This is a genomic window from Streptomyces sp. NBC_01267 (genome assembly GCF_036241575.1).
Lineage (GTDB): Bacteria > Actinomycetota > Actinomycetes > Streptomycetales > Streptomycetaceae > Streptomyces.
The window spans coordinates 1,843,224-2,765,969 of the sequence record NZ_CP108455.1 but is presented as its reverse complement, the minus strand read 5'-3'; the positions used below and the strand labels follow the sequence as shown (position 1 = coordinate 2,765,969).

791 protein-coding genes, 13 tRNA genes, 1 other RNA gene, 15 pseudogenes, 2 CRISPR repeat arrays and 3 riboswitches (2 of these 825 running past the window's edge) are annotated in these 922,746 nt (G+C 70.5%); of the genes and pseudogenes, 460 read left to right on the top strand and 360 right to left on the bottom strand.

Translation table 11 applies throughout. The annotated features are described in order from the left end of the window. Positions 1-637, bottom strand: partial view of a glycine betaine/L-proline transporter ProP gene (gene proP, locus OG709_RS12585; protein WP_266642950.1) — the start only. The gene continues 860 nt to the left of window position 1, outside the view; 637 of the gene's 1,497 nt are visible here — the first part of the coding sequence; the start codon lies at positions 635-637; the stop codon falls past the left edge of the window. 168 nt (positions 638-805) lie between these two features. Next, the gene (bcp, locus tag OG709_RS12580; protein WP_250298689.1) at positions 806-1,273 is read right to left on the bottom strand and encodes a thioredoxin-dependent thiol peroxidase; all 468 of its coding nucleotides are present in this window, start codon (positions 1,271-1,273) and stop codon (positions 806-808) included. 139 nt (positions 1,274-1,412) lie between these two features. On the opposite strand from bcp, the gene OG709_RS12575 reads away from it, so the two are divergent. The 3 genes from OG709_RS12575 (at position 1,413) to OG709_RS12565 (ending at position 2,698) form a co-directional block, all read left to right on the top strand. Beyond that, entirely contained in the window at positions 1,413-1,739 is a 327-nt protein-coding gene (locus tag OG709_RS12575; RefSeq protein WP_250298688.1) for a DUF3618 domain-containing protein, read from the top strand. A 125-nt stretch (positions 1,740-1,864) separates the two neighbouring features. Further along, a complete protein-coding gene (locus tag OG709_RS12570) occupies positions 1,865-2,200 on the top strand; it encodes a GroES family chaperonin (RefSeq protein WP_250298687.1) in 336 nt (111 codons plus the stop codon). A gap of 81 nt (positions 2,201-2,281) precedes the next feature. Continuing rightward, a riboswitch (guanidine-III (ykkC-III) riboswitch) is annotated at positions 2,282-2,344 on the top strand. A 33-nt stretch (positions 2,345-2,377) separates the two neighbouring features. After that, positions 2,378-2,698, top strand: coding sequence for a DMT family transporter (locus tag OG709_RS12565; RefSeq protein ID WP_250298686.1), 321 nt, complete (start codon positions 2,378-2,380; stop codon positions 2,696-2,698). A 32-nt stretch (positions 2,699-2,730) separates the two neighbouring features. Here OG709_RS12565 and OG709_RS12560 read toward each other — a convergent pair whose 3' ends face one another. From OG709_RS12560 to OG709_RS12550, 3 genes are all read right to left on the bottom strand, one after another. Continuing rightward, positions 2,731-3,084: a hypothetical protein gene (locus tag OG709_RS12560; protein WP_326694808.1), complete on the bottom strand. Its 354-nt coding sequence runs from the start codon at positions 3,082-3,084 to the stop codon at positions 2,731-2,733. A gap of 8 nt (positions 3,085-3,092) precedes the next feature. Beyond that, the gene (locus OG709_RS12555; RefSeq protein ID WP_266642955.1) at positions 3,093-3,602 is read right to left on the bottom strand and encodes a SigE family RNA polymerase sigma factor; all 510 of its coding nucleotides are present in this window, start codon (positions 3,600-3,602) and stop codon (positions 3,093-3,095) included. A 498-nt stretch (positions 3,603-4,100) separates the two neighbouring features. Continuing rightward, positions 4,101-6,419: a transglycosylase domain-containing protein gene (locus OG709_RS12550; RefSeq protein ID WP_250298684.1), complete on the bottom strand. Its 2,319-nt coding sequence runs from the start codon at positions 6,417-6,419 to the stop codon at positions 4,101-4,103. A gap of 207 nt (positions 6,420-6,626) precedes the next feature. On the opposite strand from OG709_RS12550, the gene OG709_RS12545 reads away from it, so the two are divergent. Both OG709_RS12545 and OG709_RS12540 read left to right on the top strand, forming a co-directional pair. Continuing rightward, positions 6,627-7,427 carry an ABC transporter permease gene (locus tag OG709_RS12545; protein WP_250298682.1) on the top strand — a complete coding sequence of 267 codons (801 nt, stop codon included), beginning with the start codon at positions 6,627-6,629 and terminating at the stop codon, positions 7,425-7,427. Further along, complete coding sequence (locus OG709_RS12540; RefSeq protein ID WP_266645030.1) at positions 7,396-8,223, top strand: ABC transporter permease; 828 nt, start codon at positions 7,396-7,398, stop codon at positions 8,221-8,223. Before OG709_RS12545 ends, OG709_RS12540 begins: the two co-directional genes overlap by 32 nt. 162 nt (positions 8,224-8,385) lie before the next feature. Here the strand turns inward: OG709_RS12540 and OG709_RS12535 are convergent, their stop codons facing one another. The 4 genes from OG709_RS12535 to OG709_RS12520 form a co-directional block, all read right to left on the bottom strand. Beyond that, a complete protein-coding gene (locus tag OG709_RS12535) occupies positions 8,386-9,084 on the bottom strand; it encodes a tectonin domain-containing protein (RefSeq protein WP_329166096.1) in 699 nt (232 codons plus the stop codon). Between the two features lie 231 nt (positions 9,085-9,315). Next, positions 9,316-9,819 carry a GNAT family N-acetyltransferase gene (locus tag OG709_RS12530; RefSeq protein WP_329166094.1) on the bottom strand — a complete coding sequence of 168 codons (504 nt, stop codon included), beginning with the start codon at positions 9,817-9,819 and terminating at the stop codon, positions 9,316-9,318. Between the two features lie 132 nt (positions 9,820-9,951). Continuing rightward, positions 9,952-10,146 (bottom strand): DUF1918 domain-containing protein, encoded by a 195-nt coding sequence (locus OG709_RS12525; RefSeq protein WP_250298679.1) that lies wholly within the window; start codon positions 10,144-10,146, stop codon positions 9,952-9,954. Positions 10,147-10,319: 173 nt separating this feature from the next. Next, a complete protein-coding gene (locus OG709_RS12520) occupies positions 10,320-10,649 on the bottom strand; it encodes a hypothetical protein (protein ID WP_329166093.1) in 330 nt (109 codons plus the stop codon). 113 nt (positions 10,650-10,762) lie between these two features. On the opposite strand from OG709_RS12520, the gene OG709_RS12515 reads away from it, so the two are divergent. The 4 genes from OG709_RS12515 to OG709_RS12500 all read left to right on the top strand — a co-directional run bounded on the left by OG709_RS12515 (position 10,763) and on the right by OG709_RS12500 (position 14,083). Then, on the top strand, positions 10,763-11,560 hold the full coding sequence (locus OG709_RS12515) for a hypothetical protein (protein ID WP_329166091.1): 798 nt from the start codon (positions 10,763-10,765) through the stop codon (positions 11,558-11,560). A gap of 63 nt (positions 11,561-11,623) precedes the next feature. After that, positions 11,624-12,346 carry a formylglycine-generating enzyme family protein gene (locus OG709_RS12510; RefSeq protein ID WP_326694813.1) on the top strand — a complete coding sequence of 241 codons (723 nt, stop codon included), beginning with the start codon at positions 11,624-11,626 and terminating at the stop codon, positions 12,344-12,346. A gap of 64 nt (positions 12,347-12,410) precedes the next feature. Beyond that, entirely contained in the window at positions 12,411-13,400 is a 990-nt protein-coding gene (locus tag OG709_RS12505) for an ABC transporter ATP-binding protein (RefSeq protein ID WP_266642971.1), read from the top strand. A 23-nt stretch (positions 13,401-13,423) separates the two neighbouring features. Then, a complete protein-coding gene (locus OG709_RS12500; protein ID WP_250298675.1) occupies positions 13,424-14,083 on the top strand; it encodes a DUF1707 SHOCT-like domain-containing protein in 660 nt (219 codons plus the stop codon). 119 nt (positions 14,084-14,202) lie between these two features. Here OG709_RS12500 and OG709_RS12495 read toward each other — a convergent pair whose 3' ends face one another. Further along, positions 14,203-14,700: a hypothetical protein gene (locus OG709_RS12495; protein ID WP_326694814.1), complete on the bottom strand. Its 498-nt coding sequence runs from the start codon at positions 14,698-14,700 to the stop codon at positions 14,203-14,205. 196 nt (positions 14,701-14,896) lie between these two features. Here OG709_RS12495 and OG709_RS12490 point away from each other — a divergent pair, with 196 nt between their 5' ends. Further along, positions 14,897-17,224, top strand: a complete 2,328-nt coding sequence (locus OG709_RS12490) for an LPXTG cell wall anchor domain-containing protein (protein ID WP_329166087.1) — start codon at positions 14,897-14,899, stop codon at positions 17,222-17,224. 216 nt (positions 17,225-17,440) lie between these two features. Here the strand turns inward: OG709_RS12490 and OG709_RS12485 are convergent, their stop codons facing one another. Next, positions 17,441-18,658: an SGNH/GDSL hydrolase family protein gene (locus tag OG709_RS12485; RefSeq protein WP_250298672.1), complete on the bottom strand. Its 1,218-nt coding sequence runs from the start codon at positions 18,656-18,658 to the stop codon at positions 17,441-17,443. A gap of 119 nt (positions 18,659-18,777) precedes the next feature. On the opposite strand from OG709_RS12485, the gene OG709_RS12480 reads away from it, so the two are divergent. Continuing rightward, positions 18,778-20,148, top strand: coding sequence for a DUF445 domain-containing protein (locus OG709_RS12480; protein ID WP_250298671.1), 1,371 nt, complete (start codon positions 18,778-18,780; stop codon positions 20,146-20,148). A 78-nt stretch (positions 20,149-20,226) separates the two neighbouring features. Here OG709_RS12480 and OG709_RS12475 read toward each other — a convergent pair whose 3' ends face one another. Next, positions 20,227-20,526, bottom strand: coding sequence for a hypothetical protein (locus OG709_RS12475; RefSeq protein ID WP_250298670.1), 300 nt, complete (start codon positions 20,524-20,526; stop codon positions 20,227-20,229). A gap of 229 nt (positions 20,527-20,755) precedes the next feature. Here OG709_RS12475 and OG709_RS12470 point away from each other — a divergent pair, with 229 nt between their 5' ends. The 3 genes from OG709_RS12470 to OG709_RS12460 all read left to right on the top strand — a co-directional run bounded on the left by OG709_RS12470 (position 20,756) and on the right by OG709_RS12460 (position 25,914). Continuing rightward, positions 20,756-21,037 carry a hypothetical protein gene (locus tag OG709_RS12470; protein WP_329166085.1) on the top strand — a complete coding sequence of 94 codons (282 nt, stop codon included), beginning with the start codon at positions 20,756-20,758 and terminating at the stop codon, positions 21,035-21,037. Between the two features lie 9 nt (positions 21,038-21,046). After that, entirely contained in the window at positions 21,047-24,157 is a 3,111-nt protein-coding gene (locus tag OG709_RS12465) for a beta-galactosidase (protein ID WP_329166083.1), read from the top strand. A 122-nt stretch (positions 24,158-24,279) separates the two neighbouring features. Further along, the gene (locus OG709_RS12460; RefSeq protein WP_329166081.1) at positions 24,280-25,914 is read left to right on the top strand and encodes a beta-N-acetylhexosaminidase; all 1,635 of its coding nucleotides are present in this window, start codon (positions 24,280-24,282) and stop codon (positions 25,912-25,914) included. Positions 25,915-26,054: 140 nt separating this feature from the next. Here OG709_RS12460 and OG709_RS12455 read toward each other — a convergent pair whose 3' ends face one another. Further along, entirely contained in the window at positions 26,055-26,678 is a 624-nt protein-coding gene (locus tag OG709_RS12455) for an NAD(P)-dependent oxidoreductase (RefSeq protein ID WP_329166080.1), read from the bottom strand. Positions 26,679-26,993: 315 nt separating this feature from the next. Here OG709_RS12455 and OG709_RS12450 point away from each other — a divergent pair, with 315 nt between their 5' ends. Both OG709_RS12450 and OG709_RS12445 read left to right on the top strand, forming a co-directional pair. Next, positions 26,994-27,380 carry a winged helix-turn-helix transcriptional regulator gene (locus OG709_RS12450; protein WP_250298655.1) on the top strand — a complete coding sequence of 129 codons (387 nt, stop codon included), beginning with the start codon at positions 26,994-26,996 and terminating at the stop codon, positions 27,378-27,380. Continuing rightward, positions 27,364-28,266, top strand: a complete 903-nt coding sequence (locus OG709_RS12445) for a phosphotransferase (protein ID WP_329166077.1) — start codon at positions 27,364-27,366, stop codon at positions 28,264-28,266. The genes OG709_RS12450 and OG709_RS12445 overlap by 17 nt, the downstream gene beginning before the upstream one ends. 39 nt (positions 28,267-28,305) lie before the next feature. Here OG709_RS12445 and OG709_RS12440 read toward each other — a convergent pair whose 3' ends face one another. Then, entirely contained in the window at positions 28,306-28,563 is a 258-nt protein-coding gene (locus tag OG709_RS12440; protein ID WP_250298653.1) for a hypothetical protein, read from the bottom strand. 245 nt (positions 28,564-28,808) lie between these two features. Between OG709_RS12440 and OG709_RS12435 the strand changes: the two genes are divergently transcribed. The 3 genes from OG709_RS12435 to OG709_RS12425 all read left to right on the top strand — a co-directional run bounded on the left by OG709_RS12435 (position 28,809) and on the right by OG709_RS12425 (position 33,196). After that, the gene (locus OG709_RS12435; protein WP_250298652.1) at positions 28,809-29,330 is read left to right on the top strand and encodes a DUF4232 domain-containing protein; all 522 of its coding nucleotides are present in this window, start codon (positions 28,809-28,811) and stop codon (positions 29,328-29,330) included. Positions 29,331-29,510: 180 nt separating this feature from the next. Next, a complete protein-coding gene (locus OG709_RS12430) occupies positions 29,511-31,928 on the top strand; it encodes a tetratricopeptide repeat protein (protein WP_329166074.1) in 2,418 nt (805 codons plus the stop codon). A 269-nt stretch (positions 31,929-32,197) separates the two neighbouring features. Continuing rightward, a complete protein-coding gene (locus OG709_RS12425) occupies positions 32,198-33,196 on the top strand; it encodes a helix-turn-helix domain-containing protein (RefSeq protein ID WP_266642989.1) in 999 nt (332 codons plus the stop codon). A 30-nt stretch (positions 33,197-33,226) separates the two neighbouring features. Here OG709_RS12425 and OG709_RS12420 read toward each other — a convergent pair whose 3' ends face one another. The 3 genes from OG709_RS12420 to OG709_RS12410 all read right to left on the bottom strand — a co-directional run bounded on the left by OG709_RS12420 (position 33,227) and on the right by OG709_RS12410 (position 34,813). Further along, positions 33,227-33,628, bottom strand: coding sequence for a hypothetical protein (locus OG709_RS12420; RefSeq protein ID WP_329166072.1), 402 nt, complete (start codon positions 33,626-33,628; stop codon positions 33,227-33,229). Next, positions 33,600-33,809 (bottom strand): helix-turn-helix transcriptional regulator, encoded by a 210-nt coding sequence (locus OG709_RS12415; protein WP_329166070.1) that lies wholly within the window; start codon positions 33,807-33,809, stop codon positions 33,600-33,602. Before OG709_RS12415 ends, OG709_RS12420 begins: the two co-directional genes overlap by 29 nt. Positions 33,810-33,934: 125 nt before the next feature. Continuing rightward, positions 33,935-34,813, bottom strand: a complete 879-nt coding sequence (locus OG709_RS12410; RefSeq protein WP_250298649.1) for a hypothetical protein — start codon at positions 34,811-34,813, stop codon at positions 33,935-33,937. A gap of 214 nt (positions 34,814-35,027) precedes the next feature. Between OG709_RS12410 and OG709_RS12405 the strand changes: the two genes are divergently transcribed. Beyond that, positions 35,028-36,416, top strand: coding sequence for a lanthionine synthetase LanC family protein (locus OG709_RS12405; RefSeq protein WP_329166068.1), 1,389 nt, complete (start codon positions 35,028-35,030; stop codon positions 36,414-36,416). Between the two features lie 22 nt (positions 36,417-36,438). After that, entirely contained in the window at positions 36,439-37,428 is a 990-nt protein-coding gene (locus OG709_RS12400; RefSeq protein WP_329166066.1) for a GNAT family N-acetyltransferase, read from the top strand. A gap of 110 nt (positions 37,429-37,538) precedes the next feature. Here OG709_RS12400 and OG709_RS12395 read toward each other — a convergent pair whose 3' ends face one another. Together OG709_RS12395 and OG709_RS12390 are read right to left on the bottom strand one after the other, a co-directional pair. Next, positions 37,539-37,871 (bottom strand): putative quinol monooxygenase, encoded by a 333-nt coding sequence (locus OG709_RS12395; protein ID WP_250298646.1) that lies wholly within the window; start codon positions 37,869-37,871, stop codon positions 37,539-37,541. A 200-nt stretch (positions 37,872-38,071) separates the two neighbouring features. Then, positions 38,072-38,584: a GNAT family N-acetyltransferase gene (locus tag OG709_RS12390; protein ID WP_329166062.1), complete on the bottom strand. Its 513-nt coding sequence runs from the start codon at positions 38,582-38,584 to the stop codon at positions 38,072-38,074. Between the two features lie 262 nt (positions 38,585-38,846). Here OG709_RS12390 and OG709_RS12385 point away from each other — a divergent pair, with 262 nt between their 5' ends. Beyond that, complete coding sequence (locus OG709_RS12385) at positions 38,847-39,113, top strand: hypothetical protein (protein WP_329166060.1); 267 nt, start codon at positions 38,847-38,849, stop codon at positions 39,111-39,113. Here OG709_RS12385 and OG709_RS12380 read toward each other — a convergent pair. Continuing rightward, positions 39,110-39,346 (bottom strand): DUF397 domain-containing protein, encoded by a 237-nt coding sequence (locus OG709_RS12380; RefSeq protein WP_329166059.1) that lies wholly within the window; start codon positions 39,344-39,346, stop codon positions 39,110-39,112. The genes OG709_RS12385 and OG709_RS12380 overlap by 4 nt on opposite strands. After that, entirely contained in the window at positions 39,343-40,191 is an 849-nt protein-coding gene (locus OG709_RS12375; RefSeq protein WP_329166058.1) for a helix-turn-helix domain-containing protein, read from the bottom strand. Before OG709_RS12375 ends, OG709_RS12380 begins: the two co-directional genes overlap by 4 nt. Before the next feature lie 217 nt (positions 40,192-40,408). Between OG709_RS12375 and OG709_RS12370 the strand changes: the two genes are divergently transcribed. After that, positions 40,409-41,044, top strand: coding sequence for an ATP-binding protein (locus OG709_RS12370; RefSeq protein WP_401272954.1), 636 nt, complete (start codon positions 40,409-40,411; stop codon positions 41,042-41,044). An 8-nt stretch (positions 41,045-41,052) separates the two neighbouring features. Here the strand turns inward: OG709_RS12370 and OG709_RS12365 are convergent, their stop codons facing one another. The 4 genes from OG709_RS12365 to OG709_RS12350 are packed head-to-tail and all read right to left on the bottom strand — an operon-like array spanning position 41,053 to position 52,836. Then, on the bottom strand, positions 41,053-42,903 hold the full coding sequence (locus OG709_RS12365) for a DUF1998 domain-containing protein (protein WP_329166054.1): 1,851 nt from the start codon (positions 42,901-42,903) through the stop codon (positions 41,053-41,055). Then, a complete protein-coding gene (locus tag OG709_RS12360; protein WP_329166052.1) occupies positions 42,900-46,148 on the bottom strand; it encodes a helicase-related protein in 3,249 nt (1,082 codons plus the stop codon). The genes OG709_RS12365 and OG709_RS12360 overlap by 4 nt, the downstream gene beginning before the upstream one ends. Further along, entirely contained in the window at positions 46,145-48,055 is a 1,911-nt protein-coding gene (locus OG709_RS12355) for a UvrD-helicase domain-containing protein (protein WP_329166050.1), read from the bottom strand. The genes OG709_RS12360 and OG709_RS12355 overlap by 4 nt, the downstream gene beginning before the upstream one ends. Continuing rightward, positions 48,052-52,836 (bottom strand): DEAD/DEAH box helicase, encoded by a 4,785-nt coding sequence (locus tag OG709_RS12350; RefSeq protein ID WP_329166049.1) that lies wholly within the window; start codon positions 52,834-52,836, stop codon positions 48,052-48,054. The genes OG709_RS12355 and OG709_RS12350 overlap by 4 nt, the downstream gene beginning before the upstream one ends. Positions 52,837-53,617: 781 nt before the next feature. Here OG709_RS12350 and OG709_RS12345 point away from each other — a divergent pair. From OG709_RS12345 to OG709_RS12335, 3 genes are read left to right on the top strand one after another with little or no spacing between them, the layout of a single operon-like run. Continuing rightward, on the top strand, positions 53,618-55,744 hold the full coding sequence (locus tag OG709_RS12345; RefSeq protein ID WP_329166047.1) for a helix-turn-helix transcriptional regulator: 2,127 nt from the start codon (positions 53,618-53,620) through the stop codon (positions 55,742-55,744). Further along, a complete protein-coding gene (locus OG709_RS12340; protein WP_329166045.1) occupies positions 55,741-56,739 on the top strand; it encodes a hypothetical protein in 999 nt (332 codons plus the stop codon). Before OG709_RS12345 ends, OG709_RS12340 begins: the two co-directional genes overlap by 4 nt. Then, positions 56,736-57,632 (top strand): DUF6339 family protein, encoded by an 897-nt coding sequence (locus OG709_RS12335; RefSeq protein WP_329166043.1) that lies wholly within the window; start codon positions 56,736-56,738, stop codon positions 57,630-57,632. Before OG709_RS12340 ends, OG709_RS12335 begins: the two co-directional genes overlap by 4 nt. 43 nt (positions 57,633-57,675) lie before the next feature. Here OG709_RS12335 and OG709_RS12330 read toward each other — a convergent pair whose 3' ends face one another. The 9 genes from OG709_RS12330 to OG709_RS12290 form a co-directional block, all read right to left on the bottom strand. Next, positions 57,676-58,833, bottom strand: a complete 1,158-nt coding sequence (locus OG709_RS12330; RefSeq protein ID WP_329166041.1) for a DNA cytosine methyltransferase — start codon at positions 58,831-58,833, stop codon at positions 57,676-57,678. Between the two features lie 130 nt (positions 58,834-58,963). Beyond that, positions 58,964-59,938, bottom strand: coding sequence for a DNA cytosine methyltransferase (locus OG709_RS12325; protein ID WP_329166039.1), 975 nt, complete (start codon positions 59,936-59,938; stop codon positions 58,964-58,966). Between the two features lie 21 nt (positions 59,939-59,959). Continuing rightward, on the bottom strand, positions 59,960-60,391 hold the full coding sequence (locus OG709_RS12320) for a very short patch repair endonuclease (RefSeq protein ID WP_329166037.1): 432 nt from the start codon (positions 60,389-60,391) through the stop codon (positions 59,960-59,962). A gap of 171 nt (positions 60,392-60,562) precedes the next feature. Next, the gene (locus OG709_RS12315; protein WP_329166034.1) at positions 60,563-61,216 is read right to left on the bottom strand and encodes an ABC transporter permease; all 654 of its coding nucleotides are present in this window, start codon (positions 61,214-61,216) and stop codon (positions 60,563-60,565) included. Next, positions 61,217-61,927: an ABC transporter permease gene (locus OG709_RS12310; protein ID WP_250298630.1), complete on the bottom strand. Its 711-nt coding sequence runs from the start codon at positions 61,925-61,927 to the stop codon at positions 61,217-61,219. Next, on the bottom strand, positions 61,924-62,970 hold the full coding sequence (locus OG709_RS12305; RefSeq protein WP_250298629.1) for an ABC transporter ATP-binding protein: 1,047 nt from the start codon (positions 62,968-62,970) through the stop codon (positions 61,924-61,926). Before OG709_RS12305 ends, OG709_RS12310 begins: the two co-directional genes overlap by 4 nt. 72 nt (positions 62,971-63,042) lie before the next feature. Next, positions 63,043-63,969: an ABC transporter substrate-binding protein gene (locus OG709_RS12300; protein ID WP_250298628.1), complete on the bottom strand. Its 927-nt coding sequence runs from the start codon at positions 63,967-63,969 to the stop codon at positions 63,043-63,045. Continuing rightward, the gene (locus OG709_RS12295) at positions 63,966-66,056 is read right to left on the bottom strand and encodes a CocE/NonD family hydrolase (protein WP_329166032.1); all 2,091 of its coding nucleotides are present in this window, start codon (positions 66,054-66,056) and stop codon (positions 63,966-63,968) included. Before OG709_RS12295 ends, OG709_RS12300 begins: the two co-directional genes overlap by 4 nt. A gap of 228 nt (positions 66,057-66,284) precedes the next feature. Then, entirely contained in the window at positions 66,285-67,283 is a 999-nt protein-coding gene (locus tag OG709_RS12290) for an SEC-C metal-binding domain-containing protein (RefSeq protein WP_250298626.1), read from the bottom strand. Between the two features lie 77 nt (positions 67,284-67,360). Here OG709_RS12290 and OG709_RS12285 point away from each other — a divergent pair, with 77 nt between their 5' ends. The 6 genes from OG709_RS12285 (at position 67,361) to OG709_RS12260 (ending at position 72,113) form a co-directional block, all read left to right on the top strand. Then, complete coding sequence (locus OG709_RS12285; RefSeq protein WP_326695628.1) at positions 67,361-68,152, top strand: class E sortase; 792 nt, start codon at positions 67,361-67,363, stop codon at positions 68,150-68,152. Positions 68,153-68,193: 41 nt separating this feature from the next. Next, positions 68,194-68,394, top strand: coding sequence for a DUF3311 domain-containing protein (locus tag OG709_RS12280; protein ID WP_250298625.1), 201 nt, complete (start codon positions 68,194-68,196; stop codon positions 68,392-68,394). Continuing rightward, on the top strand, positions 68,391-69,890 hold the full coding sequence (locus tag OG709_RS12275; RefSeq protein ID WP_329166029.1) for a sodium:solute symporter family protein: 1,500 nt from the start codon (positions 68,391-68,393) through the stop codon (positions 69,888-69,890). Before OG709_RS12280 ends, OG709_RS12275 begins: the two co-directional genes overlap by 4 nt. Positions 69,891-69,954: 64 nt before the next feature. Further along, positions 69,955-70,272, top strand: a complete 318-nt coding sequence (locus OG709_RS12270; RefSeq protein WP_250298623.1) for a DUF6412 domain-containing protein — start codon at positions 69,955-69,957, stop codon at positions 70,270-70,272. 95 nt (positions 70,273-70,367) lie between these two features. Continuing rightward, positions 70,368-71,129 carry a YidC/Oxa1 family membrane protein insertase gene (locus OG709_RS12265; RefSeq protein WP_250298622.1) on the top strand — a complete coding sequence of 254 codons (762 nt, stop codon included), beginning with the start codon at positions 70,368-70,370 and terminating at the stop codon, positions 71,127-71,129. Between the two features lie 123 nt (positions 71,130-71,252). Continuing rightward, on the top strand, positions 71,253-72,113 hold the full coding sequence (locus OG709_RS12260) for a fumarylacetoacetate hydrolase family protein (RefSeq protein ID WP_329166026.1): 861 nt from the start codon (positions 71,253-71,255) through the stop codon (positions 72,111-72,113). A 66-nt stretch (positions 72,114-72,179) separates the two neighbouring features. Here OG709_RS12260 and OG709_RS12255 read toward each other — a convergent pair whose 3' ends face one another. Beyond that, positions 72,180-73,253: a Gfo/Idh/MocA family oxidoreductase gene (locus OG709_RS12255; RefSeq protein ID WP_329166024.1), complete on the bottom strand. Its 1,074-nt coding sequence runs from the start codon at positions 73,251-73,253 to the stop codon at positions 72,180-72,182. A 212-nt stretch (positions 73,254-73,465) separates the two neighbouring features. Between OG709_RS12255 and OG709_RS12250 the strand changes: the two genes are divergently transcribed. From OG709_RS12250 to OG709_RS12195, 12 genes are all read left to right on the top strand, one after another. After that, positions 73,466-74,533, top strand: coding sequence for a hypothetical protein (locus OG709_RS12250; protein WP_326694833.1), 1,068 nt, complete (start codon positions 73,466-73,468; stop codon positions 74,531-74,533). Positions 74,534-74,614: 81 nt separating this feature from the next. Beyond that, positions 74,615-75,376: a GntR family transcriptional regulator gene (locus OG709_RS12245; RefSeq protein WP_250298618.1), complete on the top strand. Its 762-nt coding sequence runs from the start codon at positions 74,615-74,617 to the stop codon at positions 75,374-75,376. Positions 75,377-75,504: 128 nt separating this feature from the next. Continuing rightward, positions 75,505-76,626 (top strand): TIGR03364 family FAD-dependent oxidoreductase, encoded by a 1,122-nt coding sequence (locus tag OG709_RS12240; RefSeq protein ID WP_250298617.1) that lies wholly within the window; start codon positions 75,505-75,507, stop codon positions 76,624-76,626. Next, on the top strand, positions 76,623-77,315 hold the full coding sequence (locus OG709_RS12235) for a phosphonatase-like hydrolase (protein ID WP_266643030.1): 693 nt from the start codon (positions 76,623-76,625) through the stop codon (positions 77,313-77,315). The genes OG709_RS12240 and OG709_RS12235 overlap by 4 nt, the downstream gene beginning before the upstream one ends. After that, the gene (locus tag OG709_RS12230; protein WP_329166020.1) at positions 77,312-78,442 is read left to right on the top strand and encodes an ABC transporter ATP-binding protein; all 1,131 of its coding nucleotides are present in this window, start codon (positions 77,312-77,314) and stop codon (positions 78,440-78,442) included. The genes OG709_RS12235 and OG709_RS12230 overlap by 4 nt, the downstream gene beginning before the upstream one ends. Beyond that, on the top strand, positions 78,435-79,340 hold the full coding sequence (locus OG709_RS12225) for a 2-aminoethylphosphonate ABC transporter permease subunit (RefSeq protein ID WP_329166019.1): 906 nt from the start codon (positions 78,435-78,437) through the stop codon (positions 79,338-79,340). Before OG709_RS12230 ends, OG709_RS12225 begins: the two co-directional genes overlap by 8 nt. Beyond that, positions 79,327-80,124, top strand: coding sequence for an ABC transporter permease (locus OG709_RS12220; protein ID WP_250298614.1), 798 nt, complete (start codon positions 79,327-79,329; stop codon positions 80,122-80,124). Before OG709_RS12225 ends, OG709_RS12220 begins: the two co-directional genes overlap by 14 nt. A 42-nt stretch (positions 80,125-80,166) precedes the next feature. Next, positions 80,167-81,225 (top strand): 2-aminoethylphosphonate ABC transporter substrate-binding protein, encoded by a 1,059-nt coding sequence (locus tag OG709_RS12215; protein WP_329166017.1) that lies wholly within the window; start codon positions 80,167-80,169, stop codon positions 81,223-81,225. A 231-nt stretch (positions 81,226-81,456) separates the two neighbouring features. Next, entirely contained in the window at positions 81,457-82,947 is a 1,491-nt protein-coding gene (locus OG709_RS12210; RefSeq protein ID WP_329166015.1) for an alkaline phosphatase family protein, read from the top strand. A 240-nt stretch (positions 82,948-83,187) separates the two neighbouring features. Then, entirely contained in the window at positions 83,188-83,967 is a 780-nt protein-coding gene (locus tag OG709_RS12205; RefSeq protein ID WP_250298611.1) for an HAD-IIA family hydrolase, read from the top strand. 138 nt (positions 83,968-84,105) lie between these two features. Further along, complete coding sequence (locus OG709_RS12200) at positions 84,106-84,651, top strand: hypothetical protein (RefSeq protein WP_266643039.1); 546 nt, start codon at positions 84,106-84,108, stop codon at positions 84,649-84,651. A 2-nt stretch (positions 84,652-84,653) separates the two neighbouring features. After that, positions 84,654-85,322: a class F sortase gene (locus OG709_RS12195; protein WP_250298609.1), complete on the top strand. Its 669-nt coding sequence runs from the start codon at positions 84,654-84,656 to the stop codon at positions 85,320-85,322. 345 nt (positions 85,323-85,667) lie between these two features. On the opposite strand, the gene OG709_RS12190 is transcribed toward OG709_RS12195, so the two are convergent. Next, positions 85,668-85,741 (bottom strand) — tRNA-Lys (locus tag OG709_RS12190). 174 nt (positions 85,742-85,915) lie between these two features. Here OG709_RS12190 and OG709_RS12185 point away from each other — a divergent pair. The 4 genes and pseudogenes from OG709_RS12185 to OG709_RS12170 all read left to right on the top strand — a co-directional run bounded on the left by OG709_RS12185 (position 85,916) and on the right by OG709_RS12170 (position 91,053). After that, on the top strand, positions 85,916-87,211 hold the full coding sequence (locus tag OG709_RS12185; protein WP_329169104.1) for a peptidoglycan-binding protein: 1,296 nt from the start codon (positions 85,916-85,918) through the stop codon (positions 87,209-87,211). 119 nt (positions 87,212-87,330) lie between these two features. Continuing rightward, a pseudogene (locus OG709_RS12180) lies at positions 87,331-88,509 on the top strand (SPFH domain-containing protein); the annotation flags it as partial. Positions 88,510-88,725: 216 nt separating this feature from the next. Beyond that, positions 88,726-89,325 (top strand): lytic polysaccharide monooxygenase auxiliary activity family 9 protein, encoded by a 600-nt coding sequence (locus tag OG709_RS12175; protein ID WP_250298608.1) that lies wholly within the window; start codon positions 88,726-88,728, stop codon positions 89,323-89,325. 69 nt (positions 89,326-89,394) lie between these two features. Continuing rightward, positions 89,395-91,053 (top strand): AMP-binding protein, encoded by a 1,659-nt coding sequence (locus OG709_RS12170; RefSeq protein WP_329166008.1) that lies wholly within the window; start codon positions 89,395-89,397, stop codon positions 91,051-91,053. Between the two features lie 55 nt (positions 91,054-91,108). On the opposite strand, the gene OG709_RS12165 is transcribed toward OG709_RS12170, so the two are convergent. The 6 genes from OG709_RS12165 to ehuB form a co-directional block, all read right to left on the bottom strand. Then, positions 91,109-91,182: transfer RNA gene (locus OG709_RS12165), tRNA-Lys, on the bottom strand. A gap of 128 nt (positions 91,183-91,310) precedes the next feature. Next, complete coding sequence (locus OG709_RS12160) at positions 91,311-92,069, bottom strand: IclR family transcriptional regulator (protein WP_250298606.1); 759 nt, start codon at positions 92,067-92,069, stop codon at positions 91,311-91,313. A gap of 164 nt (positions 92,070-92,233) precedes the next feature. Beyond that, complete coding sequence (gene ehuA, locus OG709_RS12155; RefSeq protein ID WP_250298661.1) at positions 92,234-93,022, bottom strand: ectoine/hydroxyectoine ABC transporter ATP-binding protein EhuA; 789 nt, start codon at positions 93,020-93,022, stop codon at positions 92,234-92,236. Between the two features lie 40 nt (positions 93,023-93,062). Next, positions 93,063-93,716: an ectoine/hydroxyectoine ABC transporter permease subunit EhuD gene (gene ehuD / locus OG709_RS12150; RefSeq protein ID WP_250298605.1), complete on the bottom strand. Its 654-nt coding sequence runs from the start codon at positions 93,714-93,716 to the stop codon at positions 93,063-93,065. Next, complete coding sequence (gene ehuC, locus OG709_RS12145) at positions 93,713-94,384, bottom strand: ectoine/hydroxyectoine ABC transporter permease subunit EhuC (protein ID WP_250298604.1); 672 nt, start codon at positions 94,382-94,384, stop codon at positions 93,713-93,715. The genes ehuD and ehuC overlap by 4 nt, the downstream gene beginning before the upstream one ends. After that, positions 94,381-95,319, bottom strand: coding sequence for an ectoine/hydroxyectoine ABC transporter substrate-binding protein EhuB (ehuB, locus tag OG709_RS12140; RefSeq protein WP_266643044.1), 939 nt, complete (start codon positions 95,317-95,319; stop codon positions 94,381-94,383). The genes ehuC and ehuB overlap by 4 nt, the downstream gene beginning before the upstream one ends. Positions 95,320-95,453: 134 nt before the next feature. Between ehuB and OG709_RS12135 the strand changes: the two genes are divergently transcribed. Beyond that, positions 95,454-95,957, top strand: coding sequence for a DUF3830 family protein (locus OG709_RS12135; protein ID WP_250298602.1), 504 nt, complete (start codon positions 95,454-95,456; stop codon positions 95,955-95,957). Positions 95,958-96,029: 72 nt separating this feature from the next. Here OG709_RS12135 and OG709_RS12130 read toward each other — a convergent pair whose 3' ends face one another. Both OG709_RS12130 and OG709_RS12125 read right to left on the bottom strand, forming a co-directional pair. Beyond that, on the bottom strand, positions 96,030-97,457 hold the full coding sequence (locus OG709_RS12130; RefSeq protein WP_266643045.1) for an amidase: 1,428 nt from the start codon (positions 97,455-97,457) through the stop codon (positions 96,030-96,032). Next, positions 97,450-98,409, bottom strand: coding sequence for a D-2-hydroxyacid dehydrogenase (locus OG709_RS12125; RefSeq protein WP_250298600.1), 960 nt, complete (start codon positions 98,407-98,409; stop codon positions 97,450-97,452). Before OG709_RS12125 ends, OG709_RS12130 begins: the two co-directional genes overlap by 8 nt. A 152-nt stretch (positions 98,410-98,561) precedes the next feature. Between OG709_RS12125 and OG709_RS12120 the strand changes: the two genes are divergently transcribed. From OG709_RS12120 to OG709_RS12110, 3 genes are all read left to right on the top strand, one after another. After that, positions 98,562-99,380: a maleate cis-trans isomerase family protein gene (locus OG709_RS12120; protein ID WP_266643049.1), complete on the top strand. Its 819-nt coding sequence runs from the start codon at positions 98,562-98,564 to the stop codon at positions 99,378-99,380. After that, complete coding sequence (locus OG709_RS12115; protein ID WP_250298598.1) at positions 99,377-100,096, top strand: maleate cis-trans isomerase family protein; 720 nt, start codon at positions 99,377-99,379, stop codon at positions 100,094-100,096. Before OG709_RS12120 ends, OG709_RS12115 begins: the two co-directional genes overlap by 4 nt. Before the next feature lie 121 nt (positions 100,097-100,217). Then, a complete protein-coding gene (locus OG709_RS12110) occupies positions 100,218-101,276 on the top strand; it encodes an LLM class flavin-dependent oxidoreductase (RefSeq protein WP_250298597.1) in 1,059 nt (352 codons plus the stop codon). A gap of 119 nt (positions 101,277-101,395) precedes the next feature. On the opposite strand, the gene OG709_RS12105 is transcribed toward OG709_RS12110, so the two are convergent. After that, positions 101,396-103,204 carry a putative bifunctional diguanylate cyclase/phosphodiesterase gene (locus OG709_RS12105; protein WP_401272386.1) on the bottom strand — a complete coding sequence of 603 codons (1,809 nt, stop codon included), beginning with the start codon at positions 103,202-103,204 and terminating at the stop codon, positions 101,396-101,398. 373 nt (positions 103,205-103,577) lie between these two features. Here OG709_RS12105 and OG709_RS12100 point away from each other — a divergent pair, with 373 nt between their 5' ends. Continuing rightward, positions 103,578-104,801: a M6 family metalloprotease domain-containing protein gene (locus OG709_RS12100; RefSeq protein WP_250298660.1), complete on the top strand. Its 1,224-nt coding sequence runs from the start codon at positions 103,578-103,580 to the stop codon at positions 104,799-104,801. A gap of 49 nt (positions 104,802-104,850) precedes the next feature. Here OG709_RS12100 and OG709_RS12095 read toward each other — a convergent pair. The 4 genes from OG709_RS12095 to OG709_RS12080 all read right to left on the bottom strand — a co-directional run bounded on the left by OG709_RS12095 (position 104,851) and on the right by OG709_RS12080 (position 107,349). Next, positions 104,851-104,924, bottom strand: a tRNA-Lys gene (locus tag OG709_RS12095). Beyond that, complete coding sequence (locus OG709_RS12090) at positions 104,915-105,616, bottom strand: bifunctional DNA primase/polymerase (RefSeq protein ID WP_329166001.1); 702 nt, start codon at positions 105,614-105,616, stop codon at positions 104,915-104,917. The genes OG709_RS12095 and OG709_RS12090 overlap by 10 nt, the downstream gene beginning before the upstream one ends. A gap of 251 nt (positions 105,617-105,867) precedes the next feature. Next, a complete protein-coding gene (locus OG709_RS12085; RefSeq protein WP_250298594.1) occupies positions 105,868-106,209 on the bottom strand; it encodes a hypothetical protein in 342 nt (113 codons plus the stop codon). 222 nt (positions 106,210-106,431) lie between these two features. Next, positions 106,432-107,349, bottom strand: coding sequence for a sigma-70 family RNA polymerase sigma factor (locus OG709_RS12080; RefSeq protein ID WP_250298593.1), 918 nt, complete (start codon positions 107,347-107,349; stop codon positions 106,432-106,434). A 112-nt stretch (positions 107,350-107,461) separates the two neighbouring features. Here OG709_RS12080 and OG709_RS12075 point away from each other — a divergent pair, with 112 nt between their 5' ends. Next, positions 107,462-108,184 carry an FMN-dependent NADH-azoreductase gene (locus OG709_RS12075; RefSeq protein WP_329165999.1) on the top strand — a complete coding sequence of 241 codons (723 nt, stop codon included), beginning with the start codon at positions 107,462-107,464 and terminating at the stop codon, positions 108,182-108,184. A gap of 57 nt (positions 108,185-108,241) precedes the next feature. Here OG709_RS12075 and OG709_RS12070 read toward each other — a convergent pair whose 3' ends face one another. The 4 genes and pseudogenes from OG709_RS12070 to OG709_RS12055 all read right to left on the bottom strand — a co-directional run. Then, positions 108,242-109,603, bottom strand: a complete 1,362-nt coding sequence (locus tag OG709_RS12070; RefSeq protein WP_250298659.1) for an AAA domain-containing protein — start codon at positions 109,601-109,603, stop codon at positions 108,242-108,244. A 65-nt stretch (positions 109,604-109,668) separates the two neighbouring features. Then, positions 109,669-111,279, bottom strand: coding sequence for a hypothetical protein (locus tag OG709_RS12065; protein ID WP_250298591.1), 1,611 nt, complete (start codon positions 111,277-111,279; stop codon positions 109,669-109,671). Positions 111,280-111,493: 214 nt separating this feature from the next. Continuing rightward, a complete protein-coding gene (locus OG709_RS12060; RefSeq protein WP_250298590.1) occupies positions 111,494-112,684 on the bottom strand; it encodes a hypothetical protein in 1,191 nt (396 codons plus the stop codon). A gap of 130 nt (positions 112,685-112,814) precedes the next feature. Further along, a pseudogene (locus OG709_RS12055) lies at positions 112,815-113,501 on the bottom strand (phosphatase PAP2 family protein); the annotation flags it as partial. Between the two features lie 198 nt (positions 113,502-113,699). Between OG709_RS12055 and OG709_RS12050 the strand changes: the two are divergent. Then, complete coding sequence (locus OG709_RS12050) at positions 113,700-114,296, top strand: histidine phosphatase family protein (protein ID WP_266643057.1); 597 nt, start codon at positions 113,700-113,702, stop codon at positions 114,294-114,296. 82 nt (positions 114,297-114,378) lie between these two features. Here the strand turns inward: OG709_RS12050 and OG709_RS12045 are convergent, their stop codons facing one another. Next, on the bottom strand, positions 114,379-115,734 hold the full coding sequence (locus tag OG709_RS12045) for a tetratricopeptide repeat protein (RefSeq protein ID WP_329165996.1): 1,356 nt from the start codon (positions 115,732-115,734) through the stop codon (positions 114,379-114,381). Between the two features lie 217 nt (positions 115,735-115,951). Here OG709_RS12045 and OG709_RS12040 point away from each other — a divergent pair, with 217 nt between their 5' ends. The 7 genes from OG709_RS12040 to OG709_RS12010 all read left to right on the top strand — a co-directional run bounded on the left by OG709_RS12040 (position 115,952) and on the right by OG709_RS12010 (position 124,373). Beyond that, entirely contained in the window at positions 115,952-116,389 is a 438-nt protein-coding gene (locus tag OG709_RS12040) for a hypothetical protein (protein ID WP_374211213.1), read from the top strand. A 57-nt stretch (positions 116,390-116,446) separates the two neighbouring features. Beyond that, entirely contained in the window at positions 116,447-117,310 is an 864-nt protein-coding gene (locus OG709_RS12035; protein ID WP_266643061.1) for a spermidine synthase, read from the top strand. A 556-nt stretch (positions 117,311-117,866) separates the two neighbouring features. Further along, positions 117,867-119,192, top strand: coding sequence for an ABC transporter substrate-binding protein (locus OG709_RS12030; protein WP_326694843.1), 1,326 nt, complete (start codon positions 117,867-117,869; stop codon positions 119,190-119,192). Between the two features lie 199 nt (positions 119,193-119,391). Then, positions 119,392-120,384 (top strand): carbohydrate ABC transporter permease, encoded by a 993-nt coding sequence (locus OG709_RS12025; RefSeq protein WP_250298584.1) that lies wholly within the window; start codon positions 119,392-119,394, stop codon positions 120,382-120,384. Positions 120,385-120,399: 15 nt separating this feature from the next. Beyond that, positions 120,400-121,317, top strand: coding sequence for a carbohydrate ABC transporter permease (locus tag OG709_RS12020; protein ID WP_329165993.1), 918 nt, complete (start codon positions 120,400-120,402; stop codon positions 121,315-121,317). A gap of 242 nt (positions 121,318-121,559) precedes the next feature. Next, entirely contained in the window at positions 121,560-123,035 is a 1,476-nt protein-coding gene (locus OG709_RS12015; protein ID WP_266643064.1) for a GH1 family beta-glucosidase, read from the top strand. Between the two features lie 291 nt (positions 123,036-123,326). After that, complete coding sequence (locus OG709_RS12010; RefSeq protein WP_250298581.1) at positions 123,327-124,373, top strand: LacI family DNA-binding transcriptional regulator; 1,047 nt, start codon at positions 123,327-123,329, stop codon at positions 124,371-124,373. A gap of 133 nt (positions 124,374-124,506) precedes the next feature. Here OG709_RS12010 and OG709_RS12005 read toward each other — a convergent pair. From OG709_RS12005 to OG709_RS11995, 3 genes are all read right to left on the bottom strand, one after another. After that, a tRNA-His gene (locus OG709_RS12005) sits at positions 124,507-124,579 on the bottom strand. Between the two features lie 93 nt (positions 124,580-124,672). Continuing rightward, complete coding sequence (gene orn / locus OG709_RS12000) at positions 124,673-125,275, bottom strand: oligoribonuclease (RefSeq protein ID WP_250298580.1); 603 nt, start codon at positions 125,273-125,275, stop codon at positions 124,673-124,675. 111 nt (positions 125,276-125,386) lie between these two features. Continuing rightward, entirely contained in the window at positions 125,387-126,586 is a 1,200-nt protein-coding gene (locus tag OG709_RS11995) for a helix-turn-helix domain-containing protein (RefSeq protein WP_250298579.1), read from the bottom strand. A gap of 935 nt (positions 126,587-127,521) precedes the next feature. Here OG709_RS11995 and OG709_RS11990 point away from each other — a divergent pair. Then, complete coding sequence (locus OG709_RS11990; protein ID WP_250298578.1) at positions 127,522-128,043, top strand: universal stress protein; 522 nt, start codon at positions 127,522-127,524, stop codon at positions 128,041-128,043. Between the two features lie 141 nt (positions 128,044-128,184). On the opposite strand, the gene glmS is transcribed toward OG709_RS11990, so the two are convergent. From glmS to OG709_RS11930, 12 genes are all read right to left on the bottom strand, one after another. Further along, on the bottom strand, positions 128,185-130,002 hold the full coding sequence (glmS, locus tag OG709_RS11985; protein ID WP_250298577.1) for a glutamine--fructose-6-phosphate transaminase (isomerizing): 1,818 nt from the start codon (positions 130,000-130,002) through the stop codon (positions 128,185-128,187). A gap of 15 nt (positions 130,003-130,017) precedes the next feature. Beyond that, entirely contained in the window at positions 130,018-130,293 is a 276-nt protein-coding gene (locus tag OG709_RS11980) for a hypothetical protein (protein WP_250298576.1), read from the bottom strand. Positions 130,294-130,429: 136 nt separating this feature from the next. Then, positions 130,430-132,181: an IucA/IucC family protein gene (locus OG709_RS11975; RefSeq protein WP_329165988.1), complete on the bottom strand. Its 1,752-nt coding sequence runs from the start codon at positions 132,179-132,181 to the stop codon at positions 130,430-130,432. Beyond that, positions 132,178-132,717 (bottom strand): GNAT family N-acetyltransferase, encoded by a 540-nt coding sequence (locus OG709_RS11970; protein ID WP_266643070.1) that lies wholly within the window; start codon positions 132,715-132,717, stop codon positions 132,178-132,180. Before OG709_RS11970 ends, OG709_RS11975 begins: the two co-directional genes overlap by 4 nt. Further along, entirely contained in the window at positions 132,714-134,024 is a 1,311-nt protein-coding gene (locus tag OG709_RS11965; protein ID WP_374211212.1) for a lysine N(6)-hydroxylase/L-ornithine N(5)-oxygenase family protein, read from the bottom strand. Before OG709_RS11965 ends, OG709_RS11970 begins: the two co-directional genes overlap by 4 nt. Then, entirely contained in the window at positions 134,008-135,447 is a 1,440-nt protein-coding gene (locus OG709_RS11960) for a pyridoxal phosphate-dependent decarboxylase family protein (RefSeq protein ID WP_329165986.1), read from the bottom strand. The genes OG709_RS11965 and OG709_RS11960 overlap by 17 nt, the downstream gene beginning before the upstream one ends. Before the next feature lie 174 nt (positions 135,448-135,621). Beyond that, positions 135,622-136,470: a siderophore-interacting protein gene (locus OG709_RS11955; RefSeq protein ID WP_250298572.1), complete on the bottom strand. Its 849-nt coding sequence runs from the start codon at positions 136,468-136,470 to the stop codon at positions 135,622-135,624. A 3-nt stretch (positions 136,471-136,473) separates the two neighbouring features. Beyond that, positions 136,474-137,502 carry an ABC transporter substrate-binding protein gene (locus OG709_RS11950; RefSeq protein ID WP_250298571.1) on the bottom strand — a complete coding sequence of 343 codons (1,029 nt, stop codon included), beginning with the start codon at positions 137,500-137,502 and terminating at the stop codon, positions 136,474-136,476. 171 nt (positions 137,503-137,673) lie between these two features. Next, positions 137,674-138,372 (bottom strand): response regulator, encoded by a 699-nt coding sequence (locus tag OG709_RS11945; protein WP_266643074.1) that lies wholly within the window; start codon positions 138,370-138,372, stop codon positions 137,674-137,676. Positions 138,373-138,572: 200 nt separating this feature from the next. Next, on the bottom strand, positions 138,573-139,718 hold the full coding sequence (locus OG709_RS11940; RefSeq protein ID WP_266643075.1) for a sensor histidine kinase: 1,146 nt from the start codon (positions 139,716-139,718) through the stop codon (positions 138,573-138,575). A 91-nt stretch (positions 139,719-139,809) separates the two neighbouring features. Beyond that, positions 139,810-140,361: a hypothetical protein gene (locus OG709_RS11935; protein WP_329165982.1), complete on the bottom strand. Its 552-nt coding sequence runs from the start codon at positions 140,359-140,361 to the stop codon at positions 139,810-139,812. A 331-nt stretch (positions 140,362-140,692) separates the two neighbouring features. Beyond that, positions 140,693-142,210, bottom strand: a complete 1,518-nt coding sequence (locus OG709_RS11930) for an LLM class flavin-dependent oxidoreductase (RefSeq protein WP_329165980.1) — start codon at positions 142,208-142,210, stop codon at positions 140,693-140,695. A gap of 375 nt (positions 142,211-142,585) precedes the next feature. Between OG709_RS11930 and OG709_RS11925 the strand changes: the two genes are divergently transcribed. Beyond that, on the top strand, positions 142,586-146,068 hold the full coding sequence (locus OG709_RS11925; protein ID WP_329165978.1) for a glycoside hydrolase family 3 C-terminal domain-containing protein: 3,483 nt from the start codon (positions 142,586-142,588) through the stop codon (positions 146,066-146,068). A 135-nt stretch (positions 146,069-146,203) separates the two neighbouring features. On the opposite strand, the gene OG709_RS11920 is transcribed toward OG709_RS11925, so the two are convergent. From OG709_RS11920 to OG709_RS11905, 4 genes are all read right to left on the bottom strand, one after another. Then, positions 146,204-147,361, bottom strand: coding sequence for an acyl-CoA dehydrogenase family protein (locus OG709_RS11920; RefSeq protein ID WP_250298565.1), 1,158 nt, complete (start codon positions 147,359-147,361; stop codon positions 146,204-146,206). Between the two features lie 3 nt (positions 147,362-147,364). Further along, positions 147,365-148,306: a hydroxymethylglutaryl-CoA lyase gene (locus tag OG709_RS11915; protein WP_250298564.1), complete on the bottom strand. Its 942-nt coding sequence runs from the start codon at positions 148,304-148,306 to the stop codon at positions 147,365-147,367. Beyond that, positions 148,303-150,339, bottom strand: a complete 2,037-nt coding sequence (locus OG709_RS11910; protein ID WP_329169098.1) for an ATP-binding protein — start codon at positions 150,337-150,339, stop codon at positions 148,303-148,305. Before OG709_RS11910 ends, OG709_RS11915 begins: the two co-directional genes overlap by 4 nt. 164 nt (positions 150,340-150,503) lie before the next feature. Beyond that, positions 150,504-152,126, bottom strand: a complete 1,623-nt coding sequence (locus tag OG709_RS11905; protein ID WP_329165975.1) for a carboxyl transferase domain-containing protein — start codon at positions 152,124-152,126, stop codon at positions 150,504-150,506. A gap of 131 nt (positions 152,127-152,257) precedes the next feature. Here OG709_RS11905 and OG709_RS11900 point away from each other — a divergent pair, with 131 nt between their 5' ends. Beyond that, positions 152,258-152,872: an SACE_7040 family transcriptional regulator gene (locus tag OG709_RS11900; protein ID WP_326694853.1), complete on the top strand. Its 615-nt coding sequence runs from the start codon at positions 152,258-152,260 to the stop codon at positions 152,870-152,872. Positions 152,873-152,996: 124 nt separating this feature from the next. Beyond that, entirely contained in the window at positions 152,997-153,776 is a 780-nt protein-coding gene (locus OG709_RS11895) for a phosphatase (RefSeq protein ID WP_266643082.1), read from the top strand. Positions 153,777-154,417: 641 nt separating this feature from the next. Here OG709_RS11895 and OG709_RS11890 read toward each other — a convergent pair. Beyond that, positions 154,418-154,837, bottom strand: a complete 420-nt coding sequence (locus OG709_RS11890) for a hypothetical protein (RefSeq protein WP_250298560.1) — start codon at positions 154,835-154,837, stop codon at positions 154,418-154,420. 39 nt (positions 154,838-154,876) lie between these two features. Beyond that, entirely contained in the window at positions 154,877-155,368 is a 492-nt protein-coding gene (locus OG709_RS11885; protein WP_326694854.1) for a hypothetical protein, read from the bottom strand. A 753-nt stretch (positions 155,369-156,121) separates the two neighbouring features. Here OG709_RS11885 and OG709_RS11880 point away from each other — a divergent pair. Continuing rightward, a complete protein-coding gene (locus OG709_RS11880) occupies positions 156,122-156,466 on the top strand; it encodes a hypothetical protein (RefSeq protein ID WP_326694855.1) in 345 nt (114 codons plus the stop codon). A 216-nt stretch (positions 156,467-156,682) separates the two neighbouring features. On the opposite strand, the gene OG709_RS11875 is transcribed toward OG709_RS11880, so the two are convergent. The 4 genes from OG709_RS11875 to OG709_RS11860 form a co-directional block, all read right to left on the bottom strand. Continuing rightward, the gene (locus OG709_RS11875) at positions 156,683-157,585 is read right to left on the bottom strand and encodes an acyl-CoA thioesterase (RefSeq protein WP_250298539.1); all 903 of its coding nucleotides are present in this window, start codon (positions 157,583-157,585) and stop codon (positions 156,683-156,685) included. An 18-nt stretch (positions 157,586-157,603) separates the two neighbouring features. Then, on the bottom strand, positions 157,604-158,761 hold the full coding sequence (locus OG709_RS11870) for an acyl-CoA dehydrogenase family protein (protein ID WP_250298538.1): 1,158 nt from the start codon (positions 158,759-158,761) through the stop codon (positions 157,604-157,606). Between the two features lie 135 nt (positions 158,762-158,896). Next, positions 158,897-159,118 carry a DUF397 domain-containing protein gene (locus OG709_RS11865; RefSeq protein ID WP_266643086.1) on the bottom strand — a complete coding sequence of 74 codons (222 nt, stop codon included), beginning with the start codon at positions 159,116-159,118 and terminating at the stop codon, positions 158,897-158,899. Next, entirely contained in the window at positions 159,111-159,905 is a 795-nt protein-coding gene (locus tag OG709_RS11860) for a helix-turn-helix domain-containing protein (protein WP_266643087.1), read from the bottom strand. The genes OG709_RS11865 and OG709_RS11860 overlap by 8 nt, the downstream gene beginning before the upstream one ends. 129 nt (positions 159,906-160,034) lie before the next feature. On the opposite strand from OG709_RS11860, the gene OG709_RS11855 reads away from it, so the two are divergent. Further along, complete coding sequence (locus tag OG709_RS11855) at positions 160,035-160,349, top strand: hypothetical protein (RefSeq protein WP_250298535.1); 315 nt, start codon at positions 160,035-160,037, stop codon at positions 160,347-160,349. Positions 160,350-160,417: 68 nt separating this feature from the next. On the opposite strand, the gene OG709_RS11850 is transcribed toward OG709_RS11855, so the two are convergent. Beyond that, positions 160,418-161,884 (bottom strand): PucR family transcriptional regulator, encoded by a 1,467-nt coding sequence (locus OG709_RS11850; protein WP_329165968.1) that lies wholly within the window; start codon positions 161,882-161,884, stop codon positions 160,418-160,420. Positions 161,885-162,040: 156 nt separating this feature from the next. On the opposite strand from OG709_RS11850, the gene OG709_RS11845 reads away from it, so the two are divergent. The 3 genes from OG709_RS11845 to OG709_RS11835 all read left to right on the top strand — a co-directional run bounded on the left by OG709_RS11845 (position 162,041) and on the right by OG709_RS11835 (position 166,373). Next, positions 162,041-163,648, top strand: a complete 1,608-nt coding sequence (locus OG709_RS11845; RefSeq protein WP_329165966.1) for a sodium:solute symporter — start codon at positions 162,041-162,043, stop codon at positions 163,646-163,648. 80 nt (positions 163,649-163,728) lie between these two features. Beyond that, a complete protein-coding gene (gene speB, locus OG709_RS11840) occupies positions 163,729-164,700 on the top strand; it encodes an agmatinase (RefSeq protein ID WP_250298533.1) in 972 nt (323 codons plus the stop codon). Next, complete coding sequence (locus OG709_RS11835) at positions 164,697-166,373, top strand: thiamine pyrophosphate-binding protein (protein ID WP_329165964.1); 1,677 nt, start codon at positions 164,697-164,699, stop codon at positions 166,371-166,373. Before speB ends, OG709_RS11835 begins: the two co-directional genes overlap by 4 nt. Positions 166,374-166,390: 17 nt before the next feature. Here the strand turns inward: OG709_RS11835 and OG709_RS11830 are convergent, their stop codons facing one another. Both OG709_RS11830 and OG709_RS11825 read right to left on the bottom strand, forming a co-directional pair. Next, a complete protein-coding gene (locus tag OG709_RS11830; RefSeq protein ID WP_266643092.1) occupies positions 166,391-166,732 on the bottom strand; it encodes a helix-turn-helix domain-containing protein in 342 nt (113 codons plus the stop codon). Further along, positions 166,732-167,115 carry a type II toxin-antitoxin system RelE/ParE family toxin gene (locus OG709_RS11825; protein ID WP_266643094.1) on the bottom strand — a complete coding sequence of 128 codons (384 nt, stop codon included), beginning with the start codon at positions 167,113-167,115 and terminating at the stop codon, positions 166,732-166,734. The genes OG709_RS11830 and OG709_RS11825 overlap by 1 nt, the downstream gene beginning before the upstream one ends. Before the next feature lie 169 nt (positions 167,116-167,284). On the opposite strand from OG709_RS11825, the gene OG709_RS11820 reads away from it, so the two are divergent. The 6 genes from OG709_RS11820 to OG709_RS11795 all read left to right on the top strand — a co-directional run bounded on the left by OG709_RS11820 (position 167,285) and on the right by OG709_RS11795 (position 178,662). Continuing rightward, on the top strand, positions 167,285-168,211 hold the full coding sequence (locus OG709_RS11820; RefSeq protein ID WP_250298529.1) for a serine hydrolase: 927 nt from the start codon (positions 167,285-167,287) through the stop codon (positions 168,209-168,211). A gap of 112 nt (positions 168,212-168,323) precedes the next feature. After that, entirely contained in the window at positions 168,324-172,100 is a 3,777-nt protein-coding gene (locus OG709_RS11815; protein ID WP_329165959.1) for an ABC transporter ATP-binding protein, read from the top strand. 204 nt (positions 172,101-172,304) lie between these two features. Continuing rightward, entirely contained in the window at positions 172,305-172,676 is a 372-nt protein-coding gene (locus OG709_RS11810; protein WP_250298527.1) for a hypothetical protein, read from the top strand. After that, positions 172,660-176,595, top strand: a complete 3,936-nt coding sequence (locus OG709_RS11805) for an nSTAND1 domain-containing NTPase (protein ID WP_250298526.1) — start codon at positions 172,660-172,662, stop codon at positions 176,593-176,595. The genes OG709_RS11810 and OG709_RS11805 overlap by 17 nt, the downstream gene beginning before the upstream one ends. A 118-nt stretch (positions 176,596-176,713) precedes the next feature. After that, a complete protein-coding gene (locus OG709_RS11800) occupies positions 176,714-177,118 on the top strand; it encodes a hypothetical protein (RefSeq protein WP_266645052.1) in 405 nt (134 codons plus the stop codon). 110 nt (positions 177,119-177,228) lie between these two features. Next, a complete protein-coding gene (locus tag OG709_RS11795; RefSeq protein ID WP_250298524.1) occupies positions 177,229-178,662 on the top strand; it encodes a S28 family serine protease in 1,434 nt (477 codons plus the stop codon). A 118-nt stretch (positions 178,663-178,780) separates the two neighbouring features. Here the strand turns inward: OG709_RS11795 and OG709_RS11790 are convergent, their stop codons facing one another. Then, on the bottom strand, positions 178,781-180,592 hold the full coding sequence (locus OG709_RS11790) for a glycoside hydrolase family 3 protein (protein WP_326694863.1): 1,812 nt from the start codon (positions 180,590-180,592) through the stop codon (positions 178,781-178,783). A gap of 242 nt (positions 180,593-180,834) precedes the next feature. Here OG709_RS11790 and OG709_RS11785 point away from each other — a divergent pair, with 242 nt between their 5' ends. Further along, positions 180,835-181,392, top strand: a complete 558-nt coding sequence (locus tag OG709_RS11785; protein ID WP_326694864.1) for a DinB family protein — start codon at positions 180,835-180,837, stop codon at positions 181,390-181,392. A gap of 99 nt (positions 181,393-181,491) precedes the next feature. On the opposite strand, the gene OG709_RS11780 is transcribed toward OG709_RS11785, so the two are convergent. Next, entirely contained in the window at positions 181,492-182,400 is a 909-nt protein-coding gene (locus OG709_RS11780; protein ID WP_326695630.1) for a LysR family transcriptional regulator, read from the bottom strand. Positions 182,401-182,512: 112 nt separating this feature from the next. On the opposite strand from OG709_RS11780, the gene OG709_RS11775 reads away from it, so the two are divergent. Continuing rightward, entirely contained in the window at positions 182,513-183,478 is a 966-nt protein-coding gene (locus tag OG709_RS11775) for an EamA family transporter (protein WP_266643102.1), read from the top strand. Here OG709_RS11775 and OG709_RS11770 read toward each other — a convergent pair. Both OG709_RS11770 and OG709_RS11765 read right to left on the bottom strand, forming a co-directional pair. Continuing rightward, positions 183,369-184,142 (bottom strand): annotated as a pseudogene (locus OG709_RS11770) (sugar phosphate isomerase/epimerase family protein); the annotation flags it as partial. The gene OG709_RS11775 and the pseudogene OG709_RS11770 sit on opposite strands and share 110 nt — an antisense overlap. A gap of 139 nt (positions 184,143-184,281) precedes the next feature. Then, on the bottom strand, positions 184,282-185,343 hold the full coding sequence (locus tag OG709_RS11765; protein WP_329165955.1) for a LacI family DNA-binding transcriptional regulator: 1,062 nt from the start codon (positions 185,341-185,343) through the stop codon (positions 184,282-184,284). Between the two features lie 122 nt (positions 185,344-185,465). On the opposite strand from OG709_RS11765, the gene OG709_RS11760 reads away from it, so the two are divergent. The 6 genes from OG709_RS11760 to OG709_RS11735 all read left to right on the top strand — a co-directional run bounded on the left by OG709_RS11760 (position 185,466) and on the right by OG709_RS11735 (position 192,748). Further along, a complete protein-coding gene (locus tag OG709_RS11760; RefSeq protein ID WP_250298519.1) occupies positions 185,466-186,626 on the top strand; it encodes a Gfo/Idh/MocA family protein in 1,161 nt (386 codons plus the stop codon). Beyond that, positions 186,623-187,783: a dihydrodipicolinate synthase family protein gene (locus OG709_RS11755; RefSeq protein ID WP_250298518.1), complete on the top strand. Its 1,161-nt coding sequence runs from the start codon at positions 186,623-186,625 to the stop codon at positions 187,781-187,783. Before OG709_RS11760 ends, OG709_RS11755 begins: the two co-directional genes overlap by 4 nt. Positions 187,784-187,815: 32 nt before the next feature. Further along, positions 187,816-188,616 (top strand): sugar phosphate isomerase/epimerase family protein, encoded by an 801-nt coding sequence (locus OG709_RS11750; protein ID WP_266645054.1) that lies wholly within the window; start codon positions 187,816-187,818, stop codon positions 188,614-188,616. Positions 188,617-188,993: 377 nt separating this feature from the next. Next, complete coding sequence (locus OG709_RS11745; protein WP_250298516.1) at positions 188,994-190,403, top strand: family 2B encapsulin nanocompartment shell protein; 1,410 nt, start codon at positions 188,994-188,996, stop codon at positions 190,401-190,403. Positions 190,404-190,593: 190 nt separating this feature from the next. After that, positions 190,594-191,853, top strand: coding sequence for a family 2 encapsulin nanocompartment cargo protein terpene cyclase (locus OG709_RS11740; RefSeq protein ID WP_250298515.1), 1,260 nt, complete (start codon positions 190,594-190,596; stop codon positions 191,851-191,853). Between the two features lie 16 nt (positions 191,854-191,869). After that, positions 191,870-192,748, top strand: coding sequence for a geranyl diphosphate 2-C-methyltransferase (locus OG709_RS11735; RefSeq protein ID WP_250298514.1), 879 nt, complete (start codon positions 191,870-191,872; stop codon positions 192,746-192,748). A gap of 345 nt (positions 192,749-193,093) precedes the next feature. On the opposite strand, the gene OG709_RS11730 is transcribed toward OG709_RS11735, so the two are convergent. Next, a complete protein-coding gene (locus OG709_RS11730; RefSeq protein ID WP_329165949.1) occupies positions 193,094-193,999 on the bottom strand; it encodes a ribokinase in 906 nt (301 codons plus the stop codon). Between the two features lie 15 nt (positions 194,000-194,014). Next, complete coding sequence (locus OG709_RS11725) at positions 194,015-195,040, bottom strand: LacI family DNA-binding transcriptional regulator (RefSeq protein ID WP_329165947.1); 1,026 nt, start codon at positions 195,038-195,040, stop codon at positions 194,015-194,017. 198 nt (positions 195,041-195,238) lie between these two features. On the opposite strand from OG709_RS11725, the gene recD2 reads away from it, so the two are divergent. Together recD2 and OG709_RS11715 are read left to right on the top strand one after the other, a co-directional pair. Continuing rightward, entirely contained in the window at positions 195,239-197,509 is a 2,271-nt protein-coding gene (recD2, locus tag OG709_RS11720) for an SF1B family DNA helicase RecD2 (RefSeq protein WP_250298511.1), read from the top strand. Between the two features lie 133 nt (positions 197,510-197,642). After that, on the top strand, positions 197,643-198,932 hold the full coding sequence (locus OG709_RS11715) for a citrate synthase (RefSeq protein ID WP_250298510.1): 1,290 nt from the start codon (positions 197,643-197,645) through the stop codon (positions 198,930-198,932). A 752-nt stretch (positions 198,933-199,684) separates the two neighbouring features. On the opposite strand, the gene OG709_RS11710 is transcribed toward OG709_RS11715, so the two are convergent. After that, on the bottom strand, positions 199,685-200,401 hold the full coding sequence (locus OG709_RS11710) for a TetR/AcrR family transcriptional regulator (protein ID WP_250298509.1): 717 nt from the start codon (positions 200,399-200,401) through the stop codon (positions 199,685-199,687). Between the two features lie 180 nt (positions 200,402-200,581). Between OG709_RS11710 and OG709_RS11705 the strand changes: the two genes are divergently transcribed. Continuing rightward, entirely contained in the window at positions 200,582-201,829 is a 1,248-nt protein-coding gene (locus OG709_RS11705) for an FAD-dependent monooxygenase (RefSeq protein ID WP_326694869.1), read from the top strand. Between the two features lie 148 nt (positions 201,830-201,977). Here the strand turns inward: OG709_RS11705 and OG709_RS11700 are convergent, their stop codons facing one another. The 3 genes from OG709_RS11700 to OG709_RS11690 form a co-directional block, all read right to left on the bottom strand. Further along, entirely contained in the window at positions 201,978-202,298 is a 321-nt protein-coding gene (locus OG709_RS11700) for a heavy-metal-associated domain-containing protein (RefSeq protein ID WP_250298507.1), read from the bottom strand. A 175-nt stretch (positions 202,299-202,473) separates the two neighbouring features. Next, entirely contained in the window at positions 202,474-202,668 is a 195-nt protein-coding gene (locus tag OG709_RS11695) for a helix-turn-helix transcriptional regulator (RefSeq protein ID WP_250298506.1), read from the bottom strand. Positions 202,669-202,959: 291 nt separating this feature from the next. Further along, the gene (locus OG709_RS11690) at positions 202,960-203,859 is read right to left on the bottom strand and encodes a sugar phosphate isomerase/epimerase family protein (RefSeq protein ID WP_250298505.1); all 900 of its coding nucleotides are present in this window, start codon (positions 203,857-203,859) and stop codon (positions 202,960-202,962) included. A 187-nt stretch (positions 203,860-204,046) separates the two neighbouring features. On the opposite strand from OG709_RS11690, the gene OG709_RS11685 reads away from it, so the two are divergent. From OG709_RS11685 to OG709_RS11645, 9 genes are all read left to right on the top strand, one after another. Continuing rightward, on the top strand, positions 204,047-205,063 hold the full coding sequence (locus OG709_RS11685; RefSeq protein ID WP_250298556.1) for a 5-dehydro-2-deoxygluconokinase: 1,017 nt from the start codon (positions 204,047-204,049) through the stop codon (positions 205,061-205,063). Continuing rightward, positions 205,060-205,962, top strand: coding sequence for a Cgl0159 family (beta/alpha)8-fold protein (locus OG709_RS11680; RefSeq protein ID WP_329165943.1), 903 nt, complete (start codon positions 205,060-205,062; stop codon positions 205,960-205,962). Before OG709_RS11685 ends, OG709_RS11680 begins: the two co-directional genes overlap by 4 nt. Next, complete coding sequence (gene iolB, locus OG709_RS11675; protein ID WP_329165942.1) at positions 205,962-206,882, top strand: 5-deoxy-glucuronate isomerase; 921 nt, start codon at positions 205,962-205,964, stop codon at positions 206,880-206,882. Before OG709_RS11680 ends, iolB begins: the two co-directional genes overlap by 1 nt. Next, complete coding sequence (gene iolD / locus OG709_RS11670) at positions 206,879-208,771, top strand: 3D-(3,5/4)-trihydroxycyclohexane-1,2-dione acylhydrolase (decyclizing) (protein WP_329165940.1); 1,893 nt, start codon at positions 206,879-206,881, stop codon at positions 208,769-208,771. Before iolB ends, iolD begins: the two co-directional genes overlap by 4 nt. Positions 208,772-208,782: 11 nt before the next feature. Then, positions 208,783-210,282 carry a CoA-acylating methylmalonate-semialdehyde dehydrogenase gene (locus OG709_RS11665; RefSeq protein WP_326694873.1) on the top strand — a complete coding sequence of 500 codons (1,500 nt, stop codon included), beginning with the start codon at positions 208,783-208,785 and terminating at the stop codon, positions 210,280-210,282. 196 nt (positions 210,283-210,478) lie between these two features. Further along, positions 210,479-211,780 (top strand): EfeM/EfeO family lipoprotein, encoded by a 1,302-nt coding sequence (locus OG709_RS11660; protein WP_329165939.1) that lies wholly within the window; start codon positions 210,479-210,481, stop codon positions 211,778-211,780. Beyond that, complete coding sequence (gene efeB, locus OG709_RS11655; RefSeq protein WP_329165938.1) at positions 211,777-213,087, top strand: iron uptake transporter deferrochelatase/peroxidase subunit; 1,311 nt, start codon at positions 211,777-211,779, stop codon at positions 213,085-213,087. The genes OG709_RS11660 and efeB (OG709_RS11655) overlap by 4 nt, the downstream gene beginning before the upstream one ends. A gap of 203 nt (positions 213,088-213,290) precedes the next feature. Then, positions 213,291-215,186: a phospholipase C gene (locus tag OG709_RS11650; RefSeq protein ID WP_266643122.1), complete on the top strand. Its 1,896-nt coding sequence runs from the start codon at positions 213,291-213,293 to the stop codon at positions 215,184-215,186. Between the two features lie 211 nt (positions 215,187-215,397). Further along, complete coding sequence (locus OG709_RS11645; RefSeq protein WP_250298497.1) at positions 215,398-215,583, top strand: hypothetical protein; 186 nt, start codon at positions 215,398-215,400, stop codon at positions 215,581-215,583. A gap of 90 nt (positions 215,584-215,673) precedes the next feature. Here the strand turns inward: OG709_RS11645 and OG709_RS11640 are convergent, their stop codons facing one another. Beyond that, positions 215,674-216,519: a hypothetical protein gene (locus OG709_RS11640; RefSeq protein WP_326694877.1), complete on the bottom strand. Its 846-nt coding sequence runs from the start codon at positions 216,517-216,519 to the stop codon at positions 215,674-215,676. Between the two features lie 163 nt (positions 216,520-216,682). On the opposite strand from OG709_RS11640, the gene OG709_RS11635 reads away from it, so the two are divergent. From OG709_RS11635 to OG709_RS11625, 3 genes are read left to right on the top strand one after another with little or no spacing between them, the layout of a single operon-like run. Further along, positions 216,683-216,841 carry a Scr1 family TA system antitoxin-like transcriptional regulator gene (locus tag OG709_RS11635; RefSeq protein ID WP_323136637.1) on the top strand — a complete coding sequence of 53 codons (159 nt, stop codon included), beginning with the start codon at positions 216,683-216,685 and terminating at the stop codon, positions 216,839-216,841. 20 nt (positions 216,842-216,861) lie between these two features. After that, entirely contained in the window at positions 216,862-217,041 is a 180-nt protein-coding gene (locus tag OG709_RS11630; protein WP_250298495.1) for a DUF397 domain-containing protein, read from the top strand. A 35-nt stretch (positions 217,042-217,076) separates the two neighbouring features. Next, the gene (locus tag OG709_RS11625) at positions 217,077-217,865 is read left to right on the top strand and encodes an aminoglycoside phosphotransferase family protein (RefSeq protein WP_329165937.1); all 789 of its coding nucleotides are present in this window, start codon (positions 217,077-217,079) and stop codon (positions 217,863-217,865) included. A 41-nt stretch (positions 217,866-217,906) separates the two neighbouring features. Here OG709_RS11625 and OG709_RS11620 read toward each other — a convergent pair whose 3' ends face one another. The 3 genes from OG709_RS11620 to OG709_RS11610 form a co-directional block, all read right to left on the bottom strand. Next, the gene (locus OG709_RS11620) at positions 217,907-218,827 is read right to left on the bottom strand and encodes an alpha/beta fold hydrolase (RefSeq protein WP_266643127.1); all 921 of its coding nucleotides are present in this window, start codon (positions 218,825-218,827) and stop codon (positions 217,907-217,909) included. 93 nt (positions 218,828-218,920) lie between these two features. Continuing rightward, complete coding sequence (locus OG709_RS11615; RefSeq protein WP_266645058.1) at positions 218,921-220,351, bottom strand: PE-PGRS family protein; 1,431 nt, start codon at positions 220,349-220,351, stop codon at positions 218,921-218,923. 115 nt (positions 220,352-220,466) lie between these two features. Further along, positions 220,467-221,150 carry a hypothetical protein gene (locus tag OG709_RS11610; RefSeq protein WP_266643128.1) on the bottom strand — a complete coding sequence of 228 codons (684 nt, stop codon included), beginning with the start codon at positions 221,148-221,150 and terminating at the stop codon, positions 220,467-220,469. 195 nt (positions 221,151-221,345) lie between these two features. Between OG709_RS11610 and OG709_RS11605 the strand changes: the two genes are divergently transcribed. The 3 genes from OG709_RS11605 to OG709_RS11595 all read left to right on the top strand — a co-directional run bounded on the left by OG709_RS11605 (position 221,346) and on the right by OG709_RS11595 (position 225,596). Continuing rightward, the gene (locus tag OG709_RS11605; protein WP_329165934.1) at positions 221,346-221,888 is read left to right on the top strand and encodes a nucleotidyltransferase domain-containing protein; all 543 of its coding nucleotides are present in this window, start codon (positions 221,346-221,348) and stop codon (positions 221,886-221,888) included. A 193-nt stretch (positions 221,889-222,081) separates the two neighbouring features. Then, entirely contained in the window at positions 222,082-224,700 is a 2,619-nt protein-coding gene (locus tag OG709_RS11600) for an alpha/beta fold hydrolase (RefSeq protein WP_326694880.1), read from the top strand. Then, positions 224,697-225,596, top strand: a complete 900-nt coding sequence (locus OG709_RS11595; protein WP_329165931.1) for an ABC transporter permease — start codon at positions 224,697-224,699, stop codon at positions 225,594-225,596. The genes OG709_RS11600 and OG709_RS11595 overlap by 4 nt, the downstream gene beginning before the upstream one ends. Before the next feature lie 280 nt (positions 225,597-225,876). Here OG709_RS11595 and OG709_RS11590 read toward each other — a convergent pair whose 3' ends face one another. Both OG709_RS11590 and OG709_RS11585 read right to left on the bottom strand, forming a co-directional pair. Beyond that, positions 225,877-226,332, bottom strand: a complete 456-nt coding sequence (locus tag OG709_RS11590) for a tellurite resistance TerB family protein (protein WP_250298490.1) — start codon at positions 226,330-226,332, stop codon at positions 225,877-225,879. A gap of 120 nt (positions 226,333-226,452) precedes the next feature. Beyond that, complete coding sequence (locus OG709_RS11585; protein WP_250298489.1) at positions 226,453-227,094, bottom strand: HAD family hydrolase; 642 nt, start codon at positions 227,092-227,094, stop codon at positions 226,453-226,455. Between the two features lie 277 nt (positions 227,095-227,371). On the opposite strand from OG709_RS11585, the gene OG709_RS11580 reads away from it, so the two are divergent. The 5 genes and pseudogenes from OG709_RS11580 (at position 227,372) to OG709_RS11560 (ending at position 232,989) form a co-directional block, all read left to right on the top strand. Beyond that, complete coding sequence (locus OG709_RS11580; RefSeq protein WP_266643135.1) at positions 227,372-228,271, top strand: Lrp/AsnC family transcriptional regulator; 900 nt, start codon at positions 227,372-227,374, stop codon at positions 228,269-228,271. Between the two features lie 359 nt (positions 228,272-228,630). Then, positions 228,631-229,623, top strand: a complete 993-nt coding sequence (locus OG709_RS11575) for an amidohydrolase (RefSeq protein ID WP_329165927.1) — start codon at positions 228,631-228,633, stop codon at positions 229,621-229,623. A gap of 21 nt (positions 229,624-229,644) precedes the next feature. Further along, positions 229,645-230,292, top strand: a pseudogene (locus OG709_RS11570) (amidohydrolase family protein); the annotation flags it as partial. A 227-nt stretch (positions 230,293-230,519) separates the two neighbouring features. Beyond that, a complete protein-coding gene (locus OG709_RS11565) occupies positions 230,520-231,980 on the top strand; it encodes a purine-cytosine permease family protein (protein ID WP_329165925.1) in 1,461 nt (486 codons plus the stop codon). Positions 231,981-232,188: 208 nt separating this feature from the next. Beyond that, complete coding sequence (locus OG709_RS11560) at positions 232,189-232,989, top strand: SAM-dependent methyltransferase (RefSeq protein ID WP_250298485.1); 801 nt, start codon at positions 232,189-232,191, stop codon at positions 232,987-232,989. A gap of 42 nt (positions 232,990-233,031) precedes the next feature. Here the strand turns inward: OG709_RS11560 and OG709_RS11555 are convergent. Next, positions 233,032-233,115: pseudogene (locus tag OG709_RS11555) on the bottom strand (IS5/IS1182 family transposase); the annotation flags it as partial. A 414-nt stretch (positions 233,116-233,529) separates the two neighbouring features. Between OG709_RS11555 and OG709_RS11550 the strand changes: the two are divergent. Then, complete coding sequence (locus OG709_RS11550; RefSeq protein ID WP_250298484.1) at positions 233,530-234,096, top strand: ricin-type beta-trefoil lectin domain protein; 567 nt, start codon at positions 233,530-233,532, stop codon at positions 234,094-234,096. 242 nt (positions 234,097-234,338) lie between these two features. Then, positions 234,339-234,558 (top strand): annotated as a pseudogene (locus tag OG709_RS11545) (transposase family protein); the annotation flags it as partial. 500 nt (positions 234,559-235,058) lie between these two features. On the opposite strand, the gene OG709_RS11540 reads toward OG709_RS11545, so the two are convergent. Next, a tRNA-Arg gene (locus tag OG709_RS11540) sits at positions 235,059-235,131 on the bottom strand. A gap of 336 nt (positions 235,132-235,467) precedes the next feature. On the opposite strand from OG709_RS11540, the gene OG709_RS11535 reads away from it, so the two are divergent. The 7 genes from OG709_RS11535 (at position 235,468) to OG709_RS11505 (ending at position 244,581) form a co-directional block, all read left to right on the top strand. Continuing rightward, positions 235,468-237,072 (top strand): dynamin family protein, encoded by a 1,605-nt coding sequence (locus tag OG709_RS11535; protein ID WP_250298554.1) that lies wholly within the window; start codon positions 235,468-235,470, stop codon positions 237,070-237,072. A 500-nt stretch (positions 237,073-237,572) separates the two neighbouring features. After that, positions 237,573-239,321: a GTPase gene (locus OG709_RS11530; protein ID WP_329165922.1), complete on the top strand. Its 1,749-nt coding sequence runs from the start codon at positions 237,573-237,575 to the stop codon at positions 239,319-239,321. Positions 239,322-239,501: 180 nt separating this feature from the next. Beyond that, positions 239,502-239,903, top strand: coding sequence for a single-stranded DNA-binding protein (locus OG709_RS11525; protein ID WP_250298482.1), 402 nt, complete (start codon positions 239,502-239,504; stop codon positions 239,901-239,903). Positions 239,904-240,144: 241 nt separating this feature from the next. After that, positions 240,145-241,551, top strand: coding sequence for an LAETG motif-containing sortase-dependent surface protein (locus OG709_RS11520; protein ID WP_266643140.1), 1,407 nt, complete (start codon positions 240,145-240,147; stop codon positions 241,549-241,551). A 188-nt stretch (positions 241,552-241,739) separates the two neighbouring features. Continuing rightward, on the top strand, positions 241,740-243,404 hold the full coding sequence (gene ettA, locus OG709_RS11515) for an energy-dependent translational throttle protein EttA (protein WP_250298480.1): 1,665 nt from the start codon (positions 241,740-241,742) through the stop codon (positions 243,402-243,404). Between the two features lie 2 nt (positions 243,405-243,406). Then, positions 243,407-243,829, top strand: a complete 423-nt coding sequence (locus tag OG709_RS11510; RefSeq protein WP_266643141.1) for an acyl-CoA thioesterase — start codon at positions 243,407-243,409, stop codon at positions 243,827-243,829. After that, positions 243,826-244,581 carry a hypothetical protein gene (locus OG709_RS11505; protein WP_250298479.1) on the top strand — a complete coding sequence of 252 codons (756 nt, stop codon included), beginning with the start codon at positions 243,826-243,828 and terminating at the stop codon, positions 244,579-244,581. The genes OG709_RS11510 and OG709_RS11505 overlap by 4 nt, the downstream gene beginning before the upstream one ends. A gap of 46 nt (positions 244,582-244,627) precedes the next feature. Here OG709_RS11505 and OG709_RS11500 read toward each other — a convergent pair whose 3' ends face one another. Next, complete coding sequence (locus tag OG709_RS11500) at positions 244,628-247,657, bottom strand: alpha-N-acetylglucosaminidase TIM-barrel domain-containing protein (protein WP_329165917.1); 3,030 nt, start codon at positions 247,655-247,657, stop codon at positions 244,628-244,630. A 270-nt stretch (positions 247,658-247,927) separates the two neighbouring features. On the opposite strand from OG709_RS11500, the gene OG709_RS11495 reads away from it, so the two are divergent. Next, positions 247,928-249,217: an ROK family transcriptional regulator gene (locus OG709_RS11495; RefSeq protein WP_250298477.1), complete on the top strand. Its 1,290-nt coding sequence runs from the start codon at positions 247,928-247,930 to the stop codon at positions 249,215-249,217. Between the two features lie 117 nt (positions 249,218-249,334). Here the strand turns inward: OG709_RS11495 and OG709_RS11490 are convergent, their stop codons facing one another. From OG709_RS11490 to OG709_RS11475, 4 genes are all read right to left on the bottom strand, one after another. Next, a complete protein-coding gene (locus OG709_RS11490) occupies positions 249,335-250,399 on the bottom strand; it encodes an ABC transporter ATP-binding protein (RefSeq protein WP_266643145.1) in 1,065 nt (354 codons plus the stop codon). Continuing rightward, positions 250,396-253,131 (bottom strand): ABC transporter permease, encoded by a 2,736-nt coding sequence (locus OG709_RS11485; protein ID WP_250298475.1) that lies wholly within the window; start codon positions 253,129-253,131, stop codon positions 250,396-250,398. Before OG709_RS11485 ends, OG709_RS11490 begins: the two co-directional genes overlap by 4 nt. A gap of 1 nt (position 253,132) precedes the next feature. Further along, complete coding sequence (locus OG709_RS11480; RefSeq protein WP_329165909.1) at positions 253,133-256,444, bottom strand: FtsX-like permease family protein; 3,312 nt, start codon at positions 256,442-256,444, stop codon at positions 253,133-253,135. 191 nt (positions 256,445-256,635) lie between these two features. Continuing rightward, a complete protein-coding gene (locus OG709_RS11475; RefSeq protein ID WP_250298473.1) occupies positions 256,636-257,040 on the bottom strand; it encodes a globin in 405 nt (134 codons plus the stop codon). Between the two features lie 115 nt (positions 257,041-257,155). Here OG709_RS11475 and OG709_RS11470 point away from each other — a divergent pair, with 115 nt between their 5' ends. Further along, positions 257,156-258,142 (top strand): methyltransferase domain-containing protein, encoded by a 987-nt coding sequence (locus OG709_RS11470; protein WP_266643149.1) that lies wholly within the window; start codon positions 257,156-257,158, stop codon positions 258,140-258,142. Here the strand turns inward: OG709_RS11470 and OG709_RS11465 are convergent. The 14 genes from OG709_RS11465 to OG709_RS11400 all read right to left on the bottom strand — a co-directional run bounded on the left by OG709_RS11465 (position 258,123) and on the right by OG709_RS11400 (position 277,474). Then, complete coding sequence (locus OG709_RS11465) at positions 258,123-259,376, bottom strand: FHA domain-containing protein (protein WP_329165906.1); 1,254 nt, start codon at positions 259,374-259,376, stop codon at positions 258,123-258,125. The genes OG709_RS11470 and OG709_RS11465 overlap by 20 nt on opposite strands. Before the next feature lie 119 nt (positions 259,377-259,495). Beyond that, positions 259,496-260,875 carry a vWA domain-containing protein gene (locus tag OG709_RS11460; RefSeq protein WP_266643151.1) on the bottom strand — a complete coding sequence of 460 codons (1,380 nt, stop codon included), beginning with the start codon at positions 260,873-260,875 and terminating at the stop codon, positions 259,496-259,498. A gap of 81 nt (positions 260,876-260,956) precedes the next feature. Next, positions 260,957-262,249, bottom strand: a complete 1,293-nt coding sequence (locus OG709_RS11455) for a PP2C family serine/threonine-protein phosphatase (RefSeq protein ID WP_250298469.1) — start codon at positions 262,247-262,249, stop codon at positions 260,957-260,959. A gap of 4 nt (positions 262,250-262,253) precedes the next feature. Continuing rightward, a complete protein-coding gene (locus OG709_RS11450; protein ID WP_329165903.1) occupies positions 262,254-264,971 on the bottom strand; it encodes a serine/threonine-protein kinase in 2,718 nt (905 codons plus the stop codon). A gap of 10 nt (positions 264,972-264,981) precedes the next feature. Further along, positions 264,982-266,334 carry a hypothetical protein gene (locus OG709_RS11445; protein WP_326694893.1) on the bottom strand — a complete coding sequence of 451 codons (1,353 nt, stop codon included), beginning with the start codon at positions 266,332-266,334 and terminating at the stop codon, positions 264,982-264,984. 210 nt (positions 266,335-266,544) lie between these two features. After that, on the bottom strand, positions 266,545-267,492 hold the full coding sequence (locus tag OG709_RS11440) for a glutamate ABC transporter substrate-binding protein (protein ID WP_266643155.1): 948 nt from the start codon (positions 267,490-267,492) through the stop codon (positions 266,545-266,547). A gap of 122 nt (positions 267,493-267,614) precedes the next feature. Further along, the gene (locus OG709_RS11435) at positions 267,615-269,045 is read right to left on the bottom strand and encodes a hypothetical protein (RefSeq protein WP_406115198.1); all 1,431 of its coding nucleotides are present in this window, start codon (positions 269,043-269,045) and stop codon (positions 267,615-267,617) included. Between the two features lie 332 nt (positions 269,046-269,377). Further along, entirely contained in the window at positions 269,378-270,394 is a 1,017-nt protein-coding gene (locus OG709_RS11430) for an N-acetylglucosamine kinase (protein WP_266643156.1), read from the bottom strand. Then, entirely contained in the window at positions 270,385-271,650 is a 1,266-nt protein-coding gene (locus OG709_RS11425) for a 6-phospho-beta-glucosidase (protein WP_250298465.1), read from the bottom strand. Before OG709_RS11425 ends, OG709_RS11430 begins: the two co-directional genes overlap by 10 nt. A 5-nt stretch (positions 271,651-271,655) precedes the next feature. Next, complete coding sequence (locus OG709_RS11420; protein WP_250298464.1) at positions 271,656-272,558, bottom strand: carbohydrate ABC transporter permease; 903 nt, start codon at positions 272,556-272,558, stop codon at positions 271,656-271,658. 5 nt (positions 272,559-272,563) lie between these two features. Then, on the bottom strand, positions 272,564-273,505 hold the full coding sequence (locus OG709_RS11415; RefSeq protein WP_266643158.1) for a carbohydrate ABC transporter permease: 942 nt from the start codon (positions 273,503-273,505) through the stop codon (positions 272,564-272,566). Positions 273,506-273,512: 7 nt separating this feature from the next. Beyond that, the gene (locus tag OG709_RS11410) at positions 273,513-274,847 is read right to left on the bottom strand and encodes an ABC transporter substrate-binding protein (RefSeq protein WP_266643160.1); all 1,335 of its coding nucleotides are present in this window, start codon (positions 274,845-274,847) and stop codon (positions 273,513-273,515) included. 138 nt (positions 274,848-274,985) lie between these two features. Then, a complete protein-coding gene (locus OG709_RS11405; protein WP_266643162.1) occupies positions 274,986-276,194 on the bottom strand; it encodes an ROK family transcriptional regulator in 1,209 nt (402 codons plus the stop codon). A gap of 212 nt (positions 276,195-276,406) precedes the next feature. Next, positions 276,407-277,474 (bottom strand): mechanosensitive ion channel family protein, encoded by a 1,068-nt coding sequence (locus OG709_RS11400; RefSeq protein ID WP_250298460.1) that lies wholly within the window; start codon positions 277,472-277,474, stop codon positions 276,407-276,409. A 241-nt stretch (positions 277,475-277,715) separates the two neighbouring features. Here OG709_RS11400 and OG709_RS11395 point away from each other — a divergent pair, with 241 nt between their 5' ends. The 6 genes from OG709_RS11395 to alc all read left to right on the top strand — a co-directional run bounded on the left by OG709_RS11395 (position 277,716) and on the right by alc (position 283,330). Further along, positions 277,716-278,252, top strand: a complete 537-nt coding sequence (locus OG709_RS11395; RefSeq protein ID WP_250298459.1) for an HNH endonuclease — start codon at positions 277,716-277,718, stop codon at positions 278,250-278,252. Positions 278,253-278,571: 319 nt separating this feature from the next. Further along, positions 278,572-278,811, top strand: coding sequence for a hypothetical protein (locus OG709_RS11390; protein WP_250298458.1), 240 nt, complete (start codon positions 278,572-278,574; stop codon positions 278,809-278,811). A 26-nt stretch (positions 278,812-278,837) separates the two neighbouring features. After that, entirely contained in the window at positions 278,838-280,940 is a 2,103-nt protein-coding gene (gene malQ / locus OG709_RS11385) for a 4-alpha-glucanotransferase (RefSeq protein WP_329165896.1), read from the top strand. Then, positions 280,904-281,134, top strand: a complete 231-nt coding sequence (locus tag OG709_RS11380; protein WP_250298456.1) for a hypothetical protein — start codon at positions 280,904-280,906, stop codon at positions 281,132-281,134. Before malQ ends, OG709_RS11380 begins: the two co-directional genes overlap by 37 nt. A 97-nt stretch (positions 281,135-281,231) precedes the next feature. Next, a complete protein-coding gene (locus tag OG709_RS11375) occupies positions 281,232-282,152 on the top strand; it encodes a LysR family transcriptional regulator (RefSeq protein ID WP_250298455.1) in 921 nt (306 codons plus the stop codon). 59 nt (positions 282,153-282,211) lie between these two features. Further along, the gene (gene alc, locus OG709_RS11370; RefSeq protein ID WP_250298454.1) at positions 282,212-283,330 is read left to right on the top strand and encodes an allantoicase; all 1,119 of its coding nucleotides are present in this window, start codon (positions 282,212-282,214) and stop codon (positions 283,328-283,330) included. A gap of 132 nt (positions 283,331-283,462) precedes the next feature. Here the strand turns inward: alc and pepN (OG709_RS11365) are convergent, their stop codons facing one another. The 3 genes from pepN (OG709_RS11365) to OG709_RS11355 form a co-directional block, all read right to left on the bottom strand. Continuing rightward, positions 283,463-286,039 (bottom strand): aminopeptidase N, encoded by a 2,577-nt coding sequence (gene pepN, locus OG709_RS11365; protein WP_329165890.1) that lies wholly within the window; start codon positions 286,037-286,039, stop codon positions 283,463-283,465. Between the two features lie 170 nt (positions 286,040-286,209). After that, positions 286,210-287,238, bottom strand: coding sequence for an aspartate-semialdehyde dehydrogenase (locus OG709_RS11360; RefSeq protein ID WP_250298550.1), 1,029 nt, complete (start codon positions 287,236-287,238; stop codon positions 286,210-286,212). 282 nt (positions 287,239-287,520) lie between these two features. Beyond that, on the bottom strand, positions 287,521-290,850 hold the full coding sequence (locus tag OG709_RS11355; protein ID WP_250298452.1) for a S8 family serine peptidase: 3,330 nt from the start codon (positions 290,848-290,850) through the stop codon (positions 287,521-287,523). A 194-nt stretch (positions 290,851-291,044) separates the two neighbouring features. Here OG709_RS11355 and OG709_RS11350 point away from each other — a divergent pair, with 194 nt between their 5' ends. After that, positions 291,045-291,503, top strand: coding sequence for an NUDIX hydrolase (locus tag OG709_RS11350; protein WP_326694895.1), 459 nt, complete (start codon positions 291,045-291,047; stop codon positions 291,501-291,503). Between the two features lie 158 nt (positions 291,504-291,661). Then, entirely contained in the window at positions 291,662-293,407 is a 1,746-nt protein-coding gene (locus OG709_RS11345) for a TIGR03767 family metallophosphoesterase (RefSeq protein WP_329165887.1), read from the top strand. Positions 293,408-293,478: 71 nt separating this feature from the next. Here OG709_RS11345 and OG709_RS11340 read toward each other — a convergent pair whose 3' ends face one another. After that, positions 293,479-294,576, bottom strand: a complete 1,098-nt coding sequence (locus OG709_RS11340) for a hypothetical protein (protein WP_329165885.1) — start codon at positions 294,574-294,576, stop codon at positions 293,479-293,481. Positions 294,577-294,736: 160 nt separating this feature from the next. Then, positions 294,737-297,325, bottom strand: a complete 2,589-nt coding sequence (gene pepN / locus OG709_RS11335) for an aminopeptidase N (RefSeq protein ID WP_329165883.1) — start codon at positions 297,323-297,325, stop codon at positions 294,737-294,739. Between the two features lie 128 nt (positions 297,326-297,453). Here pepN (OG709_RS11335) and OG709_RS11330 point away from each other — a divergent pair, with 128 nt between their 5' ends. Beyond that, entirely contained in the window at positions 297,454-298,092 is a 639-nt protein-coding gene (locus OG709_RS11330; protein WP_326694896.1) for a mycothiol-dependent nitroreductase Rv2466c family protein, read from the top strand. 141 nt (positions 298,093-298,233) lie between these two features. Here OG709_RS11330 and OG709_RS11325 read toward each other — a convergent pair whose 3' ends face one another. Continuing rightward, entirely contained in the window at positions 298,234-298,875 is a 642-nt protein-coding gene (locus OG709_RS11325; protein WP_329165879.1) for a superoxide dismutase, read from the bottom strand. A gap of 142 nt (positions 298,876-299,017) precedes the next feature. Beyond that, the gene (locus tag OG709_RS11320) at positions 299,018-300,382 is read right to left on the bottom strand and encodes an amino acid permease (RefSeq protein ID WP_329165877.1); all 1,365 of its coding nucleotides are present in this window, start codon (positions 300,380-300,382) and stop codon (positions 299,018-299,020) included. A gap of 260 nt (positions 300,383-300,642) precedes the next feature. Between OG709_RS11320 and OG709_RS11315 the strand changes: the two genes are divergently transcribed. Continuing rightward, positions 300,643-301,227 carry a biotin transporter BioY gene (locus tag OG709_RS11315; protein WP_329165876.1) on the top strand — a complete coding sequence of 195 codons (585 nt, stop codon included), beginning with the start codon at positions 300,643-300,645 and terminating at the stop codon, positions 301,225-301,227. A gap of 84 nt (positions 301,228-301,311) precedes the next feature. Here the strand turns inward: OG709_RS11315 and OG709_RS11310 are convergent, their stop codons facing one another. Then, positions 301,312-302,742: an amino acid permease gene (locus tag OG709_RS11310; protein WP_250298444.1), complete on the bottom strand. Its 1,431-nt coding sequence runs from the start codon at positions 302,740-302,742 to the stop codon at positions 301,312-301,314. An 87-nt stretch (positions 302,743-302,829) separates the two neighbouring features. Between OG709_RS11310 and OG709_RS11305 the strand changes: the two genes are divergently transcribed. Together OG709_RS11305 and OG709_RS11300 are read left to right on the top strand one after the other, a co-directional pair. Continuing rightward, complete coding sequence (locus OG709_RS11305; RefSeq protein ID WP_250298443.1) at positions 302,830-303,321, top strand: ribose-5-phosphate isomerase; 492 nt, start codon at positions 302,830-302,832, stop codon at positions 303,319-303,321. A gap of 6 nt (positions 303,322-303,327) precedes the next feature. After that, the gene (locus OG709_RS11300; RefSeq protein WP_250298442.1) at positions 303,328-304,137 is read left to right on the top strand and encodes an Fpg/Nei family DNA glycosylase; all 810 of its coding nucleotides are present in this window, start codon (positions 303,328-303,330) and stop codon (positions 304,135-304,137) included. Between the two features lie 13 nt (positions 304,138-304,150). On the opposite strand, the gene OG709_RS11295 is transcribed toward OG709_RS11300, so the two are convergent. After that, complete coding sequence (locus OG709_RS11295) at positions 304,151-305,380, bottom strand: GNAT family N-acetyltransferase (RefSeq protein WP_250298441.1); 1,230 nt, start codon at positions 305,378-305,380, stop codon at positions 304,151-304,153. A 104-nt stretch (positions 305,381-305,484) separates the two neighbouring features. Here OG709_RS11295 and OG709_RS11290 point away from each other — a divergent pair, with 104 nt between their 5' ends. The 3 genes from OG709_RS11290 to OG709_RS11280 all read left to right on the top strand — a co-directional run bounded on the left by OG709_RS11290 (position 305,485) and on the right by OG709_RS11280 (position 310,092). Beyond that, positions 305,485-306,648, top strand: a complete 1,164-nt coding sequence (locus OG709_RS11290) for a PP2C family protein-serine/threonine phosphatase (RefSeq protein WP_250298440.1) — start codon at positions 305,485-305,487, stop codon at positions 306,646-306,648. Between the two features lie 184 nt (positions 306,649-306,832). After that, positions 306,833-307,648, top strand: a complete 816-nt coding sequence (locus tag OG709_RS11285) for an ABC transporter ATP-binding protein (protein WP_250298439.1) — start codon at positions 306,833-306,835, stop codon at positions 307,646-307,648. Beyond that, on the top strand, positions 307,648-310,092 hold the full coding sequence (locus OG709_RS11280) for an ABC transporter permease (RefSeq protein ID WP_266643182.1): 2,445 nt from the start codon (positions 307,648-307,650) through the stop codon (positions 310,090-310,092). Before OG709_RS11285 ends, OG709_RS11280 begins: the two co-directional genes overlap by 1 nt. A 97-nt stretch (positions 310,093-310,189) precedes the next feature. Here the strand turns inward: OG709_RS11280 and OG709_RS11275 are convergent, their stop codons facing one another. Next, positions 310,190-311,365 (bottom strand): acyltransferase family protein, encoded by a 1,176-nt coding sequence (locus OG709_RS11275; protein ID WP_250298437.1) that lies wholly within the window; start codon positions 311,363-311,365, stop codon positions 310,190-310,192. Between the two features lie 485 nt (positions 311,366-311,850). On the opposite strand from OG709_RS11275, the gene OG709_RS11270 reads away from it, so the two are divergent. Continuing rightward, positions 311,851-312,045, top strand: a complete 195-nt coding sequence (locus tag OG709_RS11270; RefSeq protein WP_250298436.1) for a hypothetical protein — start codon at positions 311,851-311,853, stop codon at positions 312,043-312,045. Positions 312,046-312,113: 68 nt separating this feature from the next. Here the strand turns inward: OG709_RS11270 and OG709_RS11265 are convergent. Continuing rightward, positions 312,114-312,187, bottom strand: a tRNA-Gly gene (locus OG709_RS11265). Positions 312,188-312,349: 162 nt separating this feature from the next. Here OG709_RS11265 and OG709_RS11260 point away from each other — a divergent pair. The 5 genes from OG709_RS11260 to clpX all read left to right on the top strand — a co-directional run bounded on the left by OG709_RS11260 (position 312,350) and on the right by clpX (position 317,025). Beyond that, a tRNA-Pro gene (locus OG709_RS11260) sits at positions 312,350-312,426 on the top strand. Positions 312,427-312,540: 114 nt separating this feature from the next. Continuing rightward, complete coding sequence (gene tig / locus OG709_RS11255) at positions 312,541-313,944, top strand: trigger factor (RefSeq protein WP_329165870.1); 1,404 nt, start codon at positions 312,541-312,543, stop codon at positions 313,942-313,944. A gap of 291 nt (positions 313,945-314,235) precedes the next feature. Next, positions 314,236-314,841: an ATP-dependent Clp protease proteolytic subunit gene (locus OG709_RS11250; protein ID WP_329169094.1), complete on the top strand. Its 606-nt coding sequence runs from the start codon at positions 314,236-314,238 to the stop codon at positions 314,839-314,841. 50 nt (positions 314,842-314,891) lie between these two features. Continuing rightward, on the top strand, positions 314,892-315,575 hold the full coding sequence (locus tag OG709_RS11245) for an ATP-dependent Clp protease proteolytic subunit (RefSeq protein ID WP_284347844.1): 684 nt from the start codon (positions 314,892-314,894) through the stop codon (positions 315,573-315,575). Positions 315,576-315,732: 157 nt separating this feature from the next. Continuing rightward, the gene (clpX, locus tag OG709_RS11240) at positions 315,733-317,025 is read left to right on the top strand and encodes an ATP-dependent Clp protease ATP-binding subunit ClpX (RefSeq protein ID WP_250298433.1); all 1,293 of its coding nucleotides are present in this window, start codon (positions 315,733-315,735) and stop codon (positions 317,023-317,025) included. A gap of 67 nt (positions 317,026-317,092) precedes the next feature. Here the strand turns inward: clpX and OG709_RS11235 are convergent, their stop codons facing one another. Beyond that, entirely contained in the window at positions 317,093-318,112 is a 1,020-nt protein-coding gene (locus OG709_RS11235) for a hypothetical protein (protein WP_329165865.1), read from the bottom strand. 138 nt (positions 318,113-318,250) lie between these two features. On the opposite strand from OG709_RS11235, the gene OG709_RS11230 reads away from it, so the two are divergent. Beyond that, entirely contained in the window at positions 318,251-320,872 is a 2,622-nt protein-coding gene (locus OG709_RS11230) for a valine--tRNA ligase (RefSeq protein ID WP_266643185.1), read from the top strand. A 75-nt stretch (positions 320,873-320,947) separates the two neighbouring features. Here the strand turns inward: OG709_RS11230 and OG709_RS11225 are convergent, their stop codons facing one another. Further along, positions 320,948-321,961 (bottom strand): rod shape-determining protein, encoded by a 1,014-nt coding sequence (locus OG709_RS11225; protein WP_329165864.1) that lies wholly within the window; start codon positions 321,959-321,961, stop codon positions 320,948-320,950. Between the two features lie 120 nt (positions 321,962-322,081). On the opposite strand from OG709_RS11225, the gene folC reads away from it, so the two are divergent. The 22 genes and pseudogenes from folC to OG709_RS11115 all read left to right on the top strand — a co-directional run bounded on the left by folC (position 322,082) and on the right by OG709_RS11115 (position 350,866). After that, positions 322,082-323,578 (top strand): bifunctional tetrahydrofolate synthase/dihydrofolate synthase, encoded by a 1,497-nt coding sequence (gene folC / locus OG709_RS11220; protein WP_329165862.1) that lies wholly within the window; start codon positions 322,082-322,084, stop codon positions 323,576-323,578. 3 nt (positions 323,579-323,581) lie between these two features. After that, on the top strand, positions 323,582-323,929 hold the full coding sequence (locus tag OG709_RS11215) for a DUF4233 domain-containing protein (RefSeq protein WP_250298428.1): 348 nt from the start codon (positions 323,582-323,584) through the stop codon (positions 323,927-323,929). 112 nt (positions 323,930-324,041) lie between these two features. After that, entirely contained in the window at positions 324,042-324,455 is a 414-nt protein-coding gene (gene ndk, locus OG709_RS11210; protein ID WP_250298427.1) for a nucleoside-diphosphate kinase, read from the top strand. Positions 324,456-324,743: 288 nt separating this feature from the next. Further along, positions 324,744-325,763: a rod shape-determining protein gene (locus OG709_RS11205; protein ID WP_250298426.1), complete on the top strand. Its 1,020-nt coding sequence runs from the start codon at positions 324,744-324,746 to the stop codon at positions 325,761-325,763. Positions 325,764-325,903: 140 nt separating this feature from the next. After that, the gene (gene mreC, locus OG709_RS11200) at positions 325,904-326,860 is read left to right on the top strand and encodes a rod shape-determining protein MreC (RefSeq protein ID WP_250298425.1); all 957 of its coding nucleotides are present in this window, start codon (positions 325,904-325,906) and stop codon (positions 326,858-326,860) included. An 11-nt stretch (positions 326,861-326,871) separates the two neighbouring features. Then, the gene (gene mreD / locus OG709_RS11195) at positions 326,872-327,543 is read left to right on the top strand and encodes a rod shape-determining protein MreD (RefSeq protein WP_250298424.1); all 672 of its coding nucleotides are present in this window, start codon (positions 326,872-326,874) and stop codon (positions 327,541-327,543) included. A 191-nt stretch (positions 327,544-327,734) separates the two neighbouring features. Then, entirely contained in the window at positions 327,735-329,909 is a 2,175-nt protein-coding gene (gene mrdA / locus OG709_RS11190; RefSeq protein WP_266643187.1) for a penicillin-binding protein 2, read from the top strand. A gap of 4 nt (positions 329,910-329,913) precedes the next feature. Beyond that, positions 329,914-331,104, top strand: a complete 1,191-nt coding sequence (gene rodA / locus OG709_RS11185; RefSeq protein ID WP_250298422.1) for a rod shape-determining protein RodA — start codon at positions 329,914-329,916, stop codon at positions 331,102-331,104. 72 nt (positions 331,105-331,176) lie between these two features. Next, a pseudogene (locus OG709_RS11180) lies at positions 331,177-332,064 on the top strand (CHAD domain-containing protein); the annotation flags it as partial. A gap of 52 nt (positions 332,065-332,116) precedes the next feature. Then, on the top strand, positions 332,117-334,042 hold the full coding sequence (locus OG709_RS11175) for a TIGR03960 family B12-binding radical SAM protein (RefSeq protein WP_250298548.1): 1,926 nt from the start codon (positions 332,117-332,119) through the stop codon (positions 334,040-334,042). Between the two features lie 338 nt (positions 334,043-334,380). Continuing rightward, a complete protein-coding gene (locus tag OG709_RS11170; protein ID WP_250298421.1) occupies positions 334,381-335,214 on the top strand; it encodes a TIGR03936 family radical SAM-associated protein in 834 nt (277 codons plus the stop codon). A gap of 284 nt (positions 335,215-335,498) precedes the next feature. Further along, entirely contained in the window at positions 335,499-339,572 is a 4,074-nt protein-coding gene (locus OG709_RS11165) for an Rne/Rng family ribonuclease (protein ID WP_250298420.1), read from the top strand. A gap of 167 nt (positions 339,573-339,739) precedes the next feature. Further along, complete coding sequence (locus tag OG709_RS11160) at positions 339,740-340,225, top strand: hypothetical protein (protein ID WP_326694904.1); 486 nt, start codon at positions 339,740-339,742, stop codon at positions 340,223-340,225. 265 nt (positions 340,226-340,490) lie between these two features. Then, positions 340,491-340,811 carry a 50S ribosomal protein L21 gene (gene rplU / locus OG709_RS11155; RefSeq protein ID WP_164265538.1) on the top strand — a complete coding sequence of 107 codons (321 nt, stop codon included), beginning with the start codon at positions 340,491-340,493 and terminating at the stop codon, positions 340,809-340,811. Positions 340,812-340,825: 14 nt separating this feature from the next. After that, the gene (gene rpmA / locus OG709_RS11150; protein ID WP_250298418.1) at positions 340,826-341,080 is read left to right on the top strand and encodes a 50S ribosomal protein L27; all 255 of its coding nucleotides are present in this window, start codon (positions 340,826-340,828) and stop codon (positions 341,078-341,080) included. A 139-nt stretch (positions 341,081-341,219) separates the two neighbouring features. Further along, positions 341,220-342,659, top strand: coding sequence for a GTPase ObgE (obgE, locus tag OG709_RS11145; RefSeq protein WP_326694905.1), 1,440 nt, complete (start codon positions 341,220-341,222; stop codon positions 342,657-342,659). Positions 342,660-342,941: 282 nt separating this feature from the next. Next, positions 342,942-344,447, top strand: coding sequence for a bifunctional cytidylyltransferase/SDR family oxidoreductase (locus OG709_RS11140; RefSeq protein ID WP_250298415.1), 1,506 nt, complete (start codon positions 342,942-342,944; stop codon positions 344,445-344,447). Positions 344,448-344,671: 224 nt separating this feature from the next. Next, complete coding sequence (locus OG709_RS11135; RefSeq protein WP_266643194.1) at positions 344,672-346,768, top strand: hypothetical protein; 2,097 nt, start codon at positions 344,672-344,674, stop codon at positions 346,766-346,768. Positions 346,769-346,949: 181 nt separating this feature from the next. Continuing rightward, positions 346,950-348,017, top strand: coding sequence for a glucose-1-phosphate thymidylyltransferase (locus OG709_RS11130; protein WP_329165847.1), 1,068 nt, complete (start codon positions 346,950-346,952; stop codon positions 348,015-348,017). Then, on the top strand, positions 348,014-349,003 hold the full coding sequence (gene rfbB, locus OG709_RS11125; protein ID WP_250298413.1) for a dTDP-glucose 4,6-dehydratase: 990 nt from the start codon (positions 348,014-348,016) through the stop codon (positions 349,001-349,003). The genes OG709_RS11130 and rfbB overlap by 4 nt, the downstream gene beginning before the upstream one ends. A gap of 72 nt (positions 349,004-349,075) precedes the next feature. Further along, entirely contained in the window at positions 349,076-349,960 is an 885-nt protein-coding gene (rfbD, locus tag OG709_RS11120; RefSeq protein ID WP_326694906.1) for a dTDP-4-dehydrorhamnose reductase, read from the top strand. 111 nt (positions 349,961-350,071) lie between these two features. Next, entirely contained in the window at positions 350,072-350,866 is a 795-nt protein-coding gene (locus OG709_RS11115; RefSeq protein WP_250298411.1) for a class I SAM-dependent methyltransferase, read from the top strand. 41 nt (positions 350,867-350,907) lie between these two features. Here OG709_RS11115 and rfbC read toward each other — a convergent pair whose 3' ends face one another. Next, a complete protein-coding gene (rfbC, locus tag OG709_RS11110) occupies positions 350,908-351,501 on the bottom strand; it encodes a dTDP-4-dehydrorhamnose 3,5-epimerase (RefSeq protein WP_250298546.1) in 594 nt (197 codons plus the stop codon). A gap of 57 nt (positions 351,502-351,558) precedes the next feature. Beyond that, entirely contained in the window at positions 351,559-353,622 is a 2,064-nt protein-coding gene (locus OG709_RS11105; protein WP_250298410.1) for a glycosyltransferase family 2 protein, read from the bottom strand. 255 nt (positions 353,623-353,877) lie between these two features. On the opposite strand from OG709_RS11105, the gene OG709_RS11100 reads away from it, so the two are divergent. From OG709_RS11100 to OG709_RS11075, 6 genes are all read left to right on the top strand, one after another. Further along, positions 353,878-355,089, top strand: coding sequence for a glycosyltransferase family 2 protein (locus OG709_RS11100; protein ID WP_250298409.1), 1,212 nt, complete (start codon positions 353,878-353,880; stop codon positions 355,087-355,089). A gap of 15 nt (positions 355,090-355,104) precedes the next feature. Next, a complete protein-coding gene (gene proB, locus OG709_RS11095; protein WP_326694908.1) occupies positions 355,105-356,232 on the top strand; it encodes a glutamate 5-kinase in 1,128 nt (375 codons plus the stop codon). A gap of 142 nt (positions 356,233-356,374) precedes the next feature. Further along, on the top strand, positions 356,375-356,872 hold the full coding sequence (locus OG709_RS11090; RefSeq protein WP_250298407.1) for a hypothetical protein: 498 nt from the start codon (positions 356,375-356,377) through the stop codon (positions 356,870-356,872). Positions 356,873-356,936: 64 nt separating this feature from the next. Continuing rightward, a complete protein-coding gene (locus OG709_RS11085) occupies positions 356,937-358,250 on the top strand; it encodes a glutamate-5-semialdehyde dehydrogenase (RefSeq protein WP_250298406.1) in 1,314 nt (437 codons plus the stop codon). A gap of 65 nt (positions 358,251-358,315) precedes the next feature. Beyond that, positions 358,316-358,942: an SCO2584 family spore wall biosynthesis protein gene (locus OG709_RS11080; RefSeq protein ID WP_326694910.1), complete on the top strand. Its 627-nt coding sequence runs from the start codon at positions 358,316-358,318 to the stop codon at positions 358,940-358,942. A 119-nt stretch (positions 358,943-359,061) separates the two neighbouring features. Next, complete coding sequence (locus OG709_RS11075; RefSeq protein WP_329165840.1) at positions 359,062-360,123, top strand: SCO2583 family membrane protein; 1,062 nt, start codon at positions 359,062-359,064, stop codon at positions 360,121-360,123. A gap of 93 nt (positions 360,124-360,216) precedes the next feature. Here OG709_RS11075 and OG709_RS11070 read toward each other — a convergent pair whose 3' ends face one another. After that, entirely contained in the window at positions 360,217-361,353 is a 1,137-nt protein-coding gene (locus OG709_RS11070) for a M48 family metallopeptidase (protein WP_250298403.1), read from the bottom strand. A gap of 116 nt (positions 361,354-361,469) precedes the next feature. On the opposite strand from OG709_RS11070, the gene OG709_RS11065 reads away from it, so the two are divergent. From OG709_RS11065 to OG709_RS11035, 7 genes are all read left to right on the top strand, one after another. Beyond that, positions 361,470-361,613 (top strand): hypothetical protein, encoded by a 144-nt coding sequence (locus OG709_RS11065; protein ID WP_250298402.1) that lies wholly within the window; start codon positions 361,470-361,472, stop codon positions 361,611-361,613. Positions 361,614-361,694: 81 nt separating this feature from the next. Further along, positions 361,695-361,856 carry a hypothetical protein gene (locus tag OG709_RS11060; protein WP_250298401.1) on the top strand — a complete coding sequence of 54 codons (162 nt, stop codon included), beginning with the start codon at positions 361,695-361,697 and terminating at the stop codon, positions 361,854-361,856. Between the two features lie 47 nt (positions 361,857-361,903). Further along, the gene (gene nadD, locus OG709_RS11055; RefSeq protein WP_250298400.1) at positions 361,904-362,500 is read left to right on the top strand and encodes a nicotinate-nucleotide adenylyltransferase; all 597 of its coding nucleotides are present in this window, start codon (positions 361,904-361,906) and stop codon (positions 362,498-362,500) included. Between the two features lie 18 nt (positions 362,501-362,518). Next, positions 362,519-364,258, top strand: coding sequence for an LCP family protein (locus OG709_RS11050; protein WP_329165838.1), 1,740 nt, complete (start codon positions 362,519-362,521; stop codon positions 364,256-364,258). A gap of 69 nt (positions 364,259-364,327) precedes the next feature. Then, positions 364,328-364,804 carry a ribosome silencing factor gene (gene rsfS, locus OG709_RS11045; protein ID WP_250298397.1) on the top strand — a complete coding sequence of 159 codons (477 nt, stop codon included), beginning with the start codon at positions 364,328-364,330 and terminating at the stop codon, positions 364,802-364,804. Then, complete coding sequence (locus OG709_RS11040; RefSeq protein WP_250298544.1) at positions 364,801-365,454, top strand: histidine phosphatase family protein; 654 nt, start codon at positions 364,801-364,803, stop codon at positions 365,452-365,454. Before rsfS ends, OG709_RS11040 begins: the two co-directional genes overlap by 4 nt. A gap of 112 nt (positions 365,455-365,566) precedes the next feature. After that, a tRNA-Ala gene (locus tag OG709_RS11035) sits at positions 365,567-365,639 on the top strand. A 340-nt stretch (positions 365,640-365,979) separates the two neighbouring features. On the opposite strand, the gene OG709_RS11030 is transcribed toward OG709_RS11035, so the two are convergent. Further along, positions 365,980-366,228 carry a hypothetical protein gene (locus OG709_RS11030; RefSeq protein WP_250298559.1) on the bottom strand — a complete coding sequence of 83 codons (249 nt, stop codon included), beginning with the start codon at positions 366,226-366,228 and terminating at the stop codon, positions 365,980-365,982. On the opposite strand from OG709_RS11030, the gene OG709_RS11025 reads away from it, so the two are divergent. From OG709_RS11025 to OG709_RS10990, 8 genes are all read left to right on the top strand, one after another. Then, positions 366,167-366,400 carry a hypothetical protein gene (locus OG709_RS11025; RefSeq protein WP_250298396.1) on the top strand — a complete coding sequence of 78 codons (234 nt, stop codon included), beginning with the start codon at positions 366,167-366,169 and terminating at the stop codon, positions 366,398-366,400. The genes OG709_RS11030 and OG709_RS11025 overlap by 62 nt on opposite strands. Positions 366,401-366,484: 84 nt before the next feature. Next, positions 366,485-366,557 (top strand) — tRNA-Ala (locus OG709_RS11020). Between the two features lie 363 nt (positions 366,558-366,920). Beyond that, positions 366,921-369,836 (top strand): leucine--tRNA ligase, encoded by a 2,916-nt coding sequence (gene leuS / locus OG709_RS11015; RefSeq protein ID WP_250298395.1) that lies wholly within the window; start codon positions 366,921-366,923, stop codon positions 369,834-369,836. A 192-nt stretch (positions 369,837-370,028) separates the two neighbouring features. Beyond that, the gene (locus OG709_RS11010; RefSeq protein ID WP_250298394.1) at positions 370,029-370,793 is read left to right on the top strand and encodes a hypothetical protein; all 765 of its coding nucleotides are present in this window, start codon (positions 370,029-370,031) and stop codon (positions 370,791-370,793) included. 59 nt (positions 370,794-370,852) lie between these two features. Next, positions 370,853-371,698, top strand: a complete 846-nt coding sequence (locus tag OG709_RS11005; RefSeq protein ID WP_250298393.1) for a DegV family protein — start codon at positions 370,853-370,855, stop codon at positions 371,696-371,698. A 720-nt stretch (positions 371,699-372,418) separates the two neighbouring features. Then, positions 372,419-373,042 carry a helix-hairpin-helix domain-containing protein gene (locus OG709_RS36055; RefSeq protein WP_443068533.1) on the top strand — a complete coding sequence of 208 codons (624 nt, stop codon included), beginning with the start codon at positions 372,419-372,421 and terminating at the stop codon, positions 373,040-373,042. Beyond that, positions 373,039-375,525 carry a ComEC/Rec2 family competence protein gene (locus OG709_RS10995; RefSeq protein WP_329165836.1) on the top strand — a complete coding sequence of 829 codons (2,487 nt, stop codon included), beginning with the start codon at positions 373,039-373,041 and terminating at the stop codon, positions 375,523-375,525. Before OG709_RS36055 ends, OG709_RS10995 begins: the two co-directional genes overlap by 4 nt. Positions 375,526-375,945: 420 nt before the next feature. After that, positions 375,946-376,845 carry a YceI family protein gene (locus OG709_RS10990; RefSeq protein ID WP_250298390.1) on the top strand — a complete coding sequence of 300 codons (900 nt, stop codon included), beginning with the start codon at positions 375,946-375,948 and terminating at the stop codon, positions 376,843-376,845. Between the two features lie 59 nt (positions 376,846-376,904). On the opposite strand, the gene OG709_RS10985 is transcribed toward OG709_RS10990, so the two are convergent. Further along, entirely contained in the window at positions 376,905-377,150 is a 246-nt protein-coding gene (locus OG709_RS10985; protein WP_250298389.1) for a hypothetical protein, read from the bottom strand. Between the two features lie 57 nt (positions 377,151-377,207). On the opposite strand from OG709_RS10985, the gene holA reads away from it, so the two are divergent. Further along, positions 377,208-378,203 carry a DNA polymerase III subunit delta gene (gene holA, locus OG709_RS10980; protein ID WP_250298388.1) on the top strand — a complete coding sequence of 332 codons (996 nt, stop codon included), beginning with the start codon at positions 377,208-377,210 and terminating at the stop codon, positions 378,201-378,203. A 314-nt stretch (positions 378,204-378,517) separates the two neighbouring features. Here the strand turns inward: holA and rpsT are convergent, their stop codons facing one another. Then, a complete protein-coding gene (gene rpsT, locus OG709_RS10975) occupies positions 378,518-378,784 on the bottom strand; it encodes a 30S ribosomal protein S20 (RefSeq protein WP_250298387.1) in 267 nt (88 codons plus the stop codon). Positions 378,785-379,047: 263 nt separating this feature from the next. Between rpsT and lepA the strand changes: the two genes are divergently transcribed. From lepA to hemW, 4 genes are all read left to right on the top strand, one after another. Further along, positions 379,048-380,916 (top strand): translation elongation factor 4, encoded by a 1,869-nt coding sequence (gene lepA, locus OG709_RS10970; RefSeq protein ID WP_250298386.1) that lies wholly within the window; start codon positions 379,048-379,050, stop codon positions 380,914-380,916. Positions 380,917-381,168: 252 nt separating this feature from the next. Further along, entirely contained in the window at positions 381,169-383,049 is a 1,881-nt protein-coding gene (locus OG709_RS10965; protein ID WP_250298385.1) for an AMP-dependent synthetase/ligase, read from the top strand. Positions 383,050-383,294: 245 nt separating this feature from the next. Then, positions 383,295-385,211: a SpoIIE family protein phosphatase gene (locus OG709_RS10960; RefSeq protein ID WP_442815377.1), complete on the top strand. Its 1,917-nt coding sequence runs from the start codon at positions 383,295-383,297 to the stop codon at positions 385,209-385,211. Between the two features lie 100 nt (positions 385,212-385,311). Next, positions 385,312-386,544 (top strand): radical SAM family heme chaperone HemW, encoded by a 1,233-nt coding sequence (gene hemW, locus OG709_RS10955; protein WP_250298384.1) that lies wholly within the window; start codon positions 385,312-385,314, stop codon positions 386,542-386,544. A 91-nt stretch (positions 386,545-386,635) separates the two neighbouring features. On the opposite strand, the gene OG709_RS10950 is transcribed toward hemW, so the two are convergent. After that, positions 386,636-387,466 carry a DUF3097 domain-containing protein gene (locus tag OG709_RS10950; protein WP_266643212.1) on the bottom strand — a complete coding sequence of 277 codons (831 nt, stop codon included), beginning with the start codon at positions 387,464-387,466 and terminating at the stop codon, positions 386,636-386,638. 10 nt (positions 387,467-387,476) lie between these two features. Next, entirely contained in the window at positions 387,477-388,208 is a 732-nt protein-coding gene (locus tag OG709_RS10945) for an MBL fold metallo-hydrolase (RefSeq protein ID WP_250298382.1), read from the bottom strand. Positions 388,209-388,366: 158 nt separating this feature from the next. Between OG709_RS10945 and hrcA the strand changes: the two genes are divergently transcribed. From hrcA to OG709_RS10895, 10 genes are all read left to right on the top strand, one after another. Further along, positions 388,367-389,377: a heat-inducible transcriptional repressor HrcA gene (gene hrcA / locus OG709_RS10940; RefSeq protein ID WP_250298381.1), complete on the top strand. Its 1,011-nt coding sequence runs from the start codon at positions 388,367-388,369 to the stop codon at positions 389,375-389,377. Beyond that, the gene (dnaJ, locus tag OG709_RS10935; RefSeq protein WP_250298380.1) at positions 389,378-390,511 is read left to right on the top strand and encodes a molecular chaperone DnaJ; all 1,134 of its coding nucleotides are present in this window, start codon (positions 389,378-389,380) and stop codon (positions 390,509-390,511) included. Positions 390,512-390,614: 103 nt separating this feature from the next. Next, on the top strand, positions 390,615-391,688 hold the full coding sequence (locus tag OG709_RS10930) for a nitronate monooxygenase (RefSeq protein ID WP_266643217.1): 1,074 nt from the start codon (positions 390,615-390,617) through the stop codon (positions 391,686-391,688). After that, entirely contained in the window at positions 391,685-392,443 is a 759-nt protein-coding gene (locus OG709_RS10925) for a 16S rRNA (uracil(1498)-N(3))-methyltransferase (protein WP_266643219.1), read from the top strand. The genes OG709_RS10930 and OG709_RS10925 overlap by 4 nt, the downstream gene beginning before the upstream one ends. A gap of 115 nt (positions 392,444-392,558) precedes the next feature. Continuing rightward, positions 392,559-393,119 carry a hypothetical protein gene (locus tag OG709_RS10920; RefSeq protein WP_250298377.1) on the top strand — a complete coding sequence of 187 codons (561 nt, stop codon included), beginning with the start codon at positions 392,559-392,561 and terminating at the stop codon, positions 393,117-393,119. Between the two features lie 172 nt (positions 393,120-393,291). Then, positions 393,292-394,239, top strand: a complete 948-nt coding sequence (locus tag OG709_RS10915) for an ATP-binding protein (protein ID WP_250298376.1) — start codon at positions 393,292-393,294, stop codon at positions 394,237-394,239. Positions 394,240-394,244: 5 nt separating this feature from the next. Further along, the gene (locus OG709_RS10910) at positions 394,245-397,463 is read left to right on the top strand and encodes a S41 family peptidase (RefSeq protein WP_250298375.1); all 3,219 of its coding nucleotides are present in this window, start codon (positions 394,245-394,247) and stop codon (positions 397,461-397,463) included. 142 nt (positions 397,464-397,605) lie between these two features. After that, a complete protein-coding gene (locus OG709_RS10905) occupies positions 397,606-397,965 on the top strand; it encodes a histidine triad nucleotide-binding protein (protein WP_250298374.1) in 360 nt (119 codons plus the stop codon). A 5-nt stretch (positions 397,966-397,970) separates the two neighbouring features. Further along, on the top strand, positions 397,971-398,891 hold the full coding sequence (locus OG709_RS10900; protein ID WP_250298373.1) for a ribonuclease Z: 921 nt from the start codon (positions 397,971-397,973) through the stop codon (positions 398,889-398,891). Between the two features lie 61 nt (positions 398,892-398,952). Beyond that, positions 398,953-399,972, top strand: a complete 1,020-nt coding sequence (locus OG709_RS10895) for an adenosine deaminase (RefSeq protein WP_329165826.1) — start codon at positions 398,953-398,955, stop codon at positions 399,970-399,972. Here OG709_RS10895 and OG709_RS10890 read toward each other — a convergent pair. Further along, positions 399,918-401,270, bottom strand: coding sequence for an MFS transporter (locus OG709_RS10890; protein ID WP_329165823.1), 1,353 nt, complete (start codon positions 401,268-401,270; stop codon positions 399,918-399,920). The genes OG709_RS10895 and OG709_RS10890 overlap by 55 nt on opposite strands. A 336-nt stretch (positions 401,271-401,606) precedes the next feature. Between OG709_RS10890 and OG709_RS10885 the strand changes: the two genes are divergently transcribed. The 7 genes from OG709_RS10885 to OG709_RS10855 all read left to right on the top strand — a co-directional run bounded on the left by OG709_RS10885 (position 401,607) and on the right by OG709_RS10855 (position 409,477). Next, positions 401,607-402,560, top strand: coding sequence for a 5-dehydro-4-deoxyglucarate dehydratase (locus OG709_RS10885; RefSeq protein WP_250298370.1), 954 nt, complete (start codon positions 401,607-401,609; stop codon positions 402,558-402,560). Positions 402,561-402,601: 41 nt separating this feature from the next. Further along, positions 402,602-403,945 carry a glucarate dehydratase family protein gene (locus OG709_RS10880; RefSeq protein WP_329169091.1) on the top strand — a complete coding sequence of 448 codons (1,344 nt, stop codon included), beginning with the start codon at positions 402,602-402,604 and terminating at the stop codon, positions 403,943-403,945. A gap of 61 nt (positions 403,946-404,006) precedes the next feature. Beyond that, the gene (locus tag OG709_RS10875; protein WP_250298369.1) at positions 404,007-405,095 is read left to right on the top strand and encodes a carbohydrate kinase family protein; all 1,089 of its coding nucleotides are present in this window, start codon (positions 404,007-404,009) and stop codon (positions 405,093-405,095) included. A 139-nt stretch (positions 405,096-405,234) separates the two neighbouring features. Then, positions 405,235-407,331 (top strand): PhoH family protein, encoded by a 2,097-nt coding sequence (locus tag OG709_RS10870; RefSeq protein ID WP_329165821.1) that lies wholly within the window; start codon positions 405,235-405,237, stop codon positions 407,329-407,331. A 12-nt stretch (positions 407,332-407,343) separates the two neighbouring features. Further along, entirely contained in the window at positions 407,344-407,841 is a 498-nt protein-coding gene (ybeY, locus tag OG709_RS10865) for an rRNA maturation RNase YbeY (RefSeq protein ID WP_250298367.1), read from the top strand. Beyond that, positions 407,838-409,127, top strand: coding sequence for a hemolysin family protein (locus OG709_RS10860; protein ID WP_266643227.1), 1,290 nt, complete (start codon positions 407,838-407,840; stop codon positions 409,125-409,127). The genes ybeY and OG709_RS10860 overlap by 4 nt, the downstream gene beginning before the upstream one ends. Continuing rightward, positions 409,124-409,477 (top strand): MmcQ/YjbR family DNA-binding protein, encoded by a 354-nt coding sequence (locus OG709_RS10855; RefSeq protein WP_250298365.1) that lies wholly within the window; start codon positions 409,124-409,126, stop codon positions 409,475-409,477. The genes OG709_RS10860 and OG709_RS10855 overlap by 4 nt, the downstream gene beginning before the upstream one ends. Before the next feature lie 22 nt (positions 409,478-409,499). Here OG709_RS10855 and OG709_RS10850 read toward each other — a convergent pair whose 3' ends face one another. Then, positions 409,500-410,918: an MFS transporter gene (locus tag OG709_RS10850; RefSeq protein ID WP_329165815.1), complete on the bottom strand. Its 1,419-nt coding sequence runs from the start codon at positions 410,916-410,918 to the stop codon at positions 409,500-409,502. A gap of 91 nt (positions 410,919-411,009) precedes the next feature. Here OG709_RS10850 and OG709_RS10845 point away from each other — a divergent pair, with 91 nt between their 5' ends. From OG709_RS10845 to era, 5 genes are all read left to right on the top strand, one after another. Then, complete coding sequence (locus OG709_RS10845; protein ID WP_250298363.1) at positions 411,010-411,909, top strand: helix-turn-helix transcriptional regulator; 900 nt, start codon at positions 411,010-411,012, stop codon at positions 411,907-411,909. Between the two features lie 27 nt (positions 411,910-411,936). After that, on the top strand, positions 411,937-412,308 hold the full coding sequence (locus tag OG709_RS10840) for a cytidine deaminase (RefSeq protein ID WP_250298362.1): 372 nt from the start codon (positions 411,937-411,939) through the stop codon (positions 412,306-412,308). 210 nt (positions 412,309-412,518) lie between these two features. Then, positions 412,519-413,856, top strand: a complete 1,338-nt coding sequence (locus tag OG709_RS10835; protein ID WP_329165813.1) for a beta-xylosidase — start codon at positions 412,519-412,521, stop codon at positions 413,854-413,856. Between the two features lie 56 nt (positions 413,857-413,912). Then, positions 413,913-414,854 (top strand): WxL protein peptidoglycan domain-containing protein, encoded by a 942-nt coding sequence (locus OG709_RS10830; RefSeq protein ID WP_326694919.1) that lies wholly within the window; start codon positions 413,913-413,915, stop codon positions 414,852-414,854. A 141-nt stretch (positions 414,855-414,995) separates the two neighbouring features. Further along, on the top strand, positions 414,996-415,937 hold the full coding sequence (era, locus tag OG709_RS10825; RefSeq protein WP_250298359.1) for a GTPase Era: 942 nt from the start codon (positions 414,996-414,998) through the stop codon (positions 415,935-415,937). 104 nt (positions 415,938-416,041) lie between these two features. On the opposite strand, the gene OG709_RS10820 is transcribed toward era, so the two are convergent. The 5 genes from OG709_RS10820 to OG709_RS10800 all read right to left on the bottom strand — a co-directional run bounded on the left by OG709_RS10820 (position 416,042) and on the right by OG709_RS10800 (position 419,139). Beyond that, positions 416,042-416,440, bottom strand: coding sequence for a PIN domain-containing protein (locus tag OG709_RS10820; RefSeq protein ID WP_250298357.1), 399 nt, complete (start codon positions 416,438-416,440; stop codon positions 416,042-416,044). Beyond that, the gene (locus OG709_RS10815; RefSeq protein ID WP_250298355.1) at positions 416,437-416,679 is read right to left on the bottom strand and encodes a type II toxin-antitoxin system CcdA family antitoxin; all 243 of its coding nucleotides are present in this window, start codon (positions 416,677-416,679) and stop codon (positions 416,437-416,439) included. Before OG709_RS10815 ends, OG709_RS10820 begins: the two co-directional genes overlap by 4 nt. Positions 416,680-416,726: 47 nt before the next feature. Then, entirely contained in the window at positions 416,727-417,536 is an 810-nt protein-coding gene (locus OG709_RS10810; RefSeq protein ID WP_250298353.1) for a GNAT family N-acetyltransferase, read from the bottom strand. A gap of 27 nt (positions 417,537-417,563) precedes the next feature. Beyond that, on the bottom strand, positions 417,564-417,830 hold the full coding sequence (locus OG709_RS10805) for a protealysin inhibitor emfourin (protein WP_250298350.1): 267 nt from the start codon (positions 417,828-417,830) through the stop codon (positions 417,564-417,566). A 232-nt stretch (positions 417,831-418,062) separates the two neighbouring features. After that, entirely contained in the window at positions 418,063-419,139 is a 1,077-nt protein-coding gene (locus tag OG709_RS10800) for a M4 family metallopeptidase (RefSeq protein WP_326694920.1), read from the bottom strand. Between the two features lie 293 nt (positions 419,140-419,432). Between OG709_RS10800 and leuA the strand changes: the two genes are divergently transcribed. The 10 genes from leuA to OG709_RS10750 all read left to right on the top strand — a co-directional run bounded on the left by leuA (position 419,433) and on the right by OG709_RS10750 (position 428,632). After that, positions 419,433-421,190: a 2-isopropylmalate synthase gene (gene leuA / locus OG709_RS10795; RefSeq protein WP_250298346.1), complete on the top strand. Its 1,758-nt coding sequence runs from the start codon at positions 419,433-419,435 to the stop codon at positions 421,188-421,190. Between the two features lie 304 nt (positions 421,191-421,494). Beyond that, positions 421,495-422,190: a TerB family tellurite resistance protein gene (locus OG709_RS10790; protein ID WP_250298344.1), complete on the top strand. Its 696-nt coding sequence runs from the start codon at positions 421,495-421,497 to the stop codon at positions 422,188-422,190. A gap of 232 nt (positions 422,191-422,422) precedes the next feature. Then, positions 422,423-422,725, top strand: a complete 303-nt coding sequence (locus OG709_RS10785; RefSeq protein ID WP_250298342.1) for an urease subunit gamma — start codon at positions 422,423-422,425, stop codon at positions 422,723-422,725. Next, complete coding sequence (locus OG709_RS10780; protein ID WP_326694921.1) at positions 422,722-423,039, top strand: urease subunit beta; 318 nt, start codon at positions 422,722-422,724, stop codon at positions 423,037-423,039. Before OG709_RS10785 ends, OG709_RS10780 begins: the two co-directional genes overlap by 4 nt. A gap of 1 nt (position 423,040) precedes the next feature. Next, entirely contained in the window at positions 423,041-424,744 is a 1,704-nt protein-coding gene (locus OG709_RS10775; RefSeq protein ID WP_250298339.1) for an urease subunit alpha, read from the top strand. Next, positions 424,744-425,418 (top strand): urease accessory protein UreF, encoded by a 675-nt coding sequence (locus tag OG709_RS10770; protein ID WP_329165802.1) that lies wholly within the window; start codon positions 424,744-424,746, stop codon positions 425,416-425,418. The genes OG709_RS10775 and OG709_RS10770 overlap by 1 nt, the downstream gene beginning before the upstream one ends. After that, positions 425,411-426,157, top strand: coding sequence for an urease accessory protein UreG (gene ureG, locus OG709_RS10765; RefSeq protein ID WP_401272504.1), 747 nt, complete (start codon positions 425,411-425,413; stop codon positions 426,155-426,157). The genes OG709_RS10770 and ureG (OG709_RS10765) overlap by 8 nt, the downstream gene beginning before the upstream one ends. Positions 426,158-426,195: 38 nt before the next feature. Beyond that, positions 426,196-426,954 carry an urease accessory protein UreD gene (locus OG709_RS10760; protein WP_329169089.1) on the top strand — a complete coding sequence of 253 codons (759 nt, stop codon included), beginning with the start codon at positions 426,196-426,198 and terminating at the stop codon, positions 426,952-426,954. Between the two features lie 103 nt (positions 426,955-427,057). After that, positions 427,058-427,804, top strand: a complete 747-nt coding sequence (gene recO, locus OG709_RS10755; RefSeq protein ID WP_250298336.1) for a DNA repair protein RecO — start codon at positions 427,058-427,060, stop codon at positions 427,802-427,804. A gap of 18 nt (positions 427,805-427,822) precedes the next feature. Continuing rightward, positions 427,823-428,632, top strand: a complete 810-nt coding sequence (locus OG709_RS10750; RefSeq protein WP_250298334.1) for an isoprenyl transferase — start codon at positions 427,823-427,825, stop codon at positions 428,630-428,632. A gap of 199 nt (positions 428,633-428,831) precedes the next feature. On the opposite strand, the gene OG709_RS10745 is transcribed toward OG709_RS10750, so the two are convergent. From OG709_RS10745 to OG709_RS10730, 4 genes are all read right to left on the bottom strand, one after another. Further along, positions 428,832-429,251, bottom strand: coding sequence for a Fur family transcriptional regulator (locus tag OG709_RS10745; protein WP_250298333.1), 420 nt, complete (start codon positions 429,249-429,251; stop codon positions 428,832-428,834). 59 nt (positions 429,252-429,310) lie between these two features. Beyond that, positions 429,311-430,204, bottom strand: coding sequence for a metal ABC transporter permease (locus OG709_RS10740; RefSeq protein ID WP_250298331.1), 894 nt, complete (start codon positions 430,202-430,204; stop codon positions 429,311-429,313). Positions 430,205-430,206: 2 nt separating this feature from the next. Beyond that, the gene (locus OG709_RS10735; protein WP_329165795.1) at positions 430,207-431,022 is read right to left on the bottom strand and encodes a metal ABC transporter ATP-binding protein; all 816 of its coding nucleotides are present in this window, start codon (positions 431,020-431,022) and stop codon (positions 430,207-430,209) included. Between the two features lie 92 nt (positions 431,023-431,114). After that, the gene (locus OG709_RS10730) at positions 431,115-432,077 is read right to left on the bottom strand and encodes a metal ABC transporter substrate-binding protein (RefSeq protein WP_250298327.1); all 963 of its coding nucleotides are present in this window, start codon (positions 432,075-432,077) and stop codon (positions 431,115-431,117) included. A 211-nt stretch (positions 432,078-432,288) separates the two neighbouring features. Here OG709_RS10730 and OG709_RS10725 point away from each other — a divergent pair, with 211 nt between their 5' ends. The 3 genes from OG709_RS10725 (at position 432,289) to OG709_RS10715 (ending at position 434,621) form a co-directional block, all read left to right on the top strand. Next, entirely contained in the window at positions 432,289-433,671 is a 1,383-nt protein-coding gene (locus OG709_RS10725; RefSeq protein ID WP_250298325.1) for a glycine--tRNA ligase, read from the top strand. Positions 433,672-433,894: 223 nt separating this feature from the next. Continuing rightward, the gene (locus OG709_RS10720; RefSeq protein ID WP_329165792.1) at positions 433,895-434,281 is read left to right on the top strand and encodes a hypothetical protein; all 387 of its coding nucleotides are present in this window, start codon (positions 433,895-433,897) and stop codon (positions 434,279-434,281) included. Further along, on the top strand, positions 434,274-434,621 hold the full coding sequence (locus OG709_RS10715; RefSeq protein WP_250298322.1) for a hypothetical protein: 348 nt from the start codon (positions 434,274-434,276) through the stop codon (positions 434,619-434,621). Before OG709_RS10720 ends, OG709_RS10715 begins: the two co-directional genes overlap by 8 nt. A gap of 127 nt (positions 434,622-434,748) precedes the next feature. Here the strand turns inward: OG709_RS10715 and OG709_RS10710 are convergent, their stop codons facing one another. Then, entirely contained in the window at positions 434,749-435,222 is a 474-nt protein-coding gene (locus OG709_RS10710; RefSeq protein WP_250298320.1) for a carboxymuconolactone decarboxylase family protein, read from the bottom strand. Positions 435,223-435,399: 177 nt separating this feature from the next. On the opposite strand from OG709_RS10710, the gene OG709_RS10705 reads away from it, so the two are divergent. Both OG709_RS10705 and OG709_RS10700 read left to right on the top strand, forming a co-directional pair. Then, a complete protein-coding gene (locus tag OG709_RS10705; protein WP_250298317.1) occupies positions 435,400-436,287 on the top strand; it encodes a helix-turn-helix domain-containing protein in 888 nt (295 codons plus the stop codon). Positions 436,288-436,499: 212 nt separating this feature from the next. Further along, entirely contained in the window at positions 436,500-437,519 is a 1,020-nt protein-coding gene (locus OG709_RS10700; protein ID WP_250298315.1) for a hypothetical protein, read from the top strand. Between the two features lie 79 nt (positions 437,520-437,598). Here OG709_RS10700 and OG709_RS10695 read toward each other — a convergent pair whose 3' ends face one another. Beyond that, complete coding sequence (locus OG709_RS10695; protein WP_329165789.1) at positions 437,599-438,978, bottom strand: ParB/Srx family N-terminal domain-containing protein; 1,380 nt, start codon at positions 438,976-438,978, stop codon at positions 437,599-437,601. Positions 438,979-439,302: 324 nt separating this feature from the next. Between OG709_RS10695 and OG709_RS36050 the strand changes: the two are divergent. The 11 genes and pseudogenes from OG709_RS36050 (at position 439,303) to OG709_RS10635 (ending at position 452,153) form a co-directional block, all read left to right on the top strand. Continuing rightward, positions 439,303-439,714, top strand: a pseudogene (locus OG709_RS36050) (hypothetical protein). Positions 439,715-440,222: 508 nt separating this feature from the next. Next, on the top strand, positions 440,223-441,383 hold the full coding sequence (locus tag OG709_RS10680; protein ID WP_250298312.1) for a helix-turn-helix transcriptional regulator: 1,161 nt from the start codon (positions 440,223-440,225) through the stop codon (positions 441,381-441,383). Between the two features lie 635 nt (positions 441,384-442,018). After that, positions 442,019-442,210 carry a hypothetical protein gene (locus OG709_RS10675; protein WP_250298310.1) on the top strand — a complete coding sequence of 64 codons (192 nt, stop codon included), beginning with the start codon at positions 442,019-442,021 and terminating at the stop codon, positions 442,208-442,210. 757 nt (positions 442,211-442,967) lie between these two features. After that, positions 442,968-443,903: a Gfo/Idh/MocA family protein gene (locus OG709_RS10670; RefSeq protein WP_250298308.1), complete on the top strand. Its 936-nt coding sequence runs from the start codon at positions 442,968-442,970 to the stop codon at positions 443,901-443,903. A 290-nt stretch (positions 443,904-444,193) separates the two neighbouring features. After that, entirely contained in the window at positions 444,194-445,093 is a 900-nt protein-coding gene (locus OG709_RS10665; RefSeq protein WP_250298306.1) for a helix-turn-helix transcriptional regulator, read from the top strand. Between the two features lie 98 nt (positions 445,094-445,191). Beyond that, complete coding sequence (locus OG709_RS10660; protein WP_250298305.1) at positions 445,192-446,418, top strand: MFS transporter; 1,227 nt, start codon at positions 445,192-445,194, stop codon at positions 446,416-446,418. 447 nt (positions 446,419-446,865) lie between these two features. Further along, complete coding sequence (locus OG709_RS10655) at positions 446,866-447,102, top strand: acyl carrier protein (RefSeq protein WP_250298303.1); 237 nt, start codon at positions 446,866-446,868, stop codon at positions 447,100-447,102. A 52-nt stretch (positions 447,103-447,154) separates the two neighbouring features. Beyond that, a complete protein-coding gene (locus OG709_RS10650) occupies positions 447,155-448,525 on the top strand; it encodes a TrpB-like pyridoxal phosphate-dependent enzyme (RefSeq protein ID WP_250298301.1) in 1,371 nt (456 codons plus the stop codon). Next, a complete protein-coding gene (locus OG709_RS10645) occupies positions 448,515-449,639 on the top strand; it encodes an acyl-CoA dehydrogenase family protein (protein WP_266643246.1) in 1,125 nt (374 codons plus the stop codon). The genes OG709_RS10650 and OG709_RS10645 overlap by 11 nt, the downstream gene beginning before the upstream one ends. A gap of 8 nt (positions 449,640-449,647) precedes the next feature. After that, positions 449,648-451,297 (top strand): amino acid adenylation domain-containing protein, encoded by a 1,650-nt coding sequence (locus OG709_RS10640; protein WP_250298298.1) that lies wholly within the window; start codon positions 449,648-449,650, stop codon positions 451,295-451,297. A 13-nt stretch (positions 451,298-451,310) separates the two neighbouring features. Beyond that, positions 451,311-452,153, top strand: coding sequence for an alpha/beta hydrolase (locus OG709_RS10635; protein WP_250298297.1), 843 nt, complete (start codon positions 451,311-451,313; stop codon positions 452,151-452,153). 39 nt (positions 452,154-452,192) lie between these two features. Here the strand turns inward: OG709_RS10635 and OG709_RS10630 are convergent, their stop codons facing one another. Next, complete coding sequence (locus OG709_RS10630) at positions 452,193-453,704, bottom strand: amino acid adenylation domain-containing protein (protein WP_266643249.1); 1,512 nt, start codon at positions 453,702-453,704, stop codon at positions 452,193-452,195. Positions 453,705-454,026: 322 nt separating this feature from the next. Here OG709_RS10630 and OG709_RS10625 point away from each other — a divergent pair, with 322 nt between their 5' ends. The 9 genes from OG709_RS10625 to argB all read left to right on the top strand — a co-directional run bounded on the left by OG709_RS10625 (position 454,027) and on the right by argB (position 471,075). Beyond that, a complete protein-coding gene (locus OG709_RS10625; RefSeq protein WP_266643251.1) occupies positions 454,027-457,449 on the top strand; it encodes an amino acid adenylation domain-containing protein in 3,423 nt (1,140 codons plus the stop codon). Beyond that, entirely contained in the window at positions 457,439-457,639 is a 201-nt protein-coding gene (locus OG709_RS10620; protein ID WP_250298290.1) for an MbtH family NRPS accessory protein, read from the top strand. Before OG709_RS10625 ends, OG709_RS10620 begins: the two co-directional genes overlap by 11 nt. 74 nt (positions 457,640-457,713) lie before the next feature. Beyond that, positions 457,714-465,210, top strand: a complete 7,497-nt coding sequence (locus OG709_RS10615; RefSeq protein ID WP_329165778.1) for a non-ribosomal peptide synthetase — start codon at positions 457,714-457,716, stop codon at positions 465,208-465,210. Beyond that, positions 465,207-465,935 (top strand): thioesterase II family protein, encoded by a 729-nt coding sequence (locus tag OG709_RS10610; RefSeq protein ID WP_250298281.1) that lies wholly within the window; start codon positions 465,207-465,209, stop codon positions 465,933-465,935. Before OG709_RS10615 ends, OG709_RS10610 begins: the two co-directional genes overlap by 4 nt. Before the next feature lie 146 nt (positions 465,936-466,081). Beyond that, positions 466,082-466,948, top strand: a complete 867-nt coding sequence (locus OG709_RS10605) for a class I SAM-dependent methyltransferase (protein WP_250298279.1) — start codon at positions 466,082-466,084, stop codon at positions 466,946-466,948. A 114-nt stretch (positions 466,949-467,062) separates the two neighbouring features. Beyond that, complete coding sequence (locus OG709_RS10600) at positions 467,063-467,836, top strand: SDR family NAD(P)-dependent oxidoreductase (protein ID WP_250298277.1); 774 nt, start codon at positions 467,063-467,065, stop codon at positions 467,834-467,836. A gap of 11 nt (positions 467,837-467,847) precedes the next feature. Beyond that, positions 467,848-468,333, top strand: coding sequence for a GNAT family N-acetyltransferase (locus tag OG709_RS10595; protein WP_250298275.1), 486 nt, complete (start codon positions 467,848-467,850; stop codon positions 468,331-468,333). A gap of 43 nt (positions 468,334-468,376) precedes the next feature. Continuing rightward, on the top strand, positions 468,377-470,122 hold the full coding sequence (locus OG709_RS10590) for a carbamoyltransferase N-terminal domain-containing protein (RefSeq protein WP_250298274.1): 1,746 nt from the start codon (positions 468,377-468,379) through the stop codon (positions 470,120-470,122). Further along, complete coding sequence (gene argB / locus OG709_RS10585) at positions 470,122-471,075, top strand: acetylglutamate kinase (protein WP_326694925.1); 954 nt, start codon at positions 470,122-470,124, stop codon at positions 471,073-471,075. Before OG709_RS10590 ends, argB begins: the two co-directional genes overlap by 1 nt. 273 nt (positions 471,076-471,348) lie before the next feature. Here the strand turns inward: argB and OG709_RS10580 are convergent, their stop codons facing one another. The 8 genes and pseudogenes from OG709_RS10580 to OG709_RS10545 form a co-directional block, all read right to left on the bottom strand. Then, the gene (locus OG709_RS10580; protein WP_266643259.1) at positions 471,349-471,495 is read right to left on the bottom strand and encodes a DUF397 domain-containing protein; all 147 of its coding nucleotides are present in this window, start codon (positions 471,493-471,495) and stop codon (positions 471,349-471,351) included. A gap of 265 nt (positions 471,496-471,760) precedes the next feature. Next, on the bottom strand, positions 471,761-472,438 hold the full coding sequence (locus tag OG709_RS10575) for a glyoxalase (RefSeq protein ID WP_329165774.1): 678 nt from the start codon (positions 472,436-472,438) through the stop codon (positions 471,761-471,763). A 10-nt stretch (positions 472,439-472,448) separates the two neighbouring features. Further along, a complete protein-coding gene (locus OG709_RS10570; protein ID WP_250298268.1) occupies positions 472,449-472,997 on the bottom strand; it encodes a helix-turn-helix transcriptional regulator in 549 nt (182 codons plus the stop codon). A 45-nt stretch (positions 472,998-473,042) separates the two neighbouring features. Continuing rightward, positions 473,043-473,453 carry a VOC family protein gene (locus OG709_RS10565; RefSeq protein ID WP_250298266.1) on the bottom strand — a complete coding sequence of 137 codons (411 nt, stop codon included), beginning with the start codon at positions 473,451-473,453 and terminating at the stop codon, positions 473,043-473,045. A 91-nt stretch (positions 473,454-473,544) separates the two neighbouring features. Next, a pseudogene (locus OG709_RS10560) lies at positions 473,545-473,739 on the bottom strand (iron chelate uptake ABC transporter family permease subunit); the annotation flags it as partial. Between the two features lie 173 nt (positions 473,740-473,912). Further along, positions 473,913-475,268, bottom strand: coding sequence for an MFS transporter (locus tag OG709_RS10555; protein WP_329165770.1), 1,356 nt, complete (start codon positions 475,266-475,268; stop codon positions 473,913-473,915). Between the two features lie 99 nt (positions 475,269-475,367). Beyond that, a complete protein-coding gene (locus OG709_RS10550; RefSeq protein ID WP_250298262.1) occupies positions 475,368-475,946 on the bottom strand; it encodes an ArsR/SmtB family transcription factor in 579 nt (192 codons plus the stop codon). Positions 475,947-476,004: 58 nt separating this feature from the next. Further along, the gene (locus tag OG709_RS10545) at positions 476,005-476,406 is read right to left on the bottom strand and encodes a hypothetical protein (RefSeq protein WP_266643264.1); all 402 of its coding nucleotides are present in this window, start codon (positions 476,404-476,406) and stop codon (positions 476,005-476,007) included. A 172-nt stretch (positions 476,407-476,578) separates the two neighbouring features. Here OG709_RS10545 and OG709_RS10540 point away from each other — a divergent pair, with 172 nt between their 5' ends. From OG709_RS10540 to OG709_RS10530, 3 genes are read left to right on the top strand one after another with little or no spacing between them, the layout of a single operon-like run. Continuing rightward, positions 476,579-477,835, top strand: a complete 1,257-nt coding sequence (locus OG709_RS10540; RefSeq protein WP_250298256.1) for a sensor histidine kinase — start codon at positions 476,579-476,581, stop codon at positions 477,833-477,835. Continuing rightward, the gene (locus tag OG709_RS10535; protein WP_250298255.1) at positions 477,823-478,470 is read left to right on the top strand and encodes a response regulator; all 648 of its coding nucleotides are present in this window, start codon (positions 477,823-477,825) and stop codon (positions 478,468-478,470) included. Before OG709_RS10540 ends, OG709_RS10535 begins: the two co-directional genes overlap by 13 nt. Next, positions 478,467-479,315 (top strand): hypothetical protein, encoded by an 849-nt coding sequence (locus tag OG709_RS10530; protein WP_326694928.1) that lies wholly within the window; start codon positions 478,467-478,469, stop codon positions 479,313-479,315. The genes OG709_RS10535 and OG709_RS10530 overlap by 4 nt, the downstream gene beginning before the upstream one ends. Positions 479,316-479,405: 90 nt before the next feature. Here OG709_RS10530 and OG709_RS10525 read toward each other — a convergent pair whose 3' ends face one another. Further along, on the bottom strand, positions 479,406-479,999 hold the full coding sequence (locus OG709_RS10525; protein WP_329165764.1) for a TetR family transcriptional regulator: 594 nt from the start codon (positions 479,997-479,999) through the stop codon (positions 479,406-479,408). A gap of 69 nt (positions 480,000-480,068) precedes the next feature. Further along, on the bottom strand, positions 480,069-481,088 hold the full coding sequence (locus OG709_RS10520) for an aldo/keto reductase (protein WP_250298248.1): 1,020 nt from the start codon (positions 481,086-481,088) through the stop codon (positions 480,069-480,071). A 172-nt stretch (positions 481,089-481,260) separates the two neighbouring features. Between OG709_RS10520 and OG709_RS10515 the strand changes: the two genes are divergently transcribed. Next, positions 481,261-481,464, top strand: coding sequence for a DUF6243 family protein (locus OG709_RS10515; RefSeq protein ID WP_250298246.1), 204 nt, complete (start codon positions 481,261-481,263; stop codon positions 481,462-481,464). A 125-nt stretch (positions 481,465-481,589) separates the two neighbouring features. Here OG709_RS10515 and OG709_RS10510 read toward each other — a convergent pair whose 3' ends face one another. Beyond that, positions 481,590-483,023, bottom strand: coding sequence for an MFS transporter (locus OG709_RS10510; RefSeq protein WP_326695633.1), 1,434 nt, complete (start codon positions 483,021-483,023; stop codon positions 481,590-481,592). 150 nt (positions 483,024-483,173) lie between these two features. Between OG709_RS10510 and OG709_RS10505 the strand changes: the two genes are divergently transcribed. Then, positions 483,174-484,031 carry a helix-turn-helix transcriptional regulator gene (locus tag OG709_RS10505; RefSeq protein WP_329165760.1) on the top strand — a complete coding sequence of 286 codons (858 nt, stop codon included), beginning with the start codon at positions 483,174-483,176 and terminating at the stop codon, positions 484,029-484,031. On the opposite strand, the gene OG709_RS10500 is transcribed toward OG709_RS10505, so the two are convergent. Further along, positions 484,004-485,458, bottom strand: coding sequence for an MFS transporter (locus OG709_RS10500; RefSeq protein WP_329165759.1), 1,455 nt, complete (start codon positions 485,456-485,458; stop codon positions 484,004-484,006). The genes OG709_RS10505 and OG709_RS10500 overlap by 28 nt on opposite strands. Positions 485,459-485,523: 65 nt before the next feature. On the opposite strand from OG709_RS10500, the gene dusB reads away from it, so the two are divergent. The 3 genes from dusB (at position 485,524) to OG709_RS10485 (ending at position 490,627) form a co-directional block, all read left to right on the top strand. Continuing rightward, entirely contained in the window at positions 485,524-486,651 is a 1,128-nt protein-coding gene (dusB, locus tag OG709_RS10495) for a tRNA dihydrouridine synthase DusB (RefSeq protein ID WP_250298238.1), read from the top strand. Positions 486,652-487,134: 483 nt separating this feature from the next. Further along, a complete protein-coding gene (gene ppdK / locus OG709_RS10490) occupies positions 487,135-489,855 on the top strand; it encodes a pyruvate, phosphate dikinase (protein ID WP_250298237.1) in 2,721 nt (906 codons plus the stop codon). Between the two features lie 160 nt (positions 489,856-490,015). Continuing rightward, a complete protein-coding gene (locus OG709_RS10485; protein WP_326694930.1) occupies positions 490,016-490,627 on the top strand; it encodes a hypothetical protein in 612 nt (203 codons plus the stop codon). A gap of 14 nt (positions 490,628-490,641) precedes the next feature. Here OG709_RS10485 and OG709_RS10480 read toward each other — a convergent pair whose 3' ends face one another. From OG709_RS10480 to OG709_RS10465, 4 genes are all read right to left on the bottom strand, one after another. Next, positions 490,642-491,514, bottom strand: a complete 873-nt coding sequence (locus OG709_RS10480; RefSeq protein WP_266643276.1) for a carbohydrate ABC transporter permease — start codon at positions 491,512-491,514, stop codon at positions 490,642-490,644. 1 nt (position 491,515) lies between these two features. Further along, a complete protein-coding gene (locus OG709_RS10475; protein ID WP_250298242.1) occupies positions 491,516-492,409 on the bottom strand; it encodes a carbohydrate ABC transporter permease in 894 nt (297 codons plus the stop codon). 89 nt (positions 492,410-492,498) lie between these two features. After that, positions 492,499-493,782 carry an ABC transporter substrate-binding protein gene (locus tag OG709_RS10470; RefSeq protein WP_329165756.1) on the bottom strand — a complete coding sequence of 428 codons (1,284 nt, stop codon included), beginning with the start codon at positions 493,780-493,782 and terminating at the stop codon, positions 492,499-492,501. Between the two features lie 116 nt (positions 493,783-493,898). Beyond that, positions 493,899-494,828, bottom strand: coding sequence for an oxidoreductase (locus OG709_RS10465; RefSeq protein ID WP_250298232.1), 930 nt, complete (start codon positions 494,826-494,828; stop codon positions 493,899-493,901). 166 nt (positions 494,829-494,994) lie between these two features. Here OG709_RS10465 and OG709_RS10460 point away from each other — a divergent pair, with 166 nt between their 5' ends. From OG709_RS10460 to OG709_RS10445, 4 genes are all read left to right on the top strand, one after another. Next, complete coding sequence (locus OG709_RS10460; protein ID WP_250298231.1) at positions 494,995-495,654, top strand: hypothetical protein; 660 nt, start codon at positions 494,995-494,997, stop codon at positions 495,652-495,654. A gap of 35 nt (positions 495,655-495,689) precedes the next feature. Beyond that, a complete protein-coding gene (locus OG709_RS10455; RefSeq protein WP_329165753.1) occupies positions 495,690-496,979 on the top strand; it encodes a sensor histidine kinase in 1,290 nt (429 codons plus the stop codon). Then, complete coding sequence (locus OG709_RS10450; protein ID WP_329165750.1) at positions 496,964-497,620, top strand: response regulator transcription factor; 657 nt, start codon at positions 496,964-496,966, stop codon at positions 497,618-497,620. The genes OG709_RS10455 and OG709_RS10450 overlap by 16 nt, the downstream gene beginning before the upstream one ends. Before the next feature lie 151 nt (positions 497,621-497,771). After that, a complete protein-coding gene (locus OG709_RS10445; RefSeq protein ID WP_250298226.1) occupies positions 497,772-498,548 on the top strand; it encodes a sulfite exporter TauE/SafE family protein in 777 nt (258 codons plus the stop codon). A 34-nt stretch (positions 498,549-498,582) separates the two neighbouring features. On the opposite strand, the gene OG709_RS10440 is transcribed toward OG709_RS10445, so the two are convergent. Beyond that, positions 498,583-499,173 carry a TetR/AcrR family transcriptional regulator gene (locus tag OG709_RS10440; RefSeq protein WP_329165748.1) on the bottom strand — a complete coding sequence of 197 codons (591 nt, stop codon included), beginning with the start codon at positions 499,171-499,173 and terminating at the stop codon, positions 498,583-498,585. Positions 499,174-499,432: 259 nt separating this feature from the next. Between OG709_RS10440 and OG709_RS10435 the strand changes: the two genes are divergently transcribed. Together OG709_RS10435 and OG709_RS10430 are read left to right on the top strand one after the other, a co-directional pair. Beyond that, positions 499,433-500,452, top strand: coding sequence for an aldo/keto reductase (locus tag OG709_RS10435; RefSeq protein WP_329165746.1), 1,020 nt, complete (start codon positions 499,433-499,435; stop codon positions 500,450-500,452). 197 nt (positions 500,453-500,649) lie between these two features. After that, on the top strand, positions 500,650-501,525 hold the full coding sequence (locus tag OG709_RS10430; protein ID WP_250298221.1) for an LLM class flavin-dependent oxidoreductase: 876 nt from the start codon (positions 500,650-500,652) through the stop codon (positions 501,523-501,525). 32 nt (positions 501,526-501,557) lie between these two features. On the opposite strand, the gene OG709_RS10425 is transcribed toward OG709_RS10430, so the two are convergent. Beyond that, positions 501,558-502,316, bottom strand: a complete 759-nt coding sequence (locus OG709_RS10425; protein WP_250298219.1) for an aminotransferase class IV family protein — start codon at positions 502,314-502,316, stop codon at positions 501,558-501,560. Between the two features lie 166 nt (positions 502,317-502,482). Between OG709_RS10425 and OG709_RS10420 the strand changes: the two genes are divergently transcribed. Continuing rightward, positions 502,483-503,070: an NADPH-dependent FMN reductase gene (locus OG709_RS10420; RefSeq protein WP_250298217.1), complete on the top strand. Its 588-nt coding sequence runs from the start codon at positions 502,483-502,485 to the stop codon at positions 503,068-503,070. A gap of 140 nt (positions 503,071-503,210) precedes the next feature. Here OG709_RS10420 and OG709_RS10415 read toward each other — a convergent pair whose 3' ends face one another. The 8 genes from OG709_RS10415 to OG709_RS10380 all read right to left on the bottom strand — a co-directional run bounded on the left by OG709_RS10415 (position 503,211) and on the right by OG709_RS10380 (position 518,381). After that, entirely contained in the window at positions 503,211-503,933 is a 723-nt protein-coding gene (locus OG709_RS10415) for a SanA/YdcF family protein (protein WP_329165745.1), read from the bottom strand. Between the two features lie 225 nt (positions 503,934-504,158). Next, positions 504,159-504,746, bottom strand: a complete 588-nt coding sequence (locus tag OG709_RS10410; RefSeq protein ID WP_266643289.1) for a dihydrofolate reductase family protein — start codon at positions 504,744-504,746, stop codon at positions 504,159-504,161. Positions 504,747-504,930: 184 nt separating this feature from the next. Then, complete coding sequence (locus OG709_RS10405; protein WP_266643290.1) at positions 504,931-505,719, bottom strand: hypothetical protein; 789 nt, start codon at positions 505,717-505,719, stop codon at positions 504,931-504,933. Positions 505,720-505,909: 190 nt separating this feature from the next. Next, entirely contained in the window at positions 505,910-507,757 is a 1,848-nt protein-coding gene (locus OG709_RS10400; protein WP_329165742.1) for a hypothetical protein, read from the bottom strand. Then, entirely contained in the window at positions 507,754-511,458 is a 3,705-nt protein-coding gene (locus OG709_RS10395; protein ID WP_329165740.1) for a DUF5682 family protein, read from the bottom strand. Before OG709_RS10395 ends, OG709_RS10400 begins: the two co-directional genes overlap by 4 nt. Beyond that, entirely contained in the window at positions 511,445-512,602 is a 1,158-nt protein-coding gene (locus OG709_RS10390) for an ATP-binding protein (protein ID WP_250298206.1), read from the bottom strand. Before OG709_RS10390 ends, OG709_RS10395 begins: the two co-directional genes overlap by 14 nt. After that, on the bottom strand, positions 512,599-517,506 hold the full coding sequence (locus OG709_RS10385; RefSeq protein WP_329165738.1) for a hypothetical protein: 4,908 nt from the start codon (positions 517,504-517,506) through the stop codon (positions 512,599-512,601). Before OG709_RS10385 ends, OG709_RS10390 begins: the two co-directional genes overlap by 4 nt. Continuing rightward, positions 517,503-518,381: a DUF4132 domain-containing protein gene (locus OG709_RS10380; RefSeq protein ID WP_329165737.1), complete on the bottom strand. Its 879-nt coding sequence runs from the start codon at positions 518,379-518,381 to the stop codon at positions 517,503-517,505. Before OG709_RS10380 ends, OG709_RS10385 begins: the two co-directional genes overlap by 4 nt. Before the next feature lie 165 nt (positions 518,382-518,546). On the opposite strand from OG709_RS10380, the gene OG709_RS10375 reads away from it, so the two are divergent. The 4 genes from OG709_RS10375 (at position 518,547) to OG709_RS10360 (ending at position 524,680) form a co-directional block, all read left to right on the top strand. Beyond that, positions 518,547-519,827 carry a deoxyguanosinetriphosphate triphosphohydrolase gene (locus OG709_RS10375; protein WP_266643295.1) on the top strand — a complete coding sequence of 427 codons (1,281 nt, stop codon included), beginning with the start codon at positions 518,547-518,549 and terminating at the stop codon, positions 519,825-519,827. Between the two features lie 160 nt (positions 519,828-519,987). Beyond that, positions 519,988-521,265 carry an NAD(P)/FAD-dependent oxidoreductase gene (locus OG709_RS10370; RefSeq protein ID WP_329165735.1) on the top strand — a complete coding sequence of 426 codons (1,278 nt, stop codon included), beginning with the start codon at positions 519,988-519,990 and terminating at the stop codon, positions 521,263-521,265. A gap of 98 nt (positions 521,266-521,363) precedes the next feature. Continuing rightward, a complete protein-coding gene (dnaG, locus tag OG709_RS10365) occupies positions 521,364-523,265 on the top strand; it encodes a DNA primase (protein ID WP_326694941.1) in 1,902 nt (633 codons plus the stop codon). Positions 523,266-523,456: 191 nt separating this feature from the next. Continuing rightward, positions 523,457-524,680, top strand: coding sequence for a sigma-70 family RNA polymerase sigma factor (locus OG709_RS10360; RefSeq protein WP_250298197.1), 1,224 nt, complete (start codon positions 523,457-523,459; stop codon positions 524,678-524,680). Between the two features lie 175 nt (positions 524,681-524,855). On the opposite strand, the gene OG709_RS10355 is transcribed toward OG709_RS10360, so the two are convergent. The 4 genes from OG709_RS10355 to OG709_RS10340 form a co-directional block, all read right to left on the bottom strand. Continuing rightward, entirely contained in the window at positions 524,856-526,778 is a 1,923-nt protein-coding gene (locus OG709_RS10355; protein ID WP_250298195.1) for an ABC transporter ATP-binding protein, read from the bottom strand. Next, positions 526,778-528,511, bottom strand: coding sequence for an ABC transporter ATP-binding protein (locus tag OG709_RS10350; protein WP_250298194.1), 1,734 nt, complete (start codon positions 528,509-528,511; stop codon positions 526,778-526,780). The genes OG709_RS10355 and OG709_RS10350 overlap by 1 nt, the downstream gene beginning before the upstream one ends. Before the next feature lie 108 nt (positions 528,512-528,619). Continuing rightward, positions 528,620-530,065, bottom strand: a complete 1,446-nt coding sequence (locus OG709_RS10345) for an FGGY family carbohydrate kinase (RefSeq protein WP_329165730.1) — start codon at positions 530,063-530,065, stop codon at positions 528,620-528,622. Between the two features lie 30 nt (positions 530,066-530,095). After that, positions 530,096-530,395 (bottom strand): YtxH domain-containing protein, encoded by a 300-nt coding sequence (locus tag OG709_RS10340; protein WP_250298192.1) that lies wholly within the window; start codon positions 530,393-530,395, stop codon positions 530,096-530,098. Between the two features lie 167 nt (positions 530,396-530,562). Between OG709_RS10340 and OG709_RS10335 the strand changes: the two genes are divergently transcribed. The 8 genes and pseudogenes from OG709_RS10335 (at position 530,563) to OG709_RS10300 (ending at position 536,738) form a co-directional block, all read left to right on the top strand. After that, positions 530,563-530,635: transfer RNA gene (locus tag OG709_RS10335), tRNA-Asn, on the top strand. 5 nt (positions 530,636-530,640) lie between these two features. Continuing rightward, positions 530,641-530,713, top strand: a tRNA-Asn gene (locus OG709_RS10330). A 181-nt stretch (positions 530,714-530,894) separates the two neighbouring features. Continuing rightward, a tRNA-Ile gene (locus OG709_RS10325) sits at positions 530,895-530,968 on the top strand. A 449-nt stretch (positions 530,969-531,417) separates the two neighbouring features. Continuing rightward, a protein-coding gene (locus OG709_RS10320; RefSeq protein ID WP_326694943.1) for an IS3 family transposase occupies positions 531,418-532,580 on the top strand; the annotation gives its coding sequence in 2 pieces (ribosomal slippage) (positions 531,418-531,702 and positions 531,705-532,580; 1,161 coding nt in all). Between the two features lie 50 nt (positions 532,581-532,630). Then, complete coding sequence (locus OG709_RS10315; protein ID WP_329165727.1) at positions 532,631-533,317, top strand: hypothetical protein; 687 nt, start codon at positions 532,631-532,633, stop codon at positions 533,315-533,317. Positions 533,318-533,998: 681 nt separating this feature from the next. Continuing rightward, entirely contained in the window at positions 533,999-534,505 is a 507-nt protein-coding gene (locus tag OG709_RS10310) for a transposase domain-containing protein (RefSeq protein ID WP_250304058.1), read from the top strand. 54 nt (positions 534,506-534,559) lie between these two features. Beyond that, positions 534,560-535,267, top strand: coding sequence for a transposase (locus OG709_RS10305; RefSeq protein ID WP_329169087.1), 708 nt, complete (start codon positions 534,560-534,562; stop codon positions 535,265-535,267). A 606-nt stretch (positions 535,268-535,873) separates the two neighbouring features. Further along, a pseudogene (locus OG709_RS10300) lies at positions 535,874-536,738 on the top strand (IS5 family transposase). Positions 536,739-536,753: 15 nt separating this feature from the next. On the opposite strand, the gene OG709_RS10295 reads toward OG709_RS10300, so the two are convergent. After that, positions 536,754-537,200, bottom strand: a complete 447-nt coding sequence (locus tag OG709_RS10295; RefSeq protein ID WP_250304060.1) for an SRPBCC family protein — start codon at positions 537,198-537,200, stop codon at positions 536,754-536,756. Positions 537,201-538,189: 989 nt separating this feature from the next. Next, a CRISPR array of direct repeats spans positions 538,190-538,828; the repeat unit is 29 nt; unit sequence GTTGCCCCCGCGCCCGCGGGGATGGTCCG. A gap of 460 nt (positions 538,829-539,288) precedes the next feature. On the opposite strand from OG709_RS10295, the gene cas3 reads away from it, so the two are divergent. From cas3 to OG709_RS10245, 10 genes are all read left to right on the top strand, one after another. Beyond that, positions 539,289-542,177, top strand: coding sequence for a CRISPR-associated helicase Cas3' (cas3, locus tag OG709_RS10290; RefSeq protein WP_266643302.1), 2,889 nt, complete (start codon positions 539,289-539,291; stop codon positions 542,175-542,177). A 279-nt stretch (positions 542,178-542,456) separates the two neighbouring features. Further along, complete coding sequence (casA, locus tag OG709_RS10285) at positions 542,457-544,163, top strand: type I-E CRISPR-associated protein Cse1/CasA (protein WP_266643303.1); 1,707 nt, start codon at positions 542,457-542,459, stop codon at positions 544,161-544,163. Positions 544,164-544,291: 128 nt separating this feature from the next. Continuing rightward, complete coding sequence (gene casB / locus OG709_RS10280) at positions 544,292-544,897, top strand: type I-E CRISPR-associated protein Cse2/CasB (protein WP_266643305.1); 606 nt, start codon at positions 544,292-544,294, stop codon at positions 544,895-544,897. Between the two features lie 120 nt (positions 544,898-545,017). Beyond that, positions 545,018-546,172 carry a type I-E CRISPR-associated protein Cas7/Cse4/CasC gene (gene cas7e / locus OG709_RS10275; protein ID WP_266643306.1) on the top strand — a complete coding sequence of 385 codons (1,155 nt, stop codon included), beginning with the start codon at positions 545,018-545,020 and terminating at the stop codon, positions 546,170-546,172. After that, positions 546,169-546,969: a type I-E CRISPR-associated protein Cas5/CasD gene (gene cas5e, locus OG709_RS10270; protein WP_266643307.1), complete on the top strand. Its 801-nt coding sequence runs from the start codon at positions 546,169-546,171 to the stop codon at positions 546,967-546,969. Before cas7e ends, cas5e begins: the two co-directional genes overlap by 4 nt. A gap of 5 nt (positions 546,970-546,974) precedes the next feature. After that, positions 546,975-547,727, top strand: coding sequence for a type I-E CRISPR-associated protein Cas6/Cse3/CasE (gene cas6e, locus OG709_RS10265; protein ID WP_266645072.1), 753 nt, complete (start codon positions 546,975-546,977; stop codon positions 547,725-547,727). A gap of 5 nt (positions 547,728-547,732) precedes the next feature. Next, the gene (gene cas1e / locus OG709_RS10260) at positions 547,733-548,740 is read left to right on the top strand and encodes a type I-E CRISPR-associated endonuclease Cas1e (RefSeq protein ID WP_266645074.1); all 1,008 of its coding nucleotides are present in this window, start codon (positions 547,733-547,735) and stop codon (positions 548,738-548,740) included. Beyond that, complete coding sequence (gene cas2e / locus OG709_RS10255; RefSeq protein WP_131122859.1) at positions 548,737-549,045, top strand: type I-E CRISPR-associated endoribonuclease Cas2e; 309 nt, start codon at positions 548,737-548,739, stop codon at positions 549,043-549,045. Before cas1e ends, cas2e begins: the two co-directional genes overlap by 4 nt. 18 nt (positions 549,046-549,063) lie before the next feature. Further along, positions 549,064-549,704: direct repeats of the CRISPR family, unit length 29 nt; unit sequence GTTGCCCCCGCGCCCGCGGGGATGGTCCG. A gap of 128 nt (positions 549,705-549,832) precedes the next feature. Next, positions 549,833-550,558, top strand: a complete 726-nt coding sequence (locus OG709_RS10250; RefSeq protein ID WP_329165722.1) for a hypothetical protein — start codon at positions 549,833-549,835, stop codon at positions 550,556-550,558. 263 nt (positions 550,559-550,821) lie between these two features. After that, positions 550,822-552,032, top strand: a protein-coding gene (locus OG709_RS10245; protein WP_266624355.1) for an IS3 family transposase whose coding sequence is annotated in 2 segments (ribosomal slippage) — positions 550,822-551,113 and positions 551,113-552,032 — 1,212 coding nt in all. Because the reading frame shifts where the segments join, the coding sequence is not laid out codon by codon here. A 366-nt stretch (positions 552,033-552,398) separates the two neighbouring features. Here the strand turns inward: OG709_RS10245 and OG709_RS10240 are convergent. Further along, positions 552,399-553,259: a poly-gamma-glutamate hydrolase family protein gene (locus tag OG709_RS10240; RefSeq protein WP_329165718.1), complete on the bottom strand. Its 861-nt coding sequence runs from the start codon at positions 553,257-553,259 to the stop codon at positions 552,399-552,401. Positions 553,260-553,712: 453 nt separating this feature from the next. Here OG709_RS10240 and OG709_RS10235 point away from each other — a divergent pair. Both OG709_RS10235 and OG709_RS10230 read left to right on the top strand, forming a co-directional pair. Further along, positions 553,713-553,847: pseudogene (locus OG709_RS10235) on the top strand (plasmid stabilization protein); the annotation flags it as partial. Between the two features lie 180 nt (positions 553,848-554,027). Continuing rightward, on the top strand, positions 554,028-554,513 hold the full coding sequence (locus tag OG709_RS10230; protein ID WP_250304068.1) for a molybdopterin-dependent oxidoreductase: 486 nt from the start codon (positions 554,028-554,030) through the stop codon (positions 554,511-554,513). 33 nt (positions 554,514-554,546) lie between these two features. On the opposite strand, the pseudogene OG709_RS10225 reads toward OG709_RS10230, so the two are convergent. Further along, positions 554,547-554,750: pseudogene (locus OG709_RS10225) on the bottom strand (TOBE domain-containing protein); the annotation flags it as partial. Positions 554,751-554,931: 181 nt separating this feature from the next. Here OG709_RS10225 and OG709_RS10220 point away from each other — a divergent pair. From OG709_RS10220 to OG709_RS10205, 4 genes are all read left to right on the top strand, one after another. Further along, positions 554,932-555,327, top strand: coding sequence for a TOBE domain-containing protein (locus OG709_RS10220; protein ID WP_250304069.1), 396 nt, complete (start codon positions 554,932-554,934; stop codon positions 555,325-555,327). Between the two features lie 306 nt (positions 555,328-555,633). Next, on the top strand, positions 555,634-556,440 hold the full coding sequence (modA, locus tag OG709_RS10215; protein WP_250304071.1) for a molybdate ABC transporter substrate-binding protein: 807 nt from the start codon (positions 555,634-555,636) through the stop codon (positions 556,438-556,440). Between the two features lie 231 nt (positions 556,441-556,671). Further along, a complete protein-coding gene (locus OG709_RS10210; protein WP_266643314.1) occupies positions 556,672-558,630 on the top strand; it encodes an ABC transporter permease in 1,959 nt (652 codons plus the stop codon). Between the two features lie 130 nt (positions 558,631-558,760). Continuing rightward, positions 558,761-560,029, top strand: a complete 1,269-nt coding sequence (locus OG709_RS10205; protein ID WP_266643316.1) for an MFS transporter — start codon at positions 558,761-558,763, stop codon at positions 560,027-560,029. 17 nt (positions 560,030-560,046) lie between these two features. Here the strand turns inward: OG709_RS10205 and OG709_RS10200 are convergent, their stop codons facing one another. From OG709_RS10200 to OG709_RS10185, 4 genes are all read right to left on the bottom strand, one after another. After that, positions 560,047-561,468, bottom strand: coding sequence for a sensor histidine kinase (locus tag OG709_RS10200; RefSeq protein ID WP_329165713.1), 1,422 nt, complete (start codon positions 561,466-561,468; stop codon positions 560,047-560,049). A gap of 70 nt (positions 561,469-561,538) precedes the next feature. Beyond that, positions 561,539-562,576 (bottom strand): rod shape-determining protein, encoded by a 1,038-nt coding sequence (locus OG709_RS10195; RefSeq protein ID WP_250304079.1) that lies wholly within the window; start codon positions 562,574-562,576, stop codon positions 561,539-561,541. 200 nt (positions 562,577-562,776) lie between these two features. After that, positions 562,777-563,355 (bottom strand): hypothetical protein, encoded by a 579-nt coding sequence (locus OG709_RS10190; RefSeq protein ID WP_250304081.1) that lies wholly within the window; start codon positions 563,353-563,355, stop codon positions 562,777-562,779. A 166-nt stretch (positions 563,356-563,521) separates the two neighbouring features. Further along, positions 563,522-563,971 carry a MarR family winged helix-turn-helix transcriptional regulator gene (locus OG709_RS10185; protein ID WP_250304083.1) on the bottom strand — a complete coding sequence of 150 codons (450 nt, stop codon included), beginning with the start codon at positions 563,969-563,971 and terminating at the stop codon, positions 563,522-563,524. Between the two features lie 109 nt (positions 563,972-564,080). On the opposite strand from OG709_RS10185, the gene OG709_RS10180 reads away from it, so the two are divergent. The 4 genes from OG709_RS10180 (at position 564,081) to OG709_RS10165 (ending at position 567,682) form a co-directional block, all read left to right on the top strand. Next, positions 564,081-565,100 (top strand): NADP-dependent oxidoreductase, encoded by a 1,020-nt coding sequence (locus OG709_RS10180; protein WP_250304085.1) that lies wholly within the window; start codon positions 564,081-564,083, stop codon positions 565,098-565,100. A 63-nt stretch (positions 565,101-565,163) separates the two neighbouring features. After that, entirely contained in the window at positions 565,164-565,592 is a 429-nt protein-coding gene (locus OG709_RS10175) for an organic hydroperoxide resistance protein (protein WP_250304088.1), read from the top strand. Positions 565,593-565,845: 253 nt separating this feature from the next. Beyond that, on the top strand, positions 565,846-566,685 hold the full coding sequence (locus OG709_RS10170; protein WP_326695636.1) for an SMP-30/gluconolactonase/LRE family protein: 840 nt from the start codon (positions 565,846-565,848) through the stop codon (positions 566,683-566,685). A 160-nt stretch (positions 566,686-566,845) separates the two neighbouring features. Further along, positions 566,846-567,682: an EI24 domain-containing protein gene (locus tag OG709_RS10165; protein WP_250304090.1), complete on the top strand. Its 837-nt coding sequence runs from the start codon at positions 566,846-566,848 to the stop codon at positions 567,680-567,682. 249 nt (positions 567,683-567,931) lie between these two features. Here the strand turns inward: OG709_RS10165 and OG709_RS10155 are convergent, their stop codons facing one another. Together OG709_RS10155 and OG709_RS10150 are read right to left on the bottom strand one after the other, a co-directional pair. After that, a complete protein-coding gene (locus OG709_RS10155; protein WP_250304091.1) occupies positions 567,932-568,906 on the bottom strand; it encodes an aldose epimerase family protein in 975 nt (324 codons plus the stop codon). A gap of 10 nt (positions 568,907-568,916) precedes the next feature. Beyond that, the gene (locus tag OG709_RS10150) at positions 568,917-569,816 is read right to left on the bottom strand and encodes an SGNH/GDSL hydrolase family protein (RefSeq protein WP_250304093.1); all 900 of its coding nucleotides are present in this window, start codon (positions 569,814-569,816) and stop codon (positions 568,917-568,919) included. A 292-nt stretch (positions 569,817-570,108) separates the two neighbouring features. Here OG709_RS10150 and OG709_RS10145 point away from each other — a divergent pair, with 292 nt between their 5' ends. Both OG709_RS10145 and OG709_RS10140 read left to right on the top strand, forming a co-directional pair. Next, positions 570,109-570,603 (top strand): DUF3145 domain-containing protein, encoded by a 495-nt coding sequence (locus OG709_RS10145; protein WP_250304095.1) that lies wholly within the window; start codon positions 570,109-570,111, stop codon positions 570,601-570,603. A gap of 20 nt (positions 570,604-570,623) precedes the next feature. Beyond that, complete coding sequence (locus tag OG709_RS10140) at positions 570,624-571,499, top strand: NAD(P)-dependent oxidoreductase (RefSeq protein WP_250304097.1); 876 nt, start codon at positions 570,624-570,626, stop codon at positions 571,497-571,499. Positions 571,500-571,665: 166 nt separating this feature from the next. Here the strand turns inward: OG709_RS10140 and fabF are convergent, their stop codons facing one another. The 5 genes from fabF to OG709_RS10115 form a co-directional block, all read right to left on the bottom strand. Continuing rightward, positions 571,666-572,928 (bottom strand): beta-ketoacyl-ACP synthase II, encoded by a 1,263-nt coding sequence (gene fabF / locus OG709_RS10135; protein ID WP_250304100.1) that lies wholly within the window; start codon positions 572,926-572,928, stop codon positions 571,666-571,668. Between the two features lie 132 nt (positions 572,929-573,060). Beyond that, on the bottom strand, positions 573,061-573,309 hold the full coding sequence (locus tag OG709_RS10130) for an acyl carrier protein (protein WP_250304102.1): 249 nt from the start codon (positions 573,307-573,309) through the stop codon (positions 573,061-573,063). A 79-nt stretch (positions 573,310-573,388) separates the two neighbouring features. Then, positions 573,389-574,393: a ketoacyl-ACP synthase III gene (locus OG709_RS10125; RefSeq protein WP_250304103.1), complete on the bottom strand. Its 1,005-nt coding sequence runs from the start codon at positions 574,391-574,393 to the stop codon at positions 573,389-573,391. A 15-nt stretch (positions 574,394-574,408) separates the two neighbouring features. Beyond that, positions 574,409-575,347, bottom strand: coding sequence for an ACP S-malonyltransferase (locus OG709_RS10120; RefSeq protein WP_250304105.1), 939 nt, complete (start codon positions 575,345-575,347; stop codon positions 574,409-574,411). Between the two features lie 89 nt (positions 575,348-575,436). Beyond that, entirely contained in the window at positions 575,437-576,636 is a 1,200-nt protein-coding gene (locus OG709_RS10115; protein WP_250304106.1) for a PucR family transcriptional regulator, read from the bottom strand. Positions 576,637-576,695: 59 nt separating this feature from the next. Here OG709_RS10115 and OG709_RS10110 point away from each other — a divergent pair, with 59 nt between their 5' ends. Then, positions 576,696-577,352, top strand: a complete 657-nt coding sequence (locus OG709_RS10110; protein ID WP_329165706.1) for a pirin family protein — start codon at positions 576,696-576,698, stop codon at positions 577,350-577,352. A gap of 36 nt (positions 577,353-577,388) precedes the next feature. Here the strand turns inward: OG709_RS10110 and OG709_RS10105 are convergent, their stop codons facing one another. The 3 genes from OG709_RS10105 to OG709_RS10095 form a co-directional block, all read right to left on the bottom strand. After that, complete coding sequence (locus tag OG709_RS10105) at positions 577,389-578,402, bottom strand: questin oxidase family protein (RefSeq protein WP_329165704.1); 1,014 nt, start codon at positions 578,400-578,402, stop codon at positions 577,389-577,391. Positions 578,403-578,485: 83 nt separating this feature from the next. Then, positions 578,486-578,752, bottom strand: coding sequence for a DUF397 domain-containing protein (locus OG709_RS10100; RefSeq protein ID WP_329165702.1), 267 nt, complete (start codon positions 578,750-578,752; stop codon positions 578,486-578,488). Beyond that, positions 578,736-579,560: a helix-turn-helix domain-containing protein gene (locus OG709_RS10095; RefSeq protein WP_250304114.1), complete on the bottom strand. Its 825-nt coding sequence runs from the start codon at positions 579,558-579,560 to the stop codon at positions 578,736-578,738. Before OG709_RS10095 ends, OG709_RS10100 begins: the two co-directional genes overlap by 17 nt. Positions 579,561-579,644: 84 nt before the next feature. Here OG709_RS10095 and OG709_RS10090 point away from each other — a divergent pair, with 84 nt between their 5' ends. After that, positions 579,645-580,103, top strand: coding sequence for an ATP-binding protein (locus OG709_RS10090; protein WP_329165700.1), 459 nt, complete (start codon positions 579,645-579,647; stop codon positions 580,101-580,103). Positions 580,104-580,107: 4 nt separating this feature from the next. On the opposite strand, the gene OG709_RS10085 is transcribed toward OG709_RS10090, so the two are convergent. Beyond that, positions 580,108-580,929 carry a serine hydrolase domain-containing protein gene (locus tag OG709_RS10085; protein ID WP_250304117.1) on the bottom strand — a complete coding sequence of 274 codons (822 nt, stop codon included), beginning with the start codon at positions 580,927-580,929 and terminating at the stop codon, positions 580,108-580,110. A 34-nt stretch (positions 580,930-580,963) separates the two neighbouring features. Beyond that, positions 580,964-581,434, bottom strand: coding sequence for a GNAT family N-acetyltransferase (locus tag OG709_RS10080; RefSeq protein ID WP_250304118.1), 471 nt, complete (start codon positions 581,432-581,434; stop codon positions 580,964-580,966). 125 nt (positions 581,435-581,559) lie between these two features. Between OG709_RS10080 and OG709_RS10075 the strand changes: the two genes are divergently transcribed. Continuing rightward, complete coding sequence (locus tag OG709_RS10075; protein WP_250304119.1) at positions 581,560-582,033, top strand: MerR family transcriptional regulator; 474 nt, start codon at positions 581,560-581,562, stop codon at positions 582,031-582,033. Positions 582,034-582,038: 5 nt separating this feature from the next. Continuing rightward, positions 582,039-583,055, top strand: coding sequence for an aldo/keto reductase (locus tag OG709_RS10070; protein ID WP_250304120.1), 1,017 nt, complete (start codon positions 582,039-582,041; stop codon positions 583,053-583,055). A 112-nt stretch (positions 583,056-583,167) separates the two neighbouring features. On the opposite strand, the gene OG709_RS10065 is transcribed toward OG709_RS10070, so the two are convergent. Together OG709_RS10065 and OG709_RS10060 are read right to left on the bottom strand one after the other, a co-directional pair. After that, entirely contained in the window at positions 583,168-584,016 is an 849-nt protein-coding gene (locus OG709_RS10065; protein ID WP_250304123.1) for a DUF4429 domain-containing protein, read from the bottom strand. Between the two features lie 111 nt (positions 584,017-584,127). Beyond that, entirely contained in the window at positions 584,128-584,937 is an 810-nt protein-coding gene (locus OG709_RS10060) for a GntR family transcriptional regulator (RefSeq protein ID WP_250304124.1), read from the bottom strand. Positions 584,938-585,258: 321 nt separating this feature from the next. Between OG709_RS10060 and OG709_RS10055 the strand changes: the two genes are divergently transcribed. Beyond that, positions 585,259-586,488, top strand: coding sequence for an MFS transporter (locus OG709_RS10055; protein WP_329165698.1), 1,230 nt, complete (start codon positions 585,259-585,261; stop codon positions 586,486-586,488). A 53-nt stretch (positions 586,489-586,541) separates the two neighbouring features. Further along, entirely contained in the window at positions 586,542-587,495 is a 954-nt protein-coding gene (locus OG709_RS10050) for a nucleoside hydrolase (RefSeq protein WP_250304129.1), read from the top strand. A gap of 42 nt (positions 587,496-587,537) precedes the next feature. Here the strand turns inward: OG709_RS10050 and OG709_RS10045 are convergent, their stop codons facing one another. Both OG709_RS10045 and OG709_RS10040 read right to left on the bottom strand, forming a co-directional pair. Further along, complete coding sequence (locus tag OG709_RS10045; protein WP_329165695.1) at positions 587,538-588,722, bottom strand: alpha/beta hydrolase; 1,185 nt, start codon at positions 588,720-588,722, stop codon at positions 587,538-587,540. Between the two features lie 85 nt (positions 588,723-588,807). Next, positions 588,808-589,488 carry a TetR/AcrR family transcriptional regulator gene (locus OG709_RS10040; protein ID WP_374211343.1) on the bottom strand — a complete coding sequence of 227 codons (681 nt, stop codon included), beginning with the start codon at positions 589,486-589,488 and terminating at the stop codon, positions 588,808-588,810. Between the two features lie 122 nt (positions 589,489-589,610). Here OG709_RS10040 and OG709_RS10035 point away from each other — a divergent pair, with 122 nt between their 5' ends. Further along, positions 589,611-591,209: an MFS transporter gene (locus tag OG709_RS10035; protein WP_266643334.1), complete on the top strand. Its 1,599-nt coding sequence runs from the start codon at positions 589,611-589,613 to the stop codon at positions 591,207-591,209. Positions 591,210-591,356: 147 nt separating this feature from the next. Beyond that, positions 591,357-591,803 (top strand): peptidase inhibitor family I36 protein, encoded by a 447-nt coding sequence (locus tag OG709_RS10030; protein ID WP_250304134.1) that lies wholly within the window; start codon positions 591,357-591,359, stop codon positions 591,801-591,803. An 83-nt stretch (positions 591,804-591,886) separates the two neighbouring features. Here the strand turns inward: OG709_RS10030 and aceE (OG709_RS10025) are convergent, their stop codons facing one another. After that, positions 591,887-594,634, bottom strand: a complete 2,748-nt coding sequence (gene aceE / locus OG709_RS10025; protein WP_250304136.1) for a pyruvate dehydrogenase (acetyl-transferring), homodimeric type — start codon at positions 594,632-594,634, stop codon at positions 591,887-591,889. A gap of 464 nt (positions 594,635-595,098) precedes the next feature. Between aceE (OG709_RS10025) and OG709_RS10020 the strand changes: the two genes are divergently transcribed. From OG709_RS10020 to OG709_RS09995, 6 genes are all read left to right on the top strand, one after another. After that, positions 595,099-595,539, top strand: a complete 441-nt coding sequence (locus OG709_RS10020) for a DUF3052 domain-containing protein (RefSeq protein ID WP_250304138.1) — start codon at positions 595,099-595,101, stop codon at positions 595,537-595,539. 136 nt (positions 595,540-595,675) lie between these two features. Continuing rightward, entirely contained in the window at positions 595,676-596,134 is a 459-nt protein-coding gene (locus tag OG709_RS10015) for a peroxiredoxin (RefSeq protein WP_250304141.1), read from the top strand. 125 nt (positions 596,135-596,259) lie between these two features. Continuing rightward, positions 596,260-596,835 (top strand): TerD family protein, encoded by a 576-nt coding sequence (locus OG709_RS10010; protein ID WP_250304143.1) that lies wholly within the window; start codon positions 596,260-596,262, stop codon positions 596,833-596,835. A gap of 86 nt (positions 596,836-596,921) precedes the next feature. Beyond that, positions 596,922-597,497: a TerD family protein gene (locus tag OG709_RS10005; protein WP_250304145.1), complete on the top strand. Its 576-nt coding sequence runs from the start codon at positions 596,922-596,924 to the stop codon at positions 597,495-597,497. 138 nt (positions 597,498-597,635) lie between these two features. Next, entirely contained in the window at positions 597,636-598,778 is a 1,143-nt protein-coding gene (locus OG709_RS10000; RefSeq protein WP_329165689.1) for a DUF475 domain-containing protein, read from the top strand. Positions 598,779-598,895: 117 nt separating this feature from the next. After that, positions 598,896-599,633 (top strand): TerD family protein, encoded by a 738-nt coding sequence (locus tag OG709_RS09995; RefSeq protein WP_250304149.1) that lies wholly within the window; start codon positions 598,896-598,898, stop codon positions 599,631-599,633. Between the two features lie 46 nt (positions 599,634-599,679). On the opposite strand, the gene OG709_RS09990 is transcribed toward OG709_RS09995, so the two are convergent. Continuing rightward, positions 599,680-600,474, bottom strand: a complete 795-nt coding sequence (locus OG709_RS09990; RefSeq protein ID WP_406115469.1) for a TerD family protein — start codon at positions 600,472-600,474, stop codon at positions 599,680-599,682. 187 nt (positions 600,475-600,661) lie between these two features. Here OG709_RS09990 and OG709_RS09985 point away from each other — a divergent pair, with 187 nt between their 5' ends. From OG709_RS09985 to OG709_RS09975, 3 genes are read left to right on the top strand one after another with little or no spacing between them, the layout of a single operon-like run. Next, complete coding sequence (locus OG709_RS09985; RefSeq protein WP_250304153.1) at positions 600,662-601,825, top strand: HpcH/HpaI aldolase/citrate lyase family protein; 1,164 nt, start codon at positions 600,662-600,664, stop codon at positions 601,823-601,825. Positions 601,826-601,833: 8 nt separating this feature from the next. Beyond that, the gene (locus OG709_RS09980; RefSeq protein WP_329165685.1) at positions 601,834-604,569 is read left to right on the top strand and encodes a phosphoribosyltransferase; all 2,736 of its coding nucleotides are present in this window, start codon (positions 601,834-601,836) and stop codon (positions 604,567-604,569) included. Next, positions 604,566-605,393: an HAD family hydrolase gene (locus tag OG709_RS09975; RefSeq protein WP_250304157.1), complete on the top strand. Its 828-nt coding sequence runs from the start codon at positions 604,566-604,568 to the stop codon at positions 605,391-605,393. The genes OG709_RS09980 and OG709_RS09975 overlap by 4 nt, the downstream gene beginning before the upstream one ends. A 60-nt stretch (positions 605,394-605,453) precedes the next feature. Here OG709_RS09975 and OG709_RS09970 read toward each other — a convergent pair whose 3' ends face one another. From OG709_RS09970 to OG709_RS09955, 4 genes are all read right to left on the bottom strand, one after another. Continuing rightward, a complete protein-coding gene (locus OG709_RS09970) occupies positions 605,454-605,666 on the bottom strand; it encodes an FmdB family zinc ribbon protein (RefSeq protein ID WP_250304158.1) in 213 nt (70 codons plus the stop codon). A gap of 125 nt (positions 605,667-605,791) precedes the next feature. Next, positions 605,792-606,598, bottom strand: coding sequence for a VOC family protein (locus OG709_RS09965; RefSeq protein ID WP_329165682.1), 807 nt, complete (start codon positions 606,596-606,598; stop codon positions 605,792-605,794). 233 nt (positions 606,599-606,831) lie between these two features. Next, entirely contained in the window at positions 606,832-608,124 is a 1,293-nt protein-coding gene (locus OG709_RS09960) for a hypothetical protein (RefSeq protein ID WP_250304164.1), read from the bottom strand. 134 nt (positions 608,125-608,258) lie between these two features. Then, positions 608,259-609,023 (bottom strand): DUF4097 family beta strand repeat-containing protein, encoded by a 765-nt coding sequence (locus OG709_RS09955; RefSeq protein WP_308409504.1) that lies wholly within the window; start codon positions 609,021-609,023, stop codon positions 608,259-608,261. Between the two features lie 286 nt (positions 609,024-609,309). On the opposite strand from OG709_RS09955, the gene OG709_RS09950 reads away from it, so the two are divergent. Then, positions 609,310-609,384: transfer RNA gene (locus tag OG709_RS09950), tRNA-Val, on the top strand. Positions 609,385-609,439: 55 nt separating this feature from the next. Here OG709_RS09950 and OG709_RS09945 read toward each other — a convergent pair. The 13 genes from OG709_RS09945 to OG709_RS09885 form a co-directional block, all read right to left on the bottom strand. Then, on the bottom strand, positions 609,440-610,609 hold the full coding sequence (locus tag OG709_RS09945) for a tyrosine-type recombinase/integrase (RefSeq protein ID WP_329165679.1): 1,170 nt from the start codon (positions 610,607-610,609) through the stop codon (positions 609,440-609,442). Further along, positions 610,609-610,797 (bottom strand): helix-turn-helix domain-containing protein, encoded by a 189-nt coding sequence (locus OG709_RS09940; RefSeq protein WP_329165677.1) that lies wholly within the window; start codon positions 610,795-610,797, stop codon positions 610,609-610,611. The genes OG709_RS09945 and OG709_RS09940 overlap by 1 nt, the downstream gene beginning before the upstream one ends. After that, on the bottom strand, positions 610,794-612,206 hold the full coding sequence (repSA, locus tag OG709_RS09935) for a replication initiator protein RepSA (protein ID WP_329165675.1): 1,413 nt from the start codon (positions 612,204-612,206) through the stop codon (positions 610,794-610,796). Before repSA ends, OG709_RS09940 begins: the two co-directional genes overlap by 4 nt. Then, complete coding sequence (locus tag OG709_RS09930; protein ID WP_329165673.1) at positions 612,203-613,318, bottom strand: DNA cytosine methyltransferase; 1,116 nt, start codon at positions 613,316-613,318, stop codon at positions 612,203-612,205. Before OG709_RS09930 ends, repSA begins: the two co-directional genes overlap by 4 nt. Beyond that, positions 613,315-613,512, bottom strand: a complete 198-nt coding sequence (locus tag OG709_RS09925) for a hypothetical protein (protein ID WP_329165671.1) — start codon at positions 613,510-613,512, stop codon at positions 613,315-613,317. The genes OG709_RS09930 and OG709_RS09925 overlap by 4 nt, the downstream gene beginning before the upstream one ends. A gap of 5 nt (positions 613,513-613,517) precedes the next feature. Continuing rightward, complete coding sequence (locus OG709_RS09920; protein WP_329165670.1) at positions 613,518-613,700, bottom strand: hypothetical protein; 183 nt, start codon at positions 613,698-613,700, stop codon at positions 613,518-613,520. Between the two features lie 91 nt (positions 613,701-613,791). Continuing rightward, on the bottom strand, positions 613,792-614,124 hold the full coding sequence (locus OG709_RS09915) for a SpdD protein (protein ID WP_329165668.1): 333 nt from the start codon (positions 614,122-614,124) through the stop codon (positions 613,792-613,794). Between the two features lie 12 nt (positions 614,125-614,136). Next, entirely contained in the window at positions 614,137-614,325 is a 189-nt protein-coding gene (locus OG709_RS09910) for a mobile element transfer protein (protein ID WP_329165666.1), read from the bottom strand. Positions 614,326-614,327: 2 nt separating this feature from the next. Next, positions 614,328-614,513, bottom strand: a complete 186-nt coding sequence (locus OG709_RS09905) for a hypothetical protein (RefSeq protein ID WP_329165664.1) — start codon at positions 614,511-614,513, stop codon at positions 614,328-614,330. 19 nt (positions 614,514-614,532) lie between these two features. Beyond that, a complete protein-coding gene (locus OG709_RS09900; protein ID WP_329165662.1) occupies positions 614,533-615,225 on the bottom strand; it encodes a DUF2637 domain-containing protein in 693 nt (230 codons plus the stop codon). 81 nt (positions 615,226-615,306) lie between these two features. Further along, positions 615,307-615,492: a hypothetical protein gene (locus OG709_RS09895; protein WP_329165661.1), complete on the bottom strand. Its 186-nt coding sequence runs from the start codon at positions 615,490-615,492 to the stop codon at positions 615,307-615,309. Between the two features lie 84 nt (positions 615,493-615,576). Beyond that, positions 615,577-616,926 carry an FtsK/SpoIIIE domain-containing protein gene (locus OG709_RS09890; RefSeq protein WP_329165659.1) on the bottom strand — a complete coding sequence of 450 codons (1,350 nt, stop codon included), beginning with the start codon at positions 616,924-616,926 and terminating at the stop codon, positions 615,577-615,579. 2 nt (positions 616,927-616,928) lie between these two features. Then, on the bottom strand, positions 616,929-617,258 hold the full coding sequence (locus OG709_RS09885) for an SCO3933 family regulatory protein (RefSeq protein ID WP_328898328.1): 330 nt from the start codon (positions 617,256-617,258) through the stop codon (positions 616,929-616,931). Positions 617,259-617,398: 140 nt separating this feature from the next. Between OG709_RS09885 and OG709_RS09880 the strand changes: the two genes are divergently transcribed. The 3 genes from OG709_RS09880 to OG709_RS09870 all read left to right on the top strand — a co-directional run bounded on the left by OG709_RS09880 (position 617,399) and on the right by OG709_RS09870 (position 620,264). Beyond that, the gene (locus tag OG709_RS09880; protein WP_329165656.1) at positions 617,399-618,172 is read left to right on the top strand and encodes a GntR family transcriptional regulator; all 774 of its coding nucleotides are present in this window, start codon (positions 617,399-617,401) and stop codon (positions 618,170-618,172) included. Positions 618,173-618,193: 21 nt separating this feature from the next. Further along, positions 618,194-618,703 (top strand): GNAT family N-acetyltransferase, encoded by a 510-nt coding sequence (locus tag OG709_RS09875; RefSeq protein ID WP_329165655.1) that lies wholly within the window; start codon positions 618,194-618,196, stop codon positions 618,701-618,703. 499 nt (positions 618,704-619,202) lie between these two features. Next, positions 619,203-620,264 carry an HNH endonuclease gene (locus OG709_RS09870; RefSeq protein WP_329165654.1) on the top strand — a complete coding sequence of 354 codons (1,062 nt, stop codon included), beginning with the start codon at positions 619,203-619,205 and terminating at the stop codon, positions 620,262-620,264. 228 nt (positions 620,265-620,492) lie between these two features. Here the strand turns inward: OG709_RS09870 and OG709_RS09865 are convergent, their stop codons facing one another. Next, positions 620,493-621,650 carry a permease gene (locus tag OG709_RS09865; RefSeq protein WP_250304212.1) on the bottom strand — a complete coding sequence of 386 codons (1,158 nt, stop codon included), beginning with the start codon at positions 621,648-621,650 and terminating at the stop codon, positions 620,493-620,495. Positions 621,651-621,712: 62 nt separating this feature from the next. Further along, complete coding sequence (locus OG709_RS09860) at positions 621,713-621,859, bottom strand: hypothetical protein (RefSeq protein ID WP_250304214.1); 147 nt, start codon at positions 621,857-621,859, stop codon at positions 621,713-621,715. Between the two features lie 113 nt (positions 621,860-621,972). Between OG709_RS09860 and OG709_RS09855 the strand changes: the two genes are divergently transcribed. After that, positions 621,973-622,452, top strand: a complete 480-nt coding sequence (locus OG709_RS09855) for a cytidine deaminase family protein (RefSeq protein ID WP_250304215.1) — start codon at positions 621,973-621,975, stop codon at positions 622,450-622,452. Between the two features lie 3 nt (positions 622,453-622,455). Here OG709_RS09855 and OG709_RS09850 read toward each other — a convergent pair whose 3' ends face one another. Continuing rightward, positions 622,456-623,532 (bottom strand): HoxN/HupN/NixA family nickel/cobalt transporter, encoded by a 1,077-nt coding sequence (locus OG709_RS09850; protein WP_443068573.1) that lies wholly within the window; start codon positions 623,530-623,532, stop codon positions 622,456-622,458. 207 nt (positions 623,533-623,739) lie between these two features. Further along, a complete protein-coding gene (locus tag OG709_RS09845; protein ID WP_250304218.1) occupies positions 623,740-624,816 on the bottom strand; it encodes a PP2C family protein-serine/threonine phosphatase in 1,077 nt (358 codons plus the stop codon). A gap of 416 nt (positions 624,817-625,232) precedes the next feature. Between OG709_RS09845 and OG709_RS09840 the strand changes: the two genes are divergently transcribed. From OG709_RS09840 to OG709_RS09830, 3 genes are all read left to right on the top strand, one after another. Beyond that, entirely contained in the window at positions 625,233-627,152 is a 1,920-nt protein-coding gene (locus OG709_RS09840) for an NAD-binding protein (RefSeq protein ID WP_266645081.1), read from the top strand. A gap of 179 nt (positions 627,153-627,331) precedes the next feature. Continuing rightward, positions 627,332-628,684 carry a DUF1254 domain-containing protein gene (locus OG709_RS09835; protein ID WP_329165650.1) on the top strand — a complete coding sequence of 451 codons (1,353 nt, stop codon included), beginning with the start codon at positions 627,332-627,334 and terminating at the stop codon, positions 628,682-628,684. Positions 628,685-628,807: 123 nt separating this feature from the next. Further along, positions 628,808-629,029: a DUF2277 domain-containing protein gene (locus OG709_RS09830; RefSeq protein WP_250304222.1), complete on the top strand. Its 222-nt coding sequence runs from the start codon at positions 628,808-628,810 to the stop codon at positions 629,027-629,029. Positions 629,030-629,134: 105 nt separating this feature from the next. Here the strand turns inward: OG709_RS09830 and OG709_RS09825 are convergent, their stop codons facing one another. After that, positions 629,135-629,761, bottom strand: coding sequence for a DedA family protein (locus OG709_RS09825; RefSeq protein WP_250304224.1), 627 nt, complete (start codon positions 629,759-629,761; stop codon positions 629,135-629,137). A gap of 272 nt (positions 629,762-630,033) precedes the next feature. Here OG709_RS09825 and OG709_RS09820 point away from each other — a divergent pair, with 272 nt between their 5' ends. Then, the gene (locus tag OG709_RS09820) at positions 630,034-630,573 is read left to right on the top strand and encodes a superoxide dismutase family protein (RefSeq protein ID WP_266643372.1); all 540 of its coding nucleotides are present in this window, start codon (positions 630,034-630,036) and stop codon (positions 630,571-630,573) included. Positions 630,574-630,642: 69 nt separating this feature from the next. Here the strand turns inward: OG709_RS09820 and OG709_RS09815 are convergent, their stop codons facing one another. Beyond that, on the bottom strand, positions 630,643-631,284 hold the full coding sequence (locus tag OG709_RS09815) for an HNH endonuclease family protein (RefSeq protein ID WP_250304228.1): 642 nt from the start codon (positions 631,282-631,284) through the stop codon (positions 630,643-630,645). A gap of 176 nt (positions 631,285-631,460) precedes the next feature. Between OG709_RS09815 and OG709_RS09810 the strand changes: the two are divergent. From OG709_RS09810 to OG709_RS09800, 3 genes and pseudogenes are all read left to right on the top strand, one after another. Further along, positions 631,461-632,045: pseudogene (locus OG709_RS09810) on the top strand (ABC transporter permease); the annotation flags it as partial. Between the two features lie 161 nt (positions 632,046-632,206). Further along, positions 632,207-632,350 (top strand): annotated as a pseudogene (locus OG709_RS09805) (ABC transporter permease); the annotation flags it as partial. Positions 632,351-632,582: 232 nt separating this feature from the next. Further along, positions 632,583-633,164, top strand: coding sequence for a TMEM165/GDT1 family protein (locus OG709_RS09800; RefSeq protein ID WP_250304230.1), 582 nt, complete (start codon positions 632,583-632,585; stop codon positions 633,162-633,164). 43 nt (positions 633,165-633,207) lie between these two features. Here the strand turns inward: OG709_RS09800 and OG709_RS09795 are convergent, their stop codons facing one another. After that, entirely contained in the window at positions 633,208-633,861 is a 654-nt protein-coding gene (locus tag OG709_RS09795; protein ID WP_250304232.1) for an HAD-IA family hydrolase, read from the bottom strand. 213 nt (positions 633,862-634,074) lie between these two features. After that, positions 634,075-634,941: a peptidoglycan-binding protein gene (locus OG709_RS09790; protein WP_326694965.1), complete on the bottom strand. Its 867-nt coding sequence runs from the start codon at positions 634,939-634,941 to the stop codon at positions 634,075-634,077. On the opposite strand from OG709_RS09790, the gene OG709_RS09785 reads away from it, so the two are divergent. Continuing rightward, positions 634,940-637,015, top strand: coding sequence for an MDR family MFS transporter (locus OG709_RS09785; protein WP_329165644.1), 2,076 nt, complete (start codon positions 634,940-634,942; stop codon positions 637,013-637,015). The genes OG709_RS09790 and OG709_RS09785 overlap by 2 nt on opposite strands. An 86-nt stretch (positions 637,016-637,101) precedes the next feature. On the opposite strand, the gene OG709_RS09780 is transcribed toward OG709_RS09785, so the two are convergent. The 4 genes from OG709_RS09780 to OG709_RS09765 form a co-directional block, all read right to left on the bottom strand. Then, positions 637,102-637,581, bottom strand: a complete 480-nt coding sequence (locus tag OG709_RS09780) for a GNAT family N-acetyltransferase (RefSeq protein ID WP_250304237.1) — start codon at positions 637,579-637,581, stop codon at positions 637,102-637,104. Positions 637,582-637,634: 53 nt separating this feature from the next. Beyond that, the gene (locus OG709_RS09775; protein ID WP_250304238.1) at positions 637,635-637,961 is read right to left on the bottom strand and encodes an antibiotic biosynthesis monooxygenase family protein; all 327 of its coding nucleotides are present in this window, start codon (positions 637,959-637,961) and stop codon (positions 637,635-637,637) included. A gap of 74 nt (positions 637,962-638,035) precedes the next feature. Beyond that, positions 638,036-638,704, bottom strand: coding sequence for an O-methyltransferase (locus OG709_RS09770; RefSeq protein ID WP_266643376.1), 669 nt, complete (start codon positions 638,702-638,704; stop codon positions 638,036-638,038). Between the two features lie 147 nt (positions 638,705-638,851). Further along, entirely contained in the window at positions 638,852-640,021 is a 1,170-nt protein-coding gene (locus OG709_RS09765; protein ID WP_329165639.1) for a DUF2330 domain-containing protein, read from the bottom strand. A 400-nt stretch (positions 640,022-640,421) separates the two neighbouring features. Between OG709_RS09765 and OG709_RS09760 the strand changes: the two genes are divergently transcribed. Beyond that, positions 640,422-642,446 carry a bifunctional glycosyltransferase 87/phosphatase PAP2 family protein gene (locus OG709_RS09760; RefSeq protein ID WP_401272617.1) on the top strand — a complete coding sequence of 675 codons (2,025 nt, stop codon included), beginning with the start codon at positions 640,422-640,424 and terminating at the stop codon, positions 642,444-642,446. Positions 642,447-642,529: 83 nt separating this feature from the next. Here the strand turns inward: OG709_RS09760 and OG709_RS09755 are convergent, their stop codons facing one another. Continuing rightward, the gene (locus OG709_RS09755; RefSeq protein ID WP_250304254.1) at positions 642,530-643,774 is read right to left on the bottom strand and encodes a cytochrome P450; all 1,245 of its coding nucleotides are present in this window, start codon (positions 643,772-643,774) and stop codon (positions 642,530-642,532) included. 440 nt (positions 643,775-644,214) lie between these two features. Here OG709_RS09755 and OG709_RS09750 point away from each other — a divergent pair, with 440 nt between their 5' ends. Next, the gene (locus OG709_RS09750) at positions 644,215-645,384 is read left to right on the top strand and encodes a steroid 3-ketoacyl-CoA thiolase (RefSeq protein ID WP_250304257.1); all 1,170 of its coding nucleotides are present in this window, start codon (positions 644,215-644,217) and stop codon (positions 645,382-645,384) included. 41 nt (positions 645,385-645,425) lie between these two features. Here OG709_RS09750 and OG709_RS09745 read toward each other — a convergent pair whose 3' ends face one another. From OG709_RS09745 to OG709_RS09710, 8 genes are all read right to left on the bottom strand, one after another. After that, positions 645,426-646,421 carry an ECF transporter S component gene (locus OG709_RS09745; protein ID WP_443068572.1) on the bottom strand — a complete coding sequence of 332 codons (996 nt, stop codon included), beginning with the start codon at positions 646,419-646,421 and terminating at the stop codon, positions 645,426-645,428. Next, positions 646,385-647,986: an ABC transporter ATP-binding protein gene (locus OG709_RS09740; protein WP_326694966.1), complete on the bottom strand. Its 1,602-nt coding sequence runs from the start codon at positions 647,984-647,986 to the stop codon at positions 646,385-646,387. The genes OG709_RS09745 and OG709_RS09740 overlap by 37 nt, the downstream gene beginning before the upstream one ends. After that, positions 647,987-649,087 carry an energy-coupling factor transporter transmembrane component T gene (locus OG709_RS09735; protein ID WP_250304261.1) on the bottom strand — a complete coding sequence of 367 codons (1,101 nt, stop codon included), beginning with the start codon at positions 649,085-649,087 and terminating at the stop codon, positions 647,987-647,989. Next, positions 649,084-649,779 carry an SCO2322 family protein gene (locus OG709_RS09730; RefSeq protein ID WP_326694967.1) on the bottom strand — a complete coding sequence of 232 codons (696 nt, stop codon included), beginning with the start codon at positions 649,777-649,779 and terminating at the stop codon, positions 649,084-649,086. Before OG709_RS09730 ends, OG709_RS09735 begins: the two co-directional genes overlap by 4 nt. Beyond that, on the bottom strand, positions 649,779-650,987 hold the full coding sequence (locus OG709_RS09725) for a prenyltransferase/squalene oxidase repeat-containing protein (protein WP_266643380.1): 1,209 nt from the start codon (positions 650,985-650,987) through the stop codon (positions 649,779-649,781). Before OG709_RS09725 ends, OG709_RS09730 begins: the two co-directional genes overlap by 1 nt. 357 nt (positions 650,988-651,344) lie before the next feature. Then, positions 651,345-652,535 (bottom strand): SPFH domain-containing protein, encoded by a 1,191-nt coding sequence (locus OG709_RS09720; RefSeq protein ID WP_250304267.1) that lies wholly within the window; start codon positions 652,533-652,535, stop codon positions 651,345-651,347. Between the two features lie 11 nt (positions 652,536-652,546). After that, a complete protein-coding gene (locus OG709_RS09715; protein ID WP_250304268.1) occupies positions 652,547-652,807 on the bottom strand; it encodes a hypothetical protein in 261 nt (86 codons plus the stop codon). 171 nt (positions 652,808-652,978) lie between these two features. Continuing rightward, the gene (locus OG709_RS09710) at positions 652,979-654,016 is read right to left on the bottom strand and encodes an MBL fold metallo-hydrolase (RefSeq protein WP_250304270.1); all 1,038 of its coding nucleotides are present in this window, start codon (positions 654,014-654,016) and stop codon (positions 652,979-652,981) included. A gap of 223 nt (positions 654,017-654,239) precedes the next feature. Between OG709_RS09710 and OG709_RS09705 the strand changes: the two genes are divergently transcribed. Next, positions 654,240-655,715: an aldehyde dehydrogenase gene (locus tag OG709_RS09705; RefSeq protein ID WP_329165632.1), complete on the top strand. Its 1,476-nt coding sequence runs from the start codon at positions 654,240-654,242 to the stop codon at positions 655,713-655,715. Beyond that, entirely contained in the window at positions 655,715-655,948 is a 234-nt protein-coding gene (locus tag OG709_RS09700; protein ID WP_250304275.1) for a ferredoxin, read from the top strand. The genes OG709_RS09705 and OG709_RS09700 overlap by 1 nt, the downstream gene beginning before the upstream one ends. A 177-nt stretch (positions 655,949-656,125) precedes the next feature. Here OG709_RS09700 and OG709_RS09695 read toward each other — a convergent pair whose 3' ends face one another. Then, positions 656,126-656,740 carry a TetR family transcriptional regulator gene (locus tag OG709_RS09695; protein WP_250304277.1) on the bottom strand — a complete coding sequence of 205 codons (615 nt, stop codon included), beginning with the start codon at positions 656,738-656,740 and terminating at the stop codon, positions 656,126-656,128. 209 nt (positions 656,741-656,949) lie between these two features. On the opposite strand from OG709_RS09695, the gene OG709_RS09690 reads away from it, so the two are divergent. From OG709_RS09690 to OG709_RS09680, 3 genes are read left to right on the top strand one after another with little or no spacing between them, the layout of a single operon-like run. Continuing rightward, entirely contained in the window at positions 656,950-658,257 is a 1,308-nt protein-coding gene (locus tag OG709_RS09690) for a glycosyltransferase family 4 protein (protein WP_250304280.1), read from the top strand. A 47-nt stretch (positions 658,258-658,304) separates the two neighbouring features. Beyond that, positions 658,305-659,036 (top strand): class I SAM-dependent methyltransferase, encoded by a 732-nt coding sequence (locus tag OG709_RS09685; RefSeq protein WP_250304282.1) that lies wholly within the window; start codon positions 658,305-658,307, stop codon positions 659,034-659,036. Further along, positions 659,033-660,112, top strand: coding sequence for a prenyltransferase/squalene oxidase repeat-containing protein (locus tag OG709_RS09680; RefSeq protein ID WP_250304284.1), 1,080 nt, complete (start codon positions 659,033-659,035; stop codon positions 660,110-660,112). The genes OG709_RS09685 and OG709_RS09680 overlap by 4 nt, the downstream gene beginning before the upstream one ends. A 49-nt stretch (positions 660,113-660,161) precedes the next feature. On the opposite strand, the gene OG709_RS09675 is transcribed toward OG709_RS09680, so the two are convergent. Continuing rightward, positions 660,162-660,449, bottom strand: coding sequence for a hypothetical protein (locus OG709_RS09675; RefSeq protein WP_250304286.1), 288 nt, complete (start codon positions 660,447-660,449; stop codon positions 660,162-660,164). Between the two features lie 156 nt (positions 660,450-660,605). Here OG709_RS09675 and OG709_RS09670 point away from each other — a divergent pair, with 156 nt between their 5' ends. The 7 genes from OG709_RS09670 to OG709_RS09640 all read left to right on the top strand — a co-directional run bounded on the left by OG709_RS09670 (position 660,606) and on the right by OG709_RS09640 (position 666,630). After that, on the top strand, positions 660,606-661,160 hold the full coding sequence (locus OG709_RS09670) for a hypothetical protein (RefSeq protein ID WP_405684836.1): 555 nt from the start codon (positions 660,606-660,608) through the stop codon (positions 661,158-661,160). A gap of 123 nt (positions 661,161-661,283) precedes the next feature. Beyond that, a complete protein-coding gene (locus tag OG709_RS09665; RefSeq protein WP_266643385.1) occupies positions 661,284-661,952 on the top strand; it encodes a YdcF family protein in 669 nt (222 codons plus the stop codon). Continuing rightward, a complete protein-coding gene (locus OG709_RS09660) occupies positions 661,894-662,616 on the top strand; it encodes a WbqC family protein (protein ID WP_329165626.1) in 723 nt (240 codons plus the stop codon). The genes OG709_RS09665 and OG709_RS09660 overlap by 59 nt, the downstream gene beginning before the upstream one ends. A 523-nt stretch (positions 662,617-663,139) precedes the next feature. Next, positions 663,140-664,099: a helix-turn-helix domain-containing protein gene (locus tag OG709_RS09655; protein ID WP_329165624.1), complete on the top strand. Its 960-nt coding sequence runs from the start codon at positions 663,140-663,142 to the stop codon at positions 664,097-664,099. Between the two features lie 122 nt (positions 664,100-664,221). After that, on the top strand, positions 664,222-665,370 hold the full coding sequence (locus OG709_RS09650) for a winged helix DNA-binding domain-containing protein (protein ID WP_266643389.1): 1,149 nt from the start codon (positions 664,222-664,224) through the stop codon (positions 665,368-665,370). Positions 665,371-665,533: 163 nt separating this feature from the next. Then, positions 665,534-666,313, top strand: a complete 780-nt coding sequence (locus OG709_RS09645; protein ID WP_329165622.1) for a maleylpyruvate isomerase N-terminal domain-containing protein — start codon at positions 665,534-665,536, stop codon at positions 666,311-666,313. A gap of 155 nt (positions 666,314-666,468) precedes the next feature. Then, positions 666,469-666,630 (top strand): carbohydrate-binding protein, encoded by a 162-nt coding sequence (locus OG709_RS09640; RefSeq protein ID WP_266643391.1) that lies wholly within the window; start codon positions 666,469-666,471, stop codon positions 666,628-666,630. A gap of 69 nt (positions 666,631-666,699) precedes the next feature. Here the strand turns inward: OG709_RS09640 and OG709_RS09635 are convergent, their stop codons facing one another. The 5 genes from OG709_RS09635 to OG709_RS09615 all read right to left on the bottom strand — a co-directional run bounded on the left by OG709_RS09635 (position 666,700) and on the right by OG709_RS09615 (position 672,550). Next, positions 666,700-667,710 carry an LLM class F420-dependent oxidoreductase gene (locus OG709_RS09635; protein ID WP_250304309.1) on the bottom strand — a complete coding sequence of 337 codons (1,011 nt, stop codon included), beginning with the start codon at positions 667,708-667,710 and terminating at the stop codon, positions 666,700-666,702. A 121-nt stretch (positions 667,711-667,831) separates the two neighbouring features. Continuing rightward, entirely contained in the window at positions 667,832-668,728 is an 897-nt protein-coding gene (locus tag OG709_RS09630; protein ID WP_329165617.1) for a hypothetical protein, read from the bottom strand. 111 nt (positions 668,729-668,839) lie between these two features. After that, entirely contained in the window at positions 668,840-669,844 is a 1,005-nt protein-coding gene (locus OG709_RS09625) for an N-acetylmuramoyl-L-alanine amidase (RefSeq protein ID WP_329165614.1), read from the bottom strand. A 43-nt stretch (positions 669,845-669,887) separates the two neighbouring features. After that, positions 669,888-670,529 (bottom strand): class I SAM-dependent methyltransferase, encoded by a 642-nt coding sequence (locus tag OG709_RS09620; protein ID WP_266643396.1) that lies wholly within the window; start codon positions 670,527-670,529, stop codon positions 669,888-669,890. Between the two features lie 182 nt (positions 670,530-670,711). Next, a complete protein-coding gene (locus OG709_RS09615; RefSeq protein ID WP_266643397.1) occupies positions 670,712-672,550 on the bottom strand; it encodes an MFS transporter in 1,839 nt (612 codons plus the stop codon). Between the two features lie 174 nt (positions 672,551-672,724). Here OG709_RS09615 and OG709_RS09610 point away from each other — a divergent pair, with 174 nt between their 5' ends. Continuing rightward, positions 672,725-674,830 carry an acyl-CoA dehydrogenase gene (locus OG709_RS09610; protein WP_329165611.1) on the top strand — a complete coding sequence of 702 codons (2,106 nt, stop codon included), beginning with the start codon at positions 672,725-672,727 and terminating at the stop codon, positions 674,828-674,830. Between the two features lie 112 nt (positions 674,831-674,942). Here OG709_RS09610 and OG709_RS09605 read toward each other — a convergent pair whose 3' ends face one another. Continuing rightward, entirely contained in the window at positions 674,943-675,119 is a 177-nt protein-coding gene (locus tag OG709_RS09605; protein WP_326694976.1) for a hypothetical protein, read from the bottom strand. Here OG709_RS09605 and OG709_RS36045 point away from each other — a divergent pair. Continuing rightward, positions 675,061-675,548: pseudogene (locus OG709_RS36045) on the top strand (transposase); the annotation flags it as partial. The gene OG709_RS09605 and the pseudogene OG709_RS36045 overlap by 59 nt on opposite strands. Before the next feature lie 171 nt (positions 675,549-675,719). Here the strand turns inward: OG709_RS36045 and OG709_RS09595 are convergent. Next, positions 675,720-676,124 carry a hypothetical protein gene (locus tag OG709_RS09595; RefSeq protein WP_326694978.1) on the bottom strand — a complete coding sequence of 135 codons (405 nt, stop codon included), beginning with the start codon at positions 676,122-676,124 and terminating at the stop codon, positions 675,720-675,722. Further along, the gene (locus tag OG709_RS09590; protein WP_326694979.1) at positions 676,121-676,579 is read right to left on the bottom strand and encodes an OsmC family protein; all 459 of its coding nucleotides are present in this window, start codon (positions 676,577-676,579) and stop codon (positions 676,121-676,123) included. The genes OG709_RS09595 and OG709_RS09590 overlap by 4 nt, the downstream gene beginning before the upstream one ends. Positions 676,580-676,641: 62 nt before the next feature. On the opposite strand from OG709_RS09590, the gene OG709_RS09585 reads away from it, so the two are divergent. From OG709_RS09585 to OG709_RS09570, 4 genes are all read left to right on the top strand, one after another. Continuing rightward, positions 676,642-677,340 (top strand): ArsR/SmtB family transcription factor, encoded by a 699-nt coding sequence (locus OG709_RS09585; protein ID WP_326694980.1) that lies wholly within the window; start codon positions 676,642-676,644, stop codon positions 677,338-677,340. Between the two features lie 129 nt (positions 677,341-677,469). After that, entirely contained in the window at positions 677,470-678,225 is a 756-nt protein-coding gene (locus OG709_RS09580) for a transposase family protein (RefSeq protein ID WP_329165604.1), read from the top strand. A gap of 99 nt (positions 678,226-678,324) precedes the next feature. Next, positions 678,325-678,615 carry a hypothetical protein gene (locus tag OG709_RS09575; RefSeq protein WP_329165603.1) on the top strand — a complete coding sequence of 97 codons (291 nt, stop codon included), beginning with the start codon at positions 678,325-678,327 and terminating at the stop codon, positions 678,613-678,615. A 144-nt stretch (positions 678,616-678,759) separates the two neighbouring features. Next, the gene (locus tag OG709_RS09570) at positions 678,760-679,950 is read left to right on the top strand and encodes a lipid-transfer protein (RefSeq protein WP_250304323.1); all 1,191 of its coding nucleotides are present in this window, start codon (positions 678,760-678,762) and stop codon (positions 679,948-679,950) included. A gap of 44 nt (positions 679,951-679,994) precedes the next feature. On the opposite strand, the gene OG709_RS09565 is transcribed toward OG709_RS09570, so the two are convergent. Then, a complete protein-coding gene (locus OG709_RS09565; protein WP_329165599.1) occupies positions 679,995-681,032 on the bottom strand; it encodes an Lrp/AsnC family transcriptional regulator in 1,038 nt (345 codons plus the stop codon). A 136-nt stretch (positions 681,033-681,168) separates the two neighbouring features. Between OG709_RS09565 and OG709_RS09560 the strand changes: the two genes are divergently transcribed. The 3 genes from OG709_RS09560 (at position 681,169) to OG709_RS09550 (ending at position 685,052) form a co-directional block, all read left to right on the top strand. Further along, a complete protein-coding gene (locus OG709_RS09560) occupies positions 681,169-682,608 on the top strand; it encodes a UbiD family decarboxylase (protein WP_329165597.1) in 1,440 nt (479 codons plus the stop codon). A gap of 199 nt (positions 682,609-682,807) precedes the next feature. Further along, positions 682,808-683,398 carry a UbiX family flavin prenyltransferase gene (locus OG709_RS09555; protein ID WP_250304623.1) on the top strand — a complete coding sequence of 197 codons (591 nt, stop codon included), beginning with the start codon at positions 682,808-682,810 and terminating at the stop codon, positions 683,396-683,398. A 130-nt stretch (positions 683,399-683,528) separates the two neighbouring features. Beyond that, complete coding sequence (locus OG709_RS09550; protein WP_250304329.1) at positions 683,529-685,052, top strand: MFS transporter; 1,524 nt, start codon at positions 683,529-683,531, stop codon at positions 685,050-685,052. A gap of 83 nt (positions 685,053-685,135) precedes the next feature. Here the strand turns inward: OG709_RS09550 and OG709_RS09545 are convergent, their stop codons facing one another. The 4 genes from OG709_RS09545 to OG709_RS09530 are packed head-to-tail and all read right to left on the bottom strand — an operon-like array spanning position 685,136 to position 688,716. Then, positions 685,136-685,741, bottom strand: a complete 606-nt coding sequence (locus tag OG709_RS09545) for a response regulator transcription factor (RefSeq protein ID WP_250304330.1) — start codon at positions 685,739-685,741, stop codon at positions 685,136-685,138. 31 nt (positions 685,742-685,772) lie between these two features. Beyond that, entirely contained in the window at positions 685,773-686,990 is a 1,218-nt protein-coding gene (locus OG709_RS09540) for a sensor histidine kinase (RefSeq protein WP_250304331.1), read from the bottom strand. Between the two features lie 11 nt (positions 686,991-687,001). After that, entirely contained in the window at positions 687,002-687,727 is a 726-nt protein-coding gene (locus OG709_RS09535; protein WP_266643403.1) for an ABC transporter permease, read from the bottom strand. Further along, positions 687,727-688,716, bottom strand: coding sequence for an ABC transporter ATP-binding protein (locus tag OG709_RS09530; protein ID WP_266643404.1), 990 nt, complete (start codon positions 688,714-688,716; stop codon positions 687,727-687,729). Before OG709_RS09530 ends, OG709_RS09535 begins: the two co-directional genes overlap by 1 nt. Positions 688,717-688,989: 273 nt before the next feature. On the opposite strand from OG709_RS09530, the gene OG709_RS09525 reads away from it, so the two are divergent. The 3 genes from OG709_RS09525 to OG709_RS09515 all read left to right on the top strand — a co-directional run bounded on the left by OG709_RS09525 (position 688,990) and on the right by OG709_RS09515 (position 692,095). Continuing rightward, positions 688,990-689,844: a MaoC/PaaZ C-terminal domain-containing protein gene (locus OG709_RS09525; RefSeq protein WP_329165593.1), complete on the top strand. Its 855-nt coding sequence runs from the start codon at positions 688,990-688,992 to the stop codon at positions 689,842-689,844. A 61-nt stretch (positions 689,845-689,905) separates the two neighbouring features. Next, a complete protein-coding gene (locus OG709_RS09520; protein ID WP_250304339.1) occupies positions 689,906-690,982 on the top strand; it encodes a Zn-dependent alcohol dehydrogenase in 1,077 nt (358 codons plus the stop codon). A gap of 168 nt (positions 690,983-691,150) precedes the next feature. Beyond that, the gene (locus OG709_RS09515; protein ID WP_250304341.1) at positions 691,151-692,095 is read left to right on the top strand and encodes a 3-oxoacyl-ACP reductase; all 945 of its coding nucleotides are present in this window, start codon (positions 691,151-691,153) and stop codon (positions 692,093-692,095) included. An 81-nt stretch (positions 692,096-692,176) separates the two neighbouring features. Here the strand turns inward: OG709_RS09515 and OG709_RS09510 are convergent, their stop codons facing one another. Together OG709_RS09510 and OG709_RS09505 are read right to left on the bottom strand one after the other, a co-directional pair. Continuing rightward, positions 692,177-692,353 (bottom strand): hypothetical protein, encoded by a 177-nt coding sequence (locus tag OG709_RS09510; RefSeq protein WP_250304342.1) that lies wholly within the window; start codon positions 692,351-692,353, stop codon positions 692,177-692,179. A 77-nt stretch (positions 692,354-692,430) separates the two neighbouring features. Beyond that, complete coding sequence (locus tag OG709_RS09505; protein ID WP_250304344.1) at positions 692,431-693,654, bottom strand: hypothetical protein; 1,224 nt, start codon at positions 693,652-693,654, stop codon at positions 692,431-692,433. Positions 693,655-693,841: 187 nt separating this feature from the next. Here OG709_RS09505 and OG709_RS09500 point away from each other — a divergent pair, with 187 nt between their 5' ends. The 4 genes from OG709_RS09500 to OG709_RS09485 all read left to right on the top strand — a co-directional run bounded on the left by OG709_RS09500 (position 693,842) and on the right by OG709_RS09485 (position 697,751). Beyond that, positions 693,842-694,885 carry an ABC transporter substrate-binding protein gene (locus tag OG709_RS09500; protein ID WP_250304346.1) on the top strand — a complete coding sequence of 348 codons (1,044 nt, stop codon included), beginning with the start codon at positions 693,842-693,844 and terminating at the stop codon, positions 694,883-694,885. A 120-nt stretch (positions 694,886-695,005) separates the two neighbouring features. Then, positions 695,006-695,866: a Nif3-like dinuclear metal center hexameric protein gene (locus tag OG709_RS09495; protein WP_266643412.1), complete on the top strand. Its 861-nt coding sequence runs from the start codon at positions 695,006-695,008 to the stop codon at positions 695,864-695,866. Beyond that, positions 695,863-696,606, top strand: coding sequence for a zinc ribbon domain-containing protein (locus OG709_RS09490; RefSeq protein WP_250304625.1), 744 nt, complete (start codon positions 695,863-695,865; stop codon positions 696,604-696,606). Before OG709_RS09495 ends, OG709_RS09490 begins: the two co-directional genes overlap by 4 nt. Continuing rightward, the gene (locus tag OG709_RS09485) at positions 696,606-697,751 is read left to right on the top strand and encodes a bifunctional RNase H/acid phosphatase (RefSeq protein WP_442815378.1); all 1,146 of its coding nucleotides are present in this window, start codon (positions 696,606-696,608) and stop codon (positions 697,749-697,751) included. Before OG709_RS09490 ends, OG709_RS09485 begins: the two co-directional genes overlap by 1 nt. A 55-nt stretch (positions 697,752-697,806) precedes the next feature. Here OG709_RS09485 and eda read toward each other — a convergent pair whose 3' ends face one another. Together eda and yaaA are read right to left on the bottom strand one after the other, a co-directional pair. Further along, positions 697,807-698,427: a bifunctional 4-hydroxy-2-oxoglutarate aldolase/2-dehydro-3-deoxy-phosphogluconate aldolase gene (eda, locus tag OG709_RS09480; RefSeq protein ID WP_266643415.1), complete on the bottom strand. Its 621-nt coding sequence runs from the start codon at positions 698,425-698,427 to the stop codon at positions 697,807-697,809. Positions 698,428-698,500: 73 nt separating this feature from the next. Then, positions 698,501-699,283, bottom strand: a complete 783-nt coding sequence (yaaA, locus tag OG709_RS09475) for a peroxide stress protein YaaA (protein ID WP_326694998.1) — start codon at positions 699,281-699,283, stop codon at positions 698,501-698,503. Positions 699,284-699,425: 142 nt separating this feature from the next. Between yaaA and rnpB the strand changes: the two genes are divergently transcribed. The 4 genes from rnpB to OG709_RS09455 all read left to right on the top strand — a co-directional run bounded on the left by rnpB (position 699,426) and on the right by OG709_RS09455 (position 706,225). Beyond that, positions 699,426-699,829, top strand: an RNA gene (gene rnpB, locus OG709_RS09470) — RNase P RNA component class A. Positions 699,830-700,116: 287 nt separating this feature from the next. Continuing rightward, entirely contained in the window at positions 700,117-701,142 is a 1,026-nt protein-coding gene (locus OG709_RS09465) for a helix-turn-helix transcriptional regulator (protein ID WP_326694999.1), read from the top strand. A gap of 249 nt (positions 701,143-701,391) precedes the next feature. Next, positions 701,392-704,784 (top strand): S8 family peptidase, encoded by a 3,393-nt coding sequence (locus OG709_RS09460; protein WP_266643421.1) that lies wholly within the window; start codon positions 701,392-701,394, stop codon positions 704,782-704,784. 292 nt (positions 704,785-705,076) lie between these two features. Beyond that, entirely contained in the window at positions 705,077-706,225 is a 1,149-nt protein-coding gene (locus tag OG709_RS09455; RefSeq protein ID WP_250304358.1) for a PP2C family protein-serine/threonine phosphatase, read from the top strand. An 82-nt stretch (positions 706,226-706,307) separates the two neighbouring features. On the opposite strand, the gene OG709_RS09450 is transcribed toward OG709_RS09455, so the two are convergent. Next, positions 706,308-706,496 (bottom strand): hypothetical protein, encoded by a 189-nt coding sequence (locus tag OG709_RS09450; RefSeq protein ID WP_250304360.1) that lies wholly within the window; start codon positions 706,494-706,496, stop codon positions 706,308-706,310. Positions 706,497-706,686: 190 nt separating this feature from the next. Here OG709_RS09450 and OG709_RS09445 point away from each other — a divergent pair, with 190 nt between their 5' ends. Next, positions 706,687-707,838, top strand: coding sequence for a D-alanyl-D-alanine carboxypeptidase family protein (locus OG709_RS09445; RefSeq protein ID WP_326695001.1), 1,152 nt, complete (start codon positions 706,687-706,689; stop codon positions 707,836-707,838). Positions 707,839-707,925: 87 nt separating this feature from the next. Here OG709_RS09445 and OG709_RS09440 read toward each other — a convergent pair whose 3' ends face one another. Genes OG709_RS09440 through OG709_RS09425 form a run of 4 tightly spaced genes read right to left on the bottom strand, consistent with a single transcriptional unit; the run spans position 707,926 to position 711,029 of the window. Beyond that, a complete protein-coding gene (locus OG709_RS09440; RefSeq protein ID WP_329165584.1) occupies positions 707,926-708,801 on the bottom strand; it encodes a PhzF family phenazine biosynthesis protein in 876 nt (291 codons plus the stop codon). 27 nt (positions 708,802-708,828) lie between these two features. Next, complete coding sequence (locus tag OG709_RS09435; RefSeq protein ID WP_250304366.1) at positions 708,829-709,188, bottom strand: MazG-like family protein; 360 nt, start codon at positions 709,186-709,188, stop codon at positions 708,829-708,831. A 45-nt stretch (positions 709,189-709,233) separates the two neighbouring features. Further along, entirely contained in the window at positions 709,234-710,019 is a 786-nt protein-coding gene (locus OG709_RS09430) for an SDR family oxidoreductase (RefSeq protein ID WP_250304367.1), read from the bottom strand. A gap of 11 nt (positions 710,020-710,030) precedes the next feature. Further along, a complete protein-coding gene (locus tag OG709_RS09425; protein WP_250304368.1) occupies positions 710,031-711,029 on the bottom strand; it encodes a Gfo/Idh/MocA family protein in 999 nt (332 codons plus the stop codon). Positions 711,030-711,138: 109 nt separating this feature from the next. On the opposite strand from OG709_RS09425, the gene OG709_RS09420 reads away from it, so the two are divergent. The 7 genes from OG709_RS09420 to OG709_RS09390 all read left to right on the top strand — a co-directional run bounded on the left by OG709_RS09420 (position 711,139) and on the right by OG709_RS09390 (position 719,546). After that, the gene (locus OG709_RS09420; protein ID WP_250304370.1) at positions 711,139-712,416 is read left to right on the top strand and encodes a multidrug effflux MFS transporter; all 1,278 of its coding nucleotides are present in this window, start codon (positions 711,139-711,141) and stop codon (positions 712,414-712,416) included. Between the two features lie 143 nt (positions 712,417-712,559). Next, a complete protein-coding gene (locus OG709_RS09415; RefSeq protein WP_250304372.1) occupies positions 712,560-713,654 on the top strand; it encodes a beta-ketoacyl-ACP synthase 3 in 1,095 nt (364 codons plus the stop codon). Beyond that, entirely contained in the window at positions 713,651-714,874 is a 1,224-nt protein-coding gene (locus OG709_RS09410) for a beta-ketoacyl-[acyl-carrier-protein] synthase family protein (protein ID WP_329165582.1), read from the top strand. The genes OG709_RS09415 and OG709_RS09410 overlap by 4 nt, the downstream gene beginning before the upstream one ends. 3 nt (positions 714,875-714,877) lie before the next feature. Continuing rightward, the gene (locus tag OG709_RS09405; protein WP_308409505.1) at positions 714,878-716,743 is read left to right on the top strand and encodes an acyl-CoA dehydrogenase family protein; all 1,866 of its coding nucleotides are present in this window, start codon (positions 714,878-714,880) and stop codon (positions 716,741-716,743) included. Positions 716,744-716,973: 230 nt separating this feature from the next. Continuing rightward, the gene (locus OG709_RS09400; protein WP_250304376.1) at positions 716,974-717,219 is read left to right on the top strand and encodes an acyl carrier protein; all 246 of its coding nucleotides are present in this window, start codon (positions 716,974-716,976) and stop codon (positions 717,217-717,219) included. Further along, a complete protein-coding gene (locus OG709_RS09395; RefSeq protein WP_329165580.1) occupies positions 717,216-718,442 on the top strand; it encodes a beta-ketoacyl-[acyl-carrier-protein] synthase family protein in 1,227 nt (408 codons plus the stop codon). Before OG709_RS09400 ends, OG709_RS09395 begins: the two co-directional genes overlap by 4 nt. 96 nt (positions 718,443-718,538) lie before the next feature. Further along, positions 718,539-719,546: a small ribosomal subunit Rsm22 family protein gene (locus tag OG709_RS09390; RefSeq protein ID WP_250304380.1), complete on the top strand. Its 1,008-nt coding sequence runs from the start codon at positions 718,539-718,541 to the stop codon at positions 719,544-719,546. Between the two features lie 117 nt (positions 719,547-719,663). Here the strand turns inward: OG709_RS09390 and ddaH are convergent, their stop codons facing one another. Continuing rightward, positions 719,664-720,566 (bottom strand): dimethylargininase, encoded by a 903-nt coding sequence (ddaH, locus tag OG709_RS09385; protein WP_353961842.1) that lies wholly within the window; start codon positions 720,564-720,566, stop codon positions 719,664-719,666. A gap of 117 nt (positions 720,567-720,683) precedes the next feature. On the opposite strand from ddaH, the gene OG709_RS09380 reads away from it, so the two are divergent. Next, the gene (locus OG709_RS09380) at positions 720,684-721,403 is read left to right on the top strand and encodes a TetR/AcrR family transcriptional regulator (RefSeq protein ID WP_250304384.1); all 720 of its coding nucleotides are present in this window, start codon (positions 720,684-720,686) and stop codon (positions 721,401-721,403) included. A gap of 90 nt (positions 721,404-721,493) precedes the next feature. Then, positions 721,494-722,225 (top strand): bifunctional DNA primase/polymerase, encoded by a 732-nt coding sequence (locus OG709_RS09375; protein ID WP_250304385.1) that lies wholly within the window; start codon positions 721,494-721,496, stop codon positions 722,223-722,225. A gap of 81 nt (positions 722,226-722,306) precedes the next feature. Here the strand turns inward: OG709_RS09375 and OG709_RS09370 are convergent, their stop codons facing one another. The 7 genes from OG709_RS09370 to OG709_RS09340 form a co-directional block, all read right to left on the bottom strand. After that, positions 722,307-723,221, bottom strand: a complete 915-nt coding sequence (locus tag OG709_RS09370) for a hypothetical protein (RefSeq protein ID WP_250304629.1) — start codon at positions 723,219-723,221, stop codon at positions 722,307-722,309. Then, positions 723,148-724,107 carry an iron uptake transporter permease EfeU gene (efeU, locus tag OG709_RS09365; protein WP_250304387.1) on the bottom strand — a complete coding sequence of 320 codons (960 nt, stop codon included), beginning with the start codon at positions 724,105-724,107 and terminating at the stop codon, positions 723,148-723,150. Before efeU ends, OG709_RS09370 begins: the two co-directional genes overlap by 74 nt. 78 nt (positions 724,108-724,185) lie before the next feature. After that, positions 724,186-725,433, bottom strand: a complete 1,248-nt coding sequence (efeB, locus tag OG709_RS09360; protein ID WP_250304388.1) for an iron uptake transporter deferrochelatase/peroxidase subunit — start codon at positions 725,431-725,433, stop codon at positions 724,186-724,188. A 42-nt stretch (positions 725,434-725,475) separates the two neighbouring features. After that, positions 725,476-726,621 (bottom strand): iron uptake system protein EfeO, encoded by a 1,146-nt coding sequence (gene efeO, locus OG709_RS09355; RefSeq protein ID WP_250304390.1) that lies wholly within the window; start codon positions 726,619-726,621, stop codon positions 725,476-725,478. Positions 726,622-726,822: 201 nt separating this feature from the next. Beyond that, the gene (locus OG709_RS09350) at positions 726,823-727,668 is read right to left on the bottom strand and encodes a heme ABC transporter ATP-binding protein (protein ID WP_250304392.1); all 846 of its coding nucleotides are present in this window, start codon (positions 727,666-727,668) and stop codon (positions 726,823-726,825) included. A 289-nt stretch (positions 727,669-727,957) separates the two neighbouring features. Then, positions 727,958-729,163: a FecCD family ABC transporter permease gene (locus OG709_RS09345; protein ID WP_443068532.1), complete on the bottom strand. Its 1,206-nt coding sequence runs from the start codon at positions 729,161-729,163 to the stop codon at positions 727,958-727,960. 5 nt (positions 729,164-729,168) lie between these two features. Continuing rightward, positions 729,169-730,206 carry a heme/hemin ABC transporter substrate-binding protein gene (locus OG709_RS09340; RefSeq protein WP_329165570.1) on the bottom strand — a complete coding sequence of 346 codons (1,038 nt, stop codon included), beginning with the start codon at positions 730,204-730,206 and terminating at the stop codon, positions 729,169-729,171. 115 nt (positions 730,207-730,321) lie between these two features. On the opposite strand from OG709_RS09340, the gene OG709_RS09335 reads away from it, so the two are divergent. The 11 genes from OG709_RS09335 to OG709_RS09285 all read left to right on the top strand — a co-directional run bounded on the left by OG709_RS09335 (position 730,322) and on the right by OG709_RS09285 (position 740,777). Further along, positions 730,322-731,701, top strand: a complete 1,380-nt coding sequence (locus tag OG709_RS09335; protein WP_329165568.1) for an HtaA domain-containing protein — start codon at positions 730,322-730,324, stop codon at positions 731,699-731,701. Between the two features lie 62 nt (positions 731,702-731,763). Further along, positions 731,764-733,263, top strand: a complete 1,500-nt coding sequence (locus OG709_RS09330; RefSeq protein ID WP_250304400.1) for an HtaA domain-containing protein — start codon at positions 731,764-731,766, stop codon at positions 733,261-733,263. A 165-nt stretch (positions 733,264-733,428) separates the two neighbouring features. Continuing rightward, positions 733,429-733,914, top strand: coding sequence for a FluC/FEX family fluoride channel (locus OG709_RS09325; RefSeq protein WP_250304402.1), 486 nt, complete (start codon positions 733,429-733,431; stop codon positions 733,912-733,914). A 31-nt stretch (positions 733,915-733,945) separates the two neighbouring features. Then, entirely contained in the window at positions 733,946-734,290 is a 345-nt protein-coding gene (locus OG709_RS09320; RefSeq protein ID WP_250304404.1) for a DUF190 domain-containing protein, read from the top strand. Continuing rightward, positions 734,287-734,661 carry a fluoride efflux transporter CrcB gene (gene crcB, locus OG709_RS09315; RefSeq protein WP_250304406.1) on the top strand — a complete coding sequence of 125 codons (375 nt, stop codon included), beginning with the start codon at positions 734,287-734,289 and terminating at the stop codon, positions 734,659-734,661. Before OG709_RS09320 ends, crcB begins: the two co-directional genes overlap by 4 nt. A gap of 124 nt (positions 734,662-734,785) precedes the next feature. Then, positions 734,786-735,745 (top strand): urea transporter, encoded by a 960-nt coding sequence (locus OG709_RS09310; protein WP_374211348.1) that lies wholly within the window; start codon positions 734,786-734,788, stop codon positions 735,743-735,745. Between the two features lie 128 nt (positions 735,746-735,873). Further along, positions 735,874-736,737 carry a sirohydrochlorin chelatase gene (locus tag OG709_RS09305; RefSeq protein ID WP_329165566.1) on the top strand — a complete coding sequence of 288 codons (864 nt, stop codon included), beginning with the start codon at positions 735,874-735,876 and terminating at the stop codon, positions 736,735-736,737. 132 nt (positions 736,738-736,869) lie between these two features. Further along, positions 736,870-737,595, top strand: coding sequence for an urease accessory protein UreF (locus OG709_RS09300; protein WP_250304409.1), 726 nt, complete (start codon positions 736,870-736,872; stop codon positions 737,593-737,595). Positions 737,596-737,730: 135 nt separating this feature from the next. Then, positions 737,731-738,351 carry an urease accessory protein UreG gene (gene ureG, locus OG709_RS09295; RefSeq protein WP_250304411.1) on the top strand — a complete coding sequence of 207 codons (621 nt, stop codon included), beginning with the start codon at positions 737,731-737,733 and terminating at the stop codon, positions 738,349-738,351. Between the two features lies 1 nt (position 738,352). Further along, positions 738,353-739,348, top strand: coding sequence for an urease accessory protein UreD (locus OG709_RS09290; RefSeq protein ID WP_250304413.1), 996 nt, complete (start codon positions 738,353-738,355; stop codon positions 739,346-739,348). A gap of 49 nt (positions 739,349-739,397) precedes the next feature. Continuing rightward, positions 739,398-740,777 (top strand): ammonium transporter, encoded by a 1,380-nt coding sequence (locus OG709_RS09285; RefSeq protein ID WP_329165562.1) that lies wholly within the window; start codon positions 739,398-739,400, stop codon positions 740,775-740,777. Positions 740,778-740,815: 38 nt separating this feature from the next. Here the strand turns inward: OG709_RS09285 and OG709_RS09280 are convergent, their stop codons facing one another. Both OG709_RS09280 and map read right to left on the bottom strand, forming a co-directional pair. Continuing rightward, a complete protein-coding gene (locus OG709_RS09280) occupies positions 740,816-741,463 on the bottom strand; it encodes a biliverdin-producing heme oxygenase (protein WP_266643453.1) in 648 nt (215 codons plus the stop codon). 154 nt (positions 741,464-741,617) lie between these two features. Continuing rightward, positions 741,618-742,475: a type I methionyl aminopeptidase gene (gene map / locus OG709_RS09275; protein ID WP_250304418.1), complete on the bottom strand. Its 858-nt coding sequence runs from the start codon at positions 742,473-742,475 to the stop codon at positions 741,618-741,620. Between the two features lie 30 nt (positions 742,476-742,505). Here map and OG709_RS09270 point away from each other — a divergent pair, with 30 nt between their 5' ends. Then, the gene (locus OG709_RS09270) at positions 742,506-742,736 is read left to right on the top strand and encodes a hypothetical protein (protein WP_250304420.1); all 231 of its coding nucleotides are present in this window, start codon (positions 742,506-742,508) and stop codon (positions 742,734-742,736) included. Here OG709_RS09270 and OG709_RS09265 read toward each other — a convergent pair whose 3' ends face one another. Next, the gene (locus OG709_RS09265; RefSeq protein ID WP_329169081.1) at positions 742,737-744,020 is read right to left on the bottom strand and encodes an MFS transporter; all 1,284 of its coding nucleotides are present in this window, start codon (positions 744,018-744,020) and stop codon (positions 742,737-742,739) included. Positions 744,021-744,074: 54 nt separating this feature from the next. Continuing rightward, positions 744,075-744,677 (bottom strand): hypothetical protein, encoded by a 603-nt coding sequence (locus OG709_RS09260; RefSeq protein ID WP_250304423.1) that lies wholly within the window; start codon positions 744,675-744,677, stop codon positions 744,075-744,077. A 147-nt stretch (positions 744,678-744,824) separates the two neighbouring features. On the opposite strand from OG709_RS09260, the gene OG709_RS09255 reads away from it, so the two are divergent. From OG709_RS09255 to OG709_RS09240, 4 genes are all read left to right on the top strand, one after another. Further along, entirely contained in the window at positions 744,825-745,085 is a 261-nt protein-coding gene (locus OG709_RS09255; RefSeq protein ID WP_250304424.1) for a type II toxin-antitoxin system Phd/YefM family antitoxin, read from the top strand. Further along, entirely contained in the window at positions 745,082-745,351 is a 270-nt protein-coding gene (locus tag OG709_RS09250) for a type II toxin-antitoxin system RelE family toxin (protein ID WP_250304426.1), read from the top strand. Before OG709_RS09255 ends, OG709_RS09250 begins: the two co-directional genes overlap by 4 nt. A gap of 97 nt (positions 745,352-745,448) precedes the next feature. Then, positions 745,449-746,153 carry an NADPH-dependent F420 reductase gene (npdG, locus tag OG709_RS09245; protein WP_266643455.1) on the top strand — a complete coding sequence of 235 codons (705 nt, stop codon included), beginning with the start codon at positions 745,449-745,451 and terminating at the stop codon, positions 746,151-746,153. Positions 746,154-746,243: 90 nt separating this feature from the next. Further along, positions 746,244-746,435 (top strand): hypothetical protein, encoded by a 192-nt coding sequence (locus OG709_RS09240; protein WP_250304430.1) that lies wholly within the window; start codon positions 746,244-746,246, stop codon positions 746,433-746,435. Between the two features lie 120 nt (positions 746,436-746,555). Here OG709_RS09240 and OG709_RS09235 read toward each other — a convergent pair whose 3' ends face one another. Continuing rightward, the gene (locus tag OG709_RS09235) at positions 746,556-747,362 is read right to left on the bottom strand and encodes a site-2 protease family protein (RefSeq protein ID WP_250304432.1); all 807 of its coding nucleotides are present in this window, start codon (positions 747,360-747,362) and stop codon (positions 746,556-746,558) included. A gap of 249 nt (positions 747,363-747,611) precedes the next feature. Here OG709_RS09235 and OG709_RS09230 point away from each other — a divergent pair, with 249 nt between their 5' ends. Further along, on the top strand, positions 747,612-751,067 hold the full coding sequence (locus tag OG709_RS09230) for an AfsR/SARP family transcriptional regulator (protein ID WP_329165557.1): 3,456 nt from the start codon (positions 747,612-747,614) through the stop codon (positions 751,065-751,067). 21 nt (positions 751,068-751,088) lie between these two features. Here OG709_RS09230 and OG709_RS09225 read toward each other — a convergent pair whose 3' ends face one another. The 3 genes from OG709_RS09225 to panB form a co-directional block, all read right to left on the bottom strand. After that, on the bottom strand, positions 751,089-751,925 hold the full coding sequence (locus OG709_RS09225; RefSeq protein ID WP_250304436.1) for an ABC transporter permease: 837 nt from the start codon (positions 751,923-751,925) through the stop codon (positions 751,089-751,091). Then, a complete protein-coding gene (locus tag OG709_RS09220) occupies positions 751,922-752,953 on the bottom strand; it encodes an ATP-binding cassette domain-containing protein (RefSeq protein ID WP_250304635.1) in 1,032 nt (343 codons plus the stop codon). The genes OG709_RS09225 and OG709_RS09220 overlap by 4 nt, the downstream gene beginning before the upstream one ends. Before the next feature lie 120 nt (positions 752,954-753,073). Then, on the bottom strand, positions 753,074-753,970 hold the full coding sequence (gene panB / locus OG709_RS09215) for a 3-methyl-2-oxobutanoate hydroxymethyltransferase (RefSeq protein ID WP_250304437.1): 897 nt from the start codon (positions 753,968-753,970) through the stop codon (positions 753,074-753,076). 175 nt (positions 753,971-754,145) lie between these two features. On the opposite strand from panB, the gene OG709_RS09210 reads away from it, so the two are divergent. From OG709_RS09210 to OG709_RS09195, 4 genes are all read left to right on the top strand, one after another. Then, positions 754,146-755,753 (top strand): MFS transporter, encoded by a 1,608-nt coding sequence (locus tag OG709_RS09210; RefSeq protein ID WP_250304439.1) that lies wholly within the window; start codon positions 754,146-754,148, stop codon positions 755,751-755,753. 60 nt (positions 755,754-755,813) lie between these two features. Further along, positions 755,814-756,503, top strand: a complete 690-nt coding sequence (locus OG709_RS09205) for a TetR/AcrR family transcriptional regulator (protein ID WP_250304441.1) — start codon at positions 755,814-755,816, stop codon at positions 756,501-756,503. A gap of 152 nt (positions 756,504-756,655) precedes the next feature. Then, positions 756,656-757,681, top strand: coding sequence for an endonuclease/exonuclease/phosphatase family protein (locus tag OG709_RS09200; protein ID WP_250304443.1), 1,026 nt, complete (start codon positions 756,656-756,658; stop codon positions 757,679-757,681). Between the two features lie 152 nt (positions 757,682-757,833). Further along, the gene (locus OG709_RS09195) at positions 757,834-759,057 is read left to right on the top strand and encodes an MFS transporter (protein ID WP_250304446.1); all 1,224 of its coding nucleotides are present in this window, start codon (positions 757,834-757,836) and stop codon (positions 759,055-759,057) included. Here OG709_RS09195 and OG709_RS09190 read toward each other — a convergent pair. From OG709_RS09190 to OG709_RS09165, 6 genes are all read right to left on the bottom strand, one after another. Next, positions 759,029-760,780 (bottom strand): NAD+ synthase, encoded by a 1,752-nt coding sequence (locus OG709_RS09190; RefSeq protein WP_266643463.1) that lies wholly within the window; start codon positions 760,778-760,780, stop codon positions 759,029-759,031. The genes OG709_RS09195 and OG709_RS09190 overlap by 29 nt on opposite strands. 151 nt (positions 760,781-760,931) lie before the next feature. Continuing rightward, a complete protein-coding gene (locus OG709_RS09185) occupies positions 760,932-762,584 on the bottom strand; it encodes a multicopper oxidase family protein (protein ID WP_329165554.1) in 1,653 nt (550 codons plus the stop codon). A gap of 71 nt (positions 762,585-762,655) precedes the next feature. Beyond that, a complete protein-coding gene (locus tag OG709_RS09180) occupies positions 762,656-763,186 on the bottom strand; it encodes a hypothetical protein (protein ID WP_329165552.1) in 531 nt (176 codons plus the stop codon). A gap of 108 nt (positions 763,187-763,294) precedes the next feature. Then, the gene (locus tag OG709_RS09175) at positions 763,295-765,244 is read right to left on the bottom strand and encodes a S53 family peptidase (RefSeq protein ID WP_250304453.1); all 1,950 of its coding nucleotides are present in this window, start codon (positions 765,242-765,244) and stop codon (positions 763,295-763,297) included. Between the two features lie 109 nt (positions 765,245-765,353). Then, entirely contained in the window at positions 765,354-765,950 is a 597-nt protein-coding gene (locus OG709_RS09170) for a DUF305 domain-containing protein (protein WP_329169079.1), read from the bottom strand. Positions 765,951-766,018: 68 nt separating this feature from the next. Further along, a complete protein-coding gene (locus tag OG709_RS09165; protein WP_266643467.1) occupies positions 766,019-766,690 on the bottom strand; it encodes a DUF3105 domain-containing protein in 672 nt (223 codons plus the stop codon). A 375-nt stretch (positions 766,691-767,065) separates the two neighbouring features. On the opposite strand from OG709_RS09165, the gene OG709_RS09160 reads away from it, so the two are divergent. The 4 genes from OG709_RS09160 (at position 767,066) to OG709_RS09145 (ending at position 774,346) form a co-directional block, all read left to right on the top strand. Next, positions 767,066-768,427, top strand: coding sequence for a glutamine synthetase family protein (locus OG709_RS09160; RefSeq protein ID WP_250304457.1), 1,362 nt, complete (start codon positions 767,066-767,068; stop codon positions 768,425-768,427). 323 nt (positions 768,428-768,750) lie between these two features. Next, positions 768,751-770,148 carry an alpha-amylase gene (locus OG709_RS09155; protein ID WP_329165548.1) on the top strand — a complete coding sequence of 466 codons (1,398 nt, stop codon included), beginning with the start codon at positions 768,751-768,753 and terminating at the stop codon, positions 770,146-770,148. 228 nt (positions 770,149-770,376) lie between these two features. Continuing rightward, positions 770,377-771,132 (top strand): DUF3472 domain-containing protein, encoded by a 756-nt coding sequence (locus tag OG709_RS09150; protein WP_329165546.1) that lies wholly within the window; start codon positions 770,377-770,379, stop codon positions 771,130-771,132. 181 nt (positions 771,133-771,313) lie between these two features. Then, positions 771,314-774,346, top strand: a complete 3,033-nt coding sequence (locus OG709_RS09145; RefSeq protein WP_250304463.1) for a bifunctional [glutamine synthetase] adenylyltransferase/[glutamine synthetase]-adenylyl-L-tyrosine phosphorylase — start codon at positions 771,314-771,316, stop codon at positions 774,344-774,346. 69 nt (positions 774,347-774,415) lie between these two features. Here the strand turns inward: OG709_RS09145 and OG709_RS09140 are convergent, their stop codons facing one another. The 3 genes from OG709_RS09140 to OG709_RS09130 all read right to left on the bottom strand — a co-directional run bounded on the left by OG709_RS09140 (position 774,416) and on the right by OG709_RS09130 (position 778,188). Further along, positions 774,416-775,396 (bottom strand): phosphatase PAP2 family protein, encoded by a 981-nt coding sequence (locus OG709_RS09140; RefSeq protein ID WP_250304465.1) that lies wholly within the window; start codon positions 775,394-775,396, stop codon positions 774,416-774,418. A gap of 76 nt (positions 775,397-775,472) precedes the next feature. Further along, positions 775,473-776,537 (bottom strand): LacI family DNA-binding transcriptional regulator, encoded by a 1,065-nt coding sequence (locus OG709_RS09135; RefSeq protein ID WP_250304467.1) that lies wholly within the window; start codon positions 776,535-776,537, stop codon positions 775,473-775,475. A gap of 25 nt (positions 776,538-776,562) precedes the next feature. Continuing rightward, a complete protein-coding gene (locus OG709_RS09130; protein ID WP_266643473.1) occupies positions 776,563-778,188 on the bottom strand; it encodes a glycoside hydrolase family 13 protein in 1,626 nt (541 codons plus the stop codon). A 289-nt stretch (positions 778,189-778,477) separates the two neighbouring features. Between OG709_RS09130 and OG709_RS09125 the strand changes: the two genes are divergently transcribed. The 5 genes from OG709_RS09125 (at position 778,478) to OG709_RS09105 (ending at position 784,495) form a co-directional block, all read left to right on the top strand. Further along, the gene (locus OG709_RS09125; protein WP_250304471.1) at positions 778,478-779,749 is read left to right on the top strand and encodes an extracellular solute-binding protein; all 1,272 of its coding nucleotides are present in this window, start codon (positions 778,478-778,480) and stop codon (positions 779,747-779,749) included. 88 nt (positions 779,750-779,837) lie between these two features. Next, positions 779,838-780,818: a carbohydrate ABC transporter permease gene (locus OG709_RS09120; protein ID WP_266643476.1), complete on the top strand. Its 981-nt coding sequence runs from the start codon at positions 779,838-779,840 to the stop codon at positions 780,816-780,818. A 54-nt stretch (positions 780,819-780,872) separates the two neighbouring features. Then, positions 780,873-781,778 (top strand): sugar ABC transporter permease, encoded by a 906-nt coding sequence (locus OG709_RS09115; protein WP_250304474.1) that lies wholly within the window; start codon positions 780,873-780,875, stop codon positions 781,776-781,778. Between the two features lie 48 nt (positions 781,779-781,826). After that, positions 781,827-783,476 carry a glycoside hydrolase family 13 protein gene (locus OG709_RS09110; protein ID WP_326695022.1) on the top strand — a complete coding sequence of 550 codons (1,650 nt, stop codon included), beginning with the start codon at positions 781,827-781,829 and terminating at the stop codon, positions 783,474-783,476. Continuing rightward, entirely contained in the window at positions 783,464-784,495 is a 1,032-nt protein-coding gene (locus tag OG709_RS09105) for a LacI family DNA-binding transcriptional regulator (protein WP_250304477.1), read from the top strand. The genes OG709_RS09110 and OG709_RS09105 overlap by 13 nt, the downstream gene beginning before the upstream one ends. Positions 784,496-784,870: 375 nt before the next feature. Here OG709_RS09105 and OG709_RS09100 read toward each other — a convergent pair whose 3' ends face one another. Further along, positions 784,871-785,374: a GNAT family N-acetyltransferase gene (locus OG709_RS09100; RefSeq protein ID WP_250304479.1), complete on the bottom strand. Its 504-nt coding sequence runs from the start codon at positions 785,372-785,374 to the stop codon at positions 784,871-784,873. 75 nt (positions 785,375-785,449) lie between these two features. Here OG709_RS09100 and OG709_RS09095 point away from each other — a divergent pair, with 75 nt between their 5' ends. Then, the gene (locus OG709_RS09095) at positions 785,450-785,800 is read left to right on the top strand and encodes a 5-carboxymethyl-2-hydroxymuconate Delta-isomerase (RefSeq protein WP_250304481.1); all 351 of its coding nucleotides are present in this window, start codon (positions 785,450-785,452) and stop codon (positions 785,798-785,800) included. Here the strand turns inward: OG709_RS09095 and OG709_RS09090 are convergent. The 7 genes from OG709_RS09090 to OG709_RS09060 all read right to left on the bottom strand — a co-directional run bounded on the left by OG709_RS09090 (position 785,791) and on the right by OG709_RS09060 (position 798,559). Continuing rightward, positions 785,791-786,507, bottom strand: a complete 717-nt coding sequence (locus OG709_RS09090) for a TetR/AcrR family transcriptional regulator (RefSeq protein WP_250304483.1) — start codon at positions 786,505-786,507, stop codon at positions 785,791-785,793. The two genes, OG709_RS09095 and OG709_RS09090, sit on opposite strands and share 10 nt — an antisense overlap. 84 nt (positions 786,508-786,591) lie before the next feature. Continuing rightward, the gene (locus OG709_RS09085) at positions 786,592-787,431 is read right to left on the bottom strand and encodes a DUF3626 domain-containing protein (protein WP_266643481.1); all 840 of its coding nucleotides are present in this window, start codon (positions 787,429-787,431) and stop codon (positions 786,592-786,594) included. A 193-nt stretch (positions 787,432-787,624) separates the two neighbouring features. Further along, positions 787,625-790,987 carry a GH92 family glycosyl hydrolase gene (locus OG709_RS09080; RefSeq protein ID WP_326695023.1) on the bottom strand — a complete coding sequence of 1,121 codons (3,363 nt, stop codon included), beginning with the start codon at positions 790,985-790,987 and terminating at the stop codon, positions 787,625-787,627. A gap of 180 nt (positions 790,988-791,167) precedes the next feature. Beyond that, the gene (locus OG709_RS09075) at positions 791,168-792,295 is read right to left on the bottom strand and encodes a PDR/VanB family oxidoreductase (protein WP_329165538.1); all 1,128 of its coding nucleotides are present in this window, start codon (positions 792,293-792,295) and stop codon (positions 791,168-791,170) included. 1 nt (position 792,296) lies between these two features. Further along, positions 792,297-793,193 carry a metal-dependent hydrolase gene (locus OG709_RS09070; RefSeq protein WP_250304488.1) on the bottom strand — a complete coding sequence of 299 codons (897 nt, stop codon included), beginning with the start codon at positions 793,191-793,193 and terminating at the stop codon, positions 792,297-792,299. A 131-nt stretch (positions 793,194-793,324) separates the two neighbouring features. Further along, the gene (locus tag OG709_RS09065) at positions 793,325-795,250 is read right to left on the bottom strand and encodes a hypothetical protein (RefSeq protein ID WP_329165535.1); all 1,926 of its coding nucleotides are present in this window, start codon (positions 795,248-795,250) and stop codon (positions 793,325-793,327) included. 207 nt (positions 795,251-795,457) lie between these two features. Beyond that, the gene (locus OG709_RS09060) at positions 795,458-798,559 is read right to left on the bottom strand and encodes an alpha-N-acetylglucosaminidase (protein WP_250304493.1); all 3,102 of its coding nucleotides are present in this window, start codon (positions 798,557-798,559) and stop codon (positions 795,458-795,460) included. A gap of 243 nt (positions 798,560-798,802) precedes the next feature. Here OG709_RS09060 and OG709_RS36040 point away from each other — a divergent pair, with 243 nt between their 5' ends. Together OG709_RS36040 and OG709_RS09055 are read left to right on the top strand one after the other, a co-directional pair. Next, positions 798,803-799,009 carry a tryptorubin family RiPP precursor gene (locus OG709_RS36040; RefSeq protein WP_443068571.1) on the top strand — a complete coding sequence of 69 codons (207 nt, stop codon included), beginning with the start codon at positions 798,803-798,805 and terminating at the stop codon, positions 799,007-799,009. Between the two features lie 165 nt (positions 799,010-799,174). Next, on the top strand, positions 799,175-800,218 hold the full coding sequence (locus tag OG709_RS09055; protein WP_329165532.1) for a cytochrome P450: 1,044 nt from the start codon (positions 799,175-799,177) through the stop codon (positions 800,216-800,218). Positions 800,219-800,255: 37 nt separating this feature from the next. On the opposite strand, the gene OG709_RS09050 is transcribed toward OG709_RS09055, so the two are convergent. Then, positions 800,256-801,074, bottom strand: coding sequence for a TrmB family transcriptional regulator (locus tag OG709_RS09050; RefSeq protein ID WP_266643489.1), 819 nt, complete (start codon positions 801,072-801,074; stop codon positions 800,256-800,258). 348 nt (positions 801,075-801,422) lie between these two features. Between OG709_RS09050 and OG709_RS09045 the strand changes: the two genes are divergently transcribed. Next, positions 801,423-802,580 carry a S53 family peptidase gene (locus OG709_RS09045; protein WP_250304640.1) on the top strand — a complete coding sequence of 386 codons (1,158 nt, stop codon included), beginning with the start codon at positions 801,423-801,425 and terminating at the stop codon, positions 802,578-802,580. Positions 802,581-802,679: 99 nt separating this feature from the next. On the opposite strand, the gene OG709_RS09040 is transcribed toward OG709_RS09045, so the two are convergent. Further along, complete coding sequence (locus OG709_RS09040; RefSeq protein WP_250304499.1) at positions 802,680-803,327, bottom strand: LuxR C-terminal-related transcriptional regulator; 648 nt, start codon at positions 803,325-803,327, stop codon at positions 802,680-802,682. After that, positions 803,291-804,601 (bottom strand): sensor histidine kinase, encoded by a 1,311-nt coding sequence (locus OG709_RS09035; protein WP_250304501.1) that lies wholly within the window; start codon positions 804,599-804,601, stop codon positions 803,291-803,293. Before OG709_RS09035 ends, OG709_RS09040 begins: the two co-directional genes overlap by 37 nt. 230 nt (positions 804,602-804,831) lie before the next feature. Here OG709_RS09035 and OG709_RS09030 point away from each other — a divergent pair, with 230 nt between their 5' ends. Continuing rightward, complete coding sequence (locus tag OG709_RS09030) at positions 804,832-806,952, top strand: MMPL family transporter (RefSeq protein WP_329165529.1); 2,121 nt, start codon at positions 804,832-804,834, stop codon at positions 806,950-806,952. A gap of 103 nt (positions 806,953-807,055) precedes the next feature. Here OG709_RS09030 and OG709_RS09025 read toward each other — a convergent pair whose 3' ends face one another. Then, positions 807,056-807,583, bottom strand: a complete 528-nt coding sequence (locus OG709_RS09025; RefSeq protein WP_250304505.1) for a winged helix-turn-helix domain-containing protein — start codon at positions 807,581-807,583, stop codon at positions 807,056-807,058. Positions 807,584-807,913: 330 nt separating this feature from the next. Next, complete coding sequence (glnII, locus tag OG709_RS09020) at positions 807,914-808,933, bottom strand: glutamine synthetase (RefSeq protein WP_250304507.1); 1,020 nt, start codon at positions 808,931-808,933, stop codon at positions 807,914-807,916. Between the two features lie 178 nt (positions 808,934-809,111). Here glnII and OG709_RS09015 point away from each other — a divergent pair, with 178 nt between their 5' ends. Then, positions 809,112-810,014 carry a Gfo/Idh/MocA family protein gene (locus OG709_RS09015; protein WP_250304508.1) on the top strand — a complete coding sequence of 301 codons (903 nt, stop codon included), beginning with the start codon at positions 809,112-809,114 and terminating at the stop codon, positions 810,012-810,014. Positions 810,015-810,045: 31 nt separating this feature from the next. Here the strand turns inward: OG709_RS09015 and OG709_RS09010 are convergent, their stop codons facing one another. Next, complete coding sequence (locus OG709_RS09010; RefSeq protein WP_250304510.1) at positions 810,046-810,405, bottom strand: arsenate reductase family protein; 360 nt, start codon at positions 810,403-810,405, stop codon at positions 810,046-810,048. A 192-nt stretch (positions 810,406-810,597) separates the two neighbouring features. Here OG709_RS09010 and OG709_RS09005 point away from each other — a divergent pair, with 192 nt between their 5' ends. Beyond that, positions 810,598-810,855: a hypothetical protein gene (locus OG709_RS09005; RefSeq protein ID WP_250304511.1), complete on the top strand. Its 258-nt coding sequence runs from the start codon at positions 810,598-810,600 to the stop codon at positions 810,853-810,855. A 115-nt stretch (positions 810,856-810,970) separates the two neighbouring features. Here the strand turns inward: OG709_RS09005 and OG709_RS09000 are convergent, their stop codons facing one another. The 4 genes from OG709_RS09000 to OG709_RS08985 all read right to left on the bottom strand — a co-directional run bounded on the left by OG709_RS09000 (position 810,971) and on the right by OG709_RS08985 (position 814,279). Continuing rightward, the gene (locus tag OG709_RS09000) at positions 810,971-811,807 is read right to left on the bottom strand and encodes a putative protein N(5)-glutamine methyltransferase (RefSeq protein ID WP_250304513.1); all 837 of its coding nucleotides are present in this window, start codon (positions 811,805-811,807) and stop codon (positions 810,971-810,973) included. Positions 811,808-812,002: 195 nt separating this feature from the next. Further along, positions 812,003-812,779: a (2Fe-2S)-binding protein gene (locus OG709_RS08995; RefSeq protein ID WP_250304515.1), complete on the bottom strand. Its 777-nt coding sequence runs from the start codon at positions 812,777-812,779 to the stop codon at positions 812,003-812,005. A 125-nt stretch (positions 812,780-812,904) separates the two neighbouring features. Next, the gene (locus OG709_RS08990) at positions 812,905-813,786 is read right to left on the bottom strand and encodes an Fpg/Nei family DNA glycosylase (protein WP_250304517.1); all 882 of its coding nucleotides are present in this window, start codon (positions 813,784-813,786) and stop codon (positions 812,905-812,907) included. Positions 813,787-813,910: 124 nt separating this feature from the next. Beyond that, the gene (locus tag OG709_RS08985; RefSeq protein WP_250304518.1) at positions 813,911-814,279 is read right to left on the bottom strand and encodes a nuclear transport factor 2 family protein; all 369 of its coding nucleotides are present in this window, start codon (positions 814,277-814,279) and stop codon (positions 813,911-813,913) included. A 967-nt stretch (positions 814,280-815,246) separates the two neighbouring features. On the opposite strand from OG709_RS08985, the gene OG709_RS08980 reads away from it, so the two are divergent. Continuing rightward, positions 815,247-815,891, top strand: a complete 645-nt coding sequence (locus OG709_RS08980) for a hypothetical protein (RefSeq protein ID WP_326695032.1) — start codon at positions 815,247-815,249, stop codon at positions 815,889-815,891. 124 nt (positions 815,892-816,015) lie between these two features. Here OG709_RS08980 and glnA read toward each other — a convergent pair whose 3' ends face one another. Further along, positions 816,016-817,425 (bottom strand): type I glutamate--ammonia ligase, encoded by a 1,410-nt coding sequence (gene glnA / locus OG709_RS08975; protein WP_250304523.1) that lies wholly within the window; start codon positions 817,423-817,425, stop codon positions 816,016-816,018. A 211-nt stretch (positions 817,426-817,636) separates the two neighbouring features. Between glnA and OG709_RS08970 the strand changes: the two genes are divergently transcribed. Further along, positions 817,637-818,104 (top strand): RDD family protein, encoded by a 468-nt coding sequence (locus tag OG709_RS08970; protein ID WP_250304525.1) that lies wholly within the window; start codon positions 817,637-817,639, stop codon positions 818,102-818,104. A gap of 158 nt (positions 818,105-818,262) precedes the next feature. Here OG709_RS08970 and OG709_RS08965 read toward each other — a convergent pair whose 3' ends face one another. The 4 genes from OG709_RS08965 to lipB form a co-directional block, all read right to left on the bottom strand. After that, on the bottom strand, positions 818,263-818,958 hold the full coding sequence (locus OG709_RS08965; RefSeq protein WP_250304527.1) for a DUF4191 domain-containing protein: 696 nt from the start codon (positions 818,956-818,958) through the stop codon (positions 818,263-818,265). Positions 818,959-818,977: 19 nt separating this feature from the next. Beyond that, on the bottom strand, positions 818,978-819,184 hold the full coding sequence (locus OG709_RS08960) for an SCO2195 family GlnR-regulated protein (protein WP_250304529.1): 207 nt from the start codon (positions 819,182-819,184) through the stop codon (positions 818,978-818,980). Between the two features lie 366 nt (positions 819,185-819,550). Further along, complete coding sequence (lipA, locus tag OG709_RS08955) at positions 819,551-820,504, bottom strand: lipoyl synthase (protein ID WP_250304530.1); 954 nt, start codon at positions 820,502-820,504, stop codon at positions 819,551-819,553. 152 nt (positions 820,505-820,656) lie between these two features. Beyond that, positions 820,657-821,478, bottom strand: a complete 822-nt coding sequence (gene lipB, locus OG709_RS08950) for a lipoyl(octanoyl) transferase LipB (RefSeq protein ID WP_250304533.1) — start codon at positions 821,476-821,478, stop codon at positions 820,657-820,659. A 223-nt stretch (positions 821,479-821,701) separates the two neighbouring features. Here lipB and OG709_RS08945 point away from each other — a divergent pair, with 223 nt between their 5' ends. Continuing rightward, entirely contained in the window at positions 821,702-823,174 is a 1,473-nt protein-coding gene (locus tag OG709_RS08945; protein WP_250304534.1) for a regulator, read from the top strand. Positions 823,175-823,240: 66 nt separating this feature from the next. Here OG709_RS08945 and OG709_RS08940 read toward each other — a convergent pair whose 3' ends face one another. Together OG709_RS08940 and OG709_RS08935 are read right to left on the bottom strand one after the other, a co-directional pair. Further along, positions 823,241-824,545 carry an NAD(P)/FAD-dependent oxidoreductase gene (locus OG709_RS08940; RefSeq protein WP_250304536.1) on the bottom strand — a complete coding sequence of 435 codons (1,305 nt, stop codon included), beginning with the start codon at positions 824,543-824,545 and terminating at the stop codon, positions 823,241-823,243. A gap of 230 nt (positions 824,546-824,775) precedes the next feature. Next, complete coding sequence (locus OG709_RS08935) at positions 824,776-825,681, bottom strand: TIGR01777 family oxidoreductase (protein ID WP_250304537.1); 906 nt, start codon at positions 825,679-825,681, stop codon at positions 824,776-824,778. 114 nt (positions 825,682-825,795) lie between these two features. Between OG709_RS08935 and OG709_RS08930 the strand changes: the two genes are divergently transcribed. Further along, entirely contained in the window at positions 825,796-826,293 is a 498-nt protein-coding gene (locus OG709_RS08930) for a GNAT family N-acetyltransferase (protein ID WP_250304539.1), read from the top strand. A gap of 29 nt (positions 826,294-826,322) precedes the next feature. Here the strand turns inward: OG709_RS08930 and OG709_RS08925 are convergent, their stop codons facing one another. Continuing rightward, positions 826,323-826,841, bottom strand: a complete 519-nt coding sequence (locus tag OG709_RS08925; protein ID WP_250304542.1) for a DUF4240 domain-containing protein — start codon at positions 826,839-826,841, stop codon at positions 826,323-826,325. 164 nt (positions 826,842-827,005) lie between these two features. On the opposite strand from OG709_RS08925, the gene OG709_RS08920 reads away from it, so the two are divergent. After that, positions 827,006-827,938: an SDR family oxidoreductase gene (locus OG709_RS08920; RefSeq protein WP_326695035.1), complete on the top strand. Its 933-nt coding sequence runs from the start codon at positions 827,006-827,008 to the stop codon at positions 827,936-827,938. 316 nt (positions 827,939-828,254) lie between these two features. On the opposite strand, the gene OG709_RS08915 is transcribed toward OG709_RS08920, so the two are convergent. The 7 genes from OG709_RS08915 to OG709_RS08885 form a co-directional block, all read right to left on the bottom strand. Then, a complete protein-coding gene (locus OG709_RS08915; protein WP_326695036.1) occupies positions 828,255-829,316 on the bottom strand; it encodes a helix-turn-helix transcriptional regulator in 1,062 nt (353 codons plus the stop codon). Positions 829,317-829,359: 43 nt separating this feature from the next. Then, a complete protein-coding gene (gene aceE / locus OG709_RS08910; RefSeq protein ID WP_250304547.1) occupies positions 829,360-832,023 on the bottom strand; it encodes a pyruvate dehydrogenase (acetyl-transferring), homodimeric type in 2,664 nt (887 codons plus the stop codon). 206 nt (positions 832,024-832,229) lie between these two features. Continuing rightward, positions 832,230-832,853 carry a GntR family transcriptional regulator gene (locus tag OG709_RS08905; RefSeq protein WP_250304549.1) on the bottom strand — a complete coding sequence of 208 codons (624 nt, stop codon included), beginning with the start codon at positions 832,851-832,853 and terminating at the stop codon, positions 832,230-832,232. Positions 832,854-832,976: 123 nt separating this feature from the next. Beyond that, complete coding sequence (gene sucB / locus OG709_RS08900) at positions 832,977-834,731, bottom strand: 2-oxoglutarate dehydrogenase, E2 component, dihydrolipoamide succinyltransferase (protein WP_266643505.1); 1,755 nt, start codon at positions 834,729-834,731, stop codon at positions 832,977-832,979. Positions 834,732-834,802: 71 nt separating this feature from the next. Next, positions 834,803-836,191 (bottom strand): dihydrolipoyl dehydrogenase, encoded by a 1,389-nt coding sequence (gene lpdA, locus OG709_RS08895; protein WP_250304553.1) that lies wholly within the window; start codon positions 836,189-836,191, stop codon positions 834,803-834,805. Positions 836,192-836,496: 305 nt separating this feature from the next. Then, positions 836,497-838,008: a leucyl aminopeptidase gene (locus OG709_RS08890; RefSeq protein ID WP_250304555.1), complete on the bottom strand. Its 1,512-nt coding sequence runs from the start codon at positions 838,006-838,008 to the stop codon at positions 836,497-836,499. A gap of 141 nt (positions 838,009-838,149) precedes the next feature. Further along, positions 838,150-838,914: an adenosylcobinamide-GDP ribazoletransferase gene (locus OG709_RS08885; protein WP_329165515.1), complete on the bottom strand. Its 765-nt coding sequence runs from the start codon at positions 838,912-838,914 to the stop codon at positions 838,150-838,152. 114 nt (positions 838,915-839,028) lie between these two features. Between OG709_RS08885 and OG709_RS08880 the strand changes: the two genes are divergently transcribed. Beyond that, the gene (locus OG709_RS08880) at positions 839,029-839,802 is read left to right on the top strand and encodes a hypothetical protein (RefSeq protein ID WP_250304558.1); all 774 of its coding nucleotides are present in this window, start codon (positions 839,029-839,031) and stop codon (positions 839,800-839,802) included. On the opposite strand, the gene OG709_RS08875 is transcribed toward OG709_RS08880, so the two are convergent. The 4 genes from OG709_RS08875 to OG709_RS08860 all read right to left on the bottom strand — a co-directional run bounded on the left by OG709_RS08875 (position 839,697) and on the right by OG709_RS08860 (position 844,880). Further along, on the bottom strand, positions 839,697-840,491 hold the full coding sequence (locus OG709_RS08875) for a hypothetical protein (RefSeq protein ID WP_266643510.1): 795 nt from the start codon (positions 840,489-840,491) through the stop codon (positions 839,697-839,699). The two genes, OG709_RS08880 and OG709_RS08875, sit on opposite strands and share 106 nt — an antisense overlap. After that, the gene (locus OG709_RS08870; RefSeq protein WP_250304561.1) at positions 840,455-842,221 is read right to left on the bottom strand and encodes a phosphatidylglycerol lysyltransferase domain-containing protein; all 1,767 of its coding nucleotides are present in this window, start codon (positions 842,219-842,221) and stop codon (positions 840,455-840,457) included. The genes OG709_RS08875 and OG709_RS08870 overlap by 37 nt, the downstream gene beginning before the upstream one ends. A gap of 76 nt (positions 842,222-842,297) precedes the next feature. Further along, entirely contained in the window at positions 842,298-843,524 is a 1,227-nt protein-coding gene (gene cobT / locus OG709_RS08865) for a nicotinate-nucleotide--dimethylbenzimidazole phosphoribosyltransferase (protein ID WP_326695040.1), read from the bottom strand. A 153-nt stretch (positions 843,525-843,677) separates the two neighbouring features. Continuing rightward, positions 843,678-844,880, bottom strand: a complete 1,203-nt coding sequence (locus OG709_RS08860; protein ID WP_329165511.1) for a bifunctional adenosylcobinamide kinase/adenosylcobinamide-phosphate guanylyltransferase — start codon at positions 844,878-844,880, stop codon at positions 843,678-843,680. A gap of 130 nt (positions 844,881-845,010) precedes the next feature. Here OG709_RS08860 and OG709_RS08855 point away from each other — a divergent pair, with 130 nt between their 5' ends. Next, positions 845,011-845,250: a hypothetical protein gene (locus tag OG709_RS08855; protein WP_250304567.1), complete on the top strand. Its 240-nt coding sequence runs from the start codon at positions 845,011-845,013 to the stop codon at positions 845,248-845,250. Between the two features lie 70 nt (positions 845,251-845,320). Here OG709_RS08855 and OG709_RS08850 read toward each other — a convergent pair whose 3' ends face one another. The 3 genes from OG709_RS08850 to OG709_RS08840 form a co-directional block, all read right to left on the bottom strand. Beyond that, positions 845,321-846,415, bottom strand: coding sequence for a S1C family serine protease (locus OG709_RS08850; protein WP_326695041.1), 1,095 nt, complete (start codon positions 846,413-846,415; stop codon positions 845,321-845,323). Positions 846,416-846,491: 76 nt separating this feature from the next. Next, positions 846,492-847,199: a class I SAM-dependent methyltransferase gene (locus tag OG709_RS08845; protein ID WP_250304570.1), complete on the bottom strand. Its 708-nt coding sequence runs from the start codon at positions 847,197-847,199 to the stop codon at positions 846,492-846,494. An 86-nt stretch (positions 847,200-847,285) separates the two neighbouring features. Next, positions 847,286-847,882 carry a DUF3043 domain-containing protein gene (locus OG709_RS08840; protein ID WP_266643515.1) on the bottom strand — a complete coding sequence of 199 codons (597 nt, stop codon included), beginning with the start codon at positions 847,880-847,882 and terminating at the stop codon, positions 847,286-847,288. A 348-nt stretch (positions 847,883-848,230) separates the two neighbouring features. On the opposite strand from OG709_RS08840, the gene OG709_RS08835 reads away from it, so the two are divergent. The 5 genes from OG709_RS08835 to OG709_RS08815 all read left to right on the top strand — a co-directional run bounded on the left by OG709_RS08835 (position 848,231) and on the right by OG709_RS08815 (position 854,704). Then, the gene (locus OG709_RS08835) at positions 848,231-849,007 is read left to right on the top strand and encodes a PspA/IM30 family protein (RefSeq protein WP_250304574.1); all 777 of its coding nucleotides are present in this window, start codon (positions 848,231-848,233) and stop codon (positions 849,005-849,007) included. 9 nt (positions 849,008-849,016) lie between these two features. Beyond that, positions 849,017-849,295 carry a PspA-associated protein PspAA gene (gene pspAA, locus OG709_RS08830; protein WP_250304576.1) on the top strand — a complete coding sequence of 93 codons (279 nt, stop codon included), beginning with the start codon at positions 849,017-849,019 and terminating at the stop codon, positions 849,293-849,295. A 154-nt stretch (positions 849,296-849,449) separates the two neighbouring features. Beyond that, positions 849,450-850,712, top strand: a complete 1,263-nt coding sequence (locus OG709_RS08825; protein WP_250304578.1) for a sensor histidine kinase — start codon at positions 849,450-849,452, stop codon at positions 850,710-850,712. After that, entirely contained in the window at positions 850,709-851,392 is a 684-nt protein-coding gene (locus OG709_RS08820) for a response regulator transcription factor (RefSeq protein ID WP_250304579.1), read from the top strand. The genes OG709_RS08825 and OG709_RS08820 overlap by 4 nt, the downstream gene beginning before the upstream one ends. A 156-nt stretch (positions 851,393-851,548) precedes the next feature. Next, complete coding sequence (locus tag OG709_RS08815; protein WP_250304581.1) at positions 851,549-854,704, top strand: efflux RND transporter permease subunit; 3,156 nt, start codon at positions 851,549-851,551, stop codon at positions 854,702-854,704. Positions 854,705-854,786: 82 nt separating this feature from the next. Here the strand turns inward: OG709_RS08815 and nadA are convergent, their stop codons facing one another. Beyond that, on the bottom strand, positions 854,787-855,977 hold the full coding sequence (gene nadA / locus OG709_RS08810; RefSeq protein ID WP_329165506.1) for a quinolinate synthase NadA: 1,191 nt from the start codon (positions 855,975-855,977) through the stop codon (positions 854,787-854,789). Between the two features lie 311 nt (positions 855,978-856,288). Between nadA and OG709_RS08805 the strand changes: the two genes are divergently transcribed. Beyond that, positions 856,289-856,645, top strand: coding sequence for a HesB/IscA family protein (locus OG709_RS08805; protein WP_250304585.1), 357 nt, complete (start codon positions 856,289-856,291; stop codon positions 856,643-856,645). Positions 856,646-856,768: 123 nt separating this feature from the next. Here OG709_RS08805 and OG709_RS08800 read toward each other — a convergent pair whose 3' ends face one another. Next, on the bottom strand, positions 856,769-858,190 hold the full coding sequence (locus OG709_RS08800; protein ID WP_329165504.1) for a hypothetical protein: 1,422 nt from the start codon (positions 858,188-858,190) through the stop codon (positions 856,769-856,771). A 168-nt stretch (positions 858,191-858,358) separates the two neighbouring features. Beyond that, positions 858,359-858,556, bottom strand: a complete 198-nt coding sequence (locus OG709_RS08795; protein WP_250304589.1) for a hypothetical protein — start codon at positions 858,554-858,556, stop codon at positions 858,359-858,361. A gap of 130 nt (positions 858,557-858,686) precedes the next feature. On the opposite strand from OG709_RS08795, the gene OG709_RS08790 reads away from it, so the two are divergent. Beyond that, positions 858,687-859,661: a carbohydrate kinase family protein gene (locus OG709_RS08790; RefSeq protein WP_250304591.1), complete on the top strand. Its 975-nt coding sequence runs from the start codon at positions 858,687-858,689 to the stop codon at positions 859,659-859,661. 13 nt (positions 859,662-859,674) lie between these two features. On the opposite strand, the gene OG709_RS08785 is transcribed toward OG709_RS08790, so the two are convergent. Continuing rightward, positions 859,675-861,090 carry a cysteine desulfurase/sulfurtransferase TusA family protein gene (locus OG709_RS08785; protein WP_329165501.1) on the bottom strand — a complete coding sequence of 472 codons (1,416 nt, stop codon included), beginning with the start codon at positions 861,088-861,090 and terminating at the stop codon, positions 859,675-859,677. Positions 861,091-861,350: 260 nt separating this feature from the next. On the opposite strand from OG709_RS08785, the gene ctaC reads away from it, so the two are divergent. The 4 genes from ctaC (at position 861,351) to OG709_RS08765 (ending at position 865,804) form a co-directional block, all read left to right on the top strand. Further along, the gene (gene ctaC, locus OG709_RS08780; protein WP_250304596.1) at positions 861,351-862,316 is read left to right on the top strand and encodes an aa3-type cytochrome oxidase subunit II; all 966 of its coding nucleotides are present in this window, start codon (positions 861,351-861,353) and stop codon (positions 862,314-862,316) included. Then, the gene (gene ctaD, locus OG709_RS08775) at positions 862,313-864,046 is read left to right on the top strand and encodes an aa3-type cytochrome oxidase subunit I (protein ID WP_250304598.1); all 1,734 of its coding nucleotides are present in this window, start codon (positions 862,313-862,315) and stop codon (positions 864,044-864,046) included. The genes ctaC and ctaD overlap by 4 nt, the downstream gene beginning before the upstream one ends. Next, positions 864,043-864,441 carry a cytochrome c oxidase subunit 4 gene (locus OG709_RS08770; protein WP_250304599.1) on the top strand — a complete coding sequence of 133 codons (399 nt, stop codon included), beginning with the start codon at positions 864,043-864,045 and terminating at the stop codon, positions 864,439-864,441. Before ctaD ends, OG709_RS08770 begins: the two co-directional genes overlap by 4 nt. A 106-nt stretch (positions 864,442-864,547) precedes the next feature. Next, a complete protein-coding gene (locus tag OG709_RS08765) occupies positions 864,548-865,804 on the top strand; it encodes a L,D-transpeptidase (protein ID WP_250304601.1) in 1,257 nt (418 codons plus the stop codon). A 46-nt stretch (positions 865,805-865,850) separates the two neighbouring features. Here the strand turns inward: OG709_RS08765 and OG709_RS08760 are convergent, their stop codons facing one another. Then, entirely contained in the window at positions 865,851-866,267 is a 417-nt protein-coding gene (locus OG709_RS08760) for a hypothetical protein (RefSeq protein WP_250304602.1), read from the bottom strand. 184 nt (positions 866,268-866,451) lie between these two features. On the opposite strand from OG709_RS08760, the gene ctaE reads away from it, so the two are divergent. From ctaE to OG709_RS08730, 6 genes are all read left to right on the top strand, one after another. After that, complete coding sequence (gene ctaE / locus OG709_RS08755; protein ID WP_250304605.1) at positions 866,452-867,072, top strand: aa3-type cytochrome oxidase subunit III; 621 nt, start codon at positions 866,452-866,454, stop codon at positions 867,070-867,072. 65 nt (positions 867,073-867,137) lie between these two features. After that, positions 867,138-867,947, top strand: a complete 810-nt coding sequence (gene qcrC, locus OG709_RS08750; protein ID WP_250304606.1) for a cytochrome bc1 complex diheme cytochrome c subunit — start codon at positions 867,138-867,140, stop codon at positions 867,945-867,947. Then, positions 867,944-868,996, top strand: a complete 1,053-nt coding sequence (gene qcrA / locus OG709_RS08745; RefSeq protein WP_250304608.1) for a cytochrome bc1 complex Rieske iron-sulfur subunit — start codon at positions 867,944-867,946, stop codon at positions 868,994-868,996. The genes qcrC and qcrA overlap by 4 nt, the downstream gene beginning before the upstream one ends. Next, the gene (qcrB, locus tag OG709_RS08740; RefSeq protein WP_250304611.1) at positions 868,993-870,618 is read left to right on the top strand and encodes a cytochrome bc1 complex cytochrome b subunit; all 1,626 of its coding nucleotides are present in this window, start codon (positions 868,993-868,995) and stop codon (positions 870,616-870,618) included. Before qcrA ends, qcrB begins: the two co-directional genes overlap by 4 nt. A 129-nt stretch (positions 870,619-870,747) precedes the next feature. Further along, a complete protein-coding gene (gene trpD, locus OG709_RS08735) occupies positions 870,748-871,812 on the top strand; it encodes an anthranilate phosphoribosyltransferase (protein WP_250304613.1) in 1,065 nt (354 codons plus the stop codon). Positions 871,813-871,970: 158 nt separating this feature from the next. Beyond that, positions 871,971-872,088, top strand: a riboswitch (SAM riboswitch). Positions 872,089-872,235: 147 nt separating this feature from the next. Continuing rightward, a complete protein-coding gene (locus tag OG709_RS08730) occupies positions 872,236-873,612 on the top strand; it encodes an aminotransferase class V-fold PLP-dependent enzyme (protein WP_250304615.1) in 1,377 nt (458 codons plus the stop codon). Positions 873,613-873,723: 111 nt separating this feature from the next. On the opposite strand, the gene OG709_RS08725 is transcribed toward OG709_RS08730, so the two are convergent. Together OG709_RS08725 and OG709_RS08720 are read right to left on the bottom strand one after the other, a co-directional pair. Continuing rightward, positions 873,724-874,005, bottom strand: coding sequence for an Lrp/AsnC family transcriptional regulator (locus OG709_RS08725; RefSeq protein WP_250304618.1), 282 nt, complete (start codon positions 874,003-874,005; stop codon positions 873,724-873,726). Further along, positions 874,002-874,715, bottom strand: coding sequence for a rhomboid family intramembrane serine protease (locus OG709_RS08720; protein WP_250304619.1), 714 nt, complete (start codon positions 874,713-874,715; stop codon positions 874,002-874,004). The genes OG709_RS08725 and OG709_RS08720 overlap by 4 nt, the downstream gene beginning before the upstream one ends. 171 nt (positions 874,716-874,886) lie before the next feature. Between OG709_RS08720 and OG709_RS08715 the strand changes: the two genes are divergently transcribed. The 5 genes from OG709_RS08715 to OG709_RS08695 all read left to right on the top strand — a co-directional run bounded on the left by OG709_RS08715 (position 874,887) and on the right by OG709_RS08695 (position 880,353). Further along, the gene (locus tag OG709_RS08715; RefSeq protein ID WP_250304621.1) at positions 874,887-875,129 is read left to right on the top strand and encodes a hypothetical protein; all 243 of its coding nucleotides are present in this window, start codon (positions 874,887-874,889) and stop codon (positions 875,127-875,129) included. 35 nt (positions 875,130-875,164) lie between these two features. Continuing rightward, complete coding sequence (locus OG709_RS08710; RefSeq protein ID WP_374211349.1) at positions 875,165-876,529, top strand: NYN domain-containing protein; 1,365 nt, start codon at positions 875,165-875,167, stop codon at positions 876,527-876,529. A gap of 272 nt (positions 876,530-876,801) precedes the next feature. Further along, a complete protein-coding gene (locus tag OG709_RS08705) occupies positions 876,802-877,830 on the top strand; it encodes a C40 family peptidase (protein WP_266643527.1) in 1,029 nt (342 codons plus the stop codon). Between the two features lie 237 nt (positions 877,831-878,067). Further along, on the top strand, positions 878,068-879,096 hold the full coding sequence (locus OG709_RS08700) for a C40 family peptidase (RefSeq protein WP_250303652.1): 1,029 nt from the start codon (positions 878,068-878,070) through the stop codon (positions 879,094-879,096). A 33-nt stretch (positions 879,097-879,129) separates the two neighbouring features. Next, complete coding sequence (locus OG709_RS08695; protein ID WP_326695046.1) at positions 879,130-880,353, top strand: hypothetical protein; 1,224 nt, start codon at positions 879,130-879,132, stop codon at positions 880,351-880,353. Here the strand turns inward: OG709_RS08695 and OG709_RS08690 are convergent. After that, the gene (locus tag OG709_RS08690) at positions 880,334-881,593 is read right to left on the bottom strand and encodes a glycosyltransferase 87 family protein (RefSeq protein ID WP_266643531.1); all 1,260 of its coding nucleotides are present in this window, start codon (positions 881,591-881,593) and stop codon (positions 880,334-880,336) included. The two genes, OG709_RS08695 and OG709_RS08690, sit on opposite strands and share 20 nt — an antisense overlap. 116 nt (positions 881,594-881,709) lie before the next feature. Between OG709_RS08690 and OG709_RS08685 the strand changes: the two genes are divergently transcribed. Then, positions 881,710-882,852: a glycosyltransferase family 4 protein gene (locus tag OG709_RS08685; protein WP_266643533.1), complete on the top strand. Its 1,143-nt coding sequence runs from the start codon at positions 881,710-881,712 to the stop codon at positions 882,850-882,852. A gap of 42 nt (positions 882,853-882,894) precedes the next feature. Here the strand turns inward: OG709_RS08685 and OG709_RS08680 are convergent, their stop codons facing one another. Next, positions 882,895-884,691, bottom strand: a complete 1,797-nt coding sequence (locus tag OG709_RS08680; protein ID WP_250303656.1) for an AMP-dependent synthetase/ligase — start codon at positions 884,689-884,691, stop codon at positions 882,895-882,897. A 228-nt stretch (positions 884,692-884,919) separates the two neighbouring features. Between OG709_RS08680 and OG709_RS08675 the strand changes: the two genes are divergently transcribed. The 6 genes from OG709_RS08675 to OG709_RS08650 all read left to right on the top strand — a co-directional run bounded on the left by OG709_RS08675 (position 884,920) and on the right by OG709_RS08650 (position 890,045). Further along, positions 884,920-885,681: a metallophosphoesterase family protein gene (locus OG709_RS08675; protein ID WP_250303657.1), complete on the top strand. Its 762-nt coding sequence runs from the start codon at positions 884,920-884,922 to the stop codon at positions 885,679-885,681. A gap of 96 nt (positions 885,682-885,777) precedes the next feature. Beyond that, a complete protein-coding gene (locus OG709_RS08670) occupies positions 885,778-886,245 on the top strand; it encodes an SRPBCC family protein (RefSeq protein WP_250303658.1) in 468 nt (155 codons plus the stop codon). A 7-nt stretch (positions 886,246-886,252) separates the two neighbouring features. Next, a complete protein-coding gene (locus tag OG709_RS08665; RefSeq protein WP_266643536.1) occupies positions 886,253-887,392 on the top strand; it encodes an ArsA family ATPase in 1,140 nt (379 codons plus the stop codon). 72 nt (positions 887,393-887,464) lie between these two features. Beyond that, positions 887,465-887,944 carry a DUF5304 domain-containing protein gene (locus OG709_RS08660; protein WP_250303660.1) on the top strand — a complete coding sequence of 160 codons (480 nt, stop codon included), beginning with the start codon at positions 887,465-887,467 and terminating at the stop codon, positions 887,942-887,944. Positions 887,945-888,174: 230 nt separating this feature from the next. After that, on the top strand, positions 888,175-889,116 hold the full coding sequence (locus tag OG709_RS08655) for an ROK family glucokinase (RefSeq protein WP_250303661.1): 942 nt from the start codon (positions 888,175-888,177) through the stop codon (positions 889,114-889,116). A gap of 188 nt (positions 889,117-889,304) precedes the next feature. Further along, positions 889,305-890,045, top strand: a complete 741-nt coding sequence (locus OG709_RS08650) for an endonuclease/exonuclease/phosphatase family protein (protein WP_250303662.1) — start codon at positions 889,305-889,307, stop codon at positions 890,043-890,045. 85 nt (positions 890,046-890,130) lie between these two features. Here the strand turns inward: OG709_RS08650 and OG709_RS08645 are convergent, their stop codons facing one another. Then, on the bottom strand, positions 890,131-890,715 hold the full coding sequence (locus tag OG709_RS08645) for a hypothetical protein (RefSeq protein ID WP_329165488.1): 585 nt from the start codon (positions 890,713-890,715) through the stop codon (positions 890,131-890,133). Continuing rightward, on the bottom strand, positions 890,708-891,487 hold the full coding sequence (locus OG709_RS08640; RefSeq protein ID WP_250303664.1) for an alpha/beta hydrolase: 780 nt from the start codon (positions 891,485-891,487) through the stop codon (positions 890,708-890,710). Before OG709_RS08640 ends, OG709_RS08645 begins: the two co-directional genes overlap by 8 nt. A gap of 175 nt (positions 891,488-891,662) precedes the next feature. Here OG709_RS08640 and OG709_RS08635 point away from each other — a divergent pair, with 175 nt between their 5' ends. From OG709_RS08635 to OG709_RS08615, 5 genes are all read left to right on the top strand, one after another. Continuing rightward, positions 891,663-892,409 carry a lysophospholipid acyltransferase family protein gene (locus tag OG709_RS08635; RefSeq protein ID WP_250303665.1) on the top strand — a complete coding sequence of 249 codons (747 nt, stop codon included), beginning with the start codon at positions 891,663-891,665 and terminating at the stop codon, positions 892,407-892,409. A gap of 27 nt (positions 892,410-892,436) precedes the next feature. Then, positions 892,437-893,708 (top strand): MacS family sensor histidine kinase, encoded by a 1,272-nt coding sequence (gene macS, locus OG709_RS08630; protein ID WP_266643540.1) that lies wholly within the window; start codon positions 892,437-892,439, stop codon positions 893,706-893,708. Further along, positions 893,705-894,376 (top strand): response regulator transcription factor, encoded by a 672-nt coding sequence (locus tag OG709_RS08625; protein WP_329165485.1) that lies wholly within the window; start codon positions 893,705-893,707, stop codon positions 894,374-894,376. Before macS ends, OG709_RS08625 begins: the two co-directional genes overlap by 4 nt. Before the next feature lie 140 nt (positions 894,377-894,516). Next, on the top strand, positions 894,517-895,545 hold the full coding sequence (locus OG709_RS08620; protein WP_326695050.1) for a 6-phosphofructokinase: 1,029 nt from the start codon (positions 894,517-894,519) through the stop codon (positions 895,543-895,545). 120 nt (positions 895,546-895,665) lie between these two features. After that, positions 895,666-896,679, top strand: a complete 1,014-nt coding sequence (locus OG709_RS08615; RefSeq protein WP_250303669.1) for a 2-hydroxyacid dehydrogenase — start codon at positions 895,666-895,668, stop codon at positions 896,677-896,679. Between the two features lie 4 nt (positions 896,680-896,683). On the opposite strand, the gene OG709_RS08610 is transcribed toward OG709_RS08615, so the two are convergent. Together OG709_RS08610 and OG709_RS36035 are read right to left on the bottom strand one after the other, a co-directional pair. Continuing rightward, on the bottom strand, positions 896,684-898,552 hold the full coding sequence (locus OG709_RS08610) for an anthranilate synthase family protein (protein WP_329165481.1): 1,869 nt from the start codon (positions 898,550-898,552) through the stop codon (positions 896,684-896,686). A 121-nt stretch (positions 898,553-898,673) separates the two neighbouring features. Beyond that, positions 898,674-898,730 (bottom strand): trp operon leader peptide, encoded by a 57-nt coding sequence (locus OG709_RS36035; RefSeq protein WP_353961846.1) that lies wholly within the window; start codon positions 898,728-898,730, stop codon positions 898,674-898,676. Positions 898,731-898,820: 90 nt separating this feature from the next. Here OG709_RS36035 and OG709_RS08605 point away from each other — a divergent pair, with 90 nt between their 5' ends. Together OG709_RS08605 and OG709_RS08600 are read left to right on the top strand one after the other, a co-directional pair. Continuing rightward, on the top strand, positions 898,821-900,176 hold the full coding sequence (locus tag OG709_RS08605; protein WP_250303671.1) for a class II 3-deoxy-7-phosphoheptulonate synthase: 1,356 nt from the start codon (positions 898,821-898,823) through the stop codon (positions 900,174-900,176). Positions 900,177-900,383: 207 nt separating this feature from the next. Continuing rightward, entirely contained in the window at positions 900,384-900,647 is a 264-nt protein-coding gene (locus OG709_RS08600) for a (2Fe-2S)-binding protein (protein WP_250303672.1), read from the top strand. Positions 900,648-900,700: 53 nt separating this feature from the next. Here OG709_RS08600 and bfr read toward each other — a convergent pair whose 3' ends face one another. Further along, on the bottom strand, positions 900,701-901,180 hold the full coding sequence (gene bfr / locus OG709_RS08595; protein ID WP_250303673.1) for a bacterioferritin: 480 nt from the start codon (positions 901,178-901,180) through the stop codon (positions 900,701-900,703). 154 nt (positions 901,181-901,334) lie between these two features. On the opposite strand from bfr, the gene OG709_RS08590 reads away from it, so the two are divergent. Further along, positions 901,335-901,967: a sulfite oxidase-like oxidoreductase gene (locus tag OG709_RS08590; RefSeq protein ID WP_250303674.1), complete on the top strand. Its 633-nt coding sequence runs from the start codon at positions 901,335-901,337 to the stop codon at positions 901,965-901,967. A 40-nt stretch (positions 901,968-902,007) separates the two neighbouring features. Here the strand turns inward: OG709_RS08590 and OG709_RS08585 are convergent, their stop codons facing one another. From OG709_RS08585 to thiO, 6 genes are all read right to left on the bottom strand, one after another. Beyond that, a complete protein-coding gene (locus tag OG709_RS08585; protein WP_250303675.1) occupies positions 902,008-902,526 on the bottom strand; it encodes a DUF4396 domain-containing protein in 519 nt (172 codons plus the stop codon). 85 nt (positions 902,527-902,611) lie between these two features. Next, positions 902,612-903,463 (bottom strand): deoxyribonuclease IV, encoded by an 852-nt coding sequence (locus OG709_RS08580; RefSeq protein WP_266643546.1) that lies wholly within the window; start codon positions 903,461-903,463, stop codon positions 902,612-902,614. 7 nt (positions 903,464-903,470) lie between these two features. Further along, complete coding sequence (pknB, locus tag OG709_RS08575) at positions 903,471-905,405, bottom strand: Stk1 family PASTA domain-containing Ser/Thr kinase (RefSeq protein ID WP_329165477.1); 1,935 nt, start codon at positions 905,403-905,405, stop codon at positions 903,471-903,473. A gap of 311 nt (positions 905,406-905,716) precedes the next feature. Beyond that, positions 905,717-906,511, bottom strand: coding sequence for a thiazole synthase (locus tag OG709_RS08570; protein ID WP_250303678.1), 795 nt, complete (start codon positions 906,509-906,511; stop codon positions 905,717-905,719). A gap of 7 nt (positions 906,512-906,518) precedes the next feature. Further along, positions 906,519-906,719, bottom strand: coding sequence for a sulfur carrier protein ThiS (thiS, locus tag OG709_RS08565; protein WP_250303679.1), 201 nt, complete (start codon positions 906,717-906,719; stop codon positions 906,519-906,521). Then, a complete protein-coding gene (thiO, locus tag OG709_RS08560) occupies positions 906,716-907,894 on the bottom strand; it encodes a glycine oxidase ThiO (protein ID WP_250303680.1) in 1,179 nt (392 codons plus the stop codon). The genes thiS and thiO overlap by 4 nt, the downstream gene beginning before the upstream one ends. Further along, positions 907,892-908,004: riboswitch (TPP riboswitch) on the bottom strand. It overlaps the preceding gene by 3 nt. A 50-nt stretch (positions 908,005-908,054) precedes the next feature. On the opposite strand from thiO, the gene OG709_RS08555 reads away from it, so the two are divergent. The 7 genes from OG709_RS08555 to OG709_RS08525 all read left to right on the top strand — a co-directional run bounded on the left by OG709_RS08555 (position 908,055) and on the right by OG709_RS08525 (position 914,750). After that, positions 908,055-908,396: a hypothetical protein gene (locus OG709_RS08555; protein ID WP_250303681.1), complete on the top strand. Its 342-nt coding sequence runs from the start codon at positions 908,055-908,057 to the stop codon at positions 908,394-908,396. 28 nt (positions 908,397-908,424) lie between these two features. Continuing rightward, the gene (locus OG709_RS08550; protein WP_326695054.1) at positions 908,425-909,675 is read left to right on the top strand and encodes an NAD(P)/FAD-dependent oxidoreductase; all 1,251 of its coding nucleotides are present in this window, start codon (positions 908,425-908,427) and stop codon (positions 909,673-909,675) included. 137 nt (positions 909,676-909,812) lie between these two features. Further along, positions 909,813-911,558, top strand: coding sequence for a peptide-N4-asparagine amidase (locus OG709_RS08545; RefSeq protein ID WP_250303683.1), 1,746 nt, complete (start codon positions 909,813-909,815; stop codon positions 911,556-911,558). Between the two features lie 55 nt (positions 911,559-911,613). Next, positions 911,614-911,979, top strand: a complete 366-nt coding sequence (locus OG709_RS08540; protein WP_250303684.1) for an Rv2175c family DNA-binding protein — start codon at positions 911,614-911,616, stop codon at positions 911,977-911,979. A 96-nt stretch (positions 911,980-912,075) separates the two neighbouring features. Then, on the top strand, positions 912,076-912,726 hold the full coding sequence (thiE, locus tag OG709_RS08535; RefSeq protein WP_250303685.1) for a thiamine phosphate synthase: 651 nt from the start codon (positions 912,076-912,078) through the stop codon (positions 912,724-912,726). 101 nt (positions 912,727-912,827) lie between these two features. Beyond that, positions 912,828-913,745, top strand: a complete 918-nt coding sequence (gene metF, locus OG709_RS08530; protein ID WP_250303686.1) for a methylenetetrahydrofolate reductase [NAD(P)H] — start codon at positions 912,828-912,830, stop codon at positions 913,743-913,745. 51 nt (positions 913,746-913,796) lie between these two features. Next, entirely contained in the window at positions 913,797-914,750 is a 954-nt protein-coding gene (locus tag OG709_RS08525) for a hypothetical protein (protein ID WP_326695057.1), read from the top strand. A 93-nt stretch (positions 914,751-914,843) separates the two neighbouring features. On the opposite strand, the gene OG709_RS08520 is transcribed toward OG709_RS08525, so the two are convergent. Together OG709_RS08520 and OG709_RS08515 are read right to left on the bottom strand one after the other, a co-directional pair. Continuing rightward, the gene (locus OG709_RS08520) at positions 914,844-916,256 is read right to left on the bottom strand and encodes a phytoene desaturase family protein (RefSeq protein WP_329165469.1); all 1,413 of its coding nucleotides are present in this window, start codon (positions 916,254-916,256) and stop codon (positions 914,844-914,846) included. Between the two features lie 418 nt (positions 916,257-916,674). Beyond that, entirely contained in the window at positions 916,675-917,280 is a 606-nt protein-coding gene (locus tag OG709_RS08515; protein WP_329165467.1) for a TetR/AcrR family transcriptional regulator, read from the bottom strand. Positions 917,281-917,432: 152 nt separating this feature from the next. Here OG709_RS08515 and OG709_RS08510 point away from each other — a divergent pair, with 152 nt between their 5' ends. The 3 genes from OG709_RS08510 (at position 917,433) to OG709_RS08500 (ending at position 919,526) form a co-directional block, all read left to right on the top strand. Next, positions 917,433-918,032 carry an SAV_6107 family HEPN domain-containing protein gene (locus OG709_RS08510; RefSeq protein WP_250303690.1) on the top strand — a complete coding sequence of 200 codons (600 nt, stop codon included), beginning with the start codon at positions 917,433-917,435 and terminating at the stop codon, positions 918,030-918,032. A gap of 94 nt (positions 918,033-918,126) precedes the next feature. Further along, a complete protein-coding gene (locus tag OG709_RS08505) occupies positions 918,127-918,885 on the top strand; it encodes a methyltransferase (RefSeq protein ID WP_250303691.1) in 759 nt (252 codons plus the stop codon). 248 nt (positions 918,886-919,133) lie between these two features. Then, entirely contained in the window at positions 919,134-919,526 is a 393-nt protein-coding gene (locus OG709_RS08500) for a DUF3040 domain-containing protein (protein ID WP_250303692.1), read from the top strand. A 117-nt stretch (positions 919,527-919,643) separates the two neighbouring features. Here the strand turns inward: OG709_RS08500 and OG709_RS08495 are convergent, their stop codons facing one another. Continuing rightward, on the bottom strand, positions 919,644-922,064 hold the full coding sequence (locus OG709_RS08495; protein WP_326695059.1) for a transglutaminase TgpA family protein: 2,421 nt from the start codon (positions 922,062-922,064) through the stop codon (positions 919,644-919,646). Beyond that, positions 922,061-922,746: the 3' portion of a DUF58 domain-containing protein gene (locus OG709_RS08490; protein ID WP_329165462.1), read on the bottom strand. Its footprint extends 682 nt past the window's final position; 686 of the gene's 1,368 nt are visible here — the last part of the coding sequence; its start codon lies off the right edge, out of view — the gene reads right to left on this strand; its stop codon occupies positions 922,061-922,063. The genes OG709_RS08495 and OG709_RS08490 overlap by 4 nt, the downstream gene beginning before the upstream one ends.

Genomic DNA, 922,746 nt, shown 5'->3' with positions numbered 1-922,746 from the left:
GGAGCGCGGTCATCAGCGTGACCAGACCCGCCGCGCCGACGTACCCGGCCAGCGTGCCGAACTCCAGGAAGCTGCCGAAGTAGCCGCGGCGCTTGTCGGGTGCGTACTCCGCGATGAAGGTGGAGGCGCCGCCGTACTCGCCGCCGGTGGAGAACCCCTGCACCAGGCGGAAGAAGATCAGCAGGACCGGGGACCAGAATCCGATCGCCGCGTACGAGGGGAGGATCCCGATCGCGAAGGTGCCGATCGCCATCATGATCATGGTCATGGCGAGGACCTTCTTGCGGCCGATCTTGTCTCCCATCGGCCCGAAGACCATGCCGCCGACCGGGCGGATCAGGAAGGCGACCGCGAAGGTGGCGAACGACGAGAGCAACTGGACCGTGCTGCTTCCCGACGGGAAGAAGACATGGCCGATGGTGGCCGCCAGATAGCTGTAGATGCCGAAATCGAACCACTCCATGGCATTACCGAGAGAGGCCGCTTTGACCGCGCGCTTGATGGCGGCTTCGTCGGTCACCGTGATATCGGTGCGGCGCAGTCGCGGGTGCTTCCGGCGGTTGATGATGCGGTAGAGGTCGCGATGGCGCTTGACCGCCTCGGGGTCGGCCGCGGTCTCCCTGCCGTGGTCCGCCATGGTTTCCGTCCTCTCTCTGGGCATACAAAAACACGCAAGAGGAACTTCTGCACGGCGATGGTGGCCGCAAACCAAGGTCCCGGGTAATGGGACCTTGGTCACGCATTCTCGGTGGAGCCCGGCAGGACTCGGCGTTACCCGGCGGTACTCAGCGGATGTCGGCCCGGATCAGAGGCCGAGATCCTTGATGATCTTGGCTACGTGGCCGGTGGCCTTGACGTTGTAGAGGGCCCGCTCGACCTTGCCCTCCTCGTCGACGATCACGGTCGACCTGATGACTCCGGTCACCGTTTTGCCGTAGAGCTTCTTTTCCCCGAAAGCGCCGTACGCAGTGAGTGTCTCCTTGGACGGGTCACCGACGAGCGTGACCTTCAGGGACTCCTTCTCGCGGAATTTCGCGAGCTTCTCCGGCTTGTCCGGCGAGACGCCGATGACGTCGTACCCGGCGCCTGCCAGAAATTCGAGATTGTCGGTGAAGTCGCAGGCCTGCTTGGTGCATCCGGGGGTAAGCGCAGCCGGGTAGAAGTACACGATGACTTTGCGGCCCTTGTGGTCGGCGAGGGAAATCTCCTTGCCGTCCGCGTCGGGCAGAGTGAAGGCGGGAGCGGTGTCGCCGGGCTGGAGTCGCTCGCTCATCAAGGTCTCCTCGGGAGGGTGCGTGGGCCGTGAGGTACGGATGGGGCCGAGCGTAATAGGGGTGCCGCGGGGTGCGTTCCCGTTGAAGCTGACAGACTGTCGAGCAACGACTACCGGACACGACCACGGAGGCAGCGCAGTGTCGGATGCCACGGATGCCAGGACCCCGGCGCAGATCCAGGCCGACATCGAGACCCGGCGCGCGGATCTCGCGGACACGCTGGACGAGATCGGTGTGCGGCTGCACCCCAGCACGATCGTGGGGGACGCGAAGGCCAAGGTCGCCTCTGCCGTCGACCAGACCGCGGGGCGGGCCTTCGTCGCGCTGAACAGGGCCGCGAACGGGGTCCGGGCCCAGTTCGTCTCGGACACCGGCGCTCCTCGGCTGGAACGGGTGATTCCGGTGGCGCTGCTCAGCGTGGGTCTGATCGGGCTGTGCGTGTCGTCCAAGCGCTGCAAGAAGTGAGCCCGGAGGCGAGCCGGGACGTGGGGCGGGACGTGGGCCGAGAAGCAGTGCGCGCACTGCATCCGCTCGCACCGGGCTCCACCCTTCGGTGAACGGCAGGCCCGCGGCCAGGTAGGTTCGAGCCCGTGAGCGAGAACACCCACGACGACAAGCTGCCCATCCGGATGCTGCACGACCGCGTGCTGGTCAAGTCCGACAGCCCGGAGGGCGAGCGGCGCTCGGGCGGCGGCATCCTGATTCCGGCGACGGCCGCGGTCGGCAAGCGGCTGGCCTGGGCCGAGGTGGTGGCGGTCGGGCAGAACGTCCGCACGGTGGTCCCCGGCGACCGGGTGCTGTACGACCCGGAGGAACGCGCCGAGGTCGAGGTCCGGGGCGTGGCCTACGTCCTCATGCGGGAGCGCGATCTGCACGCCGTGGCGTCGGAGCGGGTCTCCGACGACTCCACCGGGCTGTATCTGTAGCGGTATCCGCAGCAGTGTCCGTAGCTGGTCAATGGCCCGTGAGTCGGCCCATGGTCTGTGAGCTGGTCAATGGCCCGTGGCGGTTTGCTACGGTGGAACGAACCCGACGAGACGCGCCGTACCGGGCAGCAAAGACGACGCACCCCCTGTTGATCCGTCTCACGGAGGTTCGTCGTCATGGCTTGGGTTCTGCTCATCGTTGCTGGTCTGCTCGAAGTGGCCTGGTCGATCGGGATGAAGTACACCGAAGGTTTTACGAGGCTGTGGCCCAGCCTCTTCACCGGCGCGGGCATCGTCGTGTCCATGCTGCTGCTCTCGCAGGCGGCCAAGACCCTGCCGATCGGTACCGCGTACGGCGTCTGGGTGGGGATCGGCGCGGCCGGTGCGGCGGTGTTCGGCATGGTCCTGCTCGGTGAGCCCGCCACCGCGGCCCGGATCTTCTTCGTCTGCCTGCTGCTGGTCGCCGTCGTCGGCCTGAAGGCGACCAGCGGTCACTGAGATCTTGTCCGTTCCCTCAGCCCGCCGTTCGGCTACCCGGCGGGCGAGGGAACACCCGCCGGGTTCGCGGGAGCGGTCACGGGTGTCGGCGTGCTCGGCGGGCTGGGGCTCGGCGAGGGGGGCGGCGTGGGTGCGGGGCTGTCCACCGTGCCGAGGGGCGGCGCCGGATGACGGTCGGCGTCCGTGCCGGGCAGATGGACGGCCGCGGTGACCGCCAGTGCCGCGACCACCAGCGCGGTGGCGGCCGAGATCGTCGTACGACGGCGCCGGATCCGGCGCCCGCCCCGGACCACCGCATCGGTGACGCTGGGCAGCTGCGGTTCCGCCGATGCGTCGAGGATCGCCTCGAAGGCGACGCGCATCGCACTGTTCCCCTGCTCGTTCATCCGCTCCTTCACCTCCCGCTCGTTTCGGTGGACAGGTCTTCGACGATCCGGCGCAGTCGGGCGAGCCCTCGGGCGCTCTGGCTCTTGACCGTGCCAGGTGTCACCCGCAGTGCCTCCGCGGTCTGTTCGACGCTCCAGTCCTCCCAGTACCGCAGCACCAGCACCGCCCGGTAGCGGGGCGGGAGTTCCATCAGCGCCGACCGCATCACCAGGCGCATCTCCGGTACGTCCGCCTCGGCGGACGGCAGATCGGGCACGTCCTCCACCGGCTCCTCACGCCAGAGCGCCTTGCGGTACTGGTCGATGAAGGTGCGGGTGAGGATGGTGCGTGCGTACGCCTCCACGTTGCCGTCCCGGCGGACCCGGCCCCAGGCCGCGTAGAGCTTCATCAGCGTGGTCTGGGTCAGGTCCTGCGCCTGGTGCCAGTCTCCGCAGAGCAGGTACGCGCTGCGCCTCAGCGATGCCTGCCGGGCCTCGGCGAACTCCCGGAACTCCCGCTCCCGGACTGCTTCTCTCACCTGCCACCTTCCGCTGGACCCGCCCCCGTCCCTACGTATGTACGTGGAGTTGTCCGGGCAGGTTGCATGCGCGGCGGGAATTGTTTTTCCGGGATTCCGTGCAACCTGCCGGGAGCCCGGTCCCGTACTCCTCTCATGCAAGGGCCTCAGCCCGGTCGAACAGCTGAGGATCCGGTCAACCCCCGTTGAGAGGGAACTGCTTTGACGATTCACAAGAGGACCCGTCCGGCCAGCCGTACCCGCCGTCTGTTCTTCGGCATCGTTGCCGGAGGCGCGGTGGTCATCGCGGGCGGCTCCGCCGCCGTCGCCGCCACGTCTGTCCCTGCCCCGGTGCACGCTCGCCAGCCGGTGCGTACTGCGGCTGCGGCCCCGGCTCCGGCCCATGTCTCGACCCCGGTGCCGCCTCGTGTTCCGAGCGCGGTTCCTGCGCCGGTCCCGCCTCGTGTCCCGAGCGCGGTTCCGGCCCCGGTCCCCGCACGCTGACCTGATCAGCCGGGATCAGCCGGTGCCGCCCCCGTCGCCGTTCCCCGGGGTGAGGCCTCCGCCGCCGTTGGTGCCGCCGCTCGTTTCGGTGCCGCCGCCGGTGAGTCCGCCGATGACGCCGGTGCTCTCGCTCGGTGTCTCGGACGGTACGGACGGGGGCGGCGACGACGGGTTGCCGGACCCGGTGGGCGACGGTCCCGTCGCGCTGGCGCTCGCCGAGGGCGACGCCGACCCCGACGGGGAGGCGGAGGACGACGCCGGGGTCGGCAGCGCGTCCTGGCTCGCGCCCGCCTGGAGATCGAGGGTGAAGGGCGTGGCCCGGGTGTTCTTGAGCGCGGCTGCCGTGTACTGGCCCCAGATCTGCGCGGGCGCGCCCCCGCCGTTGACGCGGGGCAGGCCGAGCGCCCCGTACAGCGGCTTCTGTACGCCGGTGTCGGGGTCCTGGCCCATCACCGAGATCACGGTCGACAGGTCGGGCGTGTAGCCCGCGAACCAGGCCGCCTTGTCGTCCTCCGCGGTACCCGTCTTGCCCGCGGCGGGGCGGCCCGCCGATTTGGCCGCGGTGCCCGTGCCGCTCTCGACGACGCTCTTCAGGATCGACGTGGTGGTGTCGGCGGACTGCCGGGTGACGGCCTGCACGGTGCTGTTCGCCGGCAGGGCGACCTTCGCGCCGTTCTTACTGATCGAGTCGACGATGGTGTACATCCCGTGCCTGCCGTGCCCGGCGAGGGTCGCGTACGCCTCGGTCATGTCCAGCACGCTGGCGGTGGACGGGCCGAGCGCGATGGACGGGTAGGGGTTGAGGTCGGGGGTGTTCTTGGGGATGCCGAGGTCGGTCGCGGTCTGTTCCACCTTGGCGGGGCCCACGTCCTCGGCCATCTGTGCGTACACGGCGTTGACGGACTTGTCGGTGGCCGTGCTGACGGTGATGTTGCCGTAGGAACGGCCGTCCTCGTTGCCGGGGGCGTAGCCGGTGGGCCCGTTGGGGCCCTGCACCATGCGGTGGTCGGTGCCGTCGTAGATGGTGTTCGGGGTGATCCGGCGCCCGTCCTGGGTGGTCGACCGGTTCTCGACGGCGGAGGCGAAGACGAACGGCTTGAAGGTCGAGCCGACCTGGTAGTCGCGGCGGGTGGCGTTGTTGACGTACTGCTTGGTGTAGTCGATCCCGCCGTACATCGCGACGACCCGGCCGGAGTCCGGCTCCACCGAGGCGCCGCCCACGCGGACATTGCGGTCGGCGGTGCGGCTCTTGCTGAGTTTGCTGTTCACCTGGTCGTCGACGGCGGTGACCAGTGCGTCCTGTTTCGGTTTCTGGATCGTGGTGGTGATGCGGTAGCCGCCGGTGGCCAGGGTGTCCTCGTCGAGGATCTTGTTGCTGGTGAGGTACTCCTTGACGGCCTGCACGAGGTACCCGCGCTGTCCGGAGAGCCCCGATGCGCCCTTGATCTTGCCGGGTACCGGGAACTTCTCGGCGGCGCGGTCGGATTGGCTGAGCCACTTCTTCTTGACCATGCCGTCGAGCACGTAGTTCCAGCGGGCCACCGCCCGGGTCTTGTTCTCCGGGTGCGCCACGACGTCGTACGCGCTGGGGGCGTTGAGCAGCGACGCGAGATAGGCGCCCTGTGCGACGTCGATGTCCTGGATGTTCTTGCCGTAGTACGCCTGGGCCGCGGCCTGGATGCCGTACGCGTTGCGCCCGAAGTAGCTGGTGTTCAGATAGCCCTCGAGGATCTGGTCCTTGGTCTCCTCCCGGTCGAGCTTGATCGCGATGAAGAACTCCTTGGCCTTGCGGCTGAGGGTCTGCTCCTGGCCGAGGTAGTAGTTCTTGACGTACTGCTGCGTGATCGTCGAGCCGCCCTGCGTGCCCTTGCCGGTCAGGGTGTTCCATGCCGCGCGGATCATGGCCTGGGGGTCGACGGCGCTCTCGGAGTAGAAATCACGGTCCTCCGCGGCGAGCGCGGCACGCTGGACGTCGAGGGGGATCTGCGCGAGCGGGACGTTCTCCCGGTTGACCTCGCCGTCGCGGGCCATCTCGGTGCCGTCGGCGTAGAGGTAGACGTTGCTCTGCGCGGTGGCCGCCTTGTTGGCGGGCGGGATGTCGACGAGGTTGTACCCGGCGATGAAGCCGCCGACGAGCAGCAGGACGATCACCACGACGCCGCCGAGGACCATGCGCCAGGTGGGGATCAGGCGGCGCCAGCCGTGCCGCTTGGGACGCTTGCGCTTCTTCCCCTTCTTCCCGGGTGCGGCACTGGTGCCGTCGGGTGGCGGGGCGCCGCCGTCGAGCGGTTCCCGCGGGGTCCAGCCGGGCTGCTGTGGCTGCTCGTCGCTCACTGTTTCTCCAGCGTCCGGCACAAGAGTGTCGTATCGGGGCAATCGTGTGGTACGCCAATAAAACACTGTTGCGGTGCCCGGTTCGAACTGGGTGGTCAATTCGGTCGCGGCGTGCGACCCCCTTGGACTAAGGTCATCCGCTTCGGTGCAGGGCCGTTGAGGGGAAGCGGCCGGGGTGGCGGGCGGGGCACGGGTGGGGGAAGTCACATGCGGGTGTACGCGGTCGTGGCCGCGGGGGGATTCAGACGCTTCGCGACCTACCGGGTGGCGACGGCGGCCGGGGTGTTCACCAACACCGTGTTCGGTTTCATCCTGGCGTACACCTACATCGCGCTCTGGGACGAGCGTCCGCACCTCGGAGGGTACGACCAGGCGCAGGCCCTCACCTACGTATGGCTCGGCCAGGCGCTGATGACGACGATGGCGCTGCTCGGCGGTGGCCTGGAGGACGAACTGGTCGAGCGGATCCGCACCGGTGACATCGCGATCGACCTCTACCGCCCCGTCGACCTGCAACTCTGGTGGCTGGCAGGTGACTTGGGGCGCGCCGCGTTCCAGTTCCTCGGCCGTGGCGTGGCGCCGATGGTGCTGGGGGCGCTCGCCTTCCACCTCGCGCTGCCGACCAACCCTTTCGTGTGGCTCGCGTTGCTGGTCTCACTCCTCTTCGGGGTGATCGTCAGCTTCGCGATCCGCTATCTCGTGGCACTGTCCGCGTTCTGGCTGATGGACGGCGTGGGCGTCGCGCAGATGGCGGGGATCGCCGGAATGTTCTTCTCCGGGATGGTGTTGCCGCTCAACCTCTTCCCCGGTCTCCTGGGCGAGATCGCACGGCTGCTGCCCTGGTCGGTGCTGCTCCAGGTGCCGGCCGACATCGCCCTGGGCAAGCGGACCGGCTGGGGGCTGGTGACGGCGTACGCCTTCCAGCTCGGCTGGGCGGTGGTGCTGCTCGGCGCCGGTCGGCTGCTCCAGTCCGCCGCTGCCAGGAGGGTGGTGGTGCAGGGTGGCTGACGGGCTGCGCGCGTACCGGCTGATCGCCGGGATGTGGATCCGCTCGACGATGACGTACCGGGCGTCGTTCGCGATGACGGCCTTCGGGAACTTCGCCGCGACGGGTCTGGACTTCGTCGCGATCCTGCTGATGTTCTCGCACGTGACGCGGCTCGGCGGCTATTCGCTGGGCGAGATCGCGTTCCTGTACGGCTCGGCCTCCACCGCCTTCGGCCTCTCCGACCTGGTGATGGGCTCGATGGACCGGCTGGGCCGCCGGATCCGCGACGGCACACTGGACACCCTGCTCGTACGCCCGGCCCCGGTGCTCGCCCAGGTCGCCGCGGACCGCTTCGCGCTGCGCCGGCTGGGCCGGATCTCCCAGGGCCTGCTGGTCCTCGGGTATGCGCTGCTGGCCCTCGACATCGACTGGACGCCGCTGAAGGTGGCGATGGTGCCGATGATGGTGCTCAGCGGCGGGGCGATCTTCGCGGCGGTGTTCGTGGCGGGCGGGGCGTTCCAGTTCTGGGCGCAGGACGCGTCGGAGGTGCAGAACTCCTTCACGTACGGCGGGGTGACGCTGCTCCAGTACCCGCCGACGGTGTTCGCGAAGGACCTGTTGCGCGGGGTGACGTTCGTGGTCCCGCTGTCCTTCGTCAACTGGCTGCCCGCGCTGTACGTGTTGGGCCGCCCGTATCCCCTGGACGTCCCGCACTGGTGGGCGTTCGCGCCTCCGGTGGTGGCTGCGGTGTGCTGTGCGCTGGCGGGGCTGGCCTGGCGGTACGGGCTGCGGTCGTACCGGAGCACCGGGAGCTGACGGCCGGGCCGCCGGCGGGGCTCCGGGCCGTGTGGGCGCGGACGGATCACGACCCCGGCGCCGTCCCGTGGGGGAGGGCGCCGGGGCCGTTCGCGGACGACCGGGAGGGGAAGGGATCGCGCCCCGAACCGGTTCCGCCGCAGCGGGAGTTGGGGACTCGGATCAGCTTGGCTGGTCCCCGGTGTACCGGTAGATCTCACCGTTCTTGTTGACGTGCCACACGGTGCCGTCGGCACCGGCGCCGATGTCGCTGGCGTTGCCGGGGATCTTGATCCAGGGGTTGGCGTCGTTGTTGGTGTACCGGTAGATGCTGCCGGCGGAGTCGACGCCCCATACGTTGGTCCTGGATCCTGCCGAGATGCGGACCAGGCTGCCGGAGATTCCCACCCAGTTGGTGGTGGACTGGTCTCCGGTGTACCGGTAGATCTGGTCGTTCTTGTTGACGCCCCATACGGTGCCGTCGGCGGCGGCGCCGATGTCGCTGAGGGACCCGGGGATGTTGATCCAGGGGTTGGCGTCGTTGTTCGTGTAGCGGTAGATGCCGCCGCCCGAATTCACCCCCCATACGTTGGTCCTGGATCCTGCCGAGATGCGGACCAGGCTGCCGGGGATGCCCACCCAGTTCGTCGTGGACTGGTCTCCGGTGTACCGGTAGATCTGGTCGTTCCTGTTGACGCCCCATACGGTGCCGTCGGCAGCGGAGCCGATGTCGCTGAGGGACCCGGGGATGTTGATCCAGGGGTTGGCGTCGTTGTTCGTGTAGTGGTAGATGGCGCCGGCGGAGTTCACACCCCATACGGTCGTTCTGGATCCTGCCGAGATGGCAGAGAGACTGCCTGCGACCTTCACCCAGTCAGCCATGTCGAACTCGCCTTCTGTCGGCACCGATGCTTGCGGGGACATCTTTGGCAGTCGGACGAGTACGCCAAACAGGTTGATAAGTGGATCAATTACAAACGCATCTGAAAATAGGCGGTTTGGGGCCGGGCGTCTCAAGAGGCTGAAGGCGGGGAGGGGCCCCGGGCGCGATCCGTTCGGCCGGAAGTCCTGTCCCGCCCACGAGGGATCGACATGAGGCCCCGGCATATGCGGTCACCTGCGGAGGCGGTCCGCGGTGACCCCGTCGCGTACGAAACGGAGCCCCGGCCGGCCGTTCAGCCAGATCCCGCCCGTGGGCAGGAACCCGGTACGGGCCAGCACGGCCCGCGAAGCGGCGTTGCCGAGCGTCGTCCTGGCCCGCAGGGTGGTGATGCCGTACTCGGCGGCAGCCAGGTCGCACACCGCGCGCACGGCGGATGTGGCCAGCCCCCGCCCGGCGGCCCGCTCGGCGATCCGGTACCCGAGTTCGGCCGAACCGTCCGCCGCGTCGACCAGGTTGACCCGCCCCAGCACCTCGCCCTCACTGCCCAGCAGTACGTGGAAGAAGCAGGTCCCGGTGGTCTGTTCGGCGAGCAGGGCGCGGTGGCGTGCCTCGAACTGGGCGAAGTACTCGTCGCCGCGGTCGGGGATCGACGCGGCGAAATAGGCCCGGTTGTCCTGCTCGAACTCAAGGAGTGCCGGGGCGTGGTCGAGGTGGAGCAGGTGGAGTCGGGGCATCCCGCAAGGCTAACGAGGCTGTGCGCGAATGAGGAATGGCCGGGGGTGCAGCCCCAGGGCCTGTCCGGCGGATCGGGGTCGGACAGGCCCCGTCGCGACCTCGTCAGCTGCGAAGGCCGCGTGAGGGCCTGCTCAGTCTTCTGACGAGCGGGATTCGATGACGCAGTCGGGTCCCGGGTAGACCAGGCCCTCGTGGCCGTCGGAGAAGCGGACCATGTACGGCGGTCCGCCGTCCTCGCCCCGGACCTCGATGATCTCCCCTTGGCGGTCGGTCAGTCCCACGGACCGACTGTGGACGTGGAGTCGATCGCCAACAGTTGCACGCATGGAGGGCCTCCTCGAAGCGGCGACAAGCAGGGCACTTCGCCCCGTGTTCGTCAGGCTACCCAAAGTGACGGAATGCTGTGCTCCGTATCGGCCCGGTCGGTCCTGGCCGAGCCGGGTGGACTCGGACCTGAAGTGCCGGGGGAACGTCCGAGAGGGTCAACTTGCCTTATTCGTCAGGAGTTTGGCGGCGGCTCCGGCGGCGTACCGGACCCGACGTGCCCGGGGCCGCCGGGACCGGCGGCCGGGGCGTCCTTTCCGGCGGGGTGCACGGTCCGGTGCCGGTGCCGGTGCCCGCGCGCCGCGGCCCACGCGACGGATATCGCCAGGACCACCACGCCCAGCGCTGTCAGTCCGGCCGGCACCTTGTCCAGAGTGCCGTCCGTCAGCTCGGCCCGGCTCAGTCGGCCGTCGTCCAGTACGCCTCTGCCGTCCGGGCCGCGCGGGCTGCCGTGCGAGGGCAGGGGCACGATGCGGCGCACCGAGTACGTCCGCCGACCACGCACGGGCCATGTCCGTTCTGAGGGGCGGACCCTGACAGGCGGTCAGGGGCAGCTCAGGGTGTGGCGAGGGACTTCCCCGTGGCTGCCCGGTGGGGTGCGGCGGCAGGCTGGGGATCATGCAGACCACCACTGAGAAGCGCTCCTCGACCGTCCGACGCGGGGCCGCCGGGCTCGCCTTCGCCGCCGCCGTCGCCGCCCTGGTCGCCGGTGCGGCGAGCGCCCCCGCCGTCGCCGCCGACGCGCCTCCCGCCCCCTCGTACGACTTCAGCGACTGCCCGGACATCCCGGCCGGTGTCGACGCGGCCAGCTGGAAGTGTGAAGTCCTCACCGCCACCGGCCCGTTGACCCTCGGCAGCCGCAGCATTCCCGAACTGGCGCCGATGACCATCACCCACGCCGAGGGCCCGATGCCCGACGGGAGCGCCGGGCAGGTGTGGGGCGCCATGCGCAGCGCCCCGGCCGCCGTCCCCGGGGGGCTCCTCGGCAACACCGCTGACCAGAACGCCACCGACCGCCAGGCCGCTGATCACAACCCCCTGTCCGCGCTGTCCCTCCAGCCGGAGTACGGCGGCCGATCCGATTTCTATCCCGCCGGGGACACCATGGGTCTGTTCACCATGCGTTTCCGGGTCGTCAGCCCCTTGCTGCCGCACGGGTGTGTCATCGGCGCCGACAAGCCCGTCGAACTGCACCTGAAGCGGGACGGTGACTCCGAGTGGGTCTCGAAGAACCCGCCGGTCATCAAGTTCGTCGCGTACGACGACGCGTTCACCGCCCCGGCCGCCGAGGGATGCGGCCCGCTGGGCAAGCTGGTCAACGACCGGTTCGGCCTTCCGGCGGCGGCCGGGAACGCGATCACCCTGAACGCGCAGTACACCTTCAAGACGTACGACCAGCTTCCGCCGCGCGCGTGACCCCGCAGGCCGGAATAAACCCGCTCGTCCCGCGAGGAAGGCCGTTGGTACGCTCGCCGACTCATGGAAGCGAACGCAGCGCACGAGATGATCGCCGTTCCGGCGGGGCGGGTGACGCTGTCGGACCGGCGCACCCAGCGCAGTTGGCCGGTCGAGCTGGCGGCCTACCGGCTCGCTGCCCACCCGGTCACCCAGGCGCGGTACGCGCAGGTCACCGGCGCCCGGCCGAGCACGGCAACGGGCGACCGGCTGCCCGTCGAGGGCGTTTCGTGGGGGGACGCGGTCCGGTACTGCAACGCCCTGTCCCGGCGGGAGGGTCTGACGCCCGCGTACCGCCTCGACGGTGACGGCGGTGACGGCGGTGGTGGCGGCGAAGGCGAGCGGGCTGATGCCGGTGCCGAGGGGGCCGAGTGGGATCCCTCCGCCGACGGGTACCGGCTGCCGACCGAGGCCGAGTGGGAACACGCCTGCCGGGCCGGTACGGAGGGGCCGCGGTACGGGCCGCTCGACGAGATCGCCTGGCAGCGCGGGAACGCGCAGGACCGGATCCACGAGGTGGGCGGCAAGCGGCCCAACGCGTGGGGCCTGTACGACATGCTGGGCAACGTCTGGGAGTGGTGCTGGGACCTCTACGACCCCGAGGTCTACGGCGCCTACCGGGTGCTCCGCGGTGCCGGGTGGTTCGACGAGGAGTGGAGCTGCCGGGCCTCGGTGCGGCGCCGCAGTCACCCGACGTTCCGGATCGACGACGTGGGGTTCCGCGTGGCGCGCTCCGTCCGGCGCTGACGCGTGCGCTTCGCCGGGACGGTCCGCAGGCAAGAGTCGTACGCATGAGGGGAGTTGACCTGCCGTGAACGATAACTCCAACGATGGCTCCAACGATGACTTCATCGAGCTCGAAGACCTGGAGAAGGTCTTCGACGTACGCCGGAAGTCCGGCCTGCTGCGCCGTGAGAAGCATCAGGTCCGGGCCGTCGACGGCATCAGCTTCCGCGTGGCCCGGGGCGAGATGGTCGGCTACATCGGCCCGAACGGCGCGGGCAAGTCCACCACCATCAAGATGCTCACGGGCATCCTCACCCCCAGCGGCGGCCGGCTGCGCGTCGCGGGGCTCGATCCCTCCCGCGAGCGGACGAAGCTGGCCCAGCGCATCGGTGTGGTCTTCGGGCAGCGCACCACCCTCTGGTGGGATCTGCCGCTGCGCGACTCGTACCGGCTGGCCCACCGCATGTACCGGGTCCCCGACGACCGCTTCCGCGAGAACATGGACCGGTGCATCGAACTGCTCGATCTGGGCGCCCTGTTGGACGTACCCGTGCGGCAGCTCTCCCTCGGGCAGCGGATGCGCGGCGACATCGCGGCGGCCCTGCTGCACGACCCGGAAGTCCTCTACCTCGACGAACCGACCATCGGCCTCGATGTCATATCCAAGGCCAAGGTCCGTGAGTTCCTGCACGACCTGAACGCCGAGCGCGGTACCACCGTCCTGCTCACCACCCACGACCTGACCGACATCGAACAGCTCTGCAAGCGGGTGATGGTGATCGACCACGGGCGGCTGATGTACGACGGCGCACTGGCCGGGCTGCACGAGGTGGGGGAGAGCGAGCGGCTGCTCGTGGTCGACCTGGAGCGTGAACTTCCGCCGATCAAAACGGAGTTGGCGCGCACGGTGAAGGTGGAAGGGCCCCGGCAGTGGCTGGCCTTCCCCGCTTCCGCGTCGGCGGCGCCGATCGTCGCGGCCGTCGCCGACGCGTACCCGCTCGTCGATCTCTCCGTACGGGAGCCCGACATCGAGGCGGTCATCGCGAAGATGTACGCCGACCGTGGCCTCCAGTAGGCGCCCTTCCATAAGCTGTCGGCATGACAAACGAACTCCCCGAGATGCGTGCCTCCGATGCCGAGCGCGAGCGTGTTGCCGAGACGCTGCGCGAGGCTGTTGCCGAGGGGCGGCTCGACATGGAGGAGTTCGAGCACCGCCTCGACGCCACCTACCAGGCCCGTACGCACGGCGAACTCGAACCGCTCGTACGCGACCTTCCGGCCCCGGGCAGTTTCAAGGCCGGCACCCCGGCGACGTCACTGGGCAAGAGGGACGAGTGGGCGGACCGGATCGGTGGCACCGCGACGTCCAGCAAGGCAGTCGCGGTCTTCGGCGGCTTCCACCGGAAGGGCCGCTGGACCGTCGGCCGGACGGTCACCACGTTCGCGATGTTCGGCGGCGGTGAGCTGGATCTGCGGGAGGCCCGCTTCGAGGCGCGGGACGTGACGATCCGCTGCTTCGCGCTCTTCGGCGGGATCGCCGTGATCGTCCCCCCGGACCTGCACTGCGACGTCAACGGCATTGGCCTCATGGGCGGCTTCGGCGACAGCGGATCGGGCGAGGGCACGCCGGGCTCGCCCCGGGTGAAGGTCACCGGGTTCGCCATGTTCGGCGGTGTCGGGGTGGAGCGGAAGGTGACCAGGGCCGAGAAGCAGCGGCTGAAGGAAGAGGCGCGGGCCAGGCGCAAGGAGCTGGGCTGAGGCTCCCGGCCCGGTCCGGCGGCCGGACGGTGTGAGCGGCCGGGCGGCGTGTCCGGACGGGACGGCGCGCCGAGATGCGTGCCTACCCGGATCCCGTTCGCACCCACCCCGCCGACGGGTCAGGACCCGCCCGCGTACTGATCCAGTACGTCCCGCAGGTGGTTGTCCGGACCCCGGAGGAACAGGGCGAGCAGCTCGTCGAGCGGGTTGCAGAGCGGCCAGTCGGATTCGTACAGCTCCTCCAGCTTCCGCAGCTCGGCCCGCTCGTCCTCGTCCAGCCGCTCCTTGGACAGGGTGACCAGCGGGCGGATCCTGGCGAAGCGGCCGGGACCGGGTGCAGGGGCGCACCGCCACTCGGCCCCGTGGCCGCGTACCTGCACCTCGCCCAGGTACCAGGCGGCCACCTGTAGCAGTGGCCCGTCGGAGGCCGCGTCCGCCTCCTCGTACGAGGAGAACGCGCCCCGGACCAGCTCCTCCAGCCGGTCGACGGAAGCAGGTGTGAAGTCCCAGGCGCCCGGGGCCTGTTCGCGCCAGGCCGGGAACGCCGACCGCTGCTCCGCCAGCCAGCCGTTCAGGCGCGGGTTGTCGGACCACTCGGGGCTGTCGATCGTGTCCATGCTCCGAGATCCTACGGCCGGGCCCACACGTGTAAGGATCCCGTGGAGAGCCGATGGCGGGACGCGCCACGCCGCAATTGCCTTGCGACACAGGCGAGTTCGGCACCTAGTCTGTGGATTGCTTGTGTGGCGCCGATCAGTGCGGGGGCCCTTGGCGCCACACCGGACCCAACGCCGACTGGGCCCCGGGAGAATGATGATCCACCCGATATCACCCCATCGGCGCTCCCTTGCGGGGAAGCGCCTCGCCGTCGCCCTCGCGTGCGCCGGTGCCCTGACGCTCACCGGACTGCCCGGCCTGCACCTCGCGGGAGCCGCGTCGGTGCCGAAGCCGGGCGTGCCGTGCGAGGAACTCTACGATCTGTCCGGCACCCCGGTGTCCAGCCCTTCCTGGGGGCAGAACGGCAGCCGTCCCAAGAGCGACTGGGACGAGTACGACTACACCAACCAGCGCAACGCCATGGACGGTGTCACGCTGCCCGACGACCAGGCCGAGCAGCAGAAGATCCTCCGGGAGGCCGGGACCGACCCCAAGAAGTGGAAGGAGGGCGACCCCCGCAAGGTGTTCGCCTCGTACAGCCGCTACCTCGAAGGCCAGAACGGGGCGAACGAGTACGGCTCGTTCAAGGGCTGGCTCGACGACTCGTACATCGACATGGCCGGCCGCAACCCGCGCGGCAAGGCCTTCGAGCGCAAGGCGGTCAAGGACCTCGGCCTGGTCGGCCCGGACTGGATCTGCCAGGAGCCGGTCGAGTACACCGACGCCAAGACAGGGGAGAAGCGCTACCGGATCTACGACGCGGTCAACCGCAGGACGAAGGAACTCGTCGAGATCAAGTCCGGCCCCAACTACGCCGGCGATCAGGGGCCGAAGGACCGTGCGGTCCTGAGCGACCCGAAGTACAAGGACTACCGGCTGCGCGGTGTCTTCGGCCAGTCGCAGACCGACGAGACGAAGACCTTCTACCGCAATCTCGCCGCCCAGTTCGGCAATGGTCCGGACGGCAAGCCCCGGGTGACGACGTACGAGCACAACTCGACGCCGCGCGCGACGTTCAAGCCGGGTAAGTACTCCGCCAGTTCCCCCTACCTCGCGCCCACGGGCTCCACGGCACGCGGTGGCGCGACCGACATCGTCAACGGTTCCGCGCCCACCCCAGAAACCATGCGGAAGCAGGTCGAGGCCGTCCGCCGCAACGACCCCAGCGGGATGCGCGTGCGCGGACCCGGTGGGGTGGACTTCTCCACCCTGCAGCTGAGCTACGTCGGCAAGCCCGTCAAGGGCAAGGGCGTCGACTACTCCTTCTCGGCGGACAAGGCACCGAACGAGGACGCGGGGTGGGGCGGCAAGGAGAAGGCCCAGCTCATCTCCGACGCCTACTTCACCTGGCTCGCCCTCACGCCGGACAAGTTCTGGGTCAACCTCAACCCGGATCAGCCCGACAAGATCATGGACAAGACGTTCGGGAAGACCGACGCCGGACGGGTGCTGCTCCAGGCCGACCTGGAGATGAAGCACGACTACGCCAGGGACATGGACCCCCGGAAGGGTCTGGGTAAGCAGTACTGGGACGCCATGAAGGCCGCCGGGCTCTCGTGCGGCACGGTGGTCCGCAACTGGATCGTGCCCGAGCCCGCGAAGGTCCGTGTCCACGACACCGGCATCTACATCCTCGACGCGCCGCTGAAGGTCAACTCCGTGGCCTCCGACGTGAAGACGCCGAGTCCGAACGGCCCGTGCGACCTGACCGCCGCCCAGCGCAAGACCTCCCAGCGGCTGGTCAACCAGATCATCATCCCCGACGTCGAGCACAAGGTGAACACCGCGCCGCAGTACGCGGACCTGCGCCGCGTCTACCGTTCCCGGGTGGCCGCCGAGTACGTGCGCCAGCAGGACGCCAAGGCGCCCAGCGACTACCACGCGATGATCAACAGCAACGATGTGCACCGGTGGCCGGTGCGCGGCAAGAACGCCTCCTGGACGCCCCGGAAGACCTGGGACGAGTACGTGAAGTCGTTCACCAAGGGCGACTACAGCTACCCGTGCGAGATGGCCGGACAGCAGAAGATCTGCGTCATGGGCGGCGTCGACTTCTCCAAGAGCCCCAAGCGCAACATCAGTGACGTGGAGTTCAAGGCCCAGCACCCGCACCTCCAGCGCTCCACGCAGACCTCCGTCCAGGCCATGACCGACGACGCCGACAACGATCACGAGCTGCTCCTCGGCGGCAACACGGACGGCAAGCTCCCGTCCGGCGGCGGTCAGAGCCCGACACCGACCCCCACCCCCACCGGCAAGCCCACCGGACAGCCGTCCGCCCCGGCGAGCCACACCCCGGGGCCGGGACACAGCACACCGCCCGGCGGCCAGGCGCCGTCCACCCCGCCGGGCAAGCAGGACGGCGGTGGCGGGCTGGCCGCCACTGGCACCCAGGTCCTCACCCTCACGGGTATCGCGGCGGCGCTCCTTGCCGCAGGGGCGGCCCTCGTCTGGTGGCGGCGCCGGAGGACCACCGGGAACTGACCCGGCGCCTGCGGCCCGTGGTCCACAGCCCGTGGTCCGTTGCCCGTGGTCCGCAGCCTGTGGTCCGCAGCAACAGCCCGTGGCCCACAGCCCATGGTCCGTTGCCCACGGTCCGTTGCCCGTTGCCCGTTGCCCGTTGAACGGATCGGCCCCGTACCCGCCCACCACGGGCAGGTACGGGGCCGGTCCCGTCCGGACGCGCCGCGCGTCGACCGGTCAGGCGCGCGCCGGGACGGACTCGCTCAGCGCGTCCAGGTCGAGCGTCATCGCCATCTTCCGGTAGCCCGCGTCGTTCGGGTGCAGATGGTCGCCGGAGTCGTACGCGGGCAGCAGCCGGGTCGGCGCGTACGGGTCGCGCAGCGCCCGGTCGAAGTCGACGACCGCGTCGTACACACCGCCCGACCGGATCGTCGCGTTGACCTGCTGGCGTACGGCCTCCAGCTGCGGGCTCGCTCCTCGGTGGCCGGTGAACGGCATCAGCGTCGAGCCGACCACGTGCAGTCCGCGCGCCCGCGCCTCCTGGGCCAGCCTGCGCAGTCCGTCGGTGATCTGCCGGGCGTCGAGCTGGTTCGGCCTGCGCAGGATGTCGTTCACCCCGAGGTCGATGACCACGGTCCGGGCGCCGGAGCGCGCGAGCGCGTCGCGGTCGAAGCGCCGCAGACCGCTCTGCCCCTGGCCGTCCAGCAGGACCCGGTTGCCGCTGATGCCTTCGTTGAGCACGCCGTAGTGGCTGCCCAGCCGTTGGGCGAGTACGTCGGTCCAGCGGTGGTCGGCACCGGTCGTGGACGTGATGCCGTCGGTGATCGAGTCGCCGAAGACGACGACCGAACCGCGCGCCTCATGGGTGAGGACGTCGACGGCGGTGAGGTAGCGCCAGTAGGGCGTCTCCACGGTGCGCCCGCCTCCGGAGAGGTACGAGATCTGCCGGGCGTGCGGGTGGTAGGTGACCGGGCCGCTCGGCGAGGGCGAGAAGACGGAGACCGTCACGTCGGCGTCGGCCGGGACCCGGATGCGGACCGCGTCGCTGACGATCTGGCCACCGGCCGGGATCGTGACGAACGTATGTCCGTCGAAGGTCACCGCCCGCACGATGTTGTCGGCCGCCACGGTCGACTCGGTGATCTTCAGCGGCCGGGTGCCGAAGAGGTTGGAGAGGGTGATGCGGGCCAGGGAGCCACCGATGCTGGTGTGCACGACGTTACGGACGGTGGTTCCGGGAAGACCGTTCGGCGTACCGGGCTCGGGGCCGACGGGTGACGCCGACCAGGTGCCCGTCCAGGTGCCGGACGCGGGCACCCCGGAGGACACGCGCGAGGGGGTCCCGGACGAGACGGTGGTGGCCGGTGGCCTCACCATGGCGTAGATGCCCACCGAGACGAACGTCACCACGGCCGCGAGTGCGGCAAGCAGGACGTAACCATGGCGCCTGGTCATGAGCGGTCGTTCTCCTCGGGAACTCGACGTGCGTCCCAGGAGTAGCTCAGGCAGGGACAATACGTACGGGGGTGTTGCAGGTGCGTGAACGGGCGGAACGGGCGGAGCAGGCGGAACTGATGGAACGTACCGACAGGAAAGCTGACGGAGAACCCGACAGTAAAGCTGGCAGCGGGGCCGGTGGCGCAGCCGGGGCGGGTGGCGTCCCGGGCACTGCTCCGCTGGGCTCCGTCGCCCCCAGCGCGGCCGACGAGGAGAAGCGCCGTGGTGTCCGCCGGATGAAGGCGACCGCCACCGGACTTCTCCTGCTGGTCGCCCTCATTTTCGTACTCGCCACCTGGGCCGAGCACACCGGGTCGGGGTCCTGGGCGGGCTATGTGGTGGCCGCCGCCGAGGCCGGCATGGTGGGCGCGCTGGCCGACTGGTTCGCCGTGACGGCACTGTTCCGCCGGCCACTTGGCCTCCCCATTCCTCATACCGCGATCATCCCCAACAAGAAAGACCAGTTGGGCGAGTCACTTGGTTCCTTCGTCGGCGAGAATTTTCTGTCGGAGGACGTCGTACGGGCCAGACTGCGCGCCGTGGGCATCGGCGGACGGCTCGGATCCTGGCTCGCGGAGCCCGAACACGCCGACCGGGTGACCGCGGAGCTGTCGACGGCGCTGCGCGGGGCCCTGACCGTGCTGCGTGACTCGGACGTCCAGGCGGTCGTCGGTGAGGCGATCACCCGCCGGGCGAACGCCGTGGAGGTCGCCCCCGGCATCGGCAAGATGCTGGAGCGGGTCGTCGCCGACGGCGGCCACCGGCGCGTGGTCGACCTGGTGTGCGCCCGCGCGCACGACTGGCTCGTCCTCCACTCGGACTCGGTGATGGACGCCGTCCAGGGCGGGGCGCCGGGGTGGACACCGAGGTTCGTCGACAAGCGGATCGGTGACCGCGTCTACAAGGAACTGCTCCGGTTCCTCACCGAGATGCGCGACATGCCCGCCCACCCGGCGCGCGGCGCCCTCGACCGCTTCCTGGCGGACTTCGCTTCCGACCTCCAGTCGGACACCGAGGTCCGGGCGAAGGTGGAACGGCTCAAGTCCGACCTGGTGGGCCGCTCCGAGGTGCAGGACGTGATCGCCTCGGCATGGGCGTCCGTACGCACCATGATCATCTCCGCGGCGGAGGACGAGCAGAGCGAACTCCGCCTCAGGGCCCGTGCCTCGCTGCTGTCCCTCGGCAATCGGCTGGCCACCGACACCAGGCTCCAGCGGAAGCTGGAGGGGTGGCTGGAGGACGCCGCGGTGTACGTCGTGACGACCTACCGCTCCGAGATCACCTCGCTGATCTCGGACACGGTGGCGGGCTGGGACGGCGAGCAGACCTCCCGCAAGATCGAGGCGCACATCGGCCGTGACCTGCAGTTCATCCGGATCAACGGCACGGTGGTCGGCGCGCTCGCGGGCCTGGTGATCTACTCGGTGTCCCGGGCGCTCGGAGCGTGATCCGGGCGTATCGAGGGGCGTGACCGGTGTCCCGGGGTGGCCCGGGTGCTGGGGTCCCAACGGTCACCCGGCGGCCGCTCAGGCCCGCCGGGCCACCACGGTGGAGGCGACGGCCACCACTCCGGCGACGGAGAACACGGCGGGCCAGGCGCCGATCTTCTTGGCGAGCGGGTGGGACCCGCCGAACGCGGCGAGATAGACACCGGTCAGCGCGGCGGCCTTGCCGGTACCGGCCTCCTGCTGCCACTGCCGGGCGGCGACCGCCCCGGCTGCGGCGAGCGCGACACCGCCGAGCGGGCGCTTCCTTGTCCACCGGGCGACGGCGAAACCGCCTACGAGACCGGAGGCTGCTACGGCTGCTGCGGGAATCTTTGGCATGCGTACGAGAGTAATCAGCCGGGTTCTCGTGCGCCCCACCCCCCTTCCTTTCGCGTTCTCTTCCGCGTTTCCTTCGTGTTCCGTTCGCGCGCGAGGGAGCGGATCGGCGACAAATCACACCACAATCCAACGAGTTCACCGTGCTTGCCGCACAGAATCCCCCACAACCTCTTGACCCCGGGTAGGTGGCGCGAGATGCTGCCAGGCACGCAATTGGTTTAGACCACTCGTGAGCCACTCAAAACCGCTCGGCCCGCACCCCGGCCGTGAGCGCGCCACGGACAGCGCCCGGCGAACACGAGCGCACCGCACACCTGCACCGCGCAAGCCGCACAGCACCGCGTACACCTGCACCGCGCAAGCCGCACAGCACAGCACCGCGTACATCTGCACCGCGCAAGCCGCACAGCACAGCACCGCGTACATCTGCACCGCGCAAGCCGCACAGCACACCGCGCACGGCACAGCACACCGCACCGCGTACACCTCGCACCTCCCACCGATCAGCTGAAAGGGCGTCATGAGCCATTTCCCAGATGGTCCTGGAAGAAGCCGAACCGGCGGCTCCCCGTCGCGGCGCACGGTCGTCGGCGGCCTGACCGGCCTCGCCGCGGCCCTCGCCACCCCCGTACTCGGCGCCTTGCCCGCCGCCGCAGCACCGTCCGGACACCGGTCCCCGGCCGCGACGGGTGCGACGGGAGCGACGACAGCGACCGCCGCGACGGACGCCGCCCGCCGGCTGTTCGCAGGTCGTGACGGCAAGCCCCACGCCGTCACCTGGGACGCCAAGTCGCTGAAGATCGACGGCAGTCGGCTGGCCGTGTGGTCCGGCGAGTTCCACTACTGGCGGCTGCCCAGCCCCGACCAGTGGCGCGACGTGCTGCAGAAGATGAGGGCGTCCGGCTTCAACGCCGTCTCGCTGTACTTCTTCTGGGGCTACCACTCCAGCAAGCCCGGCTCCTACGACTTCCACGGCGTCCGTGATGTCGACCGGCTCCTGACGACAGCCGAGGAGGAGGGGCTGTACGTCATCGCCCGCCCGGGTCCGTACATCAACGCCGAGGTCAGCATGGGCGGCCTGCCCCCGTACATGACGACCTACGCCGGGGAGCAGCGCACCTCCGACCCGCAGAACCTGGCGGCCGACCTGGAGTGGCTGAAGGCCGTCAACCGCATCATCGCCAAGCACCAGATCACCGACGGCGGCGGCAGCGTCCTCGCCTACCAGGTGGAGAACGAGCAGATCGACAACTCGTCCAAGCACACCGACTACATCGAGAAGCTGCAGACGGCGGTGAAGGCCGACGGCATCACGGTGCCGCTGTTCCACAACGACTGGGGCAACGGCCACGGCTGGAACACCCCGGGCAGCAAGGGCGGCTCACAGCTCGACCTCTACGCCTTCGACACCTACCCGCTGGGTTTCGACTGCGCGGGCGGCCGTGGCACCCTGCCGGACTTCGAGTCCCGTGTCCGGGGCTACTCGCCGAAGACCCCGGTGTTCATCGCCGAGGGGCAGGGCGGCGCGTTCACCGCCTGGGGCCGTGACTTCCAGACCCAGGACTGCGGGAATTTCGTGGACCCCGCCTTCACCCGGCAGTTCGCGGTGAACAACCTCACCAACGGCGTCACCATGTTCAGTTACTACATGGAGTACGGCGGCACCAACTGGGGCTGGACCGGCGACCCCGGGTCCGGCTTCACCTCCTACGACTACGGTGCGGCGATATCCGAGAACCGGCGGATCACGCCCAAGCTGGCGGTGCAGAAGGAGTTCGGCTACCTGCAGCGCGCCGTGACGCCCATCGCCTCCGCCCAGGCCGTGGCAGCACCCGCCGTCACGGTCACCGGGGGCGGGCCCGTCGAGGCCCGGCAGCGCCTGTCCACCGAGGACGCCGGGACCACCTCCGTCTCGGGCGGCGGCATGCGCCTGATCATGCTGCGCCACCCCGACTCCAACGACACCTCCACCAGCCAGGTGACCTTCGCGCTGGACACGGACCACCCGCGCGTCCCGCAGCAGCAGGACACCACGATCACCATCGCCGGGCGGGACGCCAAGACCCTCGTCGCCGACTACGCCTTCGGCCCGCACCGCCTGGTGTACTCCACCTCGCAGATACTCACCCACCTGTCCGCCGGGGGCGACCTGCTCGTCCTGGACGGGACGAAGGGCGAGGCGGGCGAGACCGTGCTGCGGTACGACACCAGGCCGAAGGTCACGACCCTGGACGGCTCCCCGGTGACCACCACCTGGGACGCGGACCGCAAGGAGCTGCGGCTCAACTACGCGCACTCCGGGACCCGTACGGTCCGGATCACCGGCGGCGGCAGCGGCGATCTCACCCTGCTCATCACCGACCGGGACGGCGTGGCCCGCATCTGGCAGCTCGACGCCGGGCAGAGCGATGTCCTGCTCACCGGCCCGGAACTGGCCCGTACCGCCCGTGTCACCGGAAGCCGGCTGGCGCTGACCGGCGACACCGGTGAATCCGGTCCGCTGCGGGTCTTCGTGCCCACCGGTGTGAAGGTGCTCACCTGGAACAACCGCCCGCTGGCCACGCGCCGCGACGCGGCGGGCGCGCTGGTCGCCACCCTGCCGGGCCCCGGAAAGCCGGTGGCACTCCCGCAGTTGGCCGCGTGGCGGGTCGCCGACTCCGACCCCGAACGCTCCCCGGACCACGACGACTCGGCCTGGACGAAGGCCGACCGGACCACCGCAGCCAACCCCGCGCACGGCCCCGGCGCGGCATCCGGGGTGGTGCTGGACACCGACGAGTACGGCTTCCACGAGGGCGACACCTGGTACCGCGGCCACTACACCCCGACCGCGGCAGGCAGCACCGTGAAGGTCACCGTGAAGACCGGCACCGCCGGGGATGCCCTCACCTGGCTGAACGGCCACTACCTCGGTGCGCAGGGCGACGGCTCGGCCACGTACACGGTCCCGGCGGGCCTGGCCGGGCCGGGCGAACCCGCTGTGCTGGCCGTCCTGGTACGGAACATGGGGCAGTACGAGGACTGGTCGTCCGACGGCAGGTCGAAGACGGGCCGGGGGCTGGCCGATGTCGCCATCGCCGGTTCGGGGAAGGTCGACTGGCGCATCCAGGGCGCGCTCGGCGGGCCGGACCCGGTGGACGTCGTGCGCGGCCTCTACAACAACGGCGGCCTCCACGGGGAGCGCGAGGGCTGGCATCTGCCGGGCGCCCCGGACTCCTCCTGGCCGACCACCCGGTCCCTCAAGAGCGACCGGCCGGGCGTGCGCTGGTACCGCACGGCGGTACGGCTGGACCTGGCCCGTGGCACCGACACGGCGGTGGGTCTGCGGATCAACGACGCGAGCGAGCGGGCGGACAAGTACCGGGTCCAGATCTTCGTCAACGGCTGGAACACCGGGCAGTACGTCAACAACGTCGGCCCGCAGACCGAGTTCGTCATCCCGTCGGGCTTCCTCACCGCGCAGGGCCAGAACACCGTGGCCCTCGCGGTCACCGCCGAACAGCCGGGCGTCGGCCCCGACTCGGTGCAGCTCGTGAACCAGGGCACGGTCCTCGGCGGCGTCGACGGCCGCCCGAACGCCTCGCCCGACTACAAGACGGTCTTCGGCACCGCTGCGAAGCGCCGGCACTGACCCCGCCGGGCCCGCCCCCCTCACACCCCGGGGCGGGCCCGGCACCCTGTACCCCTCCGTGGGCACGCGGATGCGTCCTCCTCGCACGCGTGCCCGGCGGTTTCCGAGCGAGGGAGAAGAACATGCTCAGCAGAAGGTCGGCCGTGACGGTCGGCATGTTCGCCGGATCGGCACTGCTCACGGGCGCCACGAACCCGGCGTGGGCCGCCGGCACGGCTGCCCACCGGTCACCCCGGTCGCCCCAGCCACTGCTGTCACCGCTGTCTCCGCAGTCACCACCGACGATCCCGGCCGTACAGCACTTCGCGCCGGGCGGCACGGCCTGGCGCCCGAGCCCCGCCACCCGCCTCGTCCTGTCGCCGGACGACGCGGGGGCCCTGCGGTCCGAGGCCCGGAGCCTCGCCGCGGAGCTGGTCCAGGAAGGCCACGTGAAGCATCCGCCGAGGATCACCGTGTCCTCCAGGCCCGGCCCTCACGACCTCGCGCTCCGGCTCGGCCCGGTGCCCGGCTCCGCCTCCCCCGAGGCGTACCGCATCGACAGCGGACGGGTGTTGGTGATCACCGGCCGCACCGCCGCCGGTGTCTTCCACGGCACCCGCACCCTCCTGCAGGTCCTCCGGCAGCGCCACGAGACGACCGGAAGCATCACCGACTGGCCGGAGTACGCCCAGCGCGGCCTCATGGTCGACGTCGCCCGCAAGCACTTCACCCCCGAGTGGCTCGAAGCGAAGATCCGCGAACTCGCCTGGCTCAAGCTCAACACGCTGCACCTCCACCTGAGCGACAGCCTCGGCCTGCGGATCGAGAGCGAGACCCACCCCGAGGTGGTGACGAGTCCCGCGCTGAGCAAGGACCAGGTGCGGCACCTGATCGCCGTGGCCGAACGCCACCACGTCACGATCGTCCCCGAGATCGACTCCCCGGGGCATCTGGCGGTGCTTCTCCAGGCGCACCCCGAGCTCCAGCTCGTACGCAAGGACGGCACCCGCGACGCCAGTAACCTCGACTACAGCAAGCCCGCGGCCCGCGAACTGGTGGCGGACCTGATCGGGGAGTACGCGGACCTCTTCCCGGGGCCCTGGTTCCACCTCGGGGGCGACGAGTACTTCGGATACCCCTGGGACACCAACCGGATCACGGGCGAGAACGCCCCGCAGCTCCTGGAGTACGCCCGCCACACCGCGGGCCCGAACGCCACGCTCCAGGACGGCTTCAACATCTACGTCAACGGCCTGATCGCCCTGCTCACCCGCAAGGGCAAGCGCGCCAAGATCTGGAACGACCACGTCGTCCCCGGCCAGGGTGTGGTCGACATCGACCACAGCGCGGAGGTCGAGGTCTGGATCCGCTGGAACGCCGACGAACCCTCGGTGGACGACTACGTCCGGGCCGGATACGACGTGCTCAACGGGCACGGCGACCACCTGTACTTCATCCTCGCCCCCGACCAGCAGCACGAGACCGGTAAGAAGTCCGCGCAGGACCTCTACGACGTCTGGACGCCGCGCACGTTCATGAGCAGCCCCGGGGCCGACGCCCAGCTGGCCGACGGCGCGCCGATGTCCGGGAGCCACCTGTCGATCTGGTGCGACAACCCGGACTTCCAGACGGAACAGCAGGTGTCGGAGAGCCTCGGCCCATGGCTGCGCTCCTTCGCCCAGCAGATCTGGGGTTCACCCAAACCGGCCGCCGTCTACACGGAGTTCACCCCCTTGATCGACTCGGTCGGGGACGCACCACGGGAAATCCCCGGGTAGCCGCGTTCCGGCGGACAGCACCGCGCACGCCGCTCGTCCCACCGCACCCGACGCTCGCGCCCGCCGTCCGTCCCACCGCGCCCGCCGTCCGTCCCACCGCGCACCGGGTCCGCCACCCCTGGCCACCCGTCCAGCGGCGGTCACGCCTCCCGTACGCTGACGGCGGCCCGGTGGTGGCGGGGCGTCTCGGCCTCGTCGATCAGCGCGATGGCCAGGTCCGCGTACGTGATCCGGCTGGCCGGGTCGCCGTGCTCAGCGATCCGGTAGCGGCCGGTGCGCGTGCCCTCATGGTCGAAGTCGCCCGCCGGGGCCACGTACGCCCAGTCCAGGTCACACTTCCGCAGCTCGTCGAGGCCCGCCGCGTGGCCGAGGCCGAACGACCGGTACTCGTTCGGGTAGCCGGGCTCGTCCATGAGGAGGGCGCCGGAAGCGCCGGGCGTGACCGATGAGAGCCCGACCACCACGAGACGGTGCACGCCCGCGCCGGCCAGGCCGGTGGCCAGGGCGCGGGACGACTCGGTGAAGAACTCGTGCGGCGCCACGGACAGGTCCGCAGCGGCGCTGACGGCGGCGTCATGCCCCGCGGCCACCTGCTCGACACTCGCCGCGTCCATGACGTCGCCCGCCACGACCCGCGCGCCGGTCAGATCGCTGTGGCGCGCAGGGTCGCGCACCACGGCGGTGACCTGGTGTCCGCGCCGATGCGCCTCCGCGACGGCCTGCCGCCCGGCCCTGCCCCCGGCACCGAAGACCACAATGTTCACGACGAACTCCCCATGTCCAGAGCCGGAGTTCGAGCACCCCGGCCAGTCCTCGGACGCTATCGAGGACCCCGGTTACCACAGGGATACCGGCCGGACAGCCCTTACGACCTCACCCGCGACAGCGAGCGGGCTCCCGACGCCCTGCGGCTCCGCCTCCGGCGTTGTCGTCAGTCACGAGGGCTCCTTCCCCGAGCTCTCGGCTCCGCTCGTGCAGAGGAGACCCCATCCGCTCCCTCCTCCGCCTTGGATGCGAAGCCGCATGACGCCGCTCGCTGATCCACTCTCCATCGCGGGTGAGGTCGTTAGGCTGAGTCCATGAGGGAACCGCTACCCGCCGACATGTTCGACGAACTGTGCCCGTCCTCGCTCAACCCGATCCGATTCGGCGACAAGTGGGCAGCGCTCGTCATCCGCTGCCTCGAACACGGCCCGCGCCGCTTCTCGGAACTGCGCGTGCCGCTGAGCCGCGTCACCCCCAAGGTCCTGACCCAGTCACTGCGCGCCCTCGAACGCGACGGCCTGGTCAAGCGCACCGTCTACGCCGAGGCCACCCCGCACGTCGAGTACGAACTGACGCCGATGGGCCGCAGCATGCTCCGAACGATCGCGGTCGCCTGCGCCTGGACGGCGGAACACTGGGACGAACTGCTCGACGCCCGAGAGTCGTACGACGAAGCGAACCGCCTTGACCGCGCCGGATAACGAAGCAACCGGTGGTCCTACCGAGGCTCGCAGCATCCTCACCCGGGCCAACCGCGAGCACAGAACCCGCTTCCGCCTCGACCGCCCGCTCACCGGCGGATTCCAGTCCCACACCTGGCTGTTGACCGGAGCCGACGAGACCGGTTCCGATGCGGGCCGGGCCGTCCTGAAGTGGTCGCCGAACCCCGGCCTGGTGCCCCGGACGCTGCGTGCGGCGCAGGCCGTGGCAGAGGTGCGTGCCGCGGGATACATGACTCCGGCCTGGGTGGCGACCGGCGTCACCGAGGCTGGATTCCCGTACCACATCCAGGAGTTCGCACCCGGGGGCAAGGCCGACAGGCTGACCGACGCCACGGCGCGCCTGCTCGTTCCGCTCCTGGAGAGCCAGCGCGGCCTGGACCCGGACCCGGAGCGCTGCTGGTCGCGGTACGTGTACGAGTGGCTGGCCGACGGGGGCGCCGAGCTACGCCGCCGGCTGGCCGCCACCGGACCCGACGGCCGTCGCTTCATCACGGCGGTCGGTGCGCTGCTCCAGGCGTACGGAGAGGTCGAACTCCCGACCGGCGATCTGGTCCACGGGGACTTCCGCCTCGCGAACGTTGTCGTCCCACCGGACGGCCGCCCCGTCGCCGTCGACATCGAGGCGCTGGGCAGCGGCACGCGCGCGTACGACTACGCGACGCTGCTCACGGAGGACGAGGTGGACGAGTCGGCCTGGAACCTGATCCGTGCGGCCGGTGAGCGGGTGGCGGGACCGGACGTACTCGCGTACTGCATCGCCCTGACGGCGATGGAGCTGGCGGACTTCGTACGGGAGAGGGTCCCCGGGCGCCTGCCGCTCCTCATCGGCCCGCTGACGGCACGCGCGGAGGCGCTGCGGCCGTAACAGACCTGGTCCGCCCCGCACCGCAGACCCCCACGCCCGTCAGTCCGCCCGCTCCGCCGTCGGGTAAGGCACGAACACGCTCAGGCGGTACGTCGTCGGCTGCTCCGTGCGTCCGCACAGCGTCTCCACCCGCAGCATCGACGCGTCGGTCAGCCCGCGCTCGGCGCGGATGCGCGGCACCGCGCTCTGCCACTCCGCCGCGTCCTGGGTCTCGAAGACCACTTCCCAACGGCCCGCACCGGCACCCCGCAGGGGCCCGCCCCGCTGCTGATTCCTGCGCTTACGCTGTCCTGGCACCGGCCCAGCATGTCGCCCGCCCGGCCCCCGGGCAAACGGAAGCGGGTCCGACTCGGTTCGGCCGGTCCAGCGGTCTGTGGGTCGGTCCGCAGGGCAAGCAGACACGTCCGACCGGTCGCCCCCTCCTCTGTAGCAGTCGCGTTGCCCCGCTGTGACAAACCCACGGGGATCGGCGAGGCAGGCTGTCCGCTGAAGGGGTTCGGACTCGACCAGCCGAACCCGGTACCAAGGAAAGTGAGTTGGCCATGGGTAAGTCTCGCAAGCTCGTCGTGACGATTGCCGCCACTGTTCTCGCAGGAGCGGCCGGGGTGGGAGTCGCGCAGGCATCCACGACGGGGCACGCGTCCGGAACAGCCGCCGCGAGTGCGCCGTCCTCCTGCCGTCCGGCGAACCACATCGCGAAGATCGCTCAGGACGCGAGCAGCGCGGGCCACAGCCACTACCGCGTCACCCTGACTGCCGCACCCGGATACTCGTCCTGCAAGCTGGCCGGTTCCCCCAGCGGCGTGCAGTTCTACAACAACGGTTCGCGGGACGGGGTCACCGCGAAGTCCTACGGAACGCAGACCACCGCAGTGACCTTCGGCCCCGGCCACCCGGTCCACTTCGACATCCAGGTCCCGAGCACCGGCAAGGGTGCCAAGGCCGACGAGGCCCGGTTCACGCTGATGGCTCCCGGTGGGGAGATCCCCGGCCAGTCCTTCGCCGAGGGCTCGTTCCGCGTCGACGCGGGCACCCAGATCGGCCCGGTGCAGGCCGGCGCCTGATCCGCTGCCGCATCCGTAGCGGTACGCCATCGTGATACCTGTGCCGTCGTCCCTTCCCGGGGGCGGCGGCACAGGGCTGTCCCCGGGGAGATTTCGGGGACTGACTTCTCGTGCGGTGGGGGCAGTCGTCATCATGAGGGAGACCGCGAGCTACGGGGGTGACGCGAGGTGTCGGGACAGGTGCCGTCACGGCAGGAGATCATCAGGCGCCGCAGGCGAACGGGGTTCGTCGGCCGGCGCGGTGAGATCGCCGCGTTCCAGGACAACTTCGCGCGGGACCCGCAGGACGACCAGTACCAGTTCCTCTTCCACATCCACGGCAACGCGGGCGTCGGCAAGACCACGCTGGTGCGGCAGTGGGAGGACGTGGCCCGCGAGAAGGGCGCGGCGATCGCTTCCGTCGGGGACGAAGTGCACAGCGCGCTCGAAGTGATGGAGTCGGTCAGTGCTCAACTCCGAGGTCAGGGACTGCCGTTCAAGGACTTCGACCGTCTCCTCGCGACGTACCGGCAGCGCCGTCAGGAAGCCGAGTCGTCCCCCGCGCTCCAGTCGGAGGCGAACCCCGGCGGTACGGACTCGGGCGGCGCGTCGCTGTCCAGCACCCTCGCCGTCCAGGCGGGCCTCACCGGTCTGGGCATGCTGCCCGGTGTCGGCGCGTTCACCGGCGCGGTCGACCCCCGGCAACTGGCCCAGCGCACCGACCGCCTGCGCGCCTCGCTGAGCGCGCGATTCCGCAGCCACGACGACGTGCAACTGGTCCTGGACCCCGTACGGATGCTGACCCCGCCCTTCCTGGAGGGGCTGGCCCAGGCGGGGGAGCGCAGGCCGTGGGTGGCGCTGTTCTTCGATACGTACGAACGGACCGCGCCCGTGCTCGACACCTGGCTGCGCGACATCCTGATGACGGACCGGTACGGTTCGCTGCCGCTCAACACGGTGGCCGTGGCCGCAGGTCAGGGCAGGCTCAACGCCCGGGTGTGGGGCGACTGGCTGGACCTGGTGGCCGAGATCCCGCTGGACGTGTTCACCGATGAGGAGGCCAGGAGGCTGCTGGCGACCCGTGGCGTCACCGAGGACGAGGTCATCGACGCGATCCTCGATCTGTCCGGCAGGCTCCCGGTCCTCGTCGACATGCTCGCGCAGAAGAACCCGCACGAGCCGACTGCGGTCGGCGACCCGTCCGACACCGCCGTGGAACGCTTCCTGAAATGGGAGAGCGACCCGCAGCGGCGGGCGGCGGCGCTGGCGTGTGCGCTGCCGCTGCGGCTGGACGAGGACGTGTACCGGGTGGCGGTGGGGGAGGGAGACAGCGGCGGCGGTACGGGCGAGGAGTACGCCTGGCTCCAGGGCCTGCCGTTCATCAGCGGTGAGGCGGGCAGGTGCCGGTACCACGATGTCGTACGTACGCAGATGCTGCGCCTGCAGCGGAAGCAGTCACCGATCCGCTGGCGGGAGCAACATCTGCGACTGGCCGACGTGTTCAGGAGCCGGAGACTGGCAGTCGAACGTGTCCTCCGTAGGGAAAGGGCATGCTTGTGGGACGCCGGTTGGTGGGAGCACCACCTCAACGAGATGTATCACCGCCTCTGCGCCGATCCTCGGGAGGCGCTGCCTGCTGCCTTGGGCCAGACGGTGTGGTCCTGCATTCCTGGCACGGCGGAGATGAACCGCTGGAGTCAGCTGCTTGTCCGGGTAGGAGGGGACGCCGGAGCCGATTCGCTCGCCATGCTGGGCCGCCAGTTGGAGAGCATCGCGGATGCCGAGGAGAGCACCGGTGTGCTCACTGCCGTCCTCACCTTGCTCCTGGCCCGTACGGAACTGGGCACGAAAGACAGAGCTCTCGCGCACACGGTCCGCGCCCGCGAGCACCGCAAGGCCAAGCAGTACGGCCGCGCGCTGGCGGACTGCGGCACTGCCCTGGAACTGGATCCGGGACTTGGGCGGGCCTGGGCCGGCAGCGGGGAGATCTACCGCCTGGTGGGGCGCTATGAAGAGGCGCTCACCAATTTCACTCGCGCGATCGAGATCGACCCCGATGACAGCTGGGCCTTCGCGATCCGTGGGCGGATCTATGGGGAACTTGAGCGGCGCGAAGAAGCCTTGGCTGATTTGACGTGCTCGCTCGCGATCTATCCAGGTTACTTGTGGGCCCTCGTCAATCGGGCGGATATCTATCGCTCTACTGGACGGTATGAAGAGGCGATCGCCGACTATTCCCGTGCGGCTCAACTCGACCCTTCCGACGGCTGGTACGCCCTGGAACTGGCCGTTGTGTGCCACATGGCAGGAAGGTCGGAGGAGCACGCCCATTGGCTGCGTGCCCAGGAATTATTCACCGAACAGACAGGGGGTTCCCCCATTTCCGCTGCGCGCGCCCGTGGCAATCTCCTGATTGCCGCATGCGCGCAGTCCCGTTGGGAATCGACGGAGGTGCGGCTGACGGAACTGCTGGCGAGTGACCCCGAGGAGGTGCGGATCCGTACCGTGCGCCAGGACTTGCGCGAAATACAGCAACTGCTGGCGTTGGACGAGGGGCAGGTCGGCCGCCTGTGTGAGGTGTTGGAGACCGCTGAGGTGGAGGCGAGTGCGAGGGCGTGACCGATGCGGAGTAGGTATGCCAGGTAGGGAAGTAGGTATGCCAGCTATGTCAGGTACGCCGCATCGGGCTGCCAGATAGCGCCACTTGACCAGCCAGGTGCAGCGCCAGATCGATCGCATCCCGTCAAAGGCGTGCAAGTGCCGTACTGGGCTTGACAGTTGAAAAGGACGCCCGGATACGCTCAGATCACGCAAACCACACGTAGTTGACCCCGGCGGTGCAGCAAACACCCCGGGGTCCGACACCGAAGAGCAAGCGAAGGACTTCGATGCGCATCCACAATAGCGCCCACGCGCGCCATTTCACCGTCCTGGCCAACTCCGTCCTACGGGACCGCAGACTCAGCTTCACGGCCCGGGGCATCCTCTGCCACCTCCTCTCGCTGCCCGACGGCGCCCGGGAGGACGTACGCACGCTGGCCGACCGCAACCCCCGACTGGGCCGCAGGGGTGTGGCCCAGGCCCTGGACGAGCTGATCCAGTACGGGTACTACGTACGCCGGACCCACCGGGACGAGACGACGGGCCGACTCCGTACCGAGACGTACGTGTACGAGAGCCCGCCAGGTGCGGATAGGGCGGACGGTGCGGAGGGCCCGCCGACCGGGACGCCGACCGGGAGCCCGACGTCCGTGCGGCCGGGAACCGGCCGGGCAGCAGGCGGGAAGGCGGGAGCGTCCCCCGAAGGGGAAAAGAACCAGGAGAAAGAACCCTCCCCCAAGGAGCCGGATCCGGCGCGCGAGCCGGGACCGGGACCGGTAGAAGCGGGGGCGGGGGCCGGTGCCCAGAAGCCCGAACTCCTCGCCCGCGCCGCCGCGTTACTCGCCCGCCTCGGCGTCCACGAACCCAAGCTCGCACTGAGCGCCGCCGACTCGCTCACCCTGGCCCCCATGGCGGCCCGGTGGCTGGACCGGGGCGTCACCGAACTGGAGACCCGTTCCCTGCTCGCCGACGGCCTGCCCCCGGTCGTCCACGCGCCGAAGTCCTTCCTGGCCGCGCGACTTGAGCGCAAGCTTCCGGCCCACCGGACCAGCCGCGACGCAGCGGCCCCGGCCGCGCCCCCGGCGGAGTGCGCGGACTGCCGCGACCCGCTGCCGTCCGGCCAGACCACGGGAATCTGCGGGGAGTGCGCCGGGGTCGTACGTACGGGGGATCGCAGCCTGGCCGACCCTGCTCCGGCGCCCCTGGCGGCCGACCTGGTGCCCGACCGTGTGGGCCACCTCCGCGCGCTCCTGCGCGGCGGCCGGCCGGCGCCCGAGCCCAGCTGACGGCCTACGCGTGGATCTGGTGGCCACGCATCACGTGTGTCGGCGAAGGAGTGCGACGAACGCGACGTAGGAGAGGGCGGCGGTCGCCAGCAGCCAGTAGTACGGGTTGCCGCTCCGGCCGGACGCCAGATCGCCGATGAAGGCGCAGAGGTTTCCCAGGGTCAGTACCACTCCGGTGCCTGCCCAGGCCCGCTGGCCGATCAGGGCGAAGCGTTCGTCGGGTGCCTCGGTGAGGCCCCGGTAGGTCTCGCTGCGCCGCGCCAGCAGGACCACGGCAAGACTGCAGGCCGCCATGATTCCGAGCATCACCAGACCGATGCCGAGGTGACCGCCGACAGCCGCGGTCACCAGGCAGACGAAGCCGATCCCGAGGAAGAAGGCGGGGATCGACCGCCGTGGGTTGCTAGCCACCTGCTGGGCCGTCTTCGACATGGAACATCTCCTCAATGCTGACCCCGAAGTACCTGGCCAGAGAGAAGGCGAGCGGCAGGGACGGCGTGTACCGCTCGGTCTCAATGGCATTGATCGTCTGCCGCGAAACCCCCAGGGCCGTGCCGAGTTGCCCCTGGGAGAGTCCGCGTGACGATCGCAGGTCTCTGACCGTGTTTCTCACGTGTAAAGCATGCTTGTCACCCTGGAAGGCTGTCAAGCGTGCTTTACACGGGAGGTCGGACCAGGAGAGGGCAGCTCCCTTCGCCCTGGGAAGCCGCCGGCCGGTGGAGCCGGATCAACCTGCCCTTACGCGTCCGCGGGGAAGACCTCGCCCATCGAGGCGAACGTGCCGCCGTCGGTGTGCAGCCCCTTCTTCTTGTTCATCGGGGAGAACGAGCTGGTCGCGCCGGTTTGCATGTACGACTTCAGGTAGGCGGACTGGCCCTTCGACTTGGCGTTCGCCAGGTTGATCAGGGGCTGGTAGTCGGCCTGGGTGACGGCGTTCATGACGGCGAAGCGGGTGGCCTGTCCGGCCGACGCGTGGAGTGCGTCCAGGGCGCCCTTCGCCTTCTCCTGTCCCGCCGCGTCGAGCGGGAAGCGGGCAGGCACGTTCAGCTTCACCACGGGGCCCCCGCCACCGGACTCGGAGATGTCCTTCCCGCCCCCGACGTTGAAATTGACAGCGATGACGGTGTAGCCCGCCCCTTCCGCATCGGAGAGGAAGCCGGGGGAGTGCTGGTGCGCATCGGTGATCGTGCCGGTGCCACCGCTGGTGGGGTTGCCCCAGGCGCTCGCCGGGTTGCCCGTGCCGACGCCGATGAAGAGCATCACCTCCTTGTCCGGGTCCTTGGCCCGCGCCTGATCCATGACCTGCTGGACCCGGTGGGCGGTCTCGCCGAGCAGCCGGAGGTCGTCGTTGTCGAGGGAGCCGCCGAAGCCCTCCGCCTGACCCTGGGGCGTGTTCCGCATTTCCGCCCTCTGCACCGGCACCGCGGACCCCGCGCGCTGCTGCCCACCTGCCCTCGCGGCGGCCACGGTACTGGCCACCGCCGCGTTCCCCGCGGAGTTGTGCAAGGTCTGCAGGGGGTTCCCGGACCCACCCGTCCGCGCCCGCGGGCGTGCGCCCGTCGCGCGGCCGAGCGCCTGGTCCGGGTGGTGTGCGGGGTGTGTGTCACGGGAGTGCACGGCGGTTCCTTCCACGGGGCGGGGAGTTGGCCCCCATTCTCCCTGGCTCAGGGCGCTTCGGAAGGGGCATCAGGTGTCCCTTAAGGGCAAGGTTCCCGTGCTCGACGTGTAGCGGCAGAAGGTCGAGGTCCGGCGGAGCCGGGTCCCGGATCGGGTGAACTCGTCTGCGTACGGCGCCTGTTCCGGCTGGGGAGGGCTGTGGCAGGCTCGGATCATGGTCGCAGAGGGCACAGAGCGCACAGAGGTCGCAGAGAGCACAGAGGGCACAGAAGGCACAGAGGAAGCACTACCGAAGGAAGCCGAGGCCCTGGGCAGGCAGGCTCTGGAGTGGCTCCTCCGGTCGGCGAAGGAAACCGGCACCGGAACCGGCAGTGGTATCGGCACCGGCCCCGGCGCTGGTACGCACACCGGCCCCGGCCCCGGAAGCCGCACCGGCCTGGTGTGGACCGACACACCGAGCGACAACGAGCTGGACTTCGACCTCTACAGCGGCACCGCCGGAATCATCCCGGCCCTGCTCGAAGGCCGACGCCACTTCGGCGACGACCGGTACGGCGACGCCGCCCTGCGCGCCGCGCGGACCATCGAGGCCGCGGTGGCGGAGTGGGAGGCCAGCTCGCTGTACGGGGGCCTGGCCGGGATGGCCGTCGCGCTCCACGCCGTCCACACCGAGTTGGGGGACAAGGCGGCCGGTGCCGCCGCCGACCGCGCGCTGGTGCGGGTGCGTGAACGGTTCGACGGGACCCGCTGGGGCGACCTGTTCGAACTCATCGGTGGCAACGCCGGTATCGCACTGGGCGCGCTGGCCGTCGGCGACACCGAGCTGGCCGTACTCGCCGTGACGCCCTACCTCCGTACCGCCGAACCCACGGCGGGTGGCGTGCACTGGGAGGTGCGGGCCGGGACACCGGCCCGCTTCCACCACATCTCGCACGGCACGCTGGGCATCGTGCACGCGCTGGCCGCGGTGGGCCGGGCCGCGAACCGGCCCGACCTGGTCGAACTGGCCGTGGACGGCGCCTCGGACGTGGTCGCCCGCAACGAAGCGGACGCCGAAGGATTCCTGGTCCCGCACTCCGACCCGCAGCACAAGCCGGACATCATCGAGCGCTACAGCTACGGCTGGTGCCACGGCCCGGCCGGCGACGCCCAGACGTTCCGGCTGCTCGGCTCCGTACTCCAGGACCCGTCCTGGTCGGCGCTCGCGGACCGCTGCTGGCACACCGTGACCCACTCCGGCCTGCCGGAACGGCTGCGCCCCGGCTTCTGGGACAACAGCGGCCGGTGCTGCGGTACGGCCGGGGTACTGGCGCTGGCCTGCGACCGGTCCGTCGAACAGCGGGACGGGCTGGACTTCGCACGCGTCCTCGTCGCGGACATCGCCTCCCGGGCGACGGTCGACGAGCACGGCGCCCGCTGGTCGAACATCGAGCACCGCGTCAACCCCAGCGTCCTCGAACCACGGAACGGCTGGGCCATGGGCAACGCCGGAATCCTCCGGGAGCTGCTGCGGTTCGCCCGGATCAGTACGGGACGGGACGCGGCGTACGCGGTCGACTGGCCCGATCAACCGGCCGCGGTCGCACGGAGCGGCGAAAACTGACGGCACCGGGCATGGTCTACCCATGACCGACACAGATCCTCCGGCCGAGGCCGCGGCTCCGGCCGCGGCCTCAGTTCCCGCTCCCGCCCCAGCCCCGGCTCCGCATCTGCCGACCGGTTACCGAAGCCGCCCGGCCACCGCCGCCGATGCCCGCGCCGTCCACCACCTGGTCGCCGCCTGCGAACGCGACCTGCTGGGCCGCGCCGAGACCGGGCCGGAGGCCGTCGCGGCGGAACTCGTACGGCCCGGCCCGGACCTGGCGGCCGACACCCTCCTCGTACACGGCCCGGCCGGAGAACTGGCCGCCCGAGCCCGGGTGACCGGCGGTCGCCGCAGCACGGTCGACGTCCACCCCGGCCACCGGGGCCGGGGCCTCGGCGCCGCACTCCTCGACTGGGCCGAGACCCGGGCCCGCCGGAGCGGCAGCGAACGCCTCTCCCAGACGGTCCCGGACAGCGACGGCGCGGCGGCCACGCTGCTGCGCTCCCGTGGGTACGTCCCGTTCGTCACCGAGTGGCAACTGGAGATCACCCTGCCCACGGAGCCACCGGTACCGGCCCCGCCGGAGGGCATCGAGGTACGACCGTTCCGCCCCGGCGACGAACGGGCGGCGTACGAGCTGACCGAGGACGCGTTCGCGGGCTGGCAGAAGCGCCGGAAGCCGTACGAGGAATGGGCCCAACTCGCGGTCGACCGGCCTACGTTCGTACCGTCGGCCTCGTGGGTGGCGTACGCCGGTGACCGCATGGCGGGCGCCGTACTGGCCCTGGACGCCCCGGCATCCGGCGAGGGCTACATCGACCGGGTCGCGGTACGGGCGGACCACCGCAACCGCGGAATCGCCCGCGTACTGCTCCAGGAGTCGTTCCGCGCGTTCTACCGCCGGGGACAGCGCACCTGCACGCTGTGGACCCACTCGGGGACGGGCGCGCTGTCGCTGTACGAACGGGTGGGAATGACGGTCCGGCACAGTTCCACGACGTACGGGAAGATCCTGACCGCCGCCGGATAGCGGGCCCGGCCGTACGCGAGGAGCCCGCCGGCCGTACGCGAGGAGCCCACGCCCGGCCGTACGCGAGGGGCCTGCGCCCACGCCCCCGCCGCTCTGCTGTGCGGTCTGCCTCAGTTCCGTTCCGGGACGGCCATCTCCCCCAGAAGGGACCAGTCCTCCTGCGGAATCGTCGCGTTGACCACCCGCGGGGTCTCCACCAGGTGGGGCGGCAGAGTGCTCTGGGCAGCGATGAAGTGGTCGGAGCCGACGTGAGCGGCACCGGCCTCGCCGTCGCGGAAGGCCTCGACCAGCACGTACTCGGTGGGGTCCTCGACACTGCGGGACCAGTCGAACCACAGGCACCCGGGCTCGGCGCGTGTGCCCTGGGTGAACTCGCGAGTGATGTCGGGCCACGCGTCCGCGTACTCGGGCAGGACACGGAACTTGGCGGTGATGAAGATCATGGATATTCCTGAGATGTAGATGAGGGGGTGGACGGTCGGCGGAGGCCGTGCTGCCGACGCACCTGCCCGGTCCGCGATCCCACGATAACGCCGGGGGGACTGCCCCGCCCTCTGCCGCAGTCCCACGGGCCACCTCGCAGGGACGGCCCGGCCTTCGGCCCGACTCCGAGCCCGGCACTCCTACTCCGAGCCCGGCACTCCTACTCCAAGAACAGCTCCCCGACGGTCTCATCCCCACTCGTCTCTCCCGTCAGCCGGAACCCGAGCCCCAGGTAGAAGCCCTCGGGCCCGTCCCCGCCCGGATGCCAGCTGGCGGTCAGACGGCTGCCCCCACGACGCCGGATCTCCGCCGCCACGGCCTCCACCGCGAAGCGCCCACAGCCGCGCCCCTGCTCCCCGGCCGCGATGTTGAGCCGCCACAGACCCGAGCGGATGTCGGTGCCCGTGCCGTCGCCCGCGAAGTCGATGTCGAGGAACGCCATGAGGAAACCGACGGGCCGGTCACCGTCGAGGATGAGCCGGGGCCAGGCGACACCCGGGTGTACGTACGCCTCGGCGAGCGACTTCACGACCGGCGCGACCAGGTGCTCCTGATCGGCACGGACCTTCAGACCGATCGCGTCATCGAAGTTGGCGGCAGTGATCTCAGCCAGCCGGAACGGCGTAGTTGGTGTGGTCGGTGCAGTCGCCGCAGTTGTCGTAGTAGTAGTCATACGGGAACGGTAATCAGGCGGATCAAGCGAATTTCCCGCCGCCGCCTCGCTGCCCCCGGCGACGCCGCCAGCGGCTGTCGGGCATGCGTCGGTGGGCCACCCTCAACCATGGACCAGGCACTCGTGAACCGTATGCGGGAGTACCTCGACGCCGGACTCGCCATGGACGTGGAGAAGCTGGACGCTCTCTACGACCCGCAGTTCGAAAACCCTGCGCCTCGACGAGTCGGGCCTGGTGGCCACCTTGACGAAGAGACACTTCATGGACCGTTTCCGGGCCCTCCGGGACCGAGGCCGGCTGGTCGGAGAGCCGACCGACGACGTCACGTTCGTGGCCACCAGCATCTACGGCGGCCACGCGTCGCTCATCATGCGCCGGGTCAAGGAGGGGGCGCCGGTGCTGTACAACTTCGTCTGGAAACTGGAGGCCGGTCGGCCGACGACGATGCTGCGCGAGTTCACCTTCGACAAGGACATCGCCAACTTGGTCCGGATGGTGCAGGCGGCGGAGGACGGGGCTGCTGCCTAATAGGAGTGACAGCGGCTGTGCATCACGAATCCACCGGAGCGCACTGCCCCTACGAATCCGGCCCACGCCATCGTGCTCACCGAGAGCTCAGCGGTATGTGGCCGCTTCGAGTCCCGTACCAGCATGCCGCCCTGTCTCGGTGCACACTCCACGCACTCCCCGCCTGCGCCGTTGCTGTAACTGGAGGTGAACCACGTGTGGTTGGAGGTCTCGGCGAGGAGTGAGGCGTTCATCTGGCGTATTCCTTCAAGGTGGATTTGATCAGGCTGATGGACCGTTGCGGGCTTGCGGCCGATGCCCGCAGCATGTCGAAGGATCTGGTGTATTCGCGTACGTCGTCGGGTGATTCCAGGTAGGTGGCATCGGTGATGCCGTCCCGGTACACGATGTCCGGATCCTCGGGATCAGGGAAGCCCAGCATGGTGAACGGGCCCGTTGCTGGGTAGGCCCCTGCGTCGAACGGCAGTACCTGCAAGGTGACGCGGGGCAGGTCTGCGACCTCCAGGACGTGTTCGAGTTGCTCACGCATCAGTCCCCGATCTCCGACGATGTTCCGCAACGTCGCCTCATGCACGATGAACCACACGTCCGGTCCGCCGGGCCGGGTCAGCATGGCCTGCCGTTCCATGCGCACGTTCACTGCTCGCTCGCGGTCCTCCGGGGACAGGTAGCTGGTGGCCAAGTGGATCTCAGTGGCGTAGGAAGCGGTCTGCACAAGGCCAGGCATGAACTCGCACTGGTACTGCCGAAACGTAGAGATGTCCTGCTCCATACCCACGTAGATGGAGAACCAGGAGGGGACGCCACTGCCGTGAGCCTGCCACCAGCCCCGCGTCTTGGCCTGTCGCGCCAGCGACATGAGGAAGTCCCGCATCTCCTCGTCCGTGCCGTAGAAACGACACAGGGCATCGATGTCGGAGGGCTGGATCCTCCCGTGGGTCGTCTCCATGCGGTTCACCTTGGAACCGCTCCAGTCCAGAGCTTCGCCGACCTGGGCGCAGGTCTTGCCGTTGGCTTCGCGAAGCTTCTTCAGCTCGATGGAAAGGCGTCGTCGGCGTGCCGTTGGTGAACCTGCCATCCCAACCTCCTCTTGGTCAGTGGGTGTTCAGTCTCCGCGTCGGAGGACATGCCTGCCAATCACTCGTTCGTGGGATTCGCGTCCTGCATATTGCATGAAGGGACGCGCACCGCCATTCTATCGAGAGTCGCCACGCATCGTGTGCCGGCGGTCACGCTCCGCTGCGTGGGTGGTGGAGGGGTAGAGAGAGGGGCTGGATGTGTACCGAGACGCGTGCATCTCGCGTAAGCCGTGGGAGCTTCCCTTCCTGGCAGAACCTGAGGAGGTGGCCGGGCTCCGCAACGTGATGCATGTGCATCTGACCCGGTGGGGCCTGCCGGAGCTGATCGACGCCGCCCAGCTCTGCGTGACCGAACTGGTGGTGAACGTCATCAAGCACGTGGGAGCCGGAACACCGACCACACTCGCCGTTTCCATGAACGGCACGTGTCTGCGTATCGAGATCCATGATCCGGACACACGAGCGTTGCCGACGCTCCTGGAAGCCGGCGTGGACGCCGAGACCGGCCGCGGCGTGGCGTTGGTGGATGCCGTCGCCGACCGTTGGGGCGTCCTGCTCCGCGCGGATCGCAAGGTCACCTGGTGCGAGTTGGCGACTGACCTGCTCTCACCGAACGGCCACAGTGGAAGCCCGCGAGTGACGCGTGCCGAAGCGATGCTCGCGTTGTTCGGCGCGACGAAACGGCCACGTGCGGTCGCGCCGACGGTGCTGAGCCGGACCGCAGCGGAGGAGGTGGCGATCGATGTGATCGCCGACCTCCTCCACTGGTTCCGTGCTCACGGGTGCGATCCGGACGATGCGTTGGACCGTGCGCAGATGCACTTCGATGCGGAGTTGGCCGAAGCCGGATGACCGGACGGTCACAGGGCCAGTGCGTTGTGGAAGAACCCGATGGCGGGGTCCTCCGGGGTCCCGATCAGAAGGGCTCTGTCCAGGAGACCGTTGTTGTGCTCGCAACTCGTCTCGGGGAGCATCATGCAGCCGTGACAGGCGGCGAGATTGGTGCTGCTGGTTCCGGTGGCCTCCGTCTCGATGCACAGCGGGTCGGCAGAGCACCATTCGGCTCGGCGCATCGCTGCCCGGAGAGCTTTCGACAGACGATCCGGTTCGCCCTGTGCCACGACACCACCGAGGCTTCCCGCTGAGTCGCTGGTCGCGGTGTAGATCAACAGACCGGCCATCGAGTCGTCCGCGTACAGGCGCTCGCGGAGTGAAGACGCAGGGTAGCCCGCGTCCAGACTCCATTCATTGATCAGTGCATGCGCCAGCGAATGCAGGAGCACCATGCGGGGAGACGCGGGGGAGTCGGGCACCTGCTGTGGATCGGACGCACGTTCGCGCAGGGCGCGCTGGTGGTTGGCGTGAATCCGGTCCGCGCGTGCGGCGACTGCCACCGAGGCGGCCCACTTGTCCAAGCGCTCCTCGTCGAGTCGGACGAATACTCCCTCGCCGTGGACCTCCATCGCGGGAAGCCAGTTCGTCGGCTTCAAGGACAACGCCGCCTCATGGACTTCGAGGTTGGCCTCGGGGACGGTTACCCGGGAGAAGGCCTTCAGGGCTCGCACCTCACGCAGTCGTTTGACCAGCATGGGGGTATCGAGGCCGAGAGGACGCAGGAACGAGGAGTCGGTTGCCGGTTCTTCACAGATGAACTGTTCTGCACGGTCCTGTGCCCGCTCGGAGTTCCCGTCACAGAGCCGCGCGTACTCCTGACGGCGGAGAGCGAGATAGGGGCCGTCCTGCCCGCGGCTTTCGTCAGGGGTGGCGGCTTCCTCGTGATTCTCCGCCGCGAGCAGTTCGAGTACAGCGTCCAGAGAAGGAACCTTCTTCCCGTTGAAGGCACCCTTGAGATAGCCCGCAATCTCGCCGGGATTCGAGAATCCGCGCAGGTTCTGCCAATGACCGTCGAGATCGGCTGCGAGTCCACCGCTGTAGGGGGGAATGGACAGCGCGGACTTGAGGATCGGCTGCCAGACGATGGACGAACCTCGCTGGAGCGTCCGTGGGGGCTCCGCGCAGTGTTCCGCAGGAGCTCCCTTCAACCAGGGGCGCTTGCCGGAGCAGCGGACCTTGAGGTCGGCGAGGGCGGACCGGCGGAACGCGCCCTCCATCGAGACTTCGGGCGCTCCGCATGTGCACGAGATCAGGATGGAGCGGAGAGAGGCGGTGCGGCCCGAGGTACGCAACCGCATCTCCCCGCCGCAGTGCCCGGATCCACCGTCCTCGCGGTTGTGCCGGTGGGCCCACTTCCAGTACGGGAAGTCGTCGATGTGCCCGTGCTCGCAAGCCATCACGAAACGGGACGGAACGAGGTCCTCCTCGCAGTCCGTGCAGATGTTCTTGCCAGGTGGTGGGTTGAAGTCACGAACGTGCTGAAGCGAGTCGCATTCCGGGCAGGAATGCCAGAGAGGGAAGCGACGGACCCGTATTCCGTCCTTGCTGGCATCGTCCGAGGCCGGCGGCAGCCGGAAGTGGTCGACCTTGAGGACCCGGGCGAGACGGTGTTCATGAATGACCGGGGCCTCGTCGCGATCCCAGGACCGGTCCGCGTCGTCGATGCCGGAGACGATGAACGACTCGTTGTCGACGGCGATCAGAGAACCGACGCCGTACGTGGTGATCATCTGCGAGCGGCGTACGGCGCCGCGTCGCGGGAGATTGTTGCGGGGCGCACCGGCGGCCCGGATGCGGCGGGCGGGGGGCGGGGTCATCGGGATGCCTCCATGAACAGGACGGACTCGGCGTCGACGTCGCGCAGACTCCACAGAGTCGGCCAGGCTTCGGCGTCCTCCGACTCGTCGTCGTAGGCCCGGAGCAGGGACGGAATCCTCTTCCCGCGCACAGGTTCGTAGAAGAGGCCGCCGTTGTATTCGGCCTCCGTGGACCACCAGTTGACGAATTCGTCGAAGGCCTGGGACGTCGCCTCGTACTCGGCGTCGTCGACGCCACGGACGCGACTCATCACCACGGGCTTGATCAGCTCGTCCAGCTGGTCCCGGTAGGTATCGATGCGACCGGCGCCATCGTTCGAGCGGGCGGCCGGGATCAGGATTCTGGTCAGGGCGACCACGACGGCGTGCAGACCCCGGTCACGGGCACGGGAGGAGAACGGTGTCACGGACGTGGACTCCACCTCCCGGTACAAAGCGGAGTGGAAGTGTTGGAAGTTCTCGTAGTGCGAACGGTCCCGGGCCCGGGACGAGTTGAGCATGACTGCCACCAGGCCGGGACGGCTACGGCCCACGCGGCTCGTCGCCTGGATGTACTCCGCCGTGGTCTGGGGCTGCCCCATGACGGCCATCAGGCCGAGGCGGTCCACATCGACACCGACCGAGATCATATTGGTGGCAAGCAGGACATCCACGGTGTCCGGGTCCGGGAGCCGTTTCTCGATCTGTTTCAGGCGGGCCGGGATCGCGCTGGCATCGATTCGGCTGGTCAACTCGGAGTAGCCGCTCGTACCGCGAACGGCCGTGCCGTCACGCTCCGCCAGGTACTCCAGGTAGGCCACCACGTCGTCATGTACCTGGAGTTCGGCGGCGGACAGGAGACGCAGACTGTTGAAGTAGCCGACGAGCGTCCAGTACGCGTCGCGCACGTCCTCGGTGGTATCGGTACGCATCGCCTGGTGCAGCAGAGTCGCGTACGTACGGATCAGCAGAGTCGACTGGCTGGTGCCAGGGGTGAGCAGGCCGACGTATCGGCGGCTCGCCTTCTCCTCGCGGGGTGTCTCGACCGCGAACCACGAATCCCGGGAATCGAGGCCGGCCGGCGGGAACTGGTGGACCTCGCGATCGAACAGTGCCCGACCCTGGTCCGAGGCGCGACGGATCGTCGCCGTGGAGGCGATGACCTTCGGTAGGTCGGCCAGTGCGTCGACAGCCGTCTCGTACAGACCGGTCAGGGTGCCGAGCGGGCCGGAGATCAGATGAAGCTCGTCCTGGACGATCAGCTCCGGGGGCGGGGTGCGGTCGCCGGGACGATCGCGGTTGAACAGTGCGGCGGTCTGCTCCCGCCAGGGCATCGACGCGAACTTGTCGACGGTCGCGATGACCAGCGTCGGACGGGCTTCGTACACCGTGTCGTCCACCAGGTGCACGGGCAGACCGCTGGAGAACTCGCACGACGTGCCGGGGCAGCGAACGTACATCCGTCGCGCTTCCACATCGGCCTCGTAGTGCCGGGCGTCGAGAGGGGTACCGCACCAGGGACACGCGTGGAGCTGCACCGGGTTCTCGGTCTGGAGGGTCTTCTGCGCTCTCAGGTCCTTGAGCTTCGCCTCGGCGACCTTCAACTTGTTGGGGGTGGCGGACCGCCCCACCCACATGCCGATCGAGATCTCCTCCTCGCCGAGGAGCGCAGGATCGGCCCGACGCATGCGCTCCATCGCGCAGATGAGGATCGTGGCACGTTCGAACTGCTGCAGTGTGAGAAGCCGAAGGGTGTACCGCATCAGTACGGTGACGCCCGCGCCACGTTCCTTCTTCCGCATGCGACGAAGGAAGGTGGTGAAGGCAATCAGGCCGAGGTAGGCCTCGGTCTTACCGCCACCGGTCGGGAACCACAACAGGTCCGAGATGCGACGGTCGTCATGGTCCGGATCCACGATGCCCGCCAGGCACAGCAGTACGAACGAGATCTGGAAGGGACGCCACTGTCCTGCCGTGACATCGGGGTCGCCCTGACGCCCACCCTTCACCCAGGCGCTACGGGCCCGCTGCTCGGCCATCGCCTCGTTGGCCAGCCGGAACGCCCGCATCACGTCGGGCTGTTCACGGAGCAGTTCGATCCCCTCGCGCATCCGCGCCAATGCCTGTCGGCAGGCAGCGATCTGTTCCACCGCGGCGCTCTCGTACGAGGTGGACGCCAACGCGGTGGCTTCCGCGTCCTTGCGTGCGATCCACTGCGCGTATCCGTGTGCCAGCTTCTCCAGTGCGGTCAGAACATCGGCGTCCGGTCGTGTCGCCAAGTCGTGCATGGCCAGGGACGAGGCGTCGATCTCCGGGTTGGAATCGGTCAGCAACACCTCGTAGGTGGGCAGGAACTCGGTGCGGACCTCGGCGATCGCGGCGCGCTCCACATCGGTGATTCCGACCGGTGGCGGCTTCCAGTCCCAGGCCGCCGCGCAGCCGTGTCCCACGGCGAAGGTGGGGGCATGTCGGTGCAGCAGGCGGCTCGTGGCCAGTTCGGCATCGACAGCGGAGAGAGCGGCCGGGCGTTCCACGAACGCCGAGGTTCCGTCGGCGGCGGCCACGGTCAGCCGGGGCTGGAACAGGGCGAAGGCATCCTGGAGCGCATGCTCGTCGATCACCTTGGTGTTGATCAGCGTCACCGTGACCGTCACGGTCCCGGTCGTCGGGCTCGGCCTACGGACCAGGACGTGCAGCTCCACTCCGGTGGCCAGTGGATCCACCCCGAACTTGCCGGGACGGGTGATGTCGATCCGGACCGCCGGCAGATCGAGCACCCGGCGCCGCCAGCGTTCGCGTTGGTCGGCCGTGGTGCGGACCTCTGCCCTCCGGGGGGAGACGGGGCGGCCCGAGGCATCGATCGGGTCGTACACGGCCGCCGACGAGGTCACCACGATCTCGGAGCAGACAGCCGGATCGATCGCGAACGTGAGCCCCATACTGGACGGCTTTCGATCACCTGCCGCCGGTAGTTCTGTGTTCGGAGTCGATTCCTCGATGTTGTCGCGGCTCAGTACGGGGGCCTCGTCGAGACCGTCCTCGCTTGCGTAGTCCTCGGTGAGCCGCTCACTCGCGGCCTTGTTCGCGGCCTGTGGGAACAGCACACCGATCGGGTACCTCGTGATCGGCGCGTCGTGGGTCAGGATCTCCTCACGATCGTCCCGGTCCGCGTCGTCGTCGGGACCGAGCAGATCCCGGCGGAGCCGGTCCACGAGATCCTCGCGGGCCCGGTAGTGCGCGGCGTGGCGCCCTCCCCCGTAGGTCATTCCTGGTTCTCCTTCTCGGCGCGGGCGTCGCGCCTGTATCGACCGATCCCCGACAACCGGGGAACAACCCAGAGCCCGTGCCCGCCCAGCCTGGCACCGGTACCCGCTGCGACACTGCCCGCCACCGACTCCAGTGCGCTCACCCGGAAGCCGTCGATCTCCAGGGGCCACGAGATCTCCCAGTTGCGGGAGACCTTCTCCACCTGGTGCAGGTCCCTGCAGAACTGTTCGGAGGCCACGCCGATCGGTTGATCGCCGTGGTAGAGCGTGTACGGCGGGCTCTGGTCCGGTCCCATCGGCATGTCGTGCAAGCGTCGCAGGACCACGGCGTCCCCGGCTCGGACGTTGCGCACCAGGTAGTCCTGTACCACCGGTGCAGAGGCATCGGGATCGTGCGCGCCCGGCGGTTCCTCGCGGCTGATGTCGAACTCCGAGGCCACGATCCCGAAGCGCTGATGGGGTTTCCACCCACCTATGTACAGACGTTCGGTGGGACGGTGTCGGCGAACCTGCGAGGAGTCCGGGCAGGCCACCCGGTAGAGGTCCTCGCGTGGACGGGTCATTGCGACGTACAGGGTTCTTGCCTCAGCTGCGGAGTCCACTTCCAAACCCTGCTTGCGCAGTTCGGAGAGGGAGGGAGGCGTCACGACGAGCACGCGATCGAACTCCAGGCCCTTGGCACGATGGACTGTCGACACGACCAACCGGGACGGCTCCGAGGCCGCGAGGTCGTCGGGGAACCGCCCTTCGGCCACCAGGCTGCGTACCTGCGGTACGTCGATGAACCCGCGCGGGCCGCGTGCAGCTCGACGTAGTGCATGCCACAGACGGTCCACTTCCGCGTCTTCGGGCAACGGAATATCGGCGAGGAGCTCCCGGAAGCGCTCCTCTGCGAGGGTGGATGCCTCGGTGCGGCGCAGCAGTTCCGCGACCCAGTACGGCACCGGACGGTCTCTGAGAGAACGCTTCAGGGTGTGCGGTACCCCGTGCGTGAACAGTGTCTCCGACACCACCAGCGCTTGACGGTTGTCGCGGGTGAGGATCGCGCAGGTACCGGGGAACGCCTTCAGCGAGTCCAGATTGAACGGGGTGGCGAGCTCGCCGAGGTCGGGCAGACCGTGCAGGAGATCGCGCAGCCTGCGGTGCAGCCGCTCGCCCGCTGCATCCGGCCCATCCGGGTCGGAACCGAGCTGTTGGAGCGCCGGGCCGAGCGGCAGCGCAGTCCTCGCTTCGTCGCTGTCGGCCCGGAAGTTCTCCGTCAGGTGCAGCTCGACGAGGTCGTCGAAGTACGAGGTGCGCAGCCAGGCGAAGAAGTAGTCGGTCTCGGCGGCCCGAGCGTCGAGGTCGGCGATCTGGAACCCGTAGATGGACTGTGCGGAGTCACCGACGACGGTGAACCCGCACGAGTTCTGAAACCGGTCCAGCAGCGTCTCCACCATGTTCCGACGGTCGCCGACGAGATCCTGTACCTCGTCGATCACCACGTGGGCAGGGGCACCGAGCTCGGTCGCCTCCACCGCACCCTTCGTGATCGCAGCGGTCGCCTGACGGATTCGCTCGTCGAACGAGTACTGGCCCCACTCCTCGTCCGGGAACGCCTGCGTCAACAGGCCGTACGCCCAGGAATCGAAGGTCTGCACCCGCACCCGTCGGGCCCGTTGTCCGTGCGTCGAGATCCGCTGCCGGAGTTCGCGTACAGCGGCCTGCGAGAAGCTGAGGACGAGGATCTCGCCCGCCCCCAACGCCTCTTCCTCGTGACCCACCAGGGCGTCGAGCCGCCGCACGAGCGTGTGGGTCTTGCCCGAACCCGCCCCGGCGGTCACCAGGACGCGTGCGTCCCAGGGCTGTTCCACGACGGCTCGCTGTTCATCGGTGAGCGGCGGGCTGTCGACGAAGGGGTCGGTCACTTGTCGCTCCACAGGTGCTCGAACTGGGTGAAGGCGAGAGCCTTGCCGTAATTGGTGATGTTGTCACGAACGTTCAGGATCAGGCAGGTTTCCTTGCCACCGTTGCGGGGCCCGCGCAGACCGCGGCCGATCATCTGTTGGTAGATATTCGGGCTGTAGGTCGGTCGGGCGACGACCACTGCCCGGGTAGCCGGTGCGTCGAACCCCTGGGACAGAACACCGTAGTTGGTGAGGACCCGCGTTCGGCCGGAACGGAACGCGGCGATCCGATTCCGCCGGTCGGTGGATGAGGTGGCCGAATCGACGGCGGCCGCCGAGATGTGCTGGTCGTTGAGCTTCGCGGCCAGGAACTTGGCGTGACTCACGGAGGTCGCGAAGACGAGGACCGGCCAATCGGCGGGCATACGCCGGATCTCGTCGATGATGCGTCGATTTCGGTCGTGGTCGTCCGCCAGACGTTGCTCGGCGGCCTTGGACAAGATGCTGAGCTGGTCGGTCCGTTCCTTCTCGTCCCGAGTCAACTCGATGGTGCCGCCGGCCAACTCGCGGTGCTCGACGCGTGCCAGCATGCCCAATTTCTGAAGCTCGTCGTAAGGGTCGCCCGAAAGGAAGATGCCCTCGTCCAAACGCCTTCCACCGAACCTCCGGATCAGGCGCTGGGTCTCGTCGACATTGGTGTTCCGGAAGGGCGTCGCGGTCAGGCCGAGCAGGTGACGGTCGGTGCGGTACTGATTCAGACCGAGGTGGTCCAGGATCTCCGTGTACTGCGGAGCGATCGCCATGTGTGCTTCGTCCACGATGACCAGTGCTGCGTCCCTGAGCCAGGCGTACGCCTCGGTGCCGAGGTTGATGCGGAGTTTGGCGTCCGTGGCCACGATCAGGTGCGGTCGCCCTTCGACCGGTCCGGCCTCGTTCGTCGACCAGAACCTGCTGATGGCCAGTTCCGTCTCAGCACCTACCTTCGACCACACGAACTGCCAGCTCTGTACGGCCTGTTCGCAGAGCTCTTCCGTCTGAGCGATCCACAGGATCGGCCCGTCGAGCTTTTCGTTCTGCTTGACCCAGCGGATGACGGCTTCGGCGGTGACCCGGGTCTTTCCTGCGCCCGTGGGCAGGGAGAGCATCCCGCGCTGAGGGCTGAGACGGTCCAGCATGGAGAAGACGTTGGTGGCGAGTCGCTCCTGGTAGTCGTGGAGACGAGGGAACTCGGAAGGACCCGGCACGTCGATTTTCGGGTTCAATGCGGGGGCACGGGAACCTGCGAAGGAATCGGGGAAGCCGAGGTCCGAGATGAACTTGATCGCAGAGCCCGCGCCGGTGAACGACGACGGGGCGATGCTGGGATACGCGGCAGCCAGGTCTTTCACGTGGATCTGGAGTACTCCGTCGCCGTGCGCGTTGAACGCCATCTGAGCGATGCGCTGTGGGGACGGGTCCGCTCCGTCGAGGTCTGCGCGCTCGCTCTCCAGGAGGCCGGCAGGAAGCCCACGACGCAGGGTGTCCGCACCGAGCAGAAGTCGGAGTTTGTCCACGACCGCAGGGGACTCCCGCACAGCTCGGAGGGCGGTCTGCACCTTCTGGTCCTGCTCCTGTCGTTCTTGCGCCGCCAACACCGCCTCGCATCCGGATCGGCCCAATCCCCAACGGAGTTCAAGGTCCGCGGCCATGAGCGCCGACAACCGGTCCTCGGGCGTGAGCACCAGCACGGTGGTGCCCAGCAGTGCGCTCCTGAGCGGTGTCGGCCGGATGCCGTTCGGGGTGCGGAGCACTTCCTCCAACTCGGAGCACTGCAGCAGGCTGTAATTGTTGATGCGGTTCCCCAGACGCAGACGAAGTGTGGGGAACTCGTCGCGCAGCGGCACGGGTTCGCCCGAGGCGACGTGCCGGGTCTCTTTGGTGACGACATCGGAGAAGGGCAACATGCCCCACTGCTTGACCATCAGAGCCGCATCCTCAGGACCGGCCGTGAGAAGCGCGGGGAGTTGCTCGGCGCGGAGAGCCCGGTACTCCTCGGGCCCAGCGGCCACAGCGATCTCACTGTCCTCGCGGGTGTCCCACTCCTTGCCGACGCGGCACCGGGTAAGGGAGTCCTCCGGGAAATTGACTTCCAGACGGGTCAGCATCACGTAGGTGTTGCCCACGAACGCGTCGTCCTCGCTGCGGAGCAGTTCCGTCAGGAGTTGGCTCCAGTGTTCGTCCGGTACGGAGTCCAGGGTGGTGGGAAGGCCCAGCTTCCGTGCCTTCTCGGCGCTGATCGCGGCAACCGGCAGTACATCGCGGTAGGCGTCGAGTTGTGGGCCGACGGCATTGCCGAGCCGCTTGAGGCCCTGCGATGTCGAGACCATTCCGTGTCGCCTGAGCATCCAACGAATCGGGGAAGCGGTCGCCTGGCGCGTGGCGACCTGGGCGCCGATCTGCCTGGTCCATTGGTCGACGACCGAGTCGTCGGACAACACCTTGACGAAGTCGGCCCGAGCCTGGTCCGACATCCGGGGCAGTAGGTGGAGCGGCCCGCCCACGGCTGCTCCTTCGAGCTTCATACGGGAGATCAGCGGCCTGCTCGCGCGGTCGTCGAGCTTCCGGCAGTAGCTTTGGTAGAGCGCCTCCTTGTACTCGTCGAACCACGTCTCGCCTTCCGGCCGGTAGCCACCGGAGGGGCGGTCGCGAAGGCCGACCTCACGGAAGAAGCTGAGGTCGTCGGAGTGGAAGCCCATGTCCACCGCGATGGACGGGTCACTGGTTCCGTTCAACACCGGGCCCGGCAGCATGCAGTCCCGCATCGGACGGTAACGGCCGTCAGCCGTCCGCACGTTCAGGGTGTCGAGCGGCGTCGGGAGCCGCGAATGGACCTCGCCCGAGATGTGGCTGCTGCCCGCGCTGTGGAACAGTTCCCAGAACCGGGTCCAGTCCTGGGGCGAGTAGCCCGCGAAGCCTTGGTCGAGGACACCGATGAAACGGCCGCGGGCATCTGCCTCACGGATGCCGACGGTAGCGAGGTCGGTGGACAAGGAGAGGTCGTCCGAAAGCCTCATGTCCACGTACACGAGGTCGTCCTTGAGGCCGTCCAAGGTGGCGTGTCGGAAGACTTTACCGGCGACCGGGGGGACCAGCCCGTGTTCCTCGGTGAGCACGATGCGGGCCTTGCGGGCCTCCTCGGCGAACGGGGAGGCCACGCGGATCATGTCGGCAAGAATGCGGATCGCGGCGGCGGAGGCTTCGGAGGTTCCGTTCGCCACCAGCGCTTCCAGCCATTCACGGACCGTGGCGCGCCGCCGGTTCGCCACCTTGAGGATGTGCTCGACCTTGCCGGCACGGAGGGTGTTGGCTTCGACGGACGGGTGGAGCCAGTTCGCCGGCCGGCCGGGACAGCCGTTCCACGTCTTCAGCCAACGAAGCGCAGACGCGTCTCCCTTACCCATGTCCGGATGGGTGTTCACATCACGCGGTACGCACAAGTCGCCGTTCTGATCCGGAAGCGAAGGGAGTTGGGCGGCCATGGACCAGATCTGACCGGTCAGGTAGCGGTCGGCCCAGCTGACGGTCTCCGACTCGCGGGGGCGCCCCGGAAGGAGCGGTAGATAGGCGGCCGGGTCTTCGGCAGGGACGAGATGGCGGAGCGAATCGACGACAAGTCGAGCGCCGACCTGGATCAACTCTTCGTTGAACGGGCTGGAGTCCAGCAGGTTCTGCCGGTCTTCGTTCGTCTTCCACGCGCCGTTGAGGGCGCCGCTCAACGTCATGTCGTACTTGGTGGGGAAGAACGACCAGAACTTGCCTCGCCCCTTCGGAGTCGTCAGGAGTCCGGACTTCTCGTCGTGACCGTACCCGGGCACGGCCCAGGACACGTCGAGTGCCACACGGGAATGCATCTCGCCTGCGCTTCGGCGCGCAGTCTCGGTGAGTTGGTGAGTGTGGGTGAACACCTTCCAGCGGGATGTCGACAGCTGCCGCTTCGAGCGTTCCTCGTGCACCGTGTGGACGTTCCCCTCCTGTTCCGTCGTGAGCACCCGACGGATGAGGGGGTGATGCCTGCGGTCCTCCAGGGTCACACTGCCCACGTGCGGCGAGAAGAGCTGAAAACCCGTCGGGAAGCCTTCGCGTGCGGAAGGCTTGTAGCTGTCCTCGCCACGCTGTTGAACCGGCAGGGCGTGCATGTCCTGGCCCAGTCGCTCGGCCGCCCCGTCGAGCAGGGGGAGACGGACCACGGTCGCCGTGTCGGGTGACCCCATGAGCTCGTCCAACACCTTGTCCTTGCGTCGCTCGGTGGCCTCGTCGAGATGCCGGGCCATGCGGAGGACAGGTGCCTCGAATTTCTCACCGAGTCGCTCGACTCCAGGAATGCCCTTGATCTGTTCGTAGGCCCAGTCCCGGTCGAATCCGAAGCACCCCGTTCTGCTGAAGAATTCCGGTGTGTCCGACACCACGAGGACAGATTTCACGCCTACGCCGAACCGTCCGATCTGACCGCCCCGCTTGTTGGACATGCTCATCCGAAGAATTGTCTCGGCACCTGCCGGGGTGACGGGAGTTCCCTCGTTCGCGCAGTAGAGGTGGGTCTCGGTGAGGACGACGTGAACCCTGCCGCCAGGCATGTTCGCGATCTCATCGGCTGCGTTCTGGACCAACTCGAAGAGTTGGCGGTCGCCGTATCCGCCCTGGGTGATCCGCCTCTCCCCATTTGCGTGTTCCGGAATGAGTCCCGGGTCCACCCGATAGGTCTCCAGGACGCGAGCGGACTGGTCGATGACAGTTCTGATCACAGGGGACAGCGCGTGGGACACCGGGAGTTCCGTTCCTGGAGCTGGGTCGGGTAAGAGGTCGCAGGCAGCCGAAGCCTGGAGCACAGGCAGCCTCGCAGGGTGGCCCGAGTACTTCAAAAGACACCACAGGAGAGACGAGGACGGGGTAGAGGGCCGGGCGATGTGTCAGCCCTGTCGCCGTCGGAGGTGCACGACGATGTCAGCAGGGACGCAAAGGCGGTCGGTCCGGTTCCGGTCGAAAGTACGGCGAATGCCGGTCCCGGAATGCCCCGGGCGTCATCGGAATCGGACCGGATCGAAATGGTCGTGACTCCGTCGTACGCGGCGACGGCCTTGCATAAGGAATGGAACGCAGACTCGATGATTTGAGACATGTGAACTGTGCCTTCGCGGAAGGGTGACGCTTGTGCAGGGCAGCAGAAGACACGCGAAGGTGGGGGGAGTGTTTCCTGAGGGGCGTCGATCACCCTCGTCATCACGGGTGAACGGATACGACGCACTGGGACCGGAAATGGCGAACCCATGTGGAGGGTGGGGTTGTTGATCCAGGAAACTAGCCAATGTGTTCGGGGGGCGCAAGAGGGAATGGCGGAATGCGGTCTCTCATTTTCCTCGCACTCGAAATGACCATAAAGGGCATAAGGGTTTTTTCTCGGGCAATCCTCATGGGTTTCCACTCGGGCAATCGGAGAGTCGGGAAGTGACTGTCAATCACCGTTAGACAGTTGGATGTCATGTCAATCGATGCGGTACCGTGGCCCGGTCCTCGAACAGCGTGGTGACGACCGGGAACGGGTGGAACGTGGAGGCCGGAGAAGACTTCGGGCCCTGGCTGGCTCGCCAGTTGAAGAACGCCAGGAAGACGCAGACCGAGTTGGCGGAATCGGTGGGAGTCACTCGCGCCGCCGTCTCGGCCTGGATCACCGGACGGGCCCGACCTCGGGACGAGACCGTGAGGAAGATCGCCTCGGCCCTCGGCACGGATCTGGGGACGATCCACACGCGGACCACGGACACCCTGGCCGGCGCGCCCGTCACCTGGTGCCACCGCCCCGGATACGCAGACGGAGGTCGTGACTACGGCAATGCGGCGACCTTCGCCTTCCAGGCCGATGTCGGGGTGTTGGCCCGTGAGGCCACCCAGAACAGTCTCGACGAACGTCTCGACCGTACGCAGCCGGTCCGTGTCCGCTACACGCTGCACGAACTCACAGGTGAATCGCTCGCCCGCTTCCGTGAGGCGATCTGCTGGGACGAACTCCTCCCGCACTACGAGGTCGCCGCTGCTCAGGAGCAGAAGGTCGGACAGGTCATCGCCGCAGGGTTGCGCGACATGTTCGAGCGCGACCGGTTGGTCCTGCTCCGGGTCGACGACTACAACGCTTCCGGGCTGACCGGTGACGACTACGAGACCGGTAGGTTCGCTGCTGTCGTCCGACGTCAGTTGGACAGCCACAAGTCCTTGAGCGGCGCCGGTGGTTCGTACGGTCTGGGCAAAGCCACGCTCTGGGCGACCAGCCGACTCGGTCTCGTGCTCATGAATTCCACCCTGTCCGAGCCGCATGAAGGGCGCACCGAACGACGGCTCATCGGGCGCCTCGATCTGCCGTGGCGTGAGGTGGACGGCGAACCCTGGGCCGGGCCCGCCTGGTTCGGGCGGCCGGACCCCGGCTCGGCGGACAGCGCGGACGTAGCCCGCTCGTGGTGGGCCGACGAGGAGACCGTCGAGAGGCTGCACCTCACGCGGGACAGCTCCGAACCGGGTACCTCCTTCCTGATCGTCGGGGCCCACGACGTGGCAAGCCTCGCCGAAGCCAAGCCGACGGATGAGGACGGGGGCGAGGACGACGACAGCGTGCAGCGCATGCACAAGCGTCTTGTCCAGGCACTCGGACGGAACTTCTGGGCTGCGATGACCACGGGCAGCAACGGGCGACCTCTGCTGGAGGCATCTGTCCGGACGCTGCGCAACGGAGTGGAGACCATCGCTGAGGAGCGGGTCGACCCCCGTGTCACACAACCCGCACGTACCCGTGCGCTCCAGGCCTTCCTCGACGGTGCGACCGTGGAGCGCCTGACCGAGGCGGGGCAAGTGGCCATGACGACAGTGCCGTTGAACGTGCCGGGTCTCGCGGGGCGAAGGACGGGCGGCGAGCACCGGGCAGTTCTGCTCGTGACCGACGCGGACGACCCCGACGGAAAGCCGAACACCGTGGCGGCGATGCGAGGCAACCGGATGACTGTCGGGACCAGCCGGGTCCCCGATCTGGCCCTGGGTACCAATCCGTTCCAGGCCGTTCTGCTCGCCGGACAGGCCGCGGGCGACGACGCGCCGTTCGCCGACGAGGCCGAGACGTTCCTCCGGGCCTCCGAGCCTCCTGAGCACAACAAGTGGGGACAGACGGACGAATTGCGGATGCGGTACTCACCTTCCGCGTACCGGCGGATCGCCACGCTGACTCGTGACACCAACAGAGCCGTACGTGAGCTCGTCACACTGCCCAAGGCGAAGCGGCGGGGCGGCGATACGACCGATCGGCTACGCAAGCGACTCGCCGTGGGTGGGAAGAAGGTGACTCGCCCCACCGGCCCTGCCGGCCTGCCGACACTGGACGAACTGGAAGCTCGAATCGACGCCGACGGCGCGTGGTGTGTGTCCGTAGAGGTGAAGATTCCTGCTGGAGGAGACTCCTGGCGCCTTGCACCGGTAGCCAAATTGGACGTGCGGTCGGGTCCCCGACCTGTGGTGGCCTGGTCCGAGCTTGCCGCTGTGCACAACTGCGAATTGATCGATGGCGTACTGCACTTCGCGCCGGGTGCGCGGCGCGCTTCCTTCCGAGGGGTGACCGACGTGTCGACCCACCGGGTGCGGACGACACTCACCGGCCTCGTCGTCGAGCTCCGTTCCGGTAAGGAGGACACGGCATGAGGGCCTACCCGTACAAGCGGCTTCCCGGCGCTGTGTCCCTGCGTGTGACATCGGTGGTCCTGAAGGGGCCTGGAGAGAGCCGGGAACCACTCGATACCAAGGCGTTTTCGGTCGTCGAGCAGGTGGTGGCGCTCGGACAGAGCGAGCGTGACGACTGGGAGAGTGCTCGCCTGAGTCTGTCGGCCACTGTTTCGGCCAAAGCCACCGAGCCCGACAGCTGCTGGTCCGACGTGTCGGTCGTCGCAGTACTGACCGAGAAGGCGACCAACACACGAGTCGCTGTCCGTCTGGCGCCCGAGGCCGAGGGCGGGCGGCAGTGGATCGGTCACCTGGATCTGTGGCGTGCGAGCCATCTGGACCGGGCGGCCCTCGCCGTCCATGTGGTGGCCACGGTCGACGGGGTGCGAGGGCGTGTGATCGCGTCGTCGGAGAGGGAAAAGGAGTGGATTGTCGACCTGACGGCCGAGTCCCCTCTGAGGCAGCGGGAACTCGATGTGGTCGAGGTCGGCTTCGGAAGCGGTCCGGAGTGGCTTCGCCCCTTCCGGGAGGTGCCCTGGGTCGTGGACACTTCCGGTCGGCTGCCTGCAGTGCACGTGAACACCGACTTCGAGGGCATCACCGACCTCGTCGGCGGTAACGGCTCCTCGGTGGAGGGCCTGGTCCGAGACCTGCTACTCGCCCAGATGTGCACGGACGTGTGGACCGCTGTGTTCCACACCGCCATCGGGGACCTGGAGATCGAGGACGACGGTACGCCGCTCTTCCCCCATGACTGGCGGGGCGAGGTCCTTCGGGAGATGCTTCCGGATGTCGTGCCGGGCCGACCTGTCGAGGAGGCACTGCGCGAGGTCCACCGGCGACGCACCGGCGCATCAGGATGGACGGATCTTCAGCCGCGTATCCACTTCGCCGCCGCCCGTCGGGCCGAGGTGCCCAAGGCCCTGTCCACCACCATCCGCGGCCTGGACCGACTCCACCAGGAGAACGACGCATGACCGACAAGCCGGCCCACCTGCCCGAACGCCTGGCACTGCTCTCCGACCTCAATGCTGCCCAGTACCTCACCGAAGGGCTGCTCACCGGCAAGGAGGACGTGCCTGCCATCGCGCTCAACAAGATTGCTGAGCCGGTGCCGGGAGGCGAAGCCCGTGCGGAGCTCGGCCCGGTACGCGACCTGATCGACGACGTGATGCACAAGTGCCGCGACGACAGGCCGACCAAGGCCGATGCCTGGCTCGCCCCTCGGCTCCACGCGGCACTGCGACTCGACCGACGAGAGGCGGCCGACAGCAGACTGTGGAACTACCTGGCGTTGGGTGTTGCCCCCGACTACGTGGTCTGGCGCCACATGTCGCAGGAGGGCAAGGACGGGAAGAAGCAGACGGTCGCCGCACGCAGATTTCGTGGCGCCCACTACACCCAGTCGTTTGCTCGGCTGTGGTGGGCGGCGGAACTCTTCCGTGACGGGCCCGACTACCGGCCTGTGGAGATCGCCTGCGAGGAGCAGGACATGTTCAACACCGTGTTGCGGCTCGATGCCATCGATCATCGCCCCACGGCTCAGGCGATGGTGCGCCTCATCGAGCGGGGCACCGTGAGTACCGGCCGCGATGTGAACCACTTGGCCAAGGTGGTCAACACGTCGGCGGCCACCCTCATGTACGACGTCCTCGCTCCCGACGTCATGTACGACGGGGGGCCGCTGCGGGAGTGGATCGAGGCTGCCGAGTCGGCCGGGCCGGTACGCCGCCACGAGCTTCCGGAGGGCCCGGACGAGGAGCAGGCTCCGGAAGACTCGGTGGCTCTACTCGCCGATCACTTTGCGGAGCTCTTTGCTGATGCCCGGTCTGCACGAGCGAGGGAGATGTCCGAGGAACCTGCCGGGTAGTGGCTGAACGGCGCTGGTGCCACGGCCTCAGGTGTTTCTCGGGTTAGTCCTGGATCGGAGGTGTCCTTTTCCACGAACTCAACTTCTCGAACAACTCCGGCTCAGGCCGTCCGAGTCCGAGTGCGCTGCTCAGGATATGGAGAGAGAGGCGCGGGGGAATGGCGTTGCCGATCTGCTGGGCCACATCGGTCGACCGCCAGGGATAGGCCTTCGGGAAGGACTGGAGAAGGCCGGCTTCCTCGAACGACAGCCGTTCCAACTCCTCGCCGATCTCCTTTGCGCCGGATTTGATTTCCTTCAGATGGAAGACGCGGTTGCGTCGAACCTTTCCGGTGACTGTCGCCGCCGGCTCCTCGGAGGTGCGGCGGCCACGCTTCTTGGGATCGCCGCCCGAGCCGTAGTTGGACACCACTTCGAAATCGCGTGGCCGCTCGCGCAGGACGTCCTGCATCGCTGTCCAGCGTTGGATCCGCGTGTCACTGTCGGGGTTGGTGAACAGAGGTGTCTGCTGGTCCGGTCCGTCCGACTCGGGGAGCCGAGCGACCCCCGTGCGGTATCGCTGGTGGGTCGGGCGGGGGAACGCGACCGCCATGTCCTCGTGCCCCGGGGCGTACTGCGCGATCAGCACCGCACGCCGACGGGTCTGCGGGACGCCGAACTCCTCGGCGTGCAGGACGTGTGCTTCAGCGGCGTACCCGGCCTTCTTGAGGATCTGCGCGTAATGCTTCCAGACCGGCAGGACGGTCGGTACCTGCTCCAGGACGACGACGTCGTACGGCATCCGGCGCTTGAGCTGGGCTTCCATGATCCATCGCAGTGGCTGCAGTACGAGGCCGGTGCGGGAGTCGGACATGGCGTCGGTCTCGGCCTTGACCTCTTTCCACGCGAGCTCGAAGGCGGCTGCGTCTTCGTGGCCCACCAGGCGTGTGGCCAGACGCTTCACGACCTCAAGCGCTTTGTGCCCCTCGCGGTTCCCCGCGACCGAAAATGTCTGGCACGGGGGACCACCGGTGAGGACATTCGCGTCCTCGACCTCGGGGTCACAGGGGCCCAGCTCGGAGACGTCCTTCTCCGTGGTGGTTCGGAGACCTGCCGCTGCCCTGGTTGCGCGAGTGGCGTCGTCCCACTCGACGCCGATGCTCTTGATACCCAGCACCTCGGCCCCGATATCCAGGCCACCGGGGCCTGCAAAAAGGTCCACGATGCGGAAATCCGCAGGTCGTGGTCGTGGCTGAGGTACGTGGTTCATGGGAGGGAAGTGTAGCTAGCGGGGACGGGTGCGACCGCACGTGCGATCGCACCGGCCAGAGCCCCCAAGGCGCAGTCCAAGATCAGGAACGCAGGGCCTGGGCCACTGCCAGACCCAGGGCTCGGCCTACCGGTGGAGGTGAGGCATGTCCGATCTGCCGGTATCGGGCAGTCTTCCTGCCGGCGAAGTGCCAGTCGGTGGGGAACGCCTGGAGGATGGCCGCCTGCCCGTCCGTGATCTTAATCATTCCTGAGGCACCGGGGTTCGGATCCCACTCGTCGGTCGGACCGGGCACCTCGTCGGCCACGGAGCCACCGTTGACCCTCATCCGGGCCCAGGCCTTCTTGGAACCGGTGGGCCCCAGGTCCGCCCCGCCGCGGTTCTCGGACCCACCGACGAGCGTCGGCGCCACCGAGAGGGCTTGAGCCGCCCAGTGATCGGCTCCTTGCCATCCTCGTGCGGCCATGGAGCGGCGCAGCGCCCGTCCCACCGACACGTGCTCGCGCACTGTGGGATCCGGTTTCCGGAACGCGTCGAAGTAGCGGTTCTTGAGCGCGACCATCACCCCCTGCTTCCGCTCCTGGGGCACCCCGAAATCAGCCGCGTTGAGTACGAACCAGCGGAATCGGTAACCGAGGTGGGTCAGTTCCGCGCGGATGAAGTCGCGGATATCTTCGTACGCGGGGGAGTCGGCCAGCCCCGGAACGTTCTCCAACAGAAGTGCACGTGGCTGTACGGCGTGCGCCAGATAGATCGTTGCTTCCAGGAGTCGCCGTTCCGCTTCGCTGTCACTCCGGCTGAAAGTGGCCGACGACTTCACGCGGGGCAGCCCTGCGGACAGCAGGTCGACGTCGTAGGCCTCCTTGTGGTCGGCCGGGTCGAAGTCGAGCAGGTCCTCGCTCACCACGTTCCATGCCGGCCGATTCATACGTAGCGTCTCGCAGGCGACCGGCTTGTTGTCCAGCAGCAGCGCAGGTGAGAACCCCGCTTGCTCCAGCCCCAGCGCGAGCCCACCGGCCCCGGCGCACACATCTACGAACCGCAGTGCACTCGTCATTCGGTTCCCCCTCGTATTGACTCAGGACTGTCGCCCGGATCGCTCCCGGTCGACGATGTCCGCTACCTGTTCGGCCACCCGGGCCGGAGATTCGTGCTCCCAGAAGCGCAGGACTGTCCAGCCGGACTCGGTCAGCCGCTCAGTGGTGTCTCTGTCCCGCGCCATGTTCTTGGCGAGCTTCTCCTTCCACCACTCTGCGTTGGACTTCGGCTGCGTGGCGTGTTCGGGGCAGCCGTGCCAGAAGCATCCGTCGAGAAACACCGCCACGTGGGCGCGTGTGAAGGCGATGTCGACCGATCGCCGGGGCATGTCCGGGATTTTCCATGCCACTCGATATCGATGGCCCGAGGCATGGAGAAGCTTCCGCACCGCCTTCTCCTGGCGGGTGTCCCGGCGCGGCTGACGTCTCATACGCTCGGAGACATCGGGCGACGACGGTTCGACGGTGCTCATGAGTCAATTCTGCTACGGACCACTGACAGTGCCGCTTCGGTGCGTGGCGATCCCCGTCCTTCGCCCGGGAACGGGCGAAGGACCCGACCTGGAGGACGGGTCCTTCGTTTCGCACCGACCGGGTGGTCAGAACGTAGGTTGCCGCTCGGTGGCCGCCCCGAGCTCCGCCGGCTACCCCCGCGAACCCCGAAGCCCCTTAGGTACCAACACCCGCTGAACCAGAGCAATAGCCCCGTCCGCCAGCAGCGCCAGCGCCGCCACCCACAGTGCCGCCGCGATCACGCCCTCCAGGCCGTAGTTGGCCTGGCCCAGGACGATGTCGCCGAGGCCGCCGCCGCCCGCGACCGTGGCCAGGGTGGCTGAGGAGATGACGTACACCACCGCGATCCGGATGCCCGAGAAGAGCAGCGGGAGGGCGAGGGGGAGTTCCACCTTGAGGAGGATCTGGAGGGAGGTGAGGCCCATGCCGCGGGCCGAGCGGACCATGTCCGGGTCGACCTGGTCGACCGCCAGATAGGCCTGGCTGAGGATCGGGGGGATGGCCGTGATCAGCAGGGCCACCGCGATGTTGACGAAGTTCAGGCCGAAGATGCCCAGGCCGATCGCGATGACCGCGAGGTTGGGCAGGGCCCGGCCGATGTTGGAGATGCTGGTGGTGAGGAATTCGCCGCGGTGCAGATGTCCCAGCCACAGTCCGGCCGGTACGGCGACCACCAGCGAGATGGCGATGACCACCGCGCACATCCAGATGTGCTGGCCGGTCTTCTCCAGCATCAGCGGCAGCCGGTCGTGCATGAAGGTGAACGAGCCCATGAAGGTGTCCATTTACGCGGCCTTCCTGCTCCGGGCCCACGGGGTGAGCAGCCGTCCGGCGAGTACCAGCAGCCCGTCCGCGGACAGGGCCAGGGCGACCGCGAGGGCGCCCGCGCCGATGAACTGGGTGTTGAACGGTGACTGGAGCGCCTTGAGGATCAGCGAGCCGAGGCCCGAGTCGATGACGTACGCGGCGATGGCGACCGTGCCGATCGTCATGACCGTCGTCACCCGCAGCCCGGAGATCAACGACGGCAGGGACATGGGCAGTTCGACCTTGAAGAGGATCTGCCGCCGGGTGAGGCCCATGCCGCGCGCCGCCCGTACCGCGTCCTCGGGTACTTCGCGCAGCCCCGTCAGGATCGTGGTGAAGAGCAGGTAGAGGCTGTACGCGACGAGGGCGATCTCCACCGTGAGTACGGAGAACCCGGTGACCGGCACCAGGAGTTGGAAGAGCGCCAGCGGCGGCACGGTGTAGAGGAACGACGACACCGCGGAGGCGGGCATCGCGAACCAGCCCTGGAAGTGGGCCAGTACGGCCATCAGGAAGGCGATCACGAAACCGATGGCGACGGCGGCCACGGTCAGCTCGATGTGCTGGACCAGCGCGGGCCAGAAGAGGGTGGACCAGTGGTCGGAGAACCAGTCCGCGCAGAACGTGGAGTTGTTCGCGACGCAGGTGGAGGGGTCCCCGTAGTCGGGGATGACCGGGCTGACGCTCATGCCGTGCCCGCCTTCCGTACGGCGTCCAGCGAGGCGGTGCCGAGGACCGCGCCGTCGTCCCCGGTGACCCGTACGGCGTCGGTGCCCTCGGCCACCATCAGGGAGAGCGCGGAACGGAGCGTGGCATCGCCGGGGAGGGCGGGCAGCTCGGGCGAGCCGGTGGGGTCCGGTGTCAGGTCCAGGTCGCGGAGGCGTATCAGGGACAGCCGCTTCAGGCCCCGGTCCGCGCCGACGAAGCGGGCGACGAAGTCGTCGGCCGGCTTCTGCAGCAGCGTCTGCGGGGTGTCGTACTGGGCGAGCTTGCCGCCCTCGCGGAGGATCGCGACGCGGTCGCCCATCTTCACGGCCTCGTCGATGTCGTGGCTCACGAAGATCACGGTCTTGCGGATGCGCGCGTGCAGCGCCAGGAACTCGTCCTGCACGTGCTCACGGGTGATGGGGTCGAGCGCGCCGAACGGCTCGTCCATCAGCATCACGGGGGGATCGGCCGCGAGCGCGCGGGCGATGCCGACGCGCTGGCGCTGGCCGCCGGAGAGCTGCGCCGGGTAGCGCGACCCGTACTCCGCCACCGGCAGGCCGACCAGGTCGAGGAGTTCCGCCACCCGGTCCTTGATGCGCTTCTTGTCCCAGCCGAGGACCTTCGGGACGGTCGCGATGTTGGCGGCGATCGAGAGGTGAGGGAAGAGGCCCGTCTGCTGGATGACGTAGCCGATGGAGCGGCGCAGCTGGATCGGGTCGAGATCGCGGATGGAGCGGTCGCCGATGCGGATGTCGCCGCCGGTCGGTTCGGCCAGCCGGTTCACCATCATCAGCGCGGTCGTCTTGCCGCTGCCGGACGGGCCGAGCAGGACGCAGATCTCGCCTGCGGGAACGGTCAGCGACAGGTCGTCGACCGCGGGGGAGGGGGAGTTGGGGTACGTCTTGACCACATGGTCGAAGACGATCTCCTGCGCGGTGGGGGCGGCGCCCGCGGTGGCGCCCGCAAGGGTGGTACGGACAGCCTCCGGTGCGGAGCGGGAGACGTGACGGCTTTCCTGGCTCATGGGGAGTTTCTCCTGGGCATGGGCATGGGTACGGGCGAGGGCGCCCGGCTCGCAGTGGCCGGGGCGGCCCCGTCAGCGGATGTCGTTGGCCTTCAGGAACTTCGCGGCGACCTCGGACGGGGCGAGCCGAACGGTGTCGACCCCCCGGTTCATCTCGCGGATCGCCTGGTCCGTGAGGAGCGCGTCCACCTGGTTCAGCACCTTGGCGAAGCCGGGGCCCTGCTCCTCCTGCACGCCCTTGCGCAGGACGGGGGCCACGTTCTGGAAGCCGTAATAGCCCTGGGTGTCCTCAAGGATGGTGTAACCACCGCGGGCCAGCTGCGGGTCGGTGGTGAACACGTCGGCCGCGTCGACCTGGCCGTGGTCGAGCGCGGGGTACTGAAGGCCGATGTTGAGGGTCTTCACCGAGGTGTTGGGGAGGCCGTACGACCGCACCATGTCCTTGTAGCCGAGCGCGCCCTCCATGTTGTCCGGGTACTCGGCGAAGACGACATGGTCCGCCTTCTTCAGGTCGCTGATGGTCTTCAGCCCGTACTTCTTCGCGAACGCGGGCTTCACGGCGACCGCGTTGCGGTTCTGGAAGGGCGTCGGCGGCAGCATCGTCAGACCGCGCGTCTCCTGGTACGCCTTGGCCTGGCGGAACGTCTCGGCGGCGGTGTGCGGTACGGACTTGCTCCTGGCCAGCACCTGGAGGATCACGCCCGTGTACTCGGGGTACAGGTCGATCTGCCCCGAGGTGAGGGCGCCGTCGATGATGGTGGTGGAGCCGATGTTCGACTTCAGCTCGACGTGGTAACCGGCGTCGGTCAGCGCCTGCTTGTACAGCTCGCCGATGATCCACTGCTCGGTGAACTGCTTGGCCCCGATGACCACGGTCGGTTTCCCGCCGCCGACGGACGCGGCGCTGCCGCAGCCCGACAGGACGGCGAACGACACGAAGGCCAGCAGCCCGGCGGCCAGCACCCGCACCGGGCGGCGGCCCGGCGTACGGCGCCTCACACCTGGTCCCGGGGGACGGTGAAGGACCAGGTCCGGGTGAAGATCTCCCGCTCGGCCTCGCCGGCGCCCTCGTACGCGGACAGCTCGTTGACCACGCAGAAGTCGGTGGCGTCGGCGGTCATCCGGGAGTGGGTGCGCACCCGCGTCGCCCACGCACCGCGGCAGATGGACTCCTCGCGGTCGCTCTCCACCGTCGCGGACAGCGGGTCCCCCTCGACGATCCGGAAACGGTTGAGGTCGCTGCCGGTGCGGGTGAGTCCGTCGGTGTGGTCGGTCATGGTGCCGTCGGCGGGCGTGGTCACGATGATCTGCTCGCCGGTCTCGACGTCGTGGCTGACCTTGCGGTCGCCGGGTATGCCCACCGACTCGATGCTGTGCGGCGGAACCCCGCGCGGCGGGCCGTACGGGCGCAGCGCCGCCTCCTCGGCGGGGCGCGGCGCACGGACCGGCAGGGTCAGCGTGCCGTACGAGGTGTCGAGGTCCAGGGCCACCACCTCGGGGGACGGCCAGACCCACGGCCACAGGGAGGCGGAGACGGAGATCCGGACGCGGTTGCCGGCCGCGAAGGCGTGGCCGATGCCGAAGAGCGGGACCGTCACCTCGTACGCGCGGCCCGGTTCCAGGGGCTGCGGGTCGGTGTGGCCGTCGCGGTGGGTGAGGTTGAGGAGGCCGGTGGTGACCAGCTTGGAGCTGCCGTCGGGGGCGACCTCGCAGAGCCGGACGGCGAGTTGGGCCTGCGGGCGGTCGCTGGTGACGCGGAGCGTGACCTCGGGGACGCCGAGGATCTCCAGCTGCTCGGTCAGCGGCGGCCCGGTGAAGGTGTGCGAGCGGCCGTCGTCGGGGGCCTGGTCCGCGTACTGGCCGGGCACGTCGCCGAACTTCAGGAAGTCACCGCCGGTCGAGCCGAGCGCGAGCGGCGAGCGGAGCACGGCGGTGCTGCCGCCATCGCTGCCACCCCCGTCGCCGTTGCCCGTGTTCGTGCTGTCGCCGCCGAGTTCGGTCAGCGGTATCGCGCGGGCCTCGATGCCGGGCGCGGGCCAGGACGGCTCGCCGACCCAGCGGCCGGGGCGTACGTCGAGGTCGGAGCCGACCGGGGTGGGGTCGGGCATCCAGGCGCGGACGGCCGGTTCGTCCATGATGCCGGTGGCGACGCCGCCCATCCAGTGGTCGAACCAGCGCACGCACTCGCCCTGGAAGTCCATCGCCGGGCCGGGTTCGGCCTGGTGGGGGTAGGTGTGCGCCCACGGGCCGAGCATCGCCTTGGCCGGGACGTCCAGGTTCTCCATGAGGCGGAAGACGGCGCCGCGGTACTGGTCGAGCCAGCCGCCGACCGCGTAGACCGGGACCTTGATGGCCGCGTAGTCCTCGCAGACGGAGCCGTGCTGCCAGTAGGCGTCCCGGCGCTGGTGGGTCACCCACTCCTCGGCGTACGGGACGGTCTGCTCCAGCCGGTCCAGCCACTCCTGGCGCCAGGACTCGCCGAGTACGGCCGGGTCGCCGGGGCGGGCGTTGTACGCGAGCATCGTCGCCGCCCAGGGCAGCATCTCGGAGGCGAGGAGCGAGCCGCCCGCGTAGTGCACGTCGTCGGCGTACCGGTCGTCGGTGGAGCAGACGGTGACGATGCAGCGCAGCTGCGGCGGTTCGAGCGCGGCGATCTGGAGGCCGTTGAAGCCGCCCCAGGACTTGCCGATGATGGCCACCTGGCCGTCGGACCAGTCCTGTTCCTCGATCCAGGCGAGGACTTCGAGGGCGTCGGACAGTTCGGTGGCGTGGTACTCGTCGAGCATGACGCCCCCTGAGTCACCGCTGCCCCGGCAGTCGACCCGCACCGCGGCGTAACCGGCCCGTGCGAACGGGGCGTGCAGGGTCACGTCACGGGCCGCGGTGCCGTCGTTCTTCCGGTACGGGATGTACTCCAGGACGGCGGGCACGGGCCCTTCGGCGTCGGCCGGGAGCCAGATGCGGGCGGCGAGGCGGGTGCCGTCCTTGAGCGGGATCCAGACGTGGCGCAGGACGCGTACGGGGTGCTGCACGCGGTCGGGTACGGGGTGCTGTGCGGTGGTTCGGGGGGTGATGGCAGTGCTCATGCTCCCGGACCCTAGAGGAGCACGACGTGCCGACTTGTCCCGAATGCCTGGGTAAATCGCTGTTGTTCAATGGTGAACAACAGCACAGGTGTAAGGGTCTGGATCACGGGTAGGCACAGAATGTTCATATGCCGTCCGCATATGCCAGCCCGGTCGGCCCGTTGACCGACCGGGACCTGAACAGGCCGCCACCGCACGGGAGTTGACCGCGGGTGGCGAGCCTGCTCGTCAGGCTGCCCCGTGGCAGTCCCGGTACGCGGTCCCCGACCCGCACCAGCAGGCCGCGTTGCGCGCGGGCGGCCAGGACGTGGCCCGGCCCCGCGCCGCGAGAATGGTCGCGTACTGCGGCAGCAGATCGGTGTCCGAGGGGGACGCGGACTCCGACGCCGCGAACGCCTCGTACGACGGGACGTTCCCCGTCACGATGCCCAGGTTCGTCGTGCCGCCCGCGGACAGCTCCCGCAGCGCCGACTCGATCCGGGTCAGATGCGTGGCGTGGGACGGGTACTCCGGCTCCAGCGCCGGGTACGCCGCCAGGAGTTCGGCGAACTCGGCCGCCGGCCAGTACAGCACCGCCACCGGGAACGGCCGGGACAGCGCGGCCCGGTACGAGCCCAACTCCGCCTGCAAGCGAGCGATTTCGGCGCGCAGCACCGCCGGGTCGTTCGAGCCGAGGGCCCACAGCCGCTTCGGGTCGTGCAGCTCGTCGAGGCCGATGTCACCGGTGTGCAGGCGGTCCGCGAGGGCGTCCCACTCGTCGTGCTGCTTGCCCAGCGCGCGGCTGACCCGGTGGCGGCCGGTGAGCAGGGCCCGGGCCGCGTAAGGGACTTCCTCCGACGGGTCGACCAGCAGGGTCAGCGCCTTGGTGAAGGTGGCGTGGGCCGCGTCGAGTTCGTCGTGCGCCTCCAGGGTCTCCGCGACGATGGCCCAGGGGGCCGGGTCCTGCGGGGTGGAGGCGCGGATGCCGTCGATCATGGCGCGGGCTTCGGCCTCGTGGCCGTACTCCCAGAGGTTGGCCGCGTGCAGGGCTTTGACCAGGGCGAGGTTCTCGGCCGGGGCCGCGAGCAACTGGCCGTAGAGCGTGGTGGCACGGGCGCGGTCACCGGCCAGTTCCAGGTGGGCCGCGGCCTGGAGCAGCAGCGGTTCCTGGTCCTCCGGGTACTGCGCCGCGGTGCGCAGCAGGCGCTCGGCTTCGGCGTGGTGGTCAGCAGGAGTGTCGGGACGCATGCTGCACACCGTACTGCCGTGCGGGACTCTGGAGAGTTGCGGATCCAGCGCTTATCGTGCGCCCCGTGCGAGAGCCGATGCGGGTAGTGGTGCAGCAGCGGGCGTCCCGGCGCCGCGTCGCGGTCGCGCGCGGGCTGTGGACCTCGGCCGAGGTGACCGTGAGCCTGGGACTGGTGGTGCTGCTGTTCGTCGTGCACCAGCTGTGGTGGACCAACCGGGAGGCCCGGCAGGACGCGGCCCACCAGGTGCAGGCCCTGGAACGGCAGTGGGACCACGGAGGCGGTGCGCCGCCGGCGCCCGCGCCCTCATCGGGTACCGCCACCGGTACGGGCGGTACCCGGGACGGCGCCGGTTCCTCCCGGCCCGGCACCGGCGGCTCCACCACCCGGCAGGCCGCCCGCACCTCCGCCCCCGCCTGGGACAAGGCGTACGCCGTCATCCGCATCCCGCGCATCGGCATCACCGCCCCGATCGCCCAGGGCGTCAGCAAGGCGAACGTCCTCAACAAGGGGTACGTCGGCCACTACGTCGACACCGCGGGACCGGGCCAGGCCGGGAACTTCGCGCTCGCCGGGCACCGCAACACCCACGGCGAGCCCTTCCGGTACATCAACCGGCTGCACCACGGGGACACCGTCACCGTCGAGACGAAGGACGCGCTCTACACGTACGTCGTCGACAAGGGGCTCCCGCAGACCTCCGCCCGCGACAGCGGGGTGATCGCCCCGGTGCCGCGCAGTACGGTCCGGCCGCAGTACGGGTACAGCAATCCGGGTCATTACCTGACGCTGACGACCTGCACCCCGGAGTACACCTCCCGCTACCGGCTCGCGATCTGGGCGACGCTGCGCTCGGTGCGGCCCCGATGACCGTCGGAACCAGTGCCGGTCGCGGCACTAAAGTTCCTGCCGTGCTCAGACGCCGTCCTCAATTGCTGTGGCTCCTCACGCCCTTCGTCCTGTTCCTCGGGGCGCTGCCGTTCGTCAACCGTGTGCATCCCGTCTTCCTCGGGCTGCCCTTCCTCGTCGTCTGGCTGGTCGGGGCGACCGTGGTGACCCCCTTCGCGGTCTGGCTCACCCACCGCGCCGACCGGCGGGGGGCCCGCCGGTGAACGCCACCGTCGCCACCTCGATCTTCGCCGTGTTCATGGTCGCCACCGTCGCCCTCGGGCTCGTCGCCGTCCGCGGCGGCCGGGGCGGCGGGCTCGCCGAGTGGTCCGTCGGCGGGCGGAGCCTGGGCTCCGTCTTCATCTGGGTGCTGATGGCGGGGGAGGGCTACACCAGCTTCAGCTACCTCGGCGCCGCGGGCTGGGGCTACAACTACGGCGCCCCGGTCCTCTACGTCGTCGCGTACATGTCCTGCGGCTACGCCCTCGGCTACGTCGTCGGGCCGATGCTCTGGGCGTACGCACGCAAGCACGGCCTCGTCGGGATCACCGACATGATCGCCCACCGGTACGGCAGACCCTGGCTCGGCGCCGTGGTGGCCGTCCTCGCCACCGTCTTCCTGCTGCCGTACATCCAGCTCCAGATCACCGGCATGGGCGTCGTCGTCTCGACGATCTCGTACGGAGCGATCAGCCTGAACTGGGCCTACTTCGTGGCCTTCGCCGTCACCACCGGCTTCGTCGTGGTCAGCGGGCTCAAGGGCAGCGCCTGGGTCTCCGTGCTCAAGGACGCCCTCGTCATCGGGACGCTCGCCTTCCTCGCCTGCTACGTCCCGCTGCACTACTTCGACGGGTACGGGCCCTTCCTCGACCGGCTGGTCACCGAGAAGAGCGACTGGCTGACCTTCCCCGGCCACGGCGACAGCGGCCTCGGCCAGGCCTGGTACGTGACCACCTCGCTGCTCAACTCGCTCACCGTCGTGATCTTCCCGACCACCGTCGCCGGGTACCTCGGGGCGCGCAACGCCGAGGTCCTGCGGAAGAACGCCGTCTGGCTGCCCGCCTACAACCTGCTGCTCTTCGTGCCGATGTTCCTCGGCCTGGCCGCGCTGTTCGTCGTGCCGCACCTGACCGGCGCCGAGTCCAACCTCGCGCTCTTCAAGCTGGTGACGGACTCGCTGCCCGCCTGGGCCGTGGGCATCATCGGGGTCGCCGCCGCGCTCTCCTCGATCGTCCCGATGGCCATCTTCATGCTGGTCATCGGGACCATGTGGGGGCGGAGCGTGCTGTCGCTCGTCCCGCGCTGGCGCGAGCGGCAGAAGGGCGCGTCCCAGGTGGTGGTGGTCGTCGCGGGCGCGCTGGCGCTGCTGCTGACGTACACCGCGCCCAACACCCTCGTACGGCTCTCGCTCATCTCGTACGAGGGGATGGCGCAGCTCCTGCCGATGCTGCTGCTCGGGCTGGTCTGGCGGCGGCTGACGCTGCTCGGCGCGGGCAGCGGGCTGGTGGTCGGGGTGGCCGTGGTCTGCGCGTTCGTCTTCAGCGACCACGACCCGGTGTGGGGCGTGAACGCGGGGATCGTCGCGCTGGCGGCGAATCTCGTGGTCGCGCTCGCCGTGACGTACGCGGGGCGGCCGGACCGGGACCCACGGGCGGACGCGGAGGTGCTCGCCCACGATCCGATCGACGACGAATGCCCCGGTGCGGAGGCGGTCGGGTAGAACCGGTCGTGTATAACGGCTGAAGGTACGAAATTCAGCAGACGAGCCCGGAGGAGGGGAAGCCATGCCCGGCCGACGCCTCGTCCGGCTGTCCCGCCCGGCCCTCGCGGTGCTGCTCTTCCTCCTCGCGGAAGTGCTTCTCGCCGAGGGCGGCACCCTCTCCTCCGCCGTCGCACTCGCCGCCACCGCCGCGGTCGGCTCCGCGCTGGCCGCCTGCGCGCTGGTCTCCTCGCGCAATGTGCCCGCGGTGCCGCGCACCCGGATCCGGACCGCGATCCGCGACCGCGAGCGGCGTACGGCCTTCCTGCCGCAACGCGATCCCGACGCCTCCGGGCGGCCCAGGCCCCGAGCGCCCGGCCGCCTCGTCGCGACGGCCGCGTAGGACTCGCTCCACTCGCACGACCCCCCTCCTCCGTGGTCCGTCACGCCGACATCACACCTGTCCGGCCTGCGACGAGACCCCTCGGAGGGTTCCCCTTGTCATCGATCTTCGCCGTGTTCGCCAGCCTGGTCACGCACCTCGCCGACCTGCTCCAGCCGCTCTTCCACGACTCCGCGACCGCCGCCGCGATCATCCTCTTCACCGCCTGCGTACGGCTCGCCATCCACCCGCTGTCCCGGGCGGCGGCCCGTGGCCAGAAGGCCCGCACCGTACTCGCCCCGCGCATCGCCGAGCTGCGGAAGAAGCACGCCAAGGACCCGCAGAAGATGCAGAAGGCGATCATGGAACTGCACGCGGAGGAGAACATCTCCCCGCTCGGCGGCTGCCTGCCCAGCCTGCTGCAGATGCCCGCGTTCTTCCTGATGTACCACCTGTTCTCCAACCCGCAGATCGGCGGCAAGGACAACGCGCTGCTCGGCCACACCCTGTTCGGCAGCCCGCTCGGCGGCCGGTTCAAGGACGCGTTCGGGCACGGCGGGATGCTGGGCGAGCAGGGGGTCGTGTATCTGGTGCTCTTCGTGATCGTCGCCGTCGTGGCCACGTTCAACTACGGACGGACGAAGCGGATGATGGCCGCCGCCCCCACCCCCGCCGTGGAGGGGCCCGGCGCGGGCGCGATGGGCACGATGACGAAGCTCATGCCGCTGATGTCCTTCATGACGCTCTTCACCGTGGGCGTCGTCCCGCTCGCCGCCGCGCTGTACGTCGTGACCAGCACCACCTGGACCGCCGTCGAGCGGGCCTTCCTCTACCGCGGCACGGTGCCCGGCGGCGCGGCGCTGGCCAGCCCGATGTAGCCGCGGAAGTCCAGGTTGTGAACGGGGTCTTGCGGAGTGGACCCCGAAATTGGAGGATCAGCCAGTCCCCCCGGTGGCCGCACCCCATCGGCCGGGCCAGTCGAAAACGTAGGGAGACCGACCATGAAGCTGCTGCGTGTCGGAACGGCCGGGGCCGAGCGCCCCGCACTGCTCGACCAGGACGGCACCCTCCGTGACCTCTCCGCGCTGGTCGACGACATCGACGGGAAGCTGCTCGCCGACGATGCCGCGCTCGTCCGGATACGGGCCGCCGCCGCGGCCGGCGTGCTGCCCGCGATGGAGGGGGCGGAGGGGCTGCGTACCGGTCCGCCGCTGGCCCGTATCGGCAAGATCGTCTGTATCGGGCTGAACTACCACGACCACGCCACGGAGACGGGCGCCGCCATCCCGGCCGAACCGATCGTGTTCATGAAGGCGCCGGACACGGTGGTGGGCCCCGACGACACCGTGCTCGTCCCGCGGGCGAGCGAGAAGACCGACTGGGAGGTCGAGCTGGCCGTCGTCATCGGGCGCACCGCGCGCTACCTCGGCTCGGCCGAGGAGGCGCTCGGCCATGTCGCCGGGTACGCGGTCGCGCACGACGTCTCCGAGCGGGCCTTCCAGATCGAGCGCGGCGGCCAGTGGGACAAGGGCAAGAACTGCGAGACGTTCAACCCCCTCGGCCCCTGGCTGGTGACCGCCGACGAGGTGCCCGACCCGCAGGCGCTCCCGCTGAAGCTGTGGGTGAACGGTGAGCTGAAGCAGGACGGCACCACGGCCGACCAGATCTTCCCGGTCGGCGAAGTGGTCCGCTACCTGAGCCAGTTCATGACGCTCTACCCGGGCGATGTCATCAACACCGGGACGCCCGCCGGGGTGGCGATGGGACAGCCCGACCCCAAGCCGTACCTGCGGGCCGGGGACGTCGTGGAGCTGGAGATCGAGGGGCTGGGGCGCCAGCGGCAGGTTCTCAAGGACGCGTAGGGCCGTCCCGTTCCGGACGCGCGTGCCGGGCGGCCCCGTGGGCTGCGGCACGCGCATCCGCGGCGCTCAGAGCTCCACCACGATCCCCTCGCGCGCGGAACGGCGCGCGGCTTCGAGCACGTCCAGCGCCGCCGCCGCCTCGCCCGCCGTGACCGGCGGCCTGCCGCCGTCCCGCAGGGCCGCGGCGACGGCGGCGTAGTACGCGGGGTAGTCGCCCGTCAGCGTCGGTACGGGGACACCGCCGCCGGTCAGCGGGGACTCACCCGAACCGAGGCGCCCCCACTGCGACTCGGGCTCCTCGCCCCAGCGCGCGGCGGTGCCGGGCCGCTTGCCCTCGCGGAGCGCCGCCTCCTGCGGATCGAGCCCGTACTTCACATATCCGGCCGAGGAGCCGAGCACCCGGAAACGCGGGCCGAGCTGGGCGGTGGTGGCCGAGACATGGAGATGGGAACGCACGCCGTTGGCATGGGTGAGCGCGACGAAGGTGTCGTCGTCGGCGCGGGCCCCGGGACGGCGTACGTCCGCCTCCGCGTACACCCGTACCGCCGGGCCGAAGAGCGTCAGCGCCTGGTCGACCACATGGCTGCCCAGGTCGTACAGCAGACCGCCGATCTCCGACGGGTCGCCCGACTCGCGCCAGCCGCCCTTGAGCTGCGGGCGCCAGCGCTCGTAGCGTGACTCGAAGCGCTGTACGGTGCCCAGTTCGCCGTCGTCGATCAGCTTGCGCAGAGTCAGGAAGTCGTTGTCCCAACGGCGGTTCTGGAAGACGGAGAGCAGCAGCCCGCGGGCGTCGGCGAGCGCGGCGAGCTCCCGGGCCTCGGCGGCCGTTCCGGCGATCGGCTTGTCCACGACGACCGGCAGACCGGCCTCCAGAGCGGCGGTCGCGATCGGGACGTGCGTCTTGTTCGGGGACGCGATCACGATCAGGTCCAGTTCGTCCGCGCGGGCCCACAGGTCCTCCGGAGCGTCCACGAAACGGACGTCGGGGAACTCGGCGCGCGCCTGTTCCCGCCGCTCCTCGTTCGACGTGACGACCGTGTCGAGGACTAGGCCTTCGGTGGCGGCGATCAGCGGGGCGTGGAAGACGGATCCGGCGAGGCCGTAGCCGACGAGCGCTACGCGGTGCGGTGCTGCAGTCATGGGGCCTACTTAAGCAATGCGGGTCCCGAATAGCGACCGGATGCCGTGGTGGGATGCGACCGGATGCCGTGATGGGATCGGATGAAAATGGGCTGATCGGGCGGGAAACGGCAGGGCATTCGGCGGTACGCGGTCGTGGCGGGCCGGGGCCGCCCGCCGCGGTGGGGTTCGGTGTGCGGTGCCCGGACCTACGTGATCAGCAAAGGCCTCCCATGCGACTGCGCAGCGCCCTCGCCACCGGAGCGGCCACGGCCGCCCTCACCCCCGCCCTGATCGCCGCCGCGCCACCGGCCGGGCAGGGTGCGTCGGCCGGACGGGACGTGAAAGCCGGACAGGATGCGTCGGCCGGGCAGGGCGCGAAGGCAGGACAGGACGCGAAGGCCGGGCAGGACGCGCGGGCCACCTGCGCCGAACCGGACAGCTCCGTCTTCCCGATCGACACCGGGATCCACGGCGGTCCGACCACGTACGTGCCGGGCGGTGCCCGCGAGACCTGGTCGATCGAGCTGACCAACAACTCCGACCGGACCTGCCGCAGCATCCACCCGGTCATCGACCTCGTCGACCACGGACGGATGCTGAAGGACAGTCAGATCAAGCTGGACTTCCACGACCCGGTGGCCCACCGCTGGCGCCCGGTGTCCTTCACCACGACCGATCAGGACGAACACATGGGCCCCTTCGACGACGGCTTCCCCGGCTTCACCATCCCCGCGGGCCGCACCTTCTCCGTGAAGGTGCGTCTCGGGTTCACCGGGAGCACCGCGCTGGACGACGTCACCGCCAACGCTGCCGTCATCCAGCGCCACGGCAACGACGGCGACTGGGTCGGCGAGTCCGGCGACTACCGGTTCGCCATCGCCGACATCCTGTCCCGAGTCACCGGCGACACCCCGCGGCGAGTCACCGGCGATACCCCGCCGCGAGTCACCGGCGATACCCCGCCGCGCGCGAGCACCCCGGACGCCGCCACCCCCGCCGCGCCCGACAGCCCCGCCGCCTCCGCCGCCACCCCGGACCGGGTGGACGTCCCCGGCGAGCGTGTCCCCGGCGGGGCCCACGTCGGGGACGCGCGGGGCCGCGTAAGTACCGACCCCGGTGAAGGTACCGGCGGCCGTACCGTCGTCCCCTGGCCCAGTGCTCCCGAGTCCCCCGGCCGGCTCGCTGCGACCGGCCGCCACCAGCTGCGCGGCATCGCCACCGCCGCCATCACCTGCGTGCTGGTGGGCGCGGCCCTGGTCGTGGGATCCCGCCGCCCGCGCATTCAGCGCAGGCGATAGACCCCAGGACCCGTACCCGGCGCGCACCCGCTCCGACGGTTCGCGCATCCGCTGTTCACCCTCGTCTGCGACCATCCCCCCGTGGACTACCCGCTCGGCCAGACACCTGGCGCACCGATCCGCTCCGGCATCCCGGAGCACGGCCGCATCCCCAAGTACTACGCGGTCAAGGCCCAAGTCGCGCTGCTCATAGACGAGTTGGGCGAAGGTGGGGCACTGCCCACCGAACGCGATCTCGCCGTACGGTACGAGGTCGCCCGCGAGACCGTACGGCAGGCGCTGCGCGAGCTGCTGCTGGAGGGGCGGCTGCGCAGGCAGGGGCGGGGGACCGTCGTCGCGGGCCCCAAGCTCGAACAGCCGCTGTCACTCGCGAGCTACACCGAGGGCGTACGCCGGCAGGGCCGCACCCCGGGACGTCATCTCATCTCCCTCGACCGCTTCCCCTGCCCCCCGGCGCTGGCCGCCGAGACCGGGATCGAACAGGGTGACCCGGTCTGGCACCTGGAGCGGGTGCTGCTCGCCGACGACGAGCGGATGGGCCTGGAGAGCACCTATGTCTCGGTGGCCCGAGTCCCGTCCCTGGACAGTGAGTTCGAGCCCGACTCCTCCTTCTACGGCTACCTCCGCGACCGGCTCGGCATCGCCTTCGGCAACGCCGACGAACGGATCGAGACGGTCCTCGCGACCCCGCGCGAGGCGCTGCTCATCGGGACACCGCCCGCGCTGCCGATGCTGCTGATCCACCGCGTGTCGCGGGACACCGAGGGGCGACCGCTGGAACGTGTACGGACGCTGTACCGCGGGGACCGGTTCAGCTTCACGGCGCGGCTCGAATCCCACTGACGGCGCCTCGCGCCGGATGGATCACGTAACGGCGAGATAACGGGTCTAGTCCAGTCTTGGAGGGCTGTTCACCGGCTGGTCGCCTTCAGGACGGCGGCGGGTCATTCCCCCCGAGCAACGTTGCCGTCGTGAGAGTCATAGTCGTAGGAGCCGGCGTGGTGGGAACCATGCACGCCTGGCACGCAGTGGAACGCGGCCACGAGGTCGTACAGATCGAGCGCGAGACCGAGGCCCGGGGCGCGTCGCTCCGTAACTTCGGGCAGGTGTGGGTCAGTGGCCGGGCCGGCGGTGAGGAGCTGGAGACCGCTCTGCGGGCCCGGGTGCTGTGGGAGGAGATCGGGGAGCGGGTGCCCGGTATCGGCTTCCGCGCCACCGGGTCCCTCACCCCCGTCCGCAACGCCCTCGAACAGGCCGTCGCCGAGGCCGCTCTGCGGCGTACGGACGCCGCGGCCCGTGGCTACCGGCTGCTCGACCGGGCCGAGGCCCAGGAGATCAACCCGGCGCTGCGCGGTGAGTTCGAAGCCGCGCTCTGGTGCGAGCGGGACGCGGCCGTGGAGCCGCGCGTCGCCCAGCTGGAGCTGAAGAAGGCCCTGCTGGCGTCCGGCAGGTACACCTTCCTCGGCGGGCGCGAGGTGCGCGAGGTCGTCGGCGGCAACGCCGTGCGCGACGACCACGGCGACCTGCACACCGGCGACGTCGTGGTGCTCTGCACGGGCGCCTGGCTCGGCGGGCTGGTGCGCGAACTCGCCCCCGACCTGCCGGTGCGCCGGGTGCGCCTGCAGATGATGCAGACCGAACCCCTCGGCGAGCGGCTCACCACCTCCGTCGCCGACGCGGACTCCTTCCGCTACTACCCGGCGTACGCCTCCGAGGCCCTCGACGCCCTCAACGCCTCGCAGGCCCAGGACCCGGTCGCCGCCGCGCACAAGATGCAGCTGCTCATGGTGCAGCGCAAGGACGGCGGGCTGACCATCGGCGACACCCACGAGTACGAGCACCCCTTCGCCTTCGACGTCCGCGAGGAGCCGTACGAGCACGTGGCCCGGGTCGCCGAGTCCTTCCTCGGGCGCCCGCTGCCGAAGATCCGTCACCGCTGGGCCGGGGTGTACGCGCAGTGCACCGACACCACCCGAGTCGTCCACCGCGAGCAGGTGCGCGACGGCGTCTGGCTGGTGACCGGGCCCGGCGGGCGTGGCATGACCTGTTCCCCGGCGATAGCCGAGAAGACCGCGAACGACCTGGGCTGGTGAGTGAGTTGACCGTGAACAACCCGATCAATCTGGTAGTGCTCGACATGGCGGGCACCACCGTCGCCGACGGCGGTCTCGTCGAGCGGGCGTTCGCCGCGGCGGCGCAGCGCATGGGCGCCGAGCCGGACTCGATGCTCGACTACGTGCGCGCCACCATGGGCGAGTCCAAGATCTCCGTCTTCCGGCACCTCTTCGGGGACGAGGCGAAGGCCCAGCAGGCCAACACCGCCTTCGAGGCGGCGTACGGGGAGCTGGTCACCGCCGGGCACATCGCCCCGGTCCCCGGCGCCCGCGAGGCCGTCGAGCGCCTCAGGTCCGAGGGCCGGACCGTGGTCCTGAGCACCGGGTTCGCCCGGGTCACCCAGGACGCGATCCTCGCCGCACTCGGCTGGCAGGACCTCGCCGACCTGACGCTCTGCCCGGCCGACGCGGGCGGGCGCGGGCGCCCGTACCCGGACATGGTGCTCGCCGCGTTCCTGCGGACCGGCGCCGTCGACGGGGTCGACCAGGTCGCGGTCGCGGGCGACACCTCGTACGACATGCTCAGCGGCGTACGGTCCGGGGCCCGCGTCGTCGCCGGTGTCCTGACCGGCGCCCACGACCGGGGGCAGCTGGAGAGCAACGGCGCCACGCACGTCCTCGGTTCGGTGGCCGAACTGCCGGACCTGCTGGCCCGGGTGGAGATATGACCAGCGGTATCCGCTTCGACGGGGTCTCGGTCGCGTACGGCGGGAACACCGTCCTCGACTCCCTGGACCTGACGGTCGAGCCGGGCGAGGTCATGGCCCTGCTCGGCCCGTCGGGCTCCGGCAAGACCACCGCTCTGCGCGCCGTCGCCGGATTCGTCCAGCCGGCCGCCGGGCGGGTGTTCATCGGGGGCCGCGACGTCACCGCGCTGCCCCCGCACCGGCGCGGCATCGGCATGGTCGTCCAGCAGTACGCGCTCTTCCCGCACATGCGGGTCGAGGACAACGTCGCCTTCGGGCTCAAGGCCCAGAAGGTCGCCAAGGGCGAGATCCCGGCCCGGGTCGGGGAAGCCCTCGCCATGACCGGCATGGCCGCGTACGCCAAGCGCTACCCGCGCGAACTCTCCGGCGGCCAGCAGCAGCGCGTCGCCATCGCACGGGCCCTGGCCATCCGGCCCGGCGTGCTGCTGCTCGACGAGCCGCTCTCCGCACTCGACGCCCAGCTCAGGTCCGGGATGCTCGCCGAACTGGCCCGGCTGCACCGGGAGTTGCCCGACGTCTCGATCCTGTACGTCACCCACGACCAGGTCGAGGCGCTCACCCTCGCGGACCGCATCGCCGTGATGGACCGGGCCCGCCTCCAGGACTGCGGCACCCCGCAGGAGCTCTACCGCCGCCCGCGCACCGAATTCACCGCCTCGTTCGTCGGCAACGCGAACCTGCTGCCGGTCACCGTCCGCGCCGGGGGAGTCTCCTTCGCCGGTACGGAACTCGCGGTGAGCGACACGGACGGCGCGGCCGACGGAGCCACCGCCACCCTGTGTGTCCGCCCCCACCTGGTCGGACTCGGCGAGGGCCCCAACGCCCTGCGCGGCAGGATCACCGAGGTCCAGTGGCGCGGCTCCACCCACCGGCTGCTGGTCGACGTGGGCGGCCACGACCTCAAGGCGGACGTACGCGAACTGCGGGAGACCCCGGCGCTGGGCGACGAGGTGACCCTGCACTTCGCCGCGGACGACGCGGTACTCCTGTCGGCCGACGTGACGGCAGGGGCACCGAGCCGCGCGACCGGGGCGGCGGAAGCACCGAGCAGTACGGCCGACGCGATGGCCGGGGTCTCGGATGGCTAGCGCGACCGCGGTCCCGGCCGCCGACACCGACACCGGCGACCCCACCGACCCCACCGACACCGCCCCGGGCAGGTCCCGTTCGGTCCCGCGCTGGATCTGGGCGCTGCCACCCGTCGCCGTCCTCGCGCTGGTCTTCCTCTACCCGCTCGCCCTCGTCGTCCAGCAGTCCGTCACCCCGGACACGGGCGGCACCTCCTTCACCCCGTACACCCAGGTCTTCGCCTCCGACGCGTTCCGCGAGGCACTGACCACCACCGTCTGGCTGGCCGTCGGGGCGACCGTCGGCTGTCTCGTCCTCGGCTTCGTGCTCGCCGTGGTGATCGCCTTCGTGCCCTTCCCCGGCGGGAAGGCCGTCGCCCGGTTCATCGACGTCTTCCTCTCCTTCCCGTCCTTCCTGATCACCCTCGCGCTGCTCTTCGTCTACGGCTCGGTCGGCATGGCCAACGGCGTCTGGACGGACATCACCGGCGGGGGCAGCGGCCCCTTCCAGTTCCTCACCACGCCCTGGGGTGTCCTCCTCGCGGAGATCACCTACTTCACCCCGTTCGTGATGCGCCCGCTGCTCGCCGCCTTCTCGCAGCTCGACACCGCGCAACTGGAGGTCGCCTCGTCGCTGGGCGCCGGACCGGGCCGGATCGTCCGGCGGGTCATCCTGCCCGAGGCGCTTCCCGCGCTCGCCGCCGGCGGCAGCCTCGTCCTGGTGATGTGCCTCAACGAATTCGGCATCGTGCTCTTCACGGGCGCCAAGGGCGTCACGACCCTGCCGATGCTCGTGTACGGCAAGGCGATCCTCGAATCCGACTACCCGGCCGCCTGTGTGGTCGCCGTCGTCAATGTGGCGATCTCCGTCGGCCTCTACTCCCTCTACCGGATGGTGGCCCGCCGTGCTGGTGCATAGCCGTACCGGGAAGTGGGCCACCTGGGTCCTCTTCGCCGCGCTCTTCCTGCCGCTGTTCGCGCTGCCGCTGCTGGTGATCCTGCTGGCCTCGTTCGCCACCAACTGGTCCGGCGCCTTCCCCTCGGGCCCGACCCTGCACCACTACGCGGCGGCCACCAGCGGCGACTCCCTCCAGGCGCTCACCACCAGCCTGATCACCGCGGTCAGCGCCAGCCTGCTCGCCCTGACCGTGGGGACCTGGGCGGCGCTCGCCGGGGCCGCACTGAAGAAGCGCGGACGGCGGTTCATGGACGCGCTGTTCATGCTGCCGGTCGCCGTGCCCTCGGTGGTCGTCGGCCTCGCCGTGCTCGTGGCGTTCAGCAAACCGCCGGTGCTGCTCAACGGCACGTCCACGATCGTGATCCTGGCGCACACCATTCTTGTCACGGCGTTCGCCCACCAGTCGGTTTCGGCTGCCATCCTGCGTCTCGACCCGGTGTACGAGCAGGCGGCGGCATCACTGGGCGCCCGTCCCGCGTACGTCCTGTGGCGGGTCAGGCTGCCCCTGCTGCTGCCGTCCCTGACAGCGGCGGCCGGGCTCTGCTTCGCCCTGTCCATGGGGGAGTTGAGCGCCACGATGATGCTCTACCCGCCCGACTGGACACCGCTCCCCGTGCAGATCTTCGCGGCCACCGACCGCGGCTCGCTCTTCACGGGCGCGGCGGTCGCCGTGGTCCTCATGGCGGCGACCCTGCTGGTCCTGTTCGCCGTCTCCCGCATCCGCACCCGGGCTTCCTACCGCTGACCCGGGCTGACCTCACCAGACTTTCAGGAGAAACGACACGTTATGCGCAGCCACATCAAGCCGATCGCCGCCGTCGCCGGAGCCCTGGTGCTCGCCGGCTCCCTGTCCGCCTGCGGTGGTTCCTCCGCCGCGTCCGACGCCAAGGTCGTCACCGTCTACAGCGCCGACGGCCTCAAGGGCGAGAACAACGACGGCTGGTACGACCAGGTCTTCAAGGACTTCGAGAAGCAGACCGGCATCAAGGTCAAGTACGTCGAGGGCGGCTCGGGCGAGGTCGTGCAGCGCGCGGCCCGCGAGAAGTCCAACACCCAGGCCGACGTGCTCGTCACGCTCCCGCCGTTCATCCAGCAGGCCGACTCCAAGGGGCTGCTGCAGAAGTACGCGCCCAAGGGCTCCGACCAGGTCTCCGGCGCCGACAAGGCCGCCGACGGCACCTGGACCTCGGTCGTCAACAACTTCTTCGGCTTCGTCTACAACAAGAAGGAGTTGAAGACGGCCCCCGCCACCTGGGACGAACTGCTCGACGGGAAGTACAAGAACAAGCTCCAGTACTCCACTCCGGGCGTCGCGGGCGACGGCACCGCCGTCGTCATCAAGGCCATGCACGACTTCGGCTCCAAGGAAGCGGCGATGGCCTACCTGGGCAAGCTCCAGGCCAACAACGTCGGCCCGTCCGCCTCCACCGGCAAGCTCGCGCCGAAGGTCGACAAGGGCGAGATCCTGGCCGCCAACGGCGATGTCCAGATGAACTACGCCCAGTCCAAGACCATGCCGAACCTCGGCATCTGGTTCCCCGCGAAGGCCGGCGGCAAGCCCACCACCTTCGCCCTGCCGTACGCGGCCGGTCTGGTCAGCAAGGCCCCGCACTCCGCCAACGGCAAGAAGCTGCTCGACTTCATGCTCGCCGAGCAGGCCCAGAAGCAGGTCAGCGAGATCGGCGGCGGCTTCTCCGCCCGTCAGGACGTCAAGGCGACCGACGCCAACGCGACCGCGCTCAGCGCTCTGATGAAGGGCGTCGAGGTCTTCGCGCCGGACTGGGACGACGTCTCCAAGAACCTGACGTCGTACGTCAGCGACTGGAAGTCGGCCACGCACAGCTGAACTCCGGGGGAGACCGACAGCTGAGCGCAGGGGAAGAGCGCCGACCGGGCGCCGGGGGAAGAGCCCCGACCGGGCGCCGGTGAGAACCGCAACTGGGCGTTCGGAAGAACTTCACCGCACAAGCCTGGCGATCAGCGATCTGTTGCGAAAAGATAACGGGTCTAGTCCCTCGCTCAACGCCCCTGCTGCGGCAGGGGCGTTGAGCTGCCCCGTCCCTCACCGGAGGTTTACGTGTCCTCGCAGCTGTCACGCCGCTCCCTCCTCGTCGGCGCCGCCGCCATCGCCGTCGCCGCGGGTCCCCTCGCCACGGTCGCGCAGGCGAGAGCCCGGACACCGAAGGTCCTGGTCATAGGCCTGGACGGCACCCTGCTCAGCAAGATCAAGGTCGCCGACGCACCGCACCTCGGCGCCCTGATGGCCGCCGGTCTCACCGCCGCCAGCCCGCTGTACGCCAACCCGTTCGCCCCCACGCTCTCCGGCCCCGGCTGGTCGACGATCATCACGGGTGTCTGGCCGGACAAGCACCACGTGATGGACAACAACTTCACCGGCCAGAACTTCGCCCAGTACCCGGACTTCATGACCCGGATCGAGACGGTGAAGCCCACGCTGAACACGTACGCCATCGCCTCCTGGAACCCGATCACCACCACCGTCTTCTCCTCGAAGGTGGACACCCGGGTCAACACCCCCAGCGCCGAGTACGACACCGGGACCACCTCCCGCCTCGTCACCCAGCTCGCCACCGGTGACTCCGACGCGCTCTTCGTCCAGCTCGACGGCGTGGACGAGGCGGGCCACGAGCACGGCGCCGCCAGCCAGCAGTACCTCGACGCGATCCACGCCGTGGACGACTCCGTCGGACAGTTCGTCGCAGCGGTCAAGTCCCGTAAGAGCTACGGCTCCGAGGACTGGCTGATCATGGTCACCGCCGACCACGGCCACACCGACCCCGGCGGCCACGGCGGCTCCAGCTGGCAGGAACGGCAGACCTTCCTGATCGCCGACGGGCCCGGGATCAGCGCCGGTTCGGTCCGCTACGACATCAGGATGCCGGACGTCGCGGCCTCCGCGCTCGCCCACCTCGGCATCGCCGTCGACCCGGCCTGGAACCTCGACGGCCGCCCCCTCCAGCAGCCCGGCGACGACGCCTTCGACGCGCTGCGCCCCCAACTCCAGGGCCCGGTCGACGAGACCGGCATCGGCGCCGGTGTCATCGGCTTCACCCACACCCCGCCGCCCGGCTGGTCCATCGACAACAGCGCGATGGGCACCGGCGGCGTCACCGAATGGCGCGGCTGGTCCTTCACCACCGACGAGTTCTGGACCGCCGCCGAGCGCGACCAGCAGCGCGAGTCCAACGTGCGGGCCCGGGGCGTCTTCGCGGTCGCCGACGGGGACGAGTGGTCCGACAAGACCTTCACGGGCACCTTCGACTCGACCCTGATCAGCCCGGCCTTCCGGGTCACGGGCGGGCGCACGGCGACCCTCACGTACACGACGTACTACCGCCAGGAGGCCCCGCAGCAGGGCGAGGTGCTGGTCAGCTACGGCGGCGGGACCCCGGTGAGCGTGAAGACGTACACCACCGACACCTCGTCCCGCACCGAGACCCTCACGCTCCAGGTGCCGCGCGGCGTCTCCACCGCGCAGGTGCGGTTCCGCTACACGGGCGGCAACAACTGGTTCTGGACCGTCGACGGGGTCAAGATCACCACCTAGTCCGAGACCGCACGGCGACCGCACGGCCCGGGATCGCCGATGGTCCGGTGGCTGCCCGCCGCGTGCCCCTCCGCGCAGGCGGGCAGCTGCCGCGCCGTATCAAGGAGCGGTCTCCTTCCCCACTCTGGCGACGGAGCCGGTGTGAAGGAATGAATAAGATGGTGATCCCGGAGCCTCCGCCCCGTCGGCGGCACCGGGTGATCGCCCCGCCGAGTCGCCAGTCGCCAGGAGTCCGAACTCATGACAGAGCGCAAGCCCATCGAATCGTGGCTCACCGACATGGACGGCGTGCTGATGCACGAGGGCGTCCCCGTTCCGGGAGCCGACGCCTTCATCGAGCGTCTTCGGGAGGCCGGCCGCCCCTTCCTGGTGCTGACCAACAACTCGATCTACACGGCCCGGGACCTGCACGTCCGGCTGAAGCGCATCGGTCTCGAAGTCCCCGTCGAGAACATCTGGACCTCCGCCCTGGCGACCGCCAAGTTCCTGGACAACCAGCACCCCGGCGGTACCGCCTACGTCATCGGTGAGGCCGGGCTGACCACGGCGCTGCACGAAGCCGGTTACGTCCTCACGGACTCCGACCCCGACTTCGTGATCCTGGGCGAGACCCGGACCTACTCGTTCGAGGCGTTGACGAAGGCGATCCGCCTGATCAACAACGGGGCGCGGTTCATCGCCACCAACCCCGACAACACCGGCCCGTCGCCCGAGGGCGCGCTGCCCGCCACCGGGTCCGTCGCCGCGCTCATCACCAAGGCCACCGGCAAGGACCCGTACTTCGTCGGCAAGCCGAACCCGCTGATGATGCGGACCGGACTCAACGCCATCGGCGCCCACTCCGAGACCTCCGCCATGATCGGTGACCGGATGGACACGGACGTACTCGCGGGACTGGAGGCCGGGATGGAGACCTTCCTGGTGCTCACCGGCCTGACCGCGAAGGGCGACATCGACCGCTACCCGTACCGGCCGACCACCGTCGTTAACTCGATTGCCGACCTGGTCGACCGGATCTGACCCGGTCACCGGCCCGTACGGAACGCCGCGCGCGCAGCCGTACGGGCCACCGGCCGAAGCCCCGGTCGCACGCCCGTACGGATCGCCCGGGATGCGGAGCGGGCCCGGAGACGTGAACCTTCGAACAGGAGGTTCACCATGCGTTTGATATCCATCACTCTCTGTGCCGCCACGGCGGCTGCGGCTGCCCTGCTGCCCGCGACCGCCATCGCCGCACCGGGCGAGGGGTCCTCAGGAACGGTCACGGTCAGCCCTTCCGTCATCGCTCCCGGCGAGGAGGTGGACCTCAGAGTGCGGTGCGGCAGCGGTAAGCCCTTCGGCACCTCGGACGCCTTCGACTCACGGGCCGAATTCGCACCCGCCGCCGACAAAGGCGCCATGTACGCCGAGGCGAGGATCCGCGCCGACGCCGAGTCCAGGGACTACACCGTCCAGGTCAAGTGCAGGGGCAGCGTCGTCACCGGCCGGATCACCGTCGTACGGCAGAACCAGGACGGCCACCGGCCCATGCCCATCACCACGCCCACCGCGCCCGTGCACGCGGGTGGCGGTGCGACCGCCACGGTCGCCGCCCAGGAGGACGCCCCCGGAACGCGGCACACCCTCGTCGGCCTGGTGCTCGCCGGGATCGCCGCCGTAGCGGTGGCCGGCCGTAGCGTCCGCCGTCGGCGCAACAACGCCTGATCATGGCGTCCGGGAGCTCTTCGCCGGGGGCGGGCCGGTTCCTGACCGGTGTGGCCTGGGCCGTGCTGCTGCTCGGGCTCTGGCTCTGGGGCCGTCAGATCACCAACGGACCGGAGCTCAGCTCGGGGCCGAAGACCGGTGACGTCGCCGCGGTCGGCCGCCCGCTGGGTGTCCGGCTGCCCCCCGCCCACGATCCCCTCAAGGGCGCGGAGCCGCGGCGGGTGGAGATTCCCTCGGTGGGCATCGCCGCCCCGATCGTCCCCCGGGGGCTCGACGGTCACGGGGCCGTCGATCCGCCGTCGTTCGCCACCCCGAACACCGTCGGCTGGTTCGACGGCGGTACCCGCCCGGGTGCCGTCGGTGCCGCACTGCTGGTCGGCCACGTCGACACCGACACCCGGAAGGCCGTCTTCTACAGCCTGAGCGCGGTCCGCCCGGGGGAGAAGGTCCGCGTGACGGCCACCGACGGCTCGATCACCGAGTACACCGTCGACGACGTCCAGGTCTTCCAGCGCAGCCACTTCGACGCGAAGAAGGCGTACGGGCCGCGCGAGCACGGCCGCGCCGAGCTGAGGCTGATCACCTGCGGCGGCTCGTTCGACCGTACGGCGCAGGCGTACACCGCGAATGTGGTCGTCTCCGCCTACCTCACGGGCGTGCCCAAGGGGTGAGCCGAGGGCTGGACATCGCACATGTGGAGAGGCGCCCGGCAGACTGCCGGGCGCCTCTCCACATGTGCGGGTGGCTGCCCCGGGGAGTGGTCACGCATGGTGTCCGTCCGTGTGCTCACCGGCGTGGTGCGTGCCGTCGGTGCCGAATGGCTGAACGACCGGACGCGAACCGTGAGGCGAACCGTGAGGGGGAGGAAGCCGTAGGCCCGGAAGATGCACGTGTGGCGTCAACTGCCGTACGTCCGGGCGGTGTTGCGGCAGGTCGCGTTCAGGGGAGCAGCCTCGGACCGGCCCCTCGTACGACCGAAGCCCCGCACCGTGAGGTGCGGGGCTTCGGATATCGCGTGCGCCGCCAGGGACTCGAACCCCGGACCCGCTGATTAAGAGTCAGCTGCTCTAACCAACTGAGCTAGCGGCGCCTGCTGACCTGGAGAACTTTACCGGACCCGGAGAGGTGCTCAGAACCTCACGACGGGTCATATGTTCGTTTTCTCCCCATTTCAACCGTCAAAATGCGATGTGCCCGGACAGTTGAGAAGGTGACGACTGTGCAGATGCGGCAGCAGATCTTCCTGAACGCGGAGGGGACACGTATGACGGTTCCGGTCTTCGAGGAGTACGAACCTGCGAGCGACTGCGGATGTACGGGATGCGCCGCCCGGCGCCGCCCGGCCCTCCGCACCCTGTCCCGCAGGGACGGCGGACACCCCGCGGCACACGGTGTGCGCCGGGCACTCGTCCTCGCCACCGCCGCCGGAGTGGTACTCGGCACAGGGGCGGCGACAGCGGCGGCCGAGGATCCGGGAGGCGGGCCCCAAGGGGTACCCACCGCACCGGCCAGGGCGCTGAAGCTGCCCGCCACCACCAGGGCGGCGATCATCGACCGCGCGGAGAAGTGGGTGTCGTCGGCAGTCCCGTACGACATGAACAAGAACTGGTCGGACGGGTACCGGCAGGACTGCTCGGGCTATGTATCGATGGCCTGGGGGCTGGACGGCAGCGAGTGGACGGGAAGCATCGCGGAGTACGGGGTGCGGATAGACCCCAGTGAGCTGCAGCCCGGTGACATCCTGCTCTTCCACAACCCGGCGAATCCCACCAAGGGCTCGCACGTCACCATCTTCGGCGGCTGGACGAACAGCGCGCACACCTCGTACCTGGCGTACGAGGAGACCCCGCCGCACGCACGCGCCCAGCCCACCCCGTACGCGTACTGGACCAACTCCAGCCACTTCGTCCCCTACCGCTACAAGGGGCTGACGGCCGGTGCCGGTGGCCCGGCCTCCGCTGCCACCGGCTATCCCGGTGCGAAGTCCTTCGGCGAGGGGGCGAAGAGCGCGCACGTCACCCGGCTCGGCCGGATGCTCGTCGCACACGGCGGGAGCCGGTTCTACCGGACGGGGCCCGACCCGAGCTGGGGCGAGGCCGACCGGCAGGCGACCCGGGCCTTCCAGCGTGCGCAGGGCTGGAGCGGCGCCGAGGCGGACGGGGTGCCGGGGCCCGCCACCTGGAACCTGCTGGTGAAGGGCGGCGGCAGGAACATCCCGGGCGCACCGACCGGCGGCAGCCCTTCGGCCGTTCCGGCCGTTCCGTCGGGCGCGACCACCACGTCGGGTGCGACCACCACGTCCGGCGCGACCGGCGCGACCGGCACCGGCTATCCGGGAGCGCGGTACTTCAGGCCGGGGCAGAGCAACGCGCAGGTGCAGCAGCTCGGAGAGCAGCTGGTGAAGAAGGGCTTCGGCACGTACTACACCTCGGGGCCCGGGCCGCAGTGGACCGAGGCCGACCGGCGCAACGTCGAAGCGTTCCAGCGGGCCCAGGGATGGACCGGCAGTACGGCCGACGGATACCCCGGCCCCGAGACATGGAGGCGACTGTTCGGATGACCGAGACCACAGCGGTGCCCGGGGCGGCGACCGGCTCCCCGGCGGACCCGGCGGAGGATCAAGTGCCGCTGAACCAGGCGCAGATGACTCAGGAGTCGGCGGCTGGGGCGGAGCAGCTGTCGATGCGCAGGACGGCCGTCATCATGAACGAGTCGACGATCGAGATCCCGGTCCATCTGCTGTTCCGCGACGACGACCTCCCCGAGAGGGGCGAGAGGTACGAGCAGGACGGGAGAGGTGCGGGAGACGAGGGAGGCGAGAGGGAACCGGGGGACGTGCCGGCGACCGGCGTGCCCAGGCGTGCGGCGCAGGGTGCGACGGCGAGCCGGGCGGCCGGGAAGCCGTGGGCGCCCCGTACGGAGGTACGCGGCGAGGCCCCGGCCAGGCCCGCGCCGCCCGTCGACCCTCATCTCTCGGAGCGGGACGGGCCCGCGCTGCCGGGCTCGGTCGCGCTGCTCGGCGGGGCCGTCGCGCTCGCCCTGATCGTGGTGCTGCTGTGGCGGTCCGGAGCGGTCCCCGAGCCGTTGACCGCCCTGCTGCCGGGGGACCCGGTTCCGTACGAGGGAATGGGCCCCGCCACGGGCGCGGTCCTGTTCCTGCTCGCGGCGCTGGTGCTGCTGGCCCTCGGCGGGCTCGGGCGCGGACGGGTCGGGCAGGCCCAGGTGCTCTCGCTCTTCGGTGCCTACCGGGGGAGCGTGCGGCGGACCGGGCTGATGTGGACCAGCCCGCTGCTGCTGCGGCGGCCGGTCGACGTACGGCTGCGGCACTGGCGCAGCGAGCCGATGCCGGTGGTGGACGCGGACGGCACCGCGCTGCGGGCCGTCGTGCTCGTGGTGTGGCAGGTCGAGGACACGGCGCGGGCCACGTACGCCGTCCAGGATCACGAGGCGTATCTGTGCGAGCTGGTGGAGGCGGCGACGGTACAGGTGCTCTCGCAGCTGCCCGCCGACGCGTTCCACCAGGACGCGCCGACGCTGCGTGATGCGGAGGCGGTCGGTGACGCGCTGACCGGGGTGCTGAGGGCGGAGACGGCGGCGGTCGGCATCGAGGTGTTCTCGGCCCGGCCGACCAGGATCGACTACGCGCCCGAGGTGGCCGGTGCGATGCGGCTGCGCCGGATCGAGGCGATCGACGCACGGCACCGCGACGGCGTACTGACCGCGGTGGTCGACGCCGTGGACGACACGGTGACGCGGCTGACCACCCGCGGGCTCGTCGATCTGGACGCGTACGAGCGCAACGCACTCGTCAAGGATCTGACGGTCGCCTTCTACGCGGGGCGCGGCGGCGCCTCCTGACGCGAAGGTGCTTCCTGGCGTGAAGGTGCCGTCCGACGTGAAGGTGCTGTCCGACGTGAAGGTGCTGTCCGACGTGAAGGGGGTCCGATGTGAGCACCCGAATTGGTGCAGACCTGTGATTGATATGGACACGGCGAACTGTCATCCATACTCTGGGCCTTGGTCTAGACCGCAGCTCGGCACATCGAACTCCCCCACGTCTTACAGGAGTGCAGCATGCGCAAGAAACTAGGTGCGGCCGTGGTCGGCCTTGCGGTCGCGGGTGTCTCCCTGCTCGCCACCGGCAGCGCCAGCAGCCACGGATACACCGACCAGCCCATCAGCCGGCAGAAGCTCTGCGCCAACGGCACGGTCACCAACTGCGGTGCCATCCAGTACGAACCGCAGAGCGTCGAGGGCCCCAAGGGCTTCCCCGGTGCCGGGCCCGCCGACGGCAAGATCTGTTCCGGCCAGCACGACACCTTCGGTGAGCTGGACGGCGCGAAGGCCCCGAACGGGAACGCGTGGCCCACCACGCAGCTGACGGGCGGTCAGGGGTACACCTTCCGCTGGCAGTTCACAGCCAGGCACGCCACGACCGACTTCGAGTACTTCATCACCAAGAACGGCTGGGACGACTCGAAGCCGCTGACCAGGGCGGACCTCGACCCGCAGCCCTTCATGACGGTCCCGTACGGCAACCGGCAGCCGCCCGGCACCGTCGAGCAGCAGGGCACGATCCCCACCCAGAAGACCGGGCACCACGTGATTCTGGCCGTGTGGAACATCGCGGACACGGGCAACGCGTTCTACGCGTGCTCGGACGTCAACTTCTGACCGGCCGCCGCTGACCGGGCCGTCCCGGGGCGTTCAGTTCTGACGGCTGGTCAGTTAATCTGCGGCGCCATGAGGAGCGCAGGTACCTTCGCGGAGCTCGTGCGGCAGCAATGGGGCGACCACCGGCCCGGGTTGAGAGCCCATGACCTCGTCCTGAGCCATCACCAGGTCGCCTCGGGAGCCGCCGCGCGGGCCGCGCTCCTCGTGGACCTGCTCCCCTCCGGAGCAGAGCCGCACGTGGGGGTGCTGCTCCACAACACCCCCGAGTTCCCCCTGTGGTTGAGCGCGGCGGCCCTCGCGGGGGCCGCCGTGGCCGGGATCAACCCGACCCGGCGCGGCGCCGAACTGGCCCGCGACATCGTGCACACCGACTGCCGGGTACTGGTCACCTCCCGGGAGCTGCTGCCGCTGCTCGACGGCCTGGCGCTGCCGGGCGTACGGATCCTGGTCACCGACACGGACGCCTACCGGGAGCTGCTCGCCCCGTACGCCGACGCCGTCCCCGGCGAGGCGACCGTGGCCCCCGTCTCACGGTCCAGCCGGATGCTCCTCTACTTCACGTCCGGTTCCACCGGCGCGCCCAAGGCCGCGATCTGCACCCAGGGCCGGCTCGCCGCCGCCGGTACCTCGCTGGTCTCCCATTTCGGGATCACCGAGGACGACGTGCACTACATCTGCATGCCGATGTTCCACGGCAACGCGGTGATCGCCAACTGGGCACCCGCGCTGGCGGGCCGTGCGTCCGTCGCCCTGCGCCCCCGGTTCTCCGCGTCCGGCTTCCTGGACGACGTACGGGCGTACGGCGCCACGTACTTCACCTATGTCGGCCGCGCCGTGCAGTACCTGCTGGCCACCCCCGAGCACCCCGACGACCGCGCGCACCGGCTGCGGACCGGTTTCGGCACGGAGGCGGGGGCGGTGGACGCCGCGCGCTTCGCCGAGCGGTTCGGCGTGCGGCTGGTGGAGGGGTACGGGTCGTCGGAGGGCGGCGCGGCCGTCCAGCGGACCGCCGACACCCCGCCGGGAGCGATCGGCAGGGCGGCGCCCGGCGACGATCTGGCGGTGGTCGACCCCGAGACGTACGAGGAGAAACCCCGGGCGGCCTTCGATCGGGGCGGCCGGCTCACCAACGGGACCGCCGCGATAGGAGAGCTGGTCAACCGCGGCCCGAACCCCTTCGAGGGCTACTGGCGCAACGAGACGGCGGAAGCGGACCGCAGGCGCGGCGGCTGGTACTGGACCGGTGACCTCTTCTTCCGCGACGCCGAGGGCTTCCTCTACTTCGCGGGCCGCACGGACGACCGGCTGCGCGTCGACAGCGAGAACCTGGCCGCCGCGATGATCGAGAACATCCTCGCGCGGTGGCAGGACGCGGCGGCCGTCGCCGTCTACGCGGTACCCGATCCGGTCGCGGGCGACCAGGTCATGGCGGCACTCGCCCTGCGTGCGGGCGTCACCTTCGACCCGGCGGCCTTCGCCCGTTTCCTCGGCGAACAGCCGGACCTGGGGACGAAGATGGCGCCGCGGTTCGTCCGGGTCGTACCGGCGATGCCGGTGACGGCGACGAACAAGGTGCACCGGGTGGGGCTGCGCAGGGAGGGTTTCCGCTGCGCGGATCCGGTGTGGCAGCGGGCGGACGGGGAGTACCGGGCGCTCACCGGGGACGACGTGGCGAAGCTGCTGGCGGAGTACGCAACGCGGGGAGTGGAGCCCGGCGGGCCGGCCTGAGTGTGCCGCGGACACGAAGAAGCCCCCCGCTTCCGCGAGGGGCTTCTTCCGTCTGTGCGCCGCCAGGGACTCGAACCCCGGACCCGCTGATTAAGAGTCAGCTGCTCTAACCAACTGAGCTAGCGGCGCTTGCCGACTCAGAAATAGTAGCTGGTCCGGAGGGGTGCTCCAAACCAGGCCGAGATCACCGGACGGAGACCGCCCGGCTACCGGCCGAGGTCACCGGGCGGAGACCGCCCGGCACAGGGCGCGCAGCATCAGATCGCCAGCGAGAGCACCACCGGCGCCGCCTGCCGGTTCAGTGAGTCCGCCGCGGCACGCAGCCGATGGGCATGTTCGATCGGGAGCGAGAGCGCCAGACAGCCGACCGCGGCGCCCGCCGTCAGCGGCACCGCCGCGCAGACCGTGCCCACCGCGTACTCCTGGATGTCGAGCACCGGGACCGTCGCCGGCTGGGAGTCCAGCTTGGAGAAGAGCACCCGCTCGTTCGTGATCGTCTTCGACGTGAGCCGGGCGATCTTGTGGCGGGAGATGTGGTCGCGTCTGCCGTTCTGGTCGAGCTGGGTCAGCAGACACTTGCCCGCCGCGCTCGCGTGGGCCGAGGAACGGAAGTCCACCCACTCCTGGACCGCCGGTGTCAGCGGGCCGTCGGCGATCTGGGTGATCTTCATCTCGCCGTCGATGTACCGGCTGATGTAGACCGCGGCGCCGACCGAGTCCCGCAGCCGGGCCAGGGTGTCCTGGAGCTTGGCCTCCAGGGCCGACTTGCGGGTGGCACCGGAGCCGAGCAGGACGAGCGAGTCGCCGATGACGTAGGCGCCGTCACTGATCTGCTCGACGTATCCCTCGCGGCGCAGCATCAGCAGCAGCGCGGACAGATGGAAGGTGGGGAGACCGGTTTCACGCGCGATCTCGGTGTCGGTCACGCCGCCTCCGTATCTGGAGACGGTCTCCAGCACGCGGAGTGCGTACTGCACCGAATGGAACGGCGCAGTCGGCTCGGGCTTCAGCGCCACGGTTCCCCCTACAGGTTGTGACCGTTTGCTCGCGTACCACGATAGCGGTCAAGAGACCGTTGTGGGGCGGCTGTTGATGACTTGGTGGCGCGCACCGGTGCTCTGTACTGGGGCGCGCCACCGTGGCATATGCCAGAGTCACAATTCGAACGTGGAGTATCAGGTCAGAGCACTGCGCTCAGGAACTCGCGCGTACGTTCGTGCTCGGGATCGCTGAAGATTTTTTCCGGAGAACCGGACTCGATCACCTTCCCGGAATCGAACATCAGGACATCGTCCGAGATGTCCCGGGCGAAGTTCATCTCGTGCGTGACGCACAGCATGGTGATGTCGGTCGTCCGCGCGATGTCCCGCAGCACGTCGAGCACACCGGCCACCAGCTCCGGGTCGAGCGCCGACGTCACCTCGTCGAGCAGCAGCACCTTCGGGCGCATCGCCAGGGCGCGGGCGATGGCCACGCGCTGCTGCTGGCCGCCGGAGAGCTGGTTCGGCCTGGCGTCGGCGCGGTCACCGAGTCCGACCAGGTCGAGCAGGCCCTTGGCGCGTTCGGCGGCCTCGTCCTTGGACATCCCGAGGACCCGGACCGGGGCCTCGGTGATGTTCCGCAGCACCGACATGTTGGGGAAGAGGTTGAACTGCTGGAACACCATGCCGATGTTCTTGCGCACCTCACGCAGCTGCTTCTCGCCCTCCGAGGGGAAGAGCCGGTCACCGCTGACGGTGATCTCCCCTTCGTCCGGCTTGAGCAGGGTCATCAGGAGTCTGAGGATCGTCGTCTTACCGGAACCGGAAGGTCCTATCAGCGTGACGTGCTTGCCCGGCCGGACCGAGAAGCAGAGATCGTCGAGCACGGTGTTCCCGCCGAACCGCTTGGTGACGTTCGTGAAGCGGATCAGCTCGGACGTGGCGCCTCCGGCCGCGGACTCGGCGCCGGGGGCCTCGGTTCGGGGGATCTCGGGGGTGGCGGGGATCTCGGGGGTCGCGGGGTTCGCGTCAGCGGACAAGACGGCGCTCCAGGGCTCGTACAAGAAGAGATGCCGGATAGGCGATGACGATGAAGGCGACGCCGACGACGGTCAGCGCCTCGTTGTACTGGAAGGTCATGCCGCCCTCCATACGGGCCTGGCCCAGCAGATCCAGCACGCTGATCGCGACCACGAGAGGGGTGTCCTTCAGCATCGCGATGACGTAGTTGCCGAGGGCGGGAAGCACCCGGCGGATCGCCTGCGGCAGGATCACCGCGGTCCAGGTACGGGTCAGCGGCAGGGACAGCGCGGTGGCCGCCTCCCACTGCCCGACCGGCACCGCGTCGATGCCGGCCCGGTAGACCTGGGCGGTGTACGTCGAGTAGTGCACCCCGATCGCGACCGTGCCGGTGGTCAGGGCGGAGAACTGGATGCCCCAGTCGGGCAGCACGAAGAACAGGAAGAAGAGCTGCACCAGCAGGGGGGTGTTGCGGATGAACTCGGTGACGAAGTTCACCGGCCACCGCACGAAGCGCGTCTTCACCCGGTAGCCCAGCGCCCACACCAGACCCAGCGCGAAGGAGAGCACCGAACCGAGGACGAGGATCTGGAGGGTGGTGAGCAGCCCGTCCCAGAAGCGCGGCATGAAGTGCCCGACGGCGGACCAGTCCCAGCTGTTCATCGGGCACCTCCGGTGGTCTGGAGGCCGAGATTGGCCCGGGTCTTGCGTTCGAGCGCCCGCATCCCACGGGTGAGCACGAAGGCGATGACGAAGTAGATGGCCAGGACGACCGAGTAGATCTGCGAGCTCTCCTGGGTGGCGAGCCGCACCAGATAGGCGGCGAACGACACGTCGCCGACGCCGAGCAGCGAGACCAGCGCGGTGCCCTTGAGCAGCTCGATCAGCAGATTCGAGAAGGGCGGCATCATCTCGGGTATCGCCTGCGGCAGCAGGATCAGCCGCATCCGCTGCCAGGGGGTGAAGTTGAGCGCGACGCCCGCCTCACGCTGCGCGGGTGCCACCGCGTTCAGCGCGCCGCGGACGATCTCGGCCCCGTACGCACCGTACGAGAGCCCGAGCGCCAGCACGGCCGCCCACATGGGTACCAGTGCCCAGCCGACCAGGTTCGGCAGGACGAAGAAGATCCAGAACATCAGGACCAGGGACGACGTTCCGCGGAAGATCTCGGTGTAGAAACCGGCCAGGAACCGCACCACGCGTGAGCGGTGGGCCCTGGCCATGCCTATCCCGAACGCGACGACCACGGCGAGGGCGGCGCTGTACACGGTGAGCTGGATGGTGATCCAGATGCCCGGGAGCACCCAGTGCTGCCAGAGTCCCGATGTCATGCGCACAGCTCCTTGGCCGTCAGCGTGGTCATCTCCGCCTGGGTGAACCCGAACGGCCGGAGCACCCGGAAGAGTTCACCGCTCTTCTTCATCTTGTGGATCTCGACGTTGAAGGCGTCACGGAGCGCGGTGTCCGTGGGGCGGAAGGTGAACCCGCCGCCGTCGATCTTCTTCTTGCCGTCGACGGTGGCCGCGAAGGCGGGGGTCGCCTCGGCCTTCCGGCTCTTCTTCACCACTTCACGGACGGTCAGGGAGGTCCCCGCGAAGACGTCCACCCGGCCGGACTCGACCGCGTTCAGCCCCGCGACCTGGTCCTGGAGGATCTGGATGTCCTTCTCCTTGTACCCGGCGGCGACGGCGTAGGCGATCTCGGCGTACGCGGTACCGGTGGCGAACTTCGCCTTGGCCCGCACGCAGTCCTCGTAGTTGTGCAGGTTCTTCGGGTTGCCCTTGCGGACGATGAAGGCGTCCAGCATCTGGTACTCGGGATCGGCGAAGATGACCTGCTGGCAGCGTTCCTTGTTGATGTACATCCCGGCCGAAACGCAGTCGAACTGCTGGGAGTTGAGGCCGGGGATCAACGAGGCGAAGTCGGTCGCCACGGGCTGCACGTGGCCGACACCGAGCCGTTTGAAGATGATCTTCGCGAGTTCCACCGCTTCGCCGGTGAAGTCGCCCTGCTCGTCGATGTAGCCGTACGGCACCTCACCCGCGATGCCGAGCCGGACGGTGCCCTGCGACTTGAGGCGGGCGAGCGTGTCGCCCGTAGGCACCCGGCTGCACCCGGCTGCTCCGAGCGCCCCCGCGGCGCTCAGGCCTGCCGCGCCGAGCAGCAGCGAACGGCGTCGTACGGGTGGTGTCGAAGGTGTGGAACGTATGGACCGTATGGAGTGTCTTGGTGTGCTTTCTGAGTCGTTCCCTGGTGGTGGAGCCATGGGCGCGCGGCTACCCGACTCCGCGCGAGGTATGCAGATCATTTTCAGCCCATCGTGCGGCGAGTCGGTCCGAGGCCCCTCCATTTGCCGGTCGGCCTCGACCGCGTGGGCCTCCGGGGGGAAACCATGGGGAGATGAGCGATCGATTCGTGGAACTGTCCCTCGACAAGCGCGGCGTGAGCTGCACCGCGCGGCTCCTCGACGACAAGGCCCCGGTGACCTGCGCGGCGGTGTGGGACGCGTTGCCGCTCGGCGGGGACGTCTACCACGCCAAGTACGCCCGGAACGAGATCTACGCCCTGCTGCCCGGCTTCGCGCCGCAGGAGCCGCCGCTGGAGAACCCGACGGTCACCCCCGTCCCGGGCGACCTCTGCTACTTCACCTTCTCCGAGACGGTGCTGGGCACGGATGCGTACGGATACGAGACGGCGGCCGACCACCGTGGACGGACGACGGTGGTCGACCTCGCGCTCTTCTACGAGCGGAACAACCTGCTGATCAACGGGGACACCGGCTGGGTCCCGGGGATCGTGTGGGGCACGGTGGTCGAGGGCCTCGACCGGATGGCGGCGGCCTGTCAGGACCTCTGGCGGTCGGGCGCCCTGGGCGAGACACTCAGCTTCCGCCGGACCGGCTGATCGGTTTCCGCCGGCCGGGCTGACCGGACGGGTTACGCAGCCGGGCCACGCGGGCCGGGCTGAGCGGCCGGGCTACGCGGGCGGGCCGAGCGGAGCCCGGCCGGTGACCGAGGGCACCTCCGCGGCCACCCCCGCCCCGTACATCGCATGCGCGGCCCGCAGCACCAGCGCGTCCGCGTGCCGCGCCCCCACCAGCTGCACCCCGACCGGCAGGCCCGCTCCGTCCACCCCGCACGGCAGCGTGGCCGCGGGTTGCTGCGTCAGGTTGAAGGGATACGTGAACGGCGTCCACCCCGTCCAGCGCCGGTGCCCCGAACCGTGTGGCGCCTCCACCCCCGCCTCGAACGCGGTGATCGGCAGGGTCGGGGTGACCAGCAGGTCGTACCGCTGGTGGAAGAGGCCCATGCGCCGGCCCAGCTCCATCCGTACGTCCACCGCGGCCAGATAGTCCAGCGCCGAGTACCGCTCGCCCTCCGCGACGATCTCCCGCAGCCCGGGATCGAGCAGCGCGCGCTGCTCCCGGCCCAGGTGCTGCGCCACCCGCGCGGCCCCGCTGAACCACAGCGTCTGGAAGGCCGCGACCGGATCCGTGAAGTCCGGATCCGTCTCCTCGATGTACGCGCCGAGTTCCGCGAGCCGCCCCACCGCCGCACGGACCGCCGCCGCGACCGCCGGCTCGACGGCGACCTGGCCGCCCAGGGTCGGCGAGTAGGCGATCCGCAGCCCCTTCACCCCGCCGTCCAGCCCGTCCCGCACACTGCCCGCGGGCGGGGCCAGCTGCGACCAGTCGCGCGGGTCGGGACCGCTGATCACGTCCAGCATCAGCGCCGCGTCGGCCGCGTCGCGCGCCAGCGGGCCGACATGGGCGAGCGTCCCGAAGGCGCTGGCCGGATAGAGCGGGACCCGCCCGTACGTCGGCTTCAGCCCGAAGACCCCGCAGAACGACGCCGGTACGCGGATGGACCCCCCGCCGTCCGTCCCCAGCGCCAGTGGCCCGGCGCCCAGCGCCACGGCCGCCGCGGCGCCGCCGCTGGAGCCGCCGGAGGTACGGGCGCTGTCGTACGGGTTACGGGTCACCCCGTGCAGCGGCGAGTCGGTGACGGCCTTCCAGCCGAACTCGGGCGTCGCGGTCTTGCCGACGAAGACCGCACCGTGTTCCCGCAGCCGCGCCACCGACGGCGCGTCCTCGGACCACCTGCCCTGCGGCCGTACGGTCCTCGATCCCCGCAGCGTCGGCTCCCCGTGCAGCAGCAGGATGTCCTTGACCGTGACCGGCACCCCGTCGAGCAGGCCCTGCGGCTCACCCGCGCTCCACCGGGCCGCCGACGCCCGCGCCTGCGCCAGGGCCGGGCCGGCGTCGACCCGGACGAAGGCGTTCACTCCTGGCTGCACCACCTCGATCCGGTCCAGGACGGCACGGGCCGCGTCGACCGGGGTGAAGGCGCCCTTCCGGTATCCGGCAACGAGTTGACGGGCAGACAGATCGCAGAGCTCAGTCATGTGTGTGGACGTACCCACGTTTCTTGTCCACCACGTTCGGCAGCGGCCTTCCGTTCGCCCACATGTCGTAGAGCTCCAGGAACTGCTCGCCGAGAGCGTCGCGCCAGCCGATGGTGTCGCCGCTCATGTGCGGAGAGATCAGCAGGTCGGGGACGTCCCAGAGGCGGTTCCCCGCGTTCAGCGGCTCCTCGGCGAACACATCGAGCGCGGCGCCCGCCAGCCAGCGCTTCCTGAGCGCCTCGACGAGATCGTCCTCGACCACGAGCGCCCCGCGCCCGACGTTGATGAAGTGCGCGGACGGCTGCATCGTGCCGAAGGCGTGGGCGTCGAACATGCCACGGGTGGTCCCGGTGAGCGGGGCCGCGCAGATCACCCAGTCGGCGCGCGGCAGCAGCCGGTCCAGCTCCTCGGGCCCGTGCACCGGGCGGCGCGCGGTGCGCCCGACCAGGGCCACCTTCACCCCGAGCGCCGACAGCGTGGCGGCGATGGCCCGGCCGATGGGGCCCGAGCCGACGACGACCGCCCGGCTGCCGGCCAGCCGCCTGGTCTCACGGTGCTGCCAGCGGCGCTGGCGCTGGAGCTCCAGGGTGCCGGGGAGGTCCTTGGCGAAGGCGAGGACGAGACCCGCGACGTACTCCGCGATCGGCTGGTCGAAGATGCCGCGGGCATTGGTCACCACGGTGTCCGACGCGACCAGCTCGGGGCAGAGCAGATGGTCCACACCGGCGCTGGCCGTGTGCACCCAGCCGGGCCGCGGGCCCTCGCCGGGCCAGGCCCGGCGCACCGCGTCGGAGTGGAAGTCCCAGACCAGCAGGACGTCCGCGTAAGGGAGTTGACCGCCCAGGGTCTCTGCGCCGGCGTGCACGACATGCGCCCGGCCGGTCAGCTTTCCGAGGCGCGGAGGCGGGTCGGCGTCCAGTACGAGAAGGGTGGGGACTGAGGCTTCGGACATGGGCGCGGTCCTTCGGCTGAGAGCGGCCGTGTTTCCTTCACGTAAGCACATCGCGACGTCAGGGATGCGTTGATTGACCGGGATCGCCCCATGAACCTACCGTCGACATCAGAAGCAACACGGCCTCGCCCACGCACCACCTGGGGTCAGCAATGGACATCTCCTTTATCGGCGGACCACAGCCGCAACGCGGTGTGGGTGTCGTCGCCCCCTTCGACTTCGCGCTCGACCGGGAACTGTGGCGGTGGGTGCCGGACGATGTCTCGCTCCACCTCACGCGTACCCCCTTCGTCCCCGTCGAAGTCTCGCTCGACCTCGCCCGGCTGGTCAGCGAGCACGAAACGCTGGGTGAGGCGGTCCGGGCGCTGAGCGCGGTGGCGCCGCAGGTCGTCGTGTACGCCTGCGCGAGCGGCAGTTTCGTCGGCGGACTGGCGGGTGAGCGGGCCATGTGCTCGGCCATGACCGTCGCCGGTGACATCCCGGCGATCACCACGTCCGGCGCGCTCCTGGAGGCCGTCCGGGAGATCGGCGTCCGGCGGATCGCCCTGGTCACGCCCTACACTGAATCTGTGACGTCCGCGCTGGAGGAATACCTCGGCGAAGCCGGGACAGAGGTCACCGGACGGGCTTTCCTGGGTCTCACGAGCCGTATCTGGAAAGTCCCGTACCGCGATGTGGTGGACATGGCCCGGCAGGCGGTGGTCGGCGCGGCCGATGCGCTTTTCATCAGCTGCACCAACCTCCCGACGTACGACGTGATCCCGCAGCTCGAAGCCGAGTTGCGGATGCCGGTGCTCTCGGCGAACCAGGTCACGATGTGGGCGGCGCTGCGGCACATAGGCGCCTTCGCGATCGGCCCGTACCAGCGGCTGCTGATCGACTCGACGCCCGCACCCGCACCCGCGCCGCTTCCCGAGCCCGCCACCGCACTGGCAGAAGATCCGCCCGAAGAACAGGGAGGCTGGACATGACAACGGTCGGGTTCCTTTACCCGGGGCATTCCGCGGAGGACGACTACGAGCGCTTCGAGCTGCTCGTGACCGAGGACGTCAGGCTGCACCTTGTCCACACGGACATCGGTGAGGACGCCCACCGGGTGGACGCGCTGATCGAGATGGGCTCCGCCGCGCGGCTCGCCGCGGGGGTGGAGGAGCTGCGGCTCTCCGGGGCCGAGTCGGTGGTCTGGGCCTGTACCAGCGGCAGCTTCGTCTACGGCTGGGAAGGCGCCCGGGAGCAGGTCAGGAACCTGGCCAAGGCCGCCGGGATGCCCGCGTCCAGTACATCGTTCGCCTTCACCAACGCGATCCAGTACCTGGGCGCCGAGAAGGTCGCGGTCGCCGCGACGTACCCGGAGGACGTGACCGGCTACTTCACCGCCTTCCTCAAGGCGGCGGGCGTGGAAGTGGTCGCGAGCCGGGGCCGCGGGATCGTCACGGCGGAGGAGGTCGGCGCCTGGGGCCGCGACGAGGTGCTGGAACTGGCGCTGGCGGGCGACCACCCGTCGGCGGACGTCGTCCTGCTGCCGGACACGGCGCTGCACACCGCGGCGTACCTGCGCGAACTGGAGCAGGTCCTCGGGAAGCCGGTGCTCACGGCGAACCAGGTATCGGTGTGGGAAGGACTGCGGCTGACCGAGCGCCGGGTCTGGAGCGATCAGCTGGGCAAGCTGTTCGCCCGGCGCGCCTAGTTCTCCAGAGGCTTTCCCGAGAGCCTTCCCGACGGTGGGTCCGGCCCCGGGGGAATAACCGGAGAGCGTCCCCGTGTTTCCGCCAGCTGTACAGGCCGACAACGAGAAAGGCTCCAGCGCGGTGGACCCGATTCAAGGCAAGGCGGCCGGAACCGCCCCCGTCCCTCTGTCCGTACTGGACCTGGTGACCGTGGGCGAGGGCCGCACCGCGACCCAGGCCATCCGCACCGGCGTGGACATCGCCCGGCTCGCCGAGCGCCGCGGCTTCCACCGCTACTGGGTGGCCGAGCACCACTCCATGCCGGGGGTCGCCTCCTCCTCACCGGCCGTGCTGCTCGCGCACCTCGCCGCGCACACCGACCGCATCCGGCTCGGCTCCGGCGGGGTCATGCTGCCGAACCACGCCCCGCTGGTGATCGCCGAGCAGTTCGGCACGCTCGAAGCGATGGCTCCGGGCCGGGTCGACCTCGGGCTCGGGCGGGCACCCGGCACCGACGGCGCCACCGCAGCCGCGCTCCGCCGGTCCGAACGCCTCCACGAGGGTGCCGACGAATTCCCGCAGCAGCTGGCCGAGTTGACCCGGTTCCTGGACGACGACTTCCCGGACGGCCACCCGTACGCGCGCATCCACGCCGTACCGGGCCCGGTCCAGGGGCCCGTCGGCCGCCCGCCGATCTGGCTGCTCGGCTCGTCCGGCTTCAGTGCCCGGCTGGCCGGGACGCTCGGGCTGCCGTTCGCCTTCGCGCACCACTTCTCGGCGCAGAACACCATCCCGGCCCTGGACCTCTACCGCGAGTCGTTCCGGCCCTCGGCGGTGCTCGACGCCCCGTACGCCCTGATCGGCGTCGCCGCACTGGCGGCCGACGACGAGAAGGAGGCCCACCGGCAGATCCTCTCCGGAGCCCTCTCGATGGTCCGGCTGCGCACCGGCCGCCCGGGGCTCGTGCCGACGCCGGACGAGGCGGCGGCGTACTCGTTCTCCCCCATGGAGCGCGAGTTCGTCGACGGCTGGCTGCACAACATCATCAGCGGCACGGCGGACGAGGTCCGCTCCGGTCTCGACGACCTCCAGAAGCGCACGGGCGCCGACGAGTTGATGATCACGGCCAACGCACACGGCGGCGACGCGCGGCTGCGTTCGTACGAGCTGATCGCCGACGCCTACGGGCTGCCCGGGTAAACCCCTGCTGTCTACGGGCTGCCCGGGTAAACCCTGACGCCTACGGGCTGCCGGGTAATCCGTACCCGCATCGCCCGCCGGCCGGCCGACCACGGACCGTCGCCCCGGCCGGCGGGCCGTCAGCCCCGCTGCGGTACGCCTTCGAGCATCGCCCCGATGTGCTCCGGCGCCACCGCCCGCGAGTACAGATAGCCCTGCCCGGTGTCGCACCCGATCCGGCGCAGCCGTGTCGCCTGGCCCACCGTCTCCACGCATTCCGCGGTGACCGTGAGCCCCAGCCGGTGCGCGAGCTGGACCAGGGCCTCGACGATCATCTCGTCGGCCGGGTTCGGGTGGGTGCCCTGGTCGTAGCGGAACCCGCGGACGAAGGACCCGTCCAGCTTCAGTGCCGACACCGGCAGCCGGCTCAGATACGCCAGGTTCGAGTAGCCGGTGCCGAAGTCGTCGATCGCGATCTGCACACCCATGTCGCTGAGGTCCTGGAGCGCCTGCAACGGGCGGCCCGCCGACCCCATCACCGCCGACTCGGTGAGCTCCAGCTGGAGCAGCTCCGGCGCGAGGCCCGTCTCGGCGAGCACCCCGGCGACATCGGCGACCAGGTCGGAGTCCCACACCTGCCGCACGGCGACATTGACGCTCACGAACAGCGGGGGCGCGCCCGGGTGGTCGAGCTGCCACTGTCTGGCCTGCCGGCAGGCCGTACGCAGCACCCACCCGCCGAGCTGGACGATCGAGCCGTCCTCCTCCGCCAGCCCGATGAACCGGTTGGGCGTCAGCCGCCCGAACTGCGGATGGTCCCAGCGGACCAGCGCCTCCACGCCCTTGAGCGCGCCGTCCGCCAGATCCACCAGCGGCTGGTACTCCAGCACGAACTCGCCGCCCTCGACAGCGGGCCGCAGTTTCGACGAGAGCGCCTGGCGGGTCATCCGGTGCGCGTTGCGCTCCGGGTCGAACAGCGTCCAGCGGGCCTTGCCGTCCGCCTTCGCCCAGTACAGCGTGGTGTCGGCGTCCTGCATCAGCCCGGTGGCGCTGGTGCCCGCCGCCGGCCGCTCCACCACTCCGATCGACGCGGACACCGAGAGCCGCTGACCGCCCAGGTCGAACGGCTCCTGGAGCGCGGCCAGCACCGACCCCGCGAGGTCGGCGAGGTGTTCCGTACCGGAGGAGTCCTCGACGAGCAGGGCGAACTCGTCACCGCCGAGCCGGGCCACCAGATGGCCGCCGCTGCGCCCGTAGCCGGGCTGGTCGGCGCAGTGCGTCAGCCGGGAGGCGACGACGGCGAGCAGCCGGTCGCCGAAGCGGTGGCCGAGGGTGTCGTTGACCGCCTTGAAACCGTCCAGGTCCAGATAGCAGAGCCCGATCCGGGCGGTGCTCCCGTGCCCGTACGCGGAGAGGTCGAGCGCCGCGGACAGCCGTTCGAAGAACAGCGCCCGGTTCGGCAGCCGGGTCACCGGGTCGTGCATCTGGAGGTGGCGCAGTTTCGCCTGGAGTTCGCGCCGGTCGCTGACGTCGGCGACCGAGAGCAGCACCTGGGAGCTGTCGGGGACCGGCGCGACGCTGACCTCGGCCCAGAGCGAGTGACCGTCGGCGTGCTTGAGCCTGCGGGTGCAGCGGAAGCTGGAGCGGCGGCCCCGGAGCACTTCGCGGTACGCGTGCCAGGTCCGGGCGTCCGTGGCCAGGTCCACCAGGTCGGCCGCGGTCTGCCGGTTCAGCCCTGCGGGCTCGGCGCCGAGCAGTCCGCCGAGGGCGTCGTTGGCGGTGACGACCAGGCCTTCGCTGTCGACGACGGCCATGCCGAGCCGGGCGGTGTTGAAGGCGGCGCGGTAGTCGCTCAGTTCGGCTGCGGTCCGGCCGACGGCCTGACGCTCTGTGACCGGCGGCCGGACGGGGGCGGGCACCGGACCCGGCCCTTCAGGGGTTCCGCTCACGGCTGGCTCCCGCAGTGCAGTCGTCTTGAACAGGTGAGGTCTGGGTCGTCGGCCGGACGGTGGAGAAACGCCGGAGGCGTGGTCCGCAGGGGAAAGTGTGCCGATCATAGAGGTTGAAGCAAGGACCGTTCCAGCCTTGTTGGGGCGCCGTGGTCACTCCGGTGCTCAAGGTGATCGTTTCTGCGCGGCTGTGGTCCGGGCCCTTTCCTCTATGACCAGTTGTGACTTTCCGTGAAGGCCCGGGGTGTCGGGTCGGTCACTCCAGTGGGGCATCTGGACAGGGCGTAACGGGGCGAACCGGCACAGAGTGGGTCAGGTGTCCCGCATCCCGAACCCGGAGGTCGACGTGCAGCGTCCGCAGACACCCGGGGGAGTGGACCGGGGACGTCTGAAACGTGCCGCCGCGGTGACCGTCTCGTTCCTGGCGCTCACCGCCACTTCGCTGGTCGCGGGGCCCGCCGTCGCGACCTCGGGGCCCGCGGGGCCGTGCGCCCTGCCGCGTACGGATGCCCACCACTCGCTCGGTCTGGACAGCTGGAACTCCGCCTACACGCGGCCGGTCGGCACGCTCGACGCGGTGATGATCTTCCTGTCCTTCCCGGGCTCCGTGCCGGACACCACGCCCCAGGAGCTGGCGGGTGACTACTTCCCGGCGACCACCACCTTCTTCCACCGGGCGTCGTACGGGAAGTTCACCCTGCGCCCGCACCCGCTGAAGAAGTGGATCATGATGCCGAAGCCCGCCTCGGCGTACGCGGTGAAACGGGACTGGGGCGAGGAGGGGCGCGACGCGTATCTGCGCGACGCGGTGGCGGCGGCGGACCCGACCGTGGACTTCAGGAAGTACGAAGTCGTCTACCTGGTCGCCGATCCGGACGCGCCGGGGGTCGACTCCGACGCCACGAAGGTCGTCAACCTCGAAACCCCGCTGCACGCCGACGGCACGGACATCAGCCGCCTCGTCACGGGCTTCGAGCAGCACCCGCCGGACCACAACGTCCTCGCCCACGAGACCGGGCACGTCTTCGACCTGCCGGATCTCTACCACCGCCCCTCGGACGACAAGGGCGACTGGGACACCTCGGTCGGGGACTGGGACGTCATGGGCAGCCAGTTCGGGCTCGCCCCCGATTTCCTCGGCTGGGACAAGTGGAAGCTGGGCTGGCTGGACCGGCGGCAGATCGGCTGTGTGCAGGGCACCGGCACCCGGATGTTCACGCTGGAACCGCTGGAGGACGTGCCGCAGCCCGGCACGGACACGGCGGGGACCCGGCTCGCGGTCGTACGGACCGGACTCGACAGCGCCATCGCCATGGAGGTGCGCACCGCGACCGGCAACGACACGGCTGCCTGCACGGAAGGGGTGCTGATCTACCGGGTGAAGGGGGAGACGGCCTCGGGGGACGGCCCGGTCAAGGTGTTCGACACCCATCCGCACGCGTCGGCGTGCTGGGGGGAGTCGGTCTATCCGCCGCTGGCCGACGCGCCGCTGGGGGTCGGTGAGACGTTCACGGTCCCGGGGAACGGGATGAAGGTCGAGGTGGCGGACCGTACGCCGTCGGGGGCGTGGACCATCAAGATCACACCCGCTGTGTGAGAGCGCAACGAAGAAGCCCCCCGCTTTCGCGAGGGGCTTCTCCCGTCTGTGCGCCGCCAGGGACTCGAACCCCGGACCCGCTGATTAAGAGTCAGCTGCTCTAACCAACTGAGCTAGCGGCGCTTGCTGACGTCGTAGACCTTAGCACCCGGATCGGTGCGGGGAAAAATCGATAAGCCCACCGAGGGGGAGGGCTTGTCGCGCGCCGCGCGGACACAGGCCCAGAGCACCACCTCGGGTCCCGGGAGCCAGGGCTGCCGGGTGTCGGGGGCCACCAGCCAGCGCGGCCCCGAGCGGCGAACGGACGAGGTCAGCGGCGGTACGGTCACCGCGTCGCCGGCGCCGTGACAGAGCAGTGGCGGGACCGCTTCGCCCCATTCCTCCCACTCCAGCAGGGACGGTAGCCGCTGGGCCGTGCCCGGTGCGGTGAAGAGCAGCATCCGGCCGCGATGGCTCGCGACGGGGCCGGACCCGGGGCCCTCCGACCACAGGGTGTCCAGCATCCGGCGGCCGAAGATCGCGGGAACGTTGACCACGTCGAAGACCGAGCCGCAGCCCAGCACGATGGGGGCGGTGGGCCGGGACTCCCAGAGCGAGAGCGCGGTGCGCGGGTACGCCGCCGCCGAGGCGAGCCAGCCCGCTCCGGCGGCGGTGACCGCGGTGGCGTGCTGTCCTGCCGCGTCGTGCGGGACGCGGCAGGACTCCGCGGGGGAACGGCCCCCGGACCCCCGGACCCCGCCCGTGCTCGCGCCTGTGTTCGCGCCCGTGTTCGAGAGGATTCCCACGCTGCTGTCGTTTCGCTGCCATGCGCTCATGCCGACAGATCTACCGGCACGGACGGTTCCGCTCCGGGGGGTTGGCGGAAATCGGGACAGGGGCGGCGGGAGGGCGTATCTTGCGCACCGTCATAGGGCATATGCCAAGCCAAGTCATGACACGGGACGGGCGCCGGAGCCTCGGAGTCCGCTTTGCGGCGGCGGCGCTTTCAGGACGGCGGGGCTTCAGTACAGCGGGGCTTCAGGACGGCGGCGCTTCAGGACAGCGGGGCTTCAGGACGGCGGCGCTTTCAGGACGGCGGGGCGCCGCGCAGCAGGTCCCGGCCGAACTCCACCATCTTCTTCGCGTAGTCCTCGGTCCAGTGCGCACGCTCGGCGATGTCTGCCGTGGTGAGCCGGTCGAAGCGCCGGGGATCGGCGAGCTGGGCAGCGGCCATCGCCTGGAACTCGACCGCCCGGTCGGTCGCGGCACGGAAGGCCAGCGTCAGCTCCGTCGCCCGGCCGAGGAGGGCCGCGGGGTCCTCGATGGACTCCAGGTCGAAGAAGTGCTCGGGGTCGGCGGCGGCCTCCGACGGCTCGAAGAGCAGAGGTGCGGGCCGGGGTTTGCGCTCGCGCTGTTCGGGCTCCGCCATGTGTGCCTCCTGCTGTGCGTGTCGCTCTGCTGTGCGTCGCTCTGTACTGCTTGTGCGGTGTTGCGGTGCCGGGCCACTGCTTGTGCGGTGTTGCGGTGCCGGGCCGGAGTGCGTGGTTCCGGGTTCCGGACCACCGTCCATTGTCCCGCGCCCCGCAAGGGGGCCTCCCCCGGCGCCGCCGTCGTACGGCTCCTACCCCGGCCCGCGGGGGAGGACAACGTCCTACGTCCCCGGTCGGTCGAGGACGGCGAGGTCCAGGCGCCGGAGCCGGGCGGGGTCGGCGATCACCTCGTACTCGGTGATCCTGTCACTCTCGATGGTGAAGGTCAGCGCGAACAGCAGGCGGCCCCGCGGGGCCACCACGGCTCCCACGGTGCCGTTGACCAGCGCCGGTTCGGCGAGCCGGGACCGGTGGGCGAGCGCCGCTGTCCCCTCCGCGACGGCCCGTGCGCCGCGCACCTCGGCCGCTCCGCCCGGTGGCAAGGCGCTGGGGTCGGCACGGCGCACCACATCGGGGGCCAGCACCGCAAGAATCGCGGTGAGGTCACCGGCCCGTGCGGCGGCGAGGAAGGCCGAGACGACCCGACGGTGCCGGGCGAGTTCGGCCGCCGGGACCACGGGACTGCCCTGCACCTTCAGCCGTGCACGGCTGGCGAGCTTCTTCGTGGCGCCCTGGGTGCGTCCCACGACGGGCGCGATCTCCTCGAACGGGACGGCGAACATGTCGTGCAGCACGAACGCGATCCGCTCGGCGGGGGCCAGTGTGTCCAGCACGACGAGCAGCGCCCGGCTCACCGAGTCGGCCAGCAGCGCCTCGTCCTCCGGAGTGCTTCCGTCACCGTGAGTGGTGTTCGCGTTCGAGAGGGGGGCGAGCGCATGGTCCAGTACTTGCTGCTCGGCCAGGTCTTCCCGTCGTGACCTGCGGGAACGCAGCATGTCGAGGCAGATGCGAGTCACCACTGTCCGCAGCCAGCCGGCCAGGTTGTCCAGTTCTCCGGCATCGACCCGGCCCAGGCGGAGCCATGCCTCCTGCACGGCGTCATCGGCCTCGTCCACCGAGCCGAGCATCCGGTGGGCAACCGCGCGCAGTTGACCACGCTGGGCCTCGAATCGTTCTGCCAGTCCCTCGCGCGCGTCCACCGGTCACCTTTCGCCGTCCTGCTCCGTCACCTCTCATGACGAACGCAACCTGATCGAAGTGACAGGAGAACCAGGAGTGACAGGAGAACCAGCAGTGACAGGAGAGCCAGTAGTGGCAGATGGCCCCGTGACGTCCTTGCTGCACCTGGATTCCAGTGCCGACCGTTCCGGCGGGTCGGTCAGCAGGCAGCTGACCGCACTGTTCGCGGAGACCTGGCAGGCAGCGCACGGCCCGGCCGGCTACCGGTACAGGGACCTGGCCGCCGACCCGGTACCGCCGCTGGACAGCGCCTACTGCGCCCTCGGCCGCAGAGTGGAAGAACACGGCCTCGTCCCGCCGGCCGGAGTGGACGCGCTGACCGAGAGCCCGGCCGAGAAGCGGGAGTGGGCGCTCACCCGCCCCCTGATCACCGAACTGCTGGCGGCCGACACCGTGCTGATCGGCGCCCCGATGTACAACTACGCGGTGTCCGCCTCGCTGAAGGCATGGATCGACCGGGTGAGCTTCCCCGGGGCGTTCACCGACCCGGACACGGGGGACAGCCTGCTGCGGCGTACCAGGGTGGTGGTGGTCAGCACGCGGGGCGGTGCCTACGGTCCGGGCACCCCGCAGGAGGCCTGGGACTTCCAAACGCCGTACCTGCGGGCCTACTTCGGCAAGCTGGGCATGGCGGAGGACGGTCTGCGTCTCGTCAGCGCCGAGATGACCCTGGCCGGGCTCGTGCCGCACCTGGCCCGGTTCCGGCCGCTGGCGGCGAGCTCGCTGGCGGCGGCCCGCGCCCGGGTGACCGCGCTGGCCGCCGAGGTCGCCCGGCCGGCGGTCCGGACACCGTAGGGCCGCCGCCGGTCCGGTCACCATGAGGCTGTCCGGCGCATCAGGGCCGGACAGCTCCTACGGCCGGTACCGCACCCGGTGCTCCGCCAGGTGTGCCAGCACCGCGTGATTCGCCTCCCAGCCGTCCGGGAACTTGACCGTGACCCCCAGCTGGACCGGCTCCGTCGAGGGGTGCTCGTCGAGCAGTTGAGCCACGCCCTCCCGGCACACCACGATGCACGCGTGCCGGTGCCGGGAGGTCAGGACGCACAGGCGGCCCGTCTCCAGGTGGAACGCCGTCGCGTCCGGGCGCCCCGACAGCGGGTGCAGAACCACCGTGACGTCGAACTCCCGGCCCTGGAGACGGTTCGCCGTGTCGACCGCGACCTCGGTGATGCCCAGTTCCGCGAGCGCCGCCCGGACTGCCGCCGCCTGGTCGCGGTGGGCGGTGCCGACCGCGATCCGGTCCGCGGTCAGCGGTACCGGATCCGGCGACTGCTCACTCACCGCGGCGCCGCCACGGTCCAGCAGCCTGCGGACCACCAGTGCCACCGCCCGTACCGCCTCCGGGTCCGTGCGCGGTGTGTGGCGGGCGGGCAGTTCGAGCAGGCCCCAGCCCGACTCGGCCGCCTCGTCGAGCACCCGGTCCGGGCCCGATCCGTCGGAGGCGACCCCGAACGTCAGCCGCCGGTCGCCGTGGTCCGTACCGCTACGGAAGGGCGTGTACGGATAGAACGCGTCCGAGACCAGCGGCGCCGCCGAGGCGGGCAGCCGCCAGGAGACCGGCAGCCGGTGCTGCGGCAGCTCCGGGTTGTGGGCCAGGAGCGTGGAGACCGCGCTGGACGACGGGTCGTACGTCAGTCCCGCCCACTGCTCGGCGCCGACCACGCTGAACGGGTCGAGCTGGCCGGGATCGCCCACGAACAGCGCCCGTTCGAAGAGCCCCGCCACGGCCAGCAGCGCGTCCGACCGCATCTGGTACGCCTCGTCGACGATCGCGTGCCGCCACGGCTCGACGCCTTTGACGTGCGCCCACTTCGCGGCCGTCGAGATCACCACGTCCAGTCCCGCGAGGTCGGCCGCCTTGGCCGAGGTGCGGACGTTCGCCAGGTCGTCGAGTGCTTTGTCGTACGGGTCGGGGTCGCTGCTGTGCAGTCGGCCGACCGGCAGGTCGGGGTCCTTCCCGGCGAGCCGGACCACCAGGTCGTCGACCTGGGCGTTGGTCTGGGCGACCACCATCAGGGGCCGCCCCGCCGCGGCCAGTTCGCGCGCCGCACGCACCACCAGCGTCGACTTGCCCGCGCCCGGCGGGGAGTCGACGACCACACCGCGGGCCGTGCCGTGCAGCGTGTCGTCCAGCACGGCCGCTGTCGCGCGGGCCGCCTCGGCGCCGGGATCGAACGCCGCCGTGGGACGGCCGGCACGCGACGGATCGGCCACCGCAGCACGGGCCACCGCAGGACCGGCCGGAGCAGGACCGGCCGCCGTGGTGGGGTCGAAGGTCGTCACAGCAGGTCCTCCGGGGTGACGGGGTCGGGGATCGTCGAGCCTTCGGACGCGCCGGTGGCGCCCGGTGGCCCGCCGTGGGTCCACGGGGTGTCCTCCTGGGCGGGCAGTTCGGGCCCGCCACGCGAACTGTGCTCGAACAGGGTCCAGCACAGCCGGTCGCCCTTCTCCGGCACCGTCCCCGGCGCCGGATCCTTGGCGCGGCCCATGCCGTTGACCAGCCGCAGCACCAGGGAGCCGTCCTCCTCGTACCGTACGAACTCGGCGCTCTGCGTCTTCGGCGGGTCGCCCGGCTGCGTGCGGTGGACCTTGGCCCGCCCGTCGAGATGGGGGGTGTCCTCCGTGCGGAACGTGATCAAGGGGCGCGGGCTCGGGCGCTTCGACTCGCTCCAGGCCATCACCACCTCCGTCACCTCACCGGCGAACGCCTCGCCCGCGAGCCGCCGCCCCGCCATCACCAGCGGATCGTCCAGCGCCTCCTGGGCGTCGAGCTGGGTCTGCGCGGCCTCCCGCGAGGCCAGCTTCTGCGCGGCGGTCACCGCGTCGTCGTGCCGCGGCTGTGGGGGTTCCCCGGCCCGCACCCGGTCGCGGTGGCCGGTGAACGACCAGCGGTCGCGGGTCCACCGCCCGTCCGCCCTGGTCCCTTCCGGCAGCTCCCGCAGCAGCCCGAGGCCGCGCCACACGGCGTCCCAGGTGGGGCGCAGCTGTCCGGCCAGCAGCCGGCGGATCTCCCGCTCGGCCGCCGTCAGTTCACCGAGCCGGTCGTCGGCGGCCGGTCCGTCCTCGGCCGCGGCCAGCGCCGCACGGGCCCGGTCGTACCGCTCGACGGCAGGAGCCAGCAGCCCGTTGTCGAACGCCGGGTCGGTGGCCGGTCCGGCGGGCGGGCAGACCAACTGGCCCTCCCGGTCCCGCTCCAGCTCCGCCCGGAGCGCGGCCTCCGCGCCCGACTCGCCCGCCCCCGGGTCGATCCAGGCGAGCAGCGCGCCCAGGTGCTGGTCCTCCAGACTGCTCTGCCCGGTGGCCCAGTGGCGGTTGAGCAGATCCGTCGTGGCGAGCAGCAGCGACGACCCGGGCACCCGGGCACGCTCACCGAAATGCGTCATCCAGCGGCCCAGCAGGGGGACGCGCGGGGGCGCCGGATAGGGCGCCTCCGGGTCCTCCTCGGCGGTGCGCCGGAAACGCATCGAGCGCCCGAGGAGCCGTACGAAGTCGATGCCCGCCCGGCCCGGCACGATCAGCTGCGGGGCATCGGCGCACAGCTCGACCTCGACCTTGACCTTCTTGCCGGTCTCCGGGTCCGCCTCGGAGCGCTCGGCGGCCTCCACGTCGTCGGCGTACGCCTCGATGTACGGCAGGACGGCCTCGGCCAGTTCCGCGAGGAAGGCGAACCGCAGGTCCCGGTCGCGCGGCTGGGCGACGATCAGCAGCCGGGGCTCCCCGGGATCGGTCCCGACGAGCGCGCCGAGCGGGGCGCCCGCTTCGCCCGCGGTGGTGAGCGGTACGAGGACGAGCGGGTGCTCGGCGAGATGGCGGTGGCGCACGGTGGCGGTGGGCCGGGCACGCCCGTCCCGGACGGCCTCCAGCCGGGCCAGCGTGGTGATCAGGGACATCGGGTCTCCTCGGCGGCGCGCGTTGCCTCGACAGCACGCGTTCCCTCGGTGGCGCGCGTTTCATCAGTGGCGCGGGGCGGCTCGGCGGCGCGGGTCCTCCCGGCGTCACCCGGCCGCCCGCCCGCACAGGACGGCGCCCCGGGAACAGCAGGACCGGACCCACGCGGCGTCAGCACGCAGCACCCACGCGGCGTCAGCACGCACCCACGCGGCGTCAGCACGCCGCACCCCCCAGCGCCTCGGCCCGCAGCGCCGCGGCCCTCCGCAGCGCCGCCACCGTCGGGTCCGCCGGGTCACCCGCTTCGCCCCGGGCCGCGGCCAGCACCGCGTCGACCGTCGTCAGGCCGCCGAGTTCACCGCGGACCCCGCGGCCCAGCGACTCCACGGCGCCCGCCGCGCGCGACCGTTCCCGGCAGTGGAAGGCCAGTTCGCACGCGGCCAGGCACTCCGGTGCGTACGCCGCGTCCACCGATTCGACCGCCGCCGTCAGCTCCCCGGGCGGCAGGCCGGGGTCGAAGGTGGTGCCCTCGGGCAGGGCCGCCGCGATGTCCTCGATCCGGGTCAGCCGGGCCAGCTGGCGACGGGTGACGGAGAGCTGCTTGCGTACGTCCACGGCCGACGCCGTCGGCAGGTTGGAGAAGTCCTTCGGGCAGACCAGCAGGACGCGGTCGTGCACCGAAGCGCCCTCGACCAGGGCCGCGATCCGCTCCAACGCCAGTACGTACACCGCGGACTGGCGCGCCGCCGCGCCCACCTTCGCCGCGTCCGCCGACGCGTCGATCATCGGGAAGGACTTGATCTCGATGACGGTCCAGCGGCCCGCCGGGTCCACGACCACCGCGTCGGGCTCCAGATAGGCGGGGGAGCCCGCCACCTCCAGCGCCAGCATGGGGTGGTCGAGCAGCGTCCAGCCCCCGTGCGGAGCCGCCGAGGTCGCTTCGCGCAGAGCCAGTGCGGTACGGGCGGCCCGGCCCTCGGGCCCCGCCGCTGAAAGGTCCGGGACCGTGACGTCCACCGGCTCGGCGGTGCCCATCCGCTCCGCGAGCAGCCGCATCAGCTCGGCCCCGCCGTCCGCCTTGACCTTGGCCTCGAAGGCATTGCCCCGCATGAACGCGAACTGGGACTGGCCGAAGGCCGAGGGCGCTCCGAGGGCCTTCGCGAGGACCGTCTTGTTCACCCCGGCGCCGTCGAGCAGCGCGCGCCGTTCGCAGCCGGGGTTGGCGGCGAGGGCCGCCAGTGCGCGGGCGTCCAGTGGCTGTGGCGGGACGGCCGGTCCGCGCAGCTCAGCGAGCCGCTGTCGGAGTGCCGTCGTCCGCGGTTTCGGCCGGGGAACCGGCTGAGGCCGCTCCGGAGGCCGCGGAGGCTGCTGAGGCGGAGGAGGTCCGCTGCCCGGGGAATCGCTCACCTGCGGAAGTCTTGCATCCGCCACTGACAACCGGGGCCGGTACGTCAGGAGTGTCAGAGGTGCCGGAGGAGAACCGCGCCCGTATTCGGTCGGTCAGCTGCACCGCGGGCCGGGTGAGCAGCAGTCCGACACCCATCACCGCGACGCCCGCCAGGGCGTCGAGCAGGTAGTGGTTCGCCGTCCCCATCACCACGAAGGTGATGGTCAGCGGATAGAGCACGGCCAGCGTCCGGGTCAGCGGCGTACGTCCGTAACGCCACAGCATCACCCCGCACCACAGCGCCCACCCCACATGCAGGCTGGGCATCGCCGCGAACTGGTTGGTCATCCCGCCGAGCCCGCGCGGCGCGCTCGCCTCGCTGCCCCACCAGCCGTACGAGCTGTACTGGGCCATCGTGTCGACGAAGCCCTCGGCCGGCGCGAGCAGCCGTGGCGGGCACGTCGGTACCAGCGTGAAGCCGATCAGGCCGAGCAGCGTGGAGATCATCAACCAGGTGCGTGCCACCCGGTACTGCACGGGACGGCGCCGGAAGAGCCAGATCAGGATGCCCGGGGTCACCACGTAGTGCAGCGAGGCATAGATGAAGTCGGCGGGTATCCCCAGCGCCGGGGTGTGCGTGAACAGCCTGTTCAGCGGGTGTTCGATGTTGATGTGCAGGAACTTCTCGGCCCGGAGCAGCGAGAGCCCGTGCTCGACCGCGTCCTCCGTGTTGCCCCGGGCGAGCAGCCTGCCCGAGGAGTACGCGGTGTAGACGACAGCGAGCACCAGGATCTCTGTCCACCAGCGGGGCCGGGTGCGGTTCGCGGTGTACGGCATCCGAATGCTCTCCATCGTCTCTTCAAACGGGGCCTGTCACCCGGCATCCCACCTTAGGGCTTGTGTGATGAGCAGTTCAGCCGCCCCCTGTCTCAAGAGGGGACGCCGGTTCCTTCCGCCGGGTTGCTCGCGGATCCGGTGCGCGATTCCCGTACGCGATGATGGGAGCAGCATCACCGCACCGTAGGAGAGAGCTTCATGGCACCCCGCATGCTGCTGGCCCGGCATGGACAGACCGCCTGGTCCCTGTCCGGGAAACACACCGGCAGGACGGACATCCCGCTGCTCGACGAGGGACGCCAGGGAGCGAAGCTCCTGGGCGAACGGCTGCACCGGCCGCCGTGGGACGCGGTGCCGGGCGCCGAAGTGCTCACCAGCCCGCTGGTGCGGGCGAGCGAGACCTGCGCGCTGGCCGGGTTCGCCGACCGGGCCGAGGAGTGGGACGCGCTCCTCGAATGGAACTACGGGGCGTACGAGGGGCTCACCCCCGCCGAGATCCAGACGATCCGTCCCGGCTGGTTCATCTGGCGCGACGGGGTGCCCGAGGGGGAGTCGGTCGCCGATGTCACCGCCCGCGCGGACGCGGTGATCGAGCGGATCCGTTCGGCGGACCGGGACGTCCTGGTCTTCGCGCACGGCCACATCCTGCGCGCGCTCGCCGCCCGCTGGCTGGGGTACGACCTGACCTTCGGCGCCCGGGTCCGGCTCGCCCCCACGTCCCTGTCGGTGCTGGGCTGGGCGTACGACGCGCCCGCGGTCGAGCGGTGGAACGACACCGGTCACCTGGAGCGGTAGCGCGGATTCCGGATGTAGCTCGAACTCCGGAGGCCGTACGAACTCCGGGTGCAGCGCGCATTCCTGACGAGACGGGCGGGCCTCAGGCCCGGCGCGGGGTGGACGCGTGCCGCTCCAGGAAGTCCGGTACGCCGGCCGCCCTGCGTGCGGGCAGCAGCCGGCGGGCCGTCCCGGCCAGCATCCCCCGGATCCGCGACGACTGGACCTGGTCGAGCAGGTCGAGCACCTGGTGCCCGGCCGCCGCCGCCCGGTCGGGGGCGCCCGCCCGGACCAGATCGTCGGCCAGCTGGGCCCGGTAGAGGGCCAGATTGCGGGCGAAGTGCGGATCCTGGAGATCCGCCGCGCGCTGGGCGTGCAGGGCCGCGCGCGGCCAGTCGCCCAGCGTCGACCAGCACTGCGCCTCCAGCATCTCCAGCTCGGCCTCGACGAAGAAGGTCATCCACTCGGGGTCGTCGTCGGACGGCCCCTGCGCGAAGAGGGACTTGGCCCGGCCGAGCGTGTCCGCGCAGCCCGTGCGGTCCCCGAGCCCCGCCCAGCCGCCCGCCTCCCGCAGCGTCAGCAGCGCGAGCAGCCGGGGCGACGACAGCTGCCTCGCCGCGCGTTCCCCGGCCTGCGCGGCCCGCACCGCCTCCCGCGGACGCCCCGCGTCGCGCGCCAGGAACGCCGTGTTGCAGAAGGCGTGCGCCTCCAGCGCGGGATCACCGGAGACCCGGGCGGTCGCCAGGGCCTCGGCGTAGTGCGAACGCGCGTCGTCGAAACGGCCCGAGTCGTGCGCCAGCCAGCCCACCGAGATGGCCAGTTCACCCGCGCCCGCGTGCAGCCGGTCGGCGGCGCCCCGGTGGGCCGTGCCCGCGTCGAGCAGCGCGTACGCGGCCTGCAGCGGCTGCGCGGCCCGCCGGTAGAGACCGTCGGCGCCGTGCCGGTCGTCGAGCAGCCGGATCTGCCGTACGGCCGCTTCGACGGCGCTGACCTCCGCCTCGCCGACCCGGCGTGGGGCCTCCACCTCGCCGACCCGGCGTGGTGACGGTACGGATCCGGGGCTCAGGCCCAGGGACACGGCGGTCATCGCAGCGGAGCCGCCGGCCATGAATGCGCGACGCAGCACGTCGCTCTCCTCGTTGTTCTGGCTGGTGTGGTGAGGTGACGGGGGCCCGGCCGAGATGGTGTGCGTACCACGGCCGCGTACCGTCTCCCGGTCGGAGAACCCGAGGTCCGTCAGGGTCGAACCGGGGAACATGTGCAGAAAGACCCGTTCGTACGCGTAGTTGGGACAGCGGATCTCGCCAGCCTCCACCCGCCCGATGTACCGTGCGTCGCACGCTACTTGCTCGCCGATCTCGCGGGCGGCCCGGCGGACCGCTGCCGCGAATTCGCCGGGCGAGCGCTGCCCGCGCAACTGCCGGAAAGCCGGGTTGGGTACTGCCCGTGACGTCGCCATGGCCGAGCCCTCTCTGGCGGATGGTGCTGCCGGCCCGGACCGCTCCGGCGCGCAAAACGTACCGTCTGCGCCGACCCGCACAGGGGCGGTTTCGCTACAAAAGGGATATCTCTCCCGCGATTTGCCATGAACTGCCATCCTTTACGGCGGCGCAGTGCCGTAGCCCTTGACGCCCGCAGACGTTGAACCATGCGGAGAACGAGGAGGGGTTGCCTTGTTGGAGACCGGCACCGAGACGGGCAGTTCGCGTACGAATGCCCAGCACCGGCCCAGTCAGGAGTTCAGCGCACCGCCCGACGGTGCGCCCGAACCCTGTGACCTGGTGACGGTCCCCGCACGCCAGGGGCTGGAGGCGGTCGACATCCTGCGCCGGGCCGCAGCCCCGGCCGATGTCGGCCCGGTGCTGCACGACGGCGCCTGCGACACCCTCGGATTCCTGGTGCCGCCCGGCACCGCCTACAGCTGGGACATGCCGGGCAGCGCCTGTACGCAGACCAACGGCCGGGGGCTGCGGGTCCCCCACGACCCGCCGGTCCGCGGCACCGGCTGGCTGCTGCCGCCCGGGAAGGACGCACCGGTCACCGACCCCTCGATCCTCAGGGCGGCGCTCGGCGAGGCGGCGCGGCTGATCGAGGCGGCCGACAACTGCCGCTGACGCCGTCGCGCCCCCGGCCCGGCGGTGGGCCCGGACGTACCCGGCGATACTGGGAGCGTGGCGAAGAACAAGCGGCAGGGCCGTTCCGCACCCGAGACCGTCGTCGAGCAGGTGGACGGCGGGGTCGCCGAGCTGCGCCCCGACCGTGACCGGCCGCGCGGCTGGACGCTGTTGATCGACGGCGCCCCGCAGTCCCAGGTGGACCTCGACGACCCGACGTATCTCGCCTTCGAGTACCAGCGCAGGATCGGCCATGTCATCGACCTGGCCGCACCGCCGAAGCAGCCGCTGCACGTCGTCCACCTCGGCGGCGGTGCCTTCACCCTCGCCCGGTACGTCGCGGCGACCCGGCCCCGCGCCACCCAGCAGATCATCGAGATCGACGGGCCGCTGGTCCAACTGGTGCGCCGGGAGCTTCCGTTGGACCCGCAGGCGCGCATCCGTGTCCGCTCCACCGACGCCCGTGCCGGTCTGGCGAAGATCCCTGACGGCTGGGCGGACCTGGTCGTGGCCGACGTCTTCAGCGGCACCCGCACCCCCGCACATCTCACCAGTACGGAATTCCTCGCGGAGGTCCGCAGAACGCTGAAGCCCGGGGGCTGGTACACGGCGAACCTGGCGGACGGGCCGCCGCTCGCGTACCTGCGCGGCCAGATCGCCACCGCGGCGGAGGTCTTCCCCGAACTGGCGCTGGCCGCGGAGCCGACCGTGCTCCGGGGCAAGCGGTTCGGGAACGCGGTGCTGGTGGCGGCCGGTACGCCCCTCCCGGTGGCCGAGTTGACCCGGCGGGTGGCGGGCGACGGATATGCGGGACGGGTGGAGTCGGGACGCGGGCTGCTGGACTTCGCGGGTGGCGCGCGGGCCGTGACGGACGCCGGGGCGCAGGCGTCACCGGCGCCGCCGCGGGCGGTGTTCGGGTAGGGCCTGTCCGGGGTCGCGCGGGCGGTGTTCGGGTAGGGCCTGTCCGGGGTCGCGCGGGCGATGTTCGGGTAAGCCTGTCCGGGGTCGCGCGGGCCGGAGGCGGGCACCCCTCGGGGCGGGACGGCAACGCCCCGGGTTCGGAGGAAGAACGCGCACGTGCGCCGGGCGGTCCACCCGCATCGCGGGACCGGGTGCCTGCACGATCCAGGGGCGTCCGGTGCGCCTGTCCCGGCGAGGGCCGCGTGCGCGAACCGTCATCACCCCTTTGGCCTGCGGGAATTCACCAGCTCCGGGCGGCGGCGCGAGTGCCCCTCCCGTCATGGCAAGGCCCGCGCCGGACACGTTCTCGTGACTTGCAGGACACGCTCGGGCAACGGAACCGTCTTCAACTCTTGACACCCACCCCTCCGAGGAAGCAACCTTCCGGCAACGACGCATGGGAGCGCTCCCATGCCGCACGGGCCCGTTTCCCGTGCGTACAGCACTGCCCGTACCTCCCCCCTCGCCTCGCACGGTCTACGAACGCCAGTCCCCCCCTGGAACAAGGAGTAGTGGAATGCGTATCACCCGCACCGTCGGCGGACGACGCCGCAGAGCCGCGGTCATAGCCACCACGGGCCTGACGGCCACGGCCCTGTTGCTGGCCGGCTGCAGCAGCGACTCGGACTCCGGCAAGAGTTCCGACGCGAACGGGAAGATCACGCTCACCGTCGCCGACTACGGTCAGTTCGGCTACAAGGAAGCCGGTCTCTTCGCCCAGTACCACAAGCTGCACCCGAACATCACGGTCAAGGAGAACACCACTGCTCAGGAGGAGGTCTACTACCCCAAGCTGCTCCAGGAGCTGAACGCGGGCAGTGGTCTCGGCGATGTGCAGGGTCTTGAGGTCGGCCGGATCAAGGAGGTCGTCGACACCAAGGCGGACCAGTTCGTCGACCTCAGCAAGGTGATCGACGTCAACGACTGGGTGTCCTGGAAGGAGAAGCAGGCCACCACCTCCAGCGGTGCCGTGATCGGCGCGGGTACCGACATCGGCCCGATGTCGCTCTGCTACAACAAGGACCTGTTCCAGCGGGCCGGTCTGCCGACCGACCGCGAAGACGTCGCCAAGAAGCTCGCCGGCGGCTGGAAGGCCTACCTCCAGCTCGGTGACGAGTACAAGAAGCACGCGCCTGCGGGCACGTACTTCATGGACTCCGCGAGCGCGATGTTCAACGCCGTGGTCAGTTCGAACGAGCAGCAGTACTACGACGCGAGCGGCAAGCCGATCTACGAGACCAGCGCCAGCGTGAAGGACGCCTGGGGGCTGGCCTCCCAGGCGGCTACCGGCAAGCTTTCCCAGGGGCTCGCCCAGTTCGATCCCGACACCTGGGTCCCCGCGCTGCGCAAGGGCACCGTCGCGACCGTGGCCTGCCCCGCGTGGATGGCCGGTCAGATCTCGACCGACGCGGGCCCGGCCAACAAGGGCAAGTGGGACATCACCACCGCGCCCGGCACGACCTCGGCCAACTGGGGCGGCTCGTTCCTGGCCATCCCCAAGAGCGGTAAGCACGTGGCCGAGGCCAGCGCGCTCGTCAAGTGGCTGACCGCGCCGGAGCAGCAGGCCGCGGTGTTCAAGGCGATCGGCGTCTTCCCGTCCAACAAGGGCGCGTGGGAGCTCCCCGACGTCAAGAACGCGAAGCTGCCGTACTTCAACGACGCGCCGATCGGGAAGATCTACGCGGACGAAGCCTCGACCATCCCGGCGGCCGTGCTCGGCCCGAAGGACGGCGTGATCAAGGACGACTTCTCCAAGCAGATCCTCAACATGGAGCAGCGGCACACCAGTTCCGCCGATGCCTGGAACGCCGCGATCAAGGTGATCGACAAGGCCGTCGGCTGAGCACCGCTGACGCGGGCGGACTCCGGGCCCCCGCGTCAGCGCCGGTTCCCGGGGGTGCCCGGCCGACCAGGCCGGACACCCCCGGGGCCGGGCACCGCACATGGACCAGCGTTCCGACACCGCCGCACCGCAACGCACCGGGCCGGACCGGTCCGCCCACCGCGCCGGACCGGCGCACCCCAGGGAAGGACTCCCGCCTGTGGCCACCTCGACACCCACCCGGGACACGCACGCCCCACCTCCCCGCAGCTCCGGACCGACGTCTGCCCAGCGGCAGAAGTGGCGGAGCCGGCTGTGGCGCTTCGACGACAAGGCATCGCCCTACGCCTACATCGCCCCCTTCTTCCTCGTCTTCGGGGCCTTCGGCCTCTACCCGCTCGTCTACACCGGCTGGATCGCCATGCACCGGGTGGAGATGACCGGCCTGGACCAGATGCAGTGGGTCGGCTGGGACAACTTCTCGAAGATCCTTCAGGACTCCGAATTCTGGACGGCGGTCAGCAACACCTTCCTGATCGGCGTCATGTCGACCGTCCCGCAGCTGCTGGTCGCGCTGGGCCTCGCCCATCTGCTGAACTACAAACTGCGGGCCAGTACCTTCTTCCGGACGCTCATCCTCACCCCGTACGCCACCTCGGTCGCCTCCGCCGCTCTCGTCTTCGCCCTGGTCTTCCGGGCCGACGGCGGCGTGCTGAACTGGCTGCTGCACTTCATCGGTCTCGGCCACACCAACTGGGCCAACGGGCACTGGACTTCGAAGATCGCCATCTCCGTCATCGTGATCTGGCGCTGGACGGGCTACAACACGCTGATCTATCTCGCCGCGATGCAGGCCGTACCGACCGATCTGTACGAGGCCGCGTCCATCGACGGCGCCTCACGCTGGCAGCAGTTCCGCAAGGTGACCATCCCCTCCCTGCGGCCGACGATCCTCTTCACGATCGTCATCTCGACCATCGGCTCCATGCAGCTGTTCGGCGAGCCGCTGCTGCTGCAGGGCGGCGCCATCGGAGCGACCGGCGGCACGGAGAACCAGTACGAGACGCTCAGTATCTACCTCTACAACTACGGCTGGAACCTGGGACATCTCGGTCCGGCCGCCGCAGTGGCCTGGGCGATGCTCGTGCTGCTGCTGCTCATCGCCGCGATCAACTGGCTCATCGGCCGCTTCGTCCGCAAGTCCGCGGCCTGACCGGGAGCGATATCCATGACCATGACCAGCCCCACCGACGCCCCGGACCTCCGCGTCCGGCAGGCCGCGACCGGTACGCCCCCCAAACCCGGCCGGTTCAAGGAGCGAGCCGGCCAGCAGATGAAGGGTGGCCCCTTCGCCTACATCGCACTGATCGTCGTCGGCATCGGTTCGATCCTGCCGCTGTACTGGACCCTGGTGGCCGCGTCCCACACCCAGGACGAAGTACTGAACACCACGCCACCGTTCCTGCCCGGCGGGCGGCTGCTGCACAACCTCGACGCGGCCTGGAACCAGGCCCACCTCGGCAAGGCGATCGTCAACAGCATCATCGTCTCCTCCTGCATCACCACGGCGACGCTCTTCTTCTGCACCCTCGCCGGATACGCCTTCGCCAAGATGCGCTTCCGGGGGCGCGGCTGGCTGATGACCGCGGTCATCGCCACGCTGACCGTTCCGCCGCAGCTCAGCGTCGTCCCGCTGTTCATGATGATGTCCGACCTCGGCTGGGGCGGAAATCTCCAGTCGGTGATCTTCCCGACCCTGGTGAGCGCCTTCGGGGTGTTCTTCATGCGGCAGTACCTGCTGGAGGCGCTGCCGTACGAACTCGTCGAGGCGGCCAAACTGGACGGGGCGAACAACTTCCGCATCGTGCTGAGCGTGGTGCTGCCGGTGGCGCGCCCCGCGATGATGGTGCTCGGGATGCTCACCTTCGTGCAGTCGTGGAACGACTTCTTCTGGCCCTACCTCGCGCTGAACCAGCAGAACCCGACCCTTCAGGTGGCCCTCGGCCAGCTGAACGCCTCCTTCACGCCCGACCAGAGCATCGTGATGGCGGGCGCGCTGATCAGCACGCTGCCGCTGCTCGTGGTGTTCGTGTTCTTCGGCAAGCGGATCGTGGGGGGCATCATGTCGGGCGCCGTGAAGGGGTGAGACCCCGTCACCCGTCCCGGCCCGCCCGCTTCCACCCGGCCGCCTCAGGCACGGGCCCCGGTACTGCCCGTACGGCCTGTGCCTGACCACAGGCCGTACGGGCGGGCGGGGGAGTCCGCCCCGTGCCCTGTCCCGTCCGCCCCACCCCCGTACAACCACGCCGTCCGGCCCACTCCGTACAACCACCTCGTACAGCCCCTGCTCAACAGCCCGTGTTCGCCGACCTCTGGGAGCGCTCCCGCATGACTGCCGTACGATCCGACACCACCCCGAAACAGGCTCCCGAGACGACGGCCCCCCCGACCGGATTCCCCACCGGGTTCGTCTGGGGCGCCGCCACCGCCGCCTACCAGGTCGAGGGCGCCGCCGCCGAGGACGGCCGCACGCCCTCCATCTGGGACACCTTCAGCCGTACCCCCGGCAAGGTCCGCAACGGCGACACCGGAGACATCGCCGCCGACCACTACCACCGCTACCGCGGCGACGTGGCCCTGATGAAGCAGCTGGGGCTGAAGGCCTACCGCTTCTCCGTCTCCTGGTCGCGGGTCCAGCCCACCGGCCGCGGCCCGGCCGTGGAGCGCGGTCTGGACTTCTACCGCAGGCTCGTCGACGAACTGCTCGAAGCGGGCATCGCCCCGGTCGCCACCCTCTACCACTGGGACCTGCCGCAGGAGTTGGAGGACGCGGGTGGCTGGCCCGCCCGCGCCACCGCGGACCGGTTCACCGACTACGCCGCCATCATGGCCGGAGCCCTCGGCGACCGGGTCGGCATGTGGACCACGCTCAACGAGCCGTGGTGCTCCGCCTTCCTCGGCTACGGCTCCGGAGTGCACGCCCCCGGACGCACCGAGCCGGGTGCCACGCTCCGGGCGGCCCACCATCTCAACCTCGCCCATGGCCGGGCGGTCGAGGTCCTGCGCGGTCAACTCCCCGCTGCCGCGCAGGTCTCGGTCACCCTCAATCTGCACCAGGTCCGTCCGCTGACCGGCAGCGAGGCCGACGCCGACGCCGCCCGCCGGATCGACGGGGTCGGCAACCGGATCTTCACCGGGCCGATCCTGAACGGCGCCTACCCGGAGGACCTGATCGCCGACACCTCGCGCCTGGTCGACTGGTCGGAGCTGGTGCACGACGGCGACCTGACCACCATCTCCCGCCCCGTCGACGTGCTGGGCGTCAACTACTACACCCCGACACTGGTTTCCGCGCCCGTCTCCGGTGCCGGTGACACCCGCGACGACGGCCACGGCAACAGCGACCACTCGCCGTGGACCGGCTCCGAGCACGTCGCCTTCCACCTCGCGGAGGGGAAGAAGCGCACCGCGATGAACTGGGCGATCGACCCCGACGGGCTGTACAGCCTGCTCATGGACGTGACCCGGGACCACCCCGGCCTGCCGCTGATGGTCACCGAGAACGGCGCTGCCTTCGACGACTACGTGTCCCCCGAGGGCCGGGTCGCGGACCCCGAGCGGATCGACTACCTGCACGGCCATCTCGCCGCCGTGCAGCGGGCCGTGGCCGACGGCGCCGATGTCCGGGGCTACTTCCTGTGGTCCCTGATGGACAACTTCGAGTGGGGGTACGGGTATTCGAAGCGCTTCGGCGCGGTCTACGTGGACTACGCGTCGCAGCGCCGGATCCCCAAGGCGAGCGCGCACTGGTACGCCGACGTGATCCGCCGCCACGCGCTGCCCCCGGCCACCGACGCGGGATAGCCCTGCCCCTGCCCCTGCCCCTGCCTGAACCGAACCGAACCGATCCGCTCCAGTCACGCTCATCCTCACGAGACCCGGCCTTCGCGCCGGGTCTCCGGCGTTCGGGAACGGGATGTCCGCGTTCGGGAACGGGACGTCCGGCGGGCCGCCCCGCCCCATGGATTGGGAGCGCTCCCATAGACTGGTGCGACCGAAGCGGTACGCGGCCCCGGTGCACGTCGGGGGAGCCGGGGACCGGACTTGGCTCGGTTTATCCGACTGTGAGAAATTGACCGCGAACGGGAGGCAGCCATGGCGGCAGCGCGAGTACGGAGCGGCGGGCGGCCCACGCTCGAAGAGGTCGCGGCACGGGCCGGCGTAGGGCGCGGCACGGCCTCACGTGTCATCAACGGCTCACCCCGGGTCAGCGCGCAGACCCGCGAGGCCGTCGAAGCGGCCGTGGCCGAGCTGGGCTACGTACCCAACCGCGCGGCCCGCGCACTCGCCGGGAACCGTACGGACGCCATCGCCCTGGTCGTCCCCGAGCCGGAGACCCGCTTCTTCGCCGAGCCGTACTTCTCGGACATCGTCCGGGGCGTGGGCGCGGCGCTCGCCGACACCGAGATGCAGCTGCTGCTCACCCTGGTCGGCAGCGACCGCGAGCGCGACCGGCTCGCCCAGTACCTCGCCGCGCACCGGGTGGACGGGGTGCTGCTGGTCTCCGTGCACGCCGACGATCCCCTGCCCGACCTGCTGGAACAGCTCGCCATCCCGGCCGTGGTCAGCGGTCGGCGCTCCGACCGGGAGACGCTCCCGTCCGTCGACTCGGACAACTACCAGGGCGCGCGCAGCGCCGTGGGGCACCTGGTCTCCCGTGGCAGGCGCGTCATCGCGACGATCACCGGGCCGCTCGATGTGTACGGCGCGCAGTGCCGCCTCGACGGCTACCGCAGGGCCGTCGCCGCCGCGGGCGTCGACAGCGACGAGGCGCTCGTCGCGCAGGCCGACTTCACCGAGGAGGGCGGCCGGCGCGGCATGGAGCTGCTGCTCGAACGCCGGCCGGACCTGGACGCCGTCTTCGCCGCGTCCGACGTGATGGCGGCGGGCGCCCGCCAGGTGCTGCGCGAGCGCGGTCTGCGGGTGCCCGAGGACGTCGCCCTGGTGGGGTTCGACGATTCGGTGATCGCCCGTCACATGGACCCGCCGCTGACGAGCGTGCGCCAGCCGATCGAGGACATGGGCCGGGCCATGGCCCGGCTGCTGCTCGCGGAGATCGCCGCCCGCCGCGCGGGGGCGGACGCCGTCGAGCGGACGCAGGTGGTGCTCCCGACGGATCTGGTGCCCCGGCTCAGTTCGTGAGGCGGGGCGGCCGGGGAGTCGGACGTCCGGCACTCCCCGGTCCCTGACCCAGGCGTCGAGCGGCGCGTGGGGAGTGCACGGGGGTACGACTGAGGCCCGGCTGCTCGCGCAAGCCGGGCCTCAGTTCCAACAGGGTGAGTAACGGGACTCGAACCCGCGACATCCTGGACCACAACCAGGTGCTCTACCGTCTGAGCTATACCCACCACGACCGTTGTCGTTTCCGACCGGCCGAGAAAAAGTGTACAGGGTCCGGGAGGGTGCTCGCTCCCGCCTTTTCCGGCGGGTCCCGGAAGGTCCTAATCCGCAGGCAGGACGTACTTCGCCGCGATCTTCTTCGCGGTGTCCGAGTCCGGCCCCGGCTGCGGTACGAAGACCGCCTCCCGGTAGTAGCGCAGCTCCGCGATGGATTCACGGATGTCCGCCAGCGCCCGGTGGTTGCCGTTCTTCTCCGGGCTGTTGAAGTACGCCCGCGGGTACCAGCGCCGGGACAGCTCCTTGATCGACGAGACATCGACGATCCGGTAGTGGAGGAAGCCCTCCAGCTGGGCCATGTCCCGCAGCAGGAAGCCCCGGTCGGTACCGACCGAGTTCCCGCACAGCGGGGCCTTGCCCGACTCCTTGACGTGCTCGCGTACGTACGCCAGCACCTGCGCCTCGGCGTCGGCCAGCGTCGTGCCCCCGGCGAGCTCGTCGAGGAGGCCCGACGAGGTGTGCATCTTCCGCACCACGTCGGGCATGGTTTCCAGGGCTTCGGCGGGCGGGCGGATCACGATGTCCACCCCTTCACCGAGCACGTTCAGCTCCGAGTCGGTGACCAGTGCGGCCACCTCAATGAGTGCGTCGTCCGTCAACGAGAGCCCGGTCATCTCGCAGTCGATCCACACCATGCGATCGTTCATGGGCCCCACCTTAGACCGGTCGGTACAAGAGGCGGCCGAGCGGTACGAACGGGCGGGCCCGACCGGTACGAGAGCGTGCCGCCCGGCCCGTCGGGGCCGGGCGGCACGCTCCTACGTCGCGCTCCGCTGTCCGGGCACCGTGGGGCGTCCGGGGGCGTACAGGTCCGAGCCCGGCTTTCCGGGGTCGGGGAGGGCCGGTGAGGCGGCCGGAGGGCCCGACACCTGGCTCGCGGCGGGGGTCCGGCGGGCCTGCGGTACCGCGTCGGCCACCACGGGGGGCTCGGGGCTCTGCGGCCTCCGGGCCCGGTACGCCGTCCGGTACGCGGCCGGGGACGAACCCAGCTGGCGCCGGAAGTGGCCGCGCAACGCGACCGGCGACCGGAAGCCGCAGCGGCCCGCGACCTCGTCCACCGAGTAGTCGGAGGTCTCCAGCAGCCGCTGCGCCTGGAGCACCCGCTGGGTGATCAGCCACTGGAGCGGCGCACTGCCGGTCAGTGAGCGGAAGCGGCGGTCGAACGTACGGCGGCTCATGTAGGCGCGCGCGGCCAGGGTCTCCACGTCGAACTGCTCGTGGAGATGCTCCAGGGCCCAGGCCACGACCTCCGCGAGGGGGTCGGAGCCGATCTCCTCGGGTAAAGACCGGTCGAGGTAGCGCTCCTGCCCGCCGGTCCTGCGCGGAGGCACCACCAGCCGTCTGGCCAGCGCCCCTGCCGCGTCGGTGCCGTGGTCCGTACGGACGATGTGCAGGCACAGGTCGATCCCGGCCGCGGTCCCGGCCGAGGTCAGCACGTCGCCGTCGTCGACGAAGAGCTCACGCGGATCGACGTGCACCGACGGATAGCGCTTCGCGAGCGTCGGCGCGTACATCCAGTGCGTCGTCGCGGGCCGGCCGTCGAGCAGTCCTGCCGCGGCCAGCACGAACGCGCCGGTGCACAGGCCGACGATGCGCGCGCCCTCCTCGTGGGCCCGGCGCAGGGCGTCAAGTGCCTCGGGCGGTGGCGGCGAGGTGATCGAACGCCATGCCGGTACGACGACGGTGCCCGCCCGGCTGATCGCCTCCAGCCCGTACGGCGCGGTGAGTTCGAGTCCACCCGTCGTGCGCAACGGGCCGTCCTCGCCCGCGCTCACGAGTAGTCGGTATCGGGGAACTCCGGCGTCCTGCCGGTCGATACCGAAGACCGAGAGCGGAATGGAACTCTCGAATATGGGGCCGCCGCTGAAGAGCAGCACCGAGACGATCTCCTTGCGGCGACGCCCGGAAAGCTTTCTTGCGGTCTCCGTCGTGGCGCTGGAGTCCTGGCCCTGGCTCATGGTGCTAAGCCCCCCTCGGTGCTCGCGGCTCCCTGTTCTTGTCGGGACTGTCGCTCCTGCACACTGCCTCTAATCGTCACGGCCCCTCGGTCCAGAACGAGATCCCCCGCCGTCCTACCCATGATCGAATCTACTGTGTTCCGTGGTGCCGGCGTGACAAGTTCGCCCGACGGCACTATGTCGACAAGGCAACTTGGCGCGAAGCATTCGATCACGAAGCGTTTCACTCAAGAAGCCCCCAGGGAAGTGGGCGTCACGCGCATGGCCCGTCCCCGTAGGGTGCGGGAGCCACCGTTGGTCCTTTCTTCCCTGGTGGCACCGGGGTTGGCGTACCGTTCCGCCAAGGTCGGGGTGGTGCACATAAGTTGGCTGAAAACCAACGGGCGTGTGCGTGCGAATCAGTCAGTCAACCGGCGCACTCCGCCCGGTGTGACAGCCGCCCTGGTGCGCTCCCGGCCCCGATCGCCCGCCCGGCGCCGCCGGGAACCGCTCTCCGAGGGGTCCGATCCGGCCGCGACGCGGCTCCGGCCGGCACGGTGGCAGGCACGGTGACAGCCGGTGCGCGGCGGAAGCGGCGCGCCGGGGGAGCGGCCCGGTGTGCGACCCCCGAACCGCCGCACTTCTTGAGCCGGGCGCGAGCCGCCCTCAAGCCGGACTCAAGCGCTCCGGAAGCCGGACGGGAGTCCGGGAGGCGGAGTCCTCCGGCGGAGTGGGAAACTGTAGATGCCAACGGGCATTGCCATTTCCCGGCCTGCTCGGGCATGCTCCCTGGAACGCCGGACTGGATCGGCGGGCAGTGGGCAGGAAAGGAGTGTCGCCGTACTCTGGAGGGTATGGGCTTGGGAAGATGATTCCCGGACACAGCTCCACCGGAGACACAGCTCCACCGCCAACTGCCGTTCCCTCCCAAGAGGATCTTCTTCGCCGAGATACCCATGGCCGGTTACGAATTCTCTGAACCCGCGGACCGCAAGCAGGTCGCCGATCCCTCGGCCGAACTCCATGCGGCGGAAGAACCACGTCACGCATGTGATCCCGCTTTCAGGCACGGGGTCGTCGTCGGTTTCGACGGATCGACCTCCAGTGAGCGGGCACTCGCGTATGCCATCGGCATGGCCGTACGCCTCGGCTCGGGGCTGATCATCGTCCATGTCGCCAACCGGCTGCCGACCACGGTCTGGGCGGGGTGCGAACCCCCGGTCTTCGTGGACGTGCCGGATCACCGGACCGAAGTGCTCGGCCTCGAACTGGCCTGTGCGGACTACCTGGCCGAGGTGCCCTGGATCCTCGTCGAGCGCGGCGGTGACATCTGCCACGAGCTGGAGGAGGTAGGCCGGGAGTACTCGGCCGACGCGATCGTGGTGGGCTCGACCCACGGGATCGTCGGGCGGATCTTCGGCTCGGTGGCCGGACGGCTCGCGCGGCGTGCCCAGCGCCCGGTGATCGTCATTCCCTGAAGCCGCACGCCCCGCATCCAGCGGTTGATGGGGCGTCAACTACCGCTGTCCGTACGGCGTCCCCGTACGTGTGGTCCCTCGTACGCAAGCTGCCCCGGTACGCGCGGTCGCGTACCGGGGCAGGCTTCGTTCCGTGGATTCCTACTCGACCGTCACCGACTTCGCCAGGTTCCGCGGCTTGTCGATGTCGCGGCCCAGCTTCAACGCCGTGTGGTAGGCGAGCAGTTGCAGTGGGATCCCCATCAGGATCGGGTCAAGCTCGTCCTCGTTCTTGGGCACCACGATCGTGTGGTCCGCCTTCGGCTGCTCCTGGTGCGCGACCGCGAGGATCCGTCCGTCCCGCGCCTTGATCTCCTCCAGCGCGGCCCGGTTCTTCTCCAGCAGGTCGTCGTCCGGGACGATCGCGACCGTCGGCATCGCCGGTTCGATCAGTGCGAGCGGGCCGTGCTTCAACTCCGAGGCGGGGTAGGCCTCGGCATGGATGTACGAGACCTCCTTGAGCTTCAGCGAGGCCTCCCTGGCGACCGGGTAGCCGCGCACCCGGCCGATGAACATCATCGACCTGGCGTCGGCGTAGTCCACCGCCAGCTTCTCGATCTCGCTCTCGCCGTCCAGGATCTCGGAGATCTGGCCGGGCAGCTTCCGCAGCCCCGCGATGATCCGCTTGCCGTCCGCCACCGACAGGTCGCGGATCCGGCCCAGGTGCAGGGCGAGCAGCGCGAAGGAGACCACCGTGTTGGTGAAGCACTTGGTGGAGACGACACAGACCTCCGGCCCGGCGTGCACGTACACCCCGCCGTCGGTCTCGCGCGCGATGGCCGAGCCGACCACGTTCACCACGCCGAGCACCCGGGCGCCCTTGCGCTTCAGCTCCTGCACCGCGGCCAGCACGTCGTACGTCTCGCCGGACTGGGACACCGCCACGTACAGCGTGTCGGGGTCCACCACCGGGTTGCGGTAGCGGAACTCCGAGGCCGGCTCGGCGTCCGCGGGGATGCGGGCCAGCTCCTCGATCAGCTGCGCACCGATCTGGCCCGCGTGGTACGAGGTGCCGCAGCCGAGGATCTTCACCCGGCGTACGCCCCGCGCGTCCCGGGCGTCCAGGTTCAGCCCGCCCAGGTGCACGGTGGAGAACCGGTCGTCGATCCGGCCGCGCAGCACCCGGTCCACGGCCTCGGGCTGCTCGGAGATCTCCTTGTGCATGTACGTGTCGTGGCCGCCCATGTCGTACGACTCGGCCTCCCACTCCACGGTGGTCGGCGTCGACGAGGTGGTGGACCCCTCGGTCGTGTACGTACGGAAGTCGTCGGCCTTGAGGGTGGCCATCTCGCCGTCGTCGAGGGTGACGACCTGGCGGGTGTGCGAGACGAGGGCCGCCACGTCGGAGGCGACGAACATCTCCTTCTCGCCGATGCCGAGGACGACGGGGGAGCCGTTGCGGGCGACGACGATGCGGTCCGGGAAGTCGGCGTGCATCACCGCGATGCCGTACGTGCCCTCGACGACCCGCAGCGCTTCGCGGACCTTCTCCTCCAGCGTCTCCGCGCGGGAGCGGGCGACGAGGTGGGTCAGTACCTCGGTGTCGGTCTCGGACAGGAACTCGACGCCTTCGGCGTTCAGGCGGGCGCGCAGCTCGGAGGCGTTGTCGACGATGCCGTTGTGGACGACGGCGACCTTGTTCTCCGTGTCCAGGTGCGGATGCGCGTTCGCATCGCTCGGGGCGCCGTGGGTGGCCCAGCGGGTGTGGGCGATGCCGGTCGTCCCCGCGAAGCGCTTGGGGACCCGGGCCTCCAGGTCGCGGACGCGGCCCTTGGCCTTGACCATCTTCAGCGCGGGGGCCTTGGGCGAGGAGATGACGACGCCCGCGGAGTCGTAACCCCGGTACTCCAGTCGCTGCAGGCCTTCCAGCAGCAGCGGTGCCACATCACGCTTGCCGATGTACCCGACGATTCCGCACATATCGCTCCTTGAGTCCTAGCCGTAGATCATGCGGCGCAGCTGCCGCAGGGAGAGCTCGGGCGGTGCCACCGCACGATGAGGCAACTCGACCGAGATCTGCTCGAAAATGTCCGGGTTCGTCAGTCCGCGGGACTTCAGCTCGCGATGGCGGCGGCGGACGAACTCCTCCGTCGTCTCGTCGAAGTAGGCCAGCACGTCGAGAACCACCCGGGCGGCCTCGCCGCGCTGCAGCGCGGTGCTGCGCACCAGGTGGTCGATGAGGTCGTCGTACGACGGACGGGATGCGAGCACCCGTCGATATTGGGTCGGGCGCTGACCTTTTGCAAGATTTCTGCCCGATATCGGGCAGGTCTGGGCCATGAGAGTGAGTGATGGGCGCCCGGAGAGACCGTTCTCCGGGCGCCGGTCCCTCGCGGGCCGGAGCCGGCTACGCGAGGGGGTTCTTCAGGGCCCCGACGAGCTGGAGAGCGCCCGAGGGGTCCTGGAGGTCCACCATCTGCTGGTTGTCCCGGAGCTGGAGCCGGTTGAGGCAGGACAGTGCGAACTCCGGCGCGAACATGTCGTACCGGCGGAACTTATCGGCCAGCTGGGGCTGTGACGCCTGGTACTCCCGTACACAGTCGCCGACCGTCGCCCAGAACGTGTCCTCGTCCAGGACGCCCTCGGCGGCCAGCGTCGCGTTGAGGAAGCGGAAGAAGCAGTCGAAGACGTCCGTGAAGATCGACAGGAGCTGCATGTCGTCCGGGACGTCCACCCGGATGCGCTCCACCTCCGGCGGCAGCGCCGTCTCCGGGTCCATGACCGCGATCTCCTCGGCGATGTCCTTGTAGACCGCCCGGCGCACCACGCCGTCCTCGATCACCAGGATCACGTTCTCGCCGTGCGGCATGTAGACCAGGCCGTAGGCGTAGAAGCTGTGCAGCAGCGGGGTGAGGTACGCGTCGAGGTAGCGGCGCAGCCAGACGGCGGGCGCCAGGCCCGACTCGGTGATCAGCGCCCCGGCGAAGGACGCCCCGGCCCGGTCGGTGTGCAGCAGCGAGGCCATGGTGGCGAGGCGCCGGCCCGGCTCCAGCGTGGGCACCGGGCTCTCGCGCCAGAGCGCGGCGAGCATCTTGCGGTACGGCGAACCCTTCCGGGTCGCCGCCTCGTACGGCCGGTGGTGGTAGCCGACGGCCGCCCGCTCGCGGATGACCGTCAGCCCGGTGGCCTTCAGCACCGGGTCGTTCCCGACGAGCTGGGCGAGCCAGTCGTTGATGGCGGGTGTGGCCTCCATGTACGCGGCGGAGAGCCCGCGCATGAAACCCATGTTGAGCACCGAGAGGGCCGTTTTGACGTAGTACTTCGCCGGGTCGCTCGTGTTGAAGAAGGTACGGATCGACTGCTGCGCGAGGTACGTGTCGTCGCCGGGCCCGAGCGGGACGAGGCGCTGCTGGGCCACCTCGGCGGCGAAGGTGACGGACAGTTTGTTCCACCACTGCCAGGGGTGGACCGGTATGAGGAGGTACGCGTCGAGGTCGAGCCCGAGACCGGCCATGGTCTCCGCGAACCTGCGCAGTGTCTCCTCGCCCAGCTCCGAGCGGATCAGCGACGCGTAGTCGAGTCCGGCGCCCGAGGTGAAGGTGGCGTGGTCGCGGCGGGCGGCCAGCCAGATCAGCCGGACCGGGTTCGCGGCCTCCGGCGCGTAGGCGAGGTACTCGTCCGAACCGAAGCCCAGCCGCCCGTTGTTGGCGACGAAGCAGGGGTGTCCCTCCGTCATCCCGGTCTCGATGGCCTGGAATTCGGACGTGGCCAGCTCGGCCGACGTGACCGGTTCCTTGGTGAGTTTGTACGCCGTACCGGAGAGGGTGGAGGAGATCTCCTCCAGGTAGACCGGCAGGACCGTCTCGCTCAGCCCCAGGGTGTCCCGCAGTTCGACGAAGAACTCCAGCGCGTCCAGCGGGAGTTCGGCGTCGCCGCGGTGCCGGGTGACGGACTCGGCGGGGATCTGCCAGTGGTCGAGGGCGCGGAGGCGGGCGGTGAAGCGGTACTCGGTCGCTCCGTCGTCACTGCGTACCGCGTAGGTGTTCTCGCCGAGCGGCTGTGGGGACAGCAGCCGCTCGTGCGAGAACTCCGCCAGCGCCTTGCGGACAAGGAGCCGTTCGGCCTGCGCCCAGAGTACGGGGGTGAGATGCGAGGTCATCGACGGCCTCCTTCGAACGCGGCGCGGGTGCATATGGAGAGACAGGCGGTCTTCTCGGGCTTCTGGATCTCGCGCACGGTCTCGAAGCCGACGGCGCGGTTGAGGGCGTGGACCGCTTCGTTGCGTACGTCGGGTTCCACCACCACCCTGCGCGTCGCCGGATCCGCGAACAGTTCCGTCATCACCGCCGTGATCACCGCGCGGGTGAAGCCGTGGACCGGGGTGTCGGCCGGCGCGACGAGGAAGTGCATGCCGACATCGCCGGGCTCCGCCTCGTACAGCCCCTTCAGCTCGACGTGCGCCGGGTCGTAACGCTCCATCAGGAACGCGGGGACGCCCCGGTGGAGCCCGATGAACGCGTCGTGGTGCTCGGCCGCCGCGATGGACCGGTACTCCCGCTCGACGTCCGCCGGACTCGCGTCCCCCATCAGCCAGAAGGCGGCCTTGGGGTGCGTGACCCAGCCGTGCACCAGCCCGGCGTCGGAGCCGGGATCCAGCGGACGGAAGGTGAACTGATCGGTGGCGAGCGCGGTCATGCTGCGAACTCCTGGAAAGCGATGGTCTTCTCGACCGGGTAGTACTCCTGGCCGTCGAGCAGCTCGCGGATGATGCACGCGTTGCGGTACGCGGCCATTCCCAGGTCGGGGGCGGTGAACCCGTGGGTGTGCAGCTCGGCGTTCTGGACGTAGAGCGTGCGGTCCGCGTCGATGCTGTAGTTGCGCCGGACGTCGAACCGCCCCTGCTCGTCCCACCGGATCCGGTCGCGCACCGGCGCCAGGAACTCCGGCACCTGGTACCGGTAGCCGGTGGCGAGGACCAGCCCCTGGGTGGCGAGGGTGAAGTCCTTCCCCTGCTCCTCCTGGCGCAGCCCCAGCGTGTAGGTGCCGTGGTCGTGACGGGCGCTCTCCAGCGAGGTGTTGGTCATCAGCCGGGTCGGCACCGGGCCGCGCCGGTTCTTCGCGTACAGCAGGTCGAAGATGGCGTCGATCAGCTCGGAGTTGATGCCCTTGTAGAGGTTCTTCTGCGACGCGTTGAGCCGGTCGCGGGTCCCCGCGGGCAGGGCGTGGAAGTAGTCCACGTACTCCGGCGAGGTCATCTCCAGCGTGAGCTTGGTGTACTCCAGCGGGAAGAAGCGGGGGGAGCGGGTGACCCAGTTCAGCGCGTAGCCGTGGGTGTCGATGTCCTGGAGCAGGTCGTGGTAGATCTCGGCCGCGCTCTGTCCGCTGCCCACCACGGTGATGGACTCCTTGGCCTGGAGGCTCTCTTTCGCCTCCAGGTAACGGGAGTTGTGGATCAGGTCGCCGCCGATGCCGCGGCAGGACTCCGGGATGTACGCGGGCGTCCCGGTGCCGAGGACGAGCCTGCGGCCCCGGTGGGTGGCGCCGGTCGCGGTCCGTACCGCGTACACCGCGTCCTGTTCCTCGTACGTCACTTCGGTGACCGATTCCCCGAAGCGGACCGTGGGGAGTTTCGCGGCGGCCCAGCGGCAGTAGTCGTTGAACTCCTCGCGCAGGGGATAGAAACTCTCGCGGATGTAGAAGGAGTACAACCGCCCCGATTCCTTGAGGTAGTTGAGGAAGGAGTACGGGGAGGTGGGGTCGGCCAGCGTCACCAGGTCGGAGAGGAACGGGGTCTGGAGGGTGGCGCCCTCCAGGAACATCCCGCTGTGCCAGTCGAAGTCCGGCTTGGACTCCAGGAAGAGCCCGTCCAGTCCGTCGACGGGCTCGGTCAGGCAGGCGAGCCCCAGGTTGAACGGTCCGAGACCGATCGCGATGAAGTCGTGGATCCGCTGGGGATCCGGGGCGAATTCGTGGACCCGCTGGGGATCAGGAGGCGTGGACAAGGGTCTCTCCCAGGTACTGGCCGGCGTGGTCGGCGAGGAGTTCGAGCACGGCGGCGATGTCGTCGACGGTGGTCTCGGGGTTGAGCAGGGTGAACTTGAGGTACGCGCGGCCGTTGACGGTCGTCCCCGCCACGACGGCCTCACCCGAGGCGAACAGCGCCTTACGGGCGTACTGGTTGGCGCGGTCGATGAGCGCCGGACCGGTGATGTCGGACGGGACGAAGCGGAAGACGAGCGTGGAGAGCTGCGGCTCCACGGCCACGTCGAAGCGCGGGTCGGCGACGAGCAGCTTCCAGCCCTCCTCCGCGAGATCCACCACCTCGTCGAAGAGCTGCCCGACCCCGTCGGCGCCCATCACCCGCAGCGTCATCCACAGTTTCAGCGCGTCGAAGCGGCGGGTCGTCTGGAGGGACTTGTCCACCTGGTTCGGGATCCGGGCCTCGGCGGCGGAGCGCGGGTTGAGGTAGTCGGCGTGGTACGTGGCGTGCCGCAGGGTGGCCCCGTCACGCACCACCAGGGCGCTCGAACTCACCGGCTGGAAGAAGGACTTGTGGTAGTCCACCGTCACCGAGTCGGCGTGCTCGATGCCGTCGAGGCGGGCGCGCCTGCGCGAGACGAGCAGCCCGCAGCCGTACGCCGCGTCGACGTGCAGCCAGGTGCCGTACTGCGCGCAGAGCGCGGCGATCTCGGGCAGCGGGTCGATGGAACCGAAGTCGGTGGTCCCCGCGGTGGCGACGACCGCCATGGGGACGGCGCCCTCGGCGCGGCAGCGCTCCAGCTCCCGGGCGAGTACGACGGTCCGCATGCGCTTCTCCCGGTCACAGGGGATCGGGACGACCGCCTCGGGCGGCAGGCCGAGCAGTTTCGCGGACTTCTGGACGCTGAAGTGGCTGCACTCGGACGTGAACACCCTGAGTACGGAGGGGTCTTGGGCTTTCGCCTCCTCGCGGGCCAGCAGCAGGGCCTGGAGGTTGGACTGCGAACCGCCGCTGGTGAACACGCCGTCGGCGGCGGGGCCGTAGCCGATGCGGCCCGCCGTCCAGTCGACGAGACGCTGCTCGATCAGGGTGCCGCCCGCGCTCTGGTCCCAGGTGTCCAGGGAGGAGTTGACGGCGGAGAGCACGGCCTCGGCGGTCACGGCCGGGATGACGACCGGGCAGTTGAGGTGGGCGAGGTAGCGGGGGTGGTGGAAGTAGACGGCGTCCCGCAGATAGAGGGTCTCCAGCTCGTCGAGGGCGGCGCCCGAACTGCCGAGAGGCCGGTCCAGGTCGACGGCGGCCAGGGCGGGGGAGAGCTCCTGGGGCGAGATGCCGGAGAACGGTCTTGTGGTGGAGGCGAGTTGGGCCGCCACCCGCTCGACTGCTGCGGTCGCAGTGCGGCGGTACTGCTCCGCGGTGGTGTCGTTGAGCAGGTGTGAGCGCATGGGCAGTCCTCCGGAAGGGGGAGAAACGACAGAGGGGGGAGAGCGGCACTGCGACGTCGTAGTTAGGTGAGCCTAACCTAACTAAACTCTGCGTCGCAATGAGCCCTCCCCCCGGCGGGGGTGTCTCTCCAGCCGGCGTGGTGCCTCTCTCGAACCGGCGGCCGTGTCTGTCTCTCAGGCCGCTTCCGCGGCAGCCGCCCTCACCTGCTCGTCACTGAGCCCACGCCGCCAGTAGCCGACGAACGTGACGTGCCTGCGGTCGAGTTGACGCTCGCGCACCAGATGGCGGCGCAGTTCCCGCACCGCACCGGACTCGCCCGCGATCCAGGCGTACGGGCGGGCGCCGGGCAACTCCGCCGCACGCACGGCATCGGCCGCCGAGGGGGCGCCCTCGTCCCGTACCAGCCAGGTGATCCGGGCGTCGGCGGCGGTGTCGAGCGCCAGCCGGTCACCGGCGTGCTGGACCTCCAGCCAGACCCGCGCCCTGGTGCCGGCGGGCAGCCACTCCAGGATGGCCGACGCGGCGGGCAGCGCGGTCTCGTCGGCCCAGATCAGCACCGAGTCGGTGCCGGGGGGCGGCTGGAAGCGGACGGCGGTGTTCTCGCTCGTCGCGGGCCCCAGTACGCGCACCCGCTGCCCCGGCGCGGCCTGTCGGGCCCAACGACAGGCAGGGCCGACATCCGCCGTGTCAGCAGCTGATGCCGGCCCGTGCAGAGCGAAGTCGATGTCGACCTCGTCGGGGTCGTGGCGTTGCTCGCGGACGGTGTACGAGCGCATCACGGCCCGTACGCCGTCGGGCAGCGCCCGCCATTCGGCGAACCAGTTGTCGCCGGCCGGCAGTACGGGTTCGTACTGCCCGGGACGCGGCAGGAAGAGCGAGAGGCTCTGGTCGCGCCCCCCGGCGGCGAAGCCCCTGAGGTCCTCGCCCCCGAAGGTGATCCGGGCCATCGACGGGCTGAGCCGCCGGGTCCGTACGACATGCAGGCCGAAGAAACGGAACGGGGCGGACACAGCCGTCGTCATGGGTCAGCTGACCTTCTTCGCGTTCTCGATCGCCGCGGCCAGGGCGTCCAGGGCCGGGGCGCACTTGTCGTAGGAGAAGATCGGGTCGGTCGTGGAGCGCGGGATGACCTGCCCGGCCTTGACCGCGGGCAGCTCGCCCCAGGTCGGCTTGGACTTCAGCGCGGAGGGCTGGACCGCCGAGGTGCGGTTGTCCATCATGATGATGTCGGCCGGGTACTTGTCGGCGTTCTCCCAGCTCAGGCTCTCGAACCAGCCGCTCTTGTCGACCTTGTCCGGGACGACGATGTTGACGCCCAGCTCCTTGAAGTACCGCAGGTCCGCGGACGGTTCGGGTGTCGAGATGTACAGCAGGTCGGCGCTGGCCGAGCCGATCAGGACCTTGATCTTCGGGTTCGCCTTGGCGGCGGCACGCAACCGGGCCGCGGCCTTCTCGAAGCGGGCCTTCGCGTCGGTGACCTTCTTGGCCTTGAGGTCGGCGCCGAGGGACGCGGCCAGCTCGGCGTGGCGCTGGAGCGCGGCGGGCATCGTGGTGCGCGCGACCATCAGGGCGACGCTGGGGGCGAGCTTGAGGATCTTGGACTTGGACTCGTCGGGGACGTACCAGAGCGCGCCCTTGTCGTACATGCCGGTGATCAGCAGTTCGGGGCCGAGCGCCGCGTACTTCTCGACGTTGAACTCGCCCCAGACGTTGCCGAGTATCTCGACCTTGTTCACGTCGAGATCACCGGCCTGCACGTCGGCCTTGCCGTCCTTGGTCTTCGTCGGCCCGAAGACGGCTGTGACCTCCACGCCGAAGTCGTGCAGGGCGGCGGCGGTGCCGGTGAAGGCGACGATCTTCCTGGGCGTGGACGCGGCCTTGACGGTGATGCCGCGGTCGTCCTTGAACGTCCAGGGCCCGGAGTCGGATTTCGCAGAGCCCGCGCTCTTCGAATCGCTGCTGCCGCAGGCGGTGAGGGCCGCACCGATACCGATGACGCCGGTCGCGGCGAGGAAGTTGCGGCGGGAGGGGTGGGAAGAGCGGGCGTGGGGCATGGCGGGGCTCTGCTTTCCGTTTTCCGTACGTGCCGGGGTGTGGCCGCTGGGCAGCTTCAGGTCAGGTTAGCCTAACCTGACCTAGTGTCCAGGGGGCGGTCGACGTACGGGGTGACGGCCCCGCTCCGGCGACGTCACCCGTGCCGGACCACGGCACGATCGGTCGGCGCCCTACCGGTCGCCGGTCCTGTCGGCCAGCCCGTACCGCCAGGCCCAGGCGATCAGCGCGCCGCGGTCCTCCAGGGCCAGTTTGGCGAGGACATGGTTGAGGTGCGTCTTGACCGTCGACTGGCTGACCACCATGTCCCTGGCCACCTGGCGGTTGTTGAGTCCCTGTGCCACCAGTCGGACGACATCGACCTCCCGCCGGGTGAGGCCCTCGGCCTCGGCCGGGATCCCGGCCTCGGGAGCGGGCCCGGCCGGGGGCAGCGGCACGGTGGATTCCGGCTCGCTGACGACCAGTTGGACCAGTCGGCGCTGGACCGCGGGGTCCAGGACGGTGTGTCCCGCCGCCACGTCGCGGACCGCGGCGAGCAGCGCCTCGCCGGTGGCGTCCTTGGTCAGGTACCCGGCCGCGCCCGCCCGCAGCGCCGGCATCACCGCGTCGTCGTCCGCGTACGTGGTCAGGATGAGCACCCGTACCCCGATGTCCGCCCGGACGACCCGGGCTGTCACCTCGGCTCCGGCCAGCCCCGGCATCCGCAGGTCGACGATGGCGACGTCGGGCCGCGACTCCGAGGCCAGCCGCACGGCCTCGTGCCCGTCACCCGCCTGGCCGACCACCTCCATGTCGTCGGCCTGCGACAGCAGCAGTACGACGCCGTCCCGCACCACTGCCTGGTCGTCCGCCACCAGCACCCGAATCGTCACCCGTCCGCCTTCCGCCCGTGTGCGGCGCCGGGACGCCGACCGATGTACTCACGTGTCTTCACGCCCTCATCTTCCTTGCCCCCCGGTGCCGTTCGCCGCCACCGTGCCGCCTGCACGCCCTTCTGCGTACCGGGCGGTCCGTACCGGGGGCCGTGACGGACAGGGGAAGCCGTACGGTCCGCACCGCCGCCGCCGATCCCTCAGACCGGTACGCGCATCTCGATCTGCCAGCCCGTCCCGCCGGGTGCGGGCCCCGCGGACAGCGACCCGCCGACCGCTTCGATCCGCTCGGCCATGCTCGCCAGACCGGTGCCGCTCCCCTTCACGCCCGAGAGGGCGCGGCCGGGCGGCAGCCCCTGGTCGCGGACAGCCACCCGCAACTCCCGCTCTGCCCACGCCACTTCCACCTCGATGGGGCTCCCGGTCGCATAGCGTGCCGCGTTCGTCATGGCCTCCTGCACTCCCCGGTACACCGCGTGGCCCGCCTCGGGGCGGAGCGGGCGGGCCCGACCGGTGGTCCACAGGTGCGCCTCGCCGGGAAACCCGCCGACCAGCCCCTTGAGGTCGTCCACCCCCCGAAGCGGCGCGACGCGCAGCGCACCGACAGCGGCGCGCGCCTCCTGGACGCCCTCGCGGGCGAGTTCCGCGGCCCGGTCGAGCGGGCCGGTCAGCACGGCGGGGGAGCCCTCCCGGTTCGCGATCGCCCGCACGGCCTGCAACTGCACGGACAGACCGGCGAGGCTGTGCGCGAGGACATCGTGCATCTCCCTGGCGATACGGCTGCGTTCCTCGACGGCCGCCGCCTCCTGCAGCGCCTGCCGGGACGCCTCCACCTCGGCCAGCAGCGCGACGGCCCGGTCCCGCTCGGCCTGGAGGGCGGCGTGCTCCACGGACCGGTCGGCCATGAACCAGGCCCCCACGCCCGCCAGTAGCCCGGCCGGACTGCCGGTGACCACCAGGATCGAGATCCCGAACGCGACCGAGACCACCCCGACCCCCGCGTGGCGCACCGGCCCCGCCGGAAGGCGCAGGGGCAGGACGGACGTGCCCGCCAGCACCGGGACCGATCCGAGCCCACTCGGCGCCAGGAGCGTGATCGCGAGCCCGGTGGCAATGGCGAGCGTCGCGCCGAGCGCGCCCAGGGGGGACGGCAGGACCCGCCGGCCCAGCACCATGCCCAGCTCGGCGAGGACCCCGAGTACGGCGACGACGATCTTGAGGGTCGTGCCGTGGGCCGCGACCACGGAGATCGCCATGCAGATCACCAGGGTCGTCGCGCCGATCAGGCTGTGCCGGTCGAGCATCGCCCGGTCCACCGGACCGGTCCACCGCTGTTTGCTCATCATCCCCGTACTCCGTTCGCCGCCGGCCGCTTCACAGCCTCCGGCACGGAACCTGTTCCTCGGGTCATCGATTCGTACGTGCCGTGCCGCCCGGTCAGATGTGGACGTCGGTACGGGGCGCCGTCAGGGCGGAGGCCTGCTCGTGCTGCTTGTTGCGCGCGACGAGGAGCCCGCCCCGGACGACGATCGTACCCATGCGGACGATGACCTCACCGAAGGCCATCAGGACGAGAGCCACCACCCACGCCTGGCCGCTGGTGATGTCGTGGGCGGCGGAGAAGTGCGCGACGTGTGCGGCGCCGGAGGGGTGGCTGGACCAGACGGCGAAAGCCAGCCGGAATCCCATACTGAGCACCCACAGCCCCGCCGCGCCGGCGGTGGCCTTGATCCGCGCATGTCCGTCCGCGTAACGGACCCGGGTCAGCAGGCCGGACACGAGGCCGAAGGCGATACCCACGGCGGCGAACACCACGGCCAGCGTCACGTCGTTGCCGGCGGTCGGGATGTCGTCGAGGTAGCTGATGGCCGTCCAGCCGATGATGGCCAGCGGCAGCAGCACCGTACGGGCCCTGAGCCGCTCCTCCCGCAGCTGGCGGAAGACGATGAGGAGGAGTGCGATGTCGATGATCCAGTCAGTGAGCGTCATGACTTCGACTATTCGCCTCGCGGCCCCGTAATCCTTCAGCCCGTGGGTGGAACGCGGGTGGAAACCCGTCTCCACCGGGGGTGGGAGGCGCCCCCGGCTGTACGCCCGCGCGTTGTTCTCCGAGATCGCAACTGGTGAGGAGGCGGAGCACCGTATCAGGGCACGACTGCGTCGGCAGCAGCGCTTCTTGGCCCCGGACGGCCCTCTCTACGTCGCGGTGGAGCGGTCCGCCCGGGCCTCCTCCGTGTCAGCCGTACAGCGCGACGCGTGGACGCCGTAACGCCCGGGTTCGTGGGGTGCGCGGCGCGTCGTCGAGCAACTGCCGGTCGGGTCAGACGTTGATGCCGAGCCGGTCCAGCGGCTCCACCAGTTCCTCCTCCTCGTAGCCGAGGTGGGAGAGGAGGATGCGCCCCAGCACATCGGTCAGGTCCTGGACCTCGCTGATGTGGCCCTCGTCCTGCACGAGGGTGACCAGGGCGGCGTCCAGCCGGGCCAGGGTCTCGGCGATGATCTCGTGCTCGTGCTCCAGCCGCTCCACCACGGGAGTCAGGGACGCCTGCTTCTCCCGCAGTTCGGGGAACATGTACTGGTCCTCGATGGTGTGGTGCGTGGTGAGGGTGCGGCTGTAGGCGGTGCAGAAGGAACCGAGGGTCCAGTAGTTCTGCCGCAGCGTGAGGCTGTTGATCATCGAGCGGGCGGCGGCGGCGTCCCGCTGTCCTGCGGCGACCTGGGAGACGGCGTCGGCGATCTGCCGCATCTCGGCACGCAGGTTGTCGTGGATGAGGGTGAGCCGGGCGCCGGTGTTCCCCAGGGCCGGACCCGGCTGGTGCTTGGGAGCCCGGGGGCGGGTCGCCTCGTCCAGGGGGTCGGACGACCAGAGGTCGACGTCCTCCGGCGCCCTCGTGGGAGCACCGGAAGCCGCCGCTGCGGGTGGTGTCTCCGTGGTGGGCCGCCGCGCGTCACGTGCGGCGGCGGTCGCCTCCCGTACCCGTGGCGCCACCTCTTCGGTGAAGGTGCGCAGTTCGCGCTCGGCGTCGGCTCCCGGGGCGAGGACGAAGCCGCTGATGCCGTGGGTGAGGGCGAGTTCGGTCAGCTCGCGGGCCCACTGTTCGGGAGGCCCGTCGAGGAACCGGTCCGAGGCGAGGCGGGAGAAGCGCCCGCCGACGGTGTAGATCCGCCGGATCCGGTCGGGGGAACGGCCTGCGGCGCGGGCGGCGTCGTCGAGGGTCCGGCTCATCTCCGCGAGATCACCCGGGGGTGCGTAGGCCGCGGAGGGGAGCCAGCCGTCACCGAGACGGCCGGTGAGTTCCAGCATGCGCCTCTTGTACGCGCCGATCCAGATGCCGAGAGGGTGGACGGGAAAGGGCCCCGGGCGGGCTCCGTCGAGCCGGTAGTGACGGCCCGGTACGTGTACGGCGGGTCCGGGGGCCCACAACGCACGGATCACCGCTACGGCTTCCTCCAGGGCGTCGACGGCATCGGCCGGCGTGCGGCGCGGTCCGCCGAGTGAGGCGATCGCGTCCTGGAAGGCACCGGCACCGATGCCGAGTTCGGCCCGGCCGCCGCTGAGGATGTCCAGGGTGGCGGCGGACCGGGCCAGGACGGCCGGCGGGCGCAGCGGCAGGTTGGCGACGTGCGGGAAGAGAGTGACACGTTCGGTGCGGGCCGCGAGGTGGGTCAGCAGGGTCCAGGTGTCGAGGAACGTCGGCTGGTAGGGGTGGTCCTGGACGCCGATGAGGTCCAGACCGATGTCGTCGGCGAGGCGTGCCAGACGTACCACCTCGCCGTGGCCTTTCGCGGTGGGGGTGAGGAAGGCGCCGAAGCGCAGGTCGTGTCCGTGGTCGGGCATGGGCGTCCTCTTCCGTACGCGGGCCCCAGGTCCCGGCGGGTTCGGTCGGAACGCATGATATCGGTGCATATAGGATGCCGGACCGAGGAGCTGGTGACGCGGCGAGCGGGACGACCTCGACGAGCGCAGCGGGCCCGGGTCGGCAGCCGGAACGCGGCAGCCGGGCCGAACCGCAGCAGCCGGGTCGGTCCGCGAGGCGGGAATCCGTACCCGCACATCGCTGGCGGCTGTGTCCTCCGGGGCATAGCTTCACCCTCGCAGAGCTCGTTGAACTCGTTGAACAGTTGAACTCGTTGAACTCGTGCGGACGGCCCCGATGCCGTACTTCACGCCCGCTCGCCCATGACGGCCTGCGGTGTCGACCAAGGAGTTGTGATGTTCCCAGCGAAACGCCTGGCCCTGTTACGTCGCTCCAGAACGGCGACGGTGCTGCTCGCCGCAGCCGCCGCCATCGCGGGACTCGCCGTGTCGCCTACGGGTGCGGCGCAGGCCGCACAGCGCTCGGCGGACGGCCCGAACGCCGACTGCCCCTGGGTGGGTTCGAACGCACCGGTGAACTCCCGGGTGGCTGACGTCGTCTCCCGGATGACCCTCGACGAGAAGATCGCGATGGTGAAGGGCGGGGTGGTCTCGGCGTACACCGGCTACGTCCCCGGCAACAGCAGGCTGTGCATCCCCGCGCTGAAGTTGCAGGACGGGCCGACCGGCGTCCGGATGGCCACCACGACCCAGCTGCCCGCGGCGGCCGGCATCGCCGCCTCCTTCGACCCCTCGGTCGCGAAGTCCTACGGGACGGTGATCGGCGCCGAGGACAAGACCAAGGGGGTCGACGTCGACCTGGGTCCGACGGTCAACATCGTGCGCGACCCGCGCTGGGGCAGGTCCTTCGAGTCGTACAGCGAAGACCCGTATCTCACCGGCCGGATGGGCGCCGCCGACATCGAGGGCATCCAGGGCCAGGGCGTGATGGCCCAGGTCAAGCACTGGGCGGTCTACAACCAGGAGACCAGCCGCAACACCCCGGCCGATAACGTTGTCATCGATGACCGTACGGTGCGGGAGATCTACGCCAGTGCCTTCGGCGCGATCGTCGACCAGGCACATCCGGCGTCGGCGATGTGCTCCTACTCGTCCGTCAACGGCACGTACGCCTGCGAGAACTCGTACCTGAACGGCATCCTCAAGAAGGACTTCGGATTCCAGGGGTTCATCACCTCGGACTGGGGCGGCACCCACAGCACGGTTGCCTCGGCCAACGCGGGGATGGACATGGAGATGCCCGACAACCAGTACTTCGGGGCCGCGCTCAAGACGGCGGTGGAGCAGGGCCAGGTGCCACAGAGCCGGGTCGACGACATGGTCACCCGCATCATGCGCGAACAGTTCCGCTTCGGTCTGTTCGACCATCCCTCCCCGGACACCCCCGGCGCCGAGGCGTCCACCCCGGCCCACGTCGATGTCGCGAAGAAGACGGCCGAGGCGGGCACCGTCCTGCTGAAGAACGCACAGAAGGTCCTGCCGCTGGACACGGGCAGGGTGAAGTCGATCGCGGTGATCGGCGACGGTGCGGGCACGGACACCATGACCGCGGGAGGCGGCAGCGCCGCTGTCGCAGGCACCGGTACGGTCACCCCCTACCAGGGCATCAAGGCGCGCGCCGGTTCGCAGGCCACCGTCACCTACGCACAGGGCGGCCTGGGGCCCTCGGGGGCGCTGCCGCCCATCGACACCTCCTTCCTCACCCCGCCGTCGGGGACGGGGCACGGTCTGCAGGGCGACTACTACCCGAACACCACGCTCACGGGCCCGCCGGCGGCCACCCGGACCGACCCCCAGGTCGACTTCAACTGGAGAGGGGCGGCGCCCGCGAAGGGCGTCCCCGCGACGAACTTCTCGGCCAGCTGGACCGGGACGATCACCCCGCCGGTGACCGGCACGTACACCTTCGGACTGACCAGCGACGACGGCAGCCGCCTCTTCATCGACGGCAAGCAGGTGATCGACAACTGGCGGGACCAGGGAGGGGGCGCCACGGAGACCGCGAAGGCCGACCTGACCGCGGGCAAGGCGATCCAGGTGGAGGTCGACTACTACCAGCGCGGCGGTGGGGACAGGGTCGATCTCGGCTGGACCCGGCCGGACGACGGCCCGCTGATCGACCAGGCGGTCGCGCTCGCGAAGAAGTCGGATGTCGCGGTCGTGTATGCCAACGACTTCGAGTCCGAGGGCAGCGACCTGGCGGACATCGATCTGCCCGGTGACCAGAACAAGCTCATCAGCGCGGTGGCCGCGGCGAACCCCGACACCGTGGTGGTGCTCAATACCGGTTCGGCCGTCACGATGCCCTGGCTGAACGAGGTCAGGGGAGTCCTGGAGGCCTGGTACCCGGGTCAGGAGGCGGGCCATGCCATCGCGGAACTCCTGTTCGGCGATGTGAATCCGTCCGGGAAGCTGCCGGTCACCTTCCCCACGTCCCTCGACCAGGTCCCGGCCTCGACCTCGGCGCAGTGGCCCGGCACCGGGGGCAAGGTCCAGTACTCCGAGGGCCTCGATGTCGGCTACCGCTGGTACGACGCCAAGAAGCTGACACCGCTGTTCCCGTTCGGGTACGGACTCTCGTACACCTCGTTCCGCTACTCCCACCTGCACGTCGGACAGAAGCTGACCGACGGCGGGACACTCCGGGCGAGTGTGGACGTCACCAACACCGGCAGCCGCCGAGGGGCCGACGTCGCCCAGCTCTACCTGAGCGCGCCGTCCTCCACCGGGGAACCGGCGCGTCAGCTCAAGGGATTCCAGAAGGTGGACCTCAGGGCGCACCGGACGAAGCGGGTCACCTTCGAGATCTCCGCACAGGACGCGTCGTACTGGAACACCGACGCCCAGGCCTGGACGCTCGGCACCGGCACGTACACCCTCCAGGCCGGCGACTCCTCGCGGAATCTTCCGCTGTCGGACACCTTCACCGTCACCAGGACCAGCGGACCGCGCTACACGAAGGTGACCGCCCCGGACGCGGTGACCGGCGGATCCACCCAGTCCGTGACCACCACATTCACCAACAGGTCGACGCAGGAGGTGAAGGAGGCCGCCACCGAACTGACCGTCCCCGCCGGCTGGACGAAGAAGGCCGTCACTTCCGCCACCTTCCACACGGTGCGGGCCGGGGAGTCCGTCTCGACGGAGTGGCAGGTGCGGGTGGACGCCACGGCGAAGGGCGGCGAGGTGAAGCTGACCGCCCGAACCGGCTACCGGGGCTCGGAGAACCTGCCCGCGGGCACCGGCAGCGCAGCCGTCCAGGTCGCCTACGCCGACCTGGCAGCCGCCCGCGACACGGTGGGCGTCACCGATGACGCGGACCAGACGCCGGGCAACCTGGACGGAGTGGGCTACAGCTTCTCCCAGCAGGCCCTGGCCTCGGTGGGTATCACGCCGGGCAGCCAGGTGACCGCCATGGGCGCCTCCCTCACCTGGCCCGATGTCCCCGCCGGCCGGGCAGACGCGGTCACCGCCCACCGGCAGGTCGTCGCGGACTCCGGCAGCGGCTCGCAGCTGTCGTTCCTGACCGTGGGCACCAACGGCAGCCAGACCGGCACGGTCGCCGTCACCTACACCGACGGCAGCACATCGACCTCGACGCTGGACGTCGCGGACTGGTACAGCAACGCGGCCACCGACGGCTGCACGCTGGTGGCCACCGCCGCGCACTGGAACCGTCCGCCGGGCAGTACCAAACCCGCGGACCACAAGGTCAGCCTGTACGCGGCGTCCGTACCGCTCACCGGCGGGAAGACCGTCAAGTACGTGACCCTGCCCAACAACCCGCAACTGCACATCTTCGCCGAAGCCATCAACTGACGTACCGGCGCGGGGGGAGGGGTACGGGGTGGGCCGCCGATCCGGCGCCGCCCACTCCGTACCCGCGTTCACGCCCGCACCCCGTGCCCCGTGCCCGCGTTCACACCCGCGCCGAGCCACCCTCAGCCTGGTCGCTCACCCCGCGGGCAGCCCCAACTCCCGTGCGATCAGCATCCGCTGCACCTCGCTCGTGCCCTCGCCGATCTCCAGGATCTTGGAGTCACGCCACATCCGCGCCACCGGGTACTCGTTCATGAAGCCGTACCCGCCGTGGATCTGCGTCGCGTCGCGGGCGTTGTCCACCGCCACCGTCGACGAGTACAGCTTCGCCAGCGCCGCTTCCTTCTTGAACGGGTCGCCGCTCACCAGCCGTGATGCCGCGTCCCGCCACGAGACGCGCGCCGTGTGGGCCTTCATCTCCATGTCCGCGATCTTGAACTGGATGGCCTGGTTGTCGCCGATCGGGCGGCCGAACGCGTGGCGCTGCTTCGCGTACGCCAGGGACTCGTCCACGCAGCCCTGCGCCAGGCCCGTGGCCAGGGCGGAGATCGCGACCCGGCCCTCGTCGAGGATGCGCAGGAACTGGGCGTAGCCGCGGCCCTCCTCGCCGAGCAGGTTCGCCGCGGGGACCCGGACGTCGGAGAACGACAGCTCGCGGGTGTCCGAGGAGTTCCAGCCGACCTTCGAGTACGGGGCCGCCACCGTGAAACCAGGAGTGCCCGACGGGACGATGATCGAGGAGATCTGCGGGCGGCCGTCCGGCTTGCGGCCGGTGACCGCGGTGACCGTGACCAGGCCGGTGATGTCCGTACCGGAGTTGGTGATGAAGCACTTGGAGCCGTTGATCACCCAGTCGTCACCGTCGCGCACGGCCGTCGTCCGGGTGCCGCCCGCGTCCGAGCCGCACTCCGGCTCGGTCAGGCCGAACGCGCCCAGGATCTCGCCCGCGCACATCCGCGGCAGCCACTCCTGCTTCTGCTCCTCCGTGCCGAAGCGGAACACCGGCATCGCGCCCAGCGAGACGCCCGCCTCCAGGGTGATCGCGACCGAGGAGTCGACGCGGGCCAGCTCCTCCAGGGCGATGCCCAGGGCGAGGTAGTCGCCGCCCATCCCGCCGTACTCCTCCGGGAACGGCAGCCCGAACAGGCCCATCCGGCCCATCTCGCGGACGATCTCGTACGGGAACTCGTGCCGCTCGTAGAGGTCGCCGATCTTCGGGGCGATCACGTCGTGCGCGAACGCCTCGACCGTGCGGCGGAGTTCTTCGTGCTCGGTACTCAGACGGTGGTCCATCGTTCACTGCTCCTGGTGGGAGAGGGCGCGTACGGTGCGGGACGGGCTGGGGCGGCCCAGCTGTTCGGCCATCCACACGCTGGTGGCGGTGAGCAGGCCGAGGTCGACCCCGGTCTCGATGCCGAGTCCTTGGAGCATCCAGACGAGGTCTTCGGTGGCGAGGTTCCCGGTGGCGGACTTCGCGTACGGGCAGCCGCCGAGGCCGCCCGCGGACGCGTCCACGGTGGTCACCCCGTACTGGAGGGCGGCCAGGGTGTTGGAGAGCGCCTGGCCGTACGTGTCGTGGAAGTGGACGCCGACGGATTCCGTGCCGACGCCCGCCTCGTCGAGGGCGGTGAGCAGCGCCTTCACGTGGCCGGGCGTGGCCACCCCGATGGTGTCGCCCAGGCTCAACTCGTGGCAGCCCAGGTCCATCAGGCGCTTCGCCACGCCGACGACCTGGCCGACCGGGACCGGGCCCTCCCACGGGTCGCCGAAGCACATCGAGAGGTAACCGCGGACATGCAGGCCCTCCGCGCGGGCCAGGGCGACGACCGGCTCGAACATGGCGAGCGACTCGTCCACGGTCCGGTTCAGATTGGCCTGGGCGAACGACTCGGTGGCGCTCCCGAAGACCGCGATCCGGCGGGCCCCCAGCTCCCGCGCGCGGTCCAGGCCGCGCGCGTTCGGCACCAGGACCGGCAGGGCGATGCCTTCGATGTCGGCGAGCTGGGGGAACAGCTGCTCGGCGTCGGCCAGTTGGGGCACCCACTTGGGGTGGACGAAGCTGGTCGCCTCTACGGTCGTCAGACCGGCCGCGGCGAGGCGGTGGACGAACTCCGCCTTCACCTCGGTCGGCACGACCGTCTTCTCGTTCTGCAGGCCGTCGCGCGCGCCGACCTCGTGGATACGGACCCGGCGCGGCAGATCCGGCGCCGGAACGGACATGGGAAGGCCGTCGGTCATGACTCCTCCTGCGGGGCATCGGCGTCCGGGGTATCGGCGGCGGGGGTATCGGCGGCAGGGGTATCGGCAGCCGGGGTATCGGCAGCCGGGGTGACCACGGCCAGTACCTGGTCCATCGCGACCGTGGTGCCGGGGGCGACGTCCAGCTCGGTGACGGTGCCCGCGTGCGGGGCGGTGATCACGTGCTCCATCTTCATCGCCTCCACCACCAACAGCCCCTGCCCGGCGACGACTTCGTCCCCGGCGGCCACCTTGACCACGGTGACCGTGCCGGGCATGGGCGCGGTGAGCGACCCTGCGCCGCCCCGGCCCGCCGCGGCGTCCAGCGTGGCCTGGACGGGGTCGTGGTCCTGGACGTGCCAGGCGTCGCCGTCCCGGCCCAGCCACTCGCCGGCGCGGCGGAAGGTGTGGACGGTCCCGTCGACGGTGACCGATACCGTGCGCGGGGTCACCCGGCCCTCGCCCCCGGCCCGTACGGGCTCGTGTCCGGGCACCCGCAGCCAGTGCGTCACCGGGACGTCGGCGCCGCCGAGCCGCCAGCCGCTGGGTACCGAGAACGGGTCGGTCCAGCCGCCCGTACCCGTGGCCGTCGAGGTCCCTGTCCTTGTACCGGGCGGGGCCAGCTCCGCCCGGCGTACCGCTGCCGCCGCCGCGTACACCTCGGCCGGGACCGCGTCCGGCACCAGGCCGTCCGCCTCGCGCTCCACGAGGCCGGTGTCCAGCTCGCCCGCGACCACCGCCGGGTGGGCGAGCAGCCGCCGCAGGAAGCCCGCGTTCGTCGGGACGCCTAGGGTGACGGTGGCCGCCAGCGCGGCCCGCAGTTTGCGCAGCGCCGTCGCGCGGTCGGGGCCGTACGCGATGACCTTCGACAGCATCGGGTCGTACAGGCTGCCCACCTCCGCGCCCTCGCTCAGGCCGGAGTCGGTGCGGACGCCGTGGCCCTGCGGCTCGTCGAGGGCGAGCACCGTGCCGCCGGACGGCAGGAACCCGCGGGACGGGTCCTCCGCGCAGACCCGCGCCTCCACGGCGTGCCCGGTGAGGGTGATGTCCTGCTGCCGGTACGGCAGTTGCTCACCGGCGGCGACCCGCAGCTGCCACTCCACCAGGTCCAGGCCGGTGACCAGTTCGGTCACCGGGTGCTCGACCTGGAGGCGGGTGTTCATCTCCATGAAGTAGTACGAGGACGGGTCGTTGCCGGGGACGATGAACTCCACCGTGCCCGCGCCCGTGTACCCGCAGCTCCGCGCCGCCTGCACCGCCGCCTCGCCCATCGCCGCGCGGGTCGCCTCGTCGAGCAGGACCGAGGGCGCCTCCTCGATGATCTTCTGGTGGCGGCGCTGGAGGGAGCACTCGCGCTCTCCCAGGTGGACGACGTTTCCGTGGGCGTCCGCCAGGACCTGGATCTCGATGTGGCGCGGGCGGTCGATCCACCGCTCCACGAGGAGCGTGTCGTCGCCGAACGAGGAGCGGGCCTCGCGCCGGGCCGAGGCGATCTCGTCGGCGAGGAGCGCTTCGTCACGGACCAGATGCATGCCCTTGCCGCCGCCGCCCGCCGACGGCTTGAGCAGCACCGGCATACCGATCTCCCGCGCGGCGGCGGCGAGTTCGGCATCGGTGAGCCCGCTGCCGGACGATCCGGGGACCACCGGAACGCCCGCCGCCTGCACGGTCGCCTTGGCGCGGATCTTGTCGCCCATCAGTGAGATCGCGGCGGCGGGCGGGCCGATGAAGACCAGACCCGCGTCGGCGCACGCCTGCGCGAAGGCCGCGTTCTCGGCGAGGAACCCGTAGCCCGGATGGACCGCCTGCGCGCCGGAGCGCGCCGCCGCGTCCAGCAGCCGCTCCACCGACAGATAGCTCTCGGAAGCGGGCGCGGGGCCGATACGGACCGCCGTGTCCGCCTCCCGTACGTGCCGGGCGTCCGCGTCCGCGTCGCTGAAGACGGCCACCGAGCGGATGCCCAGCTCCCGCAGCGTACGGATGACGCGTACGGCGATCTCGCCCCGGTTGGCGATCAGAACGCTGTCGAACATTTCCACCCTCATCGGATCCGCCACGCTCTTCACGTCCGCCACGTCCGCCACGCTCTTCACGTCCGCCACGTCCGCCACGCTCTTCACGTCCGCCACGTCCGCCACGTCTGCCGCGTCTGCCATGTTCGCCACGTCCGTCACCCTCACCACGTCCGTCACCGCCCTCACATCCGGAAGACGCCGTAGCCGGGCGCTGACGGGTCCTTCCCGGCCAGCGGGGCATTGGCGCAGGCGGTCAGCGCCAGGCCGAGGACCTGCCGGGTCTCCAGCGGGTCGATCACCCCGTCGTCCCACAGCCGCGCCGTCGCGTAGTAGGCGTTGCCCTGCTGCTCGTACTGGGCGCGGATCGGGTCCTTGAACGTCTCCTCGTCCTCGGCGCTCCAGCCGTCGCCCAACTGGTCGCGCTTGACCGTGGCCAGCACGGAAGCGGCCTGCTCGCCGCCCATCACCGAGATCTTGGCGTTCGGCCACATCCACAGGAAGCGCGGTGAATAGGCGCGCCCGCACATCGAGTAGTTGCCCGCTCCGTACGACCCGCCGACGACCACCGTCAGCTTCGGTACCCGGGTGCAGGCCACCGCCGTCACCATCTTCGCGCCGTGCTTGGCGATGCCGCCCGCCTCGTAACTGCGGCCGACCATGAAGCCGGAGATGTTCTGGAGGAAGAGCAGCGGGATGCCGCGCTGGTCGCACAGCTCGATGAAGTGCGCGCCCTTCTGGGCGGATTCGGAGAAGAGGATGCCGTTGTTGGCGACGATGCCGACGGGGTGGCCGTGGATCCGGGCGAAGCCGGTGATCAGCGTCGTCCCGAACTCCGCCTTGAACTCGGCGAACCGTGAACCGTCGGTGATGCGGGCGATCACCTCCCGAACGTCGTAGGGCGTACGGGAATCCACCGGCACCGCGCCGTACAGCCCCGCCGGATCCACCTTCGGCTCCTCGACCGGCTCGGTGGACCAGGGCAGCGGGCCGCGCTCCGGCAGCGTGGACACGATGGTCCGGACGATCCGCAGCGCGTGCGCGTCGTCCTCCGCGAGATGGTCGGTCACCCCGGAGACCCGGGAGTGCACCTCGCCGCCGCCCAGCTCCTCCGCCGTCACGACCTCACCCGTCGCGGCCTTCACCAGCGGCGGGCCGCCCAGGAAGATCGTGCCCTGGTTGCGGACGATCACGGCTTCGTCGCTCATCGCGGGCACATACGCCCCGCCCGCCGTGCAGGAGCCGAGGACCGCCGCGATCTGCGGGATGCCCGCGCCCGACATCCGGGCCTGGTTGTAGAAGATCCGGCCGAAGTGCTCCCGGTCGGGGAAGACCTCGTCCTGCATCGGCAGGAACGCGCCGCCCGAGTCCACCAGGTACAGGCAGGGCAGCCGGTTCTCCAGGGCCACCTCCTGCGCCCGCAGGTGCTTCTTGACGGTCATCGGGTAGTACGTGCCGCCCTTGACCGTGGCGTCATTGGCGACCACCACCACCTCACGGCCGCTCACCCGGCCGATCCCGGCGATCACTCCCGCCGCCGGGGCGGCCCCGCCGTACATCCCCTCGGCGGCCAGCGGTGCCAGCTCCAGGAACGGGGAGCCGGGGTCGAGGAGGGTGTCGACGCGGTCGCGCGGCAGCAGCTTTCCGCGCGCCACATGGCGGGCGCGGGATTTCTCGCCGCCGCCCAGGCGCGCTGCCGCCAGCCGGGTCCGCAGCTCGGCGGTGAGCGTCTCGTGCGCCGCCTCGTTGGCCCGCCAGGCCTCCGACGCGGGATCCGCCGCGCTCGCCAGCACCGGTGCCTGCTGCATCCGTAGGGCCCCTCTGCTCTGTACTGCTCGGTGTTCTGCCCGGTTCATGTGGTCATGGGCCGTGGTTAGTGAGCGTTAACACGTTTGAGGTCAGGTTAACGCTCGCTAACCCCGCTGTCTAGAATGGAGCCATGAGCACCAGGACGGACGCCCCGACGCGGCGCGAGCAGATCCTCAAGGAGGCCGCGCGTCTCTTCGCCGAGCGCGGCTTCCACGGCGTCGGCGTGGACGAGATAGGCGCAGCGGTCGGCATCAGCGGGCCGGGGCTGTACCGCCACTTCGCGGGCAAGGACGCGATGCTCGCCGAACTGCTCGTCGGCATCAGCGAACGGCTGCTCGACGGCGGCCGGATGCGCGCCGAGCAGGCCGGTGGCGGCCCCGAGACGGTGCTCGGCTCACTCATCGACGGGCACATCGACTTCGCGCTCGACGACCGCCCGCTGATCACCGTCCACGACCGCGAACTGGACCGGCTGCGCGACACCGACCGCAAGGCGGTCCGCAGGTTGCAGCGGCAGTACGTCGAACTGTGGGTCACGGTCGTACGGGAGCTGTACCCGCACACCCCCGAGCAGGAGGCCCGAGCGGCCGTGCACGCGGTCTTCGGGCTGCTGAACTCCACCCCGCACCTGGGCACCGGCGGCCTGCCGGGCCGGACCGCCACCGAGAGCCTGCTGCGCCGCCTCGCCCACGGGGCGTTCGCGGCGCTCGCGCAGGAGGCGGAGGGGTCGCCGGTACGGGACTGACGCGGCCGGTGGCCGACGGCTGTACCGACGGCCGTACCGACGGCCGTACCGACGGTGATCCAGCCCGCGATACCGGCGGCAATACCGGCCTGACGGGGCCGGGCGCTGACGGCACAATGGGGGCATGCCGATACCCAGCCGTGCCGAACTCGCCGACCATCTCGTCCGCACCCGGATAGCCGGAAACGTCGCCACGCCCCGCGAGAACAACCTCTCCCACTACCGCAAGCTCTCCAACGGCGACCGGCACTACTGGCTCGGCATCGAACTCGGCAACCGGTGGGCCGACGAGCAGGACGTGCTCGCCGTCATGGCGGAGCGCTGCGGTGTCATCGACGACCCCGAGCACCGGCACGGGCAGGACACCATCGACCCGGAACTGACCATCGACGCACTGGACCGGATGGCCGCCCGGCTGCGCAAGGCGGCGGACGCCAAGGAGAGCGTCCTCTTCGCCACCGGCCACCCCGGCGGTCTGCTCGACGTCCACCGGGCCACCGCCGACGCGCTGCGCAGGGCGGGCTGCGAGATCGTACGGATCCCGGGCGGGCTCACCGCCGACGAGGGCATGATCTTCCAGTTCGCGGACGTCGCGGTACTGGAGCGCGGGGCGACCCTGTGGCACACCCACTCACCGGAGCCGATGCGCGCCGTCCTCGACGGCCTGGAGCGGGTGGGCAGACCGCAGCCCGGCCTGGTGGTGGCCGACCACGGCTGGGCGGGCTGCGCCGGCCAGCGCGGACTCGACTCGATCGGCTACGCCGACTGCAACGACCCGGCCCTCTTCCTCGGCGAGGCCGAAGGCACGATGCAGATCACGGTCCCGCTCGACGACCACGTCACCGACCCGCGCTTCTACGACCCGATGACGGACTATCTGCTGGACGCGGCGGGGCTGGGCTGAGCCGACCGGGCTGCGCAGCCGGGAGCCGGATCGAGCCCGATCATTCGGCCTGAGGATCCGGCCACCGGGCGACGATCCGCCCGTCCTCGCCCGGTACCACCGCCACCGCGAGTGACCCCTCCTCATCCGGCCACTCGAAGAAGCCGAGCTCGCTGCCCGGAGGCAGTTCTGGTTCGCCGGGTATGGTGGTGAATTCCCCCGTACGCGACAACTTTGAGTCGCCATTCAGCGGCGCCACCAAGCGGGTGAGTTCAGTCCGGGCCACCCGTTGCATCTTCGCCCCGAAGAACGCTGTAGCCAGAGACTCGGCGTTCCAGGAAAACCACAGTAGTGGAATTCCGTCGGGCGCCTGCTGCGACCTCCGTCCAGGAAACATTGGTGCACTGATGGAAAACCAACCGCTGGCCCCTTGCCTGCGTACCTATCCCTGCGCCCATCCTGTAACCACGACGGCCCTCCGTGACCTCTTTGCCTGGAGTGCTTGGCTGTCACTCGGTCAGGTGTAGCCAAGCACCTGAGCCGAGTAGCCAATGCGGGGCCGTCCTATCGGTTAACTGAATACGGAATCCGACATCATCGGGGGCGAGTGAATTTGTTTGCGCAGGGCAGGCCCCCGATATGCCGGACTTACTTTCAATTCTTTAAGCGGAATCTACGGTTTCGATCTCGCTAAGACCGAACGGTTCCAGAATGGGAACTAGGGAACTCAGGTACCATCCGATGTCGCAAAATTTCGAAGATCCGGGAAGGGTCTTTCGGTTGATCGCGACAATGAAAGAGATTGTCGATCTTCCGGGATGGAAAATTAGATCTCCGCCACGATCGGAACCTGGAATGATCAGCGATATTCCTACGGTGTGTTGAGTCCAGTGATCCTTACCGATTTCGGTGATCACTCGCTCGATACTACTGCCGGTCTCTTGATGCCAGTTGAACGTTCCGTCCTCGTCGATGAGGTAGGAAATCTCTCCATTGCGAGAAAGTTCACCTCCACTCCTGAGTGCCGCACGCAATACTTCGGTGACGGAAATAGGAATATTGAAAGTGAAGTCTATGTCCACTGATCTACTCATATTCGCTTCCCCTTCTTGCCTCATCCGTTACGGTGTTATTTGCCATGGTATGCCCTTTCTGTCTAGCCAGTTTGTGAATTCCTTTGGTATTGGATTCTCTGAGATTACCCGATAATCCACCCCGTGATCCTTGGCGATTCCAAGTTTCTGTCCTTCCGTTGAGAAGAATTTACTCATCCCGTTCTTGCGTTTCATTGTGCTCTGCCAGTACTGGCCAGATTTTGCTTCATACCATGTTCCGCGACCCGTGGCAGAGTCAACGAAGGCTCCGTCGAACTCGCGGCCCTTCTCTGAGAAACTTCCGCCACCTCCTAGTTCATCGATCAGATGGTTTTCGTATGCCTTGCCAGCCCTTTCGGCAGCCCTTCCGCCTGACGATGATGCTTCGCCCTGGGCCTCGCTGAATGCTTTTCCGAGCCCCTTGTCGATGCGGCCAATGCCATCCTTTACGCCGAATATGCCGCCTGTGATCAGTGTAGATCCCGTGGCAATGGTGGATGCACTGCCGACGCATCCCACCAGGGTGAGACATTCGGCTCCGCCAACCAGGTCGAGGTCGAGGCCACCCTGTAATCTTGTGTTCGGTAACTTTGCTCGCCGCTTGAGGTGTTGAGGGCCGACGACAAGGCTGTGTGCAGATTAGTCCCCGCGCCGCTCGTTCGGCCCAGTGCCGACCCACACGCAGGGGAAGAGGTAGAATTCGAGCAAATATTACCTCGCGGTTGGGTTCCAACCCGAAAAGGGCGGCAGTGCCGCTACTTGTGGAACTGCCATCTTGAGTGAGGCTGAGAAAGATGCGGCCAGGTCTTCAAGCATTTGCGCTACGACGTCGCTGGCGTGATTCTCCACGGACGGTTTGGGTGTCCAGCTGGTTCGTGAGTCACATGAGATATTCACTAGAGGGCCAGAATATGTGAACCGCAGCTTTCTTTCTGTGCCTTGAGGGTACAGGTCGACATCGAAATCCTCTCTTGCTTTCGCAGCCTGAAGCATGCGGGGGAGCTGCTCCAGGAAAGAGGATGCGTCGTAACTGGTATCGAAATTCCAGTCGTTAGTTCCGAATCCTCCGATATGGAATTTGCAGTCTGTTTGCGCCAACAGCGTGCACGAGTGGATCACTAGATATTCGTAGTCTTCTTGGTCTTCGAGCGGCTCAAGGGCTGCTTCCAGGGGGAGGTCGCAGGTGGGAGGGGTGAGCCTGACGCTGAACATTGCTTTCCTCTCGGGGGTGCAGTGCATGCAGACTTGGCGAAAGGGAAGAAAATGAAAGAAATGTCCGAAGATGAATACTGTCTTCATGTTAATGCTCGTGAAGCGTCGTCATTGTGGATGATTCTGGCCGACCGCACGCAGAGTGAAAATGAAGAGGATTGGGTTAAATATATTCCCATCTTCTCCAGGATCATTGAATGCTGGTCGCGGCTGGGATTTGTGCGTCTGTTCCAAGGGGCCGAGCTTCCCGTCTATCTTTCCGGTGAGGAAGTTGACGTAGGGGGCGTTCCGGGCCTACTCGGAAAATCGGACAGTTGGGCGTACGGGGGAAATCCCAGGTGGGCGGTTTGTGTCGTCCTGGGGGATCGTGACCTCGTGGAGCTGGAAGACGGGATGTGTACCTGATGTCCATCGTCTGTGACCGGTCGTCAGCTCATTGGGCGTCGCTGTTGACTGTTTCCGACGGGTCGGCAGTGTTTGAAGGATGTCAGGGACGAATGGGTGCGCGAACTCGCTGACCGTCGTGGCCTGTTGTCCGAGTGGCCGGGCCGCCTCGAAGTGGTCGGCCATCGCCGCGTCGTCCCGCGACAGGAAACGGCTCAGCACCCGCCCCACGCCCCCTCAGCGGGGAACCCGGACGACACCCTCCTGGATCACCGTGACCGCCAACTGCCCGTCCTGCGTGTAGATCCGGGCCTGCCCGAGGCCCCGCCCGCCGGACGAGGACGGTGACTCCTGGTCGTACAGCAGCCACTCGTCGGCCCGGAACGGGCGGTGGAACCACATCGCGTGGTCCAGGCTCGCGCCCACGATGTCGCCGGTCGCCCAGCCGCCGCGCCCGTGTGCGAGCAGTACCGAGTCGAGCAGCGTCATGTCGGAGACGTACGTGGCGAGGCAGACGTGCAGCAGCGGGTCGTCCGCCAGCTTCCCCCTCGTACGGAACCAGACCTGCGAGCGCGGTTCGCCCGGGGTGCCGACGCTGGCGAACGGCGGGGCGTCGACATAGCGCAGGTCGACCGCGGCGCGCGCTTCGAGCAGCCGGTCCAGGGTGCCCGGGTCCAGGAAACGGTCCGCGTAGCGCGGCAGTTGCTCGGCGGCCGTCGGCAGCGTCTCCGGGTCGGGGGCCTGCGGCATGGGCGCTTGGTGTTCAAGCCCCTCCTCGTACGTCTGGAAGGACGCCGAGAGGTGGAAGATCGGCTGGCCGTGCTGGACTGCGACGACCCGGCGGGTGGTGAAGGAGCGGCCGTCGCGGATGCGGTCGACCGTGTAGACGATCGGCGCGCCCGGGTCGCCGGGGCGCAGGAAGTACGCGTGCAGCGAGTGGGCCAGCGGGGTGTTTCCCGGAGCCGGGGAGAGGTCCGTGTCCGTGGGCACCGTACGCCCCGCGGCGACCAGGGCCTGTGCGGCGACCTGGCCGCCGAAGACGCGCGGCACGACGGAGGAGTGGCTCTGGCCGCGGAAGATGTCCTGCTCGATCCGCTCCAGGTCGAGGAGACCGAGCAGGGACTCAAGTGCCGTGTTCATGGGGTATTTCTAACAGGCCTACAGGCCCATGTTCTTCGCGATGATCATCTTCATGACTTCGCTGGTGCCGCCGTAGATCCGGTTGACCCGGTTGTCCGCGTAGAGGCGGGCGATCGGGTACTCGTTCATGTAGCCGTAACCGCCGTGCAGCTGGAGGCACTTGTCGATCACGCGGTGCGCGACCTCGGTGGTGAAGAGCTTCGCGGACGCGGCCTCGGCCGCCGTCAGCTCGCCCAGGTCGTGGGCTTCGAGGGCGCGGTCGCAGACGGCCTCGGCCGCGTCGACCTCGGCCTGGCAGGCGGCCAGTTCGAACTTGGTGTTCTGGAACGACGCGACGGTCTTGCCGAACACGGTGCGCTCCTGCACGTACGCCTGGGCGAACCGGACGGCGGCGGCGGCCTGCGCGTACGCACCCACGGCGATGCCGAGGCGCTCCTGCGGGAGGTTCTGGCCGAGGTAGGAGAAGCCCTTGTTCTCCTCGCCGAGCAGGTCCTCGACCGGCACCTTGACGTCGCTGAAGGACAGTTCGGCGGTGTCGGAGGTCTTCAGGCCGAGCTTGTCGAGCTTGCGGCCGACCGCGTACCCCTCGGACTTGGTGTCCACGACGAGCAGCGAGATGCCGTGCCGGCGGTCCTCGGCGGTCGGGGCCGCGGTGCGGGCGCAGACGATGACGCGGTCGGCGTGCACCCCGCCGGTGATGAAGGTCTTGGCGCCGTTGAGCACGTAGTGCGTGCCGTCGGCGGAGAGCTTGGCGGTGGTCTTCATGCCCGCCAGGTCGGAACCGGTGCCCGGCTCGGTCATGGCGATGGCGAACATCGAGGCACCGGACGCGAAGTCGGGGAGCCAGCGCTTCTTCTGGTCCTCGGTGGCGTACGCCTTCAGGTACGGCAGGCAGAGCGCGACGTGCACGCCGGAACCGCCGAAGGAGACACCGGCGCGGGCGCACTCCTCGGAGATGATCGCCTGGAACTTGAAGGACTCCTCGCCCGCGCCGCCGAACTCCTCGGGCACCTCGATGCCGAAGATGCCCAGCTCGCCGAGCTTCTGGTAGAACTCGCGCGGCGCCTGGCCCGCCGCCAGCCACTCGTCGTACACCGGAACGACCTCGGCCTCGATGAACGACCGGATGGTGTCCCGGAATGCCTGGTGGTCCTCGTTGTAGACGGTACGGCGCACGGAAGGCTCCTCTGCGAGTTCTGGCGTGGCCCCGGGGTTCGGTCGGTCCGGTCGGCCGCTCCTGCTAAGCGCTTGCTCAGTCGAAGTTACCGGGAGGTCACCAGGGCTGTCCAGAGTGAGCCTGACCACCCGTGCTCACATCGGAACGCCGCCGCCCTTGAGCGCGGTGATGAACGATGCCCACCCGGCTGCGGGGAAGATCAGGGCCGGGCCGTGGGGCGCCTTGGAGTCGCGTACGGGAATGCCGGAGGGGTGGTTGTCCAGGACCTCTACGCAGCTGCCCGATTCGCTGCCGCTGTACGTCGACTTTCGCCAGCCGCTCAGCGATGTCGTGTCCGGGATGGTCTGCTCAGCCATGGTGTCCGTAGTCCTTTGCCGCTGCTCTCAGCACGGCCAGTGACTCATTCAGCGGCAGTGCGTCGCTCAGTGCGAGATCGTAGCGGCCCAGTAGTTCTTCGACTACGGACGGGGAGTCGTGCAACTTGCCCATGCGGACCCCCTCGCTGTAGGCAACTGGTGGCTGATCCTCGAACCACATCAGCGTCAACATGCTCTCCAGCAGGGGGTGAAAGCCCAGCGAGAACGGCAGTACGTGGGCGCGGATGCGTCCCGCCTCGACCAGGCGGACGACGTGTGTGATCTGCTCCGCCATGACGCTTCGGCCGCCGATGGGGCGGCGCAGGACCGACTCGTCCAACAGTGCCCACACTACGGGCGCTTTCGCATCGGTGAGGATCTGCGAGCGGTCGAGCCGGGCGACAACTGCTCTGTCACGTTCCTCGTCGCTCACGGGCGGGAAGGCCATGCCGAGAACGGCACGTGCGTACGCCTCGGTCTGGAGGATGCCAGGAATGAAGGAAAGCGCGAATTCGCGGATCGTGGTGGCTTGTTGTTCGAGGTGGCGAGCAGCCCCGAAGTAGTTCGCGAGAACCCCGTCGTCCTGCGGTCGGAAGCTGCTGAGCACGTTCCCGGTGTCCAACGCCTTGTCCAGGCGCTGCGCGTCCTCCTCGGAAGGGATCCGCCGTCCCCCCTCGATGTGCGAGATGTGCGAGCGGGTCATGATCGCCGCGTTGGCCAACTCCTGTTGTGTCAGCCCTGCTGCCTCGCGCTGTGCCTTCAGCCACTCGCCGTACCGATTGCTCATCCCCAACTCCCGTGCGCCAAAAGCTCCGTCACCAGCAAACCTCTGGCGAGCCTAGCCCTTCCCCTCTCACGCTGTGAGTGGATCACTACCCAGCGCAATGCGCAGCCGTCGACGTACAGGAGCCGCCACATGATCGACCAGACGTCCGGAGTGGGGAGGCTGCTCCCCTGGGCCAGTCCGGAAGGGAAGCCCTGTTACGTCTTCGGGGACGGGACCGGGCGCGTCTCCCGTTACGCGGACGGCGTCGAGAGCCGGCAGCTCGACATGGCCGACGAACTGCTCGATCACGTCGCCGACATGGCCGACGCCCCGGAGGTCACCTCGGTGCAGCTCCGCTACGTGGTGGCGCGCCTGGCCGAGTCGTTGCGAGATCTGCACCGGATCGCGCGGAGCCGGGGTGCGCGGCTGGCGGCTCCCGCCTACGACGATCCCGGGTGCGAGTGAGGCGCGCAGCAGGCGGGTCGCGGGGTGCCGCACCTCGCGGAGGCCGCTCGCCGGTGCTTGCCGCCCGCTCAGCCCTGGCGCAGCGCGAACCACAGTTCTGACCGCACGTCCATGTCGTCCAGATCCGTGCCGAGCAGCGCCCTGCACCGGCCGATCCGCTGGCGGACGGTGTTGCGGTGCACGCCCAGCGCCGCCGCCGTCCGGTCCCAACTGCCGTGCAGCGCAAGCCAGGTGCGCAGCGTCTCGGGCAGCGGGCCGTCCGTGCCCAGCGGTGCGAGCAGTGCCTGTGCGTGGGCGGTCGCCTCCGCCGGGTCCAGCAGTGCGGCCAGGCCCGTGCCGCCGTGCCGGACCAGCGGGGTGCCGGTCGTCTCCGCGCGGCGCAGGGCCCGTCCGGCCTGGGCGTCGGCCGCCGCGAGGTCCCGCAACGTTGCCGGGGCGCTCACCCCGAGGCTCCAGCCGGGGCGGCGGGTCACCTCCCGGCCGGCGGGGAGCAGGGCGCGTACGGTGTCGGCCGCCGCGTCCACCAGCGGGCTGCCCAGCGCCGGAGCCGCCCCCGCGCCGCGGCCGTGCACGACGGTCCACGGCCCCTCGCCGAGCAGCGGCGCCACCTCCTCGGGCGCGGCCCCCAGCAGCAGCCGCACCAGCGCGGCCGACCGCGCCGCCTCGTCGGCCCCCGGCCGCTCCGCGGTCAGCAGCGAGAGCAGGACGACGGCCACCCCGGCGACGGTGTGGTCGCCGGGTTCGCGCCGGGTGGTGGCGACCCCGAGCACCAGCCCCTCGCCCCCGGCCACCGCGTACGCGGCCAGCTGGGCGGAGCCCGCGGTGTCGGTGGCGGAGGCGGGTGCCGGTCGGGCTGCCGGGGGCCGGGAGTCCTGGGTGGTGGCTTGCGCCGTCGTGGGCCGGACGACCCGGGCGAGCGCCGTCACCCCGGCGCGTACCTCCGGCGCGGGCTCGCGGCCCGCCGTCCCGAGGGCGGTGCCGTCCGGGGCCAGCAGGACGGTCCAGCCGCCCAGCCGCCGCGCCAGCTGACGCAGTACGGCGGGCACCGGTTCCGGGCGGGACGCCGCCGCGGCCAGGCCCTGCTGGGCCTCCGACATCCGGCGCAGCTCACGGTGGCGGGCCTCCGCCATCAGCCCCCAGACCGCGCGGGCCACCGCGGTGAACGGCGTCCGGGTCGGCACCTCGACGAGCGGCAGACCGTGCCGGTCGCACGCCTCGGCCAGCGCGGGCGGCACCGTGTCGTACACCGGCGCGAGCCCGAAGCCGAGCGCGGCCCCGCCCGCCGCGACGATCCGGCTCACGTACCGGTCGGCGTCGCTGAGCTGCACGCCCGCGGTCAGCAGCAGTTCGCCGCCGAGCAGATACGGATACGGGTCGGCCATCTCGCTGGTGTGCACCCAGTGCACCGAGGCACCCCCGGCCTCCCCGGACCCCTCGGCCGCCGGGCCCGCGACCTGGCGCAGCCCGAGGTCCTGGCGGGCGAGGAGCGCGGCCAGTGGAACGGGGGGAGTGGGCGGAGCGGCGGGGTCCGGCATGGACGTTCCATCCATCGAGAAGGGGTTCAGATGGACGGAACGTACACTTCAACGTCCCTTTCCGGCCACCTAGTGTCAACCGACGAAAGCAGGCGGCAGCGGCAGCAGCAGCGGCGCTGACGACGGCGGCGGCAGGCGCGGAAAGAGGGAGGGCTCATGGCAGTCGACTACGCAGTGATCGTCGTCTACCTGGCGGGCATGCTCGCCATGGGCTGGTGGGGCATGCGCCGCGCCAGGTCCAAGTCCGAGTTCCTGGTGGCGGGCCGCAGGCTCGGACCGGCCATGTACTCGGGCACCATGGCCGCGATCGTCCTCGGCGGTGCCTCCACCATCGGCGGTGTCGGCCTCGGCTACCAGTACGGCCTTTCCGGCGCCTGGATGGTCGTCACGATCGGCCTCGGGCTGCTGGCCCTCAGCGTGTTCTTCTCCGCCCGCATCGCCCGGCTCAAGGTCTACACCGTCTCCGAGATGCTCGACCTGCGGTACGGCGGCCGGGCCGGGGTCATCTCCGGCGTCGTCATGTGGGCGTACACGCTGATGCTCGCCGTCACCTCGACCATCGCCTACGCCACGATCTTCGACGTCCTCTTCGACATGAACCGGACGGTCGCGATCGTCCTCGGCGGTGCGATCGTCGTCGCGTACTCCACGCTCGGCGGGATGTGGTCGATCACCCTCACCGACATGGTGCAGTTCGTCGTCAAGACGATCGGGGTGCTGCTCCTGCTGCTGCCGATCGCGGTCGTGAAGGCCGGTGGCTTCTCCGGGATGAAGGCGAAGCTGCCCACCTCGTACTTCGACCCGCTGGGCATCGGCGGCGAGACCATCTTCACGTACGTCCTGATCTACACCTTCGGGATGCTGATCGGGCAGGACATCTGGCAGCGGGTGTTCACCGCCCGCAGCGACAAGGTCGCCCGGCTCGGCGGCACCGTCGCCGGTACGTACTGCCTGGTGTACGCGGTCGCCGGAGCGGTCATCGGTACGGCCGCCAAGGTCATGTACCCGAAGCTGCCGAGCGCCGACGCCGCCTTCGCCACCATCGTCAAGGACGAACTGCCCGTCGGTGTACGGGGTTTGGTGCTCGCCGCCGCGCTGGCCGCCGTGATGTCCACCTCGTCCGGAGCGCTGATCGCCTGCGCCACCGTCGCCAACAACGACATCTGGTCGCGGCTGCGCGGGATGCGCGCCTCCCCGGGTGCGCAGGGCGACCGCAGTGACCGCAGTGACCGCAGTGACCGCAGTGACCACGGTGACGGCAGTGACCGCAGTGACCACGGTGACGGCAGTGACGACCGCGACGGCAGTGACGACCGCGACGAGGTGCGTGGCAACCGCGCCTTCATCCTCGCCATGGGCGTGCTGGTCATCTGTATCGCCATCGCCCTCAACAACGTCGTCGAAGCACTCACCGTCGCCTACAACCTGCTGGTCGGCGGGTTGCTGGTGCCGATCCTCGGCGGCCTGCTGTGGAAGCGCGGCACGGTGCAGGGGGCGCTGACGGCCGTGACCGCCGGCGGACTCGTCGTCCTGGGCCTGATGTGGAGGTACGGGGCGCTCGCCAACGAGCCCATCTACTACGGGCTGCTGGCCTCGCTGGTCTCGTACGTCGTCGTCTCGCTCGCCTCGAAGCCGACCGACGCGGCCGTACTCGCCCACTGGCGAGACCGGCTGGCCGGGCGCGAGGAGGGATCGGGAGAGGTGCCCGGGTCCGCGGGAGAGGCATCCGGGTCCGAACCGGAGACCGCTCCGGCACAGAGTTAGAGTTCCGAAGCGTCAAAAGCATCCAATACATCTCTGAAACGCTCTGAAACGCCAAAAAACCAGAGAAGAAGGGCACACCCATGAGCAGCACCGATCAGCCGCGCGGTCCCGTCGATTCGTCCCGTGTCCCGCGGTACGCCGGTCCGGCGACCTTCGCCAGGCTGCCCCGGCTCGACGAGGTCGGCGGCCGGGCCGATGTCGCCGTCGTCGGTGTGCCCTTCGACAGCGGTGTCTCGTACCGCCCCGGCGCCCGGTTCGGCGGCAACGCCATCCGTGAGGCGTCCCGGCTGCTGCGCCCGTACAACCCGGCGCAGGACGCCTCGCCGTTCGCGCTGGCGCAGGTCGCCGACGCCGGTGACATCGCCGCCAACCCGTTCCACATCAACGAGGCCGTCGACACGATCGAGGCCGCGGCCGACGACCTGCTGTCCACCGGCGCCCGGCTGATGACGCTCGGCGGCGACCACACCATCGCGCTGCCGCTGCTGCGCTCGGTGGCCAAGAAGCACGGGCCGGTGGCGCTGCTCCACTTCGACGCCCATCTCGACACCTGGGACACCTACTTCGGCGCCGAGTACACCCATGGCACCCCGTTCCGCCGGGCCGTCGAGGAGGGCATCCTCGACACGTCCGCGCTGTCCCACGTGGGCACCCGCGGCCCGCTCTACGGCAAGCAGGACCTGGACGACGACGCCAAGATGGGCTTCGGCATCGTCACGTCGGCCGACGTCATGCGCCGCGGCGTCGACGAGATCGCCGACCAGCTGCGCCAGCGCATCGGCGACCGCCCGCTGTACATCTCCATCGACATCGACGTACTGGACCCGGCGCACGCCCCCGGCACCGGTACCCCGGAGGCGGGCGGGCTGACCTCCCGCGAACTCCTGGAGATCGTCCGCGGACTCGCCTCCTGCCACCTGGTCTCCGCCGACCTCGTGGAGGTGGCCCCGGCCTACGACCACGCGGAGATCACCTCGGTCGCCGCGTCCCACACGGCGTACGAGCTCACCACGATCATGGCCCGACAGATCGCGGAGGGGCGTACGAAGTGACGCACGACCACCACCACGAGACCCCCCGGCTCACCGCCGAGCAGACCGCAGCCGCGCTGAATCCTCCGCCCGGCCGCAACGGCGGCGACCTGGTCGTCGAGACCCTCCAGGGGCTGGGCGCCACCACGGTCTTCGGCCTCCCCGGCCAGCACGCGCTCGGCATGTTCGACGCGCTGCGCCGCTCCTCGCTCGGGTACATCGGCCTGCGCGTCGAGAACAACGCGGGCTTCGCCGCCGACGCGTACGGCCGGATCACCGGCGAAGTGGCCCCGCTGCTGCTCTCCACCGGCCCCGGCGCCCTGACCTCGCTCGCCGCGCTCCAGGAGGCGGCAGCCGCCAGCGCGCCGGTACTCGCGATTTCCAGCCAGATCCCGACGGCCGGGCTCGGCGGCGGACGCCACGGCTATCTGCACGAACTCCGCGACCAGCAGGCGTCGTTCCGCGACATCGTGAAGTCCGTGCACACGGTCCGCACGCCGTCGCAGATCCCGTCGGCCATCGCGGCGGCCTGGGAGTCCGCGCTCACGGCGCCGCACGGCCCGGTCTGGGTGGAGATCCCGCAGGACGTCCTGCTGGCGGAGACCCTGCTGCCACCGGTCACGGCGATGGACGCGACCCCGCGCGAGCTCGAACCCCGCCCGGAACTGACCGCCGTGGCGGCCCACTGGCTCTCGCACGCCGAACGCCCGGTGATCATCGCGGGCGGCGGGGTCGTACGGTCCGACGCGTCCGGCAAGCTCCGCGCGCTCGCCGAGAAGCTGGACGCGCCGGTCGTCTGCACGGTCGGCGGCAAGGGGGCGTTCCCCTGGGAGCACCCGCTCTCGCTCCAGTCCTGGATGGAGGACCGGCACACCACGGACTTCCTCGAAGCGGCCGACGTCCTGCTGGTCGTCGGCTCGGGGCTCGGCGAACTCTCCTCCAACTACCACACGTTCAAGCCGCGCGGCCGGGTCGTCCAGATCGAGGCCGACCTCGGCAAGCTGGAGTCCAACCACCCGGCGCTCGGTATCCACGCGGACGCCAGGACCGCGCTCTCGGCCCTGCTGGACACGGTGACCGACCGGACGGATCCCGGCGCGCCGGACGCCGTACGGACGGTGCTCGCGAAGGTACGGGAGCGGATCGCGGGCCAGGACCTGGGCCTGGAACAGCAGATCCTGGCCTCGGTGCGGGCCGCGCTGCCCGCCGACGCGCCCAGCTTCTGGGACATGACGATCCTCGCCTACTGGGCCTGGTCCGCCTGGCCCGGCGCCCTGCACTCCGCCCAGGGCGCGGGCGGTCTCGGCTACGGCTTCCCGGCGGCGCTGGGCGCGGCGGTCGCCGACCCCACCAGGCCGGTCCTCGCCGTGTCGGGGGACGGCGGCGCGATGTACTCGATCGCCGAACTGGCCACGGCCAGGCAGTACAACCTGCCGGTCACCTGGCTGATCGTGGACGACGGCGGCTACGGGATCCTGCGCGAGTACATGGAGGACGCGTTCGGCGAGGCCACGGCCACGGAACTGGCCCGCCCGGACTTCGTCGCGCTCGCCGGGTCCTTCGGCGTCCCCGCGGTCCGCACCACCCCGGAGTCACTCACCGAGGACCTGGCCAAGTCCCTTGCGGAACCAGGGCCTTCGGTGGTCGTGCTGCCCGCGCTGCTCAAGATGTTCGCTCCGACGCATCTGGACTGAACGGTGGAGCCGCGGGGTCAGGCGGCGGCCGTACGTGCCGTGAACGCGACGTGGGACGTGTCGTCGACCAGCTCCAGCCGGAGTGACGCGTCCAACGCGCGTGCCAGCCGTGCCAGCAGCGGCAGGGTCGGCACGGTGCCGCCCAGTTCCAGCTTGGAAACCTGTGGCTGGGTCATGTCTGCCCGCTGGGCGAGCTCGGCCTGCGAGATACCGAGTTCCGTCCGGCGGTCGTACACGGCCTGGCCGAGGTCGAACGCGAGGCGGATCTCCTCCTGCATCCGTGCTACGCCAGGATCCTCGGCGATCCCCTGAGCGGTCTTCTTGTCCCGAGCGAGCTTCCAGCGTGCGTGACTGACCATCACAGCTCTCCCTTCTCCACGGCACGGGTGAATTCGTCGTGAGCAGGCTCGTGGCTTGCTTCACAGGTGCTCTTGGCGCGTTGCGCGCGAGCGACCTCGGCGTCTTCGCGCGATCTGGTCTTGCGGAAGATCGTCAGCAGCACGATCCGGCGGTCCGGTGCGAGCCAGTACGAGACCCGTATGGCATCTCGATTGTGCCCCAGAGCGAAGCGCAACTCTCTTGCACCGTCGCCCAGATGTCGCGAGTAGGGCTCCCCGAGGGTGGTCGGGCTGTCTGCCAGTCGCCCGGCGACGTGGTCCACCACTGCGTAGTCCCGGTCCGAGAGGTTCATCAACCACAGCCGGACCTCCGGTTCGATCTCGATCACATAGGGGGCATCCATATAGCCGAACGTATAGCTACTCCAGTGTATATCGGCACGTTCATCTGCGGAATCAGCCTCAGGAGTGAAAGACGCAGGGTCCTGCCGTGCAACTTTCCGGCCGCCCGCGAGTCATCTGAGGCGGGGCGCCAGGGCGCTCCCGAATGACCTCAGGGGACGGGAAACCTCCATGACACACCACCGAATACCCCGCCGGACAGCTGCCGCGACCGCCGCGGCGCTGGCCGCCGGAGTCCTCGCGCCGCTCGCCTTCACGGCGGCTCCGGCGGAGGCCGCGACGCCCGCCGTGGCGTGCACCTCCGCCAGGGCCGGGCTGGCCGCGAAGCTGAAGACGGACATCACCGCCGCGCTCAAGGGGCGGAAGTCGACCGTCGCGGTCGGTCTCTACGACCGGTCGACGAAGACCACCTGCACCCTGCGCGGGGACACGACGTACGACTCCGCGAGCGTCGTGAAGGCCACCGTGCTCGCGACGCTGCTCTGGGACAACAAGAAGCACAACCGCTATCTGACGGCCCGCGAGACCAGCCTCGCCACCGCCATGATCACCAAGTCGGACAACAACGCCACCTCCACCCTGTGGAAGCAGCTCGGCGCGACGAAGGTCAAGGGCTTCCTCAAGGCGGCGGGCATGACCCGGACGGTTCCCGGTTCCGGCACGTACTGGGGGCTCACGCAGATCACCGTCCGGGACGAGCAGAAGCTGCTGGCCCTGCTCACCGCCAAGAACTCCGTACTGAGCGACAGCTCACGGGCGTACGAGCTCGGGCTGATGCACAAGGTCATCTCGTCCCAGCGCTGGGGCACCCCCGCCGGGGCCCCGGCGGGAGCGACCGTACAGGTCAAGAACGGCTGGCTGCAGCGGTCCACGCACGGGTGGCGGGTGCACTCGATCGGGGCCTTCACCGGCAAGGGCCACGACTACACGATCACCGTGCTCACCCAGGACAACAGGACGATGACCGACGGCGTGAACACCATCCAGGCCGTCGCCCGCGCGATCCACAAGGACCTCAACGCCAAGGCCGCTCTGCGCGCGACCGTCGAGCCGCCGGCCACGCCCCACGAGGTGGCCCCCGCGGTCCCGAACGCGTAGGTCCGGCGACCGGTCCCCCCCGGCCTTCCGGCCCGTGATTGTTGCGGCGGGATGAAATCCCCTGGTCGCCGCGTTGGTTCCTTCCGGTGGTATCGGACAACGGGAGGCACCAGTGGCGGACGCCGCGACAACACGGGAACAGGGCTGGGGGAGACGGCTCACCGGGTACGCCTGGCGCTACCGGCGCAATGTGCTGCTGGCCCTCGGCTCCTCACTCGCCGGGATGGCCGTCATGGCCCTCGTCCCGCTGGTCACCAAGGTGATCATCGATGACGTCATCGGGAACCACACGCGGTCCCTCGGGGTGTGGACGGGGCTGCTGATCGGCGCGGCCGTCGTCGTCTACGTACTCACCTACATCCGGCGGTACTACGGCGGCCGTCTCGCCCTCGACGTCCAGCACGACCTCCGGACCGAGATGTACGGCACGATCCTGAAGCTGGACGGGCGGCGGCAGGACGAACTCTCCACCGGCCAGGTCATCGGCCGTGCCACCAGCGACCTCCAGCTGATCCAGGGCCTGCTCTTCATGCTGCCGATGACCCTCGGCAACGTCCTGCTCTTCGTGATCTCCCTGGGGATCATGGCCTGGCTCTCCCCGCTGCTGACCCTGATCGCCGTCGCCGTCGCCCCCGCGCTGTGGATCATCGCCAAGCGCAGCAGGACCCGGCTCTTCCCCGCCACCTGGTACGCCCAGGGGCAGGCGGCGGCCGTCGCGGGCGTCGTGGACGGGGCCGTCACCGGCGTCCGCGTGGTGAAGGGCTTCGGCCAGGAGGACCAGGAGACGGGCAAGCTCCGCGAGGTCAGCCGCAGGCTCTTCGCGGGCCGGCTGCGCACCATCAAGCTGAACTCCCGCTACACCCCGGCGCTCCAGGCCGTCCCCGCCCTCGGGCAGGTCGCGATGCTGGCGCTCGGCGGCTGGCTGGCCACCCGCGGCGAGATCACCCTCGGCACGTTCGTCGCGTTCTCCTCCTACCTCGCCCAGCTCGTCGGCCCGGTCCGGATGCTGGCGATGGTGCTCACCGTCGGCCAGCAGGCACGGGCGGGCGTCGAGCGCGTACTGGAGCTGATCGACACCGAACCGTCCATCCCCGACGGGACGAAGGAACTCCCCGCGGACGCCGGGGCGAGCGTCGAGTTCGACGACGTGTCGTTCGGCTACGCGCAGGAGCGGCCCGTGCTCGACGGCTTCTCGCTGTCCATCGCGCCCGGCGAGACCGTCGCCGTCGTCGGCTCGTCCGGCAGCGGGAAGTCGACCGTCTCGCTGCTGCTCCCGCGTTTCTACGACGTCTCGCACGGCGCCGTACTCATCGGCGGCCACGACGTACGCGAACTGACCCTGGAATCGCTGCGGGCCGCCATCGGCCTCGTGCCCGAGGACAGCTTCCTGTTCTCCGACACCGTCCGCGCCAACATCGCGTACGGCCACCCCGACGCCACCGACGAGCAGATCCGCACCGCGGTCCGCGCCGCCCAGGCCGACCGCTTCATCGACGAACTGCCCGCCGGGTACGACACCACCGTCGGCGAACACGGCCTCACCCTCTCCGGCGGCCAGCGCCAGCGCATCGCCCTGGCCCGCGCCATCCTCACCGACCCCCGGCTGCTCCTCCTCGACGACGCCACCTCCGCGGTGGACGCCCGCGTCGAGCACGAGATCCACGAGGCACTGCGCGGCGTGATGGCCGGCCGTACGACGCTGCTCATCGCCCACCGCCGCTCCACCCTCAACCTCGCCGACCGCATCGCGGTGCTCGACGGGGGCCGCCTCGCCGACATCGGTACGCACGAGGAGCTGGAGGAGCGCTGCGCGCTCTACCGGCGGTTGCTCACCGACCCCGAGGAACTGGGCGGGGTCTCACCCGGCCACGCCCTCCCGGCCGACGCCGACGCGCTGGAGGACACCTCCGTACGGGACGAGCTGGACGCCGAGTTCGACGTCGAGCGCGGCATCACCCCGCCCCTGTGGGTACGCACCGAGGCGCCCGCCGGGAGCGCTGAAGGCGCGCCCGCCGCACCCGGCGGGATGCCCGCCACCCCCGAACTCCTCGCCCAGGTCGAGGCGCTGCCGCCCGCCACGGACACCCCGGACGTCGACGAGGCGCACGCCGTCACGGCCGAGACGTCCTACGGACTGCGCAGACTGCTGCGCGGCTTCGGACCCGTCCTGCTGATCAGCCTGCTGCTGGTGGCGGTCGACGCGGGCATGGGGCTGCTCCTGCCGGCACTGATCCGGCACGGCATCGACCAGGGCGTCACCCGGCTCGCCACCGGCGCGGTGTGGACCGCGGCCGGGCTCGCGCTGGTGACCGTGGCCGTCCAGTGGCTGGCGCAGACCGGCGAGACCCGGATGACCGGACGGACCGGCGAGCGCGTTCTCTACACCCTCCGTCTGAAGATCTTCGCCCAGCTCCAGCGGCTCGGACTCGACTACTACGAGCGCGAGTTGACGGGCCGGATCATGACCCGGATGACCACCGACGTGGACGCGCTGTCCACCTTCCTGCAGACCGGTCTGGTCACCGCGTTCGTCTCGGTCGTCACGTTCTTCGGCATCCTCGTCGTGCTCGTCGTGATCGATGTGCAGCTGGCTCTGGTGGTCTTCGCCACGCTGCCGTTCCTGATCGTCGCCACGTACTTCTTCCGGAAGAAGAGCGTCAAGGCGTACGAGCTGGCGCGCGAGCGGGTCTCCGCCGTCAACGCCGACCTCCAGGAGACGGTGTCCGGGCTGCGGATCGTGCAGGCCTTCCAGGGCGAGGGCACCGGCTCGGCGCGCTTCGCGGGCCGCAGCGACCACTACCGGCAGGCGCGGGTGCGCGGGCAGTGGCTGATCTCGGTCTACTTCCCCTTCGTGCAGCTGCTGTCGTCGGTGGCCGCGGCGGCCGTACTGATCGTGGGCTCGGGCCGCATCGAAGGGGGCACGCTCACCACGGGCGCGCTGGTCGCGTACCTGCTCTACATCGACCTGTTCTTCGCCCCCGTGCAGCAGCTCTCGCAGGTCTTCGACGGGTACCAGCAGGCCACGGTCTCGCTCAAGCGCATCCAGGAACTGCTCCAGGAGCCCACGTCGACGAAGGGCGCCGCCGCGCCACTGGACGTGACCTCGCTGCGCGGGGAGATCGCCTTCGAGGGCGTCTCGTTCGCCTACGGTCCCGCCGACGGCGGCGCGGACGGTCCGGCCGACCAGCCCGAAGCGGCGCTCAGCGGCATCGACCTGCGGATCCCGGCCGGGCAGACGGTCGCCTTCGTGGGGGAGACGGGCGCGGGCAAGTCCACGCTGGTCAAGCTGGTCGCCCGGTTCTACGACCCGACGTCGGGCCGGGTCACCGCGGACGGTACGGATCTGCGGGACATGGACATGACGGCGTACCGCCACCGGCTCGGCGTCGTCCCGCAGGAGGCGTACCTCTTCGCGGGTACGGTCCGGGACGCCATCGCCTACGGCCGCGCGGACGCGACGGACGCCGAGGTCGAGGCGGCGGCGCGGGCGGTCGGCGCGCACGACATGATCGCCACGCTGGACGGCGGCTATCTGCACACCGTGGCCGAGCGGGGACGCAATCTCTCCGCAGGGCAGCGGCAGCTGATCGCGCTGGCCCGCGCGGAGCTGGTGGACCCGGACATCCTGCTGCTCGACGAGGCGACGGCCGCACTCGACCTGGCGTCGGAGGCCCAGGTCAACCAGGCCACGGACCGGATCGCGGGCCGTCGTACGACGCTGGTGGTGGCCCACCGCCTGACGACGGCGGCGCGGGCGGACCGGGTGGTGGTGATGGACCACGGACGGGTCGTCGAGGACGGCACGCACGAGGAACTGCTGGCGCTGGACGGCAGCTACGCGCGGCTGTGGCGGACGTTCGTGGGGGAGCCCGCCGAGGTGGTGGCGTAGGGAGTCCGGTCCTCCGGGGGGTCGGCGGGCCCCGGGGATCCGGCTGTTCCAGGAGCGCGGCAGCTGCCGGGAGTCCGGCTGCTCCGGGAGTTCGGTTGTTCCCGGGACCGGAGCCGTGGACGGCGTTACCATGACGATCTGTCAGGTAGGGGGGGCGGGATGGATCCACTGGTTTTGGCCGCCGGGACAACCTTGGTCAGTGCGATGGCCACGGACGGGTGGCAGCAGGCCCGTGAGTCGGTCCTGGGGCTGTGGCGCCGGGTGCACCCCGAGCGGGTGGACGCCGTCGGGGCGGAACTCGCCGAGGTCCGTGCCGAGTTGCTGGCAGCCCGCCGGGCCGGAGACGAGCAGACGGAAGCGGAACTGGCGGCCGACTGGCAGCGTCGGCTGCGCCGGCTGCTGGAGCGCGACCCGAGCCTCGGGGGCGAGCTCCGTCGCGTTCTGGACGAGGAGCTGGGTCCGCTGGTTCCGCCGCCGGGCCCGCACTCGGTGACGCAGCGGGCCACGGTCTCCGGGCGCGGCAACAGAACCTTCCAGGCAGGAGGCAGCATCACCCACCATGAGTCAGCCCCCTGAGTTACCCGCACCGGCGGATTCTGTTCAGCAGCACGCGACGGCCTCCGGTGACAGCCAGATCGTTCAGGCGGGTCGCGACGCGTACGTCGTCTTCACCAGCGGGTTTGTCGCGTCCGGGGAGCTGCCGGGGCAGGAAGCCCGCCAAGCCGTGCCCGCGGAAGGCGAGTTGTGCCCGTACCCCGGCCTGGCGTCCTTCGGAGTGGAACAGGCCAGATGGTTCTTCGGCCGTGAGGCGCTGATCGGGGAACTGCTCGGACAGCTCGTCGAGGGCAGCCCACTGGCCGTGGTCGGCCCGTCCGGAGCGGGCAAGTCCTCCCTGCTGATGGCGGGTCTGCGACCGGCACTGACCAGCGGCAGGCTTCCGGTCGACGGATCCCGTGAGTGGCCGCACGCGGTTCTCACACCCACCTCGCGCCCCATGACGGTGCTGGCCGAACAGCTCGCCCTCGCTGCCGGAGGCAGCGTGGAAGCCGTTCGGCAGGCTCTGGACGCCGACCCCGGGGCGTACGTCGCGGAGCTGCGCAGGACACTCGGCGCCGGAGCGGGGTCCCCGGCGAGCCGGCGACTCGTGCTGATCGTCGATCAGTTGGAAGAGCTCTTCACCCTCTGCGCGGACAAGGCCGAACGCGCGCGCTTCATCGACGTGATCAGCCGGCTCGCGACGCCCGGGGACGGATGCACACGCCCCGACGTCCTGCTGGTGCTCGGCCTCCGGGCGGACTTCTACGGTTACTGCATCGCCGAGCCGCTCCTGCGCGCGATGCTGCAGGACCGTCAGGTGCTGGTGGGACCGATGGCGGAGAGCGAGCTGCGGGACGCGATCACCGCACCCGCGGCGGCCACCGGGCTGACGATGGAGCCGGGCCTCGAAGAGCTGCTGCTCCGGGATCTGGGCGTCTTCCCCTCGGACCTGAGCAGGGACCGCCCCGATACCGGCACGTGGTTCTCCGCGGGCAGGCTGCCGCTGCTCGCGCACGCACTGCAGATGACATGGGTCCAGCGCAGGGACCGGGTCCTCACCGTCGCCGACTACCAGGCCACCGGGGGGATCCACCGGGCGATCTCCAGGACTGCCGAGCGGCGTTTCGAAAGCCTGGACGCGTCGGCCCGGCGGGGAGCGGAAGCGCTGTTCCTGCGCCTGGTCAGAATCGGTGACGGGGCGGAGGACACCCGCAAGCGGGTATCGCTCGGCATGTTGGAGGCAAGCGATACGGAGGCCTCGGCAACCGCCGCCGCGCTGACCGCGTTCACCCGGGAGCGGTTGCTCACCGTGGACGGGGATCTCGCGGCGGTGGCCGACATGACGGTCCAGATCACCCATGAGGCCCTGATCAAGGCGTGGCCGCGGCTGCGCCGGTGGATCGAACACGGCCGGTCCGACGTCCTGGTCCGCCAGGAACTCGAAGAGGCCGCCCGGGGGTGGGACACCCAGCGCTCGGACGGCTCCCTGCTGTACCGGGGCAGCCGACTGGAGAGCGCGGCCAGGGCTGCCGCAGCCGCGCCGGGGCACCTGAGCCGGACCGCTCTCGACTTCCTCGCCCTGTCCAGGCAGCAGGCGGCGAGGGCGGCCCGGGTCCGCCGAAGCGTCATCGCCGTGCTGACAGCGCTGGTACTCGCCGTCTCCGGAACGGCGATCTTCGCCTTCCAGCAGCGCGCGACGGCGCAGAGCCAGCGTGACTCCGCCCGGGAACAGCGGGACACCGCGGTGGCGGGCCAGATCGCCATCGAGGCCGACCGGATCCGCTCCACCGACCCCTCACTCGCGGCCCAGCTCGACCTCGCCTCGTACCGCATGCGCCCCAACGACAGCACGTACACGAATCTGCTGGCGTGGGAGAACAGCCCGCTGTCCACCGTGCTGCCGGGCGCGGTCGGCACACCGGTGTTCGACAGGGACGGGCACCGGCTGGTGACGCGGCAGGGCGACGGCTCGCTCCGTCTCTGGGACAGCCGTGATCCGGCCCGTCCGAGGCCGCTCAGCCCGCCGATCCATGCCCTGAAGGGGACGGGCGGTATCGCGCTGAGCGCGGACGGGCGCACCCTCGTGGCTCATGTCGCCGGACAGGGCACGGCACCGGGGCACGACGGCGGGCCGGCCCTCTGGGATCTCTCCGATCCGGCTCGGCCACGGCGGTCCGGTCCGCCCATCGGCAGCGCCGACGACTGGATCATCGGCCTCTCGCCGAACGGCCGCACGGTGGTGACCAGAGACCAGGACAAGATGACCACGACGCTCCGGGACGTCACCGACCCCACGAACCCGACCGTCCTCACGACGCTGCCCGGCACAGCCGTTGCCCTGAGCCCGGACGGCAGGACCCTCGCCGTCTGGCAGGACGTGGAAAACGCCCTCCAGTTCTTCGACATCTCCCGCGCCGCGGCCCCGGTGCCGCTGCTGCCGAACGGTTTGGACGTGGTGAGCACGCTGCGGCCGGGGGCCGTGTTCAGCGGGGACGGCCACCGGTTGGTCACGACCGGCGATCCGGGCGGCAACGGTGTGGTCAGTGCGGACGGTCAGGACACGATCCGGGTGTGGGACGTGACGGAACCGCGCCACCCGCGCCTGCGCAACGAAGGGGTGGTTGCCCGTGGTTCGGCGCTTGCCCTGGCGTTGCGGCCCGACGGCCAGGTGGTTGCCACCGCGGGCCAGGACCGCACGATTCAGCTCTGGAGAACCGACGACACCGAGGGCGGTGAACCGGCGCCTCCGTCCTCCTCGGACCCGGAGCGGGCCGGCGCACTCGTGGAGATGAACGCACCGCTCGGCGGACACACCGATGCCCTCGCCGATCTGGTGTTCAGTCCCGACGGCTCGGCCCTGGCCAGCAGCGACGGCAGTACGGTCCGGCTGTGGTCCCTCCCGCGCGCGGCCTCCACCCCCGGCGGAACAGCGGACCGGCTGGCGATCACGCAGAAGGGGAAGACCCTCGTCACCGGCACCGAGGACAGCACCGGTGTGCACCCACGGCTGGTGAGGCTGTGGGATCTCACGGCTCCCCGCGGGCCGAAGCCGCTCGGCGGATCCCTGGTCGGGAACATCGGGAAATTCACCGTGCCGGCGGCGGTCAGCCCGGACGGCAGGACCCTGGGCACGCTCGACAAGGACTCCGCGATCCGTCTGTGGAACATCGCGGACCCGGCTCACCCGGTGCCCTACGGTGTCCCGTTCGCCGGTACGGGCAGCGGGGACAGCCTGGACTTCGCACCGGACGGCCGCACGCTGTGGAGGGTGGATCCGGTCGGCAGGATCCATGTGTGGAATGTCGCCGATCCGGCGCATCCCCGAGCCGTCGACTTCTCCGGCCCGGAGGGCCTGACCAATGTCCGCGCGTTCAGCCCGGACAGCCGCATTCTCGTCAGCAGTGACACCAGCGACACCAGCACGGCGCGGTTGTGGGACATCAGTGATCCGGCGGAGCCGAAGGAACTGAGCCATGTCGGGGCCGACACGAGCCACGACAACCCCGCGGCGTTCTCCGCGGACGGGCGCATCCTCGCCACGCCGGGGAGCGACCGCACGGTGCGTCTCTGGGACGTCAGCGATCCACGGCATCCCGCCGCCGTCGGCGGTCCGCTGGCCGGGCACACCGACACCGTCACCGCCATTGGCTTCGTGCCGCACACCCGGCTGCTGGCCACCGCCGCCCGGGACAACACCGTCAGGCTCTGGGACCTCTCCGACCTCAGGCATCCCAAGGCGAAGGGACGCGCGGTCAGCGCGCCCGGGGCAGGTCCGCTCGGCTTCAGCCCCGACGGGCGGACCTTGGCCACCGGTGGGGTCTCCGGGACGGTGCAGGTCTGGGACCTGGATGTGGAACACGCCGCAGCGCGTATCTGCTCCGCCACCTCCCATGTCCTGAGCGCGGAAGTATGGGAGCGGCACTTCTTGGGAATTCAGTACCGCCCCGCCTGCCGCTGAGCGGTTGCACCGAACCTGTCACCATCTGTCCGTTTATGCGGTGCAACCGGTGGGCGGCCCTGTGCGTCCGTACGTACATACATACGACCGTGTGGCCGAGGGGGAAGAAGTGTTCGACATGTGGCGCGGACCGAGGCGCGTACGGCGTGGTGTGCGGCGCGGAGCGGGGGCGCTGACCGCAGCCGCCGCGCTGGCCCTCGCCTTCGTGGGGCCCGGCACGCAGCCCGCCGCCGCGGCGTCCGGCTGTCCCGGGCACCAGGTGAGGACGGTGCCCTTCGCCACCGGGCAGTTGCAGGTCTACCGGAGCGGCCAGTACGTCTGTGCCGTCACGCTCGCCAGGTCGCCGGGCCCCAGGAGGCAGATGTCCGTCTCGCTCCAGGCGCGTGGCGCCCGAGCGGTCGTGGACAGCGGCCGGTTCACCCGACTGGCGGGGCCGGTGAAGGTCCGTGCCACGCACCGCTGTGTGCGGGCCGTGGGCGTGGTCTCCGGCAAGAAGGGCGCCTCCGGCTGGATGCTCTGCTGAGTGCCCGACCTCCCTCCGATGGTCAACGGATGGTCAACTGGGTCTGGCGTGCCATGCGTTACCCCCGCTAGGTTCGCGGCTACTCGTAGTGATCTCCAGGGGAGGGCTGAATGCGCAAGGCGCTCAGATGGCTGCTCGCGTTCGTGGTGCTCATAGGCACCTTGAGCGTGGCAGGAGCTTCGGCCGGTGCGGCCACCGCGGCAGGACCGGACACGCCGGACATCAAGGACCGGATCCTCGCGATACCGGGAATGAAGCTCATCGAGGAGAAGCCCTACACGGGCTACCGTTTCTTCGTCCTCCAGTACACCCAGCCCATCGACCACCGTCACCCGTCGAAGGGCACCTTCGAGCAGCGCCTCACGCTGCTGCACAAAGACACCAGCCGGCCCACGGTCCTCTACACCGGCGGCTACAACGTCTCCACCAGTCCCAGCCGCTCCGAGCCGACCAGGATCGTCGACGGCAACCAGGTGTCGCTGGAGTACCGGTACTTCACCCCCTCCCGGCCGCAGCCCGCCGACTGGTCGAAGCTGGACATCTGGCAGGCCGCGAGCGACCAGCACCGGCTGTTCACGGCGCTGAAGAAGATCTACACCAGGAACTGGCTCACCACCGGCGGTTCCAAGGGCGGCATGACCGCCACCTATTACGAGCGTTACTACCCGCGCGACATGGACGGGGTCGTCGCCTACGTCGCCCCGAACGACGTCGTCAACGACGAGGACTCGGCGTACGACCGCTTCCTCGCAGGGGTCGGCACCAAGGAGTGCCGCGACAGGCTGGAGGGCGTGCAGCGCGAAGCGCTCGTCCGGCGGGAGCCGCTGGAGAAGAAGTACGCCCAGTACGCGGCGGACCACGGCTACACCTTCACCACCACCGGCTCCCTCGACCGTTCCTACGAGGCCGTGGTGATGGACTACATCTGGGGCTTCTGGCAGTACAGCCTGCTCTCCGACTGCGACACCGTCCCCGCCGACGCCCCGCACGCCACCGACCAGGCCATCTGGGACTCCGTCGACACGATCTCCGGCTTCTCCTTCTACACCGACCAGGGGCTGGAGCCGTACACGCCGTACTACTACCAGGCGGGCACCCAGCTCGGTTCGCCGGACATCCAGCAGCCCTGGCTCGGCAAGCTGAGCCGCTACGGCTACCAGGCGCCGCGTCACTTCGTGCCCCGCTCCATCCCGATGCGGTTCCAGCCGTCCGTGATGGCGGACGTGGACCGCTGGGTGAAGCACAACGCCCACCACATGCTCTACGTGTACGGGCAGAACGACCCGTGGGGCGCCGAGCGCTTCAGCGTCGGGAAGCACGCGGACGACAGTTACGTCTTCACCGCGCCCGGGATGAACCACGGCGCCAACGTCGACGGGCTCGCCCCCGCCGACAAGGCGAAGGCCACCGCCCGCATCCTGGCCTGGGCCGGCGTCGCCCCGGCCGCGGTCCAGGCCGACCCGGCGCAGGCCGCACCGCTCGCCGCGTACGACGCGCAGCTCGACAGGACCACCGTGGGACGCGAGCGGGTCCTGCGGCCCTGACGCACAACTCCACGCACAACTCCACGCGCAACTCCACACACTGTGCCCGCCGTCGACCGGAGTTCCGGACGCGGCGGGCACAGCCGTGCGGTGGTGCCTGGACCGGTGAATGCGGCGGTCAGTACGTCAGACCGTGGCCGACCGGGTACAGCACCTGCGTGGGATCGTCGGCGCGCTGGACGGGCACGGGCAGTTGGCCCCGCGGCTCCGCCCGTCCGGCGATCACCCGGGCCGCGGCCCGGAGTTCGACGTCGGTCCAGCTGTAGGTGGCGAGCGCGGCGCCGACACCGGGCAGGTTCGCGATGTCGTACGGGTTGCGGATCGCGATCTGCACCACCGTGGCACCGGCCGCCAGGAGCGCGGCCACCAGCTTGGACTGCGCGTCACCCGCCGCCACGTCGTACGTGCCGACGATCACCGCGTCCTTGCCCCGCGCGGCGGCGACGGCGCCCTCGATCTGCGCCGCGGTGGGAGCCGTGCCGGTGGACAGCACCGTGGTGGTGAACCCGAGCCCGGTCAGCTCCTTGCCCAGCACGCCCGTCGGCGGCCCCGTCGTCCCCGAGGGCGAGGCCGGGTCGGCGCCGACGACCAGCAGGCTGCGGGTGCGCCGCCGGGAGAGCGGGAGGAGCCGGTCCCGGTTCACCAGCAGGGTGGTGGTCCGCTCCGCGATCCGGTCGGCGGTGGCCAGATGGGACCGGGTGCCGACGACGTGGTCCACCTGGCGGTCGTCCACGTACGGAGCGCGGAACAGCCCGCGCCGCTCCTTGAGCCGGAGGATCCGCAGGATCGATTCGTCGAGCCGGTCCTCGGTGATCTCCCCGCTCTTCACGGCGCTCAGTACGCCGTTCCAGGCGGTGGCGAGGTCCGGCGGGTTCAGCAGCTGGTCCGCTCCCGCTCCGAGTGCCAGCACCGGGACCCGGTCGTCGCCGTACTTGTCCCGTACGCCCTGCATCCCCAGCGAATCGGTGATGACCACGCCGTCGTACCCGAGTTCCTCGCGCAGGATGCCGGTGAGGATCGGGCGGGACAGGGTGGCCGGGTCGTTGCTCGGGTCCAGTGCGGGGAACTGGATGTGCGCCGTCATGATCGAGTCGATCCCGGCGGCGACGGCCGCCTTGAACGGCGGTGCGTCGATGCGCTCCCACTCCTCGCGGGTGTGGGTGATGATCGGGATACCCGTGTGGCTGTCGACCGAGGTGTCGCCGTGGCCGGGGAAGTGCTTGGCGGTGGCGGCGACCTGCGAGCTCTGGTAGCCCTGCACCTCGGCGCCGACCATCCGGGCCACGGCCGCCGGTTCGGAGCCGAAGGACCGGACCCCGATGACCGGGTTGGCGGGGTTGACGTTGACGTCCGCGTCGGTCGAGTAGTCCTGCCGGATGCCGATCGCGTGCAGTTCGGCCCCGGAGATGCGGCCCACCGTACGGGCGTCCTCGCGCGAGCGGCCCGCACCCAGCGCCATCGCGCCGGGGAACAGCGTGGCCGGGTAGCCGACCCGGCAGACGATGCCGTGTTCCTGGTCGGTGGCGATCAGCAGGGGCACGGGGGTGGGCTGGGCGAGGCCCGCCCGCTGGATGCCGTTGGAGAGGGCGGCGATCTGGTGCGGGTCCCGGGTGTTGTGCGCCCAGGTGAAGTAGATGATGCCGCCGACGTGGTACTTCGCGATCAGTTCGGCGGCGGTGCGGACCCCGATCTCGCTGAGGTTGGCGTCGATGTCGGCCTGGTCGGGCGCTGTCGCGGAGTGCCCGTACACCCGCATCACGAAGAGCTGACCGACCTTCTCCTCGATGCTCATGCGGGCGATCAGCTTCTTGAGCTGCCGGTCCTGACCGTGGTCGCGGGGGTCGGCGTACGCCGTGGTCCCGGTGGCTGCCACCGCGGCCACCGCGGCGGTAGCGGTGAGCAGGGTGCGTCTGGAGGTGCGGTACTGCACTGGTGCCCCTTCCGGCCGTACTGCGCAAGGAAAATGAAGGAAACTTCCAAGGGGAACGGATATCCGGAAAGTAACTGCCAGGTCAAGGGTGCGGGCAGAATGAAGCCCATTGGCGCACACGGGGGAACGGCCGGCGTCGTGCTCGGACTGCGATCAGCCCGCGATAAAGGTCAGACGCTGACCTAGTCGGCCTCTAGCGTGCTTCTCGTCCGGCGGAACAGGAACGACAGAAGGCAGAGACCATGAACGCCAATGACCCGATCGCCCACGACGAGGCCGGAGTTCCGGCCGTCACCGGCGAGCGTGCCGACCTGCTGGAGGCGCTGGCCAAGCAACGGCACTTCCTGCGGTTCACCACCCGTGACCTCACCGACGAGCAGGCCGGGCTGCGGACCACCGCGGGTGAACTGTGCCTCGGCGGTCTCATCAAGCACGTCGCCGCGGTCGAGCGGACCTGGGCGGGCTTCATCGTGGACGGCCCGTCGGTGATGAGGGACTTCACCGCCATGACCGAGGCCGACTGGGTCCAGCGGGCCGACGAGTTCCGGCTGCTGCCCGGTGAGACGCTGGCAGGCGTGCTGGCCGACTACGCCGAGGTGGCCCACCGGACCGACGAACTGATCGCCACCCTGCCCGACCTGGGCGCCGCCCAGCCGCTGCCGAAAGCCCCTTGGTTCGAGCCCGGCGCGCGGTGGTCGGCCCGCCGGGTGCTGCTGCACCTCATCGCCGAGACCGCTCAGCACGCCGGTCACGCCGACATCCTCCGCGAGTCCCTGGACGGCGCCAAGTCCATGGGCTGACCGGCGGCGCGGCCGGGCCCGGCCGGATCCCCGTCGGATCCTCAGGCCCGGCCGGATCCCTGTCGGATCCTCAGGCCCGGCCGGATCCCTGTCGGATCCTCAGGCCCGGCCCCCGCGGGCCCAGTGCTCCTGGAGCATGCGTACGGTCTCGGTGATCGCGGGGCGCCGGGCGGCGCCCGTCCGCCACAGCGCGTACAGCCTGCGCACCGGCATCGGATCGAGCGGCACCGCCACCGCCCCGTCCGGCACCGGCCCCCGCCCCAGCCGGGGGATCACCGCGACCCCGAGCCCGGCGGCGACCAGGGCGAGCAGGGTGGGGTTCTCCTCCGCCTGGTGCACGATGTCCGGCTCCTGACCGGCCGCGCGCAGGGTGCGCACCAGCCAGTCGTGGCAGACCCGGCCGGGCGGCTGGCAGACCCACCGCTCCCCGGCCAGCTCCTCGCGCCGTACCGCGGTGCGCCCGGCCAGCGGATGCCCGCCGGGAACGAGCAGATCGCACACGTCGTCGCCGATCACCGCCTGTTCGACCCCTTCGGGGGCGGGCAGCGGGGCGATGTCCCAGTCGTGCGCCACCACCAGATCCGTCACGCCCTTCGCCACCAGATCGAGCGAGAGGTGCGGGTCGACCTCGGTGAGCCTGGTGTCCAACGACGGGTGGGCGACGGCCAGTTCGGCCAGCACCCCGGGGAGCAGCCCGCGCGCGGCGGACGCGAACGCGGCGATCGTCAGCCGTCCCGTCGGCCGGCCCTTCCGCTCCTCCAGCGTCGTCTCCGCGCGCTCGACGATCGCCAGCAACTCCTGGGCGGTGGCGGCGAGATGCAGCGCCTCCTCGGTCAGTGCGATGCCCCGGCCGCGGCGCTCCAGCAGGGTGGTCCTGGTCTCCCGTTCCAACTTGGTGATCTGCTGCGACACGGCGGACGGGGTGTACCCGAGCGCGCTCGCGGCGGCGACCACCGAACCGTGTACGGAGACCGCGTGCAGGGCGCGCAGCCGGGCGAGATCGAGCACGGGGCGCCCTTCCGTTCCGTCGGTCCGTTCCTTCATTCATAAGCGATGCTCAATTCAACCATGAAGAATTCCGCGCTGGTGCTACATGGTCCGCTCCGGTGATGCTCGGTCCATGCGTCCCCTCCACATCGCCCTCGCCGTGGTCGTCACCGCGGTCTGGGGGATCAACTTCACCGTCATCGAGGTCGGCCTCGGCCACTTCCCGCCGCTGCTCTTCTCCGCCCTGCGGTTCCTGGTGGCCGCGCTGCCCGCGGTGTTCTTCGTGGGCCGCCCGAAGGTGGCCTGGAAGTACATCGTCTCCGTCGGACTGGTGCTGGGGGTGGCCAAGTTCGGGCTGCTCTTCATCGGCATGGACCACGGGATGGACGCCGGGCTCTCCTCGCTGGTGCTCCAGGTCCAGGCGGTCTTCACCGCGCTGTTCGCCGCCGTGGCGCTGGGGGAGCGGCCGGGCCGGACACGGATCGCCGGGATGGCCGTGGCGCTCGCGGGCATCGCCGTCGCGGCCGTCGACGAGGGCGCGAGCGGCCCGGTGACCGCCTTCGTGCTGGTCGTCGCGGCGGCGGCCTGCTGGGGAGTGTCGAACGTCCTCACCCGCAGGGCCGCCCCGCCCGACGCGCTGAACTTCATGGTGTGGGTGTCCACCGTGCCGGTCCTGCCGCTGTTCGGACTCTCCCTGCTCTCCGAGGGCTGGAGCGCCGACGCGCACGCCCTGACCTCCCTCGACCCGAGCGGCGTGGGCATCGTCCTCTACGTCGCGTGGGTCACCACGGTCTTCGGCTTCGGCGCCTGGGGATTCCTGCTCAGCCGGCATCCCGCGTCGTCGGTGGCCCCCTTCACCCTGCTCGTCCCGGTCTTCGGGATGTCCTCGGCCGCGCTGGTGCTGCACGAGGGGATGACCCCGCTGCGCTGGTGCGCCGCGGTGCTGCTGGCCGGCGGGGTCGCCGTCACTTCACTGTCGCGCCCCGGCTCAGCTGCTCCAGGTACTCCCGCCCCGCCACCAGCAGACCGGGCAGCTCCGCCGCTTGCGGGTACCAGCGCTTCTCGTACTCCCAGCACAGCCATCCGTCGGGCGAGTTGAGCAGCTCCACGCACTCGCGGAGCGGCAGCACGCCCGCCCCCAGCGGCAGCGGGGTGGTGTCCTCGGCCGACGCGATGTCCTTGACCTGGGCGTAACCGAGGTGCGGGGCGAGTACGGCATGGCTGGCCGCCGGGGACTCGCCCCCCAGCCAGGTGTGCATCACGTCCCAGAGCGCTCCGGCGTTCCGGTGGCCGACCGGGCCCAGTACCCGGGCCGCGTCGGCGCCGGTGCGGTGCGAGTCGTGGGTCTCCAGGAGGATCCGTACGCCCTTGTCGGCGGCGATCTCGGCGGCTGCGCCGAGCCGTCGGGCGGCAGCCGCGTCCGCCTCCGCCGGTTCCTGGCCGCCCGCGCCGGGGAAGACCCGGACGAACGGGGCGCCGAGGTCGGCGGCGAGGAAGACCAGCTCGGCGAGGCCGGCCTCGATCTCCTTGTCGTCACCCTCGGCGGCCACCCGTACGTACCCGGCGACCCCGAGGATCTCGATGCCGCCGCGCGCGAACTCCTCGGCCGCGGCGGCCCGTTCCCGTGATCCGGTGCCGGGGTGCAGCGCCTCCTCGGGGTGCGCGCGCAGCTCGACCCCCTGATAGCCGGTGTCCGCGGCGAGTCGCACCACGTCCTGGACGGTGATTCCTGGCACCCCGAGGGTGGAGAACGCGTACTTCAACGCACTGTTCCTTCCTGAAGCCTGAGCATCTCGGACGTGAAGACCGATGCCTGCATGATTGCTGTCGGTGCCAGGACATCATTGGTCCACGACGCCCGTTCGCGGTAGCCCGGCTCGCGGGCGGGGCCGCCGCACCCCCTCACCGGCCCGGCGCCGCCGTGGACGCCCGAGCCATCAGCTCGCCCGGCAACACCGAGATGCCGCCCTCCGGAGCCGCCTCCCGGCCCATCGCCAGCCGACCCGCCCGCGCCCCCGCCGCGTGCAGCGGCAGCCGCACCGTCGTCAGCGCGGGCATCGCGTCCACCGAGAACGGCAGGTCGTCGAAGCCGGCCACCGAGATGTCCTCGGGAATCCGCAGCCCCTGGTCCCGCACGGCCGCGCACGCGCCCAGCGCCACCGTGTCGTTCGCCGCCACGACCGCCGTCAGCCCCGGCTCCCTGCGCAGGAGTTCCCGCGTCGCGTCGTAGCCGGAACGGCGGTCGTACGGGCCGTGGACCGTGAGCCCGTCCTGCCCGTCGCCGAGCCCCGCCCGCGCCATCGCCACCCGGTGGCCGTCCAGCCGGTCGCGGGTCGTGGTGCGTTCCGCCGGCCCCGCCACGTAGCCGATCCGCCGGTGCCCCAGCGACAGCAGATGCTCGGTGAGCTGCTGTCCGCCGCCCCGGTTGTCGAAGGCCAGCGTCGTCACCACGGACTCGCTGCCGGGAATGGGGGGCCGCCCGCAGAGCACCACCCGGGTCCCCGCCCCGGACAGCTTCGCCAGCTTGGCGGCGACCGCCGCGGTGTGCCCGGGGTCCTCGATCGCACCGCCGGTCAGCACCACGGCCGCCGCGCGCTGGCGCTGGAGCAGGGTGAGATAGGTGAGTTCGCGCTCCGGCGAGCCACCCGTGTTGCAGACCACCGCCAGCTTCTCGCCGCCCGCCCGCCCGGTGCCCTCCTGGCCGCCGATCTCGGACTGGGCCGCGCCCGCCATGATCCCGAAGAACGGGTCGGCGATGTCGTTGACGAGGATGCCGACCAGGTCGGAGGTGGCGGCGGCGAGGGAACTCGCGGGCCCGTTCAGCACGTAGTCCAGTTCGTCCACGGCCCGCAGCACCCGTTCCCGAGTGGCCACGGCCACCGGGTAGTTGCCGTTGAGCACGCGGGAGACCGTCGCCGGGGACACCCGGGCGCGGGCCGCCACGTCCGCGAGGGTCGCTGTCATCTCTGCCTCCGTACCGCTCGGACCACATGTCTTGCCCGTGCCTCTTGTCGGGGCCGGTGTCCGCAGGTTAGCTTCATACTGCGTAGAAAGCGCTTGCTATGGGTTTCGTGGAGGGAACTTTCGTGACACGTAAGACAGTGCGGATCGCCATGAACGGCGTGACCGGCCGGATGGGTTACCGCCAGCACCTGGTTCGTTCCCTCCTCGCGATCCGTGAGGAGGGCGGGCTCGACCTCGGTGACGGCACCGTGCTCTGGCCCGAGATCGTCCTGGTCGGCCGCCGTGAGCACGTGCTCAGGGCGATGGCCGAGAAGCACGGACTGGAGCACTGGTCCACCGACCTCGACGCCGTGCTCGCCGCCGAGGGTGACGAGAAGATCGACATCTACTTCGACGCGCAGGTCACCTCGGCCCGCGAAGAAGCGCTCAAGAAGGCCATCGCGGCCGGGAAGCACATCTACACCGAGAAGCCGACCGCCACCGGCCTCGACGGAGCCCTGGAGCTGGCCCGGCTGGCCGAGGCCGCCGGGATCAAGCACGGCGTCGTCCAGGACAAGCTGTTCCTGCCGGGGCTGCTGAAGCTCAAGCGGCTCATCGACGGCGGCTTCTTCGGGAAGATCCTCTCCGTCCGCGGCGAGTTCGGCTACTGGGTCTTCGAGGGCGACTGGCAGGAGGCCCAGCGCCCCTCGTGGAACTACCGCGCGGAGGACGGCGGCGGCATCGTCGTCGACATGTTCCCGCACTGGGAGTACGTCCTGCACGAGCTGTTCGGCCGGGTCACCTCCGTACAGGCGCTCACCGCCACCCACATCCCGCAGCGCTGGGACGAGAAGTCCGAGCCCTACGAGGCGACCGCCGACGACTCGGCGTACGGCATCTTCCAGCTGGAGGGCGGCGCGATCGCCCAGATCAACTCCTCCTGGTCGGTCCGGGTCAACCGCGACGAACTCGTCGAGTTCCAGGTCGACGGCACCGAGGGTTCCGCCGTCGCCGGGCTGCGCAACTGCCGTGTCCAGCACCGCAGTTCCACCCCCAAGCCGGTCTGGAACCCGGACCTGCCCGTCACCCACTCGTTCCGCGACCAGTGGCAGGAGGTCCCCGACAACGGTGACTTCGACAACGGCTTCAAGGTCCAGTGGGAGCTCTTCCTGCGCCACATCGCGCTCGACGAGCCGTACCACTGGGACCTGCTGGCCGGCGCGCGCGGCGTGCAGCTCGCCGAGCTGGGACTGAAGTCGTCCGCCGAGGGCCGCCGGCTCGACGTACCGGAGATCTCCCTGTGACGATCCTGCTTCCGCGCGCGGGCGGCGGTACGTACCGCTACACCCCCCGCACCGCACCGGCCGCGTTCACCACGGGCGGCGCGCCGCTCGCCTCCCGTACGGTCTTCTCCGCCGCGCACGTCGTCGCCGACCCGTACGCCGACGTCTCGCCGGACGGCCCGGCCGCCGTCGACTGGGACGCCACCCTGGCCTTCCGCCGTCACCTCTGGTCGCACGGGCTCGGCGTGGCCGAGGCCATGGACACCGCGCAGCGCGGCATGGGCCTGGACTGGGCGGGAGCGGCCGAGCTGATCCGCCGGTCGGCCGCCGAGGCCAGGTCGGTCGGCGGCGCCATCGCCTGCGGGGTCGGCACCGACCAGCTCCCGCCCGGCGACGTCACGCGGGAACAGGTCGTCGCGGCGTACGAGGAACAGCTCGCCCTGGTGGAGGAGTCCGGCGCCCAGGCCATCCTGATGGCCTCGCGCGCACTCGCGGCCACCGCGAAGGGCCCCGAGGACTACCTGGAGGTCTACGGCCACCTGCTGCGCCAGAGCGCGGAGCCGGTCGTGCTGCACTGGCTCGGCCCGATGTTCGACCCGGCGCTCGACGGGTACTGGGGCTCGACGGACCTGGACGCGGCCACCGAGACCTTCCTGGAGGTCATCGCCGCCCACCCGGACAAGGTCGACGGCATCAAGGTCTCCCTGCTCGACGCCCGGCGCGAGGTGGACCTCCGCCGCCGCCTGCCCGACGGGGTCCGCTGCTACACCGGCGACGACTTCAACTACCCCGAGCTGATCGCGGGCGACGAGCGCGGCTTCAGCCACGCCCTGCTCGGCATCTTCGACCCGCTCGGGCCGCTGGCCGCCGAGGCCGTACGCCTGCTGGACACCGGCGACGCGCGCGGTTTCCGTGAACTGCTCGACCCGACGGTCGAGTTGTCCCGGCACCTCTTCCAGAAGCCGACCCGTTTCTACAAGACCGGTGTCGTCCTCCTGGCCTGGCTGGCGGGCCACCAGTCCCACTTCACCATGGTGGGCGGCCTCCAGTCGGCCCGCTCGCTGCCGCACTTCGCGCGGGCCTACGAACTCGCCGACGGCCTCGGCCTCTTCCCGGACCCGGCGCTCGCGGAGGCCCGGATGACGTCCCTGCTCACCGTGTACGGAGTCCCGCAGTGACCGCTGACCTCGCGCGCTTCAGCATCAACCAGATGACGGTGAAGCAGCTCTCGCTGCCCGAACTCGTCACCGCCTGCACCGACCTGGGTGTGCCCGGTGTCGGGCTGTGGCGCGAGCCCGTGCAGCAGTACGGGGTCGCGGCGGCGGCCGGACTGGTACGGGACGCGGGCCTCACCGTCACCACGCTGTGCCGCGGCGGCTTCCTCACCGCGATCGACCCCGCCGAGCGGGCGGCGGCGCTGGCCGACAACCGCGCGGCGGTCGACGAGGCGGTGACGCTGGGCACGGACACGCTGGTGCTGGTCTCGGGCGGCCTCCCGGCCGGATCGAAGGACCTGCACGGGGCGCGGGAGCGGATCGCCGACGCGCTGGCGGAGCTGGCGCCGTACGCGGGGGAGCGGGGCGTACGTCTCGCGATCGAGCCGCTGCACCCGATGTTCGCCGCCGACCGCTGCGTGGTCTCGACCCTGACGCAGGCGCTGGACCTGGCGGAACGCTTCCCGGCCGAGCAGGTGGGCGTCGCCGTGGACACGTACCACATCTGGTGGGACGACCAGGCGCCCGCGCAGGTCGCCAGGGCGGGCGCGGGCGGCCGGATCCACACCTTCCAACTGGCCGACTGGACCACACCGCTGCCCGCCGGCGTGCTGAACGGGCGCGGCCAGATCGGCGACGGCTCGGTCGACATGCGCGAGTGGCGGGAGCGGGTGGACGCGGTGGGGTACGCGGGCCGCCCGATCGAAGTCGAGATCTTCAACGAGGAGTTGTGGGCGCGGGACGGCGTGGAGGTACTGCGCGAGACGGCTGAGCGGTTCGTGCGGTACGCGGTGTAGCCACCGGGGGCGCGACGAGCCCGAACATAACGAGCCAGCGCAGCGACCCGGAGCTCCTGCGAGCCCGGCGCGCAACCAGACAGAACACGGCAAGAAGGGCGACCGCCCGAGCGGTCGCCCTTCTTGCGTTCCACCGGCGCCGACCTTCACGGCTGAATACCGCCGTTTATCCGAATAAACCTGATGCGCGCAGAGATCGCTGAATCGAGGTAACTCGGTGGGCGATCCGCCGGAGTTGGCTGAACCCGCCATTAGCGTTCCCGTGGATCCGGACGGACCGCCAGTGATCCACCCGCACGTTCCCCCCTCCGCCTTTCCTCTTTCACCGGTCGGCGCGCCTGCGCCGATCACCGCCGCCGCAAAGGAGAACTCGTCAGATGACCGTTGAGACCGGCCCGGAAGTGCAGCCGGAGCCGTCCGCGCAGTCCAGTCTGAGCACGGCGGCTGCCCGCAACCTGGCGACCACGACCAAGTCCGCCCCGCAGATGCAGGAGATCACCTCCCGGTGGCTGCTGCGGATGCTCCCCTGGGTGGAGACCAAGGGCGGCACCTACCGGGTGAACCGCCGGCTGACCTACACCGTCGGCGACGGGAAGATCGAGTTCGTCCAGGACGGCAGCGGTGTCCGGGTGATCCCCCGCGAGCTGGGCGAACTGGCCCTGCTGCGCGACTTCGACGACGTCGAGGTGCTGACCGCGATCGCCGACCGGTGCGTGCAGCGGGACTTCCGCGCCGGAGAGGTGCTCGCCGAGCGGGGCAACGCCGCCGAGCAGATCCATCTGGTCGCCCACGGGCGGATCAAGCAGACCTCCGTCGGCAAGTACGGGGACGAGGTCGCCGTCGCCCTGCTCGCGGACGGCGACCGGTTCGGTGAGAACGCCCTGCTGGACGCGGACGCGAGGTGGGACTACACCGCCACGGCCGAGACCGCGGGCACGCTGCTCACCCTGTCCCGCGCCGACTTCGACGCCGTACAGGCCGCGGCGCCGGGACTCCGGGCCCACCTCCAGCAGTTCGGCTCGCTCGCCGACCGGCCGCAGACGCGGCACGGTGAGGCCGAGATCGCGATGTCGGCCGGTCACACCGGCGAAGCGGCGCTGCCGGGCTCCTTCGTCGACTACGAACTCCGGCCGCGCGAGTACGAACTCTCCGTCGCCCAAACGGTTCTGCGCGTCCACAGCAGGGTCGCCGACCTCTACAACGGGCCGATGAACCAGACGGAGGAGCAGCTCAGGCTCACCATCGAGGCGCTGCGCGAGCGCCAGGAGCACGAGCTCGTCAACAACCGCGAGTTCGGTCTGCTCCACAACGCCGCCTTCAAGCAGCGGATCCAGACCCACTCCGGCCCGCCCACCCCGGACGACCTCGACGAACTGCTCAGCCGCCGCCGCGGCACCAAGCTCTTCCTCGCCCATCCCCGGACGATCGCGGCGATCGGCCGTGGGTTCAACGCCTACGGCCTCTACCCGGACCACGTCGACCTCGGCGGCCAGCAGGTCCCGGCCTGGCGCGGGGTGCCGATCCTGCCCTGCAACAAGATTCCCATCAGCAAGGAGAACACCAGCTCGATCCTTGCGATGCGTACCGGTGAGGACAACCAGGGCGTCATCGGCCTGCGTCAGACGGGCCTGCCGGAGGAGTACGAGCCGGGCCTGTCGGTGCGCTTCATGGGCATGAACGAGCAGGCGATCATCTCGTACCTGGTCACCACGTACTACTCGGCCGCCGTCCTGCTGCCCGACGCGCTCGGCGTCCTGGAGAACGTCCAGATCGCCCACCGCCGCTAGGCAGCATCCGGCCCGGTTCCAGCCGGTTCCAGACGTTTCAAACTGGTTCCGGAACGTTCCCTACGGTTCCAGTCGATGTCAGCCGGGTCAGGCCGGGTTCCGGCACGTTCGGACCGGTCCTGCCGGTCCCGGGCCGGGGCGAGCACGCCCGGCCCGGGGGCAGCCCACCCACCTCACCAAGGAGCTACGGATGCCCGATCCCGGGTCTTCCCCTCTGCAGCCGAGTCTGCCTGTCACCGGGGCCCTCGCCGGGGTACGCACCCGGGCAGCCGGCTCCGTACCCGACAAGGGACCGAGTGGCGACCTGATCGCTCCACGTCTGGAGGAGGGCGCCTCGGTGCGGCAGCCGAGCGCCGCCCTGCAACGGATCCTGTGCGGCCCCAGCGGTCTGGGCACGGCGGGCCTGCACCTGGCCCGGCGCGCGGAACCGCCCGCTCCTGCCGAGCCCGCGGAACTCGCGGAACCGGCGGAGGGCACGCCGATCCCGGGCCTCTACCACCATCCGGTGGCGCCGCCCGACCCGGTGCGCGTGGAGGAGGTCAGCCACCGGATCAAGGCGTGGGCGGTGGACGAGGTCCAGGCGTTCCCCCCTGAGTGGGAGGACCAGTTCGACGGATTCTCCGTCGGCCGCTACATGGTCGCCTGCCACCCGGACGCCCCCACCGTGGACCATCTGATGGTCGCCACCCGCCTGATGGTCGCCGAGAACGCGGTCGACGACTGCTACTGCGAGGACCACGGCGGCTCGCCCGTCGGACTCGGCAGCCGACTGCTGCTGGCTCACACGGCGCTCGATCCCCTGCACACGACGCAGGAGTACGAGCCGCAGTGGGCGGAGTCGCTCCAGTCGGACGCGCCCCGGCGCGCCTACCGCTCCGCCATGGAGTACTTCAACCGGCAGGCCACCCCCTCGCAGACCGACCGGTACCGGCACGACATGGCCCGTCTGCACCTGGGGTACCTGGCCGAGGCCGCGTGGGCCGAGGCGGATCACGTCCCCGAGGTGTGGGAGTACCTGGCGATGCGCCAGTTCAACAACTTCCGCCCCTGCCCCACCATCACGGACACCGTCGGCGGCTACGAACTCCCCGCCGACCTGCACGCCCAGCCGGCCATGCAGCGGGTCATCGCGCTCGCCGGCAACGCCACCACGATCGTCAACGACCTGTACTCGTACACCAAGGAGCTCAACAGCCCCGGCAGACACCTGAACCTGCCCGTGGTGATCGCCGAACGCGAGAGCGTCTCCGACCGGGACGCCTATCTGAAGGCGGTCGAGGTCCACAACGACCTCATGCACGGCTTCGAGAGCGAAGCCGCCGCGCTGGCAGCCGACTGCCCCGTCCCGAGCGTGCTGCGTTTCCTCCGGGGAGTGGCCACCTGGGTCGACGGCAACCACTACTGGCACCAGACCAACACCTATCGATACAGCCTGCCCGATTTCTGGTAAGGAGCGGACTTCAACTATGACCAGCACCGAGCTCACCACCGACGCCCCCGTTTTCATCCCGGCCCCGGTGTCGCCCTACCAGGGTGACATCGCCCGCTACTGGGACCAGGAGGCCAGGCCCGTGAACTTGCGTCTCGGTGACGTCGACGGGCTCTACCACCACCACTACGGCATCGGCGATGTCGACCACGCCGCCCTCGGGGACACGCTCGACAGCGAGTACGAGAAGAAGCTGATCGCCGAGCTCCACCGCCTGGAGTCGGCGCAGGCCGAAGTCCTCCTGGACCACCTCGGATCCATCGGGCGTGACGACATGCTCGTGGACGCGGGCTGCGGCCGGGGCGGTTCGAGCGTCATGGCCCACCAGCGCTTCGGCTGCAAGGTCGAGGGCGTCACCCTGTCGGCCAAGCAGGCCGAATTCGGCAACCGCCGTGCGCACGAACTCGGCATCGAGGACCACGTCCACGCCCAGGTCTGCAACATGCTCGCCACGCCCTTCGAGACCGGGCAGGCCGCGGGCTCGTGGAACAACGAGTCGAGTATGTACGTCGACCTGGACGACCTCTTCGCCGAGCACTCCCGCATCCTCCGGGTCGGTGGCCGCTACGTGACCATCACCGGCTGCTGGAACCCGCGTTACGGCCAGCCGTCGAAGTGGGTCTCCCAGATCAACGCGCACTTCGAGTGCAACATCCACTCCCGCCGGGAGTACCTGAAGTCGATGGCCGACAACCGTCTCGTACCGCAGACGATCATCGACCTGACGGCTGCGACGCTGCCCTACTGGGAGCTGCGGGCCACGTCCTCGCTGGTCACCGGCATCGAGGAGGCGTTCATCAACTCGTACAAGGACGGCTCGTTCCAGTACCTCCTGATCGCGGCCGACCGGGTCTGATCCCGGCTGACGGCCGCGTCCGATCCTGGCCGACGACCTCGTCCGATCCGGGTCGGCAGCCGATCCGATCCCGGCCGGCGGCCGACCGGAAAAATAACTCCCCGCATCCGTACAACCCTTTCCCCGTAACGGCAGTCGTACGTGGCATCAGGGCTTCGGGGGGACGGATCTGGGGGGATACGGGAAGCTCTGGTATCAGGGGAGGGGAACGCGACGAGGGCCCGGTCCAGCGGACCGGGCCCTCTCGCACGGCTCATCTCCTGGACTGCACAAGCCACTTCACCCGGCGACGGGCCACTTCGGCTCAGGCGCAGGGGAGTTGACGGGCGAGGACGCCCGCCGCCCTCACCGTGCGGAGACCTCGTCGGCGGTCGGGTAGGACTCCTGCGCACCGGCCTTCGTGACGGCCGCCGCACCCACCCGCGCGGCGAACGCGGCGGCCTCCGCCAGCTCTTCGCCCAGCCCGAGCCGCCAGGCCAGCGCGGCGGTGAAGGCGTCACCGGCGCCCGTGGTGTCCACGGCCTCGACCCGGGGGCTCGGTACCCGCGCGACCGTACCCGTACGGCCGTCCGCGACCAGCGCGCCCGCCGCGCCCAGCGTGATCACCACGGAGCGCGGCCCGAGCGCGAGCAGCGCCCGCGCCCAGTCCTCGGGGGAGTCGCCCGCCGTGCCGCCCAGCACGACCGCCGCCTCGTGCTCGTTGACCACCAGCGGGTCGCAGGCCGCCAGCACGTCGTCGGGCAGCGGCGCGGGCGGGGACGGGTTCAGGACGAACCGGACCCCGGCCGGAAGGGTGCGCGCCACCTCGGTGACCGTCTCCAGCGGGATCTCCAGCTGCGCCGACACCACCCGCGCCGCGGCGAACAGGGCGCCCGCCGCGCGGATGTCGTCGGGGGTGAGCCGGGCGTTGGCGCCCGGTGAGACGACGATGCTGTTGTCGCCCGACGGGTCCACGGTGACCAGGGCGACCCCGGTGGGCGCTCCGCCGACGAGAACGCCGGTGGTGTCGACCCCGGCCGCGCGCTGGGAGTCCAGCAGCAGCCGCCCGTGGGCGTCGTCCCCGACCCGGGCCAGCAGGGCGCTGCGGGCGCCGAGCCGGGCGGCGGCCAGCGACTGGTTGGCGCCCTTGCCGCCCGGGTGGACCGACAGGTCGGAACCGAGCACGGTCTCGCCGGGGGCGGGGCGGCGTTCGACGCCGATCACCAGGTCGGCGTTGGCCGACCCCACGACCAGCAGGTCGTAGTCGTACATCTCTGTCCTGCTTTCCTATTTCCTGGAGTTGCCGGTCCGGTGCGGCGCGGGCGGCTCGCCGCAGGAGCGCCGGACCACCAGCCGGGCGGGCAGGATCGCGGACCGCGGGACCCTGCCCTCGATCCGGTCGATCAGGGCCCGTACGGCGGCCCGGCCGAGTTCACCGGTGGGCTGGGCGATGGCCGTGACCGGCGGGTCGGTGTGCACGAACCACGGGATGTCGTCGAAGGCCGCGAGCGCGATGTCGTGCGGGATGCGCAGCCCGCGGGCCCGGATCGCGTCCATCGCGCCGAGGGCCATGAGATTGTCCGCGGCGAAGACGGCCTCGGGCGGCTCGGCGAGCGCGAGGAAACGCTCGGTCTCGCGGCGCCCGCTCGCCGCCTGGAAGTCGCCGTGTCCGATCAGGGCGTCGGGCAGCGGCAGCCCGTGCTCCCGCAGGGCGTCGCGGAAGGCTTCGACGCGCTCGCTGCCGGTGGTGGTCGTGGCCGGGCCCGCGATGATGGCGAGCCTGCGGTGGCCGAGCGCGTAGAGATGGGCGACCAGGTCGCGGACGGCGGCGTCCCCGTCGGACCGTACGACGGGGACGTCCACCCCCGGGATCCAGCGGTCCACGAAGACCATCGGGGTACCGGCCCGTACGGTGTCCAGCATCAGCGGGGAGCCGCCGTCGGTGGGGCTGACGAGCAGGCCGTCGATGCGCCGGTCGACGAGGGTGCGGATGTGGTGGTCCTGGAGGGCGGGCTGTTCGTCGGCGTTCCCGATGACGACGCTGTAGCCGTGGGCGCGGGCCTCGTCCTCGACGGAGCGGGCCAGCTCGGTGAAGTACGGGTTCAGCACGTCGCTGATGACCAGGCCGAGGGTGCGGGTCTGCGCGGTGCGCAGGGAACGGGCCACCGCGTTCGGCCGGTAGCCGAGGGCCTCCACGGCGGCCGACACCCGGGCGCGGGTGTCGGGCCGGACCGACGGATGGCCGTTGAGCACCCGGGACACCGTGGCGACGGAAACGCCCGCACCGGCAGCGACGTCCTTGATGCTCGCCATCGCAGGGCCGCCTCCTCATACACCGCATGGAATCGATTACACAGGTGATTGAAATCGATTACACGGGTGCGGGTCAAGAAGCCTCCAGCACTCCGTGACCCGATCGTGACGGTGCCGTCCCGGTTTGTGCCCGGGTGCCCCGGGGCGCGCAGACGCTCCCCGGGACGGCCTGTCGGACCCGGGCGGTAGCGTCTTCCCATGTCCAACATGGCAGTGCTGGAAGGGGTCCTGGAGCGGATCACCTACGCCAACGAGGAGAACGGCTACACGGTCGCCCGCGTCGACACCGGCCGCGGCTCCGACCTGCTGACCGTCGTCGGCTCGCTGCTCGGCGCGCAGCCGGGGGAATCGCTGCGCATGGAGGGGCACTGGGGCTCGCACTCCCAGTACGGCAAGCAGTTCACCGTGGAGAACTACACGACGATCCTCCCCGCGACCATCCAGGGCATCCGGCGCTATCTGGGCTCCGGCCTCATCAAGGGCATCGGCCCGGTGATGGCCGACCGGATCACCACGCACTTCGGCCTGGACACCCTCGACATCATCGAGCAGGAGCCCAAGCGCCTCGTCGAGGTCCCCGGCCTCGGGCCCAAGCGCACGAAGATGATCGGCGCCGCCTGGGAGGAGCAGAAGGCGATCAAGGAAGTGATGATCTTCCTCCAGGGGGTCGGTGTCTCCACCTCCATCGCCGTGCGCATCTACAAGAAGTACGGCGACGCCTCGATCTCCGTCGTGCGGAACGAGCCGTACCGGCTGGCCGCCGACGTCTGGGGCATCGGCTTCCTCACCGCCGACCGCATCGCCCAGGCCGTCGGGATCCCGCACGACTCGCCGGAGCGGGTGAAAGCCGGCCTCCAGTACGCGCTGTCCCAGTCCACCGACCAGGGCCACTGCTTCCTCCCCGAGGAGCAGCTCATCTCCGACGCGGTCAAGCTCCTCCAGGTCGACACCGGCCTGGTCATCGACTGCCTCGCCGAACTGGCCGTGGAGGAGGGCGTCGTACGGGAGCGGGTGCCGGGCCCCGAAGGCGGTGAGGAATGGATCAGCGCGGTGTATCTGGTCCCCTTCCACCGCGCCGAGATCTCCCTCGCCTCCCAGGTCGTCCGGCTGCTGCGCACCGAGGAGGACCGGATGCCCGCCTTCCGGGACGTCGACTGGACGCAGGCCCTGACCTGGCTCGCGGGGCGTACGGGCGCGGAGCTGGCCCCCGAGCAGCAGGCGGCGGTCCGGCTCGCGCTCACCGAGAAGGTCGCCGTCCTCACCGGCGGCCCCGGCTGCGGCAAGTCCTTCACGGTCCGCTCGGTCGTCGAACTGGCCCGCGCCAAGAAGGCCAAGGTCCTGCTGGCCGCCCCCACCGGGCGCGCCGCCAAGCGGCTCTCCGAGCTGACCGGCGCCGAGGCGTCCACCGTGCACCGCCTCCTGGAGCTGAAACCGGGCGGCGACGCGGCGTACGACCGGGAGCGCCCGCTCGACGCGGACCTGGTCGTGGTGGACGAGGCGTCGATGCTGGACCTGCTCCTCGCCAACAAACTGGTCAAGGCCGTCGCCCCCGGCGCCCATCTGCTCCTGGTCGGCGATGTGGACCAGCTGCCCTCGGTCGGCGCGGGGGAGGTGCTGCGCGATCTGCTCTCCGCCACCAGCCCCGCGCCGAACGTCCGGCTGACCCGGATCTTCCGCCAGGCCCAGCAGTCCGGCGTCGTCACCAACGCCCACCGGATCAACTCCGGTACGCACCCGATCACCCAGGGCCTGCCGGACTTCTTCCTCTTCGTCGAGGACGAGACGGAGGAGGCGGGCAGACTCACCGTCGACGTGGCGGCCCGTCGCATCCCGCGGAAGTTCGGCCTCGACCCGCGCCGGGACGTCCAGGTGCTGGCCCCCATGCACCGCGGCCCGGCCGGCGCGGGCACCCTCAACGGACTGCTCCAGCAGGCGATCACCCCGGCCAGGCCCGGCCTGCCGGAGAAGCGGTCCGGCGGCCGGGTCTTCCGGGTCGGCGACAAGGTCACCCAGATCCGCAACAACTACGACAAGGGTGCCAACGGCGTCTTCAACGGCACGGTGGGCGTGGTCACTTCGCTCGACCCGGAGGACCAGAAGCTGACGGTGCGCACCGACGAGGACGAAGAGGTGCCGTACGACTTCGACGAGCTGGACGAGCTGGCGCACGCGTACGCCGTGACGATCCACCGTTCGCAGGGCAGCGAGTATCCGGCGGTGGTCATTCCGGTCACCACGGGCGCCTGGATGATGCTCCAGCGAAATCTGCTCTACACGGCAGTGACCCGGGCGAAGAAGCTGGTCGTCCTGGTCGGCTCCCGCAAGGCGATCGGCCAGGCGGTGCGCACGGTCTCCGCGGGCAGGCGGTTTACCGCGCTTGACCACAGACTGGCAGGGGGAAGGCCCGAGGCGCAGCCGTGGCAAACGTCACCCCGGGTTTCCGGTGTCGGAGGGCAGAGGGCAGGATAGATAAGTTGGCGGCACTCAGTGCCGCTAAATAGCCCAATGGGCGACCCCGAGTGCACTCTGCTGAGCCAAGTGGGGGATGGTAGAGACAGTCAGGGCACCTCGAAGAAGAGGCACTAGGTCGGTGAGGGATGACGTGAGCGACAACTCTGTAGTACTGCGGTACGGCGATGGCGAGTACACCTACCCGGTGATCGACAGCACCGTCGGCGACAAGGGCTTCGACATCGGGAAGCTCAGGGCCCAGACCGGTCTGGTGACACTGGACAGCGGATACGGCAACACCGCCGCGTACAAATCCGGGATCACCTACCTCGACGGCGAGCAGGGCATTCTGCGCTACCGCGGATACCCGATCGAGCAGCTCGCCGAGCAGTCGACCTTCCTTGAGACGGCGTATCTGCTGATCAACGGCGAGCTTCCCAAGGTCGACGAGCTGGCGACCTTCAAGAACGAGATCACGCAGCACACCCTGCTGCACGAGGACGTCAAGCGGTTCTTCGACGGCTTCCCGCGCGACGCGCACCCGATGGCGATGCTGTCCTCCGTGGTCAGCGCGCTGTCGACGTTCTACCAGGACAGCCACAACCCCTTCGACGAGGAGCAGCGTCACCTCTCGACGATCCGCCTGCTCGCGAAGCTGCCGACCATCGCGGCGTACGCGTACAAGAAGTCGATCGGCCACCCGTTCGTCTACCCGCGCAACGACCTCGGGTACGTGGAGAACTTCCTGCGGATGACCTTCTCGGTCCCCTCGCAGGAGTACGTGCCCGACCCGGTCGTGGTCGCGGCGCTGGACAAGCTGTTCATCCTGCACGCGGACCACGAGCAGAACTGCTCGACGTCCACCGTGCGTCTGGTCGGCTCCTCGCAGGCGAACATGTTCGCCTCGATCTCCGCCGGTATCAGCGCGCTGTGGGGCCCGCTGCACGGTGGCGCCAACCAGTCGGTGCTGGAGATGCTCGAAGGCATCAAGCAGTCCGGCGGCGACGTCGACAGCTTCATCCGCAAGGTGAAGAACAAGGAAGACGGCGTGAAGCTCATGGGCTTCGGGCACCGCGTCTACAAGAACTTCGACCCGCGGGCGAAGATCATCAAGGCGGCGGCGCACGACGTCCTCTCGGCTCTCGGCAAGGACGACGAGCTGCTGGACATCGCGCTGAAGCTCGAAGAGCACGCGCTGGCCGACGACTACTTCGTCGAGCGGAAGCTCTACCCGAACGTGGACTTCTACACGGGTCTGATCTACCGGGCCATGGGCTTCCCGACCGAGATGTTCACCGTGCTCTTCGCGATCGGCCGGCTGCCCGGCTGGATCGCCCAGTGGCACGAGATGATCAAGGAGCCGGGAAGCCGTATCGGCCGCCCGCGCCAGATCTACACCGGTGAGGTCCTGCGCGACTTCACGCCGGTCGAGGGCCGCTGACACAGTCAGCCCCGCCGACGCACCCGGCCGACGCCTCGCGCGGACGCCGGGTGCTTCTGCGGCCTCCCCCGTTGATGACGGTGGAGGCCGTAACCGAAAAGCGCCCCGCCGCCGATCCCCCCACGGGTCGACGTACGGGGCGCTTTCCGTTTCCCCGGGCGGATTCCCCCCACGGGATCCGGTCCGGGCGTCTGGTGAGCGCGTGACCGCTGGCGCGGTCTGCCGGGGTACGTACTCGACGGGAGGGCCGCTCAAGCTCCCCGTGGCACGTGCCCCGGCCAACGCTTGCCTGGAACGTCCCCCAAGACATTCCGTTGGACGTCCCCCAAGACATCCGTGGCATCGTTCACTTAGACACTCGACCCACCGGAATGGTTACCCCACAAAGCGTGTGATCTAAGTCTCGTTGTGAACGTCATGTGAAGGTACGCAATCCCGGGCTGTTTGTCACTACGAACAGCGAAGAGTTGGCCATGACAAAACCCACGTCCACGGGGCTGAACAGGCCCGCTGTCGCGTGCCGGGTGGTCGCCGTGTGACGGCCGGGTGTCCGGCGGGTTGCCCCTGAAGGGCGAGGCGGGGGGCGGTGGCCGCCAGGGGATCTCCACGTACGGGCACGGAGTGTGCCCGACTCCGGGCCGCCTGTTCCGCGCGGTCGGCCCGTTCCCTCCGGTCGGCCTGTTCTCTCCGGTCGGGCCGCTCCCTCCGGTCGGGCCGCTCCCTCCGGTCGGGCCGTTCCGCGGGCGGTGCGGTCAGTGCGGTCGCTGCTCGACGATCACGGCCAGGCCGTCCAGGATGCGCTGCAGGCCGAACTCCCACGCCTGGTCCTGCCCCCCGGACCGGGCCTCCGAGGCGAGCGCCGCGGTGAGTGCGGGGAAGCGCTCGCCGTGTGTCCGCATCAGCTCGCCGAGGACGGCGCCCAGCTGGGCCCCGGGGTTGTCCGCGGGGCCCGCCGCGACGGCCTGCTGGGTGATGCTGCGGACGTGCCCGGTGAGCAGGACGGCCGTGTCCATCCGCTCGGCGCCGCTCAGCCCCGTACCGTCCAGCGCGGAGATGGCGCGCTCCATCCAGGACAGCTCCCCGGGCCCCATGATCCGCGGCCCGCTGGTGACGTCCAGCGCCCACGGGTGCTGGTGGAAGACGGTGTACAGCCGACGGGCCCAGTCCTCCAGCTGTTCCCGCCAGCCCTCCTGCGGCCCCTCTGCTGCCGGGTAGGGGCCGATCGCCGCGTCCACCATCAGGGCGACCAGCTCGGCCTTGCCGGGCACGTACCGGTACAGCGCCATCTTGGTGACGGACAGCTGCGCGGCGACCCGCTGCATGGACACATCGGCCAGCCCCGCGGTGTCGGCGATCTCGACCGCGGCCCGCGCGATCCGGTCCAGATCGAGGGTCGGCCTCGGGCCCCGGGCCGGCTTGGGGTGCGGCCCCCACAGCAGCCGTGCCGTCTCTGCGTACGTGTCGGCCATGCCGGTCGCGCCCTCCTGGCTGGGTCTTGTCGCACGAGTGGCTGGCTCTTGTCGTGCGAGGCGAACTGTGTCTATGGTACACAGTAAATAACAGTATCCAATGGACGCAGTTTCGATGTCGTCCGGTGCTGCTCAGTGCTGCCCGGTCGCGCTCGGGCCGGGCCCCGCCATGGAGGAACCATGAACAACGCGAACACCACGAGAAACACGAACGCCGCCAGAAACACGAACAGGACGGTCCTCATCTCCGGCGCGAGCATCGCCGGTCCCGCGCTGGCCTACTGGCTGGGGCGTCACGGCTTCGAGCCCACCGTCGTCGAGCTGGCTCCGGCGCTGCGCGAGGGGGGCCAGGCCGTCGACTTCCGCGGTGAGACCCACCTGACCGTGCTGGAACGGATGGGCCTGCTTCCCGAACTGCGCCGGATCCAGACCGGCGGCAGTCCGATGCACTTCGTCGGCGAGGACGGCCGGACGCTGCTGCGGCTGCCCGCCGAGTTCGCCGGGGGCGCCGTGGAGGTGCTCCGCGGCGACCTGGCCCGGGTGCTGTACGAACGCAGCCTCCCGCACACCGAGTACGTCTTCGGCGACTCGATCACCCGCCTCACCGAGACCCCCACCGGTGTGCGGGCCGACTTCCGGCACGGGGCGTCACGCGAGTTCGGTCTGGTGATCGGCGCGGACGGGCTGCACTCCCACGTCCGCCAGCTGGCCTTCGGCCCCGAACGGGACTTCGTGAGTCATCTCGGCTACTACGCCGCCGCCTGGACGCTTCCCAACTACCTCGGTCCGGGAAAGGGGCCGGCCGGCTACAACGTGCCGGGACGGCTCGCCTCCGTGGGTGTCGATCACCGGAACCCGGAGCGGGCCAGGGCCTTCTTCGTCTTCGCCGCGGACGAGCTGGCGTACGACCGCCACGACCCCGAGCAGCAGAAGCAGCTGATCGCCCAGGCCTTCTCCGGCCTCGGCTGGGAGGTGCCCCGGCTGCTCGCCTCGCTGCGGGAGGCCCCTGACCTGTACTTCGACTCGATCAGCCGGGCGGACGTGGCGACCTGGTCCACCGGGCGGGTCGCTCTCGTCGGCGACGCCGCGTGCGGAGCCACCATCGGCGGCATGGGCACCGGTACGGGCGTGGTCGCCGCCTATGTGCTCGCCGGGGAACTCGCGCGCGCCGACGGTGACCACCGGGCGGCCTTCACCCGGTACGAGAACCGGCTCCGGCGGTACGCCGAGGGCTGCCAGAAGAGCGGCGACCGCACCGGGAAGTTCCTCGCGCCCGGCACCGCGCGCGGCATAAGGTTCCGCAACGGCCTGCTGTCCCGGCCCCTGTTCCTGAACCAGATGCTCAAAATGGGCGAGAAGATCAGCAGCATCGCGGACCTGCCCGACTACTCCGGCAGACCCGCCGAGTCCGGCCTGGCCGACCAGTGAGGGGTGTAACCCCGCGCGGTCCCGGCGGCCGGAAACGACGGCGAGCCCCTGAAGCCCTTCCGGGCTCCGGGGCTCCGCCGGCCGGTCTGCCGGGCCCGGCCCGACCGGACCCGACTCGCTCAGGCCCGCTCACTCAGACCTGGCTCACTCAGACCTGGCCCACGAACTCGTATCCGGCCTCGTCGATCGCGGTGCGTACGGCCTGTTCGTCCAGCGGGGCCCGGGAGCCCACGGTCACCCGGCCGGTGGCGGCGACGGCCGTCACCGAGGTGACACCGGGAAGCTCCGCGATCTCCAGCGAGATGGCGCCCTCGCAGTGGCCGCAGGTCATCCCGGCCACCTGGTAGACGGTGGTCACCGCGCCCACCTCCACCTCGGCCGCGCCGCCGCCGCAGCTTCCGCCGCCGCAGCAGCCGGAGGCGGTGTCGGTGTCGGTGGTCTGGGTTGCCTGGGGGGTCTCGGCGGTCATGCTGCTCTCCTCTGCGCGGATGTGCGTTCCATGGTGCGCCAGGGGGTCGCGGGAATGCCGGTGATCCCTGGCGTCTGCCACGTTATACCCCTAGGGGGTACTTTCGCGAGCGGGTGCTCCGACGGGTGCTCCGACGGGTGCTCCGACGGGCACTCCGGTGGACGCGGCCCCGCTCCTAGGATCTGCCCCTGTTGCTGGGCCGTCGTGACACCCAGAGCCGGATGGTGTCCGCGAACCAGTACGGCTTGCCGTTCTCCACGCGGTCCGGCGGCGGCAGCAGCCCGTTCTTGCGGTACGAGCGGACGGTGTCCGGCTGCACCCGGATGTGTGCGGCGATCTCCTTGTAGGACCAGAGCCTTCGGTCGGTCATCTTCGACGCCTCCCAGCGCCGTCCGCGACGCCGGCCTGGCGGCCGTCGGGGGAGTCGCGGAGTCGGCGCATTGGTGATCAATTCAGCCTCTCCCCGGACAACGGCGGCCGAAGAGGGTGGAGGAGAGGCTGTTGATCTCCCGTGACGGAAGGTCCGCGTAACGGCGACATGCGTGACGAGGGGGTAACTGTTGTGACGTAAGCGGCACATGGGGATGAAGAGCGCCGATGCGCGAACGGCGCCGGCAGCCGGCGGGCCCCGCCGGGACCGGCCGGCTGCCGTCAGGTCACCTCACGCCCCGCAGGACCGGAGGAAGGCGCGGGTGCGGCGGGCGATGGGCAGGGGGCGGTCGGGCGGGCACGGGTACATGTCCTGCTCCACGATCGCGAACAGACCGGCCGGGCCGGTGTCCAGGCGTCGCGCGGCGTCCAGCACCGGTCCCAGCGCGGGCACACCGTTCGGCGGTTCGCACATCACCCCACGGGCCACCGCGGGCCCGAACGGCAGTTGCTCCGCCCGCACTTCGGCCAGGACCGCCGGGTCGACCTGCTTGAGGTGCAGATAGCCGATCCGCTCCCCGTACGTCTCGATGAGCCGCACGCTGTCCCCGCCGCAGTACGCGTAGTGGCCGGTGTCCAGGCAGAGCGCGACCAGGTCCGGGTCGGTCGCGTCGAGGAAGCGGGCGACGTTCTCCTCGGTGTCGATGTGGGTGTCCGCGTGCGGATGGACGACGATCCGCAGCCCGAACCGCTCCCGCACCTCCCGGCCCAGCCGCTCGGTCTGGGTGGTGAGTTCCCGCCACTGCCCGGCGTCGAGGGTGTCGGCCTCCTTGACCTCGCCCGTCTTGTCGTCGCGCCAGAACGACGGGATGACGACGAGGTGCTGCGCCCCCGCCGCCTGCGCCAGGGCGGCGACCTCGGCGACATGGGCCCAGGTCGCGTCCCAGACGCCGGGGCCGTGGTGCAGCCCGGTGAAGACGGTCCCGGCCGACACGCGCAGCCCGCGCCGGGACAGCTCGTCGCCCAGGAGGGCCGGGTCCGTGGGCAGATAGCCGTACGGGCCCAGCTCGATCCACTCGTATCCGGACGCGGCGACCTCGTCGAGGAAGCGGGTCCAGGGGACCTGGAGCGGGTCCTCGGGGAACCAGACCCCCCAGGAGTCGGGCGCGGAACCGATCCGGATGTGCGTCATACGGGTAAGGCTTCCGCCGTCCCCGGAAAGCTGTCAAGCGTTCGTCCGAATGTAAGGACAATGCGTTGACAGGGGTCCGAGGGGAGAGTTAGACCTGTGGGCCTGTGGCCCGGGGTACCAGTGGGGCCATGGCCCAGGGGCCCGCTTGCCGACCGAGAGGACGTGCACGGTGTACGACCTGATCACGATGGGCCGGATCGGAGTGGATCTCTACCCGCTCCAGGCCGGAGTACCTCTGGCGCAGGTCGACACGTTCGGGAAGTTCCTCGGCGGCTCGGCGACGAACGTCGCGGTCGCGGCGGCCCGGCTGGGGCGGCGGACCGCCGTCGTCACCCGGACGGGCGCCGACCCGTTCGGTGAGTACCTGCACCAGGAACTGCGGGGGTTCGGGGTCGACGACCGGTGGGTGACGCCCGTCGCAGGCCTGCCGACGCCGGTCACCTTCTGCGAGGTGTTCCCGCCTGACCACTTCCCGCTGTACTTCTACCGGCAGCCGAAGGCACCCGATCTGGAGATGTACGAGGCGGAGCTGGACCTCGAAGCGATCCGGGCGGCGCGGGTGTTCTGGGTGACCGGGACCGGGCTGTGCGCGGAGCCGAGCCGGTCGGCGACGCTGGCCGCGCTGGCGGCGCGGTCCGTCGAGCGGCCCGTCGCACCGCGTTCCGCCCCGGGGTCCGCACCGGGCCCCGCACCGGGCTCCGCCGCTCACGTACCGGAGGGGCCCGACACGCCCCGTTTCACCGTCTTCGACCTCGACTGGCGTCCCATGTTCTGGGCAGCCCCGGAAGAGGCCCGCCCCCACTACGCGCAGGCCCTGCGCCACGCCACCGTCGCCGTCGGCAACCTCGACGAGGTGGAGATCGCCACCGGCGAGCGCGACCCGCACGCCGCCGCCGACGCCCTGCTCGGCCACGGCCTCGAACTCGCCGTCGTCAAACAGGGCCCCAAGGGAGTCGTCGCCGTCCACCGCGACGGCCGCACCGCCGAAGTGCCGCCCGTGCCCGTCGAGGTCGTCAACGGCCTCGGCGCGGGCGACGCGTTCGGCGGCGCCCTCTGCCACGGCCTCCTCGCGGGCTGGGAACTGGACCGCACCATGCGCTACGCCAACGCGGCGGGCGCCATCGTCGCCTCACGGCTCGCCTGCTCCTCCGCGATGCCGTACGCCTCCGAGGTCGACGAGGCCCTCCGGGCGGCCCGGCCGTGACCGGGCCGATCCCCCTCGGCGAACTGGTGGCCCTGCGGACCCGCCACCCCGAAGCCATCGCCGAGGCCGCCGCCCGCCGCGTCCGCCGTCCGCTCATCGGCGACAGCGGACGTCTGATGATCGTGGCCGCCGACCACCCGGCCCGCGGCGCGCTCGCCGTCGGCGACCGGTCCCTCGCCATGGCCAACCGGCTGGACCTGCTGGAACGCCTCTGCCTCGCCCTCTCCCGGCCGGGCGTCGACGGGGTGCTCGCCACCGCCGACATCCTGGAGGACCTGCTGCTCCTCGGTGCGCTGGAGGGCAAGGTCGTGATGGGCTCCATGAACCGCGGCGGGCTCGCGGGCGCGGCCTTCGAACTCGACGACCGCTTCACCGGCCACCGGGCCCAGGACCTGGCCCGCCTCGGCTTCGACGCGGGCAAGCTCCTGCTCCGTATCGACTACGAGGACCCCGGCTCGCCCGCCACCCTGCACTCCACCGCCCGCGCCATCGACGAGATGGCGGCCCTCCGACTGCCGGTCTTCGTCGAGCCGTTCATCTGCCACCGGGTGGACGGGCAGCTCCGCAACGACCTCACCGCCGACGCGGTCACCCGTTCCCTCGCCATCGCCTCCGGGCTGGCCGGCACCTCCGCGTACACCTGGCTGAAGGTGCCCGTCACCGCCGACCCCGACGACATGGCCCGGGTGATGGAGACCTCCACACTGCCCGCCGTCCTGCTCGGCGGCGCACCGGGCGCTGCCCAGGAGGACATGTACGAGCGGTGGCGCCTGGCCCTCCGACTGCCCACCGTCCAGGGCCTGGTGGCCGGGCGGACACTGCTCTACCCGCTGGACGGGGACGTGGCGGGCGCCGTGGACACCGCCGTGGGACTGCTCCGACCGCCCGGGAGGCACTGATGGTGATGACGGACGACGATCTGGTGGTACGGGCGGGGAGCGCGGCCCGTGGCCCGTACGCCCTGGACATCGGCCCCGAGCAGGCCGGATGGGACCGCTCCGCGCTGCGGATCCTGGAACTCGCGCCGGGAAGCACACATCTTCTCTCCACAGAAGAAAGCGAATGGATCCTGCTGCCCCTCGCCGGGGCATGTACGGTCCAGGTGGACGGCGAGATCATGGAACTGCGCGGCAGAGCAGGGGTGTTCAGCGGAGTCAGTGATTTCGCCTACGTACCGCGCGACGCCCACGCCCAGATCTCCTCCGGCGCGGGAGGCCGCTTCGCCCTGGCAGGAGCGAAGTGCGAGCGACGTCTCCCCGCCCGCTACGGCTCCGCGCCGGAGGTTCCCGTCGAGCTGCGCGGCAGCGGCAGCTGCTCGCGCCAGGTCAACAACTTCGCCGCCGCCGACACCTTCGCGTGCGACCGGCTGATCGCCGTCGAGGTGCTGACGCCCGGCGGCAACTGGTCCTCCTTCCCGCCCCACAAGCACGACGAGTACCGGCCGGGCGAGGAGTCCGTGCTGGAGGAGATCTACTACTTCGAGATCGCGGGCGACGGCCCCGGCTACCACCGGGTCTCCCCGTCCAGGCCCGGCGGCACCGACCTGCTGGCCGAAGTCCGCAGCGGGGACACGGTGTTGATCCCCGACGGCTGGCACGGCCCGTCGATGGCCACCCCCGGGCACGACATGTACTACCTCAATGTGATGGCGGGGCCGGGCGCGGAGCGTGAGTGGCTGATCAGCGACCACCCGGACCACGCCGGTATCCGTACGGCCTGGGAGTCGCAGCCCGTCGACCCCAGGCTTCCCCTGTACGGGCCGGGCGCGGACCCCGGCCCCCGGCTTCCCCTGTACGAACCGGAGGCGGACCCCCGATGAGCACCACCCTTCCCGCCACCCGGCGGCTCACCACCGCCCAGGCCCTGATCGCGTTCCTGGCCCGCCAGTACACCGAACGCGACGGACACCGCCACCGGCTGATCTCCGCCACCTGGGGCATCTTCGGCCACGGCAACGTCGCCGGAATCGGCCAGGCGCTCGTCGAGTCGGGCCCGGACACGATGCCGTACCACCAGGGCCGCAACGAACAGGCCATGGTGCACGCGGCCGTCGGATACGCCCGGCAGTCCGGACGGCTCTCCGCGCACGCCGTCACCACCTCCATCGGCCCCGGCGCCACCAACCTGGTCACCGGCGCCGCGCTCGCCACCGTCAACCACCTGCCGGTACTGCTGCTGCCCGGCGACACCTTCGCGACCCGCCCCGCCGACCCGGTGCTCCAGCAGCTCGAAGTCCCGTACGCGGGCGATGTGTCGGTCAACGACTGTCTGCGTCCCGTCTCGAAGTACTTCGACCGGATCACCCGCCCCGAGGCGCTGATCCCGGCCGTGCTCGCCGCGATGCGGGTCCTCGCCGACCCCGCGCAGACCGGTGCGGTGACGCTGGCGCTGCCCCAGGACGTCCAGGCCGAGGCGTACGACTGGCCCGAGGAGTTCTTCGCCGAGCGGGTCTGGCGGGTGCCGGTGCCCCGGCCCGACGAGCGGGAACTGGCCGACGCGGTCGCCGCGATCCGGGCCGCCCGCCGCCCGCTGATCGTCGCGGGCGGCGGCGTCCGCCACAGCCGCGCCGAGGACGCCCTGCGCGCGCTCGCCGACGCGACCGGCATCCCGGTGGCGTCCACCCAGGCGGGCAAGGGCTCGCTGCCGTACGACCACCCGGCGGACGTCGGCGGCATCGGCCACACCGGGACCGCCACCGCCGACGTGCTCGCCCGCGCCGCCGACCTGGTGATCGGCGTCGGCACCCGCTACTCCGACTTCACCACCGCGTCGTCCACCCTGTTCCAGGCCCCGGACGTGCGCTTCGTCAACGTCAACATCACCGGCTTCGACGCCCACAAGCTCGCCGGGCTCCCGCTGGTCGCGGACGCCCGCGCCACCCTTGAGCTGCTGACCGACGCACTGCGGGCCCACCGGGTACCCGCCGCGTACGAGGGCGCCTACCACGCGGCGAAGGCCGACTGGGAGGGTCGGGTCACCGCCGCGTACGCCGTCCGCCACGACGACCGGCCGCCCACCCAGGCGCAGTTGCTCGGGGTGCTCGACTCCCTGGTGACGGGCGAGGACATCGTCATCAACGCGGCCGGCTCGCTCCCCGGCGACCTGCACCAGCTGTGGCGCACCCGCTCCCGCGACCAGTACCACGTCGAGTACGGCTACTCCTGCATGGGTTACGAGATCCCGGCCGCGATCGGCGTCCAGCTGGCGGCCCCCGGGCGCCCCGTCTGGGCCCTGGTCGGCGACGGCACGTATCTGATGAACCCCACCGAAATCGTCACCGCCGTTCAGGAGGGCCTGCCCGTCAACATCGTGATCCTCCAGAACCACGGCTACGCCTCCATCGGCGGTCTCTCCGAGTCGGTGGGCGCCGAGCGTTTCGGTACGGCCTACCGCTTCCGGGCCCCGGACGGTACGTACACGGGCGCGCCGCTGCCCGTCGATCTCGCCGCCAACGCGGCCAGCCTCGGCCTGACCGTGCTGCGCGCGAAAACGGTGCGTGACCTGCGGGAAGCTCTGGCCGCGGCGCGTGCGTCGGACCGTCCCACATGTGTCTACGTGGAGACCGAAACCGCAGACACAGTGTCGGGGCCCCCTCCGGCACAGGCGTGGTGGGATGTTCCGGTAGCTGAGACCGCGACCCGCCCGTCGGCGGTCGAGGCCCGGGAGGAGTACGACCGGCAGGTCGCAGCCCGACGCCGCCATCTTTAAGGAGCATGTACATGAAGACCGTCAACCACTGGATCGGTGGCAAGGCCGTCGAGGGCACGTCGGGCAACTGGGGCCCGGTCACCGACCCGGCGACCGGCGCCGTCACCACCCAGGTCGCGCTGGCCTCCGTCGAGGAGGTGAACGCGGCGGTCGCCTCGGCGAAGGCCGCGTACGAGACGTGGGGCACCGCCTCCCTCTCGGCCCGCACCGCGATTCTCTTCCGCTACCGCGCGCTGCTCGACGCGCACCGCGACGAGATCGCCGCGCTGATCACCGCCGAGCACGGCAAGGTGCACTCCGACGCGCTCGGCGAGGTCGCCCGCGGTCTGGAGATCGTCGAGCTGGCCTGCGGTATCACCACCCAGCTCAAGGGCGAGCTGTCCACCCAGGTCTCCACCCGGGTCGACGTCTCGTCGATCCGCCAGTCGATCGGTGTCGTCGCGGGCATCACGCCCTTCAACTTCCCGGCCATGGTGCCGATGTGGATGTTCCCGCTGGCCATCGCCTGCGGCAACACCTTCGTACTGAAGCCCAGCGAGAAGGACCCGTCCGCCGCGAACCGGCTGGCCGAACTGGCCACCGAGGCCGGTCTGCCGGACGGTGTGCTCAACGTCCTGCACGGTGACAAGCTCGCCGTGGACACCCTGCTGAGCCACCCGGACGTCGACGTGGTGTCGTTCGTCGGCTCCACGCCGATCGCCCGCCACATCCACACCACGGCCACCGCCCACGGCAAGCGCGTCCAGGCGCTCGGCGGCGCGAAGAACCACATGCTGGTGCTGCCCGACGCCGACCTGGACGCCGCGGCCGACGCCGCCGTGTCCGCCGCGTACGGCTCGGCCGGTGAGCGCTGCATGGCGATCTCCGCCGTCGTCGCCGTCGCGTCCATCGCCGACGAACTGGTGGCGAAGATCCGGGAGCGCGCCGAGAAGATCAAGATCGGCCCCGGCAACGACCCCACGTCCGAGATGGGCCCGCTGATCACCAAGGTCCACCGGGACAAGGTCGCCTCGTACGTCACGGGCGCGGCGGCCCAGGGCGCCGACGTCGTGCTCGACGGCACCGGCTTCACGGTCGAGGGCCACGAGGACGGCCACTGGATCGGCCTCTCGCTCCTCGACAACGTCTCGACCGACTCCGACGCGTACAAGGACGAGATCTTCGGCCCGGTGCTGTGCGTGCTGCGCGTCGGGACGTACGAGGAGGGCGTCGCCCTCATGAACGCCTCGCCGTTCGGCAACGGCACCGCGATCTTCACCCGCGACGGCGGCGCGGCCCGCCGCTTCCAGCTGGAGATCGAGGCGGGCATGGTCGGCGTCAACGTCCCGATCCCGGTCCCCGTCGGCTACCACTCCTTCGGCGGCTGGAAGGACTCGCTCTTCGGCGACCACCACATCTACGGCAACGACGGCGTGCACTTCTACACCCGCGGCAAGGTCGTCACCACCCGCTGGCCGGACCCGGCCGACGCCCCGGCCGGTGTGGACCTGGGCTTCCCGAGCAACCACTGAGGATCGCGCGCTCCGGGTCGCCCGCCCCGGCCCGGAGCGCGTGGTGCGGGGCCCCCGGTCCCTGGGATGTCACCACGGTGAACTCTCGGGGAACTGCCACCGGGAGAGGCCCCGGACGGTAGTTGGGGCGGGGGACGGATGCCTAGCATGAACGGCGTCCGACCTCCCCCGACTGCCGTCCGAGCGGAGCCCCGTTGTGCCCAGCCGTCGTACCGGCTCCGACTCCCGTACCGACCCAGGTGTCGGCACCGGCCCGGTCCGTAGCACCGGCTCCGACTCCGTGGACACCCCTGCGGTCCACCGCCGAATATGGGCGGCGGTCGCCGTCCTGGCCACCGTCACCGCGGTCACCCTCGGTGCCTTCCTCGCCGCCGACACCCCGGCGGCAGGACGCGCGGCGAACTCATCGGGATCCGCGACCCCCGACGGTCTGCGGCACACCTCCGTCGAGGTCTCGCTCGGCGCGTGCGGCCACGGCTGGACCCGGCCCCGCCCCGGCACCCAGATCTTCGACCTGCGCAACACCTCCACCGGCCCGGCCGAGGTCGACCTCGTCGACCCCCGGACCGGAGCCGTCCACGCCGAGGTCGAGGGACTGGCCCCCGGCACGGCCCGCGAGATGCGGGTGACACTCGGCGGTGGCTCGTACGCGTTCCGGTGTCTGCCCGACGACGCGGACGCCGTCACCGGACCGACCGTACGCATCCCGGGCAACGCCCGCGGCGGCCCGCACGTGGTGCCGGTGACCGAACACGACCTGATCCCGCCGACGCTGACGTACCAGAAGTGGATCGGCGAGCGGACCATCGAACTCGCCCGGAAGACGGACGTGCTCAAGAAGGCCGTCGACAGCGGTGACCTGGCCGCGGCCCGGAAGGCCTGGCTGCCCGCGCATCTCGTGTACGAGCGGATGGGCGCGGCCTACGGCACCTTCGGTGACGCGGACGCCGCCGTCAACGGCACCGACGCGGGACTGCCCGAGGGCCCGCACGACCCGGACTTCCAGGGCTTCCACCGCGTCGAGTACGGCCTGTGGCACGGTGAGTCGGCCGCCTCGCTGCGCGGCCCTACCGACCGGCTCGCGCACGCCGTCCACGCCCTGCGCGACAGCTGGCCGCAACAGCGGATGGACCCGGCGGACCTGGGACTGCGCGCCCACGAGGTACTGGAGAACACGATCCGGTTCGAACTGACCGGGCGCACCGACTTCGGCAGCGGCAGCAACCTGGCGACCGTCCGCGCCAACCTGGACGGCACCCGCGAACTCCTCTCCGTACTGCGCCCGTTGCTCACCACCCGCGATCCGGATCTGGCCCGGACGGACGCCTGGCTGGACCGTACGGAGCGCACAGTGGAAGGCTTCGGGCACGACGGTCGCTGGACACCCTTGGACCGGCTGGCGACCGCGGACCGTGAACGGCTCAACGGCGATGTCAGCGAGGCGACGGAACTGCTGTCGTCGGTCGCGGCCATCTGTGACCTGCGGAGGACGGCATGACCGAGGGCAGCACGAGCGGGACGGGCACGACCGGGGACGGTACGAGCGTGACCGACGGCGGTACGCACAGCGAGGTGCGCCGGCGCGGCTTCCTGCGGAGCGCGGCGCTGGGCGTGGGTTCGGTGGTGGCCGGAGCCGGACTGGTCGGCGCGGACCGGCCCCGGGCCGACCCGCAGGTGTCCGCCGAACTGAACGCCGAACAGAGCCCCGCACGTACGGAGTTCCACGGCGCCCACCAGGCGGGCATCCTCCAGCCCCCGCAGCGCGCCACCGCGTTCGCCTCGTTCGACGTCACCGCCGACGGCCGCAGGGAACTCACCGAACTGTTCCGTACGCTCACCGACCGGGCCCGCTTCCTGACCACCGGCGGCACCCCGCCCCCGCTCGGCATCACCGCCCCGCCCGCCGACTCGGGGGTCCTCGGACCGCAGGTCCCGGCGGGCGGGCTGACCGTCACCGCGGGCGTCGGCGCGTCCCTCTTCGACGACCGCTTCGGGCTGAAGAGCCGCAAGCCGCTGCGGCTCACCACCATGCCCGCCTTCCCCGACGACGATCTCCAACAGGCCTCCTGCCACGGTGACGTGAGTGTCCAGCTGTGCGCCGAGAGCCCCGACGTGGTGCTGCACGCCCTGCGGGACATCGCCCGCCACACCCGTGGCGCCATGCAGGTGCGCTGGCGCATGGACGGCTTCACCAGCCCCTCCCGGCCCAGCGGCACCCCCCGTAACCACCTCGGTTTCAAGGACGGCACGGCGAACCCGGACGTCACCGACCAGGCCTCGATGGACCGTCTCGTCTGGGTGGACGGCGGCCCGGAGCCGGAGTGGGCCACCGGGGGCAGCTACCAGGTGGTGCGGCTGATCCGGATGCTCGTGGAGTTCTGGGACCGGGTCTCGCTCACCGAGCAGGAGCGGATGTTCGGCCGCAACCGCGACACCGGCGCACCCCTCGACGGGACGCACGAGTTCGACGCGCCGCGGTACGCCCAGGACCCCAAGGGCGATGTGATCCCACTGGACAGCCACATCCGGATGGCCAACCCCCGTACCCCGAAGTCCGAGCAGCAGCGGCTGCTGCGGCGCGCGTACAACTACGACCGGGGCATGGACTCCAACGGCAACCTCGACATGGGGCTGCTCTTCTGCTGCTACCAGCAGGACCTGGCCCGGCAGTTCGAGACCGTGCAGAAGCGGCTGGCGGGGGAGCCGCTGGTGGACTACATCTCGCCGTTCGGCGGCGGGTACTTCTTCGCGCTGCCGGGGGTCCGCGACCGGGCCGACTGGCTGGGCCGCGCGCTGCTCGCGTAGGCCCTCCCGGCACCTTCGACGAGCGGCGCCAACGGTCAAGAGGCGGTCAAGTTTTGGCCTGGACTTCCTGACTGCCTGTTCACCCCGGCGACACAGCCGCGCAGTCGCCAGGTCGTGGACCCGGCGGAACATCGCTCTCCGTAAGCCACACGGCAGCCACCCGGCAGCCACCGGCGACAGTCGACAGCGGAGGCACGGAGAGCATGGTCAGCACAGGGAGAACGGCGGGGCCCGGACGCCGGGCGATACGGTGGGGCGCCTTCGCCGGAGCTGCGGCGCTCACCGTCCTCGGGGGTTCGGCCCCCGCGTTCGCGCAGTCGCACGGCCACCACGGCGGCTCTTCGACGGCCACCCCGGTCAAGCACCTGGTGGTGATCTTCCAGGAGAACGTCTCCTTCGACCACTACTTCGGTACGTACCCGAAGGCGGCCAACACCGACGGCACGAAGTTCACGGCCGACAAGCACACGCCCAAGAACATCGACACCCTCAGCGCGGCCGGGCTGCTGAAGAAGAACCCGAACCAGTACGCCCCCCGGCGGCTCTCCCCGTCCCAGGCGCTGACCTGCGACCAGAACCACAACTACGCGGCCGAGCAGTACGCGGCCAACGGCGGCAAGGCCGACCAGTACGTCCAGAACACCGACTCCGGCAAGTGCTCGGGCAACCTCTTCGGCGAGCCCGGCCTGGTCATGGACTACTACGACGGCAACACGGTCACCGGGCTGTGGAACTACGCCCAGCACTACTCGCTCGGCGACAACTCGTACAGCACCACCTACGGCCCGTCCACGCCCGGCGCGCTCAACCTGATCTCCGGCCAGACGCACGGCGTGACCTCCGTCGACCCGGCCTCCGGCACGGAGCACCCGAAGCAGACCGCCACCCCCGACCCGTACACGGTCCTCTCGCCGGACGCCAAGGGCGTCGGCACGGTCGTCAACGACCCCGACCCGGCGTACGACGACTGCTCGGACGGCGACCACACCAGCAAGAACGCGCTCGCCACGATGCAGGGCAAGAACATCGGCGACCTGCTCAACAAGCAGGACGTCAGCTGGGGCTGGTTCCAGGGCGGCTTCCGTCCCAGCACCGCCTGGAGCGGCAAGCAGGGCGAGTACGCGAAGTGCGCGGGCAACACCCACACCAATGTGGGCGGCGCCGCGTCCGTCGACTACAGCCCGCACCACTCGCCGTTCCAGTACTACAAGTCGACGTCCAACCCCCACCACCTGGCCCCGAAGAACGTCAGCGAGATCGGCCACAACGGTCAGGCGAACCACAACTACGACCTGACGGACTTCGACTCCGCGCTGAAGGCGGACAAGCTGCCCGCGGTCAGCTTCCTGAAGGCCGCGGAGTTCCAGGACGGCCACGCCGCCTACTCCGACCCGATCGACGAGCAGCACTTCCTCGTCGGCCAGATCAACAAGCTCCAGCAGTCCCCGGCGTGGAAGGACACCGCGGTCGTCCTCGCCTACGACGACTCCGACGGCTGGTACGACCACGCGTACGCCAAGCCGCAGAACGGCTCGAAGGACACCGCGACCGGCTCCAACGGCAAGGCCACCGACAGCCCCGCCTGCCAGGCCGGACCGCGCTCGGCGGGCGGCTACGCCGACCGCTGCGGCCCCGGCACCCGGCAGCCGCTGATGGTCATCTCCCCGTACAGCAAGGTCAATTCGGTCGACCACACGCGCACCGAGCAGACCTCGATCACCCGGTTCATCGAGGACAACTGGCACACCGGGCGCATCGGTGACGCCTCCTTCGACGCCCGCGCGAACTCGCTGACCTCGGCCTTCGACTTCAAGCACCCGAACAATAAGCAGGTGTTGCTCAACACGGACGGCTCGGTGCGGTCGGTCGGATCCATCCCGACCCACCCGACCCACCCGGGTCACCCCTCGCACCCTGCGCACCCGCACGGCGCGGCGGCGCAGGCGGGCCTCACCGCCCGCTCCGACCTGGCTGCCGGTGACCTCGCGGACAGCAGCCCGTCCCCGGCGGTCCTGCCGGCCGGGATCGCCGCGGCGCTGGTCGCCGCGGGCGGCGTCGCCTTCGCGGTCCGCAGGCGCAGGGGCCGTACGGAGAGCTGACATCTCGGATCCGGGCACGCCCTGTCGCGCCCTGGCGCGCCCGGATACGGGTCGGCCTAGCGCGAACGCATGCCGGATCAAGGGGTGTTGACCGCAGTACGGATCAGACCGTCCCTCCCCGCAGCGTGGTTCCACCACCTGCTCACCGCACCGTTCATCGAGATCGACGGGCGGGAACGCCGGGGACGCTGGGGGGACGACCGAGATCACCGTGGCGCCGGGGCCGCACCGGATCGGCGTCTGCTTCCGCTACCGGGGACAGCGCCGCCGGGCGCGGCTCGCGGAGGCGAGCCGGGAGTTCACGGTGGACGAGTCGGCGCGCCGGGTCGAGATCGAGATCAGGCTCGGCGTGCGCAACGGCAGCGATTTCAGGATCGCCGAGCCGGTCACCCGCTGACCTGACGGAGGCCGCCGGTCACCCTTCCCGAGAAGGGCGACCGGCGGCCTCCTGACGATCCCGGGCCCGCAGAGCGGACCGGCCGGCGACTCAGCCGGCCGTCTGGCCGGACTGCTGTCCCTTGACCGCGTCGGTCAGATCCGCGGTGTCCGAGGCCGGCGGGGCCTTGACGTCCTTCGCGGGGCCGAACTCCTTGAAGTCCATCGCGACCTTCATCGCGCCGATGTTCTCCTTCATCCGGACCGGCATGTCGTGGCCGTCCACCCAGACGTCGTAGGAAATCGAGTCCACGGTCCCGGTGAACTCGCCGAGCAGCGACTTCTTGTCCTCCGGCGAGAGCGCGGCCCCGGCAGCTCCGAGGTCCTCCTTGGACACGGTGGCCCGGTAGTGGGTCGTCTCCTTGCCGAGGACGGTCTCCTTGCCCACCACCTTGGCGTCCTTGGCGTACTTCAGCGACTTGAGGCCCTGCGTCGGGTCGGCGTTGCTGGCCGCCAACGCGTCCGCGCCCTTCCCCAGAACGGCCGACATGTCGACCCGCATCCAGTGCTTGCCCTTGAGCGGGCCGCTCGCCTGCGGGGTGACGTGGTAGTAGTACGCGCCGTGCGTCATCCGCACGTTGATGGTGCTGCCGGAGGTCAGCGAGGCCATTCCGCTGGACTTCGCGTCCATCTGCACGTCGAGGGAGAGACCGTTCCCCCAGGAGTACGTCCCGACCATCTCCGTGGTGGGGGTGCCGGACCCCGAGGTTCTGACATCGACGTCGGCGGACCCGTACTTCTTCGTGCTCTCCGTCGCCCGCTGGAGCGCGGCCAGCGGTTGCGCCGCCACCTTCACGGCTCCGTCGGCCGCCTTCTTGGCGGTGTCGGCCGAACAACCGGTCATCCCCACGACCGCCGCGACCGCCGCCACGCCTATCGCGGCGCTGCTTACCTTCATGTCCCCACCCCTTGTGTTCGCTTGTGGCAAGGAAGTTTAGTTGCCGGGACCGACAGCGAGAGTGGCGAGGTGCAGCTCGAACCACACACCCTTGCCGTCCCGCCCTCCGAGACCGAGCGGCGCACCCGGCTCCGTGCTCTACGCGGGAGGTGCCGTACCCGAGTTGGACACGGTGCAACTGGACGCGGCGCACGGCAGTATCTTCGTCGATGCTGCGCCTCAGCTGCAGAAATACCGTGCTCTCTACGAGAAGATCGAAGGCGCGGCGCTCTCCGCCGCCGCGTCGCGTGACTTCATTCACCGCATCGCGCAGGACATGTGAAAGGCCCCGCAGTGCCTCAGATGACCAACTGGCAGAAGTCCTCGTTCTCCGGGACGGGGGACGACAACAACTGCGTAGAGTTGGCCGCGTCCCCCGAGGGGCTGCACCTCCGCGAGAGCGACGCCCCTCGCGCCGTACTCCGTACCGATCCCCACGGTCTGCGCGCTCTCCTGGCTGCCGTGAAGTCCGGCCACATGTGAACCGAGACCGACTTATCGCCCGGTTCGGTCCCCAAGTGGCTTCCTGGTACGACGCGTTGCCCGCCCTTGTCGCTGAGCTTGCCGTCCGGTGGGGGCTCGGCGTCGGCGAGGCCGGGGGAGGCGGTACGTCACGGGTGTACCGCTGCCTACGCGACGGTGAAACCGTATGGCTGAAGCTGACACCGGACCCCGTCATCGCCACCGACGAAGCCGAAGCGCTGCGGGCCTGGGCCGACACCCGTTCCGTCGTCGGGCTGCTCGACCAGGACCTCCGCGTCGGGGCCCTGCTCCTCGCCGGGGTCGAACCGGGAACACGGCTCATGGAGAGCGGCTGGCAACTCGCCCACGTGGCCCGGCTGCTGGTCGAGCTGCGTTCGGTCACGTGTGACCGCTCGCCCCAACTGGCGCCGCTCGCCGACCGGATCACCTTCCTGTACGACCTCGCCGACCGCCGTGGCACCGCCGACCCGGACCTGCTGAGCCGGGGACGCGCCGCCGCGCTGGAGATGGCGCGCACCGGGCCCGCCGACGGGCTGGTCCACGGCGATCTGCATCCGGGAAACGTACTGATCGGGGCAGGCGGGCGGCTCGTCGCCATCGATCCCCGGCCGGCCCTCGGCGACCCGGACTTCGACGCCGTCGACTGGGTGATCGAGGGGGTCGAGGACGAGCAGCAGCTGGAGCGGCGGATCGTCGAACTGGCCGCGCTCGTACCGGGGATGTCTGCGGCCCGCGTCCTCGGATGGTGCCGGGCGACCGCGCCGCTCATCGGGGGCGCGCCTGCGTTTCTCCTGCCGGGCAGCGGTCGCGCATCCTGCGCATGAGGGTGTTTTGGTGGGCCGGGAGGGTGGATCAGGGCCAGGGCTCATTGCGAGGTGTGTCCGTCTCGTGCCAGTTCAACCACCTTGAGAGCGGCCGTTGTAACAGCATCAGGCCGGGTGGTGTGGATGTAGTGGGCCGCATCTGGCACCACGATGTGTTCACCTCGATCGGCAGTGACTGCGATCCGGGCCTGCAATGAGGTCCATCGAGTACGCAGGCCCGTCGGCAACCCCCGGGTCGCGCTCAGGACGATCACCGGTATGTCAGGCAGGCGCGAGGCAGTACGCAGCCGTCGGACGGCAGGTATGTGCGCGCGGAGCAAGCCGTCCTCCGCTGCGCTGGTGCGCCTCTGGTGTTCGTGCGCATTGCAGGCCATCTCTGCCTCGACGAGGAGGTCCTGGACGCGTGGAACACCGATCCCGCTGTCGGCCGGCTGCGGATCCTGCTGCCGAGCAGAGCGATCGCCAAGCCTCAGAGACATCCTCAGGGCGGACAGCTGGTTGAGTACCGCTTCAGCAGTACGGATGGTCCAGGGCTGGAACTCCTCGTGCGCGGGGTCCACGAGAACCAGCCCAGCGACCAGCTCCGGGTGCTCCCAGGCCACGAGTTGGGCCAGCATGCCGCCCCAGCTGTGGCCGACCAGGACGCATGGGCCGTTCCCTGCACCGGACAAGAGGGCAGCCAGGTCTTCGACCTCGGAGTCAATGGCGACCGGCATCGCCGGGTCGCTCGCGCCGAGCCCGGCCCGGTCATAAGCGATGACCCGGGTGCGTTCGGCGAGCGCGGGCAGCACCGGCGTCCAGGACAGCGAGGGCGTGCCGCTGGCCGCGTCCAGAACGACCGTCGGTCCGCCCGTACCCGCCTCCATCCAGCGCAGCATGCGCCCTTCTTCGCGGGCTAGTTCACCACGCCTCGCTCCGCCAGGGATCAGAGCTGATACAGCCTGCGCGATGGCGTCGTTCATGAATCCCCCAACGGCGTCCAAGGATCGTGCGGCCAGTTTCGGACGCTACCGCGAAGACCTTTGACTGGCACATGCCGTCTTCTGGCGGATGCTTTAGAACCAGTGCGCAGGATTTACGTGTTTGGCCAGGCTCTTGGCGCCGTGGGCGATCCCGTCGCCGACCTTGGAAGCCTTGTCGCCGACCCAGTCGGCGGCCTTTCCGGCACCCTTTTTGATGTCGCCCCAGTGCTGGACGATCTTCGCACCGCCGTAGACGACCCCGAAGCCGACGGCGAGGCCGATGGTGACCGGGTTGGGAGCGATCATGGCAGCGGTCATCGAGGCGTTGAAGCCCACTTCGGCGACGTCGGCGACGTAACCGGCACCCTTCTCCTTGAAGGCTGTGACGGGATTGCCCTGGGCGATGACGTTTGCGGCGCTGAAGCCGGTGGCTGCGACGCTGCCTACGATGCCGACGCCTCGCAGGGCACCTGCGACCTTTCCCGCGCCTGCCAGCCCCTTGGTCAGGGAGGCGGTGCGGCTGAAGTTGAGGTCGCGAGCCTTCGAGAAGATGTTGCCCGAGACCTTCAACAGGTTGGCGTTGCCAGCGCGCGACACCGCCTGGCCGGAGTGAGTGAGGCCGCCGTACCGCGCGGCCAGGGAGTCCGAACCCACCACGAAGTTGATGGCCTTGTTGACTGTCACGCCCTTCCAGATGGGCGACTTCATGATGGAGAGGCCACGCACCGCGTTGTAGGCCTCTCCGGTCCAGTCCGCGACGAAGCCCTTCGTGCCAGGTATCTTCTGTGCCCACTGGCTGAGCTTGCTCGGGAACCAACTTCCCGGTGCGCCGAGGGAACGGACCTTCGGCGTGTATGCGACGATCTTGTTTCCGGACCACTTGAGCAGACTGTTGTTGCGGCCTGCGAGCACGGTGCCGATGCGGTTCTTCCAGGGCGCGAGTACGCCCTGCTTGAGGGAGTTGCCGACCAGGACCTTGGTCAGTGCCGTACCTTGCATGGTCACGGTCGCCGCGGTGCCGCCGACCGACTTCCAGTCGCCATACAGGTCCATGATGCTGACAATGGTTGCCGCATGCGGTGCAAGCCCGGGGATCTGCTCCAGCGCGTGGGCCTTCATGCGGCTGATCCAGTCGTTCAGCGACTCGTTGGACTTCCGCTTGAAGGCGGACGCCTCGGGATCCTCGCTGGCCGCTACGGAGTTGGCGAGCAGGATCTCGTCCGGCGTGAGCCCCTTGCCCTGATGGTCCTTGAGATACTTCTCCAATTCCTTCGGTGAGAATCCGGCCCATCGCATCCCGGCCTCCGGGTCACCGCTCTCCAGTCTGGCGATCGAAGCACGCCTGCGGAGATCCGGGCCGGTGTCCTGAGTCCAGGAGCGCAGCGGTTTGAGCGATACCAGATGGCTGGAGACGCCGAGCTGGGTTGCCCTGGTAAATGCTTCGTCCAGTTTGTCCTGTACGCCGCCCTTACCGTCGATGAGTGTGGCGAGCTGTTCCAGGTCGTCCGGATTTGCCATCCTCATGTGCGCTGTCTCCCCCTGGCCTTTCGGTTGACCGGCGTGGATCAGTCGCGCGCCGGCATGGCAACGCGCTTGGCTGAGGTCCCCGGCGTCCGGTGGAGGTGAGCCGCGCGAGCGATCAATTATCACCGACGAGCGCGAATGCGAAAGCCAGGCGGCGATCGATCCAGTCCGCGTGGATATTGATCTTCGCGCTGCCCTCGGACGTGATGACAACGTCCTCTCCGGAACGCCACTCAAGTGACCTGTATTTACTGGACTGATCACTTTCGCCTGGATTGAGAAGGTCGTCGAAGACGCCCGTGACGAACCGGCTTGCCGCCCGGCCGGCCACCTCCTTGGCGCTGCCGCTGGCCAGTTCGTTGCGTCCGACGATCTCCGGATGGCCCGGCTGATCGATCCGCCACGTGTGCTTGAAGGGGCGCTTGGGAGGCACCCGCCGCAGCGTTCCGATGACTTGGTCCTGCGCATCACGCACCACGTGGTGCTGTTCGCCCTCCACATCCTGTGGGGCGTCGAGGTAGCAGAGCAGCCGTTGCTGCTCGATGTCCTCATACAGAGTCAGACCGGGGTCGGACGGGAACGAGTGTTTCTCTGCGGTCGCCACGTAGGCGCAAGGGGCAAGCACCCGCATGTCCTTGTCGCCCTGCGGTACCCGCACGGCGCGAGGGCCGAACCCGGAACGTGTGCGCTTTGCTGTCTTGGGGCGTTCGACGGACCCGAGAACGAACTCGCATACGTCCGCCCAGGAGACCGGCTCAACCGAAGGCTCCTCGACCTTCTTGCTCCTGCCGAATGCCACCGTTAACCTCCTGGACCGAACTGACGGGTGAGACGGTTCGAGCCTAACCTTGATCTTCTGCGGCTCGTCAGTTTGCTCGTTCTTGTGGCTTCGGGTGGTGATACCCGTCGGGCGCGGAGTAGCGGGCCAGTTGGCGCCGACAGGGCTCATCGACAACGCAGTTCGCAGCGTGGCTGCCCCGTACCCTGCCCCGCTATGGACAAGCAGCGCGCTGATCAACAGCTACGGCAGATCGCCGGGACCGTGGATCTGGCCCGGACCCTCGGGGTCGATATCTGGCTTCGCGGGGGCTGGGCCATGGACTTCTTCCTGGGGGAGGTCACGCGGGACCACGGCGACATCGACTGGTTTCTCTGGGCCGACGATGCCCCGGCCCTGGCGGAGGCCCTGCAACGGCTCGGCTGGCAGCCGGTGCCGGGGCCGCCTCCCGGCCTGCAACTCGACTTCGCCAAGGACGGGCTGGAGAGCAGCTTCACGTTTCTGGACAGGGATGCGGACGGCCGTGTGGTGGTCGCGGGCGGCCTCTGGGCCGGGACGCCCTGGCCCGAGGGGATGCTCGATGCCGTGCCCGGTCGTATCGGGGAGTTGCGGTGCGCGATCGTCAGCGCGCGGGTTCAGATCGAGATCAAGCGGATGATGCCCGTCTGGGATCCCGCACGGCCGCGCCGGAGCAAGGACGCCGAGGACATCGTCCGGCTGGAGGCGGCACTCGACGCACCGGGCAAGGGATCCGGCTGAAGGCTCCTGGGCGTTGGCCGTGCGTGGTCGCCGGTGGCGCCGGGACCGTACTGACCAACCGGGGGCTCGGGTGGCGCCGGGACCGTACTCCCGCTGCGGTACGAACCCCCGCGCCGCTACTCCGCCGGTACGCCCGCCAGTTCCCCCCGGGGGGCCCGTCCCCTTGTCGGTGGTGGCGCTTAGGGTTTCAGGCATGAAGCTACGCAAACCCCGCGGCCGGGTCGTCGCCGGCGCGGCTGCCGCGCTCGCCGTCCTGGCCGGGGCCGGTACGTGGACGGCCGTCGCCACCGAAGGCCCCGCGCCCGTGCACCGCGAGGACCGGGTGATGGCGGTGGACGGGGTGCGCCTCGACACCTCGTACTTCACCGCGGGCGGCTCCGGACGGCGGCCCGCCGTGCTGCTGGGGCACGGCTTCGGGGGCAGCAAGGACGACGTGAAGGGGCAGGCGCAGCAACTGGCCCGCGACGGATACGCGGTGCTGACCTGGTCGGCGCGCGGCTTCGGGAAGTCGACCGGGCAGATCGGGCTCAACGACCCCGATCACGAGGTCAAGGACGTGTCGCGGCTGATCGACTGGCTGGCCGGGCGCCCCGAGGTCCAGCTGGACAAGGCCGGGGACCCGCGCGTCGGCGTCACCGGCGCTTCGTACGGGGGCGCCATCTCGCTGCTCGCCGCCGGGTACGACAAGCGCGTCGACGCCATCGCCCCGCAGATCACCTACTGGAACCTGGCCGACTCCCTCTTCCCCGACGGGGTGTTCAAGAAGCTCTGGGCCGGGATCTTCATCAACAGCGGCGGTGGCTGCGTCCGCTTCGAGGCGCAGCTCTGCACGATGTACGACCGGGTCGCCGAGAGCGGCAAGCCGGACGACGCGGCCCGCAAGGTGCTCGACGAGCGGAGCCCGTCGGCGGTGGGGGACCGGATCAAGGTGCCCTCGCTGCTCGTCCAGGGGCAGACCGACTCACTGTTCCCGCTGGGACAGGCCGATGCCGCCGCCCGGCGGATCGAGGCCAACGGCGCGCCCGTCGCGGTGGACTGGATCGAGGGCGGCCACGACGGCGGGAACGCCGAGACGAGCCGGATCGACGGCCGGATCACCTCCTGGTTCGACCGGTACCTCAAGGGCGACAAGGGCGCGGACACCGGGCCCGCCTTCCGGGTCACCCGGACCGGCGGGGTCGATTCGACCGACGGCGCGACCCAGTTGAAGGGCGCGAGCAGCGACACCTACCCCGGCCTGGAGCACGACGGGCACCCGCTCCCGCTGACCGGCCGCGAACAGACCGTCGAGAGCCCGGCGGGCGGCACCCCGCCCGCGATCTCCGCCGTGCCGGGCGTCGCCGCGCTCTCCCAGCTGTCCGGGCTCGGCATGGGGCTCTCCCTGGACTTCCCCGGGCAGAACGCGCACTTCGACACGGCGCCGCTGACCACCGCCCGGACGATCACCGGCTCCCCGACCGTGCGGGTCAGGGTGCGGTCGTCCACCGACGACGCGGTGCTCTTCGGGAAGGTGTACGACGTGGCGCCGGGCGGCAAGCAGCAGGTGCTGCCGCACCAGCTCGTCGCCCCGGTCCGGATCACCGGAGCGAAGGCGGGCCGCACGGTCGAGCTGACGCTGCCCGCCGTGGACCACCGGGTCGAGGCCGGACACCGGCTGCGGCTGGTGCTCGCGTCCACCGACCTCGGCTACGCCTCGCCGGCCGCCCCCGCCACGTACACCGTCTCGCTCGCCGGAACGCACAGCCTGACCGTGCCGACCGTGCCCGCCCTCAGGACAGGCACGGCCGGATTCGCCTGGTGGGTCTGGGGGCTGCCCGCAATCGGCGCGCTGATCGCGGTGGGGCTGCTCGTCTCCCGGCGCAGGACCGTTCCGGCGCCCGATCCCGAACTGGCGGACGTACCCCTGCGGATCACCGGCCTCAGCAAGAAGTACGCCAGGTCGGCCGACCGTTACGCGGTCCGCGACCTCTCCTTCGAGGTCCGGAAGGGACAGGTGCTCGGGCTGCTCGGCCCGAACGGGGCGGGCAAGACCACCACGCTGCGCATGCTCATGGGCCTCATCACGCCCGACGGCGGCGAGATCAGGGTGTTCGGCCACGCGATCCGGCCGGGCGCGCCCGTGCTGTCGCGGGTCGGCGCGTTCGTCGAGGGCGCGGGTTTCCTGCCGCACCTCTCCGGGCGGGCCAACCTCGACCTGTACTGGCAGGCCACCGGCCGCCCCGCCGAGGACTCGCACGTCGTCGAGGCCCTGGAGATCGCCGGACTCGGCGACGCCCTGGAGCGCGCGGTCCGTACGTACTCCCAGGGCATGCGGCAGCGGCTCGCCATCGCGCAGGCCATGCTGGGGATGCCCGACCTGCTGATCCTCGACGAGCCGACGAACGGCCTCGACCCGCCGCAGATCCGTGAGATGCGGGACGTGATGATCCGGTACGCGGCCGAGGGCCGGACCGTGATCGTCTCCAGCCACCTGCTGGCCGAGGTCGAGCAGTCCTGCACCCATCTCGTCGTCATGGACCGGGGGCGGCTGATACAGGCCGGGCCGGTCGCCGAGATCACCGGCAGTGGGGACACCCTGCTCGTCACCTCCGCCGAGGAGATCACCGAGGCGCTGGCCGGGAAGGTGGCCGCGCTGCCCGGTATCGGGTCCGCCGTACGGACGGACGACGGGCTGCTCGTACGGCTCGACGGGGCCACCCCGGCCGCGCTCATCGCCGAACTGGTCCGCCTGGACGTGCCGTTGACCGGTGTGGGAGCGCACCGCCGCCTGGAGGACGCGTTCCTCACCCTGATCGGAGGCACCTCCGCATGAGCACGACCGCGCTGTCGGACAACGCACCGGACAACAGTCCGGTGACCGCCGCCGGGACCGCCCCCGGCTACCGGGCCCGGCACACCCTGCCGCTGCGCATCGAAGCCCGACGGCAGTGGAAGCGCAGGCGCACGCTGGCCATGGGCGCGGTACTGACGGCTCTGCCGTTCATCCTGGTCGCCGCGTTCGCGGTCGGCGGCACCCCGAACGGCAGCGGCCGGAACGGCCCGACGCTGATGGACACCGCGACCGCCTCCGGCGCCAACTTCGCCGCGACCTGCCTCTTCGTCTCGGCGGGGTTCCTCCTGGTGGTGCCGGTCGCACTGTTCTGCGGCGACACGGTGGCCTCGGAGGCCAGCTGGTCCTCGCTGCGCTACCTGCTCGCCGCGCCCGTCCCGCGCGCCCGGCTGCTCTGGAGCAAGCTGGTGGTGGCACTGGGCTTCAGCCTGGCGGCGATGGTGGTGCTGCCGGTGGTGGCGCTCGCCGTGGGCACCGTCGCGTACGGCTGGGGGCCGTTGGAGCTGCCCACCGGGGGCGCACTCGCCGCCTCCCAGGCGGTACCGCGCCTCGCGCTGGTCGTCGCGTTCATCTTCGTCTCCCAACTGGTCACCGCCGCACTGGCGTTCTGGCTCTCCACCAGGACGGACGCGCCGCTGGGCGCGGTGGGCGGTGCGGTCGGGCTGACGATCGTGGGGAACGTACTGGACGCGGTGACGGCGCTCGGCTCGTGGCGTGACTTCCTGCCCGCGCACTGGCAGTTCGCCTGGGCTGACGCGCTGCAGCCGCAGCTCGAATGGGGCGGGATGATCAAGGGGGCGGCGGTGTCGGTGGCGTACGCACTGGTCCTGTTCGCCTTCGCGTTCCGGGGGTTCGCGCGGAAGGACATCGTGTCGTAGCGGGGAAGCGAGGGGGCCGCCGGGGCCTGCGGTGGCGCTGCCCGCAGGGTCGCTCGCCGCCGCGGCCGACCAGGCGGACGGCGTTGCCCGCGCGGCATTCGAGCTGCGCTGGAACCGCCTCCACCTGGTCAGGACGCTGCTGTCCACGGCCGCCTTCGCCCTGGCGGTCGGATCCGCCCCGGCGCGATGTCAGCCGGGGAAGACCTGGAAACCGGTAACGGGTCCTGGAGGGACGGCTGTTGCGACGACCGTGGGGTCAGCGGGACAAGGCCGGGGCGGACTACAGGTCGAACTCGGTCGGCGCGATCCCCAGCGCGAAGCACGCCTCGCGGACCACGGCCTGCTCCGACTTGTCGAAGTCGCCGTCGGCGCCGCCGATGACGATGCCGATCTGGATGACGGCACGCGCCTCCGTCGGCTTCTTGCTGACCTTGCCGATGGTCTGCAACACGCTGACCTTGCCGAAGTCGAAGTCCGCCGTGAGCTTCTGGCAGTAGTCGTTGAAGCGGGTCTGGAGGTCGTCCGCCGTGAAGTTCTTCAGCACCTCATTGGTGGCGATCAGCGAAGCGACCCGCTGCCGCTCCGAGGGGTCGATCGAACCGTCGGCCGCGGCGACGAGCGCGCACATGGCCATGCTGGCATCCCGGAACCCGCCGCTCTTGAGGTCGTTCTTCTTCGCTTCGAGCTGCGTCTGCATCGTCTTCGCAGAGTCCTTGAACCGGTCCCACAGGGCCATCAGCCGTCTCCTCGTTCACCAGGTAGATCACCACTTACAGAGGGACAACGGCCGGACGCGGCGGGAAGTGCCCACCGCGTCATCGGGTCTGCCGCCGGGCCGTGATCCAACCGAAGGGCCCTACTCCGCGAGGGCCGCCGCGAGCCGGGTGAGGCTGCTGATCCGCCAGTCCGCAGCGGCCACCACGTCGGGGTCGTCGGCCCACATGTGCCCCCACGGCCCACGCCGCAGATGCACGGTGCGCAACCCGGCGGCCTTGGCGGGGAAGAGGTCGTGCTGCGGATGGTCACCCACGTAGACGGTCTTCTCGGGGGCGGCGCCCGAGGCCGTGACGACCCGTTCGAAGAACCCCGGATCGGGTTTGCTCACGCCCCACTCCGCCGAGGTCACGACCAGATCGGCGGGCAGATCGAGACCGCGCAGCAGCTCACCGGCCTTCGCCGTCTCGTTCCCCGCGACGACGACCCGGTAGCCGAGCTTGCGCAGCGCCGACAGGGCGGGCCGTACGTCCGGGTAGAGGTCGCTCTCGTCGAGATGTTCGCCCCGGCCCGCGACCTCGCGGGCCCGGTAGGCCTCGTTGATGTCCATGCCGGGTTTGAGGAGCCGCAGCGCGTCGTTGTTGTCCCGCCCTTGGGCGGTGACCGCGCCGACGAGCGCGGACACGGTGTGGGTGGGGATTCCGAGCCAGTCCGCCCAGGAACGCCAGTGCCGGTCGTCCCGGGTGAGGGTCTCGCCGACGTCGAACACGATCGTCTCCATCATCGCCTGCACACTACGGGGGCGGATGAGCTGGAGACGGGCCCTCGGCGGGAACACGCGGGCGGGTTCCGGCGATGCGGGCCACGGCAGGGCCGGAGCCGGCCCGATCCGGACGGAAGCCCCGGCGCCCGGACGGAAGCCCCGGCGCGCCCAGCCGGTGAACCGAAGCCCGGCCGGTGGACCGAAGCCCGGCCGCCGGGACGCGAGCCCGGCGCCGGGACCCACGGTGGCCCCCGAGCCCGGCCTCGCGCCCGGCGGCCCGTGACAGACTTACCGTCCGATGAACCTCGACACCACCGACCTCGCGCTCGTCCACCGGCTCCAGGAGGACGGCCGCACGTCCTACGAGACGCTCGCCGCGCAGGTCGGCCTGTCGCGCGCGGCGGCCCGCGCCAGAGCGCTGCGGCTGATCGAGGACGGGGTGGTGCGGATCGTCGGGGTCATCCACCCCGCGGTTCAGGGCCGTACGGTCAGCGCGCACGTGGCGATCGCGGTCGACGGGCCCGCAGCGCCCGTGGCGCGGACGGTGGCCGAACTGTCCGAAGCGGTCTTCGTGACCCTGACCGCCGGACAGCGGCCGGTCATCGCGGAGCTGAGGACGACCGACTTCGACGCGCTGAGCGGCCTGGTGGCGGACATCGGGCGGCTGCCCGGAGTGCGGGGCGTCGACACCACCCCGTACACCCGGGTGCTCAAGGACCCGTATCTGCCGGTGACTTCTCCCGGCGCCGTGACTCTGGACGAGACGGACCACGCGATCCTGCGCGAGCTCCAGTCCGACGGGCGGATGTCGTACGCCGAACTGGCCGACCGGATCGCCATGTCGGCCGCCGCAGCCCGCTCCAGGTCACTGCGGCTGCTGGAGGCCGGGGTCTTCCGGGTAGCGGCGCTGGTCCGGCCCGGCACGCTGGGAATGGGCCACCTCGCGGGTTTCGCGATGCGGCGCTCCGGCGGTGAGCGCGGGGCGGCCGGGGTGCGCGGCCTGCTGGCCACGGACCAGGTGCAGTTCGCCGCCGAGTGCGTGGGACGGGCAGATGTGATCGGCACGGTGGGCGGCGAGACGCTGGCCGACGTGCTCGGGTCGCTGGAGAAGCTGCGCGCGCTGAAAGGCGTGCACGGGCTGGAGAGCTGGCTCCATCTGGAGTTGGTCAAGGAGCGGTACGACTCGCTGACGGGCTGAGCACACCACACCGCCGCGCCCGCGCTCGAACGCAATGCGCCGCCCCATCCGAGGGGACGCACCGCCGCATCCCGGCCCACGGCACCCCGCCCGAACGTTTCGTTTGCCGCCACCCCGCCCCGCGAGACGCTTCGCTCGCACCGACCGCGCCCCGCGAGCGAAAAGTTTCCAGCCTGGCCCTCTGGATAATCGTTCGCTCGCGTCGTACTGTCACATGCAGCGAATCGCTCGTACGCGCCCTTACCGGTCGTCGATTCGTTTCCCGGCCGCTGCTGCCACACCCGCACCGGCGCCCGAGCGGCCGACAGCGCCCGCCCTCCGGGACCGCACGCCCTTTCCTGCACTACGGGAGCACCCTCATGGCCACCACCACACCCGCAGCACCCTCGGACCGCACCCTCCTCGTCACCGGCGGCACCGTCCACACCCTCACGCCCTCGGGCCGGACCGAGGCGCTCGCCGTGCGCGGTGAGCGCATCGTGCACGCGGGTACGGCCGACGACTGCCGAGCGGCGCTGGACGGCCGGATCGACACGCGGCTGGACCTCGAAGGGCGCCACCTGCTGCCCGGCTTCGTCGACGCCCACTGCCACCCGGTCATGTACGGACAGAACCTCGCCTGGGCCGACGTGCGGCCGGAGACCGTCCCGGACATCGACGGCCTGGTCGCCGCGCTGCGCGCCCACGCCGGAGGACTCCGCCCCGACGCGGCCGTCCGGGGCTTCGGCTACGAGCACCGCAGGCTGGCCGAGGGCCGCCACCCCACCTGCCACGACCTCGACCGCGTCGCCACCGACCGCGAGGTCTACGTGATGAACGCCTCGGGCCACGGCGGCGTCGTGAACACCTACACGCTGCGCAAGTACGGCATCACGGCCGGCACCCCCGACCCGCTCGGTGGCCGCATCGGCCGCACCGCGTCCGGCGAGCCCAACGGCGAACTCTGGGACGGCGCGTGCGACCTGCTCACCGGCCCCGACGGCGTGAAGATCACCAACCACGGCCCGAACTTCCACCTGGACGACCCCGAGGACGTCATGCGCGGGCACCTGCTGCGCGCCCAGGAGACCTTCCTCGCCGCCGGTGTCACCACCATCGGCGACGCCCAGGCGTCCCGCCGCGAGCTGGGCACCTATCTGCGCGCCCGCGACAGCGGTGACCTGCGGATGCGTACCTCCGTCTATCTGACGTCCGCACTGCTGGACACCGCGCTCGACCTCGGTCTGAGCCACGCGCTCGGCGACGACTCGCTGCGCATCCAGGGCATCAAGCTGTACGCGGACGGCACGCTGGGCGGCTGGACCGCGTACTTCCCCGAGGGGTACGTCTCCGACTGCTGCAACCACGGGTAGCTCTACCACGACCCCGCCGAGTACGCGGAGCTGGTGCTGCGCGCGCACCGGGCCGGGTTCCAGACCGCGACCCACGCGCAGTCCCCGTACGCCATCGGCATGGTCCTGGACGCGGTCGGCGAGGCGCTCGCCGACACGCCCCGCCAGGATCCCCGGCACCGCATCGAGCACTGCGGGCTGCCCACCGACGACGAGATCGCCCGGATGCGGGAGCTGGGCGTCCACGCCGTGCTCCAGCCGCAGCACCATCTGCGTACCGGTGACGCCACGCTCACCGCGATCGGTGACCTCGGTCACCGTTACAACCCGGCGGGACTGCTCCGGTCCGCCGGTACCGAGTTCGCCTTCAGCTCGGACGCGCCCGTCGCGCCGCCCCGCCCGTTCGAGGCGATCGCCGCCGCCGCGAGCCGGGAGACCGTCCTGGGCACCCGGCTCGGCACTCCGGAGATGCGGCTGGCCGTCGCGGACGGCATCCGGGCGCACACGCTCGGAGGAGCGCGCGCGCTGCACCGCGAGAACGAGGCAGGCAGCCTGCGTGCCGGCGCCTTCGCCGACTTCGTCATCACCTCCGCCGACCCGTACGGGATCGAGGATCTCGGGACGCTCGCGACGACCGGCGTCGACGAGACCTGGATCGGCGCCCGCCGGGCCTGGGCCGCGACTGCCTGACCGGGGACCGGCCGGCGGACGGGCCACCCGACCTGCTCACAGGCCCGTCCGCCGGTTCGTCCGCCGGTTCGCCCGGCGCTCTGCCGACCCCGCGGTCCGCGAGTCCCCCCGGCCGGTGATTTGTCCGGCCGGCGCACCATTGATCCCAGGCTGTTCGCCGATCCCAGGCTGTTCACCGATATCGGCACACCGCGCCCGCGGCTCGCCACCGTGAAGGAGTACCAACGATGAGCACCACCGCACAGCCGGGCCCGCCGGGAGCCCGCGTCGCCGAGAACGCCGACGGCGGGCCGGGCCCCGCCGCGAGCGCGGTCGAACAGCACGGTTACGACTTCATCCCCGAGTCCGAGCGCTACCTGACCCCGCGCCAACTCGGCTTCTTCTGGGCGGGGATCAACTCGTACCAGTTCTTCTTCGTACTCGGCGCCGGAGCCATAGCCCTCGGCCTCTCGCTCCTCCAGGCCGTGGTCGCGGTCGTGCTGGGCAACGCGCTCTTCGGGCTCGTCGCGTACAGCTCGATCGCCGGGCCGCGGGCCGGACTGCCCGCGCTGACGCTGAGCCGGGCGCCGTTCGGAGTGTTCGGCAACCGCATCAACGCGCTGTTCACCTGGGCCATGTCCCTGGGCTTCAAGACGGTCAACGGGCTCCTCGGCGTCTTCGCCGTACTCGCCCTCTTCGACCGGCTCGGCTGGCACCACTCCGGCGCCCCCGGCAAGATCCTGGCGACCCTGCTCGTCCTGGGCGCGGCCATCGTCATCGCCGTCACCGGACACCGGCTGCTGGTCAAGGTCCAGCCGTACTTCGCCGTGGTGGTGGCCGTGATCTTCGCGCTGCTGCTCTGCTACACCGTCGGCGGCGTGGACTGGCACTGGCAGCCCCCGCACCACTCCGGGGGCGGTGGCAACTGGCTCGTCCTGATCCTCTCCGCCGCCGCGCTGATCGCCTCGGGCTCCCTGTCCTACCTGGTGGTCTCTCCCGACTACGCCCGCTACCTCCCGTCGGACACCCCGGTGCGCAAGGTCTTCCCGAGGGTGCTGGGCGGCGGCGCGGGCATGGCCGTCTACCTGGGCATCGTCGGCGTCCTCGTCGCGACCCGCACCGACCTCACCGACCCGGTCGCGGGCGTCCAGCCCCTCGTACCGGCCTGGCTGTACGTCCTCTACATCGCGGCCTGCTTCATGGGCTCGATCTCCAACAACGCCTCGGTCTTCTACTCGTCGGGCCTGGCCGTCCAGGCCGTCGGCATCCCGCTCAAGCGCTGGCTCGCCACCGCCCTGGACGCCACGCTCGCGCTGGCCGCGGTGCTGCTGATCCTCTTCGTGTACGACTTCGAGACCGCCCTCAACGACTTCCTGTCCCTGGTCAACGTCTGGGCGGGACCGTTCGCCGCGGTCTGGATCGTCGACGGCATCCTGCGCCGCTGGCACTACGACCAGCACGACATCCACACCAGCGACCGCAGCAGCCGCTACTGGGGCAAGGGCGGCGTCAACGTCCAGGGCCTGATCGCTCTCGTCTGCGGCATGGCGACCGGCCTGCTCAGCATCAACTCGCCGCTGCTGCACGGCTGGCTGAGCGGTCACCTCGGCGGCGCCGACGTCTCCTGGTTCCTGCCGATCCTGGTCTCGGGCGCGGTCTATCTCGCGCTGGCCGGACGGCGCGTACGAGGGGAGCGTGCGACGGCCTGAGCGGAGTGCGGGCGCCGTCTCCGGCAGGGGGGAGATCGCGCACGGAACGGGTGCCCCGGCGCCGCGTCCGGAGGTCGTGCGGGCAACACCGCCCACTCGCACAGGTGTTGGTGTGTGGCACGATCTTCGGAGCGGCGATCCGCGGAGGCAGGGATACCGGCCCGCGTCTCGCTCGCCGCGCTGCGTTCAGATCCTTGGAGGAAACCCCATGTCGACAGAGTCGTCCCGTCCGCAGCAGTCCCGGTCGACCGCGCCGATCGACACCAGCAAGCCGCACCCGGCACGTGTCTACGACTACCTCCTCGGTGGCAAGGACAACTACCCGGTGGACCAGGCGCTGGCCGAGAGGCTGACGGTCGAGGCGCAGGAGGGGGCCAGGGAGAACCGCGCCTTCATGCACCGTGCGGCCGACTGGGTGGCCCGCAGCGGCATCGATCAGTTCCTCGACATCGGCACCGGCATTCCGACCGAGCCGAACCTCCACCAGATCGTCCAGGGGATCAATCCGCTGGCCCGGGTCGTCTACACCGACAACGACCCGATCGTCCTGCGGCATGCCGAAGCGCTGCTGGTCAGCACGGTGCAAGGCGCCACCGACTACATCGAGGCCGACGTCCGCGAGCCCACCCGGATCCTCGAACACGCCCGCAAGCTCCTGGACTTCAACCGTCCGGTCTGCGTCTCGCTCATCGCCCTCATGCACTTCGTCCCCGACGAGGACGACCCGTACGGCATCACCCGTACGCTGGTCGACGCCCTGGCCCCCGGCAGCTGCCTCGTGCTCTCCCACCTGACGGCGGACTTCCTGCCCGAGGAGCGGAACAAGGTCGGCGAGTACCGGGCGAGCGGGATCAACCTGCGCCCCCGGAGCCGGGCCGAGGTCGAGCCGTTCTTCGAGGGCCTCGACCTCGTCGAGCCGGGCCTGGTCACCCGCTGGTACAAGGACACGCCGGCCCCGGTGAGCACCGGCATCGAGCTCGGCTACTCCGGAATCGCGTACGTCCGCTGAACCCGTGGCCGGCTCCGCCCGGCCACGGAAGCCCCCGGGTTCTGAGCTGGCCGGATGCAGAGCCAGGACGGCTTGCACGAGGGCTGTGATCCGGGTGGTGGAGCACCGGATTTTGCGGAGCAGCCGCTCTCTTGGTCGAAAATCCATCTACCAGGGGCTTCATCACGTTGTCAGCCCAACGGGCAAGCTGGCGAACCAAGTTGAAGAGATTTCCGTGAGCCGCAAGCCCAAGCTGATGTGTTCTCAGCCGACCCGAGCACGCGGGCGCTGCTTGCGGGTGGTTCGCTCTCAGCAGTGGCGTGCATGGATACATCGCCGAACCGTGTGTCTCTGCAGGTCAGTGGTACCTTTTTGCTGGCAGGGTGTCAGATCGCTTCGTCCCACTGAATACCGAGGGGCAACTCCGCACACTGTGCTTGCCCGAGGCGGGCGGACGGAGTGAACCAGACCGCTGGACCCCTCGTCTTGCAAGGCGACGCCCGACTGGCGTCTTCGCCGCGTCGAAGGCGGCACACACCTGTTCCGAAAGGCATGGCTCAGATGACCATTTCACGTGCACGATCAGGCAGCACATTCTCGTGGTTGCGAGGCAAGCGATCCAAGCTGGCGCTGGCGGCGGTATCGGCCGGCGCGCTCGCGCTCACCATGGGCAGCGCCGGATCCGCAAGCGCGGACCAGAACGCGCAGCTCCATTCCATCTTCGTGTATCCCACGGGCGGGGCTCCCATAGCATGCCTGGACATCCTGGGCGGCTCCGCCGCGAACGGCACCCCGGTCCAGGCCTACGACAAGTGTCACTTCGATGGGTCGGTGACCGCCTCCCAGACGTGGACCGAAATCACGGCCGGCAGCACCATCCGGTCCGCTGTCTCCGGCAAGTGCCTGGACATCGTTGGCGGCGGGAAAGCCGCCGGCACCAAGGTGGACATGTACACCTGCAACGGCACTGGCGCCCAGGTCTGGATACGCAATGCCAACGATTCCTTGTACAACCCCCAGTCCGGCAAGTGCCTCGACGTCCCGGGCGGCGCTACTGGGGTCCAGGTACAGATCTGGAACTGCACCAACTCCTCCGACCAGCTTTGGCTGCAGCGTTTTGGTAAATGACCTGGGCTGATATGCGCGACACGCCGTGCGCTGTATCCGCGAGTAGCGGCCTGACCGCCGAACGGCGGGCGTTCCGGGCCCTGTTGTGGCTGGAGGCAGTCGAGCGGTTCAGGCGCGATGAACCCAATACAGGCAAACACGGACGAACACCATGAGAGCCCTCCACTCTGACCGTGTGGGCAGGTAGTTGGGGGCGGTGGCTGGACGTGAAGAAGCTCCTGGTAGGCGGGTTCACAAGCAAGATCGCCTGTCCCGCCAGGAGCTTCCGCGTTCTTGTCCACCCGTCTGGCGTCGATGTCCACCTCGGTCCTGCGCTGCCTAGCCACTCGGCGGCGGACCAGCCGCCGTCGCGGGCCCCGGTGGCGCCGGCTGCCCGTCGACCGGCAAGCGCTCCTGTTCCTCGCCCACTTGCGCTCGGGACACACTTACCCCCACCTCGCCGCCGGTTTCGGGATCGGCTCACACGCAAACCCGCGCACCCGTCGAGCGGGCCATCGGATCGCGGGCATCCCGGGATGCCGCAGCCGGCCGAGCGGCGCCGCTTGATTCCCGCCCGGGCATCACCAGCGCTCTGCCCGTCCTTGCCGTCCGTCCCTTCTCCCCGTCGGATCCCGTCGGGCTCCGTCGGACCCATCCGGTCCTCGTCCCGGAACGGGCACCGGTGCCTCGGCGTGATCCGGCAGGTTGTCGACGGCGCCCGTCGGAATCCGGTGCGGTGGGCGTCCCGCCTTTCGCTTTGATCTGTGCGCGCAGCACCCGTACGTCGTCGGCGAGCGTCGATACGACGGTGCCGCTCCGGATCACAGTTGTGGAAAGTGCCGCCGCAGGTGCTGCGGCCCCTGTCGCCCGGCCAGGGCTTCTCCGTGCCCTGCCCTTACGCCGTCACTACATCGTTCTCGCTACGTTCCCCAGACCTGAAAAAGCCCTCCCGTGAGGGAGGGCCGGCCGCAGTGCGGCGAGAGTGCCCCCGGCAGGACTCGAACCTGCGGCCAAGCGCTTAGAAGGCGCCTGCTCTATCCACTGAGCTACGGGGGCCGATGGTGGCCTCGGCGGCCTGGAGCCCCGGTGATACGGGTGCGTGACCTTGCCGGGGACCAGGATAGGGCTCCGTTCGCCTGCTCCCCGTTGCTTCACCTCCGTGGCACGATGTGGAGGTTCGGTGAAGCGAACTGATAATCGCAGGCAGGTGCGATTTGCGCACGGCTTTTGACGTCTCATGTCGCGGGTGTTGTGTACTCGTTATGCCTGCGTCCCACTCGTCCCGAGTGTCCCGCGTGTCCTAACGGCCCTGATCGGCCCCGATTGGCGCGCAGAAGTGGCTATACGCTTCAAAAAGCCAATTAAATTGGGCATTCTTCGCATGTGGTGACCTTGGATGTACGGCCTCAGCTGATTGACGCACTCTCCGCCCTGCGTGACCGAGTCGCCGCCGTGCGCCTTCCGCTTCCCCTCCCGGGGGCACCGCGCGCACGACGGACGCGGACGGAACTGCTGGCGCAGCTCGACGACTATCTGGTGCCCCGGCTCAGAGCCCCGGAGGCGCCGCTGCTCGCCGTGATCGGCGGGTCGACCGGCGCCGGGAAGTCCACCCTCGTCAACTCCCTGGTGGGCCGGCGGGTCAGCGAGGCCGGGGTGCTCCGGCCCACCACCCGGACCCCGGTGCTGGTGTGCCATCCCGACGATCATCACTGGTTCTCCGGGCTGCGGGTCCTGCCCCAGCTCACCCGCGTATGGCTGCCGCAGCAGGACGACACCGGCGAGGACGACGGGCCTCCGGAGCCGCACGGCGCCACCAGCGGCGCACTGCGCGTCGAAGTGGTGGAGAACGTGCCGCGCGGGCTCGCCCTGCTCGACGCTCCCGACATCGACTCGCTCGTCGCGGGCAACCGCGCGCTCGCCGCGGAGCTGATCTGCGCCGCCGACATCTGGGTCCTGGTGACCACGGCCTCCCGGTACGCCGATGCCGTGCCCTGGCATCTGCTGCGTACCGCCAAGGAGTACGACGCGACGCTCGTCACCGTCCTCGACCGGGTACCCCACCAGGTCGTCGGAGAGGTGTCACGGCAGTACGGCGCCCTGCTCACCCGCGCCGGGCTCGGGGACGCGCCGCGCTTCACCATCCCCGAGCTGCCCGAGTCCGCCGGCGGCCGGAGCGGGCTGCTGCCCACCACCGCCGTCGCACCCCTGCGCGCCTGGCTCACCCACCGCGCTCAGGATCCGGCGGCCAGACAGCAGTCGCTGGACCGCACGGCGAGCGGCGTGATCGATTCGCTCGGCGCGCGGATGCCCGAGCTGGCCGCGGCGGTCGCGGTGCAGTACTCGGCGGCCGTACGGCTCACCGGCACGGTCGAGGAGGCGTACCGGAGCGAGGGCGAGCGGGTACGGGCGCGGCTCAAGTCCGGGGCGGTGCTGGCCGGGGACGCGCGGACCCGGTGGCGCGGCTACCCGCTCGACAGCTCGTCCGAGGAACTGCTCGACGCGCTGGTGGAGAGCCTGGCCGTGCTGCTCCAGTGCGCGGTGGCCGCCGCCGACGAAAGGGTCCGCGAGAGCTGGCGGCGCGAACCCGCCGCCGACGGGCTGGAGATGGAGGCGGTGGAGACCGGCGAGCGGGTCGGGCTCGCGGTACGGCGCTGGCGGCGGGTCCTGGAGGAGCTGGCCGACGAGGAGGTGCGGGAGCTGGACCACTCGCCCGCGCCCGACCCGGAGGCGGTCGCGGCCCTGCTGGCTGCCGCGCTGCTCGGCGGGAAGCGGGCACGCAAGGCGGGGGAGCGGTTGGCCGAGCGGATCGGCGCACAGGGAGCGCTGCGGCTCCGCGACAAGGGGGCGGAGCTGGTCAGCACATACATCGACCAGGTGCTCGGCGCCGAACGCGACCGTCGGCTGGCGCCGCTGGACGCCCTCGACGTGAGCCCCGAGCCGCAGGCCGAGCTGATCGCGGCGTTGTCCGTACTGCAGAAGGAGAGGTGCCCGCGATGAGCGAGGCGACTGGGGTGACCGAGGCGGCTGGGGTAACTGGGGTGGCTGGGGTGTCCGGGGCGGCTGGAGCGACCGGGATGGCTGAGGTGGCGGTGTCTGCTGGGTCTGCTGGGCCCGCTCTGTCAGCTGTGGTGACTGATGCGGTTGAGAAGGCTGAGACGGCCGAGGATCGCTGGGGCCCGGAGCCGGACGAGAAGGCAGGTGCGGACCGTACTGCCGATGCGCCCGGGGGCTACGACTTGTCAGGGACCACTGGGACCGCCGAGATGATCGAGGCCGCTGAGGTCACCGAAACCTTCGGGGCTTGCAGGGTTGCTGAGGCCTCCGGGATCGGAACCGCCGTGACTGCCGAGACCGCCGTGACTGCCGGGGCCACTGGGATTGCCGAGACTGCAGGTGGGATTGCCGAGACTGCAGGGACTGTTGGGACTGACGGGGCCACCGGGACCGCTGAGACGGCGGGGGCTGCAGGGACCGCCGGGACCGGCGGGAGCCCAGCGATGCCCGGACAGGTCGGCCACCGCTGGGACGACGGCTTCATCGCCCGGCGGGCGGCCGGGCGCGACAGCGCGCCGGGCAGCGCCCGCGACTTCGACATGCGCCCGCTCCCCGAGTCGTACGAGGACTTCCCGCGCTCCGTGTCGTACGGCGCCGACCTGCGCGCCCGGCTGGACGCCCTGCGGGAGCTGGTGGGCCTCTCCCGTACCCGGCTCGAAGGTACGACGCTGACCGAGGCGGGCAGGGTCCTCGACGAGGCGTCCGCCCGCCAGCGGCTCTCCTCGCAGCACACCGTCGTCGCCATCGCGGGTGCGACCGGCAGCGGAAAGTCGACGCTCTTCAACGCCCTCGCCGGGGTGGCGATCTCGGAAACCGGGCTGCGCAGGCCCACCACGTCCGCGCCCCTCGCCTGCAGCTGGACGGACGGTGCCGCCGGGCTGCTCGACCGGCTCGCCATCCCCGGGCGGCTGCGCCGCAGGCCCTGGATGAGCGCGGGCCCCGGCGACGAGCTGCACGGCCTCGTACTCATCGACCTGCCGGACCACGACTCGGCGGTGACCGCCCACCGTGACCAGGTGGACCGGGCGATGGAGCTGGTCGACGCGGTGATCTGGGTGGTCGACCCGGAGAAGTACGCGGACGCGGCCCTCCACGACCGCTACCTGAAGCCGCTCGCGGGCCACGCCGAGGTCACCTTCGTGGTGCTCAACCAGATCGACAGGCTGCCCGGTGACGCCGCCGACCAGGTGCTCGACGATCTGCGCAGGCTCCTCGACGAGGACGGGATGGCACTCGGTGAGCACGGCGAGCCCGGTGCCACCGTCCTCGCGCTGTCGGCGCTCACCGGGGACGGAGTGGGCGAACTGCGGGAACTGCTCGGCCGGTTCGTCCGCGAGCGGGGTGCGGCGGCACGCAGGCTGTCCGCGGACGTGGACGCCGCGGCGGACGAACTGCGCTCGGTGTACGTGGCCGAAGGGCACTCCGGGCTCGGCGAACTGGCCCGCGAGGAGTTCGGCGACCGGCTCGGCGACGCGGTGGGCGCGGCGGCGGCGGGCGAGGCCGCGGAGCGCGAGTGGAGCAGGAACGCGGTGAAGGCCTGCGGGACACCGTGGCTGAGGCTCTGGCGTTGGTACGAGTCCACGCGCGCGCCCGGCGGCCTCGAACAGACGGCGGCGGTCACCGAGCCGGAACCGGCCGGGACGGAGCCCACCGCCCGGCAGCGGGTGGAACAGGCCGTGCGTACGGTCGCCGACGAGGCGACGGACGGGTTGCCCGCACCCTGGGCGCAGGCGGTGCGCGAGGCGGCCGTACGCGGGGCCGACGGGCTGCCCGAGGCGCTGGACGAACTGGCGGAGGCGACCGTTGCGCAAGAACCGGGCGGCCGTACGTCCCGGCCCGCCTGGTGGCCCGCGGCGGTACTGGCCCAGGTGATGATGACGGTGCATCAGATCCTGGGCGTCCTATGGCTGTTGGGTGAGACGGTGGGCGCGCTCGACGCGGGCCCGCTGACGCCGCTGCTGGTGATGGTGGCAGGCACCGCGGGCGGGCCGGCCGTGGAGTGGGCCTGCGGAATGGCGGTACGGGGCCCGGCCTGCCGGTACGGGCAGGAGGCCGAGCGCAGGCTGCGGGAGGCCGCCGGGGCGTACGGCCGGGCAAAGGTGCTGGACCCGGTGGCCGCTGAGCTGCTGCGTTACCGGGAGGTGCGGGAGCAGTACGTGACGGTGAACGGGTTGTCCACAACCGGCAAGTAATCCACAGGCGCAAGCAGAGTCGGCCTCCCCGGGCCAGCATGGAAACCGCAACGGACAAGCAGGCGAGGCCAGGTCAGGTCGGGCCGATCAGGCCGGATCGGGCCGATCAGGCCAGGTCTGCCGGGTCGGGCCGGACCGGCGAAACGGCCGGCCGAGGACCAGCACGGGGAGGCAGGAATCATGAGCGACACCTTGGTGACGTTGGTGGGAAATGTGGCGACGCAGCCGGAATTCCGGGAGTCGGTGGCCGGTGGAATGTCGCGGTTCCGGTTCGCGGTGACCCCCCGTCGCTGGGACCGGCAGAAACAGAACTGGGCGGACGGACCCACCAGCTTCTACACGGTGTTGGCGTGGCGGACACTTGCCGCGAATGTGGCTGGTTCGGTCTCGGTCGGTGAACCACTCGTCGTGCACGGCAGGTTGCGGGTGCATGAAGAAGAGCGGGACGGGCAGCGCAGATTCTCCGCAGACGTCGAAGCGGTGGCGGTGGGACACGATCTGACCCGTGGGACCTCGGCGTTCAAGCGTGTGACCAGGGCTGATCCGTCCCTGACGGAGCGTCCGAAAGCCTTGGTGCCCTGACCGGTGGGGCTGCCGGACCGGTGGAGATTTGTCGATACACCAAGGTGACAGAGGTATGCGGGATAACGATTCCGATTCGGAATGGTTGTCCGGGGGCTTGTGTGGAGACTGTGTTGCCCGCGTGTCCTTAGGATTCCCGGATACTCACGGGCCATTTGAGTCTGCCGGCGAGGAACTTCCCCCACGCGTACCGCGAAGCGAAGCGCAGCGCGCGAAGTGTCCTCGCCCGAAGGGGAATTCTGTGTTTTCTGCGGTTTCTGCTGTTCCTGGTTCCTCCATACGGCGTCGGGGTACCTCCCGTCTCGCCGCTGCGGCCCTGGCCGCAGGACTGGTCGCGGGTGGCGCCATAGCCACTGCCGCGCCCGCGTTCGCCGATGACGCGCCGGCCAGCTCGTCCGGTGTCAACGCCACCCTGGACAACCCGGGCGTGGTGGTCGGCGGCACGGTCAAGATCAACGGCGCCAACGAGACGGCCGGGCTCTTCGAGCTCAAGGTCGACGGCGGCGGCACCATCAAGACGTACTGCATCGACCTGCACAACCACACCCAGGCGAACACCTCGTACCGCGAGGTCACCTGGGCCGAGTCCTCGCTTGCCGGCAACGGCGACGCGGGCAAGATCCGCTGGATCCTTGAGCACTCGTACCCGCAGGTGACGCCCGCGGACCTCGGGCAGACCCTGAACGTCACCCTGAACGACGCCACGGCCGCCGCCGCCACCCAGGCCGCGATCTGGCACTTCTCGGACCACGTCGACGCGGTGCCGAAGGACGAGGCGGGCCAGAAGCTCACCAAGTACCTGGAGGAGAAGGCCAGCAACGTCGCCGAGCCGGCCGCTTCGCTCTCGCTCGGCCCCGCCGAGGTGGCGGGTCACCCGGGTGCGAACCTCGGTCCGGTGACCGTGTCCACCAACGCGGCCAAGGCCGAGGTCGCGCTCGCCCCCGACGCGCCGCGGGGCGTCAGCGTGGTCGACAAGGACGGCAAGCCCGTCACCACCGCCGTCAACGGCACGCAGCTCTTCTTCAAGGTGCCGGCCGGCACCGAGCCGGGCTCGGCCAAGCTGACCGTCAGCGCGCAGACCGCGGTGCCGATCGGCCGCGCCTTCGTCAGTGACTCCAAGAGCCAGACCCAGATCCTCGCGGGCACCAGCACCGCTTCGGTCAGCGCGGTCGCCTCGGCGAACTGGGCCAGCCAGGGTGCCATCCCGGCTGTCTCCGCCAAGAAGGACTGCGCCAAGGGCGGGGTGGACATCACCGCCTCGAACAAGGGCGACGAGGCGTTCACCTTCGAGCTGGCCGGTCAGAAGCACACGGTCGAAGCCGGTAAGTCGCAGACGGTGACCGTCCCGGTCGCCGAGGACCAGGCGTACGACTTCACGATCAAGGGTCCGAACGGCTTCGAGAAGCGCTTCCAGGGCGTCCTCGACTGCAAGACCGCCGGTAGCACCCCGGTGAGCACCGGCACCCCGACGCCCGCGCCCAGCGCGGCCTCGGCCGGTGGCAGCACCTCGGGCTCGCAGGGCGGGGACCTCGCCGAGACCGGTGGCTCCAGCTCCACCCCGATCATCGCCGGTGTCGCGATCGTCCTCGTGGTGCTCGGTGGCGGCGCGGTCTTCATGCTCCGCAGGAAGAGCGCTTCGGGTCAGTGATCCGGAATCCGGCCTGCCGGTGATCCGGCCGGTCAGCGGTGAGTGATCGCCGCTCCGACACAGAGTGACTGAGTGGCCGAAACGGCCCCGGTACGCCCCTCGGCGTACCGGGGCCGTTTTCGTCGGGGGGCGGAGGTGCGGCAAGATGGGGTGTATCTGCCCACACATCGATTGCCGGACGGTTTCTCTTGGCTGAGTACATCTACACCATGCGCAAGACGCGTAAGGCGCACGGCGACAAGGTGATTCTCGATGACGTCACCCTGAACTTCCTGCCCGGTGCGAAGATCGGTGTCGTGGGCCCCAACGGTGCCGGTAAGTCCACGGTGCTGAAGATCATGGCGGGCCTTGAGCAGCCCTCCAACGGCGACGCGTTCCTCTCGCCCGGGTTCAGCGTCGGCATCCTCATGCAGGAGCCGCTGCTCGACGAGAGCAAGACCGTCCTGGAGAACGTCCAGGACGGCGCCGCCGAGATCATGGGCAAGCTCAAGCGCTTCAACGAGGTCGCCGAGCTGATGGCGACCGACTACTCCGACGCGCTCCTCGAAGAGATGGGCAAGCTCCAGGAGGACCTGGACCACTCCAACGCCTGGGACCTCGACGCCCAGCTCGAACAGGCCATGGACGCCCTGGGCTGCCCGCCCGGCGACTGGCCTGTCGTCAACCTCTCCGGTGGTGAGAAGCGCCGCGTCGCGCTCTGCAAGCTGCTGATCGAGGCGCCCGACCTGCTGCTGCTCGACGAGCCCACCAACCACCTGGACGCCGAGTCGGTGAACTGGCTGGAGCAGCACCTCTCGAAGTACCCGGGTGCGGTCGTCGCCGTCACCCACGACCGGTACTTCCTGAACAACGTCGCCGAGTGGATCCTTGAGCTCGACCGCGGCCGTGCGCTCCCCTACGAGGGCAACTACTCCACGTACCTCGACAAGAAGGCCACCCGCCTCAAGGTCGAGGGCCGCAAGGACGAGAAGCGCGCCAAGCGGCTCAAGGAAGAGCTGGAGTGGGTCCGCTCCAACGCCAAGGGCCGCCAGACCAAGTCCAAGGCCCGTCTCGCCCGTTACGAGGAGATGGCAGCCGAGGCGGACAAGATGCGGAAGCTGGACTTCGAGGAGATCCAGATCCCGCCGGGCCCGCGGCTCGGGTCCATCGTCGTCGAGGTCGAGAACCTCTCGAAGGCCTTCGGCGACAAGGTCCTCATCGACGACCTGTCCTTCACGCTGCCGCGCAACGGCATCGTCGGTGTCATCGGCCCGAACGGCGCGGGCAAGACCACGCTGTTCAAGATGATCCAGGGCCTGGAGACGCCGGACTCGGGCGCCATCAAGGTCGGCGACACGGTCAAGATCTCCTACGTCGACCAGAGCCGCGCCAACATCGACCCCAAGAAGACCCTCTGGGCGGTCGTGTCGGACGAACTGGACTACATCAACGTCGGCCAGGTCGAGATGCCTTCGCGGGCGTACGTCTCCGCGTTCGGCTTCAAGGGTCCGGACCAGCAGAAGCCGGCCGGTGTCCTCTCCGGTGGTGAGCGCAACCGCCTCAACCTGGCGCTGACCCTCAAGGAGGGCGGCAACCTGCTGCTCCTCGACGAGCCCACCAACGACCTCGACGTCGAGACCCTGTCCTCGCTGGAGAACGCGCTCCTGGAGTTCCCCGGTGCGGCCGTGGTCATCTCCCACGACCGCTGGTTCCTGGACCGCGTCGCCACGCACATCCTGGCGTACGAGGGCGACTCCAAGTGGTACTGGTTCGAGGGCAACTTCGAGTCGTACGAGAAGAACAAGATCGAGCGCCTGGGTGCGGACGCGGCCCGCCCGCACCGTGCCACGTACAAGAAGCTGACGCGAGGCTGACCGTGCGGCACATCTACTCCTGCCCCCTGCGCTGGTCGGACATGGACGCCTTCGGGCACGTCAACAACGTCGTCTTCCTGCGGTACCTGGAAGAGGCGCGGATCGACTTCATGTTCCGGCTGGCGCCGGGGGACGGCTCGCCGTCGTTCTCCGGCGGGTCCGTGGTGGCCCGGCACGAGATCGACTACGTGCGTCCGCTGGTCCACCGGCACGAGCCGGTGACCGTCGAGTCCTGGGTGACGAAGATCGGCGCTGCCTCGCTGACCATCGCCTACGAGGTGAAGGACCCGGACCAGGTGTACGTCAGGGCGTCGACGATCGTCGTCCCGTACAACCTGGAGGCGCAGCGTCCGCGGCGGATCACCGCCGAGGAGAAGTCCTACCTCCAGGGGTACCTGGACGAGCCGGGAACGCTCGCCGCATGACGGCGCGCCTGGCCTTCGCCGACGCGGGGGAGGCGGCGGATCTCGCCGCCTTCCTGGCCCGGCTGATCCACTACGACCGGGCCGCCGCGGTGCGCTTGCAGGCGCGGGCCGACGGCGGCACGGGCAGGAGTACGGCAGGCAGCGGTACGGCAGGCAGCGGTACGGAGCACGGGCTGGCGGTCTTCGGCCGCCCGCCCTCCTTCGAGGTGCTGGCCGTCCGTACGGCCCGGCTGGCGATCCCGGTCGAACTGGACGTCACCGTCTCCGCCGGTGAACTCCTGGAGTCCGTCGACGAGTCGGGCGGTACCGCCACGGTCCCGGGCGCGGTCACCGGGCCGCCGTGGGCCGGTGTGCTGCCGCCGCGCGGGGGCTGGCAGCAGCTCCCGGGGCTGCCGTCGCCCGACGCGCTGCGCGCCGCGGTCGCGGCCGTGGTGGCCGAATTCCGCACCCGTACCGAGGCGTTGACCGCCGAGCTGCGCACCCGCGCAGAACTCGACCGGATCGGGCGGGAGATCTGGTCCCGGCCGGTCGGCGACACCGGGCTGCCGGTCCGTGCGCTGCACGCCGCCCAGTCGCTCGGGTTCCTCCGCCCGGTACGGGTCGCCGTACCGGAGCGCCCCGTGGAGACCGGGCGGGACGAGCCGTTCGCGCTGTTCGGCGCGGGTTCCTGGCTGCGGCTGCGTACCCCGTACGGCTCGACCGCCGTCCGGAGCGCGTCGGCCCTGGGAGGGCTGAGCGTCACCCCGGCGTGAGCGGGCGGCCGTACGGTTCGCGGGTGCTACAGGTGGGGCCGGGGCGTCACGCGCAGACCACCTTCGCGTCGGCGAGGTCGGTGTGGTCGTACCAGTTGACGTCCTTCACCTTGTCGACCCGCAGGGTCAGCAGCTGGACGCCGGTGATGTCCACGGTGGGCTGCCAGAGCGGGGCCGTCCTGTTCAACTCCCCGCTGCGGCCCAGCGACGTGACGTCGCCGAGCACCGAGACGGTGACCCGCGGATCCTTGTCCGCGCCGCGCATGTCGTCGTCGATGCCCGCCGTCATGGAGAAGGACGAGCACTGACCGCCGAGGTAGAACGTCACCGTCGCGTCCGAGTTGGTGCCGAGGCCCTTGGCGTAGGTGGTCCCGAGCATGGTCAGGGTGTGGCCGTCGCCGGGGGCTTCCTCACCGTTGCTCGTGTCCCGTTCCCAGGGCCCGTATCCGCCCTGCGCGTCGATGAACGGCAGATCGCTCAGATAGTCGGTACCGGCCTTCGGCGCGGCGGCCACCGGGGTGTCGACGCCGGCGACCGCTGCCGTCGTGCTGCCCGCGTGGGTGACGGACACGGCGGCGCGCAGACGGACCGTCGGGGTGGTCGGCGCGCTGTCCGCGCGGACCGTCCAGCTGAGCGTGGCCGACTTGCCGGGGGCGATCCGGCCGGTGGTCACGGTGGCGGGGGTCGTCAGCCGTACGCCCGCGGGCGGTGTCAGCACCGCGCTGACCCGGTCGGTGGACGTCAGCCCGTTGCCGTTGCGGACCGTCGCCGTCACCGTGAGCGGCTTGGCCGGGTCCAGGTAGGGGCTGGCCGTCTTGAGTGTCACCCGGTCGGCCAGACCGTCCTTGCGGAGCTGGTCCCGCAGCGCGGTCGCCAGCCGGACCGGGTCTCCGGACGGGGTGGCGGGCAGCGGCGTCCTCTTCGCGATCCAGTCCTCCCCGACCGTGTACCAGTCGATGGCGGCCGGAGCGGTGCCCTGGGCCAGCGCGGTGTCCAGCGACCGGAAGTACTGCTGCCAGCGGCCGAGGTAGTAGTCCCCGACCAGCCCGGACCACTCGCGGTTCGCGTAGTCGCCCAGTCCGGCGTCCACGCCCGAACGGCCGCCCCAGTTGGTGATGAGCGACCGCATGTCCCGCTGGACGGCCGCCTTGTCAGCGGGAGTGGTGGCGGCGTCCGAGCCGTACTTCAGCCACCCGCCGAGCTGGAACTCCGGGCGTGAGCCGAGCAGGGCGTCCAGGGTGCTCATCGAGCCCAGCCACTGCTGGGAGAGCTTCTTCAGCAGCGGTCGGTCCTTGGCGTCGTACGCGGCCATGATCTGCGGAAGCCAGGACCGGCTGCGGTTGGAGAGGACCTGCCGGGCCACGTCGACGACGTCGTACTGGTAGAGCGCGTTCCCGCGCAGCGCGGGGGAGACCTGCAGCAGTTCGTCCAGGGCCCGTTCGAAGGCGACCGGGTCGTAGCGCATGGCGTCCGGCGACCAGGCCGCGGCGTTGGTCGTGGTCAGGCTCGGCGCGGCGCCGAAGAGTCCGTCCTGGGCCTCGCTCCAGCCGTCCGCGGGAAGGGAGTACGCGGTACCGGAGATGATCTTCCAGGCGGCCTCGGCGTGCGGATCGGCCCCGTAACGCGCGTCGGCGAACCGGCTGAACCACTGGGCCTGGTCGGGCGCGGCGGGCTGCCAGGCCAGCTCGGTCAGGAACTCGAACGCGGCGTCGTTGTTGTCATTGGCCTCAGGAAGTACGGCGATGCCGTCCAGCGCGGTACCGGGCCGGTCCAGCTGGGCGAAGAACCGCTTGTTCCAGACGCCGGTGTTCGCGCCGAGCGTCGTGTGGCCGCCGAAGTTCCAGATCGCTCCGAACGCGTACGGGGTGCCGCCGAAGAGCTTGTTCGGGTCGGCTGTCGCGTCGGAGTCGGCGTACCGGTCCGTCAGGCCGTCGACGATGAGCATCCGCGACCGGTCGACCCCGCTGAGCAGCGCCGCTCCCGGATTGCTCTGCCAGCCGAGTATCACCCAGGTGGCGTCCGGGTGGGCCAGGTCCAGTGCGCTCTGCACCGCCTTCGCGGCGTCGCCCACCGGGACCGTGCCCGCCTTCCCGCCCTCGTGCAGCAGGTCCATCTTGAAGGCGCCGGTGTCACCGAAGAGCTGCTTCTGGGAGCGGTAGAAGGCCGCCGCCACCTTGCCGAACACCGCCGTGCGCGGGTCGAGCCAGTCCGGCCGCCGGGTGCCGCTCCAGTCTCCCTGCGGGACGACCGCCGCTCCGGGGTTCTTCGCGACGAAGCCGGAGGGGACCGTACCGAAGTAGCCCGGGAAGACCGGCTCCATCCCCATCGTGCGCATCCGGTCGGCGATCTTCCGGCCGAGCGCGGCACGGGAGTCGATCAGCGCCTGGCTCTCCTGGTCCGAGGTGAAGTTGGACATGTTCTGGAGCAGCCACCACGGCTGGTGCGCGGGCATCGGGATCCAGGCCCGCATCTCGGCTTCCGAGTAACCGAACTGACGCATCGTCTGCTGGTACACCGCCTCCATGCCCACCGGCATGAAGAACTCGTTGATGCCGTGCAGCGCCGCCACGTCGATCTCACGCTGCCAACGGTCCCAGTCCCAGTAGGCGTTGGTGTAGCCGTCGGCGGTGTCGTTGGAGAGGACCCGGTGCGAGACATTGGCCGTACGGGTGACGGTCGACGCGGGAAGCGGGGGCCTCCCCTTCACGGCCAGGGGTTCGGCCGAGGCGTCCGACGACCAGGAGGTGTCGCGGTGCGCGGTGTACTTGAGGTACTGGCCCACGCCGTTGAGCAGCGCGCTCGGTGAGCTCCCGGATATCAGCACCTCGCCCTTGTCGCGGCCGATCCGGTACTGCTCCTTGCCCGACGGCGCGGGGGCGAGGGTGCCCAGTTCGATCTTCGACGACCAGCCGGGGATCATCCGGTCGACCACGCCCCGCGCGGCGGCGGTGGAGAACGCGGGGCGGTCGGGCCGGGCCGGTGCGGCGGCGGATGCCGTTGCCGGGCCGCTGCCGAACATGCCGACCACAAGGGCCAGCCCGAGCCCGCCGACGGCGGCGGTTCGGAAGGGACGCATGAGAACCCTCGATTCTGCGGGGTCCAGCGGGCCCTGGTGGTGCCGCTGGCAGGAAGAGAGATGGGGGAGGAGCAGATGGGGCAAGAGCCTTGTGACGGGGGAGAGTTACTAACGGACGGTTCGTTAAGATGGTTCACCGGGGTGTCCCTGTCAAGAGGTTGTGCCTGCCATGAGGTTGGTCGTTCCTGTCACGAGGTCGTTCCTGCGATGAGGTTGTGCCTGCGATGAGGTTGTTCCTGTTATGAGGTTGTTCCTGCCAAGGGGGCAGAGTTGACGTCCAGCGAAGCGGCCACCGGGCCGCACGTTCTCCGGCGGATCAATGAGCGGGTGGTGCTCGAACAGCTGCGGGTCGCCGCATCCCTGCGGCTGTCCGAACTGATGGAGAGCACCGGGCTGTCCCGCCCCGCCGTCGCCCGCGCGGTGGCCTCACTGACCGAGGCGGGCTGGCTCCAGGAGGTCGCCGAGTCCGACCAGCCCGAACGCCGGCTGGGACGTCCGGCCCAGCGGGTGCGTTTCTGCGCCGAGCGGGGCCATGTGCTGGGCATCGACGCGGGTCCGCACAACGTACGGGTGTGCGTGGCCGATCTCGCGGGCCGGGCCGTGGCCGATCACAAGGTCGAGAAGGGGTCGGGCTCCTGGGCCGCGGCCGATGTCCTCGCGGCGATCACCCGCTGCACCGACGAGGCGCTGGAGCGGGCCGGACTGCGGCGGTCCGACATCTGGTCGGTCGGGGTGGGCACGCCCGGCATCGTCGACGAGGCCGAGGGCACCGTGACCCTCGCGCCGAGCATCCACGGCTGGGCGGGCCTCTCGGTGGGCCAGGAGATCCGTGCGGGGTTCGACTGCCCGGTCTACCTGGACAACGAGGCCAACCTCAGTGCGCTGGCGGAGAGTTGGACCGGAGTGGCGGCCGGGACCCGGCACTCCGTCTTCGTCCAGTGGGGCGCGCGCATCGGTCTCGGCATCGTCATCGACGGGAAGCTCCACCGGGGCGGCGCCTCCGGCGCGGGCGAGCTGGGCTTCGTCGATCTGGCCATGCCGCCGGATGCGGACGAGCCGCCGGTGCCCCGGTCCGGCGCGGGCGGGAACGAGGGCGAGGGGGAGGGGGAGCGGATGGGCGCCTTCGAGCGGCTCGTCGGGGCCGCCGCCATCGTCGAGCTGGCGGTGTCCGAGGCGGAGCGCGCGGGCGACGAGGAGTTGCGCCGCGCGCTGACCACCCCCGACCAGACGGTCAACGCCGGTACGTTCTTCGCGGCGGCCTCCCGGGGCGACAACGCGGCGGTCACCCGGACCGTCGAACGCGTGGCGGGCCGGTTCGCGCGGGGGATCGCCGTCGCCGCGCTCGTACTCGACCCGGACCTGATCGTCATCGGCGGTGGCGTCTCGCAGTGCGGCGCGCCGCTGCTGGCTGCCATCGAACGGCGGCTGCGGCCCCGGCTGCTGACCGCTCCACGGCTGGAACTGTCCGCGCTCGGCGCGCGCTCCGTGGCCACCGGGGGCATCCGCCGCGCGCTCGACGAGGTCCAGGCGCGGTGGGACCGGGGCGCGTTCGAGAAGTAGACCTCATGCGAGGTGCGCGGCTCACGGGGCGCTCGGTCGATGGGGTGTCCGGCTCACGGGGCACCCGGCTCACAAGCTGTCCGGCTCACAAGCTGTCCGGCTCACAGGGTGTTCGGCTCACAGGGTGTCCGGCCACACCCCGATGTGGTCCTGCTCCAGCTCCAGCGCCACCCGGTCCCGCATCGCCAGCGTCTCGGTGTACTCGGCGGGGAGCTGGAGCCGCCCCGCGCGGTCCAGCATCGCGTACTCGCGGGCCACCACCGACTCCTCGCCGGTCGCCGCGTCCACCTGGGTGCGGCGCAGCACCTCCGTCGACGTGCGCCCGTCGCGGATCGCGACCGTCCGCCGTACCTCGCTCGCCACCGCCTGGTCATGGGTGACGATCACGATCGTCGTGCCCAGCTCCTCGTTGGCCTTGCGGAACGCGGCGAAGATCTGCTCGGCGGTGTGCGAGTCCAGCTCGCCCGTCGGCTCGTCCGCCAGCAGGACCGACGGCTCGTTGGCGAGAGCCACCGCGATGGCCACCCGCTGCTGCTCCCCGCCGGACATCTGCTGCGGGCGGCGGTCGCGGCAGTGCGCGACCTCCAGCATCGTCAGCAGCCGCTCCGCGCGTTCGGCCTTCTTCCTGGAACGGCCGCGCAGCTGCATCGGCAGCGCCACGTTCTGGACGGCGGTGAGATACGGCAGCAGATTGCGCGCCGTCTGCTGCCACACGAACCCCACCACGTCACGGCGGTAGCGCAGCCGCGCCCGCGCGTCCATGGTGAGCAGGTCGCAGCCCGCGACGGCCGCCGCACCCGCGGTCGGCACGTCGAGGCCCGCCAGGATGTTCATCAGCGTCGACTTGCCGCTGCCCGACGCGCCGACCAGGGCCATCAACTCGCCCTCGGTTACCAGCAGATCGAGGCCCTGGAGGGCCTGGACCTCCACCCCGTCCGTACTGAAGATCCGGACCAGCCGGTCGCAGGCGATCAGCGCGTCATGGCCGTAACCGGGCCGGTCCCGCCGGGCCGCGGCCCGCCGCTCCAGCTCGGCGAGCGTCGTCCCACCGGACGCGCCGGGGGAGGCCGCGGCGCCGGAACCGACGGCGGAACCGACGGCGGAACCGACGGCTCCCTTCGAAGCTCCGGTGGAAGGCCCACCGGACGGCCCGGTGGAAGATCCGGTGGATGTTCCCGTCATCGCGCGTCTCCTGCCCTGAGTTCGCTGATCGATCCCTTGCGCCCGGTCCACCAGGCCTGCGACGCCGCCACCCCGGCCGCGAGCAGCACCACCCCGGCCGCCGGAAGCACCAACGACCAGACGTCTGCCCGTAGTTGTACGCCGCCCGCCGCGGAAGCCCCGTCGGACGCCAGGGCGAGTCCGCTCAGATCGACGCCCGCCGCCAGCAGCCGCACCGACGCCCAGCCGGTGAGCGCCCCGCCCGCCGCCGCGAGCAGCGCGTGCGGCAGCGCCTCCAGGACCAGCAGCCTGCGGCCCTGCCCCCGGGTGAGCCCCATCGTGCGCAGCCTGGCCAGCAGCGCGGCCCGCTCGGGAGCCGTACGCAGCAGCGACAGCAGCAGCGCGAGCGCCGCGTACCCCGCCCCGGCGCCGACCGCCGCCCGGTAGATCCGCGAAGCGCCGGACTGCATCGGGGAGTCGGAGTACTTCGCCCGCACCTCGGTACGCACCTGTACGTACGCCTGCTCCTGCGCGGTACGCACCACGCTCCGCAGGGCCTTCGCGTCGAGGGACGGGCCGCTGACCATCAGTGTGGTCGGCACCCGCCTGCCGAGACCGGCCAGATCGAGCACCATGAAATCGCCGTCCGGCAGCACCGGGGTGCGCCGGTCGACCGCCGCCACCCGCACGGTGATGTGGTACCCGGCGACGACCAGTTCGCGCGGCCGGGTGCCGAGCCGTGCGGCCGTGCCCGGCGAGACGATCACCGGCAGCGGCGCGGAGCGGTCCGGGCGCTTCAACAGGTCGGCGCGGAAGGGCCCGATGCCGGTGGAGCGGGCGAGCGCCGCGTAGGCGTCCGGGGTCACACCCAGGACCGGTACGGGCTTCCCGTCGCCCGGCACGGCCACGTCGTACTCGATACGGACCGGCGCCACGGACCGTACGCCGGGCACGGCCGCGACCTTCGCGGCCAGCCCGCCGGGCAGCAGCCCCTCACCCGTCACCCGCGCGTCCGCGCCGGTCGACAGCAGGGCCGCCTGGTCGCGTGCGTGCGCGATCCCGGCCAGCACCGAGCCGCCGAAGGCCGCCGTCGTCAGCGCCGTCAGCAGGGCGAGCAGCGGCAGGGCGCCGCCCGCCGACGAACGTCCGGCGCGGGCCAGCGACAGGAAGCCGACCGGGCCGCGCAGCCGTCCCGCGGGACCGGCCAGCAGGCGCAGCGGCAGCGGATACAGCCGTACGAGCACCAGCGCCGCCACGACCCCGACCAGCACCGGGGCCGCGCTGACCAGCTCGTCGGCGCCTCCGGTGCCCCGCCGGCGCAGGGCGACGACCGCGCCGACGGCCAGGACGAGCAGGGTGAGTTCGGCGACCGTGCGCCGCCGGGACGGCCGCGCGCGTACGACGTCGTCCCGGCCCGCGTTCAGCTGGGGCCTGCGGTGCGCCACGACCGCGCGCAGCGGCAGCGTCAGGCAGGCGGCCACGGCGACCGCTCCGGCGCCGGTCAGCGCGGGCCACAGCCGGGCGTCCGGCAGGGCGAGGACGGCGACCCCGAGACCGAGCGCGGCGGCGGGCAACGCCACCACGGCCGTCTCCGCGCACAGCCGCCCCCCGATGCCGCGCAGCGAGGCGCCCCGGGAGCGCAGCAGCGACAGCTCCGCCCGGCGGCGCGAGGTGGCGAGCCCGCCCGCCATCAGCAGCACCACGGCGGCGACCGTCCCGGTCCCGAAGGCCGCGACGGCGATCACCGGGCCGATGGTGGAGCGCGTCAGCGTGTACGCGTGGAGGATGTCGTCCAGATCGGTGGACGCCTCCGTGGCATCGTCCACCGTGTCGCGCAGCTTCAGCAGGCCGGGGCCGCCCTCCACGTAGGCGACGGCCGAGGTCAGAGCGGCCAGCCGGCGGGCGGTGAGATGGGTGGAGACGGGTGCCAGGTTCCAGTACAACTCCGGGTTGCCCGGCGTCGACTGGAGGACGGGCGCGGCCCCCGGCGCGAGCAGCAGACCGCCCTGCCAGAACTTGGGCGGCACCGGGTCGTTGCCCGGCTTCAGGTCCAGCTCCGGGGTGCGCAGCACCGGATTCACCGACCAGTAGCTGCCGGACGGGCGCAGCGGGCGCACGAACCCGGTGATCCGGAAGGCCACCGTGCCGCTCGGTACGGCCTGCGAGTGCACCACCGAACCCACCTCGATGTGCAGGCTCTTCGCGGTCTCCGGCGTGACGGCGGCCTCCACCTCACGGGTGGCCGCGGACACCTGGCCGTTCGTCCTCGGCAGCCGCCCCGCGACGACCTTCGCGTGCCGGGCGAGGTCGGACTGGTCGGTGACGGTGACCTTCGCGGGGAGTCCGTAGGGGCGCGGCAGCCAGCTGTCCAGGGTCTCCAGCGGCTCGGTGGTGTGGAAGCCGTACGACGACTGGGCGCGGTCCACGGCCAGTTCGGCCGGGATGCGCGCACGGACGTCCCGGTCCAGGCCGGCCAGCGAGGCGGGGCGCAGGATGCGGTCCCGTTCGGCGGGGGCGGTCAGCACTCCCGGCGGCGGCGCGCTCACCCGCAGGGCGCTGCGGTCGGGCCCGGCCGAGGCCACCGCGGAGCGCAGCCCGTCGTCCTCGTACGTGTCCACGGCGCGCGGGAACGCGGCGGCCAGGCAGGCCGTCAGCAGCACCAGCACGGCGAGCGCGGCGGCTCCACCCGGTGCGGTGCGCAGCCGGGTCCTGACCCAGGGGGCGACGGCCCGCCCAACGCCTCGTGCGCGCATGTCAGTTGCCTCCCTGGTGGCGCATGTCCCTCGCCGGGTCGCCGCGGCGCAGCGCGATGGCGGCGACGACCAGCAGCGGGACGGCCACGATCCCCGCCAGCAGAAGAGCGATCCGCCCGGCCGGCAGTTCCACCAGGACGCGGGGCACCGGTTGGGCGGCCTGCCCGGTCAGCACGATCAGCGGGACCACCGCTCTGGTCAGTACCGTGCCCAGCACCAGCCCCACCAGCAGTGCGAGTGCGAGCAGCACGCCCTGCTCGACGGCGATCAGCCGCGCCAGCTGACGGCGCGGGGCACCCAGCGCGCGCAACAACGAGAATTCCTGGCCCCGTTCGCGCAGCGAGCCGACGGCGCCGACCGCGAAGCCGACCGCGGCGAGTGCTGCGGCGACCATCGCGGCAGCGGCCAGCGCCGACTGCGGCCCCGCCCCCAGCGGATCGCCCACCAGCTCGTCGGCGATGTCGTCGCGGGCCACGATCTGTTCCGGGTCGACGTCCGGCCGGTTCCGCAGCGCCGCGGCGACCCGCGCCTCCTTGCCCGGCTCGGTCGACAGCCACCACTCGGTGGGCGTCGCGATGCCGTCCGATCCCACGGCGAGCACGTCGTTGACGGCGCGCAGATCGACCAGCAGCGCCCCGCCGAGGGCTTCGCCCGATCCGTCCACGGCTCCCGCGCCGGTCGTCGGCAGGTCGCGGACCGACTTCACGATCCGCACCTTGAGCGTCTCGCCGCCCAGCGGTACGTCCACGCTGTCCCCGGTCCGGGCGGCTGCGGACTTCAGGAACCGGTCCGTCGCCACGGCCTTGAGCTGCCCGGGGTGCGGACGCACCACCGTGAGCCGCAGCGTGACCTCGGGGGTCTGCAGGAACTCGTCGTTCGGATCGTCCAGTGCGCCCGTCCAGTAGCTGACGGTCAGCGGGCCGTCCGCCGAAGCGGCGGGCCGCAGCTTCTCGTCCGGCTCCGGCATCGTCGCTCCGGCCACCGACAGCACCCCCTGCCAGTGCGCGGCGCCGGGGACGGCGACCGGTTGCGCCCCGCCACCGGCCCGCACCGCCCGCAGCCCGTCCACCGAGAGCCGGTGGGTCTCGCCGGTGACCGGCTGCGGGAGGTCGGTCTCCAGACCGGTCAGGGCGAACGGCCCTGCGGGCTTCCCCTCGGGCGCGTCGGCCGCCTTCAGCAGGTCCAGGGTGAGCGTGTGACGACGCCCGTCGGCCGGCAGATCACCGATCTGCAGCCGGTAGGGCAGCCCGAAGCGGTCCTCGACGATCGCGGTCACCGCGGTGCTCAGCCCTGCCGGGGACCTGCCGTGCGGGGCGCCGTCGGAGGTGAGGCGCAGCCCCAGCGCCAACTGCCCGGTGTCGGCGGGCAGCAGCACACCCGGCCTGGCCGTGGCGGGCGGGGTGATGTTCTTGAGCAGCCCGGACGCCGGCTCGTCGGCGAGGTCGCCCCTGAGCATCAGCCGGTCCGGGGCATGAGCGGCGTCCACGGCCAGTACCGTCGCCGTCCGGTTCCCGGAGAGCTCCATGGACGAACGGGAGACGGGCGCCACATCGCGTACGCCGGGCAGTGAGCTGTACGTACCGGCCTGGCCGAGCGGATCCGTACGGGAGCCGAGCACCCGGATCGGGGCGCCCGCCCGGAAATCCGCCTGGTCGGCCTGCGAACGCTGCCACGAGGCGCCCTGGCCCACGGCCAGGATGCCCATCGACACGGCGAGGACGAGCAGCAGCACCGGGCCCGCGTTCCGCGCCGGACGGCGGCTGAACTGCCAGCCCGCGAGGGCGGCGGGCAGCCCCCGGCCACCGGCCGCGCGGCGCTCGGCGAGCCGGGCAGCGGGCGGCAGCAGCCGGAGCGTCAGGACGGTGCCCGCGAGCAGCGCCAGCGCGGGGGCCGCCACCAGCAGCGGGTCGATACCGAGTTTTCCCTGCCGGTCACCGCCGAGCGCTCCGCTGCCCGAGGTCTGCCGGTCCAGCTGCCAGTACGCGACGCCCGCGACGACCAGCAGGGCGATATCGGCCCCGGCCCGTACCGGCGCGGGCAGCACGTTCGCCCGGCCGCGCCGTGACCGGCCCGCGGAGAGCGCGGGCGCGATGACGGCAGCCGCGCAGCCCAGCGCGACCGCCGCGGCCACCAGCCACACGGAGCCGGTGGCGCCGGAGTCGAGCCGCAGCCCGACCCGCGCCAGCGCGCCCTGCCCGGCGAGCAGCCGGGTCAGCGGACCGGCGAGCAGCGGGCCGCAGACCGCGGCGGGCACCGCGAGCAGCAGCGCCTCCAGCGCGGCGAGCGCGGCGATCCGCTGCCGGGAGCCGCCACGGGCCCGCAGCAGCTCGGTCTCGCCCGCCCGTTCGGTGCTGAGCAGCCGGGCCACCAGCAGGAGCGTGTACGCGGCGAGCAGCACCAGCTGCAACGCGACGATCAGCAGCGTGGAGCGGGCCACCAGCAGGGCCCGCCCTGCCTGGTCGAGCACCTCGGGAAGCGCGGTGGACGCGGTCGCCTGGCCGCCCAGGGCCGGGTCGGCGCCGACTGCCTCGGGGCCGCTCCGCGCGGCCTTGGTCAGGGCGCCGATCCGGCTGGTGGTGATCTTCCGGAAGTCGCCCGCGGCCAGCCAGGAGGTCTCACTGGAGGTGACCCGCCCGGCGGTGAAGACGGCGGGGTCGGTGAGCAGCGGGCCGTACGTGGTGAAGTCGACGGTCCGCATGCCGCGCCCGCCCAGCCCGTCCAGCTGCCAGTACGGATCGGTCCGGTCGGCCGGCCGGTACACGCCGGTCACACGGACGGCGACCTTCTTGGTGGTGTGCAGCCGGTCGTCGAGTGTGAGCCTCGCCCCGGTCCGCAGCCCGAGCTGTTTGGCGGCGACCTCGGGCAGCGCGACCTCGACGGGACCGCTGCCGGTGGCCCGCGGCCAGGCCCCCGAGGAGAGCCGCACCCGCGAGCGGTCGATCGCGGCGAAGAGCGTGAGGTCCGGGTCCCCGCTGCGGGCGGCGGGCTCCTGGACGCTGCGGGGGAGCGCGTACGGCCCCGACCCGTCGAGCGTGCGCACGGTGACGGGCAGCCCGTCGAAGGTCCGCTCGGCGTGCTTGCGCACCGCGGTGGCCGCCGACTGCTCCTGGCCGGGCGGCACTTGGGCCCGGACGACCAGGGTGGCGCGCGTGGCGTCGCGGGTGAGCAGCGAGTGGCGCAGCCCGGCGTCGCCGATGGAGCCGGAGAAAACGGTGAGGGTGGCCAGCACCGAAGTGGTCAGCAGGACGGCCAGCAACGCGGCTGCCAACAGCAGCCGGTGCGCCCGCACCCGCAGAAAGACGAACCCCGTCACCCTGCTCCCCCGATCCCGCCCCCGAACCTTTCCGGATGCTGTCAGAGGGCGGGCGGACGGGAAAACGCCTGAGGGGCCACCTTCATTGGATTGTGACCGGATTCCGGGTACAGGGCACCGGATTCCGTAATTCCGGTGACGCAGAGGTCAGTCGGCGGTCACTCTTCGCAGGCCCGGTGGGGTGGCCGCGGTCAGCCGTCGCTGTTGACCATCGAAGCCGCCGCGTACGTGAGGTACTTCCACAGCTGCTGCTCGTGCTCCTCGGCCAGGCCCAGCTCGTCGACCGCCGCCCGCATGTGCTTCAGCCAGGCGTCGTGGGCGGCCCGGTCGACCTTGAAGGGGGCGTGACGCATCCGCAGCCTGGGGTGGCCGCGGTTGTCGCTGTAGGTGCGGGGGCCGCCCCAGTACTGCATCAGGAACAGCACGAGCCGCTCCTCGGCCGGGCCGAGGTCCTCCTCCGGGTACATGGGGCGCAGCGTGGGATCGCCGGCGACGCCCTGATAGAAGTGGTGAACCAGTCGCCGGAAGGTCTCCTCGCCGCCGACCTGCTCGTAGAAGGTCTGCTCCTGAAGCGTGCCGCGCGGGATCTCTGTCACCCCTCCATGGTCTCAGACGGAGCGACGGAGGCCGGTGGTCCTAGGACCCGCCGCCGATCCTCGCCGGGCACCGTGACCGTTCGCCTCCCGGCCCCGCACGCAGCACAGTGGAGATATGGGCGCAGACCGGGAATTGCGGGCGGCGCTGGTGCGGGAGATCGCGGAGGGCGGTGCTCTGGCGGATCCGGCCTGGCGCAGGGCGTTCGAAGAGGTGCCGAGACACCTCTTCGTGCCGTACTACTTCGCGGACGGCTTGTGGCGCCGCGAGCGGCTCTGGAGCGAGGACCCGGACCCGGAGCGGCGCAGACGCTGGCTGGAGGGGGTCTACACCGACCAGCCGCTGGCCATCCGCGTCCGGGACGGCGAGCTGGTGTCGTCCAGCAGCCAGCCCTCGCTGATGGCGCGGATGCTCGACGAACTGGACGTGCGGGACGGGAACGCCGTCCTGGAGATCGGTGCGGGCAGCGGGTACAACGCCGCTCTGCTGGCCCATCGGCTGGGAGATTCTCTGGTCACGACCGTCGACCTCGATCCGGAGATCACCGAATCGGCCCGCGGTCACCTGGAGGCCGCCGGGTACGCACCGGCCGTCGTCACCGGCGACGGGGCCCGGGGCTGCCCGGCGCAGGCCCCCTTCGACCGGATCATCGCCACCTGCACGCTCCAGTCCGTGCCCGGCGCCTGGCTCGCGCAGTGCAGGCCGGGGGCGCGGATCCTCGCGCCGCTGTCGACCGGGCTGATCGTGCTGGAGGTGCAGGACACGGAGTACGCGCAGGGGCGGTTCCTGGACACGCCCGCCTACTTCGTGCCGCTGCGGGGCGGCGGGGGCGACGAGCCGCCGCTGCGTAGTGGAGGACTGCCGCCCAGCGTGCTGGAGAACGGACTCTTCCGCTTCCTGCTCACACTGACCGCGGGCAGCCTGGACCCGGTCGAGGCGTTCTCCCTCTGGGAACGGGAGGAGCGCCCCGCGCGGGAGCGGTACGGGGTGACGGTCAGCGGGGGGCACGAATGGGCCTGGCTGGACGACCCCGAAGGGCCGTACGCCTGGCCGCTCGTACCCCCCGCTTCCCGGTTGCCGGCCGTCAGGCCCGGTGGATCGTGATGGTGGTCCAGGCACCCACGTGCACCCGGTCGCCCTCTTCGAGCGGGATCGGTACGTAGGGCGGGATCGGGTCCTCGGCGCCGTTGACCGTGGTGCCGTTGGTGGAGTTCTGGTCGACCACGGCCCAGGAGCCGTCGGGCTGCTGGACCAGGACCGCGTGCTGGTGCGAGACCCCGGGATCCTCCGGGGGGACGGCCAGATCGATGTCGGGGGACTCGCCCGTGGAGTGCCTGCGGCGGCCGATGGTGATCTGGTTGCCGGTGAGCGGAAGCTGCTGCTCCGGGGAGTAGGCGGGCAGATTCAGGCCGGTGGCCTCGGGGCCGCTGCGCTGCATCATCGCCATGAAGTACTCACGGTCCGGACCGACGGTGGCGGACCAGCTCTGCGGCTGCGGCGGCTGTGGAGCCTGCGGCTGCTGCTGGGCCTGCGGCGGGTGCTGAGGACCGGGCTGACCGGGACCGTGCTGACCGGGACCGTGCTGACCGGGGCCTTGGGGGCCGGGACCGTGCTGACCGGGGCCTTGGGGGCCGGGACCGTGCTGACCGGGGCCTTGGGGACCGCCCCCCTGCGGTCCGGGACCCTGCGGTCCGGGACCCTGGGGCTGTGGCCGGGGCGGCCCCTGCGGCGGCTGTGCCTGGGACGGCGGGGGCAGCAGCCAGTCGTCCGCGCTCGGCTGCTGAGGTTGCTGGGGCTGCTGGGGAGCCTGTGGCGCGCGCGGCGGCTGGGCGAACGACGGCGGTGGCGGAGGGCCCGGCTGCTGCTGGTACGGAGTCGGCGGCGGAGGACCCTGCCGCCGGGACGGGTCGTTCGTCAGCGGCTCGGCGGGGCGGTTCACCTGCGAGGGCCGCGAGCTCTGGTAGTCGAACGCGTCCGGAGGCCGCGGCGGCTGCTGCTGGGACTGGAAGCCCGGCGGCAGATTCGGGGCGACCGGGGTGTACGACGTCGCGGTGCTGGTGAGGAAGTTCCACCGGCACTCCTCGCAGAACGGCGCACCGGCCTCGCGCGGCGTACGGCACTGCGGGCAGATCTCCGCCTGGGCCGTGGGGTCCGGCGGGTAGCCGTAAGCGGCGGCCGGATTCCCTCCCTGCGGCGGCGGGGGCGGCTGCTGGGGTCCGCCGGGTCCCGCGTACGGCGGGGGCGGAGGGGGAGGCGGCGGCACGGCGCCCATGCGGTGGCCGCAGACCTCGCACCAGTCGTCGGATCCCGACTGGTGTCCGTTCGGGCAGGTCGGCATGGAGTCGCTTCCCCCTCTCCTCATCCGGCCCGAAGGCCGCAAAATGTTACTTCTGCTGCTTCTGCTGCACCTGTTGCAGCAGCGGCTACTTCTCGCTGCTTCTCTTACTTCTTCTGCTTCTACTTCTTCACGCGAACTGTCTTCGTGGAGCGCGTTTCGAGGGTCATCTCGTCCGCCTCCGCGACCTTTGCCTTCAGTCGCACAGTACCGGTCGCTTCGTCGACGACGTCCACCACCTTCGCGAGCAGCTTCGCGGTGTCCTGGTTGCCCGAGACCGCCGCCAGCTGTACCGCGCGGCCGAGCTTGGCCGTGGCGCCGTCCAGATTGCCGGACTTGCGGGCATCAAGGCCCTGTTGAATGACTTGTGCCAGTTCGGCCTGGCCGGTGTAGTGAGCCACCTGCGGGTTGATGGAGGTGGACGCCACCATGTCGTCCGTCCACACCGCCCGCACCAGCCCCTGCGACAGGGTCTGCGGGGCGCCGCCGGACGGGTCGGGCAGCACGAGCGAGACGCGGGCGGCGAGCATCTCCTGGCCGATGCCCGCCTCGGGGACCTGCACACACACGTGGTAGTCGCGGGACTCGTCGCCCCACGAGCCGGTCGGATAGTCCCCGGCCCGCGGTCCCACCTCCGTGCGACGGTCCGTCAACTGCTCCACCCGGGGCGCCACTTGCTTGACGAACTTGATCTCCACGCCGACGGGTGTCCAGAGGCGCAGCGCCACGTCCGCGATCTCCTTGCCCATCGCGTTCTCCATCATCTGCGTGAAGTCCGCGGCCAGGCCCGCCGGATCGGCCACGATGTCGGCCGTCCCGAGCAGCGCCGAGGCGATGGCGGTGACCTCCTTGACCTCCCAGTCCGTGCCGACCCCGCGGGCGTCACAGGTGAACCGGCCCGCCCCGGCGTCGAGCGCCGCCCGCAGGTCCTCGGGCGACTCGTGTTCGTTGCGGCCGTCGGTCAGCAGGATGCCGTGCCGGATCGGCGGCACGCCCGCCGCGTCGTACGGGCCGTCCGCGGAGTTCAGCAGCCGGTCGGCGAGCCGCAGCCAGGTGCCGATCGCCGTACCGCCGCCCGCACTCAGCCTGCGCAGCGCTTCCTTGGCCTGGGCGCGGGTCTGCGGATCAGCGGTGGCCAGACGGCCGTTGCCCGGATAGATGTCCTTGGCCACATGGGTCCCCGCCACCACGGAGAACGCGGTGCCGTCACGCAGCGCGTCGATGGCCGAGGCCGTCGCGTCGCGGGCGTTGCGCATCTTCGTCGGCGGGTAGTCCATCGAACCCGAGCAGTCCACCATGATCACCACGGCGGAACCCGGCGCCTGCCCCGGCAGCCGGGGGGACGGAACGCCCGGCCCGGTGAGGGTGCCGCCGCTGGTGCCGCCCCCGGTCGAGGTGACCGTGACGATCGCGTTGACGTCGCGCCCGCCCTCCGGCAGGAACTCGTTCTGGTACACGTCGACCGAGAATTGCGGCACGTTGGACTTGGAGAAGTTGGCCATCTGATCGGCTCCTTGACGAACAACGCGGCAATCACAACAAATGAACGGCAATCACAACAAGTGCACGTATGTAAGCCCTCTTCACGCCGTGCAGGCGGATCCTGCCCCTTGTGCGGGCACGCGGAACGGCACAACGGCCACTGTTACGTTGTCGTGGCCCCCACCGTCGAGCGCGTGGCCGACGAGCACCTGTGCGCAGTGCAGCGGCCGGACGCTCGCGTCGGCCGGAACGACCTGTGTCATTTCCTCCGCCGACTCCGCGTAGTTCCACAGGCCGTCGGAGCACACCACCACCACTCCCGGCCGGTCCGGCTTGAAGGAAGCGGTGTGCGGCTCCAGTTCGTACGCGTCGGCGCCGAGCCAGCCCGTGATGGCGTGGGCGCGCTCGTCGGCGTACGCCTGCGCCTCGCTCATCAGCCCCGTCGCCACCATCTGCGCGGCCCAGGAGTCGTCCTCGGTGAGCCGGGACGGATGTGCCGTCCGGTCGTCGGGCACCCAGTAGACACGGCTGTCCCCGACCCAGCCGACGACGAGCAGCCCGCCCGCCACGATGGCGGCGACCAGGGTGCACGCCGGGGCGTTCTGATGGTGGTGCGGGCCGTGCTCCATGGCCCGGTCGGGCCCGGCAGCCAGTGAGTTGACCGCTTCTGACGAGGCGAGGATCGCCTCGTGCAGCGCCTGCTGCGGGTGCACGCCCGCGGGCAGGGAGGTCTGCAGCGCGTCCTTGGCCGCGGCGGCTGCGGCGGCCGACGCCTCGTCGGGGCGGGTCGCCGAGGACACCCCGTCACAGACGACTGCGACGACGGCCGGTGAACCGTCGGGCAGCGCCGCCGAGGACACCGCGAACGCGTCCTCGTTGCGGTGGTGGCGCAGTCCGCGGTCGCTCACCGCGGCGACCGCGTCCAGCTCCTCCTCCATGTGGTCCCGCTCACGGGGTTGCGCATGGCCGCAGTTCTCGCAGTAGCCGTCGTCGTCGATCCGGCCGGTGCGGCAGGCGACACAGACCTTGGTGCCCTCGGGCGGGGCGGACGCGGCGGCTGCCGCTGCGGGGTCCGGGGCGGGCAGCGCGTACTCCGCGGGCGAGGGAGGCCCGTCGAACCGTACGACCGGGGGCAGTTCGCTCCCGTCCGACGCCACACCGGGCACATCGCCCGCCGTCTGTACGGGGGCGGGTTCGCCCGTGCCGGTCCCCTCCGCGGCGTCCGGCCAGGCCACACCCGGCGCGGGGCCGGTACCGCCGACGGCCGACGCGGGCCGGTCGTCCGGCGGTTCGGGCACGGCCGACAGGTCGTATCCGCACGCGCCGCAGAACAAGTCGCCCGGCTCCAGCGGCTCCTCGCAGCTGGGGCAGGCGGCCAGGTTCGTCTGGGACATCAATTCACACCCACGTCCGGGGGCGGAAACGGTTGGCCCGCTCCACCAGGTCGATCCTTTCCTCGCCACGCTGGGCGAGCCGGGCGAGTACCCGGTACGAGCGTTCGAGACCGAAGCGCAGGCCCCGCTCGTCGAGTGGGCTGCCGAGCAGGGTGGTGGACTCCACCACCTGGCCGCCCCGGCCTCCGGAGAGTACCCAGTCCAGGGCCGTGCCCAGTACTTCGATGGCGAGCCGCTCGCGGCGTACCGCGTCGAGCCCGAACTGCTGGAGCGCCGCCACCTGGCCCGCGGCTGCCCGCAGGTCGTCCACCAGCGGGTCGGTCGCCGCCCGGCGCCGCAGCCGCGCCCGCACCGTGGCGACGCGGGCCGCCGTGTAGTGGATGGACGCCTCGGGCACCGACTCCAGGGTGCGTACGGCGCCGGTCCGGTCACCGGCCGCGAGCTGCACCCTGGCCAGCCCGAAGGCGGCGCTGACGTAGCTCGGATCGGTCGTCCACACGAGGCGGTAGTACTCCGCCGCGTTGTCCAGCTGGCCGAGCAGTTCGGCGCAGACACCGAGCGCCAGCTTGGGCGCGGGCTCACCGGGGAACGCGTCGTAGATCGCGTCGAAGGAGAGCGCGGCGGTCTCCCGGTCGCCGGTGACGAGCGAGGCCACCCCGCGGTACCAGACCACCCGCCAGTCGTCGGGGTGGTCCGTCTCCAGAGCCATGATCAACTCGACTGCGGTGTACGAGTCCTGGTTGTCCAGCCGGGCCCGCACCTGACGCAGGCTCCGCTCCAGGGACTCACCGGGCGCGGCCTCCAGGGCGGCGATCACCTCGCCGGGAGCGGAGGCCATCAGGCCCGCCAGGAAACCGGCGTTGGGGTCGTTCGGGTCCACGCGCGGAACCGGCAGCGCCAGCGCGGTGGCGCGCGCATCGATCCCGGCGAGGAACGCCTGGGCCGGGGCCCCGGTCGCCGGTGCGGCGGACTCCGGCGGTCGCTGCGCGGGGAGACCGGGCTGTGCGGGGACACCGGGCTGCGCAGGGAGACCGGGCTGTGCGGGACCGCCCGCCGTGGCGGACGCGTACCCGCCGGCCGGGCTGCCCGGTCCGGCCCCCGCGCCGTACGGGGCGCCGGTGACCGCGGCGGGTGCGCCGGTCCTGCCGCCGCGCCCGGTCCGACGCCGGCCGGGGGGCAGTTGGCGTGCCCCGAACAGCGACACGTCCTCCGTCAACTCGGCGAACAGCGTGGTGTCGGTGACCCGGACCTCGGGCCCGAACAGGGTCGACAGCGAGGGCCGCGGCCGGCCCGTCTGGACCGCGACGACCTCGCGCAGCACACCGGTGAGCTGCTCGGCCATCTCCGTGGCCGAAGCGAACCTGCGCGCCGGATCCGGGTCCGTGGCCCGGACGAGCAGCCGGTAGAAGGACTCGTACTTCCGGAAGACCTCGATGTTGTCCGGGTCGGGGAGGCTGTCCACGAACACATTCGTGTAGCCCTGGAAGTCGAAGGTCAGCACCGCGAGCGTGCGCGCCACCGTGTAGAGGTCGGAGGCGATCGAGGGCCCGGCCTCCGCCACCTCCGGTGCCTGGTAGCCGACCGTGCCGTAGATGGCCGACTCGTCGTCGTCCATCCTGCGTACCGCGCCCATGTCGATGAGCTTCAGCTGGTCCTGCTGCTGGATCGCGTTGTCGACCTTGAAGTCGCAGTACAGCAGATTGCGGCTGTGCAGATGCCCCAGCGCCTCCAGGGCCTCGATTCCGTACGCGCAGGCCTGCTCGACCGGCAGCGGATCGCGTCGCCCGGCTGCCCCGCGCCGTTCGTTGGCGATCTCCTTGAGCGACTTGCCGCCCACGTACTCCATGACTATGTAGCCGTCCATGGAGCCGGTGCGCTGATCCAGGTGCTCGACGAAGTTGTAGATCCGCACGATGTTGGAGTGCTCGATCTCGGCGAGGAAGCGCCGCTCCGAGATCGCCGCGGCCATGGCGTCCTGGTCACCGGTGTCCAGCAGGCCCTTGAGCACCACCCAGCGGTCGGAGACCGCCCTGTCGACGGCCAGATAGACCCAGCCCAGACCGCCGTGGGCCAGACAGCCCATGACCTCGTACTGGCCGTGCACGATGTCGCCGGTGTTCAGCTTCGGTACGAAGGAGTACGGGTGGCCGCACTTGGTACAGAACCCCTCGGTCCGGCCCGGCCGCGCACCGCGCGAACGTCCCACCGGGGCCCCGCAGTCGGAGCGCGAGCAGAACCGCTTCCGCTCGGGGACCTCCGCGTGCTGCATCACCGCGGACTGCGGGTCCGGGCGCGGCACGTCCGGGATCGAGACCAGTCCCGCTCCCAGCCGGTTGCGGCCCGACGCGCTCGCCGAGGCTCCGGAGCTGCGCACCGAGACCGAACGGCCCGAGGCCTGGCCCGACACCGCCCGGGACAGCCGCCCCGAAACCGACCTGCGTGACGTCGACGAGCGGGAGGAGGACCGCGAGGACGCCCGCGACGAGGCCCCCGAACCACTGCGCGCGGAAGCGCTGTTGCTGCCCCGGCCGCCACCGGCGATCCCGGTCGGCGGTGAGCTGACCATCCCGTCGCCGGGTCCCCGGCCGTGTTCGGACGGGGAGGACCCCGAGGCCGACACCACCGGGGCGAGGCCGCAGGTGTCGCAGTACAGCTCGCCGCCGCCCATGTCCTCGTAGCTGCCCTCGCACTGGGGCCGCTGGCACTTCTGCTGCTCGCTCATCCCGGACACCTCACGCGTTCCCCCTGTGGTCGGCGGGCCCGGACTGTCCCGGGACCAGGACCTCCGCCGTGGCCTGCTGGTAGCGCAGCACCGCCTGCTCGGCGACGCGCAGATCGCACGGCGCGCTCCACAGCATTCTGCGGGCCGCGTCGTACCGCTCGATCAGCAGCGGATCCTCCGCCATCCCGTGCCGGGAGACCTTCGCCCGGTACGCGTCCAGTCGGCCGCGCAGCTCCGCACGGACCGCGAGCGGCGCGGTGACCGCCGACAACGACTCACGGGCGCGCAGCAGTTCGTCCTCGGCCTCCCGCTCCAGGGACTCCAGGAGCGGCGAGAGCCGGTGCCACTGTGCGTGCCTGCGGTACTCGGCGGCGGCCCGCAACTGCTCCTGGAGCACCGTCGACGGTCCGCTCACCGCGGGCACCTCGGACGCGGCGATCTTCGCGAGCACCTCACCGCGGGCCACCCTGGCCTCGGCCAGCGTACGGTCGGCACGCGTCAGCAGGTCCCGCAGGTGCAGCAGCCGCTGCTCGGCATCCTGGCGCACCGTGAGCACCGCGTCGATCTCGCGGCGGATATCCTCCAGCGCGCGGGCGGCCCGGTCGTACCGCTCGGTGTCCGGGCGTCCGCCGCCCGGCGCCGAACTGCCCTGGGCGGCACGCCAGTAGGCCAGCGGATCGGAGATCACCTCGGCCCGGAGCGTGGCCAGTTCCTGGGTGATCGACTCCAGGTCGTCGCCCGCCGGGTGTTCCCCCGGGCGTACGCCCACGGAGTGCGCCAGCGAGCGGGTACGGGCCAGCTCCGCGGCGAGCAGGTCTATCCGGGCGGGCAGCGCCGACCACACGGCGTCCGACGCGACCACCATGTCCAGCGCCTGGGCGTACAGCTCGTTCATCCGGGTCACCAGCTCTTCGAGCGAGAAGCGCTCGGTGAGCCTGGCGGGTCCGGTGATCGACAGGGCGGGATACGTCGGGGCCGTGTGCGTGGCGGCGCTGGGGAGGGTGACGCTCCGGCCGCGCAGCACTTCGGTGAGCTCGGTCAGCTCCTCGCGGCCCGGCCAACGCCGCCGTGAACGCAGCGCCCTGGCGTCCTCCAGAGCTGCCGCGTACGCGTCGAAGTACGCCCAGAGCACCGTGATGGACTGCTCGGTGGCGGCCCAGCGGTCCTTGGTGAACCCGGTCAGCGCGGCGCCTTCGAGGAGCCTGCGCCCCGCGTGGTCCTGCAGGGCGAGCAGCGAGGTCTCGATCGCCTCGTGTTCGGCGGCGAGCCGTGTCAGCGCACGGTCCACCTCGTCCCGGTCCATCACCGGCCCGGAGGCGCTCCCCGGCCAGCCAGGACCGGGGACGGAACCCGCGACGCCCATCGATCACCTCTCCGCTCCGCTGTCCTCAGCCTCAGCTGCCTACGGTCTCAAGTCCTGCCGGTCCCACGCTCTGCCGGTACCACGATCTGCCGGTACCCGGTCCGGCCCGCGCAGGTTCTGCCGGTGTCCGGATCCGCCGGTGTCCAGTTCTACCGGTGTTCAGTTCTACCGGGTCCGGGCAGGGCCACCAACCGTCCTACCCCCGCTGCCCTATCGGTACTTGGGTGCCGGCGGACCCTTGATCCCCTTCATGTCGGCCGACAACCACTTGTCGTACGCCTTCATCCACTCGCTGTTGTCCCCACCCGCGCGGTAGTCCACCAGCACCTGGTTGATGCGGCGCACCAGGTCGTTATTGCCGATCTTCGTCGCCACGCCGTAGTACTCGGTGGTGAAGGGGGCGCCCCGCAGACCGACGGCCGGGTCCTGCGCCGCCTGGCCCGCCGCGAGGGCGTTGTCCGTCACCACCGCGTCGACCAGGCCCAGCTGGAGCTGGACCAGGCAGTCCAGTTGGTTGGGCACGGTGCGCTGCTCGGTCGGCGTGTCCTCGAATATCGCGCCGTACGACTTGTTCTTCAGCGCGTCGTACGCCGTCGAACCGGTGGCCGTACAGATCTTCTTGCCCTTGAGGGTGTCGTTGTACCCGGTGATCGTGGAGTTCTTGGGCGCCAGTACCTGCTGTCCGGCCTGGAAGTACGCGGTGGAGAAGGCCACTTGCTTGCTCCGCTCGCAGTTGATCGTCATCGTCCTCACCACGATGTCGACCTTGCCCTCCTGCAGCGCCTCGATCCGCTGGTTGGTCGGGATGGCGCGGTAGGTGACCTTGTCCTCGCTGCCCAGCAGGTTCTTCGCGATGGCCTTGACGAGGCTGATGTCGAAGCCCTCCAGGGTGCGGGTCGCGGGATTGCGGTAGCCCCAGCGGTAGCTGTTCTGATCGACACCGACGACCAGCCGGTCCGCCTTCTTGATCTTGTCGATCGTGGGGCCGTCCGCGCTGGACGGCGGGAGGCTGGCCTCCGGGTCGGTGCAGGTGTCGGCCTTGGCGGGCGAGGCCGACGCCACACCCTGGCCGCCCAGCGCGGTGCCACCGGAGTCGGTGCCCCCCAGCGTGAGCGGGATCAGCGCCGCGGCGGCGGTCAGCGCACAGGCCGCGGCCATCGCGGTGACACCGCCCCAGCCACGGAGCCTGACGGTCCGTGCGGCGTCCGGCGAGGGGCCCGGCAGGGCGGCCGGGGGACGCCCCCCGGAAGAATCCAGCGAACTCGGCACGCTGCGCCTCCTCACCTGTACTCCGAAAGCCTGCGGCTGATGCCGAGCCCCGCGGCGGCGGCACCCAGCACGGCCAGTACCGCCGCGCCCACCGGGAGCCCGGCCAGCGCGCCACGCCCGTTCGTGGCGGCCCGGGTGAATTCCTGCTGTTCATGGCCGAGCGCCTGCTCCAGGGCCCGGTCCACCTGGTCGAAGGACTGGCCGGTCGACCCGGTCCTGCCGATGACCTGCGGCAGCGCGGCCTCGTAGTTCCCGGCGTCGTCCGTGCTGCGCGCCGTGGCGTGGCGCGTCTTCCAGGTGGTGACGGCGGTCACCGCGCGCTGCACCGGGAGCTCGCCCGCGGTGTCGTCCTTCGCCAGGCTCTTCGCCTTGTCGAGCCCGCTGACCAGGGAGGCCATCTCCTTGGTGAAGTCGTACTCGTACTGGTCGTGCTTGCCGTCCTTGGTCAGTACGGAGCCGCGCGACACCAGGGTGAGGTTCTCGTTGGACCGCGCCTTGAGCGAGCTGATGCGCGCGTCGTTGAGCACCTTCAGCGACTCCTGGCCGTGCGCCCTGGAGGTCCGCAGATCGGCTCCGGCGACCACGTGGCCGACGACCATCCAGAGGAGGACGACGACGGACGCGGCCGAGGCGGCCACCAGGCCGTGGTTGAACACGCGGTTGGTACGCAGGAAGTTGCGCCGCTGCACGTAGAACAGGCCGGCCAGCGCCAGGATCCCCAGCGCGGTGGAGAAGTACGGCCAGGCCGAAGCGGAGTCGTAGTCCTCGTACAGCCGCCCGGTCTCCGCCTCGTAGAGCTTCTCGGCGGCGGGCAGCAGCAGCGTGTTCATCTGCTGGTTGGCGTACCGCAGGTAGGCGCCGCCGAGCGGCAGCCCCTGGCGGTTGCTCGCGCGGGCGCGCTCGATCAGGCCGGTGTAGCGCGGAAGCTGTTCGTTGATCTGCGCGATCTGGCGGCCGGACTCGGTCGAACTGTCCGTGTTTGCCGCGGCCTTCACCAGCAGCCGTGATGCCGTGGCGATGTCCTTGTCGTACCGCGCGTGCACGTCCGCGGGCTCCTGCATGCCCGCGAGGAAGCCACTCGCCGCTGCCGTGTCCGCGTCGGCCAGTGAGCGGTAGATGCTCGCCGCGTCCGCACTCAGTGGCTGGCTGTGGCTGACCACGTCGTCGGCGGCTGCCGCACGGTCGGAGATCTCGAACGCGGTCACCGCTCCGAACGCCACGACCAGCACGGCCACCAGCGTTCCCATGATCCACAGTCGGCCGGGCTCGGTCGTCGCCGCAGCACGCAGCCGGTCCCGGGCCCCGGACACCGCACTGCGGTGCGCCGCCGGGGGCGGCTGCACGGGTGGCGCGGGCGCGGGAATCCGCGCGGGCGCCACGGCGGGGGGCGGCTGCGCGGGCGGTGAACCCTGCGCCGTGCCCCCGTTCGGCGGGTGTACCACTTGACCTCCCCCTCGGTCACGGACGGTTGCCCGTCTTCCCCGGCGTCGGAAGACGAGTGCCCGGCCAGCAAGTATGGCCGCAGGGAGCGACATCCACACCGGGATTGACACGATCTTGTACGACCTGTCGCCCGCCCCCGCTGTATCCCCACCATGAATACGTCGCGGGGATCAATTCGGTTCCCGTTCGAGGCGCATGAATCGGTGGTTCACCTGCGCATCAGGGGCGCACGGAAAGGGGGTTGCGCTCCCTCACTACACGGAACGCAACTCCCTTCACTCCCTGATCAGGCGCACTGCGCCCGGAACCGCAGCCGCACGGGGCCCGAACCTCAGGCGTACTGCGCCCGAAGCCGCGCATGGGACTCGGCAGGCGCCCCGACCCGGTCCAGCCCCAGCAGGGCCGCGCCCAGCACCGGCGACGCCGTCACCACCCGCGGGACCGCCTTCGGCGCCCGCTCGGCCAGCAGGCGCCGGACGACGTCGTCCAACTGCGGGTGCCGCGCCGCCAGTACGCTCCCGCCGAGCAGCACGGGTACCTCCGCGTCGAGCAGGCCGAGCCGGTCGAGCGCCACCACGGCGAGCGCGACGACCTCCTCCGCCTGCCGCTCGACCACCGAGCGCGCGACCGCGTCACCGGCCGCCGCGGTCGCGAAGAGCACCGGGGTCAGCTCGTGCTTGCGCTCGCCCGGGATGCGGCCCAGATGCAGCGCCTCGATCACCGCGTACATCGTCGGCAGCCCGAAATGCGCGGGTACGGCCCTCTCCAGCTCGGTCGGCACGCCGCGCCCGTCCTCGGCCCGCGCCGCATGCCACAGCGCCTCCTCGGCCAGGCCCCCGCCGCCGCCCCAGTCGCCGGATATCCGGCCGATCGCGGGGAAACGCGCGGTCCGTCCGTCGGGCGTCATGCCGACGCAGTTGATGCCCGCGCCGCACACCACGGCCACCCCGAGCGGCTCGTCCACGCCCGCCCGCAGTATGGCGAAGGTGTCGTTGCGCACATCCACCACGGGACCCCAGCCCCGCGCCTCGATGGCCTCGGCCAACTCCCGCTCCTCGACCGGGAGATCCGCATTGGCCAGACAGGCGGAGACGAACGACGCGACCGGCGCCGCAGCGGAGCCCGCTGCGCCTCCGACCCCGCCGGGCGCCGCCCCGGCCCCGGCTTCCCTGACCGCCGCGTCGACCGCGGTCGCCAGGACGTCGATCGCCGCGTCGATCCCGACCACCGGCGGCTGGAAGCCACCGGCCCGCCCCCTGCCCAGGACGGTGCCGTCCGCCGCGATGACGGCCACGTCCGTCTTGCTGTTGCCGGCATCGATCGCCAGCACACTTGCTGTCACGCCCACGCGAGGTGCTCCCGGTTGTGCGCGACGAGCTGGTCCGTCAGCTCGTCGGCGTACGCGTACTGCCCGATCAGCGGGTGCGCGAGCAGGGCCCGGAAGACCCGGTCCCGGCCGCCGCGCAGCGCGGCTTCCAGGGCGAGGTCCTCGTACGCCGTGACGTTGGCGATCAGACCGGCGTACAGCGGGTCGAGCGCCGGCACGGCCAGCGGCGTGGCGCCGTTCCCGTCCACCGTCGCCTGGACCTCGATCACGGCGTCGTCGGGGAGGAACGGCAGCGTGCCGTTGTTGTACGTGTTGACCACCTGGTACCGGGAGCCCCCCGCGCCGAGCAGCGAGGACGCCAGGTCCACGGCCGCCTCGGAGTAGAACGCGCCGCCCCGCTTGGCGAGCAGCGCGGGCTTCTCGTCCAGCGCCGGGTCGCCGTACATGGTGAGCAGTTCCTTCTCCATCGCGGCCACCTCGGCGGCCCGCGACGGCTTGGTGCGCAGCTCCCGTACGACCTCGTCGTGCGCGTAGAAGTAGCGCAGGTAGTACGAGGGCACCACGCCGAGCCGGTCCACGACCGAGCGCGGCAGATGCAGGTCGTCGGCGATCGCGTCGCCGTGCTCGGCGAGCAGCTTCGGCAGCACGTCCGCGCCCTCGGGACCGCCGAGCCGGACGCCGAGTTCCCAGGTCAGGTGGTTGAGCCCGACATGGTTGAGGAACACGTCGGACGGCGCGACGTCGAGCTGGGCGGCGAACTTCCGCTGGAATCCGATGGCGACGTTGCAGAGCCCGACGGCCTTGTGCCCGGCCTGGAGCAGCGCCCGGGTGACGATGCCCACCGGGTTGGTGAAGTCGATGATCCAGGCGTTCGGGTTGGTGCGCCGTACGCGCTCGGCGATGTCGAGCACGACCGGCACCGTGCGCAGCGCCTTGGCGAGGCCGCCGGCCCCGGTCGTCTCCTGCCCGATGCAGCCGCACTCCAGCGGCCAGGTCTCGTCCCGCTGGCGGGCCGCCTGGCCGCCGACGCGCAGCTGGAGCAGGACCGCGTCGGCGTCCGCGACGCCCGCGTCCAGGTCCGAGGTCGTCGTGATGACGCCCGGGTGACCCTGCTTGGCGAAGATCCGCCGGGCGAGACCGCCCACCAGTTCCAGACGGTCGGCCGCGGGGTCCACGAGCACCAGCTCGCTGATCGGCAGCGTGTCCCTCAACCGCGCGAAGCCATCGATGAGTTCGGGGGTGTAGGTGGAACCGCCCCCCACTACTGCGAGCTTCATTTCAGCTAACCCTTCACTCCGGTCAGTGTGACGCCCTCGACAAAGGCCTTCTGTGCGAAGAAGAAGACGAGGATCACGGGGGCCATGACCAGTACGGTCGCGGCCATGGTCAGATTCCAGTCGGTCTGGTGTGCGCCCTTGAAGGAATCCAGGCCGTAGGACAGCGTCCAGGCGGCCGAGTTCTCCGAGGTGTAGATCTGCGGGCCGAAGTAGTCGTTCCAGGCGTAGAAGAACTGGAACAGCGCGACGGCGGCGATCCCCGGCTTGGCCATCGGGACGATGACCTTGAGCAGCGTGCGGAACTCACCGCAGCCGTCGACCTTGGCCGCGTCGATGTACTCGTTCGGGATCGTCAGCAGGAACTGCCGCAGCAGGAAGATGGAGAACGCGTCGCCGAACGCCATCGGGATGATCAGCGGCCAGAGCGTGCCGGACAGGTCCAGCTGCTTCGCCCAGAACAGATACATCGGGATGATGACGACCTGCGGCGGCAGCATCATCATCGAGATGACGAGCATCAGCGACAGATGCCGCCCGCGGAAGCGGAACTTGGCGAGCGCGTACGCCACGGGCAACGACGACACCACGGTCAGTACGGTGCCGAGTCCCGCGTACAGCAGGGTGTTCCGCCACCAGGTCAAGAAGCCCGGGGTGTCGAAGACCTTGCGGTAGTTGGACCACTCGAAGGTGTGCGGCCACAGGTCGCGGGTGAGTGTCTGCTGGTCGCTCATCAGCGAGGTCAGGATCACGAAGACGAACGGCAGCACGAAGAAGAGCGCTGCGGCCACGCCCAGGGCGTGCACGGCGATCCAGTGCAGCAGCGTCTTGCGGCGTGCGGTCCGCTCGGCCTCGTCGGCCTGGACACGGATCGACGGGTTGTCGGTGACGTGGGTGGTGAGCTGTGTCATGACGGTCAGTCACCTGCCTGTACGAGTCCGCTGCGGCGCCGCATCAGCAGTGCGGTGAAAGCCATGGCCAGGGCGAAGAGGACGAGCGCGACCACGCACGCGGAGCCGTAGTCGAAGCGCTGGAAGCCGAGCGTGTACACGAGCTGCGGCAGGGTCAGCGTGGAGTTGTCGGGGAAGCCCGGCTGGAACTGCTGCCCGCTGCCGCCGATGATTCCGGAGGCGACCTTCCCCGCCACCAGTGGCTGGGTGTAGTACTGCATCGCCTGGATGATCCCGGTGACCACCGCGAACATGATGATCGGCGAGATGTTCGGCAGCGTCACGAACCGGAAGCGCTGGGTCGCCGAGGCGCCGTCCAGCTCCGCCGCCTCGTACTGCTCCTTCGGTACGTCGAGGAGCGCGGCCATGAAGATCACCATCAGGTCGCCGATGCCCCACACCGCGAGCATGGTGAGCGCGGGCTTCGACCAGGTGGAGTCGGTGAACCAGCCGGGCGTCGGCAGCCCGATGTCGCCGAGGATCGAATTGACCGGCCCGGTACCCGGGTTGAGCAGGAAGACGAAGGCGAGGGTGGCGGCGACCGGTGGCGCCAGGTACGGCAGGTAGAAGAGCGTCCGGAAGACCCCCGCTCCCGTCTTGATCTTCGTGATCAGCATCCCGATGCCGAGACCGAAGACCACCCGGCAGGCGACCATCACGATCACCAGCCAGAGGGTGTTGCGCATCGCGGGCCAGAAGTCCGGATAGTTCGTGAAGACGTAGGTCCAGTTCTGCAGACCGTTGAAGGTGGGCGGTTTGAAGCCGTCGTAGTCCGTGAACGAGAAGTAGACGGTCGAGACCAGCGGGTACACGAAGAAGACGCAGAACCCGATGAGCCAGGGCGACATGAAGGCCGCCGTCCGGAGCGCCGCGCGGCGGCGCTTCGATCGCGGGGTGTACGTGGTCATGGCGAGGTTACTTCGCCTTCTCGATGTCCTTGTCGATCTGCGACGCGGTCTTCTCCAGACCGCCCTTCAGATCCTTCGACTTGCCGGACTCGAAGGCGTATCCGAAGCCCTGGAGCGTCACCTGGTAGGTACCGCCGTTGATCGAGGCGGGCGTGGTGTTCGAGTGCGGGTCCTGCGCGATGTCCAGGAAGGTCTTCAGGCGTGGGTCGAACTTCAGCTTCGGCGACTTGAGGGCGGCCAGTGTGGACGGGACGTTGTGGATGTCGTTGGCGAAGTCCACGACCGCGTCGGTGTCCGTGGTGATGTACTTCACGAACTCCCAGGAGGCGTTCTGCTTCTTGCTGGTCGAGGCGATCCCGACGACCGTGCCGGTGATGTAGCCCTTGCCGTAGCTGTCCTTCTGGTCCGCGGGGACGGGCAGCGGCGCGACGCCGATGTTCACCTTCGACTTGGCGTCCTGGGCCATGCCCAGCCGCCACTCCCCGTCGACCTGCATGGCGACCTGACCGGTCTGGAAGGGATGCTTGGCGCCCCACTCGTTACCGAACGTGGCCCGGAACTTCTCCAGCTTGTCGAACCCGCCGAGCTTCTTCACCAGGTCCTGCTGCCAGGCGAACATCTTCGCGAACGCGGGGTCCGCGGCGACGTTGGACTTGCCCGCCTTGTCGAAGTAGGTGGGGCTCCACTGCGCGACCAGGTGGCTGGGGGTCGACTCGTATCCGTGGAAGGTCGGCATGAAGCCGAGCTGCTGGTACGAGTCGCCCTTGGACTTCGTCAGCGTGACGGCGTCCTTGTCGAACTCGTCCCACGTCGTGGGCGGTTCGGTGATGCCGGCCTTCTCGAACGCGTCCTTGTTGTAGTACAGCGCGTACGCGTCGCTCAGCAGCGGCAGCGTGCAGCGCGTGCCGTCGAACTGCGTGTAGTCCAGGAGCGGCTTGGAGAAGGTGGCGCCGACGTCGATCTTCGACTTGTCGAGGAACGGCTTCAGATCCGCGAAGGCGCCCGACGAGCAGAACTTCCCGACGTTGTCGGTGGTGAAGGAGGAGACGACGTCCGGCGCGTTCGAACCGCCGCCGCGCAGCGCCTGGTTGATCTTGTCGTCGGTCATGTTGCCGACGACCTTGACCTTGATGTTCGGGTGCACCTTCTCGAAGCGGTCGACGTCCGCCTGCATCGCCTTCACTTCGCTGGCGGCGTTCCAGCCGTGCCAGAAGGTGATGGTGGTCTTGGCGTTCGCGTCGTCGGTGGCGCCTCCCGAACTCTGGCCCGTACAGGCCGAGGCGAGCAGGGACATGGACGCGGCAGCGACGGCAGCCGCGGCCAGTCGGCGGTTTCTGGGCATGACGGAATCTCCCTCTGGCGGATCTGGGGCTGAGCGGGGGTGCGGGACGGGCTGAGTGGTGCGGGCGGGTGGTGCGCGGTGGTGCGGTGTGCGGGTGGTGCGGCGCGGGTGTGTGATGCGGGTGGTGCGGTGCGGAGGTCAGTGGGACGAGGTGTCGAAGACGTCGTCGCGGGTGGTGGCGAGCGCACTCTCCAGCGCGCCGCGCAGGACGGGCTTCTCCCGTACGGAACCGAGGACGAGCCGGGGCCGTGAGGCGGCGAGTTCGGCGAGTTCGCTCTGGACGAGTGCGCGCAGCGGCTCCCCGCCGGCCACCATCAGGTCGCCGGAGAGAACCAGCAGTTCGGGGTCGAGCACGGCCACCAGCGAGGCGAGTCCGGTGGCGACCGCCGTGGCGAAGACTTCGAGGAGCCGCCGGTACGGCCCCTCCTCGGCCGCTGCGGCCTCGGTGATCAACCGGCCCGCCACCTCGGTGTGCGAGCCGGGCCCGATGTTCTCGATGCCGAGTTCACCGGCCAGCCGGGCCAGCGCCTGGGACCCCGCGAGCTCCTGGAACCCACCGGCGTTGACCTTGGTCACCTGGCGCACCAGCGGAGCGCCGGGCACCGGCATGAAACCGACCTCGCCCGCGCCGCCGGTGAATCCCCGGTGCAGCCGGCCGCCGAGGACGACGGCCGCGCCGACACCCTCCTCGTTCCACAGCAGGACGAAGTCGTCGTGCCCCCGTGCGGCGCCGAGGCGCTGCTCGGCGATGGCCGCCAGATTGACGTCGTTCTCGTACTCCACGGGCATCGGCAACGCGGCTGCCAGCTCGTCGAGCAGGGTGGGGGAGTGCCAGCCGGGCAGATGGGAGGCGTACCGCAGCTGCCCGGTGTTGGGGTCGAAGGCGCCCGGGGTGCCCACCACCACCCGCCGTACGTCGGCCCGCACCAGACCGGCCGCCTTCGCGGCGCCGTCCAGCGCGTCGGTCACCTGCCGGACGACTCCGGCGCCGCGCCGGCCCGGGGTCACCAGCCGGAACTCGCCCACGGTCCGGCCGGAGATGTCGGCGACGGCGGCCCGGATGCGCTGCGGATTGACGTCGATCCCGGCCGCGTGGGCGGACCGGGCGTTGACCGCGTAGAGCTGGGCGCTGGGACCCGGACGGCCCTCGCTGGTCCCGGTGGCCACGACGAGCCCGGCGGCTTCGAGGCGCGCGAGCAGCTGGGAGGCCGTCGGCTTGGAGAGCCCGGTCAGTTTGCCGATCCTGGTGCGGGACAGCGGCCCGTGCTCCAGCAGCAGGTCGAGGGCCGCGCGGTCGTTCATCGCCCGAAGAACCCGCGGAGTCCCCGGAGTCGTTCCACCGGCCATGCCGTACGCACCTGCCCCTCACGCCACTGTTAGGAAACTTTCCAATTCGGTGTGAGGAACGTAGGCCGCAGGTCAGCCGGTCGTCAATGGTCTGTCCCGGTCCGGCAACCAAAGCGTTACCTGGGCAACCGAAATGAGCGCCCCACGTGTCCCGTGGGGCGCTCCTGTGTACGGAGAGTGAACGGTGGACGCCGACAGGGCGTCCGACCGGGCTACTTCGACAGTTGTTGCGGCGGAATGGGCGACGCGGCGAGCGACTGCGGGGAGGTCGGACTGGCCAGTGCCGAAGGCGCCGACATGGCGGCGGACGGGTCGGCCGCTTCCTCCGGGTCGGCCGCGACCGGGCTGCCCACCACGTGGATGCCCGCAGCGTCCAGGGCGACCTTCAGCCGCCAGCGCAGTTCGCGCTCGACACCCACGGCCTTGCCCGGCATCGTCCGGGCCGAGACCCGGATGACCATCGAGTCGAGGAGCACGGAGTCCAGGCCCAGGATCTCGACCGGGCCCCAGAGCTGTTCGTTCCACGGCTCGGACTTGGCGAGTTCCTGCCCGACCTCGCCGAGCACCTCGCGCAGCCGCTCCAGATCCTCGGTCGGCTTGACGTGGACGTCCACGGCGGCGGTGGCCCAGCCCTGGCTGAGGTTGCCGATCCGCTTGATCTCACCGTTGCGCACGTACCAGATCGCGCCGTTCTCGCCGCGCAGCTTGGTCACCCGCAGGCCGACCTCGATGACCTCGCCGGAGGCCACTCCCGCGTCGATGGTGTCCCCGACGCCGTACTGGTCCTCCATGATCATGAAGACGCCGGAGAGGAAGTCGGTGACGAGATTGCGCGCGCCGAAGCCGATCGCGACACCCGCCACCCCGGCCGACGCCAGCAGTGGCGCCAGGTCGATCTTCAGCGTGGAGAGCACCATCAGGGCGGCGGTGCCCAGGATGACGAACGAGGCCACCGAGCGCAGCACCGAACCGATGGCCTCGGACCGCTGGCGGCGGCGCTCCGCGTTCACCAGGAGACCGCCGAGCGCGGTGCCCTCGACGGCCGTCGCGCTGCGGTTCATGTGCTCTATCAGCCGGGTGAGCATTCGCCGTATGACGACGCGCAGCACCACGGCGATGACGAGGATCAGCACGATGCGCAGACCCACCGAGAGCCAGGTGGCCCAGTTCTGCTGCACCCAGTCGGCGGCATTGGTGGCGGTCTTCTGGGCGTCGCCGAGGGTGTCGGCCGTATCGGGCCGAGAGCTGTCCCCCGCAGCTAGTGACCAGGTCACGGGCATCACGGGCAGGAACCTCCAGGGAAGCGGGCAGAACCTCCACACTAACGGCGCATCGCGGTGAGGCCGCCGCCCTGCGCGACGGAGAGAGGTATCCCACCCGGCGGAGCCCCGGTCCGTGGGCGAAAACACTCCGAGCCCGTTACCTGGCGTTGGTGGCGCTTCGACCAGGCAGGAGGAGAGACTGAGAGCAGATCGTCCCGGCGCGAGCCACGCGCCGCCGGCGTACAAGGAGGCATCCACCGTGCCGCATGTCCTGGTCCTCAACGCGTCGTACGAGCCCCTCGGCGTCGTACCGCTCCGTCGCGCGCTCGTCCTCGTCCTGGAGAACAAGGCAGTCTCCCTGGAGGAATCCGGCGCCTTCATGCACAGTGCCACCTGCATCGTTCCCGCGCCCAGCGTCGTACGGCTGAAGCGGTTCGTCCGGGTCCCGTACCGGGGTCCCGTCCCGCTCACCCGCCGTGCGCTCTTCGCCCGTGACGGCGGGCGCTGCATGTACTGCGGTGGCGTCGCAACCAGCGTCGACCATGTCATTCCGCGCAGTCGCGGCGGGCAGCACCGCTGGGACAATGTGGTGGCCGCGTGCCGCCGGTGCAACCACGTCAAGGCCGACCGTCACCTGCTGGAACTGGGCTGGCGGCTGCGTCACCAGCCCGCCCCGCCGAGCGGGCTCGCCTGGCGCATCATCGGGACCGGGCACCGGGACCCGCGCTGGCTGCCGTACCTGCAGCCCTTCGGCGCGGACGACGCGCTGGCCCGGATCGACGGCGTCTCGGCCTGAGAGGCCGACGGGGGGCCGGTGGGGGGTCGGCGGGGCTGCCGGGCCGGGCCTTCGCCGCGGCCGGGTGACAGCGCCTCCGTCACCCGGCGCTCGCGCATATCCGCATATCTGCATGTCCGAACACCCCGCACGGCCGAAGAAGTGTCCACGCGTGTGGCCGGTGTGCCGGAATTGCCCTGACCTCTGGCGGTGTGGACAATTCCGGTGCCGGGGAATGGAATGTGACCCAGCACACGTTGGTGAGACGTGTACGGATGGGGTCGCGCCTGCTGGGTAGGGGCCTGATTCCGACCCATCAGCCGACCTTACGGAGATTCTTGTGGTCGCTTCAGCGCAGCTTCTGCTCTCGGCCCTGTGCAAACCCGTCACGGAGACTGTTCCGGAGCTCCTGCCGGTCCAGATGTCCGACCCCGACGCGAGCACCAGCTCCATGGAACTGCCCCTGACGAGCGAACCACCCCTCTCCGACGTCGCCCCCCTCACCAGCGAGCCGCCGCTCGCCGACGCCACCCCGCTGACCAGTGAGCCCACCGCATACGGAACGGCTGCCGGAATCTGAAGCCGGAGCCTGAACGGGGAGTCCGCATGAGCCTTGCCAGGCTCGCCGCGTTGCACGGAGTCGCCACCTCCTGCTCACCTTCCGCGGACGTCACCGTCCCGGTCTCCGACACCACCGTCGTCGCGGTGCTCGCCGCGCTGGACGTCGACGCGTCGACGCCGGAGGCGATCGGCGAGGCTCTCGGCCGCCACGAGGCGGACCTGGCGAGCCGGCTGCTGCCGCCGACCGTGGTGGCCAGGCCCGGGGAGCGGCCCGCCGTGGTGAGCGACCTGCCGCCGGGCAGCACACTGCGGATCGAGACCGAGCAGGGCCGCACGCTCGACAAATGGCAGGAACTGCCCCTCGGCGTACATGAGTTGCACGCCGAGGCGGAGGACGGCCGCACCGCGCGGGCCACCCTCGTCGTCGCGCCCGAGCGGGTGCCGCAGCCACCCGGCCACCGTCACGGCTTCCTCGTGCAGCTCTACTCCCTGCTGTCCGACCGCTCCTGGGGCATGGGTGACCTCGGCGACCTGGCCGAGCTCGCGGCCTGGTCGGGGCGGGTGCACGGCGCCGGATTCGTCCAGGTCAACCCGCTGCACGCGGCGGTGCCCGGCACGCCCACCGACCCCTCGCCCTACCGGCCCTCGTCGCGCCGCTTCCCCGATCCCGTCCATCTGCGCATCGAGGCCGTCCCCGAGTACGCGTACGTGGCGGACCGCAGCCACCTGGAGCGGGGCGCCGCCCTGCGGGACGAGGTCCTCCGGAACGGCGCGCTGATCGACCGCGACGCCGTGTGGGCGCTGAAGAAGGAAGCCCTGGAACTGATCGCCCGGGTGCCGCTCGGACCCGGCCGCCGCGCCGCGTACGCGGACTTCCTCGCCGCCCAGGGCAGACCCCTGGAGGACCACGCCACCTGGTGCGCGCTGGCGGAGGCGCACGGCCCGGACCGGCACGCCTGGCCCGCGGGCCTCCGCGACCCCCGCTCGCGCGAGACGGCCCGCGCCCGCGCCGCGCTCCAGGACCGCGTCGACTTCCACATGTGGCTGGCCTGGCTGACCGACACCCAGCTCGCCGCCGCCCAGCACACCGCGCACGAGGCGGGCATGGACATCGGTCTGGTCCACGACCTGGCCGTCGGCGTGCACCCGGGCGGCTCCGATGCCTGGGCGCAGCAGGACGCCTTCGCCTCCGGCATGTCGGTCGGCGCCCCGCCGGACGCCTTCAACGCCCGGGGGCAGGACTGGGGCCTGCCACCCTGGCGCCCCGACGCCCTGGCCGCGTCCGGGTACGCACCCTTCCGCGGGCTGCTCCGCGGCATCCTGCGCAACGCGGGCGCCCTGCGCATCGACCATGTGATGGGGCTCTTCCGGCTCTGGTGGGTACCGGAGGGCGGCGATCCCACCACCGGAACATATGTCCGTTACGACGCCGACGCGATGCTCGCCGTCCTCGCCCTGGAGGCCCACCGCGCGGGCGCCGTGGTGATCGGCGAGGACCTCGGAACGGTCGAGCCCGGAGTGCGTGAGGCCCTGTCACGGCGGGGCGTGCTGGGCACCTCCGTGCTCTGGTTCGAGCGCGACTGGAGCGGTACGGGGCGCCCGCTGGCCCCGGCGGAATGGCGGGAGGAGTGCGTGGCCACGGCCACCACCCACGATCTGCCGTCCACCGCGGCCCGGTTGACCGGCGAGCACGTCGAACTGCGCCACCGGCTGGGGTTGCTGACCCACCCGCTCGGCCAGGAGCAGGCCGAGGACAAGGCGGAGACCGCCGAGTGGCTCGGATACCTCTCCCGACTGGGCCTGCTGCCCGAGGGCTCCGGCGACGAGGAGGGCGAGGTCCGCGCGGTCTACCGCTTCCTGCTGCGCACCCCGGCCCGGATGACCGGTATCTGGCTGCCGGACGCGGTGGGCGACCGGCGCCCGCAGAATCTGCCCGGCACCTGGGACGAATACCCCAACTGGCGCCTGCCGGTTGCCGACGCGCACGGACGGCCCGTCACCCTGGAGGACGTGGCGGCCTCCCCCCGGCTGCACCGCCTGATGGCTGAGTTCGCGGCGCGTACGGGACCCCCGGGCGCGCGGGCCACAAGGCCGTTCGCTACGTTTGCTCCGTGGACAAGAAGAACGCCCTGCGCGCCGGAGCCGTAGCAGCCGGTACGACGCTGATGATGCTGCTCATGTCGTCCCCCGCGCTCGCGCTCACGCGCGACGACGGCGACGACCCCGGTCCCGGCCTCAGTGTGATCGACACGGTCGGCCTCTTTGTGATCACGCCGCTCCTTCTGTTCGGGATCATCGCCGGACTGGTGATGGTGCTCGACAAGTCCCGCAAGAAGGCCTGACACCTCGCACGTCACTGATGCTGCGGAGCCGCCCGGGGCGACTCCGCAGCATCTCTGTGTCCGGGGCCCCCGCGAGCGGTGCGGGTAGGTTGCGGGCATGACCGAGTGGGACATCAGGAAGCTGCAGATCCTCCGCACCCTGAACGAGCGCGGGACCGTGACCGCCACGGCCGAGGCGCTCCGGATGACCCCGTCGGCCGTCTCCCAGCAGCTCTCCAACCTGGCCAGGCAGCTCGGCGTACCGCTGCTCGTGGCACACGGCAGGCGGGTCAGGCTGACCGACGCGGCCCAGCTCGTCCTCCGGCACGCCGAGGCGGTCTTCGCCCAGCTGGAGCGCGCGGACGCGGAGCTGGCCGGATACCTCCAGGGCGAGGCGGGCGAGGTCCGGGTGGGCGCCTTCTCCACGGCGGTCCCCGCCCTGGTCGTGCCCGCCGTCGCCGCGCTGCGGCTCAGCAGCCCGGAGCTGGACGTCCGGGTACGGGAGGCGGAGGCGGCCGAGGCGTACACCCTGCTGTCGGGCGGTGAGGTCGATCTGGCCCTCTCGCTGGCCGCGCACGCCCCGACGGCCCGGGACCCGCGCTTCACCCGGATACCGCTGCTGGCGGATCCGCTCGATGTCGCGCTGCCCGCCGGCCACCCGCTCGCCGCCGCCGAGGGGCTGCGGCTGGCGGATCTCTCCGGTGAGCCATGGATCTTCGGGGGCAGCGGTCCCTGGTCGGAGATCACCACGGCTGCCTGCGAGGCCGCCGGGTTCGTTCCCGAACAGGCCCACAGCGCCGCGGGCTGGACGGCGATCCTGGCCATGGTGGAAGCGGGCATGGGGGTCGCGCTGGTGCCGAGGATGGCCGCGGCGGAGCGCCGTACGGGGGTGGTCACCCGGGTGCTGAGCGCCGACCAGCCGCAGCGCCATGTGATCGCGGCGGTCCGGCGCGGGGCCGAGGAGGGCGCCGCGGTGGGCCGGGTGCTCGACGCGCTGCGCGAGGTGGCGGCCGTTCGTAGGAACGTTCAGAATTCCTGAAAGAATCCTGCGGAAACTTTCGATGGACGCGATCGGTGTGCAGGGGTGACAGTCGACTCATGACTTCCACCGACGCAGCGAACGCCCAGGACCCGCACGCGAACGACGCCGCCCCGTACGGCGGCGGCGACCCGTACGCCGACTACCGGGTCGGGGACTTCCCCTTCACCGAACTCGTGGACCTGGCGGACCGCCGCCTCGGTGCGGGTGTCGTCGCCGCCAACGACGAGTTCTTCGCCGAGCGCGAGAACCTGCTCGTCCGCGAGCGCGCCGTCTTCGACCCCGAGCGCTTCGGCCACAAGGGCAAGATCATGGACGGCTGGGAGACCCGCCGCCGGCGTGGCACCGCCGAGGCCCCGTTCCCCGCGCCCGGGGAGCACGACTGGGCGCTGGTACGGCTCGGCGCCCCCGGCGTCATCCGCGGGATCATCGTCGACACCGCCCACTTCCGCGGCAACTACCCGCAGCGCGTCTCGGTCCAGGCCGCGGCCGTCGAGGGCTCCCCGAGCCCGGAGGAACTGCTCGCCGACGACGTGAAGTGGGAGGAGATCGTCCCGGAGACCCCCGTACGCGGCCACGCCGCCAACGGCTTCGAGATCACCGACGACCGCCGCTGGACCCACGTCCGGCTCTGCCAGCACCCCGACGGCGGTGTCGCCCGGCTCCGGGTGCACGGCGAGGTCGTCCCCGACCCGGCGTGGCTGGAGCTGCTCTCCACCGTCGACCTGATCTCGGTGCTCAACGGCGGTACCTACGAGGACGCGTCGGACCGCTTCTACTCCTCGCCGACCCAGATCATCCTGCCCGGCACCTCCCGCAAGATGGACGACGGCTGGGAGAACCGCCGCCGCCGGGTCCGCCACACCAACGACTGGGTGCGGTTCCGGCTGGCCGCCCAGGGCGCCGTGCGCGCCGTCGAGATCGACACGGCCTATCTGAAGGGCAACGCGGCGGGCTGGATCGCGCTCAGCGGGCGCGACGGCGAGACGGGCGAGTGGTTCGAGATCCTGCCGCGCACCCGGCTCCAGCCCGACACCTCGCACCGCTTCCCGCTGGACACCGAGGCGGTCGTCACGCACGTACGCCTGGACGCCTTCCCGGACGGCGGTGTGGCGAGGATGCGGCTGCACGGGACGTTCACCGCGGCGGGTATCGCGGAGCTGCGCAGCCGCTACTGAGCTGCACTGCTGCTGACCAGGACAGCTGACCAGGACAGCTGACCAGGACAGCTTCAGGACAGCTGAACAGGACGGACAGGGGCGGGTGCGGAACGGTCCCGGGGGAACCGTTCCGCACCCGCCCCGGCGTCGTTACGCCGTCGCCGCACCCGCGTCGGCGGCCTGCGCCCGGAGCGCCCGCTCCACGCCGGACCGCGACTCGGAGATCAACCGCCGCAGCGCGGCGCTCGGTTCGGCCGAGGCCAGCCACGTGTCGGTGGCGTCCAGCGTCTCCTGCGACACCTGGAGCGACGGGTAGAGACCCACCGCGACCTGCTGGGCCATCTCGTGGCTGCGGGAGTCCCAGACCTTCTTGACCGCCGAGAAGTACTTCTCCGTGTACGGGGCGAGCAGCTCGCGCTGGTCGGTCTGCACGAAGCCCCCGATGACCGCTTCCTGCACGGCGTTGGGCAGCTGGTCCGACTCGACGACGGAGGCCCAGGCCTCCGCCTTCGCGGCCTCCGTCGGACGCGCGGCACGGGCGCTCGCCGCGTGCCGCTCACCCGCCGAGGTCCGGTCACGCACCAGCTCGCCGGCGATCTCCTCCTCGTCGAACCGCCCGACAGCGGCCAGCCGGTGGACGAACGCCCAGCGCAGCTCGGTGTCGACGGCCAGCCCCTCGACCGACTCGGTGCCTTCGAGCAGCCCGACCAGCAGATCGAGCTGGAGCGGCGTACGCGCCGTATCGGCGAAGGCACGCGCCCACGCCAGCTGGTGGTCGCTGCCCGCGTCGGAGGACCGCAGGTGCGCCAGCGTCGCGTCGGTCCACCGGGTCAGCCCCGCCTCGCGCCCGGCCGGGTCCGCGTACAGGTCCAGCGCCATCTTCACCTGACGGTGCAGCGACTGGACGACGCCGATGTCCGTCTCCTTGGAGATGCCGGAGAGGACGAGCGCCAGGTAGTCACGGGTGGCGAGCTCGCCGTCGCGGGTCATGTCCCAGGCGGAGGCCCAGGACAGCGCGCGCGGCAGCGACTCGGTGAAGTCCCCGAGGTGCGCGGTGACGACCCGCAGCGACTCCTCGTCCAGGCGCACCTTGGCGTACGACAGGTCGTCGTCGTTGAGCAGGATCACCGCGGGGCGCGGCGTGTTCGGCGGGAACGGCACCTCGGTGCGCTCGCCGTCCACGTCCAGCTCGATGCGGTTCGTACGGACGAGCTTGCCGCTCCCGTCCAGGTCGTAGCAGCCGATCGCGATGCGGTGCGGGCGCAGCGTCGGCTCGCCCTTGGCGCCGGCGGGCAGCGCGGGCGCCTCCTGCCGCACGGCGAACGAGGTGACATGACCGGCGCCGTCGACCTCGATCTCCGGGCGCAGGATGTTGATCCCCGCGGTCTCCAGCCACGCCTTCGACCAGGCCTTCAGGTCACGCCCGGAGGTCTTCTCCAGTGCGCCCAGCAGGTCGGAGAGCCGGGTGTTGCCGAAGGCATGCTGCTTGAAGTACGCCTGCACGCCCTGGAAGAACGCGTCCATCCCGACGTAGGCGACGAGCTGCTTGAGCACCGAGGCGCCCTTGGCGTACGTGATGCCGTCGAAGTTGACCAGGACGTCGTCCAGGTCGGTGATGTCGGCCATGATCGGGTGCGTGGAGGGCAGCTGGTCCTGGCGGTAGGCCCAGGTCTTCATCGAGTTGGCGAACGTCGTCCACGACTGCGGCCACTTCGAACCCGGCGCGTACGCCAGGCAGGCGATCGAGGTGTACGTGGCGAACGACTCGTTCAGCCACAGGTCGTTCCACCACTCCATGGTGACGAGGTCGCCGAACCACATGTGCGCGAGCTCGTGCAGGATCGTCTCGGCGCGCGTCTCGTAGGCCGCGTCGGTGACCTTGGAACGGAACACGTACTGGTCGCGGATGGTCACCGCGCCCGCGTTCTCCATGGCCCCGGCGTTGAACTCCGGCACGAAGAGCTGGTCGTACTTGGCGAACGGGTAGTCGTAGTCGAACTTCTCCTGGAACCAGTCGAAGCCCTGCCGCGTGACGTCGAAGATCGCGTCGGAGTCCAGGAACTCGGCCAGCGAGGGGCGGCAGTAGATGCCGAGGGGGACGGACTTCCCGTCCTTCTCGTAGCTGCTGTGCACCGAGTGGTACGGACCGACGATCAGCGCGGTGATGTACGTCGAGATGCGCGGCGTCGGCTCGAACCGCCAGACGTGGTCCTCGGGTTCCGGCGTCGGCGAGTTGGAGATCACGGTCCAGCCCTGCGGGGCCTTCACGGTGAACTGGAAGGTCGCCTTCAGGTCGGGCTGCTCGAAGCTGGCGAAGACCCGCCGCGCGTCCGGGACCTCGAACTGCGTGTAGAGGTACGCCTGGTCGTCGACCGGGTCGACGAAGCGGTGCAGCCCCTCACCGGTGTTGGTGTACGCGCAGTCGGCGACGACCCGCAGCTCGTTCTCCCCGGCGAGCAGCCCGGACAGCGCGATCCGCGAGTCCTGGAAGACCGCGGAGGCGTCCAGCGCCTCGCCGTTCAGTACCACTTCGTGCACCGCGGGCGCGACCAGGTCGATGAAGGTGGCGGCCCCGGCCTCGGCGGACTCGAAGCGCACGGTGGTCGCGGACCGGTAGGTGCCACCCTCCTGCGCCCCGCTCAGATCGAGGTCGATCGTGTACGCGTCCACGGTGAGCAGGCGCGCCCGCTCCTGCGCCTCTTCGCGGGTCAGATTCGTGCCAGGCACCTGGGATCTCCTCGGCCTCGGTATGGAACGTTTCCCGTCATCCTTCCACGCGGGGAGCCGCGGCCGGTGGGGACCTTCCCTCAGCACGGTGCCGCCGCAGCGCCTGCCCGAGCGGGACACGGCACTGCGGCGGCACCTGGGCCTGTGCGGCGGCGGGACTCAGGTGGGGCTCAGCCCTGGAGTTCCGCGGCCACCAGCTCCGCGATCTGGACGGCGTTCAGCGCCGCGCCCTTGCGGAGGTTGTCGTTGGAGACGAAGAGGGCGAGGCCGTTCTCCACGGTCTCGTCCCGGCGGATCCGGCCCACGTACGCGGGGTCGGAACCGGCCGCCTGGAGCGGGGTGGGGATCTCGGAGACCTCCACGCCCGGCGCCTCCGCCAGCAGCTCGTAGGCCCGCTCCACCGACAGCGGGCGCGCGAAGCGGGCGTTGATCTGGAGGGAGTGTCCGGAGAAGACCGGGACCCGGACGCAGGTGCCGGAGACCTTCAGCTCCGGGATCTCCAGGATCTTGCGGGACTCGTTGCGGAGCTTCTGCTCCTCGTCCGTCTCGAAGGAACCGTCGTCGACGATCCCGCCGGCCAGCGGCAGCACGTTGAAGGCGATCGGGCGCTTGTAGACGGCGGGTTCGGGGAAGTCCACCGCGCCGCCGTCGTGGGTCAGCCGGTCCGCGTCGGTGATCACCTTGGACGCCTGGCCGTGCAGTTCGGCGACACCGGACAGACCCGAGCCGGAGACGGCCTGGTAGGTGGCGACGACCAGCGCTTCGAGACCGGCCTCGGTGTGCAGCGGGCGCAGCACGGGCATGGCGGCCATGGTCGTGCAGTTCGGGTTGGCGATGATGCCCTTGGGGCGGTGCGCGATCGCGTGCGGGTTGACCTCGGAGACCACCAGCGGCACTTCCGGGTCGAGGCGCCAGGCGGACGAGTTGTCGATCACGACGGCGCCCTGGGCGGCGACCTTCTCGGCGAGCACCTTCGAGGTGGCGCCACCGGCGGAGAAGAGCACGATGTCCAGGCCCGAGTAGTCGGCCGTCGACGCGTCCTCGACGGTGATGCCCTTGCTCTGCCAGGCGAGCGTGGTGCCCGCGGAGCGCGCGGAGGCGAACAGCCGCAGCTCGGTGACCGGGAAGTTCCGCTCGGCGAGGATCTTCCGCATGACTGTGCCGACCTGACCGGTGGCTCCGACGATTCCGACCCTCACGGTGACTCCTCCGTACTCGCCGCGCACCTGCTGCGCGTCACTTTCGGCCATGGGTGGCCGCCCCATGATGCGTATGACCGACTGCACCTTGTCCAATCCATTGTCCGGGGAACGGACGGTACGGACCAGTACGGCCGGCGCGGGCCGGCCCGGAACGGCGCGGACCGGCCCGGAACGGCGCGGACCGGCCCGGACCGGCACGGACCGGCACGGAAACGGGGCAGGCACCGGATCTACGGCGCCTGCCCCGCTCCCCTCCCGCTCACACGTCAGTGCACGCGCTTACGGTGTGACCTTCGCGATCTGGACGCTGCCGGTCCCCGCGACCGTGCCGCGGGCGTTCAGCAACTGCACCTGGCCGAAGAACTCGCGCCCCTCGGGAGCCGCGCCCGCGGCGATGATCCGGGCGCCGACCCCGGTCGAGGCCCCGGCGGGCAGCTTCACGGCCTTGGTCTCGTCGACCTCGACCGTGCCGAGCGACGGCGCGAAGTACACATCGCGGTAGTCGTACGACGTGGACCCGGCGGGCACCGCGTACGCGTCCACCTCGATGGTGTACGTACCGGCGGCCGGCTTCAGCAGGCTGACCGACTCCTCGGAGCCGCCGGTCGCGGACGAGCCGACCTGCGTGGCGCCCTTGTAGACGTAGAGGTCCAGGTCCGCGCCGGTGTCCGAGGTGTGGCCGATGGCCACGTCGAGACGGTCGACGCCCGCACCGATGGTGACCGTGGTGGTGCGGGTCGCGCCCTGCTCGATCGTCGGGGTGTCGCTCTTCGACGACCCCAGCGGGCCGCCCTTCAGCGTGCCGTCGATGGCGGCGAAGCCGTTGCCGACCTTCCACTCGACCGGGGCCGGGGTGCCGACCTTCACCTCGGGGAGGGTCTGGACGGCCGGGTCGAAGGCGGCACCGAGCAGCGCCACGTCCAGCTTGTACGGATTGTCGAGGTAGGGCGAGGTACGACGGGCCTCGACCTCGATCTCCCAGACGCCCGGCGCCGGGTCCGCGTACGAGCGCAGGTCCGGACGGCAGGTGTTCGCCGGGTTGTCGTAGTTCGGGTAGCAGCTGGGCGTCCCGGTGTCGTCGACGGCCACACCGTAGGGGTGGATCGAGATGAACCGGGTCTGGCTGCCCGAGCGCAGGGCGCCCATGCCGACCTCGAGGGCCTTCGCGCCCTCCGGCACCGTCACGAAGTACGACGTGGTGCTGTTGCGCTGCACCGAGCCGGAGGCCGTGAAGGTGTACGAGGGCTTCGCCAGCGGCTTGGCGACGATCACGGTCGCCAGGATCTGCTGGTCCACGCCCAGGGTGTTCTTGTCGTCGAGCTGCAGGATGGCGCTGTGCACCCCGGCCGACGCGGGCTTCGCCTGGACCTTGACGGTCACCGGCTTCCCCAGCGGCAGGGCCACCTGGCCTGAGCCGGTCAGCTTGAAGGTGCCGTCGTTGTTCTTGAGCGAGACCTTGTGCGTGACGGCCTTGTCCGGCCCGGTGGTCCGGACGACGGTGACCGGGTACGTCTTCGTCTGCCCGGCCTTCAGCCCGCCCTCACGGTCGTAGATGCCGGTGCCGAAGCCGGGCGTCTTCAGCGCGTAGCTGAGCGCGGTGTCGACCGGCGCCTTGACGGTGTACTCGTGCGCGGCGGCCCGGTGGCCCTTCGCGCCCTTCGTGATCTGGTCCCAGGCGCCGACGATGTTGATCAGGCCCGCACCCTCGGCGTGCGCCGGGACGCCCTTGATGTGGGTGGCGGTGCTGGTCAGCGCGGTCCGCAGATCGGCCGGGGGCAGCTCGATGTGCTTCTGCTTCGCCGCCGACAGCAGCAGCGCGCTCGCGCCGGTGGCCTGCGGGGAGGCCATCGAGGTGCCCTGGAGCATCGAGTAACCGGCGGGCAGTGCGTAGCCCGCCTCCTTCACCGGGGAGCCGGGCAGCCAGGTCTGGGTGGAGTTGATGGCGGCGCCGGGCGCGGAGAGCGTCGGTGTGAAGCCGCCGTCCTCCCGCGGGCCGCGCGAGGAGAACGGCATCATGTCGTTCTTCTTCGTCACGCCGGACCCGTAGTTCGCGGCCCAGGTCTCCTTGGAGATGGTCGCGCCGACGGAGATCACGTGGTCGGCCAGGCCCGGGTCACCGATGGTGTTGAGGCCGGGCCCCTCGTTGCCCGCCGAGATGACCAGCTGGACGCCGTAGGTGTCGATGAGGCGCTTGTACAGCTCGTCGCGGGCGCTGCTGCCGTCGTTGAGCGCGGGCAGACCGCCGATCGACATGTTCACGATGTCCACGCCGCGGTTGACGACGAGGTCCATCATGCCCTCGGTGAGCGCGACGTTGGTGCAGCCGCCGCTCCAGGTGCAGGCGCGCGAGGAGACGATCTTCGCGCCGGGCGCGGCACCGTTCATCTTCCCGCCGAACAGGCCGTTGGCCGCGGTGATGCCCGCGACGTGGGTGCCGTGCTCGGACTGGATGACGCCGATGTTGACGTAGTCGGAGGTGTCCCCGGCCGCGTCGTGGACGACGTTCTTGCGGATCTCGACGACGAACGGGACGCGCTCGGCTACCTGCGTCGCCGGGTCGTCCTTGCCGAAGTAGCCGACCTGGAACGTGTCCTTGTACGGCTTCATCGCGACGTCGTCGGTGAAGTCGCCGTTGTCGTTCAGGTCCACGCGCACGGTCCCGGCCACCGGGTCGTACAGCACGCCCCAGGTGTCGGTGGTGTCGCCGTCCCGGTTCAGGTCGCCCGCCTCGTCACCGCCGACGGTGACCTTCTCGGCGAAGAGCTTGAACTGGTACGAACCGGCCGGGGCCTTCCAGGTGCGGCCCTCCGCGGTGAAGACCGAACCCTTCACCGGGCTGTTCATCCGCAGCCAGGTGCCGTCGCCGTCACCCACCGGGTCGGTGGACGTCACCCAGTCGACGACCTTGCGCTCGCCGGTGCTGGTCTTCTGCAGGGCCGGGTGGCCCAGGTCGACGCCCGAGTCGAGGATGCCGATGGTCACGCCGCGGCCGTCGGACTTCGGGTGCTGCTTCACGAAGTCCACCGCGCCCGTCTCGAAGGACGGGTTGTACGGGTTCCTGGCGGGCGTGTTCCTGCCCGGCGCCGCGTAGGTCCCGGTCGTCGCCTTGGACTTGGCGCCCTTCGCGGTGTCCCCGGCCGGTGTCGGGTCGTCCAGCTGGATCTCCTGCTTGAGGTCGATCCCGTGGACGGAGGAGAGCTTCTCGGCCGCCTTGATGGCGGAGCCCGCCCGGGGGGTGGGCAGTGTCGCCCGTACGTAGCCCAGCTTGTCGTCGGTCCTGCCGACGACCGCGCCGGGGACGCCGTCGAACTGCTTGCGCACCTGCGCGGTGGCTCCCGGCGCGGTGGCGACCATCACCGTGACGGACTTGGTGCCCTCCGCCTCGGCCTGGCCGAGCAGTTGCGCGTCGGCCGCGCCGAGCTTGCCGGAAGTGGCCCCTGCGGACTTGACGGACTTCACGGGGGACGGTGCGGGACCGTCCTGACCTGCGGCGAACGCGGGCCCGGCGGCTGAGGCGGCCAGGGCGAGCACCACGCCCGCAGCAGCGGCGACACGGGCCGTGCGTCTTGCCCGGGTTATGGAGCCGGGGAATTCGAGGGTCATCTGCATCCCTATTTGTGGAAGAAATGGTCCGTTATTCGGAACATGATGACCGGAGCTTTACCTAAGTGACAGCTTCTTGGGGAGAGTTGACCGTGGCGTGATCGCCGCTTGGCGGACTTCCGCCATACGCCACTGCGGACATACGGTGGCGAAACCTGGCAAGATCACCCCCTGTTCACCGGCCGGTCTAACCTCACGGAATGAACAAGGAGCTGAGGGTGGCGGCCTACGCCGTCTGCGTGCGCGACGAACAGATCCTGCTGGCCCGCTGGGTGGCACGGGACGGCGAGAAGCACTGGACGCTGCCCGGCGGCGGTATGGACCACGCCGAGGACCCCCTCGACACGGTCGTCCGCGAGGTCGACGAGGAGACCGGCTACGCCTGCGAGCCGGTCCGGCTCCTCGGCATCGACTCGATCACCCGGCACTACCCGCGCAGACTCGGCACCTTCGCGGACTTCCACGGGCTGCGCATCGTCTACGAGGGCCGGATCACCGGCGGCGAGCTGCGGCCCGAGACCGACGGCTCCACGGATCTCGCCGCCTGGCACCCGCTGGACGCGATCGACGACCTGGACCGGGTCGAACTGGTCGACGTGGGGCTGGCGTTGTGGCGCGAGCAGCCGCCGGTCGGACGGATCGGCCGCACCGCGGGGTGAGGACAGGACCGCGCGGCCGTGAGTGATCCCTGTGCGGTGATGGGCGCTGCCTGTTGCGGCCTCGTTCACGCGCAGGTCACGCCCGGTGCCAACCATCAAGGAGGAGCGGGGAATCCAGCCCCGCCGTCCGATGCGTTCGCACCCGGGGAGACCGCGCCATGTCACGCATACGCTCCGCAGCCGCCGCACTCGACCGCCGTACCTTCCTCGTCGCCACCGGAGCGGTCGGCGTCTCGGCCGGTGCCGCCGCGGCCCTGGGCACCGGCAGCGGCGCCTCGGCCGCCCCCGCTCCGGCCGAGGCGCCGGCGCCCGCCGTACCCGCCGCCGCCCGCCGGGCCCCCGCCCCGGCCGCGCCCTCGGGGGCCGGCACCACCCTGCTCACCGCGGCGACGCCCCGCACCGGCCACCCGGGCAGCGGTTACCGGCGGCTGGGAGACGGCCCCGGCTGGGCCCGCGTCGTACGCCCGCAGCTCGCCGCTCCCCGGGCGGGCCGCGCCACCCGGCGTACCGTACTCAGCGCCTTCGTGCAGCTGACCGATCTGCATCTCACCGACGTCCAGCACCCGGTACGCGGCGAGTTCCTGCGCCCCGCCGACCCCGCCGCCTGGCGCCCCCAGGAAGCCCTCACCGTGCCCGGCGCGGTCTCTCTGATCGAACGCGTCAACGCCCTGCGCGGCGGCCCCGCCACCGGCGAGCCGCTGGCCTTCGTGATGACCACCGGGGACAACACGGACAACAACTCGCGGGCCGAACTCGACTGGTTCCTCAATGTGATGAGCGGCGGGCGCATCACCCCCGACACCGGCGACCCGCACCGCTACGAAGGCGTACAGGCCTCGGGCCTCCGGCAGTTCTGGCACCCGGACGCCGCGCTGCGCGACATGGACAAGCAGCGCGGCTTCCCGCACATCGAGGGCTTCCTCGCGGCGGCCGTCCGGTCCGTCAACAGCCCCGGCCTGCGCATGCCCTGGTACTCGACCGTCGGCAACCACGACTCGCTCACCAGCGGCTCCATGGCACCCCGTGGCCGCTTCCTCGCCGACTTCGCGGTCGGCGGGCGGAAGCTGTACGAGATCCCGCAGGCGGAGGCGCGGGCGCAGCTCGCGGCCGACCAGAGGAACGGCGACTACGACGGCAGCCACTTCGCCGCCCTGATGCGCCGCCACGCCAAGAACCTGCGCCCCGTCACCCCGGACGAGACCCGCGCTCCCTTCACACCGCGCGAGTACCTGACCGCGCACCTCGACCCGGCGCACGCGGGGGCGGGCCCGGTGGGGCACGGCTACACGCGGGCCGACCTCGACAGCGGCACCCTCTACTACACGTTCCGCATCGCCGACGGCGTCCTGGGCGTCAGCCTGGACACCACCGGGCGCGGCGGCCACTTCACCGGCACCCTGGGCACCACCCAACTGCGCTGGCTGGAGCGGACGCTGAAGGACCACGCCGACGACCACGTCATCGTCTTCAGCCACCACAACAGCTGGACCATCACCAACACCCACCCCGACCCCGCCCACCCCGGCGACGGCCACCACTCCGGCGAGGAGGTCGTGGCGCTGCTGAAGCGCCACCGCAACGCGCTCGCCTGGATCAACGGCCACAGCCACCGCAACAAGATCCAGCCGCACGGCTCCTTCTGGGAGATCACCACCGCGTCGCACATCGACTTCCCCCAGCTCGCCCGGGTCTTCGAGCTGGTGGACAACAAGGACGGCACGCTCTCCCTCTTCACCACCCTCGTCGAGTCCGCGGCGCCGCACCGCACCGACTTCACCGATCTCTCGCAGACCGGGCTGGCCGCGCTCTACCGCGAACTGTCGTCCAACGCGCCGGGCGCCCGCACGGACCTCTCGGGCGGCGCGGGCGACCGCAACACCGAACTGGTCCTGAAGAAGCGCTGACCGCCCCCGCCGACGCGCCCCCGCGGACCGGCCCGACGGACCGGCCCGGCGGACCGGCCGGACGGACCGGCTCAGCGCGGCAGTACCGTCACATACGCCGCGGGCGCCCGGTCCGCCGCGGCCATCAGCGCGGTACGCACCACCGTGGCCTGCTGCGCGGGCGCCTCCCGCAGCTTCTTCGGCGTGAGGTGCACGACGGTGATGCCCAGCCGCTCCAGATGCTCCCGCTTACGGGCGTACGCGGACCGCAGCACCTCCTCCTCGCTCTGCGGCTCGCCGCCCGGCGGCCGGGTGTCCAGTTCCAGCGCCACCGCCTCCTCCGGCCAGTACACATCCACCCCGCCGAGCCTCGGCCCGCCGGGCAGCCGCAGCTCCACGTTCCACAGCGGGTCGGGCAGCCCGTGGTGGCGCACCATCGCGTACAGTCGGCCCTCGGCGATCGCCCGCCCCTCCGCCAGCAGCATGTCCACCGCCTGCGCCACCTGAGGCCGGGCGAGCAGCCGGGCCCGGATCAACTCGCCGACCACGACCGCAGGTTCGCAGTGCCCGCCGCGTACCGCCTCGGTCAGCAGCGCGCGCACCACTTCCGGGTCCGCGAGCACGGCGACCGCGTCGGCCAGCGCCCGCTCCACCGGGGCCACCGGCACGCCCTCGATCTGCTGCGCCACGGGCAGCGCCTGCGCGCGGACGATGCGGGCGCAGCCCGTCGAGCGCAGCCTGCGGGTGCGGGGCACCAGCACGTCGATCGGGTCGACGGCGATGAGCGCGGGAGCGGCCGAGAACCGGTACAGGGCGAGCGCCGCGAGGCCGGTGACCATGGTGCTGCCGTACTCGGACCGGTCCGCCGAACCGTCCTGCGCCGTGTCCTTGCGCGGCTGGCAGGGGATCTTCCCGGCCCGCTCCACGGGCGGCCGTCCGGCGTACAGCAGCGCCGCGTGCAGCCGCTCCTCACTCGTCGGGGGCCCCGGGTGCAGCACGAAGACCCCGGGCAGCAACTGCTGCCAGGGGCCTCCGGGCCGGCACTGCGCACTCGTACGGGCCGGGCTCACCCCGTGGTCGCGCAGCTGCGCCATCGAGAGCACCCGGCGGCGAACGCCGGAGAGGTGACCGAGGGAGGCGGGGGAGAGCGGCGGCGTCGTCTCTCCGCAGAGAGGGGAATGGTGAGTCATGATCCGGGGATTCCCGCGTTCCCCCCGCCCTCAACCGCTGTTACACAATCGTCGGCAAAACCGGACAACACCGGCCTAAAGTACGGGCGTTCGAGTGCCGAGCGAGCCGTCGCCCGAATGGTCCAGGCGACGGCTCACGGATGGAGCAGACGGCAGTTCTTCAGACAGTCGGAACCGCAGCCGATGCCGCGTCGCACGCCTGGCCGCGCAGCGAACGCGCCAGGTCGTCCCGCGCCTCCAGCACCAGGCGCCGCAGCGCGGGCGCCGCGTCCCGGTGCCCGTCCAGCCAGGCGTCCGTCGCGTCCAGCGTCGACGGGTCGTCCCGCAGCGCCGGGAAGAGGCCCCTGACCACCAGCATCCCGATCTGGATCGAACGCGTCGCCCACACACGTTCGATCGCCTCGAAGTACTTCGACGCGTACGGCGCGATCAGTTCACGCTGCGAGGCCTGCCGGAACCCCGAAATCGTCGCCTCGACCAGCGCGTTGGACAGCGTGTCGGACTCGACGAGCGCCGCCCAGGCCGCCGCCTTCACCTCCGCGGAGGGACGCGAGGCCAGCGCGCGCACCTCGTGCCGCTTGCCGGACGCCGTGTCGTCGCGGGCCAGTTCCGCCGCGACGACCCGCTCGTCGGCGATGCCGTGCGAGGCGAGCGGCGCCAGGAGTTCCCAGCGCAGCTCCTGGTCGACGTCGAGTCCGTCGACCCTCGCCGTGCCGTCGAGCAGACCCTGGAGCAGCTGGAAGTCGGAGTCCGTGGCCGCCACGGCCGCGAAGAACCGCGCCCAGGCCAGCTGGTGCTGGCTGCCCGGCTCGGCCAGCCGCAGCTCCCGCAGCGCGCCCTCGGCGAGCAGCGGCCCGCCCTGCGCACGCCACTCGGGCGCCACGTAGTTCTGCAGCGCGCTCTGCGTCCAGGAGTGCAGCATCTGCAGGACCCCGATGTCCGTCTCGCGCCCCGCGAAACGCAGCACCAGACCGATGAAGTCCCGGGCCGGCATCAGCGCGTCGCGGGTCAGGTTCCACAGCGCCGACCAGCAGAGGGCGCGGGCGAGCGGGTCGGTGATGTCACCGAGGTGGACGCGGAGCGTGTCCAGCGACCCCTCGTCGAACCGGATCTTGCAGTACGTGAGGTCGTCGTCGTTGACCAGCACCAGATCGGGCCGCTCCGCGCCGGTCAGCTCGGTCACGACCGTGCGCGGACCGTCGACGTCGGCCTCGGCGCGGGCGTAGCGCACCAGCTCGCCGCCGTCGAGCCGGTACAGGCCCACCGCGACCCGGTGCGGGCGCAGTTCGGGGTGCGACTCGGCCGCGTCCTGGACGACGGCCAGCTCCGTGATGCGGTCACCCGCGTCGTACGTCACCGCGGGCGTCAGGGAGTTGACCCCGGCCGTCTGGAGCCAGGACCGCGACCAGGACGCCATGTCCCGGCCGCTGGTCTCCTCCAGCACGGACAGCAGGTCGCCGAGCCGGGTGTTCCCGTACGCGTTCCGCTTGAAGTACCGGCGGGCACCCTCCAGGAAGGCGCCCTGCCCGACATGGGCGACCAGCTGCTTGAGCACCGAGGCGCCCTTGGCGTAGGTGATCCCGTCGAAGTTGAGCTTGGCGTCCTCCAGGTCACGGATGTCGGCCGTGATCGGGTGGGTGGAGGGCAGCTGGTCGGCGCGGTACGCCCACGACTTGCGGTTGTTGGCGAAGGTGATCCAGCCGTCGGTGAACCGGGTGGCGTTCACCATCGAGAACGCGCCCATGAAGTCGGCGAAGGACTCCTTCAGCCACAGGTCGTCCCACCAGGCCATGGTGACCAGGTCGCCGAACCACATGTGTGCCATCTCGTGCAGGATGACGTTGGCCCGGCCCTCGTACGCAGCGCGGGTCACCTTGCCGCGGAAGATGTACTCCTCACGGAAGGTCACCAGACCCGGGTTCTCCATCGCGCCGAGGTTGTACTCGGGGACGAAGGCCTGGTCGTACTTCCCGAAGGGGTACGGGTAGTCGAAGTGGTCGTGGAAGAAGTCGAGCCCCTGCTTGGTGATCAGGAAGATGTCGTCGGCGTCGAAGTGCCTGGCCAGGCCCTTGCGGCACATGGCGCCGAGCGGGATCTCCAGCTCGGTGCCGTCCGCGAAGGTCCGGCGGTAGGTGTCCGTGACGTAGTGGTACGGGCCGGCGACGACCGCGGTGATGTACGTCGAGATCGGCTGGGTCTGCGCGAAGCTCCACACCCCGTCGGTGAGCTCGCCGGCCCCGTTGCTCCACACCGTCCAGCCCTCGGGCGCGGACACCTCGAACTCGTAGGGCGCCTTCAGGTCCGGCTGTTCGAAGTTGGCGAAGACCCGGCGGGCGTCGGCGGGCTCGTACTGCGTGTACAGATAGACCTCGCCGTCCTCCGGGTCGACGAAGCGGTGCATGCCCTCGCCGGTCCGGCTGTACGCACACTGCGCGTCGACGACCAGCACGTTCTCCGCGGCGAGCCCGTCCAGCGCGATCCGGACCCCGTCGAAGACGACGGCCGGGTCCAGCGGCTTCCCGTTCAGCGTCACCGCGGTCACCGACGGTGCGATCAGATCGGCGAACGTGTCCGCGCCGACCTGCGAGGACCGGAACCGGATCGTGGTCACCGAGCGGAACGTACGGGGCTCGCCGTCCGGGCTGTCCCCGATCGCCGAGCGCAGGTCGAGGGCGACCGCGTACCCGTCGACGGAGATCAGTTCGGCCCGCTGGCGGGCTTCGTCGCGGGACAGGTTCTCACCGGGCACGGGCACTCCTTCGTGTATACGTTCCGTGATTCGAATCCTCCCACGGGGCGCTCGGCGGTGGCATCCGGGAATGGCCGCGCGACTCGGGACGTTCCGGGACCAGAGATCCGCGCCTTTCGAGGAGAGACATGTCCGAGAAGACCCCCGTCGACTTCTGGTTCGATCCGCTGTGCCCCTGGGCATGGATGACCTCCCGCTGGGTCCTCGAGGTCGAGAAGCTCCGGGACATCGAGGTCCGCTGGCACGTGATGAGTCTCGCGGTCCTCAACGAGGACCGGCTCGACGACCTGCCGGACGAATACCGCGAACTGCTCGCCGTCAAGGCCTGGGCCCCGGTGCGTGTGGTGATCGCCGCTCAGCAGCTGCACGGTGACGAGGTGGTCGGCAAGCTCTACACCGCGCTCGGCACCCGCTTCCACAACGAGGGCCAGGGGCCGACCCGCGAGGCCATCGCGGAGGCACTGGCCGAGGTGGGGCTGCCCGCGGACCTGCTCGACTACGCCGACCAGAGCCCGTTCGCCTACGAGGCCGAGCTGCGCGCCTCCCACAAGGAGGGCATCGACAAGGTCGGCCAGGACGTCGGCACCCCGGTCATCGCGGTCCCCGGCGCCGACGGCGAGCAGATCGCCTTCTTCGGACCGGTCGTCACCCCGGCGCCCAAGGGCGAGGAGGCGGCCAAGCTCTGGGACGGCACGCTGATGGTCGCCTCGATCCCCGGCTTCTACGAGATCAAGCGGACCCGCACCCAGGGCCCGGTCTTCGACTGACCCGGTTCCGCGCCGCACCCCTCACGCGAACAGCGGGCCCCCGCGAGTCACGTCCTCGCGGGGGCCTGCCGTTGTTACCGCCTGCGGGTGAAGGTGAGAAGACGATCACGAGCAGGACGTATCTCCGTGGTGGCTACGGCGTCACGGCGCCAGCAGCAGCACGTCGCCCCGGGCCTTGGCCGCGGCGTAACGCTTCGCCACGTCCTGCCAGTTGACGACCTTCCACATCGCCTCGATGAAGTCCACCTTCTGGTTCTTGTACTGGAGATAGAAGGCGTGCTCCCAGGCGTCGAAGACCAGGACCGGCACCGAGCCCTGGCCGACATTGCCCTGGTGGTCGTAGACCTGCTCGACGACGAGGCGGCCGCTGAGCGGCTCGTAGGCGAGCACGCCCCAGCCCGACCCCTGAGTGGTCGCCGCCGCCTTGGTGAGCTGGGCCTTGAACTTGGCGAAGGAACTGAAGGACTCGGTGATCGCGTCGGCGAGGTCACCGACCCCGTCCGCCGCGAGGGGCTCGCCGCCACCGTCGCCGGTCATGTTGTGCCAGTAGATCGAGTGCAGGATGTGCCCGGAGAGATGGAACGCGAGGTTCTTCTCCAGCCCGTTCACCGCTCCCCACTGATCCTTGTCCCGCGCTTCGGCGAGCTGGTCGAGGGTGTCGTTCGCGCCCTTCACGTACGCCGCGTGGTGCTTGTCGTGGTGCAACTCGATGATCTGCGGGTTGATGACCGGTTCGAGCGCCGCGTAGTCGTACGGAAGTTCAGGAAGTGTGTACATGGCCATGCCGTCCAAGCCCTCCGACTGCTTATTGCAACCTCTATGCAAGTGCAGGCTAGCAGCAGGAGTGTCGGAAGTCCGGGCGGGCATGCCGAAGGGGGCATGTCGTCGACATGCCCCCTTCGGTCGTCCCGGTCGTCCCGGACGGCTACCCGTGCCGCGCCCTCAACTCCCGTACGCCCGCGACCGCCAGCACCACCGCCGTCGCACCCAGCGACCACAACAGCTGCGGGCGGGCCGTGTCGTCGAACAGCATCAGGACGAACACGAGCCCGAGAACCCCCAGCGTGGCCCGGGTCAGCCAGGGGAACCCCCACATCCGCAGCTGCAGCAGCTCCGGGGTCTCCCGCTCGATCGTGCGGCGCAGCCGCAGCTGTGACGCCGCGATCAGCGCCCAGACGAACAGCAGCACCGCACCGACCGCGTTGAGCATGTAGAGGAAGACCGAGTCGGGCCACTCCAGATTGAGCAGGACCGACACGAACCCGAAGGCGACCGAGGCGAGCACCGCCCGGCGCGGCACCCCGCCGCTGACCTTGAGCAGCCCGCGCGGCGCCTCGCCCCGTTCGGCCAACGAGAAGATCATCCGGGACGAGCCGTACAGATTGGCGTTGAGCGCGGACAGCAGCGCCACGAACACCACGATGTTCATCAGGGTTCCCGCCGACGGCACGCCGATCGAGTCGAGCACGGTGACGTACGGCGAGAGCCCCGCCTGCTGCGCGGTCCAGGGCAGCACCGTCACGATGACCAGCATCGACCCGACGTAGAAGAAGAGGATCCGGAACACCGCACTGCGCACCGCACGTCCGACCGCGCGCGCCGGGTCGGAGGTCTCGGCCGCCGCGATCGTCACGACCTCCAGACCGCCGAACGCGAAGACGACGGTCAGCACACCGGAGACGACGCCGTGCCAGCCGTTGGGGAGGAAGCCGCCCTGCCCGGTCAGCCGGGTGAGCCCTACCGGGTCGGTGTCCGGGAGCACACCGAAGATCGCCAGCAGCCCGAGCGCGAGGAAGAGCACGATCGCGCCGACCTTCAGTGCCGCGAACCAGAACTCGAACTCGCCGAAGTTCCGTACCGCCGCGAGGTTGGCGACGGTGAAGACCACCATGAAGACCAGCACCCAGGCCCACTGCGGCACCCCGGGCACCCAGCCGTTGGCGATCTGCGCCGCCGCCGTGGCCTCCACCGCGAGGACGACCACCAGCAGGAACCAGTACAGCCACCCCGTGGTGAATCCGGCCCAGCGGCCCAGCGCCCGTTCCGCGTGCACCGAGAACGATCCGGACGCGGGCAGCGCGGACGACATCTCGCCGAGCATCCGCATCACCAGCAACGCCAGGACGCCCGCGATCAGATAGGAGAGGACGATGCCGGGGCCCGCGACCGCGATCCCGGCGCCGGAACCCACGAAGAGCCCGGCGCCGATCACCCCGCCCAGGCCCAGCATGGTCAGGTGGCGCTGCTTCAGCCCGGGGGAGAGGGGTTCCGCGGGGAGGGGGTCAGACATGGGGGTTCAACGCTCGCGATGCTCTGGACGATTTGGTGGGACCCAACAGTCTCCCCATCCGGCTGCCCGATGCGCAACGGAGGACTCTCCTGGTGGGCCTCCAGTGACAAGCATCACGCGGCAAGGCGGTTGAAGCGCCCTCCTTGTATGAAACCCACCAAACCCTCAACCTCCGCTTTGTCGGCCGCTGATGGTGATCGGCCGAAGGCCCCTGGGCTAACGTCACCCTGTCCCCACCTGCCCTCACCCGCGGAGTCCCGATGAGTACTGCTGCCGTCACCACCCGCCCCGGAGCGGTCCTCGCCGATCTGCTTCCGGCCACCCGTACCCGCGACATCGCGCTCGTGCTCGGCGGCGCCGCGCTCACCGGTATCGCCGCGCAGATCGCCGTGCCGATCCCCGGCTCCCCGGTCCCGGTCACCGGCCAGACCTTCGCCGCGCTGCTCGTGGGCGCCTCGCTCGGCGCGCGCCGCGGTTTCCTCTCCCTCGCGCTGTACGCCCTGGTGGGCATGGCCGGAATGCCGTGGTTCGCGAACGGCACCTCGGGCCCCGGCGGTGCCTCGTTCGGATACGTCCTGGGCATGCTGCTCGCCTCGTCCGTGGTCGGCGCGCTGGCCCGCCGCGGCGGCGACCGGTCCGTCCTGCGCACCGCGGGCACCATGGTGCTCGGCTCGGCGATCATCTACGCGGTCGGCGTCCCCTACCTGGCGCTGACCACCGGCCTGTCGGCCTCCGCGGCCGTCGCCGCCGGGCTGGTCCCGTTCCTCATCGGTGACGCGCTGAAGGCGGCCCTCGCGATGGGCGCGCTGCCGAGCGCCTGGAAGCTCGCGGGCCGCCGCGGCTGAACCGCCTCCGTAGGTACGGGGAAGGGCCCGCATCCGGTGATCCACCGGATGCGGGCCCTTCCCGTGTGCGCCGGGCGGCCGGACTCAGGGGCTGACGTCCGCCGCGCTCGGCGCCTCGGTCTTCCGCCGCCGGTCCCGCACCAGCGCGACCACCATGACCAGCGCGCCGACCAGCACCGAGAGCAGCATCTGCTTGCGCCCCTCGGTGTCGTACAGCATGTAGCCGACCACGAACAGGATCAGGCCGATCGTCGCCCAGGTCAGATACGGGTACAGCCACATCCGTACGGTCAGCAGCTCCGGGCTCTCCCGCTCGATCCTGCGGCGCATTTTCAACTGCGAGAAGCAGATGACCAGCCACACGAAGAGGGCCACCGCGCCCGAGGAGTTCAGCAGGAACTGGAAGACGGTGGCCTTGGCGATGTAGTTGAAGAACACCGCGACGAAGCCGAACGCGACGGACGCCCAGATGGCCACGGCGGGCACCCGGCCCTTGTTGACCGAGGCGAACGCCTTCGGCGCGTCACCGCGCTGGCCCAGCGAGAAGGCCATCCGGGAGGCCGTGTACAGACCGGAGTTGAGGCAGGAGAGCACCGCGGTCAGCACCACGACGTCCATGATCGTGCCCGCCCCGGGGATGTCCAGCGAGTCGAGCACCGCGACGTACGGGCTGGTCGAGACGGCCTTGGAGTCCCACGGCAGCAGCGTGACGATGACGAAGATCGAGCCGATGTAGAAGAGCGCGATCCGCCAGATCACGCTGTTGACCGCCTTGCGGACGGCCTGCACCGGGTTGGGCGACTCGGCGGCGGCCAGGGTCACGATCTCCGAGCCCATGAAGGAGAAGACGACCAGCAGCATCCCGGAGAGGATCGCGCCGGGCCCGTTCGGCAGGAATCCGCCGTGCCCGGTCAGATTGCTCATCCCGACCGCGTCACCGCCCGGCGGCAGACCGAAGACGGCGAGCAGGCCGATCACGATGAAGGCAATGATCGAGACGACCTTGATCCCGGCGAACCAGAATTCGAATTCACCGAAGGACCCGACCGAGACCAGGTTGGTGCCGGTCAGCACCAGCATCACCAGGAGCGCCCACGCCCACTGAGGTATCGCGGGGACCCACCCGGTCAGGATGGTCGCGGCGGCTGTCGCCTCGACCGCGAGGACCACCGCCCAGAAGAACCAGTAGAGCCAGCCGATGGTGAACCCCGCCCACCGGCCGAGCGCCCGGTCCGCGTACGTGGAGAACGACCCGGAGACCGGATCCGCCGCGGCCATCTCGCCCAGCATCCGCATCACCAGGACGACGAGCAGCCCGGTCAGCGCGTACGAGAGCAGAATGCCGGGGCCCGCGGCATTGATCCCGGCCCCCGAACCGACGAAGAGCCCCGCACCGATCACGCCGCCGATGGCGATCATCGAGAGATGGCGGTTCTTCAGGCCGGCCTGGAGTCCGTCCGGGGAGCCGCCGTCGGGCGATCTCTCAGCGACCCGCGAAGGAGGTGCAGCACTCATGCTCTCTGTCCTTAATTGTCGCGAACGGGTCACGCGATACGTGCCCCGACCAGGCGTCCCACCTACCCCACGTGCCACACTCGATGCATGCGCGTGCACCTCGGTTCCGATCATGCCGGTTACGAACTCAAGAACCACCTCGTCGAGTGGCTCACCGCCCAAGGCCATGAGGCCGTGGACTGCGGTCCCCACATCTACGACGCCGTGGACGACTACCCCCCGTTCTGCCTCCGGGCCGCCGAGCAGACGGCCGCGGACCCCGACAGCCTCGGCATCGTGATCGGCGGCTCCGGCAACGGGGAGCAGATCGCGGCCAACAAGGTCAAGGGCGTACGGGCGGTGCTGGCCTGGAGCGAGCAGACCGCCGCGCTCGGCCGTGAGCACAACGACGCCAACGTGATCTCCGTCGGCGGCCGGATGCACACGCAGGAGGAGGCGGTGAAGTTCATCGAGATCTTCCTCAACACCCCGTACTCCGGCGAGGAGCGCCACCAGCGCCGCATCGACATGCTCACCGCGTACGAGGCGACCGGCGAACTCCCGCCCGTTCCGGCCCACCACCCGAAGCCGCAGGACTGACCCTCCGTGCCCGAGGGCCACACGATCCACCGACTGGCCGCCGACCACTCCGAGAGGTTCGGCGGCCGGCCTGTGCGTGCGTCCAGCCCGCAGGGGAAGTTCTCCGGCAGCGCGGCGCTCGTCGACGGGCGGGTCATGGAGGCCACCGAGGCACACGGCAAGCACCTGTTCCTTGGCTTCGGCGCGAGCGGCTGGATCCATATCCACCTGGGCCTGATCGGCAAGCTGCGGTTCGGCGACACCCCGGCGCCGCCGCCCACCGAAACGGTCCGCCTCCGCCTCGTCAACGACGACGCGTACGCGGACCTGCGCGGCCCGGCCACCTGCGCCCTGATCACCGACGGCGAGAAGCAGGCGATTCACGACCGCCTGGGCCCCGACCCGCTCCGCCCCGAGGACTCCGCCGACCAGGCCTGGCCCCGGATCTCCCGCTCCCGTACGAGCGTGGCCGCCCTGCTCATGGACCAGAAGGTGATCGCGGGCGTCGGCAACGTCTACCGCGCCGAGGTCCTCTTCCGGCACGGCATCGACCCGTACCGGGCGGGCAAGGACCTGACCCGCGCCGAATGGGACGCGGTCTGGGCCGACCTCGTCGCCCTGATGCGCGAGGGCGTACGGAACAACCGCATCGACACCGTGCGCCCCGAGCACACCCCCGAGGAGATGGGCCGCGCGCCGCGGGTCGACGACCACGGCGGCGAGGTGTACGTCTACCGCCGGGCCGGCCTGCCCTGCCACCGGTGCGGCACCGAGATCCGCACCGCCCCGCTCGCCGCCCGCAACCTCTTCTGGTGCCCGGACTGCCAGCAGCGGTAGCCGGGCCCTCGCGTCAGAAGCCGTGCGGCAGCCACGGCGCGACGTCGGACCCGAAGGCGAGCGACGCCTCGGCCAGCGCACCGGGCCGCAGCTCCTGTACCAGCCCGGCACCCGCGAGCGCGGACAGCGCCGTCCCGCCGAGGTACGCGGCGCCCAACTCCTTGACGGACAGCGCGAGATCGGCCGCGTCGTCGGTCCGTACGCAGGACGCGCCCTTCGCGTCCCCGGTCAGCCGCCAATGCCCGCTGTTCCAGGGGCAGAAGACGTCCTCCACATCCAGCACCACGTCCACCGGCCGCTGATACGTACGGGCTTCGAGCGCGGCCCCGACGTCCACCAGCCGGACGTGCAGCGAGTCGCGCCGGGACAGCCCGCAACGCCTGACGTCGGAGACCAGCGACAGCCAGGGGTCGTCCACCGGCCGGTTCTGCACCCGCACGGTCGACGTCAGATCGACGTCGAAGAGGAAGCGCCACAGCGCCGCGTACGCCGCAGGATCCAGCGCCGCCATGTCCTTCAGCACGATCACGCCCTCGGGACCGGCCGCGTCCCACTCGGGCTTGTTGTGGAAGCGGACATAACCCACCACCTCGCCGTCCCGCTCGGCCACGACACACTGCAACCGCGAAGCACCCTCGCGCCCGGCGGGCGGGTCGAGGAGCGGCAACCGCTCCCAGCCCGGCAGCCGCGCGGGCATTCCGGGCCGCGAGCCGACCGACCGCAGATACACCGCCTCGCACTCCTCGGCGGCGTCCTCGGGCGGCGCGAACCGCAGCCGCACCGCGTCGGTGCCCCGCGGAACCGTCAGCTTCACCCGCGAGGTGTCGATCTCGGCCGTCAACTGCCAGGTGGCGGCGCCGTATCCGAACCGGCCGTAGATCTCGGGCTCCGAGGCGGTCAGCACGGCCAGCGGCTCACCCAGCGCCCGTACGTCGTCCAACTGCCGCCGCATCATGGAGGTCAGAATGCCGCGCCGCCGGTGCGTCGCCGCGACACTGACCATGGTCACGCCCGCCGCGGGTACGAACGCGCCCCCGGGAACCGAGAGCCGGAAGCTGAACGCCCCCGACGTCCCCACGCACCGGTCGCCGTCCCAGGCGCCGACGGACCGGTCGTACTCGGTGAGTTCCTCGAAGAGCCTGCGCTCCTCGGGAGATTCGTCGACCCCGCCGAAGGCGAGTTCCAACCCTGCATACCAGGTGCCCCAGTCTTCCCGGCGCAGTACCTTCAGCTCTGTACTCATGGGCCATGCCTACCAGCGCGGCCCACGTCGGGCGAGTCGATTTCGAACGCAATGTCATAGGGTCCCCCTGCACAGGACCCGCGTGGGTGGATAAGGTCCGGGCAATGGCCGGTGGCGTCGGAGAAGAATCAGTCACGGCCCGGATGCGGAAGTCCCTGCACCGGGCCCGCATCGGGCTGCGCAGATCAGGCGTCGACTACTTCAGGGGCGACGGCTCGGACTGGATCGCCCTGGCCGGGCTGATGCTGACCGTCCCGGCGCTCGCCTGCGGGACCGTCCTCACGCCCGTGTGGTGCTCCCCCTCGATCCTGGTCCTGCCCATCGTGGCCGGGGGACTGCTGCTGCGCCCCGCGAGCCTGCTCGCGCTGTACGCGGCGGCGGCTGCCGCCCTCATCGTCGAATCGGTCGCGCTCGGCCCGTACACCGACGGCACCGCCCAGGTCACCCCCGGCACGGTCCTCACGGTGGCCGCCTGCGGTCTCTTCGGCCTGCTCATCGCGCAGTTCCGCAGCCGGGTCGGGGTGCCGTGGCGGCGCGGCGGGACCATGCTCTTCGACCTGCGCGAACGCATCCGGGTGCAGAGCAAACTGCCCCGGCTGCCACAGGGCTGGCACCGCGAGATGGCGCTGCGCCCCGCAGGCGGCCAGTCCTTCTCGGGCGACTTCGTGGTGGCCGCACGCACCAGCGGCGGACGCACCCTGGAGGTCGTCCTCACGGACGTCTCGGGCAAGGGGATGGACGCGGGCTCCCGCGCCCTGCTGCTGTCGGGCGCGTTCGGCGGCCTGCTCGGCTCACTGCCGCCGCACGACTTCCTGCCGGCCGCCAACGGCTACCTCCTCCGCCAGGACTGGGACGAAGGATTCGCCACCTCGATCCACCTGGTCCTCGACCTGGACTCCGGCGACTACGAACTCCTCTCCGCGGGCCACCTCCCCGCGCTCCAGCTCCACGCGGGCAGTGGCCGCTGGGAGGAGAAGTCCGGCGAGGGCCCGCTGCTGGGTGTCTACGACGGCGCCGAGTTCGACCCGGCCAAGGGCTCGCTGGGCCCCGGTGACGTACTGATGCTCTTCACGGACGGCCTGGTCGAGGCCCCGGACCGGGACATCAGCGAGGGCATCGACCGGTTGTCGGGGGAGGCCGACCGGTATGTGCCGACCGGCTTCGAGGGCGCCGCGTGGCATCTGATCGAGGCGGTGGCGAAGGACGTGAACGACGACCGGGCGCTGCTGCTGATCTGCCGGGACGCGGATTCGGGGCCGATGCTCTGACGGTCGGGTCTTCTGAAGGCCTGGCCCGCTGCTCCGACGACCGGGTCTGCTGACGGCCGGATCTCCTGAGGGCCTGGTGGGGAGAACCCCACCCCGTATCCGCCAGCAGCCGCCATGGTTCCACCCACCCCGCTCTCCGTAGCGTCGAAGCCGTAGACATCGGGTGAAACGGAAGGCGGACAACATGGGGCTGCGACGCAGCAATCGGCAGGCCGGGCCGGACGACCCTCGTACAGCGGTCGTCCCGGGCACCGACTGGGCCGTGGAGCTGCGCGGCGTCCGCCGCAGGTACGGGCGCGGCAGCTCCGTCGTCCACGCCCTGCGCGGGATCGACCTCGCCCTCCCGCGTGCCGGTTTCACCGCGGTGATGGGCCCGTCAGGATCGGGCAAGTCGACGTTCCTCCAGTGCGCGGCGGGCCTCGACCGTCCCACCGAGGGCTCCGTACGGCTCGGCGGCACCGAGATCACCGGCATGAGCGAGAACAAGCTCACCGCCCTGCGCCGCTCCCGCATCGGCTTCGTCTTCCAGGCGTTCAACCTGCTGCCCTCGCTCACCGTCGAGCAGAACGTCCTGCTCCCGATGCGCCTCGCGGGTGTCCACCAGGACCGGGACCGGGCCGCCGGACTCCTCGCGAAGGTCGGCCTCGAAGGCAAGGGCAAGCGCCGCCCCGGCGAACTCTCCGGCGGTCAGCAGCAGCGCGTCGCCATCGCCCGCGCGCTCGTCACCGAGCCGGACGTCGTCTTCGCCGACGAGCCGACCGGCGCCCTGGACACCACCACGGCGGCCGAGGTGCTGAACCTGCTGCGCGGCGCGGTCGACACCCTCGGCGCGACGGTCGTGATGGTGACCCACGACCCGGCAGCCGCCGCCTACGCGGACAGCGTCCTCTTCCTGGCGGACGGCGAGATCGCCGACAGCCTGCCGCGCGCGTCCGCCACGCAGATCGCGGCGCGCATGAAGGCCCTGACCGCGCCGGTGTACGCGGGGGCCGCAGCGTGATGTCCCGCACCCCCAACGGTCTCGCCCGCGCGGCCATCCGCTTCCGCCCCTCCGGTTTCGCCGGCACCTTCATCGCGCTGATGGCAGCCGCGCTGATCGTCTCCGCCTGCGGAATCCTGCTGCAGACCGGAGTACTGGCCACCGTCCCGCCCGCACGGTACGCGGGCGCCCCCGTGGTCGCCGCCGCCGACCAGCAGTCGCACGTCAAGGCCACGCAGTCGCCGGTCCCGGACAGGGCACGACTCGACAACGCCCTGGTACGGAAGGCCGCTTCGGTCCCCGGCGCCGCGAAGGCGATCCCCGACCTCACCTTTCCGGTCCACCGGACCGCAGCCGCAGCGGACCGCACGGCCGGCCCGCTGACCGCCCACGGCTGGGGCTCCACCGCCTTCACCGGCACCCGGCTGTCGGCGGGCGCCGCACCCCGTACCGGCGAAGTGGTGATGGGGGCGGACGCCGCGGTCGGTGACCGGATCACGCTCGACACGGCAGCGGGGGAGCGGGAGTTCACCGTTTCCGGCCTCACCGACGCAGCCGGCACCGTCTGGTTCGGTGACGCGCAGGCGCAGTCGCTCTCCGGCCACCCCGGCCGGGTCGACGCCATCGTCGTCCTGCCCCGGCCCGGGACCACCACCGACGCCCTCGCCGACCAGGTCGGACACGCCCTGGGCACGCAGGCCCAGGTCCGTACCGGCACCGACCGGGGCGCCGTCGAGGACCCCACCCTGGCGTACGCCAAGGAGGCCCTCACCGGCATCGGCGGCTCCTTCGGCGGCATCGCCACCCTGGTGGCGATCTTCACCGCGGCCGGTACGGTCGCTCTCTCCGTAGGCCAGCGCCGTCGGGAGTTCGCCCTGCTGCGGGCGATCGGCGCGACCCCGCGCCAGCTCCGGCGCACCGTCGCCACCGAGGCCCTGCTGGTCGCGCCGGTCGCGGGTGCGCTGGGCTGCCTGCCCGGCATCGCCCTGGCGTCCTGGTGGTTCGGGCAGCTGAAGGAGAAGGGCGCAATTCCGCAGGCCGTCGAACTGACCGTGTCCTGGCTCCCGCTCACCGTCGCCACCGGCGCCGCCTGCGTCACCGCGCTGCTGGCGGGCTACTGCGCGGCGCGCCGTCCCTCGAAGATCAAGCCGGGGCTGGCGCTGGCCGAGTCCGCCGTGGAGCGGCTGCGCCCGGGACTGATCCGGACGCCGCTGGGCGTCGCGGCGCTCGTCGGAGGCTTCGTCCTCGCCGGGCTGGCCGCATCGGAGTCGGGGGAGAACGCGGCCAACACCGCACTCGGTGTGGTCATGCTCTTCATGCTGGCGGTGGCCCTGCTCGGCCCGCTGATCGCCCGGCTCTGCGCGGGGCTCATCGGCTTCCCGCTCCGCGCGGGCGGCGCCGCGGCCTCGCTGGCCGCGGCCAATTCCCGTACCCATGCCCGCAGGCTCTCCTCCGCCATCACCCCGATCGTCCTCGCGATGGCCTTCTCGTCGGTGCTGGTCTTCATGCACACCAGCGAGGACCGGGTGGCGGCCCACCAGCTGCGGGACGGCATCACCGCCGATCACGTCGTCTCGGCGCCCGCGGGCCTGCCGTCCGGCGCGGTGGACCGGGCGAAGTCGACCGCAGGCGTGTCCACGGCCGTCTCCGTGCTGCACACCTCCGTACTGGTACCGATCGGCTCGGGCGACGGCGCCTACCTGGAGAGCGCGTCGGCGCAGGGCGTCTCCGGCCGGGGCCACGACCTGGCCAGGGTCCAGGACCTCGGTGTGCGCGCCGGATCGCTGGACGCGCTGGGCCACGGCACGGTGGCGGTCGACGCCTCCCTCGCCGCCGCGGCCCACGTACGGACCGGCGACCGCCTGCACCTGCGCCTGCCGGACGGCACCCCGGCGGCCCCCCGGGTCGTCGCGGTGTACGGCCGGGGCATCGGCCTGCCCCAGCTGACGCTCCCGCAGGCGGAGTTGACCGCGCACGTCACCTCGCCGTTCGCGACGGAACTCCTCGTACGGTCGTCCACGCGGGCAGCGGCCGGGCTCGCGGGGCTGGGCCAGGTCACCACCAAGGACGGCTACGCCACGGCGCAGGGTCTCGACCGGCAGCTGAACGCCTGGGCCAACACCACCATGGCGGTGGTACTCGGCGGGTTCGCCGCGGTCGCCGCGGCCAACACCCTGGTGATGACGGTTCTCGACCGCCGCCGTGAACTCTCCGTGCTCCGGCTGATCGGCTCCACCCGCCGCCAGGTCATGGGCATGATCCGCTGGGAGGCCCTGCTGGTCGCGCTGGCCGGGATCGCGCTCGGCACCGCGATCGCGCTCGCGACGCTGATCCCGATGATGAAGGGCCTCACCGGAGAGGGCCCGTACATCCCACCGCTGGTGTACGGATCGTTCGCCGCGGGCGTGGTGGCCCTGGGCCTGACGTCGACACTGCTCCCGGCCAGGGCGGTCGTCCGCCGCTGAAGCGTGGTCCAGGAGGTCTGCCAACGGCACACGCCCCGCCCGACGGGTTTCCGTCGGACGGGGCGTGTGCCGTGCGCATGCTGGTTCGGCTCGCGGATCAGGCGGGGACCTTCTCGCGCTCACGGGCGGTCGCCACCGGGTCGGGCCGGAAGGCCCACTTCATCTCGGGCTCGGTCACGAAGCGCATCACCCGCCGTACCGGCGGAGTGCAGAAGAGCGTCACGGCCGCTGCCATGAACAGGGTCGAGAACACCTCGCCGAGCGGGCTCTTCAGCCAGCTGAAGTCGTCGATCCAGCCGGCGTACTCGATGGTCTTGATCAGCAGTCCGTGCAGCAGATAGCCGCAGAGCGTGCCCGCGCCCAACGCGGTGAACCAGGTCCTGCCCCGCGGCACCAAGGCCAGGAAGCAGGCGGTCAGCACCAGCGAGCAGGCGGTGAGACCGAGAGCCATGACGACCCCTTCCCACCACGAGACGCCCAGCTCCTGGGCGCTGGTGCCCCGGTAGAACCAGTTGAGCGTCATCCGGGGCGCCGCCCAGTACGCGAACACCAGCGTGGCGAGCATGACCGGCACGGCCACCAGCCGCGCACCGCGGCGCTGCACCAGCTGGAAGTGTTCGGGCTTCAGCTTCAGGCCCAGGACGAAGAACGGCAGGAACTGCAGGACCCGCTGGAGATCCAGGTCGTCGCCGATGTTCGGCGTGATCGCCGCGAGCACCGCGATCACGAGTGAAATGGTCATCGGATAGCGCAGATTGCGCCAGATCGGTGTGGTCAGCCGCCAGATGAAGAGGGCGATCAGGAACCAGGTCAGGTAGTACGGGTCGAGCAGGCTGATCTCGTGCGAGGGGTCGTTGTTGCCCCACTTCTCGTAGAGCGAGTACGTGGTCTCGAAGACCACGTACGGCACGACGACGCCCGTCACCAGCCGGCGCAGCCGGTCCGGCCGCATGTCGAAACTGCGGGAGAAATATCCCGAGATGACGATGAATGCGGGCATGTGGAAGGTGTAGACGAACATGTAGAGGGCCCTGGTGGTACGGCTGCCGTCCATCAGGGGTTCCCATGCGTGTGCCGTGGCCACGAGCACGATGGCCAGGAACTTCGCGTTGTCGAAGAGCGCGTCACGCTGCTTCTTGGCGCCCGGGGCGGCCGTCTGTGCGGGGGCTGTGCCGGGTCTCTGTGGCGACTGTGAAGAGGTGGGGGGTTCGAGTTCCGTCTCCCGCGCCAGGGGGAGTGGGGCCCGCTGATATCCGTGTGGAGCGTGAACCATTCGAGGAACCCTAGCGTCGCATGAGGGATTCCGTAAAACCCTCTCCGATGGGTGTGATATTCGCAGTACAGGTACCCCGGTAAATAATCTTTACGCGCCGATCTTATGTGCCCATATGGGTGTTCTGATCGCCTCAAACTGGTACATAGTGCCAGCTTTCTGTGCATGATTGCGGCCGGATTCCGCGTTATCAGAATCACCTGTGAATGAAATGTGTGGACAGTGGAACGATCTTTTCGAATTTGTTCGTGAGAGTGACGGGGCGCACAGTCCGGAAATTGCCCCCGGGGGCGCGGGCGGTGCCTGTGAGCCGGGCGCGGGCGCCGTCCGCGCGGGGTGCGCGGGATGGCGCGATCTGATCGGCGGCGTTTCGTCAGCAGGCAACAAGCACAGGCTGGTTGGTGGCACGATGGAGCTCGCGGAAGAGTGCTGGAGCGGCACCGTTCCCGGCCGGCAAGGCGGACCGACCAAAGGTGTGATCAGTTGTGGCCATTTCACTGTCAGTGGTGCTGCTGTTGGCGATCGTCCTTGTGGTGTTGATCCGCAGTGGATCCATCAAACCGGGACCAGCGGTCGTCGCCGCGCTCTTCGGCTTCTTCGTGGCATCGACGGGCATGGCCCCGTCGATCAACAGGTTCCTCAACTCGATAGCCGACACGATCAACCAGATCAAGTTCTAGGCAGGACGTTCCGGGACACGACAACGGCCCGGCCGGTGAACGGACTCACCGGCCGGGCCGTTGTTCTGTGGAGCGGGCGACGGGAATCGAACCCGCGTAGCTAGTTTGGAAGACTAGGGCTCTACCATTGAGCTACGCCCGCAGGCGCCGCAGGCCGGAACGACCGCGGCGACGAGAAGCATCGTAGCGGGTCGGACCCGGTCGGTGCACACCGGTACCGCGCCGCCGCTCGCCACCGCTCCCGTGGCGCGTGAAATGCGGCCACGGCGTCACGTGCGGCCATGTACCCTACGTCTCGCACCGACGGGGTGTGGCGCAGCTTGGTAGCGCGTCCGCTTTGGGAGCGGAAGGTCGTCGGTTCGAATCCGGCCACCCCGACCATCAGCAAGATCGCATTGTGGGTCTCCTCCTGCTTGCCGTTACTATGCAAGCTGTGTGCCCGCGTGTCTCTAACCGGGCAGAGATTCTGAAGTCAGCCCCCAAGGAGACCGAACCGTGAAGAGCGCCGTGGAGACCCTGAATCCGACTCGGGTTCGGCTCAGCATCGAGGTGCCCTTCGAGGAGCTCAAGGACAGCCTCGACGCGGCGTACAAGAAGATCAACGAGCAGGTCACGGTGAAGGGCTTCCGTAAGGGCAAGATCCCGAACCGTGTCATCGACCAGCGCTTCGGCCGCGGCGCCGTCCTGGAGGAGGCCGTCAACGACGCCCTCCCGAAGTACTACACCGAGGCCGTCAACGAGGGTGAGCTGAATGTCCTCGGCCAGCCCGAGGTCGACATCACCGAGCTCAAGGACGGCGAGCTGCTCGCCTTCACTGCCGAGGTCGACGTCCGGCCCGAGATCGAGATCCCGGACTACTCCGGCATCGAGGTCGAGGTCGACGCGGTCGAGGTCAGCGACGAGGACGTCGACAAGGCCGTCGAGGAGCTGCGTGGCCGCTTCGCGTCCACCAACCCCGTCGAGCGCGCCGCCGCCGACGGTGACGTCGTCACGATCGACCTGGAGGCCAAGGTCGACGGTGAGGTCCTGGAGGACGGCGTGGCCGAGGGTGTTTCGTACACCATCGGTTCCGGTGAGCTGCTCGACGGTATCGACGAGGCCGTGATCGGTCTGGAGGCGGGTGGCGAGGCCACCTTCACCTCCGAGCTCAAGGGCGGCTCCGCCGAGGGCAAGCCGGCCGAGGTCACCGTCAAGGTCACCGCGGTCGCCGCTCGTGAACTTCCCGGCCTGGACGACGACTTCGCGCAGCTGGCGAGCGAGTTCGACACGCTGGACGAGCTCAAGGCCGACAGCCGCAAGCGCCTCGAGAACACCAAGCAGTACGACCAGGCCACCCAGGCCCAGGAGCGCGTCCTCGACGAGCTGCTGAAGCTGGCGGAGGTCCCGATCCCCGAGAAGCTCCTCGAGGACGAGATCAACACCCGCAAGCACAACCTGGAGCACCACCAGCTCGGCCAGATGGGCCTCGACCTCGCCAAGTACCTGGAGATCCAGGGCAAGACCGAGGAAGAGTTCACCGCTGAGACCAAGGAGCAGGCGGAGAAGGGCATCAAGACCCAGTTCATCCTCGACGAGCTGGTCAACAAGGAGAAGCTGAACGTCAACCAGGAGGAGCTCACCGAGCACCTCATGCGGCGTGCCGCTTCCTCCGGCATGAGCCCCGACCAGTTCGCCCAGGCGGTCGTCGAGGGTGGCCAGGTCCCGATGCTGGTCGGCGAGGTCGCCCGCGGCAAGGCGCTCGCGGTGGTCGTCGAGGCCGCCAAGGTCAAGGACACCAACGGTGAGATCGTCGACCTGAGCGACGACGACGAAGAGGCCGAGGCCGCCGCCGAGACCGTCGAGGCCGTCACCGACGGCGCGTCGGACGAGGCTGCCGACGAGGCCAAGAGGGAGTCCTGAGCCGCTGTTCGATGCCGGCCGGGGGTTGATCTGACCCCGGCCGAATCCCATCTCGATCGAAGGGTCCGGGCGTACTGCACGTCCGGACCCTTCGTCGTACGCACGCACATGGCCCGTACCTTGCGCTCCGAGCGAACAGTTCGGGAAGCGGGATGGCGTTGTCCTACCTGCGCGTTAGGGTCCATGAAGAGGAGAGCACGGGAGTAGCCAACCCCCCGGACTCCTGCTGGTACAAGACGCTGAGACGGCCGGAGCCGTCAGAGACGAGCAGGTGGATACGTGACGAATCTGATGCCCTACGCCGCCGGCGAGCCCAACATCGGTGGCGGCCTCGGCGACCAGGTCTACAACCGACTGCTCGGAGAGCGGATCATCTTCCTCGGCCAGCAGGTCGACGACGAGATCGCGAACAAGATCACCGCGCAGCTGCTGCTCCTTGCCGCTGACCCGGAGAAGGACATCTTCCTCTACATCAACAGCCCCGGCGGCTCGGTGACGGCGGGCATGGCGGTCTACGACACCATGCAGTACATCCCGAACGACGTGGTCACCATCGGTATGGGCCTCGCTGCCTCGATGGGCCAGTTCCTGCTGACCGGCGGCACCGCGGGCAAGCGCTTCGCGCTCCCGAACACCGACATCCTGATGCACCAGGGGTCGGCCGGCCTCGGCGGCACCGCCTCGGACATCAAGATCCAGGCCGAGCAGCTGCTGCGCACGAAGAAGCGCATGGCGGAGATCACCGCCCTGCACTCCGGCCAGACCGTCGATGCGATCATCCGCGACGGTGACCGCGACCGCTGGTACACGGCGGAGGAGGCCAAGGACTACGGCCTCATCGACGAGATCATCTCCTCTGCCTCGGGCGTTCCGGGCGGCGGCGGCACCGGCGCCTGAAGCTCCGCGTCCCTGCCTCCGAACCCGGCCGACCACTGAACGCCACCAGGATGGTGAACACCGACATGAACGACCTCTCTGCTTCCGCCAGCGGCCTCTACACCGGCCCGCAGGTCGACAACCGCTACATCGTTCCGCGCTTCGTCGAGCGCACCTCGCAGGGCGTGCGTGAGTACGACCCGTACGCGAAGCTCTTCGAGGAGCGCGTGATCTTCCTCGGCGTGCAGATCGACGACGCGTCCGCCAACGACGTCATGGCACAGCTGCTGTGCCTGGAGTCGATGGACCCGGACCGGGACATCTCGATCTACATCAACAGCCCCGGTGGCTCGTTCACCGCGCTGACGGCGATCTACGACACGATGCAGTTCGTGAAGCCGGACATCCAGACGGTCTGCATGGGCCAGGCGGCCTCCGCCGCCGCGGTCCTGCTCGCTGCGGGCACCCCCGGCAAGCGCATGGCACTGCCCAACGCCCGTGTGCTGATCCACCAGCCGTCCTCGCAGACCGGCCGTGAGCAGCTCTCCGACCTGGAGATCGCGGCCCGCGAAATCCTGCGCATGCGCAGCCAGTTGGAGGAGATGCTGGCCAAGCACTCCACCACGCCGCTGGAGAAGATCCGCGACGACATCGAGCGCGACAAGATCCTCACGGCCGAGGACGCCCTCGCGTACGGGCTGGTCGACCAGATCGTTTCGACCCGTAAGAGCACCGCAGGGATGCTGGCCAACTGACGGGCGTTTGATTTAACTGCCTCCCCCTGGCACGGTGCACGTTCACAGTGAACCGTGCCAAGGGGGGCCCGTACGAGGGGCCCGGCAAGGTACCGTCGAATATGAGGCACCAGGAGACGCTGAACGTGGCGCCTCCCAGGCGAAGGGGAAGCACCTCGTGGCACGCATCGGTGATGGCGGCGACCTGCTCAAGTGCTCGTTCTGCGGGAAGAGCCAGAAGCAGGTGAAGAAGCTCATCGCAGGCCCCGGGGTGTACATCTGCGACGAGTGCATCGATCTCTGCAACGAGATCATCGAAGAGGAACTCGCGGAGACCTCCGAAGTGCGGTGGGAGGAACTGCCCAAGCCGCGCGAGATCTACGAGTTCCTCGAGGGGTACGTCGTCGGGCAGGAGCCCGCGAAGAAGGCTCTCTCGGTAGCGGTCTACAACCACTACAAGCGCGTCCAGGCCGGTGAGAACGGCGGCGGGACCAACCGCGAGGACGCGATCGAGCTCGCCAAGTCCAACATCCTGCTGCTGGGCCCCACGGGCTCCGGCAAGACACTGCTCGCCCAGACCCTGGCCCGGATGCTCAACGTCCCGTTCGCCATTGCGGACGCGACGGCGCTGACGGAGGCCGGGTACGTCGGCGAGGACGTCGAGAACATCCTGCTGAAGCTGATCCAGGCCGCTGACTACGACGTCAAGAAGGCCGAGACCGGCATCATCTACATCGACGAGATCGACAAGGTCGCCCGCAAGAGCGAGAACCCGTCGATCACCCGCGATGTCTCCGGCGAGGGCGTCCAGCAGGCCCTGTTGAAGATCCTGGAGGGCACGACCGCCTCGGTACCGCCGCAGGGCGGCCGTAAGCACCCGCACCAGGAGTTCATCCAGATCGACACGACGAACGTGCTGTTCATCGTGGGCGGCGCCTTCTCCGGTCTGGAGCGGATCATCGAGTCCCGGGCGGGCGCGAAGGGCATCGGCTTCGGCGCGACCATCCGTTCCAAGCGGGAGATCGAGGCGAGCGACCAGTTCCAGGAGGTCATGCCGGAGGACCTGGTGAAGTTCGGGATGATCCCCGAGTTCATCGGCCGTCTCCCCGTGCTGACCTCGGTCCACAACCTGGACCGCGAGGCGCTTCTCCAGATCCTGGTCGAGCCGCGCAACGCGCTGGTGAAGCAGTACCAGCGCCTCTTCGAACTCGACGGCGTGGAGCTGGACTTCGACCGCCCGTCCCTGGAGGCCATCGCCGACCAGGCGATCCTGCGCGGCACCGGGGCGCGTGGGCTGCGCGCCATCATGGAAGAGGTCCTCCAGTCGGTGATGTACGAGGTGCCGTCCCGCAAGGACGTCGCCCGGGTCGTCATCACGGCGGACGTCGTCCGGGACAACGTGAACCCGACGCTGGTCCCGCGCGAGCCGCGGATCGTGGGCAACGACGGCCGCCACGAGAAGTCCGCCTGACGCCCGGCAGACACGCGAAGGGGCGCTCGGTCAGTCAACTGACCGGGCGCCCCTTTCTGTTGGGCTGTTACTGCTTGACGCGGGCGGCGTTGTAGACCTTGGCCGCGATGGCCGCGGCGTCGTCCATCGGGAGTGTCTTCTTGGTCAGGATCAGCGACACATCGGTGTTCTGCACGATCCCGAGCGTGCTGTAGTCGGCCCAGACGCAGATGGGCAGCACGAAGGTCTTCGGCACCTGGGCCGCGGCGCCACTGGTGTCGTCGGTGGAGGTGTTCGTGACCTTGGCGTTCTGGCACTTCATGAGGGCGCCGGAGAAGCCGGGAGGCGTGACCTTCTGGGGGCTGTCCTCCAGCTCCACCTTCACACCGTCCGACGAGCTCTTGGAAATACCCGCCTGGGACATCGCGAACGCACCGTCGATGGCCTTCTCCGGGTCGTCGATCGTGCCCCAGAGACCGGAGAAGTTGAGGTCCTTCTCGGTCAGTCCCGTGCCGGTCGTGTACGAGGCGCCGACCTTCGAGGGGTCCTTGATGCCGATGCCCTCGGCCTTCTGCTTGCCGTCCGCGCCCCATGACGAGTCGTCGGAGCCCGACTTCTTCTGGTACTCGCCGATCGACGCCGGGGCGACGAGCTTGTACCCCTTGGTGCTGTCGGCGACGTCACTGCTGCCGCCGCCCTTCGAGGTCAGCAGGAAGACACCGCCGCCGATCACCGCGACGGCCACGACAACCGCGCCCACGATCAGACCCGTCTTCTTCTTCGGTCCCTGCGGCGGGGGCGGCATCTGGCCGTATCCGGGCTGCTGCCCGTACGGCGGCTGCTGCGGCGGCTGGCCGTACGGGTTCGGCTGGCCCGGCTGCTGCTGCGGGTAGCCGTACCCCGGCTGCGGCGGGACGCCCTGCGGGGGCTGCTGCGGGTAGCCGTAGCCGGGCTGCGGCTGGCCGGCGGGCTGGCCGTACGGGTTGGCAGGCTGCTGCTGGGGCTGCGCCGGCTGTCCGTACGGACCGGGCTGCTGCGGCTGCTGCTGCCCGTACGGCCCCGGCTGCTGCGGCTGTTGGCCGTACGGTCCCGGCTGGTTGTAGCTCATGGACTGGGTTCCCCCTCTGGATACTCACGTGACGCGAACATCCTGACCGACGTATTCGCCCACCGGGGAGACGGGGGCCACAGTCTCACCAAAGATTCCCGTTTCAGTACGTGACCGTGACGCCCTTAAACTAGGTCCGTGACCGAGAACTCATCGCAGACTCCAGCGCCCACCACCGAACTGCCGACCCAGTACGTTCCGGCCGAGGTAGAGGGGAAGCTGTACGAGCGCTGGGTGGAGCGCGGCTATTTCGAGGCCGACGCGAAGAGCGACAAGCCTCCGTTCACCATCGTCATCCCGCCGCCGAACGTCACGGGCTCCCTCCACCTGGGCCACGCCTTCCAGCACACGCTGATGGACTCCCTCACCCGCCGTAAGCGCATGCAGGGCTACGAAGCCCTGTGGCTGCCCGGTACGGACCACGCCGGTATCGCCACCCAGAACAAGGTCGAGCAGCAGCTCGCCGAGGAGGGCAAGTCCCGGCAGGACCTGGGGCGTGAGGAGTTCACCGAGCGGGTCTGGCAGTGGAAGGAGGAGTACGGCGGCAAGATCCTCGGGCAGATGCGCCGCCTCGGCGACGGGGTCGACTGGTCGCGTGAGCGGTTCACCATGGACGAGGGGCTGTCCCGGGCCGTCCAGACGATCTTCAAGCGGCTGTACGACGACGAGCTGATCTACCGCGCCGAGCGCATCATCAACTGGTGCCCGCGCTGTCTCACCGCGATCTCCGACATCGAGGTCGACTACCAGGACGACGACGGCGAGCTGGTCTCGCTCAAGTACGGCGAGGGTGACGAGACCCTGGTCGTCGCCACCACCCGGGTCGAGACGATGCTCGGTGACACCGCGATCGCCGTCCACCCGGACGACGAGCGGTACGCGCACCTCATCGGCAAGCGGATCAAGCTGCCGCTCACCGACCGGACCATCCCGGTCGTCGCGGACGCCCACGTCGACCCGGAGTTCGGCACCGGCGCCGTCAAGGTGACGCCCGCCCATGACCCGAACGACTTCGCCATCGGCCAGCGGCACGGCCTGGAGTCCATGACGATCATGGACGAGCGCGGTGTCATCACCGTGCCGGGCCCGTTCCACGGTCTGGACCGGTTCGAGGCGCGCTCCACGATCGTCGAGGCCATGCGCGAGCAGGGCCGGATCGTCGCCGAGAAGCGCCCGTACACGCACTCCGTCGGACACTGCTCGCGCTGCAAGACCACCGTCGAGCCGCGCCTCTCCCTCCAGTGGTGGGTCAAGGTCGAGACGCTCGCCAAGGACGCGGGCGACGCGGTCCGCGACGGGCGGGTCACGATCCACCCGAAGGAGCTGGAGAAGCGCTACTTCGACTGGGTCGACAACCTCAACGACTGGTGCATCTCACGGCAGTTGTGGTGGGGCCACCGGATCCCCGTCTGGTACGGCCCCGAGGGCCAGGTCGTCTGCGTCGGCCCCGGCGACGAGGCGCCCACCGGCGAGGGCTGGCACCAGGACGAGGACGTCCTCGACACCTGGTTCTCCTCCGGCCTGTGGCCGTTCTCCACGCTCGGCTGGCCGGAGCAGACCCCGGACCTGGAGAAGTTCTACTCGACCGATGTGCTCGTCACCGGCCACGACATCATCTTCTTCTGGGTCGCCCGGATGATGATGTTCGGCCTGTACGCGATGGACGGCGTCGCGCCGTTCAAGACGGTCGCGCTGACCGGTCTCGTCCGTGACGAGAACGGAAAGAAGATGTCCAAGTCCTTCGGGAACGTGATCGATCCGCTGGACTGGATGGACGAGTACGGCTCCGACGCCGTCCGCTTCACCCTCGCCAACGGCGCCAACCCCGGCGCGGACGTGCCGATCGGCGAGGACTGGGTCAAGGCGTCCCGCAACTTCGCCAACAAGATCTGGAACGCCACCCGCTTCGCGCTGATGAACGGCGCCAACGTCGAGGGTGAACTGCCGCCCGTCGAGAAGCAGTCGGCCAACGACCGGTGGATCCTGTCGCGGCTGAACGCGGTCGTCGCCGAAGTGGACGCGTACTACGACGACTTCCAGTTCGCGAAGCTCGCCGACGCCCTCTACCACTTCGCCTGGGACGAGGTCTTCGACTGGTACGTCGAGCTGTCCAAGACGACGTTCTTCGCGGGCGGCGAGGCGGCGCAGACCTCGGGGCGGGTCCTCGGCGAGGTCCTCGACGTGATGCTGCGGCTGCTGCACCCGGTCGTCCCGTTCGTCACCGAGACGCTCTGGACCACGCTCACCGGCAAGGAGTCGGTGGTCGTCGCCGACTGGCCGAAGGACTCCGGCTTCCGGGACAGCGCGGCCGAGCAGGAGATCGCGCTGGTCCAGCAGGTGATCACCGAGGTCCGCAGGTTCCGCTCCGACCAGGGACTCCAGCCGGGCCAGAAGGTCCCGGCCGAACTCGACCTGACCGGCACGGCGCTGGCACCGCACGAGGGGGCCATCCGCCAGGTGCTGCGGCTCCAGCCCGCGGGGGAGGGCTTCCACGCCACCGCGTCGCTGCCGGTCGCGGGTGCGAAGGTCGCACTCGACCTGTCGGGGACGATCGATGTCGCGGCCGAGCGCAAGCGGCTGACCAAGGACCTCGGCGCGGCCGAGAAGGAGAAGGCGCAGGCGCTCGGGAAGCTCGGCAACGAGGCGTTCCTGGCGAAGGCCCCGGACCAGGTGGTCGACAAGATCCGTACACGGCTGGCCAAGGCCGAGGCGGACATCGAGCGGATCAGCGCCCAGCTGGACGGGCTGCCGCAGGCGTAGCAGGGTGACCGCACGCGCGTGACGAAGGCCCCCGGTCCGCCGGGGGCCTTCGCCGTGTGCGCCCGGCACGGGCGGTCAGGCGGCGGGCGTCAGCACCTTCGCCGTCACCGTGTCGAACTCCTCGACGCACTGGCCGGTGCCCAGCGCCACACAGTCCAGCGGTGCGTCCGCCACCGTCACCGCGATGCCCGTCGCCGAGGCGAGCCGCAGATCCAGGGCGGGCAGCAGCGATCCGCCGCCGGTCAGGACGATCCCGTGCTTCATCACGTCCGCGGCCAGTTCGGGCGGGCACTCCTCCAGCATCGCCCGCACCGTGCTGACGATCGCCTCGACGGGGCTGTTCAGCGCCGCCCGCACCTCGGTCGCGCTCAGCGTCACGGCGGTCGGGAACCCGCTGATCTTCTGGCGGCCCCGCACGGTGCAGGTCCGGGTCTCCAGCCCCTGGTCGCCGGGGACCGGCCGGGCCGAACCGAGCGCCAGCTTGACCTCCTCGGAGGTCCGCTCACCGACCAGCAGGCCGTGTTCCTTGCGGATGTGGTTGCTGATCGCGGCGTTCATCCGGTCGCCCGCCGTGCGCAGCGAGCGGGCGGCGACGGTCCCTCCCATGGAGATCACCCCGACCTCGGTCGTACCGCCGCCGATGTCGACCACCATCGAACCGCGCGGTTCGTCGACCGGCAGCCCCGCGCCCATAGCCGCCGCCATCGGCTCGTCCAGCAGATGGACGGTCCGGGCCCCCGCCCGCCGCGCCGCGTGCACGATGGCCCGCCGCTCCACCGGAGTGACGCCGCTCGGCACGCACACGATCATGCGGGTGCGCGGCCGTCTGCCCTTGACGGCCTTGCGCACGAAGTACCTGATCATTTCCTCGGCGGCGTCGTATTCGCTGATCACGCCGTCCCGCAGCGGACGGATCGCGGTGACCGACTCAGGAGTGCGCCCCAGGCTCTCCTTCGCCTCGTCGCCGATCGCCGGAGCCCCGCGCCCGTCGTCGCGGACGGCGACCACGGACGGCTCGTTGAGCACAATGCCCTGGCCGCGGACGTAGAGAAGCGTGTTGACCGTGCCGAGATCGATGCCTATGTCCATGATTCTTGAGTGTGCCCCCGGCGGGTCCGGTCCGCGCGCCGGAGTACGCCGAACCGGGCCCCGGCGCCCGGACCGGACCGGGGCGCCCCGACTGTCGGTGGACCTCCGTAGACTGGACCCGTGAGCGAGCCCGACCCTTTCGACGAGATCGTCGACGCAGCAACGACCCGTGACCCCGACCTGGCGGTGATCGAGGCCGGCAGCCGTACCCTGCGCACCCAGGCCGGATCACCGCAGGGCGACGAGGTCCCCACCCGACCCACCGACCCGGAGGTGGACAAGGCGCTGCGCACGGTGGAGCAGGATCTCCTGGGCCGCTGGCCCGAGACCAAGCTCGACCCCTCCCTCGTACGGATGGAGGCGCTGCTCGACCTCCTGGGCGACCCGCAGCGCGCGTACCCCTCGATCCACATCACCGGCACCAACGGCAAGACATCGACGGCGCGCATGATCGAGGCGCTGCTCGGCGCGTTCGAGCTGCGCACCGGGCGGTACACCTCGCCGCACGTCCAGTCGATCACCGAGCGCATCAGCCTCAACGGCGCGCCGATCGAGGCCGAGCGCTTCATCGAGACGTACGAGGACATCAAGCCGTACGTCGGGATGACCGACGAGCAGCAGGAGCACCGGCTCTCGTTCTTCGAGGTGCTCACCGGTATGGCGTACGCCGCCTTCGCCGACGCGCCCGTGGACGTCGCGGTGGTCGAGGTAGGGATGGGGGGCAGCTGGGACGCCACGAATGTCATCGAGGCCCCCGTCGCCGTGGTCACCCCCATCTCGCTCGACCACACGGACCGGCTCGGGAACACGCCCGGCGAGATCGCCGTGGAGAAGTCCGGGATCATCAAGCAGGGTGCGACGGTCGTCCTGGCGCAGCAGCCGGTCGACGCCGCGCAGGTGATGCTGAAGAAGGCCGTCGAGGCGGACGCCACCGTGGCCCGCGCGGGCATGGAGTTCGGCGTCGTCAGCCGGGAGGTCGCCGTCGGCGGTCAGTTGCTGACGCTGCGCGGACTCGCCGGTGAGGCCAACGAGTACACCGAGATCTTCCTGCCGCTGTACGGCGCCCACCAGGCGCAGAACGCGGCGGTGGCGCTCGCCGCTGTCGAGGCGTTCTTCGGCGTCGGCGCGCAGCAGGCCGGCCTGCTCGACATCGACACGGTCCGCAAGGCGTTCGCCTCGGTGACCTCGCCCGGCCGGATGGAGGTCGTGCGCAGCTCGCCGACCGTCGTCCTGGACGCCGCGCACAACCCGGCGGGCGCGCAGGTGACGGCCGCGGCCGTCACCGAGGCGTTCAGCTTCTCGCGGCTGATCGGGGTGGTCGGCGCGAGCGGCGACAAGGACGTCCGGGGGCTGCTCGAAGCGTTCGAGCCGATCTTCGCGGAGGTCGTCGTCACGCAGAACTCCACGCACCGCGCGATGAGCGCGGACGACCTCGCCGCCATCGCCGTCGAGGTGTTCGGCGACGAGCGGGTGGTCGTCGAGCCGCGCCTCGACGACGCCCTGGAGGCGGCGATCACCCTCGCCGAGGAGGAGGACGAGTACGCCGGAGCGGGCGTCCTGGTCACCGGTTCCGTGATCACTGTCGGCGAGGCCCGGCTGCTCCTGGGGAGGCGCTGACCCATGCGTACGCTCTGCGCGTCCACCCTGATCGGTGAATTCTTCGTCATCGGATTCGCCGGTCTGGTCGCCATGAAGGGTGATCTGTCGGGGGCGACCGTCTGGACGGTGTGCGGCATCGGCATGCTGCTCTCGGTGCTGCTCTGCGGAATGCTCAGCCGTCCGGGCGCGGTGCAGATCGGCTGGGCCCTCCAGATCGCGCTGATCGCGAGCGGCTTCGTCGTGCCGATGATGTTCATCCTGGGGGTCGCGTTCGGTGGCCTGTGGTGGGCCTCGGTCCACTACGGACGGATCATCGACGCGGCCAAGGCCCGCTGGGCCGCCCAGGCGGAGGCGGCGGAAGCCCAGTAGCACGCGCCGGGCGGTCACCGGCACGTGAGTGCCCGGTCCGGGTGTTTCGCGCTCAGTGACTCCCTGTAGCCTCGTGCCCCCGTACATATTTGCCCACAAGGAGCCGCACGCGATGACTCAGCGCACCCTCGTCCTTCTCAAGCCGGACGCTGTCAGGCGCAGCTTGGTAGGCGAGATCGTCGGCCGCATCGAGCGCAAGGCCGGCTGGAGGATCACCGCGCTGGAGATGCGCAGCCTGGACCGTTCGCTCCTGGAGCAGCACTACGCCGAGCACGTGGGCCGGCCCTTCTACGAGCCGCTGGTCGAGTTCATGGCCTCGGGCCCGGTCGTCGCCCTGGTCGTCGAGGGCGAGCGGGTCATCGAGGGCGTGCGCGCCCTGGCGGGTCCCACTGACCCGATTGCCGCAGCGCCCGGCTCCATTCGTGGCGATTTCGGCAGCATCGTCCGGGAGAACCTCATCCACGCATCGGACTCGGAGGAGTCCGCAGAGCGAGAATTGAAGATCTTTTTTCCGGGCGTATCCTGACGTGGCGTCAGCCGAATAGCCGCTCACAGGCTGGGGCGACCGAATTAATTCGGTCGCCCTTCGGTATATGCCGGGCGATTTCGGGAACGCATCGCTCCGACATGACGTCACCATGACTGAGGCGGCTACAAGTTCCGCCCACATGGCGGAGGACCCTCGCGCGGTGTCCGTGCAGGCGGCACTACGATGGAAGTCTTCACACCCACAGCGCTCACTTCGCCTACCAAAAAGCCAATCGCTCCACTTGGGAAGGCCCGACGCATCCTCATGGGGAACAAGGGGAACTCAATGTCGTTCATCGGCCGTGACATGGCTATCGACCTCGGGACTGCCAACACGCTGGTGTACGTCAGGGGTCGAGGAATCGTCCTCAACGAACCCTCCGTCGTCGCCATCAACACCAACACCGGCGGGATTCTCGCCGTAGGCGCCGAGGCGAAGAAGATGATCGGCCGTACGCCGGGCAACATCGTTGCCGTACGGCCGCTGAAGGACGGCGTGATCGCCGACTTCGAGATCACCGAGCGGATGCTCCGTTACTTCATCCTGAAGATCCACAAGCGCCGCTACCTGGCCCGCCCGCGCGTCGTCGTCTGTGTGCCCTCGGGCATCACGGGGGTCGAGCGCCGCGCCGTCATCGAGGCGTCCACGCAGGCCGGTGCCCGTCAGGTGCACATCATCGAAGAGCCCATGGCCGCAGCCATCGGCTCGGGACTTCCGGTCCACGAGGCCACCGGCAACATGGTCGTCGACATCGGCGGCGGCACCACCGAGGTCGCCGTCATCTCGCTCGGCGGGATCGTCACGGCGCAGTCGATCAGGACCGCCGGGGACGAGCTGGACAACGCGATCATCCAGCACATCAAGAAGGAGTACTCGCTCCTCCTCGGTGAGCGCACCGCCGAACAGATCAAGATCACGATCGGCTCGGCGTTCGATCTGGAGAAGGACGAGCACACCGAGATCCGTGGCCGCGACCTCGTGTCCGGTCTGCCCAAGACCGTGGTCATCTCCGCCGCCGAGGTCCGCAAGGCCATCGAGGAGCCGGTCAACGCGATCGTCGACGCGGTCAAGACCACGCTCGACAAGTGCCCGCCCGAGCTCTCCGGTGACGTCATGGACCGCGGCATCGTCCTCACCGGTGGCGGCGCGCTGCTCCGCGGCCTGGACGAGCGGCTGCGCCACGAGACCGGAATGCCGATCCACATCGCCGAGGACCCGCTCGACTCCGTCGCGCTCGGATCCGGCAAGTGCGTCGAGGAGTTCGAGGCGCTCCAGCAGGTGCTGGACGCCCAGCCCCGCCGGTAGCCGCACACCGCTTACGGCCGTACGGGGCACGTCCGCCCCGTACGGCCGATCGTCGGCGGAGACAGCGCCGGGACAGGCGCAGAGTTACACCGACAGACAAACGCATAGACATTCCGACGAGGAAGGCACGGCCTCCGCACGTGAGGGACACACGAGAGAGCCGGCTGCTCCTGGTGCTGCTGATCGCCATCGCGTTCGCGCTGATCACTGTGGACATCCGCGGCGGTGAGGCGTCTCCGGTCGACGGTGCCCGGCATGCCGCCGCCACCGTCTTCGGACCGGTCGAGAACGGGGTCGCGGGCGCCGTGAACCCGGTCGGCAACGCGATCGGCGCAGTACGGGACTCCGGCGAGCGCCACAACCGCATCAGCGCACTGGAGCGTGAGAACGCCGCTCTGAAGCAGCAACTCGGCAGCAGCGACCGCAACCGCAGCCGCGTCCGCCAGCTCGACAGCATGCTCAAGACCGCGGGTGCGGGCCAGTACGGAATCAAGGGCGCCCAGGTCATCGCCATAGGAGCCGCACAGGGCTTCTCCTGGACCATCACCATCGACGCCGGGTCCTCCGACGGCATCAAGCGCGACATGACCGTGCTCAACGGCGACGGGCTCGTCGGCCGGGTCACCACGGTCGGCCCGAACACCGCGACCGTACTGCTCGCCAACGACCCCGACTTCACCGTCGGCACCCGGATGGAGCGGACCGACGAGGTCGGCTTCGCCACCGGCCGCGGCGACCGCCCGCTCGCCGTGCAGTTCCTCAACGGCAAGGCACAGGTCAAGAAGGGTGACCGGTTGGTGACCTTCGGTTCGAGCAACGACAAACCCTTCGTGCCGGGAGTCCCGGTCGGCCAGGTCGTCCGTGTCGACCCGACCGGCGGTGACCTGACGCGGACCGTCTACGTCCGTCCGTTCGTCGGGTTCACCAAGCTCGATCTGGTCGGCGTCGTCGTGGAGCCGCCGCGTGACAACCCGCGCGACACGGTGCTCCCCGCCAAGCCCGCGAAGCCGAAGCCGATCCCCACCGTCACGGTCACGGCCACTCCTCCGGGGAACGCCGACAACCAGCAGCAGGACAACAACACCCCCCAGCAGTAGGAGCTGACCGTATGCGTCTCAACCGGATGCTGCTCTCGGCCACTCTGGTGGTGGTCGCCCTGGTGATCCAGGTGAGCGTGCTCGCCCGACTTCAACTCCCTGGTGCCGTACCGGACCTGCTGCTGCTCACCGTGGTGGCTCTCGCGCTGGTCTACGGCCACGTGGGCGGCGCCCTCGTCGGCTTCGGCGCGGGTCTGCTCGCCGACCTCGCCCCGCCCGCCGACCACGCGGCCGGGCGGTACGCGCTCGTCCTGTGCGTCGTCGGCTACGCGGCAGGGCTCGCCAAGCCCGAGACCGGCCGCATCAGGTCCGTCATGGGCCCGATGCTCGTGGTGGTCGCCGCGGCGGTCGGCTCCACCCTGCTGTACGCGGGCGTCGGCTCCCTCGTCGGCGACACCGCCGCCCGTCATGTGGGCCTCATCGGCCTGCTGTTCAGCGCCGCGGTGTACGACCTGCTGCTCGCGCCGTTCACCGTCCCGTTCATCATGGCCCTGGCGAGACGAGCCGAGAACGACCCGCTCGCCGACAGCAAGAGCAGCGGCGTGGGCAGCGATGTCGCGACCGGCTGGCTGGCGGCCGGCACCGGACTGAAGATCGGCAGCCAGCGCGGCGGACTGCGGATGCGGGCGGCCAGGTCCCGCGCGGCGAAGGCCGGACGCATCAAGGGGGTCAAGCGGCTGTGACGTTGTCTGTCCCGGGGGACGACCCCCGAACCCCCAGCAGGACAACGAGGGGGGCATCGCTGTGAGGCTGTTTCTTCCGGGGGACGACCCCCGAACCCCCAGCAGGACAACCAGTGGGGCATCGCTGTGAGGCTGTTTCTTCCGGGGGACGACCCCCGAACCCCCAGCAGGACAACCAGTGGGGCATCGCTGTGAGCAATATTCCCGAGACCGGGCGGACCACGCGGCTCCAGATCCGGCTCGTCGTCATCCAGATCCTGGTCTTCTCCCTCCTCCTCACCCTCGGCGGCCGGCTCTGGTACCTCCAGATCCGCAACGGCCAGGAGTACACGGCCGAGGCCAAGAACAACCACGTCCAGCAGGTCGTCCAGCCCGCCGTGCGCGGCTCCATCCTCGATGCGCGCGGGGTGCCGCTCGCCGACAACGAGACCCGTCTCGTCGTCTCCGCGAGCCGCTCCAAGCTCACCAAGATGAAGGACGACGGCAAGGCCGTCCTCATCCGCCTCGCCGACGTCCTGGACATGAAGCCCCAGGACGTCCTGGACAAGGTCAGGCTCTGCGACGCGAAGACCAAGCAGCCCTGCTGGAACGGCTCTCCGTACCAGCCGATCCCGGTGACCGACGAGGCCACCACCCAGCAGGCGCTCCAGATCCGTGAGCGCTCCGAGGACTTCCCGGGCATCACCGCCGAGCCCACCGCCGTACGCCGCTACGCCGCGCCCGCCAACGCCAACACCGCGCAGGTGCTCGGCTACCTCTCGCCGGTCACCGACGAAGAGGTCAACAAGGCCAAGAAGACCTCGTCGCCGTATCTGACGTCCGACCAGGTCGGTCGCTCCGGCGTGGAGCGTACGTACGACAAGGAGCTGCGCGGCAAGGCCGGAGTCACCCGCTACGAGGTGGACAACCTCGGCCGGGTCATCGGCCAGGCCGCCAGCGACAAGGCCCAGCCGGGGTCGAACATCGTCACCTCCATCGACGCGCGCGTCCAGGGCGTCGCCGAGCGCGAGCTCGACGAGGCCATGAAGACGGCCCGCAAGGAGTACGACTCGGTCACCCACGAGAACTACAAGGCCGACTCGGGATCCGTCGTCGTCATGGAGGCCAAGACCGGCCGCGTCGTCGCGATGGCGTCCAACCCGACGTACGACCCCAACGACTGGGTCGGTGGCATCTCCGCCAAGAACTACGCCTCGCTCACCGGTAAGGACTCCGACTTCCCCCTGCTGAACAGGGCGATCCAGAGCCAGGCGGCCCCCGGGTCCATCTTCAAGGTCGTCTCCACCACGGCCGCGGTCAACGCGGGCTACCCCTTCAACGGGCACTACCCGTGCACCAGTTCCTACTCGATCGGCAACCAGACCTTCCAGAACTTCGAGTCGGAGAACTTCGGCCCCATCACCCTCGGCCGCGCGCTGGAGGTCTCCTGCGACACCGTCTTCTACGGGATCGCCCACGACGAGTGGAAGAAGGACGGGGGCATCAACCCGAAGAAGAAGCCGAACGACTGGTTCTACAAGACCGCCCACCAGTTCGGCCTCGGCAAGACCACCGGCGTGGACCTGCCCAACGAGGTCAACGGCCGGGTCCCGGACCGCCAGTGGAAGAAGAACTTCTACGCGGCGAACAAGGCCGCGTGGTGCAAGCAGGGCAAGAAGGACGGCAGCTTCGTCGAGCGGATCGCGTACGAGAACTGCCGCGACGGCTACCAGATGCGTCCCGGTGACTCCGTCAACTACTCGATCGGACAGGGCGACACGCTCGTCACCCCGATCCAGATGGCGGACATCTACTCGGCGATCTCCAACGGCGGCACGCTCTACACGCCGACCATCGGCAAGGCGATCGTCAGCGCGGACGGCAAGACCGTCCAGGAGATCGCGCCCACGTCGCACGGCAAGCTGCCGATGGACCAGGCGACCCGCAAGGACATCGACGGCGCACTCGCGGGCGTCGCGACCAACGGAACCGCCGCCTGGCGGTTCCAGGGCTGGCCCCAGTCCAAGATCCCGATGCACGCCAAGACCGGTACGGCCGAGGTCTACGGCAAGCAGACGACCTCGTGGTTCGCCACGTACACCAAGGACTACACGATCGTCATGACGATCTCCCAGGGCGGTACGGGCTCCGGAGGATCCGGGCCCGCCGTGCGCAAGATCTACAACGCGCTCTACGGTCTCGACGACTCCGGGCACCAGGATCCGAAGAGGGCCCTGCTGCCGCACCCCGAGAAGTCCCTGCCGAAGATCAGCCAGGACGGCTCGATCGTCTCGCCGAAGGTCAAGCCGTACGACCCCAACCCGCCGAAGAAGTTGCCGCCGACGGGCCAGCAGCAGATCGCTGCGGGGCTGGGAAGGAAGGACTAGGACCATGGGCGGTTTCTCCGTAGCGCGGTACGCGCCCGAACAGGGCTCCTGGTCCAAACTGGTCGCCCGCGACTCCGTGGTGCGCAGGCTGGACTGGCCCCTGCTCATGTCGTCGCTCGCGCTGTCGTTCATCGGCTCGCTGCTGGTGTACTCGGCGACGCGTGGCCGTGACTCGCTCACCCACGGCGACCAGTACTACTTCCTGCTGCGCCATGCCATGAACACCGGCATCGGGATCGGCCTGATGATCGGCACGATCTGGCTGGGCCACCGGACCCTGCGCGGGGCGGTGCCCGTACTGTTCGGGCTCTCCGTCCTGCTGATCCTCGCGGTGCTCTCGCCGCTCGGCCAGACCGTCAACGGCGCGCACGCCTGGATCGTCATCGGCGGCGGATTCTCCCTCCAGCCCTCCGAGTTCACCAAGATCACGATCATTCTGGGGATGGCGATGATCCTCGCCTCCCGGGTGGACGCGGGCGACCAGGAGACCCCCGACAACCGCACGGTCGTCAAGGCCCTCGGGGTGGCCGCCATCCCGATCGTGATCATCATGCTGATGCCGGACCTCGGCTCGGTCATGGTGCTGGTGATGATCATCCTCGGCGTCCTGCTGGCCTCGGGCGCCTCCAACCGCTGGGTGCTCGGACTCCTCGGTACCGGGGTGGTCGGCGCCATCGGGGTCTGGAAGGCCGGTCTGCTCGACGAGTACCAGATCGCCCGCTTCGCCGCGTTCGCCAACCCCGCGCTGGACCCGGCGGGCGTCGGCTACAACACCAACCAGGCCCGGATCGCGATCGGTTCGGGCGGACTGCACGGCACGGGGCTCTTCCACGGCTCGCAGACCACCGGGCAGTTCGTCCCCGAGCAGCAGACCGACTTCGTCTTCACCGTCGCGGGCGAGGAACTCGGCTTTCTCGGCGCCGGACTGATCCTGGTCCTGCTCGGAGTCGTCCTGTGGCGCGCCTGCCGGATCGCCCGCGGGGCGACGGAGCTGTACGGCACGATCGTGGCGGCCGGGATCATCGCCTGGTTCGCCTTCCAGGCGTTCGAGAACATCGGGATGACGCTCGGCATCATGCCGGTGGCGGGACTGCCGCTGCCGTTCGTGTCGTACGGCGGTTCGTCGATGTTCGCGGTGTGGATCGCGATCGGGCTGCTCCAGTCGATCCGGGTGCAACGGCCCATGTCCGCCTGACCGTTCCGGCGTGAGGTGCGTGAGGTGCGTGACATGGCGGAAGGCGGGCGGGGGAGCGGGACGGCCCCCGGGCCCGACACCGCGGGCGGCCGGGTGCTGGCCTACGTGCAGGCCCAGGCCGCCGCGCTCGCCGCGAGCGACCCCGCCGTACGGCGTGACCGCCCCGACGCCGTGCACCAGCTGCGCGTGGCCACCCGCAGACTGCGCAGCGCCTTCCGCGCCTACCGGGAGGTCCTGGACCCGACCGTCACGGACCCCGTCGCCGACGAGCTCAAATGGCTCGCCGCCGAACTGGGCGTGGACCGTGACCAGGAGGTCCTCGCCGAGCGGCTGACCGCCCGGATCGACGCGCTCCCCGACGCGCTCCTGCTGGGCCCGGTCCGCGGCCGGCTGCGGATCTGGACCGTCGCCGGGCGGACCGGATCCCGGCGCAGGACGGAGGACGTACTCGACGGCGCGCGCTACCCCGCGCTGCTCGACGCCCTCGACGCGCTGCTCACCGCACCGCCGCTGCTGCCCGCCGCGGACCGCCCCGCCGCGCAGGTACTGCCCGCGGCGGTACTCCGGGCGCACCGCAGACTGGCGGCCCGGATCGGGCACGCGCTGGCGCTGCCCCCGGGGGAGCCCCGGGACCTGGCGATGCACGACGCGCGCAAGGCGGCCAAGCGGGTCCGGTACGCGGCCGAGGCGGCGGCGCCCGCGCTGGGCCCGCCCGCCACGCTGTGCGCGCAGCGGACGAAGGCGGTCCAGACCGTGCTCGGCGACCACCAGGACAGCGTGACCGCCCGCCGGGCCCTGCGGACGCTCGCGATCCAGGCCCAGGCGGCGGGCGAGCCGTCGTTCACCTGGGGACTGCTGTACGGGCAGGAGGCGGCGCAGGCCGCCGAGCGGGAGCGGGAACTGCCGAAGGTGTGGGCGAAGGCATCGGCGGTGGATCTCCGGACGGCGCCGGACAGCTGACCGCCGGGGTACGCTGGATGGTCACCCCTGCCCGCTCATGAGAGACACCACCATGCCTGTCGAGTCGGTCTTCCCGCGGCTGGAAGCGCTTCTCCCGCACGTCCAGAAGCCCATCCAGTACGTCGGCGGTGAACTGAACTCCACTGTCAAAGACTGGGACGCATGCGACGTCCGCTGGGCCCTCATGTACCCGGACGCGTACGAGGTGGGCCTGCCCAACCAGGGCGTCATGATCCTCTACGAGGTACTGAACGAGCGTGAGGGCGTCCTCGCCGAGCGCACCTACAGCGTCTGGCCGGACCTCGAAGAGCTGATGCGCGAGCACCAGGTCCCGCAGTTCACCGTGGACGCGCACCGGCCCGTGAAGGCCTTCGACGTCTTCGGGCTGAGCTTCTCCACCGAGCTCGGCTACACCAACATGCTCACCGCCCTGGACCTGGCGGGCATCCCGCTGGACGCCAAGGACCGGACCGTCGAGGACCCGATCGTCCTCGCGGGCGGCCACGCGGCCTTCAACCCCGAGCCGATCGCGGAGTTCATCGACTGCGCGGTCATCGGCGACGGCGAGCAGGCCGTCCTGGAGATCACCGAGATCGTCCGCGCCTGGAAGGCGGAGGGCCGCCCCGGCGGCCGTGACGAGGTGCTCTTCCGGCTGTCGAGGACCGGCGGGGTGTACGTCCCGCGCTTCTACGACGTCGAGTACCTGCCCGACGGCCGCATCGGACGCACCGTGCCGAACCGGCCGGGTGTCCCGTGGCGTGTCTCCAAGCACACCGTGATGGACCTCGACGAGTGGCCGTACCCCAAGCAGCCCCTCGTGCCCCTCGCCGAGACCGTCCACGAGCGGATGTCCGTCGAGATCTTCCGCGGCTGCACCCGCGGCTGCCGTTTCTGCCAGGCCGGCATGATCACGCGCCCCGTGCGGGAGCGAAGCATCACCGGCATCGGCGACATGGTGGAGAAGGGTCTCAAGGCGACCGGTTTCGAGGAGGTCGGGCTGCTCTCGCTCTCCTCCGCCGACCACACCGAGATCGGCGAGATCGCCAAGGGCCTCGCCGACCGCTACACCGAGGACAAGGTCGGCCTCTCGCTGCCGTCCACCCGGGTCGACGCCTTCAACATCGACCTCGCCAACGAGCTGACCAGGAACGGCCGCAGGTCCGGCCTGACCTTCGCGCCCGAGGGCGGCTCGGAGCGCATCCGCAAGGTCATCAACAAGATGGTCTCGGAGGAGGACCTCATCCGTACGGTCTCCACGGCCTACGGCAACGGCTGGCGCCAGGTGAAGCTGTACTTCATGTGCGGCCTGCCCACCGAGACCGACGAGGACGTCCTGCAGATCGGCGACATGGCGGTCAACGTCATCGCCGAGGGCCGCCGGGTCTCCGGACAGAACGACATCCGCTGCACGGTGTCCATCGGCGGCTTCGTGCCCAAGCCGCACACCCCGTTCCAGTGGGCCCCGCAGCTCTCCGCCGAGGAGACCGACGCCCGGCTGACCAAGCTGCGCGACAAGATCCGCGGCGACAAGAAGTACGGCCGCTCGATCGGCTTCCGCTACCACGACGGCAAGCCCGGCATCGTCGAGGGCCTGCTCTCACGCGGTGACCGCCGGGTCGGCTCGGTCATCCGCGCGGTGTACGAGGGCGGCGGACGTTTCGACGGCTGGCGCGAGTACTTCAGCTACGACCGCTGGATGAAGGCCGCCGAGCAGACGCTCCCGGACTTCGGCGTGGACGTCGACTGGTACACCACCCGTGAGCGCACGTACGAGGAGGTCCTGCCCTGGGACCACCTCGACTCCGGCCTCGACAAGGACTGGCTCTGGGAGGACTGGCAGGACTCGCTCGACGAGACCGAGGTCGAGGACTGCCGCTGGACGCCGTGCTTCGACTGCGGCGTCTGCCCGCAGATGGACACCAGCATCCAGATCGGCCCCACCGGCAAGAAGCTGCTGCCGCTGACGGTCGTCAAGTAGCCCCCGCCGGTCACCGACCGGCACACTGCCCGGCCACGGAACTCCGCGGCCGGGCAGTGGCGTACCACGGGGCGTCCCCCGGTCGGCGGAGCGTGCCCGTCCGGGTCCGGGAACCTGTGGTGCCCCGTACGCGTACTCTGGGTAGTAGAAACGACTGTCCCCGACGTGGTACCGAGGCCAGAGATCTCCCTGTCCGGCACAGAGCCGGACCGGGGTGAGCCGGTCCGGGTACCCCGGGAACCCCGCCGTAGGGCGGCGCGTCCCCCGCGCCAGCCCCGCACCGAGGAGAAGAACCACTGGGCAAGCGACAGCCCGAAGGCCCGCCGCCCGCTCCGGCGGTGCAGCGCATCCGACTGCGCTACACCAAGCGCGGCCGCCTCCGGTTCACCAGCCACCGTGACTTCCAGCGCGCCTTCGAGCGGGCACTGCGCAGAGCCGAGGTGCCCATGGCGTACTCGGCGGGCTTCACCCCGCACCCGAAGGTCTCGTACGCCAATGCCGCACCCACCGGCACCGGCAGCGAGGCCGAATTCCTGGAGATCGCGCTCACCGAGGCGCGCGACCCGGAGAAGCTGCGGCAGCTCCTGGACGAATCACTCCCCGACGGGCTCGACATCACCGACGCGGTCGAGGCGCGCACCTCGGGTCTCGCCGATCGGCTGACCGCGTCCGTATGGGAACTGCGCCTGGACGGCGTCGAGTTCGAGGAAGCGGAGCGGGCCGTCGCGGCCTTCGTCGCGGCCGGGACCGTCGAGGTCCAGCGCCGTACGAAGAACGGTGTGCGGACCTTCGACGCCCGCAGCGCCGTGGCCGAGCTGGTGGCCGTCCGCCCCGAGCCCGGTGCGCGCGCCGACGCCACCGGAGCGGACGGCACGGACCTCGTCAATAGGCCGGGGGGTGAGCGCTGTGCGATACTGCGGCTGGTTGTTCGGCACGTGACGCCTGCTGTGCGACCCGACGACGTCCTGTCCGGTCTCCACGCTGTGGCCGACCTCGCGCCGCCGGTCCCCGCAGCGGTGACCAGGCTGGCGCAGGGGCTCTTCGACGAGGAGTCCGGCACGGTGACCGACCCGCTCTCGCCCGACCGCGAGGCAGCCCCGGCCGCTCCACCCACGGCCGCCGGGACGGCCTCCCACCGGCTTTCCGCCGGGGGGACACCCGCGACGGCGTAGGAGGGGGTGCCTCCCCGGCCCTTCAGGGCCTGGGAGCGGTCCCGCCGCGTAAGGACAGTCGTTGTAGCGCAGCCCTTGGATCCGGGAGCCACCTGGGTCGGGCAGCGCACTGACCAGAAGACTTTCGCCAGGCCGTACGTACATCGCGTAGGGAACCGGCGAGCCAGACATCAGCTCCCGTGCGGCGCCCGCGCCCCGGACGAGCGGAACCGCGCATCAGACGCGGACCGTGCCGGACCGGAAACAGACGCGGCGCCCGGGAGCGTGACGGGAGAACCGCCCGCATGCTTGAGTCGAACGAATCCGGTACCACCGGAGCGAACGAAGAGACCAGTCCCAGCGACACGCTGCCGCCGCGCCGCAGGCGCCGCGCGGCATCACGCCCCGCCGGGCCCCCGGCCGGTGCGCGCGACGCCGCCGCGGACGCGGCCGAAGTGGTGACGCCGGCCATACCGGCCGCGGAGGGTACCGCGGCCGGATCGGCGACCGGCGAGGCGGCTCCGCCCGTCCGCCGCCGCGCGACCCGTAAGGCGACCGCTCCGGCGGGCGCCGCGAAGGCCGCCGAGCCGGCGGAGACCCGCCCCACGGACATCGCCGACACCCCGGTCACCGCCGAGGCCGCGGAGCCCGCACCGCGGGGCCGCCGCCGTGCCTCCGCCCCCGCGGGTGCACCGGTGACCGAGGCGACCGCCGGATCCGTCAAGGACGCCAAGGACGCCAAGGACACAGAGGCCGACGCGGCGCCGCCCGCGCGGACCCGCCGTCGTGCCACCCGTGGCACCGGCACACCTGTGGAAGACCCGCAGACCACTCAGGCCCCCGTGGCCGCTGCTGAGCCGGAGGCCGTTGTGGTCGATGAGACCCCGGACGCGGCCCCGCCGCGCGCCCGCCGTCGTGCCACCCGTAAGGCGACCGCACCCGCCGGTGCGCCGAAGAGCGCGGAGGCCCCGGCCGCCGAGCCCGTGGCCGCCGAGCCGGAGACCGCAGCGGCCGACGAGGCCCCGGTGGCGCAGGACGCCGCTCCGCCGCGCGCCCGCCGCCGCGCGACCCGTAAGGCGACCGCGCCCGCTGTCGAGCAGCCCGCCGCCGAAGAGCCGGCGCCGCAGGCCGACGAAGCCCCCGTCGAGGCGCCGCGCGGCCGTAACCGCCGCCGTGCCACCGCGCCCGTCGCCACCCCGGAGCCCGAGATCGCCCAGCCCGAGGCCGCGGGCGAGAGCCTGCCCGAGGCCGTCGCCGAGGCGCTGGCCGAGGAGACGGAGGCGGCGCCCCGCGGACGTAAGCGCCGCAGGGCCGAGTCCCCGCAGTTCACCGCGGTGGCCGAGAAGGAGAAGGCCCCGCAGCCCGCGGAGCCCGCCGAGCCGGCCCGCTCCCGTCGCCGGGCGCAGCGTCCCGCCGTGGCCGTGTTCCAGGCGCCCGTCTTCGCCGAGCCGATGTTCCAGACGCCGGAGACCGCCGCTGCTGCCGCTGCTGCCAGGTCCGCGGAGCCGGTCGAGGAGATCACGGACATCGAGGACGAGGAGGAGGGCGTCGAGGAGACCGTGAAGGCCCCCGAGCCCGCCGAGTCCGCGTCGCACGGCGGCTCGCGCGGCCGTCGTCGCCGTCGCCGTGGCGAGCCCGCCGAGGCCGAGAAGGCCCCCGAGCCGGTGGCCGCGCCCGCGGCCGAGGAGCCCGTCGAGGAAGAGCCGGAGTCCGAGGACGCGCAGGGCGGGGGCGAGGAGTCCGACGAGTACGGCGACCGCCCCTCGCGCCGCCGCCGCCGGGGTGGCCGCCGCCGTCGCCGCGGTGAGTCCGCGGAGACGGACGAGCACCACAACGACCAGCACGACGACGAGTCCGAAGGCGCCGACGAGGGCGAGTCCCGCGACGCCGCCGACCAGGACACGGACGGCGACGACCACGGCGACAGCGACACCGACACCGACGACAACGGTGCCTCCGGGTCGAGCAGCAGCCGCCGCCGCCGGCGTCGCCGCCGTCGCAGCGGTGACTCGGGCACCGACGCCGACGCGGTGGCCGACGACCCGGAGCGTACGGTCGTCAAGGTCCGCGAGCCGCGCAAGAAGGAAGCCGAGCGCGAGCCCGGCACCGGCTTCGACGAGGTCCAGTCCATCAAGGGCTCGACCCGTATGGAGGCGAAGAAGCAGCGCCGCCGCGAGGGCCGCGAGCAGGGCCGCCGCCGCGTCCCGATCATCACGGAGGCCGAGTTCCTGGCCCGCCGTGAGGCCGTCGAGCGCGTGATGGTGGTCCGCCAGCACGGCGAGCGCACCCAGATCGGTGTCCTGGAGGACAACGTCCTGGTCGAGCACTACGTCAACAAGGAGCAGGCCACCAGCTACGTCGGCAACGTCTACCTGGGCAAGGTCCAGAACGTGCTGCCGTCGATGGAGGCCGCGTTCGTCGACATCGGCAAGGGCCGCAACGCCGTCCTGTACGCCGGTGAGGTGAACTTCGAGGCGCTCGGCATGGCCCACGGGCCGCGCCGTATCGAGACCGCGCTCAAGTCCGGCCAGTCCGTCCTCGTCCAGGTGACGAAGGACCCGATCGGCCACAAGGGCGCCCGCCTGACCAGCCAGGTCTCGCTGCCCGGCCGCTACCTGGTCTACGTGCCCGAGGGCTCCATGACCGGCATCAGCCGCAAGCTGCCCGACACCGAGCGCGCGCGTCTGAAGACCATCCTCAAGAAGATCGTCCCCGAGGACGCGGGCGTCATCGTCCGTACCGCCGCCGAGGGCGCCAGCGAGGACGAGCTGCGCCGCGACGTCGAACGGCTCCAGGCGCAGTGGGAGGACATCGAGAAGAAGGCGAAGAGCGGCGGCAGTTCCAACGCGCCGACGCTGCTCTACGGCGAGCCGGACATGACCGTCCGGGTCGTCCGCGACATCTTCAACGAGGACTTCTCGAAGGTCATCGTCAGCGGTGACGACGCGTGGAACACCATCCACGGCTACGTCGCCCACGTCGCCCCCGACCTGGCTGACCGGCTCTCGCGCTGGACCTCCGAGGTGGACGTCTTCGCGACGTACCGCATCGACGAGCAGCTGATGAAGGCGCTGGACCGCAAGGTCTACCTGCCGAGCGGCGGCTCGCTGGTGATCGACAAGACCGAGGCGATGGTCGTGGTCGACGTCAACACCGGCAAGTTCACCGGCCAGGGCGGCAACCTGGAAGAGACCGTCACCAAGAACAACCTGGAGGCGGCCGAGGAGATCGTGCGTCAGCTGCGGCTGCGCGACCTCGGCGGCATCGTCGTCGTCGACTTCATCGACATGGTGCTGGAGTCCAACCGGGACCTGGTGCTGCGGCGGCTGCTGGAGTGCCTGGGCCGGGACCGTACGAAGCACCAGGTGGCCGAGGTCACCTCGCTCGGACTGGTCCAGATGACCCGTAAGCGGGTGGGGCAGGGTCTGCTGGAGTCCTTCTCCGAGACCTGCGTCCACTGCAACGGGCGCGGCGTGATCGTGCACATGGAGCAGCCGACGGCGATCGGCGGCGGTGGCGGGAAGCGCGCCAAGAAGCGCGGCCGGGGCGGCTCCGCGGGTGGCGACCACGACCACACCGGCGAGCACACGCACGAGCAGGACCACGACCACGACCAGGCCGACGACCACGAGCCGGAGGCCGGGTACGCGGACGTCGCGGAGCCGCAGGAGAGCTTCGTACCGGACGAGGACCTGTACAGCAGCCCCGCAGAGGCGGAGGCGGCTGCCACGCGCAGCCGTGGCCGTCGCAGGGCGACCCGCAAGGTGTCGGCCCCGGCCGGTGCGCCCAGGGCGGCGCAGCCGGAGACGGTGGCCGAGCCGGTCGCCGAGGAGCCGGTGGCACCCGAGCCGGTGACCCCGGAGCCGGTCGTCGAGGCCGAGCCGGTCCAGGAGGCCGCTCCGGCCCGTACGCGCCGCAGGGCGACCCGTAAGGCGACGGCTCCGGCCGGCGCGCCCAAGGTCGCCGACGAGGCTGCCGAGATCGTCGTCGCGGAGGCTCCGGCCCCGGTGGCCGACGAGCCGCAGGCAGCCCCGGAGCCGGTCGCCGAGCCCGCGCCGCCGCGGGCCCGCCGCCGCGCGACCCGTAAGGCCACCGCCCCCGCGGGCGCGGCCGAAGCGGCTGTCGTCGTGGTGGAAGCCCCGTCGGACGAGGCCCCCGCCCAGGCGGAGGCCCCGACCGCGGAGCCGGAGGCGCCGGCCAAGAAGACGGCCGCGCGCAAGACGGCGAAGAAGGCGCCGGCGAAGAAGGCCGCCGCCAAGAAGACCGCGGCGAAGAAGACGACGGCCGCCAAGAAGACGACGGCCAAGAAGGCTTCCAAGAAGACCGTGGCGGCGGAGCAGGACGCGCCGTCCGCGGTCTCGGCCTCCACGGAGGACTGACAGCCGTCGCGCAAGTAGCAGTCACCCCGGAGGTGCGGTTTCCTTGGCGGAGCCGCACCTCTGCTGTGTGCGCCTTTCCGGAATCGCCGGACAGCCGGGCACGCGGGCCGGAGGATGTCGTGCAGTGAGGTCGTGCGGCGACATCGAGAGACTGCTGAGGTGATGGTGTGGGCGGCGTACCCGATGCGACGGTGGCCTCCGGGCGGTTCGCGGAGACCGTCGAACTGCTCTCCTCGCGCTGGCTCCAGGACGGTGAGGCACTCTCGCTGGAGCTGGTGGTACGGATCGGGGGAGCCGCCGACCCCGGCACTGCCGCCGTACATCTGGGACCTGTCCGGCAGGGCGGGACCACCCGCACCGCGACCCCGGACGGCGGCGGTACGGCCGTCCGCGCCCGGTTCCCGGTGGAACGCCGCGACGCCACGCTCCCCGTGCGCGTCTCGCTGGACGTCGCCGGCGCCCCGTACGAGATCCCGCTGCGGGCCGCGGGGCTGCCGATGCCGCTGGCCCGCCGGTGGGGCCGTGCGGACCCGTACAAGGCCGCGGCGCACGTGGACGCGGCGGGGCACATGGTGGTCAGTACGGAACGGCTGTTCCCACCGAGACCCTCGCTCGGCGCGCGGCTGCGCGGGCGGCTGCGCGTACGGCGGTGAGCGACCGGGGGTGAGACCGCGCGGGAGGCATTGCGGGAGGCATTGCGGGAGGCCTTGTGCACGGTCGAAGGGGGCCGGTTTGACCCTCCGCGCCCGGCCCCGTAGCCTTACCCATCGGCGTGTTTCCTGTACGTCGCACCTCTGAGCAACTCCCTCCTGGCTCCGCCGGGAGAGGCCGCTCGTCCCATCCGGATCGTCACGGGTCCCCGGACCCGTGTGGGCGGCTGGCTTCAGAGGGCCGATTCCGAGCGAAAGAGAGATCCGCGTGTACGCCATCGTGCGCAGCGGTGGTCGCCAGCACAAGGTTGCTGTCGACGACATCGTTGAGGTTGACAAGATTCCCACCGCCAAGGTTGGCGACACGGTCGAGCTCTCGACCCTGCTCGTGGTCGACGGCGACGCCGTCACCAGCGACCCGTGGGTGCTTGCCGGTATCAAGGTCCAGGCCGAGGTCGTGGATCACCACAAGGGCGCGAAGATCGACATCCTTCGCTACAAGAACAAGACCGGCTACCGCCGTCGCCAGGGTCACCGCCAGCAGTACACGGCGATCAAGGTCACCGGTATCCCCGCGGCTGCGAAGTAAGGGACTGAGGAGACATGGCACATAAGAAGGGCGCATCGTCCACTCGGAACGGGCGCGATTCCAATGCTCAGCGGCTCGGCGTGAAGCGCTTCGGCGGTCAGGTCGTCAACGCCGGTGAGATCCTGGTCCGCCAGCGCGGCACCCACTTCCACCCGGGCTCCGGCGTCGGCCGTGGCGGCGACGACACGCTGTTCGCGCTGAACCCCGGTGCGGTCGAGTTCGGCACGCACCGTGGCCGCAAGGTCGTGAACATCGTTCCGGTCGCCTGACCTTTCAGGCTGCCGTAGAGCGATCTGTCGAGGGCGGACCAGGTTTCCCGTTGCTTACGGGAAGCTGGTCCGCCTTTGTCGTGTTACACGTATGACCGGTCGGTCTGAGACAAATTTCGTACTTTCTGGAGGCACACCCATGACCACCTTCGTGGACCGCGTCGAGCTGCATGCCGCCGCGGGTAGCGGAGGCCACGGCTGCGCCTCCGTACACCGTGAGAAGTTCAAACCGCTCGGCGGACCCGACGGCGGCAACGGCGGGCGGGGCGGCGACGTCATCCTCGTCGTCGAGCAGGCCGTGACCACGCTGCTGGACTACCACCACAGCCCGCACCGCAAGGCGACCAACGGCCAGCCCGGCGCCGGTGACAACCGCTCCGGCAAGGACGGACAGGACCTCGTCCTGCCCGTGCCCGACGGCACCGTGGTGCTCGACAGGGCAGGGAACGTCCTCGCCGACCTCGTCGGCCAGGGCACCACGTTCGTCGCGGGCCAGGGCGGCCGTGGCGGCCTCGGGAACCACGCGCTGGCCTCGGCCCGCCGCAAGGCCCCCGGCTTCGCGCTGCTCGGCGAGCCGGGCGAGTCGCGGGACATCGTCCTGGAGCTGAAGACCGTCGCCGACGTGGCGCTCGTCGGCTACCCGAGCGCGGGCAAGTCCTCGCTGATCTCCGTGCTGAGCGCGGCCAAGCCGAAGATCGCGGACTACCCGTTCACCACGCTCGTCCCCAACCTCGGTGTGGTGACGGCCGGTTCGACCGTCTACACCATCGCGGACGTCCCCGGGCTCATCCCCGGAGCCAGCCAGGGCAAGGGCCTCGGCCTGGAGTTCCTGCGGCACGTCGAGCGCTGCTCGGTGCTCGTGCACGTCCTGGACACGGCCACGCTGGAGTCCGACCGCGACCCGCTCTCCGACCTCGACATGATCGAGGAGGAGCTCAAGCTGTACGGCGGTCTGGAGGACCGGCCGCGCATCGTCGCCCTGAACAAGGTCGACATCCCCGACGGCCAGGACCTCGCCGACATGATCCGCCCGGATCTGGAAGCGCGTGGCTACCGGGTCTTCGAGGTGTCCGCCGTGGCGCATCTCGGCCTGAAGGAGCTGTCGTTCGCGCTGGCCGGCATCATCGCCGAGGCGCGCGCCGCGAAGCCGCTGGAGGAGGCGACCCGGGTCGTCATCCGCCCGAAGGCCGTGGACGACGCGGGCTTCACGGTGACCTTCGAGGAGGAGGAAGGCGTCTACCGCGTACGGGGCGAGAAGCCGGAGCGCTGGGTCCGCCAGACCGACTTCAGCAACGACGAGGCCGTCGGTTACCTCGCCGACCGCCTCAGCCGCCTCGGGGTCGAGGACCAGCTGCTCAAGGCCGGTGCCCGTGCGGGTGACGGCGTGGCCATCGGCGCCGAGGACAACGCGGTCGTCTTCGACTGGGAGCCGACGCTGACGGCGGGCGCCGAGATGCTCGGCCGCCGCGGTGAGGACCACCGGATGGAGGCCCCGAGGCCCGCGGCGCAGCGCCGCAGGGACCGCGAGGCCGAGCGGGACGACTCGGACAAGGAGTACGACGAGTTCGACCCGTTCTAGGACGCGTTTGAAAGTCCGCCTGCGCCGCGCCGTCGGACCGTTTGCCGCCGCCCGAAGGGCGGCCCCGCGCACCCGGCCACAGGGGCGGACCTGAAGTGATTCAGGTCCGCCCCTGTGGCGTCGGTCACTCACCGTGGCAGGTGGGATTCGAGTGACCTTCCTGCCCTTAGGGTGAACAGGCGGTATCGCAAGGGTTGTGGAGGCTTGGCGTCCATCTTGCGAGACGGTCACGGAGAGTGCGACCATCACACCGTTCCCTCGTCATCGCAAGGTAGGTCGTCTGTGTCTGTGCAGCACAAAGCAACCAAGCCCCGGACTACAGCAGTCGTTCTCGCCGGTGGTACCGGCCAGCGCGTGGGTCTGTCGATCCCCAAGCAACTGCTGAAGATCGCCGGGAAGGCTGTCATCGAGCACACGCTGACGATCTTCCAGCAGGCTGATTCCATCGACGACGTCATCGTGCTGATGGCGCCGGGCTACGTACCCGACATCGAGAAGATCGTCGCCAAGTCCGGCCTCACCAAGGTGACTCGGATCATCGAGGGCGGCTCCACCCGCAACGAGACCACCGAGCGTGCCATCGCGGCCCTCGGCGAGGGCCTGGCCGAGGGCGAGGACCGCAACGTCCTCTTCCACGACGCCGTGCGCCCGCTGCTCTCGCAGCGCGTGATCAAGGACTGTGTGGACGCGCTGGAGCGCTACCAGGCCGTCGACGTCGCCATCCCGTCCGCGGACACGATCATCGTGACCCGCACCCACGGCGAGGACGGCGAGTTCATCACCGAGGTCCCGGACCGCTCCCGGCTCCGCCGCGGCCAGACCCCGCAGGCGTTCAAGCTCTCCACCATCCGCAGGGCGTACGCCGTCGCGTCCGGTGACCCGAACTTCCAGGCCACCGACGACTGCTCGGTCGTGCTCAAGTACCTGCCGGACGTGCCGATCTACGTCGTCGCGGGCGACGAGTACAACATGAAGGTCACCCAGCCGGTCGACGTCTTCATCACCGACAAGCTGTTCCAGCTGGCCTCCACCGCCGCCCCGCGCCAGGCCGACGAGGCCGCCTACCGCGAGCTGCTCGCCGACAAGACCCTGGTCGTCTTCGGCGGTTCGTACGGGATCGGCGCGGACATCGCCACCATCGCCGAGTCCTACGGGGCCAAGGTGTACGCACTGGGCCGCTCCACCACCGGCACGCACGTCGAGAACCCGGAGCACGTCGACGACGCCCTCTCCAAGGCGTACTCGGAGACCGGCCGGATCGACTACGTCATCAACACCGCGGGCGTGCTGCGCATCGGCAAGCTGGCCGAGACCGACAACACGACCATCCAGGAAGCGCTGAACGTCAACTACCTGGCGCCGGTGCAGATCGCGCGCGCCTCGTACAAGTACCTGGCGGAGACCAAGGGCCAGCTGCTGCTCTACACCTCCAGCAGCTACACGCGGGGCCGCGCCGAGTACAGCCTCTACTCGTCGACCAAGGCGGCCATGGTGAATCTCACCCAGGCCCTCTCCGACGAATGGGCGGGCGACGGGATCCGCGTCAACTGCGTCAACCCGGAGCGCACGGCAACGCCGATGCGGACCAAGGCATTCGGCCAGGAGCCCGAGGGGAGCCTGCTCTCCTCGGAGGCGGTGGCCCGTACCTCGCTGGACGTGCTGCTGTCCGAGCTGACCGGCCATGTCATCGACGTACGCCAGCAGGACCCGACCCGCGACGCCAGCGCGGACGCCTCAGGGTTCGAGCAGGCCCTGGCCTCGGTGTTGGACCGTCAGGAAGATGTGTAATACTTCTTGAGCAAAACTGGAAGCTTTTTTCGGGCCTCTGTGATCGCTTCACGCGAATCGCAGAGGCCCGAATGCGTGAGGCCTCGCCTTCACAATTCCCCCAGATAAGCCGACCGACAAATGGGACGGGAGAAGGAGCGGGGTGTGGTGCGTGCCACACCCGGTGACGCCGCCCCCTATTTGCCGGCCGGTCAAAAACCGGCACCCCCTGGAGCAGGTTCTTCGTGATTTCGACCGCCATTCGGCTGGCGCGCGTAGGCAGCCGGTCCGAGCTGTTCGCCGCAGCCTTCATGGGGCTCAGCTACCCGTGCGTGATGATCGCCGCACTCATCCCCAATATCTGGTTCTTCGCCGCTGCCACCGTCGTGACGTACGTCTCCGACTGGTTTCTCCATCAGCGCGGCAGCTATCTGATCAATCGCCTGGCGAAGGTCCGGGCCGGTCTGTCGATCCGATTCCTGCTGCGTGAACTGCTGCTTATTCTGCTGCTGGCCCGGCTGGAGCTCGCCGATCAGAACGTCTACTACGCCGCCGTCGCCTGCTTCCTGGTCTTCTACGGTCTCCAGGCCGCGCACGGCACCCTGACCACCCTCATCCGGCTGCGCCGGGTCATGCCCGTGGTCACCCGCAACGTCGACCTGGGCTCGATCCGGGTCCCCGAGGCCCCGCCGCGGCTGCTGCTCAACCGAGCCGCCGAGAAGATGCTCCACCTGGACGTCTTCGCGGTGATCGGCCTGCTGATCGCCGCCCGGACCGGGACCGACGACTACGGGTACATCGGCATCGTCGCCACCCTGGCCCTCGGCGTCCTCTACATCGCCGTGCTCGTCCCGTACATAAAGAAGGGCCGCAGGCTGCCGAGCGCGGCCGAGGTGCTGGAAGGTCTCGACGGCTGGCTGCGCGAGTACCGGCCGACCGTCGCGCTCTACTTCTCCGGCTCCAGGGACTCCGCCTACCAGGTCAACATGTGGCTGGAGACGATGTCCCAGGTCGAGGGGCGCCCGCTGATCATCCTGCGGGAGCGCGCCATCGTGCCGCAGCTCGCGTCGACCGCGGTGCCCGTGGTGTGTGTGCCGGGTGGCGTGCACCTGATGAACATGGACCTCTCCACCGTGCGTGTCGCGCTGTACGCGGCGAACGTCGGCAAGAACATCCACATGCTGCGCGTCCCCACCATCAAGCACGTCTTCATCGGGCACGGCGACAGCGACAAGCTCGCCAGCGTCAACCCGTACAGCAAGGCGTACGACGAGGTGTGGACCGCGGGCCGGGCCGGGCGCGACCGTTACGCGCTGGCCGACGTCGGTGTGCGCGACGAGGACATCGTCGAGGTGGGCCGCCCGCAGCTGGCACCCATCCGGAGCTGGACCGGCACCCCGAAGCAGCAGATCCCGACCGTGCTGTACGCGCCCACCTGGGAGGGCTGGGACGACAACCCGGGCAACACCTCCCTGCTGCTGGCCGGCGAGAACATCGTCCGGCGGCTGCTCACGGCCGAGCAGCCGGTCCGGGTGCTCTACAAGCCGCACCCCTTCACCGGCACCCGCAGCGCCAAGGCCAAGGCGGCGCACATCCGCATCACCGCCATGGTCGAGAAGGCCGCCGCCGCCCGCGCGGCCGAGCCCCGCTGGACCGAGCTGTCCGCCGCGACGGCGGCCGACCGGACGGCGGCCCGAGCCGAACTGGTCCGGATCGAGGCCAGGCTGGCCGAGCTGGAGAGCTCCGGCAGCGAGAGCGGCGACGAGTCCGACGCCTCGCGGGTCTCGCTGGCCGACCCCGCCCGCGAGGACGAGACCGCCGCGCTGCGCGGCGAGTGGAACAGTGCCTACTGGCGCACCTTCGGCTGGTGGGAGCACCGGGTCATCGAGGGCGGCGAGCCCCGTCTGTACGACTGCTTCAACGAGTCGGACGGCATGGTCTCGGACATCTCCAGCGTCGTCTCGGACTTCATCGCGAGCGGCAAGCCGTACGCGGTCACCGACTCGGCCGAACTGGGCGTGGAAGAGTTCAAGCGGCAGAACACCGCCGTACGGGCCGCCGTCATCCTCTCCAACAGCGCCAAGGAGATCGGCGAGCTGCTGGCGTCGATCACCGACGCGGCGGCCGACCCGCTGGCGGGCGACCGGCGGGAGCTGAAGCAGTATCTGCTCGGCCCCGACGAGCCGACCTCGATGGAGCAGTTCAACGCGGCGGTACGGGCGTTGACGGCCAAGGCCGAGGCGCGCAACCAGGGCGTGGCGCAGCGCACCGCCGGTCCGGACGGCGCACCCGGCCTCAACGACTCCGGCGTGACCGGTGTCGATTCGGCGGTCGGCGGCTGACCGTTTCCCGGCTCCACGGGTGCCTCACGGCCGTCCGCGCACAGTGCGCGGGCGGCCGTTCCGCGTGCTGCGGGGCGGTCCTCGGGCGCCCGGCACTTACGGTGCCATCACGCCAGAACGGATAAAATCCGACCGGACGGATCAAGCTCTGCCAGACCGACTGCTCGCCAGGGACCGAATCGTGAAGGCTCTTGTACTTTCCGGCGGCGCGGGCACGCGCCTGCGCCCCATCACGCACACCTCAGCGAAACAGCTCGTCCCCGTGGCGAACAAGCCCGTGCTCTTCTACGGGCTGGAAGCCATCGCCGACGCGGGCATCACCGACGTCGGGATCGTCGTCGGTGACACCGCCGAGGAGATCCGCGAGGCCGTCGGTGACGGATCCCGGTTCGGCGTCAAGATCACGTACATCCCGCAGGAGGCCCCCCGGGGGCTGGCCCACGCGGTGCTCATCTCCCGCGACTTCCTCGGTGACGAGGACTTCGTCATGTACCTCGGCGACAACTTCATCGTCGGCGGCATCACCGGCCTGGTGGACGGCTTCCGCGAGGCCCGCCCCGATGCCCAGATCCTGCTCACCCAGGTCCCCGATCCGACGTCGTTCGGCGTGGCCGAACTCGACGGGAACGGCCGGGTGGTGGCCCTGGAGGAGAAGCCGGCGGTCCCCAAGAGCGACCTCGCGCTCGTCGGCGTGTACCTCTTCACCCCGGCCGTGCACGAGGCGGTCCGTGCCATCGAGCCGTCCTGGCGCGGCGAGCTGGAGATCACGCACGCCATCCAGTGGCTGATCGACCAGAAGCACGACGTGCACTCCACGACGATCTCCGGCTACTGGAAGGACACCGGCAACGTCACCGACATGCTGGAGGTCAACCGGGCGGTGCTGGAGACCGTCGAACCGTGCGAGGACGGCACGGTCGACGAGGCCAGCGAGATCATCGGCCGGGTCAGGATCGAGGCGGGCGCCCGGGTCGTCCGCAGCCGTATCGTGGGCCCCGCCATCATCGGCGCGGACACCGTGATCAGTGACGCGTACGTCGGTCCGTACACCTCGGTCTCCGAGCGGTGCCGGATCGAGGACAGCGAGATCGAGTACTCCATCGTCCTGCGGGACGCGTCGATCGCCGGGGTCCGCAGGGTGGAGGCCTCACTGATCGGCAGAGGCGTCGAGGTGACACCCGCGCCACGCAACCCGGCAGCCCACCGACTCGTGCTCGGCGACCACAGCAAGGTGCAGATCTCTTCATGACGAACAGGATTCTGGTGACCGGCGGCGCCGGCTTCATCGGCTCGCACTACGTCCGTACGGTCCTCGGACCCCAGGGCCCGGGTGACGTCTCCGTCACCGTGCTCGACAAGCTCACCTACGCGGGCAACCCGGCCAACCTCGACGAGGTAAGGGACGACCCCCGGTTCGCCTTCGTCCAGGGCGACATCTGCGACCCCGGCCTGGTGGACAGGGTGATGGCGGACCACGACCAGGTGGTGCACTTCGCCGCCGAGTCGCACGTCGACCGGTCCATCGACGGCGGCGCCGAGTTCGTCCGGACGAACGTGCTGGGCACCCACACCCTGATCGACGCGGCACACCGGGCCGGCATCAAGACCTTCGTGCACATCTCGACCGACGAGGTGTACGGCTCGATCGACGAGGGATCCTGGCCCGAGACCCACCCGCTGGAGCCCAACTCCCCGTACTCGTCGGCCAAGGCGTCCAGCGACCTGATCGCGCTCTCCTACCACCGCACCCACGGCCTGGACGTGCGCGTGACCCGCTGTTCCAACAACTACGGGCACCACCACTTCCCGGAGAAGGTCATCCCGCTGTTCATCACCAACCTGCTGGACGGCAAGTCCGTCCCGCTCTACGGCGACGGGGGCAACGTCCGCGACTGGCTGCACATCGACGACCACGTGCAGGGCATCGAGCTGGTCCGTACGGAGGGCCGCGCGGGCGAGGTCTACAACATCGGCGGCGGCACCGAGCTGTCCAACAAGGAGCTCACCGGCCTGCTGCTCGACGCGTGCGGCGCGGACTGGGACACCAGCGTCGAGTACGTCACCGACCGCAAGGGACACGACCGCCGCTACTCGGTCGACTGCACCAAGATCCGTACGGAGCTGGGGTACGAGCCGCGCAGGAACTTCGCCGACGGGCTCGCGGAGACCGTGCAGTGGTACCGGGACAACCGCGCCTGGTGGGAGCCGCTGAAGGAGCGCGCGGCGCTCGTCTGACGGGCGCCGCGTTCGGACAGGGCCTCGGGTAGCGTCGACCGGGGGCCCGACGTACCACGGAACAGGTGAGAGATGAGCGGCAGTTGGCTGGTCACCGGAGCGGGCGGCATGCTCGCCCAGGACCTCGTCGCGAGGCTGGCCGGCGACGGCACACCCACGGTGGCTCCCGACCGCACGGCCCTGGACATCACCGACCCGGCGGCGGTCACCGCGGCCCTCGCCGCCCACCGCCCCTCGGTCGTCGTCAACTGCGCGGCCTGGACCGCGGTCGACGACGCCGAGTCCGAGGAGGACCGGGCACTCGCCGTCAACGGCACCGGGCCACGCGTCCTCGCCGAGGCCTGCCGGGAGAGCGGTGCGGTGCTGTTCCAGGTCTCCACGGACTACGTGTTCGCCGGTGACGCCACCGAGCCGTACCCGGAGGACGCACCGGTCGCCCCGCGCAGCGCGTACGGACGCACCAAGCTGGCAGGGGAGCGGGCCGTCCTGGACACGCTGCCCGAGCGTGGCTACGTGATCCGCACGGCCTGGCTGTACGGGGCCGGCGGCGCGAACTTCGTCCGTACGATGATCAAGCTGGAGGGCGTCAAGGACACCCTGGACGTGGTGGACGACCAGCGCGGGCAGCCCACCTGGACCGTTGATCTGGCGGACCTGCTGGTACGGCTGGGCGCGGGCGCCCTGGCGGGCACCGCGCCCGCCGGTGTCTACCACGGCACCAGCGGCGGCGCGACGACCTGGTTCGGCCTCACCCGGGAGATCTTCCGGCTGCTGGACGCCGATCCGGACCGGGTGCGCCCCACCACCAGCGAGGCCTTCGTACGGCCGGCGCCGCGGCCCGCGTACAGCGTGCTGGGACACGACCGCTGGGCGGCGGCGGGAATCGAGCCGGTGCGTGACTGGCGGCTCGCACTCGGCGAGGCGTTCCCGTCACTGGTCGCCACCGAGCGGTCCTGATCCCTGGCAAATAGCGGTTTAAATAAATCGCTGCGCATTCACAGGCCCCTTGCCGATGGGGTAACTTCGCCGGAGATCGGACCAGTTGCTTTCCGACGAAAGGCGCTCCTTGTGAACCGTCATGAATTCCTGCGCGGCCTCCATCGCGTATACCGGCCCCGGAACTATCTGGAGATCGGGGTCAATGACGGGCGCAGCCTGGCGATATCCCGGGTCCCTTCTGTGGCCGTCGACCCGGCATTCAAGGTCGTGACATCGATCAGTTGCGACGTCCATCTGGTCAAGGCGACGAGCGACGATTTCTTCGCCCGCAAGGATCCGCTGCTGCATCTGCGGCCCGGCCGCAATCCCTTCCGTGCGCTCGCCCGCCGGGACCCCCTCCAGATGCTCGGCGGCGATCCGAAACTGGAGCTGTCGTTCATCGACGGCATGCACCTTTTCGAGTTCGCGCTGCGGGACTTCATGAACGTCGAGAAGCACGCGCGCTGGAACAGCGTGATCGTGCTCGACGACATGCTGCCGCGCAATGTCGACGAGGCGGCCCGCGACCGGCACACCAGGGAGTGGACGGGCGACGTGTACAAGGTCGCCACCGTGCTGCGGCGTTTCCGCCCGGACCTGCTGGTCGTCGAGGTGGACACCGCGCCGACCGGCGTGCTCGCCGTCTTCGGCGCGGATCCGGGCAGCACCGTGCTGAAGGAGAAGTACGAATCCATCCTGGCGGAGTACGTCACCGCGGACCCGCAGGACGTCCCCGACGAGGTCATGACCCGCAAGCGCGCGGTGGCACCGCAGGCGCTGCTCGGCGCGGACTTCTGGCCCGGCCTGGTCCGGGCCCGTAACCTCAACCGCTCACGCGCCGCCTTCACCGGGCTGCGCCGGAGCATCGAGCGGGTCACGGGCTGAGCAGCTCACCGGCCGGGCGGGTGCCCGGCCGGGGCCGTTGTTCAGCCGCGCAGCTTCGCGGCGTACGCGACGCAGTCCGCGTAGGACGGCAGCAGGCCGCTCGCCTCGGCCTCGGCGAGCGTCGGGGCCGCCGCGTCCTTCTCGGAGAGCAGCGGGGTGAGGCCCGCCGGCCAGTCGATGGCCAGCTCCGGGTCGAGCGGGTGGATGCCGTGCTCGCGCTGGGGGGCGTACCCGGTGGAGCAGAGGTAGATCACCGTGGCGTCGTCGGTCAGCGCGAGCAGCGCGTGGCCCAGCCCCTCCGAGAGGTAGACGGAGCGGTGGTCCACATCGTCGAGACGTACGGCTTCCCACTGCTTGTACGTCGGTGAGCCGACCCGGATGTCCACCACGACGTCGAGAACGGCGCCGCGCACACACTTGACGTACTTGGCCTGGCTCGGCGGTACGTCGGCGAAGTGGATACCCCGCAGGGTGCCCCGGCGGGACACCGAGCAGTTGGCCTGGGCCAGCCGCAGCCCGTGACCGGCAGCCTCGGCCAGGTCCGGCTCCTTGAACCACTCGTGGAAACTGCCGCGGCTGTCCGGGAAGACCTTCGGCTCGTGCACCCAGGCTCCCTCGATGGCGAGCTGCCGCATTTCGATCACGTCCTTTTCTGCGTTCACCGAGGCCTCTGCCGTGGCCCGCACGGGTGGTCAGCCACCCAGCTTCGCGGCGAGCCGGCGGACCCTCTTGCGGGCCGCCGGGGGAAGCCGGCGGACCAGTGGGCCGCCGAGCGTCCTGAGTCCGTTCCGCAGTGCCGTCCGGCGCCGCCGGACGATCATCGCGCGGATCTCCCCGCGGTCGGCGTACGGCACGCTGTCGTCGGGCCGCAGTCGGCCGTTCTCCGTGACGGTGACGTCGCACAGGGGCAGTTCGGGCCCCTTCGCGCCGTCCAGCCGGACACCGAGCTGCCAGCTCCCGGCCGGGACGCCGGGGGCGCGGGCGGGCAGCGCGAGATGGAAGCGGCCCAGGACCGGCCGGAGACCGACCGGCAGGAAGTGCCCGGCCCCGCTGTCGGAACTCAGCACCAGCTCCGCCGTGGTGGCCGTGGCCGGATCCGGGGCGAAGACGCCGAGCCGCAGCTCGGCGGAGCGGCCGGGCATTCGGAGCACCGGGTGGGCCGCCAGCGCCCGTCCCAGCTTCTTGCCGCGGCGCCCCACGTCGAGCGTGAGGTTGCTGTGCGGGTGCGTGAAGTACGGGATCACCGGGCGGGCCGGAGAGCCGAGCAGCGCGGGCCGGACCGCCGCGTCGACCCGCGCGTGCCGGTCGGCGCCGAGCCTGACCTTGCGGACCAGGCCCAGCCCGCGCACCGTGACCCAGACGTCCCAGAAGCCGCGGGGGAGCGGGCCGCGGTCCCGGAAGGCGTCGGCGGGCAGTTGGGCGGTGCCGCGCAGGATGACCTGGCAGCGTCCGTCGCCCAGGTCCTCGGCGGCTGCGGTGAACGTCACCGGGCACGGCCACTCGACGGCCGTCTCCCGGTCGCGCAGGGCGACTTCGGCCTTGAACGCCTTGATCTCGCCGGTGACGTCGAGCGGTTCACCGGTGGGCAGGCCGGCGTCGGGCAGGTCGGCGTCGGGCCGTTCACCGTCGGGCAGCGGGTCCGCGGTGAGGGCGGGGTGGAGCAGGATCCGGTCGTCGGAACGGAGCAGCGCGAGCGGCGCCTTGTCCTTGCCCACGGTGAGGCGGGCGCTGAGGGTGACGGTGAGCAGGCCGCCGGGCTGCCAGGCGATGTCCTCCAGGCGCGCGGCGCTCTTCACGGTGGCCGCCTGCCGGGCGAGCTTCACCAGACCCTGCCGGTCGTCGTCGCGCAGCAGCGTGGAACGGAGGCGGTTGACCGCGCCGAGACCCTCGTGCACCCCGTCGCCCATGAACCCGGTGGCCAGCGGGCGGACCGCGTCCACCATCTCGTCGAGGAAGGCGGCGTCGTAGCCGAGGACGGCGGGCTCGCTGAGGCGGCCCAGCATCTCGACCCGGTAGAAGCGCCGGAGCAACCGGTCCTGGAAGGCGCCCGGTTCGGTCCGGGTCCCGACGACCTCCAGCACCTCACGCAGATTCCCGTAGTACCCGGAAGGGACGATTCTCGTGGAACCCGAGTTGTTTCCGTCGTCGCGCTTCGAGTAGTAGTAGCAGGTGTACGAGCCGAGAATGGATACGGTCTCGGCCGGGAAATACGCCTGCATCATGTAGAGCTGGTCCTCCAGCCTGCGCCGGCCCTCCGGGTAAGCGATCTTGTTGTCGCGGAGGAAATCCGTCCGGAACATCTTGTGCGCGGTGAGACTGTCGTGGAGCGGCGCGGTTTCCAGCGTGCACTTCTCCCGGTCGGTACGGAAGATGCCGTGCGGAACTCCGCGGAAATCGCTGGCCACCTTGCCGATCACGATGTCCGAGCCGTTGCGGTGCCCCATGGCGTACATGCGCCGCAGGGCGTCCCGGCCGAGATGGTCGTCGTGGTCGACGAACTGGACGTACTCGCCCCGGGCTTCGGCCACACCGATGTTCCTCGGCTTACCCGGCCATCCCGAATTGGGTATGGTTTTCACCCGGAAATGCGGATGCTCGGCGGCCAGCTTTTCCAGTCTGGCGGGAGTGTCGTCCGTCGAACCGTCGTCGATGAAGAGGACTTCGAATTCGTCCGCGGGGAGGGTCTGCTGCAACAGGGATTCAATGCACGGGTCTATGTACTTTCCCGAGTTGTACACCGGGATGACGACACTCACTTTGACCGGCAATGTATGCGCCTCGTGTCTGGTAGGGATTTTCCCTGTGCTGGTGAGCGCGTGACGGCACCACTTCCGGGCGCTGCGTACGGGACCCGCCGGGCGGCACTCTATCCGGTGTGCCGAACGCCACTTCCCGGACCCCTCACGTATGGGGAATGTAAAATTCCGGATGGGGTGAGGAGAGGGAGATCGTGAAACCAATCCGGGGGTACCAGGCAACCATCTGGCGCATTAGCCCGTCTCCCTCGTGTGATGAGTACCTGTGAGCCCGATGTGACTGTCGTCGTCGGCGCCTATGAAGCGATGCCGTACCTCGTGAAGTGCCTGGCATCCGTCGAGTCCCAGACCCTGGGCGCGGACCGGATCGAGATCGTCGCCGTGGACGACGGATCGACCGATGGCACGGGGGAGTACCTCGAAGAGTTCGCAGCGAGATCAGTGATACGCACCACAGTCGTCAGACAGGAGAACTCCGGAGGGCCCAGCGGCCCGCGCAATGTCGGTCTCGGACTGGCCCGCGGCCGTTACGTGTTCTTCCTCGACGCCGACGACTATTTCGGCGAGGAAGCCCTCGAACGAATGGTCGCCATGGGTGACCGGGCCGGTACCGATGTCGTGCTCGGAAAGGTCGTCGGCGTCAATCGCGGGGCCCCGAAGTCCATGTGGAAAGAGACCGTCGAGCGCGCGGACGTCTTCTCCTCACAGATCAAGTTCACCCTCAGCGCGCAGAAGCTGTTCCGGCGCGAACTGCTCCTGCGCCTGGGCATGAAATTCGACGAGTCGCTCAAGACCGGTGAGGACGCGCTCTTCACCCTGGAGGCATATCTGCGCGGCGGGGGTGTCTCCGTCGTGTCCGATTACACCTGCTACTACCTGGTGGGGCGCGACGACGGCAAGCACGTGACGAAGAGCGGCACCTATGTGCTGCGGTTCGACTCCGCGCGGGCGCTGACCGGACTGATAGCCGAGTACGTCGAACCGGGCCCGCAGCGCGACCAGTTGATGATGCGGCCGTTCATCGTCACCCTGCTGCCGCAGTTCGGCCCCGGCTTCCTGAAGCAGTCCGACGAGGTCCAGCGCAAGCGGATGGAACTCGCGGCCCCGATGATGGCCGCGTACTGGAACAAGGGCGTGGCACGCAAGCTCAAGCCCATCGAACGGCTGCGGCTGCAGTGCGTCGCGCAGGGCCGCATCGACCTGCTCTGCGAAGTCCTCCGCTACATGAAGGCAGGCAAGGAACCCGAGCGGGTCGGACGCGGGCTGAACGGCACCCACCACCTCGCCCTTCCGTACTTCCGGGACCGCGAAGCGGGCATCCCGGACCATGTGTACGCGGTACGGGGAACCCCCGTCTGGCGGCGGCTGCCCGCAGTCGGCCGCACCCGGCTGCGCAGAGTGCGGAAGTGGGCGGCAGCACGCCCTGTCCAGCGCGTGGAATCCCCGAGCGGCGGTCGGCGCGGCTGACATAGATTCGCCCGTGTGACAGAGGCAAGGCAGCTCGTAACGGAAGCCCGCAGGATCGTCGTGAAGGTCGGTTCCTCCTCCCTCACGACCGCGGCAGGCGGCCTCGACGCGGACCGGGTGGACGCCCTCGTCGACGTACTGGCCAAGGTCAGGAGCGGCGGCGAGAAGGAGATCGTGCTCGTCTCCAGCGGCGCCATCGCCGCCGGGCTGGCCCCACTGGGGCTGGCCCGCCGCCCCAAGGACCTGGCCAGACAGCAGGCCGCGGCCAGCGTCGGCCAGGGGCTGCTCGTCGCCCGGTACACCGCGTCCTTCGCGCGCTACGGCGTACGCGTCGGCCAGGTGCTGCTGACCTCCGACGACACCAGCCGCCGGGCGCACTACCGCAACGCCTACCGGACCCTCGACCAGCTCCTCGCCATGGGCGCGCTGCCGGTCGTCAACGAGAACGACACCGTCGCCACGGACGAGATCCGCTTCGGCGACAACGACCGGCTCGCCGCGCTCGTCGCCCATCTCGTACGGGCCGATCTGCTCGTCCTGCTCTCGGACGTGGACGGCCTGTACGACGGCGATCCGGCCAGACCGGACAGCAGCCGGATCCCGGAGGTGGCGGGGCCCGGCGACATCGCGCACGTCACCATCGGCGCCGCGGGCAAGGCGGGCGTCGGCACCGGTGGCATGGTCACCAAGGTGGAGGCCGCCAGGATCGCCGCGGCGGCCTCCATCCCCGTCGTGCTGACCTCGGCCTCCCGCGCCGCCGACGCCCTCGCCGGCCGGGACACCGGCACGTACTTCCACCGCACCGGGCGCCGCTCCGCCGACCGGCTGCTCTGGCTCCAGCACGCGTCGACCCCCCGGGGCGCGCTCACCCTGGACGACGGGGCGGTACGGGCGGTCGTCGAGCGCAACTCCTCGCTGCTGCCCGCCGGGATCGCCGCGGTCGAGGGCGAGTTCAGCGCCGGGGACCCGGTCGAGCTGCGGGACACCGCGGGCCGTACGGTCGCCCGCGGACTGGTGAACTTCGACGCCAAGGAGCTCCCGCAGCTCCTCGGCCGCTCCACCCGCGACCTCGCCCGCGACCTCGGTCCGGCCTACGAGCGGGAAGTCGTACACAGGGACGACCTGGTCGTCATGAACCCCTGAACGCACCCCTGAAACGGCTGAAAGTCCAGGTTTGCGGCAGAGACCTTCCGGAAAACCGTCACACGCCGGGCGCCGGGCTGGTCAACTTTGTCCCAGGGGTAACTGCGGGGGCAGTCACAGCAACGCACACAGGAGGCCGCCGGTGAGACGAGCGCGTCCGGGGGCGCCTCCCCGAGGGGCCGGGGAGCGGACCCTGACGAGTGTCGGCGCGGGGGCCGACTTCGAGAACCGCCGGGAAGCGGACGGCCGGGCGGCAGATGCGGAGCAGGGCACGGAGAAGCACAGGGAGGAAGCCACTCTGTCGAAGCTGTGGCACATCACCCTGAGCGTCTCGGGTCCCGCGGCCCCGCTCAAGGAGGTCAGACGGGGCCTCGAACAACTGGCGCACGACCATCCCTTCCTGCTGACCAGCCGGTACGCCGACGACCACGCGGAGATCCGGTACTGGGAGGAGGCCAGGGACCTGCACGACGCCGCCGCGGTGGCGCTGCGGCTCTGGGGCGAGCACCGGTCGACGGCGAAGCTGCCGCCGTGGGAGATCGTCGGTCTGGAGGTCATCGACCGCGAGACGTACCACCTGCGCATAGCCGAGGGGTACGGCCCGCCGCCCGCGGCTCCGGTCGGGGTGCACCCCTACTGAACCCGGCGTCTCGGAGCATGGGACACCGGGCGGATGCCCGCAGACGGCCCATTAGTCTGCGGGCATGACCTCGCTCTCCCCGCACTCCGCCCCGTCCCCGGTCATCCTGGCCGCCCAGCGGTCCCGCGCCGCCGCGGCGGACCTCGCACCACTGCCGCGCGCGGCCAAGGACGCCGCGCTGCTGGCCGTCGCCGACGCGCTCGAAGCCCGTTCGGACGAGATCGTCGAGGCCAACGCCGAGGACGTCGCCAGGGCCCGCGCCGCCGGTACCGCCGAGACGGTCATCGACCGGCTCACCCTCACCCCCGAGCGGATCCGCGCCATCGCCGGCGACGTACGGGACGTAGCGGCGCTGCCCGACCCGGTCGGCGAGGTCGTACGGGGCTCCACGCTGCCCAACGGGATCGACCTGCGCCAGGTGCGGGTGCCGCTCGGCGTCGTCGGGATCATCTACGAGGCCAGGCCCAACGTGACGGTGGACGCCGCCGCGCTCTGCCTGAAGTCGGGCAACGCGGTACTGCTGCGCGGCTCCGCGTCGGCGTACGCCTCCAACACCGCGCTCGTCGCGGTGGTGCGCGACGCCATCAGCGGAGCGTCCCGCGGCGAATCCGGCCAGGACGGACCGGAGTTGCCCGCCGACGCCGTCCAGCTGGTCCCCGGCGAGTCCCGTGACTCCGTACGCGAACTGATGCGGGCCCGCGGCCTGGTCGACGTGCTGATCCCGCGCGGCGGCGCCTCGCTGATCCGCACGGTCGTCGAGGAGTCCACCGTTCCGGTCATCGAGACCGGCACCGGCAACTGCCATGTGTACGTGGACGCGCAGGCCGACATCGGCACGGCCGTCGACATCCTCGTCAACTCCAAGGCGCAGCGCCCCTCCGTCTGCAACGCGGCCGAGACCCTCCTGGTCCACCGGGACATCGCGGACGCGTTCCTGCCGGCGGCGCTCGACGCCTTGGCCGAGGCCGGGGTGACCGTGCACGGTGACGAGCGGGTGCTGCGGTACGCCGCCGACTCGAAGGTGGAGGCCGTCGAGGCCACCGAGGCGGACTGGGAGACCGAGTACCTCTCGTACGACATCGCGGCTGCCGTGGTCGATTCGCTGGAGGCGGCCGTCGCCCACATCCGGCGCTGGACCTCCGGACACACCGAGGCGATCGTCACCACCTCGCAGGCCGCCGCCCGCCGCTTCACCCAACTGGTCGACTCCACCACCGTCGCGGTGAACGCGTCCACCCGGTTCACCGACGGCGGCGAGTTCGGATTCGGCGCGGAGATCGGCATCTCCACCCAGAAGCTGCACGCACGCGGACCGATGGGCCTGCCCGAGCTGACCTCGACCAAGTACATCGTGACAGGAGACGGTCACACCCGGTAACGGTCCGATCGGTCGACTTCGCACTCTCCCTGCCCAAACCCACCCTTCGGGTCTACTCTGATGGCGTGCCGGACGACGTGGGGGGCAAGCCGTTCCAGGACGGCTGGGAGCCTGACGACGACCGCGGAGGAGCGGACGAGGAATTCGCCTCCGTGGTGTTCGGCGAGGACTTCGTGCGGGCCGCCACGATCCACGAACCGACCGCCGTGGAGCGGCTGCTGGCCGCTGCCGAGGCACGCGCCGAGGCCGAGGCGGCCCGAGCGCGGGCGAGCGCCCTGTCGGTCGACGACGACCTCTACGAGGAGTACTTCGGCGAGGGTACGGGCGGCTACGGCCGTCCGTACGACCCGGAGCGGGCCGGCGGATACGACGGCCCCGACGGCGGCGAGAACGGTCCCTACGGGCGGCACGGCGGCGTACTGCGGCCCTACCGCGGCCGGGCCCGCTGGCTCCGGCCGGTGGCCTGGCTGCTGGCGCTGGTGATGGGGATCGGCATGGTCGCCCTGGCCTTCGCCGCCGTGTACCACGGAGCGTCGGCCGGCCGGCAGGACCAGGTGCCGCCGCCCGTCACGACGGGGGTCGGCAAGGTACCGGGCGGCGCAACCGTCACCCGGCCGCAGGTATCCGCCCCCGCCACGGCTCCGGCCGGTTCGTCGCCGCCCCGGGTTTCGGCCATTCCCCGTACGCCCTGACCACACCGGGCCGACGGGGCCCCCAGGAGCGCCCGCCGGTGCCCGCCGAGCCGGGTGCCCCCGCAAGTTGTCCTGTACCAGGGCGTTTACGCAGCCCCGCCGCGACCTAATCTGAAGGTATGGCGGGGCGCGATGAGCCACCCGATGGAGCACCCGACGGCCTGCCCGGCGGTGGCGAGGACGAGTACCGGTCCGTCGTCTTCGACGAATCGTTCATCCGGGCTGCCCGGCTCCAGGAGTTCTCCGCCCAGGAGCGCATGGGCGACCACGCGCCGGCCGTGCGCAGCCGCTCCGTGCGGCTGCTGAGGGGCCCCAGACAGATGCTCGTCGTGCTCATGGTGGTCACGCTGGCCCTCGGTGCGGCGATCTTCATGGGGGTGCGCCATCCGTACCTGGCGCCGGGCGGCACGGCCTCCGATCCGCTGCGGTCGACAGTGATCCCGCTGGCGCCGCGGGGCGCGGTACCGGGGGGCACGGCCGCCGGGCTGTTCGCGCACAGCCCCGCCGCCCAGTTCCGTATCGGAGCCGCGGGAGTGAACCCCCCGGCGTTCCGGCGCACCTCGCACTTCTCGGACGTCCAGGTGTCGGCGGCGCTGGCCATGGCCAAGAAGTACGTGGTGGAGTCCTCGCTCGACCCGGCCGTCCTGATGGGCGGCTCGACGGACCGGGTACGGGCCCTGCTCGCCCCGGACCAGTACAGCCAGTTCGAACAGAGCCTCGCGTCGCCGTCCGCCGACGGCGGCCACGCGGCGACCGGCTGGCTGGTGCGCTTCGACCCCGCGCAGGTGGCGCTCGCCGACCCGCAGGTCCGGGTGTCGGGCACCCTGGCGTACCAGGAGGTGGCGGCGGGGACGCTGGAGGTGGCCTCCGACCACGTCTTCGTGTACGCGCTCAGGCCTGCCGCCACCGGACCCGCGAAGGCGGGCGGCGCCTCGCTGTTCACCGTCCGCCGTGAGGTGCGCTTCCGCTTCGGCACGGACGACCTGCGGCTGCAACAGGCACGGCTGGCGTCCGCCTACGTACAGGCCGGGCCGCAGAGCTGCACGGCCGACGCGGTGAACCGGCTGCGGCCCCTGCTCGCGGGTCAGCACGCGGCGGCCGGCGGCCCGGCGGGCACGGATCCGTACGCCACCGGGCAGCCGGCCGCCGCGCTGTGCGGGACACTCGCCGTCAGGCCGTGACCGGCGCTCGCAGCCCCGAGCGAACCGGTGTCGTGACCGGCGATGCGCCGTCAGCTGCTGAGCGAACCGGTGCCCGTGACCGGCGCTGCGCCGTCAGCTCCCGGCCGGTCCCTCGCCGTCGCCGGTGGGGCGGTCCGTGCCGCTGCCGGACGCGCCGTCGCCCTTGCCCGCGCTGCCCTTGCCCCCGCCGGAACCGCCCCCGCCGGTGAACTTCCCGCGCAGCTTCCCGCCCAGGTCACCCGCTCCGCCGGCGATGTCGCCGACCAGCTTCATCAGCGGGTCCTTGCTGGTGCGCACCGTGTCGGCGTAGTGCGACGCGGACTCCCTGAAGGAGTCGGAGACCGACGTCTCCTTGTCCTCGTCACGCCGCGGGTAGTGCCCGTCCATGATCCGCTGGAAGTCCCGGCTCTCCGCCCACTTCTTCAGCTCGGCGGCACGCACCGTGGTGAACGGGTGGGAACGCGGCAGCACATTGAGGATCTTCAGCACGGAGTCGCGCAGGTCGCCCCCCGCCTCGTACTCCTCCGCCTGCGCCAGGAACGCGTCGACGTTCATCTCGTGCAGGTGGTTGCCACCGGCGATCTTCATCAGGCCGCGCATCGAGGCCCTGAGGTCCTGGCCGACCAGCAGCCCGGCCCGGTCCGCCGAGAGCTCCGACTTGCGGAACCACTCGCGCAGCGCCGTCACGAGCGCCATGATCGCGACATTGCCCAGCGGGATCCAGGCGACCTTCAGCGCGATGGTGGTGAGGAACAGCAGTATCGTCCGGTAGACCGCGTGACCGGACAGCGCATGGCCCACCTCGTGGCCGACGACCGCGCGCATCTCCTCCTCGTCCAGCAGCTCGACGAGCCCCGTGGTGACCACGATGATCGGCTCGTCCAGGCCGATGCACATGGCGTTGGGCTGCGGGTTCTGCGTGACGTACATGGCGGGGACCTTCTCCAGGTCCAGGATGTAGCAGGCGTCCCGCAGCATGACGTGGAGGTGGGCGAACTGGGCGTCGCTCACCCGCACCGAGTCGGAGAGGAAGAGGAGCCGCAGGCTGCGCTCGGGCAGCAGCCCGCTGAGCGCCTTGAACACGGTGTCGAAGCCGGTGAGCCTGCGCAGCGCCACCAGCGCCGAGCGGTCGGTCGGGTGCTCGTACGCCCGCGAGGAAATGCCCTCGAAGCGTTTGCGCTGCCTGCCCGGCACGTTCTCGTGACTGTTCTCGTGACTGCTGTCTGTCATGAATGTCCCCCTGCCTTCTGTCTTCGAGTCCCTGCTCGTCCCCCTGACGGGCCCCAGAGTATGCGGTGGGGCTAACGTGTGGCGGGGGTCCTACACCGAGAAGGAGCACGCCCGTGATGCCGGACGCGACCACACTGCTTGCTGCTGCCGCCGACCAGCAGGGGCCGGGCGATACCTTGCGGGTTCTCCTGGTTGTCCTGATCGTCGGGGCTGCCCTGCTCGCCTGGTTTCTGCTGCGTGGATATCGCAACAACGACTGAGTCGGCGTGAGCGTGCCCAGGAGGCCCGCATACGATGTTCGCGAAGCCCCCGCTCCGACTCCCGGATAGGTCCTGCTGACCATGAGCCTCCACCACACTGCCGCCAACCTGGCCACTCTCGCTGCCGAGGGTGAGCACGGCGGTAACCATCCAAGCCTGAGCCCCTTCCTCACCGGTGGCGGCGCGCTCTTCGCGCTCCTCCTGTTGCTGTGGATCACCACCCGTTTCAACCGCGACCGCTGACACCGGATCGCAGACGGGCAACAGACGGGCCAGTAGGGTCTGCACGCATGGGAGAGCAGAAGAGGCGTCTCGGCGTGATGGGCGGGACTTTCGACCCGATCCATCACGGACACCTGGTCGCCGCCAGTGAGGTGGCCTCGCAGTTCCATCTCGACGAGGTGGTGTTCGTACCGACCGGGCAGCCGTGGCAGAAGAGCCACAAGGTCGTCTCCCCGGCGGAGGACCGGTATCTGATGACGGTCATCGCGACCGCGTCCAACCCGCAGTTCTCGGTGAGCCGCATCGACATCGACCGCAGCGGGCCGACGTACACCATCGACACCCTGCGGGATCTGCGCGAGACCCACACCGACGCGGACCTCTTCTTCATCACCGGGGCCGACGCGCTCTCCCAGATCCTCACCTGGCGGAACGCGGAGGAACTGTTCGGACTCTCTCATTTCATCGGCGTGACCAGGCCTGGTCACGTCCTGACGGACGACGGCCTGCCGGAAGGCGGTGTCTCCCTGGTGGAGGTGCCGGCCCTGGCGATCTCGTCGAGCGACTGCCGGGCCCGGGTCGAACAGGGGGACCCGGTCTGGTATCTGGTTCCGGACGGTGTGGTGCGCTACATCGACAAGCGCCAGCTGTACCGCGGCGAATGACCGTGGAGAGGGGCACCGTTGAACGACCGACAGAACCCGTATGTCCAGTACGACCAGTACGGGCAGCCGATGCAGCTCGTCGGGTACGACGAGTACGGGCAGCCGGTGTACCAGCAGGTGCAGCAGCAACAGCAACAGCAGCAACAGCCGCCCCAGTACGACCAGTACGGGCAGCAGCCCCAGCAACAGGGGTACGGATACGACCCGTACGCCCAGCCTCAGCACTCGACTGAGGCGTACCAGCAGCAGGGCTACGACTACGGCACCGGGCAGCAGCCCGTGGTCGACACCGGGCAGCAGCCCGCGGTCGACACCACACAGCAGTGGATACCGCAGCAGCCCCACCCGCCGCAGCCGCAGGCTCCCGCCCCACCGGCTGCGGCGCCACGGCCTCCGGAGCCCCAACAGCCGGGCCAGGCACAGCAGTCGCAGCAGACACAGGTGCAGCAGGCTCCGCCGCAGCGGCCCGTTCCCGGTCAGCGCCGTCCGGCCTCGGACGAAGTCGACTACCGGACTGAACAGTTCTCCTTCATAGAAGAGCCCGACGAGGACTCCGAAGACGTCATCGACTGGCTGAAGTTCACCGAGAGCCGCACCGAGCGGCGCGAGGAGGCCAGGCGCCGGGGCCGCAACCGCGTCGTCTCGCTGATCGTCGTGGTGGCACTCGTCGTCGCGGGCGGCATCGGATACCTCTGGTACGCGGGCATGCTGCCGGGACTCTCCGGCTCGGACAGCAAGAACGCGACAGCATCCGGCGCGCAGCAGCACGACGTGATCGTGGTCCACCTGCACAACACGAAGGGCGGCGGCACGTCCACCGCGCTCCTCGTCGACAACGTCACCACCGGGCACGGGACCACGGTCCTGCTGCCCAACTCCCTCTCCGTGGCGAACGACGACGGCACCGCCACGACGCTCGGCAAGTCCGTCGACGACGACGGCTCGGACGGCACCAGGCAGGCGCTCGGCACCCTGCTCGGAGCCAAGATCGGCGGCACCTGGCGGCTCGACACCCCGTACCTGGAGAACCTGGTCGAGCTGGTCGGCAACATCGAGATCGACACCGACACCGATGTTCCGGACAGCAAGAAGGGCGCCGATCCGCTGGTGCACCGGGGCACGGGGCAGACGCTCAGCGGGCAGATGGCTGTGGCGTACGCCACGTACCGCGCGCCCGGCGAGCCCGAGGCGAAGCAGCTCCAGCGTTTCGGGCAGGTCATGACGGGCGTGCTGAAGAAGATCTCGGACGACCCGCAGGCCGCGACGACCACGGTGAAGAACCTGGCGCAGATCCAGGATCCGTCCCTGACGGACAAGGACCTGGGCGCCTCGCTGGCCAAACTCGCCGCGCATGCCAAGAAGGGCGACTACCGGACCACCCTGCTGCCCGTGCAGAGCGACGGCACGCTCACCCAGCAGACGAGCGACGGCGTGGTCAAGGAGATCCTCGGCGGCTCGGTGACGGCGCCCGCGAAGGGCACCGCCGTGAGCGTGGGCATCTCGAACGCCAGTGGCAAGACGGCCGCGACGGAGCGCGCCAGGATCGACCTGGTCAACGGCGGCTACACGGTCCTGATCGGCAGCGAGGCGAGCGTGAGCACGTCGTCGCAGGTCACCTACGGTGACGCGGCGCAGAAGGAGAACGCGACCGAGGTCGCGAAGACCCTCGGTCTGCCGGCCGGCTCGGTCCGTAAGGGCAAGGTCGGGGCGAGCGCGGACGTCTCGGTGGTACTCGGCCAGGACTACCAGGTCAAATAACGTTTACGGGACCGTCGGCGGTCCGTGAGACCCTAGGGAGTCTCCCCGACCGCCGACGAAAGCCTGCCAGTGACCGCCACGGACCGTTCCATCGAGCTCATCAACGCCGCCGCCCAGGCCGCCGCCGACCGGCTCGCGCACGACATCACCGCGTACGACGTCAGCGATGTGCTGTCGATCACCGACGCCTTCCTGCTCGCCTCCGCTCCCAACGACCGCCAGGTCAAGTCGATCGTCGACGAGATCGAGGAGCGGCTGAACAAGGACCTCGGCGCCAAGCCGGTGCGCCGTGAGGGCGACCGCGACGCCCGCTGGATCCTGCTCGACTACGTCGACATCGTCATCCACGTCCAGCACAGCGAGGAGCGCGTCTACTACGCGCTGGAGCGGCTCTGGAAGGACTGCCCCGAGATCCCGCTCCCCGAGGACGCCGTCAAGACCCGCGGCAAGGCCGAGGAGCACGCCAAGCTCAACGGCGGCGGCGACGCCGGCCAGGATCTCCCCCTGGACATGGACGACGCAGACCTGGACGGTGAGCTGCACTGAACGGCACCACGGGCGGCCGTGGCCGCCGCATCGTGCTCTGGCGGCACGGCCAGACCGCGTGGAACCTGGAGCGGCGCTTCCAGGGCACCACGGACATCGAGCTGACCGAGGAAGGCGTCGGCCAGGCGCGCCGGGCCGCCCGGCTGCTCGCCTCGCTGAAGCCCGACGCGATCGTCGCCTCCGACCTGCGGCGAGCAGCGGCCACCGCAGGTGAACTGGGCGCGGTCACCGGCCTCGGCATCGCGTACGACTCCGCCCTGCGCGAGACGTACGCGGGCACCTGGCAGGGACTCACGCACACCGAGATCATCGCGGGTTACGGCGAGCAGTACGCCGCGTGGAAACGCGGTGAGCCGGTGCGGCGCGGTGGCGGTGAGCTGGAGACCGAGGTCGCCGACCGGGCCGCCCCGGTCGTGCTGAAACATGCCGACGAACTGCCCGACGACGGCACGCTCGTGGTCGTCAGCCACGGCGGCACCATCCGCACCACCATCGGTCGGCTCCTCGGTCTGGAGTCGTACCACTGGGAGGGCCTGGGCGGCCTCTCCAACTGCTGCTGGTCGGTCCTGGGCGAGGGTGCCCGTGGCTGGCGGCTGCTGGAGCACAACGCCGGGACCCTTCCGGAGCCGGTGTTCGGCGACGACGACTGAGGGCTCCCCGGTGGCCGTCCGGGCGGATTTCACTTTCTGGCTGTTCACACGCTAAAGTTCTTCTTGTTCGCGCCGCAGGGCCGCAGAGAATGCAGCAAGCGAAGCGAACAGCGGGGCTATAGCTCAGTTGGTAGAGCGCCTGCATGGCATGCAGGAGGTCAGGAGTTCAATTCTCCTTAGCTCCACAATCGACAATCCCGTCCCCGTCAGGGGGCGGGATTTTCTGTATGCCCGCAGCTCGTCAACGGGCCCCGGCGCTCCCCGGGTTCGCGCCGGCCGCCCCCGGCGGGCCGCGTTCCGTTCGCCCCCGGCGGGGCCGCGTTCCGTTCGCCCGGACTCCGTCCACGACCTCGCCCGCGGCGCGGAGAGCGCCCCACGGCCACCGGGCCGGGGCGGGCGAAACGGTTCGCCCGCGGGCCCGACCCGGGCCGTGCTCCCGGGGATGCGGCCGTGCTCGTTCGCCGACGCCACTGACCCCCTTGCGGGGCCATGGCAGAATCGGACCGCCGGAGGGACGACGGCCCGTCAGGGAGGGGAGAGCGCGATGCCCGCGAGCACGCTCCAGAGTGTCCATGCCCTGGTCGGCGGGGCGACGGCCCGCACGCGGCCCGACTGCCCGCCCCACGGTTCCCCCCACACCGCCCGGACACTCGGCGACAGCGGCGGGATGTCGTGCATGTGCCCGGCCTGCGGCCACAGTTGGAGCTGACCGATGGGTGCACACAGGAGGAAATGCGACTGGTGCGGCAGCGGTACGCCCATCGTCCGCGACATGGATCCGGTCAACGCCGACTACCAGTACTGGTGCGAGGAGTGCGCGCGGGCGCTGATCATAAAAGGCGACCCGATCGAGACGTACCGGGAGCTTGAGGGCGAGCCGATCTACGGCCGGCTGCTGGAGGACCACTGCACGCTCAAGCGGTTCTACTCCTTCGCCACCGCCTGACGGGAATGGATTTGGCGGAGCACCCGGTGGACCGTGTAATGTTGGCGGAGCCGAAGGGGAATCCCCCGGAACGGCACACAGCACGGGGCTATAGCTCAGTTGGTAGAGCGCCTGCATGGCATGCAGGAGGTCAGGAGTTCAATTCTCCTTAGCTCCACAGTGAAGCAGTGGGAAGCGGGTCACCCGAACAGGGTGGCCCGCTTCTTGCTTGTCCGCCGCCGTGCCTGTTCCTGCGGCCGGGGCGCGTGCCGTCGGCCTGTGCGGCGGGACACCCCCGGGCCCTGTTCCCCGGTTCCCGATACGTCTGTGCGCGGTGTGAGGGGCCTGCGGTACCCTGACGCCATGCGTGCCGTACGCCTTCTGCTTAGCGAGCCGCGCTGAATCAGTCCCGACCGATGAAGTCCCCCGGTCGGCATCAGCGCGGCGTCCCCTCCTGTGCGAGGGGCTTTTTCGTTTGGTGCCACTGGCGCCGCAGCCGCGGGGAACGCGGGCAGAGACGACCGATGGAGCTTTGAGGACCATGAGCGAGACGAATTCTTCCTCCGCTGCCGAAAGCGCGGGAGGAGTCCCTTCCGAGGTGACCGCAGCGCACCGTTACACGGCTGCCATGGCCGCTGACATCGAGGCACGCTGGCAGGACTTCTGGGACGCCGACGGCACGTACGAGGCGCCGAACCCGACCGGTGACCTGGCGGACGACCCGGTCCTGGCGGCCCGGCCCAAGAAGTTCGTCATGGACATGTTCCCGTACCCCTCGGGTACCGGGCTGCACGTCGGCCACCCGCTGGGCTACATCGCCACGGACGTCTACGCCAGGCACCAGCGCATGACCGGGCACAACGTCCTGCACACCCTGGGCTTCGACGCCTTCGGGCTGCCGGCCGAGCAGTTCGCCGTGCAGACCGGCACCCACCCGCGGGCCTCGACCGAGGCCAACATGGAGAACATGAAATCCCAGCTGCGCAGGCTGGGGCTGGGCCACGACAACCGCCGGTCGTTCGCCACGATCGACCCCGAGTACTACAAGTGGACGCAGTGGATCTTCGTCCAGATCTTCAACTCCTGGTACGACCGGGACGCGGAGCGGGCGCGCCCGATCGCCGAGCTGATCGCCCAGTTCGAGAGCGGTGAGCGCACGGTGCCCGGCCCGCGCGCGTGGAGCGAACTGGACGCGGAGGGGCGCGCGAACCTGCTGGGCGAGTACCGCCTGGCGTACGCGTCGGACGCCCCCGTCAACTGGTGCCCCGGCCTGGGCACCGTACTGGCGAACGAGGAGGTGACCGCGGACGGCCGTTCCGAGCGCGGCAACTTCCCCGTCTTCAAGGCGAAGCTGCGCCAGTGGAACATGCGGATCACCGCGTACGCGGACCGGCTGCTGGCCGACCTGGACGCGCTGGACTGGCCCGAAGCGATCAAGCTGCAGCAGCGGAACTGGATCGGCCGTTCCGAGGGCGCCCGGGTGGACTTCGCGGTGGGCTCCGGCTCCGAGCGGATCACGGTGTTCACCACCCGCCAGGACACGCTCTTCGGTGCCACGTACATGGTGCTGGCGCCCGAGCACGAGCTGATCTCCGGCGAGCGGTCGATCGTCCCCGACGCCTGGCCCGAGGGCACGCACGAGGTGTGGACCGGCGGCCACGCGACCCCGGCCGAGGCTGTTGCCCGGTACCGCGCCTTCGCCGCTTCGAAGTCCGACGTCGAGCGCCAGGCCGACGCCAAGGAGAAGACCGGCGTCTTCACCGGCGCGTACGCCGTCAACCCGGTCAGCGGCGAGCCGGTGCCCGTCTTCATCGCCGACTACGTGCTGATGGGGTACGGCACCGGCGCGATCATGGCCGTCCCCGCGCACGACAGCCGCGACTTCGCCTTCGCGCGCGCCTTCGAACTGCCGATGCGCTGTGTCGTGGAGCCGTCCGACGGCCGTGGTACGGACACCTCGGCCTGGGACGACGCCTTCGTGGCGCACGACGCGAAGCTGGTGAACTCCGCCGACACCGACATCTCCCTGGACGGTCTGGGCGTCGTCGAGGCCAAGGCCAGGATCACCGAGTGGCTGACCGCGCGCGGTATCGGCGAGGGCACGGTCAACTTCCGGCTGCGCGACTGGCTGTTCAGCCGCCAGCGCTACTGGGGCGAGCCCTTCCCGATCGTTTACGACGAGGACGGCATCGCCCACTCGCTGCCCGAGTCGATGCTGCCGCTGGAGCTGCCCGAGGTCGAGGACTACTCGCCGCGCACCTTCGACCCGGACGACGCCGACACCTCGCCGGAGACCCCGCTGTCCCGCAACGAGGACTGGGTCGACGTCGAGCTGGACCTGGGCCGCGGGGACGGCGTCAAGAAGTACCGGCGCGAGACCAACACCATGCCCAACTGGGCCGGTTCCTGCTGGTACGAGCTGCGCTACCTGGACCCGCACAACAGCGAGAAGCTGGTCGACCCCACCATCGAGCAGTACTGGATGGGGCCGCGCGAAGGCATGCCGCACGGCGGTGTGGACCTGTACGTCGGCGGCGCCGAGCACGCCGTACTGCACCTGCTGTACGCGCGGTTCTGGTCGAAGGTCCTGTTCGACCTGGGGCACATCTCCTCGGTCGAGCCGTTCCACAAGCTGTACAACCAGGGCATGATCCAGGCTTTCGTCTACCGTGACAGCCGCGGCATCGCCGTTCCGGCCGCCGAGGTCGAGGAGCGGGACGGCGGCTTCTGGTACGCGGGCGAGAAGGTCACCCGGGTCCTGGGCAAGATGGGCAAGTCCCTGAAGAACGCCGTCACTCCGGACGAGATCTGCGCCGAGTACGGCGCGGACACGCTGCGGCTGTACGAGATGGCGATGGGCCCGCTGGACGTCTCACGGCCGTGGGACACCCGTGCGGTGGTCGGACAGTACCGGCTGCTGCAGCGGCTGTGGCGCAATGTCGTCGACGAGGAGACCGGTGAGGTCACCGTCTCCGACGCCGAGGCCGGCGAGGACACGCTGCGCGCGCTGCACAAGGCGATCGACGGGGTCGGCCAGGACCTGGCCGGGTTGCGCTTCAACACCGCCATCGCCAAGATCACCGAGCTGAACAACTTCCTGACCAAGGCGGGCGGCGCCGTACCGCGCACGGTGGCCGAGCAGCTGGTGCTGCTGGTCGCGCCGCTGGCACCGCACATCGCCGAGGAGCTGTGGCACAAGCTGGGGCACAGCGATTCGGTGGTCCACCAGGACTTCCCGGCCGCCGACCCGGCGTACGTGGTGGACGAGACCGTGACCTGCGTCGTGCAGATCAAGGGCAAGGTCAAGGCGCGCCTGGAGATCTCGCCGTCGATCACGGACGCGGACCTGGAGAAGCTGGCGCTGGCCGACCCGGCCGTCGTCGCGGCGCTGGGTGAGGCGGGGATCCGCAAGGTGATCGTGCGGGCGCCGAAGCTGGTGAACATCGTGCCCGCGTAGCCCCGCAGCATGGCATCCGGTGCTCCGGTACGGCACCAAGTACGGCACCGGTCCCGCGTGGGGTGCGAGCTTTCCCCCCAGGGGCAGGTCGGGGGTTCCTGAGGAACCTCCGGCCTGCCCTTTCCGTTTACGGTGGAGATACCGGGTCCGGCACGAAGAGTCCGCACCGCGTCGACAACCGAGGGATGCCTCATGGAAGCCCTGATCCTGATCCTGGCGTTGCTCTTCCTCGCCTTCGTCGGGGTGGGGGCCTACGCGGCCGTCAAGGTGGTCGGCGCGGCCAGGCGGGGCGTGGACCAGACGATCGCGCAGGCCAGGCGCACCGTCGAGGACACCGCGCTGCGCGCGAAGAGCTACGGCCAGCCGGGCGCCGGGGGCGAACTGGCGCAGCTGAGGCTCACACTGCGTACGTCGATGAGGGCCACCCAGGACGCCCTGCACGCGGGCGTGGCGGAGGACGAGTCGCTGCGCGAGACGCTGGGACTCTTCGAACGGCTCAGCGTGCACGGCCTGGAGCTGGACGCTGAGCTGAGACGGCTGGAGCGCGAGCCGGACAAGACCGGACTCGGCCGCCGACTGCCCGGCCTGCGGGAGCGTACGGAGCAGATCACGCACTCGGCCGACGCACTGCGCTGGGCGGCCCGGGACCGGGCCCGGAGGTTCGCCGACGACGATCTGATCGCGCTGAACGCGGAGATCGATGTGGAGGCGGGGGCGCTGCGGCACTGGACGACCTCCGGCGAGGAGGGGGCCGGTACGGCGTCAGGGGAGCGGCCGGGTTCGAGTTCGGCTTCGGCTTCGACCGCGGGCGCGCGGCGGCGGTCCGCGAAGGACACCGGACCGGGCGCCGCGTCCGGGACCACTGCGGGACCCGAGGCGATCACCGGGCGGGACCGCGACGAACCGCGGCGCCGCTATCCGTGGCAGAAGACCGGCCGCCCGGAGAGCACCACCTGAGTGATCGCCGGGAGGGGCCGCGCTGCCGTGCCCCGGCACCTGCGGGTAATCTCCCGCTCATGTCCCGCCATGTCGCGATCGTCACCGATTCCACGGCCTACCTGCCGCAGCAGACGTTGGTGCGGCACAGCATCACAGCGGTGCCGCTGACCGTGGTCCTCGGCGACCGGGCCCTGGAGGACGGTACGGAGACCTCGGCCCGCGCACTGGCCCTGGCCCTTCAGAAGCGGCGCTCGGTGACCACGTCCCGGCCCAGCCCCGAGGTCTTCGCGGCCACCTACCGGGCGGCAGCCGAGGCGGGGGCGACCGGCATCGTCTCGCTGCATCTGTCGGCCGAGTTCTCCGGGACGTACGACGCCGCCGTGCTGGCGGCGAAGGAAGCGCCCGTACCGGTACGGGTGGTGGACACCGGCGTGGTCGCCATGGCCCTCGGGTTCTGCGCACTGTCGGCCGCCGGGACCGCGGAGGCCGGCGGCACGCTGGACGAGGCGGTGGCCGCCGCGGAGAAGCGCGCCGGGGGCACGTCCGCGTACTTCTACGTGGACACCCTGGACTACCTGCGCCGCGGCGGCCGGATCGGTGCGGCACAGGCGCTGCTCGGCTCGGCGCTCGCGGTGAAGCCGCTGCTGGAGCTCGACGGCGGCCGGATCGAAATGCGGGAGAAGGTACGCACGGCCTCGAAGGCGATCGCCCGGCTGGAGGAGATCGCCGCCGACCGGGCGGGGGCGGATCAGGTGGACATCGCGGTACACCATCTGGCGGCGCCCGAGCGGGCGGCGGCGCTCGCGGAACGGCTGCGCGACCGTGTGCCGGGCCTGGTCGACCTGCATGTCAGCGAGGTGGGCGCGGTCATCGGAGCGCATACCGGACCGGGACTGCTGGGAGTTGTCGTCTCACTGCGCTGAAGCCGCTCGATCGGGTGGCGGTGTTATCCACAAGTGCCGGGTTCTCCACCGAAATTGACCTTGATCAGCGGGGGCCGGGGGAGATGCCTACCGTCTCGTGGCATGACTTCCCGAACGCTCAGCCCACGTTCTGCGACCAGCGGCCCCGGCCGTGCGCCCGCGTCGGACGGCCGCGCCCGCCATGCCGCCGCACGACGCCGTTCGCGACGAGTCCGTACGCCGTCGCCCCGGGCGCCACTGCTTCTGCGCGCGGAGGCGCTGTTTCCGGCTGCGCCGAGGGAATCGGTGGGGAGGGCTGCGCCGGTCGAGCGGGTCGAGTGTGCAGATCTTGGTGTTCCAGATCTTGGTGTTCCAGGTCGGGGTGGCACGGGTCGGGATGGCACGGGTCGAGGTGGCACGGGTCGGGGTGGCACAGGTCGGGATAGCGGTCCGGGTGGTCCCGGCCCCGGCGGTTCAGGTCCGGGTGGTCCCGGGGTTTCGGGTGCGGCGGGTGCGGCGGGTGCGCCAAGTACGCCGGGTGGTTCGGCTGCAACCGGTGGGGCGCGTGCGGGGGTTGCCGCAGGCGGGCCGGGCGTATCCGCGGCGCCCTCGTCGGCCGGCAGAATCGGCGCGGCCGTGACCGGCGCCGGGGCAGCGCTGCGTGAGCGTCTGCCGTTATGGGCGCAGGCGCGGTGCGGACTCGCTCCCCGGACACTCGCCGCGCTGGCTGCCGTCCTCGTGGTGGCCGTGGTCTTCGCCGTCCAGCACTTCTGGACCGGACGCCCCCAATCCGTCAGAGCTCCGGAGATGGTCAGCGAGGGGGCGCCCGCTGCCGTTCCGAAGGCGTCAGCCGGGTCAGCGGCACCCGGTCGGCCCCGGCAGCCTGCCGGCGCCGGGCCGACCGGGGCGTCCGCCGCACGGATCGTCGTGGATGTCAGCGGCAAGGTCCGTAGCCCGGGAATCCAGCGCCTGCCCGCCGGTTCGCGGGTCGCCGACGCCCTGCGGGCGGCCGGCGGGATCAAGGCGGGAGTGGACGCGGTCGGGCTGAACCGGGCACGGGTGCTCACCGACGGCGAGCAGGTCGTCGTCGGTGAGCCGCCCGCACCACAGTCCGCGGTCGGCGGAGGCGCCGCTCCTGCGGGCGGCACCGGCCCGCCGACCGGGGCCGCCGCGGCGCCGGTGAGCCTCAGTACCGCCACTGCGGAGCAGCTCAACACCCTGCCCGGCGTCGGCCCCGTACTGGCTCAGCACATCATCGACTACCGCACCCAGCACGGCGGTTTCGGCTCCGTCGGTGAGCTCCGTGAGGTCAACGGCATCGGTGACCGGCGCTTCTCCGACCTCCAGCCTCTCGTACAGCCATGACACGTTCAGGCGGACCACTGCCAACAGCCGTGGCACGCACCGCAGTCCACGCGGCATCCGGCCACCGGCTCGGCGCGTCCGATCCACGGCAGGAGGGCCCTGTCGATCTGCGGCTGGTGGCGCCCGCACTGGCCGCGTGGGCTGCGGCGGCCCTGGCTGTGGCGGCACCGGGCCGGTGGACGCTCTGTGCGGTCGCGGCCTGCGTCTGTGCGGCAGCGGTGCTGCTGGTGCGCCGGGCCGTCCGGCCGGGAAACCGGCTGAACGCGACCGCCGCGGCGGCGACTCTGCTCTGTGCCGCTGCGGGCGCGGTCTCGGGCGGACTGCACGGGGCCGATGCCCGGCGGGGCCCGGTGCCAGGGCTGGCGCGCCAATCGGCCCGTGTCACAGCGGAGTTGACCGTCACGTCCGATCCCCGTCCGACGCGTCCCCGGATCCGCGGGGACCACGCGGCGCCCCCGTCCTTCGTCCTCGACGCGGAGATCACCCGAGTACGGGCGCCCGGCGGCAGCACGTCCACCGTCCGTACTCCCGTCCTGGTGATCGCCCACTCCGCCGAGTGGCAGCGGCTGCTGCCCACCACCCGGCTGCGGCTGACCGCTCGGCTGGAGGCTCCGCTGTCGGACGACGACCGCATCGCTGCCGTACTGAGCGTGCCGGGCAGGGAGCCCCCGCGCGTCACCGGAGCGCCGACCGGTGTCCAGAGCCTGGCGGGAGACCTGCGTGCCGGGCTGCGGGCGGCGAGCGACGGGCTCGCCCCGGACGCGCGGGCCCTGCTTCCCGGGCTGGTCGTGGGGGACACCTCCAGGATTCCGCCCGACCTCCGCGACGCCTTCCAGACCACCGACCTGACGCACCTGCTCGCGGTGTCGGGAAGTAACCTCACGCTGATCCTGGCTCTGCTGATCGGCCCGCCCGGTGCTGCGCTGCGGGCCGAACGGGGCGGGCTCGCACCGCGGTTCGGCATCCCGCTGCGGGCGACGGCCGTGCTCGGCGGGATACTGACCCTGGCCTTCGTGATCGTGTGCCGACCGGATCCGAGCGTGCTGCGGGCCGCGGCCTGCGGACTCGTCACGCTGCTCGCGATCGGCACGGGGCGCCGGAGATCGCTCATCCCGGCACTGGCCGCAGCGGTACTGCTGCTGGTGCTGTACGACCCCTGGCTGGCCCGCAGTTACGGCTTCGTCCTCTCCGTCCTGGCCACCGGCGCCCTCCTCACCATCGGGCCGACCTGGAGCGCCGCGCTGCAACGGCGCGGAGTGCCGCCGCGGCTCGCCGAGGTGGTCGCGGCGGCAGCCGCCGCACAGGCGGTCTGCGCCCCGGTCATCGTGCTGCTGTCGTCCCGGGTCGGGCTGGTGGCCGTCCCCTGCAATCTCCTCGCCGAACTCGCGGTGGGACCCGCGACGGTCCTCGGCTTCGCCTCTCTGGCGACCGCTCCGGTGTCCACGGCGGTGGCAGGCGTGCTGGCCCGGTGCGCGGGATGGCCGGCCGGGTGGATCGCCGCCGTCGCACGCGGTGGTGCCGCACTTCCCGGCGCGCAGGTCGACTGGCCCGGGGGCCGGTCCGGTGCACTGCTGCTCGCCGTCGTCACGGTGGCCCTCGTGGCCGCCGCCCGAAGGCTGCGCCATCACCCCTGGGTGGCGGCCGTCTGCGTACTGCTGCTGTTCGTCGCCGTGCTGCGGCCCGCTCCGCTCACCCGTGTCGTCACCGGCTGGCCACCTCCCGGCTGGACGTACGCGATGTGTGATGTCGGCCAGGGCGATGCCACTGTGCTGGCGGCAGGTGCGGGGACAGCCGTTGTCATCGACGCGGGCCCGGATCCGCACCTCGTCGACCACTGCCTGCGTGAACTCGGCGTCACCCGTATCCCGCTCCTCCTGCTCACCCACTTCCATGCCGATCATGTGGCCGGGCTGCCCGGCGTACTGCGCGGCCGGGCCGTCGGCACGATCGAGACGACGAACCTCCAGGACCCGCAGGACCAGAGCGCGTCCGTACGGAGAGCGGCAGCGGCGGCGCACATCCCTGTGGTCCGGGCGGGACCGGGGGAGCAGCGCCGTATCGGACAGCTCGGCTGGCAGGTGCTGTGGCCACCGGCCGGACCCGCGCCGGTCCCGGACGGACCGAACGACGCCAGTGTCACCCTGCTCGTGCACGCCGCCGGCCTGACCCTGCTGCTCCCCGGCGATCTGGAACCACCCGCGCAGGAAGCGCTGTTACGGGCCTACCCGGCGCTGCCCCCGGTGGACGTGCTGAAGGTCGCCCATCACGGCTCGGCGTACCAGGACCCCGGCCTGCTGCGTGCCGTCCACCCTCGGCTCGCGCTGATCTCGTGCGGGCAGGACAACCCGTACGGTCACCCGGCCCCGCGTACGGTCGCGGCCCTGCGCGCGGGCGGCGCCACCGTGCTGCGTACCGACACGGACGGCTCCATCGCGGTGACGGGCACGGGGCCCGCGCTGCGCGCCATACCCAACGGAGGCTGACCGGCGACGGCGATGGCGACGGCGACGGCGATGGCGATGGCGATGGCGACGGCGATGGCAGCGGCCGCTCTCGGACGTCGGTCGTACGGCGTGACCTGGACGCCTGCCGTGCGGCGGGACCCGGACGGCTGCCCCGAGGTCCTCGCACGTAGACCCGAGGCCTCCGCACGTAGACCCGAGGACTCCGCGCGGCAGCACCGGGTGCCGGTGCTGCGGGACGTCTCCGGCGGTACGGGTTCGTCCACTTCGCAGGGAGTACAAGTCGTGACAGGTGACGCCAACCCCCACGACCAGCACAGTTTGCCCAGAACGCCCCCACAATGATCGAATGTCTATTCGTCAACGGGTCGCCGCCCCGACAACGACGTCCTGCTGTGCGTGCGACCGAGGATCGGTCCTACGCACGGGGGTTCGTGAAAAGTGTTCAGCCGTTGGTTTGGCAGCAGGTCCACCGGCGTCGCCCGCAGCGGCGGCCTCCTCGGAGAGCTGACGGTCCCCGAGCGCGGGGGCGTGCTCACCTGCCGGGTGCTCGATCCGGTCAACGAGCCTGTGCAGCAGGCCGAGTTCGTCCTCACCGACAGGATGGGCCGCAGGACCGTGGGCGGTGAGACCGACCCGTACGGCTCCGTGTTCACCACCGTCCCCGCCGGTGAGTACCGGCTCGCCGTCACCGCCGAGGGCTTCACCCCCTTCCACGGGAACGTCACCGTGACCGAGGGCGGTCACGCCGCCATGGGCGGGGTGACCCTCCAGATCGCCCAGCCCCCCACGCTGCCGGAACCCGGCGAGTGGGAGATCGAGCCGACGCACTCGCACATCAGCTTCACCGCCCGGCACATCGGGATGGCGCGTATCCACGGCCGTTTCAACACCTTCGCCGGAGCGGTCAGGATCGCGGACCACATGGAGCAGTCGGCCATGCACGTGATCATCGACGCGGCGTCCATCGACACCAACGTCCAGATGCGCGACGACCATCTGCGCTCCGGCGACTTCCTCGACGTGGCGCACTTCCCGACGCTGGAGTTCTACAGCGAGCGCTTCGTCCACCGCGGCGGCAGCCGTTGGGGCGTGACCGGCGCGCTCACCCTGCACGGTGTCAGCCGCACCGTCACGCTCGACACGCAGTACCTGGGCATCGGCAACGGCATGGAGGGCGAGATCCGCGCCGCCTGCCGGGCCACCACCGAACTGCACCGGGAGGACTTCACCGTCACCTGGCAGACCATGCTGGCCCGGGGTATCGCGGCGGTCGGCAACAGCGTCACCATCGACCTGGACATCCAGATCGTGAAGAAGGCCGCCCCGAACACGCCCTGACGGGACAAACTCTTAGCCAGGCCAGGCCTGGCCAGGCCAGGCCAGGCCAGGGCCGCGCCTCAGGGCGTCTCCAGCCACCCTTCGTACTCCGCCGCGAAGGTGTCCAGCTCGGCGGGGGCCAGCCGCCCGTCCGGATCCTCGACGACGACCAGCCACTGCGCGTCCTCGGCGTCGTCCTCACCGGCCAGCGCGTCCCGTACGAGCTGGGGCTCCTGGCTCACCCCGAAACGGTCGGCGAGTTCCCCCGCCACCTCCTCCGCGGTGTCGCGGTCCGGCAGCACCAGCACATGTCTCACATCGCTCACCTGGCCATTCTCCGCCACGTACGGGAGTGTCAGTGCCCCGTGGGATGCTGGACCGCGATGATCCGCAAACAGAGCCAGCAGAATTCCGCCGACGACGTCCTCGCACCCGTCACCCTCGCCGTCGGGCAGGAGGACCTGCTGCTCGACCGCGCGGTGCAGCAGGTGGTCGCAGCCGCCCGTGCCGCCGACGCCGACACGGACGTCCGGGATCTCACGTCCGACCAGCTCCAGCCCGGCACGCTCGCCGAGCTGACCAGCCCTTCGCTCTTCGCGGAGCGCAAGGTCGTGATCGTGCGGAACGCGCAGGACCTCTCGGCCGACACGATCAAGGACGTCAAGGACTACCTGGGCGCTCCCGCCGAGGAGATCACCCTGGTGCTTCTCCATGCGGGAGGGGCCAAGGGCAAGGGACTGCTGGACGCCGCGCGTAAGGCCGGTGCCCGCGAGGTCGCCTGCCCGAAGACGACCAAGCCCGCGGAGCGGCTCTCCTTCGTACGGTCGGAGTTCCGCGCCCTGGGCCGTTCCGCCACCCCCGAGGCCTGCCAGGCGCTGGTCGATTCGATCGGCAGCGATCTGCGCGAGCTCGCGAGCGCGGCCTCCCAGCTCGTCGCGGACGTCGAGGGCACCATCGACGAGGCCGTCGTCGGCCGCTACTACACGGGCCGAGCCGAGGCGTCCAGCTTCACCGTCGCCGACCGGGCCGTCGAGGGGCGGACCGCCGAAGCGCTGGAGGCGCTGCGCTGGTCGCTGTCGACCGGGGTGGCTCCCGTACTGATCACCAGCGCGCTGGCCCAAGGGGTCCGCGCCATCGGCAAGCTCTCCTCGGCGCGTGGCGGCCGTCCCGCCGATCTCGCGCGCGAGCTGGGAATGCCGCCGTGGAAGATCGACCGGGTGCGCCAGCAGATGCGCGGCTGGACACCGGACGGGGTCGCGCTCGCGCTGCTGGCCGTCGCCGAGGCCGACGCGGGGGTCAAGGGCGGCGGCGACGATCCGGAGTACGCGCTGGAGAAGGCCGTGGTCACGGTGGCCCGCGCGGCCCGCCTCCGGCGTTAGGGCCTGTCCGACCGCGCCCCCTAGCAGACGCCCCGAGCAGGCGCCCCGAGCAGCCGCCCCGACCACGCGCCGGAGCACGCGCCGGGGGACGCGCACCACGCACGCCGAAGGCCCCGCTCCCGTCCTGGGGAAGGACGGCAGCGGGGCCTTCGGCTCAAGCATCTGTGCGCCGCACCCGCGTGGCGAACGCAGGCCGTGTGCGGCGCGGGGTGTCGTACCGGAGCGGGTAGAGGGACCGCTGGGTCCGGGACGACGGCTGGGCTCGGAGAGCCCGTCATGCGAAGTCAGTCGGACGGAACGTCGGACCGAATCGTTCAGGCAGCGAGACCGGCAACGCGCTTGGCGATGGCCGACTTCTTGTTGGCAGCGGCGTTCTTGTGGATGACGCCCTTGCTGACAGCCTTGTCGAGCTGCTGCGAGGCCAGACGAGCGGCCACGGTGGCCTTCTCGACGTCGCCCGCGACAGCGGCCTCACGGGCCTTGCGGATCGCGGTCTTGAGCGACGACTTGACGGCCTTGTTACGCAGGCGCGCCTTCTCGTTGGTCTTGTTCCGCTTGATCTGGGACTTGATGTTCGCCACGAAAGAGCCTTTTCAGGTTCGATTGAATTTCGATGAGTGCCCCACGCCGACCCGTACGGATCCGGTTCAGCGGTTTCGGGTGACCGATGCGCGTCGACGGACTCGTGCGAAGGGGGCAGGAGGCACAGCTGACCACGGTATCAGCCGTCCACCCACCAGCCCAAAACGGGCTCCGGTGCCCAGTCGTGGGACCATGGCAGCTACGTATCGATCCGCCATCGCCCGAGACGAGACGCCCCGCGTCTCAAGAATCAGGACCTTGCGTGCCCGCGACTCCTACCCACGTGCCCGAGCCGAGCCGTACCGACCCGGCGCTGATCCGCAATTTCTGCATCATCGCGCACATCGACCACGGCAAGTCGACCCTTGCCGACCGGATGCTTCAGCTGACCGGTGTGGTCGACCAGCGGCAGATGCGCGCTCAGTACCTCGACCGTATGGACATCGAGCGTGAGCGCGGCATCACGATCAAGTCCCAGGCGGTCCGGCTGCCCTGGGCGCCCACCACGGGCGACGGCCAGGGCAAGACCCATGTCCTGAACATGATCGACACCCCTGGTCACGTGGACTTCACCTATGAGGTCTCCCGCTCCCTCGCGGCATGCGAGGGCACGGTTCTGCTGGTGGACGCCGCCCAGGGCATCGAGGCCCAGACTCTCGCCAACCTCTATCTGGCGATGGAGAACGACCTCACGATCGTTCCGGTGCTCAACAAGATCGACCTGCCGGCCGCGCAGCCCGAGAAGTTCTCCGAGGAGCTGGCGAACCTCATCGGCTGCCAGCCGGAGGATGTGCTGAAGGTCTCGGCCAAGACCGGCGTCGGGGTGGATGCCCTGCTCGACCGCGTCGTCAAGGACGTCCCGGCCCCGATCGGCGCGGCCGACGCCCCGGCCCGCGCGATGATCTTCGACTCGGTCTACGACTCCTACCGCGGCGTCGTGACGTACGTCCGGGTCATCGACGGCTCGCTCAACAAGCGCGAGCGCATCCGGATGATGTCCACCAACGCCACCCACGAACTGCTGGAGATCGGCGTCTCCTCGCCGGAGATGACCCCCTCCGACGGTCTGGGCGTCGGCGAGGTCGGCTACATCATCACCGGTGTGAAGGACGTCAGGCAGTCCAAGGTCGGTGACACCATCACCTCCCTGCACAAGGGCGCCACCGAGGCGCTGGGCGGCTACAAGGACCCCAAGCCGATGGTGTTCTCGGGGCTCTACCCGCTGGACGGCTCGGACTACCCGGACCTGCGCGAGGCCCTGGAGAAGCTCCAGCTCAACGACGCGGCGCTGGTGTACGAACCGGAGACCTCGGCGGCGCTGGGCTTCGGCTTCCGCGTCGGCTTCCTCGGGCTGCTCCACCTCGACGTGGTCCGGGAGCGGCTGGAGCGCGAGTTCAACCTGGAGCTCATCGCCACCGCCCCCAACGTGGTCTACCGCGTGGAGATGGAGGACGGTACCGAGCACACCGTCACCAACCCGAGCGAGTTCCCCGAGGGCAAGATCGACAAGGTGCACGAGCCGGTCGTCCGCGCCACGGTGCTGGCCCCCAGCGAGTTCATCGGCGCGATCATGGAGCTCTGCCAGAACCGGCGCGGCGCCCTGCTCGGCATGGACTACCTCTCCGAGGACCGCGTAGAGATCCGCTACACCCTGCCGCTCGCCGAGATCGTCTTCGACTTCTTCGACCAGCTGAAGTCCAAGACCCGCGGCTACGCCTCGCTCGACTACGAGCCCACCGGCGAGCAGAGCGCCCAGCTCGTCAAGGTCGACATCCTGCTGCACGGCGACAAGGTCGACGCCTTCTCCGCCGTCACGCACAAGGACAAGGCGTACGCGTACGGGGTGCGGCTCGTCGCCAAGCTGCAGAAGCTCATTCCCCGGCAGAACTTCGAGGTGCCGATCCAGGCGGCCATCGGCGCCCGGGTCATCGCCCGTGAGACCGTCCGCGCCATCCGCAAGGACGTCCTCGCCAAGTGCTACGGCGGTGACATCTCCCGTAAGCGGAAGCTGCTGGAGAAGCAGAAGGAAGGCAAGAAGCGGATGAAGATGGTCGGCAACGTGGAGGTCCCGCAGGAGGCCTTCATCGCGGTGCTGTCCACCGACGAGTCCGGCGAGGCCAAGAAGAAGTAGCCGGAGCAGAACAGCGGCCTGGCGCAGTGGACCAGGTCGTAACCCGGAGGGCGGAACGCGCAGGCGGTTCCGTGCACCGGGCTGACGGGCCCCCGTACCTCGGTGCGGGGGCCCGTTCGTTATGAAGCACACGCCTGCTCCCCCTTACGTGGCGGACACTGGCGCTCTACTCTGATCCTTAGTTACTCGCCAGTTAAATACCAGCCACCAGCCAGTCGTGCAGTGCTGCCCGTAGGCCCGGAGGACGACGTCGTGAGCGACACCCAGACCTTGATCGATAACCGGCCGCCCTCCGTGGCGACCCTTTTCACCCAGCGGGTTGCCGACACGCCCGATGCCGAGGCGTACCGCTATCCGGTGCCCGCCGCTTCCGGTGACGGACCCGACGAGTGGAAGTCGCTGAGCTGGGGGCAGGCCGCGGAGCGGGTGTACGCCGTCGCGGCCGGTCTGATCGACCTCGGCGTCGCCCCGGAGGAGCGCGTCGCGCTCGCCTCCGGCACCCGGGTCGAATGGATACTGGCCGACCTCGGCGTGATGTGCGCGGGCGCGGCGACCACCACGATCTACCCGTCGACGAACACCGAGGAGTCCGCGTACATCCTCTCCGACTCCGAGAGCCGGGTGCTGATCGCGGAGGACGCCGTACAGCTGGCCAAGGCGCGGGAGCGGCGGGCCGAGCTGCCGGACCTCCGCCATGTCGTGGTGATCGACGCCGCGGGCCTGGAGCCCGACGAGAGCGGCTGGGTGCTGACGCTGGCCGAGCTGGAGGCCCGCGGAGCGGCGTACCTGGAGAAGAACCCCGGGGCGGTCAAGGAGCGGACCGCGGCCATCACCGCCGACCAGCTGGCCACGCTGATCTACACCTCGGGCACCACGGGCAGGCCCAAGGGCGTACGGCTGCCGCACGACAACTGGTCGTACATGGCCAAGGCCACGGTGGGGACCGGCCTGATCACCAAGGACGACGTCCAGTACCTCTGGCTGCCGCTCGCTCACGTCTTCGGCAAGGTGCTGACCTCCGGGCAGATCGAGGTCGGCCATGTGACCGCCGTCGACGGCCGGGTGGACAAGATCATCGAGAACCTTCCGGTGGTGCAGCCGACCTACATGGCCGCGGTCCCGCGGATATTCGAGAAGGTCTACAACGGGGTCGCCGCCAAGGCACGGGCCGGTGGCCCCGCAAAGTACAAGATCTTCCAGTGGGCCGCCGAGGTGGCGCGCGAGTACGCGAAGGTCACCCAGGACAACTACCGGCACACCGGCACCACCTCGGCGCCGTTCGCGCTCACGGCCAAGCACAAGGTCGCCGACGCACTCGTGTACTCCAAGATCCGCGAGGCGTTCGGCGGCCGGCTGCGCGCCTGTGTCTCGGGTTCGGCCGCGCTCGCTCCCGACATAGGGCTCTTCTTCGCCGGCGCCGGTATCCACATCCTGGAGGGGTACGGCCTCACGGAGTCCAGCGCCGCCTCCTTCGTCAACCCGGGCGAGGCCTACCGCACCGGCACGGTCGGCAAGCCGCTGCCCGGCACCGAGGTACGGATCGCCGACGACGGCGAGATCATGCTCCGCGGCCCCGGCATCATGGCGGGCTACCACCGGCTGCCCGAGAAGACCGCCGAGGTGCTGGAGTCCGACGGCTGGTTCCACACCGGCGACATCGGCGAGCTGTCGTCCGACGGCTATCTGCGGATCACCGACCGCAAGAAGGACCTGATCAAGACGTCGGGCGGCAAGTACATCGCACCGGCCGAGGTCGAGGGACAGTTCAAGGCCGTCTGCCCGTTCGTCTCCAACATCCTGGTGCACGGCGCGGACCGGAACTTCTGTACGGCCCTGATCTCGCTCGACGAGCCGACCATCATGGGCTGGGCGCAGGAGAACGGCCTCGGCGGCCGGACGTACGCCGAGGTGGTGGCCACCAAGCAGGTCGAGTCGCTGATCGGCGGCTATGTGAAGGAGCTCAACGAAGGGCTCCAGCGCTGGCAGACCGTCAAGAAGTTCCGGCTGCTGCCGCGCGATCTGGACATCGAGCACGGTGAGCTGACGCCCAGCCTCAAACTGAAGAGGCCGGTCGTCGAGCGGGAGTACAAGGCGCTCATCGACGACATGTACGCGGGGGCGCGCGAGGCGTAGACGCGGGCTCGCGGGGCTCCTGGGGCGGACGGGCCGGTCCGGGCCCCGCTCACGCCCTGCGCCCGGTGCGCTCCGGCGCGCGCGGGCGCACCCGTGCCACCCCGCTGACCTGTGTGTTTGGCATCCGGCGTCACCCAGTTCAGTGACTCGGCGCATATGGGCGGGCTCAGTCTGTCACTCTGGCGGTGCCGTAAGCGGCACAACGTCAGATCTGGTCAGGGAGCCGCACTGTGGTGTCCATTCCCGTGCAGAGGGAGACAGCGGTCCGCTCCGCACGCCCTCCCGGACCACCACCGGTCGCCGCACCGTCCGTGGTGGTCCGCACCAGCCTGCCCGGCAACCAACTGGCCGCGTCCGCCGCGCGCCGGTTCGTGCGTGCCGCGCTCGCCGACTGGACCGCGCTCGGGCTGCCGACCGCCACCGGGTTCACCGACCAGCTCGCCGACGACGCGGTGCTCATCGTCAGCGAACTCGTCACCAACGCCGTGGTGCACGCGGGTACCACGGTCGACCTGCTCGTCCGCCTGGAGGAGGCGCTCGCCGACGAGCCGCCCGCGCTGGTCGTCGAGATCTCCGACCACCACCCCGCGCGCGCGGTGCGCAACGAACCGGAGGCGCAGCAGGACCCCGGCATCCCCGAGTACGGACGCGGACTGCGGCTCGTCTCGGCCCTGGCCGAGAGCTGGGGCATCACGTACCACACCGGCCGCAAGACCGTCTGGACCAGGCTGCCGGTCGGCGACGGTGACCCGCACCCGGCCCCCGGCAGTGACCAGCGGCTCCAGTGGGGCCTGCGGGCCGCCGAGATCCTGGCTCCCGCGCCCCGGCGTGCGCCGGGGGACGACCGGGAGTGGAGCAGCGGGGGCGCGCTGTCGTTCCTCGCCGAGGCCTCGGAACTGCTCGCCGGACAGTTCGACGAGGACATGATCGCCGCGCTCGCCGGGCAGCTCCTGGTGCCCAGGCTCGGCGACTGGTGCGCCGTCTGGCTGGACCCGGAGGCGGGCGGCCCGGGGCGCAGGCCGCGGCTCTCCCGGGTCTGGCACACCAAGGAGAACCGGATCGACGAACTGCGGGCCGCGCTGGAGAGGGAACCCCCGAAGCTGCCGGAGTCCGCCCGCGGTGCGGGCGTGCCCGTGCCGTGGCCGGGTCTGAACGAGCCCCCCGGGGCCACCGGTGGCGCCGGAGCCGCCGGGACGGACGGGGTGGCGCTCGGCTACCGGCTGCTCGCGGCCGGCCGGCCGCTGGGCACCCTGCTGCTCGGCCGGACCGGACTCCAGCGCGCCTCCGAGGAGGTGAGCGGCCTGGTCGAGGACTTCGCGCGACGGGTCGCCCTGGCGATCGCCGCCGCCCGCCAGTACACCCGGCAGGCCACCATCAGCCGGGTGCTCCAGCGCGGACTGCTGCCCAGCAGCGTCGCGGAGATCCCCGGTGTCGACAGCGCCCTGGTCTACGAGCCGCGCGGCGAGGGCGTCGTCGGCGGCGACTTCTACGATGTCTTCCCCGGCGACGCCGCAGGGGGCCGCTGGTGCTTCGCCCTCGGCGACGTCCAGGGCAGCGGCCCCGAGGCGGCGGTCGTCACCGGCCTCGCCAGACCCTGGCTGCGGCTGCTCGCCCGGGAGGGCTACCAGGTCTCCGGTGTGCTCGACCGGCTCAACAAACTGCTCCTCGACGACGCGATGGAGACGGCCGAGGCGGCGGCCCGGATGGTCGCGGTGGCCGGTGGCCAGGACATGCCCGAGGACCCCCAGTCCCGCTTCCTCTCGCTGCTCTACGGCGAACTGGTGCCGCTCGCCGGAGGCGGCGTGCGCTGCACCCTCTCCAGCGCCGGCCACCCGCTGCCGCTGCTGCTGCGCCCGGACGGCACGGTACGGCCGGCGGCGGCCCCGCAGATGCTGCTCGGCGTGATCGAGGGGGTCGCGTACGAGAGCGAGACGTTCGACCTGCTGCCCGGCGACACCCTGCTCTGTGTCACCGACGGCGTCACCGAGCGGCGGGCGGGTCCGCGCATGTTCGATGACGGTGACGGACTGGCGACCGAGCTGGCGGACTGCACGGGACTGACCGCGCAGGGGGTCGCCGAGCGGATCAAGCACGCGGTGTACGCATTCGGCATCGAGCCCCTCGACGACGACCTGGCGCTGCTGGTGCTGCGGGCGGAGTGACGCGGGTAGAAGCCGTGTTCCGGAAGTCCCGTCTGCCCCGCGGCGTCCGGTACGCACCTGCGTGGGCCGGGCGGCCCGCGAGCCGAGTGACAATGGGGACATGCCTTCCGTACTGCCCGATGGTGAACCCGTGCCCGAAGACGGGGCGCTGCCCGGTCATGCCCTGGAGGGCGCGGGTGACCGGCCGCTCGGCTTCTACCTGCATGTGCCCTACTGCGCGACGCGCTGCGGGTACTGCGACTTCAACACCTACACCGCCACCGAACTGCGCGGCTCGGGCGGCGTGCTGGCCTCCCGGGACAACTACGCGTCGACCCTCACCGAAGAGGTCCGGCTGGCCCGGAAGGTGCTCGGCGACGACCCGCGGCCGGTCAGCACGGTCTTCGTCGGCGGCGGTACGCCGACCCTGCTCGACGCCGCCGACCTGGTACGGATGCTCGCCGCCGTCCGGGACGAGTTCGGCCTCGCCGAGAACGCCGAGATCACCACCGAGGCGAATCCGGAGTCCGTCGGCCCCGAGTACCTGGCGACCCTGCGGGCCGGGGGCTTCAACCGGATCTCGTTCGGGATGCAGAGCGCCCGGCAGCACGTACTGAAGATCCTCGACCGCACGCACACCCCCGGACGGCCCGAGGCGTGCGTCGCGGAAGCACGGGCCGCGGGCTTCGACCACGTCAACCTCGACCTGATCTACGGCACACCGGGGGAGTCCGACGACGACTGGCGGGCCTCGCTGGACGCGGCCGTCGGCGCGGGCCCCGACCACGTCTCCGCGTACGCGCTGATCGTCGAGGAGGGCACCCAGCTGGCCCGCCGGATCCGGCGCGGCGAGGTCCCGATGACGGACGACGACGAACACGCCGACCGCTATCTGATCGCCGATTCCGTGCTCTCCGACGCGGGCTTCTCCTGGTACGAGGTGTCCAACTGGGCCACCACCGAAGCGGGCCGCTGCCTGCACAACGAGCTGTACTGGCGCGGCGCGGACTGGTGGGGCGCAGGCCCCGGCGCGCACAGCCATGTGGGCGGCGTGCGCTGGTGGAACGTGAAGCACCCCGGCGCGTACGCGGCAGCCCTGGCGTCCGGGAAGTCTCCGGGCGCGGGCCGCGAGATCCTGCCCGCCGAGGACCGCCGGGTGGAGCGCATCCTGCTGGAACTGCGCCTGCGCGAGGGCTGCCCGCTGTCCGTCCTGGCCCCGGCGGGCCTGGCGGCCTCCCGGCGCGCACTGGCGGACGGACTGCTGGAGGCGGAGGCGTACGGGGCGGGACGCGCGGTACTCACCCTGCGGGGGCGGCTGCTGGCGGACGCGGTGGTCCGGGACCTGGTCGACTGAGGCCTGGTCGCCCTGCGCGCGGGCCGCCCGTGTCCGGGCGGAGTCCTGTGCGCGGGCCGTCCGTACGGGGGCTCCGCCCGGACCCCGCTCCTCAAACGCCGGAGGGGCTGGAATCAGCTGTGACGAAGTCGATCAGCTCCTCCACCCGCCCCAGCAGCTCCGGCTCCAGATCCCGGTAGGACCGCACGCAGGAGAGAATCCGCTGCCAGGCCGCCCCGGTGTTCTCCGGCCACCCCAGCGCCCGGCAGACCCCCGTCTTCCAGTCCTGTCCGCGCGGCACCCGCGGCCACCCCGGGATCCCCACCGACGACGGCTTCACCGCCTCCCAGACGTCGATGTACGGGTGCCCCACGACCAGCGCGTGGTCGCCGGTGACCTCCGCGGCGATCCGGGACTCCTTGGAGCCGGGCACCAGGTGGTCGACCAGCACACCCAGCCGCGCGTCCGCCGCGGGGCCGAACTCCGCCACGATCGAGGGGAGATCGTCGATGCCCTCCAGGTACTCGACGACGACCCCTTCGATCCGCAGGTCGTCACCCCACACCCGCTCCACCAGCTCGGCGTCGTGCCGCCCCTCCACATAGATCCGCCCGGCCCGCGCGACCCGGGCGCGGGCCCCGGGGACCGCCACCGACCCGGAGGCCGTACGCAACGGGCGCACCGGAGCCGCGGTGGGGCGCACCAGGGTGACCGGGCGGCCCTCCAGCAGGAAACCGCGCGGCCCCATCGGGAACACCCGGTGCTTGCCGAACCGGTCCTCCAGCGTGACCGTCGGCCCCTCGGCCGTCTTCTCGCACCGGATCACCGCACCGCAGAACCCGGTGGCGATCTCCTCGACCACCAGATCGGGCTCGGCCGCGACCTCGCGGGCGGGCGTCTGCTTCTTCCACGGCGGCGTGAGGTCCGGGCTGTAGCTGCGCATTCCGCAGACGCTACGACACCCCGGAGCGCGCTGCCAGCACATCCCGCTGGGCGCGGACGAAGGCCGCGTCGACCACGGCCCCGTGCCCCGGTACGTACCGCGCGTCCTCGCCGCCCAGCGCCAGCAGCCGGTCCAGCGCCGCGGGCCACTGCGCCGGGAAGGCGTCCGGGCCCGCCTGCGGCTCGCCCGACTCCTCGACCAGATCGCCGCAGAAGACGACGCCGGGGCTGCCGGGGACGTACAGGGCCAGGTCGTGCCCGGTGTGGCCGGGGCCGCAGTCGGCCAGGACGACCTGCCGTCCGCCCAGGTCCAGCGTCAGTTCGCCGGAGACCATGTGGTGCGGGGCGACCAGATGGGCCACCGCCTCCGCGGCCTGGGACGCCGGGACCCCGTGGCGTACCGCGTCGTGCCGCAGCACCTCGGCCCCACGGGAGTTGCGGGCCAGCAGACCGTCCAGGCCCGCCGCTCCGTAGACCTGGACCCCGGCGAAGGCCGCCGTCCCCAGCACATGGTCGAAGTGCGGGTGGCTCAGTGCGATGTGCGTCACTCTCCGGCCGCCGAGAAGCGCCTCGGCGGCGATGCGGATCTCCCGGCCCTCGCGGAGCGTCGAGCCGGTGTCGTACAGCAGCGCGGCGTCCGTCCCGGCCACCAGTCCGACCGTCGCGTCCCAGCCGGGGAGACGGCGCCGGCCGACATCCGCCGCCAGGTGTTCCCAGCCGGAGTCTTCCCAAGGGGCGTCCATGCGGCGACGCTATCCCGGACGGCAGGTACCGGCGCGACGGCGTGACGGGCTGCCCTTGCCAGCGGTGAACCTCTCCGCCGTACACTGGGTGGTCATTGGCACTCGAACGCACAGAGTGCCAAGAAGGCTCCGAGATCGACAGCTGGAGGTGTGCGCGGGTGCTCAGCGAACGCAGACTCGAAGTGTTGCGCGCCATCGTCCAGGACTATGTGGGCACCGAGGAGCCCGTCGGCTCCAAGGCGCTCACCGAGCGGCACCGGCTCGGCGTCTCGCCGGCCACGGTCCGCAACGACATGGCGGCCCTGGAGGACGAGGGCTTCATCGCCCAGCCCCACACGAGCGCGGGGCGCATCCCGACGGACAAGGGCTACCGGCTGTTCGTCGACAAGCTCGCGGGCGTCAAACCCCTGTCGTCGCCCGAGCGGCGCGCCATCCAGAACTTCATGGACGGCGCCGTCGACCTCGACGACGTGGTGGGCCGGACGGTGCGGCTGCTCGCGCAGCTGACCCGGCAGGTGGCCGTGGTGCAGTACCCCTCGCTGACCCGCTCCACGGTCCGGCATGTGGAACTGCTCTCACTCGCGCCCGCCCGGCTGATGCTCGTGCTGATCACGGACACCGGACGGGTCGAGCAGCGCATGATCGACTGTCCGGCGCCTTTCGGTGAGACGTCGCTGGCGGATCTCCGGGCCCGGCTCAACGCCCGGGTCGTGGGACGCCGCTTCGCGGACGTACCACAATTGGTGCAGGACCTTCCCGAGTCCTTCGAGCAGGAGGACCGGGGTACGGTTTCCACGGTGCTCGCGACCCTGCTCGAAACCCTGGTCGAGGAGACCGAGGAGCGGTTGATGATCGGCGGTACCGCCAATCTGACCCGTTTCGGACATGACTTCCCACTGACCATCAGGCCGGTGCTGGAAGCACTCGAGGAGCAGGTCGTGCTCCTCAAACTGCTCGGGGAGGACTCGGGCATGACCGTACGCATCGGGCATGAGAATGCCCACGAGGGCCTGACGTCCACCTCGGTCGTCGCCGTCGGCTACGGTTCGGGCGACGAGGCAGTCGCCAAACTCGGCGTGGTCGGACCGACCCGCATGGACTACCCCGGAACGATGGGAGCGGTACGCGCAGTGGCACGTTACGTCGGACAGATCCTGGCGGAGTCGTAAGTGGCCACGGACTACTACGCCATTCTCGGCGTGCGCCGCGACGCTTCCCAGGACGAGATCAAGAAGGCATTCCGCAGGCTGGCGCGTGAGCTCCACCCGGATGTCAATCCCGATCCCAAGACGCAGGAACGCTTCAAGGAGATCAACGCCGCCTACGAGGTGTTGTCGGACCCGCAGAAGAAGCAGGTCTACGACCTCGGCGGCGACCCGCTCTCGCAGGCGGGCGGCGGAGCCGGCGGCTTCGGCCAGGGCGGCTTCGGCAACTTCTCGGACATCATGGACGCGTTCTTCGGTACGGCGTCCCAGCGCGGGCCGAGGTCGCGTACGCGGCGCGGCCAGGACGCGATGATCCGGCTGGAGATCGACCTCAACGAGTCGGCCTTCGGTACGACGAAGGACATCCAGGTCGACACCGCCGTCGTCTGTACGACGTGCAGCGGCGAGGGCGCGGCCCCCGGCACCTCGGCCCAGACCTGTGACATGTGCCGCGGACGCGGTGAGGTCTCGCAGGTCACCCGGTCCTTCCTGGGCCAGGTCATGACCTCGCGGCCCTGCCCGCAGTGTCAGGGCTTCGGTACGGTCGTGCCGACCCCGTGCCCCGAGTGCGCGGGCGACGGGCGCATCCGCTCCCGCCGCACGCTCACCGTCAAGATCCCGGCCGGTGTCGACAACGGCACCCGGATCCAGCTCGCGGGCGAGGGCGAGGTCGGCCCCGGCGGCGGCCCCGCCGGTGACCTGTACGTCGAGATCCACGAGCTGCCGCACGCGGTCTTCCAGCGGCGCGGCGACGATCTGCACTGCACGGTGACCGTCCCCATGACGGCAGCCGCGCTCGGCACGAAGGTGCCGCTGGAGACCCTGGACGCGCTGGAGGAGGTCGACATCCGGCCGGGCACGCAGTCCGGCCAGTCGATCCCGATGCACCAGCGCGGCATCACGCATCTGCGGGGCGGTGGTCGCGGCGACCTGATCGTGCACGTCGAGGTGCTGACCCCGTCGAAACTCGACGCGGAGCAGGAGCGGCTGCTGCGCGAATTCGCGAAGCTGCGCGGCGAGGAACGGCCCACCGGCCAGTTCCAGCCGGGTCAGCAGGGGCTGTTCTCGCGGCTGAAGGACGCGTTCAACGGGCGGTAGCCGTCGGGCTGTCCTTGTGGCCGGGGATTCCGGGAGTTGCCCCGGGAGAATCCGGGCCGCGCGTGATTTCGGCGCCGTACGGAGGACGTGACACCATGCGGTCATGTCCTCCGTACTCGCCGATCTCTGCCGATATCCGATCGTGCAGGCCCCCATGGCGGGCGGTGCTTCAGGCCCGCAGCTCGCCGCCGCCGTATCCGAGGCCGGCGGTCTCGGTTTCCTCGCCGCCGGGTACAAGACCGCGGACGGCATGTACGAGGAGATCAAGCAGCTGCGGGGGCTGACCTCCCTGCCGTTCGGCGTGAACCTCTTCATGCCGCAGCCGGAGAACGCCGACCCGGCCGCCGTCGAGGTCTACAGCCATCAGCTCGCGGGCGAGTCCACCTGGTACGAGACGCCGCTCGGCGACGTCCAGGGCAGTGCGGACGACGGGTACGAGGCCAAGCTCGCGATCCTCGTCGACGACCCGGTCCCGGTCGTCTCGTTCACCTTCGGCTGCCCCTCCCGTGACGTGCTGGACGCCTTCGACCGGGCGGGCACCTTCACGGTCGTCACCGTCACCACGGCCGAGGAGGCCCAGACCGCCCAGTGGTGCGGCGCCGACGCGGTCTGTGTGCAGGGCATCGAGGCGGGCGGCCACCAGAGCACCCACCGCGACGACCCGCAGACGGACGGCACCGGGATCGGCCTGCTGTCGCTCATCACCCAGGTACGCGAGACCGTCCAGCTGCCGGTCGTCGCCACGGGTGGACTCATGCGCGGCTCGCAGATCGCCGCGGTGATCGCGGCGGGCGCGGACGCCGCCCAGCTCGGCACGGCCTTCCTGGTGTGCCCCGAGTCCGGGGCGAACGTCCTGCACAAACAGGCACTGACCAACCCGCTCTTCGTCCGCACGGAACTCACCCGGGCGTTCTCCGGCCGCCCGGCGCGCGGCCTCGTCAACCGCTTCATGCGCGAGCACGGCCCGTACGCGCCCGCCGCCTACCCCCAGGTGCACCGCCTCACCGCCGGGCTGCGCAAGGCCGCCGCCGCAGTGGGCGACGCGCAGGGCATGGCGCTGTGGGCCGGGCAGGGCCACCGCCTCGCGCGCGAGCTGCCCGCGGGCCAGCTCGTCGAGGTACTGATCGCCGAACTGGACGCGGCACGCGCCGCATCGGCTCCCGGGAGCACGTCATGACCGCGCCCGTGTTCGTCGTCGACGGAGCCCGCACATTCGAGACCGACCCCGGCGGCCGGTTCGTCCTGGACGGGCCCGAGGGCCGGCACGCGGTGTCCGTGAAGCGGCTGCGGGCGGGGGAGGACGTCGTACTGACCGACGGCGCGGGCCACTGGGCCCGGTGCGTGGTCCTGGCCGCCGAGGGCAAGGACCAGTTGGTGCTCCAGGTGGACTCCTGGACCGAGGAGCCGCCGCCGGCGCCCCGGATCACCGTCGTCCAGGCACTGCCCAAGGGCGACCGCGGGGAGGTCGCCGTCGAGACGATGACGGAGACCGGCGTCGACGCGATCGTGCCGTGGCAGGCGTCGCGCTGCATCACCCAGTGGCGCGGCGAACGGGGCGCCAAGTCCCTTGCCAAGTGGCGCAGTACGGCCCGCGAGTCGGGCAAGCAGTCCCGCCGGACCCGCTTCCCCGAGGTCGCGGACGCCCTGAGCACCAAGCAGGTCGCCGCGCTTCTCGCCGAGGCCGACTTCGCCGCGGTGCTGCACGAGGACCAGGAGTACGGCAGCGAGGCGCTGGCGTCGGCGGAGCTGCCCGCGGAGGGGGAGATCATGCTGGTCGTCGGGCCCGAGGGGGGCGTGTCGCCGGAGGAGCTGGCGGCGTTCACCGCCGCCGGTGCGGGCGTGTACCGGCTGGGCCGGAGCGTGCTGCGGACGTCGACGGCGGGAACGGTGGCAGCGGCCCTGCTGCTGGCGCGTACGGGTCGCTGGAGTTAGGGCCTTTCGTTTGGATCACGACCGGGGGGTGCAGAGGCCCGGTCGTGCGCCCACAAGGGTGAAGTGACCGCAATAGGGCTACACAGCGGGCCGCCCCGGTGGGACCCTGCCGCATATGGGGGCATCGAGACTCGTACGCTACCGGTCACTCCTCGCGGCAATCGGCGCCACCGCAGCGGCAGTTGCGGGCATCGCGGCCTGCGATCCCGTCGACGGGGTGAACACCGCGTCCATCGCGTACACCACCGACCGCACCGGCACCAGCGCCCTGGAGGGCCACGGGGTCCGCGTCGACTGGCTGACCTGCACCGCGGATGTCGGCGACGGCAAGTCCCCCACTCCGTCCGCGTCCGTGCGCGACGTGGCGCGGGTCGACTGCCAGGGCAGGACCAAGGACCGCAAGGACATCACCATCAAGGGCAAGGTGACCAAGACCGTCGACGGGCGGTGCGTGCGCGGAGATCTGACCAGCACGGTCGGCGGGCAGCTCGCCTTCCGGGCCACGCTGCTCGGCAACTGCGCCGCAGCCCCGCCAGGCAACAACAACGGCGGCAGCAACAACGGCAACAACAGTGGCGGCAGCAACAGCGGCGGCACCAGCGACAACAGCGGTGGCGTCCGGCCGACGGTGACCGTCACCGTCACGGCCACCGTCACGCAGTACCCCGGCAAGTAGCCGCCACCGACGGCCCCTGACAGCCCGCCCGGCTTGATCCGGACCTGCGGCAGACGGCAGTGCGACGACCGGTTTTAGGTAGCCGCCTAGGTATCCCCATCAGCAGAGATAGGTGTACGGATCTTCGGCCCGCACCCGCGCACAACCGCCTCGTTCCGGCCAGGGTGTACCCATGGCCGTTCTCTCCGATCTCTCCGAACCAGAGGTCGGCGCCCTCGCCGACCGCCTTGCCGCCACCCGGATCGTCACCCTCACCGGTCCCGGTGGCGTCGGCAAGACCTATCTGGCCGACCGTGTCACCGACGCCGTCGGCCTGCCCGTCCACCGCGTCGACCTCTCCGCATGCCGGGACGCGGCGCTCGTCCCGTACGCAGTCGCCGACGCCCTGCACGCCTCGCCCGAACCGGGCGCCGACCCGGTGCACGCGGTGCTCGAACTGCTCACCCGCAGCCAGGGGTTGCTCGTCCTGGACACCTGCGAACACGTACTCACCGGCTGCGCCTACCTGGTGGGCAGGCTGTACGACACCTGTCCCGAGCTCCAGATACTGGCCACCAGCCGCAAGCCGCTCGACGTACCGGGCGAACAGCTGACGGCCGTAAGCCCGTTGCCCCCCGAGCGGACCGCCGAACTGCTCCAGGAGAGCGCCGCGGCGCACGACGTGGAACTGCCCGACTACTGGTCCCGGTTGCTGGCGTGCCGGCTCGACGGCGACCCGCTGTCCACCCTGCTCGCCGCCCGCACGCTGCGGCTGATCCCCGCACAGCAGCTGTACGGCACGCTCTCCGCCCCCGGCGGGCGCCTCACCGTCCTCACCGACGGCCCCAGGGAACCCGTCAGGCACCGCAGCCTGCTGCGCGCCGTCGAGTGGAGCCACGACCTGTGCTCCAGGGCGGAACGGCTGCTGTGGGCCGGACTGTCCGCGTTCACCGGTGAGTTCACCGAGGAGCAGGTCCGTACGGTCTTTCCCGGCGGGGCCGCACTCGGCGCACTGGTGCGCTCGTCCGTGGTGCTTCCCCAGGGCAACGGGACGTACCGACTGCCGCTCGCCCACCGCGAGTACGGACAACTGAGGCTCGCAGGCTTAGGAGACGCCCAGGGAATCTCCAGCCTAAGCTGACACACGTGACGCACCCTTCCTACCTTCGGTTTCCGCATGTCCAGGGCGACTTGATCGCATTCACCGCAGAGGACGACGTCTGGGTGGCCCCGCTCGACGGGGGCCGTGCCTGGCGGGTCAGTGCCGACAACCGGCCCGTCAACCATCCCCGCATATCCCCCGACGGGGCGTGGGTCGCCTGGACGTCCACCCGGGACGGGGCGCCGGAAGTGCACCTCGCGCCGGTGGACGGCGGCCCGTCGAAGCGGCTCACCTACTGGGGCGACGCCCGGACCTCCGTACGCGGCTGGACCCCGGACGGCGAGGTGCTGGCCATCAGCACGCACGGCCAGGCCTCGCTGCGCCGCACCTGGGCACGGGCCGTTCCGGTCGACGGGGGACCGGCGCGGACCCTGCCGTACGGTCCGGTCGGCTCCCTCGCGTACGGTCCCGGCGAGCAGGTGCTGCTGCTCTCCGCGACCATGGGGCGCGAGGCGGCCAGGTGGAAGCGGTACCGGGGAGGCACCGCGGGCAAGCTGTGGACCGGCGAGACCGGGGGCGACTTCGTACGCGTCCACGAGGACCTCGACGGGAACATCGAGTGCCCGCTCCGGGTGGGCGACCGCATCGCCTTCCTCTCCGACCACGAAGGCGTCGGCGCGCTCTACTCCTCGCTCCCGGACGGCTCGGACCTGCGCAGGCACACCGGCATCGACGGCTTCTACGCCCGCCACGCAGCCACCGACGGTGCCCGCGTCGTCTACGCGTCTGCGGGCGAACTGTGGATCGTCGACGACCTCGAAGGCGCCGAACCGCGCCGCGTCGAGGTCCGCCTCGGCGGTCAGCGCGCCGACCTCCAGCCCCATCCGGTACGCGCCGGACACCATCTGCACACCGCGTCCCCGGACCGCACCGGCCGCGGCAGCGCCGTCGAGTCGCGCGGCGCCGTGCACTGGGTCACCCACCGGGAGGGCCCGGCCCGCGCACTCGCCACCGAACCCGGCGTACGGGCCAGGCTGCCCCGCACCTTCCGCGCCGAGGGCGCCGAGCACGTCGTCTGGGTGACCGACGCCGAGGGCGACGACGCCCTGGAGTGCGCCCCCGCCACCGGCGCCGTACCGGGCGCCGCCCCGCGCCGCCTCGCCCAGGGCCGGATCGGCCGGGTGCTCGGACTCGCGGCGGCCCCCGACGGCAGCCGGTTCGCCGTCGCCGCGCACGACGGGCGGGTACTGGTCGTCGAGCGCGACACCGGCGAGGTGCGCGAAGTGGACCGCAGCACGGACGGCGACGCCTCCGGCCTGGTCTTCTCGCCCGACTCGGCCTGGCTGGCCTGGTCGCACCCCGGCCCGGAGCAGCTGCGCCAGCTCAAGCTCGCGAACCTCGCGGATCTCACCGTGGCCGAGGCGACCCCCCTGCGCTTCCGGGACTTCCAGCCGGCGTTCACCCCCGACGGCAAGCACCTCGCCTTCCTCTCCGAGCGGGCCTTCGACCCGGTCTACGACGAGCACGTCTTCGACCTCGCGTTCGTCGGCGCCTGTCGTCCGCACCTGCTCACGCTCGCCGCCACCACCCCCTCTCCGTTCGGGCCGCAGCGCCACGGCCGCCCCACCGAGAAGGACAAGGACGGCGACGAGCACGACACCGCGACCGCGCTGCCCGTCACCCGGATCGACCTCGAAGGACTCGCCGACCGCATCGTGCCGCTGCCCGTCGAGGCCGCGAGCTACTCCACGCTGCGCGCGGCCAGGGACGGGCTGCTCTGGCTGCGCCACCCGGTGCGCGGCGTGCTCGGCACCTCCAGGGCGACCCTCGACGCCCCCTGGCCGCACAACGTCCTGGAGCGGTACGACCTGGAACGGCTGCGCATCGAGGAAATCGCCCCGGACGTCGACCACTTCGAGGTCAGCGGCGACGGCAAGCGGCTCGTCCTGCACATGGACGGCAAGCTGCGTGTGGTCCCGTCCGACAGCCGGGTGGCCAAGCCCGACGCCGACGAGGACAGCGACAGCAACATCTCCGTCGACCTGTCCCGGATCCGCCGGATGCTCGACCCGGCCGCCGAGTGGCGGCAGATGTACGACGAGGCCGGCCGCATCATGCGGGACAACTTCTGGCGGGCCGACATGTCGGGGGTCGACTGGGACGGCGTCCTGGACCGCTACCGCCCCCTGCTCGCCCGCGTCGCCACCCACGACGACCTGGTCGACCTGCTGTGGGAGGTGCAGGGCGAACTCGGCACCTCGCACGCCTATGTGACACCGCCCGGCGGCTGGCACGACGACGCGACCCGGCAGGGACTGCTGGGCGCCGACATCTCCCGGACGGACGAGGGAAGTTGGCGCATCGACCGGATCCTCTCCTCGGAGACCTCCGATCCGGCGGCGAGTTCCCCGCTCTTCGCGCCCGGCGTCGCGGTGCGCGCGGGCGACACGGTCCTGGCCGTCGACGGCCACCGGGTGGACCCGCTCACCGGACCGGCCCCGCTGCTCACCGGCGCGGCGGGCAGGCCCGTCGAACTCACCGTCGGGCCCGCCGGCGGCGGCGACCCGCGCCATGTCGTGGTCGTCCCCACCGGTGACGAGGAAGCCCTGCGGTACCACGACTGGGTGACCGGCCGGCGGGCGTACGTCCATGAACGATCCGGCGGGCGCCTCGGTTATGTCCACGTCCCCGACATGCAGGGCCCCGGCTGGGCACAGCTCCACCGCGACCTGCGGGTGGAGGTGGCCAGGGAGGGCCTGGTGGTGGACGTGCGGGAGAACCGCGGCGGCCACACCTCCCAGCTGGTCGTGGAGAAGCTGGCCCGCCGGATCGTGGGCTGGGCCCTGCCGCGCGGGATGACACCGGTGAGCTACCCGCAGGACGCACCGCGCGGCCCGGTGGTGGCCGTCGCCAACGAGTTCTCCGGCTCGGACGGGGACATCGTCAACGCCGCGATCAAGGCCCTGGGGATCGGACCCGTGGTCGGGACCAGGACCTGGGGCGGGGTCGTCGGGATCGACAGCCGCTACCGGCTCGTCGACGGCACGCTGGTGACCCAGCCCAAGTTCGCCTTCTGGCTGGAGGGTTACGGCTGGGGCGTGGAGAACTACGGCGTCGACCCGGACGTCGAAGTGGTCCAGGCGCCGCAGGACCACGCGGCGGGACGGGACACCCAACTGGACGAGGCGATCCGGATCGCGCTCGCCGCGCTGGAGGAGAATCCGGCGAAGTCGGCGCCGGAACGGCCGGGGGCCGCAGGCTGAGACCGGGGCCCGGGGCCCGGGGCGGGCTGGGACCGGGGCCCGGGGCGGGCCAAGGGTTACCCCGGGCCCCGGGCCCCGGCCCCCGTGCGGCGGTCGGTCTACCATGGCCGCGTACCGATCACCACCGACCGAGGAGCCCCGCATGGCGGGAGAACCGCAGACCGACTGCCTGTTCTGCAAGATCGTCTCGGGAGACATCCCGGCGACGGTCGTCCGTGAGACCGACACCACCGTCGCCTTCCGCGACATAAACCCGCAGGCGCCCACGCACGTCCTGGTGATCCCCAAGGTGCACTACCCGGACGCCGCCACCCTCGCCGCGGCCGAACCGCAGATCGCCGCTGACGTGCTGCGCGAGGCCGCGGAGGTCGCCGCCGAGGACAAGGTCGACTCGACCGGCTACCGCATCGTCTTCAACACCGGCTCCGGCGCGGGCCAGACCGTCTTCCACGCGCACGCCCACGTGCTGGGCGGTCGCGGGCTCAACTGGCCGCCCGGGTAGTCCCGTTGTCCGTACGGGAGCTGGTGGTGCTCGGCACCGCCAGCCAGGTCCCCACCCGCCACCGCAACCACAACGGCTATCTGCTGCGCTGGGACGGCGAGGGCATCCTCCTCGACCCCGGCGAGGGCACCCAGCGGCAGATGCTGCACGCCGGGGTCGCGGCGCACGACATCGACCGGATCTGCGTCACGCACTTCCACGGCGACCACTCGCTGGGCCTGGCCGGAGTCATCCAGCGGATCAATCTGGACCGGGTCCCGCACCCGGTCACCGCGCACTACCCGGCGAGCGGACAGCACTTCTTCGACCGGCTGCGGTACTCCACCGCCTACCACGAGTCCGTCGAACTCGGCCAGGTCCCGGCGACGGGCGACGGCGGAGTGCTGGCGAGCACCCCGGCGTACGTACTGGAGGCACACCGGCTCTCCCATCCCGTCGAGTCGTACGGCTACCGGCTGACCGAACCGGACGGGCGCCGGATACTGCCCGAGCGGCTCGCCGCGCACGGCGTCACCGGGCCGGACATCGGGCGGCTCCAGCGCGAGGGCGAGCTGAACGGGGTCACGCTCGACCAGGTCAGCGAGGTGCGGCGCGGGCAGCGGTTCGCGTTCGTCATGGACACCCGGCTGTGCGACGGCGTGCACCGCCTCGCCGAGGGCTGCGACCTGCTGGTCATCGAGTCGACCTTCCTCGACGAGGACGAGCAGCTGGCCACCGACCACGGCCATCTGACCGCCGGACAGGCGGGCCGGGTGGCCCGGGACGCGGGCGTCCGGCACCTCGTACTGACGCACTTCTCGCAGCGGTACACCGACCCGGAGGAATTCGCGCGACAGGCGCGCGCCGCCGGGTTCGACGGTGAACTGACCGTCGCCGCCGACCTCATGCGCATCCCCGTCCCCTCCCGGCACACCGCCTCACCCTGAATCCGAAGCGGACCGGAAGCACACCGAAGCACCACCGAACCGAACTGAGCAGGGCCGTCCGATGCAGTTGCAGCACCTCCCCAAGGCCGAACTCCACCTCCACATCGAAGGCACCCTCGAACCCGAGCTGGCCTTCGCGCTCGCCGCGCGCAACGGCATCGAACTGCCGTATCCGGACACCGAGACGCTGCGCAGGGCGTATCTCTTCAGCGACCTGCAGTCCTTCCTCGACCTGTACTACGGGCTGATGGCCGTGCTCCGCACGGAGCAGGACTTCGAGGAGCTCACGGACGCCTACCTGGCGCGCGCCGCCGCGCAGGGCGTACGGCACGCGGAGATCTTCTTCGACCCGCAGGCGCACTCGGCGCGCGGTGTGCCGATGGGGACGGTCGTCGAGGGCATCTCGCGGGCCCTGGCACGGAGCGAGGAACGGCACGGCGTCTCCACCCAGTTGATCATGTGTTTCCTGCGCGACGAGTCCGCCGATTCGGCGCTCCGCACCCTGGCGGCGGCCGAGCCGTACCTGCACCTGATCGCGGCGGTCGGCCTGGACTCGGCCGAGGTCGGGCACCCGCCGTCGAAGTTCCGCGAGGTGTACGAGGCGGCGGGCGCGCTGGGCCTGCGCAAGGTCGCGCACGCGGGCGAGGAGGGCCCGCCCGCCTACGTACGGGAGGCGCTGGACGTCCTGGGCGTGGAGCGCATCGACCACGGGCTGCGCTCGATGGAGGACCCGGAGCTGGTCGAGCGGCTGGTCAGGGACCGGGTGCCGCTGACCCTCTGCCCGCTGTCGAACGTACGGCTGCGGGCCGTGGACGTCCTGGAGGGGCACCCGCTGCGGCAGATGATGGACGCCGGGCTGCTCTGCACCGTCAACTCCGACGACCCCGCGTACTTCGGCGGCTACGCGGGCGACACCTTCCACGCCGTGCACGAGGCGCTCGGCCTCGGGCACGAGGAGCTGCGGACACTGGCCCGCAACTCGTTCCTCGCCGCCTTCCTGGACCACGACGAGGAACGGCGGGCGCGCTACTTGGCGGAGGTCGAAGCGTACGACTTCGACGCCGACTTCGACTTGGGCTGATGGCCGGTCGAGAACCGGTACTTGCGGCGGGGCAGCGGTTCCACGCTGATCTCCGCGACGGTGAGTTCGGGCGCGCCCAGCTCCGGAACCGCGGCGGCCAGACCACCCGTACGGCCCGCGACGAGCGCTGCGGGAGCACCGCCCCTGCGGCGCACCGAGCCGGGAACCAGCGGCCGTCCGGAGGTGTGCAGGGCCACCGCGGTCAGCGGGACCGCGAGCAGCAGGAGCAGCGCGGCCAGGACCAGACCCATCACCGGGAACCCGGTGTGCGCGGAGAGCAGGCTCCCGGCGATGGGCCCGCACGCCACGCCCAGCGAGGACGCCGAGCCGACCAGTACGGCCCAGCGTCCGCGCGGGTCGAGGGAGGCGGCCAGGCCGATCAGATACGACAGGACCACCGGGTAGAAGGTGTTCCAGAGGATCTCGCCCGACGCGAACGAGTTGATCCCGCCCGCCGATGAACTCAGCGCGATACAGCCGGAGATGATCACCGTGCCCGCGCCGATCGGCAGGGCCCGGCCGAGCTTCGAGCCGAGCGCGCTCGCAGCGGAGATCCCGACGAGTCCGGCGGCCAGCGACACCGCGAGGACCGTTCCGACCGTCACCTCGGACAGCCCGGCCTGTTCCTGGCCGATCCGGCTGCTGACGCCCCAGAGCGAGTTCTGGGCCATCGACCAGCAGACCATCGCGCCCGCCAGGACGGTGCCCGAGCGCAGGCGGGGGATCCGGCTACGACCGGCCTCCGGGGAAGGGGCCTCCTGACAGGCCCCGCCGAGTCGGCCCGTCGCAGGCCAGACGAGGGCCGCGACCAGGGCGACGGCGGCGAACGGCATCCGGTGCCCGCCGCCCAGCTGCGGCAGTACGAGATAGAGCGCCCCGGCCGTCGCCGACACCGCGAGCAGCCCGGTGGACGAAGCCCGGTGCGGGTCGCGCAGCCCGGCGATCCCGACCGAGGCCACCGCCATCGCCGTACCGGAGCCGAAGCCGCCGACCGCGACGCCCGTCACGACGAGCGGAAGGTACGTGGTGGCCGCGGCGGCGCCGTACCCGGCGACCGCGAGCAGCAGCCCGGCGCGGGCCAGCCGCTGCGGGCCGATGCGTTCGACACGTGAGCCGAGTGTGAACCCCGCGCCGGCCGAGCACAGCAGCAGGACCGAGCCGACGAGACCGGCTTGGGCGGGGGAGAGACCGAGGCCGGAGACGAGACGGCCCACGACGGTGGGAAGGAGATATGAGGCGAGATATCCGGCGGTGAACACGGCGATGAGAGGCCATGTTGCGCGCGAGCGCGAAGACACGGGCGTTCCAGGGAGAAGACATGCCTGTGACCAGGCAGGAGAGATGGGGGAAGTGGGCGCCCTGTCGATGAGTCGATGACAGGAGCGCGCGGCCAATTTGTATCAAGTGGGCAGGGCGCGCGAAAGCCGCCACTCCGTGATCTATAACACTTTAAGTTTATGATCCGGAAGTCCGGGCATTAGGGCGGCTATTTCGTACGTCTTCGCAGGTCAGCGCCGGTCGGTGTCGACCGGTGCCGGTCGACTTCGGGATAGCCCGGACGTGGGCCGGGCGTGTCGCCGTCCTGACCGCAGGCGCCTTGACGCCTCTGGTTCATGTATCTAGTGTCCATCTCCATGTATGAACAACGTCTACATGCAGAGACAACGATCGTGGACCGGATCCGAGAGGGCATGGCCCGAGGGGTCCTCTCCTTCCCCCTGACGAGCTTCACCGCCGACGGCGAGCTGGACCTCGACGGATACCGGGCCTACCTGGAGAGCCAGTTGGCCGCCGCCCCCGGCGCCGTCTTCCCCGCCTGCGGCACCGGCGAGTTCTTCTCGCTCGACGAGGACGAGTACCGCCAGGTCGTCACCACCACCGTCGAGGTGGCCGCCGGACGCATACCCGTCGTCGCGGGCATCGGATACGGCTGGGCGCAGGCCACCCGCTTCGCCCGCATCGCCGAGCAGGCGGGCGCCGACGCCGCCCTCGTCCTGCCGCACTACCTCGTCGCCGCCCCGCAGGACGGCCTCGTCGCCCAGCTGGAACAGATCGCCGCCCGCACCTCGCTGCCGCTCATCGCCTACCAGCGCGGCCAGGTCTCCTTCACCGCCGAATCGGTGCGCCGCATCGCCGCGATCCCCGGCGTCATCGGACTCAAGGACGGACACAGCGACCTCGACCGGCTCCAGCGGCTGACGCTCGCCGCGCCGGACGGCTTCCTGTTCTTCAACGGCGCGTCCACCGCCGAGGTCCAGGCCCGCGCCTACGCCGCCGTCGGGGTGTCCGCGTACTCCTCCGCCGTGCACGCCTTCGCCCCCGAGATCGCGGGCGCCTTCTTCACCGCCCTGCACGCCGACGACCGCACCCGCCTGGAAGCGCTCCTGCGGGGCTTCTACGTCCCCCTCGTCGAACTCCGCGACCGGGTCCCCGGCTACCCCGTCTCACTGGTCAAGGCCGCGGCCCGGCTGCGCGGCCACCGGGTGGGACCGGTGCGCGCACCGCTCACCGACCCCGGACCCGACGACCTCGCGGCCCTGGACGCACTGCTCACCACCGGACTCGACCTCGTAGGAGCCACCCGATGAACCGGCAGGAACCCGGTACGGCGGCCGGCACGGCCCGGCAGATGCCCCGGCAGACGACGCGACAGACGCACCAGGAGTCCCCACTGCCCGCGCCGGAGCTCACGATCGCCGAGGTCCGGCTCACCCCCGTCCTCATCGCGGACCCGCCGCTGCTCAACGTGCACGGCGTGCACCAGCCGTACACCCCCCGGCTCGTCGTCGAGATCGTCACCGCGGACGGCGTCACCGGCATCGGCGAGACCTACGGCGACACCAAGTACCTGGACATCGCCCGCCCCTACGCCGAACTGCTGCCCGGCCGCTCCCTGTACGACCTCAACGGCATCGCCGCCCTCGCCCAGCAGGTCGGCATCGACGACACCCAGGTGGAGAACGCCGTCGACGTCGGCGGGCTGCGCGGCGTACAGACCGCCGACAAACTCCGGCTGTCGGTCTACTCCGCCTTCGAAGTGGCCTGCCTGGACGCCCTGGGCAAGGTCCGCGGCCTGCCCGTGCACGCGCTGCTCGGCGGCAAGGTGCGGGACACCGTCGAGTACAGCGCCTACCTCTTCTACCGCTGGGCCGCACACCCGGACGGCGCCGGGGAGCCCGATACCTGGGGCGAGGCGGTCGACCCCGCGGGCATCGTCGCGCAGGCCAGGCGCTTCGTCGACGACCACGGCTTCACCTCCTTCAAGCTCAAGGGCGGCGTCTTCCCGCCGGACCAGGAGATCGCCGCCGTACAGGCCCTGGCCGAAGCGTTCCCCGGCCACCCGCTGCGTCTCGACCCCAACGGCGGCTGGACACCGGAGACCTCGCTGAAGGTCGCCGCCGAGCTCGCCGGCGTACTGGAGTACCTGGAGGACCCGGCCACCGGAACACCGGACATGGCCACGGTCTCCGCCGGGACCGACGTGCCGCTCGCCACCAACATGTGCGTGACGACGGTCGGGGAGATCCGCGAGGCCTTCCGCACGGACGCCGTCCAGGTCGTCCTCTCCGACCACCACTACTGGGGCGGACTGCGCGCCACCCGCGAACTGGCCGCGATCTGCCGCACGTTCGGCGTCGGACTCTCCATGCACTCCAACACCCACCTGGGCATCAGCCTCGCCGCGATGACCCACGTCGCCGCCACCGTCCCCAACCTGGACTACGCCTGCGACAGCCACTACCCCTGGCAGACCGACGACGTGATCACCACCCGCCACGTCTTCACCGACGGCCACCTCCCGGTCTCCGACGCCCCCGGCCTCGGCGTGGAACTCGACCGGGACCGGCTCGCGGAACTCCACCGGCGCTGGCTCGACGACGACGGCACGATGCGCGACCGCGACGACGCCGCCGCGATGCGCAAGGCCGAGGGGTACGAGAACTGGACGAGTCCGGCACTGCCGCGCTGGTAGCCGCACCCCGCGGCATGATCGGGCAGACTGGCCGGATCGCACTGCAACCGGGGAGCGCACGGTGGTCCACGACAACAAGACTCTCGACCCGCTGGACGGGCTGCGCGCCCCCCAGGACCCCGACTGCGACGTGTTCCTCACCGGCACGGTCTTCCTCGACATCATCTTCACCGGCCTGGACAGCGCACCGGTGCGCGGCACCGAGTCCTGGGCGCGCGGGATGGGGTCGAGCCCCGGCGGGGTGGCCAACATGGCCACCGCGCTGGCCCGGCTGGGGCTGCGCACCTCGCTCGCCGCCGCCTTCGGCGACGACCACTACGGGGAGTACTGCTGGGACGCCCTGGAACAGGGCGAACAGATCGACCTCTCGCGCTCCCACACGGTGCCCGGCTGGCACTCGCCGGTCACCGTCTCCATGGCGTACGAGGGCGAGCGCACGATGGTCTCGCACGGCCACGAGGCGCCGCCGCCCTCCAGCTCGTACCCCAACTGCCCACCGCTGGCCCGCGCCGCCGTCGCCTCGCTGGGACCCGGCAGCCGCGAGGAATGGGTGCTGCACGCGGCGAACCGCGGCACCAAGATCTTCGCCGACGTCGGCTGGGACGAGACCGGACGCTGGGACCTGGCGGGTCTCGCCGACCTGGAGCACTGCGAGGCGTTCCTGCCCAACGCGGAGGAGGCGATGCGCTACACCCGCACCGACTGCCCGCGCGCGGCGGCGCACGCCCTCGCCGAGAAGGTCCCGCTGGCGGTGGTCACCCTCGGCGCCGAGGGTGCGTACGCCGTCGACGGCTCGACCGGCGAGGCCGCCTCGGTGCCCGCCATCGAAGTGGCGGCGCTCGACCCGACGGGCGCGGGCGACGTGTTCGTCGCGGGCTTCGTCACCGGCACCCTGGCGAACTGGCCCCTCGCCGACCGCCTCGCCTTCGCCGGACTGACCGCCGCCCTCTCGGTGCAGGAGTTCGGCGGTTCGCTCTCGGCGCCCGGCTGGTCCGAGATCGCCGCCTGGTGGCAGCAGGTGCGGACCTACGACGACCAGGACCCGGCGGCGCTGCGCCGCTACGCGTTCCTGGAGGAACTGCTGCCCGCGGCGGCCCGCCCCTGGCCGCTGCGCAGGGCCGTACCGACGATCGGCTTCCGCACACCGTGAACGCAGCCTGTCCCGCACCCCTCACGGGTGTAAAAGCCCTCGGTGTTGTCGGTGCGGAGTCGTAGGCTTGGAGATCCAGAGGTTGTCGAGCAGCGAGAACCCTGCAACGGGAGGTATGCGCAGGCCCGAGGGCCGGCCCATGACTCAGACACCCACACAGCCGCAGGCGCGTGCCCACATCAGTGTTCCGGCAGCACACCCGATGGTGATGCTCCTGGGATCGGGCGACTCGCTGCTGCGCGTGATCGAAACGGCGTTCCCGGCGGCCGACATCCATGTCCGGGGCAATGAGATCAGCGCCACGGGATCGGTGGCCGATGTCGCCCTGATCCAGCGCCTGTTCGACGAGATGATGCTGGTGCTCCGCACCGGGCAGCCGATGACGGAGGACGCTGTGGAACGCTCGATCGCCATGCTCCGGGCCAACGGGAACGGCGACGGAGAGCCGGGCGGCGAGACACCGGCCGAGGTGCTCACGCAGAACATCCTCTCCAGCCGGGGCCGCACGATCCGCCCCAAGACGCTCAACCAGAAGCGGTATGTCGACGCGATCGACAAGAACACCATCGTGTTCGGCATCGGCCCGGCAGGCACCGGCAAGACCTACCTCGCGATGGCCAAGGCGGTGCAGGCCCTCCAGTCCAAGCAGGTCAGCCGCATCATCCTGACCAGGCCCGCCGTCGAGGCGGGCGAGCGTCTCGGCTTCCTTCCGGGCACACTCTTCGACAAGATCGACCCGTATCTGCGCCCGCTCTACGACGCGCTGCACGACATGCTGGACCCGGACTCGATCCCGCGGCTGATGGCGGCGGGGACGATCGAGGTGGCGCCGCTGGCATACATGCGTGGCAGAGCGCAACCAACATTCACCACCGTCCTGACGCCGGACGGCTGGCGCCCGATCGGTGACCTGAAGGTGGGCGACCTCGTCGTCGGCTCCAACGGCGAGCCGACCCCGGTCCTCGGTGTGTACCCGCAGGGCAAGAAGGACATCTACCGCGTGACCGCCCAGGACGGCTCCTGGACGCTCTGCTGCGGCGAGCACCTGTGGACCGTCCGTACGGCTTCGGACAAGCGTCGCGACAAACCGTGGCGGGTCCTGGAGACCAAGGACATGATCGGCAACCTCCGTGCCGCGCATGCCCGCCGCTACGAACTTCCGATGCTCACGGCGCCCGTCAGTTATCCCCGCCGCGAGGTCCCCATGGACCCGTACGCCCTTGGGCTGCTGCTCGGCGACGGCTGCCTGACCGGTGCCACCACGCCTTCCTTCTCCACCAACGACCCGGAACTCGCTTCCGCGCTGGAGCTGGCGCTGCCCGGCGTCAAGGCGCGGCACAAGGACCGGTGCGACTACGTCCTGAACCGGGTGAGCGCAGCCGGCGATGTCATCACGCTGGAGAATCCCGTCACGGGAGCTCTCCGCGCCCTCGATCTGCTCGGCACCAAGTCCCATGCGAAGTTCGTTCCGGACGGCTATCTCCACAACGCTGCGGACGTCCGACTGGCCCTGCTCCAGGGGCTGCTGGACTCCGACGGGGGACCGGTGACCCAGGCCGACCGGACATGCCGCATCCAGTACACGACGACATCGATCGCGCTGCGTGACGACGTCATCGCGCTGGTCCGGTCGCTGGGCGGCGTGGCCTACACCCGGCGCAGGGCTGCGGAAGGCCGTACACTCGGCAGGGCGCAGGGGCGTGATGTCCCGCACCGCTATGACGCGCATGTCGTCGACATCAGGCTTCCGGACGGTATCGAGCCCTTCAGGCTCGCCCGCAAGCGCGAGAAGTACCTCGCCGCAGGAGGCGGAGGCCGCCCGATGCGCTTCATCGACAGCATCGAACCCGCGGGCACCGAAGAGGCGGTGTGCATCCAGGTCGCGGCCGAGGACTCGCTGTACGTCACCCAGGACTACCTGCTGACCCACAACACCCTCAACGACGCGTTCATCATCCTCGACGAGGCGCAGAACACCAGCGCCGAGCAGATGAAGATGTTCCTGACCCGGCTCGGCTTCGACTCGAAGATCGTCGTCACCGGTGACGTCACCCAGGTCGACCTGCCGTCCGGTACCAAGAGCGGGCTCCGGCAGGTGCAGGACATCCTGGAAGGCATCGACGACGTGCACTTCTCCCGGCTCACCTCCGAGGATGTCGTCCGGCACAAGCTCGTCGGCCGTATCGTCGACGCATACGAGAAGTACGACGGCCAGAGCGCACCTCACGGGAAGTAGCACACAAGCACCATGTCGATCGACGTCAACAACGAGTCCGGAACCGAGGTCGACGAGCAGGCGATCCTCGACATCGCCCGCTACGCCCTCACCAGGATGCGGATCCACCCGCTCTCCGAGCTCTCGGTGATCGTCGTGGACACCGACGCCATGGAGCAGCTGCACATCCAGTGGATGGACCTGCCGGGTCCCACCGATGTCATGTCCTTCCCGATGGACGAGCTCCGTCCGCCGGCCAAGGACGACGAGGAGCCCCCGCAGGGCCTCCTCGGTGACATCGTGCTCTGCCCCGAGGTCGCCAAGCAGCAGGGCGAGGACGCCCCGACGCAGCACTCCATGGACGAGGAGCTCCAGCTCCTCACCGTCCACGGAGTGCTGCATCTGCTGGGGTACGACCACGAGGAGCCCGACGAGAAGGCCGAGATGTTCGGCCTCCAGGCGGCGATCGTCGACGGCTGGCGGGCGGAGAAGGGGCAGACAGGTCCCTCCCCGGCGCCGACCGTCTCATGACGGTCCAACTGATCGTCGGCGCGGTCGCGTTGGTCGTCGTCGCCTGGCTGGCGGCCTGCGCCGAGACGGGCATCGCCCGCACATCGAGTTTCCGGGCCGCCGAGGCCGTACGGTCGGGGCGGCGTGGCAGTGACAAGCTGGCACAGATCGCCGAGGACCCGACCCGGTACCTGAACGTGGCGCTGCTCGTGCGGGTCGCCTGCGAGATGGCGGCCGGCTCCCTCGTCACCTACGTCTGTCTGCGGGAGCTGAGCGAGACCTGGCAGGCGCTGGCCCTGGCCATCGGTGTGATGGTCCTGGTCAGCTATGTCGCGGTCGGGGTCTCGCCGCGCACCATCGGCCGCCAGCACCCGCTCAACACGGCCACCGCGGCGGCGTACGTCCTGCTGCCGCTGGCCCGGGTGATGGGCCCCGTCCCGCAGCTGCTGATCCTCATCGGTAACGCGCTGACCCCCGGAAAGGGCTTCCGCAAGGGCCCGTTCGCGTCCGAGGCGGAGCTGCGCGCCATGGTCGACCTCGCCGAGCAGGAGTCGCTCATCGAGGACGAGGAGCGCCGGATGGTGCACTCCGTCTTCGAGCTGGGCGACACCCTCGTACGCGAGGTGATGGTCCCGCGCACGGACCTGGTCTGCATCGAGCGTTCCAAGACGATCCGCCAGGCCACCACGCTGGCGCTGCGCTCCGGTTTCTCGCGGATCCCGGTGACCGGGGAGAACGAGGACGACATCGTCGGCGTCGTGTACCTCAAGGACCTGGTCAGGAAGACCCACATCAGCCGTGACACGGAGACCGATCCGGTCCCCACGGCGATGCGTTCCGCGGTCTTCGTGCCGGACACCAAGAACGCCGGGGACCTGCTGCGCGAGATGCAGCAGGACCGCAACCACGTCGCTGTGGTCGTCGACGAGTACGGCGGCACGGCCGGCATCGTCACCATCGAGGACATCCTCGAAGAGATCGTCGGCGAGATCACCGACGAGTACGACCGTGAACTGCCGCAGGTGGAGTCGTTGGGCGAGGGCCGTTTCCGGGTCACCGCCAGGCTCGACATCGACGACCTGGGGGAGCTCTACGGACTCGACGAGTTCGACGACGAGGACGTGGAGACCGTCGGCGGTCTGCTCGCCAAGGCTCTGGGCCGGGTCCCGATCGCGGGCGCCTCGGCGGTCGTGGACCTTCCGGACGGCCGGCGGCTGCGCCTCACGGCGGAATCCCCGGCGGGCCGCCGGAACAAGATCGTGACCGTGCTGGCCGAGCCGGTCGAAGCGGAGGAGACAGCGGAATGACACCGCAGGAACTCAGGGCGTTCTGCCTGGAATTCAACGCGTCGGCCGAGGAGTTCCCGTTCGGTCCGGAGACCTCGGTGTTCAAGGTGTGCGGGAAGGTCTTCGGGCTCAGCCAGCTGGACGGCGAGCCCCTGCAGATCTCCCTCAAGTGCGACCCGGACGAGGCGGTCCGGCTGCGCGCCGAGTACGAGGAGATCGTCCCCGGCTGGCATCTCAACAAGCGCCACTGGAACACGGTGACGGTCGGGCCGCTGCCCGACCGTCAGATCCGTGAGCTCATCGAGGATTCGTACGACCTGGTGGTGGCCGGTCTGCCGAAGGCGGAGCGCCTGCGGCTCGACCGGGCCTGACCGCGCCCGGCCGGGACGCCGCCTACGCGGTGCGGTCGCGGCCACGGCCGAGACCCACCGCCACCAGCACCGCGGTCCCGACCAGGATCGCCGCGCCGATACCCAGTACGGTCCGCACGCCGCCGAAGAGGTCGGTGCGGGTGGTGGCCAGCACCCCCAGCAGCGGGATGCCGACGGTCATGCCGACCTGCTGGGTGGTGGTGACCAGGCCGGTGGCCAGGCCCTGTTCGGCGTCCGGGACGCCCGAGGTGACGGTCAGCCCGTACGAGACGATCGCGCCGAGGTGGGCCGTGCTGGCCACCGAGACGGCGACCGTGGCCAGCCAGACTCCTGAGGTGGCGCCGAGCTCGAGCATCGTGGCGGTGAGCAGCCCCTGGGCGAGCAGCGAGCCGACCAGCACCCGGCGGGCGCCCCACCGGCCGATGACCTTCGGGGCGGCCATTCCGGCGAAGACGGACGCCACGCCCTGGACACCGAAGACCAGTCCCGTCCGGAAGCTGGACAGGTGCAGGACCTCCTGGAAGTACAGGGTCAGGACGAAGACCACGGTCGACATCATCGAGAAGGTGACGAGCCCGCCCAGGTTGCCCCAGGCCACCGTGCGGCGCTTCAGCATCGGCAGCGACACCAGCGGGGCCTCGGCGCGGGACTCGACGGTCACGAAGGCGGCCAGCAGTGCGATGCCCAGGACCAGCGACACCAGGACGTCCGGGTGGCCGAAGCCGCGCTGGGCCGCCGTCGACAGGGCGTAGATCATCGCGAGCAGTCCGCCGGTGACGGTCACCGCCCCGGGGACGTCGAGGCGCGGCCGTTCCGGGTGGCGCGACTCGGTGAGCAGGCCCGGTGCCAGGGCGAGCACGATCACCGCTGCCCCGCCCAGCAGCCCCATGGTCGAGCGCCAGCCCAGGGTGTCCGTCATCACTCCGCCGAGCACCATGCCGACGGTGAACCCGAGCGAGAGCAGCGTGCCGCTGATACCCAGCGCCCGGTCGCGCTGCGGGCCCTCGGGGAAGGTGGTGGTCAGCAGGGACATCCCGGTCGGGACGACGACGGCCGCGCCCAGTCCCTGCAGGGCCCGCCCGGTGAGGAAGATCTCCTGGTTCCAGGCGAACGTCGCGATCAGTGAGGCGGAGCCGAAGACGGCGAGGCCGGTGAGGAACAGCTTGCGCCTGCCGAACAGGTCGGCTATCCGGCCGAAGAGCAGCAGAAAGCCGCCGGAGGGCAGTGCGAACGCGGTGACGGCCCACTGGAGTCCGGCCCGGGTCATGCCCAGGTCCTTGCCGAGTACGGGGAGCGCCACGTTCAGTACGGAGAAGTCGAGCGCCACCATGAACTGGGCCGCGCACAGGACGAGCAGGACGAGCTTGGCCCGGCCGGAGAGCCGTTCGTCGGCGGGTGGGGCGGAAGTCGGAGCGGGTGCGGTTGAGGTATCGATCGCCATGTCCCGAGCTTCGGGCTCCGGGAACAATCGTGGGGAGCGGGAACTTATGCTGGTGGCCGCACCACCAGGCAGCCGGACAGGGGGACAGGGCATGGCGAGCCCGATCGAGACCGGGGCCGCCGGGGCCGGCAGCAGGGCGCACCGCCTCAGCGAGCTGCGGGAATTCCTGATGAGCCGGCGGGCCAGGATCACCCCGGCCGAGGCGGGACTGCCGGACGGCGGTGCCCGGCGCCGTACGCCGGGGCTGCGCCGTGAGGAGGTCGCCGTCCTCGCGGGTGTGGGCGTCTCCTGGTACCAGTGGCTGGAGCAGGGCCGGGACATCACGGTGTCGCCGCAGGTCCTGGACTCGGTGGGCCGGGTGCTGAGGCTGAGCAGCGTCGAGCGCCGCCATCTCTACGTGCTGGCCGGGCTGAACCCGCCGCCGCAGGAGGTCGATCCGGCCAACATCGACATGTGCGAGGGGCTGAAGCGGCTGATCGATGCCTGGATGCCTTTCCCGGCGCACATCATGGACCAGTACTGGAACACGATCATCTACAACGACGCGGCGGCGATGACGCTGGCCATGCGCCCCGGCATCGTGCAGAACTGTCTGATCGCGTTCTTCACCGACCCCGTGTACCGGGCCCGTACCAAGGGCTGGGAGGCCATCGCGCACCAGGTGGTCGCGCAGTTCCGCGCCACCTGCTCGGAGCGGCCCGAGGACGACGGGTACCGGGCGGTCATCGCCGAAGCGGCCGACCTGAGCCCCGAGTTCGCCGAGCTGTGGGCGCGCCGTGACATCGCGCCGGGCGGGCAGATCCGCAAGGAGCTGGAACACCCGGTGGTCGGCACGCTGCACGTCGAGTCCACCCAGCTGAGGGTCCCGGCCCGGCCGGATCTGGCGATCGTGCTGCACACCCCGCTGCCCGACACCGGGACGGAGGCCAAACTGCAGTGGCTGGCCACGCCCGAGGGCCGCAGGGGATCGATGTACCCGGTCGCCAACTGACCGCGCCCATCTCCTTATGCTCTGCCCATGAGCGACGACACGCAGACCCCCGGCCTCCCGGTCCCCGACGCCGAGGACCGCAAGATCATCACGCTGGCGCGCAGCGCGCGGGCCCGTAACGGAGTGCCGGAGGGGGCTGCCGTACGGGACGAGACCGGGCGTACCTATGTCGCGGGCACCGTCGACCTGGACTCGCTGAAGCTCTCCGCGCTGCGGACGGCGGTCGCGATGGCGGTGGCCAGCGGTGCGCGGTCGCTGGAGGCGGCAGCCGTGGTCGGTGACGGCGCCGCGGTGTCCGACGAGGACCGCGCGGCCGTACGGGACCTGGGCGGCCCGGGAACCCCGGTCCTGCTGGCGGGTCCCGACGGCACCCTCCGGGCATCGGTGACCGCGGGCTGATCAGGTCCGCGGTCACCCGAACGCGGAGTGCCGGACGGCCTCCGGGGAGCGTGATCCCGGCAGTGACCGGAACCACGATCTTGACAGTGACTGATGGGCCATCAGTCACTGCATTTTCCGTCCATTGACTTCTTTCGGACATCGCTCGTCAATAGCCCCCTGTCGGCGCAGAAGAGCCGCTGCGCCCACATCCCTCAGGAGGGGGCAACCATGGCACGAGGTACCCGAAGACGGTTTTGGGCCGCCGCACTCGGCACGATCGCGCTGGCAGCCGGCGGGGGAGGGGTGCTCGCCGCTCCGGCGCACGCCCTGTCCACGGCCGCTGCCGCCGCGGTGGACTTTCCCACGCACTGCATCCCGCCCGCGATCGCCGGAATCCCGCCGATCGACGGCACCACCTCGGCGAAGATCACCGTCGACAACGCCACTCCCAAGGTGGGCGACACGGTCGCCGTGACCTACACGGTGGTCACGGCCGCCGCGAGCAACCCGGTCGACCTCGCACTGCCCGCCGACATCATGACGCCGACCGGGAAGGTCACCCTCGGGGGTGCCCAGAGCGGTGACATCACGGTGGCCGGGCCGAAGAAGAACGATCCGGTGCCGGGCAAGGGCGTCTTCCCGTCGTTCTCCATGACCGGAAGTTTCACCGTCACCAAGGCGGGCGCGATCACGCTCTCGCCCGGTGACTACAACATCCACACCAGCTACATCATGGAGCTGGACACCCCCTGCACCGTGATCACCCCGCCCGCCCCCGTCTCCGAGACGGTCAACGCGACCGACGGTGGCGGCCAGACGAACGAGCGCGCCATCCAGCTCGGTACGGCATCGGGCAAGCCCGGCGCCGGGGTCACCGTCACCGGCACGAAGTTCACCGCGGGCGCGAGCATCACCGTCGCGGGCCGTACGGCTTCGGCGCAGACCGCCGACCAGGTGACGGCCACCGCGGACGCGCAGGGCGGCTTCACCGCCACGCTGCCGGTCACGGACAAGGCGACCACCGGCATCGTCGCCTACGAAGGGGCGAGCTGGAGCGCGGACACGGGCGCCGGGCCGGCGACCTACACCGTCCTCGACGACACCCCGACCCCGCCCGACAGCCAGAAACTCACCACCTCGGTCACGGCGGGCACGCTGTCGATGAGCCAGGCCGGTGACACCGTCGGTATGTCGCCCGTCGACTTCGGCCAGGGCGGTGCCTCCACCGGCGCCCTGCGGTCGGTGACGGTCAGGGACTTCCGCGGTGGCCCCGCGGGCTGGTCACTGACCGGCAAGGTCACCGACTTCACCGGACCGGGTGGCGCGAAGATCAGCGCCGACAAGCTCGGCTGGACCCCCGCCTGCACCACCAAGGCGGGCAGCCCGAGCACCTGCGCGGCCGGATCCGCCGGAACCGTCGGCAGCACCGGCGCGACGCTGGCCTCCACCCCCGACGGGGCGCTCACCGGCGGCCAGTTCACCGCAGACGCGGGCCTGTCCCTGGACGTCCCGCCCTTCACCGCCCCCGGTTCCTACTCGGGCGTGCTGACCCTCACCCTCACCTGACCGGCCGGTGGGCCGGGGCTGCCCCGGCCCACCCCTCACCCCTGGGGGTCCGCACCGTGCGCAAGCTTTTTGCACTCCTCCTGGTTCTTCTCACCGCACTGGCCCTGCCGGTCACGTCCGCCCACGCCGCCGACAACGGCAGCTGGTCCGTCTACCCCACCGCGTCGAAGGCGGCCCAGCGCCCCTACTTCTCGCTCTCCGCCGATCCCGGCGAGGTCATCAGGGACAAGGTCACCGTGGCCAACAAGACCGCGCAGCCGCTGACCTTCCTGCTGTACGGAGCCGACGCCTACAACACCGACCGCGACGGCGGCTTCGCCGTACGCGGTCCGAAGGAGCCGCAGCACGGCATCGGCGCCTGGGTCCGCACCGACCGGCCGAAGCTCACCGTCCCGCCGCACGCCTCCGTGACCGTGCCCTTCACACTCACCGTCCCGCAGAACGCGGAGCCCGGCGACCACCCCGGCGCGCTGGTCGCGCTCGACGAGCGGGTGGACCGGGCCGGCGGCCCGGTCGCCGTCGGGGTCCGGTGGGCCGTGGGCGCGCGGGTCTATCTGCGGGTGACGGGCCCCACCGTGACCGGCATCGCCGTCGAAGGCGTGAAGCTCGCCCACCAGCAGCCGCTGGTACCCGGCACGGGAGCGAGCCGCACGGTCATCTCGTACACCCTGCACAACACCGGCAACGTCACCCTCTCCCCCGAGGTCGGCCTGAAGGCACAGGGACTCTTCGGCCGTACGCTGCTGGCCCGCGGCCTCAAGAAGACCCCGTCCGAGCTGCTGCCCGGCCAGAAGGTCAGGCTCAGCGAGCCGTGGCAGGACGCTCCGCAGTTCGACTGGGGCGAGGTGACGCTGACCGCGCACACCAAGGACCTCAAGGAATCCGCGAGCGCGTCGTTCTTCGCGCTGCCCTGGCTGGCCGCCGGGATCCTGCTGGCCGGCGCGGTGGCCGGTGCGGTGGCGGTCAGAGTGCGCCGGGGTCGCGTGCGCCCGTCCTGACCGGGGTACGCCCTGCCGCTGCCCCGGGGGGCAGGGCGTACCCCGTGTTCCCGGCTTGTTCCGCAGGCCAGAGGGCCACCGGGAACTCACCTCACGGACACCTGGTCGGCGCGTACCGGCCGATCGGGGACAATGGGCGCCATGAGCGTTCACACCCAGTCACCCGAAGCCGCCCACCGGGCCGGTTTCGCCTGCTTCGTCGGCCGTCCCAACGCGGGCAAGTCCACTCTCACGAACGCTCTCGTCGGCAAGAAGGTGGCGATCACCTCCAGCCGCCCGCAGACCACCCGCCACACGGTGCGCGGCATCGTGCACCGCCCCGACGCGCAGCTGATCCTGGTGGACACCCCCGGCCTCCACAAGCCGCGCACGCTGCTGGGCGAGCGTCTCAACGACGTCGTACGGACGACCTGGGCCGAAGTGGACGTCATCGGCTTCTGCGTGCCCGCCGACCAGAAGCTCGGCCCCGGCGACAAGTTCATCGCCAAGGAACTCGCCGGGATCAAGAAGACCCCGAAGATCGCCGTCGTCACCAAGACCGACCTGGTCGACAGCAAGCAGCTGGCCGAACAGCTCATCGCGATCGACCAGCTCGCCACGGAGCTGGGCTTCGAGTGGGCCGAGATCATCCCGGTCTCGGCCGTCGGCGACCAGCAGGTCTCCCTGCTGGCCGACCTCATCGCCCCGCTGCTCCCGCTCAGCCCGCCGCTCTACCCGGAGGGCGACCTCACGGACGAGCCGGAGATGGTGATGGTGGCGGAGCTGATCCGGGAAGCGGCGCTGGAAGGCGTACGGGACGAGCTGCCGCACTCCATCGCGGTCGTCGTCGAGGAGATGCTGCCGCGTGAGAACCGCCCGGCGGACAAGCCGCTCCTCGACATCCACGCGAACGTCTACATCGAGCGGCCCAGCCAGAAGGGCATCATCATCGGCCCGAAGGGCGCACGGCTGAAGGACGTGGGCATGAAGTCCCGCAAACAGATCGAGGCCCTGCTGGGCACGCCGGTCTTCCTGGACCTGCACGTGAAGGTGGCGAAGGACTGGCAGCGGGACCCGAAGCAGCTGCGGAAGCTGGGGTTCTGAGCCTGTCCTGATGCGTTGCCGCGGATGTCCTGACGCGTGCCGCGGCGACTCAGGTCGGCCCCTCGTGACCGGATCACCGGATCAGCCATGCAGCCGCAGGGGCGTCAGATGCTGATGAGTCGGATCCGGCCGCGGCACAGTTTCGACATGTCGTCGACGTCCGACGTCAGGAGTGCGACGGGGCCGGGCTGCCGTAGAGCAGCCTCGGCGACCGTGGCGTCAATGGCGTACTTGTGGCCGTGCAGTCCGGCGTCTTCGAGGAGACGTGCCGCAGCTTTGGCGCTCTGTTCCGTGACCGGTTCCACCGTGGTGCGGGAAAGGACCCAGCTCAGGCGAGCCATGTTCGTTGCCGCGTGGGTGACCTCGATGATGGTGTTGGCACTGATCACCAGGTTGGTCTCGGTCTGCTCTGCTGCTTTCAGCAAGGCGAGAGTGCTGCGGTCCTGCCCGATCCAGGCGGAGAGCCCTTCCGAGTCGAGGACGATCGTGGCGAACGGTGTCACGCAGCGTCCTTGTCCCGGGCGGCGTCTGCGGCGTACAGCCGGGCGTGTGCCTGAGCCATTTCCTCCTCGGTGAAGGCCCCGTGCTCTTCCTCGTAGCGGCGCAGATCCTCAGCGAGCAGATCCCGCTTGATCTTGCGCGTGAGGGCCTCCGCCGCATAACCGGAGATGTTGGATGTCAGCTCGCGGGCTGACTCCAGCAGTTCTTCCGGCAAGGTGATGGTGATCTTCTTAGTGGTCACAGGTGCCACCATACTGCGGTATGCCCAGCTGTGGCGAGGGCTCTCGGCTACTCGGCGATCAGCGCCGTGGCCACCCGGCAGAACCCCAGCCGCCCGTACATCCGTGCCACGTCCTCGTCCCCGGCGGACAGGAACACCGTCCCCACGCCGCGCGCCCGCGCGTCCGCGGCCAGCGCCGCGGTCACCGCGAGCCCCAGGCCCTGCCGTCGCGCGGACGGCAGGGTGCCCACGGCGACGATCTCGGTGACCTCGTCCACCGGGTTGTGCATGCCGGAGCAGAGGACCGAGCCGTCCCCGAGGGCCGCGGCGACCGTCGTCCGCCCGGTCCGGATCCGTGCGGCGGTGTTCTCCACCCGGCCGTCGCCGAGGCGGGCGGCGATCTCCCGTGCCAGCTCGGCGGGCCCCGCGTCCCCCACCGCTGTGCCGGGCGCCGCGAAGGCCAGCTGCGGGACGGCCAGCGCGGCGGACAGCAGCGGGTCCGCCGCGTCCAGCACACGTACCGAGGGGTGCGGCGCGCGTGTCGGGGCAGACGGGTCCAGCACCATCAGCGGGTGCTCGTGGACCTCCAGGCCGGACTCCTCAACGGCCTTGCGCAGGAGGGGAGTTGTCTCGGCCACCCACTCGAACGCCTCCGGTGCGCCCACCTCCCGCTGGCGCGCCCTCACCCGGTCGACGTCCGCCGCGGTGGTCGCGGCACCGGACCAGAGCCGTGTGGGGCGCGCATAGAAGGGCCAGCCCGCTCCTTCCCGTACGAAGAGAGTCAGCGGGCCGAAGTCCTCGGTGCGCGCACCGGATCGGGGGACCGTGTCGTAGTACTGCTCAAGGGCGTCGAGAGTGGAGCGGGTGTCGGAGGGCATCCGGCCATCCAAACCGAACGCGCCGTCTCACGCACCTTCTTTCAGCAGCCGTGAGATCAGCGTCCGCTGCGGCTCGGTGAGTTGGGGGTCCGTGCAGTACACCGTCCGGTCGTCCACCGTGAGCCGGTAGTGGAAGCCGTCCGGCACTCCGGCCGGTGGGGCGGCGTGGCCGGAGGTCACCGCCTTCTCGGCGAGGGTGTGCCACTCGTCCGCATCGGGCCGGGCCGAGGTGTCCACCTCGGCCCGGCGCTCGATACCGGCGAAGCCTCCCGTGCGCCTTACTTGGATACGCATGGGAACCGTTCTACTCCATAGGCCGTGTTTTGAAAGTCCCGCCTGCGCCGCGGTGCCTGGCACTTCCCCAAGTTCTCGGCTTCGCTCGAACAGGGGAGACCCCATTGCTCGCGGCGTTGCCGGAGAGTCCTCGTAGCTCCGCTACGAGGACTCTCCGGCGCCTTGCGATCGCACGCACCAGGCACCGCGGCGCCCGCCCTTCGGGCGGACGACGCTACTTTCAAAACACGGCCTATGCGCCCGTCGGGACACCGACCGTGGACCAGGCCTTCAGTACCGCCTCCTGCTCGTCGCTGCTGCCGCCGAAGCGGGTGCGCGCCGCTGCGACGGTCAGCCGGGCGAAGTCCGCGAAGGTCGCACCGGCCGGCAGGTGGCCGCCCGTCAGGGTGTCGTACCAGACCTGCCCGGCCCGCTCCCACGCCTTGCCGCCGAGTGCGGTGGCCAGCAGGTAGAACGCGTGGTTGGGGATGCCGGAGTTGAGGTGGACACCGCCGTTGTCCTGGGTGGTGCTGACGTAGTTCGCCATCGTCGCGGGCTGCGGGTCCTTGCCGAGCGACGGGTCGTCGTACGCCGTGCCGGGAGCCTTCATGGAGCGCAGCGCGACCCCGTGGACGTGCGGCGCCAGCAGCCCGGCGCCGATCAGCCAGTCGGCCCGGTCGGCGGTCTGGCCCAGGGCGTACTGCTTGATGAGCGTGCCGAAGACGTCCGAGACGGATTCGTTGAGCGCGCCGGACTGGCCGGAGTACTCAAGGTTCGCCGTGTACTGCGTCACGCCGTGGGTGAGTTCGTGGCCGATGACGTCCACCGGGATGGTGAAGTCGAGGAAGACCTTCCCGTCCCCGTCCCCGAACACCATCTGCTTGCCGTCCCAGAAGGCGTTGTTGTACTTCTGGTCGTAGTGGACGCTCGCGTCGAGCGGCAGCCCGCGGCCGTCGATCGAGTACCGCCCGTACACCTTCAGATAGAGCTCGAAGGTGGCGCCGAGCCCCGCGTACGCGCGGTTGACGGTGGCGTCGCTGCCGGGCTGGTCGCCCTCGCCGCGGACCTTCTTGCCCGGCAGGGACGTGCCGTGCTCCGCGTCGTAGATGGTGCGCTTCGGAGTCTTCTCGGCGGCGGCGTCGTCGGCTGCCGTGTCCGTGACGGCTTCGGCGGCGAGGGCGGTGGCCACGGCCGCACGGCGGACGCGGTGGGCGGCGTCCGCCTCCATGGTGCGGCGGGCCGGTTCGGAGAGCGCGGGGTCGTCGGCCTGGGCAAGCTTGTCGAGGATGTGCGGCGGGATGATCGTGCAGAAGACCGGGTGTGCGTTCATCTCTGTAATGTGGCAGTGGGTAAGTGAGTTGTCACCGGTTGCGACGGAGATTGACGAGAACGAGTGACCGGGAACCCGTCACTCTTTACCTATCGGACATCCCGCATACTGATACGGCTGCGGCGTTCTCGGCGCCGCTGGGCTAGGCTGCGGAACATCATGCGTTTCGGGCTGCTTCTCCTTAGCTGCCGCGGCGAGGGCCTGTAGTCGTAGGCCGACCCCCTCCCCGCGGAGTCTGGTGCTGCAGCGTCACAGTCGGCCCCCACCGCTGGATCCCGAGGAGCCCTACGCAGATGTCGAACCCCACGCCGATCACCAACGCCACCCAGATGCAGAAGCCGTCCGGGATGCCGGTGCACAAGTACGGCCGGTACGAGGCCGTGGAGATCCCCGACCGCACCTGGCCCGACAGCCGGATCACCGTGGCCCCCCGCTGGCTCTCCACCGACCTGCGTGACGGCAACCAGGCCCTGATCGACCCCATGTCGCCCGCCCGCAAGCGCGAGATGTTCGACCTGCTGGTGAAGATGGGCTACAAGGAGATCGAGGTCGGCTTCCCGGCCTCCGGCGAGACCGACTTCAACTTCGTACGCTCGATCATCGAGGAAGAGGGCGCGATCCCCGAGGACGTGACCATCTCCGTCCTGACCCAGGCCCGCGAGGACCTGATCGAGCGCACCGTCGAGTCGCTGCGCGGCGCGCACCGCGCCACCGTGCACCTCTACAACGCCACCGCGCCCACCTTCCGCCGGGTCGTCTTCCGCGGTTCGAAGGACGACATCAAGCAGATCGCCGTGGACGGCACCCGGCTGGTGGTGGAGTATGCGGAGAAGCTGCTGGGCCCCGAGACGATCTTCGGCTACCAGTACAGCCCCGAGATCTTCACCGACACCGAGCTGGACTTCGCCCTGGAGGTCTGCGAAGCGGTCATGGACGTCTGGCAGCCCGAGGCCGGACGCGAGATCATCCTCAACCTGCCCGCCACCGTGGAGCGTTCGACGCCGTCCACGCACGCGGACCGCTTCGAGTGGATGTCGCGCAACCTGTCCCGCCGCGAGTTCGTCTGCCTGTCCGTCCACCCGCACAACGACCGCGGCACGGCGGTCGCCGCCGCGGAACTGGCCCTGATGGCGGGCGCGGACCGGATCGAGGGCTGCCTCTTCGGGCAGGGCGAGCGCACCGGCAACGTCGACCTGGTGACGCTGGGCATGAACCTGTTCAGCCAGGGCGTCGACCCGCAGATCGACTTCTCGCAGATCGACGAGGTGCGCCGCACCGCCGAGTACTGCAACCAGATGGAGATCCACCCGCGCCACCCGTACGCGGGCGACCTCGTCTACACCTCCTTCTCCGGCTCCCACCAGGACGCCATCAAGAAGGGCTTCGACGCGATGGAGGCCGACGCCGCCGCGCAGGGGAAGACGGTCGACGACATCGAGTGGGCCGTGCCGTACCTGCCGATCGACCCCAAGGACGTGGGCCGCTCCTACGAGGCCGTGATCCGGGTCAACTCCCAGTCCGGCAAGGGCGGTATCGCGTACGTCCTGAAGAACGAGCACAAGCTGGACCTGCCGCGCCGGATGCAGATCGAGTTCTCGAAGATCATCCAGACGAAGACCGACGCCGAGGGCGGCGAGGTCACCCCCAAGGACATCTGGGCGATCTTCCAGGACGAGTACCTGCCCAGCCCGGGTGACGGCGAGGACCGCTGGGGCCGGATCCAGCTGCGTTCCGGCCAGACCACCACGGACACGGACGGCCGGGACACCCTGACCGTCGAGGCCGTCGTGGACGGGGTCGAGACGGCGCTGTCGGGCACCGGTAACGGTCCGATCTCGGCGTTCTTCGCCGCGCTGTCCGCGACCGGCGTGGACGCGCGGCTGCTGGACTACCAGGAGCACACGATGAGCGAGGGCGCGAGCGCGCTCGCCGCCTCGTACATCGAGTGCGCGATCGACGGCAAGGTCATGTGGGGCATCGGTATCGACGCCAACACCACACGGGCCTCGCTCAAGGCGGTCGTCTCCGCGGTCAACCGGGCGGCCCGCTGACCCCCTTCGTGGGCCCGGTGCGGGATCGGGCCACGAGCACGGCTGTTTCCAGGTGGGGGACCGATGGCACATTTCGGTGATCCCGTTCGTACGAATCCCGTGTGACCTCCACTTTTCCCGGTCCCGGTCGCCCGCAGCGGTGGCCGGGACCGAGCCAACTCCGGTCAGGGTGCTGACGTCGCATCACCGATGTGGCTAACATCACGTGCACATGACGGCGCTGTGTCCCACCGGTCAACGGTGCACGGCGGCGGAGTGGAGCGCAGCGCAACGGAGCGTTGCCGGGGTGTTACGGAGGTGGGTCGTGCTGCCAGTCCGAGGACGGAGCGGCAAGAAGTCGATCGTCTGGGCCGTCCGCACCTCCTGGGACACCGTCGGCGACGGCGAGTTCTTCTGTGCGGACTGCGGCGGCGACCGCAACTACCGCCGCCGCACCGGCCGTCGGCGCCTGACCGTGCTCGGGGTCCCGCTTCTCCCGCGCGGGGTCACCGGCCCGGTGATCGAATGCGCGGCCTGCCGGACGAGGTTCCCCACCGACTCCCTCGACCACCCCACCACCACCCGCTTCTCGGCGATGCTGCGCGACGCCGTCCACACGGTCACGCTCGCCGTGCTCACCGCGGGCGGCGCCGCCTCCCACGCGGTCACCGAGGCCGCGGTCGCCACCGTCAGGGCCGCGGGGTTCGACGAGTGCACCGAGGAGCAGCTGACCGCCCTGGTGGACGCGCTCGCCGCCGACACCGGCCGTTTCGTCACCGACGCCGAGCCGTGCGGCGCCGCCCTCACCATCGAGCTGCACGAGGCGCTCCAGCCGCTGGCCCCGCATCTCGCCCCGGTGGGCCGGGAGTCGATCCTGCTCCAGGGCGCCCGCATCGCCCTCGCCGACGGCCCGTACAGCCCGGCGGAGCGTGAGGTGCTCGCGACGGTCGGCGGGGCGCTCCAGCTCGGTGCCGAGGACACGGCCAGGCTCCTCGCGGCTGCGGCCCGTACGCCATCCTGAGCGTTTCCGGCCCCGTCGCTTCGCTGCGTGCTGTCTCTCGGTAAGTCCGCAGGTGAGCGGCGTGCGGGTATAAATTTTGGGGTGGTTTGCCCGTATTTAGTGGGTCATAACCCCAGAAAGGGACTTTTTGCGGTGTGGTGAAAGTTGCCATGAACCCGTCGGCAGGTTTATAAGAGGGAAGTGACTGTGGCGATTCCGGGAATTCCGGGGACTGCCGTCACGGAGGTTTCCCATGTTTCTCACTCCGTCCGACACGGAGAAATTGCTGCTGAGTGTTGCCGGAATGGTTGCCCGTGACCGACGTGAACGGGGTGTGCGTCTCAACTATCCGGAGGCTGTTGCGCTGCTTTCCTGCTGGGCCATGGAGCGGGCCCGTGAGGGTGCTCGCGTCGCCGATCTGATGAGCGACGGAAGAGCTGTGCTGACCCGCGCCGAAGTGCTCGAAGGTGTACCGGAGATGCTGCACGACGTCCAGGTCGAGGCGACCTTCCCCGACGGGCGGAAGCTCGTCACGATCACCTCGCCCATCCCGTGATCCCGGGTGAGATCCGGACCGGTTCCGGCGTACTCGAAATCAATGAAAATCGTACTCGATTGCAACTCGCCGTGGTGAATGACGGTGACCGGCCCATTCAGGTCGGATCGCATTTTCATTTCCCCGACGTGAATCCCGCACTTACTTTCGACCGGTCGGCCGCCGAAGGATTTCGACTCGATATCCCGTCCGGTACTTCACTGCGCTTCGAACCCGGAGTCGGCGCCGACGTCACCCTGGTCGAGCTCGGCGGCCGTCGGCGGGTCCCCGGTCTCGTGGTGCCCGGCACCCGCACCGTACGAACGGAGGACTGACATGGCCCGGATGACGCGCGCCGCCTACGCCGCGCTGTACGGCCCCACCACCGGGGACCGGGTCCGCCTCGCCGACACCGACCTCTGGATCGAGGTCGAGGAGGACCGCTGCTTCGGCGGCGACGAGGCCGTGTTCGGCGGCGGCAAGTCCATCCGCGAATCGATGGCCCAGGCCACCACGCCGCACGCGGAGGGAGCCCTCGACCTCGTCATCACCAATGTCGTGGTGCTCGACCACTGGGGCGTCGTCAAGACCGACGTGGGAGTACGGGAGGGTCGGATCGTCGCGCTCGGCCGTTCCGGCAACCCCGACATGAGCGACGGGGTCCACCCGGACCTGGTGATCGGCCCCGGCACGGACGTCGTCTCCGGCGAGGGTCGCATCCTGACCGCCGGAGCCGTCGACACCCACGTCCACTTCCTGATGCCGGAGACCCTCCACGAGGCTCTCGCCACCGGCACCACCACCGTGATCGGCGGCGGCACCGGTGCCACCGAGGGGTCCAAGGCCACCACCGTCACCCCCGGCGCCTGGAACCTCGCGATGATGCACCGGTCCCTGGACCGGGTCCCGCTCAACATCATGCTGTTCGGCAAGGGCTCCACCGTCGGGGAGGAGGCCCTGCGTGAGGCCGCGCTCGGCGGCGCCGGCGGCTACAAGGTCCACGAGGACTGGGGCGCCACCCCGGCCGCCATCGACGCCGCCCTGGAAGCGGCCGACGCGTACGGACTCCAGGTCGCGCTGCACGCCGACAGCCTGAACGAGGCCGGTTACGTCGAAGGCACCCTGGACGCCATCGCCGGACGCGGCATCCACGTCTTCCACGCCGAAGGCGCGGGCGGCGGCCACGCCCCCGACATCATCACCGTCGCCTCCCACCCCAACATCCTCCCGGCGTCCACCAATCCGACGCTCCCGCACACCGTCAACACCGTCGCCGAACACCTCGACATGCTGATGGTCTGCCACCACCTCAACCCCCGCGTCCCCGAGGACCTGGCCTTCGCCGAGTCCCGGATCCGCGCCACCACCATCGCCGCCGAAGACGTCCTGCACGACATCGGCGCCCTCTCCATCACCTCCTCCGACGCCCAGGCGATGGGCCGGATCGGCGAGGTCGTCTGCCGCACCTGGCAGGTCGCCCACGTGATGAAGCAGCGCTTCGGCGACCGGGGCACCACGCTCCCCGCCGACAACGAACGCGCCCGCCGCTACGTCGCCAAGTACACGATCTGCCCCGCCGTCGCCCACGGCATCGACCACGTCGTCGGCTCCGTCGAGCCGGGCAAACTCGCCGACCTGGTGCTCTGGGACCCCGCTTTCTTCGGCATCAGGCCCGCAGCCGTGCTCAAGGGCGGCATGGTGGTGTACGCGGCCCTCGGCGACGCCAACGCGGCGATCCCCACCACCCAGCCGGTCCTGCTGCGTGCCACCGCCGCCGCCGAAGCCGCCCCGCACCTGTCGGTCAGCTTCGTCTCCCCGGCGGCACTGGCGGACGGGCTCGCCGAACGTCTGGGCCTGGTACGGGAGTTGGTCGCCGTACGACCCACCCGCCACCTCACCAAGGCGGACCTGCCGAACAACACCGCGCTCCCGGCCATCGACGTCGACCCGGAGACCTTCGCCATCCGCATCGACGGGGAGCTCGTGGAGCCCGCCCCGGCCGCCGAACTGCCGCTCGCCCAGCGGTACAGCATGTTCTGATGGGTCGGCTCGCCCCTCTGCTGCTCGCCGACGGACGGCTCCCGGTCGGCGCGTACACCTACAGCGCGGGCCTGGAACCGGCCGTCGCGGCCGGGCTCACCCGCGACCGGATCCCCGCCCTCCTGCGGGCCAGGCTCCGCACCACCGCCGTCACCGAAGCCGCCGCCGCCGTCCTCGCCCTGCGGGCGGCGCGGCAGGACCCGGTGGACTACGCGCCCGTACAGCAGGCCCTCGCGGCCAGGACCCCGGTGGCGCCGATGCGGGCGGCATCGGCGACCCTCGGCCGGGGCGTGCAGCGGCTGGCCCGCAGGCTGGCCCCCGGCCACCCCGCCGTCACCGCGCTGGACACGGCCCGCACGCCGTCGCTGCGCCCGCTGCGTCCGGTCACCCTGGGCGCACTCGGGGCGGTCCTGGACGTGTCCGAGGAGGAACTGGCGTACGGCGTCGTCTACGACGAACTCCAGACCATCGCGTCGGCCGCGCTCAAACTGCTGCCCGGCGACCCGCTGGACTCGGTGGCGTGGGTGCTCGCCGCCGAGCCGGACGCCGCCCACGCGGTGACGGCCGCCCTCGCCGTACGGACCCCGGGCGAGCTGCCCGCCCGTACCGCCCTGCTCACCGAGGAGTGGGCGCTCGAACACGACCGACGAGAACGGAGACTCTTCCTTGCCTGACAACGACACCCCCACCCCGGCGTCCGGGAACCCCGCCCCCGCCCCGGCCAACCAGCACTTCCACGAGCCCCTCAACCAGCCGCGCGCGCTGCGCCTCGGCGTCGCCGGACCGGTCGGCACCGGCAAGAGCTCGATCCTGGCGACCCTCTGCCGCGAACTCGCCGGTGAACTCTCCATGGCCGTCGTCACCAACGACATCTACACCGACGAGGACGCCCGTTTCCTCCGCTCGGCGGGCGTCCTGCCCACCGAACGCATCCGCGCCGTCGAGACCGGCGCCTGCCCGCACACCGCGATCCGCGACGACGTCAGCGCCAACCTCGACGCCGTCGAGGACCTGGAGGAGGCGTACGGCCCGCTCGACCTGGTGCTGATCGAGAGCGGTGGCGACAACCTCACCGCCACCTTCAGCCCGGCCCTGGCCGACGCGCAGCTCTTCTGCATCGACGTCGCGGGCGGCGGCGACGTGGCCCGCAAGGGCGGCCCCGGCATCACCGGCGCCGACCTGCTGATCGTCAACAAGACCGACCTCGCCCCGTACGTGGAGGTCGACGTGGCGGAGATGGTCGCCGACGCCGAGGCGGCCCGCGACGGCCTCCCGGTCCTCGCCCTGTCCAAGAACGACCCGGCGTCCATCGCCGAACTGGCCGACTGGGTGCGGGCGTTGCTCGTACGCCACCGCTCGGGCCAGCACATTCCGGCCGACCCGGGCCCGATGGCGCCGCACAGCCACTCGTGACCCCGCCGCCCGTACCCCGGCCGCCCGTACTGCCGGACCTGACGCGTGCGGCCCCGCCGGACGACGGCGGCGCCGACCCCACCGTCGTCACCGTCGAGCGCGACGCGACCGGCCGCCATGTCGCCCGCGAGCTGCGCCCCGGCGCCTTCCTGGCGCCCCGCCCGCTGCGCCCCGCCGCCGACGGGCTGCACATCGCACTGGTCGGCACCCGGGCGGGCCTGCTGGCGGGCGACGCGCTGACCCTGCACCTGACCGTCGGCCCCGGCGCCCGGCTGCACCTGGTCGAACCGGCCGGGCTCGTCGCGTACGACCACCGGGGCGGTACGTCGGCCTGGCGGGCGGTGATCGACATCGCCGAGGGCGGCGAACTGACCTGGGACGCCCGGCCGTTCGTCATCTCCACCGGGGCGGACGTCGCACGTTCCATGGACATCACGATGGCCGCCGGCGCCCGGATGCTCTGGCGCGAGACCCTGGTCCTGGGGCGCTCCGGCGAACGTGGCGGGAGCGTACGGGCGACGACCCGCGCCACCTACGACGGGCTGGACCTGCTGGTCGAGGACCTGGACCTGCGGGACCCGGACGTCCGGGAGCTGCCCGGCATCCTCGGCGCGAACCGGGTCATCGGCGCGGTCACCGCCCTGGGCGCCACCCCGGGCGGCCCGCCGCACCCGTACCGGACGGATCTGGCCGGGCCCGGCGCCCAGGTGCGGCTGCTGGACACGGTGGCCCCGGCGACGGAGGCGGAGCTGTCAGCGGTCTGGGAGAGCTGGCGGACGACCGGTCCCGTGGCCTGAGCGGGGCCCGTCCGCAGGTCCGGCAGGGAACGGCGGTCCCAGCAGTGATCCGCTGGGGCCGCCGGGGAACGGTCCGCCCGGCGCGTACGGGACAATGGGTCCCATGAGTCTTTTCCGTGACGACGGGGTCGTGCTGCGCACCCAGAAGCTGGGCGAGGCCGACCGCATCATCACGCTCCTGACCCGCGGCCACGGCCGGGTGCGGGCCGTCGCGCGCGGCGTGCGGCGTACGAAGTCGAAGTTCGGGGCGCGGCTGGAGCCGTTCTCCCACGTCGACGTGCAGTTCTTCGCCCGCGGCAGCGAACTGATCGGGCGCGGGCTCCCGCTGTGCACACAGAGCGAGACCATCGCTCCGTACGGTGGCGGGATCGTCACCGACTACGCCCGCTACACCGCGGGCACGGCCATGCTGGAGACGGCGGAACGATTCACCGACCACGAGGGCGAGCCGTCCGTCCAGCAGTACCTGCTGCTGGTCGGCGGACTGCGGACCCTCGCGCGCGGCGAGCACGCCCCGAACCTGATCCTCGACGCGTTCCTGCTGCGCTCGCTCGCCGTGAACGGCTACGCGCCCAGCTTCGAGGACTGCGCCAAGTGCGGCATGGAGGGACCCAACCGTTTCTTCTCCGTCGCGGGTGGCGGGGCGGTATGCGGCGACTGCCGGGTACCCGGCAGCGTCGTACCCTCTGCGGAGGCCGTCGGGCTGCTCAGCGCACTGCTGACGGGGGACTGGACGACGGCCGACGCGGCCGAGCCGCGGCACGTCAGGGAGGGCAGCGGGCTCGTATCGGCCTACCTGCACTGGCATCTGGAGCGCGGACTGCGCTCGTTGCGGTACGTAGAGAAGTAGCGAGAGGGAGACGAGCACATGGCACGACGCGGGATTCTGGGGCGCAGCACACGCGAGTACAAGACCCCCGAACTGCACCCGTCGGGCGCCCGCCCGCCGAAGATCCCCGGCGAACTGGTGCCGAACCACGTGGCGATCGTCATGGACGGCAACGGCCGCTGGGCCAAGGACCGCGGGCTGCCGCGCACCGAGGGCCACAAGGTCGGCGAGGCCACCGTCCTCGAAGTACTCAACGGCTGCATCGAGATGGGCGTCAAGAACCTCTCGCTGTACGCCTTCTCCACCGAGAACTGGAAGCGCTCGCCCGAGGAGGTGCGCTTCCTGATGAACTTCAACCGCGATGTCATCCGCCGCCGCCGGGACGAGATGGACGAGCTGGGGATCAGGATCCGCTGGGTGGGCCGGATGCCGAAGCTGTGGAAGTCGGTCGTCGAGGAGCTCCAGGTCGCCCAGGAGCAGACCAAGGACAACGACGCGATGACGCTGTACTTCTGCGTCAACTACGGCGGGCGCGCGGAGATCGCCGACGCGGCGCAGGCCATCGCCCGCGATGTCGCGGCCGGGAAGCTCGACCCGTCGAAGGTCAACGAGAAGACCTTCGCGAAGTACATCTACTACCCGGACATGCCGGACGTGGACCTCTTCCTGCGCCCGAGCGGCGAGCAGCGCACGTCCAACTACCTGATCTGGCAGAGCGCGTACGCCGAGATGGTCTTCCAGGACGTGCTGTGGCCGGACTTCGACCGCCGCGACCTGTGGCGCGCCTGTCTCGAATTCGCCCAGCGGGACCGCCGGTTCGGCGGCGCGGTCGAGGAGACGACCGCCTGACCGGCGCGGGGCCCGGCCCCCGCACGTCGTTCACCGGGCAGGCTCGAAATTCAAGCCCACCCCGCACGCCGATCGCCGGACGAGCCCGAAATTCAAGCCCGTCCGGCGATTGAGGACATCTTTCAGCCCGCCCGGCGCTTGAGGGCGACAAAGCCTGCCCGGCGCCTGAGGGCAAGGGCGCCCGGGAGCCAGAACCCGCTCAGCCCTCCGCCGAGGAGCCCGCACAGGCCGCGCAGGTCCCGAAGACCTCCACCGTGTGCGCCACGTTCACATACCCGTGCTGCGCGGCGATCGACTCGGCCCACTTCTCCACCGCGGGCCCCTCCACCTCGACGGCCTTGCCGCAGGTGCGGCAGACCAGATGGTGGTGGTGCTCGCCGGTCGAGCAGCGGCGGTAGACCGACTCGCCGTCGCCGGTGCGCAGGACATCGACCTCGCCCGCGTCGGCCAGCGACTGGAGCGTCCGGTAGACCGTGGTCAGCCCGACCGAGTCGCCGCGGTGCTTGAGCACGTCGTGCAACTCCTGCGCGCTGCGGAACTCGTCCATCTCGTCGAGCGCCGCAGCCACCGCGGCCCGCTGCCGGGTCGACCGGCCTCGTACTGGTGCTCCCGCAGTCACAGGTGCCTCCTCGCCGTATGTCGCCCGCCCCAATGTGTCGGGCCATTGTGCCAGCTCGGTCAGGCCTTGGCCGAGTCCAGCGGCTGCCGCGCGGCCGGGAGATCGAGGCCGCACTCGGCCTGCGCCGCCTCCACGGCCCGTGCGCGCCTTCTCGCCAGTGGTGCGGCCAGCGCGGTCAGGGCGATGAAGACGCCGATGGCCAGCAGCACAATTGTCGCTCCCGGCGGCACGTCCTGGTAGTAGGACGTGATCGTTCCGGACAGGGTGACCGCCGTACCGATGGCCACGGACAGCGCGAAGGTGACCGCGAACGACTTCGACAGCTGCTGGGCGGCAGCCACCGGGACCACCATCAGGGCGCTCACCAGCAGCAGCCCGACCACCCGCATGGCGACGGTGACGGTGACCGCCGCGGTCACCGCGACGAGCAGGTTCAGCGCGCGCACCGGCAGCCCGGTGACCCGCGCGAACTCCTCGTCCTGGCTGACCGCGAAGAGCTGCCGCCGCAGTCCGAGCGTCACCAGGATCACGAACGCGGCGAGCACGCAGATCGCGGTGACGTCGCTGTCCGAGACGGTGGAGAGCGAGCCGAAGAGGTACGAGGAGAGGTTGGCGTTCGAGCCGGTCGGCGAGAGGTTGATCAGCAGCACCCCGCCCGCCATGCCGCCGTAGAAGAGCATGGCCAGCGCGACATCGCCGCGCATCCGGCCGTACGAGCGGATCAGTTCCATCGCGACGGCGCCGACGACCGAGACGAGCGTCGCCATCCACACCGGGCTGCTGTTGAGCAGGAAGCCGAGGCCGACGCCGGTCATGGCGATATGGCCGATGCCGTCGCCCATCAGGGCCTGACGGCGCTGGACGAGGTAGATGCCGATGGAGGGGGCGGTGATGCCCACCAGGACGGCGGCGAGCAGTGCGCGCTGCATGAGAACGCTCTGGAGAAGTTCCATGATCAGGTCAGCAGTCCTGTGCGGGCCGGCTCGGCGCCGGAGTGGGGGTGGACGTGGTCGTGGGGCAGCGCATGCTGTCCGACCGCCTCGGGCGGCGGCCCGTCGTGCGTCACGCAGCCGTCGCGCAGCACGACCGCACGGTCGATCAGCGGCTCCAGCGGGCCCAGCTCGTGCAGGACGAGCAGCACGGTCGTCCGGGCGGCCACCTGCTCGCGCAGGGTCGACGCCAGGATCTCCTGGCTGGCCAGGTCGACGCCCGCCATCGGCTCGTCCATGATCAGCAGCTCCGGCTCGGACGCCAGCGCACGGGCGATCAGTACCCGCTGGTGCTGCCCGCCGGAGAGTGCGCCCACCGAGTCGCCGGCGCGGTCGGTGAGCCCCACCAGCTCGATGGCGCGGGTGACGGCGGCCCGGTCGGCCTTCGACGGCCACCGCAGCTTCGTACGGGCCAGCCGCCCGGAGGAGACGACCTCACGGACCGTCGCGGGCACCCCGCCGGCCGCGGTGGTGCGCTGCGGTACGTAACCGATGCGCGCCCACTGGCGGAAGCGCCCCAGCGGGGTGCCGAACAGCTCGATCCCACCGCTGGTGAGCGGCACCTGGCCGATCACCGCGCGGACGGCCGTCGACTTGCCCGAGCCGTTGGCACCCAGCAGGGCGACCACCTCGCCGCGGTGCACGGCGAGATCGATACCCCGCAGCACCGGGCGCGAGCCGAGCGTGGCCGTGGCCCCGCGTACGGAGATGACGGGTTGCCGCAGGACGGATTCCGGTATGACGGGTTCCTGTCCCTTTCCCTGTCCCGTTCCCTGTTCCATGGCTCGCGCCTCCGATGTCGGTGCTGGTGCTGGTACCGGTGTTCTGGTGTGCCGGTCCGCCGGGGCCGGGGTGTTCACGTCGCGCGGGGGGTTCACTTGGCGCCGAGCGCCTTCTGGAGCGCGACGAGGTTGGACTGCATGACCTGGATGTAGTCACGGCCCCTGGACTTGTCCGTGATGCCTTCCAGCGGGTCCAGGACGTCCGTCTTCACGTGCAGATCACTGGCGAGGGTCTTCGCGGTGTCCGGGCTGGTGATGGTCTCGAAGAAGACCGTGGAGACGTGGTGCTGCTCGGCGAGCGCGTGCAGGTCCTTCATGCGCGAGATGCTCGGCTCGCTCTCCGGGTCGATGCCGCTGATGGCCTCCTCGGTGAGGCCGTAGCGCTCGGCGAGATAGCCGAAGGCGGCGTGGGTGGTGACGAAGGTGTCGGACGTGCGGTTCCGCAGCCCGTCCACGTACTGCGTATTGAGCGCGTCCAGCTTCTTGACCAGCGCGTCGGTGTTCTTCCGGTAGTCCGCCCTGTGGGCCGGATCGGCGGCGGCGAGGGTCTTGTCGACGCCCTTGGCGATCTCGGCGTACTTCACCGGGTCGAGCCAGATGTGCGGGTCGAGCCCTGCTTCGCTCTCCGAGTGGGAGGCGTTGTCCCCGGTGGTGTGGTGGTGGCCGTCCACCTCGGTGCCGTGCGTTTCGAGCGAGGTCATGGTGGCCACGTCGGCGGTGTGCTTCACGCCGGACTGCTTGATCGCTTCGTCCACGGCGGGCTGGAGGCCCTTCAGGTAGACGATCGCGTCGGCGTCGGAGAGGCCGACGGTCTGCTTGGGGCTGAGTTCCAGGTCGTGCGGCTCGACGCCCGGCTTCGTCAGGTTGGTGACGGAGACGTGGCTTCCGCCTATCTCCTGCGTCAGGTACTGGAGCGGGTAGAACGACGCCACGACGTGGAGTTTGCCGTCGTTCTTGTCGGCGGCGGAGGAAGCGGAGCATGCGGAGAGGGCGACCAGCCCGAGTGCGACCGCTGCGGAGGCCGCGCTGACGGGTATGAGGCGTCGTACGTTCATGACAGTCATTTTCAACAAAAGTGGAAACGATTGTCAACAAGGAAGGTTGGAGCCCTCGCATCCGGTCGATCTTCACGCGAACCGGGCAGCGGTCACGCGGGAACTGCGCGAGAACGGCCCGGGAACAGGGAACCGATTTGATCCAGGGGGTGCAGCCGCCGGTAACCTGAGGCATTCCGCTGTTCGCAATCGTCGTAATGAAGAGAGCACCGTGGCCGCCGACAAGATCGACACCATCGTCAGCCTGAGCAAGCGCCGTGGCTTCGTCTACCCCTCCAGTGAGATCTACGGTGGTCAGCGAGCCGCCTGGGACTACGGGCCCCTGGGTGTCGAGCTGAAGGAGAACCTGAAGCGTCAGTGGTGGCGCTACATGGTCACCTCGCGCGAGGACGTGGTCGGTCTCGACTCGTCGGTCATCCTGGCCCCCGAGACCTGGGAGGCCTCCGGCCATGTGGCGACCTTCTCGGACCCGCTGACCGAATGCACCTCCTGCCACAAGCGGTTCCGCGCGGACCACTTGGAGGAGGCGTACGAGGAGAAGCACGGCCACGCCCCCGCGAACGGCCTCGCCGACCTCAACTGCCCCAACTGCGGCAACAAGGGCACCTTCACCGAGCCCAAGAACTTCTCCGGTCTGCTCTCCACCCACCTCGGCCCGACCCAGGACAGCGGCTCCGTCGCCTACCTGCGCCCCGAGACGGCCCAGGGCATCTTCACCAACTTCGGCCAGGTGCAGCAGACTTCGCGCAAGAAGCCGCCGTTCGGCATCGCGCAGATGGGTAAGTCCTTCCGGAACGAGATCACTCCGGGCAACTTCATCTTCCGCACCCGCGAGTTCGAGCAGATGGAGATGGAGTTCTTCGTCAAGCCGGGCGAGGACGAGCAGTGGCAGGAATACTGGATGGAGCAGCGCTGGAACTGGTACCGCGACCTCGGTATGCGCGAGGAGAACATGCGCTGGTACGAGCACCCCAAGGAGAAGCTCTCCCACTACTCCAAGCGCACCGCTGACATCGAGTACCGCTTCCGCTTCGGCGGCAGCGAGTGGGGCGAGCTGGAAGGCGTCGCCAACCGCACCGACTACGACCTCGGCGCGCACTCCAAGGCCTCCGGCACCGACCTCTCCTTCTTCGACCAGGAGAAGGGCGAGCGCTGGACCCCGTACGTCATCGAGCCCGCGGCGGGTGTCGGCCGCGCGATGCTGGCCTTCATGCTCGACGCGTACATCGAGGACGAGGCGCCCAATGCCAAGGGCGTCATGGAGAAGCGCACCGTGATGCGCCTCGACCCGCGCCTGGCGCCGGTCAAGGTCGCGGTCCTCCCGCTCTCCCGCAACCCGCAGCTCTCGCCGAAGGCCAAGGGCCTGGCGACGGACCTGCGCCGCAACTGGAACATCGAGTTCGACGACGCGGGCGCGATCGGCCGCCGCTACCGCCGCCAGGACGAGATCGGCACGCCGTTCTGCGTCACGGTCGACTTCGACACCCTCGACGACAACGCGGTGACGGTCCGCGAGCGCGACACGATGAAGCAGGAGCGTGTCTCGCTGGACCAGATCCAGTCGTACCTGGGCGGCCGGCTGCTCGGCTGCTGACCCTGGTCGTACGCACACCCCGAGGGCCCCGGCTCCGCTTCGGCGGGCCGGGGCCTTCGGCGTGACGGGGCGGTGCGAGGTGCGCTGACCGTTCCCTCCCCCTTGTCAACACCGGCCTGTTGAAGGGCCGTTGGGGATCCGCGCGGAACTGCGCGGGCCCGGTGTTGTCAGTGGCTCCTTGTACCGTGGCAGCGGCGCGGCTGATCAAGAGGAGGGGGCGGCGGTGCTCAAGCACTACTACCGTCTTGTGTACTGGAAGCGAAGACTCACCCGGTCGATACCCGGGGCGGAGGCCCCGGCCCGCGCCCGGACGCGGCGGTTACGCCGGGGGTCGGAACGGCTCCGGCCGCTCATGGTGTTCGCCGCGATGGTCCTGGTCGTGGTCGGCGTCTCGTACGGCATCGGCGCGTGGGAGACCGGCGGCTCTCCACGGACGCCCCAGCAGGCCGACCCGCAAGCCGTGTGCGAGCGGATCGAGGACGAATGTCCCGGCGACTCGGCGCGGGAGACCTGTAGGAAGCTTCTCGCGCAGGCGCGCCAGGAGGACTCCGGCGCCAACGGCCCGCAGGTCCGGGCATTTTCGTTCATCGGGTGTTCCCACGATGACTGACACCGACCCCGAGCCGGCTCGGGTCCCGCGCGTCACCCGTATCTTCCTGGTCGCGGCCCTGGCCGTCAGCGCCGCCGGATACGCGGCGACGCAGATACTCGACAACAGCAGCGACCCCGGACCGCCGCCCAGCCCCTACGCGACGCGGGCCGCCCTGGACTGCACCGGCGCGGACCGGGACCGTGCAGAGTGCTACACCGGCGCCGACGACTGCCCGCCCCACCCGGTCCGGACGGCGGAGGCCCACACGTTCGCCATCCCGGAGGACACGGCAACCCTCGGCCCTGGGGACACGACCGTGGTGCAGGTGGTCTGCTTGGTAGCGGTCGTCCGCCGCTGACAGGGCGCGGTACATGCCGGTGAGGCCCCGCCCGCCCCGCGCTGACACTGCGGTGAGGTGGGCGGGCGGGGCGGGTGGGACACCGGTTCCTGCGCCGACGCGCGGCCCCGGGTCCGTCGTTCCGTCGTTATCCGTGCTGTCCGACCTGGTAGTCCCCGGCGGGCTGCTGGACGATGACGTTCAGGCGGTTGAAGGCGTTGATGACGGCGATGACGAACACCAGGGCGGCGAGCTGGTCCTCGTCGTAGTACTTGGCGGCATTCGCCCAGGCCTCGTCGGTGACCCCACCGGCCGCGTCGGCGAGGCGGGTGCCCTGCTCCGCGATCTCCAGGGCGGCGCGCTCGGCGTCGGTGAAGACCGTGGCCTCCCGCCAGGCCGCGACCAGGTTGAGGCGTACCGAGGTCTCACCGGCGTGCGCGGCCTCCTTGGTGTGCATGTCGAGGCAGCCCGTGCAGCCGTTGATCTGACTGGCACGGATCTTCACCAGCTCCTGCGTCGCGAGCGGCAGAGTCGACTCCGCGAGCACGGTGCCCGCCGCGATGATGTGCTTGAGGGACTTGGCCGCGACCGGGCTGCTGAACGGGTTCAAGCGGGCGTCCATGGTGCACTCCTTGGTTGTTGGCGCTTACACCCCCTTGGACGGACCGGCTCGGCGGGATGTGACATGGGCGGATGTGGCCCGCGTCACGCAGGCGTCCGCTGCTCGCGACCGGACACACTGGTGCCTACCCCCAGCAGGGACAGGCTGTGTGTTTCGGCTCGGCCCATACTCGGATCCATGAACGGAAAAGGGCAGCTCGGGGACTTCCTGCAGACGCGGCGCTCCCAGCTGCTTCCTGAGGATCTCGGGGTCCCCACCTACGGGGAACGGCGGCGCGTGCCGGGTCTTCGACGTGAGGAGTTGGCGCTGCTGGCAGGTGTGAGCACCTCCTACTACACCCGGCTGGAACAGGGACAGTCGCTGAACGCCTCGCCGGAGGTGCTGGACGCGATCGCCCGTGCTCTGCGGCTGGACGAGTCCGAGCGCCTGCACCTGCACAACCTGGCCCGGTCGGCCAAGGGCGCCGGCCGAGGCCGACGGCCCGCGCCGGAGCGTGTGACGGAGGCGACCGGCCAGTTGCTGGAGGTCCTGGCGGACGTCCCGGCGATCGTGACCGGCCGCCGCAGTGACGTCCTGGCCTGGAACCGGCTGGGCCACGCACTGTTCGCCTCGCACCTGGACCCCCGTGCTGCGGACCGGCCGGCCGAGCGTCCCAACATGGCCCGGCTGGTGTTCCTCGACCCCCATACCCGTGACCTGTACGCGGACTGGCCGAGCAAGGCCAGGGCCGTGGTGGGGAATCTGCGCCTGGTGGCGGGCCAGTACCCGGACGACGCCGCGCTGCACGCACTGGTGGGTGAACTGAGCGCGAAGAGCACGGACTTCGCCTCGATGTGGGCCGACCACCGCGTCAAGGCCTGCACCGTTGCGGCCTACGGGATGCGGCATCCGCTCGTCGGCCCGCTGACCGTCACCCAGCAGACCCTGAGTCAGGGGCCGGGCCAGAACATCGTGGTCGCCACCACGGAGGCCGACTCACCCGCCCGGACCACGCTGGCCCTGCTCGCCCAGATTCTCACTCAGGGCGATCCGGCGCGACCGGCGGCCCGCGCCGAGGCCGGCTGACCTCACACACCACCGGACGACGGGCCTGCATCCGCGAGCGCCCATCCACCCGGGCCCGGCCGACATCCCCCGGGCCCGGCCGACATCCCCCGAGCCCGGCCGACATCCACCCGGGCACGGCCGACATCCGGCCGGGCCCCGAGCAGCCCCTGGCGCACGGCGCCCCGGGCAAAGCCACCCACCCGACCTGTGCGCCGGCGTACCGCTGCCGCATGCCCGAAAACAGTGAAGGCATCATGTCCAAGGAACTGTCCAAGAAGCTGTCCAAGAAGCTGGTCAGGACCGCCGCTGCGGTTGCCGTGCTGTCCGCGACCGCGATCGCGGTCACGACGATCAGCCCGGTTCCGGCGTCGGCCGTCTCCGCCCCGCTGAGCAACGCACGGATCGCCCTGCACCTCGACCTGGCCAAGAAACAGACGCCGGAGAACATCGCCATGGCCCCCGACGGCAGTGCGTACGTCACCTTCGCGGAGGCCCGCCAGGTCGCCCGGATCTCTCCCGGGGGCGCTGTCCGCATCCTGGCGACCCTGCCCCGGCCCGCCGACGACGGCGTCCACACCCCGGCCCTGGGCTTCCCCCTGACCGTCGGCATCGTCCGCGCCCACGACGGCACCCTGTACTTCCTGTACGCCACCGGCACCGCCGACCTGACCGGCGTGTGGCGTCTGCGCCCCGGCGGCAAACCGCAGCGCATCGCCGCGCTGCCCGCGACCGGCCTTCCCAACGGCCTGGCCCTGGACCCGCGGACCGGGACCCTCTACGTCACCGACTCCGCCCTCGGCACCATCTGGAGCGTGCCCGTCACCGGCGGCGTGCCCACCGCGTGGTCCACGGCCCCCGAACTGGCCTCCACCGGATTCCTCGGCGCCAACGGCCTGAAGATCCATGACGGGGCGGTGTGGGCCACCAACCTCGACAAGGGCACCGTCCTGCGCATCCCTATCCTCGGCGACGGGCGCAGTGGCCCGGTCCGGACCCGCGCCACCGGTCTGCCCGGGATCGACGACTTCGCCTTCACCGGCCACGGCGACCAGATGCTGGCCGCCCTCAACGGCCCCAGCGAGGTCGCCCTCATCCAGACCGACGGCTCCCACTCCACCGTCCTGACCGGAGCCGACGGCCTCCAGAACCCCACGTCCGTCACACTGCGCGGCGACACCGTCTACGTCGGCAGCGCCGCCTACCTCACGGGCACGGACCCCAACTTCGTCCGCGCCCGTCTGAACCGCTAGCCAGTGCCGCGACCGGCACTGGCCAGGACCTGTCCGGTCGTTCTCCGCCGGGTCCGGGATTTCCGCCCGGCCCGGCGGATTACGGGTTGCCGACCAGCTGGACGGGTCCCTTCAAGGTGTTCGGGGTGCAGCCGGGACCCGACAGGGTCAGCCGCTCCTTCGTGCCGACCACGGAGAGCGGGCCCGTCAGCGACGTACCGCAGATCTGTACCGTACGGGCGCCGACCGCCTGGACGGGCCCGGTGATCGCGGCGCCCTTCGCCACCAGGCTCCCGCCCGCGCCGACCACGACGGGGCCGGTCAGCTCCGTACCGTCCAGGCAGGTGACGCCGGAGGAGACGACCAGCGGTCCGGTGTGCTTGCCGGTCACCGTCTTCGTACAGGCGGGGGCGGCGGGGATGCCGGCCCGGTAGTCGAGGGCGTACGCGAGCTTGCCGGGCTTCGCCTCGGTGATCGGGGCGCTCAGCTTCCCGAACTCGCCGCCGGTCGCCTTCTTTCCGTTGTTCCACTCCTTCATCCGGCCGAGTTCGTCGGCGGTGCGGCCGTCGGCGATGACGGTGTCGCCGGGCGTCGCCGACATCGCCTCCGAGGCGGCGCGGATCGCGGAGAGGTACGAGGCGGGGGCGGTCAGGTCGTACGCGCCGAGGTCGACGCGTTCACGCAGCCAGGTGCCCCACTGGAACTCCAGGAACTCCGCCGCGTCGTCGGGTGCCTGGTAGCCGATGTCCCGGGTGAAGTAGACGAGGCTGCGATAGCGGTCGTCGTGGAAGTAGGCCAGTCCGAGGTGCTGGGGAAGCTGGTCCGTCGTGATGGGCCGGTTGTTCTCGTCACGCAGCCAGACCCACTTGTTCTCCTGCATGGTCTTCCAGAACGCGGCGGTGGAGAGCCCGCTCAGATTGTCCACGACGCGCAGTCTGATGTGGGTCTTCGGGCCGCCGTCGGGCGCCTCCATGAACGACGTCAGGGAGTGGTGCCCGTCGGTGAGGTACAGGACCCCGCCAGGCCCGACGACGACCGTCTTCATCGCGGCGCGGGTCTCGGCCGTCTCCTTGCCGACGGGGACAGTGCAGGTGAAGCTCGACGCGTCGGAGAGCCTGGCGCCGGGCTTCACACTCGCGGCCTTCTCCTGGCCGTTGGTCTCGCACCAGTCGTCGAACCGCTTGTTGAAGTCGCCGTTCGCCTCGTCCTTGGTGCTCGTGTAGCGGCCGAGCTTGTAGTAGATCTGGTCGAAGCCCACGGCGGGCTGGGTGGGACGCAGCTGGTCCAGGGTGACATCGAGCAGTTCCCCGGCCTTGGGGCTCCCGGTCTTGGCGTTCCCGGCCGTGGTGGCTGCCGCCGTGGCCGTACCCCCACTCGCGAGCACCCCGCCCAGCACCACCGCGCCCACGGCGAGCCCCGCCCCCAGACGGCGCAGGCGAGGGGGACGGGGCTGGGACTGTGTACGGACAGGGGCGGTCATTCGGTCTCCACGTGTCTCTGCGGGGCGGGGCGCGGCGCTGCGTGGGTGCGCCGAGGATTGGGCACATCCACGCATCCGTACCCGCCCGGCTGGTGGATCCCGGCCGTCGGGCGGGTGTCGACCAGGTGAACGCCGGGGCGGGGCGGGACCGGCAGAGCCCGGGGCCCGTGTCACGGTGCGTCATCGACACCTGGGGCGGCTTCCTTCCGGCGTCGTCCCGCCTGTTCCTCGTAGGTCTCGTGCGCCCGCCAGGAATTGCGGGAACCCTCAGGGCTTGCCGATCATCAAGGTATTGCTTCCCGGCCGGTGACTCGTTGGTGCGGTATGCGTATCCCCGGCGAGATTCGTACCCAACTCACTGTGAAGTTCGCGGTGTTGTTCCCCGCATCTGGACGAGCGGCAGCGGCGACTATTGATGGCTGCGGAGGCTCGTGGGCTGGGCCATGGCGGGGTACGGGCCGTCGTGCGGCCGACCACGTGGCTCGCCTTCCCCGAACAGGTCCTGGCCACCGTGCTTCGTCTGCGGGTCGCCCTGGCCGCGGAACCTCTCGCCGTACTGTTCGCCAGCAGCCGCACTGCCATGCACCGCACCCTCCTGAAGAACCGGAGACTCCTCAAGACACACGGCATTGCCATCCCGCCTGCAACAACTCCACCCGTCGCCCTCTCGGCCCTACGGGCCCGGGTCCGTGCCCAGACCAGCGAGTCAGAAAGCAAGATCAAGACGACATTTTAAAGATCGGCGAGCCATTAGAACTCACTCGCCGTGACCCGGGGCTTTTGCTATTACAGGATGCGGCGGCGTCGTCGTGAGCGGGCCGCTCTGCGGTCGTCGGTCTCGGTTCTGGTCTCAGATGCCGGTTCGGGCTCCGGTTCACCCTTGGAGTGACGGTCCGCGGCATTCCACATTGTCTGCCCCTGCCGGCCCGGCACCCTGACGCGGCGTCATCGGCGCGACTCTCGCTCATAAGCGGACCATAGGCGTGTAGGTGTGGCACGGCAATGTGCTGGAGCGGTCCTTTGTGAGCACCACGAAGGAGGCCGAGGCGATTCGGGACGAACTGACCAGGTGCTCCGCATCCTGGGAAAACACCCGCTCAACGCGTCACCCGGTGCGCTGAAAGGGTGGGCTGCACCCCGCGTACTCATTAGCCTTCTGCCCCATTACCTTCAAGATCCAAATCACTGGCTCGGTAAGGAAGACGGGGGTATGGTGCGTCCGGGGGAAGCGGCGCTGTCTCGGCGTGAAGAGACGTGATCTGGCTCCCTGCGCGCAGCAAGCGAGTTCGACTGCAGGGCTGAAGGCTGGGGTGGAAGTGTCGTTTCGCAGTAGGGCGGGCACGGGAGGGTCTTCGGATCGCCCACTGGCGCAGGTCCTCTATCGGCTGGTACATGAGAATCCGTCGTGGCTGGCGGAGGATCTGGCGGAAGCCGCAGGGATTTCCGCGGCGGAAGTGGAGTCGACGCTCGACAGTCTGGAGGCAATCAGTCTGCTTGTTCCGTCGACTGAGAATCCCGGTGGATATGTTGCGATTGATCCCGATGCGGCGCTTTCTCGGCTTTTCGCGGCTGAGGAACGGCAGGTCTCCCGGCATCAGGAGCAACTGGCGCGCACTCGTGATTCCATCAGGGCCATCATGGGTGACTTTATGAATCTGCGCTCGGACGGGCGCGACGTCGTCGAGATCGAAACGCTGCGCAGCGTCAGTCAAGTCAATGCGTTCCTGGATGATGCGGTGAGCCTCGTGAAATCCCGTGAGTGCACCATGCATCCCGGCGGAATTCCTCCCGTGGAACTCATGGATGACATGCTGCTGCGCGACTCGGAAGTGATGAGCAGGGGAATTAAGGTCCGCACGCTCTATGCCCAGCACATCGCTGAAGTGCCTTATATGGGGGAGTATCTGGAATCGGCCTCTCAGCTCGGAATGGAAATCCGACTGGCCGCCCATCTGCCGCTGCGCATGCTGCTCTTCGATGTCAGTCTTGCGCTCCTGCCCATCGACCCGCAGGACAGTTCGCAGGGCGCTTTCGCCATCCGGGGCATCGAACTGGTCCGCTCACTTCAGGCGCTCTTCGACTTCTGCTGGCACAACGCCGCTCCGTTGGAACAGCGCTCGCAGAACTCGCGCTCGCAGAACCCGCACTCGGAGATCGAGATCACCGTCCAGGAGCAACTCATCATCCGCATGCTTGCCGCGGGCATGAAGGACGAGAGCATCGCACGGCAACTGGGCGTCTCGGCACGCACGCTGAGCCGTACGATTTCCGCGTTCCTCGACCGGCTGGGCGTGGGGACCCGTTTCCAGGCCGCGTTGAAGGTTGCCGACCTCGGCCTTCTGGACACCCAGGACACCCTGACCGCCCCGCCTTCGTCGTCGACACCGTGGACTGCGGAGAGTTAGCCCCGATCGTTCATGAGCCCTCGTCGGGTCGCCGGCGGGGGCTCTGTGCTTGCGAGGTGCGGAAATTCGTGGGCCTGGGCACGGCGGCGGCCCGGCTGTCGCGTCGGGTGGGCGCCGGGGTTCCATGGCTCCGGGATGTTGCTGTGGCTTGTCGGGACGGTCGGGGTTGCTGGTCAGCCACGGTTCCGCAGGGCTGTGAGTGGCTGGATCGCGCGGGTGATCACATGCGTCCGGGGCCAACGGGCGGTGAAGCGGAGCCAGTGACGACGGCCGGACTTCTCACCCCCGCCGGCTCCCGGACCTGCGACCGTACTTCGGCCCGCGTCGACCTGACCGCGGTGAGTGCTTTCGGTCCGCGTCGACCTGACCGCGGCGAGTGCTTTCGGCCGGTCCGGCTGCGGCAGGCGAGTCGGTGAGCCGTGAGGTCGGATGCCTCCGGGTCGAACACCATCCAGGACCCTCCCCGCAATCTCAGGATGTGAGATGGAGGCCGCTCTGGCCACTACCCGTCATGGCTGATGGCCGCATCCCGAAAGCCTGGTTCTGGGGCCCTGGTGGAGAAACGATGGTGAAGCAACGAGGCGGGAGCAACTTCCCGCCAGTTCACATCCGATCAATTCGCCGGGGGAACAGTCATGTCCAAGTTCGGGAATTTCGCGCTCTCCGTCTGTATCACCGGGGCCGCGCTCGTCGGTATCACCGCCACCGCAGCTCCCGGCACCGTGATCGCCGCCGGTACCGGGACGGTCTCGATGGCCGGCGGACAGGCTCCCGTGGCCACGGTGTCCGCGACGAGCGGCGAGGGCGACAGTACCGGCTGGTGGTAACCGCACTCGTCCCTCTCGGCCTCGGCCGCCCACCGAGCGGCGGAACGCCGCCTCCGGAGGAAGGGACCGGCGTGACGGCCACCGCGATCGCCGAACTGCCCAAGACCCGTTCACCCGCCGCCGTGCATCAACTACCGGCCGCGCCGGGGCACTTGAGGATGGGGCCGTCCATGTCCTACGGGAAGTGGCAGACCGGTGTCTTGTGCTCTGATCGTTGCGGAAGTTGTCAGGAGCCGTACGGCTGGACGTCGCGCCACCCGCGACGATGACCGGATGAAGTCAGGCCGGCATGGAGGGCCGCAGGTGTGAGGGGCGCCGCTGCCGGACGAATTCCGGCGACCGGCTCGCCGCGCTGGGCACGGTGGCGCAAGAGTGCGACGCCACCCCGGAAACGTCACTGTTCACGAACGGCCCGCGGGACGGACGCGATCAGGCCATCACCATCGATGTAGCGAACCGTCACTTCGTCGCCGTGCGGCGGTTGTTGGTGCCTCTCGACGTCCCTGGGCCTGTCCCGAAACCGTCCGTGAAGGTGGGGAACGCTCCGACCCGGCGACGGCGCGGTGGGACCCTTCTCCCGCCCGGCTCGTCGGCAGCGACATCGCGCGGGTGACGGTGGACGCGCTGCCTGTCGACCCGTACGACGAGATGCGGGCGACCGGCGCCTTTCTGCTGATGGATGGGTATTCGGGCGACACCGTCGCCGCGGGCATGCCTGCGGGTATCACCGTGAAGCAAACAAGTGAAGTAGGTACGCATGACATTCGGTGTGGCCATCGTCGGTTTCGGCGTGGCGGGACGGCAGCATGCCGCGGCCCTGGACGGTGTCCCGTTCGCGCGCGTCGCGACCGTCCTGGAACGGGACGCGTCCATGGACACCGACGGTTTGCCCCGCTCGGCGGACTGGGCCGGCCTGCTCGGCGACCCGTCGGTGGATCTCGTCGCCCTGTGCGTGCCTCCGGGGAACCGGGCCGCCCTCGCGGAGGAGGCCGTGCGCGCGGGGAAGGCGGTGCTCCTGGAGAAGCCCCCGGCCTCCTCGCCTGCCGAGATCGACCGGATCGTGGAGCTCGGCCGCCGACTGGGCCGCCCGATCGGCGTGATGCTCCAGGAACGGCTCAGGCTCCCCGAGTCCGTGCTCGCCTGGGATTGGGGAAAGGGGGCTGTCGGGGTGCTCCAGGTGTCCAGGTACCGGCCCAGCGCGCAGTACCGGCGAGCGGGCTGGCGCCGTGACCCGGCTGTGTCGCTCGGCGGTGTCACCGCGCATCTGGCCGTGGACTACCTCGACCTGGCATGCCAGTTGCTCGGTGAGCCGATGGAACTGCGACTGGGCGGTATCCGTGAGTCCGTACCTGGTATCGACTCACGGGTCGCGGGCCTGGTCGAGTTCAGGGAGGGTGCTGTACTCAGCTTCGTGGTCACCGCCGAGACCACCGTCAGGTCCGAGCGTTTGGAGGTCCTGGGTACGGACCGGCGCGTCCTGGTGGCCGACGGCGCCGTCATGACCGGGGCCGTCGGTCTGATCGAGGACCACCCGACCCCGTCCACCACCCAGTTGCGCCGTGCCGTCTACCAGGAGATGGCGTGGGCGCTGGCCACCGGCGAGCCGCTGCCGCGTTCTGGTCTGCGGAGCGCCCGCCACGTCTCGGTGATTCTACGGTCGGTCTTCGACGAATTGAACGCCGTAAGGACCTGAGCACTCGCAAAAATCTCCTTCTGCGGAGACATCGCCGACCGGCACCGTCCTGTGATGCGAAATGCAGAATTACGGAAATGCCTGCACCTGAGGGGTGATCAAGCATTAACACGTCAGATTCGGAAACAATTCGCGCCTACCGCCATCTCATCACCGACGGCGATCTACCGCATCCGAACGTTCTCGCGCTGCTCGGCTCGGATCGGAAAGCTGCCGTCGCCACGCTCGACCAGCTGCGCGATGTCGGTCTTTTCGCCTGCGCCGAGACCAATCCGGAATTCATTACCGCAGTGAGTGCGGACGTCGCAGAGGAAAAGATCTTCGGTCGGCTGCTGGAATCCCTTGATCGTGTGGTGCGCGACGTATCCAGGACCCAGTCCAGCCTGCGGAGTCTGCGAGTATTCAACGAAGCCCTGTCTGTCGACGGGCAGGGCGGGCAGATCGTCGCCATCGTCGATCCTGATGCCGTGGATACGCGGATCGCGGAAGCGGCCGGCGAATGCAAATTCGAGGTTCTGGTGGTCCAGCCCGGAGGTTCGCGGCCCCGGGCGATCCTTGAAAAGGCCTACCCTCGCGACAGTGCCATGCTCAAACGTGGTGTCAGCATGCGCACGATCTACCAGCACAGCGCACGATTCTGCGGGAACACTCAGAATCATGTGGAATCGCTGACCGCGATCGGCGCCGAGGTCAGGACCTTGGACTGTCTCTCTCGACGCCTGATGATCTTCGACCGGCATACCGCCTTCATTTCCGGCGATTCCGAAGACGCCGGGGTGATCATGATCAAGCACGCTGCGGTCGTTGCGTTCCTGGTCGACGTATTCGAGGGGATCTGGAATTTCTCCCAGCCGATGACCTCGTCCTATCGGACGCGCGTCGAGGGTTCGGTCGTGTCTGAAATCCAGAATTCAATCATGAAATTGATGATGACCGAGGAGAAGGACGGGGCGATCGCACGGCGGCTGGCGATCAGTGAGCGTACGTGCCGCAGCCATATTTCCAAGATCATGCGGCGACTCGGCGCACGGAACCGCACGCACCTGGGATATCTCATCGCGCGGGAGGAAGGGGCTCGTCGCGGCAGGGAAATGTATCCGGATCCCGCTGTCGACCACGGTTGGGGCGCCCACCACGGGCATTGCCGGCCGGCGGGAGGACTCCCGCCCGACAGGGCCCAAGTGGCCTGACCGGTATACCACTTCAAGCACACGGCATCAGGTGCCCCCTGTAGGTCTCGCAGCGTTGGCCACAGGCGTCGCACTGCCTCTGGACAAGGACCATTTCGATGCAATTGCGTACACCTTCGTACGTTGACGTCCTCCGTACCCCCCACGCGACCCGCACGTTCGGCGCGGCGCTACTGGGCAGACTCTGCTACGGCATCACTCCGCTCTCCCTCATGCTCGCGCTGACCGGCAGCGGCCGGTCGTACGCGGTCGCGGGCGGCGCCGAGGCACTCTTCGCCGCCGGAGCCACCCTGCTCGCCCCGCTGCGAGCCAAGTTGATCGACCGTCACGGCCTGCGGCGTGCGCTGTTGCCGATGGCGCTCGTCTTTGCCCTCCTGCTCGCCGCGCTCGGTGCCACCGCATGGTGGCACGGTGCGCCTGTCGCGCTCATCATCGGTGTCGCCGGCGCCGCGGGTTCCTGTGCACCGCCCCTGGGCCCCACGATGCGGGCACTGTGGAACGAACTCATCCCCGACTCCCCGGACCTGCTGCGCCGCGCCTTCAGCCTCGACACGGTGGCCGAAGAGGTCCTGTTCCTGGCCGGCCCGCTCCTTGCCGGGCTGATCGCGACGCTCGCCGCGCCGTCGGCCGGGCTGCTCCTCTCGGCGTCGCTGGTGGCCTGCGGGACGACCGCACTGGTCATTTCGCCCGCAGTGCGGCCCGCGGCGCACCGCTCCGAGGAACGCGGTGAGGCGGGGCGGCTCGGACGCGCGATCGTCCAGCCGGTCATGGCCGCCCTGGGTATCGGGTTCTGTCTGGGTACCGTCAGCCTGCTGATGGTGGCGTTCGCCAGGTTCCACCACCAGGGGGCGGCGGTGGCCTGGTGCAGCGCGGCCCTGTCAGCGGGCAGCGCGCTCGGCGGTCTGGCTTACGGCACGGTGAACTGGAAGATCTCCTCCCGCAAGCAACTGCCGATCCTGGTGGCCGGCCCGGCCATCGGCATCGGGGTGGCCGGACTGTCGCCGAACCTCACGGTGCTGGCGCTGATAGCGCTCTGCACCGGTGTCTGCATATCCCCCGGACTGTCGGCCGCGTACCTCGTGGCGAACCAGTCCGCGGCACCACAGGCCCGCGTGCGGGCTGGGACCTGGGTGAACACGGCCGTGAACGCCGGCAACACCACCGGAGCCGCGACCATCGGCTTCGCCATCTCCAACCTGCCGCTCCACACCAGCTTCGCCCTGGCCGCAGCCCCCGCACTTCTCCTTGCCGGGGCGGCCTTCCTTTTTGTCCGGGTCAAGAGTGAATCAATCCTCCAGGAGGGCTCATCAGTGGCGAGTTCCTGAGATCGGTGGCGAATGCCCAAGAAAACACGAATTCTCACCGAAGTGGCCTCGGGGTGTCGCTGAGAGTGAACCGTGCCCGCCAGAATTCGGCAGATCCGGTTCGCGCAGTTGCATGATCCGGAACCCTTCGTGCGCTGGTGCGAGCGAACGGTCCGGGTGCAACATCGGAAGAAGCTGGCGGTTTCTTGCGGAAGTTCGCGAGGGCTGTCGACTGCGGCACATGTGTGATGGCGAAGAGCGATGACGGACGGGAAGGGTCCGATGTCGATTCCCTGTACCTCGTGGTCACTGATTCGGTCGCGGCCGGTGAAACACCGGTGCAGTCGTTCGATACGGGCGGAGCCGAGTGCTGTCCCGTCGCCCGTCGAATTTGATCGTTTCGCACCGGATTCGATTCCAGTGCTCATTATCTCTGAGAGGGCCCCCGTGGCGGATTCCGTAATTTCGATGCAGGTCAGGCGCCGGCTCATCGAGATTCTCGACCTTGAGCTGTCTCCGGAGGACATAGCGGATGAACTCCCTTTGTACTCCGCCACGATCGGCCTGGATTCGCTGAGTCTCCTTGAACTCATCACCCGGCTCGAAAGCGATCTCTCCTGTGAGATCAACGACGAAGCGCTCATGAAGGTCGACCTCGTCGACGTGGGAAGTCTGGTCCAGCTGGTGACCACACAGGCGGCCTGACCCGACCGACAGTGATTCCGATGGCGAGCCGGCCCGGCAAGGAGGAGTGGCAGTGAGTGAAGACACAGCGCGGAGCGGAGTTCCGACGCACTGGTACAACGTGATCGCCGATCTTGCGGGATACGTCCCGCAGGAGCGGAGGCCGGCCCAGAGGGTGGGGCGGCACGGAGTTCAGCCGCAGCTCCCGCTCTCCATCTACCGGCAGAGCGTGAGCAAAGAGCCGTTCATAGCGATTCCGGATGAAGTGCGGGCGGAGTACGAGCGTTGGCGGCCGACGCCTCTGGTACGCGCCCGGAAACTGGAGAAGGCGCTCGGTACCCCCGCCAAGATCTACTACAAGTACGAGGGGGTCAGCCCTTCCGGTAGTCACAAGCTGAACTCGGCTGTCGCACAGGCCTATTACTACAAGAAGGCCGGGGTCCGCGAGCTGGTGACCGGGACCGGCGCCGGGCAGTGGGGCACGGCGCTGGCGATGGCCTGCAAGTCCTACGACATGGACTGCACCGTCTACATGGTGAAGTGCAGTTACGAGCAGAAGCCCTACCGCCGATTGATGATGGAACTCAACGGCGCGAAGGTCATCCCAAGCCCCAGCATCCATACCGAGGCCGGGCGGACCATCCTCCTGAAGGACCCGGACTGCCCGGGGAGCCTGTCGGTGGCCAGTTCCGAGGCGCACGAGTACGCCAACGAGGGGGACGGCGTCCGCTACTCCGCCGGAAGCGGTGACAACCACGTACTGCTGCACCAGACGGTCATCGGTGAGGAAGCGCTCGTCCAGATGGCGGAGAGGGGCGAATTTCCGGACACCGTGATCGGGGCGATCGGTGCCGGAAGCAACTTCGCCGGCCTCGCGTTCCCCTTCTACCGCGCATCGGTCGAGGCGGGCCGGAAGACGCGGCTGGTCGCGGTCGAGCCGATGTCCTGCCCGAAGCTGACGCGGGGCGTGTACACCTGGGATCACCACGACGCCCTCGGCAACACCCCGATGTCGAAGATGTACACGCTGGGGAACGACTTCATGCCGTCGCCCATCCACGCCGGAGGGCTGCGATACCACGGCGCCGCTCCCGTGATCAGCTGGATGTACCACGAGAAACTGGTCGAGGCCGTCGCCTACTCGCAGAACGAGATCTTCGAGGCGGGTGTGACGTTCGCCCGCGCCGAACAGATCATCCCGGCACCGGAGTCCGCCCACGCCATCAAGCACGCCATCGATCGGGCCGTCCGTGCCCGCGAGAGCGGTTCGGTGGAAACGATCCTCTTCAATCTGAGCGGCCATGGGCTCATGGATCTCGGCGCCTACGAGAAGTACATGAATGGCCTCCTCGGCGATGACTCGGCGACGGAGCGTGAAGTCGACCAGGCCGTCGAGAAGCTCACCAGGGCGCGGGACGAGCAAGGGCACGGCCGTGAATCTTGAGTGGTCCGCGGAGCAACTCGCGCTGCACAACCGCCTCCGCGAGCACGGCGGTTCTCCTGCACCCGGGCAGTCGGGCGGGGGCGGCGCCAGCTGGCAGGCGCTCGCCGCCGACCAGGTCATGGCGCTGCCCGTGCCTGTCGAGTACGGCGGTCTGGGCCATTCCGCGCTCACCTGTGCCTTTGCCCTCGAAGGGCTCGGATACGGCTGCCGGGACATCGGGCTGCTCGTCTCGGCCGGCGCTCACATGTGGGCCGTGCAGCACCCGATCGTGAAGTTCGGCACGCCGCAGCAGAAAGCGACGTACCTGCCCGGCCTGGCGAGCGGGACGCTGACCGGCGCGCACGCCATCACCGAGACAGAGACCGGTTCCGACGCGCTCGCGATGGAGGCCGTCGCCGTCAAGGACGGGACGAAGTACCGGCTGTCGGGACGCAAGAGATTCGTGACGAACGCGCCGCTGGCCGATGTGTTCCTCGTCTACGCGACGCTCGGGCAGCAGTTCGGGTTCACGGGTGTGACGGCGTTCCTGGTGGAGCGCGATCATCCCGGGCTGAAGGTCGAGGCCGAGTACCAGAAGGCCGGACTCCGATCGTGCCCGTGGGGGCAGGTGGTCCTCGATGACTGCGTCGTGGACGAGAGCCGGCGGTTGGGTGCCGAGAAGCAGGGGTCGAAGATCTTCGCCTCGGTGATGGCATGGGAGCGGACCCTGCTGCTCGCTCCGTTGCTGGGTGCCGTCGAGGCGCAGCTCGAAGAGTGTGTACAACGATCCCTGTCCCGACGGCAGTTCCGGCGCCGGATCGCTTCCTTCCAGTCGGTGTCGAACCGGATCGTCGACCTGCGGGTCAGGCTGGAATCGGCTCGTAACCTCACCTACCGGGCCGCCTGGGAACTGGCGGACAACGAAGAGTCCTTCTACCCGGAGATGGTCAAGCTCGCCATCAGCGAGGCCGCAGTGGCCACGTTCGAGGGCGCCATGCAGATCTTCGGCGGCTACGGATACACGGAAGAAGCCGGGATCGAGGAGCGGCTCCGGGACGCACTCGGCACCAGAATTTCCTCGGGGACCTCGGACATGCAGCGATCTGTCATAGCGGCGAAGCTCGGAATGAGGTGAATCAGTTCGTGGAGCGGTCACCTTCGACAACTGCCGGGACCCTGGTGGACCATCTGGAGAAGTCCGCGCGGGACAACCCCGGCAAGATCGCCGTCAAAGAGAGAAACCGGCAGATCAGCTATGCCGAACTGGACGAGATCAGCGATCTGGTGGCGGGAACCCTGGCCGGTCGCGGCCAGGACGGAACCATGCGTGTGGGGATCTGGCTGAACAAGTCGATCGAAGCGGTGGCCGCCATCCATGCGGTGCTCCGGAGCGGCGGGGCCTATGTGCCGATCGATCCGACCGCGCCCGTCCGGCGAGCGGCCACCATCATCGCCGATTGCGGTATGACGTGGCTGATCACGACTACGGACAGAGTCGAGACGCTACGTGCGACCAGGCCCGAGGTGCTGTCCTCGCTCTCCGTTCTCGTCGTCGGCGGGGATCCGGCGCAGGCACCGGACGATCTCTCCGTGGTGTCCTGGGCCGACGCACTCGCCCGTGGTACGCGGACAACGCGCACTGCCGCGGGGCCGGATCCCGATGATGTGGCCTACATCCTGTACACGTCGGGCTCGACCGGCACGCCCAAGGGCGTGACCCTGTCGCACGGCAACGCCCGCGCCTTCGTCGACTGGGCGGGGCGCGAGTTCGGTGTGACGTCCGTGGACGTACTGGCCAGTCATGCCCCGCTCCACTTCGACCTGTCCGTCCTCGATGTCTTCGTGGCCGTGGCGGCGGGTGCTTGTGTGTCGCTGGTGCCGGAGAGCTGGCAAGGCCTCGGCGCGGCCTTGAACCAGTTCGTCGCCGACGAGAAGATCTCGATGTGGTACTCCGTACCGAGCGCGCTGCGAAGAATGGTCGAGGCGAAGAATTCCGAACTCCTCGCGGCCTCCCGGCTGAGGGTCGTGTCCTTTGCCGGTGAGGCGTATTCCACGCACCATCTGAGAGCGTTGCGGGACAAGGTGCCCACGGGGGCCGCTCTCTACAACCTCTACGGCCCGACCGAGACGAACGTCTGCACCTTCCACCGTGTCGAGGACGAGGATTTCGGTGCGGCTGCCGGTGCGGCCCCGCCCATCGGGCAGCCGTGCCCCTATGCCGGAGCGATCCTGCTCGCGGAGGACCGGACCAGGTTGCCCGGCAACGGCGAAATGGTCGGCGAGCTGTGTATCTCCGGTGAATCGGTCATGCGTGGATACTGGAACGATCCCGCGAAGACAGCGAGCCGGATCGTCGATCAGACCGACGGACGCTTCTATCGCACCGGTGACATCGTGCGCCGCGACCGCGACGGGCGGTATGTCTTCATCGGCCGCAACGACAGCCTGGTCAAGATCAAGGGCTACCGTGTCGAGCTGGGGGAGATCGAGGCGGCACTGGAGTCCTCGCCCGCGGTCGACCAGGCCGTATGCGTGGCCGTCGGCGATTCGGCGTCCGGCGATACGCGCCTCGCGGCGTTCGTCACCCCGCTGTCCGGCGTCGTGACGGACGAGCGGGACATGCGCCGCCAGTGCCGTGAATCACTGCCCTCCTACATGGTCCCGGAACTGATCGAGATCCTGCCGGCCCTGGAGTACACCTCCACCGGAAAAGTCGACCGTCTGGCGCTGACCGCTCTTGCGGAGAGCCGGATCACCATGCGCCGGGCAGGCCCCGGGGCGGCCCGGAAATAGTGGCGGTGACGGCGTGTACCGGCTCATAGAGAAATATCAGCTCCTGTCGCAAGAGGTGGAAACCTGGGAATGGCCGAGCCGCGCGCTCGACTGCGACAAACGGGTCAGCGTGCTCAGACCCGTACGGCGAAATTCCTTGGATTCTGCGCTTCCCGTGCTGTTTCTGCTGCACGGATTCGGTGGAACCAGGCTGACCTGGCTGCAGCGCACTCGTCTGATCGAACACCTCGCGGGCCTGGATCTCATGGTCGTTATTCCGGAGAGTGGCCGCCGGTGGTTCATCAACGACCATAGAGGCATGAGATACGAGGACTATCTCATCGGCGAGGTGGTGCCCTTCGCCGATGAGAATATAGGGGCGGATGTGAGAAAGGGGCGCAGGGCCATCGGCGGATTCTCCATGGGAGGTGCCACGGCCCTGATGCAAGCCCTGAGGCACCCGGGCCTGTTCTCCACGGTAATCAGTCACGCCGGAGCTTTCGAAGCGCCACTCAGAGTGGGTGACCCCTACTCCGAGATGCGTCAGAACCGAGATTCCGCCATTCCCTCGACAGCGGCCCACGAGCGGGTCTGGGGGCCACCGGGAAGCCCGGTACGGCTTCGGTACAACCCCTTCAGGATGATGGATTCGTATACGGGCGGCCCGGATCTGTCCCTGTATTTCGACGTCGGGTCGCAGGACTATGCGCGGATCATCGGCATGAACCGGAACATGGCGCTGAAGATCGAGGGATCGGGTATCGACTTCGAGTACCACGAACGCGAAGGAGGGCACGACCTGCGATTCCTGGACCGGTCCCTGCCCTTCTCACTCGCGTTCGCCGCCGAGCGGCTTCATCGCGAGGATCAGGCCTGATGCGCGGCCCCGGACCAGGATCCGGGGCCGCGTACCGCGTCAGGCGGTGACGGCGGTGCGCAGAGCCGTGCGGTCGAGCTTTCCGTGCGGGGTGATCGGGAGTTCCGTGAGGTACTTGATGCGCTGCGGCCGCATATGGGCCGGCAGGCAGGCTGTCAGCGCGTCACGTATGTCCTTGCTGCTCGCGGGTGCGCCCACGGTCGGCACCACGTAGGCGATGAGAACCCCGTCCCCGTGGCGGTTCTCCTCCACCCCGCAGGCGGCCGAGCCGATGCCGGGGAGAGCCCGCAGGGCTGCCTCGACCTCGCCGAGTTCGATGCGGAAGCCGCGTAGTTTCACCTGCTGGTCCTTCCTGCCGACGTAATAGAGATTCCCGTCGGGCCTTCGGACCGCCTGATCGCCACTGCGGTAGCACCTTCTGCCGTCTTCGGTGACGACGAACTTCTCGGCGGTCAACGCGTCACGGTTGAGATACCCGTGGCTCACGCCGGCGCCGCTGACCCACATCTCGCCCGGTTCGCCGTCGGGCACGGGGAGACCGCCGTCGTCGACGAGCGTTACCTTGAGATGGGGCAGGGGGTGTCCGATGGGAGTCGTCCTCGCCGGCGCTTCGGCCAGCAGTTCTTCGGTCAGCTCGCAGTACGTCACATGCACGGTGGTCTCCGTGGTCCCGTACATGTTCGTCAGCTTCGCCCGCGGGGCGGCCGCGACCGTGTTCCAGCGGCCGATGTCGTCCGCGTGGAGCGCCTCACCGCCGAAAATCACATGACGCAGCCGCGGCAGCTCCACGGGCGCGAGTTCGAGTTCCTGGGTCAGCAGCCCGAAGACCGACGGGACCTGGTTGAGGACACTGACGGATTCCTCGGCGAGCAGTTCCTTGAACGCCGCGGGGTCGCCCGCGACCGCAGGGCCGACCATCACGGCGCGTCCGCCGTGGAGCAGCGCGCCCCACAGTTCCCAGACGCTGAAGTCGAAGCTGTAGTTGTGGAAGACCGTCCAGACGTCGTCCGGGCCGAAGTCGAAGACCTTCCCGGCGGCGTCGAAGAGCCCGAGTACGTGCTCGTGCCCGACCAGGCAGCCCTTGGGTGTCCCGGTGGATCCCGACGTGTAGATGACGTAGGCGGTGCCGGACGGCACCTGGGACCGCCCGGGGTCTGCCGGCCTGCGGGCAATCACGAAGGGGCCGACCGAGGCGACCGGGACCTCGTCGTCGTCGACGCCGTTGTCGGTGACGACCAGGGCGCTTCCCGAGTCACGAAGAATGTGCTGCTGACGGGCCGCCGGGTAGTCCGGGTCGACCGGAACGTAGCCGCGGCCGGACTGCAGGACGCCCAAGACCGCTGCGGGAGCCCGCACGCTCCGGCCGATCCTGAGTGCGACCAGGCCCTCACCGTCATTCAGTTCCGCGGCCAGGGCGTCGGACAGTTCGTCGGCGAGCTCGCGAAGTCGGCCGTAGGTCACTGCGTCAGTGCCCGTGGACACGGCGCACCGGTCCGGCCATCTGGTTGCGACCTCACGAAATCGCTCATGGAGTGTGGACGGCTCTGTCATATGTGATTCTCCCGTCGGCATCGGCTTCCCCGATACGCCCAGAATCTACCGGGCGAGATCGTCGAGGAGAGAGGTCCGGCTGTTACCGGAAGCGGAGTCTGCAGAATGATGAACCCTCCATGTGCTCGACACGAATCACTTCTCGGAGTCATGATCGACCGAGCGCTTAACTGAGCCGGAGCCAGAACAATCAATGGCTTTCATCGGCAATTAAGTCACGCCCGATCTGCTGTCCGGCGCCTCAGCGAAGAAATGGATGTGAACCATTGTGTACTTGTGTGCCGAAGCGCCGTCAGTCGATATCGAGCAAACGCTGGTCGCCATGTTCGAGTACCGGGCGGATCTCCACCCGGATCGTTGCGCGGTCGCGGCCGAGGACGCCGAGCTGACGTATGGGGAACTGGACGGTGAGGCGAATGCGCTGGCCGCGGACCTCATAGCGCGGGGCGTCGAGCCCGGCCAGGCCGTGCTTAGCTCCTTCGGTCGCAGCGCCGCCGCCCTGGTGGCCCAGTTGGCGGTGCTGAAGGCCGGTGCCGTGTACGTTCCCGTCGACCCGCAGTCCCCGCCGAACCGTCTACGCCTGATCGCCGAGCGCACCTCGGCCGTCGCGGTACTGAGTACGCCGGAAGGGCTGCGTCCGCTGGAACGCGTCACCGTACTCCGCCTGCCGGTGGTCGTTGCCCGGCGAAGCGGAGTCCGCCCGGCCTCCCGCCCCTGTCCCGCCGATGTCGCGTACATCATCTTCACCTCGGGGTCCACCGGCGAGCCGAAGGGTGTCGTTGTCTCCCACCGGGCCATCACCAGCACCACGCTGGCCAGGCTGCGACACTACGAGGACCCGGTCCGCCGCTTCCTCATGCTCTGGCCCCTGTCCTTCGACGCCTCGCTCGGCACCATCTGGTGGACCCTCGCGTCGGGCGGCACCCTGGAGTTGGCACCCGAGTCCCTCGACGGTGTGATGCGAGCAGTCGACGCCGTGCTCGGCGGCCGGACCCGGGTCTCACACACCTCGATGACTCCGTCGCACTACCTCACCGCGCTGCGTAGGCTGCCCGAACCTTCGACGGGCCCGGTCGTCATGCTGGTCGCTGGTGAACAGTGCCCGGCACCGCTGGTCGCCGAGCACTACCGGCTCCAACCGGGCACCCGCCTGTACAACTCCTACGGCCCGACGGAAGCCGCCGTATGGTGCGCCGGCACCGAACTCCTTGCGGGTGCCGATGTCACGGTCGGGCGGGCGATCCCGGGCGCGGAGATCCTCGTACTGGACGACGAGGGCAACGAGGTACCCGCGGGAGAGCCGGGGGAGGTCTGCGTCCGGGGCGCGGGGCTGGCCGAGGGCTACCTGGGCGATCGCGCGCTGACCGCGCGGCGTTTCGTCCAGCACCCGGCGGGGGTCCGGTACCGGACCGGTGATCTCGGCCGGCTGTTGCCCGACGGACGGCTGGTGATCCTTGGCCGCAAGGACGACCAGCTGAAGATCCGCGGGCGCAGGATCGAACCGGGGGAGATCGAAGGGGTCCTGCACACCCACCCAGGTGTGGCCCAGGCGGTCGTGCTCGCTCACCAGGACCGCCTGGTCGCCTATGTGGTCTGCGCGGCGGACTCCGACGACTGGCAGCGCGAGCTGCGGGAGTTCGCCGGCGACTGGCTTCCGGACTACATGACGCCTCACGTCGTCGTGGTGCTGGACGCCCTGCCGATGAAGCCGAACGGCAAGGTGGACAAGCAGGCGCTGCCCGTCCCCGCCTTGCAGCCCACCGCTACGGGGCGTGCTCCCCGTAGCCCCGACGAGAAGGCACTGTGCGGCCTGGTCGCGGAGGTCCTGGAAGTGCCGGACGTGGCACTGGGGAACGACTTCTTCGAGCTGGGCGGGAACTCCTTGCTCGCCATGCGCCTGGTGTCCCGGGCGCGGACGGTGCTGCACCGCGAACTGACCGTGCGAAGCGTCTTCGACCACCCGGTTCTCGAAGACCTTGTGGCCCAGCTCGGTGAGGAGCCGGCCGTACGTCGTGAACTGGTTCCGGTCGCCCGCCCGGACCTCGTACCGCTGTCTTTCGCCCAGCGCAGGATGTGGTTCCTCAACCAGATCGAGGGCCCCGGCGCGACGTACAACATTCCGTTCCCGCTGCGACTCGGCGGGCCGCTCGACCGCACGGCTCTGTGGGCGGCCATCGGTGACGTGGTGAGCCGCCACGAAAGCCTGCGTACGGTCTTTCCGGAGAACGGCGGGGAGCCGTATCAGCGGGTGCTCGCGACGGACGGGGCCTGGCCGCCCGAGGCCGATGTCGTCGAGTGCGTGCCGGCCGATGTGCCGAGGCTCCAGGCCGAGTTCGAGAATCGGCGCTTCGATGTCTCGGCCGAGCCCCCGCTGCGTGCATGTCTCCTCCGAATAGCCCCGGACGAACACGTCCTGCTGTTGGTTCTGCACCACATCGCCTGTGACGGATGGTCCATGGCTCCCCTCGCCCGGGACCTTGTCCGCGCGTACACCGCACGGACCGGGGGCCCGGTCGCTCCGCCGGAACCCCTTCCCGTCCAGTACGCGGACTTCGCGCTGTGGCAGCGGGAGGCGCTGGGTGGGACGGACATCCCGGACAGCCTGTCCTCGCGGCAACTGGACTTCTGGACAACGGCGTTGGCGGGAATCCCTGATCAACTGGATCTCCCGTGCGACTACGCCCGTCCGGCACACGCGAGCTTCCGTGGGAAGGTCGTCGACTTCCGGCTGGACCCGGAACTCCACCGCCGGATGACGGAATTCGCCGCGTCCGCCGGTGTGAGCGTGTTCATGGTGATGCAGGCCGCGCTCGCCGCTCTTCTCAGCAGGTTGGGCAGCGGGACCGACATTCCGATCGGAAGTCCGGTTGCCGGCCGGTTCGACGATTCGTTGGACGACCTCGTGGGGTTCTTCGTCAATACGCTGGTCCTGCGGACCGACACGTCGGGAGACCCCACGTTCCTGGAACTGGTCGCCCGGGTCCGGGAATTCGATCTCAACGCGTTCGCGCACGAGGATCTGCCCTTCGAGAACCTGGTCGAGGCGCTCAATCCGCCCCGCTCGCTCGCTCGTCACCCGCTGTGCCAGGTCGTACTGGCCTTTCAGAACAACGCCGTAGCGAAAATCCGGATGCCCGGCCTGGACGTCACGGCTCTGGACTGGTGCCTCGACGTCGCCCGGTTCGATCTGCTGGTCACTGTTGACGAGCCGCCGGTATCGGAGGGTCCGCGGTACGGCCTGGACTGCGGCATTGAGTACGCCACGGACTTGTTCGACCGGCGAACCGTGGAATGCCTGGCCGAATGCCTGGTCAGGATGGTCGAGGGGGCGATGGGCGACCCCCGGCTTCCGATCGGGAGCATCGACATCGGGCACTTCGAGCGGGTCGGCTCCGGGACGAGTCTCCGGGATGCCGTCGGCGATGAGGCCCGGGACGTCCCCGCGGCGCCGGACGGGCAGGCCGATCGGCGGACCAAGGAAGAAGCGCTCTGCCGGCTCTTCGCCGACGTCCTCGGGATCGACGAAGCGGGAGTCGACGACGACTTCTTCGACCTTGGCGGGCATTCGCTCCTGGCCACCAGGCTGGTCCTTCGGGTGCGGTCGGAGATGGGATACGAGCTTACTGTGCGGGAACTCTTCGACTTTCCCGCAGTCGAAGCCCTCGCTGGTCGGCTGACCAGAAAGGCGAAGAAACGCCCCGTACCGGGAGCCTCGAAAAACTTGGGAGCACGCGATGTTCGATGAAGAGAACGGCCAATTCGTGGTGGTCGTCAACCAGTGGAACCAGATGTCCATCTGGCCGGATTCGAAGCAGCTCCCGCTCGGGTGGCACCGGGCTGAATTCTCTGGAAGCAAGGAAAACTGTCTGAACCACATCCGGGAAACATGGCAGGACATTTCCAACGGTCGCTTGCATCGCTCCATCGGTCAATGAACGGACCAGGTTTCGGCGTAGCGGATCCACGGCCTTCGGAGGAGTTGCTCAAGATGCCAGAAAACCGTTTTCCCATGTCGTCCGCCCAACAGCGGCTCTGGTTCCTGCAGGGCATGGAGCCCGAGGGGACCGCTTACCACGTGAAAGAGGTCTTCCGGGTCTCTGGACCGCTGGACTTCGTGGCCCTCTCCCGGGCCGTGGACGCACTCGTGGCCCGGCACGCCTCCTTTCGCACGCGCTTCGTCGAGGCGGCGGGCGTGCCGTCCCAAGTGATCGAGGAGGCGCCCGCCGACTGCGAGTCCGCCGGTGTGCTGGCACGGAACGACATGGAGAGCGACTTCGCCCGGGACGGCGAAGGTGCGGTCAGGGAGTTCGTGGACCAGGTGGCCGACGAGCCCTTCGACCTCGGAACAGGTCCCCTGCTCCGGCTCCGGCTCGGCCGTCTCGCCCCGCAGGACCACGTCCTGGTCGTGGTGGCGCACCACATCGTCTGCGACGGCTGGTCCATGGGACTACTGCTGTCCGAGCTGTCCGAGCTCTACCGCGCTGAACGGGCCGGGGAGCCCGCCGAGCTTGCAGAACCGGACCTGCAGTACGTCGATTTCGCTGTCTGGGAGCGTGAACTCCTGGACGCGGAGCGCACGGCCGAATACCTGGACTACTGGACCGGGCATCTCTCGGGTGCGCCTGCCCTGCTCCAGCTCCCAGCGGACAAGGCACGTACGGCGGCCCTCTTCCCCGTGTCGGGGATCTGCGAGTTCACCGTGCCGGACGCTGTCCTCAAGGGCCTGCAAGCGCTCGGCAACAGCTCCAGGTCTTCCATGTTCATGGTGCTTCTCGCTTCCTTCCAGGCCTTTCTGTCCCGGCTGACCGGTGCGGAGGACCTCGTGGTGGGCGTCCCGCTGAGCGGGCGCACCCAGGAAGGCGCGGAATCGGTCATCGGCATGTTCGTCAACACGCTGGCGATCCGTGGGGACCTGCGGAACGATCCGACCGTCCGGGAGTTCGTCGCACGGACCAGGGAGAACGTCCTCGCCGGTCAGGAGAACGGGGAGCTTCCGTTCGAACGGCTCGTCGAAGCGCTGAACCCGGATCGCGTCTCCGGCGTCAATCCGCTGGTCCAGGTGATGTTCCAGCTCCTGGACTCCGAGTTCTCCGGAGAGCTACTGCTGGACGGAGCCAGGGCCGAGAAGGTCCTGACGCCGCAGCAGACGACGCTCTTCGATCTTTCGCTCGACATGATCCACGACGAACAGGGCTTGCGCGGCTCCTTCAACTACAGCGTCGATCTGTTCGAGGCGGAAACCGTCTCCAGGTTCGCCGGATACTTCCTCACCCTGCTCACGGCGTTGGCCGAATCCGGCTCGGCGCGCGTCTCGGACCTGCCCCTGCTCCGTCCGGGGACCGAACGTGCGGTGCTCGACCAGTACGGGCGGGGGCCCTCGGTCGACGTTGCTCCCGGTGCCACCGTTCTCGGCTTCCTCCACGAGCAGGTGGCCGCACAGCCGCAGGAGGTCGCACTGGAGGACGCGGATCACCAGTGGACGTTCGGTGAACTGGGCGATGCCGTCGATGCGGTCGCCGCCGAACTGGGCCGCCGGGGGGTCGGGCGAGGTGACTGCGTGGGTCTCATGGCCGGGCGGTCGGGACGGCTCTTCATCGGGATGCTGGGAATCATCAGGGCCGGCGCCGTTCTCGTACCGCTGGACGCCAAGCTCTCCCCCGAGCGGTTCCGCCACATGATCGAAGCGGCCGGGGTCAGCCTGCTCGTGGTCGACTCCGGGGTCGGGCCGGAGGCAGTCGCCTCCTCGGTGCCACGCCTCGACCTGAAGGGTGTGGCACCTCTCGCGCAGCCGTTGGAACTCGCCCTTCCGCAGCCCTCGGACCTTGCCTACACCGTCTTCACCTCGGGTTCGACCGGTCTGCCCAAGGGCGTTCTGGTCAGGCACGACTCCTTGGCGAACCTGTTCTGTTCACACCGCGGTTCCCACTTCGCCGCCATGGCGCAGTTCGCCGGGGACGTCCGGCTGAGGGTGGCGCACACCCTCTCCATATCCTTCGACGCGAGCTGGGACCAGCTGCTGTGGATGGTCGACGGGCACCGGCTGCTGGTCGTGGACGACGAGACCTGCCGGGACACCCAACTGCTGCTCGACTTCCTCCGCCAGGAGCGCATCGACGTACTGGAGTCGACGCCTTCCCAGCTCGAACAGCTCGTCGAGTTGGGCCTTCTCGAAGGCGGGCACCGTCCTTCGCTGATGGTTCTGGGTGGTGAGGCGGTACGGCCGTCGTTGTGGGCGCGGCTCGCGGCCGACCCGGGAGTGCTTGCGGTCAATCTGTACGGTCCTACCGAATTCACCGTGGACGCCCTGGGCAGGACGATCGCGGAGGGGACGGTTCCGGTGATCGGGCGGCCGTTGGCGCGTACGCAGGTGTTGATCCTGGGTGCGCGGGGTGAGTTGGTGCCGCCGGGTGTGGTGGGTGAGTTGTATCTGTCGGGGCCGCAGTTGGCGGTGGGGTATGTGGGTGATCCGGTGCAGACGGCTGTGCGTTTTGTGCCGAATCCTTACAGTGATGAGCCTGGTGCGCGGATGTACCGGACGGGTGATCTGGGCCGGTTCACCGTGGATGGGGACGTGGAGTTCCTGGGGCGTGCGGATCAGCAGGTGAAGATCCGGGGTTACCGGATCGAGCCCGGTGAGATCGAGTCGGCGTTGTTGGGCCACCCCTGTGTGCGGGACGTCGCGGTAGTGGCCCGGCCGGACCAGCACGGCCGGCCCCGCCTCATCTCGTACGCCGTGGCCACGGGCGTCACCTCCTCGGAACTGCGCGACTACTCAGCCGGACTCCTTCCCGACTACATGGTTCCGAGCGCTTTCGTCCAGGTGCCGGAAATACCACGCAACGTGAGCGGAAAGGTCTCCGCCGCCGAACTGCCCGACCCCGGCGAAGAGTCCTTCCACGTCGACTACGTCGCACCGCGACCGGGTGCCGAACAGGTCATCGCCGAACTCTTCGCCGAGGTCCTGGGCGTGGAGAACGTCGGTAGCCGGGACGACTTCTTCCACCTCGGCGGCCATTCGCTCGCCGCAGTACGCCTCGCGACCCGGATCCACACGGTCATGGGGACGAGGATCTTGCTCCAGGTCCTGTTCGAGAACCCCACGGTGGCCGGACTCGCCGCTCTCGTCCAGAGCGAGTCGGCGTCGGAGGAACCGATTCCGGTACTGGCGGGGCGTACGTCGGGCACCATGTCCTTCGCGCAGCAGCGCCTCTGGTTCGTCCAGCAGGCAGCTCTGGAGAACGCGACGTACAACATGGTCGAAGCCTTCAGGCTCGACGGCGAACTCGACATCGCCGCCATGTCGAAGGCGATCACGGCCATGGTGGTCCGGCACGAGGTGCTTCAGACCAGCTATGGAGCCGGCGACCGTTTCCCGCTCCAGACCGTCGACCGCGACTGGCGGCCCGACATCGTTCTCCTGGACCTCAGCGGTCTGGACGCCGAGCAGGCGGCGGAACGGACCCGCGCGTTCGTTCTCGATGTCCGAGCACGGGAGTACGACCTGTCCCGCGGCCCGGTCTTCGAGGCAGCCGTCGTGAAACTCGCCCCGACCGAGCATCTTCTGGTCTTCGGCATCCATCACATCGCCTGCGACGGATGGTCGGTCAAGGTCATCCTCTCGGAGATCTCCGAGCTGTACCGGGTGTACGCCGAAGGGGGCGTCCCGGATCTGCCCAGGCCGAGCGTCCAGTACCTGGACTTCGCGGTCTGGGAGCGGGATCCGCAGCGTCAGAGAGAACGTGCGGGGCAGCTGCGGCATTACGCGGACGAACTGGCGGAGGTACCGCTCACCCTGGAACTGCCCCTGGACCACCCACGTCCGCCCGTACGCACAGGAAAGGGCGGCACCGTCCGCTTCACCCTCTCTCCTGAGGTGACCGAGGCGCTGACCACGCTCGGGCTCCGGCACCGCAACACCCTGTTCAACGTCCTCCTGGCTTCCTTCCAGGTCCTGGTGTCCCGATGGAGCGGGCAACGCGACCTGCTGGTGGGTGTCCCCGTCGCGGGCCGGAACCGCGCGGAACTCGAAGGGCTGGTCGGCTTCTTCGTCAACACCCTTCCGGTCCGTGGAGACCTCCGTGACGATCCCACCTTCGAGGAGCTTCTTTCCCAGGTCCGCCAGGCCACCTTGTCGGCCTACGCCCATCAGGACGTACCGTTCGACCGGCTGGTCGAAGCGCTCAATCCCGCCCGCGACCTCGGGGTCAATCCGCTGGTGCAGGTGACCTGCCAGCTGCTCGAAGGAGAGGTGGCCGCCGATCTGCGGCTCGACGGGATCTCCGTGAGCCCGTACCAAGTGGACGTCGCCAGCAGCCGGTTCGACCTCTCGCTCGACCTCAGCCGCCACGACGGCGGTCTGCGGGGCGATCTCGTCTATGACGCCGACCTCTTCGAGAACGCGAGCATGGGCCGCCTCGCCGAGTGCTTCCAGACGCTCCTGCACGAGGTGGTCCGGGACCCTGGCAGGCAGGTGTCCGAACTTCCCCTGCTGTCGGATGCCGCGGCGGAGCGGCTGGTGCGGGAGTACGGCCGCGGTGTCCGCGTACCGGTCACTGCCGACACCGTCATCGATGCCCTGCGGGCCCGGGTGCAGGCGAACCCGGATCAGATCGCCCTGGTGGACGGGGACCGGGCCTGGAGCCTGGCCGAGCTGGAGCAGGCCATGGACCGGCTCGCCGCTCGCCTCCGGCAGGAAGGCACGGTCCCCGGAGAGGTTGTCGCACTGTCCGCGGAGCGAACGGCGGAGCTGGTCGTCGGGCTGCTCGGCATCATGTCGTCCGGAGCGGTCGCGCTGCCGCTCGATCCGGCACACCCGCAGGAGCGGGTTGCTGCGATGCTGACCCTGGCAGGCGTACGCCGGTCCGTCGCCGATGCCCCGGACCACCGGTTGCAGACCACGACCACGATCACTTTCCCCGGTCCGGCCGACCCCCTCGACATCACCGGAACACCTGGCCCTTCGCCGTCGGATCCCGCTTACCTGGCGTTCACTTCGGGATCCACCGGCCTGCCCAAGGGCGTTCTCATCTCGCACGGTGCGTTGGCGAACCTGCTGGCCACCCACAGCGCGCGGCCCGTCCCGGCCGGCCGGCGACTGCGCGTCGCACACACCGCGTCCTTCGCCTTCGACGCGGCCTGGGACCAACTGCTGTGGATGATCGCGGGACATGAACTGCATATCGTGGGCGAGGAGACCCGCACCGACGCCGAGGCGCTCGTCGAATTCACCCGGCAGCACGCGATCGACGTACTCAACGTTCCACCGTCCTTCGCCGAGCAGCTCGTCGAGTTCGGTCTTCTCGAAGGCGGGCACCGTCCTTCGCTGATGGTTCTGGGTGGTGAGGCGGTACGGCCGTCGTTGTGGGCGCGGCTCGCGGCCGACCCGGGAGTGCTTGCGGTCAATCTGTACGGTCCCACCGAGTTCACCGTCGCCTCCGTGCACGCGGTGATCGCGGAGGGGACGGTTCCGGTGATCGGGCGGCCGTTGGCGCGTACGCAGGTGTTGATCCTGGGTGCGCGGGGTGAGTTGGTGCCGCCGGGTGTGGTGGGTGAGTTGTATCTGTCGGGGCCGCAGTTGGCGGTGGGGTATGTGGGTGATCCGGTGCAGACGGCTGTGCGTTTTGTGCCGAATCCTTACAGTGATGAGCCTGGTGCGCGGATGTACCGGACGGGTGATCTGGGCCGGTTCACCGTGGATGGGGACGTGGAGTTCCTGGGGCGTGCGGATCAGCAGGTGAAGATCCGGGGTTACCGGATCGAGCCCGGTGAGATCGAGTCGGCGTTGTTGGGCCACCCCTGTGTGCGGGACGTCGCGGTCGTGGCCCGGCCGGACCAGCACGGCCGGCCCCGCCTCATCTCGTACGTCGTTCCCGACGAGCGGGTCGACATGTCCGCGGAACGCGCGGCGTTCGTCGACTCGTGGCTGTCGGTGTTCGAGGACACGCACGAGACCGTCAAGTTCGCGGCGCAGGACGCGGATGCGGCGATCAAGGGCTGGACCGACAGTTTCACCGGACAGGACATTCCGGCACCGCAGATGCGGGAATGGGTCTCCACCACGGTCGACCGCATCGTGGCGCTGAAACCGGGCCGTCTCCTGGAGATCGGAGCGGGAACAGGACTGCTCGTACGTCCGCTCTGCGAACGCGCCGATCTGTCGCTGTACGTGGCGACGGACTTCTCCGAACCCTCCGTCGAACTCCTCAACCGCATAGCCGATGAGGTGCGGGCGGGTAGTCCCGGGTTGCGCCTGGTGGCCGGACGGGCCGAAGCGCTCGGTGCCCCGGGGCTGGTGGACGGCGCATACGACACCGTGGTGATCAACTCGGTGGCCCAGTACTTCCCTTCCCTGATGTACGTGGAGCAGGTCATCGAGGAAGCCCTGCCCCGCCTGACTGCGGGCGGTCACATCTTCCTGGGTGATCTGCGGAACGGGGCGCTGCTCGAAGCGTTCTTCAGCCTCCGGCAGTTCCTGAGGAACGGGGCCGATCCGGACATGCGGCTCGCGGACCAGGTCGCCCAGGCGATCCAGGCCGACGGGGAGCTGAGTATCGACCCTCGATACTTCGTCTCGCTGCTCGATCGCCTCCCCAGGATCACCGGGGTCGAGATCGCACCGCGCCGTGGCACCTCGCCCAACGAGATGACCCTGTTCCGGTACGACGTGATTCTCCACGTCGACTGCGCGAACGAACCCGGCGCGGAGGGCTGGGAGACCAAAGTTCCGGGTTTCCGGCAGATCGAGGCGCGACTCGCCGTCGGGACGGAGCCCTTCGGATACCGCAGGGTGCCCAACGCCCGGCTTGAGGAGGCGCTGCGACTGCGGGACGCGTACGGGTTCACCGTCGCCGGCGAAGAACGCCCGGCCGACTTGCGGGGGATCGACCCCGAGTCGCTCTGGGCCCTGGGCGAACGGTACGGCTGGACGACCAGAATCGGCTGGGGTCAGGGCGATGCCTACGGAACCATGGACGTGTGCTTCTCCCCGCCGGGCCGGCTCGGTCACTTCACGACGAGCGATCCGCTCACCCGGTCCGGCTCCGGTCCCGCTGCGGTCCCGAGAGTCCGGCTGCTGGCGCCGTGGATGGAACGCAAGCTCACCTCGGTGCTGCGGGAGAGCCTTGCCGGCAGGCTTCCCGACTTCATGGTTCCGCATGAGTTCGTCTACCTCACCGACCTCACGAGGTCCGTGAGCGGGAAAGTGAGCCTCTCCGCACTGCCCGATTCGTTGCGGGCGTACGTTCCCCTCGCCGCAGAGCCTTCCGGCGCACCGGCCGGTGACCAGGCCGACGTGATTGCTCGGGTGATGGGCGCCAGGCTGGGCGTCGCGGCCCTCGGCAGGAACGATGACTTCTTCGCCGCGGGTGGTGACTCCCTCACCGCCGCCATGTCCGTACGGGATCTGCGTGAGCTGGGACTGAACCTCTCGATCCGGGACGTCTTTCGCCACAAGACCCCGCAGCAGGTCTCGGAGTGCCTGCCGCAGCCCGTGGAGGACGGCCGATGAAACCGCCGACATCCCGGCATCCGGCGTTGGTTCGCTTGCAGGACGCCCCAGAACCCGTCCTCGACCTGGTGGTCGTTCCCGGCGCCGGCTGCGGCCCGACGTACTTCGACTCCTGGAAGGGCCTGTTTCCGGCCACGTGGCGGGTGCACGCCATCTGCCTCCCCGGAAGGGGACGCAGATATGGGGACGAGCCCTGTCGCAGTCTCTCTGCGGCCGCCGACGAGACCTGTGCCGCGCTGGCCTCGGCACGTATCCAGCGGCCGGTGCTCTTCGGGCACAGCCTCGGCGCGCTGCTCGCGCTGGAGGTAGCGGCACGCAGGAAGGACGTGGACCTGCTGCTGACCGCGGCCTGCGCGCCGCCGGCACCCGAAAGGACGATGCGGCGCCGTGGTACCGAGGAAGCGGAACTCCGGGCAGAGATACGCGAGTTGGTCGGAGCGACCGGTGTGGACCCGGGAGACGTCTTCGACGAACTCGTCGAACTCAGTCTCGAAATTATGCTCGTGGACCTGGCAATGCTCGACGGGTACGTTCCTCCCGCGTCACCGGTCGTGCGTGCCGCTGTCGCCTACTACGGGGACGCCGACGACATACCCAGAGGTTCCTGGGCGGCCTATGCCACGGGTTCCGTGGAAACCGTGGGACTTGCCGGAAACCACGACTTCCCGCAGAGCAGACCCGGACCGCTGCTCCAGCACATCGCGCGTCAGGTGCAGCGGGTCTGACTCCTCGTCCGCGCCGTGCAACTCCGCCTCATGCGAATTCATCCCTGACTTCGGTCTGACGCCGCGACCCGTAGTGGCCGGCGAAGAATGACCGGAATTTCCACACCAACTCACCTGGCAAGAACGAGCGAAAGAGGAAGACGTATATGTCCAGCCAGATTTCGGAGACGAACGAGCTCGCCGGTGCCGACCTGAACGGCGTTGTCGCCGCGACCCAGAAGGCGACGGTCCGGTCCGTCTATCAGCAGGTGGCAGCCGAGTACGACGAGCGGATCCCCGGCGTCGGCCCTGCGGACGACATGTTCACCCAGGCCGAGCGGGACTTCATCTTCAGTAAGGTGCGGCCGGGCCAGCGGGTTCTTGACATGGGGTGCGGCACCGGCCGGTTCACGGTTCCGATGGCCGCGCTCGGCGCGGAGGTGAGTGGCCTGGACATCTCCCGGGCGATGCTCGACGTCCTGCAGGAGAAGCTCGACCAGGAGAGCCTTCAGGCCTCGCTGAACGAGGGCGACATGGCGAATCTTCCGTTCGAGGACGGTTCCTTCGACGTCGTGACGAGCATGCTCGCGCTCATGCACATTCCGGTCGACGACCGCGAGAAGGTCTTCGCAGAGGCAGCCCGTGTGCTCCGTCCCGGTGGGCGCATGCTCATCGGGGTGAAGAACTCACTGATCGAGCAGTTCTTCAAGGGTGACCGCTTCGCGGCGGTGGACATCACCGACGTGGAGGGCAAGGAGCTCCGCTTCACCCAGACGCGGAGCGGCGAGGAGTACGTCGCGCCCTGGTACAGCTTCAGCCCGCAGGACCTGAATGCCCTCTTCGCCACCTCGGGCATGGTGGTGACGCACCTGCGGGGCAACTCCACCATCTCCGCCTGGCTGGCGGACGAGGTGCTGCGCGACAGCGGGGTTGCCAACACGGTCCGTTCTCTGGAGCTGAAGCTCAGCGACGTTCCGCCGTTCAACCACCTCGGCTACCACCTGCTCGTGGAGGCTGTGAAGCCGGCCCGCTGAGGTACACCGCGTTCGAAACTGTGGGTGGCGGATGCATTTCGGTGCCTCCGCCGCCCGCACCGAAGTCTCATCGGATTTGATGGCGCATTTGATGGTGCAGGGGAGAACAGCACGATGACGCATGAGAGCCGTGGTGCCGTCGTTGTGACAGGCGCTTCGTCGGGGTTCGGCGCGAGGACCGCGCAAGTGCTGGCCGAAGAGGGTCACCCGGTTGTCGCTGTTGCCCGCAGGGCGGATCGCATGGAGTCTCTGGTCAGCCATGACCCGGAGCTGAAGATCTGGCCGATGGTGGCGGACGTGCGGGATGCCGACGCTCTGGAGAAGGCATTCGAGGAGCTGCCGGAGGAATACCGGAACGTGTCGGCCCTGGTCAACAACGCCGGCCTGTCGAAAGGGCTGGAGCCCATTCAGTCCGGCGACCGAGGCCTCTGGCGGGAGATGGTCGAGACCAACATCATGGGCCTTCTCAACGTCACCGACCTCATCCTGCCCCGTCTCGTGGCCCGGAATGCCGGACACATCGTGAACGTGGGCTCGATCACTGCCACTTACCCGTATCTCGGCGGCAACGTCTACGGCGCCACCAAGGCGTTCGTCCATCAGCTGACCCTGAACATGCGCGTCGACCTGCACGGGACCGGAGTGCGGGTGAGCTGCGTCGCGCCGGGGATGGCGAAGACGGAGTTCGCGCTGGTTCGCTACGACGGCGACGCCGACCGGGCGGATCGTCTCTACGACGGCCTCGCACCCCTGTCGGCGGATGACGTCGCCCAGACGGTCAGCTGGTGCCTCTCCAGGCCGCCGCACGTCAACGTCAACATGATCGAGATCATGCCCACGGACCAGTACTTCGGCCTCGGGTTCCCCGCCAGTGGGTCCAGCCGATGAAATCGGGGCAGATGAAGTGTTCTCCTGGCGGAAAAGGCCTGCTCGCCGGCTTGTCGATTCACCACGCCCAGCTCTCGGACTGCCCCCTCATCGAGGAGATGTCGGCCTCCTTCGCGAGCCAGGATCTGCTGGTCCCCAGAACGCTCGGGGAGATTGCGGAGAATGTCCATGAATTCCTTGTCGTGCGCAGCGGTACGACAGTGACCGGTTGCGTGGGACTGACCCCGCGGCACGACGAACTCCTCATGTACAACCTCTGCATCTCCAGCGGAGACCAGGGGAAGGGCATAGGCCGTGCTCTCGTCGAACGCGCCGCCGGCATCGGTTCGCAGCTCGGCTTCTCGGCACTTCTGGCTTCGTCGAAACACGCGGGGGACTGGTTCGTGCGCCAGGGCTTCAGCGAGGTGGCACCCCTTGAGGAGACCGAAGACTGGAGGAATCGGTTCACACAGCGCAGAGGTTCGTCGATATATCGGAGAGTTCTCGCTCTTGGTTGAGCACAGAGTCACTGAGAGCGGAGTTACAGAATGAGGAGTGTCGATGATTATTTGTGGGCTCAAGCTTACTCATGACGGTGCGGTGGCTCTGCTCGACGACGGCAAACTGGTCTTCAGTGTCGAGATCGAGAAGATCGCCAACGGGCGTCGGTACAGCGAGATATCGGACCTTGACGTAGTCCCGCGGATCCTCGGTGATTTCGGGTACAAGGTCGAGGACGTGGACAAGTGGGTCGTCGATGGCTGGGACGGTGACGACCTCGGCCGGCTCGAACTGTCCGATCACGGTTCGCCCGTCTCGCTGGTGGTCGGCCCGTACCGGGAGTCGAAGGGGTTCCCCGACCTGCTCAGCCCCAGTTTCACCGGAGACTTCGAGATCAACGGCGAGGCCTGCACCTACGCCAGCTATCCGCACGCGGCCGGTCACCTGGCGAGTGCGTACGCTTCGAGCCCCTTCTCGTTGCGTCAGGAGCCGGCGTTCGTGCTGGTCTGGGACGGTGGGCTGTTCCCGCGGCTGTACTGGGTGGAAGCGGGCCGGGTGGAGAACGGCGGAGAGCTGTTCCCGCTGATCGGACACGCCTACGCGACGGCGGGCCACCATTTCGGGCCCTTCCGGCGGTCAGAGCAGTCGGCGAACGTGGACGACCTGACGATCGCAGGGAAGCTCATGGCGTACATCGCGCTCGGCCGGGCAAGAGAGGAAGTCCTGGTCGTTCTGCGCGAAACCTTCCACAAGGTCTTCGAGAGCGACATCCCTGCCGCCGTCGAGTACCGCCGTACGGTCGGCGGATTCGGCAGCCTCTTCGAGCAGTCCATGCCGCCGCTGCACGACTTCTACGACGAGGTGCGGGAGCGGGTGGCGCCCACCGGGATCAGTGACGAGGACGTGCTCGCCAGCGTCCACACCTTCCTCGGCGAGCTGTTGCTCGAACGCATCACCGCCAAGATCTCGGCCTGGAAGGGGGACGGGCCCTGGAACCTGTCCTTCGTCGGGGGCTGTGCTCTCAACATCAAGTGGAACAGCGCGCTGCGGAGCCTCCCGCTCTTCAGTGAGGTCTGGGTGCCTCCGTTCCCCAACGACTCCGGCTCTGCCATCGGCGGCGCCGTGCTCGCCGCCGCGCAGCACACCGGGCTCGGCGCCATCGAGTGGCACGCGCGGCTCGGACCCGCTCTGGTCGCCACCGAGGACATCCCGGACGGCTGGACCTCGGATCCCTGCGACCCGGCGGGACTGGCGCGAGTGCTGCACGAGAGCGGGGAGCCGGTTGTCCTGCTCAACGGCAGGGCGGAACTGGGGCCGCGTGCGCTCGGCGCGCGGAGCATCATCGCCGCGCCGACGTCGGCGGCGATGAAGGCGGAGCTGAACAGGGTCAAGGGCCGCGAGTCCTACCGGCCGGTCGCTCCCCTGTGCCTGGTCGAGGAGGCCCCGGCGATCTTCGAACCCGGCACCCCTGACCCGTACATGCTCTTCGATCACACGATACGGGAGAGCTGGATCGAGAAGATCCCCGCGGTGATCCACCTGGACGGGACGGCCCGGCTCCAGACGGTCGCCCAGGAAGACGACCCGGTCCTCGCCGGGATACTCAACGAGTACCACCGGCTCAGCGGGATTCCGGTGCTGTGCAACACCAGCGCCAACCTCAACGGCAGCGGATTCTTTCCGGACATCGCGTCCGCGATCACCTGGGGCAGGGTCGACCGGATCTGGAGCGAGGGAGTGCTGTACTCGCGCAACCCTCCCGCGGTCGCACCTCACGTGGATCATCCCGATGGGCCCCGTCACTGATGCCGGAGCCCCAACTGACCGCCCACAGCCGTCCGGCCAGGCCCGCGGCACGCAGCACCGGCGGCCTCGGCCCGATCACCGTCATCAAGCTCGGCGGCAGCGCCCTGGTCGATGACGCACTCAAGGCCGCCATCGCCCGCGATGTCGTCCGGGTCAGGGACGAGGGCCTGCGGCCACTGATCGTGCACGGTGGCGGCCCGCAGATCAGTGCCGAACTCACCCGGCGAGGTCTCGCCAACGAGTTCAGGGCGGGGCTGCGCGTCACGACGCCCGATGCGATGGACGTCGTCCGCATGGTCCTGGTGGGTCAGGTGCAGCGGGATCTGGTCGGGCTGATCAACCGGGACGTGCCGCTGGCGGTCGGAGTCTCAGGCGAGGACGCCGACACCATCACCGCGGTACGGCATCGGCCGGAGGTGGGTGGAGAACCGGTCGACATCGGACGGGTCGGCGAGATCGTCAAGGTGGATACCGCCCTGCTGGACGCTCTCCTCGTCCAGGGGTTCATCCCGGTCGTCTCCCCTGTGGCGCGCAGCGCCGAGGACGGGTTCGTCCACAACGTCAACGCCGACACGGCCGCAGCCGCGCTCGCAGCAGCCCTCGGTGCCCGGGACCTCCTCATGGTCACCGACGTGAAGGGCCTCTATGCGGACTGGCCCCATGGTGACGAGATCGTCAGCAGGCTGACCGCGGCCCAGCTCGAAGCGCTGCTTCCCCACCTCACCTCGGGGATGCTACCCAAAGCGGAGGGCTGCCTCAGGGCCGTGCGCGGTGGAGTCCGCAGCGCGCACATCGTCGACGGCCGGGTCCCGCACGCGGTCCTCACCGGCGCCCTCGCGGACAAGCCGCTCGGCACGACCATCGTGCCCGACGGTTCCTCCTTGCGGCCCCGTGCAGAGAGGGGAACCACGCATGAGCACCAACGCCGACACGGGGAACGGCCAAGGGCGTAGCTCTGCTGCGGGAGGGCGTCGACGGGTTCGGTGATCGAGGAGTGGGAGGCGCGGGCGGCCGTGGACGCGCCGGGTCCGGCGTGGGTGTGAAGCAGATCGTGCCCGGGATCGGGCCGTCGGCCGGGACCGCGAAGACCGGGGGGGCGAGGTCCAAGCCGAAGCGGCTGGTGGAACGGGGGGGGCCAACAACAACGCCCGGATCCAGTTACCGGTATTGATGCTAGCCGCGCTGTTTCACGGCGGTGAGGAAGGCGGCCCAGGCGGTGGGGAATGCTACGTGGTGCCGCGCGCGGGGGCTTTGCTGTCGCGGACGGCGCGGCCTCCGTCGAGCGTTCCGGCTACCTCTACGCACTCCTGGTCGGCAGTGGATGAGGAGAACGAAGAAGTCTTGAAAGGGGTGCTGATTCGCTTGTCACTCATGGCAGTTACGGTTCCTCGGGAATGCTGTCCAGCGTCGCGCGCAGGAAATCAATGGTCTGTTTCGGAGTCAGAGCGCCGGGCTGTGGTGCAGGCCACAATTCCGGTCACAGGTGTGTCATGGACGTTTCCTCGTACAGGGATGAGGCAGGTCAGGACGGCAGGTCAGGACGGGAGTTCAGGACGGCAGGTCAGGACGGGAGTTCAGGACGGCAGGTCAGGACGGGAGTTCAGGACGGCAGGTCAGGACGGGAGTTCAGGCGGGGAGTCACGACCGCGCAGACGCCGTGGGCGACGCGGGGGCGAGCGACGCGGCGGCCTCCCAGGCGAATCCGTCCGGGTCGGTGAAGGGGTCGGCAGTGCTGCCGAGGACGATGCGGTGCGAGCCGATGCCCTCGGCGGGGACGCCGAGGTCCTTGGCCAGACCGCGGCGCTTGTACAGCGCCAGCTTGACGGGACTGTCCTCGCCGGAGGCGAACTCGGCGTACTTGCCGCCGAAGCTCTTGGCCACGGTCAGGCCCCGGCCGACGTAGAACTGCTTGCTGGCCTTCACGTCCTCGACGCCGAGCAGGAGGACCATCTCGTCGATCTCGCGGGTGGCCGGGCCGGTGTCCTTCTTCGCCGGGGTCGCGACCTTCCAGATCGTTCCGTCCGGCGCCCGGACGACGCCGCCGTAGCCCCACAGCGACTTCTCGGCGGGCTTCAGCACCGTGGCGCCGGCGCCCACGGCGGCGCCGAGGAAACTGTCGACGGTGGCCTGCCGGGACACCGTGAGCGCCAGGGTGAAGCCGCGGAATCCGGTGGAGTGCTCCTCGGACGCCCGCAGGCGTATGCGTGTGTCCACTCCGAAGGCGGTGTAGAAGCGATGGGCGGCCCCGGGGTCGGCCACCTCAAGGGTGACGGATGCGAGGGACGTGGTGGATGCGGTGGATGCGGTGGTTGTCATGGTTATCACGCTAGGGCTGTTCGGCGGCCGGGGCTTCTCGATTCCTGACCGGTCTCGTCACCTGCTTCGCCACGCATGCCGGCATCCCCTCCACCGTGAATGCGGGCCCCTTGTCACCGGCCGGACCTGTGGCATCGGCACGGTCGTCCGCTGCGTCCGCCGAGTCCGCCGAAACATCCGCCGCGCCGTCCGCCGCGCGGCGCCGGAAAACTCCGGGCGGCATGCCGACCAGCTCGGTGAAGCGGGTGGTGAACGTGCCCAGCGACGCGCAGCCGACCACGAAGCAGACCTCGGTGACGCTGAGGTCGCCACGCCGCAGCAGCGCTGTCGCGCGCTCGATGCGGCGCGTCATCAGGTATGAGTACGGCGACTCGCCGTAGGCGGCCCGGAACTGCCGGCTGAGGTGCCCGGCGGACATGTTCACACCGCGGGCGAGCGCCTCCACGTTCAGCGGCTGCGCGTACTCCCTGTCGATACGGTCGCGGACGCGGCGCAGCCGTGCGAGATCGGCCAGATGCTGCGCCTCGACGCGGGCACGCCGCCACTCGGGCTGACACATGGGCGCACTCCCCTTTCCTTCCTCTTCCACCAGTGCCCGCACGGCTCAGCGGAGCTCCTGGATACGGACCAGGTTGCCCGCGGGGTCGCGGAAGGCGCAGTCACGGATGCCGTACGGCTGCTCGGTCGGCTCCTGGACGACCTCGGTGTCACCCGCCTGCACCTTCTCGAATGTGGCATCGAGGTCCGGGGTGGCCAGCAGGATCCAGCCGTAGGTGCCCTTGGCCATCATCTCGGTGATGGTGCGGCGCTCGTCCTCGGTGACTCCCGGGTCGGCAGCCGGCGGCGCCAGGAGGAGGGACGTGCTGGGCTGACCGGCCGGGCCGACCGTGATCCAGCGCATCCTGCCCTGCCCGACGTCGCTGCGGACCTCGAAGCCGAGAACGTCGCGGTAGAAGGCGAGCGACGCGTCCGGGTCGTCGTGCGCCAGCGAACTCGTGTGAATCGTGATGTCCATGGCGAGCAGGTTAGAGCCGGCTCCGTGTCCCACGCTTCTCGATTCCTGATTTATCCGGTCCGGTAGAAACCGGCACCGGGATCACGCGCCACCCGTCGGCCCTCGCCCGCCACAGCAGCCAGCCGAAGTACGGGGCGCCGATGACCGCGGTGACCACCCCGACGGGGATCTGCGCGGGTGCGATGACCGTACGGCCGATCGTGTCGGCGACCACCACCAGCAGCGAGCCCATCGGTGCGGCCACCGGGAGTACCCGGGCGTGGCGCCGGCCCACCTCCGGCCGGGACCTCGGCGCCCCCGGTGGGCGGGCCGGGGGCGTCGGTCATGGTGCGGGGAGGCCGTGGGGCGCCGGTCATGGTGCGGGGAGGCCGTGGGGTGTCCTCTCGTCCGGGCACAGCCCCGGTCCTGGGTCTGTGGCCGGACAAGAACCATGGCGATGCCGGTGATCTGCCCGCCCGGTCACGGGACTTGGTTCGCGGCCGGTACCTGTTCCGGCCGGGACGCGGTCCCGGTCGCCGCGGGCGCCGTCGGCAGGTCGCGGTGGCGGCGGATCGGGGAGAACCAGAGGAGCATCGCCGCGGCCGGGATGCCCGCGATCGTGATCCACAGGGCGGTACGGGTGCCGAGCGCCTCTCCCAGGGCGCCGCCGAGCACCGCGCCCAGCGGGATCGTGCCGTAGTTCAGGAACGATGCGGAGGCGCTGATCCGGCCGAGCATGCCCGCAGGGCAGTACTGCTGACGGAACGTCGAGGAGAGGACGTTCCCCGCGACGACCCCGAAGGACACCGAGCTGTAGCCGATCGCGAAGAACACCAGGCCGAACCCCTGGCTGGTCAGCGGGATCAGCAGGGCCAGGCACGGGACCGCCAGATTGAAGACGAGCAGGGCGCGGGCCGAGCCGATGCGGGCGGCGAGGCGACGGGCGGCGAAGGCGCCGACGATGCCGCCGATGCCGCCGCCGGTCATCAGGGCGCCGATGGTGCCGGACGCCAGGTGCACCTCGCGGACCAGGAAGACCACCAGGATCGACTGGTACGCCATCAGCGCCAGGTTGGACGCGCCGCCGCACACCGCCATCGCGCGCAGGTACGGGTCGCCGAAGGTCAGCCGCAGCCCCGCGCGGATCTCCGAGGCGAGGGCCCCGCGCCGGCGCACCGTCGCGGTTCCGGTGACGCTGGCGGCCTCGGTGACCCTGGCGGGCTCGCGGTGCTTGATGCGCAGGACGCAGAGGAAGGAGACAGCGAAGGTGGCGGCGTTCACGAACAGACCGTTGGCCGCGCCGATCGCCTGGACCAGGAAGCCTCCCGAGCCGTAACCGGCGAGCTGCGCCGCCGACTCGCTGCCGTGCAGTTTGGAGTTGCCCTCGGCCTGGTCCTCCGGGGCGACCAGCAGGGGGAGCAGCGCGGTGTACGCGGTCTGGAAGAAGACCGTGGCGGTGCCGACGAGTACGGCGGTGGCCAGCAGGTAGCCGATGGAGAGCAGTCCCAGCCGGGCGGCCACCGGGATCCCCGCGAAGAGCAGCAGTGCGGCGGCGTCGGCGGTCAGCATGACCGGGCGGCGCGGCAGCCGGTCCACCCAGGCGCCGGCCGGGAGGCCGATGAGCAGCCAGGGCAGCCAGGTGGCGCCGGTGAGCAGGCCCACCTGGAGGGTGGAGGCGTGCAGCATCGTGACGGCCACCAGCGGCAGCGCGACCGAGGTGACCGAGGCCCCGTACTTGCCGGTGGTGGAGCCGGTCCAGAGCAGGCGGAAGTCGCGGTTGCGGAGGAGGAGGCTGCGGGAGGTGGTGCGCGAGGTCGTACCCGTGGACGGCGGCATGGTCCGAAGGTAGCTTGCAGAGAGTTCTCTGCAAAGGGGTTTGCAGAGAACTCTCTGCAATATTTTCGGCAGTGCCTCCGGACTGCCCGTGAGGTGGTCTCAGTTCTTGCGCTCGATCCGTGGGAACGACTGGAGCTGGACGCTGACCGGCAGGGCCCCGGGCTCCGGCTCCTCGCCCGGCGCGGGATAGTACTTGTCGATCACGGCCATCAACTCGTCGTTCAGCGCCCGTAGTTGCTCGGGGGTCAGCCGGAGGTCGTCCCAGTTGGAGAGGGTCCCGGCGCGCTCCCACCCGGGCGGCCATTCCTGTGCCGCGAAGCCGGCCGCCCGCTGGAAGTGCAGTTGGAGCAGCTCCTGCACGTACAGGGTGAAGGCGCCCCGCGCCGCCGGGTCCTTCGCCAGCTCGGCGCTGTCCAGCACCTGCCGGTCGTCGACCGCCCGCCACCAGCGCTCCCGCTTGGTGCCCCGCTCGGTCTCCTCCACGATGAAGTGGTGCTCCGCGAGGTTCCGCAGATGCCAGCTCACCGTGCCGGTGCTCTCCCCGAACTCCTCGGCCAGCCTGGTCGAGGTCGCGGGGCCGTCGCGGCGCAGCGACTCCATGATGCGCACCCGCAGCGGGTGCGCGAGGGCCCGCAGGCTGCGGGTGTCGATGTTCCGTACGGGCTTGTTGCTGGCCATGCTGGCAGCGTATCCGGCACGGTGCGCCCGTCTCGCGGGTCCGTACCACGGCCGCGGTCTACGGCCGCCGGACCGCCAGCGCCGCGCACACCGCGGCCAGTGGCAGCTCCGCGCAGAGGGCGAGGGTGACGGCGGTGGCCAGCTCCGGTCCCGGCGCCGACGTCAGCACGTCGAACCAGGCGTCCACGAGGAGCAGCGCCCCGGTGGCCGCGGCTGCCGCCGGGGCACGCGGGTCGTTGCGCCGGTGCAGCAGGCCCGTACCGGCAAGACCGGCCGCGAGCAGCGCGTCGAGACCGACCCAGGCCGTCGACCAGTTGGACACCTCGGTGGTCGCGGGGAGCGTCCTGGCGAGTACGAACATCCAGGGGACCAGGGCCGCACCGCAGCCGGTGAGTACGGTCGAGAGGCGCGGGCTGCGCAGGGCCCGGGGGAGCCGGGCGGGCGGGGCGACGAGTGTCATGAGGACTGAACTCCTTCCGGCGGCCCGCCTGTTCGGGCCACCGCCAAGGTTTCCGGACGGCGGGGCCGAGATCAGTAACGCCCGGGTCCGTCCTGGGGTGGCACCAGCACCACCCCCGTTCCGGGCAGCAGCGTGATGGCACCCCTCCCACCTGGCCGTCTACCGTGTGCCCATGCCGATACGCCAGACCTCCCGGGCCGACGGGCCCCGGATCTCCTGGGTCGCCAGGCACGCTCCCTGGTCCGCCTGGGCCTGGCGCAACACCGCCTTCGCCGCAGCAGGGGTGCCGCTCGCCCTGCCCGCCGCCGTGGCCGGGGCGTTCATCATCAAGGCACCCGGACACACGCCCAGCAGTCTCGCGATCATGCTCGTCCTGTGCCCGCTGCTCACCGCACTGCAACGCAGTCGCTTCTGGTCGCTGGTCGGGCTCGACGTGCCCCGAATCCCCTGGCGGGAACGCCGGTTCGGCCGGCGGGGGATCGTGGAGCGGCTGCGCTCCGAGGCGACCTGGCGGCAGTTCGGCTACCACCTGCTGGTCGCGCCGCTGGCCGCTGTCGGGGGGGCGCTGGTGGTCCTCTCCTGGGCCGCCGGGTTCGCCGGCGCGCTGGTCTTCTCCTGGGTCTGGACGCTGCCGTTCGACCGGCGGATGCCCGGCTGGACCGAGCAGTACGCCCTGCTCACCGTCTGCGGAGTGCTGCTGCTCCTAATCACCCCCTGGCTGGCGGCTGCCGTCGCCGGACTCGACGCGAGCGCCGCCGCCGCGCTCCTCGGGCCCAACCGGGCCAGGGAACTGGAGCGCCGGGTCGAGAACCTCGCCGAGAGCAGGGCGGGCGTGCTCGACGCCGCGGACACCGAACGGCGGCGCATCGAACGGGACCTGCACGACGGCGCGCAGCAGCGGCTGGTGTCGCTCGCGATGAACCTCGGCATCGCCCGCGCGACCCTCACCGATCTCCCGCCCGAGGCCCGGCAGGTCATCGACGAGGCGCACCGCGAGGCCAAGGAGGCCATCGAGGAGCTCAACAACCTGGTGCGGGGCCTGCATCCGGCGGTACTCGACGACCGCGGCCTGGACGCCGCGCTCTCCGGGATCGCCGCACGCGCCCCGCTGCCCGTGGAGCTGACCGTGGACATGGAGCGGCGCCCCTCGCCGACCGTCGAGGCGGTCGCCTACTTCGTCGTCTCCGAAGCACTCGCCAACGTCGCCAAGCACGCGCGGGCCCAGCGGGTCTCCGTGCGCCTGCGCGCCCGCCGTGGCCTGTTGCGCATCACCGTCACCGACGACGGAGCGGGCGGCGCCGACCCGTCGGCGGGCACCGGACTCGCCGGGCTGGCCCAGCGCGTAGGGTCGGTCGACGGGACCATCCGGATCGACAGCCCCCTCGGGGGCCCGACCGTCATCACTGTGGAGTTGCCGTGCGGGCTGTGATCGCCGAGGATTCGGTGCTGCTCAGGGTGGGCCTGGTCAAGGTCCTGGAGATGGCGGGCTTCGAGGTGGCCGCCGAGGCCGGCGACGCGGAGGCGCTCCTCGCGGCGGTCGGCGAGCACCGGCCGCAACTGGCCCTGGTCGACGTACGGATGCCGCCCGGCTTCACCGACGAAGGCGTACGGGCCGCGCTGATGATCCGGCGGCAGTGGCCGGACACCGCCGTACTGCTCCTGTCGCAGTACGTCGAGGAGCGGTACGCCGCCGACCTGCTCACCGCGCAGACCGGCGGCATCGGCTACCTCCTCAAGCAACGGGTCGCGGACGTCGAGGAGTTCATGGATGCCCTGAAGCGGGTCGCGGCGGGCGGTACCGCACTGGACCCGCAGGTCGTCGCGCAGCTGCTGCTGCGCCGCCGCGGCGCCGATCCGCTGGAGCGCCTGACGCCGCGCGAGCGGGAGGTGCTGGCGCTGATGGCCGAGGGCCGCTCCAACGCGGGCATCGCCGGGCAACTGGTCGTCAGCGAGAGCGCGGTGGCCAAACACATCAACAACATCTTCGCCAAGCTCGACCTGGGCCAGGCGGACGCCGACCACCGGCGGGTGCTCGCGGTCCTGCGGTTCCTGGACGGCGCATGACCACCGAAGCCGACACCGAAGCCGACACGGACACCGGCACCGGAGCCGCCGCGCACCCGCGCCGCCGCCACGGGATCTGGACCGCCGTAGCGATCCTGAGCGCCTTGTTCCTCCTGGCCCCGCTGAGCATCGAGGCCTGGGCCCAACTCGCCCGCCAGAGCAGCTCGGAGACCAGTACCGAGACGGTCGACCAGCACCCGGTGCGCGCGATCGAAGTCGATTCGGGCAGCTCCGAGGTGTCCGTGAGTGCCGGAACGGGCCACGAGGTACGGATGCACCAGGAACTGATCTGGTCGCTGCGCCGCCCCACCGTCGACCGGAGCTGGGTGGGGGACACCCTCAGGGTGCGCACCCGGTGCGACGGCACCCTGGCACTCACCAGTCTGGGCTGCTCGGTACGGCTGGACCTGACGGTGCCCGCCGGAGTCGGCGTGCGCGTGGTGAGCGGATCGGGCCCCGTCCGGCTGAGCGGGCTCACCGGCCCGGTCGATCTGAGCGCGGGGTCCGGAGAGGTCCAGCTGTACGGGGTGACGGGACCGGTGCGGGGCCGCACGGGCTCGGGCGTGATCCGCGGCGTCGCACTCTCCTCGAAGACCGTGGACGTGCAGGCGGGCTCAGGGGTGGTGAAGCTCGAATTCGCCGCGCCGCCAACGGAGTTGACGGGGAAGGTCGGCTCGGGCACCTTCGCGGCGACCGTGCCCCTGGGCTCCCGCTACCGGGTGCGGGGCGGTACCGACTCGGGTGGCTGGGCGGTCGGGAAGGGGATCGGCGACCCGTCGTCGGACCGGCTCATCGATGTCTCGTCCCGCTCGGGGACCGTACACATCGGATATCCGGCCCACTGATCTCGGTGTAAGCCGTGCCGGATGCCGGATGCCGGATGCCGGATGCCGGATGCCGGATGCCGGATGAGGGGTGCGGGATCGCGCGAGCGGTCAGCGGGCGCCGAGCCCCCGCAGCAGCAGGCTCCGCACGGCGGCGAAGGCGTCCTCGACGCCCGGAGCGCTCCACTCCGCCGCGTACGCGGGATTGTGGAAGCGTTCCGTGGCGTCGAAGACCGCGCGGGCCGTCGTCGCGAAGTCGACCTCGACCGGGGCGAACTCGCCCTGCGCGCAGCCGTCCTCGATGATGCGGGCGAGCTGCCCGACCAGCGTGTCGACATGGCGGTCCACGACAGCGCTGTTCTCGCCGGTCAACACCCCGAAGGTGGCGAACAGCTCGGGGTCGCCACCCGCCTTGCGCCGCTTCGCCGCGAACAGGGCCGACAGCCAGAGCCCCAGCCGGACGGGCGCGGAGCCCGCCCCGCTGTCGGTGTACCGGCCCATCTCCGCCTCCGACCGGCTCAGCCAGCGCTCGGTCACGGCCTCACGGAGCGCCGCTTTCGTACGGAAATGGCGGTAGACACTGCCGTGGCTGACCCCGAGCACCCGCGCCACATCGACCACCGTGGCCTTGGCGGGGCCGTAGCGGCGCAGCACGTCCTCGGTCGCTTCGAGGATGCGCTCGGGTGTCAGGGCTTCGGGCGTCATCGGGGCTGCGCTGCCTTTCGGGGGGCTCCCTCGCGGGGGACTGCGGACGCCTCCGACCGTACCGGCAGCTCAGCGCTCGCTGTCCAGGTGGGCCATCTGCTCGGCCGGATAGCGATCGCCCGCCGCCGCACCTGCCGGGACCGCCGCCTCGATGGCGGCGAGCTCACCGGCGTCGAGCGTCACGTCGAGCGAGCCGAGAGCTTCGGCCAGCCGGTCGCGGGTGCGGGCGCCGATCAGCGGCACGATGTCCTCGCCCTGGGCCGAGACCCAGGCGATGGCGGTCTGGGCGACGGAGACGCCCTTCTGCTCGGCGATCTTCCGCAGCGCGTCGACCAGATCGAGGTTGCGCTGGAGGTTCTCGCCCTGGAAGCGCGGGCTCATCCCGCGGAAATCGCCGGGGGCCAGCTTGCGGTCGCGGGTGTAGTGGCCGCTGATCAGACCGCGGGAGAGTACTCCGTACGCGGTGATGCCGATGCCCAGTTCACGGGTGACCGGCAGGATCTCGTCCTCGATGCCCCGGGAGATCAGCGAGTACTCGATCTGCAGGTCGGTGACGGGGGTGACGGCCGCGGCCCGCCGGATGGTGGCGGCACCCACCTCGGAGAGGCCCACGTACCGGACATGACCGGCCTCGATCAGCTCGGCGATGGCGCCGACGGTCTCCTCGATCGGTACGTCCGGGTCGAGGCGGGCGATCCGGTAGATGTCGATGTGGTCGGTGCCGAGCCGCTGGAGCGAGTACGCGGCGAAGTTCTTGACGGCGGCGGGCCGGCCGTCGATGCCGATGAACGCCCCGTCCGCCGAACGCATGGCACCGAACTTGACGCTGGTGAGGGCCTGTTCGCGGCGGGCGGCGGGGGCGGTGCGCAGCGCTTCGTTGATCAGCAGCTCGTTGTGGCCCATGCCGTAGAAGTCGCCGGTGTCGAGCAGGGTGATCCCGGCTTCGAGCGCGGCGTGGACGGTGGCGATCGACTCGGCGCGGTCGGTGCTTCCGTACAGCGCGGACATGCCCATGCAACCGAGGCCGAGCGCGGAAACCTGCGGTCCTGCGGTGCCGAGGGGGCGGGTGGGAACAGGGGTGGTGGTCATGGGTGCTCCTCTGGACTGGCGAAGGACAAGAACGAAGAACCAAAGAGGGGTCGGGCCCGCGGCTTCACTATGGCATGACAGCTGACAGATCTCAATATCTGTCAGCTGTCATGTGTCGCACCGGTGGAAAACCGGTGCGGTGGCCGCCGGGGTGCCCGGTACGCTGACCCGTATGGCAAAGAGTCGTAACAACCTTCTTGGCGTGGGCGGGCAGCGCAAGAAGATGCCCCGCTCCGGTGCACAGAGCTCGGCAGCCGCGGGCGCCGAGGACCGTAGGTCCGCGGCGGATCAGAAGCAGGACCTGGTGCGGAAGATGCGCGAACGGGCCGAAGGAGCCGAGGCGCCGGAAGCCCCGGAGAGCAACGAACAGAGCTGACGGCAGGACAGCAGGACAGCAGGACTGAAGAACCGTGGGCCCGGAGCGCGTCGAGTGCGCGCTCCGGGCCCACGGTCATGTCCCCATGTGCCGTCCCGCCCGGAATGTGCTGTCCGCCCGGACCGCTACCGCACCGCCCGGGGCAGCCGCAGACTCAGCAGCGCCGTCACCGCGATGATCGCGAGCTGGCACAGCAGGGTGATCACGAGCGCGTCCCGCATTCCCGTCGAGGCGGTCAGCGACAGGAAGAGCGTGCCGAGCGTCGCCACCCCCAGCGCGAGCGCCGACTGCTGCGTCGTGGTCATCACGCCGCTGCCCACCCCGGCCCGGTCCGACGGCACGTCGGAGAGCACGATCCGGAACAGCACGGGCAGTTGGAGCCCCTGACCGAACCCGGCGAGCGCGGTGCCCGGCGCGAGAGCGGCGAGCCCGAGACCGGGCCAGCCCCACCACACGGTCGCCGCGAGCACCGTGATCCCCAGCGCCTGGACGACCGAACCGGCGGTCACCACCCGGCTCGCGTACCTGCCGACCAGCCGGGGCCCGGCCAGCGACGCGGTGAAGAACGCCACGGCCATCGGCACCAGCGTGAGTCCCGCCGACACCGGCCCCATCCGCAGCCCCTGCTGCAACGCGACCGCGATCACGAACATGAACCCGCCGAAGCCGACCGAGAACGGCAGCACCAGCGCGAGCCCGCGCCGCAGCGAGTCGAGGCGCAGCAGACTCGGCGGCACCAGCGGCACCTCGCCCCTGCGGTCGGCCGCCCGCTCGGTCAGATAGAAGGCCACCGCGGCGAACGGGAAGACGGCCAGCGAGACCCAGGTCCACAGCGGCCATCCGGCGGCCCGGCCCTCGGTCAGCGGGGCGAGCAGCGTCACCAGCGAGAGTCCGAGCAGCAGCGTGCCGGGTACGTCGACGGGCGCGGGCTTCGCCGACCGGGTGTCCGGCACGGAGCGGACCGCCAGTACCAGCCCGAGAATCGCCACCGGCACATTGACCAGGAAGATCGACCGCCAGCCGGTCCCCGCCACGTCCGCCGCGACCAGGACGCCGCCGATGATCTGCCCGGCCACCATGGAGAGGCCCGCGGTGGCACCGTAGAGCCCCATCGCCTTGGCCCGCCGCGGTCCGGCCGTGGTCGCCTGGATGGTGGCGAGTACCTGCGGCAGCATCAGCGCCGAAGCGGCGCCCTGCGCGACCCGCGCGCCGACCAGGGTCCAGGCGGTGGGGGCGAGTCCGCAGGCCAGCGAGGTCACCCCGAAGGCGGCCATGCCGATCAGGAAGAGCCTGCGCCGCCCCGCCATGTCGCCGAGCCGGCCACCGAGCACGAGCAGGACGGCGTACGCGACGCCGTACCCGGCCACCACCAGCTCCAGCATCGCCGGGCCCGCGGCGAGATCGTGGTCGATGGTGGGCAGTGCGACATTGACGATGAAGAAGTCGATCAGCGGAAGCGCCGCCCCGAGCAGCACGGTGAAGAGGCCGAGCGTGCCCAGTACCGGGCCGGGGTGGTCGTGCCGCTTGCCGGTGGTGGAGGCGGATGGGTCGGTCCGTATGGCCGACGGGGATCCGGTCGCGGTCCCGCCGGTAGATGTGATGCTCACGGGGACCACCCTGCTGGCGCCCGGAGCCTGGTACCAGAGTCTCCTTATCCTGGTACAAGCAGTACCTGGCAACGGGCTGCGCGGTCGGGCACTCTGGTACCCATGACCACCGTGGCGCCCGAGAGCGACGTACGCAGGCACGAGCTGGCGGCCTTTCTGCGCAGCCGCCGCGAACGCATCACGCCCGAACAGGCGGGGCTGCCCCGCGGGTCCCGGAGGCGTACGCCGGGACTGCGCCGCGAGGAGGTCGCGCAGCTCGCCTCGGTCGGGGTCACCTGGTACACGTGGCTGGAGCAGGCCCGCGACATCAAGGTCTCCCCGCAGGTCCTCGACGCGATCGCCCGCACCCTGCTCCTCGACCGCAGCGAGCGCACGCATCTGTTCTCGCTGTCCGGCGCGGTCGACCCGACGCCCGCCGGCTCCACCTGCCCCACCGTCTCGCCCGCGCTGGTGGCGATGATCGAGCAGCTCGACCCCCTGCCGGCCTGCATCCAGAACAGCCGGTACGACATCCTCGCGTACAACCGGACCTACGGTCAGCTCTTCTGCGACCTCGACGCCGTCGCCCCCGAGGACCGCAACTGCATGCTGCTCTCCTACACGAACGAGGACTGGCGGTCGTCCCTCGTCGAGCTGCACACGGTGCACCGCCTGATGGCCGCCAAGTTCCGGGCGTCCATGGCCGAGCATCTCGCCGAGCCCGCCTGGAAGGTCCTGCTCAAGCGGCTGGAGGCGGCGTCGCCGGAGTTCCGCGAGCTCTGGGCGCGGCACGAGGTGGTCGGGCCGAGCGCGCGGACCAAACACTTCCACAACCGCCATGTCGGGTCGCTGCGCGTGAACCACACGGATCTCTGGCTGGGCCCGTCCTCGGGCCCGCGCATGGTGACGTACATCCCGGTCGACGCCGAGTCCCGCGACCGGCTGGAGCGGCTCTACCGCTTGGCACCCGACAGCCTCTGAGCCGTCTCGGGTGCGCCCAGCAGTTCCGCGGTCCGCAGGGCCGACCTCCGCGCCCACCTCCCGCTGGTCAGCAGCCCCACGGCGAGGACCGCCACACCGCAGCCGGTGATGATCCACCAGGCCGTCCGGCTGACCGAGGTGAACTCGGAGGTGTACGAGGCACCGTGCACCGCCGAGGCCAGCACCGCTCCGATCACCGCGACCCCGAGCGTCGATCCGATCTGCCGGCTGGTCGACGCGACGGCCGCCGCCACCCCGGCCTGCGCACGGGGCATCCCGGAGACGGCGGTATTGGTGATCGGCGCGTTCACCATGCCGAAGCCGATACCGAAGAGCACATAGCCGGTGAAGAGCAGCGTGGTGTTCGTCTGCGCGTCGAGTACCGCGAACACCAGCCCGCTGAGCGTCATCGCCACCCCCGCGATCAACAGCGAGAGCCGCGGCCCGCGCTGGCCGACCAGCCGCCCGGACAGCGGCGCGCAGAGGAAGGTCATCGCGGCCATCGGCAGCATGTACAGCCCTGCGTGCAGCGCGGACAGGCCGCGGATCTCCTGGAGGTACAGCGTGTTCAGGAAGAGGAAGCCGCCGAGCGCGGCGAAGCCGCAGATCGCGATGACGGTGGCGCCACTGAACGGTGCGCTGCGGAAGAAGCGCAGGTCGATCAGGGGCTCCGGGCATCTCGGCTCGTACGCCAGGAGGCCGGCGAGCGCGAGGACGGCGACGCCGGTGAAGCTGAGGATCAGCGGCGAGGTCCAGCCCGACGAGGGCGCCTCGATGATCGCGTACGTCACCGAACCGAGCAGTGCGATGACGAGCAACTGGCCCACCGGATCGGGGCGACGGGCCTTGGGCGCGCGCGACTCCGGTACGTAGCGCCAGGTCAGCAGCAGGGCCGCCAGCCCCACCGGCAGGTTGATCCAGAAGATCGAACGCCAGCCGACGGACTCCACGAGCAGGCCGCCGATCAGCGGGCCCGCCGCCATGGAGATACCGACGACACCGCCCCACGCCCCGATGGCACGGGCACGTTCCCGCGGCTCGGTGAAGGTGTTGGTGATGATCGACATCGCGACCGGGTTGAGCATCGAGCCGCCGACGGCCTGCAGCATCCGGAAGGCGACCAGCGACTCCAGGTTCGGTGCCACGGAGCAGAGGGCCGAGCCCAGCGTGAAGATGACGAGCCCAGCTTTGAAGACCTTGCGGCGGCCGATCCGGTCGGCCGTCGAGCCCGCGAGCATCAGCAGCGAGGCCAGGACCAGCGTGTAGGCGTCGATCGTCCACTGGAGCCCGGAGACCGATGCGTGCAGTTCCTTCTGCATCGAGGGGAGGGCGACGTTCAGGACGGTGTTGTCGAGGCTCACGATCAGCAGGCTCATGCAGCAGATCGCGAGCACCAGCATCCGCCGGCGGTGGGAGAGCTCGGGCATGTATGAATAGTACGGTTAACTAACGACCTCGGTGTACGCGCCACGTTGTACGCGACAATGGAGCCATGACCACGCTCTCCATCGGCCCGCACTCCGTGCAGCCGCCCGTAGTCCTCGCCCCCATGGCGGGCATCACCAACGCCCCCTTCCGCACCCTCTGCCGTGAATTCAGCGGGGGCAAGGGGCTGTTCGTCAGCGAGATGATCACGACGCGGGCGCTGGTGGAGCGCAATGCGAAGACCATGCAGCTGATCCACTTCGACAAGACCGAGACGCCGCGCTCGATCCAGCTGTACGGGGTGGATCCGGTCACCGTCGGTAAGGCCGTCCGCATGATCGTGGACGAGGACCTGGCCGATCACATCGACCTGAACTTCGGCTGCCCGGTCCCCAAGGTGACCCGCAAGGGCGGCGGCTCGGCGCTCCCGTTCAAGCGTCCGCTGCTGCGCGCGATCCTGCACGAGGCGGTCTCCAACGCGGGCGCCCTCCCGGTCACCATCAAGATGCGCAAGGGCATCAACGACGACCACCTCACCTATCTCGACGCGGGCCGGATCGCCGTCGACGAGGGCGTCACGGCCGTCGCCCTGCACGGCAGGACCGCCGCCCAGCACTACGGCGGCACCGCCGACTGGGACGCCATCGCCCGGCTCAAGGAGCACGTCCCGGAGATCCCCGTCCTCGGCAACGGCGACATCTGGTGCGCGGACGACGCGCTGCGGATGATGCGCGAGACCGGCTGCGACGGTGTGGTCGTGGGCCGTGGGTGCCTGGGGCGGCCCTGGCTCTTCGCCGACCTGGTGAGCGGCTTCGAGGGCACCGCGACCCGGCAGGCGCCGACGCTGCGCGAGGTCGCGGCGGTCATGCTGCGGCACGCGACTCTGCTGGGGGAGTGGATCGGCGACGAGACGCGTGGCGTGATCGACTTCCGTAAGCACGTGGCCTGGTACCTCAAGGGCTTCTCGGTGGGCTCGGAGATGCGCAAGAAGCTCGCCGTCACCTCCTCGCTGGACGAGCTGGGCACCCAGCTGCACGAGCTGAACCTGGACCAGCCGTGGCCGGACGGGGCGGACGGGCCGCGGGGGCGCACCTCGGGCAACAACCGGGTGGTGCTGCCCGACGGCTGGCTGAAGGACCCGTACGACTGCTCGGGCGTGAGCGCGGAAGCGGAGCTGGACACGTCCGGCGGCTGAGCCCGCCCACCGAGCCCACCGAGCCCACCGACGGCACGGGTGCGGCACTGAGTGCCGCGCCCGCTCGCCTCGTGCTCGGTCGATAGTCGACCGATGTCCGCATGGTGGCTTCGTGACGGCCTCAGGGTGGAATTCGGGCGTGATTCTCGCCACCTCTGATAAGGGTGACGCTCAAACGAGCGATTCCGTTCAGGCTGCACTTCTCATACGGTGGCACTGGGTGCCAGTCGCTGGCCGTTTCTTCTCTGAACCCGGTATCGCCATGCGTGGCCGGAAACCCGTACGGCTGCCCACGTACCGCTGTCATGCCTTCAGGAGTTGAACCGGGGCGGAATCCGGGCCGCAGTGCCGATCGCATTCGATCTGCTGGCGGACGGGTGGTCCGTGCCGTGCGACGGGCAAGTGGACGTACCCAGATGCCTTCGATCTGGGTATGTTCCTCGCCGTCAGGGCAGCCACCGCGTCGTCGAGGAGTCGAGACCCGTGTCGGAAAACAAAGATCCCCGCGTAAAGAAGTTCGTCTACGACTTCACCGAGGGCAACAAGGACCTCAAGGATCTGCTCGGCGGCAAGGGCGCCAACCTCGCCGAGATGACCAACCTCGGGCTGCCCGTCCCTCCGGGTTTCACGATCACCACCGAGGCCTGCAAGGTCTACCTCGACAGCGGCCACGAACCGGCCGCGCTCCGCGACGAGGTGAGTGCGCACCTCGAAGCCCTGCAGCAGACGATGGGCAAGAAGCTCGGGCAGGCCGACGACCCGTTGCTCGTGTCGGTCCGTTCGGGCGCCAAGTTCTCCATGCCCGGCATGATGGACACCGTCCTGAACATCGGCCTCTCGGACGCGTCCGTGGTCGGTCTCACCAAGCAGTCCGGTGACGAGCGGTTCGCCTGGGACTCGTACCGCCGCCTCATCCAGATGTTCGGCAAGACGGTCCTCGACGTCAGCGGCGACCTCTTCGAGGAGGCGCTGGAGGAGGCCAAGGCCGCCAAGAAGGTCAGCGTCGACACCGACCTCGAAGCGGCCGATCTGAAGAAGCTGGTCGGCCGGTTCAAGAAGATCGTCGAGCAGGAGGCCGGGCGGGACTTCCCGCAGGACCCCCGCGAGCAGATGGACCTTGCCATAAAGGCCGTCTTCGAATCGTGGAACACCGACCGGGCCAAGCTCTACCGCCGTCAGGAGCGCATCCCGGGTGACCTCGGGACCGCCGTCAACATCTGCTCGATGGTCTTCGGCAACCTCGGCCCGGATTCCGGCACGGGCGTCGCCTTCACCCGCGACCCGGCCAGCGGCCACCAGGGCGTCTACGGCGACTACCTCCAGAACGCGCAGGGCGAGGACGTCGTGGCGGGCATCCGCAACACCGTCGTGCTCGCCGACCTGGAACAGATCGACAAGACGTCGTACGACCAGCTCATGCAGATCATGGAGACCCTGGAGACCCATTACCGGGACCTCTGCGACATCGAATTCACCATTGAGCGCGGCCAGTTGTGGATGCTCCAGACCCGCGTCGGCAAGCGCACCGCGGGGGCCGCGTTCCGGATCGCCACCCAACTCGTCGACCAGGGGCTCATCGACGAGGCGGAGGCGCTGCAACGGGTGAACGGCGCGCAGCTCGCGCAGCTGATGTTCCCCCGCTTCGACGACACCGCGAAGGTCGACAGGATCGGGCGGGGCATCGCCGCGTCGCCGGGCGCCGCCGTCGGCAAGGCCGTCTTCGACTCGTACACCGCGATCAAATGGTCGCGCTCCGGCGAGAAGGTCATCCTCATCCGCCGGGAGACGAACCCGGACGACCTCGACGGCATGATCGCCGCCGAAGGCATCCTCACCTCGCGCGGCGGCAAGACCTCGCACGCGGCCGTCGTGGCGCGCGGCATGGGCAAGACCTGTGTCTGCGGCGCCGAGGAGATCGAGGTCGACACCAAGCGCCGCAGGCTGACCGCGCCGGGCGGCCTGGTCATCGAGGAGGGCGACACCGTCTCGATCGACGGCTCGTCCGGCAAGGTCTACGCGGGCGAGGTGCCCGTCGTACCGTCGCCGGTCGTCGAGTACTTCGAGGGCCGGATGCACGCGGGCGCCGACGACGCCGACGAACTGGTCAAGGCCGTCCACCGGATCATGGCGTACGCCGACCGGCGCCGCCGGCTGCGCGTCCGGGCCAACGCCGACAACGCCGAGGACGCGCTGCGCGCACGCCGGTTCGGCGCCCAGGGCATCGGCCTGTGCCGCACCGAGCACATGTTCCTCGGCGAGCGACGGGAGCTGGTCGAGCGGCTGATCCTGGCCGACACGGACGACGAGCGGGAGAAGGCGCTGGGTGCGCTGCTGCCCCTCCAGAAGAAGGACTTCATCGAGCTGCTGGAGGCGATGGACGGACTGCCCGTCACGGTACGGCTGTTGGACCCGCCGCTGCACGAGTTCCTTCCCGACATCACCGAGCTGTCGGTCCGGGTCGCGCTCGCCGAGTCCCGCAAGGACGCCAACGAGAACGATCTGCGTCTCCTCCAGGCCGTGCACAAACTCCACGAGCAGAACCCGATGCTGGGGCTGCGCGGAGTACGCCTCGGGCTGGTCATCCCGGGTCTGTTCGCCATGCAGGTACGGGCCATCGCGGAAGCGGCAGCCGCCCGCAAGGCTGCCAAGGGCGACCCCCGCGCGGAGATCATGATCCCGCTGGTGGGCACCGTCCAGGAGCTGGAGATCGTCCGCGACGAGGCCGACCGGGTCATCGCCGAGGTCGAGGCCGCCACCGGCGCCGCACTGAAACTGACCATCGGCACGATGATCGAACTGCCGCGTGCGGCGATCACCGCGGGCCAGATCGCCGAGGCCGCGCAGTTCTTCTCCTTCGGCACGAACGACCTGACCCAGACCGTGTGGGGCTTCTCCCGCGACGACGTGGAGGCCAGCTTCTTCACCGCGTACCTGGAGAAGGGCATCTTCGGGGTGTCCCCGTTCGAGACGATCGACCGCGACGGCGTCGGCGCGCTCGTCCGCAGCGCCTGCGAGGCGGGCCGGGCCACCCGCCCCGACCTCAAACTGGGCATCTGCGGCGAACACGGCGGCGACCCCGAGTCGGTGCACTTCTTCCACGAGGTGGGCCTGGACTACGTCTCCTGCTCACCGTTCCGCATCCCGGTGGCCCGCCTCGAAGCGGGCCGGGCGGCGGCCCTGTCGGACGGCAGCGACAGCCGCTGAAGTGCCCAATTGGCCAGGCCGGTGTCCTGGACTGCTCGCGCCACGACGAACGCAAGAGCAAGGGCGGCATCCATGACGCCGGCAAAGGGAAGATGATCGGCGTGGTGAACGCCTTCTGTCGCAACCAGCCGAACAACAAGTGCCCTGCCTGGATGAACAAATGAACGACACTGAGGACCGGGAGCAGCAGGCGGGTATCACCCGCCTGCTGCTGTACTACCTCAATGCCCCTATTGCCGAGGGCTGCCGCCTGCGTGGCGTTCTGCCCGCCTCCGGCGCCGTACGGGTCGCCATCCGCGCCGGCGACGGCGAGAACGGCGACTTGTTCCTCTACGAGATCCCGCACGACACGGTGGCCCCCGCCCGCATCCCCGGCGTCCTGCGCGCTGTCCTGTCCGGAACCCAGATCTACGGGAGTGGCGACGTCAGCGACGTGCTCGGGATGACGCTCGTCCGACTGCGCCCGGAGGAGATCACGCCTGCCCCCGAACCCGAGGAGGGCCAGGCGCTCAGAACCCTGCTCGGCCTGTCCGCCCCAGGTGACGATGAGGACCCCTTCCTGGTCGGCTTTCTGATGAAGGACGGCGGCCTGATGCGCCTGTACGTGAACCGTCCAGGCCGCCCCGGTCTCGTCGGTGTCGATATCCGCCTCACCGACGAACCCACCGCGCTGACCGCCTCGCTCCCCACCCTCGTCGAAGAGGAGGAGCGCCATCGGCTCGCACCGGATGACCCGCACTGCGACGTCGTCGTGGACCTCACGGACTGGTAGGTCCGACGGCCGCCTCAGTCGTCGATCCCCGACCGCTCCACCCCCGCCACGATGTGCCGTTGCAGCAGCAGGAACACCAGCAGCAACGGCAGGATCGACACCGCCGCCGCGATGAACAGCTCGTGGATGTTGACCACTTGCGCCGTCGTGAAGGTGGAGAGCGCCACCTGTACCGTCCACGCGCTCTTGTCCTGGCCGATCACCAGTGGCCAGAGGAAGGCGTTCCACGCGCCGATGAAGACGATCGTGCCGACCGCCGCGAAGACCGGGCGGGAGTTGGGCACCACGATGCGCCAGTACGTACGCCAGTATCCCAGGCCGTCGACCTTCGCCGCGTCCTCCAACTCCTGCGGGAAGCCCAGGAAGTACTGCCGGAAGATGAAGCAGGCGAACGCGGAGAACAGCGTCGGGATGATCAGTCCGCGCAGCGTGGAGATCCAGCCGAGCGTGGAGACCAGGACGAAGCTCGGTACGAAGGTCACGGCGGCCGGGACCATCAGGGTGCCGAGGATCCCGTAGAAGACCTTGTTCGCGTGGCGGTACGGGATGCGGGCCAGGCCGTACCCGGCCAGGGAGGCGAGCAGGACGGTGCCGAGCGTCGTCGCGACCGCGATCAGGGCCGAGTTGAGCAGCGAGCGGGCCATCGGCACGGCCGGGTCGTCGAACAGTTCGCGGATGTTGGACCACTGGAGGTCGGAGGGGAAGAACGTCCACTGCGGTGAGGTGATGTCCTGCTCGGTGGCGAGCCCGTTGCGCAGCAGCAGATAGAAGGGGATGAGGAAGAGGGCCGCGAGCGCGATCAGCAGCACGATGCGCAGGGCCCGGCCGGCCCGTACCAGGGCGTCGTCGTGACGGGCGATGGTGGTCCCGGTTCTGGTCCTGGCCATGTCAGTCCTCCCTTCTGCCGAGCCCGAACCAGCGGGCCTGGACGATCGTCACCACGGCGATGATCAGGGCGAGGATGACGGCCCCGGCGCTGCCCAGGCCGAGGTTCTGCCCCTGGCCGAGGGCCGTGTAGTAGAGGTAGACGAGCGGGGGCCGCGCGTACGGGGGATAGCCCCGGGCGTCGCTCAGCAGGTTGTAGAACTCGTCGAACGCCTGGAACGCGTTGATCACGAGCAGCAGGACGACGGCGACCGAGGTGGCCCGCAGCTGCGGGAACGTGATGTGGCGGAAGACCTGCCAGCCGGGGCGCGCCCCGTCGACGGCCGCCGCTTCGTAGAGCTGCGGGGAGATCCGCTGGAGACCGGCCAGGAACAGCACCATGTAGAACCCGGCCTGGAGCCAGAGCCGCAGGGTCACGATCACCAGCCAGTACCAGGGCGGGTGGGTCGTCGACAGCCACGCGGTCTGGTCGCTGCCGAACCAGCCGAGGACGGTGTTGGCGAGCCCGAACCGCACCCCGTTGAAGATCGAGAGCTTCCAGACCAGCGCCGCGACGACGTAGGAGCAGGCCGCCGGGAGGAAGAAGACCGAACGGAAGAAGGCCTGGGCGGCGCGCAGCCGGTTCACCATCAGCGCCAGCGCGAGCGAGAGCGCGTAGGTCGCCGGGACGATGAAGAGGGAGAACACCGTGAACGTCCACAGGCTGTCGGTGAACGCCCCGTCGCGCAGCATCGACGCGTAGTTGTCGAAGCCGATGAAATGCGTCGGCGAGACCGTGTTGTGCGCGTCGAAGAAGCTGAGGTAGAGGCTCCACGCCAGCGGTACGTAGGTGAAGAGCGCGAGCCCGGCCGCGAAGGGGCCGACGAAGATCCAGAACCAGAGGGTGCGGTGCCTCACCGACCCCCGGCGCCGACGCCGTCGCGCCGGTTCCTTCGCGTCCCGCGCTACTCCGACGTCCGCCGCGCCCGTCACGTCCTCCGCGACTGTCACGGCTTCTTCTGGACGCGCTGGAGCTCGGCGTTCGTCTTGCGGACGACCGCCTTGAGCTCCGTGTCCGGGTTGGCGCCGTCCTTGATGATCCTGCTCAGGGCGTCCTGGTACGCGGTCTGCCCGGCGGGCGTCCACAGCAGGGGCTGGGCCCAGCCGTTCTCGGTCGCGTACCGCACGGCGTCGGCCGCCGCGCCCTCACGCAGCTTCGCGGCCTTCTTCGCGAGGGAGATCCGGGCCGGGATGTGGAATCCGTAACTGAGCGCGAAGTCCTCCTGGTACGCGGTCCTCTCGATCCACAGCCACTTGGCGAACGCCTTCGCCTCGGCCCGGTGCCCGCTGCGCGCGCTGACCGCCGAGCTGTACGCACCGACCGGGACCGCGGGCTTGCCCGCCGGACCGTCCTTCGGGAAGGGCAGCACCCCGAAGTCGTCCCCGAGGGCCTTCTGGACCGCGGGCAGCGCCCACAGCCCCGACCACTGCATGGCCGTGAGGCCCTGGACGAACGCCGAGGGGTCGGACCAGTCGGCCGGAGCGCCCAGCAGGAGCGACTTGTCGGCGTACAGCCGGTGGAACTTGCCCAGGGTGCGGGCCGCCGCCGGGTCGTCGAAGCCCACCTTGCCGTCCTCGGTGAAGAGGCTCAGCCCGGCCGCGTAGAGCGGGGTCCCGCCGAGAACGCCCGCACCTCCGTCGTTGCCCAGGAACAGCCCCTTGACCTTCTTGTCGGTCAACTTCTTCGCGGCGTCGACGAGTTCGTCGAGCGTCTGCGGCGGCTCGACGTTCGCGTCCTTGAGCAGGCTCTTGCGGTAGTAGAGCAGCTGCATGTCGATGGTCTGCGGGATGCCCCAGATCTTCCCGTCGTACGTCTTCGGCGCGAGCACCGCCGGGTTGAAGTCGTCCTTCACCCCCTCGAAGAGGTCGGTCAGATCGGTGACCTGGCCGCCCTGGATCTGGTCGAGGGTGGGTCCGTTGACCTCGAAGACATCGGGACCGGACGAGGTCAGCAGCGCAGCGGCGGTCTGCTGGTCGTAACTGCCGGGCCGCCACTGGACCTTGACGCTCGCCCTGCCGTACGCGGCGGCGTAACGCCGTACGGCCTGCTCGGTCCCGGCCTCGCCGTACTGGTGGTACCACTGCTGCAGCGTGGGTTTCCCGCCACTGTCCTTGCCGGTCCCTGAACTGTCACCGCTGCGACCGGTGTTGGACCCGCACGCGGTGGCGAGGGCCCCGGTCAGTGCGAGGCCGCCACTGGTACTGAGCAGTCGCCTGCGACTGATGGTCATGAAGGGTCCCCCTGGCTCCGTCGGCGTCGGTCGTCGTTGCACGCCCCAACGATCAACCATGGTGCGGGATTACGACAGGGGTGTTGCGCGGGCATGTCGGAACCGGTAGGGAGCGCTCAGGTGTCGAGGTCTCCGTACGACACCCCGGTGAGCTGCTCCGAGGCCGCCCAGAGCCGCTCGCCCGCCACATCGTTCGTCGCCCACTTCGCCCGCCAGGAAGGCGCGGGGGCGCCGCGCCAGCCGAGGATCCTCGGGCCGGTGAAGGAATCGGGCCGGACGCCGGGCGCGGTGGCCGCGTACAGCGAGGGCAGGGCGCCCACCTCGGCGGGCTGGGCGAGCAGCCCGTTGCCGAGTTCGACCAGCCGCTCGGCGGCCTTGCGGCCCTCCATCCGCACCCCGGCCGTCTGGAGGTTGGTGCGCGCGTAACCGGGGTGCGCGGCGGCTGCGACCGTGCCCGACCCGGCGGCGGAGAGGCGGCGGGACAGCTCATGGATGAAGAGCAGATTCGCCGTCTTGGCGCGGCCGTAGGCGATCCAACGCCGGTAGTTCCCCTCGCTGTTGAGATCGTTGATGTCGATGTTGGAGAGCGCGTGGAGGCCGCTGGACACGCTGACCACCCGCGAGCCCGGAGTGGCCAGCAGCCGGGGCAGCAGCAGCCCGGTGAGGGCGAAGTGGCCGAGGTGGTTGACGCCGAACTGTGTCTCGAAACCGTCAGCGGTCCGGCCGTACGGCAGGGCCATGACGCCCGCGTTGTTGACGAGCAGATCGAGGCGCTCGGCGGGAAGGCCGGAGGCGAACTCCCGTACCGACGAGAGATCCGCGAGATCCAGCGGTACGCATTCGGCCTGCGCGCCGGGCACCTCGCGCCGGATCAGGGACTCCGCCTCCTTGCCGCGGGTCTCACTGCGGCACGCGAGGATCACCCGGGCACCGTGCCGGGCCAGCTGCCGCGCGGTGACGAGACCGATGCCGCTGTTGGCTCCGGTGACGACTGCGGTGCGTCCGCTCTGATCGGGGATGTCGTTCGCGTTCCAGCCCTTGGTCATGACTTCAGCGTACGGCCGGGGCGCCGCCGTCGGGCGGCGACGCCGCCGGGGTGACCTCGGTGGTCGGTGGCTTCGGTGGTCGGCGACCAGGGGTGGGGCAAACCGAACCCTCTGCTTCCGTGCAGGCACGATCGATCAGCGGCTGTCCGGTCGCGAGTCTTGGTGCATGGACCTCACACAGCAGTCAGTCGCCCCTCGCGGCGGCAGCAGCAGCCCGGCCGCCGCCGGGCCAGTCGCGCCCGCCGTTTCCAGCGCCGGCCCCGCCGACCGTGTCCGCATCGTCCTGCGGGAGCCGTTCCGGGCGGAGACCTGGCGGCGAATGGCGTACATCGTGCTCGCCCTCCCTGTCACCCTCCTGTGCATTCCGCTCGCCCTGGCCGGCGGACCGGTCGGCCGCATCCAGCGCGGCCTCGCCCGCCGGCTGCTGCGGGTGGACGCGGGGGAGCCCGCGCGTACGGGGCCTCTCGCGCTCGTGCACGCCGTGGTCAGCAGCCCGCTCAACCTCGTCGCCCTCACGGTCTGCGGTTACTTCTGGACCATCGTGGTGATCAACTTCGGCTTTCCGCTGCGGACCGACGGCGACCCCTCCCACTCCTGGGGAGGACCCACCATGGCGGGTGCCTGGGCGGTGCACGCGGTGGGCGGCGGGGTGACCTTCCTCTTCCTCACGCCCTGGGTCGCCAGGGGATTCACCGCCCTCCAGACGCGGTTGGTGAGCGGGTTCCTCGGCGCCGACCGCACCGGCCTCGCCCGTCACACGTGGATCGCGCTCGGCATCGCCGCCGTGTGCGCCCTGCTGTCCGTGCCCGTGATCCATCAGCTCTGAGGCCGACTGCGACGGCCCGTCTAGGATCGAACCCCATGCAACAGCGTCCGCGTGCAGTGCTCTACGCCGTACTGGCCCTGCCCATCGCCCTGTTGGGCATGGTGCTCGTACTCTCCGGGCTGCTCGTCGGCGCAGCCTTGTCGGTCACGGCCGTCGGGCCGTGGCTGATCGCGCTGACGGCACGGGGTGCGCTCGCCATCGGAACTCTCCAACGAGGGCTGTCCGCACGCCTGTTGGACACCCCCATCGATCCGCCCGTCCGTAGTCGGCAGCCCGGCGCCCTCGGCTGGCGGCGGGCCGTCGGTGACCGGGCCGCCTGGCGGGCGGTGGGCTGTGCGCTGGCCGCGCCGCTGACCGCCGTACCGCCCCTGGCCGCAGTGGCGTGCGGGTACGTGTACGGGCTGCTGTTCGTCCTGCACCCACTGGTCGAGCGCTGGAACTACACCACCGTCCACCGGCCCGACGGTTCGGTGCGCCGGGTATCGCTGGAGGTAGCGGGCGTCCAGTTCGACTCCTGGCCCCGCTGGCTGCTCGTCGTGGCCGTCGGGGCCGTACTGCTCCTCCTCGCCCCGTGGCTGGTCCGCCGCTCCCTCGTCCCGCACGGCCGGCTGCTGGGCTCCCTCCTCGGCCCCGACGCCGCCGGACAGCGCATCCGCACCCTGGAGGAGACCCGTGCGCAGGCCGTCGACGACGCGGCGGCCACCCTCCGGCGCATCGAACGGGACCTGCACGACGGCACCCAGGCGCGGCTCGTCGGCCTGGGCATGCACCTCACACTGATCGGCGAGCTGGTCACGGCCGACGCGGGCCGCGACCAACTGCTCACCGTTGTCGGCACCGCGCAGACCCACGCCAAGCAGACCATCGCCGAACTGCGTCTGCTGGTGAAGGGCATCCATCCGCCGGTGCTCGACCAGGGCCTGGACACCGCGCTCGCGACCCTCGCCGCGGACAGCGCCCTGCCGGTGACCGTCACCGCCGACATCCCCGAACGGCCCTCTCCGGCACTGGAGTCCATCGCGTACTTCTGCACGGCCGAGCTGCTCACCAACGCCGCCAAGCACAGCGGAGCCTCGGAGATCACGGTCGTCGCTCGCTCCGGGGAAGGATCCCTCCGGCTGTCCGTACGGGACGACGGGCGTGGGGGAGCGGTGGTCGGCGCGGGCAGCGGGCTGGCCGGGCTGCTGGCCCGGGTCCGTACCGTCGACGGCACACTCACCTGCGAGAGCCCGGCGGGAGGGCCTACGGTGGTGACCGTCGAACTCCCGTATCACCAAGGCCTTTCCGAGGCCGGACAGAGGCAGGGCCCATGCGCGTCGTCATAGCCGAGGACTCGGCGATCCTGCGTGACGGCCTGGTCCAGCTGCTCACGCTGCGCGGGGTGGAGGTGGCCGCGGCGGTCGAGGACGCGGAGGCGCTGCTCGCCGCGGTCGGCGAACACCGTCCGGACGCCGCCGTGATCGACATCCGGCTGCCGCCCGGCCACACCGACGAGGGGCTGCGGGCCGCGGTCACCATCCGCCGTTCGTCCCCCGGGGTCGGGGTGCTGATCTTCTCCCAGTACGTGGAGACGAAGTACGCGGGCCAGCTGCTGGGCGGTGGCGGTGGCGGCGTCGGCTATCTGCTCAAGGAACGGGTCGTGGACATCGGCGAGTTCGTCGACGCCCTGCACCGGGTGGCGTCCGGCGGCACGGCACTAGACCCGGAGGTCGTCGCCCAGCTCTTCGGCGCCGCCCGGCGTACCTCCGCGCTGGCCGCGCTGACCCCGCGCGAGCGGGAGGTGCTCGGGCTGATGGCCCAGGGGCTGACGAACCGCACCATCGCGGAGTCCTTCGTCGTGTCGGAGCGGGCGGTGGAGAAACACATCGCGAACATCTTCACCAAACTGGACCTGCCGTCGTCCGAGCCGGGGCACCGCCGGGTGCTCGCGGTGCTGCGGTACCTGGAGGACTCCTCCGGCGCTTAGGACCGCCCGGTCCGACGCTTGGGACCTGTTCGGTGGATCCTGCCCGGTCGCCCTTCGCGCGTACGCCGGCAGGTACGTGCCTACACGGCCCGGGACCGGTCCGGGGTCGCGACCGGCGATGCTTGCCGGGAACGGCACTAGGGTCGCGGTCATGCCCGACATATCTCTGACCATGCTTGTCGTCCTCTGCGTCGCCGCCGCAGCGGCCGGGTGGATCGACGCGGTGGTGGGCGGCGGCGGGCTGCTGCTTCTGCCCGCGCTGCTGCTCGGCCTTCCGCACGTCCCCGCCGCGCAGGTGCTCGGTACCAACAAGGCGGTGGCGATCGTCGGGACCTCGGGCGCGGCCGTGACGTACGTACGCAAGGCGCCGGTGGATGTGAAGCTGGCGATCCGGATCGGGGCTGTCGCTCTCGCCGGGTCCATGACCGGGGCGTTCTTCGCGGCCGGGATCAGCAGCGCGGTGCTCCGGCCCGTGATCATGGTGGTGCTGCTCCTGGTCGCGGCCTTCGTGATGCTGCGCCCGTCATTCGGCACGGCCCGGCCGGACGGGCCCGCCACCCGCAGGAGGATCGTGATGGCGATCGTTCTGGTCGGGGGCGGGATCGGCTTCTACGACGGGCTGTTCGGCCCCGGTACCGGGACCTTCCTGGTGCTGGCGCTCACTGCCGTACTCCACCTCGATCTGGTGACCGCGTCGGCCACCGCCAAGATCGTCAACGTCTGCACCAACCTGGGCGCGCTGGCGATGTTCGCCTACCAGGGCACGGTGCTCTGGCAACTGGCCGCGCTGATGGCGGTGTTCAACCTGGCGGGCGGCCTGCTGGGCGCACGGATGGCGCTCAGGAAGGGCAGCGAGTTCGTCCGGGGAGTGCTGCTGGTGGTGGTCTTCTCCCTGGTGGCGAAGCTGGCGTTCGACCAGTGGGCCTGAGCGCGGCGCCCGTACCCGGCCACCCCGCCGTTGGTCACCGTGGCCGGCGTAGTCCTGCGATGAGGAGCTCGACCAGCAGGCGTGCGTCGTAGCGGGGGTCGTGTTCGGCGCCGATGCAGAGGTTCCCGACGCCGCGCATGAGTGCGTAGGCCTCCAGATCGCGCGGGATCTCGCCGGAATCGGCTGCGGCGTCGAGCAGTTGGGTGCACACGGGCAGCAGGCGGTCGAGGAAGTAGGCGTGCAGGGTCTCGAAGCCTGCGTTGTCGGACTGCAGTACGGCGGCGAGTCCGTGCTTGGTGACCAGGAAGTCGACGAAGAGGTTGATCCACTGCTCCAGGGCGGCGTGCGGAGTCGCGCTGGTCGCGAGCAGAGCCGGACCGGCCTCGGTGCAGGCCTCCACCTGGTGCCGGTAGACGGCGATGATGAGGTCCGCCCGCGTCGGGAAGTGGCGGTAGATCGTGCCCACCCCGACGCCGGCCTCCGCCGCGATGTCGCGTACCGGCGCTTCCACGCCTGACGTGACGAAGACCGTCGCTGCCGCGTCGAGCAGCGCCTCCTTGTTGCGCCGGGCGTCCGCCCGCCGGGGCCGGGCCGGGGTGTCCGTGCCCTCGTCAATGTCGTTCACCGTGCTGCTCCCTTCGTCACCGTGCTGCTCCCTTTGCGGCCGGGCTTGTTCCTCGTCGCCGGGCTGGTTCCTCGTCGTGGGGCTTGGCAAATGGGGCTTGCCAAAGCGGAACAGTGTTCCGTATCGTTAAGCGGAGCAAGGTTCCGCTTGCTCATGATGTCAGAGCAGGGGCCCGGCGGCCAAGCCGTGCCACGTCGCCCCGCTCCACCGGCACCTTCATCGGCATCATCCACATCATTCGCAATGGAGGAACAGGGTCATGCAGTACCGCACCTTGGGTCGCACCGGCATACAGGTCAGCTCCCTCGCGCTCGGCGCGATGAACTTCGGCAGGATCGGGCACACCACCCAGGAAGAGGTCACCGCCGTCGTCGACGCCGCCCTGGCGGGCGGGATCAACCTCATCGACACCGCCGACGTGTACAGCGGCGGCGAGTCGGAAGAGCTGGTAGGCAAGGCCATCGCAGGCCGCCGCGACGACATCGTGCTGGCCACCAAGGCGGGTCTGCCGATGGATGGCGAGCGCAGCCATCGGGGCAGCTCGCGCCATTGGCTGGTCACCGCGCTGGACGACAGCCTGCGCCGCCTCGGTGTCGATCACATCGACCTCTACCAGATCCACCGGTGGGACCCGAGCACCAGCGACGAGGAGACGCTGTCGGCCCTGACCGACCTGCAACGCGCGGGAAAGATCCGCTACTTCGGCTCCTCGACCTTCCCCGCGTACCGCCTCGTGCAGTCGCAGTGGGCCGCCCGGGACAACCGCCTGAGCCGTTACGTCACCGAGCAGCCCAACTACTCGATCCTGCAGCGCGGGATCGAGACCCATGTCCTGCCCGTGACCGAGCAGTACGGGCTCGGTGTACTGGCGTGGAGCCCGCTGGCCTCCGGCTGGCTGTCGGGTGCGATCCGCGAGGGCCGGGAAATCACCACCCATCGCTCCGCGTTCATGCCGCAGCGCTTCGACACCACCGTCCCGGCCAACCGGGCCAGGCTCGACGCGGTCGAGAAACTGGCCGGGGTCGCCGACGAGGCCGGTCTGACGCTGATCCAGCTCGCGCTCGGCTTCGTGACCGCGCACCCCGCTGTGACGGGCGCGATCATCGGCCCCCGCACCCTGGACCATCTGCACTCGCAGCTCGCCGCCGCCGACACCGTGCTCTCAGCCGACGTGCTCGACGCGATCGACACGATCGTTGCCCCTGGCGTCGACCTGGCCGCGCACGAGAAGAACGACGCTCCGCCCGCGCTGCTCGACCCCTCGCTGCGGCGCCGCTGAACGTCGAGCCCTCCCGCCGGCTCCTGTGGCGCCAGTGGCTTTTGTGGCGCCAGTGACACCCGTGGCACCTGTGGCACCCGTGGCTCGCGAGCCTGCGGAATCGCGCGGGTGCCCGGTGGGACCGTGTTCCACGTTCTGCCTGAACCTCGGTCGTGCGCCCGGTCGGCGCCGCCGGTGTCGAAAGGACCAACGATTCCATGACGCACACACCCCGGCCCCGTTTCGGGATCATGACCCCGCCCTCGCAGGTCGATTACCACGACATCCTGCGGGTCTGGCGCGAGGCGGACGCCATCCCGGAGATCGAGCACGCGTGGCTCTTCGATCACCTCATGCCGATCGGCGGCGACCCGGGCGGACCGACGTACGAGGGCTGGACACTGCTCTCCGCCCTCGCCGCACAGACCCGACGGCTGCGGCTCGGACTCCTCGTGACCAGCAACCGCTTCCGGCCACCCGCGGTGCTGGCCAAGATCGCCACGACCGTCGACATCGTCTCCGGCGGACGGCTCGACTTCGGCATCGGCGTGGGCTCACGCCCCGGCCACCCGCTGGCCCGGCGTGAGTACGAAGCGCACGGCCTGCCCTTCCGTGACTCCGCGGACGCCGTGGGGAGCCTCGCCGAAGCCTGCACGATCATCCGGCGGTTGTGGACCGGGACGGAACCGTTCGACTTCCAGGGCACCTACCATCACCTCACCGGAGCGTTCGGCAACCCCAAACCGGTCCAGCGCCCCCACCCGCCGATCCTCATCGGCGGACGCGCGTCCTCGACGCTGCGCGTGGTCGCCGAACACGCCGATCTGTGGAACATCCCGGGCGGCGACATCGACGACGTCGTCCGGCGCAGCGCGCTGCTGGACCGCTACTGCGCCGAGATCGGCCGCGACCCCGCCTCGGTCACCCGCTCGATCTTCCTGCCCGTCTCCTACGACCGGCCCGCCGTCACGCGGGCCGCGATCGGTGAAGCGATCGACGCGGGGTTCAGCCACATCGTCCTCGGGCTGTCGGCGCCCTACCCCTCCGGTGTCGCACGGTGGGTCACCGACGAGATCATCAGTGCGTCGGCCTGATCCGAACCCTGGCCCTTGACCTGCCGGGAAGGCTAGATCTCGTCCCAGGGGGTGCTGTCGTACACCCCGGCCACCGTCCTCATCAGATCCGTGTCCACGGCGAACTCGGTGTCGTCGATCCTGCGCACCGGCGCGATGCCCTGCGAGTTGGAGACGAAGACCGCCCGGTACGCACTCAGGCTGCCCAGGGTCACCCGGCGCCGTACAGACGGCAGCCGTGGCTCGACCAGGCCCATGGTGATCCCCGGGAGGGCGGGCGCGTCCGGCCAGACGACCGAAGTGCCGTCCCAGAAGGCGATGTTGGTGACCGCACCCTCGGCGATCACCCCGCCGGGGCCGGTCAGCAGGGCGTTGTCGAAGCCCGCGCGCACCGCGGCCTTGCCGTAGTAGACCTGGGCGAAGCCGCCCAGATGCTTGATGTGGGGCACGGGCCGCTCGTACGGGACGGACATCAGGCTCTGCGGGGCGTCGGGCATCACGGCGGGCGGGCGGACGGTGACCATCACGGTCGCCGTCCCGTCCCCGTCGGGCCAGTACACGTACACCCGCGTCGAGGCGTCCCGTACGCCCGCGCCGTCCAGAGCGTGCCGGATCAACTCCCGCACGCGCTCGCCGTCGAGCCCCGCGCCGAACAGCTCACGCGTCGACGAATCGAGCCGGGCGAGGTGCAGGCCGAGACCGCGCACCCGGCCGTCCCGTACCTGCATGGCCGTGAAATGCCCGTAGTTGTCCAGGGCGGGCGTACGGAGGGACTCATCCGGGACGGGGCGGCCGTCGATCTCGATGTGCATGGGAACACGGTACGAGTCGGCGATCGGATTTTCGGTCGGGGTACCGAAGTCACCTGCGCCGACGGCCCGTCCCCGACGGCAGCTCGGCGTCAACCAGCCGTCCGGCTGCACCGCGACCCGCGTGACGGCTTGACCTCAATCACGCTTGATGTATGACGCTCACCGCATGGACCTCACCACACACCCCTTGAACTTGGCTGTCATCATCGCCAGCAACCGCTCGGGCCGCTTCGCGGGAACCGTCGCCGACTGGTTTCTCGCCCACGCGGACCGACCCGATCTGACCGTCGACGTCGTCGACCTGGCCGAGACCGACCTGCCGACCGCCCTCTCGTCCGAACCCTCGCCCGACGTGCGCGACGTGCTGGGCCGGATCTCCCCGAAGCTGGGAGCCGCAGACGCCTTCGTCGTCCTCACCCCCGAGTACAACCACTCCTTCCCCGCGTCCCTCAAGAGCCTCATCGACTGGCACTTCACCGAGTGGCAGGCCAAGCCGGTCGCCTTCGTCTCGTACGGCGGGGTCTCCGGCGGGCTGCGCGCGGTCGAGCAACTGCGCCAGGTATTCGCCGAGATGCACGCGGTCACCGTCCGGGACACGGTCAGCTTCCACCACGCCCACGGGCACTTCGACGAGGACGGCACGCACAAGAACCCCGAAGCCGCCGACGCGGCGGCCGGGGTGATGCTCGACCAGCTCGTCTGGTGGGCGCACGCGCTGCGGGACGCGAAGGCGGTGCGCCCGTACGGAGGCTGACGCGCCACGCGGTGTCCACCCGTGCGGGTCGCCTGCGGCGCGGGCGTGGTGCGGGTGGGTCGGGTGCGGTGCTGGTGGGTGTGGCGCGGGCGAGTCGGGTGTGGCGCGGGCTGGTCGTACGGGGCCGGGGCCGGTCGGCGTCAGCGTCCCAGCGCCTGCGCGACACCCTTCTCGCGGGGGCCGAGGAAGTGCGGGTCGGGCTTGAACGTGGCCTCGACGGCCGCCTTCCCTGCGGCCAGCACCTCCCGGGCGCCGCCGTAGTACCAGGTCGCGTCGTGCACGGCGGACACCCCGACGCCGTACGACTCGATTCCCGCCGATTCGCAGAGCGCGAGGGCCCGGCGGATGTGGAAGCCCTGGCTGATGAGGACGGCCCGGTCGACCCCGAAGATCTTCTTCGCCCGGACACAGGAGTCCCAGGTGTCGAACCCGGCGAAGTCGCTGACCACCTTGCTGTCCGGCACACCGTGCTTCACCAGGTAGGCGCGCATGGCGTCCGGTTCGTCGTATTCGGTCCGGCTGTTGTCCCCGGTGACCAGGACCACCTTCACCTTTCCCGCGCGGTAGAGGCCGACAGCGGCGTCGAGCCGGTGTGCGAGGTACGGCGACGGTTCGCCCTGCTGGAGTCCGGCGCCGAAGACGACGGCGACATCGGCGGACGGGACGTCGGCCGCCGTGCGTATCCGGTCGCCGGTGGTGGCGAACATCCAGGTGGCGGGGGCGAGGGCCAGCACACATCCGAGCACGGTGGCCTGGACGGCGCGCCGTCGGCCGCGCCGCGTCCTCGGAAGACGCGGCAGCCGCAACGACGCCATGGTCAGGCGTCGTTTCACCTGCTGCTTCGACAGCTGTGGCCCGCGCATGGATGTCCCCCCGTCACGTCACGTCACGGCTGTCGCGACGGCCGGTCCGCTCCGATGCTGATGATGTTCTGCTGACGTCGTGTGCTGACATCGTGTGCTGACGTCCTGTGCTGGCTGATGTTCTGCTGACGTCCTGGCGCCGGTGGTTCCGGCCCCTGACCTGTCGGACGCTCAGGACGCACGTTCGGTTCGCATCGGTCACCGTTCCCGGTGCCCGTGGGCGGGTCAGTGCACGGTGTACGACAGGTGTGTCACGCCCGTACCCTCCACCACCGTCGGCCCCCGCAGCGCGCGCGGTGCTTCGGCGAGGTTGTCGAGGAACCGGACCCCCTCACCGAGCAGCAGCGGCACCAGATCGATCTCCAGCTCGTCCAGCAGCCCGTTGTTGAGGCACTGCTGGGTCAGATCGGCGCTGCCGACCGCGACGGTCTTCTCACCCGCGGTCGCCTTGGCCTGCGCTATCGCGCTCTCGATGCCGTCGGTGACGAAGGTGACGGGGGTATCGGCGCGGGGCCAGCCGTCCGGGACGCTGTGGGTGACGACCACGACGGGCTTACCCATGGGGTGCCCGCCGATCCAGCCACCCGCCTCGTCGAACGTACGCCGCCCGTAGACGAGCACGGCGATCTCCTCCAGCGCGCGCTTCATCCGCTCGGCGGACGGTGCGGACATCCGGAAGGAGATGTCCGGGCTGGCGGACTCGACCGGGACATCTCCGTTCCCGTACCACTGGAAGAGCTGGTCGACCCCGTCGGTGGGGTGGGAGACGAACCCGTCCAGCGACATGGACATGTTGGCGGTCACCTTGGCCATCGGTCTTCTCCTCGGTCGGGCTCCCTTCCCACGTTCCTCCGATGTGGACGGCCCGGCGACCCGGGAGCGGGGCCGGGCTCGGCAGGGGGTGGGAAGGGGCCTGAGCGGGGCCGGGGAGGCGGACCGGGGGTGTCCGGTGCCGCCGCTGGCGGAGCGCCGCGCGGTTCGGCGGATCAGTAGCGGATCACTGGCGATCGGTAGTGGATCGGTAAGAGCGACTTGGCCAGTGGGGGTCTTCCCAGCGGTCCGGGCCGGTCATACCGAGCAGCCGTATCCGGTGGAGCAGCTCCTCGGACACGCCGTGGGCGCGGAGCCGGGCGGGAGCGTGGCGAACCAGCCAGGCCGTCAGCTCGACGCGTAGCTCTTCCTCGTTCTCCCAGGCGTACCAGGCGTGCCAGGGAAGTTCGTCATCGAGCAGCTCGCGCTCCCAGTGGGCAACCGCGTCGGCCAGGTGCTGGTCGGGGACGGGGCCGCTCAGCTCTTCCCAGATGGCGAGCCACGGGCCGAGCGTGGCGGACGCCTCGGTGTTCAGCACGAGCACGTCGTACGCGGGCACCGCGGGATCCGGATCGGTGAGCGTGTGCGCCCACCACGCCTGCAGGAATTCCCGGACGGCCGCGGCCTGCTCGGCAGGCCACTGCTGCCAGTGGCCGAGAGCGAACGAGCGCCCGGCCGATTCCGTGTCGAAGTAGGGCGTGAGGTGACCGTTGGCGAGACTCGTGGCGAACTGGGGCAGGATCCGGCGGAGTACGGACGCGTGGTCGCTCCAGTCGATGGCCCCCCAGGTGCGTTGCAGGAGGTCGGGGTCGAGCTCGGTGTCGGGCACCTTGAGCTGGGCGAGCTCCTCCGCGCTGCCCCAGTGGCACTCGCAGTTGTGCTCATCGGGGCGGGCGGTCATCCCGCGGAAGGTGACGGCCAGGCCGTCCAGTGCGGCGTCGAGGCGAAGCCGGGCGTAGGGCTGATCGAGGTTCATCGTGACTGGTCGCCTTCGAGGACTCCGGGAGCGCGCTTGCGCCAGCCGAAGATCGCCAACTTACCGGGCCCGGCCCGGCACCGCCATGGCTTAACGGCCCCTCGGCACGGGCGCGGCCGGACGGGCCCCCTCGGTACGGGCGCGGGCCGGACGCGCCCTCTCGGCGCGGGCGTGTCCGGGGGCGCCGCCATCAGGCTGTCCAGGCGGCCACCAGCAGTGCTGCGACCGCTGCCCGCGCATACAGGGCGGTGGCGAGCCACGCGGTCGCGAACGCGTCCTTGTCGGTGGGGAGCAGCCGGCCGAGCACGTCGTGGTGGCGGGCCGCTGCCGCCTCGGTCAGGGCGTGTGCGCAGTCGGCGCCCGTGGTCAGACCCGCGGCTCGCAGCCGGCCGGGCAGCTCGTCGTCCGCCGCCGCGACGGGCCGTCCGCCCGCGACCGTACGGTCCACCGCGCGCCGGAGCAGGTCCAGCTCGACCGGGAGCACCAGGGGCGTGCCGGTCATGCTCCCGGACGGGGGGACCACGCTGGGCAACTGTGCACGGTTCAGCCGGCGCAGCCCCAGATCGGCACGGAACTCGCTGCCGTCCGTGGCCGTCCACGAAGCGGCCAGAACGCTGATGCCGCCCGGCCGGTCCTGCCGTATCCGGCCGATCAGCCGCAGCGGAAGACCGGGATACGAGGTGAGCAGGCGCAGATTCTCGGCGTACGGCAACTCCGGCCGCTCGTCCGGGGCGAGCAGACGCAGCACCGGGCCCCGGGTGACCGCGAGCGCTCCGTCGGTGGTGAGCGTCCCGTCGAGGAACAGCAGCCCGCCGCCCGCGGGGCTCGCGGCCGGAGCCCTCAGAACCGCGGCGAGTTGGGCGGAGGGCGGCTGCTGCCAGAGCGCGTCGAGCGGTGCCTCGTGCCACTCGGCGCCGGACGCCCGGACGGAACGGACCTGCTTTCCGCCGCCGATCCGGCCGTCCGCCGAGACCGTGGGCGAGGTGAGGATGACCCCGCCTCCCGCGCCCAGTTCGCGCAGCGGGAGCGCACAGCCGCCGGGCACGGATGAGCCCGCGGCCTGCACGGCGCGGCCGGGGCCGCCGGGCGCGATGTCCGAGAGCGTGCGCAGGGTCCCGTCGGGGGCCAGCGCATGGGTGGTGGCGCCGGAGTAACCGGACGCGGTGACCACCGGTTCGGTGAACAGACCGTGCAGCCGCAGCGGTCCGCCGGGGCGGTAGTCGCGCCGGGCGGCCGTGGCGCGCCCCGGCCGCCGTACGGCGTCGAGCAGCCCGGTCAGCTCGTCGGTCAGCTCCGCCAGCCGGAACGCCGGGTCGTTCTCCCGCGCGGCCCCGAGATGGCGGGCGATCCGCACGGCGGTGGCCGATTCCTCGTGGAGCCCGGCGAGGCGCGCGGAGTGCGCCGCATGGAGCAGTTGGGCGCGGTGGTGTGCGCCTGCTCCGGTAACTCCCGTACTCAGCACCTCCGTTCCCGCCTCCCACAGGGCGTGCGCTGCCGCTGGGACACCGGGGGTTCCGTCGGCGCCCGGGTACGGCTGGGGCTCCTGTTCCGGCGTGGGTGGCCTGGTGTGCTCCGAGGTGAGGGACCTGGTGTGATCCGGCGTGGGCGACCCGGTGCGATCGGTCGTCGACGCGGCCTCCGGCTCCGGCCCCGGCCCCGTGCTTTCGTCCCCGTCAGCTTCCCTGTGTTCTGCTTCCTCGTGTTCTACCTCCTCGTGTTCTACCTCCTCGTGTTCTGCTTCCGCGTGCGGTTCTGCCAGTGGGGCGCTCGACAGCACGGCCGCCCGGTGCAGACAGGCCGGTGCCAGCAGGCATGAGCAGACCGCGTCGTCCGCGTCCGCCACGATCCCCGCCGGGCTGAGTACCAGCGTGACCGCCGTGTCCTCGGCCACTCTGACGACCAGCCCGTCGGCGACCACCTGTACCGGCCACCCGGCTGCCTTCGCCACCGCTCCGTCGAGGCGTTTGCGCAGCCGGGCAGGCAGCAGGTCGAGGGCGGCAGCCGCCACCTCGGTGCTCACCGGAGGGAGTGCGGTCATCGGTGCGTACCTCCTACGCGCTCGCCGACCCAGCGGGCCAGCTCCAAGGGGCTCAGCGCCGCGACCGGCATTCCGGCCGCCACCAACTGGGAGGCCACGCCTGCCGCATAGCGAGGCCGCCCCTCGTCGTCGAGCGAGGCGCAGCCCAGGACATGGCAGCCCGCGTCCACCAGCGCCCGCACCTCGCCGAGGAGCGGTCCGACGGGGCCGCCCTCCTCGAAGTCGCTGACCAGCACCACCAGCGTGCGCGAGGGCACGGTCACCAGCTCGCGGGCGTGGCGCAGGCCGCGCGCGATGCTCGTACCACCGCCGACGCTGACCTCCAGCAGCAGACTCAGCGGGTCCTCCACCTGGTCGGTCAGGTCGAGGACCTCGGTGGAGAAGGCGACGAAGTGGGTACTCAACGCCGGAACACCGGCCAGCACGGACGCGGTCAGCGCCGCCCAGACCGTCGACGCCTCCATGGACCCGGAGACATCGACGACCAGGACGAGGCGCCAGTCGGCGGACTTGCGGGCGCGGGTACGGAAGACCGGCCGCTCCGGGAGCACGGTCACCGTCCCGCTGTCCGGGTCGCGGCGCGCGGTCGCCAGGTTCGCGCGCAGCGTGCGGCCCAGGTCGAGCGGACCGCCGGGGCGGTACGTGGGGCGCGGATGGGCGAGGCCCGTGAGCGCGGGCCGCAACCGGGAGGCCAGGGCCTCGGTCAGCTCCCGTACGAGCCGGGCGACCAGGGGCCGCAGCCGGGAGAGCTGCTGCTCGGGCATGCCACCCGCGTACGACAGGACGGTGCGCAGCAGTTCCACGGACGGGCGGGCCGACCCCGGATCGAGTTCCAGGGCGGCGTCGAGCCGTCCCGCGTCGGCGGCAGCGGCGAGCACCTCTTCGCGCACTCCGGGCCCGAACAGCGCGGACAGCTCCTCCGACCAGGTCCGCACATCGGGGTACGAGGCTTCGGCGCCGCCGCCGGTTCCACCGCCGTCCTCACCGCGTGCCCCTTCACCGCGGCCCCGGCCGTACAACTCGTCGAGCGCGGCGGCCAGCCGGCCCGCACGGCCTGTCATTCCCCGCCCCTGTCCCAGCAGGAGCCGCCACCGTTCAGCAGGCGTCAGCGCGTCCGCCGAACGGTGAACGACCGGTACGGGGGCGGTGGGTGTGCCTGCGGTGGGTGTGCCTGCGGTGGGCACGAAAACTGTGGGCCCGAAAGCGACGGGTACGAGGGCGGACGGTGTGCCTGTGATCGTTGCGGCAGGCGCACCGCCCGGTCCGGTCGGTCCCTCCGTCTGCCCGCGAACCACCAACTCCCTTGTCAGCAGCGCTTCACGGCCCGCCAGATCTGCCAGGGCGAGGCGCGCCAGGGCCACCGGGTCGGAGACCGATGCGGGAAGGGTGCCCGTCGCGATGCCCGTACGGTCCTCCACCGTCGCCAGCAGCCGGGCCCGCGCAGCCGGTGCCAAGGTGTCGAAACCGGCCCGCAGCGCGGGCAGCCGGTCCAGGAACGGGCGGTCCGGGAGGGCCTCGACCCGCTCGGCCAGCGGGTCCAGTGCCTGCCCCGTCTCCAGGAGCGGCCCTGCGGCGAGCAGTACGCCGCGCAGGAACGACGCCAGGTCCGCGCGGAGTTCGGCCGTGGACGCGCTGTCGACCCGGGACGCGAGCCGTCGGCCGAACTCGCCCGCGTCCCGCTGGCCGAGCAGCACCCGTGCGGCGCCCGCGGCCCCGCGGATGAGCGGGGTGGCGTCCGACTCCAGGCGGGCGACCGCGTCGGTGAGGCGCAGCCCGCCGTCCGAACCGGTGGCCCGGGTGGCGAGCGAGACGAGTGCGCGGGCGTCGTCCGGCTCGGTGGAACCTGCCAGCCCGTCCAGCGCCCGGACCCCGGCCGCGGCGACCTCTTCGTACGCCGATGCCACCGCGGACGTCTCCCAGCCGGTGGGCAGGCCCGGCACATGGCCCGCGCCGATCCGGTCCAACAGGGCCATTCCGTCCAGCAGTTCGGAGAGCGTACCGGTGCGGGGCAGCAGCTCGGCGGTCTCGGCCAGGCGCTCCGCGGCAAGGTCCGGCAGCCCGCAGTGCGCCGCCTCCGACAGCCCGGCGAGGACCTCGGCAGCGGTCGGTCCGCCCTGCTGCCGTTCGGCGGTGCGCCGACGGCGCAGCATTCCGGCCGCGGCCTGTTCCGGCGTGACCCCGTGGACACCCGCGACATCGAGCATCGCGGCCGTCGCCGGAGACCAGGTCACCGTCCAGCGGGTGGTCAGCGCGACCGCGTCGCCCGCCCCGGTGACCCGGGTCTCCTCCCCGTACGGGACCCGGCAGGCCGTGAGGCGCCGCAGAAGGACCTCGCGCCGGCGGTCCGGGCCGGAGCGGAGCGCGTCGAGCCGCAGTTCGCGTCTCCCGGGGGCATCGGGGCCGGGCAGGGACAGCTCGACGAGCAGCGCCTCCACGGCGGGTGCCAGCCCGGACCGGGGCGTGCCCGGGGCCAGCCGCCCCTGCCGGTCGCCGACCAGGGTCCGCTCCATCGCGGCGGCGACGACCCGGCCACGACCGAGCAACTGCCCCTGGGTCAGCACGGTCTGGGCCGCCTCGACCAGCTCACCGCGTCCGGCGGCCGGGAGCCCGCGCAGCGTCGCCAGGTCACGCGCGACGCGCACCACCTCCCGTGCGTCGGCAGGTCCACTCGGGTGCCCGGCGGCCCGTACCGCAGCGCAGACACGGACCGCCGTCGCGGTCAACAGCTCGTCCAGCAGGGCGGGTTCGCCCCCGGCGAGGAAGACTCCGCGCTGCCACTCGGGGTCCCGGATGCCCGCGGGGTAACCGGAGCGCTCGTCGAGCAGCGGGTAGGCGTACGGCACCAGAGAGGTCACCACGGCGTCCGGGTCCGCACCGCGAGCGGTATCGGGGAGAGACGTCCGGAGCGGAGCGTGGGCAGCGTCGACAGGGGGCGTCCCGCCGCTCAGCGCGGGTCGGGGCGTCCCGCCGGTCAGCGCGGGTCCGTGAAACGCGCCGACCACCGCGGCCGTCCGGCGTCCCGCGTGCTCGGCCAGCCGCTGCCGCATGTTCTCCTCGCGCCGCAGGTCGTACGGGTCCACCTCGCCCGCGTCGGTACGCAGCGCCCAGCCGACCAGTAGCGCGGCACGACGCAGCGCCTCCGGTGCGGCGCCGGGAGCCACGGCCTCGACGAGGCGGTCCCACAGATCGTCCCCGGGCCGCCCGCCGGCCCGCGCCCGCAGCGCGGCCGTCAGCTGCCCGCTCCGGGAGCCATCGGTCTTCTCGGCCCGGACCTCCGACTCCGGGACCTCCGACTCTGGGACCTCCGACTCTGGGACCTCCGACTCTGGGACCTCCGACTCCCGTGCGCCCGACTCCCGTGCGGACAACGGCAGATCGAACGGCACCACCGGCACCCCCGCCTCCCTGGCCCAGCGGATGGCCGCCAGCTCCGGGGAGAACTCCGCGAACGGCAGGAAGACCAGCCCGCCCCCGCCGCCGCTCCCGGCCAGAGCCACCGGGGGGACCGTCGCCGGGTCCCCGAGGTGTTCCAGCCAGGGTGCGAACTCCTCCGGCAGCTCCACCAGCAGCACCTCGGGCGCGGCGGCCGTCAGCATCGCGGGCACGGCAGCCGCCAGCGCGGGGGAGTGGTGCCGTACCCCGATCAGATACGGAGAACGGCACCCTGCCAGCGCGGCGAGTGCCTCCTCAGGTGAGCTCATCACGCAGCTCCCACAAGGTGCGCCACAGCGGAGCGCCGGCCTCCGCACGCCGACGGACCGGGCCGTCCCAGTAGCCGAGCAGCCGGGCGTGGTCGGCCGGATCGTCCTTGCGGACCGTGCCGAGCAGATGACCCGGCAGGGTCCGTACGACATCGCGCCCGCCACCGAGATAGGCGGCACCTATCCCCATCGCCGCGGCGACCTGCACCGCTTCGGCCGTCGACAGGACCGTGGACGGGCGCTCGATCTCCCAGCCCTCGGCGCTGCGCCCGGTGCGCAGATCCCGGAAGGCGGTGACCAGCGCTTCGAGCACCGTGTCGTCGACTCCGAACGGGGCGCCGCCACGCGCCAGCGCCGCCGTCGCCTGGCTCCGTACGAGCGCCGTCTCCGCGTCGAGATCGTCGATCGGGCCGACCGTCTCGAAGTTGAAGCGCCGTTTGAGGGCCGCCGACATCTCGGAGACGCCCTTGTCCCGGAGGTTGGCCGTGGCGATCAGGGTGAAGCCAGGCACCGCATGCACCGTGCCGTCGCCGCCCTCGTCACCAGCCAGCTCCGGGACCGACATCCGGCGCTCCGAGAGCAGGGAGACCAGCGAGTCCTGCACCTCGGGCAGACAGCGGGTGACCTCCTCGATCCGGACCACGGCGCCGCGCGTCATGGCCGTCAGCACGGGGGAGGGCACCAGCGCCTCCCGACTGGGGCCCTTGGCCAGCAGCATCGCGTAGTTCCAGCCGTAGCGCAGCTGGTCCTCCGTGGTGCCCGCCGTGCCCTGGACGGTGAGGGTGCTGGTGCCGCACACGGCGGCGGACAGCAGCTCGGAGAGCATCGACTTGGCGGTGCCGGGTTCACCCACCAGCAGCAGGCCCCGCTCACCCGCCAGCGTTACCACGCACCGCTCCACCAGGGCCCGGTCGCCCACGAACTTCCGGGACACGCAGAGCCGTTCACCCTCCGCCGTGCGCAGGGCCTCGCCGTCGGAACCGCAGACGAACAGCACCACCGCGCGCGGCGTGAGCCGCCAGCCCGGTGGCCGCGGGCCGCCGTCGTACACCGCGAGGAACTCCAGTTCCCGTGCGTAGCGCTCCTCGGCCAGTTCGAGCTGCCTGCCGGACCCCGTCATCGTCCCGGCCGTCGTCTCCGTCATCGCCTGCCTCTTCCGCGCTCGCGCCCCGTGAACTCCTCGAACCCGGGTGCGTCGCCGTCGACGACCCGCTGCCATGCCCGCTCGTACAGCTGGGGAACCGGAATGTCCGGCACTTCGAAACTGCCGTCGGCCTCCGCGAGCAGCGCCGTCTTCCAGAGCTCGTGGGGCAGTTGAGGTGTGCGGCGCTCCAGCCAGCCGCCCGGCAGGAAGAGCGACCGCCCCGCACGTGCCCGCTTGGCCTCCAGGACCAGGTCGGTGGCGGCCAGTTCGGCCCGCGCGCGCTTCAGCCTGGCCGGCTTCCAGCCCGTCCACTCCGCCTGGTTGCGGTCGGTCGGATCGGGCAGTGCGAGCAGCATCAGATAGACGACCGCCGCGTCGGGGGACAGACCGAAGCGGTCAGCCGCGTCCGACAGCGGCCCCGGCGCCGAAACCGTCGGGTCCTGCGGGGCCCCGGCCGGGCCGTCGGCACTGAGTAGATCCATGAACTCCGGGCTCAGCAGAGTGCGCAGCGCCCCCAGCGGCCTCGGGTCGTCGGCGGCTGCCAGCACCAACTGGAGCGCCGGGCCGCCGCTGTCGGACACGGCGTCGTCCCCGGCCGCCGCACTGCTCTCCGACAGGGCGGCAGGCCGCAGCCACACCGTCTCCCGGCCGTACAGGCCGCTGTACCGGTTGGGTCCCAGCACCAGCGCGGGGCCCGCGGGCACCAGCCCGTCCGCGTTCTCGCCGCCGGTCTTCGGCATGGCGTACATCTCGCGGACCCGCTCGGAGAGCGAGAGCACGCCGGGCTGGGTCCATCCCTGGTCCACCTGGAGCAGCAGCCCCGGATCGGTCAGCCGGTCGCGCACCGCACGCAGGGTTTCGGGGAGCACCGCCCGCAGCGCATCGCCGTACGGCAGCCGGTACGCCAGCCAGCGCAGCCGGGTCGCCAGGCCGAGCAGGTGCGGGAGGCCGACCAGTTTCGCCGGCTCCGCGCATGTCACCTCGCCGTCCTCGACCCGCTGTACGGTGCGGCCCCGGAGCCGGATGTCCAGCTGTGGGTTGAGCGTCAGCTGCACCTCCGCCGCCACCAGGCCCTCCCGTACGGCCCGGTCCAGCAACGGCTGCGGCATGGCCCGCTGTTTGCCGTGCACCGCGATCCATTCGCGCGTCAGGGGACCCAGGTCGAACCCCCTCTCCCAGAGCGGCTCGACCGCCTCGGGGTCGGTGGGAATCAGCAGCCCGGGGAAATGGCGCCGTTGTCCTCCCCGCAGTTCCTGCAGGGTCTCCCTGGCGGACTTGACCTGGGTGACCTTCAGCCCCAGCGGGTCCAGCCACGCGGCGCCCGGCAGCCCGTCCCGGCCGCTCTCGTGCAGCCGGGGGAGCCCCAGGAGCAGCAACAGGGCCGCCCCCACGCTCACCCCGGTGGCCTTGGCGAACCCGATGGCCTGCTCGGGCCGGAAGGCCAGCGGCCCCCGGGTTTCGGCGAGCGCGAGGAGCTTGCGCAGCGCGGGTGCCCGCACGGGGTCGCCGGGCGCGCCGTGCACCTGCGACTCATGGATCGTGAAGCCCTCCCACGGCCCGAACTCCCCGGCCGGGTCGTACTCGACGGCCGTCCAGTGTTTGCGGTCACCCCGGTGCCACTGCGAGTTGGTGAGCAGGACCAGCCGGTTCCCCGCGCGGTGAACCGTTCCGATGCCCGTGTGTCCGGCGATCGGGGGCGAGCACAGCTGCAGCGTGCGCAGCCGCCCGCGCGGGTCGGCGAGCAGCGAGTCCCCGTCCGGCCCGGCGGCGAGCGCGGCCTCGACGAACTCGGCTGCCGCGGCCCGCTCCTCGGCGTCCGTACCCGACGAGACGGCCCGCAAGGCCACGGTCGCCATACCCTCGCCGATGAACCGCTGCCACTCGACCCGGGTGTCCGCCAGGTTCACCTGTGTGGTCGCGGCGCTCCGCGGTTCGTTCAGCAGCGCCTGGAACAGGTGGAGGTGGTCCAGCGTCGTGGTGCCTTCGGCGTCGGAATGGCTGGACCAGTAGCCGCCGGACTCCAGCAGCCCGCCCAGTGACCTGAGCAGCAGTCCGTCCCGTGCCGCCCGTACGACGCGGGTGGACTTCGCGGGGGCCGGGGCGGCGGCCCGCTCGGCCAGTTGGGCGATGCGCTCACGGCACCGCACCGTCTCCGTCACCAGCCCGGCCACCCCGGCGGCCAGCGCCGGATCGGTGATCCCGGGCAGCACCCGGGCCACCGCCCCGGCCGCGTCAAGACCTTCGTCGACAGCGGCCAGCAACGCCGCCGCGTCCGCGTCGGTCACCGACCGCAGGACCGCGGAACCCTGCTCGTCACGGGGCCGCAGCGCGTGCCAGTACCAGAGCGGCGGTACGAACCGGGTGCCCGCCGCATGGACGCCACCGCCCTCGCGCGGCGTCACCTGGCCGACCACCACGCCCTGCGTGTCGCGCAGTTCGACCACTCCGCGGCCGTGGCCCGTACGCACCGGATGCAGCACCGCACCGGCGGGCAGCCGCAGCGGCGCCACCGGGTAGCCGTCGGTGGTGGGCAGACCGCGCGTCCCGTCGACCGAACAGGCCGTCCGGGCGCCGGAATCCGCCTCGTACGTCACCGACCAGCCCAGCAGCCCGTCCTTTGTGCCGAACGGCGAAGCTTCGAGCCCCGGCGGGACAGGCAGCAGCTGGCTCGCCCGCTCTTCGAGGTGTGTTCCGGTGCCGGATCCGGCACCGGCGAGCGCCTGGGCGAGCGCCGCGTCGAAGACCGCGGGCACCGAGGCCCGGCCGCGCCGCGCCGACTGCGGGTCGTACTCGTACCAACGGCCCTCGTGCAGCACCCAGTACGAGACGCCGTCCGAGGCGACCTCGCGGCGCTGCTCCGCGAAGGAGGTGTCGCCCGCGTGCACCGGGCGACCGCCGTAGCAGCGTCCGCCCTCGGGCAGCGGCAGCGAGACCGTGTGGTCGGTGTATGCGGCGCCGTCGAGTCCCGTCGGCCGGAACACGTCGGCCTGGCGTCCCGACCAGGTGGCCCGCCACTCGCCGTTGTGCCACGAGGCGACCAGCCACTGTCCGTCCACATGGCGCACGATCGGCTCGCCGTGCGAGTTCGGACCGGGCATCGGGAGAGTGCGCTGATCGAGCACCGCGTCGGGTCCGGCCAGCGCGACCTGGAGCCCGGTGCGCACGACCAGTGCCGGCCAGGCGTCCTCGGCCCGGTACCACCGGTCGCGCGCGGTGAAGTAACGCCCGCCCTGCGTGGGGGCGTCCACCTCGCCGAGCGTGCCCAGCGCCTGCTCCAGCGCGGGCCAGCCCAGCTCGTCGAGGATGCCCGCCCGCAGCGTACGGCCGAGGACCGGCACCGGGTCGAAGGTGGTGATCCGCTGTGTCGCGGCCTCCGATGTGGCCAGCACGGAAGGCGCGGAGAACCGGGCGACCCTGGACAGCAGGGAGTTCAGACCGGGCAGCCCGAGGGGCTGCCCCAGCTCCTCGGCCCGGTCGTCGAGCCAGCCCGCCATCGCGCCGTGCAGCGAAGGGTGTTCGGCCGCCTTCCCCAACCGTGCGGACGGGCCGTTCCCGGAGCCGCCGTACGTCGCGAGGTTCTCCACCGCCTGCCGCACCATCGGAACGAAACGGGTGTCCGAGAGGAGCACGGCCAGATCCCGGCGGCCCGGCCCGTCGTCGGCCAGCCACTCGCGCAGATCCAGCGGTCGCGCCCCGGATACCGGATCGGCGACCGGGATTCCGGCCGCCAGACAGGTGTCCAGCAGATCCAGATCCACATCGGCACGCCTGCGGCCCCCGCCGACCAGCTCGACCGGCGTCCCGTCCGCGATCAGCCGTGGAGCCAGCCGCTCCACCAGTGCCAGCTCGTCGGCAAGACGCCTCGACTGCCGCCAGCCGCGCTGCCGGTGCGCCGCCCAGGACGCCAGCCACTCGGCGGCCGGCACCGTGCCGTCGGTCAGCAGATCGATGGCCCCGCACGTCTCCAGCACGCCGAGCCAGGCCGCGTCGAACTCCGCCGTGGAGTCACCGCCCGCGGTCGGCAACAGGGCCAACAGCCGCTCCTGGACGGTCCTGTCACCGGCCGCGGCCTCCGCCAGCGCGGGCAGCGCCGACTTCCAGAAGCTCGCCGCCGCGCGGTTCATCCCGCCCAGCTGGATGATCTCGCCGAGCACCGACCGCTCCTCGGCCCGCGCGTCGAGACCCGCACTCCTCGCGAGCCGCCGCAGATCCTCCAGCATGCCCGCGTACGGGGCGAGTCCGGCCCCGCACCGCTCCACCGAGAGCGTCCGGAACTCCGCGTACGCCGCCTCCGCGGACAGCCGTTCCGCGAGGCCCTTCGCGTGGTCACGCATCGCCTTGCCGCTGAGCGCGCCCGCCCCGGCGAACTCCAGGAACACCTCGCGCAGCCGGTCCTCGTCGACCTCCAGCGCGTGCCGCTGCTCGGCGGCCCGCGCCTTCCCGAAGAACGTCGACGCCTGCTGCTGCGACTCCGCCGCGAGGAACAGCCGCGCCACCTGCTCGTAGAACGTCGGCAGGAAGTGCGGGACCGACCGGTCGAGCCGCACACCGATCTCGTCGAAGCCGTCCTTGGCATGCCCCGGCTTACTGGTGACGAGCCGGGTCAGCCGCTCCATCTCCTTGACCACGGCCAGCGCATGGTGACCGTTGGCCGGGTCGTTGACCAGCGCCCAGGCGGGGAAGCCGAGCGAACGGCGCTTCACCCGGCCCACCACCACCGGAGCGGCAGCGCCGAACCCCAGGTACTCCAGGGCCAGATCCTCGGCCGGCCCGATCGCCTCGGGGACCAGCCGCACGACCGTGCGCCCCTCCAGCACCGGATGCTCGTAGGCCCGCGCCGTCAGCGCGTCGCCCTCGGCGCCACCCGCGGGCAGCACCGCCCCCGCCTCAAGAAGTCCGTTCACAGCTCCCCCTCCGACTCGTCCCGCACCACACGACCCGCGTACACCAGCGCGGCCATCCGCGCCCCCTCCGACCAGGCCACCGGCCCGACTTCACGCAGCGGCAGCCGCCGACCGCCCGCGCCCCGCCACTCCAGACCGCCCGTGCAGGCCTCGCCCTCCGGGTAGTCGTCGCCGATCCAGTACGCCGCTTCCAGCGGACGGCCGTCCTCCACCAGCGAGCAGACGGCGGACCCGCCGCGCACCCGGTAGCCGTGCGACACCGCTCGCGCCGTCGCGTGGCGCAGCTCCTCGAACTTCCCGTCCGCGTAGGCCCGCCACTCCTGCGCCGCACCGTCCAGCTCGGCGGGTATCGGCCACACCTCGCGGAACAGCTGCTCGATCCCCTGCTCGACGCCCAGCTCCGCCGCGAACTCCCGCAGCTCCGCCAGGTCTTCGAGGAGAACCGGGTGCGGCATCAGTACCGCCCCGGCGTCCAGCCGCACCGAATCCCCGTCGAGGTCCACCACGCCGATACCCCGCTCGGGGTCCGCGTCGCGCAGGAACCCGGCGCGCGCCAGGTCCGGGGAACCGTCGGGGCGCACCGGCGCCACCACCAGGTCCCGCAGCGCTCCCTGCCATGCCGTGTCGGCCCAGACCCGCGCCAGCAGCTCCGCGGGCACCGGCAGCGAACGCACCAGCCAGGTGTCCACCTGCTCCCGGCACTCCCGTTCGTGCCGGTCCAGCCACTGTGCCAACTGCCGCAGCCGTACGACCTCCGCGTCGTCCCGCAGCTTGGCGGGCACCTGCTTCAGCTCGCGCCCTGCCGCGTTCCGACAGCGCAGCCGCGCGCCGTCCAGAGTGACGGCATACCCACCCGATGTACTGATCCAGCCCATGGCGAGACCCCCTCCCGACCTTCAGGTTCGTTCTGTGGATCACAGTAGGCGGGGGGTCTGACAACGCCCGGACGGGCGGACGGGCCAGGACCGCCCGACACCACCTGAACCGCCACCTGGCGGGCCCGGCGCCGTCCGCGAGGTGAAACTCAGTACTGTCGAAGCATGGAAGGCACCGCGTACAACCCGACCGACTTCGAACGCTGGGACACCGAGCCGGACAAGCGACCAGGCCGTACCGCCTTCCAACGCGACCGTGCGCGCGTGCTGCACTCCGCCGCGCTGCGGCGCCTCGCGGGCAAGACACAGGTGGTCACCCCCGGCTCGCGCAGCCGCGTCTGGGACTCGAGCCCGCGCACCCGCCTCACGCACTCCCTGGAATGCGCCCAGGTGGGAAGAGAGCTCGGCGCGGCACTCGGCTGCGACCCCGATCTCGTCGAGACGGCCTGTCTCGCCCACGACCTGGGGCATCCGCCGTTCGGGCACAACGGCGAACTGGCGCTCAACGACTTCGCCGCGGACTGCGGCGGCTTCGAGGGCAACGCCCAGTCACTGCGCCTGCTGACCCGGTTGGAACCCAAGCGGTTCGTCACCTCGCAGACCACCGGCGAGCTGGTCAGCGTCGGCCTCAACCTCACCCGCGCCGCCCTCGACGCCGCCACCAAGTACCCCTGGCCCCGCGGCGGCCATCCCACCGAGCCCGGCTCGGTGAAGTTCGGCGTGTACGAGGACGACCTGCCCGTCTTCGCCTGGGCCCGGCGCGGCGCCCCCCAGGACCGCAAGTGCTTCGAGGCCCAGGTCATGGACTGGTCCGACGACGTCGCGTACTCCGTGCACGACGTCGAGGACGGGCTGCACGCCGGCCACATCGACCCCAACTGCCTGCACTCCGCGCCCGAACGGGCCGACATCATGGCCGTGGCCGTCGGCCGCTACGTGCCGGCCGACACCGACCCGGCCGAGCTCGCCGAAGCCCTGGACGGACTGCTCGCCCAGGACTGGTGGCCGCACGGCTACGACGGAACGGCCGTCGCGCAGGCCCGGCTGAAGGACGCCACGAGCCAGCTCATCGGCCGTTTCTGTCTGGCCGCCGAGAGCGCCACCCGCCGGTCGTACGGCACGGGACCGCTCACCAGATACGCCGCGGAACTGGTCGTCCCGCGCCGGACACGGCTCGAATGCGCCGTGCTCAAAGCCGTCGCCGACCGGTACGTCATGCAGCGCGAGGAGCAGGAGCGGCTCCGGGCCGACCAGCGCGTCGTCCTCGCCGAACTGGCCGAGGCACTGACCGGACGCGCGCCGGAAGGGCTGGACCCGCAGTTCCGGACCCTGTTCGACGCGGCACCCGACGAACGCAGCCGCAAACGCGTGATCGTCGACCAGATCGGCTCGCTCACCGATGCCTCGGCGCGCTCCCTGCACGCCCGGCTGACCGGCCGTCACTGACCGGCGGCCGGCGGCCCGGACGGGGTTCCGGACCGGCCGACATGCCATCATGACCGGCCATTCCTGACCGTGCGTGAGCCTCAACACCTCACACCTCTTCCCCCATCACACTCCGTGCGGGACGCTCGCAAGCGGCGCCCGCACTACAAGGAGGCATCAAGTGGTCGACGCACATCTGACGTTCGTCATCATCGGCGGAGGGCTCGCGGGGGCGAAGGCCGCCGAAACCCTCCGCGCCGAAGGGTTCGCGGGCCGCGTGATCCTCATCGGGGACGAACGCGACCACCCCTACGAGCGCCCGCCGCTGTCGAAGGGGTACCTGGCGGGCAAGGAGGAGCGCGACAGCGTCTACGTCCACGAACCGGCCTGGTACGCGCAGGCCGACATCGAGCTGCACCTCGGCCAGACGGTCGTCGAGATCGACCGTGCCGTCAAGGTCGTACGGCTCGGTGACGGCACCGCCATCCACTACGACAAGCTGCTGCTGGCCACCGGCGCCGAACCGCACCGGCTGGACATTCCAGGCACCGGGCTGGCGGGCGTCCACCATCTGCGCCGCCTGGCCCACGCGGACCGGCTGCGCCACGTCCTCGCCTCCCTCGGCCGGGACAACGGCCATCTGGTGATCGCCGGAGGAGGCTGGATCGGCCTGGAGGTGGCGGCGGCGGCCCGCGGCTACGGCGCCGAGGTCACCATCGTCGAACCGCACCCGACCCCGCTGCACGCCGTGCTGGGCCCGGAACTCGGCCAGATCTTCACCGACCTGCACACCCAGCACGGCGTCCGCTTCCACTTCGGCGCCCGCCTCACCGAGATCACCGGCCAGGACGGCATGGTCCTCGCCGTCCAGACCGACGACGGCGAGGAACACCCGGCCCACGACGTCCTCGCCGCGATCGGCGCCGCCCCGCGCGTCTCCCTCGCGGAGGCGGCCGGTCTGGAGCTCGTCGACCGCGCGCACGGCGGCGGCATCGCCGTCGACGCCTCGCTGCGCACCTCCGACCCGGACATCTACGCGGCAGGGGACGTGGCCGCCGCCGAGCATCCGCTGCTCGGCACCCGGCTGCGCGTCGAACACTGGGCCAACGCCCTGAACGAAGGCCCGGCGGCGGCGCGCGCCATGCTCGGCCAGGACGTCGCGTACGACCGGATCCCGTACTTCTTCTCCGACCAGTACGACCTGGGCCTGGAGTACTCGGGGTGGGCGCCGCCCGGCTCCTACGACCAGGTGATCGTCCGGGGTGACGCGGGGAAGCGCCAGTTCATCGCCTTCTGGCTGAAGGACGGCCGGCTGCTGGCCGCGATGAACGTGAATGTGTGGGACGTCACCGAACAGCTCCAGCGGCTGATCCGCTCGGGCGCGACGCTGGACCCCGAAGCGCTGGCGGACCCGTCGGTGGACCTGGCCACGCTGGGAATCCGACCCGAAGCACGGTGATCCTCCCGGGCTGGTCCGCGGCCGGGCCCGCGCCCCCGGCCGCGGCCGGCCGGGGATCGGCAGCACGGACTGTCCGACCCGGACCGTAGACTTCATGCGTGGCAGGCAGGATCAACGATGACGACGTGAAGGCGGTCCGGGACGCGGTCCCGATCGACGCCGTCGTTTCCGAGTACCTCCAGTTGCGGAACGCGGGCGGCGGAAACCTGAAGGGTCTGTGCCCCTTCCACGACGAGAAGTCCCCCTCCTTCCAGGTGAGCCCCGCCAAGGGCCTCTTCCACTGCTTCGGCTGCCAGGAGGGCGGGGACACCCTCGCCTTCATCATGAAGATCGACCACCTCTCGTTCAGCGAGGCGGTCGAGCGGCTGGCGGGCACCGCGGGCATCACCCTGCGGTACGAAGAGGGTGGCTACACCCCGAACAGCCAGCGCGGCGAGCGCATCCGGCTGGTCGAGGCGCACAAGGCAGCCGCGCAGTTCTACGTCGACCAGCTCGACAGCGCCGAGGCCGAGATCGGGCGCAAGTTCCTCGCCCAGCGGGGCTTCGACCAGGCCGCCGCCACCCACTTCAGCGTCGGCTACAGCCCGGCGGGCTGGGACCACCTGACCCGTTTCCTGCGCGGCAAGGGGTTCTCCGACAAGGAGCTGCTCGCCTCCGGCCTCGCCCAGGAGACCCGCGGCGGCAAACCCATCGACCGCTTCCGCGGCCGGCTGATGTGGCCGATCCGGGACATCAGCGGCGAGGTCGTCGGCTTCGGCGCGCGCAAGCTCCGCGACGACGACAACGGCCCGAAGTACCTGAACACCCCCGAGACGTCGATCTACAAGAAGTCCCAGGTCCTGTACGGGATCGACCTGGCCAAGAAGGAGATCGCCAAGTCCAGCCGGGCCGTCGTCGTCGAGGGCTACACCGATGTCATGGCCTGCCACCTGGCCGGGGTGACCACCGCGGTCGCCACCTGTGGCACGGCCTTCGGTACCGACCACATCAAGATCCTCCGCCGGCTCCTGATGGACAACGGCAGCGCCCGCGTGATCTTCACGTTCGACGGTGACGCGGCCGGCCAGAAGGCCGCCCTGCGCGCCTTCGAGGACGACCAGAAGTTCGCGGCCGAGACCTACATCGCCATCGCCCCCGACGGCATGGACCCGTGCGACCTGCGGCTCGCCCAGGGCGACGAATCGGTGCGCACCCTCGCCGAACCCCGCACCCCGCTCTTCGAGTTCGCGCTCCGCCAGATCGTCTCCCGCTACGACCTGGAGACCCCGGCGGGCCGTGCGACGGCGCTGGACGAAGCCGCACCGATCGTCGCCCGGATCAAGAACAGCGCCTCCCAGCACGAGGTGGCCGTACAGCTGGCCGGAATGGTCGGCATCCTCGACACCCAGTTCGTGGTCAAGCGCATCAGCCAGCTGGCCCAGTGGGCCCGCGGCCGGGGCAACGCACCGACGCCCGCGCGCGGCGGTCGCCCCCAGCCCGGGACCCGGCCGGACCCGGCCCCCGCGGGCGGCCCCGCACTCAACCTCCGCAGCCCCGCCCACCGCACGGAGCGGGAGCTGCTGAAGCTGGCGCTCCAGCGCCCCGAACTGGTCTCCCCGGCCTTCGACGCGTACGGGGCCGACGAGTTCACCGCCCCGCCGTACGCCGCCGTACGCGAGGCGATCATGGAGGCGGGCGGCGCCGAGGAAGGCATCACCGACTCCTTCGAGTACCTCACCCGGGTCCGCGGGGCCGCCCCCGACGACACGGTCCGCGCCGTGGTCACCGAGCTGGCCGTGGAAGCGATCATGCGCCGTACGGTCGACGAGGTGTACGCGGGCGACCAGTTGGTCAGCGTCCGGCTCCGCGCGGTGGACCGCCGCATCACCGACGTCCAGTCCACCCTGGCCCGGGTGTCCACCCAGGGCGACGCGGAACAGTACGCGGCGGTCCAGAACGAACTCTGGACCCTCCAGCAGTACGGCCGGTCCCTGCGCAACCTCGGCGCCGAGGCGCTCTGACCCGGAGCGCTCCGACCTGAAGCGCTCTGACCCGGAGCGCCGCCCCGGAGCGCCGCCCCGGCGTACTCCGACCGGTGCGCTCCCTCCCCGTGCCGACGGATCACTGCGCTTCCCCGGGAAGCAGGATTGGCCGCGGGCCGGAAAGTCACGCTGGGGAACCAGAAAGTCACCGCACGCCCCTCGTGGCGGCGATGTGTCGTACCCCACACTGGACAGCGGTGTCCGAGACCGACCCGCGAACGGGGGACGGGATCGGCCCGGCCGCCGATGCTCCACTGCCGCACGCCCCCGATCCGGCAGTCCCCCTGGAGGCCGCCCCCGTGCAGACCCGGACCCTGACCGAAACCGATGTGGCCACGGCGGTTCCACCGCAGGGCCCGGCCGCACATCACCCCGAGATCCGGCCCACCGCCGACGACGGGCCGTCCGCGCCCGAGCCCGCCATGGAGGACCTGGCGGAGACCCCCGAGCCGCCCCGCCGCAGAGCCACGGCCGATTCCGGTGGCCCGTCCTCCGACCTCTTCCGCCAGTACTTACGTGAGATCGGCCGCATCCCACTGCTCACGGCGGCCGACGAGGTCGAGCTCGCCCGACGGGTCGAGGCGGGCCTCTTCGCCGAGGAGCGGCTGTCGGGCTCCTCCGATCTCGACTCCCGACTCGCCGTCGATCTGGACAAGTTGGTCGTACTCGGCCGGATGGCCAAGCGCCGCCTGATCGAATCCAACCTCCGGCTGGTGGTCTCCGTCGCCAAGCGGTACGTGGGTCGCGGGCTCACCATGCTCGACCTGGTCCAGGAGGGAAACCTCGGGTTGATCAGGGCCGTGGAGAAGTTCGACTACGCCCGGGGCTACAAGTTCTCGACGTACGCGACCTGGTGGATCCGGCAGGCGATGTCCCGCGCCCTGGCCGACCAGGCCCGGACCATTCGAGTCCCCGTCCATGTGGTCGAGTTGATCAACCGGGTGGTGCGGGTGCAGCGCCGGATGCTCCAGGAACGCGGCGAGGAGCCCACCGCCGACGAGGTCGCCGCTCATCTCGATCTCACCCCCGAACGCGTCACCGAGGTCCTGCGGCTGGCCCAGGAACCCGTGTCGCTGCATGCCCCGGTGGGGGAGGAGGACGATGTGGCGCTGGGCGACCTGATCGAGGACGGCGATGCGGCGTCTCCCGTGGAGTCGGCGGCGTTCCTGCTGCTGAGGCAGCATCTGGACGCCGTGCTCTCGACGTTGGGGGAGCGGGAGCGGAAGGTCGTTCAACTGCGCTACGGGCTGGCCGACGGACGGCCGCGCACCCTGGAGGAGATCGGGCGGATCTTCGGGGTGACCCGGGAGCGTATCCGCCAGATCGAGTCCAAGACGCTGAACAAGCTGCGGGACCACGCGTTCGCGGAGCAGCTGCGCGGCTATCTGGACTGACCCGGCCCTCAGGCCCGGCCCCGACACCGCGCGCCTGCGCCCCGCTCCGGCGCCCCCTCGACGCCGCGAGCCCGGCTCCCGTTCGGCCCCCGCACCTGCCCCCGGTGCCGTGACAGCTGCCCCTCCGGACCCCGTCCCCGCGACGGCCGGTCCATCACTGGACCGGCCGCTCCGCTCAGTCGACCTCGACCACTGCCTGCGCGAACTGCGCCGCGTACAACCGCGCGTACGCCCCGTCCGCCGCCAGCAGCTCCTCGTGCGACCCCTGCTCGACGATCGCCCCGCTCTCCATCACCAGAATCACATCCGCGTCCCGGATCGTGGACAGCCGGTGTGCGATGACGAAGCTCGTACGACCGTGCGCCAGCCGGGCCATCGCCTTCTGGATCAGCACCTCGGTACGGGTGTCGACGGAGCTCGTCGCCTCGTCCAGCACCAGGATCACCGGCTCGGACAGGAACGCCCGCGCGATCGTGATCAGCTGCTTCTCGCCCGCGCTCACCCCGGTGCCCTCGTCGTCGATCACCGTGTCGTAGCCCTCGGGGAGGGTGCGGATGAAGCGGTCGGCGTGGGCCGCGCGGGCCGCTTCCTCGATCTGCTCGCGGGTGACCGGACGCGAGGAGCCGTACGCGATGTTGTCCGCGATCGAGCCGCCGAAGAGCCAGGTGTCCTGGAGCACCATCCCTATGCCGGAACGCAGGTCCTCACGGGACATCCTGGCGATGTCGACACCGTCGAGCACGATCCGCCCGCCGGTCACTTCGTAGAACCGCATCAGCAGATTCACCAGGGTCGTCTTGCCCGCGCCGGTCGGACCGACGATCGCGACCGTGTGCCCCGGCTCCACCGACAGCGACAGATCGTCGATGAGCGGCTTGTCCGGTGAGTACCGGAAGGCGACCTTCTCCAGCGAGATGCTGCCGCGCAGGTTCTCGGGCCGCTCGGCGGTCTCCGCGTCGGGCTCCTGCTCCTCCGCGTCGAGCAGTTCGAAGATCCGCTCGGCGGACGCGACGCCCGACTGCACCAGGTTCGCCATCGACGCGACCTGCGTCAGCGGCTGCGAGAACTGCCGCGAGTACTGGATGAAGGCCTGGACGTCACCGATCGACAGCGAGCCCGAAGCGACCCGGAGGCCGCCGATGACCGCCACCAGCACGTAGTTGAGGTTGGAGACGAACATCATCAGCGGCTGCATGATCCCGCTGTTGAACTGCGCCTTGAAGCCCGCCTCGTACAGCGCGTCGTTCTGCTCGCGGAACGCCTCCGCCGACTCCTCCTGCCGCCCGAAGACCTTCACCAGGGCGTGCCCGGTGTACATCTCCTCGATGTGGGCGTTGAGCTTGCCGGTGACCTTCCACTGCTGCACGAACTGCGGCTGCGACCGCTTGCCGACCCGCGTCGCCACCAGGACCGACAGCGGTACGGTCACCAGCGCGACCAGCGCGAGGATCCAGGAGATCCAGAACATCATCACCAGCACACCGATGATGGTCAGCAGCGAGTTGACCAGCTGTCCCATCGTCTGCTGCATGGTCTGGCCGATGTTGTCGACGTCGTTGGTCGTCCGGCTGAGCACCTCGCCGCGCTTCGCCTTGTCGTAGTACGACAGCGGCAGCCGCGACAGCTTCGCCTGGATCTCCTCACGCATCCGGTACACGGCCTGGTTGATGATCCGCGCCGCGAGCCGGGTGGTGGTCAGCATCAGCAGGCCCGCGCAGACGAACGCCGCCAGCGCGAGCAGCAGGATCTTGCCGACCTCGGTGAAGTCGATGCCCTGGCCCGGAGTGAAGTCGACACCGGAGAGCATGTCGGCCATGGCGCCTTGGCCCTTGGCGCGCAGCCCCTGAAGGGCCTGCGCCTTGGTCGTGCTCGCCGGCAGCTGCCGGCCGATGATCCCACCGAAGATCAGGTCGGTCGCCCGGCCGAGGATCTTCGGCCCGATCACCGAGAGAGCGACGCTGCCGACCACGGCCGTCAGCATCGCGAAGAGCGCGGGGCGGTCCTGCGCGAGCATCCGCAGCAGCCGTTTGCCCGACCCCTTGAAGTCCATGGACTTCTGGGTCGGCCCCATCATCATGCGTCCACCAGGACCGGCCATCAGGCTGCCTCCGCCTCGGTCAGCTGGGAGAGCACGATCTCCCGGTATGTCTCATTGCCGTCCATCAACTCGTGATGGCGGCCGGTTCCGACCACCCGGCCCTCGTCCATCACGACGATCCGGTCCGCGTCGCGGATGGTGGAGACGCGCTGCGCGACGATCACCACGGTCGCCTCGGCGGTCTCCAGCCGCAGCGCGGTCCGCAGCGCCGCGTCCGTCGCGTAGTCCAGTGCCGAGAAGGAGTCGTCGAAGAGGTAGATCTCCGGCCGCTGGACCAGCGTCCTGGCGATCGCGAGCCGCTGCCGCTGCCCGCCGGAGACATTGGTGCCGCCCTGGGCGATCGGCGCGTCCAGCCCGCCCTCCAGCTTCTCCACGAAGTCCTTGGCCTGCGCGACCTCCAGCGCGTGCCACAGCTCCTCATCGGTCGCGTCCGGGTTTCCGTACCGCAGGTTCGTCGCGACGGTCCCCGAGAACAGATACGGCTTCTGCGGCACCAGCGACACGGTCTTCGCCAGTAGCGTGGGATCGATCTGCCGGACGTCCGCGCCGTCCACCAGCACCTCGCCGCCGGTGGCGTCGAACAGCCGCGGCACCAGGCCGAGCAGCGTCGACTTCCCGCTGCCCGTCGATCCGATCACCGCGGTCGTCTCACCGGGCAGCGCCTCCAGGGCGATGTCCCGCAGCACCGAAGCCTCGGCGCCCGGGTACTTGAAACCGGCCCCCCGGATCTCCAGATGGCCGTGCCTGACCAGTTCCCGCACCGGCTCCAGCGGCGGCACCACGCTGGACTCGGTGCCGAGCACCTCCTGGATCCGCTCGGCACAGACCTCCGCACGCGGCACCATCATGAACATGAAGGTGGCCATCATCACGGACATCACGATCTGCATCAGATACGAGAGGAACGCGGTCAGCGCCCCGATCTGCATGGCCCCGCTGTCGATCCGGTGCGCGCCGAACCAGACCACCGCGATCGACGAGACGTTCACCACGGTCATCACCGTCGGGAACATGAGCGCCATCAGCCGCGCGGTCCCCAGGGAGACCTCGGTCAGCTCGGTGTTGGCGCCCTTGAAGCGCTCCTTCTCGTAGTCGTCCTTGACGAACGCGCGGATGACGCGGTTGCCGGTGATCTGCTCGCGCAGCACCCGGTTCACCGTGTCGAGCCGGACCTGCATCTGCCGGAAGAGCGGGCGCATGCGCCGGACGATCAGGGAGACCAGGACGAGCATGACCGGGAGGACCGCGACCAGGACGAGCGAGAGCGGTACGTCCTGTCCGAGCGCCAGGACGATGGCGCCCACACACATGATCGGCGCCGAAGCCATCAGCGTGAACGACATCAGCACCAGCATCTGGATCTGCTGGACGTCATTGGTGGTGCGGGTGATGAGGGACGGCGCCCCGAAGTGCCCGACCTCGCGCGCCGAGAAGGACTGCACCCGGTCGAAGACCCCGGCACGGATGTCCCGGCCGAGGGCGGAGGCCGTCCGCGCACCGAAGTAGACGGCGCCGATGTTGCAGATCACCTGGACCACGCTGATGGCGATCATGACGCCACCGAAGGTCAGGATGTAACCCGAGTCACCCTTCACGACACCGTTGTCAATGATGTCCGCGTTGAGAGTCGGCAGGTAGAGGGTGGCGCAGGTCTGGAACAGCTGAAGCAGCGCCAGCAGGGCCATCGGTTTCTTGTACGGACGCAGGTACGTCCGCAGGAGTTGTATGAGCACGCGCTGTCTCTCGGGGTCGGCGGTCCGGCAGGGCAGATCCCCCCAGTTTCCGGTACCGGCCCTCCCGAAACTAACTGTTTTCCTCAAGGACAGGTCAAGACGACCGCATCAGGACGGCTCGCCGAAGGCTCCCGGATGGATCTGGTCACGGGTGGCTGCGTACTGCTTACGCACGGCTTGCCCCACCGCCAGTTCCTCGCCCGGTTCGAGCACCTGCGCCGCCGCGCCCTGCCAGGCGGGCGGGGTCTTCGCGTCCAGCGTTCCCCGGGAGACCCCGAGAGCCCACGCGGCCTGCCTCGCGGCGCCGACCGCGGCGTAGTCGGCGGGCTGCGGTACGACGACCTGCGCCCCGAAGATCCCGGGCGCCGCGGCCCGGACGGCGGGCAGTTCGGCGGCGGCGCCCAGCAGGAACACCCGGCGCACCTCGACGCCGCGGTCCCGGAGTACGTCCATCGCGTCGGCCAGTGAACAGAGCATGCCCTCGAAGGCGGCCCGCGCCAGATGCTCACGCTTCATCGACTCACGCCGCAGCCCGGACAGGGTCCCCGCGGTGTGCGGCAGGTCGGGGGTGCGCTCGCCCTCCAGGTACGGCAGGAGTACGAGTCCGGAGGAGCCGGGGGTGGAGGTCAGCGCGAGGGCCGAAAGGGCCTCCAGATCCTCGACCCCGAGCAGCTCGGCGGTGCCGCGCAGGGCCCGTACGGCGTTGAGCGTATGCACGACGGGCAGATGCATGCCGGTCGCGTCGGCGAAAGACGTGATCATCCCGGACGGGTCGGCCAGCGCCTCGTGATGCACCGCCATCACCGAACCCGAAGCGCCCAGCGACACGACCACGTCCCCGGCCGCGACCCCGAGCCCGAACGCGGCGGCCATCGTCTCGCCCGTCCCGGCGGAGATCAGCAGCCCTTCGGGGGTGGTCCCCGCCGTGTCGGACGGGCCGAGCACCTCGGGCAGCGCGGCCGGGTGACCGAGTGCCAGCTCCACCAGGTCGGGACGGTAGGCGCCGGTCGCCGCCGACCAGTAGCCGGTACCCGAGGCCGCGCCCCGGTCGGTGATCCGCCGGGCGGGGCGGCCCAGGAGCTGCCACACCAGCCAGTCGTGCGGCTGGAGCAGGGCGGCGACCTGCGCGGCGGCCTCCGGCTCGTGCTTCGCCAGCCAGCGCAGCTTCGCCACCGGCTGCGCGGACTGCGGTACGGACCCGACGGCCTCGGCCCACGCGGACCGGCCGCCGAGCGAGTCGATCAGATCCGCCGCGGCGACCTGCGCCCGCTTGTCGTTGCCGACCAGCGCGGGACGTACGAGATTGCCCTGCCGGTCCAGCGGCACCAGACCGTGCTGCTGCGCGGAGACGCCGATGGCCTGCACGCCCTCCAGGAGGCCTCCGGCCGCCGCCTCGCCGAGCGAGAGCAGCCAGGCCTGCGGATCGACCTCGTACACCTTCGGGTCGATCGGGTGCGGCGCGTACCCCTGCCGCAGCACGGCACCTGTGTCCGCGTCGCAGACGACGATGCGCGTGAACGCGGAAGAGCTGTCAAGACCGGCGACTATCCCCATGCGGACCGATTGTGCCGTACAACCGGAACGTCAGGTGTTGGTGGTGCCCCAGTCGTCCTCCACGGCGCCGTTGCGCTCCCGCAGCGAGCGGACCCGCTGGGCCATCGCTTCGGGCATCCGGTCCCCGACCTTCTCGCTCACCGTGTGGAGAGCCTTGCCCGCGACATCCCGCCCGTTCTGCGCTGCGGCCTCGGCGGCGTTGCGCACGGCGGGGTTCTCCGCGACCTGGCGGGCGGACTTCTTCAACTGCTCGTAACGCTCCCGCCCGGCCCGTGTGCCGATCACGTATCCGAGAGCGAGTCCAACGACGAACGTCAGCTTGTACCGCATGGCTGCCTTCCCTTGTGCCGGTGCTGCCCGCCTACCCGGCAACGCGCGTGATCACCCGGGGCGGAACCGATTGGCGGAGCACCCCCCTGCTTGCGCTAATGTATGTGTCGCAGCGAGCACACGCCCCCCGGGATCGTTCGGACGGGTACGTTCGGTGCAAAGAGCAATCCCCTGTAGCTCAATTGGCAGAGCAGCCGGCTGTTAACCGGCAGGTTACTGGTTCGAGTCCAGTCGGGGGAGCGCGGTCCCCTGTAGCTCAATTGGCAGAGCATTCGGCTGTTAACCGGAGGGTTACTGGTTCGAGTCCAGTCGGGGGAGCACATGACGGAAGAGGGCCCCCCGGGGCCCTTTTTCGTGTGTCTTTCCCACCCTGGTGGAACCGCCCGGCCTGCAGCGCAGTCCTCATGGTCAGGCGAAGCCGACCATCCGAGGCAGGAGATCGTATGAGCGGCTATGCTGCGGCAGACGGCGCGCACAGGTGTGCGCGCCACGCCGTAAAGGGGCGGTAGCTCAGCCGGTTAGAGCAGCGGACTCATAATCCGTCGGCCGTGGGTTCGAGTCCCACCCGCCCCACCGAGTATCCCCAGGCAGAATCGTTCTGACCTGGGGAAACGTGTTTTTCGGGGGCTGTTTTGCGTGTGGCGGACGCCTAACGGGGGTGTGGCGAGTGTGCGTCCTCGCGTGTGGCGGATGAGTCTTTGGCTGCTGTGACCTGGGCTTTTGTCGTGGCGCCTCCGTGGGATGCGTGATGGGGCGTCCCACCCGCCTCGTTTCGAGAGTTGAGTGATTGGGCTGTCGCCCTCGCTCTCCGTCAGGGTTGCTCCGAAGGGCGCCGGTTCCGCGCCGGCAGATATTGGGGTCGACCAGGTGCCCCGTGGGCGACCTGCGCCTGCGGGGATGCTCCGGTCACCGAGGGCGCGAGCTACGTCAGGGACGAGTCGACCCGCGCTCAGGGGTCTGATGCACGATCGGGTGACATCTGAACTGGCTTGCCCTGTAGGGCAGGTGGGAAGGATGTCGCTGTGCCCAAGCCTTATCCGGAAGAGTTCCGCGAGGATGTCGTGCGGGTCGCGAGGAACCGCGCCCCGGGTGTGACGGTCGAGCAGGTGGCCGCCGACTTCGGCGTTCACGCGATGACGCTGTGGAAGTGGATGCGCCGGGCGGACGGCGACGCCGGGACGAAGCCCGGTACGACCGGCCAGGAGAGCACGGAACTGCGCGAAGCACGTCGGCGGATCAAGCTGCTGGAGCAGGAGAACGAGGTCCTGCGCCGGGCTGCGGCCTACCTGTCGCAGGCGTATTTGCCGGGAAAAGGATCTACCCGCTCGTAAGGGAGCTGGCCGTGGACGGGGTTCCCGTCACGGTCGCGTGCCGGGTCCTGAAGCTCGCCAGACAGCCCTACTATCGCTGGCTCGACAAGCCGGTGACCGACGCTGCGGTCGAGGAGGCGTATCGCTCAAACGCGTTGTTCGACGCCCACCGCGAGGACCCGGAGTTCGGTTACCGCTTCCTGGCTGACGAAGCACGAGTCACGGGAGCCGGCATGGCGGACCGGACCGCGTGGCGGATCTGCCGGGACAACCGCTGGTGGAGCGTGTTCGGCAAAAAACGCGGCAGGGTCAAGAAGTCCGGTCCGCCGGTGCACGACGACCTCGTCCGCCGCGACTTCACCGCGGATGGCCCGAACAGGCTCTGGCTCACCGACATCACCGAACATCCCACAGCGGAAGGGAAGCTGTATCTCTGCGCGATCAAGGACGTCTTCAGCAAGAGGATCGTGGGCTACTCGATCGACGAGCGGATGAAGTCCCGCCTGGCCGTCGCCGCCCTGGACAACGCTGTTGCCCGGCGTGACAGCGTCGCCGGGTGCGTCCTGCACAGCGATCGCGGGTCGCAGTTCCGGTCCCGGAAATTCGTCCGCGCACTCGGCCACCACCAGATCGTCGGCTCGATAGGACGGGTCGGCGCGGCGGGCGACAACGCAGCCATGGAGTCCTTCTTCAGCCTGCTGCAGAAGAACGTCCTCGACCGCCGCACGTGGGCCACCCGCCAGGAACTGCGGATCGCCATCGTGACCTGGATCGAGAAGACCTACCACCGGCGCCGTCGACAAGCCGCACTCGGCCGACTGACCCCTGTCGAATTCGAAACCGTCATGACCACACCGGCCCTCCAGGCCGCGTGACTGAACTTGTCACCCAACCCTGCATCAGACCCAACTGCTACACCGGCAACATGTCCGCCAGCTGCGCATCCGAACAGCCCGACCACAACAGCAAAGCCGGACGCGCACGCTCCAAACAGCTCGCAGCCGCTATCGACGCGCCCCGCTACTGCTACGGCGGCAGCCAATCGGCAAGCTGCTCCTCGAACACCTCGAAGGCGACAGCGCATCGGAAATCTAAGACCAATAACATGATGAAGGCGCAGGCCAACGCTCGGGCCAAGAAAAAAGCCGAAGCTGAACGCCGCAAGAAGGACGGCATCTTCGGATGGGTGAAGAAGGGAGTCAGCGCGGCACACGGGTTCATGCAGGAGCACAGCACGCTCCTGGGAGGGATCGGCGTGGTGCTTGGCGTGGCCGCTATGATCACGCCAGTCGGATGGATAGTGGCAGCTGGATTTGCGCTTGCTGCCGTCACCACAGCTGACGCGTGTTTCTCTAAGCAATGGGGAAGTTGCGCGATTGGCGCTGTAAGCTTCGGGCTGGCTGGGGGCGGGGCTGCTCTCGCAAAATCGGCAGATTCGCTTAGTGCCGTTCCGAGTGCAGGAGGTTTCGGTCGCGAGGTACTTCAATCAGCGTATGAGGGAGGTATGCGCGGTATCGGACGTGTTTCCGATGGTGCCTCTGTAGCCTTTGCCGGAATCGGAACTCTGACGGGAGGGAATCTTGGCCACTCCCGCACAGAGGACGACTATTAATTAGTCATAACCTGCGATGGTTCCAACAGTTCAACTGGCGGAACCATGCAAGAGGTGCCAGGGTTTCGATCACGGCACATTAATCTCGATCTTTCGTCACGGTCCGTCGGTTTCCACGGCGGGCCGTTTCGATTGTTCCGGCTGTTGATGGCAGGGTTGATGACTCGGCCGTCGGTCATGGTGGAGGGCGTTGAGCGACTGGTTCCGGTCGAGGTGGTGCTGTCCGCAGGGACGGGAACTGGCTGGCATCTGTGGCACTGATGCCTGTCGGCCTCGGGGCGCTCGATCTGGGAAAGGTCCCGAACCTGGACCGACGTGATCATCAACGCTCTTGCGCAGCTCGAAGTTCTCCCAAACCTCAGCTGACCAGCATTTACCGCCCCTGCGAACAGCACCACCTCGACCGGAACCATCGAACCCAGCTCCCGCCCCGCCGCGCCAGCCGGGCGGCCCAAAGCCCAAGGCCGTGAAGTTACGGCTCCGGGTGGGTTGGCGATTGTGCTCTGATCTGCCGCGTTCTCGTATGTGAGAAGCGGAGCCCCGGTAGAACTGGCAGTCGACCAAGACAGCCGTTCACAGCACCGGAGGCTCCGCTGTCCGATCAGTGTGTCATCACGCGTGAAATCATGGTAACTAAGGGCCTGTTCGCCCCCGGGCACCTACCAGATCGTCCCGTTCGAGATGGTCGATGCGGCCCTTACCGAGACGGGTGCCGTCCAGCAACGGCTGCGGAAGATCCCCGCCCGGGTCGTGGTCTACCTGCTGTTAGCCGCAGCCCTGTTCGAGGACTGCGGCTACCTGGCCGTCTGGCGCAAGCTCACTGCCGCACTGGAGGCGATACCGGGTCGTGAAGGTCACCGGCCCCGCGCTCTGGGACGCCCGGACCCATCTGGGTGTCCGCCCGATGCAGGCCCTGTTCGACCTGCTGCGCGGGCCGGCCACGGCGATCCGTACCGCCGGCGCCCGTTTCAAAGGTCTGCTGACCGTCGCGATCGACGGCACCTGCCTCGATGTCCCCGACAGCCCGCTGCACCGGGCCCGACTCGGCAAGGGCACCAACCAGTACGCAGCCTCCGGCTACCCGCAGATCTGCCTGACCACCCTGGTGGCCTGCGGCACCCGCGCGGTCCTGGACGCCGCCTTCGGACCCCCGCTCCAGCGGAGAGACCGTCTACGGCAAGCGGCTGACGCGTTCCCTGCACGCCGGGATGATCGTCCTGCTGGACCGGGGTTTCTCCGGCAATCCGTTTCCTGGCTGCGGTCGCCGCCACCGAGGCCGCGTTCCTGGCTCGCCTCTCGGCCGCCCGCAAGCCACCGGTCCTGGCCCGCTTCGACGACGGCTCCTACCTCTCCCGCTTCGGCGCCCTCGAGGTCCGCATCATCGAGTGCGAGATCACCATCACCACCAGCCGGGGCCGTCAGACCGGGCTCTACCGACTGGCCACCAACCTCCTTGACCACCACCGCTACCCAGCATCCGACCTGGTCAGCCTGTATCACGAAAGGTGGGAAGTGGAGAGCGCCTACTTCGCGATCAAGAAGTCCATGCTGGGCCGCCGGGTCCTGCGCTCGAAGACCTGGGCCGGCATCGCCCAGGAGGTCTACGCCCTGCTCAGTGCCTACCAGGTCCTGCGGATCGCGATCGCCGACGCCACCGAGACCACACCCGGAACGGACCCGGACCGCGGCAGTTTCAGCGTCGCGCTTCGATGCGCCCGCGATCAGATCGTTCAGGCCGCGGGCATCATCGCCGACACCGCCATCGACCTCGTCGGAACGATCGGCCGAGCCGTCCTGGACCAGCTCATGCCCACCCGCCGCCTCCGCATCAGCCCTCGCGCAGTGAAACGGCCCTTGTCCCGGTACGCGTACAAGAGCCTCAAGGTCGACCGACGCAGCTACACGGCCACCCTCAGCATCAACATCTTGACGCCCACGATCAGCCCGTAACTTCACGGCCTTGGCCCAAAGCCCGGCCGCCTACAGCCCGAACAACAGGCGGAACGGCCCATCGAAGAAACCGACGGGCCGTCACGAAAGTCGAGACTGAACAGTCGCCCGTTTCTGTAGCATCACGAGTATGACCAATGCATGGATCACTCTCGACACTGCCGGACGGCGTAAGATCTGGTGGAGAATTGCCGGATTGACGCTTATATGTGCTGGTCTAGCGGCGGTGATGTCACTATCTGAGCCTACGGTGCCCTGGTGGTGGATCGGAGGTGTAGCCGTGTTCTGGTTGATCGCGCTTTCCACTATGGTCAAGCGCGGATACGGCAGGTCGCTCCTTACTTCTGACCATCTAGTTTTCCGGACCCTTGTGAGCCGGAGGCCGATACCCTGGGTCGAGATAGCGCAGATCGAGAAGCGGCGTCACCAGTCACGTAGCTTTGAATGGTGGGACGTACGCGTTGTTCGGGTCAGCGGAAGATCGCTTACCGTCCCCGGCACCTTCACTAGCAAACGGTACGATGCCGCACTTGAGCAGAAGTTGGCTTTGATCCGTGAATACTGGTCTCGCTCGACCAGTCGCTGATTACGCTTTGCGCTCGTAACATGATCTTGGCGAAACGTGCTGGTTGTCCGTGCCCGGTGTGAAGATTCGGTCGTTCGTGATGGTGTGAGTAATCGGCCGTGGATCGTGGACGACGACTTGTGGGCGCTGATTGAGCCGCTCCTGCCTCCTTGGCCGGAGCGGTCGCCGGGGCCGAGACCGGTGCCGGATCGGCTCTGCCTACAGGACATCCTGTTCCGTCCTCTACAACGACATGGCGTGGCAACTACTACCGCTGGAGTTGGAGTTCGGCTCGGGTCAGACGTGCTGGCGGCCGTCTGGACCGGTGGCAGGAGGCGGGGGTCTTCGACCGGCTGCATCAGGTTCTGCTCGCAGAGCTGAACGCGGTCGGCGAACTCGATTGGTCCCGGGCCTGCGTGGATGGTTCCCACATCCGCGCGGAAAAGAGTGCGCCGACACCGGTCGACCGAGGGAAGACGGGCAGCAAACACCACCTGGTCTGCGATGGACGCGGCACCCCGCTCAAAGTCATCGCCACTGCGGTGAACGTTAACGACATCACCCAGACCCTTAATCTGGTCGATGGCATCCCGCCCGTCGCTGGCCGGCTCGGCCGACCGCGACGGCACCCCGAGTCTGTCCTGGGCGACAAGGCGTACGACTCGAAGGCCGTACGCCGGGAACTGCGGCGCCGCAGGGATCCCGCCGGTCATCTCCCGCAAGGGCGCCCCGAACATCAAGGGCCTGGGCAAGCTCCGCTACGTCGTCGAGCAGACCTTCACCCTGCTCCACCAGTTCAAACGTCTCGCCGTCCGATGGGACCGACGCATCGAACTCCACGACGCCTTGGTCTCGTTGGGCTGCAGCCTCATCTGCTGGAGGCGCCTCAAGAAGATCGGATCATGAACTTGCGCTGCAGTTCTAGGAGTTACGGCTCACGATTGAGTTGGTGTATGACGCGAGATCGTGGACCCAAACCTGCAGACGCCGTCTCCTGAGCATGTCCAGGAGAGGGAGGGTGTGTCGGTAGGTCGCTGACCAGGTGATGTCGGTGCCGCCATGGGGGGCTCGGGCCAGGTCCACAGACCCTCGATGAGAGGTGAACAGTCCTGCGGCCTGTTCGTAGCTGAACCGCTGGTCGGGAACCATCTCGACGACGCGCTCGCGGCAGCACACACGCCCAGTGCAGGAACGGATGGTGCGCAGGTCATCCACGCGCGCCGGTCGGTCAACTCCCGCAGGCACATCCCACTCGACGTCGGCGTAGGCGGACCACAACGGCCAGGATTCTGCATCCAGGAGCGCCGCGTAGACGATGGCGGCAGATGCCGATGAGTGCGAAGAAGCAGTAACACCGAGAGGCGACACCCTAACAAGGGTAGACCGCGTCTCACCGTGATCTGTTACGAGCTCTTAGGATCGCGGTATCAGGGGCGCGTCCATAATTCTTATGGACGCGCCCCTCCTTGTTGTAACCGGGTCTGGGCAGCGCCCTTCGGGATGAGCCCTGTTCCGCTTGCTCCGCTTTCGCAAGCCGAAAGGCCGGCGCGCCGGAGGTCCGTTGGACGTAATACTCCGCGGCCGGCGGGCCGGACGGTTCGACCCGTTCGTCGCCCCCGCGCCCGCGGCCACCTCGGCACGGAGAGTGGGGGGACCCCGGAAGCGTCGGCGCCGCGGCTGCGGGGATACTCCGGCGCACGGTCACGTTATTTCTGTCCAGTTTTCGTCGTCCCCGGCATGGTGCTGGTCCGGCGTACGGCAGAGGCCCAGACCGGTGCGTACGGCTGACCCCGCCCGGTGCTTCCGCCGGATGATCTTTCGCTACGCAGGGTCATCGCGCCCGCCGCGAGTAATGGTGAGGAAGGAGGCTCGAATCCCGTTGCAGCGCAGAGGTGATCCGTGGCCGTGGGTGCCGAGCCCCCATACTGCTCGGGGGCGGCGGTCGTGCTGGGCGAAAAGAAACTGGTGTGGCGAACGCCTAACCGCTCCCGATCGAGCTGGATCAAGGAGAACGTAGCCGGATGGAATCGGGCCTATATATCCGTTTCTTCGGCATCGTCGCAGGTGAGAACCGTCACCGGTTTGGGTTCGAGTCCCACCCGCCCCACCGCCCGCAGGTCAGGCGAAACGTTCTGACCTGCGGAAACGTGGTTTTCCCTTTGCTGGGGTGCCATGAATCGGTGCGGCGAGCGTGCATCGTTGTGAGCCTCCGCCGGTTTTGGGTCGTCGCCGTCCGTACCGCAGGCTGTGACCGCTGGCAAGCCGTTGACTTCGACGGACTGGTCCTCTCGGTTCGCCCCCCAAAGCAACTAAATGAAAACGGCCACTTCGCCGGGTAAAGTCCCAGCTCAGGAAGTGTTGCCCCCGCGCCCGCGGGGATGGTCCGTTGCGCTGATCCAGGGGGACTTGATGACTGACGTTGCCCCCGCGCCCGCGGGGATGGTCCCCGATCTCCGCCCGCAACCGATCCAGCGGAACCGTTGCCCCCGCGCCCGCGGGGATGGTCCGGTGGGCGGCCCGGCGGCGGCATCGGCTTCGGTGTTGCCCCCGCGCCCGCGGGGATGGTCCGCATTGTGGCCCTGACCTGTCTACCGGAGTCGCGTTGCCCCCGCGCCCGCGGGGATGGTCCGCTCGGCTACAACTCCCAGGTGGAAGGCGGGCCGTTGCCCCCGCGCCCGCGGGGATGGTCCGGGCACCAGGGCGCGGCCGGGTCGGGGTTGAGCGTTGCCCCCGCGCCCGCGGGGATGGTCCCCTCGCACAACTCAGGACTCTGCACCTGGAACTGTTGCCCCCGCGCCCGCGGGGATGGTCCGCGTGGCGGCGACGTCGCTGTGGGAGCGGGCCGGTTGCCCCCGCGCCCGCGGGGATGGTCCCCGGGTTTTTCCCGATTTCGTCGCTGACCTGCGGTTGCCCCCGCGCCCGCGGGGATGGTCCGGTCTTCCCACCCGGGCAGGGAGCGCCACCGGTGTTGCCCCCGCGCCCGCGGGGATGGTCCGGCCTTGGCCGTGTCCCGGGTCGCTCCGGAGAGGTTGCCCCCGCGCCCGCGGGGGCCCGTGCCAGAGCACCTGGAGATGGCTGAACTCCTTGTCGGCCCTGTGTCCGTGGGGATACTCCTTGAGGTCGGACGGGGCTGCGTAGTCACGAGCTGCGGAGATGGTCCGGGCCGTGTCCGGTCCTCTGGTGGCCGTTCAAAGTTGCCCGCGCCCGCGGGGGATCTTCCAGCAGGACGGGAACGGCGCCACCCCGGGTTGAGGACACGTCGGGCGTTGTGCCACGAGTGTGACCGCATATCGCCTTGGCCCACGGGGTGCCCCACGAGCGCCAGCGTGCTTGTTCAAGGCCTGGGAGAGTCGCGGCATCTCAGGTTCCGGGCTCTCGGCGTTTCCGCAGGCCAAGTCTCTTGTCAGTGGTGGCCTCTACGCTCTGGTGCTCAGTTCTGGATGAGCGCGTGGAGGCATGGTGGATGTTCGGGAGCTGAGTGGACGTTACGAACCTTTTGTGGTGCGGGCGCTGGAGACGCTCTGGGGGAAGTCGCGGGAGCGGGCAGGCGGCACCACGAACCTTCTGATGGCGCACCTTCTGGATACTGCTGCGGTTGCGGAGCTGCTGTGGGACGGGTTCCTTGCGCGTTCGACGCGGTCGGCGCTGGACGAGATGGCTGGTGGACCGGGGCAGGGGCGGCGGCTGTTCGCGTGGTTGTGCGGGGTTCACGATTGCGGGAAGGCGACGCCGGCGCATCAGCGGTTATGGCCGGAGGGCGCGGAGGCTGTGCTTCGGGCGGGGTTGACGTGGCTTGAGACCGCTGCTGTGTCGGGGGCGAAGCAGCAGAAGCGGTGGCGTCACGACTGGGCCGGCGGGCTGATGGCGCGAGAATTGCTGGCCGAGGCTGGGTGGGATACGGAGCAGTTGGACTGGGTGTGGCCGTTGGTGGCTGGGCATCACGGTGCGTTTCCCTCGCTTCGGGATGTGCAGGAGCCTCGTTCGGCGAAGGGGCAGTTGCGGGGTAGGGGGGTGTGGCGTCGGGTTCAGCAGGCTTCGCTGGATGTGTTCACCCGGGAGCTCGGGTTCGGGGCGCTCCATGAGGTGGAGCCGGTGGTGGTTCCGTCCAGGGCGTTCCAGCTGCAGCTCAGCGGCCTGGTGGTCATGGCGGACTGGATCGCGAGTGACGAGCGCTTCTTCGTGGGCATGGACGATCTGCGGCTGGTGAGTCTGGAAGCTTCCCGCGAGCGGGCGGCGTCGGCGTGGAAGGCTCTGGGGCTGCAGGGCGGCTGGGGTGCTCTGGACGTGCCAGGGCCAGAGGCGTTCCGGGACCGGTTTGGGTATGCGCCGCGGCCCTCGCAATCGATGGTGGTTGAGGCAGTTCGCCGGATGGGCGGCCCGGGGCTTGTGGTGGTCGAAGCGCCGATGGGTGAGGGGAAGACGGAGGCTGCTCAGGCTGCGGCGGAAGTCCTGGCGGCCAGGTTCGGCGCGGATGGTGTGTTCGTGGGGATGCCGACGCAGGCGACCAGCGATCCCATGTTCACCCGCACGCGTCGATGGGTGGAGGCGATCGAAGGGCAACTCGCGTCCCGGGTGGTGCTGCTGCACGGCAAGAGGGCGTTCAACCGGGAGTGGAAGGCTCTGCTGGAGGACGCGGAGGTGTATGCGGACGGGGCGTTCTGCGGGGTGGATGAGTTCGGGTTGGACGACGACCCGTACGGCGTCGGACCTGAGGTGTGCGGCGTGCCGGAGCGGCAGGCGCCTGCCGAGTGGTTTCTGGGGCCGAAGCGTGGGCTGCTGGCCCCGTTCGTGGTCGGTACGGTCGATCAGCTGCTGTACGCGGCTACCCGAACGCGGCATGTGATGCTGCGGATGGCGGGCTTGGCGGGCAAGGTCGTGATTTTGGACGAAGTGCACGCGTGCGACGTCTACATGAGCCAGTTTCTGCGGGAGGCGCTGCGCTGGCTGGGCCAGGCCGGGGTGCCGGTGCTCGTCCTGTCGGCGACGCTTGCCCCCGCGCAGCGCCAGGCATTGGTCGAGGCGTATCTGGCCGGTGCGGCGTCACGTGAAGAGCTCCGGGTCGCGGTGCCTGAACCGCCCGGGTACCCGAGTGTCACGGTGGCATGGTCGCCCGCCTCGGGGGAGCCGCAGGTTCATGTGGATGCTGCGGGCAGTTGGCGCGAGGACCTCGGCGTGGCGGTGCGGGTGGTGCCCGAGACGGTGCTCGGTGCTCGGTCCTCGCGTGAGGAGCGGAGGCAGTTGCAGGGTGACGCGGATGCGAGGGTGGGGGACCTGCTGGCGAGTGAACTCGTCGACGGAGGGACCGCGCTCGTCATCCGCAACTCAGTTGCGCGGGCGCAGAGTCTCTACGAGGAGCTGCGCGGGCGGTTCGGCAAAGACGAAGTACGCCTTCTGCATGCCCGTTTCACTGTTGCCCGGCGTGCCGATCTGACGGAGGAGAGTCTGCGTCTACTGGGCCCGCGGACGCCGCGGCCCCGGGGCGGCCGGTTGATTCTCGTGGCAACTCAGCTCGCTGAGCAGTCCTTTGACGTCGACGCCGACATGCTGGTCACGGATCTGGCCCCCGTCGATCTTCTGCTGCAGCGCATAGGACGGCTGCACCGGCATGAGGACACGTGGCGCCCGGACAGGCTGCGCGTGCCACGGGTGTTCGTCACCGGGTTCGAGCCGCGTGAGGGCCGCGAACCGGCGTTCGGGTTTGCCAGCGAGATGATCTACGGGCGTCATCTGCTGCTGCGAACCGCTGCTGTGCTGCCTGGCGAGGGCGAGGCGTGGTCGATTCCGGGAGATGTGCCTGGGCTGGTGGGGAAGGTGTACGGGGCGGATGAGTCGCTGCTGCCCGAGGCGTGGCAGGAGGCCGGTGAGGTTGCCTGCCGGGAGCAGGCGGACCGGGACCGGGCCCGTGCCGAGGAGGCGCAGCAGTTCTTGCTGACCCCACACGGTGAGCACGAGAGGCGGACGCTGGCAGGTCTGCACTACGGCGGATCCACCGCGGGCAGCGACGAGGGTTCGTTGCAGGCGGCGGTTCGCGACGGTGATGAATCCGTCGAGGTCGTCCTGGTGGTCCGGGATGAGGGCGATGCGGTCTTCCGGACACTGGCCGGGCGAGCCTTGAGCGTCAATGGCGATGTGGCGCCGGACGTGCTGGACGAGGTGCTGGGCTCGGTGGTGCGGTTGCCATCGAAGTTCACACAAGCTGCCCTGGAGTTCGGGCCGTTGCCCGGTTGGCACGGGCATCCGTGGTTGCGCCGGAGTCGTGCTCTGGTGCTGGACGATTCGCGCAGGGCCCAACTGGGCGACTTCACGGTGTCGTACGACGACGAGTTCGGGCTCCGGCAGGTGTAGAGGGCCCGTGGCCGGTTGCGCGGCTGCAGTTGGGCTCAAGAGTGTGGAGAGCCGCCGGGCTGGCGCCCGGCGGCTCGGTGCCCCGCGTGGCGCGGGGGCGACGTGAGTCCCGATCTGCTGTGCAAACAGAGAAGGGGATCATCCCCGCAGTCCGGCCATGGTGGCCCGGCGGCTGGAGGGTCAACGGCCGGATTGTTGCACCTGGTTGTGGAGAACGCATGCGGGCGCCTCACTCCCGCTGCTAGCGTTAAACATAGAAGCTTTCATTGAGGGGGACTGATGGCTCATGGCTTTTCCCTGACGGACGATCCCTGGCTGCTCTTACCGCCGGCCGCAGGGGGGCCGGCAGAGGAACGTTCGCTGCGTACTGCGTTGTTGGAGGCGCACGAGTTCGGCGATTTGGCGGTTGATGTTCCCACACAGAGGCCGGCCGTGTTCCGGCAGGCCTTACTGCCCGTGGTCCTCGACGCCCTGGGCCGTCCGGCCGACGAGCGCGAGTGGATGAACTGGTTCTCCACGGGGCGGTGGTCGCAGGAGCAACGTCGCAGGCTTGAGGCGTACCTGGACGCGCAGCGCGACCTGTTCGACCTGTTCGATCCGGCGCAGCCCTTCGGGCAGGTAGCCGGGCTGCGTACCGCGAAGGGCGAGACGAAGAATGCCGGACTGATCGTGGCGACCGCGGCCACCGGCAACAACGTGCCGCTGTTCGCCTCACGCACGGAGGGCGACGTCTTCTCGCTGACTCCGGCGCAGGCGGCGCACTGGCTGCTGCACACGCAGTGCTGGGACACCGCAGCGATCAAAACGGGTGCTGTGGGCGACCCGAAAGCGAAGGCGGGCAAGAGCACGGGGAATCCGACCGGGCCTCTCGGGCAGATGGGCGTCACCCTGCTGGTCGGCAGGACATTGTTCGAGACACTGCTGTTGAACCTCCCGGTCGGGGCTTCGCCGACGTCGACCGACCTGCCGCAGTGGAGGCGGCGCGAGCCCGCGGATCTGCGCTCGGTCGGCACCCCCCAGTGGGAGGTGCGGGTACCCGAAGGGCTCCTGGACCTCTGGACCTGGCAGTCCCGCCGGATTCGGCTCTTCCCGGAAGCGACCGATGAAGGCCTGCGGGTGACGCGCGTACTGGTCGCTGCGGGGGACCGGATGCCTCACACACCCGAAACCGAGCCGCACACCATGTGGCGTGTGGAGCCGACCGGCGGCCGGAGCGCGGGGAGGAGTAAAGGTGGCACCGCGCCGCCGCGCCGTCCTCTGCGTCTCCAGCCCGGGAAGGCTGCGTGGCGCGGGCTCGATGCGCTCCTGGCACCCGAGCGGCAGTCCCGGGATGCCGGGGAGAAGACGAGCGGGTTCGCCACGAGCAAGCTCCTGGACCAGGCCGGCGCCCTGGCGGCCGACCTCGGCGAGGCCTATCCGCTGCGTGTGGAACTCTCCGGTGTTGCGTACGGCAATCAGTCGGCCGTCATCGACGACGTGATGTTCGACGCGTTGCCCCTCCCACTGGCCGCGCTGGAAGCAGACAGTGACGTCCGCTCGGCACTCCTTGAAGTCGCGGAGCAGACAGAGCAGTTGGCCACGGCCGTCAATCATCTCTCGGCTGACCTGCGGCGTGCTCTGGGCGCCGAACCGATCCCCTGGGACAAGGGGCAGCGGTCCGGCGAACTCGTCCTGCACGCCCTGGACCCGCTGGTGCGGCGGTTGTTGACGGGGATGAGGGGGGTGGAGGACCTGGAGCGGATCGAGGCGGGCCAGCTCGCTTGGGAGCAGCTTGCCTGGCGCCGGAGCTGGGAGGTCGCTGACCGCCTCCTGCAGGCGGTGCCCGTCGGAGCGTTTCTGGGGAGAAGCGTCTCCCAGGGAGAGGGAAAGCCGGAACGTACGCATCGCGTCTCGCTGGCCGAGGCCTTCTTCCTCAAGCGCCGTGCGGAGATCCTCCACCGGGCCGACGCCGATCGGCGGAACCGCCACGACCCTGACGGCCAGTAGGCGACGGCACACCTTGCGAGGTGCCCTGCATCCGCCATGCCATGGCCGGGGCCATCCGGCCTTGCCCTCCCGGGCGTCCCCGCATGCCTTTTGCGACACAGAGTCCCTCATCACGTCTGGACAAGGCCATGACCGAAGAAGACTTCACGAAGCAGAGAATCTGGCACCGCTACATCGCCGCGGACGGCGCCTGGCGCCGTAAGAACGGCACTGCGGCGGAGAAACGCCCGCCCGGCGAGGACCTCGCGGTCCTGCGCCGAGGTCTGGGCCGTCCCGCCGGAACTGTGCTGGAGATGTTCCCGTTCTACACCTGCCCGGTCGACGACTTCGCCGCCCGCCGCGGGGAGGTCTCGGCCGAGCAGGAAGCCGAGCACATGGCGCTCGCTCTCTACGGGCTGCACCAGCAGAGCCAGGACCGGCCGATGCACCGCGACGGAGTCGGCCTCGGCCGGGCCATGCTTGTGCTCCGGCGTCACGACCGCACCAGTGACGAGGCAGTAGATTCCCGCTTCCAGCAGGCGTTCTCCGCTACGTCGACGGCAGCGCTCCAACTGCGGGTGCGCGGCCTGGTCACTCAGCTCAAGGACATCAAGCAGCCCCTTGACTACAACCGGCTGGTCTCCGACATCCACGACTGGAACCGGCCCGAATCACGCTCCCGCGTGCGCCGCCGCTGGGGCCTGGATTACTACGGCTGGACCCAGAAGTCGACGGCTCCGCGATCCGGCCGCTGACCCTCACCACACCTGGCGTCCGCTCCTTCCGCAGACGTCATTCTCCGGCTTGCGCGCGTGCATACACGCCGACCACAGACCGACTGACTACCGCTCACTCACACGACCTGGAGCAACCCGATGACCCAGCGCCTCTACATCGACGTGCACGTCGTCCAGACCGTCCCGCCGGCCAACCTCAACCGGGACGATCAGGGAAACCCCAAGGAAGCCACCTACGGCGGAGTCCGCCGCTCCCGCGTCTCCTCCCAGGCATGGAAGCGGGCGTCCCGCCGACACTTCGACGCCCAGGCCCCTGAGCCCGACCGCGCCACCCGCACCAAGCGCATCACCAACGAACTCAGCACCCGGATCTCGCAGAACACCGGCCTGGACCGCGAAGACGCCGGGCGGATCGCCACCTGCCTGCTGGCCCAACTGGGCCTGAGCCAGGGCAAGAAGGCTGGTGACACCGCCTACCTCCTCTTCTACGGCAACGCCCAGCTCGACGCCGTGGCCGCTCTTGTGACGGACCGCGCCACCGACCTTGCCGCCCTGGACGAAAAAGCCCTCGCCGAAGCAGTCAAGGAACTGCCCGTCGCAGAGAGCTTCACGACCGGACACCCCGTGGGCGTCGCCCTGTTCGGCCGCATGGTCGCCGACATCCCCAAGCTCAACGTCGACGCCGCCGTACAGGTGGCCCACGCGATCTCCACCCACGAGACGCAGCTTGAATTCGACTACTTCACCGCCGTCGACGACCAGAACGAACAGGACGAGACCGGCGCCGGGATGATCGGTACCATCGGCTTCAACTCCGCCACCCTCTACCGCTACGCCACTGTCGGATTCGCCCAGCTCACCGACAACCTCGGCGGTGACACCGAAGCCGCCCTCGACGCCCTCGACCGGTTCGTCGACAGCTTCGCCCTGTCCGCCCCCACCGGCTACCAGAACTCCTTCGCACACCGCACCCGGCCCAGCCTCGTCGCGGTCATCGTGCGCACCGACCAGCCCGTCAACCTGGTCTCCGCCTTCGAAGAGCCCGTCGCGGCGGAAGCCGGCATCCAGGCGAACTCCGCCCGCCGTCTCGCCGAGGAGCACATCACCGCCACACAGGTATGGGGCGACACTCCTCTCTACGGAGCGGCCAGCCACACCTTCACCACCGGCGAAGCCCGCGCCAAGGACACCGCCGAGACCCTCACCCAGGCCTTCGGTGAACCGGTCGCCTTCGCCGACCTGCGCACCACCCTGCGCGCCCGCATCACCACCGCCCTGGGAGAACGGGCATGACACCCCCCGACCACACAGCTTCTGTCCTCCTGCTTCGGCTCGCCGCCCCGCTCCAGTCATGGGGCGACCGCAGCACCTTCAACCGCCGTGAAACCCGGCCCGAACCCACAAAATCCGGAGTCGTGGGACTCCTCGCCGCCGCCACCGGCCGCTCTCGCTACGCCGCCCTGGACGACCTCGCCGGGCTCGGCCTCGGTATCCGTATCGATCAGCCCGGAAGCATCCTGCGCGACTACCACACTGTCAGCGACTACCGAGGTCGGCCGCTCCTCTCATCCGCCGTGACCGCCAAGGGCCTGCAGAAACCCACCTCACCCGCCAAGCACACACACATCACCCAGCGCTTCTACCTCCAGGACGCCGTCTTCCTCGCAGCCGTGGAAGGCCCTGAAGAGCTCATCACCACTCTCGAACACGCCGTACGCCACCCGGCCTTCCCCCTCGCCCTCGGCCGCCGATCCTGCGTACCCGCACAGCCTCTGGCCCTGGGACAGCGCACCGGCTCGCTTGAGGACGTGCTGCGTGCGGAGCCGTGGCAGGCCACCCCCGCAGTACGCAAGCGGTGGGGGCGCGAGAACGGCAATGCCGCGCACATCGGCCTCCCGGCCACCCTCGACGACCCGGCAGGAGACGAAGTCCGCGACGACGTTCCCCTGTCCTTCGCCCCGACAAGCCGAACCTTCACCACCCGCCGTACCCGGCACACCTACCTCGAAGCCCCTACCGGCCTCACACCCGACCCCGCACGGCCCCCGACCACCGGCGGCCACGACCCCTTCGCCCTCCTGGGCTGGTGACCGACATGCCGTATCTCTCCCGCATCCGCATCAACCCCCTGCGCGCCGAGAGCCGCAAGCTCCTCGCCAGCCCGCGCGCCATGCACGCCGCGGTCCAAGGGGGCCTCCCCGGCCCACCCGACCAGGAACGCACCCTGTGGCGGCTCGACCCGGACAACCCCCACCGCCCCCAGCTCTTCGTCCTCACCACGGACAAGCCGGACTGGACCCACCTGGTCGAACAGGCAGGATGGCCCGGCGCCGACGGCGAGCACTACGCCGTACGCGACTACGCCCCGCTTCTGCAGCAACTGGCACCGGGCCGCAGTTTCGCCTTCCGCCTCACCGCCAACCCCGTCCAGAACAGCAACCGGCCCGACAAACTCACGGCGCGTCAACAGGAACGCATCGAAGCCGGAGACCGGCGCAGCTTCCGCCTCGGCCACCGCACCGCCGCAGCTCAACTCAGCTGGTTCCTCACCCGTACCGCACGCTGGGGCTTCGACGTCCCCACCGCACCCCACCTCGACGGAACCCGCGACACGGACGGTGAACCACCGCGCGACATCCGCATCACGACCCGGCAGCGCCGCTCCTTCAGTAAAGGGCCCGTCACCGCGAAGGAATCTCACGTCGTCATGAACTCCGTGACGTTCGAAGGACGCCTGCGCGTCACCGACCCCGCTCTCCTCGCCGAGCGCCTCCTGGCCGGTATCGGCCCCTCCAAGGCCTACGGATGCGGACTGCTCACCCTCGCCCCGCTCCCCGAAAGGGCATGAACACCGTGCCCGATATCTGGTGGAAAGCCGACCCCCAGGATCTGCACCGTCTTGTCGACCGCGTCTCCAGCGTCTACGTCGAGCGAAGCCACCTGGACCGCGACGAGAACGCCGTCGTCATCATCAACAAGCAGCAGACCGTCCGGGTACCCGCGGCCATGGTGGCCGTCATGCTCCTCGGCCCCGGTACTCGCGTCACCCACGGCGCCATCCGGCTGCTCGCCGACTCCGGCACCACCGTGTGCTGGGTCGGCGAACAAGGCGTCCGCATGTACGCAGCCGGCCTCGGCCCCAGCCGGGGTGCCGGCCTCCTGCACCGTCAGGCCTGGCTGGTCACCCGCCCCAAGGAGCGCCTCGCCGTCGCCCGCGCCATGTACAGCATGCGCTTCCCCGGTGAGGACGTCTCCACCCAGACCATGCAGCAACTCCGCGGTCGTGAAGGCTCCCGCATCCGCAAGTACTACCGTGCACAAGCGGACCGCACCGGAGTCACCTGGAACGGCCGTGTCTACAAAGCGGGCGACGCCTTCGCAGCAGGCGACGACCTCAACCGCCTGCTGTCCGCCGCCAACGCCGCCCTCTACGGCATCTGCCACGCCGTCATCATCGGACTCGGCGCCAGTCCAGGACTCGGCTTCGTCCACACCGGCAAAGCCACATCCTTCGTCCTGGACATCGCCGACCTCTACAAGGCCGAGTACACCATCCCGCTCGCCTTCGACCTTGCCGCACAGGGACTCACAGAAGAACGCGACGCCCGACTCGGCCTCCGCGACCTCATCGCGCGCGACAAGCTCCTCAGCCGCATCGTCACCGACGTCAAGAACCTGCTCACCCCCGAAGGAACAGACTTCGACGACCCCGAAGCCAACCTCCTGTGGGACGAGCACCTCGGCACGGTCCCGGGCGGCACCAACTACGCCAGCCACACCGACCTTTCGGCGCACGGAATGACCGACAACCACATCGCGGTCATCGGACCCGAAATCAACGACACCGAATCCACATCATGACCGTAATCATCCTCATCGCCGCCCCAGAAGGCCTGCGCGGACACCTCACACGCTGGATGGTCGAAGCGAGCGCCGGTGTATTCGTCGGCAACCCCAGCCGCCGCATCCGAGACCGCCTCTGGGAACTCCTGGCCACCCGCATCGGTGACGGCCAGGCCATCCTCATCGAACCCGCCGCCAACGAACAGGGATGGGCCGTACGCACCGCAGGCCGAGACCGCTGGCAGCCCGTCGACTTCGACGGGCTGATCCTCTCAGCCCGCCCCAAAAAACAACTAAACGAAAACAGCCACCCCGCCAGGTAAAGCCCCAGCTCAGCAAGTGTTGCCCCCGCGCCCGCGGGGATGGTCCGTGATCGATGTGGCGCCCGGGGCTGCTGGTTTCGTTGCCCCCGCGCCCGCGGGGATGGTCCGTACACCAGATCGCCCGGCTCTGCGCCGCTGAGGTTGCCCCCGCGCCCGCGGGGATGGTCCGGAGCCGGACGGCAGCACCTGGCCCCTGATTGTGTTGCCCCCGCGCCCGCGGGGATGGTCCGAGGTCTTCCCGACCGGCCACGACCAAGACGAAGTTGCCCCCGCGCCCGCGGGGATGGTCCGGTTGAAGGCGTTCACCTCTTCACGGACCCGGGGTTGCCCCCGCGCCCGCGGGGATGGTCCGGGGCCCATATGCCAGTCAAGAAGTACATGCGGCGTTGCCCCCGCGCCCGCGGGGATGGTCCGCCGGGTCACCGCCACTACCCCATGCCGCGTAGGTTGCCCCCGCGCCCGCGGGGATGGTCCGGTGCGTTCGTTGTTCACGTCGGCCGGCTCCGCGTTGCCCCCGCGCCCGCGGGGATGGTCCTTGCGCAGGCCACGGCCATGAAGGTGTTGGCGGGTTGCCCCCGCGCCCGCGGGGATGGTCCTTGTATTTCTCGGCAGCCACCATGGAGGTGAAAAGTTGCCCCCGCGCCCGCGGGGATGGTCCGGGGCTTCAGCAGGCGTTAAGTCCGTTACTGGTAGCGGCCTCATTGGCGGACCGGGCTTCACGGCAGATCACCCGGCCGAGCCGAGGTCAGTGACGTGTGCGCGAAGTCGGAAGAGAGGGGCTGCCACGGTGACGGACAACGGCTTGGCGTGGATCGGTGAGCACTGGTACAGCGGTGCGATCGTCAAGCACGGGATGCTCTCGGACATCAGCCTCACGGCGGTGCGTGGCGTGGATCCGGTGGACTTCGTGGTGCGCCTCGGCGCCGACCGCGGCATGGCCGAACGGCCGGCACAGTTCAAGGACTTCGACAGGCTGAGCGTGAGCCCATGTGACAGCGTGGCGACGTTCGGCCGGAACGGCGAGTGGGCGTATGTCCTGGAGGTCGAGCGGTCCACCTGGCACCTCGTCTTCCTCGACCGGCTGGGCCAGGACACCTTGGTGGAGCAGGGTGACGAACTTGTCTGCCTGGACCGCTTCCTGCACGAGTCCCCGTGGGTGTGCTGCGTTGACGCAGCCGGCGAAGTGAGTTCCGGCGAGCCTGGTGACAGCCTGTTGGAGACCGCGGTCCCGCCCGGGGACCGGTTCGGGACGTTTGCCGCGCTGGACGCGGCCATGCGCCGGGCCGGGGCGGTGCGGGACACCTTCCCCGGCTGCGAGGACCCCGAGAACCCTGAGGACAGGACGAGGAGTTGGCGAAGCGGCTGTTCGTGGCGGTGGGCGAGCATCTCGGGCTGTTGCTGCCGCGTCGGGAGATCGAGCTGGGGCTGCTGCCCGCGGTGCACCTGCCCTCGCCGGTGTGAACCGGTAGCGGCCAGGAGGCGCCGCGCCTTCTCGGCGCGGCGCCTCCTGTGAGCGGGTTGGTGCTACTGGTTCTTCGTGGTCATGGTGCACTTCACGGTCGTGCTGTCGGCGGAGCGCGCCGAGCCCGTGTTCGTGTTCAGCCGGTACGGGTCACGGTTCAGCAGTCGCTGGTTCGCGTTGAAGTCCCCGAAACCGGCTGTCGAACCGCTGTTGTCGTTCCTGGGGATCGCGGACCGTCCGCAGACGGGCCTTGACCCTGGGTTTTGGACACCGGAGACACTTGGATCTTGATGGTCCAGGAGAACGGAGTCCCCGTGGGGATGAAGCATTACCCCGCCGAGTTCAAAGCGGATGCGGTCGCGTTGTACCGATCGAGGCCGGGAGCGACGATCAAGTCCGTCGCCGGTGATCTCGGGGTGAACACCGAGACGCTGCGGAACTGGATCCGGGCCGCCGACGGGCGCCGGCCCGGCGCCCACTCCGCACCGCCGGCCGCTTCGCAGACCGGCGGCGACGCTGTTCAGGCGGAGCTGGCCGCCGCTCGCAAGAGGATCCGTGAGCTCGAGGAAGAACGGGACATTCTCCGCAAGGCGGCCCGGTATTTCGCGACGGAGACGCGCTGGTGAACCGCTACCAGTTCGTTGACGATCACCAGCGCCGACACGGCGTGAAGCGGCTCTGCGACATCCTCGGCCTGGCCCGCTCGAGCTTCTACTATTGGCGCCGCACCGCATCCGCGAGAGCGGCCCGCCAGACCGTCGAAGCCGGGATCGCGGCCCGGATACGCAAGGTCCACCAAGACTCCGACGGCACCTACGGAGCCCCCAGGATCACCGCAGAACTCCGCGACGAGGGCGGCCCGGTGGTCAACCACAAGCGCGTCGCGAGGATCATGCGGTCCATCGGGCTCGAGGGAGTCCGTCTGCGCCGCCGGCACCGCACCACCGTCGCGGACCAGACCGCAGCGAAGGCGCCAGACCTGATCGGCCGTGACTTCACCGCGGCCGCAGTCAACAGAAAGTACGTCGGCGACATCACATACCTGCCGGTCAGCGGCGCGAAGCCGCTCTACCTCGCGACCGTCATCGACCTCGCCTCACGTCGGCTCGCCGGGTGGGCGATCGCTGACCACATGCGGACAGAACTCGTCATCGACGCCCTCACGGCCGCCGAGCGGACCCGCGGAAACTTGACCGGAGTGATCATGCACACCGACCACGGATCTCAATATTCGAGCAGGGCCTTCGCGGAACTCTGCAGGTCAGCTGGGGTCCGGCAGAGCATGGGCGCGATCGGGTCCAGCGCCGACAACGCTGCCGCGGAAAGCTTCAACGCCGCCTTCAAGAGGGAGACGCTCAAAGGCCGCAAAGCCTGGTCGAGCGAGCGTGAGGCCAGGCTCGACGCCTTCCGCTGGCTGACCCGCTACAACACCCGGCGCCGGCATTCCCGCCTCGGTCAGCGGTCTCCGATTGCCTACGAGAACGCCGTCCAAGCAGCAGCAACTACCCTGACCCAAGCCGCATAGACGTGTTCAACATCCGGGGTCAAGGCCCGACCTCTTTCCACGTCGGCGTGTGGCCGTCGATGTTGAATGGGTGAACGGTGCTGCCCTGCTTGCCCGCAAGGGTCTGCACGCAGGCGTCCCCGCTGCTGCCCGGGTTCAGGTCACCCGCGAGCGAGGGTATCCCGCCCCTGTTGCAGGTGGCGTTGAACGCGAACTCGTCGCAGGAAGAGAGCCTCGATCCGTACCTGTGCGCCGCCCCCGCCGCCACTCGTCGCCCAGGCAAGCATCGATGTTTGAACCCGGCTGCACGAATCACGCCGATCAGTCGGCAACCTGAAGCCCTCGCTGACCGTCAAGTGGCGGTCGCGCGTAGGCCCGCAGTTTTTCTCAGTAGACGAAGAGGCTCTTGCGCGCCAGCTGTTCGGTCTCCATCGCCGCAATTGCGTCACGGCAGGCATTGGTGAACTTCCAGAAGTCCGCGTTGGTGGTGGCCGCACGGTTGCTCGCACCGGAGTAGTTGCCGAAGAGACTCTGACGGAGTTCGGTGGTGATCTCCAGCTGGCCGCCGCCTTCGCCCGTCAGCGTGCGGTTGCAGATGTTCTCCGGCAGGTTGCCGTTGATGTCCTCCGGGTCACCGTCGAGTACCTGGAAGCCCGCGCCGCGAAGCTTCGCGGACAGCAGCTGGCGGAGACGGGTGTTGATGCCGCCGACCACGACCGCCTTCGGCTGACCCGTGGGCGCGCCGGCCTGAGCCGCGGTGCAGCCGTGCAGGCTGAGGACATTGGCGCTGCCGGCGGCCATGGACCGTGCGACCGGGTCGTCGCAGTGTGACGCGGTGACGTGCAGCTCGCCGTTGTTGGAAGAGCGCAGGCCTTCGAGCATCCAGTAGTCGTGCACCGGGGCGCCCGCGGTGACGGGGGCGAGGGTGTCGGGCCGGTAACCCGCTATGCCCAGGCAGAGCTCGGAAGTGCCCATCTCGATTCCACCGCCGTGGATGGCCAGCACGCTGGTCAGACGGGGAAGCGGCGTGGTGGTCTTGTCGTTGTCGAAGGCCTCGTGCCGCTTGAACCGGCGGGCGAAGTCCTGGCCCTCGACCGCCTTCGTGTACAGGTCCGAGTTCGAGGCGTAGAGGTCACCGCCGGCGGCGGCAGCCGGAGTCGCGGCGAGGCCGGTCAGGAGCGGGCCACCTGCGGCTGAGGCCACGAGGGAGGCGAGGACGGTTCTGCGACTGGTGTGGGACGGGGACATCGTTGTTCCTTCAGCGCTGTGCGGGTCGATCCGCGGATGCGTGCGACGCCGGGTTACCCGGCACGGAAGCAGGAAGGACGGCGCATGCCACACGATGGCGCGACTGAAAAGTCGGATCCCCCTTCCGATGGCCGGAATTGTATCGGCTGATTCGAGGAGGCGGAATGCGGGAGAAGGGCTGTACCCCCCACCGGTCAGGTGCGCCGGACCCGGCGTTCGCCGGACAAGTCGCGTGGGTACGGCTTGCGTTCGCTCCCGCAGTCACCTCGGCAACCCCGAGCGAAAACACGGGGATCGGCAGAACAGCCCCGTGCTCACCGGCTTTGAGGGAGTGATCCGAGTCGTGCAGGCGGGCACCGTACGTTGACCACCCGTCCTGCGCGAGGGCGGATCTTGGGTTCTGGCCGCCGCCGGCGCGGTCTCGGTCGGCCCACCGGTGTCGCGCCGGAACCGGAGCGCCGGGCAGAGGAGATCGCCTCGCGCACCGTCAACAAGGAGCGGGCGCGATCCGGGGAGGTCAACTCTTCCAGCCGTGTCTCCACCACTGACCCGAAGTCCGCCTCCCGGCGTGGTGGCGAGCGTTCGCACAGCCTCGGCCGCTGAGGCCCGGCGACATCCTGACATCTCGCTCCTGCCGCGAGCAGCCAGGATTTCTCCCGTAGAAGCGAGGTGAATCGGCCTTTCTTTGCCGCACATGTGGTTCGTTCGCCGCCGGGCGGGCATGACGTGAGGGCAGTCACCGAATGGACTCTCCGCAGGGGGAACCGGATGAGTGGAATCGGCACGCCGTCCCGCACCGCGTCCATACCGGCGGCCTGTCTTCGGCTGGACGGGGAGTTGGCCCGGCCGGCCTCGTTGACCGTGGCGGATCTGCGGGCGCGCTGGGGGCAGCGCCATGCGGAAGTGGTCTTCGACTGCGCGAAGAACGGGCCGCAGCGTCACACCTTCGACGGGCCGCTGCTGCGTGAGGTCGTCGCCGATGCGCGGCCGGCCTTCGATGCGGCGCGGCGCAAGGACCGCTCGCGGTTCCTGCTGGCCGTCACGGGCGGGGACGGTCACCGTACGGTGCTGTCCTGGGCGGAGATCGACGCGGACTTCGCCGACTCGCCCATCCTGCTGGCCACCGCCATGGACGGGCGGGACCTCGACCTGACGGGCAGTCAACTGGTGGTGCCGTCCGACCGGTGCGGGGCCCGCTACATCAGTGCGATCACCCGCGTCTGGGTCGGTGCCTGCGCCTTCCCGGCGCCGTAGGGGGCGTGGGGCGCCGGGGTGCCGTTACCGGTCGGTGGCGAGGGAGACTTCGGTGGACTTGATCAGGGCGCGCACCGATGAGCCCTCGGTGATGCCCAGTTCCCGCACCGCCTCCAGGGTGATCGCGGCGGTGATCTCCTGACCGCCGTCGAGGCGGACCTTGACGGACGCCATGACCCCTCCCTCGGTGACGCCGGTAACGGTGCCGGGCAGCTGATTTCGGATGCTCAAGCTCATGGGGGATCGCCTCACGTGCGGAGTGGGATGTCTGGTTTCAGATGCTACGTCCGCGTTCTGGTTGGTGCGCTCCCGGATGCGCGACAGGTTTTAGGGGCTTCCTCCAAGCAGGGTGGCAGGTGCCATATAGCTTCGCCCTATGAATTGCAAATGCGAGCTGACTGGGGCTACCTTGCCGCATATGCAGTCCTACACAATCGGTCAGGCGGCACGTCTGCTCGGAGTCAGTCCCGACACCGCGCGCCGCTGGGCGGATGCCGGCAAGGTCGCGACCCACCGCGACGAAGTCGGTCGCCGTCTCATCGACGGACGCGATCTGGCCGCCTTCTCCATCGAGGTCGCACAGAACGCCTCCAGTGAGGACGGAGCGTCCTACACCTCGGCGCGCAACGCTTTCCCGGGCATCGTCACCGCCGTCAAACTCGGCGACGTGGCAGCCCAGGTCGAGATCCAGGCGGGTCCGCACCGGCTGGTCTCCCTGCTCACCCGGGAGGCCGTCGAGGAGCTCGGGCTGGAGGTCGGCATGCAGGCCACCGCCCGCGTGAAGTCGACCAGCGTGCACATCGACCGCACCTGAGTCCGGCCGCACCGCATCTCCGCCCGCATCGCATCTCCGCCCGCACCGCATCGGATCTCCGACCGCATCGCATCTCCGCCCGCACCGCATCCGAGTCCGACCGCGCCGTTCTCGCTCCCGGCACTCCGATCGGCGCCACCAGTACCACTGTTCGGACCGTCAGGACTGTCCGCCGCTGCCCGTGGAGCGGCGTCGGCCTCCCCGAGCCCGCGAACGGGCCCGAGCGGGGGAGGTCTTGTCCCGCGTGGCTCGTCCCCATTCGTTCGGGCGGCACAAGTCGCCTGTTCCCCAAGGAGTCCCACTCTTATGTCTCCCACCTTCACCCGTCGCCGTACCGCCGCCGCGATAGTGACTGCCGCTCTGGTCCTGCCGCTTGCGGCTGCCTGCGGCAGCAACGACGACAGCAAGAAGGACAGCGGCTCCGCGTCCACCGCCGGTGGAACGAAGAAGACCGACCTGACCGTCCTCGCGGCCTCCTCGCTCACCGATGTGTTCGCCACCGCGGGCAAGGCGTACGAGAAGGAACACCCGGGTACGAAGGTCCACTTCTCCTTCGCGGGATCGCAGGAACTCGCCGCTCAGGTGAAGCAGGGCGCCCCGGCCGACGCGCTCGTCACGGCGGACACCAAGACCATGGACGGCCTGAAGTCCGACGCCGGTACGCCCACCGTGATCGCCAAGAACCGTCTGGTCATCGCCACCGGCAAGGGCAACCCGGACAAGATCGCCAACCTCAAGGACCTCTCCGACACCAAGCTGAAGGTCGTCCTCGCCGCCCCCGAGGTGCCGGTGGGCCGGTACAGCAAGCAGATCCTGGACGCCCAGAAGATCACGGTGAAGCCGGTCTCGCAGGAGGTGAACGTCCGGGCCGTCCTGAGCAAGGTCGAGCTCGGTGAGGCGGACGCCGGTCTCGTCTACAAGACGGACGCCGCCACCGCGACCGACAAGGTCGACACCGTCGACATCCCGGACGCGCAGAACGCCGTCGCCTCCTACCCGGCAGCGGCCTTGAAGACGTCGAAGCACTCGGCGGCAGCCGCCGAGTTCGTCGCCTGGCTCTCGTCTCCCGAGGCCCAGAAGATCCTTCAGGGCGCGGGCTTCCAGAAGCCGTAGCGAAGCCGGCCGTACGGCGAGTCGTAGTACGGCTCTGCCCACACGGCTCACCGCTCACCGCGTCGCGGGCTCACCGCGTCGCGGGCCGGGCCTCCGCCAGAGGCCCGGCCCGAGCCGCCTGCCGCAGGGGTCCCGGTCACCGGAACCGGGCACAGGTCCGGGTCACCGGAACCGGCTACCGGCCCGGACACCGGAACCGGGCACAGAATCACCGATCACAGGGAACCGCCGATGAGACGTCTCCGCACCCGCACACCCGGCACCGGCACCCCCCTGACCCTGGTCCTGCCCGCGCTGCTGGCGATCGCGTTCCTGCTGATGCCGCTGATCGGCATCCTGGCCCGGACCAGTTGGGGCGACCTCGGTACCCATCTGACCAGCCCGGGAGTCACCCAGGCGCTGCGGCTGTCGCTGCTGGTCTCCTTCTGGGCGCTGGGACTCTCGCTGCTGTTCGGGGTGCCGCTGGCCTGGCTGCTCGCACGGGTCGAGTTCCCGGGCAAGACGCTCGTACGCTCCCTCGTCCTGCTGCCGATGGTGCTGCCGCCCACCGTCGGGGGAGTGGCACTCCTGCTCGGTTTCGGCCGCCGCGGGCTGCTCGGCCCGTGGCTGGAGGGCACCTTCGGGATCACGCTGCCGTTCCACACCTCGGGGGCGGTGGTCGCCGCGACGTTCGTCGCCATGCCGTTCCTGGTCATCAGCCTGGAGGGCACACTCGCCGGTCTGCGCCCCCGCTACGAGGAGACCGCAGCCTCGCTCGGCGCCTCGCCGGTACGGGTGTTCTTCACCGTGACCCTGCCCATGGTGGCCCCGGGGCTGGCCGCCGGTGCCGCGCTGACCTGGGCGCGGGCGCTCGGTGAGTTCGGCGCGACCATCACCTTCGCCGGGAACCTCCCCGGCTCCACGCAGACGCTGCCCCTCCAGGTCTATCTGCTGCTCCAGGACTCCCCGGAGGCGGCGACCTCCGTATCGCTGCTGCTGCTCGTCATCGCGATGGCCGTGCTGATCGGGCTGCGCGGGCGCTGGACCGGCGGGGCCGCGGGGCGCCCCCGGCGCGCCGAACGCCCGGTGGACGACGACGCCACGCAGCCACCGGCCGGCTTCGCGGCAGCCGGAAACCTCCGGCCCGCCGCCCCCGAACCGACCGCCCCGCAGGAACGCTGGCCCCTGCACGCCGATGTCACCGGCTTCAACGAGCTGACCCTGGACGCGGATCCCGGCACCACCATCGCGGTCGTCGGCCCCAACGGGGCGGGCAAGACCACGCTGTTGCGCGCCCTCCTCGGACTGACGCCGCGCGCCCGTGCCGTACTGCGCCTCGGCGACACCGACGTCACCTCGCTGCCCCCGCACCGCCGCGGGGTGGCCTGGGTACCCCAGGACGGCGCGCTCTTCCCGCATCTCAGCGCGCTGACCAACACCGCGTACGGGCTGCGGGCCCGCCGGGTGCCGCGCGCCGAGGCCCGCCGCGAGGCGCAACAGTGGCTGGAGCGGCTGGGCGTCGGTCAGCTGGCCGCCCGCAAACCCTCCCAGCTCTCCGGTGGACAGGCCCAACGGGTCGCCCTTGCCAGGGCGTTGGCGGCGCGGCCCCGTCTGCTGCTGCTCGACGAACCGCTCGCCGCGCTCGACCAGACCACCCGCGCCCAGGTACGGCACACCCTCCGCGCGCACCTCGGCAGTTTCGGCGGGGTGTGCCTGATCGTCACGCACGATCCGGTCGAGGCCGTCTCGCTGGCCGATCGGGTGCTCGTACTCGACGAAGGCCGCACCCTGCAGGACGCGTCGCCCGCCGAAGTGACCCGGCACCCCCGCTCACCGTGGGTGGCCCGGATGCTGGGCAGCAACGCCTGGGCCGGAACGGCCGCCGACGGCGGTCTCGCGCTGGCTGACGGCGGCCGGCTCGTCGTCGCCGAGGGGCTGGCCGACGGAGCACGGGCGCTGGCGATCATCACTCCCGAGGCCGTGTCCGTACACCGCGACAAGCCCGCGGGCAGCCCGCGCAACGTCTGGCCCGGTACCGTCCGGGAGATCACCTCGGCGGGCAGCAGACTGCGCGTCCTCGTCACGTCCGACCTGGCCCCCGACCTGATAGCCGAGATCACCCCGCAGGCCGCCGTCGAACTCGGCCTGGCGGACGGCGTATCCGTATGGACCAGCGTCAAGGCCACCGAGGTCACGCTCGTCGGGCTCTGAGTATCCGGGGGCAGGCCCGGCTACCTCCTGGGCCTGCCCCCGGCTACCCGAAACGGGACAGGCCCCGGCTACCCGAAACGGGGCAGGCCCGCCCTGGCCAGGTGTAAGGGGAAGCCGGTTAGCATCCCGTGTGACCCCGATACGCCCGCCCAAGGAGCTGCCGATACGGCGGCGCATATTCGCCGACCTCACACCGCTGCGCACCTCGCCGGATTTCCGGCGGCTCTGGTTCGGCAACACCATCTCCTGGGTCGGCCAGGGCATGACCGCCCTCGCGATCTCCCTCCAGGTCTACGACCTCACCCGCTCCAGCTTCTCCGTCGGCCTCGTCGGGCTGTTCTCACTGGTGCCGCTGGTCGCCTTCGGCCTGTACGGCGGGGCCGTCGCCGACACCCTCGACCGGCGCAAGCTCGGGCTCTACAGCGCCCTCGGCTCGACGGCCCTCTCGGTCGGGCTCTCGGCGGCCGCGTTCGCCGGATTCGACCATGTCTGGTTCCTGTACGGCATCGTGGCGCTCCAGTCCGTCTGCGCGGCCCTCAACGCCCCGGCCAGATCGGCCATGATTCCCCGGCTGCTGCCCGCCGAACAGCTGCCCGCGGCCAACGCGCTCTCCTCCATGACGAGCACCTTCGGCATGCTGATCGGGCCGATGCTCGGCGGTCTCATCGTCGGGTTCCAGGGCTACCAGGCGGCCTACCTGGTCGACGCCCTCTCCTTCGTGGCGGCCCTGTACGCGATGTGGCGGCTGCCCTCGATGCTTCCCGAACGGGCCGCCGGGGCCAAGAAACGGGCGTCGGTCCTGGACGGTCTGCGCTTCCTGGCGACCCGGCCCAACCTCCGGATGACGTTCTTCTCCGACTTCTGCGCCATGATCCTGGCCCAACCGCGGGCCCTGTTCCCCGCGGTGGCCGTGCTCTGGTACGGAGGCGACGCCCGGACGACCGGACTCCTGGTGGCGGCCCCCGCGCTGGGCGCCCTGCTCGGCGGGGTCTTCTCCGGCTGGCTGGGCGGCGTCCGCAGGCACGGTCTGGCGATCGTGGTGGCGGTGGCCGGATGGGGGCTCGCCGTCGCGGTGTTCGGACTGACCAGGAACCTCTGGCTCGGGCTGTTCTTCCTCGCGCTGGCCGGGGCCGCGGACACCGTGTCGATGGTGTTCCGCAACACGATGATGCAGGTGGCGGCGCCCGACGAGATGCGCGGCAGGCTCCAGGGCGTCTTCATCGTGGTCGTCACGGGCGGCCCGCGGCTCGGCGACTTCCTGGCCGGCTCGACGGGCGACCTGGCATCCCCGGAGGTCGCCGTGGTCGGCGGCGGCATCGCCTGCGTACTGGCGGTCGCGCTGCTGGGCCTGACCCGTCGCGGCTTCCTCCGGTACGACGCGCGGTCGCCCGTACCGTAGCCGGGCCGACCGTTACCTCACGACCGGGACTCCCACACCACCGTGTTCCCGTCCCCGTCCCCGTCCTCGTGGTCCGGCGTCCCGTCGTGCGTGACGCTCAGCCGGACCCGTTCCTCCCGCGCGTCGACCACCACGGCGATGTGCGTGACGTCCGGCAGCCGGTGCGCGCGGGCCAGCGCCTGCCGCAGTTCCGCCAGCAGTTGCTCGCCCACCTGCTCGGTGATCCGGGTGTCGACCGGGCCGAGGAAATGCACCGAGGGCGCGAACCCGAGCAGCGCCCCCGCGCCCTCCGTCTCCCGCAGCACCTTGCCGCGCAGCGTCGACGGAGCGTCGGCGGGCGGCTGCTGAAGGGCGAAGATCGCGGTCCGTACGTCCTGGATCGTGGAGTCGAGTTCGTCGACCGCCCGGCCGACGAGTTCGCCGAGTTCCGTCCCGGCGGCCCGCCGTTTGGTGGACTCCAGCATCATCTCGGTCGCGAACAGCCGCTGGACGACCAGGTCGTGGAGGTCGCGGGCGATCCGGTCGCGGTCCTCGTACACCGCGAGCTGCTCCCGGTTGTGCTGGGCGTCGGCCAGCACCAGCGCGAGTGCCGCCTGCGAGGCGAACTGGAGGGCCAGTGTCCGGTCCGCCGCGTTGTACGGACGGCCGCTGCGCCGCCGTGGCAGCGCGAGTGTGCCGATCAGCTTCCCGCCGCTCTGCAGCGGCAGCATCATGCTCGGCCCGAAGCGGGCCCGCACATGGGTGGTCATCCGGGGATCGGTCGACGAGTCCTCGATGAACACCGGGTCCCCGCCGAGTAGTTGGATCAGGACCGGGGAACCTGGTTCGATCGTCGTGCCGATCAGATCGCCCGGGTCCTCGAAGGTGGAAGCGGCGACGATCTCCATGCCGCCGCTCTCGGTCGGCAGGAGCACCACTCCCGCCACCGCGTCGGCGAGACCGCGGGCCTGCTCGGCGACGGTGGTCAGGGCGTCGGTGGCGCTCTCCCCGGTGAGCAGCGCGTTGGTGACGGCCGCGGCCCCCTTGATCCAGCGCTCCCGCTGCCTCGCCGTCTCGTACAGCCGGGCGTTGCCGATAGCGATGCCCGCCTGCGAGGCCAGCACCCGCAGCAGTGCCCGGTCGTCCTCGTCGAAGGCCCCGTCGCGCTTCTGCGCCAGATGAAGTGTGCCGAAGACCGCGTCGTGCACCCGGATGGGGACCCGGAGCAGCCCGGAGGTTCCGTCGGGGAGGCCGATCAGCGAGTCGCCGTCCTCGCCGGTCGCGAACAGGTCGGTGAGGCGGTCGCGTTCGGGGTCGATGATGCCGAGCGCGCCCTGCCGCGCGCCGGTCAGACCGGCCGCCGAGTCCACGATGTGCTGGAGGGTGCTGTGCAGTTCGAGGTCGGTTCCGACGCTCAGCACCGCTTCGAGGAGCACCGGCAGCCGTGCGTTCTCGGTCATCCCGGTCCCCCGGACATCTCGGCCCCCGCTCGCCTTCGGTCCGCCTGCCGCCGCTCAGCCGCTCAGCCGCTCAGCCGCTCAGCGGTGCGAGGGTCATGGGCGCGATCTTGCCCTCCAGCATCGCGCCCAGCCCGAGGACCGAGCAGACGTCGGGCCGTTCGGCGATCTGGACCGGCATGCCCGTCGCGTTGCGCACCATCTGGTCGAGGCCGGGCAGCAGGGCGCTGCCGCCGACCATCATGATGCCGCGGTCCGACAGGTCGGCCACCAGATCGGGCGGGCAGCCGCGCAGCACCCGGCCGATGCCGTCGAGCACGGCGGTCAGCGGGGTGTGGATCGCCTCCCGCATGGCAGCGGTGTCGACCTGGACCGAGCGGGCCAGCCCGGTGGCCACGTCACGGCCGTGGATCTCGGTGGACGCGGGACCCTCGGTGGTCAGGCCGTTGCCGCTGAGCGCCAGTTGCAGCGGACGCACGGACTGGCTCGGCAGCAGCAACTCGTGGTGCTGGCGCAGATGCTGCACGATGGCCCGGTCGATGGCCTCGCCGCCCACCGGGACACGCTCCGCGGTGACGATCGATCCGAGCGAGAGGACGGCGATCTGGGTGGTCGCCGCGCCACAGACCATGATCATGGTGGCGGTCGGCTGTTCCACGGGGAGCCCGCAGCCGACGGCCGCCGCGATCAGGGTGTCGACCAGCTCGACCCGCCGGGCGCCGAGCCCGACCAGGGTCTCCACCGTGGCGCGCTGCGCCAGCGGATCGGAGTCGTGCGGGGTGCATGCGGCGGCGCGCAGCATCGGGGTGCGGCGCAGCCTGCGTCGGAGCTTCTCGCCGAGGAGCTGGCCGAGCATCCGCTGAGCCATCTCGATGTCGACGACGCTGCCGCCCGACACGGGGCGCACGACCCGGATGTAGCCGGGGGTACGGCCGGTCATCTGCTCGGCGAAGGTGCCGACGGCGATGAGCGCCCCGCTCCGGACGTTCACGGCGGCGACGCTCGGCTCGTCCACGACGAGACCGGCGCCCTTCACGAACACCCGGGTGCGGGCGGCCCCGAGGTCGACGGCTACCTGGCAACGGCGCAACTGCTCAAGGCTGACGGTCACGGCGGGATCTCCCGAGAGGCGCGGAGGTGGAGCACCGGCGGCAACCGGTCCTCCTCGCATCCTGCGACGGCCGGGGCCCGTGCGCGCGCCGGGCTGAGCCGGCCGGGTGCCTGCCTGACGTCCCGGCTCGACGCTCCAGCCGTCCTGACATCCCGGCCGCGACGCCCCAACCGTCCAGACCCCCGAACGGGAGGCACCCGCTACTGCGCTGTGCCGGTGTACGCCACCTCCTGCAGCAGCCCCCAGGTGAACCCGGCGACACAGGGCCGCCCGCCGGGCGGGGTGAAGGCCAGCCGCCAGCGGGTCGGTGCGGTGCCCTCCAAGGGCCGTACGGGGGCGAAGGCACGGGCCACCTCGTCCACCGTGCACGACCAGGGGACCAGGTCCTCCGCCGTACGCAGCACGGGCCCGGCGGCTCCCGGCGCACGGACCAGCCACTCGTTCCACACCCCGCCGCCCGGCGCGGTCAGCACCTCGAACCGCAGACCGGGCCAGAGCGGCACGGGCCACTGACGGGCCTCGCACTCCAGGTCGCCGATTCTGCGGCGGACCGTGGCCACCGGCTCGCCGAGCACGGACCGGTAGCGCCGCAGCGCCCCGTGGGACCTGGGGGAGCGGACCATCGCCTGCCAGCGCCGGTTGGCCTCGCGCATGTCGGCGAGCGAGACGCCCAGCTCGGCGCGGGCATCGTCGACGAGGGCCGGCTGGTGGTCGGCCATCCTGCGCAGCAGCACCAGCTGGAAGTCGAGCGGCCCGAACGGGGTGGCTGATTGCGGCATGCGTCCATCCTGCCCGTACCGGTGCACGGACCCGCGCCCGCGCCCGTTCCCGGACCCGCGCCCGTTCCCGGACCCGCGCCCGTTCCCGTACACGGACCCACACCCGTACGCGGACCCACACCCGTTCCCGTACACGGACCCGCACCGGTACCCGTGCGCGGACCCGTCAGGGCTTGGCCGGTGGCTGGTCCGCCGTGCCGCCGAGCATCCGCCGCAGCAGATCGCGCAGCACCGTGCGTTCTTCGGCGGACAGCTCGCCCAGCGGTTCCCGGGCGAACGTCAGCGAGCCGCGCAGCAGGGCCGACGTCTGCCTGCCCCGGTCCGTGACAGCGGCGAGCTTGACCCGGCGGTCGGCCGGATCGGGGCGGCGCTCGACCAGGCCGCGCGTCTCCAGCCGGTCGACGATCCCCGTGACGTTCGACGGCTCGCACTTCAGCTTCTGCGCGAGACGGCGCATCGGCATGGCCTCGATGGAGAGCAGACCGAGCACCCGGGCCTGGGCTCCGGTCAGCGCGTGTCCGGCAGCCACTTCGTCGTACTCCTCGTAGTACCGGGAGACGACGTCACCGATCAGCTCGACGACTTCGAGGGTCAGTGGGTCTGTACGAGTGGCCATGCCCACCATCGTACCCACTTGCTTGACATTCTAAAATATCTAGGCGCATGGTTGTTTAACGCAGTCGATATTTCATGCAGTGAAGCTTTACTCAGGAGGTCGAGCCCCCATGTCCGCATCCCCCACGACGAGCCGCGAATGGCACCTCACCGCCCGTCCGAACGGCTGGCCCACCCCGGCGGACTTCGCCCTGCGCGAGGTCCCGGTGACCGAGCCCGCCGAGGGCCGGATCCTGGTCCGTAACCGCTACTTCTCGGTCGACCCCTACATGCGCGGCAGGATGAACGACGTGAAGTCGTACGTCCCGCCCTTCCAGCTCGGCAAGCCGATGGACGGCGGCGCGGTCGGCGAGGTCATCGCCTCCGCCGCGGACGGGTTCGCCGTCGGTGACCACGTCGTCCACGGGCTCGGCTGGCGCGAGGTGTCGGACGTACCGGCCGCGCACGCCACCAAGGTCGACACCTCGCTCGCCCCGCTCTCCGCGTACCTCGGCGTGCTCGGCATGACGGGCCTCACCGCCTATGCGGGCCTCTTCGACGTCGCCTCCTTCAAGGAGGGCGACACCGTCTTCGTCTCGGGCGCGGCCGGCGCCGTCGGTAACCAGGTCGGCCAGATGGCGAAGCTCAGGGGCGCCGCGCGCGTCGTCGGTTCGGCGGGCTCCGACGAGAAGGTCAGGCACCTCGTCGAGGACCTCGGCTTCGACGCCGCGTTCAACTACAAGAACGGCCCGGTCCGCGAGCAGTTGGAGGCCGCCGCCCCCGACGGCATCGACGTCTACTTCGACAACGTCGGCGGGGACCACCTCGAAGCCGCGCTCTCCTCCTTCAACGTGCACGGCCGCGCGACCATCTGCGGCATGATCGCGGCCTACAACAACACCGAGCCGACGCCGGGCCCGCGCAACATGGCCCTGATCATCGGCAAGCGGCTGCGGCTCCAGGGCATGCTCGTCAACGACCACGCCGCGCTCCAGCCGCAGTTCGTCAAGGACGTCGCGGGCTGGATCGCCTCCGGCGAGCTGAAGTACGAGGAGACGGTGGTCGAGGGCGTCGAGCAGGGCGTCGAGGCGTTCCTCGGCATGCTGCGCGGGGAGAACACCGGGAAGATGATCGTCGCGGTCAACCAGTAGTCTCACTCCCAGGCCGTCGCGGTCGTGGGCGCGAGCCGCGGCGTACACAACAGAAGGAACCTCATGGCAATCCAGCACATCGACGTCGCGTACACCGCTGTCGCCACCGCGGAGAACGGCCGGGACGGCCGGGTCTCGTCCAGTGACGGCAAGCTCGACGTCGTCGTCAACCCGCCGAAGGAGATGGGCGGAAGCGGCGCGGGCACCAACCCCGAGCAGCTCTTCGCCGCCGGTTACAGCGCCTGCTTCCAGGGTGCGCTCGGCGTCGTCGCCCGGCAGGAGAAGGCCGACATCTCCGGTTCGACCGTGACGGCCGCCGTCTCCATCGGCAAGACCGAGCAGGGTGGCTTCGGCCTGGAGGTCGAGATCACGGCGGCCATTCCGAACGTCGACGCCGCCACCGCGCAGTCGCTGATCGAGAAGGCGCACCAGGTGTGCCCGTACTCGAACGCGACCCGCGGCAACATCAAGGTGGAGCTGGCCGTCGCCTGACCCGGCTGCGCGCAGGGCCGTCGGGCCGTCGGCCGGACGGACCCTGGGAGGGCCGCATTCCGCTCGGGCGGGGTGCGGCCCTCCGCGCGTGCTGCCCGGCGCGTACGTTGTGTTCGCTCCGCAGCACGAGCCGCACGAGCCGCACGAGCCGCACGAGCCGCACGAGCCGCACGAGCCGCACGAGCCGCACGAGCCGTACGAGCAGCACAAGTGGAACGGGCAGAGCAGTGGAACAGGGGAGGCGGGCAGCGTGATGCGTCCGGAAGTGGCGGTACGCGAGCGGGCCGAACTCGGCGAGGGCCCCACCTGGGACACGGCGGCCGGCCGGCTGATCTGGGTGGACATCCTCTCCTCGCGGGTCCACACCTTCGACCCCGCGACCGGCCGGCGCACGGTCCTGGACACCGGGCAGCACGTCGGCGCCGCCAAACCGCGGTCCGGCGGGGGGCTGGTGGTCAACCTCAGGGACGGCGTGGCGCTCTACGGCGCCGACGGCGCCTTCTCGTGGCTGGCGCACGACCCGGTACCGGGCCGCCGTGGGAACGACGCCGCGGTCGCGCCCGACGGGGCGCTCTGGACCGGAACCATGCGGTACGACGACGCCGAGGGCGGCGGCACGCTCAGCCGTGTCGCGCCGGACGGCACGGTCACGCGGACGCTGGTGATGAGCTGCTCCAACGGCACCGGCTGGAGCCCGGACGGCTCCCTCATGTACCACGTCGACACCCCGACCCGGCGGATCGACGTGTTCGACTTCGACGGTGAACTCCCGTACCACCGAAGGGAGTTCGCGACCATCGAGGAGGGGGCGGGCTTCCCCGACGGTTTGGCGGTGGACGCGGCCGGATGTGTCTGGGTGGCGCTCTGGGACGGCTCGGCGCTCCGCCGGTACACCCCGGACGGCGCCCTCGACCGTACGGTCCCGCTGCCCGTACGGCGCCCCACCTCCTGTGCCTTCGGCGGCCGGGAACTGCGCGACCTCTACATCAGCACGGCCCGCGCGGGTCTCGACGCACCGCACCCGCTCGCCGGCTCCCTGCTGGTCCTGCCGGACGCCGGACAGGGGCTTCCACAGCCAGCGTTCCCGGGCTGACCCCGGGCCCGTACGCCGGACATCCGGACGCCGGACCGCCGAGCGCCGGACCGCCGAGCGCCGGACCGCCGAGCGCCGGACATCCGAACGCCAGGCCGCCGAGCGCCGGACATCCGAGCGCCGGACGGGCGTGTCGGTGCACCCCGCTAGGCTGGAACCCATGGGTGAACTCGGGGCGGGCTTCGGTTATCTCGTGAAGGGCCATCGCTGGGTCGCCCGGCACGGCAAGCAGTACGGATTCGCGCTGCTGCCCGGCCTGGTCACCCTGGTGCTCTACATCGCCGCGCTGATCGCGCTCGTCTTCTGGGCGGACGACGTGACCGCCTGGGCCACACCGTTCGCCGACGGCTGGAACTCCCCCTGGCTCGGGCTGTTCCGCGGCTTCCTGACGGCGCTGCTCTGGGCGCTCTTCCTGCTGTTGGCCGTCATCTCCTTCACCGCGGTGACACTGCTCATCGGCGATCCCTTCTACGAGGCGCTCTCGGAGCGGGTCGACGCGTCGGACGGCTACGCGGCCCACGGGTCCGGACTGCCGCTCTGGCGTGACCTGTGGGTCTCGGCGCGCGACAGCGTCCGCGTCCTGGTACGGGTGACGTTCTACGGGCTGCTGCTCTTCGCCGCGGGATTCGTCCCGGCCGTCGGCCAGACGGTCGTCCCGGTGATCGGCTTCTGCGTCTCGGGCTTCTTCCTCGCGGAGGAGCTGACAGCGGTGGCGCTGCAACGCCGGGGCATGGAGTTCAAGGCGCGGCTGGCCCTGCTGAAGAGCCGCCGCCTGCGCACGCTCGGCTTCGGCGTCCCGCTGACGCTGGCCTTCCTGGTGCCGCTGGTCGCCGTCTTCCTGATGCCGGGTGCGGTGGCGGGGGCGACGATGCTGGCCCGCGACCTGGTCGGCGAGGAGCCGGTGGCGGCGCCCGAACCGGAACCCGAACTCGAACCGGAACCGGCCCCGGAGCCCGTACGGACGACCGGTGAGGCACCGGGGCCCGCCGCGTCCTGACCGGCGCGGGCCATCCCCCGGCCGGCCCCGGGCCGAACCGGACGGCCCGGCGTCACTTCCGGGGCAGGCACTCCGCGCGACGCCACGAACGCCCGGAAAGCGGCCGGCTGTCCACCGACTCCGGATCCAGCAGCCACGGGTACTGCAAGCCGTCCATGACCGCCACCTCCGGCGGTGCCACCTCCAGCGGTGCCACCTCCGGCGGTGCCACCTCCAGCGGTGCCACCTCCTCCGGCGGGAGCCCGCCGGCTACCGCACCCCGAACCCGTACACCGTCGACGAGACATACGCACCGCCCGGCCGGAGCACCGCACCGGGGAACTCCGGCCGGTTCGGCGTATCGGGGAAGCGCTGGGTCTCCAGCGCGATCCCGGCGCCGGGCCCGTACGGACCGTCGTCGATGTGGTCACCGGTGTAGAGCTGCAGCCCCGGCTCGGTGGTCGTGACGCTCAACGTCCGCCCCGACACCGGGTCGTACAGCTCGGCCGCGTCCGCCCCGTCGAGCACGAAGTTGTGGTCGTACCCCGGACCCACCTGCCGCGCCCGGCGGAAGTCGAAGCGCGTCCCCGCCACCGGCGCCAGCTCCCCGGTGGGGATCAGATCCGCGTCCACCGGCGTCAGCCGCGACGCCGCGATCCGCAGCTCGTGACCGGTCGCGCTGCCCGACCCCTGGCCGCCGAGGTTCCAGTACGAGTGGTTCGTCAGGCTCACCACGGTCGGCGCGTCGGTCGTCGCCCGGTACGCGATCCGCAGCGCACCGCTCTCCTCCAGGCTGTAGGTCACCGAGACGTCCAGCCGCCCGGGGAACCCTTCCTCGCCGTCGGGGCTGACGCGGAAGAGCCGCACCCCGTGCTCCACGGCCTCGGCGTCCCAGACCCGCTTGTCGAAGCCGCGCTCACCGCCGTGCAGGCTGTTGGGCGGGTTGTTGCGGGCCAGCCGGCAGGTCCGTCCGTCGAGCACGAAGACACCACCCGCGATCCGGTTCGCGTACCGCCCGACCAGCGCCCCGAAATACGGGCCGGTGTGCTCCAGGTACCCGCTCAGCACGGGGAAGCCCAGCACCACATCGGCCACGGCCCCCGCGCGGTCGGGCACCTCGACCGACTGCACGATCCCGCCGTACGTCAGCACCCGCACCCGCGTACCGCCCCGTTCGAAGGTCCACCGGTGGACAGGGGTGCCGTCACCGAGACGGCCGAAGGGTTCCGGCTGCGCGCTGTTCATGATCGGGACCCTACGCCGGGGGCCTTACGGCCGTGACGTTGCGGTAGGCGATGGCCGCGAGCTGCTCCTGGCCGTTCCTGCCGGGGTGGAACCAGTCCCACCGGCTCAGCTGCGCCTGGGTGAACGGGTAGTCGAACACCGCCCCGCCGTCGTACCGGCAGTGCCGATCGGTGGCGCACACGTCCTTGAGCACCTCGTTGTACGCGATCACCCGGTCCCGCACGGTGTCGCGCCGCCGCACGGCCGCCGGGTCCATCGCGTCCGAGTCCCGCAGCATCGAGGAACAGATCCCCAGCTTCCAGATCTCCTTGCCCAGCGGGTTGGTGCGCCCCTGCGACCAGAGCCGCTTGAGGTCCGGGACGCTCGACACGTAGACCTGGCTTTCGGGCAGCGCGGTGCGCAAACGTTTCAGCGCCGTCTCAAACGAAGTCCGGAATTCATCCACCGGTGTCATGTGCGAAACCGAGGTCCGGCAGGCGTCATTGGCACCCGCCATGATCGTCACCAGCTCCGGCCGGTGCGCCACCGCCCTGTCGATCTGGGCGGGCACATCTGCCATCAGCGCGCCGGTCTTCGCGTCGTTCCAGCTCTCCTTCGCACCGAGCCGGGAGACGAGGCTGTGCACCGCGGTGTCCGTACCGGTCGCCCAGGAGACCCGGGGGCAGTCGGACAGCACCGAACACGCGTCGAAGCCACGGGTTATCGAATCGCCCACTGCGGCCACCGACCGGGGACGCGTGTCCCAGGCGGGTGAGGGAGAGGGTGACGCACGGTGCGCGGACTCGGACCGGGCGCCGTTCCCACTGTCGGAAGAGTCACAGCCCGTCAGCGCTCCGAGCGGGACCAGAAGTACGGCCGTCAGAGCGGCTACGGCGCCGCGACTGCGGCGGATCCGGCGGGAATCCGGCATCCCACTGCCCCCTCCATGTGGCGGACCCAGGCGTCCTGCCGAGTGAAACCTGTGTGTTCAACAGCCTTTGGACCGACCGTACGTCACACGAGTGACGTCGCAGCGCGGTACGTTTTTCCCCGTCGACCAGTGGCAACTTCGCCGCACCCAACGGCTCCGATAAATTACATCACGTCACATACTGTCCCATTTCAGGAGATTAACTCCCGATGCTGTTTACTGTTGCACCCCGGGGCAGAACGGGCGAGAGGCTGCTGGGGAAGGCGAACCTCGAACCGCACTGGAGGTCCCGGTGACGACACGTGGAGTTCTGTACGTGCACTCCGCACCGCGCGCGCTCTGCCCGCACGTTGAATGGGCAGTGGCGGGTGTTCTCGGTGCGCGGGTCAATCTCGACTGGATCAGGCAGCCCGCCTCTCCCGGCACCTGGAGATCGGAATTCTCCTGGCAGGGCGAGACGGGCACCGCGTCCAAACTCGCCTCGGCGCTGCGTGGCTGGAACCTGCTGCGCTTCGAGGTGACCTCGGAGCCGTGCCCCACGGCGGAGGGCGAGCGGTACAGCGCCACGCCCGAGCTCGGCATCTACCACGCCGTCACCGGCATGCACGGCGACATCCTGATCCCCGAGGACCGGCTGCGCGCCGCACTCGCGCGGTCACTGGGCGGCGAGAGCGACCTGGAGGCCGAGATCGCCCGCCTGCTCGGCAAGCCGTGGGACGACGAGCTGGAGCCGTTCAGGTACGCGGGCGAGGGCGCCCCGGTGCGCTGGCTGCACCAAGTCGTCTAGACGCCCCATACGGTGGCCGTATGGCTGACAACACCGCAGTAGCTGTCCTCGGTACGGGCATCATGGGCGCCGCGATGGCCCGCAACCTCTGCCGGGCCGGACTCGACGTGCGGGTCTGGAACCGGACCCGCTCCAAGGCGGAGCCGCTCGCCGGCGTCGGCGCCCGCGTCACCAGCACGCCGGGTGAGGCCGTCGAGGGCGCGGACGTGATCCTCACGATGCTGTACGACGGCGCGGCGGTGCTCGACACGATGACCGCCGCGGCGCCCTCGCTGACCCCCGGGGCGGTCTGGCTCCAGTCCACCACCGCGGGCACCGGCGCACTCGCCCCGCTGACCGAACTGGCCCGCACCACCGGTCTCGTCTTCGTCGACGCGCCGGTCCTCGGTACCAAGGCCCCGGCGGAGAGCGGACAGCTGACGGTTCTGGCGGCCGGTCCCGACTCCGTACGCGAAGCGGTCGCGCCGGTCCTGGACGCGATCGGATCGCGTACGGTCTGGGTCGCCGACAGCGGCAGCACCGGAGCGGCCACCCGCCTCAAACTGGTCTGCAACAGCTGGGTGCTGACCCTCACTCATGGCACGGCCGAGGCGCTCGCGCTGTCGGCGGGCCTAGGGGTGGACCCCGCGCGTTTCCTGGACGCGGTGGCGGGCGGCTCGCTGGACTGCGGATATCTGCGTCTCAAGGCGGACGCGATCCGCAACGGCGACTACACGCCGAGCTTCTCGGTCACGACGGCGGCCAAGGACGCCCGGCTGATCGTCGAGGCGGGACGGGCGGCCGGGGTCCGGATGGACGTGGCGGCGGCGGGCGGCGAACGGTTCCGGCGGGCCGAAGCGCTGGGGCACGGGGGCGACGACATGGCGGCGTCCTACTTCGCCAGCTTCGAGGCGTAGCCGGGCCAAGAGGCGTGGGACGGCACCCGGCGCGGGACCACGGCTTCGAGGCGTAGGGCGGCTACGAGGCGTAGAACGGAATCCGGGCGAGCACGGTATCGACGACGACGGCGAGGGGCCCGGGGAGGACGAATCCCCGGGCCCCTCGCCGTCGTGCTGAGCGGTGTCAGACCGAGCGGAACGCGAGCACCACGTTGTGCCCGCCGAATCCGAACGAGTTGTTGATCGCCGAGATCGAACCCTGGGGCAGCGTGCGCGGCTTGTCGCGCACGATGTCCGCTTCGATCTCCTCGTCGAGGTCGTCGATGTTGATGGTCGGCGGGGCCGTGCGGTGGTGCAGCGCCAGCACCGTCGCGACGGTCTCGATGCCACCGGCGCCGCCGAGCAGGTGCCCGGTCATCGACTTCGTGGCGGAGACCGCGACATGGTCGAGCTCGTCGCCGAGGACCTGGCGGAGCGCCTTGATCTCGGCGATGTCGCCCTGCGGCGTGGACGTCGCGTGCGCGTTGAGGTGCACGACCTCGGCCGGCTTCAGATCGGTCGATTCGAGCAACTGCCGCAGAGCCGCGGCGATGCCGCGCCCCGTCGGCTCGGGCTGCGCGATGTGGTGGGCGTCCGAGGACAGGCCCTGGCCCACGACCTCGCAGTAGACCTTGGCGCCGCGCGCCGCGGCGTGCTCGGCCGACTCCAGGACCACGATGCCGGAACCCTCACCGAGGACGAAGCCGTCGCGGGCCTTGTCGTACGGGCGGGAAGCCGTCTCGGGCGTCTCGTTCTTCTTGGACATCGCCATCATGTTGGCGAACGCCGCGATGGGCAGCGGGTGGATGGTCGCCTCGGTGCCACCGGCGACGACGACGTCGGCGCGGCCCGAACGGATCATCTCGACCGCGTACCCGACGGCCTCGGCACCGGACGCGCACGCGCTGACCAGTGCGTGCACCCCTGCCTGCGCGCCGAGTTCGAGCCCGACGTTGGCGGAAGGACCGTTCGGCATGAGCATGGGGACGGTGTGCGGGGAGACGCGGCGGACGCCCTTCTCCTTCAGCACGTCGTACTGGTCGAGCAGGGTGGTGATGCCGCCGATCCCGGAGGCGATGACCGTACCCAGCCGCTCGGGCCGGATCTGCTCGTCCTCGCCCGCCTTCGCGGTGAAGCCCGCGTCGGCCCACGCCTCGCGGGACGCGATGACCGCGAACTGGGCCGAGCGGTCCAGCTTGCGGGCGAGCGGGCGGGCCAGGACCTCGCTCGGGTCGACAGCCGCGGAGGCGGCGATACGGACCGGAAGTTCGGCGAAGCGCTCCCCGGTGAGAGGCTTCACGCCGGAACGGCCTGCGAGCAGTCCGTCCCAGGTCGATGCGCTGTCGCCGCCCAGCGGTGTGGTTGCGCCGATACCGGTGACGACCACGGTGCGATTGGTCGGGCTCACTGGAATTTCTTCTCCACGTGTAGAGGGGATTGAGAGGGACCGGCGATGGTGGGGCGGCGACGCTGCCCCCTCCATCGCCGGTCCCTCCGCATCACGGCGCCACCGCCGGGTGGCGTCAGCCGCGGGCCTGGATCAGGCCTGGTGCTTCAAGATGTACTCGGCAGCATCGCCGACGGTCTTGAGGTTCTTGACGTCGTCGTCGGGGATCTTGACGTCGAAGCGCTCTTCGGCGGCGACGACGACCTCGACCATGGACAGCGAGTCGACGTCCAGGTCGTCGGTGAAGGACTTGTCCAGCTGGACGTCCTCGACCGGGATACCGGCGATCTCGTTGACGATCTCGGCGAGACCGGTGACGATCTCTTCCTGAGTGGCGGCCATGGTGGCGCTCCTTCGATGTGTAACCGTGTGTGACGGGACTTCTGGGGTGTTCGAACGAACCGGATTGCTCCGGAATGCACTAGGGGAGGGTAACGACCGCCGCGGCGTAGACGAGACCCGCCCCGAAGCCGATGACCAGCGCCGTGTCGCCGCTCTTCGCCTGACCGGTCGCCAGGAGCCGCTCCATCGCGAGCGGGATCGAGGCTGCCGAGGTGTTGCCGGTGGTCTCGATGTCACGGGCGACCGTGACGTGCTCCGGCAGCTTCAGTGTCTTCACCATCGAGTCGATGATCCGCATGTTGGCCTGGTGCGGGATGAAGACGTCCAGGTCGTCCGCGGTGATTCCGGCCGCGTCCAGCGCCTGCTGGGCAACCTTCGCCATCTCGAACACGGCCCAGCGGAACACCGCTTGGCCCTCCTGCGTGATCGCAGGGAACTTGGCGCGGCCCTTGCCGTCCCGGTAGTCCGTCCAGGGCACGGTCTGCTTGATGGTCTCGGACTTGTCGCCCTCGGAGCCCCATACCGTGGGCCCTATGCGCGGCTCGTCGGAGGGGCCGACCACGACCGCGCCCGCGCCGTCGCCGAAGAGGAAGGCCGTCGCGCGGTCCTCCAGGTCGGTGAGGTCGCTGAGCCGCTCGACGCCGATGACGAGTACGTACTCGGCGGAGCCCTCGACGACCATGCCCTTGGCGAGCGTCAGTCCGTAACCGAAGCCCGCGCAGCCGGCGGAGATGTCGAAGGCCGGGGCCTTGTCGGTGCCGAGCTTGTGCGCGATCTCGGTGGCGATGGCCGGGGTCTGCTTGAAGTGCGAGACGGTCGAGACGATCACCCCGCCGATCTGGTCGGCGGTGATTCCGGCGTCGGCGATGGCCTTGCCGGACGCCTCGATGGACATCGCTGCCACGGTCTCCTCGTCGGAGGCCCAGTGGCGGGTCGCGATGCCGGAGCGGGAGCGGATCCACTCGTCGGACGAGTCGATCGTCTCCAGGATCACCTCGTTGGGCACCACCCGGGTCGGGCGGTAGCCGCCGACGCCCATGATGCGTGCGTACGGGGAGCCCTGGCTGGGCTTGATCTTCGCCATGCTCTCTCGGACTCCTTAGGCCCCGGCCGCGTCAGCGGCAGGTGATTGGGTCTCGGCGATGAGGGCGCGGGCCGCGTCGAGGTCGTCGGGTGTCTTCAGCGCCAGCGTCCGTACGCCCGGCATGGCGCGCTTGGCGATGCCCACGAGGGTGCCGCCGGGGCAGACCTCGATGAGCGCGGTGGCGCCCAGCTCCTGGAAGGTCTCCATGCACAGGTCCCACCGCACCGGGTTCGAGACCTGGTTGACCAGACGGGCGATGACATCGGCGCCACCGGTGACCACCTTGCCGTCGGCGTTCGACACGTACGGCACGGCCGGATCGGCGACGGTCAGGTCCTGCGCGGCGCTGCCGAGCCCGGCGACCGCCGGAGCCATGTGGCGCGTGTGGAAGGCGCCCGCGACCTTGAGCGGCAGGACGCGTCGTACGCCCTCCGGCTTGTCCTCGGCGAGCGCGGCGAGCTGTTCGGCGGTGCCCGCGGCCACGATCTGGCCCGCACCGTTCACGTTCGCCGGGGTCAGCCCGAGCTTCTCCAGGTGCGGCAGGACGACCTCGGGGTCGCCGCCGAGCAGCGCGGCCATCCCGGTCTCCGTGACGGCGGCGGCCTCGGCCATGGCGAGTCCACGCGTCCGTACGAAACCGAGCGCGGCGGTGTCGTCCAGGACACCGGCGAAAGCGGCGGCCGTGATCTCGCCGACGCTGTGTCCGGCGACGGCGCCGGGCACGAGGTCACCCAGCGCGGCGGCGGACAGCAGACCGGCGGCGACCAGCAGCGGCTGGGCCACGGCGGTGTCGCGGATGGCGTCCGCGTCGGCCTTCGTGCCGTAGTGGGCAAGGTCGAGCCCGATGGCGTCCGACCACGCGGCGATGCGGTCGGCAGCGCCGGGGAGGTCGAGCCAGGGAGTCAGGAAGCCGGGCGTCTGAGCGCCTTGGCCGGGAGCGACGAGTACGAGCACCCTCACACTCTCTCTTGTGGATGGCCCCGAACGCCCGTGGGGACAGGGACGAAGAACCGTCGGGGTAATTGTTGGTGTCCGACAAAAGTCTAGAGCTGCGTATCCCCGTCGGCCAGGCGCCCCAGGATGAGCGCGATTCGCAGCGTGAACGCCGAGCGCACATCGGACGGCGACCACCCGGTGACGTCGGTCACACGTCGCAGCCGGTAGCGGACGGTGTTGGGGTGCACGAAGAGCATCCTGGCCGCGCCTTCGAGGCTGCTCGCCTGCTCCAGATAGACACTCAGCGTCTCCAGGAGAGCCGAACCGGCTTCCTCCAGCGGTCTGTAGATCTCCTCCACCAACTGCTCGCGCGCGGCCGGGTCGGAGGCGATGGCGCGCTCCGGCAGCAGATCGTCGGCGAGCACCGGGCGCGGCGCGTCCTGCCAGGCGTACCCGGCTTTCAGCCCGGCGGCTGCCGCCTGCGCGGACCTGGTGGCGGCCAGCAGATCGGGCACGATCGGCCCGGCGACCACCGGGCCCGCCGCGTACGGACCGATCAGCGCCTTGGCGACCTGGAGCGGGTTGTCGTTGCCGCCCGCGATGACGACGAGCCGGTTGCCGAGCACCCCGGTCAGCACCTGGACCTTGGCGTGCCGCGCGGCGCGGCGGATCGCCTCGACGGTCAGTTCGCTGTCGCCCTCGGGCGCGGTGCCGAGAATCACGCAGACGTGGTCGGGGGAGTTCCACCCCAGCGCGGCGGCGCGGGACACGGCCCCCTCGTCCGCTTCGCCGGACAACACCGCGTTGACCACCAGGGATTCCAGCCTGGCGTCCCACGCGCCACGGGCCTCGGCCGCCTGCGCGTACACCTGGGCGGTCGCGAAGGCGATCTCCCGGGCGTACACCAGCAGCGCCTCGCGGAGGATCGACTCGTCGCCGGGGGCGGCGACTTCCTCGATCGCGGTCTCCATGACCTCGATCGTGGTGCGCACCATCTCGACGGTCTGCCGCAGGGTGATCGCCCGGGTCAGCTCGCGGGGCGCGGTGCCGAACACATCGGTGGAGATGGCCTGCGGCGCCTCGGGATGCCGGAACCACTCGGTGAACGCGGCGATTCCGGCCTGGGCGACCAGGCCGATCCAGGACCGGTTCTCCGGAGGCATCGCCCGGTACCACGGCAACGTCTCGTCCATCCGGGCGATCGCGTTCGCCGAGAGCCGGCCGGAGGACTGCTCCAGCCGCTTCAGGGTCGCGGCGTGGGGGTGTGCGGCATGAGGTGCGGGCTGCGCGGAATCGGGTGGGGGCACGTGCACAAGACTGCCTTATCGGGACGTCGGCACAGCGCGGCGGGGCTACGGTGGGCTGCGTGATTGATGTACGGCGCTCCGGCGAGCGCTACCGCGGAGGCGACCCGCAGGCCGGTATCGACTCCCTGCACGCCTTCTCGTTCGGCACCTTCTACGATCCGGACAACCTCCGCTTCGGCCCGGTCCTCGCCTGCAACGAGGAACGGCTCGCCCCCGGCGCGGGCTTCGACGAGCACCCGCACAGCCACACCGAGATCGTCACCTGGGTGACCGAGGGCGAACTCACCCACCGCGACTCGACGGGCCGTACGACGCTGGTGCGCGCGGGCGACGTCCAGCACCTCTCCTCGGCGGGCGGGGTCCGCCACGAGGAGCGCAACGAGGGCCCGGATCCCCTGGTCTTCGTCCAGATGTGGCTCACCCCGCTGGAGCCGGGCGGCGATCCGTCGTACGAGATCGTGCACGGCATCGCGGACTCCACGCCGTACGCGGTCCCGGCGGCGGGCGCCCTGCTCTCCGTCCGCAGACTGGCCACCGGCGAGCGCACGGCGGTGCCGGATTCGCCGGGGGTGTACGTCCATGTCGTACGGGGTGAAGTCGGCCTCGGCGGTGAGCAGTTGGGGCCTGGCGACTCGGCGCGGATCACCGGACCCGAGGACCTGGAGCTGACGGCGTTGCGGCCCGCCGAGGTGCTGATCTGGGAATTCGCGCTCTAGCAGGCTGTCGGTCTGTCGGACATGCCAGGACCGCGCCTATACGAGCGGTTCGCTCAGCTCGATGGAGCGCAGAGCCGCAGCCAGGGCCCGTTCGTCGCCGATGTCGAGGGCCGTGTCGGTCAGCTTGATGACATGTTCGTCGCCGTGCGCCAGCGCCCGTTCGAAGACCTCTTCGGCGGTGACGGTGCCCGGCGGGACGTACGCGACCGGGGCCGTGGATGCGTACATCGCGGTCACCGCCGCGGAAGCCGTCCAGGCGGCCCGCAGGCTCGGCACCCACAGGGACTGCGGGAGCGCGGGCAGGGTGCGCAGCACCGCGTTGGGGGCTGTGGCCGCGTGGACCAGCATCGTCTCCTCGCCGTGGCCGTGAGTGGCGTACCGGTGGGTGGCCGCCTGCACCAGCTCGGTGAGGCGCCTGCGTGCTTCGTCCGAGTCCGTGATCGCGGCTGCCCACACCGGCATGCCCGTGACGCGGCTGAACCGGTCGGCGAAGCCGCCCTCCTGGTCGGCGATCGGTGCCACCGCGTCGAGGGCGGCGGCTGCGCTGTCGGCGCCGGGCAGCGCGGCGAGGTGGTCCGCGACGGGGTGGTAACGGGCGGCCCAGTAACCGAGGCCATGGGCCAGTTCGAGCAGCCGCGGCTCGGTCTCCTCGCTGGTCAGAAGAGTGCGTACGGAGTGTCCCACCCGGATCACCGGATGGGTCGAGCCGCCGTACATGCCGGGCAGGAGACGGGGCCACCACGCGGTGAGCACGTCGCGCCAGGGGCGCTCGGCGATCTCGCGGCCGAAGTAGTCGATCCAGTCGGCGGCGCGGCGCGAATCACCCAGCGCCGAGCGCCAGTTGGCGGCCGTGACCGGCTCGATCCCGGACGGGAACTCCTCAAGCTTGGGCGCGTACAGGTCGAGCCACCGGTGCACCGAGCCGGCCCGACCGTGCGCGGCCAGGGCCTCGACGGCCATGGGCGCGTGATTGGTGAGCCGCCCGAGCCGCTCGGGCCCTGAAGTGTGCAGTCGCTGAAGCGCCTCGTCGAGAATGCCGGTCGTATCCATGGCACGGACGCTAGGCGAGGCGCCATGGCGGCGTAACGGGCGGAAGCCTTAGGGCTGGTCCTAGTCCTGTCGTCCGCGAGGTCCTAGCGGAGCCCGTCCACGAAGGCCTGCCAGGCTCCCGCGTGGATGAACAGGGTGGGTCCGGCGGGGTTCTTGCTGTCCCGGACCGGGACGGCGCCGGGGAGGCCGTCGGCCACCTCGACGCATTCGCCGCCGGTGCTTCCGCTGTAACTGGACTTACGCCACGCCGCGCCGTCGGTCACGGTGCACTCCACGCATTCGCCGCCGTTGGTGCCGCTGTACGACGACTTGCGCCAGTGCGCTCCGGTCAGGTTATGACGGGTCCCCATAACGTTCCTCCATCACGCGAGCGATCAGTGTCGCCGAGTCCTCGGGGGAGAGGGCAGTGGCTTGCAGGCGAGCGTAACCGACCGAACGCTCCTTGATCACTTGAGGATTGGCCGTCATGTGCCCCTGGTCGTAGCTCTCCACATAGAAGAGGTCGGGGTCATCGTCCAGCCGAAGAAGTGTGAACGAGCCCATCATCGCAGTGTGTTGGCCAACTGAGAACGGAAGAACCTGGATCTGCACCCACGGATCGTCCCGGAACTTCAACAGGCGGGCCAGTTGCCTGCGCATGACGTCCCGTCCGCCGACCTCCTGGAGCAGTACGGCCTCGCTCAGGATGATCCACAGGGCAGGCGGATTCTCGCCCTCCAGGATTCGCTGACGCTCCAGCCGGGCTGCCACCATCTCGTCGACCTTGCCCGGGTGGTCGACGCCGAGCAGGGCCCGCGCGTACTCCTCCGTCTGAAGCAGCCCGTACACCAACTGCGCCTGGTACGTGGAGATGTACGCCGCGCGGGCCTCCATCTCCGCGTACGGCTGGAACCAGGTGGGCAACTGGCTCCGCAGGACCAGGCCGACCAGCCGGGAGAACGTCCCGTCCGTGCCGAGTGCCGCGTCCACCCGTTCGGAGAAGTCGCGGGTGGGGATCTTCTTCGTGGTCTCGACCTGGCCGACCAGGGAGCCCGTGCAGAACATGATGTCGCCGAGCTGAGCCTGTCTGAGGTTGTTGGCCTCGCGCTGGCGGCGGAGCTCCCAGCCGTAGTAGTCCAACGGGGAAGCGCTGGGGTCGAGCGAGTGGATGTTGGCCACGACGGGCACCTCCGGCCTGCAACGCCTCGCGGCGTTCGGTTCAGTTCGTGGCCGAGCGTAATCGAAGCGTTGCACTCTGGGGTCATGAATGACGTAACTGGTCTGTCGGCGGACGCCGCTGAGGAGATCTACCGCGCTGCCCTCGCGGTGAACGAGCACTCGGCGCGGCACCTGCGCCGCCTCCTGCGCCTGTACCTCACCGGCTGGGACCTGCTGGAAGTGGCCGACGCGGCCGAGTTGGCGCTCACCGAGCTGATCGCCAACGTCGTACGGCACGTCCCCGGCCGCTGCTGTCAGGCGTGCATCCTGCTGCTTCCGGCCGGGGGCGTGCGGGTCGAGGTCGCGGACGGTTCGCCCCGACTGCCCTGCGTGGTCATGGGGGATGAGCTCGACGAGGGCGGGCGCGGGCTGCTCCTGGTCGCCGCTCTCACCGACAGCTGGGGTGTGGAGCTGCGCCGCGACGGGTGCGGCAAGACGGTGTGGTTCGAGTGTCTGGCCGCGAAAGCGGCCGACGCGCCCGTGCCGGGGACGGCCGGGGCGTGACGCGTCACCGTACGGTACGGACCTCCGCGAGTACCGCGTCCGTGAACGGCGGCCAGGCATCGATCGCCCACGGCCCGAAGTCGCGGTCGGTCAGGGCGACACAGGCGGCCCCCGCGTCCGGGTCGACCCAGAGGAAGGTGCCCGACTGGCCGAAGTGGCCGAAGGTGCGCGGGGACGACGAACTGCCTGTCCAGTGCGGGGACTTGGTGGTGCGGATCTCGAAGCCGAGGCCCCAGTCGTTCGGGTTCTGCAGACCGTAGCCCGGCAGGACGCCCTTCAGCCCGGGGTGCACCACCGAGGTGGCCTCGGCGACGGTGCGCGGGTCGAGGAGGCGCGGTGCCTGGAGCTCGGCGGCGAACCGGGCGAGGTCGTCCACGCTCGACACGGCGTCCTTGGCGGGGGAGCCGTCCAGCGAGGTCGACACCATCCCGAGCGGTTCGAGCACCGCCTGGTGGAGGTAGTCCGCGAAGGGGATGTCGGTGGCCCGGGTGAGGTGGTCGCCGAGCGCCTCGAAGCCCGCGTTGGAGTAGATGCGGCGCTCACCGGGGCCCGCCATCACCCGCTGCTCGTCGAAGGCCAGCCCGCTGGTGTGGGCGAGCAGGTGCCGGACGGTGGCGCCGGGGGGACCTGCGGGCTCGTCCAGTTCGATCGCGCCCTCCTCGTACGCCACGAGCACGGCGTAGGCGGCGAGCGGCTTGGTGACCGAGGCGAGCGGGAAGCGGCGTCCGGTCGGGCCGTGCGTACCGGCGAGGGCGCCGTCCGCTCGTACGACGGCAGCGGCCACCGTGGGTACCGGCCAGTTCTCGGTCATCGCCAGACTCTTCATGGGGAACGAGCCTAACGACCCCGGTGTACGTGCCTCACCGCAAGGTCAGCCGCATCGCCGGATCGGGGGTCCGGACGAATCCGAGCGAGGTGTACAGCGGCTCGCCGTCGGACGAGGCGCGCAGATCCACCTTGGGGACGCCGCGCTCCCGGAACCAGCCGAGCAGCGCTTCCATGCAGCCCCGGGAGAAGCCGCGTCGGCGCATGTCCTCGTCGGTGGCGACGCTGAAGACGTAACCGGACGTCCCGTGGGGATTGCCGGGGCCGCCCAGCCGGTACTCGATGGTGCCGACCACGCACGCCGCCAGTCCGCCGTCCGGCCGGTCGACGACGAACGCGGTGAGATCGCCCGTCGGATCGGCGAGCCTCTTGCGGAGCGTCTCGACGGCGGCGGGCTGCCAGCTGACGTCGGGGTCCGGTGCCGGGGAGAGGGAGTCCTGCATGATCTTGCGCAGGCGTACCAGTTCGGAGGCGTCGTCGGGTGTCGCGCGGCGGATGGTGCTCATGGTCCGGCAGGCTAACGGCTCGGTGCGGGACCTGGCCAGGAAGTTCTGCGCGGTTCCGCTTGCTTGGAGTGCACTCCAGGCAATTAGCGTTGAGGTCGTTGCGAGGATGAAGGAGCTGGGACCGCATGACTGTGACCGCCACCGTTCCCGAGGCCGTGCGCGAGTCCGCCAGGGAGGACCTCTGCGTGGCCCCGCCGGTGGTGGGCCGTCGCCCCGACGGCCAGGACCAGTACACGATCAGCGAGGCCGTCGCCTTCACCGGTCTCACCGCGCACACCCTGCGCTGGTACGAAAGGATCGGGCTGATGCCGCACATCGACCGGTCGCACACCGGCCAGCGGCGCTTCACCAATCACGACCTGGACTGGCTCTCGTTCGTCGGCAAGCTGCGGCTGACGGGAATGCCGGTCGCGAGCATGGTCCGGTACGCGGAACTCGTCCGTGAGGGCGAGGGCACCGCCGAGGCGCGGAAGGAACTGCTGGAGCAGACCCGCACGGATGTGCGTGCACGCATCGCGGAGCTCCAGGACACGCTCTCCGTACTCGACTTCAAGATCGGCACTTATACGGACGCCCAGCGGGCGTCGGAGAGGGTCTGAACCCGATGAGCATCGAGAAGATCGCCAAGGTACGGCTGGGCCACGACGGACCCGAAGTGGGTGTACAGGGCTTCGGTGCCATGGGCATCAGCGAGTTCTACGGGGACACGGACGAGGCGGCGGCCCGGGACACCCTGGAGGCCACGGTCGAGGCCGGCGTCACCCTGATCGACACGGCCGACATCTACGGCGAGGGCGCCAACGAGACGTTCCTGGCGCCGTTCGTCGCCGCCCACCGCGACGAGATCACCCTGGCCACCAAGTTCGCCGTCGAGCGGCGCCCGGACGACCCGCACTACCGGGGCGTACGCAACGACGCCGCGTACATCAGGCAGGCCGTCGACCGCAGCCTGAGCCGGCTGGGCGTCGACGTGATCGACCTCTACTACATGCACCGCCGTACCCCCGAGGTGCCGCTGTCCGAGTCCGTCGGAGCGATGGGCGAACTGGTCAAGGCGGGCAAGGTCAAGTACCTGGGGCTGAGCGAGGTGACCGGGGCGGAGCTGCGCGAGGCCCACGCCGTGCACCCGATCACCGCCGTGCAGTCCGAGTGGTCGCTGTTCAGCCGGGACGTGGAGATCAGCCTGGTCGGCGCCGCCGCCGCACTCGGGGTGGCCGTCGTGCCGTACTCCCCGCTGGGGCGCGGCTTCCTGACCGGGGCGTTCGCGGACGCGTCCAAGGACCTGGCGGGCAGCGACTTCCGCAAGCTCCAGCCCCGCTTCACCGGCGACAACGCCGCGGCGAACGCGGCGCTCCTCGAACCCGTGCACAAGATCGCCGCGGCGCACGGTGCGACCGCCGCGCAGGTGGCCCTGGCCTGGGTGCAGCAGCGGGCCGAGGTGCACGGGCTCACCGTGGTGCCGATCCCCGGTACCCGTAAGCGCAGTCGGCTGCTGGAGAACACCGGCGCCACCCGGCTCCGGCTGACCGACGGGGAACTGGCCCTGCTGGAGCCGATCGCGGCACAGGTCAAGGGCGACCGCTACCCGGACATGTCGTCGACCTCGGCGGCTCGCGAGTAGCCGGACAGGATCGGACCGGACCGGAACCGGAGGGGGCCCGTGGTGTGCGGGCCCCCTCCGGCGTGGGGCGGGCGTACGGCGGGGAGCACGCTCGCTGTCGTGCACCGGGCCGTCACAACTCGGCGAGCAGGTCCGCCTTCTTCGCGGTGAACTCGTCGTCGGTGACCAGGCCGGAGTGGTGCAGCTCGCTCAAATGCCGTATGCGCTCCGCGATCTCCGCGGGACCGCACCGCCCGGCGGCGGCGGGCACCGGCGCCGGGCGTGAGTGGCGGGCCGCCCCCAGGACGGCTGCGGCGAACGGCAGCGACTCGTGCACCGGTCCGTAACCGAGGCCGAACACGACCGCCGAGGGGTCCTGATCCGCCTGCTCCACACCGTCCTCGCCGTGCCGCCGCAGCCGCAGGTAGCCGTCGACGGCATCCGGGGAGCGCCAGTCGACACCGGTCAGCTCCGACACGGGGAAGTTCTGGTCGCCGCACTTCCACTTGGCGGACGACGCGCCTGTCCGGGACCACCGGAAGGAGACCTGCGCGCCGTCGAAGGACGCCTTGCCGTCGTACGCCTTGAAGTGGCGCGGCGCCTCGGGCGCGGCGACCAGGAACCGCTCGGCCGGTTCCTTCGCCTCCGGCACGAGCCGGGTGGCCAACTCCTCGGCGTAGTACGAGGCCTGGGGCTCCCGCGCCGCGGGCAGCACCAGGCGGTACGGGTCGCACCCCTCCTTCAGCTGCCCGGAGGCCGCCTCCATCAAGGGGTCGGCGCCCACGCGTGGCACCGCGCGCAGGATCACCGTCCCGCGTCTGCCCCCCGTCAGCGTCACGGACTCCAACGCCTCGTGGGGGATGCGTCGCTGACGCAGCGCCTGGAAGAGCTTCGGCGTGCGAATCCCCCGTTCGAAGCGGATGAGCACGGAGTCGCTCGCGAACTCCCAGGTGGCTTGATTTCCGGCCAGCACATCACCCATGTGCCACATCGTAGGGGGCGTGCGCCCGCGCGTCGCCCCTCGGCGCCGTACCTGATTCACCTGGGGTCCACGCGCGTGGAGCGCCCGGGACCAGGCTGACCGCGGTTGCCTTCAGGGGCGCGTGGGGGCAGCGCCGGGCTGCGGCTGCTGGAGGATGGAGAGCGGGTCACTGGTGGGGGCGACGAGGTATTTGGCCAGATAGGCCGGGGTTCCGGCCAACATCGCGGTCTGCGTGAGGACGAGGACCGGATCGGACGGGCGCAGTCCGAGGAGCTTGCCGCGGGTGGCTCCGGCGATGCCCGCCGTGACCGTGCATTCGCCGGGACCGAAGACCGGGCCGAGCATGCCCGTCATGGCGCTGAGCAGAGTGCGGTCGGTGTCGTGCAGCTCCTGCATGCGGGCGGCCACCACGGGGGAGAGGTCGCGGAGGTCCGAACCGGCCGGGATGTGCTCCTGGACCAGGGCCAGCGGCTCCTCGCCGCGGAGCAGGCGGGTCTCGCAGAACCAGGTGTTGCTGTCCTCGTCGAGCTTGAGGCCGTTCATGACGAAGTCGGTGGTCCGCTGGAGGGCCATCTCCACGCGCTCCTGGCGCACGGGCTGTCCAGGGGTGGCGAGCGTGTCCTCGAAGGGCTGCAGCTGCTCCAGGCCCGGACGCGGAAGCACCTGACTGACGAAGCGTCCCACCCCGCGACGGGTGCGGATGAGCCCGTCCTCCTCCAGCAGCATGAGCGCCTCCCGCACCACCGTGCGGCTCACCCCGAGGGCGACGCCGAGGTCGACCTCCTTGGGCAGGGCCGAGCCCAGGGGGAAGACCTGGTCGCGGATGCCGTGCGCGAGGCGCGAGTAGACCGCCACCCGCAGCGGCTGTCCGACGGGAACGGTCATGGGCTCGGCCAGAAAACCGTCGACGGTGACAGCCAAGGCACACCTCGCTTCGCTACGGGCTGGTAGTCGGCTCCATCTAACCAGAATTCACACACTAGACGCATGTCGGACCGAGAGGTATAACATCTCACATCAGCCAACAGTGTGACTCAATGTAACGATGAGGTTCCTTGTGAACACAGGCAGTCCAGGACTCAGAGACGCAAACCAGCTGGAAAACGGTGGAAAAGCACCCCTGCAAGGGGGGAAGGTGACCGCTCTCGTGGCGGCGCTGTTGCTGAGCGTCATCGCCTACCAGTTGAACGCCAGCATGATCACCCCCGCACTGCCGGAGATGGCGCGGGCACTCGGGGGAGCGTGGGGGACATCTCCCAGGTCTCCTCGCTGTTCTTCCTGGCCGGAGCGATCTGCGGTGTCGTCCTCAGCCGCGTCAGCGATTTCTGGGGGCGCCGCCGGATACTCCTCGCGGTCCTGGCCGTGACCACCGTCGGCACGATCCTGTGCATCGCCGCCCCGAACCTGCCGGTCCTGCTCACCGGCCGGGTCCTCCAGGGTGCGTCGAGCTCCGCCTTCCAGATCGCGTACGTCGTCCTCAACGAGCGGCTCAGCAAGAAGGTCTTCGCCGCCGCTCTCGGCGTGATCACCGCGATCAACGGCGGTGTCGGCGGTGTGGACGGCCTGTTCGGCGGCTGGCTCTCCGACGCCTTCGGCTACCGGTCGATCTTCGCCGTCATCCTGGTCGTCGGAATCGCCGCGGCGGGCTGCGTGGCCCTCGTCCTGCCCAAGGACGGTCCGCCGGTGACGGCCGGCCGGATGGACTGGTGGGGCGCCGGCGCCCTGTCGATCGCCCTGTACTGCGTCACCTATCTCGTCTCGCACGGCTTCGCCGACGGCTGGGACAGCGCGAGCACCCTCGGATACCTGGCGGGCACCGTCGTCTCGGCGGTCGCCTTCGGGTTCATCGAGCGGCGCAGGACCACCCCGCTGATCGCCCTGAGCCACCTCAAGTCCCGTGAGGTGTGGCCCGTCATCGCGACGACCGTCGTCGTCCTGTCCGGGATCTTCGCGGTCATCAACTTCACCGTCGTCGTCATCAGCCAGAACCCGGAGACCGGCTTCGGCCTGTCCGCCACGGAATCGTCCCTGCTCTTCCTCACCCCGGCAGCGCTGATCGGCCTGGCCGCCGCCCCGATGGCGGGATGGCTGGCCGACCGGAAGGGCTGGCTCGGTACCCTCCGCGTCGGCCTCGTACTGAGCATCGTGGGCCTGTGCGTGATCGCCGCCTTCCCGCTGCAGAAGTGGACCGTCTTCGCGGCGGTCGCCTTCCTCGGCATCACGTACAACGGCCTCGTCCTGACCACGCTGAACGGCCTGGGCGTCCTCAACTCACCCAAGGACGCGCCCGCGGCGCTGCCCGGCCTCAACAGCGCCGCCTTCGGGACCGGCGCGAGCATCGGCATCGGCCTCGTCGCTCCGTACGCCACCCGCGGCACCCTCGGCGGCTACAGCACCGCCCTGTGGATCTCCGTGGGTATCACCGTCCTGGCGCTGGCCACCAGCCTCTTCATCACCCGGCGCGAGGACTGACCCGTCCCGCCGACGGGTCCCGCACCATCCGCAACCGACACCAAGGAACCGCCATGACAGCCCAGCCGCTCTACTTCGACTGCGACACCGGCATCGACGACTCGATGGCCCTCGCCTACCTGCTGGCCTCCCCGGAGATCGAACTGGTCGGCGTCGGCACCGTCAGCGGCAACGTCGACTCCGCGCAGGCGGCCCGCAACACCCTGGCGCTCATCCAGCTGGCCGGCCGGGACGACATCCCCGTCGCCGTCGGCGCCGCCGATCCCCAGGCCGGTACCTACAACGGTGCTGTCCCGCACATCCACGGCCACAACGGCATAGGCGACATCACCGTCCCCGACTCCACCCGGCCGGCCGTCCCCCGGCACGCGGCGGACCTGATCATCCATCTCGCCCGCGTCCACCAGGGGAAGTTGCGGCTGCTGACCACCGGCCCGCTCACCAACATCGCCGAGGCGCTCCGCCGGGAGCCCGAACTGCCCTCGCTGGTCAAGGACATCACCATCATGGGCGGCGCGGCCCACCAGAGCGGAAACGTCTCCCCGGTCACCGAGGCCAACATCGGCAACGACCCCGAGGCCGCCGCCGAGGTCCTCGCCGCGCCCTGGGACATCACGCTCGTCCCGCTCGACGTGACCCTCGCGCACACCCTCGAAGAAGCCGACCGTCAGCTCCTGCTCGACTCCGGCCGCCCGCTGCCGACCGCCCTGGGCGAGATGCTCGACCTCTACTTCGAGTTCCACCGGGACACCTACGGCCGCCGCTGCTGCGCCCTGCACGACCCCCTCGCCGCGGCCATCGCCGTCGGAGGTGTGGTGCCCACCCTCGCGCCCGTCGTCGATGTGGTGGTCGACGACACCCGGGGTCCCGGCCGCGGCCAGACCATCTGCGACCTGCGCGGCCAGTTCCGTGACTATCCGCCGCAGCCCGGTGCGCACTGCCGTGTCGTCCTGGAGACCGGACCCGACACCGCAGCCCACCTCGTCCGGCGGCTCCTCACCCTCTGACCGGCCCGGCCGGCGGCCCGCCGGCCGCCGGTCCGCAACCGGTCAGCTGTGACAGGTGTCGCTGCCGTTGGCGCAGCTGACCGCGTCGAACTCGCCGGTGCCCACCGCGGCGAAGTTGCGGAGGCTCTCGGTACCTGGCTCGAAATAGCCGGTGTGGCCGTGCGCCTGTCCGGCCGAGACGATCCGGGCGCCGAACTGGGGAGCGACCGGGTCGGCGCCGTGGCCGAGGCCGCCGACGTCCAGGTGCGGCACGTCCTGGATCCAGTCGTCGCTGTCCCGCATCGCCCACACCCGGGCGTCCGTGTCCAGCTGACCCGCGTTCTCGACCCGCATCCCCGGGCTGCCCGCCACGGCGATGTCGGTGACGCGCGGGGGCAGGTCATGGGCGGCGACCCCGCACAGCACCGAACCGTAGCTGTGGCAGAACAGCGCGACGGGCGCGTCACCGGGCAGCGCGTCGACGAGTGCGTGGAGCCGCAGGGACCCCTCCGCCGCGAGCCGTCCGATGGCCGCGTCCACGCCGAGCCCGACGGGCGTGGTGTAGTCGGCCCAGGCGATGACCGCGGTCCGGGAACCCGGGGCCGCGCTGTGCTCGGCCGCGTACAGCGAGGTCGCCATGCCCACCGGAGCGGTGTACGGGTTCTTGGACTTCTGGAAGGTCAGCAGATTGGTGTCGACGCCCGGCACCACGATCGAGATGTGCCGGGCGCGCGGCAGATCGCCGATGACCTCGGCCACCCGGCCGGTCCCGGTCGGATCGAACGCCAGGATCTGCCGGCCGGGCTGCAGCAGTGCGGTGTAGCGGTCGTACGTGCGCCGGGCGTCCTGATGGCCCAGTTCGCTGAGCGACGGATCGGTCAGCCGCTGCCGCTCCGAGGTGCGTGCCTGGCGGAGCGCGTCCTGGTTGGCCTGGTAACGCAAGGTCACCGGGGCGCCGTTCAGATTGCCGACGACCAACGGATAGCGGTCGGCGAGCCGGCTGCGCTCGGCAGCCGTGAGCCCGGCGAAGAAGCGCGCCAGCCGGTACGGCGACGCACTCGTCGGCGGCAGCGGGTGCCCCGCCAGAGAGCCTTTGCCCCAGGCGGTGAGTGCGGCCTGGCGGGGTCCGGCGGTTCTCTGGTGGTGCACGGCGGTCCAGCCGGTGGTTGCCAGCATCACGAACACCACCGCGAGCGCGAGCAGCGTGCGCCAGACGGTCAGAGTGGGGGAGGAGTCGAAGGAAGTCACTGCCCGCCACCCTAGGAGACGCGGAGCGGCGCTTGCGAAGTCAGTGACGTACCTCACGTTTCAGAACATGAATGTAGTCGGATGACTACAGTCCGTGTGCGCCCGTCGCACGCCAGTTCCCTGCGAGCGCCGGGCCGAAGTGGTCGAGGTAGGTCACGGTCAGTTCCCGCATGGCGGCGATGCTGACGTCCTGCCCCTGGCCCCACACCCGGCCGCTCGCCCGCATCACCCCGTCGAACGCGGCGACGGCCACCCGCGGTCGCGGATCGGTGTCCAGGTCGAGTCCTTCGCGGGCCGCGATCAGGTGGACGATCTTGTCCTCCAGCTCGGCGGAGCGGCGCAGATGGATGGCGAGCAGTGCGGGCGACGACTCGATGACCTGGAAGGTGCGCAGATACAGATCGAGGGGGACGACGTCCTCGATCGTCAGGCCGATGTCGTCCCAGGACGCGAGCACGGCGTTGCGCATCGCCTCGAACGGGCTCTCCTCCGGCGGGCGGGCGTGCAGGGCCGTGAAGTACTGGGACTCCACCAGGTCCTGGACCGCGAAGGCGACCTCCTCCTTGTTGGCGAAGTACCGGAAGAAGGTGCGCTGGGAGACCTGGACGGCCTCGGTGATCTCGTCGACGGTGGTCCGCTCGTACCCCTTCGTCGTGAAGAGTTCCAGCGCGACGCGCAGCAGGGCCTCGCGGGTGCGCTGCTTCTTGCGCTCCCGCAGTCCCCCCGGCGCGTCGGGCGTCGAGGGTGCTGTCTGCTCCACCGTCACTTGCTGGTCCTCTTTCCGTTTTCCGCCGTTTTGCGGGAATAGATTACCTGTGAGCTACCTGACAGTTACCGACGGGCGAAATGGTTGGTCAACTGTCAGCGACTGACATTATTCTGACTTGTATGACTAGTCAGACCACTGTCGACAAGGTGCCGCAGGATATTGCGGCACCGCCGGCCAAGGGGCTCCGCGGCCACCCTTGGCTGACGCTCTTCTCCGTTGCCATCGGCGTGATGATGGTCGCGCTCGACGGAACCATCGTCGCGATCGCCAACCCCGCCATCCAGAAGGACCTCGGGGCCACCTTCTCCCAGGTCCAGTGGATCTCCAACGGCTACTTCCTCGCGCTGGCCGTATCCCTGATCACCGCGGGCAAGCTCGGTGACCGCTTCGGCCACCGGCAGACCTTCCTCATCGGCGTGGTCGGCTTCGCCGCGGCGTCGGGTGCCATCGGCTTCTCCCACAGCGTGGGCCTGGTCGTCACCTTCCGGGTCCTCCAGGGCCTGTTCGGCGCGCTCCTGATGCCGGCCGCCCTCGGGCTGCTGCGCGCCACCTTCCCCGCCGAGAAGCTCAACATGGCCATCGGTATCTGGGGCATGGTCATCGGCGCCTCCACCGCGGGCGGCCCGATCGTCGGCGGCCTGCTCGTCCAGCACGTCAGCTGGCAGTCCGTCTTCTTCATCAACGTGCCGGTCGGTGTGGCCGCGCTCGTCCTGGGTGTGCTGATCCTCAAGGACCACCGCGCGGAGAACGCGCCGAAGTCCTTCGACATCCTCGGCATCCTGCTGCTCTCGGCCGCCATGTTCTGTCTCGTCTGGGCGCTCATCAAGGCCCCGTCCTGGGGCTGGGGCGACACGAAGGTCTGGACGTTCCTGGTCGTCTCGGTGGTCTGCTTCGTCCTCTTCGGTTTCTGGGAGACGAAGGTCAAGGAACCGCTCATCCCGATGGCGCTGTTCCGCTCCGTGCCGCTGTCCGCCGGTGTGGTGCTGATGGTGCTCATGGCCATCGCCTTCATGGGCGGTCTGTTCTTCGTCACGTTCTACCTGCAGAACGTGCACGGCATGAGTCCGGTCGACGCGGGACTCCATCTCCTGCCGCTCACCGGCATGATGATCGTCGGCTCTCCGCTGGCGGGCGCGGTGATCACCAAGCTCGGCCCGCGCATCCCGCTCGCGGGCGGCATGCTGTTGACGGCCGTCGCCATGTACGGCATGTCCACGCTGGAGACCGACACCGCCGGCCTCACCATGTCGATCTGGTTCGCGCTGCTGGGCCTCGGTCTCGCACCGGTCATGGTCGGTGCGACCGAAGTCATCGTCGGCAACGCCCCGATGGAGCTCTCCGGTGTGGCGGGCGGCCTCCAGCAGGCCGGTATGCAGATCGGCGGCAGCCTCGGCACCGCGGTGCTCGGCGCCGTCATGGCCTCGAAGGTCGACAGCGCCCTGCCGGAGAAGTGGGCGGCGGCCAAGCTTCCGCCGTTCGGTCCGGGCCAGCTGGACCAGGCTTCGCAGGCGGTCCAGGTCGGCATGGCTCCGGTGCCGCCCAAGGCACCGGCGGACCTCGCCGCGAAGATCACCACCGTCGCGCACGACACGTTCATGTCCGGCATGGGCCTGGCCTGCCTGGTGGCCGCGGTGGTGGCCGCCGCGGCGATCTTCGTCGCGCTGCTCACCAAGCGTGGCGAGAACGCCGAAGCGGGCGCGGGCGCGGCCCACATCTGACGTCAACCTCGCGCCACGACAGCCCCGCCGGATCGTTCCGGCGGGGCTGTCGCCTATCAGGGTGGTGTACGCCCTGGCCCCTTCCGGCGGTACCGGGCCACGGACCAGGCTGCGGTCAACTGATCCGCACGACACGGGGGACGCACCATGAACACGAACAACACCCGGCCCACGAGCAACACCCGGCCCACGAACGCCGCGACGCCCACGAAAGCCACCCGCCGGGCCCTGCTCCGTACGACCGTCACCGCCGGAATCCTGACGGCCGCCGTCCTCGCGCCGCAGACCTCACCGGCCGCCGCGCAGCCCCGGATGGGGGACTGCGCGACCGGCCAGCTCTGCCTCTGGGAGAAGGGCGAATTCAAGGGCAGCCGCCGGACCTACGAACTCTCCGGCCTCGACATCGAGAGCTGCACGGCGCTCCCGAAGGGAACGGCCGTCGGATCCCTCGCCAACCGCACCGGACGCCCCGTCACGACGTACCAGTCGCAGGAGTGCGGGGACACGGGTGAGTTCGAGACGTACCCGGGCGGCGGCACGTGGCTGCCCCGATCCCCGTACCAGGTAAGGGCGTTCAAGATCTGGGAGAACTGACGGCGGACGGAGACCGAAGGCAGAAGGAGGGGGCGGCCGGGACCACGTGGTCCCGGCCGCCCCCTCGCGTACGGTCCGGCCCGTTACGCGTCGCCGCCCGCCGCACCCGGGTCCGCGGACGTCACGTCCAGGAGCTGGTAGCGGTCGATGGCCTGCTTCAGCGCCGAGCGGTCGATCCGGCCCTGCTTGGCCAGTTCGGTGAGGACCGCGACGACGATCGACTGTGCGTCGATGTGGAAGAAGCGCCGTGCCGCGCCCCGCGTGTCGGCGAAGCCGAATCCGTCGGCGCCCAGCGACTGGTACGCACCGGGAACCCAGCGCGCGATCTGGTCCGGCACCGAGCGCATCCAGTCCGACACGGCCACGAACGGGCCCTCCGCGCTGGAGAGTTTCCGTGTGACGTACGGGACGAGCTGCTCCTCCTCGGGGTGGAGCAGATTGTGCCGCTCCACGTCCACGGCCTCGCGGCGCAGCTCGTTCCAGGAGGTCGCGGACCAGACGTCGGCCTTCACGTTCCACTCGTCCGCGAGGATCCGCTGGGCCTCGACCGCCCACGGGACCGCCACCCCGGACGCCATGATCTGCGCCGGGATCTGGCCCTTCTCACCCTGCTTGAAGCGGTGGATGCCCTTGAGGATGCCCTCGACATCGACATCGGCGGGCTCCGCCGGGTGCTGGATCGGCTCGTTGTAGACGGTGAGGTAGTAGAAGACGTCCTCGCCGGGCCTGCCGTCCGCCGTCTCGCCGTACATCCGGCGCAGACCGTCCTGGACGATGTGCGCGATCTCGAAGCCGTACGCCGGGTCGTAGGCCACACAGGCCGGGTTGGTCGAAGCCAGCAACTGCGAGTGTCCGTCGGCGTGCTGGAGACCTTCGCCGGTCAGGGTCGTACGCCCGGCGGTCGCACCCAGCACGAAACCGCGCGCGAGCTGGTCGGCCATCTGCCAGAACTGGTCGCCGGTGCGCTGGAATCCGAACATCGAGTAGAAGACGTACACCGGGATCAGCGGCTCGCCGTGGGTGGCGTACGCCGATCCCGCAGCGATCAGGGACGCGGTGCAGCCCGCCTCGGAGATGCCGTCGTGCAGCATCTGGCCGGTCGGCGACTCCTTGTACGCGAGCAGCAGTTCGCGGTCCACGGACTCGTACTGCTGGCCGAGCGGGTTGTAGATCTTCGCGCTCGGGAAGAACGCGTCCATCCCGAACGTGCGGTACTCGTCGGGGGCGATCAGCACGAAACGCTTGCCGATCTCCTTGTCCCGCATGAGGTCCTTCAGGACCCGGACGAACGCCATGGTGGTGGCGATCGACTGCTGCCCCGAACCCTTCTTCGCGGTCGCGTACGTCTTGTCGGCGGGCAGCGGCAGCGGCTTGGCGCGCACCACCCGGGTCGGCACGTACCCGCCGCAGGACTTGCGGTGGTCGTGCATGTACTGGATCTCTTCGGAGCCCCGGCCGGGGTGGTAGTACGGCGGGTTGCCGTCCTCCAGCTCCTTGTCCGCGATGGGCAGGTGCAGCCGGTCCCGGAAGCGCTTGAGGTCGTCCGCCGTCAGCTTCTTCATCTGGTGGGTCGCGTTGCGGCCCTCGAAGTTCGGCCCCAGCGTCCAGCCCTTGATGGTCTGGGCGAGGATCACCGTCGGCTGGCCCTTGTGCTCCTTGGCCGCCGTGTACGCCGCGAAGACCTTCTTGTGGTCGTGGCCGCCGCGCCCCAGGTGCAGGATCTGCTCGTCGGTCATCCCCTCGACCATCTTGCGCAGCCGCTGGTCGTCACCGAAGAAGTGCTCACGGATGTACGCACCGCTCTCGGTGGCGTACGTCTGGAACTGGCCGTCCGGCGTGGTGTTCATCCGGTTGACGAGGACGCCGTCGCGGTCCTGGGCGAGCAGCGGGTCCCAACTCCGGTCCCAGACCAGCTTGATGACGTTCCAGCCGGCGCCGCGGAACTGCGACTCCAGCTCCTGGATGATCTTGCCGTTGCCGCGCACCGGCCCGTCGAGGCGCTGCAGGTTGCAGTTGACGACGAAGGTCAGGTTGTCCAGGCCCTCACGGGCGGCGATGGAGAGCTGCCCCAGCGACTCCGGCTCGTCCATCTCGCCGTCGCCGAGGTAGGCCCAGACATGCGACTTGGAAGTGTCCGCGATGCCGCGGGCCTCCATGTAGCGGTTCATCCGGGCCTGGTAGATCGCGCCGAGCGGACCGAGGCCCATCGAGACGGTCGGGAACTCCCAGAAGTCCGGCATCAGCCGCGGGTGCGGGTAGCTGGAGAGGCCGTTGGGGGCCTTGGACTTCTCCTGGCGGAATCCGTCGAGCTGCTGCTCGGAGAGCCGGTCGAGCAGGTAGGCACGGGCGTAGATGCCGGGGGAGGCATGTCCCTGGAAGAAGACCTGGTCGCCGCCGAGCCCGTCGTCCTTGCCGCGGAAGAAGTGGTTGAAGCCCACGTCGTACAGCGAGGCGGACGAGGCGAAGGTGGCGATGTGGCCGCCGACCCCGATGCCGGGACGCTGGGCGCGCGAGACCATCACGGCCGCGTTCCAGCGGGTGGCGTTGAGGATCTTGCGCTCGATCTCCTCGTTGCCGGGGAAGAACGGCTCGTCCTTGGTGGCGATCGTGTTGACGTAGTCCGTGCTGCGCATCTCGGGCACGGCGACACGCTTCTCGCGCGCGCGCTCGATCAGACGGAGCATCAGATAACGGGCGCGCTCACGGCCTCGCTCGTCGACGGCGGCGTCGAGGGAGTCGAGCCATTCCTGGGTCTCTTCAGGATCGAAGTCCGGGACCTGGCTCGGAAGGCCGCCAATGATGATCGGGTTGCGATCGGATCCGGAAGCCACACTGTTCCTTCGCTGTTCGGTCGTGCGAGTACGGGTGGTCGTGCGATACGGGTGTACGCCGCCACCATCGTGTACCGCGAAGACGCAAACGTCATCTGTACCGAGGGGTAACCGCCGCTCGGTGAGACATCCCGTCCGAAGGCAGTGGATGAGTCCGGCCAAATCGCAATCTTACGCCCGGACCGCTCAAGCATTCCCGAAGTCCGCCGAGTCACGATTGGCCCACTGCGTGTCCCGGATGTCCGCAGGAGATGCCCGCAAAAGCGGATGAAGGGTGTGGGATGAATCACCGCAGGGCCTCCGAACCTGCCTGAGGTCGGGATGAGGTGCCTGGAAACGTCACCGTTTAGGCTGTCTCGGCGGCCGGGTACTTGCGCGATCGGTCCCGCCCGTGTGGACTACCGCCAACGCCCCGCGCCCGCGCGTGGCTGGTGCATTTCCCAAAAACGATCAGGAGGCAAACCGTGAGCGCGACCGCGGACCACGCGGAGGAGCGGACCAATCAGGCAGCACGCCTGGGGTTCGAGCCCGGACAAGTGGTCCAGGAGATCGGCTACGACGACGACGTCGAGCAGGAACTCCGTGAGGGTATTGAGAGCGTCACCGGCCTGGATCTCGTCGACGAGGACTACGACGACGTGGCTGACGCTGTCGTGTTGTGGTTCCGCGACGAGGACGGCGACCTTACGGATGCGCTGGTGGACGCCATCGGTCTGGTCGACGACGGCGGCGCGGTTTGGCTGCTGACCCCCAAGACCGGCCGTGACGGTTACGTCGAGCCGAGCGACATCAACGAGGCATCTCAGACCGCCGGTCTGGCCCAGACCAAGAGCATCAATGCGGGTAAGGACTGGACGGGCAGCCGCCTGGTCACCCCGAAGGTGGCAAGGTCCGGCAAGCGCTGAGTCGCCCTGAACCAGGAGAGCCCCCGCCGGTGCACACCGGCGGGGGCTCTGCGCTGCCCGGGGGGCGTACGCCGCCGCCGGGGCTGCGCCTAGGCTGGGCATCATTCGAATGGCCCCACCGAAGGGATGCGTTTTCATGGCGATCGAGGTCGGCACCAAGGCTCCGGATTTCGAGCTGAAGGACAACCACGGCCGGACGGTTCGGCTCTCGGACTTCCGTGGTGAGAAGAGCGTCGTGCTGCTCTTCTACCCCTTCGCCTTCACCGGCGTGTGCACCGGGGAACTGTGCGCCCTCCGTGACGAGCTGCCGAAGTTCGTCAACGACGACGTGCAGCTGCTCGCGGTCTCCAACGACTCCATCCACACGCTGCGCGTCTTCGCGGAGCAGGAGGGCCTGGAGTACCCGCTCCTGTCGGACTTCTGGCCGCACGGCGCCGCCTCGCGCGCGTACGGCGTCTTCGACGAGGACAAGGGGTGCGCGGTGCGCGGCACCTTCATCATCGACAAGGAGGGCGTCGTCCGCTGGACCGTCGTCAACGGCCTGCCCGACGCTCGTGACCTGAACGAGTACACGAAGGCGCTCGACACCCTCTGAACCGGCCGGTCAAGAGTCTGCCGAGTCCGGGAACCCGTCACTAGGATCGATTCGTTGATCCGATGCCACGTACAAACGGGGGCAAGGGCCACTCCTCGGCCCCTCGAAACCAATTGGGAGGACTCGTGGGAGTCAGCCTCAGCAAGGGCGGCAACGTCTCGCTGACCAAGGCCGCACCCAATCTGACCGCGGTAGTCGTCGGTCTCGGATGGGATGCGCGCACCACCACCGGTGGTGACTTCGACCTCGACGCCAGCGCGCTGCTGACGAACGAGGCCGGAAAGGTCGCCAACGACTCGAACTTCGTCTTCTTCAACAACCTCAAGAGCCCCGACGGCTCGGTGGAGCACACCGGTGACAACCTCACCGGTGAGGGCGAGGGCGACGACGAGGTCATCAAGGTGAACCTCGCCGGGGTTCCCGCCGATGTCGCCAAGATCGTGTTCCCGGTCTCGATCTACGAGGCCGAGAGCCGCCAGCAGAGCTTCGGCCAGGTCCGCAACGCGTACATCCGCGTGGTCAACCAGGCCGACAACTCCGAACTGGCGCGGTACGACCTCAGCGAGGACGCCTCGACCGAGACCGCGATGGTCTTCGGCGAGCTCTACCGCAACGGCGCCGAGTGGAAGTTCCGCGCCATCGGTCAGGGGTACGCCTCGGGACTGCGCGGTATCGCGCAGGACTTCGGCGTCAACGTCTGAGCAGGTAATCGCTCCGTCCGGCGCCGCACACCCGTGCGGCGCCGGACGCGCTGACCACCGTTCACACCTCGGGGAGGACAACGATCATGGGCGTCACGCTCGCCAAGGGGGGCAATGTCTCCCTCTCGAAGGCCGCACCCAACCTCACACAAGTGCTGGTCGGACTCGGCTGGGACGCACGTTCCACCACCGGAGCCGACTTCGACCTCGACGCCAGCGCGCTGCTGTGCCAGTCGGGCCGGGTGCTCGGCGACGAATGGTTCATCTTCTACAACCAGCTGACCAGTCCCGACGGCTCGGTGGAGCACACCGGTGACAACCTCACCGGTGAGGGCGAGGGCGACGACGAGTCGATCATCGTGGACCTCGCCAAGGTGCCGGCGCACTGCGACAAGATCGTGTTCCCGGTGTCGATCCATGACGCGGACAACCGCGGCCAGACGTTCGGGCAGGTCGCGAATGCCTTCATCCGGGTGGTGAACCAGGCGGACGGGCAGGAACTGGCCCGTTACGACCTGAGCGAGGACGCCTCGACCGAGACCGCGATGATCTTCGGCGAGCTCTACCGGTACGGCGGCGAATGGAAGTTCCGGGCCGTGGGGCAGGGGTACGCGTCGGGGCTGCGAGGCATCGCTCTAGACTTCGGGGTCAATGTTTCCTAAAGCATTCTTCCGGTGCGGTTCAAGTCCCGGAGCCGTCCGGGGTTTCGTGCCTGGAGCCCGGTGCCGGGTCCTCGGGGCGAGGAAACGTACATCCGCGCACGGCGCGGGGGAGATCGAACACACGTGATGGGGTAGGTAGTGCTTCTGAAAACCTTCGGGTGGTCATTCGTGATCACCGTGGTCGGTCTGGTCGTGGCGGTGATCTACGACGGATGGACCGCCCTGGGCATCGTGGCGATCCTCTCCGTCCTCGAGATCTCGCTGTCCTTCGACAACGCCGTGATCAACGCCGGAATCCTGAAGAAGATGAATGCCTTCTGGCAGAAGATCTTCCTCACGATCGGCGTGATCATCGCCGTCTTCGGAATGCGGCTGATCTTCCCCGTCGTGATCGTCGCCATCAGCGCCAAGATCAATCCGGTCGAAGCGGTGAAACTGGCGTTCAACGAGAAGGAGCACTACCAGCAGCTGGTGACCGACGCGCATCCGTCGATCGCCGCCTTCGGTGGGATGTTCCTGATGATGATCTTCCTCGACTTCATCTTCGAGGACCGGGACATCCAGTGGCTGCGCTGGATCGAGCGCCCGCTCGCCAAGCTCGGCAAGGTCGACATGCTCTCGGTCTGCATCGCGCTCGTCGTGCTGCTGATCTCCTCCTTCACCTTCGCGGCCCACGCCCACCAGCACGGGGGCGCACACGCCGACAAGGCGCAGACGGTTCTCATCGCCGGGATCGCCGGCCTGATCACGTACCTCGTGGTGGGCGGACTCTCCGGGTTCTTCGAGAACCGCCTCGAAGAGGAGGAGGAGCGCGAGCAGGAGGCCGAGGAAGCGGCCAAGAAGTCCGGCTCGAACGTCGCAGCGGTGGTGCTGGCGGGCAAGGCCGCGTTCTTCATGTTCCTCTACCTGGAGGTCCTGGACGCGTCCTTCTCCTTCGACGGGGTCATCGGCGCCTTCGCCATCACCAACGACATCGTCCTGATGGCGCTCGGCCTCGGCATCGGCGCCATGTACGTCAGGTCGCTCACGGTCTACCTGGTCCGCCAGGGCACGCTGGACGACTACGTCTACCTGGAGCACGGCGCGCACTACGCGATCGGCGCGCTCTCGGTGATCCTGCTCATCACCATCCAGTACGAGATCAACGAGGTCATCACCGGCCTCGTCGGTGTCGTCCTGATCGCCTGGTCCTTCTGGTCGTCGGTCCGCCGCAACAAGCGGATCGAGGCCGAGGGCGGAGCGGATCCGAGCGAGAAGACGGAAGCCGTCTCCGGGGTGTGACCCGCACGGGATTGCGGAACGCTCTGTACGGGGCGGTCAGGACGCGCGAGCCTCCTGACCGCCCCGTACGTGTGGGAAGAGCCGGACAAGAGCCAACGAGACAGCTGGGGGTGGGACATGGCCTTCTGGGACAGTCTGCGACGGGAGCGGTCGCCGCACTTCGATTCGGGCAGCGCGGCGTCCAACGCCATCGAGCTGACCAAACGGCACCCGGTGGTCTCCCTCACCAAGCAGGGCGCGACCACCGGAAACCTGCGCGTCAACCTGTCGTGGCGGATGCGTACGTCGGACTTCGGCGGCAAGTCACGGCCGGGCGGCGGCCTGCTGCGCCATCCGTCCAAGCTGTTCCAGCCCGAAGTCGTCCAGGCGCACACGCAGGGCGTCGTCAACGTCGACCTCGACCTCGGGTGTCTCTACGAGCTGGAGGACGGTTCCAAGGGCGTGGTGCAGCCGCTGGGCGGCTTCCTGGGCAGCCTCAACGAATCGCCGTACGTCCAGCTGAGCGGCGACGACCGGTTCGGGTCGCCGTCCGGTGAGACGCTGTTCGTCAACCTCGACCACCGCGACGAGATCAAGCGGCTGCTGGTCTTCGTGTACATCTACGACCAGACGCCCGCCTTCGACCGTACGCACGCCGTCGTGACGCTCTACCCCAGCAACGGCCCGCGCATCGAGATCCAGCTGGAGGAGCGCCACCCGCAGGCCCGCTCCTGCGCGGTCCTCTCCGTCGAGAAGGTCAAGGGCGACATGGTGGTGCGCCGCGAGGTGAAGTTCGTCTACGGCTTCCAGGCCGAGCTGGACCGGCTGTACGGCTGGGGGCTCCAGTGGGGCCGGGGGTACAAGACCAAGATCTGATCCGGCCGTGCTCCCCCGGCGGGCTCCCCCGGCGGGGGTGAACTCCCTACCGGGTGAGGAACTGCGGCCCCATCGGCGGCAGCCTGAAGTACGGATCGGGGGCGGGCGCGGCTGCCGCAGCGGGCTGCGGGTAGCCGTAAGCGGGCTGCGCGGCGGGCCGGGCGGGTGCGGGATGCGGGTAGCCGTACCCGGCCGGCGGTGCCTGCGGCGGTGGCGGAAAGGCAGCGGTCGCTGCGGTCACCGGGGCGGCCGTGTGTTCCGGCTGCGGCCCCGGCCCCGAGGCCGGATCGGCCTCGTCCACCGAGATGCCGAACGCCGTAGCCAGCCCGACCAGGCCGGTCGGGTAGCCCTGCCCCACCGCACGGAACTTCCAGCCGTCGCCGCGGCGGTACAGCTCGCCGCAGATCATCGCCGTCTCCTCGCCCGTCTCCGGCTGGACGTCGAAGACCGCCAGGGCCGGGGTGCCCTCGCCGGCCGGTGCGGCGGCGTCGTACAGCAGGATCCGCAGATCCCGTACGGTCCGGAAGGGCGCGTCGTCGGTGGAAGCGGCCAGCACCACCTGGTCGACCGACGGGTCCAGCGCGGCCAGGTCCGCCTCGACGGTGTCGGTGAGACCCTCGGTGACGCGTTTCTTCGGCAGCCGCCGTACCAGGCCGGACGGGTGGCGCGGCTGGTTGTAGAAGACGAAGTCCTCGTCCGAGCGCACCCGGCCCCCGGGACCGAGGAGCAGGGCCGATGCATCGATGTCGGGGACGTCGGGGCCCGGAGTCCAGCGGAGCACGGCCCGTACCGCCATGGCGTTCAGCGGGACGTTCGAGCCCTTCAGCATCGCGTGCGTCATGCCCGTCATCCTGCCTTCCCCGCCGGGCCGCGGACAACGTGGGGGCACATTGCGGAGAGTTCGGTACATCCCCTCGAAACGGGCGGGTCAGGTGAATTTCATCTCCGTGGGAACTAGCGACGTACGCCCCTACGTACTATTACCGGCCACACCTCATCAGGACGACACAGCAGTACGGGGGGAACCTATGCGTCATTTCGGGCATATTCCGCCCGTTGTCCGGGACCGGCTCTTCCACCGGGAACCGGCCGACTTCACCGCGGCGTCCCCGGCGCCCACGCTCGCCGCCGCCCTCGGGGCCACGCTCTACAGCCCGGCCACCCGGCCCGCACTCGCCGACGACATACGGAAGCAGGCGGCCTGCGGGGTCGTCTCGATGGTCCTCTGCCTGGAGGACTCGATCGACGACGCGGAGGTCGCCGGGGGCGAGGCCAATCTGGTGCGGCAGTTCGCCGACCTGGACGCGGGCGGCGGAGAGACACCGCTGCTCTTCATCCGGATCCGCGAGCCGGAACAGATACCCGACCTGGTCCACCGGCTCGGCCCGACGGCCCGGCTGCTGTCCGGATTCGTACTCCCGAAATTCACCGAGGAGCGCGGCAGCGCCTTCCTGGAGGCGCTCACCGGGGCGGAGCCCGACGGCGGCCGACCGCTGTTCGCCATGCCGGTACTCGAATCGCCCGAGCTGTTGCACCTGGAGAGCAGGGCCGACAGCCTCGCCGGGATTGCCCGCACCGTCGACAAGTACCGCGACCGGATCCTCGCGCTCCGGCTGGGCGTCACCGATTTCTGCTCGGTGTACGGCCTGCGCAGGACGCCCGACATGACGGCGTACGACGTCCAGATCGTCGCCGGGGTCATCGCCGACGTGGTGAACGTGCTGGGCCGCTCGGACGGCACCGGCTTCACGATCACCGGACCCGTGTGGGAGTACTTCCGGGTCCAGGAGCGGATGTTCAAGCCGCAGCTGCGCCGCAGCCCCTTCATGGAGGGCCGGGCCGACCAGCTCCGTACCACCCTGATCGAGCACGACCTGGACGGACTGCTGCGCGAGATCGAACTCGACCGCGCGAACGGGCTGCTCGGCAAGACCTGCATCCACCCCTCGCACGTGGCGCCGGTGCACGCGCTGTCGGTGGTCAGCCATGAGGAGTTCAGTGACGCCCAGGACATCCTGCGGCCGGACCGGGACGGCGGCGGGGTGCTGCGTTCCGCGTACACGAACAAGATGAACGAGGTGAAGCCGCACCGGGCCTGGGCCGAGCGGACCCTGCTGCGGGCCGAGGCCTTCGGGGTGGCAAGGGAAGACATCGGCTTCGTCGAGCTGCTGACCGCCGGACTCTCCGGCTGATGCGGCCGATGCGACACACGAGAGAGACGTGCAACGTGGTCTGGTCGGGAACATGGGTCGAGAACCGGCTCGGCGTACGGCTCGTCGGGGACGACGACCTGCGGGGTCTGCTGGGCCTCGCGCTGCGACGCAATCCGAAGCGGGCCCATCTGCTGGTCTCGAACGTGCTGGGCAAGCACGTGCCGCAGCGCCCTTCGACGGTCTACGGCCACGGCTACCGGCTCGGTCTGCGGGTGCGGGAACTGCTGGGCGACGAGGCGGCGAGCCGGGCGGTCGTCCTCGGATACGCGGAGACCGCGACGGGCCTCGGCCACTCGGTCGCCGACGGGGTGGCCCTCGCGCCCTACCTGCACTCCACCCGGCGCGCGGTCGCCGGTGTCGCGCCGGCGGGCGGCTTCGAGGAGTCGCACTCGCACGCCACCTCGCATCTGCTGCTGCCCGAGAACCCGGACCTGCTGGCGGGCGACGGCCCGCTCGTCCTCGTCGACGACGAGTTCTCCACCGGCAACACCGTGCTCAACACCGTCCGTGACCTGCACGAACGCTATCCGCGCGAGCGGTACGTCGTGGTTGCGCTGGTCGACATGCGCTCGGCCGCCGACCGGGGACGGCTGGCCGACTTCGCGCGGGAGATCGGCGCGCGGGTCGACCTCGTGACGACGGCCCGTGGCGTCGTGGAGCTGCCGGAGGGCGTACTGGAACTCGGGCAGCGGATCGTGGAGGAGCACGAGACGCGCGAGACGTGTGAGGTGCGTGGGGGGCGTGAGGCGCGCGATACGTGTGAGACGCGTGAGGCGGACGAGATACCTGAGGCGCGGGAGACGCGCGAGGCCGGTCCTGCCGAGCCGGTACGGGTGGACCTCGGCTGGCCCACGGGTGTGCCGGACGGTGGACGGCACGGCTTCACCCCCGGCCACCGCGCCGCTCTCGACGCCGCGCTGCCCTGCATGGCGGCCCGTGTCGCGGCCGAGCTGCGGATCACGGGGATCACGGGGATCACGGGGATCACGGGGATCACGGGGATCACGGGGGACACCGGGGACACCGGGGACACCGGGGACACAGGAGCACCGAGGGGTACGGGGGACCGCCCGCGCGTTCTCGTCCTCGGCTTCGAGGAGCTGATGTACACGCCGCTCAGGCTGGGCCTCGCCCTGGAGCAGGCCGGGTACGACGTGCGTACCTCGACCACCACCCGCTCGCCCGTCCTCGCGCTGGACGACCCCGGATACGCGATCCGGACCAGGCTGGTCTTCCCCGACCACGACCGGCCCGGCGACGGCCCCGGCGAGCGCTACGCGTACAACGTGGCCGGAGGCGGCTTCGACGCCGTCGTCGCCGTGGTCGACTCCGTGGCCGACACCCCTGAACTGCACGCCCCCGGCGGGCTCCTGGCCCAGCTCGGCGCCCACACGCCCCGGGTCCTGCTGGCCGTGGTGCCCTCGTACGTCCCCGCGCCCGCTCCGGCGGAACAGCGTCCGGTACGGCAGGAACAGGGTCCGGTACGGCAGGAACAGCGTCCCGGACCGCAGGAGCAGCCTCCCGGACCGCAGCAACAACAGAAAGCAGCCCCCATGCCCGAGCCGTTGCGCGGCCCCGCCTTCTCCTCGTACGCCCCGGAAGACGTCGGCTGGCTGCTCCAGGACCTCTCCGGCGTCGCGCTGGAGGCGCCCGTCGAGGAGCGCGAGGAGGCGGTGCAGACCGGTGGCGCCCATTACGCCGAGTCGCTGCCCGTCGAGTACCAGCCGAGCGAGCAGTACCAGCAGCTGTTCCGGGCCGCGCTGGAGACCTCGGCGGCGCGGATCGCGCAGGCCGTCGGCACGGTCACCGAGACACTGCTCGCCGAGCACCCCCGGAGCGGGGAGGGGGCGGAGCCCCCGCTCGCGCGCCCGGTGCTGGTCTCGCTCGCCCGCGCCGGTACACCCGTCGGCGTACTGATGCGCCGCTGGGCACTCCACCGCCACGGCCTGGACCTGCCGCACTACGCGGTGTCCATCGTGCGCGGCCGGGGCATCGACGCCAACGCCCTGCGCTGGCTGGCCGCCCACCACGACCCGGCCGACATCGTCTTCGTGGACGGCTGGACCGGCAAGGGCGCGATCACCCGCGAACTGGCCGAAGCCCTCAAGGAGTTCCCCGGTTTCCGCCCGGAGATCGCGGTCCTCGCCGATCCGGGCGGCTGTGTCCGTACGTACGGCACCCGCGAGGACTTCCTGATCCCCTCCGCCTGCCTCAACTCCACGGTGTCCGGGCTCATTTCGCGCACCGTGCTCCGGGCCGACCTGGTCGGGCCCGAGGATTTCCACGGCGGGAAGTTCTACCGGGAACTGGCCGGATCCGATGTCTCCGCCCACTTCGTCGACACCGTCGCCGCCCGCTTCGACGAGGTGTCCGGAGCGGTGGACACCCAGGTGAAGGAGTTGCTGACGGCGGACCGTGCGCCGACCTGGGAGGGCTGGGCCGCCGTCGAGCGGATCAGTGAGGAGTACGGCATCCGCGACGTCAACCTCGTCAAGCCAGGGGTCGGCGAGACCACCCGCGTCCTGCTGCGCCGTGTCCCCTGGAAGATCCTCGCCAGAAGTGGTGCGGGCGCCGACCTCGACCACGTACGGCTGCTCGCCGAACAGCGCGGCGTCCCGGTCGAGGAGGTCGACGGCCTGCCGTACACCTGCGTCGGTCTGATCCACCCGCGCTTCACCCGTGGCGCGACCGGCGCCGACGGCACCGCGGCGGTGGCCCGATGAGCCGGTCGGCACCCGTCCTCGTCGCCAGCGACCTCGACCGCACCCTCATCTACTCGGCGCCCGCCCTGGACCTGACCGGGCCCGACGCTCAGGCGCCCCGGCTGTTGTGCGTGGAGGTGTACGAGAGCAGGCCGCTCTCGTACATGACGGAGACCGCCGCCGGGCTGCTGCGCGCGCTCGCCGCCGACACCGTCTTCGTACCGACGACCACCCGCACCAGGGAGCAGTACCACCGCATCCAACTGCCCTGCGCCACACCGGAGTTCGCGATCTGTGCGAACGGCGGCCGACTGCTCGTCGACGGGGTGTCCGACCCCGACTGGGAGTCCGCGGTGGCCGGACGCCTCGCCGAGGAGTGCGCCCCGCTGGCCGAGGTGCGCGCCCACCTCGTCTCCGCCGCCGACCCCGCCTGGCTGCTCAAGGAGCGCGTCGCCGAGGACCTCTTCGCCTATCTGGTCGTCGAGCGGAGCCTGCTGCCCGAGGGCTGGGCCGGTGAGCTCGCCGACTGGGCCGGGGCGCGCGGCTGGACGGTCTCCCTCCAGGGCCGCAAGCTCTACGTCGTTCCCGAGCCGCTCACCAAGAGCGCGGCCATGCGTGAGGTGGCCCGCCGTACCGGCGCCGAACTCACCCTGACCGCAGGCGATTCGCTCCTGGACGCGGATCTGCTGCTGGCCGGCGACCGGGGCTGGCGTCCGGCGCACGGTGAGCTGGGGGACTCCGGCTGGAGCGCACCGCATGTCACCGTGACCGCCGGGCGTGGGGTCGCCGCGGGCGAGGAGATCCTGCGGGAATTCGGCCGTGCGGCCGACGCGCACCGGGGGTGACGGGCGCCGTCGGGCCCGCCGTTCCTCCCGGTATCGCCGTCCTGCCGGCACCGGTTGTTCCTACCCGCAGCACCCTCCGCCGCAGCAACCGCCTCCGCCGCCTCCGGACGGTGCGGCGGCCGTCGACGATCCGCCGACAGCCACCGCGGACAGCAGCTTCACCGTGTCCTCGTGGCCGTCGGGGCAGGCGGCGGGCGCCGAGGACTCCGCCATCGGGCGGCTGATCTCGAAGGTGTCGCCGCACGTGCGGCAGCGGTACTCGTAACGGGGCATGGCGCCAAGGTTAGAGGGGGACCACCCCTCGGCGCACCACCCCCGTCCCACCCCGTACCACTCCGCCCCACAGGACCGGACAGAGCCGGGTCCTGCGGGGCGGAGTGACGTGCCCGGGTGGGGGATCAGGCGGCTTCGGGTCCGGCCGTCCTGATGACCGCGAAGGTGCCGCCCTGCGGGTCCTGGACGACGGCCATCCGGCCCGCCATCATGTCGAACGGCGGCTTGAGGACATTGCCCCCGGCCCGGACCAGCGCGTCGACCGTGCTGTCGGTGTCGTCGACAGCGAAGTACGTCAGCCAGTGCGAGGGCGTTCCCGGCGGCAGGTCGTCGATGTTGGACAGGCCCTGCAGGCCGCCGACCGCGCGGCCCTCCACCGACAGCGAGAAGTAGCCCTCCCCGCCCTCCATGGGCGCGACGGTGATACCCAGCGCCTTGGAGTAGAAGGCCGAGGCGGCGGCGGGGTCACTGGTGTCGACCTCGTTCCAGATGACCGCCCCGGGCTCGTTGACGATCCCCGCACCGGGGAAGTCGCGAGCCTGCCAGAGGCCGAAGGCGGCGCCCGTGGGGTCCGTCACCACGGCCATCCGGCCGAGCGTGAGCATGTCCATGCCGGGCATCACGACCTGGCCGCCGTTGCCGGTGACCGCCTTCTCGGTGGCGTCCACGTCGGCGGTGGCCAGGTAGGTGGTCCACACGGTCGGCGGCGTCGGGTCGGGCCGGCTGCCGTCCGGGTTGAGCGCGGCCATGATCCCGGCCACCGGCTTGCCGTTCAGGGTGCAGAGCGCGTAACCCCCGGTGTCGGGTAGTCCGACTTCTCCCTGCCAGCCGAAGAGGTCGCGGTAGAAGTCGAGAGCGGCCTGCTGGTCGGCGACCAGGAGATCGACCCAGCACGGGGTACCAGTTGCGTAGGGGCCGGTGACGTCGGGCATGAGGAGCCTCCAAAGACTGAAGCGGGGCTGTCCCGAAGACTGATGCGGGGCTGTCCCGGAGTGGCGTACCCATCTCTGAGCAGCCCTTTGTTCTCTGCCGGTACACGGTCCACATCAGTCTTCCACCGGCTCACGGCACGTGCATCTTCGCGGGCGACGGCTCGGGTGAGCTCGTTCCCCGGGAGCGAGCGGCCCGCCCGGTACGGCCCGCTGCCTACCTCCGGGGGAGGCCGTCAGTGCCCGGAGCCGCGCTCCTCGCGGATCTGCTCGACCACCCGGGTGGCGGTCTTCCGTACGTCCTCGGTCTCGGTGAGGAAGTGCCAGTAGTCCGGGTGCCGCCCCTCCAGTCCGGCGACCGCCTTGTCCAGCCGCTCCACCGCGAGGTCCAGCGGACGGGCGTGCCGCGGCTCGGGGGTGCTGCGGCCGGCCATCGCCAGCCGCTGGGCGTCCCGGATCGCGAACCGGGTCCGCTCGATCTCCTGCTGGGGATCCCTGGCCACGGCATTCAGCCGTTCCAGCCGCGCACCGGCCGCGGACACGGCCTCGTCGGTGCTGTTCAGCAGCGCCCGTACCGTACCGAGCAGGGACGTCGCGTCGGGCCAGCGCTGCTCGGCGCGGGCCTTGGCCGCGTCCTTCAGCTTCTCCTCGGCCTGCCGCACGGACGCCGCGGCCTGCTCGGGCACCTGCTGGAGGTCCTGCCAGCACGGCGCGGTGAAACGCCGCCGCAACTCGCTGAGGACCGGGGCGACCGTGCCCGCCCGGGTGGTGAGCGCCTGCGCGCGGGTGCGCAGCGAGACCAGCCGCCGGTCGATCTCGGCGGCCCGCTCGGGCAGTTGGGCGGCCTCCGCCCGTACCGCTTCCGCGTCGCGCAGCACCTGGTCGGCGCGTTGCAGTGTCGCCGTCACGCCGTGCTGGCCGGCGCCCTGGTTGAGCCTGGTCAGCTCCGGCCCGAGCGCCGCGAGCCGGGCGGCCAGGTCGTCGGCCTTGAGTCCGGCGCCGCGTACCGCGTCCAGCGCGTTGCTCGCGGACAGCAGTGCCTGGCGGGCCCGCTCCACGGCGGGCGCCAGCCGGGCGAGTTCGGTCTCGGCCTTGCCGAGCAGCGGTTCCAGCCCCTGCGCGAACCGGTCGAGCTCTCCCTTCACCCGGAGGAGATCGTCCTTGGCCCGGGTCAGCTCCGTACGCGCCTGGGAAGCCGCGGACGCCTCCAGGCCGTCGCGGTCCAGGTCGTGGGCGTCGACCGCGGTGATGTACGAGGTGCTGACCTCGTCGATGCGCTGCCCCAGCGAGGCGAAATCAGCCAGGGCCTTGCGCGCCGCGGGTGAATTGTCCACCGCGGAGATCGTCTCGATCGAGATCCGCAGATCGCGCTGCGCGGTGTCCAGGTCGTAGAAGGCCGCAGCCGCGGCGTCCTTCGCGGCCTGCGCCTCCGCCCGCTGGCTCTCACCGCGCCCGCCGAACCAGCGCCGCGTACCCCCACCGGCGAACGCCCCGGCCAGTGAGGCCAGCAGCGGCACCGGAAGGACCATGAGCGTCAGGACATCCCGGACGGCACTCGCTCGCGCATACGGCTGTCCACGTCTTGCCGTCACATCCCGCTCCCGTGCTGGTCCGCCCTGCCCCGGCCATTCTCCCACCAGGTAGGGACGAACACACAGGCCGGTCAGTTCGCGCTTCGCACCGTGACTTCCCCGTTGCTGCTGTGTGCACGCACGGTGTGGCCGCTGGCGTCGTTCTTGGGCACGCTGACCCTGACCCGTCCGTTGTGGCTCCTGGCGTCGACCTTGTAGGAGACCCCCGGCTTCTTCGGCAGCGTGATCCTGATCGACCCGTTGTCGCTGCCGCTGTCCACCCGGTCGGGCACCGCGGCGAGTGAGAGGCGGACCTGCCCGTTGCTGGAGTCCGCCGAGATGCTCCTGGACGAGAGGGCATCGCCGTTGATCTGCCCGTTGTCGCTGTGCAGATCCAGCGCCCCGCTGGAATCCTTGACGGTGACCTTGCCGTTGTCGGAACGGAGCTTCAGCGCCGTGTCGAACCCGGAGGCGGTCACGCTCCCGTTGTCGTCCTGCACGGTCACCGCGACGCCGCGCGGCACCTTGATCTGATGGCGCGCCTCACAGTTGTTGACCAGCCCACTGCATTTCAGCTTCAGGGTGAGCCGGTCGTTCTTCATCGACCAGGAGGCGTTCGGCCCGCTCCCGACGAGAACCCACCCGTCCACGCGCCGGCTGACCTCGACCTTCTTCACATCGGCGGGCACCAGCTCGATGGTCGAGTTGTCGGATTCGATGGTCAGCGTCTTCCCGCTGAGGGGAAACGACTTGTGCTCGACCGGCGCACTCGACGCATCCGCACCGCACCCGGTGAGCGCGACAGAGACGAGAACAGCTCCGCCGGCGGCGAAGAGCGTACGGGTTCGGAGTGCCACGGTGATCAATCCCCCAGGTCGGTGCGGCAGAGTTCCCCTACGGTACGAACCCGGACCACCGGAGGACGATCCGGCCGCCCACCGGATCGAGGGTGGGGTTAGCCCCCGGTCGGACGGGTTCCGGTCCGCTTCCGTCCGCTTCCGTCCGAGGGGCCCGGCCGGCTTCCGGTCCGCGGACTCCGGCGGCTCCTCGCGTCGGCGGGAGCGTCCGTACGAGGTCTCACGCCGGGATCCAACGGGTTTGTGAACAGGGGCCCCGGGCCATGTACCCTGTTGCTTCATCCACGGGTGCGTAGCTCAGGGGTAGAGCGCTGCTCTTACAAAGCAGATGTCGGCGGTTCGAAACCGTCCGCGCCCACCAGTGCAAAGGCCCCCAACCGATCATGGTTGGGGGCCTTTGACATCCACTTCTGACATCAACGGGCGCGGTCACCCACGGTCGGGACCTGCCGCTTCAGCATGCGGTCCAGGTGACTCACGGCCTCGCGCTGCGTGTCCTGAACGACGTGGGCGTAGATGTTCATCGTGACCGCGATCTGACTGTGCCCGAGGATCTCCATCACGACGCGGGGCGGGACGCCAGCGGCGGTCAGCAGCGTTGCGCAGCCGTGTCGGGCATCGTGCAGCCGGATGACGCGGAGCCCGGCGGTTCCGGCGACCCGTGTGAACGAGCGGTACAGGTTGCGCGGTTCGATCGGCCGGCCGGTGCGGGTGGTGAAGACGTAGCCGGTCTCCTCCCACTTATCGCCAGCAACCTCACGCGTGGCGGCCTGGCGCAGCCGTTCCCAGCGGAGCGGGGCGACGCAGAGGGCGGGCAGGGGGAGTGTCTGCTTCCTACGGCGCCCCTTGGGATCGTCTTCGTACGCCTCACCGCGGACACGCTGCCGCTGGGTACGGACCCGGATCTCCCGCTTGTCGAGGTCGACGTTCTCCCACCGCAGGCCGACGATTTCCCCGCGACGGAAGCCGAGCGCGATGGCGAGGACGAAGGCCGCATAGAGCGGGTCCTTCCGGGCGGCGGTGAGGAAGGACAGGGTCTCGTCGAGCGACCAAGGCGACAGATCCCGGGGTGTGGCGGACGGAGGCTCCACCAGGGTGGCCACGTTCCGCATGACCAGTTCTTCGCGGCAGGCAGCGGTCAGGGCGGTGCGTAGGACGCGGTGGGATTCCTTGGCGGTTGCCGCGGTGGTCTGCTGCTCCAGGCGGACGAGGAAGCGTCGGACATCCGCGACGCTCAACGATTCGAGGCGCTTCGAGCCGAGCAAGGGCACGAGGTAGAGGCGGATGTGCGTCTCGTACTTCGCGTAAGTCGTGCGCTTGCGGCGCGGCTTGATGATGTTCTCCAGCCAGTACGGCAGCCACTCGGAGAGCTTGGCCGAACGCGTCGGCACGGGGACGCCCTGGTCCACCTTGGCGAGCAGGTCACGGCGCTTGGTGTCGCACTCGGCCCAGGTCTTGCCGTAGGCGAACTTGCGGGCGCGGGTGCCGTCCGGCTGGAGCACGTAGACCGCAGCTTGGAAGCGGCCGTCCTTGCGCTTGGTGATAGTGCCGGCGCCGTTGGGGTTGCGCTTGCGCTGAGTGGTCATCAGGCGGCCTCTTCGATCTCGTTGACGATGAAGTCCCGTACGGCGTCGGCGGGGATGCGGCGGCACCGGCCGATGGTGATCGAGGTCAGCCGGCGCGAGCGGATCAGGTCGTAGACCGTGGAGCGCCCGAGCTTGAGCCGCGCCATGACCTCAGGCACGGTGAGCAGTTCGGCGGTGGCGGTGGTCATGCGTCGGCCCCTTCCAGAGCGAGTTGGTTCATGAGTTCGGCGCGTGCTTCGCGGGCGGTGTCGCGGTTGTGCTGGATGTCGCGGTGGATGTTGGCGGCGAGCCAGGATTCGCCGGGGGTGTGTCCGTGGCCGGCGTAGGTCCAGTGCGCGAGCGTGAGGGTCGTCGCCTCGGGGTGGTCGTCCGGGTCGGGAAGGCCGAGGGCGGTGCGTTGCTGCTTGGCGCGGTAGTCGGCTCGGACCTGTCGGAGGGCGCCGAGGGTGGTGGAGTAGCGGCGGGATTTGGTGGAGAAGTGGCCGCGGAAGCCGAGCATGTGAGCCCAGTCCCGGAGCTTGCGGTCCGGATAGGCGTGGTGGAGGTCCAGGCACGCTTCGATGAGCCGGCGCGGGTGGTCGGGGACGTCGAGGAGGATCAGCGCTTCCTTGTTGCCGACGCGGTGGTCCACGGTGCCGGTCATCTCGGCTGCCTTGGTGGCGTATTTGGCGACGTAGGAGGCCACGGCTTGCTCTGTGAGGTCTTCGCCGTTGCCGAACGCGCCGATGGGCTGGACGTCGAGCTGTGTTCCCCAGCGCAGCACCCAGGGGGTGGGGAAGCCGGCTTCCTCGTTCGGGGGCACGACGACTTCCACGCGAGCCGCCGCGGCGCGGATGGCGTCGTCGAGCAGGGCGAGTGTGGCCCAGGCCGGCGGGGGTGAGTCGGGGCCGTCGGGTCCGTCGAAGCGGATCACGGCGTGGAAGTGGACCGCTCCGCGCTTTTGGTACTCGGCGACTTTCCCGAAGGACAGCCGGGACTGTTCCCGGGCCGCCTTCTGCGTGAGGCCGGCACAGCGGGCGATTTCGCGGCGGAGGTAGATCGTGAAGTAGCGCCACAGGTCGGAGGCGTGGTTGTTCCACAACACCGCCCCCGCGTAGTCGTACCGGTCCGGGTCGAGAGGTGTGCCGAGTTCGGGGGCGGTTTCCGGGTGGTGGGTGCCGCAGCGGCAGGGCCGGTTCCCGGGCCGGTTGTGGACCGCACCGAACGACGGGGCCGTCAGCGTTGCGAAGACCCGGGGGTGGTCGCGGATGGTGTGGGGGGTGCCTTTGTCGGGGTCGCCGGTGAGGCCGGCGCGGATGAGGTGGTAGGTGTCGCCGGCGTAGGTCCAGGCGCAGGCAGGGCAGCGGGAGGCGCGGCGGTTGCCGCAGGCGATGCGTAACCGGCCGCCGGGCTCGGTGTCGGTCGTGTAGTGGTGCAGGAGGGTGCCGGTTGCCCGGTCGGTGGTCTTGGTGGCGCCGGTGAGGTGGATGGGCTGTGCGCATCCTCCGGTGTGGCGGATCTGCTCGTTCCAGCGGTCGAAGCCGGTGGACCCGGCCACCCTCAGCACGTCAGCGAGGGTGGTCGGGTCCAGGCCCGCCGCGGTGGCGGTGGTGTTCACGCGGCGACCTCCAGCACGGCAGGGAGCAGGGGGCGAAGGGCGGCGGTGGCGAGCAAGGGCGGAACGGCGTTGCCGATCTGCTCGAACTGCTTGGTGCGGGAGCCGGCCCACGGGTAGGTGGCCGGGAAGGACTGGAGAGTCGCTGCTTCCGCCAGCGCGAGGTTGCGCTCCTCGACTCCGTCCTGCACCCACTTGCATCGGTTCGCAGAGCCGGTGATGGTGAAAGACGGCTCGCTGATCGCGCGCTCGAACCGTCCAACGTCACCGCCGGCGGACCGACCGGCGGGCAGCTTCCAGCTCTGCCCGGAGCGGAGTTTCCAGGAGCGGGCACGACCGGTGAGCGCGTTGCTCGGGCCGTCGGCCGAGAATTCGTTGCCTCCGGCTGTTCGGCCCTTCTTGTCCGTGGGGCGGTCGCCTCGGGTGTTGACCTTGATCCCGGGCGGCAGAACCAGTGCGTCGGCCATGGACACCCACGGGTCCAAGCACACGCCGAACAGGTCCCACTGCGGTACTTCGGTGTGCGTGGGCTCCGGAGAGAAGGCCGGCCGGGTGCGGGAGGCGAGCAGGAAGGCACGGCGGCGGGTCTGGGCCAGGCCGAAGTCAGCGGCGTTGAGGACACCGACCCACGTCGAGTAGCCGATCTTTTGCAGGAGGTGGGCGGTGTGCTCGAACAGGGGCACCACGGCCGGGACTTCTTCCAGAGCGATCCACGCGGGACGCAGGTCGAGGGCGAAGCGCAGCGGCTCGACGACAAGGAGGGAGCGCGGGTCTGCGCAGGTGGCGCGTACGGCCGCGCGGGTGTCGTTCCCACGGCTGATGTCGTCTAGGGCCTGGTGGCACAGGTCCATGTCGTCGTTTCCGGCGCGCAGTCCGGCGGTGCTGAAGGTCTGGCAGGGCGGGGAGGCGATCAGTCCTGAGACTTTCCTGCGCAGCGGTGCGGTGGGGTAGGTGGCGACATCGGCGCGGATCGTGCGGTGTCCGGCCGCAGCGCGGGTGGCGCAGGCCGCCGGGTCGATCTCGATACCGACATCCTGTAGGCCGAGGCCACGTAGTCCTTCCGACCAGCCGCCGGGGCCGGCGAAGAGGTCCAGGACAGGGAGCGTGGTGTTCATCGCTTGCCCCCCTTGGCGTGGGCAGGTCCGTGGTTGGCGGTGTAGCCCTCCACCAGTGCCCGGACCTGCGCGTCACCGGTCGCGGTGGCCGAGGCGCCGCAGTGGCACACGGCGGACCCGGTGGCGGGGGCGTTGGGGGACGGCTTGCTGACGTGCAGGCCGGGGCGGTCCGCGGTCGGGGTCAGGTCGGACACGGCGGTCACCTCCCGGCGCGGGCGTAGGCGCGGGCGGGGGCGGTGTGGCCGGTGCCGTTGCAGGGGTGGCAGGTCGCGGTGACCGTCTCGCGGTGGCCGTCCGGCGTGGTCTGGCCGGTGGTGATGGCGACGGTGGGGAAGCCGTCGCAGTGGGCACAGATCGGCCGGGGCAGCGTGTTCTCGGGCATGATGGGATCTCCCTTTCGGGTCCTTGGATCTGGAATGGGTTGGGCGCCCGGGGCGGCGGAAACTTGGCGGTTGAGGCCGCCCCGGGGGCTGTTAGCGCTGGTGGTTGTTGAGCAGGGAGCGCAGGACGACCGCGCAGATCGCGACGGATGCGGCGGTGATCGCGACCGCGAGGAGCATCGAGACCAGGACCGCCCCCACGACCAGGACCACGGCCGTTCCGCCGGCGACGGCAACGGCGAGGGTTCCGGGGGTGAGCTGCACCGCGGACCGGGTCACCGGGACGGGCGCCGGGGCCGGGGCGGTGGTGACGGGGGTGTGGTGGCAGTCGCAGGCCGGAGGGTGCACGAGGCCGGTGAGCGGCGGGACGAGGGACGTTGCCGCGGTGGGCGGGGTGTCCGGGGTCGGGTACTTCGGGGTGAACATGTCTTGCTCCTCTCAGGCGTTGCAGCGGTGGGTGCGGGCGGCGAGTTCGGCGGCGGCGCGGCCGTGGTAGTCGGCGGAGAAGTTGCAGCCGGGGGCGGTGCAGGCGGCGGTGTGCTTGGTCCGGCCGCGGCCGTCGTAGTGGGTGCCGACCTGTACGGGGCCGATGCGGATCACGTTGGTGAAGCGGTTCGGACGCGGCATGATCAGTCCTCCTGGTGGAGGCTGTTGCCGGGGAACTCGTTCAGGATTCGGGCGGCTTCGGCCGGGTCCGTGGTGCGGTCGGCCGCTTCCTCGGCGAGCAGTCGGGCGAGGGTCGGGCGGCCGGCGTCGGCCATCTCCCGAGCGGCGGCGACGTAGTCGGCGGGGCGGTTGAAGTTGAACAGGGCCATGAGCTGAGCTCCTTTCTGATCAGGCGAGTTGGGCAGTGATCGCGTCGGCGAGCGGGGCGGGGACACCGAGGCGGGCGCGCAGGGTCTCGGCGGTGATCCGGTGGCCGGTCGTGGCGTGGTGGGTGTCGGCGACCTTCCGGGCGTGATCGAGCAGCGCCGGAGGAACAGCAACCGCCGCGGCAGACGTAGGAGCCGCAACAGGTGCCGGTGCCGGTGCGGGCGGGAGTTCGGGCGCAGGATCCGGGGCCGGTTCGGGGGCCCGCTGGACCGTGACGTCCGGGGCCGCCGGTGCGGGGTCCGGGGCGGGCAGCGGTGCAGCGATCGGAGCCGGTTCGGTCTCGGTCGGTGCCGGTGCGGGGGTGTGGGCGAGGAGTGTTCCGCCGAGGAAGGCGAGGGCGGGCCAGCCGGCAACGAGGATGCGGAGCCAGGGCGGGACGTCGCCGAGGTCGAGCATTCCGGCGGTCGCGATGTTCGCGCCGAGGGACGCGGTGAGCGCGATGACGAACCAGACCCAGGCGGGGCGGTTGTCGGCGTGGGCGCGCATCCGGCGCCAGGCGGCGACCAGGAGCAGGTCCACGCTGATCGGGTAGGCCCAGGCTTTCCAGCCGTCCTGTCCGGCAGCTTCGGCCAGGTCATGCAAGTGCGAGAACGACAGCGCACCGGCGATCACGGCCTGGACCAGCACGGCATCCAGTCGAATGGTTCGGAACATCGGGTTCACCTCCAATCTGTGGTGGTGCCGGGGCCGGGCGGGATATGGGGTTCACCGCCCGGCACCCGGAGTAGGGAGAGGTCAGGCGTCGGGGTCGGCGCCGGAGCCGAGGCAGTTGAGGCAAAGGCCGTCCTGCTGGCCGACCGGGCGGCGCTTGCGCCCAACGCGGACCGTGGTCGGGACGTTTCCGGTCCCACCGCACGGCGTGCAGGGCGCCGGCTCGGCCGCGGGCGGCGGGGGTTTGGTGGTCCGTTTCGTGGTGGCCATGGCGGTGGTTCCTTTCGGTTCCGGGCATGGGCGGGGTAGGGACCTGGCGCGAGAGGTCACGCCAACCGGGAAGGTGCGGGGGTGCTACGAGGTAACCGGGGCCGGCTTGGCCAGCGGCGAAGCCGGGGCCGGGGTGGTGCGGACGACCGGGCGGAACGGGGCCAGCGCTTCGATGTCCGGGGTCATGTGCGCGTACTCCCGGCAGATCGCGACCGCTTCAGCAGCGGTCATTTCGGGGGTGCGGATGCGGGACCAGCCCCCGGAGGCATCGCCGGCCACCGCGACACCGGGACGGTCCGGCGGAATGGTGGTCACGGCGAGGACCGCGTCCGGGGCGATGTCGCCCAGACCCATATCGGCGGTCTGCTTGTCGTTGACGCGGTGCACGACACGGCCGGTGAGCTGGGCGCGGAGCATGGTGGCGCCCTTGCCGAGTTCGGAGCCGAAGCGCTGCCCGCAGACCTCCAGATAGATGCCGACCGCGCGGGCCATCTGCGCGAGACGGACCAGGCGCATCACCATCTGATCGCGCCGTTCCTCGTCCTTCTTGACCGCGGTCAGGAACAGTTCGGCCACCTCGTCGACCAGGACGACCAGCGGCACCGGGCGGAGCTTGGTGGGCAGGTCCCAGAGGTCGGATACGCCGTGGGCGCTCAGGGTGTCGAAGCGCTCTTCCATCTCCCGCACGAGTACTTCCAGCAGGCTGGAGGCTTCATCCGGGGTGGTGGCGAGGGCGGAGAGGCGGGGTGCGTAGCCCCGCTGTTCCACACCGCGCTTGCAGTCGATCCCGATCAGACCGACCGGGAGTTTCGCCAGTCCGGTGATCAGGTTGCGCTGGAACATCGACTTGCCCGACTGATTCGCGCCCAGGGTCAGGCCGTGCGGGATCTTCTTGTAGTCCCGGACGAACGCCGTGCCGTCCTCCCGCAACGCCACCGGCACCACCATCGGGCCGGACAGTTTGCGGGGCAGTCGGCGCGGCATCTTCACCCGGCGTAGCACGTCGTACCCGGTCATGCGGAGTTCAACGAAGCCGGGCTTGACCTCCACGACGTGCACGGAGTGGACGCCCCAGGCGTGCCGCAGCCGTTCCGAGGCCGCAGCCACGTCCGCGGGCTCCAGGCCGGCCGGAAGGCGGAGTATCGCCCGCATCCCGGTCGAGGAACCACGGACCCGGCGAACCTTCGGGGGTACCGGCTGGACGTCCTGGCGGCGGGCCACGTTGCGGACCATGAACGCCCGGAGCCTGGACGGCTGAACCGTCAGCCCACACACATCCATCGTCGAGCGGTACGTAGCCGCGAACCGAACCCGAGCGACCGGCAAGCCGACCAGCGACCAGAACACCCGCGGGGCGCGAGCCTTCGCGTAACCGAGGCCGCCGGCAGCCGATAAGGCCCCGGCCGCCTCGATCATCAGGGTCAGGTCCGGCATGGTCAGGCACCCGCCGTGATCGCTACCGCGCGGAAGCTGATCCCGTGCCGGGTCTGGCCGTTGAACGTGTTCTCCCAGTCCCGTGCCTTGAGCCCGATCACCGTGACCGGCGTACCCGGCGTCAGGCTCTCCGGAACACCCGTGCTCGGGACCGTCACCTGGTAGAGGTTCCCCTCCCCGTCGTCCGAGATCAGCAGGCCCACGGTCGCGAGCGGGGCACCGGTCTCCCGGTCCATCGCGATCTCACCGGTCTGCTTACTCACGAGCTTCGGAGTCGGAGGCGTCGCGACGAACACGACAGCGGTCGAAACATCGATCTTGAACGACGGCATAGCAGTCTCCTAGTCGCACCGGGGCAGCATCAGAATCGCCAACCCCAACTGGCTTGAGCCACTTACTGGCTTAAGCCAGTTGAGCATGTGCTGCGAGCGTCGTCAAGCTTCTGGCTTGAGCCAGTTGCTACGCTGCTCCTATGACCCCGTCCGAGTCCCCTACTCAGCAGCCAGCGAGCAGACGCATCGCAGAGGAACTACGTCGGCAGATCCACGCCGGCGAGATCCCGGTCGGGGAGAAGTTGCCTTCGGAACGCGTGCTGGCGGAGAGGTATGGGGCGGCGCGCAATACGGCACGCGAGGCCGTCCGCTTGCTTGCCGAACAGGGTCTCGTCACCGCCAAGCACGGGCGAGGCGTGTTCGTTCGGGAACCGCGGAGGCTGTTCAGGTTCGGTAGCGATCGCTACTCGATCAAGAATCGCGAGACCGGGCTGACACCGTTCAGGCTCGAAGCCAAGCGCCAGGGCAAGACACCGAGGATCGAAGTCCCGTCCATCGCCCGCGAGGTTCCTCCCCTCGACGTAGCGGAGCGTCTCGGCGTGCCGGCCGATGAGCAGAGCGTTGTGCACCGGGAGAATCACTACTTCGCAGATGACGAACCCGTGCAGATCGTCTCGACCTACCTGCGCTGGGACGAAGCGAAGGACACGCTTCTCATGCAGCCCAAGACCGGCAAAGACGGGATCTACGGGCGGCTTGAGGAGCTAGGGCATGTCATGACGCGGGTGCGTGATGAGATCAGCGCCCGGATGCCCTCGCCGGAGGAAGCCGCGATTCTCCAACTTCTGCCGGGCGTTCCGATCCTTGAAGTGCTGCACACCAGCCTCGACCAGGACCTGAAGCCGTTTGAAGTGTCCAGATACGTGCACCGGGCTGACCAAACCGGTCTGCTCTATGAACTTCCGGTTGAGTAAGAAGAGGGCGGAAAGGTCATCATGCAGAAGCCTGTGATTCGTCGGCGCGAAGCCCGCGACCTTGCCGAAGCCGCAGAGGTTTTGACCGCGGTGCACGAATCCGATGGCTATCCCGTGGAAGGCGTGGAGGACCCTCAGGGGTGGCTCTCTCCCGGCGGCCTTCTGGCGGCGTGGGTTGCTGAGTCGGATGGGCATGTGGTGGGGCACGTCGCAGTCAACAGTCCGCAGTCAGGGGACGAGGTTGCGCGCCTCTGGAGCGAGGAGAGCGGTGCCAACTCTTCGCAGGTCGCTGTACTCGCAAGGCTTTTCGTCGCCAGCGGTGCACGCAAGGGCTCCGCTGGGAAGCACCTCGTGGACGCAGCAGTGTCCTACGCCAGAGCGAACGAACTGCGCTTGGTTCTTGAGGTGTTGGCGAAGGATGCCGCGGCGATCCGCTTGTACGAGCGTCTCGGCTGGCAGCGATTCGGCGAGACGGTGCACACCTTTGCCGGCGAGCGCTTTGACGCGGCCTGCTTCGTGGCACCCGCCTGACAACGCGAGCTGTTACAGGTTTCTCTACCTCATCAAGGCACCCGGCTGCGCTCCGCTCCGCCGGGCGCGCTTCCCGGCTCTGGCTGCGCCCGCGCTCCTGCCTTCGGCCCGCTCGGCGCTGCCGCCGCCGACGCGCGCCCGCTGTGGATAGGCCCGTGGGGCATGAGACGAGAACCAAGTCCGCGGCTTCAAGAGGATGCCTCCGGCGGGGGCGCTCAGACTCCGGGATGGGAGGGGCGCCGTTCGCGAGTGCCGGCCGGAGCGTGGTGAATGTCGTGGGGCTCCCATCCCGACCACCTTCGACCCAGGCAGAGCCGAGCAGTCGCGGCCCAGGGCGTCAAGGTCGTTCGTACAGTGGCGCGCTCCACCTTGACGCCCTGAACCACGCCCGCTCCACGGTGTGTGGGTCGAAGGCGGACGGGATGGGAGCTAGGTGAGTGGTGGGTTGGCGATGGTGAGTGCCTGACTGGCTGTCAGTGGTGGACCTTACGCTTCTACCATGCGCAACGGTGCGATCAGTCGAGACGGTGTCCTCCAAGCCCTGACGGAGTATGACGACCTGGGGCAGGACGAGTTTCTGTCCAAGTACGGGTACAAGCCAGCCACCGGGTATCTCCTCCTGCACGACGAACGAACCTACGACTCCAAGGCCATCGCTGGCGTGGCTCACAAGTTCGATCAAGGTCGAGCGCTGAGGCCTGACGAGCTGATCGGCGGAAGGTCGCACGCCGCCAGGTGGCTGGCCCGACTCGGCTTCACGATCCGTTCGTCCCGGAGTCCCGACTGGACGCGTGACGAGATCATCCTTGCCTGCGATCTGGCCATGGCCAACGACTGGAAGCGACTGGAATTTGACGACCCGCGGGTGGTCGAGCTGTCCGCGCTGCTCCAGACCATGCCGATCCATCCTGAGGAGCTGCGCAACGAGTTGTTCCGAAACCCCAACGGGGTAGCGCGTAAGACGGTTGACATCACATGCCGGCATCCCAGTTACACGGGCAAGCCCACGAACGGAAACGCCCTGGATGTCGAAGTCATGAACGACTTCCTCGCCCGGCCGGCTGAGATGGCGAAGGTTGCCCGGCACATCAGGCAAGGCCTGGTCGCGGGAGAGTTTCAGGAGCTAGCACCCGAGGTCGAGGAGGAAGGCGACGACTACAGCGCACCAGAGGGCAAGTTGCTGCTACGCCGCCACCGGAGCCGCGAGCGGAACAAGGCTTTGCGTAAGAGGAAGATCGACGCGGCAGTGCGGCAGGGCCGCCCGCTCGCTTGCGAGGCGTGTGGCTTCGACTTCGAGCAAGTCTACGGCGACCGCGGAAGCGGATACATCGAGTGTCACCACGTTGTTCCCCTGCATGAGGCTGGCGAAGGCCGCACCAAGCTCAGCGATCTCGCCCTCATCTGCGCCAACTGTCACCGCATGATCCACCGGCGTGCGCCGTGGCCGACCCCAGGGGAGCTGCGAGCCTCGATAGAGCAGAAGCACGCTGACGATAGGCGTGCCGCGGCGGCTTTGACGCGACCGCGCAGAGCAGCCGACGAGCAGGTGCCGAACCCGTGAGCTGACATCCACTGCTGACATCAACATCGGCGCACAAGGGCAGTCCGGGAGAGCCGCGGACGGTAGCCGCGGCCGGGCCCGTCAGGGTCCTTGCCTGCCTCCGGCCGAACTTACAAAGCAGATGTCGGCGGTTCGAAACCGTCCGCGCCCACCAGCGAAGTCGGTGAAAGCCCCGTTCCCTGCCGGGTCAGGCGAGGAACGGGGCTTCTTCGTACGTGTTCGTACGCGCTACCCCCGGCCCCCGTCCACCGCACCCTCCGGGCCGCCGCCCATCATGCGCAGCATGTCCCGGCCGCCGGTGCGCAGGAAGCGGGTGAGCAGGGCTGCGGCCAGGAGCAGGAACGCGATGTTGAGCCAGGTCGTGTAGTCCCAGGAGGCGCCCTGTTCGGGGATGTGCGCACTGGTCCGGCTGGGGATGATCCCCAGGCCGCCGAAGACCGCCTCGGTCACGTACCCGGCGATGACCATCGCTCCGTAGAAGACGCCGAGGACGACGGCGGCCGTGCGGGCTCCGTAGTACTTCCGGTAGATGTTCAGGATCGGGAGGATCAACAGGTCCGCGTAGAGGAAGGCGATCACCCCGCCGAAGCTGATGCCGCCCTTCCACAGCACCACGGCCAGCGGCACATTGCCCACCGAGCAGACGAACGAGACGATCGCCACGAGCGGGCCGATGAGCGGTCCGATCAGTGTGGCGGCGAGCGGGTGTCCGTCCAGGAAGAAGGCTTGCCAGAAGGAGTCCGGCACCCAGGCCGCGATCGCGCCCGCGATGAACAGGCCGGTCACCAGGTCACGCAGGATCGCCGCCCACTCCATGACGAAGACGTGCGCGACCGAGGTGAGCCCGGCCGGGGAGAACAGCCGGTGGGCGAAGGACCCTTCGCCCTGAATGGACATGTCCATTGCCGCGTGGCCCTCCATGGACCCGGCGACGCCCTTCTCCGCCTGTTCGCGGGCCTCCTTCAGCAGTCGCTCGCGCATGAAGAGGCGGAACAGCACCGCCATCACCACGATCATGACGGGGCCGCCCAGGAACTCGGCCGCGGTGAACTGCCACCCCATCAACAGGGCCAGGATGATGCCGAGTTCGACCACCAGATTCGTCGAAGCGATCTCGAAGGCCATGGCGGCGGTGAAGTTCGCGCCCTTCCGGAACAGGGAGCGGGCCAGGGCCACGGCCGCGTACGAGCAGGAGGACGAGGCCACGCCCAGGCCCGCGGCCAGCGCGAGGGTACGGGGGCGGTCGTCGCCCAGCAGCCGTACGACCGTCTGCCTGCGCACCACTGCCTGTACGACGGCCGACAGGGCGAAGCCCAGGATCAGGGCCCAGGCGATCTCCCAGGTCATGGAGCCGACGATGGACAGTGCGTGGAGAAGGGCGTGCACGGGCTCTCCTGTTCCGTACGGGCTTGGGGGATGGGGGGCAACTCCGAGCCTCGCGCGAGCCGTCAGGCCTCACCGGGTGGGTACGCTGCGATGCTGCCCACGCCCGAGGTGAACCAGCGCCCCCGTTCGGCCGGTTGCCGGTCGGGCTGCTCGCGGGCGGACGGATTCCGATCAGCCCGTTCCTGCTCGTTCTGCGCATCGGTGTCCATGCACGCGAGACTCGTACAGCCCGGCCCCGTCCCGGCCGCCCGACGCGCCGGAGCCGGTCCGTGAACCGTGCGGGGTATCCGGGCACGCTCAGCGTGCTCGTAGGATGCGGCCCATGCGTGTGCCGAGCCGGGAGCTGACTCCCAAGGACCTTGAACTCATCGAATTCGCCCGGCGGATCGTCGACGCGAACACCGACGCGCCCACCGAGGACGACGACGGCGCGCACACCATGGGCGCCGCGGTGCGGGGCGCCGACGGCAGGATGTACGGCGGGATCAACGTCTACCACTTCACCGGTGGCCCCTGTGCGGAGCTCGTCGCACTCGGGCACGCCCGCGCCTCGGGGGCGAGGGAGCTGTCCACGATCGTCGCCGTGGGCAACTGCGGGCGTGGTCCGGTCGGGCCGTGCGGCAAGGACCGGCAGGTGCTGCTCGACTACCACCCGGGCATCCGGGTCATCCTCCCCGGGCCCGAGGGCATCAGGAGCGTCCGGATCGAGGACCTGATGCCGCTCGCCTCCGTGTGGCGCGCCGACGCGGGTACGCAGCCGTTCGACCCGGCGGTCTTCGAGGACCCCGAGAGGAGCGGGTAACCGCTACTCGCCTCTCTCCCGGCCCGCCGGGCTCAGCCCCGCCGTCCACTTCTCCTCGATGTGGCCGAATTTCCACACCGCCATGGCGACGAGCCAGGTCACGAAGAACAGTCCGACGATCACGAAGCCGACGATGTTCAGATCCAGTCCGCCGACCCAGTCCCAGAAGAAGCCGTGCAGGCCCAGCTGCTGGGTGAGCAGGCCCAGCAGTTCCACCGTGCCGATGAGGAAGGCCACGGCGACCGACAGGCCGGTGATCGTGAGGTTGTAGTAGACCTTGCGGACCGGCTTCGAGAACGCCCAGCCGTACGCGAAGTTCATGAACGAACCGTCGATGGTGTCCAGCAGGCACATCCCGGCGGCGAACAGCACCGGCAGGCAGAGGATCGCGTACCAGGGCAGGCCGGACGCGGCGCCCGAGCCCGCCAGCACGAGCAGTGCGATCTCGGTGGCCGTGTCGAAGCCGAGGCCGAAGAGCAGGCCCAGCGGGTACATCTGCCAGGGCTTGGTGATCGACTTCATGAGCCGGCCGAGCAGCCGGTTCATCAGACCCCGGTTGTTCAGGTGCTCCTCCAGGGCCGCCTCGTCGAAGTCGCCCGAGCGCATCTTCCGGAAGACCTTCCAGATCCCCACGAGGATGAGGATGTTGATCCCGCCGATGAGGTAGAGGAAGACACCCGAGACGGTCGTGCCGATCAGGCCGGTGACGTGGTGGAGCTGGGAGTTGTCGTCGCGTACCGGGCCCGCGAGCGCCTTGATGCCCAGCGACAGCAGGAGGGCCAGGGCGAACACGATGCTGGAGTGGCCGAGGGAGAACCAGAAGCCCACCGACAGCGGGCGCTGCCTCTCGTTCATCAGCTTGCGGGTGGTGTTGTCGATCGCCGCGATGTGGTCGGCGTCGAAGGCGTGCCGCATGCCCAGGGTGTACGCCGTCACGCCGATGCCGATGCCGAACGACTTCGTACCGATGCTGTAGTGCTCGGGGGCCACGATCCACACCAGGGTGAGCCACCCGATCACGTGCAGCGCCACGATGAAGGCACCCATCCCGCCCAGCCGGATCCACTCCTGTCGCGTCATGGACATCCGCAGACGCTGTCGGCGGGAGGAGGCCACGGGCGGGGCGGTGGAGGTGGCTGTGGGGGACACGGGCACTGCCTTCCGCGGTCGGGATGAACCTACGACCAGCTAATTGCATACCTGTCGCAACTGCAACCAAAGGGCAGTAAAGCCAGGTCAGGGGTGCCGTGCCGTGCCGGTGTTGGTGCCGGTGCCTCAAGGGCGAGGTCACCCCGCCTGCGTGCCGACGGCTTCCCGGTACCGGAGCAGCAGCATCGCGGCGTCGTCCTGCAGCGGACCCGCGGTGTGCTCCACCAGGTCCTTGCGGAGATTCTCCAGCGCGCTCTCCGGATCGGCGTCCTTCAGGAACCGGTGCCGGTCCCCGAGCGGATAGAAGGTCCCGTCGTGGTCCCGCGCCTCGGTCACGCCGTCCGTGTACAGCAGGAGTTGGTCACCGGGGCCGAAGGCCACCTGGAAGGGCCGTGGCCCCTCGGTGGCGTGGACGCCCAGGCCGAGGGGCAGCGCGTACTCCGCGGGCTCCGGGAAGTGCGCCGAGCCGTCCGCCCGTACGAGGAGGGGCGGCGGGTGGCCGTAGTTGAGGAACACCGCGCCGCCCTCGGGGCTGATCTCGGCGATCAGCGCCGTCACGAACTTCTCACCCTGGAGCGCCCGGTCCACCGAGCGCTCCACCCGTGCCCCGACCCCGGCCAGATCGGGCTCGTCGTGCGCGGCCTCCCGGAAGGCCCCCAGCACCACGGCCGCCGTCTCCACCGCCTCCAGGCCCTTGCCCTGCACGTCGCCGACTATCACCCGGACCCCGCCGGGGGCGGCGACCACCTCGTACAGATCGCCGCCGATGTGCGCCTCGGCGACGGCCGATGTGTACGAGACGGCGGCGCGCAGATGGCCCGCGGTGTGCGGTACGGGGCGCAGCAGCACCCGCTGGGCGACCTCGGCGATGGAGCGCACGCTGGCCAGTTCCGCCTCGCGCCGCTGGCGCATGACCGCCGCCGCGACGCCCGCGACCGTCACGCCGACCACCGATGCCATCGCGGTGTATCCGCGCCTGGCGTGGAACGCCCCGTCGTGCCACGCGAGCGCGTAGCAGAGCACGAGCGCCAGCAGCCCGATGGCGGCGGTGCGGCGCCAGCCGCCGATCAGCCCTGCGAAGGCCGGGCCGAGCGAGATGAGCGGCAGGAAACCGACCCACGACCCCGCCGACATGTCCACCCCGGCGACCACTGCCATCACGGCGAACGGCAGGACGGACAGCGAGGCGTATGCGGGGCTCTTCTCCTCTGGCATGTGCGCTCTCCGGTGGTGTGACGGGTGGGAGGGGTGGTTCGGCCTCCGAAGCTGTGAGATGCGCTGACGTGCGGTTCCGTTGCGTATGACTCCGGTTGTTCGGCGGGGTGTTCGGCCAGGTGTGCGGATGTGCGGCTGTCCGTGACGGCGTCGGTGACCGCCCTGTGACTGTGCCTCCGGCCGGCCCGGTCCGGGTCGCTCCAGATTGTTTAGACTATGCAAAGGTTTCCCTTGCGAAGCACCTGGGTCGGCGTGCCGTTATGGAATCGAGGCCGGGTGTGCGAGCGGGTCCACGGCAGCCGGGGGAAGCGCCACGCCCGTGAACCCGCTCATGAAACCGAACACCCCGTAGGGCAGTCTCTGTTTCTGTGTACTCACTCCCGAACCAGAGTCAACCCGGCGCCGCCGAAGGGCACATGGTCGTCTGCGGTGACGACGGCCTCGCCCACCGGCTCGCCGCCGAGCTGCGCGGTGTCTACCGGGAGCAGGTGACCCTGGTCGTCCCGCCGGCCGGGGCGGCGGGGGTTCCCGCACGTACCCAGCTCAGCCCGGTCGGCCGGGCCTCCGCGCTCTTCGGGCGGATGTCCGCCGTCGTGGCCAGGCCGCCCGCCGGGGACCGGGACGCGGTGGCCGACCGGCTCCTCGAAGCACCGGACCTGGACGACGAGGTGCTGCTCCGCGCGGGGGTGGACCAGGCGTCCGCCCTGGCGCTCGTCCACCAGGACGACGAGGCGAACATCCGGGCCGCGCTCGCCGCCCGCCGCCTCAACCCCCGGCTGCGGCTGGTGATCCGGCTCTACAACCGCAAACTCGGCCAGTACCTGGAGGAGTTGCTCGACCAGGCCGCGGCCGTCAGCGCGCCGGAACTGGACCAGGACGCCGTCGACGCGTCCACGACCGTTCTCTCGGACGCCGACACCGCGGCCCCTTCGCTCGCCGCGACCGCGGTGGCCGGGACCAGCAAGATCGTCCGGGCCGACGGGCTGCTGCTGCGCGCCGTCGAACGCATGCCGACCGGACCGGGCGAGGCCGCCGACCCAGGGCTGTGCACCCTGGCGCTGCTCTCCGCGACCGCCAGCGACCCGGCCGGCGCGGACGGTTCGGACAGCAGCGGCGACGCGGGACCCCAACTGCTGCCCGACGAGGCGTCCGTCCGGGCCGCGGCCGGCCGCGGCACCGTCGTACTCGAAGCCGTCTCCAACACCGGACCCGCCCTGTCACCGGGGCGGCTGGCGGGCCGGGGCGCACCGCTCGGCCAGGTGTTCTCGCGCCGGCTGCGCTGGTCCCTCCTCGGTGTCCTCGTCTCGGTGCTCGGCCTGGCCGTCGCCTCCTCGGTGACGACGGGCGACAGCCCCCTGCACGCCGTGTACCTGACGCTCCTCGACCTGTTCGCCATCGGCGACCCCGCGATCGGCGAACCGACGAGCCGCCAGGTGATCCAGCTGCTGTCCGGGCTGACCGGGCTGTTGCTGCTGCCGGTGCTGATCGCCGCCGTGCTGGAAGGGCTCGGTACGTTCCGCACCGCGGCCACCCTGCGTCGCCCGCCCCGCGGACTGTCCGGGCACGTCGTCCTGCTCGGCCTGGGCAAGATCGGCTCACGTGTCCTGGCGGGGCTGCGGGAGCTGGACATCCCGGTCGTGTGCGTGGAAGCGGACCCGGAGGCGCGCGGTATCGCCCTCGCCCGGCGGCTGCGGGTGCCGATCGTGATCGGGGACGTCACCACCGAGGGGGTGCTGGAGTCCGCCAAGATCGGGCGGGCCCGCGCCCTGCTGGCGCTCACCAGCGCGGACATCACCAACCTGGAGGCGGCGCTGTACGCCCGTACGGTGCAACCCGGCCTCCAGGTGGCGATGCGGCTGTTCGACGACGAATTCGCCTCCGCCGTCTACCGGACCCTGCGCGCCGCCCATCCGCGGGCCGTCACCCGCAGCCGCAGCGTCTCCTCGCTCGCGGCGCCCGCCTTCGCCGCGGCGATGATGGGCCGGCAGATCCTGGGCGCCATGCCGGTGGAGCGCCGGGTGCTGCTCTTCGCCGCCGTGGACGTCGCGGGCCATCCGCTGCTGGAGGGCCGCACCCTCGAAGAGGTCTTCCGCCCCGGCGCCTGGCGGATCCTCGCCCTGGACCTCACGGCCCCGGCCGACCGCCGCGCCGACCTGTCCGTACCGCGTTCCCCGGACGACGGGGCACACCGTGCCGAACTGGTCTGGAACCTGCCGCAGAGCTACGTCCTGCGCGCCGAGGACCGGGTGGTCATCGCGGGCACCCGCCAAGGGCTCGCGGACCTGCTGGGCAGGCGGCAGCCCGCGCGCGACGGGGGCTCCACGACGGGCCGCTGACCGGCGCCGGTGCCGTACCGGGCCCCTGCCCCGCGCCGTACGGGACCCCTGCCCCCGGCCTCACTCCTTCGGCCGCGCCCCCGCTTCACCCGATCGGCCGCGCCCCGGTGGTCGCCCGTACGCCGCCCGGCCAGGCTCGGAACCCCGCGCCCCGGGTGCGCGGCTGAGAGGAGCCCGAAGTGACTGAGCTCTCCGACCTCGCCGCCGAGGCGTACGTCTACGGGTACCCGCTGGTCTTCGACCTGTCGATGGTCTCGACCGCCCTGCACAAGGGGTTCGGTTCGCTGCCGTCCGCGGCCTTCAACGAGTTCGCGCACTCCTCCCGGCTCGCCACCCCGGAAGCGCACTTCGTGTCGGTGAACAACGACACGGTGTACTCGGTCGCACAACTCGACCTCTCCGGCGGCCCGGTGCTGCTGCACGTACCGGACACGCTCGGTGCGTACTACGTCCTCCAGTTCATCGACGCGTGGAGCAACAACTTCGCCTACGTCGGCCGCCGCGCGACCGGAACCGGTGAGGGCAAGTGGCTGATCGTGCCGCCCGGCTGGGCGGGCGAGGTGCCCGACGAGGTGACCGGGGTGATCGACGCGCCGACCAGCGTCGTCACCATCGCCGGGCGCCAGGCCTGCGACGGGCCCGCCGACCTGCCCCGCGTCCACGGGCTCCAGCAGCGGCTGCACCTCAAGGTCCTCGAAGCGGTGATGCACCGCACCGGTCTGCCCGCGATCGACCACGAGGTGCCGCCCACCCTGCAGTTCTTCGAGAAGCTCAGGGTCTGGATGGCGGCCTTCCCGCCGTCCGCCGACGACCGTGCGTACCAGGACCGTTTCCAGCTGCTGGGGGTGCTGGAGGAGGGACCGTCGCCGTACGTCCGGCCCGACCCGGCGCTGGTACGCGGGCTCGCCGAGGGACTGAAGCAGGGCACCGAGTTCGTCGAGCGGGCGAGCCGGCCCGCCGAGGACGGCAGCCGGACGCCGGGGGCGTGGGAGATGAACCCGCATCTCTTCGACTACAACCTCGACTGGTTCGGGGTGGGCACGATCGACTCCCCGGAGTGGCGGATCGCCGACCGCGGGGCGTCGTACCTGACCAGGGCGGTCGCGGCCCGGACCGGGCTGTGGGGCAACCACGGCTACGAAGCGGTCTACGCCCACACCTACGAGGACGCCGAAGGCCAGTGGCTCAACGGCTCCAAGAGCTACACGCTGCGCTTCGACCAGCTGCCGCCCGTGCGGTCCTTCTGGTCGGTGACCATGTACGACACCCCGCACTTCTACCTCGTCGACAACCCGGCCGAGCGGTACTCGATCGGGGACCGGACACCGGGACTCGTGTACGGCGACGACGGCTCACTGACGGTGTACATCCAGCGGGACCGCCCCACCGACCCGGTCGAGGCCGCCAACTGGCTGCCCGCGCCGACCGGGGACTTCCGGCCGATGCTCCGGCTGTACACCCCCGAGCAGTCCGTTCTGGACGGGAGTTACGAGATCCCGCGCATCGAGGTCCGGCGGCCCGCCGGAGGGTGACGCGACCGGCTGCGGCCACTCACCCCGGCGGGACCGGCCGGTCCCCGGCACTCGCGGCCCGGTCCCCGGCACTCGCGGCCCGAACGCCTGACACTCGTGGCCCGAACGCGTGACACTTGAGGCATGTGCCGCAGTATCAAGACCCTCCGCCCGCCCGTTCTCCCCGAAGCAGCCACCGAGGAGGAGATCAGGGCAGCCGCGCTCCAGTACGTACGGAAGGTCTCGGGGTTCCGGGCGCCCGCCGCACACAACCGTGAGGTGTTCGACCGGGCCGTGGACGAGATCGCCGGGGCGACGCAGCGGCTGCTCGCGGATCTGGAGGTACGCGGGGCCGCGAAGCCGTGACCGGCGCGGCCGGGCGCCCGTGCGGCGAAGCCGGTCCCGGCTCGGGGCGGGCGCCGGGGGCTCCGGGGTTCTGCAGGGTTCTGCGGGGCTCTGCGGGGTGATGTCCTAGGAAGCGGTGACGGGCGTCGCGGGGCGCCGTATGAGCAGCGCCGCCACCGAGCCCGCGCCGAACAGCGCGAGCAGTGACACCGCCGTGCCCAGCCAGCTCGCGCCGAGCCACTGACCGCCGAAGTATCCGAGCCCCACGCTGTAACCCGCCCAGGCCACGCCCGCCAGGGCCGACCAGGGCAGGAACTCCTTCGCCCTGCGGTGCGCGGCGCCCGCGCCGAGCGAGACGACCGAGCGGCCCGCGGGCGCGAAACGCGCTATGACGACGAGCAGCCCGCCGCCCCGGGCGAGCGCCGTGCCGAGACGGTCCTGCGCGGCGGTCAGCCGGCGGGAACGGGCGATGGCCCGGTCCAGGCGCTCACCACCGCGCCAGGCCAGCCGGTATGCGACCAGATCACCCAGAACCGAGGCGGCTGCCGCGCAGGCCGTGAGGATCAGCAGGTCCGGGACGTTGTGCGGGACCTGCCCGGCCACGGTGGTGGAGCCCGCCGCCGCGCCGGTGGCCGCGGTGATCACCAGGACTCCGCTGGGCAGTATCGGCACGAAGACATCGAGGACGACGGAGAGCGCGACCACGGCATAGATCCATGGACTGTCGGTCAGTGACCGCACACTCTCGAACACTCGGACTCCCCGGCTCGTCAACAAGGCCGCGGCGTCGCAGGAGAGCAGCAGGTGCGGCAGTACAGCCATACAGCGTACGCGTGGAGTTTCCGCCGGGTTCCCCCGGGGCGGGTGATGTTCGATAGATCACGTTCACTCGTACGGGTTGTCCTCGCGCGGGTTTCGCCGCCGCGCCCCCGGGCCGGGGCCGCACAGCATTCGATGAGCGGGCGGTGCCGCCGATCGGTGCGGCAGTCGCGGAAGCAGTCGGGCAGAGCGACAAGGAGCGGACGATGGTGGCAGGCGTACTGGCCGGAGCGGCGGCGCTGGCGATGCTGACGGGCGGGGGCGCCGGGAACGTGCCCGCGGGGACGTACTGGCAGCGGGTCCACGCGCAGTTCGCGCCGCCCTCGGCGTTCATCGCTTCGCCGGCGGTGACGTACGACATGGAGCGGGTGCCCGCCGCGGCCGGGATCGTGGTCGAACAGTCCAGGGATGCCTCGGGGACACGGGTCACGGCGCGGCTGACGGGGCTGAACCCCCGGCGTGTGTACGGCATGGACGTCCACACCGGGACCTGCGGCAGCACGCCCGGCTCCGCGGGGCCCCGGTACCGGGACGCCGGGAGCCCGGCGGGTCCGGCCGGCCGGATGCCGCTGGACTTCACCACCGACGCGAAGGGCGGTGCGACCGTGACCGCGTGGCGCGGCTGGAACTTCCGTCCCGGCGGGGCCGGTTCGGTCGTGATCCACCCGACGCGGCACGGCGAGGGGGACCGTGCGGCCTGCTTCGCGGTGCCGTTCGGGCCGGTGGCCGGACCGTCCGTGAGGTGACACGGGGGTGCCCGGTCCGGCAGGGCGTTCCACCGGACCGGGCACCGTCCGTCACCGAGGAGGATGGTTTCAGCAGCCGTTCAGGACGCCCTGGAGCGCGGTCTTCTCGGCCGAGTCGACGGTGAGCTTGTAGTAGTGCTTCACCTCCACCCAGGCCCGGACGTAGGTGCACTTGTAACTGGCCAGCGGCGGGAGCCACTTGGCCGGGTCCTTGTCGCCCTTGGACTGGTTGACGTTGTCGGTCACGGCGATGAGCTGCGGGCGGGTCAGGTCGTTGGCGAACGCCTGCCGCTGCGCGGTGGTCCAGGCGCTGGCGCCCGAGCGCCAGGCTTCGGCGAGCGGGACCATGTGGTCGATGTCCACGTCGGACGACGCCGTCCAGTTGGCGCCGTCGTACTCGGAGTGCCAATTGCCGCTGGTGGCCGCGCAACTGGAGCTCTGCACCACATCGGTGCCGTCGCGCTTGAGTACCACTTCGCGGGTGTCGCAGGTGCCGGACTGGATGATCCAGTGCGGGAATTTGGCGCGGCTGTAGCCGTCGGACGAGCCCTCGGCCGCGACGGTGAGGGAGCTGAGATAGGTGCGGGCGGTGGCCGCGGACACCGGAGTGGGCAGGGCCGCCTGGGCGGCGGGGGCGGTGACGAGACCGGCGAGCGTGAGACCTGCGGTCGCGGCGAGAACAGCTATTCGACGCGCGTAGACACCTGACATGTGAACTCCCGTGGGGTGGAGTGGCGTTGGCCGCTCTGGTTCGGACATCGTGGCGGCGCCGGATTGCCGTGGGGTGGGCGCCAGGTAACAGAGTGGCGACATGCGCACGTCACATCAAGAGCTGTGGCGAGGTTTGACGTGTCCACAGATCTTCCGGATGACCGTACGGTTGGCGCGTGTTGCTACCCGTCAACCTCACGCTGGGAATCACCCTCGGTGCACTCCTGCTGGTCGCGGCCCTGGTGGCAGCCCTCGCCAGGCTCGACCGCGCCCGCGAGATCCTGACCGCGGGGCTCCGGGCGGCGGTTCAACTCGGGGCCGTAGCACTTTTGATCGGCTGGGTCGTCCGATCGGGGCTGTCGTTCGGCTTCGTGGCGCTGATGTACGCGGTGGCGGTACGGACGGCGGGCCGCCGCATCACCCGGAACGGGACCTGGTGGTGGGCGGCCGTGCCGATCGCGGCCGGGGTCTTCCCGGTGGTGGCGGTGCTGCTGCTGACCGGGCTCGTGCCGGTGCGGGGGATCGCGGTCATCCCGATCGCCGGGATCCTCATCGGCGGCGCGCTCACCGCGACCGTGCTCGGCGGCCGTCGTGCCCTCGACGAACTGACGGTGCGCGCGGGCGAGGTCGAGGCCGGGATGGCGCTGGGTCTGCTCGACCGCGAGGCCCGGCTGGAGATAGCCAGGCCGGCCGCGTCCGACGCGCTGCTGCCGGGGCTCGACCAGACCAGGACTGTGGGCCTGGTCACTCTCCCAGGTGCTTGAGACCGGCGGGCAATTGGGGGGCGGCGTCGCGGGGTCTGGCACGCACGCTCGCCGCGTTGTCGTCAATCACCATGGCTCCGCCATGCCTCAATCCTCCGCCTTGCGACCGCACGCACCAGACCTCGCTCCTTCACCCACCCCCCAATTGCCCGCCGGTCTTCGTCGGCATGCTGCTGAGCGGATCCTCCCCGCTGCTGGCCGGGGCCGTGCAGCTGTTCGTGCTGGTCGCGCTCTGTGTGGTGCAGGTGGTGTCGGTCGCCCTGGTGCTGGAGCTGGTGGCCCGGGGGCGGCTGCGCCGATGAGCCGGTGCCGTACCCTGTACGGAGCAGAAGGGGAGTAGCTCTTCGCCGGAACGTCGACATACTGCCGAACCTCGGTTCGGCCGGCGCCCGGAGGCGGATCTTCTTGGAGACCCGCCAGCGAGACCTTCGGCCGCAGTGTCCTGTTGACGCTGCCGTGCCGAAGCGACCCCTTGTTCCACGAGTTCAGGTCCTCTCGGCGCGGGCAGCCCGTACCGATTGAGGAAATCAACCCGTGATCAGCTTCACGATCCTGGCGATCACCTTCGGCGTGGTCTTTCTCGCCGAACTCCCCGACAAGACCGCTCTCGCCGGTCTGATGCTCGGCACCCGCTACCGCGCCTCGTACGTCTTCGTCGGCGTCGCGGCGGCCTTCGCCGTCCATGTGGCCCTCGCCATCGCCGCGGGCAGCGTCCTGACGCTGATCCCGCACCGGCTGCTCCAGGCGATCGTCGGCGCGCTGTTCCTGGCGGGCGCGGCGATGCTGCTCTTCAAGAAGGACGACGAGGAGGAAGAGGTCAAGGCCCCCGCCGACCAGTCCTTCTGGAAGGTGGCCGGGGCCGGCTTCATGCTGATTCTCGTCGCCGAGTTCGGTGACCTGACGCAGATCATGACGGCCAACCTGGCCGCCCGTTACGACAGCCCGGTCTCGGTCGGCATCGGTGCCGTGCTCGCCCTGTGGGCGGTCGGCGGCCTGGGGATCCTCGGTGGCCGCAAGCTGATGAAGCACGTGCCGCTGAAGCTGATCACGAAGATCGCGGCCGGTCTGATGCTGGTGCTCGCGGGATTCAGCCTGTACGAGGCGATCGCGGGCTGAGCGGCTTCACGGCCTGACACCGCGGAGGACCGGCCCCGGGGTGTCAGGCCGTGACGTGCACCCGCAGCGTGCCGTCGTCCGCCCGCTCGACGCGGATCTGCGTCAGGTCCCGCACCTGGGCGGCCGGTGCGTGTGCGGCGGCCCGCGGGCCGACGCCCACCACGCGCATACCCGCCGCGTGCCCCGCGGCGATGCCCGCCCCCGAGTCCTCGAAGACGATGCAGTCGGCGGGGGCGAAGCCCAGGGAGGCCGCGCCCTTGAGGAAGCCCTCCGGGTCCGGCTTGCTGGCGCCGACGCTCTCCGCCGTGATCCGGATCTCCGGCATGCGCACCCCGGCGGCCGTCATCCGGGCCTGCGCCAGCCGCTCGTCGGCCGAGGTGACCAGGGCGTGCGGAAGGCCGACCAGTGCGTCCATGAAGGCCGGGGCGCCGGGGACCGGGACCACTCCTTCGGTGTCCGCGGTCTCCAGGGCGAGCATCCTGCGGTTGTCCGCGTAGTTCTCCTCGACCGGGCGATCCGGGAGGAGTACGGCCATGGTCGCGTACCCCTGGCGGCCGTGGACGACCTTGAGCGCCTCGTGCGGGTCCAGCCCGTGGTCGACGGCCCAGCGGTGCCAGATGCGCTCGACGACGGCGTCGGAGTTCACGAGGGTGCCGTCCATGTCGAGCAGCAGCGCGCGGGCGGTCAGCACGGTCATCAGGGCTCCAGGGGCGCGGAAGAAGCAACAGCGCGGAAGAAGAAACGGCGCGGAAGTGAAGAAACAAGGCGGTCCCGCCCGCCGGTCAGGGAGTACGGGCGGAACCACTTTGTTTCAGCAGGGTACAAAAAGTGGCGCGGTCTGCGCCAGCCGCCCTGGTCACCGCGGCGCGGCAGCTCCGTGGTACGCGGCCGGACGTCGTCGGGCCGCTGCCTACGGCTGCCGTGTCATCGCCTCCAGCGCGCGCCGGGTGGCCGGCCCGTACACGCCGGGCGGATCGCTGTGGATGCTCATCCACGACTGGTACTCCCGCACCGCGTCCGTGACCTGCTGGTCGAAGCGGCCGTCGGCGGTATCCCGGTAGACGTAGAGCTGGGTCAGCCGTTGCTGGAGTTCCACGACCTCCGGGCCGCTGTCACCCGCCCGCAGTACCGGGGCGTCCGGCGGTGCGGATTCCGGGTGCGGTGCCGGGGTGGTGGCCCGCACGGGGGAGGGGGGCTGCGCGGGCGCCGACGGGGCAACGGCCGGTGCCGACCCGGCCGGGGTGGCGCTCGGCGGCGGTCCGGACCGGGCGGCGGTCGGCGAAGGCCGCACGGCGGCGGTGGCCCGGGGCCCGGAGGGCGGTGCGGACGGCGCGGACGGTGACGGTACGGCCGAGGGCCGGGCCGGCAGGTCGGGCGCGCTCGTCACCGTGTCGGGCAGCGCGTGGTCCTGCGCGGAACCACCCCCCTGGAACAGGCCGGCGGCGAAGGCCGCCCCGCCGAGCACGGCCAGCGCCGCCACCCCGCCCGCGAGCACCGCGAAGGGTTTTCGGCGCGGCGACGGCTCCGGACCGGGCCCGCCGACCGGCAACCGGACCACCTGCAACGGCACCGTCGGCATCGGCATGACCGGTGGCTCTGCCGGCTTCACCGGCTCCGTCGGATACGCGGCCCCCACCACGTCGTCCGCCGGATCGGGCTCCGGATCCGGCAGCTGTACGTACGGACGTATGCGCAGTGGATCGAAATCCTCGTGGCTCAACTCGGCCACCCCCTTGAACTCGCGGCGATTATGCCGCAGCACCAGGATGGAGGGCATGGCTCAGGAATCCCCGGCACCCCCGGCCTCGCCGGTGGCGGCGGACGGGCAGCCGCAGCGGTCCGTCATGGTGGCGATCGGCGCCCTGCTGCTCGGGATGCTCATCGCCGCACTCGATCAGACGATCGTCTCCACCGCGCTGCCCACCATCGTCAGTGACCTCGGCGGTATGGAGCACCTGTCCTGGGTGGTCACGGCGTACATGCTGGCCTCGACGGCCGCCACCCCGCTGTGGGGGAAGCTCGGCGACCAGTACGGCCGCAAGAAACTCTTCCAGACCGCCATCGTGATCTTCCTGGTCGGCTCCGCGCTCTGCGGCATCGCACAGAACATGCCGCAGCTCATCGGCTTCCGCGCCGTCCAGGGGCTCGGCGGCGGCGGACTGATGGTGCTGTCGATGGCGATCGTCGGCGACATCGTCCCGCCACGTGAACGCGGTAAGTACCAGGGGCTCTTCGGCGCCGTCTTCGGCGCGACCAGTGTGCTGGGCCCGCTGCTGGGCGGACTCTTCACCGAACAGCTCACCTGGCGCTGGGTCTTCTACATCAACCTGCCGATCGGCGTCGTCGCGCTGCTCGTCATCGCCGCCGTACTGCACATCCCGGTCCGCGCGACGAAGCACACCATCGACTACCTCGGCACCTTCCTCATCGCCTCGGTCGCCACCTGTCTGGTGCTCGTCGCCTCGCTCGGTGGCACCACCTGGGCCTGGGGGTCGGCGCAGATCATCGGGCTCGCGGTACTCGGCGTGCTGCTGCTCGCGGTGTTCCTCCAGGTGGAACGGCGTGCGGCCGAGCCCGTACTGCCCCTGAAACTCTTCCGCATCAGGACCTTCGTGCTCTGCTCGGTCATCAGCTTCATCGTCGGCTTCGCGATGTTCGGCGCCATGGTCTACCTGCCGACCTTCCTCCAAGTGGTCCAGGGCGTCTCACCGACCATGTCCGGTGTGCACATGCTGCCGATGGTGCTCGGCCTGCTGCTCTCCTCGACGACGTCCGGGCAGATCGTCAGCCGCACCGGCCGCTGGAAGGTCTTCCCGATCGCCGGTACCGGCATCACCGCCATCGGGCTCGGGCTGCTGCACCGCCTCACGGAGCACAGCTCCACCTGGTCGATGAGTGTCTGCTTCTTCGTGTTCGGCCTCGGGCTCGGCCTGGTCATGCAGGTGCTGGTGCTCGCCGTGCAGAACGCCGTGAGCTACCAGGACCTGGGCGTCGCCACCTCCGGCGCGACCTTCTTCCGCTCCATCGGGGCGTCCTTCGGCGTCGCGATCTTCGGCACCATCTTCACCACCCGGCTGCACGACAAACTCGTCGCCGCCCTGGCGGGCAGGCCGCTGCCGCCCGGGGTGAGCGCCGAGCGCCTGGAGGCCGACCCCCGGGCCATCACCGCCCTCCCGCCGCAGCTGCGCCCGCAGGTCCTGCACGCGTACGCGTCGTCCATCACCGATGTCTTCCTGTACGCCGTCCCCGTGGTGCTGTTGGCCTTCGCCGTCTCCTGGTTCCTCAAGGAGGACAAGCTGCGCGGCTCGGTCACCACCCCGGAGGTCACCGAGACGCTGGCCTCCAACCCGGTCGAGAGGTCGTCGTACGACGAGGTGATGCGGGCCCTGTCGGTGCTCGGCAGCCGGGAGGGGCGGCACGAGATCTACGAGACGATCACCGAGAAGGCGGGGTACGACCTGCTGCCCGCCACCAGTTGGCTGCTGCTGCGCATCAAACGCCACGGTCTCGTCGAGCCCGGCCAGCTCGCCGACACCTCGCCCGTCTCGCTGCGCGCCATCACCGAGGCGGCCCGGCAGGCCGAGGAGCGGGGCCTGGTCGCACGCGAAGGGGTGGAGCTGGCGCTGACCGACCCCGGTGTGAACGTCGCCGCGCGGCTCTGGAAGGCCCGCGAGGAGTCGCTCGCCGAACTGCTCGGCGACTGGTGGGGCCCGGACCGGCCGACGGATCTGGTCCTGCTGGTCGACGAGCTGAACGACGAACTGTCCGGCTCCGACGCCGAACGGCCGCACGGCCCACGGGAGGACGACCTGACGGGCGACTGGACCGGGGACCGGGGACCGACCGGCTGAGCGGTCCGGCCCGGACGGGGCAGAACAGGGCACGGCAGGGCAGGGCACGGCACGGCAGATCAGAATAGGGCAGGGCAGGTCAGGGCCTAGAGATCCTTGCCGTACCAGATGTCCATGTAGGGACCGGTGGTGTACGCAGGGATCTCCCGGTAGCCGTGCCGGACGTACAGCCCCCGCGCCTCGACGAGGTCGAGCCGGGTGTTCAGCACCATCTTCGTGGCCCCGAGCTGCCGCGCGGCGTCCTCAAGGGCGGTCATCAGCGCGCGGCCCCCACCGGTGCCGCGCTTCTCGGGGCGCGTGTACACCCGGGTGAGCTCGGCGGTCACGGGGTCGAGGAGCCGTACGCCGCCACAGGACGCGGGCTCTCCGCCGCCGTGCCGTCCGACCACGAACTCGCCGGTGGGGGAGGCGAGTTCCTCCACGCCGTCACCGGTGAGCCCCTCGTCGACCTCCTGCGTGGTGGCGGGCCGCTGCCAGTAGCGGCTCGCCACCTCGTCGTAGTACGCCCGGCGCAGTGCGTACGCGTCGGGGCTGTCGAAGGGTTCGGGGGTGACGGTCCAGTTCATTCGCGCCATTGTGGCCGGATTGCCACCGCGCGTCACCCGGGTTTCCGGTGCGGTCAGCCGTTCTTCGGCGACGCCTGCTGGACGACCTCGAAGGACCACAGGGTCGAGCCGGACGCGGCGGGCTTGGGCCGCTCGCCGCCCTCGGTGCCGCCGCCGTGCGCCCCGCGCATGGAGGTGGCCATCCACTTCTCGAAGTCGGCCTCGCTCGCCCAGCGGGTGTAGACGAGGTACTGGTCGGTTCCCTCGACCGGACGCAGCAGCTCGAACCACTCGAAGCCGTCGGAGTTCTCCACGGATCCGGCGCGGGAGGCGAACCGCTTCTCCAGGACCTCGCGCTGCTCGGTGGGCACGGTCAGGACATTGATCTTCACGATGCTCATGACGCCCATCCTGCCGTACGGCCCGTGCCGTCCTGCGGCCTGTGCCGGGGCGCGGGGATGGGATGGGGACGGGGTCAGGCCAGGACCTGGGCGATGACGAAGCCGTCGTACCCCTTGCTGCCGACCGTCTGGAGCGCGGTCGCGCTGAGCTTCGGGTGCGCGGCCATCATCTCGATGAGGGCGCGGGTGCCCTGGACCCGGGGGTCCGTGCTGTCCGGGTCGGTGACCGCGCCGTCCCGCACCACGTTGTCGCCGATGATCACGCTGCCCGGCCGGGTCAGCTTGAGCGCCCACTCCAGGTAGTGCGGGTTGTTCGGCTTGTCGGCGTCGATGAAGACCAGGTCGAAGGGGCCCACGCCCTCGGCCGCGAGCTGCGGCAGGGTGTCCAGGGCCGCGCCCGTCCGGACCTCGGCGATCGTGTCCAGCCCGGCGCGTGCCAGGTTCGCGCGGGCGACGTCTGCGGCCGTCGGGTCCGCCTCCAGGGAGACGAGGCGGCCGTCCGCGGGGAGCGCCCTGGCCAGCCAGATGGTGCTGTAGCCGCCGAGCGTGCCGAATTCCAGGACGGTCCTCGCGCCCTGGATGCGGGCCAGCAGGTGGAGCAGCTTGCCCTGGTTCGGGGCGACGTTCATGGGGATGAGCCCGGCCGCGTCGCTGGACGCCAGCGCGGCGTCCAGGGCGTCGTCGGCGGGGACGAGGTGATCGGTGAAGTAGCGGTCGACCTCGGTCCACTGTTCCTGGGACATGTGTTTCCCTCACTGACCTTTCGCGCGAGTTAGTTCCTAAAAGGAACCTACAGGGAGGGTGGTGATGCCCGCGCAAGGGGGGTCTCGTGTCTCGGGCGCGTGTTTTGGGTCCGTGCCCCGGAGGTGCCCGTGACTCCGGCCCGCGTGTCAGGAGAGCGGCGGCGGTACGTGCACCGGCTGCGGTGGGACCACCGGGCGCCTGTGCCGGGCGAGCACCAGCAGCAGCGCGGCCACCACGAGTACCACCAGCCCCGCGCCCACCGTCAGCAGCCAGACGGGCACACCGCCCACCGTCAGCAGCCTGTCCTCGTACACCACCCGCTGGAAGGGCCGGTCGGACGCCGTCCTGGTCAGTTCGTGGTCACCGTCGATGCGGGACGGCACCGGGAAACTCTGTTCCACGGCGGTCAGATACCGCTCACCGTCCGCGAAGCGGCCGAGCGGGCCCGTCGGGGCGACCTCCCCCGCGTACGTCACCTGCGGCGGCAGCCCGCCGATCGCGCCGCGCGGCTCCATGCGGTGCGCGGCCAGTACGTACAACTCCAGCGACTGCGCGTTCGTGGCGCGCCGGGAGAGCCGCATCGGATAGACCAGCCGGTCACTGGCGAAGCTCAGCCGCAGCGGGTCGAGGGTGCCGGTGAGCGTCCGGCCCTTCTGCTCCGGGGCCAGCCGCACCGCGACGTACTCCCACTTCCGGTCGACGTACGGCTGGAGGTCGGCGGACATCCCGCCGGGCAGCCGGAAGCCGTTCAGCCGGAGCCAGCTGTCGAGGGCCTTCGGGTCCGTGGCGGTCAGCCTCGCCACGTCGAACGGGCCCAGCTGTTCGCGGCCCACCACGCCCACCGCCGGGGCGCCCGGTGCCGGACGGGCGGCGGACGCGTCCGCGCCCCGGTCCGAGGCGAAGGGCCAGTCGCCGTGCGTCGGCCAGAAGTGGTCGCGGGTACGGGACACCGGTGCGGCCACCGACGCCAGCGCGTCGAAGAGCCCGCTGTCGCCGAGCGTGACCGTGGCCCGGTGCGGTACGGGCATGATCCAGGCGGCCTCCCCGGCGTTCCCCGCGACCGTCAGGCTCATCACGATCTGCTCGTCGCGGCCGTCCCAGCGCACCGCCGAGGTCTCCTGGTTCACGGTCAGCCGGGACGACGGGTCGTGCACCAGCGCACCGCATCCGCAGGCGTACGCCGGTGCCACCAGCGACCCCAGCTGGATCAGGAGCAGCGAGAGCACCACCAGCAGCGTCCGGCTCCGCAGCCCCCGCGCCGGTGTCCCGTGCGCGGGCAGCCCGAACAGCCCCCGTCTCCGTGCCGACCGCAGCATCCCTGTCTCCCTGGTTCCCCCGGTGCTCCCGCCTCCGGCACGGGAAGAGACGGCGCGCCGGAGACATCGGTTCCGTCAACGCCGCGGTTCCGTCAACGCCGTGGTGGCGCCCGTCCGTCCGCGGAGTGACGCCGGGCCGACAGGTGGTCCGGGGCAGTGCTTGAATGGCCGCCGGGGGTTGACCGCCGAGGGGTGCCGATACCCGTCCGGCCAGGGCCCGAAATCCCCGGGCGACGAGATTTCCGTACCCTGCACAGGCGCTCATCACCGCGACCGATGGCCGGAAATGCACGGTCGTGTCAGGTGAACAGGGGGTTGCGTGCGTCCCTGCCCCGGAGCAGTGCGAGGCTCTGAACAGACAAGGACCGGGAATTGATGACGGGTGGAGGGCCGGCGCGGCGTGGCGAATGACGGGCACAGTGGAACGCGGAATGCGGTCGGCGCGGGAGCGGGAATCGAACGGGCTCGGGTGGTCCTCTGGCTGCTCGTCGCCGCACTGGCGGTCCGCCAAGTGGCAGCCGTACTGCGGCTGCCGCCCGGCCGACGGCTCACGGACCTGGAGGCGTGGACGGGCGCCGACGGCGTCCTGCACCTCGGCGATCCGCTCTACGCGACGGGCAAGTTCACCGGCACGCCGTTCGCCGGTCTCGTACTGAAACCGCTGACCCGGTCCGCGGAGGAGAGCCTCGGGGTCGCCTGGACCTTCGGGTCGCTGCTGCTCGTCGTCGTGCTCGGCCTCGTCGTCTCCCGCGCGCTGCCGGGCACGGTCTCCCGGCGTACGTCCCTGCTGGCCGCGCCCGTCGCGATCAGCCTGCTGATGCTCTCGCTGCCGATACGCAACGCACTCCATCTCGGCCAGACCAGCATCATCCCGGTGCTCCTCGTCCTGCTGGGCTGCTTCACCGTGCGCGACCCGCGCGGCTCCGGGCTGCTCATCGGGCTCGGTGCGGCCCTCCAGCCGACCGTGCTGCTGTTCGTACCGCTGCTGTGGCTGACCGGCCGCAGACGCGCGGCGCTCACCGGCGCGGCGACCTTCGTGGTCTGTACGGCGCTGGCCTGGGCCGTGATGGCGCGCGACTCCTGGACGTACTGGATCCACCACGTCGCGGGCGCCGGCCTCGGCCCGCACCCGGACGGGCTCGCCAACCAGTCCCTGCACGGTGCGCTGCTCCGCTTCGGGCTGCACGGACCGCTGGAGATCGTGGTCTTCCTGGTCCTCGCCGTCGCGGTCTCGGTGCTCGCGCTGCGGCGCGCGGCGCGCTACGCGAAGGACGGGCAGCTGCTGCTCGCCGTCGCGGTGACCGGCTGCGCCGCGGTCGCCGTGTCGCCGACGGCCTGGCAGCACCAGCTGCTGTGGGTACTGCTCGCGGTGGTCGGCCGGGTGGGCAAGCGGGTCGCGGACCGGATGGTGTGGCCCGCCGTGGTGATCCTGGTGATGACACTGCCGGGCACGATGCTGCTGCCCAACATGGCGGCGCTCTACCCGGTACGGGACAACGTGGTGCTGCTCACCGCGCTGGCCGCCGCCTGTGCGGTGCCCTTCCTGGAGCGCACCTCGCCGAGCTGGGAGGCCGCGGTGCCCACCGTGTACGCGACCCCGGCCCCGGCCCGCTGGAGCCGGGTCCCGCTGCTGCCGTTCTGGCGGCGGGTGATGGCCCGCCCCAACCTGCTTCTCGAACTGCTGGCGATCCGCGTCGGATACTCCGTGTACTCGCACATCCGCGCGGCTGCCACCGGCGGCCGGGACACCGCCGAGGCGCACGGACGCACGGTCGTCTCGATAGAGAAGGCCCTGCACATCGACATAGAGCACTGGGCCAACCACGCGGTGGTGAAGATCCACTGGCTCGAATCGTTCTTCAACTTCTACTACGAGTCGTTCCACTTCGTGGTGCCGCTGGCGATCCTCGCCGTGCTCTACGTGCGCAGCCCCGCCGACTACCGCTGGGCGCGCACCTCGCTCTCCTTCGCCACGCTCCTCGGCCTGGTCGGGTTCTACTTCTTCCCGCTGGCCCCGCCCCGGCTGATGCCCGGCCTGGGCTTCATCGACTCGGTCCACGGCACACAGGACCTGGCACACCCCGACTACGGCGCGATGACCGCGATGACCAACCAGTACGCGGCGATGCCCTCGCTGCACTTCGGCTGGGCGCTCTGGTGCGGCATCGTCGTCGCCGTACTGGTCCCGAAGCGGTGGATGAAGGCGGTCGCCCTGCTGCACCCGCTCTTCACGGTGAGCGCGATCATCGCCACCGCCAACCACTGGGTGCTGGACGCGATCGGCGGGGCGACCGTGGTCCTGCTGGGCTTCGGCCTCACGTATCTGCTGGCCGGGCGGCGCACGCTGCTGGCCCCGGTGGACCGGGCGGGCCCGGAGCCCGCGCACCCGGCCGCCGTACCTTCCCAGGCGACCGGGACGGTCTGACCGGACGGCTCCGGCCGGACAGCTCCGGCCGGGACGGCTCGAACAGGTGGCCCGGCCGGAGCTTTCCGGCCGGGCCCACCGTGTCAGCCGCGGTTCACCTGGAGTTCCTTGATCCCGTTCAGCCAGGCCGAGCGCAGCCGCCGCGGGTCGCCCACCAGTCTCAGGTCCGGCAGGACGTCCGCGATGGCGTTGAAGATCAGGTTGATCTCCAGTACGGCGAGCGACTTGCCGAGGCAGAAGTGCGGGCCGCCGCCGCCGAAGCCCAGGTGCGGATTGGGGTCACGGGTGATGTCGAACTGCTCCGGGCTGTCGAAGACTTCGGGGTCGTTGTTGGCCGACGAGTAGAAGACCCCGACCCGGTCGCCCGCCTTGATCTGCTGACCGCCGAGCTCCAGGTCCTGCGTCGCGGTGCGCTGGAAGGAGACCACCGGGGTGGCCCACCGCACGATCTCCTCGGCCGTCGTCTCCGGGCGCTCGGCCTTGTACCGCTCCCACTGCTCGGGGTGGGTGAGGAACGCGTGCATGCCGTGGCTGATGGCGTTGCGGGTGGTCTCGTTGCCCGCGACCGCGAGCAGGATGACGAAGAAGCCGAACTCGTCGGACGAGAGGTTCCCCTCGCCCTCGGCGGCGACCAGCTGGGACACGATGTCCTTGGCCGGGCACTCCTTGCGGTCGGCGGCGAGGTTCATCGCGTACGAGACGATCTCCATCGCCGCCTCGGTGCCGACCTCCTCGGTGATCGCGTACTCCGGATCGTCGTACGCCGCCATCTTGTTGGACCAGTCGAAGATCTTCGAACGGTCCTGCTGGGGCACGCCGATGAGTTCCGCGATGGCCTGCAGCGGCAGCTCCACCGCGATGTTCGTGACGAAGTCGAAGGAGCCGTCGTCCGCGGAGTTGGCCAGCGCGGTCTCGACGATCGACCGGGCGCGGTTGCGCAGCACCTCCTCCAGCGAGCGGATGGCGCGCGGGGTGAAGCCGCGCTGGACGATCTGGCGGACCCGGGTGTGCTCGGGCGGGTCCATGTTGAGCATGATGAGCCGCTGGACGTCGATCTGGTCGCGGCTGATCGACTCGTTGAACCGGATGACCGCGGTGTTGGTGTTCGAGGAGAACAACTCCGGGTGCGTGGAGACGTATTTGACGTCCGCATGCCGGGTGACGGCCCAGTAGCCCGAGTCGTCGAAGCCCGCTACGCCCGTCGGCTGGGTGCACCACCAGACGGGAGCGGTCTGCCGGAGCGTGGCGAACTCCGGGTGGGGCACCCGGTCCTGGAGCAGGTCCGGATCGGTGAAGTCGAACCCTTCGGGCAGATGGGGGCAGTGCATCGGCTCCTCCAACTCCAAGCTCTGGCCATCGGTCTGACGGACCATCAGAAACTCACCGAAAGATAGTAACGAGTTCTACAAGGAGCAAGGGTTCCGGGAAGAGTTGTTGCGCACCGAGGCGCCCCGATCCCCGGAACACAGGCCCTCGGGGCCTGTGCGGAGTTCCCCCGCGGCGTCGCGGCGCTGGGCACGCACACTCGCGGCGTTGCCGAAATGCCCCCGTAGCTCCGCTATGGGGGCATTTCGGCGCCTTGCGATCGCACGCGCCCAGCGCCACTCCTTGCTCCACGGGGAAACTCCGCACAGGCCCTAATACCCGTGCAAGGCCCTTGCGTACCGGGGGTAGCACTCATAAGACTGCACGGAGAACTAGAACGCGTATCAGTTCTTTCGTGCGGGCGCCGGGACGCCCGCACGGACGTGGAGGAGAGGACGAGCTCATGGCCGCGGAACCCGTCATCGTCGAAGCCGTACGTACCCCGATCGGCAGGCGCGGAGGCGCGCTCGCCAATCTCCACCCCGCCTATCTGCTGGGCGAGACCTACCGCGAACTCCTCGGCCGCACCGGCATCCACGCCGACTGCGTCGAGCAGATCGTCGGCGGTACGGTCACCCACGCCGGCGAGCAGTCCATGAACCCGGCGCGCAACGCCTGGCTGGCCATGGGGCTGCCGTACGAGACCGCCGCGACCACCGTGGACTGCCAGTGCGGATCCTCGCAGCAGGCCAGCCACATGGTCGCCAACATGATCGCGGGCGGGGTCGTGGACATCGGCATCAGCTGCGGTGTCGAGGCGATGTCACGCGTGCCGCTGGGCAGCGGATCCAAGCACGGTCCGGGCAAGCCGTTCCCCGACGAGTGGAACGTCGACCTGCCGAACCAGTTCGAGGCGGCCGAGCGCATCGCCCGCAACCGGGGGCTGACCCGGGAGAACGTCGACTCGCTCGGGCTGATCTCGCAGGAGCGGGCGGCCACCGCCTGGGCCGAGGAGCGCTTCAAACGGGAGACGTTCGCCGTCCAGGTGCCCACCACGGAGGAGGAGCAGTCCGCCGGGCAGGGCATGTGGCGGCTCGTCGACCGGGACGAGGGGCTGCGCGACACCACGATGGAGGGCCTCGCCCGGCTCAAGCCGGTCATGCCGGTGGCCGTGCACACCGCGGGCAACTCCTCGCAGATCTCCGACGGCGCCTGCGCGATCATGTGGGCGTCCAAGCGGATGGCGCGGGCGCTCAAGCTCAGGCCGCGCGCCCGGATCGTCGCCCAGGCGCTGGTCGGCTCGGACCCGAAGTTCCACCTGGACGGACCGATCGACGCGACGCGTGCGGTGCTGGGGAAGGCCGGCATGTCGCTCAAGGACATCGACCTCGTCGAGATCAACGAGGCCTTCGCCTCGGTGGTGCTGAGCTGGTCCCAGGTGTTCGAGCAGGACCTGGAGAAGGTCAACGTGAACGGCGGGGCGATCGCGCTGGGGCACCCGGTGGGGGCGACCGGGGCGCGGCTGATCACCACCGCGTTGCACGAACTGGAGCGCAGGGACAAGGAATTCGCCCTGATCACCATGTGCGCGGGCGGGGCGCTGGCCACCGGGACGATCATCCAGCGGCTGTGACCCGGCGCCGCCGCCCGCGCGCTCGGGGCGGCGGTCCGTGGTCAGCCGGTTCCACCGGGCGGCACGTCGGAGGGGACGCCCGGACCGGGGACACCTGGACCGGGGACGCCCGGACCGGGAGCAGCCGCCGTACCGGTACCGGTACCGGAAGCGGCCACCGGGCCGACGGCGGCCCCGGCGGTCCCGGAGCCGACAGCGGCCTCCGCGGCCTCAGGGGCGAAGGCGGCCTCCGCGTCGAAGGCGGCCCGCCGGGTCGCCCGGCGCAGTGCCTTGAGGACGGTGGACCCGACGGCGAGGGTCAGCGCCACCGTGACGACCGCCCGCCCCAGGTCCCAGCCGAGCGAGGTCGCCGCGCAGTACGCGAAGAAGCGGACCAGGTTGTCGCCGACCGCGTCCCCCGGGCGGAAGGAGATCCCGGTGGAGAGCCCGCCGATGTACGTCCAGCCCTGGAGGTTCATCACCGTGCCGTACGCGAAGGCCGCCAGGTATCCGTAACCGGCGAGCATCAGCAGTTCGGCCCGCCCGCGCAGCCTCCGGGCGCCGGGCAGCAGCCCCGCGCCCATCGTGAACCAGCCCATCGCGAGCATCTGGAACGGCATCCAGGGCCCGACCCCGCCGGTCAGCAGCGCCGAGGCGAACATCGTCACCGAGCCCAGGACGAAACCGAAGCCGGGACCGAGCACCCGCCCGCTCAGCACCATCAGGAAGAACATCGGCTCCAGGCCCGCCGTGCCCGCGCCGAGCGGGCGCAGTGCCGCGCCCACTGCCGCCAGCACACCCAGCATCGCCACCGCCTTGGCGTCCAGACCGGCGTCCGCGATCGTCGCCACCACGACGGCCACCAGCAGCGGGAGCAGCGCGGCGAACAGCCACGGCGCGTCCTGCGAGTGGGCCAGCCCGGACGCCGGGTCCGCGAGCAGCGGCCAGCCGAAGGCGAACACCCCGAGCACGCTGATCAGGACCAGCGCGGCCACCGAGCGCGGGCCGAGGCCGATGGCCCTCACAGCGCCTCCCGTACCTGGGTCACGGTCAGCCAGTCCTGCGGCGCGAGGATCTTCGAGACCTGCGGGGCGAACGCGGGCGACGAGACCACCACATCGGGTGTCGGCCCGTCCGCGACGATCTCGCCGTCGGCCAGGACGACGACCCGGTGGGCGAGTTCGGCGGCCAGCTCGACGTCATGGGTGGCGAGCACCAGGGCGTGCCCCTCCCGGGCGAGGCCGCGCAACACCGTGACCAGACGGCTCTTCGCCGCGTAGTCGAGACCGCGGGTCGGCTCGTCGAGCAGCAGCAGCGGAGGCCGCCCGGTCAGGACGACCGCCAGCGCCAGGGCGAGCCGCTGGCCCTCCGAGAGATCGCGCGGATGGGTGGCGTCCGGGACGCCGGGAAGCAACTCGGAGACCAGCGCCCGGCAACTGCCCGGCGCCGCGCCCGCGTCCGCGTCGGCCGCCGCGCACTCGGCGGCCACCGTGTCCGCGTACAGCAGATCGCGCGGCTCCTGCGGTACCAGCCCGACCCGGCGGATCATCTCGCGCGGCGAGGTCCGGTGCGGGGTCTTCCCGCCGACGCGCACCGACCCCGACGTCGGTTCGTGCATCCCGACGAGCGCGCCGAGCAGGGTGGACTTCCCGGCGCCGTTGCGGCCCATCAGGGCGACCGTCTCGCCGGGGCGCACCGACAGCGAGACCTCCCGCAGCGCCTCCACCCGCCCGCGCCGCAGCCCCAGCTTCGCGGTGACGGCGACCGGCTCCGCGGGCGGCGGCGGTACAGGGGCCACCGGGGTACGGTCCGCCAGCCGCTCGCGCAGCGCGGCGGCCCGGCGGCGCGCGTCCCGTACGGACAGTGGCAGCGGGTCCCAGCCCGCCAGCCTGCCCAGCGCCACCACGGGCGGGAAGACCGGGGAGCGCGACATCACCGCGGCGGGCGCGCCCATCACCGGCGGCTCACCGGGACCGGGCAGCAGGATCACCTGGTCCGCGTACTGCACCACCCGCTCCAGCCGGTGCTCGGCCATCAGCACGGTCGTGCCGAGATCGTGCACCAGCCGCTGGAGCACGGCCAGCACCTCCTCGGCGGCGGCCGGGTCCAGCGCCGACGTCGGCTCGTCGAGCACCAGCACCTTGGGGTGCGGAGTCAGCACGGAGCCGATCGCGACGCGCTGCTGCTGACCGCCGGAGAGCGTCGCGATCGGCCGGTCGCGCAGCTCGGTGAGGCCCAGCAGGTCAAGGGTCTCCTCCACCCGCCTGCGCATCACGTCGGGCGCCACCCCCAGCGACTCCATGCCGTAGGCCAGTTCGTCCTCGACGGTGTCCGTCACGAAGTGGGCGAGCGGATCCTGCCCCACCGTCCCCACCAGGTCGGCGAGTTCACGCGGCTTGTGGGTACGGGTGTCGCGGCCGTCCACGGTGACCCGGCCGCCCAGCACCCCGCCGGTGAAGTGCGGGACCAGCCCGCAGACGGCACCGAGCAGCGTCGACTTGCCGACCCCCGAAGGGCCGACCAGCAGGACCAACTCGCCCTCGGGGACGGTCAGATCGACCCCGCGCAGGGTGGGTTCCGGCGCGTCGGCATAGGTCACCGACACCCGCTCGAACCGGATCACTTACACCGTCTCCTTCGGTACGGGAGCCACGAAGGCGGGAAGCAGCCCGATCAGCACGGAGGCCGCGGGCCAGAGCGGCAGCTGCGGCGCGACCAGCGGGACGACACCCGGGTGCAGGGCCTCGGCGTCGTAGCTGCCCGCCCAGATCATCAGCGCGGCGACGGCGATCCCCGAACCCGCGACGAGCCAGGCGCGCGGGCCCCAGCGGTCGGGCCGGTAGCGGGTACGGACCGAGCGCCGGCCACCCAGCCGCAGCCCGGCGAGCGCCGCCAGCAGCCCCACGGCCAGCACCGGGAGGCCGTACGAGGCGCCCTCGGCGGCGAGCAGCCCGTAGGTCCCCGCGCAGACACCGAGCAGCCCGCCGAGTGTCAGCACGGTCGTGGTGTGCCGGACGGCGGCCGGGACCCGGGCCGTACGGCCGTAGCCCCGCGCGTCCATCGACGCGGCGACCGCGACCGAGCGCTCCAGCGCCCCCTCCAGGACCGGCAGCCCGATCTGCAGGACGGCCCGGAACCCGCCGGTCGGACGGCCACGCAGCCTGCGGGCGGTGCGCAGCCGCACCACGTCGGCGACCATGTTCGGCGCGAAGGTCATCGCGACGACGACCGCCACGCCGACCTCGTACAGCGCGCCCGGCAGGGACTTGAGCAGCCGCGCCGGGTTGGCGAGCGCGTTCGCCGCGCCCACACAGATCAGCAGGGTGGCCAGCTTGGCACCGTCGTACAGCGCGAAGACCAGCTGCTCCGCGGTGACCCGGCCGCCGATCCGCACCCCCTGCGCCCAGTGCGGCAACGGGAGTTCGGGCAGCGTGAACAGCACGTGGGAGCCCGGGATCGGGGAGCCGAGCACGACGGAGAAGACCAGCCGGACGGCGACGACGAACAGCCCGAGCCGGACGAAGGTGCCGTACGAGCGGGCCCACGGCGCGTCGGTGTGCCGGACCGCCACCACGTAGCCCGCGACCCCGACGAGCAGTCCGAGCAGCAGCGGGTTGGTGGTGCGGGACGCGGCGGTGGCGAGCCCGAGGGCCCACAGCCACCACGCCCCGGCGTGCAGGGCGTTGCTGCGGCCGACAGCGGGGGCGCGGAGCTGGACAGTCATCCGCTGTTACGCCGGCGGCGCGCCTGCCACACACCTGCGGCGCCGAGCACGACCACCGCGGCCAGCCCGCCGACGAGCCCGGCGGAAGGACCGCCGCTGTCACTGCCGCCACCGTCGGCGGACGGCTTCTTCTGCGGATCCTGGTGGGCCGTCGAGACCTGTTCGCCGCACCCGGTCCTCGGATACCCGGCGATCGAGCAGAGCAGCGCCTCGCTGTTGTAACGCAGCGGCTTGGCCACCGCGGCCAGTGCTTCCGCGCTGGTCGCGTCGGTGCCGACCCGGGCGCACGCGGTGCGCACCACGGGCGGCTTCTCACCGCCGGGGGCGTCGGCCGCCGTACCGAAGTCGATGACCAGCGCGACCCGCTTGGCGCCGTCCTCGGCCGGGGTCTTCCCGCAGATGGTGTCGAAGCGGGCGGGGCCGCGCGGCTTGCTCGCGTCCTGCGAGTCCTCGCTCACCGCGAACCGGAAGCCCTGGACGTCGCCGTCGGAGGGCCGGGCGGTGGACGGGCCCTGGGTGGCGTACGTCCAGGAGCTGCCCGTACGGTCCCAGAACGACCAGTACCGGTACCCCGCGGCCTGCGCGGGCACGGCGCCGAGCAGCGCGAGGGCGAGAGCTGCCACGACGGTCAGCACGGCGGCCGGGGCAGCCGTACGGTGCCGGGCGGCGGACCGGTGGATCGGGCGCCGCATCAGGACGTTCGCTTCCTGCCGCGCATGCTGATCAGGAACCCGATGCCGATCCCGGCGACCAGACCGATGCCGACGATCCACCAGACGCTGACGCCGGAGCTGTCGCTGTCCTTCTTCTCCGCGTTCTCGGCGGACTTCGCCGTGACGGGCGCGGGGCCGGTCGCGTTGAGCTGCTCGACCAGGTCGAGGGAGCCGAAGGCGCGCGGGTCGGCGCCGTTGGCGTGCGCGGCGAAGATCAGCTGGGCGTACGCGGCGGGTCCGGCCTGCGCGGCCCACGGGCCCGCGTTCTGCTCCAGCCAGGCGAGGGACTGCTTGGCCTGCGCGGGGAGACCGTCGGCGCCGAGCGCGGTCACCGCGTCGGCGGTGTTGCCGAAGTCGGGCTGGTCCTCGGCGCCGGGCATCGCGGACTTCAGGTAGGCCTTGCCCGCGGTCGCTCCGGCGAGGTAGGTGGCGCCGTTGTGCGCGGCCTGCGTGGGCGTCGACGCGTTCAGACAGCCGGTGCCCCCGGCGTCCTTGCCCCCGGGGTCCGGGGCCAGTCCGAGGCCCAGCGCACCCAGGACGGCGGCCCCCGACGCGTCGGCGTTGGCGTACAGCTTCCCGGACTTCTTGTCGGGCTGGTACGCGAAGGCACCGCCCCCGTCCTTGGCGTCGCACGGGATCGACAGCGAGACCAGCATCTTCCTGGCCGCGGCCGTCGGCTCACCGGCGGCGGCGAGCGCGCCGATCACCACGGAGGTGGAGTTCGCGTCACTGGCCCCGCCCGGGTTGTAGCTCCAGCCGCCGTCCTTGCCCGCCACGGACTTCAGCCAGCCGGCACCCTTCTTCACCGCGTCGTCGTGACCGCCGAGCGCGGACAGCGCCTGGACGGCCGCCGCGGTGGCGTTGGTGTCCAGCAGCACCTTGCCGTCGCAGGGCTTCGTCACATCGGCGCGGAAGGAGGCGAACCCGCCGTCGGCGCACTGCTGCCCGGTGAGCCAGTCGACGGCCTTCGCCGCGGGCCGCACGCCGACCGTGTGCTGCGCGAGCAGCGCCAGCGACTGCCGCCAGACGCCGTCGTACGTGGGGTCCGTCTTGCCGTACAGCCCCGACGGGATCACCACGGACGGCGAGGCGGACGGCGAGGCGTCATCGGCGAATGCCGTCGGAGCAGCGACCGCGCAGAGTACGGCGGACGCGGCGAGCGCGGTGGCGCTGCGGCGAAAAGTCATGACGGGCGGGGGCCTCTCCTGCGGGGAAGCCGGGGCACGGTCCCGCTCAGGCACCGGGGCTCCGGCTCCGTGTACCTCGACGGTGCCGGCCACCGGAGGTTTCCGGTGACGCGAGCCGGTCACATCCGCGTACCGGGCGTTCCGGCTCGCCGCCGGGGACGGTTCGGATGCGCTCCGTGCCGGGCCTGCGCGGGTGTGATGACGACCTGCCCACTGTACCGGCCGTCGAACAGACGTCCCCGGGCGCGGGGGGCCCGCGGGAACGTGACAGCGGCCCGCCCCGTTCCACCGGGCGGGCCGCTGTCACGTTCCCGCCGCGCAGCGTTCCCGCGCCGGGTCCGTCACCTGCTCACTTGCCTACTTGATGTCGATCGGACCGTTGTCGCTGTCGTCACCGGGCTTCGCCGTGCTGCTCAGGTAGCGCTGGATCTCCGCACCCCGGCCGCCCTGGTGGTGCCCCTCGCCGTCCTGCGCGCCCAGGTTCTTCCGTACCGAGTCGAGGATCGTCAGACCCTGGCCCACCAGACCGGCGGCGATCTCGCCCAGGCCGTCGGCGCCGTTGAGCACGTTGACATTGGCGCCCGCGAGGCCGGACGCGGCCTCCTTGACGATCTGCGGGAGCTGGTCGATCAGCATCCGGTCCAGCGCGACCCGGTCGTACGAGGCGGCAGCCGCGGCCTGGATCTTCATCCGCTCGGCCTCCGCGACCGCCAGGACCCTGATCCGCTCGGCGTCCGCCTCGGCGGGCTTCACGATCTCGGCGACCAGCTGCTGCTGGCGCAACTGGGCCGCGCGCTCGGCCAGTTCGGTCTGGGCGGCGAGCACCTCCTGCTGGGCGTGCGCCTGCGCGAGCGGACCCGCCTGCGCGGCCTGGGCCTGCGCGCGGTCCACCTCGGCCGAGTACTGCGCCTGCACGACGGCGGTCTGCCGCGCGTACTCGGCCTGGTTACGGGTGGCTTCCTGCTGCGCCTCGACGGACGCCTGGGTGGCCTGCGCCTGGGCGATCTGCGCCTGCCGCTGGATGGCCGCGGTGTGCGGGGCCGACATCGCCGCGATGTAGCCCGTCTCGCCGTCGTCGATCGACTGGATCTGGAGCGAGTCCACGATCAGGCCGATCTTCGCCATCTCGGTCTTCGAGGTCTCCAGGACCTCGGTGGCGAGCTTCTGCCGCTCGGTGACGATCTCCTCGACGGTCATCGAGCCGATGATCGAGCGCAGGTGACCGGAGAAGATCCGGCCGGTCAGCACCGACATCTGGTCCTGGTCGGAGAGGAAGCGCTGGCCCGCGTTGACGATGCTCTCGGTGTCGTTCCCGACCTTGAACGCGATCACGGCACGCACGGTCAGCACGATGCCCTGCCGCGTCACACAGGTCTCGGCGACCTCCGCCTCGCACATCGCCAGCGTCAGGAAGCGGGTCTTGCGGAATATCGGCAGTACGAACTTGCCGTGTCCGGTCACCACCCGGAAGGGCGCACCTCCCAGGCCGCGCCGTCCTCCCGAGATGAGCATGGCCTCGTCCGGCGCCGGAACGCGATAACCCAACATCCTTGGTCTCCTTAGTCGGTGTCGCCGGGGTCCTGGGTCAGCGCATCCAGCGGATCCACGGGATCGGTCCACTCGATGACATCCACCTGGCGCGTACCGCGGGATTCGATCACGAGCACTGTCGCCCCGTACGACAACGGCTCGTCGGACCAGGCGAGAAAGGCTTCCCAGCCGCCCCTGACCTGGACCAGGACTTCACCGGGACCGGCGGACCCGCGCGTGGCCACGATCAGCTTCCCCGTGCAGCCGACCACAGCCTCGTCCGGCGCCATCGGTAGCCGCCCCCCTCGTGATGTGCGGTACTGGATCACGACCATAACGCTACTCCGACCTGCGGACTATCCTCCGCCGGTGCTGAGTTCACCAGCCCTCCGTGCGCCGCTCGGTGGGCGGATCAGGGCTTGTCACGCGGGGGTTGGCCGCAGCCGGGCGCACGCTCCGGGTCATACCGCCGTATAGGTGACCGGATCGCTTCCGGTGACGGTTTCCACCTGACCCAGTTTCATCAGGCGGCGCAGATGTGCCTCGGCCTCCGAGACCGCGATGTTGCGCGATCCGTACGGAATCCGCTCCCAGGGGCGGTTCCACTCCATCCGTTCGGCGATCTGCCAGAGGGTGAGCGGCCGGGCCAGCAGGGTGCGCAGGTCCCGCAGCCGGTCCTCGTGGTGGGCCAGCAACTCGCGGACGCGCCCCGGCGCGTCGGTGAAGGCGTGCTGATGCGCGGGGAGCACCTCGGCGGGGGCCAGCCGGCCGATCCGTTCCAGGGAGTCGAGGTAGTCGCCGAGGGGGTCGGTGACCGTGGCGTCGTCGGGGTCCTCGTACAGCCCGATGTGCGGGGTGATGCCGGGCAGCAGGTGGTCACCGGAGAAGAGCCTGCCGTTGCCCGCGAGTTGTGCGGGGTGCTCCTCGTCCAGGTGCAGGCAGACATGGCCGGGGGTGTGCCCCGGTGTCCAGACGGCGCGCAGCCTGCGCCCGGCCAGCGGGAGCAGGTCGCCGGGGACGATCTCGCGGTCGGGGACGGCCGCCCGTACGCCGGGCAGGGTGGAGGTCCGGCCCGAGGCGCGGGCCTGGCGCAGCGGTGCGATGTGGTCCTCCGGCGCCCCCGCGGCGGCGAGCTTCCTGGTGAGGTAGTCGAGCCAGACACCGGGTTCGGAGCTGCGGGAGCGTTTGACGATCTCGGTGTCCGCGGCGTGCATCGCCAGCCAGGCGCCGGAGGCCTCGCGCACCTGGCCGGACAGGCCGTGGTGGTCGGGGTGGTGGTGGGTGATGAGCACCCCGTGGATGTCCGTGACCGCGAGGGAGAGGGCTTCCAGGCCCGAGGTCAGCGCGTCCCAGGAGGCGGGGTCGTCCCAGCCGGTGTCGATGAGCACCGGGCCGCGGTCGGTGTCGACGACATGGACCAGGGTGTGGCCCAGGGGATTGTCCGGAATGGGGACCTTCAGGGACCAGACGCCTCCACCGTGCTCGGTCACCTGCGTCATGGCGTCCTCAACTTTCGTCCGTGGAGCGGCCCTTGCCCAGCGCTCACTATAACTAGAACCGGTTTCAACGGGAGGTCGGGCGCGAACCCGCGCCGATCGCCGGAGGGATCGGGGGATCCGGGGGTGACCGGGGCTTCCGGATGCGAAGTAGAACTGGTATCAGTTTCTGATACAGCGATGTCTGATACAGCGTCAGGTAGCGTCCCCCGGGAGGCAGTCAGTCATGACCGAGCTTGTGGAACACGGACAGCTCTTCATCGGTGGGGAGTGGGTGGAACCTCTCGGTACCGAAGTCATCGAAGTCGTCTCGCCCCACACCGAGCAGGTCATCGGGCGCGTGCCGCACGCCTGCGAGGCCGATGTGGACCGCGCGGTCGCCGTGGCGCGGCAGGCGTTCGACGAGGGGCCCTGGCCCCGGATGTCGCTGGACGAGCGGATCGAGGTGATCACCCGGATCAAGGACGCGTTCGCCGTGCGGTACGAGGAGATCGCCCGGGTCATCAGCTCCCAGAACGGCACCCCGTACACCTCCAGCGTGATGGTGCAGGCGCTCGCCTCGATGATGGTGTGGGACGCGGCGATCACGACCGCGCGCGCCTTCCCGTACGAGGAGCAGCGGGACGGCGTCCTCGGCAAACTGCTCGTCCGGCGCGAGCCGGTCGGGGTGGTGGCCGCGGTCGTCCCCTGGAACGTCCCGCAGTTCACGGCGGCGGCCAAACTCGCGCCCGCGCTCCTCGCGGGCTGCCCGGCCATCCTCAAGGTCTCGCCGGAGACGCCCCTGGACGCGTACGTCCTGGCCGACATCGTCCGCGAGGCCGGGCTGCCCCAGGGGGTGCTGTCGATCCTCCCGGCCGACCGCGAGGTGAGCGAGTACCTGGTGGGGCACCCCGGTATCGACAAGGTGTCGTTCACCGGGTCGGTCGCCGCGGGCAAGCGCGTGATGGAGGTCGCCGCCCGCAATCTGACCCGGGTGACGCTGGAACTGGGCGGCAAGTCGGCGGCGATCATCCTCCCGGACGCGGACCTGGAGTCGACCGTCGCGGGCATCGTGCCGTTCGCCTGGATGATCAACGGGCAGGCGTGCGTGGCGCAGACCCGGATCCTGGTGCCGCGCAGCCGGTACGACGAGATCGCCGAGGCGTTCGCGGCGGCGGCGGGTGCGCTGAAGGTCGGCGACCCGATGGACCCGGCGACCGAGCTCGGCCCGCTGGTCGCCCAGCGGCAGCAGCAGCGCTCGCTGGACTACATCCGGATCGGCCAGGAGGAAGGCGCCAAGATCCTCACCGGCGGCGGCCGTCCGGCCGGTATGGAGCAGGGGTGGTACGTCGAGGCGACGCTCTTCGGGGACGTCGACAACTCGATGCGCATCGCCCGCGAGGAGATCTTCGGCCCGGTGATCTGCCTGCTGCCGTACGGCGACGAGGAGGAGGCGGTGAAGATCGCCAACGACTCGGAGTACGGCCTCAGCGGCAGCGTCTGGACCGCGGACGTCGAGCACGGCATCGAGATCGCCCGCCGGGTCAGGACGGGCACCTACAGCGTGAACACCTTCAGCCTCGACATGCTCGGGCCGTTCGGCGGCTACAAGAACTCCGGTGTGGGACGGGAGTTCGGCCCCGAGGGCTACGGCGAGTACTTCGAGCACAAGATGATCCACCTCCCGGCCGGGTACGAACCGGCGGCGGGCGGGGCCGGGTGATGGGCGACCGCTGGCACGTGGAGGTCGACCGGTCCGTCTGCATCGGCTCGGGGATGTGCGTGAACCACGCCCCCGACGGGTTCGCGCTCGACTCGGCGCGGCAGTCCCATCCGCGGTCACCGGACACCGACGCGCACGAGAAGGTGCTGGCCGCGGCCGAGGGCTGTCCGGTCGAGGCCATCACGATCACGCTGCTCGGGAGCGGGGAGGCGGTCTTCCCGCCCGACGAGTGACCCGACGAGTGCTCGTCGAGTGACCCGTTGAGTGATTCGTTGAGTGACCCGGCGAGTGAGGCGGGCGCGTGGCACGTGCGCCGTACGACCGCGTGCGCCGTACGACCGCGCGCCGCGTGCCCGCCCCACCCGTGCGCCGTACGACCGCGTGCCCGCCCCACCCGTGCCCGGCACGGTTCAGCGCGAACCGCTGTCCGGGGCGGTCAGGTCGATCAACCGGCAGACCGTCTCGATGTCGATCTTCACCTGGGCGATCGAGGCCCGCCCCGACAGCCAGGTGATCAGCGCGGAGTGCCAGGTGTGCTCGATGACCCGGACCGCCGAGAGCTGCTCGGGCGTCGGGCGCTCCAGGCCCATCGCGTCCAGGATGATCGCCGTCGTCTGGCGGGACACCGTGTCCACCTCGGGGCTGACGCTCCGGTCGGCGAAGGTCAGCGCCCGGACCATCGCGTCCGCCAGATGCGGCTCCCGCTGGAGCGCGCGGAAGGCGCCCATCAGGGTCGACGCCACACGCTCGGCGGGGGTTTCCCCCGTGGGGGGCCGTTTGCGGAGGGCGGTGTGCAGGTGCTGGAGCTGGTCCTGCATGGTGGCGACCAGCAGATGGATCTTGGAGGGGAAGTACCGGTAGAGCGTGCCGAGCGCGACCGACGAGTCCTCGGCGACCTCGCGCATCTGTACCGCGTCGAAGCCGCCCCGGATGGCCAGCTGGGCGCTCGCGTGCAGAATCCGGCGGCGGCGGGCCTCCTGGCGTTCCGTCAGGGGCGGCGACGCCGGCTTGGCTTCCACTGTCATCTGTCCCATCCGCTCCCGCCGTGGCGCGAATCACCTGATCCGGCTGTTACGACGGTGCTACCTGCCGGTAGATTCGAAGCTCGTCGATCGATCAAGACTGGCCGAGTTCTCCCGGAGCGCGCCTTCGGAGCTCAGGCCTGCGAGAACTTGTTCTAGATTAGCGTGAGCGGCTACGCTCCGCCGAGAGTGCTGTGAGAAGGGGGCCGAGTGTGACCGCTGAGGCCATAGAGTCGGGCCCCCTCGCCGGAGGCTCCAGCTCCGGTACGGAGGGCCCGCTGCGCATCGCGTTCCTCACGTACAAGGGAAATCCTTTCTGCGGAGGCCAGGGCGTCTACGCCCGGCACCTCTCGCGGGAGCTCGCCCGGCTCGGGCACAGTGTCGAGGTGATCGGCGCCCAGCCCTTCCCGGTCCTCGACGAGGGCGTACCGCTCACCGAGTTGCCCAGCCTCGACCTCTACCGCAGCCCCGACCCCTTCCGCACCCCCGCCCGTGACGAGTACCGCGACTGGATCGACGCCGTCGAGGTCGGAACCATGTGGACCGGCGGTTTCCCCGAACCGCTGACCTTCTCGCTGCGCGCCAGGCGTCATCTCACCGCCAGGCGCGGCGAGTTCGACGTCATCCACGACAACCAGACCCTCGGTTACGGGCTTCTCGGCGACCTCGGCGCGCCCCTCGTCACCACGGTCCACCACCCCATCACCGTCGACCGCAGACTCGACCTAGCAGCGGCCGGGGACTGGCGCCGCCGGGCCTCCGTACGCCGCTGGTACGGCTTCACCCGGATGCAGAAGCGGGTCGCCCGCCGGCTGCCCTCCGTCCTCACCGTCTCCGGCTCCTCCCAGCAGGAGATCATCGACGACCTCGGGGTGCGCCGGGACCGGATCCACGTCGTGCACATAGGCGCCGACACCGGACTGTGGTCGCCCGACCCCGCCGTCGCGGAGGTGCCCGGCCGGATCGTGACGACCTCCAGCGCCGACGTACCGCTCAAGGGGCTCGTCCATCTCGTCGAGGCCCTCGCGAAGATCCGCACCGAGCACCCGGACGCCCACCTCGTCGTCGTCGGCAAGCGTGCCGAGGACGGACCGGTCGCGCAGGCCATCGAGCGGTACGGGCTCGACGGAGCCGTCAGGTTCGTCAAGGGCATCAGCGACGAGGAACTCGTCGACCTGGTGCGCGGCGCGCAGGTCGCCTGCGTGCCCTCGCTGTACGAGGGGTTCTCGCTGCCCGCCGCCGAGGCGATGGCCACCGGCACCCCGCTGGTGGCGACCACCGGCGGAGCGATCCCCGAAGTCGCCGGACCCGACGGCGAGACCTGCCTGGCGGTGCCGCCCGCGGACGCGGGCGCGCTGGCCGCCGCACTGTCCCGGCTGCTCGCCGACCCCGTGCTCCGTACCCGGCTGGGCGCGGCGGGCCGGGAGCGCGTCCTGGCCCGCTTCACCTGGAAACAGGCCGCCATCGGCACCGTGGAGCGCTACCGCGAGGCCATCGCGGCCCGGCGCCCGAGCGCCTGACACCAGCCAGCCCGTACCCCCACCCTCCCAGCGAAGAAGGCAGACCCGTGCTGACCGTGGACTTCTCCCGCTTCCCGCTCGCTCCGGGCGACCGTGTGCTCGACCTCGGCTGCGGCGCCGGCCGGCACGCCTTCGAGTGCTACCGGCGCGGCGCACAGGTCGTGGCCCTCGACCAGAACGGTGACGAGATCCGCGAGGTGGCCAAGTGGTTCGCCGCCATGCGGCAGGAGGGGGAGGCCCCGGCGGGCGCCACCGCCACCGCCATGCAGGGCGACGCGCTCAACCTGCCGTTCCCCGACGCCTCGTTCGACGTCGTGATCATCTCCGAGGTCATGGAGCACATCCCGGACGACAAGGGGGTGCTCGCCGAGATGGTGCGCGTACTGAAACCCGGCGGCCGGATCGCGATCACGGTGCCGCGCTACGGGCCCGAGAAGGTGTGCTGGGCGCTGTCGGACGCGTACCACGAGGTCGAGGGCGGCCACATCCGCATCTACAAGGCGGACGAACTGCTGGGCAAGATCCGCGAGGCGGGTCTGCGCCCGTACGGCAGCCACCACGCGCACGCTCTGCACTCCCCGTACTGGTGGCTCAAGTGCGCCTTCGGCGTGGACAACGACCAGGCCCTGCCGGTCCGCGCCTACCACCAGCTGCTGGTCTGGGACATCATGAAGAAGCCGCTGGCCACCCGGCTCGCCGAGCGGGCGCTGAACCCGGTCGTCGGCAAGAGCTTCGTGGCGTACGCGACCAAGCCGCACACCCCCCGGGTGGGCGCGTGACCTCACCGGGCCGCACCGAACACCTCGTTCTGCCCGGAGTGCTCACCGCCGAGCAGGCCGACCTGACCGTCGCCGGAATCCTTGCCGAACAGCGGGAGGACGGCGCGATCCCGTGGTTCCGCGGCCACCACCTCGACCCGTGGGACCACACCGAGGCGGCCATGGCGCTGGACGCCGCGGGCCAGCACGAGGCGGCGGAGCGGGCGTACCAGTGGCTCGCCGCGCACCAGAACGACGACGGCTCCTGGTACGCCGCCTACCAGGACGGGGACGCGGCGCGGGTCACCGACCGGGGCCGGGAGTCCAACTTCTGCGCGTACGTGGCCGTCGGCGTCTGGCACCACTACCTGGCCACCGGCGACGACGGTTTCGCCGACCGGATGTGGCCCGTCGTGTACGCGGCGGTCGAATTCGTCCTCCGGCTCCAGCAGCCCGGCGGTGAGATCGGCTGGAAGCGGGAGCCCGCCGAAGAGGGCGGGGCGGTCGTCCGGGACGCGCTGCTGACCGGTTCCTCGTCCGTCTACCAGGCGCTGCGCTGCGCCCTCGCGCTCGCCGAGGCGCGCGAAGAGCCGCAGCCCGACTGGGAGTTGGCGGCCGGAGCGCTGGGCCACGCCATCCGCAGCCACCCCGAGCGCTTCCTGGACAAGAGCCGGTACTCGATGGACTGGTACTACCCGGTGCTCGGGGGCGCGATCAGGGGCACGGCCGCCAAGGAGCGTATCGAGGAGGGCTGGGACCGCTTCGTCGTACCGGAGTGGGGGGTGCGCTGTGTGCTGCCCAACAACTGGGTGACCGGCGGCGAGAGCTGTGAACTGGCCCTGACGCTCTGGGCGATGGGGGAGTCGGACCGCGCCCTGGAGATTCTCCGTTCCATCCGGCACCTGCGCGCCGAGGACGGCCTGTACTGGACGGGGTACGTCTTCGACGACCGGGCGCTGTGGCCCGAGGAGCGCACCAGCTGGACGGCGGGCTCCCTGTTGCTCGCGGTGGCCGCGCTCGGCGGTGACGAGGCGACCACCGAGGTCTTCGGCGGCACCCGCCTGCCGACCGGGCTCGCCCCGGACTGCTGCCGCTGACCGGCCGTCACCCGGGCCGCCGCCGTATCAGCGGAGCACCCGGCCCCTCTCAGCGGCGCACCCGGCCCGCCACGAGGTGGCCGATGCCGAGGTACACGACCGCGGCGAGACCGTAGCCCGCGACGACCCGGGCCCACGCCTCGTCGAAGGTGAACATGTCGCGCGACCAGCCGGCCAGCCAGTCGGCCGCGTGGTGGACGAAGCGCACCAGGTCGTTGGCCCGGTTCGCGTCCAGCAGGTACATCACGATCCACAGGGCCAGGATGAAGGCCACGACATCGGCGATGACCATGATGATGTTCGCCGCCGGATTACTTGCGTTCGAATAGCGAGACATGCTCGAACGTGTTGCCGCTTGTGCGTGCGTGAAACCCGTACGGGCCGTCCGGGCTGGCGGCCCCCGGCGGGGCGGGTGAGGCTGCGCAGTACGCCGTACGTGCCGCCGTACGCGCTCCTGAACATGCTCCCGAACCCAGGCTTCCGGAGGTCCGCCGTGGTCAGCACCGCCCCGCTCCGCCGTTCCGCCGTCGCCCTGGCCCTGTCCGGGGCCCTGCTGGCCGGGGGCACCGGCTGCGGGAGCGACGCCAGCGCGCAGGCCGCGGCGACCCACGCGGCGGCCCCGTCGGCGACCAGTTCCGCCGAGCAGCAGAAGCTCGCGAAGACCCGCTTCGTCGCCAACGCGGGACTCGCGGCCGGGGCGGCGTACCAGTGGATCGTGAAGCCGTTCAGGAACGGCAAGTTCAAGAAGGGCGCGAACGGACGGACGGTCGCGGTCGTCAAGGCGGGGCTGGCCGGGACGTTCGCGTACAACCGCCTCAAGGCCGCCCTGAACAACGCCAAGGGCGACCCGCACCTCGCGAAGGCGGTCGCGCCGCTCACGGCCGGTGTCGCCTCGCTGAAGAGCCTGCCGAGCAAGCTGCGCAAGGGGGACGGCAGCGCGGCGGGGACCTTCGACGACGTGATCAACTCGGTGAAGGACGCGGGGAAGAGCGCGGGCGTCGACGTCAAGGACAAGGTGCCTTCGACGGGGCAGCTGTCCGGGAGCTGAGCTGAGCTGAGCTGGGTTCGGTTCGGGGATACTGGCCGCACCAACTGCGCAGTATCGAGGGGCATCACGCCATGAGTGAGGGGCTGGCCCGGCCCCGGTGACGGTGACCACGGGGGGATACGCGTGAGCGACAACCAGCAGGCACTCACCGAGGACCAGCGGCAGCAAGCGAAGCTGATCTGGGACTACCACCAGATGCACCATGAGGCCCGGCCCGCCGACGCGGCGATCGGCCTGGGCAGCCACGACCTCGGAGTGGCTGTGTTCTCCGCCGAGCTCTATCGCGCCGGGCTCTTCCCGCACCTGGTCTTCACCGGCGGGAACAGCCCCACCACCGCCAGGGTGTTCCCGCGCGGGGAGGCCGTGCACTTCCGCGAGCACGCCATCGAGCTCGGCGTCCCCGCCCCGGCGATTCTGCTGGAGCCCACCGCCGGGAACACCGGCCAGAACATCACCCTGTCGCGCGCTGTGCTCGCCACCGCCGGGATCACGCCGAAGACGGTGCTGTTGGTCTCCAAGCCCTACATGGAGCGACGCTCCTTCGCCACCGCCCGCAAGCTGTGGCCCGAGGTCGAGATCATCTGCGCCTCGGAGCCACTGGAGTTCGACGACTATCTCAAGAGCATCGGCGACGAGAAGCTCGTCCTGGACATGCTCGTCGGTGACCTCCAGCGGGTGATCGAGTATCCGAAGCTCGGCTTCGCCATCGCCCAGGACGTCCCGGAGGATGTGCATGCCGCCTACGAATCTCTCCTCGCCAGCGGCTTCGACAGCCGCCTCCTCACGACGTGAGCTGCCGCCGTCGGGCGGGCTGTGCGCGATCCACCAGCCCAACCCCTTCCCCTGGTTGACGACCGTGGCCAAGTTGTTCGCGGCGGGCTACTGGATCGTCCTGGACGACGTTCAGTTCACCCGCCGCGACTACCAGCACCGGGCCCGGCTGGCAGCCCTCGGTGACCCGCTCCAACGACAGTGGCTTTCCCTTCCCACCCACCTTCCTGATGGCCGTCTTACAACCATCAGGAATGTTCTGATCGTCGATCCGATGCGATCCCGGCAACGGATCAAGCAGATGCTCCGGCAGTACTTCGGGTCCAGCCCGCACCGGCCCGCTCTCTACCAGGCATCGGCCCCCGTTCTCGACCTGTACGCCGTCGGGGTTCACTGGGCGTTGGGGGACGCGGGCGCCGCGTTGGAAGCCGGGCGGGACCTGCGCGAAAGCCAGTTCGCGACGGCCGAGCGTAAGGCGCGCATGCACACCGACCTCGGGCGTGCCTGGTGGCAGTGGGGCAAGGCGGAGCAGACAGCCGCCGAGTTGCTGGCCGCGATGCGCGTCTCGCCGGGCGAGATCCGCGACCGGCCCGCGATCCGGAAGATTGTGGACGACCTGCGGTCCCAGCACTCGCGGGTGACGGGCGTGCGCGAACTGGTGGCCGCCACGGGCATGGGAGCGTGAGCGGCAACGCACTGAGCAGCGCCCACGCCTGTGTGTACTGCGTAAGTTTGATCTTTATCTACTCCACGTCCGCCGGGACGGTGCCGGTCTTCTAGGGCCACAACAACCACACCGGGGGAACCTCAGCTGCAACGATGCCGAGAACTGGCAGAACTGCCGCGCAGGCGAGAGGTCGCGGCGCGTGGTGCGCGAGGCGAGGGCATGACGGACTGCCCGATCGGCAAGCACACGTTTCCCTTTGAGGACGACACCGGTGCCTACTGCGAAGTGCACGGAGTAGCCGTGCTGTTCCGGGGCGACCCGATCACGCCGGACGACCTCGGCAGTAACAACTGCCCGACCTCGGAGGTGTGTCCGGCTCGCGCGGGATTCGGCGACCGGCACCGAGAGGGGTAACTGTCCGGCCGAAACCGGGACTTCCGTCGCAAGGCGAGCTACGCTCAGCTACCAACGATGTACGTACAGGTGACCCCGGCGGTGTTCCTAGCACCCCGGGGCCCGACACCGAAGATGGGAACCTTCGATGCGCATTCACCTTAGCGCGCGCACGCGCGCCTTCACTGTGCTGGGCAATGAGGTCCTGCGGGACCGGCGGCTCAGCTTCACCGCGCGCGGCATTCTCGCTTACCTCCTCTCCTTGCCCGACGGGGCGCGGGAGGACGTGAGGACCCTCGCCGACAGGAATCCCGGACTGGGCCGCCGTGGCGTGGCCAACGCCCTCGATGAGCTGGTCGAGTTGGGGTACTACATCCGCCGTACGGTCAAGGACGCGGGGACCGGGCAGGTGCGTACCGAGACGTACCTCTTCGACGCTCCGCAGACTGCAGACGTGCCGCAGACTGCGGATGCCCCGCTTCCCGCGCCTACGGGAACCGGCGCGGCGGGAACCGGCGTGGCGGATGGCGGGAAGGCGGGAGCGTTCCCCTCGGGGGTCCAGAACTCAGGGGTCCAGAACTCAGGGGTTCAGAACCGGGAAGAAGAACCCTCCCTCCCCGCGCCCGTGGCGGCGGGCGCCGGTTCGCCCCCGGAGTCGGCGGATGCCGAGGGGCGTGGGGCCGCTCTTCTGTCCCGACTGGCCCGTGTGGAGCCGAAGTTGGCGCTGAGCGCCGCTGACGTGGTCGCGCTGGCACCGCTTGTCGTGCCGTGGCTCGAACGTGGGGTCCCGGAGCTGGAGGCCCGTTCCTTGCTGACCGATGGGTTGCCGCCGGTCGTGTTCACCGCGCGCGGCATCCTCGCGGACCGGCTGGTGCGCAAACTGCCCGAGCCACGGGCCCGCCGGGACGCCGCCGCACCTGCCCCCGCGCCGCTGGAGTGTGCCGACTGCCGGGATCCGCTGCCGCGTGGTCAACAGGGCGGGATCTGTGCCGGTTGCACCGGAGCCGTACGGTCCGCCGTCAGCCCTGCGCCGCCCGTTTCTGTGGCCGAGCGTGTAGCGGCTCTGCGGGCGACACTCCGCAGCAGGCCCGCTGCCGCTCGCGGGTGAGTCCCCGGGGGCGGAGGTTTCCGTACGACTGGCTTGCGCGGCTTGCGCGGCTTGCGCGGCTTGCGCGGCTTGCGCGGCTTGCGCGGCTTCCGTGCGGCCCGCCGGGACGAGAGAATCCCGCCATGGTGATCACCGCACGCGCCCTCAACCGTTCCACGCTCGCCCGGCAGTTGTTGCTCGGCCGGGAGCCGCTCGACGTCGCCGACGGGGTGCGACGGGTGGTCGCCCTGCAGGCACAGCAGCCCGCCTCGCCGTACGTGGCGCTGTGGAACCGGCTCAGCGGCTTCGACCCGGCGGACCTCGACACCGCCGTGGCCGGACTCCAGGCGGTCAAGGCGACGCTGATGCGGATCACGCTGCACCTGGTCCACGCCGAGGACTACCGGGCCTTCCGCGAGGCCGTGGAGCCGACGCTGCGCGGCTCCAGGCTCGGCGACTCCCGGTTCACGGCGTCCGGACTCACCGCCGCCGACGCCGACGCGGTCGTCCCGGATCTGCTGAAGTACGCCGACGGGCCGCGTACCACCGCCGAGGTGCGGGACTGGCTCGCCGAGCGGCTGGGCGTGCCGATAGAGCCGGTGACCTGGCGGATGCTGCGGCAGTACGCACCGCTGTGGCACGCCCCGGTCGGCGGGCCCTGGTCGTTCGACAACCAGCAGTCGTACCTCGCGGCTGCCACCCGGCCGGTGCTGGCGGATCCCGACGCCGCCGCCGGGGGGCTGCAGACCCTGATCCGCCGCTACCTGGAGGGCTTCGGGCCCGCGTCGGTGGCGGACATGGCGCAGTTCGCGCTGGTCCAGAAGGCCCGGGTCAGGGCGGCGGTGCAGGCCCTCGACGCCGACCTCGAACAACTGGAAGGTGCCGACGGCACGGTGCTGTACGACGTCCCCGGTGCGCCACGGCCGGCCGAGGACACCCCGGCCCCACCCCGGCTCATGGCGATGTGGGACAGCATCCTGCTCGCCTACGCCGACCGCAGCCGCGTCATCCCGCCCGAGTACCGCAAGCAGGTGACCCGCATCAACGGCGACGTGCTGCCCACCCTGCTGGTCGACGGCTACGTCGCCGGTGTCTGGCGCCCTGTGGAGGGAGGGATCGAGGCCAGTGCCTTCCTGCCGCTCCCGGAGGAGGTCTGGCAGGGGCTGGCGGCAGAGGCCGAGTCGCTCACGGGGCTCCTCGCCGACCGTGACCCCAGGGCCTACGGCCGCTACGACCACTGGTGGAGGAAGGGGATGCCCGCCGCCGAAACCCGCCTGCTGCCCGGTGGTTGAGCCCGACGCTCTCCGTTGCGCCCGCGACCGAGCCGGGCGTCTTCGACTGAGCCGGGCGCCCTTGACCGGGCCGTTGCGCCCTTGACCGAGCCGTTGTGTCCTTCTCCGGGATCGGCCGGAAATTCGCCGGATTTCTCGGTACCTGTGTGTTTACAGTGCGGCCATGACGCTTCTGGATCACGACCGATACTGTGACGAACTCGTCCGGGAGACCGCCCTGTTGAGGGCCGTACTCACGGACGCCGACCTGACGGCGACGGTGCCGACCTGCCCCGAGTGGAGTCTGGGGGAACTGGTCCGCCATGTGGGCCGCGCGCATCGCTGGGCCGAGGTCATCGTACGGACGAAGGCCTCGGAGGCGGTCCCGGACGATCAGGTGCCGGACTCCGCGGGGCCGGGGGACACCGAACCGGCCGCCCTGGGCGCGTGGTTGGCCGCGGGGGCGGAGCGGCTCGTGGCGACCCTGCGTGCGGCGGGACCCGATGTCGAGGTGTGGAGCTGGGCCGGGGAGCAGCACTCAGGGTTCTGGGCGCGGCGGATGGTGCACGAGACGGTGATCCACCGGGCGGACGCGGCACTGGCGGCCGGGGTGGCGTTCGAGGTCGACGCCGAGGTGGCGGGGGACACCATCGAGGAGTGGCTGGAGATCGTCGCCTTTGCCGCGGCTTCCGGGGACCCGCACGCGGTGGAGCTGCGGGGCGCCGGGCGCTCCCTCCATCTGCATGCCACGGACGTGCCGGACGCGGAGTGGCTGATCGAGCTGACCGAGGACGGATTCGAATGGCGGCGGGCGCACGAGAAGGCGACGGTGGCGGTCCGGGGGCCGCTGGCGGACGTGCTGCTGGTCTTCTACCGGCGCCTTCCGGCCGACAGCGATCGGGTGGAGGTGCTGGGGGACACCGAGCTGCTGGACTTCTGGCTGGAGCGGGCGTCGTTCGGCTGAGGCCTTCGAGGCCCCTCAGGGCTCCGATGCCGCCGATGCCGCTGCGGTCTCTGGCGTCTTTGCGGCCTCGGAGGCCTCCGGCCGGTTCGACGGGCGCGCCGTGGGATGATCCGGCAGGGCGGCAGCGAGCCGACCTGATCGAAGGGCAACATCACATGGCAGCGGGATTCTCGGCGTGGAAAGTCAACCGGCAGTACGCGGTGAACGACCGCGCGGCCTATCTGGGCAAGCAGTACCGCTGCCTGGTCGCCCACACCTCGAATTCCGCGAGCAATCCGAAGACCGCCGTGAAGGTGTGGCGGAAGGACACCGACTGACCGGCCGAGCCCCGGTGTCCGTACGGCTGCCGGTGCGCCGGTGACATGATTCCCGGCGCACCGTGCGGCCTACGCGTTCAGCTCGGCCAGCACCCGCAGTGTCTGCGGATCAGGGGCCGTCACCAGCAGGTCGGTCACCGCGCCCGCCCGCCACAGCTCCAGCCGTTCCGCGATCCGCCCGCGCGGTCCCACCAGTGAGATCTCGTCCGCGAAGGCGTCCGGCACCGCCAGCACCGCCTCCTCCTTACGTCCGGCCAGGAACAGCTCCTGGATGCGGTGGGCCTCGGCCTCGTAGCCCATCCTCGCCATCAGGTCCGCGTGGAAGTTGCGCGCCGCGTGGCCCATGCCCCCGATGTAGAAGCCGAGCATCGCCTTCACCGGCAGCAGCCCCTGCGCCACGTCGTCGCAGACCTGGGCGCGGGCCATCGGCGCGATCATGAAGTTCTCGGGGAGCCCGGCGAGGGACGCCTCGTAGACGTCGGTGCGGGTCGGGGACCAGTACAGGGGGAGCCAGCCGTCCGCGATGCGGGTGGTCTGGGCGATGTTCTTGGGGCCCTCGGCGCCCAGCAGTACCGGGAGATCGGCCCGCAGCGGGTGGGTGATCGGCTTGAGCGGTTTGCCGATGCCCGTGCCGTCCTCGCCCCGGTACGGATGCGCGTGGAAGCGGCCGTCCAGCTCGACGGGGCCTTCGCGCCTGAGGACCTGGCGGATGACGTCGACGTACTCCCGGGTGGCCGTGAGCGGACTCCGGGGGAAGGGGCGGCCGTACCAGCCCTCCACCACCTGGGGGCCGGACAGGCCCAGGCCGAGCATCATCCGGCCGCCGGAGAGGTGGTCCAGGGTGAGGGCCTGCATCGCCGTCGCGGTCGGGGTACGGGCCGCCATCTGCGCGATGGCCGTGCCCAGCCGGATACGGGAGGTGTGCGCCGCGATCCAGGTCAGCGGGGTGAAGGCGTCAGAGCCCCAGGCCTCGGCCGTCCAGACCGAGTCGTAGCCCAACCGCTCGGCCTCCTGGGCCAGTTCGAGATGTCCGGGGGTGGGGCCGCGGCCCCAGTAGCCGAGAGTGAGCCCTAGGCGCATGGTGAAGTCCTCCCGGCTGTCACGATTCTGACGGAGCGTCAGGTCAATGTGTCAGGCGACTGTAAAGGCAACGGCCCCCCGCCCGGAAGGGGGCGGGGGGCCGTGGGACGACGGAGCGGGATCAGCCGCGCTGGATGCCCGTCGTGTCCTGCAGGACGCCACGACGGCCGTCCTGCGTCTGCGCGATCAGACCGGAACCGCGCTGCTCGACCGCGAGGTACCAGGTGCCCGGCGCCAGTTCGGCGATGGGCGTCGGCGAACCGTCCTCCGCGTACAGCGGGCGGGCGACCGGAACCGCGAACCAGAACGGTGCGAAGTCCCCGGCCGGGGTGGCACCGCCCGAAGCGGGCTGCGCCTGGGCCTGCTGGGTGGCCGGCGGCTGCGACGCCTGCGGCTGACCGGGCTGACCCGGCTGGCCGCCGAACGACTGCGGCTGCCCCGGCTGCGGCTGCCCCGGCTGCGGCTGCCCCGGCTGCGGCTGGACACCGTACGGCTGGGCCTGCGGGCCGCCCGGGTAGCCGTAGCCCTGACCGGGCACACCGGCCTGCGCGCCGTACGGCGACGGCGCGACCGGCGGATGCGGAGTGCTCATCAGCGGGGACTTGAGCGCCGGGAGGAGCGGAGTGGCGACCGCGGCGGCTGCGAGCACCAGGGAGGCGATGAACCCGAGGACCAGGCCCGCCCCGCGGCTCGACGAGTCGACCAGGCCCCAGAAGCTCGTCCACGCGGCGAAGATGCTGAACGCGACGCCGAACTGGCCCATCTCCAGCCCGGCGACCTTACGGGGCTGCGGCAGCGCGCGCGCCACGATGATCAGCACCGCCCCGATGACTCCGGCCAGGTAGATGCTCATCAGTACCCCGAGCGAATCCCAGGCGCTGGGGTTGCTGAGGTTGGCGCAGTAAGTGCCACTGCACTGGCGGCCGTACGAGGTGAGGTCGAGGAACGAGGCGATGAACAGCACCACCGCTGCTCCGATCACCACGCCGTCGCCTCGACTGAGGGAGCGGATGTTCACGTAAAAATCCTTCGTAGGTGGGCTCGTCGGGGCGGCGCGGAGCTCGGGGGTGGCTCCCCATCGTAGGAGTGAATCTATCGTCTGTTCCGGCGGGTCGTGTGGCGGGTCTCGTCACTCCGCGTGGAGAAAGCTGCTGATGCCGTCCGCGATCCCCTGCGCGGCCTTCTGGCGCCAACTTCCGTTCGTGAGCAGAGTGGCATCCTTCGGGTCACGCATATTGCCGCATTCGATGAACACTTTGGGCACGGTTGACAGATTGAGTCCGCCGAGATCGCCTCGGGTGTCCAACCCGGTACCGCCACCGATGTAGTTGGAGGGCGCGCTTCCGGTGTCGCGCACGAAGTTCCCCGCGATACGGGTGCCGAGGTCACGGGACGGGGCGACGATCCCCTTGGTGTGCGCGGTACCGGACTGCACCAGCGCCGGGAGGATCACGTGGAAGCCGCGGTTGCCGACCGCCGAGCCGTCGGCATGCACGGAGACGGCGGCGTCGGCATGCGCCTTGTTGCCGATGTCGGCGCGCTCCGTCACGCAGGGGCCGAACGCGCGGTCGCCGTCCTGCGTGAACGTGACCCGTGCGCCCTGTTCTTCGAGCAGGGCGCGCAGCCGGTGCGAGACATCGAGGGTGAACTTGGCTTCGGCGTAACCGCCGTTGGTCGAGGTGCCCGTGGTGTCGCATTCCGTGGTGCCGTTACCGATGTTCACCCGGCGGTTGATCTCGGCCGAGTGCTGGTAGTTGTTCGGGTTGTGTCCGGGGTCGATCACGACGACCTTGCCGGCGAGCGGTCCGCTGCCCGCGGGCTTGTCGTCATCGGAGCCGGAGCCGGAGCCGGAGCCGGAGCCGGAGCCGGAGCCGGAGTGCGTGGGCTTCGGTGCTTTCGGGGTGCTTCCGGCCGTCCGGCCGGGGGAGGCACTCGGTGCGTGCGTGGCCTCCGCCGACGAACGGCTCGGCTGCGGCACGACCTTCGCCGCAGCTTCGTCCCCGGGGCCGTTCGTGGTGTGCCACACCAGCCATCCGGCCAGACAGGCCACGAGTGCGGTGCCCGCGATCACCCAGGGAGATCTATGGAGGCGGCGCGGGGCCGAGGACTGGAGGTCGTCATCGTCGTACAGCACGGCGCGAGCCTATCCGGCCTGTCCGTCGGGCCTGTCCGGATGCTCAGATCCCCGTACCCGTGCGGCGCAGCACCCGCAGGGAGTCGGTCGCCGAGACCTCGGTGAACGCTCCGGACGCGAGGGCCCTGAGGTACACGCGGTACGGAGCCTGGCCGCCGTCGGCCGGGTCGGGGAACACGTCGTGGATGAGCAGCAGGCCACCGTCCGCGAGGTGCGGGGCCCAGCCCTCGTAGTCGCCGCTCGCATGGGCGTCGGTGTGGCCGCCGTCTATGAAGACCAGACCGAGCGGGCCGCCCCAGGCGCTCGAGACCTGCGGGGAGCGGCCGACGATCGCGATCACGTGGTCTTCGAGTCCGGCCCGGTGCAGGGTGCGGCGGAAGGTCGGGAGCGTGTCCATCACCCCGACCTCGGGATCGACGACCGTCGGGTCGTGGTACTCCCAGCCGGGCTGCTGCTCCTCGCTGCCGCGGTGGTGGTCGACGGTGATCGCGGTCACCGCTCCGGCGCGGGCCGCGTCGGCGAGGAGCAGGGTGGAACGTCCGCAGTAGGTGCCGACCTCCAGGAGAGGCAGGCCCAGCGAGGCGGCCTCGGCGGCTGCCTCGTACAGGGCGAGACCTTCGCGTACCGGCATGAATCCCTTGGCGGCCTCGAACGCGGCCAGGGTCTCTGGCGTGGGGGCGGCCATGGGGTCCTCCTGGAGGGGGCGGCGGGTCGGGTCGGCCCATGGTAGTGGGGCGGGGATTCCGGCTCTACGCGGGAACCCCTCCCCGTCGCCTACGGATCACACCTCACGCGTACCGGTCACACCTCACGCGTACCGATCACACCTCGCGCCTACGGATCACGCGTCCCGTACGGATCACGCTGTCAGTGCGTCACGCCCGCCGGGACCGTGGCCCCCAGTCGGAGGTCCACCGCCACCAGTTCGTCCACGCTCGTGTACGAGACCGGGGTGGCCAGCGGCGGAAGACCCGCCGCGGTGACGGCCAGGATGTACGTGCCCGCCGACCGCGCGGCCAGCGCGAAGTCGCCCGCCGTGTCCGCGACCGTGATGCCCGCCTGCCGCCCGCGGTGGTCGATCAGGGTGACCGTGGCACGCGGAACCGGAGCGCCTTCGGCGTCCAGGACCCGGCCGCGGAAGCCGCGGAAACCGGTGAAGTCGGTGGAGCCGGTGAGGCCCGTGGCGGTGGCCGGTGCGGCGGTCTCGTCGCCGGCGGCGACCGGCCGGGACAGCGTGGCCGTCCGCTTGCGCGAGGGCAGGAACACCGCGAGCACCAGACCGATGAGCACCGCACCGGTGGCGATCATGAACGAGGTACGGAAGCCGTTCATGCTCGGTACCGAGACCGGGCCCATGGCCACCGAGGTGTGCGCGAGCACCATGCCGATCACCGCGCTCGACACCGAGGTGCCGATCGACCGCATCAGCGTGTTCAGGCCGTTGGCCGCGCCCGTCTCGGACGGGTCCACGGCGCCGATGATCAGGGCCGGGAGCGAGGAGTACGCGAGACCGATGCCCGCGCCGACGACGACCGAGACGATGATGGTCTGCCACGGCGCGCTCATCAGGGCGAGCCCCGCCCCGTAACCGATCGCGATGATCAGCATGCCGATCATCAGCGAGACCTTGGGGCCGTACTTCGCGGCGATCCTGGCGTAGAGCGGCGCGGTGAACATCATGGTGATGCCGAGCGGAGCCACGCACAGACCCGCGACGACCATCGACTGGCCCAGGCCGTAACCGGTGGACTTCGGCAGCTGGAGCAGCTGCGGCAGGACCAGCGAGATCGCGTAGAACGCGACACCGACCATGATCGAAGTCAGGTTGGTGAGCAGTACCTCGCGGCGGGCGGTGGTGCGCAGATCGACCAGCGGGGCGGCCATCCGCAGCTCCATCACACCCCACAGCAGCAGGATGGCGAGCGCTCCGGCGAAGAGCCCGAGGGTGGTGCCGGAGGTCCAGCCCCAGTCGGAGCCCTTGGTGATCGGCAGCAGCAGGCAGACCAGACCGGCGGAGAGGCCGAGTGCGCCGAGGAGGTCGAAGCTGCCCTCGGCGCGGGTCTCGGACTCCGGTACGAAGAGCACGGTGAGCAGCATCGAGACGACACCGAGACCGGCGGCGCCGAAGAACAGGGCGTGCCAGTCGGCGTGCTGGGCCACCAGGGAAGCGGCGGGCAGGGCGAGCCCGCCGCCGACGCCGATGGACGAGCTCATCAGTGCCATGGCCGAGCCGAGCTTCTCGCGGGGCAGTTCGTCGCGCATGATGCCGATGCCGAGCGGGATGGCTCCCATCGCGAAGCCCTGGAGCGCACGGCCGACGATCATGATCAGCAAGTTGTCGGTGAATCCGCAGATCAGCGAGCCGACGACCATGACGGCAAGGCTGGCGAGCAGCATCCGCCGCTTGCCGTTGAGGTCGCCGAGTCTGCCCATGATCGGGGTGGATATCGCGCCCGCGAGGAGCGTGGCCGTCAGGACCCAGGTGGCGTTCGACGGGGCCGTGCCGAGCAGGGTCGGCAGGTCCTTGATGACCGGGACGAGCAGCGTCTGCATGACCGCGACGACGATGCCCGCGAAGGCGAGGACGGGGACGATGCCGCCCCGGCCACGGGGGGTGCGCGCTTCCTCGGTGGTGATCCCGGGGATGGAATTCCCCGTGCTCGAACTGAGTTGAGTGCTATGGGCGGAATGTCCGGCCTGTGCCATTCGCGAAGCCTCCGGAGGTGTAAGTGGGTGCATCATGAAAGCTTCCGGAGGGGTCCGGGTATTCCGGTAAACGCCATATAAGTACGGCGTGATCTGTATCACCCGCCGCGGCCTCGGTATTCGACTCGTATCTGACCTTCCGTCAGATTGGAACGTGTTCTAGTCTGCCTGCGCATGGGCATCGGAATCACGCAGGAACAACGGGAGTTGGCCGACGCGGTACGGGGCCTGCTGGCCCGCGAGGCACCGGCCGAAGAGGTACGCAAACTGCTCGACGCGCCACCCGGCACCCCGGGGCGCCCCGCCTACTGGGACGCTCTCGCCGGGCAGGGCCTCCTCGGGGCGCATCTGCCCGAGGAGTACGGAGGTGGGGGCGGCGGGCTGCCGGACCTGGCCGTCGTCCTGGAGGAGGCGGGCCGGGCGGCGCTGCCCGGCCCGTATCTGCCCACCGTGCTGGCCTCCGCCGTACTGCACCGGGCGGGCCGCCCCGACCTCGCCGCGCCGCTCGCGGACGGCCGGTGGACCGGCGCGGTGGCGCCCGGCGCGGAGGGCGACCCCGTGCTCGGCGGCGCGGAGGCCGATCTGGTCGTGCTGCGGTACGGCGGCGGGTGGGCGGCGGTGGACGCCGCCGCGCTGGACGTACGCGCCCGGCAGAGCGTGGACCCGACCCGGCCGACCGCCGGGGTGCGGGTGCGCGACGCCGTACCCGCCGACCGGATGCTGGCGCTCGACGACACCCTGGTGACGGACCTGGCGGCCGTACTGTTCGCCGCCGAAGCCTGCGGCACGGCGGCCTGGGCGCTGCACACCGCCACCGAACACGCCAAGGTGCGCGAGCAGTTCGGCCGCCCCATCGGGCAGTTCCAGGCGGTCAAGCACCTCTGCGCCGACATGCTGCTGCGCGTCGAACAGGCGAGGGCGCTCACCTGGGACGCGGCCCGCGCCGCCGACGACCGCCCCGAGGTGCGCGGCCTCGTCGCCGCGCTGGCCGCCGGGGCCGCGCTGGACGCCGCGTACAGCTGCGCCAAGGACTGCATCCAGATCCTCGGCGGAATCGGCTTCACCTGGGAGCACGATGCCCACATCCACCTCCGACGGGCCCTGGTGGCACGGCAGTTGCTGGGCGCCGGGGACACGCACCGGGCGCGGGCCGTCCGGCTGGCGGCGGCCGGCGCGCGCCGCGAACTGCGGCTGGAACTCCCGGCCGAGGCCGAGCCGTACCGCGAACAGGCCCGCACGGCCGTCGAGAGCGCCCGCGGCCTCGACCCGGCCGCCGCCCGCCGTGCCCTCGCACCCACCGGCTACGCGGCGCCGCACCTGGCCGAGCCGTACGGACTGGGTGCCGGACCCGTGCAACAGCTCGCCGTACAGCAGGAGTTGAAGGCCGCCGGGGTCAAGCTGAGCGACCTCGGCATCGCCACCTGGGTGGTGCCCTCGCTGCTCGCCCACGGGACCCCGGAACAGCAGGAGCGCTACCTCGCCCCGACCCTGCGCGGCGACCTGCTCTGGTGCCAGCTCTTCTCGGAGCCCGGCGCCGGGTCGGACCTGGCCTCGCTGCGGACCCGCGCGGAGCGGGTGGAGGGCGGCGGCTGGCGGATCAACGGCCAGAAGGTCTGGACGTCGGCGGCGCAGTGGGCCGACTACGGGATCCTGCTCGCCCGTACGAACCCGGAGGCGCCCAAGCACCAGGGGCTCACCTACTTCCTGGTCGACATGAAGCGGGCCTCCGGGATCGACATCCGGCCGCTCAGGGAGATCACCGGGGACGCGCTCTTCAACGAGGTGTACTTCGACGACGTCCTGCTGCCCGACGACGCGGTGGTCGGCGAGGTGGACGACGGGTGGAAGGTGGCCCGCAACACGCTCGGCAACGAACGCGTGCACATGGCCGACCAGTTGACCTTCAGTACGGGGGTCGAAGCACTGATCGCCCGGTCCGCCACGCTGGACGGCGCGACCGTCGCCCGCATCGGCCTGCTCGCCGCCGAGGCCCACGCCCTGGCCTGCATCGGCCTGCGGACCACCCTGCAACAGGTCTCCGGCCTGGAACCCGGCGCGGGCGCCTCCGTACGGAAGCTGGTGCAGACCCCGCACCAGCAGAAGGTCGCCGAACTCGCCCTGGAACTGCTGGGACCGGCGGGCGCGGTGGGCGAAGGACCGGCGGAGCGGGCCGTCCACGGCTTCCTGATGTCACGGTGCCTGACCATCGCGGGCGGGACCACGCAGGTACAGCTCAACGTGGTCGCGGAGCGGTTGCTCGGGCTGCCGCGCGATCCGTGAGGCCGGGCAAGCCCACTTCGCCCCGCCGTGTCCGGCGGGGCGAAGTGGGCTGAGATGGCTGAACCAACGGCACCGTTGTGGTGGGGCCGTCCACGCGGCTGCTGTGCTGCCGCTATCCGATCGTGATGCGGGTCTTCCAGTAGGAAGCGGGTGCGATAATTTCGGCGCCGGCTCCGGCGGTGGTTCGGCTTCCTGCGTAGAAGCGGACGGTGCCGTTGGCCTTCACGGCCCAGATACCGGTCGTCCGGGTGCGCGGACGGGGATCGGGCCGCGTCTCCATGGCGGGCATGACCTGCTACAAGCCCGGCGAGCGGTCCCATCTGATCTACGCGATCCGCGAGTACCGGGGCCGCAAGGACGAACCGAAGGGCTTCGGGTGGAAGGACTACCGCGACCTGGTCATCCGCGCCCACACCCAGCTCGGCGGCCCGATCGTCCTGGTGTGGGACAACCTGCGCATGCACCTGGTCGCGCCGCTGCGGGAGTTCTTCGAGGCCAACACCGCATGCTCACAGTCTTCCAGCTACCGGCATATGCGCCGGACCTCAACCCTCAGGAGGGCATCTGGTCCCTGGTCAAACGCGACATCGGCAACCTGGCCGCCGCCGACCTCAGCCAGGTCACCCGCGCGGTGAAACGCAAGCTCAAGATGCTCCAGTACCGCCCCGAGGTGATCAACGGCTGCCTGGCGGGCACCGGACTGACCTTCGACAAGTGATCGACATCGCGGATGCGGCCATCTCGGCTGCCTGGATGCTGCCCTTGTCCGGCGGTGAGGCGCTTGAACGGGTGGGGCCGGGCGCAGGTCTGCTCGACGGTGTAGCGCGGTTTGCCCGGGGCGTGGACGGCCGGGTGCGCGGCGGCGGGAGGTGTCCAGCGGGATGCCGGGTCAGCCCTGCTCCCAGCGTTCGATCGTGTCGCGGCACGCGGTGGTGTGCTCGTCTGAGACAAGCAGGACGAGGTTGCCGGCGTGGTCGCTGTACTGGACGAGGACGTTGACGCCAGCGTCGCCGAGCATGCGGGCGAGCGCGCCGAGTTGTCCGGGCTTGTCCTGGTCCAGCCTGGTCATGGCGACATCGCGTACGACGGCGGTGCCCAGCTCTGCGGCGTTGACGGCGGCCAGGGCGGCGGGGCCGTCGTCGACGAGGTAGTGCGCGACGGCGTGCCCGTTGTGAGTGAAGACGCCGCCGCCTTCCAGGCTCACCCCGCAGCTGCCGAGCGCCTGGCCGAGGTCGGCCAGCGCTCCGGACCGGTTCGGCAAGTGGACCTCGATGTCCTGCAGGCGGGCGTTCACGGGGTCACCACGGTGGTGGTGACCTGGACGGGGACGGCCAGGCTGTTGGCGATGTAGCAGTCGTGGTGGGCTTGCACGGCGAGTTCTTGGACCCTGGTCTCGTCGGTCCCGGCGGCAACCCTGACGGTCGCATGCAGGTGGATCGCGGCCAGGCGGCCGGGTTCGGTGGTGAGGTCGAGGTGGCTGGTGGCCTCGTCGTCGTAGGCGAGGACGTCCACCCGGGCGCGGGCGGCGGCGCCCAGGAAGGACAGCATCTGGCAGGAGGAGGCGGCCATGACCACGAGTTGTTCGGGGTTGAACCGGTCGGGGTTGCCGCGGAAGGCCGGGTCGGCGCTCAGGTCCACCTGTGTGGTGGCGGGCGCGGCGACAGCGGTGTGGTCGCGCGAGTAGCCGCGGACCCCGGCGCCGGTGGAACCGTCCCAGTGCAGACGGGCATGGTAGGCGTGTGTGCTCATGACCAAACCGTAGGCATGGAACGCTTCGGCACCGGCCGAAGCGTCGTCGTATCCTCTCCTCCATGACCAGAGACCGTGACTTCACGAGCGTGGGCAGAGCGCTCGCCGCACCCGCGCGCTCGGCGTTCCTGAACCTGTTGATGGACGGCACCAGCCGACCGGCGGGGGAACTGGCCCAGGGGGCGGGGGTGAGCGCGTCGACGGCCTCCGAGCACCTGGCCGTCCTCGTCGGCGCCGGTCTGGTGACGTGCGAGTCGCGCGGGCGGCACCGCTACTACGCGCTCGCCGGCCCGCGCGTCGCCACCGCCCTGGAGGCCCTCGGCGTCCTCGCCGAGCCGACACCTGTCTCGGGGTACCGACGCAGCCGCGAGATGCAGAACTTGGCTGCAGCACGGTTCTGCTACGACCACCTCGCCGGGCAGCTCGGCATCGCGCTGACGGACGCCTGGACCCGCCAGGGATGGCTGGCCGACGGCGAGTCGCTCTCCCTCACCGGCGCCGGCGCTGACGGACTGCGCGGGGTCGGGGTGGACGTCGACGGCGCGATCCACGCCCGCCGCCCCACCACCCGCGGGTGCCTGGACTGGACAGAACGCCGCGCGCACCTGGCCGGGTCCCTGGGTGCCGCAGTCGGCAGACAGTTCCTTGAAGCCGGATGGGTGGTAAGGCACCGCTCCGGGCGAGGCCTGAACGTCACCCAAAGCGGTCACGACCTCGTGCAAGAAGCCTGGGGGATCGACCTGGCCGTCCCGGCCCGGTGAACCGACACAACCATGAGCTGATTCCAACCTGTCGGCGCTGTCCGTCAGTTGGTTGGCTCTGCAACGCGATGAAGCTCCTGGTAGGAGGTGTCACGACCAAGATCCACCGTGTCCCGCCAGGAGCTTCGCGTGCTTGTCTACCCGTCGTCGATTGGTCTGTCCAGCCGCACCTTGCGGTACCTGAGTGCTCGGCTGCATGCCCGGCGAGGGGAGATCGGGACGCGCTGGCGGCGTCTGCCCGCAGGACGACAGGCCCTGCTCGCTCTGGCTCACCTGCGGTGCGGTGATACCTATGCCCAGCTGGCTGCCGGGTTCCGCATCGGCATCGCGACGGTATATCGCTACATACGCGAGGTCATCGACGTCCTGGCCGCCCTCGCCCCGACCCTGACCGAGGCGATGAAGACCATCCGGACCAAGGCGTTCGTGATCCTGGACGGCACCCTCCTGCCGATCGACCGGATCGCCGCCGACACCCCGTACTACTCCGGGAAACACAAGCGTCACGGCATGAACGTTCAGGTCCTCACCGATCCGTTCGGCCGGCTGTTGTGGGCGTCCCCCGCCCTGCCCGGGTCCGTCCACGACCTGACCGCCGCACGGACGCACGGGATCATCGACGCGCTCGCCGCGACCGAGCTGAAGTGCTGGGCGGACAAGGCGTACCAGGGAGCCGGCCACCCCATCCGCGTCCCGTTCCGAGGTCGTCGCCTCAAGCGGTGGCAGCGTCGGCACAACAGCACGCACGCCAAGATCCGCTGCCTCGGCGAGCAGGCCATGGCAACTCTGAAGGGCTGGCGCCTTCTGCGGAAACTCCGCTGTAGCACCACCCGCATCACCGCGATCGTCCAGGCCGTTCTTGTCCTTCACCACGCTTCGGCGTGAGGTTGGAAAAGGCCCAGTGAGCCAGCCCATGAGCGATTCCGACCGCATGCGGCGCAGGGAGTTGCACGACGCAGCGTCGGGTGGGGAGGTCCCCGCTTATTGCCGTGGACCAGCCCGGAGGGGAAGCCCTGCTACCTGAGCACCGATGGCCGGGGCTACCTCTCTACCCTCGCCGACAGCATCGAGACGGTGCAGCTCGGCATGGGCCAGGAGCTGGTGGAGTACGCCCGAGAAGCCGCGGCTCCCGGAGTGGCTGCTCTGTCGGCCACCGAATACCGTTGGCTGGCCTGCCGGTTGTCCGGGGCCCTGGCGGACGCGCTCCGAGTGGCCGACTCGCGCGGGCAGCGCCTCCCGGGCCCGGGAGAGGGGGAGGCGGACGAGGGAGCCTGACTCTGGGGACATCGACGCACCGGTCCGGGGTTTCGCAGTGCGCACCCCTACGCCCTTCCCCTGGCCGCCTCCCGCTGCCAGTATCGAAGTATCTGACGATCCGTCAGTTAACTGGATGGTGGCAGCGGACCGGGAGGCGGAACCATGAAGGCGTACATCGTCGGCGTCGGGATGACCAAGTTCGAGAAGCCGGAGAGTCGTGACTGGCAGTACTGGGACATGGCGAAGGAAGCGGGCACCCAGGCGCTCGCCGACGCGGGTGTCGACTACGGGCAGGTGGAGCAGGTCCCCGTCGGCTACTGCTTCCAGGCGTCCACCGCCGGGCAGCGGGCCGCGTACGAACTCGGGCTGACCGGGGTGCCCGTCTACAACGTCAACAACAACTGCGCCACCGGGTCCACCGCCCTCATGATGGCGCGGCAGTTCGTCGAGGGCGGTGTCAGCGACTGCGTGCTCGCCCTCGGCTTCGAGAAGATGAAGAAGGGGGCGCTGGGCGGCGGTTCCGACGGGGGCGACTTCAAGACCTCGCCCGTGGCCCGGCACTACGGGATCATGGCCGCCGGGCACGGCTTCGAGATGTCCCCGCCGACCGCGCAGATCTTCGGCAACGCGGCCCGGGAGCACATGGAGCGGTACGGGACCACGGCGGCCCAGCTCGCCGCCGTCGGCGCCAAGAACCACCGGCACTCGGCGGAGAACCCGCGCGCCCAGTTCCAGGACGTCTACACGGTCGACGAGATACTCGCCGCCAAGACCATCCACCGGCCGCTCACCAAACTCCAGTGCTCGCCGACCTCGGACGGGTCGGCCGCGGCCGTCGTCGTGTCGGAGCGGTTCGTCGTCGAACACGGGCTGCACGACAAGGCGGTGGAGATCGCGGGCCAGGCGATGACGACCGACACCGAGGAGAGCTTCGCCTCCGGGTCGTGCATCGACGCGGTGGGCAGGCCGATGTCGCGGGCGGCGGCGCGCCAGGTGTACGAGCGGTCCGGGCTCGGCATCGAGGACGTGGACGTCGTCGAACTGCACGACTGCTTCTCGGTCAACGAGCTGCTGACGTACGAGGCGCTGGGGATGTGCCCGGACGGCGAGTCCGGCAAGCTCGTGGAGAGCGGGGCGACGACGTACGGCGGCCGGTGGGTGGTCAACCCCTCGGGCGGTCTGATCTCCAAGGGCCACCCGCTGGGCGCGACCGGCCTCGCACAGGCCGCGGAGCTGGTGTGGCAGCTGCGCGGGGAGGCGGGCGCCCGGCAGGTCTCCGGGGCGCGGGTGGGCCTCGCGCACAACATCGGGCTGGGCGGGGCGGCCGTGGTGACGATGCTGCGGCGGGGGTGACCGGACAGGTCCGAGGGCCCCGGCCGTGATCCGCCGGTAACGCTCTACGGTTGTCCACCGGGCCGTTCCCCTGGCCGCTTGCCCGGCCGTTCGCTCCGACTGCCCTCCGACCGGCCCCGGTTGCGGGCCACCGCGCCCGCCCGTTTGAGGGTGCGGATCACCGGGGCGGTCTCGACCGTGTCGACGCCCGGAAGCGCCCCGATGCGGTCGGAGAGGTACGCGTAGAGGTGCTCGTCGTCCGGGCAGAGGACGTTGACGAGCAGGTTGGTCCGCCCGGTGGTGGCCGCCGCGTACGCCACCTCGGGGTGACCGGCCAGCGCGGCGCCCGCGGCGGCGAGCTGCGCCGGGCGTACCGCCATCCACATCGCGGTGGCCGCCGGGCTGCCCAGCGCGCTCTCGTCGATGTCCAGGTCGAAGAAGAGCGCCCCGGCCGTGCGCAGTTGGGCGATGCGGCGGCGCACCGTCGACTCGTGGCAGCCGGCCTCGGCGGCCAGCTGGGCGTGCGGCGTACGGCCGTCCCGGGTCAGCGCGGTGAGCAGGATCTGGTCCAGATCCGTGAGCTCCACCGGAGGCGCCTGGGCTTCGGGAGCCGGGTACGCGGGGGCGAGGGCGTCCCGCTGCTGCCGGCTCAGTGCGGAGGTGGGGCCGTCCCAGGTGGTCGGGCCGCCCTTGAACAGCCTCAGCATGCGGTGCGCCGTGATCGAGGTGACCCGGCGGCTCGCCGGGATCCGGTCCATCAGCAGCGCGTCCCGGTCCCGGTCGCCGTGCACCGCGAGGTGACAGATGATCTCGGTCCCGCCGGAGGCGAGCTGGACCCACCGGGTGTCGTCCCGCTCGGCCAGCGCACGGGCCAGACCGAGCGAGGCGCTGGGGACGCACTGGAGGCGCAGCGCCCACACCGTCTGCCCGACGGGCCGGGGGTTGAGCCGCCCCACCACCCGGAGCCCGGCCGTCTCGCGGAGCCGGGCGTAGCGGCGGGCGACCAGTTGGTCGGAGACCTCCAGTACCGAGGCGATCCGGCGCAGCGGTGCGCGTCCGTCGATTCTGAGTGCGTGAATGAGCTGCAGATCGATGGATTCCATGCATCCTGACTCTATCTCGCGTAAAAACCGGCATTCGCTTCCCGACTCGTTGCCCCCGGCCGGGGCCGGTCCGGATCCTCGCGGTGGAAGAGGAGGACGGGAGCACCCGGGTACACCGCCCGGCTCCCGACGGCACATGAGCGCATTCCGCGATCTCCGGCACTACATCGACCACATGACCGAGACCCTGGGGAAGGACGAGGTCCTCCGGATCGACGGCGCGGACCGGGATCTGGACATCGGCGGCATCACCGAACTGATGGCGGAGAAGGAAGGCCCCGCCCTGATGTTCGACAACATCCCCGGCTTCCCGGCGGGGCACCGGGTGTTCACCAACTTCATGGGGACGGCGGCCCGCACCGCGGTGGCCCTGGGGCTTCCGCCCACCACCGGGAAGCTGGACATCGTGCGGGCCTGGAAGGACCTGAGCAAGCGGCTCGAACCGGTCCCGCCGGTGGAGGTCGCCACCGGTCCGGTCCTGGAGAACGTCCTGGTCAGCGACGACGTGGACCTCGGGGTCTTCCCCGCGCCGCAGTGGCACGACGGGGACGGCGGGCGCTACATCGGCACCGCCTGCATGGTCATCACCCGCGACCCCGACAGCGGCTGGGTCAACGTCGGTACGTACCGGGCCTGTGTCCAGGGCCCGGACCGGCTCTCGCTCTGGATGCTCGGCAACCGGCACGCCAAGGCCATCGCCGAGAAGTACTGGCAGCGCGGCCGGGCCTGCCCGATCGCCGTGGTGGTCGGCCAGGACCCGATCCTCTCGACGGCGGCGGCCATCGCCGCGCCGTCCGGGATGTCGGAGTACGACCTGGCGGGCGGGCTCCGCGGGGTAGGCGTCGAGGTGCTGTACGCGCCGGGCAGCGACCTCCCGGTCCCGGCGTACGCGGAGATCGTCATCGAGGGGGAGATGCCGCCGGTCGAGGAGGAGTCCGTCCTGGAAGGCCCGTTCGGGGAGTGGACCGGCTACTACACCCACTCGGGCCAGGAGACCGTGGTCCGGGTCACCCGGATCATGCACCGCGACGACCCGATCATCCTGGGCGCCCCGCCCATGCTCCCGACCGTCCCGGCCGGTGACCAGGCCGTCCCGTTGTACTCGGCCTCGGTGACCTGGGACCACCTGGAAGCCTCCGGAGTGCAGAACATCAAGGGCGTGTGGGCCTACGCCCGGCAGCTCATGATGGTCGTCTCCATCGAGCAGACCGGCGCGGGCGACGCGATGCACGCGCTGCTCGCGGCGGCGGGGCGCAAGCGGACCGGCGGGATGGAGCGGTACTTCGTGGTGGTCGACGAGGACATCGACATCACCGACATCAACCACGTCCTGTGGGCGATGTTCACCCGCGTCGACCCGTCCGAGTCCCTCCAGGTGCTGCGGGCGCCCACCACGGCCATCGACCCGCGACTGTCGCCCGACAAGCGCGCCGCCGGTGACCTGGGGATGGGCATCGTGCTGATCGACGCGACCAAGCCGTTCGCGTGGAAGGACCAGTACCCGGCGGCCAACCGCGTCGACGACGCGACCCGCGAGGACCTGCGCAGGCGCTGGGCGGGCGTCCTGCCGCTGTAGGCCCGCGCCACAGGGGAGGGGAGGCCGCAGTGGCTCTCCCCTCCCCGGCCGGTCCGGCCGGTCCGTCCGTCCCCTATCCGCAGGGTGGTCCGGCCGGTCCGGTTCCCCTCCCCGGCCGGTCCGTCCCACCCCCTCCGCCCGATGCCCGCACCAGGAGCACGCTGTGACCCTCCCCACTCCCACCCCCACCCACGTACCCATCAGGCTCGTTGTCGGAGTCACCGGCGCCACCGGGGCCCCGATCGCTCTCCGGCTGCTGGAGGTCCTTCGGGAGGTGCCGGAGGTGGAGACCCATCTCGTCCTGAGCACCTGGGCCCGCTCCACCATCGAGGTGGAGACCTCCCGCACCAGCAGGCAGTTCGCCGAACTCGCCGATGTGACACATAAGTTCGGCGAGATGGGGGCCACGATCTCCTCCGGCTCCTATCCGGTCGCCGGCATGGTCATCGTCCCGTGCAGCATGAAGACCCTCGCGGCGGTACGGCACGGCTTCGCCGACAACCTCATCTCCCGCGCGGCCGATGTCACGCTCAAGGAGCGCCGCCCGCTGGTCCTCGTGCCCCGGGAGACACCGCTGAGCGAGATCCATCTGGAGAACATGCTCGCCCTCTCCCGGATGGGGGCCCGCATCGTTCCGCCGATGCCCGCCTTCTACGACATCCCGCGCGGGATCAGCGACATCGTGGACCACATCGTGATGCGGATCCTCGACCAGTTCGAGCTCCCCGCACCCACCGCGGACATCGCGGAGCGGTGGCAGGGCCTGGCCGACGCCCGCAGCGGGCAGTGACCGGCGGGTCGTCCGGTGCGTGACGGGACGGGGGCGGCTGCGCGGAAGAAGGTACTAGGCCGGATGGACCAGAGCGCTTGCGCTGATATGCGGATGCACGGGCCACCGGTCGGCTGCGAACATGGCATTCATGTCGCGAACCTCCTCGGACGGCCACATATCCGCCCCCCGCCCCCGGTCTTCCCGCACCCGGCCATCTACCTGGCTGGTGATCCTCGCCGCCTGTGCCGGTCAGTTCCTCGTCGTGCTCGACGTGTCCGTCGTCAACGTCGCCCTGCCCTCCATGCGCAGCAGCCTCGGACTCAGTTCCACCGGGCTGCAGTGGGTCGTCAACGCGTACGCCATCGCCTTCGCCGGATTCATGCTGCTGGGCGGCCGGGCCGGGGACCTCTTCGGGCGCAAGCGGATGTTCCTCGTCGGGCTCGGGCTCTTCACCCTCGCCTCGCTCGCGGGCGGACTCGCCCAGGAGGGCTGGCAGTTGCTCGCCGCGCGGGCCGTGCAGGGGCTCGGCGCCGCGGTACTGGCACCGTCGACGCTCACGATCCTCACCTCGGCCGTACCCGAGGGCGCGGCCCGCGCACGGGCCATCGCCACCTGGACGGCTGTCGGCGCGGGCGGTGGCGCCGCGGGCGGACTCGTCGGCGGCGCGCTGACCGACGCGCTGTCCTGGCGCTGGGTCCTGCTGATCAACGTGCCGGTCGGCGCGCTCGTCCTGGTCGGTGCGGCCCGCTGGATCAGCGAGAGCCGCGCCGGTGGCGCCCGGCGGCTCGACCTGCCCGGGGCGGTGCTGGTGACGGCGGGCACGGCCGTACTCGCGTACGGCATCGTGCAGACCGAGGCCGAGGGCTGGACCGCCGCCGCGACGCTGGTGCCGCTGCTCGCCGGAGTGGTGCTGATCGGGCTGTTCCTGACCGTCGAGGCGCGCACCCGGGTGCCGCTGATGCCGCTGAAACTGTTCAAGGTGCGTTCGGTGGCCGCGGCCAACGCGGCGATGTTCATCTGCGGTGCGGGCAGTTTCGGCATGTGGTACTTCATGACGCTCTACGCCCAGAACGTGCTCCACTACTCGCCGTTCGTCGCCGGGCTGGCGCTCATCCCCAGTTCGCTGAGCGTCGTCGCGGGCTCCAAGCTCGCGCCGCGGGTGATGGCGCGCGTCGGGGCCAAGCACGTGGCGGTCGTCGGCACGCTGATCACCGCCGTCGGGTTCGGCTGGCAGTCGACGATGACCGCGCACGGGACGTACGTCGTCTCGATCATGCTGCCCGGCATGCTGATGATGCTCGGCGCCGGACTGGCCATGACACCGCTCGCCTCGCTCGCCACCTCCGGCGCGGCACCCGGCGACGCGGGTCTGGTCTCCGGGCTGGTCAACACCGCCCGCACGCTGGGTGGTGCGCTCGGCCTCTCCGTACTCTCCACGGTCGCCGCGTCCGGCAGCCGGGGCGGCACCGGGGCCGAGGCACTGACCGCGGGGTACGGGCTGGCGTTCCGGTGGGGCGGGTTCATCCTGCTGGGGGCGGTGGTGCTGATGCTGCTGTGGATGCCGCGGGCCTCGGGCCCGATCCTCCGGCGCCCGGCGGCGTCGGGCCCGGCCGACGAGCGACGGGACCCGGCCGCACCGAGCCCGGCGGCAGCGAGCCCGTCCGACGACTGACCGCGGGGGCCGCCGGGCCCCCAGGGCTGTTGGACACCCTGGGCTGTTGGGCTAACTGGGCTGTAGCCGGGAAGGCTTTCCGGCTACAGCCAGCCCCGCTGCCGGGCCGACCGCACCGCCTCCATGCGGTTACGGGTCCCCGTCTTGCCGATGGCCGACGAGAGGTAGTTGCGGACCGTCGACTCCGAGAGGTGCAGCTTGCCCGCGATGTCCGAGACGGTCGCCCCGTCCACCGAGGCGTTCAGCACCTCGCACTCGCGGGCGGTCAGCGGACTGGGTCCCGCGCTGAGCGCCGCCGCGGCCAGGGCCGGGTCGATGACCGTCTCCCCGGCCAGCACCCGGCGGATCGCGGCGGCCAGCTCCTCCACCGGCCCGTCCTTGACCAGGAATCCCGCGGCCCCCGCCTCCATCGCACGGCGCAGATAGCCGGGCCGGCCGAAGGTGGTGAGGATCAGCACCCGGCAGCCGGGGGCCTCCGTACGCAGGTCGGCGGCGGCGTCCAGCCCGCTGCGGCCCGGCAGTTCGATGTCCAGGAGCGCCACATCGGGGGACGAGGCAAGGACCTCCGGCACGATCTGGTCACCGGTGGCCACCTGGGCGACCACCTCGATGTCCTCCTCAAGTCCGAGGAGCAGGGCGAGCGCACCCCGCATCATTCCCTGGTCTTCGGCGAGGAGGACTCGGATCATTCGCTGCTCTCCCTGTTCCACTTCCACCGGCTCACCCGGCCGGTTCTTCCCGGTCCGGCGCCGCGTCGGCCGGGAGTTCGGCCACCAGCCGGAAACCGGACCGCTGGCCGGGGCCCGCCTCCAGGGATCCGCCGGCCGCCGCGAGGCGTTCGGTCAGACCCTTCAGCCCGCTGCCGGGTGGCGTAGAGCCTACGCCGCGACCGTTGTCCTTGATCACCAGGCGGACGCGTTCGGGTGCTCCGCCGTCCACGGTGATCTGGCAGCGGGTGGCACCGCTGTGCCGTACGGCGTTGGTGACGGACTCCCGGACGACCCAGCCGAGCAGCGCGGCGTTCTCCGGCGCCAGCGGCGGGCCCGACTGCCGTACGACGGGCTCGATCCCGGCCGCGGTGAGCGCCGAACGGGCCCGGTCGAGTTCGCTGGCCAGGCTCGCGTCGCGATACCCGGTGACCGCCTCGCGGATCTCGGTGAGGGCCTGTCTGCCGACGGTCTCGATGTCGGAGATCTGACCGAGCGCCGCCTCCATGTCGCGCGGGGCGATCCGGCGGGCGGCCTCCGACTTCACGACGATCACGGAGAGCGTGTGGCCGAGCAGGTCGTGCAGATCGCGGGAGAAACGCAGCCGCTCCTGCTCCACCGCCGAACGGGCCAACTCCTGCCGGGTGGAGCGGAGTTCCATGACCGTCTCGGAGAGCGTCAGGACCGCGGCGGTCACCGCGCCGGAGATGAACGTGCCGTAGCCGAGCGTCCAGGGGTCCCAGGGGCTGTGCCCCTCCTGCCCCGAGATGTAACCCGCGGAGCCCGCGACCACCACCAGTGCCAGCCCGAGTTGCCGGTCGCGCAGGGTGGTGCCGATGGCCAGCGAGAGCAGCGGGAAGAACAGCAGCCAGTTGTCCCCGTAGCCGAGGGCCAGGCCGTAGGTGATGGCCGCCATCAGACCCAGCAGGTACAGCGTGACGTGGCTCTTCCGCTTCTCCGGGTCGAAGGCGCGGAACGCCACCGAGACGTAGAGGGAGTTGAAGGCCAGCAGCCCGGCCCCGCCGATCCACGGGTTGGGGGCGTCGCCGCCGATCAGGTTGGAGAAGCTGCCCAGGCCGAGCAGCAGCCACGGCAGCAGGGCGAAGGCGTTCGGCGGGCCGGGACGTTTCTGCTCCTCGGCCTCCTTCAGCCGCTCCTTGTGCCGCTTCCACCCCTCGCGCAGCCCGTGCGGTCGACGTGGCCCACGCGGCCCGTTCAGCTTCTCGCCCATCGCCTCTCCAGTCACACGGTCCTCGCGGACCGACGGTACGAGATCACCGCGTACGTGCCGAACACCAGGAGCCAGGCCGCCAGCACCGCGACCGTACCGGGACCGGGCGCGCTGCCGTGGGTGGTGGACCAGCCCAACTCGGCGAACCGGTTGGTCGGTGTGTACCGGGCGACCGAGCGCAGCCAGCCGGGGAAGGCGTCGACGGGGAACCACAGGCCGCCGACGATCGCGAGCCCCATCAGACAGGCCACGTTCACCACGCCCGTCGTCTGGGCGGTCAGCCGGTAGCCGTTGCCGATGCCCAGCAGCGTGAAGGGCAGCGCGCCGATCCAGAGCAGCAGGGCGAGCACCACCCACTGCCAGGCGTCCATCCGTACGCCGTTGACCAGTACCCCGGACAGCAGCACCGCCAGAATGCCCGGCAGTACGGTCGCCGAACCCGCGATCGCCCGGCCCAGCACCACCTGGGAGGGCGGCAGCGGAGTCACCCGCAACTGCCGCAGCCAGCCCAGGGACTTGTCCGAGGCGACGCCGGTACCGACGCCGAGCGCGGCGCCCAGCGCTCCGTACGCGGCCATACCGACCATCGAGGTGACCCGCCAGGCGGCCGACGCCGAGTCGGTGGGGCCGATGTTGGTGAACAGCAGATACATCATCACCGGCATCCCGACGCCGAAGACGACGAATCCGGTGTCGCGCAGGGTGCGCCGCACTTCGAGCTTGATGTACTCCAGCATCAGACGTCCGCCTTCTGGGGTCGGGGCGCGGTTCCGTGCCCGCTCTCGTTCGTCGGTTCGCCGGGTACGTGGGCGAGTTCGTGCGAGGCGGGTTCGTGCGAGGTGAGGCGGAGGAAGGCGTCCTCCAGGGTGGCCGGGGCGACCGCGAGTCCGCGGATCGCGCCCAGCTCCGCGAGGGCGACGACGGTGGCGTCGGAGTCGTCCGTACGCAGCGACGCCCGGTCCCCGCGGATCTCCACGGCGGTGACGCCGGGCAGCAGCGGAAGCCCTTCCGTTCCCCGGCCCGCCAGGTCGAAGGAGACCAGGCTGCCGCCCGCCGAGCGCTTGATCAGCTCGGCGCTGCCGTCCGCGACGATCCGGCCCCGGTCGATGACCACGATGCGGTCGGCGTTGTCGTCGGCCTCCTCCAGGTAGTGCGTGGAGAAGAGCACGGTGTTCCCGCGCCGCGCGTACGCCCGCATGGAGTCCCAGAACGCCCGCCTGGCCTCCACGTCGAGCGCGGCGGTCGGCTCGTCGAGGACGATCAGCTCCGGGTTCCCGGCGAGCGCCACGGCGAACCGGACGCGTTGTGTCTGGCCGCCGGAGAGCTTGTCGACCCGGCGGCCCGCGAACTCGGCGAGGCCCGCCATGTCCAGCGCCTCGGACACCGGGAGGGGGCGCGGATACGTACTGGCGACGAAGGCGACCAGTTCCCGCACCGTCACCCGGGGGATCGGCTGCCCGGTCTGCAGCATCGCCCCCACCAGTCCGGCCCGTACCGCCTGTTCGGGCGTCCGGCCGAAGAGCCGCACCTGCCCGCTGTCGGGCTGGTCGAGCCCGAGCAGCAGTCCGATCGTGGTGGACTTCCCGGCCCCGTTGCGCCCCAGGAGCGCGACGGTCTCCCCGCGGTGGATCTCCAGATCGGCGCCGTCCACGGCCCGTACCGCGCCGAAGGTCTTGACCGCGCCGGTGAAGCTCACCGCGGGGCCGGTGTCTGCTGTCTGCGTCATGACTCCCACGCTACGGAGCGGGCCGGGCCGCGCGGCAGATGCGCATGTACGGACCCGGCCGGTACAAATGTCACGGCCGACCGGAGGTCCGACAGAGATCTGACGTGGCGTCAGGAGTCTTCACAAGTGCTGAGGGGTGCGTTATACATGGGGTCATCGGCCTAGAACGCGTTCTACAAAGGGCGCCGGAGGCCGGTCCCGTACGACCTCGGTGCGCCTGACGGTGCGGACGGTCGCACCGAGGTCTTTCCCTCGTCAAGGAGCCCTCGCCCCATGCCCATTGATGCCGCAGAGGCCGTTGCCGCCGAACCCCGCTCCAGCGAGATCACCTGGGGCCACAAGGACGTCCAGCTCTACCACCTCGGGGTTGGCGCCGGTCTGCCCGCCACCGACGCCGACGAGCTGCGCTACACCCTGGAGTCCAGGCTGCACGTCCTGCCCAGCTTCGCCACGGTCGCCGGCGCGGGCACGGCCCTGGCGGGCGGCCTCACCGCACCCGGGATCGAGGTGGACCTCGCCGCCGTCCTGCACGGTGGGCAGACCGTCGTCCTGCACCGGCCGATCCCCGTCGAGGGCACGGCCGTCTCCGCGTCCCGCGTCCAGGCGGTGTACGACAAGGGGAAGGCCGCCGTCATCGTGCTGCGCTCCGAAGTGAGTGACGCCGAGGGCCCGTTGTGGACCAGCGACTCCCAGATCTTCGTACGGGGCGAGGGCGGGTTCGGCGGCGAACGCGGCCCCTCGGCCCGGCTCGAACTCCCCGACCGGGCGCCCGACCGCACCGAGGAGCGCCCGATCCGCCCGGACCAGGCCCTGCTCTACCGGCTCTCCGGCGACTGGAACCCGCTGCACGCCGACCCGGAGTTCGCCAAGCTCGCCGGGTTCGACCGGCCGATCCTGCACGGGCTCTGCTCGTACGGAATGACGCTCAAGGCCGTCGTCGACACCGTGCTCGGCGGCGATGTCGCCCGGGTCGACTCGTACGCCACCCGCTTCGCCGGTGTCGTCTTCCCCGGCGAGACCCTCCGGCTCCGGATGTGGGAGTCGCCGGGCCGTGTCCAGGTGGCCGTCTCGGCCGTCGAACGGGACGACGCGCCGGTCCTCGCCGACACCGTCGTCACACACCACTGACCGGCACCGTCGTCACACACCACTGACCCACCAGAAGTAGCCGTATGTGAGGAGCCGCACCATGCGCGCAGCCGTACTGCACGAGATAGGCCAGGAGAAGCTCGAGGTCCACGACGACGTCGAGGCGGTGGGCTTCGGCCCCGGCAAGGTCAAGATCAGGGTCCGGGCCACCGGGCTCTGCCACTCGGACGTCTCCGCGATGAACGGGGTGCTTCCGCAGCCCGCGCCGTTCGTCCCCGGCCACGAGGGCGCGGGCGAGATCCTGGACGTCGGCGACGGGGTCACGGGTCTCAGCCAGGGCGACCGGGTGGTGCTCTGCTGGCTGCCCGCCTGCGGGATCTGCCCGGCCTGCAAGCGCGGCCAGACCGAGCTGTGCCTCGCCGGGTTCATGAACGCGGGCACCCCCAACTTCAAGCGCCCCGGCGGCGATGTCTTCGGATTCGCCGGGACCGGCACCTTCACCGAGGAGGTCGTCGTGGGCGCGGGGTGCGCGGTGCCCATCCCCGACGACGTGCCGTTCGAGATCGCCGCGCTCATCGGCTGCGGCGTCACGACCGGACTCGGCGCCGCCATCAACACCGCCGACGTGCAGGCCGGTTCGTCGGTCGCGGTCATCGGCTGCGGCGGCGTCGGAATCTCCGCGATCCAGGGCGCGCGGCTCAGGGGCGCCTCCCAGATCATCGCCGTCGACCCGGTCGCCTCTCGCCGGGAGGCCGCGCTGAAGTTCGGCGCGACGGAGGCCATCGCCCCGGACGCGCTGACCGACGCCAAGCAGCGCATCACGGCGGGGGAGGGCTTCGACTACGTCTTCGAGGTCGTCGGCAAGTCGGCCACGGCCCGGACGGCGTACGAGACGACCCGGCGCGGCGGCACCCTGTGCGTGGTCGGCGCGGGCGCCATGGACGACTTCCTCCAGCTCAACATGTTCGAGCTGTTCTTCGACGAGAAGCGGATCCTGCCCTCCATGTACGGCGGCGGGGACGTCGTCCGCTCCTACGAGCGGGCCATCTCGCTCTGGCGGGCCGGACGCATCGACCTCGAAGGGCTGATCACGCACCGGGTGCCGCTCGCCGGGATCAACGACGCGCTGGTGCAGATGCGTACGGGCGAGGCGCTGCGTACCTGCATCGAGATCTGAGGGATCTGAGGGATCTGGGAGGCCTGAGGGGTCTGTGAGATCCGAGGGATCCGTGAGCTCCGAGCCGCGCCGGTCCTCAGAGCCGGTAGCGCTGTAACGGAGACGCCGTAACGGAGACGCCGTAACCGGAGACCTGTGGCTCCGGAGACCTGTAAGGAGAGCTGGTCCATGTCTTTGCCACTCGATGGCCTGTCCGCGATCGTCACCGGGGCCGGCCGCGGCCTCGGCCGTGCCGAGGCGCTGGAACTCGCCCGGCTCGGCGCGAGTGTCGTCGTCAACGACTTCGGCCAGCCGGGCCGTGACGGTTCCGGCGAGGCGTCCGCCGCGCCCGCCGAGGAGGTGGCCGCCGAGATCCGCGCGGCGGGCGGGCAGGCGGTCGCCCACCTCGGCGACGTCGCGGACCACGAACAGGCCCGCGCCCTGGTGCAGTTGGCGGTCGACACCTACGGGAAGCTCGACATCCTGGTCAACAACGCGGGCATCCTGCGGGACCGCATGGTGTTCTCGATGAGCGAGAGCGAGTGGGACTCGGTGATCCGGGTCCACCTCAAGGGCCACTTCAACACCACCCACTTCGCCTCCGTCCACTGGCGGGAGCGTTCCAAGGCCGCGGGCGGACCGGTCTACGGCCGGATCGTCAACACCTCCTCGGAGGCGTACCTGGCAGGCTCGGCGGGCCAGCCGAACTACGCGGCGGCCAAGGGCGGTGTCGTCGGGCTGACCACGTCGACGGCGCTGGCCCTCGGCAAGTACGGGGTGACCGCCAACGCGATCTGCCCGCGCGCCAGGACCCGGATGACCGAGGACGTCTTCGCCGGATTCCAGGAGCCGGGCGCGGGCGAGCTGGATCCGCTGGCCCCCGAGCACGTCTCCCCGCTCGTCGGCTACCTCGCGTCCCCGGCCGCGGCCCAGGTCAACGGGCAACTGCTCGTGGTGCACGGCGGGATGGTCGCCGTCGTGGAACGGCCCAGGGTGGCCGCGAAGTTCGACACCGCGAAGACCGTGTTCTCGTACGAGGAGCTGGACGAGGTGCTCTCCCCGTACTACGCGGACCGGCCGCCGAACGAGACCTTCGCGGCCTCGGAGGTCCTGGGACTCAAGCACAGCGGCTGACGGGCCGCTGCTACCGGCGCACAGGGAAGGGACCGGCCCCCGAGGGGACGGTCCCTTCCCTGTGCGCGTACGCGTGATCGGTCAGGCAGCACCGGTGCGTTGCTCCGCCGCGCGGCGGTGGCGGCCGTTGGTCTCGGCCTCCGACGCCTCGGTGGGCGCCGCACTCCCTCGGTGCTTTCCGGAGCCTCCGGCTTCGCCCCGGCCCGCGGTCGCAGGCTGCGGCCTCGTCCGGGCGGTGTCGGTCCTGGCTTCAGACATGATGAGACGTCTCCCCCGTCAAATCGCTCGCTTACTTCAGTTACTGCAGCGCTGCTCGTGTGGGCAGGCCCGAGATTCTAACCAGCCTGCGGGCGCCCGTTGAGAGGCGCCTGCTGCAACGGTACGGGCTTGCACACAACAGGAGTGTCAGGGGGGCCGCACGGTTCCTGACCAGGGACTTCCACTTGTGCGGGTTCTGTGCCCACCCCCATGGACAGCTCGATGGAGAGGTCGCAGGGCACCTCGCCGAGCGGCGCGATGTCCACCACTGAGACCGGTACCGGGCCCGTGGAGCACGGCAGCCTGAGCACCCCTTCCGCGGTCCACAGCCCGGCCCCCGCCAACCACCCTTCGGGAGCGGCCCGTTGCAGCAGCCGCCGGGCCGCGGGCCGCCACACCCCCAGCCAGCTGCCCGCCGCGCCGTCGATCCGCAGCGCGACCCCGCAGGTCTCCGGCATCAGCACCTGCCCCGGCTGCACGGCGAACGGCGAGACCACCGCGTCGTCCAGCCGCAGACACTCCGGGAAGCGCACCGGCCGCCGGCTCCCCAGGACGCCCCAGCCCAGCCGGTCGTACCCGGGCGCGTTCGACCGTACGAGCAGCAGGCCGCTGTCCGCGTCGGCCAGCAGCAGGCGGTCGTCGCTGTCGTCGGTGATCTGGAGCAGCGGGGTGACTTCGCCGCCCCGTTCCAGGTCGACCGCCACCGCCTTGGTGACCCCGTCCGTCTCCCGGTCCAGGGCCAGCATCCGGCCCGTACGGTCCAGCCACACCCCGCCGGTGCAGCGCCCCGGCACCTCCGTGACGTACTCGGGCCCGAAGGCCCCGCCCGCCACCAGCCAGACCGTGGTCGCGTGCTCGCCCGGCGCCAGGGCGTAGGCGCAGGCGCTGCCCGGCGCGGGCGGCAGCAGGGTCAGCCGCTCGCACTCGACGCCCCCCAGGGGCACCTCGCCGGTGCCCGGACCGGTCGGATAGAGCAGGGAGAAGGTGTGCCGCCCCTCGATGAACCGGCGGATCAGCACCCGCCCGTCGGCCAGCGGCAGCACGTCGGAGTCCGGCTCCTCGGGCTGGTGGCCGGGCAGTTCCACCGCGTACGGCTCGGGTCCGTCCAGCGTCCAGCGCTCGGGGAACCAGGCGTCCCCGCTGCGGCGGGCCAGCCGGGCGGCGTAGGACCCGTCGTGGGCAAGGGTGAAGTCCGTCCGCCGTACCGCGTCGAGACCGTCCGCGGTGTTCGCGAGGGTCGTGGCGGTCGTGTGGGGCTGCGTCGCGGTCATCGTCGCGGTTGTCGTGGCCGGGGCTGTCATCGTTCGGTCACCTCCGGACACCGAAGCTAGTTTTCGTACGTCCTGCCGAACCAGCCGGGTCGGACGAAGTCCCTCGTAAGGGTGGCCACCGCGGGGTTCGGCTGAGAAGGAGGGGGTGGGTGTGCTCGGCGGGAGAGGGGTGGTTAAGGTTAGGCACACCTAAGTAACCCTTGTCAGGAGCTTTGCCATGTCCGTACGTCGCCGCAGCGCAGCTGTCGCCGCCCTCGCGCTCACCGGCGCGCTCACCCTCGCCGCCTGCGGAAGCAGTGACAGCGGGGACGGCGCCGCGAGCTCCGACAAGGCCAACTCGGCGGCCAAGAAGGACGTCGCGACCGGGGGCAAGGACTTCGGGGACGCCGCGAAGAAGACCGCCGCGTTCGGTACGGACGCCAAGCCCGGCCAGTTCCCGCGCACCATCACCCAGGCCATGGGCAAGACCGTGCTCAAGGCGAAGCCCCAGCGGGTCGTCGTCCTCGACGTCGGCGAGCTGGACAACGTCGTCTCCCTCGGCATCAAGCCGGTCGGCTACGCGCCCACCGAGGGCAGCGAGGGCATTCCCAGCTACCTCAAGAAGAACGCCGGGAACCCGAAGAACGTCGGCACGATCAACAACCTCAACCTGGAGGCCATCGCCAACCTCCACCCGGACCTGATCCTCGGCAGCCAGCTGCGCGCGGCGGACAAGTACGACGCACTCAAGAAGATCGCGCCGACCGTCTTCTCCATCCGTCCGGGCTTCACCTGGAAGCAGAACTACCTGCTGAACGCGGCGGCGCTCGACCGGACCGCCCAGGCCAAGGCCGAACTCGGCTCGTACGAGAAGCGCGCCAAGCAGCTCGGCGCCGACGTCGGCCCGCACAAGCCGACCATCTCGATGGTCCGGTACATGCCGGACCGGATCCGCCTCTACGCGCAGCAGTCCTTCATCGGCACGATCCTCCAGGACGCCGGACTGCCGCGGCCCAAGAGCCAGCAGGTGAACGACCTCGCCGTGGAGATCAGCCCCGAGAAGATCGACTCCGCGGACGCCGACTGGATCTTCACCGGCGTGTACGGCGACCCCAAGGCCACCAAGCGCGACACCGTCCAGTCCAACCCGCTCTGGAAGAACCTCAAGGCGGTCAAGGACGGGCAGGCGAAGAACGTTCCCGACGAGACCTGGTACCTGGGTCTGGGCGTGACCGCGGCCGACAAGGTCCTCGACGACCTCCAGCACTACCTCGTCAAGTAACACCGGCTCGTCAAGTAACACCGGCTGGTCAAGTGACACCGGCTGGTCAAGTGAGGCCGGCTGGTTCACCGACCAGGCCCGACCGGCAGCCGGGGCACGGAGCGCAGGTAACCTGTAGCCGTGCCCCGTCTGTCTGAAGTCATCGCCGCACTCGACGCCCTCTGGCCTCCCGAGCGGGCCGAATCCTGGGACGCCGTCGGTACGGTGTGCGGCGATCCGCAGGCCCCCGAAGGTGTCGACCGGGTCCTCTTCGCCGTCGACCCCGTCCAGGAGATCGCCGACGAGGCGGTGGCGCTCGGTGCCCAGCTGATCGTCACCCACCACCCGCTCTATCTGCGCGGGACGACGACGGTCGCTGCCGACACCTTCAAGGGCCGTGTCGTGCACACCCTGATCCGGCACGGCATCGCCCTGCACGTCGCACACACCAACGCCGACACCGCCGACCCCGGGGTCTCCGACGCGCTCGCCGGGGCGCTGGACCTGCGGGTCGTGGGCCCCCTCGTACCCGACCCGGCCGACCCGCACGGGCGGCGGGGCCTCGGCCGGGTGTGTGAGCTCGACCACCCGGTGACCCTGCGGGAGTTCGCCGCACGGGCCGCCGCACGGCTCCCCGCCACCGCGCAGGGCATCCGCGTCGCGGGCGACCCCGACGCCCTCGTCCACACCGTCGCGGTCAGCGGCGGCTCCGGCGACAGCCTCTTCGACCAGGTACGCGCCAGTGGCGTCGATGCCTTCCTCACCGCCGACCTGCGCCACCACCCGGTGTCCGAGGCGGTGCAGCAGTCGCCGCTCGGGCTGCTCGACGCGGCGCACTGGGCCACCGAGTGGCCCTGGTGCACGCAGGCCGCGGCGCAGCTCGACGCGATTTCCGACCGGAACGGATGGGGTCTGCGTACCCACGTCTCCCGTACGGTCACAGACCCCTGGACCGCCCACGCGGCGTCCACCGCAACCGATCCTTCTGGAGCCCCCAACTGAACGCCGCGCACGCCGACCAGATCCGACTCCTCGACGTCCAGTCCCTCGACGTACGGCTGTCGCAGCTCGCGCACAAGCGCAAGTCGCTTCCCGAGCACGCCGAGATCGACTCCCTGACCAAGGACCTCACCCAGCTCCGCGACCTGCTCGTCGCCGTGCGGACGGAGGAGAGCGACACCGCCCGCGAGCAGACCAAGGCCGAGCAGGACGTCGACCAGGTCCGCCAGCGCTCGGCGCGCGACCAGCAGCGGCTCGACTCCGGTGCGGTCAGCTCGCCCAAGGACCTGGAGAACCTCCAGCGCGAGATCACCTCGCTCGCCAAGCGCCAGGGTGACCTGGAGGACGTCGTCCTCGAAGTGATGGAGCGCCGGGAGTCCGCGCAGGAGCGCGCCACCGAACTCACCGAGCGGGTCGGGTCCGTCGAGGGCAAGGTCGCCGACGCCACCGCGCGCCGCGACGCCGCCGCCGGGGAGATCGACCGCGAGGTCGCCACCCTCACCAAGGAGCGCGAGGTGGTGGCCGCCTCGGTCCCCGCCGACCTGATGAAGCTGTACGAGAAGCTGCGGGTGCAGCAGGGCGGCGTCGGCGCGGCCCGTCTCTACCAGCGCCGCTGCGAGGGCTGCCGTCTGGAGCTCAACATCACCGAGGTCAACGAGGTGAAGGCGGCTCCCGCCGACTCGGTGCTGCGGTGCGAGAACTGCCACCGCATCCTGGTGCGTACGGCCGACTCGGGCATCTGATGCGGGAGTTCGTCGTCGAGGCGGACGGCGGTTCCCGGGGCAACCCGGGGCCCGCCGGCTACGGCGCGGTCGTGCTCGACCCGGCCACCGGGGAGACCCTGACCGAGGCCGCGGAGTTCATCGGTTTCGCCACGAACAACGTGGCCGAGTACCGGGGCCTCATCGCCGGGCTCCGGGCCGCCGCGGCGCTGGACCCCGCCGCTCGGGTCCGGGTCCGGATGGACTCCAAACTCGTCGTCGAGCAGATGTCGGGGCGCTGGCAGATCAAGCACCCGGACATGAAGCCGCTGGCGGCGGAGGCCGCCACCGTGCTGCCCCGGTCACAGGTGACGTACGAGTGGATCCCGCGCGAGCGGAACAAGCACGCGGACCGGCTCGCCAACGAGGCGATGGACGCGGGCAGGGACGGCAGGCAGTGGGAGCCGTCGGACTCGACGGCGGACCTGGGCGCGCCGTCCGCCCCTGAGGCGACCGGTGCCCCGGCCGCCCCGCCGGTCGGCTGGTCGGCCCCGGCCGACCTGGGCGCCCCGGCGACCTTCGTACTGCTGCGCCACGGCGAGACGGCGCTCACCCCGGAGAAGCGGTTCTCCGGCAGCGGCGGCACGGACCCCGAGCTGTCCGCGACCGGCCGCGAGCAGGCGGAACGGGCCGCGGCGGCGTTCGCTGCCCGCGGCACGATCCAGGCGGTCGTGTCGTCACCGCTGCGCCGCTGCCGCGAGACGGCGCAGACGGTGGCGGACCGGCTGGGTCTGCCGGTCCGGATCGAAGAGGGCCTGCGCGAGACGGACTTCGGTGCCTGGGAGGGCCTGACGTTCGGCGAGGCGCGCGAGCGGTACCGCGCCGACCTCGACGCCTGGCTCGCCTCGTCCAAGGCGGCCCCGACCGGCGGCGGCGAGAGCTTCGCGACAGTGGCCCGCAGGGTCGCGTCCGCCCGCGACCGGCTGATCGCCGGGCACCGGGGGACGACGGCGCTGCTGGTCACGCATGTCACACCGATCAAGACACTGGTACGGCTCGCGCTGGGAGCGCCGCCCGAGTCGCTGTTCCGGATGGAACTCTCGGCGGCCTCGGTGTCGGCGGTCGCGTACTACGCGGACGGCAACGCGTCCGTACGGCTGCTGAACGACACGTCACACCTGCGCTGAGCGGAAACCCGCTTCGGGCGGAATGCGCTTCGGCCGCCGGTCGACCGGACCCGCGTCACGCCACGCGCAGCGCCGCCGCACCCCGCGCCAGTGACTCCACCCGCGCCCAGTCCCGGGTGGCGACGGCTTCCGCCGGGAGCATCCAGGTCCCGCCGACGCAGCCCACGTTCGGCAGCGCCAGATACGACGGCGCGGACGTCAGCGAGATCCCGCCGGTGGGGCAGAACCGGGCCTGCGGCAGCGGCCCCCCGAGCGACTTCAGGTAGGGCGTCCCGCCCGCCGCCTCCGCGGGGAAGAACTTCATCTCGGTGATCCCGCGCTCCAGCAGCTGCACGACCTCCGAGGTCGTGGAGACGCCCGGCAGGAACGGCACACCGGACTCCGTCATCGAGCCCAGCAGCCGGTCCGACCAGCCGGGGCTGACCAGGAACCGGGCCCCCGCGGCGAGTGCCTGAGAGACCCCCTCGGGGGAGATCACGGTGCCCGCGCCGACCACCGCGTCCGGCACCTCGGCGGCGATGGCCCGGATCGCGTCCAGCGCGGCGGGTGTCCGCAGCGTCACCTCGATCGCGGGCAGCCCGCCCGCGACCAGCGCCCGCGCCAGCGGTACGGCATCGGCTGCGTCGTCGAGCACGACGACAGGGACCACGGGGGCAAGGTCGAGCACGGAAGTCATACCGGCATCCTGCCCCGGCACACACGTCACGCGCAACGCCCGTTGCATCCTGCGCAACGGACGTGGGTGCGGCTCAGTGGATCTCGGTCACCAGCACATCCAGCTCCCAGGCCTTCCCGGCCTTCACCGGAGCCGATGCCTCCACCACGTACCCCAGCTCCCGCAGGGTCTCGACGAGGGCGGCGGGGTCGGCCGGTGCGGCGCCCGCGAGCAGCAGATCGCGCACCATCCGCCCCTTCGTCGCCTTGTTGAAGTGACTGACGACCTTCCGGGTCGGCGCGTGCAGCACCCGCACCGAAGCCGTACGCTCCGCGACCTCACCCTTCGGCTTCCACGCCGTCGCATAGGCGGCCGACCGCAGATCGAGCACCAGGCCACCGCCCGCGACCTCGGGCATGACGGCAGCCATCGGCGCCCGCCAGTGCGTCCCGAGCGCCCCGAGGCCCGGCAGCTTCACCCCCATCGAGCAGCGGTACGAGGGGATCCGGTCGCCGATCCGTACCGCACCCCACAGCCCGGAGAACACCAGCAGGGACGTCGCGGCCCGCCGCCGGGCCGACGCGTCGAGGGAGCCGAGGTCCAGTGCGTCGTAGAGCACGCCGGTGTAGATCTGACCGGCGGGACGCGCGCCCGCGGTCCGCAGCCCCGTGTTCTTGACGACCTCGCCGCGCAGCCCCTCGCTCAGCCCGAGGACCTCGCGCGCCTTCTCCTCGTCCGCCGCGCACAGCTCGACCAGTTCGTCCAGCACCGCGGCCCGTGCCCCGGCCAGCCCCGGCAGCGACAGCGACTCCGGCTTCAGCGGGGCACCGGAGCCGCTCGCGGCCTTTCCTTCGGACGGCGGCAAGAGCACGAGCACGGCAGGTCTCCTTCGTACGTGAGCGGCAACAGCCAGCGTAAAGGTGCGGCACCCGGCACCGGCCCGGACCACCGTCCCGCCCCGGCCCGCAGCCGGCCGACTCCGGCAGGGCCGCGACCGGCTACGATGTCCGTACGGCGGACGAGTCGGCCGGACGGCCGCGTGGGGATCTCCGGATCCTCCCGAGGAACGTCCGGGCTCCACAGGGCAAGGTGGTGGCTAACGGCCACCCGGGGTGACCCGCGGGACAGTGCCACAGAAAACAGACCGCCGGGGTCCGCAAGGCCCCCGGTAAGGGTGAAACGGTGGTGTAAGAGACCACCAGCGCCTGAGGTGACTCAGGCGGCTAGGTAAACCCCACCTGGAGCAAGGTCAAGAGGGGTTGTCGCAAGACGATCCTGCGCGGACGTTCGAGGGCTGCTCGCCCGAGTCCGCGGGTAGACCGCAGGAGGCCGGCAGCAATGCCGGTCCTAGATGGATGGCCGTCTCCCCGGCGACCGCGAGGTCACCGGGCGACAGAACCCGGCGTACAGGCCGGCTCGTCCGCCGCCATCTGTGAAAGTTTTCCCGGAAGGGGCCTCCGACGTGTGTCGGAGGCCCCTTCCGGGCTTCAGGGGCACGGGCTCCTCAGGCACGGGCTCCTCAGGGGCACGGACTTCAGGGATCAGTGGCTTCCGTGCCTCCCGCCCGGGACATGTCCACCCACCGGTACCGACAGGCGAAGCGGAAAACGACGTATTCCGGTTGAGAGATAGGGTTCGACGGAAAAGACCCGCTCGGTGCACGTGAGTTGTGCCGGGGCCGGACACGGTGGCCGCCCCAGGAGGAACCGGATGCTGCAGGCGCTCGGACTGGGCCCGCCCGAAGAGGCCATATACACGGCCCTGTTGGCGCGCCCGGCGGCATCCGCGCAGGACCTCGCCCAGCAGACCGGACTGGACGAGGCCGAGAGCGACCGGATCCTGCTCGGCCTCGCGGCGCGCGGCTTGGTGGCCGTCGCCACCGGGACGGGGATCCCCGGCCCGGTCGAACTCGTCGAGGCCGGTCCCGGGGCCGCCCGCTACCGGCTCACCCCGCCCTCGGTGGCCCTGGCCCCCCTCCTCGTCGAGCAGCGCAACGCCCTGCACCTGGCCGAGACCGCGTATGCGCAGCTGACCGAGCAGTACCGCAACACCGCCGCACACACGGCGGGCGGTGTCGTGGAGGTGGTCGTCGGCGTGGAACAGGTCGCGCACCGGTTCCACCAGTTGCAGTCCGGGGCCCAGCGGGAGCTGTTCGTCTTCCTCGTCGGCGAGCCCATCGCGGTGCCGCGCGAGGACACCGACACGTCGGAGAGTTCCGCTCTGGACCGCGGCGTCGACTTCCGGGTCGTGGCCGCCAAGAACTATTTCGACGGCCACGAGGCCGTGCGGGACGTGCGGGAGGCCGTCATGGGGGGCGTCGAGCTGCGCGTGGCCGACTCGCTGCCGCTCAAGATGGTCATCTCCGACCGGGAACGCGCCATGGTGCCCCTGGACATGACGGATCCCGGAGGCGAGCCGAGCGCCATCGTGGTGCACCGCAGCGGCCTGCTGACGGCCCTGGTGCATCTCTTCGAGAAGGAATGGGCTCAGGCCCGGCCGCTGTACACCACCCCCACGGGCCTGGGCGAGGAGCCGGCCGCCGAACAGCAGCCGTCCGAGGAGGAGTTGGAGGTACTCGCCATGCTGCTGGCCGGGATCTCCGACCGGCGTGCGGCGTCCCAACTCGGCCTCTCCCTACGCACCGTGGAGCGTCGGGTGCGCCGGCTGATGGACCTCGCGGGAGTGGAATCGCGCCTCCAGCTCGGATGGCACGCCGCGCGCATGGGCTGGCTCTGATCCCGTCCCCGGCGCGTCCGGGGCACGGGCCGTCCGGTAGTCCCCGGGGCGGGTACACCCGCTCTCAGCTGGAAGTACGTTCATCCACCTGACCGGGAGAGCCCGGTCAGGTGAACCGCCGGAAGTGACCGGCTGGCGGAATGCCGCCACGTGGGGAACCCGCCACACGTGGGCACCCCTGAGTGATCCGTATCCCTGCCAGGATGCAGCCGCAGCATGGCACGTTCACGGTTTCGATTAGGGAGATTCATGTATCCGATAGCGCGAATTGCCTTGGGCGCGGCTACCGCCGCGGTCCTGGCAGTCACGGCCGTCGCGCCGTCCGGGGCGGCAGCGGACACACCGCCCGGCGGTTCCCCGGGCAAACGTCCTGTCGTCGGCAGCGGGGCCGCGGCAAAGGACGGCAAGCAGGTCACCGTCACGCTCGTCACCGGCGACAAGGTACTGGTGACCACGGACCCGTCGGGCCACAGCTCGGCAGCCGTACTGCCCCGCAAGGACGGCGTACAGCCGATCGTGCAGACGTACCAGCGGGGCAAGGACCTCTACGTCTACCCGGACGACGCCTCCCGGGCGATCGCCGAGGGCAAGGTCGACGAGCAGCTGTTCAACGTCAGTGGGCTCATCCGTCAGGGATACGACGACACCCACTCCGACACGCTGCCGCTGATCGCCACCTACCGGAACAGCGTGAACGTTGCCGACAGCGCACCGGCGGCTCCCCGTGGAGCCGAGCGGGGTCTGAGTCTCCCGGCCGTGGACGGTGTCGCGCTGAAGGCCGACAAGGACACCGCCGCCACCTTCTGGCAGGACGTCACCGACAACCGCTCCCGTTCCGGCTCCTCGCTGAAGAAGCTGTGGCTGGACAGCAAGGTCAAGGCCACGCTGGCCCAGTCCACCAAGCAGGTGCACGCGCCGGAGGCCTGGGCCGAGGGCTACGACGGCAAGGGCACCAAGGTCGCCGTCCTGGACACGGGCGTGGACGCCCAGCACCCGGACCTGGTGAACCGGGTCGCCGCGTCCAAGAACTTCACGGACTCCAGCACCACCGACGACCGGCACGGTCACGGCACCCACACCGCCTCCACGGTGGGCGGCTCCGGAGCGGCCAGTGACGGCCGCGAGAAGGGCGTCGCCCCCGGGACCTCCCTGCTCATCGGCAAGGTCCTCAACGACAGCGGCTCCGGTGACAGTTCCTGGATCATCGCGGGCATGCAGTGGGCCGTCGACCAGAAGGCCGACGTCGTCTCCATGAGCCTCGGCAACCCCGCGATCGGCGACTGCACCGACCCGCTGGCCGAGGCCGCGAAGCAGCTCTCACAGAACACGCACACCCTGTTCGTCATCGCCGCCGGCAACACCGGCTCGGCCACCGAGACCGTCTCCTCGCCCGGCTGCGCGCCCGGCGTGCTGACCGTCGGCGCTGTCGACCACGACGACACCACCGCGCCGTTCTCCAGCCGCGGCCCGGTGGCCGTCACCCACACCCTCAAGCCCGAGATCTCCGCCCCCGGCGTCGACATCCTGGCCGCCAAGGCGGGCGGACGCGGCGTCTACGCGTACCAGACGATGTCCGGTACTTCGATGGCGACCCCGCACGTCGCGGGCGCGGCGGCCATCGTCCGCCAGGCCCACCCGGACTGGACCGCGCAGCAGATCAAGGCGGCCCTGGTCTCCTCCGCCCGTACCGGCGGCAAGATCGCGGGCGCCGACCAGACCGGCGCCGGTGTCCTCGACGTGGCCACGGCGGTGCACCAGAAGGTGCTCTCCGCGCCCGCCGTCCAGGGCGGCAGTTTCAACTGGCCGCAGGACGCCTCGGACCGCACCACCGTGCAGGTGCCCTTCACCAACACCAGCACCGGTGACCTCACCCTGGGCCTCAAGGTCAGCGGCGTGCACGGCAACGACGGCAGCGACGTCAACTCCGGCGTCGTCAAGCTGGACCAGAGCAAGGTGACCGTTCCCGCGGGCGCCACCGTCCAGGTGCCGGTGCGGATCAACCCCACTGCTCACCTCCAGGCCGGCCAGTACGGCGCGGTCACCGGCCGGATCATGGCCACCGGCAGCGACGTGCACGTCTCCGTACCGGTCACGCTCTACGTCCAGCCGGAAACCGTCACCCTCCGGGTCAAGGTCATCGACCGCAACGGGCAGCCCGCGAACGGTGCTTCCTCCCTGGACCTGGTCAGCCTCGACACCGCCAAGGGTGAGCGCCGCACCAACCAGGGCGCGACCGACCAGACGTACAGCGTGCGTCCGGGCGACTACGCCCTCTCCAGCTTCGTGGCCACCTACGACGCGAACAAGGTGGCCCAGTCCATCGGCTACCTCGGGCGCCCGCAGCTGCGGATCACCGGGGACACCACCGTCGTCCTCGACGCGCGCAAGGCCCACCGGCTGAGTGTGCACACCGACCGCCCCTCGACGCTGAACACCACCAGCCTCAGCTACGCCCGCACCTGGGACAACGCCTGGGAGCTGAGCGGATCGCTGTCGGCCGGCAGCGCCGTGCAGAAGTTCTACGCCTCCGTCGACGGGCGCGCGAAGAAGGGCTACTTCGAGTTCCGGCCCACCTGGCGCGCGACCGGTTCCCAGAACGGCTCGTCCTACGTCTACAACCTCACGTTCCCGACGCAGGGCCCGCTGCAGTCCGACCACGTGTACCAGGTGAAGGACTCCAAGCTGGCCCAGGTCACGGAGAAGTGGAACGCCCTCGGCGCGGAGGCCGACTACATCGACGCGCTGTACGTCCTTCCCGTCTGGGACAGGAGCACCGCCATCGCGGTGGGCGTGTTCAACCCGGTCCATGTGCCCGGTACCCGTACCGCCTACTACACGACCGGCGACGACGTCTGGTCCCACGGCGCGATGACCAGCTTCCCCTTCGCCGCGTTCATGAACGATCAGAACCGCACCTACCGTGCCGGGGACCGGCGCTCCGAGGAGTGGTACCACGGTCTCCTGCGCCCGGCGGCGCCGCGCGACACGGACGGCAAGCCGGTGCTGGCCGCCGAACGGCAGGGCGAGCAGATCGGCTTCCAGAGCGCGCTCTGGCTCGACGCCTCCGGTGACCACTGGTCCGGCGGCGCGGGGTTCGGCGACCTCGGCAACCTGGTGCTGAAGCGCAACGGTGAGCAGATCGCCACCAGCGAATACCCGTACGACGCGTTCACGGTTCCGGCCGAGGACTCCGCGTACGAGCTCACTCAGAACCTGGAAAAGATTCCGTCCTCGGACCGGAACTGGCTGCGCTCCACCGGTGTCACCACCACCTGGAGTTTCCGCTCCCACCTGGAGTCGGACGTCTACTCCCGCGGTCTGCCGATCCTCTTCCCGGACTACGACCTGCCGGTGGACGGCATGAACACGCTGCCCGCGAAGAGCGGCATCAAGGTCGGCCTGTCGGTCGAGGGCCACGCCGGGTACACCCCGGGCACGATCACCGCGGCCTCGCTGTCCTACTCCTACGACGGCGGCACCACCTGGACCCAGGCGCCGACCGAGCAGAAGAACGGCAAGTGGACGGCCGTCCTCGACCACACCGGCGCCGCCGGTAAGCAGGTCACGCTGAAGACCACCTTCACGGACTCGAACAAGAACGCGGTCAGCCAGACGATCACCCGCGCCTACGACGTCCGGTAACCACACAGCACGCGCACGGTAACGACACAGCCGGGCCGGGCGGTCCCCCGTACCAGGGGGACCGCCCGGCCCTCGTCGTGCCCTCGTCGTGCCCTCGTCGTGCCCTCGTCGTCGAAGTCGGCGAACCGCGTGCCCGCTCCGCGCGTCGCCACTCGTACGGGCGCACTTCAGCACGGCAGCGGCCAGCCTCCCGCCGGGTCCCTGGCCGACGTGAATGATCGAGGCCGCCTGTCTGCCGCCGCGTGCGGCACTCGCACCAGCCCGACCACAAGTGCCGCTGGAGGATGCCCGCATGTTCCGTTCGTTGCGTGCGGCACTGCGCTCGGCACCCGACCTGGCGGACCGCAGCGACGAAGACACCGCCATTCGCACGCCTTCCACCCGCAATGTCGTCTGGGCGACGGTGGCCACGACAGCGGTGGCGGTCACCCTTGTCCTGCTGACCGGAGCCGCGGTCTTCCTTCTCGGCCTGCTGGTGTTCCTGCCGGCGTTCGCCGCCGCGCTGTGCAGCCCGCGCCAGACGGCCCTGGTCTCCGCCTGGGTGACAGCCTTCGTCATCGTGCCGGTGTTCATCCGGTCCGAGGAGCGTTTCGTCGACCGGGTGATCCTGGCGCTGTTCGCCATCGGCTTCGGTGCGCTGGCCGTCTACAGCTCCCGGATTCGCCTCACGCGCGAGGCGGCGCTGGTGCGGCTGCGCTCGACCGCAGCCGCGATGCAGCGGCAGATCCTGCGGCCCCTGCCGCTGCTCACCGACGACGTCCTCGTGGACGGTGTCTACGAGCCGCTGCAGCAGGACAAGCTCGTCGGCGGCGACATCTACGACGTGGCAGCCACCCCTTGGGGCACCCGGGTGCTGATCGGCGACGTCCAGGGGAAGGGGCTGCCCGCCATCGGCATGGCCATCGATGTCGTGGGTGCCTTCCGCGAGGCCGCCCACCGCGAGCCGACGATGACCCTGCTCATCGACGCGCTCGAAGCGGCAGTCGTCCGCCACAACGACTACGCGGCACAGCGCGGCGAGCCGGAACGGTTCGTCACCGCGCTCGTCCTGGGCGTGGACAAGAGCACCGAGACCCAGGTCGTCACCTGTGGGCACATCCCGCCCTACCTGCTGCACGACGGAGCGGTCACGGCCGTCGCCGCGGGGACCGAGCATGTGCCGCTCGGTCTGGCGAGCCTGGTCGACGAGCCGCGCACGGTGGAGTGGTTCCCGTTCCCCACCGGGGCCACGCTGCTGCTGTGCACCGACGGTCTGACCGAGGCCCGATCGCCCGAGGGCGCGTTCTATCCGCTGGAAACGCGCCTGACCGGGCGCGTCGACATCACCGCAGGCCAACTCATCGGTTCACTCGTCGACGACGTGAGTGCCTTCACCGCCGGGTCCCAACAGGACGACCTGGCGGTCCTCGCCGTCCGCCGCGCCCCGCACCGGGTGCCCTAGCGGCAGCGCACGACGCCGACCGCGTCGGGTGTCAGGGTGCCGGCACGGTCGGCGTCGCTTCGGTCACGGGAAGACGCTTCGGTCACGGGAAGAGCGCGACTCCCACGATGATCAGCAGGATGATGGCCGCGGTCATCAGGACCACGGTCAGCGGCCCGCGGTGTTTCAGTGGCGCTCTCGGTCCGCCTCCACGGGGGCGGTCCTCCGGCATGGTCGCGTTGGGCGACCTGTCGCGTGAGTAGAAGTCGTCCTTCTCATAGGTGGTGCTCATAAGACACCTCCGGGCGCTGGATTCTCGCCCCCACATGGGTTACTTACCCGCAATACAGGCATGTACTCGGACAAGGGCGACATGCGTTCGGGTGGATCCGGTGACGGACACGCACAGGAACAGCACCCGTGCGAGGGGTGAGACCGGCCCCGCCGCACCCGCCCGCCGCTCAGGTTCGTACGATCCCTCAGTGACCAGCAACGCTTCGCACTCCCGGCGCGCAGTGCTCGGCCTCGCCGCCGCTGCCGTGCCCGCCGCGCTTCTCGTCTCCGGGGCCACCCCGGCCTCGGCCGCCACCGTGATCGGCGGTGAGCGGCTGGGCCTCGACGGGATACAGGTCAGACGCCGCGCCGGTGCGCCCGCGTTGCCGCGCGCCGCCGCTCAGTCGTGGCTCGTCGCGGACTACGACAGCGGTGAGGTGCTGGCCGCCTACCGGCCCCACCGGCCGCTGCCGCCCGCCTCCACGCTGAAGATGCTCTTCGCCGACACCGTGCTCCCCAAGTTCGACAAGGCGCAGAAGCACAAGGTGACCGCCGCCGATCTGGCGGGGATTCCGGCGGGCAGCAGCCTCGTGGGCGTCGAGGCCGGAACCACGTACACCGTCGACCAGTTGTGGCAGGGGGTCTTCCTGCGTTCCGGCAACGACGCCGTCCATGTGCTGAGTTCCATGAACGGCGGTGTGGCCGGCACGGTCGGTGAGATGGCCGCGAAAGCCGTGGACCTCCAGGCCCTCGACACACATGTGGTCAGCCCCGACGGCTACGACCACCCCGGGCAGCTGTCGTCCGCGTACGACCTGTCGCTGTTCGCCAGGCACGGGCTCAGGAACACCGACTTCCGGGGCTACTGCGCCACCCGCGTCGCCGAATTCCCCGGCCGGGGAGGCAAGAAGTTCCAGATCCAGAACACCGACCGGCTGCTCGGCACGTACGCCGGGATGATCGGCGTCAAGAACGGCTACACCACGCACGCGGGCAACACCTTCACCGGAGCCGCCACCCGCGAGGGCCGCACTCTGCTGGTCACCGTCATGCACCCGGCGGTCGGCTACGACGCGGTGTACAAGGAGACCTCGGCCCTGCTGGACTGGGGGTTCAGGGCGGTGGACAAGGTGACCCCCGTCGGTACGCTCGTCGACCCGCTCAGCGAGGGCGGCGGCCTCAGGACCGCCTCCCCGGCCGCGGGTCCGCGGGCCGCGCGGGCCGCGGTGTCCGGCGGCAGCGGGACGGGCGACAGCAGCTCCTGGCCGCTGCTCGGAGCGGGCGGGGGAGTGGCCGCGCTGCTCGCGGTCGGCACGGTGGCCCTGCGCAACCGGCGTCCCCGCCGCAGGCGCAAGCACTGACGCGGACGGTGACACCGGCCATCGGCCGGACCGGCGCCACCGCGATCGGCCGGACCGGCGGCGGGCAGTGGCCGGCCGCCGGGGGGTTCAGTCCGCGATCCGGGCGCCCGTGCCGCTCACCCGCACCCGCTCGTCACCCGCGCGCAGTTCGACGGTCAGCTCGCCGGGGCGGCCGAGGTCCGCGCCCTGGTGCAGGGTGAGGACCGCATCCGCCGCGACCAGGCCCAACTCCCGTGCGTACGCGCCGAACGCGGCGGCAGCGGCCCCCGTCGCCGGGTCCTCCACCACCCCGCCCACCGGGAACGGGTCGCGGACGTGGAAGACGGACTCCGACTCGCGCCACACCAGTTGGAGCGTGGTGAGGTCCAGGCCGCGCATGAACGCGGCCAGCCGGTCGAAGTCGTACGACAGGTCCGCCAGCCGGGACCGGGTCGCTGCCGCCAGCACCAGATGGCGGGCTCCCGCGTACGCGATCCGGGGCGCGAGCGCCGGGTCCAGGTCGGCGGCGGACCAGCCGAGAGCGGCGAGTGCCTCGGCCACGTCCTCCGCCGTCACGTCGAGGACGGCGGGCGCCACGCTTGTCAGCGTCGCCCGCAGCACCCCGTCCCGCTCGGTCACGGCGACCGGGACCGTACCCGCCCGGGTGGCGAGGAGCAGGTCGCCGGGGCCGTGCCGTTCCGCGAAGGCGACGGCCGTGGCGATGGTGGCGTGCCCGCAGAAGGGCACCTCGGCCCGGGGGCTGAAGTACCGCACGGTGTACGCCCGGCCGGGCTCCCCGCCGAGCCCCTCCGGCGGCGCGGTCAGGAACGCGGTCTCGCTGTACCCGAGCTCCGCGGCGATGGCGAGCTGCTCCGCGGTGCCGAGCCCCGCGGCGTCCAGGACGACCCCGGCGGGATTGCCCCCGGCGGGGTCGGCGGAGAAGGCGGTGTAGCGGAGGATCTCGGGGCGGGGAAGTGGTGTCATGTCGACGTAACTTCCGCCGCTCCGTGGTCATTCCCGGGTGTCGGAGGCGGGGTCGGGGGACGGCGGCGCGGCACCGCCGAGGGAACGGTCCGCGACCCGTTGCACATGGGCGGCGAAGACCCCGGCCGCGTCCGGGGTCAGCGTGCGCAGCGCCACCATCGCCGTCACGATCACGTCGCACAGCTCGGCCTCCACGTCCTGCCAGCTGTGCGACCGCCCCTTGCGCGGGTTCTGGCCGGTGGCGCCGATGACGGCCTGCGCCACCTCCCCGACCTCCTCGGAGAGTTTCAGCACCCGGAGCAGCGTCTCCTCGCGGGGCGGCCGGGTGGCGGACTCCTCCAGCCAGGCGTGGAGTCGGGTGACGGTCGTCCAGGCGTGTTCGTCCATGACGGCACCCTGCCACGGCGCGCCGTCATGCCGGGCGCCCCCGCGTCAGCCGCGCCCCACGTACGGCATGGTCGTGGCCAGCACCGTCGCGAACTGCACGTTCGCCTCCAGCGGCAGCTCCGCCATGTGCAGCACCGTCCTCGCCACGTCCGCCGCCGCCATCACCGGCTCCACCGCCAGTTCCCCGTTCGCCTGGCGGATCCCCTGCCGCATCCGCTCCGTCATCTCGGTCGCCGCGTTGCCGATGTCGATCTGCCCGCAGGCGATGCGGTACGGACGGCCGTCCAGCGAAAGGGACTTCGTCAGGCCCGTCAGGGCGTGCTTCGTCGCCGTGTACGCGATCGAGTCCGGGCGCGGTGTGTGCGCCGAGATCGAGCCGTTGTTGATGATCCGGCCGCCCTGCGGCTGCTGCTCCTTCATCAGCCGGAACGCCGCCTGCGCGCACAGGAACGACCCCGTCAGGTTGGTGTCGACCACCTTCTGCCACGCCGCGTACGGAAGGTCCTCGACCGGCACCCCGCCGGGGCCCGAGATGCCCGCGTTGTTGAAGAGCAGGTCCAGGTGGCCCCAGCGGTCCCGTACCTCCGCGAACAGGGCGGTCACCTCGTCCGGCGACGAGACGTCCGTGCGGACCGGCAGGGTCTCGCCGCCGGTCAGTGACGCCGTCTCGGCCAGTTTCTCCGTACGGCGGCCGGCCAGCGCCACCGACCAGCCCGCCTCCGCCAGGGTCAGCGCGACGCTGCGGCCGATCCCCGAGCCCGCGCCGGTCACCACCGCCGTCCTGCGGGATGTGCGCGGGGGCGGGTCCGTGGGTGTGCTCATGGTGCTCATGAGGGCGCAGGTTACGACAGGTCCACCGGGTAGCGGACGCCGATACGGTCCCGTACCGCGTCGAGGGTCCGCATCACCGCGAGCGTGCCGTCGAGCGGTACCAGCGGGGACTCGGTCTCACCCGCGCGCAGGGCACGCATCACCTCGGCGGCCTCGTACTGCATGCCGTGCAGCCCGCTCCCGGCCTGCCCGAGGGTGAACTCCTCGGGCTCCCGGCCCACCCGGTGCAGCACGAACCGCTCCGGGTAGAAGAAGCCGGGCGGGAACTCGATCCGGCCCGCCGTGCCCGTCACCGCGGCCGTCCGCGGGGTGTCCGCGGTCACCGAGCAGCTCAGCAGCGCGCTCGCCCCGCTGTCCCAGCCGAGCAGCATCCCGGTGTTCAGATCCACGCCCTCCGGCGAGAGCAGCGCGTGCGCCGCCACCCGGTCGGGCTCGCCGAGCAGCAGCTGGGCGAAGGACACCGGGTAGACCCCGAGGTCGAGCAGCGCGCCGCCGCCCTGGGCCGGGTCGCGCAGCCGGTGGCCCGCGTCGAACGGTCCCTCCAGTCCGAAGTCGGCCTGGACGGTGCGGATCTCGCCGATCGCCCCGTCCCGTACGAGCTCCACCAGCCGCCGGACGAGCGGGTTGCAGTACATCCACATGGCTTCCATCAGGAAGCTGCCGCGGGAACGGGCGAGGCCCACCAGTTCGCCCGCCTCCCGCGCGTTCAGCGTGAACGCCTTCTCGCACAGCACCCCGCGGCCCGCCTCCAGGCAGAGCCCGGCGGCGGCCCGGTGCGCGGAGTGCGGGGTGGCGACGTACACCACATCGACGTCCTCGTCGGCCGCCAGCTCGTCCCAGCTGCCGTACGCCCGGGGAATGCCGAAGCGTCCGGCGAACTCCTTCGCCGGAGCGAGCGCGCGGGAGGCCACCGCGACCACCTCCGCGCCCGGCAGCTCCTGCAGGTCAGCGGTGAAAGTGGCGGCTATGCCACCCGTCGCGATGATGCCCCAGCGCACGGTTCTGTCCATTCCGGCCTCCACAGGACCGACCGGCAGCCGGGTAGCGGCGCCCGCTCCCCGACTGCCGGTCGGCCTGAATCGTCATTACCACACGGTCTGAGCTGAGAGCATAGAGGCCATGCCGAAGACCTCTGCCCCGGACCACATACGCACCGGGCACCCTGCCCCTGCCGTCGCCCGTACCGCCGGAATCCTGGTCACCCTCGTCCTCGGCGGGCTCACCGCGCTGCCCGCGCTGTCGATGGACATGTACCTCCCCGCGCTGCCCGAGGTCACGGACGCGCTGCACTCACCCGCCGCCACCGTCCAGCTGTCCCTCACCGCCTGTCTGATCGGCATGGCGCTCGGCCAGCTCGTCATCGGCCCGATGAGTGACAAGTGGGGGCGCCGCCGTCCGCTGCTCATCGGCATGGTCGTCTACGTCGCCGCCACCGCCGTCTGCGCCTTCGCGCCCAGCGTCGGACTGCTCATCACCTTCCGGCTGTTGCAGGGGCTGGCCGGCTCCGCGGGCGTCGTCATCGCCCGTGCCGTGGTGCGCGATCTGTACGACGGCATGGAGATGGCCCGGTTCTTCTCCACCCTGATGCTGATCTCCGGGGCCGCCCCGATCGTCGCCCCGCTCATCGGCGGCCAGATCCTCCAGATCACCGACTGGCGCGGGGTGTTCGTCGTGCTCACCGTCGTCGGCGCGCTGCTGACCCTCGTGGTGTGGAAGTGGCTGCACGAGACGCTGCCGCCCGAGCGGCGGCACACCGGCGGCATCGGGCACGCGCTGCGGACGATGCGCTCGCTGCTCGCCGACCGGGTCTTCACCGGCTATCTGCTGGCCGGCGGGTTCGCCTTCGGGGCGCTCTTCGCGTACGTCTCGGCCTCGCCCTTCGTGATCCAGGACATCTACGGCGCATCGCCCCAGACCTTCAGCCTGCTCTTCGGGATCAACTCCGTCGGGCTGGTCGCGGTCGGCCAGATCAACGGCAAGCTGCTGGTCGGCCGGGTCAGCCTGGACAAGGCGCTCGGCTTCGGGCTGACCGTCATCGCGCTCGCCGCCACGGCGCTGCTGCTGATGACGTCCGGGGTCTTCGGCCACGTCGGTCTCTTCCCGGTCGCGGCTGCTCTCTTCGTCCTGATGTCGGCGATGGGGCTCGCGATGCCGAACACCAACGCGCAGGCCCTGATGCGTACGCCGCACGCCGCCGGTTCGGCATCGGCGCTGCTCGGCACGTCGACGTTCCTGCTCGGCGGGGTGGCGTCCCCGCTCGTCGGCATCGCGGGCGACGCGACGGCCGTGCCGATGGCCGTGGTGCAGCTGGTGTGCGCGGTGAGCGCGGCAATCTGCTTCCTGGCGCTGTGCCGGCCGTGGCAGCGCATGGCCCCGGCGGCACCGCAACTGCCATAGGCATACCTTCGCAGGTCATCGCGGTGCGGGTCTGCACTTCGAACATATGAACCGAGCCCACCCGTTCGGCCCCCTGCTGCGAAACCCTTCCCCCTCGGATGCCGTTCTGCTGCCGCAGACATCGAATGACGAGGGGGGAACAGATGGCTCTCGTGGAGTCGGTGGCCGGGTGGGTGCCACCGCAGCGGGTGACGAACGACGACTTACCCACGCACTGGGGCGTGGACGACGCCTGGGTACGGACCAGGACCGGCATCGGGGCCCGCCACCGGGCCGGTCCCGGTGTGTCCACCGGCGACCTCGCCTACGAGGCGGCCCGGCGGCTCCTGGAGCGCACCGGCCACCCCGAGGTCGACGCGCTCGTCCTGGCGACCGCCACCCCGGACCACCCCTGCCCGGCCACCGCGCCCGCCGTCGCCGCCCGCCTGGGCCTCGGCACGGTCGCCGCCGTCGACGTGTCGGCGGTGTGCAGCGGATTCGTCTACGGACTGGCCTACGCGCAGGGCCTGGTGGCCGCGGGGGTCGCCGGGCGCGTCCTGCTGGCCGGGGCCGACACGTACTCCACCTGGCTGGACCCCGACGACCGCGGGCCCGGCGTCGTCTTCGGCGACGGCGCGGGCGCCGCCCTGGTCGCGGCGGGGCCCGCCGGGGCCCCCGGCGAACTGCTCGGCTTCGACCTGGGCAGTGACGGCACCGGGTACGACCTGATCACCGTGGCCGGCGGCGGTTCCCGGGCGCGGGCGTCCGCGGCGCCCCACGGACCGGGCGACGGCTACTTCCGTATGCGCGGCGGGCCGGTGTACCAGCACGCCGTCGAGCGGATGACCGGCTCGTGCCGGGCGCTGCTCGCGAAGGTGGGCTGGGAGCCGGACCAGGTCGACCACTTCGTACCGCACCAGGCCAACGCCCGGATCCTGAGCGCGGTCGCCGAGCGGGTGGGGATCGATCCGGCGCGGTGCGTGACCCATCTGGACCGGGTCGGGAACACCGGCGCGGCCTCCCTTCCGCTCGCGCTGGCCGACGCCGACGCCCGGGGCGTCCTGCGGTCCGGCGACCGGGTGCTGCTGACCGCCTTCGGCGGCGGGCTGACCTGGGGGTCGGCCGCCCTGCGCTGGGCCGGTTCCGACGCGCCCGGCACGCGCCGGGCCGCCTCCCGTACGGCTTCCGCCCCGCCCGCCGCTTCCCGTACCACCTCCACGCCGTCCGCCGTGGCGGCACTCTCCGAGGAGCTCTCATGACGACACCCGAGATCGCCGTGACCGGCTTGGGGATGATCACCCCGGCCGGGGCGGACACGCACACCACCTGGGAGCAGGTGTGCGCGGGCCTGCCCACCGCCCGCCGCCTGCCCGAACTCCACGGCCTGCCCGTGGACTTCGCCTGCCCGGTCGACGCCGACGTGGACGCGCTGGTGGGCGGGCGCCGGACCTGGCGCATGCACCGGTTCGTCAAGCTGGCGCTGATCGCCGCGCGGCAGGCCGTCGCGGACGCCGGACTCGACCCGGCGAGCTGGGACGGCAGCCGGGTGGGAGTGATCATCGGCGTCGGCGTCGGCGGGGTCTCCGTACTCACCGACAACGTGCTGAAGCTGCACACCACGGGCCCGGAGTCGGTCTCCCCGCTGCTGGTCCCGATGATGATCCCGAACGCGGCGGCGGGCGAGGTGGCCATCGCACTCCGGGCCCACGGCCCCAGCCTGGCCCCCGCCACCGCCTGCGCCTCGGGCGCCACGGCCATCGCCGTCGCCCGCGACCTGCTGGCGTCCGGGCAGTGCGACGTGGTGGTGGCCGGCGGCGCCGAATCGGTGCTCCAGCCGCTGGTGGTGTCCGGGTTCACACAGCTGGGGGCGCTCTCGCGGCGTACCGAGGACCCCGGAGCGGCGTCCCGTCCGTTCGCCGGGGACCGGGACGGGTTCGTCATGGCGGAGGGCGCCGGGGTACTGGTGCTGGAGCGGGCCGCCGACGCGGCGGCCCGGGGACAGCGCGCGCGTGCCCTGCTCACCGGGGTGGGCGCCACCACCGACGCCCACCACCCGACCGCCCCCGACCCGCAGGGCCGCTGCGCGCGGGCCGCGGTGGCGGCGGCCCTGCGGGAGGCGGACTGGAGCCCGTACGACATCGGGCACGTCAACGCGCACGGCACCTCCACCCCGCTCAACGACGCGATGGAAGCAGCGGTGATCACCCGGGTCTTCCCGCACTGGCCGTCGGTGACCTCGGCGAAGGGAGTCCTGGGGCACTCGCTCGCCGCCGCGGGCGCCATCGAGGCCGCGCTGACCGTACTGACCCTGGAGACCGGCCTCATCCCGCCGGTCGGCAACCTCGACGCCCCGGCCGTCGAATTCGACCTGAACTGTGTGACCAAGCAGGCGCGCCCGGAGCACGTGGAGACGGCCGTCAGCCACTCCTTCGGCTTCGGCGGGCACAACGTGGTGCTGGCCTTCCAGCGCGGAGCGTGAGACATGACGGTGAACAACACCGTGGAGCGGGAGACGGGGACCGCCGGGGAGGCCGCCGTACGGGGCGAACTCGTCCGGGTCCTGTTCGGCGACGACCACCGGGCCACCCACGGCCACTGGCGCAGACTGCTCACCACCGGGCCCTTCCGGCGCCGTGCCGGACTGACGCCCGAGGAACAGCTGGGACTGGCGTACGAGCGGCTGCGCACCCTCGACTCCACGCTGGACAGCGCCTTCCGGCTGGCCGCCGACCCGGTGGCCCTGGCGAACCTGCACGAGTGGATCAGCCCGGTCGACACCGCGCTGGCCACCGTCGCGGGCATCCACTACAACCTCTTCCTCGGCAGCCTGCTGGACCACGACGGCGACGCGGGGCGCGATCTGTCGGAGTTCGCCGACCTGTCGCGGGTCGGGACCTTCCTGTGCACGGAGCTCGCCCACGGCAACGACGCCGCGGCGCTGGAGACGACCGCCACGTACGACCGGGCGGCGGACGGCTTCCTGCTGCGCACGCCGCACGCGGGCGCGCAGAAGTTCATGCCCAACACCAGTACGGCGGGCGGCCCCAAGAGCGGTGTGGTCGCGGCGCGGCTGCTGCTCGACGGCCGGGACCTGGGGGCCTTCCTGTTCCTGACCCCGCTGACCGACGCCACCGGACCGCTGCCCGGCGTACGGATCAGGCTGCTGCCCCGGCGCATGGGCAGCGTCGTCGACCACTGCGTCACCTCCTTCGGCGACGTCTTCGTCCCGCGCTCCGCGCTTCTCGCCGGACCACAGGGCCGCCTCGACGGCGAGGGCGTCTTCAGCAGTGACGTGGCCAACCGGCGCAGGCGGTTCCTGCTGTCGATCGGCCGGGTCACCGCGGGGAAGCTCAGCATGAGCGCCTGCGCGGTGGGCTCCGTACGGGCGGCGCTGGCGGTGGCCGTACGCTACGGCTCGCACCGGATCATCGCCGGGGTACGGGCCGCCGAGCGGGTGCCGGTGACGGCCCATCGCAGCCACCACGCCCCGCTGGCGTCCGCGCTGGCCACCGCGTACGCGATGACGCTGCTGCACCGCACGGTCCAGCGGACCTGGACGGACCACGACGAGAGCAACAGGGCGGCGGCCGAGCGGCTGGTCGCGGTGGCCAAGGCGTGGATCACCTGGGAGGCGCGTACCGTCATCGCCGAATGCCGTGAACGGTGCGGCGCCCAGGGCCTGTTGGAGAACAACGGGCTCGCCGCGTTCGTCACCGGGATCGAGGGGACGATCACCGCCGAGGGCGACAACCTCGCCATCCACGCCAAGGCGGCGGCCGAGATGGTGTCGGGCCAGCACCCGCCGCGCCCGGCGGCGGCCCCCGCGGGACGCGAACTCACCGACCTCGCCTTCCTGCGCGATCTGCTCGCCGCCGTCGAGGCCGTCCAACTCGGCCGGGCCCGCGCGCGGATGCGTGAGGCGCCGCCCGGTGACGCCCTCGGCCGGTGGAACGCGGGCGCCACCGCAGCCCTGAAAGCGGCCACCGCGCACGCCCAGTTGCGGGCCGTCGAGGCGGTGACCGAAGCGGTGGCGGCCCTGCCGCCCGGCTCGGCCGCCCGGGAGCGGCTGTCCGGGCTGGGGCGGCTGTTCGCGCTGGAACGCATCGCGGGCAACACCGGCGATCTGCTGAACGAGGGATTTCTGGAAGGCCGGCACATCAGCGAGCTGCCCGTCGAGGTGGACCGGCTCGCCGCGCGGATCGCCTCGGTGGCGGGGCCGCTGACCGAGGCGTTCGACCTGCCGGAGGAGTGGCTGGCCGATGTGCCCATCGCGGGCGCCGGGTATCTGGCGGCGTACGACGATCCCCAGGGGCCGTGGCACCGGTCCGGTACGGGGGAGTCGAAGTGAGCCGGCTGTTCCTGCGGGTCGTCCTGCTCGCGTACTGGGGCACCGGACATGTTCTCTCGCTGCTCTTCCGTCACCCCTCCGGAACCCCTCCCGAGCAGGTGCGGAGTGCCTCCGGAGAACTGAAAAAACCTTCCCTCACTGCGTAACCGGAAGATCATCCGGACGTTGACAGGACGTCAATAGCCCGCGTTCCGTCATCATTTCGAACGCTACGCACCGAGGAGAACACCATGCCCGAGCTGCACCCGACCCTCGTCGACGTCCTGACCAACACCTTCAAGGTCCCCGCCGGTGAACTGCGCCCCGAGGCCACCATGGACGACCTGGAGATGGACTCCCTCGCGGTCGCCGAACTGGGCGTCATCGTCAAGGAGACCCTCGGTGTCGACGCCGACACCGACTCGGCGTACAAGGGCGCCACGCTCGGCCGGATCACCGAGTTCCTGAACGATTCCACCGCGGTCGCCTCCCGATGAGTCGCTCTCCCGTCGCCATCACCGGCCTGGGCATGATCACCCCGGCCGGCAACGACACGGAAGCCACCTGGCGGGGGGTGTGCGCGGGCCGCTCCACGGCGCGTGTCCTTCCCGAACTGGACGGCTGTCTCATCGACTTCGCCTGCCCGGTCACCGGAATCGACCTGGCGGACGCCGTCGGCGGCCGTACCGCCTACCGCATGGGGCGCTTCGTCAGACTCGCGATCCTCGCTGCGAGGGAGGCCGTCGCCGACGCCGGTCTCTCCCCGGCGACCTGGGACGGATCGCGGGTGGCCGTGATCATCGGGACCAGCAGCGCCGGTTCGACCGGACTGTACGAGCAGTCGCTCGTCCTGGAGCGGCGCGGCCCCGATTCCACCTCACCGCTGGGCACCCTGCTCACCATCGCCAACATGCCGGCTGCCGAGGTCGCCATCCGGCTGCGGGCGTCCGGGCCGAGCCTGGCGCCCGGCACGGCCTGCTCGTCCGGGGCCACCGCACTCTCCGTGGCCCGTGACCTGCTGGTCACCGAACAGTGCGACATCGCCGTCGCCGGGGCCACCGAATCGATCATCGACCGGCTCGCGATGACCGGTTTCGCCCGGTCGGGGGCCGGGGCGCTGCGAGCGGGCGAGGAACCGGACGCGGTCAGCCGCCCCTTCGCCGCCGACCGGCGCGGGCTGGTCATGGGGGAGGGCGCGGCGGTGATGGTCCTGGAACGCGAATCCGCCGCACGGGCCCGGGGCGCCGTGCCGCGGGCGCTGCTGGCCGGGGCCGGTGCCACCACCGATGCGTACCACCCCACCAGCCCGCGCCCGGACGGTGCCGTCGCCGTGGCCGCTGCCGAGGCGGCGCTGCGGGACGCGGGCTGGGACGCCACGGACGTCGATCACGTCAACGCCCACGGCACCTCGACCCCGCTCAACGACGCCACCGAGGCCGGGCTGATCGCCCGGGTCTATCCGCACCGGCCTCCGGTGACCGCGCCCAAGGGTGTGCTGGGTCACTGCATGGGGGCGGCGGGCGCCATCGAAGCCGCCCTGACCGTCCTGACCATCCAGCACGGGCTCGTGCCGCCGGTCGCCAACCTGGCGGCCCCGGCGCCGGAGTTCGGCATCGACTGCGTCACCAAACAGCCCCGCCGTACGCGGGTGTCGCGCGCGGTCAGCCACTCGTTCGGATTCGGCGGGCACAACGCGGTGCTCGCCTTCCGGAGGGCGTAGACCGACCCGGGCCTTCCGCCCGGATCAGGCCGGACCAGGGAGAGGGCTCCCGGTCCGAGGCGGCCTCCTCCGCGACGGTCGGTCTAAACTCCTCCGGTGAACGACTCCCTCCCCACCGCGGAAGCCCTGCGCAGTGCCCTTGCCGGACTTCTCGACGGGCTGCCGCCCAAACAGGCCGCACAGGCCGTCGAGCGGCTGATCGCCAACTACCGGGGGACCACCCCCACCGACGCCCCGGTCCTGCGGGACCGTTCGGACGTCGCCGCGTACGCCGCGTACCGGATGCCCGCGACCTTCGAGGCGGTACGGTCCGCGCTCGACGCCTTCCGGGCCGCGGTTCCGGAGTGGGTGCCCGCCACCCACACCGACATCGGCGGCGGTACCGGGGCGGCGAGCTGGGCGGTGGCCGGGGCCTGGCAGGACACGGAGGACGGCGAGACCCGCCGTACCACCGTGCTCGACTGGGCGGAGCCCGCACTCGCGCTCGGCCGTGAACTGGCCGCGGAGTCGGGCTCGCCCGCTCTGCGCGGCGCCGAGTGGCGGCGCTCACGGATCGGCTCGGCGCTCAGCCTGGAGAGCACCGATCTGGTCACCGTCTCGTACGTCCTCGGCGAGCTGACCGTGGCCGACCGCACCGCCGTGGTGGACGCGGCGGCTGCCGCGGCCACGGCCGTCGTGATCGTCGAACCGGGCACCCCCGACGGCTATCTGCGGATCATGGCGGCCCGCGACCGGCTGACCGCGGCGGGGATGCGGACCGCGGCACCCTGCCCGCACAGCGACGCCTGCCCCATCGAGCGCGGCACGGACTGGTGCCACTTCTCGGCGCGGGTCACCCGCTCCTCGCTGCACCGACGGATCAAGGGCGGCTCCCTTCCGTACGAGGACGAGAAGTTCAGCTACGTCGCGGCCTTCCGCGGTGACGTGGCGACGGTCCCCGCCCGAGTCGTACGCAAACCGCAGATCCGCAAGGGCCTCGTCCAGCTGGAGCTGTGCACGGACGCCGGGGACCTCGTCCGCGAGACGGTGTCCAAGCGCCACGGCGACCTCTACCGCGCGGCACGGGACACGGCGTGGGGCGACGCCTGGCCGCCCGACGCGTAACGGCCCGTGCGGTAACTGCCCACGCGGTAACGGGTCATGCGGTAACGGCCCGTGCCGTAACGGGTCACGCGCGACCGCTCACGCGTGACCCGTACACCCGGCCCGGTTCCCGACCGGCTACGGACGCAGCTCCTGCGTACAGCACTTGACGCTGCCGCCGCCCTTGAGCAGCTCGCCCAGATCCATCCCCAGCGGCTCGAACCCGCGCGCCCGCAGCGGCCCGAACAGCCCGACAGCGGCCTGCGGCAGCAGCACATGGCGGCCGTCGCTCACCGCGTTGAGACCCAGCGCCCCGGCGTCCTCCGGGGTGGCGATCAGCGCGTCGGGGAAGAGTCTGGCCAGTACGGAGCGGCTGCCGGGGGAGAAGGCGTCCGGGTAGTACATGATCTCGTCGGCCGTGTCGTCCAGGACGCTCAGCGCGGTGTCCAGGTGGTAGTAGCGGGGGTCGACGAGATCGAGGCCGATCACCGGGCGGCCGAAGAACTCCTGGGCCTCGTCGTGCGACAGCGGGCTGGAGCGGAAGCCCCGTCCGGCGAGCACGAAGGACGCGGTGACGGCGAAGTCCCCCTCGCCCTCGTTGACATGGGCGGGCAGGTGGATGTCCGTGAAGCCGTGCGCGTGGAACCACGCCAGATGCGCCTCGGCCTCCCCGGCCCGTTCGGCATGGGCGAAGCGGGCGCCGAGCACCCGGTCGTCGACCACGGTGGCGCCGTTGGCGGCGAAGACCATGTCGGGCAGCTCGGGGCGGGGATCGAGCAGCTCGACGGTATGGCCGAGCGAGCGGTAGCGGTCCCGCAGGTCCTCCCACTGGGCGAGGGCGAGCGGCAGGTCGACCGGTTTCGAAGGGTCCATCCACGGGTTGATGGAGTACGTCACCCTGAAGTGTGCCGGTGGGCACATCAGATAGCGCCGGGGTCGGGCGTCACGAGGCAATGAGGGCTCCTCACGGCGGACATGGGCTGCGGGTGCGCAGCCGGTTGCTGCCCATGGTCCGCTCTGCGGGGCCCGCGCGCTGTGCACCGATCGGGTGGTTCACCCACCGTGGCCGCGCCGGTGGCCGGAACCGTGACCGGCCGGGCACAGTCCAGGCAAACCGAGACGATACGTGTCGACTCCACCGGTGTTAGATTCCGGTCCATGGCCGATTCCCCGACCCCCGCGCAGCCGCCCTCCGCGCAGCCGACTCCCGTACAGCCTTCACCTGCGCAGCCGTCCTCCGCGGCACCGTCCGCCGACCCGGTGTCCCGCAAGGCGCCGAACGCCAACCGCCGCAGCGAGCGCTCGCGCCGCGCGATCCTCGACGCGGCGCTCGCCCTGGTCGGTGAGGTCGGCTACGACAGGCTGACGATCGAGGCCATCGCCGCCCGCGCGGGGGTCGGCAAGCAGACGATCTACCGCTGGTGGCCGTCGAGGGCGGCCGTACTGCTCGACGCCTCCACCGCGCTCTTCGAGGACGCGGCGGCCGAGGGCGAGTGGACCGGCTTCCCCGACACCGGGGACGTCGCCGCCGATCTGAAGCACGTGCTGCGGCTCACCGTCGACCAGTTCACCGACGAGAAGTACGAGGCGCCCACCCGCGCGCTGACCGCGGCGGGCGCCACCGATCCGGAACTCGGCCGGAAGTTCACCCGCGAACTGCTCGAACCCTCCCTCGCGCTGTACGAGGAGCGGCTGCGGGCCGCTGTCCTGGCCGGGCAGGTCGACCCGGGCGTGGACATCCGGGTGGCCGTGGAGATGCTGGTGGGACCGCTCACCCACCGCTGGCTCCTGCGCACCGCCCCGCTCACCCATGCCTTCGCGGACACCTGCGTGGACCAGGTCCTGCGCGGAATCGGTGCCCGTCCCGACAGCCCCTGAGGCACCCGGGAAGGCATATGTGGTCACCCGGGGCGCAGGATGGTGGCAGCATGGAGGGTACGTGGGGGTAGTGGTGAGGTGAGGGGATAGATGGGAACAGAGTCCGGCCGGGATCGCGGCACAGCGAGCAGGATGTCCCAGTGGCTGCGCCGCCGTCCCAAGGAGTCCCCCGACGACCACCACCTCCGCGAGACGCTTCTGCTCGCTGCCGCCGCAGCCGGACTGCCGCTCTCGCCCGCCGCCCACCCCATCGGTTACCGGTGTTCCTGCGACCGCGTGGGCTGTCCCACCCCGGCCAGGCACCCCCTCTCCTTCGCCTGGCAGACGCAGTCGACCACCGACCGCGCCCAGGTCGAGCGCTGGGTCCGCAACCAGCCCGATGCGAACTTCATCACCGCGACCGGCATGGTCCTCGACGTACTCGACGTCCCGCTCGACGCGGGACGCAGTGCTTTGGAGCGGCTGCTGGCCGAGGGCATCGAAGTGGGGCCCGTCGCCCAGTCGGGCAGCGACCGGATGCTCTTCTTCACCGCCACCCGTGGCACGCCCGAGGACGAGGACGAGTGGTGGCCGTGCGAGCTGGACTGCCACCCCGAGACGATGGACGAGCACCCGGGGCTGCGCTGGCACTGCCGCGGCAGCTACGTGCTCGTACCGCCCGCCCGGCTGCCCGGTGAGGCGAGCGTGGACTGGGTCCGTGGGCTCGAACATCCGCTGCCGGACCCGCTGACCCTCCTGGAGACGCTCACCGACGCCTGCGCGCGCTTCGCGGACGAGGACGATCAGGACGCGCACGCGGTGGCCTGGCCGCTCGGCCGCTGAGCAGGCGGCCGCCGGCAGACACCCGCCGTTCCCCGTCCGGACGACGGCCGGGGAACAGGCGGGGAACAGCGGGGGAACCGCCTACGAGCCCTTCGCGGCCGTCAGGCCCTGCAAGCGGTTGAGCACGTTCACCTGTCCCTCGGCGGGGACCAGCGCGACCTCACCGGCCACGCGTTCCTTGGTGATCGTGGTCCTCGCGTCACCGGTCGTCAGCGCCTTCACGTCCGCCGGGACCGTCAGGTGCAGACCCTTCGCCGCGGTCTGCTGCTCGAAGTGCCGGGTGGAGAAGAAGACCAGCGCCCCGCCGTCCCGCGTGGCCAGCCCGAGCGGCCGGTAGTCGCCGTCGGTGAGCGGCCGGTCGACGTACTGCGTGGAGAGCGTCGGCAGATTCGCGTTCTTCTCCCGCGCGGCCCGCCAGAGGCTGGTGTTCGGCCCGGGGGCGAAGTGCGCCGGTTTCCCGCTCTGCAGATACGAGGCGTACTGCGCGCTCAGATCCTTCGGGGCCACCGCCAGCGAGTGACCGGCCGGCTCCACCGGCTCGGCCCAGCCGTCCTTGTCCGTGACGAAGGCGGGGAGCGCCGACGGGGCGACGACCGACAGATAGGCGGCCCGCCACGGCTGGCCCGCCGCGTTCTTCACGAAGACCACCAGCCAGCGGTTGTTCCGGTCCCGGTTGGAGTCGGTGTCGGCGACGAACCACCGCGGCCACCCGGCCTTCTTCGGTATGAGGAACTTCGCGTCGGACAGCGTCATGTCCGAGTGCTGGGCGTTCCCGGCCGGGGTGGTGATGTGCCGCGCCTTCAGCCCCGCCTGGTTGATCGCACCGAGCGAACCCGTGACCCGGCCCTCGTCGAGAGCCGGGTCGTACGCCTTGTCCGCCTTGTTGTACGCGTCGGTGAACGCGGCGAGTGCCTGGGCGGCCTCAGCCTTCGTCGCTGACGGTACGACTTCCAGCTCCCCGTGCACCGTCATGCACCCGCTCGCCGTCAGCGACATCACTGCCACCGTCGCGAGAACCGCCGTCAGCCGCCCCAGCCTGCTCATGAGTTGCCTTCTGCTCCCTCGACCCCACCGACTTCGCGAACCCTACCGGGGCGAAGAAAAATGCGAGCGTGGGGACCAGGTAGAGCACCCATACCGTTGCCTGGACCACGGTCGGGTCCGGCTGGAAGTTGAACACGCCCTTCAGCAGCGTGCCGTACCAGCTGTCCGGCGGAACGGCCGAGCTGATGTCGAACGCGAGGCTCCCGATGCCGGGGAGGAAGTCGGCCTCCTGGAGGTCGTGGACGCCGTACGCGAGCACGCCCGCGGCCACGATCACCAGCATCCCGCCGGTCCAGGTGAAGAACTTCGACAGGTTGATCCGGACCGCACCCCGGTAGAACAGCCAGCCGAGGACGACCGCCGTGAGGATGCCGAGCAGCGCGCCGATCATCGGCTCCTGGCTGCCGTTGGTCGAGGTGTGCACCGAGGACCAGATGAACAGCGCGGTCTCCAGGCCCTCCCGGCCCACGGCGAGGAAGGCGGTCGCGACGAGCGCGCCCGTACCCATCCGCAGCGCGGAGTCCAGCTTGCCGTGGAGTTCGGACTTGAGGTGGCGCGCGGTGCGCCGCATCCAGAAGACCATCCAGGTCACGAGCGCGACCGCGACGATCGACAGCGAACCGCCGAGCGCTTCCTGAGCCTTGAACGTCAGCTCCTGCGAGCCGAATTCGAGCGCGAAGCCGAACGCGAGCGCCACCACGATCGCGGTGGAGATACCGATCCAGATGGGCCGCAGCGCGTCACGCCGCTCCGTCTTGACGAGGTAGGCGATGAGAATGCACACGACCAGGCTCGCTTCGAGCCCCTCGCGCAGACCGATCAGATAGTTGCCGAACACGTCGGGTCCTTTCTGGTTGCAGGAACCGGATTACGAGAACGACGGACACCGCAGGAGCAGCACGGGCCGGGACGGGTCCTAGGAGAAGAGCGCACGGCCCCACCAGTCGTTCTTGTCACGGACGCCCGGCGGGACGGCGAAATGCGCCGAACCGACGTGCTGGATGTACTCGTTGAGCGCGTCGTGCCGCGCCAGCCCCTGCTGGATCGGGATGAACCCCTTGCGGGCGTCCCGCTGGTACGCCAGGAAGAACAGCCCGGCGTCCAGCCGCCCCAGACCGTCCGTACCGTCGGTGAAGGAGTAGCCCCGGCGCAGGATCCGTATGCCGTGGTTGCTGTCCGGGTGGGCCAGCCGTACGTGCGAGGTGGGCAGCATGGCCTTCAGGAACGGCTCGTCCCGCTCCTTCGCCTTGCCGACCGGCGCGCCCTCGCCCTTGTCACGGCCGAAGACGTCCTCCTGCTCCTGGAGCGAGGCGCGGTCCCAGGTCTCGATGTGCATCCGGATCCGGCGGGCGACCAGGTACGAGCCGCCGGTCATCCAGTCCGGACCGTCCTTCCCGGACACCCAGACGTGCTGGTCGAGCGCGGCCGGGTCGGTGCCCGAGATGTTCCGGGTGCCGTCCTTGAAGCCCATCATGTTGCGCGGGGTCTGGGCGTCCGGCGTGGTCGACGAGGTCTTGCCGAAGCCCAGCTGCGACCAGCGGATGGCTATCTTCCCGAAGCCGATCCTGGCCAGGTTGCGGATCGCGTGCACCGCCACCTGCGGGTCGTCCGCGCAGGCCTGGACGCACAGGTCGCCACCGCTGCGCGTCGCCTCGAGGTTGTCGCCGGGGAACTTCGGCAGGTCGACCAGCGCGTCGGGCCGCTTGTCCTCCAGACCGAAACGGCCCTTCCTGAACAGGCCGGGGCCGAAGCCGATGGTCAGCGTCAGCCGGGACGGCTTCAGCCCGAGCGCCTCACCGGTGTCGTCCGGCGGGGCCTCCGGCTGACCGCCGTACGCGCCGTCGCCGACCGGGTGCCCCTGGGCCATCAGGGCCGCCGCCTTCGTCCAGTCCTTCAGCAGCTGGATCAGTTCGGCGCGGTCCTCGGTCGTCACGTCGAAGGACGCGAAGTGCAGCCGGTCCTGGACGGCGGTGGCGATACCGGCCTGGTGCGCACCGTGGAAGGGTACGGCCGTACTGCTCTCGGCGACCGGGGCCGTGTCGTCACCGGTGCGCAGCGCGGCGACACCGCCACCGGCGGCGACCGCGCCGAGAGCGAGCCCCGCGCCGCCCCAGCCGATCAGGGAACGCCGGGACGGGGAACCGGGGTTGGTCTCGTCAGCCATCAGGGTCTCCTGTCTCTGTCCGACCGCTGTCTCTGTCCGGCGTTACTTCGTGACCACGGCCGCGGCGAGCCTCGACAGCGGCTCGGCGAGCGCGTTGACGGCGTCCGACAGCTTCTTGCGGTCCGCCTCGGAGACCTTGTCGTACGACGTGAAGTCGTACGAGGTCTTGTCCGTGCGGTAGCCGTCGAGCAGCGTGTTCAGCGCGGCGAACTGCTTGTCCAGGTCCTTGGTCAGCGCGGGCTGGTTCACGGAGGCGACCGGCTTCAGCAGCTCGTACGCCTTCTGTGCGCCCTCGACGTTGCCCTTGAAGTCGACCAGGTCGGTGTGGCTGTAGCGGTCCTCCTCACCGGTGATCTTCCCGGTGGCGACCTCGTCGAGGAGTTCCTTGGCGCCGTTGGCCATCGAGGTCGGGGTGATGACCGCGGTGCCGACCCGCTTCTGCCAGTCGGTCAGGTCGGTGTCCAGCTCGGTGGCGAGGGCCTTCTCGGTGGCGCCGATCTTCTTGTCCTGCCAGAGCGCCTTCTCCAGCCGGTGCCAGCCGGTCCACTTCTGGCCCTTCTCCAGGTCGTTCACGCGGGTGTCGGTCTTCGGGTCGATGTCACCGAAGGACTCCGCGACCGGCTCGGTGCGCTCCCAGCCGAGGCGCGAGGGGGCGTACGCCTTCTTGGCCGCCTCCAGGTCGCCCTTGCGGATGGCGTCGGTGAACGCCTTGGCCTTCGGCAGCGTCTCGTCGGCCTGCTCCTGCGCGTACGTGCGGTACGCGGCGACGGCGGCGTCCAGCTTCGGGTCGCGCTTGACGGCCGTGCCGCCGGTCACGGTGACCTTCTGACGGATGCCGTGGCCCTTCATGCCGGGCTTGCAGGCCAGCTCGTACGAACCGGCCTTCACCTCGGCCGTCAGCGTCTGCTTCAGACCGGGGCCGATGTTCTCGCGCTCGGCGACGATGCGGTCGTCGGGGAAGAGGAGGTACACCTCGGTGACCTTGGAGCCCTTGTTCTCCACGTCGAACTGCACGTGTCCGGCCGGGAACTCGGTCTTGGACACCTTGCACGAGGAGTCGTCGGCCGTGACCTCGACGGCGCCGCCGGCACCGGCCTTGGCGTCGCTCTTCTCGGCGCAGCCCGTGACGGCGGTCAGGGCGGCCACGGCCGTGATGGCGGTGACGACGGAAAGACGGACGGGTCGCATTCGGGCTCCACGCTGGGTGAATGGTCGAGTGAGGCAGCCCTAACTTAACCGAGGCTTACCTCACTGATACCCAGTTGTGTCGTGATTCAGGTCTCATTCCGGTGACCCTGCCACGGGCCCGGCCACGGACCGGTCCGGATCTGGCCGTGGACCCGGTCCTGGACTCGGCCTCGATCGCATCACACCCGCCTCGGCTCCCGCTCAAGCCGTGGTCAGCGGCGGCCGTTCCGGAATCACCAGTGGCGCCCCGGTCCGGGGATGTGCCAGCACCTCGACGGGCTGCCGGTACACCCGGCTCAGCAACTCCCCGGTGAACACCTCCGCGGGCGGCCCCTCGACGGCGATCCGCCCGTCGTGCAGGACGGCGCCCCGGTCCGCGTACGCAGCTGCCAGCCCGAGATCGTGCAGTACGACGACGACCGCGCACCCGGCGGCGGCCCGTTCGCGGCAGACCCGCAGGACGAGTTCCTGGTGCCGCAGGTCGAGTGCGGCGGTCGGTTCGTCGAGCAGCAGGAGCGGGGCCTGCTGTGCGAGCACTCTGGCGAGGGCGACCCGGGCGCGTTCGCCGCCGGAGAGCGCGGGGAAGGGCCGCGTGGCGAATCCGGCCACTTCGGTGGCGGCCATGGCCTCGGCGACGATCCGCTCGTCGTCGTCCTCGCGGTCCGTTCCCGCCCAGGGGGCGCGGCCCATCCGTACGACCTCCTCGACCGGGAACGGGAAGGAGAGGGCCGCGGACTGGGGCAGTACGGCGCGCCGCAGGGCGAGTTCGGCGGCGGGCCAACTGCCGACCGGTCGCCCGTCGATCCGTACCTCCCCTCGGGTAGCCGGGAGATCAGCTGCGAGGGCGGCCAGCAGGGTGGATTTTCCCGCCCCGTTGGGCCCGACGAGGGCAAGGAGTTCGCCGGATCGGACGGTGAGGTCGATACCGGTGAGGACCCGCCGCCCGCCGAGCTCCAGATGGAGCCGGTCGGCCTCGGCGAAGGGGGTTCCGGGCGGGACGGGCCCGGGGAGTCCGCGGGGGCGGGGGCGGAAGAGGTGGGTGAGCATTTCGGTTGCCTCGCCTGTCTGTTGTATCGGGGCTCGAAGACCAAGTCCCTGGCGGGCTTCGGGACTTCAGGCCCGCCTGGTGACGCAGGTTTTCCAGCCGTCCGGTGACGCCTGCTTTCTTGTTTCAAGCCCCTCCGGCGATCGAGGAGCGGGGTCCCGGGCGGAGCCCCGGGTTCGGGAAGGGGCGGGGCGGGGAACAGCCCGCCGCAGGCGCACCCCCGCACCCCCGCACCCCCGCACCCCCGCACCCCCGCACCCCCGCACCCCGTCAAGCCCATCCGCCCCCCCGTCACGCCCACCCGCCCTGCCGCCGCCGCGTCCTCCGCAGCAGCCAGAAGAAGAACGGGCTTCCGAACAGCGCGGTCAGCACACCGAGCGGCAACTCCGCGGGCGCGGCCACCGTACGGGCCGCGAGATCACCCGCCACCAGGATCACCGCCCCGCCCACCGCACTGCCCGGAACCAGGAATCTGTGCCCGGGACCGTTCGCCATCCGCAGCAGGTGCGGGACCAGCAGGCCGACGAACGTGATGATCCCCGCCACCGCCACCGCGGCTGCCGTGAGCAGCGCCACGATCAGCACCAGTACGATCCGCAGCCGCTCGACGTCCACCCCGAGGTGGCGGGCGGGCCGTTCACCCAGGGCCAGCAGGTCCAGCTTCCGGGCGTAGAACGGCGCGACCGTGAGGCCGAGCAGCGCGCACGGCAGGACGGCCAGCACCTTCGGCCAGGTCGCCTGGGAGAGCGAACCCAGCTGCCAGAAGGTGATCTGGGTGACCTGGGCGTTGTCCGCGAAGAAGAGGAAGAGCCCGATCAGGGCCCCGGCGAAGGCGTTCACCGCGATCCCGGTGAGGATCAGCGTGACGACCTCGGTCCGCCCGCCCGAACGGGAGAGCGCGTACACGAGCAGTACGGTCACCAGCCCGGCGGCGAACGCGCAGACCGTCACCGTCCAGTTGCCGAAGAAGCTCAGCCCGAGCGCGAGGGACCCGACCGCGCCGACGGCCGCGCCCGACGAGATGCCGATGACACCCGGTTCGGCGAGCGGATTGCCGAACACGCCCTGCATCAGCGCCCCCGCGCAGCCGAGCGACCCGCCGACGAGCAGCGCGAGGACCACCCGGGGCAGCCGTACGTTCCACAGGACGCTCTCCCCGACCCGGTCCAGCGGGGCGCCGCCGATCCCGGCCCGGTGCCGCGCCGAGGCGAGGACGTCCCCGAGCGGGATGTGGTACGCGCCGACACCGGCCGACACCAGGCACAGCAGCAGGAGCACGGCGAGCAGGGCGGCGGTGAGGAGGACCGCGGAGGACGGACGGCGTCGTACCGCCGACTCTCCGGAAGGCGACTCTCCGGAAGGCGACTCTCCGGAAGGTGAATCTCCGGAAGGCGGTTCTCCGGAAGGTGGCGCTCCGGCGGGCGGCGGTGCGGCCGGGTCCGCAACGCCTCCGGTGCGTACGGGAGTTGCTGAGGTGTCCGGAGGTGACTGGGGCATCGGATTCACTTCCCGTCCGCGTACAACTGCCGGACCAGGGACGCCAGTACCTGATCGGTGCGCGGGCCGTAGTTCAGCAGCACCCCGTCGTCGATCGAGACGACCCGGCGGTCCATTCCGGCCGGGGTCTCGGCGACGCCGGGGATCTTCACCAGGCCGTCGGTCCCGCCGACCGATTCGAGCCCCTTGGTCATCACCAGGATCACGTCCGGCGCGGCTTTGGCCAGCGCCTCGCTGGTGATCGCGGTGAAGTCCTTCGTCAGCCCCGAAGCCTTGCCCGCGTCGATCGCGCCGGCTGCCTCCAGGAGCGAACTCGCCCCGGAATCACGGCCGCCGAGCAGGTAGACGGAGGCCGTTCCGCGTAGATAGAGGAAGGCGACCCGAGGCCTCTGCCCGTCCTTCCGCCCGTCCTCCGGCGCGGGGACGGACTTCCGTACGGCGGCGAGCCGGTCGTCGGTGCGCTGCTTCAGCGCGGTCCCCGCGTCCGGTACGCCGAGCGCCGAGGCCACCGCGTCGATACGGCGGTCGACGTCGTCCAGGCCCTTCGCCGGGTCGATGACGACGAGCGGGATGCCCGCGTCCCGTAGCTGGCCGATGGCCTCGGCGGGTCCGGTCGTGGTGTCCGCCAGGACCAGGGTCGGCTTCAGTGAGAGCACGCTCTCTGCCGAGACGTCGTGCGCGCGGGTGACCACGGGCAGCTTCGCCGCCTGCTCGAAGGTGGTGGTGATGTCGCGGGCGACGACGTGCTTGCCGAGGCCGAGCGTGAAGACGATCTCGCTGAGACCGCCGGTCAGCGGAACGACGCGGTCGGCCGAAGTGACCGTCACCCGCTTGCCGTCGGCGGAGCCCACGGACACGGGCAGCCGGGGTCGTGGCGTGGCGGCCAGTGGTTCGACCCGGTCGGCCGGGGCGCCGGTCGCGGGCCCGGCGGCTCCGCTTCCCGCGGTCCTCCCGCCGGACGCGGGGTCCGTGCCGCAGCCGGTCGCTGCCAGCGCGAGGGCGAGCGCGGAGAGAAGGGCACCGGCCAGCCGGGGTGTGCGCACCGAAGGCACCGTCCTTGTCGTTCGGTTGAGCGTGCCGGGGCGGAGGGGTTCCGGACCGGATCAGGGATAGCTTAGGTTAGCCTTACCTTAGTCACCAGCCCTCCGGGGGGATTCCATGCTGTCGTTCAGACCCGTCCGCGCGCTCGTCGTCGTACTGCTCGCGGGCCTGCTGGGAGCACTGCTCCCGGCGTACACCGCTCAGGCGGCGAGCCGCACGGTGCAGGGCGGCCGGCTCGACTGGGGGATCAAGTCGTCCTTCCAGAGCTACGTCACCGGCCCGGTGGCCAAGGGGAGTTGGGGGCTGCTGGGCGGGGCCGCCACGGTCGGAGGCAGCCAGTTCCGCTTCCATTCGGCGACCGGTTCGTACGACCCGGACAGCGGCAGCTTCAGCGCCGGGTTCTCCGGCGGTGTCCGTTTCACCGGTCACCGGAAGGCGGACGGCAGCCATGAACTCGACCTCACCATCAGCAGGCCCACCGTCCGGATCTCCGGAGGCCGGGGCACGCTCTTCGCCGACATGGTCAGCAAGTCCAGGAGCACCGGACGGGTCACCACATCGACCCAGGTCCCGCTCGCCGCACTCGGCCTCTCCGGCATCGACATGAGGGGCGGCGGCAGCCCCGTCGCCCTCGACTCCGTCCCCGCGACGCTCACGTCACAGGGCGCCACGGCCTTCGCCGGGTACTACACGGCCGGTACGGCGCTCGACCCGGTCAGCCTCTCGGCCGATATGATCCGGCCCGCGCAGCAGCAGGAGAAGGCCACGGAGAAACCGGCAGCGGAGAAGCCGGGCGGGAAGAAGACCGACGCGGAGAGGGACAGCGTGGCGGGTCCCATCCGGGATGCCGCCGTGGACTGGGGCGTACGCCGCACCTTCCGTGAGTACGTCACCGGGGACATCGCCAAGGGCAGGTGGACCCTGTCCGGAGGGGCCCAGGACGGCGGCGCGCTCTTCCGCTTCCCCCAGGGCAAGGGCACCTACGACGAGAAGAAGAAGACGCTCGACGCGCACTTCGCCGGCACGGTCCGCTTCACCGGGGACCGACTGGACGTGGAACTCACCGCGTTGGCCGTCAGGATCGAGGACGGCAAGGGCACGCTCCTCTCCGCGGATAGGCCCGTGGTCACCTTCGAAGCGAAGCAACTCACCGTGAAGGACGGCCTGATCGCCCTCGACGAGGCGCCCGCGAAACTCACCGGGGGCGGCGCGGAACTCTTCGGCTCGATGTACCGGGCGGGCACCGACATGGACCCGGTCTCGCTGGCCGTGGCCATCGACAAGAAGGCCGAGCTGCCCGCCCTCCCGGACCTGGGCAGCGAACCGGGCGCCGCCCCCACGCCCGCACCGCGGACCGGGGCGGCGGCCCCCGCGCCCACCGCGGCCTCCACGGACAGCCGCACCGGGACCTACGTCGGCATCGGCGCGGGCGTCCTCGGCGTGGCCGCACTCGGCATCTTCGTGGCCCTCCGGCGTCGCGCCGCCCGGCAGCACTGATCGTCCCCACCCACCCACCCACCCACCTGTACCTCACCCCCTTGTCAAGGAGACACCCGATCATGGCCGTTACCCGTCGCCGTCAGATATCCGTCGCAGCCGCCGTCGCCACCGTGACCGCACTGGGCGCGACCGCCTTCGCCCTGCCCGCGCTCGCCGCGGACGGCCCGCCCAAGGAGCCGCTGAAGATCACCGGGGGCACGCTGGACTGGGGCATCAAGGCTTCCTACCGCAATTACGTCACCAGTTGGGCCGCAGGGGAGATCAGAACCGCGGACGGCGCCGTACGCAACGACGACGGAAGCTTCGAGTTCGGCGGCGCGCAGGGTGCGTACGACCCCGGGGCACACACGGTCAAGGCCGCGTTCGACGGCAGCGTCACCTTCTTCTCGCCCGCGCCGCCCAAGGGCCACGGCTTCGAAGTGACCCTGTCCGACCTGCGGTTCGACAGCGGCGCCCAGCGGATCACCGCCGACGTCACCAAGGACGGCGCGACCGAGCAGGACGTGCCGCTCGCCGACGTGAAGGCGACCGGCGCCTCGATGGAGGACCTGCCCGCGACCCTCACCGAGGAGGCGGGGGACGTGCTGGGCTCGGCGTCGTACGCCGGGGCGGAGGGCGATCCCGTCACGGTGCGCCTGGAGTTCGGGGCGCCCACGGAGCCCACCGCCCAGCCGAGCACCGACCCCAGCACCGCCCCGTCCACCGGCCCGACGGACGGCCCGACCGGCAGGCCCACCGACCCGCCGACCGGGCAGCCCACTCCCGCCGAGAGCTCCACCAAGCCGGCCGGGACGACCGGCCAGGTCTCCGACGGCACGCTCTCCTGGGGCGTCAAGGCGTCCTTCCGTACGTACATCCTCAGCGGCGGCGAGATCAGCACGGCCGCCGGTGCGAAGAAGAACGCGGACGGATTCGACTTCCCGCTCGCGCAGGCCGACCTGAACAGCGGGCAGCAGACGCTGAAAGCCGCCTTCGACGGCAGCGTGCGGTTCCACTACGCCGCGCACGGACTCGACATCGCACTCTCGGACATCCACCTCGTCGCCAAGGGCGCCAAGGGCACCCTGCGCGCGGACGTCACCACGCCCAAGGGCACCGACGAGGACGTCGACTTCGCCTCGCTCGACCTGTCCGGGGCCGACTACACGGCCAAGAACGACGTGGTCCAGCTGAAGAGCGTCCCGGCAGTCTTCACGGCGGACGGCGCGGCCCAGTTCGCCAACGACACCACGGGCTCCCTCTACAAGGCGGGTGACGCCATCGACCCGGTGACGGTGGCGCTCGCCCTGAGCGACGACGCGCGGCTCCCCGGCGGCTCCACCACGGGAGGTACCGGCACCACGGGAGGCACCACCGGCGGCTCGGGCTCCGGGTCCACCACGGGCGGCGGCTCGGTGGGTGGCCCGGCGGGCGGTTCCGTCGGCGGAACGGACACCGGCGCACTCGCCTCCACCGGCTCGGACGTCCCGGCCGGCGCCCTCCTCGGTGCGTCGGGTGCGGTCGCCGCGATCGGCGCGGCCCTGGTGACCGTGGCCCGCAGGCGCCGCACGAACGTCTGACACGACCGGCCCTCCGGCGCGGTGCGGGCGGGCACGGTGCGGGCGGGCCGCACCCGCACCGGTGGCCGGCCTCCGTACCAGCGTCTAGGTTCCGAGAGGAGACCCGCGGCCCACGGCCGCGGCACGTGCGGGCGGCCACGGCCCCCTGACCACGATCGGAACACGATGGCTCCTCCCACCGGTGCGGCAGCGTCCACCCCCGGGGCGGCCGGCCGCACCCGGAGCACGGCCCCGGCGGACCTCAGGCACGCCCTCGGCCCCCGGGACGTCCTCCTGTCCGTCGGTCTCGGCGGTGTGCTGGGTGCCTTCCTCCGGCACGGCGCGAATCTGGTCTGGCCGCACACCGCCGGTACCTTCCCCACCACCACGCTCGTCATCAACGTGGTCGGCTGCGCGCTGATGGGCGTACTGAAGGTGGTCGTCAGCGAGTTGCGCCGGGTGCACCGGCTGGCCGGTCCCTTCATCGGCACCGGCATCCTCGGCGGATTCACCACCTTCTCCACCTACGAGGTGGGCATCCACCTGCTGCTCACCGACGGCCACGTCGTGACCGGCCTGGTCTATGGCCTGGTGACCCCGGTGGCCGCGATGGCGGCGGTCCAGGTGGCCACCGGACTCACCCGTCGAGCCCTGACCGGACGGCACCGATGACCAGGCCGGCACCGATGACCAGGAGGCACCCATGATCCGGACCAAGAGCGCCCTGCGGCTGACCGTCTTCGTCGCGGAGAGCGCCACCTGGCACAGCCGTCCGCTGCACGCGGAGATCCTGCGGCTGGCGCAGGCCGCGGGACTGGCCGGCGGCAGCGTACTGCGTGGCATGGAGGGCTTCGGGCCCAGCGGCGTACGCCACACCTCCCGGCTGTTCTCGATGAGCGGTGATCTGCCGCTGACCGTGATCCTCGTCGACGAACCCGACCGCATCCGCGCCTTTCTGCCCCGCCTCGACGACGTGATCGCGAAGGGCCTGGCGGTGCTCGACGAGGTGGAGGTGGTCTTCCACCTCACGGACGGCGAAGAACGGTGACCTGGCTGCTGGTGGCCGTCGGCGCCTGCGTCGGCGCGATGCTGCGCTACCTCACCGACCGCTGGGTCCACACCCGCTACCACGGGGTGTTTCCCTGGGGCACCTTCACCGCGAACATGGCCGCCGCGCTCGTCCTGGGCGTCGTCACCGGAGCCGTACTGTCCGGCCACGCCTCGCACGACACCCAACTGCTGCTCGGGACGGGCCTGTGCGGCGCTCTGAGTACCTACTCGACCTTCTCCTACGAGACACTCGCCCTGGCCGCGAGCCGCCCCCGGACACTGGCCGTGACGAACCTCGTCGTCACCGTACTGGCCGGTCTCGGCGCAGCCGCTCTCGGCTCCGCCGTCGCCACGGCGCTGTTCGGCTGACCTGCCCCGGGCCGCCCGGGGGTGCTCACCCCATCGGGCCGCCTGCGGTGGCGGATCCCCGGAGCTCTCGTAGCGTCGGAAGGGCGGCAGCTGCCGCAGCCGACTCCGTTCAGGGGCAACTCCCGTGCCTACCACCGAAATACACGGTCGCCATCCGAGTGACGAGCTTCCGCAGGCTCTGGCCGAGACCGGGCTGCGCGGGTTCGCCCAAGTGGTCCTGCAGACCAACCTGCTGACCGGGGCGCTCATCCTGGCCGGGCTCTTCGCGTACAGCTGGCAGGCCGGGGTCTTCGGACTGTTCGGTACCGTGGTCGCCACGGTCACCGCCTATCTGCTCGGCGCCGACCGCACCGCGATCCACCAGGGGCTGCACGGATTCAACGGGTGCCTCACCGGAGTCGCCGTACTGGTCTTCCTCGGCATGCACCTCTCGACCTGGCTGCTGGCCCTCTTCGGCGCCGCAGCCGCCACCCTGGTCTCCGCCGCGCTGGCCACCGTGTTCTCCACCTGGGGGCTCACCGGCCTGACCGCTCCGTTCTGCGTCGTCTCGGGCGTCATGGTCGTCGGGGCGCCGTCCTTCGCGCGGCTCTGGCACACGGGCAGCCCCGCGGCCCTGCCCACCGTCACCACCGGCGACCGGGCGCTGTCCTGGAACGATCTCTGGCACGCCTTCTTCAACAACGTCGCCGAGATCTTCCTGCTCAACACCTGGTACTCCGGGCTGCTGATCCTCGCCGGACTCTTCCTCGCGGGCGTGCGCGTGGGGCTGTTCGCGGTGGCGGGCAGTGTGCTCGGGATCGTCGTCGCCTGGGCGTTCGGCGCCCCCGCAGCGGTGATCGCCAACGGCATCTACGGCTACAACGCGGTGCTCGTCGCCATCGCGCTGGGGGTCACCTTCCTCGCACACGGCACCTGGGAGACCGGCTACGCCCTGTTCGGGGCCGTGCTGAGCTGCGCCCTCACGGCCTCCCTCACCTCGTTCTTCAAACCGTTCGGCGGCCACACCTTCACCTGGCCGTTCATCCTCACCACCTGGCTCCTGCTGCTCGCCGTACCCGGCCTGACCCGGTTGCGGCGTGCCTGACACCCGAGCCGGGCGCCCTGCCCAAGGAGGACAACCCGCATGAACCTGACCCCCCGTGAGATCGACAAACCGCTCGTCCACGTCGTCGCGGACCTGGTCTCCTGCCACGCCCCGATCGGCGGCTGACCGTGACCGCGCTCCCCACCGTCATCGCGGTCTGCGGCCACGAGGCCGCCTTCGGCCGCGCCCTCGACGGCGTACTGGCCGGCAGCGGCGTCGTTCCCGTCGCACCGGGGCGGGAACTCCAGGCCGCAGTGGGCCGCGCGCTGCGGGCCGGTCCCGGGCCGGTCTGCGTGGTCCCGATGACCCTCGGCCGCGACCCCGAACTCGTCGCGGACACCGCGCGCACGCTGCGCCGGCCCGCCGCCGAACACCCGGGCCGGATCGCGCTCACCGAGCCCTTCGGCTCGACGGAACACCTGATCGGCTGGCTCCGCGCGGCGGCCGGACACAGCCCGCCGGCCGAGGCCGAACCGGCCCTGCTGATCGTGGCGCCCGCGGCGGACCCGGACGCGGACGCCGAACTGTTCCGGGTCGCCCGGCTGGTACGCCAGTACGGGCGGCACGGGCTGGTCGAGGTCGCCCTGGCGGGCGGCGACCCCTCACCCGCCGAGGGCATCGACCGCTGCCGCAGGCTCGGCGCCGCCCGGGTCCGGGTGCTTCCCGCATCCTTCGTGGAGCCGGGGCCACCGGGACCGCCCGACCTGTCGCACCTGCCGGAACTCCCGCACCAGACCGAGGTGTTGTGCGGTGGCCCACTGCTCGGGAGGGCTGCGGTCGAGGCCGTACTCGCCACCAGGACCGGCGCGGCGCTGCGGAAGCTCGCGGCCCACGACGACGGGATCGCCGCCGGGTCGGCCCAGCACCACGGCCACACACACAGCCACGACGACGATCACGACGACCACAACCATGCCCTCGACCACGAGCACGCACATCCACACCCGCACGTCACGGACCGGCCCTTGCACACCGCCGTCCTTCACCCCTGATCGCCCCAGCCCCCTGACGCACCGCTGCTGAAACGAGGCACCCATGGCAGGCCAGCCGACATATCTGTACGGCGACGATCCCGTCGAGATCAACGCCGGACTGCCCCTCGACCAGCTGTTCTTCCTCGTCCGATGACGGCCCCGGTGATACTCGACAGCGCGCCGCCGAACACCCTGCTGAGTTCGCTCCTGGTCAGTCTCCAGCTCACCGACTCGGCGTTCCCCAGCGGCTTCTACACGCTCTCGCACGGGCTGGAGGGGTTCGCCCAGGCGGGCATGGTCGACCCCGAGGGTCTGGCCCCGCTGTTGTCCGACCTGCTGCACCACGGCATCGGCCCGTCCGACGCCACGGCGCTCGCCCTGGCGCACACCGCGGCGGTGCACCGGTCCTGGGGGCAGGTGGCCGAGGTCGACGAGCGGCTGTACGCCACGAAGCTCAGCCGGGAGATCCGGGTGGCGGCCACCCGGACCGGCCGTCAGATGCTCGACCTGGCCCGGCAGGTGTTTCCCAGCGAGGCCGTCGAGGAGTACGCGGCCGTGGTGGCCCGCCGCGAGGCGCCCGGCAACCAGGCCGTGGTCGCCGCGGTGATCCAGGCCGGTATGGGCGTACCCCGCCAACAGGCGGTGGCCACGGACCTGTTCGCCTTCTGTGCCGCCTTCGCCGGGGCGGCGCTGCGGCTGCGGCTCACCGATCACCGCAAGGCGCAGGTACTGCTGCGGGAGGCCGCCCCGGTGGTCGAGGAGGTGACGGCGGCGGCCGTCCGCCGTGAACTCGCCGACCTGGGTGGCTGCATTCCCACCACCGACGCGCTGTCGGGGCGCCATGAGCGTTCCGACGCACGCCTGTTCGCCAACTGACCGCTGTGTGCGCGGACCCGCGCACACAGCCCGTAACGACACAGCCCGTAACCACAGAGCGTAACCACGGAACCCGTACCCGCAGAACCCGTACCCGCAGAGCAGCGCATCCACAGACCGAGGAGAGGAAACGCCATGGACGACAAGGTGCTGAGGGTGGGCATCGCGGGACCGGTCGGCTCGGGGAAGACCGCGCTGATCGAGGCCCTCGTGCCGCTGCTCGTCGAGCGCGGTCGCACTCCGGCGGTGGTCACCAACGACATCTACACGCAGGAGGACGCGATCCATGTCCGCCGCACGCTGGAGGGGGTGCTCGACCCCGAGCGGGTGGTCGGCGTCGAGACGGGTGCCTGCCCGCACACGGCGGTGCGCGACGACCCGACGATGAATCTGGCCGCGGGAGCCGAACTGCTCGAACGCTTCCCGGACGTGGACACGCTGCTCTTCGAGAGCGGCGGCGACAATCTGACGCTGACGTTCAGTCCGGCGCTGGTGGACATGTTCATGTTCGTACTGGACACGGCCGAGGGCGAGAAGATGCCCCGCAAGCGCGGCCCCGGCATCACCACCTCCGACCTGCTGGTGATCAACAAGATCGACATCGCGCAGTACGTGCGGACCGACCTCGCCGTCATGGAGGGCGACGCGATCCGGGTCCGGGACGGCCTGCCGGTGATCCTCACCGACTGCCTGACCGGGCAGGGCGTGGCGGACGTACTGGACTTCATCGAGTCACGGCGCAAGGTGCTGGTCTGAGATGGCCCTGGTCACGCAGGAACCCGAGACCTCCGGCGGGACCCGCCCGGGGTCCGCGACGGGCCGGCAGGTGCCGCGCCTCTCCGCCGCGCACCACACCCCGCGCCGGATCCCGGCGGAGGTGGCCCGGTACGCATCCGTTCCCGACACCCTCCCCGCAGGCTCGGCCGGAAGGATCGGCCTGCTGGAACTGGGCTTCGAACGGCTCCAGGGCCGGACCGAACTGGTCCACCGGTACGAGGAGTCGCCGCTCCAGATCATGCACCCGCTGTACGTGGATCCGCTGCGGCCGAAGATGGCGTTCACCTCCATGACGTCCGTCGGCGGCGGCATGGTGCAGGCCGACCGGTACCGCATCGACGTCTGCTGCGGCGCTGAGACCGAGGCGCACCTCACCACGCAGGCGGCGACCGAGGTCCACCGGATGGAGCACGACTACGCGACCCGGCTGGTCAACCTCCGGGCGGGCCCCGACGCGTACCTGGAGTACCTGCCGGACCCGCTGATCCCGTTCCGCGGCGCCCGGCTCTACCAGCGCACCGTCATCACCGCCGACCCCACCGCCACCGTGGTGATCGGCGAGACGGTGACCCCGGGACGGCCCGCGCTCGGTGAACACCACGTCTACGACGTCCTCGGCCTCGACCTGGAGGTGCGGCGGCCCGACGGGCGGCTCCTCGCCCTGGACACCATGCGGTTCTGCCCCGACCTGCACGGTGTGAACGGTCCCGGCGTGCTGTCCGGACACGCCTGTGTGGGCTCGCTGTTCGTGGTGAGCGGCCGGTGCGCCGCGACCGTGGTGGCCGATGCCCTGCACACCGCGCTCGACGGCCGGGGCGTGCTGCACGGCGTGAGCGTGCTGCCGCACGACTGCGGAGCCTGGGTCCGGATCCTGGGCGACGACGCGCCCGCCGTGGCCGCCGCCCGGCACGCGGCCTGGGACGCCGCCCGCCGGCTGCTCACCGGATCACCCGCACCCGACCTGCGCCATTCCTGACCCGCACCGCGCCGGACCAGGGCGCGGACACCGGACAGAGTGAGGAACCATGCCACCCAGCTACGATTCCGGCGACACCGCCTGGCTGCTCGCCAGCACGGCGATGGTGCTGCTGATGACCCCGGGACTCGCCTTCTTCTACGGGGGGATGGTCCGCACCAAACATGTCCTGGTGATGCTCAAGATGAGCTTCGCCTGCCTGTGTGTGGTCAGCGTGGTCTGGTTCGCGCTGGGCTACAGCCTGGCCTTCTCCGGTGACGTCGGGGGCGTCGGCCTGATCGGCGACGCCCAGCAGGGCTTCCTGCACGGCATCGGCCCCAAGACCCTGCACGGTCACATCCCCACCTATGTGTTCGCCACCTTCCAGATGGCCTTCGCCATCATCACGGTGGCCCTGATCAGCGGCTCGATCGCGGGCCGGGCCCGGATGTCCGCCTGGCTGGTGTTCGCGGCCGTCTGGACGCTGGTGGTCTACGCCCCACTGGCGCACTGGGTCTTCGACCCGCGGGGCTGGGTGGTGCACCACCTGGGTGCACTGGACTTCGCGGGCGGGCTGCCCGTCGAGATCAACTCGGGCTTCGCCGGTCTCGCGGTGGCCACGGTGGTCCGGGGCCGCAAGGACTTCCGCAGGCTGGAGCTCAGGCCGAACAACGTCCCGCTGGTGGCGCTCGGCCTGGCACTGCTCTGGTTCGGCTGGTTCGGCTTCAACTCCGGTTCGGCGCTCACCGATCAGGGCGCGGCGGCGACCGCCCTGATCAACACCCAGCTCGGCGCGGCGGGCGCGCTGATCACCTGGCCGATGGTGGAGAAGTGGCGCGCCGGCCAGGTGACCATGACCGGTGTCTGTTCCGGCGCCGTCGCCGGGATGGTCGCCATCACCCCGGCCTGCGGTGAGATCTCACCGGTCGGCGCGCTGGTGACCGGGCTGGTGGCCGGCGTGGTGTGTGCCTTCGCGATCACCCTGAAGTACCGCTTCGGGGTGGACGACACCCTGGACGTGGTCGGGGTGCACGGCTGGGGCGGCATCACCGGTACCTTCATGGTCGGCCTCTTCGCCACCGCCCAGGTCAGCGGCCGGAAGGGCCTGTTCTACGGCGGCGGGTGGGACCAGCTGGGCAAACAGGTCGTCGCGATCCTGGCCTGCGCCACCTTCTCCTTCCTCGCGACCTGGCTGATCGCCAAGGCCATCGACGTGACCATCGGCTTCAGCACCCCCGAGTCGTACGAGAACGTGCCGGGTGCCGACGAGGAGCGTGCGTACGACTTCCGTACGGTGTCGCAGATCGCGGACCTCACCGAGGACCGGCCCGGAGCGGCCGGTGCGGGCCGGGCCCCCGCCGAGGTCGGGGCCGGGCGCCGAGCCCCCTCCGACGCCGAGGTGGTCGAACGGATCCGGCGGCTGGTCAAGGAGCGGAATGCCGACCGCTGACGCCCCGGGCCGACCCGACAAGACCGACCGGACAGGCCCTACGCGCTGATCGGGAACTCCTGCCCCAGCTCCCGGAAGACCTGGATGTTCAGCGCGAAGGCCCGCTTGCACTCGTCCACGATCCGGCGCTTCTCCAGATCGTCCGCGTCCACCGCGTCCAGCAGGTCCCGGTAACCCCGCTTGAAGGCGGCGGGGTTGGGGATCTCCTCGAAGACGTAGAACCGCACACCGTCGCCCTTGCGCGCGAAGCCCCAGGTCTTCTCCGCCGTGTCGCGGATGATCTGGCCGCCGGAGAGGTCGCCGAGGTAGCGGGTGTAGTGGTGCGCCACGTACCCGGCGGGCCAGGCGTTCGCGCAGTGCGCCACCCGCTCCGCGTACGCCGCGGTGGCGGGCAGCGGCGTCGCACCCGCACGCCAGCCGTCGCCGCGCAGATGCGCCAGATCCCGCTCCAGCTCGGCCGTACGCATCAGCTCCGGCTGGATGAACGGCCCGGCGACCTGGTCCGACGCGAGCTTCTCCGCGCCCTCCTCCAGGGCCCGGTACACGAACCACAGCTGCTCGGTGTAGCGCGCGTACGCCTCCACCCCGAGCCGGCCGTTCAACAGGTCCCTCATGAACGTCGGGGACTGGGCCTCGGCGTGCTGCTCGTGCGAGGCGGTGCGGATGAGCGTCGAGAAGGCGTCCATGACGGACCTCCAGAGAGCCGGAGCGGGCGGGGAACCTGAGTAGATCCTCCGACTTAGGCTTACCTAAGTCAATACGTTCCCGACGACCTGTCGGTAAAACGCTACCCAGTACCCGCCCGTACGTAACCTCTCGGCGCGCGGCCCCGGTGTCCGGTCAGGGGAGCGTCAGGATCTCCGCCCCCGTGTCCGTCACCACCAGCGTGTGCTCGAACTGCGCGGTCCGCTTCCGGTCCTTGGTGACCACCGTCCAGCCGTCGTCCCACATGTCGTAGTCGTGGGACCCGAGCGTGAGCATCGGCTCGATCGTGAAGGTCATTCCCGGCTTGATCAGTTCCTTCGCGTACGGGCTGTCGTAGTGCGGGACGATCAGCCCGGAGTGGAAGGAGGTGCTGATGCCGTGACCGGTGAAGTCCCGTACGACCCCGTAGCCGAAGCGCTTCGCGTACGACTCGATGACCCGCCCGATGATGTTGATCTGGCGGCCGGGCTTCACCGCCTTGACGGCGCGGTCGAGGGACTCCCGGGTCCGCTCGACCAGCAGCCGCGACTCCTCGTCGACGTCCCCGCAGAGGTAGGTGGCGTTGTTGTCGCCGTGCACGCCGTTGATGTACGCGGTGACGTCCAGATTCACGATGTCGCCGTCCCGCAGCACGGTGGAATCCGGAATCCCGTGACAGATGACTTCGTTGACCGAGGTGCAGAGCGACTTCTTGAACCCGCGGTAGCCGAGCGTCGACGGATAGGCCCCGTGGTCGCACATGAACTCATGGGCGACCCGGTCGAGTTCGTCCGTCGTCACACCGGGCACGATGTGCTTGGCGGCCTCCGCCATCGCCCGGGCGGCGATACGGCCCGCGACGCGCATCCGCTCCACGGTGTCGGCGTTCTGGACTTCCGGTCCGGTGTACGGCGTCGGCGCGGGCTTGCCCACGTACTCGGGACGCCGGATGTTTCCGGGTACGGAACGGGTGGGAGAGAGCTCCCCTGGTACGAGAAGTGACTGGCCAGACATGCCAGCGAGTGTATGAGAGAGGAGCCGACCATGGCTTTGTTCAAGAAGCGTGCGGCAGCGAAGCCGGGCGAGTGGTACTACTGCATCCAGCACAAAAAGGTCGAAGAGGGGCCGGAGTGCCCGGCGAAGGACCGCTTCGGTCCGTACGCCACCCGCGAGGAGGCGACGCACGCCATGGAGACGGCGGCCGAGCGCAACCTGGAGTGGGAGACCGACCCCAAGTGGCACGACAAGGGCGAAGCCACCGACGAAGAGACCTGATCAGCCCACCGCCGCAGCCGTCGCCGCCTCCTTGTGAGCGCGGCGCAGCTGCGCGTCCTCGTCCGTCGTCGCGTCGTACGTGACCAGCTTCGGGAGCACGGCTGCGAGCAGCCCCACCGAGGCGACGCACGCGAGCCCGCCGCTCCAGACCGCGGTCCTGGTCCCGGTCCACCCGGCCAGCGCGCCGGCCCTCACCTGGCCGAGCTGGGGTCCGACGCTGTACGAGAGCACCTCGATGCCCGCGAGCCTGCCGCGCAGCTCCTCCGGGATGGTCTGGTTCCAGATCGTGGAGCGGCCGAGCCCGCTGAGCATGTCGCCCGCGCCCGCGAAGGCGAGGCAGAGCAGCACCAGCCAGACGTTCGCGAACCAGCCCGCCGCCACCATCGCCGCACCCCATCCGGCAGCCCCGAACACCACGAAGAGCCCGTGCCGCCGCACCCGCGAGGTCCAGCCGCTGGTCAGGCTCAGCAGGACGGACCCCACCGACCCCGCCGCGTACATCAGCCCCAGGGCCCACTCGGCGTGCAGGTCGTCGGCGAGGAACGGGAAGATCGTGTTCGGGTAGGCGAAGAACATCGCGGCCAGGTCGACGGCGTACGTCCCGAGCAGCACCGGCCTGCTCCACGCGTACCGCGCGCCCTCCGCGATGCCGCGCAGCGAGGGCTTTTCGGCGTCGCGCGACGGCGGGGCGGGGGAGAGCCGCGTGCACATCGCGACCGAGACGACGAAACCGAGCACGGTGACGCCGTACGCGGTGGGGTACCCGGCGTACGCGACGACCACCCCCGCCAGCGCCGGTCCCGCGATCGCACCGGTCTGCCAGCGCAGCGCGTTCAGCGCGGCGGCGGCGGTGAGCTGGTCGTGCGGGACGATCCGCGCCATCAGGGAGTCCAGTGCCGGACGCTGGAGTCCGGCGAGCGCCGACACCCCGGCGGCGACGACGTACAGCGGCCACAGCATCGGCCGCCCGAACAGGGAGTTGGCCAGCAGCAGCACGGCGAGCAGCCCGAGCCCGGCCTCGGTGCCGAGGATGACCCTGCGCCGGTCGACGGCGTCGGCGAGCGCCCCGCCGTACAGCCCGAAGACCACCAGCGGCACCAGTTCGACCGCCCCCATCGCCCCCACCGCGGCCGGGGAACCGGTCAGGTCCTTGATCTGGAGCGGCAGCGCGATCATCGCCATGGAACTGCCGAAGAAGGTGATCAGACCCTGTACCCAGAGCAGCCGGAACTCCCGGGAGGAGCGCCAGGGGGTGAGATCGGGGAGTATCGCGCCGAGCCGCATGCGTGGAGCCACGAAAGGTCATGCTCGGGCCGGCGGTTCCCGGGCGCAACCCGATTACCAGCGGCTCGGCGGGGGCGCGGTCAACTGGTCGGCCAGCCGCGACAACCGGTCCCGGAAGCGCGACGTCCCGCGCTGCACCGGCAGGCTGTTCTCCCCGGCCGCCGCGCTGACCAGGTGCTGCACGGTGTCCAGATCGACCTCGTCCTCCTCGGTCACCGCGAGCGTCTCGTGGGCGAGCCCACGGACCTCGGTGTCCCCGCCGTCGAGCGACAGCACGGTCGCCCCGGCCCGCCGCGCACCGTGCACCCGCTCCAGCAGCGCCTCGCCGGGCGACCGCGGGGCCACCACGAGCAGCGTCTCCCCCCGCCCGGCCGCCTCGATCCGCCCCAGCCCGACGGAGAGGTGCGCGGGCTCCCCGGCCTCGACCCGGTGGCGTACGAGCGTGGGGGCCAGCTCGGGCAGCCCCGACCAGGCGGCCTCGTCGACGAGATGTGCGGCCAGGTGCCACGGCTCGTACTGCTCGGTCCCCACGAGCAACAGCCCGCCGCCGTGCGGCACGACGGACGACCGCAGCGCGGCGGCGAACCTCCGGGTGGCCCGCGGCCACTCCGTCCCGGCCAGGACTTCCCTCAGCAGCGCCACGCGTACGGCATCCATGGGGCGGGATCCTGCCGCATCCGCTGCGCCGAGAAGGCGAGTTGGCGGTGAATCACCCGTCCGGGAGGTGGGATCTCCCAGATGCCGGCGCTCGACAGGGCTTCTCACGTTCTGGAGTGTGTACACGCGAGCGCGTACACTTGGCGCATGGATGAATCCGTCTCCGTTCGTGAAGCCCGTGCCCAGCTCGCCCGGATCCTTGATGCCGCCCAGGAGGGCACTCCTACCGTGATCAGCCGGGCCGGGGTGCCCGTCGCGGCCGTCGTCCCGTTCGAGGCGTACAGCGCCCTTGAAGACGCCGCGGATCAGTTGCTCGCGCGGGAGGCCGTGCAGCACCTCGGTGAGCCGACTGTGGGAATGGCCGAGGTGCTCGCCGACATCTTCGGCAGCGCCGAGGGTGCCGCGTGAAGTACACCTTCCGTTTCACCGAGCGGGCCAGGCGTGATCTGCGTGGTATCGACCAGCCCGGCGCCATGCGCATTCTCGCGGCGCTGACGCGCCTCGGTGACGATCCCTACCGCGCTGATGCCGACATCAAGAAGCTCACCGACCAGCACGGCATCTACCGTTTGCGGGTGGGTGACTTTCGCGTGGCCTACACGGTCGATGACGGGCAACTGATCATTCTCGTCATCAAGATCGGAAATCGCCGGGACATCTACCGCAACCTGTGAAGGACGGGCCTGCGCCAGTGGCGTGCGGGAGCGGAGCGGACAACCATGGGGCAGGTGGATCTGTTGGTCCTGTCGGGCCTGAAGCTAGGGTCAGCCCATGACTTCTACCGACAGTGCACAGAAGCCCGCAGCCAAGGACCCCTGGGACCTCCCCGACGTGTCAGACCTGGTCGTCGGGGTCCTCGGCGGGACCGGCGACCAGGGCCGTGGGCTCGCCTACCGGCTGGCCAGGGCGGGCCAGCGGGTGATCATCGGGTCCAGGGCCGCCGAGCGGGCGCAGACCGCCGCCGACGAGCTCGGGCTCGGCGTCGAGGGCGCCGCCAACGCCGACTGCGCGAGCCGTAGCGACGTGGTGATCGTGGCCGTGCCGTGGGACGGGCACGCCAAGACACTGGAGTCGCTGCGGGAGGAACTGAGCGGCAAGCTCGTCGTCGACTGCGTGAACCCGCTCGGCTTCGACAAGAAGGGTGCGTACGCCCTGAAGCCCGAGGAGGGCAGCGCCGCCGAGCAGGCCGCCGCCCTGCTGCCGGACTCGCGGGTGGCCGCCGCCTTCCACCACTTGTCCGCCGTGCTGCTCCTGGACCCGGAGACCGCCGAGATCGACACCGATGTGATGGTGCTGGGTGAGGAGCGGGCCGACGTCGAGATCGTGCAGGCCCTGGCCGGGCGGATTCCCGGGATGCGCGGGGTCTTCGCCGGGCGGCTGCGCAACGCCCACCAGGTCGAGTCGCTGGTGGCCAACCTGATCTCCGTCAACCGCCGCTACAAGGCACACGCGGGGCTGCGCATCACCGATGTGTGACCGGCGGCCGACCGACGTGTGAGTGCGAAGGGGGCATGGGGGACACTGGGCGGGAGCAGATACTGACCTTCCGGACAGGAGCCGACCCCCATGCCCCGCCTCGCTGTGTACGCCCTCGTCGTCTGTGCCCTCGCCGTGATCGCGGCCGTGGTGTCCTTCGTCCAGGGCAATTTCATCGGGATCGTCTGGGTCCTGCTGGCCGGGCTCTCGTCGAACATGGCCTGGTACTACCTGCGCAAGGACCGGGTCGGCAAGGCCGCGGGCGCACCCGTCACGGACTGACCGGGCACGTCGGCCCGACGCCGGCCCGACGAACCGACCGGACGCGGCGGCGCCACGACCCCGGCGACTTCACGACCCCTTCGGCTTCACGACCCCTTCGGCTTCACGACCCCGTCGGCTTCACGACCCCGTCGGGCAGAAGAACGGGTCCGGCTTGCCCAGCCAGAACCGGTAGAACTGCTGACCGCAGTAAGAGTCCTGGTTGCTGACCCCGACACCGCGCAGAATCGCGTCGATCATGTCGAAGAACACATGGTTCACCGACGGGATCCACAGCAGCGCGAAGACCGCCAGCAGCCCGATCTGCCCGAACGGCTCGACCTGGCGGCGGATCCCGTACGAGAGCCACGGCTCGATCACGCCGTACCCGTCGAGCCCCGGCACGGGCAGGAAGTTCAGGATCGCGGCGGTGAACTGGAGCAGCCCGAGGAAGCCCAGCGCGTAGCGGAACATCGGCGGGACGCCGTCCAGCGCGTGCAGCCAGAACGGGGCGGTGCAGACGAACGCGAACAGGACGTTCGTCAGCGGGCCCGCGGCGGAGATCAGACTGTGCCGCCAGCGTCCCCTGATCCGGCCCCGCTCGATGAAGACCGCCCCACCCGGCAGCCCGATGCCGCCCAGGATCAGGAAGACCAGCGGCAGCACGATGGACAGCACCGCGTGCGTGTACTTCAGCGGGTTGAGGGTGAGATAGCCCTTCGCGCCCACCGAGATGTCGCCGCTGTGCAGGGCGCTGCGGGCGTGCGCGTACTCGTGCAGACAGAGCGAGACCACCCACGCGGAGGTCACGAAGAGGAACACGGCGAACCCGGGAACCTTCGCGTAGTCGGCCCACACGGCCCAGCCCGTGGCCGCCATGACGGCGACGATGCCGAGGAAGACGGGGCTGATCCGCCGTTCGCTGTGGTGCGTGTGGGCGGTGGTCATCGGCGGAGCTCCTGGTGCGTCGGGCCGCGAGTGCGAGGGGCGGTGCTGAAGTGCCCGACGGTACAGGTGACACGCGGTAAACGTCTCGCAGACGGAGGGGAGTTCCGTGCAGGGTAGGCCCATGACTGTGTGGCAGAACCGGTACCAGGACGGCGGGACCGGCGATACGGCCGGGCCGGATGCCGGGAGCAGTGCCGGACCGGAGAGACCGGGCGGGCTGCCGTGGGCGACGTAACGGAGAATGGGCACGTGCGCTATCGGATCCTCACCACCACCCAGGCGCTCCGCGACGACGGCACGGCCGTCACCCTCGGCGGGGCGCGGCTGCGTGCGCTCCTCACCGTACTGGCGCTGCGCGTCGGCCGGACCGTGCCCTCCGGCGTCCTCGTCGACGAGGTGTGGGGCGATGAGCCGCCCGCCGATGCCAGCGGCGCGCTCCAGGCGCTCGTCGCCCGGCTGCGGCGCACCCTCGGGCACTCCGCCGTCGCCTCGGTGGACGGCGGCTACCGGCTCTGCGCCGAGGCCGACGACGTCGACCTGTACCGCTTCGACCGGCTCGCGGGGGAGGGCGCCAGAGCACTGGACGAGGGCGACCCGGCGAAGGCCGCGGGCCTGCTGGCGGACGCGCTGGCGCTGTGGCGGGGCGCGGTCCTCGCCGACCTCCCGGACCGCACGGCCGAGGCGGCCCGCTGGGAGGCCCGGCACCTGGACGCCCGCCGGGTCGCGTTGACCGCGGCGCTGGCGCTGGGGCGGGCCGAGGAGACGCTGCCCGAGCTGGCCGCGCTCTGCGGCGGCCATCCGATCGACGAACCCTTGCAGGCGCTGCGGATCCGGGCGCTGCGGGACGCCGGGCGGGCCGCGCAGGCGCTCGCCGCGTACGAGGAGGTACGGCGTGACCTCGCCGACCGGCTCGGCGCCGATCCGGGGCCCGAACTGCGGTCGCTGCACGCGGAATTGCTCGCGCCGCAGCCGGCCGCCCCACACCCGGCCGCCCCACACCCGGCCGCCCCGCACCCGGCCGCCCACCGGACGTCCCCGGACCTGACTGCCCGGACCTCGACCGCTCAAGCCTCGACCGCTCAGCCGCCGACCGTCCAGCACCCGAGCGCCGGTCAGCAGTCCGTCCGGCAGCGGTCCGGACCCGGCGGGGACGCGCCCGCCACCCCGGCCGTCGGCGTACGGCCCCCCGGTAACCTCCGTGCCCGGCTCACCAGTTTCGTCGGCCGCGAGAGCGACATCGACGCCCTCCGAGGCGACCTCGGGCGGGCCCGGCTGGTGACGCTCCTCGGCCCCGGCGGGGCCGGGAAGACCCGGCTGTCGCAGGAGGCCGCCGAGGCCGCTGCCGGGACCTGGCCCGACGGGGTGTGGCTGGCCGAGCTGGCTCCGGTGGACGACCCGGAGACCGTCCCGGAGGCCGTACTCACCGCACTCGGCGCCCGCCAGACGGTGCTGCGCGGTGCGGGCGCCGAGGAGATACGGGCCGTCGAACGGCAGTCCGACGACCCGCTCGCCCGGCTGGCCGAGCACTGCTCCCGCCGCCGGATGCTGCTGCTGCTCGACAACTGCGAGCACGTGATCGGGGCCGCTGCCGAGCTCGCCGACGAACTCCTCGCACACTGCCCCGAGTTGACCATCCTGGCGACCAGCCGGGAGCCGCTCGGGGTGCCCGGCGAAGTCGTACGCCCGCTGGAGCCACTGCCCCAGCCGTCCGCCCTGCGGCTGTTGGCCGAGCGCGGCGCCGCCGCCCGCCCCGGCTTCCGCGTCGACGACGACCCGGCAGCCGCTGCCGAGATCTGCCGCCGCCTCGACGGACTGCCGCTCGCCATCGAACTCGCCGCGGCCCGGCTGCGGATGCTCACCCCGCGGCAGATCGCCGACCGCCTCGACGACCGCTTCCGGCTGCTCACCGGCGGCGCCCGGACCATCCTGCCGCGCCAGCAGACACTGCGCGCGGTCGTCGACTGGTCCTGGGATCTGCTGGACGAGGGGGAGCGCACCGTCCTGCGCAGGCTCTCCGTCTTCGCCGGTGGCTGCGGCCTCGCGGCCACCGAGGAGGTCTGCGGCCCCGAGGCGCTCGACCGGCTGGGTTCGCTGGTCGACAAGTCCCTGGTGGTCGCCGCCCCCACGGCCGAGGGCGAGATGCGCTACCGCCTCCTGGAGACCGTGGGGGAGTACGCGGCCGAGCGGCTCGACGAGGCCGGTGACCGCGCCGAGGCCGAGCACCGGCACCTCGTCCACTACCGCGAGTTGGCCCGGCTGGCCGACGCCCGGCTGCGCGGTCCCGGGCAGCGGGCGGCGATCGACCTGCTGGAGCGCGAGTACGAGAACCTGCGCACCGCGCTGCGCCGCGCCGTTGCCACCCGGGCGGAACACGAGGCGCTGGTCCTGGTGCACGCCCTGGCCTGGTTCTGGCAGATGCGCGATCTGCGGGCCGATGCCAGGCACTGGTCGGAGGTGACCGCCGCACTCGGCCCCGACCCGTTCGAGGCCCCGGTCGCCCAGGCGCCGCCGCTGCACGAGCGGTGCACCGACGCGCCACCGCCCATGGGGCCCGAGCTCCTCGAAGAGGCACGGCGCGGCGTACGGCTGATCCACCTCACCACGGCGGACCAGGAGTTCGACGACTGGACCACACCGGAGAGCGTCGACCGGCTGAGCCGGGTCGCGCAGGCCTACAGGCCCGGACTGCCGCAGACCTGCCGGCTGCCCGGTTCGCTCTGGTTCTTCGCGATCGTGGTCGCCGGTGACGCGGAGCGGCTGAAGGCCGTCCTCGACGAGACCGTCCGGGCCTGCCGGGACTACGGCTACGTCTGGGAGCTGGCCATGGCGCTCCAGATGCGGGCCAACATCCTGGCCAACCGGAGCGACTGGGCGGGCGACGCCACCCAGGATGCCGACGAGTCGCTGAAGATCTTCACGCGGATCGGCGACATGTGGGGTGCGGCCGAAGCGCTCTCGGCGCGCGGAGAGGCACGCGAGCGGCAGGGCGACTTCCGGCGCGCGGGCGAGGACTACCACAGCGCGTTGGTGTACGCCGAGCAACTCGGCGCCCAGGGGCAGGTGTTGGTGTTGCGGGCGAGGTACGCCGGCACCCTCGTGGAGTCCGGCCGGGGCGAGGAGGGCGAGGTGCTCCTGCGGTCGATCCTGGAAGAGGACAGCCAGCCGGGCGCGGGCCACGAGGTCTGGCCGCTGGCCCGCATGTACATCGCGATGTGGCTGGGCCGCACCGGCCGGATCGACGAGGCACGGGCCGAACTCGACCTGCTGATGGAGCGGTTCAGTTCGGGAGCGCTGGTCGTCTTCGAAGGGTTCGTGCTCGGCCTCATCGCCTGGCTGGACAACGAGGTGGGACTGTACGGCGACGCCCTCGGCAAGGCGCGTGAGGCGTACCTGCGGACCCGCGACCCGTTGTCGCAGATGGTGGCGCCGCAGATGGCCGCCGCCCATCTGGCGACCTACGCCTGGGCGTTGACCGGCCCCGGTGAACCCGACCGGGCCCGGGAGGCCGTGCAACTGCTCGCGGTGGCAGACGCGCAGCTGCCGGCCGGTCACTTCCTGACGCCCCTGGAGCGCGCGAACCGGGAGCGGGCCGAGGCGCTGGCCCGCGCCGCCCTGGGGGACGCGGGTTTCGACACCGCGTACGCCGAGGGCGGCGGCCTCACGATCGAGGAGGCCACCGCCCTGGTGGAGCGACGCGGGGAGTAACCCGGAACCGTGCCGTGACCGTCAGGTCTTCTTGCGGAACTTCCGGATCGCCAGCGGCGCGGTGATCGCGGTGATCGCCACCGACCAGCCGAGCGTCATCAGCACGGAGTGGGCGACCGGTCCGCCGTTCACCAGGTTCCGCGCCGCGTCCGCGAGGTTGGAGAGCGGGTTGTAGTCGGTGAACGCCTGGAGCCAGCCGGGCATCGTGGTGGGCGGGGCGAAGATCGACGAACCGAACTGCAGCGGCATCAGGACCAGCATGGCCATCCCCTGAACGGCTTGCGCCGTCTTCAAAGTCAGTCCGAGCAGGATGAAGATCCACATCAGCGAGGCGCCGAACACCAGCGAGAGGCCGATCGCCGCGAAGAGCGAGAGCACCGAGGTGTGGATGGTGAGACCCAGGATGAAGCCCACGGTCAGCAGGATCGTGATGGCGACCAGCATCCGGCCGATCTCCACGACGATCTTCGCGATGAGGACGGACGACCGGGCGATGGGCATACTGCGGAACCGGTCCATCACCCCCTTCTTGAAGTCGTCGTTGACGCCGGTGCCGACGGCCATGGCGATGTTCATGCCCATCATCGCCATCAGCCCGGGAACGACGTAGTCGACGTACTGCGTCTGGTGGCCCTTGCCCGAGATGGCGCCGCCGAAGACGAACACGAACAGCAGGGTGAAGATGATCGGCATCAGCAGGACGTCGAACATCGACTCCGGGTCCGCCTTGATCTGCAGCGCGTTGCGCCGCGCCAGCGCTCCGATGTGCCGGAGATTGCCCCGCAGCCCGATCCGGCCCTCGGAGTTCGCCGCGGCCGTGGTGACGGGCGCCGGCTTCTCGATCGTTGCCGTGCTCATACCGTGACCTCCTGGTTCAGCGTGTTCGTCTCGTCCTGCGTGTCCGTCGGCTTCTGGCCGGTGATGGCCAGGAACACCTCGTCCAGGCTGGGCAGATGGGTACCGATGTTGGTGATGCCGAAGCCGCGCGAGGCCAGCAGGCCGACCACCGCGGTCAGTTGCTCGTCGCTGAGGATCGGCACGTTGAGCAGGCCCTCGTCGGGCACCGCCTGGGATCCGGCGACACCGTCGAGGCCGGCCTCGGCCAGGGCGCGTGCCATGGCGGGCAGCTGTCCGGGGTCGCTCGGCTGGATCTGCAGGGTGCGCCCGCCCACCTTGGCCTTCAGCTCGTTCACCTTGCCGTTGGCGATGACCCTGCCCTTGTCGATGACCGTCAGCTCGTTGGCGAGCTGCTCGGCCTCCTCCATGTACTGGGTGGTGATGAGCACGGTCGCCCCCTCCGCGACCATCCGCTGCACCTCGTCCCAGACCTCGTTGCGGGTACGGGGGTCGAGGCCGGTCGTCGGCTCGTCGAGGAAGAGCACCGACGGGCTGCCGATCATCGAAGCGGCCAGGTCGAGCCTGCGGCGCATCCCGCCCGAGTAGTGCATCGCGGCCTTCTTGGACGCCTCGGTCAGCGAGAACCGCTCCAGCAGCTCGTCCGCGCGGTGCCTGGCGTCCTTGCGGGACAGGTCGAGCAGCCTGCCGATCATGTAGAGGTTCTCCCAGCCGGAGAGCTTCTCGTCGACCGAGGCGTACTGCCCGGTCAGGCCGATCACCCGGCGCAGCTGCCGGGGCTGGGTCAGTACGTCGTACCCGGCCACCGTGGCGCTGCCCGAGTCGGGCTGGAGCAGGGTGGAGAGCACCCGCACGAGCGTGGTCTTGCCCGCGCCGTTGGGGCCGAGCACACCGAGCACGGTGCCTTCGCGGACATCGAGGTCCACGCCGTCCAGAGCTTTGGTCTCGCCGTAGTGCTTGACCAGCCCCCGCACCTGTACGGCTTGGGCGCCGTTACCGGGGTTCCTGTCGATTCGCGTCATGCCGTACATCAGACCAGCCGTCACTGACAATCCGCCGACAGAGTGCCGACAGCCCGCCGATGGGGGATGTCGGCGGGCTGTCGGTGTGTGCGGCAGTGGGTCAGGTGCTGTCCGTCACCCTGCCAAACCCTAGTGGAAGGTGTGCGCCTCCTGCGGGAAGGTCCCGCCGACGACCTCGTCGGCGAACTCCCTCGCCGCGTCACCCAGGGTCCGGCGCAGGTCCGCGTACTGCTTGGTGAAGCGCGGCACCTTGCCGCCGGTCAGTCCGACCATGTCGGTGTAGACGAGGACCTGTGCGTCGCACTCGGGCCCGGCGCCGATACCGACCGTCGGGATGTGCAGGATGCGGGTGACCTCGGCGGCCAGCTCCGCCGGGACGAGTTCGAGTACGACCGCGAACGCGCCCGCGTCCTGGACGGCCTTGGCGTCGCGCAGCATCTGCTGGGCGGCCTCCTCGCCGCGGCCCTGGACCCGGTAGCCCATGGAGTTGACCGACTGCGGGGTGAGCCCGATGTGCCCCATGACGGGGATACCGGACTGCACGAGGAGCTCGATCTGCTGGTGGGAGCGCTCGCCGCCCTCCAGCTTCACCGCGCCCACACCCGCGTCCTTCACCAGCCGCATGGCGCTGCGCAGCGCCTGGACCGGGCCCTCCTGGTACGTGCCGAACGGCAGGTCGCCGACGATCAGGGCACGCGAGGTGCCCCGTACGACCGCGGCGGAGAGCATCGTTATCTCGTCGAGGGTGACCGGGACAGTGGTCTCGTAGCCGAGGTGACAGTTGCCCATCGAGTCGCCGACGAGCATCACCGGGATGCCCGCCTCGTCGAAGACGGAGGCGGTCATCGCGTCGTACGCGGTGAGCATGGGCCACTTCTCGCCGCGCTCCTTGGCGCCGGAGATGTCATGGACGGTGATGCGCCGGCTGCTCCTGCCGCCGTACAGCGCCTTGCTGCTGTCGGACTGCTGCCGGGGAGCGGTCGGGCTCTGGGCATCGTTCTGGGGGTCGTTCAACGCGCGCGTCATCGCAACGCTCCTGTTCGTCATCTCAAGGCGCCCTGACGGCGTCCCTGGACCGCATCCATGGTCGCATCGCACGGCTGTCCCACGGAAGTGGGCAGCTGGTTCCCTCCGGGACCTCCGGGTAAAATCTTTACGATACGAGACGGTGCCGTATCGAAACTGTTCTAATCTGTTCGACATGACCAATCCCACGGGGCCGGCTGCCGCGCCCCGCATATCCGAAGCCGTGCACCGCCGCCGCTGGGCGATTCTGGCCGCGCTGATGCTGAGCCTGCTGATCGTGGTGCTCGACAACTCCATCCTCAACGTCGCGGTCAAGACGATCGCCGCCCCCGCGCCCGACGGGCTCGGGGCCACCCAGAGCCAGCTCGAATGGGCGATCAACTCCTACACGCTGGTCTTCGCCGGGCTGCTCTTCACGGCGGGCCTGCTCGGCGACCGGATCGGCCGCAAGCGGGTCCTGCTCTTCGGTCTCGCGGTCTTCGGTATCGGCTCGGTGCTCGCGGCGGTCTCCACCTCACCGGCCGAACTCATCGCGTTCCGGGCCGTGATGGGCCTCGGTGGGGCTTTCGTGATGCCCGCCACCCTCGCCGTACTGATGAACGTCTTCGAGCGTGACGAACAGCCGAAGGCCATCGGGATCTGGGCGGGCGGTGTCGGTCTGGCCATCGCCATCGGCCCGATCACCGGCGGCGTGCTCCTCGAACACTTCTGGTGGGGCTCGGTCTTCCTGGTCAACGTCCCCGTGGTGATCGTCGCCCTGATCGCCATGGTGCTGCTGGTCCCCGACTCCAAGGACCCCGACCCCGGCCACATCGACCCGGTGGGCGTGGGGCTCTCCGTCGTCGGTCTGGTGCTGCTGGTGTACGGCATCATCCGGGGCGGCGAACTGGCCGACTTCACCGCGCCGTCCGTCCTGCTGACGACCCTCGGCGGCCTCGCGGTGCTGATCGGCTTCGTGGTGTACGAGAAGCACAGCGCCCACCCGGCCATCGATGTCAGGTACTTCAAGAACCCGGCGTTCTCCGCCGCCGTCGCCGCCATCGCGCTGGTCTTCTTCGCGCTGATGGGGGTCACCTTCTTCTCCGCCTTCTACATGCAGAGCGTCCGCGGCTACAGCGCGCTGGAGTCCGGCGTGCTGCTGCTGCCGCTCGCCGCGGCCCAGATGATCTTCTCGCCGCGGGCCAGGCTCGTCGTCCAGCGCTTCGGCGCCCGCGCCGTCTGCACGGCCGGCATGGTGCTGGTGGCCGCCGGGCTCGGCTGCTTCGCGTTCTTCGGGACCGACACCCCCATCTGGGCGATGGAGGTCGTCTTCTTCGTCATGGGCACCGGGATGGCGCACATCATGCCGCCGGTCACCGTCTCGATCATGCAGTCGCTGCCCCGGGAGAAGGCCGGTTCCGGCTCGGCGATCAACAACACCTTCCGGCAGGTGGGCGGGGCCCTCGGCGTCGCCGTACTGGGCTCCGTGCTCTCCGCCGCCTACCGCGGCCGTATCGAGGACCACCTCGACGCCGTACCGCCGGGCGCCCGTAAGGCGGCGGGCGAGTCGATCGAGGCGACCCTGGGCATCGCGGCCAAGCTCGGACCCGCGGGCAAGGACCTCGCGAGCCAGGCGGACACCGCCTTCCTGCACGCCATGCAGGTGACGGCCCTCGGCTCGGCCGGTGTCGCGCTGCTCGGCGCGCTCGTGGTGGTGCTCTTCCTGCCGGGCAGGCCGAAGGCCGGTACCGCCACCGAAGGCGCTGCCGACGCCGTGCCCGCATCAGCGACAATCGGGGACTGACCGGCAAGGATCTACGACGAGCAGCACGCGGTGAGCGGTGCGGTGAGAGACGGAGCGGGTGTGCCCCCGACGGAACAGCGGAACCATCCACCGGAGCACCGGCGCGGCCGGCCCCGCTCCGAGGCGGTCGAACGGTCGATCGTCGAAGCCGTGGTGAAGCTGCTGGAGGAGGGCGCCCCGCTCGCCGAGGTGTCGATCGAGCGGGTGGCCCGTACGGCGGGTGTCGGCAAGGCCACCATCTACCGCCGGTGGAGGGGCAAGGAAGAGCTCTTCATCGATGTGCTGAAGGACATCGAGCCGGTCGACGCCGAGCTCCCGGGCACCTCGGTGCGCGACGACCTGATCGCGATGCTCGAATCGCTGCGCAGCCGCGGCCTCGCCAAGCGTTCGTCGGCCCTGCTGTACAACGTCTTCGCCGAGATGCAGGGCTACCCGGCGCTCTGGAGGGCGTACCACGACACGGTGGTCGAGGCCCGGCGGCGGAGGGGCGCGGAGATCGTGAGCCGGGGGATCGAGTCGGGGGAGATCCGCTCGGACGTGACGGCCGAACTCATCAACGACCTGTTCGTCGGGCCGATGCTGCTGCGCTCCGTGCTGCGGCCGGACGGAGAACTGGAAGACGATCTTGCCGAGCGCATCGTGGACGCCGTGCTGGAAGGGCTGAGGCCGCCCGGTGGCACGGGCTCGGCCGGGAGTGCGGGGTCGCCCGGGAGCACGGGGCCGGCCGGGGACGCGAAGCCGACCGGCTGAAGTTTGCGCGTTCCGTCACAACCGGAACCCCGGGGGCCGTCCGCCACGTCCTTGTCACCGTACGGCCGTGTCCGCACGGCAGAGAAAGTGCCGTTCCATCGCCTAGGGTCAGGTCGGGACGGTGTGTACGGCAAGGCAGCGAGGACAACGGTATGGCGCAGGCGCACTTCACGGACACGGATCAAGGCAGCTCGGAGCCCGAGCACCCGGGATCCGGTGCCCGGCGCCTGTTCGGTGGACGCTGGCGGGGAGACCCGGGTGTCTGGCGGCGGGGCATCGTCATCGCCGTCCTGGCCGTCCTGCTCACGCTGGTCCTGCTTTTCCACGGGCAGCTCCCCAACACCGTCGGCAACCTCGGCAGCCTCACCGAGACCTTCCTGCCCTGGCTCGGTCTGGGCGTCCCGGTACTGCTCGTCCTCGCCGTGCTGCGCCGCTCCGCCACCGCGCTGATCGCCCTCCTGCTGCCCGTGATCGTCTGGTTCAACGCCTTCGGCGGCCAGCTCACCGACAAGTCGGGCACCGGCGGTGACCTGGTGGTCGCCACGCACAACGTCAACGCGCAGAACCCCGACCCGGTGGGCACCGCGAAGAAGGTCGCCGCGTCCGGCGCGGACGTGGTCGCGCTGGAGGAACTGGCCGCGGGCAAGGTCTCGACGTACGTGAGCGCTCTGGCGGCCACCTACCCGTACCACTCGGTGCAGGGGACGGTCGGGCTGTGGAGCAAGTACCCGATGAGCGACACCAAGCCGGTCGACATCCGGCTCGGCTGGGTGCGCGCTCTGCGCTCGACGGTGGCCACGCCCAAGGGAAAGGTCGCGGTCTACGTCGCCCACCTCCCATCGGTACGGGTCAAGATCGACGCCGGGTTCACCGCCTCCCAGCGCGACGAGAGCGCCGACGCGCTGGGGCACGCCATCGCCAAGGAGCCGCTGCACGACGTGGTGCTGCTCGGCGACCTCAACGGCACGATGAACGACCGCTCGCTGAACGCCGTCACCGCGCAGATGCGCTCCGCCCAGGGCGCCGCGGGCAACGGCTTCGGTTTCAGCTGGCCGGCCAAGTTCCCGATGGCCCGGATCGACCAGATCATGGTCAAGGGCGCCGACCCGGTCTCCTCGTGGACGCTGCCGAGGACGGACAGCGACCATCTGCCGATCGCCGCACGCCTGAAGCTCTGACCGCGCGGCGGCGGGAGGGCGCCTGGGAGATACGCGTCACGTAACGCGGCGTTCACCTGCCGGAACAACCCGGCTGAAAGAATTTGTTCCGTGGGAGAACTTAAGCTGAGGACTCCCGTTCCCCGCCCCCACGGAAGAGAAGGCCCCCTTTCATGCCCCTGGCCCTGCTCGCGCTGGCCATTTCCGCGTTCGGCATCGGCACGACCGAATTCGTGATGATGGGCCTGCTGCCCAACGTCGCGGACGACCTGGGCACCTCGGTGCCCACGGCGGGCTACCTCGTCTCCGCCTACGCGATCGGCGTCGTCATCGGCGCCCCGCTCCTCACCGCCCTCGGCTCCCGCGTCCCGCGCAAGCGGATGCTGCTGCTCCTGATGGGGCTGTTCACCGTCGGCAACCTCGCCTCCGCCCTCGCCCCCGGCTTCGGCTGGCTGCTGGCCGGGCGGGTACTCGCCGGGCTGCCGCACGGCGCGTTCTTCGGGGTCGGCGCGGTCGTCGCCTCCGGCCTGGTCGAGGAGGGCAGGCGCGGCCGTGCCGTCGCCACCATGTTCCTCGGCCTGACCATCGCCAACATCGTCGGCGTACCCGCCGCGACCCTGCTCGGGCAGCACCTCGGCTGGCGCGCCACCTTCGTCGTGGTCGGTGTGATCGGGCTGGTGGCGCTGGCCGCACTGGCCCGGCTCGTCCCGTACGTCCCCGTCGACGCGGGACAGGGCCTGCGCCACGAGGTACGCGCCCTCGGCAACCGCCAGGTGCTCCTCGGGCTGCTCACCGCGGTCTTCGGCTTCGCCGGGGTCTTCGCCGTCTACAGCTACCTCGCCTCGATCACCACCGAGGTCATGGGTTTCTCCGAGTCCTCGGTGACCCTGGTGCTCGCCCTCTTCGGCATCGGGATGACGCTGGGCGCGCTGGCCGCGGGGCCGCTGAGCGACCGGGCGCTGCGCCCCACGGTGTACGGCTCGCTGGGCGCGCTCGCCGTCGTCCTGGTCGCGTTCGACTTCACGGTCCATGTGAAGTGGGCCGCGCTGGTCAGCGTGGTGCTCCTGGGCGCGGTCGGTTTCATGACCACGACACCGCTGCAGATGCTGGTGATGAAGAAGGCCAGTTCCGCGCCGACGCTGGCCTCCGCCTCCAACCACTCCGCCTTCAACCTCGCCAACGCGGGCGGTGCCTGGCTCGGCGGCGTCGCCATCGCGGCGGGCTGGGGCTGGATGTCACCGACCCTGGTGGGCGCGGCGCTCGCCGTGATCGGACTGGCCGTCGCGGTGACCGCGGGCCTGCTGGACCGCGGTACGCCGAAGGGGGCCTCCCGCGTGGTCGCGGAAGGCCCCCGTACGGAACGTGCGCTCAGCTCGTCTCGCGCCAGCGGTTCGTGATCGGCAGCCGCCGGTCCTTGCCGAAGCCCTTCGCCGAGATCTTGGTGCCCGGCGGGTACTGACGGCGCTTGTACTCCGCGGTGTCCACCATCCGCAGTGTCTTCGCCACCAGTTCCGGATCGAACCCGGCCGCGACGATGGTGTCCTGGCCCTGGTCGGCGTCGACGTACATCGCCAGGATCGCGTCGAGCACCTCGTAGTCCGGCAGCGAGTCGGTGTCGACCTGGCCGGGCCTCAGCTCGGCGCTGGGCGGCTTGGAGATCGAGTTCTCCGGGATCGGCGGGGTCTGGCCCCGCTCGGCCGCCGCCCGGTTGCGCCACTCGGCGAGCCGGAAGATGGCCGTCTTGTAGACGTCCTTGATCGGCCCGTACGCGCCGACCGAGTCGCCGTAGAGCGTCGAATAGCCCACCGCCAGCTCGGACTTGTTGCCCGGCGCGAGCACGATCTGGCCCTCCTGGTTGGAGATCGCCATCAGCGTCGTGCCGCGCAGCCGCGACTGGAGGTTCTCCTCGGCGAGACCGGTGAGGGAGAGCGAGTCCATGTACGCGTCGAACATCGGCGCGATCTCCACGGTCCGGAAGTTCAGCCCGGTACGGCGGGCCAGTTCGGCCGCGTCGCCCCGGGAGTGGTCCGAGGAGTACTTGGACGGCATCGAGACGCCGTACACGTTCTTCGCGCCGAGCGCGTCGCAGGCGATGGCCGCGACGAGCGCGGAGTCGATCCCGCCGGAGAGCCCGATCAGGACCGAGCCGAAGCCGTTCTTCGCGGCGTACGCACGCAGCCCGACGACCAGCGCGGTGTACAGCTCCTCGTCGTCGTCCAGCCGGTCCGCGTAACCGCCCGCGACATCGGTCCCGTACGCCGGGAGCGGTTCGGCGGAGAGGGTGACGTGCTCGACCCGCAGTCCGTCGTCGACCACACCGGCCGGGACCGGACCCGCGGCGGGCAGCTCCAGGTCGAGGACCACACAGCCCTCGGTGAACTGCGGTGCGCGCGCGACGACTTCACCGTTCTTGTCGACGACGATCGAGTCGCCGTCGAAGACCAGCTCGTCCTGGCCGCCGGTCATCGCGACGTACGCGGTGGTGCAGCCGGCCTCCTGGGCCCGCTTGCGGACCAGTTCCAGCCGCTGGTCGTCCTTGTTCCGCTCGTACGGCGACGCGTTGATGGAGAGCAGCAGCCCGGCCCCGGCGGACCGGGTGGCCGGGACCCGGCCGCCGTCCTGCCAGAGGTCCTCGCAGATGGCGAGCGCGACGTCGATGCCGTGCACCCGGATCACCGGCAGGGTCTCGCCGGGGACGAAGTAGCGGAACTCGTCGAAGACGCCGTAGTTCGGCAGGTGGTGCTTGGAGAAGGTCAGTGCGACCTCCCCGCGGTGCAGCACGGCCCCGGCGTTGCGCGGCGCGCCCGCGGGCTGGCCGTAGCGGGGCTGGGCCTGCTCGGTGCGGTCGAGGTAGCCGACGACGACGGGGACCTCCCCGAACCCTTCGCCGGAGAGCCGCGTGGCGAGCGCGCGCAGCGCGGCCCGGGACGCGTCGACGAAGGACGACCGCAGAGCGAGGTCCTCGACGGGGTAGCCGGTCAGCACCATCTCGGGGAACGCCACCAGGTGGGCGCCCTGCTCGACGGAGTGCCGGGTCCAGTGGACGATCGCCTCGGCGTTTCCGGTGAGGTCACCGACGGTCGAGTCGATCTGATTCAGTGCGAGGCGTAGTTGAGGCACGGGCCCAGTGTATTCGTCTCTCTGACGCGATGTCCTGGCGGGAGCGTGCGCGGTACGTCACTCGCCCGTACCGCGCACGCTTCCGTACCGCGGCCACCGCACCCGTGGACGGTGCCGGTGGACCGCACCCGTGGACCGTGCCCGGGACGGGTCAGTCCTGGTAGCCGAGCACCGTCATCATGCCCGCCTCCGCGTGGTAGACGTTGTGGCAGTGGATCATCCACAGCCCCGGGTTGTCCGCGTCGAAGTCGACGCTCAGCGTGCCCTTCGGCAGCACGATCGCGGTGTCCTTGCGGGCGCCGCCGGGCCGCGTGGTGAGCGCGAAGGTGTGCCCGTGCAGATGCAGCGGGTGCCACATCCCGGTGGGGTTGCTGAAGACCAGCCGCACCCGCTCACCCTTGCGGACCGGGTGCCGCCGGTCCGGGGCGTACGGCTTGCCGTCGAAGCCCCAGTCGTACGCCGCCATCCCGCCGGTCAGCCGCAGCCGCACCGTCCGGTCGGGGGTGCGGTGTGCCAGGGCCACCGATTCGGCTGCCTCCAGCCGGTCGGCGGTGACCAGCTTCCCGGACAGCTCCTTCGGCCGTACGGACGCGGTGGGCGCCGCACCGCCGGAGGTGCGCAGCACCGCGAGGGCCGCGGCGCCCTTGCCCTCGGCCAGCGCGGTCAGCGGGAACGCGCCGTCGCCCGCGGTGACCAGGACGTCGTACCGCTCACCCATGCCCAGCAGCAGCGCGTCGGTCGTGGTGTGCCGGACCGGGTAGCCGTCCGTGTGGGTCACCGTCAGCCGGTGGCCGCCGAGTGCGATCCGGAAGGCGGTGTCACCACCGGCGTTGATGATGCGCAGCCGGATGCGGTCGCCGGGCTCGGCCGTGAAGACCGAAGGGTCCTGCGCGGTACGGCCGTTGACCAGGTAGTACGGATACGCGACATCGCCCGCGTCGCCGCCGAGCAGGGGGCTGGTGGCACCCATGAGCATCCGGGACGGCGTGCGGTGCGAGGCGGACGGGGAGGGGCCGGGCGATGCGCCCGTGGCCGTGCCGGCCCTGCCTCCCATTCCCTCCATCCCGTCCATGCCATCCATCCCGCCCATGTCGCCCATGTCGTGGCCGTCGTGACCGCTGCCGCTGCCACTGCTGTGGTCCGGGCCGTCCTTCTCGGGCGACGGGCCCATGCCACCCCGCAGCTCCGCCAGTACCGCGTCCGGTGTCGAGCCGCCGACCCCGTCGACCCAGTCGTCGAGGATCACCACCCACTCCTTGTCGTAGGCGAGGGGCTCCCTGGGGTCGTCGACGATCAGCGGGGCGTACAGCCCCCGGTCCTGCTGTACGCCGGAGTGCGGATGGAACCAGTACGTCCCCGGGTCGGGAACTGCGAACCGGTACGTGAAGTCCGCGCCCGGTTTGACGGCCCGCTGGGTCAGTCCCGGTACGCCGTCCATGGCGTTGGGCAGGGCGATGCCGTGCCAGTGCAGCGAAGTGGACTGCGGCAGATGATTGGCGACGGTGACGGCGAGGGTCTCGCCCGCGGTGGCGCGGATCTCCTTGCCGGGCAGCCGGTCCCCGTACGCCCAGGAGCTGACGGTCCGGCCGCCGCCGAGGTCGAGCGAGGCCCGCGCGGCGGTGAGCCGGATCTTCCGCCCGGCAGCGGAGCCGGAGTCCGAGCCGGAGTCCGAGCCGGAGCCGGAGTCCGAGCCGGAATGGTGGTGGCCGTCCGGCGACGACGAGCACGCCGCCAGGAGTCCGGTGCCCGCGACCGCGAGCGACGCGCCGAGCACGGAACGGCGTGAGGGGTGGTGAATGCGCATGACTGAACTGCACCTCGTGAGGAAAGTCGGTGGAACGAGCGTGAAGGGGTGCGTCTACAGCTCGTGCGCTCTTATCTGCGCAGGACCGACAGTCTGCCGAGGGGAGGGGCGAGCGGCGGCGGGTTCGGCCACAGGGCCCGCAGCAGCGGGGTGGCGGCCACCGCGGCCGGACGGCCCGCCGGGTGGCGCAGCAACAGCGCGGCGGCCCAGGCCACCAGGACGGCCAGACAGACCGACATGGGGTCCATCAGGGGCTGGTGAGGGGCGTGTTCGGTGTGCTGCCGATGTGCACGCACGGGCGCCGCGTGCGGGACCGGTGCGGTCGGCGGGTGCGCCGCCGCCGGAGCCATCTCAGGAGCCGCCGCCGGGTGGGCCTCGGGCATCCGGACTTCAGGCATCCGGGCTTCAGGCATCCGGGCTTCAGGCATCCGGGCCCCGTCCGCCCGGACTTCGGGCATCCCGGCCCCGGCCATGACCGTCCCGGTCATCGGCGCCCCGTCCTGTGCCGGGTGGCCCACCGTGTGCATCATGACGATCCCGAACAGCAGAGCGGCGAACAGCAACAGCTGTCCGCCCCTGGTGCTCCGCCCGGTCGCCGTCATGCGGCCACCCTACCCCCGCCCGGTATACGGGAGGGGGCAGGGTGGCGTCCGCACGAGAGGCAGGAGTGACTGCTCCGGGCGGTTACGTCAGCTTGATGCTTCCGCTTGTCACTTCAGCCGGTACGAGTTCACGTAACCGGCGGCCGGCGAACCGACACCGGTGACGACGTCGTAGCCCTTCGTCGCCTCCAGCGAGGCGTCGTCGCCCAGACCGCGCAGCGAGGTCAGCAGACCACCGGACGCGTCGATCGAGTTCGCGAAGTCCACCCGGACGACCGCGAGGTCACGGTTCTTGCCCAGCGGGTGGTCGGTGACGTCGTGGTAGACCTTCGAGCCGAAGCGGTCGTAGATCGACGGGTTCGCGAAGCCGATCGGGACACCGTGCCGCGCCTGCTGTGCCAGCGCCTGGACACCGGCGAGAACCGGGGCCGCAAGCGAGGTGCCGCCGATGCGGTACTCGCTGTACTGCTGCGAGCCGTCGGGGAAGGTCTGCGTCTGGCCCACCAGGAAGCCGGTGTTGGGGTCGGCGACCGCCGAGATGTCCGGCACCGTGCGCATGGGGTTGCCGCCGTTGGCCCGCGAGAGGGTCTTGGGCACCACGTTGCGCTGGTAGTACGGCTGCGCCACGGTCCTGCTGGTGCCGCCGCCCGCGCCGCTCGTGTAGGCGCCCGGGTACCCGGCCCAGCTGTTGCCGTCGGCGGCGAGGTTGGACTTCACCGTGCCCCAGCCGGTCTCCCACTGGTACTTGTCACCCTTGCCCACGGCCAGCGCGGTACCGCCGACGGCGGTGACCCAGGCGGAGTTGGCCGGGGTGTCGACCTGCTTCGTGCCGGTGTGCGCGACCTCGTCGCCGTTGTCACCGGAGGAGAAGTAGAAGCCGATGCCCTCGATCGCGCCCATCTGGAAGACCTGGTCGTACGCGGCTGCGACGGCCGGGGTCTCGTTGGCCTCGATGTCGCCCCACGAGTTGGAGACGATGTCGGCGAGCCGACTGTCGACGATCTTGTTCAGGGAGTCGAGCAGCGCGTCGTCGTTGCAGGACGCGGCGCCGACGTACCGGATGTCGGCCTTGGGCGCCACCGCGTGCACGGCCTCGACGTCGAGGGTCTCCTCGCCGTACCAGCCCGCCGCGCCGCACTCGTCGACGTCCGTGTAGGCGTCCGGTAGGACCTGCTGGAGCTGGCCCTTGGCGTACGCGCCGTCGCCGTTGCTCTTCGCGTACTTGCTCGCGTCCGCGGCGATGTACGGCGAGGCGTAGGCGTCGGTGATGGCGACCGTGACGCCCTTGCCGTTCTTGTCGCCCGCGCCGTAGGCGGAGCGCAGCTGCTTGCCGGTGTAGCCCTTGATCGCGTACGGGGCCTGGACCCCGCCGGCGCTCGGCAGCTTCTTGTTGACGTTGGAGCCGAAGTACGTCGAGAACGGCCCGGCGTTCTTGAAGACCGCGTCCGGCGGCGGCAGCGTGTCGTCGTGCTTGACCTTGTGCGGGGCGTTGTCGAGGCCGACGACCGTCAGCACGGCGCCGCCCAGCGACGCGGGCGCGGAGGCCGCGGCCGTCGGGGCCCGGTAGGTCTTGTTGCCCTTGCGGTAGTTGTGCAGCTTGGTCGAGAACGCCTTCTCGGCCGCGCTGACGTCGCCGCTGACCGAGACGTAGTGCTGGTTCGACCCGGTGACCGTGAGCCCGGCGGACTTCAGCCAGGCGGTGACCTGCTTGATCTGCTCCGGCGTCGCGCCGAAGCGGGCCTGCGCCTGCTTCGCGGTCAGGTACTTGCCGTACGAGGCGGACTGCGGGTCCGACACCTGCTGGGCGTACGCCGTCAGGCCCTGCGCGTCCCGGCCGGCCAGATAGACCCGGGCGTTCACCTGGGCGGATCCGGCGGCGGCGCCGCGGTCGGCCGAGGACTTCGCCCACTGGGGCCTGGTGCCCTGGAGCGTGTGGCGACTGCCCGGACCGGAGTCGGCGTTGGCGCTGGGTACGGACAGAGCCAACGCGCCGGCGAGCAGCGGCAGTGTCGCTGCCACGCTCAGACCGGCGCGTATCTTCGAGCGGCTGGATCTCATGGAACCCCCTGTGTTGCGGTTCGTCGCAGGTACGCGTGTACGCCACACCTTGCCCGATGAACGGCTCATGCCAGGGGCATGCGATGACCAAGAAGAGACCAAGGAAGGGTCATGAGTGGTCAGTTGATCCCGATGTTGCCGAAGCGCCCCTTTCCTTCAGCAGATCGGCCATGAGCTGCACCTCCGACTGCTGGGCGGCGACCATTCCCTGGGCGAGCTTCCGCTCCGTACCGACCTTGCAGAGCTGCACACAGCCCTCCGCCATGTGGATACCGCCCTGGTGATGGGCCGTCATCAGCTGGAGGTAGCGGATCTCCGCCTGCTTGCCGCTCAGCCCGCGCAGGGTGTCGAGCTGCGCCCTGGTCGCCATGCCCGGCATCAACGCCCCGTCGGTGGACGGCTCCTGGGCCATTCCCATCCACTGCATCGGCAGCCTGGCCGCGTCGGTGACCGGCAGCCCCCAGAGGTTCAGCCAGCCCGTCATCATCCCGCGCTGGTTGGCCTGGGTGTTGGCGATGTCGTACGCGAGACGGCGCACGTCCGCGTTCTCCGTGCGGTCCCGGACGATGAACGACATCTCCACGGCCTGCTGGTGATGCACCGACATGTCGCGGGCGAACCCCGCGTCCGCGGAGTCGGCGGTGGGCGTGCGGACGGCGGACGCGCGGGCCGCGGACGGGTCCGGGCCGCCGGTGGTGAACGCCATGGTGGCCGCAGCCGCGCAGAGCAGCGCGAGGACGACGGCGGCGACCGCCAGCAGCCGGGTGCTCCGGCTCACTGTGCGTCCAGCCCGCCCGTGCAGGCCGCGCCGGGCTCCGGCGTCTGCGGGCCCTGCACGTACTTGGTGAAGAACTCGTTCACCCTCGGGTCGTCGGCGCCGTTCACCGTCAGCTGCTTGCCCCAGGCGCTGAGCATGATCGCCCCGGCCTGGCCCGGGTACGGACTCATCAGGGAGTAGGGGGTCGTGGAGACCTTGGCGCCGAGCTTCTTCACATCGGCCGCGGGCGCCTTGTCGGTGTAGGTGACCCAGACGGAGCCGTGCTCCAGCGCGTGCACGGCGTTCCGGTCGGGGACCGCCTTGGTGTAGACGTTGCCGTTGCAATTCAGCCAGACCTGGTCGTGGTCCCCGCCCACCGGCGGCTTCATCGGGTACGTGACCGCCGTGGTGACGTGCTTACGGCCCAGCTTCTTCACGTCCCAGTCCCGCTCGCCCTTGATCGGCCCCGCGGTCGTCGCGGCGTCCGACTTGCTGTCGGCGGCGGTGGAGGCCTTGTCGTCGGACCGGTTACTGAGGGCGTAGGTGCCGAACCCGATCAGACCCGCCACGGCGACCGCGGCCACCACGATCGCGACGGTGCGGATGCGGCGCTCACGTGACTTCTGGGCGCGGCGCATCTCCTCTATTCGGGCCCTGCGATCGTTCTTCGGACTCTCGGTCGAAGCCATCGGTCAGTCCTTCTGGATACGGGCGGAGACGGGCCGGGTCAGGAAGGCCGCCGTGCCCGCCGGATGCGCTACGGGGCCCCCTCGCGCAGATGGTAGTGGTGGGGCGCACGGCATGGCAGTGCGCGGCTGCGGAGCGACCGCGGTCCCCGGAACGCCGGTGGCGGCGAGGCCCGCCGGGGAGGCCCGCGCCCCTGACTCGTTCACCGCCTCGGCGTGACCCACAATGGAGTCCGCGGTACGCCTGAACAGGGTGAGATGTTCGGACGAAGGTTCGCAACATGCCGGAAATCGTGTGGTGGGATGCTCATGAGCCCCGGTGTCTCCGGAGGCGTGGGAGCAGGTGGCTGACCAGCAAGGATGGGTAGGGCGGTACATATGGACAAGCAGCAGGAATTTGTGCTCCGGACGCTGGAGGAGCGCGACATCCGCTTCGTGCGGCTGTGGTTCACCGATGTACTCGGCTTCCTGAAGTCGGTCGCCGTGGCCCCCGCCGAGCTGGAGCAGGCCTTCGACGAGGGCATCGGCTTCGACGGCTCCGCCATCGAGGGCTTCGCCCGGGTCTACGAGTCCGACATGATCGCCAAGCCCGACCCCAGCACCTTCCAGATCCTGCCCTGGCGCGCGGAGGCCCCGGGCACCGCCCGGATGTTCTGCGACATCCTGATGCCGGACGGCTCCCCGTCCTTCGCCGACCCCCGCTACGTACTGAAGCGGATCCTCGCCAAGACGTCCGACCTGGGCTTCACCTTCTACACCCACCCGGAGATCGAGTTCTATCTCCTGAAGGACAAGCCCCTCGACGGGACCCGCCCCACCCCCGCCGACAACTCCGGCTACTTCGACCACACCCCGCAGAACGTCGGCATGGACTTCCGCCGCCAGGCCATCACCATGCTCGAATCGATGGGCATCTCGGTCGAGTTCAGCCACCACGAGGGCGCCCCGGGCCAGCAGGAGATCGACCTGCGGTACGCGGACGCGCTGTCGACCGCCGACAACATCATGACCTTCCGCCTGGTCATGAAGCAGGTCGCGCTGGAGCAGGGCGTCCAGGCCACCTTCATGCCGAAGCCGTTCAGCGAGTACCCCGGCTCGGGCATGCACACCCACCTCTCCCTCTTCGAGGGCGACCGCAACGCCTTCTACGAGTCGGGCTCCGAGTACCAGCTCTCCAAGGTCGGCCGCTCCTTCATCGCGGGCCTGCTGAAGCACGCCGCCGAGGTGTCTGCGGTGACCAACCAGTGGGTCAACTCCTACAAGCGCATCTGGGGCGGCTCGGCCCGCAGCGCGGGAGCGGGCGGCGAGGCCCCCTCGTACATCTGCTGGGGCCACAACAACCGCTCCGCGCTGATCCGCGTCCCCATGTACAAGCCGGGCAAGACCGGCTCGGCCCGGGTCGAGGTCCGCTCCATCGACTCCGGCGCCAACCCGTACCTGACGTACGCGCTGCTGCTCGCCGCCGGCCTCAAGGGCATCGAGGAGGGCTACGAACTCCCGCCCGGCGCCGACGACGACGTCTGGGCGCTGTCCGACTCGGAGCGCCGGGCGATGGGCATCGAGCCGCTGCCGCAGAACCTGGGCGAGGCGATCGAGCTGATGGAGCGCAGCGAACTGGTCGCCGAGACGCTCGGTGAGCACGTCTTCGACTTCTTCCTGCGCAACAAGAAGCAGGAGTGGGAGGAGTACCGCAGCGAGGTCACCGCGTTCGAGCTGCGGAAGAACCTGCCGGTGCTGTAAGGCGGATCAGAGGGATCAGACGGGCCCCAGCACCCGGGCCGCAAGTCCGAGGTGCTGGGGGTGAGCGCGAGGCCGAGGTCCGGCGAGCACGCCGCGAGGCCGTGCGACGGATGGCCGCCGCGCTCGCCGACGGGATCCCGCCCTCGTCCGCCGCCCGTCGACCGCACTGGATCGCGTGAGCGGGGCCCGGTCCCACCGGCTGTAATTTCTTGCTGCAAGGTTCAGGAAATCCCTTGCAGATATCTTGACGTGTCCATCTCCACGGCGGGAGGCTCCTCGGGCGCAGCCTCGCGGGACGCGGGGCCCGACCACAGGAGCCGCTCATGAGATCCCGTGCCCTACGCAGCGGGCTGGCCGTACTGCTCGCGGCGACCGGCCTCACCTTCGCCGCCCAGCCGTCCGCGCAGGCGACCCCGCCCGGCAGCAAGGACGTCACCGCCACCCTCTTCGAGTGGAAGTACGACTCCGTGGCCAAGGCCTGCACCGACAGCCTCGGCCCGGCCGGGTACGGGTACGTCGAGGTCTCACCGGCGTCCGAGCACATCCAGGGCGACCAGTGGTGGACCTCGTACCAGCCGGTCAGTTACCGCATCGCCGGACGGCTCGGCGACGAGACCTCGTTCCGGAACATGGTGAACACCTGCCACGGTGCCGGGGTGAAGGTCGTCGCCGACGCGGTGATCAACCACATGTCGGCCGGCTCGGGGACGGGCACCGGGGGCACGGGCTACAGCAAGTACGACTACCCCGGCTTCTACCAGGACCAGGACTTCCACTCCTGCCGCACCGACATCAGCAACTACGGCGACCGCGACAACGTCCAGAACTGCGAACTCGTCGGCCTGGCCGACCTGGACACCGGCAGCGACTACGTCCGCACCACCATCGCCGGCTACCTGAACCACCTCATCTCGCTCGGGGTGGACGGATTCCGGATCGACGCGGCGAAGCACATGGCGGCCGGTGACCTCGCCGCGATCAAGGCGAAGCTCTCCGACCCGGGGATCTACTGGGCGCAGGAGGTCATCTACGGCGCGGGCGAGGCCGTCCAGCCGGGCGAGTACACCGGGACGGGCGACGTGGACGCCTTCCAGGGCGCCTTCGACCTCAAGCGGATCTTCAGCAGCGGGCAGCTGTCCTCCCTCGGCAACTGGGGCCAGTCCTGGGGCAGCGGGTACCTCGCGAGCGACAAGTCCCGTACGTTCGTGGACAACTGGGACACCGAGCGCAACGGCTCCACGCTCAGCTACAAGGACAACGCCACCTACACCCTGGCCAACGTCTTCGTGCTGGCCTGGCCCTACGGCTCGCCGAACGTGTACTCCGGGTACGAGTTCTCCAGCAACGACGCCGGCCCGCCCAACGGCGGTACGGTCAACGCCTGTTACAGCGACGGCTGGAAGTGCCAGCACGCCTGGCCGCAGATCGCGAACATGGTCGGCTTCCGCAACGCGGTCTCCGGTACCGCGGTGACCGACTGGTGGTCCGACGGCGGCAACGCCATCGCCTTCGGCCGCGGCAGCAAGGGCTTCGTCGCGATCAACCACGAGGGCGGCCCGCTGACCCGGACGTTCAGCACCTCGCTGCCGGGCGGCACCTACTGCGACGTCCAGCACAGCGGGACGACGTACACCGTCGGTCCGGACGGCACGTTCACCGCCACCGTCGGGTCCGACGACGCGGTCGCCCTCTACGCGGCGAGTTCCTGCTCGGGTACGTGAACACCGGTGGCCGGGACGGCCCTCGCCGCGGCGGTCCCGGCCGCCCCGCCGGTACGGGTGCGCGGGCTCTTGGACTTTGGCGCCGGCGCACTTGTCCTTTCGTCGCGATCTGTTGACGAACCGTCAGGTCGTGCGTGAACGTGCTTGTTCAGCGTCACCGGTGAACAGGACCACTCACCTTCACTGCACGGCCACGTGAACTCCACCCCCCCCACTCAGGAGACACACATGCGGATGCGGAAACTGATCACGACCGGAACCCTCACCGCGGCGGCGGGCGCCGCCGTGCTGCTGATGGGACCCGCGGCCCCGGTACAGGCGGCCGACACCGGCCAGACCCCGGGCACCTACGCCTACTGGAACGCGCCCCAGGACGTCACATCGGTCTCGATCCCGATGACCCTCCAGCACTCCCCGGGCAACTACAACGCCTACTGGTCCACCCAGTTCACCTTTGCCGGGAGCGGAGCCTCCGGCTACATGGGCTTCCAGACCCACGCCGACGGCGGCGGCATGTTCCTCGTCTCCATCTGGAACGGGACGGCGGCCACCGCGGGCGGCGCAGGCACCTACTGCCAGGACTTCGACGAGGGCGGCACCGGCAAGACCTGCCGGCTGGACCAGCGCCCGGTCGAGGGACACCAGTACGCGATGCAGGCGGAACAGCAGTCCGGCTCGAACTGGAAGTACTCCATCGTGGACCGGACCGCCGGCACCACCACGGTCCTCGGCACCATCAGGATCGACGGCGACCACTCCATGGCCGGCGGCAGCTTCATCAGCTGGACCGAGTACTTCGACTGGAACAACCCCGCCACGACCTGCGCGGACGCCAAGTACTCCAAGCTCCTGTTCGGCATCCCCACCACCAGCGCGGGCAACGGCACTTACCGGTCGTCGAGCCTCAGCGACACCTGCCAGGACATCGCCAAGGTGACACTGGACGGCTCCGGCGCCACCGAGGAGAACGGCATCGGACAGTAACTCCGCACCCCGTCCGCCCGGCCTCCCCTCCCCGGGGCCGGGCGCGACGGTGCGGACGGCCCCCACGCTTGCCTCCGGCCGGGACGGTGCCGCCCCTCGGGAGGGCCGCTCACCGCTGCTGCGGCTAGGCTCGGAACCCGGACTTCGATCTGCCGGGTGGACCGGCTCGGGAGGCGGCGGCATGACGGTGCCGGGGCGCAGAAGCAGTACCTTCACCCGGCTGTTGCGGCACGGTTTCACCGACCCCTCGGCCGCCGAACGGCTCCTCGACGCCCCGGAGCTCGCCTCCGTACGCACCGATCCGGTACTCCTCGACGCCCTGGGCGCCACCGCCGACCCGGACCTCGCGCTGCTCGCCCTCGTACGCATGGCCGAGTCCCAGGAGCCCGACGAGCGGCAGACCCTGCTGGACATGCTGATCGCGGCGAAACCGCTGCGCGACCGGCTGCTCGGGGTGCTCGGCGCCTCCGAGGCGCTCGGCGACCACCTGGCGCGGCACCCGCACGACTGGCACGCCCTCGTCACCTACGAGACGTCGGATCTGCACCCGGGCGTCGTCGAGTTCGAGCGCGGTCTCGCCGACGCGGACGACCCGGTGTCCCTGCGGATCGCCTACCGGCGGTGCCTGCTGTCCATCGCGGCACGCGACGTGTGCGGGACGACCGAGGTCGGACAGACCGCCGCCGAGCTGGCCGACCTGGCGACGGCCACCCTGCGCGCCGCCCTCACGATCGCCTCCGCCGCCGCCCCGCAGGACGCCGCGCTGTGCCGTCTCGCCGTCGTCGCCATGGGTAAATGCGGGGGACACGAGCTCAATTACGTCTCCGACGTGGATGTCGTCTTCATCGCCGAGCCCGCCGTCACCGTCCTGGTCACCGGCGGAAACGGCGACTCCGGTGACGCCGCTGACGAGACCGAGACCGAAGCCGTCCAGGCCGCCACCCGGCTCGCCGCCCACATGATGCGGATCTGCTCCGAGACCAACATCGAGGGCACCATCTGGCCCGTCGACGCCAACCTGCGTCCCGAGGGGCGCAACGGGCCGCTGGTGCGTACCCTGTCCAGCCATCTCGCGTACTACCAGCGCTGGGCCAAGACCTGGGAGTTCCAGGCACTGCTCAAGGCGCGGGCGGTCGCCGGTGACCTCACGCTCGGCGAGGAGTACGTCGAAGCCGTCAGGCCCCTGGTGTGGCAGGCGTCGGAGCGCGACAACTTCGTCACCGACGCCCAGAAGATGCGCCGCCGGGTCGTCGACAACATCCCGCCCGCCCTCGTCGAGCGCGAGCTGAAACTCGGGCCCGGCGGGCTGCGGGACGTGGAGTTCGCCGTCCAGCTGCTCCAGCTCGTCCACGGACGCAGCGACGCCACCCTGCGCAGCGGGAACACCCTGGAGGCCCTGGACGCGCTGGCGGTGGGCGGCTATGTGGGACGGTCCGACGCCGCGCAGCTGGACGAGGCGTACCGCTTCCTGCGCGCCATGGAGCACCACATCCAGCTGTACCGGCTCCGGCGCACCCACCTCGTACCCGAGGGCGAGGCCGATCTGCGCAGGCTCGGGCGTTCACTGGGGCTGCGCACCGACCCCGTCGCCGAGCTGACCAGGGCGTGGAAACGGCACGCGGCCGTCGTACGGAAGCTGCACGAGAAGCTCTTCTACCGGCCGCTCCTCGACGCCGTCGCCCAGCTGGCCCCCGGCGAGATCAGGCTCAGCCCGAAGGCCGCCGGCCAGCGCCTCGAAGCGCTCGGGTACGCCGACCCGGTCGGCGCCCTGCGCCACCTGGAGGCGCTGTCCTCCGGGGTCTCCAGGAAGGCCGCCATCCAGCGCACCCTGCTGCCCGTGCTGCTCGGCTGGTTCGCGGACTCCGCCGACCCGGACGCCGGTCTGCTCGGCTTCCGCAAGGTCTCCGACGCGCTCGGCAAGACCCCCTGGTACCTGCGGCTGCTCCGCGACGAGGGGGCCGCCGCGGAGAACCTCGCCCGGGTCCTCTCGGCCGGCCGCCTCGCCCCCGACCTGCTGCTGCGCGCCCCCGAGGCGGTCTCGCTGCTCGGCGCGCGCGGCGGCCTCGACCCGCGCAGCCGCGACAACCTCGAACAGGAGGTCCTGTCGGCCGTCGGCCGGGCGGAGACCCCCGAGGGCGCGGTCGCGTCGGCGCGCGGGGTCCGCCGCCGGGAACTCTTCCGTACGGCGGCGGCCGACCTGATCAGCTCGTACGGCACCGAGGAGAACCCCGCCGAACCGGACCCGGGCGCCCTGGTGGACCGCGTCGGCAACGCCGTCACCGACCTGAACGCCGCGACCCTCGCCGGCGCCCTGCGGGCCGCCGTACGGGCCGAGTGGGGCGACACCCTGCCGACCAGGTTCGCGGTCATCGGCATGGGCCGTTTCGGCGGCCACGAGCTGAGCTACGGCTCGGACGCCGATGTGCTCTTCGTGCACGCCCCGCGGGACGGCGTGGACGACCAGGAAGCGGCCAGGGCGGCCAACGCCGTCGTCGCCGAGATGCGCAGGCTGCTCCAGCTGCCGACCGCCGACCCGCCGCTGCTGATCGACGCGGACCTGCGCCCCGAGGGCAAGAGCGGCCCGCTGGTGCGGACGCTGGCCTCCTACGCCGCGTACTACCGCCGCTGGTCGCGCGTCTGGGAGAGCCAGGCGCTGCTGCGCGCCGAACCGATGGCGGGCGACGCCGACCTGGGCCGGAGCTTCGTCGAGCTGATCGATCCGCTGCGCTACCCCGCCGAGGGCCTCGGTGACGACGCGGTACGGGAGATCCGCCGCCTCAAGGCGCGGATGGAGTCGGAGCGGATGCCGCGCGGCGCGGACCCGACCCTGCACGCGAAGCTCGGCCGGGGCGGGCTCAGTGACGTCGAGTGGACGGTGCAGCTGTTGCAGATGCAGCACGGCTGGCGGCTGCCGGGCCTGCGGACCACCCGTACCCGCAGGGCCCTGGCCGCCGCCCACGAGGCGGAACTGCTGTCCACCGAGGACGCGCAGACCCTGGACGAGGCGTGGGTGCTGGCCTCGCGGGTGCGCAACGCGGTGATGCTGGTGCGGGGGAGGGCCGGTGACACGTTCCCCTCGGACGGGCGGGAACTGGCGGCGATGGCCCGGTACCTGGGGTACGAGACGGGACACGTGGGCGACATGATCGACGACTACCGCCGGGCCACACGGCGGGCCCGCGGGGTCATGGAGGAGCAGTTCTACGGGGCGTAGCCGTACGGTGTACGGGTTCTGCGCGGGATCCCCGGGAGAACCCCGGCCCCAGCCGGTCGTACCCGGCCCTCAGTCGCCGGACGGGGTCGATCTCGCCGACGCCGGACGGTCGGTGGCCGGTCCGGGGCGGCGGCCCTTGGCGGTCACGGGGCGCTCCTGGCCGCCCTCGCGCGGCTCGGAGGCGTCCCCGCCCAGATAGCGGGAGGCCACGATCCGGCCCGGCTGCCTGCTCTTGGGCACCCGGGGCAACTGATGCGGCAACGCCCCGTACCAGCTGTACGACAGAGCCGTACCGAACGCCAGGCAGAGCACTCCGCCCACCGCGTCCAGCCAGAAGTGGTTGGCCGTCGCCACGATCACCAGCAGTGTCAGCACCGGGTACAGCAGGCCCAGGATCCGCGCCCAGGGCGCCTTCGCCAGGGCGAAGATGATCAGGCCGCACCAGAGCGACCAGCCGATGTGCATCGACGGCATCGCCGCGTACTGGTTCGACACGTTCTTGAGGTTGCCCGAGGCCATCGAGCCCCAGGTGTCGTGCACCAGCACGGTGTCGACGAAGTGGCTGTGGGGCATCAGACGTGGCGGTGCCAGGGGGTACAGGTAGTACCCCACCAGCGCCACCGCGGTCGTCGCGAACAGCGCGAGCCGGGCCGCCGCGTAGCGGCCCGGATGGAAGTGGAAGAGCCACACCAGGACACTGATCGTCATGATGAAGTGCATGGTCGCGTAGTAGTAGTTCATCCCGACGATCAGCCATGTCACCGAATTCACGGCGTGGTTGACGCTCTGCTCGACTGCGATACCGAGGGTGTGCTCCGCACGCCAGACCCAGTTGGCATTGCGGAGCGCCTCCGCCTTCTGCTCCGGTACGGCGTTGCGGATCAGCGAGTACATCCAGTAACTCAGCGCGATCAGCAGGACTTCGAACCAGATGCGGGGACGGCGGGGTGTACGAAGTCGCCCGATGAGAGAGATATGAGGCTCCTTGGCCACGACGGGTGACGCGGCGGCCGTAAGGCCTTCCAGTGTCTTCACGGTCGTTTCACCCATAGGAAAAGAGTCTGCCAGAAACTCCGCTTCCCACAGATCATCCCTCGGCGGCGCCCGGCCCGCACCTGCTAGGACGCTACCGGGCCTGCTCCGCGCCCCTGGAACGGGAAGTTGACGCCGGGGCGGAACCCGGGCCGGAAGCGGTGGAACCACGGACCACCAGCTCCGTCATGAAGACGAATTCGCTGTGCGGCGCGGGCGTACCGCCGACCTCTTCGAGCAGGGCCCGGACGGCGGCCTGCCCCATGGCGGTGACCGGCTGGCGGATCGTGGTCATCGGCGGATCCGTGAACGCTATGAGCGGGGAGTCGTCGAAGCCGACCACCGAGATGTCACGCGGCACGTCGAGCCCGAGCTGGCGGGCGGCCCGGATGGCACCGAGTGCCATCATGTCGCTGGCGCAGACCACCGCCGTACAGCCGGCGGAGATGAGCGCCGACGCCGCGGCCTGGCCGCCCTCCAGCGTGTACAGCGAGTGCTCGATCAGCTGCTCGCTCTCGGCCGGGGACAGCCCGAACCGGTCCTGCATCGCGGCCTGGAAGCCCTCTGTCTTCCGCAGCACCGGGACGAAGCGCCGCGGCCCGAGCGCGAGCCCGATCCGGGTGTGCCCCAGCGAGGCGAGGTGGGTGACGGCCAGCCGCATCGCGGCCCGGTCGTCGGGCGAGATGAAGGGCGCCTGCACCTTCGGCGAGAAGCCGTTGACCAGGACGTACGGCACGCCCTGGGCGCGCAGCTGCTCGTAGCGCCGCATGTCCGCCGTGGTGTCCGCGTGCAGCCCGGAGACGAAGATGATGCCCGCGACCCCACGGTCCACCAGCATCTCGGTGAGCTCGTCCTCGGTGGAGCCGCCCGGGGTCTGGGTGGCCAGCACCGGGGTGTATCCCTGGCGGGTGAGCGCCTGACCGATGACCTGCGCCAGTGCCGGGAAGATCGGGTTCTCCAGCTCGGGGGTGATCAGCCCGACGAGGCCCGCGCTGCGCTGGCGCAGCCGGACGGGACGTTCGTAGCCGAGCACGTCGAGTGCGGCGAGAACGGACTCGCGGGTGGCCGCCGCTACCCCCGGCTTGCCGTTGAGGACCCGGCTGACCGTCGCTTCGCTGACCCCCGCCTGGGCTGCGATGTCGGCAAGCCGTGCGGTCATGGGAAGGGACTGTACCGGGCCCATGTCAGATTGCCCACCAGGTGCAGGAATCGGCGGGAATGCGAACGGTGTCACCGGACAGGACCGGCTCGGACGTGGCGAGCAGCGGCCTTCCGGGGGTGGGCAGTTCGGCCGCCTCGGAGAGCGTGTTGACGGTACAGACGAATCCGGGCCGGGCGAAGACCAGGACACCTTCGGGGCCGTCGAGCCACTCCAGGGAGCCGTCGCCCAGGCCGCTGAGCTCGCGCCGCAGCTTCAGCGCGGTGCGGTACAACTCCAGGGTCGAGTCCGGGTCACCGGTCTGTGCCTGCACAGAGTGTTCCCGCCAGTTCTCGGGCTGCGGCAGCCATCCCGGGCCGGGCCCGAAACCGTACGAAGGGCCGTCCTCGGTCCAGGGGATCGGCACCCGGCACCCGTCCCGCAGCCCCTCCTGCCCGGCGCTGCGGAAGAACGACGGGTCCTCGCGCAGCTCGTCCGGGAGGTCGGTGACCTCGGGCAGGCCGAGTTCCTCGCCCTGGTAGACGTACGCGGACCCGGGCAGCGCCAGCATCAGCAGGGCGGCGGCACGGCCCCGGCGCAGCCCGGTGGCGCCGCCGCCGTACCGCGTCACATGGCGTACGACGTCGTGGTTGGAGAGCACCCAGGTGGTGGGCGCGCCCACCGAAGCAGTGGCGGCCAGCGAGTCGTCGACGACCGCGCGCATCGCCGCCGCGTCCCAGGGGCACCTGAGGAACTGGAAGTTGAAGGCCTGGTGCAGCTCGTCGGGGCGCACGTACAGCGCGAGGCGCTCGGCCGTGGGGGCCCACGCCTCGGCGACGCCGATGCGCTCGCCCGGGTACGAGTCGAGCAGCCGCCGCCAGGAGCGGTGGATCTCGTGCACCCCGTCCTGGTCGAAGAACGGCAGTACCTGGGAGCCGATCATCTTGACCTGCTCGCGGCTGCCGATGTCCGGCAGCCCGGCGGCCTTGACCATGCCGTGGGCGACATCGACGCGGAAGCCGTCCACCCCGCGGTGGTCACCACCGGCGCCGAGCTCCAGCCAGAAGCGCAGGATCGCCTCGAACTCCGCGCGCACCTCGGGGTTCTCCCAGTTGAGGTCGGGCTGCTCGCCCGCGAAGAGATGGAGGTACCAGGCGCCGTCCGCCACCCTCGTCCAGGCCGGTCCGCCGAACACCGACTCCCAGTCGTTGGGCGGCAGTTCACCGTCTCCGCCCCTGCCCGGCCGGAAGTGGTACCGGGACCGGGCGGCGCTGCCCGCGCCTCCGGCCAGCGCCTCCTTGAACCAGATGTGCTGGTCCGAGGTGTGGTTCGGGACGACGTCCACGATCACCCGCAGTCCGAGCCGGTGCGCGGCGCGCAGGAGCGCCTCGGCCTCCGCGAGATCCCCGAAGAGCGGGTCGACGACGCGGTAGTCCGCGACGTCGTAACCGCCGTCCGCCTGGGGCGAGGCGTAGAACGGGGTGAGCCAGACCGCGTCCACGCCCAGCTCCGCGAGGTACGGCAGCCGCTCCGTGATGCCCCGCAGATCGCCGATGCCGTCGCCGTCGCTGTCCGCGAAGGACCGCACGTACACCTGGTAGATGACGGCGTCCCGCCACCATCCGGTGGATTCCGCGTCGGCGGCGGTCGCGGGGGAGAGGGGCTGCGTCATGAGGGTCCCTTTCGGAAGACTTGCAACGTACGGGAACAACGCTCGTGGACTCCGAAAGTAACAGCCTTGCAAGAGCTTGCGGTGGTGTTCGGGGGGTTGCCGGAAGGCTGGAAGTGCCCCAACAAGCCGTTTGACAAGGGTCGCAATGGCAACCTTGCGGACACGCTGAGGTAACGAAGCCTGGTTCTTGCAGAAAATCTACGCAAGGTCTTTCGGACTTCTTGCATCCTTGTTACGTTCCTCGACGACCCGGAGCCGTGATGGAGCGGCACCCGTTGAAGGAGTTCACATGCGACGTGGCATAGCGGCCACCGCTCTGGTTGCGACCCTGGCGCTCGCGGCGACGGCTTGCGGCGGCGACAGCGGCAGCGGCAAGGCGGACGGTCCCACCACCATCACCTGGTGGGACACCTCGAACGCCACGAACGAGGCCGCCACCTACCAGGCCCTGGTCAAGGAGTTCGAAAAGGCGAACACGGGCATCAAGGTCAAGTACGTCAACGTGCCCTTCGACCAGGCGCAGAACAAGTTCGACACGGCCGCCGGTGCGAAGGGTGCCCCGGACGTGCTGCGCTCCGAGGTCGGCTGGACCCCCGCCTTCGCGAAGAAGGGCTACTTCCTCCCGCTGGACGGCACCGAAGCCCTCAAGGACCAGGCGAAGTTCCAGCCCAACCTGCTGAAGCAGGCGCAGTTCGACGGCAAGACCTACGGTGTCCCGCTGGTCACGGACACCCTCGCCTTCGTCTACAACAAGGCGCTCTTCGCCAAGGCCGGCATCACCAAGGCCCCGACCACCTGGGACGAGCTGAAGAAGGACGCCGCAGCCGTCAAGTCCAAGGACAAGGTGGACGGTTACTGGGCCAGCACCGCCGGCTACTACGCGCAGCCCTTCCTCTACGGCGAGGGCACCGACACCGTCGACGTCGCCGGGAAGAAGCTCACCATCGCCGGCGCCCCGGCGGTCAAGGGCCTGGAGACCTGGAAGGGCCTCTTCGACGGTCCGGGTCTGCACAAGCCCGACATCACCGCCGACGCCTACGCCCACCAGCAGGACGCCTTTGTCAACGGCAAGGTCGCGTCGATCATCCAGGGTCCCTGGGAGATCACGAACTTCTACAAGGGTTCGGCCTTCGCGGACAAGAACAACCTCGGCATCGCCACCGTCCCGGCCGGTTCCACCGGCAAGGCGGGCGCACCGACCGGCGGTCACAACCTCGCCGTCTACGCCGGTTCCGACAAGGCCCACCAGGACGCGTCGCTGAAGTTCCTGAACTTCATGACCTCGGCGAAGAGCCAGGAGACGGTCGCGCTGAAGAACTCCACCCTGCCGACCCGCACGGACGCGTACACCGCGAAGGTCACCGCCGACCCGGGCATCGCCGGCTTCCAGAAGGTGCTGAGCGCCTCGCAGCCGCGCCCCGAACTGCCCGAGTACAGCTCGCTCTGGGGTCCGATGGACACCGAACTGCCCAAGGTCGCCAGCGGCAAGGAGTCGCTGCAGGACGGCGTCAAGTCCCTGACCGAGGCCATGGCCAAGCTGGTTCCCGACTTCAGTAAGTGATCCACCGGCTGCCGGACCCGCACACCACGCGGGTCCGGCAGCCGCACGCGTCGCCGCCCCGCCGAACTCCCCCCGAAAAGGTGTCAAGATGACCGTTGCCGTCGAAGGCGCGGGCCCCGAGCGTCGAGGGCCGGCGCAGCGCTTCAAGAGCTCCTGGCAGAAGCACTGGTACGCCTACGCGATGGCCGCCCCGGTGGTCGTCGTCCTCGGTGTCCTCGTCGGGTACCCGCTCGTCCAGGGTCTGTACCTCACCCTCACCGACGCGAACAGCCTCAACTCGGCCCGCACTATCGGCGTCAACCACATCGACGCCACCTACAAGTTCATCGGTCTGCACAACTACGCGGACATCCTCTGGGGCCCGACGGCCTGGGACCGCTTCTGGTCGCACTTCCTCTGGACCGTCGTCTGGACCGCGGCCTGTGTGACCCTGCACTACGTCATCGGCCTCGGCCTGGCCCTGCTGCTCAACCAGAAACTGCGCGGGCGCACCTTCTACCGGATGATGCTGATCCTGCCCTGGGCCGTCCCGACCTTCGTCACGGTCTTCTCCTGGCGGATCATGCTCGGCGACTCCGGCATCGTGAACTCGGTGCTCGGCAGCCTGCATCTGCCCCAGCCCGCCTGGCTGGAGGAACCGCACTTCCAGCAGCTCGCCGCGATCGTCGTCAACACCTGGTGCGGGGTGCCCTTCATGATGGTCTCGCTGCTCGGCGGACTCCAGTCGATCTCCGCGGACCTCTACGAGGCGGCCGAGATGGACGGTGCGAGCCCCTGGCAGCGCTTCCTCAACGTCACGCTCCCCGGGCTGCGTTCGGTCAGCTCCACCGTCGTCCTGCTCGGCATCATCTGGACGTTCAACCAGTTCGCCATCATCTTCCTGCTGTTCGGCAACGGCGCTCCGGACGCCCAGATCCTCGTCACCTGGGCCTACCGCCTCGGCTTCGGCCAGCAGCCCAGGGACTACGCCCAGTCCGCCGCGTACGGCGTACTGCTGCTGTCCGTCCTGATCGTCTTCACCTCCTTCTACCGCCGCTGGCTGGCCCGCAACGAGAAGGCCAACGGCTGACCGCCCCCCGATCAGGAAGACGGACCCGAAGACGGAACAGAAGGCAGGAATCCGATGACGACCCTCACCACAGAGACCCCGGCGGCGCAGCAGCCACCGGCGCCCGCACGCCCCAACCGCACGGTCCGCCGCGACCGGCCTTCCCGCCGCGCCACCGTGCTGTCGCACACCGCCCTGAGCATCGCCAGCCTGATCGCGCTCTTCCCGATCCTCTGGCTGGTCTTCCTCTCGCTCGGCCCGGACAAGAGCGACTACCTGCACCCGGGCCGCATCTGGTCCAAGGTGTCGTTCTCCAACTACTCGTTCGTCATGGAGCACACGGGCTTCTTCACCTGGCTCGGCAACACCGCGCTGATCGCCGTGTCGACCTGCCTCATCGGCGTCTTCATGGCCGCGACCACCGGCTACGCGGTCTCCCGGATGCGCTTCCCCGGCCACAAGAAGCTCATGTGGATCCTGCTGGTCACCCAGATGTTCCCGGTCGCCGTCCTGATGGTGCCGATGTACGTGATCCTCGCGGACCTCGGCCTCATCGACACCTTCGGCGCCCTGATCCTGGTGTACTGCTCCACCGCCGTGCCGTACTGCGCCTGGATGCTCAAGGGGTACTTCGACACCATCCCCTTCGAGATCGACGAGGCCGGCCGGGTCGACGGGCTCAGCCCCTTCGGTACCTTCTGGCGGCTCATCCTGCCGCTCGCCAGGCCCGGTCTCGCGGTGGCCGCCTTCTACACCTGCCTGACCGCCTGGGGCGAGGTGGCCTTCGCCTCCACCTTCATGCTCGACGACAGCAAGTACACCCTCGCGGTGGGCCTCTCCAGCTTCGTCAGCGAACACGACGCCCAGTGGAACTACATGGCGGCCACCGCCGTCCTCATCGCCATCCCCGTCTCCGCCATCTTCTACCTGGTGCAGAAGCACCTGGTCACCGGCCTGACGGCGGGCGGAACCAAGGGCTGAGCCCGCACCTTCTTCCGTACACCCGACCCCACATCTTCCAGGGAAGCCATGACTCAGCACTTCGCCGCCCCCACCGCCCCGACGACCGGCACCCCCACCGGCTGGTGGCGGGACGCGGTGATCTACCAGGTCTATCCGCGCAGCTTCGCCGACAGCAACGGCGACGGCATGGGCGACCTCGAAGGCGTACGCGACCGGCTCCCGTACCTGCGTGACCTCGGCGTCGACGCCGTCTGGCTCTCGCCGTTCTACGCGTCGCCGCAGGCCGACGCCGGGTACGACGTCGCCGACTACCGTGCCATCGACCCGATGTTCGGCACGCTCCTCGACGCCGACGCGATGATCCGCGACGCCCACGACCTGGGCCTGCGGATCATCGTGGACGTGGTGCCCAACCACTCGTCGGACCAGTACGCATGGTTCAAGCGGGCCATCGACGACGGCCCGGCCTCCCCGCTGCGCGACCGGTACCACTTCCGTCCGGGCAAGGGCGAGAACGGTGAACTCCCGCCCAACGACTGGGAGTCCATCTTCGGCGGCCCCGCCTGGACCCGGGTGGCCGACGGCGCCTGGTACCTCCACCTCTTCGCCCCCGAACAGCCCGACCTCAACTGGGAGCACCCGGCCGTCGCCGACGAGTTCCGCTCGATCCTGCGGTTCTGGCTCGACATGGGCGTCGACGGCTTCCGGGTCGACGTCGCGCACGGTCTCGTCAAGGCGGAGGGGCTGCCCGACATCGGCGGCAACGAGCAGCTGAAGCTGCTCGGCAACGACGTCATGCCCTTCTTCGACCAGGACGGCGTCCACGAGATCTACCGCTCCTGGCGCAAGATCCTCGACGAGTATCCGGGCGAGCGGATAGCCGTCGCCGAGGCCTGGACCCCGACCGTGGAACGCACCGCCCACTACGTGCGCCCCGACGAGCTGCACCAGGCCTTCAACTTCCAGTACCTGGGCACCCACTGGGACGCCGCCGAGCTGCGCGCGGTCATCGACGCCTCGCTGGCCGCGATGCTCCCGGTGGGCGCGCCCGCCACCTGGGTGCTCTCCAACCACGACGTCACCCGGCACGCGACCCGCTTCGCCAACCCGCCCGGCGGCACCCAGATCCGCACCGCGGGCGACCGCGAGCTCGGCCTGCGGCGCGCCCGCGCGGCCACGCTGCTGATGCTGGCGCTGCCCGGCTCCGCGTACGTGTACCAGGGCGAGGAGCTCGGCCTGCCCGACGTCACCGACCTGCCGGACGAGGTGCGCCAGGACCCGTCGTTCTTCCGCGCCGCCGGACAGGACGGCTTCCGCGACGGCTGCCGCGTCCCGCTCCCGTGGACCACCGACGGGCCCTCGTACGGCTTCGGCAGCGGCGGCAGCTGGCTCCCGCAGCCGCAGAGCTGGGCCGGGCTGAGCGTCGAGGCGCAGACCGGCGACCCCGGGTCCACCCTGGAGCTGTACCGCAGCGCGCTGGCACTGCGCCGGGAACACCCGGGCCTCGGCGCGGGCGACTCGGTCGACTGGCAGCCCGGCACCCCCGAGGGCGTACTGGCCTTCGCCCGCCCCGGCTTCCTCTGCACGGTCAACACCACGGCCGCCCCCGTACGCCTCCCGGTGCCCGGACGGCTGCTGCTCGCCAGCACCGCGACGACCGTCGAGGGGGACGAGTTCGAGCTGCCCGCGGACAGCACCCTCTGGTGGGCGGTGTGACGGCAGCCCCCCGGCTCGCGCACATCGCCGCGCAGGCCGCCGTGAGCGAGGCCACGGTCAGCCGGGTGCTCAACGGCAAGCCGGGCGTCGCGGACACCACGCGTCAGCGGGTGCTCGCGGCGCTCGACGTCCTCGGGTACGAGCGCCCGGTGCGGCTGCGGCAGCGCAGTGCGGGCCTGATCGGGCTGGTGACCCCCGAGCTCACCAACCCGATCTTCCCGGCCTTCGCCCAGGCCGTGGAGCAGGTCCTCGCGGGGCACGGCTACACCCCGGTCCTCTGTACGCAGATCCCGGGCGGCGCCACCGAGGACGAACTGGTCGGGCAGCTGGTGGAGCGTGGGGTGGGCGGCATCGTCTTCCTCTCCGGGCTGCACGCCGACACCTCGTCGGACCCCGCGCGGTACGCCGGACTGGCGGAGCGCGGGGTGCCGTTCGTCCTGATCAACGGCTACAACGAGCACATCAGCGCCCCCTTCGTCTCGCCCGACGACCACGCGGCGGCCCACATGGCGGTGCGCCACCTCGCGGACCTCGGCCACCGCCGGATCGGGCTGGCGGTCGGCCCGCTCCGCTACGTGCCGTCGCGCCGCAAGCGGGAGGGCTTCCTCGACGCGGTGGTGGCCCACCTCGGCCGGTCCCGGCAGGAGGCCGAAGTCCTGGTCCAGCACACCCTGTTCAGCGTGGAGGGCGGCCAGGTCGCGGCCGGCGCGCTGTTCGACCAGGGCTGCACGGCCGTGGTCTGCGGCAGCGACCTGATGGCCCTGGGTGTCGTCCGGGCCGCCCGTGAGCGGGGTCTCGACGTCCCCGACGACATCTCGGTGGTCGGCTTCGACGACTCGCAGCTGATCGCCTTCACCAACCCGCCCCTGACGACGGTCCGCCAGCCGGTCCAGGCGATGGCCGCGGCGGCGGTGGGCGCGCTCCTGGAGGAGATCGGCGGGAACCCGGTCCAGCGCACGGAGTTCGTCTTCCAGCCCGAGCTGGTGGTACGGGGGTCCACGGCCCGCCGGACCGGTTGACCGGTGCTGCGGGCGTGCCCGGCGAGCCCGGCACTTCCGGCGCTCCCGGCAGAAGGAGACCCCTGGGGCCTGCCCTGAGTTGGGCCGGCGGGGAGATGGCCCCGGGGGTCTCTCTGTGTATCCGAATCTAGCGTGACAGGTAACACTGCTGCAATCTTTTGCGGCAGGTCTTGCGAAGCGCGGGAAGCGGTGGGCGTGCGCCGACAAGCCACCGGCGTACGTGATGTGAGGGATCCGGTGAGGATCCGATCCTGTCCTGTGCAGGGGTGGACCGGGAGCGGGTGGCTTGTAACGGCCTGGGGCGCGCCGAATCTTTCATTCTTGCAGCAAGAACATTCAGGAACCCTCCCGGGTGCCCGCAGCCGGTGGCCGGGGTCAGCCCAGGACCCTCTCCAGCAGGGTCACGGAGTAGATCCGCCCGTCCCGCGCCTTCTTGTCGGGGAGCTCGCCCACGGCCCGGTACCCCGCGCCCGCGTAGTACCCGCACAGCCAGGGAGCGCAGTCCAGCCTTCCCCGCTCGCGCCCGGCAGCGGATATCCGCTGCTCGGCGTGGGCGAGGAGGATGCGGCCGGTGCCCGCCGGCGCGTATCTGCGGTCGACCATCAACCGGTGCACATAACCGGCGACCGGCGGCTGCACCCCCCAGGCCTCCTCGTCGTCCCACCACAGCTCGTACGCGCCCACGCGGTGCCCGTCCGCCTCCGCGAGCCACACTTCCCCCTCCTTCATGCGCTGCAGGAAGTGCTCGGTGTCCTTCTCGCCGGGCCGCCACTGGTCGATGCCGTTCTCCCGCATCCAGTGGGCCGCCCGGTCGTACATGGCGGCCAGTGCTTCGGCGTCGTCCTGGTCCGCCCTGCGGAAGGTGAGTTGTGCGGTCATGGTCTCCACCGTAAAGGTGGGCACTGACATCCGGGCATTCGTTCGGGCACGAGGAAACACGAGGAAAGAAGACCCATGCCGCAGATCACCGTCGAGTACTCCGCGTCCCTGGACGACTCCTTCGACCGCCGGGGCTTCGCGCTCGCGCTGCACCCGGTGATCGTCGAAACGGTCCAGGCCAGGATCGCCGCGTGCAAGACCCGCTTCGTCAGGGCGGAGGAGTTCGTGGTGGGCGGAGGCGGGACGGACGACGCGATCGTCCATGTCGGCATCGCCCTGCTGGCCGGTCGCACGGACGAGGCCAAGGCCCGGCTCACCGAGGCGGTGCCCGGTCTCGTACGGCAGTACCTGAAGCCCGCCGACGACAGCGGCACCACGGTGCACATCTCCGCCGAGACACGCGACCTGGACGCCTCCTACCGCTGACTCCGCTGTGCGGGGACCGCGGGAGCCAGCACGAGCAGCCGCCCGACGAGGTCACCGAGCGGCCCGTCGGCGGGCTCCTCGGCCAGTATCCGCCGCACGACGTCGGCCATCTCCGCGTCGTACGCCGCACTCACCGCGGCCAGCGCGGCGAAGTCGTGCACCAACTGCAACTCCAGCTCGGCCCGGGGGATGTCCCGCCCGTCCAGCCAGATCAGCGCGGTCGACTCGGCGAGGGAGACCCAGGACCGTACGACCAACTTCAGCCTGGTCGGCGGCTCCTGGACGTCCAGGTGGGACAGGATCTGGAGGTACGCGGCGGTGCGCACCTCGTCGATCATCGCGTTGGTGGTGGTGGAACCGACGGCGGGCCCGCCGCGCATCAGCGCCGAGAACCCGGGCCCGTGCTCGTCGACGAAGTCGAAGAACCGCTCCATCACCCGCAGCAACCGCGCCCCGAGCGGTCCTTCGCGCGGCTCGACGAAGCGCTCGGCCAGCTCGTCGGCGGCCCGGCGCAGCGCGGCCTCGTACAGATTCTGCTTGCCGGGGAAGTAGTGGTAGACGAGCGGCCGGGAGATCCCCGCTGCCGCGGCGATCTCGTCGATGGAGACGTCGTCGGGGGAGCGGTGGCTGAACAACTCCAGTGCGACGCCGATCAACTGCTGTCTGCGCTCTTCGACGCCCATTCTGCGGCGTACCCCGGTCGTCATCCGAACAGCGTACAGACCGGCCCCTGCGAGAACACGGGCCGGGCAGGGACACGCGCCGGGCAACGTGCGGGCGTGCGCCGGGTGTCAGTTCCCGAACCGGGCCACGTAGTGCCAGACCTTCTTCAGGTCCTGCGGGTCGTGGCGGCCGGCGCGTACGGCGTCGCCGATGACGCGGGGCGTGAGCAGCCCGTCCTCGGCGATCTCGGCGCCCAGCGCGACGTATTCAGGACCGCGGTACTCCGGGTGGCGCCGCAGCACGCCGACGGTCAGCCGGAAGCCGGGGTGCCATTCGACGGGGAACGGCAGCAGCCCGGCCGCGGTCTCCACGTCCGTCCCCCGGAAGCTGGGATCGAGCACCAGCGCCTCGACGTCCGTGGCGAGGACGAGCGGCCCGTGCAGATGCGCCTCGACGTAGTCGTCGAGGGTGTCCTGCCGGTCGGCGTCGGCGCGTTCGATCAGCGGGGCGAGGGCCTCCGCCACCCCGAAGTGGACCGGCTCCGTGACGCTGTCCGGATAGCAGAAGGTGGTACGCGCCAGGGTCTCCGGCCGCAGCCGCAGATGGGCGGAGCCGAACCGGTGCGCCCCGCCGACCGGGCGCAGCCGGTGGTTCAACGCGCCGTACACGGGCCGCTGTCGGGCGGGGGCCGTGTCGTAGGCGCCACCGAAGATGCGGCTCTCCCACCGGTGGCGGTCCCCGCCGGGGTACGCGGTCAGCCCGCCGTTGCTGGTGCCGGTGACGAACTGCGAGGAGTAGACGCCGTCCTGGGCGAGCGCCCGCAGGAGCGGCGGGCCGCCGGGGGCCGCCCGGTCGGGGTGGAAGTTGAGCGTCACGCGCAGCTCCGGCGCGGCGGGCGCACCCGAGGCGAGGGCCGCGACATGGCGGATGGCCTCCTCGTGGGGCGGCCGGGGAAGATTCACGGTCATCGGGGCAGTGTGCCCGAGTTCCGTCATGCAGTGCGGTGCGGTGTGGTCCTGCGGTGGAGTGCGGTGCGGTCGTGGACATACAGGCGGGCGCGGCCCGCCGGACCGCGCCCACTCCCTGAGCGCGGAGGCTCCCGGGTCCTGACATCCGGGAGCCTCCGCTGTCCGTACCGCTCAGTTCCCTACCGTCACGCCGTCACGCCGTCGCCACCGCGAACACGTGGATCACCCCGCCCTTCGTCGACGACGGCATGGTCACGCTCGCCAGCTGCTTGCCCGCCTGGAGCGCGATCGGGGCGGTCGCGAAGACCTCCGTGCCGATCGGGTCCTGGCCACCGCCCTGGACGTCGCGGTAATCGGTGTGCACCGCGATCGTGTTGCCGAACGACGGCTTGTCGGAGCCGCCGCCCAGCGTCCAGTCGCTGAAGCCGATGTCCGCCTGCTGGGTCGTGCCGTCGGCGTACGTCAGGGTCAGCGTGCCGCTGGCCGATCCCTCCGCCGCGCTGCCCAGCAGGCTGAGCTCCGTGGCACCCGGGGCCGGCGGGACGGTGAGCACCTGCGGGGTGCTGCCCGCCACCTCGATGTTGTCCGGGTCACCCGCGGTCACCTTCGGCCAGCTGAAGTCGAAGCCGTTCGCCGAGACCGTGGAGCCGGGTGTCGCACCCGCCGCGGCCAGCGCCTTGGCCGAGTAACTCCAGCCCTCACCGTCGAAGTTGGCCTGCGGGTTGTCGTCGTCGGCGGAGATCGCGGTGTTGTTGCGGTTCCACAGCAGGCCGTTCTTCTCGGCGACGGTCACCGCGACCGACGTCTTCGGCAGGTCCGCCCCGGTGGACGACTTCAGCGTCACCGGGACGGTGTAGTGGCCCTCCGCGGTGTCCGCCGCAGCGGAGACCGAGAGCTTCGCGCTCGCCGATCCGCCGGCCGGGACCGTGAAGTCCCCCGAGGCGGGGGTGACCGTGACCCCGGGCGGCGGGGTGGCGGTCCAGTGCACCCGGGCCGCCTCGGTGTCCAGCGTCTGCACCTTGACGGTCGTGTCCGCGCCCCCGGCGCCCGGCTCGACCTTCAGCTGGTCCGGGGAGGCGCCGGTGAAGTACTTCACGCCGCCGCCCGGGAAGGACGGCGGAGCGTCGGCAGCCGCGCTGCCCCACGAGGTGTTCGGCCTGGAGCCCAGGGCGTAGTCCAGGGTGCCGCCCTCGGTGACGAACGAGGCGGGGACCCACGGCTTGCCGGACTTCTTGCCGTTCACCTCCAGGCCCTGGATGTACGCGTTGCCCGCGGACGCGGCCGGGGCGTTGACCGTGATCGTCCTGCCGTGACCGGTGTGCACCACGGCCTTCGGGAACAGCGGCGCGGAGAGCGTCAGATCGGCCCGGCTCGGAATCTGCGGGTACATGCCCAGCGCCGAGAACACGTACCAGGACGACATCGTCCCCGCGTCGTCGTTGCCGGGGATCCCGCCCGGTCCGTCGGTCCACAGCTGGTCCAGCTCCGCGCGCACCGTCTCCTGCGTCTTGTACGGGACGCCCAGGTAGTCGTACAGATAAGGGGCGTTGATGTCGGGCTCGTTGGTCGCGTCGTAGCGGGTGTCGTCCTTCGCCGAGAAGTCGAACGTCCCGTCCGGCGCCCGGAAGAAGGAGTCCAGCCGCTGCACCGCCGTTTCCTTGCCGCCCATCGCACTGGCGAGCCCCGCCACGTCGGAGTACACCATCCACGTGTACCGCGCGCTGGAACCCTCCACGAAGCCGCTGCCGGTGGCCGGGGTGAAGGTGCCCGCCCAGCTGCCGTCGGCCTTGCGGTCGCGGATGTAGCCGCCCTGCTCGGTGGCGTTGGCGTCGAAGACGTTCGTCCAGTTCCCCGAACGGTCCAGGAACTTCTTCGCGTCGGCCGGGTGACCGGTCTGCCGGGACAGCTCGGACAGGCCGAAGTCGGCCGCCGCGTCCTCCAGCGTCTCGGCTGCGCCGCCCCAGCAGTGGCAGTTGTCCGCCGGTACGTAACCCAGCTTCAGGTACTGGTCGAGCGCCGGGCGCTGGCCCACGCACTCCACGTTGCAGCCCGAGCTGTCCGAGTCGTTCGCCGTCGGTACGGTCGCCGCCCCGACCAGGGACTTCAGCGCGCCCTTGACGTCGAAGTCACGGCCGCCGAACGCGTAGATCCCGGCCAGTGCCGCGTCCGACGGGTCGCCGGACATCACGCTCGTCTTGCCGTTCTCCAGCAGCCAGCGGTCCCACTCGCCGCCGCGCTGTCCCGCGTAGTTGTAGAGGGACTGCGCGTAGTCGCTCCCGGCCTTCGCGTTCAGCAGCGTCATCAGCTGCACCTGCGCCCGGTACTGGTCCCAGCCGGAGAAGGTGCCGTACTGCGCCTGCTGCCCCTTGGCCAGCTCGTGCGGCTTGCGGTCGGCGCCCAGGTAGCGGCCGTCGACGTCGCTGGTCAGCGTGGGCTCCAGCATGGAGTGGTAGAGCGCGGTGTAGAAGGTGGTGCGCTGCGCTTCGGTACCGCCGCTGACCCCGATCTTGGTCAGCTCCCGCTGCCAGGCCCTGGCCGCCTGCGACTTGACGGAGTCGAAGCTCTTGCCGGGGCCGTTCTCGGCGCGGAGGTTGGCCTCCGCGTTCTGCGGGCTGACGTAGGAGATCGCGACCTTCGCCCGGGCCTTCGTCGTCCCGCCGGCGAACGTCACATAGGCGCCCGAGCCCTTGCCCTCCGTGGCATTGCCGGACGAGCTGTACCCCGTACCGCCGGAGGCCGAGGTGGAGCCGGGCTTCACCGTGCCGTCCGTCCAGGTGCCGACCTTGGCGAACGCCTTGTCGAAGTGGGCGGTGAAGTACAGCGTGTAGAGGTCCTTGCGGTTGTTCGCGCTCTGCGGGCCGCAGAAGTTGCCCGCGCTGACCGAGCCGGTCACGGTCCGCCGCGCGGCATCGACCTTCACGGTGGCGGCTGCGCTGCCGCTCTCGGAGTTCGACGTACGGAAGAGCATGGTGGCGGGCTTCCCGGCCGGGAAGCCGAACTGGCCCGTGCCGGTGCGGGCGGTCGTGGTGAGCGCTGCGGAGGTGCCGTTGTCCAGGCCGACCCGGTAATAGCCGGGCGACGCGGTCTCGTTGGCGTGCGAGAAGGTGCTGGCGTAGGTGGCATCGGTGGTGTCCGAGCTGGGCGAGGAGTCCACGTCGCCCGCGTACGGCATGATCGGGATGTCACCGTTCGCACCGGAACAGCCGACCCCGTTGAGGTGGGTCAGGCTGAAGCCGCGGATCTTCGTCGCGTCGTACTGGTACCCGCCCGGCGCGGGCGTGGAGACCTGCTTGCCGCGGGAGTTCTGCGGGCTCCAGGCCAGCATGCCGAACGGCTGCACGGCGCCCGGGTAGGTGTTGCCGGCGTGGGACGAACCGATCAGCGGGTTGACGTACGACACCGGGTCCTTGACGGCGTCGTGACGGGCGGAGGCCGCGGGTGCGGCCGATGCGGGGACGGCCGTGGCGGCCGGTCCCAGAATGGCCAAGGCGGTCACCGCGACGGAGCCGAGCGCTCTGAGCCCGGTGCGCGTACGACGGCGGTGCGTGTCTGACACCGTTCCTGCCCTTCGTGTGTGACGGAAGGTCAACGCGACGGGGAAGCTGCCCGACAACGTTGTCAACGACCGTCAGGATGCTCCTCCTGGTGTTCGGGGGTGTCAAGGTTTCGGCACCGGGCGGTCCGGCCGCGCGCCCGGTGCGTTCCCGGCCTGGTCCCGACGGGACCCGACCGGGTCCTACAGGTCCAGCACCAGCCGCCCGCCGCGCGCCCGCGACACACAGATCAGCATCGAGTCGTCCCGCTCGGAGTCGGTCAGCAGCTCGTCGCGGTGGTCGATCTCGCCCTCCAGGACGCGCTGTTGGCACGTCCCGCAGAAGCCCTGTTCGCAGGAGTACGACACGTGCGGCAGCTCGGCGCGTACGGCGGCCAGGACCGTGGAGCCGGCCGCGACGGTGACCGTCCGGCCCGAGCGGTGCAGTTCGACCTCGAAGCTGTCGGCGCCCCCGGCGACGGCGCCCGGCGTGAACCGTTCCAGGTGGAGTGCGGTGTCCGCGGGGAGGGCTTCGGCCACTGCCGTCAGCAGGCCTTCCGGGCCGCAGGAGTAGTACGCGGTCCGCCCGGCGTCCGTAGCCTCCTCGGCATGCCCGGTGTCCTCGGCGTCCTTGGTGTCCTCGGCATCCTTGGTGAAGTCCAGCTCGGGGAGGCCCTGTTCGTCCTGCGGGACCACCTCCACCCGGCCCCGGCCCCCGTCCAGCTTCCCGATCTCGTCCAGGAACGGCATCGACGCCCGCGTCCGCCCGCAGTACACCAGCCGCCACCGGGCGCCCGCGGCCTCGGCGGCCCGCAGCATCGGCAGCACCGGGGTGATGCCGATGCCGCCCGCGACGAAGACGTACGACTCCGCGTCGACCAGCGGGAACCGGTTGCGCGGGCCGCGGATCTCCACCTCCTCGCCCTCGTGGAGCTGCTCGTGCACCTCGCGGGAGCCGCCCCTGCCGTCCTCGATCAGCCGGGTGGCGACGGTGTACGCACCCCGGTCGCCCGGGTCGCCGCAGAGCGAGTACTGCCGGACCAGCCCCGAGGGCAGCACCAGGTCCAGATGGGCGCCCGGTGCCCAGGCGGGAAGTTCGTCGCCGGACCCGCTCTCCAGCCTGAGCAGCACCACACCGTCCGCCGCGGCCACCCGTGCGGTGATCAGCAGCCGGTGGGTGAGGGTCCGGCGGCGGCCGTGGCCCGAGACCGGTGTCTCCAGGGCGGGCAGCGGCCAGAGCGGCGATGTGGCGATGCGCCGGTGCAGGGCCCGCTTGGCGAGCAGCGCGGCACCGGTGATCAGGACGACCGTGCGGATCCGGGGAAGTGCCATCTCAGCGCGCCCCGTTCGCTGCGGGGGAAGCGGCCAGATACGCGACGGCCTGCGCCGTGCTGCCCTCCTGCGAGGGGTGGTACGTACGGCTCAGATAGCTCGGCACCGAGCGGGCGATGGCCCCGGCCGTGGGCAGCAGCCCCTGGCGCCCGCGCTGCTGGTACGCCCGGAAGGTGGCCCTGCCGTCCACCAGCAGCGGGTCGTTCTCCATGAAGAACCGGACGCCCCGCTGCCACAGGAAGACGAGTGCGGAGAAGGCGGTCGCCCAGGTGCGGGCCCGGCGGCGGTATCCGCCGTCGACGTGCAGGAAGACCTCGAAGGCGACCGACCGGTGCTCGACCTCCTCCGCGCCGTGCCAGCGCAGCAGGTCCAGCATCACCGGGTCGGCCCCGCGCCGGTCCAGCGCCTCCGCGTTGAGCACCCAGTCGCCGAGGAACGCGGTGTAGTGCTCGATCGCCGCGATGGTCGCGACCCGCTCCCGCAGCCACCACTGGCTCGGTCGGCCCGGCGGCAGGGTCCGGTCACCGAGCAGCTTCTCGAAGAGCCAGTCGACCTGGGCGGTGTACGGGGTGGGGTCCAGGCCCTGGGCCTTGAGGTGGGGGAGTACGTCGTCGTGCGCCTGGGAGTGCATCGCCTCCTGCCCGATGAACCCGATGACGTCCTCGCGCAGCCGCTCGTCCCGGATCAGCGGAAGCACCTGCTTGTAGACGTGCACGAACCAGCGTTCGCCCGCCGGGAGCAGCAGATGCAGCACGTTGATCATGTGCGTGGTGAACGGATCGTCCGGCACCCAGTGCAGCGGGGTGTCCGCCCAGTCGAAGGAGACCTTGCGGGCCTTGAGCGCTATGTGCTCGGACGCCACCGGGGCAGGCCGCGCACCGGGCCGGGTATTAGACATGGCGTCAATGTACCGACGGGTACGGCTGAGGAACAGGCCCCTGCACGCACTCCCTCGACTGCGAACACTCCCTCGACGGCCGCCCCGACCGCAGCGGCAGCCCGGCCCCGAGGGCCCCTCGGCGGGCGCGCTCACCGCAGGCTGGTGACCCGCGTCCCGTCCACGAGCCGCCCGCTCAGCTGCGCCTGCGCGCCCTGCTTCGCCGGTACGGCGAGCAGCCTGCCCACCGTGCTGCCGGTCGCCTCGCCCGTCGTGGCCAGCGAGGTGATCTGCCGGCTGCCCGCGGCCAGTACGTACCAGTGCCCGCCCCGTGACTTCCACAGCACGCCCGCCAGGGCCCGCGGCTGCCGGGTGCCGCACGCCGGGGAGTCCTCCGCGCGGGCCACCACCGCACCCGGCGCCGACGGTTTGCCGCCGGGAGTCAGGAATTCCGCGAGCACCCGGCTGCCGGTGCCCCGCCAGGTCTCCGCGCGGGTGCACAGCCAGGCCGCGCCGCCGTTGGCCTCGGGGAGCTGCTGGGTCGCGAACTGCCAGGAGTTCACGGCACGTACGCCGTGCGAGCGCACCGCGGGCAGCAGACAGGCCGTGTGCGCCCAGCTCGCCCGGTCCGCCGCCCCGGTGACATCGTGCGGCCTGCCCGGGGGACCCGACACCAGCCGGGCCGGGGTCAGTTCACCGAGGTCCGTCACCAGGTGCTTCCCCGCGCCGTCCTGCATCGTCAGCGCGTTCCACGAGGCGCAGCTACGGCTCGTGTCCGGGCTGCGCACCGGGTCGGTGACCCCGTCCGCGGTCCGCCGCAGAGGCAGCGTGACACCCTTCGGGGTGAGCAGATCCCGTACGTCCACGTTCCGTACCCACGGGGCCGTCAGATAGCGGACGTTGCCGTCCGTACGGCCGACGACCAGCGCGTCCGACGCGGCCTCGTCCGCGCCGTCCACCCGGGCGAAGTCGAGCGCGGCAGCGGCGCCGCCGTCCTTCGACTCGGCGTACCGCACCACCCGCAGTCCGTCGTAGAACAGCACCACGACGGCATCGTCCACCGTGCCCGCGTACAGCAGCTGGGGCGCGCCCATCGGAGGTCCGGCGGGGGTCCCCGGGGTCGCCGAGACCTGTACGGTGTCGCCCGGCCGGGCCCAGACGGCGAGCGCGCGGCGCAGCAGCGCCGTGTCACCGGCCCGGTCGCCGCGGGTGGGCCACGCGGAGAAGTCGATACGCGCCGACGTCTTCCACGCGAAGGCCGCCACCCGCCCCAACCTGGCCGGTTGCAGGGCCTGTTCGGAGACGGCTTTACGGGCGTACGACGGCCCTGCCGCCCCGTCGCCGCCCAGACCGCCGTCCGGCAGGGCCAGCAGGGCCCCGCACACCACGACCGCCGCCGTCGCGGCGAGCGCCGCACGGGTGCGCCGCCTGCGCCGGACCAGATCGGTCGGCCTCGCCTGGAGCGCGCAGGGGTCGAACTCGGCGGACGCCAGCAGTTCGAACTGCGCGCCGGCCCCGGCCGCCCGCGCCAGCGCGGCCTTCGGGTCCGCGACGCCCGCGGCTCTGAGGGCCCTGAGCACTTCCCCGTCGTCGAGCCGCTCAAGACCGCGCAGCACATAGGCGGCGCGCGCGGGCCCGGACAGCCCGGACAGCCGTTGCTCCAGGGCGAGTTCATCGGCGCCGCCGCAGCGCGGGAAGAGCCGCAGCCCCCAGACCAGGGGCAGCACGGGCGGCAGCTGGGCGCGCTTGGGCCACGCCGTCCACCGCCGCGGGGCCGCGGCTTCCAGCGCGGCTGTGAGCACCCGCCCGCGCAGATACACGTATCCGGGGTCGCGGCCGTCGGCGCGGCGCGGCGGCGGGACGCAATCGTCGCCCGCCCCGCGCCCGCGCGGCAGGGAGCGCTGGGCGAGGGAGTGCGCGGTCAGTGCCCGGCGGTGGCGGCCGAGTGAGGGCGGCAGAACGAGATACGCCAGCCGGACGAGCCGTGGATAGTGCTCGACGAGCGCGGCCTCGGCCTGCTCGGCGTCGACGGAGGCGGACCGGGGCGCGTGACGGGGGGCGACATCCTGTGGCTGCACGTTCAGCAGAACGAGCGGACGGGGGGATTGGTCACCCGCCGGGCCGCTCCTGCGGCCCCCCGCCGCTCTTCCGCCGGGCCGTTCCACCGGTGCTGCTCCGGCGCGCACCGGGCACCCGGAGCGTGTGCCGCTCCGGGTGCCCGTGCGCCGGTCACCGAGGGGTCGCCCACCCCTCGGGAGGTTGCTCCGATACGGTCTGCCGACCGGTCAACTCACCTTCCATGCACTGAAGTTCACGGTGCCACGCACATCGCCGCCCCCGTTCGTGGCGCTCATGAAGATTCCCGCGTCCTGAACGGCGGCGCTGTCCGGCACGGTGACGGTGGCGACCGTCCGCCAGCTCTTCCCGCCGTCCGTCGAACAGGCGCCCGTGTACTCCCCGTCGGCGCGCGAGAGCCGCAGCAGCACCGGCGCCACGATGCCGGTGAGGCGCTTGTAGGTGTCCAGCGTCCCGTCGCCGTTCGTGTCGTACGACAGCACCACACCCTGACCGGGGGTGACCGCCAGATTGAGGAAGCCCGCCGATCCGGGGGTGGCCAGGCTGTTGCGTACGACGAGCCCGCACCGGGCCCAGCTCCCGGTGTTGTCCTGGGAGTCGACCCGTACGGTCACGCTCTTCCCGTCCGCCATCGCCCCGGCGCGGAAGGCCGTGCCGAACTCCGTGGTGCCCTTCCACAGGTCCTGCCCACCGCCGTTGACGGCCAGCCGCTCGCCGAGCTGCCCGAACACGGCCGCGTTGCTGGTGAAGGTCCGCCAGACCGGGTCCAGCGGGGCCGCCACGTACACCGCGCTCTGCTGCCGGATCCCCACCGGGGTCCCGCCGCGCGGTCCGAACCGGGTGAGCAGGGTGTACGGCATCGGGCGCAGCGGGGTCGTCAGCGGCTCGGACGGGGCCGTCACCCGCCAGGAGACCGAGCCGGTGCCGCCGGGCGGAACGCTTTCCAGGGAGTCGGCGCTCTTCAGCAGGGAGTCCAGACCGGTCAGCGTGAAGTCGACGCGGCCGGTCGCACGCAGCCCGTTCAGATTGCGGAAGCCCGCGGTGACCGTGCCCGTGCTGCCCGGGGAGAAGACGACGGGGTCGGCCGAGACGGTGGCGCTGCCCTGGTACGGGGCGGCGGCGAGGGTGTCGTGCACCTGCTGCGCCGTGCGGTGGGCGTCGCCCGTGGCCCGTACCGGATAGGACTCGGTCCGGTGGGTCCAGCTCTCCTCGCCCGGGTACCAGTCGAAGGACTTGGCGGCCCTGCCCTCGGTCAGGGCGGCCGTCAGCTCGTCCAGGTACGCCTGCCACTGCGGCAGATGGACGTCGCTCAGCAGTCCGTGCCAGTCGCGGTTGGCGTAGTTGCTGAGGTGGTCGGCGGCGGTGCGGTCGGCCCAGGTGGTGAGCAGGGTGCGGGCCGTCCACTCCAGGTGCCCCGCCTCGGCCGGGGCGGTGGCGAAGCGCTTGGCCTCCTCCAGCCAGGGGCCGAGCAGGAACGCGGAGTGGCAGCCCGCCATGGTGTCGGCGAGCCGCATCAGCTTCAGCCAGAGGGCGGCGAGCGCGCGGAAGGTGTCCGTGTCCTTGTTCGCGTAGGCGGCGCGCAACTGCGGCAGCAGGATCCGGCCCCGGTCGGCGAGCGCCTGTCTGGCCAGATCGGTGAGGTCGTAGCGGTACGCGTCCGAGCCGCGCAGCGAGGCGCCCACACCCAGCAGCGCGGCGAACGCGGTGTCGAACCGGGCGGTGTCGAAGGCGTCGTGGACGGACCCGTTGACGTTGGGACGGCGGGAGAAGAGCGAGTCGACGGGGCGGCCGTCGGTGGTGGTCAGCTGGTACGCGGTGGTGGTCAGCGCGGCGAAGGCCGCCTTCGCCTGACGGTCGTCGCCGCCGTAGCGCACCGTGGAGTACCGGCTGAACCACCCGGCCCTGTCGATCTTCTCGGTACGCCAGGCGAGTTCGCTGAACAGCTCGAAGGCCGCGGGGTCCCGCTCGGCGGCCTCCGGCATGTACGCGGTGCCGACGAGCGCGCTGTCGGGCTTGTCGCGCCAGGCCGTGAACCTCTCCGTCCAGCGGTCGGTGTCGGCGCCGATCGTCGTACGGCCGCCGAAGTTGGGGATGGTGCCGAAGGCGTAGGGAGCCCCGCCCCAGTCCTTCTCGCGGTCGGTGACGGTGTCGATGTCGGAGAGTCCGTCGACGATCAGGATCCGGTCGGTGTCGATCGCCTGGAGCACCTCGGGGCGCGGATTGCGACCCCAGCCGAGGATCACCCAGGTGGCGTCCGGGTGCGCGGCGCGCAAGGAGGTCTCGACGGCGCGCGCGGCGTCGGTGACGGGCACGTCGCCCGGGGTGCCGCCCTCGTGGAGCAGGTCCATCTTGAAGTGTGCGGCCTGGCCGAAGAGTTCGGACTGGTGCCGGTAGAACGCGGCGGCCATCGCGCCGAACGCCTTGGTCCGCGGGTCCAGCCAGTCGGGGCGCCGCAGCCCGTTCCAGCTGCCCTGCGGGACGACCCGGGCGCCGGAATTCCGGTCGGCGAACCCGTCGGGGACGGTCCCGAAGTAGCCGGGGAACACCGGGTGCATGCCCAGTTCGCGCAGCCGGTCGGCGATCTTCCTGCCCAGCGCAGCGCGGGCGGCGATGAGCGCGGTGGAGAGCGGGCCGCCGTACCCGCTCATGTTCTGGAGCAGCCACCAGGGCTGGTGGGAGGGGGCGGGCAACCAGGTCCTGGCCTCGGTGTCGGAGTACCCGAAGTCCTGGAGCAGCCGGTGGTAGACGGCCTCCTGACCGGCGGTGACGAGCACTTCGTTGCAGCCGTGCAGGGCGAGGACGTCGAGGGTCCGCTCCCAGTGGGCCCAGTCGGCGTACGGGGCGGTGTAGCCGTCGTGGGTGTCGTTGAAGGCGAAGCGGTGCGGGACGGTCGCCGACTGCTCCACCGCCTTTCCGGGGGCGGGCAGCCGCTGGGGGAGGGCGAGCTGGGAGCTGTTCCAGGAGATGTGCGCCCGGCAGACGTACTTGAGGTACCAGTGGACTCCGGTCAGCGCGACGGCCGGGCCGGTGGCGGCGACCTCGATACGGCCGGCGGAGCCGGTGACCCGGAACCGCTCCTTGCCGGTGAGGAGCGTGAGGTGGAACTGGTCGGCGTGGTGGGGCAGTAGACGCCGCAGGGCGGCGCGGGCCGGGCCGGAGTCGAGCGGGGCCGGTTCGGCGGGGGAGAGGTGCGCGACGGGGGAGGCGGGTGTGCTTCCGGCTGCGACGGCGGGGGTGTGGCCGCCGAGCGCCGCTCCGGTCCCGATCGCCCCCGCGGTGCTCAGCAGCGTACGTCTCGACAGCTCAGGCATGGGCACTCCTCGTGTGGCTCGTCAGGTGGTCCGTAACCGCTGGTGACTGCGCGTGCGACGACAGGTGCATGCGCTGCGCACGTTAATGACGAGGAGGGGGTGGAGCAATGGGGCGCACCGGCAGACGATCAAGTGCGGGACGATCAGAGGATTGGCGTCCTGCGGAGATGGGTATCCGATCCGGCTCCGGGAAGGTTGACTGCCTTCGTTTCGCCTGATTTTGACCACTGTCCGGAACGAAACATGCAATGCGCATATGCGCCGAGTGATCTGCATTACATTGACGGCATCTCAACTGCCGGGATTCAATTTATCCATCGGAGTCATATATTTGACTCGGTCAGTTCACCGTTAACCGGAGGTGCTGTCATGAAGCTCATTCATTCCCTCAAGAATAAGATCCGGCCCGAGAAGAACCTGAAGTCCTACGCTTGGTACATCTGGTACTGAGCAGGCGTTCGGCCGCCTGGACGAGTGCAGGTCTCCGGTGTTGCCCACGGGGCGTTCTCTGGTGATAACACGGCTTTGACCTGGTAGTTCGTATTCTGGTCGATGTCCGGCGGGGCCGTTCACCGGTCCTGCCGGGCGCAGGCCTCCTGCCCTTGGAGATTTCCCATGCATATTTCAGGTACGGACAGGAGTGCCCGGACCACGGTTTTCACGCCGCGAATCGAAGCTCTTCTCAGGGAACATCGCGGCGCCGAGGTGTTCCGCCTGGATTCGGGGACCGTCGGGGTTGCGGGACCTGCCCTGATCGATGAGATTCTCCGCAGCAGGCCGGCCAATGAATTCGAACGCCCCACCTTCAAACCATTGCGGGGAAGATCCATCACCAGGCCGGAATCGTCCGCCCTGATGCGGGCTGTTTCTCAGGACGTCCGGGCCGCTTTGAGGAAACCCGACCCTGCTCCGGTCGATCTTTCCGGGGAATGGCCGCACGTGGGGCATACTTATCTCCGCGATCTTATTTTCGGCTCCGACCCTTTTCGGCTGCGTGTTCTCATGGACCGCAAGCTGGAACTGACGCCCAAACTGACCTGGACGGTCATCGGAACCGGCGCCGCGTTCCCTCTCGCCGGTCCGGACGCGCCGGTGTCCGGTCTCGCCGCCCTCACTGCCGCCGCCGCGAGTTACGGCGACCGCCGTCATGCCATGGGCCTGTACCGCAGGGCCGCGGCGCCGGTCTGCTTCACGGTCTCCGCCCTCGTCACCAACGCCCTCTGGCTCGGATCGCCCTTCCCCGACGACGTGTCGAACCGGGACATCCTGCTGGAGAGCCTCCGGTTGCTGCCGCCCTCGTGGAACCTGCTGCGGGTGGCCTCCCCGGAGTTCGCCGCCCTGGACGACCGGATCGGAGTGAGCGACGACGTACTGATGCTGCCGCTGCTGACCCACCGTGACCCGGCGATCTGGGACGACCCCGACGCGTACCGCCCCGAGCGGTGGACCGGTGCCGACCCCGACGACCACCCGGGATATCTGCCCTTCGGCCATGCCAACGAGCGTTGCTGGGGGCGCCACATGGTCATGCCGCTGGCCGAGCGGCTGCTCGATCTGCTGCGGGCCGACGGACTGGCGGTGAGCCCCGAACAGACCTCGGCGCGGGTGCCGCTGGCCGGCCTGATGGGGGTCACGGGGGTGCGGGTGACCCGGCGGTAGCCGCGCCGGCCGGACGACGCTGCTTTCCCGACACGGCCTAGCCGTTCCATATGTGCTGCCTGGTCGTCGCCTGGTGCCACACGGTCTGGAAGGCGAGGCGCAGGCAGGCGGCGAGCGCCGGGTGCTCGATGAACAGGGCGGTGGTCTCGCCGGTCCCCGCCACCGGGTCGGGCATGTCGCACAGCACCAACGAGGCGTCGGCGATGACGAGTTTGAGCGGCAGGGTCTCGGTGAAGCGGGCTTCCTCGCCCGCTTCACCGAAGCGCTCGACGTTCTCCAGGACCTCCGCGTCGGCCAGCGCGTCGTGCGTGTACACCGCGTGCACCGTCCCGTTGGCGCGGCGCAGCCGACGGGTCGCCTTGATGCCCGTGGTGTTGGCGGCCGGTGCGACGAACGGAGGCATGCAGAAGGTGAGCAGCTCGCTGGTGGCCTGTTCCTGGATGTCCGCGAACCGGTCCGCGATCTGCCGCGGGTCGCGCAGGACTTCGATGTAGTCGAGCGGATCGGTGTGTACGCGCCCGTCGGACCAGAGCGGCAGCAGCGTCGCCGTCAGCCCGGCCGAGATCCGCTCCATCTGCTCCAGGGACTCCCGGCGCCGGTTCATCAGCCGGGCGAGCGCGAGCTCCGGTGCCACCGCGCCGAAGGTGGCGACTTTACCCCGGTGGGCGACGGCGAGTTGGGCGCGGACGAGCCCGTCGAGCACGTCGTAGATCCGCTGTCTCGGTACGTCGGCCGCACGGGCGACCTGCGCCGCTGTGTACGAATCACGCCTGACCAGAGCGAGGTAGACACGTGCCTCGTAGCGTGAGAGGCCGAGTTCGACGAGCTCGCTGACCGACTCTTCGTCCGACTCCATGGCCGCCACCGTATACGGGCGAGGGCGGCCCAGGACCGCCGGTGATCCAACCCATTTCGGGGGCAAGCCTTTACCTCAGGCTTGCCACACACCTGTTGTAGGAGACGGGCAGGCGTTCTAACTTCGTTGCTGCCACCACTGAACCGGGTGGCATCCCGTTCCGTGCATTGTCATGCACCGGACAGGAATGCGACAGGTTCGACAGGCACCTCCGATCGTCCCCACCGGACGATTCAACCCCCCATGGAGGGAAGTTCCTTGAACGCGAAGAGAACGCTTGGTCTCGCGGGACTGACGAGCAAGGCCGGCACCGTGCTGATCTCGGCCGCGGCACTGGTCACCGGCGGAATGATGGCGGTGGCCCCCGCCGCCTCCGCGCAGACCACCAACGCACCGTCGGCCGGTGCCGGTGTGCAGCGGGTCTGTGCCCAGCCCGCGAAGCCCGGCATGATGGCGTGCCTGGCTCTCGCCCGCACCGATGTGATGCAGCACCTCGGCGTCAGCCCGAAGGCCGCCCCGTCCGGTTACGGCCCCTCCGACCTGAAGAGCGCCTACAACCTGCCGACCGGCGGTTCGGGTGCCACCGTGGCGATCGTCGACGCCCAGGACGACCCCAACGCCGAGTCGGACCTGGCCACTTACCGCTCGCAGTACGGTCTGCCGGCCTGCACCACGGCCAACGGCTGCTTCAAGAAGGTCGACCAGAACGGTGGCACCAGCTACCCGACGGCCGACGCCGGCTGGGCCGGTGAGATCTCGCTCGACGTCGACATGGTCAGCGCCGTCTGCCCGCAGTGCCACATCCTGCTGGTCGAGGCGAAGTCCGCGACCATGGCCAACCTCGGCACCGCGGTGAACCGCGCGGTCACCATGGGCGCCAAGTACGTCTCCAACAGCTACGGCGGCTCGGAGGACTCCACCGACACCAGCGCGGACTCCTCGTACTTCAACCACCCGGGCGTCGCCATCACCGTCAGCTCCGGTGACAGCGGCTACGGCACCGAGTACCCGGCGGCCTCCAAGTACGTGACCGCCGTCGGCGGCACCTCGCTCAGCACCGCGAGCAACAGCCGCGGCTGGTCCGAGTCGGTCTGGGGCTCCAGCTCCGGCGGTGAAGGCGCGGGCTCCGGTTGCTCCGCCTACGACGCCAAGCCGTCCTGGCAGAAGGACACCGGCTGCGCGAAGCGTTCCGTCGCGGACGTCTCCGCGGTGGCCGACCCGTACACCGGGGTCGCGGTGTACGACAGCTACCAGGACCAGGGCTGGAACGTGTACGGCGGCACCAGCGCCTCGTCGCCGATCATCGCATCCGTGTACGCCCTCGCGGGCACCCCGGCCTCGGGCACCGTCCCGGCCTCGTTCCCGTACTCCCACACCTCCTCGCTCAACGACGTCACCTCCGGCGCCAACGGCAGCTGTGGCAACTACCTCTGCAAGGCGGGCGCGGGCTACGACGGCCCGACCGGTCTCGGCACCCCGAACGGCACCGCTGCGTTCACCAAGTGAGCTGAGCACCACCTGAGTCGTACCGACGAACGGCGCAGGGTGTGGGCCCGGGGGAATCTCTCCCCCGGGCCCACACCCATGACAGCCAGGCAGGGACCGCTAGCCTCGGTCGAGATAGGCCAGCACCGCAAGCACCCGCCGGTTGTCGTCGTCGGAGACCGGCAGGCCGAGCTTGCCGAAGATGTTCGAGGTGTGCTTCGCCACCGCCCGCTCGGTGACCACGAGTTGACCCGCGATGGCCGCGTTGGAACGCCCCTGCGCCATCAGCTCCATCACTTCCCGTTCCCGGGGCGTGAGGCTGCCCACCGGCTTGTCCTGGGCGCGCCGGGACAGCAGCTGCTGGATGACCTGCGGGTCCATCGCCGTACCGCCCGCGGCCACCCGGCGTACCGCGTCGATGAACTGGTCCGCGTCGAACACCCGGTCCTTCAGCAGGTATCCGACGCCCCCGGTGCCGTCGGCCAGCAGTTCGCGCGCGTACAGCTGCTCCACGTGCTGCGACAGGACGAGGACCGGCAGTCCCGGTCGGGCGCGCCGGGCGGCCAGGGCGCACTGGAGGCCCTCGTCGGTGTGCGACGGCGGCAGCCGGACGTCGACGACCGCGACGTCCGGCTGCAACTCCGCTAGTGCTCTGGTCAGTTCGGGGCCGGTCTCGACCGCTGCGGCGATCTCGAAGTCGTACGCCTCCAGCATCCGGACCAGGCCGTCTCTCAGGAGGAAGAGGTCTTCGGCGAGGACAACGCGCACGGAATCTCCATCGTCACCATGGTCGGGCCGCCGGCAGGGCTGCTGACGGCCAGTACGCCGTCGAATGTACCCAGTCGGCGTTCGATTCCGCTCAGCCCCGACCCCTTACCGATCACCGCACCCCCACGGCCGTCGTCGGTGACGGACATCCGCAGCATCCCGTCGGCGTGGTGGATGTCCACCCAGATCCGGTCACCACCGGAGTGCTTGACCGCGTTCGTCAGCGTCTCACTGACCGCGAAGTAGGCGGCCGACTCCACCGGGGCTTCCGGCCGTCCGTCCATGTCCACCTCGACCTCGGTCCGCACCGGCAGCCGCAGCGCCAGAGCCCGAACGGCGTCCCCGAGACCGCGTTCGGCCAGTACCGGCGGGTGGATGCCGCGCACCAGGTCGCGCAGTTCCGTCAGGGCCTCGGCCGACGACTCGCGGGCCATCGACAGCAACTTCTTCGCCTGCGCCGGGTCCTTCTCGATCAGCGCCTCGACGGTGGAGAGGTTCATGCCCATCGCGACCAGCCTGGCCTGCGCCCCGTCGTGCAGGTCCCGCTCGATCCGGCGCAGTTCGGCGGCCGAGGAGTCCACCGCGTCGTGCCGGGTCTCGGTGAGCCGGTCGATGCGCCGGCTCAGCTCGGCCTCCTTGGTGGGCGCGAGCGTCCCCTTCGTGATGCTGAAGTGCAGGTTCACCAGCTGACGGCCGAAGCGCATCCCGAGCGCGATCCAGCAGAGACCGACCAGCCCGGCGAAGAGGGCCGTGGTCGAGTCACTGACCGGCACGAAGTCGAACCAGAAGCTCTCGGTACCGCCGTTGCTCAGCGGCTTCCACAGGCCGAGGAAGATCACCAGCCCGAAGATTCCCTCGCCGAGCAGCCCGGGGGCGAGCAGCGCGACGGCCGCGCCACCCGACATGTCGACCAGCATCCACAGGAGGTCGCGCCAGGTGGCCGGGTCCTTCAGCAGGAAGGTGCAGCGCTCGACCTGTCCGGTGATCCCGGGCCGCAGGCCCTGCGGGAGCGGCCGGTACGGCAACGGAATGCGCGTCCCCGCCCACGAGGCCGCCAGCAGCCGCCGCTGATTGGCGTGGGCCCTGACCATTTTCAGTACGGCGGGCGTGGTGAGGACACCGATCCCGACCGGGATCAGGGCGATCGAGGTGACGGCCAGGGTGTAGAGCGTGACCGACCCGATGAGCGAGAGCAGCCCCAGCGCCAGCCCCTGTCCGGCCGCCACCACGGCGTCGCGCGCCTTCGCCGCCCTGGTCGGCTTGGTCGCCTTCATGATGTTCCCCTCGTTCCCGGCCGGACGTGTCACCGGCCTGCGCCCAGTGTGACCGCAACGGCAGGCCAGGTCATTGGGCCCGGCCCCCGGACGGGGGTGTACCTGGCAACACCCCACCGGCCTCGCCCTACGGCTCTCCGGAAGGGGGCCTCGACGGCTGGGGCGGCGTGCGTCCCGTTCCTAGCGTGGAGACCCAATCAACCGACGCATATTTCTGGGGGAGACACGCCATGAGGCTCAACCTCGCGGCTCGTATCGGTGTGTGGAGCGCACACCACCGCAAGACGGCCGTCTTCGGCTGGCTGCTCTTCGTCGTGCTCGCCACGGGCATCGGCGGGGCTTCCGGCATGGTCGACATGTCCGAGTCGGAGAACGGTGCGGGTGACTCGGCGCGGGCCGCGCAGATCCTGGAGGACGCGGGCCTCACCCGCCCCGCCGGTGAGATGGTCATGGTCTCCGGACAGGGCGCCGGCGACTGGCGGGCGGCGGCAGCCGACCTGCGGACGGCGGTGCACAGGACCGGCGCGGCACAGAACCTCGCGGAGCCCGTCCCCTCGAAGGACGGCAAGGACGCGCTGATCACCTTCGACATGAAGGGCGACGCGGCCACCTCCGCCGACCGGGTGCAGCCCGTCATCGACGCGGTGGCCGGGGTACGGGCGCACCGGCCGGACGTGAAGATCTACCAGTTCGGCGAGGCCAGCGCGGGCAAGCAGCTCGCCGATCTCCTCTCCAGCGACCTCCGGACGGCCGAATTCACCGCCGTACCCCTGGCGTTGGGCATCCTGCTGGTGGCCTTCGGAGCCGTGGTGGCGGCCCTGCTGCCGGTCGGTCTCGCGCTCACCGCGTGCATGGCCGCGTTCGGGCTGCTGTCGCTCGCCAGCCACCAGCTGCACCTCTTCCAGACCACGTACTCCGTGATGTTCCTGATGGGCTTCGCCGTCGGCGTCGACTACTGCCTCTTCTATCTGCGGCGCGAGCGGGACGAGCGGGCCGCGGGACACGACGCCGAGACGGCGCTGCGGATCGCGGCGGCCACCAGCGGTCGGGCCGTACTCGTCTCGGGGCTCACCGTGATGGTCGCCATGGCGGGGATGTTCCTGTCCGGGCTGATGCTGTTCAAGGGATTCGCGCTCGCCACCATCATGGTCGTCTTCATCGCGATGCTCGGCTCGGTGACGGTCCTGCCCGCACTGCTGTCCTGGCTGGGCGACCGGATCGACGCGGGCCGCGTACCGCTGCTGAACAGCCGGGGCAGGAGGGGCGCCCGGCAGAGCGGGGCGGTCGCCGGGAAACTGCTGCGGCCGGTCCTGGCCAGGCCCGCGTTCTTCGCGGTCGGCGCGGTGGTCGTCCTGCTCGCACTCGCGGCGCCCGCGCTGGGCATGAAGACCGAATCGCTGGGCCTGGAGAAGCAGTTCGGCTCGTCGTCGGAACTGTCCGTCGCCTACCGGCACATCGCGCAGACCTTCCCCGGCGGCCCCGCCCCGGCCAACGTCGTGGTCAAGGCCGCCGACATCGGCTCGCCCGGGGTACGCAAGGCGCTCGCCACCTTCGAGGAGGCGTCCGACAAGGTGACCGTCCACCAGCGGCAGAACGTCGCGGAGATCGAGGTACCGCTGCCCGGCGGCCGGGCCGACCTGACGAAACTGCGCGAGGACCGGGTACCCGCGGCGTTCGAAGGGACCGGAGCCACCGCGTACGTCACCGGGGACCTGGCAGGATCGGTGGACTTCACCGGCCAGCTGAAGCACGGCATCGTCCCGGTCTTCGCCTTCATCACGGCGGTGACCTTCCTGCTGATGCTGTTCTGCTTCCGCTCGTACGTCATCGCGGTGACGTCGGTGCTGCTCAACCTGCTCTCGGTGGCCGCCGCGTACGGGGTGATGGTCGCCGTCTTCCAGCACGGCTGGGGCGCCTCGCTGATCGGCTCGGAGAAGGTCGGCGCGATCGAGTCCTGGTTGCCGCTGTTCGTCCTCGTCGTCCTCTTCGGACTGTCGATGGACTACCACGTGTTCGTGGTGTCGCGGATCCGGGAGGCCCACGACCGGGGGATGACCACACGGGCGGCGGTGGACGAGGGCATCCGGCGGACGGCGGGCGCGGTGACCGGCGCGGCCGTGATCATGGTCGCGGTGTTCTCGGTCTTCGGAACGCTCTCCATGCAGGACATGCAGCAGATGGGCGTCGGCCTCGCGGTCGCGGTACTGCTGGACGCGACGGTCGTACGGATGGTGCTGCTGCCCGCGGTGATGACGCTGCTGGGTGAGCGCAACTGGCGTACGCCCAAGGGTGGTTCGCGGCTTCCGGAGGCGGAGCACGGGGAGGAGCGGCGGGTCGCCGCCGGTGTGTGAACCGTGACGGGCCGCGTGCGCCCCGCATGTCCTCCGGAGGACATGCGGGGCGCACGTGCGCGGTCGCCGGGCGTGGGGCGCACGCGCGCTGCCGCCGGGGCGGTCAGGGGGCGTACTTGTACCCCACCCGGCGCACCGTGTGGATGGTGTGCCGGTGCTCGCTGCCCAGCTTGCGGCGCAGCCGGGCCACATGGACGTCCACGGTCCGGCCGTCGCCCACATGCCCGTAGCCCCACACGGTGGTCACCAACTGGTCCCGGCTGTGCACGCGTTGGGGGTGCGCCACGAGGTGGGCGAGCAGTTCGAACTCCAGGTACGTCAGATCGAGCAGCCGCCCGTCCACCGAGGCCGTGCGCTCCACGGTGTCGATCACGACCGGGCCTTCGGGCCTGTTACCGGCCGGTGCCGGGGCGGGCCGGTGATCGGCCGGTACGAGCACCAGGTACCCGATCATCGGCGGCTGGCCGGGGATGCTGGGCAGGGTGTGCTGCGGTGCGGGCAGCCAGGTGGCACCCGGCGGCAGGAAGTCGGCGACCGGGACCACCTCGTCCCGGTCCACCGCCCGCAGCCGGTGCCGCTGGGCAGGGACGGGGGTGGCGGTCGCAGCGGAGAAGGAACGGGTGTCAGCCATGAGTGGTCAGCTCTTTCGCGCGGAGAGGTCGTCGAGGGGACGTACGTCGTGCGCGCCGGCCGAAGGCTTCGAAGAGGTTTTAGGGGGCCGGCGCCTGTGTCGCGCGGCAACACACTCGGTCGAAGTCATGATGCTGACGGGACGGCCAGAACGGTTCGAGGTCGCTGCGACCGGTCGAGGTGTTCTGGAAGCGGGCCATGTGCCCATTGAACCAGATACCGCCGGGCGGCAGCAGGCCCCCGGGGCACGCGGGACGTCCCGAACACGCCCGGGGGCGCCCGCCGTAGTGGCGGGCGCCCCCGGAACGGACCCTCTGCGGCTGTCGGCGGATCAGACCTGACCGGCCTTCTCCAGCGCGGTGCAGCAGGTGTCCACGACCAGCCGGGTCACCGTGTACGGGTCGACGTTCGCGTTCGGGCGCCGGTCCTCGATGTACCCCTTGCGGTCCCGCTCGACCTGCCACGGGATGCGCACCGAAGCACCACGGTCGGAGACGCCGTACGCGTACTCGTTCCACGGAGCGGTCTCGTGCAGGCCGGTCAGCCGGTCGTCGATGCCCGCGCCGTAGTGCTTGACGTGGTCCATCGGCTTGGAGCCCTCACCCAGCGACTCGCACGCGGTGATGATCGCGTCGTACCCCTCGCGCATCGCCCTCGTGGAGAAGTTGGTGTGCGCGCCCGCGCCGTTCCAGTCGCCCTTCACCGGCTTCGGGTCCAGCGTCGCCGTCACACCGAAGTCCTCGGCGGTGCGGTACAGCAGCCAGCGCGCGATCCACAGCTGGTCCGAGACCTCCAGCGGGGACAGCGGGCCGACCTGGAACTCCCACTGGCCGGGCATCACTTCGGCGTTGATCCCGGAGATGCCCAGGCCCGCGTGGAGGCAGTGGTCGAGGTGCTTCTCGACGATGTCCCGGCCGAAGATCTCGTCGGCGCCGACACCGCAGTAGTAGCCACCCTGCGCGGCCGGGAAACCGCCCTCGGGGAAGCCGAGCGGGCGGTGGCCGTCGAAGAAGGTGTACTCCTGCTCGATGCCGAAGATCGCCTCCTGCCCGGCGAACCGGTCCGCGACCTCGGCCAGCGCGGCACGCGTGTTGGAGGCGTGCGGCTTCATGTCGACGTCGAGGACCTCGCACAGGACGAGTACGTGGGCACCTCCGCGGATCGGGTCCGGGCAGCTGAACACCGGGTTGAGCACCAGGTCGGACTTGTGGCCCGTCGCCTGGTTGGTGCTCGACCCGTCGAAGCCCCAGATCGGCAGCTCCGCGCCGTCGGCCATGATCTTCGTCTTCGAACGGAGCTTGGCGGTCGGCTCGGTGCCGTCGATCCAGATGTACTCGGCCTTGAAAGTCACGACGTCGTCCTTTGCGGTGCAGCAGTGCCGGCGGGTGCGGCGGTTCCGTGCCGAAGCATCGCAATCCGCGATTTCCCGTCCGTTGCCCGAGTGTGAACGGCATGTTTCCCTACGGGCCCTCTGTCATCTGCCCTCCCCGCCCGTCCCTGACCTCGGCCGATGGCTGAGACTGGCCCCCATGACGAAGTCACCTGGCACGAAGCCGCGCATCGGACTCCTCGGCACCGGCCCCTGGGCACAGACCACCCACGCCCCCGCACTCGCCGCCCACCCGGACATCGCATTCAGCGGGGTCTGGGGCAGGCGCCCCGAAGCGGCGGCCGAGCTGGCCCTGGCGCACTCCACGACCGCGTACGACGACGTCGACGCCCTGTTCGCCGCGAGCGACGCCGTCGCGATCGCCCTCCCGCCGGACATCCAGGCCCCGCTCGCGGCCCGCGCGGCTGCGGCCGGATGCCACCTGCTGCTCGACAAGCCGGTGGCCACCACGGTCGAGGGTGCCCGCGAGGTGGTCGCCGCCGCGGAACGCGCCGGGGTCGCCTCCGTGGTCTTCTGCACCCTGCGCTTCGCCCCCGCGGTGGCCGACTGGATCACCGAACAGGCGGCAGTGCAGGGCTGGTTCGTGGGCTGGGCCCAGTGGCTGGGCGCGCTGTTCTCACCCGGCGCGGACAGCCCGTACGCGGCGTCCCCGTGGCGCAAGGAGAAGGGCGGCCTGTGGGACGTGGGCCCGCACGCGCTCTCCGTACTGCTGCCGGTGCTCGGCGACGTGACGGAGGTGACCGCGGCCGGAGGCCCCGGGGACACGGTGCACCTCGCGCTGCGCCACACCTCGGGCGCCTCCAGCTCGGCGACGCTCAGCCTCAGCGCACCCGCCAAGGCAGCGGGCGCGACGGTGGAGTTCCGCGGTGACCAGGGCGTGGCGACGCTGCCGGAGGGCGGCGGCGGCCCGCGGGTGCCGTTCACCGCCGCGGTCGACGCGCTGCTCGCCGCCGTACGCACCGGGCAACCGCACCCGTGCGACGTGCGGTTCGGGCTGCGGCTGACCGAGATCCTGGCCGAGGCGGAGAAGCAGCTCGGCTGAAGCGTGTTGCAGAGGGCTGGTGGGGCGGGCGTTACCGGCCGAGCGCGTCGCGGACCGCCTCCTCCGTACGCCCCACCACCGCCGTACCGTCGTCCGCCGTGATGATCGGGCGCTGGATCAGCCTCGGGTGACCGGCCAGCGCGCCGATCCACCGGTCCCGCGCCCCCGCGTCACGCGGCCAGTCCTTCAGGCCGAGCGCCTTGGCGTCCGCCTCCTGTGTCCGGGTGATGTCCCACGGCTCAAGCCCGAGCCTGCCGAGCACCTCGCGGATCTCGTCCTCGGTCGGCACGTCCTCCAGATACCTGCGGACGGTGTACGAGGCGCCTTCCGCGTCCAGCAGCTCCACCGCACTGCGGCACTTGGAACAGGCGGGATTGATCCAGATCTCCATGCGCTCCACGGTACGTCAGCAGGTACACCGGCAGGTACGCGAGAGGCAGCCGGGAGGGCACGTCGGAAGGGGCGCCGGACAGGCTGCCGGAAGGTGCGTCAGAGCGCCCCTGGCCAGGGGCTTTTGTCAGTGGTGGGCAGTAAAATAGAGGGAGTTCCAGAGGGTCCCACCACCAGTGCCTGGAGGCCGCCGATGGCTGTTGCCACGATCACGACGGAGCCCCTTCTCAAGAAGCCCCTGCCCGCCGGAAAGCCACGTGACTGGTACATCTCGCACAACCGCCGGCTGAAGGCGATGCGCCTGGCCATCGCCCTGCTCGACGCGGGCGTCTACCGGCCGCAGCAGGCGCCGAACCGCAAGATACGGTCCACCGCGACCCTCGTCGGGATCCACCCGCCGTCGGACGTGACCTGCCGGATGGTCCGTTACCTGATCCGCTACGGGCTCTGACACCGACCGGCCCGGTGGCCGCGGGCGTCCCGCGGCCACCGGGGACGGCACACCCTCCCGGGCCTGCTGCGTTTCCCACCGATCCTGGCCAGGGGCCACTCCGTCCAGCCACGGGTCACGCCGTCCGTCCGGGGCGACCCGTGCCGCGCCGGGCCCCGATGACGACGGTGGCGTACAACTCCTCGTCCGTGGCCACCCGGGGCACCAACCCGGCGTCGGTGACGGTCTCGACGGCCCGTGGGGCCTGCCGCTCGCTGGTCTCGAACAGCAGATGTCCGCCGGGCGCCAGCCACGGCAGTGCGGCGGCGGTCACCCGCCGCAGTACGTCCAGCCCGTCCGCGCCGCCGTCCAGTGCCACCCGCGCCTCGTGCACGCGCGCCTCCGTGGGCAGCAGCTCGATCTCCTCGGTGGGTACGTAGGGCACATTCGCCAGCAGCACGTCGACCCGGCCGCGCAGCGAGGCGGGCAGCGGGTCGTAGAGGTCGCCCTCGTAGACCCGGCCGCCCGCAGCGGCGACATTGCGGCGGGCGCACCGGACCGCGACGGGGTCGACATCGGCCGCGTACAGCTCGGCCCCTTCGAGCGACGACACCAGCGCTGCGCCCAGCGCGCCCGAACCGCAGCACAGGTCGACGACGACGGCCCCCGGCGGGGCGAGCGCGACGGCCTGCTCGACCAGGAACTCGGTGCGTCTGCGGGGTACGAAGACGCCGGGGTCCACAGCGATCCGCAGCCCCCGGAACTCCGCCCAGCCCAGGACGTGTTCGAGCGGCAGACCGGCCACCCGGCGGTCCACCATGGCGGCGAGTTCGGCGGGGGACCCGGCGGTGGAGAGCAGCAACTGCGCCTCGTCCTCGGCGAACACGCAGCCCGCGGCGCGAAGCCTGCTGACGACGGCGGAGAACGGCAGAGGCGGGAGGGGCGACGGCAGAGGTGACGGTGAGACCGGCATGTGAGCCTTTCGGGATACCTGTGGGGCTCCCTCGGCCATCTGTCTCAGACGGACCTGTGTCTCAGACGGACCTGACGACCGTGAGGGGGAGTCCCCGACCTGCTGGAGCGGTAATGGGTCTCACCTCCTGGATACGGTCCACTGCTGTGCGGTCCACTGCTGTGGAGAGGGCCACAGTACATGAGCCGGTGACGGTCAGACCGCCCGCCGACGGCGGGAACGCCGGAGTACGCAGTCGCCGCAGAGCCCACCGCCCGGGACCCGGTAGTACAGACAGCAGCTGTTGCGCAGGTAGGCGAAGCCCAGCCCCTCCTCGACGATGAACTCCCCGCTGCCCGCGAGCGGTTCACGTTCCAGCAGCGCGGCGACGAGGGCGGTGGCCCGTGCCTCGGTGTCCGGGCGCCGGCCGTTCAGTACGCGCAGGGCTCCGACCAGTGCGGATGCCGCGTTACCGCACAGGACCTGCGGCGACAGCCCGTACCGCGCGCGGAGGGTGTCGTGCAGCGGTCGCAGATGGGTGGCGGCCACGGCCGCGTGCACCGCGTCGACGGAGCGGCGCTCCTCCTCGGGCAGGTCGGCGCTCCCGGTGCCGTCAGCGGGGGAGGGACGTGGCCCGAGAGCGGCGAGAGCCGGTTCCGGCAGCCACAGTTCGACCGGCCCGTCCTCGGTGAGCCGCAGCCGGAGCCGGTCGGGCGAGAGGTCCGGCACCCGCCCGGACAGCACCACGGAACCCAGCGCGATCGACCAGAGCCGGGAGGCGAACCCGAGCTGGAAGGTCGATGCGGCCACCCGCGGCTGGTCGGTCCTCATCCGCCGCGCGTACACCGACACATACGAATCGAGCACGCCCTCGCCCGCGTACAGGGCGCTGACCGGCAGGAACCCCTCGCTGTCGGGCCGCTCGCCGTGCTCCACCGTGAAGTACGGCCCGACAGCTTCCAACTGGGCGAGCAGGTCCGAAGCTTCGTTCACAGGACGGGCACCCCACGGCTCGGCGGGACGGTCTCCTCCGGTTCCCGGCAGCCACCATTCTCGCGCGGACGGACGACGGCCGCGCACGTCAGCTGTCGGCGACGGCGGCTCCCCGACTACGAGTGCTACTTCAGCAGCCGGGACAGCCGCCGGTCCGCCAGGATCTTCCCGCCGGTCTGGCAGGTCGGGCAGTACTGCATCGCCGAATCGCTGAAGGACACCTCGCGGATCGTGTCCCCGCAGACCGGGCAGGGCTCGCCCTTCCGGCCGTGGACCCGGAGCCCGGTCTTCTTCTCCGCCTTGAGGTCCCGGAGGGCAAGCCCGCGGGACCGCTCGATCGCTTCGGTCAGCGTCGTGCCGATCGCTCCGTACAGGCGGGCCACCTCCTCGTCGGAGAGCTTGGCGGCCAGCTTGAAGGGGGACATCCGCGCGGCGTGCAGGATCTCGTCCGAGTACGCGTTCCCGATCCCGGCCAGCACGGTCTGGTCACGCAGTACGCCCTTGATCTGGCGGCGTTCCCCCGCCAGCAGCTCCGTGAAGGCGGCCGGGGTGAACGCCCGGGAGAGCGGATCGGGCCCGAGCCGTGCGACACCGGGCACCTCTTGCGGGTCGTGCACGACGTACACCGCGAGCCGCTTCTGGGTGCCTGCCTCCGTCACGTCGAACCCCGTGCTGTCGGGCTCACCGTTGCCGGGTTCCGTGAGCCTCACGCGCAGCGCCAGCGGCCCCTTGCCGGGGCGGGGTGGTGCCTCCGGCAGCCGGTCGGTCCAGCGCACCCAGCCCGCTCGGGCGAGGTGCATGACCAGATGCAGGTCACCGGCCCGGAGATCGAGGAACTTGCCGTGCCGGGTCACGCCGTCGAACCGGCGCCCTTCGAGCGCGGTCAGGGGCGGGTCGTAGGTCTTGAGCGCATGGAAGGCGACCGGGTACACGCGGGCGACGGAACGGCCGACGAGGTGGTCGGCCAGGAACCGGGCGAGGGACTCGACCTCCGGCAATTCAGGCATAACGCCATTCTGCCTCGGGGCGGCCGGATCGCCTCGCCGAGCACGTCGGCTCGGCGCGACCCTGCGTATGCGCCGGAGGGCCCTGGACGCCGTCGGCACCCAGGACCCTCTACGGGGGCACCTGTCAGGCCGCCGGAACGCGGTCCAGGAAGCCGTGCACCGTACGGATGCGGTTGTCCTCCGCGAGCGCGATCACATCGAAACCGGCGACGGGCGCCGAGCCGTCCGCGACGGACACCAGCTCCCAGCCGAAGCGCGCGATGTCGTGGTGGCCGTCGACCGCACCGAGCTGCCGGAACTCGAAGCCGGGGAACTGCCCCTTGACCGCGGCGATCACGGCCGCGATCCCCTCGTGCCCCGCCACGTCGGCCATCGGGTCGGTGTAACTGCCGTCCTCGCTCCAGGCCGCGGCCACGGCCTTGGCGATGTCCTCGGCGCTTCCGGCGTTCCAGGCTTCGAGGTAACGGGTGACAGCGGTCTCGTGAACGGACATGGTGAATCAGCCTCCGGTGCGGTCGTACGGGATCTGGCTCCGAAGGCCGGGAGGAGTGCGCCTCCCGGACTTCGGATGCCCTCAGCCTGCCGCGCTTCGGGGGAGGGGTCGATTACGTCCGGGGTAATGGTGCTGCTGCCGGTTCGCGCTGCTCGCCATCGACAGCAGCAGCGAGCGACGTGAGCCCCGAATCGATCCGCTGGTCGCTGACGGGCAGCTTCAAGGACATCGCCGGAATCGGCACCGGGCCGATCGGACTCCACTACGTGAACCACGCGGGGTTCCGGCCGTCGGTTGGCGCCGCCCGGACAACGTGTTCCCTTTCCCCGGACAGTTGAACTGGCTGCTCGGTGGCGCCGCGGAAGTCGCCGAGTCGTACGAGGAGGCTGCAGCCCGGCGGCTGCCTTCCACTGGTAAGCGGCCTCCGCGCACGGCAAGTTGGGCAACACGTGGCAGCACGCAGTAGAGCTGGACCACCTGGCGACGGCTGTCCACGCAGAGGAGCCCGAGGCCGCCCGGACCTACTGGGCAGAGGCCCTGACGTACCTGAGCCCCTACACGGACGGGCGCGCCACGACGGTATGCGCCCGAATTGAGCAGCGCCTCGTCTCACCGTGATGGGCCGCGACCTATTCAACGAGATCGTGGATGACGCGACGTGAAACGCAGGGCTGTCGGCATGGCTGAGGGGCGCCGTCCGAGAGAGGTGGCGACCCTCAGCCGTAACCGACATCAAGCCGGAGAATCGGCCGACCGGTTCACGCGTGGTCCGTCGGAGGCACCGAAGACCCCGGTGGACAGCGTTCGATCCTGCCAAGATGGGCCCACTACGGCATGGGGGGATCGGGTGACCGGGAACTTACGAGCGCGCGCCGCTCAGGGAGACGGCGAGGCAATCCGCCTTCTTCTACGTGCACTTGACGGTCCGGACATCGTGTCGCCGGACGACCGCGTTGCGGCAGAGGGGATGACCCCGGGCACTCTGAGGATGTGGTTGGACGCGGCGGAGACGCACCGACCGCGCTCCGACCGGCACGACGAGTACATGTTCGCCATGCGCCTCGCGGGCGTCGCCTCCGACCTCGTGTCCCTTGCCGCGAGAACAGGGGAGCGGTGGAACCAACTGCTCTCCCATCCGGTGTTCACGTCGCCCATGGTGACTGTCCCCGAGCCGCCGCCGAAGGCCCTCACAGCGCCTGTGCCCTCTGCCCCTGCGCCGTCGGCCTATGCCGTCACGTCTCCTGCGGGTGCGCCTCAAGGAGCCCTCGAAGTCGCGGCGTTCGTGGTGACCGCCGGGCTCGTACCGTTCCTCCAGACCATTGCCGCGCAGGCCGCGCAGCGCACATTCGATGCGGCGCGTGCCACCATTCGGGCCCGTCTGGGGCGTGGTGGTGGCCGGGTCTCCGGACCGCAGTTGGTGATCGAGGAACGTGGCGGCCGTGAGGAGTTCCGGGTGCCGAGCGACATTCCCGATGCGGCGCTGGAAGCGCTCGCGGCCCTCGGCGAGCGTGACCTGGAAAGGCTTGCCCGGCGCGACTCCTGGGGCCGGGTCGTCAGCGTGGCCTGGAACCCCGAGAGTCGGCGCTGGGAGCGGAGCGTCCATCGGCGCTGACCCGCTTGCCGGATCTGCCGGCGTCCCGACGAGGCGAGGGCCGCTACCCCTTGATACGGGGTAGCGGCCCTCGCTGCTGCCTCTGCGGGCGAGTCAGGACTCGCCCGGGTCACTCATCGCGTGCTTAGAGGTCGAAGTACAGCTCGAACTCGTGCGGGTGCGGGCGCAGCTGGATCGGGGCGATCTCCTGCGTGCGCTTGTAGTCGATCCACGTCTCGATCAGGTCGGACGTGAAGACCCCGCCGGCCTGCAGGTACTCGTTGTCCGCCTCCAGGGCCTCAAGGACCGCCGGGAGCGAGGTCGGGACCTGGGCGACGCCCGCGTGCTCCTCGGGGGCCAGCTCGTAGAGGTCCTTGTCGATCGGCTCGGCGGGCTCGATCTTGTTCTTGACGCCGTCCAGGCCGGCCATCAGCAGCGCCGAGAAGGCCAGGTACGGGTTGGACGACGGGTCCGGGGCGCGGAACTCGACGCGCTTGGCCTTCGGGTTCGAGCCGGTGATCGGGATGCGCATCGCGGCCGAGCGGTTGCGCTGCGAGTAGACCAGGTTGACCGGGGCCTCGAAGCCGGGCACCAGGCGGTGGTACGAGTTCACCGTCGGGTTGGTGAAGGCCAGCAGCGACGGCGCGTGCTTCAGGATGCCGCCGATGTAGTAGCGGGCCATGTCCGAGAGGCCCGCGTAGCCCTGCTCGTCGTAGAAGAGCGGGGAGCCGCCGGTCCACAGGGACTGGTGGACGTGCATGCCCGAGCCGTTGTCGCCGAAGATCGGCTTCGGCATGAACGTCGCGGTCTTGTTGTTGCGCCAGGCGACGTTCTTCACGATGTACTTGAAGAGCATCAGGTCGTCGGCCGCGGCGAGCAGCGTGTTGAACTTGTAGTTGATCTCGGCCTGGCCGGCGGTGCCGACCTCGTGGTGCTGACGCTCGACCTGGAGGCCGTTCTTGTCCAGCTCCAGGGAGATCTCCGCACGCAGGTCGGCGAAGTGGTCGACCGGCGGGGTCGGGAAGTAACCGCCCTTGTAGCGGACCTTGTAGCCGCGGTTGTTCTCCTCCGAACCGGTGTTCCAGGCTCCGGCCTCGGAGTCGATGTGGTAGAAGCTCTCGTTCGCCGACGTCTGGAAGCGGACGTTGTCGAAGACGTAGAACTCGGCCTCGGGGCCGAAGTACGCGGTGTCGGCGATACCCGTCGAGGTGAGGTACGCCTCGGCCTTCTTCGCCACGTTCCGCGGGTCACGGCTGTACTGCTCACCGGTGATCGGGTCGTGGATGAAGAAGTTGATGTTGACGGTCTTGTCGCGGCGGAAGGGGTCGACGCGGGCGGTCGACAGGTCCGCGCGGAGCGCCATGTCGGACTCGTGGATGGCCTGGAAGCCGCGGATCGACGAGCCGTCGAAGGCGAGCTCCTCGGTCGGGTCGAAGACCGCCGCCGGGATGGTGAAGTGCTGCATCACACCGGGCAGGTCGCAGAACCGGACATCGATGAACTTGACGTCTTCGTCGGCGATGAACTTCTTCACGTCGTCGGCGTTCTGGAACATCCAACTCCTCCTACTCCCGACCCGGGAGGGGCGGGGTTGCAGCTCATGGTGGGACCAGTGCGGGGTGGCACACGCTGGACCCGACCATAGGGACAGCGGATTTCTCAAGCATGACCCATTTGTTTCGCAGAAGTTAACCGGGCCGGGTGTGGTGCACGCCTCGACGACCCCGATCGTATGGGCGGGAATGCGACCGCAGTACCGTGGACGGGTGGACAACAGGCAAGCAGTCGGATCGTGGCTCTCCGGGCCGGGCGAGGCCGCGAAAGAGATGGGTGCCGACTTCGGCTACCGGGGCAAGCGGCTCGGTCTGCCGGAAGAGGGACCGGGCGCGATTGCGCCGCTGGGCCGCCGGTTCGGGGCCGTTTTCATCGACTGGGCACTCTGCATGCTTATCGCATACGGGCTCATTGCGCGCGGCGACCAGCAGGCCGTGGGGAACTGGGCGCTGCTCGTGTTCTTCGTGCTGAGTGTGCTCACCGTCTCCGCCGTCGGCTTCACGCCGGGCAAGCGGCTGCTCGGGCTGCGGGTCGTCGCGGAAGGGGGCGGGCGCCTCGGCGTGGGCCGGGTCTTCGTACGCAGTCTGCTGCTCTGCGTGGCCATTCCCGCGCTGATCTGGGACCGGGACGGGCGCGGCCTCCACGACCGCCTTGCCCGCGCCGTCCAGGTGCGGATCTGAGCAGCAACAGCAAGCCGAGCAGCAAGTAGCAAGCAGAGACGAGCGGTAAGTAGAGAAGGCGGCCCGGACCTGGTGGTCCGGGCCGCCTTGTGCTCAGGTCCTGCGCCCGCACGGGAAGCCGTGCGGGTACGGGAAGGACGAGCAGGACGAGCAGGAAGTCAGCGCATCTTTCCGCCGCGCGGAGCGCGCGCACTCTTCGGCATGGGCCCCTTCGGGAGCGGCATGTTCGACATCAGGTCGCCCATCGCACGCAGCCGGTCGTTGGCCGTGGTGACCTGCGCGCCCGTCAGCACGCGCGGCAGCTTCAGCAGCGTGGTGCGCACCTTCTTGAGCGGCACCTGGCCCTCGCCGTCGCCCACGATGATGTCGTGCACCGGCACGTCCACCACGATGCGCGCCATCTTCTTCTTCTCGGCGGCCAGCAGGGACTTCACCCGGTTCGGGTTGCCCTCGGCCACCAGCACCACACCGGCCTTGCCGACCGCGCGGTGCACGACGTCCTGGCTGCGGTTCATCGCGATCGCCGGGGTCGTGGTCCAGCCACGGCCCACGTTTTCGAGCACCGCCGCCGCCGCACCCGGCTTTCCTTCCATCTGCCCGAAGGCCGCCCGCTCGGCGCGGCGTCCGAAGACGATCGCCATCGCGAGGAAGGCCAGCAGGAAACCCAGGATGCCCAGGTAGATGGGGTGACCGATCAAGAAGCCGACGCCGAGGAGGACGCCGAAGACGACGATTCCCAGGCCACCGACGACAAGACCGACCTTGGGGTCGGCCTTGCGGGTCATCTTGTAGGTCAGGGCGATCTGCTTCAGTCGCCCGGGATTCTCAGAGTCTGCGTTTGCCTTCCTCGCCATGGCCAGAAGTTTACGCGGCCTAAGAAGTGCGGGTGGCCACGGCCTCCAGTACGTGCTGTGCGTCGACCCGGTCCTTGGCCCGGCGACGGTCCTCCAGCACCGAGGTCCAGGCATTGCGGCGGGCGGTGCGCTGGCCGTTGCTCAGAAGCAGTGACTCGACCGCACGGAGTGCGCTGGTGACGGTCGGGATGGCGGTGGCGCGTACGGACTGGGGCGCGGCCTGCATGGTGGGTGTCCTCTCGGGGAGGCGGTGGATACACAGCGGATGCGATACACGGCAGGTACGAGATGCGGTACACGGCAGTTCGGGATGCGGTACACGGCAGGTACAGGAGGTGCGTACCAGCGGTGGCTACGAGCGGTACGGCGACGTGCGCGGGATTCCGGGTCGTACGGGTCCCGATGGAGCGGTGTGTAATCCCAGGGTCACTGATCGGTGTTACCAAGGCATGTCCAGGCGGTCAAACGCCGGTGAAAGGTGCGATGCGCCCCCGGAAACGCCCGACGCGGCCCGTACCCGCCCCCGACCTGCGAGGACTGTACGAGCCGCGTCATTACGGCATTACCGCAGAGTAGTTCCTTGTGCGCGGTTTCACACGGCGGCGGAGCCGCGCCGGTCCATCGCCTGCTGGAAGAGACGCCCGGCGCGGTACGAGGACCGGACGAGCGGACCCGACATCACACCGGAGTAGCCGATCTCGTCGGCCTCCTCCTTCAGCTCCACGAACTCGGCGGGCTTCACCCAGCGCTCCACCGGGTGGTGACGCGCCGAAGGACGCAGATACTGCGTGATCGTGATCAGCTCGCAGCCCGCGTCGTGCAGGTCCTGCAGCGCCTGGCTGATCTCCTCGCGCTCCTCGCCCATGCCCAGGATGAGGTTCGACTTGGTGACCAGACCGGCCTCGCGGGCCTTGGTGATGACTTCGAGGGAGCGCTCGTAGCGGAAGCCGGGGCGGATGCGCTTGAAGATGCGCGGCACCGTCTCCACGTTGTGCGCGAGGACCTCGGGACGGGACGAGAAGACCTCGGCCAGCTGCTCGGGAACCGCGTTGAAGTCCGGGATCAGCAGCTCGACCTTGGTACGGCCCTCGGCCCGCTCGGCCGTCATCGCGTGGATCTGGCGCACGGTCTCCGCGTACAGCCAGGCGCCGCCGTCCTCCAGGTCGTCGCGGGCGACGCCGGTGATGGTCGCGTAGTTCAGGTCCATCGTGACGACGGACTCACCCACCCGGCGCGGCTCGTCGAGGTCCAGTGCGGCCGGCTTGCCGGTGTCGATCTGGCAGAAGTCGCAGCGCCGCGTGCACTGGTCGCCGCCGATGAGGAAGGTCGCCTCGCGGTCCTCCCAGCACTCGTAGATGTTGGGACAGCCCGCCTCCTGGCAGACCGTGTGCAGACCCTCGGATTTCACCAGGGCCTGCATCTTGGTGTACTCGGGGCCCATCTTCGCGCGAGTCTTGATCCATTCGGGCTTGCGCTCGATGGGGGTCTGGCTGTTCCGGACCTCCAGACGCAACATCTTGCGCCCGTCGGGTGCGACAGCGGACACGTCCGGCTCCCTACAGCTTCGATTCTTCGGCGAACACCAGGGTACGCCCGTTATTTGTATGGCCTTCCTCCGGCCGACCCATGGGCGCGGAGGCACATTCCCTCGTACGGCCGGAACGCCGGCCACTCGGGCCGGATCCCGGCAGGACCGGTCTACGCGGTGGCGCGCTCGACCGTGCGCGGGGCCAGGGCCGCGTTCTCCAGGACGTCGCGGAGGTGTTTCTCCACGACGGGGAGCACCTCGGCGACCGTGACCTCGCGGCCCAGTTCGTAGCTCAGTGAGGTCACGCCCGCGTCCCGGATGCCGCACGGCACGATCCTGTCGAACCAGGTGGTGTCCGGATTGCAGTTCAGCGCGAAGCCGTGCATGGTCACGCCCTTCGCGACGCGGATGCCCATGGCGGCGATCTTGCGGTCCTCGCGGCGCTGCCCCGCGTTGGACGGGGCGTACTCGGGGCCGTTCATCCGCGGGTCGAACTCGTCGTCCTGGAGACGCGGGTCCAGATCCAGCGAGAGGCCGCCGGTCGACGAGAGTCGACCGCCGTCGGTCCCGTTCCGGCTCTCCGCCGGATCGCCCAGGACCCAGACGCCCGCACGGCCCTCGACCCGGCTGGTCTCGACGCCGAACTCCGCGCAGACGCGGATCAGCGCTTCCTCCAGGCGGCGCAGATGGGCGATGACGTCCACCGGGCGCGGCAGCTTCTGGATCGGGTAGCCGATCAGCTGGCCGTAGCCGTGCCAGGTGATCTTGCCGCCGCGGTCCACGTCCACGACGGGGGTTCCGTCCAGGGGGCGCTCGCTGTCCGCCGTCCGCCTGCCCGCCGTGTAGACGGGCGGGTGCTCCAGGAACAGCACCGTGTCGGGGACCTCGTCGGCGAACCGGGCGGCGTGCACCTCGCGCTGCTTCTGCCAGGCCTCCTGGTACTCGACGGCCTCGTCGCCGAACCCCAGACGGACAAACCGCAGCTCGCTCACGGCAGCTCCCCTTCGCATACGGACATCGCACCCCGCAGGGGGTGCCACCCCAGCCACTGTACGACCGCTTCGAACGGCACCTAAGGGCGGGCAGAAACGACACCTCCTCACACGATCGGATGAACCCGGCGCGAAGGTGGCGGTACAGGCGGTTCGGCCCGCTAAATTCACGCCGTTCCATGAGGGCTGCTCCCGGCCCGGAAGGCAGGAGACCGCACAGCTGATGACGGAACGAACCCCGCAGCGCACACCCAACCGCCAGCTCGCCGCGCTCATCGGCGAGGCTGGATTCTCCAACGCGGGGCTGGCCAGAAGGGTGGACCAGCTCGGTCTTGAGCACGGTCTCGACCTGCGGTACGACAAGACCTCGGTGACCCGCTGGCTGCGCGGACAGCAGCCGCGCGGCACCACCCCCGCCCTGATCGCCGAGGTCTTCACCCGGCGCCTGGGCCGGCGGCTGTCCGCGCAGGACCTCGGACTCGACGCCTGCGCGCCGGTCTACGCCGGTCTGGAATTCGCCGGTACGCCCGAGGAGGCCGTCGACATCGTCAGCGGTCTCTGGCGCAAGGACTCCGGCAGTCACGCCGAACTGCGCAAGATCGCGTTCACCCCGGCCGGACTCGTCGTGCCGAGCCGCGACTGGCTGATCGGCCGCCCCGACGACTGGGGTGCGCCGGGTTCGGCCGGTGGAGTGAGGCCGGTGCGCGGTGACCCGTCGCCCGGCGGCGTACGGGCTGCCCTCCAGCCGCGCCCGACCGTGCCCCGCCAGCGGCAGACCGACCGCGCGCCGGGCCAGCGGGTCGGCGCCGGGGACATCGCGGCGCTGCGCGCGGTGGGGGAGCTGTTCCGCACGCTGGACCACGCGTACGGCGGCGGGCACGCCCGACAGGCACTCGTGCGCTATCTGGAGCACGAGGCGGAGCCGATGCTGCGCGGGTCGTACGGGGAGGCGACCGGGCGGCGGCTCTTCGCCGCCGCCGCCGATCTGACCAGGCTGGCCGGCTGGACCTCGTACGACATCGCCGCGCACGGTCTCGCACAGCGGTACTTCGTCCAGGCGCTGCGCCTCTCGCAGGCCGCGGGCGACCGTGGGTACGGCTCCTACGTGCTGGTCACCATGAGCCGCCAGGCCGTCTACCTGGGCCACGGCCGCGAGGCGGTCCAGCTGGCGCGCGTCGCCCAGCAGGGGGTCGGGGCCGCGGCACCCCCGGTCGTCCAGGCGCTGCTGCACTCGGTCGAGGCGCGCGGGCACGGGGTGCTCGGCGAGGCGCGGGCCTGCACGGCCTCGCTCGTGCGGGCCGAGCGCGCGATGGAGGCCGTGCGGCCCGGCGACGAAGTGCCGCACTGGGCACGCTTCTTCGACGAGGCGCAGCTGGCCGACGAGTTCGGCCACTGCCACCGGGACCTCCAGCAGTACCGGCCCGCCGCGCAGTACGCCGAACGCTCCCTCCAACTGCGCGCCCCCGCTTTCGCGCGCTCCCGGCTGTTCTGCCGGGTGGTGCTCGCCACGGCACGGCTGGGGCTCGGCGAGCTGGACCAGGCGTGCGCGCTGGGGGCCGAATCGGCGCAGCAGGCAGGGGAGATGAGGTCGGTGCGGGCGGTCGAGTACGTCCGGGACTTCGAGCGCCGGCTTGAGCCCTACCGGGACGCGGCGGCGGTACGGGGGTACCGCGACCGGGTCGCGGCGATCGGCTGACCCCGGACGGAGCGCGCCGCGAAGGCCGGCCGTCGGCGTCGAGGCAGGCGGCCGGGCTTGCAGGCGTCACGCGGCCAGCGGCATCTCGTCCGTCGCGATGTCCGGTTTGATGCCGAAGTCCCGCATGACCTCCTGCGCGGCGCGACGGCCGGAGAGCAGCGCGCCCTGGACGGTGCTGGTGTCGCGGTGGTCGCCGCACACGTACAGCCCGGCGAGGAGCCGCACCGGGCGGCGCAGGTCGTGCGGCGGGGGCATCGCGGGGACCGCGTCGGGGGTGTGGTGGACGGCGAGCAGTTCCCAGTCGTCGGTCGGTGTGCCGTAGAGGGCGGCCAGTTGGCCGAGTACGGCGTGTTCCAGACCGGGGCGGGGAGTGCCCGGCACGGTCGAGGTGATCAGCGCCCTGCCGTCGGGTGCCCGCGAGGGGTCGACCTCGCTCATGACGGCGGTGTGCGAGACCGGCCCCGAACGGTCGGCGTCCAGCAGCAGCGCCGGTTCCGCCAACGGGCTGCGCGGGGCCGTGTGGTGAAAGACCGTCACCGGATGGAAGTCCGGGACCCGCAGGCCGGGCAGGAGCCGTGCGGCGGAGCGGGCGTCGGTCGCGACGACGAGGGCACGGCAGCCGAGCCTGCCCAGCTCCTCGGTGGTGACCGAGCTGATGGAGGCCGAGGTCACGCGCACGCCCGTCCGCACCGTGCCCGGCGGCAGCGTCGCGGCCAGCCGCTCGGGCAGGGCGTCGGCGCCACCCGCGGGTACGCACAGCCGTCCGCGGGCGAAAGCCCGCAGCGCGAGGTCGGCGCACCGGCTCGATGTGGTGAGTCCGGGGTCGCACAGCAGCGCGGACAGCAGCGGCCTCAGGAACCCGGAGACGGTACGGGGCGGCAGCCCGCGGTTGCGGAGCGCGGCCGACGCGCTCTGCTCCGGGCGGGCCAGCAGCCGCTCCACCGGAGTGGCCGCCTGGCGGGTGAGCGCCACGCCGAGCCGGGCCTGGCCGAGTGTGCCGCCCATGGGGGCGCGCTGGGCGCTCCGCAGGGCGCGCGCGGCAGTGAGTGCGCCCCGCGTGCCCCCGGGCTCGCCCGCGCGGTGCAGACGGCCGTCGCTGTGCACGAGGACGCCGGGCGAGAACAGCTTGAGATCGACCTCGCCCAGACACGGCGCCCGGAGCAGCTCCGGGTACGAGGTGCTGAGCAGCCGTCCGACGCGGTCCAGGCGGAATCCGTCGATCCGCTCCGTGGACATCCGGCCGCCGGGACCGGGTGCGGCCTCCAGGACGCTGACGGATACTCCGGCGCTGGTCAGCCGATGAGCTGCGGAGAGCCCGGCGATCCCGGCCCCCACGATGACGACATCGGCATGGAATGCGGTGCTGCGCACGTGCCCCTCCCCGAGGTCGGTGCTGCCGCGGAGTCTCGTGGAGGGCTGATTCCCCCAACGGGCCGCGGGAATGCCCTGGTTCGGGTCGAGCGTAGGGAGAGGCGCGGCGGCGGGCAGGCGCGCGGCGCGGGGGCACGGGGGCGTGGGGTCGCACGGGTGCGGGCCGCCCGGGGGAGCGGCCCGGCGAGGGCGATGCGCGGGGCTCCGCTCCGGGCCCCGGCGGCTGCTCCTCAGCCCCTCGTGACGCTGCCGGACGCCGCCCCGATCGCCTCGTCGATCCCCGGGAACGCGAATGTGAACCCCGACTCCAACAGCTGCCTCGGCAGCACCCGTTGGCTCGCCAGTACATCTCCCGCGAACTCGCCGAGCACGATCCGCAGGGCCGGTGCGGGCGCCGTGAACAGGGTGGGGCGGTGCAGTACGCGGCCCATCGCCTCGGTCACCGCCCGGTTGGTCACCGGAGCGGGACCCGTCAGGTTCACCGGACCCGCCAGCGTCCCGGTGTCCAGGATGTGGCGGAGCGCCGCGACCTCGTCGTGCAGCGCGATGAAACTCCAGTACTGGTTTCCGTCGCCCATCCGGCCCCCCAGGCCCGCCCTGAACAGCGGGAAGAGCTTGCCCCAGGCTCCGCCCTCCTTGGCCACCACCAGCCCCGTACGGGCGAACACCGTACGGATGCCCGCCTCTTCGGCGGGGCGGGCGGCCTCCTCCCACTCGACGCAGAGGTCGGCCAGGAACCCGTCGCCGGGAGGCGCGCTCTCGTCGATCGCGCGGTCGCCCGTGTCCCCGTAGTAGCCCACCGCGCTGCCGCACAGCAGCACCCGCGGGGGGACGTCCAGCGAGGCGACGGCCTCCGCGAGTGCCGCGTTGCCCAGGATCCGGCTGTCCCTGAGCGTCTTCTTGTAGGCATCCGTCCAGCGGTGGTCGCCCACCCCGGCCCCGGCCAGATTGACCACCGCGTCGCATCCGGCGAGGCCCGCGGTGTTCACGTAGCTCCGTTCGGGATCCCACTCCACCTCGTCCGCCGCGCGGGCGATGCGGCGGACCAGCCGGACCACCTCGTGCCCGTCGGCGCGCAGGGAGCGGTCCAGCGCCTTACCGATAAGTCCTGATGCTCCGGCGATCGCGATACGCATGGCCTCATCCTCACCCATCGGGGCCGCGTGCGGGCGCCGGGACCCGGGGGAGTCAGGCTCCGGGAACGGTGGATCCCGGGCGGCGGTGAACGGCCCCGTGGCAGAGTGGCGCGCATGTCCGATGCGTACATACGCGGTGCCGAACCCGCCGACGACGAAGCCCTCGGCGCTCTCGACCGCGCGACCTGGTCGACCCTGCACGCCGTGGCGCCCCGGCCCCAGCCGCCGTACCCGCCCTTCTTCGACGAACGCCACGCACCCGAGGACCACCTCGTCGCCGAGCTGGTGGGCGAGATCGTGGGCTACATCCGGCTCGGGCACCCCACGCCGCTCAGCTGCAACGCGCATGTGCGCCAGATCCAGGGCCTCGCCGTCGCGCGGGCGGCCCGCGGCCACGGGGTCGGCAGGGCGCTGCTCAGGGGCGCGTGTACGGAGGCCGGCCGGCAGGGCGCGACCCGGATCACCCTGCGGGTGCTGGGCCACAACACCCCGGCCCGCGCGCTCTACGCGGCGGAGGGCTTCGAGGTGGAGGGGGTGCTGCCGGGCGAGTTCTACCTGGCGGGCCGCTACGTCGACGACGTACTGATGGGACGCAGCCTCACTCAGCGGTGAGCCCCCCTGCGCCCTGCGCCGAAAGGCCCCTATGAGCCGAAGCGTTCCCAGAGCCGCGGGTACCGCTGGGCGAGCGACTCGTCGTCGAAGTCGACAGGCGCGCCCTCCGGCTCGGTGGCCTGCGGCGGAATCCCCAGCTCGGGGGTCTCGGCCCCGGTGAGCTGTTCGTACGCCTCGTCGGCCGCGTACCCCAGATCCTCGCCGTCGCCGTCGATCTCCTCGTCGAAGTCGTCGAGCAGGTCGGCGAGCGCGTCGGGGTCGTGCAGCGCGCCCTCGAAGATCTCCCGGCCCTGGCCGATCAGCCAGCAGCGGAAGTAGTCGAAGGCGTCGTTGTCGGTCTCGCCGAGCAGGAGGGCCGCCGCGCCCCACAGGTCCCAGCGGTAGGCGCGGTTGTAGCGGGTCTCGAAGTACCGGGCGAACTCCAGCACCGACTCCGGGTCGAGCTGCAGCAATCTCTCGGTCAGCAGATCGGCATGGTCCTCGGGGTCGCCCTCGGCGGCCGCGCGGGTGCTGTCGATGATCTCCCAGAACTCCGTCTCGTCCCTCACGCGTCCAGCATCGTCGGTGGCGCGTCCCGGCGCACGCGGAGCGCGAATGAGCGGCCCTCTTGTTACCAGGCGGTGTGACCGTCCGATGAAACGCGGTTGACGGGCCGGGCGATTCCGCGGAAATCCGGACGGAGCCTGTCGGGTATCAGTGCGACGGTGGCCGCATGGAGACAGAGAAGCCGGAGAAGCCATTGACGGGACGAATCGCTCTGGTCGCGGGGGCCACCCGAGGAGCGGGCCGGGCCATCGCCGTACAGCTGGGGGCCGCGGGTGCCACGGTGTACGCGACCGGCCGCACCACGCGTACGCAGCAGAGCGAGATGGGCCGGGCGGAGACCATCGAGGAGACGGCCGAGCTGATCACCGGCGCGGGCGGCCGGGCGTTCGCCGTGCGGACCGACCATCTGGAGCCGGACCAGGTACGTGCGCTGGTCGAACGGATCGACCGTGAACAGGGACGGCTGGACATCCTCGTCAACAACGTCTGGGGCGGCGACCATCTGACCGACTTCGGTACGGAGACGAAGATGTGGGACATGGCGCTGGACCGCGGACTGCGGATGCTGGACCTCGGAGTGAAGAGCCACATCGTCACCAGCAGCCTCGCCCTTCCCCTGCTGGTGCGGGAGCCGGGCGGCCTGGTGGTCGAAGTGACGGACGGGACGGCCGAGTTCAACCGTGCGTACCGGGAGAACTTCTACTTCGACCTGGCCAAGAACGCGCCGATCAGGATGGCCTTCAACCTGTCGCACGAGCTGAAATCGGTGGGCGGCACGGCGGTCTGTGTCACCCCGGGCTTCCTGCGCTCGGAGGAGATGCTCGACCACTTCGGTGTGACGGAGGAGACCTGGCGCGACGCGATCGCGCAGGATCCGCACTTCGCCATCGCGGAGTCCCCGGTGTTCGTGGGCCGGGCGGTCGCGGCGGTCGCCGCTGACCGGGAGCGGGCGCGGTGGAGCGGGCAGTCGCTGTCGAGCGGGGGGCTGGCGAAGGAGTACGGGTTCACCGACGCCGACGGGAGCCGGCCGGACGCGTGGGCCTACATCACGGAGGTGGCGATCGGCGGTGCGGACCGGTCGGTGGAGGAGTACCGGTAGGTGCGGGTGCGGGTTGTGGGGGTGCCGCGTCGGAGTTTCCCCTCCCCGCCCCTTCCCGAACCGGGGCTCTGCCCCGGACCCCGACAGGTGTCCTCAATCGCCGGACGGGCTTGAAATGCGGGCTCGGAGTGCGTCGGACGGGCTTGAAATGCGGGCTTGAAATGCGTCGGACGGGCTTGAAATGCGGGCTTGGAGTGCGTCGGACGGGCTTGAAATGCGGGCTTGAAATGCGTCGGACGGGCTTGAAATGCGGGCTTGGAGCGCGTCGGACGGGCGTGAAATGCGGGCTTGAAATGCGTCGGCTCGTCCGCGCAGTTCACCCGTACAGTTCCGCCGACCGTCCCGCCGCTTCTACGAACCGCTCGCGCAGCTCCGGTGGATCCAGGACCTCCACCTCGGGCCCGAGGGCGAGCAGTTGCCCGTACGCCACCTCCAGGGACTCCACCGGGAGCACCAGCGTCACCCGGCCCGCCGGGTCGGCCGGGGCGGCGGTGGTGAGTGCCTGGCGGGCCGCCGAGCGGTCCGCCACGTACGGGAGCCTCGCCGCGCCCGATGGCGAGAGCCGCACCCGCACCTCGGCCCGGAGCAGCGACCGCGCGAACCCGGCGGCCCGCGCCTCCCAGAAGCCGGGCAGGTCGAAGTCCTCGTCGCGGACGAAGCGGTCGTCACCGTACGGCACCACCGCGGTGAAGCGGTCGATGCGGTAGACGCGGAACTCCGCGGAGTCCCCGGGAGGGCCGGGAGGCTCGGAGGTGCCGGAGTCTGCTGTGGATCCCGGACGGTCGGGGTTACCGGCGTTACCGGAGCCCCCGGCCGCGTGCGCGCAGACGTACCAGACGCCCGCCTTCAGCACGAGCCCGTACGGCTCCAGCGTCCGCTCCACCTCCGAGCCGTCCCGGCGGCGGTAGCGCGCGGAGATCCGCCGGTCGGCCCAGACGGCGTCGGCCAGCGCGGGCAGCAGCTCCGGGGTCGGCGGCTCCTGGTACCAGCCCGGAGCGTCCAGGTGGAAGCGCTGCGCCGCGGACGCCGGGGCGTCACGCAAGGAGGGGAGGAGGGCCGCGGACACTTTCAGCCGGGCGGCCGAAGCGGCGTCGCCCAGGCCCATCTCCCGCAGCGGGCCGGGCAGTCCGGAGAGGAAGAGCGCCTCGGCCTCGGTGCGGGCCAGGCCGGTCAGCCCGGTGCGGTACCCGCCGACCAGCCGGTAGCCACCGGCCCGGCCGCGCTCCGCGTACACGGGGACGCCCGCCGCCGAGAGGGCGAGGGCGTCCCGGGTGACGGTGCGCTCGGACACATCGAGCTCCTGCGCCAGCTCGGCCGCCTTCATCAGCGGCCGGGACTGGAGCAGGAGCACCATCTTGATCAGACGGGCAGCGCGCATGCCCCCCAGCATGCACGCCGCCACTGACAACGCCCCAGGGGCGTCACACGCCGTAGCGCTCGCGGGCTTCCTTCACGGCCGAGACCGGGACCTCGCCGCGCTTGGCCAGCGAGGCCAGCGCCGCGACCACGATCGACTGCGCGTCGACACCGAAGTGGCGGCGGGCCGCCTCACGGGTGTCCGACAGGCCGAAGCCGTCCGTGCCGAGCGACATCCAGTCCTGCTCGACCCACTGGCTGATCTGGTCGGGAACCTGCCGCATCCAGTCGCTCACCGCGAGCACCGGACCCGGGGCACCGGACAGGGCCTGGGTGACGTACGGCGTGCGCTGCTCGCCGCGGAGCAGCGCCTCGTCGGCTGCCAGCGCGTCCCGGCGCAGCTCGCCCCAGGAGGTCGCGGACCAGACATCGGCCGTGACACCCCAGTCGGCGGCGAGCAGTTCCTGCGCCTCCAGCGCCCAGTGGATCGCCGTACCGGAGGCGAGCAGCTGCATGCGCGGGGCGCCCGCGGCTGCCGTGCCCTCCTTGAAGCGGTACAGGCCGCGGCGGATGCCCTCCTCGACGCCCTCGGGCATCGCGGGCTGCTGCTTCGGCTCGTTGTAGACCGTCAGGTAGTAGAAGACGTTCTCCGCGTCCGGGCCGTACATCCGGCGCAGACCGTCCTTGACGATCACCGCGATCTCGAACGCGAACGCCGGGTCGTAGTTGAGCGACGCCGGGTTGGTCGAGGCGATCAGGTGCGAGTGGCCGTCCGCGTGCTGGAGCCCCTCACCGGTCAGGGTGGTGCGGCCCGCGGTGGCGCCGACGATGAAGCCCCGGCCGAGCTGGTCGGCGAGCTGCCACATCTGGTCCGCGGTGCGCTGCCAGCCGAACATCGAGTAGAAGATGTAGAAGGGGATCATCGGCTCGCCGTGCGTCGCGTACGACGTGGCGGCGGCGACGAAGTCGGCCATGGCGCCGGCCTCGGTGATCCCCTCGTTGAGGATCTGGCCGTCGGAGGCTTCCTTGTAGTACATCAGCTGGTCGCGGTCGACCGCGTCGTAGGTCTGGCCGAGCGGCGAGTAGATGCCCGCCGACGGGAACAGCGACTCCATGCCGAACGTACGGGCCTCGTCGGGAACGATCGGCACCCAGCGCTTGCCGGTCTGCTTGTCCCGCATCAGGTCCTTCATCAGCCGGACGAAGGCCATGGTGGTGGCCATCTCCTGCTGGCCCGAACCCTTGATGAGGGCCTTGAAGGCACGCTCCTCGGGCTCCGGCAGGACCACCTGGTGCACCCGGCGGGCCGGGGCGGGGCCGCCCAGCTCGGCACGGCGCTCCTGGAGGTAACGGACCTCGGGGGAGTCGGCGCCCGGGTGGCCGTAAGGCACCAGGCTCTCGTCCAGCTTCGAGTCCGGGATCGGCAGCTCCAGCAGGTCCCGCATCGCGCGGAACTGCTTGCCGTCCAGCTTCTTCATCTGGTGGTTGGCGTTGCGGGACTCGAAGCCCTCGCCGAGCGTGTAGCCCTTCACGGTCTGCGCGAGGATCACGGTCGGCGCGCCCTTGAACTCCAGGGCCGCCTTGTACGCCGCATACACCTTGCGGGCCTCGTGGCCGCCGCGCGAGGTGTGGAAACACTCGGCGATCTTCGCGTCGGTGAGCAGCTTCGCCAGCTCGGCGAGCGCGGGCTCGGCGCCGAAGAAGTGCTGGCGGATGTAGGCCACGTCGCGCGTCGCGTACGTCTGGAACTGCGCGTCCGGCACCTCGCGCAGGCGGCGGATCAGCGCACCCGTGGTGTCGAGCTGGAACAGCTCGTCCCAGGCGGAACCCCAGAGCGTCTTGACGACGTTCCAGCCGGCCCCGCGGAACAGGGCTTCCAGCTCCTGCACGACACGGAAGTTGGCGCGGACCGGGCCGTCGAGGCGCTGCAGGTTGCAGTTGATGACGAAGGTCAGGTTGTCGAGACCCTCACGCGCCGCCAGGGTGAGCGCGGTCGTCGACTCGGGCTCGTCCATCTCGCCGTCGCCCAGGAACGCCCAGACGTGCGAGTCCGAGGTGTCCTTGATGCCGCGACCGGACAGGTAGCGGTTGAAGCGCGCCTGGTAGATCGAGGAGATCGGGCCCAGGCCCATCGAGACGGTGGGGAACTCCCAGAGCCAGGGCAGCCGGCGCGGGTGCGGGTAGGACGGCAGACCGTCGCCGCCGGCCTCCTGGCGGAAGTTGTCGAGCTGCTGCTCGCTCAGCCGTCCGTCGAGGAAGGCGCGGGCGTATATGCCGGGCGACGCGTGGCCCTGGATGTAGAGCTGGTCGCCGGAGCCGCCCTCCTTGCCGTGGAAGAAGTGGTTGAAGCCGGTCTCGTACAGCCAGGCGGCCGAGGCGAAGGTGGCGATGTGGCCGCCGACGCCGAAGCGGGAGCCACGGGTGACCATCGCCGCCGCGTTCCAGCGGTTCCAGGCGGTGATCCGGCTCTCCATCGCCAGGTCGCCGTCGAAGGCGGGCTCGGCGGAGGTGGGAATGGTGTTGACGTAGTCGGTCTCAAGCAGCTTGGGCAGTGCGAGACCTGCACCGTCGGCCCGCTGCAGCGTGCGGCGCATCAGATATGCGGCACGGTGGGGGCCGGCGGCCTTGGTGACGGCATCGAGGGAGGCCGCCCATTCAGCGGTCTCCTCGGGGTCGCGGTCCGGGAGCTGGTCCAGCTCGCTCGGAAGCTTGCCTACGGGGTCGGTCATGATCGCCGCCTTCCGGACAGAACAGGGGGTGTAGAAGGGCCCGGTCTGGCAGGACAGGGCGACGGGCTGGGTGAAGCCCTCCGGAGACTCTAAGTCGCTGATCGATGATCGATCAAAGGGTTGAAGGGAAAATCTTTCCGTAAAGTAAAAAGTCGGCATGGGGTGTCACGAACTGGGGCACGCGGTGCCGCAAAAACCCGCTCCGACTAGGCTCTCGGCGCACATCCGAGCACATGGTCCTTCACCAGCGGGCCGATCTGCGGATCCCGTCGCCGGAACGCCTCGACCAGGGCCTCGTGCTCCTCCGCGTACGACTTCTGCACGGTCCCCAGCCAGCGGATCGACAGCGCCGTGAACACCTCGATGCCCAGCGACTCCCAGGTGTGCAGCAGGACGCCGTTCCCGGCCGCCCGCACCAGCTCCCGGTGGAAGGCCACCGTGTGCCTGACCTGGGCTGCGCTGTCGCCCGTACGGTCGGCCAGGTACAGCGCGGCGACCGACGGCTCCAGGGCGGACACGTCGGCGGCCAGCCGGTCGACGGCCAGCTCGGCCGCGATCTGTTCCAGACCGGCCCGGACCGGATAGCTCTCCTCCAGGTCGGCCGCGGTCAAATTCCGTACGCGCACGCCCTTGTTGGGGGCCGACTCGATGAGCCGCAGCGTCTCCAGCTCGCGCAGCGCCTCCCGTACGGGCGTCTGGCTGACCTCCAGCTCGACCGCGATCCGCCGCTCCACGATCCGTTCGCCGGGCTTCCAACGCCCGCTGACGATCCCCTCCACGATGTGCTCGCGAATCTGTTCGCGCAGGGAGTGGATGACGGGCGGCGTCAATGTGTGCTCCTTCGGACCGTATTGGTCGGGGTGGGCCGGCCACACGGACCAAGCCCCCCATGACAATACGGCGGCGCCCCCGCCCGGAAGTGATCCGGACGGGGGCGCCACAGGTGAGGCTGGTTACAGGCCGAGCTCGACCTCGAACTCGCCGGCCTCCAGGATCGCCTTGACCGTCGTCAGGTAACGGGCCGCGTCGGCGCCGTCCACCAGGCGGTGGTCGTAGGAGAGGGCCAGGTACGTCATGTCGCGGACGCCGATGACGGTGCCCTCGGCGGTCTCGATGACGGCCGGACGCTTGACGGTCGCGCCGATGCCCAGGATGGCTGCCTGGTTCGGCGGGACGATGACGGTGTCGAACAGCGCACCGCGCGAACCGGTGTTGCTGATCGTGAAGGTCGCACCGGACAGCTCGTCCGGGCTGATCTTGCTGGAACGGACCTTGCCCGCCAGCTCCGCGGTCTTCTTGGAGATACCGGCGAGGTTGAGGTCGCCCGCGTCCTTGATGACCGGGGTCATCAGACCCTTCTCGGAGTCCACCGCGATACCGATGTTCTCGGTGTCGAAGTAGGTGATCGTGCCCTCGTCGTCGTTGATCCGGGCGTTGACGACCGGGTGGGCCTTCAGCGCCTGGGCGGCGGCCTTGACGAAGAACGGCATCGGGGACAGCTTGACGCCCTCACGGGCGGCGAAGCCTTCCTTGGCCTGGTTGCGCAGCTTCATCAGCTTGGTGATGTCCACCTCGACGACCGAGGTGAGCTGCGCCTGCGTGTGCAGGGCCTTCATCATGTTCTCGCCGATGACCTTGCGCATCCGGGTCATCTTGACGGTCTGGCCGCGCAGCGGCGAGACCTCCAGCTTCGGCGCCTTGGCGGCGGCCGGAGCGGCGGCGGTCGGTGCGGGCGCGGCGGCCTTGGCGGCCTCCGCGGCGCTGATGACGTCCTGCTTGCGGATACGGCCACCGACGCCGGTGCCCTTGACCGAGCCCAGGTCCACGCCGCTCTCGCCGGCGAGCTTGCGCACCAGGGGGGTCACGTACGCACCGTCGTCACCGGTGGTCACGGCAGGAGCCGGGGCCGGGGTGACGGGGGCCGGAGCGGCGACCGGAGCCGGGGCGGGCGCCGGAGCGGCCGGGGCAGCGGGCGCGGCCGGAGCCGGGGCCTGCTGGACGGGCGCGGGGGCCGGAGCCGGAGCCGGAGCGGCGGGGGCGGGCGCCGGAGCAGCGACCGGGGCCGGAGCGGCAGCGGGGGCGGCGGCCGGGGCCGCACCCTTCGCGCCGACCACGGCGAGCCGGGCGCCGACCTCGGCGGTCTCGTCCTCGGCGACCAGGATCTCCAGCAGGGTGCCGGCGACGGGCGAGGGGATCTCGGTGTCGACCTTGTCGGTCGAGACCTCCAGCAGCGGCTCGTCCTCGGCGACGTCGTCGCCGACTTCCTTGAGCCAGCGGGTGACGGTGCCCTCGGTGACGCTCTCACCGAGCGCGGGAAGGACGACGTCGGTGCCCTCGGCGGCACCGGCGGGGGGCGCCGGAGCCGTGGCCGGAGCCTCGGCGACCGGGGCCGGAACCTCGGCGATGGGGGCGGGGACAGCGGCCGGAGCCGCAGCGGCGGCCGGGGCCGGGGCGGCAACGGGCGCGCCCGTGCCGTCGTCGATGACGGCGAGCTCGGCGCCGACCTCGACGGTCTCGTCCTCAGCGACCTTGATGGCGGCCAGAACACCGGCGACCGGCGAGGGGATCTCGGTGTCGACCTTGTCGGTCGAGACCTCCAGCAGCGGCTCGTCGGCCTCGACGCGCTCGCCCTCGGCCTTGAGCCAGCGGGTGACGGTGCCCTCGGTGACGCTCTCGCCGAGCGCCGGCAGGGTTACGGAAACCGACATGGTTTCAGTTGCTCCTATCGGAAAATGCGGAATGGTCGTCGCGGCCCTGGGGCTTGCGCCCCTACTGGCTACTAGTCGTGGGAGTGCAGCGGCTTGCCCGCGAGCGCCAGGTGGGCCTCGCCGAGCGCCTCGCTCTGCGTCGGGTGCGCGTGGATGAGCTGCGCGACCTCGGCGGGGAGAGCCTCCCAGTTGTAGATCAGCTGGGCTTCGCCGACCTGCTCGCCCATACGGTCACCGACCATGTGGACGCCGACGACGGCACCGTCCTTGACCTGGACGAGCTTGACCTCGCCCGACGTCTTGAGGATCTTGCTCCTGCCGTTGCCGGCCAGGTTGTACTTCAGCGCGACGACCTTGTCGGCGCCGTAGATCTCCTTGGCCTTGGCCTCGGACAGGCCCACGGACGCGACCTCGGGGTGGCAGTACGTCACCTTCGGCACACCGTCGTAGTCGATCGGCACGGTCTTCAGACCGGCCAGCCGCTCGGCCACCAGGATGCCCTCGGCGAAGCCGACGTGCGCGAGCTGGAGGGTCGGGGCCAGGTCACCGACGGCCGAGATGGTCTCGACGTTGGTGCGCATGTACTCGTCGACCAGGACGTAGCCGCGGTCCATCGCGACGCCCTGCTCCTCGTAACCGAGGCCCTGCGAGACCGGTCCGCGGCCGATGGCCACGAGCAGCACCTCGGCCTCGAACTCCTTGCCGTCCGCCAGGGTGACCTTGACGCCGTTCCCGGTGTACTCGGCCTTCTGGAAGAAGGTGCCCAGGTTGAACTTGATGCCGCGCTTGCGGAACGCGCGCTCCAGGAGCTTCGAGCTGTTCTCGTCCTCGACCGGCACGAGGTGCTTCAGGCCCTCGACGATGGTCACGTCGGTGCCGAAGGACTTCCACGCCGAGGCGAACTCGACGCCGATGACGCCGCCGCCCAGGATGATGGCCGACTCCGGGACCCGGTCCAGCACCAGCGCGTGGTCCGAGGAGATGATGCGGTTGCCGTCGATCTCCAGGCCGGGCAGCGACTTCGGTACGGAGCCGGTGGCGAGGAGAACGTGACGGCCCTGGATGCGGCGGCCGTCGACGTCGACGGAGGTCGGGGAGGAGAGACGCCCCTCACCCTCGATGTAGGTCACCTTGCGCGAGGCGACCAGACCCTGCAGACCCTTGTAGAGGCCCGCGATCACATCGTCCTTGTACTTGTGGACCCCTGCGATGTCGATGCCCTCGAAAGTGGCCTTGACACCGAACTGCTCGCTCTCACGCGCCTGGTCGGCGATCTCGCCGGCGTGCAGCAGGGCCTTCGTGGGGATGCAGCCGTTGTGCAGGCAGGTGCCGCCGAGCTTGTTCTTCTCGATCAGGGCGACGTCCAGACCCAGCTGCGCTCCGCGCAGCGCCGCGGCGTAACCGCCGCTACCGCCGCCGAGAATCACTAGGTCGAAAACGGTGCTGGCGTCGTTCGCCACGTCACGTCCTCCATGCATGGTGCGCCGGTGCCGGTCTTCCCTGACCGGGCGGCGGCGGGTGTACGGCCGCTTTTATTCGGCCCTGTGGTGGGGGCCCTGTCCTGCCGAGAACCCATCTTCGCACTTGTCGGCGGCCGACGGGACGCCGGGCCGGAGTGCGGTACGTCCCATCCGCCGTCCGGGCGCCTCACCCGGGCGTACGCACGTACGGATTTCGTTCAGGGCGAACACCGGCAAGGACAGAGCAAAGCCGTACGGCCCCGGGCGGTGAGCCCGGGGCCGTACGGGATGAAGCGTGGTGCGGCTCAGCCGAGGTCGCCCTCGGCGGTGCGCTCCGCGAGGCGCACCAGGGTGCGGATCGCCGAGCCGGTGCCGCCCTTGGGCGTGTAGCCGAACGGAGCGGCCTCGTTGAACGCCGGGCCCGCGATGTCGAGGTGGGCCCAGGTGATGCCCTCGCCCACGAACTCCTTGAGGAACAGACCGGCGACCAGGCCGCCGCCCATCCGCTCGCCCATGTTGGCGATGTCGGCGGTGGGGGAGTCCATGGCCTTGCGCAGGTGCGCGGGGAGCGGCATGGGCCAGGACGGCTCGCCGACCTCCTCCGAGATCTCGTGCAGCTCGGTGCGGAAGGCGTCGTCGTTGGACATGATGCCGAAGGTGCGGTTGCCCAGCGCCATCATCATCGCGCCGGTCAGGGTCGCCACGTCGACGATCGCGTCCGGGGCCTCCTCGGAGGCCTTCGCCAGGGCGTCGGCCAGGACGAGACGGCCCTCGGCGTCGGTGTTGAGGACCTCGACGGTCTTGCCGCTGTACATGTTCAGGACGTCACCCGGGCGGGTGGCGGAGCCCGACGGCATGTTCTCGGCGAGCGCCAGCCAGCCGGTCACGTTGACCTGGAGGCCGAGCCGCGCGGCGGTGACGACGGCGGCGAACACGGCGGCGGCGCCGGCCATGTCGCACTTCATCGTCTCGTTGTGACCGGCCGGCTTGAGGGAGATGCCGCCCGAGTCGTAGGTGATGCCCTTGCCGACGAAGGCAAGCGACTTCTCCGCCTTGGCGTGCGTGTACGAGAGCTTCACCAGCCGCGGCGGGGCCTCCGAGCCGACGCCGACGCCGAGGATGCCGCCGAAGCCGCCCTTGGCGAGCGCCTTCTCGTCGAGCACCTGCACCTTGATGCCGTGCTCCTTGCCGGCCGCGGTGGCGACAGCGGCGAAGGCGGCCGGGTTCAGCTCGTTCGGCGGGGTGTTGACCAGGTCGCGGGCGCGGTTGATCTCCTCGGCCACGGCCACGGCGCGCTCGGCGGCGGCCTTGTGCGCCTTGTCGCGCGGCTTGGCACCGAGCAGGGCGACCTCGCCGAGCGGGCCCTTGTCGTCCTTGCCGACGGACTGGAAGGCGGTGAAGGCGTACGAGCCGAGCAGCGCGCCCTCGCCGATCGCCTGGACGTCCTCGGCGGATCCGACGGGCAGCGCGAACGCGGCCTTCTTGGCGCCGACCAGCGTACGGGCCGCGACACCGGCGGCGCGGCGCAGCGCCTCCTCGTCGTACTCCTCGTCCTTGCCGGGGACGGCACCGAGGCCGACGGCCAGGACGAGCGGGGCCTTGAGACCGGCGGGCGCGGGGACCTTGGTCGCCTCGCCCTCGCCGCCGGTGGCGCCGAGAGTCTCCAGAACGGCGGCGAGCTTTCCGTCGAACGCCTTGTCCACGGCTTCGGCGCCGGGTGCGACCACGGGGCCCTTGGCGCCCTTCGCCACGCCTACGACGACGACATCGGCGCGCAGCGTCGCGGCGCCGGCCGTGCTGAGAGTGAGAGCAGTCACGGTGGTGAAATCTCGCTTCCGTTGAGTTTGTCGGTGGCCGATGGATGGGGCCGCTCCGCCCGAGAGCCTACGCTCGGTGACGGAAATCGCCCACGCGGGCTGCGCCTTCGGCCAGGATCGGTGTGCCGGGCCCGACCGGTCTCAGCCGAACGTCAGCACCACGAGGGCCGCGGTCGCCGCCGTCTCGGCCAGCGCGCCGAACACGTCGCCGGTCACCCCGCCGAAGCGCTTCACGCAGTGCCGCAGCATGAGTTGGGCCGCACCGAGCGCGAGAATCACGGCCAGCGCGTGGCGCAGCGCGCCGTACGGACCGAAGAGCGCCCCCGCCCCCGCGCCGGCCGCGGTGACCACGGCGGCGACGGCCAGCGCGGTGCACAGGGGCACCGTTCCGGCCACCGCGGCGCCCAGCCCGTCCGGCCGTGCCGCGGGGACGCCCCGGCGGCAGGCCAGCGTCAGCGCCACCCTGGCCGCGAGCGCGGCGACGACGGCGGCGGCCGTGCCGTACGCCCAGCCGTCCCCGTAGAGCCGGGTCAGCGCGGCGATCTGCGCCAGCAGTACCAGGACCAGCGTCACCACCCCGAACGGGCCGATGTCCGACTGCTTCATGACGCGCAGCGCGTCCTCGGCCGGTTTCGCGCTGCCCAGACCGTCGGCGACGTCCGCGAGACCGTCCAGATGCAGACCGCGGGTGAGGACGGCGGGTACGGCCGTACTCGCCACGGCGGCGAGCAGCGGGCCCGAGCCGAGCAGCAGCAGAAGAGCGCCGAGCGCGGCGGCGGCCAGCCCCACGACCAGCCCGGCCAGCGGGGCGCAGACCATCCCGGAGCGGGCCGCCGCCCGGTCCCAGCGCGTCACCCGGACCGGAAGGGCCGTGAGCGTGCCGAAAGCGAAACGTATGCCGTCCATGCCGCGCAGGTTATCCACCACCCCTATTCCGTGCGTGCCAGACCCCGTGACGCCGCCCCCCCCGTGCGCCGGGCGGGCTAAGTTACCCAGGACGGACAAAAGGGAGCAGGTGGCATGGGTCACTGGTGGGACCGGAACATCGTGGAACCGGGCAAGCTCCCGCTGACGCTCGCTCTGCTCTCGTTCGTGCTGTCCTTCCTGATCGCGCGCACCGTGGCCCGGCTGATCCGGGCGGGCCGCGGCCCGTTCCGGAACGTGACGCCCGGCGGGATGCACATCCACCACGTCGTCCCCGGCGTCGTCCTGGTGGTCATCGGCGGCTTCGGCGCGGTCACCAGCGGCACCCGGGGATGGGGCGCCGCGGTCTGTGCGGTGATCTTCGGGAGCGGCGCGGGGCTGGTCCTCGACGAGTTCGCCCTGCTGCTCCACCTGAACGACGTGTACTGGAGCGAACAGGGCCGCAAGAGCGTCGAGATCGTGGTCCTCACCGTGGCACTGGTGGGCCTGGTGCTCGGCGGGTTCCTGCCGTTCGGGGTCAACGAACTCTCCCCGGCCGAACGGCAGGACCGCGGGCTGTTCGCCGTGAACACCGTGGTGAACTTCGGCTTCGCACTCATCGCGCTGAGCAAGGGCAAACCCCGTACGGCACTGATCGGCGCCGTGGTGCCCTTCGTCGCTCTGGTCGGCGCGGTCCGGCTCGCCCGGCCCACCTCCCCGTGGGCCAAGCGCTTCTACCGCTCCCGGCACCGGACCCGCGCCAGAGCGACCCGGCGCGCCTACCGTCACGACAAACGCTGGGCCGGGCCCCGGCGCCGGTTCGAGGAGCTGATCGGCGGCGCCCCCGACAGGACGGAGCTGCCCGGCCGTGACCCGGGGCCGCGCCCCTGACGCTGCCGGTCCCGCCAGGCCGAGAAGGCGCAGATCACGAGTGCCGCCAGGATCGCGGCGATGTGCTCCTTGCCCGCCAGGTTGTCCTTGACGACCAGCTCCAGGATCATCCCGACGATCACCACGCCCCCCGTCCACCAGGCCCGCAGCCGCCAGCAGAGATAGACGGCGAGACCCACCACTGCGGCCGAGGGGCCGGTGTCGACGATCAGCGCGTCGGACGCGGGAGTGCCGAACACGTGGTGGGGGCCCAGGGAGATGGCGACGCGTGCGTACAGCGTGCCGGCCAGCGTGGTGATGTACGCGATCACCAGCGTCCGCCACCACCCGATGCAGATCTCGGCGATGCTGAAGACCAGCAGGATCTGCGCCAGCGCGCCCCATACGGGCAGGTCCAGCGCCGGTACGAACAGCGACAGCGGCGTTCGCAGCAGCGCCAGCCAGAGCGGGTCGCGCGCCTGGACGAACCCTATGTCGCTCACCGGCCCCAGGCCCCACGACTGGTTCTGCAGGATCTGGAAGAGCGCGGTCAGCGCGACCGCCCCGAGCGTCAGGGGGATGGCCCGCCACTTCCTGGTGACCAGCGCGTGCCGTACGACGGTGAAGAGCGGACCCCATTCGCGGCGGGCCGCCGCACGCAGGGCGCGCCCGGTCACCGTCTGGTCCCGAGCGGCTTGCGGTGCAGCCATGCGGGCAGCCCCGGTGCTTCCAGGAAGCCCTCGGCACGGGCCGATGCGACAGCGATGCGCAGCAGGTCTGCGCTCTTCTCGAAGAGCATGAAGCGTGGCTCCCAAATTGGCCGGTACTTGGCGTTGGCGCGGTACAGCGACTCGATCTGCCACCACCGGGAAAAGAAGGTGAGGAACGAGCGCCACAGCCTCAGCACGGGGCCAGCCCCGAGCTTCGAGCCACGTTCGAAGACTGATCTGAACATCGCGAAGTTCAGTGAGACCTGAGTGATCCCGATCTCCTTCGCCCGCTGCAGGAGTTCGATGATCATGAATTCCATCAGGCCGTTCTCGGCATCCCGGTCACGGCGCATCAGATCCAGCGACAGGCCTGCGGGGCCCCACGGGACGAAGCTCAGAACGGCGCGCAACTCGCCTTCCCCGTCCGTGCATTCGAGCATCACGCAGCGTCCGTCGGCCGGGTCGCCGAGCCGCCCGAGCGCCATCGAGAACCCGCGCTCGGTGGTCCCGTCGCGCCAGTCGTCGGCGCGGCGCACCAGCACGTCCATCTCGGCGTCCGGGATCTCCTCGTGGCGGCGGATCCGGACCGTGTACCCGGCGCGCTTCACCCGGTTGTACGCCTGGCGCACGGTGCGCATGGCGCGGCCGTCCAGGGTGAACTCGGCGATCTCCACGATCGCCTCGTCGCCGAATTCCAGCGCGTCCAGGCCGTGCCTGGCGTATACCGTGCCGGCCTCCTCGCTCGCGCCCATCACCGCGGGCAGCCAGCCGTGTTCGCGCGCCTCGGCCAGCCAGTTCCCGATCGCGCCCGGCCACGCCTCCGGATCGCCGATCGGATCCCCGGAGGCGAGCGAGACCCCGCCGAGCACCCGGTAGGCGACCGCCGCCTTGCCGGTGGGTGACCAGATGACGCTCTTGTCCCGGCGCAGGGCGAAGTAGCCGAGCGAGTCGCGCTCGCCCTGCCGGTCCAGCAGGGCGCGCAGCTGGTTCTCGTCCTGCGCGGTGATCGGGTCGACCGCACGGCGGGAGCGGAACGCCGCGTAGAGCACGGCGAGCAGCAGCAGGGTGGAGAGCGCGTTGATGGCGATGTCGACCCAGTTGGGCGTCTCGATCCCCTGGATGTGCGAGTCGTCGGGCACCAGCGAGACCAGCCGCATGAAGCCGTACCGCCAACGGCCCAGGAACGTCGAACGGGTCTCGTCGTGGGCGGTGTTGGTGACGGTCACCAGCAGCGAGGCCAGCAGCGAGCAGACCAGCACCCCGCCGACGGCGACGGCCGCGGCGAGCTTGGGGTTGGAGCGGTCGCCCTTCGCGTAGTACTCCCGCCGGCCGATCAGCAGGGAGACCACGAAGGCCGTCGTCAGCACCAGCGAGACCCAGTTCTGCGGGTACCGGCGGAACTCCGGGAAACACATGGCGAGGCCGAGCACCAGCAGGAAGAGCCCGCTGATCACCAGGTTGAGGATCCAGGCGGCCCGCTTGCGGCGGCGCATGGTGATCGCCAGGAAGAGGGTGAACGCGCCCGAGGCGAAGCCCGCGGTCAGCATGTAGGGCGTGAAGTAGAAGTCGGTGTTGTGGCGGCGCAGGTCCTGGCCCAGGGAGACCCAGGCGGCACTCAGGAAGTTGATGAACGACACGGCGCGCAGATACCAGACGGCGAATGCCGCACTGCGGCGCGACCGGACGCTGGTCAGGGGTGTGACCCCGGCGGATGTGCGGACTTCTCCCATGAAACGCGATGATATGGGGCGCCGTGCGTCACGTCGGGGGTGTGTTGTGGCCGACGGTCAGCCGCCGGCCACGGGTTCACTCCCCACCGTCCCCCACCGCGGTCTCCGCCGCCACCGAAGTCGCGTCATCCGCAGGGGATTTCGGCGAAGCTTCACTCGGCGTTGTCCCGCTTTCCGCCGTCTCTTCCGGTGTTGTTCGCTCGCCCGACGCCTCGCTGGACGTCTCGTCTGCGCCGCCGTCGGTAGCCGTGCCGTCGGTGGTGCGCTCCGGCAGTTCGGACAGCAGCGCCGCCGTGGCCTGGACGAGCGGCAGCGCGAGCAGCGCCCCCGTGCCCTCGCCGACCGTCACCCCGTGGTCGAGCAGCGGGGTGAGTGCCATCCGGTCCAGCGCCTTCGCCTGGGCCGGTTCGCCGCTGACCTGCCCGGCCAGCCAGGAGTCGGGGGCGCGGAAGGCGGCCCGCTGGGCCACCAGCGCGCAGGCCGCGGAGACCACGCCGTCGAGGATCACCGGCACCCGGCGTACCGCGCACTGGAGCAGGAACCCCGTCATCGCGGCCAGATCGGCGCCGCCGACCGTGGCGAGCAGTTCCAGCTGGTCACCGAGGACCGGACGGGCCCGGCGCAGCGCGTCCCTGATCGCCGCACACTTGCGCATCCACGCCAGATCGTCGATGACCGCGCCGCCGCGCCCGGTGACCACCGAGGCGTCCGTGCCGCAGAGCGCCGCGATCAACGCGGACGCTGCCGTCGTGCCGCCCACGCTCAGGTCGCCCAGGACGACCAGATCGGTGCCCGAGTCGGCCTCCTCGTCGGCGATGGCCATCCCCAGACGGACCGCCTGCTCGGCCTCCTCCGAGGTGAGCGCGTCCTCGATGTCGATCCGCCCGGTCCCGCGGCGCACCCGGTGCCGGACGACCTCGTCGGGCAGCAGTGCGGGATCGCAGTCCAGACCGGCGTCGACGATCCGCACCGGCACACCGAGCCTGCGGGCCAGCACGGCGACAGGGCTCTCCCCGTCGAGCACGGCCCGCACCAGCCGGTGCGCACTCCCGGCGGGCCGGGCCGACACACCCAGCCCGGCCACCCCGTGGTCGCCCGCGAACAGCACCACGCGCACCGTCTCGACGGGCCTGACCGGCGCCGCGGACTGCGCCGCGGAGAGCCACTCACCCAGTTCGTCGAGCCGGCCGAGAGCGCCGGGCGGAACGGTCAGCCGCTCCCGGCGTTCCTCGGCGTCGCGCCGTACGCCGCCGTCGGGGCGTTCGATCAGATCGGAGAAGTCGTCGAGATTCAGCGAGCTCATTCGCCGAACAGTACCGGCAGCTTTCCTGGTGAGATGTCCATGGACCGCCCGGAGGGTCATACGTTCCACTGTGCGCCGGATTGTCACCCGCGGCTTCTCACCCCCCGCTTCTCACCCCCCGCTTCTCACCCGCGGCCTTTCACCCGCCGCTTCTCACCCCCGCAGTACGACGGCCTGCCCCGCGACGATCAGCAGCACGTGCTCGCACTCGGCAGCGAAGGCCGCGTTGAGCCGCCCCAGCTCGTCGCGGAACCGCCGGCCGGACGCGGTCGCGGGCACCACACCGGAGCCGACCTCGTTGCTGACGGCGACGACGGCGCGCTCCGTGGCCCGTACGGCGGCGACCAGTTCGGCCACCCGCGCGCGCAGCGCCGCCTCGCCGCCGCCCGCCCACCGGTCGTCGTCCCAGGCGCCCGCCCGGTCCATCGCGTCGGTCAGCCACAGCGACAGACAGTCGATCAGCAGCGGAGGCCCGCCGTCCGCCAGCAACGGCGCCAGCTCGCAGGTCTCCTCGGTGCGCCACGACCCCGGCCTGCGCTCCCGGTGCAGCCCGACCCGGGACGCCCACTCGGCGTCCCCGTCACGGGTGCCGCCCGTCGCGACGTACACCACCTCGGGGAAGGCTTCGAGACGCCGCTCGGCCTCCACGGACTTGCCGGAGCGCGCCCCGCCGAGCACCAGGGTGCGGCGCGGCAGATCGGGCACCGCGTGATACTCGCCGACGATCAGCGTCGTCCCGTCGGGCACCGCCCGTGCCCCTGCGGCGGCCAGCCGCCGGTCCAGCTCGGCGCCCGGCGGCGCCTCGTGGCCCAGGTGGACGGCGATCACATCCGTCGTGGACCCGACGGCCCCCGTCGCCCGCAGCCTGGCCAGCGCGTCCGGGCGCCCGGTGACATCGGCGACGACCATCTCGTACGGAGCGGAACCGTCCTCCGAGAGCCCCGCCGGGGACGCGCCGAGCGGCAGGTAGAGCAGCCGCTCACCGCCCGGTGACGTCACCTCGTACCCGGTGCCGGGGGAGTCCATCGGCACCGCCCGCACCCGGTGGCCGCTGAGCAGCGTCAACACCCGCCCGTCGGCCACCCGGCCCGCGGACGGCAGCCCGGCGGGCAGTTCCACCGGAGGCCCGCCGTGCGGGTGGGTGAGCAGCACCTGGCGCACCCCGGTGAGCGAATGCCCGGCGCGGGCCGCGGCCAGCGCGGCCCCCGGAGTGAGGTCGAGCAGCAGGACGCCGTCCAGCAGCAGCGCGGTCGCGGCACGCGCCCGGTCGCCGCGGGCACTGGCGCAGGCGGCGCAGGGACAGTCGGGACGGGGCAGCCCGTCGGGGGCACCGGTGCCGAGCAGAGTGAGTTCCACGTATCCGATCCTCCCGCGCCCCCGCGCCCGGTGCGCGCCCGGCTACGCTGCCAGCAGGCCGTGATCCCGCCGGGGTCGACCCCGCGGGCGCACGGCCGGGCCGAGACAGCGTGGCATCCAGGAGGCGGACATGGCGTGGACGTGGCGGTTCGAGAAGTCCGACGGTACGGAGACACAGCCCTCGGTGGTGCCCGAGGAGTTCACCACGCAGGGCGACGCGGAGTCCTGGATCGGCGAGGCGTGGAAGGAGCTCGCCGAGGGCGGCGCCGACCAGGTGCGGCTCTTCGAGGACACGACCGAGATCTACGGACCGATGAGCCTGCACCCCGAGGAAGCCGCGGAGCAGGCGGACACGGCCGACCAGGCCTGACGGCGTACGGGGAGGGGCGGCACCCGGCCGGGTGCCGCCCCTCCCCGTGCCGGACCGTGCGCTCCGGCGCCTACATCGCGCCCAGCGTGACCTCGACCGTCTTCTTGGCGCTGTCGCGCTGGTAGCCGACCTTGACCTGCTGACCCGGCTTGTACGAGGCCAGCGCCTCGGAGAGCGCGGGCAACGAGGCGATCGGGGTGGTGCCCAGCTGGGTGATGACGTCCCCGGTACGCAGCCCGGCCTTCGCCGCGGCGCCGTTCTTCGTGACGGCGACCACCGCGACCCCGGCGGGCTGGAATCCGGCGTTGACGACGGACCGGCCGGTGATGCCCAGGGCGGCCCGGCCGGAGTTGGTGACCTTGCCGTCCTTGATGATCTGGTCGGCGATGTTCGTGACCATCGAGGCGGGGATCGCGAAGCCGATGCCGGGCGCCGCGCCGTTGCCCAGCTGCGGGTCGGTCGCCGCCAGGGTGGGGATGCCGATGACCTTGCCGTCGAGGTTGACCAGGGCGCCGCCGCTGTTGCCGGGGTTGATCGCGGCCGAGGTCTGCACCATGTTGCCGATGGTCGCTCCGGTGCCGCCGTTCGCGCTGCTCTCGCTGACGGTGCGCCCGGTGGCGGAGACGATGCCCTGCGTGACGCTGCTGGAGAGCCCCAGCGGGGAGCCCATCGCGAGCACGATCTGACCCATGTCGACCTTCGACGACGGGGCGAACGAGGCGGGCTTGAGCTGGGAGGGCACCGTGTCGAGCTTGATGACCGCGAGGTCCTGCGCGGGGTAGCTGGAGACCAGCTTGGCGCTCAGCTGGGTGCCGCCGGTGGCCGAGGTGACCTTGAACTGCTTCGCGTTGCCGACCACATGGGCGTTGGTGACGATGTCGCCCTTGTCGTCGTAGACGATGCCCGAACCGAGGTCGTTGCCCGACACGATCTGGACGACGGAGGGCAGGACGTTCTTGATGACCTGCTCGTAGTTGGTCTGCAGGCCGCTGCCACCGTTCGACGACGACGCTGCGGGCAGGGCCGACGGCGTGGATCCGGAGCCGGGCGCCGGGGAGGAAGAACCGGCGCCCGAACAGCCGCCGACCAGGGCGACCGCACAGATTCCCGCGGTCAGGGGCAGCAGCAGTCGGTGTACACGGCCACGGTTACGGGAGGAGTCCATGCCCGTAGTGTCGCTTTTGCCGGATCAGGTCTGCCTGCGGTGTGAGCCGATCAGGGGAAGGCGTCAGGAGAGGACGTCAGCCCCGTACGCCGCACAGGTGCAGCAGCGCGGCCACGTTCTTGTACGGCTCGGTGCGCCCGGCGCGGTCCTCCGCGGCCAGCAGCTGGTCCAGCTCCTGGGCCGACGGCAGCTCCGCGTCGTTGGGCACGTTGTCGGTGAAGACCCGCACGCCGTACCAGGCGTGCAGCGGGGCCGCGATCCCCGCCAGCGTGGCCGTCAGCGCTTCCAGCCGGTCGGCGCGCACCGTCAGGCCGAGCCGGTTGGTGTACGTGTCGGTGTCGAAGGCCGCCAGGGCCGTGGGCCAGTCGGCCGCCAGCCCCGGCCGCATCGCCAGTGCGTCCGCGTTGCGGACCAGCAGCGAGAGCAGCCCGCCCGGCGCCAGCATCCGGGCCAGGCCCGCCAGCATTCCGTCCGGCTCCGGCACGTACATCAGCACCCCGTGGCAGAGCACCACGTCGAAGCTGCCCGGGAGGAAGTGCGCGCCGGTCTCCCGGCCGTCGCCGTCCAGCAGCCGCACCCGCTCGCGGATGCCCTCGGGCTCGGTGGCCAGCGCGTCACGGGCCACCTTGAGCATCACGGGGTCCGACTCCAGGCCGGTCACCGTGTGCCCGGCACGGGCCAGCCGCAGGGCCTGGGTGCCCTGCCCCGTACCGACGTCGAGGATCCGCAGGCGCTGTCCGACCGGGAAGCGGGCCGTCAGCTGCTCGTCGAGCTGCCGCGCCACGAGCTCCTGGCGGACGGTGTTACGCAGTCCGCCGAGGCCCTTCAGCCAGGCGGACGCGGCGCCGTCGAACCCCGAGGTTCCCGTGCTCAGGGCCGTTCTCCGCGCTTGACCTGCGGCTTCGGCAGACGCATCCGGCGCATCTGGAGCGTACGCATCAGGCCGTAGGCGACGGCGCCGCGCTTCGGCTCGTCCGGGAAGCGCTCGTTCAGCTGCTTCTTCAGGCGGAACCAGACACCGATCGAGTCGATGACGATCAGCACGATCACCACGAGCCAGAGGAGCAGCGCGATGCTCTGGATGCCCGGTACCTGGATGACGCTGAGCACCAGGATGATCACGGCGAGCGGCAGGAAGAACTCGGCCAGGCACCAGCGGGAGTCGACGTAGTCCCGGGCGAAGCGGCGGGCGCGGCCCTTGTCGCGGGCCGGCAGGTAGCGCTCGTCGCCACTGGCGAGGGCTTCCCGCTGCTTGGCCATGTCCGCACGGCGGGCGTCACGCTGGCGCTTGGCAGCCTCCTTGCGGTCGGTCGTCGGAGTGACCGCGCGGCGTCGCTGGGACTGCGCCTCACTCCGCTTGGGGGTGGGGCGACCTTTGGGGGCCTGCGGGTCGCGGGACTGCTTGGAGAGGTCCGTCGTCACCTTGGAGGTGCGGGCCTTCTCTTCATTGGCGCGGCTTCGGAACACAAAACCCAAGGGTACGGGGTGGCGTGCGGGGGTCCAGAACCGAGGGGGAACGATCCGGCAACGGTCGCCCACTCCGGGATTCCCGGGATTCCTGCGATCCCCGGGAATCCCGGATGCCCGGGAGTTCTCTCGAATTCCCCTGAAATCTCCCGGATCCATATGGATTTTTCCGTAGTTCCCCGACGTTCCCCTGGAACCACCTACTCCCTACGCCGGAGCGGATCAGGCGCAGGTCGTCCTGGAGGAGGAGCGCATCCGGTCCCGAACAGTGCGGTAATGGATGTAGGCCCCGTAGTGTGGGTTCAAGTGCTGGAGCTGAAGTCCGTCAGAAGGGGGCGCGCGAAGCCCATGAGCGGTGTCATGAAGCGTATGGGGATGATCTTCCGCGCGAAGGCCAACAAGGCCCTGGACCGGGCCGAGGATCCGCGCGAGACCCTCGATTACTCGTACCAGAAGCAGCTCGAACTGCTTCAGAAGGTACGCCGTGGGGTCGCCGACGTGGCGACCTCGCGCAAGCGTCTCGAACTGCAGCTGAACCAGCTGCAGGGTCAGTCCTCCAAGCTGGAGGACCAGGGGCGCAAGGCGCTCGCGCTGGGTCGTGAGGACCTGGCCCGCGAAGCGCTGTCGCGGCGTGCCGCGCTGCAGCAGCAGGTCACGGACCTGGAGACGCAGCACCAGACGCTGCAGGGCGAGGAGGAGAAGCTCACTCTCGCCGCCCAGCGTCTGCAGGCCAAGGTCGATGCCTTCCGTACGAAGAAGGAGACCATCAAGGCCACCTACACGGCGGCCCAGGCGCAGACCCGGATCGCCGAATCCTTCTCGGGTATCTCCGAGGAGATGGGCGACGTCGGCCAGGCCATCGCACGGGCCGAGGACAAGACCGCCCAGCTGCAGGCCAGGGCCGGTGCGATCGACGAGCTGCTCGCCTCGGGCGCGCTGGACGACCAGTCCGGCATGGGGAAGGACGACATCTCCGCCGAGCTGGACCGGATCTCCGGTGGTACGGATGTGGAACTGGAACTGCAGCGCATGAAGGCCGAGCTGGCCGGCGGATCGTCGTCGAAGCAGGCCATCGAAGGCGGCGAGCCGCAGGACCGGCCCCATCCGAATCTGGACAAGCAGTAGGGAAGCGTCATGATCGTACGGATCATGGGTGAAGGCCAGATGGAGCTGGCCGACAGCCACCTCACCGAGCTCAACAAGCTGGACGACGAGCTCCTCGTCGAAGTGCAGAGTGGCGACGAAGCCGGCTTCCGGCGCACGCTCCACGCCCTGCTCGACAAGGTGCGGGAGCTCGGTTCCCCGCTGCCGGACGACTCGCTGGCTCCCTCGGAGCTGATCCTGCCGCCCGCCGAGGCCACGCTGGCGGACGTCAGGGAGATGCTGAACGACGACGGTCTGATCCCGGGCTGAACCGTTCCCGGCTCCGGCGCTGTTTCCGGCCGTACGGCGCTCCGCACCCCTTCCGGGGGCGGGGCGCCGTCGCTGTTCCCGGAGCCCGTGCCGGGGCCGTGCATGTCCGCCGGTCGGTACGACCACGGCGCGGCACGCCGTACCGTTGTTCCACGTGTCTTCTCCGTCGAGAGCCGGTACCGGCTATGCCAGGGCCGCCGTCTGGCTGCGCGCCCACCCGCTGGCGTTCGACGCGGGCCTGGCGCTGGGCGCGCTGGTCTGCATGGTCGCCGGTTCGTTCGCCCACACCGGCGGCTCCGAAGGGCCGGCCTTCGGCCACCGGAGCCCCCAGTTCCACACCTTCGTCCTGATGGGCGTGGGCGCCGCGGCCCTGGTCCTGCGCCGCCGCACCCCGATGGCCGTACTCGCCGTCACCTGCGGGGTCACCGCGGTCCAGTTGATCTCCGGTGAACCGCCGACCCTGGTGGCGATGAGCGCGGTCATCGCGCTCTGCACGGTCGCCGCCCGCACCGACCGCCCGACCACCTGGCGGGTCGGGCTGGTCACCATGGCCGTACTCACCGGGACGGCGATGTGCTTCAGCGAGACCCCCTGGTACTCCCAGGAGAACCTGGGAATCTTCGCGTGGACCGGAATGGCCTCGGCCGCGGGGGACGCCGTACGCAGCCGCCGTGCCTTCGTCGATGCCATACGGGAGAGGGCCGAGCGGGCCGAACGCACCCGTGACGAGGAGGCCCGCCGCCGGGTCGCCGAGGAGCGGCTGCGGATCGCCCGCGACCTGCACGACGTCGTCGCCCACCACATCGCCCTGGTCAACGTGCAGGCAGGGGTGGCCGCCCACGTCATGGACAAACGCCCCGACCAGGCCAAGGAGGCGCTCGCGCACGTACGGGAGGCCAGCCGCTCCGCACTGAACGAACTGCGTGCCACCGTCGGCCTGTTGCGCCAGTCCGGCGACCCCGAGGCGCCCACCGAACCGGCCCCCGGCCTCGCGGTGCTCGACGAACTGGTCGGCACCTTCCGCAACGCGGGGCTGCCCGTGGAGGTGGCCTGCAACCACGAAGAGGCGGGCATGCCCGCAGCCGTCGACCTCGCCGCGTACCGGATCATCCAGGAGGCGCTGACCAATGTGCGCAAGCACGCGGGCCCCGGGGCGAAGGCCGAGGTCAGCGTGGTGCGCGTCGGACCGGCGGTCGAGGTCACCGTCCTCGACAACGGCGTGGGCCAGGGTCCCGCGTCCCGGCCGGAGGACACCGCGCCCGGCACGGCCGCCGACGGCGGCGGCCACGGTCTGATCGGCATGCGGGAGCGGGCCGCCGCCCTGCGCGGTTCCTGCACGGCGGGCCCCCGCTACGGCGGCGGCTTCCGCGTCCAGGCGATACTGCCGGTCAACGCCGGCGCAGGGGAGGACGCATGACGATCAGGGTATTGCTCGCCGACGACCAGGCGCTGCTGCGCAGCGCGTTCCGGGTGCTGGTGGACTCGGAGCCCGACATGGAGGTCGTCGGGGAGGCGGCGGACGGCGCTCAGGCGGTGGCCCTCGCCCGCTCCGAGGCCGCCGATGTCGTCCTGATGGACATCCGGATGCCCGGTACGGACGGCCTCGCGGCCACCCGCATGATCAGCGCCGATCCGGAACTCGCCGCCGTGCACGTGGTGATGCTCACCACCTTCGAGGTGGACGAGTACGTCGTGCAGTCGCTGCGCGCGGGCGCCTCCGGCTTCCTCGGCAAGGGCGCCGAGCCGGAGGAACTGCTCAACGCGATCCGGGTCGCCGCGGCCGGTGAGGCCCTGCTGTCCCCGGTGGCCACCAAGGGGCTCATCGCGCGGTTCCTCGCCCAGGGCGGCAGTGCGGACGGAGCCGCGGACCCCGAGGCGTACGCGGAACGGCTCGCCGCCCTCACCGTCCGCGAGCGGCAGGTGCTGGTCCAGGTCGGCGGCGGCCATTCCAACGACGAGATCGCCGAACTGCTGGTCGTCAGCCCGCTCACCGTCAAGACCCATGTGAACCGGGCGATGGCGAAACTCGGCGCCCGCGACCGGGCTCAATTGGTGGTAATCGCCTACGAATCGGGCCTGGTCCACCCAAGGGCGTAGCGGCGGCCTACTCCAGCTGCGGTATGCGTCGCATAAGGGAAGGCACCTGGGAGCGACGCGTCGGGGCCCCCGGATGGCTGAAGGTATAGGTGGGTCATTCGTGCCCACCCATACCTCCAGTCACACCTGCCTCGCACGCCACAGAAGAGAGACCCCATGTCCTGGCTGTCCAGATTCAGCCTCGCGCAACGGGCCCTGATCGGGCTGATATCGATCGTCGCCGTCGTCTTCGGTGCGATAGCGATCCCGCAGCTCAAGCAGCAGCTGTTGCCCACCATCGAACTGCCGATGGTGTCGGTTCTCGCTCCGTACCAGGGTGCGTCCCCGGATGTGGTCGAGAAGCAGGTCGTAGAACCGCTCGAAGACACCATCAAGGCTGTCGACGGCATCAAGGGCGTCACCTCCACGGCGAGTGAGGGCAACGCCGTGATCATGGCCCAGTTCGAGTACGGCAACGGCACCAAGCAGCTCGTCGCCGACGTCCAGCAGGCCGTGAACCGCGCCCGGGTCAACATCCCCGACTCCGTCGACCCGCAGGTCGTGGCCGGATCGACGGACGACATCCCGACCGTCGTGCTCTCGGTCACCTCCGACAAGGACCAGCAGGCGCTGTCCGACCAGCTCGACCGCTCGGTTGTCCCGGTCCTCCAGAACATCGACGGCGTCGGCCAGGTCAGCGTCGACGGCGTGCAGGACCTCCAGGTCACCGTCACCCCCGACAGCGCGAAGCTGGCCGCCGCGGGACTCACCCCCGCCTCGCTCAGCCAGGCCCTCCAGGCGGGCGGCGCCACGCTCCCGGCCGGTTCGTTCTCCGAGGACGGCAAGAGCCGCACGGTCCAGGTCGGCGGCGGCTACACCTCGCTGAACCAGATCCAGGACCTGCGCGTCACCGGCATGTCCTCGATGGGCAAGCCGACCAAGCCGGTCCGGCTCGGCGACATCGCCAAGGTCCAGGAGCAGCCCGCCACCGCGACCTCCATCACCCGTACGAACGGCAAGCCCAGCCTCTCCATCGCCATGACGATGGGCCAGGACGGCAGCGCCGTGGGCATCTCCGACGCGGTCAAGGACAAGCTCCCCGACCTGCGCAAGACCCTCGGCTCCGGCAGTGACCTGACGGTCGCCTTCGACCAGGGACCCTCCGTCTCCAAGTCGATCAACGGCCTCACCACCGAGGGCGCGCTCGGCCTGCTCTTCGCCGTGATCGTCATCCTGCTCTTCCTGAGGTCGCTGCGCTCGACGCTGGTCACGGCGCTCTCGATCCCGCTCTCGGTGCTCCTCGCGCTGATCGTGCTGTGGACCGACAACCTCTCGCTCAACATGCTCACCCTCGGCGCGCTGACCATCGCGATCGGCCGCGTCGTCGACGACTCGATCGTCGTCCTGGAGAACATCAAGCGGCATCTGAGCTACGGCGAGGAGCGCCAGGCGGCGATCATCGCCGCGGTGAAGGAGGTCGCCGGAGCGGTCACGTCCTCGACCCTCACCACCGTCGCGGTCTTCCTGCCGATCGGCCTCGTCGGCGGCATGGTCGGCCAGCTCTTCGGCTCGTTCTCCATCACGGTCACGGCGGCGCTGCTCGCCTCGCTGCTGGTGTCGCTGACCGTGGTCCCGGTCTTCTCGTACTGGTTCCTGCGCGCCCCGAAGGGCTCGGAGGGTGTGGACCCGGAGGAGCTGCGCCGCGCGGCCGAGGCGGAGGAGGAGCGCAGCCGTCTCCAGCGCTTCTACGTCCCGGTGCTCCAGTTCGCGACCCGGCGCCGGGTCACCAGCCTGATCATCGCCGCCGTGGTCCTCGTGGCCACCTTCGGCATGGCACCGCTGCTCAAGACCAACTTCTTCGACCAGGGCGAGCAGGACACCATGTCGCTCACCCAGAAGCTCACCCCGGGCACCAGCCTGGAGGCCGCGAACACCGCGGCCAAGAAGGTCGAGAAGCTGCTCGACGGCGTCGACACCATCAAGGACTACCAGGTCACGGTCGGCTCCTCCGGCTTCGCCGCCGCGTTCGGCGGTGGCACGGGCGCCAACCAGGCCTCGTACCAGGTGACCCTGAAGAAGGCCTCCGACTACGACGCAACCCAGGACCGGATCGAGAAGGGCCTGGCCAAGCTCCACGGCATCGGCGACACCAGTGTCGGCAGTGGCGGCGGCTTCGGCAGCCAGGACCTGAGCGTCGTCGTGAAGGCGGGCGACGGCGACACCCTCAAGAAGGCGGCCGAGCAGGTACGGGCCGCTGTCGCCGAGCTCGACGACGTCAAGGACGTACAGAGCGACCTGGCGCAGAGCGTGCCGCGGATCTCCGTGAAGGCCAACGACAAGGCGGCTGCCGCGGGCTTCAACGAGACGACGCTGGGCGCGGCCGTCGGCCAGGCGGTCAAGGGCACCACGTCGGGCAAGGCGATCCTGGACGACACCGAGCGGGACGTCGTCGTGAAGGCGGCGCACCCGGCCACCACCCTGGCCCAGCTGAAGAACCTCGACCTGGGCCCGGCCAAGCTCGGCGACATCGCCACGGTGAAGCTGGTCCCCGGCCCGGTCTCGATGACCCGGATCGACGGCGCCCGCGCCGCGACGATCACGGCGAAGCCGACCGGTGACAACACGGGCGCGGTCACCACCGCGCTGCAGACCAAGATCAACGACGTCAAGAAGGCGCTGCCCAGCGGCGCGACCGTCGAGATCGGCGGCGTCTCGTCCGACCAGAGCAGCGCGTTCAAGAACCTGGCGCTGGCCATGCTGGCGGCCATCGCGATCGTCTTCATGCTCCTGGTCGCGACGTTCCGCTCGCTGGTCCAGCCGCTGATCCTGCTGGTCTCGATCCCGTTCGCGGCGACCGGAGCGCTCGGCCTGCTGATCGTCACCGGCACCCCGATGGGCGTCCCGGCGATGATCGGCATGCTGATGCTCATCGGCATCGTGGTCACCAACGCGATCGTGCTGATCGACCTGATCAACCAGTACAGGTCGCGTGGTCTCGGCGTGGTCGAAGCGGTCGTGGAGGGCGGCAGGCACCGTCTGCGGCCGATCCTGATGACCGCGCTGGCGACCATCTTCGCGCTGCTCCCGATGGCGCTCGGCGTCACCGGTGAGGGCGGCTTCATCTCGCAGCCGCTGGCCGTGGTGGTGATCGGCGGTCTGATCACGTCGACGCTGCTGACGCTGCTGCTGGTGCCGACCCTCTACGCGATGGTGGAGCTCCGCAAGGAGCGCCGGGCGAAGAAGAAGGAACTGAAGCGGGCCCAGAAGGGCGGGGCGCAGCCCCGGTCCGGCGCCGACACGTCCTCGGACGAGCCGGAGCCGGTGAACGTCTGACATCTCGCACGACCGCGGCCCCCGCACCGGAATCCGGTGCGGGGGCCGCGGTGCGTCCCGGGCGGGGAAAGTGCCGGGAGCGCTACGGCAGCGCCAGCATCCGCTCCAGCGCCAGCTTCGCGTACTTCTCCGTCTCCGGATCGACCTCGATCCGGTTCACGAGGTTCCCCTCGGCCAGCGACTCCAGCGTCCACACCAGATGCGGCAGATCGATCCGGTTCATCGTCGAGCAGAAGCAGACCGTCTTGTCGAGGAAGACGATCTCCTTGTCCGGGTGGGCGTTCGCCACCCGCCGGACCAGGTTCAGCTCGGTCCCGATCGCCCACTTCGAACCGGCGGGCGCCGCGTCGAGGGCCTTGATGATGTACTCCGTCGAGCCGACCTCGTCCGCCGCCGACACGACCTCGTGCTTGCACTCGGGGTGGACCAGCACCCGTACACCGGGTATCCGCTCACGTACGTCGTTGACCGAGTCCAGCGAGAAGCGCCCGTGCACCGAGCAGTGCCCGCGCCAGAGGATCATCTTGGCGTTGCGCAGCTGCTCGACGGTCAGGCCGCCGTTCGGCTTGTGCGGGTTGTAGAGGACGCAGTCGTCGAGCGACATCCCCAGGTCCCGGACCGCGGTGTTCCGGCCCAGGTGCTGGTCGGGCAGGAACAGCACCTGCTCGCCCTGCTCGAAGGCCCACTCCAGGGCCCGCTTCGCGTTCGACGACGTACAGATCGTGCCACCGTGCCGGCCGGTGAAGGCCTTGATGTCGGCGGAGGAGTTCATGTACGAGACGGGGACGACCCGCTCGGAGATACCGGCGTCGGTCAGCACGTCCCAGCACTCGGCGACCTGCTCGGCCGTGGCCATGTCGGCCATCGAGCAGCCGGCCGCGAGGTCCGGGAGGACCACCTTCTGGTCGGCGGAGGTCAGGATGTCCGCCGACTCGGCCATGAAGTGCACACCGCAGAAGACGATGTACTCGGCCTCCGGCCTGTCGGCCGCGTCGCGGGCGAGCTTGAAGGAGTCGCCGGTGACGTCGGCGAACTGGATGACCTCGTCACGCTGGTAGTGGTGGCCGAGCACGAAGACCTTGTCCCCGAGCTTCTCCTTGGCCGCGCGGGCGCGCTCCACCAGGTCCGGGTCGGACGGGGACGGCAGGTCGCCGGGGCACTCCACGCCACGCTCGCTCTTCGGGTCGGCCTCCCGGCCGAGCAGCAGCAGCGCGAGGGGCGACGGCTGGACATCGAGGTCCTGACGGGTTTGGGCGGTGGTCACGACACGCACCCTTTCTTTTCCAAGTTCGGCGCGGCGTGTGGCCGCTCCAGGAACCGGTGCGGACACCGGAGGCTTCTCGTCGAAATGACGTTATCTATCATAACTGCTTCACGTCACCTTGACGATGGCGATCTCGTCGATGTGACGTATCCCCGATCCCGCGGATCTGTGACTCCGCGGAGGGGGTGTGCGAGCATGAACGCGTAAGAGAAGTGCCAGGCCCGGAATGAATCCGCGGCCCCGCCGGTTGCACGAGTCGGCAAGCAGTCCGTACTTCCCCTGCCTCAGGGCGGGGAGACCCCAGCCCGGGAGTGAAGCAGATGTCCGTATCGGACGAGAAGACCACGGTGAGTGACGGCATCCTCCTGTCCGACGCCGCCGCGTCCAAGGTCAAGGCCCTGCTCGACCAGGAAGGCCGTGACGACCTCGCCCTGCGCGTCGCCGTTCAGCCGGGCGGCTGCTCGGGCCTCCGCTATCAGCTCTTCTTCGACGAGCGCTCGCTCGACGGCGATGTGGTCAAGGACTTCGGTGGAGTCAAGGTCGTCACCGACCGGATGAGCGCCCCGTACCTGGGTGGCGCCTCCGTCGACTTCGTCGACACCATCGAGAAGCAGGGCTTCACCATCGACAACCCGAACGCCTCCGGCTCCTGCGCCTGCGGCGACTCGTTCAGCTAGGGCCTGGCCCAGGCCTGTACCAGCTGGTGCGCGTCCGCCGAGGACGCACGAAGCACACGCGAAGGCGGCGGCCCCCGGGATGATCCTGGGGGCCGCCGCCTTTTCGCTCCGCCGTGCCGCCCGCTACAACTGCGGGACCGCGTCACCGCTCGCCGCGTCGACGACCTTCCGGCTGCCCAGCGGCTGGTCCAGGGTGACCGTCTGCGTCACGTCCTTGGCCAGCGCGACACAGATCTTCCCCGGCTCGCGGTTCGGTCCGTCGACCGTCACCCGTACCGCGCCCTTGCTCTCGCTCGCCCGCGCGTCGTACGTACCGCACACCCCGCCCCAGAAGTGCACCGTCAGACTCCGCCCGTCGGTGCTGTAGGACTTCAGCTTCTGGTCCGTACCCGGGTGGTTGCGCCCCGGCGGCGGTTCGGGGTGCGTCAGGTAGCGGGGATCCACCGCCGTCGCCGTGACCGTGCGGAGCCGGGCGTCGCCCGTCGGCTCCGTCTCGAACAGCCATGACGGTACGAGCGTCTGCCGCCCGCCGACCAGCTGCGCCGCGAGCCCCAGCTCCGCACGGTCGATGGTCACCGGCGTGCGCTCGGGGGAGCGGGAGGAGGGTCCACAGGACTTCTCGCTGCCCGGACCGGGCGTGACGCCCTCGGCGAGCGGTTCGACGGTGGCGCAGCTGCCGCTCTTTCCTGCCCCCACCGCGGGCGCGTTCAGCTGCTTCAGCGCCTCGGCGGTGCCGACCAGCGGATACTCGGCCCCCTTGACCGGTTCCTTCAACTGCCCGCTGCCGCCGACCAGTTGGCCGGACGAGCCGATCCGGAGCCCGGTCGCCCAGCCGTAGGTGGGCAGTCCGCCGACCTTCGGGTCGGCGTTCACCACCCGCACCGAACCCGTCAACTGCCCGGCGTCGAGCTTCGCGTCGTCCTGCCCCAGCGCCTTCAGTACCGGAGCGGCTGCGGCCTTCGCCGCCTGCTCGCTCACCGCCGTACCGCTGCCGCCCGGCGCGGTCCCGTCGGCCGAACAGCCCTTCCCCTGGGGGCAGTTGTCGCTCCCTCCGCTGCCGAACCTGGCGTAGGTCCAGGTGCCGGGCGCCTGCTGGGCGACCTGGAGCAGCGGCCCCGAACCGTCCTTGTCGGCGCCGACCCTCCAGGACGTACCCACCAGCCGGGGCGTGCCCGTCACGCCGAGCGCCTGGGCGAGCCGGGTCACCTCGGCCGCGGTGACGGCGCCGTCGGCGCGGTACACCGGAGCCTTGCCCGGTCCGGCGGGAAGCGGGCCCCGGGCGCGGTAGACGGTTCCGCCGGGGTCCGGCTCGCCGGGCGCGATACCGGTGACGGGGCCGCCGTGCTGCGCCGCGCTGTCCAGGGCGAGCGGGGGCGGGCCGCTGCCGCCGCTGCTCTCCGTACTGCCGCCGCCGACGGACGCGGAGGCCCAGTAGGCCCCGCCGCCCCCGGCCAGCAGTACCGCCGCCGCCACCGAGGTGACGACCGCGGGGGACCGCCGCCCACGGGGACGTGCTGTGTCGTGTTCGGGTCGCTCACTGCTCACCGCATGCTCCTTCGACTCCGCTGCCGTGTCCCGTATGTCATGTCCTCCGTAAGAAGGAACACCGGTGGGACGGGGCGGGGGAGCACACGGTTCCCTCGGATCTCCCGGAGCGTTTCAGCTGCGGGGGGCGGCTGTGCGGATCAGTGGCGTGGTGCCACCGGGCGCGGTTCAGTCCCCGTACTCGGACATCCCGTCGATCAGCCGCGCGGAGGCGGGCGGGACCGTGACCCCGTGGATGTGCGACGGGGGGACCGGGGCGGGCGCGGCACTCGGGGGCGCCACCCAGTGCGGTGCCATGCGCGCGCAGTCGCCGCGCAGGTCGTTCAGGTCTGCTTCGGGCTCGGGCCGGGCGATGGAGTTCGACATATCAGAACCGTAAGCACAGGACGCATGCGAAGAAAGCCCTACTATCGGGTAGTTTCGCCCCTTCGGCCCGTGGTGTACGAACCGGTAGCGTGAGGTGTCCGCCTCCCTCCTCCGCAGGAGTGTCTTCGCCGTGCGCATCGCAGTCACCGGCTCCATCGCCACCGACCACCTCATGACCTTCCCCGGCCGCTTCGCCGACCAGCTGGTCGCCGACCAGCTCCACACGGTCTCGCTCTCCTTCCTCGTCGACAATCTCGACGTACGGCGGGGAGGCGTCGGCGCCAACATCTGCTTCGGCATGGGCCAGCTCGGCACCCGCCCGATCCTGGTCGGCGCGGCCGGCTCGGACTTCGACGAGTACCGTGCCTGGCTCGACCGCCACGGCGTGGACACCAGGGCGGTCCGGATCTCGGAGGTCCTGCACACCGCCCGCTTCGTGTGCACCACCGACGCCGACCACAACCAGATCGGTTCCTTCTACACGGGCGCCATGAGTGAGGCCCGCCTGATCGAGCTCCAGTCGGTCGCCGAGCGCGTCGGCGGACTGGACCTGGTGCTGATCGGCGCGGACGACCCCGAGGCGATGCTCCGCCACACGGAGGAGTGCCGCACCCGCTCGATCCCCTTCGCCGCGGACTTCTCGCAGCAGATCGCCCGGATGAGCGGCGAGGACATCCGTACGCTCCTCGCGGACGCCACCTACCTCTTCTCCAACGAGTACGAGAAGGGGCTCATCGAGTCCAAGACCGGCTGGACCGACGAGGAGATCCTGGCCAAGGTCGGCCACCGGGTCACCACGCTCGGCGCCCAGGGCGTCCGTATCGACCGCGTCGGCGAGGCCCCGATCGTCGTCGGCTGCGCGGAGGAGGAGACCAAGGCCGACCCGACGGGCGTCGGCGACGCGTTCCGCGCGGGCTTCCTGTCGGGCCTCGCCTGGGGCGTCAGCCTGGAGCGCGCGGCGCAGGTCGGCTGCATGCTGGCGACGCTGGTGATCGAGACGGTGGGCACCCAGGAGTACACGCTGAGCCGCACCAACTTCATGGACCGCTTCACCAAGGCGTACGGCCACGAGGCGGCCACCGAGGTGCAGTCCCACCTCCCGTAACCCGACGGGGCGCTCAGGACACCCGGCGCACCCGGTAGGCGGTACCCCCGTCGGCCGGGTGCGCCCCCTCGTATCCCTGCCCGCGCATCTCGCACCACGCCGGTACGTCCAGCCGGGCCGCCTCGTCGTCCGAGAGCACCGTCACCACCCCGCCGACCGGTACCTTCCCGATCACCTTGGCGAGCTCGATCACCGGGATCGGGCACCGCTTGCCGAGCGCGTCCACCACGAGCGCGTCCACCCCGGCCCCGGAGTCCGGTGCCGCTTCCGGCACCGGCTCCGCCGGAGTCCCGGCCGCGTCGCCGACGCCCAGCCGCGCCCGTACCGAGCGGACCACCCCCGGCAGCACCGCCAGGAACCGCTCCACGTCCTCCTCGGCCGTGCCGACCGGCAGGGAGATCCGTACGTTCCCCTCGGAGAGCACCCCCATCGCCCGCAGCACATGACTGGGCGTCAGCGTGCTGCTGGTGCAGGACGAACCGGACGACACGGAGAAACCGGCCCGGTCCAACTCGTGCAGCAGAGTCTCCCCGTCGACATAGAGACAGGAGAACGTCACGAGATGCGGCAGCCGCCGCAGCGGATCGCCGACCACCTCGACATCGGGCACCAGCTCCGGCACCCGGGCCCTGATCCGGTCCACCAGCCCCCGCAGCCGCACCCCTTCGGCGTCCGCCTCGGCCCGGACCACGCGCAGCGACGCCGCCGCGGCCACGATCGCCGGGACGTTCTCGAAGCCGGCTGCCCGCCCGGACTCCCGCTCGTCGGCCGGGCCTTGAGGGACGAACCTCACACCCTTCCGTACGGCGAGCAGCCCCACTCCGGCCGGTCCGCCCCATTTGTGCGCACTCGCGGCGAGCAGCGACCAGGCGCCCCGTACCGGCCCCCACCCCAGCGACTGCGCCGCGTCCACCAGCAGCGGCACACCCGCCTCCCGGCACGCCTCGGCGACCTCGGCGACCGGCTGTTCCGTGCCGACCTCGTGGTTCGCGGACTGCAGACACGCCAGGGCGGTGGTCCCGGTCAGCGCGGCGGCGTACGCGTCCGGGGTCACCGCCCCGGCCCGCCCCACCGCCACCTCGGTCACCGAACCGCCGGCCGCCTCGTGGGCGGCGGCCGAGTGGAGTACCGAAGAGTGTTCGACCGCCGACACCACCAGGTGGCCGCCGACACGCCGACGCCCAGAAAGTGCTCCGGCAATTCCTGAGTGGACCGCGCGGGTCCCGGAAGAGGTGAACACGAGTTCGTCGGGGCGGCACCCGACCGCCTCGGCCGCCGCCTCCCGCGCCGCGTCGAGCAGCAGCCGCACCCGCCGCCCTTCCCGGTACAGGCGGGCCGGATCGGCCCAGCCTTCGTCCAGGGAGGCTTGCAGGGCCTGACGTGCGACGGGGTGCAGAGGCGCGGAGGAGGCGGCATCGAAGTAGGGCACGGCGCCACGCTAGCCGCCGCCCTCGCGCGGCCGGTCCGCACCGTCAGGGGAGAGACCGTCAGATCGCCGCCGGAAGCCGGGATTCCACCCCTTCGGGGTGTCGGACGGCGCGTTGGGCACCCTCCCCGCGCGGCCCCAAATGGCCTCCAGTAGGGTTTGGTCCGCATAAACATCCAAACCCCTGCCCGGAGCAGGACCGGCGACCGACCTCGATGCGGCCGCAGCCGGCCGCACGGGCGAGACTCTCGGGAAGGCGCTACGTGAGTCCCAACGGCTCCGACCGCTCGTCGCGGCGCCCGATGCGGCGGAAGCTGCCGCAGGTGCTGACTGCGGGCCTGATCCTTGTGACCGCTACAGGTTGCTCGTACAAGGATTTCCCCCGCCTTGGTATGCCCACCCCGGTAACGGAAGAGGCACCTCGGATCCTCTCCCTCTGGCAGGGCTCGTGGGCGGCAGCGCTCGCCACGGGCGTGCTGGTGTGGGGGTTGATCATCTGGAGTGTCATCTTCCACCGGCGTAGCCGGACCAAGGTGGAGGTACCTCCGCAGACGCGGTACAACATGCCCATCGAGGCGCTGTACACCGTGGTCCCCCTCATCATCGTCTCGGTGCTCTTCTACTTCACCGCCCGCGATGAGTCGAAGTTGCTCAGCCTCTCGCCGAAGCCCGCCCACACGGTCAACGTGGTCGGCTTCCAGTGGAGCTGGGGCTTCAACTACATCGAGGACGTGGATGGGAACCCGGCCACGGGCAACGCTGCGAAGACCGCTGAGCTGTCCGACATTCCGGACCGCTTCACCAAGCAATTCCCCAAGGGGGCCGAAGGCGTCTACGACGTCGGCACTCCGGCAACCCGGAACCCGCAGAACGGCAACCCGGGTCCCACCCTGTGGCTGCCGAAGGGGGAGAAGGTCCGCTTCGTTCTGACTTCGCGCGACGTCATCCATGACTTCTGGGTGGTGCCGTTCCTCATGAAGATGGACGTTGTTCCGGGCCACACCAACTCCTTCGAGGTGACTCCCAACCAGGAAGGCACCTTCAGGGGCAAGTGCGCTGAGCTCTGCGGCGTAGACCACTCCCGGATGCTCTTCAATGTGAAGGTCGTCTCTCCGGAGCGCTACAAGCAGCACCTCAAGGACCTGGCGAATGAGCACCAGAAGGGCTACATCCCCGCCGGGATCGCGCAGACTGGCCACGCCAAGAACGCGGAGACGAACAACCTGTGAGCATCCTCAACGAACCCCAGGGTGCCGCGGCAGCAAACGACTCCTACGAGAGCGAGCTGCCGGTACGGCGCAAAGAGCCGGGAAACGTCGTCATCAAGTGGCTGACCACCACTGACCACAAGACGATCGGCACGATGTATCTGGTCACCTCGTTCGCGTTCTTCTGCATCGGCGGTGTGCTGGCCCTCGTGATGCGGGCCGAGCTGGCCCGTCCGGGCACGCAGATCGTGTCGAACGAGCAGTTCAACCAGGCGTTCACGATGCACGGCACGATCATGCTGCTGATGTTCGCGACGCCGTTGTTCGCCGGGTTCGCGAACTGGATCATGCCGTTGCAGATCGGCGCGCCCGATGTGGCGTTCCCGCGGCTGAACATGTTCGCGTACTGGCTGTACCTCTTCGGCTCGCTCATCGCGGTCGGTGGCTTCATCACCCCGCAGGGCGCGGCCGACTTCGGCTGGTTCGCCTACTCCCCGCTGTCGGACGCCGTCCGCTCGCCGGGTGTGGGTGCCGACATGTGGATCATGGGTCTGGCCTTCTCCGGCTTCGGCACGATCCTCGGTTCGGTCAACTTCATCACCACGATCATCTGCATGCGCGCGCCCGGCATGACGATGTTCCGGATGCCGATCTTCGTGTGGAACGTCCTGCTGACCGGTGTTCTGGTCCTGCTGGCCTTCCCGGTCCTCGCCGCCGCACTCTTCGCGCTGGAGGCGGACCGCAAGTTCGGCGCTCATGTATTCGATGCGTCAAATGGCGGCGCGCTCCTATGGCAACACCTCTTCTGGTTCTTCGGCCATCCAGAGGTGTACATCATCGCGTTGCCATTCTTCGGAATTATTTCCGAAGTGATTCCAGTGTTCTCCAGAAAGCCGATGTTCGGATACATCGGCCTGGTCGCCGCCACCATTTCGATCGCCGGTCTTTCGGTGACGGTGTGGGCGCACCACATGTACGTCACCGGCGGTGTGCTGCTGCCGTTCTTCTCCTTCATGACCTTCCTGATCGCAGTGCCGACCGGTGTGAAGTTCTTCAACTGGATCGGCACGATGTGGAAGGGGTCGCTGTCCTTCGAGACACCGATGCTCTGGGCCGTCGGCTTCCTGATCACCTTCACCTTCGGTGGTCTGACCGGCGTGATCCTGGCCTCGCCCCCGATGGACTTCCACGTCTCCGACTCGTACTTCGTCGTCGCGCACTTCCACTACGTCATCTTCGGCACCGTGGTCTTCGCGATGTTCTCCGGATTCCACTTCTGGTGGCCGAAGTTCACCGGCAAGATGCTGGACGAGCGACTGGGCAAGATCACCTTCTGGACGCTGTTCGTGGGCTTCCACGGCACGTTCCTGGTGCAGCACTGGCTGGGTGTCGAGGGCATGCCGCGGCGTTACGCGGACTACCTCGCCGCTGACGGCTTCACCACGCTCAACACGATCTCGACCATCAGCTCCTTCCTGCTGGGCCTGTCGATCCTGCCGTTCTTCTACAACGTCTGGAAGACCGCCAAGTACGGGAAGAAGATCGAGGTCGACGACCCGTGGGGCTACGGGCGTTCGCTCGAATGGGCGACGTCCTGCCCGCCGCCCCGGCACAACTTCACCACCCTGCCGCGGATCCGTTCCGAATCCCCGGCGTTCGACCTGCACCACCCTGAGATCGCGGCTCTCGACCAGCTCGAGAACCACGGTGCCGAAGCGGCCCTCGCCGGTGGCAAGGAGGCGGGCAAGTGAAGGTCCAGGGAAAGATGTTCATCTGGCTGGCCGTCTTCATCCTCGCCGTAGCGGTCGTCTACGGCGTGTGGTCGAAGGAGGCAGCCGGTACCACGGCACTCTTCATGGCCTTCGGGCTGAGCATCATGATCGGCTTCTACCTGGCCTTCACGGCCAAGCGGATCGATGCCGGCGCGATGGACGACAAGGAGGCCGACGTCGCGGACGACGCCGGTGAGGTCGGGTTCTTCGCCCCGCACAGCTGGCAGCCGATCTCGCTGGCCATCGGCGGTGCGCTCGCCTTCCTGGCCATCGCGATGGGCTGGTGGCTGCTGTACTTCTCGGCGCCGCTCGTCGTGATCGGCCTCTGGGGCTGGGTGTTCGAGTTCTACCGCGGAGAGAACCAGAACCAGTAGGACCGCTCCACCGCACGAGAGGCCCGGACGCCATTCAGGTGTCCGGGCCTCCTCGTTTGCAGTCATCCGGCGTGCCGTTACCGGGAGATCTTCATAACGTGTGCTTATGAGCCACGCACCTCGATTCCGTACGGTCCTGAGCTGCACACTGCTGGTCGTGTCCCTGGGGGCGACGGCGACCGCGTGCGGCGGCTCCCCCAACAATCCGCTCTCCGCGCCGCCGTACAACGCCGCCGACGACATCTCGTTCAGCGGCCCCGGCGGCAGCGGCAAGGTGGACCCGGACAAGCCGCTCGAAGTCACCTCCAAGGATGACGGCGGTCGCATCACCGATGTGACCGCCTCGGACAGCACAGGACGCCAACTGGCGGGCGAACTCTCGGCGGACGGCAGCAGGTGGCACAGCACGGCCCCGCTGGCCGCAGGCGCGCACTACACGGTGCGCGTCGCCACCGAGGACGAGGACGGCTCGCCGGGCGCGAAGACGACCACGTTCGACACGGCTCCCGCCGCCGACCGGCTCAACGTCACCTTCGGGCCCAAGGCGGGCGAGTACGGCGTCGGACAGCCCGTCACCGCCCAACTCAGCGCCCCGGTCAAGGACAAGGCCGCCAGGGCCCAGGTCGAGCGTGCCCTGAAGGTCGACTCGGTACCGTCCGTCGAAGGCGCCTGGTACTGGGTGGACAGCAAGACGCTGCACTACCGCCCGAAGGAGTACTGGCCCGCACACGCCACGATCGACGTGCACAGCAACCTGAACGGGATAAAAGTGGCGGGCAAGCTCTACGGCGGCGACGCCAAGCCGCTCAAGCTGACCACCGGCGACCGTCTCGTGGCCGTCACGGACGCGTCGTCGCACGAAATGACGGTCACCCGCAACGGCGAAGTGATCAACACCATTCCGGTGACCACCGGCAAGGCGGGCTTCTCCACCCGCAACGGCGTCAAGGTCGTGCTGGGCAAGCAGTACTTCGTACGCATGACCAGCGCCAGCATCGGTATCGCCGCCGGGAGTTCGGACTCGTACGACCTGCCGGTCTACTACGCGACACAGGTCACACTGAGCGGGGAGTACGTCCACGCCGCGCCGTGGTCCGTGGGCTCGCAGGGGAGTGCCAACACCAGCCACGGCTGCACCGGGATGAGCACGGACAACGCCTCCTGGTTCTTCAGCCACGTGCGCCAGGGCGACATCGTCGACGTCGTCGGCAGCGACGGCGACACGATGACGCCGTTCGACAACGGCTTCGGGGACTGGAACGTGTCCTGGGCCAAGTGGGCCAAGGGCAGCGCGCTGACGAACGGCAAGCAGGTGCCCGCCGCACCCGCGGAAACGGCCCGGCTGCGGCCCGCCGCGTTCTGACGGGAGCCGACGCGCGGTTCCGCGGGAGCGGTCCGCCGCGGCCGGGTCAGGACCCCGTGGCGACGGTGCCCGCGGCGAGCCTGCTGCGGATCAGAGCGGCCAGTGTGCCCGCGAACTCCACCGGCTCCACCGGAAGTGTCGCCGCGGCGTCCGCGCGGCTCCAGGTGGCCAGCCAGGCGTCCTGCGGGCGGCCCATGAGCAGCAGCACGGGCGGGCACCGGAAGATCTCGTCCTTGATCTGCCGGCAGACCCCCATACCTCCCGCGGGGACCGACTCGCCGTCCAGCACGCAGACATCGATCCCACCGTTGTCCAGGGCCTTGAGCACCGCGTCGAGCGTCGCGCACTCCAGGTACTGCACCGGCGGCACGTCCGAGGCCGGCCGCCGGCCCGCGGCGAGCCGTACCTGCTCACGGGTGTTCGCGTCGTCGCTGTAGACCAGGACCGTGGCGCTCGGCTGCATTGTTCCTCCGTGACGGCTGTTTCGGGGACTGCGGGGCTTCGACCTTGGCGCGGATGCTACTCCGTCCGACACCCCGTCAACACCGTTACGGACCGCCTCGCGCTGGGCCGTTCGAGCTGGACACGAGGGGCTGACACACCGAACGGCACCCCCCAGGGTGAGGGCGGGATAAGCGACCGACATAATGTCGGTCGTGGCGACAGCAACGACAGTAGAAACCGGGCACGCGCACCCGTCGGTCAATCGGCCGAACCTCACCAGCGTCGGAACCATCATCTGGTTGAGTTCCGAGCTGATGTTCTTCGCGGCCCTCTTCGCGATGTACTTCACCCTGCGATCGGTGACGGGTCCCGAGCACTGGAAGGAAATGGCGTCCTCGCTGAACGTTCCTTTCTCGGCGACGAACACCACGATCCTGGTGCTCTCTTCTCTCACCTGCCAGCTCGGCGTGTTCGCCGCCGAGCGGGGCGATGTGAAGAAGCTCCGCACGTGGTTCATGATCACGTTCGTGATGGGTGCGATCTTCATCGGAGGCCAGATCTTCGAGTACACCGACCTGGTGAAGAAGGACGGCCTTTCGCTGTCCTCCGACCCGTACGGTTCGGTGTTCTACCTGACCACCGGCTTCCACGGCATGCATGTGACAGGCGGTCTCATCGCCTTCCTGTTCGTTCTGGGCAGGACATACGCGGCCAAGAGATTCACGCACCACCAGGCAACCGCCGCCATCGTCGTGTCCTATTACTGGCACTTCGTCGATGTCGTCTGGATCGGCCTCTTCGCGACGATCTACCTCATCAAGTAATCGGGCCCGACGCCCCACTCATCCAGCAAGCACCGACGCAGAAGATCCTGACACCGGGGTAATCCGTGAAAAAGCTCTCCGCACGACGACGCCACCCGTTGGCGGCGGTCGTCGTCCTACTCCTCGCGCTGGCGGCCACCGGGGGGCTGTATGCCGCGTTCGCGCCTGCGGGCAAGGCGCAGGCCGACGAAGCCTCCCAGTCCCTCGCCATCACTGAGGGCAAGAAGCTCTTCTCCGTGGGCTGCGCAAGCTGCCACGGAATGGGAGGCCAAGGCTCGTCCGACGGGCCGCCCCTGGTCGGCGTCGGCTCCGCCGCCGTCGACTTCCAGGTGGGCACCGGCCGTATGCCGGCCCAGCAGCCCGGCGCCCAGGTGCCGAAGAAGAAGGTCATCTACTCGCAGGCCGAGATCGACCAGCTCGCCGGGTACGTGGCTTCCCTCGGCGCGGGCCCCATCGCGCCGACCGCGAAGCAGTACAGCGACCAGGGCGCCGACATCGCACGCGGTGGCGAGCTCTTCCGCACCAACTGCGCCCAGTGCCACAACTTCACGGGTGAGGGCGGCGCGCTGACACACGGCAAGTACGCCCCCAGCCTTGCAGGCGTGGACCCGAAGCACATCTACGAGGCCATGCAGAGTGGCCCGCAGAGCATGCCGTCCTTCCCCGACACCACGATGCCGGAGAAGAGCAAGCAGGACATCATCGCGTACGTCAAGACCGTCAACGGCGACGAGTCCGAGAGCCCCGGTGGCCTCAAGCTGGGCGGGCTCGGTCCGGTCAGCGAGGGCCTGTTCGGCTGGATCTTCGGACTCGGTGCACTGATCGCAGTTGCCATCTGGGTCGCGGCCCACACCGCTAAGGCCAAGAAGTCATGAGTAGCCAAGAGAATTCCGAAGAGATCCTGCCGAGTAAGCAGGAGGCCGCGCACGGCGCGGTGGAGCACGCGGACGATCCGTTCGCCGACCCGGGAATGCCGGCCCACAAGCCGCGCATCCAGGACATCGACGAGCGGGCCGCCAAGCGCTCCGAGCGCGTGGTCGCCTTCCTGTTCACGCTCTCGATGCTGGCGACGATCGCGTTCATCGCGTCCTACGTGATCTTCCCGGTCGACAAGATCGTCTTCATCTTCCCGTTCGGGCACGTGAGCGCCCTCAACTTCTCCCTGGGTCTGACCCTGGGTGTGGCGCTCTTCACCATCGGCGCGGGCGCGGTCCACTGGGCCCGCACGCTGATGTCGGACGTCGAGACGGCGGCCGACCGCCACCCGATCGAGGCCGAGCCCGAGGTCAAGGCGCAGGTCCTGGCGGACTTCGCGGCAGGTGCCGCCGAGTCCGGCTTCGGCCGCCGCAAGCTGATCCGCAACACGCTGTTCGGCGCGATGGCCATGGTGCCGCTCGCCGGTGTGGTGCTGCTGCGCGACCTCGGCCCGCTGCCGGAGAAGAAGCTCCGCGAGACGCTGTGGAACCGCGGCAAGGTGCTCATCAACATGAACACCAATGAGCCGCTGCGTCCCGAGGACGTGGCCGTCGGTTCGCTGACGTTCGCCATGCCCGAGGGCCTCGAGGAGAGCGACGAGGACTTCCAGACGCAGATCGCCAAGGCTGCCCTGATGATCGTCCGTATCCAGCCGGAGAACATCAAGGACAAGAAGGAGCGCGAGTGGGCCCACGACGGCATCGTCGCGTTCTCGAAGATCTGCACCCACGTCGGCTGCCCGATCAGCCTGTACGAGCAGCAGACGCACCACGTGCTCTGCCCGTGCCACCAGTCCACCTTCGACCTGTCCGACGGCGCCCGCGTCATCTTCGGCCCGGCCGGCCACGCCCTGCCGCAGCTGCGGATCGGTGTGAACGGCGAGGGTAACCTCGAAGCGCTCGGCGACTTCGCAGAGCCCGTCGGTCCTGCCTTCTGGGAGCGCGGATGAGCACCGTGACGGATACACAGCGCAAGGCGCCCGCCGGCGAGCGGGTGGCCGACTGGGCGGACGGCCGCCTGGGCATCTACGGCCTGGCCAAGGCCAACATGCGCAAGATCTTCCCGGACCACTGGTCCTTCATGCTCGGGGAGATCTGCCTCTACAGCTTCATCATCATCATCCTCACGGGTGTCTATCTGACGCTGTTCTTCCACCCGAGCATGAACGAGGTCGTCTACGACGGCCCGTACGTGCCGCTCCAGGGCATCCGGGTGTCCGAGGCCTTCGCCTCGACGATGAACATCAGCTTCGGGGTCCGCGGCGGTCTGCTCATCCGGCAGATCCACCACTGGGCCGCGCTGATCTTCCTCGCGGGCATGCTCGTGCACATGATGCGGGTGTTCTTCACGGGCGCGTTCCGCAAGCCGCGTGAGATCAACTGGCTGTTCGGCTTCCTGCTGCTGGTGCTGGGTATGTTCACCGGCTTCACCGGCTACTCGCTCCCGGACGACCTGCTCTCCGGTACGGGTGTGCGGTTCATGGAGGGCGTCATGCTCTCCATCCCGATCGTCGGCTCGTACGCGTCGATGTTCCTGTACGGCGGGGAGTTCCCCGGCGGTGACTTCGTCGCCCGGTTCTACTCGGTCCACGTGCTGCTGCTGCCGGGCATCATGCTCGGCCTGCTGGTCGGCCACTTGATCCTGGTCTTCTACCACAAGCACACGCAGTTCGCGGGCCCCGGCAAGACCAACAAGAACGTCGTCGGCATGCCGCTGCTGCCGGTCTACATGGCCAAGGCCGGAGGCTTCTTCTTCCTGGTCTTCGGTGTCATCGCGGCCATCGCGGCGATCGCCTCGATCAACCCGATCTGGGACATCGGCCCGTACCGGCCCGACCAGGTGTCGACCGGCGCCCAGCCCGACTGGTACATGGGATTCTCCGAGGGTCTCGTCCGCATCATGCCGGGCTGGGAGATCAACGCCTGGGGTCACACACTCGTCCTGGGTGTGTTCATCCCGATCGTGGTCTTCCCGCTGGTCCTGGCGGCCATCGGTGTCTACCCGTTCATCGAGTCCTGGATCACCGGCGACAAGCGCGAGCACCACATCCTGGACCGCCCGCGCAACGCCCCGACCCGTACCGGCCTCGGCGTCGCCTGGATCACGCTGTACCTGATCCTGCTCGTCGGTGGCGGCAACGACCTCTGGGCGACGCACTTCGAACTGTCGATCAACGCGATCACCTGGTTCGTCCGGATCGGAATGTTCGTCGGACCGGTCATCGCGTTCATCGTCACCAAGCGGTTCTGCCTCGGCCTCCAGCGTCGCGACAAGGAGAAGGTGCTGCACGGACGCGAGTCCGGCATCATCAAGCGCCTGCCGCACGGTGAGTTCGTCGAGGTGCACGAGCCGCTCGCCCCGGAGGCGCTGCACACGCTCACCGCGCACGAGCAGTACCAGCCGCTCGAAATCGGCCCCGAGGTCGACGAGAACGGTGTCGCGCGCAAGATCTCGCGTCTGACCAAGCTGCGCGCCAAGCTGAACAAGGGCTACTACGGCGAGCACAGCCAGATCGAGAAGCCCACCGCCGACGAGTACAAGGAGATCACCAGCGGCCACGGCCATCACTGATCACCTGACCGACTGAACACAGTCGCCACAGCAGGAGCCCCGTCCAGCGCATGGACGGGGCTCTTCGCGGTCTCCGGGGCTGGATAAGGTAGCGGTATCCCTATTCGGCTGTGGACCCAGGAGCGGACCATGAACGTTGTGACCCCGGCAGGCGGCGACAGCGTGGCGGCATTCTCCTGGCCGGGCGTACTGGACTCATTGCTGGGCGGCACCGACCAGAGCGCGGACGCCACCGCCTGGGCGATGGACCGCATCATGAGCGGCGAGGCGACCGACGCGCAGATCGCCGGTTTCGCCGTGGCGCTGCGGGCCAAGGGCGAGACGGTCGCGGAGATCAGCGGTCTCGTCCGGGCGATGTACGAGCACGCCAGGCTGATCGAGGTACCCGGCCCGAGCGTGGACATCGTCGGGACCGGCGGCGACAGCGCGAGGACGGTGAACATCTCGACCATGTCGTCCATCGTGGTGGCGGGCACCGGCGCGAAGGTCGTCAAGCACGGCAACCGCGCGGCGTCGTCGGCGAGCGGGTCCTCCGACGTGCTGGAGAAGCTCGGGGTCAACCTCCAGCTGACGCCGGAGCGGGTCGTCGAGGTCGCGGAGGAGGCGGGCATCACCTTCTGCTTCGCGGTGAAGTTCCACCCGGCGCTGCGGTACGTGGCAGCCGCGCGGAAGGAGCTGGGCATCCGGACCACCTTCAACTTCCTCGGCCCGCTCACCAATCCGGCGAAGGTACGGGCGCAGGCGACCGGCGTCGCCGATGCCCGGATGGCGCCGATCATCGCGGGCGTGCTGGCCGAGCGGGGCTCCTCCGCGCTGGTGTTCCGGGGCGACGACGGGCTCGACGAACTGACCACCACCGCCACGTCGAAGGTGTGGACGGTGGCGGACGGCACCGTCCACGAGGAGCCCTTCGACCCGCGCGACGTGGGCATCGGCCTGGTCCCGGTGGAGGCGTTGCGCGGCGGGGACCCCTCGTACAACGCCGATGTCGCCCGGCGGCTGCTCGCGGGTGAGGGCGGTCCGGTACGGGACGCTGTTCTGCTCAACTCGGCGGCGGCGCTGGTCGCGCTGCATCCGGGCGGGGGATCGCTCGACGAGCGGATCGCCGCGGGGATCGCCCGCGCCGCCGAGTCGATCGACTCGGGAGCGGCCGGCCGGGCCCTGGAACGCTGGGTCACGGCCAGCAACGCCTGACTCCCGCTGTCCGCCACAACTCCCCGCGGGACAGCGGGTAGTTGTGGCGGTACGGCGCCCGTTCCGTTCGGGCGACGCGGGGTGCGGTTCACGCCGTTCGGTCTCAAGCCGTGGACTGCGCCTTGCGCGTCACCGTGCGTATGGCAAGATTCTCTTCAGGTCATGAGTGACAGCGACTACGGCCCCAGCCCGCTGTCCGGCAACCCTCCGTCCGTGGCGGGGTGCCCTGGGTGAAGACCAGGCCGCAGGCAGCGAAGTCTGCGGCAAGCGCGGATCCCTCGACAGGGATCCTGGTCGTCGAGGGAGTTCTTCCGTGGTTCAGCGAATGCGATAGGGCAGTAGCCCTCTTTCCGCACACCCTTTTCTGCACTGTTGCGTGTGGCACGCGCAGTGAATTCGCCTGCCCTTTTCCGGGAGTTCGTCATGTCTGTCCCCACCGCTGCCGCCGACTCTGCCATTTGTGCCCCTCTGCCCGTTCTGGGCGGAGATGTTCTTGTGCCGCTCGTGACCGGTGGCGAGGTGGCCTACGCCGCGCTCGACTACGCGGCGAGCGCCCCGGCCCTGCAGCGCGTCTGGGACGACGTCGCCGCGTACGCCCCGTACTACGGCAGCGTGCACCGCGGTGCCGGCTACCTCTCGCAGCTCTCCACCGACCTCTTCGAGAACAGCCGGGCCACCGTCGCCGAGTTCCTCGGCTGCCGCGAGGGCGACCAGGTCGTCTTCACCCGGTCGACCACCGACTCGCTCAATCTGCTGGCCGCGGTGGTCCCCGCCGACTGCGAGGTCTTCGTCTTCGAGACCGAGCACCACGCCTCACTGCTGCCGTGGCGCGACGCCGCGGTGACCTACCTCGACGCCCCCCGCACCCCGCAGCAGGCCGTCGCCACACTGGAGCGCGCGCTGGCCGCCCGTACCGCGGTGTCGCCCGGGGGTCAGGGCCCCGCGCTGGTCTGCGTGACCGGCGCGTCGAACGTCACGGGCGAGCTGTGGCCGGTCAGGGAACTGGCCGCCGCCGCCCATGCGCACGGTGCGCGGATCGTGCTGGACGCCGCGCAGCTCGCGCCGCACCACCCCGTGGACATCGCCGAGCTGGACGTCGACTGGGTCGCCTTCTCCGGGCACAAGCTGTACGCGCCGTTCGGCTCCGGGGTCCTCGCCGGCCGCTCCGACTGGCTTCAGGACGCCGAGCCGTACCTCGCCGGTGGCGGTGCCTCGCGCAGGGTCGCCCGGCGCGGTGACGGCGGGGTGGACGTCGAGTGGCACACCACCGCGGCCCGCCACGAGGCAGGCTCGCCGAACGTCATCGGTGTCTACTCCATCGCCTCCGCCTGCAAGGCGCTCACCGAGGCGGGCTTCGACTCGCTGGTGGCACGTGAGCAGTCGCTGGTCTCCAGGGTCCGCGCGGGGCTCGCCGAGGTGCCGGCGGTGAAGGTGCTCTCGCTCTTCGGCGACGAGGCGCCGCGCGTCGGGGTCATCTCGTTCGTGGTGGAGGGCTGGAACAGCTCGCACTTCGCGGCGGCGCTGTCGGCCGAGTACGGCATCGGGGTGCGCGACGGTCTCTTCTGCGCCCACCCGCTCGTACGGACCCTGCTCGGCAGCGACCCGCAGGACCAGGGCGAGTGCGGTGCGCCGGAGAGCGAGCCGGGCGAAACCTCCCTCAACGCCGTCCGGGTGAGCTTCGGCGCGGGCACGCCCGACGAGCACGTGGAGCGGTTCGTGACGGCGGTCAAGGAACTGGTCCGGGACGGCGCCCGCTGGAACTACCGCACCGAGGACGGCCGCTGCGTGCCGGCCGTCTGACACACCGTCCGGCACATCGCGAAGCCCTGGAGCCCGTCCGGCCGGACGGGCTCCAGGGCTTCGTTTCCGGGCCGGGCCGGACCCCCGCGGGCCCGGTCCGGGCGGGAGGTCCTACGCGTCCAGGCCGATGGCGAAGGCCGCTTCCAGGTCGTGCTGCGAGTACGTACGAAATGCCACATGCGTGTCCGTGGCCTCGACACCGGGGATCTTGCTGATCCGGCCGGGGATGATGTCCGCGAGATCGTCGTGCCGGGCCACCCGCACCAGCGCGATCAGATCGTACGTACCGGTGACGGAGTAGACCTCGCTGACGCTCTCCAGGGCGGCGAGCGATTCGGCGATCTCGGGGATCCGGTCCACGCTGGTCTTGATGAGCACGATCGCGGTGATCACGGCTTGCTTTCTCCCTCGGTGGCCGTCGCTGGGAGTTTCACTCTAGTCGTACGCCAGTACCGCGCCGCGGCGTAGGCGAAGCCCAGCGAGAACCCGGCGAGGTGTGCCGTGTAGGCGACACCGGGGCCGGTGCCGGTCTGCTGCCGGGCCGCCAGCCACTGGAGCACGAACCAGAAGACCAGCACGATCCAGGCGGGGAAGCGCAGCGGCAGGAACAGCAGGAACGGGAAGATGCTGGTGACCCGGGCCTTCGGGAAGAGACTCAGGAACGCCCCGAGCACCGCCGAGATCGCACCCGATGCGCCCACCAGGGTCTGGTCGGACCCGGAGTGGGTGAGCGCGTAGGCCGACAGGGCGAGGTAGCCGCTCACGAGGTAGAAGACGGCGAAGTGCAGCCGCCCCATGCGTTCCTCGGCCATCGCCCCGAAGACGTAGAGGAACAGCATGTTCCCGAGCAGGTGCAGCCAGTTCGCGTGGACGAACAGCGCGGTGAACGGTGTGAGCAGCGCTCCCGGTGTGCCGCTCATCAGTTCGGTGGGGACGACGCCCCAGCGTTCGAAGTAGGCGCTCTGGGCGGCGAGCAGGTTGTCGCCGGTGCCGTACGTCGGGTCGAACCCGGAGACGGGGCTGATGAGGAAGACGACGCAGCAGACGCCGATCAGGCCGTACGTCACCACCGGACCCTTGGGCGCGTCCCACTGCTTGAGCATGCACAGAGCATGGCTTAACGGGACCGAATCGGGCAGACCGCCTCGCCGGACTCCGTACCGTCCACAGGCCTCCCCCCTGGGTACCCGCGAGGCCGTAGGGTTACGGGGAGTACATCCGCAGTTCGATGGCGCACCGCGACCGACGCACGACGAACGAAGAGGACGGCACGTATGACGACGGTTCCCATGCCGACCGCCGATACCCGGTGGCGCTGCACACTCTGCGGCAATCTCACCCGTTTCGATGTGACCCGCTCGTCGAAGGTTGTCGAGTACATGCATCTGGACCTGGCCGGTGAGCCCAAGGTCGAGGAACGCGAGGTGGTCAGTGAGACCATCGAGTCGGTGCGGTGCCGCTGGTGCAACGCGGTGGACCAGATCGAGCTGGTGGACAGGCCGGGTGGCGGCTCCTGAGGGAGCCCGCTGAAGAGTGAACAGTGGGGTGACGGATGGTGGAGGAGCCTGCGGGCGGTGCGGAGCCGGCCGACGCGGCCGGTGACGTGGCCGAGGCGCTCGACCGCCCGTTGCCGGAAGGGGTGCGGCGCCGGGTCGTCGCACTCGTTTCCGACGCCTTCGGAGAGCTGACCGTCGTCGAACTTCCGTCGCAGCTGCGGCAGTACGCCCGGTTCACCCCCACCCGGCGTGCCAAGTTCGCGGGCAACGCGATGGCGGCGGCCCTGGAGGGCGACCCGCTGTTCCGGCAGCGCATCGGCGAGCGGCTCAAGGCGTCCCAGCCGGAGCTCGCCGATGCACTCGAAGCGGGCTCGCCGCCGGCCGCGGCCGATCCTGTCGATGTGGCCGCCGCGGCGTACGTGCTGCGCCCCGCGGGCTGGGTGAAGCTGGTCGCCGCGGCAGGCGAGGAGGCGCAGCGCGCCGACGCCGAGCGGGCGGACGAGGCGGCTCAGCGCGAGCTGGAGCAGCTGCGCGAGGAGCTCGCCGAGGCGAGGGCGCAGACCCGGACCGAGAACGAGCGGCTGCGCGCGGAACTGGACGCGGCCCGCAAGGATGCCGAATCGCTTCAGCGCAAACTGCGCAGCGCCCAGAGCGATGTGAAGCGGGGTGAGGCGGCGCTGCGCCGCACCGGTTCCGAGATCGACACCATCAAGTCCGAGGCGGCGGCCAGGGTCGCCGCGGCGGAGAGCGAGTCGCGGCGGCTGAAGGCGCGGCTCGGTGAGGCGGAGGCCTCCGTGGAGGCCGGCCGTCGTGCCGTACGCGAAGGGCGCTCCGTCGAGGACATGCGGCTCCGGCTGCTCCTCGACACGGTGCTGGACGCGGCCCAGGGGCTGCGGCGCGAACTGGCCCTGCCGCCGTCCACGTTGCGCCCCGCCGACTCCGTCGACGCGGTGGAGCCGGGCAGGCTCTCGCCCAAGGACATCGCGGCCAGGGCGCTCTCGGACACCGACCCGGCCCTGCTCGACCAACTGCTCTCGCTGCCGCAGGCGCACCTGGTGGTGGACGGCTACAACGTCACCAAGACCGGCTACCCGCAGCTGCCGCTGGAGAAGCAGCGGCTGCGCCTCCTCGGCGGTCTGTCCATGCTCGCCGCGCAGACGGGCGCCGAGATGACCTGTGTCTTCGACGGGGCGGAGCTGGCGGCGCCGGTGCTGCTCGCGCCGCCGCGCGGGGTGCGGGTGCTGTTCAGCAAGCCGGGAGTGACCGCCGACGAGGTGATCCGCCAGCTGGTCCGGGCGGAGCCTTCGGGCCGCCCCGTGGTGGTCGTTTCGACCGACCGTGAGGTGGCCGACGGGGTGGCCAGGGCGGGCGCCAGGCCCGTGGCGTCCGTCATGTTGCTGAAGCGGCTTTCGCGCGTCTAGTAACTCCTGTGCGGCATGCCCCACTTCGGGGTGCCTGATGGTCTGCGCACCGTCAAGTGACCGCTACTGTGCGTGCGGTGTATGTAAAGAATGCAGTCGATGACCGAGATTTTCGGCATCGGGATTTGAACTGATCACAAGAGGGTCACTATGGTCGGCCATCGAACCTTCGCGCGGTTGATCACTCATTCGGGGTGGCAGCGGAGGAACCGCCGAGGAGCACGTGAGTTGACCTGCGTGCTCGGCGGCTGAGGAAGAAGGAGCTCGCCTCCGTGGCGTCCCACCGTCGACCCAAGCCTGCGAGTCGCACTCGTGTGACCGTGCTCACCGCGACCGCTGCCGCAGCCGTGGCCCTGACCTCCCAGGCCGCGCACGCCGACCCGAAGCCGACCAAGAGCGAGGTCAAGGCCCAGGTCGACAAGCTCTCCGAGGACACGGAGAAGGCCACCGAGAAGCTGAACGGGGCCCAGGAGCAGCAGGACAAGCTGAAGAAGCAGGTCGGCGATCTCCAGGACACGGTCGCGCGTGGTCAGCAGGAGCTCAACAAGCTCCGTGGGCAGCTCGGTTCGATGGCGAGTGCGCAGTACCGTTCGGGTGGTATCGACCCGTCCGTGCAGCTGTTCCTCTCGTCCGACCCGGACAACTTCCTCGACAGGGCCACGGCTCAGGACCAGTTGAGCACGCAGCAGGCCGACGCGCTCAAGAAGATCCAGGCCAAGCAGCGGACTCTCGCCCAGCAGCGTTCCGAGGCGCAGGACAAGCTGAAGGACCTCGCGTCGACGCGTAAGAAGCTCGCGGAGAACAAGCAGGCGGTCCAGGGCAAGCTGGCCGAGTCCCGGAAGCTGCTGCAGAGCCTCACCGCCGCCGAGCGGGACGCGATCACCGCGGACAACACCCGTGCCAACCGGGCCAGCTCCCGCGCCGACCTGGGCAACGACGTCCCGGCGTCCGCCCGTGGCGGCGTCGCGCTCAACGCCGCCAAGACCCAGATAGGCAAGCCCTATCAGTACAGTGCCACCGGTATGGCCTCGTGGGACTGCTCGGGGCTGACGCAGTGGGCGTACGGGCAGGCCAACGTCTCCCTCCCGCGCACCTCGCAGACCCAGGCCAACGCCGGTCAGCGGATCTACTCGCAGAGCGCGCTCAAGCCCGGCGACCTGGTGCTCTTCTACGGCGACCTGCACCACATCGGCCTGTACGCGGGCAACGGCATGGTGCTGCACGCACCGCGCACCGGTGCCAACGTCCGGTACGAGGCGATCGGCAACATGCCCTTCCAGTTCGGCGTCCGCATCGGCTGACGCGAACCGCTCCGCCCGGCGTCCCCGACACCGCCCAATCGGGCGAATTCCGGTGCCGCTCGCTGACTGCCCGCCCCGTCGGTGACCTTGTGGTCTCCGGCGGGGCGTCGTTTTGCGCGTGCCGCGGGTCTTTGGCCACTGCGTGGTCGCACGGCTACTGTCCGGGTGCGGTTCCCGGCAACCGGTCCGCCCATCGGGGCGGCAGGGACCGCACGCAGCGGAAGGAGTGCGGCTCCTGTGGTGTCCCATCGCCGTGTCACCCAGTCCGGCCTCGCCCGGAGCACCCGGGCCACTGTGCTGTCCGCCGCGCTGGCGACGGCCGCGGCCGGTCTCGGTGCCGCACCGGCCGGCGCGGAGCCCCGGGACACCGCCGTGACCGCACGGGCCAAGGTCGACGGTCTGTACGCGCAGGCCGAGCGGGCCACCCAGCTGTACGACCAGGCCGACGAACGGGCCGGCCGGCTCCGCCGGGAAGTCACCGACGCGCAGGACGGCGTCGCCCGCAGCCAGGAGCACATCAACCAGATGCGCGGGGCACTCGGCGCGCTCGCCGGGGCCCAGTACCGTGCCGGGGCCATCGATCCCACGCTCGCGCTGCTGCTCTCCTCCGACCCCGACTCGTACCTCGACAAGGCCGTGGCCCTGGAGCAGATCGGCGACTACCGGGCGGGACAGCTGCACCGGTTCCAGCAGGCCCGGCGCAGGCTCGTGCAGCAGCGTGCCGACGCCGACCACAAACTCGCCGAGCTCCGGCAGAGCCGGACCGAAGTCGCCCGCCACAAACGGACGGTCGAGGACAAGCTGGCGCGGGCCCGCAGCCTGCTGGAGGCGCTGCCGTCCGCACAGCGCGCCCGGTACGACGAGGTCTCCCGCTCGGACGACCGGGACGAGATGCCCGCGCTCGGCGTCCTGCCGACGTCGGGACGGGCCGCCGCCGCCGTGCTCGCGGCCCGCAGCGCCGTCGGCAGACCGTACGTCTGGGGCGCCAACGGCCCGTCAGGATTCGACTGTTCGGGTCTGATGCAGTGGGCGTACGCGCACGCGGGTGTCGCGCTGCCCCGCACCTCGCAGGAGCAGCGGTACGCGGGACAGCGGATCCCGCTCTCCCAGGCCCGGCCCGGTGACCTCGTGGTGTACCGCAGCGACGCCAGCCATGTCGCGATGTACGTGGGCAACGGCCAGGTCGTGCACGCGCCGCATCCGGGGGCCACCGTGCGGTACGACCCGGTCGGCATGATGCCCGTCTCCTCGGTGACACGCGTCTGAGCTGCCCGGACCGTGCCCCGTACGATCGGCGGCATGGCAGGTCGGCGGTGCGGGACACGGCGCACACACACGGTGGGCGGTGGCCTCGCCGTGCTGCTGCTCGTCTCGGCGTGCGGCGCGCCCGCCGCGCCCGACACCACGGACCGCGACATCCGGCAGACGCTGGACCGCCGGGCCGCCGCCGTCGTGCACCGTGACGAGAGCGGATATCTGGCGGTGGTCGACCCCCGGGCGAAGGGGCTGCTGACGGCCCAGCGCGCGGAGTTCCGCAATCTGGCCGCGGTGCCGCTGCGCTCCTGGCAGTACAGCCTGGAGGACGTACGGCGCCAGGGCTCCACGGCCACGGCCCGGGTCGAGCTGCGTTACCGGATCGAGGGCTACGACAGCGCGCCGGTGGCCGCCGGACGCACGCTGGCCCTGGTCGAGCGGGACGGCCGCTGGTACATCGACGGGGACAGCCCGGACCGGGGCACCGGCCAGCAGCTCTGGCAGCAGGGCCGGGTGGAGACCGCCGAGGGCAAGCACAGCCTGGTGCTCGGGGTCGGCCAACGCCCGCAGCTGCTGCGGCAGGTGGCGGCCGTCGCGGACCGTGCCGTCCCGGCCGTCGAGTCGGCCTGGCACGGCACCTGGGCCGACCGGGTCGTGGTGCTGGTCCCGTCCTCGCTGGACGCGATGGGCGCCCTGCTCGGCTCGCCCGCCGCCACCTACCAGGGCATCGCGGCCGTCACCACGGGGGAGGCGGGCGGTTCGAGCGCCGCACCGGCGGACCGGGTGATCGTCAATCCCGAGGCGTACGCGACCCTGAGCGAGCGGGGAAAGCAGGTGGTCCTCACCCACGAGACCACGCATGTCGCCACCCGTGCCCAGACCTCGGCGGCGACCCCGCTCTGGCTCTCCGAAGGGTTCGCGGATTGGGCCGCCTACCGGGGCACGGACACCACCCCGCGGGAAGCGGCCCCCGAGCTCCAACGGGCCGTCCGCAGCGGTGAACTGCCCGCCGCGCTGCCCACCGACGCGGACTTCGGCTTCAGCGACGACGCGGACCGGCTCGCGCGGGCGTACGAGGGCGGCTGGCTCGCCTGCCGGATGATCGCCGGGCACTGGGGCGAACAGAAGCTGACGGACTTCTACCGCGCCGTCGGCGCGCACGAGCGGCGTGACGGCGCGGTGGAGGCGGCCCTGAACACGGTGCTCGGCACGGACCTGGCGGACTTCACCGCGCGGTGGCGGGAGTATCTCAAGGCACAACTGGGCTGAGCGGGGCGCCCGCCCCGTGGTCGTCCCGGCCCGGGTCGCCCTGGCGGGCCCGGTCCCGGGGCCCCGGGACCGTGTGCCGCCACAGCTGCCGGGCGGCGACCGGACACGCGGCGACCAGCAGCCCGTTGCGTACGAACATCAGCACCAGACCGGTCGGATCCCCGGCCACCACATGGTCGAAACCCAGCGGGAACTCCAGGAACGTGACAGCGGTGGCGGCCAGCACCAGACAGGCGGGGACGGCCATCCGGCTCGTACGGAAGACCAGACAGACGGCGGCGAGTCCGACCAGCCAGATCAGGTACTGGGGGCTGATCACCCGGCTCGTCGTGGTGAAGAGCAGGACCGCGGTGAACGCCGCGTCGCACGGGGTGCTCGCGGTGAACTCCCTGGCCCGCAGCCGCCACAGCAGCAGCCAGCCGAAGGCCACCACCGACAGGCCCAGCGCGACGGCGCTCACCACCGGGACGTACGGGCCGATGAACTCCACCGACCCGTAGTGCAGGGCCACCTGCCCCTGCCAGCCGTGGTGCCGGGCGACCTGGAAGACCAGACCGCCCAGCGACTCGACCTCGGTGCCCCGGTCGCGCTGGAAGGTGAGGAAGGCGAACGCGCCCGGCATCGTGACGCCGAAGAGCAGCAGCAGGGCCGCTGCCGTGGCCGCGAACGAGATCCAGGACACCCGGGTGACACGGCCGCGGGGCGTCCCCGCGAGCAGCAGCGCGGGCCAGACCTTCAGCAGCGCGCCCAGCGCGGCCAGTGCGCCCAGCGTGCGCGGCCGGCGGGCCCCTGCCAGCAGCGCGGCGACCGCCACGGCGGTCACCATCACGTCGTACCGGGCGTACGAGGTCGGCCCCAGCAGCGGTACGCCCACGACCCACACCCAGACCCCGGCGGACCGCTTGCCCGGCCGCCGCGCCGCGTAGCTCAGGAGGCCGAGGACCACCGCGTCGGCGAGGAGGGCCAGGACGAAGAAGGCCGACGCGTAGCCGAGGAACGGCAGCACCGCGGGCGCCAGGATCGCGAGGGCCGTGCCGGGCGGGTACTGCCAGGTGACGTCGGAGAGCGGGAAGGTGCCGGTCCTCAGCACCTCGTACCAGCCGTGGTACGTCACCGAGACATCGGCGGTGACGTCCACGCCGGGCACGGTCAGCACGCCGAGGACGCAGAGCAGCAGCAGGGTCCTGGTGAGCGCCCAGACCAGGAGAGCGAGTCCGGTGCCGCCGCGTACGCCCCTCATGAACCGCCCCGTCCGGAATGACGGCCTATGCCGTGATGTGTGAGATGTCCGGGCCATGATGCCGTCGTGGCTGCGCCCGAGCGACGAGGCGGGGCCGTTGGGTACTGTCGGCGGCGATGCACAAGACCTTGATCGTGACCAACGACTTCCCGCCCCGCCCCGGCGGGATCCAGGCGTTCCTGCACAACATGGCGCTGCGGCTGGACCCCGAACAGCTCGTCGTCTACGCCTCCACCTGGAAGCGCGGCAGCGAGGGCGCCGGGGCGACCGCGGCCTTCGACGCCGAGCAGCCCTTCACGGTCGTACGCGACCGGACGACGATGCTGCTCCCCACCCCGCGGGTCACCGCGCGGGCGAGCGGGCTGCTCCGTGAACACGGCTGTACGTCCGTGTGGTTCGGCGCCGCAGCCCCGCTCGGTCTGATGGCGCCCGCACTGCGCAGGGCGGGCGCCGAGCGGCTGGTCGCCACCACGCACGGCCACGAGGCGGGCTGGGCCCAGCTGCCCGCGGCGCGGCAACTGCTGCGCCGGATCGGCGAAGGCACCGACACCCTCACCTACCTCGGCGAGTACACCCGCTCACGCATCGCCGCCGCGCTGACCCCCGCCGCCGCGGGACGCATGGTGCAACTGCCGCCGGGCGTCGACGAGAAGACCTTCCACCCCGGTTCGGGCGGCGACGCGGTGCGCGCGCGGCTCGGGCTCACGGACCGGCCGGTGGTCGTGTGCGTCTCCCGGCTGGTGCCGCGCAAGGGCCAGGACACCCTGATCCGGGCGATGCCCCGGATCCTGCGGCGGGTACCGGACGCGGTGCTGCTGATCGTCGGAGGTGGACCGTACGCCGACGACCTGCGCAAGCTCGCGGCCGGGACCGGCGTCGCGGACTCGGTGCGGTTCACCGGCGCCGTCCCCTGGGCGGAGCTGCCCGCGCACTACGGCGCCGGTGACGTCTTCGCGATGCCCTGCCGCACCCGCCGGGGCGGGCTCGACGTCGAGGGGCTCGGCATCGTCTACCTGGAGGCCTCGGCGACCGGACTGCCCGTCGTGGCGGGGGACTCGGGCGGCGCGCCCGACGCGGTGCTCGACGGCGAGACCGGCTGGGTGGTGCGGGGCGGCTCCGCGGAGGACTCCGCCGACCGGATCGTCACGCTGCTCCAGGATCCGGAGCTGCGGCGCCGGATGGGGGCCCGCGGGCGGTCCTGGGTCGAGGAGAAGTGGCGCTGGGACCTGCTCGCCGAGAAGCTCAGGACGCTGCTCTGACCCGGTGCGGGCCGGCCTGCCGGCCACCCGCACCGTCCGTCCTCAGCCGCGGTAGATCGCTTCGATCTCGTCGGCGAAGTCCTTCGCCACCACATTGCGCTTCAGCTTCAGCGAGGGCGTGATGTGCCCCGCCTCCTCGGTGAACTGGGCAGGCAGCACGCGGAACTTGCGTACCGACTCGGCCTTGGAGACCGCCGCGTTGCCGTCGTCCACCGCCCGCTGGATCTCCGCGAGCAGCTCCGCGTCGTCCCGCAGGGACAGCGCGGTGGAGCCCGCCGGCTTGCCGTTCTCCACGGCCCAGCGCGCCAGGAACTCGTCGTCCAGCGTGACCAGCGCGCCGACGAACGGCCGCCCGTCGCCGACCACCATGCACTCCGCCACCAGGGCGTGCGAGCGGATGCGGTCCTCGATCACCGCCGGGGCGACGTTCTTGCCGCCCGCGGTGACGATGATTTCCTTCTTGCGGCCGGTGATCGCGAGGTAGCCGTCCTCGTCGAGCGTGCCGATGTCACCGGTGTGGAACCAGCCGTCGGCCAGCGCCTCGGAGGTCGCCGACTCGTTGTTCCAGTAGCCGCTGAACAGGTGCTCGCCGTGCAGCAGCACCTCGCCGTCGTCCGCGATCCGTACGACCGAGCCCGGCAGCGGCTGGCCGACCGTACCGATCTTCTGGCGGTCCCACGGATTGAAGGCGGTCGCCGCACAGGACTCGGTGAGGCCGTAGCCCTCCAGCACGGTGAAGCCGATGCCCCGGTAGAAGTGGCCGAGTCGCTCGCCCAGCGGCGCGCCGCCGGAGATCGCGTACTCGCCGCGCCCGCCGAGCACCGCCCGCAGCTTGCTGTACACCAGCTTGTCGAAGATCTTGTGCTTGATCCGCAGCGCGGGGGAGGGGCCCTTCCGGGTGCCGAGCGCGCGGCTGTACGCGATGGCGGCGTCGGCGGCCTTGTCGAAGATCCGGCCCTTCCCGTCGGCCTGCGCCGCGGCACGCGCCGAGTTGTAGACCTTCTCGAAGACCCGCGGCACCCCGAGGATCAACGTCGGCCGGAAGGAGGCCAGTTCATCGGTGAGGTGCTTGATGTCGGGTACGCAGCCGATCTTGATCGGCGCCATCACCGAGGCCACCTCGACCAGCCGGCCGAAGACGTGCGCGGCGGGCAGGAAGAGCAGGACGGAGCACTCGCCCGTACGGAACAGCGGCTTCAGGCGCTCGACGATGTTGCCGCACTCGGCGAAGAAGCTGCGGTGGGTCAGCACGCAGCCCTTCGGGCGGCCCGTGGTGCCCGAGGTGTAGACGATGGTGGCCGGATCGTCGGCCCTGGCCAGGGAGGTGCGCTCCTCGACGGTGGCGTCGGTGACCCCGGCGCCACCGCTGCGCAGGGCGTCGACGGCGCCCTTCTCGATCTGCCAGACGTGCGCCAGAGCGGGCAGCGAGTGGCGTACGGTCTCGACGGCTTCGGCGTGCGCGTCGCTCTCCACGATCACCGCGACCGCGCCCGAGTCGCCGAGGATCCACTGCACCTGCTCGGCCGAGCTCGTCTCGTACACCGGCACGGTGACCGCGCCCGCGCTCCAGATCGCGAAGTCCAGCTGCACCCACTCGTAGCGGGTGCGCGACATCAGCGCGACCCGGTCGCCGGGCTGCACACCCGCGGCGATCAGGCCTTTGGCGGCGTCGTGGACCTCGGTGAGGAACCGGGTGGCGGTGACGTCGGTCCAGACACCGGCCACCTTGCGGCCCATGACTGCCACATCGGGATGCTGAGCGGCGTTGCGGCGGATGAGATCCGTCAGATTGCCGTCCGAAGGGACCTCGTACAGGGCCGGAAGGCTGAACTCACGCAAGACTGCTGCTCCTCTGGTCGACATCGCTGTCGCCACGACTGGACCTGACCGCCCGGACGTTACCCATGGGTAGGACGTTCCCGATAGAGGGGCCCGGCCAGATGTTCCATGCGTCACACGACACGGCGGTGCTTCGCGCAGACTAGTCCACGCATGTCCGGAGCCGGTGGTATCAGCGGGTCCGGCCCCCTCTATCCAGCATGTGCGCGGAGACCTAGGGTGATCTCCATGCGCGTGCATGTGGTCAGCGACGTACATGGCAACAGCGAGGGTCTCGCGAGGGCGGGTGACGGAGCCGACGCCCTGATCTGCCTGGGCGACCTGGTGCTCTTCCTCGACTACGCCGATCATTCGCGCGGCATCTTCCCCGAACTCTTCGGTGTCGAGAACGCCGACCGCATCGTGGAACTGCGCACCGCCCGCCGCTTCGACGAGGCCCGGGAGCTCGGGCGCAGGCTCTGGACCGGGGTGGACCGCGACGCCGCGATCGAGGGGGCGGTGCGCAGGCAGTACACCGAGCTGTTCGCGGCCTTCCCCACCCCGACGTACGCCACCTACGGCAACGTGGACATCCCGCCGCTCTGGCCCGAGTACGCACACCCCGGCACCACCGTCCTCGACGGCCAGCGCGTCGAGCTCGGCGGCCGGGTCTTCGGCTTCGTCGGCGGCGGCCTCCGCAGCCCGATGCGTACCCCGTACGAGGTCAGCGACGAGGAGTACGCGGCCAAGATCGAGGCACTCGGCGACGTCGACGTGCTCTGCACGCACATCCCGCCCGAGGTCCCCGAGCTGGTGTACGACACGGTGGCCCGCCGCTTCGAACGCGGCAGCCGCGCCCTGCTCGCCGCGATCCTGCGCATCCGCCCGAAGTACGCCCTCTTCGGGCACGTGCACCAGCCGCTGGCCCGCCGGGTGCGGATCGGCGGGACCGAGTGTGTGAACGTCGGCCACTTCGCCTCGACCTCCCGCCCCTGGGTCCTGGAGTGGTAGCGGCCCCGAGGCGCCGACGGTCGGATGTACCAGTGCGTACGCGATAGCCTTCACAGCGCATGCACCACCGGATTCCGCACTGGAGGAGCCACGGCGATGGCTGAACACACCAGCTCAAGCATCACGATCGAGGCCGCACCGGCCGACGTCATGGGCGTGATCGCCGACTTCGCCCGCTACCCGGAGTGGACCGGCGAGGTGAAGGAGGCCCAGGTGCTCTCGACCGACGCCGAGGGCCGCGCCGAGCAGGTCCGGCTGGTGCTGGACGCCGGAGCGATCAAGGACGACCACACCCTCGCGTACACCTGGACCGGCGCCGACGAGGTCAGCTGGACGCTGGTCAAGTCCCAGATGCTCCGGGCGCTCGACGGTTCGTACTCCCTCGCCCCGGTCACCGGCGGCACCGAGGTCACCTACCGGCTGACCGTCGACGTCAAGATCCCGATGCTCGGGATGATCAAGCGCAAGGCCGAGAAGGTCATCATCGACCGCGCCCTGGCCGGTCTGAAGAAGCGTGTCGAGTCCGGCGCCGCTCCGTCCGGTACCGAGCGGTCCGAGGACTGACGCCTCGATGCGTACGGTCCTCGTCACCGGCCTCGGCGGCGCGGGCCGCACCACCGTCGCGGCGGTCACCGCGCTCCGGGCCGCCCGCGCGGGCGAGCGGGTGCTGCTGCTCTCCACCGACCGGGACCCCGGCGAGGCCCTGCCCGCCGCCCGCGACGCGGGGGTACGGGCCGAGCGGATCGACTCCGCGGCCCACTTCCGTACCGAACTGCGGGCCCTTCAGGAGCGCAGCGCCGCCGCGCTGGAGATGCTCGGCGCGGCCCGCCTCGACGAGGAGGACCTGACCGAGCTGCCGGGCGCCGAACAGTTCGGTCTGCTGCACGCGCTGCGCACGCACGACAGCGCCGAGTGGGACCTGGTCGTCGTCGACATGCCGCCCGTCCGGGAGACCCTCGCGGTCCTCGCCCTCCCGCAGCAGCTGCGCCGCGCCCTGCGACGGCTGCTGCCGCCCGAACGGCAGGCGGCCCGCGCGCTGCGGCCGATGCTCGCCCAGCTCGCGGGCGTGCCCATGCCCGCGCAGTGGCTGTACGAGACCACCGCCCGCTGGGAGAGCGAACTGGCCGCCGTCCAGGCCAGGATCGAGGACCCCGCCACCACTCTGCGGCTGGTCGCCGAACCTTCCCCCGCCACCACCCGGGCGCTGCGCACCGCCCGTACCGGAATCGCGCTGCACGGTCGCTCCCTCGACATGGTCGTCGCGAACCGGCTGCTGCCCACCGGGTCACGGGACCCCTGGCTGGCCTCGCTCGCCGCGCAGCAGCAGGAACACCTGAAGGAGCTGTACGCGGACTTCGGTGCCGTACAGGAACTGCCCCACCTGGGCCGGAGCCCCCGCACCGCCGACGACCTGACCGCGCTGGAGCGCCCGGAAGCCCCCCTCGTGAAGGCGCCGGGGCGGTACGTCGAGGACCGGCTCGCCGGTGACGGTGTCCTCGTCTGGCACCTGCCGCTGCCCGGAGCCGTCAAGGAGGAGCTCGGCCTGGTCCGGCACGGCGACGAACTCCTGCTCACCGCGGGCCCGTTCCGCACCACCGTCGACCTGCCGTCCGCGCTCCGCCGCTGCACGGTCGCGGGCGCGGCGCTCGCCGACGGGGTCCTGAGTATCAGGTTCACGCCGGATCCGCGGCTCTGGCCGCAGGGCCGGTGAACGCTTCACGCCCGTTCGGGTAACGTCGTACATACGAACCGAAGCCAGCCCGCCTCGTCGCAGGAGTCCGCCATGAGCGAAGCCCCCGAGCAGCCGGAAACCGACTCGGACGCGTGGGCGAAGGCGTGTGCCGAGGACCTCGCGGCGGAGAAGGCCCGGCGCCGTGCGCAGTACGGCACGCCCCCCGGATCCGCTGCCGAGGAACTGCGCAAGCTCTTCGACGCGGTCGCCGACAAGGTCTCGGACCTCCAGTCCTCCCTGCCGGGAATGGCCGCGCAGGGAGCCGTGCGGCAGTTCCTCAGCCAGGCGAAGTCCGTCGTCGAGCCCGTCGTCGAGCGCAACCCCGACGTCTTCGACCACCTGGCCGCCGCGGGCGGTGAACTCCTCGCCGCCTACCGCTCCGCGGTCGAGAACCACGAGCAGCGGTGGACCTCGGATTCCGCGGGACCGTCCGGTTCCGCGGACGCCAAGGGTGGGGCCGCGGACGAGAACAAGGGCGACGACAAGGGCGACGAGGGTCCCGGGCCGGCCGAGCGCATCGATCTGGACTGAGCGGCCTGCACCTTCGGCCCTCGGGTACGGTTGCCCCGTGGACCGCTCGGCACATGGGGGGCGGCGTCGCGGGGTGCGGCACGCACGCTCGCCGCGTTGTCGTCAATCACCATGGCTCCGCCATGGCTCAATCCTCCGCCTTGCGATCGCACGCACCACACCCCGCTCCTTCTCCCACCCCCCATGTGCCGAGCGGTCCTAGCGGGGCTCGACCGAAAACTGAGGGATTCATGGGACTCACCATCGGCGTCGACATCGGCGGCACGAAGATCGCGGCCGGAGTGGTCGACGAAGAGGGCGCCATTCTCGATGTGCACAAGGTGCCCACCCCGCCGACCGCCGAAGGCATCGTCGACGCGATCTGCGCGGCAGTCTCCGAGGCCGGCAAGGGGCACGACATCGAGGCCGTCGGCATCGGCGCCGCCGGATACGTCGACGACAAGCGCGCGACCGTCCTCTTCGCACCGAACATCAACTGGCGGCACGAGCCGCTGAAGGACAAGGTCGAGCAGCGCGTCGGCCTGCCGGTCGTCGTCGAGAACGACGCCAACGCCGCTGCCTGGGGCGAGTACAAGTTCGGCGCGGGGCAGGGCCACGAGGACGTCATCTGCATCACCCTCGGCACCGGCCTCGGCGGCGGCATCATCATCGGCAACAAGCTGCGCCGCGGACGCTTCGGCGTGGCCGCCGAGTTCGGCCACATCCGGGTCGTCCCGGACGGGCTGCTGTGCGGCTGCGGCAGCCAGGGCTGCTGGGAGCAGTACGCCTCCGGCCGCGCCCTCGTCAGGTACGCCACGCAGCGTGCCTACGCCACCCCGGAGAACGCCAAGATCCTTCTCTCCCTCGGTGACGGCACGCCCGGCGGCATCCAGGGCAAGCACATCAGCGAGGCCGCCCGGCAGGGCGACCTCGTCGCGGTCGACTCGTTCCGCGAGCTGGCGCGCTGGGCCGGTGCCGGTCTCGCCGACCTCGCCTCGCTCTTCGACCCGTCGGCGTTCATCGTCGGCGGTGGGGTGTCGGACGAGGGCGAGCTGGTCCTCGACCCGATCCGCAAGTCCTTCCGGCGCTGGCTGATCGGCGGCGCCTGGCGTCCGCACGCGCAGGTGCTCGCGGCCCAACTGGGCGGCGAGGCCGGTCTGGTGGGCGCGGCGGACCTGGCCCGCCAGGGCTGACCGCACGGCTCATCCGTACAACGGGCGGCGCCCGTCGTGTCCTTGAGGGATACGGCGGGCGCCGTGCTCTGTCCCGACCGTGCCGGATCCGGCACGGTCCGCTGTTCCGGGCAGCGGTCTCCGCTCCTGGTACCGCCACCGCCGCGGACCCGTGCGCACGCCGCCCGTGTCGCCGTATCGTGTCGCCCATGGCGATCACTACGCTGCCCGAATCCCGTACGGAGAACGGCTCGGCCGTAATCCGGGTGCTCAGCTACAACATCCGTTCGATGCGCGACGACCGCGAGGCACTGGCCCGCGTGATCAGCGCCTGCGACCCCGACCTGGTCCTCATCCAGGAGGCCCCGCGCTTCTTCCGCTGGCGCAAGGCGGCGGCCTGGCTCGCCGCCCGCACCGACCTGGTGACACTCGGCGGCGGGGCCACCGCGGCGGGCCCGCTGCTGCTCTGCTCCCTGCGGGCCACGGTGGAGCGCACGGAGGACGTACTGCTCCCGCGCACGCCGGGGCTGCACCAGCGGGGATTCGCGACCGCGGTGGTACGGATCGGGGGCGCCCGGATCGGCGTACTCAGCTGTCACCTGAGCCTCCGGTCCGACGAACGCCACACGCAGGCGGGGCTGCTGCTCGACCGTCTCGACACGATGGACGTCCCGCACGCCGTCGTGGCCGGTGACCTGAACGAGCGCCCGGACGGCCGGAGTTTCCAGCGGCTCGCGGCGGCGCTCCAGGACTGCTGGGCGACCAAGCAGTGGGGTGGCGAGTACACGTCGCCGGCGCAGGACCCCCGCTCCCGCATCGACGCGGTCTTCGCGACGGCGGGGGTGGAAGTGCTGGGGTGCGGGGTGCCGTCGGACGTCCCGGCGGCGGATCTCCGGGCGGCCTCGGACCACTTGCCGGTCCTGGCCGCGCTGCGGGTACCGACGGCCTGAGACGGCGCGGGGCCCGCCGGTCCGGCACCGTCCGGGCCGGTCTCGGCGGCCCCGGCAAAGATCGGCGGGACTCTCAGAGCACGGCCTAGACCACCGCGCCCCGGCCCGGGTCCTCGTTGTCGTCGTCCGCGGCTCCCATCCGCGCCACCAGCGTCGCGAACCCGCCCAGGAACCCGCCGATGCCCAGCGTCGCGAGCCACCACGTCATGTCCCAGCCCAGCAGCACCGCGAGAATCAGCAGCACCGGCCCGCCCACGACCGCCAGCCAGGCGAACCTGGCCGTGACGTCCACCTCGGGAAGCTCCGGGTCCGGCTGGACGAAGTGACCCTCGTCGTCCTCGCCGAGGTCGTCGTCCTTCGGCTCGGCCAGGCTGTAGCTCCGCGGCCCGCCGACGCCCGGTGCGAACACCACCGAGCTGCCGAGCGGCCTGCCGGGGCCGCTGTCGGAATCGCTGTCCGGCCCGGTCCCGGAGTCCGGCTTCTCCGCGCCCGGCTCCTGCGTCCCCGCGGCGTTCACCCCGTCCTCGAGACCGGCGAGGTCCTCCACGGACTTGAACGGCTTCGTGCCCGCCGGATCCGCGGGCTCCTCGCCGTACCCCGCGACGATCGCGGCCCATACGGCTTCCTCGTCGATCGGCTGCGGTTCGCGCTCCGCCTCGTTCTCAGCCACCGGTGGTGCTCCCCTTCGTCCCGACGCTCGGAGCGAGGCGGCCGATGAACGCGTAACTCTTCTCGAAAATCCGCTCCGCATCGTGGTCCAACGTCGCCACGTGGTAGCTCTGTTCCAGCAGGACCTCCTCCACGTCGGTCGAGGAGACCCGGCTGAGGATGCGCGCCGAGTCGGCGGGCGGCACCACATGGTCCTGCGGACTGTGCAGCAGCAGTATCGGCTGGGTGACCTGCGGCAGCTCGCGGTCCACGAGGCGGCAGAAGTTCCGCAGGGAGTGCGCGGAGTGCAGCGGCACCCGGTCGTACCCGACCTCGACGGAGCCCTCCTCGGCGATGTCGCTGGCCACACCCTTGGTCGTACGGACCAGATGCCGGGCGAGCGGCAGCGCGTACGCAGAAAGGCCGTGCAGCTTGTTCAACGGGTTGACCACGACGACACCGCTGACCGCGTGACCGTGCTTGGCGGCGAGCCGCAGCGTCAGCGCGCCGCCCATCGAGAGGCCGAAGACGAAGACCTGGGAGCAGCGGTCGAGCAGCGCCCGCAGCTCCCTGTCGACCTCCGCGTACCAGTCCTGCCAGCCGGTGAGCTGCATGTCCTGCCAGCGGGTGCCGTGTCCGGGGAGCAGCGGCAGGGACACGGTCAGCCCGCGCGCGGCCAGATACTCCGCCCAGGGACGCAGCGACTGCGGCGATCCGGTGAATCCATGGCAGAGGAGGACACCGACCTCGCCGCCCTCGTGGCGGTAGGGCTCGGCTCCAGGAAGCACCGGCACCTGGGTCTCCTGTTCATCAGGTCTCGAAAGGTGTACTTCACCGTACGCGACCGGACCGACACCGACCAGGGCCGTCCCCCCCTCACCGGAGCCCGGAGGACGGGAGCGCCGACGCGGCGCGGGTTATGGTCGGTGCGACAGTCAGAGGAAGGCATCCGAGTTGATTTACGGCGCAATGAAGTTCGCCATCGGAGGGTCGCTCAAGGTGGCCTTCAGGCCCTGGGTGGAGGGTCTGGAGAACATCCCCGCCGAGGGGCCCGCCATCCTCGCGAGCAACCATCTCTCGTTCTCGGACTCCTTCTTCCTGCCCGCTGTCCTGGACCGCAAGGTCACCTTCATCGCCAAGGCCGAGTACTTCACGTCCCCCGGGGTGAAGGGCAAGCTCACCGCGGCCTTCTTCAAGGGCGTCGGCCAGCTGCCGGTGGACCGCTCGGGCAGCCGGGGCGCCGGCGAGGCCGCGGTCAGGAGCGGTGTCGACGTCCTGGCGCGGGGCGAACTCTTCGGCATCTACCCGGAGGGCACACGCTCGCCCGACGGCCGCCTCTACCGGGGCAAGCCCGGCGGTCTCGCCCGGGTGGCGCTGGCCTCCGGCGCCCCGGTGATCCCGGTCGCGATGATCGACACCGAGAAGATCCAGCCGCCCGGACAGGTGGTCCCCAAGCTGATGCGCCCGGGGATCAGGATCGGTGAGCCGCTCGACTTCAGCCGCTACCACGGCATGGAGAACGACCGGTTCATCCTGCGTTCGGTGACCGACGAGGTCATGTACGAGATCATGAAGCTCTCCGGCCAGGAGTACGTCGACATCTACGCCACCGCGGCGAAGCGCCGGATCGCGGACGAGGAGAAGGCCGCGAAGGCCGCGAAGGCCGCGAAGGCGGAAGCGGACAAGGCCGAGGGGACGGACCGGCCCGGCAGCTAGCCGCGTGGTCCGTCGTGGGGGTGGGGCATGGCGAAGGAACGGCGCGAGCGGGTCGTGCGGATGTCGGTGGAGCAGCCCCTGTGGCGTGCCCTGACGGGCTACCGCGTCCTGACGCTGGTCTACGCGATCCTGTTGGTCGCTTTCGCGTACGACAAGTTCGCGCGCCACTGGGTGGCCGTCAGCTATCTCTCCGTGCTGACCGTCTGGACGCTGGCCACGCTCCCCAGGGTCGCCAACGCCGCCCACTGCACCAAACGTTTCCTCGGCGCCGACCTCACCCTCGCCCTCGTCGGCATCCTGCTCACGCCCTTCGCGGACACGCACGCCCGGGTCGTCGGCGGCGCCACGACGCTGCCGTCGATATGGACCGCGGGCTCGGTCCTCGCCTTCGCCATCAAGGGCGGCTGGCGCTGGGCGGCGTTCGCCTCGTCCCTGGTGGCGGTCGCCAACATCGTCGAGCGTGGTGAACCCAGCAGGGACACCCTCCACAACATCCTGCTCGTGTGGATCGCCTCCATCGCCATCGGCTACATCGTCGAGGTCGCCCGCGCCTCCGAGCGCACCCTCGCCCGCGCCCTGGAGATCGAGGCGGCGACCCGGGAAAGGGAGCGGCTGGCCCGGGACATCCACGACAGCGTGCTCCAGGTCCTGGCCATGGTGCAGCGGCGCGGCACCGAGCTGGGCGGCGAATCCGCCGAGCTGGGCAGGATGGCGGGGGAACAGGAGGTCGCCCTGCGCACCCTGGTCTCCAGCGGGCTGGTGCCTCCCGCACGGATCCCCGTCGGCACCGCGGACCGCACCGGCGGAACCGACCGCATCGCCAGGACCGTCGGCGGGAACTCCGGGACCGGGGAGGGTGGCGGGGGCATCCGTGGTGACCGGCCGCAGGAGAGCGGGCCGTGCGATCTGCGCACGCTTCTCGCCCCGCACGCCGGATCACGCGTGAGCTTCGCGGAACCGGGTGCCCCGGTCCTGCTGGACCCGGTGGCGGCCACGGAGCTGGCGGCTGCTGTCAGTGCCGCCCTGGACAATGTGCGCAGACACGCGGGAGACAGCGCCCAGGCCTGGATCCTGGTCGAGGACGAGCCCGACGAGGTGATCGTGACGGTGCGGGACGACGGTCCCGGCATCCCGGACGGGCGGCTCGCCGTGGCCGAGGGGGAGGGGCGCCTCGGTGTCGCCCTGTCGATCCGCGGCCGGCTGCGGGACCTCGGGGGCAGCGCCGAACTGATCTCGGTGCCCGGCCAGGGCACGGAGGTAGAACTGAAGGTTCCACGGGGGAAGGCAGGACGCACATGAGTGAGCAGCCGACGGTCAGGGTGATGGTGGTCGACGACCACCCGATGTGGCGGGACGCGGTCGCCCGCGACCTCCTCGCCGCGGGTTTCGACGTGGTCGCCACGGCGGGCGACGGACCCCAGGCGGTGCGCCGTGCCCGTGCCACCACGCCCGACGTGCTGGTCCTCGACCTCAATCTGCCCGGGATGCCGGGCGTCCAGGTCTGCAAGGAGCTGGTCGGCGCCGATCCGGAGCTCCGCGTCCTGGTGCTCTCCGCGAGCGGTGAGCACGCCGACGTACTGGAAGCGGTGAAGTCGGGTGCCACCGGCTATCTGCTGAAGTCGGCCAGCACCCAGGAGCTGTGCGACGCGGTGCGCAGTACCGCCGTCGGCGACCCGGTCTTCACCCCGGGACTGGCCGGTCTGGTGCTCGGGGAGTACCGCAGGCTCGCCTCCGACCCGGCGCCCGCGGCCTCCGACGAGCCGAAGGCCCCGCGGCTCACCGAGCGCGAGACCGAGGTGCTGCGGCTCGTCGCCAAGGGGCTGAGCTACAAGCAGATCGCCGAGCGGCTGGTCATCTCGCACCGCACCGTCCAGAACCACGTGCAGAACACCCTCGGCAAGCTTCAGCTGCACAACCGGGTGGAGCTCGTGAGGTACGCGATAGAGCGCGGCCTCGACGGCATCTGAGCGACGGCCCCCCCCGGATCCACGACCGGGCCCAACCCGGCTTTCCTCAGCGGGAATTGACCCTCCACCCTATCCCTTTGTGACGTGGGTCACCGTAGCGTGGCAGTACGGCGTCTTCCACTGCGAAGGGACGTGGCTCCATGCGGGTCGGAGTACTGACCGGGGGCGGCGACTGCCCCGGACTCAACGCGGTCATCCGAGCTGTCGTCCGCAAGGGCGTGCAGGAGTACGGCTACGAATTCACCGGATTCAAGGACGGATGGCGCGGCCCCCTGGAGGGCGACACGGTCCGGCTCGGCATCCCGGAGGTGCGCGGCATCCTGCCGCGTGGCGGCACCATCCTCGGATCGTCGCGCACCAACCCCTTCAGGACGGCTGACGGTGTCCGCCGGGTCAGGGAGAACCTCGCCGCGTGCGGGGTGGACGCGCTGACAGTGATCGGCGGCGAGGACACCCTCGGGGTGGCGGGCCGCCTCTGGGACGAGTACGGGATTCCCTGCGTCGGCGTACCGAAGACCATCGACAACGACCTCTCGGCCACCGACTACACCTTCGGTTTCGACACAGCCGTGGGCATCGCCACGGAGGCCATCGACCGCCTCCACACCACCGCCGAATCGCACATGCGCGTCCTCGTCGTGGAGGTGATGGGGCGGCACGCGGGCTGGATCGCGCTGCACTCCGGGCTGGCGGGCGGCGCCAACGTCATTCTCATCCCCGAGCAGCGCTTCGACATCGACCAGGTCTGTTCCTGGGTGACCTCGCGCTTCCGGGCGTCCTACGCGCCGATCGTGGTCGTCGCCGAGGGCGCGATGCCCAAGGACGGCGATGCGGTGCTCAAGGACGGCACGCTCGACTCGTTCGGTCATGCCCGGCTCTCCGGCATCGGGGAATGGCTCGCCCTGGAGATCGAGAAGCGCACCGGCAAGGAGGCCCGCACCACGGTCCTCGGCCATGTCCAGCGCGGCGGCACCCCCAGTGCCTTCGACCGCTGGCTGGCCACCCGCTTCGGGCTGCACGCGATCGACGCCGTGCGCGAAGGGGACTTCGGCACGATGGTCGCGCTGCGCGGCACGGACATCGTGCGGGTGCCGATCGCGGTGGCGACCGCACAGCTCAAGACCGTCGACCCGGCGCTGTACCGCGAGGCCGGGGTCTTCTTCGGCTGAGCCGGGCCCGAGCTGCTGAGCGGGCCGGAGGTGAGCAGGACCGAGCTGCTGAGCGGGCCCGAGCGGAGAGCCGTATATTCACACTGTTCCGTCCCGTATCCGCTCGTTCCGGGAGAAACCGTGGAAATCCTCGCGTTCGGCGTGCAGGCCGATGAACGCCCGCTGATCGAGGCGGCCTTCGCCGGACACCACGACGTCCACTGCGTGGATGTCTTCCTCAGCGAGGACACCGTCCCGATCGCGGCCGGCTACGAGATCGTCAGCACCAGCGTCAACGCCGACCTCGGCGCGAAGGTCCTGCGCCGTCTCGCGGCCGGCGGTACGAGACTCGTCGCCCAGCGTTCCACCGGCTTCAACAACATCGACCTGGACGTCGCCCACGAGCTGGGCCTGACCGTCGCCCGGGTCTCGTCCTACTCGCCGTACTCGGTGGCCGAGTTCGCCTGGACCCTCGCGATGGCGGTCAACCGCCGCATCGTCCGGGCCGCGGGCCGCACCAGGGACTTCGACTTCCGCCTGGACGGCCTGATGGGCCGTGACCTGCGCGGCCGGACGGCGGGGGTGCTGGGCACGGGCAAGATCGGTGAGGCCTTCACCCGTATCGCCCACGGCTTCGGCATGAACCTGCTCGGCTGGGACGTCACGGAGAACCCGGCCTGCGCCGCCCTGGGCATGCGGTACGTGGGGAAGGACCAGCTCCTGGCCGAGTCCGACCTGGTCACGCTGCACGTACCGCTGCTGCCCGCGACGCACCACCTCATCGGCGCGGCCGAACTGGCGTCGATGAAGGACGACGCGATCCTCGTGAACACCAGCCGCGGCGGCCTCATCGACACCGACGCCCTGGTCGGCGAGTTGCGGCGGGGCCGTTTCACCGGGGTGGGGCTCGACGTCTACGAGGCGGAGGCGGGGCTCTTCTTCCTCGACAAGTCCCTGGACGTGGTCGAGGACGACACCCTGGCGAGGCTGGTCACGTTCCCGCACGTCCTCGTCACCTCGCACCAGGCGTACTACACGCACGAGGCGGTGAGCCAGATCATCGAGGCGACGGTACGGAACGTGGCGGACCACCTGGCCGGGCGGCGGGGCGAGAACACGCTGGTGCCGGGGGCCCCGCCCCCGGCACCGAACTGATCCGCTACACCAGCACCCCCGCGAGCAGCCCCGCCACCAGACCCGCACCCTCCAGCGTCAGTACCGACTCCGGATGGAACTGCACCCCCGCGAACCCCACCCCGCGCAGCGCGTGCACCTCACCGCTCGCCTCCGCACGGCTCACCTCGATCCGGTGCATGGCCAGCTCCGTCACCGTCCGCTCGTCGCACCGCGCCGTGTACGAGTTGTAGAAGCCCACCGTCTCCTCGCGCCCGAAGAAGTCGATGCGTTCCTGGGCCCCCTGGTGCGGGACCTCCTTCCGTACGATCTCAAGTCCCAGCTCGGCCGCGAGCAGTTCGTGCCCCAGACAGACCCCGAGCAGCCCGTGCCGGTGGTCGCGCAGCAGCTCCGCGGCGAGCCCGCGCAGAAAACGCATCTTCGGGTCGGCCGCGTCCGTCGGGTCGCCGGGGCCGGGGCCGAGCACCACCGGCCCCCGGTGCGCGCGTACCGCCTCGCGCAGCCCCGGCTCGTCGTAGCGCCGTACGGTCACCTCCAGCCCCGACGACCGCAGCAGATGCGCCAGCATCGAGGTGAAGGTGTCCTCCGCGTCCACCACCAGCGCACGGCCCGCCACGGCGGCCACCGGCTCGCGCATCCGCAGCCAGAACGGTGCCAGGTCGGCCCGCCGGGACTCCAGGGCCGCCTGCACCCGCGGATCGTCCGCCAGCCGCGGCCCCGCGGGCCCGGCCTCCCGCCGGTCCCGGCCGGGCCGCACCCCGAGCGCCGTCAGCACCCCCGCCGCCTTGGCGTGCGTCTCGGCGACCTCGCTCGCCGGGTCCGAGTGGCGTACCAGCGTCGCCCCGACCGCGACCCGCAGCGCGCCGTCGGCACCGATGTCGGCGGTACGGATCAGGATCGGCGAGTCCAGGGTCTGCGCACCGCCCGCGTCCCGCCCGACGAGCGCCAGCGCGCCCGCGTAGTAGCCGCGCCCGCCCGACTCGTACCGTTCGATGACCCGGCAGGCGTTCTGCACCGGCGACCCGGTGACGGTCGCCGCGAACATCGTCTCCTTCAGCACCTCGCGCACATCCATCGAGCTGCGGCCCCGCAACTCGTACTCGGTGTGCGCGAGATGGGCCATCTCCTTCAGCCGGGGCCCGATGACGACCCCGCCCCTACCGGCGACGGTGCACATCATCTTGAGCTCCTCGTCGACGACCATCGACAGCTCGTCGGTCTCCTTGCGGTCACCGAGGAAGTCCAGCAGGGCCTCGGTGGTCGGACCCTCCGGCGGATAGCGGAAGGTCCCGCTGATCGGGTTCATCACGACGGTCCCGCCGGTCATCCGGACGTGCACCTCAGGACTCGCGCCGACCAGGGTGCGCTCCCCGGTGTGCACCACGAAGGTCCAGTAGGCACCGCGCTCACCGGCGAGCAGCCGCCGGAACAGGGCGAGCGCGTCCGCCCTGCCGAAGCCGGGGACCGAGCCGGTGTAGGTCCGCCGCACGACGAAGTTCGCCCCCTCGCCCTGCCCGATCTCGTCCGTGATCACCTGCCCGACGATCTCCCGGTAGGCCTCGTCGCTGACGTCGAAGCCGCCGTTCTCGACGCGTACGTCGTGCGCGGGCAGCGCGTCCAGCACCTCGCCGAGCGGCAGTGCGTACGTCTCGTCGGCGACCAGCACGGCCAGCGGCGTCCCGTCGTCGCGCACATCGAAACCGCGCTCCCTGATCTGCCGGAACGGCACCAGCGCGAGAGCGGGCCGGGCGTCGTCCACCGGGATGTCCGCGAGCCGCTCCAGCTCGCGGACCTCGCCGATCAGCAGCTCGACGGTGTCGTGGTCGTGGCCGGGGGTGCGCCTGCGCAGCAGCGCGAAGGGGCGGTGGTCGTCCAGCAGTCTGCTGATGAGCATCGGGTGTTCCTTTCCGGGGCTCCCCGACGGGCGGGGGGAGTGGGAGAGCGGAGAGGAACGGCCCCGGGAAACACGGAAGGCCGCCCCTCGGGCGGCCTTCGCTTCGTCTGTACGCGCGATGTCAGTGGGCCGCCGGATGAGCGGTCCACCACCAGTTTCGAGTCGTCGTCGCGAACATGAGGGGGACTGTAGCGCATCGGAGCCACCGGTCCGTCTCACCCAGCGGGCAGCGCGAAATGCGTCGGCGGCGACCCCGTACTGTTGGCCTGTGACCGTGAACGCTGATACCCAAGCCCCCGCCGTACAGGCGACCTGGCGAGACCTTCCCGCGGCGCAGCAGCCCGAGTACCCGGATACCGAGGCGCTGCGCGATGTGATCGCGGACCTCACGTCGTATCCGCCGCTCGTCTTCGCGGGCGAGTGCGACCAGCTGCGCGAGCGCCTGGGAGCCGTTGCCAAGGGCGAGGCGTTCCTGCTCCAGGGCGGCGACTGTGCCGAGGCCTTCGACGCCGTGTCCGCGGAGCAGATCCGCGCGAAGCTCAAGACGCTGCTCCAGATGAGCGCGGTGCTCACCTACGCCGCGTCGGTGCCCGTCGTCAAGGTCGGCCGGATCGCCGGGCAGTACTCCAAGCCGCGCTCCAAGGGGACCGAGACCCGCGACGGGGTGACCCTGCCGACGTACCGCGGTGACTCGGTCAACGGCTTCGCCTTCAACGAGAAGTCGCGGGTGCCCGACCCCGACCGGCTGAAGCAGATGTACCACGCGTCGGCGTCGACGCTGAACCTGGTCCGCGCCTTCACCACCGGTGGGTACGCCGACCTGCGCCAGGTGCACGCCTGGAACCAGGACTTCGTCAAGTCGTCGCCGTCCGGGCAGCGTTACGAGCAGCTCGCCCGTGAGATCGACAGCGCGCTCAACTTCATGAAGGCCTGCGGGACCGACCCGGCGGAGTTCCGCGCGGTCGAGTTCTACGCCTCGCACGAGGCGCTGCTGCTGGACTACGAGTCGGCGCTGACCCGTACCGACTCGCGCACCGGCAGGCTCTACGACACCTCGGGCCACATGGTGTGGGTCGGCGAGCGCACCCGTCAGCTGGACCACGCGCACATCGAGTTCGCCGCGCAGATCCGCAACCCGATCGGTGTGAAGCTCGGCCCGACGACGACTCCGGAGGAGGCGCTCAGCTACGTCGAGCGGCTCGACCCGGACCGCGAGCCGGGCCGGCTGACCTTCATCGTCAGGATGGGCGCGGACAAGGTCCGCGACAAGCTGCCGAACCTGGTCGAGAACGTCACCGCGTCCGGTGCCCAGGTCGTCTGGGTCACCGACCCGATGCACGGCAACACCTTCGAGGCCGCGTCCGGCCACAAGACGCGCCGCTTCGACGACGTGCTCGACGAGGTCAAGGGCTTCTTCGAGGTCCACAAGAGCCTCGGTACGCACCCGGGCGGCATCCACGTCGAGCTGACCGGTGACGACGTCACCGAGTGCGTCGGCGGCGGCGACGAGATCTTCGTCGACGATCTGCACCAGCGCTACGAGACGGCCTGCGACCCGCGGCTCAACCGCAGCCAGTCGCTCGACCTGGCGTTCCTGGTCGCGGAGATGTACCGGGCGCAGTAGCCGGCACCGGCGGCCGGGCCCAGCAGCTGGGCGCGGTGGACAGGACAGCGGAAAGGGCCGTGGGGCGCGGATCACATCGATCCGGACCCCACGGCCCTTCTGCACACCTGGGGCTACGGGTAAGGTTAGGTTTGCCTCACCCGGACGGTCGCTCGCTGACCACCGGAGTGACGCCCGTCAGCGATCCCGGCCGGGAGGTGAACCCGCGTGTACGTCTGCTCATGCTTCGGTGTGACCGAGCAGCAGGTGAAGGAGCACGCGGAAGCGGGTGCCTGCACCCCCCGGGACATCGCGTCGGCCTCGAAGGCCGGTACCGACTGCGGCGGCTGTGTCCGCAGCATCCAGGCCCTCCTCGGCCGGGGCGGCTGCCCCCGCCGGGCACTGCTCGAACAGCGCGTGACCCCGCTGGAGCCGGTGGCGCCGCCGGGACCGGACGCCGGTCCTGCGCCGCGGCTCCCCGAAGCCGCCTGACGCACCCGCCCGTCCCGGGCCCCCTCCGTCCCGTACGGGAAGGCCCGGCCGCTTCAGCTGTCCGGCTGCTCGATCACCTGGGCGATGTAGAGCGCCTCCCCGAGCTTCTCGATCAGCTCCAGCTGGGTGTCGAGGTAGTCGATGTGGTGCTCCTCGTCGGCCAGGATCGACTCGAAGATGTTCGCAGACGTGATGTCGCTCTTGCCGCGCATGACCTCGATGCCGCGCCGCAGCCGGTCGATGGCCTCGGCCTCGACCTGGCGGTCCGCCTGGAACATCTCGGTGACGGTCTGGCCCACCCGGACATGGAAGAGCCGCTGGTAGTTCGGCAGCCCGTCCAGGAACAGGATCCGGTCGGTGAGGATCTCGGCGTGCTTCATCTCGTCGAAGGACTCGGACCTGGTGTATTTCGCGAGCTTCGTCCAGCCGAAGTTCTCCTGCATCTTCGCGTGCAGGAAGTACTGGTTGATCGCCGTCAGTTCGGCGGTCAGCTGCTCGTTGAGAAACTCGATGACCTCGGGGTCGCCCTGCATTGCAGAGGCTCCTTCCAGGCGTGGATCCGGGCAGGTTTCGCGCATCCTCGCACCGCCTCCCGGGAGCGTCCAGTAAGTGGAGGCTTAGTACGAGTTGCCCCGATCCGTTCATGCCTGGTCACGACCACCCCGCTCGGTCTGTCACCATGGATGCATGGGTCAGCCGGAAAGCCGGGAGCAGCAGGGAGCGGCATCGACCGAGCTCCCACCGGGCCAGCGGCTCCAGCGGGGCTGGCCGGTCACCCACTACGGTCCGGTGCCCAAGTTCAAGCCCGACCGGTGGGAATTCCGGGTTTTCGGGGCGACGGCCGACGGCGAGAAGCACTGCTGGAACCACGAGGAGTTCTCCGCGCTGCCGTTCTCCACCGTGGTCGCCGATCTGCACTGCGTGACGAAATTCTCCATGCTCGGGGCCGAATGGGGTGGGGTCCTCGCCCGTACGCTGACCGAGCTGGCGCCGCCCGCGCCGCAGGTCACGCACGTGATGGTCTGGGCCGAGTACGGATACAGCGCCAATCTGCGGCTCGCTGACTTCACAGCTGCGAAGACACTGTTCGCCACCCACAAGGCCGGAGAGCTGCTCACCGCCGAACACGGGTTTCCGCTGCGGCTGGTCGTGCCGCAGCTCTATGCCTGGAAGGGGCCCAAATGGGTGCGCGGTGTCGAGTACATGACCGCGGATCGCCGTGGCTTCTGGGAGGAGCGCGGCTACCACAACCTCGGTGACCCGTGGCGCGAGCAGCGCTACTCGTACCAGGAGGAGCCCGGGGACGGCCCGGAACTCTGAGGGCTCCGGGCCGTCCCCGTGGCTTCCGGGGCGGGTCGTGTCAGTGGTGGTACCGGTGCACCACCGCGTGCCCCTTGCCGCGGCCGATCATCCACTTGTTGACGGGTGTGGTGACCGCGAAGGCGAGGACGAGCGAGAGGGCCAGTGAGGTCCAGAACAGTGCGTCCGCGAGCTGGGCGTTCATGGCGCTGGGCCAGAGGGTGATCACGCCGTTGTCGATGAGCTCCATCACGGCGATGGACAGGGTGTCGGCCGCGAGCGCCACCCGGAACGCCGCCTTGAACCCGACGCCCGCCCGGAGGATCGACCGCAGGGTCAGCGAGTAGCCGAAGAAGAACGCCAGCACGATCGCGGTGATCATCGTGGGCGCGTTGCCCCAGCCGAAGGCCGTGCCGATCACCATGCCGAGGATCTCGCCGATGGCGCAGCCGGTGAGGCAGTGCAGGGTCGCGCGGGCGGCCATGGACCAGCTGACCCCGCCGCCGTGTCCGGCCGGGTGGGTCTCGTGGTGCCCGGGGTGGCTGTGCTGCTCGTGGTGCGGGTGCGTGGAGTGCTGCATGTCGAGGCCCCCATGACGACGGCTGGGTATGTGATTCCTTCTCACCGGAACCACATACCCCCTCGGGGTATTCCCTCGGGGCTCCTCAGGGGCGGAGCGACTTCAGACGGGCCACGTCCGCCCGGTGTCCTTCCTTGCCGCCCGGCGTCTCGATGACGAGCGGCACCCCCTCCGTCGCCGGATGCGTGAGCAGTTCCCTGAACGGCTCCGTACCGATGTGACCCGCGCCGATGTTCTCGTGCCGGTCCTTGTGGGCGCCGGACGCCTCCTTGGAGTCGTTGGCGTGGACCAGCTTGAGCCTGCCCTCGCCGACCGTGTCCACCAGCAGATCCAGGGTCTGCTTCATCCCGCCCGGCCCCGCCAGCTCGTGCCCCGCCGCGAAGATGTGGCAGGTGTCCAGGCAGACGCCCAGCCGGGGGTGGGCGTCGAGCGCCTCGAAGTACGGGCCGAAGTCCCAGGTGCGCGAGCAGAGCGAGGAGCCCTGGCCCGCGGTCGACTCCAGGAGCAGGAAGGGGTCGTCGTCGTGGGTGAGTTCGTCGAGGAGCGGCAGCAGGTGCGTACGGACCTGGGCGAGCGCCTCCGCCCGCGGGCGTCCGCCGGTCGCCGAGCCGGTGTGCACCACCACCCCCCGCGCGCCGATCTCCCGGCCGCGGCGCAGGGAGTGGCGCAGCGAGTCCACCGAGCTCTCCACCGTCGCGGGCGTGTGCGAGCCGAAGTTGATCAGATACGGCGCGTGCACGTACGCCGTGATCTCTTCCGCCGCGCACTCCTCGCGGAACTTCTCGTCCTGGGCCGGGTTCCCGACCGGGGTGGCCCAGCCGCGCGGGTTGGCCACGAAGACCTGCACGGCCTCGGCGCCCAGCTCACGCGCGTAGGGCAGTCCGGTCTTGGCGAGGCCGCCGGCCACGGGTACATGGCCGCCGATGGGGTTGCGCACGGTGTCTTCAGAGTCCCTTGGTCTTGATGGTGATCGTGCTGCCTTCGGGTGCCTGACCGCCGCCGTCGACGGACTGGCTCGCGACGGTGTCGCTGAAGGAGAGGAACGGCCGGTCGACATGGACCTTGAACCCCTTGGCCGTCAGCGCGCTCTTCGCGTCGTCCACGCTGTCGCCCGTGACGTCGGGGACGTCGATCATCCGCGGCCCCTTGGACACCGTCAGCGTGACGGTGTCGCCCTCGGCGGCTCCGGCGCCGCCGGTCAGCGACTGCCTGGCGATCCTGCCCGCGTCCTCGGGGGAGTTGATCCGCTCCGGCGCGATCGCGACCTTCAGGTTCCGGTCCTCAAGGGCGGCGGTGGCGTCCTGAACGGACTTGCCCGTCACATCCGGTACGTCGACCGGGGCGCCCTTGGAGACGACCAGGGCGACCGCTGAGTCCGCATGACGCTCGGTGCCGGAACCCGGGGCCGTACGGATCACCGAGCCGCGCGGGACACTGTCGCTGAGTTCCCTGGTGACCATGCCGGGCGCGAGGCCCGCCTTCGTCAGGTCACGCTTGGCCTTCGCGAGCGGCTCACCCGAGACGTCGGGCACCCGCACCACCTCGGGACCCCGCGAGACGACCAGCGCCACCTTTCCGTTGTCACGGATACGGGCGCCCGACCCGGGATCGCTGCTCATGACGGTGCCGCGCTCATAGGTGTCGCTGTACTTGCGGTCGGTCTTCTCCACATCGAGACCGGCGGCCGAGATCCGCGACTTCGCGGCCTTCTCGGTCTGGCCCAGCAGGGACGGAACACGGGTGAACTGACCGGAGTTGATGTACCAGACGCCCGCCCCGACGCCGAGCACCAGCAGCACGGCCACGACCGAGGCGATCAGCCCGCGGCCCACCCGGCGACGGCGCACCGGCGCGCGCCCCCGCTCCTCCTCCGCCGGTCCCGGTGGGGGAAGCACCAGCCGGGCGGTCCGGCCGACGCCCGCCGGGGGGAGGGGACGGGGGATGACGTTCGTACGGTCCTCGGAGCTGCCCGCCGCGTCCGCGGGCTCCGTGAGCGCCTGCGGAGGAACCGCGTCGAGCTGGGCGTCACTCAGCGCGGCGCGGGTCTCGCGGACCTGGCCGAGCAGGGCCACGGCGTCGAAGGGCCGCCCCTCGGGGCTGCGGGCCGTCGCGCTCGCCACCAACTCGTCGAGACCGGCGGCGAGCCCCGGTACGACGGCGGACGGCGCGGGTACGCCCGCGTTGAGGTGCTGGTAGAGGACCTGGGCGGGGGTCTCGCCGCTGTGCGGCTTCGCGCCGGTCAGCATCTCGTACAGCACGACACCACAGGCGTAGACGTCCGCCCGGGTGTCCGCGGTGCCGAGCTCGATCTGCTCGGGCGCCAGGTAGGAGACGGTGCCCAGGATGGCCCCGGTGCTGCTGGTCTCGGTGTCCACGGCCCGTACGAGACCGAAGTCCGCGACCTTGACGCGCCCGTCGTCCCCGATCAGGACGTTCTCCGGCTTCATGTCGCGGTGCACGAACCCGGCACGGTGCGCGGCGCCGAGGGCGGCCAGCACCGGCTCCAGGATGTCCAGAGCGGCGCGGGGCCGCAGGGCGCCGCGTTCGCGCAGTACGTCGCGGAGGGTGCACCCGGCGACGTACTCCATCGCGAGGTAGACGTACGCACCGTCCGCGCCCTGGTCGAACATGCCGACCACATTGGGGTGGTCGAGGCGGGCGACCGACTTGGCCTCCCGGATGAAGCGCTCGACGAAGGTGGCGTCGACGGCGAGCGTCGGGTGCATCACCTTGAGGGCGAGGACCCGGTCCAGCCGGGTGTCGACGGCCCGGTACACCGTGGCCATGCCGCCGACGGCGATGAGCGCGTCCACCCGGTAGCGGCCGTCGAGCAACTGCCCGACGAGGGGGGCGTGCGGGTCATCAAGCGTCGTATCCACGCTGGCGAGTGTACGAGCCGGGGGTGACAGGGGTTAAGCCGTCCCGAGTGCGGGGGCGTGACTGAAGCCGAGCTGTGACAGGCCGGTGGGAGTGTCGCCGCATTCCCCTTCGAACCGCCCCTCGATCTTGCCCTGCCCGCCCGCCTGCCCGCCTGCCCGTGCGGCTGTCTTGCCTTCCAGCCCGTCCGGCGATTGAGGACAAAGGGGGCCCCGGGGGCGAGGCCCCCGGTTACGGGAAGGGGCGGGGAGGGGAACGAGCCCCGCGCAGCGGCCCCCGCCCCGCGCAGCGACCCCGCCCCCTCCCGCCCACCTCAGAACGCGGGCCGCTCCGGATCCAGCTCCGCCCGCCCGTCCACCGGCGACGACGCCCGCGCGAAGTGCCGCCGGGGAATCCGCCCCGCCCGGTACGCCAGCCGCCCCGCCTCCACCCCCCGCCGCATCGCCGACGCCATCAGCTCCGGCTCCTGCGCCCGCGTCACCGCCGACGCCAGCATCACCGCCGCACACCCCAGCTCCATCGCCAGCGTCACGTCCGACGCGGTGCCCGCCCCCGCGTCGAGGATCACCGGCACGCCCGCCTGCTCCACGATCAGCTGGAAGTTGTGCGGGTTGCGGATCCCGAGGCCGGAGCCGATGGGCGAGCCCAGCGGCATGACGGCCGCGCAGCCCGCGTCCTCCAGCCTGCGGGCGAGGACCGGGTCGTCGTTCGTGTACGGGAGGACGGTGAAGCCGTCGTCCACCAGCGTCTCCGCCGCGTCGAGCAGTTCGACCGGGTCGGGCAGCAGGGTGCGTTCGTCCGCGACGACCTCCAGCTTGATCCAGTCGGTGCCGAGCGCCTCGCGGGCCAGGCGCGCGGTCAGGACCGCCTCGCCCGCCGTGAAGCAGCCCGCCGTGTTCGGCAGGACCCGGATGGAGAGCCGGTCGAGTACGGAGAGCACCGAGCCCTGGACCGTCGGATCGAGGCGGCGCATCGCGACCGTGGTGAGTTCGGTGCCGGACGCGATCAGGGACCGCTCCAGCACGTCGAGGCTGGGGGCGCCGCCGGTCCCCATGATCAGCCGGGACGAGAGGACGGCGTCCGCGAGGGTGAGGGGATCATCTGCCATGTCCGGTTCAGCCTCCTTGGACTGCTGTGAGGATTTCGACGCGGTCGCCGTCGCCGAGCGTGGTGTCAGGCCACTGGCCGCGCGGTACGACCGTCTCGTTGACCGCAGCCGCCACACCCGACGGCGCGCCGGTCAGGCCGGCCACCAGCAGGTCGAGGGTGGTGCCGGGCGCGACCGGCCGTACCGCGCCGTTGACGGACACGTTCATGCGGACTGCTCCTGTCGTACGGGCGGATGTCGCACGGGCGGGAAGCGCCGGGGGGTGAAGGGGCGGGCCTCGGGCGGCAGCGCCCCGTCGGCCAGCAGGTCCGCCATCGCGTCGCCGGTGACGGGGGTGAGCAGGACGCCGTTGCGGAAGTGGCCGGTGGCCAGATGGAGTCCGGGCAGCGCGGTGGGGCCGAGCAGCGGCGCGTTGTCGGGGGAGGTCGGACGCAGCCCGGCGCAGGTCTCCGTGAACCGCAGTTCGGTGACACCGGGCACCAGCTCATGGGCGTCCCGCAGCAGTTCGTACACCCCGCCCGCGGTGACCGTGGTGTCCCAGCCCAGCTCCTCGCTGGTCGCGCCGATGACGAGCTCGCCGTTCTCCCGCGGTACGAGATAGAGGTGGCTGCCCCGGACCACCGCGCGGACCGTCCGGCTGAGGAACGGGGCGTACCCGGGCGGCACCGTCAGCCGCAGGACCTGCCCCTTGACCGGGCGTACCGGTGGCAGGACTTCCGCGGGCACCCCGGCGAGCCGGCCGCTGAGGCTGCCGGCCGCCAGTACCACCTGGCCGGCGGTGAGCGCGGTGCCGTCGGCCAGAACGGCGCCGGTGGCCCGGTCGCGCAGCACCGTCAGGCGTTCCGCCCAGCCCCGGTGGAAGACGACTCCGGCCCGCTCGCACGCGGTGACCAGGGCCTTCGCCAGCCGCCGCGGGTCGACCTGGTGGTCGCCGTCCACCCGGAGCCCGCCGCGTACGCCCGGCGCGAGCATCGGCTCCAGGCGCCGGCATTCGCGTCCGGTGAGCCAGGCGGAGTCCAGCCCCGAACGGAGCTGGAGCGCGTGCAGGTCCCGCAGCTGTGCGCGGTCGTCGGCATCGAGCGCGACGGCGAGCGTGCCGCAGGCGCGGTAGCCGATGTCCTGGCCGGAGGCCTCCGTCAGCTCGGCGGCGAATGCCGGATAGCGGCGGGCCGACTCCAGGTTGAGGCCGAGCAGGAGCTGCTCGCCGTGGTGCAGTTCGGTGACGGCGGCCAGCATGCCCGCGGCCACCTGCGCCGCTCCGCCGCCCGGTTCCGGATCGGCGACCGCGGTACGCAGTCCGCGCTGTGCGGACCGCCAGGCGGTGACAAGTCCGATGATCCCGCCCCCGACGACCAGTACGTCCGAGGATGTGTGCGCGTGCATAGGCGTCCAGCCCCTCCCTTCGCCGGCATGACCCGGATCAGGTTCGTACGGTCGGAGGCCGTCCAGCCTCCCTCTCAGCCCGGTACGTCCGGGCTCCCGCGAGTGGTTTAGCTTGGCAAGCCTAACCCCGCGTTCTACTCGCTGTAAGGGAGCACCGGCTGTGGCACGGTCGCTGGAAGGTCTTGTTCTCTCGCCGGTGACCGATCAGGCGCCCGGCCAGGTCGGGACGGAGACCCGGTTCACCTACCACGAACAAGCGGGCCGCATCTGGGCCGAGTACGAGGGCGGCGACATCGTCCACGGCCGTCTCGTCGGCACCCGCGAGGGCGACCGACTGGACTTCCGGTACGTCCAGTTGAAGCGCGACGGCGGCACGGCGTCCGGACACTGCGTGTCCCTCGTGACCGGACTTACCGACGGGCGGATCAGGCTCGACGAGACCTGGGAATGGGAGTCCCGGGAGGGCAGCGGGACGAGCGTGGTCGAACAACTCCCTTCCTGACGGATCGTCAGCTAATTAAGGTGGTCGGATGAGCGAGCAGCAGAGAGTCGTCATCGTCGGCGCGGGCATGGCCGGAGTGCAGACCGCGGTCGCACTGCGGGACCAGGGCTTCACCGGTACCGTCACGCTGATCGGCGAGGAGCCGCACCAGCCGTACGACAGGCCGCCGCTGTCCAAGGCGGTGCTGCTCGGCAAGGCCGAGGGATCCGCCTTCGACATCGACTTCGGGGCGCTGGGGGTCGAACTGCTGCTGGGCTGCGAGGTGTTCGGGGTGCGCCCGGGGGACCGCGAGCTGGACACGTCGCGGGGCCCCGTTCCGTACGACTCGCTCGTCGTCGCCACCGGCGCCCACCCGGTCGCGCTGCCCGGCAGCGAGGGCGTCCCCGGCGTACATCTGCTGCGCACGCTCGACGACGCCGAGGGGCTGCGGACGGTTCTCGCCGACCGGAGCGACGTGGTGGTGGTCGGGGCGGGCTGGATCGGGGCGGAGTTCGCGACGGCCGCGCGGGAGGCGGGGTGCGCGGTGACCGTCGTCGAAGCGGCCGACCGGCCGCTGGCCGGGGTGCTGCCCGCCGAGGTCGCCGCGCCGATGGCCGACTGGTACGCGGACAGCGGGGCGGAACTCGTCACGGGAGCGCGGGTGGCGCGCGTCGAGCCGGGCGCCGTCGTCCTCGCGGACGGGCGCAGGCTGCCGGCCGGGGCCGTGCTCGTCGGGATCGGGGCCCGGCCCGCGACCGGCTGGCTGGCCGGGTCCGGCATCGAACTGGGCGCCGACGGCTCGGTCACCGCCGACGACCGGCTGCGCACCTCGCTCCCCGACGTGTACGCGGTCGGCGACTGCGCCTCGTTCCCCTCCCGCCGCTTCGGCGAACGGCTGCTCGTCCACCACTGGGACAACGCCCTGCAGGGGCCGCGTACGGTCGCGGCGGACGTGATCGGCGAGACGCCGCAGAGCTACGACCCGGTGCCGTACTTCTGGTCCGAGCAGTTCGGCCGCTTCGTCCAGTACGCGGGCCACCACGCGTCCGCCGACACGATGGTCCGGCGCGGCGATCCCGTCCCGGACCCGGCGCACGGCCCGGAGGGGGCGCCTCCCGCGGGTCCCGCCTGGTCGGTGTGCTGGCTGCGGGCGGGCCGGCTGGTCGCGGTGCTCGCCGTCGGCAGGCCCCGGGACCTCGCGCAGGGCCGGAAGCTGATCGAGTCGGGAGTGCCGCTCGATCCGGCGCGGGTCGCCGATCCGGCCGTGGCGCTCAAGTCCGCCGTGCTGCCGTCCTCCTGACGCCCCGCAAGTCGCACCGGTCCGCGGAGCGCGGTGTCCGGAATGCGGACAGCCTCTTGTCCGTATTCCAAGATCGATGCAATGTGCACTCGTCATTACCTGTTCGTGTTCTGAACTTTGCTTCCGAAGGATGCACATTGTCTCGGCACAGATGGATCCGCGCACTGCGTGGCATCTCCACAGCCACCGCCGCCGTCGCCCTCGTCGGCGGCGTGCTGGCCGCTCCCGCCTACGCGGGCAGCGCTCCCCGGCCCGGCTCCAACCCGGCCGTCGACTACCAGGACCCGGTCGACGCGCTGCCGCCGGTCTCCCGCCCCGACACCAAGCACTGCTCGGTGACGGTGGACCACGACTTCGGGTACACCCTCGGCCAGCCGCCGTTCGCCACCACGCTGGCGCCTCCCGCCGCCTGCAAGGGCCCCTGGAACAAGGTCGTCCTCGACTGGTCGGGCAGCGTCAAGGGCCGTCAGTACGACCGCCTCGCCGCGGTCTTCGTCGGTGGCGCCGAGGTCTTCCGCACCAGCACGCCGGAGCCCGACGACGACGGCATCAGCTGGCACGTCGCCAAGGACATCACCGACTTCGCGCCGCTGCTGAAGGACCCGCAGAAGCTCCAGATGGAGCTGGGCAACGTTGTCAACGACACGTACACCGGTGTCTACAAGATCAAGCTGACGGTCACGTACTACCAGGCCGACAAGCGCCACCCGGCCGCCACCACGGCCGACCGGGTCGTGCCGCTCGGTAACACCGGTTCCACCGCCACTCCTTGGGTGGACGTCGCCAAGGGCGGCTCCGCGAGCAAGCAGGTCACCTTCCCGCGCAACCTGACGGCGGCGCGCCTCGAGGTGTACGCGCGCGGCGGCGGCTGCGACGAGCAGTGGTTCGACGCGGTCCCCGACGACCTCGCGGCCACGGCCCCGGACTACCTCTGCGGCGGCGGCCCCTACCGTGAGGTGCAGGTCTCCGTGGACGGCCGTCCGGCGGGCCTCGCCCAGCCGTACCCCGTCGTCTACTCCGGCGGCATCGTGCCCACCCTGTGGCGCCCGATCCCGGCGATCGACCAGTTCAAGACCGAGGCGTACGACATCGACCTGACGCCCTTCGCGGGTGAACTGGCCGACGGCAAGGCGCACACCGTCACCATCACCCCGTACGGCGCGGCCGACGGCTGGACCGTCGACGGCACGCTCTTCCTCGACACGGACGCGCACGCGTCCCGCACGAGCGGCCGGGTCACCACCGACACGCTCTCGCTGACGCCGAAGGTGAAGACCGAGCAGACCCCCAGGGCGGACGGCTCCACCGACGTCTCGGTGTCGGCCCGGCGTGACTGGAAGATCTCCGGCTACGTCGACACCTCGCGCGGCCGGGTCACCACGACCGTCGAGCAGAACTCCGCGTACACCAACACGGACGCGGTCTCGCCCACGGGCAGCCACCAGGTGATGCACCAGCGCGACCACGGCGCGACCACGGTGACGACCGCGCTCCGCGGCCACCGCGAAGCGCAGCGACACGCCTGGTCGTACCCCATCGACGTGGACATGGACATCCCGCTCTACGGCGACTACAACAACTACGAGATGAAGGCCGACGTCACCCAGCGTCGTGTGGTCATCGACACATCCCGGACCGGTTCGGCGCGCAACTGGCACACCGACGCGGTCACCGACGACACGGTGGACTCGACCGGCAGCCTCGTCCGTACGGACGGCGTGGTCCAGAGCGCGGACGGCGCGTCGAGCGAGGTGTACCGGGGCACCACGGACACCGGTGCCTGCTACTCGCACTCGCTGAAGACCGCACACGGCTGGGTCACGTCCGACCGGCAGTCCCACTGCCGCGTCTCCGACGTGGTCCGCGAGGCTCTGAAGGGCTGACGCCGCGAGGCGACTCCGGGTGCCGAGTGTCGGTGCGGGATGGCAGGCTTGTCCCGTGACCGAGATTGACGCAACAACCGATGCTCTCGTCCCCGCCTGGCTGCATCTTCCCGACATCGCCGAGATGTTCGACGTCGAGGTGACGCGGGTGCGCCAGCTCGTCAGGGACGGCACGCTGATCGCCGTGCGCCGTGGTGAGAACCGGGCCCTTCAGGTGCCCGCCGCTTTCATCGACGGCAGCAAGGTGGTCAAGGGGCTGGCCGGGACCCTGACGCTCCTGCGGGACGACGGCTTCAGCGACCAGGAGATGCTGGAGTGGCTCTTCACTCCCGACGAGACCCTGCCGGGCACGCCCGCGCAGGCGCTGAGCGAGAATCGCGGGACGGAGGTGAAGCGCCGGGCCCAGGCGCTCGCCCTCTGACCGGAGTGTGAACACCTTCGCGGTGTACGGACCGGGCCCGCCCCGGTCCGTACGCCGCATTGTCCGTACTGCACTGTCCCTTGGGGGGAACGACCCATGTCCACGGCACCCGCAGCGCTGTCCGCCGCCCGGCTCTACCTGTGTACGGACGCGCGCAAGCGGCAGGGCGATCTCCCCGAATTCCTCGATGCCGTCCTGGCCAACGGCGTGGACATCGTCCAGCTGCGCGACAAGGGCATGGAGGCAGCCGAGGAACTCGACCACCTCCAGGTCTTCGCCGATGCCTGCCGAAGGCACGGGAAGCTGCTCGCGGTGAACGACCGGGCGGACGTGGCGCACGCCATCGCCTCCGACGTGCTGCACCTGGGCCAGGGCGACCTGCCGGTCCCCGCGGCCCGCGCGCTGCTCGGCCCCGACGTGCTCATCGGCCGCTCGACGCACGCCGAGTCCGAGGTGGACGCGGCGGCCGTCGAGGCGGGCGTCGACTATTTCTGCACCGGCCCCTGCTGGCCCACCCCGACCAAGCCGGGCCGGTACGCCCCGGGCCTCGGCCTGGTGAGGTACGCGGCCGGGCTCGCCACCGCGCGGCCCTGGTTCGCGATCGGCGGGATCGACGCGGGCAACCTGGACGAGGTGCTGGACGCGGGCGCCCGCAGGATCGTGGTCGTCAGGGCGATCACCGAGGCGGACGATCCCGCGAGCGCCGCCGCCGATCTCGCCAAGAGGGTCACGGCCCGCACCCGCTGAATCCGGCCGGTGTGTCCGAAGGGTGGACAAGTACCAGGCAAATCCGGTCATAAAGCCCAGGCGCGGTTGGGTGAGTGGCAAGCCCTGACTAATCTTCCCGTATGGCCCTTGGCACTTCCTCCACCAGAACCGACCATGCGCTGACGGTGCGTGACCTGCTCGCGACCGGCCGGACGCTGTACTCCTTCGAGTTCTGGGCGCCCAAGACCGAGAAGGGCGAGCGGAACCTGTGGAACGCGCTGCGCCGGGTCGAGGCGGTGGCCCCCAGCTTCGTCTCCGTGACGTACGGCGCGGGCGGCTCGTCGCGGGCCGGGACGGTCAGGGCCACCGAGCAGATCACCTCGAACACCACGCTCACCCCGGTCGCGCATCTGACCGCCGTCGACCACTCGGTCGCCCAGCTGCGGAACATCATCGGCCAGTACGCGGACGCCGGGATCCGGAACATCCTCGCGGTCCGCGGCGACCCGCCCGGCGACCCCATGGGGGAGTGGGTCAAGCACCCGGAGGGCGTCATGTACGCCGCCGACCTGGTGCGGCTGATCAAGGAGTCCGGCGACTTCTGTGTCGGCGTCGCCGCGTTCCCCGAGATGCACCCGCGCTCGGACAACTGGGAGAGCGACATCCGGCACTTCACCGACAAGTGCCGGGCCGGCGCCGACTACGCGATCACCCAGATGTTCTTCGATCCGGAGGACTATCTGCGGATGCGTGAGCGGATCGTCGCCGCGGGCTGCGACACCCCGGTGATCCCGGAAGTCATGCCCATCACCAATGTGCGACAGCTGGAGCGATTCGCCCAGCTCAGCAACGCGCACTTCCCCGCGAGCCTGAAAGAACGCATCCTCGCGGTCAAGGACGATCCAGCCGCTGTACGCTCCATTGGCATCGAGTTCGCTACGGAGTTCTGCGCGAGGCTGCTCTCCGAGGATGTCCCTGGGCTGCACTTCATCACGCTGAACAACTCCACGGCGACCCTCGAAATCTACGAGAATCTCGGACTGCACAAGCAGTCCTGACCGGCCTACCCGCTCCACCCCCAGGGCGGCGGCCGTAAGAGGGGGGCGTATATGGGCTGGACGGTCCTCTATGTCGGGTTCGGATTCGTCGCGCTGTGGCTGCTGGGCGAAGTACTGCTCCAGTACAAGGCGAGACTGCGCTGGCGCCTGCTCGCCTTCACCGGCTTCCTCGGTGTGGTCGTGGGCGTACTGCTGCACTCGGTGCCGGTGATCGTGATGGGCGCCATCGCCTTCGCGGTCGGCCAGCTGTACGTCACTCTCTCCTTCCGGCAGGGCTTCTCCACGGGCTGGGCCATAGGAGGCTCTCCCCGGGTGAGCCGACGCCGCCGGGGCAGCGCCGAGGGCGCCACGAAGGAACCGACGCTCGAAGTCTCGGACCTGGAGTACGGCCCGGCCGACCAGGACGCGCACGACCCGCAGGACGAGAACGCCTTCCCGCAGCACGGCCAGGACCAGCAGGGCGAGCAGTCGTCGTACGGCACGGCGGAACAGCCCGCCTACAGCGAGTACGGCTACAGCGAGAACGCCTACGCACAGGCCGCGTACCAGCCGGTGGCCGCCGGGGCCGAGGAGTCCACCGGGGCGGGCGTCTACGCCCCGCAGCCGTTGCCGGACGACACCGGGCAGTACGGGATATACAGCGACACCGCGTACGGGGCCGCCGCGCAGTACGGCAGCGGCGAGGCCACCGGCCCGGACCAGCACGGGCAGCAGTACCCCGGGCAGTACGGGTACGGAGCCGACCAGCAGCAGTACGCCGCCTACTCGGACCCGTACATCGGCGCGGGCCAGCCCATGTACGACAACTCCTACGGCGGCCGGCAGCAGTACGCCGATCCGTACGCCGAGCAGTACGCCAACGACACCCCGCCCGGCGGGGTCTGGGTCCCCCAGCAGCGGGACACCGAGCCGCCCTTCGGCGCGCCGGATCAGCCGGCGAACGAGCCGCACCACAACGGCTACCACGGGTACCCCGACCACGACGGTCAGCAGCACCGGTACTGACGCCGCGTCAAGTCCCGTACGGGGCAAGGGAGCCGGATCGGGCGAGGGGGCCGGCGGAGGGCGCGGCGGCTCCCCGAGGGCCCGGCGCGGCGCTCACTGCGAGCCGCGGAACCCCTCGCCCTCGACGATCAGGCCGGCGGCCAGCGCCCCGGACATCCCGGCGTGGGGCAGCCCGCCCCCGGGATGCGACCAGCCGCCCACGAAGCTGAGACCGGACAGCGGCGACCGGTTGGGCGCGGGCAGCAACTGCCCGTGCGCACCGGCCAGCGCCGGTCCCGGTACCCGGAGCGTGCCGGTCTCCCGCAGGGTGTCGGCCGGGGTCCGCACCTCCCGCCACAGGACCCGCTCGCGAAGTCCGGGCACCGCGGCCTCGGCCGCGGCCACCACCCGGTCGGCGAACCCGGGCGGAACCTCGTCCGCCGCGCCGTCCGTGACCGGGACCGTGACGGTCAGGGTGAGCGCCTCGTGGCCCTCGCCGGGGACGAGTTCGGGGTCGCCGGGGCGCAGTACCGTCACCATCGGCAGGTCCTCGTCCGCCCGGTGCACCACGGTGCGGTGCACGGCGTCGGCGGGCCGTTCCCCGCGCAGGGCCAGACAGACCACGACCCGGCCGGTACGCGGGCCCGCCTCCCGCTGCGGCCAGGAGACCGACCGCACCGGGGCACCCGCCACCACCTGGTCCGCCACCACGCGCTGCCCGTCGGCCAGTTCGAGACCGCAGGCCCGGCCGTCCTTCTCGGTGACGTCCACCACCTCGGAGCCGAAGACGAACTCGACCCTCCTGGCCAGGCACCGCTGGTACACCGCGTCCGCCAGCGCGCGCATCCCGCCGCGCACGTACCAGTTGCCGAAGGTCTGCTCCATGTACGGCAGTACGGCCGCCGAGGCGGGCACCGTCAGCGGATCGAAGCCGTACGACAGCGCGTAACTCCCCAGCAGCGCCGCCAGCCGGGGGTCGCGCAGCTCCCTGCTGCCCACCTCGGCGAGCGTGGACGCGCTGCGCCGCAGCAGACCGGTCCTGAGCGCCGGATACGGGTCGTCGCCGAGGGGGGCGGGATCGGCGGGCAGCGGCTCTTCGAGGAGCGGGCGCCTGGTCCGGTCCCAGGTGACCCGCGCCCGGTCCAGGAACTCACCCCAGCGGGCGCCCGCACCGCCGCCCAGCGCCGCATCGAGGGCTGCCACGACCCCGGCCCGTGAGGCGTTCGGCAGCAGGACGTCGCTGCCGTCGGCGAAGAGATGGCGGCTCGCCGGATCCACCTGGACCAGCTCGACACACTTCTCCAGCGGCTCCCGGCCGGTCTTGACGAACAAGTCGCGGTAGACGGCGGGCAATTGGAGCAGTCCGGGCCCGGTGTCGAAGGCGAATCCGTCCCGTTCGAAGCGGCGTACCGCCCCGCCGTACGTCGCCGAGCGCTCGTACACCGTCACCCGGTGGCCTGCCACAGCCAGCCGGGCGGCAGCCGCCATGGCGCCCATCCCGGCGCCGATCACCGCAATCCGTGCCATGACAGGAACTCTAGACGGCCACCGCGCCGGGGTGAGCCCGCGTCCACAGGTCTGAGTACCTGTACCTAGTCGCCGAGATGAGTAATTGCGCGGATGGGCTCCCACCTGCGCGGACGGCAGAGTGTGGGACACGGAAGGGGCGCGGCGCCGGCACTGCCGACACGGGGCGGCGGAACGGTGCGGCTCCCCTGCCGAGTACGGAAAGGTACGGGGGAGCACCACGGGGGAGTACGAAGAAGCGCCGCTCCGGTACGGCTCGGAAGGATTCGGGCCCGGCCGGGACGGCGCTCTTTCGTTGCCGTCCCGGCCGGGCCCGAATCCCGAGGCCCCCGACCTGCGGCCCCCGACCTGCGGTCCCTGTCCTGCGGTTCCGTCCTCTGGTTCCGCCGCTGGTTCCGCACGGGCGCCGAGGGGCGGGTCAGCGCCCGCCGACCCGCCCGTGCAGCAACCGCGAGAGGGCCGCGTGGACCTCGTCGACCGACCGGTCGGGCTGGAACGACTGCCAGTCCAGCGCGGCCACCAGCACCATCCCGACCAGCGCCGCGGCCGTCAGCGGAGTGTCGATGTCCTCGCCCAGCTCACCGTCCTCCACGGCTTCGCCCAGCACGGTCTCGACCACGGCGACCGCTTCCTGCCGCAGTTCGAGCAGGGTCGGCTGCCAGGCCCGGTTGGTACGCCACAGTTCGGCGACGTAGAGCTGGGTGAAGGCCGGATGGCGGTCGATGAAGACCAGACCGGACCGGATCATGGCGTCCAGCGCCTCCACCTTGGTGCCGCCGCGCTCCGCCGTTCCGTCGGCCGCCGACCGCAGGGCCGTGGTGAGCAGCCCCACGCCGTACCGCAGCAGCTCCTCGAAGAGGACGCTCTTGCTCGCGAAGTTGTAGTAGACCGTGCCCTTCGCGACGCCTGCGCGCTCGGCGATCTCCTCCACCGTCGTCGCCGAGAACCCCTTCTCCGCGATGAGGGTGACAGCTGCCTCGTACAGCTTCCGGCGGGTGGCCTGCCGTCTGGTGCTGGTGTCCATGGGGCGAATTCTCACAGGTCCGCCGAGCGCGGGAGCCACCCGCCCCGGGCGCGGTGGTGGGCGCGAAGACACTGGTCAGAGCCGATTGTCAGTGGTGACCTGCACAGTGGGCACATACGGCCACAGCGCCGTCACACGACAGGAGGTTCGTCATGGCCGGCTCGAACGCCTCAGCAGCGCACAGGCACCGTGTCACCGTCCCTGCCCCTGCCCCCGCCCTCACGTCTCTGCCTTCGCCTCCGTCCCCACCGTCGTCCGCGTCCGCGCCTTCACCTTCGTCTTCGTGGAGCGGCCCGGCGGGCGACATCCACCCCGTCCCGCGCCGTACGACGGCCCCGCCTGCCGCCCTGGATCTGCTGACCCAGGCGCGGGCGGGACTCGACGAAGCCGCCGCCCTCGCCTCGCCGAACGAGCGCTATGCCACCGCCCATCTCGCGGCCCTGCGGACGGCCGCCGCGGTGCTCGCCGCGCGGGCCCGCCCCGAGACGGCCCCGCGCCGCAGGCAGCGCATCCGTACGGCCTGGGAGATCCTGCCGGAGATCGCCCCCGAGCTGACCGAGTGGAGCGCGCTGTTCGCCTCGGGCGCGCCCCGCAGGGCCAGGGCGGAGGCCGGGATACCGGGCGCCGCGGGCACCCGCGACGCCGACGACCTGTTGCGTGACGCGGCGATGTTCCTGCGCCTGGTCGAACGGCTCCTCGTCATCCAGCCGGTGCTGCCGCATCCCGGGACGGAGCGCCCGCACGCGGGGTGACCAGGGGGAGCTTCGAAGGCAATAGGGTGGGAGCCAGTCTTTGCTGTCTACGGCCCGCCGTCCGCGGCGGCACCGCGCCGAGGAGTCAACCCCCGTGTCGGACCAGCTGCGCCCCCGCGCCTCCCTTCGTACCGCCGTGGTGTGGGACGTACTCAAGGACGCTCTCGACCGCAGGGCCGAAGCGACCGGCCGGGACACCCTGGACGTCCTCGACACCGGGGGCGGCACCGGCAACTTCGCGGTGCCCGTCGCCCGCCTCGGCCACCGTGTCACCGTGGTCGACCCCAGCCCCAACGCCCTGTTCGGACTTGAGCGCAGGGCGGCGGAGGCCGGAGTGGCCGACCAGGTGCGCGGGGTGCAGGGAGACGTGCTCGGGCTGTTCGACGTGGTGGAGCGCGGCGGGTACGACGCGGTGCTCTGCCACGGCGTCCTCGAATACGTGGAGGACCCGGCCGAGGGCGTCAGGAACGCGGTCGACGCGCTCCGCCCGGCGGGTGCGCTCAGCCTGCTCGCCGCCGGGCTCGGCGGGGCCGTCCTGGCCAGGGCGCTGGCCGGACACTTCAGCGAGGCCCGGCAGGCGCTCACCGACCCGGCAGGGCGCTGGGGCGAGGGCGACCCGGTACCGCGCCGGTTCACCGCCGAGCAGCTCACCGGGCTGGTCGCCGCGGCCGGTGTGGAGGTCGGCGCGGTGCACGGGGTCCGGGTCTTCGCCGACCTCGTCCCCGGTGTCCTGGTCGACACCGAGCCGGGCGCCCTGGAAGCGCTGCTGAAGCTGGAGGCAGCCGCAGCGGAGCAGCCCGCCTTCCACTCGGTCGCCACCCAGCTGCACGTACTGGGCGAGAAGCAGGGCTGATCAGCACCGCAGTCGCGTACGGAGTGGGTCACAGGCCCCCCGATCGGGGGCTGGTCCCCGTATGATCGGGGTAACCATCCGGCATGACGGTCCGGCCGTCGGGGAATGCACGCCTCGACAGCCGTGCCTGCGTGGTGGCCCGGATGGTGAATTGGCGTAGAGGGCGGGTATCACGGGGGCGATTCCCTGCCTATTCTGGAAAGGCCGCATCACGGTCGCCCCCCGCGACCGACGAGTAGGAGGACTCCGTGCCGCTCTCGGAGCACGAGCAGCGCATGCTCGAGCAGATGGAGCGAGCGCTGTACGCCGAAGATCCCAAGTTCGCGACAGCGCTTGAGGGAAGCGGGCTGCGTACGTACACCCGTCGTCGGGTGTATCAGGCGGTCGCTGGCTTTCTGGTGGGTATCGCGCTCCTCATGGCCGGAATGGTCGCCCAGCAGATCTGGATCAGCGTGGTGGGGTTCCTCGTCATGCTCGGCTGCGCAGTGCTTGCGGTCACCGGATGGCGCAAAGCGCCCAAGCCCGGTGAACAACCACAGGCCGGAGGCCCGGTCGCGGGCCGGCAATCCAGGAAACACCGGTCGGTGATGACCCGTATCGAGGAGCGGTGGCAGCGCCGCCGCGATGAACAGGGGCACTGAGCACGCAGCCGGGCGGAACGTACAGACGGACGTACAGGTGAGGGGCGACCGCTTCCGGGCGGTCGCCCCTCACCTGTACGCCGGCGTCCGATCAGCCGCGCCGATCAGCCGCGCCGATCAGCCGCGCCGCCCGGCCGGTCGCCGTACGGTCGCCGCCCACCGGCCGAGTCCCGCGCGGCGTTCCCTCCAGCGGCCCGCGGACGCCTCCCGGCGCCGGGAGATCTCCCACACCACCCGTACGGACGAGCGGGGAGCGAGCACTGCGCGGAGCCGCGTCGTCCACCCCGCACCGGCCCGCAGAGCGGCCCGGATCTGCCGGACGTCCTCGGTGAGGCCGCCCACCTCGCCGGGCAGCGGCGCGTACAGCACCTGCTCCACCGCACCCGCCACCCGGTGCACCGCTTCGGCAGCCCGGCCGGTCAGCTCACCGACCCGCACGATGTGCGCCGCTGTCCTGCGGGGCGTCTGTGACTCGTCGGGGGTGATCCCGTGGTCCCAGGCCGAGTCGGTGATCTCCCGCCAGGCGGCCAGCGTCCGGTGAGCGGCGTCCGCGGGCGTCCGCCCACCGGACCCCAGCCGTCGTGACCTCGCCCTGGTCCGCCACAGCATCGGCAGCGAGAGCAGCAGGACGACGAGGATCGCGGCCAGCACGCCGCCCACCACCGGCCCCAGCGGGGTCCCCCGGTCGACGGGCGGCACACCGCCCCCCTGCGCCGCCGCACCGCAGTCGTTCAGCTTGCGCATCTGCGGCGGGCAGGCGGCCGTCGCAGACGGCGTCGCGGCCGGTGCCGCCGAGGTGGTGGCCTCCGGCCTGGCCGGGGCCACCGGACCGTCGGACGAGTTGTCCGCACGGGTGTAGGACGGAACGGAGCCGCGCGTCGGGGTGGGCTCGAACCGGGTCCAGCCCACGCCCTCGAAGTACAGCTCCGGCCAGGCGTGAGCGTCACGGAGCCCGACCGACATCGTGCCGTCCGGCTGTGCGGTGCCCGGCGTGAAGCCGACCGCCACCCGGGCGGGGATGTGCAGGGTCCTGGCCATCGCCGCCATCGAGAAGGCGAAATGGACGCAGAAGCCCTGCTTCTGCTTCAGGAAGCGGGCGATCGCGGAGGTTCCGGTGCCCGACTGCACCTGGGTGTCGTAGGTGAACCCGCCGTCCGACGCGAACCAGTCCTGCATCTTGACCGCACGCTCGTAGTCGTTCGTGGCGCCGGCCGTCACCTGCTCCGCGGTCTTCTTCACCACGTCCGGCAGCGAGTCCGGCACCCGTGTGTACTCACGCAGCAGCGCGCCCGTCGGCTGCGGGGCCGCGGCCAGCTGGGCCGCCGTCGGCTGTACGAGCAGACTGCTCACCCCGTACTGCACACCGCGAGTGGTCTGTCCCCGGTCGCCCACCAGGGTCCGCCCGGCCGGCTCGAAGCGCCAGCGTCCCTTGATGTCCACCTTCGTCGCCGGGTACGGGAGCGGCAGCCAGTTCTGCGCGTACCATCCCGCGGCCGAGATATTGGTCTTCACCTCGGTGGTGGCGACCTCCGGGCTCAGCCCCGCCGGTCTGGGCAGTTCCTCCGGCACGTCCCCGATGCGGCGCTCCGACGACTTCCACGCGGTGCCGTCGAACTCGTCGAGCGAGACGATCCGCAGATACATCCCCCCGGTGTCGCTCGCGTTGGTGCGGTAGCGCATCACCTCGCGGTCGTCGGACTGGGTGAGGCTGTTCTGCAGCGAGACCAGCGGGTTCACCGCGGAGATGGTGCCCCCGCCACCCCCGGGCCCCTTGCCCGCGCCCGTGCCGCCCAGCAGTCCGGTGTCCAGCGCCGGGAGCGCAGCGGGGATCACCAGGGCGAACCCCAGAGCCACGGCACCGATGCGCCGACCGGTACGGGCGGGCGCCGTGGGACCGCCACCGGCCTCGAACCCCATGGCGTTACGCCCCCGCCGGGCCGCCTGGCCGCCGAAGACCCGTCCCCACTGGGCGAGCCGGTCCTTCCCCTCGGCCAGCAGAAGCAGCAGATACCCGGAGGCGGCGAGGACGAACCACAGCCAGGCGGCGCCGCTCTGCGCGATACCGGCGGCGACGGAGTACAGCGCGAGCAACGGCAGCCCGGCGGGTGCCGCACTGCGGTACGTCACGGCCAGCGCGTCCACCAGCAGACCGATCAGCAGCACCCCGCCGATCAGGATCAGCCGGATGCTCTCGGTGGCCGGTGCCGGTATGGCGAAACGTCCTATGTCGTCCCCGCCCCGGCGCAGCAGCGCCCCGAGGTGCTCAACGGCCTCCGGGCCCGGCACGACGCCGCCGAAGGCCTGCCCCCTGGCGAAGATCAGGGTGAGGATCAGCAGCGCCGTCACGGCCTGGGCCGCCACCGTCATCGGCCGGGCCAGCGGTACCCGCCGGGTGAGCGCGCCCACCCCGCTCTGGACGGCCAGCACCAACGCGGCCTGCACGATCCACGACACCGGGTCGACCAGCGGCAGCAGCGCGCACGCCGCGAGCATCGTGGCGATGTAGGCGCACAGCGCCAGCCTCCCGCGGCCACTCATGACCATCCCCCAGGCGTCTCCGTCGTACCGCTGTGCCAGGCCGCGGAGCCCAGGGTGCTGCGCTGCTGACCCGCCTGGCGCCACAGCTCGGCGAGCGGCACCCCGGGCCGGACCTCCAGCGCGGTCCAGCCGGCGTCCCGCAGCAGCCGCAGCCGGTGCGCACCGGCCTCCGGGGCCGTCCCGCCGCGCGCCCAGACGTCGCTGTTCAGCACGAATGCGACGGCCGCGCCGCTGCGCTGCCGCATCCGGGCGGCCACCGCGGCCTGCTCCTCGTCCAGATCGCCGAAGAAGGCGACCAGAAGTCCTTCGTTCCCGCCGCGCAGTACGTCGTACGAGCGGGAGAGCCCGGCCTCGTCGGAGTGCTCGACGACAGCCAGGGTGTCCATCATCAGCCCGGCGGAGTCCGCGGATCCCTGGGCGGACCCGGCGAAACCGTCCGCACCCTCGCCCGGTACCGAACTGCCGGTATCGGTCAGCAGCCTTACCGAGAAGCCCCGTTCCAGCACGTGCACCAGCGCCGAAGCCGCCCCGGAGACCGCCCATTCGAAGGCCGAGTCGGGCCCGGCGCCCTGGTACGCACCACGGCGGGTGTCGAGCAGCACCGTGCAGCGGGCCCGCTGCGGCTGCTCCTCGCGGCGCACCATCAGCTCCCCGTAGCGCGCCGTCGAGCGCCAGTGCACCC

What these genes read in the sequence shown, in the direction of transcription:
- OG709_RS12465 (WP_329166083.1), top strand. Translation starts at nt 21,047, where the DNA reads ATGAGCCATTTCCCAGATGGTCCTGGAAGAAGCCGAACCGGCGGCTCC.
- OG709_RS10175 (WP_250304088.1), top strand. Translation starts at nt 565,164, where the DNA reads ATGGCAATCCAGCACATCGACGTCGCGTACACCGCTGTCGCCACCGCG.
- OG709_RS11420 (WP_250298464.1), bottom strand. Translation starts at nt 272,558, where the DNA reads ATGACACAGCTCACCACCCACGTCACCGACAACCCGTCGATCCGTGTC.
- OG709_RS11590 (WP_250298490.1), bottom strand. Translation starts at nt 226,332, where the DNA reads ATGGCCCTGTGGGACCGGTTCAAGGACTCTGCGAAGACGATGCAGACG.
- OG709_RS11855 (WP_250298535.1), top strand. Translation starts at nt 160,035, where the DNA reads ATGATCGACCAGACGTCCGGAGTGGGGAGGCTGCTCCCCTGGGCCAGT.
- OG709_RS10165 (WP_250304090.1), top strand. Translation starts at nt 566,846, where the DNA reads ATGGGTGAACTCGGGGCGGGCTTCGGTTATCTCGTGAAGGGCCATCGC.
- eda (WP_266643415.1), bottom strand. Translation starts at nt 698,427, where the DNA reads ATGACTTCCGTGCTCGACCTTGCCCCCGTGGTCCCTGTCGTCGTGCTC.
- OG709_RS10905 (WP_250298374.1), top strand. Translation starts at nt 397,606, where the DNA reads ATGGCGGGAGAACCGCAGACCGACTGCCTGTTCTGCAAGATCGTCTCG.
- OG709_RS08945 (WP_250304534.1), top strand. Translation starts at nt 821,702, where the DNA reads ATGACGGAACGAACCCCGCAGCGCACACCCAACCGCCAGCTCGCCGCG.
- OG709_RS10445 (WP_250298226.1), top strand. Translation starts at nt 497,772, where the DNA reads ATGCCCGACATATCTCTGACCATGCTTGTCGTCCTCTGCGTCGCCGCC.
- OG709_RS10310 (WP_250304058.1), top strand. Translation starts at nt 533,999, where the DNA reads ATGGTCGATGCGGCCCTTACCGAGACGGGTGCCGTCCAGCAACGGCTG.
- OG709_RS12020 (WP_329165993.1), top strand. Translation starts at nt 120,400, where the DNA reads ATGACCATGACCAGCCCCACCGACGCCCCGGACCTCCGCGTCCGGCAG.
- OG709_RS09700 (WP_250304275.1), top strand. Translation starts at nt 655,715, where the DNA reads ATGGGCGACCGCTGGCACGTGGAGGTCGACCGGTCCGTCTGCATCGGC.
- OG709_RS09585 (WP_326694980.1), top strand. Translation starts at nt 676,642, where the DNA reads ATGACCAGAGACCGTGACTTCACGAGCGTGGGCAGAGCGCTCGCCGCA.
- OG709_RS12420 (WP_329166072.1), bottom strand. Translation starts at nt 33,628, where the DNA reads ATGTCGAAGACGGCCCAGCAGGTGGCTAGCAACCCACGGCGGTCGATC.
- OG709_RS09830 (WP_250304222.1), top strand. Translation starts at nt 628,808, where the DNA reads ATGTGCCGCAGTATCAAGACCCTCCGCCCGCCCGTTCTCCCCGAAGCA.
- OG709_RS11030 (WP_250298559.1), bottom strand. Translation starts at nt 366,228, where the DNA reads ATGTCGCGGACGATGGGCGTACCGCTGCCGCACCAGTCGCATTTCCTC.
- OG709_RS09000 (WP_250304513.1), bottom strand. Translation starts at nt 811,807, where the DNA reads ATGCCGGTCTCACCGTCACCTCTGCCGTCGCCCCTCCCGCCTCTGCCG.
- OG709_RS11345 (WP_329165887.1), top strand. Translation starts at nt 291,662, where the DNA reads ATGTCACGCATACGCTCCGCAGCCGCCGCACTCGACCGCCGTACCTTC.
- OG709_RS08880 (WP_250304558.1), top strand. Translation starts at nt 839,029, where the DNA reads ATGGGTCACTGGTGGGACCGGAACATCGTGGAACCGGGCAAGCTCCCG.
- OG709_RS09255 (WP_250304424.1), top strand. Translation starts at nt 744,825, where the DNA reads ATGGATGAATCCGTCTCCGTTCGTGAAGCCCGTGCCCAGCTCGCCCGG.
- OG709_RS09705 (WP_329165632.1), top strand. Translation starts at nt 654,240, where the DNA reads ATGACCGAGCTTGTGGAACACGGACAGCTCTTCATCGGTGGGGAGTGG.
- trpD (WP_250304613.1), top strand. Translation starts at nt 870,748, where the DNA reads ATGAACGTTGTGACCCCGGCAGGCGGCGACAGCGTGGCGGCATTCTCC.
- OG709_RS08690 (WP_266643531.1), bottom strand. Translation starts at nt 881,593, where the DNA reads ATGAGGGGCGTACGCGGCGGCACCGGACTCGCTCTCCTGGTCTGGGCG.
- OG709_RS11355 (WP_250298452.1), bottom strand. Translation starts at nt 290,850, where the DNA reads ATGCAGATGACCCTCGAATTCCCCGGCTCCATAACCCGGGCAAGACGC.
- OG709_RS09435 (WP_250304366.1), bottom strand. Translation starts at nt 709,188, where the DNA reads ATGGACGAACACGCCTGGACGACCGTCACCCGACTCCACGCCTGGCTG.
- OG709_RS08965 (WP_250304527.1), bottom strand. Translation starts at nt 818,958, where the DNA reads ATGGCGAGGAAGGCAAACGCAGACTCTGAGAATCCCGGGCGACTGAAG.
- OG709_RS09790 (WP_326694965.1), bottom strand. Translation starts at nt 634,941, where the DNA reads ATGCCCTCCATCCTGGTGCTGCGGCATAATCGCCGCGAGTTCAAGGGG.
- OG709_RS12230 (WP_329166020.1), top strand. Translation starts at nt 77,312, where the DNA reads ATGACCAGCGGTATCCGCTTCGACGGGGTCTCGGTCGCGTACGGCGGG.
- OG709_RS09885 (WP_328898328.1), bottom strand. Translation starts at nt 617,258, where the DNA reads ATGCCGTCGTTCAAGATCGATGTTTCGACCGCTGTCGTGTTCGTCGCG.
- OG709_RS09860 (WP_250304214.1), bottom strand. Translation starts at nt 621,859, where the DNA reads ATGGACACCGATGCGCAGAACGAGCAGGAACGGGCTGATCGGAATCCG.
- OG709_RS09910 (WP_329165666.1), bottom strand. Translation starts at nt 614,325, where the DNA reads ATGCCGCGTCCGAACCGCTTCACCAACGTGATCCGCATCGGCCCCGTA.
- OG709_RS09820 (WP_266643372.1), top strand. Translation starts at nt 630,034, where the DNA reads ATGGTGGCAGGCGTACTGGCCGGAGCGGCGGCGCTGGCGATGCTGACG.
- OG709_RS09590 (WP_326694979.1), bottom strand. Translation starts at nt 676,579, where the DNA reads ATGAGCACACACGCCTACCATGCCCGTCTGCACTGGGACGGTTCCACC.
- OG709_RS10615 (WP_329165778.1), top strand. Translation starts at nt 457,714, where the DNA reads ATGTCGTCCGCCCAACAGCGGCTCTGGTTCCTGCAGGGCATGGAGCCC.
- OG709_RS09970 (WP_250304158.1), bottom strand. Translation starts at nt 605,666, where the DNA reads ATGCCCCGTTACGAGTACCGCTGCCGCACGTGCGGCGACACCTTCGAG.
- modA (WP_250304071.1), top strand. Translation starts at nt 555,634, where the DNA reads ATGTCTCCCACCTTCACCCGTCGCCGTACCGCCGCCGCGATAGTGACT.
- thiE (WP_250303685.1), top strand. Translation starts at nt 912,076, where the DNA reads ATGTCCACGGCACCCGCAGCGCTGTCCGCCGCCCGGCTCTACCTGTGT.
- OG709_RS11875 (WP_250298539.1), bottom strand. Translation starts at nt 157,585, where the DNA reads ATGAACACGGCACTTGAGTCCCTGCTCGGTCTCCTCGACCTGGAGCGG.
- OG709_RS11795 (WP_250298524.1), top strand. Translation starts at nt 177,229, where the DNA reads ATGCGCAAGGCGCTCAGATGGCTGCTCGCGTTCGTGGTGCTCATAGGC.
- macS (WP_266643540.1), top strand. Translation starts at nt 892,437, where the DNA reads ATGGCGAAGGAACGGCGCGAGCGGGTCGTGCGGATGTCGGTGGAGCAG.
- OG709_RS10855 (WP_250298365.1), top strand. Translation starts at nt 409,124, where the DNA reads ATGACACCGCAGGAACTCAGGGCGTTCTGCCTGGAATTCAACGCGTCG.
- OG709_RS10465 (WP_250298232.1), bottom strand. Translation starts at nt 494,828, where the DNA reads ATGACCAAGGGCTGGAACGCGAACGACATCCCCGATCAGAGCGGACGC.
- OG709_RS12365 (WP_329166054.1), bottom strand. Translation starts at nt 42,903, where the DNA reads ATGACCCCGCCCCCCGCCCGCCGCATCCGGGCCGCCGGTGCGCCCCGC.
- OG709_RS09220 (WP_250304635.1), bottom strand. Translation starts at nt 752,953, where the DNA reads ATGTACGGCATGACGCGAATCGACAGGAACCCCGGTAACGGCGCCCAA.
- OG709_RS36040 (WP_443068571.1), top strand. Translation starts at nt 798,803, where the DNA reads ATGCAATGCGCATATGCGCCGAGTGATCTGCATTACATTGACGGCATC.
- ybeY (WP_250298367.1), top strand. Translation starts at nt 407,344, where the DNA reads ATGTCGATCGACGTCAACAACGAGTCCGGAACCGAGGTCGACGAGCAG.
- OG709_RS09940 (WP_329165677.1), bottom strand. Translation starts at nt 610,797, where the DNA reads ATGACCACCGCCACCGCCGAACTGCTCACCGTGCCTGAGGTCATGGCG.
- efeO (WP_250304390.1), bottom strand. Translation starts at nt 726,621, where the DNA reads ATGCGACCCGTCCGTCTTTCCGTCGTCACCGCCATCACGGCCGTGGCC.
- OG709_RS10550 (WP_250298262.1), bottom strand. Translation starts at nt 475,946, where the DNA reads ATGGCCAGCAACAAGCCCGTACGGAACATCGACACCCGCAGCCTGCGG.
- OG709_RS10620 (WP_250298290.1), top strand. Translation starts at nt 457,439, where the DNA reads ATGTTCGATGAAGAGAACGGCCAATTCGTGGTGGTCGTCAACCAGTGG.
- OG709_RS11005 (WP_250298393.1), top strand. Translation starts at nt 370,853, where the DNA reads ATGTCCCGCCATGTCGCGATCGTCACCGATTCCACGGCCTACCTGCCG.
- map (WP_250304418.1), bottom strand. Translation starts at nt 742,475, where the DNA reads ATGTCTGGCCAGTCACTTCTCGTACCAGGGGAGCTCTCTCCCACCCGT.
- OG709_RS11085 (WP_250298406.1), top strand. Translation starts at nt 356,937, where the DNA reads ATGACCTCGCTCTCCCCGCACTCCGCCCCGTCCCCGGTCATCCTGGCC.
- OG709_RS10080 (WP_250304118.1), bottom strand. Translation starts at nt 581,434, where the DNA reads ATGAGCACCATCCGCCGCGCGACACCCGACGACGCCTCCGAACTGGTA.
- cas7e (WP_266643306.1), top strand. Translation starts at nt 545,018, where the DNA reads ATGACCCAGCGCCTCTACATCGACGTGCACGTCGTCCAGACCGTCCCG.
- OG709_RS10050 (WP_250304129.1), top strand. Translation starts at nt 586,542, where the DNA reads ATGACAGCCCAGCCGCTCTACTTCGACTGCGACACCGGCATCGACGAC.
- OG709_RS09565 (WP_329165599.1), bottom strand. Translation starts at nt 681,032, where the DNA reads ATGGAATCCATCGATCTGCAGCTCATTCACGCACTCAGAATCGACGGA.
- OG709_RS11500 (WP_329165917.1), bottom strand. Translation starts at nt 247,657, where the DNA reads ATGCGTCCCTTCCGAACCGCCGCCGTCGGCGGGCTCGGGCTGGCCCTT.
- OG709_RS11070 (WP_250298403.1), bottom strand. Translation starts at nt 361,353, where the DNA reads ATGACAGACAGCAGTCACGAGAACAGTCACGAGAACGTGCCGGGCAGG.
- OG709_RS10500 (WP_329165759.1), bottom strand. Translation starts at nt 485,458, where the DNA reads ATGCCCGAGCTCTCCCACCGCCGGCGGATGCTGGTGCTCGCGATCTGC.
- aceE (WP_250304547.1), bottom strand. Translation starts at nt 832,023, where the DNA reads ATGACCGACCCCGTAGGCAAGCTTCCGAGCGAGCTGGACCAGCTCCCG.
- OG709_RS09350 (WP_250304392.1), bottom strand. Translation starts at nt 727,668, where the DNA reads ATGCTCACCCACCTCTTCCGCCCCCGCCCCCGCGGACTCCCCGGGCCC.
- argB (WP_326694925.1), top strand. Translation starts at nt 470,122, where the DNA reads ATGCCGGAGCCCCAACTGACCGCCCACAGCCGTCCGGCCAGGCCCGCG.
- OG709_RS08915 (WP_326695036.1), bottom strand. Translation starts at nt 829,316, where the DNA reads ATGCGCGCTGCCCGTCTGATCAAGATGGTGCTCCTGCTCCAGTCCCGG.
- OG709_RS11575 (WP_329165927.1), top strand. Translation starts at nt 228,631, where the DNA reads ATGGCCACCACCACACCCGCAGCACCCTCGGACCGCACCCTCCTCGTC.
- OG709_RS10920 (WP_250298377.1), top strand. Translation starts at nt 392,559, where the DNA reads ATGGGGGCATCGAGACTCGTACGCTACCGGTCACTCCTCGCGGCAATC.
- OG709_RS08820 (WP_250304579.1), top strand. Translation starts at nt 850,709, where the DNA reads ATGACGATCAGGGTATTGCTCGCCGACGACCAGGCGCTGCTGCGCAGC.
- OG709_RS09135 (WP_250304467.1), bottom strand. Translation starts at nt 776,537, where the DNA reads ATGACCGCACGGCTTGCCGACATCGCAGCCCAGGCGGGGGTCAGCGAA.
- OG709_RS09815 (WP_250304228.1), bottom strand. Translation starts at nt 631,284, where the DNA reads ATGTCAGGTGTCTACGCGCGTCGAATAGCTGTTCTCGCCGCGACCGCA.
- OG709_RS09375 (WP_250304385.1), top strand. Translation starts at nt 721,494, where the DNA reads ATGGGAACAGAGTCCGGCCGGGATCGCGGCACAGCGAGCAGGATGTCC.
- OG709_RS10420 (WP_250298217.1), top strand. Translation starts at nt 502,483, where the DNA reads ATGGACCTCACCACACACCCCTTGAACTTGGCTGTCATCATCGCCAGC.
- OG709_RS11725 (WP_329165947.1), bottom strand. Translation starts at nt 195,040, where the DNA reads ATGGCGAGCATCAAGGACGTCGCTGCCGGTGCGGGCGTTTCCGTCGCC.
- OG709_RS12305 (WP_250298629.1), bottom strand. Translation starts at nt 62,970, where the DNA reads ATGAGCCAGGAAAGCCGTCACGTCTCCCGCTCCGCACCGGAGGCTGTC.
- OG709_RS12340 (WP_329166045.1), top strand. Translation starts at nt 55,741, where the DNA reads ATGAGGGCCTACCCGTACAAGCGGCTTCCCGGCGCTGTGTCCCTGCGT.
- OG709_RS08635 (WP_250303665.1), top strand. Translation starts at nt 891,663, where the DNA reads ATGAAGTTCGCCATCGGAGGGTCGCTCAAGGTGGCCTTCAGGCCCTGG.
- OG709_RS08610 (WP_329165481.1), bottom strand. Translation starts at nt 898,552, where the DNA reads ATGCTCATCAGCAGACTGCTGGACGACCACCGCCCCTTCGCGCTGCTG.
- OG709_RS09425 (WP_250304368.1), bottom strand. Translation starts at nt 711,029, where the DNA reads ATGGACAGAACCGTGCGCTGGGGCATCATCGCGACGGGTGGCATAGCC.
- OG709_RS12170 (WP_329166008.1), top strand. Translation starts at nt 89,395, where the DNA reads ATGAGGAGCGCAGGTACCTTCGCGGAGCTCGTGCGGCAGCAATGGGGC.
- OG709_RS11565 (WP_329165925.1), top strand. Translation starts at nt 230,520, where the DNA reads ATGAGCACCACCGCACAGCCGGGCCCGCCGGGAGCCCGCGTCGCCGAG.
- ctaE (WP_250304605.1), top strand. Translation starts at nt 866,452, where the DNA reads ATGTCGGTCGTGGCGACAGCAACGACAGTAGAAACCGGGCACGCGCAC.
- metF (WP_250303686.1), top strand. Translation starts at nt 912,828, where the DNA reads ATGGCCCTTGGCACTTCCTCCACCAGAACCGACCATGCGCTGACGGTG.
- OG709_RS09395 (WP_329165580.1), top strand. Translation starts at nt 717,216, where the DNA reads ATGAGTCGCTCTCCCGTCGCCATCACCGGCCTGGGCATGATCACCCCG.
- OG709_RS10895 (WP_329165826.1), top strand. Translation starts at nt 398,953, where the DNA reads ATGCAGTTGCAGCACCTCCCCAAGGCCGAACTCCACCTCCACATCGAA.
- OG709_RS08885 (WP_329165515.1), bottom strand. Translation starts at nt 838,914, where the DNA reads ATGGACGGCATACGTTTCGCTTTCGGCACGCTCACGGCCCTTCCGGTC.
- OG709_RS12120 (WP_266643049.1), top strand. Translation starts at nt 98,562, where the DNA reads ATGGACATCTCCTTTATCGGCGGACCACAGCCGCAACGCGGTGTGGGT.
- OG709_RS12500 (WP_250298675.1), top strand. Translation starts at nt 13,424, where the DNA reads ATGACAAACGAACTCCCCGAGATGCGTGCCTCCGATGCCGAGCGCGAG.
- OG709_RS10405 (WP_266643290.1), bottom strand. Translation starts at nt 505,719, where the DNA reads ATGAACCTCGATCAGCCCTACGCCCGGCTTCGCCTCGACGCCGCACTG.
- OG709_RS08655 (WP_250303661.1), top strand. Translation starts at nt 888,175, where the DNA reads ATGGGACTCACCATCGGCGTCGACATCGGCGGCACGAAGATCGCGGCC.
- OG709_RS09260 (WP_250304423.1), bottom strand. Translation starts at nt 744,677, where the DNA reads ATGGATGCCGTACGCGTGGCGCTGCTGAGGGAAGTCCTGGCCGGGACG.
- OG709_RS09165 (WP_266643467.1), bottom strand. Translation starts at nt 766,690, where the DNA reads ATGGCTTCGACCGAGAGTCCGAAGAACGATCGCAGGGCCCGAATAGAG.
- OG709_RS11650 (WP_266643122.1), top strand. Translation starts at nt 213,291, where the DNA reads ATGGTCAGCACAGGGAGAACGGCGGGGCCCGGACGCCGGGCGATACGG.
- OG709_RS09240 (WP_250304430.1), top strand. Translation starts at nt 746,244, where the DNA reads ATGCCCCGCCTCGCTGTGTACGCCCTCGTCGTCTGTGCCCTCGCCGTG.
- OG709_RS09060 (WP_250304493.1), bottom strand. Translation starts at nt 798,559, where the DNA reads ATGCCTGAGCTGTCGAGACGTACGCTGCTGAGCACCGCGGGGGCGATC.
- OG709_RS11025 (WP_250298396.1), top strand. Translation starts at nt 366,167, where the DNA reads ATGGGTGCACACAGGAGGAAATGCGACTGGTGCGGCAGCGGTACGCCC.
- OG709_RS10675 (WP_250298310.1), top strand. Translation starts at nt 442,019, where the DNA reads ATGTCCAAGTTCGGGAATTTCGCGCTCTCCGTCTGTATCACCGGGGCC.
- rfbD (WP_326694906.1), top strand. Translation starts at nt 349,076, where the DNA reads ATGAGCGGCAGTTGGCTGGTCACCGGAGCGGGCGGCATGCTCGCCCAG.
- OG709_RS09285 (WP_329165562.1), top strand. Translation starts at nt 739,398, where the DNA reads ATGCCACCCAGCTACGATTCCGGCGACACCGCCTGGCTGCTCGCCAGC.
- OG709_RS08625 (WP_329165485.1), top strand. Translation starts at nt 893,705, where the DNA reads ATGAGTGAGCAGCCGACGGTCAGGGTGATGGTGGTCGACGACCACCCG.
- OG709_RS11455 (WP_250298469.1), bottom strand. Translation starts at nt 262,249, where the DNA reads ATGTCCCAGACGAACCTGGCCGCCTGCCCCAGCTGCGAGGAGCCGCTG.
- OG709_RS09405 (WP_308409505.1), top strand. Translation starts at nt 714,878, where the DNA reads ATGACGGTGAACAACACCGTGGAGCGGGAGACGGGGACCGCCGGGGAG.
- OG709_RS09155 (WP_329165548.1), top strand. Translation starts at nt 768,751, where the DNA reads ATGAGATCCCGTGCCCTACGCAGCGGGCTGGCCGTACTGCTCGCGGCG.
- OG709_RS10180 (WP_250304085.1), top strand. Translation starts at nt 564,081, where the DNA reads ATGTCCGCATCCCCCACGACGAGCCGCGAATGGCACCTCACCGCCCGT.
- OG709_RS09525 (WP_329165593.1), top strand. Translation starts at nt 688,990, where the DNA reads ATGCCCATTGATGCCGCAGAGGCCGTTGCCGCCGAACCCCGCTCCAGC.
- OG709_RS10810 (WP_250298353.1), bottom strand. Translation starts at nt 417,536, where the DNA reads ATGCCCTCCGACACCCGCTCCACTCTCGACGCCCTTGAGCAGTACTAC.
- OG709_RS11930 (WP_329165980.1), bottom strand. Translation starts at nt 142,210, where the DNA reads ATGCCCGACCACGGACACGACCTGCGCTTCGGCGCCTTCCTCACCCCC.
- OG709_RS09615 (WP_266643397.1), bottom strand. Translation starts at nt 672,550, where the DNA reads ATGGCACAGGCCGGACATTCCGCCCATAGCACTCAACTCAGTTCGAGC.
- dusB (WP_250298238.1), top strand. Translation starts at nt 485,524, where the DNA reads ATGACCACGCTCTCCATCGGCCCGCACTCCGTGCAGCCGCCCGTAGTC.
- OG709_RS10660 (WP_250298305.1), top strand. Translation starts at nt 445,192, where the DNA reads ATGCAATTGCGTACACCTTCGTACGTTGACGTCCTCCGTACCCCCCAC.
- leuA (WP_250298346.1), top strand. Translation starts at nt 419,433, where the DNA reads ATGTCGAACCCCACGCCGATCACCAACGCCACCCAGATGCAGAAGCCG.
- OG709_RS12290 (WP_250298626.1), bottom strand. Translation starts at nt 67,283, where the DNA reads ATGCGTCCCGACACTCCTGCTGACCACCACGCCGAAGCCGAGCGCCTG.
- OG709_RS09730 (WP_326694967.1), bottom strand. Translation starts at nt 649,779, where the DNA reads ATGCGGCGCCCGATCCACCGGTCCGCCGCCCGGCACCGTACGGCTGCC.
- OG709_RS12400 (WP_329166066.1), top strand. Translation starts at nt 36,439, where the DNA reads ATGACCGACACAGATCCTCCGGCCGAGGCCGCGGCTCCGGCCGCGGCC.
- OG709_RS08960 (WP_250304529.1), bottom strand. Translation starts at nt 819,184, where the DNA reads ATGCAGGCCGCGCCCCAGTCCGTACGCGCCACCGCCATCCCGACCGTC.
- OG709_RS12285 (WP_326695628.1), top strand. Translation starts at nt 67,361, where the DNA reads ATGCGGGTAGTGGTGCAGCAGCGGGCGTCCCGGCGCCGCGTCGCGGTC.
- OG709_RS10800 (WP_326694920.1), bottom strand. Translation starts at nt 419,139, where the DNA reads ATGAACGCACACCCGGTCTTCTGCACGATCATCCCGCCGCACATCCTC.
- OG709_RS09200 (WP_250304443.1), top strand. Translation starts at nt 756,656, where the DNA reads ATGGCGCAGGCGCACTTCACGGACACGGATCAAGGCAGCTCGGAGCCC.
- OG709_RS09270 (WP_250304420.1), top strand. Translation starts at nt 742,506, where the DNA reads ATGGCTTTGTTCAAGAAGCGTGCGGCAGCGAAGCCGGGCGAGTGGTAC.
- OG709_RS09050 (WP_266643489.1), bottom strand. Translation starts at nt 801,074, where the DNA reads ATGGAGTCGGACGAAGAGTCGGTCAGCGAGCTCGTCGAACTCGGCCTC.
- OG709_RS09765 (WP_329165639.1), bottom strand. Translation starts at nt 640,021, where the DNA reads ATGCTGCGGTCGGCACGGAGACGGGGGCTGTTCGGGCTGCCCGCGCAC.
- OG709_RS09485 (WP_442815378.1), top strand. Translation starts at nt 696,606, where the DNA reads ATGCGGGAGTTCGTCGTCGAGGCGGACGGCGGTTCCCGGGGCAACCCG.
- OG709_RS09905 (WP_329165664.1), bottom strand. Translation starts at nt 614,513, where the DNA reads ATGGCCCTGTTCAACTTCAACCGCCCCGCCGACTACGTCGCCGCCGCT.
- OG709_RS12425 (WP_266642989.1), top strand. Translation starts at nt 32,198, where the DNA reads ATGCGCATCCACAATAGCGCCCACGCGCGCCATTTCACCGTCCTGGCC.
- rfbC (WP_250298546.1), bottom strand. Translation starts at nt 351,501, where the DNA reads ATGCGGCAGCTCGCCATCGAGGGAGCCTGGGTGCACGAGCCGAAGGTC.
- OG709_RS11955 (WP_250298572.1), bottom strand. Translation starts at nt 136,470, where the DNA reads ATGACGACGGCTGTGTCCGCCCCGTTCCGTTTCTTCGGCCTGCATGTC.
- OG709_RS11800 (WP_266645052.1), top strand. Translation starts at nt 176,714, where the DNA reads ATGTGGCGCGGACCGAGGCGCGTACGGCGTGGTGTGCGGCGCGGAGCG.
- OG709_RS12010 (WP_250298581.1), top strand. Translation starts at nt 123,327, where the DNA reads ATGGCGGCAGCGCGAGTACGGAGCGGCGGGCGGCCCACGCTCGAAGAG.
- OG709_RS10005 (WP_250304145.1), top strand. Translation starts at nt 596,922, where the DNA reads ATGGGCGTCACGCTCGCCAAGGGGGGCAATGTCTCCCTCTCGAAGGCC.
- OG709_RS10845 (WP_250298363.1), top strand. Translation starts at nt 411,010, where the DNA reads ATGGCGAGCCCGATCGAGACCGGGGCCGCCGGGGCCGGCAGCAGGGCG.
- OG709_RS10995 (WP_329165836.1), top strand. Translation starts at nt 373,039, where the DNA reads ATGACACGTTCAGGCGGACCACTGCCAACAGCCGTGGCACGCACCGCA.
- OG709_RS08760 (WP_250304602.1), bottom strand. Translation starts at nt 866,267, where the DNA reads ATGCAGCCGAGCGCCACGGTCCTGGTCTACAGCGACGACGCGAACACC.
- OG709_RS11225 (WP_329165864.1), bottom strand. Translation starts at nt 321,961, where the DNA reads ATGGACATAGGCATCGATCTCGGCACGGTCAACACGCTTCTCTACGTC.
- OG709_RS12085 (WP_250298594.1), bottom strand. Translation starts at nt 106,209, where the DNA reads ATGGCGGAGCCCGAACAGCGCGAGCGCAAACCCCGGCCCGCACCTCTG.
- OG709_RS12375 (WP_329166058.1), bottom strand. Translation starts at nt 40,191, where the DNA reads ATGGCAGGTTCACCAACGGCACGCCGACGACGCCTTTCCATCGAGCTG.
- OG709_RS10870 (WP_329165821.1), top strand. Translation starts at nt 405,235, where the DNA reads ATGACTCAGACACCCACACAGCCGCAGGCGCGTGCCCACATCAGTGTT.
- OG709_RS12175 (WP_250298608.1), top strand. Translation starts at nt 88,726, where the DNA reads ATGCGCAAGAAACTAGGTGCGGCCGTGGTCGGCCTTGCGGTCGCGGGT.
- thiO (WP_250303680.1), bottom strand. Translation starts at nt 907,894, where the DNA reads ATGCACGCGCACACATCCTCGGACGTACTGGTCGTCGGGGGCGGGATC.
- OG709_RS11825 (WP_266643094.1), bottom strand. Translation starts at nt 167,115, where the DNA reads ATGGATGCCCCCTATGTGATCGAGATCGAACCGGAGGTCCGGCTGTGG.
- OG709_RS10315 (WP_329165727.1), top strand. Translation starts at nt 532,631, where the DNA reads ATGTCCGCCAGCTGCGCATCCGAACAGCCCGACCACAACAGCAAAGCC.
- OG709_RS11605 (WP_329165934.1), top strand. Translation starts at nt 221,346, where the DNA reads ATGGACAAGCAGCGCGCTGATCAACAGCTACGGCAGATCGCCGGGACC.
- OG709_RS09890 (WP_329165659.1), bottom strand. Translation starts at nt 616,926, where the DNA reads ATGCCGGACCTGACCCTGATGATCGAGGCGGCCGGGGCCTTATCGGCT.
- OG709_RS11445 (WP_326694893.1), bottom strand. Translation starts at nt 266,334, where the DNA reads ATGGGCGTCGCGGGTTCCGTCCCCGGTCCTGGCTGGCCGGGGAGCGCC.
- OG709_RS11925 (WP_329165978.1), top strand. Translation starts at nt 142,586, where the DNA reads ATGTTCCCAGCGAAACGCCTGGCCCTGTTACGTCGCTCCAGAACGGCG.
- OG709_RS11250 (WP_329169094.1), top strand. Translation starts at nt 314,236, where the DNA reads ATGCCCTACGCCGCCGGCGAGCCCAACATCGGTGGCGGCCTCGGCGAC.
- OG709_RS11525 (WP_250298482.1), top strand. Translation starts at nt 239,502, where the DNA reads ATGAGCGACACCTTGGTGACGTTGGTGGGAAATGTGGCGACGCAGCCG.
- OG709_RS12065 (WP_250298591.1), bottom strand. Translation starts at nt 111,279, where the DNA reads ATGTCCCTGATCACCACGCTGGCCCGGCTGGAGGCCGTCCGGGACGGG.
- OG709_RS12015 (WP_266643064.1), top strand. Translation starts at nt 121,560, where the DNA reads ATGACTGCCGTACGATCCGACACCACCCCGAAACAGGCTCCCGAGACG.
- OG709_RS09725 (WP_266643380.1), bottom strand. Translation starts at nt 650,987, where the DNA reads ATGACTTTTCGCCGCAGCGCCACCGCGCTCGCCGCGTCCGCCGTACTC.
- OG709_RS10455 (WP_329165753.1), top strand. Translation starts at nt 495,690, where the DNA reads ATGCAACAGCGTCCGCGTGCAGTGCTCTACGCCGTACTGGCCCTGCCC.
- OG709_RS09420 (WP_250304370.1), top strand. Translation starts at nt 711,139, where the DNA reads ATGCCGAAGACCTCTGCCCCGGACCACATACGCACCGGGCACCCTGCC.
- OG709_RS10700 (WP_250298315.1), top strand. Translation starts at nt 436,500, where the DNA reads ATGCCCGAAAACAGTGAAGGCATCATGTCCAAGGAACTGTCCAAGAAG.
- OG709_RS09880 (WP_329165656.1), top strand. Translation starts at nt 617,399, where the DNA reads ATGACCCCGTCCGAGTCCCCTACTCAGCAGCCAGCGAGCAGACGCATC.
- OG709_RS09450 (WP_250304360.1), bottom strand. Translation starts at nt 706,496, where the DNA reads ATGAGCACCACCTATGAGAAGGACGACTTCTACTCACGCGACAGGTCG.
- OG709_RS10520 (WP_250298248.1), bottom strand. Translation starts at nt 481,088, where the DNA reads ATGACCACCACCCCTGTTCCCACCCGCCCCCTCGGCACCGCAGGACCG.
- ehuB (WP_266643044.1), bottom strand. Translation starts at nt 95,319, where the DNA reads ATGGCTCCACCACCAGGGAACGACTCAGAAAGCACACCAAGACACTCC.
- OG709_RS10540 (WP_250298256.1), top strand. Translation starts at nt 476,579, where the DNA reads ATGCCGATACGCCAGACCTCCCGGGCCGACGGGCCCCGGATCTCCTGG.
- OG709_RS10090 (WP_329165700.1), top strand. Translation starts at nt 579,645, where the DNA reads ATGAATGACGTAACTGGTCTGTCGGCGGACGCCGCTGAGGAGATCTAC.
- OG709_RS11940 (WP_266643075.1), bottom strand. Translation starts at nt 139,718, where the DNA reads ATGATGAGCAAACAGCGGTGGACCGGTCCGGTGGACCGGGCGATGCTC.
- OG709_RS09675 (WP_250304286.1), bottom strand. Translation starts at nt 660,449, where the DNA reads ATGTCTCGCTATTCGAACGCAAGTAATCCGGCGGCGAACATCATCATG.
- OG709_RS12030 (WP_326694843.1), top strand. Translation starts at nt 117,867, where the DNA reads ATGCGTATCACCCGCACCGTCGGCGGACGACGCCGCAGAGCCGCGGTC.
- OG709_RS11215 (WP_250298428.1), top strand. Translation starts at nt 323,582, where the DNA reads ATGCGTACGCTCTGCGCGTCCACCCTGATCGGTGAATTCTTCGTCATC.
- OG709_RS10570 (WP_250298268.1), bottom strand. Translation starts at nt 472,997, where the DNA reads ATGTGTCAGCCCGAGTGGCGGCGTGCCCGCGTCGAGGCGCAGCATCTG.
- OG709_RS11440 (WP_266643155.1), bottom strand. Translation starts at nt 267,492, where the DNA reads ATGGCCGCGGCCTGTGCGCTGACCGCCGCCGCGGCGCTGATCCCGCTC.
- npdG (WP_266643455.1), top strand. Translation starts at nt 745,449, where the DNA reads ATGACTTCTACCGACAGTGCACAGAAGCCCGCAGCCAAGGACCCCTGG.
- OG709_RS10705 (WP_250298317.1), top strand. Translation starts at nt 435,400, where the DNA reads ATGAACGGAAAAGGGCAGCTCGGGGACTTCCTGCAGACGCGGCGCTCC.
- OG709_RS12450 (WP_250298655.1), top strand. Translation starts at nt 26,994, where the DNA reads ATGAGGGAACCGCTACCCGCCGACATGTTCGACGAACTGTGCCCGTCC.
- OG709_RS10210 (WP_266643314.1), top strand. Translation starts at nt 556,672, where the DNA reads ATGAGACGTCTCCGCACCCGCACACCCGGCACCGGCACCCCCCTGACC.
- OG709_RS08495 (WP_326695059.1), bottom strand. Translation starts at nt 922,064, where the DNA reads ATGAGTGGCCGCGGGAGGCTGGCGCTGTGCGCCTACATCGCCACGATG.
- OG709_RS11865 (WP_266643086.1), bottom strand. Translation starts at nt 159,118, where the DNA reads ATGGCTGAGCAGACCATCCCGGACACGACATCGCTGAGCGGCTGGCGA.
- OG709_RS08990 (WP_250304517.1), bottom strand. Translation starts at nt 813,786, where the DNA reads ATGCCTGAATTGCCGGAGGTCGAGTCCCTCGCCCGGTTCCTGGCCGAC.
- recD2 (WP_250298511.1), top strand. Translation starts at nt 195,239, where the DNA reads ATGTCCAACATGGCAGTGCTGGAAGGGGTCCTGGAGCGGATCACCTAC.
- OG709_RS10150 (WP_250304093.1), bottom strand. Translation starts at nt 569,816, where the DNA reads ATGCCGGATTCCCGCCGGATCCGCCGCAGTCGCGGCGCCGTAGCCGCT.
- OG709_RS09915 (WP_329165668.1), bottom strand. Translation starts at nt 614,124, where the DNA reads ATGTTCACCCCGAAGTACCCGACCCCGGACACCCCGCCCACCGCGGCA.
- OG709_RS11740 (WP_250298515.1), top strand. Translation starts at nt 190,594, where the DNA reads ATGCCCGATCCCGGGTCTTCCCCTCTGCAGCCGAGTCTGCCTGTCACC.
- OG709_RS10435 (WP_329165746.1), top strand. Translation starts at nt 499,433, where the DNA reads ATGCAGTACCGCACCTTGGGTCGCACCGGCATACAGGTCAGCTCCCTC.
- OG709_RS11065 (WP_250298402.1), top strand. Translation starts at nt 361,470, where the DNA reads ATGCCGGACGCGACCACACTGCTTGCTGCTGCCGCCGACCAGCAGGGG.
- OG709_RS08515 (WP_329165467.1), bottom strand. Translation starts at nt 917,280, where the DNA reads ATGGACACCAGCACCAGACGGCAGGCCACCCGCCGGAAGCTGTACGAG.
- OG709_RS10590 (WP_250298274.1), top strand. Translation starts at nt 468,377, where the DNA reads ATGATTATTTGTGGGCTCAAGCTTACTCATGACGGTGCGGTGGCTCTG.
- OG709_RS10105 (WP_329165704.1), bottom strand. Translation starts at nt 578,402, where the DNA reads ATGGATACGACCGGCATTCTCGACGAGGCGCTTCAGCGACTGCACACT.
- OG709_RS10345 (WP_329165730.1), bottom strand. Translation starts at nt 530,065, where the DNA reads ATGGGGATAGTCGCCGGTCTTGACAGCTCTTCCGCGTTCACGCGCATC.
- ehuD (WP_250298605.1), bottom strand. Translation starts at nt 93,716, where the DNA reads ATGAACAGCTGGGACTGGTCCGCCGTCGGGCACTTCATGCCGCGCTTC.
- OG709_RS10480 (WP_266643276.1), bottom strand. Translation starts at nt 491,514, where the DNA reads ATGGCCAGGACCAGAACCGGGACCACCATCGCCCGTCACGACGACGCC.
- OG709_RS09025 (WP_250304505.1), bottom strand. Translation starts at nt 807,583, where the DNA reads ATGGCTGACACCCGTTCCTTCTCCGCTGCGACCGCCACCCCCGTCCCT.
- OG709_RS08590 (WP_250303674.1), top strand. Translation starts at nt 901,335, where the DNA reads ATGGGTCAGCCGGAAAGCCGGGAGCAGCAGGGAGCGGCATCGACCGAG.
- OG709_RS09085 (WP_266643481.1), bottom strand. Translation starts at nt 787,431, where the DNA reads ATGACCGTGAATCTTCCCCGGCCGCCCCACGAGGAGGCCATCCGCCAT.
- OG709_RS11685 (WP_250298556.1), top strand. Translation starts at nt 204,047, where the DNA reads ATGGGCCGGATCGGAGTGGATCTCTACCCGCTCCAGGCCGGAGTACCT.
- OG709_RS12225 (WP_329166019.1), top strand. Translation starts at nt 78,435, where the DNA reads ATGGCTAGCGCGACCGCGGTCCCGGCCGCCGACACCGACACCGGCGAC.
- OG709_RS10460 (WP_250298231.1), top strand. Translation starts at nt 494,995, where the DNA reads ATGGACCTCACACAGCAGTCAGTCGCCCCTCGCGGCGGCAGCAGCAGC.
- panB (WP_250304437.1), bottom strand. Translation starts at nt 753,970, where the DNA reads ATGACGCGCGCGTTGAACGACCCCCAGAACGATGCCCAGAGCCCGACC.
- OG709_RS08980 (WP_326695032.1), top strand. Translation starts at nt 815,247, where the DNA reads ATGACCCCGGGCACTCTGAGGATGTGGTTGGACGCGGCGGAGACGCAC.
- OG709_RS10415 (WP_329165745.1), bottom strand. Translation starts at nt 503,933, where the DNA reads ATGCGCGGGCCACAGCTGTCGAAGCAGCAGGTGAAACGACGCCTGACC.
- OG709_RS11580 (WP_266643135.1), top strand. Translation starts at nt 227,372, where the DNA reads ATGAACCTCGACACCACCGACCTCGCGCTCGTCCACCGGCTCCAGGAG.
- OG709_RS11245 (WP_284347844.1), top strand. Translation starts at nt 314,892, where the DNA reads ATGGTGAACACCGACATGAACGACCTCTCTGCTTCCGCCAGCGGCCTC.
- OG709_RS09380 (WP_250304384.1), top strand. Translation starts at nt 720,684, where the DNA reads ATGGCCGATTCCCCGACCCCCGCGCAGCCGCCCTCCGCGCAGCCGACT.
- OG709_RS10770 (WP_329165802.1), top strand. Translation starts at nt 424,744, where the DNA reads ATGGGTCGGCTCGCCCCTCTGCTGCTCGCCGACGGACGGCTCCCGGTC.
- alc (WP_250298454.1), top strand. Translation starts at nt 282,212, where the DNA reads ATGACTTCCACCGACGCAGCGAACGCCCAGGACCCGCACGCGAACGAC.
- ndk (WP_250298427.1), top strand. Translation starts at nt 324,042, where the DNA reads ATGACTCAGCGCACCCTCGTCCTTCTCAAGCCGGACGCTGTCAGGCGC.
- OG709_RS11900 (WP_326694853.1), top strand. Translation starts at nt 152,258, where the DNA reads ATGAGCACCAGGACGGACGCCCCGACGCGGCGCGAGCAGATCCTCAAG.
- OG709_RS11710 (WP_250298509.1), bottom strand. Translation starts at nt 200,401, where the DNA reads ATGGCCGACACGTACGCAGAGACGGCACGGCTGCTGTGGGGGCCGCAC.
- OG709_RS09855 (WP_250304215.1), top strand. Translation starts at nt 621,973, where the DNA reads ATGCGTGTGCCGAGCCGGGAGCTGACTCCCAAGGACCTTGAACTCATC.
- OG709_RS11315 (WP_329165876.1), top strand. Translation starts at nt 300,643, where the DNA reads ATGAGTACTGCTGCCGTCACCACCCGCCCCGGAGCGGTCCTCGCCGAT.
- OG709_RS08730 (WP_250304615.1), top strand. Translation starts at nt 872,236, where the DNA reads ATGTCTGTCCCCACCGCTGCCGCCGACTCTGCCATTTGTGCCCCTCTG.
- OG709_RS09325 (WP_250304402.1), top strand. Translation starts at nt 733,429, where the DNA reads ATGGCTCCTCCCACCGGTGCGGCAGCGTCCACCCCCGGGGCGGCCGGC.
- OG709_RS09620 (WP_266643396.1), bottom strand. Translation starts at nt 670,529, where the DNA reads ATGGCCGCCCCCACGCCAGAGACCCTGGCCGCGTTCGAGGCCGCCAAG.
- hemW (WP_250298384.1), top strand. Translation starts at nt 385,312, where the DNA reads ATGCCTTCCGTACTGCCCGATGGTGAACCCGTGCCCGAAGACGGGGCG.
- OG709_RS12475 (WP_250298670.1), bottom strand. Translation starts at nt 20,526, where the DNA reads ATGCCAAAGATTCCCGCAGCAGCCGTAGCAGCCTCCGGTCTCGTAGGC.
- OG709_RS09160 (WP_250304457.1), top strand. Translation starts at nt 767,066, where the DNA reads ATGGACAAGCAGCAGGAATTTGTGCTCCGGACGCTGGAGGAGCGCGAC.
- cas3 (WP_266643302.1), top strand. Translation starts at nt 539,289, where the DNA reads ATGGTGGATGTTCGGGAGCTGAGTGGACGTTACGAACCTTTTGTGGTG.
- ureG (WP_250304411.1), top strand. Translation starts at nt 737,731, where the DNA reads ATGGACGACAAGGTGCTGAGGGTGGGCATCGCGGGACCGGTCGGCTCG.
- OG709_RS10525 (WP_329165764.1), bottom strand. Translation starts at nt 479,999, where the DNA reads ATGACGCCCGAAGCCCTGACACCCGAGCGCATCCTCGAAGCGACCGAG.
- OG709_RS10545 (WP_266643264.1), bottom strand. Translation starts at nt 476,406, where the DNA reads ATGACACTCGTCGCCCCGCCCGCCCGGCTCCCCCGGGCCCTGCGCAGC.
- OG709_RS12215 (WP_329166017.1), top strand. Translation starts at nt 80,167, where the DNA reads ATGCGCAGCCACATCAAGCCGATCGCCGCCGTCGCCGGAGCCCTGGTG.
- OG709_RS11010 (WP_250298394.1), top strand. Translation starts at nt 370,029, where the DNA reads ATGGAAGCCCTGATCCTGATCCTGGCGTTGCTCTTCCTCGCCTTCGTC.
- OG709_RS09510 (WP_250304342.1), bottom strand. Translation starts at nt 692,353, where the DNA reads ATGTCTGAAGCCAGGACCGACACCGCCCGGACGAGGCCGCAGCCTGCG.
- OG709_RS10450 (WP_329165750.1), top strand. Translation starts at nt 496,964, where the DNA reads ATGCGCGTCGTCATAGCCGAGGACTCGGCGATCCTGCGTGACGGCCTG.
- OG709_RS10595 (WP_250298275.1), top strand. Translation starts at nt 467,848, where the DNA reads ATGAAGTGTTCTCCTGGCGGAAAAGGCCTGCTCGCCGGCTTGTCGATT.
- OG709_RS11665 (WP_326694873.1), top strand. Translation starts at nt 208,783, where the DNA reads ATGAAGACCGTCAACCACTGGATCGGTGGCAAGGCCGTCGAGGGCACG.
- OG709_RS09320 (WP_250304404.1), top strand. Translation starts at nt 733,946, where the DNA reads ATGATCCGGACCAAGAGCGCCCTGCGGCTGACCGTCTTCGTCGCGGAG.
- OG709_RS11485 (WP_250298475.1), bottom strand. Translation starts at nt 253,131, where the DNA reads ATGCGCGCACGAGGCGTTGGGCGGGCCGTCGCCCCCTGGGTCAGGACC.
- OG709_RS09075 (WP_329165538.1), bottom strand. Translation starts at nt 792,295, where the DNA reads ATGGCACTTCCCCGGATCCGCACGGTCGTCCTGATCACCGGTGCCGCG.
- OG709_RS12270 (WP_250298623.1), top strand. Translation starts at nt 69,955, where the DNA reads ATGCCCGGCCGACGCCTCGTCCGGCTGTCCCGCCCGGCCCTCGCGGTG.
- OG709_RS08855 (WP_250304567.1), top strand. Translation starts at nt 845,011, where the DNA reads ATGGCGTGGACGTGGCGGTTCGAGAAGTCCGACGGTACGGAGACACAG.
- OG709_RS11100 (WP_250298409.1), top strand. Translation starts at nt 353,878, where the DNA reads ATGAGTACCTGTGAGCCCGATGTGACTGTCGTCGTCGGCGCCTATGAA.
- OG709_RS11850 (WP_329165968.1), bottom strand. Translation starts at nt 161,884, where the DNA reads ATGCCGGACCCCGCCGCTCCGCCCACTCCCCCCGTTCCACTGGCCGCG.
- OG709_RS10600 (WP_250298277.1), top strand. Translation starts at nt 467,063, where the DNA reads ATGACGCATGAGAGCCGTGGTGCCGTCGTTGTGACAGGCGCTTCGTCG.
- bcp (WP_250298689.1), bottom strand. Translation starts at nt 1,273, where the DNA reads ATGAGCGAGCGACTCCAGCCCGGCGACACCGCTCCCGCCTTCACTCTG.
- qcrA (WP_250304608.1), top strand. Translation starts at nt 867,944, where the DNA reads ATGAGTAGCCAAGAGAATTCCGAAGAGATCCTGCCGAGTAAGCAGGAG.
- OG709_RS10505 (WP_329165760.1), top strand. Translation starts at nt 483,174, where the DNA reads ATGACCACCGTGGCGCCCGAGAGCGACGTACGCAGGCACGAGCTGGCG.
- OG709_RS09785 (WP_329165644.1), top strand. Translation starts at nt 634,940, where the DNA reads ATGGCTCAGGAATCCCCGGCACCCCCGGCCTCGCCGGTGGCGGCGGAC.
- OG709_RS09985 (WP_250304153.1), top strand. Translation starts at nt 600,662, where the DNA reads ATGCGTCATTTCGGGCATATTCCGCCCGTTGTCCGGGACCGGCTCTTC.
- OG709_RS11750 (WP_266645054.1), top strand. Translation starts at nt 187,816, where the DNA reads ATGACGGTGAAGCAGCTCTCGCTGCCCGAACTCGTCACCGCCTGCACC.
- OG709_RS09505 (WP_250304344.1), bottom strand. Translation starts at nt 693,654, where the DNA reads ATGACAGCCCCGGCCACGACAACCGCGACGATGACCGCGACGCAGCCC.
- OG709_RS11765 (WP_329165955.1), bottom strand. Translation starts at nt 185,343, where the DNA reads ATGACAGCGACCCTCGCGGACGTGGCGGCCCGCGCCCGGGTGTCCCCG.
- OG709_RS11075 (WP_329165840.1), top strand. Translation starts at nt 359,062, where the DNA reads ATGGCGGGGCGCGATGAGCCACCCGATGGAGCACCCGACGGCCTGCCC.
- OG709_RS09430 (WP_250304367.1), bottom strand. Translation starts at nt 710,019, where the DNA reads ATGAGCACCATGAGCACACCCACGGACCCGCCCCCGCGCACATCCCGC.
- OG709_RS09300 (WP_250304409.1), top strand. Translation starts at nt 736,870, where the DNA reads ATGACGGCCCCGGTGATACTCGACAGCGCGCCGCCGAACACCCTGCTG.
- OG709_RS09695 (WP_250304277.1), bottom strand. Translation starts at nt 656,740, where the DNA reads ATGACAGTGGAAGCCAAGCCGGCGTCGCCGCCCCTGACGGAACGCCAG.
- OG709_RS11310 (WP_250298444.1), bottom strand. Translation starts at nt 302,742, where the DNA reads ATGAGTGCTGCACCTCCTTCGCGGGTCGCTGAGAGATCGCCCGACGGC.
- OG709_RS12380 (WP_329166059.1), bottom strand. Translation starts at nt 39,346, where the DNA reads ATGAACGCCTCACTCCTCGCCGAGACCTCCAACCACACGTGGTTCACC.
- OG709_RS11745 (WP_250298516.1), top strand. Translation starts at nt 188,994, where the DNA reads ATGACCGTTGAGACCGGCCCGGAAGTGCAGCCGGAGCCGTCCGCGCAG.
- OG709_RS11490 (WP_266643145.1), bottom strand. Translation starts at nt 250,399, where the DNA reads ATGACGGGAACATCCACCGGATCTTCCACCGGGCCGTCCGGTGGGCCT.
- OG709_RS09920 (WP_329165670.1), bottom strand. Translation starts at nt 613,700, where the DNA reads ATGCCCGAGAACACGCTGCCCCGGCCGATCTGTGCCCACTGCGACGGC.
- OG709_RS10710 (WP_250298320.1), bottom strand. Translation starts at nt 435,222, where the DNA reads ATGGACGCCCGCTTGAACCCGTTCAGCAGCCCGGTCGCGGCCAAGTCC.
- OG709_RS10885 (WP_250298370.1), top strand. Translation starts at nt 401,607, where the DNA reads ATGTATGAACAACGTCTACATGCAGAGACAACGATCGTGGACCGGATC.
- OG709_RS09035 (WP_250304501.1), bottom strand. Translation starts at nt 804,601, where the DNA reads ATGAAGGCGACCAAGCCGACCAGGGCGGCGAAGGCGCGCGACGCCGTG.
- OG709_RS10655 (WP_250298303.1), top strand. Translation starts at nt 446,866, where the DNA reads ATGCAGGTCAGGCGCCGGCTCATCGAGATTCTCGACCTTGAGCTGTCT.
- OG709_RS09945 (WP_329165679.1), bottom strand. Translation starts at nt 610,609, where the DNA reads ATGACCACTCAGCGCAAGCGCAACCCCAACGGCGCCGGCACTATCACC.
- OG709_RS11530 (WP_329165922.1), top strand. Translation starts at nt 237,573, where the DNA reads ATGCCCGGACAGGTCGGCCACCGCTGGGACGACGGCTTCATCGCCCGG.
- OG709_RS10015 (WP_250304141.1), top strand. Translation starts at nt 595,676, where the DNA reads ATGGCGATCGAGGTCGGCACCAAGGCTCCGGATTTCGAGCTGAAGGAC.
- OG709_RS10785 (WP_250298342.1), top strand. Translation starts at nt 422,423, where the DNA reads ATGTTTCTCACTCCGTCCGACACGGAGAAATTGCTGCTGAGTGTTGCC.
- OG709_RS09120 (WP_266643476.1), top strand. Translation starts at nt 779,838, where the DNA reads ATGACCGTTGCCGTCGAAGGCGCGGGCCCCGAGCGTCGAGGGCCGGCG.
- OG709_RS09530 (WP_266643404.1), bottom strand. Translation starts at nt 688,716, where the DNA reads ATGACGCAGACAGCAGACACCGGCCCCGCGGTGAGCTTCACCGGCGCG.
- OG709_RS12200 (WP_266643039.1), top strand. Translation starts at nt 84,106, where the DNA reads ATGCGTTTGATATCCATCACTCTCTGTGCCGCCACGGCGGCTGCGGCT.
- OG709_RS11785 (WP_326694864.1), top strand. Translation starts at nt 180,835, where the DNA reads ATGAACGCCAATGACCCGATCGCCCACGACGAGGCCGGAGTTCCGGCC.
- OG709_RS08870 (WP_250304561.1), bottom strand. Translation starts at nt 842,221, where the DNA reads ATGGGAGAAGTCCGCACATCCGCCGGGGTCACACCCCTGACCAGCGTC.
- era (WP_250298359.1), top strand. Translation starts at nt 414,996, where the DNA reads ATGAGCGTTCACACCCAGTCACCCGAAGCCGCCCACCGGGCCGGTTTC.
- OG709_RS11810 (WP_250298527.1), top strand. Translation starts at nt 172,305, where the DNA reads ATGGCCACGGACGGGTGGCAGCAGGCCCGTGAGTCGGTCCTGGGGCTG.
- OG709_RS12135 (WP_250298602.1), top strand. Translation starts at nt 95,454, where the DNA reads ATGAGCGATCGATTCGTGGAACTGTCCCTCGACAAGCGCGGCGTGAGC.
- ehuC (WP_250298604.1), bottom strand. Translation starts at nt 94,384, where the DNA reads ATGACATCGGGACTCTGGCAGCACTGGGTGCTCCCGGGCATCTGGATC.
- OG709_RS11620 (WP_266643127.1), bottom strand. Translation starts at nt 218,827, where the DNA reads ATGAACGACGCCATCGCGCAGGCTGTATCAGCTCTGATCCCTGGCGGA.
- OG709_RS12335 (WP_329166043.1), top strand. Translation starts at nt 56,736, where the DNA reads ATGACCGACAAGCCGGCCCACCTGCCCGAACGCCTGGCACTGCTCTCC.
- OG709_RS10125 (WP_250304103.1), bottom strand. Translation starts at nt 574,393, where the DNA reads ATGGCGAAGATCAAGCCCAGCCAGGGCTCCCCGTACGCACGCATCATG.
- OG709_RS10625 (WP_266643251.1), top strand. Translation starts at nt 454,027, where the DNA reads ATGTTCGAGTACCGGGCGGATCTCCACCCGGATCGTTGCGCGGTCGCG.
- OG709_RS10915 (WP_250298376.1), top strand. Translation starts at nt 393,292, where the DNA reads ATGGCCGTTCTCTCCGATCTCTCCGAACCAGAGGTCGGCGCCCTCGCC.
- OG709_RS08585 (WP_250303675.1), bottom strand. Translation starts at nt 902,526, where the DNA reads ATGCAGCACTCCACGCACCCGCACCACGAGCAGCACAGCCACCCCGGG.
- OG709_RS09735 (WP_250304261.1), bottom strand. Translation starts at nt 649,087, where the DNA reads ATGACTGTCCAGCTCCGCGCCCCCGCTGTCGGCCGCAGCAACGCCCTG.
- glnA (WP_250304523.1), bottom strand. Translation starts at nt 817,425, where the DNA reads ATGTTCCAGAACGCCGACGACGTGAAGAAGTTCATCGCCGACGAAGAC.
- OG709_RS11700 (WP_250298507.1), bottom strand. Translation starts at nt 202,298, where the DNA reads ATGACCGCCGAGACCCCCCAGGCAACCCAGACCACCGACACCGACACC.
- OG709_RS09960 (WP_250304164.1), bottom strand. Translation starts at nt 608,124, where the DNA reads ATGGTCCTTCCGGTGCCGCTGCTGGCCTCACTGGCCGGGGCGTTCGCC.
- OG709_RS11415 (WP_266643158.1), bottom strand. Translation starts at nt 273,505, where the DNA reads ATGACCACGTACACCCCGCGATCGAAGCGCCGCCGCGCGGCGCTCCGG.
- OG709_RS11405 (WP_266643162.1), bottom strand. Translation starts at nt 276,194, where the DNA reads ATGGCCGGTGGAACGACTCCGGGGACTCCGCGGGTTCTTCGGGCGATG.
- OG709_RS11205 (WP_250298426.1), top strand. Translation starts at nt 324,744, where the DNA reads ATGTCGTTCATCGGCCGTGACATGGCTATCGACCTCGGGACTGCCAAC.
- OG709_RS11175 (WP_250298548.1), top strand. Translation starts at nt 332,117, where the DNA reads ATGCCTGTCGAGTCGGTCTTCCCGCGGCTGGAAGCGCTTCTCCCGCAC.
- OG709_RS11905 (WP_329165975.1), bottom strand. Translation starts at nt 152,126, where the DNA reads ATGCAGCAGGCACCGGTGCTGGCGAGCGCGGCGGATCCCGCGTCGGAG.
- rpmA (WP_250298418.1), top strand. Translation starts at nt 340,826, where the DNA reads ATGGCACATAAGAAGGGCGCATCGTCCACTCGGAACGGGCGCGATTCC.
- OG709_RS09545 (WP_250304330.1), bottom strand. Translation starts at nt 685,741, where the DNA reads ATGATCCGAGTCCTCCTCGCCGAAGACCAGGGAATGATGCGGGGTGCG.
- OG709_RS10065 (WP_250304123.1), bottom strand. Translation starts at nt 584,016, where the DNA reads ATGGGTGATGTGCTGGCCGGAAATCAAGCCACCTGGGAGTTCGCGAGC.
- OG709_RS10860 (WP_266643227.1), top strand. Translation starts at nt 407,838, where the DNA reads ATGACGGTCCAACTGATCGTCGGCGCGGTCGCGTTGGTCGTCGTCGCC.
- OG709_RS09710 (WP_250304270.1), bottom strand. Translation starts at nt 654,016, where the DNA reads ATGACGCAGGTGACCGAGCACGGTGGAGGCGTCTGGTCCCTGAAGGTC.
- efeB (WP_329165938.1), top strand. Translation starts at nt 211,777, where the DNA reads ATGACCGAGGGCAGCACGAGCGGGACGGGCACGACCGGGGACGGTACG.
- OG709_RS09770 (WP_266643376.1), bottom strand. Translation starts at nt 638,704, where the DNA reads ATGTCCCAGGAACAGTGGACCGAGGTCGACCGCTACTTCACCGATCAC.
- OG709_RS11505 (WP_250298479.1), top strand. Translation starts at nt 243,826, where the DNA reads ATGACGGCGCGCCTGGCCTTCGCCGACGCGGGGGAGGCGGCGGATCTC.
- cas5e (WP_266643307.1), top strand. Translation starts at nt 546,169, where the DNA reads ATGACACCCCCCGACCACACAGCTTCTGTCCTCCTGCTTCGGCTCGCC.
- OG709_RS09570 (WP_250304323.1), top strand. Translation starts at nt 678,760, where the DNA reads ATGAAGGCGTACATCGTCGGCGTCGGGATGACCAAGTTCGAGAAGCCG.
- OG709_RS08685 (WP_266643533.1), top strand. Translation starts at nt 881,710, where the DNA reads ATGCACAAGACCTTGATCGTGACCAACGACTTCCCGCCCCGCCCCGGC.
- OG709_RS09030 (WP_329165529.1), top strand. Translation starts at nt 804,832, where the DNA reads ATGAGGCTCAACCTCGCGGCTCGTATCGGTGTGTGGAGCGCACACCAC.
- OG709_RS09795 (WP_250304232.1), bottom strand. Translation starts at nt 633,861, where the DNA reads ATGACCGTGCTGACCGCCCGCGCGCTGCTGCTCGACATGGACGGCACC.
- OG709_RS09460 (WP_266643421.1), top strand. Translation starts at nt 701,392, where the DNA reads ATGTATCCGATAGCGCGAATTGCCTTGGGCGCGGCTACCGCCGCGGTC.
- OG709_RS09195 (WP_250304446.1), top strand. Translation starts at nt 757,834, where the DNA reads ATGCCCCTGGCCCTGCTCGCGCTGGCCATTTCCGCGTTCGGCATCGGC.
- OG709_RS11775 (WP_266643102.1), top strand. Translation starts at nt 182,513, where the DNA reads ATGCGTCCCCTCCACATCGCCCTCGCCGTGGTCGTCACCGCGGTCTGG.
- OG709_RS08920 (WP_326695035.1), top strand. Translation starts at nt 827,006, where the DNA reads ATGGAGACAGAGAAGCCGGAGAAGCCATTGACGGGACGAATCGCTCTG.
- OG709_RS08985 (WP_250304518.1), bottom strand. Translation starts at nt 814,279, where the DNA reads ATGTCCGTTCACGAGACCGCTGTCACCCGTTACCTCGAAGCCTGGAAC.
- OG709_RS09980 (WP_329165685.1), top strand. Translation starts at nt 601,834, where the DNA reads ATGCGACACACGAGAGAGACGTGCAACGTGGTCTGGTCGGGAACATGG.
- OG709_RS08550 (WP_326695054.1), top strand. Translation starts at nt 908,425, where the DNA reads ATGAGCGAGCAGCAGAGAGTCGTCATCGTCGGCGCGGGCATGGCCGGA.
- OG709_RS12185 (WP_329169104.1), top strand. Translation starts at nt 85,916, where the DNA reads ATGACGGTTCCGGTCTTCGAGGAGTACGAACCTGCGAGCGACTGCGGA.
- OG709_RS10630 (WP_266643249.1), bottom strand. Translation starts at nt 453,704, where the DNA reads ATGACAGAGCCGTCCACACTCCATGAGCGATTTCGTGAGGTCGCAACC.
- OG709_RS10610 (WP_250298281.1), top strand. Translation starts at nt 465,207, where the DNA reads ATGAAACCGCCGACATCCCGGCATCCGGCGTTGGTTCGCTTGCAGGAC.
- OG709_RS08695 (WP_326695046.1), top strand. Translation starts at nt 879,130, where the DNA reads ATGGCAGGTCGGCGGTGCGGGACACGGCGCACACACACGGTGGGCGGT.
- OG709_RS09845 (WP_250304218.1), bottom strand. Translation starts at nt 624,816, where the DNA reads ATGCCAGAGGAGAAGAGCCCCGCATACGCCTCGCTGTCCGTCCTGCCG.
- OG709_RS09550 (WP_250304329.1), top strand. Translation starts at nt 683,529, where the DNA reads ATGTCGCGAACCTCCTCGGACGGCCACATATCCGCCCCCCGCCCCCGG.
- orn (WP_250298580.1), bottom strand. Translation starts at nt 125,275, where the DNA reads ATGAACGATCGCATGGTGTGGATCGACTGCGAGATGACCGGGCTCTCG.
- OG709_RS10100 (WP_329165702.1), bottom strand. Translation starts at nt 578,752, where the DNA reads ATGGGGACCCGTCATAACCTGACCGGAGCGCACTGGCGCAAGTCGTCG.
- obgE (WP_326694905.1), top strand. Translation starts at nt 341,220, where the DNA reads ATGACCACCTTCGTGGACCGCGTCGAGCTGCATGCCGCCGCGGGTAGC.
- OG709_RS09005 (WP_250304511.1), top strand. Translation starts at nt 810,598, where the DNA reads ATGGCTGTTGCCACGATCACGACGGAGCCCCTTCTCAAGAAGCCCCTG.
- OG709_RS08805 (WP_250304585.1), top strand. Translation starts at nt 856,289, where the DNA reads ATGTCCGTATCGGACGAGAAGACCACGGTGAGTGACGGCATCCTCCTG.
- OG709_RS11275 (WP_250298437.1), bottom strand. Translation starts at nt 311,365, where the DNA reads ATGGTTCACGCTCCACACGGATATCAGCGGGCCCCACTCCCCCTGGCG.
- OG709_RS10070 (WP_250304120.1), top strand. Translation starts at nt 582,039, where the DNA reads ATGAGCATCGAGAAGATCGCCAAGGTACGGCTGGGCCACGACGGACCC.
- OG709_RS09145 (WP_250304463.1), top strand. Translation starts at nt 771,314, where the DNA reads ATGACGGTGCCGGGGCGCAGAAGCAGTACCTTCACCCGGCTGTTGCGG.
- OG709_RS10355 (WP_250298195.1), bottom strand. Translation starts at nt 526,778, where the DNA reads ATGGCCGGTCCTGGTGGACGCATGATGATGGGGCCGACCCAGAAGTCC.
- glmS (WP_250298577.1), bottom strand. Translation starts at nt 130,002, where the DNA reads ATGTGCGGAATCGTCGGGTACATCGGCAAGCGTGATGTGGCACCGCTG.
- OG709_RS08935 (WP_250304537.1), bottom strand. Translation starts at nt 825,681, where the DNA reads ATGCGTATCGCGATCGCCGGAGCATCAGGACTTATCGGTAAGGCGCTG.
- OG709_RS08720 (WP_250304619.1), bottom strand. Translation starts at nt 874,715, where the DNA reads ATGCTCAAGCAGTGGGACGCGCCCAAGGGTCCGGTGGTGACGTACGGC.
- OG709_RS10945 (WP_250298382.1), bottom strand. Translation starts at nt 388,208, where the DNA reads ATGGACGCCCCTTGGGAAGACTCCGGCTGGGAACACCTGGCGGCGGAT.
- OG709_RS09140 (WP_250304465.1), bottom strand. Translation starts at nt 775,396, where the DNA reads ATGGGTGAAACGACCGTGAAGACACTGGAAGGCCTTACGGCCGCCGCG.
- OG709_RS09515 (WP_250304341.1), top strand. Translation starts at nt 691,151, where the DNA reads ATGTCTTTGCCACTCGATGGCCTGTCCGCGATCGTCACCGGGGCCGGC.
- leuS (WP_250298395.1), top strand. Translation starts at nt 366,921, where the DNA reads ATGAGCGAGACGAATTCTTCCTCCGCTGCCGAAAGCGCGGGAGGAGTC.
- OG709_RS09170 (WP_329169079.1), bottom strand. Translation starts at nt 765,950, where the DNA reads ATGGCGTTCACCACCGGCGGCCCGGACCCGTCCGCGGCCCGCGCGTCC.
- OG709_RS10605 (WP_250298279.1), top strand. Translation starts at nt 466,082, where the DNA reads ATGTCCAGCCAGATTTCGGAGACGAACGAGCTCGCCGGTGCCGACCTG.
- OG709_RS09115 (WP_250304474.1), top strand. Translation starts at nt 780,873, where the DNA reads ATGACGACCCTCACCACAGAGACCCCGGCGGCGCAGCAGCCACCGGCG.
- OG709_RS09400 (WP_250304376.1), top strand. Translation starts at nt 716,974, where the DNA reads ATGCCCGAGCTGCACCCGACCCTCGTCGACGTCCTGACCAACACCTTC.
- OG709_RS11970 (WP_266643070.1), bottom strand. Translation starts at nt 132,717, where the DNA reads ATGACCGCGCTCGCCACCGATCAGTTCACCTTCCGTCCGCTGGATCCC.
- OG709_RS10085 (WP_250304117.1), bottom strand. Translation starts at nt 580,929, where the DNA reads ATGAAGAGTCTGGCGATGACCGAGAACTGGCCGGTACCCACGGTGGCC.
- OG709_RS11950 (WP_250298571.1), bottom strand. Translation starts at nt 137,502, where the DNA reads ATGCCCCACGCCCGCTCTTCCCACCCCTCCCGCCGCAACTTCCTCGCC.
- OG709_RS11350 (WP_326694895.1), top strand. Translation starts at nt 291,045, where the DNA reads ATGAACAAGGAGCTGAGGGTGGCGGCCTACGCCGTCTGCGTGCGCGAC.
- OG709_RS09335 (WP_329165568.1), top strand. Translation starts at nt 730,322, where the DNA reads ATGCTGTCGTTCAGACCCGTCCGCGCGCTCGTCGTCGTACTGCTCGCG.
- OG709_RS08520 (WP_329165469.1), bottom strand. Translation starts at nt 916,256, where the DNA reads ATGGCACGGATTGCGGTGATCGGCGCCGGGATGGGCGCCATGGCGGCT.
- OG709_RS09535 (WP_266643403.1), bottom strand. Translation starts at nt 687,727, where the DNA reads ATGCTGGAGTACATCAAGCTCGAAGTGCGGCGCACCCTGCGCGACACC.
- OG709_RS10340 (WP_250298192.1), bottom strand. Translation starts at nt 530,395, where the DNA reads ATGCGGTACAAGCTGACGTTCGTCGTTGGACTCGCTCTCGGATACGTG.
- OG709_RS08765 (WP_250304601.1), top strand. Translation starts at nt 864,548, where the DNA reads ATGAGCCACGCACCTCGATTCCGTACGGTCCTGAGCTGCACACTGCTG.
- OG709_RS10430 (WP_250298221.1), top strand. Translation starts at nt 500,650, where the DNA reads ATGACGCACACACCCCGGCCCCGTTTCGGGATCATGACCCCGCCCTCG.
- OG709_RS11320 (WP_329165877.1), bottom strand. Translation starts at nt 300,382, where the DNA reads ATGTCTGACCCCCTCCCCGCGGAACCCCTCTCCCCCGGGCTGAAGCAG.
- OG709_RS12395 (WP_250298646.1), bottom strand. Translation starts at nt 37,871, where the DNA reads ATGATCTTCATCACCGCCAAGTTCCGTGTCCTGCCCGAGTACGCGGAC.
- OG709_RS09755 (WP_250304254.1), bottom strand. Translation starts at nt 643,774, where the DNA reads ATGCACTGCCCCCATCTGCCCGAAGGGTTCGACTTCACCGATCCGGAC.
- OG709_RS12405 (WP_329166068.1), top strand. Translation starts at nt 35,028, where the DNA reads ATGGTCGCAGAGGGCACAGAGCGCACAGAGGTCGCAGAGAGCACAGAG.
- bfr (WP_250303673.1), bottom strand. Translation starts at nt 901,180, where the DNA reads ATGCAGGGCGACCCCGAGGTCATCGAGTTTCTCAACGAGCAGCTGACC.
- OG709_RS09900 (WP_329165662.1), bottom strand. Translation starts at nt 615,225, where the DNA reads ATGTTCCGAACCATTCGACTGGATGCCGTGCTGGTCCAGGCCGTGATC.
- OG709_RS11375 (WP_250298455.1), top strand. Translation starts at nt 281,232, where the DNA reads ATGACCGAGTGGGACATCAGGAAGCTGCAGATCCTCCGCACCCTGAAC.
- OG709_RS11325 (WP_329165879.1), bottom strand. Translation starts at nt 298,875, where the DNA reads ATGGCCATGTACACACTTCCTGAACTTCCGTACGACTACGCGGCGCTC.
- OG709_RS10565 (WP_250298266.1), bottom strand. Translation starts at nt 473,453, where the DNA reads ATGGACATCACGATTCACACGAGTTCGCTGGCGCACGACGACCCGGAC.
- OG709_RS10360 (WP_250298197.1), top strand. Translation starts at nt 523,457, where the DNA reads ATGTGTCGTACCCCACACTGGACAGCGGTGTCCGAGACCGACCCGCGA.
- OG709_RS11690 (WP_250298505.1), bottom strand. Translation starts at nt 203,859, where the DNA reads ATGACGCACATCCGGATCGGTTCCGCGCCCGACTCCTGGGGGGTCTGG.
- OG709_RS12460 (WP_329166081.1), top strand. Translation starts at nt 24,280, where the DNA reads ATGCTCAGCAGAAGGTCGGCCGTGACGGTCGGCATGTTCGCCGGATCG.
- OG709_RS12530 (WP_329166094.1), bottom strand. Translation starts at nt 9,819, where the DNA reads ATGCCCCGACTCCACCTGCTCCACCTCGACCACGCCCCGGCACTCCTT.
- OG709_RS09750 (WP_250304257.1), top strand. Translation starts at nt 644,215, where the DNA reads ATGGCCGCGGAACCCGTCATCGTCGAAGCCGTACGTACCCCGATCGGC.
- OG709_RS10470 (WP_329165756.1), bottom strand. Translation starts at nt 493,782, where the DNA reads ATGACCATCAGTCGCAGGCGACTGCTCAGTACCAGTGGCGGCCTCGCA.
- OG709_RS10925 (WP_266643219.1), top strand. Translation starts at nt 391,685, where the DNA reads ATGACCGCGCCCGTGTTCGTCGTCGACGGAGCCCGCACATTCGAGACC.
- OG709_RS10390 (WP_250298206.1), bottom strand. Translation starts at nt 512,602, where the DNA reads ATGACGGAGACGACGGCCGGGACGATGACGGGGTCCGGCAGGCAGCTC.
- efeB (WP_250304388.1), bottom strand. Translation starts at nt 725,433, where the DNA reads ATGGCTGACGAGACCAACCCCGGTTCCCCGTCCCGGCGTTCCCTGATC.
- OG709_RS12255 (WP_329166024.1), bottom strand. Translation starts at nt 73,253, where the DNA reads ATGACTGCAGCACCGCACCGCGTAGCGCTCGTCGGCTACGGCCTCGCC.
- OG709_RS10220 (WP_250304069.1), top strand. Translation starts at nt 554,932, where the DNA reads ATGCAGTCCTACACAATCGGTCAGGCGGCACGTCTGCTCGGAGTCAGT.
- malQ (WP_329165896.1), top strand. Translation starts at nt 278,838, where the DNA reads ATGAGCCTTGCCAGGCTCGCCGCGTTGCACGGAGTCGCCACCTCCTGC.
- OG709_RS11340 (WP_329165885.1), bottom strand. Translation starts at nt 294,576, where the DNA reads ATGACTCACCATTCCCCTCTCTGCGGAGAGACGACGCCGCCGCTCTCC.
- OG709_RS11560 (WP_250298485.1), top strand. Translation starts at nt 232,189, where the DNA reads ATGTCGACAGAGTCGTCCCGTCCGCAGCAGTCCCGGTCGACCGCGCCG.
- OG709_RS10695 (WP_329165789.1), bottom strand. Translation starts at nt 438,978, where the DNA reads ATGACCGCCCCTGTCCGTACACAGTCCCAGCCCCGTCCCCCTCGCCTG.
- rodA (WP_250298422.1), top strand. Translation starts at nt 329,914, where the DNA reads ATGGGCGGTTTCTCCGTAGCGCGGTACGCGCCCGAACAGGGCTCCTGG.
- OG709_RS12495 (WP_326694814.1), bottom strand. Translation starts at nt 14,700, where the DNA reads ATGGACACGATCGACAGCCCCGAGTGGTCCGACAACCCGCGCCTGAAC.
- OG709_RS08850 (WP_326695041.1), bottom strand. Translation starts at nt 846,415, where the DNA reads ATGGACTCCTCCCGTAACCGTGGCCGTGTACACCGACTGCTGCTGCCC.
- OG709_RS10075 (WP_250304119.1), top strand. Translation starts at nt 581,560, where the DNA reads ATGACTGTGACCGCCACCGTTCCCGAGGCCGTGCGCGAGTCCGCCAGG.
- OG709_RS09415 (WP_250304372.1), top strand. Translation starts at nt 712,560, where the DNA reads ATGGCTCTCGTGGAGTCGGTGGCCGGGTGGGTGCCACCGCAGCGGGTG.
- OG709_RS11820 (WP_250298529.1), top strand. Translation starts at nt 167,285, where the DNA reads ATGACACACCACCGAATACCCCGCCGGACAGCTGCCGCGACCGCCGCG.
- OG709_RS11695 (WP_250298506.1), bottom strand. Translation starts at nt 202,668, where the DNA reads ATGACCGACCGAAGGCTCTGGTCCTACAAGGAGATCGCCGCACACATC.
- OG709_RS11285 (WP_250298439.1), top strand. Translation starts at nt 306,833, where the DNA reads ATGGGGCTGCGACGCAGCAATCGGCAGGCCGGGCCGGACGACCCTCGT.
- OG709_RS08675 (WP_250303657.1), top strand. Translation starts at nt 884,920, where the DNA reads ATGCGCGTGCATGTGGTCAGCGACGTACATGGCAACAGCGAGGGTCTC.
- OG709_RS10930 (WP_266643217.1), top strand. Translation starts at nt 390,615, where the DNA reads ATGTCCTCCGTACTCGCCGATCTCTGCCGATATCCGATCGTGCAGGCC.
- OG709_RS11615 (WP_266645058.1), bottom strand. Translation starts at nt 220,351, where the DNA reads ATGAGGATGGCAAATCCGGACGACCTGGAACAGCTCGCCACACTCATC.
- OG709_RS09650 (WP_266643389.1), top strand. Translation starts at nt 664,222, where the DNA reads ATGGTGATCACCGCACGCGCCCTCAACCGTTCCACGCTCGCCCGGCAG.
- OG709_RS11920 (WP_250298565.1), bottom strand. Translation starts at nt 147,361, where the DNA reads ATGGACCACCGTCTGAGTACCGAGCACGAAGAACTCCGCCGCACGGTC.
- OG709_RS09455 (WP_250304358.1), top strand. Translation starts at nt 705,077, where the DNA reads ATGTTCCGTTCGTTGCGTGCGGCACTGCGCTCGGCACCCGACCTGGCG.
- OG709_RS08650 (WP_250303662.1), top strand. Translation starts at nt 889,305, where the DNA reads ATGGCGATCACTACGCTGCCCGAATCCCGTACGGAGAACGGCTCGGCC.
- casB (WP_266643305.1), top strand. Translation starts at nt 544,292, where the DNA reads ATGACCGAAGAAGACTTCACGAAGCAGAGAATCTGGCACCGCTACATC.
- OG709_RS09635 (WP_250304309.1), bottom strand. Translation starts at nt 667,710, where the DNA reads ATGCGCCTAGGGCTCACTCTCGGCTACTGGGGCCGCGGCCCCACCCCC.
- OG709_RS10850 (WP_329165815.1), bottom strand. Translation starts at nt 410,918, where the DNA reads ATGGCGATCGATACCTCAACCGCACCCGCTCCGACTTCCGCCCCACCC.
- casA (WP_266643303.1), top strand. Translation starts at nt 542,457, where the DNA reads ATGGCTCATGGCTTTTCCCTGACGGACGATCCCTGGCTGCTCTTACCG.
- OG709_RS10835 (WP_329165813.1), top strand. Translation starts at nt 412,519, where the DNA reads ATGGCACGAGGTACCCGAAGACGGTTTTGGGCCGCCGCACTCGGCACG.
- OG709_RS09095 (WP_250304481.1), top strand. Translation starts at nt 785,450, where the DNA reads ATGCCGCAGATCACCGTCGAGTACTCCGCGTCCCTGGACGACTCCTTC.
- OG709_RS10190 (WP_250304081.1), bottom strand. Translation starts at nt 563,355, where the DNA reads ATGCCGCAATCAGCCACCCCGTTCGGGCCGCTCGACTTCCAGCTGGTG.
- OG709_RS10030 (WP_250304134.1), top strand. Translation starts at nt 591,357, where the DNA reads ATGAACACGAACAACACCCGGCCCACGAGCAACACCCGGCCCACGAAC.
- OG709_RS09990 (WP_406115469.1), bottom strand. Translation starts at nt 600,474, where the DNA reads ATGACGCACGCGATGCTGAAGGGCTCGAACGTCCCGCTGAACGCCATG.
- OG709_RS09655 (WP_329165624.1), top strand. Translation starts at nt 663,140, where the DNA reads ATGCGCATTCACCTTAGCGCGCGCACGCGCGCCTTCACTGTGCTGGGC.
- OG709_RS11585 (WP_250298489.1), bottom strand. Translation starts at nt 227,094, where the DNA reads ATGATGGAGACGATCGTGTTCGACGTCGGCGAGACCCTCACCCGGGAC.
- OG709_RS10580 (WP_266643259.1), bottom strand. Translation starts at nt 471,495, where the DNA reads ATGAGTGACAAGCGAATCAGCACCCCTTTCAAGACTTCTTCGTTCTCC.
- OG709_RS11400 (WP_250298460.1), bottom strand. Translation starts at nt 277,474, where the DNA reads ATGCCCGTGACCTGGTCACTAGCTGCGGGGGACAGCTCTCGGCCCGAT.
- OG709_RS09130 (WP_266643473.1), bottom strand. Translation starts at nt 778,188, where the DNA reads ATGACGCAGCCCCTCTCCCCCGCGACCGCCGCCGACGCGGAATCCACC.
- OG709_RS11465 (WP_329165906.1), bottom strand. Translation starts at nt 259,376, where the DNA reads ATGCCGACCTGCCCGAACGGACACCAGTCGGGATCCGACGACTGGTGC.
- OG709_RS12050 (WP_266643057.1), top strand. Translation starts at nt 113,700, where the DNA reads ATGGCACCCCGCATGCTGCTGGCCCGGCATGGACAGACCGCCTGGTCC.
- OG709_RS09870 (WP_329165654.1), top strand. Translation starts at nt 619,203, where the DNA reads ATGCGCAACGGTGCGATCAGTCGAGACGGTGTCCTCCAAGCCCTGACG.
- OG709_RS10775 (WP_250298339.1), top strand. Translation starts at nt 423,041, where the DNA reads ATGGCCCGGATGACGCGCGCCGCCTACGCCGCGCTGTACGGCCCCACC.
- OG709_RS12360 (WP_329166052.1), bottom strand. Translation starts at nt 46,148, where the DNA reads ATGACCTACGGGGGAGGGCGCCACGCCGCGCACTACCGGGCCCGCGAG.
- sucB (WP_266643505.1), bottom strand. Translation starts at nt 834,731, where the DNA reads ATGTCGGTTTCCGTAACCCTGCCGGCGCTCGGCGAGAGCGTCACCGAG.
- OG709_RS11640 (WP_326694877.1), bottom strand. Translation starts at nt 216,519, where the DNA reads ATGAAGGTAAGCAGCGCCGCGATAGGCGTGGCGGCGGTCGCGGCGGTC.
- OG709_RS09125 (WP_250304471.1), top strand. Translation starts at nt 778,478, where the DNA reads ATGCGACGTGGCATAGCGGCCACCGCTCTGGTTGCGACCCTGGCGCTC.
- OG709_RS09895 (WP_329165661.1), bottom strand. Translation starts at nt 615,492, where the DNA reads ATGGCCACCACGAAACGGACCACCAAACCCCCGCCGCCCGCGGCCGAG.
- OG709_RS11280 (WP_266643182.1), top strand. Translation starts at nt 307,648, where the DNA reads ATGTCCCGCACCCCCAACGGTCTCGCCCGCGCGGCCATCCGCTTCCGC.
- OG709_RS11975 (WP_329165988.1), bottom strand. Translation starts at nt 132,181, where the DNA reads ATGACCTCGCATCTCACCCCCGTACTCTGGGCGCAGGCCGAACGGCTC.
- OG709_RS10750 (WP_250298334.1), top strand. Translation starts at nt 427,823, where the DNA reads ATGGCACGACGCGGGATTCTGGGGCGCAGCACACGCGAGTACAAGACC.
- OG709_RS10185 (WP_250304083.1), bottom strand. Translation starts at nt 563,971, where the DNA reads ATGGCCACTCGTACAGACCCACTGACCCTCGAAGTCGTCGAGCTGATC.
- OG709_RS11805 (WP_250298526.1), top strand. Translation starts at nt 172,660, where the DNA reads ATGAGTCAGCCCCCTGAGTTACCCGCACCGGCGGATTCTGTTCAGCAG.
- OG709_RS10155 (WP_250304091.1), bottom strand. Translation starts at nt 568,906, where the DNA reads ATGAACAGCGCGCAGCCGGAACCCTTCGGCCGTCTCGGTGACGGCACC.
- OG709_RS09540 (WP_250304331.1), bottom strand. Translation starts at nt 686,990, where the DNA reads ATGGGCGAGAAGCTGAACGGGCCGCGTGGGCCACGTCGACCGCACGGG.
- iolB (WP_329165942.1), top strand. Translation starts at nt 205,962, where the DNA reads ATGGTGATGACGGACGACGATCTGGTGGTACGGGCGGGGAGCGCGGCC.
- OG709_RS12435 (WP_250298652.1), top strand. Translation starts at nt 28,809, where the DNA reads ATGGGTAAGTCTCGCAAGCTCGTCGTGACGATTGCCGCCACTGTTCTC.
- OG709_RS12535 (WP_329166096.1), bottom strand. Translation starts at nt 9,084, where the DNA reads ATGGCTGACTGGGTGAAGGTCGCAGGCAGTCTCTCTGCCATCTCGGCA.
- OG709_RS10515 (WP_250298246.1), top strand. Translation starts at nt 481,261, where the DNA reads ATGGCAAAGAGTCGTAACAACCTTCTTGGCGTGGGCGGGCAGCGCAAG.
- OG709_RS08835 (WP_250304574.1), top strand. Translation starts at nt 848,231, where the DNA reads ATGAGCGGTGTCATGAAGCGTATGGGGATGATCTTCCGCGCGAAGGCC.
- OG709_RS09235 (WP_250304432.1), bottom strand. Translation starts at nt 747,362, where the DNA reads ATGACCACCGCCCACACGCACCACAGCGAACGGCGGATCAGCCCCGTC.
- OG709_RS11860 (WP_266643087.1), bottom strand. Translation starts at nt 159,905, where the DNA reads ATGAGCAATCGGTACGGCGAGTGGCTGAAGGCACAGCGCGAGGCAGCA.
- OG709_RS12385 (WP_329166060.1), top strand. Translation starts at nt 38,847, where the DNA reads ATGGACCGTTTCCGGGCCCTCCGGGACCGAGGCCGGCTGGTCGGAGAG.
- OG709_RS09965 (WP_329165682.1), bottom strand. Translation starts at nt 606,598, where the DNA reads ATGCCCGACGTCACCGGCCCCTACGCAACTGGTACCCCGTGCTGGGTC.
- OG709_RS09015 (WP_250304508.1), top strand. Translation starts at nt 809,112, where the DNA reads ATGACGAAGTCACCTGGCACGAAGCCGCGCATCGGACTCCTCGGCACC.
- OG709_RS09645 (WP_329165622.1), top strand. Translation starts at nt 665,534, where the DNA reads ATGACGCTTCTGGATCACGACCGATACTGTGACGAACTCGTCCGGGAG.
- OG709_RS09330 (WP_250304400.1), top strand. Translation starts at nt 731,764, where the DNA reads ATGGCCGTTACCCGTCGCCGTCAGATATCCGTCGCAGCCGCCGTCGCC.
- OG709_RS09010 (WP_250304510.1), bottom strand. Translation starts at nt 810,405, where the DNA reads ATGGAGATCTGGATCAATCCCGCCTGTTCCAAGTGCCGCAGTGCGGTG.
- OG709_RS11330 (WP_326694896.1), top strand. Translation starts at nt 297,454, where the DNA reads ATGTCCGAGAAGACCCCCGTCGACTTCTGGTTCGATCCGCTGTGCCCC.
- OG709_RS09975 (WP_250304157.1), top strand. Translation starts at nt 604,566, where the DNA reads ATGAGCCGGTCGGCACCCGTCCTCGTCGCCAGCGACCTCGACCGCACC.
- speB (WP_250298533.1), top strand. Translation starts at nt 163,729, where the DNA reads ATGAGCAGCACCGATCAGCCGCGCGGTCCCGTCGATTCGTCCCGTGTC.
- OG709_RS10375 (WP_266643295.1), top strand. Translation starts at nt 518,547, where the DNA reads ATGGAAGGCACCGCGTACAACCCGACCGACTTCGAACGCTGGGACACC.
- OG709_RS08930 (WP_250304539.1), top strand. Translation starts at nt 825,796, where the DNA reads ATGTCCGATGCGTACATACGCGGTGCCGAACCCGCCGACGACGAAGCC.
- OG709_RS10380 (WP_329165737.1), bottom strand. Translation starts at nt 518,381, where the DNA reads ATGGGCTGGATCAGTACATCGGGTGGGTATGCCGTCACTCTGGACGGC.
- OG709_RS09520 (WP_250304339.1), top strand. Translation starts at nt 689,906, where the DNA reads ATGCGCGCAGCCGTACTGCACGAGATAGGCCAGGAGAAGCTCGAGGTC.
- iolD (WP_329165940.1), top strand. Translation starts at nt 206,879, where the DNA reads ATGAGCACCACCCTTCCCGCCACCCGGCGGCTCACCACCGCCCAGGCC.
- qcrB (WP_250304611.1), top strand. Translation starts at nt 868,993, where the DNA reads ATGAGCACCGTGACGGATACACAGCGCAAGGCGCCCGCCGGCGAGCGG.
- OG709_RS11165 (WP_250298420.1), top strand. Translation starts at nt 335,499, where the DNA reads ATGCTTGAGTCGAACGAATCCGGTACCACCGGAGCGAACGAAGAGACC.
- OG709_RS08525 (WP_326695057.1), top strand. Translation starts at nt 913,797, where the DNA reads ATGGGCTGGACGGTCCTCTATGTCGGGTTCGGATTCGTCGCGCTGTGG.
- OG709_RS09225 (WP_250304436.1), bottom strand. Translation starts at nt 751,925, where the DNA reads ATGAGCACGGCAACGATCGAGAAGCCGGCGCCCGTCACCACGGCCGCG.
- OG709_RS10530 (WP_326694928.1), top strand. Translation starts at nt 478,467, where the DNA reads ATGACCACCGAAGCCGACACCGAAGCCGACACGGACACCGGCACCGGA.
- OG709_RS09110 (WP_326695022.1), top strand. Translation starts at nt 781,827, where the DNA reads ATGACTCAGCACTTCGCCGCCCCCACCGCCCCGACGACCGGCACCCCC.
- OG709_RS09045 (WP_250304640.1), top strand. Translation starts at nt 801,423, where the DNA reads ATGATGGCGGTGGCCCCCGCCGCCTCCGCGCAGACCACCAACGCACCG.
- OG709_RS11960 (WP_329165986.1), bottom strand. Translation starts at nt 135,447, where the DNA reads ATGCGCTCACACCTGCTCAACGACACCACCGCGGAGCAGTACCGCCGC.
- OG709_RS08510 (WP_250303690.1), top strand. Translation starts at nt 917,433, where the DNA reads ATGGCCGGCTCGAACGCCTCAGCAGCGCACAGGCACCGTGTCACCGTC.
- OG709_RS11995 (WP_250298579.1), bottom strand. Translation starts at nt 126,586, where the DNA reads ATGAGCCAGGGCCAGGACTCCAGCGCCACGACGGAGACCGCAAGAAAG.
- OG709_RS11550 (WP_250298484.1), top strand. Translation starts at nt 233,530, where the DNA reads ATGACCATTTCACGTGCACGATCAGGCAGCACATTCTCGTGGTTGCGA.
- OG709_RS09640 (WP_266643391.1), top strand. Translation starts at nt 666,469, where the DNA reads ATGGCAGCGGGATTCTCGGCGTGGAAAGTCAACCGGCAGTACGCGGTG.
- pspAA (WP_250304576.1), top strand. Translation starts at nt 849,017, where the DNA reads ATGATCGTACGGATCATGGGTGAAGGCCAGATGGAGCTGGCCGACAGC.
- OG709_RS10035 (WP_266643334.1), top strand. Translation starts at nt 589,611, where the DNA reads ATGACTAGTCAGACCACTGTCGACAAGGTGCCGCAGGATATTGCGGCA.
- OG709_RS09290 (WP_250304413.1), top strand. Translation starts at nt 738,353, where the DNA reads ATGGCCCTGGTCACGCAGGAACCCGAGACCTCCGGCGGGACCCGCCCG.
- OG709_RS11060 (WP_250298401.1), top strand. Translation starts at nt 361,695, where the DNA reads ATGAGCCTCCACCACACTGCCGCCAACCTGGCCACTCTCGCTGCCGAG.
- OG709_RS11895 (WP_266643082.1), top strand. Translation starts at nt 152,997, where the DNA reads ATGCCGATACCCAGCCGTGCCGAACTCGCCGACCATCTCGTCCGCACC.
- OG709_RS10880 (WP_329169091.1), top strand. Translation starts at nt 402,602, where the DNA reads ATGCCCCGGCAGACGACGCGACAGACGCACCAGGAGTCCCCACTGCCC.
- OG709_RS11295 (WP_250298441.1), bottom strand. Translation starts at nt 305,380, where the DNA reads ATGAGTACAGAGCTGAAGGTACTGCGCCGGGAAGACTGGGGCACCTGG.
- OG709_RS12545 (WP_250298682.1), top strand. Translation starts at nt 6,627, where the DNA reads ATGCGGGTGTACGCGGTCGTGGCCGCGGGGGGATTCAGACGCTTCGCG.
- OG709_RS09775 (WP_250304238.1), bottom strand. Translation starts at nt 637,961, where the DNA reads ATGAGCATCGTGAAGATCAATGTCCTGACCGTGCCCACCGAGCAGCGC.
- OG709_RS09440 (WP_329165584.1), bottom strand. Translation starts at nt 708,801, where the DNA reads ATGACACCACTTCCCCGCCCCGAGATCCTCCGCTACACCGCCTTCTCC.
- OG709_RS12130 (WP_266643045.1), bottom strand. Translation starts at nt 97,457, where the DNA reads ATGACTGAGCTCTGCGATCTGTCTGCCCGTCAACTCGTTGCCGGATAC.
- OG709_RS12320 (WP_329166037.1), bottom strand. Translation starts at nt 60,391, where the DNA reads ATGAGCACCGTCGAACCGTCGTCGCCCGATGTCTCCGAGCGTATGAGA.
- OG709_RS09090 (WP_250304483.1), bottom strand. Translation starts at nt 786,507, where the DNA reads ATGACGACCGGGGTACGCCGCAGAATGGGCGTCGAAGAGCGCAGACAG.
- OG709_RS12510 (WP_326694813.1), top strand. Translation starts at nt 11,624, where the DNA reads ATGGAAGCGAACGCAGCGCACGAGATGATCGCCGTTCCGGCGGGGCGG.
- OG709_RS11830 (WP_266643092.1), bottom strand. Translation starts at nt 166,732, where the DNA reads ATGGTCAGTCACGCACGCTGGAAGCTCGCTCGGGACAAGAAGACCGCT.
- OG709_RS11910 (WP_329169098.1), bottom strand. Translation starts at nt 150,339, where the DNA reads ATGTTCGACAGCGTTCTGATCGCCAACCGGGGCGAGATCGCCGTACGC.
- OG709_RS12490 (WP_329166087.1), top strand. Translation starts at nt 14,897, where the DNA reads ATGATCCACCCGATATCACCCCATCGGCGCTCCCTTGCGGGGAAGCGC.
- OG709_RS10575 (WP_329165774.1), bottom strand. Translation starts at nt 472,438, where the DNA reads ATGACAACCACCGCATCCACCGCATCCACCACGTCCCTCGCATCCGTC.
- OG709_RS08875 (WP_266643510.1), bottom strand. Translation starts at nt 840,491, where the DNA reads ATGGCTGCACCGCAAGCCGCTCGGGACCAGACGGTGACCGGGCGCGCC.
- OG709_RS09605 (WP_326694976.1), bottom strand. Translation starts at nt 675,119, where the DNA reads ATGCCCGCCATGGAGACGCGGCCCGATCCCCGTCCGCGCACCCGGACG.
- OG709_RS12525 (WP_250298679.1), bottom strand. Translation starts at nt 10,146, where the DNA reads ATGCGTGCAACTGTTGGCGATCGACTCCACGTCCACAGTCGGTCCGTG.
- OG709_RS08570 (WP_250303678.1), bottom strand. Translation starts at nt 906,511, where the DNA reads ATGGCAGATGATCCCCTCACCCTCGCGGACGCCGTCCTCTCGTCCCGG.
- OG709_RS09875 (WP_329165655.1), top strand. Translation starts at nt 618,194, where the DNA reads ATGCAGAAGCCTGTGATTCGTCGGCGCGAAGCCCGCGACCTTGCCGAA.
- OG709_RS09840 (WP_266645081.1), top strand. Translation starts at nt 625,233, where the DNA reads ATGGTCGTCTGCGGTGACGACGGCCTCGCCCACCGGCTCGCCGCCGAG.
- nadD (WP_250298400.1), top strand. Translation starts at nt 361,904, where the DNA reads ATGGGAGAGCAGAAGAGGCGTCTCGGCGTGATGGGCGGGACTTTCGAC.
- OG709_RS12390 (WP_329166062.1), bottom strand. Translation starts at nt 38,584, where the DNA reads ATGACTACTACTACGACAACTGCGGCGACTGCACCGACCACACCAACT.
- OG709_RS08670 (WP_250303658.1), top strand. Translation starts at nt 885,778, where the DNA reads ATGGCTGAACACACCAGCTCAAGCATCACGATCGAGGCCGCACCGGCC.
- OG709_RS09780 (WP_250304237.1), bottom strand. Translation starts at nt 637,581, where the DNA reads ATGAACTGGACCGTCACCCCCGAACCCTTCGACAGCCCCGACGCGTAC.
- OG709_RS09930 (WP_329165673.1), bottom strand. Translation starts at nt 613,318, where the DNA reads ATGAACACCACGCTCCCTGTCCTGGACCTCTTCGCCGGCCCCGGCGGC.
- OG709_RS09150 (WP_329165546.1), top strand. Translation starts at nt 770,377, where the DNA reads ATGCGGATGCGGAAACTGATCACGACCGGAACCCTCACCGCGGCGGCG.
- cas2e (WP_131122859.1), top strand. Translation starts at nt 548,737, where the DNA reads ATGACCGTAATCATCCTCATCGCCGCCCCAGAAGGCCTGCGCGGACAC.
- OG709_RS10715 (WP_250298322.1), top strand. Translation starts at nt 434,274, where the DNA reads ATGACTGACACCGACCCCGAGCCGGCTCGGGTCCCGCGCGTCACCCGT.
- OG709_RS11730 (WP_329165949.1), bottom strand. Translation starts at nt 193,999, where the DNA reads ATGTACGACTACGACCTGCTGGTCGTGGGGTCGGCCAACGCCGACCTG.
- OG709_RS09175 (WP_250304453.1), bottom strand. Translation starts at nt 765,244, where the DNA reads ATGAGATCCAGCCGCTCGAAGATACGCGCCGGTCTGAGCGTGGCAGCG.
- OG709_RS11705 (WP_326694869.1), top strand. Translation starts at nt 200,582, where the DNA reads ATGAACAACGCGAACACCACGAGAAACACGAACGCCGCCAGAAACACG.
- cobT (WP_326695040.1), bottom strand. Translation starts at nt 843,524, where the DNA reads ATGAGCTCGCTGAATCTCGACGACTTCTCCGATCTGATCGAACGCCCC.
- OG709_RS12325 (WP_329166039.1), bottom strand. Translation starts at nt 59,938, where the DNA reads ATGACGAGTGCACTGCGGTTCGTAGATGTGTGCGCCGGGGCCGGTGGG.
- OG709_RS11735 (WP_250298514.1), top strand. Translation starts at nt 191,870, where the DNA reads ATGACCAGCACCGAGCTCACCACCGACGCCCCCGTTTTCATCCCGGCC.
- OG709_RS10410 (WP_266643289.1), bottom strand. Translation starts at nt 504,746, where the DNA reads ATGGCCAAGGTGACCGCCAACATGTCCATGTCGCTGGACGGGTTCGTC.
- OG709_RS09370 (WP_250304629.1), bottom strand. Translation starts at nt 723,221, where the DNA reads ATGTCGCTGACGGCGAGCGGGTGCATGACGGTGCACGGGGAGCTGGAA.
- OG709_RS09465 (WP_326694999.1), top strand. Translation starts at nt 700,117, where the DNA reads ATGCTGCAGGCGCTCGGACTGGGCCCGCCCGAAGAGGCCATATACACG.
- OG709_RS10670 (WP_250298308.1), top strand. Translation starts at nt 442,968, where the DNA reads ATGACATTCGGTGTGGCCATCGTCGGTTTCGGCGTGGCGGGACGGCAG.
- OG709_RS10950 (WP_266643212.1), bottom strand. Translation starts at nt 387,466, where the DNA reads ATGCGCAGCTACAGCCCGGACCTCACGCCGCCGTGGAAGAAGCAGACG.
- OG709_RS11990 (WP_250298578.1), top strand. Translation starts at nt 127,522, where the DNA reads ATGGCCGGTTACGAATTCTCTGAACCCGCGGACCGCAAGCAGGTCGCC.
- OG709_RS12485 (WP_250298672.1), bottom strand. Translation starts at nt 18,658, where the DNA reads ATGACCAGGCGCCATGGTTACGTCCTGCTTGCCGCACTCGCGGCCGTG.
- OG709_RS11410 (WP_266643160.1), bottom strand. Translation starts at nt 274,847, where the DNA reads ATGCCCAGAAACCGCCGACTGGCCGCGGCTGCCGTCGCTGCCGCGTCC.
- OG709_RS09410 (WP_329165582.1), top strand. Translation starts at nt 713,651, where the DNA reads ATGACGACACCCGAGATCGCCGTGACCGGCTTGGGGATGATCACCCCG.
- OG709_RS11305 (WP_250298443.1), top strand. Translation starts at nt 302,830, where the DNA reads ATGCGCGTGCACCTCGGTTCCGATCATGCCGGTTACGAACTCAAGAAC.
- OG709_RS10730 (WP_250298327.1), bottom strand. Translation starts at nt 432,077, where the DNA reads ATGAACGTACGACGCCTCATACCCGTCAGCGCGGCCTCCGCAGCGGTC.
- OG709_RS10735 (WP_329165795.1), bottom strand. Translation starts at nt 431,022, where the DNA reads ATGGAACAGGGAACGGGACAGGGAAAGGGACAGGAACCCGTCATACCG.
- OG709_RS09995 (WP_250304149.1), top strand. Translation starts at nt 598,896, where the DNA reads ATGGCCTTCTGGGACAGTCTGCGACGGGAGCGGTCGCCGCACTTCGAT.
- OG709_RS09070 (WP_250304488.1), bottom strand. Translation starts at nt 793,193, where the DNA reads ATGTCTAATACCCGGCCCGGTGCGCGGCCTGCCCCGGTGGCGTCCGAG.
- OG709_RS12090 (WP_329166001.1), bottom strand. Translation starts at nt 105,616, where the DNA reads ATGAGCGCATGGCAGCGAAACGACAGCAGCGTGGGAATCCTCTCGAAC.
- OG709_RS10230 (WP_250304068.1), top strand. Translation starts at nt 554,028, where the DNA reads ATGAGTGGAATCGGCACGCCGTCCCGCACCGCGTCCATACCGGCGGCC.
- OG709_RS08715 (WP_250304621.1), top strand. Translation starts at nt 874,887, where the DNA reads ATGACGACGGTTCCCATGCCGACCGCCGATACCCGGTGGCGCTGCACA.
- OG709_RS10130 (WP_250304102.1), bottom strand. Translation starts at nt 573,309, where the DNA reads ATGGCCGCCACTCAGGAAGAGATCGTCACCGGTCTCGCCGAGATCGTC.
- holA (WP_250298388.1), top strand. Translation starts at nt 377,208, where the DNA reads ATGATCCGCAAACAGAGCCAGCAGAATTCCGCCGACGACGTCCTCGCA.
- OG709_RS12310 (WP_250298630.1), bottom strand. Translation starts at nt 61,927, where the DNA reads ATGAGCGTCAGCCCGGTCATCCCCGACTACGGGGACCCCTCCACCTGC.
- OG709_RS10240 (WP_329165718.1), bottom strand. Translation starts at nt 553,259, where the DNA reads ATGTCCCCGTCCCACACCAGTCGCAGAACCGTCCTCGCCTCCCTCGTG.
- OG709_RS11235 (WP_329165865.1), bottom strand. Translation starts at nt 318,112, where the DNA reads ATGAGCTACAACCAGCCGGGACCGTACGGCCAACAGCCGCAGCAGCCG.
- OG709_RS10485 (WP_326694930.1), top strand. Translation starts at nt 490,016, where the DNA reads ATGAACGACACTGAGGACCGGGAGCAGCAGGCGGGTATCACCCGCCTG.
- OG709_RS12195 (WP_250298609.1), top strand. Translation starts at nt 84,654, where the DNA reads ATGGCGTCCGGGAGCTCTTCGCCGGGGGCGGGCCGGTTCCTGACCGGT.
- OG709_RS12515 (WP_329166091.1), top strand. Translation starts at nt 10,763, where the DNA reads ATGCAGACCACCACTGAGAAGCGCTCCTCGACCGTCCGACGCGGGGCC.
- thiS (WP_250303679.1), bottom strand. Translation starts at nt 906,719, where the DNA reads ATGAACGTGTCCGTCAACGGCGCGGTACGGCCGGTCGCGCCCGGCACC.
- OG709_RS12565 (WP_250298686.1), top strand. Translation starts at nt 2,378, where the DNA reads ATGGCTTGGGTTCTGCTCATCGTTGCTGGTCTGCTCGAAGTGGCCTGG.
- OG709_RS09500 (WP_250304346.1), top strand. Translation starts at nt 693,842, where the DNA reads ATGTCCGTACGTCGCCGCAGCGCAGCTGTCGCCGCCCTCGCGCTCACC.
- OG709_RS11915 (WP_250298564.1), bottom strand. Translation starts at nt 148,306, where the DNA reads ATGACCGACGGCCTTCCCATGTCCGTTCCGGCGCCGGATCTGCCGCGC.
- OG709_RS10555 (WP_329165770.1), bottom strand. Translation starts at nt 475,268, where the DNA reads ATGCCGCCGTCCACGGGTACGACCTCGCGCACCACCTCCCGCAGCCTC.
- OG709_RS10140 (WP_250304097.1), top strand. Translation starts at nt 570,624, where the DNA reads ATGGCTGACAACACCGCAGTAGCTGTCCTCGGTACGGGCATCATGGGC.
- OG709_RS11600 (WP_326694880.1), top strand. Translation starts at nt 222,082, where the DNA reads ATGAAGCTACGCAAACCCCGCGGCCGGGTCGTCGCCGGCGCGGCTGCC.
- OG709_RS08665 (WP_266643536.1), top strand. Translation starts at nt 886,253, where the DNA reads ATGCGTACGGTCCTCGTCACCGGCCTCGGCGGCGCGGGCCGCACCACC.
- OG709_RS11845 (WP_329165966.1), top strand. Translation starts at nt 162,041, where the DNA reads ATGGCAGTCGACTACGCAGTGATCGTCGTCTACCTGGCGGGCATGCTC.
- OG709_RS09560 (WP_329165597.1), top strand. Translation starts at nt 681,169, where the DNA reads ATGAGCGCATTCCGCGATCTCCGGCACTACATCGACCACATGACCGAG.
- OG709_RS11630 (WP_250298495.1), top strand. Translation starts at nt 216,862, where the DNA reads ATGACCAACTGGCAGAAGTCCTCGTTCTCCGGGACGGGGGACGACAAC.
- OG709_RS10840 (WP_250298362.1), top strand. Translation starts at nt 411,937, where the DNA reads ATGAGCGACGACACGCAGACCCCCGGCCTCCCGGTCCCCGACGCCGAG.
- OG709_RS10400 (WP_329165742.1), bottom strand. Translation starts at nt 507,757, where the DNA reads ATGACCGCACTCCCTCCGGTGAGCACCGAGGTGGCGGCTGCCGCCCTC.
- OG709_RS09850 (WP_443068573.1), bottom strand. Translation starts at nt 623,532, where the DNA reads ATGACGCGACAGGAGTGGATCCGGCTGGGCGGGATGGGTGCCTTCATC.
- OG709_RS08710 (WP_374211349.1), top strand. Translation starts at nt 875,165, where the DNA reads ATGGTGGAGGAGCCTGCGGGCGGTGCGGAGCCGGCCGACGCGGCCGGT.
- OG709_RS09345 (WP_443068532.1), bottom strand. Translation starts at nt 729,163, where the DNA reads ATGCCCCAGTCACCTCCGGACACCTCAGCAACTCCCGTACGCACCGGA.
- OG709_RS12205 (WP_250298611.1), top strand. Translation starts at nt 83,188, where the DNA reads ATGACAGAGCGCAAGCCCATCGAATCGTGGCTCACCGACATGGACGGC.
- OG709_RS09660 (WP_329165626.1), top strand. Translation starts at nt 661,894, where the DNA reads ATGCCGCCTACGAATCTCTCCTCGCCAGCGGCTTCGACAGCCGCCTCC.
- OG709_RS11460 (WP_266643151.1), bottom strand. Translation starts at nt 260,875, where the DNA reads ATGGCCAACTTCTCCAAGTCCAACGTGCCGCAATTCTCGGTCGACGTG.
- OG709_RS12250 (WP_326694833.1), top strand. Translation starts at nt 73,466, where the DNA reads ATGCGACTGCGCAGCGCCCTCGCCACCGGAGCGGCCACGGCCGCCCTC.
- OG709_RS10200 (WP_329165713.1), bottom strand. Translation starts at nt 561,468, where the DNA reads ATGACCGAGAACGCACGGCTGCCGGTGCTCCTCGAAGCGGTGCTGAGC.
- OG709_RS08660 (WP_250303660.1), top strand. Translation starts at nt 887,465, where the DNA reads ATGAGCGAAGCCCCCGAGCAGCCGGAAACCGACTCGGACGCGTGGGCG.
- OG709_RS12480 (WP_250298671.1), top strand. Translation starts at nt 18,778, where the DNA reads ATGGAACGTACCGACAGGAAAGCTGACGGAGAACCCGACAGTAAAGCT.
- OG709_RS09055 (WP_329165532.1), top strand. Translation starts at nt 799,175, where the DNA reads ATGCATATTTCAGGTACGGACAGGAGTGCCCGGACCACGGTTTTCACG.
- rfbB (WP_250298413.1), top strand. Translation starts at nt 348,014, where the DNA reads ATGACGAACAGGATTCTGGTGACCGGCGGCGCCGGCTTCATCGGCTCG.
- OG709_RS11935 (WP_329165982.1), bottom strand. Translation starts at nt 140,361, where the DNA reads ATGACGCTCACTGACTGGATCATCGACATCGCACTCCTCCTCATCGTC.
- OG709_RS09185 (WP_329165554.1), bottom strand. Translation starts at nt 762,584, where the DNA reads ATGCGCATTCACCACCCCTCACGCCGTTCCGTGCTCGGCGCGTCGCTC.
- OG709_RS12260 (WP_329166026.1), top strand. Translation starts at nt 71,253, where the DNA reads ATGAAGCTGCTGCGTGTCGGAACGGCCGGGGCCGAGCGCCCCGCACTG.
- OG709_RS09280 (WP_266643453.1), bottom strand. Translation starts at nt 741,463, where the DNA reads ATGGACGCCTTCTCGACGCTCATCCGCACCGCCTCGCACGAGCAGCAC.
- OG709_RS08620 (WP_326695050.1), top strand. Translation starts at nt 894,517, where the DNA reads ATGCGGGTCGGAGTACTGACCGGGGGCGGCGACTGCCCCGGACTCAAC.
- mreD (WP_250298424.1), top strand. Translation starts at nt 326,872, where the DNA reads ATGCGTCTCAACCGGATGCTGCTCTCGGCCACTCTGGTGGTGGTCGCC.
- OG709_RS09180 (WP_329165552.1), bottom strand. Translation starts at nt 763,186, where the DNA reads ATGACGGCGACCGGGCGGAGCACCAGGGGCGGACAGCTGTTGCTGTTC.
- OG709_RS09715 (WP_250304268.1), bottom strand. Translation starts at nt 652,807, where the DNA reads ATGGCGCCGGACGAGGCTGTGGTCGGCTGCACGGGGAAGCTGATCGTG.
- OG709_RS12115 (WP_250298598.1), top strand. Translation starts at nt 99,377, where the DNA reads ATGACAACGGTCGGGTTCCTTTACCCGGGGCATTCCGCGGAGGACGAC.
- OG709_RS11880 (WP_326694855.1), top strand. Translation starts at nt 156,122, where the DNA reads ATGTCCGAAGATGAATACTGTCTTCATGTTAATGCTCGTGAAGCGTCG.
- OG709_RS12560 (WP_326694808.1), bottom strand. Translation starts at nt 3,084, where the DNA reads ATGAACGAGCAGGGGAACAGTGCGATGCGCGTCGCCTTCGAGGCGATC.
- OG709_RS12295 (WP_329166032.1), bottom strand. Translation starts at nt 66,056, where the DNA reads ATGAGCACTGCCATCACCCCCCGAACCACCGCACAGCACCCCGTACCC.
- OG709_RS11450 (WP_329165903.1), bottom strand. Translation starts at nt 264,971, where the DNA reads ATGAGCGAGCAGCAGAAGTGCCAGCGGCCCCAGTGCGAGGGCAGCTAC.
- OG709_RS08815 (WP_250304581.1), top strand. Translation starts at nt 851,549, where the DNA reads ATGTCCTGGCTGTCCAGATTCAGCCTCGCGCAACGGGCCCTGATCGGG.
- OG709_RS10740 (WP_250298331.1), bottom strand. Translation starts at nt 430,204, where the DNA reads ATGGAACTTCTCCAGAGCGTTCTCATGCAGCGCGCACTGCTCGCCGCC.
- OG709_RS10805 (WP_250298350.1), bottom strand. Translation starts at nt 417,830, where the DNA reads ATGCGTATCCAAGTAAGGCGCACGGGAGGCTTCGCCGGTATCGAGCGC.
- OG709_RS12045 (WP_329165996.1), bottom strand. Translation starts at nt 115,734, where the DNA reads ATGGCGACGTCACGGGCAGTACCCAACCCGGCTTTCCGGCAGTTGCGC.
- OG709_RS10395 (WP_329165740.1), bottom strand. Translation starts at nt 511,458, where the DNA reads ATGAGCTCACCTGAGGAGGCACTCGCCGCGCTGGCAGGGTGCCGTTCT.
- recO (WP_250298336.1), top strand. Translation starts at nt 427,058, where the DNA reads ATGAGTCTTTTCCGTGACGACGGGGTCGTGCTGCGCACCCAGAAGCTG.
- OG709_RS09265 (WP_329169081.1), bottom strand. Translation starts at nt 744,020, where the DNA reads ATGCGGCTCGGCGCGATACTCCCCGATCTCACCCCCTGGCGCTCCTCC.
- OG709_RS11470 (WP_266643149.1), top strand. Translation starts at nt 257,156, where the DNA reads ATGGGCGCAGACCGGGAATTGCGGGCGGCGCTGGTGCGGGAGATCGCG.
- OG709_RS08795 (WP_250304589.1), bottom strand. Translation starts at nt 858,556, where the DNA reads ATGTCGAACTCCATCGCCCGGCCCGAGCCCGAAGCAGACCTGAACGAC.
- OG709_RS10425 (WP_250298219.1), bottom strand. Translation starts at nt 502,316, where the DNA reads ATGCACATCGAGATCGACGGCCGCCCCGTCCCGGATGAGTCCCTCCGT.
- OG709_RS11425 (WP_250298465.1), bottom strand. Translation starts at nt 271,650, where the DNA reads ATGAAGCTCGCAGTAGTGGGGGGCGGTTCCACCTACACCCCCGAACTC.
- OG709_RS09100 (WP_250304479.1), bottom strand. Translation starts at nt 785,374, where the DNA reads ATGACCGCACAACTCACCTTCCGCAGGGCGGACCAGGACGACGCCGAA.
- OG709_RS09210 (WP_250304439.1), top strand. Translation starts at nt 754,146, where the DNA reads ATGACCAATCCCACGGGGCCGGCTGCCGCGCCCCGCATATCCGAAGCC.
- OG709_RS09720 (WP_250304267.1), bottom strand. Translation starts at nt 652,535, where the DNA reads ATGTTGGGTTATCGCGTTCCGGCGCCGGACGAGGCCATGCTCATCTCG.
- OG709_RS12315 (WP_329166034.1), bottom strand. Translation starts at nt 61,216, where the DNA reads ATGGACACCTTCATGGGCTCGTTCACCTTCATGCACGACCGGCTGCCG.
- OG709_RS09610 (WP_329165611.1), top strand. Translation starts at nt 672,725, where the DNA reads ATGGGCATCGGAATCACGCAGGAACAACGGGAGTTGGCCGACGCGGTA.
- OG709_RS11595 (WP_329165931.1), top strand. Translation starts at nt 224,697, where the DNA reads ATGAGCACGACCGCGCTGTCGGACAACGCACCGGACAACAGTCCGGTG.
- OG709_RS11290 (WP_250298440.1), top strand. Translation starts at nt 305,485, where the DNA reads ATGGCCGGTGGCGTCGGAGAAGAATCAGTCACGGCCCGGATGCGGAAG.
- cas6e (WP_266645072.1), top strand. Translation starts at nt 546,975, where the DNA reads ATGCCGTATCTCTCCCGCATCCGCATCAACCCCCTGCGCGCCGAGAGC.
- OG709_RS12125 (WP_250298600.1), bottom strand. Translation starts at nt 98,409, where the DNA reads ATGTCCGAAGCCTCAGTCCCCACCCTTCTCGTACTGGACGCCGACCCG.
- OG709_RS10170 (WP_326695636.1), top strand. Translation starts at nt 565,846, where the DNA reads ATGCGTCCGGAAGTGGCGGTACGCGAGCGGGCCGAACTCGGCGAGGGC.